Annotated in this window: 630 protein-coding genes, 3 tRNA genes, 1 rRNA gene and 13 pseudogenes; 381 read left to right on the forward strand and 266 right to left on the reverse strand. The window is 71.6% G+C overall.

What is annotated here, in order from left to right:
• Positions 1-133: 133 nt before the first annotated feature.
• A 5S ribosomal RNA gene (gene rrf, locus ACFYNP_RS03565) occupies positions 134-250 on the forward strand.
• Positions 251-369: 119 nt separating this feature from the next.
• Here the strand turns inward: rrf and ACFYNP_RS03570 are convergent.
• Positions 370-762: a VOC family protein gene (locus ACFYNP_RS03570; RefSeq protein ID WP_388782253.1), complete on the reverse strand. Its 393-nt coding sequence runs from the start codon at positions 760-762 to the stop codon at positions 370-372.
• A 58-nt stretch (positions 763-820) separates the two neighbouring features.
• Between ACFYNP_RS03570 and ACFYNP_RS03575 the strand changes: the two genes are divergently transcribed.
• From ACFYNP_RS03575 to ACFYNP_RS03585, 3 genes are all read left to right on the forward strand, one after another.
• On the forward strand, positions 821-1,453 hold the full coding sequence (locus tag ACFYNP_RS03575) for a nucleoside/nucleotide kinase family protein (protein ID WP_388403296.1): 633 nt from the start codon (positions 821-823) through the stop codon (positions 1,451-1,453).
• A gap of 41 nt (positions 1,454-1,494) precedes the next feature.
• A complete protein-coding gene (locus ACFYNP_RS03580; protein ID WP_388403299.1) occupies positions 1,495-2,448 on the forward strand; it encodes a hypothetical protein in 954 nt (317 codons plus the stop codon).
• Positions 2,449-2,615: 167 nt separating this feature from the next.
• Positions 2,616-3,746: an aminopeptidase P family protein gene (locus ACFYNP_RS03585; RefSeq protein ID WP_388782256.1), complete on the forward strand. Its 1,131-nt coding sequence runs from the start codon at positions 2,616-2,618 to the stop codon at positions 3,744-3,746.
• Positions 3,747-3,870: 124 nt separating this feature from the next.
• On the opposite strand, the gene treZ is transcribed toward ACFYNP_RS03585, so the two are convergent.
• Complete coding sequence (gene treZ, locus ACFYNP_RS03590; protein ID WP_388782259.1) at positions 3,871-5,610, reverse strand: malto-oligosyltrehalose trehalohydrolase; 1,740 nt, start codon at positions 5,608-5,610, stop codon at positions 3,871-3,873.
• Between the two features lie 73 nt (positions 5,611-5,683).
• Positions 5,684-6,637 carry a GNAT family N-acetyltransferase gene (locus ACFYNP_RS03595; protein WP_388782262.1) on the reverse strand — a complete coding sequence of 318 codons (954 nt, stop codon included), beginning with the start codon at positions 6,635-6,637 and terminating at the stop codon, positions 5,684-5,686.
• 195 nt (positions 6,638-6,832) lie between these two features.
• On the opposite strand from ACFYNP_RS03595, the gene ACFYNP_RS03600 reads away from it, so the two are divergent.
• Positions 6,833-7,390: a DUF1707 and FHA domain-containing protein gene (locus ACFYNP_RS03600; RefSeq protein WP_388782265.1), complete on the forward strand. Its 558-nt coding sequence runs from the start codon at positions 6,833-6,835 to the stop codon at positions 7,388-7,390.
• A 53-nt stretch (positions 7,391-7,443) separates the two neighbouring features.
• Here the strand turns inward: ACFYNP_RS03600 and lpdA are convergent, their stop codons facing one another.
• A complete protein-coding gene (gene lpdA, locus ACFYNP_RS03605) occupies positions 7,444-8,940 on the reverse strand; it encodes a dihydrolipoyl dehydrogenase (RefSeq protein ID WP_388782268.1) in 1,497 nt (498 codons plus the stop codon).
• Between the two features lie 135 nt (positions 8,941-9,075).
• Between lpdA and ACFYNP_RS03610 the strand changes: the two genes are divergently transcribed.
• Complete coding sequence (locus tag ACFYNP_RS03610) at positions 9,076-10,023, forward strand: LysR family transcriptional regulator (protein WP_388782271.1); 948 nt, start codon at positions 9,076-9,078, stop codon at positions 10,021-10,023.
• Positions 10,024-10,102: 79 nt separating this feature from the next.
• A complete protein-coding gene (locus ACFYNP_RS03615) occupies positions 10,103-11,143 on the forward strand; it encodes a cytochrome P450 (protein ID WP_388782273.1) in 1,041 nt (346 codons plus the stop codon).
• Here ACFYNP_RS03615 and treY read toward each other — a convergent pair.
• The gene (gene treY, locus ACFYNP_RS03620; RefSeq protein WP_388782276.1) at positions 11,103-13,472 is read right to left on the reverse strand and encodes a malto-oligosyltrehalose synthase; all 2,370 of its coding nucleotides are present in this window, start codon (positions 13,470-13,472) and stop codon (positions 11,103-11,105) included. The two genes, ACFYNP_RS03615 and treY, sit on opposite strands and share 41 nt — an antisense overlap.
• Positions 13,473-13,553: 81 nt before the next feature.
• Here treY and ACFYNP_RS03625 point away from each other — a divergent pair, with 81 nt between their 5' ends.
• Entirely contained in the window at positions 13,554-14,819 is a 1,266-nt protein-coding gene (locus ACFYNP_RS03625) for an MFS transporter (protein WP_388782278.1), read from the forward strand.
• Positions 14,820-14,916: 97 nt separating this feature from the next.
• Here ACFYNP_RS03625 and glgX (ACFYNP_RS03630) read toward each other — a convergent pair whose 3' ends face one another.
• Complete coding sequence (glgX, locus tag ACFYNP_RS03630; protein ID WP_388782281.1) at positions 14,917-17,037, reverse strand: glycogen debranching protein GlgX; 2,121 nt, start codon at positions 17,035-17,037, stop codon at positions 14,917-14,919.
• Positions 17,038-17,362: 325 nt separating this feature from the next.
• Here glgX (ACFYNP_RS03630) and ACFYNP_RS03635 point away from each other — a divergent pair, with 325 nt between their 5' ends.
• Together ACFYNP_RS03635 and ACFYNP_RS03640 are read left to right on the forward strand one after the other, a co-directional pair.
• Positions 17,363-18,598, forward strand: a complete 1,236-nt coding sequence (locus ACFYNP_RS03635) for an SAV2148 family HEPN domain-containing protein (protein WP_167152686.1) — start codon at positions 17,363-17,365, stop codon at positions 18,596-18,598.
• Positions 18,599-18,707: 109 nt separating this feature from the next.
• Positions 18,708-19,430 (forward strand): 3'-5' exonuclease, encoded by a 723-nt coding sequence (locus ACFYNP_RS03640; RefSeq protein ID WP_388782283.1) that lies wholly within the window; start codon positions 18,708-18,710, stop codon positions 19,428-19,430.
• 123 nt (positions 19,431-19,553) lie between these two features.
• On the opposite strand, the gene ACFYNP_RS03645 is transcribed toward ACFYNP_RS03640, so the two are convergent.
• Complete coding sequence (locus tag ACFYNP_RS03645; protein ID WP_388782286.1) at positions 19,554-20,531, reverse strand: phosphotransferase enzyme family protein; 978 nt, start codon at positions 20,529-20,531, stop codon at positions 19,554-19,556.
• Positions 20,532-20,658: 127 nt separating this feature from the next.
• On the opposite strand from ACFYNP_RS03645, the gene ACFYNP_RS03650 reads away from it, so the two are divergent.
• The 5 genes and pseudogenes from ACFYNP_RS03650 to ACFYNP_RS03670 all read left to right on the forward strand — a co-directional run bounded on the left by ACFYNP_RS03650 (position 20,659) and on the right by ACFYNP_RS03670 (position 25,953).
• Positions 20,659-21,606 (forward strand): carbohydrate ABC transporter permease, encoded by a 948-nt coding sequence (locus tag ACFYNP_RS03650; protein ID WP_388782289.1) that lies wholly within the window; start codon positions 20,659-20,661, stop codon positions 21,604-21,606.
• Positions 21,603-22,442 (forward strand): carbohydrate ABC transporter permease, encoded by an 840-nt coding sequence (locus ACFYNP_RS03655; RefSeq protein WP_388782291.1) that lies wholly within the window; start codon positions 21,603-21,605, stop codon positions 22,440-22,442. Before ACFYNP_RS03650 ends, ACFYNP_RS03655 begins: the two co-directional genes overlap by 4 nt.
• Before the next feature lie 41 nt (positions 22,443-22,483).
• Positions 22,484-23,758: pseudogene (locus tag ACFYNP_RS03660) on the forward strand (ABC transporter substrate-binding protein).
• 330 nt (positions 23,759-24,088) lie between these two features.
• The gene (locus ACFYNP_RS03665) at positions 24,089-25,294 is read left to right on the forward strand and encodes a S8 family serine peptidase (RefSeq protein WP_388782293.1); all 1,206 of its coding nucleotides are present in this window, start codon (positions 24,089-24,091) and stop codon (positions 25,292-25,294) included.
• A gap of 86 nt (positions 25,295-25,380) precedes the next feature.
• Positions 25,381-25,953: a DUF1697 domain-containing protein gene (locus ACFYNP_RS03670; protein WP_388782296.1), complete on the forward strand. Its 573-nt coding sequence runs from the start codon at positions 25,381-25,383 to the stop codon at positions 25,951-25,953.
• On the opposite strand, the gene ACFYNP_RS03675 is transcribed toward ACFYNP_RS03670, so the two are convergent.
• Complete coding sequence (locus tag ACFYNP_RS03675) at positions 25,941-26,108, reverse strand: hypothetical protein (protein ID WP_388782298.1); 168 nt, start codon at positions 26,106-26,108, stop codon at positions 25,941-25,943. The genes ACFYNP_RS03670 and ACFYNP_RS03675 overlap by 13 nt on opposite strands.
• A 124-nt stretch (positions 26,109-26,232) precedes the next feature.
• On the opposite strand from ACFYNP_RS03675, the gene ACFYNP_RS03680 reads away from it, so the two are divergent.
• Entirely contained in the window at positions 26,233-26,865 is a 633-nt protein-coding gene (locus ACFYNP_RS03680; protein WP_388403344.1) for a DsbA family protein, read from the forward strand.
• Between the two features lie 480 nt (positions 26,866-27,345).
• Positions 27,346-27,516 (forward strand): hypothetical protein, encoded by a 171-nt coding sequence (locus tag ACFYNP_RS03685; protein WP_388403347.1) that lies wholly within the window; start codon positions 27,346-27,348, stop codon positions 27,514-27,516.
• A 175-nt stretch (positions 27,517-27,691) separates the two neighbouring features.
• Here ACFYNP_RS03685 and ACFYNP_RS03690 read toward each other — a convergent pair whose 3' ends face one another.
• From ACFYNP_RS03690 to ACFYNP_RS03755, 14 genes are all read right to left on the reverse strand, one after another.
• Entirely contained in the window at positions 27,692-28,441 is a 750-nt protein-coding gene (locus ACFYNP_RS03690) for a sirohydrochlorin chelatase (protein WP_388782300.1), read from the reverse strand.
• A gap of 7 nt (positions 28,442-28,448) precedes the next feature.
• Positions 28,449-29,354 (reverse strand): ABC transporter permease, encoded by a 906-nt coding sequence (locus tag ACFYNP_RS03695; protein ID WP_388782303.1) that lies wholly within the window; start codon positions 29,352-29,354, stop codon positions 28,449-28,451.
• Positions 29,341-30,159, reverse strand: coding sequence for an ABC transporter ATP-binding protein (locus ACFYNP_RS03700; RefSeq protein ID WP_388403356.1), 819 nt, complete (start codon positions 30,157-30,159; stop codon positions 29,341-29,343). The genes ACFYNP_RS03695 and ACFYNP_RS03700 overlap by 14 nt, the downstream gene beginning before the upstream one ends.
• 45 nt (positions 30,160-30,204) lie before the next feature.
• Positions 30,205-31,317: an ABC transporter substrate-binding protein gene (locus ACFYNP_RS03705; protein WP_388403359.1), complete on the reverse strand. Its 1,113-nt coding sequence runs from the start codon at positions 31,315-31,317 to the stop codon at positions 30,205-30,207.
• 242 nt (positions 31,318-31,559) lie between these two features.
• Entirely contained in the window at positions 31,560-32,909 is a 1,350-nt protein-coding gene (locus tag ACFYNP_RS03710; RefSeq protein ID WP_388782306.1) for a sulfate adenylyltransferase subunit 1, read from the reverse strand.
• 1 nt (position 32,910) lies between these two features.
• Positions 32,911-33,846, reverse strand: coding sequence for a sulfate adenylyltransferase subunit CysD (gene cysD, locus ACFYNP_RS03715; RefSeq protein WP_189766265.1), 936 nt, complete (start codon positions 33,844-33,846; stop codon positions 32,911-32,913).
• A gap of 118 nt (positions 33,847-33,964) precedes the next feature.
• A complete protein-coding gene (cysC, locus tag ACFYNP_RS03720; RefSeq protein ID WP_388782309.1) occupies positions 33,965-34,510 on the reverse strand; it encodes an adenylyl-sulfate kinase in 546 nt (181 codons plus the stop codon).
• A 32-nt stretch (positions 34,511-34,542) separates the two neighbouring features.
• Positions 34,543-35,313 carry a phosphoadenylyl-sulfate reductase gene (locus ACFYNP_RS03725; RefSeq protein WP_388782311.1) on the reverse strand — a complete coding sequence of 257 codons (771 nt, stop codon included), beginning with the start codon at positions 35,311-35,313 and terminating at the stop codon, positions 34,543-34,545.
• Positions 35,310-35,489: a hypothetical protein gene (locus ACFYNP_RS03730; RefSeq protein WP_161256214.1), complete on the reverse strand. Its 180-nt coding sequence runs from the start codon at positions 35,487-35,489 to the stop codon at positions 35,310-35,312. The genes ACFYNP_RS03725 and ACFYNP_RS03730 overlap by 4 nt, the downstream gene beginning before the upstream one ends.
• Complete coding sequence (locus ACFYNP_RS03735) at positions 35,486-37,183, reverse strand: nitrite/sulfite reductase (protein ID WP_388782314.1); 1,698 nt, start codon at positions 37,181-37,183, stop codon at positions 35,486-35,488. The genes ACFYNP_RS03730 and ACFYNP_RS03735 overlap by 4 nt, the downstream gene beginning before the upstream one ends.
• 114 nt (positions 37,184-37,297) lie before the next feature.
• On the reverse strand, positions 37,298-37,381 hold the full coding sequence (locus ACFYNP_RS03740) for a putative leader peptide (RefSeq protein ID WP_310591794.1): 84 nt from the start codon (positions 37,379-37,381) through the stop codon (positions 37,298-37,300).
• 92 nt (positions 37,382-37,473) lie between these two features.
• Positions 37,474-38,040, reverse strand: a complete 567-nt coding sequence (locus ACFYNP_RS03745) for a GNAT family N-acetyltransferase (RefSeq protein WP_388782317.1) — start codon at positions 38,038-38,040, stop codon at positions 37,474-37,476.
• 43 nt (positions 38,041-38,083) lie between these two features.
• A complete protein-coding gene (locus ACFYNP_RS03750; RefSeq protein WP_388405144.1) occupies positions 38,084-39,337 on the reverse strand; it encodes a GAF domain-containing protein in 1,254 nt (417 codons plus the stop codon).
• 402 nt (positions 39,338-39,739) lie between these two features.
• Complete coding sequence (locus tag ACFYNP_RS03755) at positions 39,740-41,374, reverse strand: acyl-CoA dehydrogenase family protein (protein WP_388782320.1); 1,635 nt, start codon at positions 41,372-41,374, stop codon at positions 39,740-39,742.
• 17 nt (positions 41,375-41,391) lie between these two features.
• Here ACFYNP_RS03755 and ACFYNP_RS03760 point away from each other — a divergent pair, with 17 nt between their 5' ends.
• Positions 41,392-42,618 (forward strand): YihY/virulence factor BrkB family protein, encoded by a 1,227-nt coding sequence (locus ACFYNP_RS03760; RefSeq protein ID WP_388782323.1) that lies wholly within the window; start codon positions 41,392-41,394, stop codon positions 42,616-42,618.
• 176 nt (positions 42,619-42,794) lie between these two features.
• Here the strand turns inward: ACFYNP_RS03760 and ACFYNP_RS03765 are convergent, their stop codons facing one another.
• The 3 genes from ACFYNP_RS03765 to ACFYNP_RS03775 all read right to left on the reverse strand — a co-directional run bounded on the left by ACFYNP_RS03765 (position 42,795) and on the right by ACFYNP_RS03775 (position 46,627).
• Positions 42,795-43,199: an ArsR/SmtB family transcription factor gene (locus ACFYNP_RS03765; protein WP_388403382.1), complete on the reverse strand. Its 405-nt coding sequence runs from the start codon at positions 43,197-43,199 to the stop codon at positions 42,795-42,797.
• A 214-nt stretch (positions 43,200-43,413) separates the two neighbouring features.
• Positions 43,414-44,832: a nitrate/sulfonate/bicarbonate ABC transporter ATP-binding protein gene (locus tag ACFYNP_RS03770; RefSeq protein ID WP_388782326.1), complete on the reverse strand. Its 1,419-nt coding sequence runs from the start codon at positions 44,830-44,832 to the stop codon at positions 43,414-43,416.
• A 46-nt stretch (positions 44,833-44,878) separates the two neighbouring features.
• Complete coding sequence (locus tag ACFYNP_RS03775) at positions 44,879-46,627, reverse strand: ABC transporter permease (RefSeq protein WP_388403387.1); 1,749 nt, start codon at positions 46,625-46,627, stop codon at positions 44,879-44,881.
• 633 nt (positions 46,628-47,260) lie between these two features.
• Here ACFYNP_RS03775 and rsgA point away from each other — a divergent pair.
• From rsgA to asnB, 4 genes are all read left to right on the forward strand, one after another.
• On the forward strand, positions 47,261-48,406 hold the full coding sequence (gene rsgA, locus ACFYNP_RS03780) for a ribosome small subunit-dependent GTPase A (RefSeq protein WP_388782329.1): 1,146 nt from the start codon (positions 47,261-47,263) through the stop codon (positions 48,404-48,406).
• A gap of 338 nt (positions 48,407-48,744) precedes the next feature.
• Entirely contained in the window at positions 48,745-50,115 is a 1,371-nt protein-coding gene (locus tag ACFYNP_RS03785) for a bifunctional transcriptional activator/DNA repair enzyme AdaA (RefSeq protein WP_388783282.1), read from the forward strand.
• A gap of 42 nt (positions 50,116-50,157) precedes the next feature.
• Positions 50,158-51,258, forward strand: coding sequence for a calcium:proton antiporter (locus tag ACFYNP_RS03790; protein ID WP_161246771.1), 1,101 nt, complete (start codon positions 50,158-50,160; stop codon positions 51,256-51,258).
• A gap of 259 nt (positions 51,259-51,517) precedes the next feature.
• The gene (asnB, locus tag ACFYNP_RS03795) at positions 51,518-53,365 is read left to right on the forward strand and encodes an asparagine synthase (glutamine-hydrolyzing) (protein ID WP_388782332.1); all 1,848 of its coding nucleotides are present in this window, start codon (positions 51,518-51,520) and stop codon (positions 53,363-53,365) included.
• A 42-nt stretch (positions 53,366-53,407) separates the two neighbouring features.
• Here the strand turns inward: asnB and ACFYNP_RS03800 are convergent, their stop codons facing one another.
• From ACFYNP_RS03800 to ACFYNP_RS03810, 3 genes are all read right to left on the reverse strand, one after another.
• Positions 53,408-53,788 (reverse strand): PPOX class F420-dependent oxidoreductase, encoded by a 381-nt coding sequence (locus tag ACFYNP_RS03800; RefSeq protein ID WP_388403397.1) that lies wholly within the window; start codon positions 53,786-53,788, stop codon positions 53,408-53,410.
• 90 nt (positions 53,789-53,878) lie between these two features.
• On the reverse strand, positions 53,879-54,361 hold the full coding sequence (locus ACFYNP_RS03805) for a DUF456 domain-containing protein (protein ID WP_388403400.1): 483 nt from the start codon (positions 54,359-54,361) through the stop codon (positions 53,879-53,881).
• Positions 54,362-54,430: 69 nt separating this feature from the next.
• Positions 54,431-55,411: a helix-turn-helix domain-containing protein gene (locus tag ACFYNP_RS03810; protein ID WP_388405149.1), complete on the reverse strand. Its 981-nt coding sequence runs from the start codon at positions 55,409-55,411 to the stop codon at positions 54,431-54,433.
• A gap of 213 nt (positions 55,412-55,624) precedes the next feature.
• On the opposite strand from ACFYNP_RS03810, the gene ACFYNP_RS03815 reads away from it, so the two are divergent.
• The 4 genes from ACFYNP_RS03815 (at position 55,625) to ACFYNP_RS03830 (ending at position 65,437) form a co-directional block, all read left to right on the forward strand.
• Positions 55,625-59,404 carry a S8 family serine peptidase gene (locus tag ACFYNP_RS03815; protein WP_388782335.1) on the forward strand — a complete coding sequence of 1,260 codons (3,780 nt, stop codon included), beginning with the start codon at positions 55,625-55,627 and terminating at the stop codon, positions 59,402-59,404.
• Positions 59,405-59,557: 153 nt separating this feature from the next.
• Entirely contained in the window at positions 59,558-61,603 is a 2,046-nt protein-coding gene (locus ACFYNP_RS03820; RefSeq protein ID WP_388782338.1) for a protein phosphatase 2C domain-containing protein, read from the forward strand.
• Positions 61,604-61,630: 27 nt separating this feature from the next.
• Positions 61,631-63,373, forward strand: coding sequence for a pyruvate dehydrogenase (locus ACFYNP_RS03825; RefSeq protein ID WP_388403408.1), 1,743 nt, complete (start codon positions 61,631-61,633; stop codon positions 63,371-63,373).
• A gap of 177 nt (positions 63,374-63,550) precedes the next feature.
• On the forward strand, positions 63,551-65,437 hold the full coding sequence (locus ACFYNP_RS03830; RefSeq protein ID WP_388782341.1) for a serine/threonine protein kinase: 1,887 nt from the start codon (positions 63,551-63,553) through the stop codon (positions 65,435-65,437).
• A 646-nt stretch (positions 65,438-66,083) separates the two neighbouring features.
• Here the strand turns inward: ACFYNP_RS03830 and ACFYNP_RS03835 are convergent.
• Positions 66,084-66,221 (reverse strand): hypothetical protein, encoded by a 138-nt coding sequence (locus ACFYNP_RS03835; RefSeq protein ID WP_388403414.1) that lies wholly within the window; start codon positions 66,219-66,221, stop codon positions 66,084-66,086.
• A gap of 240 nt (positions 66,222-66,461) precedes the next feature.
• Here ACFYNP_RS03835 and ACFYNP_RS03840 point away from each other — a divergent pair, with 240 nt between their 5' ends.
• Positions 66,462-66,830, forward strand: coding sequence for an ATP-binding protein (locus ACFYNP_RS03840; protein ID WP_388403417.1), 369 nt, complete (start codon positions 66,462-66,464; stop codon positions 66,828-66,830).
• 51 nt (positions 66,831-66,881) lie between these two features.
• Here the strand turns inward: ACFYNP_RS03840 and ACFYNP_RS03845 are convergent, their stop codons facing one another.
• Both ACFYNP_RS03845 and ACFYNP_RS03850 read right to left on the reverse strand, forming a co-directional pair.
• Positions 66,882-67,943 (reverse strand): DUF2637 domain-containing protein, encoded by a 1,062-nt coding sequence (locus ACFYNP_RS03845; RefSeq protein WP_100579852.1) that lies wholly within the window; start codon positions 67,941-67,943, stop codon positions 66,882-66,884.
• A 193-nt stretch (positions 67,944-68,136) separates the two neighbouring features.
• Positions 68,137-68,985 carry a (2Fe-2S)-binding protein gene (locus ACFYNP_RS03850; RefSeq protein ID WP_388782343.1) on the reverse strand — a complete coding sequence of 283 codons (849 nt, stop codon included), beginning with the start codon at positions 68,983-68,985 and terminating at the stop codon, positions 68,137-68,139.
• 122 nt (positions 68,986-69,107) lie between these two features.
• Between ACFYNP_RS03850 and ACFYNP_RS03855 the strand changes: the two genes are divergently transcribed.
• Positions 69,108-69,980: an FCD domain-containing protein gene (locus tag ACFYNP_RS03855; protein WP_388782346.1), complete on the forward strand. Its 873-nt coding sequence runs from the start codon at positions 69,108-69,110 to the stop codon at positions 69,978-69,980.
• A 142-nt stretch (positions 69,981-70,122) separates the two neighbouring features.
• On the opposite strand, the gene ACFYNP_RS03860 is transcribed toward ACFYNP_RS03855, so the two are convergent.
• On the reverse strand, positions 70,123-70,896 hold the full coding sequence (locus ACFYNP_RS03860; protein WP_388783284.1) for a hypothetical protein: 774 nt from the start codon (positions 70,894-70,896) through the stop codon (positions 70,123-70,125).
• Between the two features lie 141 nt (positions 70,897-71,037).
• On the reverse strand, positions 71,038-72,708 hold the full coding sequence (locus tag ACFYNP_RS03865; protein ID WP_388403426.1) for a PucR family transcriptional regulator: 1,671 nt from the start codon (positions 72,706-72,708) through the stop codon (positions 71,038-71,040).
• Positions 72,709-72,971: 263 nt separating this feature from the next.
• On the opposite strand from ACFYNP_RS03865, the gene ACFYNP_RS03870 reads away from it, so the two are divergent.
• The 7 genes from ACFYNP_RS03870 to ACFYNP_RS03900 all read left to right on the forward strand — a co-directional run bounded on the left by ACFYNP_RS03870 (position 72,972) and on the right by ACFYNP_RS03900 (position 82,580).
• Positions 72,972-73,868, forward strand: coding sequence for an FAD binding domain-containing protein (locus ACFYNP_RS03870; RefSeq protein ID WP_388782348.1), 897 nt, complete (start codon positions 72,972-72,974; stop codon positions 73,866-73,868).
• Positions 73,869-73,870: 2 nt separating this feature from the next.
• Positions 73,871-74,464, forward strand: coding sequence for a (2Fe-2S)-binding protein (locus ACFYNP_RS03875; protein WP_382590542.1), 594 nt, complete (start codon positions 73,871-73,873; stop codon positions 74,462-74,464).
• Between the two features lie 2 nt (positions 74,465-74,466).
• Entirely contained in the window at positions 74,467-76,872 is a 2,406-nt protein-coding gene (pucD, locus tag ACFYNP_RS03880) for a xanthine dehydrogenase subunit D (protein ID WP_388403432.1), read from the forward strand.
• A gap of 411 nt (positions 76,873-77,283) precedes the next feature.
• Positions 77,284-78,747 (forward strand): NCS2 family permease, encoded by a 1,464-nt coding sequence (locus tag ACFYNP_RS03885; protein WP_388403434.1) that lies wholly within the window; start codon positions 77,284-77,286, stop codon positions 78,745-78,747.
• Positions 78,748-78,791: 44 nt separating this feature from the next.
• A complete protein-coding gene (locus ACFYNP_RS03890) occupies positions 78,792-79,940 on the forward strand; it encodes an XdhC family protein (RefSeq protein WP_388782351.1) in 1,149 nt (382 codons plus the stop codon).
• Positions 79,941-80,068: 128 nt separating this feature from the next.
• Positions 80,069-81,301, forward strand: a complete 1,233-nt coding sequence (locus tag ACFYNP_RS03895) for a GNAT family N-acetyltransferase (protein ID WP_388403439.1) — start codon at positions 80,069-80,071, stop codon at positions 81,299-81,301.
• 373 nt (positions 81,302-81,674) lie between these two features.
• Positions 81,675-82,580 carry a polysaccharide deacetylase family protein gene (locus ACFYNP_RS03900; protein ID WP_388782354.1) on the forward strand — a complete coding sequence of 302 codons (906 nt, stop codon included), beginning with the start codon at positions 81,675-81,677 and terminating at the stop codon, positions 82,578-82,580.
• Positions 82,581-82,603: 23 nt separating this feature from the next.
• Here ACFYNP_RS03900 and ACFYNP_RS03905 read toward each other — a convergent pair whose 3' ends face one another.
• The 4 genes from ACFYNP_RS03905 to ACFYNP_RS03920 form a co-directional block, all read right to left on the reverse strand.
• Positions 82,604-84,202 carry a carboxylesterase/lipase family protein gene (locus tag ACFYNP_RS03905; RefSeq protein ID WP_388782357.1) on the reverse strand — a complete coding sequence of 533 codons (1,599 nt, stop codon included), beginning with the start codon at positions 84,200-84,202 and terminating at the stop codon, positions 82,604-82,606.
• Positions 84,195-84,833, reverse strand: a complete 639-nt coding sequence (locus tag ACFYNP_RS03910; protein ID WP_388403447.1) for a GPP34 family phosphoprotein — start codon at positions 84,831-84,833, stop codon at positions 84,195-84,197. Before ACFYNP_RS03910 ends, ACFYNP_RS03905 begins: the two co-directional genes overlap by 8 nt.
• A 138-nt stretch (positions 84,834-84,971) precedes the next feature.
• The gene (locus tag ACFYNP_RS03915; RefSeq protein WP_388403450.1) at positions 84,972-85,628 is read right to left on the reverse strand and encodes a response regulator; all 657 of its coding nucleotides are present in this window, start codon (positions 85,626-85,628) and stop codon (positions 84,972-84,974) included.
• Entirely contained in the window at positions 85,625-86,800 is a 1,176-nt protein-coding gene (locus ACFYNP_RS03920) for a sensor histidine kinase (protein WP_388782360.1), read from the reverse strand. Before ACFYNP_RS03920 ends, ACFYNP_RS03915 begins: the two co-directional genes overlap by 4 nt.
• A 310-nt stretch (positions 86,801-87,110) precedes the next feature.
• Here ACFYNP_RS03920 and ACFYNP_RS03925 point away from each other — a divergent pair, with 310 nt between their 5' ends.
• The 7 genes from ACFYNP_RS03925 (at position 87,111) to ACFYNP_RS03955 (ending at position 95,273) form a co-directional block, all read left to right on the forward strand.
• Positions 87,111-87,314 carry a cold-shock protein gene (locus ACFYNP_RS03925; RefSeq protein ID WP_100580096.1) on the forward strand — a complete coding sequence of 68 codons (204 nt, stop codon included), beginning with the start codon at positions 87,111-87,113 and terminating at the stop codon, positions 87,312-87,314.
• Between the two features lie 381 nt (positions 87,315-87,695).
• The gene (locus ACFYNP_RS03930) at positions 87,696-89,213 is read left to right on the forward strand and encodes a DEAD/DEAH box helicase (protein ID WP_388782363.1); all 1,518 of its coding nucleotides are present in this window, start codon (positions 87,696-87,698) and stop codon (positions 89,211-89,213) included.
• A gap of 678 nt (positions 89,214-89,891) precedes the next feature.
• Positions 89,892-89,981, forward strand: coding sequence for a K(+)-transporting ATPase subunit F (kdpF, locus tag ACFYNP_RS03935; RefSeq protein WP_063801986.1), 90 nt, complete (start codon positions 89,892-89,894; stop codon positions 89,979-89,981).
• 8 nt (positions 89,982-89,989) lie between these two features.
• Positions 89,990-91,654 (forward strand): potassium-transporting ATPase subunit KdpA, encoded by a 1,665-nt coding sequence (gene kdpA, locus ACFYNP_RS03940; protein WP_388782366.1) that lies wholly within the window; start codon positions 89,990-89,992, stop codon positions 91,652-91,654.
• A 104-nt stretch (positions 91,655-91,758) separates the two neighbouring features.
• Complete coding sequence (gene kdpB / locus ACFYNP_RS03945) at positions 91,759-93,855, forward strand: potassium-transporting ATPase subunit KdpB (protein WP_388405155.1); 2,097 nt, start codon at positions 91,759-91,761, stop codon at positions 93,853-93,855.
• A gap of 25 nt (positions 93,856-93,880) precedes the next feature.
• On the forward strand, positions 93,881-94,555 hold the full coding sequence (locus ACFYNP_RS03950; protein WP_388403464.1) for a potassium-transporting ATPase subunit C: 675 nt from the start codon (positions 93,881-93,883) through the stop codon (positions 94,553-94,555).
• Between the two features lie 34 nt (positions 94,556-94,589).
• Entirely contained in the window at positions 94,590-95,273 is a 684-nt protein-coding gene (locus ACFYNP_RS03955; RefSeq protein WP_388403467.1) for a response regulator, read from the forward strand.
• A gap of 261 nt (positions 95,274-95,534) precedes the next feature.
• Here ACFYNP_RS03955 and ACFYNP_RS03960 read toward each other — a convergent pair whose 3' ends face one another.
• A complete protein-coding gene (locus ACFYNP_RS03960) occupies positions 95,535-95,720 on the reverse strand; it encodes a hypothetical protein (protein WP_388782368.1) in 186 nt (61 codons plus the stop codon).
• Between the two features lie 565 nt (positions 95,721-96,285).
• Between ACFYNP_RS03960 and ACFYNP_RS03965 the strand changes: the two genes are divergently transcribed.
• Positions 96,286-98,181 (forward strand): helix-turn-helix domain-containing protein, encoded by a 1,896-nt coding sequence (locus tag ACFYNP_RS03965; protein WP_388782371.1) that lies wholly within the window; start codon positions 96,286-96,288, stop codon positions 98,179-98,181.
• A gap of 1,015 nt (positions 98,182-99,196) precedes the next feature.
• Here ACFYNP_RS03965 and ACFYNP_RS03970 read toward each other — a convergent pair.
• Both ACFYNP_RS03970 and ACFYNP_RS03975 read right to left on the reverse strand, forming a co-directional pair.
• The gene (locus ACFYNP_RS03970; protein WP_388782374.1) at positions 99,197-100,729 is read right to left on the reverse strand and encodes an amino acid permease; all 1,533 of its coding nucleotides are present in this window, start codon (positions 100,727-100,729) and stop codon (positions 99,197-99,199) included.
• Between the two features lie 23 nt (positions 100,730-100,752).
• The gene (locus ACFYNP_RS03975; RefSeq protein ID WP_388403478.1) at positions 100,753-101,862 is read right to left on the reverse strand and encodes a hypothetical protein; all 1,110 of its coding nucleotides are present in this window, start codon (positions 101,860-101,862) and stop codon (positions 100,753-100,755) included.
• A gap of 516 nt (positions 101,863-102,378) precedes the next feature.
• Here ACFYNP_RS03975 and ACFYNP_RS03980 point away from each other — a divergent pair.
• Entirely contained in the window at positions 102,379-103,065 is a 687-nt protein-coding gene (locus tag ACFYNP_RS03980) for a DUF4232 domain-containing protein (RefSeq protein WP_388782377.1), read from the forward strand.
• A 170-nt stretch (positions 103,066-103,235) separates the two neighbouring features.
• On the opposite strand, the gene ACFYNP_RS03985 is transcribed toward ACFYNP_RS03980, so the two are convergent.
• Positions 103,236-104,426 (reverse strand): cytochrome P450, encoded by a 1,191-nt coding sequence (locus ACFYNP_RS03985; RefSeq protein WP_388782380.1) that lies wholly within the window; start codon positions 104,424-104,426, stop codon positions 103,236-103,238.
• Between the two features lie 314 nt (positions 104,427-104,740).
• Complete coding sequence (locus tag ACFYNP_RS03990) at positions 104,741-105,604, reverse strand: uracil-DNA glycosylase (protein WP_388782382.1); 864 nt, start codon at positions 105,602-105,604, stop codon at positions 104,741-104,743.
• A 235-nt stretch (positions 105,605-105,839) separates the two neighbouring features.
• On the opposite strand from ACFYNP_RS03990, the gene ACFYNP_RS03995 reads away from it, so the two are divergent.
• A complete protein-coding gene (locus ACFYNP_RS03995; protein WP_388782385.1) occupies positions 105,840-106,256 on the forward strand; it encodes a hypothetical protein in 417 nt (138 codons plus the stop codon).
• Positions 106,257-106,451: 195 nt separating this feature from the next.
• Here ACFYNP_RS03995 and ACFYNP_RS04000 read toward each other — a convergent pair whose 3' ends face one another.
• The gene (locus ACFYNP_RS04000; RefSeq protein WP_388782388.1) at positions 106,452-106,601 is read right to left on the reverse strand and encodes a hypothetical protein; all 150 of its coding nucleotides are present in this window, start codon (positions 106,599-106,601) and stop codon (positions 106,452-106,454) included.
• A gap of 287 nt (positions 106,602-106,888) precedes the next feature.
• The gene (locus ACFYNP_RS04005) at positions 106,889-107,365 is read right to left on the reverse strand and encodes an ATP-binding protein (protein ID WP_388403494.1); all 477 of its coding nucleotides are present in this window, start codon (positions 107,363-107,365) and stop codon (positions 106,889-106,891) included.
• Between the two features lie 175 nt (positions 107,366-107,540).
• On the opposite strand from ACFYNP_RS04005, the gene ACFYNP_RS04010 reads away from it, so the two are divergent.
• Positions 107,541-107,861: an STAS domain-containing protein gene (locus ACFYNP_RS04010; protein ID WP_388782392.1), complete on the forward strand. Its 321-nt coding sequence runs from the start codon at positions 107,541-107,543 to the stop codon at positions 107,859-107,861.
• A 271-nt stretch (positions 107,862-108,132) separates the two neighbouring features.
• Here the strand turns inward: ACFYNP_RS04010 and ACFYNP_RS04015 are convergent, their stop codons facing one another.
• Positions 108,133-108,354 (reverse strand): DUF6207 family protein, encoded by a 222-nt coding sequence (locus ACFYNP_RS04015; protein WP_388403499.1) that lies wholly within the window; start codon positions 108,352-108,354, stop codon positions 108,133-108,135.
• A 114-nt stretch (positions 108,355-108,468) separates the two neighbouring features.
• A complete protein-coding gene (locus ACFYNP_RS04020; protein WP_388782395.1) occupies positions 108,469-108,882 on the reverse strand; it encodes a VOC family protein in 414 nt (137 codons plus the stop codon).
• A gap of 54 nt (positions 108,883-108,936) precedes the next feature.
• Here ACFYNP_RS04020 and ACFYNP_RS04025 point away from each other — a divergent pair, with 54 nt between their 5' ends.
• Entirely contained in the window at positions 108,937-109,551 is a 615-nt protein-coding gene (locus ACFYNP_RS04025; protein WP_388782398.1) for a TetR/AcrR family transcriptional regulator, read from the forward strand.
• Positions 109,552-110,453: 902 nt separating this feature from the next.
• Here the strand turns inward: ACFYNP_RS04025 and ACFYNP_RS04030 are convergent.
• Positions 110,454-111,242 (reverse strand): inositol monophosphatase family protein, encoded by a 789-nt coding sequence (locus ACFYNP_RS04030; RefSeq protein WP_388403508.1) that lies wholly within the window; start codon positions 111,240-111,242, stop codon positions 110,454-110,456.
• 108 nt (positions 111,243-111,350) lie between these two features.
• Between ACFYNP_RS04030 and ACFYNP_RS04035 the strand changes: the two genes are divergently transcribed.
• A complete protein-coding gene (locus tag ACFYNP_RS04035; RefSeq protein ID WP_388782401.1) occupies positions 111,351-112,304 on the forward strand; it encodes an Lrp/AsnC family transcriptional regulator in 954 nt (317 codons plus the stop codon).
• A gap of 57 nt (positions 112,305-112,361) precedes the next feature.
• Here the strand turns inward: ACFYNP_RS04035 and ACFYNP_RS04040 are convergent, their stop codons facing one another.
• Positions 112,362-112,721, reverse strand: coding sequence for a nuclear transport factor 2 family protein (locus ACFYNP_RS04040; protein ID WP_388782404.1), 360 nt, complete (start codon positions 112,719-112,721; stop codon positions 112,362-112,364).
• Between the two features lie 138 nt (positions 112,722-112,859).
• On the opposite strand from ACFYNP_RS04040, the gene ACFYNP_RS04045 reads away from it, so the two are divergent.
• The 3 genes from ACFYNP_RS04045 to ACFYNP_RS04055 all read left to right on the forward strand — a co-directional run bounded on the left by ACFYNP_RS04045 (position 112,860) and on the right by ACFYNP_RS04055 (position 114,707).
• Positions 112,860-113,678: a MerR family transcriptional regulator gene (locus ACFYNP_RS04045; protein ID WP_388782407.1), complete on the forward strand. Its 819-nt coding sequence runs from the start codon at positions 112,860-112,862 to the stop codon at positions 113,676-113,678.
• A 475-nt stretch (positions 113,679-114,153) separates the two neighbouring features.
• Positions 114,154-114,456 carry a hypothetical protein gene (locus tag ACFYNP_RS04050; protein ID WP_388403519.1) on the forward strand — a complete coding sequence of 101 codons (303 nt, stop codon included), beginning with the start codon at positions 114,154-114,156 and terminating at the stop codon, positions 114,454-114,456.
• A gap of 8 nt (positions 114,457-114,464) precedes the next feature.
• Complete coding sequence (locus ACFYNP_RS04055) at positions 114,465-114,707, forward strand: hypothetical protein (protein ID WP_388782410.1); 243 nt, start codon at positions 114,465-114,467, stop codon at positions 114,705-114,707.
• Between the two features lie 178 nt (positions 114,708-114,885).
• Here ACFYNP_RS04055 and ACFYNP_RS04060 read toward each other — a convergent pair whose 3' ends face one another.
• The gene (locus ACFYNP_RS04060) at positions 114,886-115,242 is read right to left on the reverse strand and encodes a nuclear transport factor 2 family protein (RefSeq protein ID WP_388782413.1); all 357 of its coding nucleotides are present in this window, start codon (positions 115,240-115,242) and stop codon (positions 114,886-114,888) included.
• A gap of 34 nt (positions 115,243-115,276) precedes the next feature.
• Positions 115,277-116,020: an SDR family oxidoreductase gene (locus ACFYNP_RS04065; protein ID WP_388782416.1), complete on the reverse strand. Its 744-nt coding sequence runs from the start codon at positions 116,018-116,020 to the stop codon at positions 115,277-115,279.
• A 138-nt stretch (positions 116,021-116,158) separates the two neighbouring features.
• On the opposite strand from ACFYNP_RS04065, the gene ACFYNP_RS04070 reads away from it, so the two are divergent.
• Both ACFYNP_RS04070 and ACFYNP_RS04075 read left to right on the forward strand, forming a co-directional pair.
• Positions 116,159-117,001: a helix-turn-helix domain-containing protein gene (locus ACFYNP_RS04070; protein WP_388403530.1), complete on the forward strand. Its 843-nt coding sequence runs from the start codon at positions 116,159-116,161 to the stop codon at positions 116,999-117,001.
• 32 nt (positions 117,002-117,033) lie between these two features.
• Positions 117,034-117,651 carry a TetR/AcrR family transcriptional regulator gene (locus ACFYNP_RS04075; RefSeq protein WP_388782419.1) on the forward strand — a complete coding sequence of 206 codons (618 nt, stop codon included), beginning with the start codon at positions 117,034-117,036 and terminating at the stop codon, positions 117,649-117,651.
• Positions 117,652-117,700: 49 nt separating this feature from the next.
• Here ACFYNP_RS04075 and ACFYNP_RS04080 read toward each other — a convergent pair whose 3' ends face one another.
• From ACFYNP_RS04080 to ACFYNP_RS04135, 12 genes are all read right to left on the reverse strand, one after another.
• Entirely contained in the window at positions 117,701-118,195 is a 495-nt protein-coding gene (locus tag ACFYNP_RS04080) for a VOC family protein (protein ID WP_388782422.1), read from the reverse strand.
• A gap of 2 nt (positions 118,196-118,197) precedes the next feature.
• Positions 118,198-119,475, reverse strand: a complete 1,278-nt coding sequence (locus tag ACFYNP_RS04085; protein ID WP_388782424.1) for an amidohydrolase family protein — start codon at positions 119,473-119,475, stop codon at positions 118,198-118,200.
• 39 nt (positions 119,476-119,514) lie between these two features.
• The gene (locus ACFYNP_RS04090) at positions 119,515-120,981 is read right to left on the reverse strand and encodes an FAD-dependent monooxygenase (protein ID WP_388782427.1); all 1,467 of its coding nucleotides are present in this window, start codon (positions 120,979-120,981) and stop codon (positions 119,515-119,517) included.
• Positions 120,982-121,526: 545 nt separating this feature from the next.
• Positions 121,527-122,267 carry a thioesterase II family protein gene (locus ACFYNP_RS04095; RefSeq protein ID WP_388403544.1) on the reverse strand — a complete coding sequence of 247 codons (741 nt, stop codon included), beginning with the start codon at positions 122,265-122,267 and terminating at the stop codon, positions 121,527-121,529.
• Complete coding sequence (locus ACFYNP_RS04100) at positions 122,264-123,556, reverse strand: acetyl-CoA carboxylase biotin carboxylase subunit family protein (RefSeq protein ID WP_388403547.1); 1,293 nt, start codon at positions 123,554-123,556, stop codon at positions 122,264-122,266. Before ACFYNP_RS04100 ends, ACFYNP_RS04095 begins: the two co-directional genes overlap by 4 nt.
• Positions 123,553-125,130, reverse strand: a complete 1,578-nt coding sequence (locus ACFYNP_RS04105; RefSeq protein ID WP_388782431.1) for a condensation domain-containing protein — start codon at positions 125,128-125,130, stop codon at positions 123,553-123,555. The genes ACFYNP_RS04100 and ACFYNP_RS04105 overlap by 4 nt, the downstream gene beginning before the upstream one ends.
• 20 nt (positions 125,131-125,150) lie before the next feature.
• Entirely contained in the window at positions 125,151-126,410 is a 1,260-nt protein-coding gene (locus ACFYNP_RS04110) for a cytochrome P450 (RefSeq protein ID WP_388782434.1), read from the reverse strand.
• Positions 126,407-128,176, reverse strand: a complete 1,770-nt coding sequence (locus ACFYNP_RS04115) for an amino acid adenylation domain-containing protein (RefSeq protein WP_388782437.1) — start codon at positions 128,174-128,176, stop codon at positions 126,407-126,409. The genes ACFYNP_RS04110 and ACFYNP_RS04115 overlap by 4 nt, the downstream gene beginning before the upstream one ends.
• Positions 128,176-128,988 (reverse strand): thioesterase II family protein, encoded by an 813-nt coding sequence (locus ACFYNP_RS04120; protein WP_388403558.1) that lies wholly within the window; start codon positions 128,986-128,988, stop codon positions 128,176-128,178. The genes ACFYNP_RS04115 and ACFYNP_RS04120 overlap by 1 nt, the downstream gene beginning before the upstream one ends.
• Positions 128,985-130,253, reverse strand: a complete 1,269-nt coding sequence (locus tag ACFYNP_RS04125) for an MFS transporter (protein ID WP_388403560.1) — start codon at positions 130,251-130,253, stop codon at positions 128,985-128,987. The genes ACFYNP_RS04120 and ACFYNP_RS04125 overlap by 4 nt, the downstream gene beginning before the upstream one ends.
• Positions 130,250-130,459 (reverse strand): MbtH family protein, encoded by a 210-nt coding sequence (locus tag ACFYNP_RS04130; RefSeq protein ID WP_388403563.1) that lies wholly within the window; start codon positions 130,457-130,459, stop codon positions 130,250-130,252. The genes ACFYNP_RS04125 and ACFYNP_RS04130 overlap by 4 nt, the downstream gene beginning before the upstream one ends.
• Positions 130,456-136,251 carry an amino acid adenylation domain-containing protein gene (locus tag ACFYNP_RS04135; RefSeq protein ID WP_388782440.1) on the reverse strand — a complete coding sequence of 1,932 codons (5,796 nt, stop codon included), beginning with the start codon at positions 136,249-136,251 and terminating at the stop codon, positions 130,456-130,458. Before ACFYNP_RS04135 ends, ACFYNP_RS04130 begins: the two co-directional genes overlap by 4 nt.
• Before the next feature lie 490 nt (positions 136,252-136,741).
• On the opposite strand from ACFYNP_RS04135, the gene ACFYNP_RS04140 reads away from it, so the two are divergent.
• On the forward strand, positions 136,742-137,956 hold the full coding sequence (locus ACFYNP_RS04140) for a helix-turn-helix domain-containing protein (RefSeq protein WP_388403569.1): 1,215 nt from the start codon (positions 136,742-136,744) through the stop codon (positions 137,954-137,956).
• 498 nt (positions 137,957-138,454) lie between these two features.
• Here ACFYNP_RS04140 and ACFYNP_RS04145 read toward each other — a convergent pair whose 3' ends face one another.
• On the reverse strand, positions 138,455-139,636 hold the full coding sequence (locus ACFYNP_RS04145; RefSeq protein ID WP_388782442.1) for a magnesium and cobalt transport protein CorA: 1,182 nt from the start codon (positions 139,634-139,636) through the stop codon (positions 138,455-138,457).
• Positions 139,637-139,889: 253 nt separating this feature from the next.
• Between ACFYNP_RS04145 and ACFYNP_RS04150 the strand changes: the two genes are divergently transcribed.
• Positions 139,890-141,041: a winged helix DNA-binding domain-containing protein gene (locus tag ACFYNP_RS04150; protein WP_388782445.1), complete on the forward strand. Its 1,152-nt coding sequence runs from the start codon at positions 139,890-139,892 to the stop codon at positions 141,039-141,041.
• Positions 141,042-141,170: 129 nt separating this feature from the next.
• Here the strand turns inward: ACFYNP_RS04150 and ACFYNP_RS04155 are convergent, their stop codons facing one another.
• Together ACFYNP_RS04155 and ACFYNP_RS04160 are read right to left on the reverse strand one after the other, a co-directional pair.
• On the reverse strand, positions 141,171-141,614 hold the full coding sequence (locus ACFYNP_RS04155; protein WP_388782448.1) for an SAV_915 family protein: 444 nt from the start codon (positions 141,612-141,614) through the stop codon (positions 141,171-141,173).
• Between the two features lie 387 nt (positions 141,615-142,001).
• A complete protein-coding gene (locus tag ACFYNP_RS04160) occupies positions 142,002-142,661 on the reverse strand; it encodes a LysE family translocator (RefSeq protein ID WP_388403580.1) in 660 nt (219 codons plus the stop codon).
• Positions 142,662-142,749: 88 nt separating this feature from the next.
• Between ACFYNP_RS04160 and ACFYNP_RS04165 the strand changes: the two genes are divergently transcribed.
• From ACFYNP_RS04165 to ACFYNP_RS04185, 5 genes are all read left to right on the forward strand, one after another.
• Positions 142,750-143,649 (forward strand): LysR substrate-binding domain-containing protein, encoded by a 900-nt coding sequence (locus ACFYNP_RS04165; protein ID WP_388782451.1) that lies wholly within the window; start codon positions 142,750-142,752, stop codon positions 143,647-143,649.
• 137 nt (positions 143,650-143,786) lie between these two features.
• Positions 143,787-143,969 carry a 4-oxalocrotonate tautomerase DmpI gene (gene dmpI, locus ACFYNP_RS04170; RefSeq protein WP_388403584.1) on the forward strand — a complete coding sequence of 61 codons (183 nt, stop codon included), beginning with the start codon at positions 143,787-143,789 and terminating at the stop codon, positions 143,967-143,969.
• 298 nt (positions 143,970-144,267) lie between these two features.
• The gene (locus ACFYNP_RS04175; protein WP_388782454.1) at positions 144,268-145,809 is read left to right on the forward strand and encodes an AMP-binding protein; all 1,542 of its coding nucleotides are present in this window, start codon (positions 144,268-144,270) and stop codon (positions 145,807-145,809) included.
• A 96-nt stretch (positions 145,810-145,905) separates the two neighbouring features.
• Positions 145,906-147,219, forward strand: coding sequence for an MFS transporter (locus ACFYNP_RS04180; RefSeq protein WP_388782457.1), 1,314 nt, complete (start codon positions 145,906-145,908; stop codon positions 147,217-147,219).
• Positions 147,220-147,280: 61 nt separating this feature from the next.
• Complete coding sequence (locus tag ACFYNP_RS04185) at positions 147,281-148,888, forward strand: AMP-binding protein (RefSeq protein ID WP_388782460.1); 1,608 nt, start codon at positions 147,281-147,283, stop codon at positions 148,886-148,888.
• Positions 148,889-148,900: 12 nt separating this feature from the next.
• On the opposite strand, the gene ACFYNP_RS04190 is transcribed toward ACFYNP_RS04185, so the two are convergent.
• Positions 148,901-149,617 (reverse strand): hypothetical protein, encoded by a 717-nt coding sequence (locus ACFYNP_RS04190; RefSeq protein ID WP_388782463.1) that lies wholly within the window; start codon positions 149,615-149,617, stop codon positions 148,901-148,903.
• 318 nt (positions 149,618-149,935) lie between these two features.
• Between ACFYNP_RS04190 and gcl the strand changes: the two genes are divergently transcribed.
• Entirely contained in the window at positions 149,936-151,717 is a 1,782-nt protein-coding gene (gene gcl, locus ACFYNP_RS04195; protein ID WP_388405157.1) for a glyoxylate carboligase, read from the forward strand.
• 147 nt (positions 151,718-151,864) lie between these two features.
• Here the strand turns inward: gcl and ACFYNP_RS04200 are convergent, their stop codons facing one another.
• Entirely contained in the window at positions 151,865-152,656 is a 792-nt protein-coding gene (locus ACFYNP_RS04200) for an ArsR/SmtB family transcription factor (RefSeq protein WP_388403598.1), read from the reverse strand.
• A 283-nt stretch (positions 152,657-152,939) separates the two neighbouring features.
• Here ACFYNP_RS04200 and ACFYNP_RS04205 point away from each other — a divergent pair, with 283 nt between their 5' ends.
• Positions 152,940-153,161: a hypothetical protein gene (locus ACFYNP_RS04205; RefSeq protein WP_100579962.1), complete on the forward strand. Its 222-nt coding sequence runs from the start codon at positions 152,940-152,942 to the stop codon at positions 153,159-153,161.
• Positions 153,162-153,402: 241 nt separating this feature from the next.
• Here the strand turns inward: ACFYNP_RS04205 and ACFYNP_RS04210 are convergent, their stop codons facing one another.
• Positions 153,403-154,071, reverse strand: coding sequence for an HAD family hydrolase (locus ACFYNP_RS04210; RefSeq protein WP_388783287.1), 669 nt, complete (start codon positions 154,069-154,071; stop codon positions 153,403-153,405).
• 49 nt (positions 154,072-154,120) lie between these two features.
• The gene (locus tag ACFYNP_RS04215; RefSeq protein ID WP_388782466.1) at positions 154,121-154,327 is read right to left on the reverse strand and encodes a hypothetical protein; all 207 of its coding nucleotides are present in this window, start codon (positions 154,325-154,327) and stop codon (positions 154,121-154,123) included.
• Positions 154,328-154,920: 593 nt separating this feature from the next.
• Between ACFYNP_RS04215 and ACFYNP_RS04220 the strand changes: the two genes are divergently transcribed.
• Entirely contained in the window at positions 154,921-155,154 is a 234-nt protein-coding gene (locus ACFYNP_RS04220; RefSeq protein WP_388782469.1) for a helix-turn-helix domain-containing protein, read from the forward strand.
• 242 nt (positions 155,155-155,396) lie between these two features.
• Here the strand turns inward: ACFYNP_RS04220 and ACFYNP_RS04225 are convergent, their stop codons facing one another.
• The 4 genes from ACFYNP_RS04225 to ACFYNP_RS04240 all read right to left on the reverse strand — a co-directional run bounded on the left by ACFYNP_RS04225 (position 155,397) and on the right by ACFYNP_RS04240 (position 157,016).
• Positions 155,397-155,861, reverse strand: a complete 465-nt coding sequence (locus tag ACFYNP_RS04225) for a hypothetical protein (RefSeq protein WP_388782471.1) — start codon at positions 155,859-155,861, stop codon at positions 155,397-155,399.
• Positions 155,862-155,944: 83 nt separating this feature from the next.
• Complete coding sequence (locus tag ACFYNP_RS04230; RefSeq protein ID WP_388782474.1) at positions 155,945-156,127, reverse strand: hypothetical protein; 183 nt, start codon at positions 156,125-156,127, stop codon at positions 155,945-155,947.
• A complete protein-coding gene (locus ACFYNP_RS04235) occupies positions 156,124-156,618 on the reverse strand; it encodes a hypothetical protein (RefSeq protein WP_388782476.1) in 495 nt (164 codons plus the stop codon). The genes ACFYNP_RS04230 and ACFYNP_RS04235 overlap by 4 nt, the downstream gene beginning before the upstream one ends.
• Entirely contained in the window at positions 156,615-157,016 is a 402-nt protein-coding gene (locus tag ACFYNP_RS04240) for a hypothetical protein (protein ID WP_388782479.1), read from the reverse strand. The genes ACFYNP_RS04235 and ACFYNP_RS04240 overlap by 4 nt, the downstream gene beginning before the upstream one ends.
• 191 nt (positions 157,017-157,207) lie before the next feature.
• Here ACFYNP_RS04240 and ACFYNP_RS04245 point away from each other — a divergent pair, with 191 nt between their 5' ends.
• Positions 157,208-158,461 (forward strand): transcriptional regulator, encoded by a 1,254-nt coding sequence (locus tag ACFYNP_RS04245; protein ID WP_388782480.1) that lies wholly within the window; start codon positions 157,208-157,210, stop codon positions 158,459-158,461.
• Here ACFYNP_RS04245 and ACFYNP_RS04250 read toward each other — a convergent pair.
• Positions 158,442-159,107: an HAD family hydrolase gene (locus ACFYNP_RS04250; protein WP_388782483.1), complete on the reverse strand. Its 666-nt coding sequence runs from the start codon at positions 159,105-159,107 to the stop codon at positions 158,442-158,444. The two genes, ACFYNP_RS04245 and ACFYNP_RS04250, sit on opposite strands and share 20 nt — an antisense overlap.
• 223 nt (positions 159,108-159,330) lie before the next feature.
• Positions 159,331-159,513 (reverse strand): hypothetical protein, encoded by a 183-nt coding sequence (locus ACFYNP_RS04255; protein WP_388782486.1) that lies wholly within the window; start codon positions 159,511-159,513, stop codon positions 159,331-159,333.
• 72 nt (positions 159,514-159,585) lie between these two features.
• Between ACFYNP_RS04255 and ACFYNP_RS04260 the strand changes: the two genes are divergently transcribed.
• The 3 genes from ACFYNP_RS04260 (at position 159,586) to ACFYNP_RS04270 (ending at position 161,024) form a co-directional block, all read left to right on the forward strand.
• On the forward strand, positions 159,586-160,050 hold the full coding sequence (locus ACFYNP_RS04260) for a hypothetical protein (RefSeq protein ID WP_388782487.1): 465 nt from the start codon (positions 159,586-159,588) through the stop codon (positions 160,048-160,050).
• 90 nt (positions 160,051-160,140) lie between these two features.
• Positions 160,141-160,470, forward strand: a complete 330-nt coding sequence (locus ACFYNP_RS04265; protein ID WP_388782490.1) for a DUF6233 domain-containing protein — start codon at positions 160,141-160,143, stop codon at positions 160,468-160,470.
• A 23-nt stretch (positions 160,471-160,493) separates the two neighbouring features.
• Positions 160,494-161,024, forward strand: coding sequence for a hypothetical protein (locus ACFYNP_RS04270; protein ID WP_388782493.1), 531 nt, complete (start codon positions 160,494-160,496; stop codon positions 161,022-161,024).
• Between the two features lie 356 nt (positions 161,025-161,380).
• On the opposite strand, the gene ACFYNP_RS04275 is transcribed toward ACFYNP_RS04270, so the two are convergent.
• The 3 genes from ACFYNP_RS04275 to ACFYNP_RS04285 form a co-directional block, all read right to left on the reverse strand.
• Entirely contained in the window at positions 161,381-162,838 is a 1,458-nt protein-coding gene (locus ACFYNP_RS04275) for a catalase (RefSeq protein ID WP_388403612.1), read from the reverse strand.
• Between the two features lie 188 nt (positions 162,839-163,026).
• Positions 163,027-163,917 (reverse strand): 2-hydroxy-3-oxopropionate reductase, encoded by an 891-nt coding sequence (locus ACFYNP_RS04280; RefSeq protein ID WP_100579969.1) that lies wholly within the window; start codon positions 163,915-163,917, stop codon positions 163,027-163,029.
• 60 nt (positions 163,918-163,977) lie between these two features.
• The gene (locus ACFYNP_RS04285; protein WP_388403615.1) at positions 163,978-164,811 is read right to left on the reverse strand and encodes a TIM barrel protein; all 834 of its coding nucleotides are present in this window, start codon (positions 164,809-164,811) and stop codon (positions 163,978-163,980) included.
• A gap of 124 nt (positions 164,812-164,935) precedes the next feature.
• On the opposite strand from ACFYNP_RS04285, the gene ACFYNP_RS04290 reads away from it, so the two are divergent.
• The 11 genes from ACFYNP_RS04290 (at position 164,936) to ACFYNP_RS04340 (ending at position 175,237) form a co-directional block, all read left to right on the forward strand.
• Positions 164,936-165,187, forward strand: a complete 252-nt coding sequence (locus ACFYNP_RS04290) for a hypothetical protein (protein ID WP_388403618.1) — start codon at positions 164,936-164,938, stop codon at positions 165,185-165,187.
• A gap of 170 nt (positions 165,188-165,357) precedes the next feature.
• Entirely contained in the window at positions 165,358-165,690 is a 333-nt protein-coding gene (locus ACFYNP_RS04295) for a helix-turn-helix domain-containing protein (protein WP_388405163.1), read from the forward strand.
• Positions 165,691-165,859: 169 nt separating this feature from the next.
• Positions 165,860-166,372, forward strand: a complete 513-nt coding sequence (uraD, locus tag ACFYNP_RS04300; RefSeq protein WP_388403621.1) for a 2-oxo-4-hydroxy-4-carboxy-5-ureidoimidazoline decarboxylase — start codon at positions 165,860-165,862, stop codon at positions 166,370-166,372.
• Positions 166,372-166,761, forward strand: coding sequence for a hydroxyisourate hydrolase (gene uraH, locus ACFYNP_RS04305; RefSeq protein ID WP_388403624.1), 390 nt, complete (start codon positions 166,372-166,374; stop codon positions 166,759-166,761). Before uraD ends, uraH begins: the two co-directional genes overlap by 1 nt.
• A gap of 5 nt (positions 166,762-166,766) precedes the next feature.
• Positions 166,767-167,690, forward strand: coding sequence for a factor-independent urate hydroxylase (pucL, locus tag ACFYNP_RS04310; protein WP_100579974.1), 924 nt, complete (start codon positions 166,767-166,769; stop codon positions 167,688-167,690).
• Between the two features lie 67 nt (positions 167,691-167,757).
• Positions 167,758-169,158, forward strand: a complete 1,401-nt coding sequence (locus tag ACFYNP_RS04315) for a nucleobase:cation symporter-2 family protein (protein WP_388403627.1) — start codon at positions 167,758-167,760, stop codon at positions 169,156-169,158.
• Positions 169,159-169,241: 83 nt separating this feature from the next.
• Positions 169,242-170,633, forward strand: a complete 1,392-nt coding sequence (locus tag ACFYNP_RS04320; protein WP_388782495.1) for an 8-oxoguanine deaminase — start codon at positions 169,242-169,244, stop codon at positions 170,631-170,633.
• Between the two features lie 464 nt (positions 170,634-171,097).
• Complete coding sequence (locus tag ACFYNP_RS04325) at positions 171,098-172,507, forward strand: nucleobase:cation symporter-2 family protein (protein ID WP_388782497.1); 1,410 nt, start codon at positions 171,098-171,100, stop codon at positions 172,505-172,507.
• A 263-nt stretch (positions 172,508-172,770) separates the two neighbouring features.
• Positions 172,771-174,039, forward strand: coding sequence for a PTS transporter subunit EIIC (locus ACFYNP_RS04330; RefSeq protein ID WP_388782500.1), 1,269 nt, complete (start codon positions 172,771-172,773; stop codon positions 174,037-174,039).
• 26 nt (positions 174,040-174,065) lie between these two features.
• Entirely contained in the window at positions 174,066-174,995 is a 930-nt protein-coding gene (locus ACFYNP_RS04335; protein WP_388782503.1) for a hypothetical protein, read from the forward strand.
• The gene (locus tag ACFYNP_RS04340; protein WP_388403642.1) at positions 174,989-175,237 is read left to right on the forward strand and encodes a DeoR family transcriptional regulator; all 249 of its coding nucleotides are present in this window, start codon (positions 174,989-174,991) and stop codon (positions 175,235-175,237) included. The genes ACFYNP_RS04335 and ACFYNP_RS04340 overlap by 7 nt, the downstream gene beginning before the upstream one ends.
• 3 nt (positions 175,238-175,240) lie before the next feature.
• Here ACFYNP_RS04340 and ACFYNP_RS04345 read toward each other — a convergent pair whose 3' ends face one another.
• Together ACFYNP_RS04345 and ACFYNP_RS04350 are read right to left on the reverse strand one after the other, a co-directional pair.
• Complete coding sequence (locus tag ACFYNP_RS04345; RefSeq protein ID WP_388782506.1) at positions 175,241-175,696, reverse strand: excalibur calcium-binding domain-containing protein; 456 nt, start codon at positions 175,694-175,696, stop codon at positions 175,241-175,243.
• 204 nt (positions 175,697-175,900) lie between these two features.
• Positions 175,901-176,791: a chitosanase gene (locus ACFYNP_RS04350; protein WP_388782509.1), complete on the reverse strand. Its 891-nt coding sequence runs from the start codon at positions 176,789-176,791 to the stop codon at positions 175,901-175,903.
• Positions 176,792-176,991: 200 nt separating this feature from the next.
• Between ACFYNP_RS04350 and ACFYNP_RS04355 the strand changes: the two genes are divergently transcribed.
• Positions 176,992-177,837 (forward strand): pentapeptide repeat-containing protein, encoded by an 846-nt coding sequence (locus ACFYNP_RS04355; protein WP_388782511.1) that lies wholly within the window; start codon positions 176,992-176,994, stop codon positions 177,835-177,837.
• 113 nt (positions 177,838-177,950) lie between these two features.
• Here ACFYNP_RS04355 and ACFYNP_RS04360 read toward each other — a convergent pair whose 3' ends face one another.
• Entirely contained in the window at positions 177,951-178,571 is a 621-nt protein-coding gene (locus tag ACFYNP_RS04360; protein WP_388403655.1) for a TIGR03086 family metal-binding protein, read from the reverse strand.
• A gap of 335 nt (positions 178,572-178,906) precedes the next feature.
• Between ACFYNP_RS04360 and ACFYNP_RS04365 the strand changes: the two genes are divergently transcribed.
• Entirely contained in the window at positions 178,907-179,905 is a 999-nt protein-coding gene (locus tag ACFYNP_RS04365; RefSeq protein ID WP_388782513.1) for a fibronectin type III domain-containing protein, read from the forward strand.
• 29 nt (positions 179,906-179,934) lie between these two features.
• Here the strand turns inward: ACFYNP_RS04365 and ACFYNP_RS04370 are convergent, their stop codons facing one another.
• A complete protein-coding gene (locus ACFYNP_RS04370) occupies positions 179,935-181,137 on the reverse strand; it encodes an FAD-dependent monooxygenase (RefSeq protein WP_388782515.1) in 1,203 nt (400 codons plus the stop codon).
• A 167-nt stretch (positions 181,138-181,304) separates the two neighbouring features.
• Between ACFYNP_RS04370 and ACFYNP_RS04375 the strand changes: the two genes are divergently transcribed.
• Entirely contained in the window at positions 181,305-182,663 is a 1,359-nt protein-coding gene (locus tag ACFYNP_RS04375) for a M20/M25/M40 family metallo-hydrolase (protein ID WP_388782517.1), read from the forward strand.
• 194 nt (positions 182,664-182,857) lie between these two features.
• On the forward strand, positions 182,858-184,426 hold the full coding sequence (locus ACFYNP_RS04380; protein WP_388783290.1) for a YfcC family protein: 1,569 nt from the start codon (positions 182,858-182,860) through the stop codon (positions 184,424-184,426).
• 62 nt (positions 184,427-184,488) lie between these two features.
• Here ACFYNP_RS04380 and aceB read toward each other — a convergent pair whose 3' ends face one another.
• Both aceB and ACFYNP_RS04390 read right to left on the reverse strand, forming a co-directional pair.
• A complete protein-coding gene (gene aceB / locus ACFYNP_RS04385) occupies positions 184,489-186,108 on the reverse strand; it encodes a malate synthase A (protein ID WP_388403661.1) in 1,620 nt (539 codons plus the stop codon).
• 265 nt (positions 186,109-186,373) lie between these two features.
• Positions 186,374-186,994 carry an NTP transferase domain-containing protein gene (locus tag ACFYNP_RS04390; protein ID WP_388403664.1) on the reverse strand — a complete coding sequence of 207 codons (621 nt, stop codon included), beginning with the start codon at positions 186,992-186,994 and terminating at the stop codon, positions 186,374-186,376.
• Positions 186,995-187,159: 165 nt separating this feature from the next.
• Between ACFYNP_RS04390 and ACFYNP_RS04395 the strand changes: the two genes are divergently transcribed.
• A complete protein-coding gene (locus tag ACFYNP_RS04395) occupies positions 187,160-187,477 on the forward strand; it encodes a DUF5955 family protein (protein WP_388783293.1) in 318 nt (105 codons plus the stop codon).
• 37 nt (positions 187,478-187,514) lie between these two features.
• On the opposite strand, the gene ACFYNP_RS04400 is transcribed toward ACFYNP_RS04395, so the two are convergent.
• From ACFYNP_RS04400 to ACFYNP_RS04425, 6 genes are all read right to left on the reverse strand, one after another.
• A complete protein-coding gene (locus ACFYNP_RS04400; RefSeq protein WP_388782520.1) occupies positions 187,515-188,999 on the reverse strand; it encodes a PLP-dependent aminotransferase family protein in 1,485 nt (494 codons plus the stop codon).
• Between the two features lie 373 nt (positions 189,000-189,372).
• Positions 189,373-189,945 (reverse strand): hypothetical protein, encoded by a 573-nt coding sequence (locus ACFYNP_RS04405; protein WP_388403670.1) that lies wholly within the window; start codon positions 189,943-189,945, stop codon positions 189,373-189,375.
• A 9-nt stretch (positions 189,946-189,954) separates the two neighbouring features.
• Entirely contained in the window at positions 189,955-190,764 is an 810-nt protein-coding gene (locus ACFYNP_RS04410) for a papain-like cysteine protease family protein (RefSeq protein WP_388403673.1), read from the reverse strand.
• 9 nt (positions 190,765-190,773) lie between these two features.
• Positions 190,774-191,100 (reverse strand): hypothetical protein, encoded by a 327-nt coding sequence (locus tag ACFYNP_RS04415; protein WP_388403675.1) that lies wholly within the window; start codon positions 191,098-191,100, stop codon positions 190,774-190,776.
• Positions 191,101-191,208: 108 nt separating this feature from the next.
• Positions 191,209-191,850, reverse strand: a complete 642-nt coding sequence (locus ACFYNP_RS04420) for a response regulator (RefSeq protein ID WP_388403678.1) — start codon at positions 191,848-191,850, stop codon at positions 191,209-191,211.
• Positions 191,847-193,034 carry a sensor histidine kinase gene (locus tag ACFYNP_RS04425; RefSeq protein ID WP_388782523.1) on the reverse strand — a complete coding sequence of 396 codons (1,188 nt, stop codon included), beginning with the start codon at positions 193,032-193,034 and terminating at the stop codon, positions 191,847-191,849. The genes ACFYNP_RS04420 and ACFYNP_RS04425 overlap by 4 nt, the downstream gene beginning before the upstream one ends.
• 133 nt (positions 193,035-193,167) lie before the next feature.
• Between ACFYNP_RS04425 and ACFYNP_RS04430 the strand changes: the two genes are divergently transcribed.
• Both ACFYNP_RS04430 and ACFYNP_RS04435 read left to right on the forward strand, forming a co-directional pair.
• Entirely contained in the window at positions 193,168-194,211 is a 1,044-nt protein-coding gene (locus ACFYNP_RS04430; protein WP_388782526.1) for an ABC transporter permease, read from the forward strand.
• Positions 194,208-194,999, forward strand: a complete 792-nt coding sequence (locus ACFYNP_RS04435; RefSeq protein WP_388782528.1) for an ABC transporter ATP-binding protein — start codon at positions 194,208-194,210, stop codon at positions 194,997-194,999. The genes ACFYNP_RS04430 and ACFYNP_RS04435 overlap by 4 nt, the downstream gene beginning before the upstream one ends.
• A gap of 155 nt (positions 195,000-195,154) precedes the next feature.
• Here ACFYNP_RS04435 and ACFYNP_RS04440 read toward each other — a convergent pair whose 3' ends face one another.
• Complete coding sequence (locus ACFYNP_RS04440) at positions 195,155-195,958, reverse strand: IclR family transcriptional regulator (protein ID WP_100579996.1); 804 nt, start codon at positions 195,956-195,958, stop codon at positions 195,155-195,157.
• A 330-nt stretch (positions 195,959-196,288) separates the two neighbouring features.
• Between ACFYNP_RS04440 and allB the strand changes: the two genes are divergently transcribed.
• Both allB and alc read left to right on the forward strand, forming a co-directional pair.
• Entirely contained in the window at positions 196,289-197,626 is a 1,338-nt protein-coding gene (gene allB / locus ACFYNP_RS04445; protein WP_388403690.1) for an allantoinase AllB, read from the forward strand.
• Positions 197,627-197,630: 4 nt separating this feature from the next.
• A complete protein-coding gene (alc, locus tag ACFYNP_RS04450; protein WP_388782531.1) occupies positions 197,631-198,746 on the forward strand; it encodes an allantoicase in 1,116 nt (371 codons plus the stop codon).
• Between the two features lie 207 nt (positions 198,747-198,953).
• Here alc and ACFYNP_RS04455 read toward each other — a convergent pair whose 3' ends face one another.
• Positions 198,954-199,160, reverse strand: coding sequence for a hypothetical protein (locus tag ACFYNP_RS04455; protein ID WP_388782534.1), 207 nt, complete (start codon positions 199,158-199,160; stop codon positions 198,954-198,956).
• Positions 199,161-199,306: 146 nt separating this feature from the next.
• On the opposite strand from ACFYNP_RS04455, the gene ACFYNP_RS04460 reads away from it, so the two are divergent.
• From ACFYNP_RS04460 to ACFYNP_RS04470, 3 genes are read left to right on the forward strand one after another with little or no spacing between them, the layout of a single operon-like run.
• Positions 199,307-200,530: a sensor histidine kinase gene (locus tag ACFYNP_RS04460; protein WP_388403699.1), complete on the forward strand. Its 1,224-nt coding sequence runs from the start codon at positions 199,307-199,309 to the stop codon at positions 200,528-200,530.
• Positions 200,527-201,210, forward strand: coding sequence for a response regulator (locus ACFYNP_RS04465; RefSeq protein ID WP_388782537.1), 684 nt, complete (start codon positions 200,527-200,529; stop codon positions 201,208-201,210). The genes ACFYNP_RS04460 and ACFYNP_RS04465 overlap by 4 nt, the downstream gene beginning before the upstream one ends.
• A 26-nt stretch (positions 201,211-201,236) precedes the next feature.
• Positions 201,237-202,427 (forward strand): cytochrome P450, encoded by a 1,191-nt coding sequence (locus tag ACFYNP_RS04470; RefSeq protein WP_388782539.1) that lies wholly within the window; start codon positions 201,237-201,239, stop codon positions 202,425-202,427.
• A 22-nt stretch (positions 202,428-202,449) separates the two neighbouring features.
• Here ACFYNP_RS04470 and ACFYNP_RS04475 read toward each other — a convergent pair whose 3' ends face one another.
• Positions 202,450-203,220, reverse strand: a complete 771-nt coding sequence (locus tag ACFYNP_RS04475; protein WP_388403706.1) for a hypothetical protein — start codon at positions 203,218-203,220, stop codon at positions 202,450-202,452.
• 95 nt (positions 203,221-203,315) lie between these two features.
• Between ACFYNP_RS04475 and ACFYNP_RS04480 the strand changes: the two genes are divergently transcribed.
• Positions 203,316-204,518 (forward strand): cytochrome P450, encoded by a 1,203-nt coding sequence (locus tag ACFYNP_RS04480; RefSeq protein WP_388782541.1) that lies wholly within the window; start codon positions 203,316-203,318, stop codon positions 204,516-204,518.
• 1 nt (position 204,519) lies between these two features.
• On the opposite strand, the gene ACFYNP_RS04485 is transcribed toward ACFYNP_RS04480, so the two are convergent.
• Positions 204,520-205,536 carry a Gfo/Idh/MocA family oxidoreductase gene (locus tag ACFYNP_RS04485; protein ID WP_388782543.1) on the reverse strand — a complete coding sequence of 339 codons (1,017 nt, stop codon included), beginning with the start codon at positions 205,534-205,536 and terminating at the stop codon, positions 204,520-204,522.
• Positions 205,537-205,660: 124 nt separating this feature from the next.
• On the opposite strand from ACFYNP_RS04485, the gene ACFYNP_RS04490 reads away from it, so the two are divergent.
• The 9 genes from ACFYNP_RS04490 (at position 205,661) to ACFYNP_RS04530 (ending at position 214,116) form a co-directional block, all read left to right on the forward strand.
• Positions 205,661-206,410, forward strand: a complete 750-nt coding sequence (locus ACFYNP_RS04490) for a GntR family transcriptional regulator (protein ID WP_388405171.1) — start codon at positions 205,661-205,663, stop codon at positions 206,408-206,410.
• Positions 206,411-206,546: 136 nt separating this feature from the next.
• Positions 206,547-207,551: a substrate-binding domain-containing protein gene (locus ACFYNP_RS04495; RefSeq protein ID WP_388782545.1), complete on the forward strand. Its 1,005-nt coding sequence runs from the start codon at positions 206,547-206,549 to the stop codon at positions 207,549-207,551.
• Between the two features lie 98 nt (positions 207,552-207,649).
• Positions 207,650-208,663 carry a sugar ABC transporter substrate-binding protein gene (locus tag ACFYNP_RS04500; protein ID WP_388403714.1) on the forward strand — a complete coding sequence of 338 codons (1,014 nt, stop codon included), beginning with the start codon at positions 207,650-207,652 and terminating at the stop codon, positions 208,661-208,663.
• The gene (locus ACFYNP_RS04505; RefSeq protein ID WP_161250265.1) at positions 208,660-209,697 is read left to right on the forward strand and encodes an ABC transporter permease; all 1,038 of its coding nucleotides are present in this window, start codon (positions 208,660-208,662) and stop codon (positions 209,695-209,697) included. The genes ACFYNP_RS04500 and ACFYNP_RS04505 overlap by 4 nt, the downstream gene beginning before the upstream one ends.
• The gene (locus ACFYNP_RS04510; protein ID WP_388782548.1) at positions 209,694-210,548 is read left to right on the forward strand and encodes an ATP-binding cassette domain-containing protein; all 855 of its coding nucleotides are present in this window, start codon (positions 209,694-209,696) and stop codon (positions 210,546-210,548) included. Before ACFYNP_RS04505 ends, ACFYNP_RS04510 begins: the two co-directional genes overlap by 4 nt.
• Before the next feature lie 75 nt (positions 210,549-210,623).
• The gene (locus ACFYNP_RS04515; protein WP_190027555.1) at positions 210,624-211,793 is read left to right on the forward strand and encodes an ROK family glucokinase; all 1,170 of its coding nucleotides are present in this window, start codon (positions 210,624-210,626) and stop codon (positions 211,791-211,793) included.
• Positions 211,793-212,380 carry a hypothetical protein gene (locus tag ACFYNP_RS04520; RefSeq protein WP_100575107.1) on the forward strand — a complete coding sequence of 196 codons (588 nt, stop codon included), beginning with the start codon at positions 211,793-211,795 and terminating at the stop codon, positions 212,378-212,380. The genes ACFYNP_RS04515 and ACFYNP_RS04520 overlap by 1 nt, the downstream gene beginning before the upstream one ends.
• Positions 212,381-212,643: 263 nt before the next feature.
• On the forward strand, positions 212,644-213,174 hold the full coding sequence (locus ACFYNP_RS04525) for an ABC transporter permease (RefSeq protein ID WP_388782551.1): 531 nt from the start codon (positions 212,644-212,646) through the stop codon (positions 213,172-213,174).
• A 192-nt stretch (positions 213,175-213,366) separates the two neighbouring features.
• Complete coding sequence (locus tag ACFYNP_RS04530; RefSeq protein ID WP_388403726.1) at positions 213,367-214,116, forward strand: TetR/AcrR family transcriptional regulator; 750 nt, start codon at positions 213,367-213,369, stop codon at positions 214,114-214,116.
• Positions 214,117-214,488: 372 nt separating this feature from the next.
• Here the strand turns inward: ACFYNP_RS04530 and ACFYNP_RS04535 are convergent, their stop codons facing one another.
• Positions 214,489-214,806: a cupin domain-containing protein gene (locus ACFYNP_RS04535; RefSeq protein WP_388782554.1), complete on the reverse strand. Its 318-nt coding sequence runs from the start codon at positions 214,804-214,806 to the stop codon at positions 214,489-214,491.
• A 462-nt stretch (positions 214,807-215,268) separates the two neighbouring features.
• Between ACFYNP_RS04535 and ACFYNP_RS04540 the strand changes: the two genes are divergently transcribed.
• The gene (locus ACFYNP_RS04540; RefSeq protein WP_388782556.1) at positions 215,269-215,685 is read left to right on the forward strand and encodes a hypothetical protein; all 417 of its coding nucleotides are present in this window, start codon (positions 215,269-215,271) and stop codon (positions 215,683-215,685) included.
• Between the two features lie 237 nt (positions 215,686-215,922).
• On the opposite strand, the gene ACFYNP_RS04545 is transcribed toward ACFYNP_RS04540, so the two are convergent.
• From ACFYNP_RS04545 to ACFYNP_RS04560, 4 genes are all read right to left on the reverse strand, one after another.
• Positions 215,923-216,258: an STAS domain-containing protein gene (locus ACFYNP_RS04545; protein ID WP_388782559.1), complete on the reverse strand. Its 336-nt coding sequence runs from the start codon at positions 216,256-216,258 to the stop codon at positions 215,923-215,925.
• Complete coding sequence (locus tag ACFYNP_RS04550) at positions 216,258-217,580, reverse strand: PP2C family protein-serine/threonine phosphatase (protein ID WP_388782562.1); 1,323 nt, start codon at positions 217,578-217,580, stop codon at positions 216,258-216,260. Before ACFYNP_RS04550 ends, ACFYNP_RS04545 begins: the two co-directional genes overlap by 1 nt.
• Positions 217,580-218,383 carry an alpha/beta fold hydrolase gene (locus tag ACFYNP_RS04555; protein WP_388403738.1) on the reverse strand — a complete coding sequence of 268 codons (804 nt, stop codon included), beginning with the start codon at positions 218,381-218,383 and terminating at the stop codon, positions 217,580-217,582. Before ACFYNP_RS04555 ends, ACFYNP_RS04550 begins: the two co-directional genes overlap by 1 nt.
• Positions 218,384-218,518: 135 nt before the next feature.
• The gene (locus ACFYNP_RS04560; RefSeq protein ID WP_388782565.1) at positions 218,519-219,292 is read right to left on the reverse strand and encodes an NADPH-dependent F420 reductase; all 774 of its coding nucleotides are present in this window, start codon (positions 219,290-219,292) and stop codon (positions 218,519-218,521) included.
• Positions 219,293-219,365: 73 nt separating this feature from the next.
• On the opposite strand from ACFYNP_RS04560, the gene ACFYNP_RS04565 reads away from it, so the two are divergent.
• The 3 genes from ACFYNP_RS04565 (at position 219,366) to ACFYNP_RS04575 (ending at position 224,822) form a co-directional block, all read left to right on the forward strand.
• Positions 219,366-219,785: a winged helix-turn-helix transcriptional regulator gene (locus ACFYNP_RS04565; RefSeq protein ID WP_388782568.1), complete on the forward strand. Its 420-nt coding sequence runs from the start codon at positions 219,366-219,368 to the stop codon at positions 219,783-219,785.
• 358 nt (positions 219,786-220,143) lie between these two features.
• Positions 220,144-220,527 carry a CU044_2847 family protein gene (locus ACFYNP_RS04570; protein ID WP_388403740.1) on the forward strand — a complete coding sequence of 128 codons (384 nt, stop codon included), beginning with the start codon at positions 220,144-220,146 and terminating at the stop codon, positions 220,525-220,527.
• Positions 220,527-224,822 (forward strand): trypsin-like peptidase domain-containing protein, encoded by a 4,296-nt coding sequence (locus ACFYNP_RS04575; RefSeq protein WP_388782571.1) that lies wholly within the window; start codon positions 220,527-220,529, stop codon positions 224,820-224,822. The genes ACFYNP_RS04570 and ACFYNP_RS04575 overlap by 1 nt, the downstream gene beginning before the upstream one ends.
• 219 nt (positions 224,823-225,041) lie before the next feature.
• Here ACFYNP_RS04575 and ACFYNP_RS04580 read toward each other — a convergent pair whose 3' ends face one another.
• Positions 225,042-225,806: an SAM-dependent methyltransferase gene (locus tag ACFYNP_RS04580; RefSeq protein WP_388782574.1), complete on the reverse strand. Its 765-nt coding sequence runs from the start codon at positions 225,804-225,806 to the stop codon at positions 225,042-225,044.
• Between the two features lie 399 nt (positions 225,807-226,205).
• On the opposite strand from ACFYNP_RS04580, the gene ACFYNP_RS04585 reads away from it, so the two are divergent.
• Positions 226,206-226,721, forward strand: a complete 516-nt coding sequence (locus tag ACFYNP_RS04585) for a GNAT family N-acetyltransferase (RefSeq protein ID WP_388782576.1) — start codon at positions 226,206-226,208, stop codon at positions 226,719-226,721.
• Positions 226,722-227,168: 447 nt separating this feature from the next.
• Here ACFYNP_RS04585 and ACFYNP_RS04590 read toward each other — a convergent pair whose 3' ends face one another.
• Positions 227,169-228,362, reverse strand: a complete 1,194-nt coding sequence (locus ACFYNP_RS04590) for a PP2C family protein-serine/threonine phosphatase (RefSeq protein WP_388783296.1) — start codon at positions 228,360-228,362, stop codon at positions 227,169-227,171.
• Positions 228,363-228,822: 460 nt separating this feature from the next.
• Here ACFYNP_RS04590 and ACFYNP_RS04595 point away from each other — a divergent pair, with 460 nt between their 5' ends.
• The 3 genes and pseudogenes from ACFYNP_RS04595 to ACFYNP_RS04605 all read left to right on the forward strand — a co-directional run.
• On the forward strand, positions 228,823-229,455 hold the full coding sequence (locus ACFYNP_RS04595) for a DUF4232 domain-containing protein (protein WP_388782578.1): 633 nt from the start codon (positions 228,823-228,825) through the stop codon (positions 229,453-229,455).
• A gap of 238 nt (positions 229,456-229,693) precedes the next feature.
• Positions 229,694-230,521, forward strand: a pseudogene (locus ACFYNP_RS04600) (IS5 family transposase).
• Positions 230,522-230,625: 104 nt separating this feature from the next.
• Positions 230,626-230,973, forward strand: a pseudogene (locus ACFYNP_RS04605) (transposase); the annotation flags it as partial.
• 97 nt (positions 230,974-231,070) lie between these two features.
• Here ACFYNP_RS04605 and ACFYNP_RS04610 read toward each other — a convergent pair.
• From ACFYNP_RS04610 to ACFYNP_RS04630, 5 genes are all read right to left on the reverse strand, one after another.
• Positions 231,071-231,514 (reverse strand): hypothetical protein, encoded by a 444-nt coding sequence (locus ACFYNP_RS04610; protein ID WP_388782581.1) that lies wholly within the window; start codon positions 231,512-231,514, stop codon positions 231,071-231,073.
• 471 nt (positions 231,515-231,985) lie between these two features.
• Positions 231,986-233,188 carry a cytochrome P450 gene (locus ACFYNP_RS04615; RefSeq protein ID WP_388782584.1) on the reverse strand — a complete coding sequence of 401 codons (1,203 nt, stop codon included), beginning with the start codon at positions 233,186-233,188 and terminating at the stop codon, positions 231,986-231,988.
• Positions 233,185-234,408: an MAB_1171c family putative transporter gene (locus tag ACFYNP_RS04620; RefSeq protein WP_388782587.1), complete on the reverse strand. Its 1,224-nt coding sequence runs from the start codon at positions 234,406-234,408 to the stop codon at positions 233,185-233,187. Before ACFYNP_RS04620 ends, ACFYNP_RS04615 begins: the two co-directional genes overlap by 4 nt.
• A gap of 4 nt (positions 234,409-234,412) precedes the next feature.
• Positions 234,413-234,946 (reverse strand): hypothetical protein, encoded by a 534-nt coding sequence (locus ACFYNP_RS04625; protein ID WP_388403764.1) that lies wholly within the window; start codon positions 234,944-234,946, stop codon positions 234,413-234,415.
• A 168-nt stretch (positions 234,947-235,114) separates the two neighbouring features.
• Complete coding sequence (locus ACFYNP_RS04630) at positions 235,115-236,035, reverse strand: hypothetical protein (protein WP_388782589.1); 921 nt, start codon at positions 236,033-236,035, stop codon at positions 235,115-235,117.
• Positions 236,036-236,722: 687 nt separating this feature from the next.
• Between ACFYNP_RS04630 and ACFYNP_RS04635 the strand changes: the two genes are divergently transcribed.
• The 10 genes from ACFYNP_RS04635 to ACFYNP_RS04680 all read left to right on the forward strand — a co-directional run bounded on the left by ACFYNP_RS04635 (position 236,723) and on the right by ACFYNP_RS04680 (position 248,017).
• Positions 236,723-236,959, forward strand: a complete 237-nt coding sequence (locus tag ACFYNP_RS04635) for a hypothetical protein (protein ID WP_388782591.1) — start codon at positions 236,723-236,725, stop codon at positions 236,957-236,959.
• A gap of 371 nt (positions 236,960-237,330) precedes the next feature.
• Complete coding sequence (locus ACFYNP_RS04640; protein ID WP_388782594.1) at positions 237,331-237,840, forward strand: GntR family transcriptional regulator; 510 nt, start codon at positions 237,331-237,333, stop codon at positions 237,838-237,840.
• Positions 237,841-238,565: 725 nt separating this feature from the next.
• A complete protein-coding gene (locus ACFYNP_RS04645) occupies positions 238,566-239,408 on the forward strand; it encodes an ArsR/SmtB family transcription factor (RefSeq protein WP_388782596.1) in 843 nt (280 codons plus the stop codon).
• Positions 239,409-240,190: 782 nt separating this feature from the next.
• Positions 240,191-241,378 (forward strand): LeuA family protein, encoded by a 1,188-nt coding sequence (locus tag ACFYNP_RS04650; protein ID WP_388403777.1) that lies wholly within the window; start codon positions 240,191-240,193, stop codon positions 241,376-241,378.
• On the forward strand, positions 241,375-242,778 hold the full coding sequence (leuC, locus tag ACFYNP_RS04655) for a 3-isopropylmalate dehydratase large subunit (protein WP_388782599.1): 1,404 nt from the start codon (positions 241,375-241,377) through the stop codon (positions 242,776-242,778). The genes ACFYNP_RS04650 and leuC overlap by 4 nt, the downstream gene beginning before the upstream one ends.
• Before the next feature lie 9 nt (positions 242,779-242,787).
• Positions 242,788-243,414 (forward strand): 3-isopropylmalate dehydratase small subunit, encoded by a 627-nt coding sequence (leuD, locus tag ACFYNP_RS04660; RefSeq protein WP_388782601.1) that lies wholly within the window; start codon positions 242,788-242,790, stop codon positions 243,412-243,414.
• A 56-nt stretch (positions 243,415-243,470) separates the two neighbouring features.
• A complete protein-coding gene (locus ACFYNP_RS04665) occupies positions 243,471-244,589 on the forward strand; it encodes a pyridoxal phosphate-dependent aminotransferase (RefSeq protein WP_388782604.1) in 1,119 nt (372 codons plus the stop codon).
• A gap of 9 nt (positions 244,590-244,598) precedes the next feature.
• Complete coding sequence (locus tag ACFYNP_RS04670; RefSeq protein ID WP_388782607.1) at positions 244,599-245,627, forward strand: isocitrate/isopropylmalate dehydrogenase family protein; 1,029 nt, start codon at positions 244,599-244,601, stop codon at positions 245,625-245,627.
• An 81-nt stretch (positions 245,628-245,708) separates the two neighbouring features.
• Complete coding sequence (locus ACFYNP_RS04675) at positions 245,709-246,734, forward strand: TauD/TfdA family dioxygenase (RefSeq protein WP_388782610.1); 1,026 nt, start codon at positions 245,709-245,711, stop codon at positions 246,732-246,734.
• Entirely contained in the window at positions 246,731-248,017 is a 1,287-nt protein-coding gene (locus tag ACFYNP_RS04680) for an MFS transporter (RefSeq protein ID WP_388782612.1), read from the forward strand. Before ACFYNP_RS04675 ends, ACFYNP_RS04680 begins: the two co-directional genes overlap by 4 nt.
• A gap of 62 nt (positions 248,018-248,079) precedes the next feature.
• On the opposite strand, the gene ACFYNP_RS04685 is transcribed toward ACFYNP_RS04680, so the two are convergent.
• Both ACFYNP_RS04685 and ACFYNP_RS04690 read right to left on the reverse strand, forming a co-directional pair.
• Entirely contained in the window at positions 248,080-248,742 is a 663-nt protein-coding gene (locus ACFYNP_RS04685; RefSeq protein WP_388403798.1) for a LuxR C-terminal-related transcriptional regulator, read from the reverse strand.
• Entirely contained in the window at positions 248,730-249,941 is a 1,212-nt protein-coding gene (locus ACFYNP_RS04690; RefSeq protein ID WP_388782615.1) for a sensor histidine kinase, read from the reverse strand. The genes ACFYNP_RS04685 and ACFYNP_RS04690 overlap by 13 nt, the downstream gene beginning before the upstream one ends.
• Positions 249,942-250,226: 285 nt before the next feature.
• On the opposite strand from ACFYNP_RS04690, the gene ACFYNP_RS04695 reads away from it, so the two are divergent.
• The 20 genes from ACFYNP_RS04695 to ACFYNP_RS04790 all read left to right on the forward strand — a co-directional run bounded on the left by ACFYNP_RS04695 (position 250,227) and on the right by ACFYNP_RS04790 (position 290,780).
• Positions 250,227-251,045 carry an ABC transporter ATP-binding protein gene (locus tag ACFYNP_RS04695; protein ID WP_388782617.1) on the forward strand — a complete coding sequence of 273 codons (819 nt, stop codon included), beginning with the start codon at positions 250,227-250,229 and terminating at the stop codon, positions 251,043-251,045.
• A 4-nt stretch (positions 251,046-251,049) separates the two neighbouring features.
• Positions 251,050-253,620: an FtsX-like permease family protein gene (locus ACFYNP_RS04700; protein ID WP_388782619.1), complete on the forward strand. Its 2,571-nt coding sequence runs from the start codon at positions 251,050-251,052 to the stop codon at positions 253,618-253,620.
• 320 nt (positions 253,621-253,940) lie between these two features.
• On the forward strand, positions 253,941-255,281 hold the full coding sequence (locus tag ACFYNP_RS04705) for a serine hydrolase domain-containing protein (RefSeq protein ID WP_388782622.1): 1,341 nt from the start codon (positions 253,941-253,943) through the stop codon (positions 255,279-255,281).
• 94 nt (positions 255,282-255,375) lie between these two features.
• Entirely contained in the window at positions 255,376-261,783 is a 6,408-nt protein-coding gene (locus ACFYNP_RS04710) for an amino acid adenylation domain-containing protein (RefSeq protein ID WP_388782624.1), read from the forward strand.
• A gap of 1 nt (position 261,784) precedes the next feature.
• Positions 261,785-274,276, forward strand: coding sequence for an amino acid adenylation domain-containing protein (locus tag ACFYNP_RS04715; protein ID WP_388782626.1), 12,492 nt, complete (start codon positions 261,785-261,787; stop codon positions 274,274-274,276).
• Positions 274,277-274,279: 3 nt separating this feature from the next.
• Positions 274,280-278,872: an amino acid adenylation domain-containing protein gene (locus ACFYNP_RS04720; protein WP_388782629.1), complete on the forward strand. Its 4,593-nt coding sequence runs from the start codon at positions 274,280-274,282 to the stop codon at positions 278,870-278,872.
• A gap of 82 nt (positions 278,873-278,954) precedes the next feature.
• Complete coding sequence (gene ddaH, locus ACFYNP_RS04725) at positions 278,955-279,800, forward strand: dimethylargininase (protein WP_388403820.1); 846 nt, start codon at positions 278,955-278,957, stop codon at positions 279,798-279,800.
• 99 nt (positions 279,801-279,899) lie between these two features.
• Positions 279,900-280,913, forward strand: a complete 1,014-nt coding sequence (locus ACFYNP_RS04730) for a TauD/TfdA family dioxygenase (RefSeq protein ID WP_388403822.1) — start codon at positions 279,900-279,902, stop codon at positions 280,911-280,913.
• A 219-nt stretch (positions 280,914-281,132) separates the two neighbouring features.
• Positions 281,133-281,456, forward strand: coding sequence for a hypothetical protein (locus tag ACFYNP_RS04735; RefSeq protein WP_388403825.1), 324 nt, complete (start codon positions 281,133-281,135; stop codon positions 281,454-281,456).
• A gap of 285 nt (positions 281,457-281,741) precedes the next feature.
• A complete protein-coding gene (ddaH, locus tag ACFYNP_RS04740; RefSeq protein WP_388783299.1) occupies positions 281,742-282,569 on the forward strand; it encodes a dimethylargininase in 828 nt (275 codons plus the stop codon).
• 185 nt (positions 282,570-282,754) lie between these two features.
• A complete protein-coding gene (locus ACFYNP_RS04745; protein WP_388782632.1) occupies positions 282,755-283,033 on the forward strand; it encodes an AMP-binding protein in 279 nt (92 codons plus the stop codon).
• 50 nt (positions 283,034-283,083) lie between these two features.
• A complete protein-coding gene (locus tag ACFYNP_RS04750) occupies positions 283,084-283,455 on the forward strand; it encodes a hypothetical protein (protein ID WP_388782635.1) in 372 nt (123 codons plus the stop codon).
• A 545-nt stretch (positions 283,456-284,000) separates the two neighbouring features.
• A complete protein-coding gene (locus tag ACFYNP_RS04755) occupies positions 284,001-285,413 on the forward strand; it encodes an alpha/beta fold hydrolase (protein ID WP_388782638.1) in 1,413 nt (470 codons plus the stop codon).
• Positions 285,414-285,457: 44 nt separating this feature from the next.
• The gene (locus tag ACFYNP_RS04760) at positions 285,458-286,096 is read left to right on the forward strand and encodes an MBL fold metallo-hydrolase (RefSeq protein ID WP_388403836.1); all 639 of its coding nucleotides are present in this window, start codon (positions 285,458-285,460) and stop codon (positions 286,094-286,096) included.
• Between the two features lie 30 nt (positions 286,097-286,126).
• Positions 286,127-286,906 (forward strand): exodeoxyribonuclease III, encoded by a 780-nt coding sequence (locus tag ACFYNP_RS04765; RefSeq protein WP_388782642.1) that lies wholly within the window; start codon positions 286,127-286,129, stop codon positions 286,904-286,906.
• An 84-nt stretch (positions 286,907-286,990) separates the two neighbouring features.
• Positions 286,991-287,425: a DUF6278 family protein gene (locus ACFYNP_RS04770; RefSeq protein WP_388403841.1), complete on the forward strand. Its 435-nt coding sequence runs from the start codon at positions 286,991-286,993 to the stop codon at positions 287,423-287,425.
• A gap of 165 nt (positions 287,426-287,590) precedes the next feature.
• A complete protein-coding gene (locus tag ACFYNP_RS04775) occupies positions 287,591-288,334 on the forward strand; it encodes an amino acid ABC transporter ATP-binding protein (protein WP_190027550.1) in 744 nt (247 codons plus the stop codon).
• A gap of 19 nt (positions 288,335-288,353) precedes the next feature.
• Positions 288,354-289,259 (forward strand): glutamate ABC transporter substrate-binding protein, encoded by a 906-nt coding sequence (locus tag ACFYNP_RS04780; RefSeq protein ID WP_388782645.1) that lies wholly within the window; start codon positions 288,354-288,356, stop codon positions 289,257-289,259.
• Positions 289,260-289,266: 7 nt separating this feature from the next.
• Positions 289,267-289,911 (forward strand): amino acid ABC transporter permease, encoded by a 645-nt coding sequence (locus ACFYNP_RS04785; RefSeq protein WP_100575132.1) that lies wholly within the window; start codon positions 289,267-289,269, stop codon positions 289,909-289,911.
• A complete protein-coding gene (locus tag ACFYNP_RS04790; protein ID WP_388782648.1) occupies positions 289,908-290,780 on the forward strand; it encodes an amino acid ABC transporter permease in 873 nt (290 codons plus the stop codon). Before ACFYNP_RS04785 ends, ACFYNP_RS04790 begins: the two co-directional genes overlap by 4 nt.
• A gap of 36 nt (positions 290,781-290,816) precedes the next feature.
• On the opposite strand, the gene ACFYNP_RS04795 is transcribed toward ACFYNP_RS04790, so the two are convergent.
• Together ACFYNP_RS04795 and ACFYNP_RS04800 are read right to left on the reverse strand one after the other, a co-directional pair.
• Positions 290,817-292,424, reverse strand: a complete 1,608-nt coding sequence (locus ACFYNP_RS04795) for a CocE/NonD family hydrolase (protein ID WP_388782651.1) — start codon at positions 292,422-292,424, stop codon at positions 290,817-290,819.
• Positions 292,425-292,535: 111 nt separating this feature from the next.
• A complete protein-coding gene (locus ACFYNP_RS04800; protein WP_388782653.1) occupies positions 292,536-293,840 on the reverse strand; it encodes an Ig-like domain-containing protein in 1,305 nt (434 codons plus the stop codon).
• Between the two features lie 179 nt (positions 293,841-294,019).
• Between ACFYNP_RS04800 and ACFYNP_RS04805 the strand changes: the two genes are divergently transcribed.
• The 19 genes from ACFYNP_RS04805 (at position 294,020) to ACFYNP_RS04895 (ending at position 314,567) form a co-directional block, all read left to right on the forward strand.
• Positions 294,020-295,180, forward strand: coding sequence for a lipid II:glycine glycyltransferase FemX (locus ACFYNP_RS04805; RefSeq protein ID WP_388782656.1), 1,161 nt, complete (start codon positions 294,020-294,022; stop codon positions 295,178-295,180).
• Positions 295,177-296,817 (forward strand): murein biosynthesis integral membrane protein MurJ, encoded by a 1,641-nt coding sequence (gene murJ, locus ACFYNP_RS04810; RefSeq protein WP_388782659.1) that lies wholly within the window; start codon positions 295,177-295,179, stop codon positions 296,815-296,817. The genes ACFYNP_RS04805 and murJ overlap by 4 nt, the downstream gene beginning before the upstream one ends.
• Positions 296,818-296,851: 34 nt before the next feature.
• Positions 296,852-297,541, forward strand: coding sequence for a response regulator transcription factor (locus tag ACFYNP_RS04815; RefSeq protein ID WP_345260140.1), 690 nt, complete (start codon positions 296,852-296,854; stop codon positions 297,539-297,541).
• Entirely contained in the window at positions 297,538-299,004 is a 1,467-nt protein-coding gene (locus ACFYNP_RS04820; RefSeq protein WP_388782663.1) for an ATP-binding protein, read from the forward strand. Before ACFYNP_RS04815 ends, ACFYNP_RS04820 begins: the two co-directional genes overlap by 4 nt.
• Positions 299,001-299,495: a hypothetical protein gene (locus ACFYNP_RS04825; RefSeq protein WP_388403864.1), complete on the forward strand. Its 495-nt coding sequence runs from the start codon at positions 299,001-299,003 to the stop codon at positions 299,493-299,495. Before ACFYNP_RS04820 ends, ACFYNP_RS04825 begins: the two co-directional genes overlap by 4 nt.
• 120 nt (positions 299,496-299,615) lie before the next feature.
• The gene (locus ACFYNP_RS04830) at positions 299,616-300,218 is read left to right on the forward strand and encodes a hypothetical protein (RefSeq protein ID WP_388403866.1); all 603 of its coding nucleotides are present in this window, start codon (positions 299,616-299,618) and stop codon (positions 300,216-300,218) included.
• Positions 300,219-300,333: 115 nt separating this feature from the next.
• Entirely contained in the window at positions 300,334-301,107 is a 774-nt protein-coding gene (locus tag ACFYNP_RS04835; protein ID WP_388403869.1) for an alpha/beta fold hydrolase, read from the forward strand.
• A gap of 11 nt (positions 301,108-301,118) precedes the next feature.
• A complete protein-coding gene (locus tag ACFYNP_RS04840; RefSeq protein ID WP_388782666.1) occupies positions 301,119-302,351 on the forward strand; it encodes a cytochrome P450 in 1,233 nt (410 codons plus the stop codon).
• Between the two features lie 220 nt (positions 302,352-302,571).
• Positions 302,572-304,386: a gamma-glutamyltransferase gene (gene ggt / locus ACFYNP_RS04845; RefSeq protein WP_388782669.1), complete on the forward strand. Its 1,815-nt coding sequence runs from the start codon at positions 302,572-302,574 to the stop codon at positions 304,384-304,386.
• Between the two features lie 179 nt (positions 304,387-304,565).
• Entirely contained in the window at positions 304,566-305,285 is a 720-nt protein-coding gene (locus ACFYNP_RS04850) for a glycoside hydrolase family 75 protein (RefSeq protein ID WP_388782672.1), read from the forward strand.
• Between the two features lie 223 nt (positions 305,286-305,508).
• Positions 305,509-305,769 (forward strand): helix-turn-helix domain-containing protein, encoded by a 261-nt coding sequence (locus ACFYNP_RS04855; RefSeq protein WP_388403880.1) that lies wholly within the window; start codon positions 305,509-305,511, stop codon positions 305,767-305,769.
• Positions 305,766-306,281, forward strand: coding sequence for an NUDIX hydrolase (locus tag ACFYNP_RS04860; RefSeq protein ID WP_388403883.1), 516 nt, complete (start codon positions 305,766-305,768; stop codon positions 306,279-306,281). The genes ACFYNP_RS04855 and ACFYNP_RS04860 overlap by 4 nt, the downstream gene beginning before the upstream one ends.
• An 85-nt stretch (positions 306,282-306,366) precedes the next feature.
• Entirely contained in the window at positions 306,367-307,614 is a 1,248-nt protein-coding gene (locus ACFYNP_RS04865) for an alginate lyase family protein (protein WP_388782674.1), read from the forward strand.
• 73 nt (positions 307,615-307,687) lie between these two features.
• Positions 307,688-308,227 (forward strand): HAD family hydrolase, encoded by a 540-nt coding sequence (locus tag ACFYNP_RS04870; protein ID WP_388782677.1) that lies wholly within the window; start codon positions 307,688-307,690, stop codon positions 308,225-308,227.
• A 135-nt stretch (positions 308,228-308,362) separates the two neighbouring features.
• Entirely contained in the window at positions 308,363-309,205 is an 843-nt protein-coding gene (locus tag ACFYNP_RS04875; RefSeq protein WP_388403889.1) for a nitrilase-related carbon-nitrogen hydrolase, read from the forward strand.
• Positions 309,202-310,485: an aspartate aminotransferase family protein gene (locus ACFYNP_RS04880; RefSeq protein WP_388782680.1), complete on the forward strand. Its 1,284-nt coding sequence runs from the start codon at positions 309,202-309,204 to the stop codon at positions 310,483-310,485. The genes ACFYNP_RS04875 and ACFYNP_RS04880 overlap by 4 nt, the downstream gene beginning before the upstream one ends.
• A gap of 83 nt (positions 310,486-310,568) precedes the next feature.
• Positions 310,569-311,972: a dihydropyrimidinase gene (gene hydA / locus ACFYNP_RS04885; protein WP_388782682.1), complete on the forward strand. Its 1,404-nt coding sequence runs from the start codon at positions 310,569-310,571 to the stop codon at positions 311,970-311,972.
• Positions 311,973-311,984: 12 nt separating this feature from the next.
• Entirely contained in the window at positions 311,985-312,986 is a 1,002-nt protein-coding gene (locus tag ACFYNP_RS04890) for a TIGR03842 family LLM class F420-dependent oxidoreductase (protein WP_388403898.1), read from the forward strand.
• A 66-nt stretch (positions 312,987-313,052) separates the two neighbouring features.
• Complete coding sequence (locus ACFYNP_RS04895) at positions 313,053-314,567, forward strand: NCS1 family nucleobase:cation symporter-1 (protein ID WP_388782685.1); 1,515 nt, start codon at positions 313,053-313,055, stop codon at positions 314,565-314,567.
• Between the two features lie 45 nt (positions 314,568-314,612).
• Here ACFYNP_RS04895 and ACFYNP_RS04900 read toward each other — a convergent pair whose 3' ends face one another.
• A complete protein-coding gene (locus tag ACFYNP_RS04900; protein WP_388782688.1) occupies positions 314,613-315,668 on the reverse strand; it encodes a biotin/lipoate A/B protein ligase family protein in 1,056 nt (351 codons plus the stop codon).
• Between the two features lie 212 nt (positions 315,669-315,880).
• Here ACFYNP_RS04900 and ACFYNP_RS04905 point away from each other — a divergent pair, with 212 nt between their 5' ends.
• On the forward strand, positions 315,881-316,705 hold the full coding sequence (locus ACFYNP_RS04905; protein WP_388782690.1) for an inositol monophosphatase family protein: 825 nt from the start codon (positions 315,881-315,883) through the stop codon (positions 316,703-316,705).
• Positions 316,706-316,717: 12 nt separating this feature from the next.
• On the opposite strand, the gene ACFYNP_RS04910 is transcribed toward ACFYNP_RS04905, so the two are convergent.
• On the reverse strand, positions 316,718-317,536 hold the full coding sequence (locus ACFYNP_RS04910; protein ID WP_388782693.1) for a DUF4037 domain-containing protein: 819 nt from the start codon (positions 317,534-317,536) through the stop codon (positions 316,718-316,720).
• Between the two features lie 89 nt (positions 317,537-317,625).
• Between ACFYNP_RS04910 and ACFYNP_RS04915 the strand changes: the two genes are divergently transcribed.
• The 3 genes from ACFYNP_RS04915 to ACFYNP_RS04925 all read left to right on the forward strand — a co-directional run bounded on the left by ACFYNP_RS04915 (position 317,626) and on the right by ACFYNP_RS04925 (position 321,234).
• Entirely contained in the window at positions 317,626-319,041 is a 1,416-nt protein-coding gene (locus ACFYNP_RS04915) for a phytoene desaturase family protein (protein ID WP_388405177.1), read from the forward strand.
• A gap of 181 nt (positions 319,042-319,222) precedes the next feature.
• Positions 319,223-320,692: an AlkA N-terminal domain-containing protein gene (locus ACFYNP_RS04920; protein WP_388783302.1), complete on the forward strand. Its 1,470-nt coding sequence runs from the start codon at positions 319,223-319,225 to the stop codon at positions 320,690-320,692.
• Positions 320,689-321,234 carry a methylated-DNA--[protein]-cysteine S-methyltransferase gene (locus ACFYNP_RS04925; RefSeq protein WP_388782696.1) on the forward strand — a complete coding sequence of 182 codons (546 nt, stop codon included), beginning with the start codon at positions 320,689-320,691 and terminating at the stop codon, positions 321,232-321,234. Before ACFYNP_RS04920 ends, ACFYNP_RS04925 begins: the two co-directional genes overlap by 4 nt.
• 75 nt (positions 321,235-321,309) lie before the next feature.
• On the opposite strand, the gene ACFYNP_RS04930 is transcribed toward ACFYNP_RS04925, so the two are convergent.
• The 3 genes from ACFYNP_RS04930 to ACFYNP_RS04940 all read right to left on the reverse strand — a co-directional run bounded on the left by ACFYNP_RS04930 (position 321,310) and on the right by ACFYNP_RS04940 (position 324,370).
• Positions 321,310-322,038, reverse strand: a complete 729-nt coding sequence (locus ACFYNP_RS04930; RefSeq protein ID WP_388782699.1) for an NAD-dependent deacetylase — start codon at positions 322,036-322,038, stop codon at positions 321,310-321,312.
• 62 nt (positions 322,039-322,100) lie between these two features.
• On the reverse strand, positions 322,101-322,595 hold the full coding sequence (locus ACFYNP_RS04935; protein WP_388403913.1) for an NUDIX domain-containing protein: 495 nt from the start codon (positions 322,593-322,595) through the stop codon (positions 322,101-322,103).
• Between the two features lie 59 nt (positions 322,596-322,654).
• Entirely contained in the window at positions 322,655-324,370 is a 1,716-nt protein-coding gene (locus ACFYNP_RS04940; RefSeq protein WP_388403915.1) for a BCCT family transporter, read from the reverse strand.
• A gap of 142 nt (positions 324,371-324,512) precedes the next feature.
• On the opposite strand from ACFYNP_RS04940, the gene ACFYNP_RS04945 reads away from it, so the two are divergent.
• Together ACFYNP_RS04945 and ACFYNP_RS04950 are read left to right on the forward strand one after the other, a co-directional pair.
• A complete protein-coding gene (locus ACFYNP_RS04945) occupies positions 324,513-325,667 on the forward strand; it encodes a glycerate kinase (RefSeq protein ID WP_388782702.1) in 1,155 nt (384 codons plus the stop codon).
• A gap of 146 nt (positions 325,668-325,813) precedes the next feature.
• A complete protein-coding gene (locus ACFYNP_RS04950; RefSeq protein WP_388782706.1) occupies positions 325,814-327,349 on the forward strand; it encodes an MFS transporter in 1,536 nt (511 codons plus the stop codon).
• A gap of 423 nt (positions 327,350-327,772) precedes the next feature.
• Here the strand turns inward: ACFYNP_RS04950 and pssA are convergent, their stop codons facing one another.
• The 10 genes from pssA to ACFYNP_RS05000 form a co-directional block, all read right to left on the reverse strand.
• On the reverse strand, positions 327,773-328,627 hold the full coding sequence (pssA, locus tag ACFYNP_RS04955; RefSeq protein ID WP_388782709.1) for a CDP-diacylglycerol--serine O-phosphatidyltransferase: 855 nt from the start codon (positions 328,625-328,627) through the stop codon (positions 327,773-327,775).
• The gene (locus tag ACFYNP_RS04960; protein ID WP_100575165.1) at positions 328,614-329,270 is read right to left on the reverse strand and encodes a phosphatidylserine decarboxylase; all 657 of its coding nucleotides are present in this window, start codon (positions 329,268-329,270) and stop codon (positions 328,614-328,616) included. Before ACFYNP_RS04960 ends, pssA begins: the two co-directional genes overlap by 14 nt.
• 173 nt (positions 329,271-329,443) lie before the next feature.
• A complete protein-coding gene (locus tag ACFYNP_RS04965) occupies positions 329,444-330,649 on the reverse strand; it encodes an acyl-CoA dehydrogenase family protein (protein ID WP_388403927.1) in 1,206 nt (401 codons plus the stop codon).
• 2 nt (positions 330,650-330,651) lie between these two features.
• Positions 330,652-331,212 (reverse strand): MaoC family dehydratase, encoded by a 561-nt coding sequence (locus ACFYNP_RS04970; RefSeq protein ID WP_388405185.1) that lies wholly within the window; start codon positions 331,210-331,212, stop codon positions 330,652-330,654.
• A gap of 5 nt (positions 331,213-331,217) precedes the next feature.
• Positions 331,218-332,192: an HpcH/HpaI aldolase/citrate lyase family protein gene (locus tag ACFYNP_RS04975; RefSeq protein WP_388403930.1), complete on the reverse strand. Its 975-nt coding sequence runs from the start codon at positions 332,190-332,192 to the stop codon at positions 331,218-331,220.
• Positions 332,189-334,216, reverse strand: a complete 2,028-nt coding sequence (locus ACFYNP_RS04980; protein ID WP_388782711.1) for a protein meaA — start codon at positions 334,214-334,216, stop codon at positions 332,189-332,191. The genes ACFYNP_RS04975 and ACFYNP_RS04980 overlap by 4 nt, the downstream gene beginning before the upstream one ends.
• Positions 334,217-334,230: 14 nt before the next feature.
• Positions 334,231-335,568, reverse strand: a complete 1,338-nt coding sequence (gene ccrA / locus ACFYNP_RS04985) for a crotonyl-CoA carboxylase/reductase (protein WP_388403937.1) — start codon at positions 335,566-335,568, stop codon at positions 334,231-334,233.
• Positions 335,569-335,982: 414 nt separating this feature from the next.
• Entirely contained in the window at positions 335,983-336,789 is an 807-nt protein-coding gene (locus tag ACFYNP_RS04990; protein ID WP_388403939.1) for a TetR family transcriptional regulator, read from the reverse strand.
• A 91-nt stretch (positions 336,790-336,880) separates the two neighbouring features.
• A complete protein-coding gene (locus ACFYNP_RS04995) occupies positions 336,881-338,662 on the reverse strand; it encodes a 3-hydroxyacyl-CoA dehydrogenase family protein (protein ID WP_388403940.1) in 1,782 nt (593 codons plus the stop codon).
• A 365-nt stretch (positions 338,663-339,027) separates the two neighbouring features.
• Positions 339,028-340,473 (reverse strand): hypothetical protein, encoded by a 1,446-nt coding sequence (locus tag ACFYNP_RS05000; RefSeq protein WP_388782713.1) that lies wholly within the window; start codon positions 340,471-340,473, stop codon positions 339,028-339,030.
• A gap of 94 nt (positions 340,474-340,567) precedes the next feature.
• Between ACFYNP_RS05000 and ACFYNP_RS05005 the strand changes: the two genes are divergently transcribed.
• Positions 340,568-341,149: an adenylosuccinate lyase gene (locus ACFYNP_RS05005; RefSeq protein WP_388403944.1), complete on the forward strand. Its 582-nt coding sequence runs from the start codon at positions 340,568-340,570 to the stop codon at positions 341,147-341,149.
• 45 nt (positions 341,150-341,194) lie between these two features.
• On the opposite strand, the gene ACFYNP_RS05010 is transcribed toward ACFYNP_RS05005, so the two are convergent.
• On the reverse strand, positions 341,195-341,605 hold the full coding sequence (locus ACFYNP_RS05010) for a RidA family protein (RefSeq protein WP_388403946.1): 411 nt from the start codon (positions 341,603-341,605) through the stop codon (positions 341,195-341,197).
• An 82-nt stretch (positions 341,606-341,687) separates the two neighbouring features.
• Complete coding sequence (locus tag ACFYNP_RS05015) at positions 341,688-342,725, reverse strand: Rv2578c family radical SAM protein (protein ID WP_388782716.1); 1,038 nt, start codon at positions 342,723-342,725, stop codon at positions 341,688-341,690.
• Positions 342,726-342,886: 161 nt separating this feature from the next.
• On the opposite strand from ACFYNP_RS05015, the gene ACFYNP_RS05020 reads away from it, so the two are divergent.
• The 4 genes from ACFYNP_RS05020 (at position 342,887) to ACFYNP_RS05035 (ending at position 349,401) form a co-directional block, all read left to right on the forward strand.
• Positions 342,887-343,330, forward strand: a complete 444-nt coding sequence (locus tag ACFYNP_RS05020) for an SRPBCC family protein (RefSeq protein ID WP_100575176.1) — start codon at positions 342,887-342,889, stop codon at positions 343,328-343,330.
• Positions 343,331-343,518: 188 nt separating this feature from the next.
• The gene (locus ACFYNP_RS05025) at positions 343,519-345,933 is read left to right on the forward strand and encodes an MFS transporter (RefSeq protein ID WP_388782719.1); all 2,415 of its coding nucleotides are present in this window, start codon (positions 343,519-343,521) and stop codon (positions 345,931-345,933) included.
• A 134-nt stretch (positions 345,934-346,067) separates the two neighbouring features.
• Entirely contained in the window at positions 346,068-348,494 is a 2,427-nt protein-coding gene (locus ACFYNP_RS05030; RefSeq protein ID WP_388782722.1) for a SpoIIE family protein phosphatase, read from the forward strand.
• A 169-nt stretch (positions 348,495-348,663) separates the two neighbouring features.
• The gene (locus ACFYNP_RS05035; protein WP_388782725.1) at positions 348,664-349,401 is read left to right on the forward strand and encodes a class I SAM-dependent methyltransferase; all 738 of its coding nucleotides are present in this window, start codon (positions 348,664-348,666) and stop codon (positions 349,399-349,401) included.
• A 372-nt stretch (positions 349,402-349,773) separates the two neighbouring features.
• On the opposite strand, the gene ACFYNP_RS05040 is transcribed toward ACFYNP_RS05035, so the two are convergent.
• Together ACFYNP_RS05040 and ACFYNP_RS05045 are read right to left on the reverse strand one after the other, a co-directional pair.
• The gene (locus ACFYNP_RS05040) at positions 349,774-350,166 is read right to left on the reverse strand and encodes a hypothetical protein (protein ID WP_388782727.1); all 393 of its coding nucleotides are present in this window, start codon (positions 350,164-350,166) and stop codon (positions 349,774-349,776) included.
• Between the two features lie 249 nt (positions 350,167-350,415).
• The gene (locus ACFYNP_RS05045) at positions 350,416-351,135 is read right to left on the reverse strand and encodes an alpha/beta hydrolase (RefSeq protein WP_388782729.1); all 720 of its coding nucleotides are present in this window, start codon (positions 351,133-351,135) and stop codon (positions 350,416-350,418) included.
• A 277-nt stretch (positions 351,136-351,412) separates the two neighbouring features.
• Here ACFYNP_RS05045 and ACFYNP_RS05050 point away from each other — a divergent pair, with 277 nt between their 5' ends.
• Complete coding sequence (locus ACFYNP_RS05050) at positions 351,413-352,582, forward strand: hypothetical protein (protein ID WP_388403964.1); 1,170 nt, start codon at positions 351,413-351,415, stop codon at positions 352,580-352,582.
• Between the two features lie 595 nt (positions 352,583-353,177).
• Here the strand turns inward: ACFYNP_RS05050 and ACFYNP_RS05055 are convergent.
• On the reverse strand, positions 353,178-353,795 hold the full coding sequence (locus tag ACFYNP_RS05055; protein WP_388782730.1) for a flavin reductase family protein: 618 nt from the start codon (positions 353,793-353,795) through the stop codon (positions 353,178-353,180).
• Between the two features lie 140 nt (positions 353,796-353,935).
• Between ACFYNP_RS05055 and ACFYNP_RS05060 the strand changes: the two genes are divergently transcribed.
• The 5 genes from ACFYNP_RS05060 to ACFYNP_RS05080 all read left to right on the forward strand — a co-directional run bounded on the left by ACFYNP_RS05060 (position 353,936) and on the right by ACFYNP_RS05080 (position 360,943).
• Positions 353,936-354,769 carry a M55 family metallopeptidase gene (locus ACFYNP_RS05060; protein WP_388782732.1) on the forward strand — a complete coding sequence of 278 codons (834 nt, stop codon included), beginning with the start codon at positions 353,936-353,938 and terminating at the stop codon, positions 354,767-354,769.
• On the forward strand, positions 354,762-356,093 hold the full coding sequence (locus ACFYNP_RS05065; protein ID WP_388782734.1) for a M20/M25/M40 family metallo-hydrolase: 1,332 nt from the start codon (positions 354,762-354,764) through the stop codon (positions 356,091-356,093). The genes ACFYNP_RS05060 and ACFYNP_RS05065 overlap by 8 nt, the downstream gene beginning before the upstream one ends.
• 22 nt (positions 356,094-356,115) lie before the next feature.
• Positions 356,116-358,095: a prolyl oligopeptidase family serine peptidase gene (locus ACFYNP_RS05070; protein WP_388782737.1), complete on the forward strand. Its 1,980-nt coding sequence runs from the start codon at positions 356,116-356,118 to the stop codon at positions 358,093-358,095.
• Positions 358,092-359,027 carry an LD-carboxypeptidase gene (locus tag ACFYNP_RS05075; protein ID WP_388782740.1) on the forward strand — a complete coding sequence of 312 codons (936 nt, stop codon included), beginning with the start codon at positions 358,092-358,094 and terminating at the stop codon, positions 359,025-359,027. The genes ACFYNP_RS05070 and ACFYNP_RS05075 overlap by 4 nt, the downstream gene beginning before the upstream one ends.
• Before the next feature lie 116 nt (positions 359,028-359,143).
• Complete coding sequence (locus tag ACFYNP_RS05080) at positions 359,144-360,943, forward strand: CocE/NonD family hydrolase (RefSeq protein WP_388782743.1); 1,800 nt, start codon at positions 359,144-359,146, stop codon at positions 360,941-360,943.
• On the opposite strand, the gene ACFYNP_RS05085 is transcribed toward ACFYNP_RS05080, so the two are convergent.
• Positions 360,924-362,027 carry an adenosine deaminase gene (locus ACFYNP_RS05085; RefSeq protein WP_388782745.1) on the reverse strand — a complete coding sequence of 368 codons (1,104 nt, stop codon included), beginning with the start codon at positions 362,025-362,027 and terminating at the stop codon, positions 360,924-360,926. The two genes, ACFYNP_RS05080 and ACFYNP_RS05085, sit on opposite strands and share 20 nt — an antisense overlap.
• A gap of 44 nt (positions 362,028-362,071) precedes the next feature.
• Positions 362,072-362,803 carry a GntR family transcriptional regulator gene (locus tag ACFYNP_RS05090; RefSeq protein ID WP_388782747.1) on the reverse strand — a complete coding sequence of 244 codons (732 nt, stop codon included), beginning with the start codon at positions 362,801-362,803 and terminating at the stop codon, positions 362,072-362,074.
• Between the two features lie 227 nt (positions 362,804-363,030).
• Between ACFYNP_RS05090 and ACFYNP_RS05095 the strand changes: the two genes are divergently transcribed.
• A complete protein-coding gene (locus tag ACFYNP_RS05095; RefSeq protein WP_388403988.1) occupies positions 363,031-363,270 on the forward strand; it encodes a DUF1049 domain-containing protein in 240 nt (79 codons plus the stop codon).
• A gap of 31 nt (positions 363,271-363,301) precedes the next feature.
• Positions 363,302-363,940, forward strand: coding sequence for a GNAT family N-acetyltransferase (locus ACFYNP_RS05100; protein WP_388782748.1), 639 nt, complete (start codon positions 363,302-363,304; stop codon positions 363,938-363,940).
• Here the strand turns inward: ACFYNP_RS05100 and ACFYNP_RS05105 are convergent.
• Complete coding sequence (locus ACFYNP_RS05105) at positions 363,937-364,278, reverse strand: DUF6204 family protein (protein WP_388403994.1); 342 nt, start codon at positions 364,276-364,278, stop codon at positions 363,937-363,939. The two genes, ACFYNP_RS05100 and ACFYNP_RS05105, sit on opposite strands and share 4 nt — an antisense overlap.
• Before the next feature lie 149 nt (positions 364,279-364,427).
• Here ACFYNP_RS05105 and ACFYNP_RS05110 point away from each other — a divergent pair, with 149 nt between their 5' ends.
• The 3 genes from ACFYNP_RS05110 (at position 364,428) to ACFYNP_RS05120 (ending at position 370,959) form a co-directional block, all read left to right on the forward strand.
• Entirely contained in the window at positions 364,428-365,324 is an 897-nt protein-coding gene (locus ACFYNP_RS05110) for an arginase family protein (RefSeq protein WP_388782751.1), read from the forward strand.
• A 102-nt stretch (positions 365,325-365,426) separates the two neighbouring features.
• The gene (locus tag ACFYNP_RS05115; protein ID WP_388782754.1) at positions 365,427-367,394 is read left to right on the forward strand and encodes a DUF5107 domain-containing protein; all 1,968 of its coding nucleotides are present in this window, start codon (positions 365,427-365,429) and stop codon (positions 367,392-367,394) included.
• A gap of 148 nt (positions 367,395-367,542) precedes the next feature.
• Positions 367,543-370,959: a molybdopterin-dependent oxidoreductase gene (locus ACFYNP_RS05120; RefSeq protein WP_388782756.1), complete on the forward strand. Its 3,417-nt coding sequence runs from the start codon at positions 367,543-367,545 to the stop codon at positions 370,957-370,959.
• Between the two features lie 93 nt (positions 370,960-371,052).
• Here the strand turns inward: ACFYNP_RS05120 and ACFYNP_RS05125 are convergent, their stop codons facing one another.
• Complete coding sequence (locus ACFYNP_RS05125) at positions 371,053-371,406, reverse strand: VOC family protein (protein ID WP_388404006.1); 354 nt, start codon at positions 371,404-371,406, stop codon at positions 371,053-371,055.
• Between the two features lie 248 nt (positions 371,407-371,654).
• Here ACFYNP_RS05125 and ACFYNP_RS05130 point away from each other — a divergent pair, with 248 nt between their 5' ends.
• From ACFYNP_RS05130 to ACFYNP_RS05140, 3 genes are all read left to right on the forward strand, one after another.
• The gene (locus ACFYNP_RS05130; RefSeq protein WP_388782759.1) at positions 371,655-372,032 is read left to right on the forward strand and encodes a hypothetical protein; all 378 of its coding nucleotides are present in this window, start codon (positions 371,655-371,657) and stop codon (positions 372,030-372,032) included.
• Positions 372,033-372,107: 75 nt separating this feature from the next.
• Entirely contained in the window at positions 372,108-372,755 is a 648-nt protein-coding gene (locus ACFYNP_RS05135; RefSeq protein WP_388782762.1) for an RNA polymerase sigma factor, read from the forward strand.
• Positions 372,752-373,081 carry a hypothetical protein gene (locus tag ACFYNP_RS05140; protein WP_388782764.1) on the forward strand — a complete coding sequence of 110 codons (330 nt, stop codon included), beginning with the start codon at positions 372,752-372,754 and terminating at the stop codon, positions 373,079-373,081. The genes ACFYNP_RS05135 and ACFYNP_RS05140 overlap by 4 nt, the downstream gene beginning before the upstream one ends.
• A gap of 126 nt (positions 373,082-373,207) precedes the next feature.
• Here ACFYNP_RS05140 and ACFYNP_RS05145 read toward each other — a convergent pair whose 3' ends face one another.
• Positions 373,208-374,041, reverse strand: a complete 834-nt coding sequence (locus ACFYNP_RS05145) for a class I SAM-dependent methyltransferase (protein ID WP_388782766.1) — start codon at positions 374,039-374,041, stop codon at positions 373,208-373,210.
• Positions 374,042-374,398: 357 nt separating this feature from the next.
• Here ACFYNP_RS05145 and ACFYNP_RS05150 point away from each other — a divergent pair, with 357 nt between their 5' ends.
• The 9 genes and pseudogenes from ACFYNP_RS05150 to ACFYNP_RS05190 all read left to right on the forward strand — a co-directional run bounded on the left by ACFYNP_RS05150 (position 374,399) and on the right by ACFYNP_RS05190 (position 378,993).
• Positions 374,399-374,779, forward strand: a complete 381-nt coding sequence (locus ACFYNP_RS05150) for a phage holin family protein (protein ID WP_388404021.1) — start codon at positions 374,399-374,401, stop codon at positions 374,777-374,779.
• Between the two features lie 100 nt (positions 374,780-374,879).
• Positions 374,880-375,287, forward strand: coding sequence for a gas vesicle protein (locus tag ACFYNP_RS05155; RefSeq protein ID WP_388782769.1), 408 nt, complete (start codon positions 374,880-374,882; stop codon positions 375,285-375,287).
• Positions 375,288-375,616: 329 nt separating this feature from the next.
• Positions 375,617-376,039: a gas vesicle structural protein GvpA gene (locus tag ACFYNP_RS05160; RefSeq protein ID WP_100575201.1), complete on the forward strand. Its 423-nt coding sequence runs from the start codon at positions 375,617-375,619 to the stop codon at positions 376,037-376,039.
• The gene (locus ACFYNP_RS05165) at positions 376,036-376,752 is read left to right on the forward strand and encodes a GvpL/GvpF family gas vesicle protein (protein ID WP_388404027.1); all 717 of its coding nucleotides are present in this window, start codon (positions 376,036-376,038) and stop codon (positions 376,750-376,752) included. The genes ACFYNP_RS05160 and ACFYNP_RS05165 overlap by 4 nt, the downstream gene beginning before the upstream one ends.
• 4 nt (positions 376,753-376,756) lie before the next feature.
• On the forward strand, positions 376,757-377,011 hold the full coding sequence (locus ACFYNP_RS05170) for a gas vesicle protein GvpG (protein WP_161248926.1): 255 nt from the start codon (positions 376,757-376,759) through the stop codon (positions 377,009-377,011).
• Positions 377,011-377,439, forward strand: a complete 429-nt coding sequence (locus ACFYNP_RS05175) for a gas vesicle protein (RefSeq protein ID WP_388782771.1) — start codon at positions 377,011-377,013, stop codon at positions 377,437-377,439. Before ACFYNP_RS05170 ends, ACFYNP_RS05175 begins: the two co-directional genes overlap by 1 nt.
• Positions 377,436-378,326 (forward strand): GvpL/GvpF family gas vesicle protein, encoded by an 891-nt coding sequence (locus ACFYNP_RS05180; RefSeq protein WP_388782774.1) that lies wholly within the window; start codon positions 377,436-377,438, stop codon positions 378,324-378,326. Before ACFYNP_RS05175 ends, ACFYNP_RS05180 begins: the two co-directional genes overlap by 4 nt.
• Positions 378,323-378,514: pseudogene (locus ACFYNP_RS05185) on the forward strand (gas vesicle protein); the annotation flags it as partial. The gene ACFYNP_RS05180 and the pseudogene ACFYNP_RS05185, both read left to right, overlap by 4 nt.
• A 218-nt stretch (positions 378,515-378,732) precedes the next feature.
• The gene (locus ACFYNP_RS05190) at positions 378,733-378,993 is read left to right on the forward strand and encodes a gas vesicle protein K (RefSeq protein ID WP_100575206.1); all 261 of its coding nucleotides are present in this window, start codon (positions 378,733-378,735) and stop codon (positions 378,991-378,993) included.
• A gap of 80 nt (positions 378,994-379,073) precedes the next feature.
• Here ACFYNP_RS05190 and ACFYNP_RS05195 read toward each other — a convergent pair whose 3' ends face one another.
• On the reverse strand, positions 379,074-380,543 hold the full coding sequence (locus tag ACFYNP_RS05195) for a bifunctional phosphatase PAP2/diacylglycerol kinase family protein (RefSeq protein WP_388782776.1): 1,470 nt from the start codon (positions 380,541-380,543) through the stop codon (positions 379,074-379,076).
• 366 nt (positions 380,544-380,909) lie between these two features.
• Here ACFYNP_RS05195 and ACFYNP_RS05200 point away from each other — a divergent pair.
• A pseudogene (locus ACFYNP_RS05200) lies at positions 380,910-381,707 on the forward strand (SigB/SigF/SigG family RNA polymerase sigma factor); the annotation flags it as partial.
• Positions 381,708-381,897: 190 nt separating this feature from the next.
• Here ACFYNP_RS05200 and ACFYNP_RS05205 read toward each other — a convergent pair.
• Complete coding sequence (locus ACFYNP_RS05205; protein ID WP_388782779.1) at positions 381,898-383,136, reverse strand: PAS domain-containing protein; 1,239 nt, start codon at positions 383,134-383,136, stop codon at positions 381,898-381,900.
• Between the two features lie 90 nt (positions 383,137-383,226).
• On the opposite strand from ACFYNP_RS05205, the gene ACFYNP_RS05210 reads away from it, so the two are divergent.
• The 3 genes from ACFYNP_RS05210 (at position 383,227) to ACFYNP_RS05220 (ending at position 386,558) form a co-directional block, all read left to right on the forward strand.
• Entirely contained in the window at positions 383,227-383,937 is a 711-nt protein-coding gene (locus ACFYNP_RS05210; protein ID WP_388782782.1) for an ANTAR domain-containing response regulator, read from the forward strand.
• A gap of 140 nt (positions 383,938-384,077) precedes the next feature.
• Positions 384,078-385,295: an aminotransferase class I/II-fold pyridoxal phosphate-dependent enzyme gene (locus ACFYNP_RS05215; protein ID WP_388782784.1), complete on the forward strand. Its 1,218-nt coding sequence runs from the start codon at positions 384,078-384,080 to the stop codon at positions 385,293-385,295.
• Positions 385,296-385,421: 126 nt separating this feature from the next.
• On the forward strand, positions 385,422-386,558 hold the full coding sequence (locus ACFYNP_RS05220; RefSeq protein ID WP_388404045.1) for an MBL fold metallo-hydrolase: 1,137 nt from the start codon (positions 385,422-385,424) through the stop codon (positions 386,556-386,558).
• Between the two features lie 143 nt (positions 386,559-386,701).
• Here ACFYNP_RS05220 and ACFYNP_RS05225 read toward each other — a convergent pair whose 3' ends face one another.
• Both ACFYNP_RS05225 and ACFYNP_RS05230 read right to left on the reverse strand, forming a co-directional pair.
• Complete coding sequence (locus ACFYNP_RS05225) at positions 386,702-387,355, reverse strand: DedA family protein (protein WP_388782787.1); 654 nt, start codon at positions 387,353-387,355, stop codon at positions 386,702-386,704.
• Positions 387,352-388,122, reverse strand: coding sequence for an MBL fold metallo-hydrolase (locus tag ACFYNP_RS05230; RefSeq protein ID WP_388782790.1), 771 nt, complete (start codon positions 388,120-388,122; stop codon positions 387,352-387,354). Before ACFYNP_RS05230 ends, ACFYNP_RS05225 begins: the two co-directional genes overlap by 4 nt.
• A 477-nt stretch (positions 388,123-388,599) precedes the next feature.
• Here ACFYNP_RS05230 and ACFYNP_RS05235 point away from each other — a divergent pair, with 477 nt between their 5' ends.
• The 7 genes from ACFYNP_RS05235 to ACFYNP_RS05265 all read left to right on the forward strand — a co-directional run bounded on the left by ACFYNP_RS05235 (position 388,600) and on the right by ACFYNP_RS05265 (position 395,454).
• Positions 388,600-388,989, forward strand: a complete 390-nt coding sequence (locus tag ACFYNP_RS05235) for a hypothetical protein (protein ID WP_388405187.1) — start codon at positions 388,600-388,602, stop codon at positions 388,987-388,989.
• 42 nt (positions 388,990-389,031) lie between these two features.
• Positions 389,032-391,278, forward strand: a complete 2,247-nt coding sequence (locus ACFYNP_RS05240; RefSeq protein ID WP_388782793.1) for a phage holin family protein — start codon at positions 389,032-389,034, stop codon at positions 391,276-391,278.
• 69 nt (positions 391,279-391,347) lie between these two features.
• A complete protein-coding gene (locus ACFYNP_RS05245) occupies positions 391,348-392,757 on the forward strand; it encodes an amino acid permease (RefSeq protein WP_388782795.1) in 1,410 nt (469 codons plus the stop codon).
• 122 nt (positions 392,758-392,879) lie between these two features.
• Positions 392,880-394,364, forward strand: a complete 1,485-nt coding sequence (locus ACFYNP_RS05250) for an LmeA family phospholipid-binding protein (protein WP_388782798.1) — start codon at positions 392,880-392,882, stop codon at positions 394,362-394,364.
• A 152-nt stretch (positions 394,365-394,516) separates the two neighbouring features.
• A complete protein-coding gene (locus ACFYNP_RS05255) occupies positions 394,517-394,711 on the forward strand; it encodes an antitoxin (RefSeq protein ID WP_100575216.1) in 195 nt (64 codons plus the stop codon).
• Positions 394,712-394,896: 185 nt separating this feature from the next.
• Positions 394,897-395,232 (forward strand): hypothetical protein, encoded by a 336-nt coding sequence (locus ACFYNP_RS05260; protein ID WP_388404063.1) that lies wholly within the window; start codon positions 394,897-394,899, stop codon positions 395,230-395,232.
• A 60-nt stretch (positions 395,233-395,292) separates the two neighbouring features.
• Positions 395,293-395,454, forward strand: a complete 162-nt coding sequence (locus ACFYNP_RS05265; RefSeq protein WP_388404066.1) for a hypothetical protein — start codon at positions 395,293-395,295, stop codon at positions 395,452-395,454.
• Between the two features lie 200 nt (positions 395,455-395,654).
• Here ACFYNP_RS05265 and ACFYNP_RS05270 read toward each other — a convergent pair whose 3' ends face one another.
• From ACFYNP_RS05270 to ACFYNP_RS05280, 3 genes are all read right to left on the reverse strand, one after another.
• On the reverse strand, positions 395,655-396,674 hold the full coding sequence (locus ACFYNP_RS05270) for a glycoside hydrolase family 6 protein (RefSeq protein WP_388782800.1): 1,020 nt from the start codon (positions 396,672-396,674) through the stop codon (positions 395,655-395,657).
• 343 nt (positions 396,675-397,017) lie between these two features.
• On the reverse strand, positions 397,018-397,692 hold the full coding sequence (locus ACFYNP_RS05275) for a GNAT family N-acetyltransferase (protein ID WP_388782803.1): 675 nt from the start codon (positions 397,690-397,692) through the stop codon (positions 397,018-397,020).
• A 157-nt stretch (positions 397,693-397,849) separates the two neighbouring features.
• Complete coding sequence (locus ACFYNP_RS05280) at positions 397,850-398,440, reverse strand: histone deacetylase (protein WP_388783303.1); 591 nt, start codon at positions 398,438-398,440, stop codon at positions 397,850-397,852.
• Between the two features lie 530 nt (positions 398,441-398,970).
• Between ACFYNP_RS05280 and ACFYNP_RS05285 the strand changes: the two genes are divergently transcribed.
• On the forward strand, positions 398,971-399,348 hold the full coding sequence (locus ACFYNP_RS05285; RefSeq protein WP_388404074.1) for a nuclear transport factor 2 family protein: 378 nt from the start codon (positions 398,971-398,973) through the stop codon (positions 399,346-399,348).
• On the opposite strand, the gene ACFYNP_RS05290 is transcribed toward ACFYNP_RS05285, so the two are convergent.
• From ACFYNP_RS05290 to ACFYNP_RS05300, 3 genes are all read right to left on the reverse strand, one after another.
• Positions 399,338-400,237: a helix-turn-helix domain-containing protein gene (locus tag ACFYNP_RS05290; protein WP_388782805.1), complete on the reverse strand. Its 900-nt coding sequence runs from the start codon at positions 400,235-400,237 to the stop codon at positions 399,338-399,340. The genes ACFYNP_RS05285 and ACFYNP_RS05290 overlap by 11 nt on opposite strands.
• Before the next feature lie 3 nt (positions 400,238-400,240).
• Positions 400,241-401,785, reverse strand: a complete 1,545-nt coding sequence (locus ACFYNP_RS05295) for a glycosyltransferase family 87 protein (RefSeq protein ID WP_388782807.1) — start codon at positions 401,783-401,785, stop codon at positions 400,241-400,243.
• A gap of 114 nt (positions 401,786-401,899) precedes the next feature.
• Positions 401,900-402,289 carry a VOC family protein gene (locus ACFYNP_RS05300; protein WP_388404081.1) on the reverse strand — a complete coding sequence of 130 codons (390 nt, stop codon included), beginning with the start codon at positions 402,287-402,289 and terminating at the stop codon, positions 401,900-401,902.
• A 214-nt stretch (positions 402,290-402,503) separates the two neighbouring features.
• Here ACFYNP_RS05300 and ACFYNP_RS05305 point away from each other — a divergent pair, with 214 nt between their 5' ends.
• Together ACFYNP_RS05305 and ACFYNP_RS05310 are read left to right on the forward strand one after the other, a co-directional pair.
• A complete protein-coding gene (locus ACFYNP_RS05305; protein WP_388782809.1) occupies positions 402,504-403,646 on the forward strand; it encodes a molybdopterin-dependent oxidoreductase in 1,143 nt (380 codons plus the stop codon).
• Between the two features lie 32 nt (positions 403,647-403,678).
• Positions 403,679-404,104 carry a hypothetical protein gene (locus ACFYNP_RS05310; protein ID WP_388782812.1) on the forward strand — a complete coding sequence of 142 codons (426 nt, stop codon included), beginning with the start codon at positions 403,679-403,681 and terminating at the stop codon, positions 404,102-404,104.
• Positions 404,105-404,161: 57 nt separating this feature from the next.
• Here ACFYNP_RS05310 and ACFYNP_RS05315 read toward each other — a convergent pair whose 3' ends face one another.
• Entirely contained in the window at positions 404,162-404,986 is an 825-nt protein-coding gene (locus ACFYNP_RS05315; protein WP_388404089.1) for a TrmB family transcriptional regulator, read from the reverse strand.
• Positions 404,987-405,248: 262 nt separating this feature from the next.
• Entirely contained in the window at positions 405,249-405,557 is a 309-nt protein-coding gene (locus ACFYNP_RS05320) for a hypothetical protein (protein WP_388404092.1), read from the reverse strand.
• A 135-nt stretch (positions 405,558-405,692) separates the two neighbouring features.
• Between ACFYNP_RS05320 and ACFYNP_RS05325 the strand changes: the two genes are divergently transcribed.
• Positions 405,693-407,705, forward strand: a complete 2,013-nt coding sequence (locus ACFYNP_RS05325; RefSeq protein ID WP_388782815.1) for a putative Ig domain-containing protein — start codon at positions 405,693-405,695, stop codon at positions 407,703-407,705.
• 109 nt (positions 407,706-407,814) lie between these two features.
• Here the strand turns inward: ACFYNP_RS05325 and ACFYNP_RS05330 are convergent, their stop codons facing one another.
• The 3 genes and pseudogenes from ACFYNP_RS05330 to ACFYNP_RS05340 all read right to left on the reverse strand — a co-directional run bounded on the left by ACFYNP_RS05330 (position 407,815) and on the right by ACFYNP_RS05340 (position 410,170).
• The gene (locus ACFYNP_RS05330; RefSeq protein ID WP_388782818.1) at positions 407,815-408,483 is read right to left on the reverse strand and encodes a class I SAM-dependent methyltransferase; all 669 of its coding nucleotides are present in this window, start codon (positions 408,481-408,483) and stop codon (positions 407,815-407,817) included.
• Between the two features lie 299 nt (positions 408,484-408,782).
• Positions 408,783-409,409, reverse strand: a pseudogene (locus tag ACFYNP_RS05335) (DUF2064 domain-containing protein); the annotation flags it as partial.
• Positions 409,406-410,170 carry a glycosyltransferase family 2 protein gene (locus ACFYNP_RS05340; RefSeq protein ID WP_388782821.1) on the reverse strand — a complete coding sequence of 255 codons (765 nt, stop codon included), beginning with the start codon at positions 410,168-410,170 and terminating at the stop codon, positions 409,406-409,408. The gene ACFYNP_RS05340 and the pseudogene ACFYNP_RS05335, both read right to left, overlap by 4 nt.
• 112 nt (positions 410,171-410,282) lie before the next feature.
• Here ACFYNP_RS05340 and ACFYNP_RS05345 point away from each other — a divergent pair.
• Both ACFYNP_RS05345 and ACFYNP_RS05350 read left to right on the forward strand, forming a co-directional pair.
• A pseudogene (locus ACFYNP_RS05345) lies at positions 410,283-411,056 on the forward strand (response regulator transcription factor); the annotation flags it as partial.
• Positions 411,057-411,345: 289 nt separating this feature from the next.
• A complete protein-coding gene (locus tag ACFYNP_RS05350; RefSeq protein WP_388782824.1) occupies positions 411,346-412,464 on the forward strand; it encodes a sensor histidine kinase in 1,119 nt (372 codons plus the stop codon).
• Between the two features lie 404 nt (positions 412,465-412,868).
• On the opposite strand, the gene ACFYNP_RS05355 is transcribed toward ACFYNP_RS05350, so the two are convergent.
• Positions 412,869-413,867 carry an NAD-dependent epimerase/dehydratase family protein gene (locus ACFYNP_RS05355; protein ID WP_388782827.1) on the reverse strand — a complete coding sequence of 333 codons (999 nt, stop codon included), beginning with the start codon at positions 413,865-413,867 and terminating at the stop codon, positions 412,869-412,871.
• Between the two features lie 80 nt (positions 413,868-413,947).
• Between ACFYNP_RS05355 and ACFYNP_RS05360 the strand changes: the two genes are divergently transcribed.
• The gene (locus ACFYNP_RS05360; RefSeq protein ID WP_388404109.1) at positions 413,948-414,259 is read left to right on the forward strand and encodes a 4a-hydroxytetrahydrobiopterin dehydratase; all 312 of its coding nucleotides are present in this window, start codon (positions 413,948-413,950) and stop codon (positions 414,257-414,259) included.
• Between the two features lie 180 nt (positions 414,260-414,439).
• Here ACFYNP_RS05360 and ACFYNP_RS05365 read toward each other — a convergent pair.
• Positions 414,440-414,592, reverse strand: a pseudogene (locus ACFYNP_RS05365) (NmrA family transcriptional regulator); the annotation flags it as partial.
• Between the two features lie 9 nt (positions 414,593-414,601).
• Between ACFYNP_RS05365 and ACFYNP_RS05370 the strand changes: the two are divergent.
• Both ACFYNP_RS05370 and ACFYNP_RS05375 read left to right on the forward strand, forming a co-directional pair.
• Positions 414,602-414,805 (forward strand): annotated as a pseudogene (locus tag ACFYNP_RS05370) (helix-turn-helix domain-containing protein); the annotation flags it as partial.
• Positions 414,806-415,420: 615 nt separating this feature from the next.
• On the forward strand, positions 415,421-416,476 hold the full coding sequence (locus ACFYNP_RS05375) for a S1 family peptidase (protein WP_388782830.1): 1,056 nt from the start codon (positions 415,421-415,423) through the stop codon (positions 416,474-416,476).
• Between the two features lie 222 nt (positions 416,477-416,698).
• On the opposite strand, the gene ACFYNP_RS05380 is transcribed toward ACFYNP_RS05375, so the two are convergent.
• The 4 genes from ACFYNP_RS05380 to ACFYNP_RS05395 all read right to left on the reverse strand — a co-directional run bounded on the left by ACFYNP_RS05380 (position 416,699) and on the right by ACFYNP_RS05395 (position 421,524).
• Positions 416,699-417,682 carry a tetratricopeptide repeat protein gene (locus ACFYNP_RS05380; protein ID WP_388782832.1) on the reverse strand — a complete coding sequence of 328 codons (984 nt, stop codon included), beginning with the start codon at positions 417,680-417,682 and terminating at the stop codon, positions 416,699-416,701.
• 259 nt (positions 417,683-417,941) lie between these two features.
• Positions 417,942-418,823 carry a hypothetical protein gene (locus tag ACFYNP_RS05385; RefSeq protein WP_388782833.1) on the reverse strand — a complete coding sequence of 294 codons (882 nt, stop codon included), beginning with the start codon at positions 418,821-418,823 and terminating at the stop codon, positions 417,942-417,944.
• A gap of 192 nt (positions 418,824-419,015) precedes the next feature.
• A complete protein-coding gene (locus ACFYNP_RS05390; RefSeq protein ID WP_388782835.1) occupies positions 419,016-420,401 on the reverse strand; it encodes a S8 family serine peptidase in 1,386 nt (461 codons plus the stop codon).
• A 286-nt stretch (positions 420,402-420,687) separates the two neighbouring features.
• Positions 420,688-421,524: an aldo/keto reductase gene (locus ACFYNP_RS05395; protein WP_388404121.1), complete on the reverse strand. Its 837-nt coding sequence runs from the start codon at positions 421,522-421,524 to the stop codon at positions 420,688-420,690.
• Between the two features lie 396 nt (positions 421,525-421,920).
• Here ACFYNP_RS05395 and ACFYNP_RS05400 point away from each other — a divergent pair, with 396 nt between their 5' ends.
• Positions 421,921-422,955 (forward strand): chitinase, encoded by a 1,035-nt coding sequence (locus ACFYNP_RS05400; RefSeq protein WP_388782838.1) that lies wholly within the window; start codon positions 421,921-421,923, stop codon positions 422,953-422,955.
• 338 nt (positions 422,956-423,293) lie between these two features.
• The gene (locus ACFYNP_RS05405; protein WP_388782840.1) at positions 423,294-423,980 is read left to right on the forward strand and encodes a TetR/AcrR family transcriptional regulator; all 687 of its coding nucleotides are present in this window, start codon (positions 423,294-423,296) and stop codon (positions 423,978-423,980) included.
• A gap of 143 nt (positions 423,981-424,123) precedes the next feature.
• Here ACFYNP_RS05405 and ACFYNP_RS05410 read toward each other — a convergent pair whose 3' ends face one another.
• Both ACFYNP_RS05410 and ACFYNP_RS05415 read right to left on the reverse strand, forming a co-directional pair.
• Complete coding sequence (locus tag ACFYNP_RS05410) at positions 424,124-425,923, reverse strand: AMP-dependent synthetase/ligase (protein ID WP_388782843.1); 1,800 nt, start codon at positions 425,921-425,923, stop codon at positions 424,124-424,126.
• A gap of 311 nt (positions 425,924-426,234) precedes the next feature.
• A complete protein-coding gene (locus tag ACFYNP_RS05415; RefSeq protein WP_388404131.1) occupies positions 426,235-427,131 on the reverse strand; it encodes a LysR substrate-binding domain-containing protein in 897 nt (298 codons plus the stop codon).
• Positions 427,132-427,399: 268 nt separating this feature from the next.
• Between ACFYNP_RS05415 and ACFYNP_RS05420 the strand changes: the two genes are divergently transcribed.
• The gene (locus ACFYNP_RS05420) at positions 427,400-428,452 is read left to right on the forward strand and encodes a bile acid:sodium symporter family protein (RefSeq protein WP_388782846.1); all 1,053 of its coding nucleotides are present in this window, start codon (positions 427,400-427,402) and stop codon (positions 428,450-428,452) included.
• 82 nt (positions 428,453-428,534) lie between these two features.
• On the opposite strand, the gene ACFYNP_RS05425 is transcribed toward ACFYNP_RS05420, so the two are convergent.
• Positions 428,535-429,134, reverse strand: a complete 600-nt coding sequence (locus tag ACFYNP_RS05425) for a GNAT family N-acetyltransferase (protein ID WP_388782848.1) — start codon at positions 429,132-429,134, stop codon at positions 428,535-428,537.
• A gap of 291 nt (positions 429,135-429,425) precedes the next feature.
• Between ACFYNP_RS05425 and ACFYNP_RS05430 the strand changes: the two genes are divergently transcribed.
• A complete protein-coding gene (locus ACFYNP_RS05430) occupies positions 429,426-429,959 on the forward strand; it encodes an isochorismatase family protein (RefSeq protein ID WP_388782851.1) in 534 nt (177 codons plus the stop codon).
• 4 nt (positions 429,960-429,963) lie between these two features.
• Positions 429,964-430,368, forward strand: coding sequence for a (2Fe-2S) ferredoxin domain-containing protein (locus ACFYNP_RS05435; protein WP_388404141.1), 405 nt, complete (start codon positions 429,964-429,966; stop codon positions 430,366-430,368).
• 144 nt (positions 430,369-430,512) lie between these two features.
• Here ACFYNP_RS05435 and fdhD read toward each other — a convergent pair whose 3' ends face one another.
• The 3 genes and pseudogenes from fdhD to ACFYNP_RS05450 form a co-directional block, all read right to left on the reverse strand.
• Positions 430,513-431,352 (reverse strand): formate dehydrogenase accessory sulfurtransferase FdhD, encoded by an 840-nt coding sequence (fdhD, locus tag ACFYNP_RS05440; protein WP_388404144.1) that lies wholly within the window; start codon positions 431,350-431,352, stop codon positions 430,513-430,515.
• Between the two features lie 51 nt (positions 431,353-431,403).
• Positions 431,404-431,674: pseudogene (locus ACFYNP_RS05445) on the reverse strand (hypothetical protein); the annotation flags it as partial.
• Between the two features lie 2 nt (positions 431,675-431,676).
• Positions 431,677-432,873: a 2-dehydropantoate 2-reductase gene (locus ACFYNP_RS05450; RefSeq protein WP_388783306.1), complete on the reverse strand. Its 1,197-nt coding sequence runs from the start codon at positions 432,871-432,873 to the stop codon at positions 431,677-431,679.
• Positions 432,874-433,186: 313 nt separating this feature from the next.
• Between ACFYNP_RS05450 and ACFYNP_RS05455 the strand changes: the two genes are divergently transcribed.
• Positions 433,187-434,125, forward strand: coding sequence for a beta-ketoacyl-ACP synthase III (locus ACFYNP_RS05455; RefSeq protein WP_388405193.1), 939 nt, complete (start codon positions 433,187-433,189; stop codon positions 434,123-434,125).
• 102 nt (positions 434,126-434,227) lie between these two features.
• Here ACFYNP_RS05455 and ACFYNP_RS05460 read toward each other — a convergent pair whose 3' ends face one another.
• Entirely contained in the window at positions 434,228-435,247 is a 1,020-nt protein-coding gene (locus ACFYNP_RS05460; protein WP_388782853.1) for a DUF6891 domain-containing protein, read from the reverse strand.
• A 193-nt stretch (positions 435,248-435,440) separates the two neighbouring features.
• Complete coding sequence (locus ACFYNP_RS05465; protein WP_388404149.1) at positions 435,441-435,791, reverse strand: hypothetical protein; 351 nt, start codon at positions 435,789-435,791, stop codon at positions 435,441-435,443.
• 103 nt (positions 435,792-435,894) lie between these two features.
• On the opposite strand from ACFYNP_RS05465, the gene ACFYNP_RS05470 reads away from it, so the two are divergent.
• Complete coding sequence (locus tag ACFYNP_RS05470) at positions 435,895-436,227, forward strand: hypothetical protein (protein ID WP_388782855.1); 333 nt, start codon at positions 435,895-435,897, stop codon at positions 436,225-436,227.
• A gap of 55 nt (positions 436,228-436,282) precedes the next feature.
• Positions 436,283-436,963: a GntR family transcriptional regulator gene (locus tag ACFYNP_RS05475; protein WP_388782857.1), complete on the forward strand. Its 681-nt coding sequence runs from the start codon at positions 436,283-436,285 to the stop codon at positions 436,961-436,963.
• A gap of 155 nt (positions 436,964-437,118) precedes the next feature.
• On the opposite strand, the gene ACFYNP_RS05480 is transcribed toward ACFYNP_RS05475, so the two are convergent.
• The 4 genes from ACFYNP_RS05480 to ACFYNP_RS05495 form a co-directional block, all read right to left on the reverse strand.
• Positions 437,119-438,525, reverse strand: coding sequence for an OFA family MFS transporter (locus ACFYNP_RS05480; RefSeq protein WP_388782860.1), 1,407 nt, complete (start codon positions 438,523-438,525; stop codon positions 437,119-437,121).
• A 70-nt stretch (positions 438,526-438,595) separates the two neighbouring features.
• Positions 438,596-440,740 (reverse strand): acetate--CoA ligase family protein, encoded by a 2,145-nt coding sequence (locus tag ACFYNP_RS05485; RefSeq protein ID WP_388782862.1) that lies wholly within the window; start codon positions 440,738-440,740, stop codon positions 438,596-438,598.
• A 3-nt stretch (positions 440,741-440,743) separates the two neighbouring features.
• Entirely contained in the window at positions 440,744-441,988 is a 1,245-nt protein-coding gene (frc, locus tag ACFYNP_RS05490) for a formyl-CoA transferase (RefSeq protein ID WP_388782865.1), read from the reverse strand.
• Positions 441,989-442,000: 12 nt separating this feature from the next.
• Complete coding sequence (locus ACFYNP_RS05495; RefSeq protein ID WP_388782867.1) at positions 442,001-443,695, reverse strand: thiamine pyrophosphate-binding protein; 1,695 nt, start codon at positions 443,693-443,695, stop codon at positions 442,001-442,003.
• Positions 443,696-443,879: 184 nt separating this feature from the next.
• On the opposite strand from ACFYNP_RS05495, the gene sucC reads away from it, so the two are divergent.
• From sucC to ACFYNP_RS05510, 3 genes are all read left to right on the forward strand, one after another.
• Positions 443,880-445,019, forward strand: coding sequence for an ADP-forming succinate--CoA ligase subunit beta (gene sucC, locus ACFYNP_RS05500; RefSeq protein ID WP_388782869.1), 1,140 nt, complete (start codon positions 443,880-443,882; stop codon positions 445,017-445,019).
• A 1-nt stretch (position 445,020) separates the two neighbouring features.
• Positions 445,021-445,917, forward strand: coding sequence for a succinate--CoA ligase subunit alpha (gene sucD / locus ACFYNP_RS05505; protein ID WP_388782870.1), 897 nt, complete (start codon positions 445,021-445,023; stop codon positions 445,915-445,917).
• A 489-nt stretch (positions 445,918-446,406) separates the two neighbouring features.
• Positions 446,407-448,065: an aldehyde dehydrogenase family protein gene (locus ACFYNP_RS05510; RefSeq protein WP_388782872.1), complete on the forward strand. Its 1,659-nt coding sequence runs from the start codon at positions 446,407-446,409 to the stop codon at positions 448,063-448,065.
• Between the two features lie 195 nt (positions 448,066-448,260).
• Here ACFYNP_RS05510 and ACFYNP_RS05515 read toward each other — a convergent pair whose 3' ends face one another.
• Positions 448,261-449,634, reverse strand: coding sequence for a DUF2254 domain-containing protein (locus ACFYNP_RS05515; RefSeq protein ID WP_388782875.1), 1,374 nt, complete (start codon positions 449,632-449,634; stop codon positions 448,261-448,263).
• 192 nt (positions 449,635-449,826) lie between these two features.
• Between ACFYNP_RS05515 and ACFYNP_RS05520 the strand changes: the two genes are divergently transcribed.
• Both ACFYNP_RS05520 and ACFYNP_RS05525 read left to right on the forward strand, forming a co-directional pair.
• Complete coding sequence (locus tag ACFYNP_RS05520) at positions 449,827-450,300, forward strand: hypothetical protein (RefSeq protein WP_388404177.1); 474 nt, start codon at positions 449,827-449,829, stop codon at positions 450,298-450,300.
• A 100-nt stretch (positions 450,301-450,400) separates the two neighbouring features.
• Positions 450,401-450,485: transfer RNA gene (locus ACFYNP_RS05525), tRNA-Leu, on the forward strand.
• Positions 450,486-450,489: 4 nt separating this feature from the next.
• Here the strand turns inward: ACFYNP_RS05525 and ACFYNP_RS05530 are convergent.
• Complete coding sequence (locus ACFYNP_RS05530; protein ID WP_388782877.1) at positions 450,490-450,867, reverse strand: hypothetical protein; 378 nt, start codon at positions 450,865-450,867, stop codon at positions 450,490-450,492.
• A gap of 973 nt (positions 450,868-451,840) precedes the next feature.
• Positions 451,841-458,092, reverse strand: a complete 6,252-nt coding sequence (locus ACFYNP_RS05535; protein WP_388782879.1) for an RHS repeat-associated core domain-containing protein — start codon at positions 458,090-458,092, stop codon at positions 451,841-451,843.
• A gap of 567 nt (positions 458,093-458,659) precedes the next feature.
• On the opposite strand from ACFYNP_RS05535, the gene ACFYNP_RS05540 reads away from it, so the two are divergent.
• Both ACFYNP_RS05540 and ACFYNP_RS05545 read left to right on the forward strand, forming a co-directional pair.
• Complete coding sequence (locus ACFYNP_RS05540) at positions 458,660-461,551, forward strand: FG-GAP-like repeat-containing protein (protein ID WP_388782880.1); 2,892 nt, start codon at positions 458,660-458,662, stop codon at positions 461,549-461,551.
• Between the two features lie 83 nt (positions 461,552-461,634).
• A complete protein-coding gene (locus ACFYNP_RS05545; RefSeq protein ID WP_388782881.1) occupies positions 461,635-461,838 on the forward strand; it encodes a hypothetical protein in 204 nt (67 codons plus the stop codon).
• 525 nt (positions 461,839-462,363) lie between these two features.
• Here the strand turns inward: ACFYNP_RS05545 and ACFYNP_RS05550 are convergent.
• From ACFYNP_RS05550 to ACFYNP_RS05565, 4 genes are all read right to left on the reverse strand, one after another.
• On the reverse strand, positions 462,364-463,167 hold the full coding sequence (locus ACFYNP_RS05550) for a hypothetical protein (RefSeq protein WP_388782884.1): 804 nt from the start codon (positions 463,165-463,167) through the stop codon (positions 462,364-462,366).
• Between the two features lie 143 nt (positions 463,168-463,310).
• A complete protein-coding gene (locus tag ACFYNP_RS05555; protein ID WP_388782885.1) occupies positions 463,311-463,883 on the reverse strand; it encodes a hypothetical protein in 573 nt (190 codons plus the stop codon).
• A 196-nt stretch (positions 463,884-464,079) separates the two neighbouring features.
• A complete protein-coding gene (locus ACFYNP_RS05560; RefSeq protein ID WP_388782888.1) occupies positions 464,080-464,853 on the reverse strand; it encodes a DUF4328 domain-containing protein in 774 nt (257 codons plus the stop codon).
• A 204-nt stretch (positions 464,854-465,057) separates the two neighbouring features.
• Positions 465,058-467,601, reverse strand: coding sequence for a collagenase (locus tag ACFYNP_RS05565; RefSeq protein WP_388782891.1), 2,544 nt, complete (start codon positions 467,599-467,601; stop codon positions 465,058-465,060).
• Positions 467,602-468,116: 515 nt separating this feature from the next.
• Between ACFYNP_RS05565 and ACFYNP_RS05570 the strand changes: the two genes are divergently transcribed.
• Positions 468,117-468,410, forward strand: a complete 294-nt coding sequence (locus ACFYNP_RS05570) for a hypothetical protein (RefSeq protein ID WP_388782893.1) — start codon at positions 468,117-468,119, stop codon at positions 468,408-468,410.
• 51 nt (positions 468,411-468,461) lie between these two features.
• On the opposite strand, the gene ACFYNP_RS05575 is transcribed toward ACFYNP_RS05570, so the two are convergent.
• Complete coding sequence (locus ACFYNP_RS05575; RefSeq protein ID WP_388782896.1) at positions 468,462-469,199, reverse strand: SAM-dependent methyltransferase; 738 nt, start codon at positions 469,197-469,199, stop codon at positions 468,462-468,464.
• Between the two features lie 68 nt (positions 469,200-469,267).
• The gene (locus ACFYNP_RS05580) at positions 469,268-470,281 is read right to left on the reverse strand and encodes a helix-turn-helix transcriptional regulator (RefSeq protein WP_388782899.1); all 1,014 of its coding nucleotides are present in this window, start codon (positions 470,279-470,281) and stop codon (positions 469,268-469,270) included.
• A gap of 147 nt (positions 470,282-470,428) precedes the next feature.
• On the opposite strand from ACFYNP_RS05580, the gene ACFYNP_RS05585 reads away from it, so the two are divergent.
• The 3 genes from ACFYNP_RS05585 to ACFYNP_RS05595 all read left to right on the forward strand — a co-directional run bounded on the left by ACFYNP_RS05585 (position 470,429) and on the right by ACFYNP_RS05595 (position 472,431).
• Positions 470,429-470,833: a VOC family protein gene (locus tag ACFYNP_RS05585; protein ID WP_388783308.1), complete on the forward strand. Its 405-nt coding sequence runs from the start codon at positions 470,429-470,431 to the stop codon at positions 470,831-470,833.
• 163 nt (positions 470,834-470,996) lie between these two features.
• The gene (locus ACFYNP_RS05590) at positions 470,997-471,713 is read left to right on the forward strand and encodes a rhomboid family intramembrane serine protease (RefSeq protein WP_388782901.1); all 717 of its coding nucleotides are present in this window, start codon (positions 470,997-470,999) and stop codon (positions 471,711-471,713) included.
• A gap of 100 nt (positions 471,714-471,813) precedes the next feature.
• On the forward strand, positions 471,814-472,431 hold the full coding sequence (locus tag ACFYNP_RS05595) for a TOPRIM nucleotidyl transferase/hydrolase domain-containing protein (protein ID WP_388404203.1): 618 nt from the start codon (positions 471,814-471,816) through the stop codon (positions 472,429-472,431).
• Positions 472,432-472,795: 364 nt separating this feature from the next.
• Here ACFYNP_RS05595 and ACFYNP_RS05600 read toward each other — a convergent pair whose 3' ends face one another.
• Both ACFYNP_RS05600 and ACFYNP_RS05605 read right to left on the reverse strand, forming a co-directional pair.
• Positions 472,796-473,092: a hypothetical protein gene (locus ACFYNP_RS05600; RefSeq protein ID WP_388404206.1), complete on the reverse strand. Its 297-nt coding sequence runs from the start codon at positions 473,090-473,092 to the stop codon at positions 472,796-472,798.
• Positions 473,093-473,151: 59 nt separating this feature from the next.
• A complete protein-coding gene (locus ACFYNP_RS05605) occupies positions 473,152-473,601 on the reverse strand; it encodes a protein-tyrosine phosphatase family protein (protein WP_388782903.1) in 450 nt (149 codons plus the stop codon).
• A gap of 275 nt (positions 473,602-473,876) precedes the next feature.
• Here ACFYNP_RS05605 and ACFYNP_RS05610 point away from each other — a divergent pair, with 275 nt between their 5' ends.
• Positions 473,877-475,220 (forward strand): serine hydrolase domain-containing protein, encoded by a 1,344-nt coding sequence (locus ACFYNP_RS05610; RefSeq protein ID WP_388782905.1) that lies wholly within the window; start codon positions 473,877-473,879, stop codon positions 475,218-475,220.
• An 88-nt stretch (positions 475,221-475,308) separates the two neighbouring features.
• On the opposite strand, the gene argG is transcribed toward ACFYNP_RS05610, so the two are convergent.
• The gene (gene argG / locus ACFYNP_RS05615; RefSeq protein ID WP_388782908.1) at positions 475,309-476,757 is read right to left on the reverse strand and encodes an argininosuccinate synthase; all 1,449 of its coding nucleotides are present in this window, start codon (positions 476,755-476,757) and stop codon (positions 475,309-475,311) included.
• A 231-nt stretch (positions 476,758-476,988) separates the two neighbouring features.
• Here argG and ACFYNP_RS05620 point away from each other — a divergent pair, with 231 nt between their 5' ends.
• From ACFYNP_RS05620 to ACFYNP_RS05655, 8 genes are all read left to right on the forward strand, one after another.
• Positions 476,989-478,005: a LacI family DNA-binding transcriptional regulator gene (locus ACFYNP_RS05620; RefSeq protein ID WP_388782911.1), complete on the forward strand. Its 1,017-nt coding sequence runs from the start codon at positions 476,989-476,991 to the stop codon at positions 478,003-478,005.
• An 89-nt stretch (positions 478,006-478,094) separates the two neighbouring features.
• On the forward strand, positions 478,095-479,603 hold the full coding sequence (locus ACFYNP_RS05625) for a sugar ABC transporter ATP-binding protein (RefSeq protein WP_388782914.1): 1,509 nt from the start codon (positions 478,095-478,097) through the stop codon (positions 479,601-479,603).
• Positions 479,593-481,551: a substrate-binding domain-containing protein gene (locus tag ACFYNP_RS05630; protein WP_388782916.1), complete on the forward strand. Its 1,959-nt coding sequence runs from the start codon at positions 479,593-479,595 to the stop codon at positions 481,549-481,551. The genes ACFYNP_RS05625 and ACFYNP_RS05630 overlap by 11 nt, the downstream gene beginning before the upstream one ends.
• A gap of 66 nt (positions 481,552-481,617) precedes the next feature.
• Complete coding sequence (locus ACFYNP_RS05635) at positions 481,618-482,532, forward strand: ribokinase (RefSeq protein ID WP_388782917.1); 915 nt, start codon at positions 481,618-481,620, stop codon at positions 482,530-482,532.
• Positions 482,533-482,673: 141 nt separating this feature from the next.
• The gene (locus ACFYNP_RS05640) at positions 482,674-483,858 is read left to right on the forward strand and encodes a low temperature requirement protein A (protein ID WP_388782920.1); all 1,185 of its coding nucleotides are present in this window, start codon (positions 482,674-482,676) and stop codon (positions 483,856-483,858) included.
• A 130-nt stretch (positions 483,859-483,988) separates the two neighbouring features.
• Positions 483,989-485,176: an MFS transporter gene (locus ACFYNP_RS05645; RefSeq protein ID WP_100575280.1), complete on the forward strand. Its 1,188-nt coding sequence runs from the start codon at positions 483,989-483,991 to the stop codon at positions 485,174-485,176.
• Positions 485,177-485,257: 81 nt separating this feature from the next.
• Positions 485,258-485,632, forward strand: coding sequence for a nuclear transport factor 2 family protein (locus tag ACFYNP_RS05650; RefSeq protein ID WP_100575281.1), 375 nt, complete (start codon positions 485,258-485,260; stop codon positions 485,630-485,632).
• A gap of 131 nt (positions 485,633-485,763) precedes the next feature.
• Positions 485,764-487,374, forward strand: coding sequence for an FAD-binding protein (locus ACFYNP_RS05655; RefSeq protein ID WP_388782923.1), 1,611 nt, complete (start codon positions 485,764-485,766; stop codon positions 487,372-487,374).
• Between the two features lie 86 nt (positions 487,375-487,460).
• Here the strand turns inward: ACFYNP_RS05655 and ACFYNP_RS05660 are convergent, their stop codons facing one another.
• The 6 genes from ACFYNP_RS05660 to ACFYNP_RS05685 form a co-directional block, all read right to left on the reverse strand.
• Positions 487,461-488,291, reverse strand: coding sequence for an SDR family NAD(P)-dependent oxidoreductase (locus ACFYNP_RS05660; RefSeq protein ID WP_388404230.1), 831 nt, complete (start codon positions 488,289-488,291; stop codon positions 487,461-487,463).
• Between the two features lie 87 nt (positions 488,292-488,378).
• Complete coding sequence (locus ACFYNP_RS05665) at positions 488,379-488,828, reverse strand: VOC family protein (RefSeq protein WP_388404233.1); 450 nt, start codon at positions 488,826-488,828, stop codon at positions 488,379-488,381.
• A gap of 4 nt (positions 488,829-488,832) precedes the next feature.
• Positions 488,833-489,213: a nuclear transport factor 2 family protein gene (locus tag ACFYNP_RS05670; protein ID WP_388782926.1), complete on the reverse strand. Its 381-nt coding sequence runs from the start codon at positions 489,211-489,213 to the stop codon at positions 488,833-488,835.
• Between the two features lie 30 nt (positions 489,214-489,243).
• The gene (locus ACFYNP_RS05675) at positions 489,244-490,044 is read right to left on the reverse strand and encodes an ester cyclase (RefSeq protein ID WP_388404238.1); all 801 of its coding nucleotides are present in this window, start codon (positions 490,042-490,044) and stop codon (positions 489,244-489,246) included.
• The gene (locus ACFYNP_RS05680) at positions 490,031-491,659 is read right to left on the reverse strand and encodes a GMC family oxidoreductase (protein WP_388782929.1); all 1,629 of its coding nucleotides are present in this window, start codon (positions 491,657-491,659) and stop codon (positions 490,031-490,033) included. The genes ACFYNP_RS05675 and ACFYNP_RS05680 overlap by 14 nt, the downstream gene beginning before the upstream one ends.
• Before the next feature lie 28 nt (positions 491,660-491,687).
• Entirely contained in the window at positions 491,688-492,101 is a 414-nt protein-coding gene (locus ACFYNP_RS05685) for a nuclear transport factor 2 family protein (RefSeq protein ID WP_388404243.1), read from the reverse strand.
• Between the two features lie 355 nt (positions 492,102-492,456).
• Here ACFYNP_RS05685 and ACFYNP_RS05690 point away from each other — a divergent pair, with 355 nt between their 5' ends.
• The 7 genes from ACFYNP_RS05690 to manB are packed head-to-tail and all read left to right on the forward strand — an operon-like array spanning position 492,457 to position 502,707.
• Positions 492,457-493,293 carry a type 1 glutamine amidotransferase domain-containing protein gene (locus tag ACFYNP_RS05690; protein ID WP_388404246.1) on the forward strand — a complete coding sequence of 279 codons (837 nt, stop codon included), beginning with the start codon at positions 492,457-492,459 and terminating at the stop codon, positions 493,291-493,293.
• Positions 493,294-493,340: 47 nt separating this feature from the next.
• On the forward strand, positions 493,341-495,020 hold the full coding sequence (locus ACFYNP_RS05695; protein WP_388782932.1) for a thiamine pyrophosphate-binding protein: 1,680 nt from the start codon (positions 493,341-493,343) through the stop codon (positions 495,018-495,020).
• A 2-nt stretch (positions 495,021-495,022) separates the two neighbouring features.
• Positions 495,023-495,640 (forward strand): DJ-1/PfpI family protein, encoded by a 618-nt coding sequence (locus ACFYNP_RS05700; protein WP_388404251.1) that lies wholly within the window; start codon positions 495,023-495,025, stop codon positions 495,638-495,640.
• Positions 495,637-497,670 (forward strand): maltotransferase domain-containing protein, encoded by a 2,034-nt coding sequence (locus ACFYNP_RS05705; RefSeq protein WP_388782935.1) that lies wholly within the window; start codon positions 495,637-495,639, stop codon positions 497,668-497,670. The genes ACFYNP_RS05700 and ACFYNP_RS05705 overlap by 4 nt, the downstream gene beginning before the upstream one ends.
• A complete protein-coding gene (locus ACFYNP_RS05710; RefSeq protein ID WP_388782938.1) occupies positions 497,667-499,100 on the forward strand; it encodes a hypothetical protein in 1,434 nt (477 codons plus the stop codon). Before ACFYNP_RS05705 ends, ACFYNP_RS05710 begins: the two co-directional genes overlap by 4 nt.
• Before the next feature lie 21 nt (positions 499,101-499,121).
• Entirely contained in the window at positions 499,122-501,365 is a 2,244-nt protein-coding gene (glgB, locus tag ACFYNP_RS05715; RefSeq protein ID WP_388404258.1) for a 1,4-alpha-glucan branching protein GlgB, read from the forward strand.
• Complete coding sequence (manB, locus tag ACFYNP_RS05720; RefSeq protein WP_388782941.1) at positions 501,358-502,707, forward strand: phosphomannomutase/phosphoglucomutase; 1,350 nt, start codon at positions 501,358-501,360, stop codon at positions 502,705-502,707. The genes glgB and manB overlap by 8 nt, the downstream gene beginning before the upstream one ends.
• Here the strand turns inward: manB and ACFYNP_RS05725 are convergent.
• Positions 502,688-504,040, reverse strand: coding sequence for a helix-turn-helix domain-containing protein (locus ACFYNP_RS05725; protein ID WP_388782944.1), 1,353 nt, complete (start codon positions 504,038-504,040; stop codon positions 502,688-502,690). The genes manB and ACFYNP_RS05725 overlap by 20 nt on opposite strands.
• A 464-nt stretch (positions 504,041-504,504) precedes the next feature.
• Between ACFYNP_RS05725 and glgA the strand changes: the two genes are divergently transcribed.
• A complete protein-coding gene (gene glgA / locus ACFYNP_RS05730) occupies positions 504,505-505,701 on the forward strand; it encodes a glycogen synthase (protein ID WP_388782947.1) in 1,197 nt (398 codons plus the stop codon).
• A 4-nt stretch (positions 505,702-505,705) separates the two neighbouring features.
• Here glgA and ACFYNP_RS05735 read toward each other — a convergent pair whose 3' ends face one another.
• The 3 genes from ACFYNP_RS05735 to ACFYNP_RS05745 are packed head-to-tail and all read right to left on the reverse strand — an operon-like array spanning position 505,706 to position 509,663.
• The gene (locus ACFYNP_RS05735) at positions 505,706-507,805 is read right to left on the reverse strand and encodes a dipeptide ABC transporter ATP-binding protein (RefSeq protein WP_388782950.1); all 2,100 of its coding nucleotides are present in this window, start codon (positions 507,803-507,805) and stop codon (positions 505,706-505,708) included.
• Positions 507,802-508,683 (reverse strand): ABC transporter permease, encoded by an 882-nt coding sequence (locus ACFYNP_RS05740; RefSeq protein ID WP_388404270.1) that lies wholly within the window; start codon positions 508,681-508,683, stop codon positions 507,802-507,804. Before ACFYNP_RS05740 ends, ACFYNP_RS05735 begins: the two co-directional genes overlap by 4 nt.
• On the reverse strand, positions 508,680-509,663 hold the full coding sequence (locus ACFYNP_RS05745) for an ABC transporter permease (protein WP_388782953.1): 984 nt from the start codon (positions 509,661-509,663) through the stop codon (positions 508,680-508,682). The genes ACFYNP_RS05740 and ACFYNP_RS05745 overlap by 4 nt, the downstream gene beginning before the upstream one ends.
• 234 nt (positions 509,664-509,897) lie before the next feature.
• Between ACFYNP_RS05745 and ACFYNP_RS05750 the strand changes: the two genes are divergently transcribed.
• A complete protein-coding gene (locus tag ACFYNP_RS05750; protein WP_388782956.1) occupies positions 509,898-511,484 on the forward strand; it encodes an ABC transporter family substrate-binding protein in 1,587 nt (528 codons plus the stop codon).
• A 64-nt stretch (positions 511,485-511,548) separates the two neighbouring features.
• Here the strand turns inward: ACFYNP_RS05750 and ACFYNP_RS05755 are convergent, their stop codons facing one another.
• From ACFYNP_RS05755 to ACFYNP_RS05775, 5 genes are all read right to left on the reverse strand, one after another.
• On the reverse strand, positions 511,549-512,748 hold the full coding sequence (locus ACFYNP_RS05755; RefSeq protein ID WP_388782958.1) for an IS701 family transposase: 1,200 nt from the start codon (positions 512,746-512,748) through the stop codon (positions 511,549-511,551).
• 59 nt (positions 512,749-512,807) lie between these two features.
• Entirely contained in the window at positions 512,808-514,967 is a 2,160-nt protein-coding gene (locus ACFYNP_RS05760) for an AGE family epimerase/isomerase (protein ID WP_388782960.1), read from the reverse strand.
• Positions 514,964-517,069 carry a glycogen debranching protein GlgX gene (gene glgX / locus ACFYNP_RS05765; RefSeq protein WP_388404284.1) on the reverse strand — a complete coding sequence of 702 codons (2,106 nt, stop codon included), beginning with the start codon at positions 517,067-517,069 and terminating at the stop codon, positions 514,964-514,966. Before glgX (ACFYNP_RS05765) ends, ACFYNP_RS05760 begins: the two co-directional genes overlap by 4 nt.
• 50 nt (positions 517,070-517,119) lie before the next feature.
• Positions 517,120-517,854, reverse strand: a complete 735-nt coding sequence (locus ACFYNP_RS05770; protein WP_388404287.1) for an SDR family oxidoreductase — start codon at positions 517,852-517,854, stop codon at positions 517,120-517,122.
• A gap of 63 nt (positions 517,855-517,917) precedes the next feature.
• Positions 517,918-519,258, reverse strand: a complete 1,341-nt coding sequence (locus ACFYNP_RS05775; protein WP_388404289.1) for a sugar phosphate nucleotidyltransferase — start codon at positions 519,256-519,258, stop codon at positions 517,918-517,920.
• A gap of 359 nt (positions 519,259-519,617) precedes the next feature.
• Between ACFYNP_RS05775 and ACFYNP_RS05780 the strand changes: the two genes are divergently transcribed.
• The gene (locus ACFYNP_RS05780; RefSeq protein ID WP_388782962.1) at positions 519,618-521,261 is read left to right on the forward strand and encodes a cytochrome bc complex cytochrome b subunit; all 1,644 of its coding nucleotides are present in this window, start codon (positions 519,618-519,620) and stop codon (positions 521,259-521,261) included.
• Positions 521,262-521,350: 89 nt separating this feature from the next.
• On the opposite strand, the gene ACFYNP_RS05785 is transcribed toward ACFYNP_RS05780, so the two are convergent.
• Positions 521,351-522,595 carry an ROK family protein gene (locus ACFYNP_RS05785; RefSeq protein WP_388404295.1) on the reverse strand — a complete coding sequence of 415 codons (1,245 nt, stop codon included), beginning with the start codon at positions 522,593-522,595 and terminating at the stop codon, positions 521,351-521,353.
• Positions 522,596-523,032: 437 nt separating this feature from the next.
• Between ACFYNP_RS05785 and ACFYNP_RS05790 the strand changes: the two genes are divergently transcribed.
• Both ACFYNP_RS05790 and ACFYNP_RS05795 read left to right on the forward strand, forming a co-directional pair.
• The gene (locus ACFYNP_RS05790; protein ID WP_388404298.1) at positions 523,033-523,704 is read left to right on the forward strand and encodes a DUF6445 family protein; all 672 of its coding nucleotides are present in this window, start codon (positions 523,033-523,035) and stop codon (positions 523,702-523,704) included.
• Between the two features lie 278 nt (positions 523,705-523,982).
• On the forward strand, positions 523,983-526,046 hold the full coding sequence (locus ACFYNP_RS05795; protein ID WP_388782965.1) for a phosphocholine-specific phospholipase C: 2,064 nt from the start codon (positions 523,983-523,985) through the stop codon (positions 526,044-526,046).
• Between the two features lie 141 nt (positions 526,047-526,187).
• On the opposite strand, the gene metG is transcribed toward ACFYNP_RS05795, so the two are convergent.
• The 8 genes from metG to ACFYNP_RS05835 form a co-directional block, all read right to left on the reverse strand.
• Complete coding sequence (gene metG / locus ACFYNP_RS05800) at positions 526,188-527,912, reverse strand: methionine--tRNA ligase (RefSeq protein WP_388782967.1); 1,725 nt, start codon at positions 527,910-527,912, stop codon at positions 526,188-526,190.
• A 183-nt stretch (positions 527,913-528,095) separates the two neighbouring features.
• Entirely contained in the window at positions 528,096-529,031 is a 936-nt protein-coding gene (locus ACFYNP_RS05805) for an NAD(P)-dependent oxidoreductase (protein WP_388782971.1), read from the reverse strand.
• Positions 529,032-529,529: 498 nt separating this feature from the next.
• Positions 529,530-530,315 (reverse strand): hypothetical protein, encoded by a 786-nt coding sequence (locus ACFYNP_RS05810; RefSeq protein ID WP_388782974.1) that lies wholly within the window; start codon positions 530,313-530,315, stop codon positions 529,530-529,532.
• A gap of 35 nt (positions 530,316-530,350) precedes the next feature.
• Positions 530,351-531,634 carry a VWA domain-containing protein gene (locus ACFYNP_RS05815; RefSeq protein WP_388404312.1) on the reverse strand — a complete coding sequence of 428 codons (1,284 nt, stop codon included), beginning with the start codon at positions 531,632-531,634 and terminating at the stop codon, positions 530,351-530,353.
• Between the two features lie 72 nt (positions 531,635-531,706).
• Positions 531,707-533,131 (reverse strand): FAD-dependent oxidoreductase, encoded by a 1,425-nt coding sequence (locus tag ACFYNP_RS05820; protein ID WP_388404315.1) that lies wholly within the window; start codon positions 533,129-533,131, stop codon positions 531,707-531,709.
• A complete protein-coding gene (locus ACFYNP_RS05825; protein WP_388782977.1) occupies positions 533,128-534,315 on the reverse strand; it encodes an MAB_1171c family putative transporter in 1,188 nt (395 codons plus the stop codon). Before ACFYNP_RS05825 ends, ACFYNP_RS05820 begins: the two co-directional genes overlap by 4 nt.
• Before the next feature lie 3 nt (positions 534,316-534,318).
• On the reverse strand, positions 534,319-534,849 hold the full coding sequence (locus ACFYNP_RS05830; RefSeq protein ID WP_388405199.1) for a toxin-antitoxin system, toxin component: 531 nt from the start codon (positions 534,847-534,849) through the stop codon (positions 534,319-534,321).
• 225 nt (positions 534,850-535,074) lie between these two features.
• The gene (locus ACFYNP_RS05835) at positions 535,075-535,740 is read right to left on the reverse strand and encodes a helix-turn-helix transcriptional regulator (RefSeq protein ID WP_100575312.1); all 666 of its coding nucleotides are present in this window, start codon (positions 535,738-535,740) and stop codon (positions 535,075-535,077) included.
• A 263-nt stretch (positions 535,741-536,003) separates the two neighbouring features.
• Here ACFYNP_RS05835 and ACFYNP_RS05840 point away from each other — a divergent pair, with 263 nt between their 5' ends.
• The 4 genes from ACFYNP_RS05840 (at position 536,004) to ACFYNP_RS05855 (ending at position 541,138) form a co-directional block, all read left to right on the forward strand.
• Positions 536,004-536,771: a hypothetical protein gene (locus tag ACFYNP_RS05840; RefSeq protein WP_388404321.1), complete on the forward strand. Its 768-nt coding sequence runs from the start codon at positions 536,004-536,006 to the stop codon at positions 536,769-536,771.
• Between the two features lie 992 nt (positions 536,772-537,763).
• The gene (gene tdh / locus ACFYNP_RS05845; RefSeq protein WP_388782979.1) at positions 537,764-538,792 is read left to right on the forward strand and encodes an L-threonine 3-dehydrogenase; all 1,029 of its coding nucleotides are present in this window, start codon (positions 537,764-537,766) and stop codon (positions 538,790-538,792) included.
• Positions 538,793-538,995: 203 nt separating this feature from the next.
• Positions 538,996-540,177 (forward strand): glycine C-acetyltransferase, encoded by a 1,182-nt coding sequence (locus ACFYNP_RS05850; RefSeq protein ID WP_388782982.1) that lies wholly within the window; start codon positions 538,996-538,998, stop codon positions 540,175-540,177.
• A gap of 46 nt (positions 540,178-540,223) precedes the next feature.
• Entirely contained in the window at positions 540,224-541,138 is a 915-nt protein-coding gene (locus ACFYNP_RS05855) for a LysR family transcriptional regulator (RefSeq protein ID WP_388782984.1), read from the forward strand.
• Between the two features lie 58 nt (positions 541,139-541,196).
• Here ACFYNP_RS05855 and ACFYNP_RS05860 read toward each other — a convergent pair whose 3' ends face one another.
• Together ACFYNP_RS05860 and ACFYNP_RS05865 are read right to left on the reverse strand one after the other, a co-directional pair.
• Positions 541,197-541,523, reverse strand: a complete 327-nt coding sequence (locus ACFYNP_RS05860) for a hypothetical protein (protein ID WP_388405202.1) — start codon at positions 541,521-541,523, stop codon at positions 541,197-541,199.
• A 149-nt stretch (positions 541,524-541,672) separates the two neighbouring features.
• Positions 541,673-542,146, reverse strand: a complete 474-nt coding sequence (locus ACFYNP_RS05865; protein WP_100575316.1) for an ATP-binding protein — start codon at positions 542,144-542,146, stop codon at positions 541,673-541,675.
• Between the two features lie 206 nt (positions 542,147-542,352).
• Between ACFYNP_RS05865 and ACFYNP_RS05870 the strand changes: the two genes are divergently transcribed.
• The 3 genes from ACFYNP_RS05870 (at position 542,353) to ACFYNP_RS05880 (ending at position 544,404) form a co-directional block, all read left to right on the forward strand.
• Entirely contained in the window at positions 542,353-543,213 is an 861-nt protein-coding gene (locus ACFYNP_RS05870; protein ID WP_100575317.1) for a helix-turn-helix transcriptional regulator, read from the forward strand.
• Positions 543,214-543,480, forward strand: coding sequence for a DUF397 domain-containing protein (locus tag ACFYNP_RS05875; RefSeq protein WP_161244153.1), 267 nt, complete (start codon positions 543,214-543,216; stop codon positions 543,478-543,480). It abuts the gene before it with no gap.
• A gap of 117 nt (positions 543,481-543,597) precedes the next feature.
• Entirely contained in the window at positions 543,598-544,404 is an 807-nt protein-coding gene (locus ACFYNP_RS05880; protein ID WP_388404331.1) for an SAM-dependent methyltransferase, read from the forward strand.
• A 40-nt stretch (positions 544,405-544,444) separates the two neighbouring features.
• Here the strand turns inward: ACFYNP_RS05880 and ACFYNP_RS05885 are convergent.
• The 4 genes and pseudogenes from ACFYNP_RS05885 to ACFYNP_RS05900 form a co-directional block, all read right to left on the reverse strand.
• Positions 544,445-545,389 (reverse strand): annotated as a pseudogene (locus ACFYNP_RS05885) (FAD-dependent oxidoreductase); the annotation flags it as partial.
• 43 nt (positions 545,390-545,432) lie between these two features.
• A pseudogene (locus ACFYNP_RS05890) lies at positions 545,433-545,657 on the reverse strand (NAD(P)-binding protein); the annotation flags it as partial.
• A 100-nt stretch (positions 545,658-545,757) separates the two neighbouring features.
• Positions 545,758-546,417 carry a hypothetical protein gene (locus ACFYNP_RS05895; RefSeq protein ID WP_388782986.1) on the reverse strand — a complete coding sequence of 220 codons (660 nt, stop codon included), beginning with the start codon at positions 546,415-546,417 and terminating at the stop codon, positions 545,758-545,760.
• 148 nt (positions 546,418-546,565) lie between these two features.
• Positions 546,566-547,177 (reverse strand): GPP34 family phosphoprotein, encoded by a 612-nt coding sequence (locus ACFYNP_RS05900; protein WP_388782988.1) that lies wholly within the window; start codon positions 547,175-547,177, stop codon positions 546,566-546,568.
• 309 nt (positions 547,178-547,486) lie between these two features.
• On the opposite strand from ACFYNP_RS05900, the gene ACFYNP_RS05905 reads away from it, so the two are divergent.
• Complete coding sequence (locus ACFYNP_RS05905) at positions 547,487-547,906, forward strand: YchJ family protein (protein ID WP_388404344.1); 420 nt, start codon at positions 547,487-547,489, stop codon at positions 547,904-547,906.
• Here the strand turns inward: ACFYNP_RS05905 and ACFYNP_RS05910 are convergent.
• The 8 genes from ACFYNP_RS05910 to ACFYNP_RS05945 form a co-directional block, all read right to left on the reverse strand.
• Complete coding sequence (locus ACFYNP_RS05910) at positions 547,896-549,968, reverse strand: MDR family MFS transporter (protein WP_388782991.1); 2,073 nt, start codon at positions 549,966-549,968, stop codon at positions 547,896-547,898. The genes ACFYNP_RS05905 and ACFYNP_RS05910 overlap by 11 nt on opposite strands.
• A 94-nt stretch (positions 549,969-550,062) precedes the next feature.
• The gene (locus ACFYNP_RS05915; RefSeq protein ID WP_388782993.1) at positions 550,063-551,070 is read right to left on the reverse strand and encodes an urea transporter; all 1,008 of its coding nucleotides are present in this window, start codon (positions 551,068-551,070) and stop codon (positions 550,063-550,065) included.
• A 199-nt stretch (positions 551,071-551,269) separates the two neighbouring features.
• Positions 551,270-552,688: a M1 family metallopeptidase gene (locus ACFYNP_RS05920; protein WP_388782994.1), complete on the reverse strand. Its 1,419-nt coding sequence runs from the start codon at positions 552,686-552,688 to the stop codon at positions 551,270-551,272.
• A complete protein-coding gene (locus tag ACFYNP_RS05925; RefSeq protein ID WP_388782997.1) occupies positions 552,685-556,632 on the reverse strand; it encodes a Pls/PosA family non-ribosomal peptide synthetase in 3,948 nt (1,315 codons plus the stop codon). The genes ACFYNP_RS05920 and ACFYNP_RS05925 overlap by 4 nt, the downstream gene beginning before the upstream one ends.
• Positions 556,633-556,797: 165 nt before the next feature.
• On the reverse strand, positions 556,798-558,006 hold the full coding sequence (locus tag ACFYNP_RS05930) for a helix-turn-helix domain-containing protein (protein ID WP_388783000.1): 1,209 nt from the start codon (positions 558,004-558,006) through the stop codon (positions 556,798-556,800).
• Between the two features lie 224 nt (positions 558,007-558,230).
• Positions 558,231-559,178, reverse strand: coding sequence for a hypothetical protein (locus tag ACFYNP_RS05935; protein ID WP_388783002.1), 948 nt, complete (start codon positions 559,176-559,178; stop codon positions 558,231-558,233).
• Positions 559,179-559,331: 153 nt separating this feature from the next.
• Positions 559,332-560,870 (reverse strand): DUF6801 domain-containing protein, encoded by a 1,539-nt coding sequence (locus ACFYNP_RS05940; RefSeq protein WP_388783004.1) that lies wholly within the window; start codon positions 560,868-560,870, stop codon positions 559,332-559,334.
• Positions 560,871-561,000: 130 nt separating this feature from the next.
• Positions 561,001-561,603 carry a hypothetical protein gene (locus ACFYNP_RS05945; RefSeq protein ID WP_388404364.1) on the reverse strand — a complete coding sequence of 201 codons (603 nt, stop codon included), beginning with the start codon at positions 561,601-561,603 and terminating at the stop codon, positions 561,001-561,003.
• Between the two features lie 811 nt (positions 561,604-562,414).
• Between ACFYNP_RS05945 and ACFYNP_RS05950 the strand changes: the two genes are divergently transcribed.
• From ACFYNP_RS05950 to ACFYNP_RS06015, 14 genes are all read left to right on the forward strand, one after another.
• Complete coding sequence (locus ACFYNP_RS05950) at positions 562,415-563,401, forward strand: ABC transporter ATP-binding protein (RefSeq protein WP_388783007.1); 987 nt, start codon at positions 562,415-562,417, stop codon at positions 563,399-563,401.
• Positions 563,402-563,403: 2 nt separating this feature from the next.
• Entirely contained in the window at positions 563,404-564,234 is an 831-nt protein-coding gene (locus ACFYNP_RS05955; RefSeq protein WP_388404370.1) for an MlaE family ABC transporter permease, read from the forward strand.
• A 3-nt stretch (positions 564,235-564,237) separates the two neighbouring features.
• Positions 564,238-565,041, forward strand: coding sequence for an ABC transporter permease (locus ACFYNP_RS05960; RefSeq protein WP_100575331.1), 804 nt, complete (start codon positions 564,238-564,240; stop codon positions 565,039-565,041).
• A complete protein-coding gene (locus ACFYNP_RS05965; RefSeq protein WP_388783010.1) occupies positions 565,038-566,291 on the forward strand; it encodes an MCE family protein in 1,254 nt (417 codons plus the stop codon). Before ACFYNP_RS05960 ends, ACFYNP_RS05965 begins: the two co-directional genes overlap by 4 nt.
• Positions 566,288-567,319, forward strand: coding sequence for an MCE family protein (locus ACFYNP_RS05970; protein WP_388783013.1), 1,032 nt, complete (start codon positions 566,288-566,290; stop codon positions 567,317-567,319). Before ACFYNP_RS05965 ends, ACFYNP_RS05970 begins: the two co-directional genes overlap by 4 nt.
• A 146-nt stretch (positions 567,320-567,465) precedes the next feature.
• On the forward strand, positions 567,466-568,470 hold the full coding sequence (locus ACFYNP_RS05975) for an MCE family protein (protein WP_388783310.1): 1,005 nt from the start codon (positions 567,466-567,468) through the stop codon (positions 568,468-568,470).
• Entirely contained in the window at positions 568,467-569,624 is a 1,158-nt protein-coding gene (locus ACFYNP_RS05980; RefSeq protein ID WP_388783016.1) for an MCE family protein, read from the forward strand. Before ACFYNP_RS05975 ends, ACFYNP_RS05980 begins: the two co-directional genes overlap by 4 nt.
• Complete coding sequence (locus ACFYNP_RS05985; RefSeq protein ID WP_388783018.1) at positions 569,621-570,916, forward strand: MlaD family protein; 1,296 nt, start codon at positions 569,621-569,623, stop codon at positions 570,914-570,916. The genes ACFYNP_RS05980 and ACFYNP_RS05985 overlap by 4 nt, the downstream gene beginning before the upstream one ends.
• Positions 570,916-572,223, forward strand: coding sequence for an MCE family protein (locus ACFYNP_RS05990; RefSeq protein WP_388404382.1), 1,308 nt, complete (start codon positions 570,916-570,918; stop codon positions 572,221-572,223). The genes ACFYNP_RS05985 and ACFYNP_RS05990 overlap by 1 nt, the downstream gene beginning before the upstream one ends.
• Entirely contained in the window at positions 572,220-572,732 is a 513-nt protein-coding gene (locus ACFYNP_RS05995) for a hypothetical protein (protein WP_388404384.1), read from the forward strand. The genes ACFYNP_RS05990 and ACFYNP_RS05995 overlap by 4 nt, the downstream gene beginning before the upstream one ends.
• A gap of 94 nt (positions 572,733-572,826) precedes the next feature.
• Positions 572,827-573,807, forward strand: a complete 981-nt coding sequence (locus ACFYNP_RS06000; protein WP_388783021.1) for a hypothetical protein — start codon at positions 572,827-572,829, stop codon at positions 573,805-573,807.
• Positions 573,808-573,851: 44 nt separating this feature from the next.
• Positions 573,852-574,379, forward strand: a complete 528-nt coding sequence (locus ACFYNP_RS06005) for a nuclear transport factor 2 family protein (RefSeq protein WP_388404389.1) — start codon at positions 573,852-573,854, stop codon at positions 574,377-574,379.
• Positions 574,380-574,410: 31 nt separating this feature from the next.
• The gene (locus ACFYNP_RS06010) at positions 574,411-575,160 is read left to right on the forward strand and encodes a hypothetical protein (RefSeq protein ID WP_388783023.1); all 750 of its coding nucleotides are present in this window, start codon (positions 574,411-574,413) and stop codon (positions 575,158-575,160) included.
• Positions 575,160-576,380 carry a lytic transglycosylase domain-containing protein gene (locus ACFYNP_RS06015; RefSeq protein WP_388783025.1) on the forward strand — a complete coding sequence of 407 codons (1,221 nt, stop codon included), beginning with the start codon at positions 575,160-575,162 and terminating at the stop codon, positions 576,378-576,380. Before ACFYNP_RS06010 ends, ACFYNP_RS06015 begins: the two co-directional genes overlap by 1 nt.
• A 136-nt stretch (positions 576,381-576,516) precedes the next feature.
• On the opposite strand, the gene ACFYNP_RS06020 is transcribed toward ACFYNP_RS06015, so the two are convergent.
• Entirely contained in the window at positions 576,517-577,593 is a 1,077-nt protein-coding gene (locus ACFYNP_RS06020) for an ATP-dependent DNA ligase (RefSeq protein ID WP_388783027.1), read from the reverse strand.
• A 55-nt stretch (positions 577,594-577,648) separates the two neighbouring features.
• On the opposite strand from ACFYNP_RS06020, the gene ligD reads away from it, so the two are divergent.
• A complete protein-coding gene (gene ligD, locus ACFYNP_RS06025; RefSeq protein ID WP_388783030.1) occupies positions 577,649-578,662 on the forward strand; it encodes a non-homologous end-joining DNA ligase in 1,014 nt (337 codons plus the stop codon).
• 42 nt (positions 578,663-578,704) lie between these two features.
• On the opposite strand, the gene ACFYNP_RS06030 is transcribed toward ligD, so the two are convergent.
• Both ACFYNP_RS06030 and ACFYNP_RS06035 read right to left on the reverse strand, forming a co-directional pair.
• A complete protein-coding gene (locus ACFYNP_RS06030) occupies positions 578,705-579,757 on the reverse strand; it encodes an SIS domain-containing protein (RefSeq protein WP_388404399.1) in 1,053 nt (350 codons plus the stop codon).
• Between the two features lie 73 nt (positions 579,758-579,830).
• Entirely contained in the window at positions 579,831-581,174 is a 1,344-nt protein-coding gene (locus ACFYNP_RS06035) for a PTS transporter subunit EIIC (protein WP_388783033.1), read from the reverse strand.
• A 242-nt stretch (positions 581,175-581,416) separates the two neighbouring features.
• Between ACFYNP_RS06035 and ACFYNP_RS06040 the strand changes: the two genes are divergently transcribed.
• The 3 genes from ACFYNP_RS06040 to ACFYNP_RS06050 all read left to right on the forward strand — a co-directional run bounded on the left by ACFYNP_RS06040 (position 581,417) and on the right by ACFYNP_RS06050 (position 584,423).
• Complete coding sequence (locus tag ACFYNP_RS06040; protein ID WP_388404405.1) at positions 581,417-582,184, forward strand: GntR family transcriptional regulator; 768 nt, start codon at positions 581,417-581,419, stop codon at positions 582,182-582,184.
• Positions 582,185-582,381: 197 nt separating this feature from the next.
• Positions 582,382-582,633: a WhiB family transcriptional regulator gene (locus tag ACFYNP_RS06045; protein WP_388783036.1), complete on the forward strand. Its 252-nt coding sequence runs from the start codon at positions 582,382-582,384 to the stop codon at positions 582,631-582,633.
• 185 nt (positions 582,634-582,818) lie between these two features.
• Positions 582,819-584,423 carry a GMC family oxidoreductase gene (locus tag ACFYNP_RS06050; protein ID WP_388783039.1) on the forward strand — a complete coding sequence of 535 codons (1,605 nt, stop codon included), beginning with the start codon at positions 582,819-582,821 and terminating at the stop codon, positions 584,421-584,423.
• 56 nt (positions 584,424-584,479) lie between these two features.
• Here the strand turns inward: ACFYNP_RS06050 and ACFYNP_RS06055 are convergent, their stop codons facing one another.
• The 3 genes from ACFYNP_RS06055 to ACFYNP_RS06065 all read right to left on the reverse strand — a co-directional run bounded on the left by ACFYNP_RS06055 (position 584,480) and on the right by ACFYNP_RS06065 (position 588,212).
• Entirely contained in the window at positions 584,480-585,448 is a 969-nt protein-coding gene (locus tag ACFYNP_RS06055; protein ID WP_388404413.1) for an acyl-ACP desaturase, read from the reverse strand.
• A gap of 245 nt (positions 585,449-585,693) precedes the next feature.
• Entirely contained in the window at positions 585,694-587,334 is a 1,641-nt protein-coding gene (locus ACFYNP_RS06060) for an ABC-F family ATP-binding cassette domain-containing protein (RefSeq protein WP_388783042.1), read from the reverse strand.
• A 461-nt stretch (positions 587,335-587,795) separates the two neighbouring features.
• The gene (locus ACFYNP_RS06065) at positions 587,796-588,212 is read right to left on the reverse strand and encodes an SsgA family sporulation/cell division regulator (protein WP_388404419.1); all 417 of its coding nucleotides are present in this window, start codon (positions 588,210-588,212) and stop codon (positions 587,796-587,798) included.
• Between the two features lie 405 nt (positions 588,213-588,617).
• Between ACFYNP_RS06065 and ACFYNP_RS06070 the strand changes: the two genes are divergently transcribed.
• Positions 588,618-589,754 carry a WD40/YVTN/BNR-like repeat-containing protein gene (locus tag ACFYNP_RS06070; RefSeq protein ID WP_388783045.1) on the forward strand — a complete coding sequence of 379 codons (1,137 nt, stop codon included), beginning with the start codon at positions 588,618-588,620 and terminating at the stop codon, positions 589,752-589,754.
• Here ACFYNP_RS06070 and ACFYNP_RS06075 read toward each other — a convergent pair.
• Positions 589,751-590,050, reverse strand: a complete 300-nt coding sequence (locus ACFYNP_RS06075) for a YciI family protein (RefSeq protein WP_388783047.1) — start codon at positions 590,048-590,050, stop codon at positions 589,751-589,753. The genes ACFYNP_RS06070 and ACFYNP_RS06075 overlap by 4 nt on opposite strands.
• A gap of 82 nt (positions 590,051-590,132) precedes the next feature.
• Between ACFYNP_RS06075 and ACFYNP_RS06080 the strand changes: the two genes are divergently transcribed.
• Positions 590,133-590,837: an endonuclease V gene (locus tag ACFYNP_RS06080; RefSeq protein ID WP_388783050.1), complete on the forward strand. Its 705-nt coding sequence runs from the start codon at positions 590,133-590,135 to the stop codon at positions 590,835-590,837.
• A gap of 59 nt (positions 590,838-590,896) precedes the next feature.
• Here ACFYNP_RS06080 and ACFYNP_RS06085 read toward each other — a convergent pair whose 3' ends face one another.
• Entirely contained in the window at positions 590,897-592,078 is a 1,182-nt protein-coding gene (locus ACFYNP_RS06085; protein WP_388783053.1) for a saccharopine dehydrogenase family protein, read from the reverse strand.
• Between the two features lie 213 nt (positions 592,079-592,291).
• Here ACFYNP_RS06085 and ACFYNP_RS06090 point away from each other — a divergent pair, with 213 nt between their 5' ends.
• From ACFYNP_RS06090 to ACFYNP_RS06105, 4 genes are all read left to right on the forward strand, one after another.
• Positions 592,292-593,476, forward strand: coding sequence for a CaiB/BaiF CoA transferase family protein (locus tag ACFYNP_RS06090; RefSeq protein ID WP_388783054.1), 1,185 nt, complete (start codon positions 592,292-592,294; stop codon positions 593,474-593,476).
• Between the two features lies 1 nt (position 593,477).
• Complete coding sequence (locus tag ACFYNP_RS06095; RefSeq protein WP_388404436.1) at positions 593,478-594,620, forward strand: acyl-CoA dehydrogenase family protein; 1,143 nt, start codon at positions 593,478-593,480, stop codon at positions 594,618-594,620.
• 113 nt (positions 594,621-594,733) lie between these two features.
• The gene (locus ACFYNP_RS06100) at positions 594,734-595,948 is read left to right on the forward strand and encodes an acetyl-CoA C-acetyltransferase (protein ID WP_388404438.1); all 1,215 of its coding nucleotides are present in this window, start codon (positions 594,734-594,736) and stop codon (positions 595,946-595,948) included.
• 60 nt (positions 595,949-596,008) lie between these two features.
• On the forward strand, positions 596,009-598,183 hold the full coding sequence (locus tag ACFYNP_RS06105; RefSeq protein WP_388783057.1) for a 3-hydroxyacyl-CoA dehydrogenase NAD-binding domain-containing protein: 2,175 nt from the start codon (positions 596,009-596,011) through the stop codon (positions 598,181-598,183).
• A gap of 73 nt (positions 598,184-598,256) precedes the next feature.
• On the opposite strand, the gene ACFYNP_RS06110 is transcribed toward ACFYNP_RS06105, so the two are convergent.
• Positions 598,257-599,108 (reverse strand): MerR family transcriptional regulator, encoded by an 852-nt coding sequence (locus tag ACFYNP_RS06110; RefSeq protein ID WP_388783059.1) that lies wholly within the window; start codon positions 599,106-599,108, stop codon positions 598,257-598,259.
• Positions 599,109-599,335: 227 nt separating this feature from the next.
• Positions 599,336-600,319 (reverse strand): sphingomyelin phosphodiesterase, encoded by a 984-nt coding sequence (gene sph / locus ACFYNP_RS06115; protein ID WP_388783062.1) that lies wholly within the window; start codon positions 600,317-600,319, stop codon positions 599,336-599,338.
• A gap of 173 nt (positions 600,320-600,492) precedes the next feature.
• On the opposite strand from sph, the gene ACFYNP_RS06120 reads away from it, so the two are divergent.
• Together ACFYNP_RS06120 and ACFYNP_RS06125 are read left to right on the forward strand one after the other, a co-directional pair.
• Positions 600,493-600,966, forward strand: a complete 474-nt coding sequence (locus tag ACFYNP_RS06120; RefSeq protein WP_388783065.1) for a hypothetical protein — start codon at positions 600,493-600,495, stop codon at positions 600,964-600,966.
• Positions 600,967-601,161: 195 nt separating this feature from the next.
• Positions 601,162-602,040, forward strand: a complete 879-nt coding sequence (locus tag ACFYNP_RS06125; protein ID WP_388783067.1) for an oxygenase MpaB family protein — start codon at positions 601,162-601,164, stop codon at positions 602,038-602,040.
• Positions 602,041-602,148: 108 nt separating this feature from the next.
• Here the strand turns inward: ACFYNP_RS06125 and ACFYNP_RS06130 are convergent, their stop codons facing one another.
• Both ACFYNP_RS06130 and ACFYNP_RS06135 read right to left on the reverse strand, forming a co-directional pair.
• A complete protein-coding gene (locus ACFYNP_RS06130) occupies positions 602,149-603,174 on the reverse strand; it encodes a LacI family DNA-binding transcriptional regulator (protein ID WP_388783070.1) in 1,026 nt (341 codons plus the stop codon).
• A 172-nt stretch (positions 603,175-603,346) separates the two neighbouring features.
• Positions 603,347-604,879, reverse strand: a complete 1,533-nt coding sequence (locus tag ACFYNP_RS06135) for a M1 family metallopeptidase (RefSeq protein ID WP_388405210.1) — start codon at positions 604,877-604,879, stop codon at positions 603,347-603,349.
• Positions 604,880-605,091: 212 nt separating this feature from the next.
• Between ACFYNP_RS06135 and ACFYNP_RS06140 the strand changes: the two genes are divergently transcribed.
• A complete protein-coding gene (locus ACFYNP_RS06140) occupies positions 605,092-607,077 on the forward strand; it encodes a Xaa-Pro dipeptidyl-peptidase (RefSeq protein WP_388783072.1) in 1,986 nt (661 codons plus the stop codon).
• Positions 607,078-607,117: 40 nt separating this feature from the next.
• Here the strand turns inward: ACFYNP_RS06140 and ACFYNP_RS06145 are convergent, their stop codons facing one another.
• Complete coding sequence (locus tag ACFYNP_RS06145; RefSeq protein ID WP_388404459.1) at positions 607,118-607,894, reverse strand: thioesterase II family protein; 777 nt, start codon at positions 607,892-607,894, stop codon at positions 607,118-607,120.
• Between the two features lie 202 nt (positions 607,895-608,096).
• Here ACFYNP_RS06145 and ACFYNP_RS06150 point away from each other — a divergent pair, with 202 nt between their 5' ends.
• From ACFYNP_RS06150 to ACFYNP_RS06170, 5 genes are all read left to right on the forward strand, one after another.
• Positions 608,097-609,734 carry an ABC-F family ATP-binding cassette domain-containing protein gene (locus ACFYNP_RS06150; protein WP_388783074.1) on the forward strand — a complete coding sequence of 546 codons (1,638 nt, stop codon included), beginning with the start codon at positions 608,097-608,099 and terminating at the stop codon, positions 609,732-609,734.
• Positions 609,735-609,811: 77 nt separating this feature from the next.
• Positions 609,812-610,939: an ATP-binding protein gene (locus ACFYNP_RS06155; protein ID WP_388783077.1), complete on the forward strand. Its 1,128-nt coding sequence runs from the start codon at positions 609,812-609,814 to the stop codon at positions 610,937-610,939.
• Positions 610,936-611,628 carry a response regulator transcription factor gene (locus tag ACFYNP_RS06160; RefSeq protein ID WP_388404468.1) on the forward strand — a complete coding sequence of 231 codons (693 nt, stop codon included), beginning with the start codon at positions 610,936-610,938 and terminating at the stop codon, positions 611,626-611,628. The genes ACFYNP_RS06155 and ACFYNP_RS06160 overlap by 4 nt, the downstream gene beginning before the upstream one ends.
• A gap of 215 nt (positions 611,629-611,843) precedes the next feature.
• Complete coding sequence (gene wecB / locus ACFYNP_RS06165) at positions 611,844-612,986, forward strand: non-hydrolyzing UDP-N-acetylglucosamine 2-epimerase (protein WP_388783080.1); 1,143 nt, start codon at positions 611,844-611,846, stop codon at positions 612,984-612,986.
• 188 nt (positions 612,987-613,174) lie between these two features.
• A complete protein-coding gene (locus tag ACFYNP_RS06170) occupies positions 613,175-614,503 on the forward strand; it encodes a glycosyltransferase (RefSeq protein ID WP_388783083.1) in 1,329 nt (442 codons plus the stop codon).
• Positions 614,504-614,569: 66 nt separating this feature from the next.
• On the opposite strand, the gene ACFYNP_RS06175 is transcribed toward ACFYNP_RS06170, so the two are convergent.
• A complete protein-coding gene (locus tag ACFYNP_RS06175) occupies positions 614,570-616,999 on the reverse strand; it encodes a Tex family protein (protein ID WP_388783086.1) in 2,430 nt (809 codons plus the stop codon).
• A gap of 122 nt (positions 617,000-617,121) precedes the next feature.
• On the reverse strand, positions 617,122-617,985 hold the full coding sequence (locus ACFYNP_RS06180; protein WP_388783088.1) for a hypothetical protein: 864 nt from the start codon (positions 617,983-617,985) through the stop codon (positions 617,122-617,124).
• A 211-nt stretch (positions 617,986-618,196) separates the two neighbouring features.
• Between ACFYNP_RS06180 and ACFYNP_RS06185 the strand changes: the two genes are divergently transcribed.
• From ACFYNP_RS06185 to ACFYNP_RS06195, 3 genes are read left to right on the forward strand one after another with little or no spacing between them, the layout of a single operon-like run.
• A complete protein-coding gene (locus tag ACFYNP_RS06185; protein WP_388404480.1) occupies positions 618,197-619,165 on the forward strand; it encodes a GlxA family transcriptional regulator in 969 nt (322 codons plus the stop codon).
• Positions 619,166-619,206: 41 nt separating this feature from the next.
• Positions 619,207-619,854 (forward strand): DJ-1/PfpI family protein, encoded by a 648-nt coding sequence (locus ACFYNP_RS06190; protein WP_388404483.1) that lies wholly within the window; start codon positions 619,207-619,209, stop codon positions 619,852-619,854.
• A gap of 34 nt (positions 619,855-619,888) precedes the next feature.
• Positions 619,889-620,527: a DJ-1/PfpI family protein gene (locus ACFYNP_RS06195; RefSeq protein ID WP_388404486.1), complete on the forward strand. Its 639-nt coding sequence runs from the start codon at positions 619,889-619,891 to the stop codon at positions 620,525-620,527.
• Here the strand turns inward: ACFYNP_RS06195 and ACFYNP_RS06200 are convergent.
• The gene (locus ACFYNP_RS06200; RefSeq protein ID WP_388783091.1) at positions 620,518-621,267 is read right to left on the reverse strand and encodes an enoyl-CoA hydratase/isomerase family protein; all 750 of its coding nucleotides are present in this window, start codon (positions 621,265-621,267) and stop codon (positions 620,518-620,520) included. The genes ACFYNP_RS06195 and ACFYNP_RS06200 overlap by 10 nt on opposite strands.
• 74 nt (positions 621,268-621,341) lie before the next feature.
• On the opposite strand from ACFYNP_RS06200, the gene ACFYNP_RS06205 reads away from it, so the two are divergent.
• Positions 621,342-622,055 (forward strand): HdeD family acid-resistance protein, encoded by a 714-nt coding sequence (locus tag ACFYNP_RS06205; RefSeq protein ID WP_388404492.1) that lies wholly within the window; start codon positions 621,342-621,344, stop codon positions 622,053-622,055.
• 134 nt (positions 622,056-622,189) lie between these two features.
• On the forward strand, positions 622,190-622,690 hold the full coding sequence (locus tag ACFYNP_RS06210) for an ATP-binding protein (protein ID WP_388404495.1): 501 nt from the start codon (positions 622,190-622,192) through the stop codon (positions 622,688-622,690).
• Here the strand turns inward: ACFYNP_RS06210 and idi are convergent.
• Both idi and ACFYNP_RS06220 read right to left on the reverse strand, forming a co-directional pair.
• Positions 622,665-623,270, reverse strand: coding sequence for an isopentenyl-diphosphate Delta-isomerase (idi, locus tag ACFYNP_RS06215; protein ID WP_388783094.1), 606 nt, complete (start codon positions 623,268-623,270; stop codon positions 622,665-622,667). The genes ACFYNP_RS06210 and idi overlap by 26 nt on opposite strands.
• Positions 623,271-623,384: 114 nt before the next feature.
• Positions 623,385-624,326 (reverse strand): cation diffusion facilitator family transporter, encoded by a 942-nt coding sequence (locus ACFYNP_RS06220; RefSeq protein WP_388404501.1) that lies wholly within the window; start codon positions 624,324-624,326, stop codon positions 623,385-623,387.
• Positions 624,327-624,736: 410 nt separating this feature from the next.
• Between ACFYNP_RS06220 and ACFYNP_RS06225 the strand changes: the two genes are divergently transcribed.
• The 18 genes from ACFYNP_RS06225 (at position 624,737) to ACFYNP_RS06310 (ending at position 644,939) form a co-directional block, all read left to right on the forward strand.
• The gene (locus tag ACFYNP_RS06225; RefSeq protein ID WP_388783312.1) at positions 624,737-626,542 is read left to right on the forward strand and encodes a DUF5941 domain-containing protein; all 1,806 of its coding nucleotides are present in this window, start codon (positions 624,737-624,739) and stop codon (positions 626,540-626,542) included.
• Positions 626,539-627,276, forward strand: coding sequence for a sugar phosphate nucleotidyltransferase (locus ACFYNP_RS06230; protein ID WP_388404503.1), 738 nt, complete (start codon positions 626,539-626,541; stop codon positions 627,274-627,276). The genes ACFYNP_RS06225 and ACFYNP_RS06230 overlap by 4 nt, the downstream gene beginning before the upstream one ends.
• Positions 627,264-628,325, forward strand: a complete 1,062-nt coding sequence (locus tag ACFYNP_RS06235; protein ID WP_100575378.1) for an iron-containing alcohol dehydrogenase family protein — start codon at positions 627,264-627,266, stop codon at positions 628,323-628,325. Before ACFYNP_RS06230 ends, ACFYNP_RS06235 begins: the two co-directional genes overlap by 13 nt.
• Positions 628,303-629,082, forward strand: a complete 780-nt coding sequence (locus ACFYNP_RS06240) for a CDP-alcohol phosphatidyltransferase family protein (protein ID WP_100575453.1) — start codon at positions 628,303-628,305, stop codon at positions 629,080-629,082. Before ACFYNP_RS06235 ends, ACFYNP_RS06240 begins: the two co-directional genes overlap by 23 nt.
• A 35-nt stretch (positions 629,083-629,117) precedes the next feature.
• Positions 629,118-629,963, forward strand: coding sequence for a glycosyltransferase family 2 protein (locus tag ACFYNP_RS06245; RefSeq protein ID WP_388783315.1), 846 nt, complete (start codon positions 629,118-629,120; stop codon positions 629,961-629,963).
• 55 nt (positions 629,964-630,018) lie between these two features.
• Complete coding sequence (locus ACFYNP_RS06250; protein ID WP_388404508.1) at positions 630,019-630,900, forward strand: ABC transporter permease; 882 nt, start codon at positions 630,019-630,021, stop codon at positions 630,898-630,900.
• Entirely contained in the window at positions 630,887-631,702 is an 816-nt protein-coding gene (locus ACFYNP_RS06255; RefSeq protein ID WP_388404511.1) for an ABC transporter ATP-binding protein, read from the forward strand. Before ACFYNP_RS06250 ends, ACFYNP_RS06255 begins: the two co-directional genes overlap by 14 nt.
• 401 nt (positions 631,703-632,103) lie before the next feature.
• The gene (hpnC, locus tag ACFYNP_RS06260) at positions 632,104-633,015 is read left to right on the forward strand and encodes a squalene synthase HpnC (RefSeq protein ID WP_388783097.1); all 912 of its coding nucleotides are present in this window, start codon (positions 632,104-632,106) and stop codon (positions 633,013-633,015) included.
• Positions 633,012-633,962: a presqualene diphosphate synthase HpnD gene (gene hpnD / locus ACFYNP_RS06265; RefSeq protein WP_388783100.1), complete on the forward strand. Its 951-nt coding sequence runs from the start codon at positions 633,012-633,014 to the stop codon at positions 633,960-633,962. The genes hpnC and hpnD overlap by 4 nt, the downstream gene beginning before the upstream one ends.
• Positions 633,963-634,098: 136 nt before the next feature.
• Entirely contained in the window at positions 634,099-635,481 is a 1,383-nt protein-coding gene (gene hpnE / locus ACFYNP_RS06270; protein ID WP_388783103.1) for a hydroxysqualene dehydroxylase HpnE, read from the forward strand.
• Positions 635,478-636,587: a polyprenyl synthetase family protein gene (locus ACFYNP_RS06275; RefSeq protein ID WP_388783105.1), complete on the forward strand. Its 1,110-nt coding sequence runs from the start codon at positions 635,478-635,480 to the stop codon at positions 636,585-636,587. Before hpnE ends, ACFYNP_RS06275 begins: the two co-directional genes overlap by 4 nt.
• 107 nt (positions 636,588-636,694) lie before the next feature.
• Positions 636,695-638,689 (forward strand): squalene--hopene cyclase, encoded by a 1,995-nt coding sequence (gene shc / locus ACFYNP_RS06280; protein WP_388783107.1) that lies wholly within the window; start codon positions 636,695-636,697, stop codon positions 638,687-638,689.
• A complete protein-coding gene (locus tag ACFYNP_RS06285; protein ID WP_388404524.1) occupies positions 638,689-639,333 on the forward strand; it encodes a 1-hydroxy-2-methyl-2-butenyl 4-diphosphate reductase in 645 nt (214 codons plus the stop codon). The genes shc and ACFYNP_RS06285 overlap by 1 nt, the downstream gene beginning before the upstream one ends.
• A gap of 5 nt (positions 639,334-639,338) precedes the next feature.
• On the forward strand, positions 639,339-640,361 hold the full coding sequence (gene hpnH / locus ACFYNP_RS06290) for an adenosyl-hopene transferase HpnH (protein WP_100575387.1): 1,023 nt from the start codon (positions 639,339-639,341) through the stop codon (positions 640,359-640,361).
• A gap of 199 nt (positions 640,362-640,560) precedes the next feature.
• On the forward strand, positions 640,561-642,468 hold the full coding sequence (gene dxs / locus ACFYNP_RS06295; RefSeq protein ID WP_388783110.1) for a 1-deoxy-D-xylulose-5-phosphate synthase: 1,908 nt from the start codon (positions 640,561-640,563) through the stop codon (positions 642,466-642,468).
• Positions 642,465-644,063, forward strand: coding sequence for an aspartate aminotransferase family protein (locus ACFYNP_RS06300; RefSeq protein WP_388783111.1), 1,599 nt, complete (start codon positions 642,465-642,467; stop codon positions 644,061-644,063). Before dxs ends, ACFYNP_RS06300 begins: the two co-directional genes overlap by 4 nt.
• A 67-nt stretch (positions 644,064-644,130) precedes the next feature.
• The gene (locus ACFYNP_RS06305; RefSeq protein ID WP_388783114.1) at positions 644,131-644,727 is read left to right on the forward strand and encodes a helix-turn-helix domain-containing protein; all 597 of its coding nucleotides are present in this window, start codon (positions 644,131-644,133) and stop codon (positions 644,725-644,727) included.
• A gap of 32 nt (positions 644,728-644,759) precedes the next feature.
• A complete protein-coding gene (locus ACFYNP_RS06310; RefSeq protein WP_388783317.1) occupies positions 644,760-644,939 on the forward strand; it encodes a DUF6126 family protein in 180 nt (59 codons plus the stop codon).
• 6 nt (positions 644,940-644,945) lie between these two features.
• Here ACFYNP_RS06310 and ACFYNP_RS06315 read toward each other — a convergent pair whose 3' ends face one another.
• Complete coding sequence (locus ACFYNP_RS06315) at positions 644,946-645,761, reverse strand: tyrosine-protein phosphatase (protein ID WP_388783117.1); 816 nt, start codon at positions 645,759-645,761, stop codon at positions 644,946-644,948.
• A gap of 159 nt (positions 645,762-645,920) precedes the next feature.
• On the opposite strand from ACFYNP_RS06315, the pseudogene ACFYNP_RS06320 reads away from it, so the two are divergent.
• A pseudogene (locus tag ACFYNP_RS06320) lies at positions 645,921-647,063 on the forward strand (alpha-galactosidase); the annotation flags it as partial.
• A gap of 283 nt (positions 647,064-647,346) precedes the next feature.
• On the forward strand, positions 647,347-648,585 hold the full coding sequence (locus ACFYNP_RS06325) for a peptidase S8 (protein ID WP_388783120.1): 1,239 nt from the start codon (positions 647,347-647,349) through the stop codon (positions 648,583-648,585).
• A gap of 63 nt (positions 648,586-648,648) precedes the next feature.
• Here the strand turns inward: ACFYNP_RS06325 and ACFYNP_RS06330 are convergent, their stop codons facing one another.
• Positions 648,649-649,821 carry an erythromycin esterase family protein gene (locus tag ACFYNP_RS06330; RefSeq protein ID WP_388783122.1) on the reverse strand — a complete coding sequence of 391 codons (1,173 nt, stop codon included), beginning with the start codon at positions 649,819-649,821 and terminating at the stop codon, positions 648,649-648,651.
• A 213-nt stretch (positions 649,822-650,034) separates the two neighbouring features.
• Here ACFYNP_RS06330 and ACFYNP_RS06335 point away from each other — a divergent pair, with 213 nt between their 5' ends.
• A complete protein-coding gene (locus ACFYNP_RS06335; RefSeq protein ID WP_388404543.1) occupies positions 650,035-650,826 on the forward strand; it encodes an SGNH/GDSL hydrolase family protein in 792 nt (263 codons plus the stop codon).
• A 42-nt stretch (positions 650,827-650,868) separates the two neighbouring features.
• Here ACFYNP_RS06335 and ACFYNP_RS06340 read toward each other — a convergent pair whose 3' ends face one another.
• From ACFYNP_RS06340 to ACFYNP_RS06350, 3 genes are all read right to left on the reverse strand, one after another.
• Positions 650,869-651,858, reverse strand: coding sequence for an NAD-dependent epimerase/dehydratase family protein (locus ACFYNP_RS06340; protein WP_388783125.1), 990 nt, complete (start codon positions 651,856-651,858; stop codon positions 650,869-650,871).
• Positions 651,859-651,953: 95 nt separating this feature from the next.
• Positions 651,954-652,745 (reverse strand): polysaccharide deacetylase family protein, encoded by a 792-nt coding sequence (locus tag ACFYNP_RS06345; protein ID WP_388783128.1) that lies wholly within the window; start codon positions 652,743-652,745, stop codon positions 651,954-651,956.
• 394 nt (positions 652,746-653,139) lie between these two features.
• Positions 653,140-653,739: a GNAT family N-acetyltransferase gene (locus ACFYNP_RS06350; RefSeq protein WP_388783131.1), complete on the reverse strand. Its 600-nt coding sequence runs from the start codon at positions 653,737-653,739 to the stop codon at positions 653,140-653,142.
• 69 nt (positions 653,740-653,808) lie between these two features.
• Between ACFYNP_RS06350 and ACFYNP_RS06355 the strand changes: the two genes are divergently transcribed.
• On the forward strand, positions 653,809-654,258 hold the full coding sequence (locus tag ACFYNP_RS06355; RefSeq protein ID WP_388404553.1) for a TIGR03618 family F420-dependent PPOX class oxidoreductase: 450 nt from the start codon (positions 653,809-653,811) through the stop codon (positions 654,256-654,258).
• Between the two features lie 119 nt (positions 654,259-654,377).
• Positions 654,378-655,580 (forward strand): MBL fold metallo-hydrolase, encoded by a 1,203-nt coding sequence (locus ACFYNP_RS06360; protein ID WP_388783134.1) that lies wholly within the window; start codon positions 654,378-654,380, stop codon positions 655,578-655,580.
• A 9-nt stretch (positions 655,581-655,589) separates the two neighbouring features.
• On the opposite strand, the gene ACFYNP_RS06365 is transcribed toward ACFYNP_RS06360, so the two are convergent.
• Positions 655,590-656,534 (reverse strand): alpha/beta fold hydrolase, encoded by a 945-nt coding sequence (locus ACFYNP_RS06365; RefSeq protein ID WP_388783136.1) that lies wholly within the window; start codon positions 656,532-656,534, stop codon positions 655,590-655,592.
• Between the two features lie 89 nt (positions 656,535-656,623).
• Between ACFYNP_RS06365 and ACFYNP_RS06370 the strand changes: the two genes are divergently transcribed.
• The 3 genes from ACFYNP_RS06370 (at position 656,624) to ACFYNP_RS06380 (ending at position 658,321) form a co-directional block, all read left to right on the forward strand.
• Positions 656,624-657,208 (forward strand): TetR/AcrR family transcriptional regulator, encoded by a 585-nt coding sequence (locus ACFYNP_RS06370; protein ID WP_388783139.1) that lies wholly within the window; start codon positions 656,624-656,626, stop codon positions 657,206-657,208.
• A gap of 134 nt (positions 657,209-657,342) precedes the next feature.
• On the forward strand, positions 657,343-657,735 hold the full coding sequence (locus ACFYNP_RS06375) for a thiol-disulfide oxidoreductase DCC family protein (RefSeq protein ID WP_388783141.1): 393 nt from the start codon (positions 657,343-657,345) through the stop codon (positions 657,733-657,735).
• A gap of 100 nt (positions 657,736-657,835) precedes the next feature.
• On the forward strand, positions 657,836-658,321 hold the full coding sequence (locus ACFYNP_RS06380; protein ID WP_388783144.1) for a hypothetical protein: 486 nt from the start codon (positions 657,836-657,838) through the stop codon (positions 658,319-658,321).
• 33 nt (positions 658,322-658,354) lie between these two features.
• Here the strand turns inward: ACFYNP_RS06380 and ACFYNP_RS06385 are convergent, their stop codons facing one another.
• A complete protein-coding gene (locus tag ACFYNP_RS06385; protein ID WP_388783147.1) occupies positions 658,355-659,401 on the reverse strand; it encodes an alpha/beta hydrolase in 1,047 nt (348 codons plus the stop codon).
• A 197-nt stretch (positions 659,402-659,598) separates the two neighbouring features.
• Here ACFYNP_RS06385 and ACFYNP_RS06390 point away from each other — a divergent pair, with 197 nt between their 5' ends.
• The 6 genes from ACFYNP_RS06390 (at position 659,599) to ACFYNP_RS06415 (ending at position 665,974) form a co-directional block, all read left to right on the forward strand.
• Positions 659,599-661,665: a transglycosylase domain-containing protein gene (locus ACFYNP_RS06390; protein ID WP_388783150.1), complete on the forward strand. Its 2,067-nt coding sequence runs from the start codon at positions 659,599-659,601 to the stop codon at positions 661,663-661,665.
• Positions 661,666-661,891: 226 nt separating this feature from the next.
• Positions 661,892-663,991 (forward strand): ATP-binding protein, encoded by a 2,100-nt coding sequence (locus ACFYNP_RS06395; protein ID WP_388783153.1) that lies wholly within the window; start codon positions 661,892-661,894, stop codon positions 663,989-663,991.
• Positions 663,992-663,998: 7 nt separating this feature from the next.
• Positions 663,999-664,433, forward strand: coding sequence for a roadblock/LC7 domain-containing protein (locus ACFYNP_RS06400; protein ID WP_053730984.1), 435 nt, complete (start codon positions 663,999-664,001; stop codon positions 664,431-664,433).
• Between the two features lie 2 nt (positions 664,434-664,435).
• Positions 664,436-664,807: a DUF742 domain-containing protein gene (locus ACFYNP_RS06405; protein WP_388404578.1), complete on the forward strand. Its 372-nt coding sequence runs from the start codon at positions 664,436-664,438 to the stop codon at positions 664,805-664,807.
• Positions 664,785-665,402, forward strand: a complete 618-nt coding sequence (locus ACFYNP_RS06410) for an ATP/GTP-binding protein (protein WP_388404581.1) — start codon at positions 664,785-664,787, stop codon at positions 665,400-665,402. Before ACFYNP_RS06405 ends, ACFYNP_RS06410 begins: the two co-directional genes overlap by 23 nt.
• Positions 665,403-665,404: 2 nt before the next feature.
• The gene (locus ACFYNP_RS06415; RefSeq protein ID WP_100575406.1) at positions 665,405-665,974 is read left to right on the forward strand and encodes a GAF domain-containing protein; all 570 of its coding nucleotides are present in this window, start codon (positions 665,405-665,407) and stop codon (positions 665,972-665,974) included.
• A gap of 31 nt (positions 665,975-666,005) precedes the next feature.
• Here the strand turns inward: ACFYNP_RS06415 and ACFYNP_RS06420 are convergent, their stop codons facing one another.
• Positions 666,006-667,211, reverse strand: a complete 1,206-nt coding sequence (locus ACFYNP_RS06420) for an acyl-CoA dehydrogenase family protein (protein ID WP_388404584.1) — start codon at positions 667,209-667,211, stop codon at positions 666,006-666,008.
• 1,375 nt (positions 667,212-668,586) lie between these two features.
• Here ACFYNP_RS06420 and ACFYNP_RS06425 point away from each other — a divergent pair.
• The 6 genes from ACFYNP_RS06425 (at position 668,587) to ACFYNP_RS06450 (ending at position 675,502) form a co-directional block, all read left to right on the forward strand.
• A complete protein-coding gene (locus ACFYNP_RS06425) occupies positions 668,587-669,768 on the forward strand; it encodes a Gfo/Idh/MocA family protein (RefSeq protein ID WP_388404587.1) in 1,182 nt (393 codons plus the stop codon).
• An 80-nt stretch (positions 669,769-669,848) separates the two neighbouring features.
• A complete protein-coding gene (locus ACFYNP_RS06430; protein WP_388783156.1) occupies positions 669,849-670,196 on the forward strand; it encodes an MmcQ/YjbR family DNA-binding protein in 348 nt (115 codons plus the stop codon).
• Between the two features lie 105 nt (positions 670,197-670,301).
• Positions 670,302-670,375 (forward strand) — tRNA-Pro (locus ACFYNP_RS06435).
• Positions 670,376-671,289: 914 nt separating this feature from the next.
• On the forward strand, positions 671,290-672,807 hold the full coding sequence (locus ACFYNP_RS06440; RefSeq protein ID WP_388783159.1) for a flavin-containing monooxygenase: 1,518 nt from the start codon (positions 671,290-671,292) through the stop codon (positions 672,805-672,807).
• A 31-nt stretch (positions 672,808-672,838) separates the two neighbouring features.
• A complete protein-coding gene (locus ACFYNP_RS06445; protein WP_388783161.1) occupies positions 672,839-673,807 on the forward strand; it encodes a diiron oxygenase in 969 nt (322 codons plus the stop codon).
• Positions 673,808-673,891: 84 nt separating this feature from the next.
• Positions 673,892-675,502, forward strand: coding sequence for an FAD-dependent oxidoreductase (locus tag ACFYNP_RS06450; RefSeq protein WP_388783164.1), 1,611 nt, complete (start codon positions 673,892-673,894; stop codon positions 675,500-675,502).
• A gap of 142 nt (positions 675,503-675,644) precedes the next feature.
• Here the strand turns inward: ACFYNP_RS06450 and ACFYNP_RS06455 are convergent, their stop codons facing one another.
• Positions 675,645-676,334, reverse strand: a complete 690-nt coding sequence (locus ACFYNP_RS06455; protein ID WP_388404600.1) for a TetR/AcrR family transcriptional regulator — start codon at positions 676,332-676,334, stop codon at positions 675,645-675,647.
• A gap of 85 nt (positions 676,335-676,419) precedes the next feature.
• Here ACFYNP_RS06455 and ACFYNP_RS06460 point away from each other — a divergent pair, with 85 nt between their 5' ends.
• The 4 genes from ACFYNP_RS06460 to ACFYNP_RS06475 all read left to right on the forward strand — a co-directional run bounded on the left by ACFYNP_RS06460 (position 676,420) and on the right by ACFYNP_RS06475 (position 682,607).
• On the forward strand, positions 676,420-677,031 hold the full coding sequence (locus ACFYNP_RS06460) for a class I SAM-dependent methyltransferase (protein ID WP_388783168.1): 612 nt from the start codon (positions 676,420-676,422) through the stop codon (positions 677,029-677,031).
• A gap of 220 nt (positions 677,032-677,251) precedes the next feature.
• A complete protein-coding gene (locus ACFYNP_RS06465) occupies positions 677,252-678,154 on the forward strand; it encodes a hypothetical protein (RefSeq protein ID WP_388783170.1) in 903 nt (300 codons plus the stop codon).
• A gap of 1,104 nt (positions 678,155-679,258) precedes the next feature.
• Positions 679,259-681,451, forward strand: a complete 2,193-nt coding sequence (locus tag ACFYNP_RS06470) for a TIM-barrel domain-containing protein (protein WP_388783320.1) — start codon at positions 679,259-679,261, stop codon at positions 681,449-681,451.
• A gap of 169 nt (positions 681,452-681,620) precedes the next feature.
• On the forward strand, positions 681,621-682,607 hold the full coding sequence (locus ACFYNP_RS06475) for an MDR family oxidoreductase (RefSeq protein WP_388783172.1): 987 nt from the start codon (positions 681,621-681,623) through the stop codon (positions 682,605-682,607).
• 13 nt (positions 682,608-682,620) lie between these two features.
• Here ACFYNP_RS06475 and ACFYNP_RS06480 read toward each other — a convergent pair whose 3' ends face one another.
• Complete coding sequence (locus ACFYNP_RS06480) at positions 682,621-683,535, reverse strand: DMT family transporter (RefSeq protein WP_388783174.1); 915 nt, start codon at positions 683,533-683,535, stop codon at positions 682,621-682,623.
• A complete protein-coding gene (locus ACFYNP_RS06485) occupies positions 683,532-684,446 on the reverse strand; it encodes a phosphatase PAP2 family protein (RefSeq protein ID WP_388783177.1) in 915 nt (304 codons plus the stop codon). The genes ACFYNP_RS06480 and ACFYNP_RS06485 overlap by 4 nt, the downstream gene beginning before the upstream one ends.
• A gap of 187 nt (positions 684,447-684,633) precedes the next feature.
• On the opposite strand from ACFYNP_RS06485, the gene ACFYNP_RS06490 reads away from it, so the two are divergent.
• Positions 684,634-685,233 (forward strand): TetR/AcrR family transcriptional regulator, encoded by a 600-nt coding sequence (locus ACFYNP_RS06490; RefSeq protein WP_388404617.1) that lies wholly within the window; start codon positions 684,634-684,636, stop codon positions 685,231-685,233.
• Positions 685,234-685,276: 43 nt separating this feature from the next.
• On the opposite strand, the gene ACFYNP_RS06495 is transcribed toward ACFYNP_RS06490, so the two are convergent.
• The gene (locus ACFYNP_RS06495) at positions 685,277-686,056 is read right to left on the reverse strand and encodes a DeoR/GlpR family DNA-binding transcription regulator (protein ID WP_388783179.1); all 780 of its coding nucleotides are present in this window, start codon (positions 686,054-686,056) and stop codon (positions 685,277-685,279) included.
• A 141-nt stretch (positions 686,057-686,197) separates the two neighbouring features.
• On the opposite strand from ACFYNP_RS06495, the gene ACFYNP_RS06500 reads away from it, so the two are divergent.
• The 6 genes from ACFYNP_RS06500 to ACFYNP_RS06525 all read left to right on the forward strand — a co-directional run bounded on the left by ACFYNP_RS06500 (position 686,198) and on the right by ACFYNP_RS06525 (position 692,217).
• Positions 686,198-687,082 (forward strand): SIS domain-containing protein, encoded by an 885-nt coding sequence (locus tag ACFYNP_RS06500; RefSeq protein WP_388783181.1) that lies wholly within the window; start codon positions 686,198-686,200, stop codon positions 687,080-687,082.
• A 70-nt stretch (positions 687,083-687,152) separates the two neighbouring features.
• Complete coding sequence (locus ACFYNP_RS06505; protein WP_388783185.1) at positions 687,153-688,010, forward strand: ketose-bisphosphate aldolase; 858 nt, start codon at positions 687,153-687,155, stop codon at positions 688,008-688,010.
• A 144-nt stretch (positions 688,011-688,154) separates the two neighbouring features.
• Positions 688,155-689,384 carry a cytochrome P450 gene (locus tag ACFYNP_RS06510; RefSeq protein ID WP_388783187.1) on the forward strand — a complete coding sequence of 410 codons (1,230 nt, stop codon included), beginning with the start codon at positions 688,155-688,157 and terminating at the stop codon, positions 689,382-689,384.
• Between the two features lie 36 nt (positions 689,385-689,420).
• Entirely contained in the window at positions 689,421-690,176 is a 756-nt protein-coding gene (locus ACFYNP_RS06515) for a (Fe-S)-binding protein (protein WP_388783190.1), read from the forward strand.
• Positions 690,173-691,591, forward strand: coding sequence for a lactate utilization protein B (locus tag ACFYNP_RS06520; RefSeq protein ID WP_388783191.1), 1,419 nt, complete (start codon positions 690,173-690,175; stop codon positions 691,589-691,591). The genes ACFYNP_RS06515 and ACFYNP_RS06520 overlap by 4 nt, the downstream gene beginning before the upstream one ends.
• Entirely contained in the window at positions 691,588-692,217 is a 630-nt protein-coding gene (locus tag ACFYNP_RS06525) for a lactate utilization protein C (RefSeq protein ID WP_388783194.1), read from the forward strand. The genes ACFYNP_RS06520 and ACFYNP_RS06525 overlap by 4 nt, the downstream gene beginning before the upstream one ends.
• On the opposite strand, the gene ACFYNP_RS06530 is transcribed toward ACFYNP_RS06525, so the two are convergent.
• Positions 692,207-692,713 carry a DUF309 domain-containing protein gene (locus ACFYNP_RS06530; protein ID WP_388783197.1) on the reverse strand — a complete coding sequence of 169 codons (507 nt, stop codon included), beginning with the start codon at positions 692,711-692,713 and terminating at the stop codon, positions 692,207-692,209. The genes ACFYNP_RS06525 and ACFYNP_RS06530 overlap by 11 nt on opposite strands.
• Positions 692,714-692,806: 93 nt before the next feature.
• Between ACFYNP_RS06530 and ACFYNP_RS06535 the strand changes: the two genes are divergently transcribed.
• A tRNA-Pro gene (locus ACFYNP_RS06535) sits at positions 692,807-692,880 on the forward strand.
• A gap of 79 nt (positions 692,881-692,959) precedes the next feature.
• On the opposite strand, the gene ACFYNP_RS06540 is transcribed toward ACFYNP_RS06535, so the two are convergent.
• Positions 692,960-693,826 carry a helix-turn-helix transcriptional regulator gene (locus ACFYNP_RS06540; RefSeq protein ID WP_388783199.1) on the reverse strand — a complete coding sequence of 289 codons (867 nt, stop codon included), beginning with the start codon at positions 693,824-693,826 and terminating at the stop codon, positions 692,960-692,962.
• A gap of 148 nt (positions 693,827-693,974) precedes the next feature.
• Between ACFYNP_RS06540 and ACFYNP_RS06545 the strand changes: the two genes are divergently transcribed.
• The 4 genes from ACFYNP_RS06545 to ACFYNP_RS06560 all read left to right on the forward strand — a co-directional run bounded on the left by ACFYNP_RS06545 (position 693,975) and on the right by ACFYNP_RS06560 (position 699,361).
• The gene (locus tag ACFYNP_RS06545; RefSeq protein WP_388783202.1) at positions 693,975-695,495 is read left to right on the forward strand and encodes an MFS transporter; all 1,521 of its coding nucleotides are present in this window, start codon (positions 693,975-693,977) and stop codon (positions 695,493-695,495) included.
• Between the two features lie 410 nt (positions 695,496-695,905).
• Positions 695,906-696,562 (forward strand): ScbR family autoregulator-binding transcription factor, encoded by a 657-nt coding sequence (locus ACFYNP_RS06550; RefSeq protein WP_388783205.1) that lies wholly within the window; start codon positions 695,906-695,908, stop codon positions 696,560-696,562.
• Between the two features lie 449 nt (positions 696,563-697,011).
• Positions 697,012-698,535, forward strand: coding sequence for a helix-turn-helix domain-containing protein (locus ACFYNP_RS06555; RefSeq protein WP_388783207.1), 1,524 nt, complete (start codon positions 697,012-697,014; stop codon positions 698,533-698,535).
• A 106-nt stretch (positions 698,536-698,641) separates the two neighbouring features.
• Positions 698,642-699,361 carry an MgtC/SapB family protein gene (locus tag ACFYNP_RS06560; RefSeq protein ID WP_388783209.1) on the forward strand — a complete coding sequence of 240 codons (720 nt, stop codon included), beginning with the start codon at positions 698,642-698,644 and terminating at the stop codon, positions 699,359-699,361.
• Between the two features lie 15 nt (positions 699,362-699,376).
• On the opposite strand, the gene ACFYNP_RS06565 is transcribed toward ACFYNP_RS06560, so the two are convergent.
• Positions 699,377-700,036, reverse strand: coding sequence for a hypothetical protein (locus ACFYNP_RS06565; RefSeq protein ID WP_388783212.1), 660 nt, complete (start codon positions 700,034-700,036; stop codon positions 699,377-699,379).
• 438 nt (positions 700,037-700,474) lie between these two features.
• On the opposite strand from ACFYNP_RS06565, the gene ACFYNP_RS06570 reads away from it, so the two are divergent.
• Positions 700,475-701,152: a chaplin gene (locus tag ACFYNP_RS06570; protein ID WP_388783215.1), complete on the forward strand. Its 678-nt coding sequence runs from the start codon at positions 700,475-700,477 to the stop codon at positions 701,150-701,152.
• Between the two features lie 63 nt (positions 701,153-701,215).
• Here ACFYNP_RS06570 and ACFYNP_RS06575 read toward each other — a convergent pair whose 3' ends face one another.
• Entirely contained in the window at positions 701,216-701,728 is a 513-nt protein-coding gene (locus ACFYNP_RS06575; protein ID WP_388783218.1) for a hypothetical protein, read from the reverse strand.
• A 262-nt stretch (positions 701,729-701,990) separates the two neighbouring features.
• On the opposite strand from ACFYNP_RS06575, the gene ACFYNP_RS06580 reads away from it, so the two are divergent.
• The 3 genes from ACFYNP_RS06580 to ACFYNP_RS06590 all read left to right on the forward strand — a co-directional run bounded on the left by ACFYNP_RS06580 (position 701,991) and on the right by ACFYNP_RS06590 (position 705,198).
• Complete coding sequence (locus tag ACFYNP_RS06580; RefSeq protein WP_388783221.1) at positions 701,991-702,857, forward strand: ABC transporter substrate-binding protein; 867 nt, start codon at positions 701,991-701,993, stop codon at positions 702,855-702,857.
• 134 nt (positions 702,858-702,991) lie between these two features.
• The gene (locus ACFYNP_RS06585) at positions 702,992-704,278 is read left to right on the forward strand and encodes a cytochrome P450 (protein ID WP_388783224.1); all 1,287 of its coding nucleotides are present in this window, start codon (positions 702,992-702,994) and stop codon (positions 704,276-704,278) included.
• Between the two features lie 95 nt (positions 704,279-704,373).
• Positions 704,374-705,198, forward strand: a complete 825-nt coding sequence (locus ACFYNP_RS06590) for an SAM-dependent methyltransferase (protein ID WP_388404677.1) — start codon at positions 704,374-704,376, stop codon at positions 705,196-705,198.
• Positions 705,199-705,222: 24 nt separating this feature from the next.
• On the opposite strand, the gene ACFYNP_RS06595 is transcribed toward ACFYNP_RS06590, so the two are convergent.
• From ACFYNP_RS06595 to ACFYNP_RS06605, 3 genes are all read right to left on the reverse strand, one after another.
• Positions 705,223-705,480, reverse strand: coding sequence for a hypothetical protein (locus tag ACFYNP_RS06595; RefSeq protein ID WP_388404680.1), 258 nt, complete (start codon positions 705,478-705,480; stop codon positions 705,223-705,225).
• 208 nt (positions 705,481-705,688) lie between these two features.
• The gene (locus ACFYNP_RS06600) at positions 705,689-706,588 is read right to left on the reverse strand and encodes a hypothetical protein (RefSeq protein ID WP_388783226.1); all 900 of its coding nucleotides are present in this window, start codon (positions 706,586-706,588) and stop codon (positions 705,689-705,691) included.
• The gene (locus ACFYNP_RS06605; protein ID WP_388783229.1) at positions 706,585-707,589 is read right to left on the reverse strand and encodes an SPFH domain-containing protein; all 1,005 of its coding nucleotides are present in this window, start codon (positions 707,587-707,589) and stop codon (positions 706,585-706,587) included. The genes ACFYNP_RS06600 and ACFYNP_RS06605 overlap by 4 nt, the downstream gene beginning before the upstream one ends.
• 301 nt (positions 707,590-707,890) lie before the next feature.
• On the opposite strand from ACFYNP_RS06605, the gene ACFYNP_RS06610 reads away from it, so the two are divergent.
• The gene (locus ACFYNP_RS06610) at positions 707,891-709,126 is read left to right on the forward strand and encodes a hypothetical protein (RefSeq protein ID WP_388404688.1); all 1,236 of its coding nucleotides are present in this window, start codon (positions 707,891-707,893) and stop codon (positions 709,124-709,126) included.
• Positions 709,127-709,205: 79 nt separating this feature from the next.
• On the opposite strand, the gene ACFYNP_RS06615 is transcribed toward ACFYNP_RS06610, so the two are convergent.
• The 3 genes from ACFYNP_RS06615 to ACFYNP_RS06625 are packed head-to-tail and all read right to left on the reverse strand — an operon-like array spanning position 709,206 to position 711,159.
• A complete protein-coding gene (locus tag ACFYNP_RS06615; protein WP_388783233.1) occupies positions 709,206-709,904 on the reverse strand; it encodes a phosphatase PAP2 family protein in 699 nt (232 codons plus the stop codon).
• Positions 709,901-710,482: a phosphatase PAP2 family protein gene (locus tag ACFYNP_RS06620; protein WP_388783236.1), complete on the reverse strand. Its 582-nt coding sequence runs from the start codon at positions 710,480-710,482 to the stop codon at positions 709,901-709,903. Before ACFYNP_RS06620 ends, ACFYNP_RS06615 begins: the two co-directional genes overlap by 4 nt.
• On the reverse strand, positions 710,482-711,159 hold the full coding sequence (locus ACFYNP_RS06625) for a DedA family protein (RefSeq protein WP_388404697.1): 678 nt from the start codon (positions 711,157-711,159) through the stop codon (positions 710,482-710,484). The genes ACFYNP_RS06620 and ACFYNP_RS06625 overlap by 1 nt, the downstream gene beginning before the upstream one ends.
• 126 nt (positions 711,160-711,285) lie before the next feature.
• Between ACFYNP_RS06625 and ACFYNP_RS06630 the strand changes: the two genes are divergently transcribed.
• From ACFYNP_RS06630 to ACFYNP_RS06660, 7 genes are all read left to right on the forward strand, one after another.
• Positions 711,286-711,681, forward strand: coding sequence for a BlaI/MecI/CopY family transcriptional regulator (locus tag ACFYNP_RS06630; protein WP_388404700.1), 396 nt, complete (start codon positions 711,286-711,288; stop codon positions 711,679-711,681).
• Positions 711,678-712,619 carry a M56 family metallopeptidase gene (locus ACFYNP_RS06635; protein WP_388404703.1) on the forward strand — a complete coding sequence of 314 codons (942 nt, stop codon included), beginning with the start codon at positions 711,678-711,680 and terminating at the stop codon, positions 712,617-712,619. Before ACFYNP_RS06630 ends, ACFYNP_RS06635 begins: the two co-directional genes overlap by 4 nt.
• A 229-nt stretch (positions 712,620-712,848) precedes the next feature.
• Positions 712,849-713,382, forward strand: coding sequence for a DoxX family membrane protein (locus ACFYNP_RS06640; RefSeq protein WP_388783239.1), 534 nt, complete (start codon positions 712,849-712,851; stop codon positions 713,380-713,382).
• Positions 713,383-713,613: 231 nt separating this feature from the next.
• Positions 713,614-715,836, forward strand: coding sequence for an MMPL family transporter (locus ACFYNP_RS06645; protein WP_388783242.1), 2,223 nt, complete (start codon positions 713,614-713,616; stop codon positions 715,834-715,836).
• Between the two features lie 242 nt (positions 715,837-716,078).
• Positions 716,079-716,510 carry an aspartate 1-decarboxylase gene (gene panD / locus ACFYNP_RS06650; protein WP_388783244.1) on the forward strand — a complete coding sequence of 144 codons (432 nt, stop codon included), beginning with the start codon at positions 716,079-716,081 and terminating at the stop codon, positions 716,508-716,510.
• Positions 716,511-716,536: 26 nt separating this feature from the next.
• Positions 716,537-716,875, forward strand: a complete 339-nt coding sequence (locus ACFYNP_RS06655; RefSeq protein ID WP_388783246.1) for a GNAT family N-acetyltransferase — start codon at positions 716,537-716,539, stop codon at positions 716,873-716,875.
• 2 nt (positions 716,876-716,877) lie between these two features.
• Positions 716,878-717,513: an aspartate/glutamate racemase family protein gene (locus ACFYNP_RS06660; RefSeq protein ID WP_388783322.1), complete on the forward strand. Its 636-nt coding sequence runs from the start codon at positions 716,878-716,880 to the stop codon at positions 717,511-717,513.
• 375 nt (positions 717,514-717,888) lie between these two features.
• Here ACFYNP_RS06660 and gndA read toward each other — a convergent pair whose 3' ends face one another.
• Entirely contained in the window at positions 717,889-719,331 is a 1,443-nt protein-coding gene (gene gndA, locus ACFYNP_RS06665) for an NADP-dependent phosphogluconate dehydrogenase (RefSeq protein WP_388404728.1), read from the reverse strand.
• A gap of 233 nt (positions 719,332-719,564) precedes the next feature.
• Here gndA and ACFYNP_RS06670 point away from each other — a divergent pair, with 233 nt between their 5' ends.
• Positions 719,565-720,755 (forward strand): transglycosylase family protein, encoded by a 1,191-nt coding sequence (locus ACFYNP_RS06670; RefSeq protein ID WP_388783249.1) that lies wholly within the window; start codon positions 719,565-719,567, stop codon positions 720,753-720,755.
• Here ACFYNP_RS06670 and ACFYNP_RS06675 read toward each other — a convergent pair.
• On the reverse strand, positions 720,725-721,666 hold the full coding sequence (locus ACFYNP_RS06675) for a DMT family transporter (protein WP_388404734.1): 942 nt from the start codon (positions 721,664-721,666) through the stop codon (positions 720,725-720,727). The genes ACFYNP_RS06670 and ACFYNP_RS06675 overlap by 31 nt on opposite strands.
• Positions 721,667-721,952: 286 nt before the next feature.
• Here ACFYNP_RS06675 and ACFYNP_RS06680 point away from each other — a divergent pair, with 286 nt between their 5' ends.
• Complete coding sequence (locus ACFYNP_RS06680) at positions 721,953-722,690, forward strand: (2Fe-2S)-binding protein (protein WP_388783252.1); 738 nt, start codon at positions 721,953-721,955, stop codon at positions 722,688-722,690.
• 136 nt (positions 722,691-722,826) lie between these two features.
• Positions 722,827-724,353 (forward strand): SDR family NAD(P)-dependent oxidoreductase, encoded by a 1,527-nt coding sequence (locus tag ACFYNP_RS06685; RefSeq protein ID WP_388404739.1) that lies wholly within the window; start codon positions 722,827-722,829, stop codon positions 724,351-724,353.
• 55 nt (positions 724,354-724,408) lie between these two features.
• Here ACFYNP_RS06685 and ACFYNP_RS06690 read toward each other — a convergent pair whose 3' ends face one another.
• A complete protein-coding gene (locus ACFYNP_RS06690; protein ID WP_388404742.1) occupies positions 724,409-725,002 on the reverse strand; it encodes an HD domain-containing protein in 594 nt (197 codons plus the stop codon).
• 340 nt (positions 725,003-725,342) lie between these two features.
• Between ACFYNP_RS06690 and ACFYNP_RS06695 the strand changes: the two genes are divergently transcribed.
• The 7 genes from ACFYNP_RS06695 (at position 725,343) to ACFYNP_RS06725 (ending at position 735,118) form a co-directional block, all read left to right on the forward strand.
• On the forward strand, positions 725,343-725,516 hold the full coding sequence (locus ACFYNP_RS06695; protein ID WP_199846677.1) for a hypothetical protein: 174 nt from the start codon (positions 725,343-725,345) through the stop codon (positions 725,514-725,516).
• A gap of 292 nt (positions 725,517-725,808) precedes the next feature.
• Positions 725,809-727,836: a prolyl oligopeptidase family serine peptidase gene (locus tag ACFYNP_RS06700; protein ID WP_388783255.1), complete on the forward strand. Its 2,028-nt coding sequence runs from the start codon at positions 725,809-725,811 to the stop codon at positions 727,834-727,836.
• Positions 727,837-728,049: 213 nt separating this feature from the next.
• Positions 728,050-729,234, forward strand: coding sequence for a DUF6777 domain-containing protein (locus ACFYNP_RS06705; RefSeq protein ID WP_388783258.1), 1,185 nt, complete (start codon positions 728,050-728,052; stop codon positions 729,232-729,234).
• A gap of 268 nt (positions 729,235-729,502) precedes the next feature.
• The gene (locus ACFYNP_RS06710; protein ID WP_388783325.1) at positions 729,503-730,525 is read left to right on the forward strand and encodes a hypothetical protein; all 1,023 of its coding nucleotides are present in this window, start codon (positions 729,503-729,505) and stop codon (positions 730,523-730,525) included.
• 194 nt (positions 730,526-730,719) lie between these two features.
• On the forward strand, positions 730,720-732,711 hold the full coding sequence (locus ACFYNP_RS06715) for a SpoIIE family protein phosphatase (RefSeq protein ID WP_388405225.1): 1,992 nt from the start codon (positions 730,720-730,722) through the stop codon (positions 732,709-732,711).
• Positions 732,712-732,894: 183 nt separating this feature from the next.
• The gene (locus tag ACFYNP_RS06720) at positions 732,895-734,229 is read left to right on the forward strand and encodes a wax ester/triacylglycerol synthase family O-acyltransferase (protein WP_388783260.1); all 1,335 of its coding nucleotides are present in this window, start codon (positions 732,895-732,897) and stop codon (positions 734,227-734,229) included.
• 28 nt (positions 734,230-734,257) lie between these two features.
• Positions 734,258-735,118: an Fpg/Nei family DNA glycosylase gene (locus ACFYNP_RS06725; protein ID WP_388404753.1), complete on the forward strand. Its 861-nt coding sequence runs from the start codon at positions 734,258-734,260 to the stop codon at positions 735,116-735,118.
• A 51-nt stretch (positions 735,119-735,169) separates the two neighbouring features.
• Here ACFYNP_RS06725 and ACFYNP_RS06730 read toward each other — a convergent pair whose 3' ends face one another.
• Positions 735,170-735,790: an anti-sigma factor family protein gene (locus tag ACFYNP_RS06730; RefSeq protein WP_388783263.1), complete on the reverse strand. Its 621-nt coding sequence runs from the start codon at positions 735,788-735,790 to the stop codon at positions 735,170-735,172.
• 72 nt (positions 735,791-735,862) lie between these two features.
• On the opposite strand from ACFYNP_RS06730, the gene ACFYNP_RS06735 reads away from it, so the two are divergent.
• The 4 genes from ACFYNP_RS06735 to ACFYNP_RS06750 are packed head-to-tail and all read left to right on the forward strand — an operon-like array spanning position 735,863 to position 739,901.
• Positions 735,863-736,609, forward strand: a complete 747-nt coding sequence (locus tag ACFYNP_RS06735; protein WP_388404759.1) for a LytR/AlgR family response regulator transcription factor — start codon at positions 735,863-735,865, stop codon at positions 736,607-736,609.
• A 45-nt stretch (positions 736,610-736,654) separates the two neighbouring features.
• Entirely contained in the window at positions 736,655-737,047 is a 393-nt protein-coding gene (locus tag ACFYNP_RS06740) for a hypothetical protein (RefSeq protein WP_388404761.1), read from the forward strand.
• Positions 737,044-738,723: a cation acetate symporter gene (locus ACFYNP_RS06745; RefSeq protein WP_388783265.1), complete on the forward strand. Its 1,680-nt coding sequence runs from the start codon at positions 737,044-737,046 to the stop codon at positions 738,721-738,723. Before ACFYNP_RS06740 ends, ACFYNP_RS06745 begins: the two co-directional genes overlap by 4 nt.
• On the forward strand, positions 738,720-739,901 hold the full coding sequence (locus ACFYNP_RS06750) for a sensor histidine kinase (protein WP_388783268.1): 1,182 nt from the start codon (positions 738,720-738,722) through the stop codon (positions 739,899-739,901). The genes ACFYNP_RS06745 and ACFYNP_RS06750 overlap by 4 nt, the downstream gene beginning before the upstream one ends.
• Positions 739,902-739,908: 7 nt before the next feature.
• Here ACFYNP_RS06750 and ACFYNP_RS06755 read toward each other — a convergent pair whose 3' ends face one another.
• On the reverse strand, positions 739,909-740,403 hold the full coding sequence (locus tag ACFYNP_RS06755) for a hypothetical protein (protein ID WP_388404769.1): 495 nt from the start codon (positions 740,401-740,403) through the stop codon (positions 739,909-739,911).
• 122 nt (positions 740,404-740,525) lie between these two features.
• Here ACFYNP_RS06755 and ACFYNP_RS06760 point away from each other — a divergent pair, with 122 nt between their 5' ends.
• The gene (locus ACFYNP_RS06760; RefSeq protein ID WP_100579527.1) at positions 740,526-740,732 is read left to right on the forward strand and encodes a zf-HC2 domain-containing protein; all 207 of its coding nucleotides are present in this window, start codon (positions 740,526-740,528) and stop codon (positions 740,730-740,732) included.
• Here the strand turns inward: ACFYNP_RS06760 and ACFYNP_RS06765 are convergent.
• Positions 740,633-741,253: a sigma-70 family RNA polymerase sigma factor gene (locus tag ACFYNP_RS06765; RefSeq protein ID WP_388404771.1), complete on the reverse strand. Its 621-nt coding sequence runs from the start codon at positions 741,251-741,253 to the stop codon at positions 740,633-740,635. The genes ACFYNP_RS06760 and ACFYNP_RS06765 overlap by 100 nt on opposite strands.
• Before the next feature lie 273 nt (positions 741,254-741,526).
• On the opposite strand from ACFYNP_RS06765, the gene ACFYNP_RS06770 reads away from it, so the two are divergent.
• Positions 741,527-742,729: a CapA family protein gene (locus ACFYNP_RS06770; protein WP_388783271.1), complete on the forward strand. Its 1,203-nt coding sequence runs from the start codon at positions 741,527-741,529 to the stop codon at positions 742,727-742,729.
• An 11-nt stretch (positions 742,730-742,740) separates the two neighbouring features.
• Here ACFYNP_RS06770 and ACFYNP_RS06775 read toward each other — a convergent pair whose 3' ends face one another.
• The gene (locus tag ACFYNP_RS06775; RefSeq protein ID WP_388404775.1) at positions 742,741-743,220 is read right to left on the reverse strand and encodes a universal stress protein; all 480 of its coding nucleotides are present in this window, start codon (positions 743,218-743,220) and stop codon (positions 742,741-742,743) included.
• A 71-nt stretch (positions 743,221-743,291) separates the two neighbouring features.
• On the opposite strand from ACFYNP_RS06775, the gene lysX reads away from it, so the two are divergent.
• Entirely contained in the window at positions 743,292-746,561 is a 3,270-nt protein-coding gene (gene lysX / locus ACFYNP_RS06780; RefSeq protein ID WP_388783274.1) for a bifunctional lysylphosphatidylglycerol synthetase/lysine--tRNA ligase LysX, read from the forward strand.
• Positions 746,562-746,714: 153 nt separating this feature from the next.
• A complete protein-coding gene (locus ACFYNP_RS06785) occupies positions 746,715-747,563 on the forward strand; it encodes a polysaccharide deacetylase family protein (protein ID WP_388783277.1) in 849 nt (282 codons plus the stop codon).
• A gap of 46 nt (positions 747,564-747,609) precedes the next feature.
• On the opposite strand, the gene ACFYNP_RS06790 is transcribed toward ACFYNP_RS06785, so the two are convergent.
• Positions 747,610-748,269 (reverse strand): class F sortase, encoded by a 660-nt coding sequence (locus tag ACFYNP_RS06790; protein ID WP_388783280.1) that lies wholly within the window; start codon positions 748,267-748,269, stop codon positions 747,610-747,612.
• A gap of 324 nt (positions 748,270-748,593) precedes the next feature.
• Here ACFYNP_RS06790 and ACFYNP_RS06795 point away from each other — a divergent pair, with 324 nt between their 5' ends.
• Positions 748,594-749,085, forward strand: coding sequence for a hypothetical protein (locus ACFYNP_RS06795; protein WP_388404788.1), 492 nt, complete (start codon positions 748,594-748,596; stop codon positions 749,083-749,085).
• Positions 749,086-749,281 lie beyond the last annotated feature (196 nt).

Genomic DNA, 749,281 nt, shown 5'->3' on the forward strand with positions numbered 1-749,281 from the left:
ATGTGGAAGCCCGGTAACGGGTGGAGCTGACTGGTACTAATAGGCCGAGGGCTTGTCCTCAGTTGCTCGCGTCCACTGTGTTTGTTCTGAAGCAATGAACTCCCATGTCCGGTTGAGTTCAACTTCATAGTGTTTCGGTGGTCATAGCGTTAGGGAAACGCCCGGTTACATTCCGAACCCGGAAGCTAAGCCTTTCAGCGCCGATGGTACTGCAGGGGGGACCCTGTGGGAGAGTAGGACGCCGCCGAACAATTTTTGGGAAAAGCCCCGCATCATGGTCTGTAGAAATACGGATCTGATGCGGGGCTTTTTCGCGTTCCCTAGCATCTCAGGGTCTGAGGGAAGGGGTGGGCCCGGGAGTGCTGGGGTCTACGCCGGCTCCAGGAGATCCCAGCGGTTCCCGTACAGGTCCTCGAACACCGCCACCGAGCCGTACGGCTCGTGCCGCGGCTGCTCCAGGAAGCGGACGCCGGCCGCCAGCATGCGTGCGTGGTCGCCCGTGAAGTCCTCGGTGTGCAGGAAGAACCCGACCCGGCCGCCGGTCTGTGCTCCCACGCTGGCCAGTTGGGCCTCGTCCTTCGCGCGGGCCAGGAGCAGTGCGACCGCCCCGCTCGCGGTGCCGGGCGGGCGTACCACCACCCGGCGCGATCCGTCCCCCCGGTCCGTGTCCTCGGCCAGTTCGAAACCGAGCGCCCGGGTGTAGAAATCAATGGCCTCGTCGTAGTCGCGCACGACGAGCGTGATCAGTGCGATGTGCGGCATGAGGCAAAGGTTATACGTACCACGTATGGTCGAGTCCGCCGGTGGAAGAATGGCGGGTATGGATCTCGACCTTGACCGGCTCGTCGGGCGTGCCCGCAGCCTCGTCGTGCCCGGCCGCCGCCGTATCCTCGGCATCGCCGGGCCGCCCGGTGCGGGGAAGTCCACGCTGGCAGGGGAGTTGGTGGCACGGCTCGGCGGCGAGGCCGTCCTCGTGCCCATGGACGGGTTCCACCTCGCCAACAGTGAGCTGCGCCGACTGGGGCGTACCGAACGCAAGGGCGCACCCGACACCTTCGACGCCGCCGGGTATGCCGCGCTCCTCACGCGGCTGCGCTCGCCCGAGCCCGGCACGGTCGTCTACGCGCCCGACTTCGACCGGTCCCTGGAGGAGGCGCTGGCCGGAAGCATCCCCGTCGACGCGGAGGTGCCGCTCGTGGTGACCGAAGGGAACTACCTGCTCCACGACGAAGGTCCCTGGGCGCAGGTCAGGGATCTCGTCGACGAGATCTGGTACCTCCAGCTCGCCGACGGCGAGCGGGTGCGCAGGCTCGTCGAACGCCATGTGCGGCACGGGAAGCCCCGGCCGTACGCGGAGCGCTGGGTCGACGAGTCCGACGAGGTCAACGCGGCACTGGTGGCCGCCGGACGCGCGCGGGCGGACCTTGTCATCACCGGCGCGCTCACTGGGTAGGCTCGCAGCTCTGGCGACCGTGCGAGGGGAAGGCAGCAGACGTGGGGATATTCCGACGAGGGCCCAAGCGGGACGCGAGCGACGCCCCGAGGGACCCCGAGTTCGGCTTCTTCTCGAACGACGAGGGCGCCCGATTTCGTGCCGTGGTCAGGGAGGCCTTCGCCGAGCTGGGCCTGGAGGTCACCGTCTACGCGGATTCGGTGAAGGACAGCGGCGGCCGTCGGTTCGGGCTCGGCAACCTCGCGGCCGTCTGTCACAACGAGCCCCGGGGGCCGCGCGTCTGGCCGGAACTGATTCGCAGACACGTCGGGATGGTGCTGCGCACCATGGACGCGCCCTCCGCGCTCGACACGATGGCGCCCGAGCAGATCCGGGCCCAGCTCTACCCGCGGGTGATCAGCGGTGAGGGACTCGATCCGCAGAGCTTCGGCTACGCGCGCAGCGTCGCGCCCGGCCTGTACGAGATCCTCGCGCTCGACCTTCCGGAGAGCGTCATGATGCTCACCGACGAGGCGCTCGAACCCCTCGGCAAGGTGCCCGAGCTGCGCGAACAGGCCCTGCGCAATCTGCGGGAGCTGCCCGTGGAGGGACATGAGACGGTCAAGGGCGACGACGGGACGCGCTTCGACATCGTCGTCGGCGACTCGTTCTACACGGCGAGCCGGGTGCTCGCCCTGGAGGCCGTCGTCCGCCAGGTGACCGGGCGCGAGCTGCCGCCCGAAGGCGCCCTGGTGGCGATGCCGTTCCGGCATCAGCTCGCCTTCCACGTCATCCGGGACTCCGGGATGGTCCTCGCGCTCAATGCCATGGCCTCGTTCGCGGCCTCCGGCTACGAGGACACGCCCGGGTCGATCAGCCCGTACGTCTACTGGTGGCGCGGCGGCACCCTGACCCAGCTCAGCGACCGGGACGGGGACGGTCTGCGGATCGTCGTGGGCGACGACTTCGGCGAGTTGCTGGAGAAGCTCGTGGACGACGAGACGGACGGACTGTGACGGCGATCTTGATTCCGATGGTGACGTCGATGGTGCCGTCGATGGGGGTGCCGTACGTGATGCCGGGCGTGACGGTGCGGGCGCGCGTCTGATCGGGAGGCGGGCGGCTCGCGGATCGAGGCGCCCATCCACTCGCGCGCCCTCGGGCGTGCGGGCAGGATGAGCCCATGCCGACGACGCCTGCCCCCGCACCCTTCACCGCCGACGACTACCGGGCCCGGATGGCCCGCGCCGCCGAGTCCGCCGCCGACGCCGGGCTAGCCGGCGTGCTCGTCGCGCCGGGTCCCGACCTCGTGTACCTCACCGGCTACCGGCCGACCGCGATCACCGAGCGGCTCACCGTCCTGGTGCTCGCCGCCGGGCAGGAGCCGGTCCTGGTCGTGCCGACCCTGGAGGCACCCGACGCCGAGCACGCTCCCGGTTCCGCCGCGCTGACGTTGCGGGACTGGACCGACGGCAAGGACCCCTACACCGTGACGGCCCCGCTCCTCGACGTCGACGGCCGCTTCGGGGTCAGCGACAACGCCTGGGCGATGCATCTGCTCGGGTTGCAGAAGGAGTTGCCCGGTACCTCGTACGTGTCGCTCACCGAGGCGCTTCCCATGCTCCGGGCCGTCAAGGACGAGCCCGAGCTGGCCCGCCTGGCCGCGGCGGGCGCGGCGGCGGACGAGGCGTACGGCGAGATCGTGAAGGTGCGCTTCGCGGGGCGGAAGGAGACGGAGGTCGCGGCGGATCTGGCCGGTCTGCTCCTCAAGTACGGCCATTCACAAGTGGACTTCACCGTCGTGGGTTCGGGGCCCAACGGGGCCAACCCGCACCACGAGGCCGGGGACCGCACGATCGAGCGGGGCGACATGGTGGTGCTCGACTTCGGGGGACTCAAGCACGGCTACGGCTCCGACACCACCCGTACCGTCCACGTCGGCGAGCCCAGCGCCGAGGAGCAGCGCGTGCACGACGTGGTGCGCGAGGCCCAGCAGGCCGGCTTCGACGCGGTGCGGCCGGGCGTGGCCTGCCAGGACATCGACCGGGCCTCGCGGGCGGTGATCGCGGACGCCGGATACGGCGAGTACTTCATCCACCGCACCGGTCACGGCATCGGGGTGACCACCCACGAGCCGCCGTACATGATCGAGGGGGAGGAGCGCCCGCTGGTGCCCGGGATGTGCTTCTCGATCGAGCCGGGCATCTATCTGCCCGGCCGGTTCGGCGTCCGCATCGAGGACATCGTCACCGTGACGGAGGACGGCGGCCGGCGTCTGAACAACACCGACCGTGCCATGGCCATCGTCGAGTAGTTCGAGTAGTTCGAGTAAGTCGCGTAGATCGTGCGCAGCGAGCAACTGCCTCCTGGGGCGCGGCTGTTGAGGGGTGGCCGGCAGCGGCGTCCAGGGGCGCGCCATGTCCGGCGTCCCCGCGGTCCTAGCGTCCGAGGACCGCGCAGGACTCCGGCGGCATCAGGACGAGCCCGTCCGCGCCCGGTGCCTCGATCGGCTCCCAGGCGGCCAGGATCCGGCCGCCGCCCCCGAGCTTGATCCTGACCGGCTCCTTGCCGAGGTTGACCACCACCCGCAGGTCGCCGCGCCGGTAGGTGAGCCAGCGGGCCTCCTCGTCGTGGGCGACCTTGACGGCCGCGAGGTCGGGGTCCGTCAGGTCGGGCCGGTCGCTGCGCAGGGCGATCAGTTCGCGGTACCAGGCGAGCAGCCGCGCGTGCGGCTCGGCCGCGGGCTCCGACCAGTCCAGGCAGGAGCGCTGCCGGGTGGCCGGGTCCTGCGGGTCGGGAATGTCCTCGGCGGACCAGCCGTGGGAGGTGAACTCCCGCCGCCTGCCCTCCCGTACGGCTCGGGCGAGGTCGGGATCGGTGTGGTCGGTGAAGAACTGCCAGGGGGTGCGGGCGCCCCACTCCTCGCCCATGAACAGCATCGGCGGGAACGGACTCGTCAGCGTCAGCGCGGCGGCGCAGGCGAGCAGGCCGGGCGAGAGGGCGGCCGAGAGGCGGTCGCCCTGGGCGCGGTTGCCGATCTGGTCGTGTGTCTGGGCGTAGCCGAAGAAGCGGTGGGCGGGGGTGCGGGAGCGGTCGACGGGGCGGCCGTGGGTGCGGCCGCGGAAGCTCGAATACGTGCCGTCGTGGAAGAACACCCGGGTGAGGGTCTTGGCGAGCGCGGCGAGCGGGGCCCGGGCGAAGTCGGCGTAGTAGCCCTGGGATTCGCCGGTGAGGGCGGTGTGCAGGGCATGGTGGAAGTCGTCGTTCCACTGGGCGTGCAGGCCGAGGCCGCCCTCCGCGCGCGGCGCGGTGGTGCGCGGGTCGCAGCTGTCGGACTCGGCGACGAGGAAGAGCGGCCGGCCGAGTTCCGCGGCGAGCACGTCCACGGCCGTCGAGAGCTCTTCCAGGAAGGGGTACGCGCGGGTGTCGGCCAGTGCGTGCACCGCGTCCAGGCGCAGTCCGTCCAGGCGGTAGTCGCGCAGCCAGGCCAGCGCGCTCTCCAGGAGGAAGGCGCGGACCTCGTCGGAGCCGGGCGCGTCCAGATTGACGGCCGCGCCCCAGGGGGTGTGGTGGGTGTCCGTGAAGTACGGGCCGAAGGCGGGCAGGTAGTTGCCGGACGGGCCCAAGTGGTTGTGCACCACGTCCAGGACGACGCCGAGGCCCTGGGCGTGCGCCGCGTCGACGAACCGCTTCAGCGCGTCGGGCCCGCCGTAGGGCTCGTGCACGGCCCAGAGCGACACGCCCTCGTACCCCCAGCCGTGCTGCCCCGGGAACGGGCACACCGGCATCAGCTCGATGTGGGTGATCCCCAACTCGGCCAGATGGGGCAGCCGTTGGACGGCCGCGTCCAGGGTTCCCTCGGTGGTGAAGGTGCCGATGTGCAGCTCGTACAGGACGGCCCGTTGCAGCGCGCGGCCCTCCCACGGCCGCTGCCAGGCGTACTCCTCGTGGACGACGACGGCGCTCAGGCCGTCCGGCCCGTCGGGCTGGCGGCGCGAGCGGGGGTCCGGCAGGACGGGGCCGTCGTCCAGGACGTATCCGTACCGGTCGCCGGCGTGGCCCTCGGCCTCGGTCAGCCACCAGCCCGCGCGTACGGGATGGCGGCGCATGGGATAGGTCGCGCCCTCCAGGAGGAGGGAGATCCGGTCGGCATGCGGTGCCCACACTTCGAACAGCACTGGCGTGTCCCCCTGTCGTGGCCGGTTGTGACCATGGTGCGACAGACGAGGGGGACATGCGCGCCATTCGCGACTACTTCCAGACCATGTTGATCGCGCGCTCGAAGACGACGTAGCCCGCACGGGCGAACGCCGCGGCCATCGGCACATTGGGCAGGTCGGTGGCGGCGCGGATGCGCGGCACGTCCTGTTCGGCCAGGACGCGCGTCCCCTCGGCGAGGATGTCGTCGATGTAGCCGTGGCCGCGGTGGGCGGGCAGCACCCCGATGTAGGCGATGATCGGGTTGTAGCTGTTGCGGGCCGGGATCACGAAGCCCACGGGCTCGCCGCTCTCCTTCAGCTCGGCGATCCGCCACCACGCACGCGGCGTGCGGTACCGCTCGAACTCCTCCTCGTACATGAGCTCCGCCGACGCGCGCGGGGTCATGGTGAGCAGTTCCGCCCGGGTGTGCTCGTCGAGCGAGCCCTCCACGACGAGGGCCATCAGGGAGAGGAGTTCCTCGCGGTCGGTGGCCGGGCGGAACGTGAGCCGGGTGGAGGCGTCCGGGAGCGGCGTGCCCGGCCGCCACTCCAGGCGCAGCCGCTCGACGAGCGGGGTCGCGCCCGAGGCGGCCACGATGTTCAGCCGGGTCTCGACGACCTCCCGGGCGGCGGGGTCCTCGCGCCAGTCGCCGGGCAGGAAGCGGCCGTACTCGGGGCGCTCGGTGCCGGTGGGCACCACGGCGGCGGTCGCGGTCTCCAGGAGGCGCAGGCCGATCTCGTGGCGCTCGGCCGCGGGCAGCGCATCGTCCACGTCGAGGAAGTCGAGGGCCTCCGGCGCCTCGCCCTTCTGGCCCGTCCACCAGGAGACGCGGGCGAGGACGCGGTCGCCGCGCAGGGCCACCCACATCCACTGCGGAATGCGGCGGCCGGCCGTCAGATCGTCCTCGACCTCGTGGTCGAGCACATAGGAGAGCTGCTGGAAGAGCCCGAGTTCCTCGGGCCCGGCGAGCGGACGGCAGACGGTGTCCGACGCATCGTTCGTCAAGAGAGGGTCCCCCGGAAGGTGATACGAGTCGGGGGACCCTAACAGTGCAGGTGGGCGGCGGGGCAAGTGGATTCGGTGGTGACCGGTGCCGCTGCGTCGCAGGTCAGTGGTGGGGTGCCGGAGGGGGCGGTGGTCTCCGGGGGAGGGCGGCCCGCTGCTGGACACGTCCGGCCCCGGGGAAGGACAATCGTCCCTGTGACGCCCTCCTTCGAATCCCAGACGTCCTCGGCGCCCGCGCGGCTCTCCGACGCGGAGCGCGACCGGGCGCTGGACGTCCTGCGCGAGGGCGCCGCCGAGGGCAAGCTCTCCCACGACACGTTCCTGCGGCGCATGGAACTGGCTCTGGCCGCCCGTCGCCCGGACGAACTGATCGTGCTCACAGCCGACTTGGAGCAGGGCGGCAACCGGTGGACCAGGGCCGTCTTCGGCGCCGTCAGCAGGGCGTCGGAGTTCTCCGTGTCGCTGCGCCGGGCGTGGCAGAGCGAGCGGCTGCCCAAGCTCCTCTTCCCCGCGCCGGGGCCGTACCCGCTGCGGATCGGGCGCGACCCGGTCAACGGGCTGCGCCTGAGCCACGAGACGGTGTCACGGGTGCACGCCGAACTGCTCTTCCAGGCCGGGACCTGGCAGCTGCGCGACCTCGGTTCCACCAACGGGACGTGTGTCAACGGGCGCCGGGTGACGGGTGTCGTCGCCGTGGCCGACGGCGACCAGGTCAGCTTCGGCCGGATGGCCTTCCGGCTCGCCAACCACTGAGGACGGTCCTTCGGCGGGCCTACCGGCCATCGCCGGGCGGAGGTTGAGGGTGCTCACTGTTGGTGCAGGCCACGCCCCGCCAGCGTGAGGAAGGTTTCACCGACGGCCTCCGACAGGGTCGGGTGGGCGTGGACGTGGTGGGCCACGTCGGACGGTTCGGCGTCCCAGCCGACGATCAGCTGGCTCTCGGCGATCATCTCGGACACGTTCGGGCCGACGAGATGGACGCCGAGCACCTGCCCCTCCCGCTCGGCGACCACCTTCACCACGCCGCCCTGCCCGTGCACCATGCCCTTGGCGACGGCCGTCAGCGGCATGGTGTTGACCACCACGTCATGTCCGCCGTTCCGGGCCTCGGCCTCGGTCAGGCCCACCGACGCGGTCTGCGGCGAGGAGTACGTGACCCGGGGCACCGCGCGGTAGTCGACGGGCGGCGAGGCGACGCCGGCCAGCGTCTCCGCCACCAACAGGCCTTCCGCGAAGGAGGCGTGGGCCAGACCGGGGGAGGGGGGCGGCAGCAGATCGCCCACCACGTGGATGCCGGGGACCGCCGTCTCCAGGCGGGACCAGTCGGCCGGCGCGACGAAGCCCCGCTCGTCGGCCGCGAGCCCGGCCGCCGCCAGGCCGAGGCCGTCGGTGACCGGGGCGCGGCCCACCGCGACCAAGAGCCGCTCGGCCTCGACCGTGCGGACCTCGCCACGCGCGGTACGCACCGAGGCACGCACCCCGTCCGCCAGTACGTCCGCCGCCAGGAAGCGCGCCCCGGTCTGGACGTCGATGCCGCGCTTCTTGAGTCCCCGCGTCAAGTGGCGGCCGACATCGGCGTCTTCGAGGGGCACCAGCCGGTCTGCGGCCTCGACGAGGGTGACCTCGGCGCCCATCGACCGGTGGAACGAGGCGTACTCGACGCCGATCGCGCCGCCGCCGAGCACCAGCACGGATCGCGGGAACCCGGGGGCGAACAGCGCGTCGTCGCTGGTGACCACGCGCCGGCCGTCCGCTTCGAGACCCGGCAGCATCCGGGGCCGCGAACCGGTGGCGAGCACGATGCCACGGCGGGCCACGAAGTTCCCGTGGCCCGACACGAAGACGCCGCGCGCACCGGTCAACCGGGCGCTGCCGCGCACCACTTGGACCCGGGCGTGCGAGAGATGGCCCACCACGCCCTTGTGGTTGCGGGAGACGATGTCGTCGCGGGTCGCCACCAGGGCCTGCCAGTCGATCGAGTCCACCTGTGCCTTCACCCCCCACCGCTCCCGCGCCTCGGCGATCCCGTCGACCAGTTCGGCGGCGTGCAGCATCGCCTTGCTGGGGATGCAGCCCCGGTGCAGACAGGTGCCGCCGACCTTGTCGCGCTCGGCGAGCACCACGGTGAGGCCGAGCGCGGCGGCGCGCAGGGCGGTGGAATAGCCGCCGGTGCCACCGCCGATGACGATCACATCGGCTTCGGTGGGCCCGGCTGCCGGGTCTTCGGTCACGGGGGCGGCCGGGGCGCCGGCCTGCGCCGCGTTCGTGCCGGTCGCGTGGGGCGTGCTGTTCGCGTTGTCCATGGGGCAAGCCTCTGCCCGGGCCCTGCCATGAGTCCAAGGCAATGTTCTTGTGGGTTCGATGCACCATGCTTATGGCGCGCGGGAGGGTTGTGCTGCGCGCGAGACGCACGAGCCGGTGGAGAAAAGGGGCGGGGCATGAGCCTGCGACAGATGGAGTACTTCGTCACGGTCGTCGAGGAGTCGTCCTTCACCCGGGCCGCCGAGCTCCTGCACGTCACCCAGCCCGCGCTCTCGCACCAGATCAAGGCGTTGGAGAGGACGGTCGGGGGTGCGCTCCTGGAACGGCTGCCGCGCGGCGTGCGGCTCACCCCCATGGGCCGCGCCTATCTGCCGCACGCCCGGCTCGCGGTGCGCAGCGCCTTCCAGGCCGGGCGCGCGGCCCGGGCGGCCGCCGGTGCCGAGGGCGGCGAACTGCACATCGCGGCCGTGCACGCGGTCGCCGTCGGCGTGCTGCCCGAGGTGTTCGCCCGCTGGCAGCGCGCCCATCCGGGAGTGAGGCTGCTGCTGCACGAGCACGCCAGCCCCGAGGCGCTCCAGGAGGCGGTGGAGCGCGGGGCCGCGGACCTGGCTGTCGGGCCACCGCCGAAGGACTGGGCCGGGCCCGTCGTGCCGGTCGGCGAGGAGGAGATCGCGCTCGTCGTCGCCTTCGACGACCCGCTGGCCCACCGCACCTCGGTACGGCTCGAAGAGTTCGCGGACCACGCCTGGGTGCGGTGCGCCATGGAACCCGTAGTCGACGGACGGCCCTGGCTCGACCTGGTCTGCGAAGGGGCCGGCTTCACCCCGCGCACCGTGGTGCGCACCGAGCACACCTCGACGGCGGTGCGGATGGCCGCGGCCGGCGTCGGCGTGGTCGCGGTGCCCACGCACGCCGTGCGCGGAGGGATCGGCGAGGACTGTGTGCTGCTCCCCGTCGACTCCTCGTGGAGGCGGCCGCTCACCGTGTTCTCGCGGGTCGAGCTCGCCGGTGTCGCGGCCGCCTTCACCGAGCTGCTGCGCCGGTCGGCCCCGTACGGCAGCCGCGGGCTCTCACCCGTACGGCCGAACGCCGATCGCGACGGCCCGGTCGAAGTGGTCCGCTGAGACAGTCACCGGACCCGGCGGGCGTGCACCACCGCGGGGCCGCGACCGCGCCCCTCGGGCGCCGACCGGGAGGCGCGCCATGACGACCGTCCAGCCGCCCGGGGCGGCCACCGCCCCCGAGCCCACCACCCGGCCGGAAGCGCTCTCGCTGCTCGGCGCCGCGGCCCGCCACGATCCGTACGCCTTCTACCGGACCCTGCGCGGGGAACATCCCCTGCTGTGGGACGCCCGGCTTGAGGCGTGGCTGGTCAGCCGGTACGCGGATGTCGCCCCCGCGCTCGCCGGGAGCGCGCTCGCCGGGCCGCGCCGGGGGCCCTGCTGCGGACCCGGGACGGTGCGCTGCGCCGAGGAGTACACGGCGCCCGAGAGCGCTTTCGCGCTGCTGCGCGAAGTGTGTGCCCGCACCGCCCATGTGCTGGCCCGCAGGCTCGCCGGGCGCCAGGAGGCCGACCTGGTCGAGGAGTTCTGCCGGTGGCTGCCGACCGGCACCATCGCCGCCGCGACCGGCCTCTCCTACGCGGCCGTGATGGGCCGCTCGGGCCCGGCCCCCGCCCGCAGCCGCGCCGAGGCGCCCGCGGCCACCGACCTGGGCCGCGGCCGGGGCGGCACGGGAGTCGCCCTGCTCGCCGCGCGCTGCGCCGACCAGGCGGTGCTCACCGGCCGGGCCCTCGCCTCCCTCATGGCCAACCTCCTCGCCAACCCCGAGCAGTTGGAGCTCATACGGGCGGTGCCGGCGCTGATCGGGCAGGCCTGGGAGGAGTCGCTGCGGCGCAATCCGCCCGTCCACGTGGTGCTGCGCCGGGCCACCCGTGACCTCGCCATGTCCGGCGGCACCGTGCCGGCCGGGGCGGCCGTCGCCCTGCTCGTCGGCGCGGCGAACCGCGACCCCGACCGGTTCGCCGACCCCGACCGCTTCGACCTGCACCGCACCACCGCCGGCGCCCTCGCCCTCGGGCCCGTCGACTGCCCGGCCGCCCGTGTCGCCGAACTCCAGGCGGAGTGCGCGGTGCACGCACTGCTCACCGCCATGCCGGGGCTGCGCGCGGCCGACGCCTTCGATCCGGCCGAGAGCGGCCTGCTCACCCGGGCCCCGCACCGCCTTCTCGTACGACCCTCCTGAGCAGGGCCACCGGACGCTCGGCGAACAGCTCGTCGAGGGACACCGCCCCGCTGAACTCCCGTGCACCACCGATGACTTCGGCCCACCGGCCATCGGGCAGCACCAGCTCCGTCCCGGCCCAGCCGCCCGCCTCGGCGAGGCGGAGCGAGAGCCGGGTCACCGCCGTCACCACCTCGTCCGAGCGACTGAAGGCCACACAGTGCCCGTCCCGGGGGCCCCGTGCGGCCAGGGCCCGATGGGTCCCGGACTCGCCGAAGACGGCCGGGAGTTCGCGGCGCAGCCGCAGGGCCGCCAGGGTCACCCTCAGCTTGTCGCCGGGCTCGGCCAGGGCGGCCGTCTCGAACCGGACCGGGCGGCGGTTGTCCGGGTCGACCAGCGCCGCGTACTCGGCTTCCGTGCCCTGGTAGAGGTCCGGCACGCCCGGCATGGTCAGATGCAGCAGCGCGGCGCCGAGACTGTTGGCCCGCGCGGCGGTCTCGGTCTCCCGGGCGAACTCCCTCACGTGAGACGCGAGTTGGCCGCCTGGGCCGGCCGCGACGAAGTCGCTCACCGCTTTCTCGTAGCCGGGGTCCTGCTCCGTCCAGCAGGTGTGCAGGCCCGCCTCGCGGACGGCCTTGAGCAGGGCCCCCTCCAGGCGCTCCGTCTCCGGCAGGCCGCCGAGCCCGACCGAGGTCTGCCAGGCGACCCAGGCGAGATGCGGATCGGGCGCCGTGGCACCGAGCCCCTCACTCAGCCGGTCGAGCAGGGCCGCCCACCGCTCGGGGCACTCGGAGAGCACCGCGATCCGGGCCCGTACCTCCGCGCTGCGCTTGGTGTCGTGCGTGGACAGGACGGTCCCGGTGGCCGGCCAGTCCCGGGCGAGGTGGGCGCAGAACGCGTGGAACTCGGCCGGATCCACCGAGGGCCGCCCCGGGTCGCCGCCCACCTCGTTCACCGAGAGCAGCGGTGTGTAGCGGTAGAAGGCCGTGTCCTCGACGGACTTGGCGTGCAGCGCCGACGCCGTCTGCGCGAACCGGGTACGGAAGCGGGCCCGTTCGGCGTCCTCGCCGAGCCGGCCGAGCGCCAGATCCCGCACCACGTCCACCGCCGCCGATTCCTCCGCGACCGCGAAGGCGGCCTTCGCCTCCAGGGCCGCCGACGCCGGAAGCGCCTGTTCCGCCCCGAACCGGTAGGGCCGGTAGACCGGGACCCGGACCAGGAGTTCGCACAGGGCCAGACGCAGGGCCCAGGGGGCGTGGTCGCGCAGCTCGGGCCCGCCGCGCGCGCAGATCCGTGCGGCCAGGCGCACCAGATGCTCGGTCTCGGCCACCAGCTCGTGGCTCAGCACCCGGTAGGCGGCGCGCCGCACCGTCGGCTCCCAGCGCCCGCCGCGGTCACCGCTCATCGCGGTGAACTCCCGGTAATGGGACTGGAGTTGGGCCGTTCCCTCCGGGTCGGTGAACAGGCCGTCGATGTGGCGCAGCGCGTCGTACCCGGTCGTCCCGGCGACCGCCCAGCCGGCCTGGAGCCGCTCGTCGCCGGTGAGGATCTTCTCGACGACCGTCCAGCGGCCCTCCGTCGCCTCGTTCAGGCGGCGCAGATACGCCTCCGGGTCCGCGAGGCCGTCCGGATGGTCCACCCGCAGCCCGTCCGCCACGCCGTCGGCGACCAGCTCCAGGATCTTGGCGTGGGTCGCGGCGAAGACGGCCTCGTCCTCCACCCGGACGCCGATCAGTTCCGCGATGGTGAAGAAGCGCCGGTAGTTGAGCTCGGTCCTGGCCAGGCGCCACCAGCCGAGCCGGTAGAACTGCGCGTCGAGCAGCTCCGCCATGGGCAGGTCCGCCGTGCCCTCCCGCAGGGGGAAGCGCTGCTCGCCGTGGCACAGCACGTCGCCCTCCACCGTCAGGCGGTCGAGCTCCGCGCCCAGCGGTCCGCCGAGTACCGGCAGCAGGACCCGTCCGTCGCCCCCTTCCCAGTCGATGTCGAACCACGAGGCGTAGGGCGAGGCGGGGCCCGCGCGCAGCACGTCCCACAGCTGCCGGTTGTGGGACGCGGCGGCCGACATGTGGTTCGGCACGATGTCGAGGATCAGGCCGAGCCCGAACTCCCTGGCCCGCGCCGCCAGTTGGCGCAGACCGGACTCGCCGCCGAGCTCCTCGCGGACCTTGGCGTGGTCGGTGACGTCGTATCCGTGCGTCGAGCCGGGGACGGCCTCCAGGACCGGTGACAGATGGACGTGGGAGACTCCGAGACCGGCGATGTAGGGCAGTGCCCCCTCGGCGGCGGCGAACGGGAACCCGGGCTGGAGCTGGAGCCGGTAGGTCGCGATGGGCTGGGTCAGCGGGGTCATATGAACGTACGTACCCCGTCGGACGGCTTCTGTGCCTTCGGCCCATGCGTATGCCCCGGTCGGCCGCGATAGCTTCGCCTGATGGCCGGATCCCTGCAGACCTATCGCACCGTGCTCCACCTGACCGGTCCGCTGCTTCCCGTGATCTCCTTCCTCGGGCGGTTGCCGACGGCCATGTGCCAGCTCGGCAGCGTCCTCCTGGTCGCCGAGACCAGCGGCAGCCTGGCGACGGCCGGGCTCGTCGGCGGGGCGCTCGCCGCCGGGCAGACCGTGGCGGGACCGCTCCTGGGGCGCGCCGCCGACCGGTACGGCCAGCGGGCCGTGGTGCTCATGGCGGCGGGGGCGAACGCCGTCGCCGTGACCGGCCTGGTGCTCGCCGCGCTCTGCCACCTCTCGACCGGCCGGCTCGCCCTGCTCGGCGTCCTCGCGGGGGCGAGCGTGCCGCAGGTGGGGCCGCTCGCCCGGAGCCGGACCGTCGCCCTGGCGCACCGGGCGGGCGCCGACGGGCGGACCGTGGCGGGCGCGCTCTCCTTCGAGGGCACCCTGGACGAGATCTCCTTCGTCCTCGGCCCGGCCCTCGTGGGCCTCGCGGCCGCCCTCGCCCGGCCGGCCGCGGCCCTGCTCACGGCGGCGGCCCTGCTCGCCGTCTGCGGCACGGCCTTCGCACTCCACCCGACGGCCCGTCAGGTGACCGCGGCCAAGCGCACCCGGACACCCCGTACCCGGCTGCCCGGCGCGGTCTACGGGCTGCGCGTCACGATGGCGCTCCAGGGCGCCATGTTCGGCGCGTCCCAGGCCGGCATCACGGCCCTGACGGGCGAGCTCGGCCGGCCCTCGCAGACCGGGCTCGTATATGCGGCGATGGGCGTGATGAGCGCGGCCGCGGGGCTCGCCATGGTCGCCGTACCCGAGCGGCTCTCGTTGCCGGCGCGCTGGCGGATCGCCACCTCGGCGCTCGTCGTGCTCTGTGCGCCGCTCCTGTTCGTGCACACACTGCTCGGCCTGTACGTCACGGTGACCGTGCTCGGGGTGGCGTACGCGCCCCATCTGATCACCGTGTTCGGGCTGACGGAGAGGCTCGTTCCGGCGGGGCGGCTCGCCGAGTCCATGGCGTTCCTGACGAGCGGAGTCGTCGGCGGTCAGGCGCTCGCACTCGCCCTGTCGGGACGGCTCGCGCAGGACCACGGGGCGGTCGCCGCGTTCGCCGTCATGCTGGTGGCCGGGGCGCTGTGCGCGGTGTTCTCCTGGACCCTGCGCGGGCTCGGCGCGGGGCGGGCGGGCGCGGCCACCGGCAAGGCCGTCCCACCCGGCGTCGCGGTGGCCCCGAGGGCTCCGGCCGACGGCTGACCGGGCAGGGTCCACGTTCCTGGACCACTGTGCCGGAGCCCACTGACCATCGAACTCCGGCGCAGGTCAAGGCGGTTGAGGCCGTCCCCGCCCGGGCCTAGGCCGGTCGCCGCAGCACGGTCATGCTCCGGCCGATCAGGCCGATGCGCTCGCCCCCCGTCACCTTCGGCCCGCCGCCCTGCGGCATGCCATCGGAACATGCGGTGTCCACGACCACCTGCCACTGCCGGCCGTGGTTGACCGGAACCACGAAGTCGATGTCCTCCGCACTGGCGTTGAACATCAGCAGGAACGAGTCGTCGCCGATCCGCTCGCCGCGCGGCCCCGGCTCCGAGATCGCGTTGCCGTTGAGGAACACCGACAGTGCCTTCGCGCTCGCCGACTGCCAGTCCTCCTCGGCCATTTCCGCGCCCTCGGGCGTGAACCAGGCGATGTCCGAGAGCTCGTCGTGGGTCCCCTGCACCGGCCGGCCGTGGAAGAAGCGCCTGCGCCGGAAGACCGGATGGTCCCGGCGCAGCCACACCATGGCCCGGGTGAACGCGAGGAGCGATCCGTCCGTGTCCTCGCCCGGCTCCGGCCAGTGCACCCAGGACAGCTCGGTGTCCTGGCAGTAGGCGTTGTTGTTGCCGTTCTGGGTGCGGGCGAACTCGTCGCCGTGGCTGATCATCGGCACGCCCTGCGACAGCATCAGGGTGGCGATGAAGTTCCGCATCTGGCGGGCGCGCAGCTCCGCCACCCCGGCGTCGTCGGTGGGGCCCTCCGTGCCGCAGTTCCAGGACCGGTTGTGGCTCTCGCCGTCCCGGTTGCCCTCGCCGTTGGCGTCGTTGTGCTTGTCGTTGTAGGAGACGAGGTCGTTGAGGGTGAACCCGTCGTGGCAGGTGTGGAAGTTGATGGAGGCCAGCGGCCTTCGGCCGTCGTCCTGGTAGAGGTCGGACGAGCCGGTCAGCCGCCCCGCGAACTCGGCGAGCGTACGCGGCTCGCCACGCCACAAGTCCCGTACGGTGTCGCGGTACTTGCCGTTCCACTCCGTCCACAGCGGCGGGAAGTTGCCCACCTGGTAGCCGCCCTCTCCCACGTCCCACGGCTCGGCGATCAGCTTGACCTGGCTGACCACCGGGTCCTGCTGGACCAGGTCGAAGAAGGACGAGAGCCGGTCGACCTCGTGGAACTGGCGGGCCAGAGTCGCGGCGAGGTCGAAGCGGAAGCCGTCCACGTGCATCTCGGTCACCCAGTAGCGCAGCGAGTCCATGATCAGCTGGAGGACGTGCGGGGAGCGCATGAGGAGGCTGTTGCCGGTGCCGGTGGTGTCCTCGTAATAGCGCGGGTCGTCGGCCAGCCTGTAGTACTGCGCGTTGTCCAGGCCGCGGAAGGAGAGCGTGGGGCCGAGGTGGTTGCCCTCCGCCGTGTGGTTGTAGACGACGTCCAGGATGACCTCGATGCCGGCCTCGTGCAGCGCCCGCACCGCCTGCTTGAACTCCAGGACCTGCTGGCCGCGGTCGCCCCAGGACGCGTACGCGTTGTGCGGGGCGAAGAAGCCGATGGTGTTGTAGCCCCAGTAGTTGGACATTCCGGCGTCGGCCAGCCGGTGGTCGTTGACGAACTGGTGCACCGGCATCAACTCAAGCGCGGTGACGCCCAGTTGTGTGAGGTGGTCGATGATCGCCGGATGTGCGAGCGCGGCATAGGTGCCGCGCTGCTCCGGCGGGAGCTCCGGGTGGAGCATGGTGAGGCCCTTGACATGGGCCTCGTAGAAGACGGTGTGGTGGTAGTCGGTGCGGGGCGGCCGGTCGTCGCCCCAGTCGAAGAAGGGGTTCACCACCACCGAGGCCATCGTGTGCGGCGCCGAGTCCAGGTCGTTGCGGCTGTCGGGCCGCCCGAAGTGGTAGCCGTACACCGCCTCGTTCCACTCGACCTGGCCGCTTATGGCCCGCGCGTAGGGGTCGAGGAGCAGCTTCGCCGAGTTGCAGCGATGTCCGTGCTGCGGCTCGTACGGTCCGTGCACCCGAAAGCCGTACCGCTGGCCCGGCAGCACACCGGGCAGATAGGCATGGCGTACGAAGGCGTCGGACTCGCGCAGTTCGACGGCCGTCTCCGAGCCGTCGTCGTGGAGCAGACACAACTCGATCCGACGGGCGGCCTCGGAGAAGACCGCGAAATTGGTCCCGGCGCCGTCGTACGTGGCGCCGAGTGGGTAAGCCTGTCCCGGCCACACCTGCATGGGCAAGACTCTTCCACTTCCACTCGGGTTACTGAGGGGCTGTTCGGCCAGATCCTCCCTGAAAGAACGACCGTCACCCGGGACGTCCGCGTGCTCCAATGGGTGACCCGGGTCCGGCCGACGCGGTGCCGGCGCCATGAATCCGCTCACCCCGTCTGATAGTGCCCATCAGAACAGGCCGTATCCTCGGGCCAGTTGGCAAACTCGACGCGTGATCGGGATGCAGCGCCTCCTGCTCCCGGAGTACCCTTCCTTGATCGTTGAAGGGCGTGCGGGGGCGGGCCGGGCCCGCAGGGGTGTGCCGGGGGCGGAAGGCGGTGCGTGGGTGAGCTCGGGAGGCCTTGAGCTGCCCCCTGGTGACACGGGTCATGAGGGGGAGTCCGGCGACATCCCGCCCGGAGCGGTATCCCTGGCGCGTCCGATGGAGATCGGGGCGGAGCTGGACTGGGGCGCGGACGCCTGGAGCGAGGTGCGTACGCGCGCGCAGCGGGCCGGGCGCGCCTACATCTGGCTGAACCTGGTGGAGCAGCGGCTGCGCGCCGTGGTGGCCGCCGTGCTGCGGCCGATCTACGAACCGGTCCACGGCGACGACTGGGTGGTCGCCGCGGCGGGACCGGCCGGCCAGGAGTGGGTGCAGCGGGCCGTCGCGGTGCGCGAGGTCTCGCGCCGCAAGGGCTATCTGCTCGACCCCGCCGACGACAACGTGCTCAGCTTCCTCACGCTCCCGCAGCTGCGGGAGCTGATGGTGCAGCACTGGCCGTGCTTCGAGCCGTACGTGGACGACCGGCGCGATGTCGAACTCGCCCTGGACGAGCTGGAGGTGGCCCGCAATGTCGTCTCCCGCAACCGGGCCCTGAACGAGGCCGTGCTCGCCCAGGCCGAGCGCGCCTCGGCGCGGCTCCTGGACGTGCTCGGCGGCGCCGGCGGTGCCCCGGCCGCGCACCGCCTGCCCATCGACGCCGTCGAGGACCTCGTCGGCGACCGGTACGCCGACGTCGTCTCCGTGCACTCCGACCGGGTGCGCCTCCAGCGCCAGCTGCCCGCCGAGGACCTCTTCGGCGGTGCCCGGCGCCTGGACGCGATAGGCATCGGCCTCAATCTCCTTGTGCAGAACTACTCGGGCCGCCGTCTCGTGCGCCTGGCCGAGACCGGCTGCCGCGTCCGGCTGCTCTTCCTCAACCCGGCGAGCAGCGCGGTCAAGCGGAGGGAGCGTGAACTCGGTCTGAAGAAGGGTGAGTTGAGTCGTTCGGTGGAGATGAACATTCTCCATATGCGGCGGGTGCGGACCGCGCTGCGCGACCCGGGGGCCTTCGAGATCCAGGTCTTCGACGAGACCCCGCGCTTCACCGCCTACCTGGTGGACGGCGACGGGGCGGACGGGCTCGCGGTCGTCCAGTCCTATCTGCGCCGTGCGCGGGGGATGGAGGCGCCGGTGCTGGTGCTGCGCGGCGGCGGCCGGCGGGGCGTGGTGCGGCCGGGCCAGGACGTGGAGCACGGTCTCTTCGAGACCTACCGCGAGGAATTCGAATCGGTCTGGGTGGATTCACGCCCTGTGTCCTGATTCGTAGTGAGACTTCCCTGGTGCATTCCGGCCGCCCGGCCGATTGTCAGTGGCGCGTGCGAGGGTGGTCGTCAACTGGGGGAAAGCACCACGAAGGAGGGGCAGCAGCATGAGCTGGCACCTGGAACCGCTGGTCGGATTCGACCTGGAGACGACCGGCACCGAGCCGCGCGAGGCCCGCATCGTGACGGCGGCGATCGTCGAAGTGCGGGGCGCCGATGTGGTCGGGCGGCGCGGCTGGCTGGCGGATCCGGGGATACGGATCCCGGCGCAGGCCTCCGCGGTCCACGGGATCAGCAGTGAACACGCTGCGGCCCGGGGCCGGCCGGCGGCCGAGGTCGCCGACGAGGTCGCCGAGACCCTGGCCGCCCACTGGCGCCGGGGCGTGCCGGTGGTGGCCTACAACGCCGCCTTCGATCTGACGCTGCTCGCCGCCGAGCTGCGCCGCCACCAACTGCCTTCGCTCGGCGAACGGCTGGGCGGCGCGCCCATAGGCCCGGTCGTCGATCCGTACACGATCGACCGTTCGGTGGACCGCTACCGCAAGGGCAAGCGCACCCTGGAGGCGGTGTGCGTCGAGTACGGAGTGGTCCTGGAGTCGGCGCACGACGCGGGGGCCGACGCGCTGGCGGCGGCCCGGGTGGCGGTGGCGATAGCCAAGCGCCACCCGCAGGTGGCGCGGCTCGAACCGGCGGAGCTGCATGACCGTCAGATCCAGTGGTATGCCGACTGGGCGGCCGACTTCCAGCAGTTCCTGCGCCGCAAGGGCACCACGGACGCGGTGATCGACGGCTCCTGGCCACTGCGAGAACTGACCCCGGCCCGCGGCTGACCCCGGCCCGCGGCTGAGGCCCGGCCCACGGTGGAGCCCGGCCGGCTCACGGCTGGGGCCTGCCCCGCGGCTGAGTCCCGCCCGCGCGCGGGCCTTCGAGCCCCGGCCCGCGCGCGGCGCCGCTCAGAAGGGGTACCAGCGCACCTCGGCGTCCCCGTCACGCAGCGAGGCGACCCGGCGGCGGAATTCGTCGAGCGCCTTCGGGTTGGTCGGGGCGTGCTGGGCGACCCACGCGCAGCTGGCCGTCTCGCGCGCACCGCGCAGAACGGCACAGCCGTCCCACTCGCGGACGTCCCAGCCGTAGACCTCGACGAACGCGTCGTACTGCTCGGCGGGCAGCCCGTACCGGTCGCGGGAGAGCGCCATCACGACCAGGTCGTGCTCCCGAAAGTCGGTGGAAAAGGTCTCCAGATCGACCAGGACCGGCCCTTCGGGGCCGATGGACACATTGCGGGGGAGGGCGTCGCCATGGATGGGACCGACGGGAAGATACGGGGTGAGCGCGGCGGCCGCCTCGGCGAAGCCGTCCCTGCGGGCGCGCAGATACGCGGCGTCGGCCGGGTCGATCGCCTCGCCGGCCAGCTGTAGCCAGCGCTCGACTCCGCCCAGGAGTTCGCGGCGCGGCAGCGGGAAGGCGGGCGCCGGCAGGGCGTGGACGCGCCGGAGCAGCGCGGCCAGATCGGCGGGGCCGGCCGGACGCTCCCCCTCGGGCAGCCGGTGCCACACGGTCACCGGGTGGCCCTCGACCAGGCGGGGCTTCGGCTCGGCGGCCCGGACGGCGGGTACGCCGGCCTCGGCGAGCCAGGTCGCGACGGCCACCTCGCGCTCGGCCCGCTCCAGGAGTTCCGGGTGGCGGCCGGCATCCCGGCCGACCTTGACGACCAGGCCGTGCTCGGTGCCGGTGCCGGTGCCGGTGCCGGTACCAGTGCCGGTGCCGGTGCTCGTGACCGCCTCGGTGTGGGTGCCGGAATCCGTACCGGGCAGGGCGAAGACCGCGTTCTCGCCCAGGGCCAGCAGCTCGGCGGTCGCGGTTCCGGCAAGGGTGCCGGGGCCGTTCAGCGCCGCCGCGGCCAGCAGTTCGCGTGCCCGTGCCTCGTCCATAGGTCTCTCCCGGTGATCGTCAGGTCCCGGGCAAGTCTCGCATTCACGCAGGTCGTCTTGACGAACGGACGGACCGTCAGCACGATGACGGGGGCTGTTCGGCATTACTGGACAAAGGGGTGGATAGGTGACATCGACGACCGCCGGCACGCGGTCAGCCACCACAAAGCCGACGAACAGACCTCCCGGAAACAGAGGCGGGGACCGGCACGGCGGTGGCGCCTGGTTCCTGGTGCTCCCCGCGCTCCTGCCCATTCTGGTGCTCAGCGTGGGCCCGCTGCTCTACGGCATCGCGCTGTCCTTCACCGACTCCCAGTCGGGCCGCACCACCGCCACCCAGTGGGTGGGGCTGCTCAACTTCCGTGATCTGGCGCACGACGGGCTGTTCTGGGAGTCGTTCCGGATCGGCCTGCTGTGGGCGGTCGGGGTCACCGTGCCCCAGTTCCTGCTCGCGCTCGGCCTCGCCCTGCTCCTGAACCAGAAGCTCCGGCTCCGCTGGCTGGCCCGGGCACTCGCGATCATCCCCTGGGCGATGCCCGAGGTCGTGGTCGGCATCATGTGGCGTCTCGTCTACCAGCCGGACGCCGGCATCCTGAACGAGACGCTGCGCACCCTCGGGCTCGGCGACGGCCACGACTGGCTGACCGGTCTCACCACCGCCCTGCCTGCCGTGATCCTGGTCGGCGTCTGGGCCGGTATGCCCCAGACCACGGTCGCCCTCCTCGCCGGACTCCAGAACACCCCACGAGAGCTGCACGAGGCCGCCGCCATCGACGGCGCCGGCGCCTGGCGCCGATTCCACGCGGTCACCTGGCCCGCCCTGAAACCGGTGGCCCTCGCGATCACGGCGCTCAACTTCATCTGGAACTTCAATTCCTTCGCCTTGGTCTACGTCCTGACCAACGGCGGTCCGGGCGGCCGCACCCGGCTTCCGATGCTCTTCGCCTACGAAGAGGCCTTCCGTTACGGACAGTTCGGATACGCGGCGGCCATGGGCTGTGTGATGGTCGCCGTGATCGCCGTCTGCCTCGCCCTCTTCCTGGTGGGCCGCCTCAACGAAGGGAGGGACAAGTGAGCGCGCGTACAAGGGTGTTGGTGCGTGCCGGGCAGTACCTCGCGCTCCTCGGCTATCTCGTCTTCCTCGCCTTTCCCTTCCTCTGGCTGATCTCCACCGCCTTCAAGCCGCCGCGCGAACTGGGCTCACTCCATCCGACCTGGATCCCGCGGCACCCCACCCTCGACAACTTCCGTCAGGCCTTCGACGAACAGCCGCTGCTGCAAGCCGGGTTGAACAGCCTGGTCGCGGCCGTCTCCGCCGCCGTCGTCGCGGTGCTGATCGCCACGCCGATGGCGTACGTCATGGCTCGCCAGAGGGGCCGCCTCGCGGCCGCCGCCACGGGCTGGGTGGTGGTCAGCCAGGCGTTCCCGTTCGTTCTGCTGATCATTCCGCTCTTCCTCGTCCTGAAGAACCTGCACCTGATCAACTCGGTGGGCGGTCTCGTCATGGTGTACGTGGTGTGGTCGCTGCCGTTCGCGCTCTGGATGCTGAACGGGTACGTACGCGCCGTGCCCGCCGAACTGGAGGAGGCGGCCGCCGTCGACGGCGCGGGGCGCCTGCGCACCCTCGTCTCGGTCACCGCGCCCCTGCTCGCCCCCGGCATCGTGGCCACCGCGCTCTTCGCGTTCATCACGGCGTGGAACGAGTTCTTCTTCGCGCTCGTCCTCCTCAAGACCCCCGAGAAGCAGACCCTGCCCGTCGTCCTCACCCACTTCCTCGGTGCGGAGGGCGTCGCCGACCTCGGGCCGCTGGCCGCGGCGGCGTTCCTCGCCACCCTGCCCTCCCTGGTGATCTTCGCGATCATCCAGAGGCGGATCACCGGCGGCATGCTGGCCGGGGCGGTGAAGAGCTGATGCGCAAGGGTGAACAGGGCACGCACGTCGCCAGGTTGAGGATGGCGGCGGCCTTCGCGCTCCTGCTGTCGCTGCTCGCGGGGTGTTCCGGCAGCGGATCGGACTCGGACGCCCACGGGGTGATCACGCTCCGCTTCCAGTCCCTTGCCTGGCAGAAGGAGTCCGTGGACGCCACGAAGGCCCTGGTCAAGGAGTGGAACGCGACGCACCCCGCCGTCCAGGTGCAGTACGTGCAGGGCAGCTGGGACACCGTGCACGACCAGTTGCTCACCGCTTTCGAGGGCAGCGAGGCACCGGACGTCATCCACGATGCCTCGGACGACCTGGCCGACTTCGCCTACGGCGGCTACCTCGCGGACCTGAGCGGATCGCTGCCCGAGCGGCTCAAGGGAGCCATCCCGGCACAGAGCTGGCAGACGACCACCTTCGGGAAGGGGGTGTACGGGGTCCCGTTCCTCTAGGAGCCGAGGGTGCTGATCGCCAACACGAAGCTCCTCAAGGCCTCGGGGGTCCGTGTCCCCACGCCCGAACAGCCGTGGACCTGGCCGGAGTTCAGGCAGGTGGCGAAGGAGCTGAGCGGGGACGGCAGGTTCGGGGTGGCCTGGCCGCTCAAGGAGCCGGTCTCGGTCACGCTCAACCTGGGCCTCTCCGCGGGCGGCCGGCTCTTCACGCGCGACGGCGAGGGCAAGGCGAAGGTGGAGTTCACGGCGGGCGACGCGGTGGTCCCCGACACCGTCAACGCTCAGGTGAACACCGACAGGAGCGCCGCCCGTACCACCCTCGGCATGGGCGGCTCGGACACGCTGCCCGGGTTCTTCGCGGGCAAGTACGCCATGGTGCCGCTGGGGTTCTCCTACCGTCAGCAGATCGTGCAGCAGGCACCGCCCGGCTTCGCGTGGACGGTGCTGCCCGCGCCCGCGGGCAGTGCGGGCCTGGACCAGGGCGTCAGCCCGCAGACCCTGTCGGTCGCCCAGGACAGCCCGCACAAGAAGGAGGCCGCCGAGTTCATCGACTTCCTGCTGAGCCCCGCGCACATGGTGCGCCTGGCCGAGGGCGACTGGATGCTGCCGACGGGAACGGAAGCCCTCAGGGACCCGGCCCTGCACTCCACCGAGGACGGCTGGGCGACGGGCACCGCACTCGCCCCCCATCTGCGCTCGGCGCCCGCGCAGTCGGTACGGGGCTACCCGGAGTGGAAGGACAAGGTCGCCACGCCCGCTCTGCAGGAGTACTACAGCGGGGCGATCGACGCGGCCGAGCTGAAGAAGCGCCTGGTCGAGGACGGAAACCGGGTACTCGCGCGCTACCAGCGCTGAGGGCGGTGCGGCCCGCACCGGGTCCTTCGGCCCCGGGCGGCCTCCCGCTCCGCCGCCCGCCCCGCCTCCCGCTCAACGCCCTTGCACATCAGCTGACTTGAAAGGAGTGGGCGCGGGTCGGGTTCACGCAGAGTGTCCACCGGCCCTCCATAAAGCCCGAGTTGTTCTGGCCTGGATGGTTTTCGCATTACGAAACCTTGTTGGCTAAGTCACAGCCGTATGAAGTCCTTGATCTGCGCGCGTCAATCGGCAAGGGTTTCGAACCAGCCCCGGAAAGTTTCCTTCCGGTAGGCAAACCCCCCACAAATAGTGACGAGGAGACCCCTCTTCATGGCAACTCACAAGCGCGCGAGCAGGACCAGGCTCACCGCCGGCATAGCCGCCGTGGCGGCGACCGCCGGACTCATCACGCTGGGCTCCTCGTTCGCCGGAGCCGCCCCCGCCGAAGGCGCGGTCTACGGACTCGACGCCAAGGACGCGGTCGACGGAAGCTACATCGTCCTGCTGGACAAGTCGGCCACGGCCGACTCCAAGCGCAAGCTCGCCGAGGAGTACGGCGGCAAGCTCCAGCGCGACTATTCCTCCTCCCTCAACGGCTTCTCCGCCAGCGGTCTCACACAGACCGAGGCCAAGCGGCTCGCCGCGGACCCGTCCGTCGGCACGGTCGTGCAGAACAAGAAGTTCCACATCAACGCGGAGCAGGCGAGCCCGCCGTCCTGGGGCCTGGACCGGATCGACCAGAGCGCGACCGCGGGCGACGGCAAGTACACCTATCCCGACAGCGCGGGCGACGGTGTCACGGCGTACGTCATCGACACCGGAGTCCGCATCTCCCACAAGGACTTCGGTGGCCGGGCCTCCTACGGCTTCAACGCGGTCGACAACAACGACAGGGCCGACGACGGCAACGGCCACGGCACGCACGTCGCGGGCACCATCGCGGGCGCCGAGCACGGCGTGGCCAAGAAGGCGAAGATCGTCGCGGTGCGGGTCCTCGACAACCAGGGCTCCGGAAGTACCGATCAGGTCGTCGCGGGCGTCGACTGGGTCACCAAGAACCACAAGGGTCCGTCCGTCGCCAACCTGAGCCTCGGCGGCACCGCCGACCCGGCGCTCGACGCGGCCGTCCAGAAGGCGATCGCCTCCGGGGTCACCTTCGGTGTGGCGGCCGGCAACGAGTCCGCGGACGCGGGCAACGGTTCGCCCTCCCGTGTCAAGGAGGCCATCACGGTCGCCTCCTCCACCAAGGACGACCAGCAGTCCGACTTCTCCAACTTCGGTTCCGTGGTGGACCTCTACGCCCCCGGCTCGGACATCACCTCCGACTGGAACACCAGCGACACGGCCACCAACACCATCTCCGGCACGTCCATGGCGACCCCGCACGTCGTCGGCGCCGCGGCGGTCTATCTGGCCGGGCACAAGGACGCCACTCCCGCCCAGGTCTCCGACGCCCTCACCAAGGGCGCCACGGCCGACAAGATCTCCAACGCGAGCCCGGGCACCCCGAACAGGCTGCTGAAGGTCGTCGAGTAGACACCGCCCGGCAGCACTGGACGACGGCCTCCGCGCCCGTCCCCCACGGGGCGCGGGGGCCGTCCTGCGGGCCCTACTGTGGGGCCATGACGACGACGTACGCGGCTCTGCTGCGCGGCATCAATGTGGGCGGGAAGAAGAAGGTTCCCATGGCCGAGCTCCGGAGCATCCTGGAGGAGTTGGGCCACGGCCGGGTGAAGACGTATCTCAACAGCGGCAACGCCGTGTTCACCAGTGCCTCCCGGGATCCGGACGCCCTCGCCGCCGAGCTGGCGGCCGCCATCGAGAAGCGCTTCGGCTTCGAGGTCGCCTGCATGGTGCGCACCGGGCCCTATCTGCGGTCCGTTCTGGACGCGTGCCCCTTCCCGGCCGAGGAGCTGGCCGGCAAGCAGCTGCACGCCACCTTCTTCTCCGGCCCGACCGTGACCGCGGAGCGGTTCGCCGCACTCGACGCGTCGGCCTATCTCCCCGAGGAGTTCCGGCTCGGCGACCAGGTGCTCTATCTGTACGCGCCGGGCGGCCTCGGCACCTCCCAGCTGGGTGCCGCCCTGTCCCGGCCCGGGCTGCTGAAGGGCGTCGACGCGACCTCCCGCAACTGGAACACCGTCAAGGCTCTGGTGGAGATGACGCGGGAGGCCGGGGATGATCAGGCCGGCTGAAGGGCGTCCCGCTCGACGGCCCGGCGCGGCACGGCGAGCGCGTCCGCCCGTGCCCCGCGCGGGCCCCAGTAGCCGGGGCCGGTGAGCTGTGCGGTGCCGAAGCCGAGGCGCCGCAGGGGGCGGTCCCCGCCCAGGGGGAAGGTCTCAGCGATCATGCGGGGACGGTATCGGAGCGGGTGGAGATGGCGCGGGGCGGGTGGCGGAGGCGGTGAAGTGGCCCAGCTGAGTCGCGCCTCATTGGCCCAGAGGCAGGGGCCAGTGGCGGACTAGGGTCGGATCATGACCGCTACCGTGAACGCCTCCGCGCAGCCCACCTCCGTCGACTTCTACTTCGACCCCGCCTGCCCCTTCGCCTGGATCACCTCGCGCTGGATGCTGGAGGTCGAGCGGCACCGGGACATCGAGCTGAGGTTCCGGCCGATGAGTCTGTATCTGCACAACATCGGCAACGAACTGCCCGACTGGTACCGGGACTTGGTCGACCGGTCGATCGGGCCCGTCCGGGTCGCCGTCGCGGCGGCCGAGGCGCACGGGGAGGGGGTGCTGCGCGACCTGTACACGGCCTTCGGCACCCGTATCCACCAGGACGGGAACGAGGACTTCGACGAGGTGATCGCCACGGCCCTGGCCGACCTCGGGCTGCCGGCCGCGCTCGCCGGTGCCGCGCATGATCCGGCGTACGACGAGGCCGTGCGGCGCAGCCACGACGCGGGCAAGGACCCCGCCGAGGACGGCTATGTCGGCACCCCGACCCTGCACCTCGACGGCAAGGTCTACTTCGGGCCGGTGCTCAGCTCGATCCCGCGCGGCGAAGAGGCGGCGCGGCTCTTCGACAGCGTGCGGACGATCGCGGCGTACCCGGACTTCTTCGAGCTGAAGCGGGCTCGGACGGGGGCGCTGCGGTTCGACTGAGGTGCGCTCCGTCGCGCGCGGGGTACTGGCCCCGTCGCGCGCCCCCGCCCGGCCGGCCTCGACTCCGGTGTCCGTGACGGTGCGGCTACACGAGGCCGGAAGGAGTCAACAGCGTGGTCCGTGCTGCGGATGGACGGACCGGTGATCGGCTGCCCGTCCGGAGCTGCGCGCAGCGCGTGAGCGTCCTCGGAGGGTGCCGGCAGGGCCGGCGATCGCACCGCGCTGCCCCGACCGTTTCCCTTTCTCCCCTGGAAATTTTCGGATCGGACATGGTGCGGCCCTATCCGCTTGCCCCCTGCGTACACACCCGGCAGGCTGATCAGAGTCATCGGGCGACTTGTCGATGACATATTTTCTTGGTCCGCGTGCCGGCGAAACGCGGTCTCGACGGGGTAAAGCGAGTTCTCGCCAAATGGCGGAAACAAGCTGTTCGCCGTGTGTGACAAGCATCTGTCTCAAGGGAGTTCAGCTATGAGGACCATGACGATACGTGTGCGCCGCATCGCTCTGGGCGTGGCGGCAACGGCGATCCTCGGGCTCGTCGGCACCGCGGCCGCTCACGCCGGCACGCAGTGGGGCGGCGCGCCTCAACCGGTGGTGACGGAGGTTGCGCACCCGGAAGCCGCCCAGGCAGACACGCAGTGGGGCTAGTCCTCACCTGAAGGCCGAAGCGACAGGCGGGTCGCAGGGCTTGAGGGCCTGCCTGCCGTGAGGGCCACCGGGGATGGCGTGCCAACTGCACGGAAAGCGAACTGCGCAATCCGATGTGAGCTCTACGTGAGCCGACGCTCGCCCCACGAGGTTGTGCCTCCGCGCCCGCCCGGGGCTACGCCCCCTGGGCGGACAGCGCCGGTACCCCGTCCCGCGCCCGCGCCTCGTCGTAGCGGAGTAGCAGCAGGCCGGCCAACTCCTCTGCGGCGCCCAGTACTTCGGACAGGACGTCCGCGTTCTCGGCGCCCCGGGCGATGCGGTCGGGGAGGAAGCCGGGGGCTATGACGTAGGGGGCCACTGCCACGCGGCGCACACCTTCGGATCTGAGGGCGCGTACCGCGTCCTCCGTGCGGGGCAGTGCCGCGGAGGCGAACGCAGGCCGCACGGCGCACCAACCGGTGTGCCGCAGCTCCCGCGCGATTTCAGCGATCACTGCGATCGCCTCCGGGTCGGTGGAGCCCGCCGAGGCCAGGACGACCCCGGTCGAGCGTTTGTCGGCGGGCGTCAGGCCCGCCTCGTACAGCCGCCGCTCCAGTGCGGCGAGCAGCAGCGGGGAGGGGCCGAGGACGTCCGCCAGGCGGATGTTCAGGCGGGCCGGGGCGCGGTCGAGGGCCGCCGGGATGTCGGCCTTCGCGTGGAAGGCGCGGGTCAGCAGGAGGGGGAGGGCCACCACGTCCCGGATGCCTTCGAGGGCGAGACGGTCCAGGGCCTGGGGGACCGAGGGAGTGTTGAAGTCCAGGTAGGCGGTCTCCACGCGCAGACCGGGGCGCAGCGCCCCGGCCCGCCGGACCAGGGCACGCACGGTCGCGGCGTGCCGCGGATCGCGGCTGCCGTGGGCGATGACGAGGAGGACCGGGCGGTGCACGGGCGGCTCAGCCCTTCACGAGCAGACCGCGGCCGCGCAGCACCCTGCGCTCCAGCGGGCTGAAGATCAGCAGGTCGATGGCGATGCCCACGATCAGGATCAGGAAGATCGCCAGGAAGATGCCGGGCATGTCGGAGTTGTTGCGGCCGTTCTCCAGCAACTGGCCGAGACCCAGGCCGAGATCGGGCGAGGAGGCGATGATCTCGGCGGCCATCAGGGAGCGCCAGGAGAACGCCCAGCCCTGCTTCAGGCCCGCGAGGTAACCGGGCAGCGCGGCCGGCATCAGGATGTGCCAGGCGCCGCGCACCCCGGTCGCGCCGAGCGTACGGCCCGCCCGCAGATACAGCGGGGGCACCTGGTCGACGCCGGAGACGAGGCCGTTGGCGATGGAGGGGACCGCGCCGAGCAGGATCACGGCGTACATCATCGAGTCGTTCAGGCCGAGCCACAACACGGCCGGCGGCACCCAGGCCACCGACGGCAGCGACTGGAGCCCGGACAGGATCGGGCCGATGGCCGCCCGCACGAACTTGACCCGGGCCACCAGCAGCCCCAGCGGCGTTCCGATGGCCAGGGCGAGCAGGAAGCCGAGCAGTCCGCGCGAGACACTGGTCCACACCACGTCGAGCAGGGTGCCCTGGAGCCACATGTCGGACAGGCTCGACCACACCGCGGACGGCGCGGGCAGCTTGTACTCGTCGGTGACCTTCGCCGAGACCAGGACCTGCCACACCACCAGGACGAGGACGACCGCGCTCAGCGGGGGCAGGACCTTCTTGACCAGCACCTCGCGCACCGGGGTGCGGTGGGTCTGGACGGTTTCGAGCGCGTCGAGGCCCGCTTCGAGGCTGCCCAGACCGGGGGAGTCCTTGACGGCGGCGGTCTCGGCGTCAGTGGTCTCAGTGCTGGCCATGGCGGCGGATCTCCCCACGCAGTTGTTCAGTGATCTCGACGGAGAGCTCCGCCACTTCGGCGTCCTCGATGCGGCGCGGCTGCTCGATGTCCACCGTCCACTCGTGGGCCACCCGGCCGGGCCGCGAGGAGAGCAGCACCACGCGCTGGGCGAGCCGGACCGCCTCGCGCACGTTGTGGGTGACGAACAGCACCGACAGGTTGCCCGCGACGGAGTCGCCCGTGTTCGCAGTGCGCCAGATGCGGGTCAGCTCGTCGTGCAGGACGTCCCGGGTGATCGCGTCCAGGGCCGCGAACGGCTCGTCCATCAGGAGGAGTCGGGAGTCCTGGGCGAGCGCGCGGGCCATCGCGACACGCTGGCGCATACCGCCCGACAGCTCGTGCACGCGCTTGCCGTACGCGCCCTGGAGGCGGACCAGGGAGAGGAGTTCCTCGGCCCGGTCGCGCCGCTCGTTCTTGGCCACCCCGCGGAACCGCAGGGCGAGTTCGATGTTCTTGCCCGCGGTCAGCCACGGGAACAGGGCGTGCTCCTGGAACATCAGGGCAGGCCGTCCGCCGGGCGTCTCGATGCTGCCCGCGGTCGGGGCGTCGAGCCCGGCGACCAGGTTGAGCAGCGTCGACTTTCCGCAGCCGGAGGCGCCCAGGAGGGTGACGAACTCGCCCGGTGCGACATCGAGGGTGATGTCGTCGAGGACGAGCTGCGGTCCCGCGGGACCGTCGAAGGACTTCGAGACGTGCTCGATGCGGGCGGCGTACTCGTGCGCTGCCGCCGTGCGGTCCGTGGCCTTGGCGAGTGCGGTGGCCATGGTCGTCACCTCCTGGGAAACCTGTGAACCGGCCGGGTGGGGGGACTACTTGACGCCGAGGCCGGCGTCGCCGACCTCAGGCTTGCCCAGGGACTTGAGGACCTTGTTGAGCGGAGCCAGGTCGTAGATGCCGCTCAGGTCGGGCTTCTTGAGGAGCCCGGCCTTCACCGCGTGGTCGGCCTGCGCCTGGAGGGTCGCCGCCAGCGGGTCGTCCAGGGTCTTGATGGACTTCCACGCCGGGTCGATGATGTCCGCCGGAAGCGCCTTGCCGGACAGCTTCTTGAGCGCCTCGTTCGCGGAGGCCTTCGCCTGGTCGGGGTGGGCCGAGATCCACTCGTTGGTCTTCACCGAGCCGCGCAGCACCGCCTCGACGACGTCGGGGTGCTCCTTGAGGAACTTCTGCGACACGATGATGTTGGTGATCACGAACTGCTTGTCCGGCCACAGGTCGGACTCGTCGAGCAGCACCTTGCCGCCCTCGGACACCAGCTTGGACGCGGTCGGCTCGGGCACCCACGCGCCGTCGATCGAGCCGGACTTGAAGGCGTCTGGGGTGATCTTGTTGTCGGTGCGGACCACGTTGACGTCGCCCTTGCCGCTCTGCGCGTCGACCTTCCAGCCCTTTTCGGCGATCCAGTTCAGGAACGCCACGTCCTGGGTGTTGCCGAGCTGCGGCGTGGCTATGTTCTTGCCCTTGAGGTCGTCGAGCGACTTCACCTTGTCCGGCTTGACCACCAGCTTCACACCGCCGGACGCCGAGCCGCCGATGATGCGCAGGCTCTGGCCCTTGGACTTGGTGAAGCCGTTGATGGCCGGCGAGGGGCCGATCCAGCCGATGTCGATCGAGCCCGCGTTGAGGGCCTCGATCTCGGAGGGGCCGGCGTTGAAGGTGGCCGTCTTGACGGCCGTGCCGCCCAGCTCCTTCTGGAAGAGCCCTTCCTGGACGCCGATCAGCGGGGTGGCGTGGGTCAGGTTCGGGAAGTAGCCGATCTTCACGGAGTCGGCGGAGAGCTTCTTGCCGTCGGCGGCGGGAGAGGCCTTCCCGGCGTCGCTCTTGTCGGCGGACGAGCCGTAGCCGCAGGCGGCGAGCGCACCGAACAGCAGCGGCAGGGTGGCGGCGGCGACGAGGCTGCGCCTCAAGGTGGAGCTGGCAGGCACGGGAGGGTGTCCTCTCGGAGGCCCGGTGCTTACGTACGGAGTCTCAACTCCGTTACGCGGCCGGGAAGTCGGCAGGTCTTCGGTGGTGCGTGAGGTGCTGGTGGTGCATGTGGTGCAGCCGGGCGCGCGAGCGGTGCGCGTACGTCATCGCGCACATCGGGCCACCCCGCCCTGGCCGCTGCCGAGGGAGCCGCTGCCCACGCGGCCGCCCTCCTTCGCGAAGGTCGCATAGACGTTGGTCATCAGAAGTCCCAGCCCTCTTCGTCCTCGACCGTGGTGAGGACCTTGTGCGTGGCGAACGACTCGCCCGCCATGCCGGCGGCGAGCGTGGTGCCGTCCGCCGGGTCGATCAACAGGAAGGAACCGGTGCGCCGGGAGTCGGCGTAGGAGTCGAGCGCGAGGGGTTCGGCGGTGCGCACCTTGACCCGGCCGATGTCGTTGGCGACGAGCTGGCCCGGGTTGGGGTGCTGGGAGAGGTCGTCCAGGGTGAGCCGGGACTCGATCTCCTTGACGATCGCCTTGACCGTGCGGGTGGTGTGCTTGATCAGCACCCGCTGACCCACCGTCAGGGGCTGGTCGGCCACGTGGCAGACGGTCGCCTCGACGTCCTGGGTGGTGGCGGGCGCGTCCCCGCTCGGCACGATCAGATCGCCGCGCGAGATGTCGATGTCGTCCGCCAGAAGGAGCGTGACGGACTGCGGGGTCCAGGCGACGTCGACGGACTCGCCGAGCAGGTCGATCCCCGCCACCGTGCTGGTACGCCCCGACGGAAGCACGGTCACCGGCTCGCCGACCCGGAACGTGCCGGCCGCGATCTGGCCCGCGTAGCCCCGGTAGTCGGGGAGTTCGGCGGTCTGCGGCCGGATCACGTACTGCACGGGCAGCCGGGCGTGGCACGAGGTCAGGTCGTGGCTGACCGGCACCGTCTCCAGGTGTTCCAGAACGGTGGGCCCGCCGTACCAGTCCATGTTGGCGCTGGGCTCCACCACGTTGTCGCCCGCGAGCGCCGAGATCGGGATGGCCGTGATCTCCGGGACGCCCAACTCGCCGGCGTACGCGGTGAATTCCTCGGCGATCGAGGCGAAGACCTTCTCCTCGTACGCCACCAGGTCCATCTTGTTGACGGCCAGGACCACGTGCGGCACGCGCAGCAGGGCGGCGACCGCGGCGTGCCGGCGGGTCTGCTCGATGACGCCGTTGCGGGCGTCGACCAGGACCACGGCGAGGTCGGCGGTGGAGGCGCCGGTCACCATGTTCCGGGTGTACTGCACATGCCCCGGGGTGTCGGCCAGGATGAACCGGCGCCGGGGCGTGGCGAAGTAGCGGTAGGCCACGTCGATGGTGATGCCCTGCTCGCGCTCGGCCCGCAGGCCGTCGGTGAGCAGCGCCAGGTCGGGGGCTTCCTGGCCGCGCTTGAGGGAGGCCGCCTCGACGGCCTCCAACTGGTCGGTCAGGACCGACTTGGAGTCGTGCAGGAGCCGGCCCACCAGGGTGGACTTGCCGTCGTCGACGGACCCGGCGGTCGCGAAGCGCAGCAGGGTGGTGGCCGAAAGGTCGGCCAACTGCACCGCTGTGTCAACGGAGTTGGACATTCTAGAAGTACCCCTCGCGCTTGCGGTCTTCCATCGCGGCCTCGGACATCTTGTCGTCGGCGCGGGTGGCGCCCCGCTCGGTGAGCCTCGATGCGGCGATCTCGGTGATGACGGCGTCCAGCGTCGTGGCGTCGGAGTCGACGGCGCCGGTGCAGGACATGTCGCCGACCGTGCGGTAGCGCACCTGGCGCGTCTCGACGCTCTCGTCGGCCTTGGGGCCGCCCCACTCGCCCGCGGTCAGCCACATGCCGGACCGCTTGAACACCTCGCGCTCGTGCGCGAAGTAGATCTGCGGCAGGTCGATGTCCTCGCGGGCGATGTACTGCCACACGTCCAGCTCGGTCCAGTTGGACAGCGGGAACACGCGGACGTGCTCACCGGGGGCGTGCCGGCCGTTGTAGAGCTGCCACAGCTCGGGACGCTGACGGCGCGGGTCCCACTGCGAGAACTCGTCCCGCAGCGAGAACACCCGCTCCTTGGCGCGGGCCTTCTCCTCGTCGCGCCGGCCGCCGCCGAACACCGCGTCGAAGCGGTGCTCCTGGATGGCCTCGGTCAGCGGGAGGGTCTGGAGCGGGTTGCGGGTGCCGTCGGGGCGCTCGCGCAGCTTGCCCGCGTCGATGTAGTCCTGCACCGAGGCGACGTGCAGCCGCAGCCCGTGCTCGGCGACCACGCGGTCGCGGTAGGCGAGGACCTCGGGGAAGTTGTGCCCGGTGTCGACGTGCAGGAGCGTGAACGGAACCGCGGCCGGGGCGAACGCCTTCAGGGCCAGGTGCAGCATGACGATGGAGTCCTTGCCGCCGGAGAACAGGATCACCGGCCGCTCGAACTCACCCGCCACCTCACGGAAGATGTGGACCGCCTCGGACTCCAGGGCGTCCAGGTGGCTGAGCGCGTACGGGCTGTCGATGCCCTCGCCCGCGGTGATTGCGGAGGTCATGCTGTGCCCCATTCGTTCTCTCCCGAGGACGTCGTCCAGGGGGTGCCCCCACCGCCCGCGCGGCGCGCCGGTGCGGCTGTCGCGGTCGTCTGCGGCCCGGTGGCCGCGCGTGCCCCGCTCATGCCAGGCCCCTCTCGGTGAGCAGCGCAAGGAGCGCGGCCGCGGACTCCTGCACGGTCTGGGTGTGGGACTCGATCCGCAGATCCGGTGCCACGGGCGCCTCGTACGGGTCGTCGACGCCGGTCAGGCCGCTGATCTCGCCCGCCGCCTGCTTGGCGTACAGGCCCTTCACATCGCGGACGGAGCAGACCTCCACCGGGGTCGCGACATGCACCTCCAGATAGGCGGTGCCCTCGCTCTGGTGGCGCTTGCGCACCGCCTCGCGGCTGTCGGCGTACGGGGCGATCACCGGGACCAGGGCCTTCACGCCGTTGGCGGCGAGCAGTTCGGCGACGAAGCCGATCCGCTGCACATTGGTGTGCCGGTCCTCGCGGCTGAAGCCGAGGCCCGCCGAGAGGAACTCGCGGATCTCGTCGCCGTCGAGCACCTCCACCCGGTGCCCGGCCGCGCGCAGTTGGCCCGCGAGCTCGTAGGCGATGGTGGTCTTGCCGGCGCTCGGCAGACCGGTCAGCCAGATGGTGGCTCCCGTCTCCGTCACGCTCATCGAAGTCTCCTGATCATTCGTCTGACGGTCCGTCATCCGTGCAGCCCGCACTCGGTCTTGTTGCGCCCGGCCCAGCGTCCGGCCCGCGCGTCCTCGCCCTCGGCGACCCGGCGGGTGCAGGGGGCGCAGCCGATGGAGGGGTAGCCGTTCATGAGGAGGAGGTTGGTGATCACGCCGTGCTCGGCGACGTAGGCGTCCACGTCGTCCTGCGTCCAGCGGGCGATCGGCGACACCTTGACCTTCTGCCGCTTCTCGTCCCAGCCGACCACCGGGGTGTTCGCCCGGGTCGGGGACTCGTCGCGGCGCAGCCCGGTGGCCCAGGCGGCGTACGAACTCAGGCCCTGCTCAAGGGGCTTGACCTTGCGCAGCGCGCAGCACAGGTCGGGGTCGCGGTCGTGCAGCTTAGGGCCGTGCTCGGCGTCCTGCTCGGCCACGGTCTGACGCGGCGTCAGGGTGATGACGTTGACGTCCATCACCTCGGCGACCGCGTCCCGGGTGCCGATGGTCTCGGGGAAGTGGTAGCCGGTGTCGAGGAACACCACGTCCACGCCGGGCATCGCGCGGGAGGCGAGGTGGGCGACGACCGCGTCCTCCATGGAGGAGGTGACGCAGAAGCGCTTGCCGAAGGTGTCGGCGGCCCAGCGCAGGATCTCCAGGGGCGTGGACTCTTCGAGGTCCCGGCCGGCCTGCTCGGCGAGCGCCCTGAGCTCTGCGGCGGTGTGCCCGCCGAGGGCGCGGTCGGCCTGTCCGCCGTGGACCGGGCGCTCCCGGGCTGCTTCCGTGCCGGTCTGAGCGGCCGTCATATCGCTTCCCCTCCACCGTCGTTGCGCTGCACTCCGCGGGCGAGCAGCCCGAGGAACTTCAGCTGGAAGGCCCGGTTGCACGCCGCGCACTCCCAGGCGCCGTGACCGGTCTCGTTGGGCCGCAGGTCCTCGTCGCCGCAGTACGGGCAGTAGAAGGGGGCCGCGCGCTCGCTCATGACAGGGCCTCCTCGTCGGCGCGCGCCGCCCAGGTGGCGAACCGCTCGCCCTCGGCGCGCTCCGCCTGGAAGCGCGTGAGGACCCGCTCGACGTAGTCGGGCAGTTCGGCGGAGGTGACCTTCAGGCCGCGGACCTTGCGGCCGAAGCCGGCCTCCAGGCCGAGCGCGCCGCCCAGGTGCACCTGGAAGCCCTCGACCTGGTTGCCCTCGGCGTCCAGGACCAGCTGGCCCTTGAGGCCGATGTCGGCGACCTGGATGCGGGCGCAGGAGTTGGGGCAGCCGTTGATGTTGATGGTGATCGGCTCGTCGAACTCCGGCAGGCGGCGCTCCAGTTCGTCGATGAGCGAGGCGCCGCGCGCCTTGGTCTCGACGATGGCGAGCTTGCAGAACTCGATGCCGGTGCAGGCCATCGTGCCGCGCCGGAACGGCGAGGCGTCGACCTTGAGGCCGAGTGCCTCCAGACCGGCCACGAGCGAGTCGACGCGGCCCTCCTCGATGTCCAGCACGATCAGCTTCTGCTCGGCGGTGGTGCGCAGGCGCCCCGAGCCGTGCGTCTCGGCCAGCTCGGCGATCTTGCTCAGGGTGGCGCCGTCCACGCGGCCCACGCGGGGCGCGAAGCCGATGTAGAAGCGGCCGTCCTTCTGGCGGTGCACCCCGAGGTGGTCGCGCCAGACCTCCTTGGGCAGTTCGGGCGCGGGCCCGTCGACCAGCTTGCGCTTGAGGTACTCGTCCTCCAGGACCTGGCGGAACTTCTCCGCGCCCCAGTCGGCGACCAGGAACTTCAGGCGGGCGCGGGTGCGCAGCCGCCGGTAGCCGTAGTCACGGAAGATCGAGATGACGCCCTCGTACGCGTCGGGCACCTCGTCGAGCGGCACCCAGGCGCCGAGCCGCACCCCGAGCTTGGGGTTGGTGGAGAGCCCGCCGCCGACCCACAGGTCGAAGCCGGGGCCGTGCTCGGGGTGCTCGACCCCGACGAAGGCGATGTCGTTGATCTCGTGCGCGACGTCGAGCTGCGGCGATCCGGAGACGGCGCTCTTGAACTTGCGGGGCAGGTTGGAGAAGGCCGGATTGCCGATGTAGCGGCGCTGGATCTCGTCGATGGCCGGGCTGCCGTCGATGATCTCGTCCGCGGCGATGCCGGCGACCGGCGAGCCGAGGATGACGCGCGGGGTGTCGCCGCAGGCCTCGGTGGTGGACAGGCCGACCGCTTCGAGGCGGTTCCAGATCTCCGGGACGTCCTCGATGCGGATCCAGTGGTACTGGACGTTCTGCCGGTCGGTGAGGTCGGCGGTGCCGCGCGCGAACTCCTGCGAGATCTCGCCGATCACCCGCAGCTGCTCGGTGGTCAGACGGCCGCCGTCGATGCGGACGCGGAGCATGAAGTACTCGTCGTCCAGCTCCTCCGGCTCCAGGATCGCCGTCTTGCCGCCGTCGATGCCCTGGCGGCGCTGGGTGTACAGGCCCCACCAGCGCATCCGGCCGCGCAGGTCGTTGGGGTCGATCGAGTCGAAGCCGCGCTGGGAGTAGATCGTCTCAATGCGTGTCCGCACATTGAGACCGTCGTCGTCCTTCTTGAACTGCTCGTTCCCGTTGAGGGGCGTGAAGTGGCCGGCGGCCCACTGGCCTTCACCACGGTGGCGGCCCGGCTTGCGGCGGGGCGTCGTGGGGGCAGGGTCATCTGGGCTGGCGGCCATGGCGTATGTCCTTCGGGACTGCGGGTGGGCGGCTCTGACCTGCACACTCGCGCTTCGGCGCGGCGGTGCGCAGTCAAGACAGAGGGGAGAGGAATCGCGGCGTGACTGGCGGAATCAGCGTGCCGGACAGATGGCGCTGGACATGCGGCCGAGGTCGACGTGCCGCCGACTCACCAAGGCAATTCCAGTTCCAGACATGACGGAAGCGTGTCACGGGACTTTGGACCCAGTCCACCACTATCCACATGGTGGACAAAGCTGTCCCGCATCGTAAGACACTGTGGTCCGGGTCACTGGCCCGCGCCCGGCCAGGGGCCCGGTGCCGACACGTCCTCGGCCTGCTCCTCCTTGGTGTCGAAGAGCTTGAAGCCGCGTCGCAGGTAGTTGTCCATGGCGTGCTCCCCGTCCAGTGAGCAGGTGTGCACCCACACCCGCTCGGTGGCGGGCAGTTCCGGCCACCGCTCGGCCAGGTCCCAGGCCCGCCGCAGCCCCTGCGTCAGGAGGTGGCCGCCGATGCGCCGGCCGCGGAAGGCGGCGATCAGACCGAAGTAGACGATCTCCACCGAGCCGCCCGGCTGGGCCTCCAGTTCGACGTACCCGGCCGGCGTGCCCCGCTCGTACGCCACCCAGGTCTCGGTGCCGGGCTTGTCGAGCGCCCGCTGCCATTCGGCGTAGCTCCAGCCGAGGCGGTCGAGCCAGGTGATGTCGCCGCCGACCGCCGTATAGAGGAAGCGGCTGAACTCCGGCGAGGGCACCTCGGCGCGCACGATCGTGATGTCGTCCGCGGGCTCGGCGGCCGGCCGCAGATCGGCGGGGGAGGTCTGTTCCAGGGACCAGGTGGTCACGGTGATGGTCATGGACGTCAGGCAATCATGCGGCCCCCGAACCCTCCAACGCAGGTCAGGGGAGCCGGCCCCGGGCCGTCGCGACCGCCGGGGACAGGGAGTGGGGGAGCAGGTCCGCCGGCCGGCCGGGCCGGACGACCTCGACCCGTACGTCCTCGCTGAAGCGGTACGGGCGGTGGGCGAGCACCTCCGCGAGACGGCGGCGCAGCCGGGACATCTCGGCCCGTACGGTCACCGTGCGCGTCGGGTCCTCGAAGATGTCCTGGGCGAGCTGGGCGGCGCTGCGGCCCTCCCGGTTCAGGGCGAGCACGAAGAGCAGCTCGGCGTGGCGGGGGCTGAGCTCCTGCGTCCAGTCACCCGCGTCGCCGGAGACGGTCACCGTGCGGCGCCGGGGCCGGGAGAGGTCGAGCACGACCCGCCGGGCGGTGGCCGGGCCGGGCCCGGCCACCTCGTCGCCGACCCGGACGAGCCGGCCGCCGGGCAGCGGCTCGATGGTGCACATGCCGAGCGAGGGCAGCCAAACGCGCCCCGCCCGGGGCGACTTGGGCAGGGCAAGCCGGTCGGTGGGCGGCATGCCGGTGACCGCGGCGACCCAGCCGTTGTCGTCGACGGCAAGCGCCCGCCCGCCCACCCGGCACAGCACCGGCGCGGCCACCGTGCGCAGCCGTTCCAGGGCGGCGTAGTGCCGGCCGCGCAGCTCGGCCGCGGCGAGCCGGGCGACCGAGGTCACGAAGGAGAGCGTGGCGGGGTGCATGGTGCTCAGCGGACCGCTCACGTCCACCACGCCGAGCAGCCGCCCGTCGCGCGGGTCGACGATCGGTGCGCCCGCGCAGGTCCAGGTGTGGTGGGCGGCCACGAAGTGCTCGGCCGAGAACACCTGCACCGGCCGGCCGGTGACGAGCGGGGTGCCCACCCCGTTGGTGCCGGCCGACGTCTCGCTCCAGTCGGCGCCGACCTCGAACCCCAGGCTGTCGGCGAGCTTCAGGACGGAGGGGTGACCCTCGCGCCACAGCAGCCGGCCCTCGGCGTCCGAGACGACCATGATGTGCTGGGCCGCGTCCGCGACCGAGACCAGCGCGTCCCGCAGAACGGGCAGCACCTCCGCCAGCGGCGAGTGCCGTCGGCGCCGTTCGACCTCGGGCAGTGACAGCAGGCCCGCGTGGTTGTCCCCGTCCGGATCGAGTCCGCTGCGCAGCACCCGCCCCCAGGACTCCCCGATCTCCGTGCGCGGAGCGACCGTGGAGCTCCGGCCCGCGAGCGCGGCCGCCCGCACGCCCTTCAGGAGCCGGGTCGCCTTCTGGGCGTCCATGGCGGCCAGCCGGGCCACGTCCAGCGTGGTGGTGTGCACGGAATCCTCCTGCCGTCGACACCGGCGCCGGCGGGGCCGGGCTCGGCTGTCCTGAATTCATCGTGCCCGCCCGGTAGTTGGCGCGCGGCGATATGCCCCACATGGTTGCAACCCTTTGCAACTCTCGCGAACGGCCGTGCGTGTGTACGAAGGTGGCAGTGCACCGGAAGTCCGGTCGTCATGCTCCGTCCTCGGACGCATGAGAGTGCGGGGGTGGTGCCGTGTCGGCGCAGCACCACCCCCGACGGACCGCCCCGGGCGCCGCTTTTCGGCCGCGCCCCGGGCCCCGGCTCACCCGTCGACGGGGCCGCGCCCACACCTCGACTCGACGCGGCCCCCGCTCACACCTCGACGGGGCTCCGCTCACGCCTCGACGCGGGCCCGCTCCACCACGGACGCCAGGTCGAGCGAGTGCGGCAGCGTCCCGAACGCCGCCCCCCAGTCGCCGCCGAGCCGTGAGGCGCAGAACGCGTCCGCGACCTCCGGCGGCGCCCAGCGCACGAGCAGCGAGCCCTGGAGCACCAGCGCCATCCGCTCCACCAGACGCCGGGCGCGACCCTCGATGCCGTCCAGATCGGCGAGTTCGGTCAGCAGGTCCTTGATCGCCCCGTCGAGGCGGTGGTCCGCGCCGCGCGCCGTGCCGACCTCCTGGAGGAAGGCGTTGATGGCCGCCGGCTCGCGCTGGAGCGCCCGCAGCACGTCCAGGGCCTGGACGTTGCCCGAGCCCTCCCAGATCGAGTTCAGCGGCGCCTCCCGCAGCAGCCGCGGCATCCCGGACTCCTCGACGTACCCGTTGCCGCCGAGGCATTCGAGCGCCTCGCCCGCCACCGGCGTACACCGCTTGGTGACCCAGTACTTGGCGGCCGGCACCGCGAGCCGCAGGAACGCCCGCTCCTCGTCGGTGTCGGCGTCGTAGGCGGCGGCGAGCCGCAGCGCGAGGGTGGTGGCGGCCTCCGACTCCAGGGCCAGGTCGGCCAGCACGTTGCGCATCAGCGGCTTCTCGATGAGCACCCCGCCGAACGCGCTGCGGTAGGAGGCGTGGTGGACCGCCTGGGTCACGGCCTGCCGCATGATCGCGGCCGAGCCGATCACACAGTCGAGGCGGGTCGCGGCCACCATCTCGATGATGGTGCGCACCCCGCGGCCCTCCTCGCCGACCCGGCGCGCCCACGTCCCGTCGAACTCGACCTCGCTGGAGGCGTTCGACTTGTTGCCCAGCTTGTCCTTGAGGCGCTGGATCGCGAACGCGTTGCGGGAGCCGTCGGCCAGCACGCGCGGCACCAGGAAGCACGTGAGACCGCCCGGAGCCTGGGCGAGCACCAGGAACCCGTCGCTCATCGGCGCCGAGCAGAACCACTTGTGCCCGGTCAGGACGTACTCGCCGTCGGTGCCGAGCGGGGCCGCCGAGGTGGTGTTGGCCCGTACGTCGCTGCCGCCCTGCTTCTCCGTCATGCCCATGCCGAAGAGGACACCGCCCTTCTCGGCGGCGGGCCGCAGCCCCTGCTCGTACACGTGCGAGGTGAGCCGCGGCTCCCATTCGGCGGCCAGCGCCGGGTCGGTCCGCAGCGCGGGTACGGCCGCGTGCGTCATGGAGACCGGGCAGCCGTGCCCGCCCTCCGCCTGCGTCCACACCAGGAACCCGGCGGCCCGGCGCACATGCCCGGCGGGCCGTCCCCAGGCGTCGGTGAGGCCCGACGACACGGCCTTGCCGAGCAGCCGGTGCCAGCTCGGATGGAACTCGACCTCGTCGATCCGGTTGCCGTAGCGGTCGTGGGTGCGCAGCGTCGGCGGGTTCTCGTTCGCCAGCACACCCCACTCCTGGGCCTGGGCCGATCCCGCCGACCGTCCGAGGACCGCGAGCTCCTCCTGGACGCCGTCGAGGAGCTCCGGCGCTACATGCCGCTCGACCGCCTCGCCAAGGGCCCGGTCGGCGGTGAAGACGTCGTACCCGACCAGGGGCGGAGCCTGGTTGGTCACTGTGTGGGTGGTGGCTGCCATGCCGATACGGTAAGGACGTGCAGCCAGCAAATGAAACACCCGAGCGGACATCCGGCCGCCTTCATCGGGCCCGCGTCCTCTACCGCAACGTCTCCAAGCGGAAATTGGGCTGGCTGCTCCTCAAGGACACGGTCAACTCCTGTGTGGAGTACCGGATCCTGGGCCTGGCCGCCGAGGCCGCGTTCTTCACGCTGCTCTCGCTGCCTCCGCTGCTGCTCAGTGTCATCGCGCTGCTCGGCTACGTGGACGGCTGGACCAGCACCCACACCGTCGCCAGCATCGAGCAGAACATCCTGAACGCGGCCGGGACCGTGCTGTCCGACCGCGGGGTGCACGAGTTCGCGCAGCCGCTCCTGGACGACGTCACCAAGGGCAAACGCCCGGAAATCGTCTCCATCGGCTTCGCCATCGCCCTGTGGTCGGGCTCGCGCGCGGTCAACGTCTTCATCGACACCATCACCGTGATGTACGGGCTCGACGGGCATCGCGGCATCGTGAAGACCCGGGCGCTCTCGCTGGTCCTCTACATCGTGGCGCTGCTGATCGGCGCGGTCGTGCTGCCGCTCGCGGTGGTCGGCCCGGACCGCGTGGTGGAGTGGATCCCCTGGGGCACGGACGTGATCAGCTTCCTGTACTGGCCGACCATGATCCTGCTGTCCATCGCCTTCCTCACCACCCTCTTCCACGTCTCGGTGCCGGTCCGCTCACCGTGGATCGAGGACGTGCCGGGCGCGCTCGTGGCCCTGGCGATGTGGGTGCTCGGCTCGTTCCTGCTGCGGATCTATCTGACCAGCACGGTGGAGGGCCCCACCATCTACGGCTCCCTCGCCGCGCCCATCGCGGTGCTGCTGTGGATCGGCATCTCGGCGTTCGCGGTGCTGGTCGGCGCGGCCGTCAACGCCGCCATCGACCGGGTGTGGCCCTCGGTCGCCACGGCCGCGGCCCGCGAGGCGGGCGAGCGGGTCAGGGCCGCGCAGGCCGCCGAGATCGTGGCCCGCTCCCAGCCGGTGCAGGCCATGCTCTTCGACGGCACGGAGGACGGGGACGAGGCGGGCGACCCGGGCATGCCGTCCGAATTCCCCGAACGCTGGTCGAAGTTCCTGCCCCCCGAGGACGTCAAGTCCCGGCTGCACACCGTGCGCAAGCACGAGGAGAAGCCGTCGGGCAAGGCGCCGGAGAAGCCCCCGCACGGCCACGAGAAGTCCCCGCGCGGCCACGAGAAGTCCCCGCGCGACCAGGACTGACGGGCGGGCCGCATGGCTGACGGGCGGCCGCCTGGTCGCCGGCCCCGACACCCGTGCGTACGTCCCCGACGCGGCCTCCGGCCCACGGATGCCGCGATCCGGTTCGCCTGCCGGGCGCGGTGCCACCCCGGGCGCCCCGGGACACGCCGCCCCGGCCGCGCACGCCGGGCGGGCCGCTATTCGGTGACCGGGCGCGGGGCTCCGGCCCTGCGGGTGGCCCGGGCCGGGACGGTCTCGCCCGTGGGTGCGGGGCCGCTCGACGCGGTGGCCTCGGGCGACACCGTGACGGCCACCACGGACGCCTCCTCAAGGAGCCCCCGCACTCCCGGGTGGGCGGCGCGGTAGTAGATCCGCGTGCCCTCGCGCCGCGAGGCGACGAGCCCGGCGGCGCGCAGCTTGGCCAGGTGCTGCGAGGTGGCGGCGACATGCGCGCCCAGGATGTCCGCGAGCGCGCTCACCGGCAGTTCGGCCCCGCCGAGCGCCCACAGCAGGCGGTACCGCGACGGGTCGGCCACCGCCTTCAGTACGGCGACCGCCCGGTCGGCCCGCTCCGCGTCCCAGCTGTCCATTTGCGCTCCCATGCAAATAGCGTAACGGGGGTGCGGGGTACTGCGCGCTGCCGTGAGGGGCGCGGGTACGTGAGGGGCGCGGGGAGCTGCGCGAGGGGACGCGTCGACCCGCGGACGAAAGACGTCCTGCCCGCAAGCCCGCGGGGCGGGCCCAGCTTGGGGCCCGGGGCCCCAGGCTCCCGGGCGCTTGGCAGGCGTGGAACGGGAAGCGCCCGCCCGGCCGGGGCTACGCCGCGGCGGCCTCGTCGAGCCGGTACTCCTCGCGCTCCGCGTCGTACCCGAACAGCTCGGCGTAGCGGCCCCAGTCCGTCGCGGTCTCCAGCTGCTGGGCGACCTGTTCGCTCGTGTAGTGGTGGGCCAGGACGTCCCGGAAGAAGCCGGCCCGCAGGGCGGCCTCGGGGTTCTGGCGCAGGCTGGTGGTGATCAGGCGGACCAGCGGCGCGTCCACCGCCGCCTCCGCGAAGATCTCCTTGGACCGGCGTACGTCCGCGCCTGCGAACGTGCTGCCCCGGTCGGTCAGGACCAGGTCGTCACCGGTGACGACCGCGAAGCCGAGCAGGTCCAGGGCGTCGACCAGCGGCAGTACGTCGTCGATCTCCAGGCCCAGATCGTCCGCGAGGTCCGCGAGGTCGCAGCTGCCGCCACGGTGGGCGACCATCTCGGCCAGGCCCGACAGACCGTCCACGCTCGCGCCGGGCAGCGGGCTGTTCGCGGGGGTGCGCCGGTCGGGCTCGATGCCCTCGGCGCGGCCCGGGAGCGGGGTCTGACCGGCCCGGACCGGGCTGGGACCCGACCCGTGGGTCTCCTTCACGCGGCCCGTCATCGTGCGGTAGACCCGGTCGATGAGCTCCTCGAACGCCGGCGCGTCACGGTTGCGCGGCCGTTCCAGACCCACCTCGAACGTCTCGCGGATCGTGCCGTAGGGCCGGGAGCCGAGCACCACGATCCGGTCGGCCATCAGAACCGCCTCCTCGATGTTGTGGGTCACCAGGACGATCGCCCGGGTCGGGAACTGGCCCGACTCCCACAGCTCCATGAGCTCGCCGCGCAGGTTCTCCGCGGTCAGTACGTCGAGCGCGGAGAAGGGTTCGTCCATCATCAGGACGTCCGGCTCGACGACGAGGGCCCGCGCGAAGCCGACGCGCTGGCGCATGCCGCCCGACAGCTCCTTGGGATAGGCGGACTCGAAGCCGTCGAGGCCGATCAGGTCGATGGCCTGGCGGGCCGCCTGTGACCGCGCGTCCGCCGGCACGCCCCGTGCCTCCAGGCCCAGTTCGACGTTTTGCAGCACGGTCAGCCAGGGCAGCAGCGCGAAGGTCTGGAACACCATGGCGGTGCCCGGGTTGGCGCCGGTCAGCGGGGCGCCCCGGTAGGACACCGTGCCCGAGCTCGGCGGTACGAGCCCGGCCAGACAGCGCAGCAGCGTCGACTTGCCCGACCCCGACTTGCCGAGCAGCGCGACGACCTCGCCGGCCCGCACCTGGAGGTCGATGCCGCCGAGTACGGGCAGCTCGCCGTCGGCGCCCGCGTACGCCTTGGTCAGGCCGACGGTTTCGAGCAGGACCTCCCCGTCGGCCGGGCGGGGCGGCCGCGGGGCGACGGCGTGCCGTGCGCTGCGCAGGTTGCGCAGGGTGTTCAGAACCATGGGGGGCTCCAGGAAGGCTGAGGGGTGTCGGAGGGCGGGGCGGGCGTCAGAGGGCGAAGCGGGTGTCGGCGAGCCGGTACAGGCGGCGCCACAGCAGGCGGTTGAGGCCGACGACGTACAGGCTCATCACCGCCACGCCGGCCAGCAGGTGCGGGAAGTCGCCGGCGGCGGTGGCCTTCGCGATGTAGGCGCCGAGGCCGGTGGCCGTGAGGGTGGTGCCGCCGAAGGTGACGACCTCCGCGACGATGGAGGCGTTCCAGGCGCCGCCCGACGCGGTGATGCCGCCGGTCACGTACGCCGGGAAGATGCCGGGCAGGATCAGCCGCTTCCAGCGCTGCCGGCCGCGTACGCCCAGGTCGTCCATGGCCTCGCGCAGATCGCTGGGGATCGACATGGCGCCCGCGATGGTGTTGAAGAGGATGTACCACTGGGCGCCGAGCGCCATCAGGAGGATGCCGCCGATGTTGATGGACAGGCCGGTCTTCAGGAAGAACCAGACGGCCAGCGGGAAGAGGAAGTTGGCGGGGAAGCTGGCGAGTACCTGGACGACGGGCTGGGCGATGCGGGTCAGCCGGGGCGAGAAGCCGATCTTCACGCCGATCGGCACCCAGATGACGGTGGCCGCGGCCACCAGGACCACCACCCGGGCCAGCGTGGCGAGGCCGAGCAGCAGCGGCTCGCCGAAGACGCCGAGCCCCGTCTGTTCCTGGAGGTAGCGGCCCAGGTCGAACAGGCCCCACAGGATGAGTCCGCCCGCCACGACGGTGAAGGTGATGTCCCCGGTGCGCCGGCGGGTGGCGTCGACGCCGAGCGGCCGGTCGTCGGTGCCGAGGAGCCGGCCCGCGCGGCCCAGGGCCCGCCCGGCCGGCCGGAACACCTTCCCGAGCAGCTGGGGCCAGGTGGAGCGGCGCAGGAAGTCCAGCACGAGCGAGCGCTGGACCTCGCCCGCCTCGGACTGCTCGTTCTTGAACTTCTCGGCCCAGGCGGTCAGCGGCCGCCAGAAGACGAAGTTCACGCCGATGACCATCACGGCCATGGTGAGGATGGCCCAGCCGACCTTGCCGAGGTCGCCGTCGGTGATGGCGGCGCCGGCGTACGAGCCGACGCCGGGCAGCGCGTAGTCCTTGTTGTTGACGCTGATCGCCTCGGACGCGACGAGGAAGAACCAGCCGCCGCCGAAGCTCAGCATCCCGTTCCAGACCAGGCTGATCATCCCGGACGGCAGCTCGACCTTCCAGAACCGCATCCACCGCGTGAACCTGAACGACCGTGACAGCTCGTCGAGTTCCCGCGGGAGCGAGGTGAGGGACTGGTAGAAGCCGAACGTCATGTTCCATGCCTGCGAGGTGAAGATCGCGAAGATCGACGCGCATTCGAGGCCCAGCATCGAGCCGGGGAACAGGGCGATGAACCCGCTGACGGCGACGGTGAGGAAGCCGAGCACCGGCACCGACTGAAGGATGTCGAGCGCCGGGATCAGGACGCGCTCAAGGCGCCGGCTCTTCGCGGCGGCCAGTGCGTACACGAAGGTGAAGACCAGCGAGGCGGCGAGCGCGATGAACATGCGCAGGAGCGAGCGCGCGGCGTCGTAGGGCAGCTGGGCCGGATCGGTGTCGACCTTGATCGACTGATCGGTGGAGAACCGGACCGTGGTGCCGTGGCCGACCTGGAGCACGACGTAGAAGAGCACGAGCACGGCCGCGGCGACCACCGCGTCGACCCAGCTCAGCCGGGCCAGGCGCCCTGCGAAGCGGGAGGTGACCCGCGGTGCGGGGTTGCTCGTCCGGAACGACATCACAAGAGACCTCCGACCACACTGTGGGCACAGGAGTCCCGGAGGCGCGACCGCGCACCCCGGCGTGGCGGAGCCCGACGTGGTGAGAAAGGAAAGGGGTGGGGAAGGGTCAGCGACGCCCGGCGGGGCGGTGCGGACTGGGAGGATCCGCGTCCATGGCTGCCCCCTTCGGTGATGCGGTGTCCAGCGGCTTCAGCAGTCTGACGCTTCTTGCGCCCATACGCAAATAAGGGGATGCGGGTACGTCCCGGGGGAGCGGGACCGGTCTCTTCGGATGGCCCAACAGGGGCCTTGGGCAAGGTGGTTGGCCGTCGGCGGACATTCCGTGCGGCGCGGGCGGCGGACGCGGAACGCGAGCAGGCCGCCCTGTTCGGCCTCGCGTCCGGTACGCGATTTATTCGCTGGCGCCGTCGGGCCGGGTGCGCTTAGAGTCGGCACTGTTCGAGCGGGACGACACATCGTCGTCGCCGGTACTGAGACGTGGTTGGGGAGGTGTGAACGATGGCTGTCGTTGCGAAGGGCGCTGCCCGCATCCCGGAGTTCATCCACACCATGCCCGCGGTCTCCGGCTGACCGACTTCTTCCACCACGCCTGTGCGCGTGGCGCCGGGGCCGCCCTTCGAAGGGTTTCCCTTGTCTTCCTCGTTCTCCCTCTCGCAGCACACCTCTGAGCTCTCCGGCTCCGCGTTCAACAGCTCCGCTCCCGCGCTCCCGCTCGCCGCGTACGGCTGGGACGACGGCTGGGCCGCGGAGTTCGCCCCGTACGCCGCGCAGGGCCTGGTGCCCGGCCGGGTGGTACGGGTCGACCGCGGCCAGTGCGACATCGTGACCGCCGACGGCACGCTGCGCGCCGACACCGCGTTCGTCACCCCGCACGATCCGCTGCGGGTCATCTGCACGGGCGACTGGGCGGCCGTCGAGCCGGTCGGCGACCCGCACTTCGTCCGTACGTATCTGCCTCGGCGCACCGCGTTCGTGCGCAGCACCTCCTCCAACCGGTCCGAGGGGCAGATCCTCGCGGCCAACGTCGACCACGCGATCATCGCGGTGTCGCTCGCCGTCGAGCTCGACCTGGGCCGGATCGAGCGCTTCCTGGCGCTGGGCTGGGAGTCGGGCGCCCGGCCGCTCGTCGTGCTCACCAAGGCCGACCTGGTTCCCGACCCGGCCGGGCTCTCCTACCTCGTCCAGGACGTGACGACGGCCGCGCCCGGGGTTCAGGTGCTGCCGGTCAGCTCGACGAGCGGGGAGGGCGTCGAGGCCCTGGCCGCGGTCGTCGCGGGCGGCACCAGCGTGCTGCTCGGGCAGTCCGGTGCGGGCAAGTCCACGCTGGCCAACGCGCTGCTCGGGGACGAGGTGATGGCGGTGCAGTCCGCGCGTGAGGTGGACGGCAAGGGCCGCCACACCACGACCACCCGCAACCTGCTTGCGCTGCCCGGCGGGGGCGTGCTCATCGACACGCCCGGGCTGCGCGGGGTCGGGCTCTACGACGCGGAGTCGGGTGTCGGGCAGGTCTTCGCCGAGATCGAGGCGCTGGCCGCCGAGTGCCGCTTCCACGACTGCGCGCACCAGGCGGAGCCGGGGTGCGCGGTGCTGGCCGCGATCGAGGACGGCTCGCTGGCGGTGCGCCGCCTGGACAGCTACCGCAAGCTGCTCCGCGAGAACCAGCGGATCGTGGCCAAGACGGATGCGCGGTTGCGGGCGGAGATCCGCCGGGACTGGAAGGCGAAGGGGGCGGAGGGGCGGGCCAACGGGGCCCTCAAGCGGGGCCGCCTCCGCTGAGCCCCCCTTCCGCCCACCTGCCCGCCCGTGACCCGGGGTCGGTTGGTTCCGGCCCCTGGGGCTCCGCCCCAGGGGCCGTATCGCGCCTTGAGGGCGCTCGTCCTCGAACTCCCCCAAGGCCTTCAGGGCCAGGGGTCCCCATGACGGGCTGAGTTGCTCCGGTGCGGGCCAGCACCGAGGCATTGAGAGGCGCGGGGAACTGCGAGACAAGCCACGCACGACCCGCACCCGCACGACGGCAGAGGGGGCCGGGGCCCGCGGCCCCGGGGGATTGGACGTGCTCGGCGTCCGAAAACCGCCAGCAGCCCCGCTGGGGCAACCGCACACTGGAAGGCGTGATGCACCCAGACGCCCAGTACGAGGCGGTCAGCAGCAGGGACGCCCGGTTCGACGGGGAGTTCTTCTTCGCCGTGGCGACCACCGGCATCTACTGCCGGCCGAGCTGCCCCGCCGTCACCCCGCGCCGCGAGAACGTCCGGTTCTTCCCCAGCGCCGCAGCCGCCCAGGGCCACGGCTTCCGGGCGTGCCGCCGCTGCCGCCCGGACGCGGTGCCCGGGTCCGCCGAGTGGAACACGCGGGCCGATGTCGTCGGCCGGGCCATGCGCATGATCGGGGACGGTGTCGTCGACCGCGAGGGCGTGCCGGGGCTCGCCACCCGGCTCGGATACAGCACCCGGCAGGTGCAGCGGCAGCTCACCGCCGAGGTCGGCGCGGGACCCGTCGCCCTCGCCCGGGCGCAGCGCGCCCACACCGCACGCGTACTGCTCCAGACCACCTCGCTCCCGGTCACGGAGATCGCCTTCGCCGCCGGATTCGCCAGCGTGCGCCAGTTCAACGACACGATCCGGCAGATCTACGCCCGTACCCCCAGCGGCCTGCGCGAGGAGGCCGGGACCCGGGCCGCCGAGCCCGGCGTCGCGGCGGCCGCCGGCGTCCCGCTGCGGCTCGCCCACCGGGGCGCGTACGCGGTGCGGGAGACCTTCGACCTCCTCGCGGGCGAGGCCGTGGAGCACATCGAGGAGGTGGGTGGCGCGAGTGGCGCCCGCGTTTACCGGCGCACCCTGCGGCTGCCCCACGGCACCGCCGTCGTGGCCGTCGACGAGGCCGCTCCCGCGCACACCGCAGCCCGCCAGGGCTGGCTGGAGGCCCGGATCCACCTCACCGATCTGCGCGACCTCACCACCGCCGTGCAGCGCCTGCGCCGGCTGTTCGACCTGGACGCCGACCCGTACGCCGTCGACGAGCGCCTCGGCGCGGACCCGGAGCTCGCCCCGCTCGTCGCGCGCACCCCCGGCCTTCGCTCGCCCGGCGCCGCCGATCCCGAGGAGTGCGCGGTGCGGGCGCTGGTCGGCACACGGGCGGCGGCCGGCCTCGTCGAGACGTACGGCAAGCGGCTCGACGCGCCCAGCGGCAGGCTCACCCACGTCTTCCCCGAGCCCGCGCTGCTCGCCGCCCACCCCGACCCGCGCCTCGCCGCCCTGGCGACCGCCCTCGCCGACGGAACCCTGCGCCTGGACGCCGGCGCCGACCGCGACGAGGCCGTACGCGTGCTGCGGGCACTGCCCGGCATGGACGAGGGGACCGTCCAGGTGATCCGTACGCGGGCGCTCGGCGACCCGGACGTGGGCGGTGCGGGGCAGGACGCCTGGCGGCCCTGGCGCTCCTACGCGCGCCGCCACCTCGTGGCCGCGGCCGCCTGGCAGGGGTAGTCCGACGGGCGGGGCCGGGCCACTTCTGAGAACGTCAAAGGCATGATCCGTCTCGCGCGCCTGCCCCTGGACCGCTGGTCGGCGCTGTTGCCGCCGCTCGCCCTCGTGCTGCTCGCGCTGACGTGGGGGCGGTCGCTGCCCGCGTGGCTCGTCGCCGTGGTCGCCTGCTTCCTGGCCGGTGCGGTGCTCGCCGCGGTGCACCACGCGGAGGTGGTCGCGCACCGGGTGGGCGAACCGTTCGGATCACTCGTCCTCGCGGTCGCGGTCACCGTCATCGAGGTCGCGCTGATCGTCACCCTGATGTCGGACGGCGGCGACAAGAGCGCCTCGCTCGCCCGCGACACCGTCTTCGCCGCCGTGATGATCACCTGCAACGGCATCGTCGGCCTGTGCCTCCTGGTGGGCGCCCTGCGCCGCAGGCTCGCCGTGTTCAACGCCGAGGGCACCGTCACGGCCTTCGCCACGGTCACCACCCTCGCCGGTCTCAGCCTCGCGCTGCCGACCTTCACCACCAGCAAGCCGGGCCCCGAGTTCTCACCCGCCCAGCTGATCTTCGCCGCGATCGCCTCGGTGTTCCTGTACGGGCTCTTCGTCGCCACCCAGACCGTGCGCCACCGCGACTACTTCCTGCCGGTGACCCAGCAGGGCGAGGTCATGCGGGACGACGACCACGCCAACCCGCCCTCCGCGCGCACCGCGTGGACCAGCGTCGCCCTGCTCGGGGTCGCGCTCGTCGCGGTCGTGGGCCTGGCCAAGGGCGTCTCGCCGACCATCGAGCGGGGGGTGGCCGCGGCCGGTCTGCCCGCCTCCGTCGTGGGTGTCGTCATCGCGCTGCTCGTGCTGCTGCCCGAGACCATCGCCGCCGTGCGGGCCGCCCGCCGCGACCGCGTACAGACCAGCCTCAACCTCGCGCTGGGCTCGGCCATGGCCAGCATCGGTCTCACCATTCCGGCGGTCGCGCTCGCGACGATCTGGCTGTCGGGCCCGCTGGTGCTCGGGCTCGGTGCCAGCCACATGGTGCTGCTCGCGCTGACCGTCACCGTGGGCATCCTCACGGTCGTACCGGGCCGCGCCACCCTGATGCAGGGCGGGCTCCACCTCTCGCTGTTCGCCGCGTACATCGTGCTCGCCGTCAGCCCGTAGTCCCCGCCCGGGGCTCCCACGGCACCGGCGCCCGCCGCCCGGCCCCCGCATGCGGGCCCCTACGGTCCGTATACGTTCCCCGCCCTTCTCCCGTGCGTTCCCGGCCTCCTGGGCGTCGTATTCAAGCCACCTCTGTTACGGACGTGTTGACGGATGCCCCGCCGCGTCACACGATCGAAAGGTAGGTAGTTGCTCAATACATCTGATTCGGTCGGCGGAACGTCCCCCCTCCGGCCGAAGAGGCCAAGCAGGAGGCACCATGTGTGGCATCACCGGCTGGATCTCCTTCGAACGTGAATTGCGCGCCGAGCGGGACACCCTGGATGCGATGACCGAGACGATGGACTGCCGCGGCCCGGACGACCGCGGTGTCTGGGCCAACGGGCCGGCCGCCCTCGGCCACCGCAGGCTCGCGATCATCGACCTTCCGGGCGGGCGCCAGCCCATGAGCGTCGAGGCGGGCGGCCGGACCGTCGCCCTCGTCTACTCGGGCGAGACCTACAACTTCACCGAGCTCAAGGCCGAACTCACCGCCCGCGGACACCGGTTCACCACCGACTCCGACACCGAGGTCGTCCTGCACGGCTACCTCGAATGGGGCGAGGCCGTCGCGGAACGCCTCAACGGCATGTACGCGTTCGCGATCTGGGACGAGCGGGTCCAGCGGCTCGTCATGATCCGCGACCGGATGGGCATCAAGCCCTTCTACTACTACGAGACCGCCGACGGCGTGCTCTTCGGCTCCGAGCCCAAGGCGATCCTCGCCAACCCGCTGGCCCGCCGCTCGGTCTCGCTCGACGGGCTCCGCGAGCTGTTCACCATGGTCAAGACGCCCGGCCACGCGGTGTGGGACGGCATGAGGGAGGTCGAGCCCGGCACCGTCGTGACCGTCGACCGCGGCGGACTGCGCACCCACACCTACTGGACGCTCGAAACCCGGCCGCACGACGACGACCGCGCCACCAGCATCGCCCACGTCCGCGAGCTGCTCGACGACATCGTCCGCCGCCAGCTCATAGCCGACGTGCCGCGCTGCATGCTGCTCTCCGGCGGCCTCGACTCCTCCGCGCTGACCGCGCTCGCCGCCCGGCAGCTCGGCGCGGTGGGCCATCAAGTGCGCAGCTTCGCCGTGGACTTCGTCGGCCAGACCGAGAACTTCGTCGCCGACGAACTCCGCGCCACCCCCGACACCCCCTACGTCCACGACGTGGCCCGCACCTCCGGCACCGTCCACCAGGACATCGTCCTGGACGCCCAGGCGCTCGCCGACCCCGAGGTGCGGGCCAAGGTCATCCGGGCCCGCGACATCCCCGTGGGCTTCGGCGACATGGACGCCTCGCTCTACCTGCTGTTCAAGGCGATCCGCGAACACTCCACGGTCGCCCTGTCCGGCGAGTCCGCGGACGAGGTCTTCGGCGGCTACAAGCAGTTCTTCGACGAGGAGGCCCGGGCCGCCGACACCTTCCCCTGGCTCGTCAAATTCGCCGAACAGTTCGGCGACGACTCCGGCCTGCTGCGCCCGGACCTGACCGCCGCCCTGAACGTCCCCGCCTACGTCAAGGACTCCTACGACACCGCCGTCGCCGGCGTCCAACGCCTCGACGGAGAAAGCGACTTCGAGTACCGGATGCGCAAGATCTGCAACCTGCACCTGACCCGCTTCGTGCGCATCCTGCTCGACCGCAAGGACCGCGCGAGCATGGCCGTCGGCCTGGAGGTGCGGGTGCCGTTCTGCGACCACCGGCTCGTCGAGTACGTCTACAACGCGCCCTGGTCGGTGAAGTCCTTCGACGGCCGCGAGAAGAGCCTGCTGCGCGAGGCGGCCAAGGACGTCCTGCCGCGGTCCGTGTACGACCGGGTGAAGAGCCCCTACCCCTCCACCCAGGACCCGAAGTACGCCATCGCCCTCCAGGGGCACGCCAAGGACCTGCTCGCCCAGCCCTCGCACCCGGTCTTCGACCTCATCGACCGCGAGGGGCTGCGCCGGGCCGCCGAGGTGAGCGGCCCGCAGATCCACCAGGCCTCGCGGCGCGGTCTGGAGCGCACCCTGGACCTGGCGATCTGGCTCGACCTGTACAAGCCGGAGTTGAAGCTGGCCCGGCCGTAGCCGAGTCGGCGTGCGGATCATCCCTGTGCGGCCGGAGGGCCACTAGTTGGGGCCGGGCTCCTCCAGGCCCCAACTGTGGATCTTGTCGGGGTGGATGCGGATGAGCTCCTCGCTGAAGTGCGGGCCCAACTCGTGCGGCCCGGTGAGGAGTTCGGCCCTGCCGCGGATCTCGACGCCACGCACCTTCCACGGCCGAACGCTCACCACGTCGTCGACCACCAGGGCGGCCTTCGGGTTGCCCTGGAGGTTGCGCCACTTCTTCGTCGTGCCGAGCGCGTATCCGCCGATGAGGATCGTCCCGTCGTCCTGCGGGAAGAAGCCGACCGGGTTGGCCTGCGGCTGGCCCTTCCCGTCCACGGTGGCGAGCCGGCCAAGCCGCTGGCTCTTGAGGTACACACGCTCGGCCTCGCTGAATTCGCTCATGGGGCCACCCTCACACGGCCGTCGCCCCCTCGTCACCGGGACGGGACCCCGGGGCGGGCCCCCGGGACGGGGAGCACCCGGCGCCCTCGTTCAGCCCCAGACCACCGCGCCGAGCCAGGCGCCGACGACCAGCAGGCAGGCGAAGAGCTCGGCCATCACCGAGTAGCCGCCCGCGCGCAGTGCCGTACGGGCCGCGGCCCAGGCGTCCGCGCGGCTGCCCAGGCGCACCCGCTCCGCGCCGTACAGGCCGCCCAGGAATCCGGCGATCCCGCCGAGCACGGGCAGCACGAAGAACCCCACGACGGCCGACGCGCCCGCGGTCAGCACCGAGCGCCTGGACACCCCGGCCGCCTTGAAGCGGCGCGACGGCAGGAGGGGTCTGAGGGCCTGGTTCAGCAGGAGCGCACCCGTCGCCCCGGCCAGTACCGCCCAGGCCAGGCCGGTGGTGTCGTCGAGCGCCCACCACGCCACGGCGGCCCATACGATCGCCGGCCCGGGGACGCCGGGGACCAGCACCCCGCACAGGCCCATCAGCATCACCGCCCCCACCGCGAGGAGCTGCCACACACCCATCTGCCAAGGGTGCAGGAAACGGCGCGTTCCCGCAGTTCCGGGGGGTTCACCGGCCGGGTCCCCGGGGGCTCAGCGGGCCACCCAGCCCCGCTCGTAGGCGTGCCAGCCCAACTGGAGGCGGGTGGTGACCCCGGTCAGCTCCATCAGGCCCTTGACCCGGCGCTGCACGGTCCGCAGGCCGAGCTCCAACTGCTTGGCGGTGCTCGCGTCGGTCATCCCGGCGAGCAGCAGCGAGAGGATCTCCAGGTCGGTGGCGTCCGGGCCCCGGCCCTCCTCCGTCACGCCCCGGCCCCCGCCGCCCAGGCGCAGCGGCAGCGCGTCCTTCCACACCGCCTCGAAGAGACCCATCAGGGATTCGAGCAGCCCGCTGGCGTGCACCACGAGCGCGGCCGGCTCGGCGCCGCGCCCGGTCAGCGGCACCATCGCGAGGGCCCGGTCGGCGACGACGAGCTTGGTCGGCACCCGCTCCACCGTGCGCACCTGCTCGTCCCGGCCGAGCGCCGCGGACAGCTCGACGATCCCGGCGGGCAGCGAGAGCACCTCGCGCTCGACCACCACCCGGTAGCTCACCCCGCGGATCGAGGCCCGCTCCTCGGACTCGTTGTCCATCCCCGTCACCGCGACCGGCTTCCCCGTCACCAGGGCGCACACCTCTTCGGCCGCGCCCAGCTGCAACTGGTGGAAGCGGTGGGCCACCGCGCTCGCCCCGGTCACCACCTCGACCAGGTCGTGCACGGCCGGCTCGGCCGCCTCGGCCCGGTATTCGGTGGCCAGCAGCGCCGCCGCCAGCTCGGCCTGGTCCAGCTCGTGGCGCTGCTGGGTGAGCAGCGCGCCGAGCGCGACCCCGGGCGGCGCCGCGACCCACCGTCCGGTGCGGGCCGAGGACTGGGCGGCGAGGCCGTGGCGCTCCAGGCGGCGCAGGGCACGCTCGGTCTCGTTCTCCGGCAGCGCGAGCCGGTGCGCGAGGTCGCTCACCTCGGCCGCGCCCACCGCGACCAGGGCGCGGTACGCCGACTCCTGCGTCTCGTCGAGACCTATCGCTCCCAGCACTACGGACCGCCTCCCTCGAAGCCTGTCTCCAGGCCCTCACCTGCGCGCTGGCGGGAAACCGCCCCGGCACAAACCCGCCGCACAACATCATCCCCGGATCGGCCGCCGCTCTGCCAATGTCGAGCCACCGCAGCACCAACAGCCTCTGGATACAGGGCATTTGCGCTCTTTGGGCGGGGGTGCCCTTTGTTCCGGATTGATCTGGGGAGAGCGATGCGCCCGATATCGCGTACGGCTCTGGGGGTGGCGACCGCCGCCGCCCTCGCCGTCACCGCGGTGGCGCCGTCCGTGGCAGCGCCACGAACCGACGGCACAGCCGACACCGCCAAGAGACCGCTCGTCGGCAGCGCCGCGAGCAGCACGGGAACACCGGCCACCGTCACCCTCGTCACCGGCGACAAGGTCGTGGTGAGCAGGGACGGCTCCGGGACGCCCACCGGCGTCACCGCGCTGCCGCGCGCCGACGGCTCCGTACCGCTCGTCCAGACCAGGCGGTCGGGGAGCGAGCTGTACGTCTACCCCGACGACGCGGCGCCGGCACTCGCCGCCGGCCAGGTCGACGAGGAACTCTTCAACGTCTCCGGGCTCATCCGCCAGGGCTACGACGACGCGCACACCAAGTCGCTGCCGCTCATCGCGGTGTACGGCGACGGCGTGGCGCGCTCGGCGGCCCCGGCCGTGCCGCGCGGCGCCAAGGCGGGCCTGAAGCTGCCCGCCGTCAACGGCGTCGCCCTGAGCGCGGACAAGGCGAAGGCCGCGCAGGTGTGGGCGGACGTCACCAGTCCCCGGACCCGGTCGGCCTCCGGGATCAAGAAGCTGTGGCTCGACCGCAAGGTGACGGCCTCCCTCGACCGGTCGGCCAAGCAGATCCGTGCCGACCTCGCGTGGGCCGCCGGATACGACGGCAAGGGCACCAAGGTCGCCGTGCTCGACACCGGTGTGGACGCCGAACACCCCGATCTCAAGGGCCGCATCACCGCCTCGAAGAACTTCACCGACTCGCCCGACACCGAGGACCGTCAGGGCCACGGCACCCACACCACGTCCACGGTGGGCGGCTCGGGCGCGGCGAGCGACGGCAAGAAGAAGGGCATCGCGCCCGGCACCGACCTGCTGGTCGGCAAGGTCCTCAACGACTCGGGTTCCGGCGACAGTTCGTGGATCATCGCCGGCATGCAGTGGGCCGTCGACAACAAGGCCGACATCGTCTCCATGTCGCTCGGCAGTCCCGTCCCGACGGACTGCACCGACCCGATGAGCACCGCCGCACAGGAACTCGCGACCAACTCCGCGCACACCCTGTTCGTCATCGCCGCGGGCAACTCGGGCCCGGCCCTGAACACCGTGTCCTCGCCCGGCTGCGCGCCCGGCGTCCTGACCGTCGGCGCCGTCGACCGGGACGACAGCACCGCGAGCTTCTCCAGCCGCGGCCCGGCCCCCTTCACCCACACCCTGAAGCCGGAGATCACCGCCCCCGGCGTCGGCATCTCCGCCGCCAACGCGGGCGGCCGGGGCGTCTACGCGTACCAGACGATGTCCGGCACCTCGATGGCCACGCCGCACGTCGCGGGCGCCGCCGCCATCGTCAAGCAGCGCCACCCCGACTGGACCGCGCAGCAGATCAAGGCCGCGCTCGTCTCCTCCGCCAACAGCGGCATCCCCGGGGACGTGCGCGAGACCGGCGGCGGACGGCTCGACGTCAAGGCCGCCATCGACGAGACCGTCCTCGGCGCACCCGCCGTGCAGGCCGGCACTTTCGACTGGCCGCAGGACAAGAGCGACCGCACCACCGTCCAGGTGCCCTACACCAATGTCTCCGGCAAGGCCGTGAAGCTCGACCTCGCGGTCGCGGGCGTCACCGGGAACGACGGCTCGGCCGTCAACTCCGGTGTGGCGAAGCTCGGTTCGCGCTCGGTCACGGTCCCGGCCGGGGCCACCGTCAAGGTGCCGCTCGCCATCGATCCGACCGCCCGCCTCAAGGCCGCCCAGTACGGTGACGTCACCGGGCGCGTGCTCGCCACGGCGAACGGCGTCAAGGTGTCCACCCCGTTCTCGCTGTACGTCGAGCCGGAGACGGTCACCCTGCGCGTCAAGCTCGTCGACCGCCAGGGCAAGCCCGCCGCCGGCCCCTCGTCCCTCGACGTCATCGGCACCGACACCGCGACCGGTGAGCGCCGCTTCAACGAGGGCGCCGCCGACCAGGTCTACCGGCTGCGCCCCGGCGCCTACTTCGTGTCGTCCTTCGTCGCCTCGGCCGACCCGGCGGACGCCACGGGCGCGAACATCGGCTCGGTCAGCTACCTCGGCCGTCCGCAGCTCGACCTGAAGAAGGACACCACCCTCGTCCTGGACGCCCGCAAGGCCCACCGGCTTGCCGTGAAGACCGACAAGCCGAGTGAAGTCCGCACCACGACACTGGACTTCGCCCGCTCCTGGGGCGGCCAGTGGCTGCACTCCGGCTCCATCAGCGGATCCCGTCTGATCAAGGACTACTTCGCCGACGTCCAGGGCGACGCCCGTACCGGCGACTTCGAGTTCGGCAGCTACTGGCGCGCCTACGCCCCGCAGTTCGACGAGCTCGGCGCGGTCGGCGGCCCGGAGCTGCACCCGCTCACCGCGAGCATCGGCTCCGACAACCTCGACGGCACCGGCCGGGCGCCGCTCGTCGACGCGGGCAAGGGCACCCCGGACGAGCTCAGGGCCGCCGGGGTCGCCGGGAAGATCGCCTTCGTCGCGGTGCCGGACGACGACGCGTCGGTCCTGACCCTGGGCAAGGACGCCAAGGCCGCGGGCGCCACAGCGCTCCTCGTGCACCGCCCGTCGGCCGGCCGCTGGCTGCCCACGTACGGCTTCGCGGGCGGCCCGCTGCCCGCCCTCGCCGTCGAGGCCACCGAGGCCAAGGCGCTGGCCGACCGGCTGTCCGCGGGCCCGGTGACCCTGCGCTGGAAGGCCACCGCGAAGAGCGGCTACGTCTACAACCTGGGCTTCCAGGAGGACGGCGGCTTCGGCTCCGACCGCACCTACCGGGTGCGCGACGGACAGCTGGGCCGCAACGTCTCGACGTACCACTCGATGGGCGTGCCCGCCGACTTCGTCGACGGCGTCGCGGCCTACCGTCCCAACGGCGCGGGACCCGTCAGCGTCTCCGGCATCGACCTGGTGGCCGTCCCCTCCACCCGCACCGAGTACTACACGGCGGGGACCACCACCTGGGACCACTTCGTCTCGTCCAGCTTCCCCTTCGGCGAGTTCATGCTGTCTCCTGCCACGGCGTACCGGGCGGGCAAGCAGACCAGTGAGAGCTGGTACGACGGGGTCGTCGGCCCCGACGCCGGACGCGACGCGAGCGGCAAGCCGCTGCTCGCCGCCGAGCGCCAAGGCAACCTGATGGGCTTCGCCCCGGGCATGTGGAGCGACTCCCGGCACAGCGCCCAGCCCGGCTCGTTCGGGGACATCGGCTCGCTGCTGCTGCGCCGCAACGGCGAGGACTACGACAGCACCGGCTGGCCGTCGGGGGTCTTCACGGTCCCCGCGGACGACGCGGCGTACGAGCTCGTCAGCGACAACCAGAAGATCGGCCCCTCGGGTTCGGTCTGGAAGCGGTCCCAGGAGGTCGTCACGAGCTGGAAGTTCCGCTCGCACCTCGACGACAAGGTGTACTCGCAGGGCATCCCGCTGCTCTTCCCGCACTACGGAATCCCCGAGGACGGCCTCAAGACGGTCCCGGCGGCCGACGGACAGAGGATCGCCCTCACCGCAACGGGCCACGCGGGCTACACCCCCGCCGCCCTGACCGCGGCCAAGCTGTCGTACTCGTACGACGGTGGAGCCACCTGGACCGAGGCCAAGTCCACGCACCAGGGCGGCAGTTGGACCGCCACGGTGAACCACGCGGGCGCGGCCGCGAAGAGCGTCACGCTGAAGGCCGAACTGACCGACGCCAACGGCAATTCGGTCACCCAGACCGTGGTGAACGCCTACGCGGTGCGGTAGCCGCGTTCGCCACCCGGGCGGTCCGCCGGGCGTCCTCCCCGTGGGGGGTGGGGGCGTCCGGCGGACTTTTCCCTCCCGTTGCCACACTTGTCCGTTGAGCACATTTTCCCGATGCCCCGTTTTCGTATGCCTCCAGCGGTGGACAATAAGGGCATGAGTCAGCAGGGGGAGAGGCCGACCCGGGACGACGACTGGTGGAACCGGCTGTACGACGAGTCGGCCCCGGACGCCGGTCCCGACGGTTCGCGCGACAGCCTCGACGACCGCTTCAACTCGGCGTCGGACACGGTGGGTTCACCCCGGAGGGAGGACGGGCCGTCGGGCTCCGGAGCGGCCGGACCGGACGCAGCGGGTCCGAGTGCGGCGGCCCCGGAAGCGGCCGTGTCGGAGCCGGCCGTTTCGAGGCCGCCCGCTCCGGAGACCGCCGGATCGAAGCCGTCCGTTCCGGAGACTGCCGTACCGAAGGTGCCCGGTCCGGATCTCGCCGCGTCGACGACGCGCGTTCAGGAAGCGGCCGGACCGGAAGCGGCCGGACCGGAAGCGGCCGGACCGGGGGTGGCCGGTCCGGGGGTGGTCCCGGAGCCGCAGGCGCCGCCGGCCACGGCCGAACGCCCCGCCTCGCAACCGGCCCCGCCATCGGCGCCGCACGTGACATCGCCCGAGCACGTGACATCGCCCGCCGCCGGGGAAGCCGCCCCGCCCGCTCCCGCGGAACCGGCCCGAACTTCCGCCGCGCACCCCGCACACCCCGCGCACCCCGCTCCGCCCGCGACCGCCCCACCCGCCTTCGTGCGGTCGGACTCGCCCAGCGCCCGGCCCCCCGCCGCCGAATCCGCCCCGCAGCCCCGCCCCCGCGCCCCCTGGGAGCCGCCCGAGAGCCCGGCGGCGGGGCGCAAACCCGCCGCCTGGTGGGAATCCGTGCCCGCGGCCCCGCCCCCGCCGATGGAGCCCGTGCCCGAGTCGCCGACGGGCTCGGCCGAGGAGGGCGCGCCCGGTGCCGAGCCCGAGGCTCCGGCGCGACCCATCGCACCGCCGCCCACCGCACCGCCGCGCACCGCCCCGCCCGAGCCGCCCCGCGCGGCCGACGACGGGCGCATCACCAACGCCCCGCGCAGCCTGCGCACGCCCGCCACGGGGGCGTCCGGGCCGCCCGTCACCGCGCCCGACGAGCAGTTCGCGGCGCCCGAGACCGCGCCTCCCGAGCACTTCTCGCCGGTGCCCCGGCCGCGTACCGGCCATGTGGGTGACGGGCCGCCCACCTACGACGCCGAGCCCACCGCGCTGCCCGCCGCCCGGCCCGACGAGCTGGACGACCTCGTCGCCGACACCGTCCTGGACGGCGCCCGCTACGGCGCCTACGTCCTGCGCGCCGTCTCCTCGCGCGGCGACTCGGCCCGCTACCGGGGCGAGCCGCGACGCGACGCGCTGCTCACCGCCCGCTTCGGCACCGGCGAGAACGCCCTGGTCCTGGTCGCCGTGGCCAGCGGCGTACGGACCAGCGAGCGGGCGCAGCTCGCCGCCGCCGACGCCTGTCACTGGATCGGCGGTGCCATCGGCCGCAGCCACGTACGCCTCGCCGAGGACATCAGGGCGGGCCGGCGCGGCGACCTCAAGTCGGGCCTGCACCGGCTCACCGACCGCAGCTACGGCATGCTGCGGGCCCGCGCCGCCGAGCTCGGCGCCGAGCCCGAGGAGTACACCGCGAACCTGCGCTGTCTGCTGCTGTCCGCCGACCCGGCCTGCCGCACCCGGGTGTTCTTCGGGGTCGGCCACGGCGGTCTGTTCCGGTTGCGCGGCGGCGTGTGGCAGGACATCGAGCCCGCCGTGCCCGAGCCGGGGGAGGCCCGCGGCGAGCCGGTGGTCGGCTTCGGCTCGGCGCCCGCCGAGACCGAGCAGGGCGACCGCCTCACCATGGATCTGGGCACCGTCGAGCCCGTCCGCCCCTACATCGACCCGCCCGCCCCGCCGGGCGAACCGTTCCGCTTCCGGGCCTCGGTCGCCCGACCGGGCGACACCCTGCTCCTGTGCAGCGGGGGCCTCGCCGAGCCCCTGCGCGGCGAGGCCGCCCTGGCCAAGGAACTCGCCGAACGCTGGGCCGCCCCCGAGCCGCCCGGCCTCGCCGGGTTCCTCGCCGACGTACAGCTCAGGGTCAAGGGATACGCCGACGACCGTACGGCGGTCGCGGTCTGGGAGGCGTAACGGCGAAGGCCATGGGTTGATGGACCCATGGCCAAGCAGAACGTTGCAGAGCAGTTCGTCGACATCCTCACCCGCGCGGGCGTGAAGCGGCTGTACGGAGTCGTCGGCGACAGTCTGAACCCCGTCGTCGACGCCATCCGGCGCACCCCCGCCATCGACTGGATCCAGGTCCGGCACGAGGAGACCGCCGCCTTCGCGGCCGGCGCCGAGGCCCAGCTCACCGGGACACTGGCCGCCTGCGCCGGCTCGTGCGGGCCCGGCAACCTGCACCTCATCAACGGCCTGTACGACGCGCACCGCTCGATGGCCCCCGTGCTCGCCCTCGCCTCCCAGATCCCGTCCTCGGAGATCGGTCTCGGGTACTTCCAGGAGACGCACCCCGACCAGCTGTTCCGTGAGTGCTCCCACTACAGCGAGCTGATCTCGAACCCGCAGCAGATGCCCCGCGTGCTCCAGACCGCCATCCAGCACGCCATCGGCCGCGGCGGCGTCAGCGTCCTCGCGCTGCCCGGCGACATCGCCTCCGCGCCGGCCCCGGACAAGGCGATCGACCACGCCCTGGTGACGTCCCGGCCGTCGGTGCGGCCCGGCGACACCGAGATCGACGAGCTGGCCGCCCTCATCGACGCGGCCAAGCGCGTGACCCTGTTCTGCGGCAGCGGAACGGCCGGGGCGCACGCGGAGGTCATGGCGTTCGCCGAGCGGATCAAGTCGCCCATCGGGCACGCGCTGCGCGGCAAGGAGTGGATCCAGTACGACAACCCGTACGACGTCGGCATGAGCGGGCTCCTCGGGTACGGCGCCGCCTACGAGGCGACCCACGAGTGCGACCTGCTGATCCTGCTCGGCACCGACTTTCCGTACAACGCGTTCCTGCCGGACGACGTGAAGATCGTCCAGGTCGATGTGCGGCCCGAACACCTGGGACGCCGTTCGAAGTTGGACCTCGCGGTGTGGGGCGACGTCAAGGAGACGCTGCGCTCGCTGACGCCCCGGGTGAAGGTCAAGACGGACCGCAGGTTCCTCGACAAGATGCTGAAGAAGCACGCCGACGCGCTGGAGGGCGTGGTCAAGGCGTACACCCGCAAGGTCGACAAGCACGTCCCGATCCACCCCGAGTACGTGGCCTCCGTCCTGGACGAACTCGCGGACGACGACGCCGTGTTCACGGTCGACACCGGTATGTGCAACGTCTGGGCGGCCCGCTACATCTCGCCGAACGGCCGACGCCGCATCATCGGTTCGTTCAGCCACGGCTCGATGGCGAACGCGCTGCCGCAGGCCATCGGCGCCCAGTTCACCGACCGCGGCCGCCAGGTCGTCTCGATGTCCGGCGACGGCGGCTTCTCGATGCTGATGGGCGACTTCCTCACCCTGGTCCAGTACGACCTGCCGGTGAAGGTCGTGCTCTTCAACAACTCCTCACTCGGCATGGTCGAGTTGGAGATGCTGGTCGCCGGTCTGCCCTCGTACGGGACCACCAATCACAACCCGGACTTCGCCGCGATCGCGCGGGCGGCCGGGGCGTACGGGGTGCGGGTCGAGAAGCCCAAGCAGCTCGCGGGCGCGCTCAAGGACGCCTTCAAGCACAAGGGCCCGGCCCTGGTCGACATCGTCACCGACCCCAACGCCCTGTCCATTCCGCCGAAGATCAGCGCCGAGATGGTGTCGGGCTTCGCGCTCTCCGCCAGCAAGATCGTCCTGGACGGCGGGGTGGGCCGCATGCTCCAGATGGCCCGCTCCAACCTCCGGAACGTGCCGAGGCCCTGACGGCCCGCTCCAAGGTCCCCGGCGCCCGCGAATCGGACTCTCCCGCTCCACCGGACCGCACGGAACCGCCCCGCCCGCCCCCCGCGTCCTCGCCTTCACTCGAATCGTCAACAGCGACTACGCTCAGCGCAGTTGCGCCGATGACCAGGCGAGAAGGGCCGGGGGAGCCACACCATCATGAGCGGTACGAACGGGGACGGACGCGGCGAGCAGGACGATTACATCGAGGGGGGTATCAAGCCGCTCGCGGCCGGCGACCCCGCGCGCATCGGGCCGTACCTGCTCCTCGGGCGGCTGGGCGCGGGCGGGATGGGGCGGGTGTTCCTGGCCCGGTCGGACAGCGGCCGCACGGTCGCCGTGAAGGTCGTGCACGAGGAGCACGTGTCCGACGAGCAGTTCAGGGCGCGGTTCCGCCGGGAGATCGAGGCGGCGCGCAAGGTCGGCGAGCGCTACACGGCACCCGTGCTCGACGCGGGTCCGGGCGACGAGCCGCCGTGGGTGGCCACGGGATACGTTCCGGGGCTTTCGCTCGAACAGATCGTGCGGCGCTACGGACCGCTGCCGGTCCCGTCCCTGCACGCCCTCGCCGAGAGGCTCCTGAAGGCGCTCAAGGACATCCACGGCGCCGGGATCGTGCACCGTGACCTGAAGCCGTCCAATGTGATGCTCACCGTGGACGGCATGAAGGTCATCGACTTCGGGATCGCCCGGGCCCTGGAGACGTCCGTCGAGTCCCTGCTCACCAGCACGGGGATGGCGGTCGGCTCGCCCGGTTTCATGTCGCCGGAGCAGGTGCGCGGCCAGAGCGCCGGGGTCAAGAGCGATGTGTTCACGCTCGGCTGCGTGCTCACCTACGCGGCGACCGGGCAGCTGCCGTTCGGGCAGGGGGCCAGCAACCAGCATGCCGTGATGTTCCAGATCGTGGAGGGCGAGCCCGATCTGACGGGGGTCGAGGACGACGCGCTGCGCGCGCTCATCACTCGCTGCCTGACGAAGGACATCGGCCAACGCCCGTCCGTGGACGCGCTGTTGGCGGACCCGGAGCGGACCCGTCCGAGCAGCGCGCGGGGAGCCTGGCTGCCCGAGCGCGTCGTGGCGCGCATCGCCCAGCAGTCCGCCCGGCTGCTCGACGCGGAGGCGGCGCCCCTGCGGGAGCAGCCCGTGGACCGGGCTACCGTCGCTCTGCGGCCGCCGGCCGGTCCCACCGGGGGCGTGGTGACGGCGGGCCCCGTCACGGCCCGCGAGCCGGAACGGCCCCGCCGCAGGCGACGGCTCATCGTGCTGCCCGTCATCGCCGTGCTCACCGTGGGCGGCGGCACGATCGCGGTGATCCAGCCCTTCGGGAGCGATCCGGGGAACGAGGCCCATGCCCAGCCGCCGGGCAGCAGCGCGAGCGCGACCGCCAGTACGGGACCGGACGCCAGTGCCACGCCGTCCAAGAGCAACTCGCCCGTCGCGCAGAGCAGTTCGCCCTCTCCGAGCGCGAGCGACAAGGGCAAGGACGCCACCAAGGGGCCGGACGGCAAGGGCGCCGACGGGCAGAACGCGGTTGCCGGCGGAGGCAATTCGGCTTCGTCGGCCGGCGCCGGCGCCGCGGGTCCGACCGGGGGCGCCGGCTCGGGCTCCTCGGGCGGCTCCGGCGGGGGCGCCGTCGGCGGCTCGGGCTCCTCGGGTGCGTCCGGTTCGTCGGGGGGTTCCGGCTCGTCGGGGACGTCCGGCGGTTCGGGCTCGTCCGGGTCCTCCGGATCGCAGGCGGGCTCCCGGCCGGCCGACATGAAGGCCTACCAGCTCAAGTACACCAACAGCTGCGTCGGCGCGTGCTCCATGCCGATCGCGGTGAGCTGGTCGACGGTCTCCGGCGCGACCCGCTACGACATCCACTACACCAACAAGGGCAGCAACTTCACGAAGAAGAGCGTCGACACCATCTACTCCGCCCAGGGCACCAACTACACGATCAACGGCCCCTTTTCGGGGGACGAGATCTGTATCTCGATGCGCGCGGCCAACAAGTACGGCCCCTCGGCCTGGGCGGAGACCTGGTGCGGCACCGTGCCGTACTGAGCGGTCCACGTCCGGTGGTGCGCCGCGGCCCGGCCCGGCGCGATCCCGGTCGCACAGGGGGCGGGGCCGGCGCCCTCCGGCTCCTCGCGTAGCCGCGGGTACGCCGTGTGGTGTACCGGGGCGATGGACGAGCCGGGCGGATTGCCGTGGGGCGGATGCGGCAGTACCGGCTTCCACAACCGGCGCGCTCCCGCACCGGTCCCGGCGACACGCCGCCTCCAGTCGATTGCTCGCCAACTCGGCCCGGAATACGCCGGGTTCGGCAGGTGCGTGTCGCAGGATCGGCCGATGCCCGGCGGTCATGGCGTCTCCGCGCGGGGTCGGTCCGATGGCGTGCGGCACCGCCGGACGGGCGGCCACGGCTCCGGGGCGTGCGACCCCCTGCGCGGCTGTGGCCTGCGCTGCCTCCGGGATATGCCGGTTGCGAGCGGGGACGCCGTTCGGCGGGTCCCTCGCGCCGCCGTACGCCGGGCCGTCCGTGCGCGAGCCCGGACGGGCTCCGGGGAAACCGGGGTGGAGAACCGCCGCGACCTCACCTCCCGCCCACGCCCCGGCTGCCCTCCCTTGGATCCGGAACCGGCTCGCCGGGCGGGGCCGGACCCCGTCCCGTACCGCCCCGAACGTCCTCGTATGCCGCCGTCAACGCTCAGAGGAGCGGCTCCGGTTCCCCGCGGTGGGTGCCGGCCGGCCAGGAACCGGTGGCACCCGGCGGCGTGATGCGCGGGGCGCGCGAGATGGCGCACGGCCCGCTCGCGGTGTCCGTCGCGGGGCCTGCGGCTGTCATGCTCAGGCTCCTCGGCCGCGCCCTGCCGGAGACAACCCCTTTGGGTTGGTGTGGAATCACCATGCGTGACCGTGGCCCGGTTGGGCATGCATCCCGTGTGCGTGTTCGAGGGGGAAAGGTCGTCACAGCGTGCAGGTGGGGGTTATGACAAGGCATCAGGCAGGACTCGGCTCCGCGCGGAGCGGGCCCGTCCGGACACCTGATGCGCAGCAGGGGGACCAGCGTCTGCTGTGCAGGAGAGTGGGGCAGTCGGATCTGGGTGCCGTACGGGAAGTACGCCACGCGCTGCGGGAACTCCTCGCGGCCACGCCACAGGCGGAAGCGACGGACGTGGCCGAACTGCTCACCAGTGAGCTGCTCACCAACGCCCTCGTCCACACCGGCCACGGGGCCGTCGTGTCGGTGGCGGTCGGCGAGTCCGGACTCCGGGTGGAGGTGAGGGACTTCGCGCCGTCGCTGCCCACGCCGTACGCGCCGTCGTCCGACGACGGTACGCACGGCAGGGGGCTGCTGCTCGTCCAGGCACTCGCGGACGACTGGGGCGTCCACGAGCACGACCGGGGAAAGGCCGTCTGGTTCGAGCTCGGCGACGGGGCGGCCCGGTACTAGACGGCGACCGGCGGCGCCCGGAAGCCCGCGGGGGCCGGGCGCCGCTGTCGGCTAGCCGAACTGCTGCTCCAGATCCTTCAGTTTGCGCTCCAATGAGTCGAGCCGGGGCAATGCCTGGGTGTCGTCCTCGGCGGTGAGGTCGACGGTCCTGGCCGCCGGGGACTCAGCGGTCCCGACGGCCTGGAGGGAGGGCCGGTTGCGCAGGGGCAGTTGTCCTGGCTCTGCTATGGCCGGCTCCGCGACAGCTTTGGGCTGCGCGGAGCCGGGGCCGGGTCCGATGCCCTGGACGTCGACCTGACGGCCGCCGCCCCTGCCGCGTCCCCAGGAGCGGTTCTGCCGGCTGAGCGCCTTGAAGTGCGCCCGGTCCAGCTTCTCCTGGTCGCGCCTGCGGAGCTTGTTCTCCTCCTTGGTGCGCTTGTCCTCGCGGACCTCGTCGACCGCCTCGTCCAGGGTGCGTACGTTCTCCAGGAGCATCAGCGACCAGGCGCCGAAGGTCTCCCGAGGAGCGCGCAGCCAGCGGACGATCCGGATCTGCGGCAACGGCCGCGGAACCAGACCCTGCTCGCGCAGGGCCGCCCGGCGGGTCTGCTTCAGCGCGCGGTCGAAGAGCACCGCCGCCGAGAGCGACATCCCCGCGAAGAACTGCGGGGCCCCCGCGTGGTCCATGCCGCGCGGCGCGTGCACCCAGTTGAACCAGGCGGCCGCTCCCGCGAACGTCCACACGAGCAGGCGTGAGCCGAGCGCCGCGTCACCGTGGCTGGCCTCGCGCACCGCGAGCACGGAACAGAACATGGCCGCGCCGTCGAGGCCGAACGGTACGAGGTACTCCCAGCCGTCCGTCAGATTCAGGTTCTGCCGGCCGAAGCCGACCAGACCGTGGAAGGAGAGTGCGGCGGCCACCGCCGCACAGCAGAACAGGAGCACGTAGGAAGCGGTGCCGTACACCGCCTCCTTCCTTCTGCGGCGCTCCTCGCTGCGCTCCCAGGAGTCGTCCCCGGTCGCGTTGTCCGCGGTGCGCTTGCCACGCGCGAGCACTACCAGAGCCACAACGACCCCCACGATCATCACGCCGCCCGGAAGCAGCCAGTCCAGCGATATGTCGGTCAGTCGCATGCGGTGTCCCTTGCATCGCGTAGGGCGTATCGGCCGCCATACTGCTCCAGCCGCGCGGGGCGGCAGGGGGTTTCGGGGCAAGAGGACGCCAACGGAGTGCGAGGGCAGCCGGATAGGGGGCGATCGCTCGAACTGCCGTGCCCGGCGCGCGAGTTGAGTTCGACTGGCGCTCACCCGTAGGGGTGGCATGGAGTCAGGATGCGGCGCTGAGCCTCTGCACGCGGTCGGCGTCGCAGGTGCGCGGACAGGTCACGCAGGTGTCGTCGGGCCGCACCGTGTAGAAGAAGCAGCAGCTCGCCCGGTCCCGGGTCGGCAGGTTCCGCCCGTCGGGCGTGGTCAGCTCGCGGAAGCCCGGGGTGCCGACATACGGCTTCGCGGTGCCGGGGAGCAGCTTGTCGAGCTCGGCCATCGCGCGGGACTCCTGGCCGAGCAGGGCGCCGACGTACCAGAGGCCCTCGACGATCTCGTCCGTCGCCATGCCCCACAGCGCCCGCCGGCCGCGCCGCATGCGCGGCCCGAACCCTTCGAGCAGCGGCCCGATGTGCTCGGCCACCGCGTCCCGCACCGCACCGCGCAGGGCCTCCTCGTCCGCCACGACGCGGGCACCGGGGAGGGCCGCGGCCGGGTCGTCCGGGAGGCAGGCGAACTCCCTTACGCGGAGGGCGACATGGCCGCTGCTGCGCTGGTAGGCCACATCGGCGACGGGGATGCGCGGCACCCGGCGGTGCAGGAACCACGGCACCGTCACCAGGAGGCAGGCCGGCCAGGCATAGCGGTGGAAGCCGAAGGAGGCGATGACGTCGGGGCGTGCCTGGTGTCCGTAGTCCCGTACGACCTGGGCGTTGTCCCAGGCCAGGAAGGTGTCCAGGGCCGTTCCGCCGGCCGCGAGCTCCGCCGCGCCGACCCAGCCCGCACCGCTCGGCAGCCGCTCCGCCGAGGTCAGCTCGCTGATCCCGAGGCCGGAGTACACCTCGGCGAGCCGGGCGTAGGAGGGGGCGACGGGGCTCGGCGCGGGGCTGGGCAGCAAGGTGGAGACGGTCATGCGGGACCACCGAATCACGATCGTTGACAGGTAAGGCTTACCTTAGCCGATACCGGCGATGTTTGAACTCGCGCTTTGTCCGCCTATGGTCTGTGGGGGCAGTGGAGCCGTAGGAGGCCGGGGTGCAGCAGGGCAGAGGGCGCGAGGCGACCGTGCCTCCGTACGGGGCACCCAGGGTCCCCGGCCAGTCCCGGGCCGCCGGGCCCCTCTCCGGCGCACCCGGTGAGTGCGCACACGATGACGGCGCGCGCGGCGAGCACACCCACAGTGAGCCGCCCGCCCCCCGGGCCGTGGTCGAGCGGTCCGCTCGTCGAGGCGTCGAGCCGCCGGCCCCCCGCGCCCCCGGGTCCCCGGCCCCGGCCCCCCGCGCGGCCGTCCACCGGCACTCCGTGCGCGGACAGATACTGGCCGCCCTGCGCACCGCCCTGGTCGACGGCGAGCTCGTGCCGGGCGAGGTGTACTCCGCACCCGCCCTCGCCGAACGGTTCGGGGTGTCCGCGACCCCGGTGCGCGAGGCGATGCAGCAACTCAGCATCGAGGGTGCCGTCGAGGTCGTGCCCAACCGGGGCTTCAGGGTCACCGAGCGCAGCCCGCGCGAACTCGCCGAACTCGCCGAGGTGCGGGCCATGATCGAGGTGCCGGTGATGCTGCGCCTGGCCCGTACCGTCCCGGCGGCCCGCTGGGCCGAGCTGCGCCCGCTGGCCGAGGCCACCACCGAGGCCGCCGCGACCGGCGACCGGGCGGGCTACGCCGAGTGCGACCGCGCCTTCCACCGGGCGCTCCTCGCACTGGCCGGCAACCAGCAACTGGTGCAGGTGGCCGACGACTTGCACCGCCGCGCGCAGTGGCCGCTGACCGCGGCGCCGGTGGCCCGCCGCGGCGATCTGGTGGCCGACGCCGCCGAACACCTCGCCCTGCTGGACGCGCTGTGCGCCCAGAACCTGCCGGTCGTCCAGTCGCTGGTGCGGGAACACTTCACGGGTTCGGCGCTCTGACACTCCGCGTGCGGCACCTCCGCGTGCGGCAGCTGTGCGTGCGGCACCCCCGTGTGCGGCTGCTGCGCGTGCGGCACTTACCGCGTGCGGTAGCTGCGGTTCGGCGTCAAGTGCGTTACACCGCAAGCATCATGACGGGCCGTCACGTCGCGGCGGGACGCGGGGGAGCGGTCCCGAGGTGGGTCGCGAGCCAGGTCGGGACGCCGAGCAGGCGCACCAGGCGGGCCGCCTCCGTGCGCAGCCGGGTCGAGACCGGCTCCTCCTCGGTGTCGGCGAGCGCGGCGAGCGCGGGGGCCGTGCCGATGAGGTAGCCGAGCTCCTCGCGGATCCGCAGGGACTCGGTGAAGCCGTGCCGCGCCTCCGTCAACTCCCCTTCGCGCAGGGCGAGTCCGGCCAGATGGCGCCAGGTGAAGGAGAGCAGCAGGGTGTCGCCGTGGGCGGCGGCGCCCTCGTGGGCGCGGCGGTAGGCGGAGCGGGCGGCCTGGGGCGCGTCGGCCACGTTCTCGGCGAGCAGCCCGCGCCGGAAGTCGAGCAGGGCCCGGCCGCGGCCGGCGGGTTCGATCAGGGCGGCGGCCCGGCCGAACGCGGAGCGCGCCTCGTCCGCGCGGTCGCGCACCCCGAACAGGGTGGAGGCGTAGGCGAGATAGCCGCGTTCGCAGGCGGCGGCGCCGCGCTCCTCGTCGCTGCGGGCTATGGCCTCGGCGCCCCGCAGGGCCTCGTCGGCCTCCGCCCAGCCGGTCTCGGTGTACACACAGCGCTCGGTGAGCAGCGCGGTGCGCTGAAGGGCGCCGGCCGGTACTCCCGCGTGCGGTTCGAGCAGGGCCGCGGCGTCGGTCCAGCAGCCGCGCGAGCGCAACCGCCATATCGCGGTCTGGAGCGGATCCCCGTCATCTGCAGTCGTTCCGGAACCAGACATGGCGGTGTACGCCACGTTGCCCTCCCCGAGCGCGCCATCGAGCTGCTGAGTAGATCCGCATCTCAACACGGAATGGCACGCCGGGCCAAGGGGGGTGCGTGAATGAGTTCACAATCGTCCGACACTGGCCGGGATCGACTGTCAGCTCATCCGAAGCGCCAGGAAGAAGTCCAGCTTGTCCTCCAGACGGGACAGGTCACGGGCCGTCAACTGCTCGATCCTGCCCACCCGGTAGCGAAGCGTGTTGACGTGCAGGTGCAGTCGGGTGGCGCACCGCGTCCACGACCCGTCGCAGTCCAGGAAGGCCTCCAGGGTCGGGATGAGCTCGGCCCGGTGACGCCGGTCGTAGTCGCGCAGCGGGTCGAGCAGCCGGGCCGTGAAGGCGCGCCGCACATCGTCCGGCACGAACGGGAGCAGCAGCACGTGCGAGGCCAGCTCGTGGTGCCCGGCCGCGCACACCCGGCCGGGGCGGGCGGCGGCGACCCGGCGGGCGTGCCGGGCCTCCTCCAGAGCGCCGCGCAGGCCCTCGGCGGAGTGCACCGCGGCGCTGACACCCAGTGTCAGCCGGCCGTCGTCGGCGAGGCCCGCCGACAGCGGCGCGCGCACCGCGGTGAGCAGCGCGTCGGCGTGCAGGCCGCCCTCGGCTCCCTCGGCCGTGGCCGCGGGCAGCGGCACGAGCGCGATCGCCTCGTCGCCGGCGTGGGCCACCGCGATCCGGTCGGAGGATTCGGCGCCGACCACCGCCGGGTCGACCAGGATCTCCTCCAGGAGCGACTGGGCGACCGGGCCGCCCGCGATCTCGGCACCCGAGTCGCGCTCCCAGTCCACCCGGGCCACCACGACCTGCCAGTGCGGCGCCGAGCCGAGGCCGGGCAGCAGCACGGGGGCCGCGACCCGCAGCCGGGCCGCGATCTCGGCGGGCGCGGCGCCGGTCTGCACGAGTTCGAGTACTTCCTGGGCGAGCCGGCGGCGCACCGTGCGGGCCGCGTCGCGCCGGTCGCGCTCGACCGCGATCAGCTGGGTGACGCCCTGGAGCAGGTCGAGCCGGGCGGCCGGCCAGTCGCCCGCGTCGGCCTCGACGGCCAGCAGCCAGTCCGAAAGCACCGTCTCGCGCACATCGCGGGCGGCCGGCGCGGCGCCCCGGCCGTTGTTGCGGATCGGGAACAGCGAGTAGGTGACCCCGTCGATGGCGATCCGGTGCGGGCCGCGCCGCCCGGTGCGGGTGGCGCCCAGGTGCTCGGCGGCCAGCGCGGCGCCGACCGCCGGGGTCAGGGCGTCGCCCGCGCCCGCGATCTGGCGGCCGGTGGGCGAAAGCACCCAGGCCCGCAGGTCGAGGTCGCTGCCGAGCAGGTCGAGGACCACCTCGGGGCCGCCGCCCGCCGGGCCGGACGTCATCAGGCGGCGGTGACGGTCCACGACCGCGGCGAGGTCGCCCGCGCGCTCGCCCGAGACCTGCCGTACGACGTGCTCGGTGATGGTTGCGAACGCGACCGACTCGTTCACCGCGAACAGCGGGAGCCGATGGCGAGAACAAGCCAAAACAAGATCGTCGGGAATGGCGCCGAGTTCCGCCTCGCCGGCCGCGAGACCCGCCACGCCGGCGCTCGCGAGGATGCGCACGAATGGCTCGGAATCTTCGGCGTCCCGGCGCCACGCGAGGCCCGTCAGAACGAGCTCGCCGCCCGCCAGATAGCGACTCGGATCCCGTAGGTCCGTAGTCATCACACCCCGCACCGTGCGGTCCAGCTCGTCCTCGCCGCCGAGCAGCCGCAGCCCCAGCGCGTCGGTTTCCAGAAGTGCGCGCAGCCGCATCGCGTGTCGCCGCCGATCTGTCTTGATGTTGCCGTTGGAAAGCGGTGAGGTAACGGAGCACCGCCTTTCATACGAATCTACAAGACGTGAGCGGAGACCAGCCAACTCCTTCATGGTTTCGGTGACTGCACCCGAGGGATCGGGGCTTGTGTACTGAGTCCACACCGCGTTAACAGCACATGAACGACTGAGATGTCGAGGGCCTGCCGTCCCCGGGACCCGCGCGAACGACCCCGAATTTGAGAATCGGAAGAGAGCCACTCATGGACTTCCTTCGCCCCGCCAGCTGGGAGGAGGCGCTCGCCGCCAAGGCAGAGCACCCCACAGCTGTGCCCATTGCGGGTGGCACCGATGTGATGGTCGAGATCAACTTCGACCACCGGCGGCCCGAGTACCTCCTGGACCTGAACCGCATCAGCGAGCTGGCTCAGTGGGAGGTCGGGCAGGACAGTGTCCGGCTTGGCCCCTCCGTCCCGTACACCAAGATCATGGAGAACCTGCGGACCGAGCTGCCGGGCCTCGCGCTCGCCTCGCACACCGTCGCCTCCCCGCAGATCCGCAACCGCGGCGGTGTCGGCGGCAACCTCGGCTGCGCCTCGCCGGCCGGTGACGCCCACCCCTCGCTGCTGTCCTCCGGCGCCGATGTCGAGGTCGAGTCCCAGGCGCGCGGCGTCCGGCTCATCCCCATCGACGAGTTCTACAAGGGCGTCAAGCGCAACGCGCTGGAGGCGGACGAGCTGATCAAGGCCGTCCACATCCCCACGGCGGACGGCCCCCAGCAGTTCTCCAAGGTCGGCACCCGCAACGCCATGGTCATCGCGGTCTGCGCGTTCGGCCTGGCCCTGCACCCCGAGACCCGTACGGTCCGCACCGGCATCGGCTCGGCGGCCCCGACCCCCATTCGGGCGAAGGCGGCCGAGGAGTTCCTGAACGCGGCGCTCGAAGAGGGCGGCTTCTGGGACAACGGAAAGATCATCACCCCGTCGATCGCGAAGCAGTTCGCCACGCTCGCCTCGGGCGCGTGCAACCCGATCGACGACGTCCGCGGCACGGCGAACTACCGCCGTCACGCCGTCGGCGTCATGGCCCGGCGCACGCTGATGTGGACCTGGGAGTCGTACCGCGGTGACAACGGCCGCACCCTTGAAGGAGCTGCATAACCATGCGCGTGAATTTCACGGTCAATGGCCGTAAGCAGGAGGCCGACGACGTGTGGGAGGGCGAGAGCCTCCTCTACGTCCTGCGCGAGCGCATGGGCCTTCCGGGTTCGAAGAACGCCTGCGAGCAGGGCGAGTGCGGCTCCTGCACGGTCCGCCTCGACGGTGTTCCGGTGTGTTCCTGCCTGGTCGCGGCCGGTCAGGTCGAGGGCCGCGAGGTCGTCACCGTGGAGGGCCTGGCCGACTACGCCGCCCACCGCACCGACGCCCACCCCGGCGGCGGCTGCGCCTCCGGCGCCTGTGGCACCTCGGTCGACGCCGCCAAGCGGTGGCAGGCCAAGCCGCAGGACGGGCAGACTGGAGAGGCTGGCGGTCTCTCCCCGATCCAGCAGGCCTTCATCGACGCCGGCGCCGTGCAGTGCGGTTTCTGCACCCCGGGTCTCCTGGTCGCCGCCGACGAGCTCCTGGAGCGGAACTCCGAGCCGTCCGACGCGGACATCCGCGAGGCGCTCTCGGGCAACCTCTGCCGTTGCACCGGCTACGAGAAGATCCTCGACGCGGTCCGCCTCGCGGCCGCCCGTCAGGAAGAGGCGGTCTGATCATGGCGCAGAACACCCGCACCACTCCCGCCGGTACGCCCACCAACGTCACCCAGAACCACACCAAGGGCGGCATCGGCGAGTCGACGCTGCGGCCCGACGGCACCCTCAAGGTGACCGGTGAGTTCGCGTACTCCTCGGACATGTGGCACGAGGACATGCTGTGGGGCCAGACGCTGCGCTCCACCGTGGCCCACGCCCTGATCGAGAACATCGACATCTCCGAGGCCGTCGCGATGCCCGGCGTGTACGCCGTGCTCACCTACGACGACCTGCCGGCCAAGATGAAGAACTACGGCCTCGAAATCCAGGACACCCCCGTCCTGGCCAACGGCCGGGTCCGCCACCACGGCGAGCCGGTCGCCCTCGTGGCCGCCGACCACCCGGAGACCGCCCGCCGCGCGGCCGCCAAGATCAAGATCGACTACAAGGAGCTGCCGCTCGTCACGGACGAGGCCTCGGCCCTCGCCCCGGACGCGCCGCTGATCCACGAGGGCCGCGACGACCACCACTCCGGTCACGTCCCGCACCCCAACATCGTGCACCGCCAGCCGATCATCCGCGGCAACGTGGAGGAGGCGCGCAAGCGCGCCGACGTGATCGTCGAGGGCGAGTACACCTTCGGCATGCAGGACCAGGCCTTCCTCGGGCCGGAGTCCGGTCTCGCGGTGCCCGCCGAGGACGGCGGCGTCGATCTGTACGTCGCCACCCAGTGGCTGCACTCCGACCTCCAGCAGATCGCCCCGGTCCTCGGCCTGCCGCCGGAGAAGGTACGCATGACGCTCTCCGGCGTCGGCGGTGCCTTCGGCGGCCGCGAGGACATCTCGATGCAGATCCACGCCTGCCTCCTGGCGCTGCGCACGGGCAAGCCGGTCAAGATCGTCTACAACCGGTTCGAGTCCTTCTTCGGCCATGTGCACCGTCACCCGGCGAAGCTCTACTACGAGCACGGCGCCACCAAGGACGGCAAGATCACGCACATGAAGTGCAAGATCGTCCTGGACGGCGGCGCCTACGCCTCGGCCTCCCCGGCCGTCGTCGGCAACGCCTCCTCGCTCTCCGTCGGCCCGTACGTCATCGACGACGTCGACATCGAGGCGATCGCGCTCTACTCGAACAACCCGCCCTGTGGCGCGATGCGCGGCTTCGGCGCGGTCCAGGCCTGCTTCGCCTACGAGGCCCAGATGGACAAGCTCGCGGCGAAGCTGGGCATGGACCCGGTCGAGTTCCGCCAGCTCAACGCCATGGAGCAGGGCACGATCATGCCGACGGGCCAGGTCGTGGACTCCCCGGCCCCGGTCGCCGAGCTGCTCCGCCGGGTCAAGGCCCGCCCGCTGCCGCCCGAGCAGCAGTGGCTGGCGGCCGGCGAGGAGGCGGACGTCCGCGCCCTGCCCGGCGGTCTGTCCAACACCACGCACGGCGAGGGCGTCGTCCGCGGCATCGGCTACGCGGTCGGCATCAAGAACGTCGGCTTCTCCGAGGGCTTCGACGACTACTCCACCGCCCGGGTCCGTCTGGAGGTCATCAACGGCGAGCCCGTCGCGATGGTCCACACGGCCATGGCGGAGGTCGGTCAGGGCGGTGTCACCGTGCACGCCCAGATCGCCCGTACGGAGCTGGGTGTCACGCAGGTGACCATCCACCCGGCCGACACCCAGGTCGGCTCCGCCGGTTCCACGTCCGCCTCCCGGCAGACGTACATGACCGGCGGCGCGGTGAAGAACACCTGCGAGGCCGTCCGCGCCAAGGCCCTGGAGCTCGGCCGCCGCAAGTTCGGCTCCTACCACCCCGCCTGGGCCACCGCCGAGCTGCTGCTCGAAGGCGGCAAGGTCGTCACCGACGGCGGCGAGGTCCTCGCCGACCTGGCGGACGTCCTGGAGGGCGAGGCGATCGACGAGGAGCTGGAGTTCCGGCACCGTCCGACCCAGGCCTTCGACCTCGTCACCGGCCAGGGCAACGGCCACGTCCAGTACACGTTCGCCGCGCACCGCGCGGTGGTCGAGGTGGACACCGAGCTCGGCCTGGTCAAGGTCGTCGAGCTGGCCACCGCCCAGGACGTGGGCAAGGCCCTCAACATGCTCTCCGTCGTCGGCCAGATCCAGGGTGGTACCACCCAGGGCCTCGGCGTCGCGGTGATGGAAGAGATCGTCGTGGACCCGAAGACCGCGAAGGTGCGCAACCCGTCCTTCACGGACTACCTGATCCCGACGATCCTGGACACCCCGACCATCCCGGTCGACGTCCTGGAGCTCGCCGACCCGAACGCGCCGTACGGTCTGCGCGGTCTCGGCGAGGCCCCGACCCTCTCGTCCACCCCGGCCGTCCTCGCGGCGATCCGGGCGGCGACCGGTCTGGAGCTCAACAAGACCCCGGTCCGCCCCGAGCACCTCACGGGCACCGGCGTCTGACCCTCCGGGGGTCGGGGCGAGAGGAATCCCCTCCGGGGGACTCACGTCCCCCGGGCCCCCGCCCCACCAGCCCTCCGGGCGGTGCGTGCCTCCCAGGAACGTCACACTTCCGATGCCCGCACCGCCCGGAGCACACCAGTACCGCACCGCTCGCGGTCCTCGTAGTACCAGCAGCAGTACCAGCAGCACCCGTAGTACGAGCACCACTGGCACAACCCCGTCACACCAGCAACACCCGTAGCCATCTGCACTGCGGTACCGCCTCCGGTACCCCGGCAGGAGCAGACACCGTTCGTCTCGGGCCGTCCCCCGGGTCGTGCAGCCCACGCACCATCCCAAATCCCGCAGCTTGTCTGACCTGAGGACTCAAGTCTTATGCGGGTGCCCCTGTGAACCTTGGGAGTAGGCACCATGACCCAGCAGTCTGTGGAGCCGAAGACCACCGCCGAGGACGCGGGCTCCGGCTCCCGTCCCCCCGCCGGCAGGTCTTGGCTCGACCGGTACTTTCACATATCCGAGCGAGGATCGACGTTCGCGCAGGAAGTGCGCGGCGGCATCACCACCTTCATGGCGATGTGCTACATCCTCCTGCTCAACCCGCTGATCCTCTCGACGCCCGATGTCGACAAGCACGTACTGGGTCACGCCGGCCTGGTCACCGCCACCGCACTCGCGGCCGCGGTCAGCACCCTGCTGATGGGCTTCATCGGCAAGGTCCCGCTCGCGCTGGCCGCCGGCCTGAACGTCTCCGCGGCCCTGACCACGCAGGTGGTCCCCAACATGACCTGGCCGCAGGCCATGGGCATGTGCGTCATGTACGGCGTCGTGATCATGCTCCTGGTCGTCACCGGCCTCCGGGAAATGATCATGAACGCCATCCCGCTGGCGCTCAAGCACGCGATCACCATGGGCATCGGCATGTTCGTCGCCCTGCTCGGCCTGGTGAAGGCCGGTTTCGTGGGCAAGGGACCCGAGAACGGACCGCCCGTCACCCTCGGTCTGACCGGCCAGCTCGTCGGCTGGCCCGTCTTCTTCTTCGCGATCACCCTGCTGCTGATCTTCGCCCTCCAGGCCCGCAAGGTGCCCGGCGCGATCCTGATCGGCATCGTCTCGGGCAGCGTCCTGTCCTTCGTGGTCACCAAGGCGGCCGGCCTGACCGACGCGGACTGGGGCGGCGCCGCCCCCGGCCTCAAGGGCAGTGCGGTCTCCTCACCCGACTTCGGCCTCTTCGGCCACGTCGAGTTCGGCGGCTGGGGTTCCCTCGGCGCCATCAGCGTCGGCATGATCGTCTTCACCCTGGTGCTCGCCGGCTTCTTCGACGCGATGGCCACCATCATCGGCGTCGGCCAGGAGGCCAAGCTCGCCGACGACAAGGGCCGCATGCCGGGCCTGTCCAAGGCGCTGTTCATCGACGGTGCGGGCGGTGCGATCGGCGGCGTCTCCGGCGCCTCCGGCCAGACCGTGTTCATCGAGTCCGCCTCCGGCGCGGGTGAAGGCGCCCGTACCGGCCTCTCCTCGGTCGTCACCGGCCTCTTCTTCGCCGCGTGCCTCTTCTTCACCCCGGTCACCCAGCTGGTCCCGGCCCAGGTCGCCTCCGCCGCCCTGGTCGTCATCGGCTCGATGATGATGAGCGCCGCCAAGCACGTGGACTGGAGCGACCGGTCCGTCTCCATCCCGGTGTTCCTCACCGTGGCGCTGATGCCGTTCACGTACAACATCACCGCCGGTGTCGGCGCGGGCGTAGTCGCCTACACCGTGATCAAGGCAGCACAGGGCAAGTGGCGGGAGATCGGCGGGTTCATGTGGGCCCTCACCGCCGTCTTCACCATCTACTTCGCCCTCCATCCCATTGAGAACTGGCTAGGCGTCAAGTAGCGGCCGCGCCGCCGACGCCCTCCACACGTCGTAAGGAGACCGAAATGCTGGACATCGCCGAAGAGCTGAACCGGTGGGTCGAGCAGGGACGCGAGTTCGCCGTGGCCACGGTGGTGGCCGTCGGCGGCAGCGCGCCCCGGCAGCCGGGAGCCGCCCTCGCCGTCGACAGCGACGGCACGGCGATCGGTTCGGTCTCCGGCGGATGTGTGGAGGGCGCCGTCTACGAACTCTGTCAGCAGGCGCTCGAAGACGGCGAGACCGTCCTCGAACGCTTCGGATACAGCGACGAGGACGCCTTCGCGGTAGGCCTGACCTGCGGCGGCGTCATCGACATACTGGTGACCCCGGTCGGTGCGGACGCTCCCGCCCGCAAGGTGTTCGCCGCCGCCCTGGCCACCGCAGCCCGCGGCGAGGCCGCCGCGGTCGCCCGGGTCACCGACGGGCCGGCCGAGCTGATGGGCCGCGCCCTGCTCGTCCACCCCGACGGACGCTACGAGGGCGTTCTCGGCGGACACCCCGAGCTGGACCGGGCCGTGGCCGACGAGGCCACCGCCCTCCTCGACGCGGGCCGCACCGCCACGCTCTCCCTCGGCGCCGACGGCCGCCTGTGCGGCCAGCCGCTCACCGTGCTCGTCGAGTCGAGCGTGCCCGCCCCCCGAATGATCGTCTTCGGCGCCATCGACTTCGCCGCCGCCCTGGTCCGGGTCGGCAAGTTCCTGGGCTACCACGTCACGGTGTGCGACGCCCGGCCCGTCTTCGCGACGAGGACCCGCTTCCCCGAGGCGGACGAGATCGTCGTGGAGTGGCCGCACAAGTACCTCCAGCGCACCGACACCGACTCCCGTACGGTGCTGTGCGTCCTGACCCACGACGCCAAGTTCGACATCCCGCTCCTGGAGACCGCGCTGAAGCTCCCGGTCGCCTACATCGGTGCGATGGGCTCGCGCCGCACCCACCTGGACCGCAACAAGCGACTGCGCGACGTGGGCGTCACCGAGCTCGAACTGAACCGCCTGCGCTCCCCGATCGGCCTCGACCTCGGCGCGCGTACGCCCGAGGAGACGGCCCTGTCCATCGCCGCGGAGATCGTCGCCAACCGGCGCGGCGGCAGCGGGGTCGCCCTGACCGGCGCCCACACCCCGATCCACCACGACGGCTCGGGCAAGGTCGGCCGCATCGGCTCGGTCGCCTAGCCTCCAACGGCTCCAACGGCTCCAACGGCTCCAACGGCTCCAACGGCTCCAACGGCGCCCGGGGCCCCCGTCCCCGACCCGGGCGATATGCGGGTGACTGCCCGTTTCGGCCGGGTTAGGGTCGCCGCATGAGCGAGCTGGAGTTCCGCGACGTGCCCGAGTCCGACGTCGACCGCGCCCTGGAGCTCTGGTGGCTCGTCTTCCACGACCGGCCCGACGAGAAGGAGAAGCGCGAGTACCACCGCGCGATGGTGCTGCGCTGCGACCGGGTGGGCGCGTACGACGGCGACGCGCTCGTCGGCTTCCTCGTCGCCCACCGCTTCACGCTCTCCGTGCCCGGCGGTGAACTCCCTTGCCCCGGGCTCACGTTCGTCTCCGTCGCGCCCACGCACCGCCGCCGCGGCGTGCTCTCCGGCATGATCGCCGAGGTGTTCCGCCGCTGCGCCGCGCACGGCCGCCCCATCGCCGCCCTGTGGGCGTCGGAGGCCGCCATCTACGGCCGCTTCGGATTCGGCGCGGGCACCCACGGCACCACCGTCGAGATCAACTCGACCCGCCCGCTCGACCTGCGCATCGCTCCCGACCCGCGCCCCCTGCGCCTGATCGACCCCGCCGACGCGCCCGCCGAACTCGGCCCCTACTACGAGGCGACCCGCACCCGCCGGGCCGGGCGCGTCGCGCGCGACGCGGAGCGCTGGCGCGGCGAGTGGCTGCCCGAGACCGACGAGGACGACGAGGAACTCGGTCCGCCCCGCGTGGTGGGCCTCGGCGGCGCCGGTGAGCCGCTCGCCGGTTACGCGGTCTACCGCACCCGGCGCGAGGACGACCCGGCCAAGCCCGGTACCGTCCAGGTCGCCGAACTGGAGGCCGACACCCCCGCGGGCGAGGCCGCGCTGTGGAACTACCTGGCCGGCATCGACCTCACCGGCACCGTCCGCGCCTGGGGCCTGGCGCCGGACGACCCGCTGCTCCTGTTCGCGACGGACCGGGACCAGGTGCGGGCCGTCGCCGAGTTCCCCGCGCTGTGGATCCGCCTGGTGGACGTCGGCGCCGCGCTCACCGCCCGCTCCTGGGCGGCCGAGGCCTTTCTCGTCCTGGAGGTCACCGACGACCGCGTTCCGGCCAACGCCGGCCGCTTCCGCCTGGCCGCGTCCCCGCACGGCTGCACCTACGAGCCGACCTCGGCCGCGCCCGACCTCGCTCTCGACGTGCGCGATCTGGCGGCCTGCTACCTCGGCGGCACCGAGGTGCGCCGACTGGTGCTCGCGGGCCTGGTGACGGAACACACCCCGGGCGCGGCCGAGGCGCTGGACACGGCGCTGCGCACCACGGAACTGCCGCACACCGTCGACGAGTTCTGATCCGCCGGGGGGCGAGCGGGGGGATCCGCGGGGTGGGAGTGACGAGGCTCTCGTAGCCGTGCGGGCGGGGCCGGGACGAACGTCCCGCGGTGAACTCCCTGCTCGGAGCGGGAACCGGACGCCCCCTTGGCGGGGTCTTTGCCTGCGCGTTAGGGACCAAAGTCCCGCCGCGCGGCGCCCGCACCGAACCTCTCGTAGCACTGATGCCGCGTCAACCCCAGTGAATGTCAAGGAAGTTGTCGGGATTCGGGTATTTTCTGTCGATACCCGGCCGGAGAATTCACATTTCGGGATTCCAGCGCGATCGTGCGATCGTGGCCGACTGGTGAAGCTCCGCTGCCGTACCGGCACGTACCGAGGGGATGGGGAAACCATGGCGCGACCGACTGCCCACACACGCCGCATCGCGATGGCCACGGCTACGGCCGTGGTCCTGACGGGCGGCGTCGCCGCCGCGGTGTTCCTCGGCAGCGACACCTCCGCCGACGGTCCCGGCCCGGCCCTCGCGCACTCCTCCGCCAAGTCCCACGCTCCCGGCACGTCCGACGACAAGCCCGGCGGACGGCCCTCCGGCCCCGCCCAGCCCTCGGGCCCGGGCGGCGACGACAGCGCGCCGGACGGCTCGGACGGCTCCGCCGACGCCACGGGCGCGGCCGGGCCCCCCGGCTCCGGCGGGATATCGGAGACGATCGACCACGCCACCGAGAGCGGCGGGAAGTCCGTCTCGATCACCATCGACGACGGCCCGAGTCCGGTCTGGACGCCGAGGATCCTCGCCGTCCTCAAGCAGTACGGCGTGAAGGCGACCTTCTGCATGATCGGCCCCCAGGCCAAGGCCGACCCCGCCATGGTCAAAAAGGTCGTCGCGGACGGCCACCGGCTCTGCGACCACACGGTCAGCCACGACGAGGCCATGAACAAGAAGCCCGTCGCCTACCAGAGCACCGAGATCCTCGACGCCCAGAAGATGATCGAGGAGGCGGCCGGCGGTGCCAAGGTCCAGTACTTCCGCGCACCCGGCGGCGCCTTCACGCCCGACAACCGGCACATCGCGGCCGGCCACGGGATGCGCCCGCTCGGCTGGAACGTCGACACCAAGGACTGGAAGCAGCCCGGCACCGCGACGATCGTCAACACGGTGAAGCGGGAGCTCAAGAACGGCCCGATTGTGCTCTTCCACGACGGCGGCGGCTCCCGCGGCCAGACGGTCGAGGCGCTGAAGGAGCTGCTGCCGTGGCTCGCCAAGGAGGGCTACACCTTCAGCTTCCCGGCCCTCTGACGCCTTCCGCGGCATCGCGCCGCTCACGGCATCGTCGCCCACAGACCGCAGTGGTGGACCCCGCCCGGCCGTACCGGGCCCGTACGGTCCGGCGCCAGGCCCTGCACCTGTGCGCGCGTCCAGCGTGGCGCCCCGGGGCCGCCCGGGTCCCCGGTGCGGGCGAACCGCGTCCAGTACCCGATCATCGTGTCCGCCAGCCGATGCTGACCCTCCGTCATATCCCTGGTCCGGCCGCCCAGATCGAACAGGTACGGCAGCTCGGTGGTGTGGGTCGCGCCCAGCGGGAACGGCGGGGGAGCGGGCGTCGGGCGCGGCGGCTCCGGATCGGCGAACTCGTACCGCCACACCGGCTGACGCGCCGCGAGCAGTGACCCCGTGCGCAGCGCGGGGCAGGCGTAGTCCGCGTCCCCGATGACCGCGCCGAACACCGGCCCGCCATCCGTTCCGTGCACCGGATACGCCGCCACGACCTCCGCGGCCCGCGCCGGATCGGGCACGAACTCCCCTACCACAGCTGGCCAGTTGGCCGGAGTGACGGAGGTGCCCGCCGCCATGATGCCGGCCGCCCAGATGGTCCCCTCGTCGTGGTTGGCCCCCATGAGCACCGGCACCCGCGCCACCCGTCCCGAGGCGACCGCTTCGGCCGGATCGCGCGGCAGCAGCGCGGTGCCGTACTCGGGCTGCGCGTCCGCGCCCTGCGCCGCGAGCAAGCGGGCCGTCGGCACCCGGCGCAGACAGCCGAGCACATCCGCCCGCCGCGCGCAGCCGACCGCGCCGGCGAGCTTCGCCCCGGCCGTCTCCGCCGACGACGGATCCACGGCATAGGGGGCGAAGGGGCGCGCCGGACCGCCGGTGCAGGGGCCGCTCTCCATGATCGCCCGCTGGAAGAGCCCGGCCGCCGAGGGCGAGGCGAGCTGCGCGCAGACCGCATACGCTCCGGCCGACTCCCCGGCGAGCGTCACGTTCTGCCCGTCCCCGCCGAACGCCCCGATGTTCCGCTGTACGTAACGCAGCGCCGCCTGCTGGTCGGCGAGGCCGAAGGTGCCCGAGCCGGGCAGCCCCGCGCGGCCGAGGAACCCGAGCGCACCGAGGCGGTAGTTGACGGTGACCACGACGACATCGCCCCGCACCGCCATCCGGTGCGCGTCGTAGGAGCTTCCGGCACCGGAGGTGAAGCCGCCGCCGTGCAGCCACACGACCACCGGCCGCGGGCGGCTCGGCGTCGCGTCGGAAGGGGCGGTCACATTCAGGTACAGACAGTCCTCGCTGATGCTGCCGCCCGGCACCTCACCGGCCGGCTGCGCGCAGGCGGACGCGGGCCGCGTGGCAGCACGGACCCCACGCCACGGGGCGGCCGGTCGGGGCGGGGCCCAGCGCAGCGCGCCGACGGGCGGGGCGGCGTACGGGACGCCCTCGAAGACCCGGTACCCCTCACGCACCGAACCGCGTACCGCCCCGGCCAGGGTCCGCACCACCGAGGACGCCGACACGGGTACCGACGATGAAGCCGACGTCGACGCGACGGACGCCGGCACGCCGGACGCCGAGGACACCACGGCCGAGGGGACCAGCACGGCCACGGCGCTCGCGACGGCCGCGGCGAACCACCGCACCTCAGCCACCCCCCATTCCGCCCTGCGCCGCGACGAGCGTGGTGCCGAGGCCCCGCACCGCGCGGCCGAGGCCCGGCGCGAGCGTGTCGAGCCGCCCGGTCATCGCGTCGAGGCGGCCCCGGTGGGCGCGGGCGTCCGCCGACGGGACGAGGTGCCGCACCCGGCCCGCCGCGGCGAGCGCCAGGACCACGGCGTCGTACGCCTCGACGGGCCCCGCGCCCCGCAGTAGCGCGGTGAGCCGCGCCTGAAGGGCCCGTACGGCCGCCGCGTCCCGCACCGCCACCTCGCGCCGGGCCGGACGTGCGAAGGCGGCCCGCTCCTCGACGGTGATCAGGCCGAGTGCGGTGAGCCGGTCCTCGACCGCGTTCAGCGTCTCCGTGCGGTCGCCGCGCACCCACGCCTTCCAGGTGCGCCGGTGCGCTCCGACGCGGGACAGGACGAGGTCGAGCACGGGGTCGCCGGTGCTGTCGGGGTCCGTCACCGTCACCTCGCCCGAGGTGTCGGCGAGCCGGCCCAGGCAGGCCAGTTCCGCGAGCGGGGCGGCGCGCAGCAGGAACCCGGCGCGGGTGCGGTCGTACAGGGCCCCGGCGTCGGTGTCGTAGGCCGCGAGATACATCCGGCCGTACAGGGTGTCGGTCATGGCACCGACGCTAGGCGGCCCGCCCCTCGCGGGGGATCCACCCGGCGGACCGAACCGCACCCCGACCACGGGATGAGGGGGCGGCCTTCTCATCCCGCGGGATGAGAAGGGGGAGGGGGACGGGGTGCGGGCCGTGTCTCAGCCGCGGCGCGGCTCGACGAGCCCGTGGTCGTACGCGGCGACCACCGCCTGCACCCGGTCGCGCAGCCCCAACTTCCGCAGGACCGCCGAGACATGGGTCTTGACCGTCGCCTCCGACAGATGCAGTCGACGGGCGATCTCGGTGTTGGAAAGGGCCTGCCCGATCAGCGTGAGCACCTCGCGTTCGCGCGGCGTGAGACCGGCGAGGGCCGCGGGCGCCGGAGGCGTGGTGGTGTGCGCGAACCGGTCCAGCATGCGGCGGGTCACGGTCGGCGCGAGCAGCGCGTCCCCGCGCGCCACCACCCGCACGGCTTCGGCGAGCTCGGCGGGCCGGATGTCCTTGAGCAGGAAGCCACTGGCCCCGGCCCGCAGTGCCGTCAGTACGTGCTCGTCGAGGTCGAAGGTGGTGACCACCAGGACCCGGGTCGCACTGCCGGAGGCGACGATGGCCCGCGTCGCCTCGATGCCGTCCATGACCGGCATCCGCACATCCATCAGGACGACGTCCGGCCCCAACTCGCCGACCAGGCGCACCGCGTGCTGCCCGTCGGCCGCCTCGCCGACCACTTCCAGATCGTCCCGCGCGTCGATGATCAGACGGAAACCGCCGCGCACCAGCGCCTGGTCGTCGGCCACCACCACCCGGATCGTCACGACGCGTACCTTATCGGCAGCACCGCGCGCACCTCGAACCCCCCGTCGGCCCCCGGGCCCGCGGCCAGCGTCCCGCCGAGCAGCTCGGCCCGCTCCCGCATCCCCGCGAGCCCCCGCCCCGAGCCACCGGAGCGCCAACTCCGGGTTGCGGGGCGGCCGTTGTCGCTCACCTCGATACGGACCGAACGCTCGTCACGGCACACCGACACCCGCACCCGGCTCGCTCCCGCGTGCCGCAACGTGTTCGTCAGCGCCTCCTGCACGATCCGGTAGCCCGCGAGGTCCACGGCGGCGGGCGGTGTCGGGCCCCGGCCCTCCTCGCACAGTTCGACGGCCAGGCCGGCGGCCCGTGCGCCCGCGGCCAGCTCGGCCACATCCGCGAGCCCGCGCGGCGGCCGCCGCCCGTCATCGCCCGCGCCGCCCTCCTCGCCGGCTTCGGCCCGCAGCAGCAGCCGCAGCTCCCCGAGCGCGGAGCGGCCCGCGTCGTCGATGGCCCGCAGTGCCCGTCTCGCCTGCTCAGGATCGGCGTCGAACACGTCCTCGGCGGCGCCCGCCTGGATCACCATCACGGACACGGTGTGCGCCACCACGTCGTGCACCTCCCGGGCGATCCTGGCCCGCTCCTCGGCCACCGCCCGCCGTGTCTCGGCGGCGAGCCGCTGCTGCTGGGACCTGCGCCACTGACCCGCCGTCCAGGCCAGCGTCGCGGCAAGGACCTGCGTGACGAGGGACAGCGTCCCGCCGCCCGCGAAGGCGAGCGGGGCGAGCGCGAGCATCCCGAGCAGCCCCCACCGGGACGTGCGCACCGGGCGCAGCGCGGACAGGACGCACAGCGCGAGCTGGGCCCCGAGCAGCGCTCCGGTCAGGCTCAGCGCCGGGAAGAGCAGCCACATCGCGGACCCGAGCAGCGCGCTCACGGCGAGTACCACCCCGGGGCGCCGCACCGCCCACCACAGGACCGCCGCCTGCACCACGGCGAGCGCGAGGGCGGCGCCGGGCCGCCAGGCGGCACCGGCCTCGGACCCGGCGGCCAGATGGGCGGGCAGCGCCACTCCGAGCACCAGGGCCGCCGAACCCGCCCGCAGCACCCCTACCGCCCGGGCCGGGGGAGGGCTGCCACCGTCGGCCCGGAGCGGGGCGCCAGTGCTGTCGAAACCGCGCGTAGGACCCACGCGGCGACGCTAGCAACCCGTGGCGCGGAAGAGATATCCATGCGCGCGGCCTCGGAAATTTGCCGAAAGTACGGCGGCTCGTCCTGGCGACGCGCGCGAAATAGTAGTATTTGCCGTGCCGTCTTGTCAGATCCGTGCTACTGTTGACCCCAGTTGCAGTTGTGGTTCCCAAAGACTTCAAGTGCCTTGATGGTTTTATGCCGTCGGGCGCTTTTGTATTTCCGGTGTTTTCCGGACGGGGCAATCATCGCGGTAACGACGGGGTCAGCACAGTGCGGACCCCCGGGCATTGCCCCGAAGGAGATATGACATGGCTACTGGCACCGTGAAGTGGTTCAACGCGGAAAAGGGCTTCGGCTTCATTGAGCAGGAGGGTGGCGGTCCGGACGTGTTCGCCCACTACTCGAACATCGCCGCCCAGGGCTTCCGTGAGCTTCAGGAAGGCCAGAAGGTGAACTTCGACGTCACGCAGGGCCAGAAGGGCCCGCAGGCCGAGAACATCACGCCTGCCTGACGCTGAAGCGTTTTCTGCACGCGGCTGGGGCTCGCACCTTGGGGTGCGGGCCCCAGCCCGTTGCTGTTCCATCGGGCCACCGTCACCCCGTGACGGATTTTTCACGGCCCGCGGGACGCCGGGCGCCGTCCGGGTCCCGCCACGCAGCGGACGAACCGCCACGGCCCCGGCCGGGGAGGCATCAGCCCGCTGTCCTGATCCGGCCCGCCCGCCCCACCAGGCGGCGGCTGCCCGGCATTCCGACATCGGGCGGGGAATTTCCGCGCCCCCGTGCGGCCGGATCGGAATTCAACTTCTGTTTTCGGCTCGTTCTTGCGATGCCCCGGCTGATCGAATTCGCCGGGCGTTCCTCGGTACGTGCCATATCGAGGAAGGTTCTCCTTGAACCGTTCAGCTCGCACGAACGACCGCTACTCCGCCGCTCGCAAGGGCGGCGCCGACCGAGGCGCACGCTTCCGGCCCCAGGGTCCGAACCGCTCCGGCGGCGGCCGCAGGCCCGCCGCACCGCAGGGTGAGTTCGCCCTCCCCGTCACCGTGACCCCGGCGCTGCCGCCCGTCGCGAGCTTCGCCGACCTCCCGCTCCCCGCCGAGGTGCTCGAACTCCTCGCGAGCCTCGGCATGAACGAGCCCTTCCCGATCCAGTCGGCCACCCTGCCGAACTCGCTGGCGGGCCGTGACGTGCTCGGCCGTGGCCGTACCGGCTCCGGCAAGACCCTCGCCTTCGGGCTCGCCCTCCTGGCCCGCACCGCGGGCCGCCGCGCCGACTCCAAGAAGCCCCTCGCGCTGATCCTGGTGCCGACGCGTGAGCTGGCCCAGCAGGTCACCGATGCGCTGACCCCTTATGCCCGTGCCTTGCGGCTGCGGCTGGCGACGGTGGTGGGTGGCATGTCGATCGGGCGGCAGGCGGGTGCGCTGCGTTCGGGTGCGGAGGTCGTGGTGGCGACGCCGGGCCGGCTCAAGGACTTGATCGAGCGCCGGGACTGCCGTCTGGACCAGGTCGACATCACCGTTCTGGACGAGGCGGACCAGATGGCCGACATGGGCTTCATGCCGCAGGTCACCGAGCTCCTCGACCAGGTGCGCCCGGGCGGGCAGCGGATGCTGTTCTCGGCGACCCTGGACCGCAACGTGGACCTGCTGGTGCGCCGTTACCTGAGCGACCCGGTCGTGCACTCGGTGGACCCGTCGGCGGGCGCGGTGACCACGATGGAGCACCACGTGCTGCATGTGCAGAGCGCCGACAAGTACGCCACGACCACGGAGATCGCGGCCCGGGACGGCCGCGTGATCATGTTCCTGGACACCAAGCACGCGGTGGACCAGCTCACCAAGCACCTGCTCCAGAGCGGGGTGCGGGCGGCGGCGCTGCACGGCGGGAAGTCGCAGCCCCAGCGCACCCGCACCCTTGCCCAGTTCAAGACCGGTGATGTGTCCGTGCTGGTCGCCACGAACGTGGCGGCGCGCGGTATCCACGTCGACAACCTCGACCTGGTGGTCAACGTCGACCCGCCGACCGACCACAAGGACTACCTGCACCGCGGTGGCCGCACCGCCCGCGCCGGCGAGTCCGGCAGCGTCGTCACCCTCGTCACGCCCAACCAGCGCCGCGAGATGAGCCGCCTGATGATGGCCGCCGGGATCACCCCGACCATCACCCAGGTCCACTCCGGCGAGGCGGAACTGAGCCGGATCACCGGCGCCCAGGCCCCCTCCGGCATCCCCGTCGGCCCCGCGCCGGCCCCCGCCGACCGCCCCAAGCAGCGCGGCCAGGCACCCTTCCGGGGCCGCGGCACCGCCCGCGGCCAGTCGGCGGCCCGCACCGGGAACTCGCGCCGCGCCGGCGAATCCCGCGAGCTGTCCGAGGCCCGCAAGGCCGCCCGGGTCCGCCGCGCCGCCTGACCCACCCGGGGCGACCGGCACGACCGGTCGCCCCGGCGTCAACTCCCTTACCCACGACGGAAGTTGACGCCCGTAAGGGAGTTGACCCCGCGCGAGCCGTGTCCGCACCGGCCGTGCCACCCCGCCCGTACCCCACCGTCGAGCTGCGGGTTCCGATACCGGCCGTGCCACCCCGCCGAGCCGTGGATCCCGGTACCGGCAGCGCCGCCCCGCCCCTCCGCCGACCGTGGTTGCCCGTACCGGCCGTGCCACCCTCGATTGGGCCCACATCAGCCGTGTCGCCACGCGCACCGCCCGGGCACGTAGCGACATCGGGGCCCCGCGCCCCCGGCCCCGCCGCACCCCTACCGCGCCCCCGGCCGGAGCTTCCGCGGCCGGCCCCCAGTCTCAGGCCCAGGCCCCAGCCCCAGCCCGCCCGGGCACTCCCCACCCGCACCGCGCGCCCTCACCGGAGGCGGCCCCGCGTATGGGACCCGTCAAGGAGTCACCGCGGGCCGTAAGAGGGACGTCAACGGGGGCTGAATGTGCCTGATGAGGAGGTTTCCTCGGGGTGTCCGTTCGTTTCGAGCCTCTCTGAGGCCTCTCTGAGGAGTCCACGATGGCCGATCTGGCCTTCGTCGTCACCACGCTCGCGGTCTTCGCGCTGGTGGCGCTCATCGCCAAGGGGGTGGCAAAGCTGTGACTGCCGAGAACATCGTCGGCCTGATCGTGGCCGTCGCCCTGCTGGGTTATCTCGTCCTCGCCCTTGTGTACCCGGAGAGGTTCTGAGTCCCACCATGTCTCCTGTCGTAGCCGGCGTGCTCCAATTCGCCGCCCTGGCCGTGGCGTTGGGCCTGGCCTACCGTCCCCTCGGCGACTACATGGCCCGGGTGTACTCCTCCGACAAGCACCTGCGCGTCGAGAAGTGGATCTACAAGGCCATCGGCGCCAACCCCACCACCGAGATGCGCTGGCCCGCCTATCTGCGCGGGGTCCTCGCGTTCTCCCTGGTGAGCGTCCTCTTCCTGTATCTGATGCAGCGCCTTCAGGGCTCGCTGCCCGGCTCGCTCGGCTTCGTCTCCATCCCCGCCGACCAGGCTTTCAACACGGCCGCCTCCTTCGTGGCCAACACGAACTGGCAGTCGTACTCCGGCGAGCAGACCATGGGCCACGTCGTGCAGACCGGTGGCCTCGCCGTGCAGAACTTCGTGTCGGCGGCCGTCGGCATCGCCGTCGCCGTCGCGCTGGTACGCGGCTTCGCCCGGTCCCGTACCGGTGAACTGGGCAATTTCTGGGCCGACTTGGTGCGCGGCACCGTCCGCATCCTGCTGCCCGTCTCGGTGATCGGCGCGATCGTCCTGGTCGCCTGCGGTGCCATCCAGAACTTCTCGGGCATCCACGAGGTGGGCCAGTTCATGGGCGGCTCGCAGCAGTGGAACGGGGGAGCGGTCGCCTCGCAGGAGGCCATCAAGGAGCTGGGCACCAACGGCGGCGGCTACTTCAACGCCAACTCCGCCCACCCCTTCGAGAACCCCAACGGCTTCACCAACCTCTTCGAGGTCTTCCTCATCCTGGTGATCCCGTTCGCGCTGACCCGTACGTTCGGCAGGATGGTCGGCTCGGTCAAGCAGGGCTACGCGATCCTCGCCACCATGGTGACGATCTGGGTCGGTTTCACCGCGCTGATGATGTGGACCGAGTTCCACCACGGCGGCCCCGCGTTCGACCTGGCGGGCGGCGCCATGGAGGGCAAGGAGAACCGGTTCGGGATCGGCGGCTCCTCCATCTTCGCGGTGGCCACCACCCTCACCTCGACGGGCGCGGTGGACGCGTTCCACTCCTCCCTCACCGGCTTCGGCGGCGGCATCACCATGCTCGGCATGCAGCTCGGTGAGATCGCGCCCGGCGGCACCGGATCCGGCCTCTACGGCATGCTGATCATGGCGATCATCGCGGTGTTCATCGCGGGCCTGATGGTGGGGCGCACCCCCGAGTACCTGGGCAAGAAGATCGGCACCCGCGAGATCAAGTTCGCGGCCTGCTACATCCTCGTCACCCCCGCCCTGGTCCTCATCTTCACGGCGATCGCGATGGCCATGCCGTCCACGCTGACCTCGATGACCAACACCGGCGCGCACGGCTTCTCCGAGGTCCTGTACGCCTACACCTCGGGCGCCAACAACAACGGCTCGGCCTTCGCCGGACTCAACGCGAACACGCCGTGGTTCAACACCAGCATCGGACTCGCCATGCTGCTCGGCCGCTTCGTCCCCATGGTGTTCGTGCTCGCGCTCGCCGGCTCGCTCGCCGAGCAGACGCCGATCCCCGAGACGGCCGGCACCCTGCGCACCAACAAGCCTCTGTTCACCGGCCTGTTGGTCGGCACCGTGATGATCGTCGCGGGTCTGACCTACTTCCCGGCACTGGCCCTCGGCCCCCTCGCGGAAGGCCTGGCGTCATGACCACCGGTACGAAGAACACGAAGAACACGAAGAACACGAAGAACACGCAGACGTCGCAGGAGCCCGGCTCCTTCGGCACGAAGAAGCACGAGGAGCCCGGCTCCATGTCCACCGCGACACCCACCCGCGCACCCCACGACGACCTTCCCGGCGGGCACAGGCCCGAGGCCGGACGGGTCGGGGGCGGCATGTTCGACCCGAAGCAGCTGGTCAAGTCCTTCCCCGACGCGGTGAAGAAGCTCGACCCGCGTGTGATGGTCAAGTCCCCGGTCATGTTCGTGGTGGAGATCGGATCCGTGCTCACCACGGTCCTCGCCGTCAAGAATCCGGGCGACTGGTTCGGCTGGGCGATCGCCGCCTGGCTGTGGCTGACCACCATCTTCGCCAACCTGGCGGAGGCCGTCGCCGAGGGCCGCGGCAAGGCGCAGGCGGACACCCTGCGCAAGGCGAAGACGGACACCGTCGCCCGCCGTCTGAACGGTGGTTCGGAGGAACGGGTCCCCGGCACCGAGCTGAGGATCGGCGACCTGGTGGTGTGCGAGGCGGGCGACATCATCCCCGGCGACGGTGATGTGGTCGAGGGCGTCGCGAGCGTCGACGAGTCGGCGATCACGGGTGAGTCCGCGCCCGTCATCCGCGAGTCCGGGGGCGACCGGTCCGCGGTGACCGGCGGCACCAAGGTGCTCTCGGACCGGGTCGTCATCAAGATCACGACGAAGCCGGGCGAGACGTTCATCGACCGGATGATCAATCTGGTCGAGGGCGCGGCACGGCAGAAGACCCCCAATGAGATCGCTCTCAACATCCTGCTGGCCTCCCTCACGATCGTCTTCCTGCTCGCGGTCGTCACCCTCCAGCCGTTCGCGATGTACGCGAAGGCCGAGCAGTCCATGATCGTGCTGGCCGCGCTCCTGGTCTGCCTGATCCCCACCACCATCGGCGCGCTGCTGTCCGCGATCGGCATCGCGGGCATGGACCGCCTGGTGCAGCGCAACGTACTGGCCATGTCCGGCAGGGCGGTCGAAGCGGCCGGCGATGTGTCGACGCTGCTGCTCGACAAGACCGGCACCATCACCCTGGGCAACCGGCAGGCATCCGAGTTCGTGCCGGTCAGGGGCACCACCGAGGCCGAGGTCGCGGACGCCGCGCAGCTCTCCTCCCTCTCGGACGAGACTCCGGAGGGCCGCTCGATCGTGGTGCTCGCGAAGGAGAAGTACGGCCTGCGCGAACGCCACCAGGGCGAGCTGACCGGCGCGGAATGGGTGGCCTTCACCGCCCAGACCCGGATGTCGGGCGTGGACGTCGACGGGCGCAAGGTCCGCAAGGGAGCGGCCGGTTCGGTGGTCGCATGGGTCGAGGAGCAGGGCGGCAGTGTCGCAGAGGACGCCCGGGCGCTCACCGACCGGATTTCCGAGGCTGGTGGCACGCCGCTGCTCGTGGCTGTGGAAGACGCTGACGGCGCGCGGGTCCTGGGTGTCATCCACCTCAAGGACGTCGTCAAGGAGGGCATGAGGGAGCGGTTCGACGAACTGCGCCGCATGGGCATCAAGACGGTCATGATCACGGGCGACAACCCGCTGACCGCGAAGGCGATCGCCGAAGAGGCGGGCGTGGACGACTTCCTCGCGGAGGCCACTCCCGAGGACAAGATGGCGCTCATCAAGCGGGAGCAGGCCGGCGGCAAGCTGGTCGCGATGACCGGCGACGGCACCAACGACGCCCCGGCGCTCGCGCAGGCGGACGTCGGCGTGGCGATGAACACCGGCACGTCGGCCGCGAAGGAGGCCGGCAACATGGTCGACCTCGACTCCAATCCGACCAAGCTCATCGAGATCGTCGAGATCGGCAAGCAACTCCTCATCACCCGCGGGGCGTTGACGACCTTCTCGATCGCCAACGACGTGGCGAAGTACTTCGCGATCATCCCCGCGATGTTCGCGGTGGTCTACCCGGGCCTCGACAAGCTCAACATCATGAGCCTGCACAGCCCCGAGTCCGCGATCCTCGCCGCGGTGATCTTCAACGCGCTGATCATCATCGCCCTCGTGCCGCTGGCCCTGAAGGGCGTGCGCTACAAGCCGACCAGTGCCGACCGGATGCTCCGGCGCAACCTCGGGATCTACGGCCTCGGCGGCCTGATCGCCCCCTTCATCGGCATCAAGATCATCGACCTGCTCATCTCCCTCATCCCCGGGCTGTAACTTCTCGAAAGCGTGCTGACCCATCATGAACAACTCCCTTGGAAACACAGCACGGTTGCTCGGCGCCGGCTTGCGCGCCCTGCTGATCCTGACCGTCGTCTGCGGAGTGATCTATCCGCTCGTGGTGACCGGGATCGCGCAGGCGGCCTTCAGTAACAAGGCCAACGGGTCCGAGATCAAGTCCGGTGGCCAGGTGGTCGGTTCCGCGCTCATAGGGCAGCGGTACGACCTCCCGAAGAAGGATCCGGACAACGCCGACGAGGCCGCGCTGCCGGACCTGAAGTGGTTCCAGCCGCGCCCCTCCAACGGGCTCGGCAGCAACAGCATCAACACGCAGTACCAGCTGCTCGTCTCCGGCGCGACCAACCTGTCGGGCGACAACGAGAAGCTGATCCAGCAGGTCAAGGACGCCAAGGAAGCCGTCGTCAAGGACAACTCCGTGCCCGGCTACCGGGTGGACCCGGCCGACGTCCCCGCCGACGCGGTCACCTCATCCGGATCCGGCCTCGACCCGCAGATCTCCCCGGCGTACGCCGAGCTCCAGGTCCACCGGGTCGCCGAGAAGAACCACCTCGACGTCGGAAAGGTCGAGAAACTGGTCGCCGACCACACCGACGGCCGCGTCCTCGGCTTCATGGGTGAACCCGGCGTCAACGTCCTCAAGCTCAACATCGCGCTCAGGGAACTCATCCAGAAGTGAGCGTCTTACGTCACTCAGGAAAGGCGGCACGCCGATGACCCGGGTGCTGGTGGTGGAGGACGAACCACAGCTCGTACGGGCTCTGGAGATCAACCTCAAGGCACGCAAGTACGAGGTCGACGCGGCGCAGGACGGTGCCGCCGCCCTCCAACTCGCCGCTGTACGGCCCCCGGACGCGGTCCTGCTCGACCTCGGGCTGCCCGACATGGACGGCATCGAGGTGCTGAAGCGGCTGCGGATCTGGTGCCGCGCCCCGATCCTGGTGGTCTCGGCGCGCACCACGTCCGACGAGAAGGTCGAGGCCCTCGACTCGGGCGCCGACGACTACATCACCAAGCCGTTCAGCATGGACGAACTGCTGGCCCGCCTGCGGGTGGCGACCCGCAGGATGGCCCCCGCGGTCAAGAGCGCGGACGGCGGAGTCGTCACCACCCCGGCGTTCACGCTCGACCTCCTCGCGAAGAAGGCGCGGCGCGACGGCCACGACGTGCGGCTCACCCCGACGGAATGGCACCTCCTGGAGGTCCTGATCCGCAACCGCGGCACCCTGGTCACCCAGCGCCGCCTCCTCCAGGAGGTGTGGGGTCCCACCTACCGCACCCAGAGCAACTACCTCCGGGTGTACATGGCCCAACTCCGCCGCAAACTCGAATCCGACCCCGCGCATCCGCGCTACCTGATCACAGCGCCGGGGATGGGCTACCGGTTCGAGGCGTGAGCGGGGGTGCGCCGTGAGGTGTCAACCGCGCCCGGAACCTCTCCAAGTCACCTGTGTACAGGGCAGTTTGACGAGCCGTCGACGCGGTCGTGGGGCAGCCGCCGCCAACGCGGCCGGCTCGCACCGACACCGCGCACGATTGTGCCGGCGGGACGGCCTCGGTGACAGCGGGACGTGAGGAGTGGGCCGGGGACCGGCCGTTCTCCCGAGCATGCTCGACGAGCCGGGCACTGAGCCGCCGCATCGCCCTCGGCGCCGTGCTTACGGGCCGTCCTCGTCGTCGAGTCGTAACAGGGCCTGAAGCGTCGCGGTCAGCACGTTCCAGCGTTCCTGCGGCAGGCCGTGCGCCTGGTGCAGAGCGATGCCCCGGACGTCGCCGCAGCCGGACAGGGCCGCCTCCAGCGGGGTGACGGCGCGTACGGTCCCGTCCGGCCCGGACCGCAGCACGGAGGACGGGCAGCAGCGCCCGGCTCAGTTGAAAGTTCCGGGGGTACGCGGACGGCCGGGCTGGTGTCGAGCATGCTACGGGCGGTATCAGGCGAAACAACGATCGTTCATCGCCAAGTTGCCGGCCGCCACGGTATTCACCGCTGCTTATCGGCCGTGACCTCCAACTCCGGGTGGACGGGAAGGAGGGCGCAATGCGGGATGAACGTGCCGGTATTCAGGGCTCCGGCTTCCCGGGTGACCCGTCTCCGCCCCCTTTCAATGATCGTTCGTCTGCTGAAAACGATCGTTGACACCAGGGAGGGGCCATAGCACGATCGTGGCCAAGGTGGCCGTCGCCGGGACGAGTTCCTCCGCTTCGAAAGCAGAGCACGTCGCCGGCCGGGCAAGTCAGCTGATTTCCCACGGCATTGGAGTCTCGTACATGCCCGCGGCAGCCCTGCCCGATGTACCCGGACCGACCGAGAAGGGCCGAGCCCGGCGTACGGGGCACCCGTAACGGCCTTTGCGGCTTGTGCCGATGCGGGAGCGCGGCCGGGGGGTTGGGACGGACGGGGGAACGAAGATGTCAACGCTGCGCCATTTGGTGGAACTGCCCCACCTCGCAATGGACTTCGCCGATCCGGCGAATCGACTGGCCCACGGCGACCGCGGCGTCGTGGGGGTGCACTTCACCGCCCGGCTTCCCGCCGGCGACGGGACGGACCTCGCCGACTGTCTGGTGATCACGCCGGCGGAGCCGATGCGGGACCTGACCATGGCGCGTGCCGACCGGTTGCTGCGCGGGCTGAAGGAGCAGCGGGCCGCAGGTCTGGCCATGGCGGTCCAGGGCGATTCGGGGTCCGACGTACCGGTCGCCGTCCGGCAGGCGGCACGGCGCCTCGCGCTGCCCCTGCTGGTGACCGGTGCGGGCGCCGCCGAGTGGCCCGTCGTGGACCGGGACCTGGCCCGCAGCTGGCAGAGGCAGGCGAAGCGGCGGGTGGACCGCATTTCCGGCTTCCTCGGCCGGCTCCCGGGCCGCCTCGGGCAGCCGGGTGTCCAGTGCCGTCTGGTGGCCGGCCTGGCCGACGCCCTGGGCGCGTATGCCCTGTTCATGGAGGCGGAGGCCGGGGAGGGGGGCCGGGGCAGGTGGTCGGAGAGTCCGGGTGAGGTGCCGAGCGCCTACCGGTACACGGCCCGGGAGGCCGCCCGAAGCGGGGACACGGCCCGCGGGGCGCACCTGCGCAACGGCCTCCACGTGATGCGGGTCCCGGTCGGGCGAGAGGCCTCTGCCGGGGCGCTGGTGGTGGTGGCCGGTACCTCGTTCGACGAGGCGTCGAGGATGTTGGTGGAGCACACCGCCAAACTGCTGGCCCTGGTGCCCGACGCGCAGCAGGCGCAGCGGATCGGCGACAGCGCCCGCGAGGTGCGGCTGGGCGTGTTCCACATGCTGATGGGTGGTCAGGTCGCTCTGGCGCAACGCGTGTTGGAGGGCTTGGCCCCCGGCATGTTGCAGACCGAGAAGGCCCGCGTCTACGTCATCTCGGGCCCGCCGACGGAGCGCGACCGGACCGCGTCCCTGCTGGAGTCGGCCCTGGAGGACCGGGCCCTGCTGGTGCGGTGTCCGGCGCGCGACGACGACATCATCGTCGTCGATCCCCTGCACGACCCCGAGCAGGCGCCCGACGGCGTGGCGCAGATCCTGCGGGACCGGGTGGCGGCGCTGCCGGACCTCGCCATGGGCGGCAGCCGCCCGCATCCGCTCGCCGAGGTGGCGGAAGGCTACGGCGAGGCGTCGAACGCCTTGACCGCCGTACGGCACGGCTTCGAACGGGTCGGCATGTTCGACGGTTCACCGCAGCTCGCGCCCCTGCTGGGCGAGGGCGCGCACCGCTGGGCGGAGCGGGTGCTGGGGCCGCTGCTGGACATCCCGTACGCCACCAGGGACGAGCTGATCACCACGGTCCGTATGACCCTGGAGTTCTCCCACACCGAGGCCGCCCGCATCCTGGGCGCCCACCGCAATACCGTGGCGGCGCGCGCCGCACGCGTCGCCGAGATTCTCGGTCGCGGCCCGGAGCCCCTCGACCTCAAGGACGTACGGGTCAGGGCGGTTCTCCAGCTGGCCCTGTCCCTGCTCCACTCCTGGAACCCCGCGCCCGTGCCGCCGCTCCCCGGGGACTCGCTCGCCGCGATCCTGCGCTGCCCGGCGGCCCACGCCTGGGCCCGGAGCCTGCTCAAGCCCCTCCACGACGACCCTCGCGGTCTGGTGGACACGGTTCGCGTCTGGGTGGAGTGCAACCTCAACGTCGACGAGACGGCGGCCGTTCTCGGTGTCGCCCCGATGACCGTACGCAAACGCCTCCGCCGGGCCGAGACGTTGGTCCAGCGCGATCTCACCCGGGGCCTGGCGGGTGCGCACGCCGTCGTCCTCGCCCTGGCCATCGCCACCGGGACTCCGGAACTCCCGCCCCTGTGCTAGCGGAGGTATCGGTTGTCGGCGCGGCCGTCGGTGGGGGTCCGCGCCCGCTGTTTCACCAGCCGGAACAAAGATCGACCGGCTGTGCAGGATTCACCTCACCCCCCTGCCGGACTGTGCACCCATGTAGTGCCCCATGTGCCTCGGCGCGGCCTAGCGTCAAGGAAGATCGAGTGCGGGGCATCGGCAACTCCGTTCAGCCGCAAGGGGGTTCGACCCCGGCGCGGAGTTCTTCGCCCCTGTGCATTCGTCCACTTGCATTCGGCCACATCCGCAGGAGGGGAGCATTCATGGGAGATTTTCGGGGGAAAACGCCATGTGTATCAGCCGGGAGCCGTCGTGACGGCTCATCGGATCTCGTCAGGATCACCTTTCTGGGCACGAGTGCCGGCACGAATGCCGGCCCGGGACCGAGCGCAGGCACAGGCGCAGGTGCGGGTATGGGCGCGGGCGTGGGTACGGGCATGAGCCGCCGCCGTCCAGGAGTTCCACGCTCAGGGGAGCGGTACCAGGTGCCGGCGGCCCGGGAATTACCGGCAACCGCCGCGGCCCCGGCACGACGGAGTGCCGCGCACTGCGCTCCACCGGACCTGCCGAGCCATTTGCTGCCCATCGTCGACGCCCTGTTGTCCGGGCAGACGGATGAAACGGCCAGCCGAAGGCTCGGCATCTCGCCGCGCACCTACAGTCGCCGTGTCGCGGATCTGCTGGAGCACCTGGACGTCAGTACCAGGTTCCAGGGCGGTGCGGAGCTGATACGCCGAAGCCAATCGGCCGCTTCGTAAAGGAGTCTGACGGTCAGTCGACTACGGCGAGCACGGCATGCCGGTCCCTGCGGCAGGCCGCTCGCGGCGGGCGGCCGTCCCGGGCGGTGGTGCGCGGCGAACGCCCCTGTCAGGAGCGTGCGCCGGGCGCGGTTCCAGCCGGCTCCGGTCCGCCGGGGGCGGGCCCCCGGCTGGAGCCCCGGGGGATGGACGCCGAGCGGTCCGGCCGGGCGGTCCAAGGGGCGGGGCGGACATCAGACGACCCCGTCCTGGATCTTGGCCATCTCGGTGTCGGCGGCCACGGCCGGCACCTCGTAGTCACGCCCGGCGATCCGCCACCACACGGTGGCCAGCGCGAGCACGGCGACCAGGGCGATCGGGGCGTAGTTGAAGGTGTCCACGGAGACCCACGCGCCCGTGTCGGGCCGGGTCTGGGGCAGGCAGAACAGGATCGTCACGAAGGCGACCCAGGTCACCGCGACCACACCGATCGGGACACCCCAGCGGCCCAGGTTCCACGGGCCGGGGGAGAAGTGGCCGCGGTTGCGGATGCGCAGGTAGATGGGGATCGCGTAGGCGGGTGTGATCCCGATGACGTTGATCGCGACGACCGCGTTGTACGCGGTGGGACTGTAGAGCGACGGCAGCGCGAGCAGGGCGGCGACCGTGACCGACAGCCACACCGCGGCCCGGGGGGTGCCGGTGCCCGGGTCGACCTTGCGCCACAGGTGCGATCCGGGCAGCGCGCCGTCACGGGAGAACGCGAACACCATCCGCGAGCAGGCGGCGACCTCGGCGTTGCCGCAGAAGAGCTGGGCGACGATCACGACCAGGAGCAGCGACTTGGCGCCCGCCGGACCCAGGGCGTCGAGGAAGATCTGGGCCGGCGGGACCCCCGTCGAGGTGCCCTGCACGCCCGCGTAGTCGCGGATCGCGAAGGTCAGACCGATCAGCAGCACGAAGCCCGCGGCCCACGACCAGGTGATGGCGCGCATGATGCCGCGCGGTGCCGAGACGGAGGCGTTGGTGGTCTCCTCCGACAGGTGGGCGGAGGCGTCGTAGCCGCTGAACGTGTACTGCGCGAGCAGCAGCCCGATCAGTACCACGTACCAGTCGGCGGACCAGCCGGTGTCGTTGACGAACGTCGTGAACACGAAGTGGGCGGACTGGTGGTGGGACGGCACGACGCTCAGGGCGGTGACGATGACGGCCACACCCGCGAGGTGCCACCACACCGAGACCGAGTTCAGCACGGAGACCAGGCGGACGCCGAACAGGTTCAGGACGGCGTGCAGGGCCAGGATCACGAGGAAGATCACGATGGTCTTCTGCGGGGTGGGCGTGAACCCGAACTGAAGGTTCAAGAACGCCCCGGTGAAGGCGGCGGCACCGTAGTCGATGCCCGCGATGGCACCGAGCAGCCCCAGGAGGTTGAGCCAGCCGGTGTACCAGCCGGCCTTCTTGCCGCCGAGCTTGTCCGCCATGAAGTACAGCGCGCCGGAGGTCGGGTAGGAACTGGTGACCTCGGCGAGGCCGGCACCGACGAACAGCACCATGAACCCGACGATCACCCAGCCCCACAGCATCACCGAGGGGCCGCCGGTCGCCAGGCCGAATCCGTACATGGTCATGCAGCCGGACAGGACGGAGATGACGGAGAAGGAGATCGCGGCGTTCCCGAAGCCGCTCATCCGGCGGGTCAGGACCGGTTTGTACCCGAGGTCGCGCAGCCGGTCGTCGTCGCGCTGCGGTCCTCGTAGCGGTCGGTTGGCAAAGGACACGGACATTCCTCCTGAGGAGAGTCGGGGAGTCAGGCGGGACGTGGACGGGCCCGGTGGGCGGCGCCGCCCACCGGGCGGGAGCGGGCGGGGCTGAGGCATTCGGAGCGCGCCCGTACGAACTCGCGGACGGCGAGTCCCGCGTTGGTGGGGTCCTCGGTGACGAACGCCCAGGGCAACCGGGTCGCGTACTGGCCCAGGGCACGGAACACCTGTGCCGCCTCCGTGTACTGACGGCCCGCCCACAGCGCGTGCGCCAGGTAGTTGAGATCACCGACCGAGGTGACCGGTCCGGTGTGGGGCCAGCCCTGGAAGGCACGCTGAACGTCCCAGATCACGGGTTCCCTGGCCCACTGGCCGTGCGACAAGGGATCCGCGGTGCCGTCTTCGCGGTGCCGGCGGTAGTTCTCCACCCACGCGTACAGCGGAAGGAGGCGGAGCGGGGAGTCCTCCGGCGCCCAGGAGGTGACCCACTGGGCGAACCCGAGGGCGTCCGCGTTGGTGGTGTGGGGGCAGGCGTAGAGGAACTGGTGCATCCGGTGGTAGGCCTCACGGTTGCCCCAGTCCCGCTCGTGCACCGCGCGCAGCAGACCCCAGGGACCCGCCGGCAGCATCGGTTCCCACGGGGCGCGCCAGTTCCACGGGTATTCCAGATGGACGTCCACCTGGGCGAGGGCCAAGAGGGCGACCCAGGGAACCGGATCGGTGGGAGACGATCCCTTGATGGCCAAGTCGCATGCGTGCTGGGCCTGTTGGGCCAGTTCCGCCGCTCCCGCATGGTTGCCGCGGTGAGCCTGGAGGCTCCGCTCGACCGAGACCCGGGCCTGCATCACCAGGGCGTCCGCGCTGTGGGGCTCCTCGGCGAGCCACGCCTCCATGACATCGGAGCGGGCCGCCGCGGCGGCCAGGACCTGCGTGCGCGACGTCCGCACCGCCCAGTCGTCTCCGGTATGGGCGAGCAGTTCCCTCGTCGCCCGCCAGCGCCGCGCCTGTACGTCCTCAAGCGCGCTGCGCAACTCCGAGTCGAATCCGGCGGGATGGTAGATCGGCGTGAACTCGCGCAGATTCCCGGAGTCGCGCCGCATCAGGCGGTCCAGCCGCGCCGGGTCCGCGACACCCACGTCCCAACGGGCAACGTGCACAGGGTGGTTGACCCTCTGGTTGCGGCGGGGCGGGCAGTGGGTCGAGGAGTGCGGGGACCGTACGGCACCGGCGGCACGCCAGTCATGGGATTCCTTGGGTGAGGTGAGCGGGCAAATGGCCGGGTGGGGAATTTCGATCACCCGGCTGAATCGATGGGCTTCGCGAATCGGCGGAAGGCGGTGACGGTCATCGCCGTCGGACGGTGGAATGCGGTGTGCATGTCCGAGCCCGGGGATTCCCGTGCGATCCGTGATCGACGGAACTCGACACTAATGAGCGGACGGTCCGGGCGGGAGCCCAAGGCGAGAACTGGACAGCGTGTCCACACGCCCCGCGTCCCGGTCGAGAGGCGGTGCACGACACCGCTCAAGTAACCGACCTGTCAAGGGACTTGACCGCGCATGAGTGATGGCGCCTGTGACAGAACGAAGACGTGGTGGGGGACTGCCCGTAACTCGATGCGGGATACAAATGAAATCCGACCGCACACACCGCGCTACTCCTGGGGGAACCCCATGAAGCACACCCGCATCACCGCTCTCACCGCCATCGGTGTTGCCGCCACCCTCTCGCTCACCGCGTGCAACGGTGACGACGGCTCGGCACAGGACCCGGCCACCAAGGCCCCGTCGTCCGCGTCGGGTTCGTCCTCGGGTTCGTCCACGGGCGGTGGCTCGGCCTCGCAGGGCAGTTCCGGCTCCACCGGCTCGAACAGCGGCACCGCGACGTCGAGCGGCGGCGGAGGCTCCAAGGCATCGGCCGGGAGCGGCAACGGCGGGGCGTCGGGCAGCGGCAAGATCGCGTTCTGCAAGACGCAGGACCTGGCCATCGACGCCAGGAACGCCGCCCCCGACAAGTCCACCGGCACGATCGACATCGTCATGATGAACCGGGGATCGACCACCTGCTCGGCGACCGGCTTCGCGGGCGTGGACATCAAGGACGCCGACCACACCTCGAACCCCATCGAGCGCGGCCACGCCGAGCCGCGCATAACCACCCTGAAGCCCGGCGCTGCCGCGATCTTCAACCTCTCCTATGTCATCGACAACAGCGGCAAGAGCCTCGCGCACCCGACCAACATTCTGGTGACGCCCCCGAACGAGACCCACACCGTGACGCTGAACTGGCCGTCGGGCGCGGGCAGCATCAAGGGCGCCTACACCGACGTGCAGGTCTACCCCACCCACACCGCCGAGTAGTCGGTGGTGTCCGTGGCGGACCCCGGCGCGCGTGCCGCCGTCCCGCGGGGAGCGACGGCCGGAGCGCCAGGTGGGCGGCGACGGTCAGTGCGGGCGACGGCCGGGGCCCGGGGGGTCGCGACGGCCGGTGGGGGGAGGCCGGTGGGGGTAGGCCGGTGGGGGTCGGCCGGTCAGGCGAGGGCGAGGGGCAGCGCGGTCAGGCCGCGGGTGAGACGGGTCCGGCGCCATACCAGGGACTCCGCGGGAACGGCCAGCCGCGTGCCGGGGAAGCGGGTCACCAGGGCGCGCAGAGCGGTCTCCGCCTCCGCCCGGGCCAGCGGAGCACCCGGACAGCGGTGGATGCCGTGGCCGAAGGCGAGGTGGCCGCGCGCGTCGCGGTCGAGGTCGAGACGGCCCGGATCGGGGAACGCCGCCGGGTCGCGGTTCGCGGCCCCGGGCGCGATGAGCACCGGGAAGCCGGCCGGGATGTCGACCCCGCCGACGCGCAGGTCCTCCGTGCTGTGACGGAACGTGGCCACGCTCACCGGGGAGTCGAAGCGGAGCAGTTCGTCCAGGGCGCCGGGGATCAGATCCGGGTCCCGGCGGAGGCGGTCGAACGCCTCCGGGTGCCGGAGCAGGGCCAGGACGGCGTTGCCGATGAAGTGGGTGGTGGTCTCGTGCCCGGCGACCAGGAGCAGGACCGCGAGGGAGACGATCTCGTCCCGGTCGAGCCCGCCCGCGTCGCAGTCGCGCAGAAGTGAGTGGAGCGGGCCGTCGCCGGGGGTGGCGCGGGCCGTGTCGACGAGGTGGGTCAGATGGTCGCCGATCCGGTGCGACGCGGCGTCGACGCGTTCGGTGTCGGTCGCGTCGAAGAGGTCGTGCGACCAGCCGGCCAGCGTGCCGCGGTCGGATTCCGGGACGCCCAACAGCTCGCAGACGACGGTGACCGGCAGCGGCACCGCCAGCTCGGCCACCAGGTCGACTTCCGTACCCGGCCGCCAGGCGCTCATGAGACCGTCGACGACCCGGGTGATGTAGGGACGCAGTTCCCGGACGCGTCCGGCGGTGAACAGGGGCGTCGCCACCCGCCGGTGGCGGGTGTGCGCGGGAGGGTCGCTCGCCAGCATGTTGCGGGAGATCGCCGGATGCAGGTCCCGGTCGGAGGGCCGGTCGGCGAAGAAGCGGGCGGTGTCCTTGGACAGGCGGGGATCGGTGAACGCCTCACGTGCCTCGGGGTGACCGGTGATCAGATACGCCTCGTCGCCGCCGGACCTGGTGGGGATCCGCTGGACGGGACAGCCTTCGCGCAGCCGGTCGTAGGTGGGGTAGGGGTCGGTGAAGAAGCGAGGGTCGCGCAAGGGGTCCTGCCTCGGAGCGGTCACGGGACCACCTCCACGATCTCGGGGGTTGGGGGTTGGGGGTTGGGGGCTGGGGACGGGGGACGGGTATGGGTACGGGGTGCCGGGAGCTGGGTACTGGGTGGCGGGGATTGTGGTGGCGCCCCTCCCCGATGGCCCGGTGTGTCCGTGTGTGTGCGCCCCCATGCTGACATGATCGCGACTCCGTCTCCGGGCCGGGCTTGCCGGGGGAGAGCTCGGCCAACGCCCCGACGCCCTGACGCCCCGACGCGCGATGCCGATCACGTTCTGGACGGGGTGGATGCGGTGGATGCGGTGCGGAGCAGCGCCGTGAGCGGTCAGGCCTGTGCCGAACTCCCGCCGGTGTCAGGCACGTTGCCGTCATGAGTCCTCAACCCGGCGTAATCGGCAGCCTGTTGCAGGAGTTTTCTCAGCATGGGGGCAGTGAGGCGTCCGGTGAACGTATTGCGCTGGCTGGGGTGGTAGCAGCCGAGCAGACGGAGTTCGCCGTCCGTGGCCCGGGCGTCGTCGGCCTCGCTCCGGACTGCTTTCGCCGACTCCGCACGTCGTAGCGTCACCACGGCGCCGTGCGTGAACCGCGGTCGCGGGCGCGGTAGTTGCCAGCCCGCGTCGGCGAGGACCGGTAGGAGCGCCTGCCAGCCGAAGGCCCCCAGAACGACGATGGCGCGAGGGTTGAGCAGCGTGATCTCGGTGGTCAACCACGCTCGGCACGTGTCCCGCTCGGCGGGTGTCGGCTTGTTCGCGGGAGGCGCGCAGTGGACGGGGGAGGTCACCCGCACCCCGTACAGCTCAAGGCCGTCGTCGGCCGCGGTGGCGGTGGGCCGGGAGGCGAGGCCGACCGCGTGCAGGGCCGAGAAGAGGAAGTCCCCCGATGCGTCGCCGGTGAACATACGGCCCGTCCGGTTGCCGCCGTGAGCGGCCGGCGCAAGCCCGACCACCGCCAGTGGGGCATCGTGCGGCCCGAACCCCGGCACCGGCCTGCCCCAGTACTCCCAGTCCCGGAAGGCCGCCCGCTTCGTCGCGGCGACTTCCTCACGCCAGGCGACCAGTCGAGGACAGGCCCTGCACTCGATCAACTGCCCGTCCAGCTCACCGAGCCCCCCGCAGCGCGCCGCGTGGAACGCGGGGAAGTCGCGGTCGCGGGCGGAGGGGTGCGAACCGTTGACACCGACCTCATCCATGGGGCCACGCTACCGGCGCCCCTGCCGAGGGACCCGGCAACGGCCCGGCCGGGCACCTGACCCGCGAAGTCGGCCAACGCCCGGTCGGCCCGGTCACGGCCTTCGGGGCGTTGGCCGGCCGGGCCGCGGACTGCTGCCAACACCCAAACGGGGAAAGGGGGTTGAGATACGGTGAGATACCTGTTGGGCCGGGAGAGCGCACGCCTCCCCATGGATCGGAACCTCGGGGGCTTCGATGGATCCCTATCTGCTCACACTGGCCGGAACCGCCAGCACGTCCTTGGTGACGCTGCTCGTGGGCGAGGGATGGCAGCAGACACGGGACGGAGTGGTGACCGTCTGGCGCCGCTTCCGTCCGCAGGCCGCCGAAGAGGTCGAGCGGGAGCTCGACGCGTCACGGGCCACCGCGCTCGGCGCCGCCGACGGCTCCGACCCGGCCGGACGGCTGGAGGGCCAGTGGATCGGGCGGTTCGCCGCGCTGCTGGCCGAGCACCCGGAGGCCGCCGACGACCTCCGGGACCTGGTGGAGCTGTGGCAGCGGCGGACGCCCGACGGGCAGCGGATCGACGGAGGGGTGCGCCTGGAGGCGCGAGCTCAAGACAAGGCCCGCGTCTACCAGGCGGCCAGGGATCAGCACATCAACGAACGATGAGTGACTGGGGCAACCGGTAACACGACGGACGCGTACGCCCCGAAGCCACGGCCGCATCTCGGACAACGCGTAGCTGTGCCAGTCCGGTGCCATCTTCGCCCCGCTGGCCACAGGACCTGTTGCTCCGTTGGGCCCCTAATCGTTGATGTCGGCTCGGGCGGTCATCCGGGGCGTCACGCAGTCCTGCGCAGCGCCTCAGCCGACTGCCGCCTCGAAGGCCATCTCGCCGTTGCCCAGCGTGATGTCGTTGCCGGTCCGCGAAGGGGTCATGGTGGCGGGGACGCCCCACCGCAGGAAGGCGCTCTTCTCCCACCGGGTCGTGTTCGTGTTGGTGCACGTGACCACTTGAATACGCTCCCCGCTGTCGGCCGTCTCGGCACGACAGCCCAGCCCGGTCGTCCAGGACAGCTACCTGCGCCTCGTAGCGGGCGCCGCCCCCGGCAAGTTCAGCCTCCAGGACTCCACCTGGCACTGACCGGCCCGAACGGGAGCGCAGCACCCCCGACAGGCAGTCCCGGCGTCGGTCGGCATGCGCCGCACTGTCTGACCAGGCCGGGGCGTAGCCGGGCGAACGGGAGCTGAGACGCCTCGGTGCCCGCGGTAACCTCGAATCCGCATGCTGCGCGTGGCGGTTACAGGGCCTGGCGGCCGGCGGGGTCTCCGCCGGGGTCGTCGGCGAGCATGACGGATACGGTGATGCGCTTGCCGACCGGCTCTCGCTGAATGGTGAAGGTGTGGCTGAGAGCCATCACGATCTCCAGTCCGTGCTGCCCGATGCGGGCCGGGTCGGCGGGCAGTACCAGCGGCAGCGTGGTGCTGCTGTCCCACACCGCTATCTGGACGGCTCCGTCCTGGACTTGCAGTGTCAGCAGGCAGGGTCCGGGTGCGTATTTGCGGGCGTTGGTCACCAGCTCGCTCACCGCGAGCTGGACCATGCCCATCGCCCGCGCCGACACCGGCAGGCCGTGCTCGGCCTGCACCGTAGTGAGGAAATCGCGGGCCAGATCACGGGCCTCGGCGATCTCCTCACTGCCCTCGAACGCGGCGGAGACAGCGAGCACACGGTCCGCGAGCGACTCGTGTCCCTCGTCCTGCCCAGGCAGGTCCATATATCCGCCTTCTGCCCGACGCGCTGATGCGCCCCACCCCTCTTACCCCAAAACATAAGCACACCCCTCCCGACGCGTCTCCTCCTGGTCGTGGAGCTGTGGCGAGCCCGTCGCGGAGTCCGGACATCCAGGGGGCGGGTGGACGCAGTACTCAGCGGCCCGCGATAGTTGTCGGATGGCAAGCGACGAGCTAGACCCCCGAGCCGAACCTGCGACGTGCGACGAACGAGTGCTGCGGTGGTCGGGTGAGCTCGACATGGCGACGTCTGAAGCCCTGTACATGCAGGCGGTCGCAGCGCCGCCCGGCGAACGCCTGGTCCTGGACCTCACCCAGGTCACCTTCATGGACTCGATGGGACTCAACGCCCTGCTGCGCATCGGTCAGGAGCGGCAGCTGGCCATCGTCGGCCCGCTCCAGGACCAGGTGCGGCACGTCCTTGAGATCACCCAGGCCGACACCGTACTCATGTTCTTTCACCCCTCCGCGGAGGGGTGAAAGAACATGAGTACGGTCGAGCAGCGGCACCTGAAACGGTTCTGATCCCGTGAAACGGTTCTGATCCCGCTGCTTGTGGATCCCCCGTCGCAGGTGAGCGGCGCTCGCCGCGTGCCTGACCGCCGCCTTCGCCTTTCCGGATCGACGTCGACAGCCAGGGCTGGTTCGACCACACCCGAAGCCGGCGGATCGCTTACGCAACGGGCTGGGCACCTACTTGTGCAGTCACATTCGGCGCATCCAGCGGGTTGTCTACGGAGCAGTGGGTTGTCTACGGATCCTCGCGTCCTGGGCGCAGGATGTCAGCGTAGATCCGGGCTTTGACTCCGGGTTCGCCGGGATCCTGGGGAACAGGGACGATGCCGGAGGTCGCCCAGCGCTCTGACAGGGCGACGAGGACGGCTCGAACTGTGTCCTCGTCTTTGCCGGTGATGTCAAGGACCACCAGGCCAGGCTCTTTGATGTGCTGTTCGTCGATCGGGTTCACGCTCATGTCGACGCCGGTGCGCGGGGCATAGTTCGCCGGCGGAGAAGGCTTCACCCGCAGGTGCGACGCTCACCCCACTGCTTGAGCACCACCACGCCGCGCCGGCCCGACCCGCACCACTCAGGTCGTCTCGATCAGCTCCAGCAGATTGCCCTCCGGGTCGGCGACATACGCGTAGCGCATGCCTTCACTGGCGCCGGGCGCGGGTCGGGAGACCGCAGCAGCCCCGCAGTCCCGCGTCAGCCGGGCGAACGCGTCGTCGAGATACGGGACTTGAAGCGCAAGGTGAGTGAAGGTCTGCACGGCGGTGGCAGCAAAAGCATCAGTGTGCGAGACGGGGCGCGAACCGGACCGTTCGACGAACTCCACCCGCAGGCCCGCCGCGTCACTCACCACGACGGTACGGACTCCCGCTTCCGGTAGCTCCAGGCGCTCTTCCACCTGCGTGAGACCGAACGCATCGGCGTACCAGGCTTCCTGCGCGGCAAGGTCCGCAACCGAGAGGCTGATGTGGTGAATGCGAGCGACGGACATGACCACTCCTTGGTTAATGGTATTTACCTGGTAATCGATGTTAACCTATGGGACGTGACCCCTCCAACCAAACGACGCCCCGTCGGTCACCATCACGGCGACCTGCGCAACTCCCTCCTGAGGGCGTCCCTGGAGCTGGTCGGCGAGCGCGGTCCGCACGGCTTCACCCTGGCCGAGGCGAGCCGTCGGGCCGGGGTGAGCGTCGCGGCGCCGTACAAGCACTTCGCCGACCGGGACGCACTACTGGCGGAACTGGCCACACAGGGGTACCGCGAACAGCACCATCGCTTCGCCACGGCCATCAATGCCAGTGACGACCCCGCCGAACAACTGGCGTCCTTCGCGGCGGCATACGTCAGATTCGCCGCAGAGGAACCCGCTCTGTTCGACGTCACCTTCAACGCGGGACTCGACAAATCCAGGCACGCCGAACTGGCCTCAGCAGGCGACCGAGTAGCCGGCCTCCTGCTGCCGGTAGCCCGACAACTCGCCCCAGCCCCGGACGCCGCATTCGACCTGCTGCTCCGGATCGCGGCCGCCGCACACGGCCTGGCCGTGTTCCTGCGGCAAGGATTGTTCGGCATGGCCGGCGCGGCTCTCTCGGACACCGAGGAAAGGGCCGCCCGCACAGTTCGGGCGATCGCGACAGGGGACGGCGCAAGATCGTGATCGCCAAAGCCCGTGCCCGGACTCACAGTTGTAGGCCAGGAAGGGCCACGTTCGGGAGATCGATCCACTAGGACGCGGAGTGGGGCAAAGGCTGAAGCCGCACGTCACCCCATCTCCGCACAAGCCGACCAGCGGGATCCCGCAGTCCCGCCCAGGGGCGCCGCCACCGCTCGGCGTGCGCTGCCCGGCCGCGCCGACGGCCCGCACGGCGGGCAGGGCGAGTAGGGAGGCCCGGGTGCCGGCTGCCCGCGAGTCCGCGCCGGTACCGGCCGGGCGCCCCAGCCCGAGAGACCGGTGCGCCGCAAGGTCCTACACGTCACCGATGTGGCTGGGCCCGGTCGGCCCTGGCGCCGGGGCGTCGTCATCCTGCACGGTTCCCCGGCCCTTCAGCCCCAGGAGTGCTCTTCTGATCCACCACTGGCCGCACCCCCGTCTAGCCGATTGTCCGTCATCGGATTCCAGTCACTGCGATCAACCGGTGCGGGCTGGGAAAGTACTGACGGGCCTGTGCCCTCCATCCGCTCACGCCGCCCCTTGATGCCACCTCTTCGATCGGGGTGACACCGCGGCAAATGGGATGAACGCGGACGGCGCTGAACTCGCCGTTCCGGAGCCTCCACCGGCTCCCCGGCGAACTGGCCTTGGTGTGCTTCGAGTTCGGTGAGTCGGTACTCGATTCCTGGTGACACGCCGGGGTGCCTCTGCCGGTCGACCAGCCCGTTGAACCGCCGCCGCCGCAGAGTCTCGGTGAGGACCGGTCGGCCCGCACCCCGACAGCATCTCCGGCTACGACATTCTTGCCGAAGCCCGTCCACATGCCCATCCGGGCGCTCCGGGGGGGCGTTCAGGGCGCTTCGGACCTGCGACGGAGGGAGGGCGCCTGCCGCGTGGGCCGATGGGTCTCATGAGAGCTCGGCGAGCAGGGCGAGTAGGTGTTGGTGCAGGGTGGCGGGGGCGGCCAGGAAACTGTCCGCCCCCGCCTGCCAGGCCCTGCCTGCGGCATCAGTGACATGGGCGCCGGCTTCTCGGGCGATCAGGGCGGCGCCGAGGAGGTTCTCGTCGTCGTGGCCGGCCTGCCAGAACGCATCGATGCGCCCCGCGGCCGTGTCGGCGATCTGCCACGAGGTGGGTCCCAGGTTGCGGACTGCGCCGACCCGCGGCAGGAGCACGCTCAAGGAGCGCCCGGCGGCCTGCACCGCCTGGGGCTGGGTGGCGGCGAACGGGGGCTGGCTGGTAGCGAGCAGGGTCAGGGCCAGATCCTGCTTGCCCGAGGGGCGGACCGGCACCCCGTCGCGGTAGGCGCCGTGGCCGCGCGCCGCCGCGTAGGTTTCCTCCAGTGCGGGGCTGTGCAGCACCGCGGCCACTGGTTCCCGGTCCTCCACCAAAGTGAGGCTGACGCACCACTGCGGCAGTCCCTGGAGGTACTGCACTGCGCCGTCCATCACGTCCACCACCCATACTTCCCCGGCGGGCAGCGGCTGGGAATACAGGTTCCCCGACCAGGGGACGCCGGGCCGAAGCGGGTCGAGGTGCTCGTGGAGCAGGGCCGCGGCCGGGGTGTCGACGGCGTCGAAGGCGGTTTTGAACTCGGCCAGGGTGCGGGCCGGCTGCGGGCGTTCCTGGCTGTCCAGCCAGGCGCCGACCGTGCGGGCGGCCTGGATCATCGGGGGCAGAAGTGCGGAAGGTGTCACGGGGATCTCCGAACGCGAGTGCTGATGTCCCCACCATGACGAATGTCCGCGCATGATCGACCGGTCAGGGTGACCCGGTAAGCGAAACGTGCTGATATGAAGCCCGTGATGGAGAAAACTGCCCTGGACCCCCTCGATCGGCGGCTGATCGCCGCTCTGCAGTGCGACGGTCGGCTGAGCACGGAGCGTGCGGCACGCGTCCTGGGGTTGAACGTGCGTCTCGTCCATCGGCGCCTGGCGGCACTGCTGGGCAGCGGCACGGTCCGGGTGGTCGCTGTGCGCCCGCGCGGTGGCGACTCCACCGCGATGCTGCTGCGCATCAAGGTGCTGCGCGGCAAGCTCGACACCATCACCGCTGCCCTGGCGGCTCGCCCCGACATCCCGTTCATCGACATGTCCGCAGGCGGGGACGAGATCACCGCCGTGCTGCTGGCCGAGGGGCACCGCAGCCGCCTGGTGTTCCGGCAGCTGCCCGCCACCAAGGCCATCACCTCCGTCATCGCCCAGACGGTCCTGCACGTCTACGCGGACGCCACCGACTGGCGGCTGGATGCCCTGACCGAGGACGAGCGCAGGGCGCTCACCCCGCCATCGCAGCCCAGCCGACCGCCGGCCGAACTGGACCCGCTGGACCAGGAACTGGCGGACGCGCTCCTGGCCGACGCACGAGTCACCGCCGCCTCCTTGGCCGCGCGCACCGGGCACCCGCAGTCCACCGTCCGTCGGCGCCTGAGTGCCCTGCTGCGCGACCGCGCCCTGGTCACCCACGTGGCCCTGGACCCCCGCGGACTGGGGCTGGACGTCGACGCCAACCTCTACCTCCAGATCCCTCCCGGACACCTGGACACCGCCGGGCGCGCTCTGGCGGCCCACCCGGCGGTGCACGGCGTCCTTGCCCTCACCGGGCCGTCCAACCTCAGCGTCGCCGTATGGCTGCACGATCTGGAGGACCTCCACCGCTTCATCACCCGCGACCTCGCATCCCTGCCCATCACCAGCATCGACACTGTTCTGGTGGGTCATGCGGTGAAACGACCGGGCCACCTTCCGGTCGGCGGTTGATCCCCGGGTGGCACGTCCTTGCGTTCGCGGAGCGCCACCCGGGCGCCCGGTCCGGGTTCAGTAGGCAGGTTCGTTACGGACGACGATCAGTGAGGTGATCTTGTCGTCGCAGACCGTGAAGTAGTTGGTCAGGAGCAGCTCGCCGTGCAGGTTGGTCTTGTCGTACTCGCCGTCGTAGCGGGCGCGCACGATCTGGTCGCCGTAGTGGTCCACGACCTCGGTCACCTCCAGGGTGATCTTGTCGCCGACGATCTCCTTGGCGACCCAGCGGCGGATGGCCGCGGCCCCGCGAAACTCACGGCGCACATCGTTGACGAAGGCGTCCTCGGCAAACGTGGCAACGATCGCGTCCTCATCGAAGGCGTTGACGGCGCGGACGTGCTCGGCGAGGACCGGAAGCAGCGCGGTACCGGACATGAGGGGACCTCCCTGGTGCGGGGTTCACGGCCACCGCCTCGGCGGCCTGGTCACCACACTCGGCGCTCCGGCTGCGGGAGGTTCAACACCGGATCTGACGGTCGACCCTCCCGCAGGGGGAGGGTCGATACTGGCGCGATGAAGCAGACACTGACAGTCGGTGACTTCTCGCGGGTGACGCACCTGAGCGTCAAGACGCTGCGTCACTACCACCAGGTCGGCCTGCTGAACCCCGACCAGGTCGACCCCGAGACCGGCTACCGCTACTACGCGCTCGACCAGGTCCCCACCGCGCAGGTCATCCGCCGCCTTCGGGACCTGGACATGCCCATCGCCGATGTCAAGGCCGTCCTGGCCACTTCGGACGCGACGGCCCGCGGCGAGGTGATCGTCAGGCACCTGGACCGCCTGGAAACGGAGCTGGCCCGGACCCGCACTGCGGTCGAATCCGTGCGCAACCTGGTGCAACGCCCGGCGGCCGCCTCCATCGAGTACCGCACAGTGCCGCCCTGCCCGGCCGTGGGCATTACCGCGGCCGTGGACCGCGGGGACCTGCTGCCGTGGTGGCAGGGCGCATTGGGGGAACTGCACGCCGCGGTCCAGGCCCTGGGCCTGGACCCGACTGGTCCCCCGGGTGGCTTGTACGCGAGCGAGATCTTCCAGGACGACCATGGCCAGGCCACGGTCTTCGTCCCGGCAGAGGGGCCCGTGCGCCCCATTGGCCGGGTCGAGCCGTTGCTCGTCCCGGCGGCCGAACTCGCGGTCATCACCCACCACGGCCCACTGGCCGACGTCGACCTCACCTACGGTGAACTCGGCGCCCACACCGTCCGACACGAGATCAGCGTCGCCGGCCCACTGCGCGAGTACTACGTGCGCGCCGCCCACAACAGCTCCGACCCCTCTCAATGGACCACCGAGATCGGATGGCCCATCTTCCGGGCCGAACACGACTAGGACCACTGTCGTCGCTTCGGGTCTGGTGGTTGGGGGCCGCTCGACGTCCACGGGAATGAGATCCAGTCCGGCGCGAGTTGGCGGGTGGCTGCCGTTCTCGGCATCGGTTCCCGCAACGCGTGATGGACCAGGAGATGGGCCCGGATCTGCTGGACGACGCCGTCCGCCGTATCGCTGCTGAGGACCAGAACCGACCTGGGAGAAGCCGCGCGCCAGGGCGCTGCCGCATGGGACGGACCGAGGCCTGTAGGTCGGTGGGGTCTCGGTCTGGCCGGCCGAATCGCACGGTCGTGGGCCCCGGGGCAGCCGGCTGATGGCTCCACCAGGCGTTCGCCCGCCGGAGAAGACGGGACATAGCCAGTCCGGATGATGCCTGATCGTTTCCTCGCGACGTGGGTGAGTAGGCGCCGGCCCGCCGTGGAAGGGCTGGGGTGCATGGCCCGCAGTCGGCGGGTTCGCGAGAGAGGTGCAGCGTATGCAGTTCCGGAGGGCGGCACTCGCCGCCATCGTGAGCGCGGTGGCACTCAGCACCATGGTCGGTCCCGTCGCCGTCGCGGCGGACCCCTCCTTCGCCGGTCTGAGGGCCGGCAGTTGCGGCGAGGCCGTCCGCAACACACGGGCCGATCTCCAGAGTGCGGGCGCCCCGACCGGCGCGACGGACTGGCAGGGCGTGCGCAACGCCGCGCAGGATTTCCTCAACCGACACCCCTGGAATGGTCCGGGCACCCAGGCACTCCGGGGGGACGTCAACGATCTGAACCGGCTGTGCGCACCGTAGGGCCCGTCATGGCGACGACAGCCCATGTGCGCACGGCCGTCGGACTCCTCCGCACACCGGGAGGCCAGTCAGCTCCCGGGCAGGCCACCAAGCAACCACCTACCGACGGGATCTCCATGCTGCGCCTTCTCGCCGCCGTCGCTCTCATCACCGCGGCGCTGACCGCCGCGCCGTCCCCCGACCCGTGTGACCGCTACCCGCACGGTTCCTATGCGTATGCCGACTGCGAGGCGCGGCAGCACTGGTCCTGAGCAAGCGGACAGGGGTGCCACTGCGCTCTTGACCGCGGTCGCACGGTGTGCTGGACGTCCCCACGGGGGAAACACCCCTTCGCTCCCGAACGCCGAGCCTGGCCCGAGGCACGAGGAGGGCCCGGCACTTCGGCGCCGGACCGGAGGGGGAATCCGCGGAGGTGGGGCGTCTCGCGGGTCAGATCTCGTTGTTCCACATGCGGAACATGGTGCAACGGGCGTTCTTGTCGAACGTGACGGTCCACAGGTTGGCGAAGGTGCCGAGTTCCTTGTAGCGGCCGGTGCATGCGATGGCCGCGGTGTCGCCGTTGAGGGTCAGGAGGGACCAGTCGAATGTCCAGCCGCCTTCCTGCCAGGGGGTGCGGCTCTGCCAGCCTTCGACGATGGCGTCGCGGCCGATCCAGTCCGTTTCGTAGGGCCACTCGTGGTACTCGGCCTGCGGGGTGAACAGCGCGGCGATGTCCTTCTCGCTGCTGCTGGTCCAGGCTCTCAGATACCCCTCGACCCAGGTGCGCACCTGGTCTTCGGTCACCATGACGGCTGCCTTTCTTCGCCGGAAGGCGTGCGGTTCAGCCTTGGGCGGTCGGGCGGACAACGAGTTCGTTGACGTCGACCTCGGCGGGCTGGGTGATCGCGTAGTGGACCGCCTCGCCGATCGCCGCTGCGGGGATCGCGATGGCCATCTGGCCCGCGACCGCGTCCTTGGTGTCCCGGTCGGCGATGGTCTCGGCCAGTTCGCTGTGGGTCAGACCGGGGCTGATCACGGTCACCCGCAGGTGTCGGCTCTCTTGACGCAGCCCCTCGGACAGGGCGCGGACCGCGTGCTTGGTGGCGCTGTACACGGCGGCGGTCGGGTCCACGCGCAGCCCGGACACGGAGGCGATGTTCACGATGTGCCCGGCGCCCTGGGCGGTCATGGTGGGCAGCACCGCGGCGATGCCGTGCAGGACTCCGCGCAGGTTGACGTCGATCATGCGATCCCACTCGTCGGTCCGCAGTGCGTCGAGGCGGGACAGGGGCATGACCCCGGCGTTGTTGACCAGGACGTCGATCCGGCCGTAATGGTCGAGAGCGGCCTGGACGAACGAGCGCATGCCCAGTGGATCCGTCACGTCCAGGGTGTGCGGCAGGGCGCTGCCGCCATCGGCTTCGATCTCCTTGGCGAGGGCCGCCAGGCGCTCCACTCGGCGCGCGCCCAGGACCACCTGATGGCCTGCTGCCGCCAGCCGTCGGGCGGTGGCTTCGCCGATGCCGCTGCTGGCCCCGGTGATCAGGACGGTCTTCGGGGCAGTCGTGGCGGCCGGGTACGTCATGCTCGTTCCTTCGTCAGGCCGACGGCCTCATGGGTGGACCGTCCGGTTCCGTCAGCATGGCCCCGATCCCGCGCAGGTGGCAGGAGGGCTCTTCCTGGGTGCCGCACTCCCAGGAACCGGCGGCGTAGGCTTTCGGGTATGAGCGGCAATGAACTGGGCGCCTTCCTGCTGGCACGCCGTTCGCGAGTCAGCCCGCAGGACGCGGGGCTGCCCCGCTCCACGAGCCGCCGGGTCAGCGGACTGCGGCGCGAGGAGGTCGCCGTCCTCGCCGGCGTCAGCGCCGACTATTACGCCCGCCTGGAGCAGGGCCGCGAGCGGCACCCCTCCGGCCAGGTCATCGATGCCCTCGCCCGGGCCCTGAACCTGGACTCCGACGCGTGCTGGCACGCCTACCGCCTGGCCGGCCTGGTGCCGCGCGACGACGCCCCCGGCGCGGAGCGCGTGGCACCCCAGCTGCGGCAGCTGATGGACGCGTTCCCGACCGCGGTCGCCTACGTCGTCAACCGCCGCCTGGACGTTCTCGCCTCGAACGCGCCGGCCGCCGCGCTGCTGTCACCGCTGGCGGACCCGCGCCACATGGTCCGCTCCCTCTTCCGCGACCCCGCCGCACGCACGCTGTTCGCGGAGTGGGAGAGCGTGGCGCGCGACACCGTCGCCGCGCTGCGGCTCGCCTACGGCCACGAGCGCCACGACCCCCACCTCGCGGCCCTGATCGCCGAACTCCGCGCGGAGAGCGAGACGTTCACGATCCTGTGGGAACGTCAGGACGTCGGACGGCTGGGCAGCCGGCACAAGACCTTCCAGCACCCCCTTGCAGGCCGGATGACACTCACGTACCAGACCTTCGAGGTGCAGGACGCTCCCGGGCAGAGCCTCCTCGTCGGCACCGCCGAGCCCGGCAGCACGGATGCCGACCGCCTGGCGCTGCTCTGCTCGGTGCGGCCCCGGGAGGACCGGCAGCCACTCGGCGCCCCCCGGTAACGGAAACCACCGTTCTTGTTTAGAGTGGGCGCATGCCCCGCTTGAGCGAAGAGCGCCGCGAAGAGCGGCGGCGCCACATCCTCACCAGTGCCTGGAGTTGCTTCTCCCGCAACGGCTTTCACGCCACGTCGATGGATGACGTGATCGCCGCGACCGGCATGTCCTCCAGTGCCGTCTACCGCTACTTCCGCAGCAAGGACGACCTCATCGACGCCGCAGCGGACGAGGCCCTGACACTGGTCGGTGAACTCCTCGAACGCCTCCTCGAACGCCGCCCCACCCCTTCGCCCGCCGAGGTCCTGCGGACCATGGCCGCCGAAGCCCGCGACCGGGGCGAGGGGCGGCCGTACGATCTGACCCGGATCGCGATCCAGGCCTGGGGCGAGGCACTGCGCAACCCGGCACTCGAAAGACGCACCCGGACCTTCTATCTGGGCATGCGCGACAAGCTCGCCGAACTGGCCCGTCGCTGGCGTGAAGAAGGCACTCTGTCCTCCACTGCGGACCCGGAGCAGGTCGCGACCGTCCTCATGACACTCATGCCCGGGCTCCTGGTCGGCCGCCACCTGGTGACGCCGGTCGACGCGGACCAGCTGGTCGGTGGCCTCTCCTGCCTCGCCCCGGCGCTCGACGGCGCTTCGCGCCCGTGATCATGGGGGCGGCCGGAACCGTGCCGGCCGTGGAGAGCGGCAGTCGGGGTCAGTGATGCCTGCCGACGGGGGCGGGGCCGGTACTGAGCCAGGGTGAGTCGTACTCGATATGTGCGCCGTCCAGGCCGTGAGGCGCGACGGTGTAGAGACGCAGGCGCAGCCCGTCGGGGTCGGGGATGACCAGGAGCCAGCCCACCAGGGCGACGACCGGCGGGGAGTGTGGAACGTCGAGAGTGTCCAAGTGGGTGATCCAATGGTCCAGGGCGGCCCGGTCGTTGACGGCCAGGGTGAGGAAGTCGTAGCCCGCAAGGGCGGTGGCGGTGGCCGGGTCCAGGCGCAGCTCCAGGCGAGTGCCCAGGCCGGGGACGTCGAGGACGATGCCGAAGAGCGTGCCGTCGGGGCGGCGGTGGTCCAGCTCGGTCAGGCGGTGGGCGCCCAGCACCCTGCCGTACCAACGAGCGCTGCGCTCCAGGTCGGTGACCGGCAGCTTGAGGTGATGGATGCCCAGAGGCACGGGGTTCGTCGAGGCGCTGCCGGTGTTCATGGCTACTCCTGGGTCCGGTCCTTGGTCTGTTCTGCGAGAGGGGCAGTGCGCTCGACGAGGGTGCCGGTGCGCCACAGGGCGGTGATGGCGCGCAGAGCGGTGATGTCGCGGGTGGGGTCGCCGGCGACGAGCAGCAGGTCCGCCCGGAGTCCCGGTCCGATGCGCCCGCGGTCGGAGAGGCCGAACGCGTCGGCGGGCGCGGAGGTGGCGGCCGTCAGGGCTTGGGCGGGGGTGAGTCCGGCCGCGACGAGCAGGGCGAGTTCGCCGTGGTAGCTGATGCCGTGGGTGGTGGGATGACCGTGGCCGCCCGTGCCGTCGGTGCCCGCGAGCAGGGGCACGCCGAGGCGGAACATCCGCAGGGCGGCGTCGGCGGCGTACTGGGGTTCCACTCCGATGGGGCCGATTCGCCGGGCGGGGTCGGTGGTGCGGATCTCGTCCAGGTCTGCCAGCCACTGCGGGTCTGCGTAGGGGCGAAGCCTGGGATCGTCGCAGAGTTCGTACTCGGCAGGGACGGCGGTCATGCCGGTGAGCGCGGTGAGAGTGGGCACGATGAACACGCCGGCCGCCACCGCTGCTTCGATCAGGGCCTGGTCGCTCGGACCGTCGGCGGGGGCGTGGGCCAGGCCGTCGATGCCGCAGTCGATGGCCTGACGCGCCGCGCTGCGGGTGAGGGTGTGGGCGACGGTCCGCAGTCCCCGCTCGTGCGCCGCCCGGATCAGGGCGGTGACCGTCTGCGGGGACATGAGGGGCAGCGGCTTGCCGATGGCGGTGCCGTCCTCGATGAAGATCTTCAGATGATCCGCGCCCTCGGCGACCCGGGCCGCGACGAACGCGTCGGCCTCGTCGGGCCCGCCGACCGTGGGGAACGGTTCGATCATGCCGAGCTCGACCAGCTGGCAGGGGTGGCCGCCGGGGGCGGTCGCGCCGGTGGTCGCGACGCGTACATCGGCCAGATCGTCCCGCTCGTCGGCGGCGGCACGCATCCGGCGGGCGGTCTCGGCGGAGCCGCCCATATCGAGCTCGGTCGTGATCCCGAACAGCAGCGCCTGGCGCAGCTGCGCGGTGTCGGTGGTGTGGGTGTGCGCGTCGATCAGACCTGGCAGCAGGGTGCGCCCGGCGCCGTCCAGGACCGTCGCCCCGTCAGGGGCCTCCAGGCGGGTTCCGACAGCGGCGATCACCGGGCCGTCGATGAGGACGTCCTGTGCGGACAGCAGCCGGCTTCCGTCGAAGACGGCTGCCTGGCGGATGAGGGTGGGGGAAGTGGCGTGAGCAGTAGTCATGTCCGTGTCTCCTTGAACGGGGCCGCTGTTCGGGAGGACCTACCGGGGCAGGTACTGGCCCAGGCGTTCGGCGACGGTGGCCGGATCGCCGGGGACGCCGGAAGCGGCCAGGTGTCCGTCGGGGCGCACGAGGAGCGTGGTCGGCAGGTTCCGGATGTACCGGACGGCCAGCTCTCCGCGCCTGCTCGCCGTGATACCGCGCCGCGGTTCGCCCGGCAGAGCCAGGGTCCAGCGGAGGCCGTCGGGCGGGACGGCGAGCGGTGAGACGCGCGTGCCCGGGCGAGGATGGCCGAGGTCGGGCTCGTCGGTGTATGCGATGTCCAGCTGGGCCAGGGTGGCGGCCAGCCAGTCGGTGATGCCGGGGGTGGCCGCCGCTGCCGCGAGGAGCGCGTTGCGGCGTCGGCTCGCCGCCGGGTCGGCAAGGGTCGCGATCCGGGCGAACTGGCTTGTCAAGGCGACGAGTTGGGCCGCCACGGGCTGCCGCTCACGGTGATAGCTGTCGAGGAGCGTCTCGGGAGCAGCGCCGGACAGGACTGCGTGCAGCTTCCAGGCCAGGTTCCCGGCGTCCTGCATCCCTGTGTTCATGCCCTGGGCGCCGGCCGGACTGTGCGTATGGGCGGCATCCCCGGCCAGGAACACCGGTCCGGCGCGGAACTGCTCGGCCACCCGCTCCTGGGCCCGGTAGGTGGAGGCCGCCACGATCTCCAGCACCCGCTGCCGCTTTCCGGCAGGGCCGCGCGTGGCCAACAGCCGCTCGACGTCGTCCGCACCGGGTGCGGACGTGCCGGCCGCCACGGGTGCGACCAGACGGTGCAGTCCGTCGGAGAGCGGGGACATGAGCAGCAGCCCCGCCTCCGACAGGTAGAACGCGGCATCGTCGGACGTTGTTGTCTGCCGCCCGGGAGCGAGGCGGACGTCGGCGAGCGCGAACAGCTGCTCCGGCGAATCCCCCGGGAACGCGACCCCGGCCGCCGTTCGCACCGTGCTGTAAATGCCGTCGCAGCCGACGAGATACCGGGCGGTCAGCGCATGCACCGCGCCGTCCGGTCCAGCGACCGTCGCAGTCACGCCCGGGAAATCTGCGATGAAGCCCAGCAGTCGGTGCTCGCGGTGTACGGCGCCGCCCAGCTCCACGAGCCGCCGCGCCAGGACTTCCTCGGTGGTCTGCTGGGAGGCCAGCAGCATGTAGGGGTGCGGTGTGTCGAGACGGTCGTAACAGGCCCGCAGCAGTGTCCGGTCCCGGTCGCGCAGGCAGAATCCGCGCCCCTTCTTCCCGCGCTCGACAAGGGCCGCACCGACTCCGATCCGGTCCAGATACTCCAGCGTCCGCGGCTGTACCGCGGCTGCCTTGGATCCGGGCTGGATCCCGGCATCGCGGTCGATCAGCACGTGGTCCACGCCCAGTCGGCGCAGGCTCGCCGCCAGAACCAGACCTGTGGGCCCCGCTCCGGAGATCAGAACGTCCGTCCGACACGGAAGGGAGTGGGCTGCTGGCGATTTCGGCATGATGCGCTCCTCGCCGTCCGGCGGGGCGGCGGCCGGGTGAGAACGAGCGGCACCGACCCCACGTCAAACGAAAACGCACGTTTGCGTTTCATGGTGACGGTAGCAGGAGGTCACCCATAGCGCAAACGATCGTTCCCTTTTGCTTCTCGGGGGGCGAGGCGTCCCGTCCGGCCGCTTCGGCGGACGACGACACGACCCGGCGCGACTGTGCGCCGGCTCGCCGGGTGATCGCGCGGCGAGCCGAGCACAGGCTTGAGGCTGGGGCAGCGGGTGAAGACCTGGGTGGCGTGGCCGGCGCCGTCACCGAAAGCGGGCGGGCTCGCGCGGACGAGGAGCATGCACCGGGGTGGTTGGGGGAGCCCGGAGCGCTCCGTGTGCGGGGCCGGTTCACCGTTGCCGACCCCGGCAAAGCCGGGCTGCTCCGTGTGGCGCCGGGTGTCGTAGATCCTGGTCGGGCCGTCGGGGTCGCTGTCCCGGTGGGTGGTGACCGTCATCGTGGTCCGTCCCGGTGACACGATCACAGGGGACGGATCACCTCTCAGGGTTCAGGCGAGGTCGGCGGCGATCAGTTCCGCCACCTGTCGGGTGTGCTCGGTGAGGTAGAAGTGACCGCCCGCATAGGCGTGGAAGCGGATGTCCTTCGTGCCGTGCCGCTTCCATTCCATGACCGCGTCCGCCGGGGTGCGGGAGTCACGGTCGCCTGTGAGCACGGTCAGCGGACAGGACGGTTCGGGGCCCGGCCGCCAGCTGTAGGTGCGTACGGCCCGGTAGTCCGCCCGCAGCGCGGGCAGGATCAGCTCCAGGAGCGCGGGGTCGGAAAGCAGCTCGGCGTCCGTGCCGTCGAGCGCCCGCAGGTCGTCGAGGATGCCCTGGTCGTCGGTGATCTCCTGCTCGCTCTCGACGCCACGCGAGGGGGCGGGGCATCCGGAGACGTACAGCCGCGCGGGGTTCAGGAGGCGGGCTGCCTCGTACGCCACCAGGGCGCCCATGCTGTGTCCGAACAGCACCACCGGGCGGTCGTCCAGGGCCGGTTCGAGCGCGGCGACGACCTGCCGGGCCAGCTCGTGGAGGTCGTCCACGGCGGGTTCGTGCCAGCGGTCCTGGCGGCCGGGGTACTGGACGGCCAGTACGTCGGCCACCTCGCACAGTTCCGCGGAGAGGGGGACGAAGTAGCCCGCCGCGCCGCCCGCGTGCGGCAGGCACACCAGCTGGACCGGGCGGGTCGCCGGGTCGGGCGTGGTGTGGAACCTGCGCAGCCAGGTCCTGGGGCCCACCGCGGCCGTCATGCGCCGGCCTCGCTCACGTCGGTGAGCGCCGCGGCGGTCGCCTCGCGCACGGTGCTGTCAGCTCGGCTGAAGACGTACGTCAGCTTCGGCAGCGCCTCCTCCAGGGCGTCGAGCATCGCCGTGTGGTCGGCGCAGGAGCCCCAGATGACGTCCAGCGGCGTGGTCATCACCCCGCCGGCCAGGTCGGTGCCCGGGCGGACGTAGGGGCGGATGCCGTCGATGCCCTCGACCTTGCGCACGTCCTCGGCCCCGTGGATCGCCTCCAGCCGGCACGGCTCGACCGGGGCCATGGTGTTGAACAGGAAGTGGACGCGGCCGCCGTAGTCGAACTCCGGGATCTGCGAGGTGTCCCCGAGGGCGAGGAGGCCGCCGAGGCGCACCATGTCGACGCCGCAGACCCGGCGGCTCATCAGGTTGAGATGGCCCGAGAGCCGGCCGTTGACCTCGATGATGCGCGGGCCGTCGGCCGTGAGCTTCAGCTCGGTGTGGGTGATGCCGTAGCGCACTCCGAGGGCGTCCAGGGCGCGGGTGGTGAGGTCGGTGACCTCCGCCAGGACATCGGCCGGCAGGTGCGAGGGCCAGTAGCTGCCCAGCTCGCGGAACGGCTTGAGCAGCGGGAACTTGCCGGTCACCGCCAAGTGCCGCACGCCCTGCGGCGTGCAGACGCTCTCCACGGACACGTAGTCCCCATAGGGCGCGCTCGGCACGCCCTGCAAGAGCTCCTCGACCGTGTACGCGGCCTCCGTGCCCTCGGGGAAAAGCCGCGGCAGCAGCTCTTCCATCTCGGCGGCGGTCGTGACGGCGTAGGTGTCGCGACTGCCGCCGCCGCGCACCGGCTTGACGATGGCGGGCAGACCCACGGCGTCGTACACCCGCGGCCACTCGTCGGGTGAGCTCAGCGGGTGGGAGCGGACCTTGTCGACGCCGGCGTCGCGCATCACCCGGCGCTGGCGGATCTTGTCGGTGACCGTCGCGGCCACCTCCGGGGTGTGGGACGGCAGGCCCAGCGCCTCGGCGATCTCCGCCGTCCTGCGGACCATGCGCTCGCTGTAGGTCACCACCGCGTCCGGCGCCAGGTCCCGCGCCAGGGCGATGTCCCCCTCCGTGGTACCCGTGAGCGGCACGACGGTCCCGAAGTTCTCCAGGACGGGCCGCAGCCGTTCGGCGTGGCCGGTGGGCGGGAGCAGGAACACGATGTCCCCGAGGTCGGCCAGGCCGACCCCGATCTCGCCCGCGGAGGCCGCGCCGTCGTCGTAGAGCACCGCAAGGGTGCGGCGCCGCTCGCTCATGCGGTGCCTCCGGCGGCCGTGAGGGCGGCCTCGAAGTGGCGGGCGTACTCGCGCACGCGGGCCTCGTCGAGCAGCGCGGGGTCGTAGGCGACCGTGACGCGGCTGCCGGCCTCGGCGCCGTCGACCTCGAAGTCGACACGGAAGGGGAAGCTCGGCTTGCCCTTCACCCACCAGTCGCGGGTCCGCAGGCCCTGGGTGCCGTCCAGGTCCCCGTAGACGTGGAAGTTCATGAAGTTGAAGGTCACGTCGAAGGGCGGCCGGCCCAGGCGGCTCTCGATCTGCGCGAGCGGGAAGGCACGGTAGGGCGCTCCGTCGCGCTCCGACGCGTGGGCCCTGCGGGCCAGCTCGGGCAGGGGCGCGCCGAGGTCCGTCAGTCGCAGCGGCACCGTGTTGAGGTAGAGGCCGACCATCAGGTCGGCGCCCGGCCGCTCCGGGCGGGTGTTGACGACGACACCGCTGACCACGTCGTCGCGGCCGGTCCAGGTGGACAGGGCACGCGCGTGGGCCGCGAGCGCCAGCGACTTCAGCGAGACGCCGGCGTCGCGGGCGGTGGCGCGCATGCCGTCGAGCACCACACCGGGCACGGTGAACTCGACTCCGGCGACCGCGTTGGCCGCGCCGTGGAACTGCCCGCGGGAGAACAGCAGCGGCTCGCTGTCGGCCTGCCCGTGCCAGAAGTCGGCGGCCTCGGCGGAGGCGAGCAGCTCGCGCTCGGCGACGATGAAGTCGTGCTCGCCGGTGACGGGCGGCCGCGGCAGTTCGGCGTCCTCGCCGCGCAGCTTGGCGGCGTACAGCTCCAGCAGGTCGACGATGAGCCGACCGTAGCTCCAGCCGTCGACGATCGCGTGGTGGCTGGCGATCGCGACGTGGAAGGAGTCGGGCTGGGCCACGACGTGGCAGCGGAACAGGGGCGCCCGGCTCCAGTCGATGGGCAGGGTCAGGCCCTCGCGGCTCCAGGTGCGGATGCTGACGTGGCCCTTGGCCGGGTTGTCGTCGCCGATCCGCTCGACGGTCAGCGGGGGTTCGACCTTCTCCCACTGCAGCTGCACCGACTCGGAGTACGTGCCGAGGTCGAAGGAGGTGCGCAGTGCGGCGTGGCGGTCGCACAGCTCGGCCAGGGCCTCGCGGAACAGCTGCTCGTCGAAGGCGGCGACGGTCTCCCAGCCGATGATGGAGTGGTAGAGCTCCGGGTCACCGCTGGTCTCGCACAGGTAGATGATGCCGACCTGGAGGGCGGAGGCGGGCAGGGCCGCCGCGACGCCGGCCGGCACGAGGATGCGGTCGCTGGGGTCGAGAAGCGCGTCCCGCTCCACGGCCGGCGCCGGGGCGGCGGCGGGCGCGGGGGCCTGTGTCGCGAGATGGTCGGCCAGCTCGCGGACGGTCGGGTGGAAGAGGAGGTCCTTGAGGGTCATCGCGATGCCCCGCTCCTGCACGGCCGAGACGACGCGCAAGGCGATGAGCGAGTCGCCGCCCAGGGCGTAGAAGTCGTCGTCGGGGTCGACCTCCTGGCCACCGAGCTGCTCGCCGACGATGCCGGTCAGTAGGGCGGTCAGGTCCGTCGCGGACTGCGCCATGGTGTGGGGGTTCCTCTCGTTCATCGGCCCGCCACCGCTTCGACGCGGCGCGGTACGGCGCGGACCGGAAGGCTGGTGAAGCCCGCGACGAAGTTGGACACAAGGTGCTGCGGTTCGCCGGCCGGCACGAACTCCTCGAACCGGTCGAGGACTTCCTCGAAGAACAGGCGCAGGGTGAGGCGTGCCACGGTCGCCCCCAGGCAGTAGTGGGCGCCGTAGCCGAAGGCGATGTGACGGTTGTCGGAGCGGCGGACGTCGAAGCGGTACGGGTCCGGGAAGACGTCGGCGTCACGGTTGGCCGAGCCGACCCACACGGCGACGGCCTCGCCCCGGGGCACCACACCCCCGGCGATCTCCACATCGTCCACGGCATAGCGCAGGAAGCTGCTGGCCGGGGAGGTCCAGCGCAGCCCCTCCTCGACGAGCGAGGGGATCAGCCCGGGGTTCTCGCGCACGGCGCGGAGCTGGTCGGGGCGCTCCATCAGGGCGAGGGCGGTGCCGGCCACGGTGTGCGGGGTGGTCGCGTTGGCGCCCAGGAGCAGGCTGTAGCAGTTGACGACCACCTCCTCGCGGGTCAGTTCGCCGTCCCGCATGGTCATCAGCAGCCGGAAGGCATCGTCGCCGTCGGTGCCCCTGCGGGCCTCGTACTGCGTGGCGAAGTACTCGAAGAGCTGGTGGTGCGCGATGGCGAGGGTGGCGTGCGGGTTGCGGATGGTGAACACCGGGTCCTGCGGCGCGGCGGCCATGCCCGTCCACTGGACCAGGTCCTTCCAGTCCGGCTCGGGCAGGTCCATCAAGGCGCCGGCGATCGCCATCGGCAGCATGGTGGCCTGCTGGGCCAGGTCCCAGACCGGCCCGTCGAGGGCGCCGGCGACCAGGGAGCGCACGGCCTCGCGGATGCGGTCCTCGCTGCGGGCCAGGCCGCGGCCGGTGAACAATTTGTTCAGGGGGCGGCGCAGTTCGCTGTGGCGGGGCGGGTCGGTGGCGACGAGCATCCGGCCGGATGCGGCGTCGTCGTGTCCGAGCTGGCTGAGCAGGCTGCCGCGCTCGGAGGTGAACTCGCGGTGGCTGCCCAGGACCCGGCAGGCGTCGTGGTAGCGGGTGACGTTGAAGAAGGCGCGTCCGTCGGGCAGTTCGCTGCGGTGCAGCGGGGCCCGCTCGCGCATCACGGCCCAGGCGGCGTGGGGATCCCCCTTGGCGTGGTAGGCCGCGTCGAACAGGTCGACGCGGGACAGGTCGACCGCGGCCCGGTCGGCGGCCGTGACGTCGGTCAGCTTCACCTGGTCACTCCCGCCTGCGTCAGGGACCGGGCCAGTCCGGCCGGGGTCGGGTCGAGGTAGAAGGAGATCGGGGAGATCTCCACGCCGAACTCGCGGTGCAGTTCGGCGATGAGCGCCACCGCGAGCAGCGAGTGCCCGCCGAGCTCGAAGAAGTCGTCGTCGGCGCCGATCCCCTCCAGTCCCAGGTGGTCGCACCACATGCCGGTGACGGCCTGCTCCAGGACGCCTTCGGGCGCGCGGTGGGAGGCGTTGACCTCGGGGCGCTCCTGGACGGAGCGCTGTTCCAGCGCGGTGCGGTCGACCTTGCCGTTCGGGGTGAGCGGGAGCTCGTCGACCACGCGCACCAGGGAGGGGACGGCGTAGGCGGGCAGGGTCTCGGCGAGCCGGGTGCGTATTTGGAGCGCGGAGGGCCGGGCCGTGGTGTCGGCGGGGACGACGTAGGCGATCAGCCGGCGGGCGCCGGAGCCGTCGCGCGGGGCGACGACCTCGGCGCGGGCGACCGCAGGCAGGGCGGTCAGCGCGGCCCCGACCTCGCCGGTCTCGATGCGGAAGCCGCGTACCTTGACCTGGCCGTCGGCGCGGCCGAGGAACTCCAGGGTGCCGTCGGCGGTGCGGCGTGCCAGGTCGCCGGTGCGGTACATGCGCTCGCCGGGGGCACCGGTGGGGGCGGCGACGAAGCGGGCGGCGGTCAGGCCCGGGTTGCCGAGGTAGCCGTGGGCGAGGCCGGTGCCGGTCGCGTAGATCTCGCCGGTCTCGCCGTCGGCGACGGGGCTCAGCCGCTCGTCGAGGAGCAGGACGCCCGTGCCGGAGACGGGCCGGCCGACGGGGACGGCCGGCGCCCCGGTCGGCTCGGTCATGGGGTGCACGGTGGTGAACGTGGTGTTCTCGGTGGGCCCGTAGCCGTTGGCGACGACCGTGTGCGGGAGCGCGGCGAGCGCCCGGTCGACGTGTGCGGCCGAGAGGGTGTCGCCACCGGCCAGCAGCTGGCGCAGTGCGGGCAGGTCGCGCAGCCCGAGGTCCACGGCCTGGTGGAAGAGGCCCGCGGTCAGCCACATGACGCTGACCCGCTCCTCCCGTGCGAAGGAGAGCAGTCCTTCCAGGGAGAGGTCGCCGTCGGGCGCGACGGCGAGGCGGGCGCCGTTCAGCAGGGCGCCCCAGATCTCCAGCGTGGAGGCGTCGAAGGCGAGCGGCGCGAAGTGCAGGAACACGTCGTCGGGCGTGGCGGTCAGGAAGTCCGCGCCGCGCACCAGGCGCAGCACCGCGCGGTGCGGGACACACACGCCCTTCGGGGTGCCGGTGGAGCCGGAGGTGTAGGCGACGTAGGCGACGCGGTCACCGTCGGCGACGGGCGCCGGCGGGGCCGTCCCGGGCTCCGTCTCCTCCGAGGGCTCGTCCAGGGGGACGAGCACGGTGTACGCGTCCCCGAGGTCGTCGGCGGCGCCCTTGTCGGCGAGCACCACGCGGACCGCGGCGTCGCGCAGGATCAGGTCGCGGCGTGCGGCCGGCTGGCGGCGGTCGAGGCCGAGGTAGGCCGCGCCCGCCTTGAGGACGGCGAGCAGGTGGACGGCGGTCGCGGCGCCGCGGCCGGCGGCGAGGGCGACGACCTCGCCGGGGCGTACGCCCTCGGCGCGCAGACGGTGGGCCAGCCGGTTCGCGCGGGCGTCGAGTTCGGCGTACGTCAGCGTGGCGTCGTCGCCGGTGACCGCGGTGCGGTGCGGGTGTTCGGCCGCGAGGCGGGCGAACAGGGAGTCGATGGTGTCGGTCATCAGTGGTGTCCTTCGACGGGCGAGGAGACGGCCACGGCGGGCAGCGGGGCGCCGGGCAGGGCCAGCGAGTGCAGCAGCCGGGTCAGTTCGGCCGGGGCGTTCAGGAACGCGTAGTGCGCGCCCGGCAGTTCGGTGAAGGTGACCTGCTCGGACCACTCCTGCCAGCCGGTCAGCTCGGCGGGTTCGATCTCCGGGTCCTCGCTCCAGGTGAGGGCGGTGACGGCGGAGGGCAGCCGGGCCGGCTCCGGCCGGTGGTAGAGGCGGTTGGCGTCGAGGTCCTGGTGCAGCACGTGCAGGGTCAGTTCGATCAGCATGGGGTGCGCCTCGCCGCCGCGGGCGACGACGAGTTCCGACAGCTCGGCGCCGAGCGCCTCGTCGGTCATGTCCAGGAACCGGTCCTTGGGGCAGTCCTGCGGGGCCACTTGTGCGGAGACGACGACCTCGCGCGGCACCGGTCCGCCCAGCTCCGCGAGGCGCAGCGCGGTCTCGAAGGCGGGCAGGGAGCCCGCGCAGTGCCCGAAGAACACGGCCGGCCGGTCGAGGTAGGGCAGCAGCTCGTCGGCGAGGTTCTTCGCGAGGTCCTGGTAGGTGCCGTAGTGGGCCTCGCGGAAGCGGTTCTCGCGTGCGGGCAGCTGCACGGGGCAGATCTCGACGTCCCCGATCATCCGCGGCCACTGGTTGAACATCGAGGCGCCGACGCCCGAGTACGGGAAGCAGAAGACGCGGGCGGCCGCGTCGTCCGACGGCTTGCGCAGCAGGGAGCGCGGGAACTTCGCGGGGGCGGTCGGGGCGGCGTGGGCGGATGCGGTCATGCCTTGCTCTTCTCTGCGGCCTCGGCCCCGGCCTCGTGCCCGGCCTCCGATTCGGGTACGTCGGTCACGGTGCGCACCGAGCGCAGGAGCAGGACGGCCGGTCCCGCGAGCATGATCAGCGCGGCGGCTCCGTACAGCGCGGTCTGTACGCCCACGGCGTCGGCCACCGGACCGGCGCCCGCCATGCCCAGCGGCACCAGGGCGAAAGAGCCCAGGGACTCGTACGACATGACGCGCGACAGGGCGTGCGGCGGCACGTTCTTCTGGAGCGCCGTGTCGAGCAGGACCTCGTAGATGTCGATGACGATGCCGGCCAGGAAGGTGGCGGCGGCGATCGCGGCGAGCGGTGCCTCGGCGGCCATGAGCAGCACCGACAGCGGGAAGCCCATGGTGAGGAGTGCGGCCGCGCGCACCGGGCGGCGCGGCCGGAACTTGATGGCCACCACGCTGCCCACGATGAAGCCGAGGGCCTGCGCGATGAGCACCACGCTCCAGGCGCCGGCCCCGCCCAGCGACCGGTCGGCCATGACCGGCCCGAGGACGTAGAAGCTGCCGGCGAGCAGGACGTTGACGTAGGCGAGTTGGGAGACCATCACCCAGACCCACTGCTTGGCCGTGAACTCCTGCCAGCCCTCGCGGATCTGCCGGATCAGCGTGGGCGCGTCGGACGGCGGCGGCTGGTGGGCGACCTTGACGCCGAGCAGCAGCAGCGCGGACAGAGTGAAGGTCGCAGCGGGCACGACCATGGTGTTCCCGGCCCCGATGGTGGAGACCAGCACACCGCCCAGGGCGGCGCCGAGGATGCCGCCGCCCCGCATCGAGAGCTTGAGCAGGGAGTTGGCGGACTGCAGGTCGTCGCCCGAGACGAGCAGCGGCATCGCGGAGCGCGAGGCGGGCTCGAAGAGCGCGGTCGCCGCTCCGGCGAGGGCCGCGAAGCCGGCCAGCATCCACGGGGTGGCGTGCCCGGTGATGACCAGGACGGCGGCGAGCCCCTGGGTGAGGCCGGCGGCCAGGTCGGCGCCGACCATGACGCGCAGTTTCGGCAGCCGGTCGGCGATCGCCCCGCCGAGCAGGACGAACGTGACCTGGCTGAGCAGCCGCGCGGCCAGGACGACGCCGAGCATCGTCGGGGAACCGCCGGGCAGGTGCAGCACGGTGAACGCGAGCGCGATCGGGGCGATCGCGTTGCCGAGCAGGGAGGTGGACCTGGCGGCGAACAGCGCGAGCACGGAGCGGTCCTTCAGGATCGCGAAGTCGCTGGTCATACTGGTGCGCCCTCCTCGACGGGGGCGGGACGCAGGTCGGTCCAGTTCGCCTCCACATAGGCGAGGCACGCCTCCCGGCTGTCGGTCGGCAGGACCACCGTCCAGCCGGTCGGCACCTCGGCGAACTCGGGCCACAGCGAGTGCTGTCCCCGGGCGTTGACGATCACCTGGAAGCGGCCGGTCTCGTCGTCGAACGGATTGGTCATCGGTCATTCCCCTGCTTCTCGCTGCGCCGGGCAGCGGTGGTCTCGGCCAGCGCCTCTGCGAGAACCGGCCCCATCTGGGCCAGCGACTCCGGCTGGTTCATGGCGGTGTGGGTGGTCTTGACGGAGTGCCAGGTGACCTGGCCGGCGACGTACTGCTCCCAGACGTCGGGCATGGGCGCGCCGTCGTTACGGCCCTCGGTGGCCAGGAAGAAGAGCACGTCCCCGAGGAATTTCTCCGGCTCGTGGTCCTTGACGATGTGGCGGTTGTGGGACATCGCCGTCAGCAGTGCGACGAGCTGGTCCTCGGTGAGGCTCGCCAGCGCACCGGTGTCCTGCTTGAGCACCTCCAGGACGTCGGTGATCTCCTTGGAGCCGGCCTGCGGCACCACGCCGGGCCGCTCGGGGTCGAGGAGGGCGGCGACCATGTTCTGCTCGTTGACGCGGTAGTGGTCGGGCACGCCCGGGTAGCAGTCGAGCATCGCGAGCAGAGCCGTCCCGTCGCCCTCGGCCTGCAGCTGGGTGGCCATCTCGAAGGCGACGACGCCGCCGAAGGACCAGCCCAGGAAGTGGTAGGGCCCCTGGGGCTGGATGCGCCGGACCTCCTGGACGTACGTGGCCGCCATCTCCCGTACGGTCGCGGGCATGTCGTCGGGGTGCAGCAGGCCTCGGGCCTGGATGCCGTAGACGGGCATGTTCTCCGGTACGTACTTGAGGAAGCTGGAGTAGCTCCAGGCGAGGCCGCCGCCGGGATGGATGCAGAACAGCGGCTTCAGGTCGCCGCCGGTGCGCAGCGGCAGGACCGTCTCCAGGGCGGCGGCGCCGTTGTCGACGCCGGCCCGCTCGGCGAGGCCGGCGACGGTGGGCGCCTCGAAGAAGGAGACCATGGACAGTTCCAGCCCGAGGGCGGTGCGGACCCGGGCGATGAGCCGGGCGGCCAGCAGCGAGTGCCCGCCGAGCTGGAAGAAGTCGTCGTCGATGCTGACGTGCGGCAGGCCGAGGACCTCGGCGAACAGCTGGCACATGACCTCTTCGCGCGGGCTGCGCGGGGCCCGGCCGGAGGTGGTGGCGCCGATCTCGGGGCGCGGCAGCAGGTCGCGGTTGAGCTTGCCGTTGCCGCGCAGCGGCAGCGCATCGAGCAGGACGTACGCGGCCGGGACCATGTAGTCGGGCAGCCGGGCGGCGACCTGGCCGCGCAGCTCGTCCGGGGTCGGCGCCTCGGTGCCTTCGACGGGCACGACGTAGGCGGCCAGGCGCCGGTCGCCCGGCTGGTCCTCGCGCACCACGACCGCGGCCCGGGCGACGGCCGGGTGTTCGGCCAGCACCTCCTCGATCTCGCCGAGCTCGATGCGGAAGCCGCGCAGCTTGACCTGGCCGTCGACGCGGCTGACGAAGTCCAGCGTGCCGTCCTTGCGCCGGCGGGCGAGGTCGCCGCTGCGGTACATGCGCTCGCCGGGCCCCCCGAAGGGGTCGGCGACGAAGCGGGTGGCGGTGAGACCCGCACGGCCCAGATAGCCGCGGCCGACCCCGATGCCGGCCAGGTACACCTCGCCGACGACGCCGACGGGCACCGGGTTCAGGTGCGCGTCGAGGACGTGGACGCGGGTGTGGGAAAGGGGGCCGCCGACGGGGATGCGCCCGTCGAGGTCCGCCGCGGTGACCGGGTGGACGCACGACATCATCGTGTTCTCGGTGGGGCCGTACTGGTTGACGACCTCGCAGCCCCACTCGTTCAGGAGCGTGCCCGCCTCCGGGGCACGCAGCGCCTCGCCGCCGGTGCCGACCAGGCGCAGCGCGGCTACGTCGGCGGGCCGGAGGTCGTAGGAGAGCACGGCCTCCAACAGGGACGGGACGATGAACAGGATCACCGTGGGGCGGACGGCGCGCAGTTCGTCGACGACGACGCGCGGGTCGCGGGCGCCGTCGGCGGGCAGCAGCGCCACCGTGGCGCCGACCGCGAGCGGCGCGAACAGCTCACGGACGGAGGGGTCGAAGCCCAGGGCGGTGATCTGAAGGCTTGTGTCGGCGGGGGTGAGCCGGAAGCGCTCGATCACGTCGGTGAGGCGGGTGGCGACACCGCGGTGCTCGATCAGGACGCTCTTGGGCCGGCCGGTGGAGCCCGAGGTGTAGATGATGTACGCCAGGTCGCCGGCGCCCGCGACGGGGGCGGGGCGGTGCACGGCGGCGGCGGCGAGCTCCTCGTCGCGGTCGGCCCGCAGCAGCCGTACCCGCTCGGGCAGGCTGAGGTCTTCGCCGAGGTCGGCCTCGGTGAGCAGGACGGTGGCGCCGCAGTCGGCGAGCATGAACTCACGCCGCTCCGCCGGGTGTTCGGCGTCCAGGGGGACGTAGGCTCCGCCGGCCTTCCACACGCCGAGGATCGCCGCGACGGCTTCGGGGCCGCGCCGCAGGCACAGCGCGACCCGGCTGTCCGGGCCGACGCCGAGGGCGCGCAGCCGATGGGCGTACTGGTTGGCGCGCTCGTCGAGTGCGCGGTAGGTCCAGGTGGCGCCGGACTGGGTGAGGGCGACGGCGTCCGGCGTCGCGTCCGCCTGGCGTTCGACCAGTTCGGCGGTCAGCTCGGTGGTGGCGGGCCGCGTCGAGGTGTCGTTCCAGCGCACCAGCGACGCCCGCTCCGCCTCGGTCAGCAGCTCGACCTCGCTGATCCGGGTGACGGGGGCGGTGGCGACGGCGCGCAGCAGCCGGGCGAGGCGGCCGGCGATCGACTCGGCGGTGTCGCGGTCGAACAGCGCGGTGCTGTACTCCAAGGCGGACCGGATGCCGAGGGCCTCGCCGTCGGCGCCGCGCCGCTCCTCGAACTTGAAGGACAGGTCGAACTTGGCTGTGCCGCTGAGGACGGGGTAGGCGGTGCCGGTGACGCCGGGCAGGCCGAAGTCGTCCGGCATGCTGTTCTGGGCGGCCACCATCACCTGGAACAGCGGGTGGCGGGCGGCCGAGCGCACGGGGTTGAGCGCCTCCACGAGCCGCTCGAACGGCAGGTCCTCGTGGTCGAACGCGGAGAGGTTCACCGCGCGCAGGCGCCCGAGCAGCTCGACGAAGCTGGGGTCGCCGGAGGTGTCGGCGCGCAGGACCAGGCTGTTGACGAAGAAGCCCACGAGCGGGGTCAGCGCGTCGTCGGTGCGGCCGGCCACGGCGTTGCCGAGCGGGATGTCGGTGCCCGCGCCGAGCCGGGTGAGCAGGGCGGCGACGGCGGCCTGAAGCACCATGTTGACGGTGGTGCCGGTGGTCCGGGCCAGGGCCGCCACCGCGGTGTGCAGCTCCTGGTCGAGGTCGCCGACGACCATGCCGCCGGCGAAGTCGCCGCCGGCGGGCCGCGGCCGGTCGGTGGGCAGGTCGAGCTCGTCGGGCAGCTCCGCGAGCGTCTTCGTCCAGAAGTCCAGCTGGCGCGAGACGAGGCTGTCCGGGTCGTCCTCGCCCGCGAGCAGCTCGTGCTGCCAGGCCGCGTAGTCGGCGTACTGGACGGGCAGCGGTTCCCAGTCGGGGGCTGCCCCGGCCAGACGCGCCGTGTAGGCCTGGGCCAGGTCGCGGATCAGTGGTTCGAGCGACCAGCCGTCGCCCGCGATGTGGTGCAGGACGAGGAGCAGGACCCATTGTTCTTCGCCGGTGCGCAGCAGCCGGGCGCGGAGCGGCAGGTCGCGGGTCAGGTCGAAGGGGGCGCGGGCGGCGGCCGTCACCTGCTCGTCGACCAGCTCGGGCGTGGTCTCGACGACCTTCAGTTCCGGCCGCGCGTCGCCGGCGGCGAGGACGCGCTGGTGGGCGACGCCGTCGCGCTGCGGATAGACGGTGCGCAGCACCTCGTGACGGGCCACCACGTCGCGCACGGCCGCCTCCAGCGCGGCCACGTCGATTCCGCCGGTGAGGTGCAGGGCGTGCGGGATGTGGTAGGCGGCCGTGCCCTCGTGGACCTGCTGCAGGAACCAGAGCCGCTGCTGGGCGTACGAGAGCGGGGCGTCGCCCTCGCGGGTGCGGGCCCGTACGGGCGGGCGGGTGCGTCCTGCGTGCGCCCGGGCCGCGAGCGAGCCCGGGGTACGGGCGTCGAAGAGGTCCTTGACGGCGACCTCCAGGCCCAGGACCGCGCGGATGCGGTTGACGAGGCGGATCGCCATGAGGGAGTGGCCGCCGAGGGCGAAGAAGTCGTCGTCGGGGGTGACCGAGGTGCGGCCGAGGACCTGCGCGAACAGCTCGCACAGCAGTTCCTCGCGCAGCGAGCGGGCGGACGCCGCCCCGGCGCCGGCGGCGGTGGCGGCCGGCGCGGGCAGCTTGTCGCGGTCCAGCTTGCCGTTGACCGTCATCGGGAACTCGCTCATCGCCCGGAAGGCCACGGGCACCATGTACGAGGGCAGCAGCGCGAGCAGGTGGTCGCGCAGCCGCGCCACGTCCAGGGCGGCGCCGTCGGCGAGCACGACATATCCGGCCAGCTCGCGCTCCCCGTCGAACTCCTTGACGGCGACGGCCGCCTGGCGCACGTCCGGGTGGGCGGCCAGCGCGGTCTCGATGTCGCCGAGCTCGATGCGGAAGCCGCGGATCTTGACCTGGGCGTCGCGGCGACCGCGGTATTCGAGGTCGCCGTCGGGCAGCCGGCGAGCGAGGTCGCCGGAGCGGTAGCCGCGCAGCGGCGAGCCGTCCGCTGCGGTGAGGGTGACGAACCGTTCGGCGGTCAGGTCGGGGCGGCCGAGGTAGCCGAGGGCGACGCCGGGTCCGGTGACGACGATCTCGCCGGTCTCCCCGTCGGCGACGGGGGTGAGGTCCTCGTTCAGGAGCTCGATGCCGAGGTCCGGCAGCGGGCGGCCGATGAGACTGCGGTCCTGCTCCAGGTCGGCGGCCTTCACACGGCGGTGGGTAGCGTGCACGGTGATCTCGGTGATGCCGTACATGTTGACGAGTTCGGGCGTGGCGTCGCCGTACTTGTCGATCCAGGGCGCGAGGTCGGAGAACCTGAGGGCCTCGCCGCCGAAGACCACGGAGCGTACGGACAGCCGGTCCGCGTGGCCGCGCTCCTCGGCGATCAGCTGGCCGAAGGCGGTGGGGGTCTGGCTGAGCATGGTGACCCGCTCGTCGCGCAGCAGGGCGCGGAAGCGGGCGGGATCCTTGGCGATGTCCCCGGGGACGATCACGACGGTGCCGCCGTACAGGACGGCGCCCCAGATTTCCCAGACGGAGAAGTCGAAGGCGAAGGAGTGGAACATCGACCAGACGTCGTCGGGCCCGAAGCCGAAGAGCGACTCGGTCTCGGAGAACAGCCGCACGACGTTGCCGTGGGTGACCTCGACTCCCTTGGGGCGGCCGGTGGTTCCCGAGGTGAAGATGATGTACGCCCGGGTGTCCGGGGTGATCGTCATGGGCCGCAGGGGCGCGGCCGGCGTCTCCTGCGGGGGGCCGTCGAGGACGAGGACGTCCTGCCCGGCGGGGAGCACGGATGCCAGCCGGGCAGTGGTGAGGACGAGCGCGGGCGCCGCGTCCTCCAGGATGGTGGCCAGGCGGGCTGCCGGGGCTCCCGGGTCGAGCGGCACGTAGGACGAGCCGGTCATCAGGGCCGCGAGGGCGGCCACCACCATGTCGCAGGAGCGCTCCAGGAGGATCGCGAGCGGCCGGGAGGGCTGGTCGGTCCGCGCCTGGATCCGTGCCGCGAGGTCCGTCGACGCGGCTTCGAGTTCCTCGTAAGTCAGCCTGTCCGTACCGCACTTGACCGCGACGCGTTCCGGATGGCGCTCGGCGGTCGCCAGGAAGGCACTCACCAGAGTCGCTTCGGCCGAATGGTTGGCAGCACTGTTCGGCATGCCCAGATCCCCCGCTTCCGAGAAGGGTGCGACGTACGTCCGCACTCGATCGAAAGTGATCGGCGGAACCGTACTGATGGCGAGAACATAAGAGCGCTTGCCAGATCTTGTCAATGTATTGCCTAAGCCGAGGCAGCTCGCTACCTTCAGGTTGTAACCCCTGATCAGACGCTTCGGGCCACCGCCTGGACCGATCGACGCGCCGCCCGGCCCAACCGTGGGCCAAGGCGGCGAAGAGGAAGAGAAACCCCATGCAACGCATCAGTCGTATACTTCTGGCCGCCCTCGCCGTACTCACCCTGGGCGCCTCCGCGGCCGTCGTCGCTCAGGGCGGCCAACCCATGCGGGACACGGCGCAGCAGGAGTCCATCGAATGGCCGTGACACCACTCGCCCAGCGCGAATTCACTCCCTGTTTGACTTGCCAGGCACCTGATTGACAACATTGCCAGTCAGGGAGGGGGACACGGACACGAGCCTGGGGACGAGACATGCTGACGCAACCCTCATTCGGCCGCCGACTGAAGCAACTCCGGCAGCAGCGCGGGAAGACCCAGTCGGACCTCACCGGCCCCGGCATGTCCTCCGCTTACCTATCGCGCCTCGAATCGGGCGCACGCCCCCCCACTGAGCGCGCCGTCGCCATCCTCGCGGAACGCCTCGGCGTGCCGGCCGGCGCCTTCGAGACGACGGATCCCTCGGGCCTGGTGGACGTCCTGGCCGCGGTGCTCGTGGTCGGCGACGAGTCGGGCCATGCCCGGCGGATGCTGGAGTCGGCGCTCTCCGGCGCCGAGCACGTGGACGTGGGCTTGCAGTGGCAGGCCCATGCCCACCTGGCCAGACTCCTCACGGCCGACGGCGAGCGGTCCGAGGCGCGCACCACGCTGACCAAGTTGGCGGCGCTCTCGGACGAGCTCGGCCACGCCGTGCTGCGTGTCTACTCGCGCCTGCACCTCGCCCGCGTCCAGCGCGACCTGGGCGAGGCCGACTCGGCCCGGATCACCGCGCTCGAAGCGCTTCGCATCGGCAGCGAGGACTCCCTCGACAACGACGACATGCTCCGATGCCGCCTGTTGCTCGCCTCAGTGACAGCCGAACTCGGGGACCTCGCCGAGGCCTCCCGCATCAGCGAGGAGGCCTGCGCCCGAGTCGGCGGCCAGACCGGCGCGCTGGCGGCCCAGGCCCTATGGACCGCCGCGACGGTCTCGACCCGAAGGGGCAACTACGAGCTGTCCGCCTCCTTCCTGGAGCGGGCGATGAGCGCACTGTCCAGCCGCGATGACCTGCTCCTGTGGATGCGCCTGCGCCACGCCGCCGCGGCGCTGGCCCTGCAGGCACTGCCGCCCGCCCCCGACAAGGCGCAGCGCTACCTGGACGAGACCCGCCCCGCCCTGGAACTCATCGGCACGGCGCAGCACCAGCAGGAGTGCGCCTTCCTGCACGCCCAACTCGCCTACGTGCGAGGTGAGTACGAGGAGGCCGACCGCCACTGCGAACAGGCCGCCACCGAGAAGGTTCGGCTCAACTTCCGGGACCGGATCCGCTTGGAGATGCTCAAGGCGCAGATCCGCGTCAAACAGTCCGACCCGACGGCCCGCGCGCGCCTCTACGCCCTGGCAGCCGAGGCGCAGGACCGAGGCATGCTCGACCTCACCGCCGAGATATGGCGCGCAGCCTGCCTTGGGGACCGACAAGACAGCCAGTGACGCCCAGCACTTGATCTTGCCTCGCTCTCCTACGGCCGACGTCGATCCGCCGCCGCGGCAGAGCCCGGCACACGGCCTGCCCGGTCAACCGAGGCGTCCGCGGCCCAGACGCCGTCACGGCCGCAGCACTTCAGGCGGCGCAGGTTCGGCGAACGGCCCAGGGTTCGCCGGCCGCTGCGCACGCCGAGTGCGGGAGTGTCCAGCGACTGGCCCTGCCTCGCATTCGGTGGTGCCGGAGAGTGCTGCTGTTCGAGGAGGACGCGGTGCCGGAGCAGGGTGAAGCCTGCTCGTCCGCGCAGGTGGCGCGCGATCCGTCCGGTCTTGATGGTGAAGCCCTCACCACCCGCCGAGCCCGCGGACACCTCGTTGCGGCGGAAGAGCCGCAGTCAGACCCCGGTCCTCGACCTCGGCGTGATCACGGTGGCTGCACCGGGATCCAGCACGACGGCCATGGTGTCGTCATTGCTCTTGGCTACGACCCTCGCGTCGCGGTCCGGTCTACAGCCACCGCCGCCGCTTGAAGATGAAGTACAGGCTGACGCACACCACCGCCATGAGCAGGATCGCGAACGGATACCCGAAGCCCCAGCCCAGCTCGGGCATGTTCTCGAAGTTCATGCCGTAGATCGTTCCCACCAACGTGGGTGCGAAGAGGATGGCCGCCCACGAGGAGATCTTCTTGATCTCCTCGTTCTGTTCGAAGCCCGCTTCCGCCAACGCTCGCATTTCCGCGTTCTGTTGCTGGGTCACGAGGGTCGCGTTGACCGTGAGGATCTCCGTCAGGGCCTGGCGGAAGCCGTCCACCCGTTCGCTGATGTGGGTGACGTGGTCCGCGACATCGCGGAGATAGCGCTGGAGTTCCTCCTCCGTGCCGTACTTGGCGAAGCCCGCCATCAGGGCGTGCAGCATGCCGACCAGGGGGCGCGTCGCACGTTGGAACTCGACCATCTCCCGGGAGAGTTCGTAGATGCGGCGCGAGACCTCGGGGTCGCCGCGGAAGACTTCCGTCTCGATCTCGTCGATGTCGTTCTGCACGCCCGCCACGACCGGGGCGTAACCGTCCACCACAGCGTCCAGGATCGCGTACAGGACCGCTTCCGGGCCCAGGGCCAGCAGGTCGGGGTCCTCCTCCATGCGGCGTCGGACCGCCGAGAGGTCGGGGGCGGCGCCATGGCGGACGGTGATGACGAAGTCCCGGCCCACGAAGACGTGGAGTTCACCGAAGTCCACCTCCTCCGGGGCGTCGAGATAGCGGGCCGCGCGCAGCACGACGAAGAGGGTGTCGCCGTAGCGCTCCAGTTTTGGGCGCTGATGTGCTTCGAGCGCGTCCTCCACCGCCAGCTCGTGGAGGTCGAACTCGGCTGCCAGGGAAAGGAGTTCGGACTCGGAGGGGCGTTGCAGGCCGATCCACGCCATGCCCTCGGGCGTCTCGCGCAGACGGCGGAACGTCTCGGCGAGGGTGTCGTGGGAGGCGATGTGGCGCCCGTCGCGGTACAGGGCCGACTGCACGACGCTGCCGCTCCTGCCGTGCCCGGCGGGTACGCCACCGTCGGCCGGCCTCGCGCTGCCCTCGGTGCGTGGCGCGGGCTCAGTGCTCGCCTGGGCGTCGGCGACACCGGGTTGCCTGCGCCACGCGTGCTTCTTCGGCGGCCGCGCGGGGCGGTCCCTTCGGTCGGGCACGTTCTCGCCTCCCGCTCTGCGGCCAGCCGCAAGGGCTGTCGAACCTCGGTCCGTACCCCTCGGAATCCCCGGGCAAGAGCCGCGGGATACCTTCGGAATGCTCTCGGAGCAGGATATACGGCTCAAATCGCACCAGCCCGAGGTACCGCTCCCGCTTGCTGCTCCCGGCCTGCTGCTCCGGCCCCTGCTTCCGCGCGCTTCCGGTCGCCCCAAGCGGACAGGAACTGGCCGCAATGCTCGGTACCGTGCCCGTATGGCCTCGAAGACCGGCACCAGCTCCGCGCCCCCGCTCTCGCGCCGCGCGCTCAACCGCGCCACCCTCGACCGCCAGCTCCTGCTGCGGCGCAGCGACGCGCTCTCGGTCAAGGATGCCGTCGGCCACCTCCTCGGTCTCCAGGCGCAGAACGTGAAGCCGCCCTACTTCGCCCTGTGGTCGCGGCTCGCCGGGTTCCGCCCGGAAGCGCTCTCAGAGCTGATGGCGGCACGCGACGTGGTGCGGATCGTCACGCTGCGGTCCACCCTGCACACCCACACCGCCGACGACGCGCTCACCCTGCGCCCGCTGGTCCAGGCTGCCCGGGACCGGGAGCTGAACGCCTTCCGCAAGGGCCTGGTGGGGGTGGAAACGGACCGGCTCGGCGCGATCGTACGAGCGCTCGTGGAGGAGCGGCCGCACACCATGAGGGAGCTGCGCGATGCGCTCCTGAAGGAGTGGCCGGACGCCGACCCGTTCGCGCTCTCGGTCGCCGCCCGCTGCGTCCTGCCGCTGGTCCAGGTGCCCCCGCGCGGGATGTGGGGACGCAGTGGGCAGGTCTCGCTCACCACGGTCGAGCACTGGCTCGGCCGCGCGCCCGGGCCGGTACCGGAGCCCGACGAGACGGTGCTGCGCTACCTCGGCGCCTTCGGCCCCGCCTCGGTCAAGGACATGCAGACCTGGGCGGGGGTCACCCGGCTCGGGGCCGTCTTCGAGCGGCTGCGACCCCGGCTCGCGGTGTTCCGGGACGAGAGCGGGGTCGAGCTCTTCGACCTGCCGGACGCCGCCCGGCCCGACGAGGACACGCCGGCTCCGCCCCGCTTCCTGCCCGAGTTCGACAATCTGCTGCTCGCGCACGCCGACCGCACCCGCGTGATTCCCGCCGAGTACAAGGGGCGAAGCTGGACCGGCAACCAGGCCCACTGCGCCCTTCTCGTCGACGGCTTCCTCGCCGGGATCTGGCGGATCGACGAGCGCGAGGGCGGGGGCGACGGCGGGGGTGCGGGTGCGCTGCTCACCGTGCAGGCGTTCGGCACGCTGGGGAAAGGCGTGCGTGCCGCAGTGGCCGAGGAAGGCGCGCGGCTGCTCGCCGACATGACCTCGGCCACCTCGTACGACGTACGGTTCGCGGAGTTCGCGGCCGGGCGATAGACAGCCCGACAGCCCGACAGCCCGACAGCCCGACAGCCCGACAGCCCGACAGCCCGACAGCCCGGCAGCCCGGCAGCCCGGCGCCGACGGCTCGGTCGGCCGGACTGGCCGACGGGGCCGTGCGTGGAGCTAGTGGCTCAGTGCGTGGTCCCGGCGGGCGCACAGTGGCGGGGTCTGGCCGTGGCGCCTGCGGGGGACGGGTGGGGCGAGCAGCGGGTCGACGGTCACCCGGTCGACGCCCAGCGGGGCCGAGAGCGCTCTCAGGGCGGGTTCGGCGAGCCGGATCCACCGCTGGTCGCGGCCGAGGACGGCGTGCAGACGGTCCGGGCTGGTGAAACCGACGGCGGTGCGCGTGCCGAACTCGTCGCGCAGGAAACGCAGTTGGTGTCCTCCGGCAGAGCCGAGCCGAACCGGCACGTAGAGCGGCCCTGCCGGGCGGAGTTCTTCGGGGTCGGCGTCCTCGATGGTGAGGCTGTCCATGGTGTCCTCCGGTGCGGAAGTGCGGATGCCGTAAGCGTCATACGCCCGTACGCCCGAAGTTATGCCCCCGCCGTCGTGCCGGTCTTCCGTCATGACGGGGCATTGACCCCACTGCCGCCGATTTTGACGCGCTCCTGTCGCAGGTCGGCCCGGACGGGTCGGCCGAGCGGCCGGCGGTGGCCCCGTCCGGCGATTTCATCCCACCGGGTGGCGGCCCAGAGGCAGTCGCCGTACGCCTGTCGCCGTGGGATCACTCGGTACGTCCCTGTTGCCGTACGCCTGTCGCCGTGGGCGACCCGGGCCGCCCCGTGCCGTCGCCGTACGCCCGCCGCCGTGGGCGACTCGGGCAGCCCGTCGTTGCCGCACGGCTCCACGGGCGCACGCCTCACCGCCGCACGTCCGCTCAGCCGCACGTCCGCTCAGCCGCACGTCCGCATGGCCGCACGTCCGCGCGGCCGCCCGCCGTGGTCGCACGGCCGCTCAGGCTGCCCGACCCGTCGCCGCGACCGTCACGCCGAGCCCGATCATCGCGAAGCCGCCCGCGGCGCCGATCAGTGAAAGGCGCCGTTCGGAGCCGGCGAACCAGCCGCGCGCGGCCGCCGCGCCCAGGCCCCACAGGGTGTCCGTGACCAGGCCGATGGTGATGGGGATCAGGCCGAGCAGCAGCATCTGGGACGGCAGATGGCCGGCCGCGTGGTCCACGAACTGCGGCAGCACGGCCGCGAAGAACACGATGCCCTTGGGGTTGGTGACGCCCACCAGGACGCCGTCCGCGACGGTCCGCAGATCGCCGCGGGCCGGCCGGACCGCGGCGGCGACCTCCCCGATGGCCGCCACCCCGAGCCGCATCTCCTTGCGGTGCCGGTACGCCTGCACCCCGAGCAGTACGAGATAGGCGGCGCCCGCCAGCTTCACGGCCAGGAACACCGAAGCGGAACGCGCCACCAACGCGCCGATGCCCAGCGCCACCGCGCACACCAGGACATACGAGCCGAGTGCGTTGCCGAAGACCGTCGCTAGGGCGGTGCGGCGCCCGTGCGCGAGGGCGCGGCCGATCACGAACAGGACGCTGGGGCCCGGGATCGCGATCACTACGAGGGACATTGCCGCGAAGGCGAGACAGCGATCGATCGACACCATGGCCGCCATTGGACAGCACCCATGTGTGCTGCGCCCACACCCGCCCGGGCCGGCCGGACCCCCGAAGGCCCCTGGATACAGTCCGCGTATGGAACTGCGGCAGCTCAGCTACTTCGTCACGGTCGCCGAGGAACTGCACTTCGGCCGGGCCGCGGCGCGGCTGCACATCGTCCAGTCCGCGGTGAGTCAGCAAGTGCGGCGCCTGGAAAGGGAGTTGGGGGCCGATCTGTTCGACCGGTCGCCGCGGTACGTGCGGCTCACGTCGGCGGGGGAGCGGCTGCTCCCCGAGGCCCGCGCGGTTCTCGCCGCCGCCGAGCGGGCCCGTGCCGCGGTCCGGGAGGGGGGAACGCTGCGGATCGGGACCAGTTCCGGGCTCGGCGACCAGCTGGGCCGGGTGCTCGACGCGTTCGCCGGGCTCGCCCCGGGGACCTCCGTCGAGCTCGTCTCCGCGCCGGCGCGCGACCGTCTCGCACAGGTCGCCGACGGGCGGCTCGACGCCGCGTTCGTGCGCTCGCCCGAGCCCGTGCCGGGCCTGCGGATCGTGCCGCTGTGGGAGGACCCGCTGCTCGTGGCCGTCCCCGCGAGCCATCCGCTCGCCGCTCGGGACGAGATCGCGCTCTCGGAACTGGCCGAGCTCCCGCTGTCCCTCACCGCCCGCCGCGACAATCCGGCGCTCGTGGACCTGGTCCTGGGCGCCTGTCACGCGGCGGGCTTCGAGCCGGTGCCGGGGCCGGTCGGCGGCTCGCTCCAGAACACCCTGGCTGCCATCGGGCTCGGCTCGCTGTGGTCCGTGGTCTACGCGGCCCACGCCCGTCAACTGCTCAGCCCCCGCGTCGCCTTCCGCCCTCTGCGCGCCCCCGGCCTCGCCCTGTCCACAGGTCTGGCGGTGGGTGCGGGCCACGCGTCCGCCACCGTGGAACTGCTCCTGAAGGCGTGCGCCACGTCCATGGCGAGCGGCCCCTCACTCCCGGTGGCGCCCTCGCCCTGACCAGCGACGATCACCAACCCTGATCGCTGCGGTCGCGGTCTGCCCCTTGGTCGGACGGCACGGATCCGATGGACTGAGGTCACGCCGGTGAGCGACCCGGAAAGGCCGGGAAGCCGCCGCCGACAGAGGAGTTGGCCATGCCCATCGTCACCATTCAGCAGGGTCCCCGCGACGTCGAGCTCAAGCGCGAGCTGGTCAAGCGGGTCACGGATGCCTTCGTCGACGCGTACCGGATCCCGGCCGAGACCGTCCAGGTGTGGATCCACGAGGTCCCCAAGGACAGCTGGGGCGCGGCCGGCACGCTCACCGCCGACAAGTAGCGCTGCGCGCAGGCGTGTTCGCCAGCGCCGGGCCGGGCCCGGGCTGTCCGTACGGGGGTCGGACGGCCCGGTGTGACCCGCTCGGCACGGCATCCGCCGCGCGGCCGGGCCGAGCGTCACCACCGTCGGTGCACGCCGTCGCGCCCCCTGCGCTGCGGCGGCTGGGCCGAGTGAGAGGGGGGGCGGGGGAGCGGTCACCGCAGGTCGATTCGGGGTTTCGGGCGCTGCGAGCGCCGGGAGGTACCAGAATCCCCCTCTGACAGGTGATGCCGATCTTGCGACCCAGGAGTGAAGAGCGATGCGGATTCCGATGACGGTCTCGGACTTCCTCGACCGGGCGGAGCTGGGGTTCTCCGCCGCCACCGGTGTGGTCGACGAGCCGGATCAGCCGGGCCCGCCGGTGCCCGGCCTGACGTATGGGCGACTCGCCGAGCGGGTGCGTGCCTGGCAGGCGGGGTTCGACGCGCTGGGCGTCGGCGAGGGCGAACGCGTGGCGGTGGTCAGCCACAACTCGGCGCGCATGCTGGAGCTGCTGTTCGCGGTGCCGATGAGCGGCCGGATCTGTGTGCCGGTCAACTTCCGCCTCAAGCCGGAGGAGATCGAGTACGTGGTGCGCCAGAGCGGGGCCTCGGTCCTGCTCGTCGACCCGGAGCTCGACGTGGCGCTGTCCGCCGTGAAGGCGCGCCACCGGTTCGTTCTGGGGGAGGAGACCGACTCCGCCCTGATGCGGTTCGGCGTGGAGCCGCGCGCCTGGTCGAACCCGGACGAGGACGCCACGGCCACGATCAACTACACCTCCGGAACCACCGCCCGCCCCAAGGGAGTTCAGCTGACGCACCGCAACATCTGGGTCAACGGCCTGACGTTCGGGCTGCACACCCGGGTCTGGGAGGGTGACGTCTATCTGCACACCCTGCCGATGTTCCACTGCAACGGATGGGGCATGCCGTATGTGATGGCCGGTCTCGGCGTGAAGCAGGTGGTGCTGCGCAAGGTCGACGGCACCGAGATCCTGCGGCGGGTCGAGGAGCACGGGGTCACCCTGATGTGCGGAGCGCCCGCGGTGTGGAACATGGTCCTGGACGCGGCGGCGTCGTGGCGCGGCGAGATCCCGGGCCGCGACCGGGTCCGCGTCGTCTGCGCCGGGGCACCCCCGCCGAGCCGGACGATCCAGCGCCTCGACGAGGAACTGGGCTGGGAGTTCACCCAGATCTACGGCCTGACCGAGACCTCCCCGCTGCTCACCGTGAACCGCACCCGGGCCGCCGACGCCGGGCTCCCCACCGAGGAGCGGGCGCGCAGACTGTCCAGGGCCGGTGTGCCGGCGCTCGGGGTGCGGCTGAAGGTGTCGGACTCCGGGGAGGTGCTCGCCCGCTCCAACGTGGTGCTCGACGGGTACTGGGAGAAGCCGGAGGAGACCGAGGCGGCCCTTGCGGACGGCTGGTTCCACACCGGTGACGGCGGCACGATCGACGAGGGCGACGGCACCCTGACGATCTCCGACCGCAAGAAGGACGTCATCATCACGGGCGGCGAGAACGTCTCCTCGATCGAGGTGGAGGACACGATCTTCAGCCACCCGGCGGTGGCCGAGGTCGCCGTCATCGGTGTGCCGCACGACAAGTGGGGCGAGACGATCAAGGCGCTCGTCGTCCTGACGGAGGGCGCGGACGTCACCGAGGCCGAGCTCATCGCGTACTGCAAGGAGCACTTGGCCCGGTACAAGGCGCCGACCTCCGTCGAGTTCCGCGAGGCCATCCCGCGTACGGCCACCGGAAAGATCCAGAAGTTCAAGCTCCGCGAGCCGTACTGGGCCGGGCTCGACCGCGGGGTCAACTGACGTAGGAGGGAGCCGTGCCGGGGCGCGGGTGAGTGACCGAGGTCACGCCCGCTCCTTTTGACCTTGACATTGGTGTGAGGGTTCGAGCATGCGTCCATGTCTTTCACCAAGAAGTCAGTCGTCGAGGCGTCAACTCGCTCTGCTGCCAGCCCGGTTGGAGATCCCAGGGTGTCCGCGGGCGGTGGCGGCGCCGACGGCCGGAAGCTTCCCCTGCTCGCCCTCCTGGCGCTGGCCACGGCCGTCTTCGTCACCAGCCTGACCGAGACCCTGCCCGCAGGACTGCTGCCCGCGATGGGCGCGGACCTGCGGGTCGGCGAGTCCGCCGCCGGACAGACGGTCACGGTCTACGCCGTCGGAACGGCGCTGACCGCGATCCCGCTCACCGCCGCGACCGCGGCCTGGCGGCGCAAGCGGCTGCTCCTGGTGTCGATGGCGGGGTTCGCCGTGGCGAACACCGTGACCGCGCTCTCGGGGAACTATCCCCTCACGATGGCCGCCCGGTTCCTCGCCGGTGTCGCCGCGGGTCTCGCCTGGGCCGTCCTGGCCGGATACGCGCGCCGGCTGGCCCCCGGGCACCTCCAGGGCAGGGCGATCGCCATCGCCATGGCCGGCGTTCCCGTCGCCCTGTCGCTCGGCGTCCCGGCCGGAACCCTCCTGGGCAGGGCCGCCAACTGGCAGGTGGCCTTCCTCGTGATGACCGGCCTGACCATGGCCCTGCTCGGCTGGATCGCCGCGGCCGTGCCGGACCGGCCCGGCCAGGAACGCGGCGGCCGGGCGCCGATGACCGCGGCCCTGAAGGTGCCCGGGGTTGCGCCCGTCCTGTTCGTCACGCTGGTCTTCGTGCTGGCCCACACCATCCTCTACACGTTCATCGCGACCTTCCTCGACGATCTCGGCATGGCCGGTTCCACCGACCTCGTACTCCTGGTGTTCGGCGCGGCCTCGCTGCTGAGCATCTGGGTGGTGGGTGCGCAGATCGGCCGACGGCTGCGGACCCTGACCCTCGCGAGCACCGTACTCGTCGCCGTCGCGGCCGCCGCCCTCGCCGTGCTCTCCGGCAGTCCCCTCACGGTGTACGTCGCCGTCGGCCTGTGGGGGCTCGGCTGGGGCGGTGTTCCGACGCTGTTGCAGACCGCGGTGGGCGACGCGGGCGGCGAGCGGGCGGACGCCGCGCAAGCCATGCTGGTCACGCTCTGGAACGTGGCGATGGCCGGCGGCGGCGTTGTCGGCGGCCTCCTCCTGAGCCTCCTCGGCCCGGCCTCGTTCCCCTGGAGCGTCCTGGCCCTGCTGGCACCCGTCCTGCTCGTGGTCCTGGCCGCCCGGACCCATGGATTTCCCGCCAGGGTTCCCGCCCCGCGCGGGGACGCCGTCCGGGCGAACCGATTCGATCTTCCCCGTGCGGAACGCTAGGCAGGTCAGGGGCGGTCGGGGCATCCTGGGAGCCACGGCTGAGGAAGTGAGGCGCGCTGCGATGGTGACGGACTCGTACGCCCACGGGGTGAGCGGTACCGCCCTGCTCGGCGACACGATCGGCGGCAATCTGGACCGCGCGGTCCAGGCGTACGGGGAGCGCGAGGCACTGGTCGACGCCGGGTCGGGGCGGCGCTGGACGTACGCCCGATTCGGCTCGGACGTCGACCAGTTGGCGTGTGCGCTGCTCGCCGCCGGGGTCGCCAAGGGGGACCGCGTCGGCATCTGGGCGGTGAACTGCCCGGAGTGGGTCCTGGTCCAGTACGCGACCGCGCGGATCGGCGCGGTGATGGTCAACATCAACCCGGCCTACCGCGTCCACGAGTTGGAATACGTGCTGCGGCAGGCCGGTGTGTCGGTGCTGTTCGCCTCGCTGGCCCACAAGACGAGTGACTACCGGGCCATGGTCGGGCAAGTGCGTTCCCAGTGTCCCGAGTTGAGGCGCGTGGTCTTCTTCGGGGACCCGGGGTGGGACCGGCTGATGGAGGAGGGATCAGGGTATTCGCGCGCCGAACTCACTACTCGTCAGGCGCAGTTGTCCTGCGACGACGCGGTCAACATCCAGTACACCTCGGGCACCACGGGCTTCCCGAAGGGAGCCACTCTCTCCCATCACAACATCCTCAACAACGGTTATTTCGTGGGGGAGTTGCTCGCCTACACCGAGGCGGACCGGATCTGCGTGCCGGTCCCGTTCTACCACTGCTTCGGCATGGTGATGGGCAACCTCGCGGCCACTTCGCACGGCGCCTGCATCGTGATCCCGGCACCGTCCTTCGACCCGGCGGCGACCCTGCGGGCCGTGCAGGAGGAGCGCTGCACCTCGCTGTACGGGGTGCCGACCATGTTCATCGCCGAGCTGAACCTGCCCGGCTTCGCCTCGTACGACCTCACCTCGCTGCGCACCGGGATCATGGCGGGCTCGCCGTGCCCGGCCGAGGTGATGAAGCGGGTGGTCGCCGAGATGCACATGGCCGAGGTGTCCATCTGCTACGGCATGACCGAGACGTCCCCCGTCTCCACCCAGACGCGCGCCGACGACGACCTGGAGCGGCGCACCGGCACGGTCGGCCGGGTCATGCCGCACGTCGAGGTGAAGATCGTCGATCCCGCGGGCGGCGTCACCGTACCGCGCGGCGAGGCGGGCGAGCTGTGCACCCGCGGCTACAGCGTGATGCTGGGCTACTGGGACGAGCCGGAGCGGACCGCCGAGACGATCGACGCGGGACGCTGGATGCACACCGGCGACCTCGCGGTGATGCGCGAGGACGGCTATGTCGAGATCGTCGGCCGCATCAAGGACATGATCATCCGTGGGGGCGAGAACGTGTACCCGAGGGAGATCGAGGAGTTCCTGTACCGACACCCCAAGATCGCCGACGTGCAGGTGGTGGGCGTCCCGGACGAGCGGTACGGCGAGGAGATCCTGGCCTGTGTCATCCCCCGGGACCCGGCCGATCCGCCCACCCTGGACGAGCTGAGCGCGTACTGCCGCGAGCGGCTCGCGCACTACAAGATCCCCCGTCGTCTGCGGATCCTCGACGCCTTCCCCATGACGGTCAGCGGGAAGGTCCGCAAGGTGGAGCTGCGGGAGGGCTACGGGGCCTGAGGGCGCCGCGGGCTAGGAGGCGCCCGTCGAGACCAGTTCCCGGGCCGCGCCGTTCACCGGCTGCGGCGTGCCCGTGAGGTCGAGGACGAACAGGGGGACGTGCAGTTCGTCCGCGCGGCGGCGGGCGTCCGGCGCGTATCCCGCGAGCGAGAAGTGGATGCCGCGGGCCGGGACGGTCATGGCGTGCAGCCACAGGCATTCGACGGCCTTCAGTGACGCCGGCCGGGTCGTCGGGTCCACCTGGGCCACCAGCCCCCGTCCGCGCAGGTCGATGCCGGAGGCCGGGGGCGGCTCGGCGTGCAGGACATCGCCGAAGCCGAGCCAGCTCAGATAGAGCCCGGCCGCGGTCACCGCGTCGCGTGCGGTGCGGATCGTGAGCGGCCGGAACGCCGCACGCGCCGGCACCCCCGTAGGGCGGCCGGTCCGCGCCTGCCGCTCCGCCGCCGGCGGCCCGGGCGGCGCCGTGACCGGGCGGACCGGCACTCTCAGGACTGTCCCGCAGGAGCAGCCGAGCTCGGGCTGCGGCCACTGGCTCTGGCGCCCGCACGTCCGGCACCGCACGGTGACCCAGGTGTCCGTCCAGGTGCGGTGGGTGATCGGTGAGGGTGCGGCGCCGCGCTGGATGGGCGGGGCGAGCGGGGCTCCGCAGGCGCAGGGGTAGGCCGGCGGCACATAGACGTGATCGCGCCGACAGGCGGGGCACCGCAGCGGCACGCCGTCCCCGTTCACCGGCCCCCACCTCTCTGACGACACGGCCCGCGCGAGGGCCGCCGTACGGGGTCACCGCACGGCTCGCGCTCCACGCCGGGCGGAGTCCCCGGTGGCTCCTCCAGGGGCTCCGCCGTCCATGGTCCATCAACCGCGTCCGTGGCGTGGCCGATTCGCGCATCCCGGCCCTCCCTTGACGCGCTGGCGATGCCGTCCTACATTGCTTCCACATAGCAGAATGAAACTTCCGCATTACGGAATTCGGTTTGAAGGTGGCGCGGCCAGGCGGCGCGCCCGAGCCGATTTCGCCGGCCGAAGCAGGAGCACCCCATGCCTCGTATGACCGCTGCCCGAGCGGCAGTTGAGATCCTCAAGCTCGAAGGCGTCAGCCACGCCTTCGGCGTGCCGGGCGCGGCGATCAACCCCTTCTACCGGGCGCTCAAGGAGGGCGGTGGCATCGACCACACGCTCGCCCGCCACGTCGAAGGCGCCTCCCACATGGCGGAGGGATACACGCGCGCCAACCCGGGCAACATCGGTGTCTGCATCGGCACGTCGGGCCCCGCGGGCACCGACATGATCACCGGCCTGTACTCCGCGACCGGCGACTCGATCCCGATCCTCTGCATCACCGGCCAGGCCCCGGTCGCGGTGATCCACAAGGAGGACTTCCAGGCGGTCGACATCGCCTCGATCGCGGCTCCGGTCACCAAGGCCGCGACGACCGTCCTGGAGGCCGCGCAGGTCCCCGGCGTCTTCCAGCAGGCCTTCCACCTGATGCGCTCCGGCCGCCCCGGCCCGGTCCTCATCGACCTGCCGATCGACGTCCAGCTCACCGAGATCGACTTCGACCCGGAGACCTACCAGCCGCTCCCGGTCTACAAGCCGGCCGCGAGCCGGGCCCAGATCGAGAAGGCCATCAGCTTCCTCCTGGAGTCCGAGCGCCCGCTGATCGTCGCCGGCGGCGGCATCATCAACGCGGACGCCTCCGACCTCCTGGTCGAGTTCGCCGAGATCACCAACACCCCGGTGATCCCCACCCTCATGGGCTGGGGCGCCATCGCGGACGACCACGAGCTGAACGCCGGCATGGTGGGCCTCCAGACCTCGCACCGCTACGGCAACGCGACGTTCCTGGAGTCGGACTTCGTCCTGGGCATCGGCAACCGCTGGGCCAACCGCCACACCGGTTACAAGCTCGACGTCTACACCCAGGGCCGCAAGTTCGTCCACGTCGACATCGAGCCCACCCAGATCGGCAAGATCTTCGCGCCGGACTACGGGATCGCCTCCGACGCCAAGGCCGCCCTGGAGCTCTTCGTCGAGGTCGCCAAGGAGCTGAAGGCCGCCGGCAAGCTGCCCGACCGCTCGGCCTGGGTCGCCTCCCACCTGGAGCGCAAGTCGACCCTCCAGCGCCGCACGCACTTCGACAACGTGCCGATGAAGCCGCAGCGGGTCTACGAGGAGATGAACAAGGCCTTCGGCCCGGAGACGCGCTACGTCACCACCATCGGCCTCTCGCAGATCGCCGGCGCGCAGATGCTGCACGTCTACAAGCCGCGCAACTGGATCAACTGCGGCCAGGCCGGCCCGCTCGGCTGGACCATCCCGGCCGCGCTCGGTGCCGCGACCGCCGACCCCGAGGTCCCGGTCGTCGCCCTGTCCGGCGACTACGACTTCCAGTTCATGCTGGAGGAGCTGGCGGTCGGCGCGCAGCACAGGATCCCGTACGTCCACGTTCTCGTGAACAACGCCTACCTGGGCCTGATCCGTCAGGCGCAGATCGGCCTGGACATCAACTTCCAGGTCAACCTGGAGTTCGAGAACATCAACTCCCCGGAGCTGGGCGTCTACGGCGTCGACCACGTCAAGGTCGTCGAGGGCCTGGGCTGCAAGGCCATCCGGGTCACCGAGCCGGACCAGCTGCTGCCCGCGTTCGAGGAGGCCAAGAAGCTGGCCGCCGAGTTCCGTGTCCCGGTCGTCGTCGAGGCGATCCTGGAGCGGATCACGAACATCTCGATGAGCCGCACCAACGACATCAGCGACATCAGCGAGTTCGAGGAGCTGGCCACCGAGCCGGGCCACGCCCCGACGGCGATCCGCCCCCTGACGGCTTCCTGAGCCGCGGCTCCCGGGGTCAAGGCCTTCGGGCCGACGCCCCTGAGCCACCCATGAAACGGTCCGGCCTCCGTTCCCCCGCACTGGGGAGCGGGGGCCGGACGTATGACGGGACGCTTCGCCGGCTGAGCGTAACGCTCGCCCGGACGGCTACCGCGCCTCGCGCTCGATCAGCGTCTTGAGCGTGGACAGGATCATCACCCAGCCGCCGCTCACCCCCTTGAGCATCTCGCTCTGCGCACTCTCGAAACCGTCGTGCGTGATGGTCAGCTTCACGCCGAGGGAGGCCGGATCGGCGGGCAGGATGTCGAAGGCGACCTGCGACTGCTCGGTGCGCGCGCTCTCGAACTCCTCGTCGCTGTCGAAGAGCTGACGGTGCATCGGGAGCAGCCGGTGCCAGGTGTAGGCCAGCTTGCGGCCCGGCACCGCCTCTATCACCGCCTGGCCGAGATCCTCGTACGCCCCTTCCGGACCCATCTTCCACAGCACCGGCGAGCCCACCCGCCAGTCGGACAGGGGCCCCCAGCCGCCGAAGTACCGCTGGGCGAACTCGGCGTCGGTCAGGGCCTCGTAGAGGCGCTCGGGGGTGGTCTGGACATAGATCTCGTAGACGAACTCGGGCTTGTCCATGGGGGGTTTCTCCTCCAGGCTCCGCTTCCATCGGGCGGGCCGTTCGGGCCCGCCGCACTCGTACTGGCCGATCCAGCGCTCCGACAGCTCCTGGATCGGGGCCGGGTCGAGGTAGTGGAACTTCTCCCGGCCGCCGCGCACCGAGGTGACCAGCCGGGCCGCCTCAAGCACCGCGAGGTGCTTGCTGACCGCCTGGCGCGACATGGCGAGCCCCTCGCAGAGCTCCCGGAGCGTCTGGCCGTTCCGCGTCCGGAGCCGGTCGAGCAGGCGCCGCCGGCTGGTGTCGGCCAGCGCCCTGAAGACATCGTCCACGCGCACCTCCGGAGCGCTTCCCGGGGCGCCCGGCAGGTCTCGGGCGCCGGTGAGGCGGGCCCGCCGCTCGGGCCGGGCAGGCCGACGGGTGGGGTGTCGGGCGAGGTGGAGCGAGCGGCCGGGTACCTCGGAAACCACACGGGCAACCCCGTGGTTGCCCGTCAATTCGTGACGATTTTCGCACCGGGAGGCGTTCTGGTGCACGGAGATACCGGATCGATTCCCCATCGTCACCCGGCGGGCCTGCCCTTCGGGCCGTTTCGCGGCGCATACTGGGGTGACGATGACGAAGCCATCCGCGCCCCGGCGCCACCTGCCCACCAGCCCCTTCAAAGCCCCGGACGCCCCGGCGGCCAAGCACTTCGTCCTAGGAGACCGGGTCACACACGACCAGTTCGGCCTGGGCACCATCATTGGGGTCGAGGACGGCGTCGCGATGCTCGTCGACTTCGGCTCCCGCCAGGCCCGAATCGTGAGTCCGTATACCCGCATGGACAAGCTCTAGACCTCGCCCCCAGGGGAGAGCCCCGGGCCGGACCGCACACGTGGTCCGGCCCGGGGGCGCGTCCGAACCCCCTTGGGCACGCGCGAAAACCGCCGAGTACCCGCGTGAACCGCCCTGCGGGCCGCCCGTCCGGGTGAACCCCGCGCGAGGCCCCCAGGGGGGCGTACGGGAAACCGCCGCGCGCCGCTCGGTCGCGCGCGGGCCCCGCCAGGACCTCGCCGGTTCGCCACCCGGGCGGGTCCTAGGTGCCGGAAGAGCCGGAGGCCGATGCCTCGTCGGCGACGATGGACGCCAGCTGGGTGAGGGAATCGATCCGCCAGTCCGCCGCCGCGACGACCTTCGGGTCGTCCGCCCACCAGTGTCCCCACGGCCCGCGCCGCAGATGGGCGACGCGCAGCCCCGCCGCCTTGGCGGGGAACAGGTCGTTCACGGGATGGTCGCCGACGTACACGGTCCGGTGCGGGTCCGAGCCCGCCGCCTCCAGCACCCGTTCGTAGAAGCCGGGCCGGGGCTTGTCGACGCCCCATTCGTCGGAGGTCGCCACCAGGTCGGCGGGCAGGTCGAGGCCCCGCAGGAGCTCGCCGGCCCGGACCGTCTGGTTCCCGGCGACGACGACGCGGACACCGAGCTTGCGCAGCCCGCCCAGGGCGGGCCGCACGTCGTCGTACAGGTCGGTCTCGTCGAGGTGTTCGCCCCGCCCCGAGGCCTCCCGAGCCAGGTAGGCCTCCCGCACGTCCATGCCGGGCTTGAGCATGCGCAGGGCGTCCGCCGCGTCGCCGCCCTGGGTGACGACCGCGCCGACGAGCGCGGCGAGCGTGTGCCGCGGGACGCCGATCCAGTCGGCCCAGGACGCCCAGTAGCGGTCGTCGCGCACCAGTGTTTCGCCTATGTCGAGGACGATGGTCTCAATCATCGAGGCCGATCCTAGGCGCTCGACCGGACATATCGGCCCGACGCCACTACAGAGCGGACTGGAATGCGGAAGCGGACGGCACCGTGTCGACGGTCAGGGTGACGCGGCGCAGGGCGTCCGGGGTGCGGCCGGCGTGCTGGGCGGCGGCCCGGGCGGCGAGTCCCCTGCGGCGGTGGCCGGCCGGGAGCGCCGCGACAACGGGCTGGGCGTCGACAAGGGGCAGGGCGGCGGCGGACACAAGTTTCGTGGTCATGCCTCATTGTGCATGGCGCGACGGTGTGCTGCGGGCCGTTTGTGCATGGCTCAACCGGGATGCGGGGGAGGGGGTTTGGCCGCTGGAGTCGGCCGTGGACAGGCCGAGGGCGAGGGCCCGCGACGCCGCTGTCGGCCTGGAGCGTGTGCACGGCGTGGCGCGCAAAAAAATCAAGGCCCCACCTGAACGAACAGATGGGGCCTTGATCATCGGGCGCTCGATTCGGGACCGTAACTAGATTTGTGACCCCGCTGTGACCTGCGGCGATGCTGAAAATGCGGACATCTCGGTGTAGTTCGATGTCGCTCAGTGACGCTCCAAGTCGCCCAATGCGCGCCCCTGTTCCCGTGGGAACGAGGCTGGCGGGCGCCGGGCGGGCGCCCCTTGGGGTGAGTGCAAATCGGCCTGTTCGCGCAACGGGAACATGGCAGTGCCCCCACCGGCTGGCGGGGGCACTGCCGGCCTCTCCCGTTCGCCTGGGGGGCAGGACTAGGAGGGCCGCTCTGTGGGGCGGGGAATCTGTGGCTGATACCCGCCTCTTGACTTGATCACGCAATGTAGGTTTTACCCTACATACTTTCGATCATGGACCCGTGCGCTCCGCTCCGCCCGACTGGGTCCTCACCCGCCGCCGGGCCGTGGGCGCCCGCATCCGCGCTGCTCGCCTGCACGCGAACCTGACTCAACAGGAGGTCGGCGAGCGAGCCGGCATCGACCGGGCCGCGTACAACCGCATCGAGCAGGGCCACGTAAGCCCCGTGCTCGACAGCCTTGTCCTCATCGCCGACGCGATCGGCGTGCCCCTCGCGGACCTCGTCAGGCAGTAGAAAGCCCCGGCCACCACCGCGGGGGAGCACTGATGGCCGGGGCCGATGTGCGTCAGGCTTCAGACCGTGGCACGAGGAAGCCCCGTACCGGACTCGGCTCTTCGTCCTGCGTTCGCCGCCAGCTTCTGGCCGGACGGCGATACGGCTGGGCGCGTCGCCAGTCCTCGACGAGCTCGGCGTACCGAGGATCCGTCCACTCCTGGTTTTCCATGCCTACCTCCTGGCCCACAGAGTAGGGGGCGTCAGCCCTTGGGCTTGGGGATGATGACGATCGGACCGCCGTCGTCAGAGTGCTGACACTTGGCAGCCACCGAGATGAGCTCGGCATCGGGCGACCCCCACAGATCGACGTCCACGCTGTACCCGGCGCTCTCGATCGCGGCGATAGTCCGCGCCAGTACGGCCGAGTCGAAACGGCCCGGGTCGGGGCGCTCAGGGGCGTGGTGGACGAATCCACCCAGTCGGGCACACAGGTTCTGGTAGAGGCCGGTGTGCAGGATCAGGGCATGCCAGCCCTCGTCGACGACGCGACTCGGGACCAGGCCGCGGCCGCCGCGTGCGGCTGCCACCGCGACGAACGCTAGCGCGTCGGTGAGGATGCGGGACGCAAGGTCGGGCTCCATGCCCGGGTTGTTGTCGAGGATCGTCGCTCGGACGTCGTTGAACTGGGCGTCGGACAGAAGGGTTCGTGCTGTCAACTGGTGCACGTGGTGCCTCCGTTGGTTGAGGGGAGGTGCTTGGCCCCGTCCCGGCTGCGGTCCTGCCAGGGAGTCTCGGCCGGGGCGGGGAGTCAGTGGTTGGCGTCGTGGCAGGAACAGGCGCAGCGCAGCACCTCTGTGGCCACGGCATTCGGCGGTTGCCGTACCTCGACTGGGCCGGGGCAGAGCAGATGTCCGCCGCGCCAGTAGAGATTGCGGGCCTCGCGGCACTCCGGGGTGACGTAGGAGGCGTTGGGGGCTTGTGTCTGGCTCACGACTCGCCCACCCTGCTAAGCACGGCGGTGCCCGTCTCGACCAGATCGAGCACGCGGTTCGGATCACATAGAGCACCCGGCTTGGTCACCGGGACGAACCAGTAGCTCGCGAGCTCATCGGGCTGGTCGTCGCCCACCCGGGGCACGCCGAGGAAGCAACCGAGGCCCAGGTATTCGGCGTGCGGGCCGAGGACGTGCCCGGGCGGAGAGGCGGGAACCAAGGCGTAGAAGCGGCGGCTGTGCGGGGCATGGATCACCGGGCCGCTCAGGGCGCCCAATACGGCGGATGCCGTCGTCATCGCGGGCCCGCTGCTCGCCACCGCGTACACCAGGGCGTCCGACAGCCGCACGGCGCCGAACCGGCGGCCGAGAGCGAGGCCGGCGACCGTCGTCTGTGCCCACTGGCGGTGCGCGTTAGTAGGGGTGTTGAGGCTCGCGGCCAGCCATGCGGCGACGGCCTCTCTCTGCGCTTCGTCGAGAGTGGTGCTCACGATGGCTCCTGTCCCGCGCTCGTAGTCGGAACACCGGCGTCAAGGGCGTCCTCGATAGCCGCGCACAGTGCCGCAGGCTCGGTGTGCCAGTTCGTGTCACCTGGGCAGATCCGCCAGTAGGGGCCGGGCCCCTGGGTCCGGCGGGCGGGCGGAATAGTGAGCGAACTGCCGCGCGCCAAGAGCCTGGTGCTCTGGCCGTCCCAGTCGTCGCCCGCGCCGGGCGGGAGGAACCAGTACAGGCCGTGCCCGTCGTCGATGACGGCGCCGGATCGGGGTCCGAGGATGTCGAGAGCGGTGAGGCCGAGGACGCGGGGCACGCGGATCGCGTCCCAGTCGACTCCTGCGTCATGGAGCGCACACCCTCCTACGGCGGGCGGCCCTGGTGGGATGGTGTCCATCGGTTTGGCTCCTCGCTTCGTCCCCTGTCTGGGTGGGAGACCAGAGTGGGCCTGGTTGCGAGTCAACACGAGGACTTTTAGGGGGCTTTCATTGTCATCAAAGCGGGCTTCCTTGAACTCATCCGGGTGAGACCTAGCCATCAAGCGGACCTGTGACGACACTGAGAGCACCAACGCACCGGAGGTGTACCGTGCCGCGCTCCGCCGGCACCACACGCTTGCGAGCCGCCCGCGTGGCGGCTGGCTACCACTCACAGCAGGCCCTCGCCGATGCCCTCACTAAGCTCGGCCTGTCGGTGGGCACCCGCCAGTTGCGACGCTGGGAGTCGACCAACCCGCCCTGGCCGCAACCCGATTGTCAACGCGCCCTCACGCGCCTCCTCGGCCAGGACATGCAGGCACTCGGCTTCACTCCGCCAGACGGACGCGATGAAGCGCGCCCCGATCCCTCACGACGCATCGTCGTCGGCGGGGCGATCGCCGCACTCGGCCTCGCCACCGTGCCCGCCCAAGCACAGGCGACCATGCAACCCGCCACCGTCGCAGCCGACTTCGCCGCCGTCACTCGGTCGCACCGCCGTATGTACTGGTCCGTCGCCCCTGCTGAACTGCACCCATCCGTACTCGCTCACGCCCGCCTCGGCTGCGCCCTGCTCGCCGAGACGGCAGGAGAAACCCGCAAGGCAGTCGCCGTAGCGCTCGCCGAGAGCTACCTCCTCGCTGGCCGCGTCGAATTCTTCGACCTGCGTGAACCCGATGCCGCCGACTCCACCCTCCTGCGCGCCCTCCAGGCGGCGGGCGAGGCCGATGACCCGCTCCTCGGTGCGGCCGTGCTCGCCCACACCGCATTCATCCCCGGATGGGCAGGCGAGCGCGAGAAAGCCGTCGAGCGGATGATCGCGGCGAGGACGTACGCGCGGCGCGGCCCGGCCAGCGCGGAACTCCTCGCCTGGCTGGACGCCGTCGAGGCGGAGTGCGAGACCCGGCGCGGCAACACTCGCACCGCACTGCACCTCATCGGCCACGGCGAGGACGTACTCGCAGCCGGATCGGAGCACACGTCGCCGGAATGGCTGGACTGGTTCAGCGCGGCGCGTCTTGCCGCGTTCAAGGGCAACACCCAGTTGAAGGCTGGGCACCTGCCGCAGGCGCGGGAGACATTGACCCGTGTCCTGGACGACCTGCCGCCTGAGTCTGACAAGCAGCGCACGGTGATCCTCGGCGACCTTGCGGCAGTGGAGGCAGCGGCCGGCCGACCCGAGGAGGCGTGCCGGTACGCAGGCCTGGCGCTCGATCAGTTGGCAGTCACCTGGTACGCGACCGGCATGGACCGGATCCGTGAGGTGCGGCGCACGCTGGCGCCGCACCAGCACGAACAGTGTGTCCGCGACCTCGACGACAAGCTGTACGGATGGACGACGACAGTCAGCGCTCTGTCGCGTTGAACTTCGCGATCAGCTCGGGGAGTTCGGTGAGCCTGTCGACGCGCATCGTCGGCAGGCTCTTCGCGTCCTCGGTGTTCCATTGGATCGTGGCCCACGGGCCGCGATGAATGAGTGCGGTGTGCATGCCGGCCTGTGCGCCGGGGCGTAGGTCGTTGTCGACGCGGTCGCCGACGTACAGGATCTCGTCGGTGGCGAACGGTACGACTTCGGCGACCCGCTCGAAGAACAGCGGGTCGGGTTTGCTGGCTCCCCAGTCGTCTGAGGTGCCGATCAGGTCGACGTCGTCGGTGAACAGCTCGCGCAGGATGCCGCCCGCGCGCACCGTCTGGTTTCCGGCGATGCCGAGCCACAGTCCGTCAGCCCGGAGTTGCGCAAGCGCGGGCCGGACGTCGGGGTATAGGTCGCTCTCGTCGAAGTGCTCGGGTTGGCCTGCATCGGCGCGCGCCTGGCGCTGCTCGTGCAGGTCGAAGCCGGGCTGGAACTCCTGGAACACGTCGCGGTAGTCGCGTCCTTGGGCGATGACGGCGCCGAACATGGCGGCGAAGGTGTGGCGGGGTACGCCGAGCCAGTCGGCCCAGGTGCCGTACTCGCGGGTCTCGTCTACGAGGCACTCACCGACGTCGAATACCACTGCGCGAATCGTCATGGCCGGATCCTAGGCGGTGGTGGGCGGGGGCTGCTCGGTAGCCTTGGCCTATGCCCCCGAGTGCTGCCGACCGTGGCTCCGCGCGCCCCGCATCGGTGATCAACGATGAGATGCGGAAGCTTGCCGCGCGTGGTGCGTGGACGGATGCCGAGCGCGCGGAGTACGAGCGGCTGCTTGTCGAGTGGGCGGCGGCGGTACGGGCGCAGGGCGCTGCCGGGGCGGCCTAGAGCGAGGACTGGAACGCGGACGCGGACGGCACATTGTCGGCGGTCGCGGTGACGCGGTCGAGGGCGGCGGAGATGCGTCCGGCGTGCTGGGCTGCGGCCCGGGCGGCGAGCGGGATCCGGCGGGCGGTCTGCGGGGCGGCGGTCGAGCGTGCGGCGGCCGAGACGAGCGTGGTGGTCATGGCTCATTGTGCATGGTGGCACCGCCGTTAGGGCTCTACCGCTGCATAGAGGCCCGGGTTGTAATGACGTTCATGTGGAACTCGCCGTATGCCTGGTTAGGCCTGATAGCGCTCGTCCTAGTGTCGATCCTGGTGCTGCTCGCTCGGCAGAGGACGCGACAGCGCGACGCGCGAGCCGCAGTGCGGTCCCGTCCTGCGCCGACCGCGATGTCGTACGAAACCCTGCTCGTCGTGGCTGCGGCCAGCCCGTTCGTGACGGCATTCGCGACCAGCCTTGGGCAACGCCTCGGAACGAACGTGCGGGTCAGGCGGCGCCCACGGCGAAGGAACATCGAGGGCGACAATTTGGTCCTCACGCATCGCACCCGCACGACAACGATTGAGGTGAGTGCGGATCTCGGCGATGAGGCGCGGCTGGCATTGATCGATTTGGACGTGACCCGACCGGAGCTGTGGGGTCACCACCTGCGCTGGAACGACGAGGCGGCAGCGTGGTTGCCTGTGCCTGTCACGCCAAGATCCGACGACGTTACCTGAAGACGGATCGTCGGCCACGCAAACCAGCCCAGGCCGCAGGACACTCGGCAGGCATCGAGGAGCAGCCCGAAGCCCCATAGACTCGAACAGGTGTCCGAACAAACATCTCGTCTCGACCAGCTTCACTTTCTGCGCCGCTTCCTGCTCCAGGAGCTGGCCAGGGTCGACACCTGGATCAAGCAGGAAGAGGAGCGGAAAGCCGCCGAGACCCGCCGGACACCCCCGCCCGTCCCGGACTGGGCCGTAGAGATGTCCCTCACCGGGACGCCCGTCACCGTGCACGTCGGCGGCTGCCGCATGGGCGGCACCGCTGGCCGCACCAAACCCCTCACCCGCGACCAGGCACTACGGGCCCTAGGTGAGGGCGTCGAGGCGTGCCAGTTCTGTCGGCTCGCCGCCGCGCTCGGCTGGCTGGAGTGAGAACGCTGCCGCACCCTGGAGGCATGGCCGACCGCCGGATCATCGTCGTCTACCCGCCCGACGAGGAAGGGGCCAGGCGCGTGCGCGTCGACGGCAGCATCCTCAGCCGGGCCACAGACCTGCAAGACCTCGCTATCTGGCTACGTAGGGCCGGACTCGACGGCATCCACGTCGTCACCGACGGCCGGGGTCACGGTCCGCCCGTCGTCGGCGTTCGTCAGCACCACGCGCTTGGCGGCGGCGTGGCCCGGCGCGAGGTGCGGCTGGGCGGCGGCGGGCCCGGCGGCGGAGCCGCCAGGGCCGCCCCCAGGCTCCAGGCCAGCGGCACGGCGAGGCGCCTGGCTGTCTCGATCCTCAAGGTCCCTCCGAGTGCGGTCGGTACGGGCGGCACGGTGGGTGCGCCCGGGACCAGCCTGTCCGGCGGACACGGCGGGGGAGGCCCGGCACACGGCGGAATACCTCGAAGTGGTGACGGGGGTGCCGGGCGCGCGGAGCGGCGGACCGCACCCGGAAAACGATCAAGGCCCTACCTGAACATGCAGGTAGGGCCTTGATCATCGGGCGCTCGATTCGGGACCGTAAACCGAACCCAGCGTCCTGGCTGTGGAGTTGTTACCGCCCGGCGGAACGAGGCTGGCGCGACAGGACGTTCGCACCGCCGGGCGGAGTCTTGGGGGGAGGTTCTGGGATCGCGGCGGCGGGCGATTGGCGTGGGCGACGGGTCCCCTCCTTCAGGTCAGGAAGGGGGACGCACACACCTTGACCACCGCACTGGCATCGCCGTACCGCCGCGATCCTCAGGGTGTCCATATCCGCCGACCACCCCTCATCCGGGTCGGCGGACCGGACTGTGCAAAGAATCTGACCTCCCGTCAAATTCCTTGCACGGTCTGGAGGTTGAACCGGCCGGCTAGTCCTCGCGCAGGGCGCGGACGGCCTCCTCGACGCGCTTGCCGTACTCGGCGTCCGCGGCGTGGAAGTGGGCCAGGTTCTTCTCGATGACGTCGTCGCGGGAGACCTGCGACAGGCCGCCGGCGATGTTCGCGATCAGGCGCGCCTTCTCGTCGTCCGACATCAGACGGTAGAGCTCGCCGGCCTGGAAGAAGTCGTCGTCCTTCACGTGGGCCGGGGCGGCGTGCGTGCCCGTGTAGCCGTGGATGGCCAGCGGGGCCGACAGGGCGGCGTCCGTCTGGGCCGGACCCGAGTACGAGTTGGGCTCGTAGTTCTTGTCCGTGCGGCGGCCGTTGCGGGTCGCCATCAGGCCGTCACGGCCGTAGTTGTCGACCTCGGCCGCCTTCGCGGAGTTGACCGGCAGCTGGGTGTGGTTGACGCCCAGGCGGTAGCGGTGCGCGTCCGCGTAGGCGAACAGGCGGCCCTGGAGCATCTTGTCGGGCGACGGGCCGATGCCGGGGACGAAGTTGTTCGGGGAGAAGGCTGCCTGCTCGACCTCCTGGAACACGTTGTCCGGGTTGCGGTCGAGGACCAGACGGCCCACGCGCTGGAGCGGGTAGTCGCTGTGCGGCCACACCTTGGTGAGGTCGAACGGGTTGAAGCGGTAGTCCGCGGCCTCGGCGGCGGGCATGATCTGGACGTACAGCGTCCAGGACGGGTTCACACCGCGCTCGATGGCCTGCAGCAGGTCCGTCTGGTGGCTGTTCGCGTCCTTGCCGACCTGCTCGGCGGCCTGCTCGGAGGACAGGCTGCGGACGCCCTGGTTCGTCTTGAAGTGGTACTTGACGAAGAAGGCCTCGCCCTGCGCGTTCGTCCACTGGTAGGTGTGCGAGCCGTAGCCGTTCATGTGACGGTACGAGGCCGGGATGCCGCGGTCGCCCATGAGCCAGGTGACCTGGTGGGTGGCCTCGGGGGCGTGCGCCCAGAAGTCCCAGACGTTGTCCGGCTCCTGCTTGCCCGTGAAGGGGTCGCGCTTCTGGGAGTGGATGAAGTCGGGGAACTTGATCGGGTCCTTGATGAAGAACACCGGGGTGTTGTTGCCGACGAGGTCGTAGTTGCCCTCTTCGGTGTAGAACTTCAGCGCGAAGCCGCGCGGGTCGCGGACCGCGTCCGCGCCGCCGAGCGAGTCGGCCACGGTGGAGAAGCGGATGAACGTCTCCGTGCGCTTGCCCACCTCGCCGAGGAAGTTGGCCTTCGTGAAGCCGGTGACGTCGTCGGTCACCTCGAAGTAGCCGTACGCGCCGGAGCCGCGGGCGTGCACGACACGCTCCGGAATGCGCTCACGGTTGAAGCGCGCGAGCTTCTCCAGGAGGTGCTGGTCCTGAAGCAGGATGGGGCCACCGACGCCGGCGGTGGCGGAGTTCTGGTTGTCGGCGACGGGGGCGCCGGACTCGGTCGTAAGCACGCGCTTCGACATCGTGACCTTCCGTACTGGAGCTGCACCGCTGACTGTTCCGCGGTTCCGTGAGCGTAAATTCGCCCGGAACAGAACGTCAACAGTTTGTTGAAAATGAAGTGTGAGCTTCCGGGCGGCAGCGGCGCCTGGGCGCGACAGGACAGGTGTCAGCGCCGCCGCCGCCCGGAAATCTGGGGGACCCGTCGGGGTCAGACCTGCGAGCCCGAGAGGCGCTCGACGGCACGGAGGAGGGCGGAGTGGTCCAGACCGCCGTCGCCCTGGGCGCGCAGCGAGGCGACCAGCTGGGCGACGACCGCGCCGACCGGAAGGGCGGCACCCACGTTGCGGGCGGCGTCGGTGACGATGCCCATGTCCTTGTGGTGCAGGTCGATCCGGAAGCCGGGCTTGAAGTCCCGGTTCAGGAAGTTGTCCTTCTTGCGGGTCAGCACGGTCGAGCCGGCCAGACCACCGTTGAGGACGTCCAGCGCGGCGGCGAGGTTCACGCCGGACTTCTCCAGGAAGACGACGGCCTCGGCGCAGGCCTGGATGTTGACCGCGACGATGAGCTGGTTGGCGGCCTTCACCGTCTGGCCGGAGCCGTGCGGACCGCACAGGACGATGGTCTTGCCGAGGGCTTCCAGGATCGGCAGCGCGGCGTCGAAGTCGGCCTGCTCGCCACCCACCATGATCGACAGGACGGCCTCGATGGCACCGGCCTCGCCACCGGAGACGGGGGCGTCCAGGACGCGCAGGCCCTTCTCCGCGGCGTTCTTCGCGAGGTCGACCGAGGTCTGCGGGGTGATCGACGACATGTCGACGATCAGCGCGCCCTTCTTCGCGTTGGCCAGGATGCCGGCCTCACCGTACGCGATGGCCTCCACCTGCGGGGACGCCGGAACCATCGTGATGATCACGTCGGCGTCCTCGACCGCCTCGGCGATCGAGCCGGCCGCGGTGCCGCCGGCCGCCGAGAGGCGGTCCAGCTTGTCCTGCTCCAGGGTGAAGCCGGTGACCGAGTAGCCGGCCTTGATCAGGTTCTCGGACATGGGGGAGCCCATGATCCCGAGGCCGACCCATGCGATCTTGGGGAGGTTGCTCATGAGGGTGCTGCCTTCCTAAAAGCTGTGGTGCGTCGAGAAGTTGAAGCCCGGCGGGCGGCCTCAGCGGGCCGCGCGGGCCTCGGCGGGGAGCCACTCGAAGGACGCGGCGGCGTCGGCGGCCTTGTACTCCAGGCCCACCCAGCCGTCGTAGCCGGCCTTCTTGAGCTGGTCGAGCAGCTCTTCGAGGGGCAGCGAGCCGGTGCCCGGCGCGCCACGCCCCGGGTTGTCGGCGATCTGCACGTGGCCGGTCTTGTCGGCGTACGCCTCGATGACCTCGGCGACGTTCTCACCGTTCATCGACAGGTGGTAGATGTCGAGGAGGAACTTGGCGTTGCCCAGACCCGTCGCGGCGTTGACCTTGTCCACGACCTCGATCGCGGACGGGGCGCTCACCAGCGGGTAGAGCGGCGACTCCGGCTTGTTCAGGGTCTCGACCAGGAGGATCGCGCCGACCCGGTCGGCCGCGCGGGCCGCCAGGACGAGGTTCTCCAGGGCGAGGGCGTCCTGCGCCTGCGGGTCCGTGCCTTCGACGCGGTTGCCGTAGAGCGCGTTGAGCGCCTTGCAGCCGACGGAGGCGGCGAAGTCGGCCGCCACCTCGATGTTGGCGCGGAAGCGGTCCGACTCCGCACCGGGAATCGACAGCGCGCCGCGGTCGGGCCCCGGCAGGGCGCCGGCGTAGAAGTTGAGTCCCACCAGCTGGGTGCCGGCCTCGTCGAGCGCCTTCTTGAGGGCGTCGAGCTCGGCCTGGGCGGGGGTGGGGGTCTCGATCCAGGGCCACCACAGCTCGACCGCCGTGAAGCCCGCCGCGGCCGCGGCCGCGGGACGCTCCAGGAGCGGGAGTTCCGTGAAGAGGATCGAGAGGTTCACATCGAAGCGCTGGTCCGTGTATCCCATGAGGGGTGTGCGCTCCTTCCGTATTGCGGAAGTTGTTTTCTGCTTGATGGAAGGTTGCAGGGGGACGGGCTGGCTTGTCAAGGGGGCCTCCCGGATTTCGTCCTGCTCGCAGTAGGTTGAGCGCGTGCGATTGAGAGTGGAGTTCACGACCGAGCCCTTCGATCTCGACGAGGCGCCGCCGCATGCCGTGGTCGCCCGCGATGTGATCCAGGCGGCCCGGCTCGACGCGGTCGACGTCGGCCCCTTCGGCAACACCGCGGAAGGCGGTGCCGACGAGGTGCTGAGCGCCGTGGACGAGCTGCTGCGCAGCGCGCTGGCCGCCGGTGCCACCCGGGTCTCGCTCCAGGTCAATGTGATCGGGGAGGACGAGAAGTGACCGATCCCACCGCTCCCGCCGCTCCGGCCGAAGCCGCTGCTCCCGTCGCTCCGGCCGAACCCGCCGAGCCTCCCCGGAGCGCCGACCCCGCCGACGCCGCCGAGCCCCCTCGGGGTGCCGCTCCCGCCGAGCACCCGCTGATCCAGGCGGTCAAGCCGCTCGTCGACGCCATGGGCGCCGAGATCCTGGCGCCGGGGCACGCCGCCCCCGACGACGTGGTGCTCGCCTGGGAGGGCGAGGACGTGGTGGCGGTGCGCCTGCCGCAGCTCTCCGACTCCCTGGACCACATCCTGGCCGCCATGGAGCGCCGGCACGGGATGCCGCTCGCCTCCCTCGACCGCAAGGCCAAGCAGTCGGCCGTACGGACCCTGGAAGCGCGGGGTGCCTTCTCCGTGCGACACGGAGTGGAGACGGTCGCCTCGGCCCTCGGGGTCAGCCGGTTCACCGTGTACAACTACCTGAACAGGGACCTGAACAGGGAAAACACCGTCAAGGGCGACTGAACGAGCACGCTCGGTACCCGCTCGGGCACCCCTCGAACGCAACGAACCGCCGTCCGGACACCGGGCGGCGGTTTTTGTAACCCCAAGTTTTCAACAAAGTGTTGACGGGATGTTTCGGAGGGCGTTAGCTATCCGCAGCCCGTTCAGCACCAAGGCCACGGAGGCCGCCGTGACTTCGACTTCGACACCGGGCCTCGCCCGGTTCAACACCTCACAGGACAGTGCGGCCCTCGCCGCGCTCCACGAGGTGTGCGCCAGTTCGGCGTGGGGGAGCAAGCTGCTCGCCCAGCGCCCGTACGCCACCGCGGAGGACCTCTTCAACGCCAGTGACGCCGCTTTGGCCGAGCTGACCGCGGAGGACCTGGAAGAGGCGATGGCCGGGCACCCGCCGATCGGCCGGCCGAAGCCCGGTGACCCCACCTCCGCACGGGAACAGCGCGGAATGGCCGGGGCCTCCGAGGCTCTCAAGGCCGAGCTGCTCGAACTGAACCTGGACTACCAGGAGAAGTTCGGTCATGTCTTCCTGATCTGCGCGACCGGTGCCACCGGCGAGCAGATGCGCGATGCGGTCAGGACCCGGATCGGCAACACCGCCGAGGAGGAGCGCGAGATCGTGCGCACCGAACTCGGGAAGATCAACCGAATCCGGCTGACCCGTCTTGTAGAAGAGGACAAGGACTGATGAGCACCGCGACCACCGCCTCGGTGTCCACGCACATCCTGGACACCAGCATCGGACGCCCCGCCGAGGGCGTCGCCATCAAGCTCGCGGCCCGCTCGGGCTCCGACGCCGAGTGGACCGCACTCGGCGGCTCCGCGACCGACGCGGACGGGCGCTGCAAGGACCTGCCGGCCCTGCCGGAAGGCACCACCCACGTGCGACTCGACTTCGAGGTCGAGCAGTACTTCAACAAGAAGCAAGCCGAGGCGCAGCAGGACGCCCCCCGCGTAAGGGACAGCGGTGCGTTCTTCCCGGAGGTGGCGATCACTTTCGCCGTCACCCCGGGCGAGCACTATCACGTACCGCTGCTGCTCAACCCGTTCGGCTACTCCGTTTACCGAGGGAGCTAGCAGACATGCCCACGATTCTCGGCCAGAACCAGTACGGCAAAGCAGAGAACCGCGTCGTCAAGATCACGCGGGACGGCGACACGCACCACATCAAGGACCTGAACGTCTCGGTCGCCCTGTCCGGCGACATGGAGGACGTGCACTACTCCGGCTCGAACGCCAACGTGCTTCCGACGGACACCACCAAGAACACGGTGTACGCGTTCGCCAAGGAGTACGGCATAGAGTCCGCCGAGCAGTTCGGCATCCACCTCGCGCGGCACTTCGTGACCTCGCAGGAGCCGATCAAGGTCGCGCGCATCCGCATCGAGGAGTACTCCTGGGAGCGCATCGCGACCTCCGAGGCCAACTCGAAGTTCATCGGCTCCGACGACGTCAAGCACTCCTTCGTCCGCAAGGGCCAGGAGACCCGGGTCACCCAGATCACCTACGACGGTGAGAAGTGGGAGGTCATCTCGGGCCTCAAGGACCTGGTCGTGATGAACTCGACGAACTCCGAGTTCTGGGGTTACGTCAAGGACAAGTACACGACGCTCCAGGAGGCGTACGACCGCATCCTGGCGACCCAGGTGTCCGCCCGCTGGCGCTTCAACTGGAGCGACGACGAGCAGAAGGCGCCCAACTGGGAGAAGTCCTACGAGCAGGTGCGCAAGCACATGCTCCAGGCCTTCGCCGAGACGTACTCGCTCTCGCTCCAGCAGACCCTGTACCAGATGGGTTCGCGCATCATCAACAACCGGTCCGAGATCGACGAGGTTCGCTTCTCGCTGCCGAACAAGCACCACTTCCTGGTGGACCTCGAACCGTTCGGGCTCAAGAACGACAACGAGGTCTACTTCGCGGCCGACCGTCCGTACGGTCTGATCGAGGCGACCGTCCTGCGCGACGGCGTCGAGCCGCAGATCCCGGTCGACATGACCAACCTCTGACGCGGCACTGAGCCGGCCCCCGCCCGCCCGCAGTCGGGCGGGGGCCGGCCAGACCGGAGGGAATCTCATGGCACAGCCTGCAATGGGGCCGGCACCAGCCGACGGCCCATGTCCCACCCCACCTGAAGGTGCCGTGCACCCGGTGGACGAAAAGCTTCCTGCCGCGCGGCTCGTCCCCGCCGCGCTCCAGCACATCGCCGCCATGTATGCGGGCGTCGTCACCCCTCCGCTCATCATCGGCCAGGCCGTCGGCCTGGACACCGCGGGACAGACCCGTCTGATCGCGGCCAGCCTGCTCATCGCCGGGCTCGCCACCGTCCTGCAGACCATCGGCCTCGCGAACTTCGCCGGAAACCGGCTGCCGTTCGTCAACGCCGCCTCGTCGGCCGGCATCGCGCCCATGCTCGCGATAGCCGAGACCAGCGCCAAGGGCCATCAACTCCCCGCCATCTACGGCGCGGTGATGGTCGCCGGAGTCTTCTGCCTCCTGGTCGGCCCCTTCTTCGGCCGGCTGCTGCGCTTCTTCCCGCCGCTGGTGACCGGTGTCGTGATCACGCTCATCGGCGTCACGCTGATGCCCGTACCCGTCTCCTGGGCCCAGGGCGGCGACAAGACCGCCACCGACTTCGGATCCATGAAGAACCTGGCGCTCGCCGCCTTCACGCTCGTCGTCATCCTGCTCTTCCAGCGCTTCGGTCGCGGTTTCCTGCGCCAAGTCGCCTTGTTGCTAGGTCTGTTGATCGGTACCCTCGCCGCGATCCCGTTCGGCATGGCCGACTTCGCGGCGATGAAGTCCGCGCCCGTCGCGGCCCTGCCGACGCCCTTCTCCTTCGGCGCCCCCGAGTTCCACCCGGCCGCCGTCCTGTCGCTCTGCATCGTGATGCTGGTCCTGATGACCGAGTCCAGCGCCGGCATGCTCGCCATCGGCGAGATCTGCGAGCGCCGCACCGACGGGCGCACCATCGCCCGCGGCCTGCGCACCGACGGCATCGCCACCCTTCTCGGCCCCGTCTTCGGCGGCTTCCCCACCAGCGCGTTCGCCCAGAACGTGGGCGTGGTCTCGCTGACTCGCGTACGCAGCAGGTACGTTGTCGCCGTCGCGGGCTGCGCCCTGCTCGTGCTCGGCGCCTTCCCGGTGCTCGGCGCGGTCGTCTCCCTGGTCCCGATGCCCGTCCTCGGCGGCGCCGGAATCGTCCTGTTCGGCTCGATCGCGGTGAGTGGTATCCGTACCCTCTCCGAGGCCGGGCTCGACGACAGCTCCAACATCATCCTGGTGGCGGTGGCACTCGGGGCGGGCATCATCCCGCTCGCCGCGCCCACCTTCTACGCCGGTTTCCCCGCCTGGGCACAGACCGTGCTCGGGTCCGGCATCAGCGCGGGAGCGCTCACCGCGGTCCTGCTCAACCTTTTCTTCCACCATCTCGGCACCCGGAGCCGCGTCGCGGTCCCGGCACTCAAATCCTCGTAGGGTCCTGCCGTGCCCGCCCCCAAGCTCTCAAGGAGCAGGGGGTGCCCCCATCACAGCCGCCACTGAACCAAGAAGGAAGCACCATGGCACCTTCGGCAGCCCCCCAGCGCATCGTCATCGAGAACTGTGCGATCGCCACCGTGGACGCGAATGACACCGAGTACGCCTCCGGCTACCTCGTCGTCGCCGACAACAAGATCGAGTCGATCGGAGCCGGCCAGGCCCCGAAGGGCCTGGAGAACGTGGTCCGCCGCATCGACGGCACCGGGCACCTGGTCACCCCCGGCCTGGTCAACACGCACCACCACTTCTACCAGTGGATCACGCGTGGTCTGGCCACCGACCACAACCTCTTCAACTGGCTGGTCGCCCTCTACCCGACGTGGGCGCGCATCGACGAGCAGATGGGCCGCGTCGCCGCCCAGGGCTCGCTCGCGATGATGGCCCGCGGTGGTGTCACCACCGCGATGGACCACCACTACGTCTACCCGCGGAACTCCGGCGACCTGTCCGGCGCGATCATCGGCGCGGCCTCCGAGATGGGCGTGCGCTTCACCCTGGCCCGCGGCTCCATGGACCGCAGTGTGAAGGACGGCGGCCTGCCGCCGGACTTCGCCGTCGAGACCCTCGACGGAGCGCTCGCCGCGACCGCCGAGACCGTCGACCGCTTCCACGACGCCTCCTTCGGCTCGATGACCCAGGTCGCCGTCGCGCCCTGCTCGCCCTTCTCGGTCTCCACCGAACTCATGAAGCAGGGCGCCGAGTTGGCCCGCGCCAAGGGCGTACGGCTGCACACCCACGGCTCGGAGACCGTGGAGGAGGAGCAGTTCTGCAAGGAGCTGTTCGGCATGGGCCCGACCGACTACTTCGAGTCGACCGGCTGGCTCGGCAGCGACGTGTGGATGGCGCACTGCGTCCACATGAACGACTCCGACATCGCCGCCTTCGCCCGCACCGGCACCGGCGTCGCCCACTGCCCGTCCTCCAACGCGCGCCTCGCCGCCGGCATCGCCCGCGTCCCGGACATGCTGAAGGCCGGCGTCCCGGTCGGCCTCGGTGTGGACGGCACCGCCTCCAACGAGTCGGGCGAGCTGCACACCGAGCTACGCAACGCGCTCCTCATCAACCGCCTCAACGCCCAGCACCGCGAGTCCGCGCTCAACGCCCGCCAGGCCCTGCGCCTCGGCACCTACGGCGGCGCCCAGGTGCTCGGCCGCGCCGACCAGATCGGCTCCCTCGAAGCGGGCAAGCTCGCCGACTTCGTGCTGTGGAAGCTGGACACCCTCGCCCACGCCTCCATCGCCGACCCGGTCACCGCGCTCGTCTTCGGCGCGGCGGCCCCGGTCACCGCCTCGTTCGTGAACGGCAAGCAGATCGTCGAGAACAGCCGTCTCACCACGGTCGACGAGGACGCCATCGCGGTGGCGACCCGCGAAGAGGCCCAGCGCCTCGCCCGGATCGCCGCGCAGGCCTGACCCCAAGGAGTCCGGCCGAGGGGGACGGCCCTCGGCCGGTCGCCGTGAACCCGAGCGGGGTTCGCGGCAGCTGGACCGGGGGGTGCGTACTACAAGGACGTACGCACCCCCCGGAACGGTGAAACGTGCCAACCATCGCGCACACACCGCGAGTTGACGCACATCGCGCCGACCGCGCCAGTCGTACCGGACGCGCGACCCGCGCCCTGTCCGTACCGTCCGGCACCATCGAGGGCGCTCGCCGTCGGCACCGGGAATCGCCCGGCCATCGGCAACGCCCGTACCACCCGCACCCGTTCGGTCCCATCCCCAACCGTCCGGCGCCACCCCGCACCACCCGACAGCCGAGCCGTGCTGTCCGTACTGCCTCGCACCACCTGTTCCAGCTGCTCAACGCACCACAACGCACCACCTCCAAGACACCCGCGTCCACCGCCGACGTGTAACCGACCGGAGGAACCGCCGTGGCCGCACAGCCCAGGTTTCGCAACTTCGCAGTCAACTCCGCCCAGACCGGCGAGAAGCACCCGGTCGACGAGACGCTCCCCCCGTTGAAGATGTTCACCAGCGGCCTCCAGCACGTGGCCGCGATGTACGCGGGTGTGGTGGCCCCGCCCATGATCGTCGGTCCCGCCGTGGGGCTCGACACCAAGGAGACCGCCTTCCTGGTCGCCGCGAGCCTGTTCACCGCGGGTCTCGCCACGCTCCTCCAGACCCTCGGGATCTGGAAGATCGGCGCCAGGCTGCCCTTCGTGAACGGGGTTTCGTTCGCCGGGGTCAGCCCGATGATCGCCATCGGCAAGGAACACGGCACCGACGCCATCCCCGTCATCCTCGGCGGGGTCATAGTCGCCGGACTGCTCGGCTTCATAGCCGCCCCCTACTTCGGCAAGCTCGTCCGCTTCTTCCCGCCCGTCGTCACCGGCACCGTGATCACCCTGATAGGTGTCTCGCTGCTTCCCGTCGCCTTCAACTGGGCTTCCGGGGGCAACGACAAGGCATCCGACTACGGTTCGCTCTCCAACCTGGCGCTCGCCGGGATCACCCTGGTCATCGTGCTCGCGCTGCGCAAGCTGCTGCACGGGTTCATGCAGCAGATCGCGATCCTGCTCGGTCTGGTGGCCGGCTCGATCATCGCCATCCCGATGGGCAAGACCAGCCTGGACGCCATCAAGAACGCGGACGTCATCGGCTTCCCGACGCCGTTCCACTTCGGCGCCCCGCAGTTCGACGTCGCCGCCATCGTCTCGATGTGCATCGTGATGCTGGTCTGTATGACGGAGTCCACCGCCGACATGCTGGCCCTCGGAAAGATCGTCGAGCGCCCGGCCGACCAGAAGACCATCGCCGCCGGGCTGCGCGCCGACACCCTCGGATCCGTCCTCAGCACCCTCTTCAACGGGTTCATGGCCAGCGCCTTCGCCCAGAACATCGGGCTCGTCGCGATGACCAAGGTGCGCAGCCGGTTCGTCGTCGCGACCGGCGGTCTCATCCTCGTCGTGATCGGCCTGTCCCCGGTCGCGGCCTCGGTCATCTCCCTCGTGCCGCTGCCGGTGCTCGGCGGCGCGGGCATCGTCCTGTTCGGCTCGGTCGCCGCGAGCGGCATCCAGACCCTGTCGACCGCGGCCCTGGAGAAGGGCGAGAACGCGCTGATCGTGGCCGCCGCCGTCGGCATCGGCCTGATACCGATCGCCAAGCCGGACTTCTACCACGCCTTCCCCGACCAGGTCCTCGTCGTCCTCGACTCCGGGATATCGACCGGCTGCGTGGTGGCCATCGTCCTCAACCTGGCCTTCAACCACTTCGGCAAGCAGCGGCAGGAGACGGAGGTCGAGGCGCTCCAGGCGGCCGAACCGGAGGTCGCCCTGCACTGACCGGCCCGACCGGTGCTTCGCGCGGCGACGCGTCCGTGACCGGCGCCTCGCGCGGCAGCTCATCCCTTCGGCCCGGCAGGCCACGGGACCCTCCGGGACCTGTGGCACCACCTGCCGGGCCGTTGGTCGTCGCTCGGCCGCCCAGCGCCTGTTCTCGCTGGTCACGGTGTTAGAACGGAAGGGCCGCAGCTCCCTCATGGGGCCGCGGCCCGTTCGGATGTTGCGCCCCTGCCATGGCAACACCCTGTCCATGGAGGAAGCAGATGAGTACGGCCGCACCGACGGACGCGACCGAGAAGAAGAAAAAGGGCGCCGGGGTGATGGCCGTCCTCCAGCGCATCGGCCGCAGCCTGATGCTGCCGGTGGCCGTGATGCCGGCCGCGGCCCTTCTGGTCCGCCTCGGCAACACCGACATGCTCGGCAGGGAGTCCTTCCCGACCCTCGTCACCAAGATCGCCGGATATATGTCCGCGGGCGGCGGCGCGATCATCAGCAACATCGCGCTCCTGTTCTGCGTCGGTATCGCGATCGGCTTCGCCAAGAAGGCCGACGGCTCCACGGGCCTGGCCGCCGTCGCCGGATACCTGGTCTTCCAGAAGGTCCTCGCCACCTTCACCGACAGCACGCTGCCCAAGGTCGCCGCCGTCGTCGACGGCAAGATCGTCATGAATGACGCACCGGTCGACGCCGGGGTCCTCGGCGGTGTGGTGATGGGCATCGTGGTCGCCCTGCTCTACCAGAAGTTCTACCGGACCAAACTCCCGGACTGGGCCGGCTTCTTCGGCGGCCGCCGGCTCGTGCCGATCCTGTCCTCCTTCGCGGGCCTGGTCATCGGCATCGCCTTCGGGTTGATCTGGCCGGTGCTCGGCGCCGGACTGCACCACTTCGGCGAGTGGCTGGTCGGCTCGGGCGCGGTCGGGGCCGGTATCTTCGGCGTCGCCAACCGCGGGCTCATCCCGGTCGGCATGCACCACCTCCTGAACTCCTTCCCGTGGTGGCAGGCCGGCGACTACCAGGGCGCCCACGGTGACATCCCGCGCTTCCTCGCGGGCGATCCGACCGCGGGACAGTTCATGACGGGCTTCTTCCCGATCATGATGTTCGCCCTCCCGGCGGCCTGCCTCGCGATCACCCACTGCGCCCGCCCCGAGCGCCGCAAGGTCGTCGGCGGCATGATGTTCTCCCTCGCGCTCACCGCCTTCATCACCGGCATCACCGAGCCGATCGAGTTCAGCTTCATGTTCATCGCCCCGGTCCTGTACGGGATCCACGCGCTGCTGACGGGCGTCTCCCTGGCACTGACCTGGGCGCTCGGGATGAAGGACGGCTTCGGCTTCTCGGCCGGCGCGATCGACTTCTTCCTCAACCTCGGCATCGCGCAGAAGCCCTGGCTGCTCGCCCTGGTCGGCCTCTGTTTCGCGGCCCTCTACTACGTGGTCTTCCGCTTCGCGATCACCAGGTTCAACCTGCCGACACCGGGCCGAGAATCCGACGAGGAGCTCGCCGAGCTCCTGAAGGCCGAGGCCAAGTAGCCATGAAGGACACCACACAAGCAGCCATGAACGACACGGCAGTTGGGCCTGCCACCCGCATCCTCGACCTCGACCGCGAGGGCCTCGCCGCGCTGCGCGGACGCGAGCTCACGGCCGCCGTCGCGGCCGCGGAGGGCCGCACCGTGGTCGCCGAGGTCTTCGCCGAGCGGGCCGCGCTGATCCCGGGCGAGGACGGCCGGGGCGTCCACAACATGGAGCTCGTCGCGGCCTTCGGTGCCGACCTCGTCGTCCTCAACCTCATCGAACGGGCTTGGGACGGCAGCCGGTTGACGCTGCCCGGCCTCGGCACCTTCACCTCGATCGCCGACCTCGCCGCGCACATCGGGCGCCCGGTCGCCGTCAACCTCGAACCCGGTGACGTACCGGAGATCCGGCGGGCCAAGCCCGAGTACGCCAAGCGGCTCGTCGACATGGGTGCGGCCATGCTGTGCCTGACCGCCAACCCCGGCACCGGCGGTTCCTACGACGGCCTGGCACGCGTAACAGCGGAGCTCCGCAAGGGACTTGGGGACGACGTGGCCCTGTGGAGCGGCAAGATGCACCACGCCGGGCACCCCGAACGCGTCACCGCGGCCCGGCTCACCTCGCTCGTCGAGGCGGGGGCCGACGGGGTCGTCCTGCCGCTGCCCGGGACCATGCCCGGCGTCACCAGGGAACTGGCCGCCGAGGCGGTCGCGGCCGTGCAGGACGCGGGCGCGGTGGTGATGGGCGCCATCGGCACCAGCCAGGAGGGCTCGCACGCCAACGTCGTGCCGCAACTCGCCCTCACCGCAAAGGAGATAGGGGTCGACGCCCATCACTTCGGGGACTCCTTCATCCCCGGCATGTGCGACCCGGAGCTGCTCTACTCCTACTCCGTCGCGATCCGCGGCCGGCGCCACACCTGGAACCGGATGGCGCTCGGCGGCCGCGGCCGCGGGTGCCCGTCGTGCTGACCGCCGACGTCCGCCGGGCCCGTATCGCGCGCTGGGTCGAGTACAAGGGCCATGTCCCGGTCGCCGAGCTGATCCGGGAGCTGCGGGTGAGCCGGATGACGGTCTACCGCGATCTGGCGCTGCTCGAAGGGGAGGGGCGGCTGCACCGGGTGCGCGGCGGTGCGGCCGCCTTCCCCAGCGCCCAGTTCGCCGACGGCGCCGACTGGATGACCTGGCGGCTCAGCCAGGAGCGCGCGGCCTGAGGCTCAGCGTTCGCAGGCGATGCCGTCCCCGTCCCGGTCCAGACGCGGGGCATAGCCGGGGTCCCCGCGGTGCAGCGGCGTGACCCCGGCGGCCCGGGCGGCGGTGCAGTTCTTGTAGTACACATCGCTGCCGCCCTTGTTCCCGCCGCCGTCCATCGGCGGCGGCGGGACCGGAGCCGTCATCCTGGGCTTCGGCGGGGCCTTGGGCACCGGAGGCTTCGCGGCGGCGGCGGGCGGCGCGCTGTGGGTCGGGGTCGGGGTCGGACTGGCGCTGGGGCTCGGAGAGGCCGACGGCGACGGGGAGGACGCGGGCGACTGCGTGGGGGTCGCGGCCGGGCTGCTCGCCGCGGGCTTCGCGGGCTTGGCCGAGTCGTCCTGGCAGCCGGCCGTGGTGAGGGCGACCGCACCGAGCAGGCCGGAGATGAGCAGAGTACGAACGGCTGGTCTTGATATGCGCATGCGGCGGCTCTCTCGGACGATCGTGGTTCTTGTAATGATCTGGTGAAGAAGAGAATACGGGCCGCAAAGGTTCCGTAAAGCGAGTTGGCTGAACTCGGTCGATTTCAGCCACTGGATGGGCCGGGCGTGCACACGAAAGGCGGTTACGGCAGCCGTGCGCCGCCGTAACCGCCTTCCTTGTGGGGGGTGTTGACGTGGGGGGAGTTAACCGATGTGGTACGGGTCGCCGTACACCTTCCAGTCGAGGGGGGTGTTCAGATCGAGGTTGCCCTTCTTCAGGAACACCCGCTGCTCGGTGTCGACGCGGCTGGTGTCGCTGTGTGCCTCCTCCTGCTTCATCGCCCAGACCCGGGCGTCGAGGAAGGCGTTGAGGTACGTCGTCTCGTTGCCGCCCTGGGCCGGGGTCTTGGCCTTGGCGAGGGCGCGCTTGCGGATGGAGCTGAAACTGGTCGGGTCGCTGCCGTCGCCGTGCATCACGATGGCGTCGTAGTAGATGAACTGGCCGAGCGTGCCGACCCCGTCCGACTTGCCCCGGCCGACCGCCGGGTCGAAGTACACCCGGTCCCGCTCGTCGTTCTGGGCCTGCTTGAACTCGGTCTCCGAGGCCGCGGTCTTCCAGTCCTTGGTGAAGTTCGGGTCGAGTCCCTTGTGCGAGTCGGTCCCGTTGACCTTCTCCAGGGCCGGCAGGTACTTCGCGAGGACGTTGCCGGGGTTGCGGGCCGTGTACAGCTTGACCAGGTCGAGCATGTCACCGGTGCCGGAGCAGAAGCCGATGATGCCGGCGGTGTAGCCCCGGCCGTCCTTGATGTCCTCGATGTACTTGTACTGCGCCTTCCAGTCCAGCGAGGAGTTCTCCGCGCTGGAGACGAGCTGCATGGCTATGTCCTTCTTCGCCGGGTCGTCGAGCCCGGTCGCGGCGGCGTTGATCACCGACGCATTGTCCGCCGCCGGGGCGGCCGGGTTCTCCGCGGCGTACGCCGTGACCGGTACCGCGAGGAGTGCGGTGCCGAGCAGGGCGCGTACGGCGATCTTGGTACGACGTGCGGTGACCTTGCGGTGGGGGGTGTGCACCTGGACCTCCATGAGGAAGTTCATCGCTCCGGTGTTCTGTTAGGAAACTTTCCTACCATTACCGGGAAGCGGCCGTACACCCCTGCGGCACAAGGAAGTTGAGGGGGTTGAGGGGGTCCGGAGGCGCGCCCGTCCGGCCGGCCCGCGCGCAGGCGGCTGCGCGACTAGACTGACGGGTCGCCGTCACCGCAGGTCGGCACGCCAGCCAGAAGGAGCAGCGCACGTTGTCCGAGAACCACGAGGCAGCCGTCCCGTCCCCGGGCGCGACCCGCCTCACCCTCGTCTCCGACTGCGGCAGCTGCTTCGGCCTGTGCTGTGTCTCCCTCGCCTACTCGGCATCCGCCGACTTCGCGATCGACAAGCCGGCCGGCAAGCCCTGCCCCAACCTCCAGCAGGACTTCCGCTGCGGAATCCACCGGGAGCTGCGGGGTCGCGGCTTCCAGGGCTGCACGGTGTACGACTGCTTCGGGGCCGGCCAGAAGGTGTCGCAGAAGACCTTCCAGGGCCGCGACTGGCGGTCGGCGCCGGAGACGGCCGCCGCGATGTTCGAGGTCTTCCCGGTGATGCGCCAGCTCCACGAGCTGCTCTGGTACGTCACCGAGGCGCTCGCCCTGCCGAAGGCGCGGCCCGTCCACGCGGAGCTGCGCGCCGTCCTGGCGGAGACCGAGGCGTTCACGGCGCTCGCCCCCGAGGCCCTGGCGGGTCTCGATGTGCCGAGCCACCGCGAGAAGGTCAACCAACTCCTGCTGAGGGCAAGCGAGTTGGTCAGGGCCGAGTACCCGGGCAGGAAGAAGGACCGCCGGGGCGCCGACCTCATGGGTGCCCGGCTCAAGGGCGCCGACCTGCGCGGCGCGAACCTGCGGGGCGCCTTCCTGATCGCAGCCGATCTGCGCGGCGCGGATCTGCGCCTGGCCGATCTGATCGGCGCGGACTTCCGCGACGCGCGGCTGTCGGGCGCCGATCTGACCGAGGCGCTCTTCTTGACCCAGGCCCAGCTGAACGCGGCGAAGGGCGACGCGACGACCAGGATCCCGCCGTCGCTGGTGCGCCCCGCGCACTGGGTGGGCTAGCCGGTCACGGGGCTGCCGGCCCACCCCGCTCACGGGGTGGGAGAGCCGGTCATGGGGGCTGCGGTCGCACGCCCTGCTCACCGGGTGGGCCGGCCGGCCGGGGGCCGGTTCGCTCAGCGGGCGGTCCGTGCGGTCCAGCCCGGGTCGCGGCCGCTCATGCCGATGAGGCGGTCCAGCATCGGGGCCTCGTCGGGGACGTCGACCGCGGGACCGAAGGCCGTGCCCCGGGCGGCCGGGTCGTCCTTCGACGGGGCGAGGAAGGCGTAGGAGATCTCCAGGTCGCCCGGGGCCGCGCGGAAGTCCTGTCCCGTGGACCTCGCCAAGTCCCAGCCGTGGACGACCAGTTCGTCGAGGCCGACGCGGCCCGTGACGGCGGCCGGGAGGGTGAGGCCGCCCACCTGGGTCACGCCCTCCCAGGCCGCCGGCTCCCGCCAGGCCGCGGCCATCGCGGCCAGGCTCTCGGGCAGCGCGGCGCGCCAGTCCTCGGGCAGCTCGGGCGGCGCCACGGTGCCGGGGGGAGTGTCGGTCGTGGGACCGGACCTCTTGTGCGCCGCGTCCTGGAAGGCGACGCTCAGCCCGAGCACGTGCGAGAGGAGATCCCGCAGCGCGTACTCCGGGCAGGGCGTCGGCCCGGCGAGGTGCTCATCACGCACACCTCCGAGCAGACGGCACAGTTCGTCGGCGGCCGGGCCGAGGTCGGGCAGGGGCGCGTGGGTATCGGATGGGCTGCTCATGCAGGGGAGACCGCGCGGGCGCCCGGAACTCATCGGTGGGCCGGGTGCCGGCGGGGCGACCTCGGTCGCGGGTGCGGTGGGGTTCGGGCGGTTCTGTCGCCGTCCTGGTTGGGCCGGGTGGGCTCCGGGGCGGGTGCCTGCGGTCGCCCGGGTGGTCCGGGAGGGGGCCCCGGTGTTCGTATCGCGGCGGCCCGACGGGATCGGCGCGGGCCACGATCTCCGCTCGCACTCTTGCCGTGCACGCGTCACCGTGTCATACAGGTCTGGACCTTTTCCGTGGGACGGAGGGCCCCGCCGTGCGCCGAGGAGCAAGCCGCCGAGCCGGCGGCCGAACCATGGGGCGAGCCGGCCGCCGGGCCGCGGGGGGCTTCGGGCTTCCCGCCGTCCTGCTTCCCGCCGTCCTGGCGCTGCTGCTCGTCGCGTGCGGCGCCGGGGACGACAAGGACCGTACGAGCCCGACCGTGCCCGGCGCGGTCACCGCGCAGGCGAGCAGCGCCACCTCGGTACACGTCATGTGGCGGCTGTCCACGGACAACAGGGCCGTCACCGGGTACGAGATCCTGCGGGACGGGACGACGGCCAAGGCGGTGCCCGCCGATCGCGACATGACCGACATCGACGGGCTCACCGCCTCGACCGCCTACCACTTCACCGTGCGAGCCCTGGACGCCGCTGGAAACCGCTCGGCCCCCAGCACCCCCGCATCCGTCACCACCCCCGCCGCGACCCCGGACGACAAACGGCCGCCGACGGCTCCGGTCCGGCTGACCGGGCACGCGGACGGTACCGGCGCGGCCGTCCTGAGCTGGGGCCGGGCCACGGACGACGTGGGGGTGACGGCGTACGACGTGTACCAGGAGGGCGCCCGGATCCACAGCGTCGGCGGCAGCCTGACGACGGCGCACGTCACCGGTCTGCGGCCCGGCACCGTCTACACCTTCACCGTGCGCGCCCGGGACGCGGCGGACAACTCCTCGCCGGACAGCGGCGCGGTCGACGTCACCACCGCCTCCGCGCCCGGCGCGCCCCCGAGCACCGCGCCCACCGGACTGCGGGCGTCCGCCGCACGGGGCGCGTCCGGCAGCGGTACGGACATCACCCTGCACTGGGTGCCCCCGCGCACCGGCGGGGACATCGGCGCCTACCAGCTCTTCCTCAACGGCACCCCGACGACCACGATCGTGCCCGGCACCGCGTCGCCCGAAGGCCTCAGCTCGTACGCCTTCACCGTGACGGACCCGCCCGGCACCCGCTACAGCGTGAAGATCCGGGCCAGGCTGCCGGACGGCAAGTGGGGTGACTTCTCGGCCCAGCCGACCGTGATCGTTCCCTGAATGGCGAGCAGGGCGGTGGTGAGGGGCAGTCAGGCGAGCCTCCGGCCGCCGAACCCCCGTGTCCCGTCCGCCCGTTGCCACCACTCCTCCAGGCCGCTCTGGTCCATCGCGCTCCAGTCCGGGGTCCGCCGCACCATGGCGAGGCCCAGGCCGCGGCCCACCTCGACCATGCCGCGTCCGACCTCGGTGCGTCCCGCGTCGTAGGCGGCCAGGGCGTCGGAGCGGTCCGTGGCCGAGGCCAGGGCGGACTCCAGGGCGGTGGCGTCCTGGAGCGCCTTCACCGCGCTTGCGCCGGTGTGCGGCCGGGCCACCGTGGCCGCGTCCCCGACCAGCGCGAGGCGGTCCGTGGCGTAACGGGGCGCGGTGAAGTCGTAGATGGGCTGGATCAAGAGGTCGCCCGGTGGCGTCAGACGCACCAACCGGCCCCAGTAGGGCGGTAGTCGGGTGTCCGCGAGTTCCAGCGCGTGAGCGCGCAGCGCGTCGGTCGCGGTGCCGGGCGGAAGGCTGGTGGGGGAGTCGAGTGCCAGCCCGTGGCCGGCGGGCGGCGCGGCGTACAGCACCCAGTTGACCCGGTGCCCGCCCCGGCCGTCCGGGATGCGGTAGATGACCGCGTGGCCGCCCGGAAAGACCGGGAAGGCGCAGTCCTCGACCGGCCAGCGGTCGGCGTCGGGGAGCCGTTCGACGGGGAAGGCGCCGCGCCAGGCGAGGTACCCCGCGTAGGCCGGCCGCACCTCGGGGCAGACCGCGGCGCGCACCGAGGAGCGGTAGCCGTCCGCGCCCACGACGAGGTCGAACCGGTCCGAGCCGCCGTCGGACGTGCTCAACTCGACGCCCGAGGCGGCCGGTTCGAGACGGTCGATCACCGAGCCCGGACGGAACTCCACCGAGTCCGGTACCTGGGCGCGCAGTTCACGCCAGAGCGGACCCCAGTTGTACGTCCGGAAGGGGAACGGAAGCTCACCGATCCGACGCCCCATCGGCGTCGAGCCGTCGCGAACGTACCAGCTGCGTCTGGCCAGTTGGAGCCACGGCATGGCGGCACCGACGAATCCGCGGGCCTCCAGTTCGGCATAGCGGTCGTTGTGCATCGCGAGGCCCACCCCGCGGTCGGCCAGCCGGCCCGCGGCCCGCTCGTACACCGTGACCGTCCCGGCGCCGGCCCGGTGCGCGGCCAGTGCCGCGGCACACCCGGCGATGCTTCCGCCGACCACGGCGACCCGCCCTCCACGCATCCCCAACGCCCTCGCCGTCCTCGTCGGAGGGGTGCGGGTCCGGAGCCCGGCGGACGCCCCCGTGGGATTCTCGCAGCAACCGGCGGACCGCGCGCGGGTGCCGCGGGATGCGGCACCCGGCCGAGCACCGGATGCGAGGGCGCTCCCCGCGTGGTGCATTGAGTCCCATGGACGCGGACCAGGACCTGCGAGCGACGGTCGACGCTCTGATGGACGGGCTGCGGGCAGACCTGGAACGGCTGGCCCGCATCCCCTCCATCGCCTTCCCCGGCTTCCCTCCCGAACCGGTGCGCCAGGCGCACGACCTGGTGGTGGAACTGCTGAAGGACGCCGGAGTCGAGCACGTCGAGCGGCTGGACCTGCCCGACACCGCGCCCGTCGTCTACGCCGAGATTCCCCCGCCGCACCCGGACGCCCCCACGGTGCTGCTCTACGGCCACTACGACGTCCAGCCGCCCGGCGACGAGTCGCTGTGGCGGTCGCCGCCGTTCGAGCCGACGCCGGTCGAGGGCGGCCTGCGGGCCCGCGGCATCGCCGACGACAAGTCCAACATCGTCGTCCATCTCGGCATGCTCCGGGCATACGGCGGACGTCCGCCGACCGGCGTCAAGATCGTGATCGAGGGCCAGGAGGAGTACGGCAGCGCCTTCGACGACTACCCGCCCACCGACCCCGGGCGGTTCGCCTGCGATGCGATGGTCATCGCCGACATGGGCAACATCCGCCCCGGCTCACCCACCCTCACCACCGGTCTGCGCGGCGCGAGCGAAGTGGTCGTCGAGGTCCGCACGCTGGCCGAGGCGCGGCACAGCGGGGAGTTCGGCGGCGCCGCCCCCGACGCGCTCCTGGCCCTGCTGCACGCACTGGCCACCCTGCACGACCGCGACGGCGATGTGGCCGTGCCCGGCCTTCGCCGTGAGGCGTGGTCCGGCACCTCGTACACCGAGGACGAGTTCCGTGACCTCGCGGCGGTGCGTGACGGGGTCCCGCTGATCGGCACCGGCAGCCTCGGCGAACGGCTGTGGAGCGGCCCCGCGATCACCGTGATCGGCATCGACGCGCCGAGCGTCGACCACGCGGCCTCGGCGGTGGTGCCGTACGCCCGCGCCAAGCTGAACCTCCGCTTCCATCCCGAGCAGGATCCGAAGGAGGCACAAGGAAGGCTGATCGCCCATCTGGAGGCACAGCGGCCGTTCGGAATCGAGCTCACCGTCACCGCGGGCGACACCGGCCCCGGGTTCGAGCCCGCGACCGACGGCCCGGCCTATCGCGCGGCGCTCATCGCGCTGCGCGAGGGCTGGGGCGCGGAGCCCGCCTTCGCGGCCAGCGGCGGCTCGATCCCGCTGGTCAACGGACTCGCGAAGGCGGTGCCGGGCGCGGAGGTGCTGCTGTTCGGCGCGCAGGACAGCCTGTGCGCCCTGCACGCTCCGAACGAACGCGTCCTGTTCTCCGAACTGCGCGGCGCGGTCATCGCGGAGGCGGCCTTCCTGCGGGAGTACGCGGCCGCGTTCGGGAGCGGGTCGTGACGCCGCCGCCCGGGCCGGGTTCGGACGCGGGCGGGCCCGCACCGGGGCCGGGGCCGGATGCGGGCGGCCCGACGCGGGGGCCGGACAGGGGATCGCCCACCGGGGCCGCCGGGGCCGCCGGTTCGGGGGCGCCGCCCCAAGTCCCGCCCCCGGAGCAGCCGTTCGAGGAACCGGCCCCGCACAAGAAGGCGGGGCTGCGCTTCCCCAGCGCCCTGACGATCCTCGCGATCGTCACCGTGGCCGTGTGGATCCTGGCGTTCGTCATCCCGTCCGGTGCGTACGACCGCAACGCCGACGGGGCACCCGTCGAGGGCACGTACCACCGGGTCGACAGCGGCCAGGGCTTCGTGGACCGGCTCAACGACCTCTTCCTCTCCCCGGTGAACGGTCTGTACGGCATCCAGGACGCCAAGACCGGCCGGGTCGGCCCCACGCTGGCCGGTGAACTGTACGGCAGCGCGGGAGTGTTCCTCTTCGTGCTCGCCATCGGCGCGTTCATCACCGTGGTCTTCGCGACCGGCGCGCTCGACCGGGGCATCGGCCTGCTCGCCCACCGGCTGCGCGAGCGCGGCGCGCTGCTGATCGCCGGTGTGATGACGGTGTTCTCGGTGCTCGGCACGGTCGAGGGCTTCGCGGAGGAGACCCTCGGCTTCTACGGGCTGATCGTGCCGCTGATGCTGGCACTCGGCTACGACCGGCTCGTCGCGACCGGCACGATCATCGTGGGCGCGGGCATCGGCGTGCTGTGCTCGACGGTCAACCCCTTCGCGACGGGCGTCGCCTCGTCCGCCGCCGACATCTCCCTGGGCGACGGCATCGTGCTGCGCTTCGTGATGTGGCTGGTCCTGACGGCGGTGTCGATCCTGTACGTGGTCCGCTACGGCCGGCGTGTGCAACGGGACCCGTCGAAGTCCCTGACGGGCTTCCTGCCGGGCGACCGCGACCACGCCCGCACCGATCCGGCGGACGGGACGGGCGGCCCCCGCGAGGGGGATCCGGCACCGGGACCGCCTCTGCCACCCAGTTCGCCGCCAGTACCGGGGTCGCCTCCAGCGACGGACGGTCCGCCGGAGCTGACCGGCACCCACAAACTGGTCCTGACCCTCCTCACCCTCGTCTTCGCCTTCATGATCTTCTCGGTGGTGCCGTGGTCCAGCGCCCTGACGGGCAAGGCGGACGCCACCCCGTACGGCTGGGAACTGGGCTGGTCCTTCCCGCAGTTGGCGGCGCTCTTCCTGGTCGCCGCGGTCCTGGTGGGTGTCGCGGCCCGGCTCGGCGAGGCCGAGCTGAGCTCGACGATCATCCAGGGAGCGGCGGACTTCATCTCCCCGGCGCTCGTCATCGTGCTCGCCCGGGGCGTGACCGTCATCATGAACAACTCGCAGATCACCGACACGGTGCTGCACTCCATCGAGGGCGTGGTGCGCGGCGCCCCGTCCGCCCTGTTCGCCGTGCTCGTCTTCGTGGTGAACCTGCCGCTGGCGTTCCTGATCCCCTCGACCTCGGGCCACGCCACGCTCGCGATGCCGATCCTGGCACCGCTGGCGGACTTCGCGGGTGTCTCGCGCGCGGTGATGGTCACCGCCTGGCAGGCGGCCAGCGGATGGATGAACCTGTGGGTGCCGACCACCGCCGTCACCATCGGCGGGGTGGCCCTGGCGAAGGTCGGCTACAACAAGTACCTCCGCTTCGTGGCCCCGCTGCTCGCGATCCTGTTCGTGCTGATCTGCGCCTTCGTGGCCGCGGGCGCGGCCCTCACGTGAAACGGCTCCGCCCCCGGTGCTGTGCGGTACCGGGGGCGGAGCCGAAGGTTCAACTCGTGGGGTCAGCCCACCAGTTGGTCATACGCGGGGAGGGTCAGGAAGTCGGCGTAGTCGGCGTCCAGGGAGACCTTCAGGAGGAGGTCGTGGGCCTGCTGCCACTTGCCGGCCGCGAAGGCCTCCTCGCCGATCTCCGCGCGGATCGCGGCGAGTTCCTCGGCCGCGACCTTGCGGGCGAGGTCGGCCGTGGCCCTCTCGCCGTTCTCGAAGACGACACCGGCGTTGATCCACTGCCAGATCTGCGAACGCGAGATCTCGGCGGTGGCCGCGTCCTCCATGAGGTTGAAGATGGCGACCGCGCCGAGGCCGCGCAGCCACGCCTCGATGTAGCGGGTGCCGACCTGCACGGCGGAGACCAGGCCGTCGTAGGTGGGCTTGGCGTCGAGCGAGTCGATGGCGATCAGGTCGCCGGGCGCCACCGAGACGTCCTCGCGCAGCCGGTCCTTCTGGTTCGGCTTGTCGCCGAGCACCGCGTCGAAGGAGGCCATGGCGATCGGGACCAGGTCGGGGTGGGCCACCCACGAGCCGTCGAAGCCGTCGCCCGCCTCGCGGTCCTTGTCCGCCTTGACCTTCTCGAAGGCGACCTTGTTGACCTCGGCGTCACGGCGCGAGGGGATGAACGCGGCCATGCCGCCGATCGCGTGGGCGCCGCGCTTGTGGCAGGTGCGCACCAGGAGTTCGGTGTAGGCGCGCATGAACGGGGCCGTCATCGTCACCGCGTTGCGGTCCGGCAGGACGAACTTGGCGCCGCCGTCGCGGAAGTTCTTCACGATGGAGAAGAGGTAGTCCCAGCGGCCCGCGTTGAGGCCGGCCGCGTGGTCCTTGAGCTCGAAGAGGATCTCTTCCATCTCGTACGCGGCCGTGATCGTCTCGATCAGGACGGTGGCGCGGACGGTTCCCTGCGGGATGCCGACGTAGTCCTGCGCGAAGACGAAGATGTCGTTCCACAGGCGCGCCTCAAGGTACGACTCCGTCTTCGGGAGGTAGAAGTACGGGCCCTTGCCGAGGTCGATCAGACGCTGCGCGTTGTGGAAGAAGTACAGGCCGAAGTCGACGAGCGCACCCGGGACCGGGCGGCCGTCGAACTGGAGGTGGCGCTCCTCCAGGTGCCAGCCGCGCGGCCGCATCACGACGGTCGCGAGCTGGTCGGCGTCCTTCAGCGCGTACGACTTGCCCGACCTGGGGTCGGTGAAGTCGATCCGACGCTCATAGGCGTCGATCAGGTTGAGCTGGCCGAGGACGACGTTCTCCCAGGTGGGAGCGGAGGCGTCCTCGAAGTCGGCGAGCCAGACCTTCGCGCCCGAGTTCAGGGCGTTGATGGTCATCTTGCGGTCGGTCGGACCGGTGATCTCCACCCGGCGGTCGTTCAGCGCGGCCGGGGCCGGCGCGACCTTCCAGTCGCCCGCGCGGATCTCCGCGGTCTCGGGGCGGAAGTCCAGCGTGGAGGTGCGGGCGATCTCGGCGCGGCGGTCCTGGCGACGGGTGAGGAGCTCGTCACGGCGCGCCGTGAAGTTCCGGTGCAGCTCCGCCACGAAGGCGAGGGCCGCGTCGGTGAGTACCTCGTCCTGCCGGGGCAGGGGCTCGGCATCGACGATGGCCAGCGGAGACGGCGCTGGTGCGGACATGAGCTGTCACTCCTTCGCGGGCGGTGCCCTGACGGCCGCCGGGTCGCCAAGCATGGCACTCAGTGCCAGGGCTCCGAGGTACGACTGCGGGCGCCGGTTGATCTGACGGGCGCTTCTGAACAGTGGATACTAGTTTCCTCATGGTGGAAGTTCAATGGTTTGTTGATGTCGAGATTCTCCGGGTCGAGGGACCATGGCGCTGGGTGCCACCCCGTTCACTCCGTGTTTTCGGCGGCTGCCCGGTGTCCTCGCGTCTATTCCAGGTCTACTGGAGACGGCTCAGATCCGCCTCCGTGTCGATGTCGTACGGCTCCGCCACGTCCCCGCATTCGACGAGTTCGATCTCCGCCTCGTGGGCCTTCAGATAGGCCCGGGCACCCCGGTCACCGGTCGCGCTCGCCGCGATGTCCGCCCAGCGCTCACGGCCGAAGAGCACCGGATGGCCACGCTTTCCGTCGTACGAGGCCGCCGCCAGGGAATCGCCCGAACGGTGGGCGGCCAGCACCCGGGCCACCGCCTCGGCGCCGATTCCGGGCTGGTCGACGAGCGAGACCAGCGCGGCCCGCGCCCCACCGTCCTGACCGCCCTCGGCCTCCGCCTTGCCCAGCGCCTCAAGCCCGGCCCGCAGCGAGGAGCCCATGCCCTCGGACCAGTCGGGGTTGTCGATCAGGACGCAGCCCGCCAGATCCGCGCGGACCCGTACCTCCTCGGCGGCGGCGCCCAGCACCACGTACACCGTGCGGCAGCCGCCCTCGCGCAGGACCCGCACCGCGTTCTCCACGAGGGGGCGGCCCCGGTGCGGCAGCAGGGCCTTGGGGCGGCCGCCGAGCCGGCGGCCGCCCCCCGCCGCGAGGAGCAGCCCGGTGGCCTGTGCCGCATTTGTCATCGCTTGTGTCATGGCCCCAGATATACCCCGGGCTTCCTGCGAATTCCGTCCCCGCAGTGGCGCACGACACACCGCATGGCGTTAACTGGCCCGCGAATCCCGGCAGTTGACCTTCGCTGTACGGGTTCTGAACACCTGCACAAGGACGTGCGTGGGGGAGGACTTCTGTTGCGAGGCGTGGAGCAGAGAGCCGTGACCGGCAGTGGTGAGGACCCCAGGGTGAGCGAGCTGCGGGCAGCCGTGTCCCGGCTGCGACGGGAGCTGGCCGGTCATCCGGCGGAGTTTCCCGACCGGGCCGTCGCCGAGGACGAGCTGGCGGCGCTGGCCGCGATGGCCGTCAGCGGCGTGCCCGAGGTGCCACGGCTGCGCCGCTCGCTGCTGCTGATCGCGGGCTCGATCGGCTCGGTCAGCGCACTGGCCGTCGCGGTCGGCGACGTGCGGAAGGCGGTCGAGCTGTTCGGTGAGCCGCCGGGGCGGCCCTGACCGATGATGGGTGAACTCCCTTCAGAGGAAGGGCAGTTCACGCCACCCAGTGCGGGCGGTTCTGGCCGCCCGTGACGGCGGGCAGGCCCGCGTCCAGGGTCGCGGCCAGTCGGCGGACCGCCTCCTCCGTCCGCTCCGGCTCATGGACGAACGGAAGCCTCAGACGGTGTTCGTGGGTGCCCGCGTCCGCGGCGAAGCGGGAGCCCGGCTGGAGGTTCACGCCGTGGGCGAGCGCGGCCTGGGCCAGTGCTCCCGCGATCGGGCGGCCGAGGTCGACCCAGAGGCTGAGCCCGCCCACCGGTGTCCCCCAGCGCCACTCCGGCAGATGGCGGCTCAGCGAGTCGGCGAGCGCGTCCCGCCGCTCGCGCAGCAGCGGCAGCCGGGTGCGCAGGACGTCGTCCATGCCGGGAAGCAGCGTCTTGGCCAGCACCTGGTCGACGAGCGAGGGAGCCAGATCCACGTGGATGCGCAGGGCGGCCAGCTCGTTGACGAGCCGGGAGCCCGCCCGGACCCAGCCGATCCGCAGACCGCCCCAGTGTGTCTTGCTGAGCGAGCCGACCGTGACGATCTGCTCGGCCTCGCCCGCGTGGGCCAGCGACACGAACGGCGCCGGGGGCGGCCCCTCCAGTGACATCTCGGCCATGGTCTCGTCGATGAGCAGCCAGGTCCCGGTGGCCCGGGCCGCGCGGAGCAGCCGGGTGCGCTGCTCGGTGCTCATCAACGCGCCGGTCGGGTTCTGGAAGTCGGGGATGAGGTAGGCGAGCCGGGGTGCGGTCTGGCGCAGGGTGCACTCCAGGAGGTCGATGTCCCAGCCGTCCTCGGTCACCGGTACGGGGGTGATCCGCAGCCCCGCGTGCCGCACGGCGTCCAGGGCGTTCGGATAGGACGGGCTCTCGACGACGGCCCGGTCGCCGGGACGCCCCAGGAGGTTCACCACCAGCGACACCGCGGACTGCGCGCCGGTGGTGATCAGGATCTGCTCGGGCAGCGTCGGCAGACCGCGCCGGGTGTACCGCTCGGCGACGGCGGCCCGCAGCTGCGGCAGGCCGAGCGGGTGGTAGCCGTTGGTGGTGGCGTGGCAGGCCAGTTCGGGGCCGGCCAGCTCGAACGCGGCCGCCAGTTCCGCCGGGGCGGCGGGTGCGGCCATCGCCAGGTCGATGACCCCGTCCGGCGCCTGGTAGCGGGCCACGCTGGCCGGGGCCGCGCCCTCGGGAAGGCCGGTCCAGGTGCCCGCGCCGCGCCGGCTCAGTGCGTAGCCGCCCTCCCGCAGCAGGTCGTACGCGGCCGTGATGGTGGCCCGGCTGACCTCCAGGGCGGTGGCCAGTTCGCGCTCGGCGGGCAGCCGGGTGTGCAGCGGGATCCGGCCGTCGAGCAGCAGGGCGCGCACCCCCTGGGCGAGGGCCCGGTAGCCGGGGTGCGACCCCGTGAGGGCGGTGATCTGCCCGGCGAGCTGACGGCTGCCGAGGGTGCGTGCGGTGCCGCTCGCGGTGTCCAGGGAGCGGACCACTCGCATCTCTGCCATACCAACCTCCATGAATTGGCCCTGCCGTCCAGGCCAATCAGCCTACAGAGTTGGTCAGGTCAGCGCATTGGCCTGGTGTGGTGGCCGAGGAAGCCGAGGAAGGTGGGTGTCGTGGAACGCGATGGGGTGGTCGACGGGGTGGTCACGGACCGGGCGATGGTCACGGACCGGTTCGAGCGGCAGATGCAGCGGCGGTACGAGGAGCTGCCGCTGGGGGTTTCGCTCTCCTGGGTACGGGGGCTCGCGGCCTGGCTGGCCCGCCGGGCCCCGGGGCCGCGCCCCGGGCCCCGGTTCGACCCGGCCCCGCGCCCCCAAGGGCCTCGGTGCTTGCCCGCCCCTGCGTCTCCCGCCCCTCAAGGGGCCCGGGCGAAGCTCAGCCACCCCCCCGGTCGTCGTCGGGGGACAAGGCCGGCGGGGTGAACCCGGCTACCAGGGAGAGGAGTTGGGGCGCCGGGTAGGGGCGGCCCGCCTCGACGCCCGAGGGTGCCGGCGCCGCCGGAACGAGGGTGTCGGCGGCACCCGCGTGCAGCCACACCGCGATCAGGTGAACGGCCGGCACGTGCAGCAGCCGCACCTCCGCATCTGCGGCCCGCTCGCCCGCGGCGGCGCGCGCGGAATCGAGCGCCGCCGCCGTACCGGCCACGAACGGCCCGTAGTTGAGCTGGCTGAAGACGTGCTCGCCCGCCGCGTCCCGTACCGTCTCGGCGAGCGCCACGGGCTCACCGCCGTGCCGGACCAGATAGCGCCAGGAGACCGGCTGGGCGTCGGTCAGCGCACCCGTGGGGGCGAGCGTGTACATCTGCACCGGGTCCGCGAGGCGGAGGTCCTCGGGGGCGGCCGGGAGCAGGGTCGCGGTGCGGACCCGGCCGAGGCCCGCGAGGAGCTGGAGGCCCGCCTCGGCCGCCTCGCGCGACTGTGCGGGGGGCTGGGGTGACTGGAGTGTCATGGTCGGTCCTCACGCCCTCGTGTAGTAGCTGTGGGTCCAGGTACCGCTGCCCTGGTAGCTGGTGGCGAGGGTGTTGTACACCTGGTCGGACTTGCCGTAGATCGGGTCGTCCACGGCCACGATCGCCTGGTCGGCCGGGGCGTCCACGCCGATGGCGGTGCAGAAGTGCCCGCCGCCGGCCGCCCAGGCGATCCGGATGCAGAGCGGACGCCCCGCCTTGACCTCGTTCTCGACCTCCGCGAAGTCGACCCGGTTGCCCACCATCCGGTCCAGGTGGCCGACGATGCGCAGCGGGTTGTCCAGCGGCTGCTGGCTGTTGCAGGCGGTGCCGGCCGCGCCGGCCGGTGTGCAGCAATTGGTCTGCCCCGTCTGGGAGTTGGCGACCGTGCACTGCGTCCAGGTGCTGGCCGCGTTGTAGTAGAGCGCGATGCTGGTGGCGACCGCCGCCCAGCACCAGTTGCTCTGCGTCTGGGCCTGCATGTTGAAGGCGAGCCGCTGGTAGTCCCAGAGGCGGTAGTCCGGCTTGGCGTCCAGGACCGTGATGTCGGTGACGACGTTCAGGGGCGCGCCCCAGTCGACGTTCACGACGAAGGTGACGCCGTGGTTGGGGTCGTAGGGCGGCGAGTGCGGACTGATGTTGCCGACGCGGACGTTGGCGTCGCCCACGAAACGCGGGCTGTGCTTGACGTCGGCCGCGTTCACCGAGTACTCGGACACGGTCACCCAGACCGTCGAGTCGTGGTCGATCTCGTTCCAGTTGAAGTTCAGTACGGTACGGCCGCTGAGGCCGTGCCAGTACTGGCGCACGGTGCGTGGCATCGGGCCCCCTCAGCCGTTCTGGTACTCGATGTCGACCGGTGGCCCGTCCAGGACGGTGATGTCCGTGACGATGTGCAGGGGCGCGCCCCAGTCGACGTTCACGACGAAGGTGACGCCGTGGTTGGGGTCGTAGGGCGGCGAGTGCGGACTGATGTTCTCGACGGTGACGGTCGCGGCGCCGATGAAACGCGGGCTGTGGCGCGGGTCGTTGCCGTCCACGCTGTATTCGGACGCGGTCACCACGACGGTCGAATCGTGGTTGATCGCGGCCCAGTTGAAGTTGAGCCTGCACCGCCCTTGCAGGTTCCACCAGTACTGGCGGCAGGTCTGGGGCATGAGGGCCTCCACAGTGTCCGGTTCATGCCTGGGACATGCCAGCAGCATGACGGACCGGGACCCTGCGGGCGCTCCTTCGTGAGCACCGGTCTGGAACGGCGGAAGCATTCAGCCCGGCTGGCGAATCAGACGGCGCGCGCTGGCGGCGGCGACCGCCGATGTGCGCGAGTCCACCCCCAACTTGGCGTAGATGTGCACCAGATGGGACTTGACAGTTGCCTGGCTCAGGAACAACTGCTTGCTGATCTGCTGGTTGGAGAGTCCGTCGCCGACGAGTTGGAGCACCTCCAGCTCGCGTCGGGTCAGCGCCTCCGCGGGCGTCCGCATCCGGTCCATGAGCCGGTGCGCCACGGCCGGGGCGAGCGCCGACTGCCCGGAGGCCGCGGTGCGGACCGCCGCCGCGAGCTCCTCGGGCGGGGCGTCCTTGAGCAGATAGCCCGCCGCGCCCGCCTCCACCGCCGCCAGGATGTCCGCGTCCGTGTCGTACGTGGTGAGGACCAGGACGCGCGGGGCGCCGGGCCGCGCGGTGATCGCGGCGGTCGCCTCGGCGCCGTGCATTCCCGCGCCGAACTGGAGATCCATGAGGACCACGTCGAAGGCCCCGCAGGAGGCCAGCTCCACGGCCCGTTCGGCGGTGGCGGCCTCCCCGGTCACCGCGAAGCCCGGCTCGGTGTCGAGGACCGCGCGCAGCCCCGCCCGCACGATGGGGTGGTCGTCGGCGAGCAGCAGCCGGATGGGGGCCGCGCTCATCGGGCACCCGCCACGGGCAGCGGCAGCGTGATCGCGACGGCCGTGCCCTGGCCGGGCGCCGACTCCACGCTCAGGGTGCCGCCGAGCGACTGGGCGCGCGAGCGCATCGCGGGCAGGCCGAAGCCGCTGGTCTCCCGGGGCCGGGGCTCGGCCGGATCGAAGCCGCGCCCGTCGTCGACGACGTCCAGGGCGACCGAGGTGTCCATGAAGCTGAGGGTGATCTCGGCCCGGCCGGCCGCCGCGTGCTGCACGGTGTTGGCGAGGGCCGACTGCGCGATGCGCAGCAGCGCCACCTCGTACGGCGTCGGCAGCTCGACCGGGGTTCCGCTCACGCCGAACTGCACGGCGGGGCCGGGGCCCGGCGCCGCCGCGCACAACCGCTCCAGGGCGCCGGAGAGGGAGCCCTGTTCCAGGTCCGGCGGGGTCAGCGCCTTCACGAAACGGCGGGCCTCGGCCAGGTTTTCCTGGGCCGCGCGACGGGCCTGCTCGACGTGCTCGCGGGCCGGATCAGCGGCCGGCAGCGCGCGCTCGGCGGCGCGCAGAAGCAGCTGGATCGACGACAGGCCCTGCGCGAGGGTGTCGTGGATCTCGCGGGCCAGGCGTTCGCGCTCGGCCAGGGTGCCCGCCGTGCGCTCGGCCTCCGCGAGCTCGGCCCGGGTCGCCACCAGCTCGTCGATCAGCTCGCGGCGCCGCTCGCTCTCCCGGTACAGCGCGTCGTAGCCGAGCACGGTGGCGACGGCGACCGCGGCCCCGAGCAGCGGACCTATGAACGCACCCGGGGTGACCTGCTGCCCGTGCAGCAGGAAGCTCGTGATGGCCGCGCCCGCCGTGGCCAGGACCGCGGGCAGCGCCCAGCGCGGCGGCAGCAGGTGGAGCAGCAGGAAGTAGAGCGGGAAGGCCGCCCACAGCGCGTCGGGGGAGACCACGAGCAGCGCGAGCCACGCCGCGCCCAGCGCCCCGAGCCACACGGCCCCCGCCGTGGTGCGCGGCCGCACCGAGGGCAGCGCGACCCCCACGGCGTACACCGCGGCCATGGCGACGGCCGCCACGAGCACCGCCCCCGCGTGCGGCGCGTGATCGCCGAGCGACCGGGCCACGGCCAGCGCGAGCAGCCCGCCGAGCAGCGCGTGCAGGCACAGGCGCAGCAGGGCGGCGACGGGGGTGTGGGGGCGTACGGGATCCATAGGGCTTCCAGCGTACGGGGGAGGCGGGCGGCCCCGGTCAACCGAAAGGTTGATGTGCGGATGCATCCTTCGATACCGGGGAGCATGCTCCGGCGCGATGTGGCGACGGGCCCCCGTGACCAGGCTTGAGCCCATGTTCGTCGCATGGAGAGACCTCCGGTTCGCCAAGGGCCGGTTCGCGCTGATGGGTACGGTCGTGGTGCTGATCACCCTGCTGGTGGGGCTGCTGTCCGGGCTGACCGCCGGTCTTGCCCGGGACAACACCTCGGCCGTCAGCGCCCTGCCCGCCGACCGGCTCGCCTTCGCCGCACCACCCTCGGGGCAGTCGGCTTCTTTTACCAACTCCGTTGTTTCGAGCGGTACTTGGCGCAAGTGGCAACAGGCGCCCGGGGTGCGCGAGGCCCAGCCGATCGGCATCGCCACGCTGAACGCGAAGGCGGGCGAGCGCACCGCCGCGGTGTCCTCCTTCGCGGTCCCGCCCGGCTCGGACCTCGCCCCGGCCGCGGTGCGCGCCGGATCCGTCGTGCTCTCACGGGGCGCGGCCGACGACCTCGGCGCGAAGGCGGGTGACCCCCTGACGCTCGGGGGCCGTCCGCTGACGGTGTCGGCGGTCGCGGGCTCCGACTCCTACAGCCACACCCCGGTCGTGTGGACCGCGCTCGCGAAGGACGCGCCCGCCACCGTCGTCGCGCTCGGCCTCACCGGCGGGGCGGACCCGGCGGCCCTCGACAAGGAGTTCGGCACCCGCAGCCTGACGCTCTCCGACGCCCTCGCGGCGCTGCCCTCCTACCAGGCCGAGAACGGCTCGCTCCAGCTGATGCGCGGCTTTCTGTTCGTGATCTCGGCGCTGGTCGTCGGCGCGTTCTTCACGGTGTGGACGATCCAGCGCAGCGGCGACATCGCCGTACTGAAGGCCCTCGGCGCCTCGACGCCCTATCTGCTCAAGGACGCGCTCGGGCAGGCGGTCGTCATGCTGACGGCCGGCACCCTGCTCGGCACCGGGCTCGCCTCGCTCGCCGGAGCACTGGTCGGCGGTGCGGTGCCCTTCGTGCTCGACCCGGCCACCACGCTCGGGCCCGGCGCGGTCCTGATCGTCCTCGGCGTGATCGGCGCCGCCCTGTCCATCCGGCGCATCACCGCCGTCGACCCGCTGACCGCGCTCGGGAGTGCCCGATGACCCCCCGTACCCCTCCTGCCAACCCGATCCCCGCCCCGGATCCGGCGCCGAACCCGGCCCGGACCCCGCACCTGATCCCGGACCCGGCCCGCGCCGCGGACCCGGTCCTGCTCCTCGACGGCGTGACCCTGACCTACCCCGACGGCGAGGGCCGGCTCACCGCCCTGGACGCGGTGTCCCTCGCGGTCGCCGCCGGGACGGTGACGGCCTGCGTCGGGCCGTCCGGCTCCGGCAAGTCCAGTCTGCTCGCCGTCGCCGCGACCCTGGTGACCCCGGACAGCGGCCGCGTCGTGGTGGCCGGGACCGACACCGCCGGACTCGGCCCGGCCCGGAAGGCGGCGCTGCGCCGCGACTCCATCGGCATCGTCTTCCAGCAGCCCAACCTGCTGCCCGCCCTCACGGCCGCCGAGCAGCTCCAGGTGATGGCCCACCTCGCGGGCCGGAAGCCGCGCGAGGTACGGGAGCGCGCCCGGGAACTCCTGGCCGCCGTCGGCCTCGCCGACCAGGCCCACCGCCGCCCGCACCAGCTCTCCGGCGGTCAGCGCCAGCGGATCAACATCGCCCGCGCCCTGATGAACGAGCCCGCCGTGCTCCTGGTCGACGAGCCCACCAGCGCCCTCGACCACGAGCGGGGCGCCGCCGTGCTCGATCTGCTGCTCACCCTCACCCGCGAGCGGGCCACGGCCACGGTGCTGGTCACCCACGACCGCACGCACCTGGAGCGGATGGACGCGGTGGTGACGATGGCCGACGGGCGGCTGAGCGCGGCCCGCGTGCCGGCGGGCTGACGCCGGCGCCTGGCCCGGCCGGGGCCGGACCCGGTCCCGGAGGACGCGCGAGAACTCGGCTCAGCCCCCGGACCCCGGTCCCGGACGCGCGGGACCCCGGCGGTGTGCCGCACCGCCGGGGTCCTCGCGCCTTCGGTGCCGGTACCGGGTCCGGCTCAGGTCTGGGCGCCCGTATTGGCCAGCGCCGTCGAGAGTTCCTGGGCGATGCCCTGGAGGATCGGGACGATTCGGTCGGTGGCCGCCTCGGTGACCCGGCCGGCCGGCCCCGAGATCGAAATGGCCGCGGCGGTGGGGGAGTTGGGCACCGACACCGCGAGGCAGCGCACTCCTATTTCCTGCTCGTTGTCATCGACCGCGTACCCGGCGCGCCGCACCTGCTCCAGCGCGTCGAGGAAACCGTCCGCCGTGGTGATCGTCTTCTCCGTCGCGGCCGGCATGCCGGTACGGGCGAGCAGCGCGCGCACCTCCTCCGGCGGGGTGTGCGCGAGCAGCGCCTTGCCCACGCCCGTGGAGTGCGGCAGGACCCGCCGGCCGACCTCGGTGAACATCCGCATGGAGTGCTTGGACGGCACCTGCGCCACGTACACGATCTCGTCGCCGTCGAGCAGCGCCATGTTCGCGGTCTCGCCGGTCTCCTCGACGAGCCGGGTCAGATACGGCCGCGCCCAGGTGCCGAGCAGCCGGGACGCCGATTCGCCGAGCCGGATCAGGCGCGGGCCGAGCGCATAGCGCCGGTTCGCCTGCTGACGTACGTAACCGCAGGCCACGAGGGTGCGCATCAGCCGGTGGATGGTCGGAAGGGGCAGGCCGCTGCTCGCGGAGAGCTCGCTGAGGCCGACCTCGCCCCCGGCGTCGGCCATCCGCTCAAGGAGATCGAAGGCGCGCTCAAGAGACTGGACTCCTCCGCTGGCGGCGGAGGGCTTGGAGGCGTCGGTGGTGCTGGCGCTTGACGTCGGCACGGCGCGTTCCTTTCGGTACTGGCAGGCGAAGGAGCAGCCTATCGGGCGGTTGTCCGTCCTACCCTGGACAGGTCAGGTGTCCCGGCCGGTCAGAGGCGGTTTGTCCGTTCGTCGGCAGCGCCCCGTGGTGATAGCTACATTCTGCTTGGCGAAATTCTAATTCCATTCTGTGGAAACCTCCAAGACTCGCGCCCGTGTCGGCCGTCACGCCCCGGCCACCCTTGACGGCTTCCTCGGCCAGCGCGCAAACTCCTTCAACAGATCGTTGAATTCCGGTGTACGGAAAAGTTCCGGTGCACGGAAAGACTCCGCTGGGAAGTGAGGGCTCGGGTGTCCGACGTCAACCTGGTACTGCGCTCGACGCGCGTCATCACCCCCGAGGGGACGCGCCCGGCGACGGTCGCCGTCGCCGACGGGAAGATCGCGGACGTACTGCCGTACGAGGCCGAGGTCCCGGCCGGCGCGCGCCTGGAGGACTTCGGTGACGACGTGCTGCTGCCCGGCATCGTCGACACCCACGTCCATGTGAACGACCCCGGCCGCACCGAGTGGGAGGGCTTCTGGACGGCCACCCGCGCGGCGGCCGCCGGCGGCATCACGACCATCGTCGACATGCCGCTCAACTCGCTGCCGCCGACCACCACGGTCGAGAACCTGCGGGTCAAGCAGGAGGTCGCGGCGAGCAAGGCGCACATCGACACCGGGTTCTGGGGCGGCGCGCTGCCCGACAACGTCAAGGACCTCAAGCCCCTGCACGAGGCCGGCGTCTTCGGCTTCAAGGCGTTCCTCTCGCCGTCCGGCGTCGAGGAGTTCCCGGAGCTGGACCAGGAGCAGCTCGCGCAGTCGCTCGCCGAGATCGCCGGGTTCGACGGCCTGATGATCATCCACGCCGAGGACCCGCACGAGCTCGACGCCGCCCCGCACCTGACCGGCCCCAAGTACGCCGACTACCTGGCGACCCGGCCGCGCGTCTCGGAGAACACCGCGATCGAGGGCCTGATCGACGCGGCCCGGCGGATCGGCGCCCGGGTGCACGTGCTGCACCTGTCGTCCTCGGACGCGCTGCCGCTGATCGCCGCCGCCAAGCGCGAGGGCGTCAAGCTCACCGTCGAGACCTGCCCGCACTACCTCACCCTGACCGCCGAGGAAGTCCCGGACGGGGCGAGCGAGTTCAAGTGCTGCCCGCCGATCCGCGAGGACGCCAACCGCGACCTGCTGTGGGACGCGCTGGCCGACGGCACCATCGACTGCATCGTCACCGACCACTCGCCGTCCACCGCCGACCTCAAGACCGACGACTTCGCCACCGCGTGGGGCGGCATCTCGGGCCTTCAGCTCAGCCTCCCCGCGATCTGGACCGAGGCCCGCAAGCGCGGGTACACCCTGGAGGACGTGGTCCGCTGGATGTCGACGGCGACCGCGGACCTCGTCGGGCTGACCCAGAAGGGCGCCATCGAGGCCGGCCGCGACGCCGACTTCGCGGTGCTCGCCCCGGACGAGACCTTCACCGTGGACCCGGCCGAACTCCAGCACCGCAACCGCGTCACCGCCTATGCGGGCAAGACGCTGCACGGCGTCGTCAAGTCCACGTGGCTGCGCGGTGAGCGCATCCAGCACCACGGCGTCATCGCCGAGCCCACCGGCCGCCTGCTCGAAAGGAACAACTGACACCGTGAGCACCCTTCCCTCCTTCACCGGTGACGCCAGCCCCTACGGCGGCGGCGACCCGTACGCGGACTACCGCAGCGCGGACTTCTCCTTCACCCAGTACGTCGACCTCGCCGACCGGCGCCTCGGCGCGGGTGTGATCGCCGCGAACGACGAGTTCTTCGCCGAGCGCGAGAACCTGCTCAAGCCCGAGGCCGCCGAGTTCGACCCCGAGCACTTCGGGCACAAGGGCAAGATCATGGACGGCTGGGAGACCCGGCGCCGCCGCGGCGTCTCGGCCGACCAGCCGCACCCCACCGACGAGGACCACGACTGGGCGCTCATCCGCCTGGGCGCCCCCGGCGTGGTGCGCGGCATCGTCGTCGACACCGCACACTTCCGCGGCAACTACCCGCAGGCCGTCTCCGTCGAGGCCGCCTCGGTGCCCGGCTCCCCGGCGCCGGAGGAACTGCTCGCCCCGGACGCGAAGTGGACAACTCTCGTACCCCGTACGGCGGTTGGCGGCCACGCGGCCAACGGCTTCGCGGTGGACGTGGAGCAGCGCTTCACCCACCTGCGGCTCAACCAGCACCCCGACGGCGGCGTGGCCCGGCTGCGCGTCTACGGCGAGGTCGCGCCCGACCCGCGCTGGGTGGCCGCGCTCGGCACGCTCGACCTCGCGGCGCTGGAGAACGGCGGCCAGGTCGAGGACGCGTCCGACCGCTTCTACTCGCCCGCCACCAACACCATCCAGCCGGGCCGCTCCCGCAAGATGGACGACGGCTGGGAGACCCGCCGCCGCCGCGACAAGGGCAACGACTGGATCCGCTACCGGCTCGCGGCGCAGTCCGAGGTGCGCGCGGTCGAGATCGACACGGCGTACCTGAAGGGCAACTCGGCCGGCTGGGCCGCGCTTTCGATCCGTGACGGGGAGTCGGGGGAGTGGGCGGAGGTGCTGCCCCGCACGCGGTTGCAGCCCGACACGAACCACCGCTTCCTGCTGGACGCGCCGGCCGTCGGCACGCACGTCCGGATCGACATCTTCCCCGACGGCGGCATCTCCCGCCTGCGCCTCTTCGGCTCCCTGACGCCCGAGGGCGCGTCCCGCCTGATCGCCCGCCACCAGGAACTCGGCGGCTGAGTCCGGATCGCGGGGCGGCCCCTCGCGATCCCCCGAACCGGGCTCCGGCCCGGTTCCCCCGAACAGGGCGGCACGACACCCGCCCGCCGACGCGGGACACCCCGACCCGACAGCACCGGGGTGTCCCGCGTCGTTCTTTTCCCGGCCCGTTTTCCACCCCCTGTCGTGCCGTACAGCGTGCCGCCGGGACCGGGGATCCGCTGGGCACTACTTCTTCACCACGCGGTCCGACGCGATGAGCACCGCCCCACCCGCCACCGCGAGCACGATGCTCGCGAACACCTCGTGCCCCTCCAGCACGCCGAGCCGGTGCACCACCGTCCACAGGCCGAACCACCCGGTCCACTCGTGCACCAGACCGCCGATGCCCTGGACGAGGAGCAGGAATCCGGCGACCTCCAGGAATTTCCTCATGTCCCGAGCCTGCGCGAACCGGCCGCGCCGGCGCGTCGGCCTTCGGCACACCGCGTCCGCGTCCAAAGTCTCCGGCCCCGCGACTTTGGTAGCGACCCGCCCCCGCGGAGCGCCACCGGGCCGCCCGGCTGCGTAACTTTGTCGACATGACACGAGCCGGACCCGAGTTCCGCTGGCTGCTGCCCTCGGCGGTGGCCGACCCCGAGCTGCCCGGCGACCGGGCCCGGCCCCGGCGCACCGTACGGGACTGGGCCGTCGACATCTGTGCCTTCCTCGCGGCCGCCCTGATCGGCATGATCACGGCCGACCAGCTCGGCAGGACCCCCGGTTACTCCGACACCGTCATGGTCCTCGACCAACTGGTGGGCGCCGCGGCCTGCTGCGCGGTGTGGCTGCGCCGGCGCCGGCCCGCCGGGCTCGCCCTCGCGCTCGCCGCCGTGTCGCTGGTGGCGCCGGTCGCCTCGGGGGCGTTCCTGGTCGCCCTGTTCAGCCTCGCCGTGCACCGGCCGTTCAAGCCGGTCGTGCTCGCGGTGGGCGCCGCCGCCGTGGTCAGCTCGGTCTTCCAGCCCGTCCTGCGCCCCGACCCGACCACCAGCCTGCTCACCAACGCCGTCGTGGGCACCGTGCTGATCCTGCTCGCCACCGGCTGGGGCATGCTCGTACGCTCCCGGCGCCAGCTCGTCGTCGCGCTGCGCGAACGGGCCGCCCGCGCCGAGGCCGAGGCGGCGCTGCGGGCCGAGAACGCGCAGCGGCTCGCCCGTGAGGCCATCGCCCGCGAGATGCACGACGTGCTCGCCCACCGGCTCACGCTGCTCTCGGTGCACGCCGGCGCCCTCGAATTCCGGCCCGACGCGCCGCCCGCCCAGGTCGCCCGCGCGGCCGGCGTCATCCGGGACAGCGCGCACGAGGCGCTCCAGGACCTGCGGCAGATCATCGGCGTGCTGCGCAGCCCCGGCGAGGGCGCCGACGACCGGCCCCAGCCCACCCTCGCCACCCTCGACGCACTCGTCGCCGAATCCCGCGAGGCCGGGATGAAGGTCGCCCTGGACAGCCGGATCCCGGACGCGACCGGAGTGCCCACCGCCACCGGCCGCAACGCCTACCGCATCGCGCAGGAGGCCCTCACCAACGCGCGCAAACACGCGCCCGGCGCCGAGGTCACCGTCACCGTCGCCGGCCGTCCCGGCGAGGGACTCACCGTCGAGGTCCGCAACCCCCCGCCCCCGGGCCCGGTCCCGGAGGTCCCCGGCTCCGGCCAGGGGCTCATCGGGCTCACCGAACGCGCCACCCTGGCCGGCGGCCGGCTCCACCACGGGCGCGGCTCCGACGGCTCTTTCGCGGTGGTGGCCTGGCTACCGTGGCCCTCATGACCATCCGCCTGCTCGTCGTCGACGACGACCCCCTGGTCCGCGCGGGACTCACCTTCATGCTCGGCGGCGCCGAGGACATCGAGATCGTCGGCGAGGCGGCCGACGGCCACGGCGTCGACCGACTCGCCCTGGAACTGCGCCCGGACGTCGTGCTCATGGACATCCGCATGCCGCGCGTCGACGGCCTCACCGCCACCGAGACGCTGCGCGCCCGGCCCGACGCACCCGAGGTGATCGTCCTGACCACCTTCCACGCCGACGAACAGGTGCTGCGCGCGCTGCGCGCCGGAGCCGCCGGATTCGTCCTCAAGGACACCCCGCCCGCCGACATCGTCGCCGCCGTACGCCGCGTCGCGCACGGCGACCCGGTCCTCTCCCCGGCCGTCCTGCGGCAGTTGATGACCCAGGTGTCCGGCGGCACGGCCGCGCCCGGCGACCGGGCGGCCCGCGCCCGCGAGCGGATCGCGCTGCTCGCCGACCGCGAACGCGCGGTCGCCGTCGCCGTCGGGCGCGGCCACTCCAACGCCGAGATCTCCGCACGCCTCTATCTGAGCGTGCCCACCGTGAAGACCCACGTCTCGCGCGTCCTGGCCAAGCTCGGCCTCAACAACCGAGTACAGATCGCCCTGTTGGTGCACGACGCCGGGCTGCTCGACGAACCGGACGGCGACGTAGGCTGAACGGCAACCGAGCGGAGGGCGGGACCATGACGGTGGTCGATCTGAGCGAGCACGCCGAGGAATTCAACGCCGATCCCTATGCGGAGTACGCCAAGCTGCGCGCCGCCGGCCCCGCTCATCAGGTCCGTACGCCGACGGGTGACGAGGTCTGGCTGATCGTCGGCCACGAGGCGGCGCGCGCCGCGCTCGCCGACCCCCGCCTCGCCAAGGACTGGCGGCCGCCGCTGGCCGAGACGGGCTACGAAGAGCTGCCCGCCAGCTCCAACATGCTGGAGACCGATCCGCCGCAGCACACCCGGCTGCGCAAGCTGGTCGCGCGGGAGTTCACCCCGCGCCGCATCGAGGCGCTCCGCCCGCGCGTCCAGGAGATCACCGACGGCCTCCTCGACACCATGCTGGCGGCCCCCGGACGCGCCGCCGACCTGGTCGACTCGCTCGCCTTCCCGCTTCCCATGACCGTCATCAGCGAGCTCATCGGCGTGCCCGACCTCGACCGCGAGGCCTTCCGCGTGCTGTCCAACCAGGCCGTGGCGCCGCGCGACGGCGACGAGGGCCCCGAGGCGGTCGGCAGGATCGGCGTGTACCTGGCCGAGCTGATCGAGGACAAGCGCCGCTCCGGCCCCGCCGACGACCTCTTGGGCGCCCTGATCCGCACCCGGCACGAGGACGGTGATCAGCTGTCCCAGGACGAACTCATCGGCATGGCCTTCCTGTTGCTCGTCGCGGGCCACGAGACGACCGTCAACCTCATCTCCAACGGGGTCCGCGCGCTGCTGAGCCATCCGGACCAACTGGCCGCACTGCGCGGCGACTTCGGCGGCTTGATCGACGGCGCGGTGGAGGAGATGCTGCGCTACGACGGCCCGGTCGAGACCTCCACGTACCGCTTCGCCCGCGAGGACGTCCGGATCGGCGACGCGCTCATTCCGGCCGGCGCGGTCGTCCTGGTCGCCCTGGCCTCGGCCGGCCGCGACCCGGAGCGCCACCAGGAGCCGGACCGCTTCGACATCCGCCGCGCCCCGCAGGGCCACCTCGCCTTCGGCCACGGCATCCACTTCTGCCTGGGCGCCCCGCTCGCCCGGATGGAGGGCCGCATCGCCGTCCGCACCCTCCTGGAGCGTGCCCCGGACCTCCAACTCGACGTCAGGACGGACGAGTTGCAGTGGCTCCCGGGCATGCTCATCAGAGGCGTACGCCATCTGCCGGTGCGCTGGTGAGGGGAGCGGGGCCGGGCAGGCCCTAGGCCCGGCGCGCGGCCGCCGCCCGCTTGCGGTGCTCACCGCGCAGTACGAGCGAGGGCCACTCGTCCCCGTACGCCCCGCAGGCGCAGACCGACCACAGCGACCACTGCTGGGGCACCGAGTAGTACGGCACCAGCACGCGCGCCGTGCGCAGCCGCGACAGCCTCACCGGGACCAGCGCGGGCAGCACGTCCGGCGCCTGCCCGGCCAGGATCGCCTTGCGGCAGGAGGGGCAGGCGGGGCGCCGGTCGGCCGCCGCCTCGCGCGGCCCGGTACGCCGCCTGGCGCGTCGGCGGTGCTGCTGGCGGACGGGGTCGCGGGTCCGGCCGGCCGCCATGTGCAGCGGGTTGTAGAAGCAGCGCTCGGCGGCCTTCGGGACGGGTTGCCCGGCGGCCCGGGCATGGACCGCCGCGAACCGTTCGAGCGCGCGGTCGGCGAGCACCGCGGCGGCCGCGAGGTCGGGCAGATCGGCCGCCTCGTCGAGCAGCTTGCCCGCCGCCTGGAAGGCGTCGAAGGCCCAGGCGCAGTCGTCCTGCGCGCGCGGATCGGCGGTCGTGGGCGCCAACAGTCCTGCGCTGGACGGGAGTTCGGTGGCGCGCAGCGCGTCGCCGACGGCCGTCACGCGCGCGGACACCAGTCGGTCGAGCCGCTCACGTGCCGCCGCCCACTCGTCGAGGACCAGCTGCTGCTGTTCCTTCGACAGGTCCCCGGCCCGCCGCTCGGGCACGACAGGACGCAGCCGCTCCATGAACCACCAACGCCTCAGCACCTTGCCTCCCTCGCCCCGACAGGCCCTAAGCTACTGGAGAGTCGGGGCGCCGCAGGGTCCGCCGGATTCGCCCGACCCTCGTGAAGGGACACGCGTTGACCAGCGATGTCATAGTCGATCTCGCCGCGCTCGGCGAGGAATTCACCCGTGACCCCTATCGGGTGTACGCGGACCTGCGGGCGCGGGGGCCGGTGCACCGGATCCGGATGCCCGAGGGGGCGGAGGTCTGGCTCGTGGTCGGGTACGAGGCCGGCCGGGCCGCGCTCGCCGACGACCGGCTCTCCAAGCAATGGCGCAATGCCGCGCCCGGCCTCGGCGTGAAACCGGTCTCGGCCGGCGTCACCATGCTGAGCTCCGACGCCCCCGACCACACCCGGCTGCGCAAACTGGTGAGCCGTGCGTTCACCCCCCGCCGGGTCGAGGAACTCGCCCCGCGCGTCCAGGAGATGACCGACGGGTTCGTGGACGCGATGCTGGCCGCCCCGGACCGCCGGGCCGACCTCGTCGAGGCGCTCTCCTTCCCGCTGCCGATCACCGTGATCTGCGAACTCATCGGTGTGCCCGCGCTCGATCAGGACGCCTTCCGGCACTGGTCCAACGTCTCCATCTCGGCGCCCCTGCTCGAAGACCGGCTCGCCGCCTCCAAGTCGACCAACGACTATCTGAAGCGGCTCCTGGACGACAAGCGTGCCCACCCCGGCGACGACCTGATCAGTGCGCTGATCCACGCGGCCGAACAGGACGGCGGCGACCATCTGTCGCAGGACGAACTCCTCGGCATGGCATGGCTGTTGCTCGTCGCGGGTCATGAGACGACCGTCAACCTCATCTCCAACGGCATGCTCGCGCTGCTGAGCCATCCGGACCAACTGGCCGCGCTGCGGGCCGACTTCGACGGCCTCATCGACAACGCGGTCGAGGAGATGCTGCGCTACGACGGCCCGGTCGAGACCTCGACGTACCGGTTCACCCGGGAGCCCGTCGAGATCGCCGGCACCCTCGTCCCCGGCGGCGGTGAGCTGGTGCTCGTGGCGCTCGCCGACGCCGACCGCGACCCGGCCCGCTACCCGGAGCCGGACCGTTTCGACATCCGGCGCGAGGCCCGGAGCCACGTGGCCTTCGGGCACGGCATCCACTACTGCCTGGGCGCCCCGCTGGCCCGTCTTGAGGCCCGGATCGCGGTCCGTACCCTCCTCGACCGCTGCCCGGACCTCGCTCTCGACATCCATCCGGCGGCGCTCCAGTGGCGCACCGGCATGTTGATACGCGGCCCCGAACGGCTGCCGGTGCGCTGGTAGTTCACCCGGCGGAGGCCTCCGCGCCCGGGATCTCGGCCACCGGCACCACCCGCCGCTCGCGGCGTGACACCTCGCACGCCTCCGCGATGCGCAGCGCGTGCAGGGCGTCCCGCCCGTCGCAGGGGTTCGCCGCCTCGCCCCGTACGAGCCGGACGAAGGTGTCCAGTTCGGCCTCGTACGCGGGGGTGAACCGCTCCAGGAAGCCGGTCCACGGCTTGTCGGGCCGGGCCGGGCCGTGCGGTTCGGCCGAGGTCAGCGGGGTGCGGTCGTCTAGGCCGACCGCGAACTGGTCCCGCTCTCCGGCCAGTTCGAGCCGTACGTCGTAGCCCGCGCCGTTGCAGCGGGTCGCCGTCGCGGTCGCGAGCGTACCGTCGTCCAGGGTGAGGACGACGGCCGCCGTGTCGATGTCGCCCGCCGCGCGGAACATCTCCGGCCCGGCGTCCGAGCCCATCGCGTACACCTCGACGACCTCGCGGCCGGTCACCCAGCGCACGATGTCGAAGTCGTGGACCAGGCAGTCGCGGTAGAGGCCGCCGGACAGCGGGAGATAGGCGGCGGGCGGCGGCGCGGGGTCGGAGGTGATGGCCCGTACGGTGTGCAGCCGGCCGAGCCGCCCCGAGCGCACGAGGTCCCGGGCGCGCCGGTAGCCGGCGTCGAAGCGGCGCATGAAGCCGAGCTGGAGCTCGGTGCCGGCCGCCTCGACCGCACGGAGCGCCGCCAGGGTGCCCGGCACGTCCAGGGCGACGGGCTTCTCGCAGAAGGCGGGGAGCCCGGCGCCGGCGGCGTCCGCGATGAGCCCGGCGTGCGCGGCGGTCGCCGAGGCGATCACCACCGCGTCGGCTGCGGCGAGTGCCTCCGGCACGGTGGCGGCGGCCGTCGCGCCGGTGAGCGCCGCGACCTCGGCGGCCCGCGCCGCGTCGGCGTCCACCACCACGAGCTGTCCGACCCCGGGGTGGCGGGCCAGTACTCCGGCGTGGAAGGCGCCGATCCGTCCCGTCCCGATCAGTGCGATGCGCATGGCCACACCGTGGCCGTGACAGCTGATCCTGTCAAGAGTTTGTCCTGACAACCGAACTTCACGACTTCCCGTCAACATCCCCGGGCATTACGCTCGCCCCGTGCCCAAGCAGCCCAGACCACCGATGGACTTCCCGAAGCCGCTCCAGCTCAGCGTGGACCGCACCAGCCCGGTCCCGCTGTACTTCCAGCTCTCGCAGCAGCTGGAGGCGGCCATCGAGAGGGGCACCCTCACGCCCGGCAGCCTCCTCGGCAACGAGATCGACCTCGCCCATCGGCTCGGGCTCTCCCGGCCCACCGTCCGCCAGGCCATCCAGGCCCTGGTCGACAAGGGCCTGCTGGTGCGCCGCCGGGGCGTCGGGACACAGGTCGTGCACAGCCAGGTCAAGCGCCCGCTGGAGCTGAGCAGCCTCTTCGACGACCTGGAGGCGGCCGGACAGCAGCCCGCCACCACCGTCCTGCGCAACACCTTCGAGCCGGCCACCGCCGAGGTCGCGGCGGCGCTCGGGGTGCCCGAGGGCAGCGACGTCCATCTGGTGGAGCGGCTGCGGTACGCGCACGGCGAGCCCATGGCCCGGCTGCGCAACCACCTGCCGGCCGGGCTGCTGCCGCTGGACACCGAGTATCTGGAGGGCACCGGGCTCTACCGGCTGATGCGGGGCGCGGGCATCACCCTGCACAGCGCGCGCCAGACGGTGGGGGCGCGGGCGGCCACCGCGCAGGAGGCCGACCTGCTCACCGAGGCGGCGGGCGCCCCGCTGCTCACCATGCAGCGCACCACCTTCGACGACACCGGCCGGGCCGTGGAGTTCGGCTCGCACCTCTACCGGGCCTCGCGCTACTCCTTCGAGTTCCAGCTGCTCGTACGCCCCTGAAGGCCCGCCGCTCGGGGCCTGCCGCCGCGGAAACGCGTACCGGGTCAGAATGTTCGGACAAAGTATTGACGGTGTCCCGGGCCCGCCGCTAGAACTCACGTGCCGCAACCGGGCGGCCGGGACAGAAGGCGGAACCATGCGCACACCCCGCACGGCAACCACGGCGGCCGTGGTCGTCGCCGCACTGGCGCTCACGGTCGGCGGCTGTAGCAGCTCGGGGGGCAAGAGCTCCGAGGACAAGGGCTCCGCGCCGGCGAGCGGCGGAAAGGCGGTGGCCACCCCCCGCCTCAAGATCGCGATGGTGACCCACTCCGGCGAGGGCGACACGTTCTGGGACATCGTGCAGAGCGGCGCGCAACAGGCCGCCGCCAAGGACAACGTCGACTTCCTGTACTCGGCGAACAAGGAAGGCCAGCAGCAGGCGCAGCTGGTGCAGGCCGCCATCGACCAGAAGGTGGACGGGATCGTCGTCACGCTCGCCAAGCCCGAGGCGGTCAAGGACGTCGTCAAGAAGGCCGTCGCCGCTGGGATACCCGTCGTCACCATCAACTCCGGGGCCGACTATTCCCGGGCCGTCGGCGCGCTCGGCCACATCGGCCAGGACGAGGAGGTGGCCGGTGAGGCGGTCGGCGACGAGCTCACCAGGCGCGGGAAGAAGAAGGCCCTCTGCGTGCTCCACGAGCAGGGCAACGTCTCCCTGGAACAACGCTGTGCGGGTGTGAAGAAGACGTTCCGGGGCAGCGTCGAGAACCTGAACGTGGACGGCACCAACACGCCCGCGTCCACCTCCTCCATCGAGGCGAAGCTCCAGTCGGCCAAGGACATCGACGCGGTCGTCACGCTCGGCGCGCCGATGGCGGCGGCCGCGGTCCAGGCCAAGGGCGACGCGGGCAGCTCGGCCGAGATCGACACCTTCGACCTGAACGCGGCCGTGGTCAAGCAGTTCAAGGCGCAGCAGATCGGCTTCGCCGTCGACCAGCAGCCCTACCTCCAGGGCTACCTCGCCGTCGACGAGTTGTGGCTGAACAAGACCAACGGCGACGTCATCGGCGGCGGCAGGCCGGTCCTCACCGGACCCGCGATCGTCACCGGCAAGGACGTGCCGACGCTGGAGAAGTACACCGCCCGCGGTACCCGATGATCGCCCGCCGACCCGGCGTGACCCATACTTGGGCGGCCGGGGCAGGCCTGAACCAGCCCCGGCGGCACCCGGTGGTACAGCAAGAAGGGCACGGCGTCGTGGCAAGGGTTCGGACAGGGGTACGCGTCATGGGCGCGGTGCTGGCAGCGGTGCTCGGAGCCTCCTTGGCGGGGTGCAGCAGCACCGGCGGCAAGCGCGCCGAGGACGCGCGCAAGTCCGCGCAGGCCCAGGGCAGGGCCGCGGTGAACACGCCCCACTGGAAGTTCGCGATGGTCACCCACTCGGGCGACGGCGACACGTTCTGGGACATCGTGCAGAACGGCGCCAAGCAGGCGGCCGTCAAGGACAACATCGACTTCCTCTACTCGCACAGCGACCAGGGCCAGCAGCAGGCCCAGTTCGTGCAGGCGGCCATCGACCAGAAGGTGGACGGCCTGATCGTCACGCTCGCAAAGCCGGACGCCCTCAAGGACGTCGTGGCCAAGGCCGAGAAGGCCGGCATCCCGGTGATCACGGTGAACTCGGGCTCGGAGAAGTCCAAGGAGTTCGGGGCGCTCACCCACATCGGCCAGGACGAGACCATCGCGGGCGAGGCCGTCGGCGAGGAGCTCACCAAGCGCGGGAAGAAGAAGGCCCTCTGCGTCCTGCACGAGCAGGGCAACGTGGGCCACGAACAGCGCTGCGCCGGCACCAAGCAGACGTTCAAGGGCGAGGTGCAGAACCTCTACGTCACCGGCACCAGCATGCCCGACGTGCAGTCCTCCATCGAGGCCAAGCTCCAGGCGGACCCGTCCATCGACGCGGTCGTGACCCTGGGCGCGCCCTTCGCGGACACCGCCGTCAAGGCCAAGCAGTCGGCCGGCAGCTCCGCCGAGATCGACACCTTCGACCTCAACGAGAAGGTCGCCACGTCCCTCAAGGCCGGCACCCTCGGCTTCGCCGTCGACCAGCAGCCCTACCTCCAGGGGTACGAGGCGGTGGACCTGCTCTGGCTCTACAAGTACAACGCCGATGTGCTCGGCGGCGGACGCCCGGTGCTGACCGGACCGCAGATCATCACCAAGGACCAGGCCGCCGCGCTGGAGGCGTACACGAAGCGGGGGACCCGATGACCGCGACCGACACCGCCGGGGACGAGCGCCTGCTGCGCCGCTCGGTCTGGCGCAAGATCCTCGGCCGCCCCGAACTCGGCTCGGTGGTCGGCGCCGGGGCCGTCTTCCTCTTCTTCTCGGTCGTCGCCGGAAGCTTCCTCCAGCCCTCCAGCCTCTCGACCGTCCTGTACGCGGCCTCGACGATCGGCATCATGGCGGTGCCGGTCGCGCTGCTGATGATCGGCGGCGAGTTCGACCTGTCGGCCGGTGTCCTGGTGACGACGTCGGCGCTCGTCTCGTCGATGTTCAGCTACCAGATGACGGCGAACGTCTGGGTGGGCGTGCTGGTCTCGCTGCTCGTCACCGTCGCCATCGGCGCGTTCAACGGCTTCATGCTGACCCGCACCAAACTGCCCAGCTTCATCATCACGCTCGGCACGTTCCTGATGCTGACCGGCCTCAACCTCGGCTTCACCAAGCTGATCAGCGGCACGGTCTCGACGAAGTCCATCGCCGACATGGAGGGCTTCGAGTCGGCGAAGAAGCTCTTCGCCTCCCAGCTCACCATCGGCTCGGTCAATCTGAAGGTCACCATCCTGTGGTGGTTCGCCCTGGTCGCGATCGCCACCTGGATCCTGCTGCGGACCCGCTTCGGCAACTGGATCTTCGCGGTGGGCGGCGAGGCGGACGCGGCCCGTGCGGTCGGCGTACCGGTCTTCAAGACGAAGATCGGCCTCTACATGGGGGTCGCCTTCGCCGCCTGGGTCTCGGGCCAGCACCTGCTGTTCTCGTTCGACGTGGTGCAGTCCGGCGAGGGCGTCGGCAACGAGCTGATCTACATCATCGCGGCCGTCATCGGCGGCTGTCTGATCACCGGCGGCTACGGCTCGGCGATCGGCTCCGCGGTCGGCGCGTTCATCTTCGGCATGACCAGCAAGGGCATCGTGTACGCGGAGTGGAACCCGGACTGGTTCAAGTTCTTCCTCGGAGCGATGCTCCTGCTCGCCACCCTGCTCAACGCATGGGTGCGCAAGCGGGCGGAGGCGACAGCATGACGACGAACCCGCAGACGACGCCGGACACGACCGACGGGCGCACCGCGCTCGTCGAGCTCGACGACGTCAGCAAGTACTACGGCAACATCCGCGCCCTCGAAGGCGTCTCCCTGGAGGTCCACGCGGGGGAGATCACCTGCGTACTGGGGGACAACGGCGCGGGCAAGTCCACCCTCATCAAGATCATCGCGGGTCTGCACCGGCACGACGCCGGAGCCTTCCGCATCGAGGGCGAGGACGTCTCCCTGAGCAACCCGCGCGAGGCCCTGGACCGTGGCATCGCCACCGTCTACCAGGACCTGGCCGTGGTCCCGCTGATGCCGGTCTGGCGCAACTTCTTCCTCGGCTCCGAGCCCACGAAGGGCAAGGGCCCCTTCAAGCGGCTCGACGTCGAGCGGATGCGCGCCACCACCCGCGCCGAGCTGCTGCGCATGGGCATCGACCTGCGGGACGTGGACCAGCCGATCGGCACCCTGTCCGGCGGCGAGCGGCAGTGCGTCGCGATCGCCCGCGCGGTCTACTTCGGCGCCAAGGTCCTGGTCCTCGACGAGCCCACCGCAGCCCTCGGCGTGAAGCAGTCGGGCGTGGTCCTGAAGTACGTGGCGGCCGCCCGGGACGCCGGACTCGGCGTGGTTCTCATCACGCACAACCCGCACCACGCGTACCTCGTCGGCGACCGTTTCGTGCTCCTCAAGCGCGGCACGATGACCGGCAGCCACCTGCGCTCGGAGATCACCCTGGACGAGCTCACCCGCCAGATGGCGGGCGGCAGCGAGCTCGAAGAGCTCAGCCACGAGCTCCAGCGCGCACCCGCCCCGGGCCACCTGGGCGGCCCGGCCGAGAAGGAGTGAGCCGGCCGCCCCGGGCCACCGGGGCGGCCCCTCGCGCAGGGTCCGGGTCCCCCAGGGGTGGCAGAATCGGCCCCGATGACCACGTACCGCGACTTCGCCCTAGCCCACCGGGGATCCGCCCGGGCCACCGTGCTGCGCACCGTAGGCACCCGGGAACGCCGCTCGCACCTGACGGCCCCCCGGGTCCCGACCGTCGGCATCGACATCGGCGGTACGAAGGTGATGGCCGGGGTCGTCGACGCGGACGGGAACATCCTGGAGAAGCTCCGCACGGAGACCCCGGACAAGTCCAAGAGCCCCAAGGTCGTCGAGGACACCATCACCGAGCTGGTGCTCGACCTCTCCGACCGGCACGACGTGCACGCCGTGGGCATCGGCGCGGCCGGCTGGGTCGACGCCGACCGCTCCACCATCCTGTTCGCCCCGCACCTCGCCTGGCGCAACGAGCCGCTGCGCGACGCACTCCAGGCCCGCCTCGCGGTCCCGGTGATGGTCGACAACGACGCCAACACCGCCGCCTGGGCCGAGTGGCGCTTCGGCGCCGGCCGCGGCGAGGATCACCTGGTCATGATCACGCTCGGCACCGGCATCGGCGGCGCGATCCTGGAGGACGGGCAGGTCAAGCGGGGCAAGTACGGGGTCGCCGGCGAGTTCGGCCATATGCAGGTCGTGCCCGGCGGACACCGCTGTGCCTGCGGAAACCGGGGCTGCTGGGAGCAGTACAGCTCGGGGAACGCCCTGGTGCGCGAGGCCCGGGAACTCGCGACCGCCGACTCCCCGGTGGCGTACAACATCATCGAGCGGGTCGGCGGGAACATCCCCGAGATCACCGGGCCGCTCATCACCGAGCTGGCCCGCGAGGGCGACGCCATGTGCGTCGAGCTGCTCCAGGACATCGGCCAGTGGCTCGGCGTCGGCATCGCCAACCTGGCCGCCGCTCTCGACCCCTCCTGCTTCGTCATCGGCGGGGGCGTCAGCGCCGCGGACGACCTGTTGATCGGGCCCGCGCGGGACGCCTTCCGGCGCCACCTCACCGGCCGCGGCTACCGGCCCGAGGCGAGGATCGCCAAGGCCCAGCTCGGCCCCGAGGCGGGTATGGTCGGCGCCGCCGACCTCGCCCGTCTGGTGGCCCGCCGCTTCCGCCGGGCCAACCGCCGCCGGGTCGAGCGCTACGAGCGCTACGCCAAGGCGGCAGAAGCCGTCCGAGGGACGGGCACCACCCGCACCACCCAGGGATCCGACTGATGACACCGTCCGACCGCCCCGCGGTGCCGCGCCAGTCCCCGCCGCCGGACGAGCGGCCGCCCGAGAGCCATCAGCACATGGTCCGGCGGCGCTGGATCACCGCGGTGATCATCGTGCTGCTCATCGGCGTACCCGCCGGCTATCTGGCGATCTCCGCCGAGCAGAGCCGCACCAGCGGCCGCGACAAGGAGGCCACGGCCTCGCCGACCGGCCTCCGGCACGACTGGCCCTCCAAGACGCAGCGCCGCATCTACAACGTGCCGATCCCGGCGGACGCCGTCGGTGTCGACTACTTCGAGTCGAACACCTGGAACGTCAGCAAGCTGTTCGTCAACTTCCGCACCAGCGCGGCGGGCCTGGCCGAGTTCATGAAGGAGAGCGGCACCAGCACCGCCGCGCTCAAGCCCGGCGATGTGACGGTCTCCGCGGCGGACGCCAAGCGGGTCGGCTGGCCCTTCGCCCCGGGCCACGACTGGGCGGGCACCACCCACACCCAGAAGGACCCGCTGCCAACCCGGAACATCACGGTCGACGAGACCGATCCGGACCGGCCGGTCGTCTACGTGGTGTCCACGGCGACTCCCTGACGGGCTGACGAACTGACGGGCTGTGCCGGAGTACGCGGCCCGGCCCGGGGCCCGTCGAGCCACCCGCCTCGGACGCCGGCGATGCCGTCGACTCCTTGAGGCCGCGGGCGAGACCCGCAAGTGCCCCTCTGGGCAAGGGAATTGACGTGCCGTCACGTCCCGGCCGCGCCGGTGGGGCGTCGAGCGGCCCTTTCGGGGCCGACGGTCACGCGGCCCCTTCGAGATCCCCGGATTCGGCACCGGCCGCCTGCCCGGCCACGGCCGTGAACGTCAACATGGACATGAACGGCGGCATCGTCGACCGGCTGCGGTCGATGGACGTCGGCGGCACGGCCGTGATCGCCGGCCATGTGGTGTCCAGCGTGGCGCGCAACGTGGTCTCGACCCTGATCGTCTTCGGTGTCGCCCTGCTCATCGGGTTCCGTTCCGGCGCCGGCCTCATGGGATGGCTGGGCGCGGTGGGCGTCCTGCTGATGTTCATGCTGGCCGTCTCCTGGCTCGCCTCCGTCTTCGGACTCCTGGTCCAGTCGGCCGAGGCCGCCGGCGGGTTCTCCTTCATCATGATGTTCGTCCCGTACGTCAGCAGCGCCTTCGTGCCCGTGTCCACCCTTCCGTCCTGGCTGCGCGGGGTGGCCGAACACCAGCCGGTCACCCCGGTCATCGAGTCCCTGCGGGCCCTGCTGAACAACGAGCCGCTCGGCAACAGCGGCTGGCTGGCCCTGGCTTGGTGCGCCGGCATCCTCGTGGTGTCCACCGTGCTCGCCGACGTGCTCTTCCGGAAGCGGGTCGCGTAACACGTGACCTGCCCGGCGCGCTGGAGGCAAGTGCGCCCCCATCGTCCGCCGGTCGTCCGCGCCCCCGCCGCGGACGACCGGTGCTGTCGTCGTTGACCACTGCGACAGCCGTGTCCCTCCGGCCGCTCGCTCGGGATAAGTTGAGGACGGCATGACTGGCGCAGAGGAAAACCTGAAGAAGAGAAAGCAGGGATGATGGACAAGGAGACCGGAGTGGGCCTGCCGGCGAGTATTGAAGTGGCCTGGGGGCTGCGAGAGCCGGTCACCAAAGGGCCCAAACGAGTCCTGAGTCTTGAGCGGATCGTCGGAACGGCCATGAAGATCGCCGAGGAAGCGGGTCTCGGCGCTGTTTCGATGAGCCGTATCGCCGGTGAACTGAAATCCTCGACCATGTCGCTCTACCGGTATGTGTCGGCGAAGGACGAATTGCTTCCCCTCATGGTCGACCAGGCATTCGGCCCTCCGGTCGCACCGGAGAAGGAGTGCGACGGCTGGCGGGCCGGCCTCGAACACTGGAGCTGGTCGTACCTCGCCGTGCTGCGGCGCCATGCCTGGGTCGTCCATGTCCCCATCGGTGGCCCGCCGTCCACGCCCAACCAGGTCGCCTGGGTCGAGCAGGGGCTTTCGTTTCTCGTCGACGCCAAGCTGCGCGAAGCGGAGAAGATGTCGACGATTCTGCTGCTGGCGGGGATCGTGCGCAACGACGCGATGCTGGCCAGTACGTACGAGGCCTTCGCGAAGGCCGGCGCCTCGGGCGACGAGATCATGATGGACTACCGTCGGCTGATCGAGCGGCTGGCCGACAAGGAGCACTTCCCCGCCATCAACCGGGTCATCCAGGCCGGCGTGTTCGACGCCGCCGATGACCAGGACACCGAATTCGCGTTTTCCCTCGGCCGGGTTCTCGATGGTGTCGAGGCACTTGTTCGAGACCGCCCCTAGTCGAATATGGGGGACCTATTGGAAAAGGTCTGATAAGGGTTCGCGGGTCGGTAATAGGGGTGATGGCATGGGCCAAGGGAACCCCTTCGTGTTAAAAATTCGGTGTGGCAGAGGAGAAGACGGCCTGACCTCGCGCGAGGGGCCGATACGGACTCCTTCCGGCGGCGTCATTCACCGCCCCAAGCCAGCGGATTCCATTCCTTGAGCCCGCACCTCCTGTTCATGAGCGTGCCCGTCCCGGCACCTCTTTCCCAACCCGGCCGTCGTCGGAACGACCTCGTCGTCCAAGTGCACGGCCCACTGCCTCGCGTTCGTCCGCCAGGGCGCTGTCGACGCGCTCCAGGCGGAGTGGGTCGAGGGCGTACGTCCAGGTCAGGTCCTTGTGACGGATGAAATGTGTTCGACGATGACGAGCGTGCCTCGACTGCCGGGGCGCACGGCGTGCTCGACTCCCGCCTCGACGAGGTACAGCTCACCCGCGCAGACGTCGACCTCGATGCCAGCGGCCAGCAGGTGCAGTACACCGTCCGTCACCAGCAGTACTTCCGCGGCGTCATGGGATTCTGCTTCCAAGGGGCGCCCGTCCATCCGCAGCACCTTCACTTCGGTGCTCCCGACCTGTCCGAGCACGAGCGAGCTCCACCCGTCCGGCAGTTCCGCGGCCGTGCTTCGTGTGTCCACAACGTTCATGGCATGCCTCCTGGCGGGGCGTCTCGTCGGGAGGAGCCGCCGGAGACACCCGCGATCGTGTTCAAGGGGATGCAGTGACGTTACGACGCGACAGCGCGCTGCTGGTCGACCGTTGGGTAAAGCATGCGAGGAGGTGCCGATCCCGGTCTCCGACGGGGTGCGTGATTTCCTTCAGCAGGCCGCGCCGTTCGGGGTGTTCGAGGTCCGCGTGGGTGAGGTGGACGACGATTTCGTATCCGGTGGGCCCGACGCCGTTGACCGATAAGGACGAGGTCGCGAACGGCACGCACGCGTCCCCAGGGCGCAATTGCCCGCGGTGAAAGGGAGATGCGGTGCAGGGCCCGCCTTGCGTGGGCAACGCGTCGCTCGCCACCTTGCGGTACCGGGCCCCGTACCCTCGGCCTCACCCTGCGCGGCTCCCCGCCCCGGAGCCGCAGGAGTGGGCCTGCCACAATGCCGGGCATGAACGCATCAGGAGCCGAGCCCCACGCGTCAGTTCGCCCGGCGCACGACACTGCGCCGCGGCCGTCGCTGCCCGAGTGGACGCCGCCGGTGTGCGCGATTCTCTTCGGTGTCGCCGTGGCCCTGCAAGCTCCCGGCGACGATCTCGGACCGGGTCTGACCGACCCCTTCACCGGGCTCGCTCTGGCCCTCGGCGCCTGGTGGATCGTGACGGCGGCCCGCGCGCGCAGCGGTATGCGCAGACGCCGCGAGCCCGCATGGTGGGTCACTGCCACAGCCGTGGTCTGCGTCTCGGGCCCTTCGACGTTCTTCCACAGCACGGCCGTTCTGCGCTGGCTCTACTTCGCCATGGGCATCGGGGTCGTCGGGCTCGTCTGGTACCGGCTGCACAAGCCCGGCAAAAGCGTCCACGACTGAACTGTGCTCGCGAGCGCCGTGACTCGGTCGGCCTGGACCTGCACTGGAAGCGTGGCGGCGGGCGGACGGGCGGACGGGCGGACGGGAGCAGGGGCGTGCTGGTCCTGGGGTGCGTGCCCCCCTGCCCCCCGGCGGTGCAGCAGATCTGCCAAGTGACCGGCGCTGACCGGCTCCTGCGGACCTGCGACAGTGCCACCGCCGCGGAAGCCACCTTCAGCGGCTGATCCGACGGCCGGGTCACCCGGTTTTGCGGGTGCTGCCGGGCCGCAGCGTGAAAACGTGGTCCAGGCCCACGATCCGCAGGATGCGGAGTGTGTCGGGAGGGACCGCGGCGAGGGCGATCTCGGCCTGTGCCGCTCGTGCGAGGTTGTGGCCGGCGATCATTGCGGCTATCCCGCTGGAGTCGCAGAACTTGAGTCCGCCCAGGTCCAGGACCAGACACTGGCCCGGCTCCAGAGCGAGGGCGGACAGCGCGTTGCGCAGCTGGGGGGCGGTTTCGTAGTCGAGGTCCCCGTTGATCTCAACGACGGGTCCGGTCACGGCTTCTCGGGTGGTGATCTTCAAGGGATGCATCACATGGTCTTCGTTGCCGGGGTGGGGGCTGGATGGGCGGGAACGGGGCGGGTGGAGGCGGGGGCGCCGAGGGCCAGGAGTGCCGTGTCGTCGTCGAGTCCGTCGCCGAAGCCGTCGAGCAGGCTGGTCAGAGCCTGGATGAGGGCAGGGGCGGGCTGGCCGGCGTGGTCGGTGGCGAAGGCGTGCAGGGCTTCGTCGCCGAAGAGGGCGGTGCGGTCCTGGCCGGTGCGGGCCTCGGTGAGGCCGTCGGTGTAGAGCAGAAGCGTGTCGCCGGGCTCAAGGACGGTGGCCGCCGTGGCGAAAGGGGCCTTGGGCAGTATTCCGACGAGGAGGCCGCCGGGGGTGGGCAGGTAATCGGCCGTGCCGTCGGCGCGCAGGACGAGGGCCGGCGGGTGACCGCCGGACGCCAGGCGTACAGCGATCCGGCCGGTGGCGGGATCCGGTTCCAGAGTGCCGTAGATGGCGGTGCAGTAGCGGGGGTCGCCGCTGGTGTAGCGCTCGTGCAGCACGGTGTTGAGCGTGGTGAGCGCGGCGACGGGATCGGGGTCGTGGAGCGCGGCGGCGCGCAGGGTGTACCGGGTCAGTGAGGTAACCGCGGCCGCTTGGGGGCCCTTGCCGCACACGTCGCCGAGGAAGAACGCGAAGCGCTTCTCGTCGACGGGGAACACGTCGTAGAAGTCGCCGCCGAGTTGGTCGGGCGAGGCGGTGTGGTAGTAAGCGGCTGTCTCCACGCCCGGCACCGTCGGCAGGGCGGCGGGCAGCAGCGACTGCTGGAGTACGGCGAGGGCGTCCTGGAGCCGGGCGCGGTCGGCTTCCGCCTGCTTGCGGGCTTCCTCGGCTGCCTTGCGGCCGCGCAGCAGTTCTTCCTCGTAGGCGCGGCGGTCGCTGGCGTCGAAGACGGTGGTGCGGATGAGGAGGGGTTCACCGGTGCTGCCGTGCTTGACCGTGCTGGAGACCAGGACGGGGATCCGGCTGCCGTCGGCCCGCTTGATCTCCAGGGCGATGCCGCTGATCTCGCCCTGCATCCGCAAGAGGGGGGCGAAGTGCGTCTCGTGGTACAGCTTGCCGCCCACGGTCAGCAGGTCGGTGAACCGCTTCTGGCCCACCACCGCCTCGCGCTCCAGGCCGAGCCAGTCCAGCAGGGTGCTGTTGACCTTCGCGATGGTGCCGTCCATCAGTGTGGACAGGTAGCCGCACGGGGCGTTCTCGTACAGCTCTTCCGTGCTGTCCTCCAACAGCGCGGCGAACGCCGCGTTCGCCGTCGGCCCCTCGCTCTGTCCCTGACTGTCGGGCGGCTCGTCCTGCTGGTCTGTGCGGCACATCACCGCAGACCTGCCAGAAACGCGGTGATGGCTTCGTTGGTCGCCTCGGGGGCGGACAGGTGCGGGCAGTGCCCGGTCGCATCGAGCGTGATCAGGGTCGAGCCGGGAATCGCCTGGTGGACGAAGGCGCCGACCTCACGCGGGGCGATCACGTCCTGCGTGCAGTCCAGGACCAGCGTCGGCACCGTGACCGACTTCAGATCGTCCCGGGAGTCCGAGAGGAACGTGGTGCGGGCGAAGACACGTGCCATGTCCGGATCGGTGGCGCAGAAACTGTTCGTGAGTTCCGCGCCGAGTTCGGGTCGTTCGGGGTTGCCCATGATGACCGGAGCCATCGCCGTGGACCACCCGAGATAGTTCGACTCCAGGGACGCCAGCAGTTCCTCGATGTCCTCGCCGCTGAAGCCGCCCCGGTAGCCCTCGTCGTCGACGTAACGGGGCGAGGGAGCCACCATCACCAGAGACCCGATGCGCTCCGGGGCCATACCCGCGGCCAGGACGCCGATCATCGCGCTGACCGAGTGCCCCACGAACGCCGCATCTCGCAGATCGAGGGCCTCACACACCTCGACCACGTCCTGCGCGTAACCGTCGAGGGAGGCGTAGCGGCGCTCGGAGAACGCGGACAGATCCGAGTGCCCCGAGCCCACGTAGTCGAACAACACCACCCGGTAGTCCTCAACGAGAGCAGGCAGTGTCAGCCGCCACATGTTCTGGTCACAGCCGAAGCCGTGGGCCAGTACCACCACCGGCCCGTGGGGGTTCCCGGTGACCGTGACGTTGTTCCTGCGAGCAATATCCATCCCTTCAGCCTGACAGATTCCCCGCACCCCTCCGCCCCGCCTCTACATCATCCCCACCTCTCGCCGCCCTCTCCACATCACCCACACCTCCCGCGGAAGAGAAGGCCGAAGACCTTCCTGCCCTGCGTGAGGTGCTCAGGTGTTCCGCACCGGGGAGGAGACGCACGCGCCGCTCCCCGGTGTCGGCGAGCAAGGAGCCCGGGTCAGCGCTTCCGCTCGGAGCCCCTGACGGACCGCCCTCGTGCCGCCCGCTGTTTCCTGGTGGCTCGGTCCGGCCGCGTAGGCCAGCGGAGGCGCGATGGCTTGCGCATCAGCCCCTTCGCCCACCCACAGGGCGATGAACAGCGCGGCGGTTGCCTCCAGGAGTCCTGCCCGTTCGAGACCGCCTCCAGCCACGGGTTGGCAGCCCACGTCCTGCACCAACTCGCGCACACGCGCGACGGCCCTCTCGTCGTCCCCGCAGGTGGGCACGGCCAGGGGCCGACCGTCGAAGACGGGCGGCCGCATGCGCCACACGCTCTCGTGGCAGAGGTTGAAAGCCTTGACCACGTGGGCTCCCGGTGCCGCCGCGGCAAGTCGCCGCGCGGCCGAGGGGCCTCCTTGCGTCAGGAGCCGGAAGCCCGGCCCGACCGGATTGGAGCAGTCGAGCAGCACCTTGCCCTCCAAGGCCGTGTGCAGGTCCCGTGCCACGTCCGCTCCCGCGCCGAAGGGCAACGCGGCCAGGACCACCTGACCGAACTCGGCCGCCGCATACGGGCCGGCAGGCTTCACGCCCTCTCCGATGCGCGTCGCGAGCCGCTCCGCCTTGTGCGCGTCCCGTCCCCCGATGATCACCTCGTGGCCGGCCCGCACCCAGTGGGTGGCGAGCGCCTCGGCCATGTTGCCCGTTCCCAGCACGCCGATTCTCATCACGCGTTCCTCTCCGTGCCTGTTTTGACGGTTCGTACCGACGCTAGAAGGCCGTTCGGGCACCATTTGGTAAGTGACGACCGACGCCTTCCTCGCCGACTGCCGTGCCCGCCTCGCCTTCGACCTGCTCTCCAACACCTGGAATGCCGTGGTGCTCTGGGCGCTGCGCGACGGCCCCGGGCGCCCAGTCGAACTGCGGGAGCGGATCGGAGGCATCAGCTCCAAGGTCCTCACCGAGACCCTGCGGCGGCTGCAGTTCAACGGTCTGGTCGACCGGCGGGCACACCCCGGCGCGTCATCAGGGATCGAGTACCACCTCACGGCTCTGGGACGAACCTTGCTGGCGCCCATCGACGCCATCGGCGCGTGGGCCTTCGAGCACGGCGATGAGGTGATGGCCGCCCGGGAAGCAGCATGCGCACCCGACCCGCAGTCCGCTCGTCAGCCCGCTCGTCCCACCGCGAACGCGGCGACCAGCTGCGACGCACCATAGTCAGGCCCGTCCGGATCGGGATCACCCTCCGCGCACGAAGACATGGACCGGCCGCCTACCGCCGCACCCACGGAATCACCTACTTCCACGGCCACCGCTCCATCGGAGACGACCAGCTCTCGCAGACACCCGGGCCCCGCACGCTTCCTGCGCCGGCGCAACCGACATGGCCACCCGCCCGGACGTCCTCGCAGTCCAATGACGCGACCGCCCTCTGTCCCAACGGCGACGACTTGGCCAGTAAGGCGGGTTCTCATCCGGCAATGACTGGGAAAGGATGCTGGCTGCGTTACCGACGGGGTGGTAGTGCGATGGGGCTTGTGTGGCGGGACGGAAGTTCCCGTCCGAAGGGGGAGCCATGACGTATCTGGTGGAGTTGCCGGTAGGCGTGGTGGGCGGGACAGCGGACGTGGTGAAGGTCGAGATCGAGGAGGTGGGGGACGGTCTGGTCCAGGTCGCCGGGCCGGGCCGGGTGGTGGCACGGGCCACGCGGTCTCTGGGCGACATGCTGGCTGGAGTCCGTCCGGTCGCGCAGCATCTCGTGGAGGGCTTCCGTGGGATGGTTGACGCGCCCGACGAGATCGGTGTCGAGTTCGGGGTGTCGCTCTCCGCCGAGGCCGATGTGGTGATCTCCAGCACGGCGGCTCAGGCCAATTTCAAGGTGTCGCTCACCTGGCACCGGACACGGCCCGACGATTCGGATTCCCTCACGCCCGCTCTGCCTCCGGAACCGGCACGGTGATGCCGCTGGCTTCCGGTGCGGCCGGAGGCACGGGTCCGGGGGCTCTCGACGCGGCCGTTCTGCGGATCTTTGACGGGCGGGGCGCCTCGGTGGGCCTGGGCTTCCTGATCACCCCGGAGCGGGCTCTGACGTGCGCGCACGTGATCTCGGCCGCGCTTGGCCTGCCGGATGGCGTCGAGCCGGCCGCCGACGTGCTGATCAATGTCGACCTGCCCCTGCTGCCCCCGCCCGGAGGGGACGGGTCACAGGTCACGGCTCGTGTGGAGCACTGGGTACCACCGCGATCGTCCCCCATCGGGGACGTAGCCGTGCTGCGGCTGAGCGCTCCGCTGCCCGGGGGCCGGCCCATCCGGCTGGTCGAGGCTCAGGACGTGTGGGGACACCCCGTGCGGACCTTCGGGTTCCCCGCCGGGCGTCCGGGAGGCGTCTGGCACTCCGGCGTGCTGCGGGCGCGGCAGGCCAACGGATGGGTTCAGGCCGATCTGGCCACCAACGGCTACCGGATATCCAGGGGGTTCAGCGGCGGCCCGGTGTGGGACGAGCAACTCGTCGGTGTGATCGGCATGGTGGCGGTGGCCGAGGCCGGAGAGCCTCCGGCGGGCTACCTGATCCCCACCGACGGACTGCTGTCCGCCTGGGTGCCGTTGCGCGAACTCGCCCTGCCGCCCTCGCCGTTCCGTGGGCTGTCGCACTTCCAGGAGGCCGATGCACCGGTCTTCCACGGCAGACGGTCCGAGAGCAGCGCCCTCGCCGACTTGGTCGCCCGCGAGCGGTGGACCGCTCTCGTCGGCCCGTCGGGCTCCGGAAAGTCATCGCTGGCGATGGCCGGAGCCGTGCCGCTCCTGCGGGCCTCGGGGGCCTCGGTGCTGGACCTGCGCCCCGATTCCGGCAGCAGCCCCCTGGCCGCGCTCGCCGCCGCTCTGCTGTCGCTCCTGGAGTCCGACCTGTCCGAGACGGACCGGATCTTGCGGATACCCGCCATGACCGGCTGGCTGAAAGAGCCGCAGGGACTGGCTGATGTCGTTCCCTTCCTCCTCAGACGGCACGGAAGTCGCCAACTGGTGCTCATCGTCGACCAGTTCGAGGAACTGCTCCAGCTCGGCCCGGTGGCCGTCGACGAGCTGGCCGGTGTCCTGTTCGACGACAGCCTGCCGGGCACGGTCCGGGTGCTGGTCACGGTGCGAGCCGACTTCCTGGAGACGGCCCTGGCGCATCCGCGCCTCGGCCCCTTTGTCCGCCGGCAGATCTATGCTCTCGGGCCGCTGAGCCAAGAGCAGCTCCGCGAGATCATCACCGCGCCCATCACGTCCGTCCCGGGCGTACGGTACGAACCGCACCTGGCCGACCGCATCCTGGCCGACACCGGCACTGAGCCGGGAGCCCTGCCGCTGCTCGGCCTCACTCTCGATCTGCTGTGGCAGAACCAGGCCGGCGGGCTGCTCACCCACCAGGTATATGAGGAACTCGGCGGTGTCGCCGGTGCGTTGAGCAGACACGCCGATGAGGTCTGGGCGAGAAACGTTCCGGCAAAGGACGAGGCAGCCGCCCGGCGACTGTTCACCCAGCTGATCCGCATACCTGCCGGAACGTCGGCGGCCACGCGCCGCATGGCATCGCGCGCGGATCTGGGCGAGGACGAGTGGCGCATCGCCCAGCAACTGGCCACCACCCGCTTGCTGGTCACCGCACTCAGTGCCGAAAGCACCCAGACCGTGGAACTCGCGCACGAGGCACTGATCACCGGCTGGGACAAGCTGGCGGACTGGGTCGCCCAGGACCGTGCGTTCCTGGTGTGGCGGGAGTCCTTGCGGCACGACAGGGACCGCTGGGAGCGTGGGGCACGCACTGCCGAACTGCTGCCGACCACAACCCTGCTGGCGGGCGGCCGGCAGTGGCTGCCCGACCACGACCGCGACCTGAACACCGCGGAGCACGCCTACCTGGAAGCCGGGCGTACCTACCGCCGCTCCCGGACCCGCAAGCGTCGGGCACTCGTCTGCGGGACCGCCGTCATCGCAGTGCTGGCGCTGGTGTTCGGGACGCTGTTCGTATCCGCGCGGCAGCAGAGCAGGGAACGCGAGAGCCTTGCCACCTCCCGCGCCTTGACGCAGGCGTCGCAGGATGCGGCATCCGTCGACCCCGTGCGCTCGGTCATGCTGGCCCTGGCGGCCTATCAGACCTCGCCCACCCAGGAGGCCCGCAACCAGCTGCTGCGCACGTACGTGGCGAATTCCAACAAGGATCGTGTCCTGTCCGGTCTGCTGGGAACCGTCCAGCGGTTCCAGACGAGCCGTGACGGCAATGTGGTGCTGGCCACCTCGAAGCTGGGCAAGGCGATGCTGTTCGTCCACGCTGTCACCGGGACGGTGCGCAGCGAGCAGGTCCCCGCCACCGGCCAGGTGCTGTACCCGATGGTTTCGGCGGACGGAAAGCGGGCCGGCTACGCCCAGGAGGACGGCAAGGCCGCATGGTTCTCCGTGGATGCCGACGCCGTCCAGCCGGTCGGCCAAGTGCACACACTGCCGGACGCGCCGGGGGCGGCCACCGGCTCGGACAAGAGCGCCATCACCGCGATGTCGCTGGACGGAACGATGATCGTCTCAAGGGTGCAGGACCGCCTGGTGTGGTGGAACCTGGACAGCAACACCGTGGGCGGGTCCGTGCCCGCGCCCACGTACACCGCGTTCGACCTGTCGTTCGGTGCGGACAACCGGGCCCTCCTGGTCCAGGTCGCCGGGCCGGAGCGGCAGCACATCTTCGGCCTGATCGCCATCGACCTCGCCACGGGCGCGACACGGACCGTGGTCTCCCGGGCAGACTCGTTCGGGCTCTCCGGGGACCGTACCTCGGTGGTGGTCTGCCGCAAGGAGTCCGGCCAGACCGCCCTGAGCCGCCTGCGCGTCTCCGACGGCGTCCAGCAGGGCCAGCAGTACCGCGAGCAGGACCGGCGCTACAAGACGGACCTGTGTTCGCTCGGCACCGGCAACGTGGACACCACCGGGCACCGGGTCGCCCTCTGGTACCCCGATGCTCGGCGCGTGGTGGACTTGGACCGGGGAAAGGTGGTCTCCCTTATCCCGGACGACGGGCACGGGGACGGCTCCCGCCTGGTGTCCGGGGCCGGCGGAAGGCTCTTCAACGCGGAGTCGAGTGGCTCACTGATCAGCTACACCGAACTCCCCGCGGGCGACCAGGTACTCGACGTCAGCCAACAGGCCCTCACCGACGACGCCAGCAGGACGGTCAGCGTGCTCGCCGACGGATCCAGCCTCCAACTGAGGCCCTCAGGGGCAGACGGTTACCGGATCCTCGCCGAGGCTCCACGCCCGAAGCCCTACTGGAAGCCCGAACACAACGACCTACTGCGGTTCACCCGCGACGGACGCCTTTTCGCCGACCGCGAAGGCGTGAACGTGGTCTCCGTGCGCGACGCCGCCACTCTGCGGCAGACAGCAGCGATCACCGCCGCCTCCCCGCCACCCACCCGGGGCCAGGCTCCACCGCCGATCCTGGGAGGCGGCAACACCTCCCCGAAATGGGACTTCAGCTACTTCTTCGACCCCAGGGGGAACCTGCTGACCGTTTCGGGAACCCAGGTGGAGCAGTGGGACCCGCACACCGGCAGTCGGCTCGCGCACTTCGACATCAAGACGCTGCTACCGCACAGCGGCCCCCAAGGCCCTCCGGAGATACTTGTCGGCCCCTGCCCGGCCCCGAACGCGGTGTTCGTCATCACCCTGGGCGATCCCGTGATCCGCATCGTTGACATCATCACCGGCCGCACAACGGACACAGTCAAGACCACCGACGACGTCCTCGCCGTGCAATTCGACCCCAGCGGCCGCTACTTCGCACTGATGCGCCGAGGATCGGTGGTGGAGCTGTGGCGGCGCCACCCGCTGCGCAGGGAACTCGGCCCCTTCCGCAGCCTCAGCGAGGACAGTGCGGACCGGTGGACAGCGCGCTTCCTCGACGGCGACGGCCGCTACCTCATCGCCGCCAACAACACCGTACGCACCTACCGCGTGGGGGACCGCTCCTACCAGGACTCCTACGAGTTCGGCCCGCTGCCCACCAGCGATCTGGAACACCCGTACTGGTTCCTGGACAGTTCGAAAGACGGCAAGACATTGATCTACGCCGACCCGAACGGCCTGGGAGGCACCCTCGCCCTGGACCCCGCCGCGTGGCAGCGCGAGCTGTGCCGCACCATCGGTTCCCGCGAGTTCACCGCCGACGAAAGAGCCAGCCTCCCCGTACACGTGCCGGCGAGTCAGGTCTGCCCCAGCCGCTAGGGCGCATCTCCCCGGCTTCGACGCTGACAGCCCCTACTCGGTCGAAGGTGACCTGATCAGTTGGGTGAGGGGCCGTCTTCCACACCTGCCGGCCGGCGCCGCCGCGGAACCGGTCCGGTAGATCCCAGGGGCTGATGGCGGAACCGGTCCGGTAGATCCCAGGGGCTGATGGCGGAACCGGTCCGGTAGATCCCAGGGGCTGATGACGGACGGCCCGGGTCAGTGCTTGCGGGCGGTCACGAGAGCGAAGGAGAGGAATTCGCCGCCGTCCGTGGTGAGCATGTCGATGACAGGCCGGTTCGCCTTCCGGCCGTCCTTCTGGTGCTCGGCGCATGCCCGCGCCCACAACAGCCAGTCCTGCCAGGCGTCTTGTTGCAGCCGCGCGGACGTGACCTCCACCAAGTCGGTGATCGCCCACTGGAAGCGCCACCATTCCGCGGTGTGCCAGGCGATCGCCTCCCAGCCGACCAGTTCCTTGATGTGGGGCGGGATGGCCCCGAGCTCACGAACCTCCCGCGTCATGGCCGGAGTCGCCATGCCCAGTTGTCCGCCGGGGCGGAGGAACCGGGCCAGGTAGGGAAGGTAGTTGTCCGCCGTTCCGAAGTACTCGAACGCGTCGATGCTCACGATCGCGTCGAAGCTCGCTTCCTCGAACGGCAGGGCGTGCGCCTCCGCTCGCACGGCCTCCACCCGGTCACCGACACCCGCTTCGGTGAAGACGGCTGCCGCGTCCTCGGGGGCGATCCACAAGTCGGCCGCGACGACCTGGACGCCGTACTCGCGGGCGAGGAACACCGATGTGGCGCCCTTGCCGGAGCCGAGGTCGAGGATCCGCATGCCCGGGCGCAGATCAAGATCCCGGGCGAGATCCTCCAGCAGCCACAACGGGTTCGGACCCATGTCAAGGCCGATCAACCAGGCGGGGTCATAGCGGGAGGAGCGCGGATAGCGGTCCGGACGTACGAGATCATTCAAGGCAGCCACGAGGTCGAACCCAAGCCGATCGTCGCCCTCGTGGCAACCGCATTTCGTCCACCACCTCCGCGGCCCGTCCCCGTGCACGATGCCAGTACTCGATTCCGCTCCTGGGGCCACGAGTGGGGTCACGAGTGGGGTCACGAGCGGAGCCGGACGAACAGGGCGGCGGCGATGACGGTGCCGAGGCAGACGTGTCCGCGCCGGTCGTGGCGGGTGGCGGCGGCCCGGAAATGAGTTGCCTCCGTTGAGGGGCGGTCACTAATCTCACGCCTGCGCGACAGACGCGTGATCTCGGGACGAGGAGGTTGATGAATATGGTTGCCGTTCGCCGTCATCAGCATGTCCTCGTCCGGCCCGTGCGCTGACAGAACGCGGCCGGTCGTTCCCAACGACCAGGAGAGACACATGTCTTCCTCTGCTTCACCCCTCCCCGCCGACGTGATCACCGAGCGCCTCCTCCTGCGCCCCTGGACCAGGAGCGAGGCAGACGCGGTCCTCGACGGCATCCGGTCCCCGTACTGGGCGGACGACTTTCCCGCCGAAGGCGACCGGGTGATCGCGGGCCTCTTCGAGCAGCACCCCGACTGGCTCGGCCCCTACGGCCACCGTCTGGTCATCGAACGCGACAGCGGCCTCGTGGTGGGCTCCATCGGCCTGTTCTGGCCGCCGAGCGAAGGCGTCCTTGAGATCGGATACGGCATGGTGACCTCCCGACGCGGCCGCGGCTACGCCTCCGAGGCCACCCGGGCACTCGCCGACTTCGCCCTCACCGCGCCAGAAGTCCACGCCGTGAACGCCGACGTGGAACTGTCGAACCCGGCCTCCGTCCGAGTACTGGAGAAGGCCGGCTTCCACCGCTGGGCAACCGGGGAGAGCCTGGCCACGTTCAGGATCGCGATCCCGGAACGCGACCGGCACTGACGGCACGGGGTCCTGGAAGCGATGCGTTCCAGGACCCTCGGAATTCCAGGACCCTCGGAATTCCAGGACCGTCGAAATGCCGGAGCAGGCTCGGCATCGCGGCACGAGCCGGCCGACAGGAGGAGCTGTCGGCCGGTCGGCCGGCGAGGATCCGGATCCGCCCCCCTCCCTCGCGGTAGCTCGTGACCTGGAATCCGGAAAGGCGGGCCGCGAACTTCGAGCCGTCGAAGACGTTGTCGTCGCGGTAGCGGACGAGCAGTCCGTACATCTCGTCGAGCGGCTTGACGAAGCGGCGCCCGAGGCCGAGGGCGAGCACCGGCAGCACCGTGTCGCCGATCCTGCGACCGGTGACCTTGCCGGCGGGCTCGACGACCGAGTCCAGCTTCTGGCCGTCGCCTGCGGAAAATCCGCCACCGCTGAACCAGGGGCTGTGGAGTGTTGTGCGGGTCAGCGCTCGTCGGTTGTGTGGCGTGCCGACGAGGGGGCGGAGGCGCCGGTGAGGTTGGCTCCGGTGCCGGCGTCGCGCTGGGAGCGGGCGGTGCCGTGCCAGTCCAGGCAGATGACGGTCGCGTCGTCGTCCAGGTGGCCCTGGCCCGCGTCGACGGCTGCGGCGACCAGGGTGCGGGCGGCCTCTCGGGGGTGCAGCGAGGAGGTGCGGGTGATCAGGTCGGTGAGGTCCAGGGCTCGGGCCTTGCGTTCCAGCACGCCGTCGCTGAACATCACCAGCCGGTCACCGTCGCGCAGGTCGAGCTTCTGCACCCGGTAGGTGTGCGGGACCTGAACGCCGAAGGGCATGTCGACCTGGGGCGTGATCTGCTGTACGTGGCCGTCACGCAGCCGCAGGGGCCAGGGGTGGCCGGCGTTGATGAACTCCGTGGAACCGTCGTACAGGCTGATCCGCAGGAGCTGGCCGGTCACGTACGCCTGTGGCGTGTGTTCGCGCATGGCCAAGTCGGCCTGGCGCGCCTGCTCCTCCAGGTCGGCGCCCGCCCTCCGCGCCCGGCGCAAGGCGCCCACCACCAGCGTGGCCAGCAGGGCTGCTTGCACGTCGTGGCCCATGGCGTCGGTAATGGACAACTGCACGGTGTCACGGTCCAGGACGTAGTCGAAGGTGTCCCCTCCTACGTGGGCGGCGGGCTCCAGCGCCCCGGCGACCGCGAACTGTGCGGCCTCACAGGTCAGCGACGCCGGGAGCAACCGGTGCTGGATCTCGGCGGCCAGGCTCAGCGGCAGCGTGCGCCGGCCCCACTGGTAGAGGTCGGTGAAGGGACGGTTGGCGATGACGATGTAGGCAAGACCGTGCGCCAGTTCGCCGATCTCTCGCATCACCTCGGGGCCCGGTGCCGCGGGCAGGAACAGCTCCAGCAGTCCGATGGCGTCACCGCGGTTGGTCACCGGAGCTACGACTCGCACCAGTTCCCCCGCCCTCCCGCTCTCCACGGCTGGGCGCTGGGTGCGGATCACATCGTCGTAGACGGTGTCTGCCAGCGAGATGCGCCGGGCCGGCTCGCCGGTCTCGACACTGCCCGCGACACCCAGTCTCACGACCGAACTGCCCGTGAAATCGGTGATCAGGAACGACACCGCCAAGGCCCCGAGCCGGGCCTGGAGGATCCGCGCGACCACGTCGAGGGACTCCACTGGAGGCGCGCTCTCCGCCGCCTCCAGAATCTCCGCCAGCGTCGTCGCCCCGCCGCCGCCGTCGGCGGACAGGCGGGGGTGGGCAGCACGTCCACCGCCCAGGCTGTTCTGGTGTGTGGGCATTGCGGCTCCTCACTGCTCGGCGGCACCCTGGGGCAGGGGCCGCTGCGTAACGGTTCCGTGCCCTGGCGCATATCGACACGTCGTGGTGCCACACCTACCCCGCCGCCACCTCGATCACCGAACCGACCGGCCGATCCCACGCCGCCCAACGCGTCAGCGGCCCCCGCGCCTTGGCTACGGCCCCTCGTCCGTTTGTCCGTCGACCCGGGTTTCCCGGCCCTGTCCTGGGCGCCGACGGATTGCCGGACGCCGCCCGGGAAAGGAGAAGATCGGCGCCGCACACCCCGTGCGCGCCGGACGCCGCACCGCGCCGCCCGATCCACCGAGGAGCCTCCATATGCGCCGCAAATCCGCCCGCTGGGCAGCTGCCAACTCCGTCGTCCTGGCAGCTGCCGCCCTGCTGACCGCATGTGGAGGGAGCGGTTCCGGGGACTCGGACAACGCGGGCGGTTCCCCCTCGAAGGCAGCTGCGTCCACGGCGCCGCCCAGCCGGCCGGCATCCAAGGCCCCCGACGGCTCATCGTCCGGCAAAGCGGCGGGCGGCTCGGACTCCAGTCCGGCGTCGTCGGCGTGCCGCACCTCGAATCTGCGCATCGCGGCGAAGAACCAGGGCGAAGCCCGCCAGGGCGTGGGCTCGATCCTGATCACGTTCACGAATCGGGGCGGAGACTGCCGTATGGCTGGGTTCCCCGGCGTCGACCTCACGACCAACTACGGCAAGCAGTCAGTGGACCGCAACAAGCAGGAAGTCGGCATTCCGTTCACGCTCCGAGCGGGCAGGACGGCTACGGCCGATGTGGTGTATCCGTTCAACAACACCGGCGGCTCCGGCGTCCACGTCACCGCGCTCGTGGTCATCCCTCCCAACGAGACGCACTCCGTCACTGCTCCTGTCGACCTCAGCCTCCCGGTGAGCGACAAGCCCACCGGACGCCTTGAGGTCACGCCCGTCTTCAAACCGGTGCCTTAGAGAAACGTCTTCACAGAGGGCGTTTGGGCCAGGTTTGCGTGATTATCCACGGGTTTAGGCTTCACTTTTTCTGGGGCCGCTGAGGTCGATGTGAGTGGTGGTGCAGGAGTCGTGATTCCGGCGCCGTGTTGGCCTGGCTGCTCCTGCTTCATCCCAAGAAACCGAGCTGTGCGCCGTGTGCTTCGGGCGCCGGGGTCTGCGCCCGGACCGCCGCGTCGCGGGCGGGTAGCTCGGAACCATGCCTGAACGTCGCCGCTATCCCAGTGACTTGTCCGATGCCCGTGGGAGTTGGTCGAGCCAATCCAGACCACCTGGCGGTCCGAACGCCGCAGCCGTGGGCTGGATATCGGCCGGCCTCCCGACCACGACCTGCGGAGCCTGCTGGACGCGGTCCTCTACGTGAACCGCACCGGGATCCCATGGCGCTACCTGCCGCACGACCACCCGCACTGGAGCACCGTCCACGCCTGGCAGGAAGAAGGTGTCCTCGACCAGCTCAACAGCCTCCTGCGCCGACAAGTCCGCAGGCAGGAAGGCCGGGAGGGGGAACCGACCGCGTGTGTCATCGACTCCCAGAGCATCAAGACCTCCACCAATGTTCCCGCCTGCGAGCAGGGCATCGACGCAGGCAAGAAGATTGTGGGCCGCAAGCGGAGCATTGTCATCGACACCGTCGGACTTCTCCTCCAAGTCCTCGTCACCGCGGCCAGCGTGCAGGACTCCACCGCGGGACAGATCCTCATCGAACGGGTCGCCACCGAGCATCCCACCGTCCGCAAGACCTGGGTCGACGGCGGCTACCGCCAGCACCTCGTCGAACACGCCGCCACCCTCGGCATCGACATGTACATCGTCCGCCGCGACCCCGCCACCAGGGGATTTGCCGTCCTGCCCCCGCCGTTGGACCGTCGGGAGAACCCTGGGCCGGTTCATGAACCATCGACGCCTCGCCCGCGACTACGAAGCCCACCCACACCGCTCCGAAGCCATAATCCACCTCGCAATGACCAACCTCATGACCCGCAGGCTCACCGCCGAATCCACCCCGAGCTGGCGCGGCACCTGAACCGCTCTCCACCGGGCAATCGGGGATGAAACAACAGGAGAAAACGCCCTCTGACGCAGCGCGCCGACGGCATCAACGAGTCGTGCATCACGATGCAGGACATCGAGGCCTTCGACGCCGACATGATGTGCCGCTTCCCGGACCGCCTCGCCGGACACTTCACGCATAAGGTCCACCTTGTCCTGGACGGCCACTCTGCCCACCGCTCCCGCAAGGTCCGCGCCCGGCTCGCCGATCAACCCGACCGGATCGAGCTGCACTTCCTGCCGTCGTACTCACCGGAGCTGAACCCGGACGAGCTGGTCGATGCCAACCTCAAGCGCGGCCTGCCCATGCACCACCAGGCCCGAGACCAGGCCCGACTCTCCGCCGAAACCCGCAGATTCTTCCACCGCCGTCAACGCCAACCACACCTAATCCGCGGCTACTGCGGCGGCTCCCACGTCCGCTAAATCTCGAATAGAACCCTTTGCGTTTCGAATCGATATGCGGAGCCCTGCCTGGATGACAGTGCCAGTAGGCGTCGAGATACCCGTTGACACGAGGCCATCATGAGCGGACCGCCGTCGTCAGGAAATTGTTCAGTGCAGCAAGATAGTCGACCTTGACCGCATCCTGCGAGGGAAGCGACGCGAGACCCCAACCCGCCAGTTCCGACGCGGCTTCGGCCACGGACTCCGCGAGATCGCTGCGGCTGACCCTGGCAATCGCCCCGTTCTTCCACGCCACGGAGATTTCCTTCTTACCCTGCTGGAACACCAACTCGAAGGACGTGTCGACTCCCGTGAAGGTCAGCGTTTTTCCTGCGCCGACTAGGAAAGCCGCGAGGTCATCGAGCAGCTGCGTCACGGATAGGTAGATCATCATGCCCTGATCCGGGACATGACCGATGCTGGAGACTTCCCCAAGATCGCCCTTGCAGACCAGGTCGCCCAGGTCAAACCCGCTGGGGGCGCCTTGTCCCGGCCGTACGGAGAACCTGAAATCGATCACGGGGTAAAGCTCCTTCCAACCGGGAAGAATGTGATCTCGGGGACCTTGCCGCCACCGCTGCCCTCGCCCACGCAAACCCTCCCCGTTGCATGCACATGCGACAGCGACCCTAGAGGCTCGATCTCAATGGAGGGTCAAGTCGATGCCATGCGTTGGCAATCTGCGCAGCCGCAAGGCGTTGTATCGGTGCGATCGCATCTGCTGGAACTGCATGCAAAGCCAAGAGCGTCGATGATCACTGGGCCACCGCACCCCTGTCGAGTACGAAGTACTCTCCGCACGAGACACCATCCACGCTGCCAGTCAGCCACCGCAGCTGGAACCCACACCGTGGGGCAGGTCAAGATGTCACCCGATCGCGCATCAGACCCGTGGCGCGGCGGCGGGCCATCGGTAGTTGATGGCTCGGCTGCGAAGGAATGGCTTGGTGTGTACTGATGCGATGAAGGGGGCGGGAGACCCCTCATCGGATCAGTAAGTCACCACAGGGAGGCTGCGCAATCCCCGCTTGTGAAATGTCGGCCACCACTCCAACTCATCGGCGTCCAGCGCCAGTTCAAGCGCAGGGAGCCGTTCCAGAAGGGACCTTACGGCGATTTCCGCTTCCATCCGGGCGAGCGGGGCGCCAAGGCAGTAGTGCACTCCGTAGCCGAACGCCAGGTGAGTTGGTGCACGGGCCGGGTCGAACACGTCGGGAGACGCGAACTCTCGCCCGTCCCGGTTCGCCGAAGCGATGGAGACCCACACTCGACTGCCGGCGGGGATGAGAGTGTTCCCGATGCTGACGTCTTCGAGGGCAAAGCGGCGCACTGCCAGTGCGAAAGGAGGGTTCCAGCGCAGCGTCTCCTCGACCACCGACCGTATCGGGATGGCGCCACCTCGCACTGCCGTCAGAAGTCGGGGGTGCAGCAGCAGACTCAGTGCTGTGTTGCCGATGAGATGCACGGCGTTGTCGTAGCCGGCGAACAGAGTAAGGAACGCCAGGGAGACGAGTTCGGACTCGGTGAGTGCGTCCTGGTCGTCGCGTGCTTGGACGAGGGCAGACAGGAGGTCATCGGTTGGACTGTTCCGTTTGTCCTCGATGGCACCTCTGAGGAATTGGTGCATCTGCCTCATCGCAGCGCGTGACTCCGCTGCCGCGCCCGGTGTTGGTGAGAAAAGAGTGTCGGTCCAAGCCCGAAAGTCGCGCTTCGCTGTCTCGGGGATGCCTAGCAGTTCGCAGATGACGCCCATCGGCAGGGGGACGGCCAGGGCGTGGACGAGGTCCACACGAGGGCCGGTCATGGCGGTGAGGAGTTCGTCGGTCAGCTTCTGGATGCGTATGCGCAGGCCCTCGACGCGACGGGGAGTGAATGCCTTGGCGACGAGTCGGCGCAGGCGAGTGTGGTCGGGTGGATCCATGTTGAGCAGGTGAGCGTCGAGCTCAGGGGGCATGGAGGATCTGTACTCGCCGCTGGTTTCGGCGTTTGCCTTGTTCAGGGAGAGCCGGGGGTCTGCCAGAGCTGCGCGGGCCTCGGCGTAGCGGGTGATCAGCCACACGGGTTCGCCGTCGGGAGTGGTGGTGCGGTGGACCGGGGCGGCTTCGCGGAGCCGGGCGTAGGCACCATGTGGGTCGGCGATGAGTGCTTCACCGAGTAGTGACGAGACGCTGCCGATCCGTTCGGTGCTGCTCATGCGTCTGTCTTCGCCGACTGGAGCCGCTTGAGAACGGCGGGGATGACGGTGGAGGTGCTGAAGGCGTCGGCGACCCGGGTCAGACGAGCACCTTCCTTGCTGAGGTCGCCGTTGGCGGCGTCGTTGAAGTCTGTGCCGTGTCCCCCTGACGCCTCGTGGCCGCTAGATCGAGCCTGAAGGGCTGCTGCGATGTGCGCGGCTTCTACGACGGCGTCCGTCTCGTCACCGGTGATCCTTTGGTAGGCCGCTACTTCTCGCGTCATGCGGCTGATTTCCGGGTCGTGGTGGGGACGAAGCCTCATTTCGCCATCGAGTATCTCGATCACCTGGCGACCGAGGAAGAACCGGAGGTCGCGAACCAGTTCCCTGCGGGAGGCCGGCGGGGCCACGAGGACGACTTCGGGGAAGGCACGGGTGATCGCCTGCCAAAGTGGGTAGCGGCGGTGGAAGGTGCGGTAGTCGGACATCCATGCCATGGCCCTGCCGAGGCCAACACCCCAGGCGGGCATGGTGAATCCTATGGCGAAGAGTGCCGCCGAGACGCTGGCGAACATGGGGGCGACAACGGAGTTGACGAAGTCGAGTGGTGAGATGCCGAGCCTGTCCCAGATGAGGGAGATGACCTTGGGCAGGCAGTAGCCCAAGCCGGCGACTGCTCCCATGGTGACGATGCGCAGGCCGCGGCGCAGCCAAGGCTGGTCGACGATCTTGGAGTAGCGCCAGCAGAGCCGGATCAGGCCGATCATGCTGACCGTGTACAGGGTCTGGTGGACGAGGAGGAACTCCCAGATGTATGCGGTCTTGGCGTAGTGAACGTCGAAGTCAAGGGCATGCGACGTATCGGTGGAGTCCCCCAGGAAGAACAGCACCCAGTTCGTGGTGACCGTGGCGATGGCGTATCCGAGGATCAGTCGGTGACGGAGCCGGACCTTCGACTGCGCAGACGACCAGCTGACGAGGAGGGCCAGGAACGAGGTGAGGCAGATCTCCACGGTCGTGTAGACGATCAGCGAACTGATGTTGGGCGTGCCCATCAGAGCATCGACACGTACGTACACCGGGGGAGTGGCGAAGCCGAACGGTGCGGCGAACATTGCGATCGCCAGACACAGCCGCTGCAGTTCCTTGTTGCGCCAGTCGCGGGCGAGGTCTCTCAGCTTGAAAGCGAACGCGCTCCAAGTGATCAAGGAGAGCGTTCCGTAGACGACGTTGAATAACACTCGGCTATGTCCTTGGTGTGGAACTGCGCCCCAGGGAACGTTCGAGGTGGCTGACGAGGTTGACCACGTCTTCCGAAAGGCTTGGCGTCGGCCGGGGAGCGGCGTTGGTGGCTTGCAGGGGGATCAGCGAGGCAACAAGCTCGGCAGCCTTCTCCTCGCTCCGGTCGTAGCAGGTGCGCCCGAGGACGGTGCGCACGAGCGCGGGGTCGATGTTCGGCAGAAGGAGTCGGGAGACCTCTTCCTCCTCTGCCGGGGTGGACTCGTGCTCGCAGAGCATGTGGCCGATCTCGTGGAGGACGATGTGGCCTTGGTGCGCTTTTCTGGCCTCTGCCTGGTAGATGACGTAGTCCACGTCGGGTGTGGCGACCCACATGCCGCACAGGCCTCGGTCGGCGGGTAGCGCCATCGGTACGAGCGAGATGGGTCGTCTGCGGCGTTCCTCCATCTGGTCGACAAGGGCGTTGATGTTGAACGGCTCAGGGATGTCGAGGTGCCGGACCAGATCGGCGCAGTAGCGACGCAGTTCCCTGTCGTTCATCCCCGCTCCCCCCGGGTCGGCCCACTGCCACTGGACAAAGACCACTTTCGTGCTCCCTCTCCACCCCGGCGCCTGTCTCGCTCGGCAGCGGCGGAAGCCCGCATGGACCGCCGGGCCCAACCCAGTTGGCTGTAGTGGAGCGTCTTCGTCTACTGCCTTACCAGCAGCTCACATCCGTTGCCTCTTGTTTGCCCGCTGCAGGTGCTGGATCACCGGGACAAGGGCAGCAAGTGCCTCCTCGTCCAGGTCGGCGACTGCCCGTAGAGCGACCTGGCGGGGGCCGATGCCCTGGGACTTCAATGTCTCCACCAGGTTGAGATCCGCGGAGACCTGAGAAGCTACTTCGTCGTTGACGAAGTAGCCAACGGGTACGCCGAAGAAGTGGGCGAGGGCATCGAGTTGCTCAGGACTCGGCGAAGTCCAGGTGCCGTGTCGTAGCTGCTCGACTTGTGCTGCTGCGATCTTCACCCCGTGCGCGGTGATTGACTCGGCAACCTCGTGTGAGGTGTATGTCTCACGCCCCCTGGGGTGCATGACAGCGAAAAGACGGTTCAGTCTCGCTGGGAGCTCCGGAATGGCGGACGGCGCCTGTGCAGGTCTCGGTGAGTTCTCGGCGTCCGCCTCCCGGGGTGAGGGCATCGCCACTTCGCGCTCTGCCGGCGAAGTGGCGATGCCCTCACCCTCCGGCCTCTGTGACGTCTGCCGCAGTGCGGCCAGCACGGGCAGCAGTACGCGGTTGAGGGCCTCAGCAGCTGGCGCGGTGAAGAACGCCTCTCCCCCCTCGACGCCGAAGAATCCCACCAGGCCGTGCAGCAGTTCGACACTGGGCACTTTGTCTCCCGAGCACACCTGGCGTGCCCAGAAAGAGGAAACACCCAGCTGTCGGGAAATGCTGCCAGCCAGGTCCGACATAGGCTTTCCGGTGTGCGCCAGGTATGCATCAGCGAGAATCTTGATACGTGCGCTGACCCGGGCGGCGACAGTGTCGGCCGGAATTTGGCCGCCTCCGAGGAGGACGGCGACGGTGTCTTCGGGTAGCGCCGCCTTGGCTGCCAGCTCTCCGATGTTGAGCACGTGTGATCGATTCATGCCCCGTTCTTTGAGCAGTGCCTCAAGACACGTAAGCGTCATCGGCAAGGGTGAGGCAGAGCCCACTGACACACTCCCAGGCTATGGGTGGATTAGGTTGGTCTGCGCATGGCACCTTACAGTGCCCCGGTCGCAGGCTCAACGATCATTTATCGCCGAAAATGAGATCGCTGTGCATCGATCCGCTCGTGCTGACAGGGTGTCATGAGGCGGCGCGTGGCTACTCGATGTCCGTCATGGCAGGCGCTGTTGGTGCGGCTCCGCGGATGTGGCACGCCGTCACCCCGTGTTGCGGGCGCCGTTGGTGCGGCCAGTGACCTGCCCTTGCGAAGTGCCGGACGGCCTCGGATGGGGCGTGGATGCGGTCGCCATGTCAGGCAGCACCTGCAGTGCCGCGCTGTGGTGGTCTCAACGCTCGGGCGTGCAAGATCGGCGGGCGTCGCGCACCATGCTTTCAACGATCCTTTAGCCGAAAACGATCGTTGACATTGCTTACTGCATCTAGCACGCTCCTGGCGAGTCGAGCCGTGCCCCATGGGCAACTTCCCGCGACGGACAACCGTGAACCGCTTGCTTTTCAATCATGGGATTGGAGATGCGTATATGCGTGCGCCAACTGTGCGGACGTCGCTTCAACTGACTGACGACGACTTCTCCACAGCGGATGTGGCCGAATTTAATCGCTTGATGGCGGAGATCGTCGTGATGTGCAAGGCGATCGGGGAGCTGTACACGCTCGGGGATGAATGGGCCCCGACCGCCTCCGGTCTCCCTGAGCAGTTCGAGGAGTCCATCCAGGTCACCGCGAATATTTCCCGGCAGCTCAACAGGACGCGCAGGGGTATCCGGAGAATCACCGACCGGGCCCGTACACACGGGGACGACGGTCATGGCAGCTGCTGCGGCCATTCGTGGTGGTCCTAGGAGGGAAGATCCTCGCCACGGTCGGCCCGGCTCCCGTCACCTGGGTGTTGCCGGCTCGTGGATGACCCGTGCACCGTATGGCGGCGGCTGCCCCAGTCGCTGTCCCGCCTCGGAGGTCGCAGGGCAGGCGATCCATCCGGCATGAGCCAGGTAGCGGACTGCAAGCCCCAGGCCTGGACCTGCCTGGCGGTACTCCATCCCTGGCCGGCACCTGCCCCGCGCCGCTGCCGGAACCAGAACTGTCAAGCCGATGCCCGAACGTCACGCCGGCTGATCTCCGGCGGACGCGTGGTTCGGCAACCCTTCGACGACTCTTCGAGTCTGCGCCGGACCGGTGCACTGAAGGAAAAGCACAAGGGGGAGACGCTCTGATGACATCCGTACCATATCCGCCCGCATCCAGTGCCGTTCCAACTGGCAAGGAAAGGGGAGCCAGTGCCGCACCAGGTGCCGGGTCGGCGCTCTACACCCGGATAGAGCGCAAGCTCAAGCAGGAGATCGTGTCCGGTGTGTATGCACAGGGTGCGTATCTGCCTTCGTCGGGTGAACTGGGAAAGTTATATGGCGCGAACAAGAACACTGTCCTCCGGGCGCTTCGGATGCTGCGTGCCGAAGGACTGATCGACTTCGGTCGCGGTCGTGGCGCGGTCGTGGTGCACTCGGCGCCCAGAGTGAGCCTTGCGGAGATATCGGAGCAGCTCCGCCACGTCGTGAACCTTGCCGATGTCTCCGGGATTTCGCGGGCGGCCGTCGTGGCTGCGATACAGCGGATTCCGCCATCGCAAGGCCCGCGCACTTCGGGGGTCTTGCCCGCCGCGGCGTCCCGACGTGGGGGAGCGGGCCGCACCGCGTTCACGGTGCACGGGCGTGGTGACGCCTGACGAGCGGCGCCCCGGGACAGTGGCAAGGAAGCTAATACACAGGGTCACGATAATGTCAGGGAAGCCATCTCTCCTGGCCGAGAATCCTTCGTCCGCGAAGACTTGGAATACGGGCAAAAGACCAGGCAGCACCGTAGTCCGAGGCGCAGTCGACGTACTCTTCGTGGCGACCACGCAGAGTACATGAATCGTTTCTGGATTGATCGCCGCATTCACCTGCGCCTAGATTCACTGGCGACCGGAAGACCTCACGGGGTACCGCGCCCACTCCATACGGAAGTGAGGTGAACACCATGGGGCGGAAGATCAACGAGGCGCCGGCGACTTCCGACTGGACGCCGCTTTCCTGCGGCGCGGTCCGCATGAGCCCAAGGTACTTCTGCCGCTGGGTTGGTAGCGAGTCTCTGGAGGGTGATATCGAGCCGCGGCGAAAGCCGGTTTGTGGTACTGCCTGATGGTGAGGCCGGCCTCGCCGTGGTCTCGCATCTCGAAGAACAACAAAACAGCAAGGGACAGCAGCGGGTGTGCGAGTGGCGCATGGTTCGGATGTGCAATCCAAGTCGCATGCCGCTTGTTGGGTGCGTGGTGGCGTCTACTGGGCAGCAGAAAGGTTAATTCGCAGAAGATTCAGAGGAAGTTGCAGAGTTGGTCGCTTGTCGTACACGGGGGACGGAAGTGTGACACGCCTTATATTGTCGTCTGCGGGTCTCGCGAAGACACGAATCTTGGATGAACCGGCAGAACTTGTAGAGACGCTTCTCGCGCTGGAATTTCTGAGTGCAGGCAGAGGCGGCCCGGAATTCGCGCCGTGGCGGGCGCAGGTCATCGCCGCACCCAGTACCCGGGCCCTGTTCAAGCTGGCGCCTGCGCTACGCCCGCGCTTGGGTGTCTATGACATCGTCCGGCGCGCGAACGGTCTCGAAGGTGCTGTCGAGGGGCAGTTGTCCGATGCCGATTCGCGTATCGCCAAGGAAGTCAGGGAGTTCCACCGACACGCGATCGCCCCGTACTGGCAACGTATCGCAGGCAGGCTCGCTGTCGACCGGGCAGCCCGTGGCCAGATCATGCTCAGCGGTGGTATGGAGAAGGTGCTCAGCACCCTGCACTCCGCAGTTCGCTGGGAATCGCCCGTCCTTGACGTTCCCGGTATGGACGTCGAAGTGAAGCTCGGCGACGATGGGCTGCTGCTGGCGCCCTCGCTCTTTCTCCACTCGCGACCTCCCATCCTCCTGAAGGAACTGCCCGGATTCGGTATGCCTGTGCTCATCTATCCGATTCCGGTAAAGCAGAAGCGGATGGCAGGAATGTGGAGCGACGGCCCGGCCCGGGAGAAGGCGCTCGGCGCGCTGCTGGGCCGTACGCGGGCAGCGGTACTGCGAGCCCTCGCTGACAGTTGCAGCACCACAGAGCTGGGGGCCCGAGTGGGCATTTCCATGGCGGCGGCCAGTCAACATGCGGGCATCCTGCGGAGCGCCGGGTTGGTGACCACTGTCAGGTCGTTCAACACCGTGACGCACACTCTCACCCCGCTGGGCAATGCCCTCCTCTACGAGGAACTCATCGCCTGAGTGATCTGCGGACAGACGTACGTGACGCAGTGAGTCCCGTCCCGTCGCCGTGCACGCTTACAGGAGTCTTGCCGGCGGTCGCGCGCAGTCAAGGGGTAGCGGCTGGGGGAGTTGCTGCTACCCCTTGACTGCGGCATGCCGCCGGAGGCGGTGTTCGGGTTCGGCTGGGGAGTCGGCCGGCCCCGCCTTCCATGTGGAGCTACGCCAAGCTGAGTGTCACGTTGATGCAGACGCCCACAGCCAGGATGGCCAGCAACACCCAAGGCCACAGCGGACGTTCTTTTCGGGGCTGCCATCCAGACATCGCATGTCCTGTTCGCCGTAAGGAGTGAAGAGCCGGAGGGATCAACGGGTGGTTGCCCGCTGCACAGCGAGGCTAACCCGTGGCGAGCGACCCTGGCAGTCAAGTTTCCTGCAGTCTGCGGGTGCAGTTCTCTGCACCCTGTGGCCTTCTTGCCCGCGTGCACTGGGCTGTGCCGCTTCCAGCGACGGGGGGTTACGTCGGCGCCAGGCCCGGCCGACAGTCAACCGGCTGTCTCGTCCAACTCCTCGAACACGATTCGACCAGCGCTATTTGGCCACTGCGAAAAGACGTAGCGAGCCCCGGCGTGGTGATCTTAAATCAAAGAGTGCTCAGGGTGACGGGGAGTTCTCCTGAGTATTACCGGACTAGTTGGTGTGCCGGATTCCGCAGTGCGGATCCGGCATTTCCTCAGATCACTGTTGTCGCCGAGGCGAAAACTGAAGAGCCGTGCTGGCGATGACGGGGGAAGGTCTATCAGGTGGTCACCAAAACTGCAGAACCCCGTCGGATATCCGTATTCGACACCACCCTCCGCGACGGCGAGCAGGCGCCCGGAAACGCCATGACGGCGGATCAGAAGCTTGAGGTCGCACTTGCGATCCAGAGCCTGGGCGTCGACGTCATCGAGACGGGATTCCCGGCGTCCTCGCCGACGGATTTCAAGGCGACCCAGATGATGTCCGAGCAGTTGAGAGACGTCCGCATCGCCTCGTTCTGCCGGTCGGTACCCAAGGACGTGGAGGCAGCGGTGGAGGCGGGCGGCACCGAGCGGCATCAGATCCAGCTCCTGGTCACCGGCAGCGACCTGCACTTGGAGCACAAGCGCGGCATCACCCGCGAGCAGGCGTACTCCGAGGTCCGCGCCGCCATCAAGACCGCCAGGGAACTCGGTGTCACCGACATCTCCATCGGGGTCGAGGACGCCAGCCGGGCCGAACACGACCTGCTGCGCGGCTACTGCGAAATCGTCACCGAGACCGGTGCCACGACGGTCGCCCTCGGCGAGACCTCCGGCTGCCTGGTCCCCGCCGAATTCGCCGACCTCACCTATGCCGTACGCCAGTGGCTTCCCGCCGGCACCGTGCTGTCCGTGCACTGCCACGACGACTTCGGCCTCGCCGTGGCCAACACCCTCGCGGGCCTTGCCGCCGGTGCCGACGAGATGCAGGTGACGCTCGGCGGGATCGGCGAGCGCGCCGGCAACGCCGCCCTGGAGGAGCTCGCCGCCGTCCTGCTGTACAAGGCGGAGCACTACGGCTTCACCACCACGATCAGGACCGAGCGGCTGCAGGCGGCCTACCAGGTGCTGACCCGGGCCATCTCGATGGAGACGCCGCGCAACAAGGCCATCTTCGGCCAGTACTCCTTCGCCACCCAGGCCGGCATCCACCAGGCCGGGATGCTGGCGCGCCCGGAGACCTACGAATACCTGGAGCCCTCCCGGGTGGGTCGTGAGCGTTCCCTGCTCGTCGGCCGCCACTCCGGCCGCGGCATCCTGGCACACCTGCTCAAGCAGCTCGACGTGCCCGCCACCCCCGAGCTGCTGGACGAGCTGTACCACGACTACATCGCCAGCCGCACCGGCGGCGAGTGCGACGAGCTGCACGTCGTCCGCGCAAGCCTGGCCGAGCGGTTCGCCCAGTCGACCGGGGCTGCCACGCGATGACCGCCACCCCTGCCACGCTCGCCGAGAAGCTGTGGGACAGCCACGTCGTGCACCGGGCCGACGGCGAGCCCGACCTGCTCTACATCGACCTGCACCTGACCCACGAGGCCACCTCCCCGCAGGCGTTCGACGGCCTTCGGCTGGCGGAGCGCACCGTGCGGCGCCCGGAGCTGACCGTCGCGCTGGAGGACCACAACGTCCCCACGGACTCGACGGTCATCGAGGACCCGGTCAGCCGCATCCAGATCGACACCCTGCGGCGCAACTGCGAGACCTACGGTGTGGAGCTGTACCAGCTCGGCCACCGCCGACAGGGCATCGTGCACGTGGTCGGCCCGCAGCTCGGGCTCGTGCAGCCCGGCATGGCGATCGTCTGCGGCGACAGCCACACCTCCACGCACGGCGCCTTCGGCGCGCTCGCCTTCGGTATCGGCACGAGCGACGTCGAGCACGTACTGGCCACCCAGTGTCTGGCCATCGGCCGGCCCAGGACCATGTCGGTGGAGTTCACCGGTGACCTGCCCCCGGGCGTGGGCGCCAAGGACCTGAGCCTCGCCCTGATCGCGCAGATCGGTGCCAACGGTGCGCAGGGGCACATCATCGAGTACCGCGGTGCCGCGGTCCGGGCACTGTCCATGGAAGCCCGCATGACGCTGTGCAATATGAGCATCGAGGCGGGCGCCCGCGCCGGTCTGATCGCCCCCGACGAGACCACCTTCGCCTACCTCCGAGGGCGCCCGCACGCGCCGCGCGGCGCCGACTGGGACGCGGCCGTGGCCCACTGGCGGACGGTGCGCACCGACGAGGGCGCCGACTTCGACCGGACCGTCGAACTGGACGTGTCGGGTCTGAGCCCGCTGGTTACCTGGGGCACCAACCCCAGTCAGGCGGTGCCGCTGAGCGAGCGGGTGCCGGCGCCCGAGACCTTCACCGACCAGCTTGAGCGGGAGGCGGCCGAGCGGGCCCTCTTCTACATGGCCCTCAAGCCGGGCACCCCGCTGCGTGACGTCCCCATCGACGTGGTCTTCCTCGGGTCGTGCACGAACGGCCGTATCGAGGACCTGCGGGCCGCCGCCGAAGTGCTGCGCGGCCGTAAGGTGGCCGGCTCCACCCGGCTGCTCGTGGTCCCCGGCTCCATGCAGGTGCGTGAACAGGCCGAACAGGAAGGCCTGGACACGGTGTTTCTGGACGCGGGCGCCGAATGGCGGCTGCCCGGCTGCTCGATGTGCCTGGGCATGAACACCGACCGTCTCACCGGGCCGCAGCGCTCGGCTTCCACCTCCAACCGCAACTACGAGGGCCGGCAGGGCGCCACCGCCCGCACCCACCTGGTGTCGCCGGTGGTCGCCGCCGCGACCGCGGTGGCCGGCCACCTGTCGGCCCCCGCCGACCTGGGATGAGAGAGGCTCATGGAACCCCTGATCACGCACACCGGGCGGGCGGTGGCCCTTCGCCGCGACGACGTCGACACCGACCAGATCGTCCCGAGCGAGTACTGCAAGCGCGTCGTCAAGAGCGGCTACGAGGACGCCCTCTTCGCCCGCTGGCGAGAGGAACCCGACTTCGTCCTCAACCGCCCGGCGCACGCCGGCGCGACCGTCCTGCTCGCCGGCCGCAACTTCGGCATCGGCAGCTCCCGGGAGCACGCGGTGTGGGCCCTGAAGGACGGCGGCTTCGTCGCGGTCGTGGCGTCCGGCTTCGGTGACATCTTCCGCCGCAACGCCATGAACAACGGCCTCGTCCCGGTGGACCAGCCCCTGGAGGTGGTCCAGGAGCTGATGGCCGAGGCCGAGCGGGACCCCTCCTTCACGGTCACCGTCGATCTCCGGGAACTCCGGCTGCGCGCCGGCGGACGCAGTTGGGACTTCGAGGTCGAGCAGCGGGCCCGCGAGTTGCTGCTGCAGGGCCTGGACACCATCGAGCTGACTCTGCGGCGCGGCACACTGATCGACGCGTACGAACGGCGCCGCCCGTCATGGCTTCCGACAGTCCCCCGGGGATCGGGGGCCGAGTTCGCCGCGGGGGGAGCGCGGTGACCCAGGCTCCGCCCCCATTCGCGACGCCGACGAGCCACCCGCTCGGAGCGGAGCGCGTGCGCCAATTGCCCGACGGCGGCCTGGTCGCCCTGCTCATGGCGGCCGGCGGCGATGTGGTGAACCTCGCCGCCGGCACCCCCGAGTGGCCCATCACCCCGCCCGAGTTCGTCCAGCACGCGGTGCAGGCCCTCCAGGAGGGCATCCACCAGTACGAGGATCCGGCCGGGAACATGCGGCTGCGTGAGTGGATCGCGCGCTCCCTGCCGGGCCGCCCCGACCCCGTCACGGAGCTGACGGTCACCGCAGGTGCCAGCGAGGCGCTCGGGGTGGCCCTGCTGACCTGCGTCGACCCCGGCGACGAGGTCGTCCTCCTGGAGCCCTTCTACGAGAACTTCCTCAGCGCCGTCGCGCTGGCCGGCGGTGTACCGCGCTTCGTGCCGACCGCCGGCCCGGACTGGGCCGTGGACCCGGACGCGCTGGCCGCCGCCTTCGGTCCGCGCACCAAGGCGATCGTCGTCAACAGCCCGGCCAACCCGACGGGACGGCTGCTGAACGACGACGAGCTGGGCCTGATCGCCGAGTTGTGCGCGAGGTGGGACGTGGTCGCCGTCTCCGACGAGGTCTACGCCGCGTACGTATACGACGGCCGACGGCACCGTTCGGTCGCCGAGATTCCCGGCCTGGCCGACCGGAGCATCGTGCTGGGCAGCTTCTCCAAGAGCCACGCCGTCAGCGGGTGGCGCCTCGGGTATCTCCGCGCCCCCGCGCCCTGGACGCGACTACTGCGCCCCGTGCACATCGCCACCACCGGCGGGGCCGCCGCGCCCCTGCAGCACGCCGTCGCACGCGGGGCGCAGGCCCTGCCGGACAGCTGGGACCCGGCCAGGTCGATGGGCGCACTGCGCGACCGCGCCGTCCGGATGCTCACCGCTGCGGGTTTCGACTGTGCAGCACCCCAGGGCGGGGTCTATGTAATGGCCGGGACCCACGGCCTCACCCAGGAGCCGAGCCCCCGGTTCGTGCGCGCCCTGGCCGAGCGGACCGGAGTGCTGCTGGCCCCGGCCACCCCGTTCTTCGCCGACCTGCGGCGCGGCGCCGGGTATGTGCGCGTGGCCTTCAACCGCACCGAGTCCACCCTCCTCGAAGCCCACCGGCGCCTGACCAGCAGACCTTAGGACGATCCTGTGCAGAAGATCATCGTGGTACCGGGCGACGGCATCGGACCCGAAGTGACCGAGGAGGCCGTCACCACGCTCCAGGCACTCGGCGCCGATCTGGAGTTCACCTTTCTCGACCAGATCAACGCTGACCGCTATCTCCGTGATGGTGTGGCCCTCACCGACAGCGAGCTGGAGCTGATGCGCACCGGTGGCACCGTGCTGTTCGGCGCCGTCGGCGACCCGCGCGTGACCACCCCCGACTACGCCCGCGGTGTGCTGCTCAGGCTGCGTACGGAACTGGACCTGTTCGTCAACTACCGTCCGGCGGTACTGCTGGACGAGCGGCTCAGCCCGCTGCGTGACGAGTCCCGCCGCGGCATCGACTGCGTGGTGGTGCGCGAGAACACCGAGGGCCTCTACAGCGGGGTCGGCGGCAGCCTGCGCGCCGGCACGCCCGACGAGATCGCCGTCGACCAGGAGATGAGCACGTACCTCGGGGTGTCGCGGGTCGTCGAGTACGGATACGGCATCGCCCGCCGTTCGGTGTGCATGGTCGACAAGTCCAACGCGGTGCGGTTCGGGGGCCAGTTGTGGCAGCGGGTGTGGCGTGCGGCCAGGGAACGCCACACCGAAGTGGCCTCGTCCCATCTGTACGTGGACGCCGCAGCCATGAAGCTGATCACCGACGCTCCGTCCTTCGACGTGATCGTCACCAACAACTCCTACGGCGACATCCTCAGCGACCTGACTGCCGAACTCGCCGGCGGGCTGGGCACCGCCGCCTCGGCGAACATCAACCCGCAGACCGGAGCGGGCCTGTACGAACCGGTACACGGCAGCGCTCCCGACATCGTCGGCAAAGGGCTGGCCAACCCTGCGGGCGCCGTGCTGAGCGCTGCACTGCTCCTGCGCGACCGGGGACTGAAGAGCGAGGCAGAGGCCCTGGAGCAGGCGGTGCGCCACACCCTCGCCCAACGCCGCTGCACCCCGGACCTCGGCGGCACCCTGAGCACCCGCCAGGCCGGCGAAGCCATCCGGGCAGCCCTGAGCTGACGCCCACCACCGCGCAGACGTCTCGCCCCAACGGACCGAAGGCATCCGGCGCGATCCGGAGAACAAGAGGAGCACGTTCCTATGACCGCAGCGATCACCTTGGACACCGCGTCCCGGCTCGGCGGGCTGGTATGCGGGGTGACCAGCCCGGGCCGTCCCGCGCTGACCGAACTGGGCGGCCAGCACGGGCCGTTCGTCCGCGAACGGGTCGTCGAGCACGGGGCCGCGCTGCTGAGCGGGTACCAGTGGGCCGACTGGGACGATCTGGACGCATTCGTCAAGCACATCGTGGGCGCACCGCTGGACTACACCGAGCGCTCCTCGCCGCGGACCGAGCTGCACCCCGGAGTGTTCACGGCGACGGACCACCCGCCGACCGAGGAGATCTTCCTTCACACCGAACAGTCCTACAACCTCACGGTGCCGCGCTACCTGTTCTTCTTCTGCGAGCGGGATGCCCCCGAGGGCGGGGCGAGCCTTCTCGCCGACTGCCGGGCCATCCACGACGCGCTGCCGCGCGAGATCGTCCAGCGGTTCGACGAGGAAGGCTACCTCCTGGTACGCAACTTCCTGCCGGGTCTGGGCCTGACCTGGCAGCAGGCCTTTGGCACCGAGGACCCGGACCAGGTGCGCCGCTACTGCGCCGACAACGGCATCGAGGTCGAGTGGCTGGCCGAGGACCACGTCCAGACCCGGCAGATGCGCTGGGCGGTGGCCACCCACCCGGAGACCGGCGTGAAGACCTGGTTCAACCACATGACGTTCTTCCACTCCAGCTCGTTGAAGAAGGACCTGGCCGAGCTGCTGCTGGAGGAATACGGGCCCTGGGGCATCCCCACCAACACGTTCCACGCCGACGGTTCGGAGATCTCCCAGGACATCGTCGAGGCACTGCACGCGGGCTACCGCGGGCACCAGCTCGACGTGCACTGCCGCACCGGCGACGTGCTCATCGTGGACAACCTGAGCGTGGCGCACGGCCGGGCTCCGTTCGTGCCGCCCCGCAAGCTGTTCGTGAGCATGGCCGACGCGCTGTCCTGGGCGCGGCTGCGCCCGGTGGAGCGGACCGCGCTGCCCGGTGGCGGCCCGGCGGGACACACGGGGTGAGGGAGCGGACCGAGTCGGCCACGGCGCCGGACGGCAGGCGGACGGAGGCGGCTGCACCGCGCCCGCTGAGCCGCAACCGTGAGTACAACCTGCTGTGGAGCAGCAACGTTCTCTCCCAACTGGGCTCTCAGGCGACCCTGTTCGCCTATCCGCTGCTGGTGCTGGCCATGACGGGGTCGGTGTTCCAGGCGTCGCTGGTGGAGTTCGCCGTGGCCGCCTCCCGCATGGTGGCGGGGCTGCCTGCCGGCACGGTGGCGGACCGGGTGCCACGCAAGCACGTGCTGCTGGCGTCCGAGGCGGTGCGGGCCCTGGCACTGGGGGCGCTGGCCGCCGCCATCGCCGCCGGGTGGGCGCCGCTCGCCCTGATCCTGGGCGTGGCCGTGGTCGAGGGGGTGAGTACCGCACTGTTCAGCGCTGCCGACCAGGCGTTGTTGCCGCAGGTCGTGCCCCAGTCCCAGTGGTCGTCCGCGGTGGCGCGCAACACCGCGCGCTACTACGTCGCCACGATCACGGGGCCGGGTGTCGGCGGGGTGCTCTACAACGCGATGCACGTGCTTCCGTTCGCCGGCCAGGCAGGGGCCTCCCTGGCCGCCTTCTGCACCCTGCTCTTCCTGCGGGCCCCCCAGGAGAGGAAGCGGATCGCATCCGCCGAGTCCGGGGGCTTGCTGCACCACACGATGACGGGTCTGCGCTGGCTGTGCCGTCACCGCCTGCTGCGGGTCACCGTGGGCCTCACCATGGGCTTCAACGCGGTCTTCAGCGGGCTGCTGCTGGTGGTCATCGGGATGGCACAGCAGGCGGGGGCCGAGGCCCAAGTCGGGGCGATCGGGATGCTGATGGGCGCCGGGGGCGTGCTGGGCGCCCTCGCTGCGCCCTCGCTGCGGCCGCGGCTGACGCCGCACGCCGCGGTGATGCTGCTGACGTGGGGGGCGAGCGCACTGGTGCCGCTGCTGGCGGTGCTGCCCGCCGGGTACGGCTACGGGGCGGTGCTCGGCTGTGTCGCCTTCCTCGCGCCGACCGCGACCGCGATCATCGCCACGCACCAGATGCAGATCACGCCGGACTCGATGCGCGGCAGGCTGGCCGGTGCGATCGGGGTGAGCCTGGGAGCGGCCTCCGCCCTGGGCTCGCTCGGCGGAGGTGCGCTGCTGGAGTTCTCCGGGACGGTGGTCACGGTGCTCGGCGCCACGGCGGCACTGGTGCTGCTGGCCCTCCTGTCCACGGTCAGCAGCCCCATCCGTGATCTTGCCGTGCGCGGCACGCCGGAACCGGAAACGGAATGAGCGGCCGGGCCCGTGCGCACGGGCCCGGCCGTCGCCCGTCCTTGCGGCCCGAGCGGCTTGGCTCAGTCGTCCCGGGAGTCGATGGAGTTGAGGTAGGCGAGCACGGCGCGTACGCGCCGGTGGCCACCATCCGTGGCCGGCAGTCCGAGCTTGCTGAAGATGTTCCCGATGTGCTTGTTCACCGAGGTCTCCGCGATGAACAGCAGCTTGGCGATGGTGGTGTTGCCGTGGCCCTCCGCCATGAGGGAGAGCACCTCGCGCTCGCGTGAACTGAGTCCGTCCAGCGGGTCGTTGCGCACCCTGCGCACCATCAGCTGGGAGATCACCTCGGGGTCCATGGCGACCCCACCGCCCGCGACCCGCTCCAGCGCCTGCAGAAACTCCTCCACTCGCCCCACGCGGTCCTTGAGGAGATACCCCACACCGGAGGCGCCGTGGGCCAGCAACTGCACGGCGTACGCGTGCTCGACGTATTGGGACAGCACCAGGACCGGCAGATCCGGCAGCTTCGCCCGGGCGGTGACCGCCGCGCGCAGTCCCTCGTCCCGGTAGGTCGGGGGCAGCCGTACGTCCAGGACGGCGATGTCCGGCCGGTGCTGCAGGAGCGTGGGCAGCAGGCTGTCGCCGTCCTCCACCGCCGCGCAGATCTCATGACCCACACCCGTCAGCAACAGGGACAAGCCCTCCCGCAGCAAGGCGTTGTCCTCGGCGATCACGATCCGCACGGCAGCTCCACTCGAAGTACTGTCGGTCCCCCGGGCGGGCTGTGCAGCTCGGTGACGCCGTCGAAGGCCGCGACACGGCGCTTGATGCCACGGATCCCGCTGCCGGCGCCGGTCGTGGCTCCGCCCCGCCCGTTGTCCCAAACGGAGATATGAATCCTGCTCTCGGTGGTGCGCAGCCGCACCTGACTGCTCTCGGCGCCGCTGTGCTTGGCCACGTTCGTCAGCGCCTCGGAGATGACGAAGTACGCTGCGGCCTCCACCGCGGCGGGCGCCCGTGCCCCCCTGGTCTCGTACCCGAGGTCCAGCTCGGTAGGGATCTGGCAGGCCGCCACCAGCGCGCGGGCTGCCTCGGCCAGGCCGTGGTCGACGAGCACCGGCGGATAGATGGAGCGGACCGCGACGCGCAGCGACTGCACGGCCTGGTCGGTCAGGTCGCGTGCCTGGTCGATCATCTCGGGCAGCCGTTCCGGGCTGTCCTTGAGCGCCTGCTGCATCAGTGCCAGCCGCAGCGAGACCGACACCAGCCCGGCCTGTGCCCCGTCGTGCAAGTCCCGTTCGATACGGCGCAGTTCCGCCGCATGTGCTTCCAGCGCCTCGGCGCGGGAGATGGTCAGCTCCTCGACGCGCTTGGCGAGAGACGCCCTGCGCTTGCGCGGTTTGAGCAGTGCACGGGTCATCAGGGCGTGCAGCTGGGCGCACCAGGGCAGCAGATAACCGGCGACCAGGCCGTAGGCAAGGCCGGCCAAGGAGGCCCCCAGCGCGGCCCCCCACGAGTCGATGTTCCAGATCATCAGCTGCGCGGGGTGCGGAACCACCTGCCACCAAAGGGGGATGGTCAGCCAGCTGAGGGACCCCAGGCACAGCCCGATGGCCAGGGTGCCACTGAGCGTGCCCAGCAGGGCGTGCGACAGCAGCCACAGCAAGTCGGTGTAGGTGGCCTTGTCGGTGAGCATCACCTGGGCACGGACCAGTACCTTGCCCTCGGCCTCACGGTAGGACGACGGGATGTCGCAGCCCAGCCAGTGCCCCGCGCGTCGACGGTGGGCGTCGGCCCCCCGTCGCAGCCAGGCCAGTGAGAACGGCAGCAGGCGCAGCCCGGGGCCTACCAGGCTCAGGGCGAACACCGCGATCAGGGCGTATAAGCTCACGAAGGCCACTACCGCGGTGCCGTCGATGGTGACGAGGTACCTCAGGGCCATGACCAAGCGCTGGATGAAGTCCTGTCGTGTGGTCGCTCGGGTCAACCCGCGGTGAATCGGCCGCTGGGGAACGCTGTCCATCTCCGCACGGCCTCCCACACTTCCCGTGTTCCGCCACGCTATCACTGCGGATCCCGGTGATCACCATGCGTCGTCACCCCCGACGCCCCGGACAGGGGCAGCCAGCTGCACCTTTCGAGGTGCAGCAAACATCATGGTCCCGCCGTATCCAGACGCCTAGCGTGGTTTCCGCATGTCATGTGAGGTGGAGAAGGGAGACGCGCTGTGGCGCACGGCGAGGCCACCAGGCGGCAGTTCGACGGCGGGACATCGGGGACCGCGGCCGCGGACGGGGCCGCGGGGCCGGCTCCCCGGAGCCCCTGGGCGGTGGAGTTACGATCGGTCAGCAAAACGTACGGTCGGGGAGCGGCGGAAGTCGCCGCGCTGCGCGAACTCAGCATCACCTTCGAACGCGGGTCGTTCACCGCGGTCATGGGCCCGTCGGGCGCCGGCAAGAGCACCTTTCTGCACTGTGCGGCGGGACTGGACCGGCCGACGTCCGGCTCGGTGCGGCTGGGCGGCAACGACCTGGCGGCACTGGACGAGGCACAGCTGACCATGCTGCGCCGCGAGCGGGTCGGCTTCATCTTCCAGGCGTACAACCTGCTGGGGTCCCTGACCGTGGCGGAGAACATCACGCTGCCGCTGCTGCTCGCCGGGCAATCGGTCGAACCGGCCTGGCTGGAGCACGTCGCAGGGCGGGTCGGTCTGTCCGACCGGATGCGGCACAGGCCGGCCCAGCTCTCCGGCGGTCAGCAGCAGCGGGTGGCCATCGCCCGGGCGCTGGTCACCCGGCCCGAGGTGATCTTCGCCGACGAGCCGACCGGTGCGCTCGACAGCCGTACGGGGCGGCAGGTGCTCGCCCTGCTGCGGGAGATCGCGGACCGGGACGGCAACACCGTCGTCATGGTGACCCACGACCCGGTCGCCGCCTCCTTCGCGCAGCGCGTGGTGTTCCTGGCGGACGGGGCCTTCGCCGAGGTGATGGAGTCCCCGACCCCCGAGCGGGTGGCCGCGCGGATGACTCGCCTTGAGGAGTGGTGAGCCGATGGTGTTCAAGCTCGTCCGCATGACGTTGCGGGAGCGCAAGGCGGGACTCGTCGGGGCGTTCGTGGCTCTGGTCGGGGCGTCGATGCTGATCACCGCATTCGGCATCCTGCTGCAGTCGGGCCTCGGCTCGGGGGTCCCCACCCAGCGCTATGCCGGGGCCCAGGTGGTGGTCGGCGGCAAGCAGTCGTTCAAGGTCACCGAGGGCAAGACCAAGAAGAAGCCGCTGTCCCAGCCCGCGCCGCTGGACAGCAAGGTGACCGACGAGGTGGCCGCGGTCAAGGGTGTCGGTCGGGCGGTGCCGGACGTCAGCTTCCCCGCTCAGGTGGTGGCCGGGGACGGCGGGCTGGACTCCGGCGGCGGCGAGCAGCCGTCGACCGGCCACAGCTGGTCCAGCGCCGTACTGGGCCCCTTCACGCTGCAGCGGGGGCGGGCACCGCGACAGGCCGGCGAAGTGGTGCTGGACGCGGGACTGGCCGAGCACGTGGGGGTGTCCCCCGGGCAGCGGGTGAAGCTGGCGACCACCCAGGAGGCGCGGGAGTTCCTGGTTACCGGCGTGGCCTCGCTGCGAGGCGTGGACGGGCCGTTGCGCTCGGCGCCGGTGTTCTTCAGCGACGATGAGGCCACGGCACTGTACGGCCACCCCGGCCGGATCGACGCCGTCGGGGTACTGGCCGCACCGGGTACCGACCCGGATGAGCTGGCGGACCGGATCGACGACCGGCTGGACGGATCCGGCGCTCAGACGTACCTGGGCGACGACCGTAGTCAGGTGGAGTTCCACGACGTGGCTTCGGCCCGCTCCGGCCTGACGGAGCTGGCGGCCTCGCTCGGCGCGACGGTCGTGCTGATCGCGATGATCGTGGTGGCCAGCACCCTGGCCCTCAACGTGCACCAGCGACGCCGTGAGCTGGCCCTGCTGCGGGCCGTCGCGGCCACCCCGCGTCAGGTGTACAAGATGATGGCGGCCGAGGTCCTGCTGGTGTCCTTCGTGGCGTCGGTGATCGGATGTCTTCCTGGCGTCGTGGTGGCCAAGATCATGCGGGCCGCGCTCAGTCTGATCGGCATGGTACCCAAGGACTTCGCGTTCTCCTACGGCCCGCTTCCGATGCTGGTCGCCGTCTTCGCGTCCGTGCTCGCCGCCGAGGTGGCCGCGCTCGGGGTCGCCCGCAAGGCCGTGGCGATCCGGCCGGTGGAGGCCATGGGCGAGGCCCGGATCGAACAGGCGAAGCTGGGGCGCGGCCGCGCCTTCTTCGGGGTGCTGCTGTTCCTGCTCGGCGTCGCGGCGTCGCTGCTGCCCCTGTTCTTCGGCAGCGTCTTCGCGGTGGCCGGCGCGGGCACCGGCGGGCTCGTCATGATCATCGCTTTGCTGCTGCTGGCCCCGCCGGTGGTGAGTCTGGCGAGCCGGCTGATGGCCGGTCCGGTCCGCAGGCACACCGGACCGCACGGCTATCTGGCGGTGGCCAACACCCGTGCCAACGCCCGGCGGTTGGCGGCCGGTATCGGGCCGCTGACCCTGGCGATCGGCTTCGCGCTGGTGCAGCTGTGCATTCCGACGACGACCGCGGCGGCGGCCCAGGACCAGGCCGAGGCGGGCATCGTCGCCGACTTCACACTGCAGGGAGGGCCCGGCGGGCCGCCCCTGGGCGTGGTCCAGGACGCCGCCTCGGTGCCGGGAGTCGCCGCGACCACAGGTGTCGTACGGGTCGAACTGCACGCGTCCCGCAAGGTGCTGGGCTCACCGGAGATCTTCAAGTACCAGGCCCAGGGTGTCACTCCCGGCCAAGTGGACAAGACCATGGATCTGGACGTCACCGAGGGCAGCCTGACGAAGCTGCGCGGTGACGCGGCGGCCATCAGCGGCGGCGCGGCCAGCACCCTCGGTGCGCACGTGGGCGACCGCGTCCGGTTGAACCTCCCGGACGGTTCCGAGGCCCGGCCCGTGGTCGTCGCGGTCTACGAACGGGGCCTGGGCTTCGGCGACGTGACCCTGCCCCAGGACACGGTGCTGGCGCACAGCGTCCGGCAGGTGGAGGACGCGGTGTTCGTCAGGACCGTCGCGGGCGCCGACAAGGGGAAGGTGGCCAAGGCGCTGCATGACCTAGCCGGCCGGTACCCGGGCCTGGAGGTGCTGGACAGGGGCGGCCTCTCGGCGGCGCAGCAGGAACAGGCCACGTCGTCGGTGCTGACCAGTGCTCTTCCGCTGGCGCTGGTCTTCGGTTACCTCGCCATCTCGGTGGCCAACACACTGGTGTTGGCGACTCTGGGCCGTGTGCGGGAATTCTCGCTGCTGCGGCTGGTGGGGGCACCCACGGGGCAGGTGGTGCGGATGATGCGGGTAGAAGCCGGGATGGTGGTGGCCATCGCGGTGGTGGTGGGAACGGTGGTGCCGCTGCTGCCGCTGGTCACGGTGAGCCTGGGGCTCACGGGGTCGCCGGTGCCACGCATCCCGGTGCTGATGTATCTGGGAATCGTCGCCGTGACCGCCCTCATCGGGCTGACCGCGATCCTCCTTCCCACCCGGCTCGCGTTGCGTACCCGCCCGGTGGAGGGCATCGGTCTGCGCGAATAGCCCGCCTTCACGGCGTCGGCCCGTGGTGCGTCCCGGACGCACCACGGGCTTTTCGCGTGCGCCGGCCGAGCCGCCCACGGCGAATCCCCTCTTTCCGGCGCACGCGGATGTCAACCAGCGTTTTTCGCAGGTGACTTAAGGACGCTGACCGGCGGAAAACGCCGGTGCTAGCCTTCGGGAAACAAATCGATCTTCCCGAGCTGCGATCCACAGTACGTAAGGAATTCGCGGCCGTTCCAGGCTGTCTGCTGCCCGTCACAGAAAGCAGAGTAGAGGGGGGTTCACTGGTGTCACAAGAACTTGTGGCCCAATTCCACCGAATGACCGCGGAGTTCGGGATTCCACGTGCCCAGCTGGCATTGCTCGACGGCACCGCGGTGGAGGTGGCCCACACCGGCGGACCCGAGGCGGCGGCGCTGCGCTTTCCCTTCGCCTCCGTCACCAAGCTGTTCACCGCCACCGTGGCGTTGCAACTCGTGGGCGACGGTGATCTCGCACTGGACGTGGCTCTCGGGCGGTACGGCGACGAGTTCGCGGCCGCCCCCAACGGCCTGGGCGCGGAGGTGACCCTGCGGCACCTGCTGAGCCACACCAGCGGCCTGGTCTGCGACCTGGACGACGAGGACCGGAGCGTGCACGGATTCGTGGCCGCCGCCGGCGAGAGGGACCTGCTGTTCCCGCCGGGCGGCGCCTTCTCCTACTCCAACGCGGGCTTCGCGCTCGTCGGCCGGCTGATCGAGTCCGCGACCGGCATGGCCTGGCGCGAGGCCGTGGAGACCTTCCTGCTGCATCCGCTCGGCATCACCCCCGCCCACCTGCCGGGTCCGGGGCCGTCGGTCCCCGGCCCCGCCGTCGCCCAGGGCCACGCCGTCACTGCGGCGGGCGCCGTACCCGTGCAGGTCCGGGTCCCCGCGGCCCTGGCACCGGCGGCGGCACTGGCCGGTACCGCCGAGGACCTGGTGGCCTTCGCGCGGCTGCACCTCGACGCGCGTGACGTGGCGCACGGCGCGCTGCTCGACGACGACGGCGTCACGGCGATGCGGCGGCCGGCGCCGGGAGCCGAGCCCTACGGGCTCGCCGACGGCTGGGGCCTGGGCTGGGCCCGGTACGGATCCGCGGAGCGGCCCTGGATCGGTCTGGACGCCACGGGCGGCGGCACCACCTGCAACCTGCGGGTGCACCCGCAGGACGGCGCCGCCCTGGCCCTGCTCACCGACTCCACGGCGGGGCTGGCCCTGTGGCGCGGCCTCACCGACTGGCTGCGCGCGCGGGGCACGGACGTCGGCGCGGCCCCGGCCGGACGGTCCCGGCCGCATCCGGCCCCGGGCTCCGCACCCGCCGCCGACCGGGCGGGCACCTGGGCCAACGGCACCATGAAGTACCGCATCACCGGCGGCACGGGCGCACCCCTGCATCTTGAGGACGACACCGGAGCGCGCTACCGACTCGACGTCGATGACCACGGCGCTTTTTCCGCCCACCGCGTCGATGACCACGGCGCTTTTTCCGCCCACCGCGTCGATGACCACGGCGCCTTTTCCGCCCACCGCGTCGATGTCCCCGAAGCCCCGTACGCGGGCCGCTTCCTGCCGCACCCCGAAATCGAGCACGGCTGCCTCATGCAGTTCGCCGGACGCGTGCTGCGCAAGGAAGTGCCGTAGCGGGAACGAGCCGGTGGCTTCAACGCGACCGGCCGCTGAATTACCCGAAGCAAGGCTCTGCCTTCTTGGACGACTTTTCGCTGGAGTATGAGAAGTGACAGCAACGAACGGTACTCGGTGCGCTTCCCCGGAAACGGCCGCATTAGACGGCGGATTGTCACCCGTCCAGCGGCGGCTGTGGTTCTTGAACCGGCTCCAGGAATCCGGTGCCGGAGAGATGCTGGCCCGCGCCACACGACTGACCGGCGCCCTCGATCCGGCGGCGCTCGGGGACGCGTTGGGCGACCTGCTGGCCCGGCACGACCTGCTGCGCACCGTCCACGCCGAGCACGACGGCCACTGCCGGCCCGAACTCCGGCCCGCCCGGGAGCCCTTCGCCGCCCTGGCCGTGCGCCGCGCCGACGCGGGCGGGCTCGACCGGCGGCTGGCCGAGGCGGCGGCCCTCCCCTTCGACCTGACCCGTGACATTCCGCTTCGCGCTGACGTGTTCCGGCTCGCCCCCGACGACCATGTCCTCCTGCTGGTGCTGCACCGCATCGCCGGGGACGAGGCGTCCTGGCAGCCCCTGCTGGACGACCTGGCCGGCGCCTACGCCGCCCGTGCCCGCGGCGAGCACCCCGCGAACGACGGCCGGCCCGCGCAGTACGCACAGCTGGCGGCGCGGCAGGCCGACGTCCTCGGCACCCTGGACCGGCCGTCTCCGGCGACCGTGACCGAACTGGAGTTCTGGCGCAGCGCACTGGCGGGAGCGCCCGAACAGCTCCAGCTCCCCGCGGACCGCACCCGTGCGGCCGTCGCCACGTACGTCAGCGCCGAGCTCACCCTGCGTCTGGACGCCCGTCGCCACCGAGCCGTCGAGGCACTGGCCGCACACACCGGCACCGATGTCTTCGCCGTGCTGCACGCCGCGATCGCCGCCACTCTCCGCCGCTTCGGCGCGGACCGCGACCTGTCGCTGGGCACCACCGTCAGCAGCCGCGGACGCACCGAGTCGGCCGTGGTGGGCCCGCTGGTGAACACCGTGGTGCTGCGCACCGCCATACCCGACGGTGTGAGCTTCACGGAGCTGGTGCGCGCCTGTGCGGCCACGGCCGCCGCCGCCCGCGCCCACGGCGGACTCCCTTTCCCGTGGCTGGTCGAGGCGGTGCGGCCGGACCGGGCGCTGAACCGGCACCCGCTGTGCCAGGTCGTCCTCGACCTCGCCCGGCCGGTGTCCGCCCCGGACGCCTTCGGCGACCTGGCGGCGCGAACCTGGCGGGTGCCCGCCACCAGCTCGCCCTACGACCTGCACGTGCGGGCGGTGCCGGAGCACGAGGACGGCGCCCCCCGCGGCATGGACATCCTGGTCGGCTACAGCCGTGAGCTGTTCGACGAGCCGACCGTACGCCGCCTCGCCGAGGCCGCTCTGCGGCTGCTGGCCGACGCCACCGACGCCCCCGAGCGGGCGCTCGACACGTTCGACGTCCTGGACGGTGCTGAGCGCGACCGCCTGCTGCGGCAGTGGAACGCCACGGCGCGGCCGGTGCCGGACGGCACGGTCGCCGACCTCTTCGAGGCCCGGGTACGCGCCTGCCCCGAGGCCCCGGCCCTGGTGCACGCGGGCCTGACCACCAGCTACGCGGAGCTGGACGCCGACGCCAACCGGATCGCACGGGCCCTGGTCGATCGAGGCGCGTGCCCCGGTACCTTCGTCGCCCTCGCGCTCCCCCGCGGCACCGGCCTGGTGGCGTCCCTGCTCGCGGTCGGCAAGACTGGCGCGGCGTATCTGCCCCTCGACCCGGAGTACCCGGCCGAGCGCATCGCCTACGCACTGTCCGACACCGGGCCCGTCACCGTCGTCACCGACCGCCGCACCGCCGGGCGGCTGTCCGCCACCGGTGCCCGCCTCCTCGTACTGGACGAGGCGGACACCGTGCGCGAGCTGGCGGCGTTGCCGGACACCCCGCCGGTCGAGGCGGCGCGGCGCACCGTGCCTGGCGCCGACCAGGCCGCGTACGTCATCTACACCTCCGGCTCGACCGGCAGGCCCAAGGGCGTGGTCGTCGGACGACGGGCGCTGGCCAACTTCCTGTCCTCGATGGCCGCGCTGCTGCCCCTCACCCCCGCCGACGTGTGGACGGCGGTCACCACCGTCGCCTTCGACATCGCGGCCCTGGAGCTGTATCTGCCGCTGACCAGCGGGGCCACCCTGGTGCTGGCCGACCGCGAAGCCGTCCTCGACCCGCAGGCCCTGGCGTCCCTGATCACCGCCACCGGCACCACGGTCATGCAGGCCACCCCCAGTCTGTGGCAGGCGCTGTGCGACCAGCAGCCCCAGGCCGTGCGGGGACTGCGGATGGCCGTCGGCGGCGAGGCGCTGCCCGTCGCCCTCGCGCGGTGCATGCGGCAGCTGGGTGCCGAGGCCGTCAACCTCTACGGTCCGACGGAGACCACGATCTGGTCCACCGCCGCCCGGCTCGACGACCGCCCCGGCGCCCCGGCCATCGGCCGGCCCATCGCCAACACCCGCGTCTACGTGCTGGACGCCACGCTGCGGCCGGTACCCACCGGAGTGCCCGGCGACCTGTACATCGGCGGGGCCGGCGTCGCCCACGGCTACCAGGGGCGACCCGGCCTCACCGCGGAACGTTTCGTGGCCGACCCCTTCTCCGGTGAGCCGGGCGCGCGGCTGTACCGCACGGGCGACGTGGCCCGCTGGGCGGCGGACGGCAACCTGGAGTTCCTCGGCCGCAGCGACCACCAGGTCAAGGTCCGCGGCTTCCGTATCGAACCCGGCGAGATCGAGGCGGTCCTGGAGCGGCACGCCGACGTGTCCAAGGCGGTCGTCGTGGCCAGGGAACTCCGTCCGGGCGACGTGCGGCTGCTGGCCTACACCGTTCCGGCCGCGGGCCGGCACCCGGATCCCGCCCGGCTGCGGGAGCACGTGGCGTCCGCGCTGCCCGACTACATGACACCGGCCGCGGTCGTCCCCCTGGCGGAGCTGCCGTTGACCCCCAACGGCAAGGCCGACCGCGCCGCACTGCCGGCACCCGTCCTGGAACCGGCCGCCACCCGGCGCGCGCCCCGCGTCGCCCGCGAGGAACAGCTGCACACCCTGTTCTGCGAGGTGTTGGGCGTCGACGGGATCGGCATCGACGACAGCTTCTTCGACCTGGGCGGCCACTCCCTGCTCGCCACCCGGCTGGTGAGCCGCATCCGGGCCGAGCTGGACAGCGAAGTGTCCGTCCGCACCCTGTTCGAGGCCCCGACGGTGGCCGCGCTCGCCCAGCGCCTCGGCGGCTCCCACGCCGGACCCGGCCTCGGGCGGGCCGGACGCGGCGGGCCGCTGCCGCTGTCGTACGGACAGCAACGGCTGTGGTTCCTGCACGAGTACGAGCCCGGGGGCGTCGAGTACAACTCGCCGCTCGCGCTGCGGCTGACCGGGGCACTGGATGCCGGGGCCGCCGAGGACGCGCTGCGGGCGCTGGTCGCCCGCCATGAGGCGCTGCGCACCACCTTCGACGTCGTCGACGGCCACGGCAGGCAATGGGTGCACGACGCCGCGCCGGTGCCGGTGCGGTACCTGGACTTCTCCACGCGCCCGGTGTCCGAGCGCGCCCGGGAGCTGGACCGGCTGCTGCGCGCGTACGCGGCCCGTCCCTTCGACCTGCGGCGCGGACCGCTGCTGCGGGTGGTGCTGGTGCGCCTGTCCGAGCGGGAGCACGTCCTGCTGCTGGACATGCACCACATCATCATCGACGGCTGGTCCAAGGACGTGCTGGCGCGGGAGTTCTGCGCCCTGTACGAGCAGGCCACGACGGGCACCGCGGCGAACCTGGCGCCGCTGCCCGTGCAGTACGCGGACTACGCCGTGTGGCAGCGCGCGGCGGAGGAGCGGCGCAGCGGCGCCGGGCCACGCGAGGACCTCGACTACTGGCGGGGCAAGCTGGCCGGCGTCGGTCCGCTGGAGCTGCCGACCGACCGGCCCCGCCCGCCGGTCCGCACCTCGCCGGGCGACCAGCACGTCTTCTTCGTTCCCGCCGAACTGGGCCGGGAGGTGGCCCGGTTGTGCCGGGACCAGCGGATCACGCTGTTCGGCGCCCTGGTGGCGGCGGTGCAGCTGCTGCTGTCCCGCTACAGCCGTCAGCAGGACGTGGCCGTGGGCACGATCGTCTCCGGGCGCGACCGGGTCGAGCTGGAGAACGTGCTGGGCTGTTTCGTCAACACCCTCGTCCTGCGCGGCGACGTCCGTCCGGAGGCGACGGTCGGGGAGTTCCTGGCGGGGACCCGCCGCACCGTCCTGGAGGCGCTCACTCACCAGGAACTGCCCTTCGACCGCCTCGTCGAGGAGTTGCAGCCGGAGCGGGACGCGAGCCGCACCCCGCTGTTCCAGGCGGCGGTGACCCTCAAGCGGGTGCAGACCGTGGAGTCCCCGGGCCTGCGGGCCGAGGAGGTCCCGGTTCCCAGGACCAGGGCGATGTTCGACCTGGGCTTCGAGTTCGAGGACCGGGACGGCGCGTTGTCCTGCCGGGTGGAGTACAACACCGACCTGTTCGACCACCTCACCATCGAGCGGATGTCCGGGCATGTGCTGGTGGTACTGGCGGCACTCTCCTCGGGCGCGCACCGCACCCTGGGCGATATGCCGCTGATGACGGACGCGGAACGGCGGCTGGTCACCGAGCAGTGGAGCTGTCCCGCCCCGCACACCGGCCGCGTCGGCCACCGGAACGTGCCCGCGGCCCTCGCGGAGCAGGCCCGCCTGCGGCCGCGGGAGCTCGCCGTGGTGTCCGCCTGCCGACAGCTCACCTTCGGCGAACTGCACGCGTGGGCCGACTCGCTCGCGCACCGCCTCGTGGCGTACGGGGTGCGCCCTGGCAGCGTCGTCGCCGTACGCACCGGCCGCGGCCCGCAGATGACCGTCGGGCAGCTGGCCGTCCTCAAGGCGGGCGGAGCAGCGCTGCCCCTGGACCCGGCGCTGCCGGCGGAACGGGCCGCCTACATCCTCCGGGACGCCGAGGTGTCCGTCGTGGTCACCCAGCGGCACCTGGCCGACGGCCCGGAACCCGGGGAGGGCCGGGTGCTGTACGTGGAGGACGCCGAGGGGCACGCGGTGGACGGCCCGCCCGGCGTCGAGACCGGTCCGGGGGACCTGGCGTACGTGTTCTACACCTCGGGCTCCACCGGCCGGCCCAAGGGCGTGCAGATCGAGCACGGCAACGTGCTGCACCTCCTGCAGTGGTACCGCGACTACTACCACGTGGGCCCCAAGGACCGCGCCTCGCAGCTGGTGGCGCCGGGCTTCGACCCGACCCTGCTGGAGCAGTGGGGCAACCTCGCCGCCGGGGCGAGCCTGTGGTTCGTCCCCGACGAGCAGCTCGACGACCCCTACCTGCTCACCGAATGGATCGCGGCCAACCGCATCACCCTCGCCGTGGTCCCGGCGCCGCGGCTGGAGTCCGTGCTGGATCAGCCCGGCGTCTACAAGGGCCAACTGCGCTGCATGCTCACCGGCGCGGACGTGGTCCGCCGCAGGCTGCCCGCGGACGCCCCCTTCACGCTCGTCAACCACTACGGTCCGACCGAGACCACGGTGCTGACCACGGCGGCCGTGCTGCGCGAGCGCGGGGACGCCTCCGACGAACGGCTCCCGTCCATCGGCTCGGCCATCGCCGGGACCCGTACCTACGTGCTCGACGAGGACCGCCGTCCGGTCCCCGTCGGTGTACCCGGAGAGCTGTACGTCGGGGGCCCGGGGGTGGGCCGCGGCTATCTCAACCGCCCGGAGCTGACCGCCGAGCGCTTCGTCCCCGACCCCTTCGCCCCGCAAGAGCGGCTGTACCGTACGGGCGACCTCGTACGGTGGCTGCCCGACGGCGAACTCGACTTCCTGGGGCGGCTGGACGCCCAGGTCAAGGTCCGCGGCTACCGCATCGAACCGGGCGAGGTGGAAAACGCCCTGGTGCGTCTGCCCGGCGTGGCCAAGGCCGCGGTGGTCGCCGACGCGGGCGGCTCCGGGTCCGCCGTGCTGACGGGATACGTGGTGCCGGAGCCCGGCGGGGCACCCGACCCGGAAGAACTGCGGGACAGGCTCGGCGCCGACCTGCCCGAGTACATGGTCCCGTCGCACATCCTGGTGCTGGCCGCCTTCCCGGAAACCACCAGCGGCAAGATCGACCGCAACGCCCTGCCGAGGCCCTCGGCCCGGCCAGAGGGCCGGCACGCGTACACCGCGCCCCGCAACGCGGTGGAACGGGCCCTGGCCCGCATCTGGGAGCAGGTGCTGGACACCGAGCGGATCGGCGTCCTCGACGACCTGGCGGCTCTGGGGGCCAGCTCCGTCCTCACCCTGCAGACCGTCTCCCGAATCCGCCAGGACTTCGGTGTCACCGTCTCGGTGCGCGAGGTCTTCACCGCGCGGACCGTCTCCGAACTGGCCGGCGTGGTCCGTGCCAAGGCCCGCGTACAGCTGCGCCGCCCTGAACCGGACGCCACTACTCGCACCAGCGCACGAGGGGAATGACATGCACGACCGGAACGCCGGCGCACCCGACCCGGACGACTTCGACCACTGGGACGACGACGCCCTCGACGCGCTGCTGGAGCAGCGGCTCAACGACCGGACCGGGACGGTGACGGAAGCCGCCGCCATCCGGCCCGTCGACGACAGCCTGCCCGCCCCCCTGTCGTTCGGCCAGGAGCGGCTGTGGTTCCTCGACCGGTACGAGTCCGGAGGCATCGAGTACACCTCGTCCGTCGGGCTGTGCCTGCGCGGTGAGTTGGACACCGCGGCACTCGCCACCGCACTCGGCGGGCTCGTCGCCCGCCACGAGCCGCTGCGTACCACCTTCGCCGCCGTCGAGGGCCGCCCTCACCAGGTCGTACGCCCCGCGGCCCCGGTGGAACCGGAGACACAGGACCTCAGCGGCCTGCCGGCACAGACCCGGCAGGCGCGGGTGGACGAGCTGTTGCGGGCCGAACTGAGCCGCCCCTTCGACCTCGTCGAGGGGCCGCTGCTGCGAGCCGTGCTGCTGCGGCTGGGTGCCGCCGAGCACACCCTGCTGCTCACCATGCACCACATAGCCGCCGACGGCTGGTCCAAGGGCGTGATCGCCCGCGAACTGGGTGAGCTCTACACGGTCGCGCTGGAGGGAGGCGAGCACCGGCTGCCCGAGCTGCCGGTGCGCTACCGCGACTACGCCGGCTGGCAGCGCGAGCAGCTGACCGACGCCCGGCGGGATTCCCAACTCGCCTTCTGGAAAGGCGCGCTGGCCGGTGTGGAGCCGCTGGAACTGCCCACCGACCGGCCCCGGCCCGCCGTACGCACCACCCACGGGGCACTGGCCCTCTTCAGCGTCCCGGCCGAGGTGGCCCGGGGCCTGGCCGAGCTGGGGCAGTCGCACGGTGGCACGCTGTTCTCGGTGCTGGTGGCCGCCTCGCAAGTGCTGCTGGCGCGCTACTCCCGGCAGCGGGACATCGCGGTGGGCACCGTGACCATGGGCCGGGACCGCAGCGAATTGGAGCCGCTGGTCGGCTTCTTCGTCAACACCCTCGTCCTGCGCTCGGACGTGGACACCGACGTGCCCTTCACCGACTTCCTCGGACGGGTCACCGACACCGTCTGGGACGCCCTGGCCCACCAGGACATCCCCTTCGACCGACTGGTGGACGCGCTGCGCATCGAGCGGGACCCCGGCCGCACCCCGCTGGTGCAGGCCGCGGTCGTCCTGCAGAACACCCCCGCCGGGGAGATCGTGCTGCCGGGACTGGAGGTGACGGAGTTCCGCCCGCCCTCCGTGTCCTCGATCTTCGACCTGACACTGGAGTTCGCCGAGACGACCTCCGGGGAACTGACCGGCACCGTCGAGTACAACACCGACCTGTTCGACGCCGGGACCATGGACCGCTTCACCCGGCACCTGGGCGTGCTCCTCGCCGGCATCGTCGCCGACCCGCACCGCCCGGTCGGCGACCTCCCCCTGCTGACCGCCGGTGAACTGCGCACCCTCACCCGCGAGTGGGGCGACCACCGCGTCCCGTACCCGGCCGACGCCACCGTGCACGGCCTGGTCGCCGCCCGGGCCCGGCGCAGCCCGGACGCGATCGCGGTCGGCGGGACGGCCGAACTCACCTACCGCGAACTGGAGGAGCGCGCCAACCAACTCGCCCACCACCTCATCGCCCAGGGAGCCCGGCCCGGCGCCCATGTCGCGGTCTGTCTGCCGCGCGGCGCGGACTTCTACCTGGCCCTGCTGGCCGTGCTCAAGGCGGGATGCGCCTATGTGCCGCTGGATCCGGACCATCCGGCCGAGCGGCTGGCGTACATGCTGGAGGACACCCGGGCGCCGGTATGCCTGACCGACCGGACCCTGGCCGGCCGGCTGCCCGCCGGCCGGACCCGTACCGTCCTGCTGGACGCGGAGGCCGACGCGATCGCCGCCCGCCCGCAGGACACCCCCGAGGTGGCGGTCGGCCCGGGCGACATGGCGTACGTGCTGTACACCTCCGGGTCCACCGGCACACCCAAGGGCGTCGTCGTCGAGCACCGCTCGATCGTCCGTCTGGTCAGCGGCGCCGACTACGCGCCGCTGCACCCGGACGATGTCGTGGCCCAGGCCGCGGACGTCACCTTCGACGCCGCCACCTTCGAGATCTGGGGCGCCCTGACCGCCGGCGCGCGGGTGGTGCCGCTGGACCGGGAGACCCTGCTGGACGCACGGGCACTGACCGAGGCCGTCGACCGGCTGGGCATCACCACCATGTGGCTGACCGCCGGGGTGTTCGACCAGGTGGCGGCCGTCGACCCGGCCGCGTTCGGCAAGCTGCGGAACCTGCTGTTCGGCGGGGACGCCGTCAACCCGCGCCGGGCGGCCCAGGTCCTCGCGACCGCACCGCCCGGCCGCCTGGTCAACGGCTACGGCCCCACCGAGACCACGACCTTCGCGACCTGGCACCACGTCCGCGAGGCCGACGGGACCACCCCGATCCCCATCGGCCGGCCCATCGTCAACACCTCGGTGTACGTCCTGGACGAGCGCCGGTCGCCCGTTCCCGTGGGAGTCCCCGGCGAGCTGTACGTCGGCGGGCCCGGCGTCGCCCGCGGCTATCTCAACCTTCCCGAGCTGACGCAGGAACGCTTCACCGCCGACCCCTTCTCCGACACCCCCGGAGCCCGCCTGTACCGCACCGGCGACCTGGTGCGCTGGCGGGCCGACGGCACCCTGGAGTTCCTGGGCCGCACCGACCACCAGGTCAAGGTGCGCGGCTACCGCATCGAGCCGGGCGAGATCGAGTCCGTGCTCGAACAGCACCCGAAGATCGCCGCGGCCGTGGCGCTGGTGCGCCAGGACGGCGACCGCAAGCAACTGGTCGGCTACGTACGGCGGTCCGGTGAGGAGGGCCCCGAGCCGGCCGAGCTGCGCGCCTTCGCCGAGGCTCGCCTGCCCGGCTACCTGGTGCCCTCCGCCTTCGTGGTGCTCGCGGAGTTCCCCCTCACCGCCAGCGGCAAACTGGACCGGCGCGCCCTGCCCGAACCCGTCGCGCAGCACACTCCCGGCACCGGCCGCACCGCCCCCGCCGACGAGGCCGAACGGGCCCTGGCCCGGGTGTGGTCCGAGGTGCTCGGCATCGAGGACGTGGGCACCCGCGACAACTTCTTCGACCTCGGGGGCGACTCCATCCTCAGCATCCAGGTCGTCGCCAAGGCCCGCCAGGCCGGCTGGGAGCTCACCTCCAAGGACGTCTTCGCCCGGCAGACCGTGGCGGAGCTGGCGCGGGCGGCCGTGCCGGTCACCTCCGCCGCCGACGCCGCCCCGGTCACCGGGGACGCCCCGCTCACCCCCGTACAGCACTGGTTCTTCGCCCACCACACCCGAGCCCCCCACCACTTCAACCAGTCCGTGCTGCTCACCCTCGCCCCGGACGCCGACGAACGGGCACTGGCGGCGGCGCTGCGCGCCGTGGTCGCTCACCACGACGCGCTGCGGATGCGCTTCCCCGGCCAGGGGGCCGGCCTCCGGCAGGTCAACCTGCCCGTCGGCGAGGACATCGCCCTGGAACGGGTCGACATGAGCCACCTCGACGCCGAAGAAAGGCCCCGCGCCAGGGCCACGCTGGCCGAACGGGCCCAGGCCGGGCTCAGCATCGAGGACGGCCCGCTGCTGCGTGCCCTGCTGTTCGCCGGGGCACCGGACGAGCCGTGCCACCTGTTCCTGACCGTCCACCACCTGGTCGTCGACGGGGTGTCCTGGCGGATTCTGCTGGAGGACCTGGAACGGGCCTTCGCCCGGACGGCGGCCGGCCGGCCGGTGGATCTGGGCGCCAAGACCGTCTCCTTCCGCGACTGGGCCCGCCGCCTGGCAGCCCACACCGCGGCGGGCGGCTTCGACGCCGAGTTGGAACACTGGCGGGAGGTGGCCGCCCACCCGGCCGCGCCGCTGCCGGTCGACCGCGAGAGCGACAACACCATGGCCTCGGTGCGCCAGGTGCGCGCCGGGCTGGACGCCGAGGCGACCGACGCCCTGTTGCACAAGGTCCCGTCGGTCTACCGCACCCAGGTCAACGACATCCTGCTCACCGCGCTCGGCCAGACCCTGCGCCGGTGGACCGGCGACGAGCACGTGGTCGTCGACCTGGAGGGGCACGGCCGCGAGGAGATCCTCGACGGCGTGGACGTCTCGCGAACCGTGGGATGGTTCACGTCGATCTTCCCCGTCCTGCTGACCGGCCCCGACGGAACCGGGGCGGGCGAGCTGATCAAATCGACGAAGGAGAGCCTGCGGGCGGTTCCGCAGCGCGGCGTCGGCTACGGGGCGCTGCGTTACCTGACCGACGGCCGGGCCGCCCTGCCCGGGGGTTCCCCCGCCGTCAGCTTCAACTACCTGGGGCAGTGGCAGGACACCGGCGGCGACGGACTGTACGCGGCCCTCGCCTTCGACTTCGGCCGCGACCACAGCCCGCTGGAGGAGCGCCCGCACCTGCTGGACGTCGTCGGCGAAGTACGTGGTGGCGAACTGGAGTTCACCCTCTACTACTCGCGTGACGTGCACGACGAGGCGACCGTGCGCACCCTTGCCGACGGCCTGGTCGGCGCGGTGCGCACCCTGATCGAGCACTGTCTGCGCCCGGACACCGGCGGCGCCACCCCGTCCGATTTCCCGCTGGCCGGCCTCGACCGGACCACGGTGGATCGGCTGGCAGGCGCCGGCACCCAGACCGAGGACATCTACCCGCTCACGCCCATGCAGAGCGGCATGCTCTTCCACGCGCTCACCGAACCGGACGGCGCCTACCTCGACCATGTCTCCTTCCTCCTCGAAGGGGCCGGCGACGCCGACGCGCTGAAGACGGCCTGGCAGCGGGTGGCCCACGAGACCGAGGCCCTGCGCACCCACCTGGTGTGGGAAGGTGTCGAACGCCCCCTGCAGGTCGTACGGCGCGACACCCGGCTGGACGTCCGCACCCTGGACTGGCGCGGCCACGGACAGGACGAACGGATCCGGTTGCTCGGCGCGTTGACGGCCGAGGAGCGGCGCGCCGGCATGGACCTGTCCCGCGGTCCGCTGACCCGGGTGGTACTGGCCCGGGAGAGCGACAGCGCCGTACGCGTCGTGTGGACCTTCCACCACATCGTCCTCGACGGCTGGAGCACGTCCCGGATCCTCGGCGACGTCTTCGCCCACTACCGCGCCCTCGTCGACGGAACGGCACCGCTGGAGGCCGTCCGGACCCCGCCCCCGTTCCGCGACTACGTGCGGTGGCTCGGTGGCCAGGACACCGCCCGCGCCGAGGAGTACTGGCACCGCGCGCTGGCCGGGCTGCACTCGCCCACCCCGCTGCCCTACGACCGCCGCCCCGCTGCGGGCCACCAGTCCGAGGCCGCCGAGCGGGTCCGTGTGGAGCTCGCACCCGAGCACTCCGCCGCACTCACCGAGTGCGCCCGCCGTCACCGGCTCACCCTCAACACCGTGGTCCAGGGAGCCTGGGCGCTGCTGCTGTCCCGCTACAGCGGCGAGGAGGACGTCTGCTTCGGCGCCACCGTCTCCGGGCGCCCGGCCGACCTGCCGGGCGTGGCGGAGATGGTCGGCAACTTCCTCAACACCCTGCCCGTACGCACCCGGGTGGCCAAGGACGACAACCTGCTGGCCTGGCTGCGGCGGCTGCAGGAGGAGCAGGTCGAGTCCCGGCGCTACGAGTACGCCTCGCTCCCTCAGATACAGGCCGCCTCGGAACTGCCGCGCGGCACCCGGCTCTTCGACAGCATCGTCGTCTTCGAGAACTACCCGGGCAACGAGGGCGCGGCGGCCGCGCACGGCCTGGCGGTCACCGGCGTCACCGCGGTGGACACCACCAGCTACCCGCTGGACCTGACCGCCTACCTCGACGGGGACCGGCTTGCCCTGCAACTCGCCTATGACCCGGCCCTGTTCGACCAGGACCGGGTGACACGGATGGCCGAGCACCTGGCAGGGCTGCTGCGCGGTATGGCCCACGGCCCGGACCGGCCCGTGGCGGAGCTGCCCATGCTCTCCGAGCGGGAGCGGAGCCGGCTGCTCGGCGACCTGAGCGGCTCCCCCCTCGCCTTCGACGAGGACAGCTGCCTGCACGAGCTGATCGCCCGGCAGGCCCGGCGCACCCCGCAGACCGAGGCGGTGGTCTACGGCGCGGCCTCGCTCACCTACGCCGAACTGGACGAGATGGCCGACCGGCTGGCGCAGGAGCTGGCGGCGCGCGGCGTGGGCCCGGACTCGGTGGTCGCCATCTGCGTGGAGCGCGGGCTGCACATGGTCGTGGCCCTGCTGGGGGTGCTCAAGGCCGGCGGCGCGTACCTGCCCCTGGACCCGGCACACCCCGCCGAGCGGCTGGAGTACGTGCTGGCCGACAGCGCCGCCGAGCTGGTCCTCACCCAGGCCGCGGTGGCCGGCCGGCTGCCGAGTGACGTGCCGGTGCTCCGGCTGGACGAGGAGTGGCCGCGGATCGCCCGGCTCCCTGCACGCACCCCGCAGTCCGCGGTCACGCCCGACCACCTCGCGTACGTCATCTACACCTCCGGTTCCACCGGGCGGCCCAAGGGCGTCATGGTCGAGCACCGCGGCGTCGTGTGCGCCGCCGAGTCCTGGAAGCGGGTGTACCGGCTGGCGGACGCGCCGCCCGCCCGCCAGCTCAACGTCGCCAGCATGTCCTTCGACGTGTTCGTCTCCGACCTGGCGCACGCCCTGTGCCACGGCGGCACGCTGGTCATCGCGCCCGCCGAGGCCACCACCGACCCCGGGCAGCTGCTGGACCTGATGCGCGGGGCCCGCGTGACCCACATGGAGACCGTGCCGTCGCTGGCCAACGCGCTGGTCGAGGAGGCTGAGCGCCGGGGCACCGGGCTGCCGCCGCTGCGCGTACTCGCCGTCGGCTCCGACAACTGGCGGACACAGGACTGCCGACGGCTCTTGGCGCAGGTCGCCGAGGGCACCGAGGTCCTCAACTCCTACGGCGTTACCGAGGCCACCGTCGAGTCCTGTGCGTACCGCGTGCGTGCGGACCGGCTGCCGGACGGCTCCGGCGTGCCGGTCGGGCAGGCGATTCCCGGGGCGCGCACCTATGTGCTCGACGAGGCCCGGCAGCCCGTCCCGGTAGGTGTCGTGGGCGAGCTGTACCTCGGCGGCCCCGGCGTGGCCCGGGGCTATCTGAACCGGCCCGAGCTGACGGAGGAACGGTTCGTGCCCGACCCGTTCTCCCCGGACCCGGGAGCCCGGCTGTACCGCACGGGCGACCTGGTCCGCCGACGGGCCGACGGCGACATCGAGTTCGCCGGCCGGGCCGACGACCAGGTCAAGATCAGGGGCTTCCGGATCGAACTGGCCGAGGTCGAAGCCGCCATGCGGCGGCATCCCGCGGTGGCCGACGTGGTGGTCGCCGCACGGACCGACGGCGGAACCCCGGCCCGCCTGGCCGGCTATGCCGTGCCCGCGCCCGGGCAGCCGTTCGCCCCGGCGGAGCTGCGCGCCCACCTTGAGGACACGCTGCCGAAGTACATGGTGCCCGCGGTGTTCGTCGAAATGGCCGCGCTGCCCCTGAACGCGAACGGGAAGGTCGACCGCCGCGCCCTGCCCGCCCCCGACGCGGAGGCGGCACGCGGCACCGGGCACGTGGCGCCACGCAACCCGGTGGAGGAGGCCCTCGCCGAGGTGTGGGCCGAGGTCCTGCGCGTCGACCGGGTGGGGGTCGAGGACAACTTCTTCGACCTCGGAGGCGACTCCATCTTGAGCATCCAAGTCGTGACCCGAGCACGGCAGAAGGGGATTACGTTGTCGTCCAAGGACTTGTTCGCCCACCAGACGGTCGCCGAGCTGGCGTTCGCGACGACCGCCGTCCAGGCGGCGGAGGAAGCCGCCGGCACCACGCGCGCCGAGCCCGTGGTGGGCCGGGTGCCGCTGACCCCCATCCAGCGCACCTTCTTCGACCGCCACTCGGCCGCACCCCACCACAGCGCCCTGTCGGTGCTCGTCACGCTGTCCGGGACACCGGACAGCGCCGCGCTGCGCCGCGCCCTCGACGCCGTGCTGGACCACCACGACCAACTGCGGGCCCGCTACAGCTCCTCGTACGGACGCTGGCAGCAGGAGGTGACACCGGCAGGCACCGGCTGGCCGCTGGAGGAGCTGGACCTGTCCGGGCAGGACGCGCCCGAGGAGGCCATGCATCAAGCCGCGGCACGCCTCCAGGCCGGCTTCGACCTCGCCGCCGGCCGCCCGGTCGGCGCGGCCCTCTTCCACCTGGGCCAAGACCGCGCTCCCCAGCTTTTCCTGACGGCCCACCACCTCGTCGTCGACGCGGTGTCCTGGCAACTGCTGCTCACCGACCTGGAGACCGCCTACGAGCAGGCGGCAGCGGGCGGGGCAGTGGACCTGGGGGAGAAGACCACGTCCTTCCGCGACTGGGCGCTGCGGCTGTCCGAACACACCGCGGCGGGAGGCTTCGACGACGAGCTCGACCACTGGGTGGCCACCGGCCGCCGGGCCGAACCGGACCTGCCGGTCGACCGCCGCGGCCGGGCGACGGTCGCCTCCGCGGCACAGGTGCGGATGTCCGTCGGTGAGGAGGACACCCGGGCGCTGCTGCACGACGTCCCGGCCACCTACCGCACCCAGGTCAACGACGTCCTGCTCACCGCGCTCGGCACCGCGCTGGCCGACTGGACCGGCAGGCGGAGCGTGCTGTTCGACCTGGAGGGCCACGGCCGCGAGGACCTCTTCGACGACGTCGACACCAGCCGTACGGCCGGCTGGTTCACCAGCGGCTTCCCCGTGGCTCTGACCCCGTCCGGCGAGGACTGGGGTGAGCGGCTGAAGTCGGTCAAGGAACAGCTGCGCGCGGTGCCGCGGCGCGGCATCGGCTACGGCGCGCTGCGCCACCTGAGCCCGGCCGGCTCGCCCGCCGAGATCCTTGCCGAGGCCCGCCGCGCGCAGATCTGCTTCAACTACCTCGGCCAGGCCGACGAGCCGGCGGCCGGCGGAGCACTGGTCCACGACGTCCGGCTGGGCTTCGGCACGGAGCAGGCACCCGAGGAGACCCTGGAGTACCTCCTTGACATCGTCGCCCAGGTCCGGGCCGGCCGGCTGGAGATCACCCTGTTCCACTCCGCGGACGTGCACGACACCGCGACCGTCGAGCGGTTCGGCGAGCGGTTCGCGGACGCCCTGCGCGGCATCGTCGCGCACTGTGCCCAGGCCGGGACGGGCGGCGCCACGCCCTCGGACTTCCCGCTGGCGCGGGTGGACCAGCGGACACTGGACCAGCTCGCCGAGCACGGCGGCCGCATCGACGACCTGTACCCGCTGACGCCCATGCAGAGCGGGCTGCTCTTCCACAGCCTCACCGAGGGCGAGGGCGAGGGCATCTACCTGGGCCACCTGTCCTTCGTCCTGGACGGCGTCGACGACCTGCCCGCCCTGGCCGAGGCCTGGCAGCGGCTGACCGACCGCAACTCGATCCTGCGCACCGCCGTCGTCTGGGAGAGCGTGGACGACCCGCTGCAGGTGGTGCACCACGGCGTACGGATGCCGGTGGAGGTCAGGGACTGGACCGGCCTCACCGGGACCGAACGCGCCGAGCGCTTCGAGAAGCTGCTGGACGAGGAGCGGGCCCGCAGCATGGACCTGACGGTCGCGCCGCTGTCCCGGGTCACCCTGATCGCCGAGACGGAACGCAGCGTCCGTACCGTGTGGACCTCGCACCATGTGCTGCTGGACGGCTGGAGCAGCGCGGATCTCCTGGCCGAGCTGCTGGAGCACTACCTGCGGCTGCGCGGCCTCAAGCAGGGCCCGCTGCCGGCCCGGCGGCCCTTCCGCGATTATGTGGCCTGGCTGGACCGCCAGGACCCGCGGGCGGCCGAGCGGCACTGGCGCCGGGTGCTGGAGGGCCACACCGAGCCGACCCCTCTGCCCGTCGACCACGACCTGCCGGGCACCGAGTGGACCGGCTCGCGGGCCCGGGTCTCCTTCCAGCTTCCCCAGGAGACCTCCGACCAGCTCGGCGAGCTGGTCAAGCGCCACCGGCTCACGGTCAACACGCTCGCGCAGGGCGCCTGGGCGCTGCTGCTGTCCCGCTATGCGGGGCGTACCGACGTGTGCTTCGGCTCGGCGGTGTCCGGGCGGCCCGCGAATCTGCCCGGCGTCGAGTCGATCACAGGCATCTTCATCAACAACATCCCCGTACGCACCCGCGTGGAGGGCGGAAGGCGGCTGCTGGACTGGCTGGCCGGCCTGCAGCAGGAGCAGACCGAGGCACGCAGCTACGAGTTCGTGTCGCTGTCGCAGATCCGCGGCTGGGCGCAGGTACCGGCCGGCACCAGCCTGTACGACAGCTACATCGTGGTCGAGAACTATCCGTACGAGGGCGAGATGGGCGCCGAGTACGGGGTGAGCCTGCGCGACCCGCAGGCGCTGGAGTTCACCAACTTCCCGATGGTGCTCGCGGTGTTCCCGGCCGGACGACTGGCCTTCCGGCTCGCCTACGATCCGGTGCTGTTCGAACCGGGGACCGCCGAGCGCGTCATGTCCGACCTGCGCGCCCTGCTGCAAGAGATCGCCGAAGCCCCGGAGCGCACGGTCGCCCAGCTCGGTGAGCTCAGCGCCGAACACCGACGGGAGGTGCTCACCGCCCACCAGGGCCCGCGGGTCGAGTTCGACGACCGCCCGGTGCACCAGCTGTTCGCCGAGCAGGCGGCGCGCACCCCGGACGCCGTGGCCCTGGTGGACGGGAACAGCCGGCTCACCTTCGCCGAACTCGACGCCGCCGCCAACCGGCTGGCGCATCACCTGACCGAGCGGGGCGTCGGCTCCCAGACTCCGGTGGCGGTGCTCCTGGAGCGCGGCACGGACCTGATCACGACGCTCCTGGCCGTGCTCAAGGCGGGCGGCACCTACACCCCCGTCGACCCGTCGGCGCCCGCCGAGCGGTTGTCCCTGCTGCTGGAGGACATCGCGGCCCCCGTCGTGGTGACCCACGGTCGGCTGCGCGAGCGGCTGCCCCAGGGCCGGGCCACCGTGGTGAGCCTGGACGGGGAGCGGGAGCGGATCGCGGCGCAGCCCGGCACCGCACCCGAGACCGCCGTCGCCCCGGACGCGGCGGCGTACATCATCCACACGTCCGGCTCGACCGGGCGCCCCAAGGGCGTGGTGGTCGAGCACCGGGGCCTGGCCAACCTGTTCGACAGCCACCGGCGTACGGTGTTCGCTCCCGTCCGGGCGACCGCGGCCGGCGGCGCACTGCGCGTGGCACATCTGGCTCCGGCGTCCTTCGACGCCTCGTGGAACCCCGTGCTGTGGATGGCCGACGGCAACGAGCTGTACATCGTCGACGACACCACCCGCCGGGACGTCCAGGCACTGGCCGACTACGTCGTCGACCACGGCATCGAGTTCCTGCAGACCACGCCGTCCTACGTCCAGCAACTGGCCGACACCGGTCTGCTGGAGCGGCCCGGGCTGCGGCTGCGCGGGCTGGCCCTGGGCGGTGAGCCGGTCGGCCAAGAGCTGTGGGACCGGCTGCGCGCCCACCCGGAGCTCGTGAGCTTCAACTTCTACGGCCCGACCGAGTGCACGGTGGACGCCGTGACCGCGCGGCTGGCCGACAGCGAGCGCCCGGTGATGGGCCGCCCGGTGCAGAACACCCGGGCCTACGTCCTGGACGAGGACCTCAACGTACTGCCGGCGGGCGCCCCCGGAGAACTCTGCCTGGCCGGTGCCGGGCTGGCCCGGGAGTACCTAGGCCGGCCCGAGCTGACCGCCGGTTCCTTCGTACGGGCTCCCTTCGGATCCGGTGAGCGCCTCTACCGCACCGGCGACCGGGTGCGCCGGCTGCCCGACGGGACGCTGGAGTTCCTGGGCCGCCTCGACCACCAGATCAAGCTGCGCGGCTACCGCATCGAGCCCGGCGAGATCGAGCACGCGCTGACCGGCCACCCGGCCGTCACGGAGGCGGTGGTCGCGTTACGCGGCGAAGCGGAGGCGGTGCGCCTGGCCGGATACGTCCGCGTGGCCGACCCGGCGTCTTTCGACGCCGAGGCGGTGACCGGCCACCTCGCCGAGCGGCTGCCGGACTACATGGTGCCGCCCGTGCTGGTGCCGCTGACGGAGTTCCCGCTCACGTCCAACGGCAAGGTGGACCGCGAGGCACTGCTCCGGGCACAGGCACCGCAGGCCGCCGACCGCGGGTTCGTGGAGCCGCGGACCGACACGGAGAAGGCCCTGGCGAAGATCTGGGCCGATGTCCTGGAGGTGGACCGGGTCGGCGCCCACGACAACTTCTTCGCCCTCGGCGGGCACTCCATCCTCAGCCTGAAGACCCTCTCCCAGATCAAGCGTGCCTTCGGCGTCCGGCCCACGTTCCGGGAACTGCTCGACACCCCCACGCTCGCCGGATTCGCCGAGCTGATCGAGGAGGCGCTGCTGCGGGAGCTGGAGCGGGCCGCCGCCGAGGAAACCGCAGCGGACGACGCTGCCGACGCGGAACGGAAGGTGTAAGACGTGTCCACATCGCGTGAAGACAGGATCGCGGCACTGCCCGCGCACCTGCGCGAGCAACTGCGGAGCCGCTTGGCCGGAGCGCCCGAGCAGGGCGATGACTGCGGGGTCACCGCGGACGGCACGGTCGGCGAACGGGCCATCGCGCCGGTGCCGCGAACCGGACCGCTGCCGATGTCCTTCTCCCAGCAACGCCTGTGGTTCCTGAGCGAGTTGGAGCCCGACGCGGTCGGCTACAACTCCTGCTTCGGACTACGGCTGACCGGTGAGCTCGACGCCGGGGCGCTGCGGAGCGCCCTCACCGGTGTGGTGCGACGGCACGAGGCCCTGCGCACCACCTTCGACTCGGTCGACGGAAGGCCGGTGCAGATCCCGCACGACGCGTCCGAAGTCCCCTGCGGGCAGCTCGACCTGAGCCATCTCGTGGATCCCGGCCGGCAGGCCGAGCTGGACCGCGCGGTGTCGCGGGACCTGGCCCGGCCCTTCGACCTGCGCACCGGCCCTCTGCTGCGGGCCCTGCTGGTCCGCCTGGCGGAGCGGGAGCACATCCTCGTACTGACCCTGCACCACATCAACCACGACGGCTGGTCGCTGAGTATCTTCACCCGCGAGCTCGGCGAGCTGTACCGGGCCGAACGAGAGGGCCGGGCCGCCGCCCTGGCTCCGGTGCCGCTGCAGTATGCCGACTTCGCGGTGTGGCAGCGCGCCCAGCTGTCGCAGGCCGCGCTGGCGCGGTCGCTGGACTACTGGAAGGGCCGGCTGACCGGTCTGGCACCGCTGGAGCTGCCCGCCGACCGGCCCCGGCCCGCCGTGCGCACCTCGGCGGGGGACGTGGAGTCCGTCGACGTACCGGCCGAGGTGGCCGACGGGCTGCGCGCGCTGTCCCGGCGGTGCCGGGCCACGCTGTTCATGACGCTGACCGCCGCCACCCAGGTGCTGCTGGCCCGCTGGACGGGGCAGTCCGACATCGCCGTCGGCACGCCTGTGGCCGGGCGCAAGCACCCCGGCCTGGAGGAGGTCATCGGCTTCTTCCTGAACACCCTGGTGCTCCGTGCCCAGGTCGAGCCCGGCATGCCGTTCGCCGCCCTGCTGGCGTCCACCCGCGAGTCCGTGCTGGACGCCTTCCAGCACGAGGACGTGCCCTTCGAGCAGGTGGTGGACGCGGTGCAGCCCGAGCGGGACGCGGGGCGGATGCCGTTGGCGCAGGTCTTGGTCGTCCTGCAGAACGCCCCGGAAGCGCGCTTGGAGCTCAGCGGACTGGATGCCGAGCAGTACCGGCTTCCCCAAGCCAGCACGGGCTTCGACCTGGTTCTGGGCTTCGAGGAGCGGTCCGACGGCTCGCTGGGCGTGGACGTGGAGTACAGCGGCGACCTGTTCGACGCCGCCACGGTGCGGCGGCTGTGCGGGCACCTCGTGACGCTGCTCGGGTCCATCGCGGCCGCCCCCGACCGGCCGCTGGCGGAGCTGACGCTGCTCACCGATGACGAGCACCGGCGGCTGACCGCCGACTGGGCCCGTACCCCCGCATCGGACACCGACGACGTGTGCGTGCACGAACTGATCGCCCGGCGCGCGGCCGAGCATCCTGGGGCGGTCGCCGTGGAGTGCGGTGACCACCGGCTGACCTACGGCGAACTGGAGGAGAGGGCAGCAGAGCTGGCCCGGCGGCTGACCGCGTCGGGAGTGGCGGCGGGCTCTGTGGTGGGCATCTGCCTAGAGCGCGGCCCGGACCTGGTGGTGGCCACCCTCGCCGTCCTGAAGACGGGTTCCGCCTTCCTCCCGCTGAACGCCGCCTTCCCGCCCGCCAGACGGGCACTGATGATCTCGGAGACCGAGGCGCCGGTCGTGCTGACCCAGCGCTCCCTGATGGACGACTTCGCGGGCTCGGCCACCCGCGCGGTCGCCGTGGACGAGCCCTGGCCCGGCACCGGCACGGCCGCGCTCGCCATCGACGAGCCGTGGGTGGAGCCGGAGGCGCTGGCGTACGTCATCTACACCTCCGGATCCACCGGTACCCCCAAGGGTGTGCTGCTCCGCCATCGCGGACTGGTCAACATGGTCACGGCCACCTCCCGCCGGTTCGGGCTCGGTGCGGGCAGCAGGGTGCTCCAGCTGTCCTCGCACAGCTTCGACGGCGCCGTGTGGGAGACCTTCGTCGCGCTCACCTCCGGCGCCACACTGTGCCTGCCCGAACAGGGAGCCGACGCCATCGGCCCCGAACTGGTCACCCGTCTGGCCAAGGGCGGCCCGGTGCTGCTGAGTCTGCCGCCCGCGGCACTCGCGGCACTGGACCCAGCCGACCTCGCCGCCGGCTCCACCGTGCTGGCGGTCGGTGACCGCTGTCCGATCGAACTGGCCCGCGCGTGGTCGGGCCGGCACCGCTTCGTCAACGGTTACGGGCCCACCGAGACCACCGTCGGCGCGACCCTGTTCGAGGGCGAGATCCCCGCAGCGGCGGCCCGGCTGCCCATCGGGAAACCCCTCCCGGGAGTGGAGGTCTACGTCCTGGACGAGGAGCTACGGCCGGTGCCCATCGGCGTGACCGGCGAGCTCTACATCGGCGGACGGGGGGTGGCCAAGGGCTACCTCGACCGCCCCGGCCTGACTGAGGAGCGCTTCGTACGCCACCCCTTCAGCGACAACCGCCGCGCCAGGCTGTACCGCACCGGCGACCTGGGTGCCTGGCTCCCCGGCGGGGACATCGACTTCCGAGGACGCACCGACGACCAGGTCAAGATCCGCGGGTTCAGGATCGAGCTGGGCGAGATCGAGACCGCGTTGGCGCGGCTGCCCGGCGTGGACCAGGCGTGTGTCCTGGCGCTGGCGCACGGCGGGCGCAAGCAACTGGTCGGCTATGTGGTGCCGGCCGCGGGCACCGAACTCGACCCCGGACGGCTGCACGACGAACTGACCGCCCTGCTCCCGGAGTTCATGGTCCCGTCGGCCTTCGCTGTGCTGGACCGCCTGCCGCTGACCGCGCACGGCAAGGTGGACAGGCGTGCGCTGGCCGGCGTGCCGGTGACCGCGCGGCAGGAGCACGTGGCACCGCGCACCGGACGGGAGGAGTCCCTGGCGGAGATCTTCCGCACCGTCCTGGGCGTGGAGCGGGTCGGCCTGCATGACGGCTTCTTCGACCTCGGCGGAGACTCCATCCTGTCCACACAGGTGGTCTCCCGTGCCCGGCAGGCCGGGTGGGAGCTCACGGTCAAGGAACTCTTCCACCTCAGGACAGTGGCCCGGCTCGCCGAAGTGATGCGCACCGCCGACACTGCCGGGGAGCGGCAGGACGAGCGGCCGGACACCGGGCCGGTGCCGCTGACCCCCGTGCAGCACTGGTTCTTCGACACCCATACCGTCAATCCGCACCACTTCAACCAGTCCGTCATGCTCGAACTCGCGCCGGGCACCGACGCCGCCGCCCTGCGTGCCGCGCTTGAGGCCCTCGTCGGCCGCCACGACGCGCTGCGGCTGCGCTTCACCCGCGCCGACGGCCGGTGGCGGCAGGAGGTGACCGAGCACACCGAGGGCCGCTGGCACTTCGCACGGCTCGACCTGTCCGGCATCCCGGACGAGGAGGTGTCCGCCTGCGTGGACGAGGCGGTGCTGGCCGCCCAGACGGGCCTGGACATCACAGAGGGACCGCTGCTGCGCGCGGTGCTGTTCGACTCGGGCAGCGGCCGGGCACCCCGGCTCTTCCTCACGGTGCACCACCTGGCCGTGGACGGTGTCTCCTGGCGAGTCCTGCTGGACGACCTGCGGATCTCGTACGGGCAGCTGTCGGCCGGCAAGGACGCCGACCTCGGCCCGCGCAGCACATCCTTCGGGCGGTGGGCGCGACGCCTGGGCGAGTTCACGGCGGCGGGCGGCTTCGATGCCGAGGCCGAGCACTGGCGGGCCACCACGGCGAACGCCCCCGGGACCCCCGATCCGGGACGGGTCGCCGACGCCGGGGCGGTGCGGGAGCGGCTCGGCGCCGAGGAGACCGACGCGCTGTTGCGCCGGGTTCCCGGGAGGTACCGCGCGCGCATCAACGAGGTGCTGCTGGCCGCGTTCGGGCGGGCACTGACCGCCTGGACCGGTCAGGAGCGCACACTGATCGAGCTGGAAGGCCACGGCCGGGAGGACATCCTGGAGGGCGTCGACCTGTCCCGGACGGTCGGCTGGTTCACCGCCGCCCATCCGGTGCACCTGGCCGTGCCGGCCGACGCGCCGATGCCCGTGGCGGTCCGCACGGTCAAGCGGCAGCTGCGCGCGCTGCCACAGCACGGGATCGGTTACGGCGCACTGCGCCATCTCGCCCCCGGCCGCACACCGCTGGAGCCGGTGCGGCCGCTCGTCGGCTTCAACTATCTGGGGCAGTTCGGCTCCGCGTTCACGGGCGACGAGCTGGTGGTGCGCCCCGTCCCGCACGGCGGTGCGGAGCACGAGCCCGCGGAGCGACGGGTGTACCCGCTGGACGTGGTGGGGTCGGTGGAGGACGGGCGGTTGGAGCTCAGCTGCGCGTATCCCGTCGGCCAGTACACCGGGGAATCCGTCGCCGCGCTGCTGAGGGGCATGGTGGACGGTCTGCGTGAACTGGTGCGCGAGACCGCCTGAACACCGTCGCGCGCGGCACACACCGCGTGCTCCTGCCTGCCCCATCATCGCCGGCCCCCACCCACGCCTGTTCAGGAGAGACATGACGCACCGAGCGCAGTCCACCGCGCCCGCCCGTGAGGCCCGGCGGCGCCGCTACCTCATGTGCCGTCCCACGTACTTCGACGTCACCTACCGCATCAATCCGTGGATGGACCCGGCCAAGCCGGTGGACACCGACCTGGCCGTCGCCCAGTGGGAGAAGCTGCGGGCGCTCTATCTGGAGCTGGGACACGAGGTGGAGCTGATCGACCCGCTCCCGGGGTACCCCGACATGGTCTACGCCGCCAACGGCGCCACGGTGGTCGACGGCAAGGTCCTCGGTGCCCGCTTCCGCAACGCCGAGCGGTCCGCCGAGGGGCCGGCCCACCTCGCCTGGTTCGGCGACCACGGCTTCGCCGAACTGCACGACCCCGCCCACATCAACGAGGGCGAGGGCGACTTCCTGGTGGCCGGGAACCGGATACTGGCCGGCACCGGCTTTCGCAGCGCACCCGAGTCGCACGCCGAGGCCCAGGAGTTCTTGGGCCGCCCCGTCATCGGCCTGGAACTGACCGACGAGCGCTACTACCACCTGGACACCGCGCTCGCGGTGCTGTCCGACGACGAGGTGATGTACAACCCGCGGGCGTTCTCCCCGGGCAGCCGCGCCGTGCTGGAGCGGCTGTTCCCCGCCGCGGTGCGGGCCTCTCCTCAGGACGCGGCGGTCTTCGGGCTGAACGCCGTCAGCGACGGACGGCACGTGGTGCTGCCCGAGGCGGCCACCGGCCTGGCGCGGCAGCTGCGTGAGCGCGGCTTCGAGCCGATCGGCATCGACCTGAGCGAGCTCCTCAAGGGCGGCGGCAGCGTGAAGTGCTGCACCTTGGAGGTGCGCGAGCCCGCTGCCTGACGCCATGGCGCCGAGGGCGGGAACCGCCAGACCCGCCGCGCCCTTCCCGCCCTCGCCCCAGCCTCCGTGCCTTCACCTTCCACCGACTGGAGACCCTTCGTGACCCAGCAGAACACCACGTCCGACCCGGGAACGTCCTTCGCCGGCGGCCGGGTGGTGACCGCCCCCGTGGACCCCGAGCCCTTCCTCCTGCGCATCGAGGCCACCGAGCCGGGGGTGCGCCTGGACCAGTGGATCAGCACCAACCGCGCCCGTCTGGGCGAGCAACTCCGGCGCCACGGAGCCCTGTTGTTCCGCGGCTTCGCGGTCGAGGACCCCGAGGACTTCGGGGGCGCCGCCCGTGCGTACTCGCCCGACCTGCTCGACTATCTGGAACGGGCAGCGCCGCGCACCGAGATCGCCGACAAGGTCTTCACCTCCACCGAGCTGGCCGCCGACCTGTGGATCGCCTTCCACCACGAGATGTCGTACTCCCACAACTGGCCGAGCGTCCTGTACTTCTACGGAGACCGCCCGTCCCCGCACGGCGGCGCCACTCCCGTGGCCAGCGAACGCGCAGTCTTCCCGAAGATCCCCGCGGAGATACGCGAGCGCTTCCAGCGCCACGGCGTCAGCTACGTGCGCAACTACAGCCCCGGGCTGGACATTCCCTGGCAGGACGTCTTCCAGACCACCGACCGGGCGGAGGTGGAGGCGTACTGCCGTGCCTCGCACACCGAGTTCACCTGGGTCGGCGACGACGGGCTGCGCACCAGCTCGGTCCGCCAGGCCGTGGCCCGGCATCCGCACACGGGTGAGACGGTGTGGTTCAACCACGCGCACATGTGGCACATCTCCACCCTCCCCGACGAGGTGGCGGACTACCTCCTGGACGAGTACGGACCGCAGGGAGTGCCCCGCAACGCGTTCTACGGCGACGGCACCCCCATCGAGGACGAGGTCGTGGAACTGATCGGCAGCCTGTACAAGGAAGCCGCGGTGTCGCTGCCCTGGCAGCGCGGGGATGTCCTCGTGGTCGACAACTTCCTGGCCACCCACGCCCGGGAGCCGTTCACCGGCGATCGTCGCATCCTCGTGGCGATGTCCGACCTCCATGTGAGCCAGGACCTCTGAGCCGTGGTGGTGCAGCGCACTGCACCTGCTTTCCGGGTATCCGCACCCGTGTGCGACGCGGCCCCCGCGAGGGACGATGAAGTCCGTCCGAAGAAGCAGAGCAGAGGAGCCGCCGCGGTGGAAACGCTGGCAGCACGAGGGAGTACGGCCCGAGCGCGTCGACGTCCGGGTCCATGGGCGGCACTGTCCCTGGCCGCCGTCTGTTCGCTGTCCCTTGGAGTGACCGCGTGCAAGCCCGAGGCCAAGACGGCGGACCGGGTCGAGGTGTGCGCCAGGGTGCTGGGACTGTCCTTCTTCAACCCGTTCCCCGACGACGCCGCCAAGGCCCGCAAGGACGTGCGTGAGCGTGCGGACAAGCTCGACGAGCTTGCCGGGCAGGCCCCGGACGGCGACCTGCGCAATGCCATCGAGTCCACCGCGCGATCACTGCGCCAAGCCGAGCCGATGGACAGCGGGGCCCGTACCGTGCTGGGTTACCTCACCGAACAGAACGACCGGCTCAGGGAATTACGGAAGACCTGCACGGACACCAAGAAATACTGACCCCTGGAATCACGGGTCACAAAGACCGGGTGTCGCGGGGTGAGTGAAACGCTCACTGCACACCCGGCCGGGCGCCGGGAACAGCGCATCACCCCGTCGCATCCCAGCGCCCGGCTGTGCAGGGCGCCTCCGGATGATCCCCCGGTCTTGAGGCGCCCTTTTCCGTACCTGGCCGTTCGTTTCTGATCAGGCTCATTTCACGTCGACTTAAAGACATGGTGAGCGTTCTGCCGCAACGGCAATCTGTAGGACATGACCGCACCGATCCCCTCTTCCGCAGGCCGGATGTCCCATTGCAACCGGAAGCTGCGTCCGCGCCGTTACCTCATGTGCCGTCCCTCCTTCTTCGAGGTCACGTACTCGATCAACCCGTGGATGGACCCGGACAAGCCCGTGGACACCGAGTTGGCCGTCGCCCAGTGGGAGAGACTGCGGCAGCTGTATCTGAACCTCGGGCACCGCGTGGACCTCATCGACCCTTTGCCAGATCTGCCGGACATGGTCTATGCGGCCAACGGCGCCACGGTGGTCGACGGCAAAGTGCTCGGCGCACACTTCCGTAACGCCGAGCGGGTTCCGGAAGGACCGGCATACCTGGACTGGTTCCGTTCGAACGGATTCACAGAGCTGCACTATCCCGAGCACGTCAACGAGGGCGAGGGCGACTTCCTCATCACTGGCAGCTGGGTTCTGGCGGGCACCGGTTTCCGGAGTACCCGGGCCGGCCACGCGGAGGCCCAGGAATTCTTCGGACGTCCCGTCATCAGCCTCCAGCTGACAGATCCCTCCTACTATCACCTGGACACGGCCCTCATGGTCCTGGACACGGACGAGATCGCCTACAACCCGGCTGCTTTCACCCCGGGCAGCCGCGCAGTCCTGGAGGAACTCTTTCCCAACGCGGTGCTGGCCGGCCCCCAGGACGCCGCCGTCTTCGGCCTCAACGCGGTGAGCGACGGCCTGAACGTCGTACTGCCCGAGTCCGCCACGGGCCTCGCGGCCCAACTGAGGGAGCGCGGCTTCCGGCCGGTCGGAGTCGACCTGTCCGAACTGCTCAAAGGCGGTGGCAGCGTGAAGTGCTGCACGCTCGAACTGCGTGAGTCCACCGCCTAGAGCCGGAACCCACCGGCAGCCCAGCGGTGGGGCTCCGGCCCCGACCGTCCGACCACGCCCCGTCCCAGGAGATTCAGGTACCGGATGAACGTGCTCGACGAAACCACCGCCCGGCTCCGTCGCGGCCAGTCGCCCGATCCGGCCTTCCTTGTCGCCGGGAAGACGCGGCGGGGGCGGGGGCGGGCATGACCGTTCTCGATCTCTTCGCCGCACAGGTCGCACGCACCCCGGAGGCGACTGCTGTTGTCTGCGGCGCCCAGCGGCTCACCTTCGCCGAGTCGGATCGCTGTTCGGCTCGGCTCGCGCAGCGCCTGACCAGGCGAGACGTCGGGCCGGAGACGCTGGTGGGGCTGTGCGCGGACCGCGGGGTACACATGGCCGTCGGTGTCCTCGCCGTGAGGTTCAGCGGGTTCATCCACGGAATCATGGGGGAACGTCTCTACGCTGCGCTTCTTCTTCTCTGATGGGGCTCCGGCCAGCTGAAGTTTGCGGCCTTCGGTGGGAAGACGTTGGCTTGGAGAACGCCACGATCGACAGTGCCAACACGCGCGCGATGATGGGCAACCGTTACGTGGTGGAGAAGGACACCAAGTCGCTTGCGGGTGAGCGGGCTCTGCCGCTGCCGGGACCGGTGCTGGATGCTCTCAAGGCGTTCCGGGCTCTCCAGGAAGAGGAGAGGATCGCCCTGGGGGAGGCGTATGTGGTTTCCGGCTACGTGCTGGTGCACGAGACGGGAGTCGCATTCACGATCAAGCAGCCTCGTCGGCGCGCGTACCGGCTCATGCAGCTCCTCGGGCTCCGTCGCGTCAGGCTCTACCTGGCGCGTGCGGCGTGCTTCACCTACCTGGCCAACCGCGGTGTACCTTGCGCGATGAACCGGGCATAAGAATGTCAAGACGACCAAGCCGTGGTAGGTCAAGCCGGATGTGGAGGATCTTCGCAGAGCCGCCACCACCGGGGAGGGCTTGCACGGGGGTGCGGCGGAGGGGCAAGCATGAGCCATGTGCTCCACCGTCGAGCTTGCCGAGCCGTCTGGCCAGCAGGGCTAACGCGTATTCGGAGTTCGGTCGCTGGTAGTGGGCCGGTAGGGGTGGGGGTGCAGCCAGCTGCGGCCACGTCCCCTGCCTGGGGAGCGCAGATCTCGTTCGCCGTGCCCTGTTCAAGCTGCTGGTGAGAGATCGTGGAAGGCTCCCGGATCGGTCGCGCCATCAGACTCGGTATGCCACCCGAGTGGCCTGGGAGCCGTGCCCTACGGCAAGGCCTTGCCCGTGGGACCCACTGCCGACGCGGTCACAAGTACACGCAGCAGGACGCATGGTCGAATGCCCAAGGGTTCTGGCTGTGCCCGGACCTGTCGTCGCGACAGAGCCAAGACCCGCTAGGTTCACCCCGGCGATGTGACTTTTCGTGACTGATGAGAGGGTCGGGCAGGTGAGCGAGACACCGAACAACACCCTGCAATACCGCTCTGACGGGCCCAAAGACGCTCCGGTCCTGGTCATGGGCCCCTCCCTGGGTACCACCTGGCACATGTGGGATCGCCAGATACCGCAGCTGGCCAAGACCTGGCGGGTGGTCCGGTTCGACCTGCCGGGGCACGGCGGCGCGCCAGCGAGCCCCGCGCACTCCGTCGCCGAGCTCGCCGACCGTCTGATCGCCACGCTCGACGGGCTCGGCGTGCAGCGCTTCGGCTACGCCGGCTGTTCCATCGGCGGCGCGATCGGCGCCGATCTGGCTCTGCGCCACCCGCACCGCCTCGCCTCGCTCGCGCTGGTCGCCGCCGCGCCCCGGTTCGGCACCGCCGACGAGTACCGCCAGCGCGGCGTGATCGTCCGTACCAACGGCATGGACCCGATGGCGCGCTCCGCGCCCGAGCGCTGGTTCACGCCCGCCTACGCCGCGGCCCAGCCCGCCATCGTGGAGTGGGCCGTGCAGATGGTCCGCACCACCGACCCGGCCTGCTACATCGCGGCCTGCGAGGCGCTCGCCGCCTTCGACGTCCGGGCCGAGCTCGGCCGCATCACCGTGCCCACGCTCGCCCTGGTCGGCGCCGAGGACCGGGTGACCGGGCCCGGCGACGCGCGCACCCTGGTCGCGGGCATTCCGGGCGCCGGCCTCGCCGTGGTGCCGGGCGCGGCGCACCTCGCGCCGGTCGAGCAGCCGGGTGCCGTCACCGACCTCCTGCTGCGCCACTTCTCCACCGCGTGGCAGGCCGCGCCGGATTCGACGACCGGGCTCACCGCGATGCCGGCACCGGCCCACGCCACCCCCATGGCACCGCCGGCCCCCACCACCCCCATGGCACCGCCCGCCCCCGCCCCCGCCGCCCCGCTTGCCCCAGCCCCGCTCGTGCCGCCGGCCCCCAGCGCCCCCTTCGCGCCCGAGGCCCTGCCCGAGACGGCGCCCGAGGTTCTCGACCGGCGGGCTTCCGACCAGCCCGCCGAGGTCGAGCCGCCCGCGCTGCCGGACGCGTACGAGCGCGGCATGAGGGTCCGGCGCGAGGTGCTCGGCGACGCCCACGTGGACGCCGAGACCGCCGGAACCGACGCCTTCGGCCGCGACTTCGACGAGCTCACCACCCGGCACGCCTGGGGCGAGGTGTGGGCGAGGGACGGCCTCGACCGGCGCACCCGGGCCGCGGTGGCCCTGGCCGCGCTCGCTTCGGGCGGTCACCTGGAGGAGCTGGCGGCCCACACCCGGGCCGCGCTGCGCGCCGGGCTCACCCCGGACGAGATCAGGGAAGTGCTGATCCAGACCGGCGTGTACTGCGGTGTGCCCGCCGTGAGCGCCGCGTTCAAGGTCGCGGGCGCGGTCGTCCGGGAGGAGACGACGCCCCGCGGATGACCTGATTCCGTGCTGCTGCGCGGCCCCGGGAGCAGGATGGAGGCATGACTCCGAAACTGACCAAGAAGACCCATGCCTGCGTGCAGCTGGAAAAGGACGGCCGCACGCTCGTCATCGACCCGGGCACGTTCAGTGAGAGCGACGCGGCGCTCGGCGCCGACGCCATCCTGGTCACCCACGAGCATCTCGACCACTTCAACGAGGAGCGGCTGCGGACCGGCCTCGAAGCCAATCCGGCCGCCGAGATCTGGACCCTGCGCAGTGTCGCGGAGAAGATCTCGGCGGCGTTCCCGGGGCGCGTCCACACGGTCGGCCACGGGGACGCCTTCAGCGCGGCCGGCTTCGACATCCAGGTGCACGGCGAGCTGCACGCGGTGATCCATCCCGACATCCCGCGCATCACCAACATCGGCTTCCTGGTGGACGGTTCGGTCTTCCACCCCGGCGACGCGCTCACCGTCCCGGACCATGCCGTGGACACCCTGATGCTTCCGGTGATGGCCCCCTGGAACAAGATCTCCGAGGTCATCGACTACGTGCGCGAGGTGAAGCCGCGCCGCGCCATCGACATCCACGACGCCCTGCTCACCGACCTCGCCCGGCCCATCTACGACTCGCAGATCGGCGACCTCGGCGGGGCCCGGCACCAGCGTCTGACGCCGGGGGACTCGACGGAACTGTGAGTGTCAGAGCCGGGCGGTAGGTTGGGATCCATGCGCATCGCCACCTGGAACGTCAACTCGATCACCGCCCGGCTGCCCCGCCTGCTGGCCTGGCTGGAGAGCACCTGCACGGACGTGCTGTGCATCCAGGAGACCAAGACCACGGCCGAGGGCTTCCCCGCCGCCGAGCTCCGCGAGCTCGGCTACGAGTCCGCCGTCAACGCCACCGGCCGGTGGAACGGAGTGGCCCTGGTCTCCCGCGTCGGCCTCGACGACGTCGTGCCCGGGCTGCCCGGCGGGCCCGACTACGAAGGCGTCGAGGAGCCCCGCGCGATCTCGGCGACCTGCGGCGGAGTCCGCCTCTGGTCGGTCTACGTGCCCAACGGCCGCGAGGTCGAGCACGACCACTACGCGTACAAGCTGGCGTGGTTCGAGGCCCTGAAGGCGGCCGTCGCCGAGGACGCCGCGGGGCAGCGCCCCTTCGCGGTGCTCGGCGACTTCAACGTGGCCCCCACCGACGAGGACGTCTACGACCCCACCGTCTTCGAGGGCCTCACCCATGTCACTCCTGCCGAGCGGGCAGCCCTGGCCGCCCTGCGCGAGGCGGGCCTCACCGACGTGGTGCCCCGCCCGCTGAAGTACGACCGTCCGTACACCTACTGGGACTACCGCCAGCTGGCCTTCCCCAAGAACCGGGGCATGCGCATCGACCTGGTCTACGGCAACGAGCCGTTCGCCAAGGCCGTCAAGGACAGCTACGTCGACCGCGAGGAGCGCAAGGGCAAGGGCGCCTCCGACCACGCCCCGGTCGTGGTGGACCTGGAGGTCTGAGCCCCGCGCCGTCAGCCCGGGGTTGACGGGACCCGCCGCGTGCCCTGTAGTGCGATCAAGCCACCGAGTGCGACTCTGGATCGTATGAACTTCCTCCAGAACTGGCGCAAGCGGCACTCGGCGGCAAGCGGGGTGGCGGTCTCGGAGGCCGTCAGGGAAGACCCGGAGGGCGTTGCCGAGCTGCTCTCCGAGTGTGAGCTGCTGCGGACCCGGGCCTGGCAGAGCAAGCTCGAACTCGACGACTCCCCGGTCTCGTTGCAGGCCCTCGACCAGCTGCCGCCGCGCTGGCGCGACGACCCGGAGGAGCTGCCCTGGCTCGGCAATGACGCGGGCCTGTATCTGGGGACGGTCATCGTCCGGACCGTCCCCGGCGCGCTGTGGGACGTGTGGCCCAGCGGCCGGCCCGTGGTGCGGCTCGCCTCGGGCCGGGAGATCGACGTGGTGGACGCGGGCCTGACCTGGGCCACCACCGGCGCCCCCGAGCTGTTCCAGGTGTACGCCGAGGCCTCGGAGGCCTGACGGGCGGCCGTTCCCCGGTGTCCTCCCGGCCGACAGAAGGCCGGTGCGGGCCGGTTCGGTCAAAATACGGTTTATGCCCTATTCGTGCGTGTCGGGATGAAGTCCCTTACCCGGCTGGATAGTTTGCGCTGACCTCGACACAGCGATGAGTGGGCAGGACAGCGTATGGCCGTCGATCCGTTGATCGAGCTGCGTGGCGTCAACAAGTACTACGGGAAGCTGCACGTCCTCCAGGACATCGACCTCACCGTCGGCCGTGGGGAGGTGGTGGTGGTCATCGGGCCGTCCGGCTCCGGCAAGTCGACGCTCTGCCGGACGATGAACCGCCTGGAGACGATCGAGTCCGGCTCGATCGCCATCGACGGCCGGCCGCTCCCGGAGGAGGGCAAGGGCCTCGCACAGCTCCGGGCCGAAGTGGGCATGGTCTTCCAGTCGTTCAACCTCTTCGCGCACAAGTCCGTCCTCGCCAACGTCTCGCTGGCCCAGACGAAGGTCCGGGGCCGCAAGAAGGAGGAGGCCGACAAGCGCTCGCACGAGCTCCTGGACCGGGTCGGCCTCGCCTCCCAGGCCGAGAAGCTCCCCGCCCAGCTCTCCGGCGGCCAGCAGCAGCGCGTGGCCATCGCCCGCGCCCTGGCCATGGACCCCAAGGTCATGCTCTTCGACGAGCCCACCTCCGCGCTCGACCCGGAGATGATCAACGAGGTGCTCGAAGTCATGCAGCAGCTCGCCCGCGACGGCATGACCATGGTCGTCGTCACCCACGAGATGGGCTTCGCCCGCTCCGCCGCCAACCGCGTCGTGTTCATGGCGGACGGCCGGATCATCGAGGACCGCACCCCCGACGACTTCTTCACCAACCCGCGGAGCGACCGGGCCAAGGACTTCCTCTCCAAGATCCTCAAGCACTGAACGGGGGGTGTACGCAACGATGATGGCCACACGACGCGCGCTCGCCGCGCTGTTGCTCGCCCTGGCCCTGGCCGGCTGCGGCAAGTCGGGCAGCCCGCCGGTGAAGGGCCCGAAGGCCGAACTGCTGCCGCACTACACGGTCGCCAAGGACTTCGGTCTCCCGGGCTCCTCGGTCTGGCAGCGGGCCAAGAACCGCGGTCACCTGATCGTCGGCGCCAAGGAGGACCAGCCCTACCTCGGCGAGAAGGACCCGGCCACCGGCGTCTACACCGGCTTCGACATCGAGATCGCCAAGATGATGTCGGCCTCGCTCGGCTTCGATCCCGCGACCATCGAGTTCAAGACGATCGCCTCGGCCAACCGTGAGACCGCCCTCCAGAACGGCCAGATCGACTACTACGTCGGCACCTACACCATCAACGACAACCGCAAGAAGCTGGTGGGCTTCGCGGGCCCGTACTACATGGCGGGCCAGGGACTGCTCGTGCGCACCGACGAGAACGGGCTCACCACACCCCAGGACTTCGACGGCAGGCGCGTCTGCTCAGCGGCGGGTTCCACCCCGTACCAGCGGATGGAGAAGGACTACCCGAAGGTCGACATGGTCGCCTACGACACCTACTCGGTGTGCGTGGACAACCTGCTCACCTTCCAGGTCGACGCCGTCACCACCGACGACACCATCCTGAGCGGCTACGCGGCCAAGGTGCCCGACCAGCTCAAGGTCGTCGGGAAGCCCTTCTCCAAGGAGCCCTACGGCATCGGCGTCCCCAAGAGCGACAACACCCTGCGGTTCGCGCTCGACGACGCCATCGAGGCCCACGAGAAGAACGGCGACTGGAAGAAGGCGTACGACGCGACGCTCGGCCTCTCCGGCCGGCCGCCCGCCCCCGCCCCGCCCATCGACCGCTACCCGGCGAGCTGAGGCCGCAATGGACGTACTCACCAAGAACTTCTCGTTGTACGGCAAGGGCTTCCTCGGCACCGTCGAACTGACCGTCTACGCCTCGGTCCTGGCCCTGGTGCTCGGCTTCGTCATGGCGTCCTGCCGGGTCTCCCCGGTCGGCTCGTTCCGGGTGCTCGGCACGGTGTGGGTGACCGTGCTGCGCAACACCCCGCTGACGCTGCTGTTCTTCGCCGTCCTGCTCGGCCTGCCGCGCTTCGGGCTGGTGCTGCCCTTCCAGCTCTTCGCGGTGATCGCGCTCGGCTGCTACACCTCGTCGTTCATCTGTGAGGCGCTGCGCTCCGGCATCAACACCGTGCCCAAGGGCCAGGGCGAGGCGGCCAGAAGCCTCGGGATGACCTTCGGGCAGACCCTGTCCACGGTGGTGCTTCCGCAGGCCTTCCGGTCCGTGATCCCGCCGATCGGCTCCACGCTGATCGCCCTCGCCAAGAACTCCGCGATCGCCGGGGCGTTCAGCGTCACCGAACTCCTCGGCACGTACAAGACGTTGAGCGAGCTCGGCTACAACATCATCTGGACCTTCGTCTGGATCGCGATCGGCTACCTGATCATCACCCTCTTCATCAGCGCCGTCTTCAACGTCCTCGAAAAGCGCTGGGGAGTCGCCCGATGACCGCGCCACTGGCCACGGAATCCACCGCCCTCTACGACATCCCCGGGCCCAGGACCCAGCAGCGGCACCTGGTGTACGGGATCATCTCGACGATCCTGATCCTCGCCCTGTTCGGCTGGCTCGTCCATCTCCTGTTCGACACCGACCAGTTCACCGCGGCCAAGTGGCGGCCCTTCGAGTACAAGGGCATCCAGGAACTGCTCCTGCGCGGGCTCGGCAACACGCTGCGGGCCTTCGCGTTCGCCTCGGTGCTCTCGATCGCGCTGGGTGCGGTGCTCGCGGTCGGACGGCTCTCCGACCACCGCCCGTTGCGCTGGATCGCCACCCTGCTCGTGGAGTTCTTCCGCGCGATGCCCGTCCTGGTGATGATCTTCTTCATCTTCGTGGCGCTGAAGGTGCAGCCGCTGCCCGCCCTGGTGGCGGGGCTCACGCTCTACAACGGGTCGGTGCTCGCCGAGGTCTTCAGGACCGGCGTCAACTCCGTGGAACGCGGCCAGAAGGAGGCGGCATTCTCACTCGGCATGCGCAAGACGCAGGTCATGACGTACGTGCTGGTCCCGCAGGGGATCCGGGCCATGCTGCCGACCATCATCAGCCAGTTGGTGGTCGCGCTGAAGGACACTTCGCTGGGCTATCTGATCACCTATGAGGAGTTTCTGCACGCGGGAAAGCTCATCGCGTCGAATCTCGACTACGATTTGCCGTTCATCCCCGTGGTGATGGTGATCTCGCCGATCTACATCGGGATGTGCATGCTGCTCTCCTGGTTCGCCACCTGGATGGCCAGGAGACAGAAGCGCAATCCCAAGACGGAGGCCGTGGACGTCGCACCGGCCGAACCAGGGACGCTGCTGCCGGGTGTGCAGTAGCTGAGGGGCAAGAACCCACCCGGCAGCAGCCGGTGATCACTTCTCGCGGAGAGGGACCGTCAGACGCGACGGGTCTGACGCGGGCGAGGAGAAGGTCAGCTGCGCGCCGAGCGGGTTGTGCTCGATGTAGAGCGGGTCGACGGTGTCCACCACCAGTGCCAGATGATGGCCGGCCGGTACGTCGTACGACGTGGAGGAGAGCTCCAGGTCGACGGGGAACGGCCGGCCGGGCGTCTGGCCGTGGAAGGTGTAGGGGGCGTTGCTGACCAGCTTGCCGAGGCCGAGCGGGCCCACGTCGTAGAGGTATGCGACGAGGGTGCCGCTCTCCTTGGTCGAGGTGAGCGTCGTGTGCAGCTTCGCGGTCCCGCGGATCCTGCGGTCCTCGCCGTACGTGCCCGACTGCCACACCGCCGCGAACGACCGCGGAAGCAGCGGGATCGATGCCATCGGCGGCAGCTTCGCGAACTGGTCCAGGAGGCTGGACAGGAAGATGAGCCCGCCGTCGGCACCCGAGTCGACGTTCGCCGTGATCTTCTTCGTGCCGGAGAGCGCCAGGTCCTCCTTGGCCGGGCCGACCGCCTGCCAGCTGGGATAGCCCTCGTAGGAGCCGTCGGTACGGGACTTGAGCTGGACCGGCTGCTCCTTGTCGATGCCGTTGTCGGCGCCCTTGAGATAGTGGTCGAACCAGCGGTGGGCGTCCGTCCACACGTCGTTGGGAAGCCCGAGCAGACCGGTCGCCTCGGCGGTGGCGTGGTCGCCGGGGCGGAACTCCAGGCGCTTGGGTCCGGTCAGCCTGCCGAAGAAGTCGGCGTACTGGTTGGGCGGGAAGAGGCTGTCGCCCCAGGCGTTGCCCAGCATGAGGGCGGCGCCGTTCTGGTTGATCTGGTCGACGTAGGCGGCGGGAGAGCGCTTCCAGCCCCAGTCGATCATGTCCTGTTCCTTGGCCAGGTCCGAGCCCAGGAACTCCTTCAGGATCTGGTTGAGTTCGGCGCTCGGGCGGCCGGTGATCTGCCCCGCGACGCCCAGCAGGGCCGCGGCCTGGAGGTGCTGGGTGCGGCCGCTGTAGATGGACTGGATGAGGTCGGCCCAGCCGCTCATCGCCACAACTGCCTTGATCCGCTTGTCGTGTCCGGCCGCGAGCAGGCTGATGCCCGCGCCGTACGAGACGCCGCCCATGCCGATCCGCGCCGGGTCGGCGGGGGTGTTGGCGAGTGCCCAGTCGATGACCGAGGACACATCGGCGATGTCGGGCGGGCCCGCGACCTCGATGCTGCCGCCCGAGAGCCAGAAGCCGCGCGAGGTGTAACTGACCACCGTGTAGCCCGCGTCGGCGAGCTTCTGGGCCTGCGCGATGTACTCGATCTGCGGCAGGCCCCAGCTCGTCGGGAAGACGATCAGGGGGTATCTGTCACCGGCCTTCGCCCCGGCGGGCGTGAACACATTGCCCTTGAGGGTGATCCCGCCGGAGCCGGGGATGTCGTAGAACGTGACGCTGCTGCTGCTCGCCGAAGCGGCGGCGGCTCTCGCCGGGGCCGCCGTGGCCGCCGGGGCGAGGCCGAAGGCGGCGCCCGCGAACAGGGCCGCGGCGGTGATCGCCACCGCCGTGGTCCTGGTGGGGCGGCCGGACAGATGGTGGGGGGCCATGAATCGCTCCTCGCTCGCGCCGGTGCAAAGTGACCCGACGGTAACCGCGGAGGCTTACCTGGGGTAACTGGTCGGTAAGTTACGCGAGGGTAACGATTATTGGACGCCGTGTCAGTTGCCGGTGGTGCCGGTGTTCCCCGTGGTGCCGGAGTTCCCCGCGCCCGTGCCCGTACCGGAGAGCGCGCTCTTCGCCTTCCAGGCGTCGTACGTCAAATTCCACTCGCCATAGCCGTTGTTGAGGGCCTGGGTGCCCTTGGCGTCGTCGCCCGTGATCTCGAACGGATCGCCCACCTGCACCGAGTCGTATACGAACTTGGCGTTGGCGTCGCTCATGCCGATGCAGCCGGAGCTCTTGTTGGCGGAGCCGAAGTAGGCGTTGTTCCACGGTGCCGCGTGGGCGTACATGCCCGACCAGGTGAGCCGCATCGAGTAGTCGACCATCTTGTTGTAGGAGCTGCCGAGGCCGACGGTCTCCGAGTTCATGTTGATCGTCCCCTCCTTCGCCATCAGGACGGTCTTGCCGCGCCAGGACGCCTTGTCGCCACCGGGGGTGCCCGCGGACATCGGGATGTCCTTGACCAACTCGCCGTCGCGGTACAGCTTCAGGTGGTGGCTGTCGAGGTCGACCTTGACGAGCTGGTTCCTGCCGACCGTGAAGCCGGTCTTGTAGTCCTTGGTGAACCAGCCGCCCGAGGGGCCCGAGTCGACGCCGTTGAGGTCCGCCTCCAGGGTCACCTTGGTGCCGGGCTTCCAGTAGTCCTTGGGCCGCCAGTCCACCCGGGACTTGCCGGAGTAGTCCTCCATCCAGCCCCAGGAACCCTCGGTGTTGTTCGACGTGGTCACCTTCAGCTGCTTCTCGACCTCGGCCTTGTTCTTCACCGGGTGGTCGAACACAATCGAGAGCGGCTGGCCGACGCCGACGGTGGAGTCCTTGCCGGGCGCGAGCGTCAGCTTGTTGACCTTGTCGGGGGCCGCCGTCGCGAACTCGGCCTTGGCGCTGCCGCCCTTGTCGTCCTTCGCCTCCACGCTGTACGAGGTGCCGGGCGCCGCCGTACGGACCGAGGTCCAGGACTTGCCGTCGGCCGACAGCTTTCCGTCGAGCTTGCCGCCCTTGGCGTCGGTGACCGTCACCGTCTGGAGCCTGCCGTCGGCGAGCGTCACCTTCACCGGCTCGCCGGCCTTCGCCTGGCTGCCGGTCAAATTCACCGAAATCTCGGTCTTCTTCTGGGCCTTGAGATCGGACTTCGCGTCACTGGACGAGGAGTCGCCGCCCCCGCAGGCGGTCAGCGCCGCGGCCAGGACCGCCGTTCCGGCGATGGCGGCGATACGGGCCGGGCGGCGGGGCAGGGTGTGACGGCGTATGCGGCTCAACTGGAAAACCTCCGTTGCAAATGCTTTTCCGTAGGTGAGAGTCATCGCTCGGACTTTAGGTTGCGGGACTCGCCGGGAAACTCGTAATTCGTTGTGTGACGAGGACCGCAGAGGAACGGTCATCGTCCCGTCACATACGCCGCGCGAACTCGTCACGGACCGCTGTGAGCATCCTGTGCACCCCCGGAGGACCGACGACGGGGCGCACTTGGGAGGCCACGGACGTGTCCGCACTGCTGGTGACCGAGAACCGAGACCAGGATGCCGGGGTCCGCGGCCTCGGCGCCGCCGAGTACCGCTCCTTTCTCGCGAGCCGCGCCGACGTCAGCTTTCTGCAATGTCCCTCGTGGTCCGACGTGAAGGACCAATGGGTTGCCGAAAGGGTCGGATGGTCCCTTGACAACGGCGCATTGACCGGCGTGGCCCAGATCCTCTACCGGCAATTCCCCGGCACCCGTAAATACTTCGCCTATCTGCCGGAGGGCCCGGTCGCCGACTGGGCCGACCCCGAAATCGACCGCTGGCTCAAGCCGTTGCTGCGCCATCTGCGCAAGGCCGGGGCCTTCGCGGTACGGATCGGGCCGACGCCCGCCTACCGGCGCTGGGACGCCGCCCGACTCAAGGCCGCTACCGGAGCCGGCCGCCGGATCGGCGACATCCTGGCCACCGAGGTGGACCCGCTCGGCTCCGCCGTCGCCGAGCGGCTGCGCACCCGCGGCTGGAGCCGCTGCGGCGGGGACGACGACGGCGACGCCGACGCACAGCCGCGCCATGTCTTCCGGCTGCCGCTGGCCGGACGCGGCACCGAGCAGCTGTGGGCCGGGCTCAACCAGGAGTGGCGCCGCAATGTGCGCACCGCCCACAAGGCCGGGGTGCGGACCGTGACCGGGACCGCAGCCGACCTCCCCGAGTTCTACCGGCTCCTGCGGGTCACCGAGGAGCGCGACGGCTTCCGGCTCGGCCGCTCGCTCGCGTACTTCCAGCGCCAGTACGAGGCCCTCAACGCCGAACAGCCCGGGCGGATGCGGCTGTACCTGGCCGTCCACCGGGGCGAGGTGCTCGCCGCGCACACCATGATCACGGTAGGGCGGCGGGTCTGGTACCAGACCGGCGCCTCCGCCGACCACCGCCGCGAGGTCCGCCCCAGCAACGCGCTCCAGTGGCAGATGATCCAGGACGCCCACGCGCTCGGCGCCGAGGTGTACGACATGCGCGGGGTACCCTCCACTCTTGATCCGCAGGACCGGCCCTTCGGCCTCCTGCGCTGGAAACTCGGCACTGGCGGGCAGGTCGTCGAGACGCTGGGCGAGTGGGAGACATCCATGGGCGGGACCACCAACAACGCGCTGTACCGCGCCTTCCAGGCGTACCTGGCACGCCGGTGACCGCGACCGCGACGGCCACCGCCACCAAGGGGTCCGCCCTGCTGCGCAGCAGCGCGCTGATGGCGGCGGGCTCCGTCGTCTCGCGCGCGACCGGCTTCGTGCGCTCCGCGGTCGTCGCGGCGGCGCTCGGGGTCGGGCTGCTCGGCGACGGGTACGCGGTCGCCAACAACGTCCCCAACATCCTGTACATGCTCCTCATCGGCGGCACCCTCAACGCGGTCTTCGTACCCGAGCTGGTGCGCGCCGCCAAGGAGCACGCCGACGGCGGCGCCGCCTACACCGACCGCCTCATGACGGCCTGCACCACCGCGCTGGTCGCCGTCACCGCGCTCGCGGTGGTCGGGGCCCCCTGGATCGTCGGCGCGTACACCGACTACAGCGGCGGCCAGGCCGACCTCACGGTCGCGCTCGCCCGGTACTGCCTGCCGCAGATCCTCTTCTACGGCCTGTTCACGCTGTTCGGCCAGGTCCTCAACGCGCGCGGCCGGTTCGGCGCCATGATGTGGACGCCGGTGCTCAACAACCTCGTCGTCATCGGGGTGTTCGGGCTCTACCTCGCCCTCGCCGCGGGCGGCTCGGGCACGCTGAGCGCGGGCGATGCCCGGCTGCTCGGCTGGGGCACCACCGCCGGCATCGTGGTCCAGGCCCTCGCCCTCGTGCCCTCGCTGCGCTCGGCCGGCTTCCGCTGGCGTCCCCGCTTCGACTGGCGCGGCAGCGGACTCGGGCGGCCGCTGCGCTCGGCGGGCTGGGCGGTGCTGCTCGTCGTCTCCAACCAGCTCGCGTACTGGGTGGTGACCCGGCTCGCCACCACGGCCGGGTACCGCGCCGAGCACGAGGGAGTCGCCGGGGGAGCGGGCTACACCGCGTACACCAACGCCTATGTGCTCTGGATGGTGCCGCACGGCATCGTCACCGTCTCCCTGGTCACCGCGCTGATGCCGCGGATGAGCCGGGCCTCGGCGGAGGGCGACCTCGCGGGCGTGCGGGCGGACGTCTCCTACGGCCTGCGGACCTGCGGCGCGATGATCGTCCCCGCCGCGTGCGCGCTGTTCGCGCTCGCGCCCTGGATCCTCGGTTCGGTCTTCGAGTACGGCAGGACCGGCGCCGCCGACATCACGGTCATGGCGGGCATGCTCATGGCGTTCGCCCCCGGACTGATCGCGCTCTCGGGACAGTACGTCCTGTCCCGCGGCTTCTACGCGCTCGGCGACACCCGCACCCCGTTCCTGCTCAACCTCGTCATCGCCGGAGTCAACGCGGCCCTCACCGTCGTCGCCTACCTCGCGCTGCCCTCGCGCTGGGCCGTGACGGGCATCGCCGGGGCCTACACCGTGGCGCTCCTCGCGGGGCTCGCGGCCACCGCGTACACCCTCAACCGCAGGCTCGGCGGGGGCCCGCTGCTGCGCTCACCGGCGCTGCTCGCGCATCTGCGGCTGCTGCTCGGCGCCGTGCCCGCCGCGGCGCTCGGCTACGCGGCGGCCCGCTCCACGGACCCGCTCGGCAGTGTCGCCGCGGCCGGCGCCGGAACCATGACGCTCGTCGTCGCGCTCGCGCTGCTCGCCCGGCCACTGGGGCTCACCGACATCAACGCCGTGCTCGACAAGGTGCGCGGCGGCGGCAGACACCGAGCCCGGTGACGGGACAAATGAGACGGTTGGGATACTGACGCCTATGCCTCGCGTGCTCCTCATAGAAGACGACCCCTCCGTTCGCGAAGGGGTCGAACTCGGGCTGCGCAGGCGCGGCCACGAGGTGCTGGCCGCCGGGACGGGCGAGGCCGGACTCGCCTCGCTCAAGTCCTTCCATCCGGATCTGGTGCTGCTCGACCTGATGCTGCCCGGCATGAACGGCGTCCAGGTCTGCCGCCGGATACGCGAGACCAGCCAGCTGCCGATCATCATGCTCACCGCGCGCGGCGACGACTTCGACGTGGTGATCGGACTGGAGGCCGGCGCCGACGACTACATCGTCAAGCCCGCCCGAACCGAGGTCATCGAGGCCCGCATCCGGGCCGTACTGCGCCGCCTCGCCGACCCCGTCACCCGCTCGGGACCGGAGTTCCACGGCGAGCTCGCCCTGGACCGGGCGGGTCTGACCGCCGCCAGGAACGGTGAGCGCCTCGCGCTCGCGCCCTCCGAACTGAAGCTCCTGCTCCACCTGGCCGCCTCGCCCGAGCAGGTCTTCAGCCGCCAGCAACTCCTCGAATCGGTGTGGGAGCACAGCTACCACGGCGACGCCCGGCTGGTCGACGCCTGTGTGCGGCGGCTGCGCCAGAAGCTCGGCGACACCGCGGGACCCGACGGTGCGCCCCGCTACATCCAGACCGTGCGCGGCTTCGGCTACCGCTTCGGGCCGCTGTGAGGTTCCCCCTCCGCCGCCGCGGCCTGCGCCCCGGCCTGCGTACGCGCCTGATCGCGGCCTTCCTCCTGGTGGCCGCCATCAGCGCGGTCACCACCGCGGCCCTCACCTACCAGTCGGCCCGCTCGGCCATCCTCAAGCAGGCCCAGGACCAAGCAGTCGAGCAGTTCCGCGAGCAGATAGCCAACGAGTACTTCTCGCTGCCCACCTCCACCGCCGCGCTGCAGAACGCCTGCCGCACCCTGGCCCGGGCCGGGAAGCCGCACCCCTGGTTCGTGTTCGCGGAGTACGGCACCCTGCGCGCCTCCTCCACCAACCGCCCCACCTCTACCGTGATCACCGACGACCTGCGCCGCAAGACGCACGCGAACGCGCACGGCTCGTTCCAGCGGGTGATCCGGGACGGCACCCCGTATCTGACCATCGGCATGCCGGTGATGTTCGACAGCTTCACCGAACAGCGCAGCGGCGTCTACCTGTACGCGGTGATGGACCTCAAGGCCGAGGGCGTCACCATCCAGGCCATGGTCACGGCGGCCAAGAACGGCGCACTGCCCGCCCTCGCGATCGCCGTGGTCCCCGCCCTGCTCGCCGCCCGCAGCGTGCTGCGCCCGGTACGCGATCTGCGGCGGGCCGCCAGCAGCATGGGCAAGGGCCGGCTGGACACCCGCATCGAGGTCAAGGGATCGGACGAACTCGCCGATCTGGCGTGGACGTTCAACGAGTCGGCCGAGGAACTGGAGCGCTCCGTCGAGGAGTTGCAGAAGGCGGAGGCCCGGGCCAGGCGCTTCGCCTCCGACGTCTCGCACGAACTGCGCACCCCGCTGGCCGGCATGCTCGCGGTGACGGAGGTCCTCGACGAGGACGCCGACGGGCTCGACCCCGACACCGCCCGCGCGGTACGCCTCATCTCGGCCGAGACCGGCAAGCTCGCCAACCTCGTCGAGGACCTGATGGAGATCTCCCGCTTCGACGCCAAGGCGGCCGAGCTCAACGCCGACGAGGTCGATGTCGCCGAGACCATCCGCAAGACCCTCCAGCGACGGCACTGGCAGGACCGTGTGGTCACCCAACTCCCGGACGGCGTACGGGCGATGATCGACCCGCGGCGCTTCGACATCGTGGTGGCCAACCTGGTCGGCAACGCCCTGCGGCACGGCTCGGAGCCGGTGACCGTACGACTGCGCCCGGGGTCCGGCGACGGCCCCCTGGTGGTGGAGGTGGCCGACCGGGGGCCCGGCATCGACGCGGCGGTGCTGCCGCACATCTTCGACCGCTTCTTCAAGGCGGACGCGGCCCGTACCCGCTCGGCGGGCAGCGGCCTCGGGCTCGCGATCACGCTGGAGAACGTACGGCTGCACGGCGGCACGGTCCGGGCCTCGAACGGGCCGGAGGGCGGCGCGGTGTTCACGGTCGAACTGCCCGCAGGGGTGCTCGGCGACGCCCCCGTGGAGGCCGCCCGATGAGGTCGAGGTTCGCCGGCCTCCGGGCGCTCGCCGCACTCGCCCTGCTGCCCGCCGGGCTGCTCGCGGCGGGCTGCGGCATCCAGTCCACCGATGTCGTCGCGGTGGGCGACCCCGCGACCGCGCAGGCGATGCCGCCCCCCGACGGCTCGACCGTGCTGTACTTCGTGGGCCCCGACGGATTGATGCCCGTCGTGCGCTCCGGCGTCTCCTCGCCGCTTCTTCCCCTGCTCTTCGCGGGCCCGGACCAGGACGAGCGGTCGGTCGGTCTGCGCAGTGAACTGCCGCCGCTGAGCGGCCCGTTGAGACTGGCCATCGGCGAGGGGGGCGTGACGGTGATGCTCGGTCAGGACGTGTCGGGGCTCACCCCGACCGCCCAGCGCCAGATCGCCTGCACCGCCCTCCAGAAGGCGGCGCGCGGCCCCCGCTTCAAGGCGACGATCCTGGGCAACGGCGCCCCGAGCCCGCTCAGCCCGCTCGCCTGCTCACCCTGAGCCGGCCGCCGGCCCGGCCGCGGTGGGCCGGTGAACGAGGCGCGGATCTGTTGACTTCAATTCAGTAAACCCATGGGTAACACTCTGGCGTCCGGGCCGCCGACCCACCAAGCTCTGCGTGTGGAGAATTCAGCCAACGCCGCGCGGCCCACGGCCGCCCCGATCGTCCTCGGCCTGCGCCCCGCCCTGAGGTGGATCCCGCTCGCCTCGGTCGTGGTGCTCGGGATCTGGTACCTCGCCGTCGCCGCCGTCTTCGACGGCCCCAACGGAGGCGTCGCCGGCCCGGTCATGGCCGTGGCGGGTGTGGCCCTCCTGCTCGTCGCGGTCACCTTCGTGGGCTATCTGCTGCGCCCGTTGCGCATCGACGTGGACATCGACGCGCTCACCGTGCGGCTGCCTACCTGGCTCGCGGGACGCGTCGACTGGGACGAGGTGAGCGCCGTGACCGCCGTCGCCGTACGGACCGGCCGGCACGTCCGCCGCTTCCTCCTGGTGGACCTGCGCTCGCCCGCGCTGCCCCATGCCAGCCGCCCCCGGTCCATGTACCGGCGCCTGGCGCCCGTGCTCGGCCGCGCGAAGGGTGCGCACGGACTCTGCTTCGAGGAGCAGCTCTTCGACTTCGACGCGGCCCAAGTCCTCGCCGCGGTAAGCCGGTTCGCGCCGGCCGAGGTGGTCGTCGAGGACCGCACGGCGGAACCGGCCGACACCCACTGGCAGTTCTGACCGGCTTCTTGCCTCGCGGCAGGGCGACCGCCACCGTGTACGCGTACGTCTCGCACGCCGACAGCACCACCGCGAGCACGTACGCCGACGACCGCTGCCCGGAATCGGAGTGCCCATGGCCGGATTCACGCTGCCCCACACCCTCCACGGCGACGGCCCGCACCGGGTCGTCGCCGTGCACGGCTGGCTCGCCGACCGCGGCGACTACGCCGCCGTGCTGCCCGACCTCGACGCCGCCGTGTTCACCTACGCCTTCGTCGACCTGCGCGGCTACGGAGAGGCCAGGAACGCCTCGGGCGCGTTCACCACGAGCGAGGGGGCCCAGGACGTCCTGGGCCTCGCCGACCGGCTCGGCTGGCACCGCTTCTCGCTGATCGGGCACTCGATGGGCGGCGCCGTCGTGCAGCGGGTGCTCGCCGCCGCCCCCGACCGGGTGCGGCGCATGGTCGGCATATCGCCGGTCCCGGCCGGCGGCATGCCGATGGACGAGCAGACCCGCGCCCTGTTCACCGGGGCCGCCGAGCATCCGGCCAAGCGCCGGGCGATCATCGACCTCACCACCGGCGGCGACCGCCCCGACGCGTGGCTCGACCGGATGACCCGGCGCTCGATGGAGCGCAGCGACCCCAAGGCGTTCCGCGCCTGGCTCGACTCCTGGTCGGGCGAGGACTTCCACGAGGAGACCGAGGGCTCCCCGGTGCCCGCCCTCGCGGTGACCGGCGCGCTCGACCCGGCCATCAACGCCGAGTTCCTGCGCGGTACTTGGCTGCGCTGGTACCCGGCCGGCCAGCTCGTCGAACTGCCCTTCGCCGGACACCACGCCATGGACGAGGCGCCGCTCGATCTGATCCGTACCGTCGAGGACTTCCTGCGGGCCGACCATGTCTGACCCGGTCCGCCATGGCTGACATCCCCGACGTCTTCGACCCCCGCCCCTACGCGGCAGGACCGCCGCACGCCGCCTACCGCGAGCTGCGCGACCGTCACCCGGTCGCGTGGCAGGCCGAGCCCGAGGTGCTCGGCTGGCCTGCCGGGCCCGGCTTCTGGGCGGTCACCCGGCACGCGGACGTCGTGCGCGTCCTCAGGGACGCCGGTACCTTCTCCTCGACGCTGGGCGCCACCCAGATCCGCGACCCCGACCCTGCGGACCTGCCGTTCATCCGCCGCATGATGCTCAACCAGGACCCGCCCGAACACGGCGTCCTGCGCCGCCTGGTGAGCCGCGCCTTCACTCCGGGCCGCGTCGAGCGCTTCGAGGCGCTGGCGCGCGAGCGGGCCCGCGCCCTGCTCACCGGCGCCCGCGCCGGAGCCGAGGACGGCGTCGTCGACCTGGTGGCCGACGTCACCGACGACTACGCGCTGCTCAACCTCACCGACCTGCTCGGCGTTCCGCCCGGCGACCGGGGCCTGCTCCTGGAGTGGACCGAGCGCGTCATCGCCTACCAGGACCCGGACGAGACCCCCGTGCGCGGCCCCGACGGACGGCCGGTCAACCCGCGCTCGCCCGCGATGCTGGCGGAGATGTTCGCGTACGCCCAGGAGCTTGCCGCCTACAAGCGCGAGCGGCCCGCCGACGACATCATGACCTCGCTCGCGCACTCCCGACTGGCCGACGCGGAGCTGGAGATGTTCTTCTTCCTGCTGACCGTGGCGGGCAACGACACTGTACGCGCCGCGGCCCCGGGAGGTTTCCTCGCCCTGGCCCGACATCCGCATGCGCGCACGTTGTTGACGGCACGTCAGGTGCCGGTGGACACAGCGGTCGAGGAGCTCCTGCGGTGGCACCCGCCGGTGCTGAGCTTCCGGCGCACCGCCACCCGCGACGCCGTCCTGGCCGGGCAGCGCATCGTGGCGGGCGACAAGGTCGTCGTCTTCCACGCCTCCGCCAACCACGACGAGCGCGTCTTCGCCGACCCGCACCGCCTCGACCTCGCCCGCAGCCCGAACCCGCACGTCTCCTTCGGCGACGGCCCGCACGTATGTCTCGGCGCGCACTTCGCCAGGCTGCAACTGAGGGTGCTGCACGAGGAGGCGCTGCGGGCCCTGCCCCGTACGGAACTCGCCGCGCCGCCGCGCCGGCTCGTCTCCCACTTCATCAACGGCGTCAAGTCGCTTCTCGTGCGGGTGGACTAGCCGGTGGCACGGTGCGGGGTGCGGACGGCCGGGGCGGGCTCCTGGGCGGCCCGGGGCACACCGGCGACGAGCTCGACCACATCGGGGCCGTACGCCGGGGAGTTGACGACCTTGATGGGCGCGCATGCCAGCGGGAGTTCGCCCTCACGTTCGCCGTGCTCATGACGTCGGCCGAGGGACGGCGCTACGCTGCGCGGACGTTCGCCAACGGGAGGTATGCATGCGTCGTCCTGCTGTCCGCACCCTGTCCCTCCTCGCCGCGGCGGCCGCGGTGGCGGCCTCGGTCGCGGCCGCCCCGCCCACGACGGCCGCGCCGCCCGGCCGTACCCCCGCCAAGGTGCCGGAGGCGGTCGGCTACGGGGGAGCGGTGTCGAGTGTGGACGCCGACGCGTCCGCCGCCGGCCTGGAGGTCCTCAAGAACGGCGGCAACGCGGTGGACGCCGCCGTCGCCACCGCCGCGGCCCTCGGCGTCACCGAGCCGTACTCCTCGGGCATCGGCGGAGGCGGCTACTTCGTCTACTACGACGCGGCCTCACGCTCCGTGCACACCCTCGACGGCCGCGAGACCGCGCCCGCCTCCGCCACCTCCTCGCTGTTCCTGGAGAACGGCAAGCCGCTGCCCTTCGCGGACGCGGTGACCAGCGGGCTCAGCATCGGGACCCCGGGCACCGCCGCCACCTGGGACCGGGCCCTGGACGCCTGGGGCAGCAAGTCGCTCGGCACGCTCCTCAAGCCCGCCGAACGGCTCGCACGGGGCGGGTTCACCGTCGACGACACCTTCCGGTCGCAGACCAGGGACAACCAGGCCCGGTTCGCCGACTTCCCCGACACCGCCAAGCTGTTCCTGCCGGGCGGGCAGCTCCCCGTGGTCGGCTCCACCTTCAAGAACCCCGATCTGGCGCGCACCTACGAGGAGTTGGGGCGCGAGGGCGTCGACGCCGTCTACCGGGGCGACCTCGGCGCGGACATCGTCCGCACGGTGCGCAAGCCCCCCGTCGACCCCAAGTCGACCCGCAAGGTGCGCAGCGGTGATCTGACCCGGCAGGACCTGCGCGCCTACCAGGCGAAGTTCCGGGCGCCCACCAAGGTCGGCTACCGCGGGCTCGACGTCTACGGCATGCCCCCCTCCAGCTCCGGCGGCACCACGGTGGGCGAGGCGCTCAACATCCTGGAGCGGACCGACCTGTCGAAGGCCTCGGACGTCCAGTTCCTGCACCACTACATCGAGGCCAGCCGGATCGCGTTCGCCGACCGGGGCCGCTGGGTCGGCGACCCGGCCTTCGAGAAGGTGCCGACCCGAGGGCTGCTCTCGCAGCGCTTCGCCGACTCGCGGGCCTGCCTGATCAAGGACGACGCGGTCCTGACCAGCCCGCTCGCGCCCGGTGACCCCCGCGACCCGCAGGCGTGCGAGACGTCCGGCGCCGCGTCTCCGACCACGTACGAGGGCGACAACACCACACACCTGACCGTCGCCGACAAGTGGGGCAACGTCGTCGCGTACACCCTCACCATCGAGCAGACCGGCGGCAGCGCGATCACCGTGCCCGGCCGGGGATTCCTGCTCAACAACGAACTGACCGACTTCTCCTTCGCCCCGGCCAACCCGGCCGTCCACGACCCGAACCTGCCGGGCCCGGGCAAGCGGCCGCGCTCGTCCATCTCGCCGACGATCGTCCTCGACCGGCACGGCAAGCCGGTCCTCGCGCTCGGCTCGCCGGGCGGCGCGACCATCATCACCACCGTGCTCCAGACCCTGGTCAACCACCTGGACCGGGGCATGCCGCTGGTCGCCGCGATCGCGGCGCCGCGCGCGAGCCAGCGCAACGCGGCACAGACCGAACTCGAACCGGCGCTCTACAACAGTCCGTTGAGGGCCCAGTTGGAGGCGCTCGGCCACTCGTTCACGCTGAACCCGGAGATCGGGGCGGCGACCGGAGTGCAGCGGCTGCCCGACGGCCGCTGGCTCGCGGCGGCCGAGACCGTGCGGCGCGGCGGCGGCTCGGCGCTCGTGGTCCATCCGAGTGGAAAGCAGTAGCCGCGGCTGAAGCCGCCCAAGAGGCCCATCGCCCCGACCTGAACGGCCGGGAGCCATGGGCCTCTTGTCGTGGGCGGGGCGTGAGTGGTGCGGGCCGAAGATCGGATCGGTCGCACAACGGGTAAGGACGCATTCCTGACAAACGGCCAAGAACGCATTCCTGACAGAAGGGTTCTTCCGTGCGCTCCAGAACGCTCGCCCTCGCCGCGGCATCCGGCGTCGCTCTGCTCTGCGCGGTCGCTCTCCCGGCGACCGCGCAGCCCGCCACGGCCGCCGCCGGCCGAGCCGCCGGCCCGTCCGGCCGGACGGCCGTCGGCCGGGTCGGTGCGGCCGAGCTCCTCGCCAAGGTGCAGACCTGTGCCCAGATCTCCCACGGCAAGTACCGGACGGATCCCAAGGCCGAGGCAACCGTTCCCGTCTGCGGCAAGAACGGGGCGGTGTTCTGGCAGGCCGACCTGGACGTCGACTGCGACGGCCAGGCGACGACCGCCTGCAACAAGGCGACGGACCCGTGGTTCCAGCCCGACACCCGCTTCCACCAGTCGAACGACAAGCCGCTCGACGCGGAGAAGGTGCCGTACGTGGTGGTGCCGAACGTGAGCCCGCTCTGGAACTACAGCGCCGCCGGCATCAAGGGCGGCGGTGTGGCCGCCGTCGTCTACGGCGACCGGGTCGAGTACGCCGTCGTCGGTGACACGGGCCCCGGCTCCGTCATCGGCGAGGCGTCCTACGCCACCGCCAAGGCGCTGGGGATGGACCCCAGCCCGAAGACGGGCGGCGCCGAATCCGGCGTCACCTACATCCTGTTCCAGAACTCCCGGGCCGAGCCGATCGAGAGCCACGACGAGGCGGTGGCCCTGGGGCAGGACCTGGCCCAGCGGTTCGTGGCCGCCAACTGACACCGCTCCGCGCCCCGCTACGGCAGCGTGCGGACGCGGGGCCCCGCGCCGGTGAGGGCCACCACGTGCCCGGTGTGCCCGGCCCGGGCCCCCGCCCGCCGAGCGGGGCGCCCGCCGTCGAGCGGGGCGCCCGGCCGTCCGGCACCGCCCCGGAGTCCACGCCGTCCGGGTCCGCGCCGAGGCCCCGGCCGCCCCGCCCGGCTCCGGCGCTAGACTCGGCCGCATGGTCCGCACCCCACTCACCCCCGCGGAGCGCGAACGAGGCGAGCGGCTCGGCCGGTTGTTGCGTTCGGCGCGCGGGAACCGCAGCATGACCGAGATCGCGGCGGCGGCGGGCCTCTCCGCCGAGACCCTCCGCAAGATCGAGACGGGCCGCGCACCCACCCCCGCGTTCTTCACCGTGGCCGCCCTCGCCTCGGTCCTCGGTCTGTCCATGGACGAGATCGTGAGCATCTGCGTGATGCCCCCGGCGGTCGCCGCATGAGCCCCGCGAAGGCGCGGACGCCCCGGGACGCCGCGCGGATCGTCGTCCGCGACGCGCTCGGCGCGGTGTTCCTGCTCCGGTACGACAACGAAGAGGTCGGCCCGCACTGGGCGACGCCCGGCGGCGGCCTGGACGCGGGGGAGTCCCCGCGCGAGGGCGCCCGCCGAGAGCTGCGCGAGGAGACCGGCTGGGCCGACCTCGCACCGGGCCCGGTGCTGTGCACCTGGACCCATGACTTCACCCGGGCCGGAGTGCCGGTGCGCCAGTTCGAGCACATCTACCTCGCCGACGCCCCGGACGTCCGTCGCGAGATCGGCCCCGGCCTGGCCGGGGAGCACCGCGCGGACGGCATCCTCGGCTGGCGCTGGTGGACGCCGGAGGAGCTGAGGAACACCGACGAGCAGATCTGGCCGCCCCAGCTGCACGCCCTGCTCGACGGCTGGACGCCCGGCGATCCGCCGGTGGAGCTCGGCTACGTTCCCGTCCACGGCCTGTCGGACACCGTCGGCTGACACCCCGTCCACCCCACGGCGAGCGGGCTGCCTGTTCGGCGCAACAGATCCTGCGCCGACGCGTGCCCCGGGCGACCGTGGGAGCGTGGTCAATCCGTCTCAGTCCCCCCGCCGGCGTCGCCGTCCGCTGCGGGCGACCGCCGCCCTGGCCCTCGGCGTGCTCGCGCTGCTCGCGGCCTGCGCCCCCGACCCGCACGCCTCGGCCTTGGCCGCCGGGCACGCGGACCCCGCGACGCTGGTGTTCCACCACCCCGGCGTCGTCGTCGGCCGAGGCCAGCTCGACACCGTGCGGCAGAAGGTGCGGGCCCGCCAGGAGCCGTGGAGCTCGGCGTACGAGAAGATGCGGGCCAGCCGCTACGGCTCGCTGCGCTATGTCCCGCACCCCGCCGAGGTGGTGCCCTGCCCGCCGAACGCGGGGCCGCCCGCCTGTCTCGCCGAGCGCGAGGACGCCATCGCCGCGTACACCCAGGCCCTGCTCTGGTCGGTCAACGGCGACGAGGCCCACGCCCGGAAGGCCGTGGAGATCATGGACGGCTGGGCGCAGGTGATGAAGCGGCACACCGAGGGCAACGCCGATCTCCAGACCGCCTGGGCCGGCTCCACCTGGGCCCGGGCCGCCGACATCGTGCACGCGGGCTATCCGCGGTGGCAGGCCCCGGCCGTGCAGCGCTTCAAATGGATGCTGCGCAAGGCGTACCTGCCCGCCGTCACCGCCAAGGTCCCCGATTACAACGGGAATTGGGAACTGGCGATGACGGACGCGGCCATCGGCATCGCCGTGTTCGTCGAGGACCACCGGATCTTCGAGGACGCCCTGGACCGCTACCGGGCCCGGGTGCCCGCCTACTTCTACCTCAGCTCCGACGGCAAGCTGCCCAAGCCGCCGCCCGGCGGCTCGATGACCACCCCGGACAAGCTGGCGACGTACTGGTTCGGCCAGCGCACCTACGCCGACGGGCTCGGCCAGGAGACCTGCCGCAACTTCATGCACGTCGGGTACTCCCTCGCCGCCTCCGCCCATATCGCCGAGACGGCGTGGCAGCAGGGCATCGACCTGTACGGGCCGACGGCCGAGCGCCTCAAGGCGGCGGCCGAGTTCCACGCCCGCTTCCAGCTGGGCGAGCCGGTCCCGAGCTGGCTGTGCGCCGGAAAGGTCGAGCGGACCATGGGCCCGGACGTCGAGGTGCTGCTCAACCACCTCCAGAACCGGCTGCACATGACGCTGCCCGAGACGCGGAGGCTGGCCGAGCAGCAGCGCCCGGGCGGCACCGACGACCTGTTCGTCGCCTGGGAGACGCTGACCCACGCACAGAATCCGGGCACACCCGTCTGATTCCAGCCGGATTCAACAGAACGTTGAAGTTTGGGGATTGAGCTGCGGGGCGGCCTGGGAATGGTCCCGAGCAATGGACACGACCCGCCGCACCCGGCCAGACGACCGCCCGCGCCGGCCCAGCGCCGTCGCCTTCTTCGACGTGGAGGGCACCCTGCTCGCCGCGCCGGGCCTGGCCGGCCTCGCCGGGCCGCTCGGCCGGCTCTGGCATCCGCCGGTGCTCGCCGCCCTGCACGCCCATGCGGCGCTCGGGCACCTCGTGGTGCTCGTCGCCCTCGCCGGCGCCGCCGAGCTCGGCCCCGTAGTGCGTCAGCTCGGCCCCGACGCCGTGCTCTGCTCCCGCCCCGGGGCCCCCATGATGGGCCAGGGCAAGGGCTACGCGGCCCGCGCCCTGCTGCGCGAGCACGGCATCCTGGCCAGGCGCTGCCATGCCTACGCGGACGAGGCGGCGGACCTGCCGCTGCTCGCGGAGGTGGGCCACCCCGTGGTGGTCGGCGACGACCCGGTACTGCTCCGCCATGCCCGGCGCGGCAACTGGGGGCGCCTGCCGGGCCCGAGCGCCGCGCGAAGTGACGCCGTGTCAGCTCTGGGGGATCCGCCCACCCCTGGCTGACCTGTGCCGCCACGATTGGCCTCGCCGAAGCCGCGATGGTCTTGCCACGGTGCGTAACGCGCCTTACGGTCTCATCCACACGCGGATCTACGCGTGTGGATTTGGCTGGCTGACGACCCGTCGAAGGAGCAGCTCATGGCCAATGTCGTGCGCGCCGCACTGGTTCAGGCGACCTGGACCGGCGACACCGAATCCATGATCGCCAAGCATGAGGAGCACGCCCGCGAGGCGGCCCGGCAGGGCGCGAAGATCATCGGCTTCCAGGAGGTGTTCAACGCCCCCTACTTCTGCCAGGTGCAGGAGGCCGAGCACTACCGCTGGGCCGAACCCGTCCCGGACGGCCCGACCGTCACCCGGATGAAGGAACTCGCCCGGGAGACCGGGATGGTCGTCGTCGTCCCGGTCTTCGAGATCGAGGGCGAGGGCTTCTACTACAACACCGCCGCCGTCATCGACGCCGACGGCAGCTACCTCGGCAAGTACCGCAAGCACCACATCCCCCAGGTCAAGGGCTTCTGGGAGAAGTACTACTTCAAACCGGGCAACCTCGGCTGGCCGGTCTTCGACACGGCCGTCGGCAAGGTCGGCGTGTACATCTGCTACGACCGCCACTTCCCGGAGGGCTGGCGCCAACTCGGCCTCAACGGAGCCCAGTTGGTCTACAACCCCTCCGCCACCTCGCGTGGCCTCTCCGGCTACCTGTGGCAGCTGGAGCAGCCCGCCTCGGCCGTCGCCAACGAGTACTTCGTCGCCGCGATCAACCGCGTCGGCATCGAGGAGTACGGCGACAACGACTTCTACGGCACCAGCTACTTCGTCGACCCGCGCGGCCAGTTCGTCGGCGAGGTCGCCAGCGACAAGGAGGAGGAACTCCTCGTCCGGGACCTGGACTTCGGCCTCATCGAGCAGGTCCGCCAGCAGTGGGCCTTCTACCGCGACCGCCGTCCCGACGCCTACGAAGGCCTGGTGAAGCCGTGACCCGCCCCCTCCACGACCGCCACCGGGCCGTGCTGCCCGACTGGCTCGCGCTCTACTACCGGCAGCCCATCGAGATCACCCACGGCGAGGGCCGGCACGTCTGGGACGCCGACGGCAACAAGTACCTCGACTTCTTCGGCGGCATCCTCACCACGATGACCGCCCACGCGCTGCCCGAGGTCACCAAGGCCGTAGCCGAACAGGCCGGCCGGATCATCCACTCCTCGACCCTCTACCTCAACCGGCAGATGGTCGAACTCGCTGAGCGCATCGCCCAGTTGTCGGGCATCCCCGACGCGCGGGTCTTCTTCACCACCTCCGGGACCGAGGCCAACGACACCGCGCTGCTGCTCGCGACCGCCCACCGGGGCTCCAACCAGATCCTCGCGATGCGCAACAGCTACCACGGCCGCTCCTTCAGCGCGGTGGGCATCACCGGCAACCACGCCTGGTCGCCCACCAGCCTCTCACCGCTCCAGACCCTGTACGTGCACGGCGGCGTCCGCGCCCGGGGACCGTACGCCCACCTCAGCGACGCCCAGTTCATCGAGGCCTGTGTCGCCGACCTCGAAGACCTCCTCGGCCACACCCGCAACGTGGCCGCCCTGATCGCCGAGCCCATCCAGGGCGTCGGCGGCTTCACCTCGCCGCCCGACGGCCTGTACGCCGCGTTCCGCGAGGTCCTCGACCGGCACGGCATCCTGTGGATCACCGACGAGGTGCAGACCGGCTGGGGCCGTACCGGCGACCACTTCTGGGGCTGGCAGGCCCACGGCCGCAGCGGGCCGCCCGATCTGCTCACCTTCGCCAAGGGCATCGGCAACGGCATGTCCATCGGCGGCGTCGTCGCCCGCGCCGAGGTCATGAACTGCCTCGACAGCAACTCCATTTCGACCTTCGGCGGCTCCCCGGTCACCATGGCCGCGGGCCTCGCCAACCTCTCCTACGTCCTCGAACACGACCTCCAGGGCAACGCCCGCCGCGTCGGCGGACTGCTCATCGAGCGGCTGCGCGCCATCTGCGCCCAGCTCCCCGTGGTCCGCGAGGTGCGCGGCCGGGGCCTGATGGCCGGCATCGAGCTGGTACGGCCCGGCACGGACCGGGCCAACCCCGAGGCCGCCGCCGCGGTCCTGGAAGCCGCCCGCGAAGGCGGCCTGCTCATCGGCAAGGGCGGCGGCCACGACACCAGCGTGCTGCGCATCGCGCCGCCCCTCACCCTCACCGTCGCGGAGGCCGAAGAAGGCGCGGCCATCCTCGAACGCGCCCTGCGCACCGTGTAGTTGGCCGTCCTGAGCATCGCGCCCCGGGACCGGAACAGCTACGAGTACGAGCACTTGCACGTGTACGAAAGGGAGCTCCACCCATGAGTACCCGCACCCTCATCCAAGGCGGCCTGGTCATCACCGCCGCCGACGAGACGCACGCCGACGTACTGATCGAGGACGGCCGGATCGCGGCCATAGCGGCACACGGCTCGACCGTGGCGCAGGGCTGGACCGCGGACCGGGTCATCGACGCCACCGACCGGTACGTCATCCCGGGCGGTGTCGACGCCCACACCCACATGGAACTGCCCTTCGGCGGGACGTTCGCCTCCGACACCTTCGAGACCGGCACCCGCGCCGCCGCCTGGGGCGGCACCACCACCATCGTGGACTTCGCCGTGCAGTCGCAGGGCCAGTCCCTGCGGGCCGGTCTTGACGCCTGGTACGCCAAGGCCGACGGCCAGTGCGCCATCGACTACGGCTTCCACATGATCCTCTCCGACGTCAACGAGGGCTCCCTCAAGGAGATGGACCGCCTGGTCGAGGAGGGCATCACCTCCTTCAAGCTGTTCATGGCCTACCCCGGGGTCTTCTACAGCGACGACGGCCAGATCCTGCGCGCCATGCAGCGAGCGGAGTCCAACGGCGGCCTGATCATGATGCACGCCGAGAACGGCATCGCCATCGACGTCCTCGTCGAGCAGGCGCTGGCCCGCGGTGAGAGCGATCCCCGCTACCACGGCGAGGTCCGCAAGGCGCTCCTGGAGGCCGAGGCCACCCACCGGGCGATCCAGCTCGCCCGGGTCGCGGGCGCCCCGCTCTACGTCGTCCACGTCTCGGCCGAGGAGGCCCTGGCCGAGCTCGCCCTTGCCCGCGACAAGGGGCTGCCGGTCTTCGGCGAGACCTGCCCGCAGTATCTGTTCCTGTCCACCGACAACCTCGCCGAGCCGGACTTCGAGGGCGCCAAGTACGTCTGCTCAACTCCCCTGCGGCCCCGGGAACATCAGGCCGCACTGTGGCGGGGTCTGCGCACCAACGACCTCCAGGTGGTCTCCACGGACCACTGCCCGTTCTGCTTCACGGGACAAAAAGAGCTGGGCCGGGGCGACTTCTCCAAGATCCCCAACGGCCTTCCCGGCGTCGAGAACCGCATGGACCTGCTGCATCAGGCGGTCGTCGACGGCCACATCACCCGCCGCCGCTGGATCGAGATCGCCTGCGCCACGCCGGCCCGGATGTTCGGCCTCTACCCGAAGAAGGGCACCCTGGCCCCCGGCGCCGACGCGGACATCGTCATCTACGACCCGCACGCCGAGCAGATCGTCTCCGCCGAGACGCACCACATGAACGTCGACTATTCGGCGTACGAGGGGAAGCGGCTGACCGGGCAGGTCGAGACGGTCCTCTCGCGCGGTGAACTCGTCATCGAACAAAGGAAGTTCACGGGTCGCGCCGGACACGGCGGCTACGTCCCGCGCGCCACCTGTCAGTACCTCGGCTAGGAGCACCGCACCATGGACTTCGGACTCGTCCTTCAGACCGACCCGCCGGCCGCCCAGGTCATCAGCCTGATGAAACGCGCCGAGCGCAACGGCTTCCGCTACGGCTGGACCTTCGACTCGGCCGTGCTCTGGCAGGAACCCTTCGTCATCTACAGCCAGATCCTGGCGAACACCCGGCGGCTCACGGTCGGCCCGATGGTGACCAACCCCGGCACCCGTACCTGGGAGGTCACCGCCTCCACGTTCGCCACGCTCAACGACATGTACGGCAACCGCACCGTCTGCGGCATCGGGCGCGGCGACTCCGCGATGCGGGTGGCCGGCCGCAAGCCCAACACCCTGGCCCGGCTCGGCGAGGCGATCGGCGTCATCCGCGACCTCGCCGAGGGCCGCGAGGCCGACGTCGACGGACAGAGCCTGCGACTGCCCTGGGTGAAGGACGGCAGACTGCCCGTCTGGATGGCCGCCTACGGCCCCAAGGCCCTCGCTCTCGCCGGCGAGAAGGCGGACGGCTTCATCCTCCAGCTCGCCGACCCGTTCCTCACCGAGTGGATGGTGAAGGCGGTCCGCAAGGCCGCCGCCGACGCCGGCCGCGATCCCGCCTCGATCACCATGTGCGTCGCCGCCCCCGCCTACGTCGGCGACGACCTCGCGCACGCCCGCGAGCAGTGCCGCTGGTTCGGCGGCATGGTCGGCAACCACGTCGCCGACCTGGTCTCCCGCTACGGCGAGCACTCGGGCCTCGTGCCCGAGGCGCTCACCGAGTACATCAAGCAGCGCCAGGGCTACGACTACAGCCACCACGGCCGCACCGGCAACCCCGACACCGCCTTCGTACCCGACGAGATCGTCGACCGCTTCTGCCTCTTGGGCACCCCGGACCAACACATCGCCAAACTGCGGGAGTTGAAGGCATTGGGCGTCGACCAGTTCGCGGTGTACGCCATGCACGACGCCCGCGAGGCCGTCATCGACGCCTACGGGCAGCAGATCATCCCCGCCCTGACCCGGTAGGCGCCGACCACCCCGCCCGCACGGCCCGTTCGCCCTCCTCGCCCTCCCCGAACGAAGGGCCTGCCCATGACCGGAACCGCCGCCATACCCGCCACGGCCGCCCCCGAGGACGGCCGGTTCGCCAACGCCGACCTGCGGCCGGTACCGCCCGAGGAGCGGACCTGGACGACGTACAACTTCGCCGCGCTGTGGGTCGGCATGGCCCACAACATCCCCTCCTGGACGCTTGCTTCCGGTCTGGTCGCGCTCGGCATGGACTGGAAGCAGGCCGTCTTCACCATCGCGCTCGCCAACCTGATCGTGCTCGTCCCGATGCTCCTGACCGGACACGCCGGCCCCAAGTACGGCATCCCCTTCCCGGTGCTCGCCCGCGCCTCCTTCGGGCTGCGCGGTGCCAACCTCCCCGCACTGATCCGTGCCGCCGTGGCCTGCTGCTGGTTCGGCATCCAGACCTGGATCGGCGGCCAGGGCATCTTCGTACTGCTCGGCAAGATCTTCGGCGGCTGGACCGACGCCTCGCGGATCGGCGGCCAGCCCTGGACGCTCTGGCTCTGCTTCGTCGTGTTCTGGATCCTCGAACTCGCCCTGATTCACCGGGGTATGGAGACGCTGCGCCGCTTCGAGAACTGGGCGGCGCCCTTCGTCCTCGTCGGGGCGCTCGTGCTGCTGATCTGGATCGCCCACAAGGCGGGCGGCTTCGGGCCGCTCCTCGACCAGCCCTCGAAACACGGCTGGGGCCCCGGCTTCTGGCCGGTGTTCTTCCCCTCCCTCATGGGCATGATCGGCTTCTGGGCCACCCTGTCCCTGAACATCCCCGACTTCACCCGCTTCGGCCGGGGCCAGCGCGCCCAGGTCCGGGGCCAGACGCTCGGGCTTCCCACCACCATGACCGCGTTCGCGCTCCTGTCCGTCCTGGTCACCTCCGGCTCCCAGGCGGTGTACGGGGTGCCGATCTGGAACCCGGTCGACCTGGTGGCGAAGACCGACAACGTCTTCGGTCTGCTCTTCGCGCTGCTCACCGTCCTGATCGCGACGATCTCCGTGAACGTGGCGGCGAACGTCGTGTCACCCGCGTACGACCTGGCGAACCTCGCGCCGAAGGTCGTCGATTTCCGCCGGGGCGCGCTGATCACGGGCGTCGTCGGGGTCCTGATGTTCCCGTGGAAGCTGACCTCCACCCCCGAGCTGTACATCTTCACCTGGCTCGGCGTGGTGGGCGGCCTGCTCGGCACCGTCGCCGGGATCCTCATCGCCGACTACTGGGTGGTGCGCCGCACGGTCCTGGACGTCGCCGACCTGTACCGGCCCGGGGGCCGCTACTGGTACACCGCCGGCTGGAACTGGCGGGCGGTGGCCGCGTTCCTGGCGGGCGGGGTGCTCGCGATCGGCGGTTCCTACTCGACGCTGGACGACAAGGGGGCCAAGGCCGGCCCGTTCCCCACGGACGGCCTCATTCCCTTCCTCAAACCGCTGGCCGACTACGGCTGGGCGGTGGGACTCGGCTCGGCACTGCTCCTGTACGTGGTGCTTTCGGCCTCAACTCGCCTACACAGCAGGGAGGTTGAGGCGCCACGAGCCTAGGCCGCCATCTGGGGAGCGCGGGCACCCGCGCCGAGCCGTACCGCCTTACGGCACCCGCGCCGTCCACTCCTCGGTGGTGAACTTCGTCGCCGCGAGTTCGCGTGCCCGGGCCATCTCCTCGTCCGTGACACGGCCCTCGGCGAGCCCGTAACGGGAGCGGAACGACGCGATCATCCGCTCGATCACGGCCTCCCGGGGGAGCCCGGTCTGGCGGCGCAGCGGGTCGACGCGCTTCTTCGCGCTGCGGGTGCCCTTGTCGGAGAGCTTCTCCTTGCCGATGCGCAGGACGTCCAGCATCTTGTCCGCGTCGATGTCGTACGCCATCGTCACGTGGTGCAGCACCGCCCCGTCGTCCGCGACCATCCGCTTCTGCGCGGCGCCCGCGATCTTGCCGGCCTCGGTCGCGATGTCGTTGAGCGGCTGGTACCAGGCCTTGATGCCCATGTCGCCGAGTGCGCTCAGCACCCAGTCGTCGAGATAGGCGTAACTGTCCGCGAAGGACAGGCCCTGCACGAGGGCGTCGGGCACGGACAGGGAGTACGTGATCGTGTTGCCGGGCTCGATGAACATCGCGCCGCCGCCGCTGATCCGGCGCACGACGGTGATCCCGTGCCGCTCGGCGCCCTCCGGGTCGACCTCGTTGCGCAGCGACTGGAAGCTGCCGATGACGACGGCGGGCGCGGCCCACTCCCACACCCGCAGCGTCGGCGGGCGCCGGCCGGCCGCGACCTCGGCGGTGATCACCTCGTCGAGCGCCATGTGCAGGGCCGGGGACTGCGGGGCCTCGTGGATCAGCTGCCAGTCGTAGTCGGTCCAGTCCGTGGCGTGCGCCAGCGCCCGGCGCACGGCGACCGCCACGCCCTCCGAGGTCAGCCCGTACATGGTGGTGCCCGGCGGCAGCGCCGCGTCGATACGGGCCGCGAGCTGGGCCGCGCCCGTGTCGGCCGGGGCGCCTTCGAGAGCCGCGTTGATGGCCAGGATCGCCTCGTCGGGTTCGAGGAAGAAGTCGCCCGCGACCGTCACGTCCCGCAGGACTCCGTCGCGACTGTCCAGATCGACGACCACCAGCTTGCCGCCGGGGACCTTGTATTCGCCGTGCACCGTTGTGCCTCCATTTGTTCCGCGCGGTCCAACGGTAAAGGGCCGGGCCGCATTCCCGCGCCCGGCCACCGCCGGAGGTGCCGGTGGACGAGGCGGTACGGGACCGGCTCGCCCGGGAGCGGCCGTTCGCGAGAGCGGTCTGCGCGGAGCGCCGAGCCACCCGCTCCGAAAGCCGCTCGCCGATTGTCAGTGGCGCGTGTTTTGCTGGACGCATGATCGACGACTTTCTCGCAGGTGACCTGGCAGTAGTGGAAGAGGCGGTCCGCAAGGCGGCCGCGGCCGAGATCATGCCGAGGTTCCGGCAGCTCGCCGCGCACGAGATCGTCGAGAAGAACGGCCCGCACGACCTGGTGACGGTCGCCGACCGGCTCGCCGAGGAGCATCTGACGGCCGCCCTCACCGCGATACTTCCCGGGTCGGTCGTCGTCGGCGAGGAGGCCGTGCACGCCGACCCGGCGGTGTACGAGGCGCTGGGCGGTGAGGCGCCGGTGTGGATCGTCGACCCGGTGGACGGCACCCGCCAGTTCGTCCGCGGCGAAGCCGGATTCTGCACCCTGGTCGCTCTGGCCCACCGGGGCGAACTGCTGGCTTCCTGGACGTTCGCCCCGGCGCTCGACGAGCTGGCCGTGGCGGTCCGGGGCCGGGGCGCCACCCTCAACGGGGAGCCCCTGCACGCCGGTTCACCCGCGCCCGGCGCCACTCTCGACGTCGCCACCTCCCATCCCGACTACACGACGCCCGATCAGAAGCGTGCTCTGCTGGCCCTCGACACCGAGGGCGTCCGGACGAGGCCCTGCGGCTCGGCCGGTCTCGAATACCTCGCGATCGCCCGCGGCGAGCTGGACGGCCTGGCCTTCTCGTGGGAGTACGCCTGGGACCACGCGGCGGGGCTGCTCCTGGTGGCCGAGGCGGGCGGCGCCCACACCACCGTGGCCGGCCAGCCGTTCCGCATCGCCGGCGGCAACGTGCTGCCCTTCACCGCGGCCCGTGACGCGGCGACGGCGGAGCGGCTGCGGCGCCTGCTCGCGGGGGAGTGAGCGGCGGGCCGCTCACCCAAGCGCCGCCCGTACGTCGCCGACCAGGCCGGCGGCGAGGTCGACCGCCCCGGCGTCCAGCCCGGACAGGGCGGCCGACACGCGCGCGGCGAATTCCGGCGGGGCCGCCGGGAGCGCGGACGCCGAGGCCAGCGAGCCCTTCTCGTTGAGCAGCCACCGCCGGTGGTGGGCGTGCAACGACTGGGCGAGGATCCCGAACGCCCGGGACAGACAGAGCGAGACGTACAGGGCATCGCCCGACCCCACCGCCTTGCGGGCGCCCACCACCGAGAATTCCGCCTCCCACGACGCGGCGACGAGCGCCGCCCGCAACGGCTCGGGGTAGTGCCGTACCGCTCTCCGCAGTTCCGTCAACTCGCCCCGGGGATCCGCCAGTACGCGTCCCAGGGCCACCTCGCCGGGGTAGGCAGGGGACCAGAAGCCGAGCGGATGGCCGGGCTGGGTGGCGACCTCGTAACGGCCGCGCCGGCAGTCCGACCAGACCCGTTCGACCCGGTCCAGGTCGCGCAGGATCCAGTCCACCGCGTGGCCGTCGATCACCAGCCACGCGCCGCCGTTCACCCACGGGCCCCAGCCGCCGGGTCCCGTGACCTCGACCGGGACGCCGGTGAGTTCCTCCGCGAGCCGGGCCAGGGCCGTGACATCCGGATCGCCCCGGTAGTAGAGGCCGAGATCCCAGTCGGAGTCCACCCGGTGCGTGCCGCGGGCGCGGCTGCCGCCGAGGGCGACGGCCACCACCCCGGGGACTTCGACGAGCCGCTCGGCGACGGCGGCGATACGGGCGCTGAAGGCGAAGTCCGCGGGCGAGTCCACCGGCCGGACGCTACCGGGCGCGGGATTGTCGGTGCACCGGAATATCCTGGGGTCCCTGACCGTGGCGTGAGGAGTCCGAAGTGCCGTCGATGCTCGATGCCGTCGTCGTGGGGGCCGGCCCCAACGGGCTGACCGCCGCCGTCGAACTGGCCAGGAGAGGACTGCGTGTTGAGGTCTTCGAGGCCAAGGACACCGTGGGCGGCGGTGCGAGGACCGAGGAGCTGACGCTGCCGGGCTTCCGCCACGACCCGTGCTCCGCCGTCCACCCCCTGGGCATCGGTTCGCCCGCCTTCCGTGACCTGCCGCTCGACCGGTACGGGCTCGAATGGCTGCACCCGGAACTGCCGATGGCGCACCCCTTCGACGACGGCACGGCCGCGGTCCTCTCCCGTTCGGTCTCCGAGACCGCCGCGTCCTTCGGGCCGCACGACGCCGGGGCGTACCGACGTCTGATCGCCCCCTTCCTCGGCAAGTGGGACGTCCTGGCACGGGACTTCATGTCCCTGCCCCTGACCGCGCTGCCGCGCGACCCGGTCGGCCTCGCCCGGTTCGGGGCGGTGGGCCTGCCGCCGTACACCTGGCTGATGCGCCGCTTCCGGGACGACCGGGCGCGCGCCCTGATGGCCGGGCTCGTCGCCCACGTCATCGCCCCGCTGGGCGGAGTGGCCACCGGCGGCGTCGGCATGCTGTTCGCGCTGGCCGCGCACGAGAACGGCTGGCCGCTGCCGCGCGGCGGCTCCCAGTCCATCTCCGACGCGCTCACCGGGTATCTGCGCGATCTGGGCGGGGAGGTGCACACCGGGTTCGAGGTCAAGCGCCTGGACGATCTGCCGCCTGCCCGCACCTACCTCTTCGACACCTCGCCCACCGCGCTCGCCCGGATCGCGGGCCTGGGCCGCGCCTACGACGGCTACAAGTACGGCGCCGCCGTCTTCAAGATCGACTACGCGCTGGACGGACCGGTCCCCTGGACGGCGAAGGAGCCCCGGCGCGCCGGTACCGTCCAGATCGGCCCCACCAGCCGAGAGATCGGCACCGCCCTCGACCAGGCCTCCGGCGGCACGGCCCCCGACACGCCCTTCCTGATCACCGCCCAGCCCAGCCTCGTCGACCCGTCCCGCGCACCCGAGGGCAAGCACGTGTTCTGGGCGTACGGGCACGTCCCCAACGGCTGGGAGGGCGACTTCACGGACGCGATCGAGCGGCAGATCGAGCGGTTCGCGCCCGGCTTCCGCGACCGGGTCCTGGCCCGGGCGACCGCCGGCCCGCCGCAACTCGCCGCGCGCAACGCCAATTACGTGGGCGGCGACATCGCGTGCGGCGCGGCCCGCGGCCTCCAGCTGCTGCTCCGCCCCAAGGTCTCCCTGTTCCCGTACGCGACCCGGCACCCCTCGGTGTTCCTGTGCTCCTCGGCCGCGTGGCCGGGCCCGGGCGTGCACGGCATGTCCGGCCACAACGCGGCGAAGGCGGCGTGGCGCGCCCTGCGCAGGGCGGACCGGCCGTGACCCCGGCCCGCTCGCACCCCTCGCGCCGGGCAGGGCGCGAACGGGGGGTGTGACGGGGGGGCGGAGCCCCCGCCCGAAACAGGGGGCGGCCCGGTCGGGCGAGGGCGATGTCGGATTCCCGCCAGCGCGGAGCGGACCCGTGCCGGATCCTTGACGCATGGCCCCCGTCGCCCCCACCCCGATGCACCACGACACCGAGCGCTGCGTACGCGCCGTCCAGTCCAAGGACGCCCGCTTCGACGGCTGGTTCTTCACGGCCGTCCTGACCACCCGCATCTACTGCCGGCCGAGCTGCCCCGTCGTGCCGCCGAAGGTCGAGAACATGACCTTCTACCCGAGCGCGGCCGCCTGCCAGCAGGCCGGATTCCGGGCCTGCAAGCGGTGCCGTCCCGACACCACACCCGGATCCCCGGAGTGGAACGCCCGTGCCGACTCCGTAGCCCGGGCCATGCGCCTCATCAGGGACGGAGTCGTCGACCGCGAGGGCGTCCCCGGGCTCGCGGCCCGCCTCGGCTACAGCGCCCGCCAGATCGAACGCCAGCTGCTCGCCGAGCTGGGGGCGGGCCCCCTCGCCCTGGCCAGGGCGCAGCGCGCGCAGACCGCGCGGCTGCTCATCGAGACGACCCCCCTGCCCATGGCCGAGGTCGCCTTCGCCGCCGGGTTCTCCTCGATCCGCACCTTCAACGACACCGTCCGCGAGGTGTTCGCGCTCGCCCCGACCGAGCTGCGCACCCGTGCCGCCGGTGGCATCGCCCGTCAGACCCCGGGCGCGATCACCCTGCGGCTGCCGTTCCGTGCCCCGCTGACCCCGGACAATCTGTTCGGCCACCTCGCCGCGACCGGAGTCCCCGGGGTGGAGGAGTGGCGCGACGGCGCGTTCCGCCGCACCCTGTCCCTGCCGTACGGGCACGGCATCGCCGAGCTCACCCCGGGACCCGAGCACATCGGCTGTGTGCTGCACCTCACCGATCTCCGGGACCTCACCATCGCCATCAGCCGCTGTCGCTGGATGCTCGACCTGGACGCCGACCCCGTCGCCGTGGACGACCGGCTGCGCGCCGACCCGCTGCTCGCGCCGCTGGTCGACAAGGCGCCCGGGCGGCGGGTGCCGCGCACGGTGGACGCGGCGGAGTTCGCGGTGCGGGCGGTCCTCGGGCAGCAGGTCTCGACGGCCGCCGCCCGCACCCACGCGGCCCGGCTCGTCCTCGCGCACGGCGAGGCCGTCGACGACCCGACCGGGGGCCTCACCCATCTCTTCCCGACGCCGGAACAGCTCGCCGCCCTCGATCCCGAGACGCTGGCGCTGCCGCGCAGCCGTCGCGTCACCCTCACCACGCTCGTCGCCGCCCTCGCCGACGGCATCCTCCAACTCGGCCTGGACAGCGACTGGGACCGGGCCCGGGCCCAGCTCATGGAGCTGCCCGGCTTCGGGCCCTGGACGGTCGAGGCGATCGCCATGCGGGCGCTCGGCGACCCCGACGCCTTCCTGCCCACCGACCTCGGCATGCGCCGGGCCGCCCAGAACCTCGGCCTGCCGGCCACTCCCGCCGCGCTCACCGCGCGTGCCGCCGCCTGGCGGCCCTGGCGCGCCTACGCCGTCCAGTACCTCTGGGCGACCGAGGACCACGCCGTCAACCACCTTCCCGCATGAGACCCCGAGCCATCAACAACCTTCCCGTGCAAGGGAGTTCAGCCGTGCGCATCACGCACACCGTCATCGAGAGCCCGTACGGCCCGCTCACCCTCGTCGCCACCGACGGGGTCCTGAGCCGCCTCTACATGGAGGGCCAGCGCCACCGGCCGCCGCAGGAGACCTTCGGCGAGCGTGCCGACGACGGCCCCTTCCCCGAGGTCATCCGTCAGCTTGCGGCCTACTTCGCGGGCGAACTGACCGAGTTCAAGCTGGACTTGGCCATGGTGGGCACCCCGTTCCAGCAGCGCGTCTGGCAGCAGCTCCAGCGGATCCCCTACGGCGAGACCCGGTCCTACGGGGAACTCGCCGAGGCGCTCGGCAGCCCGAACGCCTCGCGCGCCGTGGGCCTGGCCAACGGCAAGAACCCGGTCGGCATCATCGTGCCGTGCCATCGCGTCATCGGAGCCAACGGCAGCCTGACCGGCTACGGCGGCGGCCTCGACCGCAAGCAGCGCCTCCTTGCGTTCGAGCGGGGTGAGTCGGCGGGCGCGCTGTTCTAGGACCGGACGGCACCGGACCGGCCATGAAGCCTCCCCGCCCTGCGGCAGCCGGCGGGCGTGGTGCCCGCCCCGGGCTCAATCCCGGGGGAGTCCGCGCAGGAGCCGGGGGAGTGCGGTACCGATCGGCTCGCGTACCACCTCGTCGGCCAGCGGGTCGTAAGGGGTCGGGTCGGCGTTCACGATGATCAGGCGGGCCCCGCCCTCCGAGGCGAGGCCGGCCAGCGAGGCGGCGGGCTGGACCTGGAGGGTGGTGCCGACCGCGACGAGGATCTGGCACGCCTTGGCGATCGCCATCGCCCGGGCCAGTACCTCCGGGTCGAGACGTTCGCCGAACATGACCGTCGCCGCCTTGAGAATGCCTCCGCACCCCCTGCACGCCGGGTCCGCCTCGCCCGCCGTCACCCGGGCCAATGCCTCGTCCATGGAGGACCGGGCGTGGCACCGGGTGCAGGTCACCGCCCTTGCGGTGCCGTGGAGTTCGAGGATCTTGCGCTCGGGGAAGCCGGCCCGCTGCTGTAGCCCGTCGACGTTCTGGGTGATGACCCGGACCGGCACCCCGGACCGTTCCAGGGCGACGATCGCGTGGTGCGCGGCGTTCGGCTCGGCCTTGACGGCCGGGCTGTCGCGTCGCATCAGCCAGGACCGGCGCCGGATGTCCGGGTCGGCCAGGTAGGAGGAGTACGTCACGAGCCGCTCGGCCTCGGGGTCGCGGCGCCAAACGCCGTTCGGCCCGCGGTAGTCGGGGATGCCCGAGTCGGTGGAGAGCCCGGCACCGGAGAGGATCGCGACGAGTGGCTTGCCCATGTCGGGAGCGTAGGCGGACCCGGCGCGGGCGGCGAACGCATTTCCGCAGCCGGACCCCCGGCTCACCCCACCCGGTGCCCGTTCTCCAGCTCGGCCGTGCCGTGGCCCTCCGCCAGGACGTCGAGCGCGGTCATGACCCGGTGGCTCAGCGCGCCCAGGAGATGGCCGGGGAGGTCCTCGCGCGGGACCAGGCGCCAGGACAGGAGTTCCTCCTCCTGGATGCGGATCGAGTCCAGGGCCTTCTCGTCGAGCACACCGCCGTCGTAGAGGTAGGCGACGATCGGCGGGCGGGCCGCGCCGTGCACCCAGTCCACCGCGAGCAGGCGGCCCGGTTCGACATCGAGGCCGATCTCTTCCAGGGTCTCCCGGCGGGCCGCCCGGCGCGGGGTCTCCGCCGTGTCGGACTCCACGGTCCCGCCGGGCAGCGCCCAGCCCTCGCGGTAGTTGGGCTCGACGAGCAGTACCCGGCCCTCGCCGTCCCGGAACAGCATGGCCGCGCCGGCGAGCACCCGGGGGAGGCCGGCGATGTAGGCGGCGTAATCGTTGTCGGTCGTCATGGAGTGAAGCGTAGGGGGCCAGGTCGGCAAGTGCCGGGGGGCTCCGATGCCCGGCCTTGTCAGGGCTGCGCGGGGCCCGAACCGTCGTCACTCGTACGGGACTTGGCGGCCCGGCGCAGCCGGTGGTGCCGGGCGCCGCTCTGCTCGCTGATCGCGTCGCCGACCATCGTCCGTACCGCGTCGCGCATCCCGTGCAGCGCGCCGTGCCGGGACGGCCCCGCGCCCGGGTCCTCGCGCAGCTCCTTCACCAGCGACCAGCACAGGCCGAGCATCACGACGACGAAGGGCAGTGCGACCAGGATCGTCGCCGTCTGGAGCGATTTGAGGCCGCCCGCCACGAGCAGGACGGCGGCGACCGCCGCCATGAGCACGCCCCACATCACCACCAGCCAGGTCGGCGGGTGCAGCGAGCCCCGGCTGGTGAGCGAGCCCATCACCAGGGATGCCGAGTCCGCGCTGGTGATGAAGTACGTCATCACCAGGACCATCGCGATGTACGAGGTGACCGAGCCGATCGGCAGCGCGTCCAGCATCGCGAAGAGCGAGGCCTCGGCGCCGTCCTTCACCGCTCCGGCGAGGTCGGCCGCACCGGTGGACGCGATCCGGATCGCCGTGCCGCCCATGACGCAGAACCAGATCACTGTCGCGCCGCTGGGCACGAGCAGCACCCCGACGAGGAACTCGCGGATCGTGCGGCCGTGCGAGATGCGGGCGATGAAGGTGCCGACGAACGGCGCCCACGAGAGCCACCACGCCCAGTAGAAGATCGTCCAGGCGCCGAGCCAGTCGCGGTCGGTGAAAGCTCCGGTGCGGCTGGCCATGGGCAGCAGATCGTGCAGATAGCCGCCGATGGAGGCGGGGATGGTGTCGAGGACGTAGACGGTCGGGCCGAGGACGAACACGAAGACCATCAGGACCGCCGCGAGCACGATATTGATCGTGGACAGCCACTTCACGCCCTTGTGCAGGCCCGAGAAGGCGGACAGTACGAAGGCCGCCGAGAGCGAGGCGATGATGACGAGCTGGGTGGTCTGCGAATTGGCGACGTTCGAGGTGATGTGCAGGCCCTCGGCGACCTGGAGGGCCCCGAGGCCCAGGCTCGTCGCGGTGCCGAAGACCGTCGCGAAGACCGCCAGCAGATCGATGCACTTGCCGGGCAGGCCGTCCGCCCGGCGCGCGCCGAGCAGCGGCACGAAGGCCGAGGAGAGCCGGTTGCCGCGGCCCTTGCGGAAACCCGCGTAGGCCAGCGCGAGGCCGGCGATGCCGTAGATCGCCCAGGGGGTGAGCGTCCAGTGGAAGAAGGAGTACTCCAGGGCGGTGCGCGCGGCATCGCCCGTGCCGGGCTGGGCGCCGCTCGCCGGGGGCGGGCTGAGGAAGTGGGTGAGCGGTTCGCCGACGCCGTAGAACATCAGCCCGATGCCCATGCCCGCACTGAACATCATCGCGATCCAGGCGAGGTTGGTGAACTCCGGCTCGGAGTCGTCCGCGCCCAGCCTGATCCGCCCGTACCGGCTGATCGCCAGGACCACGCACAGCACCAGGAACGTGTCGGCGGCGACCACGAAGAGCCAGGCGAAGTTGTTCAGGACCCAGGCGAGCGCGGTCGAGGAGGCGCTGTCGAAGGAGCTCTTGCCGAGGGCCGCCCAGGCGACCGCGGCCACCACCGCGAGCACACCGATGACGATCACGGTGTGGTCGGGGGAGGGGTCGGGGGGCGGGGGCGTATCGCCCGGCGGGAGCCCCGGGGCGGAATGATCGATCGAATCCATACTCATGCCGCCCCACTATGGTGGGGGATGTACGCATTTTCTGGGGTGGCGCGCCGTCCGTGGACCCCAGTGGCTATGGGCAGGCGCGCGCCGGGCGGATAGGGTCTGAAGCGGCGCGACTGCCTGTTCGAAAGCAAGGGATAGCAAGGTGACGGACGGCGCAGTTTTGGAGACCGCCCGCGTACTCGTGGCGGCGGACAAGTTCAAGGGCTCGCTCACGGCCGTACAGGTCGCGGAGCGGGTGACGGCCGGGCTGCGGCGGGTCGTACCGGATCTGCGGGTGGACACCCTGCCGGTCGCCGACGGCGGCGACGGCACGGTGGCGGCCGCGGTGGCGGCTGGATTCGAGCGCCGCGAGGTGCCGGTGACCGGACCGCTCGGCACCCCGGTGACCGCGGCGTACGCGGTGCGCGACGGCGTGGCCGTGGTCGAGATGGCGGAGGCCTCCGGGCTCCAGCACCTCCCCGAGGGCGTCTTCGCGGCGCTCGCCGCCACCACGTACGGCTCCGGTGAGCTGCTGCTCGCCGCACTCGACGCGGGTGCGCGGACCATCGTGTTCGGCGTCGGCGGCAGCGCGACGACCGACGGCGGCGCCGGCATGCTGGCCGCGCTCGGCGTCCGCTTCCTGGACGCCACGGGCGAGCCCGTGGGCCCCGGCGGTGGCGCGCTCGCCGACCTCATGACGGCCGACTTCTCGGGTCTCGACGCCCGCTTCAAGGACGTGGAACTCGTCCTCGCCAGCGATGTCGACAACCCGCTGACCGGCCCGAAGGGCGCCCCGGCGGTCTACGGTCCGCAGAAGGGCGCCTCGCCCGAGGACGTGGCGACCCTGGACGCGGCCCTGGCCCACTACGCCAAGGTCCTGGAGGGCCCGCTCGGCGCGAAGGCAGCAGAGGCAGCGCTGGCCCCGGGCGCCGGGGCCGCCGGCGGCATCGGCTACGGCGCGCTCGTGGCGCTGGACGCCACCTTCCGGCCCGGCATCGAGGTCATGCTGGACGTCCTCGGCTTCGCGCCCGCACTTGCCGGAGCCACCCTGGTCATCACGGGCGAGGGCTCGCTGGACGAGCAGACCCTGCACGGCAAGGCTCCGGCGGGCGTCGCGGCGGCGGCCCGCGCGGCCGGTATCGAGGTCGTCGCGGTGTGCGGGCGTCTGCTGCTCCAGCCCGGCCAGCTCGGCGAGGCGGGCATCCGCCGCGCCTACGCGCTGACGGAACTGGAGTCCGACCCGGCCCGCTCCATGGCGAACGCGGGCCCGCTCCTGGAACAGGTCGCCGAGAACATCGCGAACGACTTCCTGCGCTAGACCGCCTGATCCAGCGGCCCCCCTCGCACTCGCGAGGGGGGCCGCTGTGCTGTTCCCTGAAGCAACCGGCGGTGCGTGTGCGACCGCGGGTGCGAGCCCCTTCCAGCCGTGAGACACTGATGTCTCATTCGATACTGGAGTGTTTCATGACGTCGCCCCTCGGCGCGCCGGCCCTCGATCCCCGGCGCTGGCTCGTTCTCGCGATCCTGTCCGGCAGCCTGTTGCTCATCGCGATGGACACCACGATCCTCAACGTCGCCTTCCCCTCCCTGGTGAGCGACCTTCAGCCCAGCTCCGTACAGCAGCTGTGGATCATCGACGTGTACGCGCTCGCGCTTTCCGGGCTCCTGGTGACGGCCGGCGCGCTCGGCGACTGCTGGGGGCGCAAGCGACTGCTGCTCACCGGCTTCGCGATCTTCGCGCTCGCCTCCCTGATGGCGGTCTTCGCGACCGCGGCCTGGCAGGTCATCGCCGCCCGCGCGCTGCTCGGCGTCGGTGGCGCGGCGATCATGCCGTCCACCCTGTCGATCCTGCGCGACGTCTTCACCGACGCCCGTGAGCGCGCCCTCGCCTACGCGGTGTGGGCGGCGGTCTTCGGCGGTGGCATGGCGCTGGGCCCGGTGATCGGCGGTCTGCTCGTGGAGCAGAACGGCTGGCAGTCCGCTTTCCTGATCAACATCCCGGTCGCCCTGGTGATCATCGCGCTGGGCGCCTGGATCCTGCCCGAGTCGCGTCAGCCCCGCGAGGGCCGCTGGGACTGGTGGGGCGTCGGGCAGTCCGTCGTCGGCATGCTCGCCCTGGCCGGCGGCATCAAGCAGCTCGGCAAGGGCGGCCCCGCCGACCCCGTCGCCTGGGTGCTGCTCGGGGTGGCGGCCGTCGCGCTGACCGTGTTCGTCCGCCGCCAGCTGCGGCTGGCCCAGCCGCTCTTCCACGTACGGCTCTTCACCAGCCGTTCCTTCAGCATCGCCGCCGCCTCGATCTTCCTCGGGATGATCGCGCTCGGCTCGGCGCTGTTCCTGGTCACGCAGTGGTTCCAGTACGGCCAGGGCTACAGCCCCCTGGAGGCCGGTGTGCGGCTGCTTCCGGCGCCGCTCGGCCTGGTCGTCACCTCGCTGGTGACCCCGGCCCTGATGCACCGGCTGCCGATCCGGCACGTCATCGGCGGCGGGCTGCTCCTGATGACCGCGGGACTCGCCCTGCCGTGGCTGTTCCAGCAGTCCGGCCCGCTGGCCTACCCCGGCGTGGCCGTGGCGCTCGGCGTGCTCGGCTGCGGCGTCGGCATCGCGACCACGGCGGCCTCGGTGACGCTCATGGCCTCCGCGCCCAAGGAGCACGTCAGCGGTGCGGCCGCCGTCGAGGAGACCTGCTACGAGCTGGGCGCCGCCATGGGCGTCGCCATCCTCGGCAGCATCGCGGCGGCCCTGTACCGGGCCAAGCTGCCCGAGCTCGGCCTGGACGGGGCCGCGACGGCCTCCGTACGCGACTCGGTCGGCGAGGCGGCCCATGTCGCCTCCTCGCTCGGCGGCCCGGCCGGGGCGCTGCTCCTGGAGAAGGCCTCGGCGGCCTTCACCGCGGGCATGACCCCGACCTTCCTGCTGGCCGCGGCGCTGCCACTGGCCGCGGCGGTGCTGGCCTGGGCGAAGATCCCCGGCGACCTCCGCCCCACGGACAACGCCCACTGACCCCGGGGCTCCGCCCCAGACCCCAGGGGGCTTGCCCACCAGCCCGCCTGTGCGGCGGGTGGGGTGAGCTGAGCCCTGGGGCTGCGCCCCCAGACCCGCTGAGGGGCTCCGCCCCTCGAACCCCGGGCGGGGGCTCCGCCCCCTGCACCCGAAGGCGGGTTCAGGGGCGCGGGGAACCGCGCGAGCAACCACGCACGGTGCGACGCCGACCGACAACGGGTTCAGGGGCGCGAGGAACTGCGCGACAAGCCACCCCGACCCGCAGCCGAGTGAGCCGGCAGGCGGCAGCATGCCCCGCCGGCAAGCAAGCAGCCCGCCCCGCACGCACGCGAGACTGGGCGGAACGGGAGCACGGCGGTGCGGGAGCACGGAAAGGGGCCCCGGGTTCTAGAACCCGGGGCCCCTTTCCAGCACTGTGAGGAACTACGGCAGCTGCGCCGCCCGCGCCTCGCGGCGGTTGTCGCGGAAGGTGTTCACCCGGCGGGCCGTCGCGAAGAGGGGGATCGTGGCGGCCAGGACGATCTGGAGCGCACAGCCGGTCTGGAGCAGCGCCTGGCCGCCGGGCGCGTCGAACGCCCAGGCCGCGAGCAGCCCCATCGCCCCGATGATCCAGCTGAGCATCGCCACCGCGAGGATGCCCCGCGGCTTCGGGTACTCGACCCGGCTCACCATCAGCCAGGCGACCCCGATGACGGCGAGCAGCGTCGGGACGAACGGCAGCTCAAGCAGGACGATCGAGACGACCGTGAGCGCGCCGAACGGGCTCGGCATGCCCTGGAACATGCCGTCCTTCATCGTCACGCACGAGAACCGCGCGAGTCTCAGCACCACGGCGAGCAGCACCGTGATCGCCGCGACCGCGGCGACCCGCTGGTGGGCGTCGTCCGCGACCATGCCGTACACGAGCACGAAGTAGGCCGGGGCGAGCCCGAAGCTGATGAGGTCCGAGAGGTTGTCCAGCTCGGCGCCCATCGGGGAGCTGCGCAGCTTGCGCGCGACCAGACCGTCGCAGAGGTCGAAGATCGCGGCGAGCAGCATCAGGATCACGGCGGTCGCGGCGGAGTGCCGCGCCATGCCGGTCTCCTGGCTGCCGGAGAGGTGCGGGATGAGGATGCCGGTGGTGGTGAAGTACACCGCCATGAAGCCGCACGTGGCGTTGCCCAGCGTGAGGGTGTCCGCTATCGACAGCCGCAGTGACAGCGGCATGTCCTCGACGTCGTCCTCGGACTCCGCCTCGGGGACCCAGCCGGCCTGCGTCTCGGGATCAATCACGGTCAATTCGAGTCACCCCCGCCGTGGTCGCCTGACCGACCTCGACCGCGACCTCGACACCCTCGGGAAGGTAGATGTCGACCCGCGAGCCGAAGCGGATGAGGCCGATGCGCTCGCCCTGCTCCACCTTGGTGCCCTGGGGGATGTACGGCACGATGCGCCGCGCGACCGCGCCGGCGATCTGGATCATCTCGATGTCACCGAGCTCGGTGTCGAAGTGCCAGACGACGCGCTCGTTGTTCTCGCTCTCCTTGTTGAACGCCGGAACGAAGCCACCGGGGATGTGCTCCACCGAAGTCACCGTGCCCGCGAGGGGCGCGCGGTTGACGTGGACGTTCAACGGGCTCATGAAGATCGCGACGCGGGTACGCCCGTCCTTCCACGGCATGATGCTCTGCACCACACCGTCGGCGGGGGAGATGACCCGCCCCTGCGTGATCTCACGCTCGGGGTCGCGGAAGAACCACAGCATGCCCGCCGCGAGAGCGGTGGTGGGTACGGCCACGATCGCGGCGCCCTTGGAGCGGCGCGAGCGGGCCAGGCTGAGGGCTGCGGTGGCGACGGTCGGCAGAAGCCACGGCGATGCTCCGCGAGCAAGGCGTCCCTTGAGGAAGCCGTCGCGTGGTGCAGAGGTTTGGCTGTGGGGCATGGATGACCTTCGTAGCGGATGATGCCGCGCTGGCAACGGGGGACGGCGGCAGGTTTACCGGCGATGGTATCGGTTGCGAGCCGCAACTGGGCAAGCCAGAAGCCGAGTCGGCGGCCGGAAGACGATGACAGGGTGTGATGTTCTTCGCGGCCAGACCGACTCAAAAGCGACAATCAACCCTGGAACCGGTACTCCTCAAGAAGTCGGCGCCCAATGATCATTTTCTGGATCTCGGCGGTACCTTCACCGATGAGCAGCATCGGCGCCTCGCGGTACAGGCGCTCGATCTCGTACTCCTTGGAGAAGCCGTAACCGCCGTGAATGCGGAACGCGTCTTCCACCACCTCCTTGCAGTACTCGGAGGCGAGATACTTCGCCATCCCTGCTTCGAGGTCGTTTCGTTCCCCGGAGTCCTTTTTGCGTGCTGCGTTCACCATCATCGCATGCGCCGCTTCGACCTTGGTAGCCATTTCGGCGAGCTTGAACTGGATCGCCTGGTGCTGGGCGATCGGCTTTCCGAAAGTGTGCCTTTGCTGGGCATAGGAGACACCCAGCTCAAATGCACGCTGAGCGACTCCGCAGCCACGTGCCGCGACGTTGACGCGGCCCACCTCGACGCCGTCCATCATTTGGTAAAACCCTCGACCGGTGGTCCCGCCGAGTACGCGATTGGCCGGAATTCGCAGGTCGTCCATGACTAGTTCGGTGGTATCGACACCCTTGTATCCCATTTTGTCGATCTTGCCGGGAATGGTGAGGCCGGGCCGGACCTCGCCGAAGCCCGGCTCCTTCTCCACCAGGAAGGTCGTCATCGACTTGTGGGGGGCGGTGCCCTCGGGGTGTCCTTCGTCACTCCGGCACAGAACGGCTACGAGTGATGACGTTCCGCCATTGGTCAGCCACATCTTCTGGCCGTTCAGGACGTACTCGTCGCCGTCCTTGACCCCCTTCGACGTGATCGCCGACACATCCGAGCCGAGCGCCGGCTCCGACATGGAGAACGCGCCGCGCACCTCGCCGAGCGCCATCCGCGGCAGGAAGGTGTCCTTCTGCTCCTGGGTGCCGTGCTGCTTCAGCATGTACGCCACGATGAAATGCGTGTTGATGATGCCGGACACCGACATCCAGCCACGCGCTATCTCCTCCACGCACAGTGCGTAGGTGAGCAGCGACTCCCCGAGACCCCCGTACTCCTCGGGAATCATCAGGCCGAACAGGCCCAACTCCTTGAGCCCTTCGACGATCCGCGTCGGGTACTCGTCCTTGTGCTCCAGCTGGGTCGCGACCGGAATGATCTCCTTGTCGACGAAGTCCCGCACGGTGGACAGGATTTCCTGCTGGACGTCGGTCAGACCGGCGGTCTGCGCGAGACGGGCCATGGCTACTTCTCCGTCTTCTCGGCGGGCTGCTCGGCGGGCTTGCCGGCCGCCTTCTGCGCGGGCTCGACGAGCACGGGCCGACCGGGCTGCTCCCCGCCGCGCTCCTTGATGTACGTCTCGGTCGGCACCATCACCTTGCGCCGGAAGACGCAGACCAGGGTGCCGTCCTGCTTGTAGCCCTTGGTCTCGACGTGGACGATCCCGCGGTCGTTCTTCGACTTCGAGGGGGTCTTGTCGAGGACCGTCGTCTCGCCGTAGACCGTGTCGCCGTGGAAGGTCGGCGCCACGTGCCGCAGCGACTCGATCTCCAGGTTGGCGATCGCCTTGCCGGAGACGTCCGGCACGCTCATGCCGAGCAGCAGCGAGTAGATGTAGTTGCCCACCACGACGTTCTTGCCGAAGTCGGTCGTGTTCTCCGCGTAGTTGGAGTCCAGGTGCAGAGGGTGGTGGTTCATGGTGAGCAGACAGAACAGGTGGTCGTCGTACTCGGTGACCGTCTTTCCGGGCCAGTGCTTGTAGACGGCGCCGACTTCGAACTCTTCATAGGTGCGGCCGAACTGCATGGTGCTCACGCCTCCGGGATCTCGAACTTGGACGTGCGCTGCATACCGGCCGCCCGGCCCTTGCCGGAGATGACCAGGGCCATCTTGCGGCTGGCTTCGTCGATCATCTCGTCGCCGAGCATCGCCGAGCCCTTCTTGCCGCCCGCCTCGGACGTGCAGTACTCGTACGCGTCCAGGATCAGCTCGGCGTGGTCGAAGTCCTCCTGCGACGGCGAGAAGATCTCGTTCGACGCCTCGACCTGGCCCGGGTGCAGCACCCACTTGCCGTCGAAGCCGAGGGCGGCCGCACGCTGGGCGACCGCGCGGTAGCCGTCGACGTTGCGGATCTGGAGGTAGGGGCCGTCGATCGCCTGGAGGTCGTTGGCGCGCGCGGCCATCAGGATCTTCATGAGGATGTAGTGGTAGGCGTCCGCGCCGTACCCGGGCGGCTGCTCGCCCACGACCAGGGTCTTCATGTTGATGGACGCCATGAAGTCGGCCGGGCCGAAGATGATGGTCTCGGTCCGCGGCGAGGCCTCCGCGATCGCGTTGACGTTGTTCAGGCCGCGCGCGTTCTCGATCTGCGCCTCGATGCCGATCTTGCCGACCTCGAAGCCCATCGTCTTCTCGATCTGGGTGAGCAGCAGGTCGAGGGCGACGATCTGCTGGGCGTCCTGCACCTTCGGCAGCATGATGCAGTCGAGGTTCTGGCCCGCGCCCTCGACGACGGTGACGACATCGCGGTACGTCCACTCGGTCGTCCAGTCGTTGACGCGCACCACCCGCGTCTTGCCCGTCCAGTCGCCCTCGTTGAGGAACTTGACGATGGTGTGCCGCGCCTCGGGCTTGGCCAGCGGGGCGCAGGCGTCCTCCAGGTCGAGGAAGACCTGGTCGGCCGGCAGGCCCTGGGCCTTCTCCAGGAAGCGCGGGTTCGACCCGGGGACCGCGAGGCAGGAGCGGCGGGGGCGGAGCCGGTTGACAGGGCTGACGGGGGTGCTCATGCGGGGACCTCCAACGGGTCGAGCTTGTTCGCTTTCCGGATCTCGTCGACGATACGGCCGATGATCTCCGTGATACCGAAGTCCTTGGGAGTGAAAACGGCGGCTACGCCCGCCTCGCGCAACTCCTCGGCGTCCGCGGGCGGGATGATCCCGCCGGCGATGAGGGGGATGTCACCGGCGCCGGCCTCGCGCAGCCGCACGAGTACGTCGGGCACCAGCGCGGCGTGCGAGCCGGACAGGATGGACAGGCCCACGCAGTGCACGTCCTCGGCGAGGGCGGCGCTCACGATCTGCTCCGGGGTGAGCCGGATGCCCTGGTAGACCACCTCGAAGCCGGCGTCCCGCGCACGCACCGCGATCTGCTCGGCCCCGTTGGAGTGCCCGTCCAGGCCCGGCTTGCCGACCAGGAGGCGCAGCCGGCCCGAGCCGAGGTCGGCGGCCGTCCGCGCCACCTTCTCGCGGACCGCGGCCAGCGGGGTGCCCTCCTCGGCGGTGACCGCGACCGGGGCCGAGGAGACGCCGGTGGGCGCCCGGAACTCGCCGAACACCTCCCGCAGCGCCTCGGACCACTCGCCGGTGGTGACGCCGGAGCGCACGCACTCCAGGGTGGCCTCCATGAGGTTGCCGGTGCCCTGGGCCGCCTCCTTCAGCTTCTCCAGCGCCTTGCAGGGCCGCGGGTGGTTGAAGGGCGGCTGGTAGCGGGTGTCGCGCCAGTTCTTCAGCGCGGCGACGACCCGGGCCTCGACGGCCGGGTCGACCGTCATGATCGCCCCGTCCAGGTCCGCGGTGAGCGGGCTCGGCTCGGTCGACTCGTAGCAGTTGACGCCGACGATCTTCTCCTCGCCGGCCTCGATCCGGGCCCGGCGCTCGGCGTGCGAGGAGACGAGCTGCGACTTGAGGTAGCCCGACTCGACGGCCGCGAGCGCGCCGCCCATCTCCTGGATCCGGTCGATCTCGGCCAGGCACTCCTCGACGAGGGAGTCCACCTTCGCCTCGATGACATGCGATCCGGCGAAGATGTCCTCGTACTCCAGCAGGTCGCTCTCGTGCGCGAGCACCTGCTGGATGCGCAGCGACCACTGCTGGTCCCAGGGCCGCGGAAGCCCCAACGCCTCGTTCCAGGCCGGGAGTTGGACAGCACGGGCCCGGGCGTCCTTGGACAGCGTCACGGCCAGCATCTCCAGGACGATCCGCTGGACGTTGTTCTCCGGCTGCGCCTCGGTCAGGCCGAGCGAGTTGACCTGGACGCCGTAGCGGAACCGGCGCTGCTTGGCGTCCTCGATCCCGTACCGCTCCCGTGTGATCTTGTCCCAGATGCGGCCGAAGGCGCGCATCTTGCACATCTCCTCGATGAAGCGGACACCCGCGTTCACGAAGAAGGAGATGCGGGCGACCACATCGCCCTTGCGGTCCTCGGGGATCTGGCCCGACGCGAACACCGAGTCGAGTACGGCGATCGCGGTGGACATCGCGTACGCGATCTCCTGGACCGGGGTGGCTCCCGCCTCCTGGAGGTGGTAGCTGCAGATGTTGATCGGGTTCCACTTGGGGATGTTGTTGACGGTGTAGCAGATCATGTCCGTCGTCAGGCGCAGCGAAGGCTCCGGCGGGAAGACGTGCGTCCCGCGCGAGAGGTACTCCTTCACGATGTCGTTCTGCGTGGTGCCCTGGAGCTTGGTGATGTCCGCGCCCTGCTCCTCGGCCACCACCTGGTACATGGCGAGCAGCCACATCGCGGTGGCGTTGATCGTCATCGAGGTGTTCATCTGCTCCAGGGGGATGTCCTGGAACAGCCGCCGCATGTCACCGAGATGGGACACCGGGACCCCGACCCGGCCCACCTCGCCGCGGGCGAGGATGTGGTCGGGGTCGTATCCGGTCTGCGTCGGAAGGTCGAACGCGACCGACAGACCCGTCTGACCCTTGGCGAGGTTGCGGCGGTAGAGCTCGTTGGACGCCTCGGCGGTCGAATGACCCGCGTACGTCCGCATGAGCCACGGCCGATCCTTCTGACGCTCTGTCATGAATCGTCCTGGGCCTAGATGTTGCGGAAGCGGTTGATGGCGTCGAGGTGTTTCTCGCGCAGTTCGGGGTCGCTGACGCCGAGGCCCTCGCGCGGGGCGAGCGCGAGCACGCCGACCTTGCCCTGGTGCAGGTTGCGGTGCACGTCGTAGGCGGCCTGTCCGGTGTCCTCCAGGGCGTACACCTTGGAGAGCGTCGGGTGGATCTTGCCCTTGGCCACCAGGCGGTTGGCCTCCCACGCCTCGCGGTAGTTGGCGAAGTGCGAGCCGATGATGCGCTTCAGGGACATCCACAGGTAGCGGTTGTCGTACTCGTGCATGTAGCCCGAGGTGGAGGCGCAGGTGGTGATGGTGCCGCCCTTGCGGGTGACGTAGACGCTCGCGCCGAAGGTCTCGCGGCCGGGGTGCTCGAAGACGATGTCGATGTCCTCGCCGCCGGTGAACTCGCGGATGCGCTTGCCGAAGCGCTTCCACTCCCTGGGGTCCTGGGTCCGCTCGTCCTTCCAGAACTGGTAGCCCTCGGCGTTGCGGTCGATGATCGCCTCGGCGCCCATCGAGCGGCAGATGTCCGCCTTCTGCGGCGAGGACACCACACAGATCGGGTTGGCGCCGCCCGCGAGCGCGAACTGCGTGGCGTAGGAGCCGAGTCCGCCGCTGGCGCCCCAGATCAGGACGTTGTCGCCCTGCTTCATGCCGGCGCCGTTGCGCGAGACCAGCTGGCGGTACGCGGTCGAGTTGACCAGACCGGGGGCGGCGGCCTCCTCCCAGCTCAAGTGCTTGGGCTTGGGCATGAGTTGGTTGGACTTGACCAGCGCGATCTCCGCGAGTCCGCCGAAGTTGGTCTCGAAGCCCCAGATGCGCTGCTCGGGGTCGAGCATCGTGTCGTTGTGTCCGTCCGAACTCTCCAGCTCCACCGACAGGCAGTGCGCGACGACCTGGTCGCCGGGGTGCCAGGCGTTGACTCCGGGCCCGGTGCGCAGCACGACTCCGGCGAGGTCGGAGCCGATGATGTGGTGCGGCAGGTCGTGCCGCTTGGTGAGCTCGCTGAGCTTTCCGTAGCGCTCAAGGAAGCTGAACGTGGAGACGGGCTCGAAGATCGAGGTCCAGACCGAGTTGTAGTTGACCGAGGAGGCCATGACGGCCACCAGGGCCTCGCCCGGGCCGAGTTCGGGGATCGCGACCTCGTCCAGGTGCAGGGACTTGCGGGGGTCCTTGTCGCGGGTGCTGAGCCCGGCGAACATCTCCGCCTCGTCCTTGTGCACGGTGATCGCGCGGTAGGACTCGGGGAGCGGCAGAGCGGCGAAGTCGGCGGAGGTGGACTCCGGCGACTGGATCGCGTCCAGGATTTCCTTCACGGTGTTGCCTCCGTCGAAGCGCCCCTGAGGGGCGTTGAGGGTCTTCGGGGGTGGTGCTGTGGAGGTGTGCCGTCGGTTCGGCGGTGTGGTTCGAGTGCGGCAGCGCCGGGTGGGCGCGGGAGGGTTGCCTGTGACGCAGGCGTCCGGGCGCACGGGCCAGTGGCGGCTCGTGGGGACAGTCGGCGTACGGCGGTTCCGCCGGCCGCCGACCGCCCGGACAACATCAACGTATGGCACCCGGTGCCAAGTGACAAGACACTGCGTGCCAAGAGTTTCTCTCAATTGCAGAATGGCCCGCGCAGATGAGCGATGATCGATCGTTGCAGGTCAGCGCCTCGTAGCGCCTCGCCCGGGAACGCGAACGGCCGCACCCCCCGGAAGGGGGATGCGGCCGACGTCATGCCGTATCGAGTGCTACCTGGTCCTGAGGGCCTGCTGGATGCTCTGCATGATCTCGTCGAGCGGCGCGTCCGTACGGGCCACCGCGACCAGTACCTCGTCGCTGGTCGACACCGAGGCCGCGGCCGCCTTCGGCTTGGCCGTACGGCCGGCGCCGATGCCCGAGCCGAAGGTCTCCCGCACGATCGCGAAGGCGTGGTCGAGCTGGCTCTCCACATCGCCCTGGCCGCCGGCCCGCAGCCAGCGGCGCAGCACGTGGTTGTGCGCGGTGACGACCGCCGAGGCGGCCACCTCCGCGAGCAGCGGGTCGTCGTTCCCCGGCTGGTGGTCGTGCTCGTCGAAGTGGCCGAGCAGATAGCGCGTGAAGAGGCGCTCGTAGCGGGCGACCGAGGCGATCTCGGCCTCCCGCAGGGTCGGCACCTCACGGGTCAGCTTGTAGCGGGCCACGGACACCGCGGGGGAGCCCGCGTACATCTTCATGACCTCTTTGATGCCCCGGCACACGGTGTCGAGCGGATGCTCATGAGGGGGCGCCGCGTTCAGGACCGCCTCGGCACGCACCAGGGTGTCGTCGTGGTCGGGGAAGATCGCCTCTTCCTTGGAGCGGAAGTGACGGAAGAAGGTCCGCCGGGCGACCCCGGCGCGGGCCGCGATCTCGTCGACGGTGGTCGCCTCGTACCCCTTCGCGGAGAACAGGTCCATCGCCGCGGCCGCCAGCTCACGGCGCATCTTGAGGCGCTGTGCGGCCGCCCTGCTGCCCGCGGCACTTTCCGGGGCGTCGGGCACAGCGTTCGTACGGGAGGACCTGGCTGGCTGGGGCATGGACCGAACGTACTGCATATTCGCAGGAAGTCGTGCCCACGGGGGCGGGCTGCCCGGAGGATCCAGCAGCCCGCCCCACCCCGCCTCCGGATCAGCGCCGGGCATACTCGCGGAATCCGCGGCCCGTCTTACGGCCCAGGCAGCCGGCCGCGACGAGGTGTTCGAGCAGCGGCGCGGGGGCCAGGCCCGGGTCACGGAACTCGGCGTGCAGCACCTTCTCGATGGCCAGGGAGACGTCCAGGCCCACCACGTCGAGCAGTTCGAACGGGCCCATCGGGTAGCCGCCGCCCAGCTTCATCGCGGCGTCGATGTCGTCCAGGGTCGCGTAGTGCTCCTGCACCATCTTGATCGCGTTGTTGAGGTACGGGAAGAGCAGCGCGTTGACGATGAACCCGGCGCGGTCGCCGCAGTCCACCGGGTGCTTGCGGATCTTCGCGGTGACCTCGCGGACGGTGGCGTGCGCCTCGTCGGAGGTGAGCACCGTGCGGACCACCTCGACGAGCTTCATCGCGGGCGCCGGGTTGAAGAAGTGCATCCCGATGACGTCCTGCGGGCGCGAGGTGGCGCGGGCGCAGGCGACGACGGGCAGCGAGGAGGTGGTGGTGGCGAGCACCGCGCCCGGCTTGCAGATCTTGTCCAGGGCCGCGAAGAGCTGCTGCTTCACCTCCAGGTCCTCGGCGACCGCCTCGACCGCGAGGTCGACCTCGGCGAAGGCTTCCAGCGCGCCCGCCGCCGTGATGCGGGCCAGGGTCTCCTCGCGCGCCTCGGCGGTGAGCCGGCCCTTGTCGACGGAGCGCGAAAGCGACGTGCCGATACGGGACTTGGCGGTCTCGGCCTTCTCCAGGCTGCGGGCCGCGAGCACCACGTGGTACCCGGCCTTGGCGAAGACCTCGGCGATGCCGGAGGCCATGGTGCCCGAGCCGGCCACGCCGACCGAGCGGATCTCCCGGCCGCCGCCCAAGCCCGCGATGGCGTCCGGCGTCTGGGCGTCGGGCACCACGACCGAGCTGCCCTCACCCTCGTACGTGTAGAAGCCGCGGCCGCGCTTGCGGCCGGTGAGCCCCGCCTCGGTGAGCTGGCCGAGGATGGGGGCGGGTGCGTGCAACCGGTCCTGGGAGGAGGCGTACATCGCCTCCAGGACGGTCCGCGCGGTGTCGATGCCGATCAGATCGAGCAGTTCGAGCGGGCCCATCGGCAGTCCGCAGCCGAGCTTCATCGCGGCGTCGATGTCCTCGCGCGAGGCGTACTTCGACTCGTACATCGCGGCCGCCTGGTTGAGGTAGCCGAAGAGCAGCCCGTCGGCGACGAAACCGGGGCGGTCGCCGACCGCGACGGGCTCCTTGCCGAGGTCGAGGGCGAGGGCGGTGACCGCGTCGACGGCCGGGGGAGCGGTGAGCACGGACGAGACGATCTCGACGAGCTTCATCGCGGGCGCGGGGTTGAAGAAGTGCAGGCCGATGACGCGCTCGGGGTGCGCGGAGTCGGCGGCGAGCCGGGTCACCGAGAGGGCGTTGGTGCCGGTCGCCAGAATCGTGGTGGGCGCGACGATGGAGTCGAGTGCGTGGAAGACCTGCTGCTTGAGCTCGTACGACTCGGGCACGACCTCGATGACGAGCTCGGCCTCGGCCGCGGCCTGGAGGTCGGTGAAGGTACGGAACCGGGCGAGGATGTCGCCGCGCTCCTGCGGGGTGATCCGCTCACGGGCCACCGCGCGGGCCGTGGAGGCCTCCAGGGCGGCCACCGCCTGGCGGCCGGCGCGCTCGCTGATGTCGATGCCGATGACCTCGCGGCCGGCGCGGGCCAGGACCTCGGCGATGCCGGTGCCCATCGTGCCGAGTCCGACCACGGCGACAGTGTTCAGGGGGACGTCCATCACGGGACTCCAGGGATGAGTGACGACTGAGAGAGGGCGCACGCGACCGGCATCAGGGGGCGCTCGAATACGCCAACGGGCGCACGGCGTGCGGGAGGTGAGTCGTGGTGCAAGGGCCGACGGCCCTGTCCCGGGGCACGTCGTACAGAACTGCCGAACCGACGATCACTCGCGGTGGCTGCGTCACCAGGCCACCGGAGTCGCGGGGGTTACCCGCTCACCTGAGATTAACTGGCGAGTAACGAGCGCGCCAGACCTGAGGCGGCATCGGTCCATGTGATCTGGCTCGCCCGCTCCTGAGGAGCGGCGTGATCCGGCCCGCCCCGCCGCGGAGGAGCGGCCGGTGCGCGGCCGCCGGGCTCCGGTCAGCCGGGCCCGCGCGGCGGTCCACCCGCGTTCCGCAGCTCCTCGGCGGCCCGCTCCGCCCACGGCCGGGCGCCGATGCGCTCGAAGGCGAGACGCGCCGAGCGCAGCAGCGGGCACGCCTCGGCGGTCCTGCGCTGTGCGCGCAGCCAGCGGCCGTAAGCGAATTCGGCACGTGCCCGCGGCCACGGCCAGCGGGCCAGGTTGTCGGCGAGGGCCCGCCGGAACAGGGTCTCCGCCTCCACGTCGTCGGCAAGCATCGCGGCCGCGTACCGCAGCTGGACGCGCAGCAGGGAAGCCGGGGACCCCGCGGTCCGCCGCGCGAGGGCGGCGACCACGGCCGCGGCCTCGCTGCGGCGGTGCGGTGACACGGCCGCCTCGGCCAGGAACCCGATCGCCCCGAAGCTCTCCCGGCACCACGAACCACCGTCCGGTACGCCCGAGTTGAGGCCCAGAACAAACCGAGGGGGCGAGTGGGGGTCTGGGCCGCTCGGGCCGGGTGAGTGGGGGTCTGGCCGGTCCCGGTCGGGTGAGTGGGGGTCTGGCCGGTCCCGGCCGGGCGGGTCGGGATCGACGCCGCTCTCTTCGGGGAACAGCGCCCGCAGCAGCGCGTACGCGTCGCCGTAACGCCCGTCCGCGCAGGCCGCGATGCCGCGCACGAGGCGCACCCGCGTGGCCGCGGCGGCGCTCGGCCCGCCGGCGTCGAGGGACTCGGCCCGGTCCGCGAGGCGCAGCGCGGCCCCGGTGTCACCGCCGAGGGCCGCCGCCTGCGCCCCGACCGTCAGCGCGTCCACCTGGCACTCCGGGTGCCCCGGGCCTTCCGCGGCGAGACGGCGGATCTCCTCGGCGGCCCGGGCCGCCCGGTGCCAGTCGCCGAGTTCGAGCAGAGCCTGGGCGTGGACGACGAGGGCATGGGGGAGCGGGCCGGGCCGGCCCTGATCGCGCAGCAGTGTCTCCGCGCGGTTGAGGCAGTCCGCCGCGAGCACCGGCTCGCCCACCGCGTACGCGGCCGTCCCGAGCATCCGCAGATCTTCTGCATCGGACATGCTCTCCGTGCGGAACCTGCCCAACTGGCCCACCACCAGCTCGGCTTGGCGCACGGGCTGGGCCAGGGCGAGGGTCGCGATCCGGCGGGGTTCGCACTCCGAGCCGGCCGGTGGCGCGGCGAGGGCGACGATGCGCTCGCGCGCCGCCGCCCCCGCCTGCGCCCGCCAGCCGAGCCGCGCGGCGGCGAGCAGGAGGTCGGGCGCGAGCGGCGGGGCGCCGCCGGGCAGGGCCCGCTCGGCGGCGGCGCACAGGTTGAGCACCTCGGCGTCGGCGTCCCGCCTGCCGGTTCCGTGGCTCGCGTCCGGGCGCGCCGTCCGGTCCGGGCCGTGCTCGGCCCGTCGGCCGGGTAATCGGGGGCGCGCGGGCCGTTCACCCCGCGCGGGCACACCGTTGGGCTCCATGGAACCGCTCCTTGCCCGTGGCATTTTCCCGGCGGACACCGGGATCCGATCATCCTTGGGGTGCCAACGCCCTTGCGCTACTAGGCTTTTGGACATGGATGAGGAGTTCCGGTCCTTGCTGGACCGGGTGCGGGCCGAGAGCGGCGGACCACCGGCGTACGAGCGGCTGATCGCCACCGTCGACCAGGGTGAGCTGGCGGCGGTGCTCATCGAGCCCGAACGCCCGCTCTGGGCACGGGAGATCGCCGCTTTCCGGCTCGGGGTCGCGGGGGACCGGCGGGCCTTCGAGTCGCTGATCCTGCTGCTCAACCACCGGGACCCGGAGCGCTGTGCGACCGCCGCCTACGCCCTGGCCCGGCTCGGCGACCCGCGCACCGCACGGGCCGCCGCGGCCCTCGCCACCAACGAGCTGCGCACCGCCTATGCGCTGCACCCCGTACGCCTGCTCACCGCCCTGCGCGCCCCCGAGTCCGTACCGGCCCTGATCAAGACCCTGCGGCCACTGCTCTCGCCGCACAATCCGTACGGGCGTGTGGCCACGGCCTGCATCGAGGGCCTGGGCGAGCTCGGTGACAAGCAGGCCGTCGAGGTGCTCGGCGAAGCCTTGGCCCACCCCCGGCTCGCCCGCTCGGCGGCCTGGGCGCTGCGCCGGATCCAAGCGGGCCGGGGGCGCTAGCCCCTCGGCTCCACTCGGGCGGCCCGGGGCGCGTGGCCGCTTCGCTCAGGCGTGCTCGGCCGGGTCGGTCACCGCGAACGCCTCGATCTCCACCAGGAGTTCGGGCCGGAACAGGGCGCTGACCTGGACCGCGGAGCTGGCCGGCAACTGCTCGGAGGTGATGACGGCGTCGCGGGCGGCGCGCACGGCGGGCAGGTGGGCGATGTCCGTGACGAAGTAGGTCAGCTTCACCACGTCCTCGAACGTGGCGCCCGCCGCGGCCAGGCAGCGGCGCAGGTTCTCGAAGACCTGGTCGGCCTGGGCCCGCACGTCACCCTCGCCGACCACGTCGCCCTTCTCGTCCAGCGCGCACTGCCCGGATATCGCCACGAACCGGCCGGTGCCCCAGACGACATGGCTGTAGCCGTTGCCGGGAGAGATGCCTTCGGGGGCGAGGATGCGAGTCGGTGAAGTCATGGTCACCATCCTCGCGCACACCACTGACAATCGGTCCGGGACCCCCGAGTAGGGAACGGTCGGCTGAGGGCCGCCGGCCCGCTCAGAGCAGTGTGAGCTGGGTCGGTTCGGGCTCGGCGGGCGCCGGGGCTGCCGGAATGCGCCGGGCGGCGCCCCGATGCGCGGGGCCGATACCGAACTCGGTGGCGAGTTCGTGCACCTGGCCGGTGATCCGGCGCTGGTACCACTTCGGCGCGTACGCCCCCTCCGCGTACAGCCGCTCGTAGCGCCGCACCAGATGGGGATGGTGCTGCCCGAGCCAGGCCATGAACCACTCGCGCGCGCCCGGCCGCAGATGGAGCACGAGCGGGGTCACCGAGGTGGCGCCCGAGGCGGCGATCGCGCGGACGGTGGCGCGCAGCTGGTCGGGGTGGTCGCCGAGAAAGGGGATCACGGGCGCCATCAGGACCCCGCAGCCGATGCCGTGTCCGGTCAGTGTGCGGACGACGTCCAGGCGGCGCTCGGGGGCGGGGGTGCCCGGCTCGACCGTGCGCCACAGCTCGCGGTCGACGAAGCCCACCGAGACCGAGATGCCCACCTCGGTCACCCGGGCCGCCTCCTTGAGCAGCTCCAGGTCGCGCAGGATGAGCGTGCCCTTGGTCAGGATGGAGAACGGGTTCGCGTGGTCGCGCAGTGCGGCGATGATGCCCGGCATCAGCTGGTAGCGGCCCTCCGCACGCTGGTAGCAGTCGACGTTGGTGCCCATCGCGATGTGCGCGCCCTGCCAGCGGCGCGAGGCCAGATGTCCGCGCAGCAGCTCGGGCGCGTTCACCTTCACCACGATCTGGGAGTCGAAGCCGAGGCCGGTGTCCAGGTCCAGATAGCTGTGCGTCTTGCGGGCGAAGCAGTACACGCAGGCGTGCGAGCAGCCGCGATAGGGGTTGACGGTCCATTCGAACGGCATCCGCGAGGCGCCCGGCACCCGGTTGACGATCGAGCGGGCCCGGATCTCGTGGAAGGTGATCCCGCGGAACTCGGGGGTGTCGAACGTCCGGGTGGTCACCGCGTCCGCGGCGAACAGCGCGGCGGTGCGGCCCGTACCCTCCGGGGCGTCGTCATCGGCGAGATTCTCCCAGCGCATGAACGCCTCCTTGCTTCCCGTGGGCCCTGTTCGGTCCCGCCCACCCCTGAATAGAACACATGTTCCCTTCTTGATCGCAACCCGGATTAGGACCGGAGACCCCGAGGTGGTTGGCTTGGCCCACCCCGAACCCCGGAAACACAAGTGCTGGAGGAAATGCCATGGCGCAGGTCGAGGCCACGACGGAGCGGATCGTCGCGGCGGATCCGGAGACCGTGTTCGACATGCTGGCCGACTACAAGGACGGCCGCCCCAAGCTCCTGCCGGAGCACTTCAGCGAGTACGAGGTCCGCGAGGGCGGCGACGGCGAGGGCACCCTCGTCCACTGGAAGCTCCAGGCCACCAGCAAGCGCGTCCGCGACTGCCTCCTTGAGGTCACCGAGCCGACCGACGGACAGCTCGTCGAGAAGGACCGCAACTCCTCCATGGTCACCACCTGGACGGTCACGCCCGCGGGCGAGGGCCGCTCCAAGGTCGTCGTCAGCACCGTGTGGAACGGCGCGGGCGGCATCGGCGGTTTCTTCGAAAGGACCTTCGCGCCCAAGGGACTTGGCCGCATCTACGACGCGATCCTCGCCAAGCTCGCCGCCGAGGTCGAGAAGTAGCCCGCTCGAACCCTGTCGTACGGTCACCGGTTCGGGTGGATTTCCGTTCCGGTCCGTTGTGCGCCGTAGGTGCTCCCGCCAGCGCTTAAGCCCCCGGCGCACGCCCGTCGCCCCCCTCGTCTCGCTTGCCCCGGATGTCGGCCAATGCGAGAAATGCCTCGGCGCAAGCGCGACGAGGGGAGAGTTACGTGGGCGGGATCACTCTGGTGAAGGACGACGAGCGGGCTGTCGAGCCCGTTCCGGTCCCGGCACCACCACCGGAGGACCAACTCCCGCAGCCCGAGGCCGCGTTGGACCCGCGCCGGGTGCGCATGGTCTTCCTCGGCCTGATGCTCACCCTGCTGCTCGCGGCGCTCGACCAGATGATCGTCGCGACCGCGCTGCCCAAGATCGTGGGCGATCTGCACGGCCTGGACAAGGTTTCCTGGGCCGTCACCGCCTACCTCCTCGCGTCCACCATCGGACTGCCGATCTACGGCAAGCTCGGCGACCTCTTCGGGCGCAAGCCCGTCTTCCAGTTCGCGATCGTCGTGTTCGTGATCGGCTCGGCGCTGGCCGGCTGGTCACGCACGATGAACGAGCTGATCGCCTTCCGCGCGATGCAGGGCATCGGCGGCGGCGGACTCATGATCGGCGTCCAGGCGATCATCGCGGACATCGTGCCGCCCCGGCAGCGCGGCCGGTTCATGGGCCTGATCGGCGCCGTCTTCGGACTCGCCTCGGTGGCCGGACCGCTGCTCGGCGGCTTCTTCACCGACCACGCCTCCTGGCGCTGGTGCTTCTACATCAACGTGCCCTTCGGCCTGGTCACCCTCGCCGTCATCACCGTCGTACTGAAACTGCCCCGGCCCCGCGTGCGGCCCCGGCTCGACATCCTCGGCATGCTGCTGCTCGCCACCGCCTCGACCTGCCTGGTCCTGCTGACCAGTTGGGGCGGCACCGAGTACGCCTGGGGCTCACGCACCATCCTGGGCCTCGCGGCGGGCGCCGCCGGAACGACCCTGCTGTTCCTGGTCGTCGAGAACTTCGCGGCCGAACCGGTCATCCCGCTCAGGCTGTTCCGCGACTCCATCTTCAACATCTCGGGCCTCGTCGGCGCCGTCATCGGTGTCGCCCTCTTCGGGGCCGCCAGCTATCTGCCGACCTTCCTCCAGATGGTCGACGGCGCCAGCGCCACCGAGTCCGGACTGCTCGTGCTGCCCATGATGGGCGGCATCGTCGGCGCCTCGATCATCTCCGGACAGCTCATCAGCCGCACCGGGCACTACCGGATCTACCCGATCCTCGGCGGCGCGATCTCCGCCGTCGGCATGTGGCTGCTCTCCAAGCTCGGCACCGACACCCCGCGGCTCGACTACAGCCTCTGGATGGCCGTGCTCGGCGCGGGCATCGGCCTGGTCATGCCGGTCCTGGTCCTCGCCGTGCAGAATGCCGTGGACCCGGCCGACCTCGGCACCGCCACCAGCGCCAACAACTACTTCCGGCAGATCGGCGGCAGCGTCGGCGCGGCGATCTTCGGCACGCTCTTCACCAACCGCCTCGCCCACGCGCTCACCGAACGCCTTCCGGCCGGAGCCCATCTGCCCGACCCCGAGTCGATCACTCCGCAGCTGGTGCACGCGCTGCCGCCCGCGCTGCGCGACGGCTACATCCGGGCGTACGCCGACGCCATGCCGCGGATCTTCCTCTACCTCGTGCCGGTGCTCGTGCTCGGCTTCGTCCTCGCCTTCTTCCTCAAGGAGAAACCGCTGGTGTCCCACAACGCCCCCGCCACCGAGACCGCGCCCGTGACCGACACCGCGCCCCTGCCCCATGCCCGCACCGCGCCCAACTCCGGCTACGTCAGCGGCGTTCCGGTCACCGGCACCGTCCAGCACCACGACGGCAGCACCGTGCCGCGCGCCGCCCTCACCCTCGTCGACGTACGCGGCCAGCAGGTCGGACGCGGCGCCAGCGGCGCAGACGGGCGGTACGCGCTGAGCGTGCCCGGCGCCGGCTCCTACGTCCTGATCGCCGCGGCCGGCGGCCACCAGCCGCAGGCGGTCGCCGTGACCGTGGGCGAGCGCCCGGTCGACCTCGATGTCGTCCTCGGCGGCGCGGGCCGCCTCGCCGGCACGGTGGTCACCGCCGACGGCACCCCCGTACGGGACGCCGCCGTCACCCTCACCGACGTACGCGGCGAGGTGGTTTCCGCGACCCGCAGCGGACGCGAAGGAACGTACGTCATCGGGGAGTTGGTGGCGGGCGAGTACACCCTGGCCGCCAGCGCCCCCGCCTTCCGCCCCGCCGCCCTTCCCGTCAGTGTGCAGGCCTCCCGCGAGACCCGCCAGGACATCGAGCTGGCCGGGGGAGCGGTCCTGCGCGGCACGGTCCGCGCGGGCGGCGGCCGCCCGGTCGAGGATGCGAGGGTCACCCTGCTCGACGCCGCGGGCAACGTGGTCGACACCCTCACCACGGGCCCCGACGGCACCTTCCGCTTCGTGGACCTGTCCTCGGGCGAGTACACGGTGATCGCGGCGGGGTACCCGCCGGTGGCCACCGTGCTCCAGGTGGCGGGCGGCGGGCGGACCGAGCGGGATCTTCAACTGGGGCACGAGGACTGACCTTTGGTCAATGCGGGCGGCATGTGCGCGCGGGCGCACGCCCATTCACAGGTTGGCTCCCGCGCGGCACCGCGAACCCCGTACGGTGGTGGGACAGCCGCCGTTTCTCGCGGCGGGGAAGGAGCCTTCCACCCATGGACAGTGGTACTCCGCCGAAGCTGCCGCACCAGGTCGCCGCGGCCGGCCGGATCCCGCTCGCCGTGATCGTCGTGGACGGTGACGGCCTCGTGTCGCACTGGTCCTCGGGTGCCCGCAGGCTGTTCGGTGCCGGCAAGGAGGAGGCGGTCGGCAGGCCGGCCGCCGATCTGCTGCCCGTCTCCGGTGCCCTGGAGCAGAGTTACGACGACTACGACGTGTTCGACGAGTTCGGCCCCGGCCTCGACGCGCCCCTCGCCGGCCGCACCGCCTACCCCAGCGCGGGGCGGGCCGCCCTGTCCGAACCGGGCCGCGAGCGCACGGATGTGCTGTGGTGGGCCTATCCGCTGGTCGGCCCCGGGCCCGAGCGCCTCCTGGTCCTCGCGGCGGACGCCCGCCAGCTCCAGGAGGAGGGCGACGGCGACGACGGCTCGGTCGAGCGGATAGCTCCCGGCTTCGCCCTGCACACCGACTTCCCCGGCGCCGACGAGCTGGCCCGGCGGCTGCCCGAGATCCTGCCCAGCATGAGCGTCGGCGAGAGCTCCCGGATAGTGGCCCAGGTCCTGGAACTGGGCTATCCGGTACTGGAGTTCAGCCAGCACGACCGGGTGCCCGTCACCCCCGACTGGGGCGTGCCCCGGCGCGCCGAGCACCGGGCCGCACGGCGCCGCCACCCCCTGGAGCCGGTCACCCAACCCCAGCCGCCCGCGCCCGAGTTCGCCGCCGACCTCGAATACGCGGCGGTGCGCGAGCGGCTCGAATTCCTCAACGAGGTCAGCGGCCGCATCGGGTCCTCGCTCGATCTGTCCCGCACCATCCAGGAAGTCAGCGCCGCCGTGGTGCCGCGCTTCACCGACGTCGCGGGCACCTATCTGCGCGAACAGGTCATCGCGGGCGAGGGCTTCCCCGACGGGCCACCCGACGAGCGGACCCTGTGGCACCGGGTGGCCGTCGAGCACGTCGACGCCCCGGGCCGCTGGGACGACGTGGTGCCGGTCGGCGAGTCCATGCCCTTCCCGGCGCACACCCCGTTCTTCCAGTGCATGACGTCCGGCGACCCGGTGCTCGTGCCGCGGATCAGCGAGCAGATGGGCACCGCCATCGCCTCGCAGTTCGAGAAGCGCGACATCCGCCCGCTCATCAACGGCCGTTCGATGCTGGTGGTGCCGCTCAAGGCGCGCAACGTGGTGCTCGGCTTCATGATCCTGCTGCGGCACGCCGAGCGGGCCGAGTTCAACGACATGGACCGCGTCACCGGCGCCGAACTGGCCGCCCGGGCCGGGCTCGTCCTCGACAACGCCCGCATGTACACCTACCAGGAGAGCGTCGCCGACACCCTCCAGGACTCGATGCTGCCGCAGGTCGCCCCGCGGATGGCCGGCTGCGACACGGCGACGCGCTATCTGCCCGGCACCCTGCTCGGCCGGGTCGGCGGCGACTGGTTCGACTCGATCAAACTGCCCGGCTCACGCACCGCCCTGGTGGTCGGCGACGTGATGGGCCACGGCCTCAACTCGGCAGCGATGATGGGGCAGTTGCGCACCGCCGTGCAGACCATGGCGGCGCTCGACCTGCCGCCCGACCAACTCCTGCGCAACCTGGACGACTTGGCGCAGCGCCTCGGTGAGCACTACCTGGCCACCTGCCTGTACGCGGTCTACGACCCGATCAGGGGTGAACTCCTGATGGCCAACGCGGGCCATGTGCCGCCGGTGATCGTACGGTCGGCGGACGGCCGCAGCGAACTTCTGGAACTGCCCACCGGAGCCCCGATCGGCGTCGGCGGAGTGCCGTTCGAGACGGCCCGCATCAAGGTCGATCCCGGCGACCGGCTCGTCATGTGCACCGACGGGCTCGTCGAGGTGCGTGGCGAGGACATAGGGGTCGGCCTCGCCACGCTCGCCGAGTCGGCCGCCCACCCCGCGGCCTCCATGGACGACGCCTGCGACACGATCATCCGCGCCCTCAACACCCGCGGCGGCCGCAAGGACGACGTCGCCCTGCTCCTGGCCCGGCTCAATGGCATCGCCCGCGAGGACGTCGCCGAGTGGCGCCTGGACGCCGACCCGCGCGAGGTCGGCCGGGCCCGCCGCCTGGTCCGTGAACAGCTCGCGCTGTGGGGCCTGTCGGAGGTCGGTGAGACCGTGGAGCTGCTGGTCAGCGAGGTCGTCACCAATGGAGTCCGGCACGCCCACGGCCACCAGGTCGAGCTGCGCCTGGTGCGCAGCGAAGCGCTGCTGTGCGAGGTGGTCGACGACGACCACGCCCTGCCGGCGCTGCTGAGCGCGGGCCCGGGCGACGAGGCGGGCCGGGGCCTGCGCGTCGTCAACGCGCTCGCCCGCGAGTGGGGCACCAGCCGCACCGGCGGCGGCAAGACCGTCTGGTTCGACGTGGCGCTCCCGAACGGGGGACGCTGCCCGCGCTGACACCCCGCGGCGCACGAGTGGCGAACGCTGCCCGTGGGTCCGCCCCGGCGCGCCCCAACTCCCCCTGGTCGAACGGCAGGTGAAGGTATCCGCACGGTTCTTGTCCGGCGTACGCCCCGCGGGGTACACCGATCTTGACACTGTGCATGCGCTGCCTGGGGAGTCGGTCATGAGCGTGACGAGCAAGTATCTGGACGCCTGGGAACGGTTCTGGCGCGAGGCGCCCGACGAGCAGGGCGCGGTCTTCTGGGACGCGGAACCCGCCCTCACCGCGGCCCGTCACCTCGCCCACTTCGCCCCCCGCATCGACCGGCCCGAGCTGCCCCTAGTGGACCTCGGCTGCGGGAACGGAACCCAGACGCGCTACCTCGCCGCCCGCTATCCGAAGGTGACGGGCGTCGACCTCTCGCCCGCCGCGGTCGAGCAGGCGCGGAGTCAGGACCCGGCCGGCGAGGCCGAGTTCGAGCAACTGGACGCCACCGACCCCAAGGCCGTGCACGAGCTGCACAGCCGCCTCGGCGACGCCAATGTGTACGTACGCGGCGTGCTGCACCAGTGCGAGCCCGCCGACCGGCGGCCCGTGGCCGAGGCCATCGCCACCCTGCTCGGCGCGCACGGGCGGGCCTTCGTGGTGGAGCTCGCCGAGGCCGCGAAGGCGGTCCTGGCCGGCCTGGCGCAGAGCCCGCAGGGGCCGCCGCCCAAGCTCCGCCCGGTCTTCGCGCACGGTCTCACACCGGCCGAGGTCTCCGACGCCGCACTCGACCGGCTGCTCGCCGAGGCGGGCCTGAGCGTGCTGGCCGAGGGCCAACTCCCGCTCATCACAACGGAGTACACCCCCGACGGACGTCGTATCGAGCTGCCGGCGAGATGGCTGGTGGTGGGCGGCGCGGGCGCGCAGGCCGCCTGAATCCCGGAGCGGCTCGGCTGCCGGCGCCGAGGATGAGGGCGGCGCCGTCCGGGTCGCCGGGCCGGGGCGGGCCCTGCCGGTTCCGGGGCGGGCCCTGCCGGACACCGAACACCGCCCAGTCCCGGTCACCGGCCGGCACACCGTGCCCGGTGTGCAGCGCGCGCCGACCGCCACCGCGGCCCGCGCTCACGGATACGGGACGCGGTGACAGCGGCGACGGCGTCCTCGGCCGCGACGTACGGGGTCCGGCGGACAGCTCCGCATTCCGGCACACAGCCCCGACCACTGTCTCGCGCCCCGTCGCCACCCGCATGCTGAAGACCGCACGGGCAAGGGGCGCGGGGTGCCCCGGTGACCAGGGGAAACGGGAGCTCACTGGTCGGGATCGCAGCTCTCCCGGCGCCGCCCGATCGTGATCAGGGCGCCCATGAGCGCGTCCTGGTCGTCGCGCGGCGCCAGATGCACGGCACCCTCCTCCAGGACGGCGTGCAGTTCGGGCAGCACCGCGGTGGCCGGGGTGGTCCGCAGGATGACTCCGCTGGGCGGGGTCAGCGAGCGCAGCCCCAGGAACAGGGCGGCCGGGTCGCTGTCGCCGTGCATGCTCGGATCCAGGACCGTGACATCGGGCAGCAGGACATGGGCCTGCGCGAGGGCGAGCCGCGGGCTCGGGGTGTGCGAGATGACGCGGAAGTGGCGGTTGCCGTGAATGCGCTCACGCAACAGCGCGGCTTCCTCGTCGGTGGCTACGAGCAGGACGGTCATCACTCATCCAGCATGGGCGAACCGGCTGCCCCCGGCCAGGCGAGACGACATCCCGGCCCCGCCCGGACGCGGCAGCCGCATGACATACGGGAGGCCGCATGACATACGGGAGGCCGCATGCCGTACGGGAGCAGCAGGGGCCGGATGGATGCCGGGCGGGAGCAGCAGGGGTCGGATGGATGCCGGGCGGGAGGCGGGGCGCGGGAGGCGGGCGCAGGGCGACCCGGGGCGGCGCCGCGTGGGTCCGGCCGCTCAGACGAGGGCCGCCGCCGCGATGAGCCGGGCGGTCTCGCGCCCGGCCCGCAGCGCGTCGGCATCGGTCGCCGGCACACAGTGGCCGAGCGCGGGGTCGTAACCGGTCATGATGATGCCCGCGTGGTCGGTGTCCACCTCGTGCAGGCTCACCCGCCACCGCCGCCTCTCCAGCTCGGCATGGAAGTCGCGCGAGTGGTGGCATTCGACGACCGTGTCCGCCGTGCCGTGGATCAGGGTGACGGGCACGCCCGGCCCCGCCGTCGCCGCCAGGTCCTCCAGCGGTAGGGAACCGGTGCTGAACGCGGGCCGCTCGTAGCGGCCGGCGATCCCCACGACCGCCTTCGGTACGAAGCCGTCCATCAGGTCGGGGCGCAGCGCCGTACCGATCGCGGCGCCCGCCCCCGCCGACCAGCCCGCCACCACGAGCCGGCCCGCGTCGGCGCCGCTGTCGCCCGCGTGCTCCCGTACGTACCGCAGGGAGGCGGCGAGTTGTGCGCGGCCGCCGTCGGGTGCGTCCGAACGCCAGTCGGGCACGAAGACGGTCAGTCCGTGCGAGGCGGTCTCCGCGGCGAGCGTGGAAACCTCGAACCGCGTGGCCGGGCTTATGCCGTGCCACAACAGCACCGCCGGGGCGCCCTCGGGCCCGTACACATCGAGGAGTTGGGGGGTCTCGCCGGCCTCCTGGTGAGTGACGGTCCGGACAGTGCTGATGGGCATGCGGCATCCTCGGGTCGTGCGGCTCGGCGCCGCTGAAGTGATCTCCACCGTAAAGGGGCCCGTGCGGTTGCCCGTACGAGAGGCGGGGCGGGGAGCAGAGGGGGAGGGGAAGGGGGAGGGGGCGTATGGGGCCAACCGGCACGGGTCGGCGCCGTGCGGGGGCGGAATTATCCGTTCCCGCACCCAATTGTCACCTTTTCCGGTAATTGCCGTTCCCCGGCCGGGAGTTGGGGCATGCGTGGGGCAGTGCGGGCCGTCGACCGGATACGGTGCTGGTGTGCTGATCAAGGGGGATGACCCGGGGACGGCGTTGCTGCTGGCGGCCGCCCCCGCGAACAAGAGCCGTCTCGTCGACGCGGCCTCGGTGCTGCCGGGCCTGGCCGCGGTCGCCCCGGCCGTGCTCACCGGTACCGACGCGGCCACCGTCGTGGAGCTCGCCGACCCGGTGGACCCGCAGACCGTGCTGACCCGGATCCGTGCCGTGGCCGCCGCGCCGGGCCCGCTGTTCCTGTACGTGGCGGGCCAGTTGCACCTCGACGGCAAGCAGCACCAGGTCCATCTCGCACTCGCCCGCACCACACCGGCAAGCTTGCGCTACACCGCGCTGCCGTGGGCCTGGCTGGCGCATGAGCTCCAGGTGCGCGCACCTGGCACGACCACCGTGCTCGTCGACCTGGTCTGCGATCCGACGGCGTGGGAGCGCGGGGCGCAGGACGGCCTCGCACTCGGACCCGGCGTCCTCCTGTACGGCAGGGTGGCGGCCCCCGCGCCGCGCCGGCAGGTCGCCGCCCCGGACTATCTGAAGACGTACGCCGAGGTGTGGCGCGGCGGCGCGCGCCCCTCGCTCGCGGAGCTCCACGCGTACGCCGCGGACCGGGCGGGTCATGAGAACGCCCGCTGTCTGGCGCTCGACGGCACGCCCGCCGGTGCCGGGCCCGCCCCGGTCCAGGCACCGCCCGTGCCGGGGGCCGGCCCCGCGCCGGTCCAGGCACCGTCCGTGCCCGCTGCCCGGGCCGACCCCCATCCGGCGATCCTGGCCGCCGCCCACGCCGGGCGGCACGGCGAGGCGGCGTCGATGGCCGCGGTGTGGGAGAGCGAGGCGATGCGGATGTACGGACCCGGGTCCCTGGAGGCCGTCCACTGGCTGGAGGTCCGCGCCGACCTCGCCCGGCTCGCCCTGGAGCCGGCCCGCTCCTGCGAGTTGTGGATGGCCGCGGCCCAGGCCCGGCTGGCCCGGCACCAGAGCACCGACGACATGGACGTGCAGGCGGCCGTCGACCGGGCCCACCACCAGTGGGAGCAGCTTCGCGACGCGGACCGCGCCCGCTCCCTCGGCCCGGCCCTGGTCACCCTGCGCCGCCAGGTCGCGGGCCGCCGGCGCGGGGCGCTGGAAGCCGTACAGCGACGGATCGAGCAGTTGCAGGCGGTCCCGGCCGTGGGTCGCTAGGCGCTTCCGAGGGCCCCTTGCCACGAAGGGGCCGCGCGGGGCGGGGCTGTGCGGCGAAGGGGCCGCGCGCGGCGAAGGGGCCGCGCGCGGCGAAGGGGCTGGACCGCCCCGAAGGGGCTGTGCGCTTGGCGGCGCCGGGGGAGGAAGCGCCGCGCCCCGCCGAGGGCGCTAACGCCGGAGACGGCGCAGGCGCTCCTGCCAGCGGCCCGTGAGGCGCCCGGCCGCGTAGACACGGCGTGCGGAGCGGCGCGCACAGCGGGCCGCCCACCCCGCCCGGCGGGCCCGGGCGCGCAGCCGGCCGGGCCGTACGCGAGGCAGCGAGCCCCATGTCCTCGGAGTACCCATGCCCCCAGGGTGGTCCGTCCCCACCGCCCGCGCACGCCGGGCAGGATCCGGGCCGCCGGCCGGGCACCCCGGATCCTGCCCGACGGACGCGGCAACTCCTGGCTCTACACCTACACCTACACCTACACCTACACCTACATTTCGCGCGGCCGGCGGGAGACCGTCCGCCACGCGTGCGCGGATGCTGCCCGGCGGCCCCGGATGCTGCCGGGCTGTTCCCGCGGGATCCCTCGGCGCCCGGCGTGTTCCCTCAGCCGCGCTCGTGCCCGCGCCCGTGCTCCGCGTACGGCACCCGTGCCAGCTCGCGCACCTGGCCCAGGGTGCTCCACTCGTCCTTGCCGAGCCGGGCCAGGGGGAGGAGGCGGGTGATCTCGGGGTGGCCGTCGACCATGACCTCCTCCGACACCACCGCGTGCACCACCCGGCCGAACACGACCGTCGAGTTCCCGATGCCGAGCGTCGTGTGCACCTCGCATTCGAGGGCCACCGGCGACTGCGCCACCCGCGGCGGCTTCACCCGCAGGCTCGGCTCGGTGGCCAGACCCGCCTGCTCGAACTCGCTCACCCCGGGCGGAAAGTCGGTCGCGGTGCCGTTGACCGCGTCGAAGAGCGGCTCGGGGGCGAAGTTGACCACGAACTGCCCGGTCGCCTCCACGTTGCGCAGCGAGTCCTTGCGCCCCACCGAGGTGAACTGGACGACGGGCGGTGCGACGGAGGAGATGGTGAAGAAGGAGTGCGGAGCCAGATTGGGCGTCCCGTCCGGCGTCACCGTGGACACCCAGGCGATGGGCCGCGGTACCACGGTCGCGGTGAGCAGCCGGTAGAAGTCCTGGGGGGCGACGGTGGCGGGATCGAAGTCGATGCGCATACGGCCCAGTATCCAGTGGGCCGACCGCGCGCCGTCCGGCCCGGCTCACAGGTGCCGTCCGGCCCGGCTCACAGGTATGGACCTCTGGCGTCCGTGCGGTCCCTGGCCCGGGTATTCCCCGGCGGGTACGGTGGGGCGCCATGAAGATCCTCATCAGTGCGGACATGGAAGGCGCCACCGGAGTCACCTGGCCGGCCGATGTGCTGCCCGGTACGCCGCAGTGGGAGCGCTGCCGAGGCATGTTCACGTCCGACGTGAACGCGGCGGTGCTCGGGTTCTTCGACGGGGGCGCCGACGACGTGCTCATCAACGAGGCGCACTGGACCATGCGCAACCTGCTGCTCGAACGGCTCGACGAACGGGCCCAGATGCTCACCGGCAGGCACAAGTCGCTGTCCATGGTGGAGGGCGTCCAGCACGGTGACGTCGACGGGATCGCCTTCGTCGGCTACCACACGGGCGCCGGCACGGCCGGAGTGCTGGCCCACACCTACCTCGCCAACTCCATCACCGGGGTGTGGCTCAACGGCGCCCGCGCGAGCGAGGGGCTGCTCAACGCCCATGTCGTCGCCGAGTACGGGGTGCCCGTGGTCCTGGTCACCGGTGACGACCTCACCTGCGCCGACGCCGAGGGCTATGCGCCGGCGGCCCGCAAGGTCGCCGTGAAGGACCACGTCTCGCGGTACGCGGCGGTGTGCCGCACCCCGGCCCGTACCGCCGGGGACATCAGGGCCGCGGCGAGGGAGGCCTGCGCGCTGACCCGCAGGGCCGCGCCGGTGGACGGCGGGCCGTTCACCGTGGAGATCGAGTTCGACGCCGAGCACCTGGCCGACGCGGCCACCGTGGTGCCTGGTGTGCAGCGTACGGGTGAACGGCGCGTCTCCTACACCGAAGTGACGATGTATCAGGGAATCCGCACCTTCAAGGCGGTCACCACGATCGTCTCGTCCGCGGTGGAGGAACAGTATGGCTGAGACGGAGACGGCCGATCAGGTGGCGCTCGACGAGGCGGTGACCTTCACCTCCGAGCTGATCCGGATCGACACCAGCAACCGGGGCGGCGGCGACTGCCGGGAGCGCCCTGCCGCCGAGTACGTCGCCGAACGCCTCGCCGCGGCCGGCCTCGAACCCCGCATGCTGGAGCGCACCGAGGGGCGCACCAACGTGGTGGCCCGGATCGAGGGCACCGACCCGTCGGCCGACGCGCTGCTCGTGCACGGGCACCTGGACGTGGTGCCCGCCGAGGCCGCCGACTGGAGTGTGCACCCCTTCTCGGGCGAGGTCGCCGACGGCGTGGTCTGGGGCCGGGGCGCCGTCGACATGAAGAACATGGACGCGATGATCCTCGCGGTCGTACGCGCCTGGGCCCGGCACGGAGTGCGGCCGAGGCGGGACATCGTCCTCGCGTACACCGCCGACGAGGAGGCCAGCGCCGTCGACGGCTCGGGATTCCTCGCCGACCACCACCCCGGACTCTTCGAAGGCTGCACCGAGGGCATCAGCGAGTCGGGCGGCGTCACCTTCCATGCCGGCCGCGGCCTGGAGATCTACCCGGTGGGTGCGGGGGAGCGCGGCACCGCCTGGCTGCGCCTGACCGCGCACGGCCGCGCGGGCCACGGCTCCAAGGTGAACCGGTCCAACGCGGTCAGCCGGCTCGCCGCCGCCATCGCCCGCATCGGCGAGCACGAGTGGCCGGTCAGGCTCACCCCCACGGTCCGCGCGAGCCTCGTCGAACTCGCCGCCCTGCACGGCATCGAAGCCGACCCGGACGCCCCGGACTTCGACGCCGACGAACTGCTCGGCAAGCTCGGCCCCGCCGCCGCCCTGGTCGAGCCGGTGATCCGCAACAGCGCCAACCCGACGATGCTGGAAGCCGGTTACAAGGTCAACGTCATTCCGGGGCACGCCACCGCGCACGTCGACGGGCGGACCGTGCCCGGCGGCGAGGCCGAATTCCGCACCACCATGGACGAGTTGACCGGACCCGACGTCGACTGGGACTTCGACCACGGCGAGGTCGCGCTCCTGGCCCCCGTCGACTCGCCGACGTACCTCAAGCTGAAGGCCGCCATCGAGCGGTTCGCGCCGGAGGGCCATGTGGTGCCGTACTGCATGTCGGGCGGCACCGACGCCAAGCAGTTCTCCCGGCTCGGCATCACGGGATACGGTTTCGCACCGCTGCGCATGCCGCCCGGACTCGACTACCAGGCGCTGTTCCACGGCGTCGACGAACGGGTCCCCGTGGACGCGCTGCACTTCGGCGTCCGCGTCCTCGACCACTACCTGCGCTCCGCCTAGCCTCCCGAGGAGAGTCCCCACCATGGTGCCCACCGCGCCCTACGGAAGCTGGCCGTCACCGATCGACGCGGCGCTCGCCGCCGCCCACGAGGGCCGCGCCGACGACGTCGCCTTCGTCGGTGACGACCTGTGGTGGACGGAGCCACGCTCCGCCGAGGGCGGCAGGCGGACCCTCGTGCGCCGGGGCCCGGACGGTGAGGCGCGGCAGGTCCTGCCCGAGCCGTGGAACGTGCGCAGCCGGGTCATGGAGTACGGAGGGCGGCCCTGGGACGGCGCGGAGCGCGGCGCCGACGGCCCACTCGTGGTCTTCGCGCACTTCACCGACCAGCGCCTCTACGCCTACGAGCCGGACGGCGCCGCCGCGCCGAGGCCGCTCACCCCGCTCTCCCCGGTCGGCGAGGGGCTGCGCTGGGTGGACCCCCGGATCGACCTCGACCGGGACGAAGTGTGGTGCGTCCTGGAGGAGTTCACCGGCGAGGCACCCACGGACGTACGCCGTGTCGTCGTGGCCGTGCCGCTGGACGGATCGGCCGCCGAACAGCGGTCAGCCGTGAGGGAGTTGAGCGACGGGCGACACCGCTTCGTCACCGGCCCCCGGCTTTCACCCGACGGCAGCCGGGCCGCCTGGATCGGCTGGGACCACCCCCGGATGCCCTGGGACGGCAGCGAGCTGATCGTCGCCGAGGTGGGCGCGGACGGCGATCTGCGCCGTACCCGCACCGTGGCGGGCGGCCCCGAGGAGTCCGTCGCGCAGGCCGACTGGGCCGCCGACGGCAGGCTCCTGTTCGCCTCCGACCGCAGCGGCTGGTGGAACCTGTACCGCGCCGACCCCGCCGAGGGTCCGGCGCTCGCGCTGTGCCCCCGCCAGGAGGAGTTCGCAGGTCCCCTGTGGCAGCCGGGGCGGCGCTGGTTCCAGCCGCTGGACAACGGCCTGATCGCCGTCGTGCACGGGGCCGGCACCACCACGCTCGGCATACTCGACCCCGAGAGCGGCGAGCTCGTCGACGCCGCCGGGCCCTGGACGCACTGGGCGTCCACGCTCACCGCCCACGGCAGCCGCGTCGTGGGCGTGGCCGTGAGCCCGCGCACCTCCGCCGAACTCGTCGAACTCGACACCGCCACCGGTCGCGCCCGCGTGATCGGGTGCGCCCACACCGACGCGGTCGACCCGGCGTACTACCCGGAACCGCTGGTGCGTACCTACCCCGGTCCGGACGGCCGCGAGATCCACGCCCACGTCTACCCGCCGTACAGCCCCGACCGCACCGCCCCCGCCGACGAACTCCCGCCCTATGTGGTCTGGGCACACGGCGGCCCCACGGGATGTGTGTCCCTCGCACTCGACCTGGAGACCGCGTACTTCACCTCGCGCGGCATCGGCGTCGTCAAGGTCGACTACGGCGGCTCCACCGGCTACGGGCGCGCCTACCGCAACCGGCTGCGCGGACAGTGGGGCATCGTCGACGTCGAGGACTGCGCGGCCGTCGCCCGCGCCCTGGCCGAGGACGGTACCGCCGACCCCCGCCGTCTCGCGATCCGGGGCGGCAGCGCGGGCGGCTGGACCACGGCCGCCTCCCTCGCCGGCACCGACGTCTACGCCTGCGGCACGATCCTCTACCCCGTCCTCGACCTCACCAGCTGGCTCGACGTCACCCACGATTTCGAATCGCGCTACCTGGACAGCCTCATCGGCCCCTACGCCGAGGTGCCCGACCGCTACCGCGACCGCTCGCCGGCCCAGCACACCGACCGCATCACCGCGCCCTTCCTGCTGCTCCAGGGCCTGGACGACGCGATCTGCCCGCCGGTGCAGTGCGAGCAGTTCCTGGAGAAGCTCACCGGGCGCGGCATTCCGCACGCCTACCTCACCTTCGCGGGCGAGGGCCACGGCTTCCGCCGCGCGGACACCGTGATCCGCGCACTGGAGGCCGAACTCTCCCTGTACGCCCAGGTGTTCGCCATCGATCGCAACGACATCCCGCTCCTGGAGCTCACCAAGTGAGCGCGGCCGGACTCACCCGCCCGGGCCGCCTCGCCCCCGGCGCCAGGATCGCCGTGGTCGCGCCCAGCGGCCCCGTCGTCGAGGAACGCCTCCAGGAGGGGCTCGACATCCTGCGCGGCTGGGGTCTCGACCCCGTCGCCACCCCCCAAGTGACCGACCGGCACCCGCAGTTCGGATATCTGGCGGGCGAGGACGAGAAGCGGGCCCGTGACTTCCAGGACGCGTGGTGCGACCCGGGCGTCGATGCCGTGATGTGCGGCCGCGGTGGCTACGGCGTCCAGCGCATGGTCGACCTGCTCGACTGGGAGGCGCTGCGGGCCGCCGGACCCAAGGTGCTCATCGGCTACAGCGATGTGACCGCCCTGCACGAGGCGTTCGCCGTCCGGCTCAGCCTTTCCACCCTGCACGGACCGATGGCCTCCACGGTCGCCTTCATCCAGAACGCCACCACCCAGGAGTCCCTGCGCACCACCCTGTTCGAGCCCGAGGCCGCCCTGACCCTCGGCCTGCCCGGCGCCCGGCCGCTGGTGCCCGGCCGGGCCCGCGGTGTCACCCTCGGCGGATGTCTGTCCCTGCTCGCCGCGGATCTCGCCACCCCGTACGGCCGCCGGTCCGCGGCCGGTGGCCTGCTGCTGCTCGAAGACGTCGGCGAGGAGGACTACCGCCTGGACCGCACGCTGACCCAACTCCTGCGCGCGGGCTGGCTGGAGGGCGTCACCGCCGTCGCGCTCGGCTCCTGGAAGGACTGCGGACCGTACGAGGAACGGGTGCGCCCCGTGCTGCGCGAGCGGCTCGGCCGGCTCGGCGTGCCCGTCGTGGAGAACCTGGGCTTCGGCCACTGCGAGGCCGCCCTGACGGTGCCGCTCGGGGTGCCCGCGGTCCTGGACGCGGACGGCGGCACGCTGACCCTTGAGGTGCCCGCTCTGGCGTGAGTGAACTCCCGCGGCCGGCAAGAAGGTTGTGTCGCAGCCGTTGACGCGGAGTTTCACGTGTCACAGCATGAGGCGGGCCTACCGGCCGGTAGGCCCGCCGTGCTGTGGAGGACGCCGTGACCCGTCGCCGTACCGTGCCCAGAACCCGCAAGCCGCTGGCGGCCGCACTCGGCGCGGCGCTCGCCGTACCACTGCTCGCGGCCGCGCCCGCCGTCGCGTCGCCCGGGGCCGTGCGGGGTGCCGCGGACAAGCAAGTCACGGTCACCGCGCTGAAGTTCACCATACGGGCCCAGGGCCGCAGCTGTGCCGTGGACGCCGACCTCTACCGCCCGGCCGGCGTCGACAAGGCACACCCCGCGCCCGCCGTGCTCACCACCAACGGTTTCGGCGGCAACAAGGCGGACGGCTCGACCGCCGGCACGGCCAAGGCGTTCGCGGCCCGCGGCTATGTGACCCTCGCCTACTCGGGGCTCGGCTTCGGAAAGTCGGGCTGCCCAATCTCCCTCGACGCCCCGGGGACGGACGGCCGCGCGGCCTCGCGCCTCATCGACTTCCTCGCCGGGACCCGCGCGGCCGACGACGGCACCCGCGTCGACTACGTCACCGAGGACCGCCCGGGCGACCCCCGCGTCGGCATGATCGGCGGCTCCTACGGGGGCGCCATCCAGATGGCCACGGCCGCCGTCGACCACCGGGTCGACGCCCTCGTCCCGATGATCACCTGGAACGACCTGTCGTACGCGCTCGACCCCAACAACGTGGCGGACCGCAAGGTGCCCGGCGCCTTCAAATGGCAGTGGACCAACGGGTTTTACCTCATAGGGGAGAGCCGGCCCATCACGCTGCCGAACCTCGATCCGTCCCGCTGGGGCACGCTCGGCTGCGTGCACTTCGTGTCCGACGCCTGCAAGACGATCGGCCTGCTCAACTCGGGCAGCTACCCCGCCGCGCCCACCGCCGCGATGCTGCGGTACGCCCGGAGCGTCTCCCCGGTCAGCTACCTCGACCGGGTCGAGGCACCCACCCTGCTCATCCAGGGCCAGACGGACAGCCTCTTCAACCTCAACGAGGCCACAGCCACCTACCAGGCGCTCCGGGACAACGGCACCACGACCAAGATGATCTGGCAGTCCTGGGGCCACAGCGGCGGCCAGGCGCCGGGTGAACTCGACCTGTCCCAGGGCAACTTGGAGACCAGCTACACCGGACAGCGCATCCTGGCCTGGTTCGACCGCTATCTGCGCAAGCAGAGGCACACCGACACCGGGCCCGCGTTCGCCTACTACCGCGACTGGCAGAGCGGTTACGGCGAGGCGTCCAAGGTGCCGCCGCTCTCGCGGAAGGTGTACCTCTCCGGCGACGGCAAGCTCGTCGACAACCGGGCGAAGGTGGCCCGCGGCAGCCGGACGTACACCAACTCCCTGGTCCCGACGAGCCATTCGGAGAGCTCGTTGGCCGGCATGATCGGGCTGCCCGACCCGGCGCCCTACGACACCCCCGGCACCTACCTCGGCTGGGACACCGACCCGCTGAAGTCCCCCGTCGACATCGTCGGCTCGGCGAAGGCCACCCTCAAGGTCTCCTCGCCCGCCGCGCGAGCCACCCAGAACTCCGGTGACGCGGCCGACAAACTGGTCCTGTTCGCCAAGCTGTACGACGTGGCGCCCGACGGCACCAAGACCCTGGTGCGCCGCCTGGTCGCGCCGGTGCGGGTCCCCGACGTCACCAAGCCGTTCACCGTCGCGCTGCCCGGCATCGCGCACCGCTACGAGGCCGGGCACCGCATCGAGTTCGCGATCGCCGCGAGCGACGACGCCTACCTCGGCAACAAGGGCGTCAAGCCGGTGACGGTCGTGAGCGCCCCCGGTGACACGGGGACGCTCCAACTGCCGCTCGTCAGCCGAAGGTTGGACTGAGGGCCGCGTAACCGGGGCGCACCAGTTCGTCGATGATGCGACGGCGTTCCGGCAACGGCAGGAACGCCGCCTCGACCGCGGCGACGGTGAACTCCTCGAAGACCTCCGGGCCGTAGCCGAAGGCATCCGCCATGTGCTGGAACTCCTCGCTCATGGTGGTGCCCGACACCAGCCGGTTGTCGGTGTTCAGCGTCACCGTGAAGCCGAGCCGGCGCAGCTCGTCGATCGGGTGCTTCTCGTACGAGAGGGCCGCGCCCGTCTGGAGGTTGGAGGTCGGGCAGACCTCCAGCGCGATCCGGTTGTCCCGGACGTACGCGGCGAGGTGACCGAGGGTGCCGTCCGCGGCGATGTCGTCGGTGATGCGCACCCCGTGCCCGACGCGCTCGGCGCCGCACACCTGGACCGCCTCGTGCACCGACTCCGCGCCGACGGCCTCGCCGGCGTGGATGGTGATGTGGCAGTTGGCCCGCTTGAGGTGCTGGAAGGCGGGCAGGTGCTCGGCCGGCGGGTTGCCGATCTCGCCGCCCGCGATGTCGAAGCCCGCCACGCCCCGGTCGCGGTGGGCGACGGTCAGCTCGGCTACCTCCAGGGAGCGCCGGGTGTGCCGCATGCCGGTGAGCAGCGCGCGGACGGTGATCCGCCCGCCGGTGCGGCGCTCACCCTCGCGCAGGCCCTCGTTGACGGCGTCCACGACCTCGTCGAGGCTCAGGCCGCCCTCCAGGTGCTGCTCGGGCGCGTACCGCACCTCCGCGTAGACGACGCCGTCGGCCGCCAGGTCCTCGGCACACTCGGCCGCGATACGGTGCAGCGCCTCGCGGGTCTGCATCACCGCGCAGGTGTGGGCGAAGGTCTCCAGGTAGCGCTCAAGGGAGCCGGAGTCCGCGGCGTCGCGGAACCAGAGGGCGAGCTCGGCCGGGTCCTCGGTCGGCAGCGCGGTGTACCCGCAGGCGCGCGCCAGCTCGACGATGGTGGCGGGGCGGAGGCCGCCGTCGAGGTGGTCGTGCAGGACGGCCTTCGGGGCGCGGCGGATCCACTCGGCGGGGGTGACCGGAGCGGCGGCGGCAGGGTTGTCTGACAAGTGCATGAGGCGGGAGTGTACAGCGTGCCCGGGTGCGGCCCCGCGCGGCGTTAACAGGACTGGTGCACGGGGAGCGCCGGGGCCCCCGTCGGCAGCATGTGCTTGGCGGCCATCACCGGGGTGCCGTCGACGCGCACGACCTGCGTGATGAGCACGGCGGGAGTGTCGGCCGGGCGGCCCAGCTGCTCACCCCTGCGGCGGCCGAGCAGCGTCGCGCTGATCCCGCTGTGCGCGGTGAGCTGGACGCCCCGGGAAGCCTCGGCCAGGACGGTGAGCATGGCGACGGCGGGCTCGGCGCGCAGCGCCTCGGCGAACGCGGGGTGCAGACGCGCGACGACATCCTCGGGAGCGGCCCACTCATGGCTGAGCGCGACCGCGAGCGACTCCCCGACCAGCACGGACTCCCAGAACCGCAGCTCGGAGCCGGCGGGCGCGAGCAGATGCTGGGCGGTGAAGTCGGTCGGCTCCTCCCGGCTGCGCAGCAGCGCCCGGACGCGGACCGGCCCGAGCAGGTCGTCGAGCGCCTGCAGCTGCTCGAAGCCGCGCCGGGGCGGCCGGTCGTTCACGGTCCGGCCCACCCCGCGCCGCACCGAGAGCAGTCCGTCCTCCTGGAGCAGGAGCAGCGCCTCGCGCAGGGCCGGGCGGCTCACCCCCAGCTCGCCCGCGAGCTTCGGCTCCGACGGCAGCGTGGAGCCTGGGGGATAGGTGCCGTCGTGGATCGCGTCCGCGATCCGCTCGTACAGCGCCACGACCGGCCTGCGCTGCGGTCCGCCCACTGCCATGATCCCGCCCTCGACGTACCTCGACGTATCGGAGGGCCAGCATGCCCGGCCTCCACTTGTCTGACAAGCGCGGGTGGTCGTGTCCGTGCGGAAGGGTACGCCCGCCGTCCGGGACCCCGCTTGCCCTCACCCGGACGGCCCACACGACCGCACGCCGGGGTGTGGCGTCCCGCAACCTGGGACGAGGGGAGCCGCGACGGGCGCGGCACGAACGGAAGGGCCGGACCATGAGCCCCAAGGGCGAGACGAGCAGCACGCAACGCACGGCGGGCGGTGTCATCACCCCGGGCCGGATCGCGGTCCTCATCCTCGCGATCCTGGCCCTGGTCTTCATCTTCGAGAACACCCGGCACGTCAAGATCCGCCTGCTGATCCCCGAGGTCACCATGCCCCTGTACCTCGCGCTGCTCGCGGTGTTCGTGGTGGGGCTGTGCTGCGGCTACTTCCTGCGAAGGCGGAACCGGTAGCACCTCCGCAGTGGATCAGTAATCTGGGCCGATGCGCACTGAAGCCGAGTTCCTGGCCGAGGGCCCCCGCGTGGGCATACGCCACTTCACCCTGGCGGACGCGGCGGAATTCACCGCCCTCGCGGCGACGAGCCGCCCGCTGCACGGCCCCTGGCTCGCCCCGCCCGCCGACCCCGAGTCCTATGCGACGTACGCGCAGCGGCTCATCACCGATCCGACCCGGCACGGCTTCCTGGTCTGTGAGCGGGCCGACGGCCGCATCGCGGGATTCATCAACATCAACAACGTGGTGGCGGGCGCCTTCCTGTCCGGCACCCTCGGCTACGGTGCCTTCGCCCACGCGGCCGGCCGCGGCCTGATGAGCGAAGGCCTCGACCTAGTGCTGCGGTACGCCTTCACGGCCGTCGGTCTGCACCGCCTGGAGGCGAACATCCAGCCCGCCAACACGGGCTCGGTCAACCTGGTCCGCCGGGCCGGCTTCCGCCTGGAGGGCTACTCCCCGGACTTCCTCTTCATCGAGGGCGCGTGGCGCGACCACGAGCGGTGGGCGATCACCACGGAGATGCGGCGGGCGAAGGGAACCGGGCGCGCCGGGCGAGCCGGAGACGCCGGGCACGCGAGGGATGCCGGCGCGGCCGGAGCCGCCGGGCGGGCGGCGGAAGCGGACTAGCGCCGCCGGCCCTTGTGGTTGATCTTCATCGTGTCCAGGTCCGTGACCGTCGAGCGCAGGTCGCGGAATCCGTGACCCTGCGCGGCCAGCGCGGACTGCGCCCGGTCCTCGGCGATCGCGGCGGCCATCTCCTCGCCGTCGGCGGCGTCCGAGACGACGGTGAAGCGCCACGAGAAGTGCTTCAGGACCCGGTCGTAGGCGAGCGAGCCCTCCTCGGTGAAGGTCATCGCGGTCAGGCCGTGGTCGTCGGCCTCCGCGAGCAGCCTCGCGCGCGAGCCCTCGCTCAGGCCGTCCCACACTCCGCGCACGATCACCCGGTAGGTGTGCTGCTCGCTCATGTCCCGCTGTCCTTCCGTACCGCGCGTCCGTTGCGGGCCGATCGTCCCCCACGGGGCGGAACGTGTCGATCGATATACCGCGCACGGACCGGCGGGCGGTCTCCCCGGGGGTCTTGATCGGCCGCGGAGCGTCCAGCACGATGGGCCGGATGCGACGCCTCGTGATCATCGACGCCCCCTCCAACCTCGGCCTGCGGCCGCCCGCCCCCGGCACCGTGCCCGGCTGCTACAAGCTCGCCGGAGCCATGCGGGAGCAGGGCATCCTGCGAAGGCTCGGCGCCCACGACGGCGGGGTCGTGGTGCCGCCCCGCTACGATCGGGGGGACTGGCGGGAGGGCGACGGGGTGTTCAACGCCGGGGCCATCGCCGCGTACACCCGCAAGCTCGCCGACCGCATCGAACACCACGTCCGCGCCGGGGACTTCCCCGTGGTGCTCGGCGGAGACTGCTCGATCCAGCTCGGCGCCGCCCTCGCGCTGCGCCGCGTCGGCCGCTACGGCACAGCCGTCGTCGACGGCTCGGCGGACTTCCGCCACCCCGGCAATTCCGACCGCATCGGAGCGGCCGGCGGCGAGGAGCTGGCACTCGCCACGGGTCGCGGCCAGGCCGATCACACCGACCTGGAAGGGCTGCGCCCCTACGTACGGGACGAGGACGTCCGGATCTTCGGCATGCGTGACGACGACGAGGACCGCGCCGAGTTCGCCGAGCTGAAGATCCCGACCGCGACGGTCGGCGACCTCAGACAGCGGGGCCCGGCCGAGCTCGCGGCCGACTTCCGGCAGAGCCTCGAAGTGCCCGCACTCGATGGGTTTTGGGTGCATCTGGATGCCGATGTGCTCGACCCGTCCGTCATGCCCGCCGTGGACAGCCCGGACCCGGGCGGCCTGATGCCCGAGGAACTCGGCCTGCTGTTGCGGGAGTTGGTGCGGTCCGAGCGCTGCGTCGGGTTCAACCTCACCATCTACGACCCCGACCTGGACCCGGACGGAACGGCCGGCGCGCTGCTCGCCGACCTCGTCGTGGCGGCTTTTGCGCAACCGTGACCGGGGTAGCCCCTGGCCGTTGTCAGTGGCGCGGTGTTCCATGGTCATCGGGGGATCGGCCGAAAGAGCCGCCGAAGCCCCGAACGAGGGAGTGAGGTTGCCTTGGCCACGACCGTGCGACGTGCCGTACTGACCCTGCCCGGCGCCCCGTTGGGCGAGGCGAACCCACTGCCCGCGCTGCGCCCGCGCGACGAACTGCACCAGCTCGACGAGCGCGCACGCGAGGGCCTGCCGAGGGACATGGCCCGCCAGATCGGGTACGCGCCGCTGGAGACACTGCTTCCGGTGCGGGTCCTCGACGGCTACGGGCGCGAGCGCGAGACCGTCGAGCTCGACACGATCGTGATCGAGAACGACCGGCTGCGCGTCACCGTCCTGCCGGGTCTCGGCGGTCGCGTCCACTCCCTGTTCCACAAGCCCACCGGACGTGAACTGCTCTACACCAACCCGGTGTTCCAGCCCGCCGACTTCGCGCTCAACGGCGCCTGGTTCTCCGGCGGCATCGAGTGGAACATCGGCGCGACCGGCCACACCACCCTGTCCTGCGCCCCGCTGCACGCCGCCCTCGTGCCGGCGCCGGACGGCGGACGGATGGTCCGCCTGTGGGAGTGGGAGCGGCTGCGCGACCTCCCCTTCCAGGTCGACCTCTGGCTCCCCGACGACTCCGACTTCCTGTACGTCGGCGTCCGCGTCCGCAACCCGCACGAGCGGACCGCGCCCGTCTACTGGTGGTCCAACATCGCAGTCGTGGAGGGCGAGCGCACCCGGGTCCTGGCCCCCGCCGAAGAGGCCTGGCACTTCGGGTACGAGCGCACCCTGCGAAGGGTGCCCGTGCCCGAGTTCGACGGCGCCGACCGCACCTACCCGCTGCGCAGCGAACACCCCGCCGACTACTTCTACGAGGTCCCCGACGGCGCCCGCCGCTGGATCGCCTCGCTCGACGAAAGCGGCCGGGGTCTGGTGCAGACCTCCACGGACACCCTGCGCGGCCGCAAGCTCTTCCTGTGGGGATCGGGCCGTGGTGGCCGCCGCTGGCAGGAATGGCTGACCGAGCCCGGGACCGTCGGTTACGCCGAGATCCAGGCGGGCCTGGCCCGCACCCAGCTGGAGCACGTCCCGCTGGACCCGGGCGCCGAGTTCGCCTGGCTGGAGGCGTACGGCCCGCTGAGCGCCGACGGAGCCCTGGTGCACGGCGACGACTGGGCCGCCGCCCGCGCCGAGGCCGAGGGCCGCCTTGAGCGGGCCCTGCCCCGCGCCACGGTGGAGGAGGCGTACGCCGCCTGGCGCCCCTTCGCGGACACCGAGCCCGGTGAGCGCCTGGCCACCGGATCGGGCTGGGGCGCCCTCGAAGTCCTGCGCACCGGGGCGAAGCTGCCCGGCACCCCCTTCACCGAGCTGACGATCACTCAGGAGCAGCGCCCCTGGCTGGAGTTGCTGCACAACGGGGTACTTCCGGAGCCGCGCAGGGTGACCCCGCCAGGACCCACCCTGGTCGCCGCCCACTGGCGGGACATGCTGGAGACGGCCCCCGCCGACCCCTTCACCGAATACCACCTCGGCGTCGCCCAGTGGCACGCGGGCGACCGGGCCCAGGCCATCCGCAGCTGGGAGCGCGGCCTGCCGCTCGCCCCGTCCCGCTGGCCGCTGCTCCGCTGCCTCGCCGTGGCCGACCAGCTGTCCGGCCATGCGAGCCGTGCCGCCGACCGCTACGCGGAGGCATACGACGACTTCTGCCAGGAGCGGCGGGAGGGCGAACCCTGGACGGCGGCCGACGCCGCACTCGGCCGCGAGGCCATCGAGGCACTCCTGGCGGCGGACCGGACGGCGGACGCCCGCGCGATATGGGACCGGCTGCGCCCCGCCGTGCGAGAGCGCGGCCGCTTCCGCCTGGTCGAGGCCCAGCTCCTGCTCGCGGAGGGCGAGCCGGACGCGGCGCGCGCCCTCTTCGACGCGGGCTTCGAGGTCGCCGACCTGCGCGAGGGCGCCGAGATACTGAACGAGGTGTGGACCCGCCTCACCGACGACCCCCTCCCGGACCGCTACCAGTACCGGATGCGCCCCGAGGACTAGATCCCCGTCCGTCGAACGGCCGGGGCAGAGTCTCCCGGCCCGGCGGGCCCTTGGGCCCTCGCACACGGGCCCAAGGCCCGCCGAAATGATCGATCACGTGGGATTTCAATGGGGGAAGGCAACGACGCCGGCGTACGGAGGCCCTGTCATGGCGGTCGAGGAGAAGCGGGGGTTCTGCACGCTCTGCAAATCCCGCTGCGGTGCGATCTTCACCGTGGAGGACGGCCGCCTCACCGGCGTCCGCCCGGACCCGGACCACCCCACGGGCGCCGCGATGTGCCCCAAGGGCCGGGCCGCGCCCGAGATCGCCCACAGCACCCGCCGCCTGACCACACCCCTGCGCCGCACCAACCCCAAGACCGCTCCCGACCCCGGCTGGGTGGAGATCTCCTGGGACGAGGCGATGACCGAGATCGCCGCCAGGCTCGCCGCCATCGCGGGCGAGAGCGGTCCGGAAGCGGTCGCCTTCGCGGTCGCCACCCCCAGCGGCACCGCCGTCTCCGACGCGACCGAGTGGATCGAGCGCTTCGTACGCCACTTCGGAAGCCCCAACACCGTCTACAGCGCCGAGATCTGCAACTGGCACAAGGACTTCGCCCACGCCTTCACCTTCGGCACCCCGCTCCCGCCGCCGGACTACGACCACGCCGACCTGGCGCTCCTGTGGGGCTTCAACCCGGCCAAGACCTGGCTGGCGCAGTCTGCCGCCGTCTCGGCCGCACAGGCCCGGGGCATGAAGCTGGCCGTCGTCGACCCGCGCCGCTCCACCAGCGCGCTGCGCGCCGACCACTGGCTGCGGATACGCCCCGGCACGGACGCGGCCCTCGCCCTGGGACTCGCCCACCTTCTCATCCAACAGGGCGCCTACGACGAGGAGTTCGTACGCTCCTGGACCAACGGGCCCCTCCTCGTGCGCCGCGACACGGGCCGCTTCCTGCGCGCGGGAGAACTGTCCGGAGCGGCCGACGCCGAAGGCTTCGCCGTGCTCGACCTGGACACGGGCCGCGTCGAGGCGTACGACACCCGGGAGGCGGCCGTCCGGCCGGAGCGGTTCGCGCTGTACGGCACCGTCGAGGTGCGCGCCGCCGACGGCCGCCGAGTGGAGTGCGTCCCGGCGTTCCAGGAGTTCGCGGCCGCCTGTGCGCGCTGGCCGGTGGAAGAGGTGGCGCGGACCACCTGGATCCCGGAGGCCGAGATCCGCGCGCTCGCCGCCGAGATCGCGGCCGCGCGCTCGGTGACGTACTACGGCTGGACCGGCGTCGGCCAGAGCGCCAACGCCTCTCAGACCGAGCGCGCCCTTGCCACCCTGTACGCCCTCACCGGCTCCTTCGACGCACCGGGAGGCAACCACGTCGTACCGCCGCCGCCCTACAACTCCGCCACCCATGTGGGCCAGTTCGCCCCCGAGCAGCGGGCCAAGGCGCTCGGCCTGGACCGCCATCCGCTCGGGCCGCCGGCCACCGGGTACATCAACGCGGGCGATCTGTGCCGAGCCATCGAAAAACAACACCCCTACGCAGTAAGGGCATTGGTGGGATTTGGCTCCAACCTGGTGGTCGCCCAGCCCGACTCGGACCGGGTGGCCCGCGCTCTGCGGCAGCTCGAATTCCAGGTGCACCTGGACCTGTTCGCCAACCCGACCAGCACCACCGCGGACATCGTGCTGCCCGTCAACAGCGCCTACGAGCGCGAGGCACTCCGCTTCGGCTTCGAGATCGGCCACCGCGCGCAGGAGCAGGTGCAGCTGCGGCCCCAGCTGGTCGAGCCGCAGGGTGCCTCCCGGTCCGACACCGAGGTCGTCTTCGACCTGGCCTGCCGGCTCGGCATGGGCGAGCTGTTCTTCGACGGGGACATCGAGGCCGCCTGGAACTGGCAGCTGGAGCCGCTCGGACTGACCGTGGCGCAACTGCGCGAGACCCCCGGCGGCGCACGAATCCCCCGTCCGCTCGCCCACCGCACATACGCCGCCGCCGACGGCAACCGGGTGGCGGGGTTCAACACCCCCACGCGACGCGTCGAGCTGTACTCCCAGCGCCTGCGCGACCACGGCTATCCAGCGGTGCCGGAACACCGCGACCCCGCCCCCGTCGACGCGGCCTTCCCCCTCGTCCTGACCTGCGCCAAACACGGCTACTTCGTCCACAGCCAGCACCGCTCCGTCACCTCGCTGCGCCGCCGCGCCACCGACCCGTCGGTGGACCTGCACCCGGAGACCGCCGCCGCGTACGGCATCACCGAGGGCCAGTGGGTGGACCTGGCCACCCGGCTCGGCTCGATCCGGCTGCGCGCCCGCTTCGACGACTCGCTGCACCCGGCGGTGGTCGTCGGCGAGTACGGCTGGTGGCAGGACGCGCCCGACCTCGGCCTGCCCGGAGCGGACCCGCTGCACGCGAGCGGCCACAACCTCAACCGTCTCATCGACCACGCCGTCGCCGATCCGCTGAGCGGTTCCGTACCGCTGCGCGCCGCGGCCTGCCGCCTCACCCCGGCACCCGCCGACGGGCACTGGAACGGTACCCGCCCCTTCGTGGTCGCCGCACTCGGCTCCGCGGGGCCCGGAGTGCGGACCGTGCGCCTGGAGGCGGCGGACGGCGGCCCGTTGCCCGACTTCCGCCCGGGCCAGCACCTGACCGTACGCGCCGAGAACGCGGACGGCACGGTCAAGGCCCCCGCGCTGGCCCGCAGTTACTCGCTCATCGGCGCGGCCCTCGACCCCTGTCGTCGCGCCTACGAGCTCGCGGTGCGCCGCGTTCCCGACGGCGCCTTCTCCGGATACGTCCACGAGACCTTGAACGTCGGCGACCGGCTCCATCTCGCCCACCCCGGCGGCACGTTCGTGATCCCCACCCACACGGATTCGCCCGTCGTGCTCGTCGCGGGCGGCATCGGGATCACCCCCTTCCTCAGCTATCTGGAGACACTCGCGTATCTGGAGACACTCGCGGCGCGGGGTGGCACGGTGCCCGAGGTGGTCCTGCACTACGGCAACGCGAACTCGACGGACCACCCCTTCCGCGATCGCATCCGCGAACTGTCCTCGCGGATACCGCAGTTGACCGTGGTGAACCACTACGCGACCCCCACTCCCGACGATGTCCTGGCCACCACCCACGACCACGAGGGTTTCATCACGCCCGAATCCTTCGCGGACGACCTGATCGTCCGAAGGGCCCGGTTCTACCTGTGCGGCCCCGCCTCCATGCTCGACTCCCTGACGGCCGGGCTGCGGGCCCGCGGCGTCCCCGCGTTCGAGATCTTCAGCGAACGCTTCCGGGCGGCGGTGCGGGAGGTCAACCTGCCGGACGACGCGTCCTTCACCGTCACCTTCGCGCGCTCCGACCGGACGGTCCGCTGGACCAAGGAGTCCGGCACGCTGCTGACGGCGGCCGAGTCCGACGGCCTCACGCTGCCGAGCGGCTGCCGCGTCGGCCAGTGCGAAAGCTGCGCGTGCCGGGTGCTGTCCGGGAACGCCGCGCACTTGGTGCCCCCTGACGAGGGACTGCCCGACGAGTCGGTCCTGACATGCCAGTCGATCCCGACGTCCGACTTGGTACTGGACGCGTAGGGCTCGCCCCGCACGGTCCGCGGTCGAACCCGCACCCCGGCCCAGGGCCGGGGCCGACGCGGGACCCCGGCCTGCGCCAGGGCCGCGGCCCGCTCAGTACGCCGGCTTGCGGTCGACGTACTCGAAGACGGATCCGTCGGGGTGCAGGGCGATCAGATTGCGGCCCGCCGGAGTCGCGACCGGCCCGGCGACGACATGCGCTCCCGCCGCGGTCAACGTGGCATTCGCCTCGTCCACGTCCTTGACGGCCACCGTCGCCGCCACCTTGCGCAGCACCTCGATCTCCTCCTCGGGGCCGCTCATCAGCAGGAAGGCGCCAACGGCGGCGACGGACACCCCGCCCCGGTCGTAGCGGAGCGCCTGACTACCGGTGACGCGCTCGTAGAAGACGATCGCGCTCTCCAGGTCGTCGACGCAGATGCGCAGCGTAGTGCCCAGAATCTCCATGGTCCGAAGCCTAGTTGGGGGCGAGAGTCCCCGGCAGGGGATCCGGGGCTCCCGAACAGCGGCGGCCCCAAGGCGCCGCCCCGCACCCCGTGCTCGGCCTCACGCCGCGAAAAGTTTCCCGGACTCGGTCGCAACCTCGGCAGTTGCCGCACGTCTGGTGGGGTGAAGGCGCCCTTCAGCAGTTCGTCCAGAGCGTTCGTTCAGAGCGCTCGTCCAGAGCGTGATTCCCCACTTCCCCGGAGAGTTCCATGTCCCAGCACGTCAAGCGCGACCGCAGCACCCGCCCCCGGTTCCTGGGCGCCGCCGTCACCGGCGTCGCACTGCTCCTGGGCGGCGCCTTCGCCGCGCAGGCCGCCGCAGACACCGGTGCGCAGGCCGCCACCCCGAAGGTAGCCACGAGCGGTGACACGGCTCCGGCCGTCTCCGCGGCCGGAGGCTCCACGTCGGGTAGTTCCACGTCAGGTAGTTCCACGTCGGGCGGCACCACGTCGGGCGGCACCACCGCCTCCGGCGCCGCGAAGGTCGTCGGCGCGGGCAAGGGGGCCGCCACGGCCGGCCCCGCCGTCGGCGGCTCATCGGGCATCGCGCCCAAGGTGATCGAGCCGGGCAGCGGCGTCGCCAAGTAGCGGCAGCACACAGCGTCACGGGGCGGGCCGGCGGTCCTTCGCCGCCCGCCCCCTCCCGGACACGGATCGAGGCCCATGCAGTACGCCCTACCCGCAGCGTCGCGCTCTCCCTGGTGGACATGGCTGCTCGCGCGGATGTCCCGTACCCAGGAGGCGCCCGCACGGGCGCGCCGACTGCGCGCCGTCCCGCCGCCGTACGACACGGTGCACGACGCGGCGCACGGCGACGAACAGCCACCCACCCTGACCGAGCTGTACCTGGCGCGGCGCCTCGACATGGTGCGTCTGGCCCTGTTCCTGGTGGACGACCTGCCCACCGCCGAGGACGTCGTCCAAGACGCCTTCGCCGCGCTGTGCCGTACCCACGGCACGTCGCTGCACGGGCTCCAGGACCCGGGGGCGTATCTGCGGACCGCCGTGGTCAACGCGGCGCGCTCCGTGCTGCGAAGGCGCCGCACCTCCCGCGCCTACACCCCGCCCCACCAGGGGGCCGGCGCACCGGTGGACGAACGTCTGATGCTCGCCGAGGAGCATCGCGAAGTCCTGGACGCCATAACGATGCTGACGCAGCGTCAGCGCGAGGTTCTGGTGCTGCGCTACTGGTCGGAGCTGACCGAGGCGCAGATCGCGCACACCCTCGGCCTGTCCCGAGGCACGGTCAAGTCCACCGCGAGCCGCGCGCTGGACGTCCTGGAGAAGAAACTGGGGGAGGCTGCCCGATGACGCCGAAGACCGACGACCGGCGGTTCGCGACCGACGGACGGGTGCGCGCCGCGCTGCTGGCCCGCAGTGCCCTCGTCACCCACGCCGACCTGCGCCGCGACCCGCCACCGCAGGGCAGCATCCGGGGAGCCCGCCGGATGCGCAGGCTCGCCTTCGCCGCGCTCGGTGTCGCGGCCGCCGTGGTGGCCGTATGCCTGCTGGCGCTGCTGCCCGCCGACCCGCTCCACCCGGCCCCCGTCCCGCCCGCCCACACCCCCGGCCCGGACCGAGCGCCGTCCGGGCCGAGTTCCCCGTCCGGCCCGCCCCGTGTGATGCACACGCCATAGCTCATAGCCCATATCCCATGGCGGGGCGGCCGGGTCGGACACGGAAACGGACACGGCACCGTTCAAGCACGGCACCGTTCAAGCACGGCACCGTTCAAGCACGGCATCGGCCGGCCGTGTCCCCGGTCAGACGCGGCAGAGGATCTCGCCGTGCGGAACCATGAACCACGCGTCGTCCTGGCCGCTCCACTCCCGCCACGCCCCCGAGATCGCGGCCAGTTCCTCGGCCGTGGCGTAGCCGCCGTCGACCGCCAGCTCCGCGTACGAGGAGGCGACCGTACGGTCCGCCCACAGGCCGCCCCACCATGCCCGCTCCTCCTCGGTGGCGAAGCACCAGGTGCTCGCGGATGCCGTGACGTCCGTACAACCGGCTTGCAGTGCCCAGGACTTGAGACGGCGTCCGGCATCCGGCTCGCCGCCGTTGCCCCGGGCCACCCGGTGATACAGCTCCAGCCATCCGTCCAGTACCGGGGACGCGGGAAACCACGTGAAGGCGCCGTAGTCGCTGTCCCGCACCGCCACGATGCCACCCGGCTTGGTGACCCGGCGCATCTCGCGCAGCGCCCGCACCGGATCACCGACGTGCTGGAGCACCTGATGGGCGTGGACCACGCAGAACGTGTCGTCGGGAAAGTCGAGCGCGTGCACGTCCGCCACCGCGAACGACATGTTCTCCAGGCCGCGTTGAGCGGCGTGCGCGCGGGCCTGCTCGACGATGCCGGGCGCGTGGTCGACCGCCGTCACATGGCCGTCCGGCACCAGCGCGGCCAGATCCGCCGAGATGGTGCCCGGCCCGCAGCCGATGTCCAGGATCCGCATGTGCGGCTTCAGCTCACCGACGAGGTACGCCGCCGAGTTGGCCGCCGTGCGCCAGGTGTGCGAGCGCAGCACCGACTCGTGGTGGCCGTGGGTGTATACGGCGGTCTCGCCCGGCGTGGCCGGGGACGTCTCCTGGGACATGAGCGGACTCCCTCTCCGAGAACTCGACGGCGAGCGGCCCACCACCCCGGCGCACTGCGGCCGAGCGGTGAACTGCCCCGTTGGTGAGTCCACTTTAGATCCGCTCTCCAGATAATGAGATCCCTGTCTTGGAATATGGACATCGGGGTGGGTGGGCGCGGGGGCGGGGGCGAGGCTCCGGCACGGGCGCAGCGGGTCCGTGGCTGGAAGGAGGGGAGGCGGGTGGGGGATGTGCGGATGTGCGGAGAGGCGACGGGGGGTCGAAGGCGGGAGGCCCGCGGAAGCTCCAGCGGAAGACCCGCAGAAGGCCCAGGGACTGTCGGGACTGTCGAACGCCCGCCCGGGTACTCGGGCGGCATGGACACGAACCTGCCGAACCTGCCGGAGCAGCTCTCCCAGGTCGTCCGGGACGCCATCCGGGACGAGCTGCGCGAACAGACAAAGAAGCAGCGCCGGGCCGCCCGGATGTACGCGGGAGCCGGGGCCGCCGGGCTCTACGGTGGTGCCGCCCTCGTCGCGTTCCTGCTCCTCGTCCTCGCGATGGCGCTGCCCTACTGGGCAGCCGCACTGATCGTCGCCGTGCTGCTGCTCGGTGCCGCGGCGCTCCTGAGCCGGGGCGCCCGCACCAGCCGGAGCGCACTCCCCGACCAGCCTGCGGCACCGCTGGAGCCCGGGGTGCCGCCGGGCGCCCCGGTCATGCCCTCGGTGACTCCGCCGAGCGCCCCCGAGCGGCCGTGAGGCCCGCTGGGTACTCCGCACGACACCGGCCACTGACCGCGCTCAGGGGGTTTGACCCGGCGCTCAGGGGCTACCCGAACTTTCCAACCGGGAGGTGAACGTGGTCGACAAAGACGAGGAAGACGGCAAAGACGAGAAGGACGACGACGAACCGAAGGCGCGACCCAGAACCGCGGCGAAGACCTCATCGCGAACCCGCACGAAGACCACCACGACGACCGCCGCGAAGAGCCGTGAGGACGACGCCCTCCCGAGCGCGATGGAGGTTCTGCGAGGTGCCCGGGCCCAACTCTCCGAGCTCATCGGCATGCCTGCCGAGTCCGTCTCGTCCTTCGAACGCAGCGAGGAAGGCTGGCAGTTGAGGATCGAGGTGCTCGAACTGTCGCGCGTCCCGGACACCATGAGCCTGCTCGCCTCCTACGAGGTGGAGCTGGACCCCCGGGGCGAACTCACCGGCTATCGCCGACTGCGCCGCTACGAACGCGGCCGCGCCGACAAGGGCAACTGACGGGCCGTCGCCAGGAGCGTCGGGTACGGCGACCCGCGATCAACCAACAGGCGGCATACACCCCGGACATCGGCATACTCCCCGGACATACACCCCGGAATCGAATGGGCGGACCACCCGCGTTACGACGGGAACCGCCATCCGGCAGCGAAGTCGGCGGACGCGTCCGCCGACCAAGCCCCTCGTCGGAGCCGGACGCACAGCGAGACGACACGGCGGGACGACACGGCCGGACGCACAGCAAGACGACACAGCGAGACGGCTCAGCCAGACGACACGGAACACATGACGCCAACAGACAAGCCAACAGACAAGGAGGGCCGGAGACCATGACGGTTGTCCCGGCACAACAAAGCGGCAGTGGCGGCGGCTCCAGTGGCCTCTACGACGTCCTGGAACTCGTCCTCGACCGAGGGCTCGTGATCGACGCGTTCGTGCGCGTCTCCCTCGTAGGCATCGAAATCCTGAAGATCGACATACGAGTCGTGGTCGCCAGCGTCGACACCTATCTGCGGTTCGCCGAGGCGTGCAACCGCCTCGACCTGGAAGCCGGCCCGAAGCGCAGCCCCGGACTGCCCGACCTGGTCGGTGAGATCACCGAGTCCGGCGCTCGCGGCAAGTCCAAGGGAGCGCTCTCGGGGGCCGCGCAGACCATCTCCGAGGCCTTCAAGGAGGCGCGCGACGGTGGCGAGGAGTCACCCAGGCCCCGGTCTCGTCGTACCACCACGCGTCGTAAGGAGGAGCAGGAATGACCACCTATGTGTACGGCATCGCCCGCCGGGGTCATGGCCGCCTTCCGGAGCGGATGGGCGGCATCGGCGACCCGCCGCGCCCGGTCCGTACGGTCGAGCAGGGTGATCTGGTGGCGCTGGTCAGTGACGCGCCGGAGGGGCTCAGGCCCAAGCGCCGCGACCTGCTGGCCCACCAGAACGTGCTCGCCGAGGCGGGAGCGGGCGGGGCCGTGCTCCCGATGCGGTTCGGCGGTGTCTCGGCCGACGACGAAGCCGTGCGCGCCGTGCTCGCCGAGCACGAGGAGCGCTACCTGGAGCGGCTGGAAGCCCTCGACGGCAAGGTCGAGTACAACGTGAAGGCCACCCACGACGAAGAGGCCGTGCTGCACCAGGTGCTCGCCGACAATGCCGAGCTGCGGGCGATGAGCGAGGCCAACCGCAAGGCCGGCGGCGGAAGTTACGAGGACAAGCTGCGACTCGGCGAGCGCATCGCCGCAGCCGTGCAGCAGCGCGAGGTGTCCGATGCCGCCCTGGTCGAGAGCGCTCTCGACGGTGCCGCCCAGGAGCGCAGCCCCGGTCCGCAGTCCACCGGCTGGCTCGCCAACATCTCCTACCTCGTGCCGCGCGACGCCACGGCCGAGTTCGTGGCCGCCGTGGACGCCCTGCGCGAGCGTGCCCCGCACCTCGTCGTCCAGGTGCACGGCCCACTGCCTCCCTACAGCTTCACGGGGTGAACCCGTGGGACTCCTGAAAGAACTGCTGCTGCTTCCCGCGGCGCCCGTCCGCGGCACCTTCTGGGTGCTGGGGCAGGTCGCCGCGGAGGCGGAGCGGCAGTACTACGACCCCGCGACCGTCCGGCGTGAACTCGCAGCGCTGGAGCAACAGTTGACGAACGGTGAGATCGACGAGGCAGAGTTCGACCGGCGGGAGGACGAGCTCCTCGACCGGCTCGAACACCTCGCCCAAGGTGTGGCCGATCCGCGGAGGACGTGATGGCGACCCCGGCACGTTTTCCCGACGCGTACCAGCCCGATGGCGGCGGTGCGAACCTGGCCGACATTCTCGAACGCGTCCTCGACAAGGGAATCGTCATCGCCGGGGACATCCGCATCAACCTCCTCGACATCGAACTCCTCACGATCAAACTTCGCCTCATCGTCGCCTCGATCGACAAGGCGAAGGAGATGGGCATCGACTGGTGGGAGGACGATCCCGCCCTCTCCACTGGTGCCCGTCGCCGTGAACTGGCGCGCGAAAACGATGAGTTGAAGGCGCGCATAGCCGCCTTGGAGTCCGCCTCCCGGACCGTTGAGAGCGCTCCCGAGATCGCCCCCACCGAGGCGAGGCCGCGGAAGGGCGCAGGCTCCACACGAGCCAAGGGCGGCGAGCGCTCCACGCCTGCCGAGGGCGGTGACCGATGACCGATGGGCAACTGCTCTACGTGTACGCCGTGACGCGGCCCTTCACCGCCGCGCTCCCCGCGGAGGTACGCGCTCTCGACGGAGAGCCGCCCGCGCTGATCGAGCACCGCGGGCTGTGCGCCGCGGTGAGCCGTGTCCCCGCTGCGCAGTTCGACGCGGCACCGCTCCGTGCCCATCTGGAGGACCTGGACTGGCTCGCCGGGATCGCCCGCAATCACCAGGCCGTGATCGCCGCGCTCGCCACCGTCGGCTGCCCCGTGCCGCTCAGGCTCGCCACAGTGTGCCGCGACGAGGACGGGGTGCGCCGGCTCCTCGACTCCGGGAGGGCTCGCTTCGAGTCCGCCATCGAGCGTCTGGACGGGCGCGTCGAATGGGGTGTCAAGGTGTACGCAGACTCCTCCGCGTCCGAACGGGCCGAGCCCGCACCGGAGTTGACGGCCGCCACCGGGCGGGAGTACCTCCGTCGGCGGCTCGGTCAGCGCCAGACCCGCGACCGGAGCTGGCAGCGGGCGGGCACGCTCTCCCGAGCCCTGCACGCCGATCTGTGCGAGCGGGCCGAGGCGGGGCGCCTGCACCCGCCGCAGAGTGGACGGCTCTCCGGCGCGTCCGGCGAGAACGTTCTCAACGCCGCCTATCTGGTGCCGCGCGACCACAGCGACGAGTTCGTCGCGGCTGTGCGCGACCGCACCCCGCAGGAGGCGGGCGTACGCGTGGAACTGACCGGCCCCTGGGCGCCGTACTCCTTTGTCGGCGGCGCGGACGGCAGTGCGGACGGTGGCCCGGACAGCGCACCGGACAGCGCCCCGGACGGCGCTCCCGACGTGGGGCGGGATGTGGGGCGGGACGGGGGGCCGAGGCGGGGCCCGTCGGAGCAGGAGGAGTCGTGAACGAAGGCGATGCGCTCGCGCAGCGCGAGATAGCCCTGGTCGACCTGCTCGACCGGCTGCTGGCCGGCGGTGTCGTCATCACCGGCGACCTCACGCTGAGGATCGCGGACGTGGACCTCGTACGCATCGACCTCAACGCTCTCGTGAGCTCGGTCAGCGCCCAAGTCCCTTCGCCCTTCGCCGAGATCGGGTTCGAGCACGGGCACGACCGCGCATACGAGGGGCGCGAAGAGCACGAGGAGTCCTTGTGATCGACGACCTGCTGAACGACGTGACCGGGCGCGCGCTGGGCGGCGGTCCGGGACTCCCGGCGGGTGCGGAGGCCGCGCGGGAGCGGACCGATGAGGGACGACCCGATGAGGGGACTGGTCAAGGGAGCGGTGAGGGGAGCGGGAGGCGGCGCCGGGTGGAACTCGACCCCGACACCGTGGAGCGCGACCTGGCCCGGCTCGTCCTGACCGTGGTGGAACTGCTGCGCCAGCTCATGGAGCGCCAGGCGCTGCGCCGGGTGGAAACCGGTGAGCTCACCGAGGACCAGGAGGAGCGGATCGGGCTTACGCTCATGCTCCTGGAGAACCGGATGGGCGAACTGAGGTCGAAGTTCGGGCTGCGCCCCGAAGACCTCAACATCGACCTCGGCCCGCTCGGCCCCCTCCTCCCCAGGTAGCCCCCTCCCCGAACCCTCTAGCGACCCCGAGCCCCCGGGACCCCCGGACCCCGAGCCCCCGGTGCCTCGCGCCCCCTGGGTCAGGGACGCACCCGCGGGCGGTAGACCGTGAGTGCCTCCGGGAGCTTGTCCAACCTCAACTCGGCTGGTGCGGGGGCGACTTCACCGTCGTACGCCAGCGATGTCCCCTCGGGGAGACCCGCCACGTCGAGGCGCCCCGTGCGGCGCGTGGCGTGCACGGGGGAGCGGCGCAGCGGGCCCGCGAGGGCGGCGGCCAGCAGGCGGAGCCCAGGCAGTCGGCCGCCGCGCACCGCGCGTACGTCGAGGAGTCCGTCCGCCAGGTCGAAGCGGCGCACGGGCGCCGGGCCGAGCCGCTGATAGACACAGTTGCCCGCGAACAGGAGCCACAGCGCGGGACGGCTGCCGTGCGGATCGGCCGGCAACGGCTGTCGGCCGCGCAGCACTTCGAGCGCGCCGAGGACGCCCGCGGCCCAGCCGCCGATCCGGGGCGACCAGCGCTCGCGCACCCGTACCAGCTCGGGGTAGACACCCAGGCTGAACGTGTTGACGAAGTACCCGGCGTCCGCGCCGCCGGGGCCCGGCCGGAACCGGCCGAGGTCCACCCGCACCGCGTCGCCCGCCACCAGCGCCCGGCAGGTGTCCTGGACCTCCTCTATGCCGAGGTCGAGTGCGAAGTGGTTCAGGGTGCCGCCCGGGAACACGGCGAGCGGCACACCGGCGCGGGCCGCGACCGCCGCGGCCAGGTTCACGGTGCCGTCGCCGCCGCACACCCCGAGCGCCCGGCCGCGCCCGGCCGCCTTCTCCAGGGCGGCCGGCAGCTCGTCGGGATCGCACTCGACGACCTCCGCGAGCGGAAGCGCCTCGCGTACGAGCGCGGCCTTCGCGAGAGCGCTCCCGGACCCGCGGTTCGCGACGACCACCAGGTCCCGGCCCGCGGGCAGCGCCGGTGCCTCCGCGTGCGGCCGCCCCGGTGGCGGGAGCTGGGAGCGCGTCGGTACGAGGCCGCGCACGGCGAAGGCGGCGCCCACACCGAGCGCGGCCCCCGCCAGGACATCGCCCGGGTAGTGCACCCCGGTGTACACACGGGAGGCTGCCACCGAGAAGCCCAGGGGGGCCAGAGCCGCGCCCCACGCCCGCGACTCCAGGGCGACACCAGCGACGAACGCCGCGGCGGAGGCGGAGTGGCCCGAGGGGAAGGACGTGGTGATCGGCCGACGTTTCAACTGCCGTACCAGCGGCACCGCGTCGGCCAGCGGACGGGCCCGGCGCACCGAGTGCTTGGCCACGGTGTTCACCGTCAACGAGGCCAGCGCGAGCGAGGCGACGCCGCGCAGCGCCGCTCGGCGGGCCCGGGGCGAGCGGGTCGCACCCATCGCGGCCGCCGTCGCGAACCAGAGCACACCGTGGTTGGCGGAACGGCTCAGCCGGGGCAGAACCGCTTCCGCGGCCGGCCAGTGCCGCCTCGCCGCGAAGTCGAAGAGCGCCCTGTCCCGGGCGCCGATTCGCTTGTGCCAAGGAGAGTCAGTCATGGCACGCGACTACCCGGCCGCATCCCGCCCAACCGACCCGGACGCGACCCCGACCTGGGGCGGGGCCCCGCAGGACCGGTCCGCGCGTCGGCATCCGCCGCTCCGCGCGCGTGGCTGTCCCCGCCCGGGCCGGGTACCGGCGCTCGCGCACGGGAAACCCCGCTGGGGAACACGCTTTCCCTGCCCTTGGGGTTTACGCCACGTTTGACCCGAAGGGGCCCGGGCAGGCGAATCCCGTGCTTCGGACCGGAGGCACGTCCGTGGGAGCGGCTGTCCGCTCTGGGCGTGTCACGCTGCCCGGCCGAAGGCTCCCCGGTGACAACTCGACGCCGCACCGTCCAGGGATTCCAGGGAGCTGGATCGCATATGCGTACTGACACCGGCACGGCGAACCACAGGCACCCGCACGACGACGCACCCAGGACCGCGGCCGCCTTCGAACGGCTCGCGGCACTGCCCGAGGGACCCGAACGGGACGCCCTGCGCCAAGACCTCGTCCGCGCCTGGCTGCCCATGTCCGAGCGCCTCGCCGGCCGCTTCCGCAACCGGGGCGAAGCCCTTGAGGATCTCCGTCAGGTCGCGGCACTCGGCCTCGTCAAGGCAGTCGACCGCTACGACCCCGAGCGGGGCGCCGCCTTCGAAAGCTACGCCGTGCCCACCATCACCGGCGAGATCAAACGCCACTTCCGCGACCACATGTGGACCCTCCATGTGCCGCGCCGAGTACAGAACTTGAGGGGACGGGTGCGGGTGGCCACCCAGGAGCTCGCCGCCAACGGCGGCGCGCGGCAGCCCAGTACGGAGGATCTCGCCGAGCACACCGGCTTGACCGAGGACGAGGTCAGAGCGGGGCTCGAAGCCATCAACAGCTTCAGCGCACTGTCCCTGGACGCGGAACTGCCCGGCGGCGTCGACGGATACAGCCTCAGCGACTCCCTGGGGAGCGCCGACCCGGCCCTGGACGTCGTCGTCGACCGCGAGGCCGTCAAACCGGGCCTGCGGTGTCTGCCCGAGCGGGAGCGGAAGATCCTCTACATGCGATTCTTCCGGGACATGACTCAGAGCCGGATCGCCGAGGACCTCGGCATCTCGCAGATGCACGTGTCCCGGCTGATCACGCGCTGCTGTAGTCGGCTGCGGGAAGAGGTCATGGAGCAGGAAGCCGTGGGGCAAGAGGCCATGGGGCAAGCGGCCTTGCCGCAGCGGGAACCGGAACGTGAACGTGAACGTGAACCGGAACGTGAACTGGAGCGCGCACGGAAACGCGAACAGGAGCGGGCGTCGAGGGGTGCGGAAGCCGTCGGGGCCAAGCCCGATGGCACGACGGCCGAGAGGAGCAGGGCGAAGGCGAGGCTCAGGGCCGCGGCGGCACCGCGCGTGAAGGGTGCGCAGGACGCGACGCGTCCGGGGAGGTCGTACCGGGTCCGTCAACCGAAGCGCAGGAAGCCGCTTCTGTCGGTACGTCAGGAACGGGGCGCCGCATAGCGAGGGCGATATGGCGGGCCATCACATCCATGGCTCGCCCCTCTGCCATCGAGAAGGGCCGAGCCGGCCCCGTACGGAACAGAGTGAGTACCCCCGTCACCGGCCCGGGCACCCCCAGCGGTGCGCACATCAGGGACGACACCTCGGCGCGGGCCAGGATCGGAGTGCCCGCCGCATCGTGACCGAAGCCCTCGATGTCCTCGGGCCGCAGCTGGAGGGCCCCGTTCCCGGCCCGCGCCGCCTCGACGACCAGGGGGCAGCCCGCCGGATCCTGGCCGGCCACCGTGTGGAGCAGCTCGGCCGCCGCCGGACCCGTGGGACCCAGAACGGTGATGCGCCGCAGCCCGCCGTCGGCCAGATCGGCGACGATCCAGTCGGCGAACCGTCCGCACAGCACCGCGGCGGCCACGCCGAGCGCCGACTCGGCGTCCTTGGGCTCCAGTTGGAGCAGCGCGGAGGCCATGGCGTCGATGACGTCGATGAGTTCGGCGTGCCGCATCGACTCGGTGAGGTCGGGCGGCTCCGGCTGCGGGGGAGCGGTCACCGAGCCGTGCGCGCTCCCGGCCTGGATCAGCACGAGCACCGCGGACTGCGGTTCGTCCGGCGGCCGTAGCGCGGTGAGCGTGGCCAACAGCGGTTCGTGCGGGCGCTGTTGAAGGTGAACGATGAGACCGCGATCGCCGTCGCCCCGCGCCACCGCAGCGGCCTGTGAACGGAATGCCGCCCGGTCGTCCGGCGTGAGCAGCGAGGCGAGCGGCCGCCCGGTCGCGTAACCCGCCCGCACCCCCGTCAGGCCGGTCGCCGCGAGGTTCAGCCGTCGTACGACGGTCTCCCGGTCGACCAGGGCCACCGGCAGCGGCAACTGCTCGAAGAGCGCTTTCAGGAGCCTGCGTTCCTGCCGCTCGACCGGTGAGGTGGCGCCTGCCCCGGCCGCGATCCGCTCATAGCGTGGCCACAACTGCTCGGCCACATGCTGGAGTTCGAACAGGGCCGCGTCCAGCACCACGGACTGTTCCCCGGTCGGGCGAGCGCGCGCGGTGCGCAGCTCGCCCACCCGTCTGACGAAGTCAGCCAGTTCCTCGCCGAAGCCGTCCCGCGTCTGCGTCATGGAAGAAAGCTAACGCTTCACCCCCGTGTCGGAGCCCTGCCGTTTCGGGTCTCAGGGGCCGGGAAACCGCAGCAGGAGGAGGTTTCTGTGATGCTGCCCGAGCCGGAACGCCAGGAACCCGAGACGACCAGCACCGCCCGGCGGCTCTCCGTGCTCGCCGAGCAGTCCGTGCGCTGCGCGCCCGCCTGCTGCGGCGCGGTCGCCACCATCACCGGCAGCGGGACCGAACGCCGGATCACCGCCACCCACCCCGACCTCGCGCCCCTCGCCTCCGTCCAGCTCGCCTGCGGCGACGGTCCGATCCCGAGCGCGCTGGAGGCGGGTGAACCCGTGGACACGGAGGACCTGTTGACGGAGGACCGCTGGCCCGGCTATCGCGCCCTCGCCCTCGAATCGGGCGTACGCTCCTGCGTCACCCTGCCCTACCGGCGGTCCGGGATCGAGGTCACCGTCAGCCTCTACGGATACCGGCCCGGCTCCCTCGAACAGAGCGTGCGCGGGCCCGTCGGCATCCTGGTCGAGGAGATCACCACCGGCCTGCTCCGGGACCGCCGCTATCGCGCCGCGCTCGCCGAGGTCGGACAGCTGGAGACCGCGCTGCGTTCCAGGGCGGTCATCGACCAGGCGAGCGGCATCGTCATGCACGTCCTCGGCTGCGAGGCAGAGCAGGCATTCGGTCTCCTTCGCACCATCTCGCAGCGCACCAACCGCAAGCTCGCCGAAGTCGCCGAAGCGGTCGTACGGGCCAAGGGCCGAGGCCTGGAATCCGAACTCTCCGCCCTCGCCGGCCCGGCCCGCTGACCCCCGTCGAGGTCCCCGTCGCCCCGGGTGCCCGCATCGCCCGCACAAGCGGCGGGGTGGGCCAAACCTCCGTATAAAGGCAGGGAAGGGCAGGGCGGAAGGTGCGGCCCGTGCCGGACGGAGCCCGAGGAGGAAACGGGATGCAGGGGACGGCGGCCACGGGGCGCGGGCCGGTGCGCTACGGCCCGCCCGCGCCCGGACCCGGAATGCCCGTGCTCCCGCAACTCGCCGAAGCCCTTGCCTCCGCAGCCGGACGCACCGAACCGGAGCCGCCCGGCGGCGGCCCCGAACTGCGCGAGGCGGCCCGCGGCTACTGGCTGCGGCGCGGCCTGCCCACCTCGGCGGAGCGGGTCGTCGCCGCCCCCGGCGCCCAAGCCCTCCTGATCGCCCTGCTGGGCGCGTACGGCGGTGACATCCTGCTGCCCCGGCCGTGCCCGGCCTGGTGGAGCCCGCAGGCCCGGCTGCTCGGCCGGCCCTCCTACCATGTGCCGACCCCGGCCGAATGCGGTGGCGTACCGGACCCCTACGCCCTGCTCGAAACCGTCCGCCGGGTGCGCGCCGAGGGCGGCAGGCCCCGGCTGCTCCTGCTGTGCGTGGCCGACGACCCGACCGCCACGGTCGCGCCGCCCGAGACCGTCCGGGAGGCCTGCGAGGCGGCCGTCGGCGAGGGGCTGCACATCATCAGCGACGAGACCTGGCGCGACACCGTCCACCACCCGCGCGAAACGGTGCCGATCAGCCCCGCCGAGATGTGCCCCGAGGACGTGACGGTCCTGGCCGACCTCGGCGGCGCGTTCACCCCGCCCGGCTGGCCCGCCGCCGTCGCCCGTTTCCCCGATACCGTGGCCAACGCCCCGCGCCGGGCCCGCACCCTCGACGTCCTCGCCGCGCTCGGCGCGGTCGTGGCAGCCCCGCTGGCCGCGGCGGCCGCCCTCGCCCTCACCGAACCGGGCCCCGTCGTCGAACGGACCCGCAGGGCCGCGGCCCTGCACGGCCGTGTCGCGGTCGCCGCCCACCAGGCCGTGCTCGGCGCCGGCGCCCTGGCCAGGCCCCCGCAGGCCGGCCGCCACCTCTACGCCGACCTCGGCCCGTTCCGCGCCCGCCTGGCCGCCCACGGCGTCACCGACTCCATGGAACTGGAGGACTACCTGACGGCCCGCCTCGCCGCCCCCGCCCCCGGCGGGCACCGCTTCGGCGACGAACTCGGTGCCCTGCGCGTCCGTCTCTCCACCGGCCCGCTCCTCGGCTCCACCGAGGAGCAGCGCCTGGACGCCCTGGAAGCGGCCGATCCGCTCCAACTGCCGCACGTACGTGAGGCGTTGGGCCGGTTCGCCGCCGTACTCACCGAACTGCGCTGACCCGTGACCGACCGCCGTCACGCCCGGGCCGGGCCGCCCCCACCGGCCACCCCTCTCCCGCCACAGGGGTACGCACCGCCCGCCCTGCCACCGACCCGTGCGACGCCACCGAACGGAGTTGCCTCGATGACGGAACAGACGGAACAGACGGAGATGACGGAACGGACGGCTGAGAAGGGCCGGACGGAACAGACGCCTCAGTTCCTTGAGCTGCCCGGACTGCCCGAGCTCCCCGGACTGCCCGAGCTCCCGGGACTGCCCGAACCTCTGGAACGGGACACCGTGCCGGACGCGGGGCCGACACCGCGTCCCCTCGGTGAGCTACGGCGCTGGCCCCGGTCGTTCGCCGACCGGCTCACCGCCCCGCTCCCGGGCGTGCGTGCCATGGCCAGGCTCGCTCGCGAGGGGGCCATCCGGCCCCGCCCCGAAGGGCTGCGCGCCATCCCCGACCTGCCGTTCGCGCCGGGTCCGCTGCCGGTGGCCGACACCGACACACTGGCCGTGACGTGGGCGGGGCACGCCAGTTGGGTCGTCCGCATCGGCGGGCTCACCGTCCTGACCGACCCCGTGTGGTCGCGGCGCATTCTCGGCATCCCGCCCCGGATCACTCCTGTCGGGGTGCGCTGGGAGGACCTGCCGCCCGTCGACGCCGTCGTCATCAGCCACAACCATTACGACCACCTCGACGCCCCGACCCTCAAACGGCTCCCGCGCGACACCCCGCTCTTCGTCCCGGCGGGTCTCGGTGGTTGGTTCAGGCGACGCCGTTTCCACCAGGTCACCGAGCTGGACTGGTGGGAGGCCGCCGAATACAAAGGCGTCCGCTTCGACTTCGTACCGGCCCACCACTGGTCCAAGCGCGGGCTCACCGACACCTGCCGCTCGCTGTGGGGCGGCTGGATCCTGGGCGACCGACGGCAGCGCAGGCTCTACTTCGCGGGGGACACCGGGTACGGGCACTGGTTCAAGGAGATCGGCCGCCGGTACGCCGGAATCGATCTGGCGCTGCTCCCCATCGGAGCGTACGCCCCGCGCTGGTGGCTCCAGGACGTCCACACCGACCCGGAAGAAGCCGTGCAGGCCTTCGCGGACCTGGGTGCCCGGCGGATGGCGCCGATGCACTGGGCCGCCTTCGTCCTGTCCGCCGAACCGGTCCTGGAACCGCTCACCCGCGTGAGAGCCGCCTGGGCGCGCGCCGGCCACCCCCGTGAGGACTTGTGGGACCTGCCGGTCGGGGGCTCGCGGGTACTGGCAGAGTCCTGAGGCGTGGCTCGACCCGAGGCGCTCGCATGGGCCCGTGATGGGTGGGCGACGGGCGGCGAGCAGGCCTGAGAGCGCTCTCGGGCCTTCGCGGTGCCGAAGCGCGGAGGACCGGGCTCAATGCCGATGAACACCCGGGAGCGCTCTCACCCGCCCTCCGTCGCGACCTGCCCCCGCCTGCGACGCCGCAGCCGTCGCCAGCCCGCAGGAGCACCACTGATCAGGAGCGTCAGGACCACGGCCACCACCACGCCCTTCCACGGCTCGTCGAAGAGCGAGCCGCCGAGGATGCCGATGAGACCGTACGCACCCGCCCAGGCGAGGCACGCCGGGATGTCGCCGTGTATGAACGCCCGCAGCCGCATGCCGCCCAGCAGGCAGGCCAGCATCACCGGGATCCGTCCGGCCGGCACCAGGCGGGACAGGACCAGGACGACCACTCCGTGGTCGTCGAGCTTGCGCTGAGCCTGTTCCAAGTGGTCCGGCGCGACCCGGCCGCGCAGCGCGCCGAGCCAGCGCGAGCCGTTCTTCGAACGCACCCCGCGCTGTCCGAGCCAGTACAGCGCGACATCGCCGATGAACGCGGCCAGCGCTCCCACCCCGAACACCAGAAGCAGCGAGAACCAGGCGGTCTGATGGAAGGCCACCACCGCCGCAGTCGAAACCAGCGCGCCCGTCGGCACCACCGGGAGCAGGGACCCGAGGGCGACCAGGACGAAGAGCGTCGGGTACCCGGCAGCCTGCTGGGTCGACTCGGGCGTCACCACGGTGGCGACGGCGAGCAGTCGGCCGGGGCTCATCGGGTGGCCTCGATCCGCACGCTCTCACCGTGTTCGAGCCGGTGCGCCGCCGCCTTCGGAGCGAGCCGCGCCGCCTGGCGTACGAACTCCTCGCCCGGCGCGTGGAACTCGTGCGGCCGCACCCCGTCCATGCCGATCGGCCAGTACGTGCCGTAGTGCACCGGCACCGCCGAGAGCGCTCCCAGCGAGGCGAGTGCCTCGGCCGCGCGACCCGCATCGAGGTGCCCCTGCCCCAGGTACGGGCCCCAGCCGCCGACCGGCAGCAGCGCCACGTCCACCGGTCCGACGGTCTCGGCCATGTCGTCGAAGAGACCGGTGTCCCCGGCGAAGTACGTCCTGGCCTCGCCCTCGACGACGTAACCGAGTGCGGGGGAGCGCAGCGGCCCCACGGGCAGCCGGCGCCCGTCGTGCCGGGCGGGCACGGCCCGTACCCGAAGGCCCCCGATCCGGACGGTGTCGCCGGCCCGCACCTCGGTGATGCGCGGCCCGAGCCGTCGCAGCCCGGGCACCGAGCGGGCCGCACCGGCCGGAACGATCAGCCGGGTGCCGGGCGCGACCCGGGCCAGCGAGGGCAGATGCAGATGATCGGCGTGCAGATGAGAGACGAGCACCGCGTCGGCCACCGCGGCCTCGGGCGGTGGGACCGCGCCCCGGCGCCGGCGCAGATGCGCGAGGCGGCGCGCGAAGAGCGGATCCGTGAGCAGCCGCACTCCGGAATCCTCGATCGTGCAGGTGGCGTGACCCCACCAGGTGACCTCCACCGGCACGAAAACCTCTTCTCCGCTCGACTACGACGCATGACGACCGATGACGAGCCTAAGTCTCCCCGCGCGCAAACACGGCCCGGCCGCCGTGGCCTGCCGGACGGGGGCGGCCCCTGTCGGGAAACCTCGGCCGCGGCCGAGGAAGAGGTAAAGCCGAAGAGGAAGAAGAGGTAAAGCCGAAGAGGAAGGGGAAAGGCCGGGGAAGAGGCAGCCGAGGTAGTAGCAAGGAGAGGGAAAGGGAGGGGGAGTAGGGTCGGCCACCGGCAGCTCGTACAGGGGGATGGCATGGACGTCGCGGGCGACAGGGGAGACCAGGCCGGATCGGCCGACTCGGGCGGCCCCGGCGGTCCGGCCGGATCGGCCGACTCGGGCGGCCCCGGCGGTCCGGACGGGTCGGCCGACTCGGGCGGCCCTGGCGGTCCGGCCAACCCGGGCGGCACGCCCGCTGGGGACGGCAGGCCCGGTACGGACGACGTACGAGTGACGGCGATCGCCAGTCTTACCCCGCTCGAAGAGCTCGATCGCGACCCCTTCCTGGTGGACACCCGCAGCCAGCACGACATGTGCGCGAAGTGGGCCGCAGGCCGGGGCTACACCGTCACCCGGCAGCTCCTCTTCTACGGTCTGCGACCGGACCACGCCGGCCTGTGGACAGACGTGGACGCGGGCCTCGTCCATGTCTTCGTCGCCCCCAACGAGCGTGTGCTGGCAAGGGCGTTCACGTCCGTGCCGGAGTTCTCCGCCGAGTGCGAGAGGCGCGGGGTGCGCCTGGAGACGGCCGCCCTCGACGAGCCCGGCTACGACGGGACCGGCAAGGCGCACATCCACCGCCGCCTGTCGATGCCCACCGCCGGATACGACGGCTGCTGAGCCGGGCCGCTCACCACGACGCCACGGCTCCCACCTCCCCTTATGGCAGGGTTGGGGAGGAACGGGCGAGGCGAGAGGCGGGCGGCAGTGGGGCGATGGCGGACGACGGGCAGCGCCCTGCTCCGGGTGATCGTGGTGTGGGTCGTCTCGACGCTCACCATGATGCTGCTCGCCGGGATCCTGCCCGACTTCAAACTCACCTCCGACAACGGCGAGAGCATCACCCGGGTCGCGCTCACCGCGGCATGGGGCGCGGGCGCGTTCGGGCTGCTCAGCGCGCTGGTGTGGCCGCTGGTGGTGCGCGCGTTCCTACTGGTTCCGGCGCTGGTGCTCGGCGTTCTGGTGTTCTTCCTCAACGGCTCCCTGCTCCTGGTCGCGCTCCGCCTGATCCCGACCGGTCATGGCGCGGCCGAGCCGGAGACCGCGGTGATCGTCGCCGCCGTCATGTCGGCCGTGGCGTCGGCGACCTCCACCTCGCTGGCCGTCCGTGACGACGACGCGTATCGGCGCCGGCTCTCGCGGCTCGCCGACCGGCGCCGCCGCAGGCGCGGCCTCGATTCGGCGCCGCAGCCGCCGGGACTCGTCCTCATCCAGCTCGACGGTGTCGGTGAACGCACGCTGCGGCACGCCGTCGACAGCGGCCTGATGCCGACCGTGGCCGCCTGGCTGGAGAGCACCCACCGGCTCACCCCCTGGCGGACCGACTGGTCGAGCCAGACCGGCGCCAGCCAGCTCGGCATCCTGCACGGCAGCAACTTCGACGTGCCGGCCTTCCGCTGGTACGAGAAGGAGAGCGGCGAGGTGATGGTCTCCAACCGGCCCGCATCCGCCGTCGAGCTCCAGCGCCGGGCCGTCGAGCGCACCGGCGACGGCGGGCTGCTCACCGTCGACGGGGCCAGCCGCGGCAATCTGTTCTCGGGCGGCGCCGAACAGGTGGCCCTCGTGCTGACCGCCGCCGCTCGGCGCGGGCGTCGCAACCGCTCTCGCGCCGGATACTTCGCCTACTTCTCCGACCCCGCCAACGCGGTCCGCACCGCGGGCTCCTTCGTCGCCGAGGTCGGCCGGGAGCTCGCCCAGTCCACCCGGGCCCGGCTCCGTGGGGAGAGCCCCCGCATCAAGCGCGGCGGCCTCTACCCCTTCATCCGCGCCTTCGCGACCGTCGTCGAGCGGGATGTGGTCGTCGCCGCCGTCATGGGCGATCTGCTGGCCGGACGCACCGCCGTCTACGCCGACCTCGTCGCCTACGACGAGGTCGCCCACCACTCCGGGCCCCGCGGCCGCGACACCGACCAGGTGCTCAGGCGCCTCGACCGTTCCCTCGCGCTCATCGCCGGCGCGGCCGGACAGGCCCCCCGGCCCTACCGGATCGTGCTCCTGTCCGACCACGGTCAGAGCCCCGGCGAGACCTTTGAGAGCGCTTTCGGCCTGACCCTGAAGGACCTGGTGCGGGCCGGATGCGGGCTGCCCGTGCCGCGCCGGGCCCGGCGTACCCGCAGCGGCGCGGAGGCCAGGTACGCGGTGCGGGTCGCGCTGCACCGGCCGGTCGAGGAGGGCGAGGCGCATCCTGCGCGGCCCGGGTCCGACCCGATCGTGCTCGCCTCCGGCAACCTGGGCCTGGTCTCCTTCCCCGACGCCGAGGGCCGCCTGACCCGCGAGCAGATCGACCGCCGCCACCCGGCACTGCTCACCACTTTGGCCAACCACCCCGGCATCGGCTTCCTCCTGGTCCGCAGCGAGGAACACGGAGCGGTACTGCTCGGCGGAGGCGGAGGCGGAGGCGGAGGCGGAGACGGAGGCGGGGACGCGGACGGGTACGGAAACGGCGACGGGGGCGAGGGTACGAGCGGGACCGAGGTGCCGTTGTCCCAACTCGTCGACGAGGAAGGCCCGTTGAAGGGCTTTGGCCGCGGCGCCGCCGACGCGGTGCGGCGCACCGACACCTTCCCGCACACCGCCGACATCATGGTCAACTCGATGTACGACCCGGCCACCGGCCGGGTGCACGCCTTCGAGGAACAGATCGGCTCGCACGGCGGCCTGGGCGGCGAGCAGTCGCACCCCTTCCTGCTCTCGCCCGTGGACCTCTCCGCACCGGTACCGGACGGCGGGGAACTGATCGGCGCGGAACAGGTCCACCGGGTCCTGCGGCGCTGGCTGGGCGAGGGCCAGGGCCCGCAGATCCCGGTGGGCGCCGCAGCGTTGACGGAGGCGGAGGATTCGCCGCCGACAGCCCAAACGGAAGGATCATTTCCGGTTGTTGGCCGGGTGGTACAGGACAAAACCTGCTGATTTGGTGCGCTGCCTCACGTACCCGACCATGGTCAGGTTTGTCCCGTACGAGAGGCCTGCCACCCCGTCATGACCACGCAAGAAGCCCAGAGCAAGCACGCCCGGCAATTCGGCCTGCCGGTCGCCATCTCGCTGGTCATGGGCAACATCATCGGTGGCGGGATCTTCCTGCTGCCGGCCTCCGTCGCCCCGTTCGGCACCATCAGCCTGGTCGCGTTCGCCGTGCTCACGGCGGGCGCGATCACGCTCGCCCTGGTCTTCGGCCGGCTCGCCGAACGCCACCCCCAGACCGGCGGCCCCTACGTCTACGCCCGCGCGGCCTTCGGCGACTTCGCCGGGTTCCTCGCCGCCTGGTCCTACTGGATCACCACCTGGGTCTCCAACGCGGCCCTCGCGGTCGCCGCCGTCGGCTACCTCGACGTCCTCATACCCGTACACGAGTCCAAGGCGGCGACGATCACCGCCGCCCTGGTCCTCCAATGGCTCCCGGCCCTCGCCAACCTCGCGGGCACCCGCTATGTAGGAGCGGTCCAACTCGTCGCCACGGTACTGAAGTTCGCCCCGCTGCTCCTCGTCGCGGTCGGCGGACTGTTCTTCTTCGACCCCGCCAACCTCGGCCCCTTCCAGACGGGCGGTCAGTCCGGGCTCGGCGCGATCTCCGCCTCCGCCGCGATCCTCCTCTTCAGCTACCTCGGCGTCGAATCGGCCGCCGTGAGTGCGGGCGAGGTCCGCGATCCGCGCCGCAACGTCGGACGCGCCACCATCCTCGGCACGCTCGGCGCCGCCGTGATCTACCTCCTGGGAACGCTCTCCGTCTTCGGTACGGTCCCGCACGACCGGCTCGTCGCCTCCACCGCACCCTTCACGGACGCCGTGAACTCCATGTTCGGCGGCTCCTGGGGTGGCGTCGCGGTCGCACTCGCCGCCCTCGTCTCGATGGTCGGCGCCCTCAACGGCTGGACCCTGCTCAGCGCCCAGACCCCGTACGCCGCCGCCAAGGACGGCCTCTTCCCGCAGGTGTTCGGGAAGAAGAGGCGCGGCGTCCCGACCGTCGGCGTCCTGGTCACCGCCGTGCTCGCCTCGCTCCTCACCGTCTACAACTACACCGCCGGATCGAAGGGCGTCTTCGAGATCCTGGTCCTGGTGACCACCTTCACGGCCACCGTCCCCTACCTCCTGTCGACGGCGGCCCAGATCTACTTCCTCGCCTCAGGCCAGTCGGAGCGCGTAAGCCGTTCCCGCCTGGTGCGCGACGCGGTTCTCGCCGTCCTCGCCTCCGGCTTCTCCATGTGGCTGGTGGCGGGCTCCGGATACGAGGCCGTCTACCAGGGCGTCCTGTTCCTCTTCGCGGGTGTCCTCGTGTACGCGTGGATGGCCGCACGCAAGCAGCACGGCCAGGCCCCGCCCTCCGCCTCCACTGCCTCCACCGAGCCCTCCGCCTCCACCGAGTCCCGCGAAGCCCGCGAGGCCCGCGTCTGACGTGTTGTTCGCCACGGTCACCGGCCCCGAGAGGGGCGCGCGGGCCTCGCGGGCCGGGGCATAACGGACGTACCGGCAGTAGCGGTTGTCTGCGAGTGGATCATGTGTGGTGGGATGAGTTGATGCGAACCCCCACCCGCATGTACCCCCGTTACCGCAACCCCTATGACGAACTGGCCGCACTGGCCGACCCCGAGCCGGACCCCCACCCGGCCGACGCCTCCTGGACCGACGCCGCTCACACGACCCAGGAACCGGCCAACGCAACGCATGACTCCCCTCGCCCCGCCACGCACGACTCCTCTCGTGCCACTCAGGAACCAGCTCAAGCCACCCGGGAAATACCTGAAGCGATACCCGGCCGGACCACGCCCCCGGCCGGCCCCGGTCTGCGACCCGGCCAGGGGTCCGGCCCGAGCCCAGAAGAGCTCCCCTTCTTCGGCGCCGACGTCGGCGTCGGCGATCGCGAGGGCGACGGCGGCAGCACGGCGACCGGCCCCGGCGAGGATTTCTTTGCCCCGCCGCGCGGCCGCCGACGCGCCGAGCCGGGGCGCCGCACCAGGCGCGGACGCCGGCGCCGCAGCAGCCTGCTCGCCGCCGTGCCCCGCACCGCGAAGCTGCTCGTCGCCCTGTCCGTGGGTGCCGGATTCCTGATCCTCGGGGACCGGTGCGCGGTGATGTACGCCGAGAAGAAGGCACAGCAGGAGCTCCAGTCCGAGCTCCACCTGGAGGCCGCGCCCCAGGTCGACATCCACGGCTTCCCCTTCTTCACTCAGGTCCTGGACAAGCGGCTACAGCGCGTGGACGTGACCGTGCCCCATGTTCCGGCCGACCGGATCTCGCTGGCGAAGGTGCAGGCCGACGCCCAGGACATCCGGCTGACGGGCAACCTGCCGAGCGACATCAGCGGCGCGGTCATCGGCCGACTCAACGGAGAGATCACGCTCTCTTTCGACGATATGAACCGCGAACTGGCCGCATCCCAGGTCAAGTTCACCCGACGCGGCGACAACTCGGTCGGCGCCGACGGACAGTTGACCATCGCGGGACAGGAACTGCGGGTCAGCGCCGAGGCCCGGCTGCGTCTCGTCGGCGATCACGGCCTGTCCACGGACATCGACGGCATGAGCCTCGACATGCCCGGCATCGCCACCTATCGGCCCGGTCGCGACCGGGGCCTGACCCTGCACCGCGAGACCGCCGAACTCATCAGTCGCGACACCGCCCGCGCGAAGGCACTGCTCGCGGTGCCGGCCGTGGTGAAGCGGCTCGGAGTGCCGGACGAGGACGTCCAGTTGGCCCTGCACAACGAGCAGAAGCTGCACGAGCTGGTCGGCACGCCCCGGTTCGCCGAACAGCTGACCCACGTCAACCTCGTCGACGTGGTGGTGGACCACCCCTGGCTGCTCTCGAAGATCGGCATCGACCCGAAGCTGATCGCGGGGGTGCTCGCCATGCGGCCCCCGGAGCTGTCCGACCGTCTGTCCTTCTCGTTCACGCTCCCCCAGCAGGCGCGGGACCTGCACCTGCGCGCGGTACGCGTCGAGAAGAACGGCATCGTCGCGACCGCCACCGGCACGGGTCTCGCCGTCGGCAAAAGCGGTTAGCGGCCGTCGGCGCGGGCGACTGGCGCGTGTCCCGCGCAGGGCAGTGTGCCGTCAATGCCTCCGCCCGCCCCCGGGGCGGGCGGCCTCTGGGGGTGCGAACCCCGACGAATGCGCGGATGCTGGGTTGAGCCAGCATCCGCGAGGAGGCAGATATGTCGATGCTCGACAAGCTCAAGGACCTGATCAAGGGCCACCCGGACCAGGCGCGACAGGGCGTTGAGAAGGCGGGTGACGCCTTCGACGCGAAGACCGGCAACAAGTACCAGAGCCAGGTCGACACGGCTCAGCAGAAGCTCAACGAGCAGCTGGGCTCCGACCGGCCGCAGAACCCCCCGCCGGGGACCTAGCGCGGCGGTACGCGGAGTCTGTTTCACAGAATCCGTTGCGCCGAATCCGTTGCGCCGAGTCGGTCGCACGGGATCGGCGCGCCGAGCGACGCGGCGGCGTCAATACGTCAAGAGGAGTCACCCGGTAGAGCGGATCTGCCCCGGATCCGCGCACGTCACGGGTGTCCCTGGGCAGAGCTGTCCTCATGCCGTCCGCCTCCCTCGCCACCCTGCGCCGCGCCCTTGTCGTGCTGATGGTGCTCGGCGCGCTGTTCGGGGCGGCGCCCGGCGTGCAGACGTGCGAGGGGCGGACGGCGAGTTCGGCCGAGGTGTCGATGGCACCCGAACCGTCGAACGAGGGCGTGCCCGACGCGGCCGATGCCGTACTTCCCGTCCAGCCGAGCCGGATCGCACGGCCGGGCCGGCCCACGGCGGTCGACGCCGAGCGGCCGGAGCCGGCGCCGACGCCCGCCACCCCGAACGACGACGCCCGTACGCCCGCCATGGCGACGGGCGTCCGCTGTGTGGTGCTGCGCTGCTGACCGTTCCGTACGGAACCAGGTCGGACAGCCAACTCACTTACACAGCAAGGTGGTTCAGTCATGCCCATCGACCCCTTCGCGGCGCTCAACGCCATGATCCGCGCCGAAGCCGCGCGGGTACGGCCCGCCGGTGCCCGCCTCCCCGAGGACGGGGCGAGCCCGGCCGAGGGCGAGGAGGAGCCCACGAGGCAGCAGCACCAGGACGACCGACAGACCGGCTAGCGAGGCGAGCCGGCCGCCACGGGAGGCCGGCACGACAGACGGCCGTGACGGGCCGGCCAGGGGGAGGAGGCAGGGCTGCTGAGAGCGCTCTCAGCAGCCCTGCTCACCCCAGCGGATCGGACCCCCAGCGGGTCGGACGCTCGGGTCGGACGCCCAGCGGGTCGGACGCCCGCCGGGACGGCCTGACGCCCGGTCGATGGCTACGTGCGCGTCGCGCGGGCCAGCCCCAGGGCGTACTCGGGCCACCAGCGCCCCGCCTTCGGGCCGCCCCGGCAAGAGCCGTCCGACTCACCGGGGCGCTTGATCCACAGGTAGGCGTCGATCAGCGGGTCCCCGGTGGCCGCCGTGGGCGGGGTGCCGAGGGCCCGGCCGGGCGGGTTGCACCAGTTGTCGGTACCGGAGTAGGGGCCGTTGCCGTTGCGGCTGGTGTCGACCACGAAGTGCTTGCCGCCGAGCGCGGCCGACAGCCGGTGCCCGTACTCGGCGCTGGCCGCGTTCGTCTGGAACGACGAGACGTTGAGCGAGAAGCCGTCCGCCTGCTCCACTCCCGCCTGCCGCAACGGCTCAAGCAGGGTCGTTTGGTCGGTGATCCAGGCGGAGTGGCCGGCGTCCAGGTACACCTTGGTCGCGGGCCCGCGCTTCAACTCCCGTACCGCATAGGCGAGTAGGGACAGTCGCTCGGCGGAAGGCGCTCCCGGGCACCCGCTCACCAGGTGGGCGATGGCGTCCGGCTCGACAATGACGACGGCCGCACGGTCGCCGATGCCGCGCGCGAACGCGTCCACCCACGTCCGATAGGCGGTCGCGTTCGCGGCGCCGCCGCGCGACTCGCCGTCGCAGTCGCGATGCGGGATGTCGTACGCGACGAGGACCGGGACCCGTCCGGCCCGGGCGGCCGAGCCCGTGAGGTCGCGCACCTGCTGCTCGACCCCCTCCGGCCGTGGCCAGTCAGCCTGGGGCCGGAGCGAGATCCGCTCGATCAGCGCCGCGTCCGATTCCCGGCCGGCCCGCCGCCACTCGGAGACCTGCTCGGCGGCCGGCCCATCGGGGTTCACCCAGTACGGGCCCGGATACGGATCGGCGGGCGACGGTGATGGGGAAGGCGAGGGGACGGGTACGGGGACGGCCCCCGGGGCGCCGGGAGCGGTGAACCCCAGCGAGAGCGCGGCGGTGAGCACCGCGAGGCCGTAGCGGATAGGGGAGCGTGACCAGCCGGACATAGGACTCCAAGAATGACGAACCCACTGATTCGGGAGATCTTGGCACTCCGGGCCCACCGAGCGCCCGGACCCGGGGCCGTACGTGGGGCTGTTCGGGGGAACGGGCGTATATGGCCTGGCCGTCCTCCCTCGCCCGCGGGGATCAGCCAGGGATCAGACAGGGATCAGACGGGGATCAACCAGTAATCAGCCAGGGATCAGGCGGGGATGAGCCAGGGATCAGGCTTGGTTCCGGCGGGTTGTGGGGAGGCCTGCGCGCTGTGGCCCTGGCATGGCAGGCCGCGTTTCGGGTCAGCCGGGCCAGCCCGGGCAGACCGTGTGCCGGCAGGCCCGTACACCTCGGTCAGCCCGCCTCGCGCACGTGGAGATGACCGTCCCGGGGGTAGGGCGGCTCGGCCGGGAGGATCCGCTCGAAGTGGTAGCCGGTCTTCGCCGCGACCCGGCACGAGGCGAGGTTGTCGACCTGGTGGATCAGCTTGATGCGGCGCAGTCCATCGCCCGCGAAGTTCTCCAACGCCCACGTTGAGAGCGCTTCCACGGCGCGTGGTGCCACGCCCTGCCCGCGCGCGTGAGCCATCACCCAGTAGCCGACCTCGGCGGCCTCGGGGCCGGACGCCTCGCTCCATCTGAGGGAGATGTTCCCCAGGATGGTGCCTCCCTGCGGCTGGACTTGATCGGCTCGGGCGGCTGAGTCCCTTGCGTCCGCTGGGTCCGCTGAGTACGCCCGTTCTGCCTGCTGCAAGCGCTCCAGGCGCTCCGCGTGCTGCGGATTCCGCTCATGGGCGGCGCAGACGGCGAAGGAGAGGCGGGTCCCGCTCTCGGTTCCCCGGCGTTGGATGTCGAGCCACCGCAGCGCGTCCGCGCGGCCGGCGATCGGCTTGGTGGTCCAGCGGGATATCTCGGGATCGCCGTATGCCTCGATCACCGTTTGGGCGTCGCTCGTGCGCCAGGGCCGCAACACGAGCGCGCCCGAGGCCCCGGTCGCCGCCACCCGCAAGGTTCCCGTCGTTCCCGTCATCCCTGTGACCCCCCTTGGCGACACTGTTCCGTGAAGCGCGTGCTCGGCGCCTGCGCCGGGCCGTCCGCTCCGGAGCCAAGGGTACGGAGGGTGACGTGGCGGCCCCTCATGGGGAACCGTCAACTTCCCTGATGGGTGGCGGAGTTACGGGCCTGGGTCACTTCGCGGGTCGTTCCGTCAGGAGGTTGGCAACCGCCTGCTCGGTCCACAGGCCCGCCGTGCCCGGGCGCCCCGCCAGATACGTGGTCACCGCGCGCTCGTCCCAGGCACCCGCCTCAAGGAGCCCCTCCGCCAGGTGTCCGAGGTAGGCGGCCGAGGGCGCGGTCCAGTCCACCTCGTCCATGCGCCAGGGCGCGGTGAACGTGAGCACGGGTCGCCCGTCGAGCTGTCCGCCGTGGACGAGGGTTTCGTAGCGCCCTTCGCCGAGGGTGGACCGGCCCGTGCCCAGTACCTCGGTGAGGTCGAGGTCCGCCCCGGGCTCCCGGTACATCTCCTGCGCCGCGATGTCCGCGAACTGACCTACCGTCACCAGGTGGGCGCGGGCGTACACAAGGCCGTCCGCACCAGGGTCGTAGAAGGCCCGGCCGCCCCGCCAGACGGGGGACCGGGTCGCGAAGTACAGCGCCCCCGGGAGTTCCACCGGCACCGACCGGACGGGCGGCCGCCGATCCCGGCACCCCGGATAGGACCGGGCCGCTCCCTCCGGACGCCCGCCCCGGATGTAGTACGCGAGCCGGTCGAGATGCATGTTGGAGCCGTACGAGGCGTACCAGATCAGCCCGTCCGAGCCGGGGCACTCCGGGCCGGAGCCGTCCGAGCTGGAGTGCTCCGGGCGGGCGCAGTGCGGGCGGGATCCGCCCCGGCCCGGCGAGCCCGTGCCCAAGCCCGTGCCCGTGCCCGTACCCAAGCCGTCCAAGTCCGAGCCCAAGTCCAAGCCCCGCGCGTCCGGCCCTGCGCCCCGCGCGTCCGACCCCGGGGTTTCCGCATCCGACCCCGGGGCGTCCGAAGTGACTGGACGCCGGTCACCCGTATCGCTGTCGTCCACGGCAGCACCTCCGCCCTTCGCCGCACGGTTCACCCCACGCGTTACCGCATGCCTTGCCGCATGCCCTGCCGCGCGCGTCGCATCCAAGGCGATGGCCAACTCCATGACCCCGCTGGTAATCGACCCCTCGCCCGCCTCCCGGCAGAGTTGCCGACATCGGGACCCGGGCGGCGCACTCCGGTCGGGTCCCGGGTTCCCGACCGGTAGAACGTACTTCACGGAGGCTGATTTCCATGTCCGAGACCCGCTACGAGACCGCCGTCACCCGCTACTTCGAGGCGTGGAACGCCGACTCGGCCGAGTCCATCGCCAAGGCCGTGGCGGCCGGGTGGACCGAGGACGGCACCTACACCGACCCGCTCGTCGAGGTCGCCGGGCACGACGGGATCGCCGCCGTGATCACGGGGGCGCGGGCGCGGTTTCCGGGGTTCGCGTTCCGGCCGCTCGGCGCGGTCGACGGGAACCACGACATCGCCCGCTTCGGATGGGAGCTGGTGTCGGTGGCAGACGGCTCCGCACCCGTCGCCGGGTTCGATGTGATCACCCTTGCCGAGGACGGCCGGATCCGTTCCGTCGCCGGCTTCCTGGACCGCGTACCGGCTACGGCATGAGCGACTGAAGGTACTTCGCCGTCTCCGGATCGGCCGGCAGGAACGTCTCGATGGCCAGTTCGGAGACGGTGACGTCCATGGGCGTATTGAACGTGGCGATGGTCGAGATGAAGGAAAGCACCGTGCCCGCGTGCTCGATGCGCAGGGGCAGTGCGAAGGGAATCGCGGGGTGAACGCTCGCATCGCCCGATCCCTCCGCGTCCGCCGATGCCGATGCCGACGCCGAGGGCACGGGTTGTACGGGTTGCACGGGATGCACGGGATGCACGGGATGCACGGGTGGCTCGGGCCGCACGAAGCACACGGGATGTGCGGCGACCTCTTCGTACAGCTCGCGCAGGGCGTCATTGCGCAGGAGCGCGATCTGCCGCTCCATCTGTTCCAGGAGATGGCCGCGCCACTCGGGGAGGTTGCGGATGCGCGGGGCGAGGCCCTCGGGGTGGAGGGTGAGCCGCATCGCGTTCACCGGCGGGGTGAGCAGATGCGGTGCCACGCCGTCGAGCAGCATTCCCATGCCCCGGTTGGCGGCGAGCACCGTGTACGTCGCGTCCACCATCACGGCCGGGTAGGGGTCGTAGGCCCGCAGCAGCCGCTCCATCCCCTCGCGCAGGGCGCTCATGGACGGGTCGTCGAGCGGGGTCTGTGCGTAGTGCGGGGCGTAACCGGCGGCCAGCAGAAGGGAGTTGCGCTCGCGGACCGGCACGTCGAGGTGTTCGGCGAGGCGCAGGATCATCTCCTCGCTGGGGCGGGACCTGCCGGTCTCGATGAAGCTGATGTGCCGGGCCGAGGAATCGGCGCGCAGCGCGAGCTCCAGCTGGCTGATCCGGCGCTGCTCGCGCCAGCCGCGCAGCATGGGCCCGACTCCCGTACCGAGTGCGGCAGTTGTCATACCTCAGACACTAACCCGCCCCTCGGACCGCGCCTCGGCGGGATCCGCGTCGTACTCCGGGCGTCGCCGCAGGCGCAGTACGCAACCGGTGAGGACCGCGCCCGCGGCGATCGCGTAGGCCGTCGTCGCCACCGGAAAACCCGGCGCTGCCCGAGCCGTCACGTAACTGGCCGCCCCCGCTCCCGCGACCGTGAGCCACTCCCAGCGCCCGTCGAGCGCCACGAGGGCGACCAGGAGCAGGGCGTACCAGGAGTATCCGGGGGTGAGGAGGAGGAAGGCCGAGCCGAGCAGCGACAGGGCTCCCGCCCAGGGCCGTTCGGGCCTCCCGCGGCGCAGGACGTACGCCGTCAGCGCCAGCAGCACGACGAGTGTCACCGGCAGGGACCAGCTCGGGGGCAGGGCGAGACGCAGCAGCGCGAAGCGGCCGCGCGCGGCGGGATCGTCGTACCCCTCCTCCTCGGTGTAACCGCCGAGGTAGCCGAACACCGAGGAGTGCGAGGCGAGCACATAGGGGAGGTAGGAGAGCGCGATCAGGCCCACCGTCGACAGCAGCACGGTGACCGGCCGCCGCCGCAGCACCGCGGGCAGCACCACGGCCGGCAGCATCTTGACCGCGACGCCTGCGCCGATCAGGGCTCCCCCCAGTACGGCCCGCAGCCCACTGATCGCGCTCTCGGAGCCGTGTCCGCCCGTCGGGTGACCCAGCTTCTCCGTGCCGTGCGCGCCTGCCGGGGCGACGAGCCGCTGAGTGCCGCGCCCGCCCGTCAGTACGCCGATCCCCGCGACCGTCAACAGGACGGCCAGCACGTCGACATGGGCGTTGTTGACCGCCTCCACGGGCAGGGCGGGGCACCACGCCCAGTACGCGGCGCCCGCCACCGAAACCGGCACCGCCGCCGGCACCGGCGCCGAGCCGGGCTCCCCGCCCGTGCCGCGCCGCCGCCGCAGGATGCGCACCAGGACGAGCGTGGTGCCCACCGCACACAGCGCGCCACCGATCTGGAGCGGCTTGATGCGGGCGGATCCGGGTGAGATCTCGTCCACCAGAAGGAAGTACGCCTCGGCCACCGGTGGGTAAATGGTGTGCACCGAAGGCCTGTTGAGGCGGGTACAGCCACCGTCGACCCGGGCATGGTCGGGCAGCGCGCACTGGGCCGGGTCCGTGGGGAACAGCCAGGGGTCGCGCAGCCCGGTCAGCTCGCGGTCGCGCGGCGCGTGGTCATAGGGGGAGATTCCGGCCGCCTGCACCCGGCCGTCCCACGCGTAGCGGTAGGAGTCGGTGCTGGTGCGCGGGGGAGCGAGCAGGCCCGTCGCGGCGATGGCGATGCCGCCCGCGACGATCAGCGCGGCCTGTCCGCGCGCCGGGACCTTGCGCAGCGACCAGGCGGCGAGGGCGAACAGCAGCCAGGAAGCCGCGTACCACCAGGAGAGCCCGCCCGGGTCGCTGTTGTAGCCGTCGTGCAGGACGGTGAGGGCGAGCACCGCGGTGAGCGCGGCGAGCAGGACGCCGGTGCGAAAGACGGGGCGAAGGGTGGATCCATGAGTCACGCCCCGAGCCTGCCAGCTCCGGGCCGCACCGCACGGCAGGCCGCCCCCGCCGTCCGCGAACCGTAAGGTTCGCCCGAACATACGGAGGCGGCCCGGCTACCCGACGCCGGTGAATTACTTCCAGCCGCCGTACGGAACGGTCAGAAGCTCCATTCCGTGTCCGGCCGGATCGGGGAAATACACCCCGCGCCCGCCGTCGTTGTGGTTGATCTCATTCGGGTGCTGCTGATGGGGATCGGCGAAGTACGCCAGCTTCATCGACTTGATCCGCTCGAATGCCGCGTCGAATTCTTCCTCCGACACGAGGAAGGCGTAATGCTGCGGCGTGATGTCCGTTCCCTCGGGTGCCGTGGCGAAATCGAGAGTGACACCGTTGCTGGTCGAGACGGGGATGAACGGCCCCCACTGCTTCCCGACCTCAAGACCCAGGATCTCGCCGAGGAATTCGGCGGAAACTTGTTTGTCGTGGGCGAAAACGATCGTGTGATTCAACTGTACGGACACGGTGGAATGCCTCCAACAGGCATCTCACAGACACCTCCATGTCTCACCCGGCCGGTGACCGACACGCGATGCTGCCCAAAGATCCTAACCACACATCCACGACCCTGTCACGGTAGTGATCGCGCCATCGCATTTCCGTGCCGGGCATCGGCGTTCGAGAACCGTAAGGTGTCGAGCCGCCCGGAGCGGCGGCTCCTCGCGGTGGGATGGGGCCATGAAGCCACGCCTCCCCGCAGTGCGGCCGCCCGCCTTCCGCGGCCGGCTGCACGACGCCCGCACGGCGACCTCGATCGGCCGCTGGCTCGGCGCCGCGATCGCGGTCTGTTTCGGCACCGGACTGGTCAGCCACTACCTCCAGCACCCACCCGGCTGGCTGGCCGACGACCTCCCCAGCCGGCCCTTGTGGGGGTACCGCCTCACCCAGGGCCTGCACGTGGCCACCGGGATCGCCGCGATCCCGCTGCTCCTGGCCAAGCTGTGGACGGTGTATCCGAGGCTGTTCGCCTGGCCCCCCGTGCGTTCCGTGCGCCACGCCCTGGAGCGGCTCTCGATCGCGGTCCTCGTCGCCGGAGCCGTCTTCGAACTGTTCACCGGGCTCCTGAACACCGTGCAGTGGTATCCCTGGCCCTTCTCCTTCGTGCCCGTGCACTTCGCCGTCGCCTGGCTGCTCGCCGGCGGGCTGCTGCTGCACATCGCCGTCAAGTACCCCGAGATCAGGGCTCATTGGCGCCGCGAGTCGCCGGGAACGCTCACCCTGCCCACGGCCGACGGCCCCGACCGGCGCTCCCTCCTGACCGGGGTCGCGGCCGCCGTGGGCGCGGTCACCCTCACCACCGTCGGCCAGTCCCTCACCCCGCTCAAGGCCTTCGACCTGCTCGCCCCGCGCCATCCCGACCACGGACCCCAGGCCCTCCCGGTCAACCGGACCGCCGCGGCGGCCGGAGTGGCTCGGGTCGACCTCTCCGCCTACCGGTTGACGGTGGCCGGGCCGAACCCGTACACCCTCACCCTGGATGAACTGGCCGCCCTCAGCCAGTACGAATCCGTCCTGCCCATCGCCTGCGTCGAGGGCTGGAGCAAGTCCGCCCACTGGAGCGGCGTCCGCATGACGGACCTGCTGCGCCGGGCCGGGGCACCGCCGGACGCGCGGGTGCGGGTGGTGTCCCTGGAGCGGTACGGCGCGTACCGCGTGATGGAGATGGGCCGCGAGTACGCCCACGACCCGCTGACCCTGCTCGCCCTCAAGCTCAACGGGCGGGTCCTGACGCCGGATCACGGCTACCCGGCCCGCATCATCGCGCCGAACCGCCCCGGCGTCCTACAGACCAAGTGGGTCAGCCGGCTGGAGGTGCTGTGATGCGAACGGCGGCCATGACGAAGGTGCGAACGGTGCTGACGCGTACGGTGCTGACGCGCAGCGCGCTCGGCGCCGTGGGGCTCGCGATGACGGGGCTCGGAGGAGTGCTGCTGTGGGGCCAGGCCACACATTGGGACGTACTGATCTGGCTGGCCGGGGCCGTCGTTCTGCACGACGGGCTGATCGCGCCACTGGTGCTCGGCGCGGGCCTGCTGCTCGGCGGCCTGAAGAACCGAGGCCTGCTGCGTGGCGCGCTGCTCACCGCCGGCTGCCTCGCCCTGATCGCGCTCCCGCTCCTCCTGCGTCCGCTTCCGACAGCCAACTCCTCCGTCCTGCCGCTGGATTACGTGCGGGGGCTCCTGCTCTCCCTGGCGGTGGTGGCTGCCCTGGCGGGGCTGATCGGCGCTGTGCGTTGGGCGAGGGGGAAGGCGAACAGGCGCCGAATCGGCCAAGGTTGAGGTGCGCGGGCGATCCGTTGAGAGACCTCTCCCGCGTCCGGACAGCCGGGCAGCCCATCAGGCCCTGTTCCGCGCCGCATCCCCCATCGGTTCCGCCGCCTCCCACACGCTCTGGAACGCCAGTCGCAGACAGGCCGCGAGCGCGGGGTGCTCGATGTACAGGGCCGTCGTGGCGCCCGTCCCCGCGACCGGGTCCGGCATGTCGCACAGCACCAACGAGGCGTCCGCGATGACCAGTTTGAGGGGAAGGTGCTGTGCGAAGCGGGCCTCCTCGCCGGCCTCGGCGAAACGACGCACGTTCTCCAGGACTTCGTCGTCGGCCAGCGCGTCGTGCGTGTAGACCGCCCGTACCGTCCCCTTGGCGCGGCGCAGTCGCCGCGTCGCCTTGATCCCGCTCGTGTTCGCGGCCGGGGCGACGAACGGAGGCATGCAGAACGTGAGGAGCTCGGAGTCGGCCTGCTCCTGGATGTCGGCGAAGCGCTCGGCGATCTGCCGCTGGTCGCGCAGTACCTCGATGTAGTCGAGCGGGTCGGTGTGGGCCCGGCCGTCCGCCCACAGGGGGAGCAGCATCGAGGTGAGACCGGCCGACACCTTCTCCAGCCGTTCCAGGGACTCCCTTTGACGGTTCATCAGGCGCGTGAGCGCGAGCTCCGGAGCGACCGCCGTGAAGGTGGCGACCCGTCCTCGGTGGGCCACCGCCAGCTGTGCGCGCACCAGGCCGTCGAGGACGTCGTAGATGCGCTGGCGCGGCACCTCCGCCTCCCGCGCCACCTGCGCCGCGGTGTAGGAGTCGCGCCTGACGAGGGCGAGGTAGACCCGTGACTCGTAGCGGGACAGACCCAGCTCGACGAGGTCGTTGACCGACCCCTCATCCGGCTCCATGCGCATCCCCGTCCAGCTCCGTGTACGTGCTCCCTCGGCAAGTTGCCCGCCACCGTATACACGTACACCCTGCTCTGAGCAGCCCTGTGATCCTTGGGAATGCGGCGGGCCGCCCCCACGGTGATCCATCCCGTTTCGAGGGAAAGGCTTTGCCTCGGGCTTGCCTAACGCTGTTGTCGCACCCGTCGGCCGTCGCTACCTTCGTCCCTGCCACCACTTGAGCGGGTGGCAGTCTTCGCGAGGTGCCACCGTCACGCACTGATCACGCAAAGCCGCACGCGCCGATCACGTGCACATGCACACACGTACCGCCGAACGTGCCGCACTCGTCACGCCGATCGCGCTTCCGCGCCCGATCGACGCTCCGCACACGCACCATGTGCTCCCGCACCACGGGCACGCGCACCATGTGCTCCCGCACCACGGGCACGCGCACCAGGTGTTCCCGCACCGCGTGCGCAGGCACCATGTGCTCCCGCACCACGTAGTACGGCGCCATGTACAGCCGTACCAGGCAGTGCCGCACCACACACAGCCGCACCACGTGCCGCCGCACCACGTAGCGCCGCACTACGGAGTGCCGTACCCCGCACTCCCGTACCCCGCACCCCCGTACCACGTACTGCCGAACGCGCCGGATCAGTTCCGCCGAACACCCAGCTCCCGGCACCTCACCGCTCGCCCCGATCCGGCGAACCAACCCCCCATGGAGGGCAGTTCCTTGTACTCGAAGAGACCCTTCGGCCTCCCCGGATTCACTCGCCGGGCCGCCACCGCCGCGCTCTCCGCGGCGGCCCTGGTCACCGGCGGCCTGATCGCCGTCGCGCCGTCCGTCGCGGCGGCCACCGACAGCGGTAGCGCCCAGCCGGCCAACGTGCAACGCCTGTGCGCCCAGCCCGACAAGGCCGGCGTGATGTCCTGCCTGGCTCTGGCGCGTACCGATGTGCAGCACCACCTCGGCATATCCCCGAACGCGGCCCCCTCCGGCTACGGCCCCACCGACCTCCAGAGCGCGTACGCCCTGCCGTCGAGTGCCGGCGCCGGTGCGACCGTCGCGATCGTGGACGCGCAGGACGACCCGAACGCCGAGTCCGACCTGGCCACATACCGTTCGCAGTACGGACTGCCCGCCTGCACCACAGCCAACGGGTGCTTCAAGAAGGTGGACCAGAACGGCGGCACCAACTACCCGACGGCGGACTCGGGTTGGGCCGGTGAGATCTCCCTCGACGTCGACATGGTCAGCGCCGTCTGCCCGCAGTGCCACATCCTGCTCGTCGAGGCGACCTCCGCGAACATGGACGACCTGGGTGCCGCGGTGAACCGCGCGGTCACCATGGGAGCCAAGTACGTCTCCAACAGCTACGGCGGCAGCGAGGACTCGACCGACCCGAGCTCCGACGCCTCCTACTTCAACCACCCGGGCGTCGCCATCACCGTCTCCTCCGGTGACAGCGGATACGGCGTCGAATACCCGGCCGCCTCCCAGTACGTGACCTCCGTCGGCGGCACCTCACTGAGCCGTGCCAGCAACACCCGCGGCTGGTCCGAGTCGGTCTGGGGCACCAGCTCCGGCGGCGAGGGCGCGGGCTCCGGCTGCTCGGCCTACGACCCGAAGCCGTCCTGGCAGAAGGACACCGGCTGCGCCAAGCGCACCGTCGCCGACGTCTCCGCGGTCGCCGACCCCAACACCGGCCTCGCGGTCTACGACAGCTACCAGGCCACCGGCTGGAACGTGTACGGCGGCACCAGCGCCTCCTCGCCGATCATCGCCAGTGTGTACGCGCTGGCCGGCACACCCGCCGCGAACACGGTCCCGGCGTCCTACCCCTACGCCCACACCTCCTCCCTCAACGACGTCACCACCGGCGCCAACGGCAGTTGCAGCCCGGCCTACCTGTGCAAGGCGGCCGCCGGCTACGACGGCCCGACCGGTCTCGGCACCCCCAACGGCACGGCGGCCTTCACCGGCGGCACGAGCACCGGCAACACCGTGTCGGTGACCAACCCCGGCAACCAGTCGACGCAGGTCAACACCGCGGTCTCGCTCCAGATCCACGCGACGGACTCCGACAGCGGCCAGTCGCTGACCTACAGCGCCACCGGCCTCCCGGCCGGCCTGTCCATCAACGCCTCCACCGGACTGATCTCCGGCACCCCGACCGCCGCCGGATCCTCCAACGTCACCGTGACCGCCAAGGACTCCACCAACGCCAGCGGCGCGACATCCTTCACCTGGAACGTCAGCACCTCGGGCGGCGGCTGCACCGCGTCGCAGCTGCTCGGCAACCCCGGCTTCGAGACCGGTAGCGCCGCACCCTGGTCAGCGACCGCGGGCGTCGTCGACAACTCCAGCGGCGAGGCCGCGCACTCCGGCTCGTGGAAGGCCTGGCTCAACGGCTACGGCACCACGCACACCGACTCGCTGTCCCAGTCGGTGACCATCCCGGCCGGGTGCCACGCGACCCTCAGCTACTACCTGCACATCGACACCAAGGAGACGACCACCACCACCGCCTTCGACAAGCTGACGGTGACGGCCGGTTCGACCACCCTGGCGAGCTACTCCAACCTCAACAAGAACACCGGCTTCACACAGAAGTCCTTCGACCTCTCCTCCTACGCGGGGCAGACGGTGACCCTCAAGTTCAACGGTGTGGAGGACAGCAGCCTGGCCACGTCGTTCGTCATCGACGACACCGCGGTCGACGTGAGCTGACCTGAACGCGCCCGAGACGGGGCGGGGTTGAACTCCCATGGGCCGAACTCCCATGGGGGTGAAGCCCCGCCCCGCCCCTTTCGCGTGTCGCGCGGTCGTCGGCCTTCCGCTAGCCGCGCCGAAGGGCCACGAACGGGCGGCCCGCCGCGGTCCAGCGGCCGGCCGGGCGCCAGCCCAGGGGACGGGCGCAGGACAGCAACGCGTTCGTGCCGAGCCGCGCCCAGGCGAAGTCGCCACCCGCCGCGCCGCGCGCGTCGCAGACCCTGACCCGCAGCCGCTCATCGATCTCGTACGGGGCCGTCTCCACCATCAACAGGCCGTCTGGCGAAACGAGTTGAGCCACGCGATCGAGGAGCTTCGCCGGGTCGCCCCCGATGCCCACATTGCCGTCCATGAGCAGCGCGGTGTCCCAGCGCCCCTCGCCGGGCAGCCGGTCGAAGACCGAGCGGCACAGCGCGCTGCCGCCCCAGTCACGGGTGCGGCGGACCGCTTCGGGGCTCACATCGACACCCAGGGCCGCGACCCCGTCGGCGGCGAGCGCGGCCACCAGGCGGCCCGGCCCGCAGCCGATGTCCAGGACCGCGCCCCGGCAGCGCCGCAGCACCGTACGGTCCGCCAAGTCGGGCTCCGCACACCAGCGTTCGACATCGAGAGGCAAGAGCCAGCCGTCGGGCCTGTGCAGGAACAGCGGGCCGCGCCCGGAGCGCAGGGCGTCGGTGTAGGGGTCGGCGTGCCAGGCGGCCGGAGCCGCGGTGGTGACCGAGAGCGCTCTCACCATGCGTGCGACCCGGGCGTCAGGGGCCCGCCCTCGGCGGACCCGGGTGTCAGGGGCTCGCCCTCGGCGGACACGGCCGTCAGGGCCTGGTGGCCCGCGGTGGGTGCGGGCGACAGCGGCTGTCCGTCCGGGGCGGGCTCGCCTGCCACGGGCTGCCGGTCCGAGGCGGCCCGGACTGCCGCGGGCCGTTCGTCCGGGGCGGGCGGGAAGGGCGAGGGCTGTGCCGTCCGGGCGGCCGAGGACCCGATCGCCGCAGGCAGAGAGGCCGTGGGGAGGACGGGGCAGTCGGGGCGGCCCGCATCGAGAGCGCGGGCGAACCGACCGTGCGGCGCGAGCCGCGCGACGAGACGCGCATCCCCCGCGGTGTCCACATCCCGCAGCCACGCCAGCTCGCGCACCACGAGCCCGGCGTCGGACAGCCGCTGCCGCTGGACGCGCCCGGTCTCGGCCACCGACATCGGCACCCCGAGCAGCAGGGCGGGGTCGGGGTCGGTCAGGCCGAGCGCCCAGAACCCACCGTCCTCCGCCGGCCCGAACCACGCCTCACCTGGACGGGGATCGGCGAGCGCGGGCGCGAGCAGGGCCGGGGTCACCTGCGGGGTGTCCATGCCGATCAGCAGCGCGGGGCCGGAGCACGCCGCGAACGCCGCCGCGATCCGCTCGTCCAGACCGCCCGCGCACTGCGGCAGCACTTCGATGCCGGGCGGAAGCCATGGCCCGGGCTCGCCGTCGAGGAAGAGCACCCTTCTGCGGACGGGGGTGGCGAGCGCCGCGTCAAGGGTGTCGGCAAGCGAGGCCTCGGCGATGCGGGCCGCCTCCTGCGGGGTGTACGGCGGGGTGAGCCGCGTCTTGACCCGGCCGGGCACCGGCGCCTTCGCCAGGATGATCAGCGTCGTACCCGGGGCCCGCCCGTCCGCCGCCGCGCTCATCGTGCGCCCGCCCGGACGCGCTCCGCCACCGGCGGCTCGGCCAGCACCTTGCGCATGTCCCGCACCGCATGCCAGGTGCCCCGCCAGGTCCCGGTCACCTTGGACTTACCGGTGCGTGGCAGATAGGGCACGTCGTACTCGGCCACGCGCCAGCCCGCGTCCGCGGCGCGCACCACCATCTGGAGCGGATAGCCGCTGCGCCGGTCGGTGAGGTCGAGCCCGAGCAGTGCCTCACGGCGCGCGGCCCGGAGCGGGCCGAGGTCGTGCAGCCGCAGCCCGGTGCGCCGCCGCAGCATGTGTGCGAGCGCCAGGTTCCCGGCCCGCGCGTGCGGCGGCCAGGCGCCGGGACCCTGCGGCCGCCGCCGGCCGAGCACCAGGTCGGCGGCGCCGGATGCCACGTCCCGTACATACCGGACGAGTTCGGCCGGATCGAGCGAGGCGTCACAGTCGCAGAAGCAGACGTACTCGGCCTCGGCGGCGAGCAGCCCGGCATGACAGGCTGCGCCGAAGCCCCGGCGCGGCTCGTGCACCACGGTCGCGCCGAGAGCGCGGGCCACATCGGGTGAACCGTCCGACGAACCGTTGTCGACGACGACGGCCCGCCAGCCGTCCGGGATCCGGGCCAGCACCCAGGGCAGCGCCTCGACCTCGTCCAGGCAGGGCAGCACGACGTCCGCGACCAGTCCGCGCGGGGCGGAGGGGGAAGGGGGAGCGGGAGTGAGCGGCGGCGACCCGGGGGTTGCGGAGGGGGATTCAGTCACGCCCTCACCGTACGAAGCCAAACCGGGCAAAACGGATTTCGGGTTCTTACGAAACGCGGACATCGCCCGGTCGAGCCCCACCCGGCCCAGCCGGACGCCTCCACTCGGTGCGATGGTGGATGCCATGCACAGCACCGAGAGCCGCATCCTGGTCGTCGACGACGATCCGACCGTAGCCGAGGTCGTCACCGGATACCTGGAACGCGCGGGCCACGCCGTCGACCTCGCCGCCGACGGCCCCGCCGCCCTGCGCGCGGCGGCCGCCCGCCGCCCCGACCTGGTGGTACTCGATCTGATGCTGCCCGGCATGGACGGCCTGGAGGTCTGCCGCCGACTGCGCGCCACGGGCCCGGTCCCCGTGATCATGCTGACCGCGCGCGGTGACGAGGACGACCGCATCCTCGGTCTGGAGATAGGTGCCGACGACTACGTGACGAAGCCCTTCAGCCCACGCGAACTCGTCCTGCGCGTCGAGTCCGTGCTGCGCCGCTCCCGCGCGGCCACGGCACACCCGGGACCACCGGTGTCCCGCGCCGGCATCACCCTCGACCCCGCCGCGCGCACCGCCGCGAAAGAAGGACGTGAACTGGCCCTGACACTAAGGGAGTTCGATCTCTTGGCCTACCTCTTGGCCCGCCCCGGCGAGGCCATCACCCGGGAGCGGCTGATGCATGAGGTGTGGGGCTGGGAGTTCGGCGATCTGTCCACGGTGACCGTCCACGTCCGCCGGCTGCGCGGCAAGATCGAATCCGATCCGGCCAAGCCGACCCTGATCCGTACGGTGTGGGGAGTCGGCTACCGCTTCGAGGGGGATGCGGGGGCGGAAGCCGGTGCGGGAGAAGCGGGAGCGGGATCCGATACGGGGGCGGACACGAAGCCGGCGGCAGGTGCGGGTGTGGGGACGGGTGTGGGGACGGGTGCGGGGACGCGCCCAGGGGTGGCTGCGGCCGGGCATGGGAGGGTGGTCGCGGGCGTCCTGAACGATGCCGGGAGCGACCTCGACCCCGGCATCGACCGCCACCTCAACACCGACCCCGGCCTCCACCGCGTCGAGCTGGGCACCGGCACCGGCCTCCACCCTGTCGAGCTCGGCACCGACACGGGCCTCCACCTCGTCGACACCGACACCGACACCGCCGCCGACCTCGACACCGGCGCACATCACGGAGTCGGCCGTGGGTGACATCCTCCTCATCGCGCTGTACGCCTTCCTCGGTGCGGCGGCCGCCGGACTGGTCGGCGCGTTCGCCCTGCGGCTGCTTCGCCACCGCTCGCTCACCGCGTCCGTGGCCGTCGTCGCGGCCGTGGCGGTCCTCGCGATGCTGGCCGGTACGCTCGCCGTGGCCTGGGCGATGCTCCTGAACTCCCACGACCTGACCGTGGTGACGGTAGTCGTCGCCATGGCAGCCGTCGCTTCCCTCGCGACCGCGCTCCTGCTCGGCCGACGCGTCGTGGCCAGCAGCCACCGCCTCGCCCTGGCTGCTCGATCGTTCGGTGACGGCGGCAGCTTCGATGCTCCGGCAGGACCCGCGACCGCCGAACTGGCCGCACTCAGCCGGGAGTTGGCGGCCACCAGTGCCAAGCTGACGGAGTCGCGCGAACGGGAGCGCGCGCTGGAAACCTCGCGCCGCGAACTCGTGGCCTGGATCTCGCACGACCTGCGCACCCCGCTCGCCGGACTCCGCGCGATGGCCGAGGCTCTGGAAGACGGCATGGCCAAGGACCCGGACCGCTACTTCCGTCAGATCAGGACCGAGGTCGAACGCCTCAACTCCATGGTGGGCGACCTTTTCGAACTCTCCCGCATCCACGCCGGAGCGCTCTCCCTCAACCCGGCCCGGATGTCCGTCCACGATCTGATCGGTGATGCTCTGGCCGGCGCGGACCCACTGGCCCGTGAACACGGCGTACGCCTCGTGGGCGAGCGCGTCGACGCGGTGCCCGTCGAGGTGGACGGCAAGGAAATGACCAGAGTCCTCGCCAACCTGCTGGTCAACGCCATCCGGCACACCCCCGCCGACGGCACGGTCGCGGTCGCCGCCGAGGGTTGCGACGGCGCGGTCACGCTCTCCGTCACGGACGGCTGTGGTGGCATCCCCGACGCCGACCTGCCCCGCGTCTTCGACACCGGCTGGCGCGGCACCGAGGCACGTACCCCGCCCGGCGGAGCCGGCCTGGGCCTCGCGATCGTCCGCGGCATAGTCGAGGCCCACTCCGGACGCGCCGAAGTACGCAACGTCGCAGGCGGCTGCCGGTTCGAACTCACCCTCCCCGCAGCCCACGCCGGAAACTGACCCTCCCCGCCCTCGCCCCGCCCTCGCCCCGCCCACTCCGGCGCGAGCAACCACACCGGCGTGCCACCACCGGGGAACGGAGCCGTGCCAGGGCGCCCCGCACGGAACAACCCTGACGCGGGGCATCCAAGCCCCGGAGCAGTCCTGGACGGGGGTAACCCTGACGCGGGTCATCCACCGGAGCAATCCTGCACGGGGGTGACCCAGACGCTGAGCGGCCCGGCGGCGGCCACTCCTACCTGGGGTCGGTCCCACCCTCAGGACGCCGGGGTGGTCCGGTGCGCACACGCCACCCGGTCGTCGGGGCTGCCGCACTGCCGGCACTCGTCTCCACCACGCTTCCCGGCCACCTCGCGCTCAAGCCCCACCCGATGGCGGTGGCCGCCGCCAGGCAGTTGCGCGGGCTAGGCTTCCGCGGTGGCGAACTCGGTCATCCCCTCGGCGAAGCCCACCGCCGGCTTCCAGCCCAGCTCACGCCGCAGCCGCGCCGAGTCCGCAGTGATGTGCCGTACGTCGCCGAGCCGGTATTCGCCCGTCACCACCGGTTCGGGGCCACCGTGCGCCGACGTCAGCGCCCGCGCCATCTCGCCCACCGTGTGCGGGGTTCCACTGCCCGTGTTGTACGCGGTGAGCGCGCCCGGCGGGCGGCCCGAGAGCGCTTCCAGGGCCACCACATTGGCCCCCGCGACATCGCGTACATGAACGAAGTCCCGACGCTGGCGGCCGTCCTCGAAGACGCGCGGCGCCTCGCCCCGTGCCAGCGACGAGCGGAAGAACGAGGCCACCCCCGCGTAGGGCGTATCGCGGGGCATCCCCGGTCCGTACACATTGTGGTAGCGCAGCGAAACCGCCCGGCCGCCGGTAGCCCGCGCCCACGCGGCAGCCAGGTGCTCCTGTGCCAGCTTGGTGGTGGCATACACGTTACGAGGGTCGGCCGGCGCCTCCTCCGCCACCAGGCCGGGGCTCAACTCGGCCTCACAGTACGGGCATTGAGGCTCGAAGCGACCTGCTTCCAGCCATTCGACCGGCCGCGGCCCGGGGCGTACGACGCCGTGCTCGGCGCACTCGTAGCGGCCCTCCCCGTAGACCACCATTGACCCTGCGAGCACCAGATCGCGTACCCCCGCGTCGGCCATCGCCGTCAGGAGCACCGCCGTGCCGAGATCGTTGCAGCTCACGTACTCGGCCGCGTCGCCGAATCCCGTTCCCAGGCCGACCATCGCGGCCTGATGGCACACCGCGTCGACTCCACGCAGCGCCCGTGCCACAACTCCCGGATCACGTACGTCGTCCCCAGGACGGACCGCCCGATCCAGGACAAAGGGCTCATGGCCGTGGGTGGCCAGGGCTGTGACAATGTGCGAGCCGATGAAGCCCGCGCCTCCCGTGACAAGTACGCGCATAGGGGAGACGCTACGGATGTGGAGCCTCTCCGTCACCACTCCACCCCGTCATGTCACCGCCCCGTAAGGAGTATTCGGACATGCCTGTTGAGCCGCTGTCGCAGAAGGACATCGAGGACCGGTTGGGCGAACTGCCCGGCTGGTCGCTGTCGGACGACCACGACCGGATCTCCCGCAGCTACCGGCTGGCGGGGCATTTCGCGGCGACGGCCATGGTCGTCCACGTCGCTCAGATCCAGGAGGAACTCGGCCATCACTCCGACCTGACCCTCGGCTACAACACGGTCGCCCTGTCTGTGAACACCCACGACGCGGGTGGCGCGCTCACCGAGCGTGACTTCCAACTGGCGCACCGCATCGAGGAGATCGCCGCCGTTCACGGCGCGGGATGACACCACCCGAAGCGGGGGAGCGCTCTCAGGGTGCCGGTGCCGGTGCCGGTGCCGGTGCCGGTGCCGGGGTCGGTGTGGGGGTCGGGGGCGGTGTCGGGAAGGGGAGGGGAGGTCGGGCCGACCCCCGTCCGACCCGACCCGACCCGTCCCGTCCCGCCCCGCCGCTGCGGGCTCAGAGCCCTGCCAGGCGCCCACCGCGGCCGCGTGCCGGGCGAACGCGGCGAAGTCACGCGGCTCCCGTCCCAGAACCCGTTTCACACCGTCCGTCGTCGACGCGTTGTGGCCGTCGAGCAGCGTGGTGAGCAGGCCGGCCAGCCACTCGGCCTCCGGTACCGGGGATTCTCGCGCCGCTTCGCCGAGTTGGTGGGGGAGCCGCCCATGGCTCACCTGACCGTCTGGCGCCTCGCCCTCGCCGCCGACCGCCTGCGTGGGACGGACGCCACCGTCGAAACCATCGCCCACCAGGTGGGCTACAGCGGCCCCTTCGCGCTGAGCGCCGCGTTCAAGCGGGTGCGTGGCATCAGGCCGCAGGAGCATCCGACACGCGGGCCGGAACCGATCGGTAGGGGTCGGGCCCGCCGACGGCGAGGGCTGTTGAGCGGCGGGTGTCGGGGGTCGAGGGGGAGTGACTTGGTGTGGGGATGGCGCGGCGAGGCGAGAGCGCTCTCACGCGCCGCGCTCGGCTTGGCGTGCTGGGAGCGCTCTCGCGCCTCGCGCAAGCTGGGAGCGCTTCCATCCGTCCGGTGAGTCGGGAGCGCTCCCACAGCCGTGCGAGGCAGGAGCGCTCTCACGATTAGGTGAACGTCGCAGACGCCCCAGCCACTTCACAGAGGGGCTCGGCGCCGCAGGGGCGGAGCCTGGTAGATGGCCGTTTCAAAGTCCTTACGAGCACGCCCAGTTCCTTCACGAACGGCGCGCAGACCTTCGCGCAGCACCTCTGCTCACACTCAAGTGTCGCCAACCCCCGCACGTATCACGCGAGTTCATTACTTGCGCAAGGGAGCAATGGATGGCGATACTCGACCCGGCGAGTTGACATGGACGCGCTGTGTGCCGGGGATCCTGGCCGCCGCGCCCGGGTCGGCGCGCCCGTGGGCCCGGTGTATGACCCGAGGCCGGGCTCAACCCCCCACAGGAGGTTGTGAGTTGAAGCAGCGATGGATGTCAGGCCGACGTGCGGCCACCGCCGCGGCGGGAGCCCTGGCGCTCGGCGCGACTCTGACCATGCAGAGTGCCGACGCGGCCCCCGCGCCGAACCCCGCCCCGTTGACCGCCGTATCGGCTGGCCGACTGGCGCACCGGATCGACACCACCCTCGCCGGTCGCACGGCCGGCTCGTACTATGACGCCAAGACCAAGAAGCTCGTGGTGAATGTGGTCGACGGCGTGACCGCCGACACCGTTCGTGCGGCGGGTGCCGAGCCTCGCACCGTCAAGCATTCGATGGCGCAACTGGATTCCACACGACAGCAGTTGAAGGCACAGGCGTCCATACCGGGCACGGCCTGGTCGATGGATCCGGTCAGTAACACGATGGTCGTCAAGGCCGACCGCACCGTCACGGGTGATCGGCTCGCACGGCTCGACAAGGTGGTCCGCGGTCTCGGTGACACGGTCACCCTGAAGAGAACAGCAGGCCGCTTCCAGCCCCTCATCGCGGGTGGCGACGCGATCTGGGGGAGCAGCGCCCGTTGCTCACTCGGCTTCAACGTCACAGTGGGCGGGCAGCCGTACTTCCTGACCGCGGGGCACTGCGGTAATGCCGTCTCCAACTGGTCCGACCAGCAAGGCGGTTCGGAGATCGGTGTCACCCAGGACTCCACGTTCCCGGGCCACGACTATGCCCTGGTGCGCTACACCAGCGGTATCGATCACCCGAGCGCGGTGGACCTGTACAACGGTTCGTCGCAGCAGATCAGCGGGGCCGGTGACGCCACCGTCGGCGAACAGGTTCAGCGCAGTGGTTCCACCACGGGCGTCAACGGCGGTCAGGTGACCGGCCTCAACGCCACCGTGACGTACCAGGAGGGCCAGGTCGACGGCCTGATCGACACCACCGTCTGCGCCGAGCCCGGCGACAGTGGCGGCTCGCTCTTCGACGGCGGTACGGCCCTCGGCCTGACCTCCGGCGGCAGCGGCGACTGCTCCTCGGGTGGGGAGACCTTCTTCCAGCCCGTCCCGGAAGCGCTCTCGGCGTACGGGGCGCAGATCGGCTGACCCCGGTCGCCCCCGGACGGGCATCCCGTGCCGCTCGACCTCCCCCCACGGCACGGGGTGCCCGTCCCACGGCTCTGTCGGGGCACCTCCTGCTTCGCTGGCGGCGCGGTCCATTCGATGTCAATGCCCTTACTGGCAAGGGGAGTTGGGCACCGCCTGGCGGATCACGTGACCAGGAACCGGAAAGGCATCCCACCTGGCACCGGTTGGTACGACAGCCCTTCAGTTCGTACAGATGCGGCGAGCCTGTGCAACGAGTCTGCGAGGCAGCTTTGGACCCGCACACGCATAGTCGATCAATAGGTCCCGGTAGGTGGTGTTCGCGAGTTCCGGCGCCAGGGCGATCAGGCTGCTCAGGTCGTCGGACGAGCCGGAAAGGCGCGTGCGGTAGGCGGCTCTCGCCGCGCGCAGGGAGATTTCGTGAGGCTCGTATTCCAGGCCCTGACCGGCGAGGCTCGCGGCTGCGGCGAAGTCGCCCTGCTCGGCGCGCACGTCGGCTAGGTCCAGGTAGAGGGACCAGTTGGCGGAGTCCAGGAACAGCGCGCTTTCGAGGGCAGCGGCAGTCTGATCCAGGTCGCCCATCACACGCCAGGTTGCCGCTCGTGCGACTGCCGTCCACATGACCCGACCGACGGCATCGGCGCGGTCGCACAGCGCGAAGGACAGGTCGTACCGACCGCAGGCCCGGGGCAGCCGGGCCATGGCGGCCAACGACTCCGGCACGGGATCCCGTTCGGACACCACGTCGAGGGCATGGAACCAGGGCGCGAACCGCTCCCGCATCTCGTCGGTGTCCAGGTCGTGACCGTAGTCCAACGTTCGCAGACACGCCTCGGCCAGCGCCGCAGCGCTCACCGCGCCGAGGAAGCGCGCATCGCCGAACCAGGGGGCAGCGCCCCATGCCACGTCGGGCCGCACCCCCGTGACCGAGCCAAGGGCCATCACCGCATTGTCCATGTCTCCTTCAAGGAAGCAGAAGTGCGCCTGCGCCAGCACAGCGCTCAAGGAGCCGTGCTTCTCCAGACCCCCCTCCAGCTCCGAGCGCCGGGCCTGCCACAACTCGGCGAGGGCGGCATACGGCTCCGGAGCTGTCGGTGCCGAGGCTATTGCTCCCACTAGAAGCTCCGCGGCGACCACTGGGCTTCCGCCGCAGTGCGCCATCACACCAGCGAGACTGACTCCCGCCGCCACCGTCTGATTCGACATCGCCAGAGAATACCCGTGGGCAGGCACGCAAAAGCGACGATCGGATCAGGAGGGAGAGCCCGCGCTCAATGCCATCCCAGGTCCCGGCAGTTGCTGGCTTGGCAGTCGAGCATAGACGCCGCAACGAGGTCGAGGGGACGGGCGGCCGGCTCAGAACTCCCGAGCCGTCGCCACCCGCTATGACAAGAGGGCCTGCGTCTTCCACGACACCGTCACAGTTGCGGTCGCTTATGGCCCCGAGTGATCCGCCGGACCGTGCCTAGGCGTCGCCCGGCAGGAGGTGCTGGGGCACGGAACGGAACGTCCAGCGGCCGGATCGTCGGGTGAACACCCACACCAGGTCGAACCGGTCGGGCCATTCCTCCGGAACTCCGGCGACCTGTGCGGCTCCCAGCGCGTCGACGATCGGCGGGATCCTGGAGTGTTCCCAGCAGATGAGTACCGGTGACGCGGCCGAGAGGGCGGCGGCGGCCAGCTCCTTCTCGCTGCCCTCGGCGAACTCCGTGTTCACCCGCACATGGAGGGCCTCACCGAGCGGTGTGACGGTCTGCCGCATCCTGTGCGCACCGGCGTGCGGGCCCAGGTCCGCCGCGGCGTAGAGCGTCGCGGGGCGGGGGAGGCCCGCCGAAGCGGCGGCGGGACGATTCGACGTGCCGGATGGCCCGGACGCACCGGCCGCAGCGCCGGCGCCTGCTGTGCCTGTTCTTTCCGCCGACGCCCTGTCCGCCGCCTCCGCACTGGCTGCCGTGCCCGCCGCACCTGCCGTGCCGGCCGCATCCACGCCCGCCGTACCCGCCGTACCCGCCGTGCCCGCCACGCCCGCCGCACCCTCCACGCCCGCCGTGTTGACCGTATGGGCGAAGAGACGGGGCAGTGCGCGAGAGCGCTCCCAGCCCTGTCGGGTCAGGGACTTCTTGTCCTGCTTGCCGGCTTCGTCGAATCCGGGGTCGCCGGAACTCGGCTTCTCGCCGTGCCGGATGATCATGATGGTGGTGTCCCGACCCGAGTCCGCCGGTGGGGCGGCTGCCGATGCGGAGTGTTCGCCGGCACTGCCGCCGCAGCCCGCCGCGACGACCGGCGCGGCCAGGGCGAGGCTCAACAGGACGGTCCGTCGGCTGGGGCCGCCGTGTGCCCGAGTCACCCTCGTACCTCTTCCCGCGATGTTCACATCTGTTCCCAGGGGAGTTTGTCAGGCCGTGGTGCTCGCGGCAAAGTACTCCAACACTGGCCACACACAAGGGAGTTATGGCCAGACCGTGCGGGACGGCAGGACGCCGCCGCCCAGGAATCCGGGCGGCGGCGTCGCGCTCGGGCCGCGTGGGTGAGGGGCCCGTCAGTGGTGGTGGCGGCTCTCGCGGGCCAGCGCGGGCACGAAGCGGGCCGCGTCGATGGTGCCGACGCCGGTCGCCATGTCGTACCCCTTCACGGCGGTGTAGCCGGTGACGCCGGCGTAGCTGTTGTTCGTGCCGTCCTTGACGTCGACGAGGCCGGAGCCCGGCTTGTAGCCCTCGTTCTTGTAGAGCGAGTACAGCGCGTCGTTGATGTTGCCCAGGCGGTGCCCGGCGGCCTGGTCGGCCAGGGCCACGATGCCGGAGAACAGCGGGCTGGCCTCGCTCGTTCCGCCGGACACGTCCCAGCCAACGGCGGTCGGGTCGTAGCTGGAGTACACCCAGGCGCCGCCGTTGACCGCGGCGGACATCGAGATGTCCGGGGTGCCGCGCCGGTTGCCGACGGACGCCCGCACGCCGTTCTGGTAGGAGGGCCGCTCGAAGACGTGCGACTGACCGCCGCCGCCCGAACCGTTGTCGTTGTACACGCTCTCAGGGCTGAGGCGGTTGCCCTTGTCGTCGAGGTGCAGCTGGGTGCCGCCGATGGAGGTGACCAGCGGGTCGGAGGAGGGCCAGGAGTTGACGCGCTCCTTGTAGTAGCCGCTGCCGTCCGCGGTGTTGTCGGTGGCGCCGCCGTCACCGGAGGAGGCGAGCACGGTCACACCGTGGTCGGCCGCGTCCTTGAAGGCGTACCGCAGTTTCTTGATGCTGGAGAAGTCGCCCTTGTCGAAGCCGGGGAACGTGTTCTCCGTGGCGCCGAAGCTCTGCGTGATGACATCGCCGACGCCGCGGTCGATGAGGTGCTTCTCCGCGTCCATCATCTCGGGCAGACCGGTGACGCCCTCGGTCTCCGCGACCGCCGTCTCCACCAGGACGATCTTCGCGTCCGGGGCCACCGCGTGCGCCATCTCGACGTCGAGGGTGGACTCACCCGCCCAGCCGGTCATGTCCTTGTTCTTCGGGTCCCACTGGGGAACGTTGCCCCACTTGACCACATCGACCTTGCTGCTGGGAATGCCGTACTGCTTGCTGTACACGTCCAGGTCGTGCTGGATCGTCGGCGAGCCGAAGGAGTCCACGATCACGATCGTGCGGCCCTTGCCGGTGATGCCCGCCTTGTAGAGCGGGTTCAGGTTGTACGCCTGGCGGTACTGCAGGGGGCCGTAGCAGGCGATCTTCCACTTGGCCTGGCACTGCTCGGTGCTGAGCGGGCCGCTGGTCGAGTGGGCGAGCAGGTGCCCGGCGACGGCCGGAACGGGCTTCACCTGCGGGGCGGCAGGTGCGGCGGTGGCGGACCCGGACAGCGGGGTGGCTATCACCGCGGCGGCGGCAAGGGCGGTGGCCCCAACTGTCGCAGCTGCGGTACGAGTCCGGGGGCGGGCTATGCGCATGAAGGCTCCCTGAGTGGGGGTGAGGCCGCACGGGGCGGTCTTCGCGATCCCATCGGGAAGGTCATGGGCAGGACAAGAGCATTTAGCGCTTGATGCCGAACGCTTTGCCTGGATGGCGCACTTGAATGAACATTCTTGGTTGGGAGCTGACCAACCAACGTCGGAAACCGACAAAAAGGCCGAGGTGGCGGCCGGTGAACCACGCAAGCCCGGACGTGGCAAAAGGGGCGCCGCTCGACCGGAGTCGGACGACGCCCCCTCGTGACGCGCTGGTCAGCGCGGGTGCTCAGGCGCCGAGGTTGAACTCCGACGGGTTCGGACCCAGGCGCTTGCCCTCGTCGAGCGCGGCGAGCGCGGCCAGGTCGTCCGCGTCGAGCTCGAAGCCGAAGACGTCGATGTTCTCCTTGATGCGTGACGGCGTCACGGACTTCGGGATCACCACGTTGCCGATCTGGAGGTGCCAGCGCAGCACCACCTGAGCAGGGGTGCGGTCGTGCTTCCGTGCGATCGCGACCACGGTCGGAACCTCAAGGAGGCCTCGGCCCTGACCGAGCGGCGACCAGGCCTCGGTCGCGATGGAGTGCTTGGCGTGCAGGGCGCGCGACTCCGTCTGCGCGAGCTGCGGGTGGAGCTCGATCTGGTTGACGGCGGGGACCACCGAGGTCTCGCCGAGCAGCCGTTCCAGGTGCTCCGGCTGGAAGTTGGAGACGCCGATGGACCGGGCGCGACCGTCCTTGAGGATCTTCTCGAACGCCTTGTACGTGTCGACGTACGCGTCCTTGGCCGGGACCGGCCAGTGGATCAGGTACAGGTCGACGTAGTCGAGGCCGAGCTTGTCGAGCGAGGCGTCGAAGGCGCGCAACGTCGAGTCGTAACCCTGCTCCGAGTTCCAGAGCTTCGTCGTGATGAAGAGCTCTTCACGGGCTACCCCGGAGGAGGCGACGGCCTTGCCGGTGCCCCTCTCGTTCTCGTAGATCGCGGCGGTGTCGATGCTCCGGTACCCGGACTCGATGGCCGTGGCGACCGCCTTCGCGGCTTCGTCGTCCGGCACCTGCCAGACGCCGAAACCGAGCTGCGGCATCTCGACGCCGTTGTTGAGGGTGATGGAGGGGACCTTGCTCACGAGCGGTCGATCCTTACGTCGTCGGTTGGTACTCCCCTCGTCAACGAACGAGCGGAGCGTCGCATTCCCAACGAGCCGCCCGATTCGCGGTCGCCGTGTGCCCGCCCCGCCCTGCCCCGAGCCGCCGCGAGCCGCCCGCCCCGTCCCCGGGCGGACCTCCTGTCCCGCCCGGGAGCAGCCCCGCACTCGCCCCGTCCCGCCGGGAGTCGCGCGATGCCGCCCCAGACGGTTGTCAGGTCGTCCGACGCGGCTCCGGTCTTCTTGGTCCAGCTTGGTCCCAACCATTGACCGTGACCCGACAAGACGCAACTCTAAGGCAGCTGCCTGAACATCGAGCACCCATGTGAACGGCATCTCTGGACCCGCACGCTCAACTCGCGTGGAAGGAACCCCCCCATGAACGCTGCCTTGCCCCCGCGCCGACTCGTCCCGGCCCTGAGCGCTCTCGGCTGTCTGCTTCTGCCCCTGCTCGCCACGGCTCCCCAGACCGCCGCGGCCGTCGCGCCCACCGCCCCCAGCGCGGAGGCTGCCCCGGCGGTGGCCGGCGCGATGGCGGCCGCCCCGTACGAATACCTCGGCTGGGGCAACCCGCAGAAGCCGACCGATGTGATGGCGGCGACCGGCGTCAAGTGGTTCACGCTGGCGTTCGTCCTGTCCGACGGGGGCTGCAACCCTAAGTGGGACGGCTCGCGAGCCCTGACCGGCGGCTCCGATGAGAGCGCGATCAAATCCATTCGCGGGGCGGGCGGTGACGTGGTCGTCTCCGTCGGCGGCTGGAGCGGCAACAAGCTGGGCGAGAAGTGCTCCAGCGCCTCGGCGCTCGCCGGTGCCTACCAGAAGGTCATCGACGCGTACCACCTCAAGGCGCTGGACATCGATATCGAGGACACCGAGTTCTCCAACGCCACCGTGCGGCAGCGGGTGGTGAGCGCGCTCAAGATCGTCAAGACGAGCAACCCCGGGATCGTCACATACGTGACCATGGGCACCACGACGAACGGGCCCGACGGCAACGGCAAGGACCTCATCAACAAGGGAGCCGCCGCAGGTCTCGCCAACGACGGCTGGACGATCATGCCCTTCGACTTCCAGGGCCACAGCGGCACCATGGGCGCCGTCACGGTGAGCGCTCTTGAGGGACTCAAAGCGGCCGTGAAGAGCGCCTATGGCTACAGCGACGACGCCGCCTACCGCCACATCGGCGTCTCCTCCATGAACGGCAAGACAGACGAGTCCGACGAAACCGTCTCCACGAACGACTTCCAGACCATCCTCGGCTATGCCAAGCAGCACCACATGGCGCGCTTCACCTTCTGGGCGGTCAACCGGGACCGCCAGTGCGGTTCGGGCGGGGACGCCGGAAGTTCGTGCAGCGGGATCGGCCAGTCCCCGTACGCCTTCACCAAAATCGTTGCGCAGTACGCGGGTTGAGGGAATGCCGTGGGCGGCCAGGTGCACCCGGCTCGCCGCCCACGGCACGCGATCCGGTAGCCGAGCCCGGTGTCGGGTGGTGCGTGGCGCGGCGCGGTGTGGTGTGGCATCGGCAGCCGCAGTCGCAGCCGCAGTCGCAGCCGCAGTCGCAGACGCACTCGGCCGAGCAGCTTGAGCACGGGCCATCGACTGGAGCCGGAGCCGGAGCCGTCGCGCTCTGCGCGAACGGAGAGTCGCCCCCGGCGGCACCCGTTCGACGTGGGCGTCCATAACCTTGGTGATAACCTCTAACCAGACCTGGTTGCTGTGGTCGCGAGGATGTGGAGAGGTGGCTGGTCGTGGCGGAATCGGGTGGCGCGGGAACCCCGCGGGAGCGGTATCGGGCGCAGGTGCGCGCGGAGATCATGCAGCACGCGTGGGAGCAGATCGGCACGGCGGGCGCCTCCGCGCTGTCGCTGAACGCGATCGCGAAGCAGATGGGGCTGAGTGGTCCGGCGCTCTACCGGTACTTCGCGGGGCGGGACGAGCTGATCACCGAGCTGGTCCGGGACGCCTACCGCAGCTTGGCCGACGCCCTGCGTGCGGTGGTCGACGGAAAGGTATCCGGCAAGGGCGTCCCCGGCGCGCCGCCCGCCACCGACCTCGCCAAGCTCGCTCACGCGCTGCGCGGCTGGGCCCTGGAGGATCCCAATCGTTACTTCCTCGTCTACGGCACCCCCGTGCCGGGCTATCACGCTCCCGATGACACCACCGTCATCGCCGACGAGATCATGCGCATGCTCCTCGACGCCTGCATGGCGCTCCCGGCGGATCGCGAACCGGCGCCCTTCGCGGCCCACCTCGCCGAGCACCGGCAGTGGGCCGAGGGCCATACCGCCCCGCCGGCCGTCCTCCACAAGGCGATGACGTTCTGGACCCGGTTGCACGGAGTGCTGTCCCTGGAAGCCGCGGGTCACTTCAACGGAATGGGCTTCGACCCGGCCCGGCTCTTCGACGCCGAACTCGACGATCTCCTGCACGGCTAGCCCAAATGGCTTGACGGCAGGGCGAGTTGAGGGACGGTCGGTCATCGTTGGCCTCCCCGCCGCTCGGCCCCGCCGCCCCGCCACCGCTCGGCCCCGCCGCCTCACCACCGCTCCGCACCGGGCCGGCTCCGGCAGGCGCCGCCTCACCGATACAGCGCGTCCACCTCGGCCTCGTACGCCTCCTCGATCGCCCGGCGCTTCAGCTTCAGGGACGGGGTGAGCAGGCCGTGTTCCTCGGTGAACTGGTGGGCCAGTATGCGGAACGTACGGATCGACTCCGCCTGCGAGACCAGGGTGTTGGCGGCGACCACCGCGCGGCGAACCTCGGTCTCCAGATCGGGATCGCGGACCAGCTCGGACGGGGTCAGCGGCGGTTTGCCGCGCATGGCGAGCCAGTGGTCGATGCCCTCCTGGTCCAGGGTGACCAGCGCCGCGATGTACGGGCGGTCGTTGCCGACCACGATGCACTGGGCGACCAGGGGATGCGCCCGCACGCGTTCCTCCAGGGCGACCGGCGACACGCTCTTGCCGCCCGAGGTCACCAGGATCTCCTTCTTGCGCCCGGTGATGGTGAGATAGCCGTCCTCGTCCAGCGCGCCGATGTCCCCGGTCGACAGCCAGCCGTCCCTGAGTACGGACTCGGTGGCCTTCGGCTCGTTGAGGTAGCCGGAGAAGACCTGCCCGCCGTGGACCCACACCTCGCCGTCGTCGGCGATGTGGACCGTGGTGCCCGGGATGGGCTGCCCGACCGTGCCGTACCGGGTGCGCTCGGGAGGGTTGGCGGTCGCGGCGGCCGTCGACTCGGTCAGGCCGTAGCCCTCGTAGACGGTGACACCGGCACCCTCGAAGAAGAGGCCGAGTCGGCGCCCCATACTGGAGCCGCCCGACATGGCGTGCCGCACCCGCCCGCCCATCGCCTCGCGGACCTTCCCGTACACCGTTTTCTCGAAGAACTGGTGCTGCATGCGCAGCGCCGCCGAGGGGCCGGGTCCGGCGCCGAAGGCCTTCTGCTCCACGGCCTCCGCGTACTTGACCGCGATGTCCACGGCCTTGTCGAACGGCCCGGTCTTGCCCTCGGCCTCGGCTCTGCGCCGGGCCGCGTTGAAGACCTTCTCGAAGATGTACGGGACCGCGAGGATGAAGGTCGGACGGAACGACCGGAGGTCGGGCAGCAGCGCGGAGGCGGAGAGGGCGGGCTGGTGCCCCAGTTTCACCCGGCCCCGGATCGCCGCGACCTCCACCATGCGCCCGAACACATGGGCCAGGGGCAGGAAGAGGAGCGTGGACGCCTCGTCGCCGGGCCGTGAGTGGAACACCGGCTCCCAGCGGGAGATCAGCATGTCGGTCTCGAACATGAAGTTGGCGTGGGTGATCACACACCCTTTGGGGCGGCCTGTGGTGCCCGAGGTGTAGATGACGGTCGCCACCGACTCCGGCGTCACGGCCCGCCGGTGGCGGTGGACCACCTCGTCGTCGATGGACCCACCCAGCCCGAGCAGCCCGTCCAGTGCGCCGGTGTCCAACTGCCACAGCCGTTTCAGGTGGGGGAGGCGGTCGACGACCGAGCCGATCGTCATCGAGTGGTCCTCGTGCTCCACCACGCAGGCCGTGGCCTCGGAGTCGTGCAGCATCCAGAAGACCTGCTCGGCGGAGGACGTCGGATAGATCGGGACCGGCTGGGCGCCGATCGTCCACAGGGCGAAGTCGAAGAGCGTCCACTCGTACCGGGTGCGGGCCATGATCGCGACGCGGTCCCCGAATCGCACTCCATCCGCGATCAGCCCCTTGGCGAGGGCGAACACCTGGTCCCGGAACTGGGCCGAGGTCACCTCCTGCCACTGCCCCCTGTCGTCCTTGCGGCAGAGGGCGATGCGCCGCGGGTCGTCCAGGGCATGGTCGAAGACGGCGTCCGCCAGTCCGCCGACCTGAGGCGCCGCGTCCATGGGTGGGACCGTGAACTCGCGCAATGACCTGCCTCCCTCCGGGGTGGCCACTCCCGGTGGCGCTCCGCACAGCGCGGTGACCGTACCCCACGGGCAAGTCCGGTGGCAGGGGTCTTCTGCAAGTCGAGACGTACGACGTCTTCACAGGTCAGCGGCCGAAACAGGCCCACATGGGGACTGCTCGGGCACTCAGCTGACTCAAAGACAGGCTCTGCGCAAGGCAATCTCCACGGAATCTGTACGCTCCGGTCACCCTCGGCCCACGGCTGCACCGCGTTTGCTCCGGACCACGCTCCGTGGTGAGAGCGCGTTCATGAGGGGCTTGACCCGCGGTCGACCCGACCTGCTCCCCGGTGCAGCCGGTCGCCGCCCGTCAGGATCGCCGAGGCCAGCGCGCCCGCGGCCTCCTGTGCGGCCGAGCCTCTGCGGTTGTGCAGCAGGACGAAGTCGACGCCGCCGAGGTCCGGAAGGCCCGCCCGCGGCGGCAGGGGGTCGAGGCCGGGCGGGATCAGGCCACGGGTGTGGGCCATCACGCCGAGGCCGGCCCGGGCCGCCGCGATCAGACCGCTCAGGCTGCCGCTCGTACAGGCGATGCGCCAGGCACGCCCGTGTTCTTCCAGGACTTCCAGCGCCCGCGCCCTGGTGATGCCGGGCGGCGGAAACAGGATCAGCGGGACCGGGCGCTCCGCGTCGAGCCGCAGGCCCGGCGCCCCGATCCAGCACAGCTCGTCCGTCCACACCAGTTCGCCGTGACTGTCGCCGTCCCGCCGTTTGGCGAGCACGAGGTCGAGGCGGCCCGCTTCGAGACGCCGGTGCAGGGTGCCGGACAGCTCGACCGTCAGCTCCAGATCGACCTCGGGGTGGTCGCGGCGGAAGGACTGGAGGATCTCCGGCAGCCGGGTCAGGACGAAGTCCTCGGAGGCGCCGAACCGCAGCCGGCCGCGCAGCCGCGTCCCGGTGAAGTAGTTGGCGGCCCGCTCGTGCGCGGCCAGGATCGTCCGGGCGAAGCCCAGCATCGCCTCGCCGTCCTCCGTCAGCCGCACACTGTGCGTGTCACGGCTGAAGAGGAGCCGCCCGGCAGCGTCCTCCAGACGCCGCACATGCTGGCTCACCGTCGACTGCCGCAGTCCGAGCCGCCGTGCGGCCTGCGTGAAGTTCAAGGTCTGCGCGACGGCGAGGAACGTCCGCAGCTGGGTGGCGTCGTACATTCCTCCACGCTAGCGCCGGTCATCGCGGAATGTGATGACAGTGAGAGTGGTGTACGGGATTCCCGATAGAGGGAACGGGGAGGACCATGGGGAGGGCACGCGCACGTACGCAACCGAACTGCCCGCCGACCGAATACCACGCCGACCGAATACAGAGACATGCCGAGCACGTAGACGTCCCGAGCACATATAGGTCCCGAACACGTGTAGGTCCCGAGCACGTAGACGTCCCGAACACGTAGACATCCCGAGCATGTAAGTGGAGCACATGAGCCGCCGTACCCCGAGGCTGCCGTCCTGGCTGCCGGTCGATCCGTACATCCTGGCGCTGCTCGGCACGGTGGGGCTCGCGGCCCTGCTGCCCGCGTCCGGGGCGGCGGCCCCGGTGGCCAGTGGCGCCTCGACCGGAGCCGTCGCCCTGCTCTTCTTCCTCTACGGTGCCCGGCTCTCCACCCGCGAGGCGATGGACGGCGTACGCCACTGGCGGCTCCACCTCACGGTACTGGCCTGCACGTTCGTGGCGTTCCCCCTGCTCGGCCTGGCGGCCAGGGGGCTCGTCCCGTTCGTCCTGACGCCGGACCTCTACAACGGTCTGCTCTTCCTGTGTCTGGTGCCGTCCACGATCCAGTCGTCGATCGCGTTCACCTCGATCGCCCGTGGCAACGTGCCCGCCGCGATCTGTGCGGGCTCCTTCTCCAGCATCGCCGGAATCGTGGTCACACCGCTGCTCGCGGCCGGCCTGCTCGGCAACAGCGGGGGCGGTCTCTCGGCGGACTCGCTCCTGAAGATCGTGCTGCAACTGCTGGTGCCGTTCGTGGCCGGCCAGTTCCTGCGCCGCTGGGTCGGCGGCTTTCTCGTCCGGCACAAGAAGGTGCTCGGGTACGTGGACCGGGGCTCGATCCTGCTGGTCGTGTACAGCGCGTTCAGCGAGGGCATGGTGCGCGGCATCTGGCACCAGGTGAGCGTGGTCAGGCTCGGCGCGCTGCTCCTCGTGGAAGCCGTCCTGCTGGCCGCGATGCTCGCGCTGACCTGGTACGGGGCGAAGCGGCTCGGCTTCGACCGGGGCGACCGGATCGCGATCCAGTTCGCCGGATCGAAGAAGAGCCTGGCCGCCGGACTCCCCATGGCCAGCGTCCTGTTCGGCGCCCAGGCCTCACTCGCGGTACTGCCGCTGATGCTGTTCCATCAGATGCAGCTGATGGTCTGCGCGGTGATCGCCAAGCGCCGTGCCCGTGACCCGCTGCCCGAGCTGCGGCCCGCGGCGGCGGACCCGGCTCCGGCCGGGCAGGGCAGCGGCTCGGGCGTTCGGGCGGGGAGCTAGGGAACGTTCGTGAAGGCGGCCCGGCCTGCCGCCTTCACGGCTGGTTCCGGCTCAGCCTCTGCACCTGGTTCAGGGGCAGTCTCTACACCTGGTTCCGGCTCAGCCTCTGCACCTGGTTCAGGGGCAGCCTCTCCACCTGGTCCCGGGTCAGTCGCCACACCTGGTCCACGCCGGTCTCGGCCGGGGCGAGGGACTCGTTGGGGCGGCGCTCGTGCACGGTGAAGCCGAGCCGGGCGGGCACGGCCGCGCTCGGCAGGTTGGCGGCGTCGTGCACGATCTCGATGACGTCGACCCCCGGCAGCCGGAAGGCCAGCTCCGTCAAAGCCCGGACGGTCCGGGTGGCCAGGCCGCGGCCGGTTGCCGCCGGGTGCAGCCAGTACCCGATCTCGCGCAGATCGTCCTGGCTCTCATCACGCCGGAACAGTCCGCACATCCCGACGATGGCACCGTCGAGGGTGATCGCGTAGGCGTAGGCCGCACCGGACGCCCACAGCTCGGTGCGCTTGGACAGGAAGTGGGCGGTGCTGTCCCGACTGTGTTCGGACACCCAGGGCATCCAGGGGCGCAGGTGTTCCAGGGACTCGTCGATGACGCGAAACAGCTCCGCGAGGTCCGCCTCACCGGCGAACGCGCGCAGCGTGAGCGTGTCGTCCAGCCTGATGACCAGAGGTGGTGGCTCCATGCGGTGATGATCTTACGAAGGGGTGGTCGAAGGCAACGGAATTCGACGCCCTCCGGCTTCCGGCTCCGCCCCCGTGCCTCGCACTCCGCGGCCCCGCCCCAGGCCTGCGCCTGCTCCGCCCCCGGGCCTGCTCCGCCCCCGGGCCTGCCCCCCCGGGCCTGCTCCGCCCCCCCCCGGGCCTCCTCCGGCCCCCCGTTCCCCGAGCCGTCCGCCCCCAGGTCACCGTGCGGGCATGGCCAGAACAGGTCCCCGGTCTCCGGTCTGGATCATCGGGGCCGGTACGGTGCCGCCATGACCGCACTCGAAGGCGAGCCCGCCCTTCTCGACCCCGCGCACACCGCGCTCGTCCTCGTCGATCTGATGGACCGGATCACCGCGCTGCCCCTCGCCCCCCGCTCCGGGGATCAAGTGGTGCACGTATCAAGGGAGTTGGCGGAGGGCTTCCGGGCGGCGGGGGCGACCGTCGTGCTGGTGCGGGTGGAACGGCCCGGTGTTGCCGTGCAACCGCCGGGCAGTGATCTCGTGGCCGGACTCGCGCGGGACGGCGATCTGGTCGTGGTGAAGCGCACCGTAGGCGGCTTCCACCGGACCGGTCTGCACGAGTCGCTCGCCGAACGCGGCGTCACCACCCTCGTGTTCGGCGGCATCGCCACCAACCTCGGCGTCGAGTCGACGGCCCGCGCCGCCGCCGACCACGGCTATGAGCTGCTGTTCGTCGAGGACGCGATGGCGGCCCTGACCGAGGACGAGCACCGGGCCGCGGTCGCCCTGAACTTCCCGCGCCTGGGCCGCGTCGTCGCCGCGGCCGCAGTCGGGTTCGGCTGAGCACATGCCCAAGTTCTCGATAGCCGCGGCCGGTTCACGCCCCTGCACCCTGGTCGTCTGCCGCGGCTGCTGCTGCGGCGACGCCCGCAAGACCCCCGGCACCGACCATGCGCGCCAGTTGGAGCGGCTGCGCGGTGCGGCCGCCGAGTCCGGTGGCCGGATCGCCGTACGTACCACCGACTGCCTCGGCCCCTGCGGCCAGGCCAATGTGATCGTGGTGCAGCCCTCCGGCCGGGCCCGCCAGAGCGGGGCCCGCGCGGCCTGGATCGGCTGGGTCCTCGACGACGACGCCACCGACGACATCCTGGCCTGGGCCGAGCAGGGTGGCCCCGGGGTCGCCGAGCCCCCGGCCACCCTCGCCCTCCAGATGATCCCGGCCCCCGCCGAGGCCCGCAGGCGGGTGCGCTAGAGCTCCGCTCCGGCGGCGGGCCCCGCCGGTGGGATGCGCCGGTGGGCCTCGACGGTGGGATGCGCCGATGGGCTTCGACGGTGGGAAGGCCCGGCCGGCGCAGGGGGCGCTCCCCGCCGGCCGGGCCGCTCGGTCGGAGCGGGGTCAGACGCCCGAGCGCAGGGTGATGCGCTCGTCCCCCGCGTACACGTTCATGGAGCTGCCGCGCAGGAAACCGACCAGTGTCAGGCCCGACTCGACGGCCAGGTCCACGGCCAGCGAGGACGGCGCGGAGACGGCGGCGAGGACCGGGATGCCCGCCATGACCGCCTTCTGGGCGAGCTCGAACGAGGCCCGGCCCGACACGAGCAGGATGCAGCGCGCCAGCGGAAGCCGGTCGTCCTGGAGAGCGCGACCGACCAGCTTGTCGACCGCGTTGTGGCGGCCCACGTCCTCGCGTATGTCGAGCAGTTCGCCCTCCGGCGAGAACAGCGCCGCCGCGTGCAGACCCCCGGTCCGGTCGAAGACCCGCTGCGCCGCACGCAGCCGGTCGGGGAGGCTCGCGAGCAGTTCGGGCTCCACCCGGACCGGGGGAGTGTCGGCGATCGGGAAGCGGGCCTGCGTGCGGACGGCGTCCAGGCTGGCCTTGCCGCACAGGCCGCACGAGGACGTCGTGTACACATTGCGTTCGAGGGTGATGTCGGGGACCTCGACGTCCGGAGCGAGCCGCACATCGACCACGTTGTAGGTGTTCTGTCCGTCCTCCGTGGCTCCCGCGCAGTACACGATGGACCGGAGTTCGCCCGCGGTGCCGAGCACCCCTTCGCTCACCAGGAACCCGGCGGCGAGCGCGAAGTCGTCGCCGGGGGTGCGCATCGTGATCGCGAGCGGCTTCCCGTTCAGCCGGATCTCCAGCGGCTCCTCGGCCACCAGGGTGTCCGGGCGGGCCGACACCACCCCGTCCCGGATGCGGATGACGCGGCGGCGCTCGGTGACCCGTCCCATGTCCTCAGTCCCTCGGTCGCTCTCGTCGAACTCGTCGGGTTCGCACTGTCGTCAGTTTCGCGTCTGCACGTGCTGAAAGCCGAATCGCCCCATGATGCAGAGGTTGCCGTGGGTCACCGGGTTGTCGTGCGGCGAGGTGACCCTTGACGATCTCATTGTCCTGCACCTGAGAGGTGCGGTCGCCGCCGACGCCGGAGTACGCGCACACGGTGGGTGTCCCCGTCTGCGCCCCTCGTGCCGGGTGCCGGGTGCCGGGTGCCGGGTGTCTGATGCCCAGTGCCCGCACGGCGGACTCGAACGTGAAGGAGAGTGGGCGCCCCGGGTTCATGCGGCGCCGCGGGTGTCGGACGTCCGGGCGAGGAGGTCGGCGAGCGCGTGCACCGCGCGCAGGGTCGGGACGGGGGTGTCGGTGAGCGCGGCGAGTTCGACGACGGCCGCGAGCAGCACGTCGAGTTCGAGCGGCTTTCCCTTCTCCAGGTCCTGGAGGGTGGACGTCTTGTGCTCGCCGACGCGTTCGGCGCCCGCGATACGACGCTCCACTGAGATCGTCGGATGACAGCCGACGGCCGCCGCGACGGCGAGGGTCTCGCGCATCATCGACTCGACGAGCGAGCGGGTGTCAGGGTGCCGGCAGATCTGTGCCATCGTCGCGCGGGCCAGCGCGCTGATCGGGTTGAAGGAGATGTTGCCGAGGAGCTTGATCCAGATGTCGTTGCGCAGGTCCGGCTCGACGGGACACTTGAGACCCCCGGCCTGCATGGCCTCGCTGAAGTCGAGACAGCGCCGCGAGACGGTGAGGTCGGGCTCGCCGATGGAGAACCGGGTGCCCTCCAAGTGCCGTACGACGCCCGGCGATTCGATCTCAGTGGCCGCGTAAACCACGCAGCCGATCGCGCGGGCCGGCGGCAGGGTCGCGCTCACGGCGCCGGCCGGGTCGACGCTCTCGATCCGGCGGCCGGTGTGCGGGCCGGGCAGCCCGTGGAAGTACCACCAGGGGATGCCGTTCTGGGCGGCGATGACGGCCGTGCCGTCGTGCAGCAGCGGGCGCACCAACGGACCAGCCGTGGCATACAAGTTGGCCTTCAGGCCGAGCAGTACGTAGTCGACCGGGCCGATCTCGTGGGGGTCGTCGGTGGCGGTGGGCCGGGCGGTGAAGTCGCCGCGCGGACTGATGACCCGCACCCCGTCGCGGCGCAGCGCCGCCAAGTGCGGCCCGCGGGCGATGAGATGGACGTCGGCACCCGCGCGGTGGAGCGCGGCCCCGACATATGCGCCGATGGCACCGGCGCCGACAACTGCGACTTTCACGGGGCTCTCCGTTCGGTGGAGGGACCGGGGACTGGGGACCGGGGGCCGGGGGCCGGGGGCCGGGGTGCTGATGTGTCGACGAACGGGCAGCGGCCACGGGCGGATCAGTGGCCGGTGAGGACGGTCGTCCCCGGGAGGTGCGGCATGGAGGACGGTCGTCCCCGGGAGGCGCGGCCGAGGGGGCGTTCGTCCCCGGGAGGTGCGGCAGCGGATCGGCTTCTACGGGAGAGGAGGCAGAACGGGGAGGGGGAACGCGGAACGCGAAGGCGGGCGCGGAAGACCGGCCCGCCATTGGTTGTCGACAGAATATTGTCTACAGTATGCGGATGGGCTTTCCCTGGGGTCAAGACGCGTGACGCGCCCCGTCCGCGGCTGGCGGGGGTGAAACGCTGACACAAGGCTCCAAAGGTGCGGCAGTGAATCCTGTTGGATCTCGCGCCCCTGTACCCATCAGTAGCCACGAAGACTGGATGGCTCCGGATGTCAGCAGTAAATGCTCGTACCGAGGGGATCCGCCATGACCGGCATGCGAGGCTCACGTCTTGTCGCAGTCGGGCACTACCAGCCCGCCAAGGTGCTCACCAATGACGACCTCGCCGAGCTGGTCGACACCAGCGACGAATGGATCACCAGCCGGGTCGGCATCCGCACCCGGCATGTCGCGGGGCCCGATGAGCCCGTGGACGAACTGGCCGCGCATGCGGGAGCGAAGGCGCTGGCCGGCGCGGGCCTGACACCCGCCGACATCGATCTGGTCCTGGTCGCCACCTCCACGGCCATCGACCGTTCCCCGAACACGGCGGCCCGGGTCGCCACCCGCCTCGGCATGGGCTCGCCCGCGGTCCTCGACCTCAATGTGGTCTGCGCCGGGTTCACCCACGCCCTGGCCACCGCCGACAGCCTGGTGCGCACCGGCACCGCCCAGCGCGCCCTCGTCATCGGCGCCGACAAGATGACGGCGGTGACCGACTGGAGCGACCGCAGCACCTGCGTCCTGGTCGGCGACGGCGCGGGCGCGGCGGTCGTCGAGGCGAGCGAGGAAGCGTTGATCGGCCCGGTGCTCTGGGGTTCGGTGCCGGAGATGGGCCACGCGGTACGGATCGAGGGCACCCCGCCGGTGTTCGCGCAGGAGGGCCAGTCCGTCTACCGCTGGGCCACCACCCAGCTGCCGCCCATCGCCCGCCAGGTGTGCGAGCGCGCGGGGCTCACCCCCGAGGACCTCGCCGCGGTGGTGCTGCACCAGGCCAACCTGCGGATCATCGAGCCCGTCGCGCGGAAGATCGGCGCCGTGAACGCGGTCATCGCCCGCGATGTCGTCGAATCCGGCAACACCTCGGCGGCCAGCATCCCGATGGCCCTGTCCAAGCTGGTGGAGCGCGGCGAGATCACCACCGGCGACCCGGTCCTCCTCTTCGGCTTCGGCGGCAACCTGTCCTACGCGGGGCAGGTCGTACGCTGCCCGTGACACACCCCGTGACACACTCTGTGACCCACTCCGTGGGACGCCTGCCCGGCCAGGCCCGGCCAAGGGCACCGCGCGTACGTGCTTCCCGTGACCCGGCTGCGCTCAACCGGCCAGGCGCTTGCGCCAGTCCAGCCGGCTGACGTCGAGGGCGCGGCCGGGATCGCCGTTCCACTCGACCGACAGGCCGCACCGCTCCAGCGCGGCCACCACTTCGTGGCCCACGGAGGCGGTGGTCTCCGGCAGACCGTCGAACCCGCCGTAGTGCAGGGTCAGTCCGTGTCCGGAGGCCGCCGCGTCGGTGCTTTGGGAGTGGAAGTACACGAAGCCGCGAGCCCGTGGCGAGCCCGCCGCACCGATCTCCGACTGGCCGCAGGAACGGCAGCAGGTGAAGTTCTCCCGCGCGGTGATGCCCGTCGCCTCCAGCGCGGCGAAGGCCCGGGTGAGCCGCTCGGGGTCGGTCTCGCCCTGCCAGGTGGCCTGTTCGGCCACGCGCTCCAGCCACATGCGATCCACCAACTGCTGTGCCTGCGCGAGCGATATGGGGTGGACTCCATCCGACACCAGATAGTCCTCGGCCAGCTCAGCGAGCTCCGCCCGCGTCGCATAGCCACCCGTCATGACCTCACGGATGCGGGCTTCGAGCAGTACCCGGTCCTCATCGGTGAGGTCCAACTCGGCTATGGCCGACGGGGGTTCGAACGCCACCCGCTCCCACTCAAGCCCCGCGTGCCAGTCCTCGCGGGCGCGGGCCCACTCGGTCATGGCGGCGATCACCGGGCCCGACGAGCCGAGCGTCGTCCGGAAGTGCCGGTCGTACGCCCCGTCGCGGTACTCCAGCGAGTAGGACCCCGGCCCCGAGGCCGAGCCCGGCCCCGACGCCGCCGATCCCGAGGCCGAGCCCGGCCCCGACGCCGCCGATCCCGAACCCGATCCCGAGCCCCTGCCCGTGCTTTCGCTCTCGTGCCACACCTGCACGAACACGTCCGGACGATCCGGTATCCGCTGGAGCACCAGGAACCGGTCGCCACCGGCACCGATCCGACGCACCAGATCTGCCAGTTGACCTGCCGTGACCCTGCTGTGCCGTCGGCCGTTCTCCGTGTCCACCGTGATCGCGAGCATGTGGCCAACTGTCGCACCCGCCACTGACAACGCCCTCGCGACGGCCCCCGCCACTGACAACCCCCCTCGCGGAAGCCTCCGTACCGGCCCCGGCACGGCCCGGCCCCCGCATGGCCCCCGCATGGCCCATGTCAGGACCCCGTACGGGAGGAACCACTTGGCCCTGCCATCGGCATCAGAGGCATCAGAGGCATCAGAGCCAGCGCCGGGCCGCCTCCACGCTGTCGCCCCCGCTGGTGTTGAACGCGATCGCGGCATCCGGAGCGTGCCGGCGGACCAGGTTCACCACCAGCTCGAAGAACGTGAGCAGCGGTTCGGGCTTGCGGATGCCGCCGCCGATGACCACGACGTCCCACGCGCGCTCGGTCAGCGCGGCCACCACCGTGGACTCGGCCGTGTCGTCCAGCGTGATCAGCGCCATGGACGCCTCGATGCCGTGCGCGGCGAACCGGGCCAGTTCCTCGTCGAGGAGGGGGCGTAGGACGTCCCCGTCCAGTTCGGGGACGGTGTGCGGGTCGATGCCGAGAATCAGAGTGGAAGCCATGCTCCGATGGACGTCCGGACGGGCCGCCGGGTTGCGCCCCGCGGGCAGACGGCCGTCGGTGTCGGGGGGACCGTGCGAGGGTGAGGGGCGCACAAAGAGTGACATGTGGCATTACTGCGGATGCCGGGACATCCCCCTCATCATCAAGGAGTTCATCGCCGAACACGAGCGCGTCGCCGATGCGGCGGACGACGCCCAACGGGCGCTCGCCGCGGGCGATACGGAGCGGGCCCGGGAGCTCGTCGCCTTCATGGCGGCCGAGCTGGAGACCCCATTGGCGGGGCGAGGAGTGGAACCTCTCGACGGCCGCCTGGCGCGAGGCCCGTCCGGGTGCGTGACCGAGGTTGCGCAGAACGTGGATCAGGCCGAACCGCGCTCCCGTGCGACCGGATTCGGCCGGAGGATGTGCTGGGGGATTGCGCTCGGTAGACTGTAGACGATAACCAATCTGCATGGCCGGCCGAACGCCCGTGGTGCAAGAGGGGGAAGCGATGTTGTCCGCAGGACTGCCGCAGGGAACCGTGCCCAAGCTGGAGCGGCCCGGGCCGCTGCGCGAGCGCGTCTACGAAGCCCTCCTCGAACTGATCACGACCCGCGCCCTGCGCCCCGGCCAGCATCTGGTCGAGAGCGAACTCGCGGGCCACCTCGGGGTCTCCCGGCAGCCGGTGCGCGAGGCGCTCCAGCGGCTGAACACCGAGGGGTGGGTCGACCTGCGGCCCGCGCAGGGCGCGTTCGTGCACGAGCCCACCGAGGAGGAGGCCGACCAGCTGCTCTCGGTGCGTACGCTCCTGGAGGCCGAGGCGGCCCGGCTCGCCGCGGCCAACTCCGGCTCGGCCGGGATCACGGCCCTGGAGCAGCTGTGCGCCAAGGGCGAGCAGGCCGTCGCGGACGACGACGTGGACCTGGCGGTGGCGACCAACGCCGAGTTCCACGCCAAGGTCATGGAGCTCGCCGGGAACGTGGTGCTCGCCGAGCTCGCGGGCCAGGTCGACCGGCGGGTGCGCTGGTACTACACGCCGGTCGCCCGCCGGCGCGGCAAGCAGTCCTGGATCGAGCACCGGGATCTGATCGCCGCGATCTCGGCGCGCGACGAGCGCCGCGCCACGGAGGTCATGCGTGCCCACACCGAGCACACGCGCACGACTTACCACGAACGGTCCGACCGGACCTGACCGCGCCGAGCCGACGCCGATGCCGTTGCCGTTGCCGACGATGATGCCGTTGCCGTTGCCGTTGCCGTTGCCGATGCCGGCACGGGTGGGGCAGGGGTCGTGACGCGGCCGCCCCGGACTGTCCCAGCTCCGGGGCGGCCGTACACGCAAGGCGCCTACACCACCTCACGGCTGATGGGCTGGGGGTTCGCCGCGATGTCGCGCACCCGGGTGCGGCCGGGCTGGCGCAGCAGCAGGGCGATGGCGGCCGCCGCCATGGAGATGCCGCCGGCCAGGGCGTACGCCCCGTCGTAGCCCCACGCGTCGACGACCATGGAGCCGAGGCCGCCGCCGAACAGGCCGCTCACCAACTTGCCGCTGTAGACCAGGCCGTAGTTGGAGGCGTTGTAGTTCTCGCCGAAGTAGTCCGGGGTCAGTGCCGCGAACATCGGGTAGAAGGCGCCGCCGCCGAACCCCGAGACGAAGGCGAAGAGCAGGAACAGCCACTCGCTGTGCAGATGGCCCGCCCAGATCACGCCGAACTGCGCGAGGCCGAGGACCACGATCACGAAGACCAGGGTCACCTTGCGGCCCCACAGGTCGGACAGCCAGCCCACCACCGCCCGGCCGACTCCGTTGATGACCGCCATGAGGCCCATGGACGTGGCGGCGACCAGCGGGCCGAAGCCGACCTCCTTGGCGTAGTCCACCTGGAAGGAGATGCCGAAGATGGACACGCCCGCCGTCATCACGACGGTGATCCACATCAGGGGCAGCATGCCGGTCCTGATCGCCTCCTTCGGGGTGTACTGCTTGGTGGCGGGCGGGTTCTTCGCGAGGCTCGCCGCGCTCTTGGCGTTGCCGGAGAAGTCCAGCGGGTCGAGCTCGGCCGGCCACCAGTTCTTCGGCGGATCCTTGAAGAACCAGGCGCAGACGCCCACCACGATCAGGACATAGACACCGATGAGGTCGAGGACCTGGTGGTAATTCCCGGTGTCGAAGGCGTAGTTGAAGATGAAGATGAAGGGCAGCGAGCCGTAGGCGAAGCCGCCGTTGACGAAGCCGGTCCTTGCGCCGCGTCGCTCCGGGAACCACTTGCCCACCATGTTGATGCAGGTCGCGTAGATGAGCCCGGAGCCGATGCCGCCCACCACGCCGAAGCCGAAGATCGCGGCCAGGACGTCGTGCAGATGGGAGAGGGCGAGGAACCCGGCGAGGCACAGTGCCGCGCCGACGTACATGGCCCGTCGTGCGGTGAGGATTCCCTTCTCCCGCATCCAGCCCGCGGGGAAGGCGATGCCCGCCTGGAAGAACACCCAGACGCTGAGGATCCAGAAGGTGTTGCTCTGCGTCCAGCCGTGCGCCGCGGAGAGCGTGTCCTCGGCGGATCCGTAGGCGTACTCGGACACGCTGATCGCCATCATCGCGACCCACGGCAGATACACCATCAACGCGCGGCTGTGGCCCAGCAGATCGCGGTCGCTCTCGCCGACGCGATACACCCGGCCCTTGCTGTCCGTCACTTCGCGGTACGCGACACCCGCCGCGTGCCGCGGTTCACCGGATGTGGAACTGTCGCTCATGATCGTCCCCTTGGCGTCGAAAGAACCTGGCCAGCGCCCCCTGTCCAAACCCTTCGTGCTGGGCACGTGCCTAGGTGAGCAGCCCCGCGGCCCGTGCCCAGCGGTACTTCGCACCGAGCACCGCGACCGGCTTCTCGGTGGTGTAGGGGTAGGCGACGACACCACGCTCGAAGAGGTGGGCGCAGGCTTCCTCGACCTCGGTGTCACCGGCGAGCGAGGCCACCACGGGCTTCTCGACGCCGCGCGCCCGGAACTCCTCGACGACCCGCGCCGTCAGCTCCGCGAACACCATCGGCGGGGTGACGATGGTGTGCCAGTAGCCGAGGACGAGCGCGTGGATGCGCGGGTCCTCCATGCCGAGCCGGATCGTCGCCTCGTACGTGGCCGGCGGCTCGCCCCCGGTGATGTCGATCGGATTGCCCGCGGCCCCGAACGGCGGAATGAACGCCCTGAAGGCGGCGTCCAAGTCGGCCGGGATCTCCATGAGTTGGAGCCCGTTGTCGACGATCGCGTCCGACAGGAGCACCCCGGAGCCACCCGCGCCGGTGATGACGACGACGTTGTCGCCCTTCGGGGCGGGCAGCACCGGCAGGGCCCGTGCGTACTCCAGCATCTCGTTGAGGCCGGGCGCCCTGATCACCCCCGCCTGGCGCAGGATGTCGTCGTACACCGCGTCGTCGCCGGCCAGTGCCCCGGTGTGTGAGCCGGCTGCCCTGGCGCCGGCGCCGGTGCGGCCGGCCTTGAGCACCACGACGGGCTTCTTCGGCACGGTCGCCCGGGCCGCTTCGACGAAGGCCCGGCCGTCCTTGAGATCCTCCAAGTGCATGGCGATGCAACGGGTGTTGGGATCCTCGCCGAACCAGGTCAGCAGGTCGTCCTCGTCGAGATCCGCCTTGTTGCCGAGGCCCACGATCGCCGAGACCCCCGTCCTGGTGGAGCGGGCGAAGCCGAGGATCGCCATGCCGATACCGCCGGACTGACTCGTCAGGGCGACCGGGCCCTTCACGTCGTACGGAGTGCAGAACGTGGCGCACAGGTCGTGCCAAGTCGAGTAGTAGCCATAGATGTTGGGCCCGAGCACCCGGACTCCGTGGCGCTCGGCGATGGCCACGATCTCGTCCTGGAGGGCCTGCTCGCCGGTCTCGGCGAAACCGGAAGGGATGAGCACCGCGTTCGGAACCCCCTTTCGGCCCACCTCCTCAAGGGCCGCCGCGACGAATCGGGCGGGGATCGCGAAGACCGCCACATCCACCTCACCGGGAACGTCCGTGACACTCTTGTACGCCTTGCGGCCCTGGATGTCATCGGCCCGGGGATTCACCGGATGGATCTCTCCGGAGAAACCTCCGTCGACGAGGTTGCGCATGACCGCATGGCCTATTTTCCCCGGCTCGTTGGAGGCGCCGATCACCGCGACCGAGCGCGGCCGCATCAGTCGGCGCATCGAGCACAGGATCTCCGCACGGCTGTATGTGCGCCGGGGCCTCGCCACCTCCGTGCTCAGCAGGATCCGGATGTCGACGGCCACCGCGCTCTCGGGCGTGGCGATCACCGGGTTGAGGTCGACCTCCGCGATCTCGGGGAAATCCGTGACCAGTTGGGACACCCGGCGGATCTGTTCCGCCAGCGCCCACCGGTCCACGGCCGGCGCGCCGCGCACCCCGCGCAGGATCTCCGCCGCACGTATCGAGTCGAGCATCGACAGCGCCTCGTCGGCGGTGACCGGGGCCAGCCGGAACGTGATGTCCTTCAGGACCTCGACCAGGACCCCGCCGAGCCCGAACGCCACCACCTTGCCGAAGGTGGGGTCGGTAACCGCGCCGACGATCACCTCCTGTCCCGGCGGCAGGAGTTGCTGCACCTGTACGCCGTCGATCCGGGCTTCGGGCGCGTAGGCCCGGGCGTTCTCGACGATCCGATGGAAGGCGTCCCGCACCTCGGCCGCGCCCTCCACACCGACCACCACCCCGCCCGCATCCGTCTTGTGCGGGATGTCCGGCGAGACGATCTTCAGTACCGATCTGCCGCCGAGCCGTGCCGCGTGCGCCACGGCCTCGTCGACGTCCCGCGCGAGCGCCTCGCCCGGCACCGCGATCCCGTAGGCGTCCGCGATCGTCCGGCCCTCGGGCGCGGTGAGTGCGGTGCGCCCCTCCGCCCGGACGGCGGCGAGCAGTTCCCGCACCGCCGCACGCTCCTGTGCCTCGACTTCGACCATCGCTCAGATCACTCCGTCCGTCTTCAGCAGCCGCAAGTCCGCTTCGCTCAGGCCGAGTTCGCGCACATACACCTCTTCGTTGTGCTCGCCCAGCAGCGGCGAGGTGACCACGTGCACGGGGGAGTCCGACAGCTTGAGCGGGGAGCCGACCGTGGTGAAGCGGCCGCGCTCGGGGTGCTCGACCTCGACGACCATCTCGTTGGCCGCGAGCGAGGCGTCCTCGATGATCTCCTTCGTGGAGAGGATCGGGCCGCACGGGATGTTGTGGGCGTTGAGTCGCTCAAGTACCTCCCACTTGGGCAGAGTTGATGACCATTCCTCGATGAGCTGGAACATCTTGCCGAGCTTCGGCAGCCGTGCCTCGGGGGTCGCCCACTCGGGGTCGGTGGCGAGCTCGGGGCGGCCGATGAGTTCAGTCACCGGCCCCCAGCCGACCGGCTGCACGATCACATAGACGTAGTCGTTGGGCCCGCCGGGCGCGCACTTGACCGCCCACCCCGGCTGCCCGCCGCCCGACGCGTTGCCGGAGCGGGGCACTTCATCGCCGAAGTCGTCATTGGGATACTCCTTCAACGGGCCGTGCTCCAGGCGCTGTTGGTCGCGCAGCTTGACGCGGCAGAGGTTGAGAACCGCGTGCTGCATGGCGACCTGGACGCGCTGGCCGCGCCCGGTGGACTCGCGCTGGTAGAGGGCGGCCAGGATGCCGGCCACCGCGTGGACGCCGGTTCCGGAGTCGCCGATCTGCGCGCCGGTGGCGAGCGGCGGTCCGTCCTCGAAGCCGGTGGTGGCCATCGAACCGCCCATGGCCTGCGCGACGACCTCGTACGCCTTGAAGCCGGTGTACGGGCCCTCGCCGAAGCCCTTGATGGAGGCGTACACGATGCGCGGGTTGATCTCCTGGATGCGCTCCCAGGTGAACCCCATCCGGTCGACGGCGCCCGGGCCGAAGTTCTCCACCAGCACGTCCGAGCGGCGGATGAGCTCGGTCAGGATCTCCTTGCCGCGCGGCGTCTTGGTGTTGAGGGTGATGCTCCGCTTGTTGCAGTTGAGCATCGTGAAGTAGAGCGAGTCGACGCCGGGCAGATCGCGCAGCTGGGTGCGGGTGATGTCACCGGTGGGCGCCTCCAGTTTGACGACGTCCGCGCCGAGCCAGCCGAGCAGCTGGGTGGCGGACGGGCCGGACTGCACATGCGTCATGTCGAGAACGCGTACGCCCTCAAGTGCCTTGGTCGCGGGGGCCGTTGTCATGACGGGGCTCCTCTACTTGTACATGGTCTGGTTCATGGTTCCGGGGGCGTACGCGTCCGGGTCGATCCACACGTTGATCAGCGAGGGCTTGCCCGACTCCCGGGCCCGGCGCAGCGCGGGCGCGATGTCGGCGGGGTCCCGGACCTCTTCGCCGTAACCGCCGAGCATCCGGGCGAACTCGTCGTAGGGGACGTCGCCCAGGGTGTTGCCGATCCGCTCCCGCTCCGGGCCGTACTTCTGTGCCTGGCCGTAACGGATCTGGTTCATCGAGGAGTTGTTGCCGACGATCCCGACGAACGGCAGGTCGTAGCGCACCAGCGTCTCGAAGTCCCAGCCGGTCAGCGAGAACGCCCCGTCCCCGAACAGCGCGACGACCTCCTTGTCCGGTCGGGCCTGCTTGGCGGCGAGCACGAACGGAATGCCGACCCCGAGCGTGCCGAGCGGCCCCGGATCCATCCAGTGGCCCGGCGACTTCGGCTGGACGACCTGGCCCGAGAAGGTGACGATGTCGCCGCCGTCCCCGATGTAGATCGAGTCCTCGGTGAGGAAGTCGTTGATCTCGCCGACCAGTCGGTACGGGTGGATGGGCGAGGCGTCGGACCGCAGGCTCGGCAGCCGCTTGTCGAGGGCGGTCCGCTCGGCGGTGCGCAGCTCCTCCAGCCAGGCCTTGCGCCTGACGGCCCCGCCGTTGAGCCGCCCGGACGCGGCCTCGGTGACGGACCTGAGGATCAGCCCCGGGTCGCCCACGATCCCCAGGTCGATGTCCCGGTTCTTGCCGACGGTGCGGTAGTCGAGGTCGATCTGCACCACGGTCGCGCCCGGAGAGAGCCGCTTGCCGTATCCCATGCGGAAGTCGAAGGGGGTGCCGACGACGACGATGAGGTCGGCGTTGGAGAACGCGTACCGCCGGGACAGCTGGAAGTGGTGCGGGTCGCCGGGCGGCAGGGTGCCGCGCCCAGCCCCGTTCATGTACGCGGGCACGTTCAGGGCGCGGACGAGCTCGACGGCGTCGCCGGTGGCCCGGCTCGTCCACACCTGGCTGCCCAGCAGAACGGCAGGCTTCTCCGCGTGCACCAGCAGATCGGCGAGCTTCTCGACGGCATCGGGGTCGCCGGCGCTGCGGGTGGAGGCCCGGTAGTGTCCGGCCGCCGGGATCCGGGCCCGGTCGACCGGCACCTTCGCGTCGAGCACATCGCGCGGGATCTCCAGGAACGACGGCCCGGGTGCGCCGTTGAAGCATTCCCGGAACGCCATCGACACCATGTCGGCGGCCCGGGCGGTGTCCGGGACGGTCGCCGCGAACTTGGTGATCGGGGTCAGCATGTCGACATGGGGCAGGTCCTGGAGCGAGCCCATCTTGTGCTGACTGTGCGCTCCCTGACCACCTATCAGAAGCATGGGCGACTCGGCACGGAAGGCGTTGGCGACCCCGGTGACGGCGTCGGTGGTGCCCGGTCCCGCCGTCACCACGGCACATCCGGGCTTCCCGGTGATCCGGGCGTACCCGTCGGCCGCGTGCGCGGCGACCTGTTCGTGCCGCACGTCGACGACCTCGATGCCCTCGTCCACGCAGCCGTCGTAGATGTCGATGATGTGGCCGCCGCAGAGGGTGTAGATGACATCGACGCCCTCCGCCTTGAGCGCCTTGGCGACGAGGTGTCCGCCCGAGATGAGGTCCTGACCGCTGTCGTCGGAGCCTTGGGGCATGGCGAAGTCCGTCCCTTCGTAGGGGAGTTGAGGGGCGCCTGCGGTGCTGCCGGGTCAGGGCAGGGGCGCCCCCCGAGTAGATTGCATACAGTCGACGAATACTGTATGAACCTTGTTATCCCTCATGCGATGGCGTGATGTCCAGGGGGCGTGCGGCACTTTCCCGCTCAGTCAGGAGTCGGCAGTGGATCTGTACGAGTACGAGGCAAGGGAACTGTTCAAGAACCACGGCATCGCCGTCCCCGACGCGGCCGTGGTCACCTCCCCGCGCGAAGCCCGGGCGGCGGCCGGTTCACTCGGTGGCCGCGTCGTGGTGAAGGCCCAGGTGAAGACCGGGGGCAGGGGCAGGGCGGGCGGAGTGAAGCTCGCCGCGACCCCGGCGGCTGCCGAGCTGACGGCCCGCCAGATCCTCGGCATGGACATCAAGGGCCATGTCGTGCGCAAGGTCATGCTGGCCCAACCCGTGCGTATCGAGGCGGAGTTCTACGTCTCATACGTCCTTGACCGCGCGGCCGGCGCCTTCCTGGCAATCGCCTCGGCGGAGGGCGGAATGGAGGTCGAGGAGATCGCGGCGAGCCGGCCGGAGTCGGTGGCTCGCGTCCCCGTCGATCCCCGGTGCGGAGTGGACGAGGCGAAGGCCGCCGAGATCGCGCGAGCCGCCCGTCTCCCGCCCGAGACCGTGCCGGCGCTGGTCCGGTTGTGGCATGTGCTGGTCGAGGAGGATGCCGTCCTCGTGGAGGTGAACCCGCTGGTGCGGACGTCGACCGGGGAGATCCTGGCCTTGGACGGCAAGGTGACTCTGGACGCCAACGCCCGTTTCCGGCATGCCCGTTGGGAAGGACCCGATGTCACGGAGCCCGGCGTCGACCCGCTGGAGGCCGCCGCGAACGCGAAGGGCCTCACCTATGTGAAGCTCGACGGCGAGGTCGGTGTGATCGGCAACGGCGCGGGCCTCGTCATGTCGACCCTGGACGTGATCGCCGCCTGCGGGGCCCGGCCCGCGAACTTCCTCGACATCGGGGGAGGGGCGTCCGCCCGGGTCATGGCGGACGGCCTGGGCGTCATCCTCTCCGACCCGGCCGTGAAGTCCGTGCTCGTGAACGTCTTCGGCGGGATCACCTCATGCGGCGCGGTCGCCGACGGCATCGTCCAGGCCCTGGAATCCGTCCAGTTGACCAAGCCGCTCGTCGTGCGCCTGGACGGGAACGACGCGGCCCGGGGCCGCGCCATCCTCGCCGGTCGGGCGCACCCGCTCGTCCAGCAGGCCACCAGCATGGACGGCGCCGCCCGCCGCGCCGCCCGACTCGCCCGGCAGGGAGTCTGACATGGCGATCTTCCTCACCAGGGAGAGCAAGGTACTCGTCCAGGGCATGACCGGTGGCGAGGGCATGAGGCACACCCGGCGCATGCTCGCCGCCGGCACCGGGATCGTGGGCGGAGTCAACCCGCGCAAGGCGGGCAGGGGCATCGACTTCGACGACCGCCGGGTGCCGGTGTTCGCGACGGTGGCGGAGGGTATGGCTGCCACGGGCGCGGACGTGTCGGTCGTCTTCGTGCCACCGCCCTTCGCGGGAGCGGCGGTTGAGGAGGCGACGGAGGCGGGCATCGGCCTCGTGGTGGTCATCACGGAAGGCATCCCGGTGCACGACGCGGTGGCCTTCCACGCCCATGCGCGGGCCCTCGGCGGCGCCACCCGCGTCATCGGCCCGAACTGTCCCGGCCTCATCAGCCCCGGGCAGTCCAACGCGGGCATCATCCCCGCCGACATCGCCCCGAAGCCCGGACGCATCGGCCTGGTCTCCAAGTCCGGCACGCTCACCTACCAGTTGATGTACGAGTTGCGCGACATCGGCTTCTCCTCGGCGGTGGGCATCGGAGGCGACCCGGTCGTCGGCACCAGCCACATCGACTGCCTGGCGGCCTTCGAGGCGGACCCCGACACGGAACTGATCCTCCTGATAGGGGAGATAGGTGGCGACGCGGAGGAGCGCGCGGCGGCGTACGCGGCAGCCCGGGTGACCAAACCGGTGGTCGGTTACATCGCGGGCTTCACCGCCCCCGAGGGCCGGACGATGGGCCACGCCGGAGCGATCGTCTCCGGCTCGACCGGAACGGCGCCGGCGAAGCGGGCCGCCCTGGAGGCGGCCGGAATCCCGGTGGGGGCGACTCCGTCGGAGGCGGCGGGGCTGGTGCGGGATGTCCTGGGAGCGAGACGGGGCTGAACTGCGCCTGCTCGCAGCCGGCTTGGGTGGCGCGGCCGGGTTCATGGGCCCGGCCGGCTCTACCGGCACGCGCCGCGGCGTACTGGTCCGGGGCCGCGTACCGGTCCTGGGCTGCGCCCCGGACCTTGGCTACACCCCGGTTCTCGGCTGCACCCCGGCCCGGGACCGCGCCCCGTCCCGGGCTGCCCATCGGCCCGAGGCGGCGCAGCACCGCCGGACATCGCAGGGCGGAGCCGCAAGTGGCACGGTGGGAAGGGGAAAGGGGCGGTGCGGAGCCGTGCGGGGCGGGGGAACGAGCCCCGCCGTACGCGCGCCCGCACCGGCGCCCGAACTCGCGCTCGCACCCACCCCCAACCGGTCCCGATCACGTGACGTCACTCACCTTCACGCCCCGTACGTACCCAACGGTCCTCGACCTCACTACCGTCCGGTAACACAAGCCATCGCACCCCCGCCCCGACAGCCTGCGCACCGAGAGCGGAGACCCTCATGGCACCCAGTCCCACGCCCGCACCTGGTTCCACGCCCGCATCCGGTTCCACGCCCGCACCTGGTTCCACGCCCGCATCCGGTCCCATCGCCGTACCCACCAGTGGCCCCGCCGAGAAGGCCGCCCCCCTCGTCCTCAAGCCCGGCACCGCCTGGTCCGACGCCTGGGGGCGCAGCCGAGCCGTCGCCCCCGAGGCCTTCCGGGACGACCGTGTCCTGAACCTCTGGGCCGGTCAGTGGCAAGCCGACGGCCGCGCACTCCCCGCCACCTCCCCGGTCGACGGCACCCCCATCGCGGGCCCGCCCCGCCTCGACGGGCCCGCCGCCGGGCAGGCCGTACGCGCCGCGCTCGACCAGCACCGGGCCTGGCGCCACGTCGCGCTCCCCGAGCGCCGGGCCCGCGTGGGCGCGACCCTCGACGCGCTGACCGAACACCGTGAGCTGCTCGCCCTCCTTCTCGTCTGGGAGATAGGCAAGCCCTGGCGCCTCGCCCAGGCGGACGTGGACCGGGCCATCGACGGCGTCCGCTGGTACGTCGACAGCATCGACACCATGCTGGACGGCCGCACCCCGCTCCCCGGCCCGGTGTCGAACATCGCGAGCTGGAACTACCCGATGTCGGTCCTGGTCCACGCGATGCTGGTGCAGGCGCTCGCCGGCAATGCCGTCATCGCGAAGGCCCCGACCGACGGTGGCGTCGCCTGCCTCACCCTGGCGGCCGCCCTGGCCGTGCGCGAGGGAATCCCGATCACGCTGGTCAGCGGCAGCGGGGGAGAGCTGTCCGAAGCCCTGGTCCGTTCCCCGGAGATCGGCTGCGTCTCCTTCGTCGGCGGTCGTGACACGGGTGCCCGGATCGCCACGGCCGTCGCCGACCTCGGCAAGCGGCACATCCTGGAACAGGAGGGCCTGAACACCTGGGGCATCTGGAACTTCGGCGACTGGGACGCCCTCGCCGCCGTCGTCCCCAAGCTCTTCGACTACGGCAAGCAGCGCTGCACCGCTTACCCCCGGTTCGTGGTCCAGCGCTCGCTGTTCGACCAGTTCCTCGCCGCCTACCTGCCGGCCGTACGCTCCGTACGCCTCGGCCATCCCCTGGCCGTCGAGCACCCCGAACAGGCTCTGCCCGCACTGGACTTCGGGCCGCTCATCAACGCGGCGAAGGCCAAGGAGCTCGGCGATCAGGTGGCCGAGGCCATCGACCGGGGAGCCGTCCCGCTGCACCGCGCGACCCTGGCCGACGGCCGCTTCCTGCCCGGCCAGGACACCGGCGCCTACCTGCCGCCGGTCACCCTCCTGAACCCGCCGCCGTCCTCGCCGCTCTTCCACGCGGAGCCGTTCGGCCCGGTCGACACCATCGTGCTGGTCGACACGGAGGCGGAGCTGCTCGCCGCGATGAACGCCTCCAACGGCGCGTTGGTCGCCACGCTGTCGACCGACGACCCGGCGACGTACGACCGCCTGGCCCCGCACATCCGGGCGTTCAAGGTCGGACGGGGCAAGCCTCGCTCGCGGGGCGACCGCGAGGAACTGTTCGGCGGCTTCGGCGCGTCGTGGCGCGGCGCGTTCGTCGGCGGCGAGCTCCTCGTGCGAGCCGTGACCGAGGGCCCGGCCGGTGAGCGCGCCCCCGGCAACTTCCCGGCGTACCAGCTGATCCCGTAACACCGGGCCTTCGCAGCGCAGGGCCTTCACAGCGACGCCGGGCTTCCGCAGCGCAGGGCCTTCACAGCGACGCGGGACCTCCGCAGCACCGGGCCCATGACCCAGGGTCTACGACTCCGGATCCATGTCCTAGCGTCTACGACTCCGGGTCCGTGGCTCAGGGCCTACGACACCGGACCGGCATGGCCACTCATGTCACCCGATGCCTTGCCGGTCCGGTTCCAGGGCGAAGGCCCGCTCGGCCTCCGGGACCGCGAGCGTGACGGCCTGTGCGAGCAACTCCCGCTGCCGCAGCAGTGGTTGGCGCCTCCCTTCGGGAGCGATCCGGAGCAGATCGTCGAGGCCCGCCATGAGGCGACGGGTGACCTGCGGGCTGCCGACCGCGCAGAGCCGGATCTCGGCGAAGGCGAGATCGACGAGGTCGGCCCAGCCCGGCACATCCTGCACCAGCCTGATCTCGCCCTTGCCGTCCGGATGGCCGACGGCGCCGAGCGGCCGGTTCGCCAGCGCCGTGAGCAGCTGGACGATCCGATCGAGGCAGAGCACGGCGGTGGTCGGGTCGTTGATGGCGTGGGACAGCGCCCGCAGGGCGATGTCGCAGAGCTGCCGCAGCCCGAACGCCAGGTCCTGGTGGAACGTACGCTCCACGCCGACCATCACCGTGTAGCGCAGCGCGCCCCGAGCCGGGCCGCTGCCCTGCTCGCTCCCGTGCACCGAGAGCAGCGGCGTACCCGGCACCACGAAGTCCCCGATGCGGGGGAGCAGCCGGAGCACCACGCCCTGGGCCTTGGCGGCGCGCACAAGCCGGGCGATGTTGACGTCCCGCAGCACCCCGGCCCGTCCGGCGTAACCGATGCGCCCGCTCTCCGGGCCCACCATCGCCTCGTCGAAGTCGCCCCGCGGCATCCTGTCCAGGACCCGCAGGCACTCACCCGCGATCCGGTCGACGACGTGCCCGACGCGCATGAGCCGCAGTGTCGAGTTCACGTACGCGATGAACAGGAACAGGCTCAGCCCGACCATCAGCAGCGTGAGGACGCTCTGCACGAAGGGCACGGTGGTCACGTGCCGCGCCTCGGCCTCGCTCTCGAACGAGGTGAGGACGAGCAGCGACAGCGTGAACGTGGACAGGAAGACCGCGAAGGTCAGCTTGGTGATGCGGGACCGTACGAAGATCCGCACCACGCGCGGGGTGAACTGGCCGCTCGCCATCTGCACGGCCACCAGCGAGATGCTGAACACCACACCGATGAAGGTCATCATGGCCGAGCTGACCGTGCTGACCACGGGCTTGATGTCGTTGACGATCCGGATGAGCTCGTCGATCTCGGCGAGGTTCTGATGCTCCTGGAGCAGCCGGACGACGGCCGCGTCGAGTGCGGACGCGCCGGTCCACAGCACGAAGACCAGCACCATGGCGGCGGTGGGCGCGAACCAGAAGGTGTCCCGCAGGTGCTCGCGCAGCGGCGAGAGCGCGCGTGGCCGCCGGTACCCCTTGCCGCCGCGCTCGCGGGTGCCCTCACCGCTGCCGTCGCCCCGGCTCTTGCCGTCGCCCTTGCTGTTGCTCACCCGGCGAGGCTAGGCGTGCGTCGCAAGGCGGAGGGCGCCACGCCACCCAGTGGTCCCACAGACGTACACACATTGGTCCTCACGGAGTACGAATCGGTACATCCGCGCCAGAAGAATGGAAGACAACGAAGCACGACGCACCCCACCGATCACCCGATCCCCCTCGCCCGAGCCGAACCAGGAGCGATCGCCATGCCTCCGAAGAGCACCCCCCGCCGGCCCCGGACCATCGTCATCACGGTCGTGTCGGTCCTGGTGGCCCTGGGATTCGCGGCGGTCGTGGCCGTACCGGCCGCGAAGGACTGGTACCAGAACCGCCACGACGAGGCCGCCTCCTACCGCTCGGGCAAGGAGGCGAAGGGCGACCGGGCCTCCGTGCCCCGCTGGCTGCCCGACGGGGCCAAGCGCATCGAGTACGCGATGAAGACCACCGGCGGCGACCGTCTCATCAAGGCCACGCTGCCCTCGCCCGCGCTCCCCGCCACCTGCACGCCGCACAAGCCGGACACGACGCCGCGCCCTCCGGCCATCAGGTCGACCTGGTTCCCCAAGAACGCCGAGCGGCACGCGGCGGCCCGCTGCGGCCTGTACTACGCGTACATGGAGGGAAACACCCTGTACGCCTGGCAGGCGAACGACGACTGGCTCGCGGCGAGGGGGGCCTGACGCTCGCCTGACCACGCAATATGCGGGTGAACAGCACCTCGAACCCCTGGTAGAGTTCTCTATGTCGCCGCGGGGAACACACCGCGAAGACAGGCACCTTGTCCGGGTGGCGGAATGGCAGACGCGCTAGCTTGAGGTGCTAGTGCCCTTTATCGGGCGTGGGGGTTCAAGTCCCCCCTCGGACACTGGCTACTGGCTATACGCACATAGAAGAGCGGGTTGTGACTCTACGGTCACAACCCGCTCTTTTGCGTAGTAGGTGAGTTTCAGCCCGAGAGCCTCGTACAGGGCCTGCACGTCGTCCGGGGCGGCGGCTGCCAGGGCGCTGGGGATGTTCCCGAGCTGGGTGACGAGCTCGTGGATCTGGGCCTGGGTGAGCACAGCGTGCTGGGCCTTGTCGGTCTCGTTGCGCTGCCGCTGTGCGGCTGCTTTTTCTGCCTGGGTCTGGTTGATCCATCCGGTGACGAGTTCTGGGTCGGTGCCGCGGTCGAGGGCAGCGCGGTAGTGGGCGCTGCGGCGGTCGCAGTCGGCGATGGTACTGCCGGCGGTCGTCCTCCTGGGCGCCAAGCTGGTGCACCTCCTCGCCACCCGCCGCGTCTGGCTGTCCGCACGGGGCGCGCGCCCCGGGGTGGAACTGACGGTGCTCTCGGTGTGCTTCGCGGTCGCGGCCCTGGCCGGAATGGTCGTCGGCTGTGTCCTGGCCGTCGCCGGTCTGGTGCGAGGTTGGACGGATGTCCCCACCAGCACCGCTCGGGGGTCTCGTAGTTGGAGGGAGCAAGTTCAAGACCCGATAGCTGGATGGCGAGGTCGCGCAGTTTGTTGGTGAAGCCGGCACCGCTGTAGCCCTGCTGGCGGGTGGCGTCGGTGGTGGCCCCGCGCGCAGTGGCGAGCACGCGGATGGTCCGGACTGGCAATCCAGCGCCAGTATGTGGGCGGACCTGGGATTCGGGTCGTTCCTAGCCATCGAGATCTGTGCGATCTCCGCAGCCGTCTGGTCGGCCGTGTTGGGACGAGTCGTCCTGCGCGGCGTCAGTATGACGTGGCGCAGGACGACCGCAGTTCCTACCTGCCGACAGGTCCCGGCGGAAGGCCGGCGGCACAACGAATTTCGTTCACCACGCGATCCGCACGAGTCTGCAGGCGAAGCCAGCGTGCATAGTTCGGTTTCTCCACCGCGAGTCCACGCATGGACCTTCCGTCATGCGTGACAATGACCGTTCCACTGTACCCGGCATCCACAGACGTAATGTCCGAGAGGGGAATCCAGTCGGTCAGTCCGAGATTTCGCACGATCACTCGATCATCGGTCAAGGTAATCGAAGTGCGGAAGGCGTACAGGGCGCCGGCTGTTGCCAGGACCCCGAAGATTACGGTCGCTCCGATACCTGTCCCAATTCTGACCTCGCCCGTCCATGAAGCCCATACACCCCCTCCCGCAAACATGAGAAATACGAGCGTCAACCCGGCTGCTGTCGCTCTTAGCGTCCGCGGCGCGCACCAGGTTTGAATGGCACTATCGATCTTCGATCGTTTCACTGTGTCAGCACCATCCCGGGGCGTTCATAGTTGTGCCGCAGCCTGCTTGGCCGAGCCCTGTGTTGACGCCGTACGTGAGCCCTTGGAACCAGCGGTCCACACGTAGACCGGAGGCGTGCCGGGGCACGCCTGCAGCGTGTCGTCCTTGGGGCAGAGAGCGGCCGACTCCGTTCATTTTAGCCGCGTGCGCCCAAGCCTTTCCTCCTGCTGCCCCCAGGCCCAACCCGATGAGATAACCCTGAGTGTTGCCCTTTCCGCGATCAGCGGCGTATCCGAAGTCATGGGTGTACCAATCAGCACCGAACTTCCCGGCGACGACGACGGCGCCTGCGACAGCACAGGCTCCCACGCTGGCCACAACGCATACGCCGAAGGCTGCGCCTTCCGCGATTCCGCGCCAATGGTCGCCGAGTGTGTTCTTCCAGGCCTTTCCTGCGCCGTCCTTGATCTTCTGCCAGGCGGACCGCTTGTCACGGGTGCTTTCCTTCATCGCGGCATCGTGCTTGCGCTTTTTGTCCTCGGCGGCTTTTTTCGCGCGTGCGGCGGCGTCGGCGTCTGCCTTGCGCTGCTTGTAGACCTTGGGACTCCAGGGGCCGTGGTTCTGGTAGGAGGTGCGCTTGACTCCCTGGGAGGTTTTGTAGGGGCTGTAGTTGGGGTTGGAGCGTTGACGGTTCTGGTTGTTGCGGCGTTCGTATTCGGCGGGGCTCCAGGGACCGCTGTTGGCGTAGGGGTCCTTCGCGCCGGGGCGCAGCCACAGGCTGGAGTTGTTGCCGCCGAAGAGTTTGCCGTCAGGGTCCGAGTGGATGAGGGGGTTGTTGTTGCCGTAGGTGTAGCCGTGCATCTGCTGGGGGTCGGCGGTGTCGATGACCGGGTCGACGGAGATGAACCGGCCGAGGTGGGGGTCGTACTCGCGGGCGCCGAGATGGGTCAGGCCGGTCGGGTCCTGGGTGCCGCCGACGAACCCCTTCGTGCCGGGCCAGGTGGCCGGCTGGGCGGTGCGGTCACCGCCGAAGACGGTCTTCTTGCGGCGGGTCAGTGCTTGGCCGGTGGCCAGGAGAACGGCGGTGGTGGCCGTGCCGTGATGGTCGGAGAGCAGGATGCTCATTTCCCCACGGGTCTTGATCGCGATGCTCTGGGTGTCCTGGGTGTAGTAGCGGGTGCCGGTCTTGGCGCCGGTGGTCGTGGCGTGCAGTTCGTTGCCGCCAGGCAGGTAGAGCGTGCTGCCGCCCGTGTTCTTGGCGAGGATGCGGTTGCCGTCGGCGTCGTAGCGATATTCGGTGTCCTGGCCGTCCTTCGTCACCTTGGCGAGGTGGCCCTCGGCGTCCCAGGACATGTCCTGCCGGGCGCCGTTGGCCTGCCGTTTGGTGGTGTTCCCGGCCTCGTCGTACGCGTAGCTGTCGGTGGTGGTCTTCCCAGCGGTGGCTTGAGTGACCCCGGTCAACTGGCGTTTGCCGGCGCCGTTCTGTCCATACAGATAGGTGCGCTTGACGTCGTCGGTCGCGAGCGGGTTCCCGTCGACCTTGTGCTGGGTCTCGGTCTGCCGGTTGCCGACCGCGTCGTAGGTGAAGGCGTGCCAGTAGGCATCCGGGCCGCCCACCTTCGGCGCCGTGCCCCCTTCGGAGCCGTCCGCGTCGGGCTTGGCCGTGCAGCCGTCGGTGGCGGTCCAGGCGTTGGTGATGCGGCGCAGGGCGTCGGTGGTGAAGCACTGCGTGTCGACTGAGCGCTGCGCGTCCTGGCCGGAGGCGGTTTCCAGCTTGGTGATGTTGTTGGCCTGGTCGAAGGTGTAGCGGATGTCGTCGATGCGGGCGGGGCCGGTTTCCCGGTCGGTGGTCTGGCGGGTGAGGTTGCCGGTGTGCTCGTCGTACTCGCGGGTGTCCCACACCTTCTTCCCGAACGGCCCGTATTCGGTCCTCAGCGGGCGCTGGAACGGGTCGTACGTGACGTTGTTGACCAGGACTGCCCCGGTGGCGTTGGTGCCGACGACCTGGTCGTAGGGCGAGTCGGTGGCGTAGCGGTGGGTGACGCGTTCCTTGAGCTGTCCGGCGATCGCGGGGTGGAACGTCCAGTCCAGGGCGCCGGTGCGGGCGTTGTAGCCGTAGGTCCACTCGTAGGTGCCGGCCAGGCCGCCCTCGCGGGCGGGGATCGTGACCTTGGTGGCGGTGGGCTGGTAGCGGTCGTTGAGACCAGTGGTCTCAGCCGTGTAGTCCTGACCGCCGTCGTGCCGGACGGACTTGGCGAGCTGGCCCTTGGCGACCGTGTCGTACGTCCATGACGACAGGACCGTGCTGCCGTTCTTCAGCGCTGTCTTGCGGCCGAGCGCGTCGTACACCGTGGTCAGGGTGGTGCCGTTGGCGTCGGTGGAGGTGATGGGCCGGTCGGCGCTGTCGTAGGCGGCTTTGAGCAGGCCCTTGTCGGGGTCATAGGTTTCGATGGCGCGGTCGCGGTGGTCGTAGGTATAGGTCCACGTCGCGCCGGTCGGGTCGGTGACCGCCTTCTGCTGTCCCGAGGGGGTGTAGGTGTACTTCGTCGACTGGGACGCGGTGCGCTGATCGTTGGTGTATTGGATCAGCTCGGAGGTGCGGTCCCTCACGTCGGTGACGGTGGTGGTGGCGGTGTCGCCCTTCGGCGGGATTACTGTGACCCGGTCACCGCCGTACCGCGTGGTGATGCGGGAGGCCTCGGCGCCGTACTTTTCGGAGATCTGCGCCGTGGGACGCGCCGCTCCGTCGAACGTCGTGCGCACGGTGTGGGGGGACTTGGTGTCGTCGCCCGTGACGAGCGTGCCCGACGGGTCGCTGGTGGCGTAGTAGGGCTGGTAGGTCTTCCACTCCAGGCCGCGCGAGTCGTATTTCTTCTCCGCGATGACCCGGCCGGTGCCGTTCCCGGACGGGATCTGGGTCTCGCGGTCGCGCAGCAGGCCGTCGAAGAACGCGTACTCGGTGCGGTACTCCCCGGTGTAGCGCAGCGTCTGGGTGGCCACCACGGTCGGGGTGTTCCTGGCCACGGTGTACATGAACTGCTGGCTGGGTGTGTCCGGGTTGGCCGTCTTGGGCCAACCGGGCTGCCACACCTTGCTGACCCGGCCCAGGCCGTCGAAGGTGGCGTCGGTGCGCTTGCCGTTCGCGTCCACCTTTGCGGTGGTCTGGCCGCGGCCGGACTCCTGTTCGGTGGTCTCGTGGTGGCCGAGCGCGTTCGTCACCACGGTCTTGACCGGGGCGTCGTTGGCGGCCGGGGTGTAGGCGGTGGTGGTCTTCGCACCTGCCGCATCCATGGTCTCGACGGTGCGGCCGTGCTGGTCGACCTTGTTGGTCTCTACCGTGACGAAGCCGATGCCGGCCGCGTCCTGCTCGTCCACCCGCGTCACGTCGCCCTTGGCGGGAGGCGCGCCCAGGGTGGTGGAGCCGTCGAAGTAGGTGCGCTTCTCCGAGATCAGGTCGGTGGGCAGGTTGGGGGCGGTGCCGCATGCCGCGGCCACGGTCTTCACTGCCGAGGCGGCCTGGATGTTCGTGGCGGTGTTGCGGGCGTAACTCGTCGAAGTGCAGGTCTCGTCGCCGGACTTGGCGGTGTCACCGAGGTCGGACTCGGTGCTGACCATGCCGTGGGTGTCGAAGGTCCGCTCCATCTTGGTACGGCGCCAGCCGCTCTCGATCGCGGTGCGGGTCGTCTCGGACTGCGCCGGGGCGACGCGGAAGGCCTGGAGGTCCGGGAGTCCGGTGCGTTTGTGGGTCGCGGTCGGCGCCGACTTCCACGGTATCGATGCCGATGCCCCGGTCAGCGTGGTGCCGTTGAAGGTGGCCTCGTCCCGGCCGGTCCCGGCGAACGCCGGATGGTCGGCTGTTTCGTTGCCTTCGGAGTCGGGCACCTTGGCGCCGTTGATGCCGCGGAAGTACCGCTTTTCGGTATGGAGTTTCGGCCCGTCGTTGCCGTTGCCGACCTCGGACTTGACCAGCTGGTAGCCGCGGAAGTCGGAGTAGGTGCGGTACTTGTCCTGGGTGAACTCGTCCTCGCTCTTCGCCCAGGCGGCGCCGCCGCTGTAGGTGTAGGAGGTTTGCTTCGGGGGCGCGCCGCCGACGTTGTCCTCCTCGCGGACCTGGGTGACGACATAGGTGTTGAACCAGTCCCGCTTCGGCTCGAATTCCGAGCCCGGGTTGTCGGGGGAGGCCCAGAACACCGAGTAGCAGCGCTTCGTGTTCGCCGCAGAGTCCGGCGGCAGCGTGGTCGCGGTGCACTCCGGGGCGGAGTAGGTGACGCCGATCCGCCCGCCGGACTCGTTGTCCACGGCGTAGACGCGGTAGCGGATCAGCGGCGGGATCCCGTCGCCGGTCTTGTCGACCCGGTTCTCCAGCTGTGTGCCCATGAACGTGACCGCGGGCAGCGACGCGGGGGTGCCGCCGGTATGGCCGGTGCGTTGAATGCTCGCGAGCCACAGTGCGGGGCTGGAGCCGTCGCCGGTGGAGGGGAACTGGTGAGTCAGCTTCCAGGAATCGACCTTCTTGTATGCGCTGCCCTCACGGACCTCTGTGGTGATGTCCGTGATCCGCTTCCGTGACCAGAACGACGGCGAGTAGCGGTTCTTGCAGTCGGTACCCGCCGCGCAGTACTGGTCGAACGGCACGTCCGGCCACTGGGCGGCGTTGGCAGCGGTGAACTTGTTCTCGGCACAGTCGAACGAGCCGGTGGCCAGGCAGCGTTCAGCGGTGGTGAAGGTGACCTTCGCTCCGGGGATGCCGGTGTACAGGTTGTTGGAGCGCAGGCCGTACTCGATGCGCTTGAGGTAGCCGCCGCGCGTGTAGGGGGTGGCAGTCGACTTGCCGTCGGTCAGGCTGACGTTGCGGCCGTAGTGATTGGTCTCCTTGGCCCAGTAGTAGGCCATGGCGTCGCCGTGTGGGTCGACGACGTAGTCCAGGTTCCAGCGCCATGCCTGCTGGCACCAGGAGTCCGCGAAGCTGGTCTTGTGGCACGGCTCGCCCGCATGGTTGCCGTAGACCGGCACCGTCCAGGTCGAGTCCGTCGTCTGCTTGCCGTCGCTGTAGCCGGGCAGGCGGTGGTAGCCGAAGAAGTACTGCACTCCGTCGGTGTCAGTGACCTTCCAGTACTCGCCGTCGTGGTCGCCGTTGCCCCGGCCGGTGTCGGTGAGTTTCTCGACCTTGCTGCCGTCGTCGTTCCGCAGCTTCCACACGCCCGAGGTGTCATCACGGACCAGTTCGTTGGTCTTGCCGCCGAGGGAGAGGACGGCGTTCTCACCGCCCCAGCACAAGTCCCCGTTCTTGGCCTTGTTGTTGCCGCCGGTCATGTCGGCGTTACATGCCTTGTAGCGGCGTTCGATGAAGCCGGGCTCCATACCCCAGCCGTCCCCGACGTTGTTAGCCTGGTTGTTGGAAGCCGAGGTGCGCCCGTCCACCGAGCTGGAGGAATAGCCCAGCGACAGATCCGGCCCCACATCCCCGGCAACGTCCGGTGTCTGCAGGTCGTAGGACCAGGTGAAGCCGCCGGATGAGCCGCCGGCTGCCCACGTACCTGACGGGGAGAGCGAGGTGGCCCGGAAGTCACCGCCGCCACCCGCAGGAGCGGCCGTCACCGCGAACAGCGTCCGGGCGGTGGGGGCGTTGCCCGGGGCGGCAGCCGAGGGCGTGGATCCGCGGGCGGCCGAGGGCGCCTGCGAGGGGGAAGCAGACGGCTTAGGCGTCGCGTTGCCAGCGCCAGCGCCTGCGGCCAGCGCCACCGGGGCGCTCAGGGCGCCCTTGACAGGGTCGTTGTCCACATCGGTGAGCGGAACCGGTCGGCAGGATGGGGCTCCCGGGGTGCTCAACGCGCAGTCCGGGAGCTGAGCGAGAGTGAGGCGGGTGGACCAGTCTCCGCCCAGCGCATTACGGAACTTCGTGTAGTCGACGGTGAGGTCGGCGCCGCCGCCGGATGTGTCGACGGCGAACACCACACCGTCGACACCGGCCTTCGCGGCCGTTGCGCGGTCCAGTACTTCCACTGCCACATCGCCCGACGCCGGGGCCGCGGTGCCGGGTGCCTTGCCGGCGGCAGGGGCGATCGTGACGGGCAGGGCACCGGCGGTCAGAGTCTTGGCTCCTGTGCGGCCATCGAGGCGAGCCTTGGCGGTGCCGGCCCTGGGCCAGGTGGCATCCGGGACCTGTTTCCAGGCCTTCTTCGCAGCCTCGTTCTCTGTGGTGGCAGGCCTGGCATCCACGGGGGTGACGGGCACGGGCTTGGTCTTCTGCAGCTCGGGCAGTGACAGCTTCGTCATGGCCAGAGCCTCACCGGACAACAGCGTCACCAACAGCGTCGCCGCCGTCGCCCCCACTACCGCACGACGCCCCCGCAATCGCCGACGGGGCCTTGAGGGATATTCCCCCAAAGGTATTCGAGAAGACTTACTCATTCCTCAACTGCTCCCGCATCGCGGCCCGTCAGGGCATCTCATAGAACGCCGAACGGTCGCAGAAGCTAGCACATCTCTTTACATCACCTTGACTTGGACTTGAATCACCAAAACTTCATGACCTTCGCTCACGGGTCATCAACTTAGGGCCGTAGACGTGCTACTGGCTGGTCTGATACGGCGGATGTCCGCACGTCCCTGCAATCGCACGGCCGATGAGCGAGCAGAAGATTGATGTGCGCTTTACTTGCTCTCGCTTGTATGGCGCAATGAAAGGGGAGATGGATGGTGGCGCGAGTGCGTTCCAGATGGCGAATGGGAGTCGCGGCGGGGGTGGTTGGCGCTCTCGCTGCAGGATTCGGCGCCGCCGCCATTCCGGTCGCCTCGGCCAAACCAGCCGCGGCCGGACAGGGTCCACCGGCGGAGGAGACGGTGGCCTCCGCAAAGGCTGCCCACAGTGGCCAGCAGGTGGAGGTCGTCTCCCAGCGCACCGCCTACGCCACGGTGTACGCGAACCCCGACGGCACCTTCACCCAGGACACCTCCGTCACCCCCGTGCGAACCAAGGTCGGCAAACAGCTCGTTGACATCGACGCCACGCTCGCCGTCCGGCCGGACGGTACGGTGATGCCGAAGGCCGCCGCAGTCGGGCTGGTGTTCTCCGGCGGCGGCAGCACACCTCTGGTGACCATCACCCGGGACGGGCGCTCGATGAGCGTGGACTGGCCCGGAAGCCTGCCCAAGCCCCGCCTGGACGGTGATACCGCCACCTACCCCGAGGTTCTGCCCGGCGTGGACGTGCAGATGAAGGCCGCCGACACTGGCTTCCAGCAGCTCCTGGTCGTCAAGACCCTGCAGGCAGCGAAGGACCCGGCGCTCAAACGCCTCACGTTCGCCCTGAAGTCTGACGGCGTAGACATCCACACGGACCAGGCCGGCAACCTCAAGGCTGTCAATCCCGCTGGGCAAGAGGTGTTCACCGCGCCGACGCCCACCATGTGGGATTCAACCGGCATCCCCAGCGGCGAGGGCACCACCGTTCCGCAGGGTGCCAAGGACACATCAGCGCTGATGAAGTCCCGCAGCGGACAGGCTCCGACGGCCGGGGAGGACGTCTTCGAGCCGCGTGACGGCGCGCAGCAGTCGGCGATGCCCATCGCGGTCGGCAACGGGCAGCTGGTGCTGGAGCCGGACCAGAAGATCCTGGGGGGCAAGGGCACCGTCTTCCCCGTCTACATCGACCCGACGGTCGCGGGCAGTCGGGACAACTGGACGTCGGTGTCCAAGCAGCACCCGTCCACGTCGTTCTTCAACCACTCCTCGAAGATCGCTCGGGCCGGGTACGAAGCGGAGACCGGCGGCACCTGGCGGTCCATGTTCACGATGAACACCAAGAATTTGCAAGGCAAGCAGGTCACCCGGTCGGTGTTCCGCATCAAGAACACGCACTCCTGGTCGTGCACCAGGAAGCCGGTCGAGTTGTGGCGCACCAACACCATCAACTCGGGCACCACTTGGAACAATCAACCTGCCTGGGCTGCCAAGGTCGGCGCGATCACCGACGCCAAGGGCTGGAGCTCGGGCTGCCCGGCAGGGAACCTGGAGTTCGACACCACCGAAGTCGCGAGGCTCGCCGCCGCCAACAAGTGGCCGACCTCGACACTGGGACTGCGCGCCTCGGAGTCGGACACCGGAGCGTGGAAGAAGTTCGACGCCTCCACCGCGGTGCTGTCCACCACTTACAACACCGTCCCCAACACTCCGAACGGGCACGGCACCAGCCCCGCTACCGCCTGCACGGCCGAGCCCTCCACCACGGTCGGCAACACCGACGTCGACCTGTATGCCAGAGTCTCGGATGCGGACGGCGGGACGGTGACGGCCCGGTTCAAGGTGTGGCAGACCGGCACCTCCACCGTTCTCTTCGAGAAGACGGTGGGCGTCACCTCCGGCAGCATTGCCCGTATCTCTGTGCCCAAGGGGAAGTTCGTCGACGGCCGCCAGCACTCCTGGCAGGTCCGCGCCGAAGACGGCGTCTCCTCATCGAGCTGGACGGGGGTGTGCCGGTTCCACGTCGACCAGTCCAGGCCCTCTCAGCCGCCCGGCATCAGTTCGCCCCAGTTCCCCAACGCCGACATGGGATGGGAACCCGGGAAGACGGGCACCGCGCGTACGGAGGGCACCTTTACCCTCGACTCCGGCGGTGTGGGTGACGTGGTGAAGTACGAGTACTGGACCGACTGGGACCCCACTGTCCACACCGTCACCCCTGATGCGGCGGGCGGCTCCAAGGGTATGAAGCTCACCCCGCCTTCGGCCGGCCCCAAGCGCGTCTACGCCCGCTCCCTCGACCGCGCGAACAACCGCTCGGACATCCGCAACTACCTCTTTTACGCCAACAGCCCCGCAGAGAAGGACAAGCCCGGCGACCTGAACGGCGACGGCCACTCCGACCTGTACGGCCTCCGCTCCGACGGGGAACTGTGGGCCTACACCGGCAACGGCGACGGCCACCTGGGCCTCTCCCAGATGGCCTCCACCCAGTCCTTCAACGGCTCCCTGATCACACACCGCGGGGACTGGACCGAGGACGGTTACGAAGACCTCATCGCCACCACCGGCACCAAGGGCAGCCGTCAGCTGCACGTCTTCCCCAACAACGGCCTCGGCCACGCCTGCACCACAGCCGGTGAACAAGCCCCGGGTGCCGTCTGTGAGGACCGCCGCCGCGACCTCGCCGTCTACGACAGCGCCAACAACCACTTCAAGAACGCCGACCAGATCCTGGCCATCGGCGACGTCGACGGGCCCACCGACCTCGACGGCGACGGCGCGATCGGAGACTGGGACCTGCCCGCCTTCCCCGACCTCCTGGTCAAGGAAGGCGACCACCTCTGGCTGTACTACGGCGACCCGAACGGCTACCTCGACGCCGAGAAGGAACCCGTCCTCATCGGCAACGGCAGCTGGTCGAGCTACGACCTGCTCGCCCCTGGCGACGTCACCAAGAACGGCCACATGGACCTGCTCGCGCGTCACAAGACCAGCGGCGCCCTCAAGCTGTACAGGGGAGCCGGCCCCGCCGGCGAAGGTCTCGGCGACGGCGACACCGCCGTGCAGATCGGCACCAACTGGACTGCCGCGAATATCCCCCTGCTCGCCTCGGGCGGCGACGCCGACAACGACGGCCTGCCCGACCTGTGGGCCACTACCACCGACAACACCGCCGGTCTGCGCTTCTACCCCCGCATCACTCCCACCGCCCACGGCACCCCCACCATCGTCGGCACCGGCGGCTGGAACCAATTCCAGGCCATCAGCTGACAGCCTGCCAAGCCCCCTGCGGTGCGGGGTCCTACAGTGGCCGCGCACCGCAGGGAGCAATCCTCGCGGGCTGCGAAGGCACCGTGCGCTGGAGAGGGGACGAGAAGCTTCCCGAGGAGTGGCACTTCCAGATCGACGAGAAGCCGGGTGACAAGAAGCTCACCAGAGTCGCCGCGAAGATCCGGCCCCGGGACACCACCCCCGGCACCGGCGCGGGTGCGACCGACCCGTTCACCCCTCAACGCCGCCGGAACGCCGACGCCCTCGCCCGCGCCCAGGCGGCCTAATCCCGCCTGCTCAACCGGCCGAAACCCCGCGCGCGCAACCCCCGAGCGGGCCATGCCGACGGGGCCGGCCCGCGACCCGGGCCGGCCCCGTCGGCGTGCATGCCCCGTACCGCGAGCGATCGGCGGCGGGCGCGACCACTGCGGTCGAGCCCCTACCCCAAGCGAGCACTAACGGGAGAGACGCCGAAATCCGCCGTACAGACGTGGGGTTCCCGTGGGGGTGTGCACTGGGCAGAAGACCTGGAACGGCCTTGAGGGACATACGGGTGCGAGTTCCCGGCAGGGTCCGGGCGACGAGGGCTGGTCGTGCTGTACCGCATGTGACCTCCGGAGAGTCACCCGATGGGGCCATGCCGGGGCATCTGCCGAAGAGGTGGGTGGGGGGTGATCTCCGTGATGGTGTTCCATGCCGTGTGGCCCATGGGCGTCGCCCGGTGAGCCCGCGAACTGCGCAGGGCAGGGGTAGGCGAACTCTCGCTCACTTGATGGCGAGTGCCCCGCTGACTAGCGAATTCCTCTGCTGGCTCAGGTGGATGTCGACCCCCTGTTGAGTGCTCCGCGCAAAGTGACGCCGAAGTGCATGCGCAGTCGGCGCAGTTCCCAGATCGACAGGGTGGTAACGGACAGCGGAGCGCCGATCAGGAACAGTGCCCGCACCCACGCTGGTGCGGCGATCGGAGAGCTGTCGAAGAGCTGGAAGACGAACATCGACCAGACCAGGACGGGCGATAGCAGAGGAGGCAAAACTTCATGCACGTCAGCCACACGGAACATGTGGTGCACGGACAGGACCACGGCCGTGATGAAGAAGGGGAGCGCGAAGAGTGAAGTGGCCAGGAGCAGGGGGAGTGCGACGAGCTGCAGGCCCCAACCGAGCTGGCTGGTCAGTCCGGTCCCCGCCCCCTTCATGATCACTAGCCAGTTGAAGGCCGCACCACCGAGCAGCACACCGAAGGCCAGCAGCGGACTGATGAGCCGACGTCGGTAGACCGACCGCCAGGGCGGGCGGGCGGCCAGCACGAATGCGGTCAGCGCGATCGACCCCGCCACCAGCAGTATTCCGGCGCTGAGGAGCGACTCAAGGAGTTTGCCCTCTGCGAACTCCTTCGCCGACCCCCTCAGCGGGTAGGCGTAGAGCAGCCAGATGGTCGCTGAGATGGCAATGGCGGTACGTGCCAGCTGGGCCGCCTCGATTCCGCGATCGGTAAGCCGGTCCTCGCGGGTGGGCCGGAGCGCCCTGGATGCCAGGGTGAACGGAAGCGTCAGGATCCCGACGCAGCCTGTACTCGTAGAACGTCTTCCCGGCCGGTTCCGTATACCGGTACTCATGACCTCGCCCCCGTGATAGCGGCCTCTGTTGCGCCTGTGTGTGGTTTTCGGTGGATGACCAGCGTGTTTGCTGGCCCGCAAGGTAGCAGAGTCGATGAAGGTGAGGCCTCCGGGAGCCCTCACCAGGGGCGGGCCCGCGTTCGTCAGCCGAGCTCGGCCAGCCCCTGTAGGAGAAGACCGGACCAGTCGGGGCGTCGGATCAGATCGTCTGGGAATTCCACGGAACTACCCGCAATACGATCGGTGATCGTTCCCTCGAAACATGCCACTGCGCGGCTCTCGCGTTCCTCAACGGCCAGCCGCCACCGCGAGTTTGCGCTGCTTCCTTCGCAAGGGCACATGGACAGGACGCAGCGAACGTCGCCGCGATCGAGAGAGAGGGAATGATGTGCCTGGTCCACGGTGAAGCGGTGCCATGGCTCGCCCGAGTCGAACAGCGCCGCCTGGTGGTGCGGGTGTAGGGACCAGTTGTCCGCGAGGCCCTCGGCGCGCCAACTCTCGTATCGGGCAGCAAGGTTGATCATCGCAGTCCTGTCGGACGGCTCCGGGTAGCCGCCCGTCGGACCATACTCTCCCCAGTGATCCGCCATCGACTCTCGCACCCAGTTGTGCAGGGCGTCCCCCACACCGCCCAGGGGGTGCAGCATGTGTGTTGCGTCCAGTGCATCGAGGACTGCGGTACGGAATCGGCTGTGCCTGCGGAGGTCATCGTCCATCTCGGCCTCCGACAGGAGCTTTTCGACACTCTAGTTGGCCTTCTCTTGGCGGAAGAAGGCGATGGCGGTTCGGGGGAGTCCAGCGACGCCTGGCCCCGGGCGCCCACGGGGACTGGGACGCCGGGCCAGTGCCCCCGCCCCCTCGGCTCAGGCGAGCGTGACGCGGGGCCTGGCCCCGCCGGCCGGCACCCTCGGATCAGCCGGTCGCCCCCGCGCTCGCGCGCTCCTGACGGTAGGTCAGCTGCCGTACGTAGAGGATCGCCAGGACCGCGGCCGCCAAGTTCAGCACGTCGATGGCGATCATCACGCCGGCCGCCCGGTGCGCGGTCGCCACGTCGGCGCCCGCCGCGGGCAGGCGTGAGCCGACCAGGGCCAGTACCTTCGACGCGACCCACGCGAGCCACCACGCGTTCAACAACGCGAACGGCGCTCCGCGTCCCGTGTGCGCGGGGGCCGGCCTGACGCTCGCTCGCGTCACGTCACGGGCGATCAGCCAGGGCATGACGAGGTTCACGAGTGGCACGAACCAGACCCCGATGGCCCACCCCGGGCCCGTCGAGCACGATCCCGGGGCGAGGACTTCGGCGTTCGTCCTCGTCCGGTGGAACCAGGCGATGAAGAAGCCGGCCGTGGCGGCCATGGCCCACAACTGAAGACTGGACGCCGGGCCTTCGCGGTCCACGGCGGCGTCGAGCCCGTTCGGCGCCGCGGTGTGGCCCCCGGGCGTAGAGAGCCCCGAGAGGCGGAACGCGTCCACGTCGACGAAGAGGCCGTGGACGGCGGCGGCCGCCGCCAGCAGAAGCAGCACTCCGACGGTCAGCGCCAGCCCGCGCAGCGGACGGAACCGATGCGCTCCGCCCGCGCCCGCCGCGCGGGGCAGCCCGAGGGTGTCCAGACCGGCGTATGTCTCGAACCCCTTGGCCCAGTCGTCCCCTTCGTCTTCACCGGATCTCCTTGATGAACCCGACATGCTCCGTCATCCCCCCTGGTAACCGCATTGATCCTCCGCCTTCGGGCGGACCCTGGCGGACTGTACGACACGGGGATCACCGATCGCGAGCCCTGAGCAACTTCGCTCAGCCGAAGCGCAGTTGAAAACACCCGCGTCCGCACCCGGGCGGCCGGAGTCACCTGGGTGCGGACGTGGGCGGTTGGGCGGTCCTGAGCCGCCGGGTCAGTACGCCGTCGTCAGCGTCACCCCGCTGAAGGCGCTCTGGCCGTACAGGCTGATGTAGCGGTAGCCGGCCGCGGTGTTGGTGACGGTGACGCTCTCGGTGTTGCCGGACGTCACCGAGCGGGCGGTGTAGGCCGTGCTGCTCGCCCAGGTGCTGGGGTTGTAGTAGAGGTCGGCGTTTCCGGTGCCGCCCGTGGTGGTGATCCTCAGGGTCACCTTTCCGGCCGGCAGGTAGAGGTAGAAGTAGTCGAGGCCGCCCGCGGCCGCCGAGAGTGCGGAGCGCGAGCAGTTCTTGCCCAGCACGCGGGTGTCGGGGTCCGTGCAGTCCGGCAGGCCGCCGGTCACCGTGACGGACTTGGTGGTGGTGGCGGTCAGGCCCTTCGAGTCCGTGACGGTCAGCGAGACCGGGTACGTACCGGCCGCCTGGTAGGTCTTCGACGGGTTGGCCGCCGTGGACGTGGTGCCGTCGCCGAAGTTCCAGGAGCGCGCGGTGATGGTGCCGCCGGTGTCGGTGGAACGGTCGGTCAGGCTCACGGTCAGGCCCGCGACGGCCGTGTCGAACGCCGCCGTCGGGCCGCTGCCCGTGCCGCCGCCGCAGGCGCCGGCGGCACACGCGTCGAGCCAGGTGTTGAAGTCCGCGTCGTACCGCGTTCCGATGCCGGTGCTGTAGACGGCGTACGCGCCCTGGTAGTCACCGGAACGGAACTTGGCCAGCATGTTCTGGACGTCCGCGGGATGCTTCTCGACCATGTACCGGGTGGCCAGGTAGCCCCAGGGGTAGGTGCGGGTCAGGTCGGAGTTGGCGTACGAGCTCTGCCACAGGGTGCTCAGCGCGTAGGTGTGCTGGGCGGCGTCCGCGATGGCCTCGGTGTCGGGCAGACCGCGGTAGCTGTACGAGACGTACTCCGCGAAGCCCTCGATCCACCAGATGTCCGGGACGTCCTGCCCGGCGTTGAAGTCGCCGGCCATGTCGTAGCGGCCGTCCAGGTAGTGCGTGTACTCGTGGTTGAGGTTCCAGATGTCGCCGGGGAAACCGTCGCCCACGCTCTTCACGTACGACAGGAAGCGGGCCTGGTTGGCCGGGTCGGAGGGGTCGCCCTCCAGGTACTCACCGCCGTTGTCGGTGCTGTTGCCGAAGATCCAGCCGGAGTACGTCTGGTAGTCCTTCGGGCTCGCGAACGTCACGATCTGGATGTTGGTGTTGTGGTCGTTCGCCACCGGACCGCTGTCCTTGACGATGCCGTGGAAGTACGCGTCCTGGCCCTTGACGCTGGTGCAGGCGGCGGCGAGGGCGGCGTCGCTCAGCGACTGGGCGCGGAAGGTGTGGTCGGCGTCGCACTGGTAGGTGATCGGCAGCGCGGCGGCGGTGAGCTGGCCGACGAAGTCGCAGGTGCCGTAGTACGAGCACTGCGCCTGGTCGTAGGCGTCCGTCATCGCGGCCACCGCGACCCACAGCGGCGCGGTCGTGCCGGTGATGGCGGAGACGCCGAGCAGGCTTTTGACCAGCGGCCGCACCTTCGCCTGGAGCGCGGGGGTGTCCAGGAAGCGGGCCATCTCGCTGCCGGCGTTGGCATCCAGGTAGAACCACGCGTCGTCGAGCTTGGCGAGGTGGTTGTGGGCGAAGGCGCTCAGCGTGTCGATGATGCTCGGGTCGGCGGTCACCGCCGTGATGTAGGCCGGGTTCCAGTGACCGCGGAAGAGCGGGGTGAACACGTCGTTGACGGCGGTGTCCATGCTCCAGTACGCGTCGTAGGAGCTGTTGTAGGCGTTGAGCACCTTCTTGTACGTGCTCAGGTAGCGGGCCTGCTCGTTGGCGCTGTCGGTCAGGATCAGGACCTCGCCCATGATGTCGCCGTTGGCCGAGCTGACGTCCATGAAGTGCGGGGACGTGGTGAACGTGTCCAGCGCCGACTCGCTGGCCGTGGCCAGCGCCGGGCCGTAGGGGCCGACGGCGGAGGCGTTGTAGGACTGCACGTAGTAACCCGCGCGCAGGAACAGCACGAGCTGCCACACGTTGGTGGAGTTGTCACCCGGGTAGGAACGGGCGCTGTCCGTAAGGGCGTTGGCGACCGTGACCATCTGCGCCTCGCGGAACGCGTTGTAGGCGTCGGTGCCGGTCAGGCCGAACAGCGTGTTGACACAGGTCGTGGTCGACGCCTGGACGAAGGCGACCAGGGCTGATCCCGTGCGGCTGCCGAAATCGCCCGGCGTGCAGGACGCGGCGGCTCCCTTCGCGGCCCTGTTCCGCGCCTCCTGCGGTGCCGGGGAGGTCGGCGGACGGTGCGGGGGGAGGTGCGTCCTGTCGATCGGGGCGCGCCGGGCGTCGGAGCGGTCGGACGCGTCGGCCGTCGAACTCAGCGGCCTGGGAGCCGAGTTGGATTTCGCGGTGCTCGCTCCGGGGCCCGGGCGGGCCGCGCCCGGCGAGCCGTCCGCGGCGGCCGCGCGGCTCGGCTGCGCCAGCATGGCGATGCCCAGGCAGAGTGCGAGGGCGAGTACGAGGAAACCGGTGAGACTTCGTCTCAGTCCCTCTGGTCGGGTGTTCACGTGCCGCCTCCCAGCGGTGTGAAGGCCGCGCCCGCAGCGCGGCGGTGGGGGATACCGCGGGCCTGAGCCGCCCCGCCGCCCCTGGCTCCGGGGCGTGACGTGCGTCCCCGGCTCGGGGACACGGTGCCCCGGCCTCGGGGCGTGGCGGAGCGGACCCGTCGACCCGCGGGCCTGGCTGATCATGTGGCATGAACGCGACTTGATGGTGCGCTCTGTAAAATTGCATATGTCACATGGCTTGGGAAGGGAGTGCGGGTAAACCCGAGGCAATTACTGGGAGTTGACCTGTCGTGCGGGCATGGTGGAGAGGCGTTGCGGCCCCATGGCCGTCGACAGGCGACAGTGGCGACGAGGTGCCGGTGCCGCTGTCGGCGCCGGTGAGGTGGGGGTGGTCGGCGCGGCGCTCCTCATCCGGCGGGGCGGGGCCTTCGCCCGGCGGCGCGGTCCCGACCGTCGGCTCTGTCCCGGCTGTCGGGGCATCGGGGGGCGGCCACGTCGAACCGGGGGAGACCCTCATGGAGGCCCGCGCCCGGGAGGTAGAGGAGGAGACGGGCCGGCGACCGCCCCGGGTGCGCGCACTGCTGGCGGTCGGTGGCTGGACGGGGGACGACGGCGGCGGACCACGGCGTGAGGCGGACTACCTCGTGGGCGTCGGCGGCGGCCTGGACCACGCCGCCCTGGAGTGGCCCAAGCACGCCGATCATGGCTGGTTCGGGGTCGAAAACCTGCCTCGGCTCAAGGCGGGCCGGGCCCCCGCGGAACATTCCAGCCCTGACCCGATCGCCCTGGCGTTACGGGATTACGGGTGAACTGGCCGCACTTCGCCGGCAGTTGTTCATGCTTGTCGGTCTCCCGCCGGTCTACTTCGACGTCCGGCGCAGGACCAGGGACACGAAGCCGAACGCGTCGCGGTAGGCGCGCAGCCATTCGTCGCGGTGGACCGTCGCCGCCTCCAGGGCCTGGGCGCTGTCCGGGTCGTCGGGGTGGTCCAGGGCCCACGAGGAGAGCGATCCCGTCCAGGCCCATTCGTAGGCGTCGAGTTCCGCGCGGGTGCTGAGGTGCCCGTGGACGGGGGTCCATCCGTCGGCCACGACCCGGTCCAGGAAGGTCGGCAGGGCGTCCAGTTCGCCGAGCAACTCCGTTGCCTCGGGCGTGGGTTCGCGCTCCCAGTAGCCGTCACCGATCAGCACGCGTCCGCCCGGCGCCAGATGTGCGCGGGCCGCCGCGAGGGTGGGGAGCAGGCCGCCGAAGGCGTGCGCGGAGCCCACGCTGATGACCAGGTCGAAGACAGGTTCGGCGGCGAAGCGTGCGGCGTCCTCGCGGTGCAGGGTGAGGCGTTCGTGGACGTCCTGCTCCCGGGCCGCCTCGCGGGCCCGGCTGAGAGCGCTCTCGGCGATGTCCACCCCCTCCGCCCGCAGCTGGGGGTGGACGGCCAGTGCCCGCAGCAGCCACTCGCCGCCGCCGCAGCCGAGGTCCAGTACGCGGGCGTCGTCGCGCGGGATGCCGTGGTCCAGGAGCCGGCGTACGGCGTCGTCGTCCAGCGGGGCCGCGATGGGGTGGTCGGCGTGGGCGAGTCCGGAGATCTGTTCACGGTTCATCGGGGGAGCGTGGCACGGGGTGGCTCCGTGCGCACCTGGTTTCCGTCGTGTGCCCAACTGGTCCTGTGTCATGGCGCTTCGGGATCGGACGATCCGGCCGCCAGGGCGAGCCGGTCGGCGAGGGCGGCGACGAGATCGCGGAGCTCCGCGGGACGCTCGATGGTGAACGGGAGGTCGAGCCCGGCCAGTACGCCGGGCAGCCAGCCGAGCCGCTCCACCCTCAACTCGGCGCGGAAACAGGGAGGTTCACCATCCCCTCCCGCACCGGGCGGCAGCTGCGTGAGGGCCGCCAGGTCGGCGGGTAGATGGCGGCGGATCTGCTCGGCCGTCCCCTGGATGCGCAGGCTCACCTCGTGCCGGTAGGGGGCCGCGGCGAGCCCGGACAGGACGCGCTCGGCGGGATCGAGCCCGGTGGGCGGTACGAACGAGCCGGGCAGCACTCGTGCTTCGGAGATGCGGTCGAGGCGGAACGTCCGGTCCGCGCCGATCGCGGGATCGGTGCCGGTCACGTACCACTTGCCCGCGTGGGCGACGAGGCCGTGCGGATGCAGGGTTCGTGCGCTGCGCCGCCCGTCGGCGGAGGCGTACCGGATCGCGACCGGCCGGTGATGCCGTACGGCGTCGGCGAGCGGCAGCAGGACGGCGCCGGGAGGCGCGCCGGGCGGGGCCGGGGGCGTATCGGGCGGAGCCGTGAAGGTGAGGGAGTCGAGGACCGCGTCCATCGCTCGGCCGAGCCGCTCGGGGAGGACGCGGCGGATCTTGGCCGCGGCCGTCTCGCTCGCCACCCCCGTACTCGTCATCAGGCCGGCCCGCTGACCGGCGACGAGGCCGAGCAGTACGGCGAGCGCCTCGTCGTCGCTCAGCATCAGCGGGGGCATGCGGTAACCGGGGGCCAGCCGATAGCCGCCGTAGCGGCCGCGTACCGATTCCACGGGCACGTCGAGGTCCAGGAGGTGCTGGGCATAGCGCCGCACCGTCCGCTCGTCCACGTCGAGCCGGGCGGCCAGTTCGGGCACCGTGCGGGTGCCGCCGGACTGGAGGAGTTCGAGGAGGGTGAGGACGCGGGCGATGGGTCGGGCCATGCCGCCGAGTATCTCCCGGATACCGGGCGGATTCTGTCCGGTATTGGTCATAGCGTGTGGTCAGAGGCTCGGAACGCCGGCCTCCGCACCATCTTTCCGCTCACACCTCTCATGCCCCTCACACCGCTCATCCTCTGGGAGATCACCATGGACTTCGTCTCGATCCGCGTCATCACGGGCGACATCGCCCGCCTCGTCGGCTTCTACGAGCGTGCCACCGGGCTGACGGCGAGCTGGTCCACCGAGGACTTCGCCGAGCTCAGGACCGCCTCGGCCACCCTCGCGATCGGCAGCACCCGTACGGTGCCGATGTTCGCGCCCGGCGCCGCGCGAGCGGAGGCCAATCGCAGCGTCATCCTCGAATTCCGCGTCGAGGACGTGGACGGGGTGCATCAGAACCTGATCGGCTCCGGTCTCGTCGACGAGTGCGTCCAGCCGCCCACCACCATGCCCTGGGGGAACCGCTCGCTGCTCGTGCGCGACCCCGACGGAAGCCTCGTGAACTTCTTCACGCCGGTCACCGAGGCCGCCGCCGCGAGGCTCGCGCGCTGAGGGCGTCCGCGACGGCACCCGTGGGTGACCCGCGACGGGCCCCCGAGGGCGTCCCGCAACGGCCCCCACCTGGGACGTCCGTTTCCGACGGGGTTTCGTACGGCCCTACTATGCACCCGGGAACGTCGCCCACAGGGCGAGGGGAAAAAGGGGGGTGCATCGCATGGACAGGGCCACGCGAGGGTGGGACGCGGCCGGTCGTGGGACGGCCGAGGCGATGGTCGCGGAGGCGCGCAGGGCGCTCTTCGTCATGTTCGGGTTCATGGCGGTCGTATGGGCCCTGCACCTCGTGAACTGGCTGGGCGACTATCAGCTGGACCGGGAGTTCGGGCTCGTCCCGCACGACATGAGCCGGCTGCCGGACATCCTGGTGGCGCCGTTCCTGCACTTCGGCTGGAGCCATATCGAGGCCAATTCCGGGCCGCTCTTCGTCTTCGGCTTCCTGGCCGCGTACCGGGGCGTGGTCCGCTTCCTGTGGCTGACCCTGCTCGTCGCGATGACGAGCGGCCTCGCCGTCTGGCTCTTCCAGGACACCAACACCCTCGGGGTGGGCGCCAGCGGCGTGATCTTCGGATACTTCGGATACGTGGTGCTGCGCGGCCTGTTCGACCGGCGCCTGATCGACACGCTGATCGGCGTGGTCATGGCGGCCTCCTTCGCCTATCTGGTGACCGTCGCCGTCCCCGGCACTCCCGGAGTGAGCTGGCTGGCGCACCTCGGCGGGCTCGTGGGCGGTATGGCGGGGGCCTACCTGCTGCGCGACCGGCGCGGGCCGGTGCCCGTCGCCGCCGGGGCGACCGCCGCCACCGGGACGCCGGCCGTACTGGACCCGGGCCGTGCCGAACTCCACCGCGAATTGCGGGACTTGGGCCTGCTCTGAGCCCTGTGGCGCAAGGGTGCTGCGGCGGCACCCGTGGGGAAGTGGTGGGCCCGGGGGAAAATCGGTGCCGTAGCGGCCGCCGTGCGCGCAGACTCGCCCCATGGCGGATGTGGGGACGTTCGGGGAAGCGGTCGGACGCTGGGCGACCGGCGGCTCCTGTGCGCGGGCGACCGAGCTGGCGGCCGAACTCGCCCTGCGGACGGCGGTGTTGCTGGAGGGCCTGAGTGATCTCGCGGCCGTCGAGGCGCTCGCGGTGCTGCGCGGCCGGGATCTCGGCGCGGAGGGGGTGTGCGTCGTGTCCATGGGCGGGGCGATGAACGTGGGACGTTATGCCGGTCTGCTCGGGCCGCCCGGTCTCGGCCTGCGCCTCACCGGGCTCTGCGACGAGCGGGAGCAGCGCTACTACGAACGCGCCCTGCGGCGCGCCCGCGCCCCGCGCCCCGGCTTCTTCGTGTGCGCGGCGGACCTGGAGGACGAGCTCATCCGCGCCCTCGGCACGGACCGCGTCGAGGAGATCATCGCGGGGGAGGGCGATCTGCGCGCCTGGGAGACCTTCCTGCACCAGCCGGCGCAGCACGACCGCCCCCGCCACCTCCAACTCCGCCGGTTCCTGGGCACCAAGAAGGGCCGCAAGATCCGGTACGGGCGGCTGCTCGCGGAGTCCCTCGACCCCGCGCACGTACCGGCACCGCTCGACGCCCTCCTCGCGAGCCTGTGAGGCGGTGGGGGACCGGCCGACGACGGGCCGTGCCCGCGGCCTGCGTACGGGGTCGGGTGGCGTCGGGTCGCCTGCGTACGGGGTCGGGTGGCGTCGGGTCGTCTGCGTGCGGGACGGGGCTTCGGGCCGTCGGCGCCCGCGTGCGCGATCAGTGGACGGCCGGGCCCGTGCGACCGGTCGGCGCGCCGGATGGTCCCGCACCTGAGGGGTGAGGGCACTGGGCAAGTCAGGTCCTGGTTGCCCCACCCAGGGCCTGGACCTGCGGCGGCACCGTTTGCGACGGAGGGTCGGCTCTGCTCCCGGCCCGGCGGACGACGACCGGGGCCGCGAGCCCGGCGAGGGTGAACAGGCCACCGACGACGTATCAGCCGGGCCGGCCCCAGGTGATGCACAGGGAGATCGGCAGGGCCGGTCCGACGGCTTCGGCGAGCCCCGCCCCCAGCCCGAACACGCCGAGGTACTGGCCGGTGGCATGGCTGGGGGCGAGGGCGAAGGAGACCTCGAAGCCGGCCGCGGCGTGCCACGGTTCGCCGACCGTGTGTACAACCTGGGTGAAGTACAGGACTCCGGCGGTGAGGTAGAGGCCGCTCCCCACCGCGTAGACGAAGTTGGAGGCGGCAAGGGTGCGGAGGGGGCCGGCATCCGGCAGGAGGCGAGCCACGGCATCGGTCCGTTTCCTGAGCGGACAGTCCAGTAAGGACTGGCCCAGCTTGTTGCTTATTACGCCCGAGGGCAAGGCCCCGGTGCGAAGTTCGCCACGAACCTTCGCTGCCACGGCGTTTCGACCGCCCGGCGCGCATAGTGCCGCCGTACGTACGCGACGGCCTCCGCGGCGGGGACGCCGTCCAGGACGGCGAGGCAGGCCAGGGCCGTCCCGGTGCGGCCGAACCCGCCACCGCAGGCCACCTCCACGCGCTCCCGCTCCGCTCGGGCCAGCAGGGTGCGCAGAGCCGCCGGGAACCCCGCCCGGTCGGACGGCAGCCAGAAGTCCGGCCAGCGCACCCACCGGTGGTCCCAGCCGACCGGCTCGGGGCGGCGGCCGAGCAGGTGGAGGGCGAACTCCGGCTCGGGGCCCGCGGGAAGCGGATTCCTCAGGCCGCGGCCGCGTACGAGGCGTCCCGACGGGAGGCGCAGGACGCCGGCGGCCGTGAGGTCCCAGGTGGTGTTCATGGGCCGAGCCTAGTAGGCCGGCTGAGGGATCAACGGCCCTTGCCGGCGCGGGTGTTGAAGGTGGCTGGAGCGTGCCTCGGTGGGCGGGGAGCCAGTGGGCGCGCGGACGGCACAGCACGGAGCGGGCCGCTCCGCAAGCCGGGCGCCACCATGCGGGGCGGACCGGGCGGGCCTAGCGTGGTAGCGGAGTGACGTCCCCGTCGGGACGTCCCGCCAGGACGTTCCCGTCCGGACGTCGTCGTCCGGGCGCTCCTCGACCGGCAGGAGGCCTGCCCGTGAGGTACTCACCCAACCAGTGGCGCCGGGCGTGCGCGAGTGTCGCCGCCGCCGCGCTGCTGACCGTACCGGCGGCAGTCGGCAGCGCGAACGCCGCCACCGCGCCCCCTGCGCCGTCCCCCTCGGCCTCGGCGTCGAGCGGCTCGGGCTTCACCCGGCTGACCCCGGCCGTCACCGCGCGCCTGGACGCCGCGATCCAGAAGGTCATGCGCGAGGCGAACGTCCCGGGTGTGTCCGTCAGCGTGTCGGCGCCCGGCAAGGGGACCTACCTCAAATCCTTCGGCGTCGCCGACAAGGCGACGGGCAAGCCGATGACGCCGGACCTCTTCGTGCGGATCGGCAGCGAGACCAAGACGTTCACCGTGACAGCCCTGCTCGAACTGGTCGACCAGGGCAAGGCGGCCCTCGACGACCCGATCTCGAAGTACGTCGAGGGCGTACCGGGCGGGGGCAGGGTCACGCTGCGGCAGCTCGCGGAGATGCGGAGCGGTCTGCCCAGCTACACGGAGGACCCGGCCTTCGTCCAGGCGCTGCTCTCCGACCCGAAGCGGCCGTTCACTCCCCAGCAGCTGCTCGCCTACGCCTACAAGCAGCCGATCCAGTTCCAGCCCGGCGCCAAGTACTTCTACTCCAACACCAATCTGATCCTGCTCGGCCTCGTCGTGGAGAAGCAGGGCGGCATGCCGCTGCGCGACTTCATCCAGCAGAAGGTCCTTACGCCGGCCGGGCTCAAGAACACCAGTTTCCCCGTCGGTGCCGAATTCCCGAGCCCGCATCCGCAGGGGTACACCAACCAGACCCTGGACGGGAAGGTCGCCGTCACCACGGACTGGAACCCCTCCTGGGGCTGGGCGGCCGGCGCGATGATCTCCACGCTCCCGGACCTGAAGAGCTGGGCCCGCACGGTCGCCACCGGCACCCTGCTGTCCCCGAAGACCCAGGCCGAGCGGCTCAAGGTCGTGCCGACCGGGATTCCGGGCGCCGGGTACGGCCTGGGCATCATCAACGTCCAGGGCTGGATCGGCCACAACGGATCGCTGCCCGGTTACGAGACCCTGACCGTGTACCTGCCCGAGTCGCAGGCCACGATGGTCGTGGTCCTCAACACGGACATCCTGGACGGCAAGACGGAACCCAGCACGCTCTTCGGCCAGGCGGTCAGCAGCATCGTGACGCCGGGGCATGTGTTCAACCTGCCGGTGCCCGAGCCCCGTCCGTCCTCGTCGACCTCGTCCTCGTCGTCGCCCTCGGCCAGCCCGTCGGCCTCGTCCTCCCCCTCGACCGGCACGTCGGCCTCGCCGTCCTCGTCCTCCTCGACTTCGGCCACCCCGTCGTCCGGGTGAGCGGACGGCGGCGGTAGGGCCCCTGCGACGGCGGCGGCCCGCTCACCCCCGGGGGTGAGCGGACCGCCGCCGTCACAGGCATCGGACGTCAGTCGGTGCCGAACTCCATCGCCGCACGGTCGAGCAGCTCGTCGTCGCCGGAGACCTGGCCGCGCGAGGCGATGACCTCCGCGCCGCCCTCCGGCATCGAGCCGATGAGGCCGGTCGCCGCCGCCTGGGCGGCGCCGATCAGCTCCGGGTGCGCGGTGCCGACGATGCCGAGGCCCGCGTACTGCTCAAGGCGGGCACGCGAGTCGGCGATGTCGAGGTTGCGCATCGTGAGCTGGCCGATCCGGTCCACCGGGCCGAAGGCCGAGTCCTCGGTACGCTCCATCGACAGCTTGTCGGGGTGGTAACTGAACGCCGGGCCCGTGGTGTTGAGGATCGAGTAGTCCTCACCGCGCCGCAGCCGCAGCGTCACCTCGCCGGTGACGGCCGAGCCGACCCAGCGCTGGAGCGACTCGCGGACCATCAGCGCCTGCGGGTCCAGCCAGCGGCCCTCGTACATCAGCCGGCCGAGACGGCGGCCCTCGTTGTAGTACTGGGCAAGGGTGTCCTCGTTGTGGATCGCGTTGACGAGACGCTCGTACGCGGCGTGCAGCAGCGCCATGCCGGGCGCCTCGTAGATGCCACGGCTCTTCGCCTCGATGATCCGGTTCTCGATCTGGTCGGACATGCCCATCCCGTGGCGGCCGCCGATGGCGTTGGCCTCCATGACCAGGTCGACCGGCGAGGAGAACTCCTTGCCGTTGATCGTGACCGGGCGGCCCTGGGCGAAGCCGATCGTCACGTCCTCGGTGGGGATCTCGACGGACGGGTCCCAGAAGCGCACGCCCATGATCGGCTCGACCGTCTCGACACCCGTGTCCAGGTGCTCCAGGGTCTTGGCCTCGTGGGTGGCGCCCCAGATGTTGGCGTCCGTGGAGTACGCCTTCTCCGTGCTGTCGCGGTAGGGCAGCTCATGGGCGAGCAGCCACTCCGACATCTCCTTGCGGCCGCCGAGCTCGGTCACGAAGTCCGCGTCCAGCCACGGCTTGTAGATGCGCAGGTGCGGGTTGGCGAGCAGACCGTAGCGGTAGAACCGCTCGATGTCGTTGCCCTTGAACGTCGACCCGTCCCCCCAGATCTGGACGTTGTCCTCCAGCATCGCCCGCACCAGGAGGGTGCCGGTGACGGCACGGCCCAGCGGGGTGGTGTTGAAGTAGGCACGGCCGCCGGAACGGATGTGGAACGCGCCGCACGCGAGCGCGGCCAGGCCCTCCTCGACCAGCGCGGCCCGGCAGTCGACCAGGCGCGCGATCTCGGCACCGTAGGCCTGGGCGCGGCCGGGCACCGACGCGATGTCGGGCTCGTCGTACTGGCCGATGTCGGCGGTGTAGGTGCACGGGACGGCACCCTTGTCGCGCATCCACGCGACCGCGACGGAGGTGTCGAGGCCGCCGGAGAAGGCGATGCCGACGCGCTCGCCGGCGGGCAGGGAGGTGAGAACCTTGGACATAGGAAGAGTATGCATCTTCCTGAATGTTTATGCAACCCACGGGGTGGCGCCGGAGGGATTTCCTGTCACGATCCGGTCTCGCTACCCCCGAAGGGGCTTGCCCTGTACCGGTGTAATCGATTCCATGGGGGCGTGTAATCGATTCCACGCGAGGGCCGCGCGCTCATCCGGCCGGCTCCTGGCGCGGGATCGGGTCGAGGTTCCACGGTTCCACGAGGAGGTGGTCCGGAGATGGCGGGCATCAAGGATGTCGCGTCCGAGGCGGGGGTGTCCGTCGCCACGGTGTCGCGGGTGCTCAACAGTCATCCATCGGTCAGTGAGGCGGCCCGGGTCCGGGTCCTCGCGGCCGTCGAGACGCTCGGCTACCGGCCCAACGCCGTGGCCCGCTCGCTGCGCACCGACCGGACGCGCACGCTGGGCCTGGTCATCAGCGACGTGCTGAACCCGTACTTCACCGAGCTCGCGCGCTCGGTCGAGGAGGCGGCCCGGGCGCTGGGCTACAGCGTGATCATCGGGAACGCGGACGAACGGCCCGACCTCCAGGACCACCACGTCCGCACCCTGCTGGACCGCAGGATCGACGGGCTGCTCGTCTCGCCCACCGACGGCGGCTCGCCGCTGATGCTGGAGGCCGTGCGCGGCGGCACCCCCATCGTCTTCGTGGACCGCTGGATCCCCGGCATCGACGTCCCCGTGGTGCGCGCCGACGGCCGGGCCGCCATCGGCGACCTGGTCGCCCATCTGCACCGGCTCGGCCGCCGCAGGCTCGCCATCATCGCGGGCCCGGCCGCCACCACGACCGGCAGCGAGCGCGTCGAGGCCTTCCGGGCCGCGCTCGCCGCGCACGGCCTCGCGCTGCCCGACGCGTACGTCGGCCAGGGCGACTTCCAGGCGGCCAGCGGGCGCCGGGCCACCGAGCGGTTCCTGGCCCTGCCCGAGCCGCCGGACGCGGTGTTCGCCGCCGACAACCTGATGACGCTCGGCGCGCTGGACGCGCTGCGCGCCCACGGGCTGCGCATCGGCGCCGACATCGCGCTCGCCGCCTTCGACGACATCCCGTGGTTCGTGCACACCGATCCGCCCGTCACCGCCATCGCGCAGCCGACCGGCGAGCTCGGCCGGGCCGCCGTGCACGCGCTCGCCGGCCTCATCGGCGGCGGCGCGCCGCCCTCCGTCACCCTCCCCGCCCGCCTCGTCGTACGCCGTTCCTGCGGCGAGGACGCCCCGAACCCGAGGAGCGAGCAGTGAGTCAGGACGAGCGAGCCGTGCCTCAGGGCAAGCTTCAGTCGCCCCCTGGGCAGCCGGATCTTGGACAACCACCCCGGGAAGAAAGGGAGTTGCTTCGCATCGAAGGGGTGCGCAAGGCCTTCCCCGGGGTGCAGGCCCTGGACGGGGTGGACTTCGATCTGCGCCGTGGCGAGGTGCACGTCCTGCTCGGCGAGAACGGGGCGGGCAAGAGCACGCTCATCAAGATGCTCTCCGGTGCCCACCGCCCCGACAGCGGACGCATCCTCGCCGGCGGCCGCGAGGTGCGCATCCACGGCGCACAGGACGCCGAACGCCTCGGCATCGCCACCATCCACCAGGAGTTCACCCTGGTGCCCGAGCTGAGCGTCGCCGAGAACATCTTCCTCGGCCGTCAGCCCCGGCGCTTCAAGATGATCGACCGCAGGGCGATGGAGGAGGCGGCCGGCAAGCTCCTCAAGCGGGTCGGCGTCGAGGTGTCGCCCCGTACGAAGGTGCGCGAACTCGGCATCGCACGGCTCCAGATGGTGGAGATAGCCAAGGCGCTCAGCCTGGACGCGCGCGTACTGATCATGGACGAGCCGACCGCCGTGCTCACCTCCGGTGAGGTGGACAAGCTCTTCCGCATCGTGCGCACCCTGCGCGACGACGGCGTCGGCATCGTCTTCATCACCCACCACCTCGAAGAGATCGCGGCCCTCGGTGACCGGGTCACCGTGCTGCGCGACGGCCGCAGCGTCGGTCGGGTCCCCGCCGCCACCCCCGAGGACGAGCTGGTACGCCTGATGGTGGGCCGGAGCATCGAGCAGCAGTACCCGCGCGAACGCCCCGATCCCGGAAGCCCGTTGCTCCGGGTGAGCGGGCTGACCCGGCACGGTGTCTTCCACGACGTGAGCTTCGAGGTCCGGGCGGGCGAGGTCGTCGGCCTCGCCGGGCTGGTCGGCGCGGGCCGCACCGAGGTGGCCCGCGCGGTGTTCGGCGCCGACCCCTACGACGCGGGCAGCGTCGAGGTGCGGGGCGAACGCCTGGCCCGGGGTGATGTGAGCGCGGCCATGGGGGCCGGGGTCGGGCTCGTGCCCGAGGACCGCAAGGGGCAGGGCCTGGTGCTCGACGCCTCCGTGCAGGAGAACCTCGGCCTGGTCACGCTGCGCTCGGCCGGCCGGCGCGGGCTCGTCGACCTCAAGGGCCGGCGGGCGGCCGCCGCCCGCGTCGCCGGACAGCTCGGGGTACGGATGGCCGGGCTCGACCAGCGGGTGCGCACCCTGTCCGGCGGCAACCAGCAGAAGGTCGTCATCGGCAAGTGGCTGCTCGCCGACAGCAAGGTGTTGATCCTCGACGAGCCGACCCGCGGGATCGACGTCGGCGCCAAGGTCGAGATCTACCAGCTCATCAACGAACTGACGGCCGCCGGCCGCGCGGTCCTGATGATCTCCAGCGATCTGCCCGAGGTGCTCGGCATGAGCGACCGGGTGCTCGTCATGGCCCAGGGCCGGATCGCCGGCGAACTCCCCGCGCACGAGGCGACCCAGGACGCCGTGATGGCGCTCGCCGTCGCCGCACCGAACGCACAGGAAGATGTGGAGGGCTCCCGTGGCCACTGACACGCTCGACAACCGGACCGGCACCGGCGGGGCCCAGGGTCTGCGCCGTCTGCTGCTCGACAACGGCGCGCTGAGCGCCCTGGTGGTCCTCGTGGCGGCCCTCGCGCTGCTCTCCGGCGACTTCCTCACCACCCAGAACCTGCTGAACGTCGGCGTGCAGGCCGCGGTCACCGCGATCCTCGCGTTCGGAGTCACCTTCGTCATCGTCTCGGCGGGCATCGACCTGTCGGTCGGCTCGGTGGCCGCGCTCTCGGCGACCGTGCTCGCCTGGTCGGCGACGTCCGAGGGCGTGCCGGTGTGGCTCGCCGCCCTGCTGGCCGTCGCCACCGGCCTCGCCTGCGGCCTCGTCAACGGCGTACTGGTCTCGTACGGCAAACTGCCGCCGTTCATCGCGACGTTGGCGATGCTGTCCGTCGGCCGCGGCCTGTCCCTGGTGATATCCCAGGGCAGCCCCATCGCCTTCCCGGCCTCCGTGTCCCACCTCGGTGACACGCTCGGTGGCCGGCTGCCGGTCCCCGTCCTGGTGATGATCGGGGCCGGACTCCTCACGGCGCTCATCCTGTCCCGCACCTACCTCGGGCGCTCGATGTACGCGATCGGCGGCAACGAGGAGGCGGCCCGGCTCTCGGGGCTGCGGGTGAAGCGGCAGAAGCTGGCCATCTACGCGCTGTCCGGTCTGTTCGCCGCCGTCGCGGGCATCGTGCTCGCCTCACGGCTTTCCTCGGCGCAGCCGCAGGCGGCCCAGGGCTACGAGCTCGACGCGATCGCCGCGGTCGTCATCGGCGGAGCCAGCCTGTCGGGCGGTGTCGGCAAGGCGTCGGGCACCCTGATCGGCGCGCTGATCCTCGCGGTGCTGCGCAACGGGCTCAACCTCCTTTCCGTGTCGGCGTTCTGGCAGCAGGTCGTCATCGGCGTCGTCATCGCGCTCGCGGTCCTGCTCGACACCCTGCGCCGCAAGTCCGACGTGACGCCCGGCGCCACCGGCGGCGCGGCTGCGGCCGGGGCCGGCCGCAGGGGGCCGGGGGCGAGGAAACTCGCCGTCGCCGCGGTGTGCCTGGCGGCCGTCATCGGCGCCGGGTACCTCCTGAACCCCGGGTCCTCCGGGAGCGCGAAGCCCAAGCTGGGAATGTCCCTGTCCACCCTCAACAACCCCTTCTTCGTGCAGATGAAGGCGGGCGCCCAGGCCGAGGCGAAGGCCGAGGGCATCGACCTGACCGTCACCGACGCCCAGAACGACGCCTCCCAACAGGCCAACCAGATACAGAACTTCACCGGTTCCGGCATGAAGTCGATCATCGTGAACCCGGTGGACTCGGATGCGGTGGGACCCGCCGTACGGGGCGCCAACAAGGCGGACATTCCAGTGATCGCCGCCGACCGCGGCGTCAACAAGGCCGAGACCGCCACCCTGGTCGCCTCCGACAACGCGGCCGGTGGCCGGCTCGCGGCGCGGACCCTCGCCGAGAAGCTCGGGGGCAAGGGCCGGATCGTCGTCCTCCAGGGCACCGCGGGCACCTCGGTGAGCCGGGAGCGCGGCGCCGGCTTCACCGAAGGCCTCAGGGCGTACCCGGGCATCGAGGTGGTCGCGAGCCAGCCCGCCGACTTCGACCGCACCAAGGGCCTGGACGTCATGACCAACCTGCTCCAGTCCCACCCCGACGTCACCGGTGTCTTCGCCGAGAACGACGAGATGGCCCTGGGCGCGGTCAAGGCCCTGGGCGGCCGGGCGGGCAGCGCCGTGGCCGTCGTCGGATTCGACGGAACCCCCGACGGCGTCAAGGCGGTCGCGGCGGGCACGCTGTACGCCTCGGTGGCCCAGCAGCCCAAGGAGCTCGGCCGGATCGCCGTACGCAACGCGGTCCTCGCCACGCAGGGCAAGAAGCCGGACAGCGCGGTGAAGGTGCCGGTCAAGGTGGTGACCCGGGAGAACGCGGCGGCGTTCTCCTGAAGTCGCCGCACACGGTGCACATCTGACGAACCACCAGCAAGGCCCGCACAACCGAGGAACGAACTCATGCCCAAGCAACTCGCGCACAACCACGACCTGTTGATCGTCGGATCGGCCAACGCGGACCTCGTCGTCGGAGTGGCGCGCAGGCCCGGTCCCGGGGAGACGGTGCTCGGCTCCGACCTGGCCGTCCACCCCGGCGGCAAGGGCGCCAACCAGGCGGTCGCCGCGGCCCGCCTCGGCGCCCGGACGGCGCTGCTCGCCAAGGTCGGCGACGACGACCACGGGCGACTGCTCCTGACATCGCTGCGGGAGGCCGGGGTGGACACCGGCGGCGTGCTGGTGGACCGGGCCCCCACGGGTGTCGCCCTCATCGTCGTCGACCCCTCCGGCGACAACAGCATCGTCGTGTCCCCGGGTGCCAACGCCCGCCTCACCCCCGAGGACGTCCGCGCCGCCGGGGACCTGCTCGCCTCGGCGCCCGTCGTCTCCGTACAGCTGGAGATCCCCCTGGCGACGGTCACCGAGGTGGCCCGCAGTCTGGCGCCGGGTGCCCGCCTGGTCCTGAACCCCTCGCCGCCGGCCCCGCTGCCCGCCGAAGTCCTCGCGGTGTGCGACCCGTTGATCGTCAACGAGCACGAGGCGCGCTTCCTGCTCGGCGAGTCGGCGGGGGAGAGCCCCGAGGGCTGGGCGTCCGCGCTCCTCGCGCTCGGCCCGCGTTCCGTCGTCGTCACGCTGGGGGCGGCGGGCGCCCTGGTCGCGGGGCCGGACGGCACCGAGCGGGTGCCGAGCCCGCGCGTCGAGCCGGTCGACACCACGGGCGCGGGCGACGCCTTCACCGCGGCCCTGGCCTGGCGCCTAGGGCTCGGCGAGGACCTGCCGCGGGCAGCCGCCCACGCCTCCCGGGTCGGGGCCGCGGCCGTCACCAGGAAGGGCGCCCAGGAGTCCTACCCGACCGCCGAGGAGCTGCCGGGCGCCTGACGGCCGAGTTGGGATAGCCCCCGCCCCGACTTACGGCAATGCGCCCCCGCGCCGCCGGCCGGCCCGGGACGCTTCCGGGCGTACGGACAGATTGGACACCGCAACCGCAATTCCCGTCGTCCGAGGGGAGCAGGTGCAGCGGTGGTCTACCTCGCTGGTCAAGTACGGTCCGCGGAAGCCGGGTTCGTCGACGTCAGGGACCGGGCTACCTGGACGGAACTCTTCTACGACCTCGTGCTCGCCTTCGGGGTGAGCCAGATCGCCCATGTGCTGGCCCAGCACCCCGACTGGGCGACGCTCGCCAGCTGTCTGCTGGTCCTGGTGCCGCTCTGGTGGGCCTGGGTCGATGTCGTCATGGCGATGAACGCCGTGCACGAGACCGTCATGCAGCGGGTGTTCCTGCTGCTCGCCGGTCTCGCCACGTACGGCATGAGCGTCGCCGCCCCGCACGCCCTGGAGACCCGCTCCGAGGCGCTGCTCTACGCCGGGTGCTATCTCGCGCTCCGGCTGCTCATCGGGGAGGCCATCCGGCGCGAGTGCGCCGTCTACACCATCCACCCCTACCGTGCCGGTCTCGCCTTCGCCCTCGTCCTGTTCGCCACGGCCGTGCTGCCACCGGGCCCGCGGACCGCGGGCTGGGCCCTCGCCGTGGTCGCGGAGATCCTCGCGCCGCTCGTACTGAGCGGCCATCTGCGGCAGTTGGCGTTCGGCGTCAACCATCTGCCCGAACGCTTCGGGCTCTTCATCATCATCGCGCTCGGCGAGAACGTGGTGTCCGTCGGCGCCTGGGTCGCCGGGCGACGGCTGGGGCCGCTCGAACTCCTCGCCGTCTCCCTCGCGTTCCTCACCGGCTGCGCCCTGTGGTGGCTCTACTTCCATCTGGTCGCCTCCGCCATCGCCCACGCCCTGCGCACCCATCCCACCCCGTCCGTCGTGGTGCGTGACGTCCTCAGCTACGGCCATCTCGTCCTGGTGCTCGGCCTGTTGCTGGTCTCCGTCGGCGCCGACCGGATCGTGATCGAACCCACCCATGTGCCGCATCGGTTCGCGGCCGCCCTGCTGCCCGCCGGTGCCGCCCTGTTCACCCTCACCTTCTGCTACACCCGGCGCCGGATGTTCGGCGCCGCCTCCCTGACCCGGTTCGCCGGAGCGCTCGCCCTGTTCGCGCTCGGCGGCGCCGCACCCTGGCTCCCGGGGCTCGCCACGCTCGGCTCGGCGGCCGCGGTGCTCGTCGGTGTGAACGGCCTCGAACACTGGCTCATCAGCCGTGGACGAGAGGTCCCCATGATCTTCAGGAAGGCTCAACAGCCCTCTTCAGAGGCCTAGTTGACGTAGTACGACGGGGGACATCGCCAAGTGCCGCGAGAGGCGCCCGCCGAACGCGTGACTCAGGGTCCTCGGACCCTACCGTTCCTGCGTACTCAAGTTTCTCCGGCATGGAAAAGGAGGTGGCGTGATGCCGTCCCGCAGTTCGACACCGGCCCTGCTCGCGTTGTCGCTGGGCTATTTCAGTCTGGGGACGATCTCACTTGCAGTGGTCGGCCTCAACGGTCCCATCGGGGACGACCTGCACGTCGCGCCGGCTCGCGTGGGCTTCCTGGTCACCGTCTTCGCGCTCACGTTCGCCCTGTTCGCTCCGGCCGCCCCGATCCTGCTGCGCCGCTGGAACCGCAAGCGGGTGCTCCTGCTCGGCATCGGCCTGCTGACCGTGGGCGCGGCGCTGGGTGCGCTGGCCCCCAACTACGGCTTCCTGGTCGTGACCCGGGTCGTCGGCGCGATGGGCGCGGCCGTGTTCGGACCCGGCGCCTCGGCGGCGGGCTCGCTGATCGTCCCGCCCGAGCGCAGGCAGCGCGCGCTCGCCACCGTGTTCGCCGGGATGACGGCGGCCGCCGTGCTCGGCGTCCCGCTGGCCTCGTTCCTCGGCGGCAGCCTCGGCTGGCGCCCGGCGATGCTCGGAGTGGCCGCGCTGTCGGCACTCGGGTGTCTGCTGGTCGCGGTGTACGTGCCGGAGATCCCCTCCGGTGAGCCGCCCACCGTCAAGGCGTACCGCTCCGCCCTGCGCACCCCCGCCGCGCTCTCCACCGTCTCGACGACGCTGCTGTTCATGGCGGCCCAGTTCACGGTCTACGGCATCGCGGGCGCCTATCTCAAGGAGCGCTTCGGTGCCTCGTCCGGCCTGATCTCGGTCACGCTGCTCGCGTTCGGCGTCATCGGTGTCCTGGGCAACGCCTCGTCGCCCCGGATCGCCGAGAAGCTCGGCGGCTCGCGGACCATCACCATCGCGGTCGCCGGCCTCGCCGCCGGATTCGTGCTGCTCCTGGTGGCACCGCACTCGGAGCCGGGGCTCGTGCTCTTCGCGATCTGGGCGTTCTTCAGCCAGATGTACCAGGCGCCCCAGCAGGCCCGCCTCGTGGACCTGCTGCCCACCCAGCCCGGTCTCATCCTGGCGATGAACGCCGCCGCCCTCTACCTCGGCATGAGCCTGGGCAGCTTCATCGGCAGCGCCCTGCTGCCCGACACGGGCGCGGGCCCCATCCCGGCCGTCGCCCTCGTCATCCTCGCCGTCGCCGCCCTCGCGCACGCCTCGTCGGCCCGCAAGGTCACGGTGGCCGAACAGCCCGCCACACCGGTCCCCAGCGCGTAACGGGACCGCCACCGGTCCCCGGCGCCATCGGGACCGCCCCCGACCACACCTCGCAACAGGCAGAAACAACAAGGAGACACCGTGTCCAACCACCACGTGCAGCTCGTGCGCGACTACATCGAGAACATCTGGAACGAGGGGCAGACCGAGCGGGCCGACGAGTACCTGGCCGACCGCCTCATCCAGCACAACCCGAACCTGCCCGACGGCCGCAAGCCGCTGGTCGAGTTCATCGAGGGCTTCCGCAAGCAGCTGCCCGAGGCCCGGTTCGAGATCCGCCGGATCGTCGGCGACGACGGCCTGGTCTTCACGCACTCCCACTTCCGGCCGCAGCCGGGCCACCGCGGCACCGTCGTCGTCGACGTCTTCCGCATCGACGACGGCCGCATCGTGGAGCACTGGGACGTCCGCGAGGACGTGCCGGAGACCACCGTCAGTGGTCACGACGTCTACTGAGCCACCCCCGGCTCTTCCCCCGCTGCCGCTCCCCGAGGCCCCCTGCTTCGAGGAGCGGCAGCTCCCTTTTCCGACACACCTGTTGACGGCACGTCCACGGATCACGTCCACGGACACTGAAGGAGACAACCATGGCTGGAGTGACCCGCCGGGGATTCCTCGGCACCGCCTCCGGAGTCGGCGGCGCCGCCGTGCTCGGCATCACCGCGGCAGGGCCCGCCCGGGCCGGGTCGAGCACGCCGGCGACGACGAGCACCACGGCCGCCGCCGTGACCGTCACGCCCGACGACCCCCGCTATCTGGACCTCACGGCCCGCGGCTACAACGCCAGATTCGTCGCCAAGCCCGACTCCATACGGCTTGTGCACTCCACCGACCAAGTGGTGGCGGCGGTGCAGGAGGCGGTGTCCGGCGGCAGGAGAATCGTCGTCCGCGGCGGCGGACACTGCCTCGACGGCCTCGTCGACGACCCCGACGTGCGGATACTCGTCGACATGTCCGAGATGGACGCCATCACCTACGACGCCGCGCGCCGCGCCTTCGCCGTGGAGGCCGGAGCCGTGCTCGGCCATGTCTACCGCACCCTCTACCTGGAGTGGGGCGTCACCATACCCGGCGGCACCTGCCCCACCGTCGGCGTCGGCGGCCATGTCAGCGGCGGCGGGTACGGGGCGATGTGCCGCCAGTACGGCGCGGTCGTGGACCATCTGTACGCGGTCGAGGTGGTGTACGTCGACGCCGCCGGCACGGCCCGCTGCGTGGTCGCCACCCGCGACGCCGCCGATCCCAACCGCGAACTGTGGTGGGCGCACACCGGCGGAGGCGGCGGGAACTTCGGCATCGTGACCCGGTACTGGTTCCGCTCCCCGAACGCCACCGGAACCACCCCCTCGACGCTGCTCCCCAAGCCGCCGGCCACGCTCCTGAAAGCGAGCGCCAGCTGGAAGTGGAGCGACCTCACCGAGGCGGACTTCGACCGCCTGGTGCGCAACCACAACAACTGGCACCACGCGAACAACACCGTCGGCACCGCGTACGACAGCCTCAACAGCGTGTTCATCCTGAACAACTACGTGCAGGGCGCCCTGGTGCTCAGCGCCCAGATCGACGGCTCGCTCGCCAACTCGGCCGACCTGATGAACGGTTACATCGCGGCCGTGGCCGACGGGGTGGCCGCCCCGCACACCACCGCCACCTCCAGCTGGCCCTGGCTCAAGGCCACCCTGAAGGACCCCTACGACACCGGTGTGTTCAACCGCGGCAAGTTCAAGGGCGCCTACCTGCGCCAGAGTTGGTCCGACGCGCAGCTGGCCGTGCTGTGGCGCAATCTCTCCGACAAGACCTACGACGGGCACGCCGGCATCCTGCTCTACACCTACGGCGGCCAGGTCAACAACGTCGCGCCGAGCTCCACGGCGCTGGCCCAGCGCGACTCGATGCTGAAGGCCAACTTCACCACGTACTGGACCGACCCCACCCAGGACGCCCGGCACATCGCCTGGATGCGCAACCTGTACCGCGACATGTACGCCGACACCGGCGGGGTGCCGCTGCCCGACGGGGCCGCCGACGGCAGCTACATCAACTACCCCGACACCGACCTCACCGACCCGGCCTGGAACACCTCGGGCGTGCCGTGGCAGAACCTGTACTGGAAGGGCAACTACCCGCGGCTCCAGAAGGTCAAGAAGACCTGGGACCCGCGCAACGTCTTCCACCACGCCCTGTCGATCACGGCCTGAGCCCCGCCACGCGAAGTGCCCCGCCCCGGACGAACCGGGGCGGGGCACTTCGCGCAGGGGGAGCGGGAATCAGGCCGGGGCGGACATCAGGTGAGGGCGGGCAGCGCGACCCCGGTCAGGGACTCGCTCAGCTCGCGCAGGCGGGCGCGGGCCGCCGGGTCGTAGGCCTGGGCGCCGGCCCGCGAGCGGCGGTCGCGGTCGAAGTACTCGCCGGTGACCTCCGCGAGCGCGGGGTCGGTGACCAGGCGGGCCACGTTGCGCATGCCCTCGGCGACCGTGCTCTGCGGTGTGAACAGGTGCACCACCATCTTGGTCGGCATGTACGAGGCCGGGTGCAGGGCGTTGACCGTGACGCCCGTGCCGGCCAGCTGCTCGGCGAGGTCCACGGTCAGGCTGATCTGCGCCAGCTTCGCCTGGCAGTACGCCTGCACCCCGTCCCAGCGGCGCTCCAGCATCACATCGCCGAAGTCGATGGGGGCCTGCCCGGCCGAGCTGACGTTGATGACGCGGGCCGGCGCGGAGCGCACGAGCAGCGGGGCGAGCCGGCAGCTGAGCATGTAGGCCGCCAAGTAGTCGACCTGGAAGGTCAGTTCATAGCCGTCCTGGCTCTCCTGACGGGCCAGCTCCACGCCGATGCCGGCGTTGTTGACCAGGACGTCGAGCCGGTCGTGCCGCTCCAGGATCCGGTCGGCGAGCGCGCCGATGTCCTTGAGCGAGGCGAAGTCGGCCAGCTCGTAGCTGATGTTCTGGTTGCCGGTCCTCTCGCGCAGTTCGTCGAGGAGCTCCTGACCCTTGGCGGCGCTGCGGCCGTGCAGGATCAGCGAGTAGCCCTGGGCGGCCAGTTCATGGGCGAGGGCCCGGCCGAGGCCGTCGGTCGCACCGGTGATGAGGACGGTCTGCTCGGTGACAGCGGTCATGCGGTTTCACTCCGTGGGATGTCGGATGGTGCCCATGGGGGCACGGCCGGTCGAGTGACCGGCCGTGCCCCGAGCGATCGTGCGGATTCACGCGTACGTCCGCAGTTCTTCCGCGGACTGGTCGGTGTAGCCCTGGCTCACCTCGATGACGACACCGTCGGGGTCACGGACCCAGACGGTCCGCCAGCCGGGGATGAACTCGTCGAACGAGAGCGGACCGAGCGTGATCTCCAGTTCGCCGTCCGCCGCCGCGAGGAACGCGTCGACGTCGTCGACCTGGAAGGCGAGGTGCCGGGCCGTGCCCGGGTTGTCGGGCCCGTCCTTGACGGTGTCGAAGGCGGGCGCCGATGCGGTGGGGAAGAGCTCCAGATAGACCGGGCCGCTGCGCAGGAACACCACGCGGCTGCCGTCGGCCTCGACGACCCGGGCCCGGCCGAAGCCGAACCAGCGGGTGTAGAACTCCTCGGTGGCTTTCTGGTCGCGGCAGTTGAGGCCCACGTGCGACCAGCGGACGGCTCCGTCGACGGGTGCGGACATGGCCTCACGCCCCGGTGACGGCCGCGAACGGCACGCTGTCGTGGTGGTTGGACATGTAGTGGATCAGACCGCCGGAGACCTGGAAGTAGTTGCAGACCTCCGCCTCCACGCTGTCGCCGCCGGTGGTGACGGCCGAGATGTGCGAGACGACCGCGGCCTGCTCGCCGTCCACCACGACGTGCACCGGGGTGTTGGAGAACGAGGCGTACATCTCGGGGAAGCCCTTCATCATGTCGCGGAGCGTCTCGCGCCCCTCGACGTGCCCGGCGAGCTGCTCGTCCATCGTCTGGTCGACGGCGAACAGGTCGCACCACTCGTCCCACTCGCCCGCGTTGGCGAGCCGGTAGTAGGTGTCGACGATCTCTCGCGTGCTCTTCGTGCTCATGGGGAGTCCCTTCCTCGGTGGACGCGTGAACTACGGCAGCGGAACGTCGAGTTGGCGCATGAGGCCCGCGGTGTCGGCCTGGACCCAGCGCTCCACGACCTTGAAGTCCTCCAGGCGGTAGACCTCCAGACTGGTCCAGGAGACCTCCTTGCCGCTGGCCTCCATGCCGAAGAACGGCGCGATGTGCCTGCCGTGGAAGGTGATGTGCATGATCACCTTGTCCGGCGCGGCGGCGTACAGGGCGTCCAGGGTGACCCGGAAGTCCAGCGCGTCGTGGGCGGCCTTGATGATGCCCTTGAGCTCGTCCAGGCTCCGCACGTCCCACGCCGGGTTGTTGTCCTTGAAGGTGGGGCCGAACAGGGCGTCCAGGTCGTCGTAGCGGCGCTCGTTGACGGCGTCGGAGACCTTCTGCACGACCGCGACGTTCTCGTCGTCGGGCGAGAGCTGGCCGCGCAGGCCGAACAGGTCGTCCTCCGCCCAGCGCTCCACGAGCCGGCCGTCCTCGGCCCGCCAGATCTCGGTGGTGGTCCACTCCACCTTGCGGCCGGTGGGCGGGATGTCGAGGACGGGTTCCTGGTGGGTGCCGGTCAGCCGGACCCGGGTGATCACCTTGTCGCCCGCCTCGATGGTCTCCAGGAGCTCGCCCCGGATGCCGAGCGTGCGGTGCGCGCCGCGCAGGGCGTCCAGGTAGGAGTCCAGGCCCTTGATGTCGAAGCCCGGGTGGTGGTCCTCGAAGTCGGCGCCGATCACACGGGCGATCTCGGCGTAGTCCTCGGTGTTGAGCGCGGTGAGGAACCGCTCGTACAGCCGGATGGTGTCAGACGTGGGCATGGGGATTCCCCTCGGTCCGAAGTGAGGTGTGCGACTGGGACTGCTGGATGAGAGCGGCCGCCTTCTCGCCGATCATCACGCTCGGTGCGTTGGTGTTGCCGGCGACGATCGTCGGCATGACGGAGGCGTCGGCGACCCGCAGCCCGTCGACGCCGTGCACCCGCAGCTCGGCGTCGGTGACCGCGTCGGGCCCGGTGCCCATGCGGCAGGTGCCGACCGGGTGCCACAGGGTGGTCGCGTGGGCCGCGACGTAGCCGCGCAGCTCGCGCGGGTCGGTCAGCCGCTCGCCGGGGCCCAGCTCCGCGCCGCGGAACGGGCCGAAGGCGGAGGTGTGCGCGAGCTCCCTGGCGAGCAGGATGCCGTGCACCAGGACGTCCGTATCGGCGGACGAGGCGAGGTAGTTGGCGCGTACGACCGCGTTGGCCGTCGGGTCGGCGCTGCGCAGCCGCAGCCGGCCCCGGCTCTGCGGGAGCAGCGAGATCGGCGCGAAGGTGAAGCCGGGGCCCTCGTGGTGGGCGGCCGGCGCGTCGGGCGCCAGGAACTTGATGGGCCCGAACGTGAACTGGAGGTCGGGCGGTGCGTCGGGCCCGGCATCCCTGGTGTGGGTGAACAGACCGGCCTCGGAGATCAGCGCGCCCTCGGGGTGGTCCTGGAGCGACTGGTAGCAGACCGGCACGAACAGGTGGTCCTGGAGGTTGCCGCCGACCCCCGGCAGGTTCTGTACGCAGTCGATGCCGTGCGAGCGCAGATGCGCGGCCGGGCCGATCCCCGAGAGCATGAGCAGCTTCGGCGACTCGAACGCGCCCGCCGAGACCACGACCTCCCGCTCGGCCCGGACCCGGTGCAGGCGGCCGTCCCGCTCGTACTCGACGCCCGTCACCCGGGTCCCGTCCAGGATCAGGCGGGTCGCCCGGGCCCCCACCTCGACCGTCAGGTTGGGCCGCTTCAGGGCCGGGCGCAGATAGCCGTCCGCCGTGGAGGAGCGGCTGCCGGCGGCGTCCCGGGTGGTCTGGTAGAGGAAGCCGTAGCCGTCCTGGCGCTCGCCGTTGTAGTCCGACTCCGGCGCGGTGTAGCCGAGTTCGGCGGCCCCGGCGACGAAGGCCTCGGCGAGCGGGGTGGGGGCGTCGAGCTCACGCACCCGGACCGGGCCGCCGGTGCCGCGCAGCGCGGACGGGCCGCCCGCGTAGTCCTCGGAGCGCCGGAAGTGGGGCAGTACGTCCGCGTAGGACCAGCCCGGGTTGCCGAGCGCCGCCCAGCGGTCGTAGTCGTGGCGGCTGCCGCGGACCCACATCAGCGCGTTCACGGAGCTGCAGCCGCCGGCCACCTTGCCCCGGGCCACCGGGATCCGGCGCCCGCCCAGGGCCGGTTCGGGCTCGGTGGCGTAGCCCCAGTCGATGTCGGGGCTCCACTCGGAGGCGAGCAGCGCGAACACCGCGGCCGCGTCCGTGCGGTGGATCTCCGGGCGCTCGTCCCAGCCGCCCGCCTCCAGGACGAGCACGGCCGCGCTCGCGTCCTCGCTCAGCCGGGCCGCCACGGCGCAGCCGGCCGAGCCGGCGCCGACCACGACGTAGTCGAAGGCGCGGCCGGGGGAAGTGCCCGCCAAATCGGGTGACATGGAACCTCCAGGGTCAACTGATGTGCACTCAGGCCGGGTTGAGGTCGCCGACGCGGTAGCCGGAGATGAGCGGCCGCCCGGTGCCGGCCTCGCGCACCAGACGCCAGGTCTGGTCGATGCGGAACGAGCTGACGGTGCCGTCGGAGGTCTGCTTGGCCGTCCACACGACGGTCAGCGAGATGTCGACGCCGGTGCCGTCCTCGCTCACGTCGAGGCGCTCGACCACATGGGTCTGGTCGCTGAAGGCCTCGCCGACCACGTCGTACCAGTCGCGGAAGTCGGCGTGGCTGCGCAGCGTGCGCTCGGGGAAGGCCATCTCCAGTCCGTCGTCGACGATGTGGGCCAGGAGTTCCTCGACCGGCTGGTGGTCGCTGAGAATGTCGAACCAGTGCTGGACGAACGCGGCGATGCCCGTGCCGGGCGCGGTCTTTTCGGCCGTCATGGCTGACTCCCTTCCAGTGCGCGGGCCCGGGGCCCGCGGCACGACTCGGCGCGGCGCCCGTGCCGGGGTGCCGCCCCACGATTTCGGCACGGCCCGCCACCGCCGCGCACGGCCGGGCCGGTGGCCGGTACGCACTGCGTGAAGTCGCCCCACGGGCTGCGGCAACTCGGCACCCCGGACCACCCGTTGAGCCGCCCGCACCCCCCGTGGCCTGGGCCGGAGCATGACATGCCGTAGTGCGTCCGCCCACTTGTGGATGTCCGTGTTCCGGACCGCGGGGGGCTGGTCCCGGCCGCTGGAGCGGACCTAGACATGACCCCGGCACCACGTGGAACCCCCAAGGAGAGGAACTCCCGTGAGCAAGCGCATCCTCGTCGTCCTGTCCGAATACGGCTACTGGGGCGAGGAGTTGATCGGCCCCCTGGAGACGTTCGACAAGGCCGGCTATCACGTCAGCTTCGCGACCCCGACCGGCAAGCGGGCCCCGGCCCTGCCGCCGAGCATGGACCCCGACTACATCGACCCGCCGCTCGGCCGCTCGGTCACCACCCCCGAGATGGCCGCCAAGGTCCGCGCCATCGACACCTCGGACCGCCTCGACGACCCGCTGGACCTGTCGTCCTGGCTGCCCGACCGCCCCTACCGCAGCAAGCCGTACTTCCTGCGCGACTGGGAGGCGTACAACACCCGCCTTGAGCAGGTCCGCGAGCAGATCGCGGGCCGCTACGACGCGCTCCTGATCGTCGGCGGCAGCGGCCCCATCGTCGACCTCGCCAACAACTGGCGGGTGCACGACCTGATCCTCGCCTTCCACGCGCTCGACCTGCCGATCGCGGCCGAGTGCTACGGCGTCGCGGCGCTCGCCTTCGCCCGTGACCAGGAGGACCGCACCAGCATCATCCGGGGCAAGCACGTCACCGGTCACTGCATCGAGTACGACTACAAGGACGGCACCGGCTTCATGGGCACCGACTTCGTCATCGGGCCGCCGCCGTACCCGCTGGAGTACATCCTGCGCGACGCGACCGCTCCCGGGGGCGCCTACCACGGCAACTTCGGCAAGGAGACCTCGGTCATCGTCGACTACCCGTTCATCACCGGGCGCTCCACCCCCGACTCCTACCTCACCGGCGAGAAGGTCGTCGAGGTTCTGGAGCAGGGTCTGCGGCAGTGGGGCTTCCTCGCCAACTGACGCGCCGGACAGGGCAGTTACCGTTCCGCACGAGAGGTGAGCACACCATGGTCAGCAGGCCCGCGCGGGTCGCGATGCTCGAACAGCTACAGGCCGACGGGGTCCGGTACATGTTCGGCAACCCCGGCACGGTCGAGCAGGGTTTCCTCGACGAACTGCGCCACTTCCCCTCACTTGAGTACGTTCTGGCGCTACAGGAGGCCGTTGCCGTCGGGATGGCGGACGGCTACGCGCGGGCCACCCGCCGCCCCACCGTGGTCCAGCTCCACACCGGAGTGGGCCTCGGCAACGGCATCGGAATGCTCTACCAGGCCAAACGGGGCCACGCCCCGCTCGTGGTGATCGCCGGCGAGGCCGGTCTGCGCTACGAGAACATGGAAGCGCAGATGGCCGCCGACCTGGTGGCCATGGCCGAGCCGGTCACCAAGTGGGCCACCCGCGTGGTGGACCCCGAGTCCACGCTGCGCACCCTGCGCCGCGCCTTCAAGGTGGCCGCCACACCCCCCTACGGTCCGGTGCTCGTCGTGCTGCCCGCCGATGTGATGGACCGGCCCACCACCGAGGCGGCCGTCCCGGTGACCTATCTCGACACCGCGAGCGCCCCCGACCCCGCGGCGCTCGGCCGGGCGGCCGAGCTGCTCGCCGGCGCCGAGCGGCCGATCGTCGTCGCCGGTGACGGGGTGCACTTCTCCGGTGCCCAGGAGGAGCTGGCCCGCCTCGCCCAGACCTGGGGCGCCGAGGTGTGGGGGGCGGACTGGTCCGAGGTGAACCTGTCCGTCGAACACCCGGCGTACGGGGGCCAGTTGGGGCACATGTTCGGCGAGAGCAGCCGCCGGGTGACCGCAGCCGCCGACGCCGTCCTCCTCGTCGGCACCTATGCGCTGCCCGAGGTGTATCCCGCCCTGGACGGTGTGTTCGCGCCGGGCGCCCCCGTCGTGCACATCGACCTGGACACCGACGCCATCGCCAAGAACTTCCCCGTCGACGTCGGACTCGTCGCCGACCCCAAACGCACCCTGGCCGGGCTCGCCGACGCGCTGGAGGCGCGGATGAGCCAGGAGAGCCGGCGGCGCGCCGCGGACTGGCTGAGGCGCCGGGCCGCCGAGCGCTCCTACGAACTCGCCGCCAACCAGCAGAAGAACGAGGCCGCGCTCGACCCGTCGGCCCAGCCCACCACCGCCTTCGCGCAGGAGCTGGCCCGCCGGCTCCCCGAGGACGCCATCCTGTTCGACGAGGCGCTCACCGCGTCGCCCGAACTCTTCCGCCATCTGCCGCCCACCCGGCCCGGGCACTGGTTCCAGACCCGCGGCGGCTCCCTCGGCGTCGGCATCCCGGGCGCCATCGGCGCCCAACTGGCCCATCCGGACAAGACAGTTGTGGGCTTCACCGGCGACGGCGGCTCGATGTACACCGTCCAGGCGCTGTGGACCGCGGCCCGCTACGACATCGGCGCCAAGTTCGTCATCTGCAACAACGGCAGCTACAAGCTCCTTGAGGACAACATCGAGCAGTACTGGCGCTCGGTCGACGTGGCGGCCCACGACCACCCCGAGATCTTCGACCTGAGCCGGCCCGCCATCGACTTCACGGCTCTGGCCAGGTCCCTGGGCGTACCGGCCGTACGCGTCGACAAGCCCGACCAGGCCGGGGCGGCCGTCGACGAGGCGCTGGGGACCCCGGGGCCGTTTCTCATCGACCTGGTCACCGGCCGGGGGAAGGAGGACTAGCCATGCGGCTCACCGGCCACAAGATCGCCGTCCTGATGGAGAGCGACTTCTACGAACCGGAGATCCTCTACTACCAGCACCGCTTCCCCGAGGAAGGCGCCGAAGTGCACTTCCTCACCCGCCTCTGGGGCCAGGACCGGATGACCTTCACCGGGCACGAGCACCGGATGCCGTTCGAGGTGGACCGCTCCTTCGAGGACATCGACGAGTTCGCGCTCAAGGAGTTCTCCGCGGTGATCGTGCCCTCCGGCATGGTCTCCGACCGGCTGCGCTACACCGAGGACCCCGGCCGGCTGCCGCCCGCCTCCACCTTCCTGCGCCGGGCCTTCAACGACCCGGCCATCGTCAAGGGCATCATCTGCCACGGCATGTGGCTCGCCGCCCCGGTCCCGTCCCTGGTGCGCGGCCGCAAGGCGGTCGTCCACAACAACCTGCTCGGCGACCTGCGCAACATGGGCGGCGAGTACGTCGACCAGGACGTGGTCGTCCACGACGACCTCGTCACCGCGCGGACCGGTGCCCACTGCCATCTGTTCGCCCGCACCATCATCGACCTCCTCGCGGACCGGGAGCGCCCGTCCCGCGCCGGGGCCCGCACCGTGGTGAGGAGTACCCGATGACCTCCATGACCTCCGCCCGTTTCACGATGCCGGCCGCCCCTCGGGGCGCCCGCATCCCCGTCCTGGACGTCACCCCGCAGGTGCGCGGCGGCGAGACGCCGGCCAAGGCGGTGACCGGTGAGAGCGTGACCATCGGCGCCACCGTCTTCCGCGAGGGTAGCGGCCTCGTCGCCGCCAACGTGGTCCTGCGCGACCCGGCCGGCCGGCCGGGACCCTGGACGCCGATGGCCCTGGTCGACGCGGACGCCGACCGCTGGGAGGCGACCGTCGTCCTCGAAGCCCCCGGGCGCTGGACCTACACCGTGGAGGCCTGGGCCGACCCCGTCGGCACCTGGCGCCGCGACGCACAGCTGAAAATACCCGCCGGGGTCGATGTGGAGCTCACGCTCGCCGAGGGGGCCCTGCTGCACGAGCGGGCCGCCCTCGCGATCCCGGACACAGGCCGCCGGGAGGCGGTGACAGCGGCGGCGGCCGCGCTGCGCGACGAAGCGAGCCCCACCCCCCGTCGGCTCGCCGCGACCACCGACCCGAAGGTGATCGCCGCGCTGGACGCCCGTCCGCTGCGTGAACTGCTCACCGCCTCCCGGCCGTTGACCCTCCTCGTGGAGCGCAGGCGCGCCCTCGTCGGCTCCTGGTACGAGCTGTTCCCGCGCTCCGAGGGGGCACGGCTCACCCCGGGCCTGCCGCCTGTCAGCGGCACCTTCAGGACCGCCGCCGAACGGCTGCCGGCCGTCGCCGCCATGGGCTTCGACGTGGTGTACCTGCCGCCCGTCCACCCCATCGGGCGCAGCCACCGCAAGGGCCCGGACAACGCGCTCACCGCGGGCCCCGACGACGTGGGCTCACCGTGGGCGATCGGCTCGGCCGACGGCGGCCACGACGCCGTCCACCCGGCCCTCGGCACCCTGGAGGACTTCCGTCAATTCGTCATCAGGGCAGGTGAGTTGGGAATGGAGGTGGCACTGGACCTCGCCCTCCAGTGCTCGCCCGACCACCCCTGGCTCACCGAGCACCCCGAGTGGTTCACCCATCGTGCGGACGGCAGCGTGGCCTCCGCCGAGAACCCGCCGAAGAAGTACGAGGACATCCACCCCCTCGACTTCGACACCGACTTCGAGGGACTGGTCGCCGAGACGGTGCGCATCCTGCGCCACTGGATCGCCCAGGGCGTGCGCGTCTTCCGCGTCGACAACCCGCACACCAAGCCGGTCTCCTTCTGGGAGCGGGTCATCGCCGCGGTCGGCGTCACCGACCCCGATGTGGTCTTCCTCGCCGAGGCGTTCACCCGCCGGGCCATGGTGCACGCACTCGCGCAGGCCGGCTTCCAGCAGTCGTACACGTACTTTACCTGGAAGAACACCAAGGAGGAGCTCACCGAGTACGGCACCGAACTCGCCCACGGGAGCTCCGACTTCCTGCGCCCCAACCTGTTCGTGAACACCCCCGACATCCTGCACGCCTACCTCCAGGACGGCGGCAGGCCCGCCTTCGAGACGCGTGCGGTGCTCGCCGCGACCCTCGCCCCGACCTGGGGCGTGTACGCGGGCTACGAGCTGTACGAGGGGGAGGCGCTGGAGCCGGGCACCGAGGACTACGCCCGCTCCGAGAAGTACGAACTGCGCCCGCGCGACTGGGCCGCCGCCGAGGCCGAGGGCCGGACCATCGCCCCGCTGATCACCCGCCTCAACGCGGTGCGCCGTGAGCACCCGGCCCTCCAGGAACTGCGCAACCTGCGCTTCCACCCCACCGATCACGATCAAGTCATCGCGTACTCGAAGCAGTTGACGCGCCCGGACGGAACGAGCGACACCGTACTCGCGGTGGTCAACCTCGACCCGCACCACGCGAGCGAGGCCACCGTCTCCTTCGACCTCGCCTCGCTCGGCCTGCCCGACGACGGCTCCCTGAAGCTGCGCGACGAGCTGACGGGCGCCCTGCACGCCTGGCACCCGCACACCTACGTACGCCTGGAACCGTCGCGGGGCCCCGCCCATCTGCTGACCCCGGTCGTCGAGGGGCAGGCGCCATGAGCGTCACCGCCACCGAGGCCGGGGTCCTCGCCCCGCTGCTGCCCGCGCTCGAACCGTGGCTGGTCACCCGCCGCTGGTTCGCGGGCGGCGGCGGCCCGCTCGCCGAGCTGACCCCGCTCGCCGTCACCGTCGTACGCGACCAGGCCCCGGCCCTGGTCCACGCCGTGCTCCGGGCCCGCCACACCGGCGGACCCGAGCGGCTCTACCAGGTGCTGCTCGGACTGCGCCCGCGGCTGCCGGCCCGCCTCGCCCCGTCCGCCATCGCCGAGGTGGCGGACGGGCCCTGGCGGGGCTGGACCCTGTACGAGGCCGTCGAGGACCCGGCGCTGCTCGGGGTGCTCCTGCGCACCCTGGCCGTGCGCGGCGGTTCCGGCGGGCCGCGCCTCGCGCGCACCTCCGCCCTGCCGCTGCCGGTCGGCCTGGTGCCCCGCGCGCTGACCGCCGAGCAGAGCAACAGCACGGTGGCGTACGGCGACCGGCTGCTGCTCAAGCTCTACCGGCGGCCCGAGCCCGGGCCGCACACCGAGATCGACATCCTGCGCGCTCTCACCGAACAGCGCTGCGCCCGCACTCCGCGCCTGCACGGCGCGCTGCACACCGACGCGCCGGGCGGCGAGGGTCTGGTGCTCGGGCTCGTCGAGGACTTCCTGCCCGCCGAGGCCGACGGGTGGCAGAGCGCGGTACGGCACGCCGCCGACTGCGTCGAGGGCGGCTGCCGAACCGTCCCGGCCACCGGCGGCTTCACGGCGCACGCCCGCACCCTGGGCCAAGCCGTCGCCGAGGTGCACACCGCGCTCGCCGAGGCCTTCCCCAAGAGCCTGGTCGGACCGGGCGAGGTGGCCGAGGACGCCGCCCGGATGCACCGGCGCCTGAAGGAGGCCATCGAGGAGGTCCCCGCGCTCGCCCGCTACCGCACCGCGCTCGCCACCCTGTACGAGGACTACGCGGCGATGGCCGCCCGCGGCTGCCCGCTTCTGGTCCAACGCACCCACGGCGACCTGCACTTGGGCCAGGCGCTGCGCACCGCCGACGGCTGGCGGATCATCGACTTCGAGGGCCAGCCCGCCACACCCGCCGCCGAACGGGCCCGCCCGCAGTCGGCGCTGCGCGACGTCGCCTCCATGCTGCGCTCCTTCGACTACGCCGCGCGCACCGCCCTCGCCGACGTCCAGGAACGCTCCGCCGACGCGGGCCCCGGGCCCCGGACGCGGCGCACCCGCAGGGCGTACGCCTGGTCGGTGCGCAACCGGCGCGCCTTCTGCGACGGCTATCGCGACGCGGGCGGCGCCGACCCCTTCTGCCGGCCCGTGCCGCTGCGCGCCTTCGAGGCCGACAAGGCGGTGTACGAGGCCGTCTACGAGGCGCGGCACCGCCCGGCCCTGCTGCCCGTGCCGCTGGCCGCCGTCCACCGGCTCGCGCACTCCCGCTGACTCCGAGAGGAACCCCGACCCGTGCTCCAGACGCGGCAGTTGACGACCCGTATGGCCGAAGCCGAGCTCGACCGGCTGCTGGCGGGGGCCCATCACGACCCGCACTCCGTGCTCGGCGCCCACCCGGTGGCCGACGGCGTCGCGGTCCGGGTCCTGCGCCCGCTCGCCCGCCGTGTCACGGTGGTCACCGGCGACGGTGACCGGGTCGAACTCGCCCACCAGCGCGACGGGTTGTTCACCGGGCTGCTGCCGGGCACGGTCGCGCCGGTCTACCGGCTCCAGGTCGCCTACGGCGAGCGGGCGCACGACCGGGAGGAGGGCCACGAGGACGGCTACCGGTTCCTGCCGACCCTCGGCGACCTCGACCTGCACCTGATCGCGGAGGGCCGGCACGGGGAGCTGTGGCGGGTGCTCGGGGCCCGGATCCGCACCCTGGAGGGCGTCACCGGCTGCGCCTTCGCGGTCTGGGCCCCCAACGCCCAAGGGGTGCGCGTGATCGGCGACTTCAACGGCTGGAACGGCACCGCGCACCCCATGCGTTCGCTCGGTTCCAGCGGTGTCTGGGAGCTGTTCGTGCCGGACGCGGGACCCGGCACCCGCTACAAGTACGAGATCCACACCCGTGACGGCCGCATGCTCCAGAAGGCCGATCCGCTGGCCCGCGCCACCGAGTGCCCGCCCGCGACCGCCTCCGTCGTCGACGCCTGCGCCTACGAATGGGGTGACGCCGAGTGGATGGCCGAGCGCGGCGGGGCCGACTGCCGCAGCCGTCCCCTGTCCGTCTACGAGGTCCATCTGCCTTCCTGGCGGCCAGGGCTGACGTATCGTCAGCTCGCCGCGGAGCTGCCGGAGTACGTCGCGGGGCTCGGGTTCACCCATGTGGAGCTGATGCCGGTGATGGAACATCCCTTCGGCGGCTCCTGGGGCTATCAGGTGACCGGCTACTTCGCCCCCACCGCCCGCCTGGGCACCCCCGACGACTTCCGGTACCTCGTGGACGCGCTGCACGGCGCCGGGATCGGCGTCATCGCGGACTGGGTGCCGGCCCACTTCCCGAAGGACGAGTTCGCCCTTTCCCGATTCGACGGGGAACCCCTCTACGAACCCGCCGACATCCGTCGTGCCCACCATCCGGACTGGGGCACCCTGGAATTCGACTACGGCCGCCGGGAAGTGCGCAACTTCCTCGTCGCGAACGCCGTCTACTGGTGCACCGAATTCCATATCGACGCGATCCGCGTGGACGCCGTCGCGTCGATGCTCTACCTCGACTATTCCCGTGCGGACGGCGGGTGGAGCCCCAATGAGCACGGCGGGCGGGAAAACCTGGCGGCGGTGGCCTTCTTGCAGGAGTTGACCGATACCGTGCGCCGCCGCGCCCCCGGGGCCCTCACCATCGCCGAGGAATCCACGTCCTGGCCGGGAGTGACGCGTCCCACCTACGAGGTGGGCCCGGACGGCTTCGGCGGTCTCGGCTTCGACCTGAAGTGGAACATGGGCTGGATGCACGATTCGCTGGGCTATGTCGCCCGGGACCCGGTGCACCGCGCCTACCACCACGACGAGTTGACCTTCTCCATGGTCTACGCCTACAGCGAGGCCTATCTGCTGCCGCTCTCGCACGACGAGGTGGTGCACGGGAAGCGGTCCCTGGTCGCGAAGATGCCGGGTGACTGGTGGCAGCGGCGCGCGAATCTCCGCGCCTACCTCGGTCACATGTGGGCCCATCCGGGAAAGCAACTCCTGTTTATGGGCCAGGAGTTCGGGCAGGGTGAGGAATTCGACCACGACCGCGGACCGCAGTGGTGGGTGCTCGACCGGGACTGGCCCGGCCACGCCGGCCACCGCGGCATCCGCTCACTGGTCAGCGATCTGAACCAGGTCTATACCGATACCCCCGCGCTGTGGGAGCTCGACCACGATCCCGCCGGCTTCTCCTGGATCGACGGATCCCGGGCCGAGCACAACGTGCTCTCGTTCGTGCGCTACGACGCCGACGGCCGGCCCCTGGTCGTCGTCTGCAACTTCTCCCCGGTGGTCCGCACCGGCTACCGCATCGGCCTGCCGGACGCCGCCGCCTGGAGAGAGGTCCTCAACAGCGACGCCGAACGCTACGGCGGCAGCGGCGTGCTCAACTCCGGTGTCATCACGCCCGAGCCGGTGCCGTGGCACGGCCAGGCGCGGAGCGCCGCCCTCACCCTGCCGCCGCTCGCCACCTTCTGGCTGCGGCCGGCCCGAGACCGGGAGGAGAGCGTCGATGAGTGAGTCGCGCGGCACGGCCGAGCGCATCGTCGGGGCCCACGGCATCAGGGGACGGGTCCCGGAGGAACTGGATCCGGGCGGCGCCTACCGCACCGGAGCCGCCTTCGCACTGCTCACCGGCGCGCCCGTGATCGCGGTGGCGCACGACCTGCGGGGCTGCTCGCCGGCCCTCGCCGACGCCTTCGCCCAGGGCGTCCTCGACCAGGGCGCCGACGTCGTCGACGCGGGCGCCGGTCCCGCCGACTGCCTCGCCTACCTCTCGGGCCGGCTGGACGTGCCCGGCGCGCTGGTCACGGCGGGCCGGGGCCCCGGTGCCCCGTACGGGATCCGGCTGTGCCACGCCGGCGCGGCAACGGTCGCCCAAGGCACCGGGCTCGAAGCGATCCGCGAACGGCTCGCGGGCCCGCGGCCTGCGCTGACCGACCACCCGGGTTCCGTGGTCCGGGCGCCGGTGCTCGACGACTACGTCCGGCAGTTGCGCTCCCTGGTCGATCTCGGCGGCATCCGTCCGCTGAAGGTGGTGGTCGACGCGGCCCACGGCATCGCCGCGCTGACCGCGCCCCGGGCGCTGCACCACCCGGCCGTGGAACTCGTCCCCGTGCGCTTCGCCTTCGACGACGACCTCGCCGGCCGGCCGAGCTGGGACCTGGGGGAGCGGGTGCGCCGGTCCGGCGCCGACCTGGGGCTCGCCTTCGACGAGGACGCGGACCGCTGCCGGGTGGTGGACGAGCGGGGCGCCACCGTCTCGCCCGCCGCGGTCGTCGCCCTGGTCGCGGCACGCGAACTCGCCCGCCGCCCGGGAGCCGCGGTGGTCCACGACCTCATCGTCTCGCGGGCCGCCATCGAGGCGGTCGAGGAGGCCGGCGGCATCCCCCTGCGTTCCCCGGTCGGCCGAGCCGCCATCCGCTCCCTGATGGCCGAGCAGGGAGCGGCGTTCGGCGCGGCCCACTCGGGGCGCTACTACTTCCGGGACTTCTGGTGCGCCGACTCGGCGATGCTCGCCGCACTGCACCTGGTGGCCGAGGTGGGCGAGACCGGCCGCGGGCTCTCGCGACTGACCGCGGGCCTGGACCGCTACCCGCGCTCCGGCGAGATCGGCATCGAGGTCGAGGACCCGATGGCGGCGCTGCGCCGCGTCGCCGCGTACTTCGCGGACACCGACGCGGAACTGGACCGACTCGACGGCGTGACGGGGGAGTTCGGCGACGGCTCCTGGTTCAACGTACGGGCCGCACACGGCGCCCCGCTGGTCTGCGTCCACGTGGAGGCGGAGGACCCGGCCGCCATGGCGGCGCTGCGCGACCGGGTCCTGGCGGTGCTGAGGGCTAGCGTGCGCGCTCGCTGAGGGCGTGCCGCGGGCTGGGCGTGGGCTGGAGCCCGGACGCGGACAGGGCGGCGTCGTAGGCGGCGAGGGCCTGCTTGGGATAGCCCTCGTCGCGCCACATGTCGCCGATACGGCGCCAGTACGAGGCCGTCTCGTACGAGACGGGGAAGTGCCGCAGCTGCCGGGTGGCGGCTTCGAGGGTCTGCTTGCCGAGGTCGGTCTCCTGGCGCAGGAAGTGCAGTTGGGCGAGGATGGACCGGGCGGCCACCGCGACCACCCGGGGTTCGCTGCCGAGCAGACCGAGTGCGCGTTCCGCATGGGCGGCCGCCTCGGGCCAGTTGCCGAGAGCGGTGTCGGCCTCGGCCAGGCTGAGTTCGCAGCGGGCGAGCTCGTCGGCGTTGCCCGTCTCCGCCAAGGACTGCTGGGCCTCCTCCAGGAGGTCCTTGGCCCGGTCGAGTTCGCCGGACTCGGTCTGGAGCAGCAGCCATCCGTAGTTCATCTTCAGCATGGCCACATGGCGCACATTGTCGTCCTCGGCCATCATCGCGAGCGCGCGCTCGGTCAGGGCCAGCGCCTCGTTCAGCTGCCCGCGCGACTGGGCGACCAGACCCGCGTTCCAGTACACCGCGCCCCGGGCCGCCCGCGCGCCCTGCTTCTCGGCGATGGGGATGAGCCGCTGCGCCAGCAGATGGGCCCGGGTGTGGTCGCCCCGCATGCGGTAGGAGCCCATGAGGGTGGAGCCGAGCTGGACGTGATCGATGGTCACGTCCAGACCCAGCGCGTCCAGCCTGCTCATGGCCCGCTCGCCGATCTCGATGCTCACGGTGATGTCGCCCAAGTTGCGGTAGCAGCGGCAGAGCGCCACGGCGGTACGGCACCACTCGTCCGAGCCGGCCGCGAGGCCGGGGTCGTCGTAGATCTCCTCCAGGAGCGGGATCGCCGCCTCCAGACGCCCGAGCTTCTCCAGTGCGGTGGCCTGACCCACGCGGGCGCGCCGCCGCATGACGGCGTCCAGGGGGAGGGGACTCCCCAGCAGCCCGCTGAAGGTCTGCAGCGCTTCGCCGTCCGCCCCGTTGCGCAGGGCCATGTCCCCGAAGGCCAGCTTGAGCCGGGCCTCCTCCATCTCGTGCTGGTCGCGGCCGGTGCGGAGATACTCGGCCGAGCAGCCGAGCTTCTCGGTGAGGGCGGCGAGCACGGCATCGGACGGTGCCCGCTTGCCGGATTCGATGAGCGACACGTAGCTGGTCGAGATCTCTTCGGACGCGAGGTCCTGCTGCTTGAGTCCGCGCCGGACCCGGAGCTCCCGGATGCGCTGCCCGAGGCCAACGGGAGAGGAAGGCTCAGAGTGATCCATGGCGACTCCTTGAGCAACTGGTACTTGACTCAGATCATTACAACTGATGCTACCCGCAAGTCAGACGCCTACAAGCCCTCGAACCTGATTTTTTGGGCAGGTCAGGCGCACTTTGGCTGCTTCCGCACGTCCTCCGAGGAGGCTGCATTCGGAATTCCCTCCTCCGTAAGAGCAAGATCACTCATTGCTGAACCTATACTTGACTGACTTGGTCACCCCTGATTGACTCTCCTTGTCAAATTCAGTCGTCCATGTGGGGGGATAAATCAATGGGCTCGAAGGGGATATGGCTGATCATCGGTGCGATGTTCTCCATTGGAGTAATTCTCAGCGGGTGCCTGATATTCACGTCGGGGCCGTCTTCGGAATCGCCCGCCGTCCGACGCGCCGAGATCGCGATGCCCGCCTCGTCGGGGACTTGCTGCTGATCGTCGGGGCCGGGCCGCGCAAGGGAAGGAGGGAACGTGCGAATCGATCTGCTCACCCGTGAATACCCGCCCGAGGTCTACGGCGGAGCCGGCGTTCACGTGGCGGAGCTGACGCGAGGTCTTCGCCGGCTCGCGGATGTGCGCGTGCGGTGCCTGGGAACGGCCAGAACGGAACCGGGGGTCACGGCTTACCAGCCGCCGGCGCATCTCGCCGCCGCCGACGCCGCGCTGGGATTTCTCGGGGCGGACGCGGTGATGGCCGGTGACTGCGCCGGGGCGGACGTCGTGCACAGCCACACCTGGTACGCGAACATGGCCGGGAACCTCGCAAGCCTGCTGCACGGCGTCCCGCACATCATGACGCTGCACAGCCTGGAGCCACTGCGCCCCTGGAAAGCCGAACAACTCGGCGGGGGCTACGCCCTGTCGTGCTGGATGGAGCGCACCGCCGTGTGCTCCGCCTCGGCCCTCGTCGCGGTGTCCGCCGCGATGCGCGAGGACATCCTGCGGGTGTATCCGGAGGTCGAGCCCGAGCGGGTGCACGTCATCCACAACGGCATCGACCCCGAGGCCTACCGGCCGGACCCGCGCCCGGACGCGCTGGAGCGGTACGGCATCGACCCGGATCGGCCCATCGTGCTGTTCGTCGGCCGCGTCACCCGGCAGAAGGGCCTGCCGCATCTGCTGCGGGCCGCGTTCGGTCTGCGCTCCGACGTCCAGCTGGTGCTGTGCTGCGGGCAGCCGGACACACCCGAGATCGCCGCCGAGGTCGCGGCACTCGTCGAGGAACTGCGCGCCGTACGCACCGGGGTCTTCCGCATCGACGGGATGCTGGACCAGGACTCGGTGCGTCAACTGCTCACCCGTGCCACGGTGTTCGTGTGCCCGTCGGTCTACGAGCCGATGGGCATCGTGAACCTGGAGGCGATGGCCTGCGGCACTCCGGTCGTGGCCTCCGCGGTCGGCGGCATCCCCGAGGTCGTCGACGACGGGGTGACGGGACGGCTCGTCGCCTTCGAGGCCCGTCCCGACGCCACGGGCGAGCCGGTCGATCCCGACAAGTTCGCGGCCGGGCTCGCCGACGCCGTGGGCGACCTGATCGAGGACCGGGGCCGCGCCGCCGCCTTCGGCGCCGCGGGCAGGGCGCGGGCGGTGGAGCACTTCTCCTGGGACAAGGTGGCCGAGCGGACCCTGGAGGTCTACCGCGGCGCGGCCCGGACCCATCAGGGGTGAACTCTCAGCGCACCGGGGGGTGTTCCTCCGGCTCGGAGTCGAGCCGGAGGGACGCACCCTCGGTGCCGTGGGGGAAGTGGCAGGCGGCGGTGTGCCCGGCGAGCGGGTCCGCGCCGACCGGCACGGGCGTCTCCCGCTCGCAGCGCGTCCGCTCCACGCCGAGCGCCGCGTACACCGGGCAGCGCCCGCGGAAGCGGCAGCCCGCCGAGCGTTCGGCCGCGCCCGGTGGCTCGCCCGGCAGCACGATCCGCGCGCGGGCCCGTTCGGCCGGCGGATCGGGCAGCGGCACCGCCGAGAGCAGGGCCCGGGTGTAGGGGTGGCGCGGCCGGTCGAAGACGTCGGCGACCGATCCGCTCTCCACGGTCCGGCCCCCGTACATCACCACCACCCGGTCGGCGATCTGGCGCACCACCGCGAGATCGTGGGTGACGAACAGACAGGCCGGGCCGTGTTCCTCGCGCAGGCGGCGCAGCAGATCGAGGATGCCCGCCTGCACCGACACGTCGAGCGCGGACACCGGCTCGTCCAGGAGCAGCAGTTCGGGTCCGACGGCGAGCGCCCGGGCGAGCGCTATGCGCTGGCGCTGGCCACCCGAGAACCGGTGCGGGCGGCGCTCCGCGTCGGCGGCCTCCAGGCCCACCCGGCGCAGGAGTTCGGGCACTCGCGCGGCGATGGCGTCCTGGGGGAACCGCTGGGCGCGCAACGGCTCCGCGACGAGGTCGGCGACGCGCATGCGCGGATCGAGGCTGGCCATCGGGTCCTGCACCAGGATCTGCACGGAGCCGCGCAGCCTGCGGACATCGGAACGGCTCAGCGCGGACGTGTCGTACCCGGCGATCTCGATCGACCCGGACTCGGGAGGACCGAGCGCGATGATCTCCATCAGCGTGCTGGTCTTGCCCGACCCCGACTCACCCACCAGGGCCACCGTCTCGCCCCGCCGCACCTCCAGGTCCACCCGCTCCACGGCGAGCCGGGTCCCCGCGGGGCGTCTTCGCAGCCGGGCGGCGGGCCGGCCGGGGAGCGGATGGGACTTGGCGAGGCCCGTGACGCGGAGGAGCGGGGCGCCGCCCGGGGGGACGCGGCGCGGCGGGGCCGAGGTGGGGAAGAGGTCGGCGGCGGACCGCCCCGCGAGGGCGCCGGGGCGGACACAGGCCGCCAAGTGGCCCTGGGGGCCGTCGAGTTCGGGCTCCGCTTCGAGGCAGTCCGCCGTGGCGAGCGGGCAGCGCGGGGCGAACGCGCAGCCGGGCCCGGCACTGCCCGGGGCGGGCGGGGCGCCGGGTACGGGAGTGAGCGGCACGGCCACGTCCAGGCGGGGCACCGAGCCGAGCAGACCGAGGGTGTAGGGCATGCGCGGGGCGGCGAACAGGGCGTCCACCGGCGCGGTTTCGACGATGCGTCCCGCATACAGGACGGCCACCCGGTCGGCCGTGCCCGCGATCACCCCCAGGTCGTGGCTGACCAGGAGCAGGGCGGCGCCGGTGGCCCGGCGGGCGCTGTCCAGGGCGTCCAGGACCTGCGCCTGCACCGTGGCGTCGAGGGCGCTGGTCGGTTCGTCGGCCACGATCACATCGGGGTCGTTGGCGATCGCCATGGCGATCATGGCGCGCTGGCGCAGCCCCCCGGACAGTTCGTGCGGATACGAACGCGCGACGCGGACCGGGTCGGGGACCCGTACGCCCTCCAGGAGTTCCAGAACGCGACGGCGCGCGGACTCCCGGTCGGGGCGCGGCCGTTGGTGGATCCGCAGGGCCTCGCCGATCTGGTCGCCGACGCGCTGGGCCGGGTTGAGCGCGGCGAGCGGATCCTGGAACACCATCGCGATGCGGCGGCCGCGCAGCCCGGCGAGTTCACGCACCGGCAGCCCGATCAGCTCGGTGCCGAGCAGCCGGGCCGAGCCGCTGGTCCGGGCGCCCGGCGGCAGCAGCCCGAGCAGGGCCAGCGCGGTCGCGGTCTTGCCCGCCCCGGACTCGCCCACCAGACCCAGGACTTCACCGCGCCGCAGCGAGAAGTCGACCCCGCGCACGACGGGCAGCGCGGCGCCGGACGCGTCCGCGTACGACACGCGCAGATCGCGGACGTCGAGCACCGTGGGGGCCGTCATCGCAGGGCCGCCGCCCGGTCGGAACCCAGGTCGAGGACGTCCCGCAGCGCGTCGCCCACCAGGTGCACCGCCAGGACGAAGACCAGCAGCAGGCCGGCGGGGAAGAAGAACATCCAGGGGCAGGTCAGGGCCACATCGGTGCCCGAGGCGATGAGCGTGCCGAGCGACACGTCCGGCGGCTGCACGCCGAACCCGAAGTAGGACAGGCCCGTCTCGCCGATCACGGCGGCGGCCACGGCGACGGTCGCGTCCGTGATCAGGAACGAGGCGAGGTGCGGCAGGACGTGCCGCACGATGATCCGGAACGGGCTCACGCCCATGTGCCGCGCGGCGGCGACGAAGGGCCGCTCCCGCAGGGACAGGGTCATGATCCGCACCGCCCGTGCCGTGATCATCCAGCCGAGCGCGGCGAGCAGTCCCGCGAACGCGGGCCAGCCGAGGCCGCGCAGCCGGGGCGCGAGCAGCACCAGGAGCAGGAAGCCGGGAATGACCAGCATCAGGTCGACCACGAACATCAGCACCCGGTCGACCCAGCCGCCGAAGTACCCCGCGCAGCTGCCGAACGCCGCCCCGAGCGCCGTGCTGACCAGGGCCACCAGGGCGCCGATGAGCAGCGACTTCTGGAGCCCGCGCACGGTCTGGGCGAACACGTCCTGCCCGATCCGGCTGGTGCCCATCCAGTGGTCGGTGCTCGGAGCGCCGCGCAGTGCCGTGTAGTCGATGTCGGTGTAGCTCCAGCCGGTCAGATGCGGGCCCGCGTACGCCAGCAGGAACAGGCCCGCGATCAGCGCCAGGCCCGTCAGGGCCCGGGGGGAGCGCAGCAGTGACCGGCCGACGGTGGCACCCCGGCCGCGCAGCACGGTCGCCCCGGCGCTCACCGGGCCCGCACCCTCGGGTCGAGCACCGCGTGCAGGACGTCCGCGACGAAGCCGGCGAGCAGCACGGTCACCGCCGCGAACAGGTTGACCGCGACCACCGCGTTGATGTCGCCCTTCTGCGCGGAGTCCATGAACCAGCTGCCCATGCCGGGCCAGCCGAAGATCTGCTCCGTGAACACGGCCCCCGTGAACAGGGTCAGGAAACCGAACGAGAAGAAGGTGGTCAGCGGGATCAGTGAGGTGCGCAGCCCGTGCCGCAGCAGTGCCCGGCCCGGCGTGAGCCCCTTGGCCTGCGCGGTGCGCAGATGGTCGGAGCCGAGGACGTCGAGCGTGGCGGCCCGCTGGTAGCGGCTGTAGGAGGCGATCGCGCACAGGGCGACCGTGGCCGCCGGGAGCGCGAGGTGCACCGCCCGGTCCTTGAGGTGGGTGGCGAGCGAGCCGGTCAGGCCCGGGGTGCGCTCGCCGGTGTAGCGGATGACGGTGTGGCCGGCGCTCTGGTTGAACCAGAGGGCGCCCTCCTTGAAGAGCAGCGCGAGTACGAACGTGGGCACCGAGAGGACGAGGAAGGAGAACACGGTCAGCGCCCGGTCGGGCAGCCGGTGGCGGCGCACCGCGGCCCACAGACCGGCGAGCACGCCGAGCCCGGTGCCCACCAGGGTGCCGACGAGGAGCAGCCGGGTGGACACCCCGATCCGGCGGCCGAACTCGGCGTTCACCGTGTCCCCGTCGACGGTGCGCCCGAGGTCGCCGTGGACCGCCCGCCACGACCAGTGCCCGAAGCGCTCCAGGACCGGTGTCCGGTCGTCGGTGCCGAGCAGCGCCAGTTCGTGGTTCACCGTCGCGGCCGAGGGGCGCGGCTGGCGGTCCTCGAAATAGGCGCGCGGGCTCAGGGCCGCGGAGGCGATGACGTACGAGAGGAAGACCGCGCAGAGCAGCAGCAGCACGGTGTGGGCGAGGCGCTTGGACAAGCGGCCGACCAAGGTTTCTCCTCAAGCGGGGCGCGGGCGTGGACAGTTCACCGGGCTGACAGGCTGCAATGTTAAGGTCCGTGCCATAAATCGCAGATCAGTTCGGCTAATTGACGCTATGTCAGAACGGGGGCTGGAGTGTCTCGGTTACGTCGGGTGCGGATGTTGGCGGCGCTGATCACGGCAACGGCGCTGACGCTGGCCGGGTGCACGGCCGCGCCCCATCGCACACAGTCCCCGCGGGCGATGAGCGTTCCGGCCTCCGGAACCGAGGACATGGGCCGCGAACCGCCGCAGAACCTCCGCCAGGGCGGCACCCTGACCCTCGCCACCTCCCAGTGGATCACGCAGTACAACGTGAACCAGGCCGCCGGAACGATCGGCGAGGCCCTGGAGATCGACAGCCTGGTCGAGCCCCAGCTGTTCCGCCGCGACGCCAAGGGCGTCCCGCACGCCGACCCCGACTATCTGCTCTCCGCCACCGTCACCACGTCATCGCCGCAGACGGTCACCTACCGGCTGAACCCGCGCGCCCGCTGGTCCGACGGAAAACCGCTGGGCGTCGCCGACTTCGAGGCCCAGTGGAAGGCCCTCGGCCGCGGCGACGACCGCTATCTGGTGGCCGACCCCTCCGGGTACGACCAGATATCGGACGTGCGCCAGGGCGCCGACCCCAGCGAGGTGCGGGTCGTCTTCCGCTCCCCGTACGCCGACTGGCAGCGCCTGTTCGACCCGCTCTTCCCGGCGTCCGCCACCAGCACGCCCGAGCAGTTCAACGACGGCTGGCGGGCCCGGATCCCGGTCACCGCCGGCCCGTTCAGGATCGCCTCGATGGACCGGACGACCCAATCCGTCACGGCCGTGCCCGACCCGGCCTGGTGGGGCACCAGGCCCCGGCTCGACAAAGTGGTCTTCCGCACCCTGCTCCCCGCCGCCGCACTCCAGGCGTACCTCAACGGCGAGATCGACGCCGTGAACGCGGCCACCGCCGAGGCGTACCAGCAGCTCAAGTCGGCCCCGAACAGCACCGTGCGGATCGGCTCGGCCTGGGACGAGGTGCACGTCAGCCTCAACGGGGCGGGCGGTCCGCTCCAGGACATCGACGTCCGCCACGCCGTTCAACAGGCAGTCAACAGAAAGGCGTTGGCGGACGTCGCGGCCGAGGGGCTGCCCGTCGGGGTGCCGCTGCTCGGCAATCACATCTTCATGACCAACCAGCCCGGATACGCCGACAACTCCGGCCAGTGGGGCAGGTTCGACCCCAAGGCGGCCGGACAGCTCCTGGACAAGGCGGGCTGGACGTCGCCCGGCGCGGGCCGGACGCGGGTCAAGGGCGGCCAGAGCCTCAAGCTGCGGTTCGTGATCGCGGAGTCCACCAACCGGCTCGGCCTGGACCTCGCCCAACTCCTCCAGCAGATGCTCCAACAGGTGGGCATCGCGGTGGAGATCCAGAAGGTGCCGGCCGACGACTACGGCCCCAAGTACCTCGACCTCGGCAACTTCGACCTGGCGATCTTCCGCTTCACCGACCTCACCTACCCGAGCCAGGCCCAGGCGATCTACCGGCTGCCGCGCGGTGCCCAGAGCTTCCAGAACTACGGCCGGATCTCGGACCCCACCCTCGACAGCCTCCTCAAGCAGGCGTCCGGCACGCTCGACCGTGCCGCCGCGGCCCGCCTCTACAACCAGGCGGACGTGGAGATATGGAAGCTCGGACACGACGTCGAGCTCTACCAGCGCCCCCAGATGACGGCGGTCCGCAAGGGCCTCGCCAACTTCGGGGTGGCCGGTCTCGGCGATGTCGACTTCGCCGCCATCGGCTGGACCAAGTAGCCCCGGCCGTCCGCCGGACCCCGACTGGGCCCGGCGGACGGCCGGTTGGAACGTGCCGGGGGCGTCAGGCGCCCTGACCGCTCAGCCACTCCTCCTCGCTGTGCCGGCTCAGCGCGTCGAAGGCGAGCGCCGCCGAGGCGAGGGTGACGTGGTGGTGCCAGCCGCGGAACGAGCGGCCCTCGAAGTCACCGAGCCCGAAGTCCTCCTGGAGCCTGCGCAGCCCGTCCGCGGACAGACTGCGCAACTGCGCCAGCGGGATCGCCTCGGCGAGGCGGCGGGCCGGCAGATTGGTCAGCCAGTAGGCACGCGGCGTGGGCCGGCCGTACGGCCAGTCCGTCACCAGGTGCCGGGGCCGCTGCCGGTGCGCCGAGTGCTGCGCCCCCTCCGAGCAGAGCAGCGCCGGAGCGGACAGGAACTGCGAGCGCCGCATCCGCTCCGTCGTCCGGTCGTGCCAGGCGATCGGGGTGCGCTCGTCCCGGCGCGCCACGTGCTCGGCGAGCTCGGTCACCGTCCCCCGGGTCGCGGGGGAGGCGGCGTGCGGTCGCGGCAGGGTGACCCCGGTGCTCGGGGACACCTCGATCAGATAGCCGTGACCGCGCGCCTCCAGCCCCCGCAGCAGGGGCTCCACATCGCTCTCGCAGCGCCAGTCGGCGAGCACCGGCTGCGGCTCCAGGAGCCACTCCTCGGTCATCTCGTCGAGCGCCTCCAGGACATAGCTCCAGCGCGGCCGGCAGTGCTCCTCCGCCGGCAGGTGGGCCTGACCGCGCAGCCGCTCGTCCCGGTCCCAGCGCTGGGGGAGCAGCAGCCGCCAGTTCACCGGCAGGCCGCCCCCGGTGCCCACCAGTGAAGTGGCGTACGCCAGCTGGCAGTTGACGGTGCGCTCCTGGGACGGCGCGTACTGGCGGGCCACCCCCACCGAGCGGTCACCGTTCTTGGCGAACACCACCTCGTCGACGGCCCACGCCTCGGTCCGGAACACCGCGCCCGTCCGCTCGGCGATCCTGCGGCGGACCGGCCCCGAGTCCCACGGGCTCTGGTGCACGAACTGCTGGAGCTGCTGCACGGCCCGGTGCCCCAGGACGTGCTCGGAGATCCGGGTGGGTGTCTTGCGGCCCGGTACGTCGAGCAGGCCGCGCAGATACACCTCGCCCCAGCGTCTTTGGTCCGAGCGCGTCAGCGCGACGAACAGGTCCTGGCAGTAGGCGGCGAAGTCCGCCGTCGCAGGAGCCCTGCGGGCCTCGGAGAGTTGGAGGATGGATGACACGGTGCCCCCGGATGTGTCCGAATCGATCGGTGACGCTGGAAGCCAGCGGACGGATGAGGTCATTCATGGGCGCACTCGTCGCCGCCTTCGAGCAGGAAGGCATCGGTGGCGAGCAGGGCGTCGGCGACGTCCGGCAGGGTGCAGCCCACGATCACGAAGTCGGCGTCGAGCCCCGCCTTCGTGCGCTGGAAGAGCAGCTCGTTGATGGCGGGCCGGCACATCTCGGTGACCTGGCACAGGTGGAACTCCACCCGCTGCGGCTGCGCGGCCATGACCTCGCCCAGGATGCGGCGGAACTTCTCCAGCTCGGCCGCGTCGATGACGCCGTCGCAGCGGATGTGCGCGGTGTCCCCGTCGAACTCGGTGCGCATCCGCAGCCGCATCTGCGCCGGCTCCAGCTCGACGCGCACCCGCACCGGCACGTCCCCCTCGGGCAGCTGGACGGTGAGTTCCTTATTGTCGAAGCGGTGGTACGGCACCCCGTCCACCCACACCCGGGTCAGCTCCACCGAACCGGCCGGCAGCAGATCGGGCGCCACCCGCAGCACGCGCTCCGGCAGATCGCACGGGCGCGGCCGGAAGTGCAGGGTGAGCGGGTCGTTGCTGATCAGCAGGCCCGTGTAGACGGCCGCCAGATAGCAGAGTTCGAGCGAGTGGTAACCGGCCATGGCGTGGCTGCCCTTGAGCCGCTCGGTGCCGAGCAGATACGGGATGCCGTTGGCCAGGACGTTGAAGTAGACCCCGCCGTCCTGGTAGTCGAGGAAGAAGGCGTTGTAGAACGCGGCGGCCTCACGGGCCAGGCGCAGCTGCTCGGGGTCGCCCGAGGTGCCGGCCAGGATCAGATAGGCGAGGATCGCCTGCTCCTGCTGCCACCACGCCTTGCGGTCGTGCCACACCATGCGGTGGATGCCGCTGTCCGGGTCGGGGCGCCGCTCCACCACGTCGTACCAGCCGCCGCGCAGCTGATCGCTGCCCACGGCCGGCATGATCTCGGCGATCCGGTCGGCGGTGACGCCGTACTCGGTCTTGTCGTGCAGCGCCTTGATGCGGGTCAGGTTCCAGGCGATCTTCAGGTTGTGCCCGACCACGGCCCGGTCCTGCTGCCAGCCCCAGGTGCGGTCCGGGCTCCAGTCGGCATGGAAGCGCTCCTGCACGAACGGGCTGGTCTCCTCGTCCGGGAAGCGCTCCACGATGGTGTCCGCGGTCTCTTCGAGGAGCGCCGCGAAGTCCTCGCGCCCGGTGGCGAGATAGGCGTTGATCAGGTACGCGGGGGCGTGGTCGCCCACCGAGTTCCAGTTCTTGCGGGACCGGTTGCGGCCCAGCGAGTCCGCGTTCGGGTCGAGAGTGATCGGGTCCAGGTGCGAGAAGAACCCGCCGAGGGCGCGGTCGCGGAAGTAGCGCTCGAACAGGGCCACCGTGCCGTCGATGTCGTTCAGGATCCGCGGGTCGCCGGTGATGCGGTACGTCTGGGTCGGCCCGGCCAGCGCGTAGATCTGCTCGTACATCGGGATCGCGTCGAAGTCGTCGCCGAACTCCGAGGCGAACACCTTGCGCTGGCCACTGCGGGTCACGTCGATGCCGTGGTACCAGTAGATGATCCCGTCCTGCGCGTCGGTGACCCGCATGTGCTCGCGCAGATACTCGGTACCGCTCTCGGCGGCCTCCAGGAACCGGTCCTCACCGGTCAGCAGGTACGCGGTCGACAGGCCGTACACGAGCCGCGAGATGGTGTCGGTCTCCTGGCGCACATCGGCGCCGTCGAAGTCGGGCAGATGCGTGCCGCTCAGCGTCAGATGGGTGCGGAAGTTGCGCCAGTCGTACGTGCCGTCGGGGAAGTGCCCGCGCAGATAGAAGTCGGCGACGGCGGCGGCCTGTTGGACCCACCACGCCGGGTGCTCGAAGACGTAGGAACCGCGGCTCTCCTCGGGGAAGGTGATCTCCTTCGCCTCGAACCGCTCACCGCCCTCCCACTGGTAGGTGATTCCGTAGGCGAACAGGTAGCGGCCCTCGGCGAGCATGTCCTGGGTGTTCGCGGTGGTGTCGCGGTAGTCGTCACCGAGGTTGCGCACGATGCGCGAGGAGACATTGCGGGGCAGGTGGACGGTGAATTCCCGGTCGTCCGAGGTGCGCAGACCGAAACGGTGCTGGGTGGGGCTGTAGTACGTGACGTAGCCCGCCAGGGTGTCGGAGAACGTGCGGCGTTCGGCAGATCCACTCATCGAGAGGTGCCCTTCTCGTCAGGCAGGGCCGCCAGCAACACGACGCTGCGGCCGTGGGCATGGAAGGTGTAGTCGTCGATCAGCTCCTCTTGTCCGGCGGGGAGGATGTCGTACGGACCGGGGCGCGCGGTGTCGAGCACGCGGTGCCAGCGTCGGCCGCGGATCCGGGGCAGCTCGAAGTCCAGGCCCAGGTGGTACATGTTCAGCATCAGATGCAGGTCGGGGTCCTGGTTGAAGCCGCCGAGCGTGCAGGCCAGGACCCGGGCGTGGGTGTCCTCCCAGCCGGGCTGCTCCAGTCGGGTGCCGTGCCAGGTGACATCGGGCAGCAGACGGGAGTTGAGGTGTCCGTTGTAGAAGCGCGGTTCACGGAAGGTGCGGTAGCGCCTGCGCAGTTCGATCAGTCGTCGGGTGAAGTTCCAGGTCTCCTGCTCCTTGTCGGCCTGGTCCCAGTCGAGCCATGACGTCGGGTTGTCCTGGCAATAGGCGTTGTTGTTGCCTCCCTGGCTGTTGCGGAACTCGTCACCGGCGAGCAGCATCGGCACGCCGCGGCTGAGCATCAGCACGGCGAGCAGGTTCTTCATCTGCCGCACCCGCAGCCGCTCGACCTCGGGGTCGTCGGTGGGACCCTCGACGCCGCAGTTCCAGCTGAAGTTCTCGCCGGCCCCGTCGGCCCCGGCCTCACCGTTGGCGTGGTTGTGCTTCTCGTCGTAGCTGACCAGGTCGTTGAGGGTGAAGCCGTCGTGGCAGGTGATGAAGTTGATGCTGTTGGTGGGGAGTTCCTGCTGGGGTCCGAACAGGTCCTCGGAGCCGCCGATCCGGGCGGCTATGTCCCCCACGAGCCCGGCGTCGCCGCGCACGAAGCGCCGCACATCGTCCCGGAAGGGGCCGTTCCACTGCGCCCACCGCTTCCCCGGGAAACGGCCGACCTGATACAGGCCGCCACCGTCCCACGGCTCCGCGATGATCTTGGTCTCGGCCAGCACCTGGGACAGCTCGATCGCCCACAGGACCGGCGGCACCGCCATCTCGTACCCGAGCGCGCCACGCGACAGCTCGGAGGCGAGGTCGAAGCGGAACCCGTCCACATGGTGCTCGCGGACCCAGTACTCCAAGGATTCCAGGATGAACTTGGTGACCATGGGGTGGTTGGCGTTGACCGCGTTCCCGCAGCCGGTGAAGTCCATGTAGTGGCTGCGGTCCTGCGGCCACAGGTGGTAGTACGCCTCGTTGGCCTGGCCGCGGAAGCTGATGGTGGGCCCGTACTCGTTGCCCTCACTGGTGTGGTTGAAGACGACGTCGAGGATGACCTCGATGCCCGCCTTGTGGAACGCCTTGACCATGTCGCGGAACTCCGCGATGTGGCCGGCGAGATGGGGCTCGGAGCAGTAGCCGGTGTGCGGGGCGAAGAACCCGTACGGGTCATAGCCCCAGTAGTTGTGCAGCTCGCTGCCGTCCGGGCCGGTGCGCAGCACCTGGGTCTCGTCGAAGTCGAAGACGGGCAGCAGCTCCACCGCCGTGATCCCGAGCCTCTGGAGGTGCGGGATCTTCTCCGTGAGGGCGGAGAAGGTGCCCGGGTTCTCGGCGCGCGAGGTCGGCGAGGCGGTCGCGCCCCGCACGTGGAGCTCGTAGATGACCGTCTCCGACATGGGGGTGCGCAGCGGCTGGTCGCCCTCCCAGTCGTAGTCGTCGAGGTCGACGACCAGACTGCGCATGGAGTGCGCGACGTTGTCGTCCAGACCGATGGCCTGGGTGCGTTGCCAGCGGCTGTTGATGTTGGCGCGGGCATAGGGGTCGAGCAGCACCTTGCGGTGGTCGAAGCGGGCACCCGACCGGCTGGTGTCGTGCGGCCCGTCCATCCGGTACGCGTACACCTGCCCGGCGCCGAGCCCGCGGACGTGACAGTGCCAGAAGTGGAAGCTGCGGTGGCGGTCGGGGTGCAGCTGGATGGTCCGGGAGGGCTCGGGATCGTCGCACTTGTCGAACAACAGCAGGTCCACGCGCGTGGCGTGCTCGGAGAAGACGGAGAAGTTCACCCCGTCGGCGTCGACCGTGGTCCCCAGTGGCTGCGGCCGTCCTGCGGTGATCTGCGGCGCCTCGGTCACGGATGCCTCCCTGGTCTGTTGACTCGACTGACTCGACGTCAAGCGGATGGTCAAGCAATGGCCCGGTCGGGGACCGGATCCAGTAACCGGCGGCCGCCGGACTCGCGGGCCGGCTCGTCGGAGCGGAGCCGGGCGAAGAGGGGCTCCCAGTCGGCGGGGCCGCTGCCGGGCTCGCTGCGCATCTCGAAGGTGACTCCGCGCGCGGACGGGCAGTACAGCGCCTGCACGCACGCCTCGGCGACGTCCCGGCGGGAGACGTAGCCGTCCCTGCGGTCACCCTGTTCGAGGGTGATGCGCGCGTCCCCGTCCAGATCGGTCAGCCAGCTCGGCCGCACGACCGTGTACGGCAGGCCCGACAGGCGCACCGCGTCCTCGCCGGCCAGGCGCCAGTCCAGCATCCGGCCGTAGGCGTTCATCGGGTGGTCCCTGCGGGTCACATAGCGCTGGCTCACCAGGACGAACTGCGGGAGCACGGGCCCGCCGTAGGCCGCGCCCAGCGCGTTGCGGACCCCGGTGTGCAGGGTGGACTCGGGGCTGTCGGGGCCGGCCGGATCGGTGCCGGGCTCCACGGTGTAGACGATCGCGGAGCAGCCGCGCAGCGGAATGCGCAGCGTCTCCGGTTCGCGGACGTCCCCGAGGAAGAACTGGGCCGGCTCCGGCACGTCCCGGCCGCGCTCGACGCTGCGGCCGACGACGCGCACCGCCTCGCCGCGGTCGAGCAGCCGTTGCGTTATGAGCCGGCCGACCCGGCCGGTACCGCCTATCACTGCGATCGGACTGTTCACGGAAGTCTCCTGAAAGAGCATCAGATCGGTCGATCGGTCAGGGAGTTGGGGCAGGCCTTCGGGTCAGACCCACTGGAGGATGTCGTCGGAGCTGGTGAGCTGCGTCCCGGCGGGCAGCCCCGACACGGCCGGCACGCGCAGCCGCGGATAGACGCTCACCCCGGACAGGCGGGTGCCCGGCCACAGATGGGCGCCGTCGCCGACGGCCGAGTGGTCGTCGAGCCGGACCGGGCTTCGCTGCTCGGAGTGCACATGGGCCATCGGCCCGATGTAGGAGTCGCTGATCTGCGCGTACGCTCCGACCACCGCGGCATCGCCGAGTGCGGCGCGATGCAGGTGGACGCCCTCGTGCACATCGACGCCGTCCCCGATGTCGGTGTACTGGAGGCGGACGCCGGCGCCGATCTCGGCATGGCGGCCGATGCGCACCCCGGGGCCGATGACGACGCTGCCGTCGGCGATCTTCTGGGCGAGCGTGGTGCCGGTGACGTTGTCCTTGGTGCGCAGGCTGGTTTCGTGGATCCAGTACCGGGGCTCCACGCTGAGCGGGCTCTCCATCGCCCGGTTCATCTGCGGGTACTCGCCGGTGAGCACCTCGCCGAGGGTGGTGAGGTAGTCCCCGATGCTGCCGAGGTCGCCGAGCCGCCCGATCCGTCCGACGGCCACCGGCAGGTCGTGGCCGACCAGCCAGGGCAGCAAGTCGGCGCCCCAGTCCAGGCGTTGCTGGGCCAGTCGGATCAACTCCGGGTTGCGGGCGGCCAGTCGGAGCCTGCCGCAGTCGATGAGATACATGCCGGCGCTGGTGGCGATGGTGCGCGCCTCGGGCGTGGCGAGCGCCTCGGGGAAGAGGTGCTCGATCAGCTGGAGCCGCGGCTTCTCTACGAAGCCGGAGATCAGCCCCTGGTCGGTGGTGCGCATGACGCCGTACTTGCCCGCGGTCTCCAGCGGGGTGCGGGTGACGGCCGCGACGGTGACCAGGGCGTCGGTCGCGGTGTGGGTGGCGAGCAGCCGGTCGAGCGAGAAGTCGAACAGCGAGTCGACCGGCATGACGAGCGCGGGCCCGGTGAGGTCCCACTGCTCCAGGTTGTGCAAAGTGGCGGCGCCCGAACCGACGTTGTACTGGTCGAACCGGGACCGCGAGTAGTTGATCTCGACCCCGTACCGCTCCCCGTGTCCGAGTACGAGTTTGATCTGGCTCCGGTTCTCCATGCCCTGGGCCACCACGTAGAAGCGGCGGATGCCCTGTTCGCGGCAGGCCTCGACGATCCACTCGATGAGCGGCTTGCCGGCGAACGGGATGAGTGCCTTGCTGCGGATGTAGTCGGCGGACTGCAGGGTTATGGGCTTCGCCCGTTCCCCCCGGCCGCCCGCCAGGATGATTCCGGCGGTGCTGTCGTCCCCCATCGTGTCCTGCCTCCTCGGCTCACTTTGCGACTCCACAAATTCAACAGTGGCAGTCATCTTGAGTCAAGTAACAAGTAAACTTTGCTGGTTGGGGGCGGTATGGCGATGCCCGGACCTGCTGGGAGGGTGATACCGGTGGGGCGGGAGTGAGGGGCGTGACGGATGGTCGGAGCCCTCGATCGAATCCGGCCCCGATGGCTCACCCCGACCGGTCCCCGCCGACGCCTCGCGCCGCGCCCGCCTTCACTTCCGGTCGTCTCCCGTCACATCTGACGGGCGATCATGTTCCTTTACCAGTAAGCCCGTTGGTCATTTCGACGGGTGTGCCTACCCTGGAGTACGCCTGAGGGGGGAGACGCATGAGCGGACGAATCGAGCGTGCCCGGTCCAGTGGGCGGCCACCCGAGACGGGCAAGGGCGAGCGGCTCGCCGACTGGGCCGACGGCCGCCTGGGCATCCACGCCCTCGCGAAGGCCAATATGCGCAAGATCTTTCCGGACCACTGGTCGTTCATGTTCGGCGAGATCTGCCTCTACAGCTTCCTCATCCTCATCCTGACCGGCGTCTATCTGACCCTGTTCTTCGAGCCGAGCGGCGTCGAGGTCGTCTACCACGGCTCGTACGTGCCGCTGAACGGCGTCCGGATGACCCGGGCCTACGAGTCCGCCGTGAACATCAGCCTGGACGTACGCGGCGGCCTGCTCATCCGGCAGATCCACCACTGGGCGGCGATCGTCTTCGTCGCCGGGCTGCTCGCGCACATGATGCGGGTGTTCTTCACCGGCGCCTTCCGCAAGCCGCGCGAGGTCAACTGGCTGTTCGGCTGGACGATCCTGATGCTGGCCCTGATCACCGGGCTCACCGGCTACTCGCTCCCCGACGACATGCTCTCCGGCACCGGCATCCGCTTCGCGCAGGGCGCGATCCTGTCCATTCCGGTGATCGGCACCTATCTTTCGTTCTTCCTGTTCGGCGGCGAGTTCCCGGGGCACGACATCATCTCGCGGCTCTACCCGGTGCATGTGCTGCTGCTTCCGGGCATCATGCTCGGCCTGGTCGTCGCCCATCTGATCCTCGTCTTCCACCACAAACACACCCAGTTCGCCGGACCCGGAAGGACCGAGAAGAACGTGGTGGGTGCGCCGTTCCTGCCCGTCTACCTGGCCAAGGCCGGCGGTTTCTTCTTCCTGGTGTTCGGGGTGCTCTCCCTCATGGGCGCGGTCGCCACCATCAACCCACTCTGGGCGATCGGCCCCTACCGGCCCGACCTGGTGTCGACGGGAGCGCAGCCGGACTTCTACCTCGGCTTCTCCGAGGGCCTGATCCGGGTGATGCCCGGCTGGGAGATCAACGCGTGGGGGCACACCCTCCAACTCGGGGTGTTCATCCCGTTCGCGCTCTTCCCGCTGATCATGCTGGCGATCGCGGTCTACCCCTTCGTCGAGGCGTGGATCACCGGCGACAGACGCGAACACCACATCGCGGACCGGCCCCGGAACGCCCCCGTCCGCACCGCCCTCGGGGTCGCCTGGCTGGCGCTGTACGCGGTGCTGCTCGTCGGCGGCGGCAACGACCTGTGGGCCACCCACTTCCAGGTGTCGATCAACGCCATCACCTGGTTCGTGCGGATCGGGTTCTTCGTGGTGCCCGCCCTGGCCTTCGTGGTCACCAAACGTCTCTGTCTGGGGCTTCAGCGCCGCGACCGCGACAAGGCGCTGCACGGGCGGGAGTCCGGAATCGTCAAGCGCCTGCCCCACGGCGAGTACGTGGAGGTCCACAACCCGCTCACGCAGGCCGAGTTGTACACGCTCACCGCTTACGAACAGCCCCGGCCCTACGTACTGGGGCCCACCGTCGACGCCAACGGTGTGACGCGCAGACCGCGTCCCTCCGACCGGCTGCGGGCGCGCCTCGCGCAGGCCATGTACGGTCCCGGCAGCCAGATTCCCAAGCCGACGGCCGAGGAGTACCTGGAACTCGGCCGGGGCGACGGCCACCACTGACCCGCCCAGGTCGCCCAGGTGTCCAGGTCGCCCAGATGTCCAGGTCCCCAGGCGGCCCGGAGGCTCGCGTCACGGCCGGGGCGCCGTGGCTACCCGTACGCCAGCGGGTCGGCGAGGACCCTGCGCACCACGCGGGCCGCGGCACCCCGGGCCGCGTCCCCGGCGAGCGAGGAGGCGCGCAGCCGGCCGCTGCCGGGGGCCCAGAGGCCGGACACGGCCCGACGGGTCAGCTCGCGGTCGGCGGCGGGCGCGAGCCAGGGCATCAGGCTGCGGTAGATGCCGCCGAGCACCACCGCCTCCGGGTCGAAGAGGTTGACGGCGCCGGACAGGACGACTCCCAGGGTCCGGCCGGCCTCGGCCAGCGCGCCGAGAGCGCTTTCATCGCCCGCCCGGGCCCGGCGTTCGAGCTCGGCGACGCCCGGAACCCCGGCATCCTCGTCCAGGCCCGCGGCCCGTAGCAGCGCCAGCTGGCCCGCGTACTGCTCCAGACACCCCTGGGAGCCGCAGCGGCAGGCGGGGCCCCGCGGGTCGACCACCGTGTGCCCGATCTCCCCGGCGAAGCCGTGGGCGCCGCGCAGCAGTTCCCCGCCGACGACCAGCGCCCCGCCCACGCCGATCTCCCCGGTCAGATACAGGAAGTGTGCCACCCGCTCCTCCGGAGCCCCGAACCACAGCTCGGCGAGCGCCGCCAGATTGGCCTCGTTGTCCGAACTGACCGGAAGGGGCGGGGAGTCGGGACGAAACCGGCCGAGCGCGCCGCTGAACAGCTGCTCGGCCTCGACCTGGTTCCACCCCAGGTTGGGGGCCTGGCGCACGGACCCCTGCGAGACGAGGCCCGGCAGCGCGAGCTCCGTGCCGACCGGGTGCAGCTCCTGCTCGGCGGCGGATTCCAGGGCGCGGGCGGCGATCCGGGCCGCCCGTTCCAGTACGTCGGCCGGTGGTTCGCGCCGGTTGTCCAAGTGCTCGGTCAGGCGCACCCGGTCCGTACCCGCGAGGTCCACCACGCAGACCGAGACGTAGTCGACATTGACCTCGACCCCCGCACCGGCGGGCCCGGTGCGGGCCGGAGTCAGCATGGTGCCCGGCCGCCCGGCCTGCCCGCTGAACGACTTGCCGGACTCGGTGAGGAACCCGCCCCGGATCAGCTGATCGGCGAGCGAGGACACGGCGGCCCTGGTCAGACCGGTACGGGCGGCGGCACCGGCCCGACTGAGAGCGCTCTCGTCGTGGACGGCCCGCAGCACCAGGCTGAGGTTGTGCCGACGCACGGTGTCCTTGTCGGCCTTGGGTGCGAGCGGGGCGGGCCGGCCGCGCGAAGTCGATTGGTCGTCCATATCAACGACGAGCCTAATCCCAGCCCGCGGCGCAGAGGAGACCGAAGTGCGCCGGGTGCGGGTGCGGGTGCCGGTGCGGGGGAGGGGGCGTAGCCGGGAGCGCTCTCGGGCGGCCGGTGCGGGTTTGCGGAAGCGCTCTCGGGTGGGCGAGGCGGGTTTCCGGAAGCGCTCTCGGGCGGCTGACGTCGGGCCGGGGGTGCTCGGGGGTGCTCCGGGGAGATCTGGGGACGGCAGGTATCCATCACCTGGTGAAATGCGGAGCGGCCCGTTACCAGCCCATGGACCGTTCTTGCCCTCCCTTTTCATTCCGCGCATTCACGCTCCGGACATTTGCGAGCCCGTACCCGATATCCCTCTGCCCTCAATTCCCTTGTATTGGCGAAAGGTTGACCCCTTCGGTGGAGAGTGGCGCGTGGCCCGTCAGTAGGGTCGGCCGTATGCCCCCCAATCGTCCGGCGCTCCCGGTCCTTCCCTATCGCAAGCCCAAACTCGGCCGGGATTACTGGGTGTTGGACGATGTGCTGCCCAACGTCGACGAGGTGCGTGCGCGTTGTGTGGCCAAGGACGACTGGGTCGAGGGATATCCGCACAAGCCCGAATCCTGGCCCGGCCTCCGCACCATGCCCGGCCTCGCGCCGGCCGAGCTCGCCCGGGTGGAACGCCTGGTCAAGCAGCACACCGGCGCCAAGGAACTCTGGCAGGCCACCGCCCCCGGCGGCGCCACCCTCAACCACAACTGCATTCAGGTCGTCGGCGCCGGTGAGAGCGAGCCGCGTCCGCATACCGACTCCCGGGCGCTGTGCCGATTCGCGGCGGTGCTCTATCTCAACCCGAAAGCGCCCAAGGACTGCGGAACCAGCTTCTACCGGCAGAGCCTGCCCGGCGGCGTACTGGGCGGCAACATGGTCACCGCGCCGCACAACAACCTGGTCGAGGCGCTCGGCACGCGCTTTGTTCCCCCGGACTCCTTCACGGAGGACGTACGCGTCGCCCACCGCTACAACCGGCTGCTCCTCTACACCGCCAACACCATGCACAGCGCCACCGGATACTGCGGCAGCACCATCGATGACAAACGCATGACCGCGGTCTTCTTCTGGATGGCATGAACCGCACGGCATGAACCGGATGGTATGAACCGGATGGCGTGAGCCGCATGGCATGAGCGGAAAGTCCGGATACGTCGCCGCGCGGGGCAGAAGGGTCGGCTCGGGGTTCCTGCGGGGGTTTCCGTCGAGGTTCTTGTCGGGGCTTCCGTCGGGGTTCCTGTTCGTTCGACGTACCGCCGAACGTCACAGTGACGACATGGGGTCTTTCGCGGCCCAGGGTGTTCTTGATACACCCCTCTCGCCCCCTTGTTCCCTCACGCTTGCAGAGGCCCCCACTCATGGCTGAACTCAACCGGCGCCGGTTCATGCAGCTCGCGGGCGGCACCGCCGCTTTCGCCGCGCTCTCGCAGAGCATCGCGCGGGCCGCCGCCATCCCCGCCGCGGGCAGCACCGGCACCATCCAGGACGTCGAGCACATCGTCGTCCTGATGCAGGAGAACCGTTCGTTCGACCACTATTTCGGTTCCCTCAAGGGTGTTCGCGGCTATGGCGACCCGCGGCCCGTCACGCTGCCCAGTGGCAAGTCGGTCTTCCACCAGGTCGGCGCGGGCAAGGAAGTGCTGCCCTTCCGGCCGGCGGCGGACAAGCTCGGCCTCCAGTTCATCCAGGACCTGAACCACGACTGGACCGGCAGCCACAAGGCGTTCAACAACGGCAAGTACGACCAGTGGATCCCCGCGAAGACGTCCACCACGATGGCGTACCTCACGCGCGAGGACATCCCCTTCCACTACGCGCTCGCCGACTCCTTCACCATCTGCGACGCCTACCACTGTTCGTTCATCGGCTCCACCGACCCGAACCGCTACTACATGTGGACCGGCTACACGGGCAACGACAACACCGGTGGCGGCCCGGTCCTGGGCAACGACGAGAAGGGGTATGGCTGGACCACATACCCCGAGCGCCTGGAGAAGGCCGGCGTCTCCTGGAAGATCTACCAGGACACCGGCGACGGCCTGGACGCGGCCGGCGGCTGGGGCTGGATCAGCGACGCCTACCGGGGCAACTACGGCGACAACTCGCTTCTCTACTTCAACAGTTACCGCAACGCCAAGGCGGGCGACCCGCTGTTCGACAAGGCGCGCACCGGCACCAGCGCCAAGAACGGCGACGGCTTCTTCGACATCCTCAAGGCCGACGTCAAGGCGGGCACCCTGCCCAAGGTCTCCTGGATCGCCGCCCCCGAGGCCTTCACCGAGCACCCCAACTGGCCCGCGAATTACGGCGCCTGGTACATCTCGCAGGTCCTGGACGCGCTGACCTCCAACCCGGCGGTATGGGCCAAGACGGCGCTGTTCATCACGTACGACGAGAACGACGGCTTCTTCGACCATGTGGTCCCGCCCTATGTGCCCGCCAACGCCAACCAGGGCCTTTCGACGGTCGCGACCGGGCCGGACTACTTCCCGGGCAACGCGAGCTACGCGGCCGGCCCCTACGGGCTCGGCCAGCGCGTGCCCATGCTCGTCGTCTCGCCGTGGAGCACCGGCGGCTACACCTGCTCCGAGACCTTCGACCACACTTCGATCATCCGGTTCATGGAGCGCCGCTTCGGTGTGCAGGAGCCCAACATCTCGCCCTGGCGGCGCGCGATCTGCGGCGACCTGACCTCGGCGTTCGACTTCAGCCGCACCAACTCCGCGGCCCCGGGCCTGCCCTCGACGACGGCGTACATCCCGCCGGACCACAACCGGCACCCCGACTTCGTGCCGGTGCCGCCCGCGACCGGCACCCTGCCCAAGCAGGAACGCGGCACCCGGCCGACCAGGCCGCTGCGCTACGCGCCGTTCGTGGACGGCTCGGCGAACGTGAGCACCGGCAAGTTCACGCTCACCTTCGGTGGCGGAGCATCGGCCGGGGCGCAGTTCCTCGTCACCTCGGCCAACCGTACGGACGGCCCGTGGACGTACACCACCGAGGCGGGGAAGACGATCTCCGACGCCTGGAACACGACGTATTCGAGCGGGACCACCAACCTGAGCGTCTTCGGTCCCAACGGGTTCCTGCGCACCTTCCAGGGTCCCGGCAAGACGGCGGGCCCCGAGGTCACCGCCCGGCACAACGCGGGAACGGGCAACCTCGACCTCACCATGACGAACGCGGGCAAGGCCACCGTCCACCTGAAGGTCACGAGTGCGGCGGCCTACGGGGGAGCGACCCAGACCTTCACGGTGGCGGCCGGTGCCACCGTCAAGTTCACCGTCGACCTGCGCGCGGGGAAGAGCTGGTACGACGTGTCGGTGACCTCCGACGCCGACGCCACCTTCCTGCGCCGCTTCGCCGGACACGTCGAGACCGGCGCGTCCGGCGTGAGCGATCCGGCGCTGATCACCGTCTGACCTGTACCTGTACCTGTACCTGTACCTGTACCTGTACTTGTACCTGTACCTGTACCTGTACCTGTAGCCGTGTGACCCGACGTGCCGGCACACGACCGAGGGGCCCCCATCCGCACCGGACGGGGGCCCCTCGGGGGTGCGTCACGCCTCGTCGGCGCCGCCGAAGCGCTCTCGGTAGGCTTCGAGGTCCTCGTCCGTGATCTTCGCGAAGAGAACGGGCGGCACCGTGAAGGCCGTACCGGCCGGAACCGTGTCCAGGGCCCTGGCCTGCTCCGGGGTGACCCAGGTCGCCGTGTCGCCGGAGAGCGCGAACGCCGAGCGCATCGCCTTCGCCGAGGAGGGGATGAACGGCTCGGAGACCACCGAGTACAGGTGGATCAGGTTCATCGCCGTACGCAGCGTCAGTGCGGCGGCCTCCGGGTCGGTCTTGATCTCCAGCCAGGGCGCCTTCTCCTCCAGGTAGGAGTTTCCGGCCGACCACAGCGCCCGCAGCGAGGCGGCCGCCTTGCGGAACTGGAGCGCTTCCATGTGGCCCTCGTACTCGGCGAGCAGCCCGGCGATCTCCTCGCCCAGCTTCGCCTCCGCGGGCCCGGCCGCGGCGCCCGCCGGCACGTCGTCGCCGAAGCGCTTGCGCGAGAACGACAGGACGCGGTTCACGAAGTTGCCGAGCGTGTCCGCGAGGTCCTTGTTGACCGTCGCCGTGAAGTGTTCCCAGGTGAACGACGTGTCGTCGGACTCCGGGGCGTTCGCCATCATGAAGTAGCGCCAGTAGTCGGCGGGCAGGATCTCCAGGGCGTCGTGCGTGAAGACACCGCGGCGCTGCGAAGTGGAGAACTTGCCGCCGTAGTAGTTCAGCCAGTTGAAGGCCTTGACGTAGTCGACCTTCTTCCACGGCTCGCGCACGCCCAGCTCCGTCGCCGGGAACATCACCGTGTGGAACGGGACGTTGTCCTTGCCCATGAACTCGGTGTACCGGACGTCGGCCGCGCCCTCGGGCTCGTACCACCACGACTTCCAGTCGCGGTTCGCCGGGTCGAGGTCGGACCACTCCTTCGTCGCGCCGATGTACTCGATCGGGGCGTCGAACCACACGTAGAAGACCTTGCCCTCGGCGGCCAGCTCCGGCCAGGTGTCGGCCGGGACGGGCACGCCCCACTCCAGGTCACGAGTGATCGCGCGGTCGTGCAGCCCCTCGGTCAGCCACTTGCGGGCGATCGACGACGCGAGCTGCGGCCACTCGTCCCCGACCCGGTCGATCCACTCCTCGACCTCGCCCTGGAGCTTGGACTGGAGCAGGAACAGGTGCCGGGTCTCGCGGACCTCAAGCTCGCTGCTGCCGCTGATCGCTGAACGCGCTTCCAGCAGGTCCGTCGGGTCCAGGACGCGGGTGCAGTTCTCGCACTGGTCGCCGCGCGCCTTGTCGTAGCCGCAGTGCGGACAGGTGCCCACGATGTAGCGGTCCGGCAGGAAACGGTCGTCGGCGACCGAGAAGACCTGGCGGATCGCCCGCTCCTCGATGAACCCGTTCTCCTTCAGCTTCCGCGCGAAGTGCTGCGTGATCTCCACGTTCTGCTGCGAGGAGCTGCGGCCGAAGTAGTCGAAGGCCAGCTGGAAGCCGTCGTAGATCGCCTTCTGGGTGTCGTGCGCCTGCGCGCAGAACTCGGCGACGGAGAGACCCGCCTCCTTGGCGGCCAGCTCGGCGGGGGTGCCGTGCTCGTCGGTGGCGCAGATGTACAGGACGTCGTGGCCGCGCTGGCGCAGATAGCGCGAGTACACGTCCGCGGGAAGCATCGACCCGACCATGTTGCCCAGGTGCTTGATCCCGTTGATGTACGGCAGCGCGCTGGTGATCAGGTGTCGAGACATCCTCGGATGCTCCTTATGTTCGTACGTGCGGCACCGCGGCGAGGCCGCGGCGAACCCAGGTAGGGAGGCCCACCCGCGGGGTCACACCAGGTGACGCCCCCGCCCGATGGGCAGGGCCATGCTATCGAACCGCCCGCACCCTTCTCGCCGGAGTTCCGGGCCCCCGCTGCCGGGCGCGGTCGCTCATTCCTCGGCGCGGCCCGCGTAGTACGTGGCGATCATGTCCTCGGCGCCGTGCCCGGCCGCCTCGGCCCGGGCGAACCGCTCGGCCGACGCCTCGGTCAAATCCAGCCGTACGCCCGCCTGTTCGGCCGCTTCCAGGATCAGCCGGGTGTCCTTGAGAGCGGTGGACAGGGCGAAACTCGGAGTGAGGTCGCCGGTGAGGAGGGCGGCGGCCTTCGCGTGCAGATAGCCGGTGTCCAGCGGGCCGCCCGCGACGGCGTCCAGGAAGAGTCGAGGATCCACCTGGAGTGCCTCCGCGAGGCCGAGGCACTCGGCGACCGCGCCGACCAGGTTGATCACCCAGGTGTTCGCGACCAGCTTCAGCCGGGAGGCCCCGCCCGGCTCGTGGCTGACCCAGACGGTCCGCTGCCCGATCGCGTCGAGCACCGGCGTGAGGCGTTCGCGGCCCTCGGGGGCCCCGGAGACGAAGACGGTCAGCTTGCCCTGCTCGGCGGGTGCCTTGGTGCCGAGGACGGGGGAGTCGTAATAGACCACGCCCAACTCATCCGCCCGGTGGGCGAGTTGGAGCGCGGCGTCCGGACCTACGGTCGAGGTCTGGAGCCACAGCTGACCGGCGTGCAGGCCGTCGGCCGCGGCTTCGAGGGCGGCGGACACGGACGGCCCGTCGTTCAGCGCGGTCAGCACGACGTCCGCGCCGCGCACCGCCTCGGCGGCGTCCGCGAACGCCGTGGCCCCGTCGTCGGCCAGCACCCGGGCTTTGGCCTCGGTCCGGTTCCAGACCCGCACGCCGAGCCCGGCCCGAAGCAGGCTGCGGGCCATCCCGGACCCCATGATCCCGGTGCCGAGGACGGCGACGGCGGGCCCGCTGGACCCACCGGATGTGCTGGACGCGCCCGATGCGCTCGACGTGCTGGAGGCTCTGGAGGCTGAGGACACGGGGATCTCCTTCGCGTGGGTGGGGGCACTCGGCCATGGCGCCCGGGTCTCGTACGGCCGGACGCCTACGGCCGAGTGTCGCGTACCCCGAGTGTCGTACGGATGCGCCGCTGCGGAGGTGACCGGCACCCCCAGGAATGAGCACCAGGAATGAGCACCAGGAATGAGCACCAGGAATGAGCTATGGGAATGACCGCCAGAAAGGAGCCCTGCCCGCCGTCCCCGGGAGAGGGGAGGGCGGGCAGGGGAGTGGTGGGGGTCGGACCGCGCGGGGTCGGACGGGGTGAGGTCGGAGGGGGCTGGGTGAGAGCGCTCTCGCGGTTGGCGGGCGGCCCGTGCATGGGCCACGGCGCGGATCCGGGAGCGCTCTCGCAGCCGCAGCCGCAGCCGCAGCCGCAGCCGCAGCCGCAGCCGCAGCCGCAGCCGCAGCCGCGGTCGCGGCTCAGCCGCATCCGTTGCCGCCGTCGCGGTCTCGGCCGCAGCCGTGACCTCCGCCGCTCACGCTCCCCGTGGCACCCGCGCGGGCCGGCCTCGGCCGCGCGTCAGGTTGTATCCGGCGACGCCCGCGAGCGCGGCGAGCACGCCACCCGCGGCGGTCCACACCCAGCGGTCGGTCCACCAGCCGGAGGACCAGCCGCCGTCCGGCTCGACCGCGGACTTGGCGCCGAGCGGGGTGGCGAGCTTGCCGTCCACGGCGTGCGCGCCGCCGGTGTCCAGGACGGTCGGCTCGACCTCGGCCTTGAACGGCAGGCCCCGGTCCGCGTCGGGCAGCGAGACCGCGGTGAGGCGGACGTAGTACGTGCCCGGCAGCGGGTCGGTCGACCAGGTGTCGGCCCAGGCGACGGTCGGCCGCAGGGTGCAGGAGAGCTCCACGGCGGCCGCGTCCTGCGCCGCGGACCGGGACTGCATCCCGTACATGCAGGGCTGGCGGCGGCGCAGCCCGTCGTACACGTCGAGGCGCCAGGTGGAGGCGCCGTGCCGCGAGGCGGCCTCGGGGAGCGTGACCTTCGCGGTGACGGTGGGGCGCTGTCCGGCGTCGGCGGGGAACATCCAGTACAGGTAGTCGCCGCTCGACGCGGACGCCGTCGCCCGCTGGCCCTGGTGCACGGCGACCGCGGTACGGAAGGCGGTGCCGGCCTCGGTGGGTGCCTGGTCGCTCTGGGACGCGGAGGGGCTCGGCGACGGCGAGTCGGCGAGCGCGGGGGCGGCCGCGCCGAACAGTACGGTGCCGGCCAGCGTGGCTCCGGCCAGGACGGTGGCCGCCAACTTCCCTGCTGTACGCATCACTTGGCCCCCGGTGTGAGATGTGGTCTTCGGCATCAGTTGGTCCGCCAGACCGCGATGCGCCAGCGCGAGATCCAGCCCCACACCAGGCCCGCGACGAGCCCGGCCAGGGTGAGCGCGCCGAGCAGCCACCAGCCCCGGCCGAGGCCGAAGGAGGCCACGTCGGATGCCTGGTCGGGGCCGTTCACCACGTCGATGGCGAGCTCGACCGGCAGGCCCGGATCGGTCTTGACACCGGGGCCCGCGGAGAAGGAGTTGGAGACCTGGAGGCAGACGGTCTCCGGGGTCTTGTCGTCCGAGTCGTCGGCGGGTGCCTTGGGGTAGCGCAGACCTGTCGAGATCAGGTCCGTACGCCCGTCGCCGGCCTCCGAGCCGCGGACGATCTCCCGGCCGTGCGCGGTCACGGCGCGCAGAAGCACGCCGTAGTCCGGGTTGGCCGGGCGGTCCATGCCGATACTGGCGGAGGCGCGCAGTTCCTGGCCGGGCAGCACGTCGACCTTGTACGAGCGGTGCTCGGCGAACTTCTCACGGTCCGTGTACAGGCCGGGCTTCAGCTGCGGGGCGTTCTCGCAGCTCGCGGTGCCGTTGGTGGCGACGGGCACGGCGACGGGATCGGCGGCCCGGTCCACCAACTGCTTGACCTTGCCGGAGAGTTGGTCGGTGTGCTGGACCGAGGTGTAGGTGCCGCCGGTGGCCTCGGCGATGCAGGTGAGCTGCTCGCGGGTCTTGGCGTCCGGGATCAGACCGAGCGTGTCGATGGTGAGGTGGATGCCCTGGGCCGCGATGTCGCGGGCCACCTCGCACGGGTCGAGCGGCTGGCAGGTGTCCTCGCCGTCGGTGATGAGCACGATCCGGCGGGTGGCGTCACCGCCCTTGAGGTCCTCGGCCGCGCCCTGGAGCGCCGGGCCGATCGGGGTCCAGCCGGTGGGCGCGAGGGTGGCGACGGCGGTCTTCGCCTCGGTGCGGTTCAGCGGCCCGACCGGGTAGAGCGCGCGGGTGTCCTTGCAGCCCACCTTCCGGTCCTCGCCCGGGTAGTTGGCCCCCAGGGTCCGTATCCCGAGCTGGACCTCCTGCGGAACCGCGTCGAGGACCTCGTTGAACGCCTGCTTGGCGGCGGCCATCCGCGACTTGCCGTCGATGTCGGCGGTCCGCATCGAACCGGAGACGTCGAGGACGAGGTCGACCTTGGGTGCGGCCGGCGCGGACTGCCCGTCGGGCTGCGCGGCCGCGGTGGCCGGGCCCGCGGCCGGGAGGATGCCGGTGGCGAAAGCGGCGGCCAGTACGCACACTCCGGCCGCCAGCCGTTTTCTGGTGATCATCGCCGGATCCTATGGAAGCATGGATACCCGGCCCAAATCGGCCGGCCCCGGCCGCGCGTGCGCGATGCGCGGCTAAGGCGTCTTCTGCGGGCTTTGTGCGAGGGCGAGTTCACGGTCCGTCAGCGGAGGGGCCGTCAGCTGGGGCAGCGTCGGACCCCGCAGTACGGCCAGCACGATCCCCGGCCGGACGAGGGCGGTGGGCGGCCCGGACAGCGTCATGACGTCGAAGAGCGCCTTGGTGACGGCGGGGTGTCCGGTCGCCGTCAGGAGCAGCCGGTCGACGTACCTGCGCAGCAGTCTGGCGGCGCCGCCGGGCTGCTTGCCGACCGCCCCGGGGTACTGGATGTCCTGCCCGACGGCGAGCTCCCAGGCGAGTGAGACCGGGCGGGCCACCGCGCGCTGCACCTTGGCTGCGAGCCGGGGGGCGGTGAGCCCGTGGCTGACAAGGTTGTCGCGCAGTGCCACGGCACCCTGCGCCGCCACCGAAAGGCCGTGCCCGTACACGGGGTTGTAGGTGGCGACCGCGTCGCCGAGGACGACGAACCCCTCGGGCCAGCTCTTCACCTTCTCGAAGTAGTTTCTCCGATTGACGGTGCTGCGCGTCACCACCACGTCGGAGAGCGCTTCCAGGCCGTTGATGAGTTCGCCGACGACGGGGTGGCGGACCGAGCGGGCGAAGGTCTCGAACTCGTCGGCGGCGCCACCGGGCTGACCGCCCCGGGTGCCGGACAGGGTGACCAGCCAGCGCCCGTCCTCGATGGGCACGATGGTGGTGGTGCGGCCCGGTACCGATTGGCGGGCATCCGACTGCACATTGACGAGCGGGAAGTCCTCGGTCCCGTCGGGTGCGCGGAAGACGCGGCTGGCGTAGGCGAGGCCCGAGTCGACCTCCTCGTGCCGGGGCGCCGGGACACCGAGCGCGCCGAGCCACAGCGGAGCCCGGGAGCCGCGCCCCGAGGCGTCCACGACCAGGTCGGCGGTCAGGACGCGCTCCTCGCCGTCGTGCGTCCGGACGCGAACGCCGGTCACCCGCGCCGAACTGCCTTCGAGGCAGAGGAGTTCGGTGCGGCTCAGGACCTTGATGCGCGGGTCGGCGGTGGCCCGTTCGCGGATCACCCAGTCCAGCAGGTCGCGGCTGCACGCGATCACGAACTGGGTCTCGGGCCAGCGGCGCAGCCAGCCCTGCGACTGCATGGACACGAGCCCGGTGGGCAGGGCGATGCGCCGCGCGCCCGCGGCGAGCCAGCGGCCGGTGACGCCGGGCAGGAGCTCCTCCATGGCGCGGGCGCCGCCCGACCACAGCAGGTGCGCGTGGCGGGCCTGGGGAAGTCCCTTGCGCGGGGCCGGCTCCTGGGGGAGGCTGTCGCGTTCCACGACGGTGATGTCGTCGGCGTGCTCGCGCAGGGCCGCGGCGGCCAGCATGCCCGACGTTCCGCCGCCGATGACGATGGCGCGACGACGGGTGGGGCCGCTGAAGGAATGGTCGGGCTCGCTCAATGGACTTCGCTCTCTGGCATGGCCGCGTGCCCGGAGGCCGCTGCGGCGACGGGGGCCTCACGCAGGACGGCCGAGATCCGCACCAGGTCACGAGTGCCCTCGGCGGTGGCGGATTCGGCGGTATCCGAGGATTTTAGGAGCTTGCCTTCGGGGTCGGCCACGCGGGCCCGGACCGCCGACACCACCATCGCGGCGTCGGCCATGGCCTGTGCCTGTTCCGGGTCCGTGCCCGCGGCCACGGCGGCGGCCAGGGCACGGGCGTGCACGGCGTGGTCGAAGTACGGGTGCAGGGAGAGCAGCCCGTCGTGGATGTCGGACTCGCGCCGGGTCAGGGACAGTTCGGCGGAGGACCACCACAGATTTCCGACCGCGCGCACATGCGCCGGGGCGATTTTGTCCAACTCGCGCCACAGCGGGCCCAGTTGCCGATAGCTGGCCCAGATGTGCCAGGTGTCCGCGAGTCGTTGGCAGACCAGGGGCAGACAGAAGCCCACGGCACTGATCTGGGCTCCCAGGGAGGCGAGGATCGGCGCGAGATCGGTGCTCAGAGCGTCCCAGTCCTTGCCGGCCCAGCGGGCGAAGACGGCCGCGAACTTGGCCGCGCCATAAGCGGTGTTGAAGGTGTAGCCCAGCATGATGATCAGGAGCCCGGTGCGCAGCCAGCCGTGCACCTGGAGCGCCCACCGCCAGCACAGGAAGTTCATCGTCATACCCGCGACGGTGACCCCCGTCAGGTAGAGCACGATCATCTCGCGGATGTACGGGGTGTTGGCGTAGTAGGTGTCCAGGTCCCGCAGCCGCTCGACCGGGGTGTCGCCGAGGGCGAACAGCACGACCAGCAGGACGATGTGCACTCCGTACCCGGCGATCCAGCGGCGCGAAATGCGCCGGGTCCGTTCGGCCGGGCCGCCGCGCCAGTTGACGAGCAGTACGAGGCAGGAGGCACTGAACCCGCTGAGCAGCGCGTACACCAGCGGGGCCGAGAAGTTGGTGACTCCGGTGAGCCTGTTGACCTTGGCGATGGTGGGGGGCGCGGCGAAGAAGAACACCAGGCCCGCCATGGCGAGCAGGGCGCACACCGCGCGCAGCAGGGGGTCGCGCCAGGCCCGTACCAGCGAGGGCACCTTGAAGGCGAGCGCCGCCGCCATGGCGGCGGCCGGTATGTAGTACGAGGTCCCCTGCACGCCTCAGCCCTGTGGCCCGCGGTATCCCAGTGACGCCTCGATGCGACCGGCGAGCATGTCGCGGCGCACGGGGCCGCGCATGGCCGAACCGGTCAGCCAGGGGCGGCACTTGCTGCCGAGCAGCACGCCGAAGCTCTCGGCCTCGGTCTCCTCGGCGACATGGGAACGGGTGCGGGCGGCCACCTTGCGAACGGTGTCGCTCACATCGGCGTCGGGCGACAGGAGCCGGGCCGCGACGGCGGCGCCCTCCACGTGGTGGCTCCCGTGACCGGCCTCCATGTGCCACAACTCGTGGCCCAGGATGACGAGTTGGTGGTCCGGGGCGGTACGCTCCTCCACCACGACCAGATCCCGGTCGGCCATGTCGAGCCACAGTCCGCTCGCGGTGCCGGACGGGAAGGCCGCCATGCGGAAGTCGACGGGGCGGCCCCGGCGCTTGCTCATGCCCTCGCACAGGGCGGCGTACAGATCGGTCGGTTCCGCCGGTGCCGGGATCGTGATGCCCGCGACCAGCTCGCCGCACAGCCGGCGCATCTCCTTGCCTATGCCCACCGTTCTCCCCGCCAGCCGTTCATGGAGCAGCACTTCGTCGAGCAGCCCGTCAATGTGCAGCCTGCCGAGCAGTACGTGAATGATCCAGTCGACATTGAGCCGGAGTTCGTTGAACTCGGCATCACATGAAGGCCGGAAATGAACGGACGGCGACATCCGGGCAGGCTGATGGATGCGGCGTGTCGCCGTCGGGTGGTGCGGGCCATGTCAGGACTCCGACCGCTTCACGCTCTCCAGGAGCATGTCGAGCCATTCGGTGACCTTGTCGCGGTGCTTGTCGGTGGGCAGCTGGGCCGCCCGCCACGCGATCCCGCGGACCCCGTGGTCCTGGAGCAGCCGCTCCAGCGCGTCGCCGCCCGGCTGCCCGGCGCGCGCCACCTCCCGCTCGCGGCCCGCGAGTTGCTGGAGGAGTTCCTGCTCGGTGCGCAGCAGGGCGCCGCCGAGCGCATCGGTGTCGTCGGCGGTCAGAAAACCCGCGTGGACGCCGAAGAAGCGCTGGATCGCGTCGCAGTGCTCCATCGTCGGCCGCCGGTCGCCGTTGATCAGCGCCCCCGCCTGCTGGCGCGACATGCCCGCGCCGTCGGCGATCTCCTGCTGGGTGTGCGGACGCCCGTTGGGCTTGCGCCGGGTGCTGCGCAGCAGGCTGAACCTCTGGAGGAAGCGCGCCTGGAGATCGGGTTCACCGGCCGGCCGGCCGTCGAGCAGGGCGCCCACGACATCGGCCGGAACCCCCGACGCCTCGGAGAGCCGGTGGACGTCGAACACGTCCGCCTGACTCGTTCCGAGTTTTCCGGCGAGCTCGGCCACACGGGCGACGACGGCCGCGAGGGGGCCCGTGGCCGTCGGTCCCGGAACCAAGAAGCCGTCCGTCACCAGTAGTTCTCCTAGATCATGCGAGGTTGGTGGGCACAACAGTGGATGCTCCGGAGATTAGCGGGTCCCGGCAACAACAACCAGAACTTGCCACAGTTGTGGCGCAATCGAAGCTTCGGGGGGCCGGAATGCCACGATGCTTGACATCATTGTGTCGGCGGTATCAGGATCGCCACGCGGTATGAAGATCGCCCTCCGTGCCCCGGGCGGGCCCGAAGGCCGGCCGCCGCACTCGCGGGCCAGCAAGAGGAGTCGCGTACTCGATGGCGGAAGAATTGGTGGCGAAGGATTCGGTGCCCAAGGTTCCGGCAGCGCATGCCCCGGTGGCGGGGCGGCCGTTCGCCCTGGTCCAGGAGCCGCCCGGACGGCAGACGGCCGCGGGGGAGCGCGCCGCCGACGACACGACGACCGCGGGAACACGGCCTCCCGGGCTCCCGGACGACCCCGAGATCCGGGCCTATGTCCACGACTACTTCGCGATGACGGACGCCCTTCCGTTCCCGTCCGTGGTCCTCGACCCCGGGTGGGGCGTGGCCCACTCGAACCCGGCGTACGACGCGCTCTTCGGTGGTGTCGGGCCGCACCCCACCGCCATGCCCGACGACAACTTCCTGCGCTTCGTGCTGTTCCACCCGGACGCGGCGAGCGTGCTCGCCGAGCACGAAACCACCTGGTGCCTGCCCCTGCTCGCCCAGTTCGCCGAGGCGTACGCCGATGATGAGAGCGCTCCCGGGCTCCAGGACATCCGTCGGGAGATCGCCGATGACCCGATCATGGACGCCGCCTTCCGCCTGGGACTTCCGCACTGGGTCGAGGCCGTCGGTGACGCCGCGGTCCACCACGACGGCGCGGTACGGCATCTGCGCCACCCCGATCCGGAGCGCGGTCGCACCAGCTGTCGGCTGATCAGCGAATCCCCGCGGACGCTGCGGCAGTTCGGCCTGCGCCGACTGACTTTGGTGCTGCGCGAGACCGAACCCCCCGCGGCCCGCCGGGGCCGCGCCCACCTCAGCGTCGTGCCGGCCCGGTAGCGTCGGCGGGGCGCCCGCCCCGCAGCGCTTCCAGCCGGGCGGCCGTCCGAACGCCCTGCGGGCTGTGTCGGTCTGGGAGCGCTTCCCGGGGCCGTCCTTCGGCGCGGTGACGGCCCGGACCGCTAGCGGCTCCACGGCTCGGCCCTTCCGGCGCCCGGCCGCCTCGGTGAGCCGCGTCGCTCTGGGAGCGCTGTGTGGTTTCCGAGAGCGCTCCCAACCGCCCCTCCGCCCGCCCCTCCCTCTCACCCATTCCCCGCGGCGTGGTTCGGCGCCCGGTATCTCCTGTCCCGTGCCCGACCCGCTCCGCTGTCTGTGGAGGCCTGGGAGCGTAGGCCCGGGAGCGCTTCGAGCGGTCGTCCGCAGGGTGACGGGAACCCGCGCATCGCGCGATCGGCCTCGGTTCAGCGCCCGACAGAGAGGCGCGCACCGCACGATTTCGGCCAAACTCGAACGAACTCGGCTCGCCATAGAGGATGTTGCCCGGGCCGGTACGGCGGTGCTCCCGGCCCGCCGCCCCTCACTCCACGTCCGCGCCATCTCCTCGTCGTGGTGTGGTCACGATGGCCAAGGGGGCTCTCGCCAAGGTGCTGTGCCGCCGATTGCGGGCGTAGCCGGCACCGTCCCCGCCCGCCCCGGGCCCCACGGCCCCAGGCCCCGCCCCTCATTGCTCCATCCGGCCGCTCCTGACCGCCGCCGGGGTGCGCGCCCCGGCCCGTACGACTTCTGTGTGCGTCGTGGGCGCGCGAGGCATCGTGCCCCCTGGGGGCAACGCCGTCCGAGGGGGCGGGCGCGTGGGGCGTGAGGGGCGCGCGTGAAGCTTGGCTGTTGGCCCGCTTAAGAAATCCTCGATGGACTCGGCGCCCGGCGCTCGGCAGATTGGTGATCAGCAGATTGGTGATCAGCAACAGCGTCACCTTGAACACCCTCCACCTCGCACGCCCGGCCCCGATCCGAGGCCGGCCGCCCCTCTCCGTACGCCGGGAGCACCGCCCATGAAGGCACTTGTCAAGCAGCACGCCCGACCCGGACTGTGGCTCATGGACGTACCGGAGCCGGAGACCGGGCCCGGGGACGTGCTGATCAAGGTCCTTCGCACCGGCATCTGCGGTACCGATCTGCACATCCGCTCCTGGGACGGCTGGGCGCAGGGCGCCGTCAAGACGCCGCTGGTCCTCGGCCACGAGTTCGTCGGCGAGGTCGCCGCGATCGGCGCGGACGTCCAGGACATCGCGGTCGGCGACCTGGTCAGCGGCGAGGGGCACCTGGTCTGCGGGAAGTGCCGCAACTGCCTGGCCGGGCGCCGGCACCTGTGCCGCTCCACCGTCGGCCTCGGCGTCGGACGCGACGGCGCGTTCGCCGAGTACGTGGCGCTGCCCGCGTCCAACGTGTGGGTGCACCGCACCAAGGTCGACCTGGACATCGCCGCCATCTTCGACCCGTTCGGCAACGCGGTGCACACCGCTCTGTCGTTCCCGCTGGTCGGTGAGGACGTGCTGATCACCGGCGCGGGCCCGATCGGCATCATGGCCGCGGCCGTCGCCAAGCACGCCGGCGCCCGCAGCGTCGTGATCACCGACGTCAGCGAGTCCCGGCTGGACATCGCCCGCAAGGCCGGGGCCACTCTCGCGCTCAACGTCGCCGAGCACGACATCGCCGACGCGCAGAAGCAGCTGGGCCTCAAGGAGGGCTTCGACATCGGCCTGGAGATGTCGGGCCGCCCCGAGGCCATGCGCGACATGGTCGCGAACATGACGCACGGCGGTCGCATCGCGATGCTGGGCCTGCCGGCGCAGGAGTTCGCCGTCGACTGGGCGAAGATCGTCACCTCGATGATCACCATCAAGGGCATCTACGGGCGCGAGATGTTCGAGACCTGGTACGCCATGACCGTGCTGCTCGAAGGCGGGCTCGACCTCAGCCCGGTGATCACCGGCAAGTACGGGTACCAGGACTTCGACGCGGCCTTCGACGAGGCCGCCACCGCCCGCAGCGGCAAGATCATCCTCGACTGGACCGTCTAGCCGGCCCTTTCCCGCAGGCCCCGCCGCCCCGCCCGCCCCTGCGGGGTCCGCAGGCCCCACGGGCCCGCAGGCCTCGCGGGTCCGTCCGGCCGCAGGGCCGAACCCGTCCACGGGGCCGCCCGGCCCGCAAGGCCGAAGCCGTCCCACGGGCCGCCCGTCCCGCAGGCCCGTCCCGCCTCCCGCCCGTCCTAGGAGCACCCCGCATGTACGCGAACGTCCGTGACGACATCCAGAAGACCCTCGACGAGATCAAGGAAGCCGGTCTCTTCAAGCCCGAGCGCGTGATCTCCACCCCGCAGAGCGCCTCCGTCTCGGTGCCCTCGGGCGACGTCCTCAACTTCTGCGCCAACAACTACCTCGGCCTCGCCGACCACCCCGAGGTGGTCGCCGCCGCCAAGGACGCGCTGGACCGCTGGGGCTACGGCATGGCGTCGGTCCGCTTCATCTGCGGCACCCAGGACGTGCACAAGGAGCTGGAGGGCCGCCTCTCGGCGTTCCTCGGCCAGGAGGACACGATCCTGTACTCCTCCTGCTTCGACGCCAACGGCGGTGTCTTCGAGACCCTGCTCGACGCCGAGGACGCGGTGATCTCCGACGCCCTGAACCACGCCTCGATCATCGACGGCATCCGGCTCTCCAAGGCGGCCCGCTTCCGCTACGCCAACCGCGACATGGCGGACCTGGAGGCCAAGCTCAAGGAGGCGTCGGGCGCGCGTCGCCGTCTGATCGTCACCGACGGCGTGTTCTCCATGGACGGCTACATCGCCCCGCTCCAGGAGATCTGCGACCTCGCCGACCGTTACGACGCCATGGTCATGGTCGACGACTCGCACGCCGTCGGCTTCACCGGCCCCGGCGGCGCCGGCACCCCCGCCCTGCACGGTGTGAGCGACCGCGTCGACATCATCACCGGCACCCTCGGCAAGGCCCTCGGCGGCGCCTCCGGCGGCTACGTCGCGGCCCGCGCCGAGATCGTCGCCCTGCTGCGCCAGCGCTCCCGCCCGTACCTGTTCTCGAACTCGCTCGCCCCCGTCATCGCCGCCGCCTCGCTCAAGGTCCTCGACCTCCTGGAGTCGGCCGGTGACCTGCGCGAGAAGCTCGCCGCGAACACCACGCTCTTCCGTACCCGGATGGGCGAGGAGGGCTTCGAGATCCTGCCGGGCGAGCACCCCATCGCGCCCGTCATGATCGGCGACGCGGCCGAGGCCGCCCGCATGGCCGAGCTGCTCCTGGAGCGCGGTGTGTACGTGATCGGCTTCTCCTACCCGGTGGTGCCGATGGGCGCGGCCCGGATCCGCGTCCAGCTCTCGGCCGCCCACTCGACCGAGGACATCGAGAAGACCGTCGCCGCCTTCGTCGACGCCCGGTCGGCCATGAAGGCCTGACGCCCGGGCGTCCGCGCAGGGCCGGCGCCCGGGCGACAATGGCTGGGTGATCGACCCCCGCCGGCTCCGCATCCTGCGTGCCGCGGCGGACCACCGTACGGTGACCGCCGCGGCAGCAGCGCTGTATCTGACCCCCTCCGCCGTCTCCCAGCAGCTCGCCGCGCTGGAGCAGGAGACCGGGCACACCCTGCTCACCCGCAGCGGCAAGGGCGTACGGCTGACGGCTGCCGGCGCCATCCTCCTGGAGCACGCCAACGCGGTCCTGGCCCAGCTGGAGCGGGCCGAGGCGGAGCTGGCGGCCTACGCGGGCGGCGCGGCCGGCGAGGTCACCGTGGCCGCCTTCGCCACCGGCATCGCCGAGGTGCTCGCGCCCGCGATCACGCGCCTGCGCGGCACCCACCCCTCGATCCGGGTCCGGGTGCGCGACGCGGAGGGGGACGAGGCGCTGCCCCTCGTCCTGGACGGGGAGGCCGATCTGGCACTGGCCGTCGAGTACCGGGGTGCGCCCCGCGAGGACGACAGCAGGCTCTCGCGCGTCCCGCTGTACGCCGAGCCCTTCGACGCCGTGCTGCCGGCCGGGCACCCCCTCGCACAGGGCCCGAACGTGCCGCTTTCGGCACTCGCCGACGACGACTGGATCGGGCCCTACCCGGGCAACCCCTGCCACGACGTGATGCTGCTCGCGTGTGAACTCGCCGGATTCCAGCCCAAGTTGGTGCACTCCTCGGACGACTTCCGGGCCGTCGTCGCCCTTGCGGGCGCCGGGGCGGGCGTGGCGCTCGTGCCGCGCTCCGCGCTGCGCGGCATGGCGCAGAAGGACACCGTGGTCCGCCCGGTGGACGGTCCTGCGGCGACCCGGCGGGTGTTCGCGGCGGTACGCAGGGGAGCGGAGCGGCACCCCCTGTTCCACCCGGTCCTTGAGGCGCTGGCCGAGGCGGCGCGCGGCCTGCCCACCGACTAGCGGGCCACGGCGCCGCGAGGCCTGCGAGGCCCGCCGCGCGGGCCCGGTGGAAGCGCTCTCAGGCCCAGGCCGGGGCGGTGCCGGTCAGCTGGCAGACCACCAGGTACAGCGGGATCGGCGGGGTGTAGGGCGTCGCGCCCTCGGGAAAGTTGATCAGGCGGGGGCGGTCGGCGTCCGGGACCACGGCCCCGGGCGCGTAGCGCACCGGCCGGGGCCAGGGCAGCTCGTGGTCGGAGCCGGCCGGGACGATCCACCACCACCAGTCGGCCGAGGCGAACACGCAGCCCGACCGAGGAAGGCGGGACAGCAGCCGGAAGCCGTGCACGGCGGGTACTCCCACCGCGTCTCGACCGAGGGCCGCGGGCCTGACCTGCGGCAGCAGCACTCCGCCGCCGGGTCGAGCGGCGGAGCCGCCGGGCCCGGGCACACCGTGCGCACCCCCACTGCGCACGGGGCCTCGGGGCCCGGCGGTTCCGGACCCATCGGTTCGCGGGCCCTGTCGCCCGGACCGGGGTCCCCAAGGAAGCTTCTCTCTCAGCACGGGCGGGCCGCCTGACCCGGCCCGCCGTGCGCGAGCTCGGCCCAGACGATCCGGCCGGGCCCGTACGGGGCGTCGTGCGAACCCCAGGCGCTGCTCACCGCGTCCACGAGCAGCAGCCCGCGTCCGCGCTCCTCCTCGTCGTCCGAGTAGCACAGGCGAGGCCCGGCCGAGCCGCAGCCCAGGTCCCGTACCGCTATCCGCAACGCCCGCTGGAGATCGGTGAGTTCGCACAGTATGTGGTCGCCGGCGGTGTGCACGACGGCGTTGGTGACGAGTTCCGAGATGACCAGGGAGACGGTCTCGTGGAGCTCCTCGTGGTGCCCCCAGCCGGTCAGCATGTCCCTGCTGCGCCGGCGTGCGAGGGAGACCGATTCGGTACGGGCCGGCACATCGAAGGCGTACCGCCGCACAGCGGTCCCGGAGCAGGCGCCTGTGAGCTGGGGGACGAGCGCGTTACCAGGGGCCACGACCGGAATCCTCACAGTGGGGAGGCGGCTCGGGACGCCGCCTCCCCCGAGGCCGCGCACCTTCGCCGCGTGTGAACTGGTTCACCGACCTACCTTGTACCCGCGGCGGACACTTGGCAAGAGGCACTCTGAAAAATGCAGAGTGCCGTTCTCCTATCTGCGACGACGTGGCACACTGCTCGCAACAGCGCGTGGGGAGGTCTGTCGTGAGTGAACCCCGGTCCGCCCCGACCGTGGGCCAGGTCGTGCTGGGCAGACGCCTCCAGGACCTGCGCGAGCGGGCCGGCCTCCGGCGCGAGGAAGCGGCCAAGGTGCTGCGGGTGGCCCCGGCCACGATCCGGCGCATGGAGATGGCCGAGGTCTCCCTCAAGATTCCCTACGTGGTGCTGCTGCTCCAGGCCTACGGGATCGCCGACAGTGAGGCGGAAGGTTTCGTCGCCCTGGCCGAGGAGGCCAACAAGCCCGGCTGGTGGCAGCGCTTCCACGACATCCTGCCCGACTGGTTCAGCATGTACGTGAGCCTGGAGGGCGCGGCCTCCCTGATCAGGTCGTACGAGCCGCACTTCGTGCCGGGTCTGTTGCAGACCGAGGAGTACGCCCGCCAGGTGATGCGCAGCGGCGCGCTCGGCGCGACCAGCCACGCGGACATAGACCGGCACGTGGCGCTGCGCATGGAGCGCCAGTCGCTGCTGACCCGTGAGGACGCCCCGCGACTGTGGGTGATCATGGACGAGACGGTGCTGCGCCGCCCGGTCGGCTCGGCGCAGGTGATGCGGGAGCAGATCGACCGCCTCCTGGAGGCCTCGACGCTGCCGAACGTCACCGTGCAGCTCGCCGAATTCGCCTCCGGGCACCATCCGGGGACGTACGGGCCCTTCGTGCTCTTCCGCTTCGCCGTGCCCGAACTGCCGGACATGGTCTACAGCGAGTACCTGACCGGCGCCGTCTATCTGGACGCGCGCCCCGAGGTGGCCACCCACCTGGAGGTCATGGACCGCATGGCGGCTCAGGCCGCGACTGCACAACGCACGAAGGAGATCCTCAGGGATCTCCGCAAGGAGCTGTGAATGGATCACATATACGACGGCGGGCCGGCCGGCGGGCACATCTACAACGGCATGCCCGCGGCCCTGCTCGGCGCCGAGGGCTGGCACAAGCCGTGGAGCGGCGGCAACGGCGGCAACTGCTTCGAGGCGATGAAGCTGGCCGACGGCCGGGTCGCGGTGCGCCAGTCGGCCGATCCCGAGGGCCCCGCGCTGATCTACACCCCCGGCGAGATCGCCGCCTTCATCCAGGGCGCCAAGTCCGGCCAGGCCGACTTCCTCCTGACGTGATCAGCGGTGCTCCGGCCCGCCACCAGATCCTCCCCCCTGCTCCGCCCTCCAATGCCCGACCCTCAACTCCCTTGATTCCCCCACCTGTTCACTGAACTTCATCCCCATGGAGCGCACATGACCGGGCAAGACCGCAGCGCCGTCACGATCGACACCAGCAAGCCCCACCCGGCCCGGGTGTACGACTGGTTCCTCGGCGGCAAGGACAACTACCCGGTGGACGAGGCGCTCGCCGAGCAGCTGCTCGCGCTCGACTCGCGCGGCCGGGACATCGCGCGGGTCAACCGGGCCTTCATGCACCGCGCCACCCGCTGGCTGGCCGAGCAGGGCGTGCGCCAGTTCCTGGACATCGGCACCGGCATCCCCACCGAGCCGAACCTCCACCAGGTCGCCCAGCGCACCGCCTCCGACGCCCGCATCGTGTACGCGGACAACGATCCGATCGTGCTGCGCCACGCGGAGGCCCTGCTGCGCTCCACCCCCGACGGCGTCACCGAGTACATCCAGGCCGATGTGCGCGAACCCGAGCGCATCCTCGAACTCGCCCACGGCACCCTCGACTTCGACCGCCCGATCGCGCTCTCGCTGATCGCCCTGACCCACTTCATCGGGGACGACGACGATGTGTACGGGATCGTCGACCGCCTCCTGGACGTCCTCGCGCCCGGCAGCTATCTGGTCCTGTCGCAGATCACCGGCGACTTCGACCCGGAGAGCGCGGCCCGCGCGGTCGAGCTCTACAAGGAGGGCGGCGTCACCCTGCGCCCGCGCACCAAGGCCGAGGTCACCCGGTTCTTCCACGGCCGCGAACTGGCCCAGCCGGGCGTCGGCCTGGCCGCCGAGTGGCACCCGGAGCTCGGTGAGGCCGCGGCCGAGGGCGACCACACCATCCCCGTGTACGCGGGGGTGGCCCGCAAGGCGTGAGGTACCGGGCGCGGCCCCGGCCGGGCCGCGCCGGCCCCGCTCACCCCAGGTCGAAGGCGTTCGGCAGGGCGAGCCGGTAGCGCCACCGGTCGGTGCTCTTGAGGAGGTCCAGCTCCGGCGCACTGTAGAGCGGGGTCACCGTGCAGCGCGCCGCGCTCGAACCCACTGCGTCCAGAAGGGCGTTGGCGGCCAGGCGCCCCGAGGTGTTTGCGCCCTCCATCGTCGCCAGGTCGATGGGGACGGCCACGTAGTCGCCCGCGAGATAGAAGTTGGGGATCCTCGTGGCGGCCGTGGGGCGGTTGTGGAACGTTTCCGTGGGGTGGATCAGCAGCTCGTCCTCGTTGCGCGGATCGGGCGTCCCGATGCCGGAGACCCCCGGGTCCAGGAACCACGAGTGCAGCTTGGAGTCGCTCAGCACCGTCTTGCCCGTGTCGTTGAGCGCGGCCTTCAGCTGCGCCCACACCTCGCGCGCGACCTCCTCCCGGGTGCACTGCTTGGCCGTCTTCCCGTACAGGATCCCGGGCTTGTCCCATTCGGATATGTCCACCGAGAGGCAGTCGGACACCGAGCCGTCACCGTATTCGGCGGCGAAGGGGTGCAGCGGCCAGTGCGCGGCCTGCGCGATGGCGGTCAGCGACCACGGCGAGTCGATGCAGTCGACGTGCCCGTGCACGATGTCCGGCCGCTCGCTCAGGTAGAACTGAATGCCCGTCATCCAGTCGGTGCGCAGCAGGCCGCAGCGCGCGAGCTGGGGGTCGGCGGCACGCATCGCCGCACTCCAGGTGGGCCGCGCGTGCTCGACGGGGAGCGCCGAGACGTAGTGGTCGGCGGTCATGGTCCGCACCGCGCCGCTCTCGTCCTCGACCTGAACACCCGTCACTCGGCCACCCGCGTACGTGACTTCGCGTACGGTCCAGCCCACGTTGAACTCGAATCCCAGGGAGCGGAGTTGGGTGACCCAGGGATCGATCCACGCTTGGTTGGTCCATGGAGCGGGCCTTGCCGCCGAGCGCCCGGCGCTCGAAGACGGTCACCCGGAACCCGCGCTCGGCGAGCTCGTGAGCCGCCGTCAGCCCGGCGACCCCGCCGCCGAGTACGGCCACGCTCGGTGCGCCCGCCGCGCCCGGCGCCGCGCCTGCCGCCCTGCGGGAGGCGGCGGAGGCGATGGGGGCCTCCGCTCCCAGGGGGGCGGCCGCGCCCGCCGCCGCCGTACCCGCCACAAAAGTCCGTCTCGTGCTGCCCGTGCGCGTCACAGTGCTCCCTATTACCGGTGGTAACGGTCACGTCCGGCGCAGGAGCATACGGTCGTCCCGTCCATCCCGGAAGACGGACCGGGTGTGCGACGCGGGGCGATTACGAGACGAATTCCTCGTCCCCGTAACGGACTTGGGCCGTGTTCCAGTCCACGCCCAGGGAGGCGGTGAACTTCCTCGCCAGCGGCAGGTCGGCGAGCGGGGCCACGAGGACGAGCCGCCCGTCGAGGGTGACCGAACCGCCGCCGAGCTCGTCCCGCGCCTCGGGGTCGCCGGCCAGCGCGTCGTGCAGCCGGGTCGCCGAGACGCCCGGCGCCTGGATCTCCACCGCGTCGGTCTCCGGCGCGGTGCGCGGCAGGCAGCGGAAGGTCAGCACCGACTCCTGGTGGTACTGCTTGGCGATGACCGAGGCGATGTGGTGCAGCCCGTCCCGGTCGACCCGGGTGACGTCGAACTCGCGCGAGCGCTCGTAGGTGGTCCGCCGCAACTCGCCCGACCAGAAGACCCCGTTGAGCAGCTCGGAGGCGCCGGGCCGTGCCCCGTTGGCGTGGATGATCCCGCGCACCTCACGGTCGAAGCGGTCGAGCCGGGTCCACAGGCGCGGGTCGGCCGGATCGGTGATGACCGCGGTGTTGTTCGTCGCGAAGATCTCCGCGGTCGGACAGCCGTGCGCCGCCTCGGCGGCCCGTGCGGTGCCGGCGCCCGCCGCCCCCAGGGTGAGGGCCCCGACCGCGATCAGGACGCGCAACCTCTGTTTCATGCCTCGACTCCCCGCTCGGTGGCTCGATTCGCTGCGCCGGGGCGCATCGGGATCACCGTAGGGGCCGTGGCACGGAGTTAACCTCGGTAACTCCACGTATGGCCGACATCGGATGCCGGGCACGGGGCGTCCTCGGGCATCGCGCGGGTCACTGGCCGCGCCAGATGTTGTCGAAGGCCGCGTCCTCGATGCTGCGCCGCTGGCGTACGGCGGCCAGTTCGGTCACCGCGTCGTCGACGGCGGTCACCACGGTCACCACCGTGTCGCCCGCGCGCTCCGCGAGGTCCTCGGGTGCCTCCTCGCGCAGCCGGGCGGCGACCGCCAGACCGGCCAGCACGGGCTCGCCCGAGGTCCAGCGCTCCATCGCCGCGCGCCGGTCCGGTGAATCGGCCACCGCCGCACGCCCGGTGCGCAGCGGAAGCCAGCGGTGGTGCTCGCGGGTCACCCCGCCGTCCGTCTCCAGGGCGGCGAGATAGGCCGCGTACAGGCCACGGCCCCGGCGCCACAGCCAGTCCTCCACCGACTCGTACGGGCTCTGCCGGACGAGGGCCGCCGCCGCGTCGGTCAACTGCCGGTCCCCGAGACCGCTCGGCGGCGAGCCCGGGACGATGCGGTCGCCGTCCAGGGTGAGGGCGAACTGGTCGGCGAGATCGAGGAGTTCGGCTCCGGCGAGGGCGAGCGAGAGGTCGCCCTGCTCGACGGGGTGGCCGGCGGGGCTGACGTCCAAGCTGACGATCAGCAGGTCCCGTGCGGTGGTCATGTGGGATTCCCTGTCACAGCGTCGACGGCACGCACGGGGCGCATGGCATGCGCGCATCCTAAGGAGATCAGGGGGCGCGCGGCAGGGGGCGCTCCGAGAACGGCCGGGGACGGGCCGGGCGACGCCCCCCCCGTCGACGCGCGGGCCGGGGCAGCCCGCACCCGCCGTCGATGCCCCTCTGCCGGCGTCTCCCGTCGACGCGTATGCGCAGGCGGCCCGCGCCCCTGTCGGTAGCCCCGTCGACGCGTGCGCCGAGGCGGCCCGCCCCGGCCCGCGCACGCGAGTGAGCGCCTGTGATCAGATGAGGGCATGTCCCGTCGTACCCGGCGCCCCGCACGCCCCTCCCTCCCCACCGCCTGCCCCTGTGGCCTGCCCGCCCCCTATGCCGAGTGCTGCGGCCGCTACCACTCGGGGGCCGCCGCGGCCCCGACCGCCGAGGCGCTGATGCGCTCGCGGTTCAGCGCCTTCGCGGTCCAGGACGGGCCGTATCTGCTGCGCACCTGGCACCCCGACACGCGGCCCCGGGACCTCGATCTCGACCCCGGCATGCGGTGGACCCGTCTGGAGATCCTGGACACCACGGACGGGAGCGCTTTCCACAGCACCGGCACGGTCACGTTCCGCGCGCACTACACCCACGGCGGCGAGGCCGGATCGCTGCACGAGCGGAGCCGGTTCTCGCGCGTCGAGGGTGCCTGGGTCTACCTCGACGCCGTGTTCACCGACTGACGGACGCGCCCGCTTCGGCGCGCACCGCAGGCAGGCCGTTCGACAGGTCCTCGGCCATCAGACGCTTGGCGATGGTGTCCGCGGCGGCCCGAAGCTCCGCGCTGCGCGGGCGCCCGCGGTCCTTCTCCAACTGCTCGTTGAGCCAGACCGACCAGGAGTGCGTGATCGCCTCGACTTCGCGGCCCCCGGCCGGGGTCTGCGAGAAGTAGCTGCCCTCGCGGCTGAGGAAGCCCTCCTCGACCATCCGCTGGAACACCGGCACGAGCACCTCCGGCGGCACCTGGCGGCGGGACGCGATCAGGCCGAGGCTCGCGTAGCCGACCATGCGCGTGTGCTGCTCGACCTGCATGACGGCCCAGGCGCCGGCCACGTCGAGCCGGGTGTCGGAAGCCGCCACGATCCGCCGTGCGGTGGTCACGTCCGCGCCGCGCACGATCTTGCCGATGGCGAGTTCGAGCACCTTCTGGGAGTCGCCGCTGCTCGGCTGCGCGAAGCCCTCGCCCATGTCCGTGGAGGCGGACCGGGCGCTGTCGCGCAGCTTGACCTGCTTGAGGAACAGCGCGACGACGAAACCCACGGCGGCCACCGGAACCGTCCACAGGAAGACGGTGTGGAGGCTGTCGGAGTACGCCTGCACGATGGGTGCCGCCGTCGCCGGAGGCAGCCGGTGCAGGCCGTCCGGGGACTGCGCGGCCTGCGCGAGCTGCGCCGGGTTCGCGCCCCCGGTCCGCGCGGCCGCGGCCACCCCGTCCCGGAGGTTGGGCTTGAGGGTGTTGGCGTAGATGGTGCCGAAGACCGCGGTGCCGAACGAGCTGCCGAGCGTACGGAAGAAGGTGACGCCGGAGGTGGCGGTGCCCAGGTCCGCGTAGTCGACGGTGTTCTGCACGGCGATGGTGAGCACCTGCATGCACAGGCCGATGCCGAGGCCGAGCACGAACATGTAGAGCGATTCCAGCCAGGCGCTGACGTCCGGCCCCATCAACGACAGCAGATAGAGGCCCACCCCCATGACGAGGGCGCCCACGATGGGGAAGATCCGGTACTGGCCCGTCTTGCTCACCACGTTGCCGCTGAAGACGGACGCGATGAGCAGCCCGATGACCATCGGCAGGGTGCGCACGCCGGAGATCGTCGCCGAGTCGCCGTCGACGTACTGGAGGTAGGTGGGCAGGAACGTCATCGCGCCGAGCATCGCGAAGCCCACGATGAAGCTGAGGACCGAGCACACCGTGAAGACGGGGTTGCGGAACAGCCGCATCGGCAGCATCGGTTCGGCGGCCCGGGTCTCCACCCAGCAGAACAGGGCGAGCGCGATCAGACCGCCCGCGAACAGGCCGATGATCGTCCCCGAGCCCCAGGCGTACTCGTTGCCGCCCCAACTCGTCGCCAGGATCAGGGCGCTGGCCCCGACCGCCACCAGACCGATGCCGAGGTAGTCGATGACGGGCTTGGCGACCGAGCGGACCGAGGGGATGTTACGGGCGGCCGCGATCACCACGAGGATGGCGATGGGCACGTTCACGTAGAAGGCCCAGCGCCAGCTCAGATGGTCGGTGAACAGGCCGCCGAGCAGCGGCCCGATGACCGTCGACACGCCGAACACGGCGCCGATCGCACCCTGGTACTTGCCCCGTTCGCGCAGCGGGATCACGTCGGCGATCAGCGCCATCGCCGTGACCATCAGGCCGCCCGCGCCGATGCCCTGGAGCGCCCGCCAGGCGATGAGCAGCGTCATGTTGGTGGCGAGGCCGCACAGGAACGACCCGGTGATGAAGATGATCGCCGACACCTGGAAGACGACCTTGCGGCCGAACAGGTCGCCGAACTTGCCGACCAGCGCGGTCGCGACGGTCTCCGCGAGCAGATAGGAGGTCACCACCCAGGACATGTGGGCGGCGCCGCCGAGGTCCGAGACGATCGTGGGGAGCGCGGTGCCCACGATCGTCTGGTCGAGGGCCGCCAGCAGCATGCCGAGCATGATCGTGCCGAACACGATGTTCCGCTGCCGGACGTCGAGCACGGGCGGTGCGGACACGGGTGCTGTATCGCTGGCGGTGGTCACACTGGCACCCTCACACCGCCCCAGGTGGCGCGCATGCCGTGTCGGCCGGGCGAGTGATGTACCGGAGGCCTGCTCAGGGCCCCGGCAAGAAGGCTCAGGCGCCGAGCGCGGTGCCCGAGCCGACCGGTTCGGCGCGCGGCGCCGGGGCGGGCGGCGGCGACGTGCGCCGGAGCCGGGGGAGCGCCGGTACGGAGGCCAGGAAGACCAGGGTGGTGAGAACGAACGGCCAGGTGAAGGAGTGCCCGCCGGCCGGTCTGGAGAGCGCGTTCAGGGCGGGCCCGAGCACGGTGGCCGTGGCCGCACCCACCACCGCGAAGCCGAGGCTCCACCGGTCGGCCGCGAGCAGCACCCCGCACAGCGCCATCGCGACGAGCACGGCGTTGTAGCCCATGGTGCCGTCCACGATCCGGGCGGCCGGGGCGCCGAGTGCCCAGGCGGTCACCACCCCGACGGCACTGCCGACGCACGCCATGGCGCCCGCCGTCCGGCTCGCGGCGAAGATGCCGACGAGGAGGATCAGGCCGACGTACCACTGCGGCATCAGGAAGACCTGCGCGAGGTTCGCGAAGAAGGCCCGCCCGATGTCGTCGGCGCCGAGGTCCGCGGAACCCTCGGCCGCCCGGCTCAGTTCGGCCGGCGCCGGCCCGCCGTGCCACACCCGCTCGAAGCCCGGCGCGGCGATCGTCATGGCGCTCGCCGTGAGACAGAACGGCAGCGTGAGGGTGGGCAGCCCCCAGCCGCGAAGCAGCGTCGCGGTCGCGGCCGTTACCACGGTGACCACCACGCAGCCGCCCGCCGCGAGGACCATCGTGGAGGGATGGCCGGGGCCGAGGAACACGGCGAAGGCGACCGCGACGAGACAGGCGTTGAACCCTTCGAGCCCGGCCGACACCCTGCTCCGGTCCACGCCGAGCAGCTGCGCGGTGGCGGTTCCCAGCGCGGTGCCGAACAAGCCGTAGAGGCCGTACCGCCAGCCGGCGGCGAACAGCGCGACCGCGAAGATCGCCCCGGTGACCGCGCTCGGCATGAACTGCACCTGCGCCTGGCCGCGCAGCACATGCACCGTGAACCGGCCGCCTCCTCCAGCGCGCGCTATCCGCACGTGGCCCCCCTTAGACGCGTGCAATCAGCACGACGCAGACGCGTGCAATCAGCACGACGCGTGAAATCGGCCCGTAACGGCCAAGCGCACAGTAAGGGGTTGCACAGGGTGGTTAGCAAGGGTCGGGCAGGGGTGCAAAGGTTGACGTAAGCCGCGCATGGGGTCGTACCGGCGCAGGTTTTGTATACGGCGGCCGACGTCAGTCCGCGATCTTCGTCGGTAAGTCCGGGAGCTTCTTGTCGTAGAGCCAGGCCTGGAGGAGCGGACGCAGTGACTCTCCCGAGGCGGCCTCGGCATGCGCGATGAAGGCGATGGTGTCGCCGATCCGGCCCCGCCGCGCCGCGTGCCAGCCGCGCAGCACCGCGAAGAACCGCTCGTCGCCCAGGGTCAGCCGCAGCGCGTGCAGGGTGCACGCGCCCCGGGTGTAGAGCCGGTCGTCGAAGATGCGGCGCGGTCCGGGTTCGGCGAGCCGCAGGTTCTGGCTGCGCCGGGCGAGGCTCCGCCACTCGCGGCGGGCGATCTCGTCGGCACCGTCCTCACCGATGTGTTCCGACCACAGCCATTCGGCATACGTGGCGAAGCCCTCGTTGAGCCAGATGTGCCGCCACTCGCGGATGCCCACACTGTTGCCGAACCACTGGTGCGCCAGCTCGTGGGCCACCAGCGTCTCCCAGCCCCGGCGCCCGTCGATGTGGTTTCGCCCGAACACCGAGCGCGTCTGGTTCTCGACGGGCGCGCCGAGGTCGGCGTCCACCACCACCGCCCCGTACGCCTCGAAGGGGTAGGGCCCGAACAGCTCCGAGAAGTGCCGCAGCATGTCGGGCTGGCGGCCCAGGTCGTGCCGGGCCGCCTCGGCGATGCGGGAGGGGTAGGCGTTGTGCACCGGGATCGCCTTGCCGCCCGGCGGCCCCGGCGCGAGCACGCTGTCGTGCTGGAAGCGGCCGGTGTAGAGCGCGGCGAGGTACGTGGCCATGGGGCCGGGGTGGTGGTACGTCCACACGTCGGTGGCGCCTTCGCTGCGGCACTCGGTGAGCGTCCCGTTGGCGAGCGCCTGCCGGTCCCGCGGCACCGTGACCCGGAACGTGTACGCCGCCTTGTCGTCGGGCCGGTCGTTGCACGGGAACCAGGACGGCGCCCCCAGCGGCTGCGAGGCGACCAGGGTGCCGTCGTGGCTGTCGCCCGTACGGTCCCAGCCGATGCTTCCGAACGGCGAGCGGACCGGCCCCGGGCGCCCCCCGTACCGCACCTTGGTGGTGAACACGGCTCCCGGCACCAGGGGTTGACGGGGCGTCACATATAGCTTGCCCTGGCGCTGGCGGACCCGGGCGGCCTGGCCGTCGACGTGTGCCGTGTGCGCGCTGAGCCTGGACAGGTCCAGCTCGACCCGGTCGAGGGGGCGCAGCGCGACGGCCTGGATGAGCGCCGTTCCGGCGAGCCGGCCGCTGGCCGAGTCGTAGGCGATCCGCAGGTCGTAGGCGAGGGTGTCGTGTCCGTACGAGCCGTGCTGCGGGAAGTAGCGGTCCCCGCGGCCGTTGGCCTCCTCGTCCGCCACGGTCATCGTGCCGAGGGCGGACAGCGCGGCCACCCGCACGAGGGAGCGCCGGGTGCAGCGCGTCATGCCGCGCTGCCTTCCCGCGAGGATCCCTGACGAATCGTCAACAGGGGTTGTTCCGCGACTGGTTGCGCGTGCGCGAGGGGTGACTTCTCGCCCGCGATGGGGTTGCCCGCCCAGCGGGTGTCCGGCGGCACGCTCTCCCCGCGCATCACGAGGGACGCGGCTCCCACCGATGCCCGGGCTCCGACATCGGTGCCGGGCAGCGCGATGCTGTGCGGGCCCAAGGACGCGCCCTCCGCGAGCCGTACCGTGTCCAGGCGCATGATCCGGTCGTGGAAGAGGTGGGTCTGCAGTACGCACCCGCGGTTCACGCTCGCGCCGTCCCCGAGCGTGATCAGATCGGTCTCCGGCAGCCAGTACGTCTCCAGCCACACCCCGCGTCCGATGTGCGCGCCGAGGCTGCGCAGCCACCAGTTGAGGACGGGCGTGCCGGTGAAGGAGCTCGCCATCCACGGCACGGCGAGGGACTCCACGAACGTGTCGTACAGCTCGTTGCGCCACACGAAGGACGACCACAGCGGGTGCTCGGCCGCCTCGAACCGGCCGACCAGGACCCATTTCGCGGCGGTCGCGGTCAGTCCCGCGACCGCCGCCGCCACGATGAGCAGCACGACCCCGGCCAGCGCCGCGAGCGGGAGCCCGCCCTGGTTGAGAGCGCTCTGTTCGCCGATCAGCACGGCCTCGGCGAGCAGCACCGAGCACATCAGCGGCACTACCCGGCACAGCTCGACCGCGCTCCGGGCGAGTACGAGGCGGCGCGGCGGGTCGAAGGTGCGGCCCGGGTCGGCCGCGGTCGCCACCCGAGGCAGTGGCAGGGCCGGCCGGCCGAGCCATGAACTGCCGGGCTCGCTGTGCGCGGGCGCGTCGCACAGCACCCCGACCAGGGCGCCGTCGGGCACGCGGCGGCCGGGTCCGACGATGCCCGAGTTGCCGACGAAGGCCTTGCGGCCGACGCTCGCCGTCCCCAACCGCAGCCAGCCGCCGCGAACTTCGAACGGAGCCACCAGTGTGTCGTCGGCGAGGAACGCCCCGTCCTCGACCGTCAGGAGCGAGGGCAGTGGCAGCACCGTGGAGATCTCGGCACGCCGCCCCACCTTGGCGCCGAGCAACCGCAGCCACACAGGGGTCGCCAGGCTCGCGTACACCGGGAAGAAGCTGCCGCGTGCGCCGGCGAGCAGCCGGGTCACCAGCCAGGCGCGCCAGGCCACGCCGCCGCACACCGGATGGAAGCCGGGCCTGATGCCGCGGCCGAGGATCCGGACCAGGGCGGCGAGCGTCAGGAGCGAGAACAGGGTGGTGACCACGGTGACGGCCGGCGCGGCGAGCAGCAGCCGGACGGCGACCGCCGAGAGCGTGTCGCAGGACCGCACCAGGTAGTAGACGCCGATGAGCGCGGGTGCGGTGGACAGCAGGGTCAGCAGCGGCAGACCGATCAGGGAGAGCGCGTACGCGGCGGCCCAGCGGCGTGAGCGCTCCGGGCGCGGCGCGGGCCAGCCGGTGCCGGCGACGCGCTCGTCCGCGTCGGCCGGGCGGGCCGGCGAGCCCAGCCAGCGCCTGCCCGCCGGGATCTCCCCGTCCAGGCAGGCGCCCGGGTCCAGTTCGGCGCCCGCGCCGAGGACCGCGCCGGGCATCAGGGTGCTGCGGTGGCCGACGCGGGCCCCCTCGCCGACGCCGACCGCGCCGATGTGCAGGGTCGCCCCGTCCAGCCACCAGCCGCTGATGTCGGCCTCCGGCTCCACGGCGGCGCCCCGGCCGATCGTGGCGAGCCCGGTCACCGGCGGCATGGCGTGCAGGGTGACGCCCCGCCCGACCCGGCACCCCAGTGAGAGCGCGTACAACCGGGCCCAGGGCGTGCCGAGCAGCGACGGCACGCCGAACGCGGCCACCACGCGTTCGGCCGTCCACAGCCGCAGATGGACCCGGCCGCCGCGCGGATAGGCGCCCGGCCGCACACCCCGGGTCAGCAGTCGCGCGGCTCCGGCGCCGATCGCGAACCGGGCCGGTGCGCTCATCAGGACCACCGTGCCGACCAGCACGAACCACCAGGAGGTGTGCGGAGCCCAGGCCTGCGGCGCGAGCCACCCCAGAATGTTGTCGAGCGTCGCGAGACCGATCAGGCCGCGCAGCCCCGCCACCCCGAACAGGGCGGTGGTGACGAGGAGTTGGACCGCACCGGCACCGCGGGGCACCGGCTGTACGGTGCGTGCCTCGGCGGCCGGCCCCGCCAGGGATTCGAGGTGCTGGGCCATGTCCCGCAGGACCGGGCGCCGGTAGAGGTCGGCGACGGACACGCCGGGGTAGTGGGCGCGCAACTCGGAGGCGAGCCGGGCCGCGCTCAGGCTGGAGCCGCCGAGCGCGAAGAAGTCGCTGTCCGGTTCGGGGTGCACGCCGAGCATCCGCTCCCAGGCCCCGGCAAGGCGTGCGGAGGTGGAGCCGTCGTCGGCCGGGTCGTCGTCGGCGGCCGGGCCCCGCTGGGAGGGCAGCGGCCAGGGCAGGGCGTCCCGGTCGACCTTGCCCGAGGTGCGCGTGGGCAGCTCGGTGACCTCGACGATCATCGGCACCAGGGCCGCCGGCAGGCGTTCCGCGAGGAAGCCGCGGGCCTGCCCGGCCTCGAAGCTCCCCTGCTCGGGCACCACATAGCCGACCAGGATCTGGCCGCCGGCCGGGGTGCCGCGTACCGCGCCGGCCGCCGCGCGTACACCGGGGAGCGCTCTCAACATGGCGTCGATCTCGCCGAGTTCGATGCGCCGACCGCCCACCTTGACCTGGTCGTCGGCGCGCCCGAGGTGGACGAGGCCGGCCGCGTCCGCGCGGACGAGGTCGCCGGTGCGGTAGGCGCGGGGGGTGTCGAGCAGGGCGAGCGGCGCGAACCGCTCGGCGTCCTTGGCGGCGTCGAGATACCGCGCGGTGCCGGCTCCCGCGATGACGAGCTCGCCCTCACCGCCGTACGGCACGGGCTCGCCGGAAGCGTCCAGGACCGCCAACTCCCAGCCCGCGAGCGGAAGTCCGATGCGTACGGGTTCACCGGGCAGCATGCGTGCGGCGGTCGCCACGACCGTCGTCTCGGTGGGGCCGTAGGTGTTCCACATCTCGCGGCCCTTGACCGCGAACCGGTCGGCGAGCGCTCCGGGGCAGGCCTCGCCGCCGACGATGAGCAGCCGGACCTCTTCGAGGGCCTCGTCCGGCCAGAGCGCCGCGAGCGTGGGCACCGTGGAGACCACCGTGATGCCGCGCTCGACCAGCCAGGGGCCCAGCTCATGGCCCGCCCGCACCAGGGAGCGGGGTGCCGGAACCAGGCAGCCGCCGTGCCGCCAGGCCAGCCACATCTCCTCGCACGAGGCGTCGAAGGCGACGGAGAGCCCGGCGAGCACCCGGTCACCCGGGCCCAACGGCTGCTCGGCGAGGAAGAGTTGGGCCTCCGCGTCCACGAAGGCGGCCGCCGACCGGTGGGTCACGGCGACGCCCTTGGGCAGTCCGGTCGAGCCGGACGTGAAGATGATCCAGGCGTCGTCCTCGGGCAGCGCGGGTCGCCAGCGGGCCCTCAGGGGCGCCGCGGGCCCCGGCAGTATCCGCTCGTCCGCCTCGATCACGGCGCACACCCCCGCCTCGCGGAAGACCGTCGCCGCGCGCTCTTCGGGGTCGTCCGCGTCCACCGGCACATAGGCGGCGCCGCTCAGCAGTACCGACAGGATGGCGAGGTACAGGTCACAGGTGCCGGACGGGATCCGGACGCCGACCCGGTCGCCCGGACCGATGCCGTGGCGGGTGAGCCGTACGGCGCGTTCGGTGATCCGGTCGCACAGGTCCTGATAGGTGAGCCGCTCGCCGCCCGCGTCGAGTGCGGGTGCGCCCGGATGGGCGGCCGCCGTCGCGTCCAGTACGTCGAGCAGGGTGCGGGGGTGCGGAGCGGCGGCGCCGCGGAAGACGGCCGGCAGATGCGAAGACATACGGCATGCCTCTGGCGTAGTGCGGGTGGTACGGACATCCTTCGGACATCCGCCCACTCAGACGGGCATATCCAGCGGCGGGTTCGCTCCGGCCTTGGGACTTGACGATATTTATCCGTTGTTTTCGAAGTGATTCGGATGATTATGGCGCCGATCGGGGCAAGTTCAGGGCCGTTCCCGGTGCCCGAGGTCCCTTGCGCGTAGCACTAGTTCGGTGGCGAACCGGTGTTCGGGATCGGTGAGCCGGTCGCCGAAGATGGACTCCAGGGTCCGCATCCGGTAGCGCACGGTCTGCGGGTGCACATCGAGGATCTCGCCCATGTGGGCGGCGGTGCCCCGGGTCGCCAGCCAGGTCCGCAGGGTTTCGATGAGCCGGTCGCGCCGGCCGGGCGTCAGCGCGTCGAGCGGGGCGAGCTCACGGCGGCCGAGGTGTTCGAGGAGGGCCGGGTCGGAGCGCAGCCAGAGGGTGACCAGATGGTCCTCGCAGTACAGCGTCCCCGAGTCGTTGTCGATGACCCCGGCCGCGGCGAGTTCGAGGACCTGGCGGGCCCAGCGCAGGGAATCGGACGCATCGCCGATGGGGACTTCGAGCCCGACCGCGGCCCAGGAGCCGTGCAGGGCCGCGTCCAGCATCCGTCTTCGTACCTCGTCGACGGGGCCCGGTATCAGGAGGTGCGGCAGCGGCTCGCCGGGGTCGACCAGGACATCGTTGTCCAGGGCCGCACGGGTCAGCCCCGCACCGGAGCGCAGCGCGACCAGGGTGACCCGCTCGGGCAGCGGCCAGTGGGCCCGGTCCGCGAGCTCCGCGACCGCCGCGCGCGGCACCGGCGATCCGGCCAGGATCAGATGCAGTAACCGTCTTCGCAGCGCGTCCGAGCGCTCTCCGGAGAACGAGGTGACTTCCAGATAGCCCTCGCGTGAGAGCGCTTCCAGCTCCTCGACATAGGTGAACAGGGCGTCGGCGAAGCTGAGCATCAGCGCGGGGGAGAGGTTGTAGCGGCGGCCGATCTTCTTGGCCCGGCGCAGCGCCACCCGGGCACCGAGCCGGTAGGCACCTTGCAGGGTGTCCAGGCTCCGGCCCTCGTACGCCTCGAACCGGCCGAAGCGCCGGCACATCTCGTCGCGGAGCGCGGAGGGGGCGCTGGGGGACGCCACCTGGTCGACGAAGACGGTGAGGTTCTGCTCCACGCCGACGCGGATCGCCTCGCCGTAGGGGCCTTCGAGCAGCCGGGCGTATTCGGGATAGGCGCGGGTGATCTCCGCCCCTATCTCCTTGAGCAGACCCGGGAGTTCGGGCCGCATGATCGCGGCGAACTCCTGTGGGAGCGGTCCCAACGGCTCCTGGGTGTCCGGTGATTGCGCGGCTGTGGGCATCTCACTCCCCTTGCACTACGGCGCCCGGTGGGGAGAGCCGATGGAGAAAGCGCTCCCACCGGCCGACAGGTGCGTACCTTTCGCGGACTGCTGAACCTAGAACAACTCTCAGGTACTGGACAACACTTGAGGCGGCGTTCGATTCAGGGGGCATCGGTTGTCGGCCGAATCCGGTACGGCCCGCCCCGGGCGAGGACGGGCCGTCGGACGGCGGGGCGTGCTGGCTACTGCACCGCCGAGTGCCAGTACTGGGAGAGCAGTTTGCCGTTGTCCGGGACCACCGTGCCGGGGGCGTGCAGACCGGCCAGATAGGTCGAGGCACTGTTGAGCACGACGCTGTTCCTGCCTGCCGCCGAGGGCAGCCCGGTCTTCAGGTTCACCGCCCAGTCGAGCAGCCCGGCGAGGCCGCAACCGCTTGCACCGGGCACCGCGAAAGTGGTGTCCGTCTGGCTCGCGTTGACGAGGCTGAGCCGGTTCATGTCACCCGCGGGGTCGGGCGTTCCGTTGCCGTCGAAGCGCTGGATGCCGAGTGTGGGCGCCGTGACGTTCTGCGGGCGCAGCACGATCGGGTGGGAGGTGGAGCCGATGTAGCAGGAGCTGCCGAGGAACGGGTTCTGGAGGTGGATGCGGATCGGGATCGCGATGATCGGCTGCCCCGAGGTGGCGCCCGCGGTGAGGTTGAAGTCGGTGGGCGTCCCGGCCGATTCGACGGTCGCGGTGACGCGGTTGAGGGTGCCGTTGGTGATCTGCCGGCAGATGTTGCCGATCACCGGTATGTCGCTCGGGCACATCAGACCGAGCAGCCCGCCGGGGATGTCGGCGGAGTCGGCGATCAGCGCGCCGCCGGCCGGTGCGACCAGGCTGTTCGTGCCGCCGGTGTGCTGCACCACGCCGACCTGGAGGTCGCTGGCGCCGGTGACGACGTTGGTGTTGCCGAGCTTGATGGTTCCGCTCGCCGAGTGGGAGGCGATGCACTGCACGATGTCGGTGCGTCCGTCGGCCGCGAGCATGGCCGGGTCGTCCACCGGGCAGCGGCTGAACGGGGCCCAGTCTCCCGCCAGTTGGGTGGTGGACGAGGCGTCGGCGGAGGCCGGGCCGATCGTCGCGAGTGCGGTCAGGGCCGTGCAGGTGGCAAGCAGTCCGGCGCGCAGGCGGGTGGATGCGGGTCTCATCGGGTCGTCCCCTCTCGGACGTCTTGACTCATGACGTCCGGTACGTAGGTGGGCGGTGCGGTAACGGCCGTGCACGGTGCGCGAGTTGGCTGGATCTGAACGCGGTTCGGCACCCCGGGGAGCGGGGAGCGGGTAGCGCGGGGCAGGCGATGCTCAGCGCAGCGGTGTCGGGATGGTCGTCGGCTGCTTGTCGGCGGTGCACAGCTGCGTCGGGTCGTCCTCGATGCCGGAGGCGCACGGCGCCCCCTGGTTCTGCTTGACCGTGTTGGCGGGCCCGGACACGGACGCCGTGAACAGCGGGCTGAGGTCCTCGCCGACTCCGCAGCCGGTGAACGGCGGAATGGTCACCGAGCCGTCGAGCTGCCCGCCCTGGGAGAGCGAGTAGCCGCGCCAGACGGTGTCCGCGCCCTTCTTGACCGTCCCCAGCAGGACCATGTGGTCCTTGGTGTTCCGAGCCGGGTCGGGGTCGGTGGAGTAGACCGGGCCGCTGGTACGGCAGTTGGGGCCCACGTCGAGCGGGGTCCCGTTCACCTTGACGTCGGAGATGTGCAGCACGAGGGAGGCCCTGATGTACGTCTCGCCGTGCCCCGCGTTGTTGTTGAGGTCCGACTCGATGGACAGGGGGCCGGTCGCGACGAGGGTCATCGTGGCGGTGGTCGGCATGAAGCCGAAGGTGAGGAACGTGGCCGGGCCGGGCGGGGTCTGGGCGCGGCCCTGGTAGTCGAGCCGGCCCACCGAGTTCTGGAGCAGGTGCACTTCGAAGACGCCCGGCCGGACTTCGACGCGCTTGATCTGGCTGCGCCCCTGGACGACCTTGGCGCAGAAGACGGGGATCAGCGAGGCGCCGCCCAGCTTGGTGACGTTGGAGTATCCAGTGGTGTAGGCCGCGAGGGCCAGCTGGTCGGTGGTGTCGCCCTGGCACTTGGGCGCGGCAGCGGGCGGGGCGGCGGCCTGTCCCTTGGGCGGGGCGATCCTGGGAGCGCTCTCAGGAGTGCTGCGCGACGCACCACCGGACGCGGGGCCGGTGGCGGAGGTGCTGGGGGTCGGGGACGGGGTCGGCGAGGACGATGCCGCGCCGATCGGCACGGTGGCGAGCAGTGTCTTCGCGCCGGGCGCGGGTGTGCAGGGCACGGAGAGGGTGGCCGGGTCGGTGGCGCCGCCCTCGGTGGTGACCGGGCGGAATTCCAGGGTGAGCCCGGCCGCCGTGAGGGTGAGGTCGCCGGGGCTGTTGGCGGTGATGGTGGGCACGTCGCCGGTCGACCGGAACACGGCGCCGCCCGGCGAGGTGAGCGGTACGGAGGGTGCGGTGCCCAGCCAGAGGGCCCGGGCCGCGGCGCCGTTCTGGGCCACCTCGGTGGTGAGCCGGGTGGTGGCGCCGGTCGTGGCGGCACGGAGCTTGGTGAGTTCGGCGACGGCGGCGTCGGGCAGTGTCACCGACGTCGTCACCTCGGCGGGCAGGATCGCGGCGCCCGTCGCGGCCCGGGCCGGGAACCTGGCCGCCACCTGTACCTTCACCGGATGCGGCCCGGCCGGGAACGCACAGGTGTAGCCGAGTTCGGCGCTGGTGCGCTGGTCGCCGAGGGCCACGTCGGCGCCGGGCACGATCGCCGCCAGGACCACGGTGGCCGCCGCCACCGCACCCCGGCTGCGCACGCTCCGCCACCGGCCGGCCGGTACCGGGGTTCTGGTCACGTCGCGTTCAGCTCCACTGGCTCAACTCCTGGGGAGGGCCGGCGGCAGGTGCGCCGCCGTTGGGGGACCGTCCGGCCTGATGTGCGTCGGGCCGGACGGTCCGGGGGCGTAGCGAGGTGTCATGCCGCTGCTACGAGCCGACGATGGTGGGCTTGGTGGTGGTGCCGGTGACCACCGCGTAGTAGTCGCCGTTGAACGACGGGTGGTCGCCGGTGGCCACCACGCCCGCACAGCCGGCCGTCGGCGCGGAGACCGTCAGTTCGGTCGGGGTGGCGGCGACCTTCAGGTCACCGGTGGAGTTGGTGTAGGTGCCGTGCGCGGTACCGGTCACCGTGAAGGCGCAAGTCGCCACACTGACACGGGCGTTGACGCCGGAGATGTAGCCCTGCGAGACGCCGGTGGCCGCGGTGTAGTTGGTCACGTTCAGCGTCCACGGGGTGTTCGCGACCGTGTTCACGGTGCCGAGGAAGCTGGTGCACGGCTCGCCGGTCTTGCCGAAGTGCACCGGGTTGATGGTGCCGACGGCGGCCGGGTTGCCGGTCGCGCTGTGCAGGGAGCCGGCGGCGTCGGAGTACGTGCACGTCATGTCGATGCCGTTGATGGAAAGGACCACATTGGTGGACTTGGCGGTGAAGTTCTCCGGCGAGCTGGGGCCGACGACCCAGTTGGTGGGAGCGAGGGCCATCGCGGGGGCGGTGGCCATGGCGAACGCCGCTGCCGCGGCGCCGGACACCAGCGCAAGCTTTCCGAGGGGGTTTCGCACAGTAATGCCTCCGATTTCACCAGCTACGGGGACGGATTCGGCCACGTACGATCCGTGACGAGGCGGACGTTACTTGCGAGAAACATGGGCGCACAATCCTGCCGTGCAAGATTGTGTCGGGCAAGGGCCTACCTTGTGCCCGGGATGAGCAACCGGCCGGTTTTTCTTGTCGATTGGTGCGCAATGGCCAGGCCATTGCCAGGTCATTCGTGCCGAAGTTCCCGGTTCTCTCCCCATAAGCGGTGCCCTGTCGGCCGGTGACAGGTGAAACCCATCAACTGATGACAAGTTCTGGGAACGAAGTACTGCCTCGGTGACAAGTTGGCGACGGCCGGGCGCGGGCTCGCGGAAACTTCTGGAACTGGTATTGCAGAGCAAGGTTACCCGGCCGTAGCGTCCGGTGTGCGGTCGGTCCGGGCAGCTCAGATGCCGTCCGGAGCGTCCGCGTCCACGCTTCCGGCCGCGCCCCCGAAGGCCGGGAGCCGCACGGGCGAAGTGCTCGGCCCGCTCCTGTCGCCGGGCCCGGGCGCTCCCCGGGGCGGGGGTGCCGCGGCTTCGCTCCCCCCGGCCGTGGCACCCCTGTTCCGCATGCACCACCGCGTAACCGCTCCATTTCTGCGCAGTCGTCCGTCCGGCCGGCTTCGGAACTTGTCAACGAGTGACAACGAAAAGGGAATTCACCGATGTGGCCGTCCGAGATCTTGTTTCGGCGCCGCCGGGCAACTTACCGTGCGCCCCTCGGTGCCCTTGTGTCACGTCGTACGTGCCTGCTGGAGGTGGGATGGGAATTGAAGTCGTGGTCGAAGGTCTGACCAAGTCCTTCGGCAAGCAGAACATCTGGCAGGACGTCACCCTCACCTTGCCCGCGGGTGAAGTCAGCGTCATGCTCGGCCCCTCCGGAACCGGAAAGACAGTCTTCCTCAAATCGCTCATCGGGCTGCTCAAACCGGAGCAGGGCCGGGTCCTCATCAATGGCGTCGACATGGTGAACAGCCCCGAACGGGACGTCTACGAGACCCGGAAACTCTTCGGCCTCATGTTCCAGGACGGCGCGCTCTTCGGCTCGATGTCCCTTTTCGACAACATCGCGTTCCCGCTGCGCGAGCACACCCGCAAGAAGGAGTCGGAGATCCGCCGCATCGTCATGGAGCGGGTCGACATGGTCGGGCTGCTCGGCGCCGAGGAGAAGCTGCCCGGGGAGATCTCCGGTGGCATGCGCAAGCGCGCCGGGCTCGCCCGGGCACTCGTCCTGGACCCGCAGATCATCCTCTGCGACGAGCCGGACTCGGGCCTCGACCCCGTGCGCACCGCCTTCATCTCCCAGCTCCTGATCGACCTGAACGCACAGATCGACGCGACGATGCTCATCGTCACTCACAACCTCGACATCGCCGCGACCGTCCCCGACAACATGGGCATGCTCTTCCGCCGCAACCTCGTCACGTTCGGCCCCCGCGAAGTGCTCCTGACCAGCGAGGAGCCGGTCGTCGCCCAGTTCCTCAGCGGGCGCCGCGAGGGCCCCATCGGCATGTCCGAGGAGAAGGATGCCGCGACCCTCGCCAAGGAGCAGCTCAACTCCCCTGCGGGGGGCGGGATTTCACCGCCCCGACGCATCGTGCCGCAGCTGGAGCCCTCGCCGGGTCTGCCCGCCCGCCAGGCGGTGCTGCGCCGCAAGCTGCGGGTGATGGGCATGCTCGACGAGTTGCCGCCGGCCGCCCGGCGTGCCGTCGAGAGCGGCATGGCCCCGGCCCAGGAGGCGACGCCGTGACCATGGAGGCCGAGAGAAACCCGGCGCCCGCGCCGCCCCGCCGGGACAGGCCACCGCGCCGCCCCGTCCCCGGTCTCGGTGCCTTCCGCCAGACCGGCCGGCTCTTCGCGCTGGCCGCGGCCGTCGTCCGGGCCGTCTTCAAGCGGCCCTTCCAACTGCGGGAGTTCATCGAGCAGTTCTGGTTCATCGCCAGCGTCACCATCCTGCCCGCGGCCCTCGTCTCCATCCCCTTCGGTGCCGTCATCGCCCTCCAGGTCGGCTCGCTCACCCAGCAGCTCGGCGCCCAGTCCTTCACCGGCGGCGCCAGCGTCCTCGCCGTCATCCAGCAGGCCAGCCCGCTCATCGTGGCGCTGCTCATCGCGGGCGCCGGCGGCTCCGCGATCTGTGCCGACCTGGGGTCGCGCACCATCCGCGAGGAGCTGGACGCCATGGAGGTCATGGGTGTCTCGCCCGTCCAACGCCTCGTGGTTCCCCGGGTGTTGGCGACCATGTTCGTCGCGCTGCTGCTCAACGGAATGGTGTCCGTCGTCGGCACCCTCGGCGGCTACTTCTTCAACGTCATCCTCCAGGGCGGCACCCCCGGCGCCTACCTCTCCAGCTTCTCCGCCCTCGCCCAGCTGCCCGACCTGTACGTCAGCGAGATCAAGGCGCTGATCTTCGGGTTCATCGCCGGGATCGTCGCCGCCTACCGCGGACTCAACCCGCGCGGCGGCCCCAAGGGCGTGGGCGACGCGGTCAACCAGTCCGTCGTCATCACGTTCCTGCTGCTGTTCTTCGTCAACATGGTGCTCACCGGGATCTACCTCCAGATCGTCCCCCCGAAGGGCGGCTGACCAATGGCCCTCTTCAGCATTCTGGACCGTTCTGGCGATCAACTCACGTTTTACGTACGTGCGTTGCTGTGGATCCCGCGCACCCTGCGGCGCTACCTCAGAGAGGTGCAGCGGCTCCTCGCCGAGGTCGCCTTCGGCAGCGGCGGGCTCGGCGTCATCGGCGGCACCATCGGCGTGATGATCGCCATGACCCTGTTCACCGGCACGGTGGTCGGCCTCCAGGGGTACGCCGCCCTGAACCAGATCGGCACCGCGGCCTTCACCGGCTTCGTCTCCGCCTACTTCAACACCCGTGAGATCGCTCCCCTCGTCGCAGGGCTCGCGCTGTCCGCCACGGTGGGCGCCGGCTTCACCGCCCAGCTCGGCGCGATGCGCATCAACGAGGAGATCGACGCCCTCGAAGGCATGGGCATCCGCAGCCTGCCCTACCTCGTCACCACCCGGATCATCGCCGGCGTCGTCGCGATCATCCCGCTGTACGCGATCGGGCTGCTCAGCTCCTACTTCGCGTCCCGGCTGACCACGGTCGTCTTCAAGGGCCAGTCACGCGGCACCTTCGACCACTACTTCAACCTGTTCCTCTCGCCCACCGACGTGCTGCTCTCCGTGCTCAAAGTGCTCATCTTCAGCGTGATGGTGATCCTGGCCCACTGCTACTACGGCTTCCGCGCCACCGGTGGCCCGGCCGGCGTGGGGGTCGCGGTGGGCCGCTCGGTCCGCAATGCCATCGTGCTGATCGCCGTCACCGACTTCTTCCTCTCACTCGCCCTGTGGGGCGCCACCACCACCGTGAAGGTGGCCGGATGAACGCGCTCACCGTCCGGCGCCGCACCGCCGGAGTCGTCTTCCTCCTGGTCCCGGCCCTGCTCGTGTGGCTTTCGATCGCCGTCTACGACAAGCAGTTCACCCACGCCGACACGGTGACCGTCGAGACGAGCAGCGTCGGCAACGAGATGCATCCGGGCGCCGAGGTGAAGCTGCGCGGTGTCGTGGTCGGCGAAGTCCGCACCATCAGCGCGAACGGCACGGGGGCGAAGCTCACCCTCGCCCTCCAGCCGGACAAGCGCGGCCACATCCCGTCCGACGTACGCGCCCAGATGCTGCCGACCACGCTCTTCGGTGAGCGGTTCGTGGCGCTCGTCCCCCCGCCGAACCCGTCCACGAGAGCGCTCCCGGCCGATGCGACCATCCCGCAGGACCGGTCGAGCAACGCCATCGAGCTGGAGCAGGTGCTCGACAACGTGCTGCCGATGCTGACCGCGGTGAAGCCCGACAAGCTGTCGTCCACGCTCTCCGCCGTCGCTCAGGCGCTGCGCGGCCGGGGCTCGCAACTCGGTGACACCGTCGTCACGCTGGACGCCCATCTGAAGAAGTTCAACCCGAACCTGCCCGCCCTCAACGCGGATCTGGTGCAGCTCGTCAAGGTCTCGCAGACGTACAGCGACGCAGCCCCGGACATCCTGAGAGCGCTCACCGACGCCACCACCACGACCGGCACGCTCGTCGACCAGCAGACCCAACTCCTGGGTGTCTACGGCCAGACCACGAAGACGGCCCAGGACCTCACCGGCTTCCTCCAGCAGAACAAGGACAACATCATCCGGCTCAGCGACGTCAGCCGGCCCACCCTGGACGTCCTCGCGAAGTACTCGTCGGCCTTCCCCTGCACCCTGCGCACCCTGGCCGGATTCGTGCCCGCGATGGACAAGGCTCTGGGCAAGGGCACCGACAGGCCCGGCCTGCACGTCACCGTCCGGGTCGTGCCCTCGCTCGGCAAGTACGTGCCCGGCCAGGACACCCCCGTCTACCGGGGCGGCGACGGACCGCACTGCTATCCGGTGCCGTACCTCGGCTCCCTGCTCCCCGCCGAGAGCGCTCTCACCAAGACGGCCGCCCCCTCCAGTGCCGGGCTCGGTCTGCCGAACTCGCCCCAGGAGAACCAGCTGGTGAACGAACTGCTCGCGCCCGCCCTCTGGCAGGCCCCGCAGTCCCTGCCGGACTGGAGCAGCCTGCTCCTCGGCCCCGCCCTGAGGGGGACGGAGGTGACCATCAAGTGAAGCGCCGCAGCATCGCGGGCCCGCTCGTCAAGTCCCTCGTGTTCGTCCTGGTGACCGTGCTCGCGACCACCGTTCTCGCCCTGTCCATCGCCAACACCGGGGTGGGCGACACCACCACCTACCGGGCCCGCTTCACCGACACCACCGGCCTGATCGAGGGCGACAGCGTCCGCATCGCCGGGGTGAAGGTCGGCCAGGTCGACAAGGTGGAGGTGGTCGACCGGCGGCTCGCGCAGGTCACGTTCTCCGTACAGCGCGGCCGGAGCCTGCCGGGCACGGCCACGGCCGCGATCAAGTACCTCAACATGGTCGGCCAGCGTTACGTCGAACTGGGCCGCGGCACCGGTGCGGTCGGCTCGGCGCTCGCGCCGGGCTCGACCATCCCGGTGCAGCGCACCACCCCCGCCCTCGACCTCACCCAGCTGTTCAACGGCTTCCAGCCCCTGTTCGAAGGGCTCTCGCCGAAGGACATGAACGACCTGGCGGGCTCGATCGTCCAGGTCCTCCAGGGGGAGGGCGGCACCGTGGACAGCCTCTTGAAGCACATCGGCTCGCTGACCACGACCGTCGCCGCGAAGGACAAGGTCATCGGTGAGGTCATCGCCAACCTCAACACCGTTCTGACCACCGTCAACGACCGCGAGGCGGGCTTCAACGACCTCGTGGTCACCCTTCAGCGGCTGGTCTCCGGGTTCGCCGGCGACCGCAAGCCGCTCGGTGAGGCGCTGTCCGCCATGGGAGACCTCACCACCGTCACCGCCGGGCTCTTCCAGGACGGCCGGGCCCCGCTGAAGGAGGACATCAAGCAGCTCGGCCGACTGTCCTCCAACCTCGCCGAGAGCGCTCCCCAGATCGAGAACTTCCTCCAGAAGACCCCGGAGAAGATGCGGGCCGTCACCCGGATCGCGTCGTACGGGTCCTGGCTCAACCTCTACCTCTGCGAGGCGAAGGTGTCCGGCGTCAAGAACGCGGACGGCAGCCCGCCGCCCACCGGGATCCCGGTCAGCGAATCGAGGTGCCAGGGATGAGACTCCCCGCACCGCGGTGGCCCGGAGCCCTGCGCCGGTCCCGCCCCGCCTCCGAAGACGCCGCCTCCGAACAGGTCGTCTCCGAGCACGCCGGTTCCGAACCCCCGGCGGGCCGCCGGGCGCCGCGGCGCCCCCGCCTCAAGCCCATGAAGGAGCGCAACCCCGTCGCGGTCAGTCTGGTCGGCCTGCTCGTCCTGGCCCTGATCGGCCTCGCCGCCTACAACGCGGACTCGCTGCCGCTCATCGGCGGCGGCACCACCTACACCGCCGACTTCTCCGAGTCCGCCGGGCTGCGCGACGGCGACGAGGTGCGGATCGCCGGAGTGAAGGTCGGCCAGGTCAGCGGGGTGTCCCTGGACGGGGCCAAGGTGAAGGTCGCCTTCAAGGTGAAGGACGCCTGGATCGGGGACGCCTCGACCGCCGCCATCGCCATCAAAACCCTGCTGGGCGAGAAGTACCTGGCGATCGATCCGCTCGGCAGCGCCGAGCAGAACCCCGGCGACCGCATCCCGCTGAGCCGCACGACCTCCCCGTACGACGTCACCCAGGCCTTCGAGGGGCTCAGCAACACGATCGGTGAGATCGACACCGCGCAGCTCGCCAAGAGCTTCGAGACGATCTCCGACACCTTCAAGGACTCACCGCCCGATGTGCGCACCGCCGTCTCCGGACTCTCGGCGCTGTCCAAGACCGTCTCGCAGCGCGACACCCAGCTGGCCCAACTCCTCAAGAGCAGCGAGCAGTTGACGAAGACGCTCGCCGACAGGAAGAGCAGCTTCGAGACCCTCATCGACGACGGGGGGCTGCTGCTCGGCGAGCTCAAGCAGCGCCGCGACGCCATCCAGGCACTCCTCAGCGGAACCCGGGGCCTGGGCACTCAGCTCACCGGCCTCGTCAAGGACAATCAGGCCCAACTGGCGCCCACACTGAAGGCGTTGGGGCGCGTCACGGACGTCCTCGTCAAGAACCAGCAGGGCCTGGACCGCACGCTTGCCCTGGCCGGGCCCTACTACCGGCTCGTCGGCAACACCGTGGGCAGCGGCCGCTGGTTCGACACCTACATCTGCGGGCTCGTCCCCAGGAACTACCTCCCGGCGAAGTCGCTCCCCACCACCGGCTGCATGCCGCCGAAGAACGGAGGCTACCCATGAGCCGGCGACGCGCTCTCACGATCGTCGTGGCCCTCGCGGTGATCGCCGTCACCGTGATCGGCGGGCTGCGCGTGTTCGCCGGCTCCGGCGGCAAGCGGATCACCGCCTACTTCGACCACGCGGTCGGCGTCTACCCCGGGTCCGACCTGCGGATCCTCGGCGTCAAGGTCGGCGAGGTCGACTCGGTGACCCCGCAGGGCCAGCAGGTCAAAGTGGTGGTCACCCTGGACCGAGGCGTACGGGTGCCCAAGGACGCCCGGGCCGCCATCGTCTCGCCCAGCGTCGTCGCCGACCGGTACGTCCAGCTGGCCCCCGCCTACACCGGGGGGCCCGAGATCGCGGACCGGGCGGAACTGCCGGCGAGCCGCAACGCCACCCCGGTGGAGGTCGACCAGCTGTACGCCTCGATCACCGGGCTCAGCAAGGCGCTCGGCCCCGACGGAGCAAACTCCTCGGGAGCGCTCTCGGGACTGCTCGACACCGGGGCCAAGAACCTGAACGGCAACGGCGCCGCGATCGGGGACTCCATCGAGCAGTTCGGAAAGGCCGCCAAGACCCTCGACGGCAGCAGTGAGCACCTCTTCGCCACGCTGTCCTACCTCCAGACGTTCACCACCATGCTGAAGAACAAGGACGGCGCGGTGCGCGACGCGCAGAACCAACTCGCCGACGTGACCTCGTTCTTCGCGGACAACAAGGACAACCTGGCGGGGGCGCTCAAGGAACTCGGCACCGCGCTCGGCAACGTCAAGACGTTCATCCAGGACAACCGGGGCAGCCTCAAGGCCGAGGTCGACAAGCTCGCCCCGCTCACCCAGATCCTCGTCCAGCAGCGGGCCTCGCTCGCCGAAGCCCTGGACACCGCGCCGCTGGCCGCCGGAAACGCTCTCAACGCCTACGACCCGGTCCACCGCACCCTCGACGGCCGGGGCAATATCAACGAGGTCAGCATGGGTGGCGACATCGTGTTTCCCGCCAACCCCTCGGTGGCGGGCAGTGCGGGGCTCCTGCCGGTGCCGCAGAACCGGCTGAAAGCGCTCCCGGCGCTGCCGCTGCCCGCGGTCGGCACCGTGTACGGGTCCTCCGACGACACGGCGGACGGTTCCACCGGCGGCCCGGCCGCCGGCCCGACGGGCAAGAAGGGGGGCCGATGATGGCGGCGCGCCTCACTCGCCGGACCGGTGCCGCGCTCGGCGCCGGGGTCGCGGTCGTCGTGGCCCTGGCCCTCACCCTGGGCAGCTGCTCGGCACCCTCGTTCTCCGGCATCGACCAGCTCCCGCTGCCCGGCGGGGCCGACCTCGGCAGCCATCCGTACGACATCACCGCCGACTTCGCCGATGTCCTGAGCCTGGTCCCACAGGCCGCGGTGAAGGTCAACGACGTGCCGGTGGGCCGGGTCACCAAGGTGTCCCTGGCCGCCGACGGCTGGTCCGCCAAGGTCAGCATGCGGATCAGGGGGGACGTCCAACTGCCCGCCAACGCCTATGCCCAACTGGAACAGTCCAGCCTCCTGGGCGAGAAGTTCGTCCAGCTCTCCGCGCCGGCCGAGGCGGCCAAGAGGACGACTCAGGCGACGAGCGGGGGGACGGCTCGGGGGACGGCCGACACGGCCCGGGCGACAGCCCAGGAGACGCCCCACGGACGGCTCGGGCCCGGCGCCACGATCCCGCTCTCGCGGACCAACCGCAACCCCGAGGTCGAGGAAGTCCTGGGAGCGCTCTCGATGCTGCTCAACGGGGGCGGTGTCAGCCAGCTGAAGACCATCACGACCGAACTCAACAAGGCGATCGGCGGCCGTGAACCCGAGGTCCGCTCCATGCTTCAGCGCGTCAACACCCTGGTCACCGATCTGGACGGGCACCGCGGTGACATCACCGACGCGCTGGACGGCGTCAACCGGCTCTCCGCGACGCTCGCCACCCGCAAGGAACAGGTCGGCACGGTGCTGACCGGTCTGTCGCCGGGCCTCAAGGTCCTTGAGGACCAACGGGGTTCACTCATGACGATGCTGAAGTCCCTCGACACCCTCTCCACGGTGGCCGTCTCCACGATCAACAAGAGCAAGGACGACACGGTGGCCGACCTGAAGGCGATCGCGCCGACGCTCCGGGCCCTCGCGGACTCCGGCAAGGACCTGCCGGACTCGCTCCAGGTACTCCTCACCTATCCGTTCAGCGACGAGGTGCTGCGCGGCGTCAAGGGCGATTACCTCAACGTCTACCTCTCGGTGACGGCCGCGCCCGGTACCCAGCTCATCCCACCGCTCACGACGCCGTCGTCCTCGTCGACAGGGGGCACGGGTACGGGCACGCAGAAGGCGCCGCTCGGCCTGCCGCCCGTCGCCGGCTCATCCGGGTCGGGCTCGGGCTCCGGCTCGGGGGTCGGATCGGGATCCGGGTCGGGCTCCGGCTCCGGCTCTGATTCCGGCTCCGGGGGGAGGGGCTGATGCTGACCCTCGCGACCAGGCTCAAGAACGTGGCGTTCCTCGTCATCGGGGTGCTCGTGCTCGGTTACACCGGGTTCCGGTACGCCGACGTCGGGCACTACGTCGGCATCCGCGACTACTACACCGTCAAGGTCCATCTCGCCGAGACCGGCGGCCTGTTCACCCACTCCAACGTGACCTACCGGGGCGTGTCGGTGGGTCGCGTCGGGCCCATCGGGCTCACCGACGACGGGGTCGTGGCCGAGCTGCGCATCAACAACTCGGCGCCGCCCATCCCCACCGCCCTCAACGCCGTGGTGGCCAACCTGTCGGCCGTGGGCGAGGAGTACATCGACCTGCGGCCCACCACCGACGACGGGCCCTACCTCGGCGACGGAGGGGTGATCGAACAGTACGAGACCAGTACGCCGGCCCCCGTCACCACCGTGCTGTCCAGCGTCAACGGCCTTGCCGCGTCGGTGCCGTTGGACTCGCTGCGTACCGTCGTCGACGAGTTCGGGAAGGCTTTCGAGGGGCGTGGCGACGACCTCCAGGTCCTCCTCGACAACGGCAGCGACTTCGTGCGGGCCGCCGACAAGGCGCTGCCGAGCACCACCACGCTGCTGGCGGACGGCCAGACCGTCCTGACCACCCAGGCCGAGGAGGGCCAGGCCATCAAGACCTTCGCCTCGGGGGCGCAGCAGCTGGCCGCGACCCTCAAGGGATCGGACACCGATCTGCGGCGGCTGATCGCCGCCGCACCCGACGCGGCCGGCCAGGTCAGCGGTCTGCTCAGGGACCTCAATCCGGCGATCAGTGTGGTGCTCGCGAACCTTCTCACGACCGCGGACGTGGCGGTGACCCGGCAGCGCGGAATCGAGGAACTCCTGGTGAAGGTACCGCCGTTGGTGGCGGCGGGAGCCACCGCCATCGACACCAAGGGGGCCAATCTGGGCATGGCGGTCACCTTCTTCGCGCCGCTTCCGTGCACCGAGGGCTACGGCGGCACGGTCTACCGCAACGGCCTCGAAACGGTCGACACGCCGAACCTCAACACCAAGGCGCGGTGCGCCGCGCCGGCGAGCAGCGGCAAGGACGTCCGGGGCTCGGCGCATGCCCCGACCGGCGCCCCGCTCGGCCCCCCTGCCCAGCCGGGCGCGCTGCCTCCGAGCCCGGCCGCGTCCACGCCGGTCGTGCCCCCCGCCGCACAGGTGGCCGCGCTTCCCGGCGCCCTGGCGCTGCCCGCGCTGCCCGGCGGTGGCCCCTCGGACCTGGCCGGGCTGCTCGGACTCACGTCCGGCACCGGCGGAAAGGACGGACGCCCGTGATCACGCTCCCCGCTGGTCCCCGGCCCCGGCTGCGCCGCGTCCTCGTCGTGGCCGCCCTCACCGTCTCGGTGGCCTTCGCCGCGTTCGCGGGCTGGACCTACCTCCAGGCGCGGAACGACGACTCGGTCGCGTACGCCACCTCGCGGGACGCCGCGCTCAAGGCCGGCCGTACGCAGATCGCCGCGCTCTCCACGCTGGACGCGGCCCACCCCGACGCCGCCCTGCGTGCCTGGCTCGACGCTTCGACGGGGCCGCTCCAGGACGAGTTGCGCCGCACCGGCGCGGGGAAGCCGACGGCCTCGGCGCGCGGCGAGGTGACCGACGCGGCCGTCACCGAACTCGACGACCGCTCGGGCACGGCGAAGGTCATCGCGACGGTGCAGGTCCGGGTGACCCCGGCGGGCGGCGCGGTCACCACCGACCGCAAGCGTCTCGAAGCGGCGCTCGAACGCACCGATGGGGGCTGGAAGTTGAAGGCGCTCAGTGCGGTTCCGGTCGCCGCCTCCTGAGCCCGGGCCGAGGGGACCTGCGCGGGTGGGCCGAGGCGGCGCGGGGCGGCCGGTTCGGGCGGGAGACCAGAGGGAGAGACGAGGGAGAGACGGCGTGAGCACAGCAGAGGTGAAGTCGGCCACCGGCCCGGATCCGGACGAGGTGAGCCGTGACGCGGGCCGGGCCCAACCGGCCCAACCGGCCCAACCGGACGAAGCGGGCCCCGAAGCGGTCCGGGCTCCTGGAGGAGCCCCTCGCGACGAGCCCGCCGCGGCGCCCGGCCAACCCGCCGCACCCCGCAGCGAGTCCTCCGTGCCGCCCGGCCACCCCGCCGCACCCCGCAGCGAAGAGGCTGCTCGGCCCAGCGAAGCCGCCGCTCCCCGCAGCGAAGAGGCTGCTCGGCCCAGCGAAGCCGCCGCTCCCCGCAGCGAAGAGGCTGCTCCGCCCGGCGAAGCCGCCGCTCCCCGCAGCGAAGAGGCTGCTCCGCCCGGCGAACCCATAGCCTCCCTTGACGAGGGCCCTGCCCCTCTCGACGAGGCCCCCGCACCTCCCGACGAGGCCCCCGCACCCCTGAGTGACCCCACCGCACCCCCGGCCCATCGACTGCGCCGCGTGCTCACCCTCGGATGTGTTCTCGTTCTCCTCCTGGCGGGGGCCGGACTGCTGTTCCAGGCACGGCAGTTGACCAGCACCCCGGCCACCGCGAACCGGGCGCTCACCGATGCCTCCGAGACCACCCGAGTCATCGGGGACGTCAGCAACACGCTCGGCAAGGTCTTCTCGTACTCCGGCCAGGACACCAGCGCCACCGAGCAGGCGGCGAAGGAGTTGCTCAGCGGCCGGGCCGCCAGTCAGTTCGCGGAGCTCTACGGCCAGTTGAGGCAGCGGGCCGCGGAGCAGAAGCTCAGTCTGACCACCCACGTCGTGCGGGCCGGCGTCACCCGGCTCACGCACGACCGGGCGGAGCTGCTCGTCTTTCTCGACCAGCGGGCCCAGCGGGACTCAAGCGCTCCCACCACGGCCGCCGCCCAGCTGTCCGTCACCGCCCAACTCGACTCCGGGCACTGGCAGATCACCGACATCCGAGCCCGTTAGGACCTGGCCGCCGCCGGGCCCCAGCGAGAGGGAGCACGAAGAACATGGCACGCAAGACGACCCAGCCCCTGCTCATCGCCGCGATGGTCCTCACCCTGCTCGCGGGCGGCTTCGCGGTGTGGGCCGGCTGGTCCTGGTACGGCGCGGCGCACGACGACTCGGCCGCCTACGCCTCCTCCCGGGACAAGGCCCTCGCGGCCGGCGAGCAGGCCGTGCAGAACCTCTCCACCCTCGACCACAACGACCTCGCGCATGGTCTCGACATGTGGCAGGACTCCACCACCGGCGATCTCCACCAGCAACTGGCCGACGGGCGCAGTGAGTTCGAGAAGCAGGTGAAGCAGGCGCAGACGGTCACCACGGCCAAGGTCCTCGACGGCGCGGTCACCGAGCTCGACGACCGGGCGGGCAAGGCCCGGGTGATGGTGGCGCTGCGCATCACCGTGCAGGCGCCCAAGGAGAAGCCCGCGGCCAAGGACAGCAGGATGCTCGGCGAACTCACCCGTACCGCGGGCGGCTGGAAGCTGAGCGCACTCGGCCAGGCGCCGGTCGGCAACAGCTCGGCCAACTGACCACTCACCCCAACCCGGACAGGAGCCGCACATGTCGACGACCCGTCATCTGGTCAACCGTCAGCGCCGACTGGCCAGCGCCGGCGCCGCCCGCGTTGCCACCGAGACCGCGCCCGAGCAGCGGTCACGTCCCCTCAACCCGCCGCGGAGGGAGCCGAGTTCGCGGGAGAAGGAGCCGCCGGAGGAGGCCGTCGGGCCGCCGCCCCGACGCCGTCTTCCCGGGACCGGAACGGCCGCTCGGGCGGGGTTGCGCCGTGCGCTGTCCGTGCGCGCGCCCGTCGTCCTGTGCGTCCTGGTCGTCCTGCTCGGCGGGTTCGCCGCGTTCGCCGCCACCCGGGCCGACTCGCTGCGGTCCGATCCGGCCGTCCGGAACGCGGCCCTCACCGATCCGGCCCGTACCAGCGAGGTCAAGGGGCAGACCGAGAAGGCCGTCGCCGCGCTGTTCTCGTACAACTACGCCGACTCCGGGCCGGCGGACAAGGCGGCCTCAACCCTGCTGACGGGCAAGGCGGTTCAGCAGCACCACGACATGCTGGCGGCGGTGCGGGCGCAGGGCAAGGACCAGAAGCTGGTGCTGACGACCACGGTGACCGAGAGCGGTGTGGAGATGATCGACGGCTCCCGCGCCCGGGTCCTGGTCTACGCCGACCAGAGCAGTACGCGCACCGCGGGCAAGAAGCCCGAAACGACGTACGCCGCCGCGATGTTCGCGGTCGACGTGGCGCGCGGGAGCGGCGGCACCTGGCAGATCTCCGGCATCGACACCTTCGGGCAGGGATGATGAAACCCTCGACGCACCTCATCCACCTGCGACGCCTTTCGCTGCTCGCGGGCCGCAAGCGGTTGCGGCGCGGGGTCACGGGCACCGCGGCCGTCGCCGTCGCGGTGGCCGCGCTCAGCGCGTCCCAGGCCCCGGGACTGCTGCGTCCCGCGCCGCCGCACCCGGACGAGCCCGCCGCCGCGGGGCCGGCCGCCGCCGTCCAGGTGGAGCCGCCGGCCGACGGTTCGTACCACACCGAACTCCCGCCGCTGGTGGCCGCGCCGCGGCCGCCGAACGCCCCGCCCGTCGTGGGGGCCGTCGACCCGGTGTGGACGCAGGAGGGCATTCCGGCCACCGTGCTCGCCGCGTACCAGCGGGCCGAGACCCGGCTGCGCGGGACCGCACCGCGCTGCCATCTGCCCTGGCAACTGCTCGCGGCGCTCGGCAAGGTCGAGTCGGGGCACGCGGGCGGCGGCCGGGTCGACGCGCAGGGCACCACGCTGAGCCCGATCCTCGGTCCGGTGCTCGACGGCGCGGGCTTCGCGAACATCGCCGACACCGACCACGGCGCCCTGGACGGCGACCCCCGGCACGACCGCGCCGTGGGCCCGATGCAGTTCATCCCGTCCACCTGGGCGACATGGGGTCAGGACGGCAACGGGGACGGCCGCAAGGATCCCAACAACGTCTTCGACGCGGCGCTCGCCGCAGGGATGTACCTGTGTGCGGACGGGCGCGACCTGGCCGTCCCGGCGGATCTGGACCGTGCGGTGCTCGGCTACAACCACTCGGCCGACTATCTGCGCACGGTCCTGTCGTGGCTGGAGTTCTACCGCAGGGGCACCCATGCCGTGCCCGACGGCAAGGGGGTGCTGCCGAGCACGCCCGGCGCGGGCAGTGCCCAGCAGATCGGCGAGGACCGGGGCCGCAAGCAGGGCGGCGGGATCGTGATCGGGCCGCAGCCGAGCGGCCGGCCCACCTCGTCCGTTCCCCCGCGTCCCGGCGGCAGCCCGTCGGCCTCGCCGCCCCCGAAGTCGCCGCCGCCCACGGCCTCGCCCTCCCCGTCCGCGCCCCCGTCCGGCAGCCCCAGCCCGTCTCCTTCGGGGAGTACGGGCCCGGGCCCCTCGCCGTCGGGCAGCCCTGGCCTGCCGGGCTGCGCCACCGGTTCGCCCTCCGCCTCGCCGACCCCGGAGCCCACCGGGACACCGACCGGCCCGAGCTGCCCCTCACCCACCCCTTGACGGAATCCCCAGCCCTTACGATCCCCGCGATCCCGCACGGATCACCCACCCACTGACGGAGCCCCCAGCCCTTGCGGATCCCCGCGACCCGGCCCGGACGACCCGCCCCGTGACGGATCGCCCGCCCCAGGACGGATCACCCGCCCCCTGACGAAAGGACCTCCGCGAGGTCGTACCGGACCGGTTCCTCCAGCTGGGCGTAGGTGCAGCTGCCGGGGGAGCGGTCCGGGCGCCAGCGGCGGAACTGCGCGGTGTGCCGGAACCGGTCGCCCTCCATGTGGTCGTACGCCACCTCCACCACGCTCTCCGGGCGCACGGCCACCCACGACAGGTCCTTCTTGCCACTCCAGCGGCTGGGCGCGCCCGGAAGGCGGGCGCCCTCGTGTGCGGCCTCCTCGGCCCAGGCGGCCCAGGGGTGCTTCTCGGCGACCGGGTCGGCCATGAGCAGCGGGGCCAGCTCCTCGATGAGTTCCGCCCGCCGTTTCATCGGGAAGGCCGCGCACACCCCGACGTGCTGGAGCGCGCCCTCGGCGTCGTACAGGCCGAGCAGGAGCGAGCCGACCACGGGGCCGCTCTTGTGGTGGCGGTAGCCGGCCACCACCACGTCCGCCGTGCGCTCGTGCTTGATCTTGTACATGAGGCGGGCGTCCGGCCGGTACGGGAGATCGAGGGGCTTGGCGACGACACCGTCGAGCCCGGCGCCCTCGTACTGATCGAACCACCGCCGGGCGACCTCGATGTCGGTGGTGGCGGGCGCGAGGTGGACGGGAGCGGAGACGCCCTTCAGCGCCTCGGTGAGCAGCGCGCGCCGCTCGGCCAGCGGGGTGTCGAGCAGCGAGACGTCGCCGAGGGCGAGCAGGTCGAAGGCGATGAAGCTCGCCGGGGTCTGTTCGGCGAGCAGCTTCACCCGGGAGGCGGCGGGGTGGATGCGTTCGCTGAGCCGGTCGAAGTCGAGACGGCCGCCGTGCGCGATGACGATCTCGCCGTCCATCACGCAGCGTTCGGGCAGCCGCTCCTCCAGGGCGGCCGCCAGCTCCGGAAAGTACCGGGTCAGGGGCTTGCCGTTGCGGCTGCCGATGACGATCTCGGGCCCGTCGCGGTGCACGATCGCCCGGAATCCGTCCCACTTCGCCTCGTAGCTCATCCCGGGCGGGATCTTCGCCACGGACTTGGCGAGCATCGGCTTCACAGGTGGCATCACCGGGAGATCCATACAACCGATTCTCACCGATATGCGGCATTGGTGCCCGCCGCCTACCGTGGCCTGCATGGGCAAGGGCGAGGCGATCGAGCTGGAGGCCGGCGGGCGGACCGTGCGGCTGTCCAATCCGGACAAGGTCTACTTCCCGGAGCCCGGCTACACCAAGCTGGACGTGGCGCGCTACTACCTGGCCGTCGCCGACGGCATCACGCGCGCCCTGCGCGACCGGCCCACCACCCTGGAGCGCTACCCCGACGGCGTGGACGGCGAGTCGTTCTTCCAGAAGCGGGCGCCCAAGAACCTCCCCGACTGGATCCCGACCGCCCGCATCTCCTTCCCCAGCGGCCGGCACGCCGACGAGATCTGCCCCACCGAGCCCGCCGCCGTCCTCTGGGCCGCCCAGCTCGGCTGTCTCACCTTCCATCCCTGGCCGGTACGCCGCGAGGCCACCGACCACCCCGACGAACTCCGGATCGACCTCGACCCGCAGCCCGGCACCGACTTCGACGACGCGGTGCCGGTCGCGCATGAACTGCGCGCCCTGTTGGGCGAGTTGGGGATCACTGGCTATCCCAAGACGTCCGGCGGCCGGGGCATCCACGTCTTCGTGCCGATCGAACCGCGCTGGACGTTCACCGAGGTGCGGCGCTGTGCCATCGCGATCGGCCGTGAGCTGGAGCGCCGGATGGCGGGCCGGGTCACCACCGCCTGGTGGAAGGAGGAGCGCGGCGAGCGCATCTTCGTCGACTACAACCAGACCGCCCGCGACCGCACGATCGCCTCCGCCTACTCGGTACGCCCCAAGCCGCAGGCCCCGGTGTCCGCGCCGCTGCGCTGGGACGAGCTCGACGACGTCCATCCCCAGGACTTCACCCTGCGCACCATGCCCGCGCGCTACGCCGAACTCGGCGATCTGCACGCGGACATGGACGACCACGCCTTCGGCCTTGAGCCGCTCCTCGAACTCGCCGCGCGCGACGAGCACGACCACGCCCTCGGCGACCTGCCGTACCCGCCGGACTACCCCAAGATGCCGGGGGAGCCCAAGCGGGTACAGCCGAGCCGCGCCAAGGACAAGTAGCCGGGGCCCGGATCACCCGAGGACAAGCGGCCCGGGCCCGGTTCAGGCCGCGGCGACCGGCGAGGCCAGCTCGAAGTCGGCGGCGTCGACGCCGCCCTCCTTGGTGTCGTCGTTGGCGAACACGAACGACTCGATGGGCACGCCCCGTTCGTCGCTGAGCGCGGCGACCAGCTCCTGCACCACGACCGTCTCCAGGACGACCCGGGCGCTGGGCGCGGTCCGCGGCAGACGTACGACGCCGAGACTGTCGGCCGGGTCGACGTCCTGGGTGGTGACCAGGAGGGTGAGATGACCGGCCGAGGAGAGCGAGCGGGCCAGCTCCACCTCACGGCCGTCGCCGAAGACGAGGTGCAGGGTGTTGCCCGCCGACTCCATCTCGCCGTGCAGGTAGTTGCGCGTGACCGAGGCCGCGGCCGGCATCCGGGGCACCTCGCGCAGCAGCAGGGCCGCCTCCTCGGCGCTGACCCGGGAGGCGCCGGAGGCCACGCAGTCGGCCGCCACACAGCGGGCCGCGCGGTCGCGCAGCGCGGCCACCACGTCGGCCGCGCGGGCTCGGACGCCCGTCACCTGGGGGGCGATGCCGTCCCACGGGTCGTCCGCCCGGCCCGCTATCGCCCCGGCGATCAGATCGAGGGCCACGACCGTGGCGGTGAAGCCGATGGTCGAGGCGTACGAGTCCGGCTCATTGCCCATGTCGACGGTCAGGCCGGCGAGTTCGCCGAGGGGCGACGGCGTGACATTGAGGACGGCGAGCGTCGGCACGCCCTCGGCCGCCTTGAACGCCGCGATCGTCTCCGAGCTGCGGCCGCCCTGCGAGACCCCGATCAGAAGATCGGTGTCGAAGCCGCGCAGCCCGTCCTCGATCTCGCTGGCGAGCACCCGCTGGGCCGGTACGCCGTGGCCGCGGAGCACCTCGACCGGCACGGCGAGCGCCGCGTAGGAGGCGCCGATCCCGGCCAGGAGCGGGCGCCGGGCCGCGCGCAGCGTTTCCAGGGCCGGCCCGTCGAGCTGCCGGCGCACATGGTCGATCACGCGCTCCAGAGCCTGCGGCTGACCACTTTGGCCGTCGAGGAAGGTGATACGCGATCCGGACATGAAGGAATCCTTTCGTGGGCCCCGCCGGGTGCGGACGGCGGGGGCGCGGAACGAGTGCGAGCGGGTGGTGCGATCAGGCCTTGGAGGCCGGATCGTCCTCCACGGCGGCGCGTGAGGGAATGGCGTCGGGGGAGCGCACGGGAGTGTCCGCAGGTGCGTCGGTGGATATGCCGGTGGATGTGCCGCCGGCCTCGGTGGCTTCGTCCTCGACGGGTTCGCGGCCCGGCGTCGGCAGATTGAACCGCACGATCGCGAACCGGAAGATCACGTAGTAGAGCGCGGCGAACGCGAGTCCGATGGGGATCAGGAGCCAGGGCTTGGTGGCGATGCCGTAGTTGACGACGTAGTCGATCGCGCCGGAGGAGAAGCCGAAGCCGTCCCGGATGCCCAGGGCGTAGCAGACCGCCATGGAGACGCCGAACAGCACGGCGTGGATGGCGTACAGGAGCGGGGCCACGAACATGAAGCTGAACTCGATGGGCTCGGTGACGCCGGTGACGAAGGAGGTCAGCGCGACCGAGATCATCATGCCCTTGACCATGGTGCGGTTCTCGGGCCGTGCGGTGTGCGCGATCGCGAGGGCGGCGGCCGGCAGCGCGAACATGTAGATCGGGAAGCCGCCGGTCATGAACTGGCCCGCGGTCGGGTCGCCCGCCAGGAAGCGCGCGATGTCGCCGTGGACCTCGGCGCCGGTCTGCGGGTTGACGTAGGTGCCGGCGTCGAACCAGGGGAAGACGCTGAAGAAGTGGTGCATCCCGATCGGGATCAGCGCCCGGACCACCAGGCCGAAGATGCCCGCGCCCCAGGCGCCGGTGCCCACCAGCCACTCGCCGAAGTGGTAGAACCAGCCGCCCACGGTCGGCCAGATGACGCCGAACACGATGCCCGTGCCGACGCCGGCGAAGGCGCAGAGGATCGGCACCAGCCTGCGGCCGCCGAAGAAGCCCAGCCATTCGGGGAGTTTGGTGCGGCTGAAGCGCTGGTAGAGCAGGGCCGCGATGAGACCCATGACGATGCCGCCGAAGACCTTGGCGTCCAGCGGCTTGCCGTCGACGCCCTTGGGGAACGCCTCGCTGGCGAGGACCGCCTTGAAGACGAGGTAGCCGACCGCGGCGGCGAGCGCCGTGGAGCCGTCGGCCTTCTTGGCGAAGCCGATGGCCACGCCGATGGCGAAGAGCAGCGGCAGGTAGTCGAAGACCGTCTGACCGCCGGCGGCCAGGACGATGCCGAGCTTGCGGATCAGTTCGGGGAAGTTCTCGCGGCCGAGCAGGTCCGGGCCGCCCAGGCGGACCAGGAGCGCCGCCGCGGGGAGGGTGGCCACCGGAAGCATCAGGCTGCGCCCGATGCGTTGCAGGACCGCCATGACGCCGGCGCCGCCGCGCTTCTTGCCGGCGGCCTTCCCTTGAGCCGTACTCATCCGTGTTCCTCCATCGTGCAAGCGGTCCCGTGGCCATCCAGGGGCGTGGCCATCGAGCCGGTCGGCCGCCGGATCTCGCCGGGTGCCGCAGCCCAAAGGTATGCAGTGGTATTCGAGTGGTCAATAGTGGTCTGCTCGGATTTTTTCGCGATGACCTAAGACCCGGGACGGTGGGCCCGTACGCTGGGTCGAAGCCAGTGGTATGCAGTGGTATGCTCCGGGGATCCCGCTGGAGGTTCCCGATGAGCGCCGACGCCACCCCCGCCCGCCCCGCCCCCTTCCCCGAGCGGGGCAGCGGCCCGGCCCCCCTGTGGGCCCAGACCGCCCGGCTGATCCAGGACGAGATCGAGCGGCGCGGGCTTGCCGCCGGCGCCCGGCTGCCGGCCGAGCGCGAGCTGGGCGAGCGGCTCGACATCTCCCGGGTCACCCTGCGCAAGGCCCTCGCCCACCTCGTGGACCAGGGCCTGGTGACGGCCTCGCACGGGCGCGGCTGGTTCGTGGCGGCGCCGGTGGCGCCACGGGAGTGGCCCAACGACCTGGAGTCGTTCACCACGACCGCCCGGCGCAAGCACATGCGCCCCAGCTCCCTCGTGCTGCACCAGGAGATGCGACCCGCCACGCTGGACGACGCCGACCGGCTCGACGTGCCGGCCGGCGCCCCGCTGCTGCGCCTGGAGCGCGTGCGGCTGCTCGACGACGTACGCATCGCGGTCGACCGCACCCTGCTGGTGGCCTCGTTCGCGCCAGGTCTGGCGGAGGTCGACTTCACCGGGGCCTCGCTCTTCGCCGAACTGCACGCCCGGGGCGTCGAGTTGGACCGCTCCGAGACCACCATCGAGGCGCGCGGAGCCGACCGGGAACTGGCCGAGCACCTCGCCATCGAGCCGGGTTCGCCCGTGCTCGCCCTGGACCAGACGATCTACGCGCGGGACCAGCGCCCCGTGCTGCTCTCGACCGTCGAGTACAGCGGGGACCGCTACCGGCTGCGCACCACACTCCAGCCACGCTGACACGCCCGCGCGGCCCGGAGCGCCGCCGTTGGGCGCGAAGCGGAGGGCCCTACGTCCCCTGTGTGCCCGCGCGGGACGTACGGCCCGGACGGAGGACCCGCCCGGGGGTGCCCCGCGACGGCCGGCCGGACGTGATCGGCTCCCGCGTTCACCATTCGTTGACCGGACGTTGATCAGTGCCCGGCAGCGTGAACGCCATGCTGAACGACACCGTGACCACAGGCCAGGAACTCGCTTGGCAGGAGACCGCGTTGTGCGCCCAGGCGGGGCCCGAGTTCTTCTTCCCCGCCCCCGGCAGCTCGACCCGGGAGGCCAAACAGCTCTGCGGCGCCTGCGAACAGCGCAAGGCCTGCCTCGAATACGCCCTGGCCAACGACGAGCGATTCGGGGTGTGGGGCGGCCTCTCCGAGCGGGAGCGGATGACGCTGCAACGCGCCCGGCAGAGCTGAGGATTCGCCCCGGCCGCCCCCGTTCCGCCGCCGCTTGCGAGCCGGAGCGTGCGAGCCGGAGCGCGCGAGGTCCCCTGGCGCCGCGCCGCCCCCGCGGTCCATGCTGGCCCCGCGATCACCCGCCGCGGGGGCCTCGGCCGGCCAGGCCTCCCCGCGGTCATCAACCACGCGGAAATGGGGCCGAGTTGAGCACACGGGAAGTATCGGACGGCGCGCGGTACGACTACATCGTGGTGGGTGCCGGATCGGCGGGGTGCGTCGTCGCGGCGCGCCTCTCGCAGGACCCCACCGTCCGGGTCGCCCTCGTCGAGTCCGGGCCGCGCGACCGCAAGAGCGAGATCCGGGTTCCGGCGGCCTTCCCCAAGCTCTTCAAGACGTCCTACGACTGGCACTTCACCACCGCGCGGCAGAAGGCGCTCGGCGGCCGTGAGCTGTACTGGCCGCGCGGGCACACCCTGGGCGGCTGCTCCTCGATCAACGCCATGATGTGGGTGCGCGGCCACCGGGACGACTACGACACCTGGGGCGCGGCGGCCGGTCCCGAGTGGTCCTACGACCGGCTCGTACGCCACTTCCGGCGCGCCGAACACTGGACGGGACCCACATCCGGCGACGGCACGGTCTACGGCCAGGACGGGCCGCTGTTCGTCTCACCCCAGCGCGATCCCAACCCGACGACCGCCGCGTTCCTGGGCGCCTGCCGCGCGGCGGGCCTGCCCGAACTCCCCGAGCTGAACGCCCCGGACCACTCGGGCTGTGCGAGCACCCCGGTCAACCAGTACCGCGGCCGCCGCTGGAGCGCCGCGGACGGCTATCTCGCGCCCGCCGCCCGTCGGCCCAACCTGGACGTCCTCACCGGAGTCCGGGTGAGCGGGTTGCGGTTCGAGGGCTCCCGGGTCACCGGCGTGACCACCGGGGGAGTGCCGGGAACGCTCACCGCCCGGCGCGAGGTGATCCTCAGCGCGGGCGCCATCGGCTCGCCCCATCTGCTCATGCTGTCCGGTATCGGCGACCCCGAGCGGCTGCGCGCCGCGGGCATCACCGTGCGGGCCGCCTCGCCCGAGGTGGGGCGGCACCTCCAGGACCATCTGTCGTACGGGGTCACCGTGCGCTGCCCCCGCCCCGTCACCCTCACCGGCGCCGACTCGCCCGCCAACCTCGCCCGCTATCTGCTGCGCCGCCGGGGCCCGCTCACCACCAATGTCGGCGAGGCCGTCGCGTTCCTGCGCACCGACCCCCGACTCGCCGCCCCCGACATCGAGTTGGTCTACGCCCCGGGACCCTTCATCAACCACGGCCTGACCCCCGTCAGCGAGCACGGGCTCACCATCGGCGTGGTCCTGCTCCAGCCCGCGAGCGAGGGCCGGGTCGATCTTGCGGGCACCGGGGTGTCGACGCCGCCCCGCATCGACCCCGGGTACCTCACCGCTCCCGAGGACCTGCCGCGTCTGCTGGCCGGGATCCGCAGGGCCGAGGAACTGTTCGCGGGCGCCGCCCTCGCCCCGTACGTCTCGGGGCCGATGGAGCCCTACCCGGGACCGGTCGACGACGAGCGGCTCGCGCGGAGCGTGCGGGAGAGCGTCGAGACGCTCTACCACCCGGTCGGCACCTGCCGCATGGGCGGCGACGAGGGCTCGGTCACCGACCCCCGGCTCCGGGTCAGGGGAGTGGCGGGGCTGCGCGTCGTGGACGCGTCGGTCATGCCGCGCATCACCCGCGGTCACACCCACGCGCCCACCGTGGCGATCGCCGAGCAGGCCGCCGAGATGATCCGCCAGGACGCCCGCTGAACGCGCCCGGGCCGGTACGGGATCTCCCGTACCGGCCCGGTGCCGCCGCCCGCGGGTCAGGCGCGGGCGGCCATCCGCGCCTTGCGCGCGGCGAGCTTCTCGTCGAACTTGGACGCCTCGCTGTCGAGCCCGCCCATGTACAGACCGAGCTCCTCCTGGGCCTTGAGGCCCTCGGGGCCGAGCCCGTCGATCTCCAGGACCTTGAGGTAGCGCAGCACCGGCTGGAGCACGTCGTCGTGGTGGATCCGCATGTTGTAGATCTCGCCGATCGCCATCTGCGCCGCCGCCCGCTCGAAGCCCGGCATGCCATGCCCGGGCATCCGGAAGTTCACCACGACGTCGCGCACCGACTGCATCGTGAGGTCCGGGGCGATCTCGAAGGCCGCGCCCAGCAGGTTGCGGTAGAAGACCATGTGCAGGTTCTCGTCGGTCGCGATCCGCGCCAGCATCCGGTCGCAGACCGGGTCGCCGGACTGGTGGCCGGTGTTGCGGTGCGAGACCCGGGTCGCCAGCTCCTGGAAGGCGACGTAGGCGACCGAGTGCAGCATCGAGTGCCGGTTGTCCGACTCGAAGCCCTCGCTCATGTGGACCATGCGGAACTGCTCCAGCTTGTCCGGGTCCACCGCGCGCGAGGCCAGCAGGTAGTCCCGCATCACGATGCCGTGGCGGCCCTCCTCGGCGGTCCAGCGGTGCACCCAGGTGCCCCAGGCGCCGTCGCGGCCGAACAGCGAGGCGATCTCGTGGTGGTAGCTGGGCAGGTTGTCCTCGGTGAGCAGATTGACCACCAGGGCGATCTTCCCGATGTCGGTGACCTTGGACTGCTGGGGGTCCCAGGCCTCCCCGTCCTCGAAGAGGCCGGGGAAGTTGCGAGCGTCCGACCATGGCACGTAGTCGTGCGGCATCCAGTCCTTGGCGACCTTGAGGTGCCGGTTGAGCTCCTTTTCGACTACCTCTTCCAGCGCGAACAGCAGCCGGGCGTCGGTCCACGCGTCCGAACTGCCGAGGTGGGGAGAAGTGATCGTCACGGGGGTGCTCCAGGGGGACGGAAACAGGGGACGGCAGGCTTACCTACGCATACGTAGGTTACGAAACCGTAGGTTAAGGCGGCCGTAAGCCCCAGCCAAGCCCGCCTTCCCCTTCGTCCGGCTACGTTCCGCTATATCCGCAGGTCGCTGGCGCGGAACGAGAGGCAAGTCACCTCCTGGAGGCGCGAAAAAGACGCGGGGCGGTGACCGGGACCCCGGCCCGGCCACCGCCCCGCGCGCTCCGACTAGCGCCCGCTCGGGCCGCCCCGCACCTCCTCCGCCGAGGTGTCGGTGAGCTCGCCGTCGAGCAGCAGCCAGCGGGTGACGCCGATCGACTCCAGGAACGGCACGTCGTGGCTCGCCACGATCAGCGCGCCCTCGTAGGCGTCGAGCGCGGCCTGGAGAGCGCGCACGCTCGCCATGTCCAGATTGTTCGTGGGCTCGTCCAGCATCAGGAGCTGCGGGGCGGGCTCCGCGAGGAGCAGCGCCGCGAGGGCTGCCCGGAAGCGCTCTCCGCCGGAGAGGGTCCCGGCCGGCTGGGCGGCCCGGGCCCCCTTGAACAGGAAGCGGGCAAGACGCGCCCGGATGGCGTTGTCGGTCGCGCCGGGGGCGTAGCGGGCCACGTTCTCCACCACGCTCAGCCCGTCGTCGAGCACGTCGAGGCGCTGCGGCAGGAACCGCAGCGGCACATGGGCCACCGCCTCGCCCGCCACCGGCTCCAGCTGCCCGGCGAGCGTACGCAGCAGGGTCGTCTTGCCCGCGCCGTTGCGGCCGACCAGCGCGATCCGTTCCGGACCGCGCAGCTCCAGCTCGCCCTCCACCCGCGCACCGTAAGGGAGTTGGAGCTCCCGCAGGGTCAGTACGGAGCGGCCCGGATGAACCTTGGTGTACGGCAGCTCGATGCGGATCTCGTCGTCGTCGCGCACCGCCTCCGCGGCATGGTCGAGCCGCTCGCGCGCCTGGTCGAGCCGTTCGCTCTGCAGGATGCGGTGCTTGCCGGCCGAGACCTGTGCCTCGCGCCTGCGGTTGTTGGCGACGATCCTCGGCACCACCTTGTTGTCGTAGCTCTTCTGCCCGTACCGCTGACGCCTCGCCAACTTGACGTTGGCGTCCGACAGTTCGCGCTTCTGGCGCTGCACATCGGCCTCGGCCACCCGGACCATCCGCTCGGCCGCTTCCTGCTCGGCCCGCAGGGCCTCCTCATAGGCGGTGAAGTTTCCGCCGTACCAGGTGAGTTGACCCTCGCGCAGATCGGCGATGCGGTCCACCCGGTCGAGCAGCTCGCGGTCGTGGCTGACCACCACGAGCACCCCGCCCCACGCGTCGACCGCAGCGTACAGACGCTGACGGGCGGGCAGGTCCAGGTTGTTGGTGGGCTCGTCCAGGAGCAGGACGTCCGGCCGGCGCAGCAGCAGCGCGGCGAGCCGCAGCATGACCGACTCGCCGCCCGAGACCTCGCCGATCGTGCGGTCCAGGCCGATGGAGCCCAGGCCGAGCTGGTCGAGCGTGGCCCGGGCCCGCTCCTCGACGTCCCAGTCGTCGCCCACCGTCTCGAAGTGCCGTTCGTCCACATCGCCGCTCTCGACGGCGTGCAGCGCGGCGCGGACCCCGTCGATGCCCAGGGCCTGATCCACCCGCAGGGTGGTGTCCAGGACCAGGTTCTGCGGCAGGTAGCCGACTTCGCCGGTGGTCCTGATGCTGCCCTCGCTCGGGGTGAGGACGCCGGCGATGAGCTTCAACAGGGTTGACTTTCCGGATCCGTTGAGGCCGACGAGCCCGGTGCGGCCGGGGCCGACGGCGAGCTGGAAGTCAGCGAACACGTCGGTGCCGTCCGGCCACGCGAAGGACAGCGCGGCCGAGCTGATCTGAGGGGGGAAGGATGACATACGGGTCTCCCGGTTGCGGGGAAGGAAAGGGGCAACGGGGGTTCTGAGACACCGCTCAGGGCAGGAAAAAGGCCCTGGTCGTGAAGGGGGACATCGCTCGGAGGCAGAGGTCACACCGGGACGCGCGACACGGAAGGGAGCGCGCGAGACGGTGTCTCAGGGGCCTCAGACGAGCAACGTCCTACTCCGATCGACGACAACAGGGCCAGTCACGAAGCTACGCCGCCGCCGTGCGGTCCCGCAAACCATTTAACGGCGACCGGGAAATGCGGACCCGGTGGTGCGGATCCGGATGTTCACTGGCCGCCCGGGGAACGGCGCGGAACCGGGCGCGCCAGGGGGCGTGACGTGGGGCACCGCCGCGACCGGGCAGGAGCGGAGGCGGTGCGGGAGCGGGCGGCGGAGTCGGTTCTTGCGGAAGGGGCCGACGCCGGGTGATGGGCTGACCGGTTGTGGCTGGTTCAGCAGGCGTCGCGCAGCAGCGCGGCGAGGTCTCCGTCCATGTCGAGGTGCTGGTGTTCGCGGCCGGTGGGGACCAGATGCTGGGCGCGCTTGAGGAAGCGGCGCACTTCGGAGGTGCGTATGTGGACCATGGCGACGCCCTCGCGGGCGTGGAATTCGAGCACCGTGCGGTCGTATCCGTACGGCCGTACCCGGACGTCACCCACCCCGGCGGCCGCCTCGACGCCCACTTCGAGCAGCTCGCGCGCGAACTCCCAGGAGACCTCGGTGCCTTCGAGGGTGGCCGGCGCGGGGAACGCCATGTGCACGGCGAAGGGATCCTCGGGGTCGTAGCGGAGCGTCGCGGGCACGGTTTCCATGCGGGGCGCGGACGCGATGAGGCGCACCTGGACGGGCTGCTCGATGACGGTGGACAAAGCCCAGCTCCCTCAACCTCGGGGGTTCTCTCCTGCCGCCCGGAAAGACGTCGAAATTCAGCGTTCCGTGCACCGGAGGTTCACGTGACCTGTGTCACGGCCCGAGCGGCGGGTTCGGCGCACCATCCGGATTGCTCGTATCAGGTCTCGTTCCCTCTCTCACGGCAGCCACACGACCTCACGGCCGTCTCTTCCGGCTCGATTCTTTCGGTCGCCGGGGGACGGTTCGGCTCGGTCCGGGCTGGTTCGTGGCCTTGGATCCGGTTCGGCCGTAATCGGCGGCGGTGCTGTACGCGACGGCGGATGCGCGGTGCGATCCGCCTACGCCTCGGAGCCGGGCCCGCGGGAACCCGGGGCGTAGGCACCCTGGACGGGTGGGGCGGGCTGGGGCTAGCTTCCGACGCCATGAGGTCCATGGGGAAGACGAGACGCGTGCTGTCGATGGGGCTGGGCGGGTTGGCGCTCGCGGCGGCGATGACTGTGCCGGCCCAGGCGCAAGGGCAAGAGCTGGGGCAGGGGCAGGGGCAGGGGCAGGGGCGTGGCGCGGTGGCGTGGCAGGTGAAGGACACCAGGACCGACGCCCGATTCCGGGGGCTCGCGGCGGTGAGCCGGTCGACCGCCTGGGTGGCCGGAACCAAGGGGACGGTCCTGAAGACCTCCGACGGCGGCCGCACCTGGAAGAACGTGTCGCCGGCCGGCGCGGGGGGCCTGGAGTTCCGGGACGTCGAGGCCTTCGACGGGCGGCGCGCGGTGGTCCTCGCGATCGGTGAGGGCGAGGCGTCCCGGGTCTACCGGACCGAGGACGGCGGAGCTACTTGGAGCGAGTCGTTCCGCAATACCGACCCGAGGGCGTTCTACGACTGTCTGGCCTTCCTCGACCCGCGGCACGGTCTGGCGGTGAGCGACCCCGTCGACGGCAAGTACCGCATCCTGTCCACCGCGGACGGCGGCCGCTCCTGGAAGGTCCTGCCGAACCGGGGGATGCCGGCCGCCCTGCCGGGTGAGGCGGGGTTCGCCGCGAGCGGCCAGTGTCTGGTCGGTTCCGGGCCGCGGGACGTCTGGCTGGCGACCGGCGGCGGCGCGACCGGCCGCGTCCTGCACTCCTCGGACCGGGGGCTCACCTGGACGGCCGCCGAGTCCACCCTTCCCGCCGGTGACCCGGCTCGCGGGGTGTTCGGCCTCGCCTTCCGTGACCGTACGCACGGGCTCGCGGTCGGCGGCGACTACCGGGCGGACCAGCCGTCGCCCCGGGCCGCCGCGGTCTCGGGCGACGGCGGCCGCACCTGGCGCCCGTCGGCCGCCCCCGTCGCCGCCTACCGTTCGGGCGTCGCCTGGCTGCCGCACACGCGCTCGGCCGCGCTCGCCGTCGGGCCGACCGGTACGGACCTGACCCGCGACGGCGGCCGCACCTGGCGGACCGTGGACACCGGTTCCTTCGACACCGTCGACTGCACGGGCGACGGCGCGTGCTGGGCGGCGGGGGAGCGGGGCCGGGTGGCCCGCCTCGGGCCGTCCCACTCGCCGGCTTCTCTGGCTGACTAGCTGGTCAACTGCTGCTGGAACGCGGCGAGTTGGGGCGCCACCTTGGTCGCGCGGAACTCGGTGATCCGGTAGGTGCAGAGCTCGTTGAGGAGGAAGGGGTCGGTCGCGACGAGGCGTCCCATCGCCGCGCGATCGTCCCCGACCGCCAGGATGATCCCGCCGTCGCGGGGCTCCTTGCGGCCGGAGGCGATGAAGGTGCCCGCGTCGTACTGGGCGTCGAGCCAGGCGACGTGGTCGGCGAGGGAGGCGTCGACGCGGTGGAGAGGGGCGGTGTAGGTCAGCTCCAGTACGAACATGATCGCCAGGCTATCCCTCCCCTGCGGGTGGCCCCCTGCGGGGTGCGGGTTGCTGGGCGGGGGTGACCTACGCTGAGGCGTCATGGAGATCATCGCGGGGGTTCCGGACGGGTGGCCCGGCGACGAGGAGGCCGCGCTCGCCGTGCAGGACGAACTGCGCGGCAGGGTCGTGCTCGACGAGCCGGGGCCCGCGCCCGGCACGGGGCTCGTCACCGGTGTGGACGTCGCCTACGACGACGAGCGGGACCTGGTCGTCGCGGCCGCCGTCGTGCTCGACGCGGCGACCCTGGAGGTCGTCGAGGAGGCAACCGCCGTGGGCAGGGTGGCCTTCCCCTATGTGCCGGGGCTGCTCGCGTTCCGCGAGATCCCCACCGTGCTCGCCGCCCTGGAGCGGCTCGACTCCGGTCCCGGAACAGTGGTGTGCGACGGGTACGGGCTCGCCCACCCCCGCCGCTTCGGCCTCGCGAGCCACCTCGGCGTACTCACCGGGCTCCCCGTCATCGGCGTCGCGAAGAACCCGTTCACCTTCACCTACGACCAGCCGGGCCCCCGCCGCGGCGACAGCTCCCCGCTGCTGGCCGACGACGGCACCGAGGTCGGCCGTGCGCTGCGCACCCAGGAAGCGACGAAGCCCGTCTTCGTGTCCGTCGGCCACCGGGTGGGTCTCGAAGGGGCCTGCGCCCATACGCTCAACCTCGCCCGGCGCTACCGCCTCCCCGAGTCCACCCGGCACGCCGATTCGCTGTGCCGCCGGGCACTCAAGGAGGCCCAGGAGGCCGCCGCCTGAGTCCCGTTGGGCCCCGCCCGGGACCGCGGCACGGGGTTCGATCGGGCCCGCGGCGGCACTCAGCGGGCGTCGGCCACCCGGAAACGCATCCCCGCCGCCCGCAGCCGCTCGGTCAGGGCCGGGCCCATCGCGGTCGCGGGCGTCAACTGGCCCGCCAGCGCGGGAAGTTCGTCGAAGGCGAGACTGAGCGCGCCCTCGGCGAGGATCTTGGCCGTCTCGTCGTAGCCGGGGTCGCCGCCCGACACCTCGGTGAAGACCCGGCGGCCACCGCCCTCGCCGACGAAGCGGACGGTGAACCAGCTGCGCCGGCGCCGTGCCTCGTCCGGCCCGTTGCCCGCCTCGTAACGGCCCATCAACCACGCGCGCGCGGGGGGCAGTTGGGTGGCCGCGGCGACGGCGCCCACCGCCGCCACCCCGCCGATCGCCACCGGAAGGTGCTTGACCGCGGCGAAGTGCCGGTAGCGGAAGTCCGGCCCGTAGCGGTCGTCGGCGGTCGCCGACCGGGCGATGATCTGCGGGTCGATCGTGGGCATGGGCAGCGCCCAGGTGCCCGTCTCCTTGCTGAAGTGCGGGGCGCCGAGCGGCGCGCGGGCGCGTCGGCCCACCAGCCGAGGCTCGTGCAGCCGGCGCTCGCGGGCGGCCCGCGCGGTCTGCGAGCCCCGGCCGAGGGCGGTCAGCGCGGAGGCCAACGTGCCGCCGGAGAACATCGCGTTGGTGCGTACGAAGCCGTCGACCCGCAGCGGCACCCCGGCCGGGAGGTGCCCCACGGTGAACTGCACCCCGAGGTCGTGCGGCACCGAGTCGAACCCGCAGGCATGCACCAGACGCGCCCCGCGCTCGCGGGCCCGCGCGTCATGGCGTACGTACATCGTGTCGACGAACTCCGGCTCGCCGGTCAGGTCGAGGTAGTCCGTGCCCGCGTCGGCGCACGCCTCGACCAGGCCCTCGCCGTACCAGACATAGGGGCCGACGGTGGTGGCCACCACGCGCGCCGACCCGGCGAGTGCGCGCAGCGACGCGGGGTCGGCCGAGTCGGCGGTGAGCAGGGACAGCGTGGCGCAGGCCGGGTTGAGTTCCGCGAGGCGCTGGCGCAGCCGCTCCAGCTTGGCGGGGTTGCGGCCCGCGATCGCCCACCGGCAGTTCTCGGGGGCGTGGGTCGCGAGATATTGGGCGGTCAGCGCCCCGACGAAGCCCGTCGCGCCGAACAGCACGATGTCGTAAGTGCGCTTCGAGGGTTCCACCGTATGCCTCCGCGGGTCCGCTGCCGAGTGGTGCCGTCGGCCGATGCCGGGTTGTGAGGCTAGCGTGCGGCCCCCGTCGACGGCACCTGGGCCGTCGACCGTCAGGGGCAAGCCCGGCGTATCGGGGCAACCGGCGGCGCGCTGTCACGCGCACCTGCTGAGCGGTTGCTCATGGGGGCTTGTGCGGAGTGGAACGTGTTCTTAGCATCATTGATGTTACATCAGTTGTGTCACAGTGCTGGGGGCTTGATGACAGCGACAGGAACCGGCCCGCTCGCCGGGGTGCGCGTGGTCGAGCTGGCGGGCATCGGGCCGGGCCCGTTCGCCGCCATGCTCCTCGCCGACCTCGGCGCCGACGTGGTGCGCGTGGACCGCCCTGGCGGTGCCGGCCTCGGCATCGACCCGGCGTACGACCTGACCAACCGCAACAAGCGCTCCGTGATCGTCGACCTGAAGGCGCCCGGGGGGCCCGGCCTCGTCCTCGACCTGGTCGAGCGTGCCGACATCCTCATCGAGGGCTACCGGCCCGGCGTCGCCGAGCGCCTCGGCGTCGGGCCCGAGCCGTGCCTGGGCCGCAACCCCCGGCTCGTCTACGGGCGGATGACCGGCTGGGGCCAGGGCGGCCCGCTGGCGCAGCGGGCCGGGCATGACATCGCGTACATCGCCATCACCGGCACCCTCGGCATGATCGGCGGCGCCGACGGCGGCCCGGTCGTCCCGGCCAACCTCGTCGGCGACTACGCGGGCGGCTCGCTGTACCTCGTCATCGGGGTGCTCGCCGCGCTCCAGCACGCGCGCGGCGGGGGAGCGGGCCAGGTCGTGGACGCGGCGATCGTCGACGGGACCGCCCACCTCGCCACGATGATCCACGGCATGCTGGCGGCCGGCGGCTGGCAGGACCGGCGCGGTGCCAACCTCCTCGACGGCGGCTGCCCCTTCTACGGCACCTACGAGACCTCCGACGGCCAGTACATGGCGGTCGGCTCCCTTGAGCAGCAGTTCTACGACGAGTTCGTCCGCCTGCTCGGCATCGCGGACGTGGCTCCCGCCCGTAAGGACCTGGCCCGCTGGCCGCAGCTGCGCACCGCCATCGCCGAGCGGTTCCGCACCAGGACCCGCGAGGAGTGGACGGCCGTCTTCGAGGACTCGGACGCCTGTGTCGCGCCCGTCCTGTCCCTGAAGGAGGCGCCGCACCACCCGCATCTCGCGGCCCGCGCCACCTTCACCGCGCACGGCGGTATGACCCAGCCCGCGCCGGCGCCCCGCTTCTCCGCCACCCCCGGATCCATCCACCGGTCCCCGGCCCTGCCCGGAGCCGACACGGCGGACGTGGCCCGCGACTGGGACCTGCCGGAGCTCGCCCCGGGCCCGGCGTCAACTCCCGTACAGGAGGCTTGAGTTGAAACGGCAGATCTTCAGCGCCGACCACGAGGCGTTCCGCGAGACCGTCCGTACCTTCCTCGCCAAGGAGGTCCTGCCGCACTACGAGCAGTGGGAGAAGGACGGCATCGTCTCGCGGCAGGCGTGGCTGGCCGCCGGGAAGCAGGGGCTGCTCGGGCTCGCCGTGCCCGAGGAGTACGGGGGCGGCGGCCAGGACGACTTCCGCTACAGCGCCGTGCTCGCCGAGGAGTTCACCCGCGCCGGGGCCGCAGGCCTCGCGCTCGGCCTGCACAACGACATCATCGGGCCCTATCTGACCGGGCTCGGCACCGAGGAGCAGAAGCGGCGCTGGCTGCCCGGCTTCTGCGACGGCTCGCTCATCACCGCCATCGCGATGACCGAACCGGGCGCCGGATCCGACCTCCAGGGCATCCGCACCACGGCCGAGGACAAGGGCGACCACTGGCTCCTGAACGGCTCCAAGACGTTCATCTCCAACGGCATCCTCGCCGACCTGGTCGTCGTGGTGGCCAAGACCACCCCCGAGGGGGGCGCCAAGGGGCTGTCGCTCATCGTCGTGGAGCGTGGCGCCGAGGGCTTCGAGCGCGGCCGCAACCTCGACAAGATCGGGCAGAAGTCGCAGGACACGGCCGAGCTGTTCTTCCACGACGTGCGCGTTCCGAAGGACAATCTCCTCGGCGAGCTCAACGGCGCCTTCATCCATCTGATGACCAATCTCGCACAGGAGCGGATGGGCATCGCGGTCGCCGGGATCGCCGCCGCCGAACACCTCCTGGAGATCACCACGAGTTACGTCAAGGAGCGCGAGGCCTTCGGCCGGCCGCTGTCCAAGCTCCAGCACATCCGGTTCGAAATCGCCGAGATGGCCACCGAGTGCGCCGTCACGCGCACCTTCCTCGACCGCTGCATCGTCGATCACGCGGCCGGGGAACTGGACGCCGTGCACGCCTCGATGGCCAAGTGGTGGGCCACCGAACTGCAAAAGCGCGTCGCCGACCGCTGCCTCCAACTCCACGGCGGCTACGGCTACATGACCGAGTACCGGGTCGCCAAGGCCTTCACGGACGGCCGCATCCAGACGATCTACGGCGGCACCACCGAGATCATGAAGGAGATCATCGGCCGTTCCCTGCTCGGCTGATCCCGGCCGTCCCGCCAGGCCGACCCGGCCGTTCCCGCTCGGCCGACTCCACGCGGCCCTCACCCGGCCCGCCTCCGTTCCCCGGAACCACCCTCATCCGAAAGGCCCCGACGTTGAGCACCGAAGCGTATGTGTACGACGCGATCCGCACCCCGCGCGGACGCGGCAAGGCCAATGGCGCCCTGCACGGAACCAAGCCGATCGACCTCGTCGTCGGCCTGATCCACGAGATCCAGGCGCGTTTCCCGGGCCTGGACCCGGCCGCCATCGACGACATCGTGCTCGGCGTCGTCGGCCCGGTCGGCGACCAGGGCTCCGACATCGCCCGCATCGCGGCGATCGCCGCCGGACTGCCCGACACGGTCGCCGGCGTCCAGGAGAACCGCTTCTGTGCCTCGGGCCTGGAAGCGGTCAACATGGCGGCCATGAAGGTCCGTTCGGGCTGGGAGGACCTCGTCCTCGCCGGCGGCGTCGAGTCCATGTCGCGCGTTCCGATGGCCTCCGACGGCGGCGCCTGGTTCGCCGACCCGATGACCAACTTCGACACCAACTTCGCCCCGCAGGGCATCGGCGCCGACCTCATCGCCACCGTGGAGGGCTACTCGCGCCGCGACGTCGACGAGTACGCGGAGCTGTCCCAGGAGCGGGCCGCCGAGGCGTGGAAGGACGGCCGGTTCGCGCGGTCCGTCGTGCCCGTCAAGGACCGCAACGGGCTCGTCGTCCTCGACCACGACGAGCACATGCGCCCGGGCACCACCGCGGACTCCCTCGCCGGCCTCAAGCCGTCGTTCGCCGGCATCGGCGAGATGGGCGGCTTCGACGCCGTCGCGCTCCAGAAGTACCACTGGGTCGAGGAGATCGACCACGTCCACCACGCGGGCAACTCCTCGGGCATCGTGGACGGTTCGGCGCTCGTCGCCATCGGCTCCCGGGCCGTCGGCGAGCGGTACGGGATGACCCCGCGGGCCCGCATCGTCTCCGCGGCCGTCTCCGGCTCCGAGCCCACCATCATGCTGACCGGCCCCGCGCCCGCCACCCGCAAGGCGCTCGCCAAGGCCGGTCTGACCATCGACGACATCGACCTCGTCGAGATCAACGAGGCCTTCGCCGCGGTCGTGCTGCGCTTCGTCAAGGACATGGGCCTCAGCCTCGACAAGGTCAACGTCAACGGCGGCGCCATCGCCATGGGCCACCCGCTCGGCGCGACCGGCGCGATGATCCTGGGCACCCTCGTGGACGAGCTGGAGCGCCGCGACCTGCGCTACGGCCTCGCCACGCTGTGCGTCGGCGGCGGCATGGGCATCGCCACCGTCGTCGAGCGTCTCTGACCGTCCTGTTCCGGCATCCCCTCATACGGACCCACACGGACCCACACGGAGAATTCAGCAATGACGAAGAGCACGACCATCCGCTGGGAACAGGACGAGACCGGCGTCGTCACCCTCGTACTCGACGACCCCAACCAGTCCGCGAACACCATGAACCAGGCGTTCAAGGACTCCATCGCGGCCGTCGCGGAGCGCGCGGAGGCCGAGAAGGATTCCATCCGGGGCATCATCTACACCTCCGCCAAGAAGACCTTCTTCGCGGGCGGCGACCTCAAGGACATGATCCGGGTCGGCCCCGAGCTCGCCCAGCAGGCCTTCGACACCGGCACCGCCATCAAGGCCTCGCTGCGCCGCATCGAGACGCTGGGCAAGCCGGTCGTCGCGGCCATCAACGGCGCTGCCCTCGGCGGCGGTTACGAGATCGCTCTCGCCTCCCACCACCGCGTCGCCCTGGACGCGCCCGGCTCCAAGATCGGCCTGCCCGAGGTCACGCTCGGCCTGCTCCCGGCGGGCGGCGGCGTGACCCGCACCGTACGGCTCATGGGCATCACCGACGCGCTGCTCAAGGTGCTGCTCCAGGGCACCCAGTACTCTCCGCGGCGGGCCCTCGAAAACGGTCTCGTCCACGAAGTGGCCGCCAGCCCCGAGGAGATGCTCGCCAAGGCGCGCGCGTTCATCGACGCCCACCCCGAGTCCCAGCAGCCCTGGGACGTCAAGGGCTACAAGATCCCCGGCGGCACCCCGTCCAACCCGCGCTTCGCCGCCAACCTGCCCGCCTTCCCGGCCAACTTGAAGAAGCAGCTCCAGGGCGCGCCCTATCCGGCGCCGCGCAACATCCTGGCGGCCGCCGTCGAGGGCTCCCAGGTCGATTTCGAGACCGCTCTCACCATCGAGGCCCGGTACTTCACCGAGCTGGTCACCGGGCAGACCTCGAAGAACATGATCCAGGCGTTCTTCTTCGACCTCCAGGCCGTCAACTCCGGGGTCAGCCGCCCCCAGGGCATCGAGCCGCGACCTGTGCGCAAGGTCGCCGTCCTCGGCGCCGGAATGATGGGCGCGGGCATCGCGTACTCGTGTGCGCGGGCCGGCATCGAGGTCGTCCTCAAGGACGTGTCGATCGAGGCCGCCCGGAAGGGCAAGGCGTACTCCGAGAAGCTCCTCGCGAAAGCGCTCTCACGCGGGCGCACCACTGAGGCCAAGCGGGACGAACTGCTCGCCCTGATCACGCCGACCGCCGACCCGGGGGCGCTCGCGGGCTGCGACGCCGTCATCGAGGCGGTCTTCGAGGACACCGCTCTCAAGCACAAGGTGTTCCAGGAGATCCAGGACGTCGTCGCCCCCGACGCGCTGCTCTGCTCCAACACCTCGACGCTGCCCATCACGGGCCTCGCCGAAGGGGTCTCGCGCCAGGCCGACTTCATCGGCCTGCACTTCTTCTCGCCCGTCGACAAGATGCCGCTCGTCGAGATCATCAAGGGCGAGCGCACCGGCGACGAGGCCCTGGCCCGCGCCTTCGACCTCGTACGCCAGATCAAGAAGACGCCGATCGTCGTGAACGACTCGCGCGGCTTCTTCACCTCCCGCGTGATCGGGCACTTCATCAACGAGGGCGTCGCGATGGTCGGCGAGGGCATCGAGCCGGCCTCCATCGAGCAGGCGGCGGGCCAGGCCGGCTACCCGGCGAAGGTGCTCTCGCTGATGGACGAGCTGACCCTGACCCTGCCGCGCAAGATCCGCAACGAGACGAAGCGGGCCGTCGAGGAGGCCGGTGGCGTCTGGCCCGGCCACCCCTCGGACGCGGTCATCGACCGCATGGTCGACGAGTTCGGCCGCCCGGGGCGCAGCGGGGGCGCCGGGTTCTACGAGTACGGCGAGGACGGCAAGCGGGGCAAGCTGTGGCCGGGCCTGCGTGAGCACTTCGCCAAGCCCGGCCACGAGATCCCGTTCGAGGACATGAAGGAGCGAATGCTCTTCTCGGAGTCCCTGGACACCGTCCGCCTCTTCGAGGAGGGCGTCCTCACCTCGGTCGCCGACGCCAACATCGGTTCCATCATGGGCATCGGCTTCCCGGCCTGGACCGGCGGCGTCATCCAGTACATCAACGGGTACGAGGGCGGCCTGCCCGGCTTCGTGGCCCGCGCCCGTGAACTCGCCGAGCGCTACGGAGAGCGCTTCCAGCCGCCGGCGCTGCTCGTAGAGAAGGCGGAGAAGGGCGAGACGTTCAAGGACGCGTAGGCGCTCCGCCGGGTTCGGGGGCGTGGGTCCGGGGGCGCGGCGAGCTGGGCCGCGCGCCCGGTTCCCCGCGCCCCTAGCGGGGCGGCGCTTCGGCGTCTGGGCTGGTGCGGGGTGTTTCGGCGGGGGCTGCGTCCGGTGCGCGGGGCGGTGGGGGCTGGTCGCGCGGTTCCCCACGCCCCTGGGGGGATCCAGGGTCCGGCGTGCCGAAGGCGGCCCGCAGCTCCTCCTTGAGGGAGCGCTGGAAGGCGGTGACGAGCGCCTGGAGCACCATCGGCTGCATGTAAGCGGAGAGCGATTTCATCGCCTCGACGTGATCGGGGTCCGACTCCCGTTCCCGGTACGGGTTCCAGACCTCGTCGCGGAACAGCCGGGTCAGCTCGTGGGCGGCCGAGCGGGTGTGCTCCATGAGCACCGTGCGGGCCGCCAGGATCGTCTCGTGTGCGATGGGCACGTCCAGGAGCTGCACCCCCAGCGCGAGCAGACCGGGATCGACCCGGAAGGTGTCGGGCGAACCAGCGATCCGTTCCAGGACGTTCATCGCGGCCAGCCGGTCGATGTCGGTCGCGGACAGCGCGCGTCCGGCCCGCCGCTCCAGCTCGGCGCGGCTCGCGTCGTCCGCCGAGTCCGGCGCCCAGGAGGCCACCACGGCCCGGTGGATGGCCAGGTCGTGCGCGCTGAGATCGGCGGGCAGCTGCTGGAGGTAGCGCTCGATCGCGGCCAGCGTCATCCCGTGGTGCTGCAACTCCTCGATCAGCGCGAGCCGGGACAGATGGGCGGGCCCGTAGTGGCCCACCCGGCGGGGCCCGATCACCGGCGGCGGCAGCAGGCCCCGGGTGCTGTAGAAGCGGATGGTGCGCACGGTGACGCCGGCCCGCGCGGCCAGTTCGTCAACCGTGAGTGTCGGCTCCTCGGTCTCCGTCGCCATGGCAGTCCCTCGCCTCCCCGGTGGTTCCCGGCCGCCCGCGTGCGCGGCCGATCCGGTGCAACAGTATTGCTGTCTCACCAGGACTGCTCAATACGCCCGGGATCCTGAAGACCGGCACGGCCGTGCCGCACGGCACGGGAAGGCCCCGGCCGGCCGGTGGGTACGGGCCGGCCGGGGCCGGGGTGCCGCCGGCGCGGGGCCGGCTGCCGAGGTGGGGGCCGGGCCGGTTACTCGGTCCTTCCGGCCTGGAGCGGGTAGTGGTCGCTGAGGTCGGTGTAGGTGTAGTCGGTGCCCCAACTGCTCACCGTCCAGGGCGCGGTGGGCTCCTGCACCACCTTGTTGTTCCAGCCCGAGGGACGGGCGTGACCCGCGAGGTGCAGGACGTAGTCGATGTCCTCGCTCGGGTCGGTGGGGTAGCGGTAGCGGGCGATGGAGTTCTCCGAGGTGTCGAAGGAGTACGCGTGGCCGGTGCGTGAATCGGCGCCCACCAGACCGCTGTTGGCGAGCATCGAGGCGTACTCGGGACCGTGCGAGTCCACGTTGAAGTCGCCCGCGACCATGACCTCCTCGCTCGCCGGGATGTTCTTCGCGTCCAGGAAGGACTTGATCGCCTTGAACTGCGCGGCCCGGTCCTTGACCGCCTCGCCCGCGCCGCACCCGGAGTCCGTCGACTGGGTGTGGGTCCCGACGACGTGCACCCTGGTGCCGTTGACGTTCAACACGGCATAGAGGAAGCCCTTGTTGGACCACCAGTCGGAGCCGCACGCGTCCTTGTAGACGTACTGCTCCTTGTGCAGGATCGGCCACTTGCTGAGCAGCGTGACGCCCCCGTCCTCGGGCGTGGTCGAGGAGTACGCGCCGCCGGTGGCGTCCCAGCCGTCCTTGCTCCGGCCCACGACGGGCGTCTGGTAGGGGTACTGGGCGGAGGCGTTCCGCTTCAGCGCGTCCGAGGCGGAGTTGTCGAACGCCTCCTGGAGCACGACGACGTCGTTGCCCTGGAAGAAGGGTGCGGCGGGGATCGCCTGCGCCCGGTGGTCCTGCCCCCAGTTCGGGTACAGGCTCTGGCTCATCAGGAACGTGTTGTACGTCAGCACCTTCAGCCGGGGCGGCTCGGCGGCGGCCTGGGCGGGGGCGGCTGCCGTCAGGGCGGCGGCCGCGAGCGAGGCGGCGAGGACCGCCCCGTGGACCCGGCGGAGCGAGGAGTGCGGCACGTGAACTCCTGTGTCTGGAGTGGGGATTTGGACCGGCGCGCACATCAAAGCAGCTGCGGTTACCTAGAGGTAACCGCCGTGCGCCCACTGCCTTACCCCTGTCGTACGATCACGAGTACGAATGCGCGGGCGACATTCGGTCACGAGCGCGTACGAGAGAGAAGGTGCCGGGCGTGAAGCTTCTCCCGATGGATGTGGGCCCCCTCAACCCCACGGTGCCCGACCTCTTGATCGGCCTGGTGCTGTTCCTGCTCTGCTTCGGCATCCTGGCGGGCGTGCTGCTGCCCCGCGTCAAGCGGATGCTGGAGGAGCGCGAGGCGCTGACGACGGGGCGCACGCACGAGGCCGAAGCCATCCTCGCCGAGGCGGCAGAGGTGCGTTCCCGGTACGAGGCCGAGCTGGCCGACGCCCGCCACGAAGCGGCCCGCATCCGTCAGCAGGCCAAGGAGGAGGGTGTCGCGGCGATGGCCGCGGCCCGCGCGGACGGCACCCGCGAGCGGGACGCGCTGCTCGCCGCCGGCGCCGAGCGGATCGCTTCGGCCCGTGCGGCGGCCGAGTCCGAGCTGCGCCCGTACGTCGACGTCCTGGCCGCCGACCTCGCCGGCCGCATCCTCGGTGAGCCACTGACCGCCCCGGCCGAGCGCTGATCCGATCCTCCTGCGCCCCGGCGGCCCGAGCGCTCCCGCTGCCGGGGGTTCGCCAGGGGTGGCCGAGGGCTGCGTCCTGCCGTGCGGGGCCTTGCGCGCGCGGGCCCAGGTGCGGCTGTGACCTGCGGGAATGCATACTGGAATCCCTCAAGTCACAGGAGCACCATCAGCCCCGCCAGTCCCAGGGAGCCCGTCATGAGCCGCCGCGACGTCCCGCCCGCGCCACCGCCGCCCGGCGGCGTGCTGTGGAGCCTGGCCGGAGACGCCCGGATGCTCCTCGCCCTGCCCGCCGCCCTCACCATGCAGGTCGCGCACCCCGCCGTCGGGGCAGGGGTGGACGAGCACTCGGTGTTCCGCACCGACCCGTGGGGGCGCGGGGAGCGCTCTCTGCGCTCGCTCCAGCTCTGGGTGTACGGGGGCGAGCGGGCGGCGCAGGAGGGGCGCCGGCTCCGGGAACTCCACAAGACCATCCAGGGCACCGACGCCACCGGCCGCCGCTACCACGCGCTCGACCCCGCCTACTACGCGTGGGTGCACGCCACCGGATACCCCGTCTACGCCCACGCACAGCAGTACCTCGGCCGCCCCTTCACCGACGCCCAGCACCGTGCGCTGTACGCGGAGTGGCTCCAGGTCGGCCGGATCCTCGGGATCAACGACCGGGACATGCCCGGGACCATCGAGGAGTTCTGGCCCTACTACCGCAAGATCCTCGCCGACGAGATCGGCACCAACGCGGTCGTCGAGGAACTCGTCGCCACCGACCGGCCCGTCCCGGCACCCGACCGGGGTCCGCTGCCGCTGAGGCTGCTCCTGAGAGCGCTCTGGCCGGTGCTCCTGCCGCCGCTCGCCCGCTTCCGCCGCTTCGTGACCATCGGGTTCATGCCGCCGGAGGCGCGCGAGGCGATCGGCCTCGACTGGAGCGACGAGCAGGAACGCACCCTGCGCCGCTTGGGACGGGCGGTGCGCGTGGTCACGCCGCTGCTTCCCGAGCGGGTGCGCTATCTGCCGCTCGCGCGCCGGGCCCGGGCGGAGTACCGCCGCTCGGCGCGACGGAGCCCGGCCCCGCGCTGACCGGTCGGTCCGGCGAGCGGTCAGCGCACCGGCCGATCGCGGGTCACCGCCCCGACCCCACGTCCCGGGCAGGCCCTACCGGTTTCCCCGGGCGCAGAGGCTGACGCCCTACGCCGAGGCGCGCCGGACCAGCGTGGTCGGCGTGATCACCGAGGAGGGGGCGCCCGGTCCGGCCACGCCCTGGTCGAGCCCGCGCAGCAACAGGCGCGCCATGAGGCGGCCCATCTCCTCGATCTCCTGGCGGACGGTCGTCAGTGGAGGGTCGGCCGCCTCGGCGATCGAGACCATGTCGTCGAAGCCGACCAGTGCGACGTCCTCGGGCACCCTTCGGCCGTGCTCGCGCAGTACGCGCAGCGCACCCGAGGCCATCAGGTCGTTGGCCGCGAACACCGCGTCCAACTCGGGCCGTCGCGCGAGGAGTTCGGACATCGCCCGCGCTCCGCTGGCCGTGGTGAACGCGCCCTCCGCCACCAGTGCGGGGTCGGCTTCCGGGAGCATGTCGCGGTAGCCGGCGAGCCGGTCGGTGGAGGCCGTCTGGTCCAGCGGGCCCGCGATGTGCGCGATCCCCCGGCGGCCGAGCGAGAGCAGATGGCGCACGGCCTCCCGCGCGCCGCCCCGGTTGTCGGCGTCGACGTAGGGGACGGCGGCGGGGAAGCCGGGTCGCCCGCCGAAGACCGTCAGCATGCCCGCGCCACGGGTGATCGCGGGCAGCGGGTCGTCGTCGTGGAGCGAGAAGGCGAGGGCCCCATCGACGTGACCCCCCGTCAGATAGCGTGAGATCCGTCCGTAGTCGTCCGGACCCTCGACGAGCAGCAGCGCCAACTGGACGTCGTGGGCGGAGAGTTCCTTGCTGATCCCGCGGATCTGCTGCGAGAAGAAGGGGTCCGAGAAGAACCGGGTCTCCGGCTCGGCGACGATCACGGCGACGGCTCCCGTGCGCCGGGTGACCAGGGAGCGGGCCGCGGGATTGGGTACGTAGCCCAGCTCCTCGACCGCTTGACGCACCTTGTCGACCAGCGGCGGGCGCACCCCGGTGCCGCCGTTGACGACCCGGGAAGCGGTGGCCCGGGAGACGCCGGCGCGCGCGGCGACGGCTTCGAGGGTGGGTCGCGTCCCGAAGTACTGCTCGGTCAAGGCGGTTTCTCCTCATCGGCGGACCGCGAGCGGCCCCTGGGCGGACTGCGTCGCCCGGCAGCGTATCGGCTGCCCGGACGCCCGTGGAGAGAGCGCTCTCACGCGGTAGGGGCGGGTCCCGGCGGTGGTACACCCGCCGGGGCCCGCCCCTACCGCTGTCCGCCGCGGCCCGTCAGTGCTGGGCGTGGGCCGCGTGCGAGGCGACGATCTGCTTCCAGGACTTGGGCTCCGCCGGCTTCACCGGGTTGACGCCCTGGGCCGAGGGGGTGGCCGTCACACCCGCCCGCGCGCCGAACCTGGCCTTCGCGGCCGCCGAGTCGGAGGGCTTCGACGGCTGGAAGAGCCAGGTGTCGAAGAGCTCCGCGAGCGGCTTGCCCGAGACCTTCTCGGCGTACTTCACGAAGTCGCCGACGGCCGCGTTGCCGTAGGCGTGCTCGGTCGGCCAGCCCTTGAGGATCTTGAAGAAGGACGCGTCGCCGACCGTGTTGCGCAGCGCCTGGATGGCCAGGGCGCCCCGGTCGTAGACGGCGTCGTCGAACTGGTTGTCCGGGCCCGGGTCGCCCGGCTTGACCTTCCAGAACGGGTCGTCGGCGGGGTGCTGCGCGTACACCCAGTCCGCCAGCTCCTGGGCGGTGCCGTTGCCCTCCTTCTCCGACCAGAGCCACTGGGCGTACGAGGCGAAGCCCTCGTTGTCCCAGATGTCCTTCCAGCCCTTGACCGAGACGCTGTCGCCGTACCACTGGTGCGCCAACTCGTGGACGACCACGGACACGTTGGCGCCATTGGCGAACTGGGCGGGGCTGTAGAACGGGCGCGTCTGCGTCTCCAGCGCGAAGTGGCTCGGGACGTTCGGGACGTAGCCGCCGACCGCGTTGAAGGGGTACTTGCCGAACACGCTCTCAAGCCACTCGGTGACGTCCTTGGTGCGCTCGATGCTCGCGCGCGCCGCCCCGTCGTTGTCGCCCAGGTCCTTGCTGTACGCGTTGAGGACCGGCAGTCCGCTCGCCGTCTTGTCGGTGGTGATGTCGAACCTGCCCACCGCGAGCGTGGTCAGATAGGAGGCCTGCGGCTTGTTGGATCGCCAGTTGTAGGTGGTCCAGCCGAGCTTCGAACTCTGGCTCTGCAGAACGCCGTTGCTGATGGCCTGGCTGCCGTCGGGCACCTTCACGGAAATGTCGTAGGTGGCCTTGTCCAGCGGGTGGTCGTTGGAGGGGAACCACCACACGGCCGAGTCCGGTTCCTGGGCCGCCACCCCGCCGTCCGGGGTGCGCGCCCAGGCCGTCCAGCCGTCGACCTTGAGCTCGGAGGGCTTGCCCGCGTACTTCACGACCACCGTGATGGAGCGCCCCTTGGGCAGGGGCGTGGCCGGGGTGATCTCCAGCTCGTGGCTGCCGGACCTCGCGAAGGTGGCCTTGGTGCCGTTCACCCGCACCTCGCTGACGGCCAGGCCGAAGTCGAGGTTGAAGCGGGACAGGTCCTGCTGGGTGGTGGCGAGCAGTGTCGCGGTGCCCTCCAACAGGTCTGTCCTGGGCTGGTACTTGAGCTTCAGGTCGTAGTGCGAGACGTCGTAGCCGCCGTTGCCGCTGGCCGGGTAGTAGGGGTCGCCGATGCCCGGGGCGCCCGGAGTGAAGTCCGCGGCCGATGCCGGGATCACCAGCAGCAGGGAGGCGGCGAGCACGCTCGGGGCGATGATTTTGCGGTGCACGAAAAGCTCCAAGTCGTCAGTGTCGTCGTGGGGTGAACGATGGTGAACGATCTCTTCGGAGCCTATTCAGCCCTTTCGGTCCCGGTCATGTCCATGGCTCCTTCTGTCACACGATCGCCATTCGGCCGACATGTTGACTTGTGCCCCTTCGTTCGCTTCGGTCCGTCGACTGCCCCCTTTTGCGCGGGAGTTGACCGGAGTACCTTCCGGCCATGCCGATACGCGCGCGGGGCACCCGCCACAGATCACGATCCCTTCGCACACTCGTCCTCGCGGCCGTGGCCGCCCTGGCGGCGGTGCTTCTGGCGCCGGGGGGTGCTCAGGCGGCCCACGCCAAGGAGAGCCTGCCGGTCTATTCGTACGAGAACGCCGTCCGTGAGGCCGTCTGGGTCGACACCGGGCTCGACGGCGACGGGGACGGCCGGAACGACCGGGTCGCCGTCGACATCGTCCGGCCGCGCGAACCCGCACAGCAGGGCCGCAAGGTCCCGGTCATCATGGACGCGAGCCCGTACTACTCCTGCTGCGGACGCGGCAACGAGAGCCAGCTCAAGACCTACGACGCCCACGGGAACGTCGTGCAGATGCCGCTGTATTACGACAACTACTTCGTGCCGCTCGGCTACGCCGTGGTCGGCGTGGACCTGGCCGGAACCAATCGATCGGACGGCTGCGTGGACGTCGGCGGCCCGTCCGACGTGCTCTCCGCCAAGGCGGTCGTCGACTGGCTGAACGGCCGGGGCCGTGCCTACACGAGCCGCACCGGGAGCCAGCGCGCCACCGCCGGGTGGACCAACGGCCGTACCGGCATGATCGGCAAGAGCTGGGACGGCACCATCGCCAACGGTGTGGCCGCCACCGGTGTCGCGGGCCTGAAGACCATCGTGCCGATCAGCTCGATCTCGTCCTGGTACGACTACTACTTCGCCAAGGGCGCGGCCCTCTACGACGGCGGCCCCGCCGACCTGGCCGGCTACGTCGACAGCCCGGACGCGCAGGCCCGCTGCGCGGCGGCGCAGCAGAAGCTGGTCGACGGAGCGCCGCGCAACGGCGACTGGACCACGTTCTGGACCGCCCGGGACTATGTGCTCGACGCCCGCAAGGTGAAGGCCAGTGTGTTCGTCGTGCACGGCATGCAGGACCTCAACGTCCGTACGAAGAACTTCGGCCAGTGGTGGGACGCGCTCGCCAAGAACGGCGTCGAGCGCAAGATCTGGCTGTCCCAGACCGGCCATGTCGACCCGTTCGACTACCGGCGCGGCGCCTGGGTGGACACCCTGCACCAGTGGTTCGACCACTACCTCCTCGGCTACGACAACGGCATCGAGCGGCAGCCGATGGCCGACGTCGAGCGTCACCCCGACCAGTGGGGCACCGACCGCGTGTGGCCGCCGGCCGGCACCGCCGCGACCGAACTGCACCCGGTGAGCGGTCCCGTGGCGGGTGTCGGCGGGCTTTCGCTGAAGTCCGCCCCCGCCAAGTCGACCGCCACGTTCACCGACAACCCGGCGCTCGACGAGACGAGTTGGGCCGCCGCGATCGACAAGTCCACCCCGGAGAAGGCCGGGTTCGTCACCCAGCCGCTGACCCGGGACCTGCGGGTGTCCGGCTCGTCCAGGGTGACCGTCACCGCGACGCCCACCACCAGCAGCGCCCACCTCTCGGCCGTCCTCGTGGACCTCGGGCCCGACACGATCCGCAACTACTCCGGGAACGGCGAGGGCATCCTCACCGGAAGCGACCGCACCTGCTGGGGCGCGAGCACGGCCGGCGACAGCTCCTGCTACCTCACCACCTCCGCCGACAAGGCGGACGTGGGCGCCACGGTGTTCAGCCGGGGCTGGGCCGATCTCGGCCACTACGCCTCGGCCACCCGGGGCGTGGCACTGACCCCGGGCAAGCCGTACACGATCACGCTCGACCTGGCCGCCACCGACCACGTCGTACCGGCCGGACACCGGCTCGCACTGATCGTCGCGGGTACCGACAACGGGCTCATCGAGCCGGCGGCGAGCAAGCCGACCCTCACGGTGGACCTGGCACGCACCGCCGCCAAGGTGCCGTTCGTCGGCGGCGCCCGGGCCTTCGCGCGGGCGACCACGGGGACGCCCGCGCGGCTCGGCGGTCAGCCGTCCTCGCCCCAGGGCGTTCCGGTGCCGCGCATGACGCAGCGGGTGCCGGGGGGCACCGGCAGCTGACTCGGCCGCGGCCGCCGGTCCGGGGTTCGCCCGGGCCCGCTCAGCGAGCCGGGCGGGGCGTGGCGGAGGGCGTGGTGTGTGCCACGGCCTTCGCCAGCTCCCGCAGTACCGGAGCGGGATCCTCGCGCAAATAAAAGTGACCGCCCGGGAATTGACGTACCGTCAAGTCCGCCGTGGTGTGCTGCTGCCAGGCGTCGAGCTCGGCACGCGCGTGGTCCGCGCTGCCGCCGAACACGGTGATCGGCACGGGCAGCGGCTCCGCCTCACGCCAGGCGTACGTCTCCAGGACGCGGTAGTCGTCCCGCAGCGCGCCGACGACCAGCTCCCGCAGCTCCTTCGAGTCGAGGACCTCCTGAGGGATGCCGCCGTGCAGTCCCGAGACCCGGTCGATGAGCTCGTCGTCGGGCAGCCGGTGCAGGGGGTCCGCGACGCGCACGTGGCGGTGGTGCGGCGCCGGGTAGCCCGAGAGGACCAGCCGGTACGGCAGCGGCCGGCCCGCGTCGCGCAGGGCGCGGGTGATCTCGTACGCGATGAGTGAGCCGAGGCTGTGCCCGAAGAACGCGAACGGCGCCGGGCCCGGCGACACCTCGTCGAGGAACGCCGCCACCAGCGCGTCCATCGATGCGAACATCGTCTCGTTGTACCGCGAGCCCCGGCCCGGCAGCTGCACGGCGTACAGCTCCGCGTCCGGCAGGTCGCGGGCCCAGCGCAGGTACTCCGTGGCCGAACCGCCCCCGTGCGCGAAGCAGTACAGCTTGGGCGCGCCGGGACGCGGCGCCCCGGCGACGAGCCAGCGGAGCGGCGCGGCAGTGCTCATGGTGCGGAAACCTCCGTGATCGGGTGGGGCCGGCCACCGGCTGATCGGTGGGGCCGGCTACCGGGGAGTCTCGCACCGCGCGCGGCAGATGGTGTGGGGTTCCGGCCATGGCCCGGGCGTGACGTCCGGCACGCGGGGCCCGTGTCCGGCGCGCGGGACGGGGTGAGGGCGGGGCGGGTGACGGCTTAGGATCGGACACCTCATGACTGCCACTCTCGTCGCCAAGGACCTCGCCGCCGGCCACGGCGACCGCACCCTGTTCGCCGGGCTCGACCTCGTGGTCGCCCCCGGCGACGTCATCGGCCTCGTCGGACCCAACGGGGCGGGCAAGTCCTCGCTGCTGCGTCTGCTCGCCGGGCTCGACACCCCCGAAGAGGGCGAGCTGCGGCTCTCCCCGCCGGGCGCGAGTGTCGGCCACCTGCCGCAGGAGCCCGACCGGCGCCCCGGCGAGACGATCCGCGACTTCCTCGCGCGCCGCACCGGGGTCGCCGCCGCCCAGGAGACGATGGACGCCGCGACCCAGGCCCTGGTCGACGGTGCCCCGGGCGCCGACGACGCGTACGCCGACAGCCTGGAGCGCTGGCTCGCGCTGGGCGGCGCCGACCTCGACGAGCGGGCCGAGGAAGTCGCGGCCTCCCTCGGCCTGACCACCGGGCTCGACCAGCCGATGACCGCGCTCTCCGGCGGCCAGGCCGCCCGCGCCGGCCTTGCCTCGCTGCTCCTGTCCCGCTACGACGTCTTCCTGCTCGACGAGCCGACCAACGACCTCGACCTGGACGGCCTGGAGCGGCTCGAAGCGTTCGTGAAGGGGCTGCGGGCCGGCACCGTCGTCGTCAGCCACGACCGCGAGTTCCTCGCCCGCACCGTCACCAAGGTCCTCGAACTCGACCTGGCCCAGCAGCAGATCAACCTGTACGGAGGTGGCTACGAGGCCTACCTCGAAGAGCGCGACACCGCCCGCCGGCACGCCCGGGAGGACTTCGAGGAGTACGCCGACAAGCGCTCCGCCCTCGAAGGCCGCGCGCAGATGCAGCGCTCCTGGATGGACAAGGGCGTCAAGAACGCCCGCCGCAAGGCCACCGACAGCGACAAGCTGGGCCGGAAGTTCCGCAGCGAGTCCAGCGAGAAGCAGGCCGCCAAGGCCCGTCAGACCCAGCGCATGATCGAACGCCTCGACGTGGTGGACGAGCCCCGCAAGGAGTGGGAGCTGCGGATGGAGATCGCCGCCGCGCCCCGCTCGGGCGCGGTGGTCGCGACGCTGAACGGCGCCGAGGTGCACCGCGAGGGCTTCACCTTCGGGCCCGTGTCGTTGCAGATCGACTGGGCCGACCGGGTCGCCATCACCGGCGCCAACGGCTCGGGCAAGTCCACTCTGCTCGCCGCCCTCCTGGGGCGGCTGCCGCTGGACGCGGGGCAGGGCGCGCTCGGCTCGGGTGTCGTCGTCGGCGAGGTCGACCAGGCGCGCGGCCTGTTCCTGGGCGAGGAGTCGCTGCTCGAAGCGTTCTGCGCGGCGGTCCCCGACACGGAGCCCGCCGAGGTGCGGACCCTGCTCGCCAAATTCGGACTCAAGGCACACCACGTGCTGCGCCCGGCCGGTTCGCTCTCGCCCGGCGAGCGCACCCGGGCCGCCCTCGCACTGCTCCAGGGCCGGGGCGTCAACCTCCTCGTGCTCGACGAGCCGACCAACCACCTCGACCTGCCCGCCATCGAACAGCTGGAGTCCGCGCTCGACTCCTACACCGGCACCCTGCTCCTGGTCACCCACGACCGCCGGATGCTGGACGCGGTCCACACGTCGCGCCGCCTGGAAGTCGCGGACGGCAAGGTCACCGAGCTCTGACTCCGCCCGGGTCACCGGAGCCCGGACGCGCGCGTTCGCGACCGGGATGCCCGGTGGCCCGAGCGTACGGTGGGCGGGTGCACCGCGACCGACTCCAAGCCGTCCTGGAAGCGCTGCCCAGGGCGGCCATCGTTCAAGGCGGCGACGACATCGTGATCGCCGTCAACCGGCGCTTCACCGAGATGTTCGCCCTCGCGGGCCGCGTCGCGACCACCCCGGGCGCCCCGCTCGCCCCGGTCGTCGACGCGGTGTGCGACACCTTCGCCGACCGGCCCACCTGGGTCGTCGACACCACCCACGCGATCGCCGCCCGCCACATCCACCGGGCCGCCGAGATCGCTCTCACCGACGGCCGGGTGATCCGGCGGGACGTGGAGCCGCTGTACGACGCCGAGGGGGTGCCCTTCGGATCGCTGTGGACGGCGGAGGACATCACCGAGGACAAGCGCCGCGAGCACGCGCTCGAACGGGACAACGCCGCCCTGGCCGAGCTCGCCGGACAGCGCAACGAGTTCCTCGCCCTCGCCTCGCACAGCCTGCGCACCCCGCTGACCTCGATCCTCAGCTTCTGCGAGCTCCTCGCCGACCCGGCGTCGGGCCCGCTCGACACCGATCAGAGCGCTCTCCTGGCCGCGATCCGGCGCAATGCCGCCCGGATGGAGGGCGTCATGACCACGCTCATGGACACGGCCCGGCTGCGGTCGCCGCAGCTGAGGATGGAGTTCGGCCGGGTGGACGTGGCGCGGATGCTCCAGCACGCCGTGCTCGACCGGATGGCCACCACCTCGGGGGCCGGGGTGTTCGTGGCGCTGCGCTGCGCCGAGGGGCCGCCGCTGCACGGCGACGAGCACCGCCTGGCGCACGTGCTCGCCAACCTCCTTGAGAACGCTGCCAAGTTCACCCCGCCCGGTGGCCGCATCGAGATCGACGCGGCCCCGCACGGCGACCGGTGGCACATCGATGTGGCCGACACCGGGATCGGCGTGCCCGAGCAGTACCGCGAGGAGATCTTCTCCGGCTTCGTACGCGCTCCCAACGCCGAGACCGGCGGCTTCCCCGGCACCGGGCTCGGCCTCACCATCAGCCGTGAGATCGTGCGCCGGCACGGCGGCGAGCTCACCGTCTCGGACGCCGGGGGCGGGGGAGCGGTGTTCCGCATCCGGCTGCCCGTCGCGGGGCCACCCGCCGAGGGGGCCGGGCGATGACGCGGATCCTGGTCGTCGAGGACGACCCCGACGTGGCGATGGCCCTGCGCATCCTGTTCACCCGGGCCGGATACGAGGTCGTGCCCGCCGCGGACGGCCGTGAGGGGCTGCGACGGCTCTTCGCCGACAGCCCCGACCTGATGGTCCTGGACGTGGGCCTGCCGGGACTCGACGGCTGGCAGGTCCTGGAACGCACCCGCGACATGACCGACCTGCCGGTCCTGCTGCTCACCGCGCGGGGCGCCGAGAGCGACCGGGTGCGCGGGCTGCGGGCGGGCGCCGACGACTATCTGCCCAAGCCGTTCGGCAACGAGGAGCTGCTTGCCCGGGTCGAGGCCCTGCTGCGCCGCGCCTCACCCGCCCGCTGGGCCGGAGCCTCGCACGACGAGGCGCTGCGCCTCGTGCCCGAGCGGCGCTCAGCGGTCTGGCGCGGCGAAGAGGTGCGGCTCAGCGACATCGAGTACCGGCTGCTCCAGGTCCTGGTCCGCAACCGGGGCCGGGTCGTCACCACCGACCAGCTGCTCGACCAGGTGTGGGACGACCCCCAGGGCGTCGGCCGTGAGCGGGTCAAATTCGCGGTGCTGCGGGTGCGGCGCAAGCTCCAGCAGGCGGCGGGGAGCCTTGAGTCCGACCCCCTTGAGGCGGTACGGGGGCTGGGCTACCGGTACCGGGGGGACCGGGAGGCCTGAGGCTCCCTTGCCGGTGCGGTGCGGTGCGGTGCGGTGCGGTGCGGTGCGGCGGGGTCCGGGCTGCGGGGCGAAGGTCCCGGCTGCGGCAGGGCCGAAAGGCCCGGGTTGTCCGGTTGGCGGCTTCGCAACCGTCGAGCAACCGAACGCCATCCGGGTGCGCAACGGACACCGGCCACTCTCGTGGACGTCCCCGCCGGTCCGTACCTGGAGTTTCCGTGCCCGCCCTGCCGCCCCGCAGCATCGCCGTCGTCCTCGGCACCCGCCCCGAGCTGGTCAAGCTGACCGAGCTGATCCGCCTGCTGGGGCCTGCCGCGCATGTCGTCCACACGGGGCAGCACTACGACGAGGAGCTCTCCGGCCGCTTCCTCGCCGACCTCGCGATACCCGAGCCGACCTACCTCACCGGCATCGGCGGGCGGCCCCGCGCGGTCCAGATCTCGGCGGCCCTGGCCCAGCTCGACGCGGTGTTCGCGGCCGAGCCGCCGCGCGCGGTGGTCGTCCAGGGCGACACCAACGCGGCGCTCTCCGGCGCGCTCGCCGCCAACGCGCGCGGGATCGCGCTCGTCCATGTCGAGGCGGGGCTGCGCAGCCACGACCGGAACATGCCCGAGGAGCACAACCGGGTGCTCATCGACCGGCTCGCGGACGTGCTGTGCGCCGCGACGTCCGCGAACCGGGACAACCTCCTGGCGGAGGGCGTTCCGGCCGGGCGCATCGAGGTCACCGGGAACACGGTCGTGGAAGCGGTACGCGGTCAGATGCCCACCAGTGCGCAGCAGTTCGCGGAGCTGGAGCGGCTCGGGCTCGTCGGTGACGGGTACGTCCTGGCGACCGTCCACCGGCCGGAGAACACGGACGATCCGGCGGCGCTGCGGGCCGTCCTCACCGAACTGGGCTCGCTGGCGCCCGAGTTGCCGGTGGTGCTGCCGCTGCACCCGCGCACCCGTGCGCGCATCGAGGCGGCGGGTCTGGGGGCGCTCCTCGAACCGCTCCAGGTCACCGAGCCGTTGGGGTATCGCACGTTCCTCGCCCTTGCCCGCCACGCGGCGCTGCTGGTGTCCGACTCGGGGGGCGTGCAGGAGGAGGTGACGGTCCTCGGCCGGCCGCTGGTGGTCGTACGGAACTCCACGGAGCGGCCGGAGGCCATGCCCGACTTTGCCGAACTGGTGCGGAAGGGGGCGGAGTTGGGGGATGCCGCGCGTCGTCGACTGGCCGAGGGCCCGGCCGGCCGCGCCCGCCTCGCCGCCCTCCCCAGCCCCTTCGGCGACGGGCTCGCCTCGCAGCGGATCGTCGCGCTGCTGGCGGGGCTTGCGGTGCGGGGCGGCAGTGAGGAGCGCGTGGGGGCAGGGGTGGCCTAGCCCGGACGTTCCGCTCCCGGGTGCTCCTCGGCTGCGGGCCGCAGGGCCGGCCGTTCCGCTCCCGGGTGCTTCCTCGGCTGCGGGCCGCAGGTGGCCGGTCGCTCGGTTCCCCGCGCCCCCACACATCCCCGAGCACCCTCCCCTCCCGCAAACGGGCCGCCACCGGCTCACGACCGTCAAGGACCCCCATGCCCAACAGCCTGCTCCTCTTCCTCTTTCCCTTCTTCCTCCTCGGGTGCTTCCTGCTCTACTGGGCCGGTGCCCGGCACGCCTATCTGCGGCGGGACGAGACCGAAGCCGGGGACGCCGAGGGGTTCGAGTGGCATTTCTTCGTGCCGTGCCGGGACGAGGAGGCCGTGGTCGGCGACACCGTGGGACAGCTCCGCGAGGACTTTCCCGCGGCGCACGTCTGGGTCATCGACGACGACAGCGACGACCGGACCGGGCTCATCGTGGCCGGGCTCGCCGACGGCGATCGGCGTGTGCACCTGGTCCGCCGGGTGCGGCCCGAGGCGCGTACCGGCAAGGGCCACGCACTGAACGCCGCCTATGAGCAGCTCGGGGACTTCCTGCCCGGCGGGGCGGACCGGGAGCGGGTCGTCGTCTGCGTCGTCGACGCGGACGGCCGCCTCGACCCCCGCGCACTCGAACTCGTCTCGGGGCCGGCCGCGTTCGCCGATCCGGAGGTCGGCGGGGTACAGGTCGGCGTGCGGATGCGCAATGTCGACGACGCGTGCCCGCTGCCCGACCGGGGCCGCATCGTCAACACCTTCGCCCGGCTCCTCGTACGCGTCCAGGACATGGAGTTCGCCGTGTCCAACGCGGGCATGCAGCTGCTGCGGGCCCGGACCGGCTCGGTCGGGCTCGGCGGCAACGGCCAGTTCACCCGGCTCTCGGCACTCGACCGGATCGCCGCCGCCGAGCGGCGCCCCTGGCAGCGCGGCGCGCTCCTGGAGGACTACGAGCTCGGGTTGCAGATGATCCTGGCCGGCTACCGGGTCACGCACGTCGCCGACACCTGGGTCTCCCAGGAAGGCCTGCCGCACGCCCGCCGATTGCTCACCCAGCGCACCCGCTGGGCCCAGGGCAACCTCCAGTGCGTGCGCTACGCCGCCCGCATCCTGTCCTCGCGCCAGTACACCGGCGCGGGTGTCCTGGAGACGCTGTACACGTTCTTCCAGCCCGTCGCACACCTGCTCACCCTCGTGATGTGCGCCTGGATGCTGGTGCTCGGCGGCCTCGGTTCGCTCGCGACGTGGCCGCTGACGCTGGTGCTCGCCGCGCTCTCCATCGGCCCGTTCGTGCTGTGGGGCCCGGTCTACCGGCGCGACCATGCCCCGGAGGCCTCACGTGTGACGGGCGTGCTGTGGGGCTTCGCCCTGTGGCTGTACGCGTACCACCTGTTCGTGGTCTCGACGCGCGGCTTCGTCCGCAGCCTGCGCGGCCGCACGGGCTGGGCCAAGACCCGCCGCAACGCCGAGCCGGTCACGGCCGGCCCGACCGCCCTCGAAGGCTGAGCGGCCGTCAACCAGGCCCGGGCGTACGTCAGTCGACGTACGCCCGCGCCCGTGTCACCGTCCGGCTCAGCGGCCGCCGCGGCCCTTCGGGTCGACCAGGCCCGCCTTGCGCAGGGCGTCCGCCATCGCACTGTTGGCGGGCGCCGGCGCCGAGGTGCGGCCCTGGCCGCCGCCCTGCCGGTTCCCGCCGCGGGCGTCGCCGCCGGAGCCGCCCCGGCGCTGCTGTCCCTGTCGCTGCTGCGGCGGCCGGCTGCCCTGGCCCTGGCCCTGGCCGCCACGCTCGCCGCGCTCCCGCTTCGGCGTGCCGCCGCCCGGCGCGGACGCGTCGTCGTCGAGCCGCAGCGTCAGCGAGATCCGCTTGCGCGGCACGTCGACGTCGAGGACCTTCACCTTCACGATGTCGCCCGGCTTCACCACGTCCCGGGGGTCCTTCACGAACGTCTTCGACAGCGCCGAGACATGGGCGAGGCCGTCCTGGTGCACGCCGATGTCGATGAACGCGCCGAACGCCGCCACATTGGTGACCACGCCTTCGAGGACCATCCCGGAGGCCAGGTCGCCGATCTTCTCGACGCCCTCCTTGAAGGTCGCCGTCTTGAACGCCGGTCGCGGGTCGCGGCCCGGCTTCTCCAGCTCGCGCAGGATGTCGGTGACCGTGGGCAGACCGAAGGTCTCGTCCACGAAGTCGTCCGGCCGCAGCGAGCGCAGCACCCCGGTGTTGCCGATGAGGGACGCGACCTCGCTGCCCGCCGTCTTCACCATCCGCCGCACCACCGGATACGCCTCGGGGTGCACGCTGGAGGCGTCCAGCGGGTCATCGCCGCCGCGGATGCGCAGGAAGCCGGCGCACTGCTCGTACGCCTTCGGACCGAGCCGTGCCACATCCTTCAGGGCCCGGCGCGAGCGGAACGGGCCGTTGGTGTCGCGGTGCGCCACGATGTTCTCGGCGAGGCCCGAGCCGATGCCGGACACACGGGAAAGCAGCGGTGCCGAGGCGGTGTTGACGTCCACGCCCACGCCGTTCACACAGTCCTCGACCACCGCGTCGAGGGAGCGTGAGAGCTTCACCTCGGACAGGTCGTGCTGGTACTGGCCGACCCCGATGGACTTCGGGTCGATCTTCACCAGCTCGGCCAGCGGGTCCTGCAGCCGACGGGCGATGGAGACCGCGCCGCGCAGCGACACGTCCATGTCCGGGAACTCTTGCGAGGCGAACGCGGAGGCCGAGTACACCGAGGCGCCGGCCTCCGACACCATCACCTTCGCGAGGTTCAACTCCGGGTGCCGGGCGATGAGTTCACCGGCGAGCTTGTCCGTCTCGCGGGACGCGGTGCCGTTGCCGATGGCGATCAGCTCGACCGCGTGTTCCCGGCAGAGACCGGCCAGCTTCGTCAGCGCCTGGTCCCACTTGTTCGCCGGGACGTGCGGGTGGATCACATCGGTGGCGACGACCTTGCCCGTCGCGTCGACGACGGCCACCTTCACGCCGGTACGGAAACCGGGGTCGAGGCCGAGCGTGGCGCGGGTGCCGGCCGGGGCGGCGAGCAGCAGGTCGCGCAGGTTGGAGGCGAAGACGCGGACCGCCTCGTCCTCGGCGGCCGTGCGCAGCCGCAGCCGCAGATCGATGCCGAGGTGCACCAGGATGCGCGTGCGCCAGGCCCAACGCACCGTGTCCGCGAGCCACTTGTCGCCGGGCCGCCCCCGGTCGGACACGCCGAAGCGGCGCGCCACCATGTTCTCGTACGTCGAGGGGCCGGGCTCGGCCGAGGGCTCCTCGGGCTCCAGGACGAGGTCGAGGACCTCCTCCTTCTCGCCGCGCAGCATCGCGAGCACCCGGTGGGAGGGGAGCGCGGTGAACGGCTCGGTGAAGTCGAAGTAGTCGGCGAACTTGGCGCCCGCCTCCTCCTTGCCCTCACGGACCTTCGCCGCGAGGCGCCCCTTCGCCCACATGCGCTCGCGCAGCTCGCCGGTCAGGTCGGCGTCCTCGGAGAAGCGCTCGGCGAGGATGGAGCGGGCGCCCTCCAGGGCGGCCGCCGCGTCGGCGACGCCCCTGTCCGCGTCCACGAACGCGGCCGCCGCGGCGAGCGGGTCCACGGACGGGTCGGTGAGCAGGCCGTCGGCGAGCGGTTCCAGGCCGGCCTCGCGGGCGATCTGCGCCTTGGTGCGCCGCTTGGGCTTGAACGGCAGGTAGATGTCCTCCAGGCGGGCCTTGGTGTCGGCGCCCCGGATCTGCGCCTCCAGGGCGTCGGTGAGCTTGCCCTGCTCCCGTACGGACTCCAGGATCGCGGTGCGCCGGTCCTCCAGCTCGCGCAGATAGCGCAGCCGCTCTTCGAGGGTGCGCAGCTGGGCGTCGTCCAGCATCTCGGTCGCTTCCTTGCGGTAGCGCGCGATGAACGGGACGGTGGACCCGCCGTCGAGCAGCTCGACGGCGGCCTTCACCTGCCGCTCCCGTACGCCGAGTTCCTCGGCGATCCTGCCTTCGATGGACGTCGTCACGTGCCGTACCGCCTTCTCGCTGAGCCTGGGGCGCCATTGTGGCAGGCGGCACCGACAATCGACGATCAGCCCTTGCCGACGGGACCGGCTCTCGATGACGGAATCGGCTCGTGCCGAAGCGGTCAGCCCTTACCGACGAGGTCGGCCGGGAAGCCGCCCGCCAGGGCCGCCGTCACGGCGAAGCCCTTGGCCAGTTCGGTGAGCCGTGCCACGCCCCGCTCGCCGAGGAGTTCGTAGGGGGCGAGGTCGAGGCGGTCGGTGCGGTCCTCCAGCTCGGCGCGCAGCGACACGCCCGCCTCGGTCAACTCGCCCTCCGCGTCGAGGAGTCCGCGCCCGCGCAGTCGTCCGGCGGCGGCTTCCCAGTCCGCGCGCTCCCAGCCGCGGGTGGCGATGACCCAGCTCGGGGACATGCCCTTGCCGGTCGCGGTGTGGCTCACGAGTGCTTCGAGGGGGTCGAGTTCCAGGTCGAGCAGAGCGGTGAGGTGGCCGTCGCCCCGGTGCTCGCGCAGCAGCGTCGCGGCGTGCCAGTAGGCGAGGTGCGGCTGCTCGGGCACGGGCAGGTCGGCGTGTGCGGCGTACAGGGGGCGGGCGTGCCGGGTGCAGCCCTCGGTGGCGCGCAGCGCGAGCCGGGCGGCCTCCGCCATCTCGTCCGACGCGACGGCCTCCGCGCCGAGCAGCCGGCGCAGCGTGCGGTCGACGGCCCGCAGGCGTGCGGCCAGCACGGCCTCGGGGGCGGCGGTGTTCCACACGGCGGGCAGGTGCCGGGCGATGAGGTCGTGCTTGAAGTTGTAGAAGGCGGCCGTCACCACGCCGGGGCCCACGGCGCCCATCGCGGCCGCGCGCCCGGCGAAGTAGGCGGCGCCGCGGTCCTCGATGCCGAGCCGGGCCAGCTCCTCGGGGAAGTCGGGCGAGAAGTAGACGGTCGCGTGCAGCGAGTTGACGGGGCTGTGGCAGTGGCGTCCGGCGCGCGGGGCGAGAGGGCTCATGCCCCCGCACGTTACCGACTGGTCGGTACGGGGTGAAGGGGTGGGGCGGTCCGGTCGCTTCGTGCGGGACGGTCCCGTCGCTTCGTGCGGGGCGGTCCGGTCGCCCCGCGCGGAGTGTGTCCGGTCGTCGACGCCGTCCGACGGTCCTGATGGCAGGAAAGGTGGGGTTCTCGTCATTGCGGCCATCGGCCTCCGGCCCAAGGATGGAGGGATGACGCAGCGCTCCGTCCTGGTCGTCCTCTTCGACGAGGTCCAAAGTCTCGATGTGACCGGACCGGCCGAGGTGTTCGCCGCGGCGTGCCGCGCCCTCGGGGACCCGGCCGCCTACCGGCTGCGCTTCGCCTCGCTCGACGGGGCGCCGGTCACCTCGCACAGCGGGCTGCGGCTCATGGCCGACTGCGCGCTCGCGGACGCCGGCCCGGCCGACATCCTGCTCGTCCCCGGCGGCGACGGGGCGAGTGCGCCCGACCCGCGTCTCGTCAACTGGCTGCGCGCGCACGGCCCGCGCGCCCGGCGGCTCGTCTCGGTGTGCACGGGCTCGCTGCTGCTCGCCGAGGCCGGGCTGCTCGACGGGCGCCGGGCCACCACCCACTGGGCGCTGTGCCGGCGACTGGCCCAGCGCTATCCGGCCGTCCAGGTCGAGCCGGACCCCATCTTCGTGCGGGATGGCAACGTTGCCACGTCGGCCGGGGTCACCGCCGGAATCGACCTCTCGCTCGCCCTGGTGGAGGAGGACCACGGCAGGGACGTGGCCCTGACCATCGCCCGCACCATGGTGGTGTTCCTGCGCCGGCCGGGGAACCAGGCGCAGTTCAGCGCCCAGCTCGCCGCGCAGACGGCCCGCCGCGAGCCGCTGCGCGAGCTCCAGCGGTGGATCGCCGAGCACCCCGACGGCGACCTGTCCGTGGAGGCCCTGGCCCAGCGCGCCAGCCTCTCGCCCCGCCACTTCGCCCGCGCCTTCCACGCCGAGACCGGCACCACCCCCGGCCGCTATGTCGAGCGCGTCCGCCTGGAGTACGCCCGCCGCCTCCTGGAGGAGACCCCGGACGGCATCCAGGAGGTCTCCCGCGCGGCCGGCTACGGCACCTCCGAGGCGATGCGCCGCGCCTTCGTCAAGACACTGGGGACGGCCCCCGCCGAGTACCGCCGCCGCTTCCGCCCCGCCCCGGCCCAGTCCTGACGGGCCCCCGTGCCCGCCCCCGACCAGCCTGAGAGGTCCCCGTGCAGATCGCGATCCTGCTCTACGACCGGTTCACCGCCCTGGACGCGGTCGGCCCGTACGAGATCCTGGCCCGCGCGCCCGGCGCCGAGACGGTGTTCGTGGCCGAGCGGACCGGGACCGTCCGCAACGACAACCGGGGCAGCCTCGGCCTCGTCGCCGACCGGACGCTCGGGGAGGTGCGGCGGCCGGACCTCCTGGTGGTGCCGGGCGGGCCCGGGCAGACCGGGCAGATGGACAACCCGGTGATCCTGGACTGGCTGCGCGAGGTCGACACCACGACGACGTGGACGACGTCGGTGTGCACGGGCTCGCTGCTGCTCGGTGCGGCCGGGCTCCTCCACGGCCGGCGTGCCACCTCGCACTGGCTGGCGCTCGACCTGCTCGCGACGTTCGGGGCACGGCCCACGGGTGAGCGGGTCGTCATCGACGGCAAGTACGCGACGGCCGCCGGGGTGTCCTCCGGCATCGACATGGGACTCACCCTGCTCGGCGAGATCGCGGGGGACCGGTACGCGGAGTCCGTGCAGCTCCTGACCGAGTACGACCCGCAGCCGCCCTACGACACGGGCTCGCCGCACAAGGCCCCGGCCCAGCTGGTCGAGGAACTCCGCGCCGCCGGCCGCTTCTCCCGGGCCGCCCCCCACTGACCGACCCGCCCCACATCCGAAGGACACCCAGCACATGCAGATCGCGATCCTGCTCTACGACCGGTTCACCGCCCTGGACGCGGTCGGCGCGTACGAGACGCTCAGCCGGCTGCCGGGCGCCGAGACCGTGTTCGTCGCCGAGCGGGCCGGGCCCGTCCGCAACGACGGCGGCAGTCTGACGCTGGTCGCCGACAGGCCGCTCGCGGAGGTGGTCACGCCGGACATCGTGGTCGTGCCGGGCGGTCCGCCCGAGGCCCTCGCGCCGCACCTGGAGGGCGGGCCGGTCCTGGACTGGCTGCGCAGGGTGGACGTCATGACCACGTGGACGACGTCGGTGTGCACGGGCTCGCTGCTGCTCGGCGCGGCCGGGCTCCTGAGCGGCCGGCGCGCCACCTCGCACTGGCTCGCCCTGGACGAGCTGCGCGGCTTCGGGGCCACTCCGGCGCCGGAGCGGGTGGTCCTCGACCACAAGTACGTCACCGCGGCCGGGGTGTCCTCCGGCATCGACATGGGACTCACCCTGCTCGGCGAGATCGCCGGGGACCGGCACGCCGAGTCCGTACAGCTCCTCATCGAGTACGACCCGCAGCCGCCCTACGACGCGGGCTCGCCGGACCGGGCGCCCGCCGACCTGGTCGAGCACTTCAGGGCCAAGGGCGTCCCTCAGGGCTGAGGCTGCCAGCCGAAGCGCGGGGCCCGGCGCTCCAGGAACGCGGCGATGCCCTCCGCGGTGTCGTCGCAGCCGCGCTCCTGGGCGGCCCAGTGCGCGTCCCGGTCGGTCCTGCCGTCCGCGAACTCCTTCGCCGCCGCCTGGGTGAGCCGCGAGCGCGACACCAGGATCCGGGTGAACTCGGCCACCCGCTTGTCCAGCTCGCCGGCGGCCGGCACCTCGTCCACCAGACCGGTGCGCAGCGCCCGGGCGCTGTCGATCAACTCCCCTGAGAACAAGAGGTACTTGGCGGTCGCCGGCCCGACGAGCGCGGTGAGCCGCCGGGTCGCCGACGCCGGGTAGACGATGCCGAGCTTCGCGGGGGTGACGCCGAACAGCGCCCCCTCCTCGGCGAACCGCAGATCGCAGGCGGCCGCGAGCTGGCTGCCGCCGCCCACGCAGTGCCCGCGCACGGCGGCGAGCGTCGGCTTGGGAAAGGCCGCCAGCGCCTCCTCCGCCCGTACCGCGAGTGCCTTCGGGTCCTCGCCGGGCTCCCGCAGCGTGGAGATGTCCGCGCCCGCGCAAAACGTGTCCCCGGCACCGGTGAGCACCAGCGCCCCCACCCGCGGATCCGCGGCCAGGGCTTCGAGCAGCGGCGGTAGCGCCCGCCACATCGCGGAGGTCATCGCGTTGCGCTTCGCGGGATTACTGATCACGACGGTGGCGACGCCCTCGGAGAGGCTCTGCTCCAGCTGCGGCTGCATGCGCCGGATGCTATCCGGGCCGCCGAAACCTATGATCGCAAGGGGGTCGCACGCGGATCGACTAGGAGACGCTGATGGCCGGACCCAGGCAGAACGTCGGACCCGACCCCCATGGGGCACCCCGCCGGAACGTCGGGCGCGAGGGCCGCAAGCTCAGCCGCAGCTTCGGACTGCTCGCCCTGCTCGGGGCGATTCTGGTGGTGGCCGGCCTGGTCGGCCTCGGGTACACCGAGTTCGCCACCCTGACCACGATGCTGCTCTTCGGCTGGCTGCTGCTGATCGGCGGCGTGATCGGCCTGGCGCACGCGATCCAGTCGCGCGGCTCGGGCTTCTTCTGGCTGGCCGTGGTGGTCGCCGCCCTGAACCTCGCCGCAGGCGTGGTGATCATCCGCCGTCCCGAGGGCAGCGCCGAGGCCCTCACGATGTTCGCCGCCCTGCTGTTCCTGACCGGCGGCGTCTTCCGCCTGGCGGGCAGTGTGGTGGTGCGCGGGCCGCAGTTCGGCTGGACGCTGGTGCAGGGCGCGTTCGGCGTGCTCCTGGGCATCCTGGTGCTGGCGAACTGGCCGAGCAACAGCCGGTACGTCATCGGCTGTTTCTTCTCGCTCGCCCTGTTGTTCGACGGGCTGGGGCTGATCGCGATCGGAGTGGGCGGACGCAGAATCGTCACTCTCGTGAGTGACGCGGTGGCCACGGAAGAGGGCGGCAAGGGCACCCCTCCGATGTCTCCGACACCCCCGCAAGCCATGGCAAAGCCGTCAGACGAGGGTCAGAACCAGCCGGAGAGATGACCCTCCACGCCAACGGGGATCAAAAAGCGTCGATAGACGCTGACTTCTGTTCAGTCCCTCGGTCCGGACCAACGCACTCCCGACACTCTTCAGCAACGAGTGCGCAGTCGAGCCGCGAGGGTGGTGCCGGAAACATGGAGATCCGCGGGAGCCTGCCGCCCGAACCCGCGGCCTTGGCGCGGCAGCAGGCGTACGAGGGCGTGTGGCGGTTCACCGCCCCCGCCGTCGACGCCTCCGTGCCGCAGGCCCGGCACGCGGTGCGCGACCTGCTGCGCCGCCAGGGCGTACCGGCTCACGAGGACCTCATCCAGGGCCTGCTCCTGATCGTCTCGGAGCTGGTCACCAACGCGGTCAGACACGCGGCCCTGCTTTCGCCGCAGGTCGCCGTAGAGGTGGCCATCGGCGCCGAGTGGATCCGGGTGTCCGTCGAGGACAACCACCCCTACCGGCCCAAGGCCCTGGAGGCCGACTACGCGCAGACCGGCGGCCGGGGCCTGCTCCTGGTCCGCGAGATCACCGAGGAGGCCGGCGGGGTGTGCGACGTCGAGCAGACCGCGAGCGGCGGAAAGATCGTCTGGGCCGCTCTCCCGCTGGCCCCCCTGCCGGGGATCACCAGCCCGCGTCGGGCCCCGTGAGCTCCTTGACCGCGGGCCGTGCCGCGTCGAGCACGGTCATGAACCACGCCGAGAACGGGTCGCGCGCGTGCCGCTCGGCGAGCTCCTCGGGCGTCACGAACGCGGTCTCGCCGACCTCCTCCGGGTCCGGCCGCAGCGGCGACTGCACCAGGCCCACGAAGAGGTGGTTGAACTCCTGCTCCACCAGGCCCGACTCCGGGTCCGGGTGGTTGTAGCGCACCGTGCCCGCCTCGGCGAGCAGCGACGGGGCGATGCCCAGCTCCTCGTAGGTGCGCCGGGCGGCCGCCGCGAACGGGGACTCACCGGGGTAGGGGTGGCCGCAGCAGGTGTTGGACCAGACGCCGGGGGAGTGGTACTTGCCGAGCGCCCGCCGCTGGAGGAGCAGCCGGCCCGCCGGGTCGAAGAGGAATACGGAGAACGCCCGGTGCAGCTGCCCGGGCGCCTGGTGGGCGGAGAGCTTCTCCGCGGTACCGATGGTGTTGCCGCTCTCGTCGACGAGTTCGAGCATGATCTCTGGTGCGGTGGCGCCCGTGGTCCCGTTCGACGAGTTGTTCGCCGTGGTGGCTGATGTGCTCGGCATAACCATCCTTCGCTTCGGTCCTCGGCTGCTCAGTCTGCCGTACAAAAGCGGCGTGTCCGCCATTGACCGGCATCCGCATGTCCTGCCCCACGCGAGGCCGCCGGAACCGCGCGCTCAGTGGCAGAGCTTCGCCTCGTGCTCGGCATGGCCGCCGGGCTCCAGCTGAAAGGTGCAGTGCTCCACGTCGAAGTGGTCGCCCAGGCAGCCCTGCAACTCGTGCAGCAGCTTCTCGTGCCCCACGGAGTCGAGCACCTCCTGGCTGACCACCACGTGCGCCGACAGCACCGGCATCCCCGAGGTGATGGTCCAGGCGTGCAGATCGTGGACGTCCTCCACACCCGGCAGCTCCACGATGTGCGCCCGCACCTCCGCCATGTCGACCCCCTTGGGCGCCGACTCAAGGAGCACGTTGAGGGTCTCGCGCAGCAGCTTGACGGTCCGCGGCACGATCATCAGGCCGATCACCAGCGAGGCGATCGGGTCGGCCGCCTGCCAGCCCGTGGTCATGATGACCAGGCCGGCCACCACCACGGCCGCCGAGCCGAGCGCGTCCGAGAGCACCTCCAGGAAGGCGCCGCGCACATTGAGGCTGTCCTGCTGCCCCTTCATGAGGAGCGAGAGGGAGACCGAGTTCGCGACCAGGCCGATCAGGCCGAAGACCACGGCCGTGCCGCCCGCGGTGTCGGCCGGCTCCACGAACCGCGTGACCGCCTCGAACAGGACATAGCCGCCCACCCCGAGCAGCAGCAGGCAGTTGGCCAGCGCGGCGAGGATCTCGGCGCGGGCGTACCCGTAGGTGCGGTTGCCCCCGGCCGGGCGGTTGGCGAAGTGGATGGCGAGCAGCGCCATGGCGAGCCCGAGACCGTCCGTCGCCATGTGGGCCGCGTCCGCGACGAGCGCGAGGGAGTCCGCGAGCAGACCGCCGACGATCTCCACGACCATCACGGTCAGTGTGATGCCGAGCGCGATCCGTAGCCTTCCCCGATAGGCGGCGGCCGCCGTGCCCGTCGGCGGCGGCCCGCCGTGTGTGTGTCCGTGGTCGTGCCCAGCCCCCATGAACGCCCTCCCGGATCCGTCGCCGTTCCATCCCGATGTCTCTGTACGAGGGGCCAGTGAACTACGGGTAGGGGGTATGTGCAACACGGGACTGAACACCGTTGTCATGTGCTCTGACCTGCGGAAATGCTTGCAGGTCAGAGCGTTGGAGTGATCAATTCGCGGGCGCGGCCGCAGGGTTCGCACCACGGGCGCCCCGGCGGTGTTCGAACGCGGTTTGTGGGCTGCGCCCTTGATCGACCATGATGATCGCGGTGCCCGCGCAACGGGCGGTCCCGGGCCTCATCGGCCGTAAACGGCCAGTGAATTCCCGGTTCCGAGCATCCGATAGCCTCTGCCGACGTGCCGCCCGCCCCCGTGCCGGGCCGGGCCGTGACTTCCGCCATGTCAGTCGCAAGGAGTGAATTCGTCTGTCGACCGCCATCCTTACCGGTCCGCCGGTGCCCGGATCGCAGCTCGGACCCGATCTGCGCACGCTGGGTTTCGACGTGCAGAACGCCTTCCTCCCCGACGACCTGCCCCGCCTGCTCGCCGAGGTGCCGGCCGGTGAACGCGTCGCCCTTGTCGACCCGCGCTTCCTCGGCCACGTCCACGCGCTGCGCCTCGCACTGACCGACCCGCGCTTCCCGGCCGCCTCGGTGCCCGGCGCCCTCGCCGTTCAGGCCGAGGCCCGCCCGGCGCTCGCCCGCGTCCTGTCCGGCGGCCCTTCGGCACCCGCCGCCCAGGTGCGGACGAGCACGGTGCTCACCGACGACATCGCGGCCGCCATCGAGGCCGACGGCGTAGCGGTGCACCACCCCGAACTCGGCTCGCTCGTCGCGACGGTTCCCGCCGACGAGGTGGCCGCGGTCGAGGCGAGCCGGGCCGTCGCCGCCGTCGACGACGAGGCCGTGCGCCTGCGCAACGCCGTGAAGTCCCGCGACGGGTTCTTCACCACCCACTGCGTCAGCCCGTACTCCCGCTACCTCGCCCGCTGGTGCGCCCGCCGGGGTCTCACCCCCAACCAGGTCACCACCGCCTCGCTGCTCACCGCCCTGATCGCGGCCGGCTGCGCGGCGACCGGGACGCGCGGCGGGTACGTCGCGGCCGGGGTGCTGCTGATCCTCTCCTTCGTCCTGGACTGCACCGACGGGCAGCTCGCCCGCTACTCGCTCCAGTACTCGACGATGGGCGCCTGGCTCGACGCCACGTTCGACCGGGCCAAGGAGTACGCCTACTACGCGGGCCTCGCCCTCGGCGCGGCCCGCGGCGGCGACGACGTATGGGCGCTCGCGCTCGGCGCCATGGTGCTCCAGACCTGCCGCCACGTCGTGGACTTCTCCTTCAACGAGGCGCACGTCGTGGGCACCGACGCCACCGCCAACACCAGCCCCACCGCGGCCCTCTCCGACAAACTCGACTCGGTCGGCTGGACGGTGTGGGTGCGGCGCATGATCGTGCTGCCGATCGGCGAGCGCTGGGCGATGATCGCCGTGCTGACCGCCGTCACCACGCCCCGCGTCGTCTTCTACGCGCTGCTCATCGGCTGCGCCTTCGCCGCCTGCTACACCACCGCGGGCCGCGTCCTGCGCTCCCTGAGCCGCCGCGCCACCCGCTCCGACCGCGCGGCCCGGGCCCTCGCCGAGCTCGCCGACAGCGGCCCGCTCGCCCAGCTGATCGCGGCGAAGGCGCCGCGGATGCCCGGCGCCCCGGTCCTCGCGGCCGTCGGCGCCCTGCTGGTCGCCGCCGCCGCCCTCACGCTGCCCGTCGGCAGCGGCCTGGTGATCGGCGCGGCCGCGCTGTACGCGGTCCTGTCGGGCCTGGCCGTCGCCCGGCCGCTCAAGGGTCCCCTCGACTGGCTGGTGCCGCCGCTCTTCCGGGTGGCCGAGTACTGCACGGTCCTGATCCTGGCGGCCCGCTCGGACGTGGCCGGGGCCCTGCCCGCGGCCTTCGGGCTCGTGGCGGCGGTCGCCTACCATCACTACGACACGGTGTACCGCATCAAGGGCGGGTCCGGCGCGCCGCCGCAGTGGCTGGTGCGGGTGATCGGCGGCCACGAGGGCCGCACGCTCGTGGTGACGGTGCTCGCCGCCGTCCTCGCCACGCGAGACACAGACTTCACCCTGGCGCTCACCGCCCTCGCGGCGGTCATCGCGCTCGTGGTGCTCGTGGAGTCCATCCGCTTCTGGGTGTCCTCCGGAGCACCTGCCGTACATGACGAAGGAGAAACAGCATGATTGGCCTCGTACTGGCAGCCGGTGCCGGACGCCGTCTGCGCCCCTACACCGACACGCTCCCGAAGGCCCTCGTGCCTGTTGACGGTGACACCACCGTCCTGGACATCGCGCTGAAGAACTTCGCCGAGGTCGGCCTGACCGAGGTCGCGATCGTCGTCGGCTACCGCAAGGAGGCCGTCTACGCCCGCAAGGAGGCCCTGGAGGCCAAGTACGGCGTCACGATCACGCTGATCGACAACGACAAGGCCGAGGAGTGGAACAACGCCTACTCCCTGTGGTGCGCCCGTGAGGTCCTCAAGCGCGGCGTGATCCTCGCCAACGGCGACACGGTCCACCCCGTGTCGGTCGAGAAGACCCTGCTGGCCGCGCGCGGCCAGGGCCAGAAGATCATCCTCGCCCTCGACACGGTGAAGAACCTCGCCGACGAGGAGATGAAGGTCATCACCGCCGAGGGCAAGGGCGTCCAGCGCATCACCAAGCTGATGGACCCGGCGACCGCCACCGGCGAGTACATCGGCGTCACGCTCATCGAGCCCGAGGCCGCCGAGCAGCTCGCCGACGCCCTGAAGACCACCTTCGAGCGCGACCCCGACCTCTACTACGAGGACGGCTACCAGGAGCTCGTCAACCGCGGCTTCACCGTCGACGTGGCCCCCATCGGCGAGGTGTCGTGGGTCGAGATCGACAACCACGACGACCTGGCGAAGGGCCGTGAGATCGCGTGCCAGTACTGACTCGGCTCATCCCCTCGCCGGTTGTCGTCGACATCCGGCGCGGGGCGCTGGACGACCTCGCGGTCGTCCTCGCCGACCAGCGCATCTCCGCCAACGGCAAGCTGGCGATCGCGATCAGCGGCGGCTCGGGGCTCAAGCTGCGCGAGCAGTTCGGCCCCCTGCTGCCGGGTGCCGAGTGGTACCCGGTCGACGGCGGCACCATCGACGCGGCGGTCAAGCTCGCCGACGCGATGCGCGGCAAGCGCTACGACGCGGTCGTGGCGCTCGGCGGCGGCAAGATCATCGATGTGACGAAGTACGCGGCGGCCCGCGTCGGCCTGCCGATGGTCGCCGTCGCCACGAACCTCTCGCACGACGGCATCTGCTCGCCGGTCTCCACGCTGGACAACGACAACGGGCGCGGCTCCTACGGCGTGCCCACTCCGATCGCCATCCTGATCGACCTCGCCGTGATCCGGGACGCGCCCCCGCGCTTCGTGCGCTCGGGCATCGGGGACGCGATCTCCAACCTGTCCGCCATCGCGGACTGGGAGCTGTCGCACCGCGAGACCGGGGAGCCCGTCGACGGCCTGGCCGCCGCCATGGCGCGCAGCGCCGGCGAGGCGGTCCTGCGCCACCCGGGGACCGTCGGCGACGACGACTTCCTGGTCACCCTCTCCGAGGGCCTGGTCATGTCCGGCATCGCCATGTCGATCAGCGGCGACACCCGGCCGTCGTCCGGCGCCTGCCACGAGATCAGCCACGCCTTCGACCTGCTCTTCCCGCAGCGCGCGGCCAGCCACGGCGAACAGTGCGGCCTGGGCGCCGCGTTCGCCATGCACCTGCGGGGCGCGAAGGCCGAGTCCGGCCTCATGACCGAGGTGCTGCGCCGGCACGCCCTGCCGGTGACGGCGGAGGAAATCGGCTTCACCGCCGACGAGTTCGTCCAGGCCGTGGAGTTCGCCCCGCAGACCCGCCCCGGCCGCTACACCATCATCGAGCACCTCGACCTGTCCACCGACCAGATCAGGGACGCGTACGCCGACTATGCCAAGACCATCCGTAGCTGAGCTCCGCCCGGTCGTGCACCCGGCGGGTGTGAAGGACCGGGTCAGTGGCGAACACTGGGGCGGCCGTCTGTACATGCGCGAGATCTCGCTGCGCATCACCCGCGTCCTGGTCACCACCAAGGTCACGCCGAACCAGCTGACCTACCTGATGACCCTGAGCGGGGTCCTCGCCGCCCCGGCCCTCCTGGTGCCGGGCGTCTGGGGCGCCGTCCTCGGTGTCGTCGCCGTCCAGGGCTATCTGCTGCTCGACTGCGTCGACGGCGAAGTCGCCCGCTGGAAGAAGCAGTTCTCGCTGTCCGGCGTCTACCTGGACCGCGTCGGTGCCTATCTGTGCGACGCGGCGGTCCTGGTCGGCTTCGGCCTGCGCGCCGCCGACCTGTGGGGTCCCGGCCGCATCGACTGGCTGTGGGCCTTCCTCGGTACGCTCGCGGCCCTCGGCGCGATCCTGATCAAGGCGGAGACCGACCTCGTGGGCGTCGCCCGTCACCAGGGCGGTCTGCCGCTGGTCAAGGACGCGGCGGCCACCCCGCGCTCCTCCGGCGTGGCGCTCGCCCGCCGGGCCGCGGCCGCGCTGAAGTTCCACCGGCTCGTCCTCGGCATCGAGGCGTCCCTGCTGATCCTGGTCCTCGCGATCGTGGACCAGGTCCGCGGCGACCTGTACTTCTCCCGCCTCGGCGTCGCGGTGCTGGCCGGCATCGCGCTGCTCCAGACGGTGCTCCACCTCGTGTCCATCCTCGCGTCGAGCAGGCTCAAGTGAACGCTCCCCTGAAGGTCGGCGCCGTCGTCATCACGATGGGCAACCGCCCCGCCGAGCTGCGCGCCCTGCTCGACTCGGTCGCCAAGCAGGACGGCGACCGGGTCGAGGTCGTCGTCGTCGGCAACGGCGCCCCGGTCCCGGACGTCCCCGAGGGCGTACGGACCGTGGAGCTGCCGGAGAACCTGGGCATCCCGGGCGGCCGCAACGTCGGCATCGAGGCGTTCGGCCCCGCGGGCGCCGAGATGGACGTGCTGCTCTTCCTCGACGACGACGGCCTGCTGCCCAACCCGGACACCGCCGAGCTGTGCCGCCAGGCCTTCGCGGCCGACCGGGAGCTCGGCATCATCAGCTTCCGGATCGCCGACCCGGAGACCGGGGCCACCCAGCGCCGCCACGTGCCGAGGCTGCGCGCGGCGGACCCGATGCGCTCCTCGCGCGTGACGACCTTCCTCGGCGGCGCCAACGCCGTGCGCACCCGGGTGTTCGCCGAGGTCGGCGGGCTGCCGGAGGAGTTCTTCTACGCGCACGAGGAGACCGACCTCGCCTGGCGGGCGCTGGACGCCGGCTGGATGATCGACTACCGCGCGGACATGGTCCTGCACCACCCGACGACCGCCCCGTCCCGGCACGCGGTCTACCACCGGATGGTGGCCCGCAACCGGGTCTGGCTGGCCCGGCGCAACCTGCCCGCCCCGCTGGTCCCGGTCTACCTGGGGGTCTGGCTGCTCCTGACCCTGGCGCGCAAGCCCTCGGGCCCGGCGCTCAAGGCCTGGTTCGGCGGGTTCAAGGAGGGGTGGACGACGCCCTGCGGACCGCGCCGTCCCATGAAGTGGCGTACGGTCTTCAAGCTCACCCGGCTGGGCCGTCCCCCCGTCATCTGAGAGTCTCGGCTCTGAGACCATCGGGCGTACTTCTTGAACACGAAAGTTTCCACTTGTGAGTGACACAACCCTGTCCCCGGCGGACCTCGCCGCCAAGCACGGGCTGTCGGTGAGCGGTGCCCGACCCGGGCTGACCGCTTACATCAAGCAGCTGTGGGGCCGGCGCCACTTCATCCTGTCGTTCTCGTCGGCCAAGCTGACCGCCCAGTACAGCGAGGCGAAGCTCGGCCAGATCTGGCAGGTGGCGACGCCCCTGCTGAACGCGCTGGTCTACTACTTCATCTTCGGCGTGCTCATGGGTACGAGGAAGGGCATCCCCAACGAGGTCTTCATCCCGTTCCTGGTGACCGGCGTGTTCCTGTTCACCTTCACGCAGAACTCGCTGATGGCCGGCGTACGGGCGATCTCGGGCAACCTGGGTCTGGTGCGGGCGCTGCACTTCCCGCGCGCCTCGCTGCCGATCTCTTTCGCGCTCCAGCAGCTCCAGCAGCTGCTCTTCTCGATGATCGTCCTGATGATCGTGGTCGTCGCCTCCGGCTTCATGCCGGGCATGACGTGGATCCTGATCGTCCCGGTCCTCGCGCTGCAGTTCGTCTTCAACACCGGCCTCGCGCTGATCTTCGCCCGGCTCGGCGCCAAGACGCCGGACCTCGCGCAGCTGATGCCGTTCATCATGCGGACCTGGATGTACTCGTCCGGCGTGATGTTCAGCATCACCGCCGTGCTCAAGGACAAGCCGGGCTGGCTCAAGGACGTCCTCCAGGTCAACCCGGCCGCCATCTATATGGACCTGGCGCGCTACGCGCTGCTGGACGGCTACGGCGGCGGGTCCCTGCCCCCGCACGTCTGGGCACTCGCGGCCGGCTGGGCCGTCGTCGTGGGCGCTCTCGGATTCGTGTACTTCTGGAAGGCTGAGGAGCGATATGGCCGTGGCTGAGGACATCAAGGACCGCGTCGTGGTCGAGGACGCGCGGATTCCCACCGTCATCTGCGACGACGTGCACATCGTGTACACCGTCAACGGGGGCGGCGGCGGAAAGGGCAGCGCCACTGCCGCCCTGAGCCGCATGGTGAAGAGGGACCGGACCGGCGGCGCCTCCCGGGGCATGCGCCGGGTGCACGCGGTCAAGGGCGTGTCGTTCACCGCGTACCGTGGCGAGGCCATCGGCCTGATCGGCTCCAACGGCTCCGGCAAGTCGACGCTGCTGCGGGCCATCGCCGGTCTGCTGCCGCCCGAGAGCGGCCGGGTCTACACCGACGGGCAACCCTCGCTGCTCGGTGTGAACGCGGCCCTGATGAACGACCTGACCGGCGAGCGCAACGTCATCCTCGGCGGCCTGGCCATGGGCATGTCCCGCGAGGAGGTCAGGGAGCGCTACGAGGAGATCGTCGACTTCTCCGGCATCAACGACAAGGGTGACTTCATCTCCCTGCCGATGCGCACCTACTCCTCCGGCATGGCGGCCCGCCTGCGGTTCTCCATCGCCGCGGCCAAGGACCACGACGTCCTCATGATCGACGAGGCCCTCGCCACCGGCGACCGCCAGTTCCAGATCCGCTCCGAGGAGCGCATCCGGGAACTGCGCAAGCACGCCGGAACCGTCTTCCTGGTGAGCCACAGCATCGGATCCATCCGGGACACCTGCGATCGCGTGCTCTGGCTGGAGCGCGGCGAGCTCCTCATGGACGGGCCGACCGACGAGGTCGTCAAGGCCTACCAGAAGGAGTCCGGCCGCTGATACACCGTCATCCGGCGGACTCGTAGACCGAAGCCCCTGTCGATCAACCCCGGCAGGGGCTTTCGCGTCCTATGGTGTGGTCGGACAGTCAAGATCCCGTCAAGTTGCCAGTATGCGGGGAAGGTTGAGCCGGATTGGAGTGTTCTTGTAATGCTCTCAACACCCCGACGTGTTCTCGGCCGTTGTACAACGTAAGCTGTACCGGTGCTGATTCGCGGCAAGTGGGGTAATACGCCCCCGGCTCCTCGCACCACGGGTCATCCCGTCCGGGGAGGTCAGGCGGCGTGTCCGAAATAGGATGTTTTGGGTCGGCGGTGTAGAACGGGAGATGTGACGGCCATGGCTACGGAAGATCTCCAGCTCCAAGGGACGGCCGCCGTTCCCGCCCCGGGCGGCACCCGGTGACCCGAGTCCGGGACGTGCGCACCGGCACCCCCTCGCGCGCCACGCTCGACAAGGCCGCGGACGAGAACTTCCCGGTGGCCCCCTTCTTCCTGCCGCGGGCCTGGCGCGACGACCTGATGGCCGTGTACGGCTTCGCCCGGCTCGTCGACGACATCGGTGACGGCGACCTCGCCCCCGGCGGCGCCGACGCCCGCCACCTCGGCGTGGCCCCGGCCGACGCCGACGACCGGCTCGTCATGCTCGACGCCTTCGAGACGGATCTGCGCCGCGTCTTCGACGGCACGCCCCAGCACCCGCTCCTGGTGGCCCTGCGGCCCACCGTGCGGCGCTGCGGGCTCACCCCCGAGCCGTTCCTCGGGCTGATCGCGGCCAACCGCCAGGACCAGCGGGTCCGGCGCTACGAGACGTACGAGGAGCTGCTCGCCTACTGCGAGCTCTCCGCCAACCCCGTGGGACGGCTCGTCCTCGCCATCACCGGCACCACGAGCCCGGAGCGCGTCCGTCGCTCCGACGCGATCTGTACGGCGTTGCAGATCGTCGAACACCTCCAGGACGTCAAGGAGGACCTCGGGCGGGACCGGATCTATCTGCCGGCCGAGGACATGTCCCGTTTCCATGTCACACAGGCCGATCTGGCCGCCCCCACGGGGAGCGCTTCGGTGCGCGCCCTGGTCGCGTTCGAAGCGGAACGCGCCGGGTCGTTGCTGAATGAAGGCACCCCCCTGGTGGGTAGCGTCCACGGCAGACTCAAGCTGCTGCTGGCCGGATTCGTGGCCGGAGGACGCGCCGCGCTCGACGCGGTCGCTGCCGCCGGCCACGACGTACTCCCGGGGCCGCCCAAGCCCACCAGGGCAAGGCTGCTGCGCGAGGTGGGAGCCGTCTTGCGAAGAGCGCGTAGAGAGGGGTGAGCCGGACCGTGGAGGCACAGGCACCCGTGTCAGCACCGGTACAGGCCGCATACAGCTACTGCGAGGCGGTGACCGGGCAGCAGGCGCGCAATTTCGCGTACGGCATCAGGCTGCTGCCGGCCGACAAGCGGCAGGCGATGTCCGCGCTGTACGCGTTCTCGCGCCGGGTCGACGACATCGGTGACGGAACGCTGGCCGACGACGCCAAGGGGGCGCGCCTTGAGGAGACCCGGGCGCTCCTCGGGCGCGTCCGCGACGGCGCCGTCGACGAGGACGACACCGACCCGGTGGCGGTGGCGCTCGCGGACGCGGCACGCCGGTTCCCCATCCCGCTCGACGGTCTCGACGAGCTCATCGACGGCGTCCTGATGGACGTGCACGGCGAGAGCTACGAGACCTGGGACGACCTCAAGACGTACTGCCGGTGTGTCGCCGGCGCGATCGGCCGGCTCTCGCTCGGCGTGTTCGGCACCCAGCCCGGCGCGCCGGGCATCGAACGCGCCCCGGAGTACGCCGACACGCTGGGGCTCGCTCTCCAACTCACCAACATCCTCAGGGACGTTCGTGAGGACGCCGGCAACGGACGGACCTATCTGCCCTCCGACGACCTCGCCAAGTTCGGCTGCTCGGCGGGCTTCGACGGGCCCGTCCCGCCGCCCGGCTCCGACTTCGCCGGGCTCGTCCACTTCGAGGTCCGGCGCGCCCGGGCCCTGTTCGCCGAGGGCTACCGGCTGCTCCCCATGCTGGACCGGCGCAGCGGCGCCTGTGTCGCCGCGATGGCCGGGATCTACCGCCGGCTGCTCGACCGCATCGAGCGCGACCCGCAGGCGGTACTGCGCGGGCGCGTTTCGCTGCCCGGCCGGGAGAAGGCGTACGTCGCGGTGCGCGGCCTCTCCGGCCTCGACACCCGGTATGTCTCCCGGCAGACCGCCAGGAGGCGCGTCTGATGCTCCACGCCCACCCGGACGACGGGCCGAGGACCATGACGCGGGCCCGACGTGCAACTTCCCCGTGCGGCGATGCGTCCCTGACTGCGTCGGCCCGCCCCGTCCGGGGCACCGGCCCGGCCCCGGGGGAGACGGCATGAACGACACGCGGCCCCAGCGCGCGGTAGTGATCGGCGGCGGACTCGCCGGCATCACCGCGGCGCTCGAACTCGCCGACGCGGGCCTCGGCGTGACCCTGGTCGAGGGCCGCCCGCGGCTCGGCGGCCTCGCGTTCTCCTTCCGGCGCGGCGACCTCACCGTGGACAACGGCCAGCACGTCTATCTGCGCTGCTGCACCGCCTACCGCTGGTTCCTCGACCGGGTCGGCGGGGCCGGACTCGCCCCCGTACAGGCCCGGTTGGACGTCCCCGTCCTCGATGTCGGGCACCCCAGGGGCCCTCGGCTGGGCCGGCTGCGCCGCGACCCGCTGCCGGTGCCGCTGCACCTCGGCCGCAGCCTCGCCACCTACCCGCACCTCTCGCTCGCCGAGCGCGCCTCGGTCGGGCGTGCCGCGCTCGCGCTCAAGAAGCTCGACACGGCCGACCCGGCCCTGGACGACGTGGACTTCGCGACCTGGCTCGGCCGGCACGGCCAGTCCGACCGGACCATCGAAGCCCTGTGGGACCTGGTCGGCGTGGCGACCCTCAACGCCACCGCGCCGCACGCCTCCCTGGGCCTCGCCGCCATGGTCTTCAAGACCGGGCTGCTGTCCGAGGCGGGCGCCGCCGACATCGGCTGGGCCCGGGTGCCGCTCGGCGAGCTGCACGACACGCTGGCCCGCAAGGCCCTGGAGTCGGCGGGCGTACGCGTCGAAACGCGCACCAAGGCCGAGGCCATCTCCCGTACGGAGAGCGGCAGTTGGCGCGTCGAGCTGGCCGGCGAGACGCTGGACGCGGAGGTCGTCGTGCTCGCCGTGCCGCAGAGGGAGACCCACGGCCTGCTGCCCGAGGGCGCCCTCGACGAGCCGGACAGGCTCCTCGGCATCGGCACCGCGCCCATCCTCAACGTGCACGTCGTCTACGACCGCAAGGTGCTCAAGCAGCCCTTCTTCGCCGCGCTCGGCTCCCCCGTGCAGTGGGTCTTCGACCGGACGGACTCCTCGGGCCTCACCGGCGGGGGGCAGTATCTGGCCGTCTCCCAGTCGGACGCCGGGGACGAGATCGAGCTTCCCGTGGCCGAACTGCGCGCCCGCTATCTGCCGGAACTGGAAAAGCTGTTGCCCGCGGCGCGCGGTGCGGAGATCCTCGACTTCTTCGTCACCCGGGAGCGCACGGCGACGTTCGCCCCCACCCCCGGCGTCGGACGGCTGCGGCCGTCGGCGCGGACCCGGGCGGACGGCCTCTACCTGGCCGGCGCGTGGACCGCGACCGGCTGGCCCGCGACCATGGAGGGCGCCGTGCGCAGCGGATTCAGTGCCGCCGGCGCCGCTCTCTCCGGCCTCGGCCGCCCCCATGTTCATCCGCTTCAGGAGGCGGCATGACTGTTAGCAGTACTGGAACAAGAGGAGAGACTGTGCCGACTGTGCCTTCGGCTTCGGCGAATCCGGCTGTGGACACCGTGGACGTCACCGCCCTGCTGGAGCGGGGGCGCGCGCTGTCGACTCCGGAGCTGCGCGCGGCCGTCGACCGGCTCGCGGCTCCCATGGACACCGTCGCCGCCTACCACTTCGGGTGGATCGACGCCGAGGGGCGTCCGGCGGACGGCGACGGGGGCAAGGCCGTACGGCCCGCCCTCGCCCTGCTCTCCGCGGAGGCGGCCGGCGCCGCCGCCGAGATCGGCGTGCCGGGAGCGGTCGCGGTGGAGCTCGTGCACAACTTCTCGCTGCTGCACGACGACCTCATGGACGGCGACGAGCAGCGCCGCCACCGCGACACGGTGTGGAAGGTGCACGGCCCCGCGCAGGCGATCCTCGTCGGCGACGCCCTGTTCGCCCTCGCCAACGAGGTCCTCCTTGAGCTCGGCACGGTGGAGGCGGGTCGCGCGACCCGTCGACTCACCACCGCCACAAGGAAGTTGATCGACGGTCAGGCCCAGGACATCTCCTACGAGCACCGCGAGCGGGTCACCGTCGAGGAGTGCCTGGAGATGGAGGGCAACAAGACGGGCGCGCTGCTCGCCTGCGCCGTCTCCATCGGTGCCGTCCTCGGCGGCGCCGACGACCACATGGCCGACACGCTGGAGGCGTACGGCTACCACCTCGGCCTCGCCTTCCAGGCCGTCGACGACCTGCTCGGCATCTGGGGCGACCCGGACGCCACGGGCAAGCAGACCTGGAGCGACCTGCGCCAGCGCAAGAAGTCGCTGCCCGTCGTCGCCGCGCTCGCCGCGGGCGGCCCGGCGTCCACCCGGCTGGGCGAACTGCTCGCGGCCGACGCCAAGAGCAATGACTTCGACAGCTTCTCGGAGGCGGAGTTCGCCACCCGCGCGGCCCTGATCGAGGAGGCCGGCGGCCGCGAGTGGACCTCGCAGGAGGCCCGCAGGCAGCACACCATCGCGATCCAGGCGCTCGACGCCGTCGACATGCCGGAAAAGGTCCGCGCACAGCTCACCGCGCTCGCGGACTTCGTCGTCGTCCGAAAGAGATGATCACTATTCGCATATGACTCGCAGTCGCCGGAACGGCCCGGGAGACCGGGCCGCCTCCGACGGAGACCCCAGCACAGCAGAAGTAGCTACTGCACGAAGGGGAAGCCATGACAGCGACGACCGACGGAAGCACCGGGGCCCCGCGGCCCCGGGCCGCCGCGGCCAGTGCAACAACCGGGACCGCTCCCGGCGCGGACGCGGTACTCGAAGCCGCCCGGCGGGCCGCCGGGCTGGGCGTCGAGCATCTGCTGGCGCGGCAGGACGCCCAGGGCTGGTGGAAGGGCGACCTGGAGACCAACGTCACCATGGACGCCGAGGACCTGCTGCTGCGTCAGTTCCTCGGAATCCAGGACGAGAAGACCCTGCACGCCGCCGCCCTCTTCATCCGGGGCGAGCAGCGCGACGATGGGACCTGGGCCACCTTCTACGGCGGACCCGGTGAACTCTCCACCACCGTCGAGGCGTACGTCGCGCTCAGGCTGGCCGGTGACCGGCCCGAGGACGCCCACATGGCCCGCGCCGCGGCCTGGATCAGAGCCAAGGGCGGCATCGCCGCGAGCCGGGTCTTCACCCGCATCTGGCTGGCCCTGTTCGGCTGGTGGAAGTGGGACGACCTGCCCGAGCTGCCGCCCGAGCTGATCTTCCTGCCCACGTGGGTCCCGCTCAACATCTACGACTTCGGCTGCTGGGCCCGGCAGACCATCGTGCCGCTCACGGTGGTCTCGGCGAAGCGGCCGGTCCGCCCCGCGCCCTTCGCGCTCGACGAGCTGCACACCGACGCCCGTCATCCCAATCCGGTCAAACCCCTTGCCCCGGTGGCGAGTTGGGACGGCGCGTTCCAGCGGCTCGACAAGGTTCTGCACGTCTACCACAAGGTGGCCCCGCGCAAGCTGCGGCGGGCCGCGATGCGCAGCGCCGCCCGCTGGATCGTCGAGCGCCAGGAGAACGACGGCTGCTGGGGCGGCATCCAGCCGCCGGCCGTGTACTCGGTGATCGCCCTGCATCTGCTCGGCTACGACCTCCAACACCCCGTGATGCGGGCCGGGTTGGAGTCCTTGGACCGGTTCGCGGTGTGGCGCGAGGACGGCGCCCGGATGATCGAGGCCTGTCAGTCCCCGGTCTGGGACACCTGCCTCGCGGCCATCGCGCTCGCCGACGCGGGCGTGCCCGGGGACCACCCCGCGCTCGTCAGAGCGGCCGACTGGATGCTGGAGGAGGAGATCACCCGGCCCGGCGACTGGGCCGTGCGCCGACCCCAACTCCAGCCGGGCGGCTGGGCGTTCGAGTTCCACAACGACAACTACCCCGACATCGACGACACCGCCGAGGTGATCCTGGCGCTGCGCCGGGTCAAGCACCCCCAGCAGGAGAAGGTCGAGGCGGCCATCGCCCGCGGGGTGCGCTGGAACCTCGGGATGCAGTCGAAGAACGGCGCCTGGGGGGCGTTCGACGCCGACAACACCAGTGCCTTTCCCAACCGGCTGCCGTTCTGCGACTTCGGCGAGGTCATCGATCCTCCCTCGGCCGATGTCACCGCGCACGTCGTGGAGATGCTGGCCTACGAGGGCAAGTCGCACGACCCGCGGACCCGGCGCGGCATCGAGTGGCTGCTGGCCGAACAGGAGGCCAACGGGGCCTGGTTCGGCCGCTGGGGCGTCAACTACGTATACGGGACGGGGTCGGTGGTGCCCGCCCTGGTCGCCGCCGGGATCCCCGCCGCGCACCCCGCGATCCGCCGGGCGGTCGGCTGGCTGGAGTCCGTGCAGAACGACGACGGCGGCTGGGGCGAGGACCTGCGCTCCTACGGCGAGACCGAATGGATGGGCCGCGGCCCCTCCACCGCCTCACAGACCGCCTGGGCGCTGCTCGCGCTGCTGGCCGCGGGGGAGCGGGACAAGAAGGCCACCGAGCGCGGCATCTCCTGGCTCGTGGAGAACCAGCGCGCGGACGGCTCCTGGGACGAGCCGTACTTCACGGGCACCGGGTTCCCCTGGGACTTCTCGATCAATTACCACCTCTACCGGCAGGTCTTCCCGCTGACCGCGCTCGGCCGGTACGTCCATGGAGAACCGTTCTCCCCCAACGCGGCCAAGGGGAGCTGATGGACTCCCCCCGCGGTGCGCGGCCCGTGCCGCTGGTGATCGCCTGTGCGCTCACCATCGAGCGGCTCGCGCTGCGCGGCGCCCACGGCGGCGCGGCGGGCCCGGTCACCGTGCTGCGCAGCGGCATGGGCCCCGCGGCCGCCCAACGCGCGATGGTCCGCACGCTCGGCACACCCGGGATGCGTGACGCGGCGGTCATCGCCTCAGGCTTCTGTGCCGGCCTCGTCCCCGGGATGCATCCCGGGGACCTGGTCGTCGCCGAGGAAACCCGCGGCCCGGACGGCACCACGGTGTGCACCGACACCGGGGTGCTCGCCAAGGCGCTCGCCGAAGCGCTGCCGGGCCGCACCGTCCACACCGGCCCGCTCACGGGGTCGGACCACGTCGTACGCGGCCCCGAACGGGCCGGTCTGAGGGCGACCGGGGCGATCGCGGTGGACATGGAGTCCGCCGCCACGCTGCGGGCCGCCCGGCAGGCCGGATCGCGCCCGGTTGCGGCCGTACGGGTGGTCGTGGACGCTCCAGAACATGAACTCGTCCGGATTGGCACGGTGCGCGGTGGAATATCAGCCTTCCGCGTTCTTCGTGCCGTCCTTCCCGCTTTCTTTGAATGGCACCGTTCTTTGCTGCTCCCCAGGAGGTGAGCCAGATGGCCATGCCGCTTCGCCAGTCCATCAGGGTCGGGACCTATCTCTTTGAACAGAAGTTGCGCAAGCGCGAGAAGTTCCCGCTGATCGTCGAGCTGGAACCGCTCTTCGCGTGCAACCTGAAATGCGAGGGCTGCGGAAAGATCCAGCATCCGGCCGGGATCCTGAAGCAGCGCATGCCGGTGGCCCAGGCCGTCGGAGCGGTTCTGGAATCCGGCGCGCCGATGGTCTCCATCGCGGGCGGCGAGCCCCTGATGCACCCTCAGATCGATGAGATCGTGCGGCAGTTGGTGGCCAAGCGGAAGTACGTATTCCTGTGCACCAACGCGCTCCTGATGCGCAAGAAGCTGGAGAAGTTCACACCGTCGCCCTACTTCGCCTTCGCCGTGCACATCGACGGGCTGCGCGAGCGGCACGACGAGTCGGTGGCGAAGGAGGGCGTGTTCGACGAGGCGGTGGAGGCGATCAAGGAGGCCAAGCGGCAGGGCTTCCGGGTCACCACCAACTCGACCTTCTTCAACACCGACACCCCGCAGACCATCATCGAGGTGCTCAACTTCCTCAACGACGACCTCAAGGTCGACGAGATGATGATCTCGCCCGCGTACGCCTACGAGAAGGCGCCCGACCAGGAGCACTTCCTGGGCGTCGAGCAGACCCGGGAGCTCTTCAAGAAGGCGTTCTCCGGCGGCAACCGGGCGCGCTGGCGGCTCAACCACTCACCGCTCTTCCTGGACTTCCTGGAGGGCAAGGCCGACTTCCCGTGCACCGCGTGGGCGATCCCCAACTACTCGCTCTTCGGCTGGCAGCGCCCCTGCTACCTGATGAGCGACGGGTACGTGCCGACGTACCGGGAGCTGGTCGAGGAGACCGACTGGAGCAAGTACGGACGCGGCCGCGACGAGCGGTGCGCGAACTGCATGGCGCACTGCGGCTACGAGCCGACCGCCGTGCTCGCGACCATGGGGTCGCTGAAGGAGTCGCTGCGGGCGGTCCGCGAGACCGTCCAGGGCAACCGGGGGTGAGGCGATGAGCCCCGGGGAGCGGGCCTTCCCGGGGCTCACGCCGCTGCCGGCCCGACCGTCGCCGGTGTGCCGCCTCGCGCGGGGCGCCCGGGTCGGGCCGGCGGCGCTCGGCGGGGACGCGCCCGTCTCCGCGCAGCCGGCTGAGCCGAACCTGAGGTCGACCGTGAGCTGAACAGCAGCAGAAAGTGGGGGCCCGAACGTGACGATCTTGGAGAACATCCGGGGGCCGCAGGACCTGCAAGCACTTGACCAGGCGGAACTCGGTGAACTCGCCCAGGAGATAAGGGAGTTCCTGATCCCGGCGGTGGCGCGCACCGGCGGCCACCTCGGGCCCAACCTGGGGGTGGTCGAACTCTCCATCGCCCTGCACCGGGCCTTCGAGTCGCCCGTCGACCGCATCCTGTGGGACACCGGGCACCAGAGCTATGTGCACAAGCTGCTCACCGGGCGGCAGGACTTCTCGAAGCTGCGCACCAAGGGAGGCCTGTCGGGCTATCCCTCGCGCGCCGAGTCCGAGCACGACGTCATCGAGAACAGCCACGCCTCCACCGTCCTCGGCTGGGCCGACGGCCTCGCCAAGGCCAACGAGGTGCTCGGCCGGGACGGCCATGTCGTCGCCGTCATCGGCGACGGCGCGCTCACCGGCGGCATGGCCTGGGAGGCCCTGAACAACATCGCCGCCGCCCGGGACCGCCCGCTGATCATCGTCGTCAACGACAACGAGCGCTCCTACGGGCCCACCATCGGCGGCCTCGCGGGCCACCTCGCCACGTTGCGCACCACCGACGGCTACGAGCGGGTCCTGGCCTGGGGCAAGGACGTGTTGCAGAACACCCCCGTCGTCGGGCAGCCGCTGTACGAGTCGCTGCACGGCGCCAAGAAGGGCTTCAAGGACGCGTTCGCCCCGCAGGGCATGTTCGAGGACCTCGGCCTGAAGTACGTCGGCCCGATCGACGGGCACGACACGGAGGCCGTCGAGTCGGCGCTGCGGCGCGCCCGGCGCTTCCACGGGCCGGTGCTCGTGCACTGCCTCACCGAGAAGGGCCGCGGCTATCAGCCCGCCCTCGACGACGAGGCCGACCGCTTCCACACCGTCGGCGCCATGGACCCCCTCACGTGCGAACCCCTCACGCCGCCCAACGGGCCTTCCTGGACAGCCGTGTTCGGGGAGGAGCTGGCCCGGCTCGGCGCCGAGCGGCCGGACATCGTGGCCCTGACCGCCGCCATGCTGCACCCCACCGGCCTGACCAGGTTCGCCGAGTGCTTCCCCGAGCGGGTGTGGGACGTGGGCATCGCGGAGCAGCACGCGGCCGTCTCGGCGGCCGGGCTCGCCACCGGCGGACTGCACCCCGTCGTCGCCGTGTACGCGACCTTCCTCAACCGCGCCTTCGACCAGGTGCTCATGGATGTGGCCCTGCACCGGTGCGGGGTGACCTTCGTACTCGACCGGGCCGGGGTGACCGGGGCCGACGGCGCGTCCCACAACGGCATGTGGGACCTGTCGATGCTCCAGGTCGTGCCCGGCCTCAGGATCGCCGCACCGCGCGACGCGGCCCAGCTGCGGGCCCAGCTGCGCGAGGCCGTGGACGTCGCCGACGCGCCGACGGTGGTGCGCTTCCCGAAGGAGTCCGTCGGGCCCGACGTCCCCGCGCTCGCCCGGCTCGGCGGCATGGACGTACTGCGCCGCGACGAGGACGCCGATGTGCTCCTCGTGGCGGTCGGTGTGCTCGCCCCGGTCTGCCTCCAGGCTGCCGAACTCCTCGCCGGGCGCGGCATCACCTGCACGGTGGTCGACCCGCGCTGGGTCAAACCCGTCGACGAACAGCTCCCCCCGCTCGCCGCGCGGCACCGCCTGGTAGCGGTGGCGGAGGACAACGTCCGTACGGGGGGCGTCGGTTGGGCCGTGGGACAGGCCCTGCGGGATGCCGGGGTGGATGTGCCGCTGCGCGGCTTCGGCATTCCCGAACAGTTCCTCGCGCACGCCAAGCGCGGGGAGGTACTGGCCGACATCGGGCTCACGCCGGTGGAGATCGCGGGACGGATCGGCGCCGCGCTCGCGGCCACGGAGGAAGCCGCCACGGCGGCCGAGAAGGAGAGCGACGCATGACCGACGGCGACCCGAAGACCTTTCCGGCATCCGGCGCCGAGGCATCCGGCGCCGAGGCTCTCGACCCCGAGGCCCACGGCGCCGAGGCCCCCGGGGTCGAGAGCTTCGCGACACCCGGCGCCCGGGCTTCCGGGGGCGAAGAGCTCGCAGGAGCTGCCTCGGGTGCTCCCAGGGGCAGCGCCTTCGAGCCACCGGACGCCCACCCCTCGCGGGGCAAGGGCTTCGACCTGGCGCGGCTGCTCGCCGAGCGCGGGGCCGAGCGCTACGAGCTGCACACCAAGTACCTCAACCACCAGCTCCCGCGCATGCTGCACACCATCGGCTTCGACCGGGTCTACGAGCGGGCCGAGGGCGCGTACTTCTGGGACTCCGAGGGCAACGACTACCTCGACATGCTCGCGGGCTTCGGGGTGATGGGCCTCGGCCGGCACCACCCCGTCGTCCGCAAGGCCCTGCACGACGTCCTCGACGCCTCGCTCGCGGACCTGACCCGCTTCGACTGCCAGCCGCTGCCCGGCCTGCTCGCCGAGAAGCTCCTCGCGCACAGCCCGCATCTGGACCGGGTGTTCTTCGGCAACAGCGGCACGGAGGCCGTGGAGACCGCTCTCAAATTCGCCCGGTACGCCACCGGGAAGCCCCGCGTCCTGTACTGCTCGCACGCCTTCCACGGCCTGACGACCGGCTCGCTCTCGGTCAACGGCGAGTCCGGCTTCCGCGACGGCTTCGCCCCGCTGCTCCCCGACACCGCCCTGCCGCTCGGTGATACGGCCGCGCTGGAAAGGGAGTTGAAGCGCGGCGACGTGGCGGCGCTCATCGTCGAGCCGATCCAGGGCAAGGGCGTCCACGCGTCACCGCCCGGCTATCTGCGCGCCGCGCAGGAGCTCCTGCACCGGCACAAGGCACTGCTCATCGCCGACGAGGTGCAGACCGGCCTCGGCCGTACCGGCGACTTCTACGCCTACCAGCACGACGAGGGCGTCGAGCCGGACCTGGTGTGCGTCGCGAAAGCGCTCTCAGGGGGCTATGTGCCGGTCGGCGCGACCCTCGGCAAGGAGTGGATCTTCAAGAAGGTCTACTCGTCGATGGACCGCGTCCTGGTCCACTCGGCGAGCTTCGGCTCCAACGCCCAGGCCATGGCGGCCGGACTCGCGGTGCTCTCGGTCATGGAGGACGAGGGCGTCGTCGCGAACGCCCGCGCCACCGGCGATCTGCTGCGCACCCGGCTCGCCGCCCTGATCGACCGCTACGAGCTCCTCGCGGACGTACGGGGCCGCGGCCTCATGATCGGCATCGAGTTCGGCCGGCCGTCCTCGCTCAAGCTGCGCAGCCGCTGGACCATGCTCCAGGCGGCCCGCAAGGGTCTCTTCGCGCAGATGGTCGTCGTGCCGCTGCTCCAGAAGCACCGGATCCTCACCCAGGTCTCCGGCGACCACCTCGAAGTGATCAAGCTGATTCCGCCGCTGACCATCACCGAACGCGAGGTGGACCGCTTCGTGGCGGCCTTCACCGCCGTCATGGACGACGCGCACGGCGGCGGCGGGCTGATGTGGGACTTCGGCCGGACTCTGGTGAAGCAGGCGGTCGCCAACCGCTGAGCCGAGCACTTTTGCCTCAGAGGCAAAAAGTTTGCCTCTGAGGCAATGGCCTGCCTGAATGGAGTGCATGAGCACTCCTGCCGACGACGACGTCGCGGCTCTTCCGGGCGTCGCGCCCCGGCTGCGCGAACTGCGCCGCCGCCGCGGCCTCACCCTGGAGGCCGCCGCCCAGCGGGCCGGCCTCTCGCCCGCCCATCTCTCCCGCCTGGAGACGGGCGCCCGCCAGCCCTCGCTGCCGATGCTGCTCGGCCTCGCCCGCATCTACGGTACGACGGTCTCCGAGCTGCTCGGCGAGATGCCGCCCGAGCGCGAACCCGTCATCCGGGCCGGCCGCGCCGCACCGCGCGAGGCCGACGGCTGGACCTACCACCAGACCGGCGCCTCCGGCCGCGCCATGCAGGCGCTGCGCGTCGAGGTCCCGTACGGCACCCAGCGCGAACTCGTGCGGGTCCACCCCGGCGAGGAGTGGCTCTACGTCCTGACCGGCCGGCTCCGGCTCAGCCTGGGGGACGCCACCCATGAACTCGACCCCGGCGACAGCGCGCACTTCGACTCGCTGACCCCGCACCGGATCTCCGCCGCCTCGCACGGGGGAGCGGAGTTCCTCTTCGTGCACACCCTGTTGCAGAGCCCCGATCCGCATCCGCACCACCCGCACAGCTGAGAGGACGGCACGCCATGGAGAACGGGACCGGGATGTCCGAGCACGAGGCCGCGCCCGCCGCGGCACCGGCGCCGGCGCCGCGCAAGAGCATCGAGGAGACCGCGGAGACCAAGTTCCCCCGGGGCCTGGTCGTGCGGCTCTTCGCCTATCTCGTCGCCGGGCACATCTTCGCCGGCTTCCTCTACCTGCTCTTCGAGATCGGCGGCAAGTAGCCGATCTCAGACCGCGCCGTCCACGAGGCGTTCGCGCAGGCGCTCACGGGTCTCCGGGGAGAGCCCGAGGCCCTCGGCGAAGTAGCGGTCGGTGGTGCCCCAGGTCGCCTCGATGGTGTCGAACGCGGCGTGCAGATAACTGGCGCGGGCGTCGAAGAGGGGGCTGAGGAGGTCCATGACCTCGGGGGACATGGCGTCCGCCGACGTACTGGTGCGGCGCACCTTGTAGCGGCGGTGCGGGTCGTTGGACTTGAGGTAGTCCGCCTCGATGGCGTCCCGCTCCACGCCGACCGCGAGCAGCGCCACCGCGATCGACAGGCCTGCCCGGTCCTTGCCGGCGGCGCAGTGCATGAGCGCGGGCACACTGTCCTCGGCCAGGGCGTGCAGCACCCGGCTGTGCTCAGCGGTGCGCTGCGTGATGATCTCGCGGTACGAGTGGATCATCCGGTCCGCACCCTTGGTGCCCCCGAGCAGCGAGCGCAGCTCGTCGAGGTCGCCGTCGCGGACCATCTTCCAGAACTCGGCCCCGTCGGCCGGGTCCGTCAGCGGGATGTTCACATTGCGCACGCCCGGCAGCGCGATGTCGGGCCCCTCCAGCTTCTGGTCCCCGGCGTTGCGGAAGTCGAAGACGGTGTGCAGGCCCAGCGTGGCGAGGAAGGCCGCGTCCGCCTCGGTGGCGTGCGCCAGGTGCCCGCTGCGGAAGAGCCGCCCGGCGCGCACCCGCAGCCCGTCCACGGTCGGCAGCCCGCCCACGTCGCGGAAGTTGCGCACCCCCGAGAGCTCGGGCTCTGCCGCGGGAACCTGCGGAATCTGCTGGGTCACGGGGACTCCTGACGTCGATCCTGGGTGGCGCGTCCTGCGCGTCTGTCGACGATACGACACGCGTTCCTGGGGCAACCATCTACGGTCGGCGCCGGCCGGACCGTTGCCGAGGGGACACCGCGACCCCGATCCTGCACCGGCGCGGGGATCGCGGGGGACGAACTGCGACTGGGCTTCACGGACCCCGTGAACGGGCTCGCGATCACCCTGCACCACCGGCCCGAGCGCGACGGCTGGCGGCTCTCCCAGTTGCACGGCCGATGGGCAGCCGAGTCCCGTCTGGTACGGGGCGGCCTCACCCCGGGGGAGAAGGTGCTCGGCAGCCGGCGCGGGCACACCGGACACCAGCACCTGCCGTGGGTGGTGCTGGACGCGGAGGGCGCCGCGACCGAGGAGAGCGGCGAGGTGTACGGGTGCGCGCTCGCCTGGTCGGGGTCCTGGCGCATCGTCGTACAGCACCTGCCCGACGGCGGGGTCCAGATCAACGGCGGTGCCGGGTACGACGATGCGGGCCTGGCGCTGCTCGGTCGTCGTCGACGACGGCTGGTTCGGTGCCCGCACCCACGATGCCGCGGGCCTCGGCGACTGGACCCCCAACCCGGTGCGTTTTCCTAGTGGGTTGAGGCCGCTGGCCGATGAAGTGCACGGACTGGGCATGCGGTTCGGGATCTGGGTCGAGCCGGAGATGGTCAACCCCGACAGTGAGCTGTACCGCGCCCATCCGGAATGGGTGCAGTTCCAACCCGGCCGCGAGCGTACCGAGTTCCGCAACCAGCTCGTCCTGAATCTGGCACGCCGGGACGTGCGGGACCATCTCTGGGAACAGCTCGACGCCCTGCTCTCCAGTGCGCCCTCAGCCCCAACACCCAGCTCAACGGCCGCGTCAGCAGTCTGCGGTTCCGGTTCGTGAGCGCGATGGCCGGGGTGCTCGGGATCGGCGGTGATCTGACGCGCTGGAGCCCGGCCGAACACGCCGAGGCGCGCGCGTGGGTGGCGCTCTACAAGGAGATCCGGCCCGTCGTACAGCTCGGGGCCCAGGACCGGTTGCGGGCACCCGCCGGAGGCCTGAGCGCGGTGCAGTACACCCGGGGAGACGACAGTGTCGTCCTGGCCTGGCTCCAGGCCCAGCACCACGGGGAGCCGCCGCCCGCCGTCCGGTTGCGCGGACTCGACCCGGACGCCTCCTACACCTGCCGCGAGACCGGGGCGGTGCACCGCGGGGCCGTGCTGCTCCACCGGGGGCTCCGCACCGGTCTGCGCGGCGATCTGGACGCGGCGGTGTTCCGCCTGCGCAGGGAGTAGCGCGCGCGTCTCCCTTTGCCCCCAATCGAGGCTGCCCGCAAGAGGGTTACCCGTTCCGCCCTGACCTCTTCACGGCTCCCCCATGCCCGACACACGCCTCCTCATAGTCGAGAGAAAGCCTTTGCCATGGGGCGCCTGTCAACCAGTGGGGCCGATAGGTACGTTCATGACTGCCCCCACTTCACGTGGTGGCAGTCTCCGAACGTCAATTTGTCATGCACCCGACGTTTCTTCGCGTCCGGGCCGCCCCAGGCCCGGACGATCCCCCCATGGAGGAAGAACCGTGCAACACATACGGACCACCAGGTTCGGACAACGGTCGGGCGGCGCCTCCGCGCTGCTCTCCCTGCTCGCGCTCGTCACGGGCGGACTGCTGGCCGCGGCACCGTCCGCCGCCGCCCAGCAGGCCGGCGACCCGGCGTCCAACGTCAAGCAGCTGTGCGCCTCGCGGGCGGCGGGCACCATGCACTGCCTCGCGCTGGAGCGCACGGACGTCAAGCAGCACAGAGGCATCACCGCCGACGCCGCCCCCTCCGGCTTCGGCCCCGCCGACCTCCAGAAGGCCTACAGCCTTCCGGCCGACGGCGGTTCGGGCCAGACCGTGGCGATCGTGGACGCGCAGGACGACCCGAACGCCGAGTCCGACCTGGCCACGTACCGCTCGCAGTACGGACTGCCCGCCTGCACCACAGTCAACGGGTGCTTCAGCAAGGTGGATCAGAACGGCGGCACCAACTACCCGACGGCGGATGCGGGTTGGGCCGGTGAGATCTCCCTCGACGTCGACATGGTCAGCGCCGTCTGCCCGCAGTGCCACATCCTGCTCGTCGAGGCGAACTCCGCGAACATGGACGACCTGGGAGCCGCGGTGAACCGCGCGGTGACGATGGGAGCCAAGTTCGTCTCCAACAGCTACGGCGGCAGCGAGGACGCCTCCGACACCACGGCCGACAGCCAGTACTTCAACCACCCGGGCGTCGCCATCACCGTCTCCTCCGGTGACAGCGGGTACGGCGTCGAGTACCCGGCTGCCTCCCAGTACGTCACGGCCGTCGGCGGCACCTCCCTGAAGCGGGACAGCAGTACGCGCGGCTGGTCCGAATCGGTCTGGGGCACCAGCGCCGGCGGCGAGGGCGCGGGCTCCGGCTGCTCGGCCTACGACCCGAAGCCGTCCTGGCAGAAGGACACCGGCTGCGCCAAGCGGGCCGTGGCGGACGTGTCAGCGGTCGCGGACCCGGCCACCGGCCTGGCGGTGTACGACAGTTACCAGGCGAACGGCTGGAACGTGTACGGCGGCACCAGCGCCTCCTCGCCGATCATCGCCGGCGTCTATGCCCTGGCCGGCGCCCCGGCCGGGGGCTCCACCCCGTCCTCCTTCCCCTACGCCCACACCAGCTCCCTGAACGACGTCACCTCCGGCGCCAACGGCAGCTGTAGCGACTACCTGTGCAAGGCGGGCGCGGGCTACGACGGTCCGACCGGCCTCGGCACCCCGAACGGCACCGCGGCCTTCACCGGCTGATTTCCCCCCACCGAGGGGGCCGTCGCACCGCGACGGCCCCCTTTCGCCGTGTCCGGGGCCGGATCAGGGCAGCCGGCGCACCGGCGACACCCGGCGGATGTGCACGAGGACGTCGAAGGCCCCGGCGAGCGAGGCGACGCCGATGTACCCGGTCGCGTCCTGGTCCGGGTCGTAGACCCCACTGATGACCCGGGCCTTCGCCGGGCCGTCCCAGCGGCGGCGTACGTCCTCGGCCCGCAGGTCTATCCAGTGGGCGGGCGCCTCCCGCGCGCCGAGCCGCGCGTCGATCAGATCGGCGCCCGGCTCCGGGACCACGACGGACCCGAGCTCGCCGTGGTGGAAGCCGACAGCGACGGACACGTACCGCGCCCCGAAGCGCTCGCGCAGCGCGCTGCCGACCGTGGCCCGGGCGCCGCGCTCCGGGGCCATGCCGAGGACCGTCTCGGCGGCCGAGGTGTGGGCGATGCCGTCCCAATAGACCACGCGCGCGCCGGTGCGCTGCTGGAAGTCGCCGATGACGCCCGACCACACCGCGGCCTCGCCCCCGTAGTCGCCCCGGCCGGCCACGCTGTGCTCGTGGAAGTCCACGATCAGCCGCATCCGCGCCAGGGCGCGGTCGTGCCCGTCGGTCCGTGGCAGCGAGCGGACGAGCGCGAGCGCGTCCCGGGCGTGGTCGGCGAAGGGGCGTCCGGGATGGGTGCCCCGGGCCCGCCGCACATGTTCGTCGATGTCGTGGGCGGTGCGGATGGCGCCCAAGTGGGCTTCGAGAGCTGCCAGTTGCTCCGGCAACGCGGAGGCGTGCGCGTGCGCGTACGCGAGGACGGCGTCGTAGTCGTCCCGCCCGGCCTGGGCGGGCTTGACCCCGAAGACGCGTACGGGGTCGTTCGGGTGGTCCCGGTTGAAGGCCCGGATCCACTCCAGGGCGGCGGCCGTCTCCTCGGTGCGCTGAGGCCGCCACGCATGGGCCAGCGCGTCGGCGGCCGAGCCCGCGCCGCCGCTCACGTACCGGTCGAGCTCGGCGCCGGCCTCCGCGCCGTCCTGCACGGCGAGGGCCCGGAAGCCGTGGTGCAGGACGAGGCGGCGCAGCAGCCCGTCCTGTAGGCCGGAGATCTCACGAGAGAACCGGGTGGACCCTCCGATGCCGACGATCGTGGCCGGTCCGGCCACGCTCTCGGCGAGCTCGTCGAGAGCGGCGTCGGACAGGGGGAACGGGGTGAATGCGCTGTCATTGTTCATGCCCGAAGCCTCCGACCTGAAGTCCGGTTGAGGTCAAGAGGCGGCCTCCGGGCCGCCTCGGTGGCGTCAACAGGCCTATGGACAGGCTTGGTTGTGGGGTTTCCGGGGCCCTATTCCCGAACCCGGGAAACTGACCGGGTGGTCTATATCACCCACCGTCAACCCCTCCCTACGGTGGCGTAGGTCACTTGCCGGGGTGGAGGATAGGTGCTCGTGGCAGACGATTCGAGATCATTCAGCAGCGGCACGTTCGGGTCGTACGCGGCGATCGGTGACAGCTTCACCGAGGGCGTGGGCGATCCCGGACCTGATGGAACGTTCGTCGGCTGGGCCGACCGGTTCGCGGTGCTCCTCGCGGACCAGCGGCCGGAGGGAACGTTCCGCTACGCCAACCTCGCCGTCCGCGGCAAGCTCCTCGACCAGATCGTCGAGGACCAGGTGCCCAGGGCCAAGGAGCTCGCGCCCGACCTGGTGAGCTTCTGTGCGGGCGGCAACGACATCATCCGCCCGGGTACCGACCCGGACGAGGTGGCCGAGCGCTTCGAGCGTGCCCTTGCCGACCTGAAGCCGGCCGTCGGCACCGTCATGGTGACCACGGGCTTCGACACGCGGGGAGTCACCCTGCTCCGCCACCTGCGGGGCAAGATCGCCACGTACAACGGGCATGTGCGGGCCATCGCGGACCGCTACGACTGCCCGGTGCTCGACCTCTGGTCGCTCAAGTCCGTTCAGGACCGGCGGGCCTGGGACGGCGACCGGCTGCACCTCTCCGCCGAGGGGCACACCCGGGTCGCGCTGCGCGCCGCCCAGGTGCTCGGCCTTGAGGTCCCGGCCGACCCGGACCAGCCGTGGCCGCCGCTGCCGCCGCGCAACACCCTGGAGGTGCGGCGCGACGACATCCACTGGGCGCGCGAGTACCTCGTGCCGTGGATCGGGCGACGGCTGCGCGGTGAGTCGTCGGGGGACGCGGTATCGGCCAAGCGCCCCGACCTGCTGCCTCTCTGACGGTTCGTCAGGACTGCTGCTCCGCAACGGCGGGCCCGGCTGTCAGGCGGCCAGCACCTTCGCCTCAAGAGCCGGATCGAGGCCGACCGGGGGGCGGTCCGGGCGCTGGGGCGCGATGCCGCCGATCGAACGGAGCCAGTCCCAGGTGTCGGCGACCGTCTCCTCGACGGGACGGCACCGCAGCCCGGTGGCCAGCGCCTTCGTCACGTCGGAGCGGTGCATCGTGTCGTACAGCTCGCCCGGCGGGATCCATACCGGCAGGTGCTGCCAGGGCTCGATCCCGGCGGCGAGGATCTGCCCGGGGTCCGTCCAGCGCGGCACCGCCCGTCCGCCGGTGACCCGTACGCAGGCGTCGATGAGCGCGCCCATCGTGGTGTGGCCCGCCGGACTGACGAGACCGTACGGGCCGCTGAGCCGGGCCTCGGCTGCGTCCACGATCCACTGCGCCAGGTCGCGGCAGTCGATGTACTGGATCCCCAGATCGCGCGGGCCCGGCGCGAGCATCTCGCCGCCGCGCGCGGCGCGGCCCAGCCACCACGGCAGCCGCCCGATGTTCTCCCACGGGCCGAGGATGAGGCCCGCCCGCACCAACAGCGTTCGCTCCGCGCCGAATTCACGGACCGCGGCCAGTTCGCCGCCGCGCTTGGCGTGCGCGTACTCCACCTCGCCCGACTCGTCGGGGGAGCCCGTCACCACCGGCGCGGACTCGTCGGCGCCGGCCGGCATCGGATGCGGGTGGACCGAGCGGCTCGACACGTACACGTAGTGCCCCGCCCGCCCGGCGAGCAGCGCGGCCGTGTCCCGGACCGCGGCCGGCGCGTGGGACCAGGTGTCCACGACGACGTCCCACTCCCCGTCCGCGAGCGCCGCGAGGCCGTCCCCGGCGGTGCGGTCGCCGTGCAGCGAGACCGCCCCGGCCGGTGGCGCGTGCCGCCCGCGGTGGAAGACCGTCACCTCGTGGCCGCGGGTGAGCGCGGCCACGGTGACGGCTCGCCCGACGAATTCGGTTCCCCCCAGCATCAGCACTCTCATGGTCACAACTCTGCCCCGCGCGGGGGCCGTCGGGAACGGATGCTTGCTGTGGGCGTAAAGGAGGCGGCCGGTGCGAGTGTGGGGGCGGTCCGCGGCTAGGGCCGGTAGAGCGTGCCGGGCCGGGGCGTGCCGGGCGCTAGCAGCTGAGGGACGGTCACGAAGGTGTACCCGCGCTTTCGCAACTCGTCGATGATGCCGGGAACGGCGGGCACGGTGCCGTCGTAGATGTCGTGCAGCAGGATGATGCCGTCGCGTCCGGCCTGGTCCAGGATGCGCTTCTGGATCAGTGCGCTGTCGGTCGTGTCGTAGTCCTTGGCGGTCGCGCTCCACAGCACCTGGGAGAGGCCGAGTTCCTCGGTGACGGCCTTCACGTCGTTGTTGGTGCGGCCCTGCGGCGGCCGCATCAGTGTGGGCTCACGGCCGGTGAGGGCCTTGACCGCCTGCTGGGTGTGGTCGAGTTCGGAGCGGATCTCGTCCGGCTTCAGCTGGTCGAGGCGCTGGTGCGTCCAGGTGTGGTTCGCGATCTCGTGGCCCTCGGCGGCGGCTCTGCGCACGATTTCCGGATAGGTGTCCACGTGCCGCTTGCCGAGCAGGAAGAAGGTGGCGTGCACCTTCTTCTCCTTGAGGATGTCCAGGAGTTGAGGTGTGTGCGGGCCCGGTCCCGCGTCGAAGGTCAAGGCGATGCACTTCACGGTGGCGCAGTCCACCGGGCTGTGCGAGCCCCCTCCGGAGCCCTTCGCCGTGATCTTGCCGACGGCTTGGCCGCGGGCCTCCTCGGGGGAGGTGGAGTCCTGGCCGCAGCCGGCCAGGGCAAGGGCCAGCGCGGCGGCGGTGACCAACCCGGCGGTGGCCCGCGTACGTATGGAGCGTGCGGTGTTCTTGAGCATGGCGGTGCTCTCCCCGGCGGTGGGTGCGTCGAGAGATCCCCTGGTGAGAATCTCGGGCCGACTATACGCGAGGTGTATACATCGAGTGCATAGTGGGTGAGTGGGTGAGTGGGTGAGTGGCCGCCGGGCCGTGGCCGCATGGCCAAATCGCCAGGTAGCCCGGCCGGGGCGGCTGGGCCAGGTGGCCGGCCCGGGCGGTCGGGCCGGGCGGTCGGGGTCGGGGTCGGGCGGCAGGCTGTCCCGGGGGAGCACGGGCTCGGGGCGCGAGCCCCTTTTCGCGGGGGCCCGCGCCACACAGGGCCGGTCGGTCCGCGGGCCGGGTGACCGGCCGGTCGGTCCGTACGGGCAGGGGCGTGCCCCGGGCGGCTACCGTCCGGTCACGCGTCGGCCGGGGTCAGTCACCGGCCGGCCACGGGTCGCCCGCGACTCGGGCGTGCAGGTGCTCGTCGTGCCAGCCGTCCGCGTGCAGCAGGGCGCTGCGCATCGTGCCCTCCAGGGCGAACCCGGCTCGCCGTGCCACCCGGCAGGAGGCCGGATTGCCCACGGAGTGCGTGAGGCGCAGCCGGTGCAGCCCGAGTTCCTCAAGGGCCCACCGGCTGACCCGTACGGTGGCGTCGAGCGCGGCGCCTTCGCCGCGGCCGGCCGGAAGCAGCCAGTAGAGGATCTCCGCGCTGCCGCCCCGCAGATCGAAGTCGCCGATCCCCATCAGACCGACGGCCCGGTCGTCGTCGCGCCGGGAGATCGCCCAGATCGCGGCAGCCTCCTCGGTCCAGCGCCGGCCCCAGTCGGCGATCTTCCGGCGGGCCGCGGCCGGCGACAGTCGCTCGACGCGGTTCCACTGGACGATGTCCGGGTCGAGGCCCGAAGCCACCAGAACGTCCGCGTCGGTCTCCCGCCAGGGGCGCAACTCGCGCCCGCCGGGCAGAACGAAGGTCGGCTGCGGGTGCCGGGCCATACGGCCCGCGGGGACGACGGGAGGTATCGGAGTGATCATCCCCGCATCATCGCAGGCGCCGTCGGCGGCACCCGGGAATCCGGCCGGGCGGTGGGACGTTCACCAGCCATGACGGCTAACGAGGTGTCTCAGGAAGATCTGCTGAACCTGGTCGGAGAGCGGGACGGCGGAGTGCTCGTCACCCTGAAGCGGGACGGGCGGCCCCAGCTCTCCAATGTGAACCACCACTACTACCCGGCCGAGGGCGTCATCAGGGTCTCGCTCACCGACGACCGGGCCAAGACCAGGAACCTGCGGCGCGATGCCCGCGCGAGCTACCACGTGACCAGTGACGACCGCTGGGCCTGGACGGTCGTGGAGGGCACGGCCGACCTCACCCCGGTCGCCGCCGACCCGCACGACGCGACGGTCGAGGAGCTGATCACCCTGTTCCGGGACGTCCAGGGCGAGCACTCCGACTGGGACGACTTCCGCGCCGCCATGGTCCGCGACCGGCGCCTCGTATTGCGTCTGAGGGTGGAGCGGGCGTACGGACAGCCGCGCCGGGGCGGGGCCTGAGGCCGGCGCCGTCCGTCGCGTACGGCCGGGATGGCCTCGGCGCCGGTGCCACCGTCCCCGTACGAGTGTGAACGGGACGGTTGCCCATAATGGAAACACCCCGAACTCCAGGAGGTGCCGTGAGCGGCGCTGGATCTCTGCTTCCCCTTCGCGCCAGACTCCGCGAGCTGCGCGCCGACGCGTTCGGTGCCGACCCGGCGGGGGAGCGGATGGCACGCATCCGCCGGTCGCCGAACTTCGCGGACGGCGTGTTCCAGAACCCGGAGGGCGCGCGGACCCGGCCCTCGGGCTCGACCGTGGAGTTCGCGAAGCAGTTCCTCGCCAAGGAGCAGCGGGCGCGCCGCGCTCCCACCGGCACCATCCCGGTCCACCCCACCACCCTCGCGGACATCGCGAAGCCGCCCGCCACCGGCCTTCGGCTCACCTGGATGGGGCATTCCAGTGTGCTCGCCGAGATCGACGGGCGCCGGGTCCTCTTCGACCCGGTGTGGGGCGAGCGCTGCTCACCCTTCCCCTTCGCGGGACCCAAGCGGCTGCATCCCGTCCCGCTGCCGCTGGCCGCGCTCGGGCCGGTGGACGTCGTCGTCATCTCGCACGACCACTACGACCACCTCGACATGCCCACGATCCGTACGCTCGTCGGCACCGGGACGGTGTTCGCGGTGCCGCTCGGCGTCGGCGCCCATCTGGAGCACTGGGGCGTGCCCGTCGAGCGGATCCACGAGCTGGACTGGAACGAGTCCGCGAAGGTCGACGGCCTCACGCTCACCGCGACCCCGGCCCGCCACTTCTGCGGCCGCGGCCTGCGCAACCAGCAGCACACGCTGTGGGCGTCCTGGGTGGTGGCCGGGGCGGAGCACCGGATCTACCACAGTGGCGACACGGGGTACTTCGGCGGCTTCCACGACATCGGCGCGGAGCACGGCCCGTTCGACGCGACGATGATCCAGATCGGGGCCTACTCCGAGTTCTGGCCCGACATCCACATGACCCCTGCCGAGGGGCTGCGCGCCCACCTTGACCTCCAGGGCGGCGCCGCGCGCGGCGTGATCATGCCGATCCACTGGGGCACGTTCAACCTCGCCCCGCACGCCTGGGCCGAGCCCGGTGAGTGGACGCTGGACGCGGCGCAGGAGGTCGGGCAGGCTGTGGCGGTGCCGCGGCCCGGCGAGCCGTTCGAGCCTGCCGGGACGGTTCCGGCAGACGCCTGGTGGCGGCCGATCTCGGCACCGATCGCGCGCCCTTGGCGCCGCTCCGCTCCCGTGCCCGCCCCCGTGGTCGCCGCTCCCGAGGCGGATCTCGACCTTGCTGGGGACCGGTGACGTCCGGCCCTACTCGACATCCTCGCGTCCGATGAACGCGGTCAACGCGGCCACCGTCGCGTCGGGCTGCTCGTCGGGAATGAAGTGTCCGGCCCGGGGGACGATGACGCCGGTCGTGTTCCGCGCCCACGGGCTGATGGAGGCGGCCATGTCGGGGATCGAGCCGTGGGAGCTGGAGATTCCCAGGACCGGGACGGTCAGGTGCCCCCGTTCCAGAGCCTCATGATTCCTGCGCGCTGATTCGGCGGCGTCGCGGTAGTAGGCGAGGGACGCCGCAAGGCCTCCCTCGGCCGCGATGGCGGCGGCGTAATGGTCGATCTCGGCGCCGTCGAAGGTGTCCGGGGACAGCGCTTTGGCCTTCAAGAACCAGCTGACGTAGTCGCGTTCGCGGCCGGTGAGCAGGGTCTCGGGCAGCTCGGGCACCAGGTGGAAGGCGAAGTGCCAGGTCTTCCAGGCCCGGTCGGGATCCGTCGGGACGGAGTCCGGGAGGGTGATTCCGGGAATGCCGGCGTCGAGCAGAGCGACACCGTGCAGGCGCTCTTCGTACCGCAGGGCCAGCGAGAAGGCGACCCAGGCCCCGATGTCGTGGGCGACGAGCCAGTACTTCGACACGTCGAGCGCGGTCAGCGCGGCCTGGACACGTGAAGCGACGGTGTGCGTGTCGTAGCTCCCTTGCGGGCGCTCGGAGTGGCCCTGCCCCGGCAGGTCGACCGCGATCACGTGGAAACGCTCGGCAAGGCCGGGCATCACCTCGCGCCAAGCCCACCAGGTCTGCGGGAATCCGGCGAGCAGGACGACGGCGGGCCCGGCCGGACGCCCGCCCTCCACGGCGTGAAGCCGGACTCCCTCCGCGTCGACCCAGCGGTGGGTGAATCCCGCGAGGTCGTACAGGGGCAACCCGGGGACCGGGTTCTGGTCGCGGGAGCCGTTCGGGGCCATGGCGTCGTCGGTCATGGCTCGACCCTACGGCATCTTGGACTGATTGGTTCAAGATAGGATGGGCGGGGCCGCAAGGGCTGGTCCAAGAGCGAGGTGCATGCCTGATGGCCGGGAAGAAGCAGTTCGACGTGGACATCGCGCTCGACGCGGCGATGGTCCAGTTCTGGCGGGCCGGATACGCCGACACGTCTCTCGACGACCTCAGCGGGGCGACCGGGTTGAACCGCAGTTCCATCTACTCCTCGTTCGGCGACAAGGACGCGCTCTACCTGCGCTGCCTGGACCGCTACGCCGCGCGGTACGGGGACAGGTACGACCAGGCGCTCTCCCGTGCGTCCGAGGAACCGCTCCGGGCGGTACGGGCGTTCTTCGAGGTCACCCTGCGGCGCATCGCCGATCCCGACGTACCCGACGGATGCCTGATCGCCCAGACCGCGATGGCGGCGCCCGTGCTCAGCCCCGCCATCGCCGCACGCGCGAGCGAGGCTCTGGGCACTCAGCGCGCGCGGTTGCGGAACGCCCTGAGCGCCGCACGGTTGGCCGATGCCGACGACTTCGCGGTCCACCTGGCGGCGGTCAACCAGTCGCTGGCCGTGCTGAGCAGGACCGGGACGAGCCAGAAGCAGCTCCGCACGGTCGTCGACATCAGCATGGGCGCGCTCTCCCACGCCTTGTCCACCCGCGGGTGACCTCGCCAACTCGGCTGCGCGGGGCGGACGTTGAGAACCGGAAGAGGACGAACCAGAAGAGGTTGACCCGGAAGAGGATGAACCAGCAGAGGTTGACCCGGAACAGGATGAACCGGAAGAGGATGATGGGGGCCATGAGAACCCGACCCGTACTCGTCTACGACGGCGACTGTGCGTTCTGCACCTCCTGCGTCCGCTTCGTCGAACGGAGCATCCGGCCGCGCTGCGAGATCACGCCGTGGCAGTTCGCGGATCTCGACGCGCTGGGCACGTCCCAACTGCGGGCGGAACACGAGCTGTTGTGGATCACCCCCGACGGCGTGGTCCATGGTGGAGCGCAGGCCGTCGCCAAGCTCCTGCTGAGCGCGCGCGGCGCCTGGGCCGTACCCGGGGCCCTGCTCACCCTGCCTCCCTTCCGCTGGATCGCCCACGGCCTGTACCGGCTCGTCGCCGACAACCGCGAGCGCATGCCGGGCGGTACCCCGGCCTGCGCGATGCCGCCCGGCCGGCGGTCGGAGACGTCCTGAGGCCGGCCGGGACACCGCAGGATCGGGCCGGCGGCCTCAACGGGGCCCTGACTACGGGGGTGCTCGGCGGGACGGGCGCGGGCCGTGGGAGGGTGGCGGAGTGAGGGAACGACAAGGCGCGCGGCTGGTGGCCGACCTCGGCCGGGAGCTCGCGGCGGCGTCCCCGCGCACGGGCGGCGCCCTGTGGCGGCTCGCCGAGAGCGGGCGTGACCTGGACGCCAACCTGCTGCGACTGCCGCCCGGGCGCACCATCGGCGAACACACCGATCTCCGGCTCGACGTCCTGCTCGTCGTCCTCGAAGGCGGCGGTGAACTCCGTACGGAGTCGGGCACCCAGCCGCTGCGTCCGGTGACCGCGCTCTGGCTGCCCAAGGGGTCGCGCCGGGCGCTCGCCGCCGGAGCCGACGGCCTCGGCTACCTCTCCGTGCACCCGCGCAGGCCAGGGCTCGCCATCGGGGCGCCGCCGAGCGTCGAGGGCGGCGAGAGCGCCTGCCTTCTCGACCGGGTCTGCCCCGAATGCGGCCGCCTGGCCACCGAGCGCGCGGCGCGGTTCTGCTGGAGCTGCGGGTCGGCGCTGGAGGGCTGAGGCCGGTGGTGGGCGCCGGCCCGCCGGGACGGCTCAGGCGGCCCCGGTGTCCGAGCCGGGCCGGGTGAGGACGCGGCGGAGCCAGCGGGTGCGGGCGTCCAGCGCGTCCCGGCTGAGCGCCGCCCGGGGTGCGACGGTGTCGAAGCCGTGGAACGCGCCGGGCCACACGTGCAGTTCGGCCTCGCCACCGGCCCTCCAGATCGCCCGGGCGTAGGCGACGGCCTCGTCCCGGAAGGTCTCGGCCGACCCCACGTCGAGGTACGCCGCGGGCAGCCCCGACAGGTCGGCGGCGCGTGCCGGCGCCGCGTACGGCGAGAGGTCGACGGCTCCGGCCCGGTCTCCCAACAGGGCCTGCCACGCTGTGCAGTTGGAGGTCCTGTCCCAGGGGTCGACCCCGGCCAACTGGTGGCTGGAGAAGGTGTCGCCGCGGTCGTCCAGCATGGGGGACAGGAGCAGCTGCCCGACCGGTGCGGGGCCGCCCCGGTCGCGGGCGAGCAGTGCGAGCGCCGCGGCCAGGCCGCCGCCGGCGCTCTTGCCCGCGACGACGATCCGGCCCGCGTCGATGCCCAGTGCACCCGCGTGCTCGGCCGCCCACCCGAGCCCGGCGTAACAGGCCTCGACCGGGGCGGGGTACCGCGAGCGCGGCGCCAGCGGGTACGCGACGGAGACGACGGCCAAGCCCAGGGGGAGGGCCCACTCGCGCAGCACCCGGGGAAGCACGGACCACGCGTTCCCCATGATCATGCCGCCGCCGTGCAGGTAGTAGAGCAACGGAAGGGGCCCCGCGAGCCCGGTGGGCCGCGCGCCGACCAGCGTCACGTCCGGCCCGCCCGAGCGCCCCGGCACGCGCAGCTCACGCACCTCGAAGCGTCCGTCGGCGCCGAGGTCGCCGGCTGTCGGCCGGGGCCGGACGGTGGCGTCCAGCCGCTGCCGTTCCGCGAGGTTCTCGGGGGTGATGGGCGCCCTTGCCGCCGCCCCCAACGCGGCCAGCGCCAGGCCCAGTTCGGGGTCCAAGGGGGGTGCGGTGCGGGCGGCCATCGGCACGTCCGAGCGGGGCGTGGGGGTGCGTGCTCGGTCCATACCGCGTAGTCAATCACCGGTGTCCGGGGCACCCGCGCCCCGGCGGCCGACCGGACCGCGGCCGGCCCCGCCGCGACCGGCCCCTCGCCGGTTGCGGCCCGCCCGGCCGCCACCGGCCCCGCCCCGAGCGGCCGGAATCACGCTTCAAAGACGATTATTTGACGCGATTCATAGGTCTGGTCAGTATGTTTCGCCGTATGCCCTTCACGCGCCCGCGCCCGCCCGCATCCCCGTTCACCCGTGTCCTCAAGTTTCTCGGGGTCAGCGTTCTGGCGGGCGGCATGGCCGCCGGAATCGCGCTGCCGGTCGCGGGGGCGCTCGGCGTGGGGGCCAAATCGGCGGCCGAGAGCTTCAACAACCTGCCCGATGAGTTCAAGACACCCCCGCTGTCCCAGGCGTCCCAGATATACGACGCCGACGGCGGGCTCATCGCGACGGTCTACGACCGTGACCGCACCGTCATACCCGCGGAACAGATCGCCCCGGTGATGCGCAAGGCGCTCGTCGACATCGAGGACAACCGCTTCTACCAGCACGGAGCCGTCGACCTCCAGGGCGTGCTGCGCGCCCTGAACAAGAACGCGGCCAGTGGCGCCGTCTCCCAGGGCGCGTCCACCCTCACCCAGCAGTATGTGAAGAACGTCTTCGTCGAGCAGGCCGGCAGTGACCAGAAGGCGGTGCTCGAAGCCCAGCGCCAGACCATCGGGCGCAAGATCCAGGAGCTGCGCTACGCGATCGAGCTGGAGCAGACCCTGCCCAAGGACCAGATCCTCACCAACTACCTCAACATCACGTTCTTCGGCGAGCAGGCGTACGGCATCGAGGCCGCCGCCGAGCGCTACTTCAGCGTCCACGCCAAGGACCTGTCGCTGCCCCAGGCCGCCCTCCTCGCCGGGCTCGTCCAGTCGCCTTCCATGTACGACCCGGTCACCAACGCCCGGCTGGCCAAGCAGCGCCGCGACACCGTCCTGAACAAGATGGCCCAGTACGGTTCGATCACCGCCGCGCAGGCCCAGCAGGCCATCGCCGTACCGATCAGGCTCAAGGTCAGCAAGCCCCGCCAGGGCTGCATCACCGCCCACCAGGGCGAGGGCTTCTTCTGCGACTACGTACACAGGATCGTCCTGACCGACCCGGCCTTCGGCAAGACGGCGACCGACCGGCGGGCGCTGTGGAGCAGGGGCGGCCTCCAGATCCACACCACCCTGTCGCCCAAGGCGCAGAAGGCCCTACAGGATTCGGTCACCTCGCACGCGTACACCACGGACGACGCCGCCGCCGTGATGAGCCTCGTCCAGCCCGGCACCGGCAAGATCGTCGCGATGGGGCAGAGCCGCGACTACGGCCTGGGTGACCACCAGACGGAGATCAACCTCAACGTCGGCACGAACATGGGGGGCGGCCTGGGCTTCCCGACCGGCTCCACGTTCAAGCCGATCGTCGCCGCCGCGGCCCTGGAGAAGGGCACCAGCCCCGGCCAGCAGTACCCGGCGCCGTACTCGATGCCCTGGCCCGCCATGTCCGACTGCGCCGGCAACACCTACCCGGAGAACGGCGAGGTCCACAACGACAGCAAGTCCCTGACCGGGCCCTTCGCCATGCCGGACGCCATGGCCCAGTCGGTCAACACCTACTTCGCCCAACTGGAGGCCGACACCGGTCTGTGCGACGTGTCGAAGATGGCCAACGCGCTCGGCATCACCGCACAGGCGGGCGGCACCAAGCTCCAGGTGGTCCCCTCGCTCACGCTGGGCAGCAATGACCTGACCCCGCTGGAGATGGCCAATGTGTACGCGACCTTCGCCAACCACGGTACGTACTGCACCCCGGTCGCCATCAGCGCGGTGACCAAGCCGGACGGCGGGAACGTCGCCGTGCCGCAGGCCGACTGCCACCAGGTGATGTCCGCGCAGACCGCCGACACCGTGACCACCATGCTGCTCGGCGTCGTCCAGGACGGCACCGGCAAGCCCGCCGGGCTCACCGACCGCGACAGCGCCGGCAAGACCGGAACCACCGACGAGAGCAAGCAGGTCTGGTTCGCCGGATACACCCCCGAACTGGCCGGTGCGGCCGTCGTCAGCGACACCCGGAGCCCGCACGACCTCGACGGCCAGAGCATCGGCGGCGAGACCATCGGCCAGGCCTTCGGCGGCACCCTCGCCGGACCCGTCTGGCGCGACTCCATCGAGGGCGCGCTCGCCGGACAGCCCGCCGGAACGCTCACCACGACCGCCCTGCCGGGCCCCGGCTCCAACGGCTGATCCGGTCCGAAGGTCGGCAAACGGGCGCCGCGCCGCCCGGAACTATCGGTCTGTCGTACGAGGCGTCATACCAGAGCGGGACGCTGTGCGTGGAAGTTTGCCAACTGCGCACCGAGGGTGATGGATTGAACACTACGGTGAGTGGCCGACGATCAAAGTGGGCCCTCCAAAAGCCGAGTTGGGCCCGCCCCATGGATCCCTGAGACCCCACGCACCGAGGACGCCGATGTCTCACCTCCGCGCACCCGCAGGGCGGCCGGACCGTCGCGAGGGCGGGCGGCACGGCCGCACCACCACCCGGCCGCAGCAGCCCACCGCCGACGCCGGACACCCCGCCCCGGGCCGGGCGGCGACGCCCCCCGGGCCGCGCCCGGCACCCGAGTCCCGCATACGTCCGCAGCTGGTGCGCGCCGCCGTGCTGCCCGCCACCGTGGCGGTGCTGTGTGGCGCGGCCGCCGTCGCCTTCACCCTGCACTCCACGGGTCGGCACCCCTCGCCGGAGCTCTGGGCCATGCTCGCGGGCTTCGCCGTGCTCGCCCTCGCGGCCCTGGTCGCGGCCGGGATCGGCGCGGACCGCGCGGCCAAGTCCGTGCTCGGCCGTGCCAACGGCCTGCGCCGGGGCAGCGCCCGCTCCGCCGCGGACCTCCGCACGGTCGTGGAGGCGCTGCGGCGTGGCGAGGGCCCGCCCGCGCGCCGGGCTCCGACCCAACTGCCGCCGGGGGCGGACGAGTTCGCGCTGCTCGCACACGAGCTGACCCGCTCGCACGACGCGGCCGTGGTAGCCGTGGTGCAGGCGTCCCAGCTCTCCAGCAGCGTCGGCAACGAACAGAAGGTCGAGGTCTTCGTCAACCTCGCCCGCAGGCTGCAATCCCTCGTCCACCGCGAGATCCAGCTCCTGGACGAGCTGGAGAACGAGGTCGAGGACCCCGAGCTGCTCAAGGGCCTCTTCCACGTCGACCACCTCGCCACCCGCATCCGCCGGCACGCCGAGAACCTCGCCGTGCTCGGCGGCGCCATCTCGCGCCGTCAGTGGTCGCACCCCGTCACCATGACCGAGGTGCTGCGGTCCTCGATCGCGGAGGTCGAGCAGTACCCCCGCGTCAAGCTCGTCCCGCCGATCGACGGCACGCTGCGCGGCCACGCCGTCGCCGACGTCATCCACCTGCTCGCCGAACTCGTGGAGAACGCCACGGTGTTCAGCGCCCCGCACACGCAAGTCCTGCTGCGCGCACAGTTCGTGACGGCGGGGCTGGCCGTCGAGGTGGAGGACCGCGGCCTCGGCATGCCGGTCACCGAGCAGAACAAGATGAACGCGCTGCTCTCCGACCCCGACCAGGTCAACGTCGCCCACCTCTTGCAGGACGGCCGCATCGGCCTGTTCGTGGTCTCCGCGCTCGCCCGCAGACATGGCATCGCGGTACGCCTCCAGACCAACATCTACGGCGGCGTCCAGGCCGTACTGGTGCTGCCGCAGGGCCTGTTGGGCGCGGAGCCCGAGGGCCTGCACCAGCAGGACCACTCCCAGCAGGAGGCGGCGCACAGCACCGAGCGCGAGAGCACCGGCCCGATTCCGGTGGCCCAGGCCCCCACCGAGGCCGCCCGCCCCGTCGAAGCGACCGCCCCCCTCCCGGCCCCGGCGTCCGCACCAGCGCTCGCCCCGGCCCACCGGGAATCCGTGCACCGGGAACCCGTGCACCGGGAACCGGTCCACCACCACGAACCCGTGCACCACGAGCCCCCGCGCCCCCAGCCCCTGCCTGAGGAGCCCTTGCCTCAGGAGCCTCTGCACCAGGAGCCTCTGCACCTGGCGCCGATGGGGCAGGAACCTTCGCGCCCGGAGGCGTCACGGGCGGAGCCCGGGCATCAAGGCCTGCCCGGGGCCGACCTGTTGCCCCCGCCCCGGCCGTACCTGGCCGAGCCGACCACGGCCGGGCGGGGCAGCGGCCCGCTGCCCGTGCGCGGGGCGCACGACGAGCGGCCCAACCCGGCCGCGGCGGCCCCCGGGATCCAGCACGGCACGGGCCCCGAGCCCGCCGAACCCCGCCTGATCGGCGCACCCCGGGACCGGAACGGAGCCGTGCGCGGCACCATGGGCCGCCCCGACCTGCCCCGGCGGCGCAGCCAGGAACACCTCGTACCCCAGCTGCGGGACGCGCCGGCACCCCGCAGGAGCGAGGAACAGGCCCTGCACGACCCGGGGTTGATGGCCGCGTTCCAGCGGGGCATCGGACTCGCCGAGGCACAGCAGAGCCCCACAGCACAGTCGACCCACCCCTCCCCCCAGGCGCTCCAGTCGGAAACTGACGCCGAACACTCCAAGGAGTAGATGCACCATGGCGAGCGATGCGCCGACCGGACACGTCTCGGACCTCGACTGGCTGCTGAGCGGACTGGTCCAGCGGGTGCCCTACACCCGTAACGCGGTTCTGCTCTCCTCCGACGGCCTGGTGAAATCCGTCCACGGTCTGGACACCGACAGCGCCGACCACATGGCGGCCCTCGCCTCCGGCCTGTACTCGCTCGGCCGCAGCGCCGGAGCGCGCTTCGGCGACGGGGGCGAGGTGCGGCAGGTGGTGGTGGAGCTCGACTCCACGCTGCTCTTCGTGTCCACGGCGGGCTCGGGCACGTGTCTGGCGGTCCTCGCCGGCCGGGAGGCCGACGCGGCGGTCCTCGGCTACGAGATGGCCATGCTCGTCAAGAGCGTACGACCGTACCTGGTGACCCCGGCCAGGCAGGGCGCGGGAACCCCCAGCGGCCTGAGGAGCTGACCGTGGTGGCCCCGCAGGACGGGCCCTGGCTCGACGACGCGGCCGGACGGCTGATCCGGCCCTACACGGTGAGCAACGGCCGCACCCGGCCGAGCGCGACGCTGGACCTCCTCTCCCAGGTCATGGCCACCGGCACCATTCCCCAGACGCACCTGGGTCCCGAGCACTCGCAGGCACTCGGCCTGTGCAAGGGGCCCACTTCGGTGGCGGAGATCTCGGCACACCTACGCCTGCCGGCCGTCGTCACCAAGGTGCTCCTGTCCGACCTGGTGGACTGCGGGGCGGTGACCGCACGGGCCCCTCGCCTCTCCCACACACCCACTGACCGATCTCTGCTGGAGGCAGTGCTCGATGGCCTACGACGACGGCTTTGACACCTTGCCCGCCAGGGACGCCGGGGACCTGTTCCCGACCGCGCTGAAGATCCTCGTCGCGGGCGGGTTCGGCGTCGGCAAGACGACCTTCGTCGGAGCGGTCAGCGAGATCGAACCGCTCTCCACCGAAGAGCTCCTCACCACGGTCAGCGCGGCCCACGACAGCCTCGAAGGGATCGAGTCCAAGACCACCACCACGGTCGCCATGGACTTCGGCCGCATCACGCTCGACGACCACCACGTGCTCTACCTGTTCGGCACGCCAGGACAGGAACGCTTCTGGTTCATGTGGGACGAGCTGTCCGAAGGAGCGCTCGGCGCGGTGATCCTCGCGGACACCCGGCGGCTCGACGAATGCTTCTCCGCCGTCGACTTCTTCGAGCGGCGGGGCATCGGATTCCTCGTCGCCGTCAACGAGTTCGACGGCTCCTACCGCTACGACCCGGAGGAAGTGCGGGCGGCCATAGACCTCAAGCCCGAGGTCCCCGTCGTGCTCTGCGACGCCCGCATCGGCAGCTCCGGCATCCGCACGCTGGTCACCCTGGTCCAGCACCTGCTCGCCACCATCCCGGCAGCCACCAGCCCTGGAGCCTGACAATGACGTACGACCCGACCGGACATCTGCTCCTCACCCCCGTCGACCGCGAGGCACCGGTCCGCGTCCAGCGGCTGCGCCAGCTGGGCATGGGGGAGCGGCCCGACCCGGCCTTCGACGAGTTCGCGCACAAGCTCGCCGAGGTGACCGGAGCACCCTTCTCGATGGTCAACTTCATCGACGAGAACCAGCAGTTCTTCGCCGGCCTGCACACCCCCGACGGCTCCCACAACGGCTCGGACCTGAACGCGGCGGCCGTCTCCGGCGGGGTCAGCCGGATCATGGCGCGCGACCACGGCTACTGCCCGCACGTCGTGGTCCGCCGCAAGGCGCTCGTCCTGGAGGACGTGTGCGACTACCCGCGGTTCGCGGGCAACCCGGTGGTGGACGAGATCGGCATCCGCTCCTACCTCGGGGCGCCGCTCATCGACCGTACCGGCATCGCACTCGGCACGATCTGCGTGGTGGACACCGAACCCCGGCCCTGGGGCAGGGCCGGTCTTGAGACGATCAAGTCGATGGCGGCGGAGCTGATCGAGCAGATCCACCGGCGCGAGGACGGCCGGTTCTGAGCCGTCCTCGCGAGCCGTCCGCCGTCCGCCGTCAGTGGGCCGTGGCCAGTTCCTGCATGCGCAGCAGATCGGAGAGCTGCTGCGACCACTGGCCCTTCGCGGTGCCGAGTGCCACCTCGGCCAGCCGCAGGAGCTGTACGTCGGAGGTGCCGGCCGGGGCGAAGATGTGGTGGGCGTCGCGCAGATACCGCTCGATGGGGCGGTCGGTGAACAGACCGGCCGCCGCATGGATCTCCATGGCATTTCGCGCGGAGTCGAGCGCCGACTCCACGTTGACGACCTTGGCGTTCATGAGCTCGGCGTCGCACGGCAGCCCCTGATCGAGCAGCTGGACCGCATGGTAGGCGACGAGCCGGGCCGTCATCACCCGGGACTGCAACTGTCCCAACTTGATTTTGATGTTGGGGAGTTCGTGCAACGGCTTGCCGTAGCGGATCCGTTCCGCGCAGAACCTGGTGGTCTCTTCAAGGATCGCCTGATGGATGCCGAGCGACACGGCGGTGAGGTTGGCCCGCCCGTACAGGACGCTGGAGGAGTACGCGACGGCCAGACCGTCCCCCTCCTCGCCCAGCCGATTGGCCGCCGGGACACGGCAGTTGTCGAAGCGGACCTCGCCGAAGCTGAAGCCGTGCAGCCCCATCGCCTCGCGGTGCTCGCCCAGCGAGAAGCCGGGGCGGTCGGACTCGACGAGGAAGGCCGAGAGGCCCCTGGAGCCCGGTCCGGTGCGCAGGACCACACCATGGAGATCGCCCACATGGCTATTGCCCACATACACTTTTCGGCCATTGAGTACGTAATCGTCACCATCGCGGACCGCGCTCGCGGCCATACCCAGGACATGACCGCCCGACTCGGGTTCGGTGACCGCGATCGTCGGCAGACACGCGCCCGCGGCGACGGCGGGCAGCCAGTGCCTCTTCTGCTGCTCGTTCCCGAAGTGCACGATCTTGGCGACGCCGAGCTGGGAGGCCTGCACCATGGCCCCCATCGCGCCGCTCACCCGGGACAGCTCCTCGATGATGATGGTCTTGCCGAGGTGTCCCACGCCCATCCCGCCGTACGCGGGGCTGACGGTGGCCCCTATCCAGCCCTGCCGCGCGATGAGCCGCGACAGCTCGTGCTGGACGGTGCGGGCCGCCTCCATCTCGGCTATCCGCGGCCGTACCTCACGTTCCGCGAAGTGCCGGACGTCTTCCCTGAGTTGCTGGTGCAGTCGGCTGTTGAAGTATCCGTCCATCCCGCGAGCCCTCCTCCGCGAAACGCCTGCCCCGGGTGGCCCCGGCAGGTGGTGCATCGGCAGTGGTCCCGTCCCGAAGAGGCCGGCCTCCTCGTACTGTGAAGCGCCTTCGCTCCGTGTGCCTTCGTCTCGTGCGCCTCCTCTGCCAACTATGGCCAGAAAAAGGCGAGTTGACGTTTGGGTGGCGATGTGTTGTGTGTGCCCCGGCCTGTTCGGTCCCAGTCGATTGCATCCCCTTCACACAACTTTCTGCCACATGACAACGGCAAAGGTTTCGTGAGCAAGTGGCACTGAGGGCCAGGAAGCGGAATCAGATGGGCACGGTCATGACATCTGAGGACAGGTGCAGAACCGATTCGGCTTCGACTTCGACGAAATGTGTCGTGGTTTCACGCGTGTGGGTGATGGCGCGCACCCCGCGCCACCCCGCCGACCAGCACTTTCCGCCGCCTGGGGTGGCGTCGGGTGGCGGGCCCGACGGGCCTGGCGGTGGGCGGGGCCGGGGGAGGGGGCGTCGGCCGGTCGCGACCGGAATCCGTGCGGTGCCCACTCGCGCGTCGCTGACCTGGAGCTTCTCGATGAAGATCACTGTGTTCGGAACGCATTGGCCCGGTGGCGGAGCGTCCCACTCGGGGCGGCCGGGCGCGAGGCGTCACCCGGTGCGGCCGGCCGGTGCGGCGGATGAGGAGCGCCGTCGGCTCCCCTCGTGATCAGCAACTACCGACCGGTGCGCGGGAGTCGACGCCCTTGGCAAGGGGTGCCGGGGCCATTTCCTCGCGGTGTCGGTTGCGCCGGGCGAGGGCGCGTTGGAGTGCGAGGTGGCGTGAACAGTGCGTCGAAGGGGTGCGGGGCGCTCATGGGAGCGCGCGATGCGGAATTTCCCGCCTGGCGTTCGGCCCCGATGGGATGCCGTCCCCGCCCGGACCGGCGTCGACGGAAACCGGCCAGGCCCGCAGGGGCGATACGGGCGGTGGGCGTGGGGCTTGCGCCGGGTCGCGGGGTGAGGCGGTGGGATGGGGTGTGGGGAAGTGGTGAGGAATCCGGCCAGGGCGCGGGAGGGGAGCGGGGCGGGGCCGAGCCCTGGGCGTGGGGGTGCCGGTGCGTGGGGGCGCGGCTCAGGTGGGGCCGCTCGGTGGGGTCCGTTCGTCGGCTGCGACGATGCAACGGCCGTCCTCGCCCGCTTCGCGCAGCAGTCGTGCGGCGGGCTCGGGGACGGCCGGGACCGCTCGTCGGCCGGTGCGTCGCGCGCCCGGCCGCCGCCCGAGCATCCTGGTGATCCGTGATCCGTGATCCGTGATCCGTGATCCGTGATCCGTGATCCGTGATCCGGCGCCCGCCGTTCGCGGCAACACAGCCTGACGGGAAGGAAGTTGACATGACCGACCTCCGTATCGGCGTCATGGGATACGGGATGCGCGGCAGCATCGCGCGCACCGCACACCGCCCCGGCCGCGGTTCCGTCGTCGCCGCCGTCGCCGACCCCGACCCCCTGGCCCGCGCGGCCGCGGCCGCCGCCTTCCCCGGCGCGCTCGTCCTGGCCGACCACCGCGAGGTCATCGACGCGGCCGGCCTCGACGCCGTACTCGTCCTCACCCCCGACCACACCCACGCCGACCTCACCCGCGCCGCGCTGCTCGCCGGGAAGCCGGTCTTCGTCGAGAAGCCCCTGGACATCACGGTCGAGCGCTGCGACGAGATCCTGCGTACGGCGCGCGAGTCAGGGACGCGCCTCTACGTGGGCCACAACATGCGCCACATGCCCGTGGTGCGGATGATGCGCGACCTGATCGCCCGCGGAACCATCGGCACGGTCAAGACGGTGTGGGTGCGCCACTTCGTGGGATACGGCGGTGACTGGTACTTCAAGGACTGGCACGCCGAGCGCCGCTACACCACCGGCCTTCTGCTCCAGAAGGCCGCGCACGACATCGACGTGGTGCACTGGCTGTCCGGCGGCTACGCGCGCGACGTCCAGGCCATGGGCGATCTGATGGTGTACGGCGACAACCCCCACCGCCGGGCACCCGGCGAACCCAAGACCGACGACTGGTACACCGAGGACGGCCACTGGCCGCCGCACACCCAGCGCGCGCTCAACCCGGTGATCGACATCGAGGACGTCTCGCTGCTCAACATGCGCCTCGACAACGGTGTCCTCGCCTCCTACCAGCAGTGTCACTTCACCCCGGACTACTGGCGCAACTACACGGTCATCGGTGACGCGGGCCGTCTGGAGAACTTCGGCGACGGCCCCGGCGGCCAGGTGAAGGTCTGGAACACCCGGCGCTCCGAGTACCGCGCCGAACCCGACGAGACGTACGCCATCCCCGATGCCCAGGACGACGACGGGCACGCCGGGGCGGACCCGCTGATCATCGACGAGTTCCTGCGCTTCGTGCGCGACGGGGGCCTCACCGACACCTCGCCGGTCGCCGCCCGCATGGCGGTCGCGGCGGGCTGCGAAGCGACGGCCTCGCTACGGAACGGGGGCGTCCCGCGCCAGGTGCCCGGGCTCGACCCCGACCTCGCGGCGTACTTCGAGCGGGGCCAGCGGTAGTCCGCCGGGGCAGGGGCGGGGCAGGGACCTGGGGGCCGGGTTCCCCGGCACGCCGCCGGGGTGCGGCGTACGGTTTCCCCATGGCCACCGCCGAAGACGTACGCCGCATCGCGCTCGGGCTTCCCGGGGCGACGGAGAAGCTCGCCTGGGGCAAGCCCACCTTTCGGGTCGCGGGCAAGATCTTCGCCTCGCTGGGTGACGACGCCTGGATGGGCGTGAAATGCCCGAAGGAGGACCGGGACGAGCTGATCGCGGCCGAGCCCGACAAGTTCTTCCTGCGGGAGGGGCACGACGACCACTACGCGTGGCTGCGGGTGCGGCTCGCCGCCCTCACCGGTGACGACGAGCTGTCCGCGATCCTGATCGACTCGTGGCGCCAGGCCGCTCCCCGCAGGCTTGTGGACGCCCACCCGACGCCGGGGGCGTAGGCAGCCGCCGGGGCGTGGCGGGAAAGGGGTTCGTGACCACCCGGGGAAGTGCGGTATTGTTCTCATGCACGAACGGCCGGGGGAAACCCCAGGTCAGACGGGCATCGGGACGTGGCGCAGCTTGGTAGCGCACTTGACTGGGGGTCAAGGGGTCGCAGGTTCAAATCCTGTCGTCCCGACTCGAAAGAGTCGCAGATCAGGGCCGGTATCGGAGACATCCGACACCGGCCCTGACCGTTTCGGGGCTCGATCGGGGGCCATCCGGGGACCAGAGCGTGTGGCGGGGATCCGCCTCTTCGGGCCCGGCCCCCGGCGCCGCTCGACGCGGACGTGAGCGTGGTCCTCGCGCGTGTCCGCGACCGGAGCGGCCTGCCGCGGCCGTCCCGGGAAGCCGCGCGTGGTTCAGCGGCCGAACCGTGACCGCACCTGTTCGGGGGCACGTTCGCCCTGGATCTGGATGCCGGCGGCGGCCTCTTCGATCCGACGCAGGTCACCGGCTGTCAGCTCGACGTCAGGTGCGCCCAGGTTCTCCTTCAGGCGGTGCGGCTTCGTGGTGCCGGGACGCCGGCGAGACCCTGGTGGCGCAGGCGTGCCACGGACGCTATGGATTTCGAGTGCGCTCGGGGCAAGCGTGACCGGAACCGGTGGAGCCGTCGTCCGCCGCGAACGCCGTTGCGCCCGCGGCGTCCTGGACCGGGTCGGCGGGGGCCGCCCCGCTTCCGTGCCTGAGGGGCGGGGCTGCCTCGCTTCCGTGCCTGAGGGGCGGGGCCGGCACCCCGCGCCCCAGAACAGGTCGGACTGTCAACTCCCTTCATCGGCGCATGAGATGGGCTCCGCCGGGCCGGGCGCCGGACGGCCGCAGGGGAAGGGCCCCGCCGACGCGGGCGACAGGGACTTCGTCGCGCCCTGAGGCCGCTCCGACGTGGCCCACATCACGTTACCGGCGGTATCTGAAACGCCGTGTCGCAGGTAAATTGCGAGTATGCGCATGGGCGTCGCCACGAGCCTGAGCAAGCGTCAGCGCCTTGAGCGGCAGCGGTACTCCGCCGCTGTCCCGCCCGGGCGTCCACGAGCGAGAGCGAGGGTCTCCGCGATGGAGCAGCAGCACGTCGACGTCCTGGTCATCGGAGCCGGGATATCCGGCATCAGCGCCGCGCGCCACGTCCTGCGGGCCAATCCCGGCGCCTCGGTCGTCGTACTGGAGCGGCGCGCCCGGGTCGGGGGCACCTGGGACCTGTTCCGGTATCCCGGCATCCGCTCCGACTCCGACATGGCCACCTTCGGGTTCGGCTTCCGCCCGTGGCGTCAGGCGCGCATCCTCGCCGGCGGCGCGGACATCCGGCAGTACGTGGAGGACGCCGCGGCCGACGCGGGGGTGCTGGAGCGCATTCGCTTCGGCCGTCGAGCGGTCGGCGCCGACTTCTCGCACGCCGACGGCCGGTGGGCGGTCGAGGTCGTGGACGAGCCCACCGGCGAGCGCGAGTCGTACAGTGCGGGCTACCTCGTCGGCGCGACCGGCTACTACGACTACGACGAGCCCTACCGCCCGGAGTTCCCCGGCGAGGCGGACTACCGGGGCGCGCTCGTCCACCCCCAGCACTGGCCCGAGGACCTCGACCACACGGGCAAGCACGTGGTCGTCATCGGCTCCGGCGCCACCGCCATCACGCTGCTGCCCGCGATGGCCGACGACGCCGCGAGCGTCACCATGCTCCAGCGCTCGCCCACGTACATCCTCGCCCTGCCCGAGGTCGACCCGGTCACCTCCGTGCTCCAGAAGCTGCACGCACCGGCCCGGCTGACCCACAAGATCGCCCGGACCCGCAACATCGCGCTCCAGCGCGGGAGTTACGCCTTCTGCCGAAAGTACCCGCGGCTCGCCCGCAAGGTCCTGCTCGGCCTCGTGCGGGCCCGGGCCGGCAAGGGCGTCGACATGCGCCACTTCAGCCCGCGCTACAAGCCCTGGGACCAGCGGCTGTGCGTCGTCCCCGGCGGCGACCTGTTCAAGGTGCTCAAGAGCGGCAGGGCGGCCATCGCCACCGACCACATCGACACGTTCACCGCCGACGGCATCCGGTTGAAGTCCGGCCGGGAGCTGAAGGCGGACATCGTCGTCACCGCCACCGGACTGAGCGTCCGGCTCCTGGGCGGCATGGCGCTCACCGTCGACGGCCGCCCGGTCGACGTGACGAACCGGGTGCTCTACAAGGCCGTTCTGCTCGAAGGCGTGCCCAACATGTCCCTCGTCATCGGCTACACCAACGCCTCCTGGACCCTGAAGGCCGACCTGGCGGCCGACTACACCGCCCGCCTCCTCGCGCACATGCGGCGCCACGGGCACGACATCGCCACCCCGGTGGCCGGCGCAGCCGACCGCTCGGAGTTCTCCGTCATGGGCGAGGCGCTGACCTCCGGCTACATCGAGCGGGCCGACAAGGCGATGCCGCGCCAGGGCACCCGCGACCCGTGGCGGCTGTGGAACAACTACTACCGCGACCGCGCCATGCTGAGCGGCGCCCCCATCGAGGACGCGGCGCTGCGCTTCGAGCAGGCCGGCCCGCCCGTCGCGGACAGCGCGGCCGGCGCCCAGGAACCGACCCGCGCCGCCTGACCGGCGGCCCACCAGACAAGCGAGGACGAAGATGACCGCGCACCTGACCAGGAAGGCCTACGACGAGCGCCTGCGGACCCTGTCCGAGGGCTCCGTCAACGTCCACTTCAACGCCTTCACCGACATCAAGTGGGACGACCCCGAGTTCGCCGTGGACCCGGGCGATCCGCGCTGGGTCCTCACCTCGGCGGACGCGCTCGGCGCCCACCCCTGGTACCAGGAGCAGCCGCTGGAGACGCGGATCCGGATCGGGATCTGGCGCTGGGCGGTCATCGCCAAGGTGGGCATGCAGTTCGAGAACCTGCTCATGCGCGGGGCGCTGGACTACGTCTACCAACTGGGGAACCAGGACCAGGAGTTCAGGTATCTCACCCACGAGATCACCGAAGAGACCCACCACACCCAGATGTTCCAGGAACTGGTCAACCGCACCGGCGTGGACACCGCCGGCGGAGCGCGCTGGTTCCGCCAGCTCAGCCGGGTCCTGCCGCTGTTCGGTTCCCTCTACCCGGAGGCGTTCTTCACCGGCATCCTGGCCGGCGAGGAGCCCATCGACCACTTGCAGAAGGCCGCCCTGCGCAGCGGGGAGCCGGTGCATCCGCTGCCCCAGCGGATCATGCAGATCCACATAGCGGAGGAGGCTCGCCACATCTCCTTCGCGCACGAGTTCCTGCGGCTGCGCGTCCCGCGCTTCGGCAGGGCCCGCCGTGGCGCCCTGTCCCTGCTCTTCCCGCTGATCATGCGCGGCCTGTGCGACGTCATCATGATCCCCGACCGGAAGTCCGCCGAACGGGTCGGCATCCCGGCCTGGGTGGTCAAGGACGTCTTCTGGAAGTCCGAGGCCGGCCGCAAGCTGCTGCACGAGCTCTTCTCCGACGTACGGATGCTCGCCGAGGACGTCGGCCTGATGAACAAGGCGTCCCGCCCGCTGTGGCGGGCCCTGCGCATCGACGGCCGCCCCGCCCGCTTCCGCGGCGAGCCCGCCCCGCTCATCGACTGAAGCCCCGCGCACCGCCTTTCGCGCCTTTCGCGTCTTTCGCCGCGAGCCGCCTGCCTCGCATGCCCGAACGGAGACCAGCCCGCCGTGCCGTACGTCGTCACCCGATCCTGCTGCGCCGACGCCTCCTGCGTGCTGGCCTGCCCGGTCAACTGCATCCACCCCGCGCCGGGCGAGCCCGGCTTCGGGACCACGGAGATGCTGTACGTCGATCCGCGTACGTGTGTGGACTGCGGTGCCTGCACGACGGCCTGCCCGGTGGACGCGCTCAAGCCCCATACGGCGCTCGGCGAGGCGGAGTTGCCGTTCCTGGAGCTGAACGCCTCCTACTACAAGGAGAACGCGCACGCCGATCGCGCCCCCATGTATGTGGTGCCGCGCCAACAGCGGCTTCCCGAAGGGGAGTTGACCGTCGCGGTCGTCGGCGCCGGCCCGGCCGGACTGTTCGCCGCCGATGAACTGCTGCGGCACCCGGGCGTGCGCGTCACCGTCTACGACCGGCTGCCCACCCCGTACGGTCTCGCGCGAGCCGGCGTCGCGCCGGACCACCAGGACACCAAGCGGGTCACCGAGCTGTTCGGGGCCATCGAGTCGCAGGCGGCCTTCAGCTACCGTCTCGGGGTCGAGGTCGGCGCCGACGTCACCCACGCCGATCTGCTGCGCGAGCACCACGCGGTCATCTACGCGGTCGGCGCCGCGACCGACAAGCGCCTCGGCATCGAGGGCGAGGACCTGCCCGGCAGCGTCTCCGCGACGGACTTCGTCGCCTGGTACAACGGTCACCCCGACCGCGCGCACGACGACCACGGCCTCGGCTGCGAACGCGCGGTCGTCATCGGCAACGGCAACGTCGCCCTGGACATCGCCCGCATCCTCACCGCCGACCCCGACGCCCTGGCGCGTACCGACATCTCCGACCGCGCGCTCGCCGCGCTGCGCGGCAGCAAGGTCCGTGAGGTCGTCCTCCTCGGCCGACGCGGACCCGCGCAGGCCGCGTTCACCGTGCCCGAACTCCTCGCGCTCGGAGCCCTCAAGGACGTGGACGTGCGTGTCGAGGGCTGGCCCGAGGGTCTGGCCTCCGACGCCACCGAGAAGACACGGCTCCTGTCGGAACTGGCCGGCCGGGCGCCGGTCGAGGGCCGCCGCCGCATCGTGCTGCGCTTCCTCACCGCACCGGTGCGGATCGTCGGGGACGACTCGGTACGCGGCCTGGAGGTCACCGACACCACGCTCGGCACCGACGACGACGGAACCGTCCGGGCCCGGCCCGTCGGCGACACCCGGACGCTGGAGACCGGCCTCGTGCTGCGCTCCGTCGGCTACCGGGCCCGTCCCGTCCCCGGCCTGCCCTTCGACGAGGACACCGCGACGGTCCCGCACGAGTCCGGGCGGGTCGAGCCCGGCGTCTACGTCGCGGGCTGGATCAAGCGGGGTCCGACCGGTTTCATCGGCACGAACAAGACCTGTGCCCACGAGACGGTCCAGTCCCTCCTGGACGACTTCGCCGCCGGCCACCTCGCCCGGCCGGTGTCCACGGTGGGTACGGCGGGCAACGCCCTCGGCCTCGCGGCCTGGCGGGCGATCGACCGCGTCGAGCGCGCGACGGGCGAGGCGCAGGGGCGCCCCCGCGTCAAGCTCACGGACACCGAGTCCCTGCACCGCGCGGCAGCGCGAGCGGTTCCGGCGGTACGCGGCTGACGGCGGCCCGGGCGGCCACACGCTCACCGGCGGTGCGGGGGCTCCGGTGGCGCGCGGCTCCGCCGGCGCGAAGCCGTCGCGGTGCGGGGTCACGGCGGTGCGGGGTCACGGGTGTGGGCTCACCGGCGGCGCCGGAACACGGTCAGCGCCGCTCCAGATCCGCCACGCGCTGCTGCGGCGACAGTTCCACGCCCAGGTCGCGCAGCGTCGCGTCGAGGACCGCCCAGACCGAGCGGCACAGCATCGCACGCAACTCCTCCTCGGACTGCTCACGCCGGTCGTCGTGCACCCACTGGTTGACCGCCGTGTCCACGAAACCCACGATGCCGATCGCGACGGAGCGGATCGGCGCCTGTGGCACCCCGAGCGCTTTGAGCACGTCCCCGAACCGTTCGCTCAGCATCAGGGCGATGGCCGTCTTGGTGTCCGCCACCAGCGAGCCGTCACCCATCGCATGCTCCGCGACGCCCATGTAGGCGTACAGGCGCGGGTGTTGGGAGACCCAGTCCAGGTGCGCGCCGACCACCCGGTGCACGGCGTCCTCGACGGTCCCCTCGAAGGTGAGGGTGGGCTCCATCCGTCGCAGGAACGAATCCACCACCCGTCGGCGGATCAACTCGTCCAGATGGGCGCGGTCCTTGAAATGCCGGTACAGCACCGATCGCGGCAGCCCCACCCGCTCGGCGAGCCGCTGCACCCGAAAGCGCGCGCCCTCCTCCTCGATGAGCGCGACGGCCGCGTCCACCAAGTCGACCTGGCGCTGCGCCTTGTGCTCGTCCCACCGGGTGGAGCGTCCGTCGATCTGCGGCTCTCCGCCGGTTCTGTCCGCCACCCGGTCAGGATATCGGACCGGGTCAGGACGCCCGCGGGTCCAGGGGCGGCGGCCGGAGCGCTCGCGACGATCTACAGTCGGCCTCATGAGTCGATGGCAGGAACTGACCGGTGGAACGTCCGGAGCCGAGTACGCCGCGCGTTTCGAGGCGCTGGCCCGCGGTGGCGGGGACGTACACGGCGAGGCGGCGTTCTGCGCGGCCCTGGTACCGCCGGGCGCCCGGGTCCTCGACGCCGGGTGCGGCACCGGGCGGGTCATGATCCGGCTCGCCGAGCTCGGGTACGACTGCGTCGGCGTCGACCTGGACGCCTCGATGCTGGACGTGGCGAGGGAACGGGCGCCTCGACTGCCTTGGTTCCAGGCCGATTTGGCGGAGTTCGATCCGGCTGCGCTCGGTGTCGTGGCGGACTTCGACCTCGTCGTCGCCGCCGGGAACGTCCTGCCGCTGGTCACGCCGGGCACCGAGGCCGCGGTGGTCGAGCAGCTGACGGCGGCCCTGCGCCCGGGCGGCCTGCTGGTCGCGGGATTCGGCCTCGATGCCGCCCACCTGCCCGTGCCGCCGAGCCTGACGGCGGCCGAGTACGACGCCCATTGTGCCGCCGCCGGTCTCACCCCCGTTGCCCGTTTCGCCACCTGGGACGCGGCTCCCTACGACGGCGGTGGCTACGCCGTCAGCGTGCATCGCCACGACCGCTGACCCGCCATGCCCGCGATGCCCGCCGTGCCCGCGGGCGGTAGCGGGGTGGGGGAGCCGGCACCGAGCACGCTCACCCGCGCTGTTCACCGCCCGTGCGCTGCCCCGGAGTTCGGGGTGTGCCTGTCCGGTGACGGCCTGTGAGGGGGCTCGGGGGGAGGTCGGACTGCGGCACCGGCACGGGTGACATGCCGCAACGCCGGAGCGATTACGATCCGGGCTCATGAGCACCTCGGATCAGGAACAAGCGGTGGGCGCGGCGCCGGAAGAGCGCGGAGCGCCGCACACGGCGGAGGCGACGGTACCGGGCCAGGCCTCGAAGGCCTCGAAGCGGCCCTCGGGGGAGCGGGGTGCCACTGCGGACGGGGATCCGAGAGGTGCGGATGCGGGTGCCGGGGCTGTGGAGAGCGCCGGACGCGCCGAGGGGCCGTCGGCCGCCGAAGCCACCGAGCGCGCCGAGGCCGGGGGCCCGGAAGGCGGGCCGGCGGAACCGGCCGGTGCGGCCGAGCTCCCCGAGGCCGGCGGCGACGGCGCGAACGCCGGGTCCGTCGTGGCGGTCACCCCCGAAGAATCCGAGCCCGCGTCCGTCGACGGCGACGCTGCTGCCGAGCCCGCCTCTGCCGAGCCCGCCACGCGTGCGGAGCCCGCGTCCGTCGAGCACACCGGCCCTCCCGAGGCCGATGCGGCTTCACGCCCGCGCCCCGAACTCGCCGAGACCCCTGGCATCTCCCCATCGGCTGACCCGTCAGGCTCCCGTCGCCCGGAGCAGGTCGGGTCCGCTCAACTTCCGCAGGGGACAGGAGACTTCGCGGACGCGGACGCGGACGCGGCTGACGGGGGCGGGGATGGGGCCGAGGTCGAGGCGCGGCGGGGCATGGCGCCCTGGATGGCCCGGCGGGTCCGCATGGTGGCCGCCGGTGTGCTCATGGCGGCCATGGGCGTGATCCTCGTGGTGCGGCTTGCCACCCGTTCCTCCGTGCTGGTGGTCGGCGTGTACGGGCTTGCTCTCATCCTCTGCGGCGTAGTGATCGAGCTGAGCCGCAACGGGCGTACGCGGCTTGGTTCTTGGCTGCTCGTGGTGGGTCTGGCGGCGGCGTTCGGCATGGACTGGTTCGTCCTGCCGTAGCGGCCCGCGCGGCCATGGGGTCCACCGGCCACCTTCCGGAGGAGGGTGCCGTGCACGGCGGGGGGCTCTCCGGTACGTCCCTGATGGGGTGGCGAGGCAGGGGAGCGGAGTCGAGCCGTTCGTCGGACACTCCTCACCTGGCGTACGGGGACCCGGTTCCGCCCCCCGCAGTGGGAGTGGGACCCGCGAGCCTCGCCCTGCCGCCCTGCCGCCCTGCCGCCCTGCCGCCCTGCCGCCCTGCCGCCCTGCCGCCCTGCCGCCCCGTCACGCCCTCGCCGAGGGGCGCGCGGGTGGCCTTCCCTCCGTGCGGCCCCGGGAGGCGCGCCCGCCCCCGGGGCCGCTGCCTCTCGGGCGGGCGGGCGCAGCCGTCCCGTCGCGCTCGGGGCGGCCGGCCCCAGCGTGCCCGTACCGACCCCGCCGCACATAACCACCGTTCACACCCCAACCCCCCCCACCCCGCACCAGCGCTGCCCACCCCTCGCGCCTCAACCGTTGACATGTACCCGCCTCACGGTGAATCTTGATGCTCGAAACTCCACTGTTCCAAGCATGAACGCGCACGCCGCGCCCGGCTGTTGCTCGGTACGAACGGAGAACGAAACCTTGCGGACCCCTTCGCGGAACCCCTCGCGGCCCTTCTGGCGCGGCTCTCGCCCGCCCCGGCGACCCGCCGTCGCCGTCTTCTCGGTGCTGGCGCTCGCCCTCACCGCCCTCACGGTTCCGGCGGCCCACGCCGAGGACGCGACGCCGCCCGGTGGCACCCTGGACAGCGGAACCAAGGCCCTGACCTGGCAGAGCCCGGTCTACGAGAAGGGCACCGCCGACTCGCCCGACAAGTGCCCGCCACCCGCGCAGGATCCGGAGGGGGCGGTCTGTGCCCGCTTCGACCTGACCGTGAAGCCGCCGGCCGGGCAGTGGGACGACAACCCGGAGGGCGGTGTGCCCGTCTCCGTCCAGTGGGCGACCCCCACCGACGACTTCGACCTGTACGTCTACGACGACGCAGGCAAGCAGGTCGCCTCCAGCGCGGGCACCGCCGACCCCGAGGCCACCGTCATCCCGAAGGCGTCGGGGACGTACCACGTGGTGGTCGTCCCCTACGACGTGCACCACAACTCGTTCACCGGCACCGCGTATCTGCCCGAGCCGGCCGACGCCGGGAACCTCACCTCCTTCGGCGGCGAGGACGGTACGTACGACATCGCCGCCGGGCCGCTCAGGGCCCGGGTGGACTTCCTCGCCGACGACACGATGCGGCTGCGCGCCGCGCCGGACGGGACGTTCACCGAACCGCCGGGCAGCCATATGATCCAGACCCAGCCGAAGCCGCAGAGGAACACCAACTCCTTCGACGCCGGCGCCTATTACGGCATCCACAGCAAGGACGTCGTCCTGCGCGTCTACAAGAAGCCGCTCCGTTTCGCGCTCTACAAGGGCGACAACAGGACCGTGATCTGGTCCGAGGCCGACCCGCTGCGCTGGACCTCCGGCGGCATGCGGCAGAGCCTGACGCGCGGCGCAGACGAGCAGTTCTTCGGCGGCGGCGAACAGAACGGCAGCTTCTCGCACCGCGATCAGGTCATGAACGTCGGCAACAACACCAACTGGAACGAGGGCGGCTGGAACAACTCCCAGCCCTTCTACATCTCCTCGGCGGGGTACGGGGTGTTCCGCAACACCTTCACGCCGGGCGTGTACGACTTCGGTCCGCGCGTGCGCACCGGGCAGCAGGAACGGCGCCTGGACGCCTACTACTTCACCGGTGACGTGAAGTCGGTCATCGGCAAGTACACCTCGTTGGTGGGCAAGCCGTTCATGCCACCGGTCTACGGGCTCGAACCGGGCGACTCCGACTGCTACTTGCACAACGCCAACCGGGGCGAGCGCCACACCCTGGACGCGCTCAAGGTCGCCGACGGGTACACCCGGAACCAGATGCCGCTCGGCTGGATGCTCGTCAACGACGGCTACGGCTGCGGCTACGAGAACCTCGCCGAGACCGGCAAGGGCCTCCAGGCGCACAACGCGCAGCTCGGCCTGTGGACCCAGGACGGTCTCGACAAGCTCGCGGAGCAGGTCAAGGCGGGGCAGCGGGTGGCGAAACTGGACGTCGCCTGGGTCGGCAACGGTTACGGCTTCGCCCTGAACGCCTGCGACCAGGCGAAGGCCGGCATCGAGGACAACAGCGACGCACGCGGCTTCGTGTGGCTGCCCGTCTCGTGGTCCGGCGCCCAGCGCTGCGGCGTCCTGTGGAGCGGCGACCAGAAGCTCAGCTGGGACTATCTGCGCTGGCAGATCCCCACGTACGCGGGCGCCACCCTCTCCGGCATCGCGTACAACACGGGCGACGTGGGCAGCATCTTCGGCCACGACCCGAAGATGTACACCCGGGACCTGCAATGGAAGGCGTTCCTGCCCGCCATCATGACGATGGACGGCTGGGCCAAGGACCTCGGCACCGGCAAGGCCGCCGATCAGCAGCCCTGGCTCGACGGCGAACCGTATGCCTCCATCAACCGGAAGTACCTCCAACTGAAGGAGCGGCTCATCCCGTACATGTACGGGCTCTCCAAGGACGCCACGAAGACCGGCGTCGGTGCGGTCCGCCCGCTCTCCCTGGAGTACCCGGACGACCCCAACACCCTTGGCGCGAAAGCCAAGTACGAGTTCCTGGCCGGACCGGACTTCCTCGTCGCGCCCGTCTACAGCGACACCACTGTCCGCGACGGCATCTACCTGCCCAAGGGCACCTGGACCGACTACTGGACCGGCAGGACCTACCAGGGCCCCACGACGATCGACCACTACGCGGCGCCGCTCGACACCCTGCCCCTGTTCGTGAAGGGCGGCTCCATCGTGCCGATGTGGCCCAAGGGCACCACGTCCTGGGAGACCAGGGACAAGGGCGAGCTGGACTACGACGTCTATCCGCAGCGGGGCAGTTCCTCCTACACGCTGTACGAGGACGACGGCGTCACCCGCCAGTTCGCCAAGGGCGCCTCGGCCACCCAGCGGGTCCAGGTAACCTCCGCAGGGCGGGCCTCGGTCATCAACGTCGGTGCCAGCGTGGGCAGTTACCAAGGAAAGCCCGCCTCTCGGTCGTACCGGTTCACCGTCCACACCCAGGCGGCCCCCGGCATCGTCGCGCTCGGCGGGAAGCGGTTGCAGCGGTGTGGTTCGGCGGCGCAGCTGGCCATGGCGGGCAGCGGCTGGTACTTCGATCCCGCGACCGGAGTGACCGAGGTGAAGACACCGCCGCGGTCCACCGGGCACGGCTTCGCCGTCGAGATCGCGTGACCTGACACCCGCCACCGGGTCGGGGGCCGTGCCGTGAGCCGTCCGGTGCGGCCCCTCCGCATGCACGCGGGGGGCTCGGGCAAGATCGACGTACGACTGGGCCGTACGCCTGAGGCGTACGGCCGGGACGTACGGTTGATCAGCACCCGACCGTCAGGAGAGGGATTCGATGTCATTCCGCGCCATCCGTGTGACGAAGGACGAGCAGGGCCACCGGGCGGACACCGTCACCCTGGAGGAGCACGACCTCCATGAGGGCGATGTGACCGTCGCCGTGGACTACTCGACGGTCAACTACAAGGACGGGCTGGCACTCGCCCACGGCAAGGGCATCGTGCGGACGTATCCGCTCGTGCCGGGCATCGACTTCGCGGGCACCGTCGAATCGTCCACGCACGCCTCGTTCGCGCCCGGCGACAAGGTGGTGCTCAACGGGTACGGCGTGGGGGAGGGGCACGACGGCGGCTTCGCGCAGAAGGCCCGGGTCAGCGGTGACTGGCTGGTCCCGCTGCCCGCCGCGCTCACCACGCGGCAGGCAGCCGCGATCGGCACCGCCGGGTACACGGCCATGCTCAGCGTGCTCGCCCTTGAGGACGCGGGCCTCACCCCCGACCATGGCGACGTACTGGTCACCGGGGCCGCGGGCGGTGTCGGCTCGGTCGCCGTGACGCTGCTCGCCAAGCTGGGATACCGGGTGCTCGCCTCCACGGGACGGCCCGCCGAGGCCGACTACCTGCGCGACCTCGGCGCGGCCGAGATCATCGACCGCGCCGAACTCTCCGCGCCCGGCCGCCCGCTCGGCAAGGAGCGCTGGGCCGGAGCGGTCGACTCGGTGGGCAGCCACACCCTGGTCAACGTCCTCGCGGGCACCCGCTACGGCGGCACGGTCACCAGCTGCGGACTCGCCCAGGGGCCCGATCTGCCCGGCACGGTCCTGCCGTTCATCCTGCGCGGGGTGACGCTGGCCGGCATCGACTCCGTACAGGCCCCGATGGACCGCCGAGTCCGCGCCTACGAGCGCCTCGCCCGCGACCTCGACCTGACGCGCCTGGAGAAGATGACCACGCTCATCGGTCTGGACGAGGTGCCGGGTGTCGCCGAGCGCATCCTCGCGGGGCAGGTACGCGGCCGGACCGTGGTCGACGTCAACGCCTGACGGGGGCCGCCCCTCAGGCCGTGATGCGGACCGCGGGCTCCGGGGTCGGCAGTTCGGTGGGCAGGACCGTGGGCAGCGGGGCCGGGAGGTCCGCGGGGGTGGCGCCGGTCAGCATGATGACGCCGCGGGCCGCGACGGCCGCCGACGCGGCCGCGGTCAGCCAGCCCAGCGGACCGCCGTGGAAGCTCTCGCCGAGCAGTGCCACTCCGATGACCGCGGCCGCCGCCGGGTTGGCGATGTTCACCACGGCGAGGGGCGCGGCGAGACCGCCGCGGTAGGCCGCCTGTGAGAGCAGGAGGCCGCCGACGGCGAAGGTCGCCACCAGCACGGCGACCAAGGAGGTGCCCCACCAGGGGAGCGGGCCACCGGGCAGCGCGCGGGACAGCGAAGCGGTGACCGTCTGGGTCAGCGCGGACGCCACACCGGAGGCGATGCCGGACGCGGTGGCGTGGCCGAGGCCGGTGCCGCGGGACGAGTGCGCCCCGGCCCGAACCAGGAAGGCGAGCAGCAGCGCGGTGGCCGCGGCGATGGCGAGGGCCTCGCTCAGGCTCAGCGCGTCGCCGGGGCTCGCCGGTCCCGTGACGGCGATGAGGCCGGTGAGCCCGGCCAGCGTCCAGGCCGCGCCGCGCCACTCGCGCCGGGTGACCCGGCGCCGCGCGTAGTACGCGGAGAGCGGCAGCGCGGCGACCAGGGTGAGGGCGCCGAGCGGCTGGACCAGGGTGAGCGGGCCGTAGTGCAGCGCGGCCACGTGCAGGAGGGCGCCGGCCGCGTTGAGGCCGACCGCCCACCACCACAGTGGCCGGGTGAGCAACTGCCCCATGCCGTCGCCGCTCCGGGCGGCGAGCCGGGACTGGCCGACGGCGGCCAGTGCGTAGCCGGCGGCCGAGGCGAGCGAGAGCAGGATGGCGAGCAGCGCGGACTGGTTCATCGCACGGCCTCGGAGAGCTGGGGCGCGGGGGTGCGCGCGGAAACCGCGGACGGTAGGGGTGCCTGCTGCTCGGGCGCGGGCCGCGGGAGCGGAGGCGTCGCGGACGCGCGCTGCGGCACGGACGGCCGACGGACGGCCCCCTTGGGTGCCGCAGGCAACTGTGTGAGCCGCTGCGGCGCGGGCACGAAGTACAGGACCGCACCCAGGAGTGCCGTGGCCACGATCGCGTCCAGCCAGTAGTGGTTCGCGGTGCCGACGACCACGAGCAGGGTGAGCAGCGGGTGCAGCAGCCACAGCCACCGCCAGCGGCTCCGCGTCGCCATGATCAGGCCGATCGCGACCATCAGCGCCCAGCCGAAGTGCAGCGAGGGCATCGCCGCGAACTGGTTCGCCATCGTGTCCGTGTCGGGCGTCGCCGCGTACACGGAGGGCCCGTAGACCTGTGCGGTGTCGACGAGTCCGGCCGTGGTGAGCATGCGCGGCGGGGCCAGCGGAACCGTGATGTGCAGCACCAGGGCCGCCGCGGTGAGCCCGGCGAGTACCCGGCGCGACCACAGGTAGTGACCCGGGCGGCGCAGGTACAGATAGACCAGGAAGGCCACGGTGGCCGGGAAGTGCACGGTCGCGTAGAAGGTGTTGGCGACCTTCACGAGGTCGTCGCCGTGCAGCAGCAGATGCTGGACCGAGCCCTCGCCGGGCAGGTGCAGCGCGCGCTCCCAGCTCCATACGCGATCGGCGTTGTCGAACGCCCTCGCCTCGTGCCCGTTCGCCAGCTGACGGCCGAACTTGTACACGAGGAAGAGCGCGGTCACGAGCAGCAGCTCGCGCACCAGGGGCGGCCGGGAAGCGGTCGTCTCCGGTCCGGCGGGACGAGTCTCGCGACGCGCCCCCGTGGTTATACCGGCAAACATGCTCCGGCCCCTTTGAACTTGGATTGATACGACGAAAAAACACAAGCAAACGTAGGAAGGCTAGATCGAAACTCATCGAGACGCAAACGTCTCGATACGTTTGCGTCTCGATTGAGCGGAGCCTACTCTCGTACGTGCAGGAGTGCCCCTTGTTTTCCGTGCCCCTTGTTCGTCTCCGGAGGGAACGATGTCGACGCAGGCCGCCACGGCCGCTGCCCGCCGCAGCAAGATCAGCCCCGAGCGTGAGCTGGAGCTGTACGACGCGGTGCTCGACCTGCTCAGAGAGGGCGGCTACGACTCCGTGACCATGGAGGGCGTGGCCGCGCGCACCAAGTGCGGCAAGGCCACCCTCTACCGGCAGTGGAAGAACAAGCCGCTCCTCGTCACGGCGGCGCTCGGCCGGAACCGCTGCTCGTTCTTCTCCGGCATCGACACCGGCTCGCTCGCCGGGGACCTGCGGGAGGCGGCCCGTGCGGTGGGCCGGCGCGAAGGGCACGACAAGGCGCTCATGGAAGCCGTCGGGCAGGCCTACATCAAGCACCCGGATCTGCGCGAGGCCCTCCGGGAGACCGTGCTGAACCCCGAGATCGCGGCCCTCGACGCGATGCTCCGGCGCGGCGTCGAACGCGGTGAGGTCGCGGCGGACAACCCCGCGCTCGGCTACGTCGCCCCGCTGGTCATGGGCATGCTGCGGGTGGAGCGGCTCTTCGAGGACCGCTTCCACGGCGAGGACACGGTGCTCGGTCTGATCGAGTCCGTCGTTCTGCCGGCTCTGCGGATCGGCTGAGGCCCCGCCGGACCGGCCGGGCCGGCCCGGCGGCCGGGCGTGCTCAGACCGCGATGACCGTCACGCCCGCCTCGGTGAACGCGGCGGCCGTCCCGTCGGAGACGGCCGTGTCCGTGACCAGCGTGCCCACCTGGGACGTCGCGCAGATCCGGGCGAACGTCCGCTTGCCCAGCTTCGTGGAGTCCGCGGCCACCACGACCCGCTCGGCCCGCTCGCACAGGAGCCGGTTGATGCCGGCCTCGTCCTCGTCGTGCGCCGAGGCCCCGTGCACCACGTCGAACGCGCCCACGCCTAGCACCGCCACGTCCATCGTGATCTGGTTCAGGACCCCACCCGCGAGCGGACCCGTGAGCTCGTAGGACTGGGGGCGGGCCACCCCGCCGGTCACCACGATCTTGAACTGCGGCCGCACCGCGAGCTCGTTCGCGATGTTGAGCGCGTTCGTCACGATCGTCAACGCCGGTGATCCGGCGGCCAGTTCGGGCCGCACGGCCAGCGCGCGGGCCACCTCCGTCGTCGTGGTGCCGCCGGTCAGACCGACCGCCTCGCCCGGCGCCACCAGGTCCGCCACCGCCTTCGCGATCCGCTGCTTCTCCGAGGCCTGGCGGGCCGTCTTGTAGCGCAGCGGCAGCTCGTAGGAGACGCCGTGCACGAGCGCGCCGCCCCGGGTGCGCACCAGCATCTGCTGTTCGGCGAGCTGGTCGAAGTCGCGCCGGATCGTCGCGGCCGACACCCCGAGGGCCGTCGCCGCCTCGTCGACATCGAGGCGGCCCTGCTCCACGAGGAGCTCAAGCAGCGCCTGCCAGCGGGCGTCGCGCGACATCCGCGCCCTCCGTTCTTCGTACTGGTAACCGTCCGTAGTGACCTTAGCGCACCCCTATATGCTTGATCGTGCTCGATATCGAGCTATATTTTGCAGAAACAAGCACGACAGCGCGTCACATCCAGAGGGTGGGAGCCCGGCATGAGCCATGTCGAGAACGAACTGAGCAGTCAGCCCGAATGCTGGAAGCGGGCGGCCGAACTGGCCCTCCAGCACAAGGACGCCCTGCCGGCCGCGGGTGAACGCGTCGCCGTCGTCGGCTGCGGCACCTCCTTCTTCATGGCGCAGGCCGTCGCCGCCCTGCGCGAGAGCGCCGGCCTCGGCGAGACCGACGCCTTCGCCGCCTCCGAGTTCCCCGCCGCCCGCCGCTACGACCGGGTCGTCGCGCTCACCCGCTCCGGCACCACCACCGAGGTGCTCGACCTCCTCGCCCAGGTGCGCGGCCGGATCCGTACCACCGCCATCACGGCCGACCCCACCACCCCGGTGATGGAGGCCGCCGACGACATCGTGGTGCTCGACTTCGCGGACGAGGAGTCGGTCGTCCAGACCCGCTTCGCCACCACCGCCTTCACGCTGCTGCGCGCCCACCTCGGGCTGCACACCGAGCAGGCCGTCGCCGACGCGCGCACCGCGCTCGCCGAGCCGCTGCCCGAAGGCCTGGTGGAATCCACCCAGTTCAGCTTCCTCGGCCGCGGCTGGACCAACGGCCTCGCCCAGGAGGCCGCCCTCAAGATGCGCGAGGCATCGCTGTCCTGGACCGAGGCCTACCCGGCGATGGAGTACCGGCACGGTCCCATCAGCATCTCCACCACCTCGACCGCGACCTGGATGTTCGGCGAGGCCCCCGAAGGGCTCGCCGAGCAGGTGGCCGCCACCGGCGCGCTGTGGATCGAAGGCCGCCTGGACCCGCTCGCCGAACTCGTCCGCGCCCAGCGCCTGGCCGTCGCCGTCGCGGCCGCCCGCGGGCTCGACCCGGACCGGCCGCGCCACCTCACCCGCTCGGTGATCCTCGACGGGGCCTGAGCGGGCCGGCACCACGGAACGAACGACGTCACACAGGTGAGAACGTGACACAGGTGAAGGGGAAGCACTGATGCCACTCGCCCGGACCGGCACACTGGTCGCCGAGGCCGCCGACAAACGCCGCGCGGTCGCGGCCTTCAACATCATCACGCTGGAACACGCCGAAGCGGTCATCGCCGGAGCCGAGGCGGCCAAGTCCCCGGTCGTCCTCCAAGTCAGCGAGAACGCGGTCAAGTTCCGCTACGGCCGCGTCCTGCCGCTGGCCCGGGCGGCGGTGGCCGCCGCCGAGGCGGCCTCCGTACCGGTCGCACTCCACCTCGACCACGTCAAGCAGGACGAACTGCTGCGCCAGGCCGCCGACGCCGGATTCAGCTCCGCCATGTACGACGCGGCCCACCTGCCGTACGCGGAGAATCTGGCGGCGACGCGCGCCGCCGCTGATTGGGCGCACACCCAAGGGCTGTGGATCGAGGCCGAGTTGGGGGAGGTCGGCGGCAAGGACGGCAGGGCCCCGCTCGACGCCCACGCGCCCGGTGCGCGCACCGACCCCGACGAGGCGCGGCAGTTCGTCGCCGAGTCGGGCGTCGACGCGCTCGCCGTCGCCATCGGCAGCACCCACGCCATGACCTCGCGCACCGCCGAACTGGACCACGCCCTGCTGGCCCGGCTCGACGACGCGCTGCGCGTCCCGCTGGTCCTGCACGGGTCGTCCGGCGTCCCGGACGACGCCCTCGCGGCGGCCGTGGCCGGCGGCATCGCCAAGGTCAACATCGGCACCGCCCTCAACATCGCGATGACCGACGCCATTCGCGCCTACCTCGCCGCCCACCCCGAGGCGGTCGACGCCCGCACCTATCTGACGGTCGGCCGGCAGGCGATGGCCGCGACGGTCACCCGGCTCATCGGGGTCCTCGACCGGGCCGTCTGAGGTGCCCGCGCCCGCCGCCGGAGCCCCGTGGGGCACCCGGCGGCGAAGGCGTCGGGCCCCCGTCGGCCGCCCGGTGGCGAAAGCGCCACGTTCTGCCCGTCCGGCGCTCTTCCGATGTGGCCGGACGTCGTAGACGATGGGCCTGTGGACAGGCATGAGCACGCTCGGCTCGACGCGCTGCAGCGCGACCCCTATCCGCACTATGCGCGGGCCCGGCAGGCCGAAGGGCTGACCTTCGTGCCGGAGCTCGACGCCTGGCTGGTGGCCCGGGACGCGGATGTGCGCGAGGTCCTGCGCCGCCCCGAGGCCTTCTCCTCCGCCAACGCGCTGCGTCCCGACGTGCTGCCCGGGCCCACGGTGCTCGCGGAGATGGGCCGGGGCTTCGGCGGGCGCCCCGTGGTGGTCAGCTCCGACGGAGCCCTGCACCAGCGGCTGCGCGCCCCCATCGTGCACGGCCTCTCGCCCGCCCGCGTCGCCGCGATCGTGCCGTACGCCGTGGAGCGGGCCACCGCGCTGATCGACGCCTTCCCGGAGGGCGGCTCCGCCGATCTGATGGCCCGGTTCGCGCTCAAGCTGCCCGGCCAGGTGATCGGACGCCTCGTGGGGCTCGACCCGGCCGACGTGCCGCTCGCCGTGCACGGCGGCCACCAGGCCGAGCAACTCCTGTTCCGGCCGATGGACGAGCCCGCCCAACTGGCGGCCGCGCGCGACGTCGTCGCGATGCAGCACCTCCTCGACACCTACGTACGGGAGCGGCACGCCCGCCCCCAGGACGATCTGTGCACCACACTGATCGCCGCGCTCGCGCCCGGGGGCGAGCCGCCGGGAGCCGAACTCACCCTGGACGAGCGGCACGAGATGGTCGCCCATCTGCAGAACTTCCTGCTCGCCGGGCACCTCACCACGAGCGCGCTGATCGGCTCCACGATGCTCCACCTGCTGCATCACCCGGCGCAGTGGGAACTGCTCTGCGAGAAGCCGGAGTTGATACCGGCCGCCGTCGAGGAGGCGGCCCGCTACGACAGCCCGATCCAGGGCTTCCGCCGCATCACCACCCGCCCGGTCATGCTGTCCGGCACCGAACTCCCCATCGGGGCCGTGGTGTTCGTGGCGTACGGCTCCGCCAACCGCGACCCGAGCCGGCATGAACGCCCCGACGTCTTCGACATCACCCGCCCGCCCGCCCGCCACCTCGCCTTCGGGTACGGCGTGCACGGCTGCCCGGGCTCGTCCCTGGCCCGCGAGCAGCTACGGATCACTCTGGAACTCCTGACGGCGCGCCTCCCGGGACTGCGCCTCGCGCAGGACAGACCCGTCGTCATGCGCCCCACGATGATCCATCGCTCGCCCGAGGAACTGCCCGTGCTCTGGTAGGCAACGCGGCCGGCCACCACGGCATATCCTCCGACCATGCGCGTCGCACTCTTCGTCACCTGCGTCAATGACGCGGTGTACCCGGCCACCGGCATCGCGACGGTGAAGCTCCTGGAACGGCTCGGGGTCGAGGTCGACTTCCCGGCCGGGCAGACGTGCTGCGGGCAACCCCAGTTCAACACCGGCTACCGGCACGAGACCGAGCCCCTGGTGCGCCGGATGGGCCGGGTCTTCGAAGGCTACGACCACGTCGTCACCCCGTCCGGCTCCTGTGTGGCGATGATCCGCGACACCTATCCGCGCATCGGCCACCGGGCGGCCGCCGAGGGACGGGGCGACGAGCTGGGCCGGGTCGCGGAGTCACTCGTGCCGCGGGTGTACGAGCTGACGGAGTTCCTGGTCGACGTGCTGGGCGTCACCGACGTCGGCGCGTACTTCCCGCACACCGTCACCTACCATCCCTCCTGCCACGGGCTGCGCCTGCTGGGCCTGGGCGACCGGCCGCGCAGGCTCCTCGAAGCCGTCCGGGGCCTGGAGCTGCGGGAGCTGCCCGGCGCCGAGGAGTGCTGCGGCTTCGGCGGCACCTTCGCGGTCAAGAACCCGGACGTCTCCGCGGCGATGGGCACCGACAAGGTGCGCAACGCCGCCGCCACCGGCGCCGAGGTGCTGTGCGGCGCCGACAACTCCTGCCTCATGCACATCGGCGGCATCCTCCACCGGCAGGACGCCCCGCTGCGCGCCCTGCACATCGCCGAGATCCTCCTCAGCACGGAAGCGGAGCCCCACCTGTGAGCGGCACCTTCGTCGGCATGCCCGCGTTCCCGAAGGCCGCGCGCGACGCCGTGCGGGACACCACCCTGCGCGGCAATCTGCGGCACGCCACCCACACCATCCGCGACAAGCGCGCCAAGGCGGTCGCCGAACTCGCCGACTGGCAGCGGCTGCGCGAGGCGGGCAAGCGCATCAAGGACATGACGCTCCGTCACCTCGACGATCATCTGGTGCAGTTGGAGGCTTCGGTCACGGCCGCCGGGGGCACCGTGCACTGGGCCGCGGACGCGGAGGAGGCCAACCGGATCGTCACCAATCTGGTCAGGGCCACCGGTGAGACCGAGGTCGTCAAGGTCAAGTCGATGGCCACCCAGGAGATCGGCCTCAACGAGGCGCTCGCCGCCGAGGGCATCCACGCCTATGAGACCGACCTGGCCGAGCTGATCGTCCAGCTCGGTGACGACCGGCCTTCGCACATCCTGGTCCCGGCGATCCACCGCAACCGGGGCGAGATCCGCGACATCTTCCGGGAGAAGATGGCCAGTTGGGGCAGACCCGCCCCGGATGGGCTCACCGATACCCCGGCCGATCTCGCGGAAGCGGCCCGGCTCCATCTGCGCGAGAAGTTCCTGCGGGCGAAGGTCGGCATCTCCGGCGCCAACTTCATGGTCGCCGAGACCGGCACCCTGGTCGTCTTCGAGTCCGAGGGCAACGGCCGGATGTGCCTGACCCTGCCCGACACCCTGATCTCCGTCGTCGGCATCGAGAAGACCGTCCCCACCTGGCAGGACCTGGAAGTCTTCCTCCAGACCCTGCCGCGTTCCTCGACCGCCGAGCGCATGAACCCGTACACCAGCATGTGGACCGGCACGGCCGACGGCGACGGCCCCCGTACCTTCCACCTCGTCCTGCTCGACAACGGCCGCACCGACGCCCTCGCCGACGACGTCGGCCGTCAGGCGCTGCGCTGCATCCGCTGCTCGGCCTGCCTCAATGTGTGCCCGGTCTACGAGCGGGCCGGCGGCCACGCCTACGGCTCGGTCTATCCGGGCCCCATCGGCGCCATCCTCACCCCTCAACTCCGGGGCACCACAAGCGAGATCGACGCCTCGCTGCCGTACGCCTCCTCGCTGTGCGGGGCCTGCTACGAGGTGTGCCCGGTCGCCATCGACATCCCGGAGGTCCTGGTGCACCTCCGCGAGCGGGTCGCCGGCCAGGGCGGCCCGGGGCACCGCCTGGAGAGGGCCGCGATGAAGGCCGCCACCTGGGCCATGGACCACCCGGGCGTCATGGCGGCGGGGGAGCGGCTGGCCTCGCGGACCCGGGCACTGCACCCGAAGCGTCCCCCCGGGGCCACCGCCTGGACCGAGAGCCGTGACCTGCCCGAACTCCCCGAGGAACCCTTCCGCGACTGGTGGAGGAAGAACCGCGCATGAACGCCCGTGACCGCATCCTGGCCCGCGTACGGGCCGCCGTGGAGGGCGCCCCCGAACCTCCGGCGGTCGTCCGCGACTACCTGGTGAGCCACACCCCCGACGACCCGGCGGCCGTCCTCGACCTGCTGTACGAGAACCTCGCCGACTACCGCGCCCGCGTGCACCGCACGGACACGGCAGGCGTCGGCGCCCTCGTCGCCGCACTGCTCGGCGCTCGCGGGGCCACGAACGTCCTCGTGCCCGAGGGATTGCCGCCCCAGTGGCTGGCGGAGACCGATCGCGTGCGTATCGCGGACCGCCCGGAGTCCACCGCTGCGGAACTCGACGCCGTCGACAGCGTGATCACCGGCTGCGCACTCGCGATCGCCGAGACCGGCACCCTGGTCCTGGACGCCGGACCGGCCCAGGGGCGACGGCGCATCACGCTCGTGCCGGACCACCACATCTGCGTGGTGCGCGTGCCGGACCAGGTCGTCGCGTCCGTACCGCAGGCCATGGCGCGTCTGGATCCCGGCCGGCCGCTGACCTGGATCTCGGGGCCGTCGGCCACCAGCGACATCGAACTCGACCGGGTCGAGGGCGTGCACGGCCCCCGGACCCTGGACGTGATCCTGCTCAGCCCCTGAGCCGGGGCTCCTCCCGGCTCCTGAGTCCGGGCGCCTCGGCCGCCGCGTCGAGCGGCCCCGGCAGCCGCACGGTCAGCGCCCGCGCCCAGGCCGCGAGCCCGTCCAGATCGAGCCCGTACGTCGGCACGCCGGCCCCGGCCGCGTACCGGGCGAGGGAGTCCGTGCCCCGCTCCAGGAGGGCGGCGCCGCCCTTCGCGTTGCCGCGCGCGGCGTGCGTGAGGCCCACCGCGAGCTGGGCCAGGCCCCGCCACAGCGGTTCCTCCCGCGGCGGGCCCGACTTCCACGCGTCCTCGAAGACCTCGTGGGCGTGGAACGGCATTCCGGCGTCGAGGAGCCGCTGGGCCTCGGTCAGGGTCTGCTCGGGCGTGCGCGCCACGCCCTCCGGCTGCCGGGCCACCCCGTCGGCGCCGTAGGGCAGCGGCCGCCCGAGCCCGTCCCGGGGCCGGGCGTTGCGCGCGCGCCCCTCGTCATCACGATCACGTGCGGAACCGTCCATGCGCCGATTGTCCCCCGTTCCTGCCGCACCGCCGGAGTGCGGTATGGTTCTCATGCACGAGCGGCCGGGGGAAACCCCAGGTCAGACGGGCATCGGGACGTGGCGCAGCTTGGTAGCGCACTTGACTGGGGGTCAAGGGGTCGCAGGTTCAAATCCTGTCGTCCCGACTCGAAAGAGTCGCAGATCAGGGCCGGTATCGGAAGTCTCCGACACCGGCCCTCGTCGTTCCGCCGGCGAGCCCTCCGGTCACCCTTCGCACGAGGAGCCGACGCCACCTCGGCTCCGGTGGCTCAGGAGCTGCAAGGCGTCCGCGGAGCCGGGGTCATGGGGGGTGTAGACCTCAAGGCGGTGGTCGGGGCTGTCGGGCTGCAACCAGACCTGGTAGTCGACACTCGCGGCGCCCACGACGGTGTGCTGGATGTGCATGGTCCCCGTGGTGCAGTCGGCGACGTCCCGAGTGGCCCACATCGACGAGAAGTCGTCGCTGCGCATGGTGAGTTCGCCGATCAGTTCCGCCAGGCGCGCATCGGTGGGATAGCGCCCGGCGGTCAGCCGGAGGTAGGCGACGTGGGCGCGGGCCAGCGCGTGCCAGTTGCGGTACAGGTCACGCATGACCGGGTCGAGGAAGAACAGGCGCGGAATGGAAGGCCGGTGGTCCGGGTCGGCCGGTGTCTCGTAGGCGATGTGCTCGGCATGGAGTGCGTGCCCGCTGCGGTTCCACGCGAGCACGTCTCCGCGTCGGCCGAGGACGATCGCCGGTGTGGCCTCACCGAGCGAATCCAGCAGCGCGAGGACGCGCCGGTGGGGTTCTTCCGCGGGGGGTTCGCACAGCCGGGGCGTCGCCGAGTGCCGGGCCAGGTCGTGCAGGTGCGCGGTCTCGGCCGGGTCGAGCCGGAGCACCCGCGCGAGCGCGTCGAGCACCTGCCCGGACGCCGTCTCGGCCTGCCCCTGCTCCAGGCGGGTGTAGTAGCCGGCACTCATTCCGGCGAGTTGGGCGAGCTCTTCCCGTCGCAGCCCGGGAACACGGCGCCCCGTCCCATGCGTGCGCAGCCCGATCTCGGCCGGGGTGACCCGGTCGCGGCGGCTCTTCAAGAATGTTCCCAGGCTGTCCACAGCAAGAGCGTAAAGGGAACCGGTACGCGGCCGGCTATACCTGTCGGGTCTACCCACAGCGGGTCTGCCCACAGCCGGTGTACCCAGAGCGTGTCTACCCGGAGCAGGGGGATGGCTGCCGGGGCGGCCGTCACCCACGGTCGGGGGCATGTCGGAACAACGCACCCCCCATTCACCCGGTCCCCGCGCCTGGCTGGGCCTGCTGGTCGTGCTCGGGCCCGTCCTGCTGGTCTCCATGGACGGGTCGATCCTGTACTTGGCGATGCCCCGGGTAACGCGGGACCTCGCGCCAACGGCCGATCAGGCGCTGTGGATCCTGGACGTCTACGGCTTCGCGGTCGGCTCCCTGCTCATCGCGTTCGGCACCATCGGGGACCGGTACGGTCGGCTGAAGCTGCTGATGTCCGGGGCGACGGTCTTCGGCCTCGCCTCCGCCGGATCGGCGTTCGCGCCGAACGCGGAGCTCCTCATCGCCTCCCGTGCCCTGATGGGCGTGGCCGGCGCGACGCTCCTGCCGTCCGCACTGGCCGTGCTGAGCGAGCTGTTCGGCGATCCACGACGACGTGGGCAGGCCATCGGGATCTTCGCGGCCGCTTTCGCGGCAGGGTTCGCCATCGGCCCGGTGGCCGGCGGCATCCTCCTGGAACGGTACTGGTGGGGCTCGGTCTTCCTGATCAACCTGCCCGTCATAGCCCTGTTCCTGATCTTCGCGCCGGCCCTGCTGCGTGAGGTGAGGACGACCCGACCGGGCCGCATCGACCCGTTCAGCGTCGTGGCCTCCGCGGCCGGTCTCCTGGGCGTCGTCTACGGCCTCAAGTCCGCCGCGGCGCAAGGGATTTCGCTCCTCCCCGCTCTCGTGGGTCTGGGCGGGGCCGTGCTCCTGGCCCTGTTCGTACGTCGCCAGCGGCACATCGATCACCCGTTGATGGACTTCACCCTCTTCCGCGACCGGGTCTTCACCGTCGCGATCATCACCGGCCTGCTGCCCCTGGCGGCCTGGTCGGCAGCCGCGTACCTGTCAGGCGTCTACCTCCAGTCCGTTCTCGGTCTCGCCGTCCTGGAGGCGGCCCTCCTGGCCCTTCCGGGGGCGGCGGTGCTCACCGCCACCTGTGTCATCACGCCTCTCGTGGTCGATCGCATCGGCAAGCGCCCGACTCTCCTCGTCTGCCACTTCTCCATCGCGGCCGGGCTGCTGCTCCTGCTTCCCGCCACCACCACCGGCGGGATCGGCTGGTACATCGCCTCCACGTCGATCGCGGGTATCGGCTACGGGATCTCCTTCAGCGTCGTCGCCGACACAGCCGTTGGCGCCGTGCCCGCCGAACGAGCCGGGTCGGCCGGCGCGATCGCCGAGACCAGCAACGAGATCGGCAACGCCCTCGGGATCGCGCTCATCGGCTCCCTCGCGGCCCTGCTCTTCCGACTCCAAGGGCCCGGCCTCGCACCCACGCTCGACGAGACCCTCGACCTGCCCGGCCTCACGGCCCCGATGGCCGGCGACGCGAAGTCGGCCTTCGTGTCCGGCATGCACGTGGCGGTGGCCGCGGCCGGCCTCCTGCACGCCGCACTCGGGCTCCTGACACTGCGTCGGCTGCCCAGGGCCGCGTCCGAGCGGAAGGCCGCGGCCCCGGAGTCCGAGGGGGCCGTCGATCTCACCTTTCCCTCGTAGCCGGTAGGGCCGCGGATTGCTTCGCGCCGAGGATGACAGGACCGCGCGTGCGGTTCTCGGGGAGGAGGTCCGACGACCGGCGCGACGGACGCCGCGGTGCGAGGGTGCCTCGCCCCTCTGTCATGCAGGTGCGGACGCGGTCTCGTGCGCCGGCGTTTACCCGGGCCGCAACTGCCACTCCCGCTAAGGGAGTTGTCCGGCGATTTCTTTCCCTCCCGAGCGGACCTCACGCGCCGGCCGGCGAGCGTGGAACGCGCTCTCCGCCCGGCCGTTCCTCCCCGCCGGACCAGGCTCGGCGGTGTCGGGGGAGCGCTCACGGCCCGTTGATATCCTGACCAGACGGTACAATACGGACCGGCCGGTTCCGGGGAATCCGGTCCGATGCCCGGCGACCCACAGGAGACCTTGTCATGGCGCGACAGGAGCGTGCGATCCGGACGCGCAACGCGGTGCTCGAAGCCGCGGCCACGGTCTTCGCGGAGTACGGCTACGAGTCGGCCACCATCACGCAGATCCTCGACCGGGCCCAGGTGACCAAGGGCGCCCTGTACTTCCACTTCGCCTCCAAGGAGGACCTGGCGCGCGGTGTCCTGGAGCACGCGGTGACCGAGCCGCCGCCGGACCAGCCGGTCCGGGTCCAGTCGTTCGTCGACATGGGGCTCCTGCTCGCTCAGCGGCTCCCGCGCGAGCCCCTGCTGCGCGGTGCCGCCCGTATCGCGGCCGACCAGAGCGCCCAGCGGTTCTTCGGCCACCCCTGGCGGGACTGGGTGAAGTTGACGGAACATCAGCTGACGGTGGCGAAGGAGCAGGGCGAGGTGCTGCCGTACGTCGACCCGGAGCGGACCGCCGAGGCCATGGTCGCCGCGTTCACCGGGACCCAGCTCATGTCCCAGGCCGGCACCCGGATGTCCGATCTGGAGGAGCGGGTCTCCCTCCTCTACGACCTGGTGCTGCCCAGCATCGCGGTGCCGGGGGTGCTGGGCCGCATCGACACCTCGGCGCGGCGCGGCGCCCGCCTCTACGCCGAGTACCGGGCCGCCGCCGAGGCCGCGAGCGCGGGCGGCTGACACCCGCACCCCGGCTTGCGTCCCCGACTGCGCGCGTTCGGGGGCCGGGCCCCCACCCGGTCGGGATGTCGGGGGATCGGCGTGGGTGGCGGCGGGGGCTCCTTGGCCGGCGTGCGTCGACCGCGGTCCGGGGATTCCGGGGGCGTCCGTGTGGACGGCGTTGGCCGGATCTCGCCGACGCCGACGGGACTACGCCACAACTCCCGGGACGTGTGCGGGAGATGGGGCCGGCGGTGGCGTGGGGCGGCCTCCTGAGTGAACCAAGCCGGCGGAGCCGGCGCGACTGGTGCGTCACACGGAAAACCACCAGAGGACCGAGCCTGCTCTGGAGGATCAACCAAGAGGTGTATCGGCCATCTCTCCTTGCATCTACGATGCAGAAACTCGCATTCACCTGGTGAATGCGGATCCGGTGCCGCAGAACCGGCACCCGCACCAAGGAGCCACTCATGCACGTCGAAGACCTCCTGCGTCTCGAATCCCTGGATCTGGAACTGCTCTGGGGCGAGGAGCAGCAGCTCCTCCGGGAGATCACCGGGGTGACCGCCACCGACCTGGAGGACCCGACTCGTTTTCTGCGGCCGGGCGAGGTCGTGCTGAGCGGTCTCGTGTGGTGGGGTCCGGAGAAGGGGACCGAGAAGATCAGCCGTTTCGTCTCCGCGCTCGTGACCGCCGGAGCGGCCGCCCTCCTGGCCGGTGAGGAGACGCACGGCAGTGTGCCCGAGGAGCTGACCCGGTCCTGCCGGGAGAACGGCATCGCCCTGCTCGCCGTGCCCTCGCGCACCAATTTCCGGGCCATCACCGAGGCCGTCTACCTGCGCCAGTGGGGCGACCTCAGCCGGCGGCCCACCTCGCACCGCCACGCCCTGCCCGACAACGTCCGCAGCGAGCTCAGCGACCTCGTACGGGCCGGAGCCGAACCGGACGTCCTGCTGGACCGGGCCCTGGCCCATGTCGGTACGCCGGACTGCTACGTCCTGACCCCTACCGGGCGCACCGTGGCGCGCACCCCCGCGGCCCCGGCGATCCCCGCCCGGCGCGGCCGCGAGCTGCTGCGCCGGGCGCCCGCCGGCCTCACCCTGCTGATCGACACGGACAGTTCGCCGTACGACAGCTGGTATCTGCACCTCGCGGACGCGGCCGCCGTGCCTCCGCGTCTGCTGCACGAGACGGCGGACGTGCTCGCCGACCACCGCTACGGCCGGGACCGGGCGCGCAACGAGAGCCGGCGGCGGGCCGGCGAGCTGATCCGGCTCGTCGACGCACCCGCCGCCGACCTGCCCGCACTGAGCGGTGCCCTGACCGCCTGCGGCCTTTCCCCCGACGGCCCGTTCCACGTGGTCGCCGCCGCCACCCGTACCGACGGCGACCAGGGCGCCGCGGGCGACGCCCTGGCCGAAGCCCTCCGCCACACCCCCGGCCGGCCCTTCGCCCTCGGCCGCCTGCCGCACGGAGAAGTACTGGCCGTGGTCCAGGGCGGGACCGAAGTGGCCGTGGAATTGCGGGAGTTGTGGCGCCTGGTGCAGGCCTGCGAGCCGCTCGTCCCGCTCCATGTCGGCGTCGGTTCCCAGGTCGACGCGCCGGACCGGCTCAACTCCGGCCTGACCGGCGCCCGTTACGCGCTCGCCGCGGCCCGCTCGCAGGAGCCCGAGGGGGCCGGTGTGGCCGCCGTGGACGACCTGACCACGCTGGAGGGGCTGCTCGCGGGCATCCCCACCGACGTACGGGCCGTCTACCACGACAGGGTCCTCGGCCCGCTGGCCGACGACGCCCACACCTCCTCGCAGATGCTCAGGGAGACCCTGGAGTCCTTCCTCGCGCACAACGGGTCCTGGGCGCGCACGGCGGCCTCCCTGCATCTGCACGTCAACACGGTCCACTACCGCATCCAGCGGATCGAGGTCCTCACCGGCCGCGACCTCTCGCGCCTGGAGCACAAGCTGGACATGTACGCCGCACTGCGCTGCCGCTGAGCCGCTTCGGGGCCCCGGCGCGGGGCGGGGCGTCATGGAATGTGGCTGTATGGGTAGGGAGTGCCTGTTCGTGTGATGGCGCGGCCCGAGTGGGAAGGGGCACGGGATGGTGCAGGTGGCGGCCGGGGTGCTTGAGCCGAGTGGGCAGGGCTGGGCGCAGGCGGGCGAGTTCGGCCTGGCGTTCCTGCTGTCCGCGGCCATCGGCCTGGAGCGGGAGATCCGCCAGAAGGCCGCGGGGCTGCGGACGTACACCACGGTCGGCGTCGGCGCGGCCCTTTTCACCCTGGTCAGCAAGTACGGCTTCGGCGACGTCCTGCACGTCGGGACCATCGAGCTCGACCCGTCCCGGGTCACCGCGCAGATCGTGTCGGGGGTCGGCTTCATCGGCGCCGGGGTCATCTTCGTGCACCGGGGTTCGGTGCAGGGGCTCACCACGGCGGCGACGATCTGGCTGACGGCGGCCGTGGGCGCCGCGGCCGCGGCCGGGCTCCCGCTGCTCTCGATACTGGCGACGGCCGCGTACTTCGTCGCCGCCTACCTGGTGCGGCCGCTCGTCCATCGGCTGCCGCGGATGCGCTCGGTGGCCTCGACGTTCCGGATCGCGTACGAGCAGCGGCCGGGCCTGCTGCGCGAGCTGATGGAGCAGTGCGAGCGGGCCGGGTTCGGTGTCGCCGGGCTCCAGATGACGAGGGCGGGCGGCATCGGGGACCCGGCGGAGGTGCTGATCTCGGCGGTGGGCCGCGCCGACCCGGCTGTCCTCACCGCCCGGTTCGCCGATGTGGCCGGTGTGGTGGCGGTCACGCGGGGCGGCAACGAGGACGAGTGAGGCGCGCGGGCCCGCTCAGGCCGGGCTCGGCCCGTCGCGCAGTGCGGGGTCGCGACGGGTGGCGAGCAGGCCGAGCAGGACGGCGACCGTGATGGCCACCAGGTGCTCGCGGCCCGCGAGGTTGGGCTTGTGGACGGACCTGAGCACCGTCGGGGTGACCGCGCACAGGAACAGGACCGGGGCCCGCTTCACGGTGGCGATGTGGGCGAACAGCCCCACCACCGCGGCGGACGCCCCGGTGTCGATCACCTGGGCCGCGTCCGGCGGAAGCCCCCACCACCCGGGCCCCACCGCGATCATGACGCGCGCGCTGAGCGTGCCCGCCAGCGAGACCGCGTAGGCCACCGCGATGGTCCGGGCGCGGCCGAGCACCAGCTGGGCCAGCGCGATCCCGAGGAAGAGCACCGGGATGCCGGGCAGCGCGGGCATGTCACGGGCCGGGACGAACAGCGAGAGCGGCGTGCGCAGCAGCACGAGCGGGAGCGGGATGTCACCCCGGACGTGCGAGGTGAGCCGTATCAGCGTCGCCCCGGTCGAGCTCTGGTCCACGGCGTGCAGCGTCAGCACCGCGACGGCCGTGAACACCGCGAGGAGGACGCCGGAAAGGCCGCGCCGCACGAGGGTGCGTACGGGTTCGGCGACGATGACGCGGAACTCGCGGAGCAGTTGCTGCACGAGGAGACGTACGAACCGGTTGAGCCTGTGTTCGGCTCGCGGAGCCGGGCCGGCTGCGGGGACGACGACGGTGGGCCGAACCGGGGCCGGGGCCGGTTCTCGTCCGTCCGCCCGCTCCCGCGCTTCCGTGTCCCCGCGCACCTTCGACTCCCGGACCCGTCCCGGCCAGGGACTCCCCACCGGCCTTCGAAGGATCTTGCCATGGGGCGCGCGCGGCTCGGGGGCCGCCCCCTGACCCGTTCGACCGGGCTGCGGCACCTTGTCGTGAGCCCCCCCGTTCCGTCCGATACCGGAGCAGAGCGTCGGGCATGGCCCAAATCGATAATCAGGCCACTCGATGGGGTGAAAGGCGTATGAGGCATAACCCATCCGGCCCCATCGCCGTTGATGGCGGTGCGGGCGAGTAGTCCGTGACGAACTCCGGAAGGCAGGAAACCAATGAGACGGGTCGCCATGAAGGGCCTGGTCACGGCGGTGGCCACGGGCGGCGTACTGGCCGCGACCGGCTACGCCTACGCGGACTCGAACGCCGGCGGCAGCGCCGACTCCTCCCCGGGGGCACTGGCGGGCAACGCCGTACAGCTTCCCGTCGATCTTCCCGTCAACGTGTGCGGGAACACCGTGGACGTGCTCGGACTGCTCAACCCCAGCGCCGGCAACACCTGCGCCAACGCCTCGCACGCCCCCCACGGCGCCAAGGCCGGCTCCTCGCGCGCGGGCAACGGCGGCGGTGCCCGCGCATCCGGAAGCGGAAAGGATTCGCCCGGCGTTCTCGCGGGGAACGGCTTCCAGCTCCCCGTTGATCTCCCCGTCAACATCTCCGGGAACTCGGTCGGTGTCGTCGGCGTTCTGAACCCGTCCGTCGGCAACACCTCGACGAACGGCTCCACACCGCCGGTGCGCCACCACCCCGCCCCGCCGCCGGCCCCCGCCCCGCCGCCCGCGAAGCCCACCCCGCTGCCGGCGCCCCCCGCCGCCCCCGCGGTCCCCGCGCCGCAGGGGAAGGCCCTCGCCCACACCGGCGCCGACGGCATCGGATACGCGGTCCCCGCGTCCGCCGCGCTGCTGCTCGGCGGCGGTGTGCTCTACCGCCGGTTCCGCGGCGCCACGCGGTAACGCCCCGCGATCACTCGTGGCCCCGGTGCCGATGCCGGGGCCACAGCCGTGCCCGGCCGGGGCTCAGTGCGCGGCCGGGCAGTCGACCCGTACCTCCGGGCTCAAGTAGGTGTCGCTCGTGGAGAACAGCCCGCTGCCGTACTCGTAGTAGAGGTACGAGGAGAAGCCGAGGACCCGTCCGCACGCAGAGCCCGGGGCGACCCGGTACGTCAGGGTCACCGTGCGGCTCGCGCCGGGGGCCAGCGGGACGGCGTAGGAGAGGCCCGGCCGACCGGTGTCCTGGCAGGGGGACCCCGCCGCCTCGCAGGAGACCAGCGCGTACTTCAGGTCCGCCTGCCGTTCGGTGTCCCAGGTCGGGCGGACCGACTGGTAGACGAACCGGATCTCGGTCGACTGGGTGTTGGTGAGCGTCATGCTCAGCTCGACCGTGGAGCCGGGGGTGACCGCGGTCCTGTCCGTGCTGAAGGTCAGATCGGCGGTGTCGGCTTCGGCGGGGGTGCCCACGTAGAACAGCAGGGCTGCGGTACATGACAGGACCGCGGCGAGGCCGAGACCTGCGAGACGCGTCGTGTTCATGGCTTCGCAGACTAGAAGCTGCCCGGCCCGTCGGCGCCCCCCTCCACGGCATACGGCTCGAAACGCTCGGTGCCGTGATACCGGGCCGGAGGCCGTCACGGCTTCTCGGCGCTTCCGCTCGCCGCGTCAAAGAGCAGGTGGAACAAGCGGGTTGGAGCCGGAGAGCGGGAACTGGCGTGACGGTCACGAGCGTTGGGCAGGCAAGCGGGGAAATGGCTTCGCACGAGCCGGCAACGCGACCGCATTGGGGGCGGATGACGTCATGGAGCAGAGTGCCTGGCGATTCTCGGACGACCGTGGGCAGCTGTCGAAGGCATCGGCGACGCCGTCCCGCATAGTGGCCTACATCCAGGCCGGAGCCACCCTGGAGGACCTGGGCATCCGCCCGGCGGCGGTGTTCGGCTCGTTCCACGACGACGAGGAGGCACCCGACCCGGCCAAGACCGGCGCGCTGCCGCGGGACGAGGTCGGCTATCTGGGGGCCGGAGGTGGCCTCACCGTGGACGCCCTGCTGGCGGCCGGGCCGGACGTCGTCGTCGCCGTCAGCTACGGCGGCGGTCAGGTGTACGGGCTCGACCCCGAGGTGGCCAAGCATCTGGAGGAGCGGGTTCCGGTGGCGGTGGTGGAGGTGGGCCAGGCCCGCTCCCTGGCGCACATCCGGAGCCGATTCGCCGATCTCGCGCGGTCGCTGGGGGCGCCGGGGGAGGACACCGGCGCGCTCACCGACGCGGAGGAGCGGCTGCGTGCCATCGCCGCGCTCACCCCGCGCCCGCGTGTCCTCGCGCTCTCGCCGGCCGACCCCGACCAGGTCCACATCGCCCGGCCGCAGGCCTGGCCGGAGCTGCGCGGTCTCACGGGGTACGGGGTGGACCTGATGGAGCCGGAGGCGGGGCCGGGCGCGAACTGGCTGACCGGCCCCTGGGAGCGGGCGGCCGTGTTGCGGCCCGACATCGTCCTCGCCGACGTCAGGTCCAACGCGGCCCCGCTCGACACCCTGGGCTCCAATGCGTCCTGGCGCGCCCTGGAAGGCAGCGCCCGTGTCGTCCCCTGGAACCCCGAGTCCCCGTGCAGCGCCCGTGCCCACGCCGCCTTCCTCGGCGCTGTCGCGGACGCCCTCGAAGGAGTGTGAGGGCGCGCCCGGGCGGGGCGAGAGGGGGACACGCCCAACCCGCGCGACACGCCCGCAGACGGATCGGCGGCACGGTCAACCAGGGTGTGCACCGGCCGTGTTGATGACGCAGGACCCCAGTCAGGAGACCGCGAATGACCGTGACACATCGTGTGCCCATCGACCCGTTCGGGGCCGACACGGCCGCCGAGAGCGCCCGGCTGCGCGCCCTGGGCCCGCTCGTCGCGGTCACACTGCCGGGCGGGATACCCGCCTGGGCGCCCACCCGGTACGACACGCTCAAGGCGCTGATCCTCGATCCACGCGTCAGCAAGGACCCGCGCCGGCACTGGTCGCTCTGGCCGGAGCTGGACCAGAACCCGGACTGGGTCTGGATATTGGGCTGGGTCGGTGTGGTCAACATGCTGACCACGTACGGGCCCGATCACGCGCGGCTGCGCAAGCTCGTCGCCCCCAGCTTCACGGCCCGGCGCACCGAGGCGATGCGCGGCCGGGTCGAGGCGATCACCGCCGACCTGCTGGAGGGCCTGGCCGAGGCCGCGCCCTCGGGCGCGACCGTCGATCTCAAGGCGGGCTACGCCCACCCGCTCCCGATGCGCTTCATCTGCGAACTGCTCGGCGTGCCGGACCACTTGACCGAACCGGCCGCCCGGATGATCGCCACGGTCTTCGACACCTCCGACCCGAGCCCCGAGCACGGCGCGCTCGTGCAGGAGCAGATGGCCACCGTGCTCCCGGCCCTGGTCGCGTACAAGACCGAGCGGCCCGGTGACGACATGGCGACCGAGCTCATCAGGGTGCGCCACGAGGACGGCGACCGGCTCGGTGCCGAGGAGCTCCTCCATACGCTGCTCCTGATCATCGGCGCCGGGTTCGAGACCACCGTCAACCTCATCGGCAACGCCGTCGTCGCGCTCCTGGACCGGCCCGGCCAGCTGGCCGCCGTCCGTTCGGGCACGATCGGCTGGGACGCCGTCGTCGACGAGACCCTGCGCGTCCACCCCTCGATCGCCAGCCTCCCGCTGCGCTTCGCCGTCAGCGACCTCACGGTCGACGGGGTCACCGTCCCGGCGGGCGACGCGATCATCACCACCTACGCGGCCTCGGGTCTGGACCCGGCGCACTACGGCGACGACGCCGACGTCTTCGACGCGGCCCGGGGCGCCGACGACCACCTCGCCTTCGGCATCGGTGTGCATCGCTGTATCGGCGCCCCGCTCGCCCGCATGGAGGCGCTCACCGCGCTCCCGGCGCTCTTCGACCGCTTCCCGGACCTCGAACTCGCGGTCAAGGCAGCCGAGTTGCGGCAGGTTCCCTCCTTCATCGCCAGTGGCTGGCAGGAGATCCCGGTACGCCTCGGTCGCCGGTCCGGCGCGCAGGTGCCACTTCCTGGCCGGGGCCCGGTCCACGGCCCGGCGTGAGACAGCCACGCGCAACGGCACGTTCTCTGTGACAGTTCGCAACACGAGTATCTAGATTGGCCGTTGACGCAGCGCCGCATCTCCAGGAGACATCCGTGACCGAGAACCCCGCACCCTCGTCGACGCCCGACCACGTGCGCGACCGCATCAACACCGCGCAGCCGCACACCGCCCGCATCTGGAACTACTGGCTCGGCGGCAAGGACAACTACCCCGTCGACCGCGAGGTCGGTGACCAGATCCGCGCCCTGCATCCCGGCATCGGCGACTACGCCTTGGCCGACCGGCTGTTCCTCGGCAGAGCCGTACGGCATCTGGTGGCCGACCGCGGGGTGCGCCAGTTCCTCGACGTGGGCACCGGACTGCCCACCGCCGACAACACCCACGAGGTCGCCCAGCGTCTCGCGCCGGACGCCCGGATCGTCTACGTCGACAACGACCCGCTGGTCCTCGCGCACGCCCGCGCCCTGCTGACCAGCACCCCCGAGGGCCGCACCGACTACCTGGACGCCGACCTGCGGGACACGGCCACCATCCTGGAGCACGCGTCCAAGACCCTGGACCTGAGCGAGCCGGTGGCCCTGATGCTGCTCGGCGTCGTCATCTTCATCCCCGACGAGTCCGAGGCCCGCGCCCTCGTACGCGAGCTGATGAAGGAACTCGCGCCGGGCAGCTACCTCGTGCTCTCGCACACCATCACCAGCCCGGCCATGCCCGATGTGGACGCGGCGGTGGCGTTCTGGAACGAGCACGGCACGCCGAAGCTCACCCAGCGCACCCCGGAGCGGGTGGCCGGATTCTTCGAGGGGCTCGAACTCCTTGAGCCTGGGCTCGTGTCCTGCTCGCGCTGGCGCCCGGAGGCGGGCGGCACACTGCCCGACGAGGTCGCGATGTACGGCGGTGTCGGCCACAAGCGCTGACCCGGCGCACGGCGAGCGCCGCGTTCATCGGCGGGGCTGTCCCGGTGCGGGCGCCCCGCCGGTGTGCAGACTGCCGACCAGCGCGAACAGCTCGGCCTCGTTGCCCGCGAGCCCGGCCCGCGCGAGCGCCTCGTCGGCCTCGGCGATGACGCCCTCCAGGGACACGGGAGCGCCCGGCCGGTCCGCCGGGGAGTCGAGGGCGGCGCGCACGGTGCTCAGAAGCCGCAGGTAGGCCTGGGCGGCGGAGCGTTCATGGGACGTCATCACGGCGGTGGCGGTCATCGGCAGCCTTCCCTCGGAGTACGGGCTCACTGTTCACGATGCCGTACGCCACTGACAATCGAGGCTCACCGCCCGCTGACGCGCGGCCGATCGCCCCCGATCCACCGGCCGATGCCCCCCGATGCACCGGCAGCCACCCCTCGGACCGCCTCGTCGTCGCCCCGCGGCGCACCTCGCCGCGATGGACGGGCCCGCCGGCCTCGGCTCCTCAACCCACCAGACGCAGCGCGGTGTCCGAGACACCCAGGCTCACCGACTGCCCCCAGGTCAGATCGAGCGCGTCGCCCTCCATGCCGTCCCCGAACGCGACGAGCCGGTCCGACTCGACGGTGATCCGCAGCCGACCGGAGCCGGTCAACTCCCCTGCGGCCAACGAGGTCCCGGTCACGGGCGAGGGCCATGCCTCGCGCACGAACCACACCAGACGGGCATCCCCCCGGTCCGGTAGCGCGGGGGCGCCCGCGCGCTGCTCCCACAGCGAGCGCAGCCAGCCGGTGGCCCCCGTTCCGGTGCCGACCAGTACGCCCGAGGACGCCTGCGCCTCGGCGGCGACGGCCGGGTCGTCGGGGCCGATGCGGTAACGCGCCGTCTGGTGGCCCGGGGCTCCCAGATAGATCTCGTTGAGCGCCAGCAGCCGCTGGCGGTCGTCGGTGAGCGCCTCCACCATGGTGAGTTCCTCGACCGCGCAGCCGTGCCCGGCCGCCGCGGGCAGCAGTCCCGCCGCTGCCGACGCCCGGTGCCGCACCAGGACACCGGCGTTGCGCCCCGGCTCCGGATCGATGCCGATCACCGGCTGGCCCGACAGGTACTTGGCGGCGTTGGCGACCAGACCGTCCTGGCCGACCACCACCACGACGTCCTCCGGAGCGAACAGGAAGCGGTCGAGGTCGCCGCGTTCGACCCGGGCCTGGCGCCACTGCGAGGGAATCGCGGCCGCCACGTCGGCGAGCGCGCGCAGCGTCCGGCGATGGCGCTCGGCCACCTCGCGGATGCTGCGGCCGCGCGAGGTGAGGAAGAAGTCGGCCTGCCCGTGCGTGCCGTGCCGGGCCAGCAACTCCTCGTACTCCGAGGTGCGGTGGACCAGGACCGCGCGCGGGGCCAGACTCACGCCCGCTCACCCCGGCCGAGCCGGTCGAGCAGCGTGGTGAGCACATCGGGCGACAGGGTCAGGCTGTCGATCCGGGGCAGGTTCTCGGCCAGCCGGGTCGCGGCCATCGCGTGCAGGGTGGCGGCGTCCGCCTCGCCGTGCACCTGGAGCCAGGCCGCCTGCGCTCCGGCCCGGGCCTCGCCCGAGGCGCGGGCGGCCGCCGCCTCGGCCTGGGCGAGCCGTACCGTACGGGCGGCCTCCGCCTCGGTGCGTACCGCGTCCGCGGCGGCCGCCTCCTCCGCCTCGCGGCGGGTGTTGGTGCCGCGCTGCTCCACCAACTGCTCCTCGCGGCGCGCCAGTTCGATGCGGCTGGCCAGTTCGTTCTCGGCGATGGTGCGTTCCCGCTCGACGGCCACGGCCCGCCGTTCGTACGTCGCCCGGTCCGCCTCCTGCTGGATGCGCTCGCGTGCCGGGGTCCGCAGCGCCCGCTCGACCTCGGGCTCGGGGCGGATCGCGACGACCCGAACCGCCACCACCTCGATGCCGGTGGAGGGCAGCCGGGGCTCCGCCGCCAGCCCGGCCGCGATCCGCTCGCGTACCGCGGCGACGCCGTCGGCGAGCGCGGCGGACAGGTCGGTGCGGGCCAGGACGTCCAGGGCGTGCTGCTGTGCCGTCTCGGTGAGCAGCGTCGACAGCTGCTCCAAGGGGTCGCCCCGCCAGATCCCGGTGTCCGGGTCGATCGAGAAGTCGAGCCGGTCGGCGGCGGTGCCCGGCTCGCTGATCCGGTACGTCACGGTCGCCTGCACGGTGACGTCCTGGAAGTCGGCGGTGCGGGCGTGGAAGGCCATGGCCAGTTCGCGGTCGTTGACCGGCACTTCGGACAGCGCGGCGCTGAGCGGCCTGAACCAGAAGCTGAGCCCGACGCCGTCGTGGGCCGGCCGGCCGTTCCTGTGGTGCCGGATGTACGAGGTGGGTGCGGAGCGCAGATGGCGCCGGCCCAGGCGTCGGGAGATGTCGGCCATGGTGGAACCCCTTCCTTTTCGTCAACTGGACGATAGGGGAGGGATTTCTTATCGTCAAGGTGACGGGAAAGGGGAAGGGGCTCCGGTCCGGCGTGAGTTGAAGCGGGCGGGCGCCGGGGTGGGGGCGGCTCCGCGCGGGCCGCTCCCGCTTGTGTGAACGCTCGGTAGGTGTCCGATTACGCGCGGTGACGTTGGGACTCCGGTGGTATGGCGGGCGGCTCAATATAGCCAGATATCGGGTTAATACATGACTATCCGGTCTACACATCTGGGGTCCGTGGGATGAGTGACGGGAGCTGGCATGCGGGACATCAGTCGAAGGGGATTGCTGGGCGCGGGACTTGGGGCCGCCGCCGCGGCGGGTCTGGCCGGCTGCGGTTCACCGGTGGGTGAGGGCTCCGCCGGATCGAGTCGGCCCGGACCGGGGCAGGGGCCGGCGAAACCGGCGAAGTCGCAGGCCAGGCTGATCGGTGACGGTTCGACCGCGGACACGGGCAAGCAGCCCAACCAGCCCGACAGACCCATTCCGCTCGAACCCGGCGAGACTCCGCCGCAGTTCGTGATCTTCTCCTGGGACGGCGCCGGCGAGGTCGGCAACGGGCTCTTCCCGCGCTTCCTCGAACTGGCCAGGAATCACGGTGCGGGGATGACGTTCTTCCTCTCCGGCCTGTATCTGCTCCCCGAGTCGAAGAAGCGCCTCTACCAGCCGCCGAACAACCCCGTGGGCGCCTCCGACATCGGCTACCTCAGCGACGCGCACGTCAAGGAGACGCTGAAGTACACCCGGCAGGCCTGGTCCGAGGGACATGAGATCGGCACGCACTTCAACGGCCACTTCTGCGGCGGCTCGGGTTCGGTCGCCAACTGGACCCCGGCCCAGTGGAACAACGAGATCGACCAGGCCGTCTCGTTCGTCACCGAATGGCGCACCAACACCGGCTGGACGGATGAGGAGCCGCTGCCGTTCGACTACCACCGGGAACTCGTCGGCGGCCGAACGCCCTGTCTGCTCGGCCAGGACAACCTGCTGCCCACCGCGAAGGAGCGCGGCTGGCGCTACGACGCCTCCTCGCCCGGCGGCCGGCAGATGTGGCCCGAGAAGCGCCACGGCGTCTGGGACCTTCCGCTCCAGGGCATCCCGTTCCCCGGGCACTCCTTCGACGTCCTGTCGATGGACTACAACATCCTCGCCAACCAGTCGAAGAACACCACCAAGGGCATGACGTCCCGCTACCCCGCCTGGCGGGCGCAGGCCACCGCCTCGTACCTGGCGGGTTTCAAGCGCGCCTACGAGACCAACCGCGCGCCCTTTTACATCGGCAACCACTTCGAGGAGTGGAACGGCGGCATCTACATGGACGCCGTGGAGGAGGCGCTGAAGGGGATGGCCGGAAGGCGGGACGTACGCCTGGTGTCGTTCCGCCAGTTCGTGGACTGGCTCGACGTGCAGGACCCCAAGGTGCTCGAACGGCTGCGCTCGCTCGAAGTGGGGCAGGCGCCTCCCGGCGGCTGGAACGCCTTCTTCAAGGCGGCCTGAGCCGGCCGGTGCGAGGGTGTGCCGGCTCAGGGCCGGCCGCGGTCCGCCGTTGACTGTGAGTGGTCAACCGGCATACGGATCAGGGGAGTTGGCCGCGCGGAAGGGAGCCCGGTTCCTCCGGAGCGCCGGGGGGAGCGGTGGTTCGGAGGGTGCGTACGAGAGGGGCCGTGGCGAGCGAGGCGAGGCTGAGCCAGAGGGCGGCGAACAGCCAGCCGCCCAGTACGTCGCTCGCCCAGTGCACTCCGAGGTAGACGCGGGAGAGGCCGACGGCGACCGCCCACAGCGCGAGCAGGGCGATCGCGAACCGGGCGGCGGACAGGCGTGAGCGGGTCAGGACCGCCCAGATCAGGAGTCCCGCCGTGAGCGCGCTCGTGGCGGTGTGCCCGGACGGGAAGGAGTGGCCGGACGCGGTGGTCGCCCAGTCGACGGCGTCCGGGCGCGGACGGGCGACGGCCGCCATCAGGCCGTACCGCACCCCCTGGCCGAGGAGCAGCACCGCCAGGGCTCCGGCCGCCGCGTACCGGCGCTGTCTGCCGTCGCGGCCCGCGATCAGGCCCGCCACGACGGCCAGGACGTAGGGGAGGACCCCGGTGCCGGTCGCGGTGACGGCGCGGGCGACGGCCACGGCGACCGGCGGCCGGTGGTCGAGCGGCCAGCGGTGCAGGGCGAGGTCGCCCGGCAGCGGGGCCCCGTGCCGCACGGCGACGAACACCGTGAGGAGCACGAGGAGGAGCAGCAGCCCGCAGGCCGTGATTCCGGTGCGCCGGGCCGACGTCATCGGGCGCTCACCAGCGGCCGGAGGCGGGTGCCGCCGAGCCGCTCCACGAAGGGCGCCGCCCGGCGCGCGGCGAGCGTCAGGGCGAGGCCGGCCAGCGCGCCGACCACCAGGCCGACCACCACGTCGTGCGGGTAGTGCGCCCCGATCCAGACCCGCGAGGCCGCCATGAGGAGCGCGGCCGGAACCGCGATCGCGCCCAGCCTCCGGTCCGTGAGCAGGATCGCGACCGCGGCCGCGGCGGCGATCGCCGCGTGGTTGCTGGGGAAGGACCAGTCGCCGAGCGGGGGGCAGGTCTCGACGGTCAGGGTGTGCAGCGTCCGGCAGGGCCGCTGCTCGTGGACGGCCGCCTTGAAGAGGTCGTTGGCCGCGTACGCCGCGACGACGACGAGTGGAGCGGCGAGCGCCCTCGCGGTGCGGACGGTGCCGAGCGGCCGGGCCCGCCACCAGGCGAGCACCATCAGGACGGCGAACAGCGCGAGCCCGTAGTCCGACCAGAGGGCGATCAGCGTGTCCAGGGGCCCGGGCGTGCGGTGTGCCAGGTCGGTGACCCAGGTGTAGAGGCCGTCGTCGAAGTGCATCAGCCGACGTCCTCGGGGGTGGCCGTACGGGAGCGGCGGGCGCGCAGGATCTCCAGGGCGACCGGAAGGAGCGAGACGGCGACGACCAGGGCCACGAGCGGCAGCAGATAGCGGTCGATGTTCGGCACGGACGAGCCGAGCGCGTAGCCGCCGAGGACCAGCGCACAGGTCCACACGAGGCCGCCGGCGACCTGCCAGAGGGCGAAGACCCTCGCCGGAACGCCGAGCGCCCCCGCCAGCGGGTTGAGCACCGTGCGGACGATCGGCACGAAGCGCGCCAGCACGATGGCCTTCGCGTGCCCGTACTTGGCCAGCAGCTCCTCCGCGCGGGCCGCGCCCTCATGGAGCTTGCGGGACCGGCTGCGGGCCAGCAGCGCGCGGCCGCCGCGGCGGCCGATCCAGTAGCCCACCTGCGCGCCGACCAGCGCGCCGGCCACCGAGCAGACCAGGACCTGCGGCAGGGAGAGCGTCACCGGGCCGTTGCCGCCCGGCACGCACAGCAGGCCCGCGGTGAAGAGCAGGGAGTCGCCCGGGAGCAGGAAGCCGACGAGGAGGCCGGTCTCGGCGAAGAGCACCACGGCGATGCCCAGGGCTCCGAAGGAGGCGAGCAGCGAACCGGCGTCGAGAACGTTCACGGCCTGTGGGGCCGCGGCTGCGAACAGGGGTGCGACAGCCATGTCAGTGGGCCCTCCCATAATGGTGTTCGGGCCGCTCGTCCGAGGGGGGACGCGCAGGACCCGGCTGACTACAGTGGTGTAGACGGTCTACAGCACTGTAGACGAATGAAGCGGGAGGAGTGTTCCATGACTGTCACGGGAGACGCCGGGCACGGGGACGCGCGACGCCCGGCGGGCGAACTGGAGGCCGGGGTGCTCGCCGCGCTCTGGGCCGCCGGGACGCCCCTCACCCCGGGCGAGGTGCAGGCGGGGCTCGGCGGGCGGCTCGCCCGCACCACCGTGACCACGATCCTCTCGCGCCTCCACGACAAGGGCGCCGTCACCCGCACGCGCGTCGGCCGCGGCTACGCGTACACCCCCACGGAGGACGCGCCGGGGCTCACAGCCCGCCGCATGCACACCGAACTGGCCAAGGAGGAGGACCGCTCCACCGTCCTCGCCCGGTTCGTCTCCCAGCTCAGCGACGAGGACGAGCAGTTGCTGCGCGCCCTCCTGGAGGAGTCCGGAGGCGACGGCCAATGATCTTCTCGGTGTGGATCCCGCTCCTCGTGCCGTTCCTCGCGGTGCCCGCTGCCCGCAGGCTCGCCGAGGCCCTGCCGCCCCGGCCCGCGGCCTGGCTGCTCGCCACCGCGGCCACCGGTCTCGCCGCCTGCTCGACGGCCGCCCTCGGCCTGATCGCGCTGGCGGGCGCGCTCCGGCTGCCCTTCTTCGCCTCGCTCGAAGATCTCACCTCCCCGCTGGACGCGCTCCCGGCCTGGCTCGCCTTCCCGGCCGCGGCCACCGCGGCCGGGCTCGTCGCCGCCTCGTGCCTGGCGCTGGTCCGCACCGCCCGCCACCACCTGGCCGAACTGCGCGCCGCCCACGGCCGGTTGACGCCCGGCACGGGCGAACTCGCCGTGCTGCGCGACCCCACTCCCGACGCCTACGCGCTGCCCGGTCGCCCCGGCCGGATCGTCGTCACCACCGGCATGCTCCAGGCCCTCGGACCCGCCGAGCGCGAGGCCCTGTTCGCCCACGAGCGGGCTCACCTCAAGAGCCGCCACCACCTGTTCCTGGCCGCCGCCGAACTCGCGGCGCACTGCCACCCGTCGCTCCGCTCGCTGCGCGCCCCGCTCGCCTACGCCCTGGAGCGGGCAGCCGACGAATACGCGGCCGGGGCCGTGGGCGATCGCAAGCTCGCCGCCCGCGCGATCGGCCGCGCCGCCCTCGCCACCCGCGCCGCCCGACCGGACGCGGCCCGCCCCCGCGCGGTGCTGGCCGCGGCGGCCGGCCCGGTGCCGCGCAGGGTCGCGGCCCTGCTCGACCGCCGTCCCGCGCCCCGGCTCCCCAGCTCGCGCGGCGCCCGCTTCATAGCGGCCGTCCTGCTCGGCTGCCTGTGCGCCTCGGCGACTTCGGCCATCGAGGCCGCGGCGGATCTGCACGGGGGCATCGAGATAGCCCAGGGAGAGGCGCCTCGCTGAGGACGGCGCGGCGGGGGAGCCGGCCGCGCTTCGCCGCGAGCCGCCCCGTACTGCTGCGGGGCCGGGCGGCGGGGGGAGGGCGCTGCTGTGCGGAGGCCGTGCGCGCCGGCCTGCGTACCCCGGTGCCGCCACGGCCCGTGACCCGTACGGCCCAGTAACGCTGCGGGTCGGCGCCGGGTGCACCGGAGAGTGGATCCCGAGTCCATCGCCGTTTGCCCTGGGAGACGCCATGACCTGCCTCAACCGACGCGACCTCGGACTGTTCGTGCTGCGGGCCGGGACCGGCGCGGTCCTGATGGCGCACGGCGCCCAGAAGCTCTTCGGCTGCTTCGGCGGCGGCGGGCTCGAAGGCACCGCCGCCGCCATGGAGCACATGGGCTTCACGCCCGGCAAACAGAGCGCCCTCGCCGCCGGACTCGGCGAGATGGGCGGAGGCGCCCTGCTGACCCTGGGTCTCGCCACCCCGGCCGCCGGAGCGGCAGCGGCCGGCGCCATGGCGGGTGCCGTCTCCGTCCACGCGCCGGCGGGCTTCTTCGCCCAGGGCGGCGGCTTCGAATACCCGGCGTTCCTCGGCTTCACCGCCGCCGCGATCGGCCTCGCGGGCGCGGGACGCTATTCGCTCGACCACGCCACGGACCACGTACTGGACCAGCCCTGGACCGTCGCCCTCGCCTTCCTCGGCAGCGCCGTGGCGGCCGCGGCCGTGGTCGGACGACGGGCCAGGAACCAGGAGCGGGCCCAGGACGAGGAGCAGGACGGGTAGATACCTCCGACTGCCCCCTCGCGCAGCGGACAGCGGCACGGGACAGCAGCGGTCGGTCCACGACCGCCTGGGCCGGCAGGCCGCCGCCTTCTACGGCGGTACGGCGGACAGCTCACGGCAGTACGGCCGACAAGTCACGGCAGTACGGCGGACAGGGTCACCGCGGACACGGTGATCACGTACAGGGCAGACACGGCAGACAGGTCAGTCACCACAGACAAGGCCACGACCATGACCAACGGCTCGGCCGTCGAGAGCGGCACCGGACTGCTGCACCGCCTGGGAAGCTGGTGTGCCCGGCACGCCTGGCGGGTCGTGATCGGTTGGCTCGTCCTGCTCGTCGCGATCGGCGTGGCCCACGGGCGGTGGGGCGGCAGCTTCGCCGACAGTTTCTCGCTGCCCGGCACCAGCACCCAGACCGGCGCGGACCTGCTCAAGGCGCACGGCGGTACGTCCGGCACCACGGCCCCGGTGGTGATCAAGTCCGACCAGGGCCCGGTCGCCGACCATCAGGCAGCCGTCGAGGCGGCGGTGAACAACCTGAAGGGACTGCCGGACGTGGTCTCGGTGAAAGACCCGCTCACCACCCCCGGGGCCGTCTCTCCGCAGGGGAACATCGCCCAGATCGGCGTCACGTTCACCAGCAACCCCGCCGGCTTCGACCACTCGTACGTCGGCAAGGTCGACACCGCCGTGCAGCCGCTGCGCGCCGACCACGTGACGGTCGACTACGGCGATCCGCTCGGGCAGCTGGCCGCGCCCAAGGCCGCCGACCTGACCTCCGAGGTCATCGGTCTCGGCGTCGCCCTGCTGGTGCTCCTGATCGGCTTCGGCAGTGTCGCGGCCGCCGTGCTGCCCCTGGTGACCGCGGTGCTCGGCCTCGCCGTCGGCCTGGCCGGACTCGGCCTGCTCGCCGCGCAGTTCAGCTTCGGGCAGGCCGCCCCGACGCTGGCCGCGATGATGGGCCTCGGTGTCGGCATCGACTACGCCCTGTTCCTGTCCACCCGTTACCGAGCCCTGCTCGGCACCGACGAGGGCGGGGGCATCGCGAACGGCCTCGACCCCGCCGAGGCGGTCGGCCGCACCGTGGCCACCAGCGGGCGGTCCGTCCTGGTCGCCGCCGCGACCGTGGCCATGGCACTGGCCGGCCTGTACGTCTCGGGCATGGGCTTCATCGGCACCCTGGGCGCGGCGGCCGGCCTGACCGTGATCGTCGCGGCCGCCGCGTCCGTCACGCTCACCCCCGCACTGCTCGGCCTGCTCGGGCGCCGCATCGACCGCCTGCACGTCCGTAGGCCGGTCGCCGAACCCGCCGGCACCGACGACGTCTGGCACCGCTGGGCAGCCCGGGTCGGCCGCAGCCCCTGGCTCTTCCTCGCGGCGGGCCTGATCGTGCTCGGCGTTCTCGCCGTCCCGGTCGGCTCGCTGCACCTGGGCCACATCGACGCCGGCGCCCAGCCCACCTCCAACACCGACCGGCGCGCCTACGACCTGATCAGCCAGGGGTTCGGGCCCGGCGCCAACGGACCGATCACGGTCGTCACCGAGCTCGACGGCCAGCAGGCGGCCGATCCGTCCCAGAGCCAGGCCCTCGCCACCACCCTGCAACACGACCTCGCGGCCGTGCCGGGCGTCGCTTCGGTGACTCCGCCCCAACCCACGCCCGACCATGCCCTGTTGGTCAGCACGGTCACCCCGGACACCGGGCCGCAGGACCGGGCGACCACCGACCTGATCCACACCCTCCAGGACCACACCGTGCCCGGCGCCCTCTCCGGCACCGGCGCGACCGGCTATGTCACCGGACCCACGGTGTCGGGCCAGACGTTCACCGACACCCTCGTGGCGAAACTCCCGCTGATCATCGGTGTGGTCGTGGCCGCCGCCTTCGTGCTGCTGCTCTGCGTCTTCCGCAGCCCCCTGGTCGCGCTCAAGGCCGCCGTCCTGAACCTGTTCTCCATCGCCGCGGCCTACGGCGTGGTGGTCGCGGTCTTCCAATGGGGCTGGGGCGGCTCGCTGTTGGGCGTCGGTGAGAAGGTGCCGATCGAGTCCTATGTGCCGATGATGATGTTCGCGATCATCTTCGGGCTCTCCATGGACTACGAGGTCTTCCTGCTGGCCCGCATCCGCGAGACCTGGCTGCACCGCGGCGACAACCACCTCTCCGTCGCCACCGGCCTCGCCGCCACGGCCCGCGTCATCACCTGCGCGGCGCTCATCATGACCAGCGTCTTCCTGGCGTTCATGCTCTCCCCGAACGTCGTGGTGAAGATGCTGGCGCTCGGCCTCGGCGTGAGCGTGATCGTCGACGCGACGGTCGTCCGGCTGCTCCTGGTGCCCGCGACGATGTACCTCTTCGGCCGCGCCAACTGGTGGATCCCGGCCTGGCTGGACCGCCGGCTCCCGCGGCTCGACCCCGAAGGCCCGGCACAGCACCCCGACCCGGGCGCGTGAGCCGGGCGCGGCGTCCGCCGTACGAGCGGCCGATGCCCTGCGGGCGCTCCTCTGCTGCCGGCCGTCTTCGCCGGCCCGGGCGCGGCCGGAGTGACGGTGATCACGGATGCGCTCCGGGGCGGGCTGCGTAGGCTGGTGCCGTCGGCGCGGGCGCGGCCGGGCGCGCGTCGGACTGTAGAGTAGGGAAACCGCACTTGACCTGCACAAACGCAGGCAGGGAGCCTAAGTTCAGGAGTACCCCGATGCTGCGCACCATGTTCAAGTCCAAGATCCATAGAGCCACCGTCACCCAGGCCGACCTGCACTACGTGGGATCGGTCACCGTGGACGCCGAGCTCATGGAGGCCGCCGATCTGCTCCCCGGCGAGCTGGTCCACATCGTCGACATCGACAACGGCAACCGCCTGGAGACGTATGTCATCGAGGGCGAGCGCGGCTCCGGAGTCATCGGTATCAACGGGGCCGCCGCCCATCTCGTGCACCCCGGTGACCTGGTGATCCTCATCAGTTACGCCCAGGTCGACGACACCGCGGCACGCGCGTTCAAGCCCAGCGTCGTGCACGTGGACGGGGCCAACCGGATCGTCGGGCTCGGCACCGACGCCTCGGCCCCGGTGCCCGGCAGCGACCAGCGGCGCAGCCCGCAGGCGACCATCCCGGCCCCGCAGCGCTGACCCGTTCCAGGAGAGGACCCCGCGCCATGGCAGAGATCCGGGACGACCGCGCCCAAGGGCTGCTGGCCGCGTACGAGGACGGTGAAGTGGTCGGCCGCATCGCCTACTTCGTACTCGACGAGCCGTCCGCCGCGCTGGTGGCGGTGCACACCGTCGTGGAGCCCGGGCACGAGGGCAAGGGCATGGCCGGCGCCTTGGTGCGGGAGTTCTACGCCATCGCGGCGCGCGAGGGCGTGCCCGTCGTGCCGCTCTGCCCGTACGCCGCGCAGTGGGCCGAGCGGCATCCCGACGCGGCGCCCGCCGCACCGGCGGCGCTGACCGCGGCCGCCCGGGCCCGGCTCGCGGCGAACCCGGAGCTGTGGTGAGCGTGCTCGCACTGCTGCACACCTCGCCGGTCCATGTCCCGGTCTTCGACGCCCTGCGGGACGAGGACGCACCGGGCCTCGGTCTTTGCCACCTCGTGCACGAGCAACTTCTCGGCAGGGCAAGGGAGTTGGGCCCCGACGCCGTGGCCGGGGAGGTCGCGGCCGTGCTGACCGACGCGGTGGCCCGGGGCGCCGACGCGGTCCTGTGCACCTGCTCCACCATCGGCGCGGTCGCGGAGGCGATGTCCGGGTCTCTGGGCGTTCCGGTGCTGCGGGTCGACCGGCCGATGGCCGCGGCGGCCGTGGCGCGCGGACAGCGGATCGTCGTGGTCGCCACCGTCGCCTCCACGCTTGAGCCGACGGCCGCGCTGATCCGCGAGGAGGCCGGCGACCGGCCGCTCGCGTTGCGCGCGGTGCTGGCCGAGGACGCCTGGCCGCACTTCGAATCGGGTGACACGCGGGCGTACTTCGCGGAGATCGTCCGGACGGTGGACGCCCTCACGGACGTCGATGTCGTGGTCCTCGCGCAGGCCTCGATGGCGCCCGCCGCCGAGCGGACCGCGATCGGCGTCCCGGTCCTGTCCAGCCCCGGGCCAGGACTGCGGGCGGCGGCCCTCGCCGCGGGCCCGGCCCGCTGACCCGTACGGGTTGAACCGGCGGGCGCCGGGCAGGCGCGCAGGTGAAGCTGATCTCAGACCATGAGGAGGCCGAACATGACCGTGCCGCACCCGGAGCCCACCCCGCCGTGGCCCACGCCGCTGCCCGATCCCGAACCTGGACCGATCCCCGGACCGGGTCCCGGCCCCGGCCCCGATCCGGTTCCGCCGAGGCCCGGCCCCGGTCCCGACCCCCAGCCGCCGGGCCCGGGTCCCGACCCGAGGCCCCCGCAGCCGGACCCGGATCCGGGTCTGCCGGACCCCGTGCCGCAGCCCCCGGGCCCCGATCCCGTGCCGGGCCCGCCGCAGCCCGAACCGGCGGGCTGAGAGGCCCGGTCGCGGCGCCGGTCAGGCGGTTCAGCCGGTGCTGACCTCGGACCGGTCGCCGCCCCACAGCGTGTGGAACGAGCCCTCCCGGTCGGTGCGCCGATAGGTGTGCGCGCCGAAGAAGTCGCGCTGGCCCTGCGTCAGCGCCGCCGGGAGGCGCTCGGCGCGCAGCGCGTCGTAGTACGCGAGCGCCGCCGAGAAGCCGGGGACCGGCACGCCCTGGCGCGCGGCCGCCACGATCACCGCACGCCAGTCGTCCTGCGCCGCGCCGATCTCGTCGCCGAACCGCTTGTCCGAGAGCAGGCTGGGCAGTTCGGGCTGTCCGTCGTACGCCGCCCGGATCCGGTCCAGGAACGCGGCCCGGATGATGCAGCCCGCGCGCCAGATCGCCGCGACCGCGCCGGGGTCGACGTCCCAGTCGTAGTTCTGGCTGCCGGCCTGGACCTGGTGGAAGCCCTGCGTGTACGAGACGATCTTGGACGCGTACAGCGCCTGCTCCACCTGCGCGGCGAAGGCAGCCGCCTCCTTCTCGCCCAGCGGGTTCACCGCGGGCCCGGTCAGCGAGCGGGCCGCCTCGCGCAGCTCGGCGTGGCCCGACAGGGACCGGGCGAACACGGCCTCGGCGATGCCCGACACCGGAACGCCGAGGTCGAGCGCGATCTGCACGGTCCAGCGGCCGGTGCCCTTCTGCTCGGCCTCGTCCTCGACCACGTCCACGAAGGGCTTGCCGGTGGCAGCGTCGACATGGGCGAGCACCTCGGCCGTGATCTCGATCAGATAGGAGTCGAGGCGCCCGGTGTTCCAGTCCCGGAACGTCTCGGCGATCTTCGCGGGGGAGTAGCCCGCGACCGTGCGCAGCAGGTGGTAGGCCTCCGCGATGAGCTGCATGTCGGCGTACTCGATGCCGTTGTGCACCATCTTCACGAAGTGGCCCGCGCCGTCCGGGCCCACATGGGTGACGCACGGAGTGCCGTCCGGTGCCTTCGCCGCGATGCGCTCCAGGAGCGGGCCGAGGGACTCGTAGGACTCGGCGGAGCCGCCCGGCATGATGCTCGGCCCGTTCAGCGCGCCCTCCTCACCGCCCGAGATGCCGACGCCCACGAAGTGGATGCCCCGCTCGCGCAGTTCGCGCTCGCGCCTGCGGGTGTCCTCGAAGTGGGCGTTGCCGCCGTCGATGATGACGTCGCCCTTTTCGAGAAGGGGCGCGAACTCCTTGATCACCGCGTCCGTCGCCTCGCCCGCCTTGACCATGATGACGAGCCGGCGCGGGCGCTCCAGGGCGGCCACGAAGTCCTTGGGCGACTCGGCCGCCACGAAGCTGCCCTCGCCGCCGAACTCCTCCACCAAGGCGCGGGTCTTGGCGGCCGTCCGGTTGTGCACGGCGACCGTGAACCCGTTGCGCGCGAAGTTGCGGGCGAGGTTGCGGCCCATGACCGCGAGTCCGGTGACGCCGATCTGGGCTGTTCCACTCATGCGTGTTTGCTCCTGGATCCTCGGGGTGCGCGGCGCCACGAGCGTCCGTCATGGCGCACGTTTGGCGCCCACCCTACGGAACGCGGCACGTCATACGGCATGGACGGGATCCCCGACACGGCGTGCCGAAAGTCCTCACTCCCCTGAAGGCTTCCCTCCGCTTGTCCGACCCCTTGTCATGACCTGTTCGCAGCCCCTACTTTGGCGGCTCTTGGAGCCTTCGAGGGGGACTCATGGCCTTACGCGGCCGGCACCGCCGGTACCAGCCGAGCCGGATCAACCAGGCGTCCCTGACGGTCACGGCGGGCGGCGTGGGCATCGCCCTCCCGCTGATCGCGGCGGGGACCGCGGACGCCGCGTCCGTCGACGTGTGGAACAAGGTCGCGGCCTGCGAGTCGACCAACAACTGGCACATCAACACCGGCAACGGCTTCTACGGCGGGCTCCAGTTCACCCAGTCCACCTGGGAGGCGTACGGCGGCCGCCAGTACGCGGCGCGCGCCGACCTCGCGAGCCGGGACCAGCAGATCGCGATCGCCGAGAAGGTGCTCAAGGGGCAGGGCCCCGGCGCCTGGCCGGTGTGCTCGGGCGAGGCCGGACTCTCCCGGGGCGGCGCGAGCCCGCAGCTGACCACGACCACCGAGATCAAGCCGCAGTCGACGCACAAGGCGGCGAAGTCCCCGGCCAGACCCCCGGCCGTCAAGCCCGCCGCCCCGAAGAAGGCCGAGCAGGCGAGCCCGACCAAGGTGCCGGGCCAACGGGAGTCGTACACCGTGCTGCACGGCGACTCGCTGTCCCTGATCGCCGAGCGCCAGCGCGTCCAGGGCGGCTGGCCACACCTGTACGCCGAGAACCGTACGGTCGTCGGCGCCGACCCGGACCTCATCCGACCCGGCCAGCACCTGACGCTCCCCGGCGGTGCCCCCGCCCGGCTGGCGACCCCGCCGAAGAGCAGCGCGGCGAAGCCCGCCGCCAAGCCCCCCGCCGCCAAGCCCGTGGCGAAGGCGCCGGCCAGGACGGCCGCCTTCACCGCGCCCGTCGACGCGGAGCCCAGCACCCCGTACCACAAGGCCGGTTCCTCCTGGGCGAGCGGCTATCACACCGGCGTCGACTTCCCCGTCTCCACCGGCACTTCGGTGAAGGCGGTCACCTCCGGCACGGTGGTCGCGGCCGGCTGGGGCGGCTCGTACGGATACCAGGTCGTCATCCACCACCCCGACGGGCGGTACAGCCAGTACGCCCACCTGTCCGCGGTCAATGTGAAGACCGGCCAGAAGGTCAACACCGGCCAGCGGATCGGGCGTTCGGGCGCGACCGGCAACGCGACCGGGCCGCATCTGCACTTCGAGATCAGGACCGGGCCCGCCTACGGATCCGATGTGGACCCCCTGGCCTACCTGAGGGCGGGCGGCGTGGCCGTCTGATCCGGGGCCTCTCCCCGGCGCCCGGCGGAACCGGGCGCCGGGGGCATGCCCGGGGCCGGAGTCGGGACCGGTTCGTCGTGGTGGGCCGTGTGCAGCCGCTCGGTGGTGAGCAGGATCAGGCCGCCCGCCGCCACCACGCCGAAGCCCAGCGCGATCGCGGTGCCCGCGGTCCCGTACCGGAACGATTCGCCGAACAGGGTCAGGCCGATGGCCGCGGCGACCACCGGATTGACGACAGTGACCGTGGCCAGCGGCGCCGCGAGGCCCGCGCCGCGATAGGAGGCCTGCGAGAGCATCAGGCCCGCGGTCGCGAACGCGGCTATGGCGCACAGGACGGGCAGTTCCGTCAGCGGAAGTCCCGACTCCCAGTCCTCGGCGACGGACTTGGTGAACACCGAGGCCAGACCGAACGCGCCACCCGCCGCCGCGGCGAGCAGCACGCTTCGTGTGACCGCCCGGTGCAGGGCCCTCGACGCCACGAACAGCGCCGCGACCGCCCCGAGCCCGGCCGCGGCGAGCACCAGGCGCGGGCCCATGGCGACGGCGCCCGCGTCCGCCCCCTTCGTCAGTGTCAGGAGTCCGGCGAGGCCCGCCGTGGCCATGACGGCACCGCGCCAGGCGGTGGCCCCGGCCCTGCGCCGGATGAACACGGCCGACATCGGCAGCGCGAAGACGATGGTGAGCGCGCCCATCGGCTGCACCAACGTGAGCGGGCCGTAGGCCAGGGCCGCGACGTGCAGCGCGGCGCCCAGCCCGTTGAGGGTGACCGAACCCCACCACGCCGGGCGGCGCACGGGGGCGTACGCGCTGCTGGGGGTGGAGGCGGCCACGCGCTCCTGCACGATCGCCGCCGCCGCGTACGCGACGGCGGAGACCAACGACAGCAGCACGGCCAGGACAAGGGCGCTCATGGCTCCACACTGTCTCGTTGCGAACCCCGTGTCGTCGTCCCTGAGCACCGATTGACGCGTACTCCAGGAGGAGTAGGGGCATACGACCAAAGTCGTCCCAGATATCGGACTTTCAGTAAAACCGCAGCTCAAACAGGGCGTCAAGGGAATCGGACGATCACCTTCCGTCACCCTGCGCGGCCCGGGCGGCCGACCGGCGAACGGGCGCCCGCAGAGTGGAACCGGACGTCCATGACTTCGTGCCACAGTGGCACGAACTGACATCCAGGGACGGGCGGGCAGGGCAGTGCATCCGGAACAATGGGCCGAGGTCGCGTCGGTCGGCGGCTTCTTCGCCCTTCGAACCGCCGCGAGCGGCGACGCCACCGGCCCCGGCCGCCCCCTCGCCGCCCTGTACGCGGGGGAGGGCGCGCCCCTGAGCGCACGCGTCGACGCCGTGGCCGCTCGGCTGGGCGCTCCCGAGCGCCGGGTCGCCGCGTCCATCGCCCACCTGGGCCTGGCGGCCCGGCTCTGGTCGATCGCACTCGGCCCGGCCGCGTTGCACGGCGCACTGCCGGACCTCGGCGCGGAGCGGCTGCTCTGGGACGGCCGGCGCACCTTGCCGGACGATCTGCTCCTGGGGCCCGGCGGGCCCGACCGCGAGGCGAGCGCCGAAGCCCTGGTGGAGTGCGTCGTCGAGGGCCATCTCGCCCCGCTCGCCGAGGCGTTCCGCCGCGACACCCCCGTCTCGTCCGGACTGCTGCGCGGCAACACGGGATCGGCCCTGGCCGGCGCGGTGCGCGAACTCCACGGCTGGGCGCGGAAGTCGGGGCGCCCGGAGGTGGGGGAGCGGGCCCTGGCCCTCGGTACCGAGCTCTTCGAGCACCCTCAACTCGCTTGCACGGGAGCCCTGTTGAGCGGACCGGCCTTCCGCAGGCGCAGCTGCTGCCTCTACTACCGCTGCCCCGGTGGCGGCCTCTGCGGCGACTGCGTCTTCGAACGGCCACCCGGGCGGAGCGCGGCGCGCCGGGGCACGCGGCGCTGACACTGTTCACCGAGGTGTGAACGGCGGTCGCACCGTGCAGGCGCCGGGCGCCTCGGTTTGGTAGGTGGGCCCCTCGCTCCGTACCATGGCGCTTTTGGGAACTTGATATTCGGACTGATCGAGGAACGCAGCGGCGATGACGGTGACAGAGGACTTCCAGGGCCAGGAGCAGGGCCCCGGTGTCGACGAGCGGCCCGCGCAGGGCGTTGACCAGGACTTCGGCCCCGGCATCGACCCCGAGCGGCTCGCGCTCTGCCTGAGCGTGCTGGCCGAACTCGACCAGATCGACGTCGACCACCCCGACGCGATCACCGTGCGCCGCGCCACGGCCGGCGTCTACCGCACCGTGAAGCAGCGCCGCCGCCAGGAGCGCCGCGCCGCCAAGACCGCCCATGACCGGGCCGTCACGGAGGCGACCGCGACCGGCTCCGCCGTGCGCATCGACGACGAGACGGAGGGCCTGCTGCCCAGCTCCTCCGCCACCGGCGAGATCGCGGGCATACTCCAGCGCCCCCGGTCCTGCTACATCTGCAAGACCCGGTACGTCGAGGTCGACGCGTTCTACCACCAGCTGTGCCAGAAGTGCGCGGCCGAGAACCGGGCCCGACGGGACGCCCGCACCGACCTCAGCGGCAAGCGCGCCCTGCTCACCGGCGGCCGCGCCAAGATCGGTATGTACATCGCGCTGCGGCTGCTGCGCGACGGCGCGCACACCACCGTCACCACGCGCTTCCCCAAGGACGCCATCCGCCGCTTCAAGGCGATGGAGGACTCCGGCGACTGGATGCACCGGCTCGAAGTCGTCGGCATCGACCTGCGCGACCCCGCGCAGGTGGTCGCCCTGGCCGAGCGGACCGCGGCCCAGGGCCCGCTGGACATCCTGATCAACAACGCCACCCAGACCGTGCGCCGGCTGCCCTCCGCGTACGCGGCCCTGGTCGACGGCGAGAGCGCGCCGCTGCCCGCCGGCGAACTGCCCGCCCACGAGGTCATCGGAGCCTTCAACTCCGGCGCGGTCGACGGCCTGGCCGCGCTGCCCGTCGGCACCTCCGGGCTCGACGCCCAGCGCGTCGCCGACCTCGCCCTCGTCGCCGGCAACGCCAGCATCGCCAAGCACCACGACGGCACCGCCCTGGACGCGGGCGGGCTGCTCCCGGACGTCGTCGACAGCAACACCTGGGTGCAGTCCATCGACCAGATCTCGCCGGTCGAGCTGCTCGAAACCCAGCTGTGCAACTACACCGCGCCGTTCATCCTGATCAGCAGCCTGCGCCCGGTCATGGCGGACGCCGCCCGCAAGGCGCCGAACGGCCGCGCGTACGTGGTGAACGTGTCGGCGATGGAGGGCGTCTTCAGCCGCGGCTACAAGGGCGCCGGGCACCCCAACACCAACGCCGCCAAGGCGGCCATGAACATGGTCACGCGCACCAGCGGCCAGGAGATGTTCGAGACCGACAAGATCCTGATGACGTCGGTCGACACCGGCTGGATCACCGACGAGCGCCCCCACCACGACAAGCTGCGGCTCGCCGAGGAGGGCTTCCACGCCCCGCTCGACCTGGTCGACGGCGCCGCCCGCGTCTACGACCCGATCGTCCGCGGCGAGCTGGGCGAGGACCTGCACAGCGTCTTCCTCAAGGACTACGCGCCCGCCAACTGGTAGGCCCGGGGATCCCGGTCGGAGGGCGGCACGCGCACCGGCGTGCCGCCCTCCGGCGTCAGCGGGGGCCGTTCCCCGGCCGGTCGGGCCGCGCCGCGACGAGTTCGAGGACCGGACGCCAGTCCTCCATCACGCCCACGTCGAGCCCCACGACCTTCCCCGCGTCATCGGCCTGCCGCAGCACCACGGCGTCCTCGGCCAGCGGATCGCGGGCGAAGGCCGCCGCCTCCTCGGGCCCCATCACCCCGCCCTGGGCCCGCAGGGTCAGCGCGCTCTGCGGCGAGAGCGTCCGGTCCGGCTCGACCGCCGCCAGGTACCGCTTGGCCGGCACGTGCAGCCGGACGAGCCCGGCCACCCGGTCGCCGAGCAGGGGCCGCACCGCCCGCGCGGCCGTGTCGGCGTGCCCGGCGTCATCACCTGGATGGAGTAGATGGCCGAGGTCGTGCACCAGGCCCGCGACCTGGAGTTCCTTGTCGGCCGGGCGCGAGCGCCGCAGCAGGTGCGAGGTCTGGAGCGCGTGGTCGTACAGATCGACCGGATCGCCGCTGCGGTCGGGGGTGTCCCAGGCGCCGCGGCACGCGTGCAGAAGCTCCATCAGCTCCTCGACCGAGCCCACCGTCCGGTCCGGAACGGGTCCGCTCGACAGCTCCATGTGGTCTCCTCCCCGCGCGCGGCAGCCGACCCCATCAGCAGATCATGGCGGGGTGAACATCGGGCTTAACGCCCGGCGAAGGAAAGTTGACGCAAAGGAAGTGGCCCTATCGAGCGCTACCGCGCTCATTTGGTTACTCTGGTGCGAACGGTAGCCACAGCGGGTCCACCAACCCTCAAGGCCCGTACCGGATCCGTCCCACAACCTGTGGGCACGATGCGGACAGAGTGCCGGCGCCACCGCGTCAGAACTGCCCTTGCCCCTGCCTTCGGGCGGACACCGGGTCGGAGACCGACGCAGACCGGGACGCCCAGGGTTACGCGACACAGAGGAGTGCGCGGTGACACCAGAGACCACAGAGCGCGAACGCCGAACGCCGGAACGCGGTGGCGAACGGCCCGGACGGCCCGAGAAGCTCCGCAACATCGAGGTCTGGGCCCGCTCGGCCCCGATCCGCCTCGCGGGCTACGAGGAAGACCTCACCGAGCCGCACATCCTGCCCGGCATCGACTGACCCGCGACGACACCGGTCCGTGCCCCCTCCCCACGGGGGCACGGACTTTCGTGCTGCCTGCCGACGCCCGCCCCGATGTCGGCCGAGGCCCTCGCGTCGGCCGCCGGAGCCCTCGCGCCGGAGCCCTCGCGCCGGCTGCCGGAACCCTTCGCCGTGGGCGCCGGCCTCCGCACGCCTTGTGGCCAGCGACCTCTGCATGCCCTCCCGCGCACGTGAGTTGACGGCACGGCAGGGACGCGATCCGGCCCTTTGTCCTCTGTCGCCCCCGCCCGTCCCGGGACAGGATGACCGGATGTCCGAGACACCCGGTGACTCCACCGCCTTCCACGACCTGTCCGCCTTCCTCGCGATCCCGCGCGTCAACCGCCTCGTGCTCTCACCCGACGGAAAGCGGCTGGTGGCCGCCGTGGGGACCCTCAACGCCGAGGGCGACACCTGCGTATCCGGCCTGTGGGAGCTCGACCCCTGCGGCGTCCGGGAGCCCCGACGGCTGACCCGTTCCCGCAAGGGCGAGTCGGCGCCCGCGTTCGCCCCGGACGGCACCTTGTACTTCCTCTCCGCCCGGGCCGACAGCGACCCCGCCACCGCTCAGGAGGACGAGGAGGGCGCGGCCGTGTGGACGCTGCCGGAGAGCGGCGAAGCCGTCCTGACGGCCCGTCACCCCGGTGGCATCGCGGGCTTCTGCCTCGCCCGGGACACCGGCACCCTCGCCTACACCGCGGGACTCCTTCCCGGCGCGGCCGACGCCGCGGCGCACGCGAAGCTGCGCGCGGCCCGGGCCGACGCGAAGGTCACGGCGATCCTCTACGAGTCCGGGCCCACCCGGCACTGGGGGAGCGACCTCGGCCCGGACGAGGCGCACACGTTCGTCCGCCGCGTCCCGGACGCACCCGGCTCGCCGGTCGACGCCGGCGGCCAGGGCAGCCTCAGCGAGGCCGAGACCGCCCTCTCGCCCGACGGCACCCGCGTCGCCCACACCCGCTTCGTCCACGGGTCGGTGCCGGACCGCAACCGCACCGTCGTCGTGATCGCCGACGCGGCCACCGGCGAACAGCTCCGCGTGATCGACCGGGACGGATTCGTCTACCACGCCCCGCTGTTCACCGCCGGCGGCACCGGCCTGATCTGCACCCGGCGGGTGCTCGAAACGTACGACACGCCGTACTCCTACACCCTGGTACGCGTCGACCCGGCGACCGGCGCCGAGAGCGAGCTGGTGCCGGAGTTCGAGAACTGGCCCACCGGCGCGGTGGTCTCGCCGCGCGCCGACGACGCCACCGTCTGGTTCGCCGCCGACGAGCTCGGGCACGCGCCCGTCTTCCGACGCGACCCCGACGGCACCGTCACCCGGCTCACCGCCTCGGGCACGTACACCTCGCTGTGCGTGGCACCGGACGGGCGCACCCTGTACGCGCTGCGCAGTGCCGTCGACTCGCCGCCCACCCCGGTCCGCCTCGACGCCGCCGCACCCGACCAGGAGCCCGTCGCGCTCGCCGCGCCGGGCGCTCCGGGCCGGCTGCCGGGGACGCTGACCGAGGTGCGCACGGTGGCCGACGACGGGTTCCGGCTGCGCTCCTGGCTGGTGCTGCCCGAGGGGGCGTCCGCCGAGCGGCCCGCGCCGCTGCTCGTCTTCCCGCACGGCGGGCCCGAGACGTCCTGGAACGCATGGACCTGGCGCTGGAACCCGTGGCCGTTCGCGGCCCGCGGCTACGCGGTCCTGCTGCCCGACCCCGCGCTCTCGTCGGGGTACGGGCCCCGGATGCACCAGCGGGGCTGGGGGCAGTGGGGCGGCCGGCCCTACCGGGACCTGATGGCGCTGGCCGACGCCACCGAGGCGCGCCCCGACATCGACGCGACCCGGACCGGCCTCGCGGGCGGCTCCTACGGCGGCTACCTGGCCAACCGCATCGCCACGCTGACCGACCGGTTCAAGGCCATCGTCTCGCACGCCTCGATCTGGGACATGCGGGCGTTCCAGTCGGACACGGACGCCTCGGACTACTTCCGGCGGATCTTCGGCGACCCGCTGACCCGGCCGGAGCGCTACGAGCTGAACTCTCCCGCCGACGGGGCCGACCGCATCCGCACGCCGATGCTGGTGGTCCACGGCGCCAAGGACTACCGGGTGCCGGTCGGGCAGGGCATGGCCCTCTTCCAGGCCCTCCAGCGCTGTGAGGTCCCGACGAAGTTCCTCTACTTCCCCGACGAGGGCCACTGGATCCTCGCCCCGAACCACGCCCGCCTCTGGTACACCACTCTGCTCAACTTCTTCGACCACCACGTACTGGGAGGGGAGTGGCAGCGGCCCGAACTGGTGTGAGGGCGGCCGCTCGGACGGTGGCCCGGCGGCCAAGGCCTGGTCAACGCCGTGCCGGCCGCCGCGCGTGTGGCCGCCGGCTCCGCCCGGGTGTCCGGGACGGATCGGTACGGGCGAGCGGTCGTGTCCCCCGTTCCGCCCCCGTCCGTTTGCGCGGGGCGTGAGCCTGCTGCACACAATGAGGGGCAACTCGGGGCGTACAGCTGGGAGATCCACGTGCCCTCGACCCTGCGCAGAATCGCCGCTGCCGCCGCCGTCCTGTCCGTCGGTGCCTTCGCCGCCGGATGCGGTGGCGGCGCCAGTGGCGCCGACAGCCGGCAGGACCTCAACCTCCAGCCGATCGCCGCCGCCGGACCCGACCCGTTCACCCAGTCCACGGCCGACTCGACGGCGACCCCCACCCCGGCGGCGCCCTCCGCCCCCCGGAGCCCGGCGCCGGGGGGCCGGCCGGCCCGTATCGTCTCGGGTGCCGCGCCCGGCCTGTACGGCGGCACCCAGTCCGTGGCCAGCTGCGACGTGGAGAAGCAGATCCGCTTCCTCGGCGGCGACCGGGCGAAGAACCGGGCCTTCGCGGACGCCGCCGGGATCGACCCGGGTTCGGTCGCGAGCTTCCTGCGCGGGCTGACACCCGTCGTGCTGCGCAATGACACCCGGGTCACCAACCACGGCTTCCGCGCCGGCTCGGCCACCAGCTTCCAGTCCGTGCTCCAGGCCGGCACCGCCGTCCTGGTCGACGACCACGGCGCACCCCGCGTGCGGTGCGCCTGCGGCAACCCGCTGAAGCCGCCCAACACCCATCAGGGCGAGTGGAACGACAAGGGCAAGCCGTGGCCCGGCTACCACGCGGACCGCGTCGTCGTGGTGCGGCCCACCACCGTGGTCATCAACAACCTCATCATCGTCAACATCACCAACAACACCTGGATCGAACGGAAGACCGGCGACGACGGCCGGCACGACCGGGAGCGCCCGGACATCCAGATCGACCCGGACAAGCCGCCGGTCACCCTGCCGCCGTCGCCGCCGGCGAGTCCCAGCACCTCGCCGCCGATCAGCTCCCCGCCGCCGAGCCCGGACTGCCCGACGCCCACGCCGACCGTGACGGTCACCGAGACGCCCTCGCCCGCTACCCCGGGCTCCGCCCCGCCGTCGAACCAGCCGGGCGCCGCGACGCCGAGCGGCTGTCCGACCGCCACCACGACGGTCACCGCGACGCCCACCCCGTCGCCCAGCCCCTCGGCCCCGTCGCCGGGTCCGTCGACCCCGTCGCCCGTGGAGCCCTCGACTCCCGAGTCGAGCCCGTCCGGTGACATGCCGTCGCTGCCCACGGACATGCCGACGGACCTGCCGAGCGGGGACTCCGGCCTCGTCCCGCCGTCCCCGGAATCGGAGAACGTCTGAGACGTCTCTCTCCCCTCGCTCGCGGCCACCGGCAGCTCCTGCCGGTGGCCGCGAGCACGACCCGGGCCGCGACGCGCGGGCCGTGACGCGGGGTGTGACGAAAAGAGGGACCAAGAGGTGCATATAGGCTGCGTCCTTTGTGCCGTTGTCCCTCCTCCAGCAGCCAGGAGCGTCCACAGTGACCGTCGCCATCGACCTGCCCGAGCCGTCCGCGCCCCCCGCCGCAGAAGTCCACGACAGCGTGGCGGCCGACCTCGTCCACGACGACGTGGCGACGGACCTCGTCCACGACGGGGTGGCGGCAGATCCGGTCCACGACAGCGTGGCGCGTGACGCCCGTGAGTTCGGGGCCTATGCCCGCACCGGCGGATGGGCGTTCGCCCTCAAGGTGGCGCGCAGCGTACGACCCGGCGGGCAGGCGGCCGGTGAGACGCCGAAGGTCTCCGCGAAGGAGTTCAGCGAGCTGGCCGGCTGCTCGGCCGAGCGCGTCATGCGCTACTACAAGGCGTGGGACAAGGCATCCGACGACGGACTGGTCCCGCTCTTCGAGGCGCTCGTCCCCGGCGAGGACATCGAGCTGCCCGACGCGGACGTGTGGCTCACCTACTACACCTCCCGCTCCAGCGCGACCTCCGAGCGCGGCACCGCCATCACCGCGGCCGCCGAGGCCGAGGGCATCCGGCCGACCAAGGCCCTGGAGGTCGCCGAGAACCCGACCGCGCTGCGCGCCGCGATCCTGGCCGACCCCGGGACCGCGCAGGCCGCCCGCTCCGCCCTCCTGGACCGGATCAAGGAGGACCCGGCGCTCCAGACCGAGCTGGCCCGCGACATCGCCCGCACGGACGAGCTGAAGAAGGCGGTGGCCTCCGAGACCAGGGCCGCCGACCGCATCGGCTACGTCCGCCAGATCGTCGAGAACGGCCAGATCAGGACGCCGGCCGGGCAGACCGTCGAGGCGCCCGCCGAGCTGCGCGCCGAGGCCGAGCGCCACCTGTCCCTGCTCGACGAGCTCGACGACTCGGAAGAGGCCGGCGAGTGGGCGACCGAGGCGTACGACACCGTCAAGGGCCTCGTCGTGCAGGCCGTGGAGGCCGACCCCGAACTGCGCGTCCAGGAGCGCCGCACGAAGTTCTACAGCAGCCTGCAGAAGGCGACCAAGGTGTTCGAGGAGCTCACGCTCGACGACGCCGACGACATCTACGAGGACGACATGGTCCAGCGCCTCGAAGCCCTCCAGAGCGCCATCGCCGGCTGCATCACCGCCCTGCGCAAGGCATCTCCGGCCAACTGACGCGCCGCCCCGGCCGCCCCGCCCGCTCCCGCGCCCACCGGCGGCTCCCTGATGCGCGCGGTCCCGGCTGCGCCTAGCGTGGCCCCATGGACGCGGGTGCAGGGGGCGGAGGGGCGGCCGGGCTGTGCCACTGCGGCGAGGCGGCCGGCGGCGAGGAGTGCCGCTTCCTCCACTCCTACGGCCGGGACCTGCGGATGGGCAGCTTCGACTGGGACCTCGGCGCCGGCCTGATGTACATGGACGAGCCCGCGCTGGACGTGTTCGACCTCAGGCCCGACGAGTACGACAACCGGCCCGAGTCGCTGGCCGCCCGGGTGCCGCCCGCCGAGGCCCTCAGGCTGGACGCGCTGGTGTCCCAGGCGCTGAAGAACGGCAGCGTCAACTACGGGGTGTACTTCCGCATCCGTGCCCGGGACGGCGGCCTGCGCTGGACCCACACCCAGGGCTTCGTGCGGCGCGACGAGAGCGGACGCCCGCTGCGCATCATCGGCATCGTCCGCGACGCCACCCAGGAGCTCGCCGAGTCCACCGCCCGGGTCGGCCTGGACGACGAACGCCGGCGCACGACCAGCGTCGTGGAGGCGGCGACCGCCGCCCTCGCGCACGCCAGGACCGTCAAGGACGTCATCGACGTCATGAAGGACTCGCAGGGCCCCGAGTACCTGGGCGCCACCAGCCTGGTCATGGGCCTCCTGGAGGCGGGCCGCATCCACCTGATCGCGGAGGGCCCCGAGGGCAGCTTCGTGCCGGGCACCCGGTGGACCCGGGTCGACGAGCAGTACCCGATGAGCGAGGTCGTCCGCACCCTCGCCCCGCGCTTCATCGAGTCCCCCGAGGACTTCGCCGAGTCCTATCCGGGCCTGTGGCCGAACATCAGCGGGCTCGGCATCACCTCCGCCGCCTATCTGCCGCTGATCGCCCAGGGCCGCCCCATCGGCGCGATCGGTCTGCTCTACAGCGACAAGCGCGGCTTCACCAGCGACGAGCGCAACCTCCTGGTGGCGCTGGGCAGTTCGATCGCCCAGTCCCTCCAGCGGGCCATGCTGTACGAGCAGGAGCACGACCTCGCCGAGGGGCTCCAGCAGGCCATGCTGCCGCGCCGCATCCCCGAGGTGCCCGGCGCCCAGCTCGCCGTGCGCTACCGCTCGGCCCGGTTCGGCCGGGACATCGGCGGCGACTGGTACGACGTGATCCCGCTGCCCGGCGGCCGGGTCGGCGTCGCCATCGGCGACGTACAGGGCCATGACACGCACGCCGCCGCCGTGATGGGCCAGCTGCGCATCGTGCTGCGCGCCTACGCCGCAGAGGGGCACGCGCCGGCCACCGTCACGGCCCGGGCCTCGGTCTTCCTGCACGAGCTCGACACCGACCGCTTCGCCACCTGCACCTACGCGGAGGCCGACCTGAGCACGGGTGTGGTGCAGATCGTGCGGGCCGGGCACGTCGATCCGCTGCTCCGCCTCGCGGACGGCAGCTGCCGCAGGCTGCCGGTCGAGGGCGGCCTCCCGCTGGGGCTCTCGGCCGAGTTCGGGCGGCTCGAATATCCGGTGTCGACCATCGAACTCGACCCGGGGCAGACCCTGTTGCTCTACACCGACGGGCTCGTCGAGCAGCCCGGCGCGGACCTCGACGACGGCATGCGGCTCCTCGCGTCCCTGGTGCGCTCGGGCCCCGGGGAACTCGAAGCGCTCGCCGACCGGCTGTGCGACGTGGTCGACGAGCGGGGCGGCGAGGACGACGTGGCGCTGCTGCTCCTGCGCCGCAGCGCCATGGAGGTGCCGCAGGGCGGCGGCCGGCTCCGCCAGCACGTGGCACAGAACGACCCGGAGGCGCTCACCTCGTCCCGGCACATGATCCGGGCGGCGGTCCGGGCCTGGGGCGCCCGGGAGCGGTCCGACGAGATCGAGCTCGCCGCCGACGAGCTGATCACCAACGCCCTCATGCACACCGACGGCGGCGCGATCGTCACCATCCGCGCGCTGTCCGGCCCCGAGCGGAGGCTGCGCGTCGAGGTGGAGGACCGCTCCAGCGCGCTGCCGCGCCGCCGCGAGGCCGGTTCCTCCGGGGTGTCGGGGCGCGGTCTGATGCTGGTGGACCGGCTCGCCGATGTGTGGGGCGTGGAGTCGCGCGGCAGCGGCAAGTGCGTGTGGTGCGAGTTCACCGTCCCGGAGCGCGGCGAGGACTGAGCCCGGACGGGCCGGGGCACCAGCGGCGGCCCGGGGGAGCGGAACGGAGGTGATCAATACTTGGCGGTAACTATCCGTAACGAGTCATTACTTGACCGTAACCGTTCGCAAGGGTTTCACTGCTCACTCTGTACGGGCGGCACCGTGGCCGCCCGACCGGCCTCCGACTGACACGAGGACCCCTTGAGCAGTGAGCTGCTGGCACCTCTTGATCTGGCGTTCTGGCACCTCGAATCGGCGGAGCACCCCATGCATCTGGGGGCGCTCGCACACTTCGACCCGAGCCCCGGCACGGCCGGCGGGCAGGTCCTCGACCTCCTCGCGGGCCGTGCCGCGGCCATCCCGCGGCTGCGGATGCGCGTACGCGACGTCTGGCTGCCCGTCGGCGGCGCGGCCTGGGTGGCCGACCAGGACTTCGACGTGGACCGGCATGTCCGCCGGGTGCGGCTGCCCGCGGGGGACTTCGACACCGAAGCCGCCCGGGTCGCGGGCGAGTTGATGGAACGCCCGCTCTCCCGCGGTCTGCCGCCCTGGCGGATGTACGTCCTGACCGGCGCGGACGACGGGCCCTTCGCCGTCCTGGTGAAGCTGCACCACGCACTCGCCGACGGCATGCGCGCGGTGGCCATCGGCGCCGGCATCCTCGACCAGCTCGCCACCCCGAGTGCCCGGCGCCGGCGCCCCGTGCCGCCCCGCTCCTGGCTGCCGGGCCCGCGCGAGGTCGCCGGCTTCGCCCGCGACCGGGTCGGCGAACTCACCCGGGCCGTGGGCATCGGCGCCTCCGTGATGCGGGCCGGCCGCCTCGACCTCGGCACGGGCTCCGCGCTGGCCGCCGACTCCAGCGGGACCCGGCGCCTGGCCACCGCCGTGCTCGGCCACGAGGACGTCCAGCGGGTGCGCAGGGCCGAGGGCGGCACCGCCAACGACGTGCTGCTCGCCGTCGTCGCGGGCGGGCTGCGCCGCTGGCTCCTGGCGCGCGGCTCGGGCATCCCCGGCGCCGAGCCGCGCGCCCTGGTACCCGTCTCGCGCCGGCGCCCCGGCGCCCCGCCCGGCTCCGGCAACAAGCTCTCCGCCTACCTGCTGGGCCTGCCCGTCGCCGAGCCCGACCCGCTGGCCCGGCTCGCCGCGGTACGTACCGCCATGGACCGCAACAAGGCGGCGGGGCCCGGCCGCGGGGCCGGGGCGGTCGCCCTGCTCGCCGATCAACTGCCGCCACTGGCCCACCGGTTCGGGGCGCCGCTCGCCGGGAGCGCGGCCCGGATCCTCTTCGACGTGCTCGTCACCAGCGTGCCGCTGCCCCGCGCGGAGCTCTCCCTCGGGGGCTGCCCGCTGCGCGCGGTCTACCCGATGGCTCCGCTCGCCCGCGGCCAGTCCCTGGCGATCGCCCTGTCCGCGTACGGCGGCCGCGTCCACATCGGCCTGGTCGCCGACGGCAAGGCCGTCCCCGATCTGGACCGGCTCGCCGCGTGCCTGCGCCATGAGCTGGGGGACCTCCTCGCGGCGTCCGCGGCTCGCTGAGCGCGCGCGGCCGGGGCACCCTGGACGTATGCCGGAACTGCCCGAAGTCGAGGCCCTGCGGGAATTCCTCTCCGACCACCTGGTCGGGCAGGAGATCGCGGGCGCCGTGCCCGTCGCGATCAGCGTCCTGAAGACCTACGACCCGCCGTACACCGCCCTCGCCGGGCGCACCGTCACCGGTGTCGCCCGGCACGGCAAGTTCCTCGACCTCGACGCCGACGGTCTGCACCTGTGCGCCCATCTGGCGAGGGCCGGCTGGCTGCGCTGGTACGACACCCTGCCCACCGCCCCGCCGAAGCCCGGCAAGGGCCCGCTCGCGCTGCGGGTCTCGCTGGCCGGCGGCGCGGGCTTCGACCTCACCGAGGCGGGCACCCGCAAGAGCCTCGCCGTCTACCTCGTCCACGACCCGTCCGAGGTCCCCGGCATCGCCCGGCTGGGCCCCGACCCGCTGGCCCCCGGCTTCGGCCGGGACGACTTCGCGGCGCTGCTCAAGGGCGAGCGGCGCCAGCTCAAGGGCGCGCTGCGCGACCAGTCCCTCATCGCGGGCATCGGCAACGCCTACAGCGACGAGATCCTGCACGTCGCCCGCATGTCGCCGTTCAAGGCCGTCGCCCACCTCACCGAGGAGGAGACGACCACGCTGTACGAGGCGATGCGCACCACCTTGACGGAGGCGGTCGAGCGCTCGCACGGGCTCGCCGCGGGCCGTCTCAAGGCCGAGAAGAAGAGCGGCCTTCGGGTGCACGGCCGCACCGGGCAGCCGTGCCCGGTGTGCGGCGACACCGTCCGGGAGGTGTCCTTCGCCGACTCCTCCCTCCAGTACTGCGCCACCTGTCAGACCGGCGGCAGGATCCTCGCCGACCGGCGGCTGTCGAAGCTGCTCAAGTAGCGCCGCCCGAGCGGGCGTCGGGGCCGCCTCACGGCCGCCTCGGGGACGGTCTCACCGGGGGGTCAGCGTCGCGAGCCGGGTCCCGTCCGCGACCCGCACCTCGAACCGCGCGATCGCGTCCTGCGCGAGCGCCGCCGCTCCGCGCATCCGAACCGGCAGGCCGCCCCGTTCCGCCCAGGTCGCCACCGTCTCCTGGGAGCCGTCCCGGCCCACCGCGACCAGCGTGCACGACGCCGGCTCCGCTCCCGTGAGCGTCAACTCGACATCGGTGCCCCACTCCTGATGATCCGTCACCAGTGCTGCCGACACCCCGGGCGCGTGCGAGGCCACCGTCCAGCCCGACGGCGCGGGTTCCACGGCGATACCGATCCCGCCCGCCACCAGCACCCCCGCGGCGGCCACCAGGGCGAGCCGCACCACCCGTCCGCGCCGGCGCCGCCGGGCCACCGCACCCAGCATCCGGTGCAGCACCTCGGGCGACACCGCGGGGGCCGGCACCGAACCGCCCGCGAGGCAGGCGGCGAGCAGCGCCGTCACGCCGCCGAACTCGGCGAGCAGCGCACCGCAGCGGGCGCACCCCGCGAGGTGCTCCTCGAAGCGGAAGGCGTCGGCGGCACCGAGCACACCGAGGGCGTAGGCCCCGACGTCCTGGTGGATCTGCGGCGAACTCATGCCCTCAGGTACGCGGGAACCGCCCCGAACACTCAAGACACCCCGGCACGAGCCCGCCTAGACTCCGGCCCCATGCTGCGCGTACTGGCGGTCGACGACGAAGCCCCCGCCCTCGAAGAACTCCTCTACCTGCTGCGCTCCGACCCCCGGATCCGGTCCGCCGAGGGCGCGACCGGTGCCACCGAGGCGCTCCGGCTCATCGGCGCCGCCCTCGAAGCGGGCGAGGACGGCGAACCGGGCGTCGACGTGGTCTTCCTCGACATCCACATGGCCGGGCTCACCGGACTCGACATCGCCCGGCTGCTCGCCGGCTTCGCCCGACCGCCCTTGATCGTCTTCGTCACCGCCCACGAGGGCTTCGCCGTGCAGGCCTTCGACCTGAAGGCCGTCGACTACGTCCTCAAACCGGTGCGCGGCGAGCGCCTCGCCGAGGCGGTCCGCCGGGTCGCCGAACTCGTCGGCGACCGCTCCGCCACCGTCCAGGAGCCCGACCAGATTCCGGTCGAACTCGGCGGTGTCACCCGCTTCCTGGCCATCGACGACATCGCGTACGCCGAGGCCCAGGGCGACTACGCCCGGCTGCACACCGCACGCGGCAGCCACCTCGTGCGGATCCCGCTGTCCACCCTGGAGGAGCGCTGGCGCGGCCGGGGCTTCGTGCGGATCCACCGCAGCCACCTCGTCGCACTCGACCGGATCGACGAACTCCGCCTGGACGCGGGCAGCATGAGCGTGCGGGTCGGCAACGCCGAACTCCCCGTCAGCCGGCGCCACGCACGCACCGTGCGCGACCGCCTGCTGCGGCGCACCACCCGCTGACCTGCCCCTTCCCCGATCGGCGAGCGGCTGCGTACACTCCGCGCCATGTCCGCAGAGCAGGCGGCGCGACGCGAGCGGGTCACCGGGGAGCCGAGGAGGGTCCGTCCACTGCCGCGCCACCGCGCCCAGTCCGAGATCGACGAGCAGACCGCGCTCGGCGGCGCCTACGTGCGCTCCCTGATGCGCGGTCAACTCCGGGCCGCCCTGACCGGGTTCGTGGTGCTCGCCGTCACGGTCGGGACGCTGCCGCTCGCCTTTCGCGCCCTGGACGACGACGCCGTCACCTGGTGCGTGCTCGGCTTCGCGGTCTACGGGCCGCTCGGCCTGATCGCCTGGTGGTACGTGCGCACCGCCGAGCGCAACGAGCGCGACTTCGCCCGCCTGGTCGCCGACCGCCCGACGGACGGCCGCCCGACGCAGGGCCGCCGCGCCGAGTGAGCCAGACGTACGCCGTGGTGGCGGTGACCGCCGTCGTCCTCGCCACCGTCCTGGTCGGCGGATTCGGCCTGCGCATCTCGCGCACCACATCGGACTTCTACGTCGCCTCGCGCACCGTGGGCCCGGGGCTCAACGCGGCCGCCATCAGTGGTGAGTACCTCTCCGCGGCCTCCTTCCTCGGCATCGCGGGGCTCGTCCTGGTGCAGGGCCCGGACATGCTCTGGTACCCGGTCGGCTACACCGCCGGCTATCTGGTGCTGCTCCTGTTCGTCGCGGCTCCGCTGCGCCGCTCGGGCGCGTACACGCTGCCCGACTTCGCCGAGGCCCGGCTCGAATCGGCGCGCGTGCGCCGTCTGGTGAGCGTGTTCGTGGTCGGTGCCGGCTGGCTGTACCTGGTGCCCCAACTCCAGGGTGCGGGGCTCACGTTGAAGATCCTGACCGGGGCGCCGGACTGGCTCGGGCCGGTGCTCGTCGCGGCCGTCGTGGTGGTCGCGGTCGCGGCCGGCGGCATGCGCTCGATCACCTTCGTCCAGGCCTTCCAGTACTGGCTGAAACTGACCGCGCTGCTCATCCCCGTCTTCTTCCTGGTCCTCGCCTGGCGGGGCGACGGCGCGCCGCGTCCGGTCTACGACGAACCCGCCGCCCTGCGCCACCAGCAGACGGTCCATGTCGCCGACACGCTGACCCTGCGGCTGACGGACCCGCTGCCCGTCCGTGCCACCGGAACCGTCGACGGCCGTCCGCGCCACGGCGAGGCGCTGACCCTCGCGCCGGGCGAGCACCGCGTCGGGGCCGGCACCCGGCTCGCCCTTGCCGCCGCGACCCGCGTCCCCGGCACCGCCGCCCGCGCCGAACACCCGCTGTACGCCACCTACGGGCTGATCGTGGCGACCTTCCTCGGCACCATGGGGCTGCCCCACGTCGTGGTCCGCTTCTACACCAGCCCGGGCGGCCGCGAGGCCCGCCGTGCCACCGTCGTCGTCCTCGCCCTGATCGGTGCCTTCTACCTGCTGCCACCCGTCTACGGGGCGCTCGGCCGCCTGTACGCCCCCGAACTCGCCCTCACCGGCGACGCGGACGCGGCCGTGCTCCTGCTGCCCGAGCGCCTCGTCGGCGGCGCCGGGGGCGATCTGCTCGGCGCGCTGGTCGCGGGCGGCGCCTTCGCCGCGTTCCTGTCGACGGCCTCCGGACTCACCATGGCGGTCGCGGGAGTCCTCACCCAGGACGTGCTGCCTTCGCGCGGCATACGCCACTTCCGCCTCGCCACACCGATCGCCATCTCGGTGCCGCTGCTCGGCGCGCTGCTGGTGAGCGGGGTGCCGGTGGCCGACGCGGTCGGGATGGCGTTCGCGGTGTCCGCCTCCTCGTTCTGCCCGCTGCTCGTGCTCGGCATCTGGTGGCGCGGGCTGACCCCGCCGGGGGCCGCGGCCGGACTCGTCCTGGGGGGCGGTTCGGCGCTGCTCGCGGTCGCCGCCACCGTCCTCGGCCTCGCCCCGCCGGGGCTCGCGCACGCGCTGCTCGCCTGGCCGGCCGTCTGGTCGGTGCCGGTCGGCTTCCTCGCCATGACCGGGGTCTCGCTCGCCACCCCGGGGCGCGTCCCGGCCGGCACCAACGCCGCCATGACCCGCTTCCATCTGCCCGAAGCCCTGGCCCGCGGGGGAGGCGCACCGCGATGACCCTGGCCGCCCTGCTCTTCCTCGGCCCGCTCCTGGCCGCCGCCGGGTACCTGCTCGGCCGGCGCGCCGCACGGCGGGCCCGTACCAGTGATGTCGGAACGCCCGTGGAGCACGCCACCTTCGAGACCCTGCACACCGCCTCGCTCGCGGCACCGCCCCTGCGCGCCGGGCTCACCGCCGAGGCCGCCCGCAAGTCGGCCCGGGGCCTGCGCTCGCTGCTCGGCACCGACGCGCTCTGCCTCACCGACCGCGACACCATCCTGACCTGGGACGGGGCGGGCGAGCAGCACCACAGCGCCCAAGTGATGGACCAGGTAAGGGTGTTGCTCGACACGGGGCGCGACAAGGCGTTCGCGCTGTCCTGCGGGGACCTGGACTGCCCGCTGCGCTGGGCGGTGGCCGTGCCGCTCACCGTGGACCACCGGGTGCTCGGCACCCTGATCGCCTACGCACCCCGCGAGTCGGCGGTCCTCGCGCGCGCGGCGGGCGAGGTGGGACGCTGGGTCTCCGTACAGCTCGAACTCGCCGAACTCGACCGCTCCCGGACCCGGTTGATCGAGGCCGAGATCAAGGCCCTGCGCGCCCAGATCTCCCCGCACTTCATCTTCAACTCACTCGCCGCGATCGCCTCGTTCGTCCGCACCGACCCGGAACGCGCCCGTGAACTCCTCCTGGAGTTCGCCGACTTCACCCGTTACTCCTTCCGGCGGCACGGCGACTTCACCACGCTCGCCGAGGAGCTCCACTCCATCGACCAGTACCTGGCGCTGGTGCGGGCCCGCTTCGGCGACCGGCTCTCCGTCACCCTCCAGGTCGCGCCGGAGGTCCTGCCGGTCGCGTTGCCGTTCCTGTGTCTTCAGCCGCTCGTCGAGAACGCCGTCAAGCACGGTATCGAGGGCGCCGTCGGCGCGGGGCGCATCACGATCAGCGCCCTGGACGCGGGCAACGAGGCCGAGGTCGTGATCGAAGACGACGGTGCGGGCATGGACCCGGAGCGGCTGCGCCGCGTCCTGCGCGGCGAGGGGGGAGCCTCCGGCGGCATCGGCCTGCTCAACGTGGACGAACGACTGCGGCAGGTCTACGGCGACGCCTACGGCCTCGTCATCGAGACGGGCGTCGGAGCGGGCATGAGGATCACGGCGCGCATACCCAAATACCGTGCGGGTGTGCACAGTTGAGGCTGCCTCAGAAGAGGTGGATCGCCAAGTGGCCCAGTGGCAGGCCGAGTTCCCACGCGGGCGTCCACACCCGGGGCTCGTCCTCGTGGTCGGCTCGGGGATCGACCCCGCCCGGTACCACCGCGTCCAGGTCGGCCGCGAGCAGCTCGGTCTCCTCCAGCCACCGCCAGGCCGCCCGCGCCATCTCCACGTCGGGGCCCCGCTCCTGATCGCGCAGCAACCGGTGCAGCCGCTTGCAGACCCAGTGCCGCCAGGGCCGCCCGGCCGCGGTGAGCGAGCTCCACTCGTCGAGCCGGGCCACCACCCGGGCCCCGCCGACCGCACCGTCGGCCAGGAAGATCGTCAGGGCGAGGGCGTTGCGCCCGGCCCTGAACTCCAGCGTCGTCGGCGGCATCAGATCGCCGGTACGCAGCAATTCGTCGGCGATGTACTCCGCGTACATCCATGCCATCGGCACCAGCAGTTCGCCACCACTGGTCCCGTTACTTCCCTCCGGACGCATCCTGTCTCGCCTCTTTCATCGACCGTCCCGGCGCTCCCGGGGAGCTCCAGGGAGCATTGAACCGGGGGCGCGTGCCCGCCGTGGCCAGAAGGGCAGGATCCGTCACAAGACACGAGGTGCTCATGCATGTGCGGCAGCTCCTGGGCGCGTACGTGCTGGGCGCGCTGGAGCCGGAGGAGGACCGCGACGTCGCCGCGCATCTGCGCCGGTGCGCGCCGTGCCGGGCCGCCTACCTGGAGGCCGCCGAGGCGTCCTCGCTGCTCGCCCTGCTCACCGAGGCGGACCTGGAACCCACCGAGGAGAGCCCTTCGGGACCCGAAGGAGAATAGCCGGGCAGCACCCGGGCCAGTGCGCGCAGGGCGTAGTACGAACGGGACTTGACGGTCCCTGGCGGCACACCGAGCACATGTGCCGCTTCCTTCACGCTGAGGCCGCGGAAGTACAACTGGACCAGGACCGCGCGGTGTTCGGGTGTGAGCGACCTCACGGCCGAGCGGACGTCGAGGGCGGCGGCACAGCGCTCGGTGTGGTCGGCGCACTCCGCGGTCGCGAGCAGCACCTCGTCGGCGACCTCGGCGGGACGGGCGAGCCGGCTGCGCCGCGCGTCGATGGCGAGCCGCCGGGCGACGGTGAACAGCCAGGGGCGCATGGAGGAGTAGGGAGTCTCGAACGCCTCCGGGTGCTGCCAGGCCCGTACCAGGGTCTCCTGGAGCAGATCCTCGGCGCGCTGGCGGTCGCCGAAGGTGAGCCCGAGCAGGAAGTGCAGCAGGGCGGCCCCGTGCGCACGCTGCAACTCGGCCAGATCCCGCTCGTGGGTGTAGCGCCGTATGTCCGCGACCGCCGTCGTCACCGTGCCCGCCCTCTCCCCGATACCTCTGACCAGCGGTATCCGAGCGCATCGCGGAGTAGGGGGACAGCCGTCGCACCGTGCCCTGCGACGAGCGGTCGAACCGGGCCGACGAGTGGTACGGCGAACGGTCGCGGCGGGGCGGCGGGCTCTGGCGAGGGTGCGTCCGATTCAGCGATCTTGAATCGTATGAACGGCCTTTCGGCTTGACTGGCCGGTTCTCGCGGGGTGGATTTCGGACACACGAACGCCTTCGAGCAACGGAGTCCGACGCCGATGCATCAGCCGACCCAGCGCGCCCGACTCGGGGCGGCGGCCGCTCTGGCCCTCCTGCTCGCGGCCACCGCCGGATGCGGCGGCGGGCAGCGGTCACCCGCCCAGCAGCCGCACCCGCAGGGCGCCCACCGCACCCCGGCCGCGGGGCCGGCGCCCGCCCCGCACCCCTTCACCCTGGTCGCCACCGGCGACGTACTCCCGCACGACTCGACCATCCAGCGGGCCAAGTCCGATGCGGAGGACGGGAGTTACGACTTCCGGCCGATGCTCGCCGGAGTGAAGCCGATCATCTCCCGGGCCGATCTGGCGATCTGTCACATGGAAACGGTGTACGGAGAGGACGAGGGCCCCTTCACCGGCTACCCCGCCTTCACGTCCCCGCCGCAGGTGGCCGCGGCCCTGAAGGACGCCGGGTACGACTCCTGCTCGACCGCCTCCAACCACACGCTGGACGACGGCGCCGACGGCGTCGCCCGCACCCTGAAGGCCTTCGACAAGGCCGGTCTGAAGCACACCGGGTCGGGCCGCACGGCCGAGGAGTCGGCGCGGCCCGCGCTGCTCTCGGCGGGCGGCGCCAAGGTCGCCCAGCTCGCCTACACCTACGACACCAACGGCTATCCGATGCCGGACGGACAGCCGTGGGCGGTCCACCTCATCGACCAGAAGAAGATCATCGCCGATGCGCGGGCGGCCCGGGCCGCGGGCGCCGACGTCGTGGTCGTCAGCGTCCACTGGGGTACCGAGTGGCAGACCGACCCCGACGAGCAGCAGCTCGCCCTGGGCAAGGCGCTCACCGCCTCGAAGACGAACGGCCGCCCCGACATCGATCTCATCCTCGGCACCCACGCGCACATTCCGCAGGCGTACGAGAAGGTGGACGGGACCTGGATCGTCTACGGCGAGGGCGACCAGATCGCGGGCGAGATGTTCAACGACACGGGCGCGCGCGACGACCGCGGCAACATGAGCTCCATCGCCCGCTTCACCTTCGCGCCCCCCGTCAAGCCCGGGGCGCGCTGGGAGGTCAGCAAGGCGGAGTTCGTCCCGCAGTGGATCGACGTGGACCGCGGCCGCGTGATGAGCCTGCCGGAGGCGCTGACGAAGTCACCGGGCCGCGAGGACTACACCGCGGCCCAGGACCACATCCGCGAGGCGGTTCTGAGCCGCGGCGCGGCGAAGGACGGTCTGACGATGTCGAAGTAGCGTCGGCGCGGCTACGGCACCACGGTGACCGGCCAGCGGCCCGCCTTCACCAGGCGGACGGCGACCGATCCGATGATGCGGTGCCCGGCCGACTCCGACGCGCCCACCACGACCGCGTCCGCCGTGAGCTCGTCGGCCGCGGTCACCAGGCCGGAGTACGGGTCGCCGCGGAAGGTGTGGAACTCCCACCGCACGTCCCAGATCCCGCGCACCCGCTCGGCCGCGGCCCGGATCTCGGCGACCAGGCCCTCGGCGATCTCGCCCGTGGTGTCGGCGACCGGGGCGCCGAGCGCGGCGCCCGCCGGAAGGACCGGCTGCACGTACACGAGGGCGAGCAGCGCGTTCTGGCGCCGGGCGAGGCCACTGGCGTACGCCGCGGCCCGCAGGGAGGAGTCCGAGCCGTCGACACCGGCGACGATCACCTTCGGACCGTCGGTGCCACGCTCGAAGCGCTGGGACTCGGGGAGGGGGTGGGGCTGCGGCTCTGTCACGCCCCGAGGCTAACGGGCCGGGCGGAGCCTTCGACAGGCGGCCCGGCCCCGGCCTCCCTAGAGTGCTGAACATGACTGTCAGCCAGGCGGCGCCGACACCGTCCCGGACCGGCTTTCTGGGGCGGGTGCCCGAGGCGTTCGCGATGTTCTTCGCCGCGCTCGGCCTGTTCTGTGCGGTCATCGCGCTGATCCCGCCGCTGCGCCGGCTGCTCCACCCGGTCTCCTGGTTCCTGGACCGGGTCGCCGTGCCCGTCAGCGCCAACCTCGCGTACGCCGTCTTCCTGCTGCTCCTCGCGGCCGCGATCGGCGCCCGCAAGAAGGTCGCCTGGTGGCTGGTCGTCATCTACCTGGGGCTGCTGTTCCTGCTCGACGTGCTGCTCCTCGCCGTCATGGAATGGGCGTGGATCGCCAACGGGCTGCTCTGCGGAGCCGCCCTCGTGGTGCTGATCCTGGCCCGCAGGCAGTTCTACGCGCAGACCCGCAGGGGCGCCTTCCGCCGGGCGGTGGGGGTGCTCTGCCTGGGGCTGGCGGCCGGTGTCCTCGTCGGCTGGGGCCTGATCGAGCTGTTCCCCAACACCCTGCCGCGCGGCCAGCGCCTCCTGTGGGCCGCCAACCGCGTCCTCGGCGGCCTCGTCTCCAGCGGCCGCTTCGACGGGAGCCCGCCGAGGCCCCTCTACTTCTTCCTCGGCCTGTTCGGCGCCATCGCCCTGCTGGCCGCCGCCTCCACCCTCTTCCGCTCGCAGCGGATGGAGGCCGCCCTGCACGGCGACGAGGAGCCCCGCATCCGGGCGCTGCTCGGCGCCTACGGCCGCCAGGACTCGCTCGGCTACTTCGCCACCCGGCGTGACAAGGCCGTGGTCTTCTCGCCCAACGGCAAGGCCGCCGTCACCTACCGGGTCGAGGCCGGCGTGGCCCTGGCCAGCGGCGACCCCGTGGGCGACGAAGGCGCGTGGGGCCCGGCCATCGACGCCTGGCTCGATGTCGCCCGCAAGTACGCCTGGGCACCCGCCGTGATGGGCGCGTCCGAGGAGGGCGCGACCGCCTACGCCCGGCACGGGCTCGGCGCGATCCAGCTCGGCGACGAGGCGATCCTGAACGTCGCCAGGTTCGACCTCGACGGCCGCGACATGCGCGTCACCCGCCAGGCGGTCCGCCGCGTCGAGCGGACCGGGGCCACCACCCGGATCCGCCGCCACTCGGCGCTCAGCGACGAGGAGATGGGGCAGATCGTCGACCGCGCCGACGCCTGGCGCGACACCGAGACCGAGCGCGGCTTCTCGATGGCGCTCGACCGGCTCGGCGACCCCGCCGACGGCGACTGTCTGCTCGTCGAGGCCTTCGACGCCGAAGGCGAGCTGATCGCGCTGCTCTCCTTCGTGCCCTGGGGCCCCGACGGCATCTCGCTCGACCTGATGCGCCGCGACCGCAGCGCGCCCAACGGCGTGATGGAGTTCATGGTCGCCGAACTGTGCGCCGCCGTACCGAAGTTGGGCGTTCGCAGGATCTCGCTCAACTTCGCGGTGTTCCGCTCGGCCTTCGAGGAGGGCGCCCGCATCGGCGCCGGACCCGTGCTGCGGCTGTGGCGCAAGCTGCTCCTGTTCTTCTCCAAGTGGTGGCAGCTGGAGGCCCTGTACCGCTCCAACGTCAAGTACCAGCCGCAGTGGTTCCCCCGCTTCCTCTGCTACGGCGACGCGGGCTCCCTCGCCCGGGTCGGTCTCGCCTCCGGCATCGCCGAGGGCTTCGTGTCCGTACCGAGCCTGCGCAAGCTCTGGGGCAAGGGCCACCACAAGGGCGTCACCACACCGGTCACCACCGCGGGCCTGCCCTCCATCGAGGCGCTCGGGCTGACCGCGGTCGGTGCCACCGAAGTGACGGAGCGTCAACTGCCGGACCAGGTACGGGTACGCCACCGCAAGCTCGACCGGCTGCGCGCGGACGGCACCGAGCCCTACCCCGTCGTCATCCCGGCGCGCACCCACACCCTGGCCCGGCTCCGGGCCGAGGGCGAGGGCATCGCCGCCACCGTCGCCGGACGCGTGATGGCCGTACGCGACTTCGGCGGTGTCGTCTTCGCCGTCCTGCGCGACTGGTCCGGCGACCTCCAGCTGGTTCTCACCCGGGAGGGCGCGGGTGAGGAGGCCCTCGGCCGGTTCACCCGCGACGTCGACCTCGGCGACCACATCACGGCCACCGGCACGACCGGCCCCAGCGAGAAGGGCGAGTTCTCGCTGTTCGCGACCGGCTGGCAGATGACCGCCAAGTGCCTGCGCCCGCTGCCCGACAAGCGGCGCGGCCTCGCCGACCCCGAGGCCCGGGTGCGCCGCCGCTATCTCGACCTGGTGGCGAGCCCCGAGGCCCGCGAGGTGGTCCGGGCCCGCTCCACGGCCGTCCAGGCACTGCGCCAGGGCCTGTTGGAGCGGGGCTATCTGGAGGTCGAGACGCCGATGCTCCAGCAGATCCACGGCGGCGCCAACGCCCGCCCCTTCACCACCCACATCAACGCCTACGACCTCGACCTGTATCTGCGCATCGCGCCCGAGCTCTACCTCAAGCGGCTCTGCGTCGGCGGTGTCGAGAAGGTCTTCGAAATGGGCCGCACCTTCCGCAACGAGGGCGTCTCCTACAAGCACAACCCCGAGTTCACGATGCTGGAGGCCTACCAGGCGTACGCCGACTACGACGTGATGCTCGACCTCACCCGCGAGCTGATCCAGGGCGCGGCCACCGCCGCCTTCGGCTCCCCGATCGCCCGCAAGGCGGACCCGGACGGCAAGGTCGTCGAGTACGACATCTCCGGGCCCTGGCCGGTCAAGACGCTGTACGGGGCGGTGTCCGAGGCGCTCGGCGAGGAGGTCGACGCCGACACCGACGAGCAGCGGCTGCGCCGGCTCTGCGACCGGGTCCACGTTCCGCACACCCCGGACAACACGCGCGGCGACATCGTGCTCGAAATGTACGAGCGGCTCGTCGAGGAGAAGACGAAGCTGCCCACCTTCTACAAGGACTTCCCCACCGACGTCTCCCCGCTGACCCGCCAGCACCGCGCCGATCCACGGCTCGCGGAGCGCTGGGACCTGGTCGCCTTCGGCACCGAACTGGGCACCGCCTACTCGGAGTTGACCGATCCGATCGAGCAGCGCCGCCGGCTCACCGCCCAGTCGCTGCTCGCGGCGGGCGGAGACCCGGAGGCGATGGAGATCGACGAGGACTTCCTGGACGCCCTCGAATACGCGATGCCGCCCACCGGCGGCCTCGGCATCGGCGTGGACCGGCTCGTCATGTTCCTCACCGGTCTCACCATCCGCGAGACCCTGCCCTTCCCGCTGGTCCGCCGCGGCTGAGCCCCTTCCGCCCGCCGCACCTGCACGCGCCCGCCGGGAGGCGGCACCCGGTGACTCCATTCGTGCTGGTGTCCTCGTGCTGTTGACGTTTCGTCGGCCCGGTTGGCCCGGTACGTCCTAATCTTCCGCCATGACGAACAAAAGCCGTATGTCATGAAAAGAGATCAGATGATCCCCAGTCGGCGGACGCTGCTGCGCATCACCGGCTGCCTCGCGGCCGCGGCCGCGGTACGCGTGCTCACCGCGGAGGACACCGTCGCCCCGGCCACCGCGCCCCGTGCGGCACCGCCCGCGGCCGGACCCCAGGCCGCCGCGCCGCCCGTGCGCGCCAGTGCGTACCGCCTCGAACCCATGACCGCCTACACCCCGCCGCGCTACCACACCGCGCTGCCACCGGTGCGCACCAGACCGTTCCTGAGCATGCCCCAGCTGGGGGAGCGCTCCATGGTGCTCACCTTCGACGACGGGCCCGACCCGCGCTACACCCCCGGCATCCTCAAGACCCTGCGCGAGCACGACGTCCGCGCGGTGTTCTTCCTGTGCGGCGAGATGGCCACCGACAACCGGGACCTGCTGCGCGAGATGCGCGACGACGGGCACGTGGTCGGCAACCACACCTGGACCCACCCGCAGCTCAACAAGACGCCCTCCGCCCAGATCCGCTCCGAGATCGGCCGCACCAGCGAGGTCATCGAGCAGACCCTGGGCGAGGCGCCCCAGTGGTTCCGGGCGCCGTACGGGGCGTGGAACCGCAACGTGTTCGAGATCCAGGCCGAGATGGGCATGGAGCCGCTCGCCTGGACCGTGGACACCCTCGACTGGACCACGCCCGGCACCCCCACCATCATCGGCCGGGTTCTCGAAGGGGCCGCGCCCGGCGTCGTGGTGCTCTCGCACGACGCGGGCGGCGACCGCTCGCAGAGCGTCGCGGCCCTGCGCAGCTATCTGCCCGAACTCCTCAAGCAGGGCTATGAGTTGAAGGTTCCGCCGCGCCGCAGATGAACCCGCGGCGGGCGTCCGCGCGACTCCCGCACCCGCCGCTTCCGGGCTACTTGACGGACACGAGGCGGGCGAAGGCCACCACGTTCCCGTCGTACCCGCGGCCCCTGGAGAAGCCGCCGCCGCACGTGATCACCCGGAGCTCCGGGTGCCCGGTGTCGCCGTACACCCGGGTGCCCGGGAAGGTGGCCTTGTCGAAGACCTCGACGCCGTACACCTCGAACACCGCCGTGCGGCCGTCGAAGCGGTCCACCTCGATGTGGTTGCCCTTCTGGAGGGAACCGAGCCCGTAGAAGACCGCGGGCCCCTTCATGTTGTCGACGTGGCCGACCATGACCGACGTCCCGCGCATCCCCGGGGCCACCCCGTTCTGGTACCAGCCCGCGAGGTTCGGGTCCTCGGGCGGGGGAGCCTGCACCCAGCCCTGGGGATCGGTGCCGACGTCCATGACGGGAGCGTTCACGTTGATCGCCTCGATCCGCACCCGGGAGGCCGGGGCGAAGGGCAGCGGCTGGACCGCCCCGGCCGACGCGGGCGGCGACGCGGCCCCCGCGCTGCTGGTCAGCGCTGCCGCGGCGGCCGGTTGCGGCGGGCCCATCGTCACGTCCGCCCCGTTGCGCAACAGCGCGAGGCCGGTGAGCATCACCAGGGCCAGGGCTCCCCACGGGGAGTATCTGCGACGCTCCATGCCGTACTCGTCCTGCGCCATGTCTCTCCGTCTCCTTCGCCGTCCACCCTCAGCGCCTTCGAGCAACGTAAGGGCGGAGCGATCGCCCGGCGATCGGGGAGCGGCGAACGGGTGCTGTCCAGCGGGCCTGAGCCATCCGGGTGGGGCGGCGGCGAAAATGATCTGACGGCCTGTGACCTGCGGGTCCGTCAGATTCCGGGGCAGGCGGGGACCCCGCGGTTCACCAGGGTGGATGAGCGCCGAAATGCGGCTTGTATGAGCGGCGGTGAGGGTTCGTCATGGGAGGCGTACTCGTCGATCATCCCGGAGCACGGCTCCGGGGCGTCCTCCCATGGAGGTTCAACGATGCGTGCTTCACGCGCTCTAACGGTGGCCCTTGCGGTCGGCGCCGCGGTCGCGTTCGCCGCCCCGGTGGCCGTCGCCGGAGGCCCGCCGAACGGCGGCGGCCCCAACAGCGTCGAAGTCGACCCCTACGCGGTCCACCAGGGCGCCACCTTGAGGATCACCGCCAGGGGCTGCCAGAACGGCGGCAGAGTCAGTTCGAACGCCTTCGACGAGGTCCACCTGTCGTCGGGCGACGTCAACTACGCCACCGCGCGGATCCACGACCACACGACGCCGGGGACGTACAGCCTGGCGGTCAAGTGCAACGACAACGACCGGGTGGCGACCCGCAGCTTCCGTGTCCTGGAGGGCCGCGGAGCCGACGGCGGCCTCGGCGGCGCGGCCGGCCCCACCGACACCGAGATGGCGGTCGGCGGCACCCTCGTCGGTACGGCCGCGCTCGGCGGCGCGCTGTTCATCGCCCGCCGCCGGCGCCAAGGCGTACGGGTCTGACCGGGACGAACCTCCCCGGAAGGACCTCAACGGCCGGTCGCCCCCGAGTCCTGGCCAGGACTCGGGGGCGACGGGTGTGCGTGCGGCGGGGCGAGCGGCGCTAGGGCTTGTCTGACAAATGATCACCGAGCGTGTGCGTGCTCCGTCCAATTGCCTTGCCGTCCTGACGTCAGCCAGTGATTCTGGGCAGGTGCCA

It is taken from the genome of Streptomyces sp. NPDC006691 (genome assembly GCF_042869955.1).
GTDB lineage: Bacteria > Actinomycetota > Actinomycetes > Streptomycetales > Streptomycetaceae > Streptomyces.

Excerpts from the sequence above, each read along its gene's own strand:
- shc (WP_388783107.1), top strand. The coding sequence starts at position 636,695 with ATGACAGCGACGACCGACGGAAGCACCGGGGCCCCGCGGCCCCGGGCC.
- ACFYNP_RS05035 (WP_388782725.1), top strand. The coding sequence starts at position 348,664 with ATGAGCGTGACGAGCAAGTATCTGGACGCCTGGGAACGGTTCTGGCGC.
- ACFYNP_RS03765 (WP_388403382.1), bottom strand. The coding sequence starts at position 43,199 with ATGGGAGCGCAAATGGACAGCTGGGACGCGGAGCGGGCCGACCGGGCG.
- ACFYNP_RS04505 (WP_161250265.1), top strand. The coding sequence starts at position 208,660 with ATGACCGCGACCGACACCGCCGGGGACGAGCGCCTGCTGCGCCGCTCG.
- ACFYNP_RS03860 (WP_388783284.1), bottom strand. The coding sequence starts at position 70,896 with ATGTCTGGTTCCGGAACGACTGCAGATGACGGGGATCCGCTCCAGACC.
- ACFYNP_RS04350 (WP_388782509.1), bottom strand. The coding sequence starts at position 176,791 with ATGAACTTCCTCATGGAGGTCCAGGTGCACACCCCCCACCGCAAGGTC.
- ACFYNP_RS05675 (WP_388404238.1), bottom strand. The coding sequence starts at position 490,044 with ATGCCCACGTCTGACACCATCCGGCTGTACGAGCGGTTCCTCACCGCG.
- ACFYNP_RS05225 (WP_388782787.1), bottom strand. The coding sequence starts at position 387,355 with ATGAGCCCCGGCCGACTGCTCGCCGTCGCCACCGTGGTGACGCCCGAG.
- ACFYNP_RS03670 (WP_388782296.1), top strand. The coding sequence starts at position 25,381 with ATGACGACGACGTACGCGGCTCTGCTGCGCGGCATCAATGTGGGCGGG.
- ACFYNP_RS05670 (WP_388782926.1), bottom strand. The coding sequence starts at position 489,213 with ATGAGCACGAAGAGCACGCGAGAGATCGTCGACACCTACTACCGGCTC.
- ACFYNP_RS06340 (WP_388783125.1), bottom strand. The coding sequence starts at position 651,858 with ATGAGAGTGCTGATGCTGGGGGGAACCGAATTCGTCGGGCGAGCCGTC.
- ACFYNP_RS05905 (WP_388404344.1), top strand. The coding sequence starts at position 547,487 with ATGTCCCGTCGTACCCGGCGCCCCGCACGCCCCTCCCTCCCCACCGCC.
- ACFYNP_RS06185 (WP_388404480.1), top strand. The coding sequence starts at position 618,197 with ATGACGCAGCGCTCCGTCCTGGTCGTCCTCTTCGACGAGGTCCAAAGT.
- ACFYNP_RS05535 (WP_388782879.1), bottom strand. The coding sequence starts at position 458,092 with ATGACGAAGCTGTCACTGCCCGAGCTGCAGAAGACCAAGCCCGTGCCC.
- ACFYNP_RS06070 (WP_388783045.1), top strand. The coding sequence starts at position 588,618 with ATGAGGTCCATGGGGAAGACGAGACGCGTGCTGTCGATGGGGCTGGGC.
- ACFYNP_RS04550 (WP_388782562.1), bottom strand. The coding sequence starts at position 217,580 with ATGTGCCGCACAGACCAGCAGGACGAGCCGCCCGACAGTCAGGGACAG.
- ACFYNP_RS04070 (WP_388403530.1), top strand. The coding sequence starts at position 116,159 with ATGAGCGGCAATGAACTGGGCGCCTTCCTGCTGGCACGCCGTTCGCGA.
- ACFYNP_RS05955 (WP_388404370.1), top strand. The coding sequence starts at position 563,404 with ATGGAGGCCGAGAGAAACCCGGCGCCCGCGCCGCCCCGCCGGGACAGG.
- ACFYNP_RS05095 (WP_388403988.1), top strand. The coding sequence starts at position 363,031 with ATGAGCCCCAAGGGCGAGACGAGCAGCACGCAACGCACGGCGGGCGGT.
- ACFYNP_RS06785 (WP_388783277.1), top strand. The coding sequence starts at position 746,715 with ATGAAAAGAGATCAGATGATCCCCAGTCGGCGGACGCTGCTGCGCATC.
- ACFYNP_RS04040 (WP_388782404.1), bottom strand. The coding sequence starts at position 112,721 with ATGTCCGGTACCGCGCTGCTTCCGGTCCTCGCCGAGCACGTCCGCGCC.
- ACFYNP_RS03700 (WP_388403356.1), bottom strand. The coding sequence starts at position 30,159 with ATGGCCACCGCACTCGCCAAGGCCACGGACCGCACGGCGGCAGCGCAC.
- ACFYNP_RS04745 (WP_388782632.1), top strand. The coding sequence starts at position 282,755 with ATGACCGTTCTCGATCTCTTCGCCGCACAGGTCGCACGCACCCCGGAG.
- ACFYNP_RS05015 (WP_388782716.1), bottom strand. The coding sequence starts at position 342,725 with ATGCGCTGGGAGAATCTCGCCGATGACGACGCCCCGGAGGGTACGGGC.
- ACFYNP_RS06570 (WP_388783215.1), top strand. The coding sequence starts at position 700,475 with ATGAGACGGGTCGCCATGAAGGGCCTGGTCACGGCGGTGGCCACGGGC.
- ACFYNP_RS04855 (WP_388403880.1), top strand. The coding sequence starts at position 305,509 with ATGGTCCGCACCCCACTCACCCCCGCGGAGCGCGAACGAGGCGAGCGG.
- ACFYNP_RS06200 (WP_388783091.1), bottom strand. The coding sequence starts at position 621,267 with ATGCAGCCGCAGCTGGAGCAGAGCCTCTCCGAGGGCGTCGCCACCGTC.
- ACFYNP_RS06480 (WP_388783174.1), bottom strand. The coding sequence starts at position 683,535 with ATGAACCAGTCCGCGCTGCTCGCCATCCTGCTCTCGCTCGCCTCGGCC.
- ACFYNP_RS06220 (WP_388404501.1), bottom strand. The coding sequence starts at position 624,326 with ATGGGGGCTGGGCACGACCACGGACACACACACGGCGGGCCGCCGCCG.
- ACFYNP_RS06490 (WP_388404617.1), top strand. The coding sequence starts at position 684,634 with ATGTCGACGCAGGCCGCCACGGCCGCTGCCCGCCGCAGCAAGATCAGC.
- ACFYNP_RS05260 (WP_388404063.1), top strand. The coding sequence starts at position 394,897 with ATGCCGTCCGCCTCCCTCGCCACCCTGCGCCGCGCCCTTGTCGTGCTG.
- ACFYNP_RS04760 (WP_388403836.1), top strand. The coding sequence starts at position 285,458 with ATGACTCCGAAACTGACCAAGAAGACCCATGCCTGCGTGCAGCTGGAA.
- ACFYNP_RS05775 (WP_388404289.1), bottom strand. The coding sequence starts at position 519,258 with ATGGGGGACGACAGCACCGCCGGAATCATCCTGGCGGGCGGCCGGGGG.
- ACFYNP_RS03640 (WP_388782283.1), top strand. The coding sequence starts at position 18,708 with ATGAGCTGGCACCTGGAACCGCTGGTCGGATTCGACCTGGAGACGACC.
- ACFYNP_RS03875 (WP_382590542.1), top strand. The coding sequence starts at position 73,871 with ATGCGCGTGAATTTCACGGTCAATGGCCGTAAGCAGGAGGCCGACGAC.
- ACFYNP_RS05550 (WP_388782884.1), bottom strand. The coding sequence starts at position 463,167 with ATGAGTACCGGTATACGGAACCGGCCGGGAAGACGTTCTACGAGTACA.
- ACFYNP_RS03645 (WP_388782286.1), bottom strand. The coding sequence starts at position 20,531 with ATGGACGAGGCACGGGCACGCGAACTGCTGGCCGCGGCGGCGCTGAAC.
- ACFYNP_RS04015 (WP_388403499.1), bottom strand. The coding sequence starts at position 108,354 with ATGAGCGTGAACCCGATCGACGAACAGCACATCAAAGAGCCTGGCCTG.
- ACFYNP_RS05920 (WP_388782994.1), bottom strand. The coding sequence starts at position 552,688 with ATGACGCGCTGCACCCGGCGCTCCCTCGTGCGGGTGGCCGCGCTGTCC.
- ACFYNP_RS05045 (WP_388782729.1), bottom strand. The coding sequence starts at position 351,135 with ATGCCCATCAGCACTGTCCGGACCGTCACTCACCAGGAGGCCGGCGAG.
- ACFYNP_RS06255 (WP_388404511.1), top strand. The coding sequence starts at position 630,887 with ATGGCCGTGGCTGAGGACATCAAGGACCGCGTCGTGGTCGAGGACGCG.
- ACFYNP_RS06310 (WP_388783317.1), top strand. The coding sequence starts at position 644,760 with ATGTCCGAGCACGAGGCCGCGCCCGCCGCGGCACCGGCGCCGGCGCCG.
- ACFYNP_RS04035 (WP_388782401.1), top strand. The coding sequence starts at position 111,351 with ATGGAGAAAACTGCCCTGGACCCCCTCGATCGGCGGCTGATCGCCGCT.
- ACFYNP_RS06105 (WP_388783057.1), top strand. The coding sequence starts at position 596,009 with ATGACGAAGAGCACGACCATCCGCTGGGAACAGGACGAGACCGGCGTC.
- ACFYNP_RS05580 (WP_388782899.1), bottom strand. The coding sequence starts at position 470,281 with ATGGCCCGACCCATCGCCCGCGTCCTCACCCTCCTCGAACTCCTCCAG.
- ACFYNP_RS05645 (WP_100575280.1), top strand. The coding sequence starts at position 483,989 with ATGCCGTCCCGCAGTTCGACACCGGCCCTGCTCGCGTTGTCGCTGGGC.
- ACFYNP_RS03925 (WP_100580096.1), top strand. The coding sequence starts at position 87,111 with ATGGCTACTGGCACCGTGAAGTGGTTCAACGCGGAAAAGGGCTTCGGC.
- tdh (WP_388782979.1), top strand. The coding sequence starts at position 537,764 with ATGAAGGCACTTGTCAAGCAGCACGCCCGACCCGGACTGTGGCTCATG.
- ACFYNP_RS04585 (WP_388782576.1), top strand. The coding sequence starts at position 226,206 with ATGTCTTCCTCTGCTTCACCCCTCCCCGCCGACGTGATCACCGAGCGC.
- ACFYNP_RS05430 (WP_388782851.1), top strand. The coding sequence starts at position 429,426 with ATGACCGCACTCGAAGGCGAGCCCGCCCTTCTCGACCCCGCGCACACC.
- ACFYNP_RS03965 (WP_388782371.1), top strand. The coding sequence starts at position 96,286 with ATGTCAACGCTGCGCCATTTGGTGGAACTGCCCCACCTCGCAATGGAC.
- ACFYNP_RS04970 (WP_388405185.1), bottom strand. The coding sequence starts at position 331,212 with ATGCAGTTCGGCCGCACCTATGAAGAGTTCGAAGTCGGCGCCGTCTAC.
- ACFYNP_RS03890 (WP_388782351.1), top strand. The coding sequence starts at position 78,792 with ATGCTGGACATCGCCGAAGAGCTGAACCGGTGGGTCGAGCAGGGACGC.
- ACFYNP_RS05695 (WP_388782932.1), top strand. The coding sequence starts at position 493,341 with ATGGTCAGCAGGCCCGCGCGGGTCGCGATGCTCGAACAGCTACAGGCC.
- ACFYNP_RS04150 (WP_388782445.1), top strand. The coding sequence starts at position 139,890 with ATGGCCTCGAAGACCGGCACCAGCTCCGCGCCCCCGCTCTCGCGCCGC.
- ACFYNP_RS04825 (WP_388403864.1), top strand. The coding sequence starts at position 299,001 with ATGAGGTCGAGGTTCGCCGGCCTCCGGGCGCTCGCCGCACTCGCCCTG.
- ACFYNP_RS05305 (WP_388782809.1), top strand. The coding sequence starts at position 402,504 with ATGAAGCCACGCCTCCCCGCAGTGCGGCCGCCCGCCTTCCGCGGCCGG.
- ACFYNP_RS03835 (WP_388403414.1), bottom strand. The coding sequence starts at position 66,221 with ATGACAGCCGCAGGCCCCGCGACGGACACCGCGAGCGGGCCGTGCGCC.
- ACFYNP_RS06010 (WP_388783023.1), top strand. The coding sequence starts at position 574,411 with ATGTCGACGACCCGTCATCTGGTCAACCGTCAGCGCCGACTGGCCAGC.
- ACFYNP_RS06385 (WP_388783147.1), bottom strand. The coding sequence starts at position 659,401 with ATGGACCGAGCACGCACCCCCACGCCCCGCTCGGACGTGCCGATGGCC.
- ACFYNP_RS06440 (WP_388783159.1), top strand. The coding sequence starts at position 671,290 with ATGGAGCAGCAGCACGTCGACGTCCTGGTCATCGGAGCCGGGATATCC.
- ACFYNP_RS06195 (WP_388404486.1), top strand. The coding sequence starts at position 619,889 with ATGCAGATCGCGATCCTGCTCTACGACCGGTTCACCGCCCTGGACGCG.
- ACFYNP_RS04785 (WP_100575132.1), top strand. The coding sequence starts at position 289,267 with ATGGACGTACTCACCAAGAACTTCTCGTTGTACGGCAAGGGCTTCCTC.
- ACFYNP_RS04390 (WP_388403664.1), bottom strand. The coding sequence starts at position 186,994 with ATGACAAATGCGGCACAGGCCACCGGGCTGCTCCTCGCGGCGGGGGGC.
- ACFYNP_RS05175 (WP_388782771.1), top strand. The coding sequence starts at position 377,011 with ATGGCGACCCCGGCACGTTTTCCCGACGCGTACCAGCCCGATGGCGGC.
- ACFYNP_RS03675 (WP_388782298.1), bottom strand. The coding sequence starts at position 26,108 with ATGATCGCTGAGACCTTCCCCCTGGGCGGGGACCGCCCCCTGCGGCGC.
- ACFYNP_RS05595 (WP_388404203.1), top strand. The coding sequence starts at position 471,814 with ATGGCGGATGTGGGGACGTTCGGGGAAGCGGTCGGACGCTGGGCGACC.
- ACFYNP_RS04455 (WP_388782534.1), bottom strand. The coding sequence starts at position 199,160 with ATGAGGAAATTCCTGGAGGTCGCCGGATTCCTGCTCCTCGTCCAGGGC.
- ACFYNP_RS06625 (WP_388404697.1), bottom strand. The coding sequence starts at position 711,159 with ATGGCTGTCGCACCCCTGTTCGCAGCCGCGGCCCCACAGGCCGTGAAC.
- ACFYNP_RS05105 (WP_388403994.1), bottom strand. The coding sequence starts at position 364,278 with ATGAGCGAGCAGCACACCTACCGGGTGATCGTGCGCGGAGTGTGGGAC.
- ACFYNP_RS05070 (WP_388782737.1), top strand. The coding sequence starts at position 356,116 with ATGGTGCCCACCGCGCCCTACGGAAGCTGGCCGTCACCGATCGACGCG.
- ACFYNP_RS06795 (WP_388404788.1), top strand. The coding sequence starts at position 748,594 with ATGCGTGCTTCACGCGCTCTAACGGTGGCCCTTGCGGTCGGCGCCGCG.
- ACFYNP_RS03830 (WP_388782341.1), top strand. The coding sequence starts at position 63,551 with ATGAGCGGTACGAACGGGGACGGACGCGGCGAGCAGGACGATTACATC.
- ACFYNP_RS05270 (WP_388782800.1), bottom strand. The coding sequence starts at position 396,674 with ATGTCCGGCTGGTCACGCTCCCCTATCCGCTACGGCCTCGCGGTGCTC.
- ACFYNP_RS05875 (WP_161244153.1), top strand. The coding sequence starts at position 543,214 with ATGGATCACATATACGACGGCGGGCCGGCCGGCGGGCACATCTACAAC.
- ACFYNP_RS05355 (WP_388782827.1), bottom strand. The coding sequence starts at position 413,867 with ATGCGCGTACTTGTCACGGGAGGCGCGGGCTTCATCGGCTCGCACATT.
- ACFYNP_RS06620 (WP_388783236.1), bottom strand. The coding sequence starts at position 710,482 with ATGCACTTCGACGACGGCCTCTACACCTGGGTCACCGACCTGGCACAC.
- ACFYNP_RS04895 (WP_388782685.1), top strand. The coding sequence starts at position 313,053 with ATGACCGGAACCGCCGCCATACCCGCCACGGCCGCCCCCGAGGACGGC.
- ACFYNP_RS04370 (WP_388782515.1), bottom strand. The coding sequence starts at position 181,137 with ATGCGTGGAGGGCGGGTCGCCGTGGTCGGCGGAAGCATCGCCGGGTGT.
- ACFYNP_RS05965 (WP_388783010.1), top strand. The coding sequence starts at position 565,038 with ATGAACGCGCTCACCGTCCGGCGCCGCACCGCCGGAGTCGTCTTCCTC.
- ACFYNP_RS04490 (WP_388405171.1), top strand. The coding sequence starts at position 205,661 with ATGGACTTCCCGAAGCCGCTCCAGCTCAGCGTGGACCGCACCAGCCCG.
- ACFYNP_RS04315 (WP_388403627.1), top strand. The coding sequence starts at position 167,758 with ATGGCACAGCCTGCAATGGGGCCGGCACCAGCCGACGGCCCATGTCCC.
- ACFYNP_RS03820 (WP_388782338.1), top strand. The coding sequence starts at position 59,558 with ATGAGTCAGCAGGGGGAGAGGCCGACCCGGGACGACGACTGGTGGAAC.
- ACFYNP_RS04995 (WP_388403940.1), bottom strand. The coding sequence starts at position 338,662 with ATGGACGTCCCCCTGAACACTGTCGCCGTGGTCGGACTCGGCACGATG.
- metG (WP_388782967.1), bottom strand. The coding sequence starts at position 527,912 with ATGTCTCGACACCTGATCACCAGCGCGCTGCCGTACATCAACGGGATC.
- ACFYNP_RS04870 (WP_388782677.1), top strand. The coding sequence starts at position 307,688 with ATGGACACGACCCGCCGCACCCGGCCAGACGACCGCCCGCGCCGGCCC.
- ACFYNP_RS04770 (WP_388403841.1), top strand. The coding sequence starts at position 286,991 with ATGAACTTCCTCCAGAACTGGCGCAAGCGGCACTCGGCGGCAAGCGGG.
- ACFYNP_RS03845 (WP_100579852.1), bottom strand. The coding sequence starts at position 67,943 with ATGCGACTGACCGACATATCGCTGGACTGGCTGCTTCCGGGCGGCGTG.
- ACFYNP_RS03980 (WP_388782377.1), top strand. The coding sequence starts at position 102,379 with ATGAAGCACACCCGCATCACCGCTCTCACCGCCATCGGTGTTGCCGCC.
- ACFYNP_RS04965 (WP_388403927.1), bottom strand. The coding sequence starts at position 330,649 with ATGGCCCGTCTCGCGCAGACCGCCGGTCTGACCGACGTCCAGCAGGAA.
- ACFYNP_RS06425 (WP_388404587.1), top strand. The coding sequence starts at position 668,587 with ATGACCGACCTCCGTATCGGCGTCATGGGATACGGGATGCGCGGCAGC.
- ACFYNP_RS06415 (WP_100575406.1), top strand. The coding sequence starts at position 665,405 with ATGACGTACGACCCGACCGGACATCTGCTCCTCACCCCCGTCGACCGC.
- ACFYNP_RS04535 (WP_388782554.1), bottom strand. The coding sequence starts at position 214,806 with ATGAACGTTGTGGACACACGAAGCACGGCCGCGGAACTGCCGGACGGG.
- ACFYNP_RS04085 (WP_388782424.1), bottom strand. The coding sequence starts at position 119,475 with ATGACTACTGCTCACGCCACTTCCCCCACCCTCATCCGCCAGGCAGCC.
- ACFYNP_RS05100 (WP_388782748.1), top strand. The coding sequence starts at position 363,302 with ATGCGCACTGAAGCCGAGTTCCTGGCCGAGGGCCCCCGCGTGGGCATA.
- leuC (WP_388782599.1), top strand. The coding sequence starts at position 241,375 with ATGACCGCCACCCCTGCCACGCTCGCCGAGAAGCTGTGGGACAGCCAC.
- ACFYNP_RS06615 (WP_388783233.1), bottom strand. The coding sequence starts at position 709,904 with ATGACGTCGGCCCGGCGCACCGGAATCACGGCCTGCGGGCTGCTGCTC.
- ACFYNP_RS05850 (WP_388782982.1), top strand. The coding sequence starts at position 538,996 with ATGTACGCGAACGTCCGTGACGACATCCAGAAGACCCTCGACGAGATC.
- ACFYNP_RS06770 (WP_388783271.1), top strand. The coding sequence starts at position 741,527 with ATGCATCAGCCGACCCAGCGCGCCCGACTCGGGGCGGCGGCCGCTCTG.
- ACFYNP_RS05700 (WP_388404251.1), top strand. The coding sequence starts at position 495,023 with ATGCGGCTCACCGGCCACAAGATCGCCGTCCTGATGGAGAGCGACTTC.
- ACFYNP_RS06445 (WP_388783161.1), top strand. The coding sequence starts at position 672,839 with ATGACCGCGCACCTGACCAGGAAGGCCTACGACGAGCGCCTGCGGACC.
- ACFYNP_RS04400 (WP_388782520.1), bottom strand. The coding sequence starts at position 188,999 with ATGGCAGAGATGCGAGTGGTCCGCTCCCTGGACACCGCGAGCGGCACC.
- ACFYNP_RS04520 (WP_100575107.1), top strand. The coding sequence starts at position 211,793 with ATGACACCGTCCGACCGCCCCGCGGTGCCGCGCCAGTCCCCGCCGCCG.
- ACFYNP_RS04465 (WP_388782537.1), top strand. The coding sequence starts at position 200,527 with ATGACCATCCGCCTGCTCGTCGTCGACGACGACCCCCTGGTCCGCGCG.
- ACFYNP_RS06610 (WP_388404688.1), top strand. The coding sequence starts at position 707,891 with ATGCGGGACATCAGTCGAAGGGGATTGCTGGGCGCGGGACTTGGGGCC.
- ACFYNP_RS03775 (WP_388403387.1), bottom strand. The coding sequence starts at position 46,627 with ATGTCGTTCCGGACGAGCAACCCCGCACCGCGGGTCACCTCCCGCTTC.
- ACFYNP_RS06505 (WP_388783185.1), top strand. The coding sequence starts at position 687,153 with ATGCCACTCGCCCGGACCGGCACACTGGTCGCCGAGGCCGCCGACAAA.
- ACFYNP_RS03910 (WP_388403447.1), bottom strand. The coding sequence starts at position 84,833 with ATGACCGACACCCTGTACGGCCGGATGTATCTCGCGGCCTACGACACC.
- ACFYNP_RS04835 (WP_388403869.1), top strand. The coding sequence starts at position 300,334 with ATGGCCGGATTCACGCTGCCCCACACCCTCCACGGCGACGGCCCGCAC.
- ACFYNP_RS04330 (WP_388782500.1), top strand. The coding sequence starts at position 172,771 with ATGAGTACGGCCGCACCGACGGACGCGACCGAGAAGAAGAAAAAGGGC.
- ACFYNP_RS06045 (WP_388783036.1), top strand. The coding sequence starts at position 582,382 with ATGCTGAACGACACCGTGACCACAGGCCAGGAACTCGCTTGGCAGGAG.
- ACFYNP_RS06655 (WP_388783246.1), top strand. The coding sequence starts at position 716,537 with ATGGCAGAGATCCGGGACGACCGCGCCCAAGGGCTGCTGGCCGCGTAC.
- ACFYNP_RS05790 (WP_388404298.1), top strand. The coding sequence starts at position 523,033 with ATGCCCCCCAATCGTCCGGCGCTCCCGGTCCTTCCCTATCGCAAGCCC.
- ACFYNP_RS06465 (WP_388783170.1), top strand. The coding sequence starts at position 677,252 with ATGAGCACCTCGGATCAGGAACAAGCGGTGGGCGCGGCGCCGGAAGAG.
- ACFYNP_RS05520 (WP_388404177.1), top strand. The coding sequence starts at position 449,827 with ATGCCTCCGAAGAGCACCCCCCGCCGGCCCCGGACCATCGTCATCACG.
- ACFYNP_RS04915 (WP_388405177.1), top strand. The coding sequence starts at position 317,626 with ATGCTCGATGCCGTCGTCGTGGGGGCCGGCCCCAACGGGCTGACCGCC.
- dmpI (WP_388403584.1), top strand. The coding sequence starts at position 143,787 with ATGCCCATCGTCACCATTCAGCAGGGTCCCCGCGACGTCGAGCTCAAG.
- ACFYNP_RS05210 (WP_388782782.1), top strand. The coding sequence starts at position 383,227 with ATGCTGCCCGAGCCGGAACGCCAGGAACCCGAGACGACCAGCACCGCC.
- ACFYNP_RS04470 (WP_388782539.1), top strand. The coding sequence starts at position 201,237 with ATGACGGTGGTCGATCTGAGCGAGCACGCCGAGGAATTCAACGCCGAT.
- ACFYNP_RS05215 (WP_388782784.1), top strand. The coding sequence starts at position 384,078 with ATGCAGGGGACGGCGGCCACGGGGCGCGGGCCGGTGCGCTACGGCCCG.
- ACFYNP_RS04765 (WP_388782642.1), top strand. The coding sequence starts at position 286,127 with ATGCGCATCGCCACCTGGAACGTCAACTCGATCACCGCCCGGCTGCCC.
- ACFYNP_RS04050 (WP_388403519.1), top strand. The coding sequence starts at position 114,154 with ATGCAGTTCCGGAGGGCGGCACTCGCCGCCATCGTGAGCGCGGTGGCA.
- ACFYNP_RS03680 (WP_388403344.1), top strand. The coding sequence starts at position 26,233 with ATGACCGCTACCGTGAACGCCTCCGCGCAGCCCACCTCCGTCGACTTC.
- cysC (WP_388782309.1), bottom strand. The coding sequence starts at position 34,510 with ATGAGCGTGACGGAGACGGGAGCCACCATCTGGCTGACCGGTCTGCCG.
- ACFYNP_RS04275 (WP_388403612.1), bottom strand. The coding sequence starts at position 162,838 with ATGTCGAAGCGCGTGCTTACGACCGAGTCCGGCGCCCCCGTCGCCGAC.
- ACFYNP_RS05160 (WP_100575201.1), top strand. The coding sequence starts at position 375,617 with ATGACGGTTGTCCCGGCACAACAAAGCGGCAGTGGCGGCGGCTCCAGT.
- ACFYNP_RS05705 (WP_388782935.1), top strand. The coding sequence starts at position 495,637 with ATGACCTCCATGACCTCCGCCCGTTTCACGATGCCGGCCGCCCCTCGG.
- ACFYNP_RS05585 (WP_388783308.1), top strand. The coding sequence starts at position 470,429 with ATGGACTTCGTCTCGATCCGCGTCATCACGGGCGACATCGCCCGCCTC.
- ACFYNP_RS04435 (WP_388782528.1), top strand. The coding sequence starts at position 194,208 with ATGACCCCCCGTACCCCTCCTGCCAACCCGATCCCCGCCCCGGATCCG.
- ACFYNP_RS06300 (WP_388783111.1), top strand. The coding sequence starts at position 642,465 with ATGACCGACGGCGACCCGAAGACCTTTCCGGCATCCGGCGCCGAGGCA.
- ACFYNP_RS05495 (WP_388782867.1), bottom strand. The coding sequence starts at position 443,695 with ATGCCCCAAGGCTCCGACGACAGCGGTCAGGACCTCATCTCGGGCGGA.
- ACFYNP_RS03710 (WP_388782306.1), bottom strand. The coding sequence starts at position 32,909 with ATGTCCAACTCCGTTGACACAGCGGTGCAGTTGGCCGACCTTTCGGCC.
- ACFYNP_RS06275 (WP_388783105.1), top strand. The coding sequence starts at position 635,478 with ATGACTGTTAGCAGTACTGGAACAAGAGGAGAGACTGTGCCGACTGTG.
- ACFYNP_RS03575 (WP_388403296.1), top strand. The coding sequence starts at position 821 with ATGGATCTCGACCTTGACCGGCTCGTCGGGCGTGCCCGCAGCCTCGTC.
- gndA (WP_388404728.1), bottom strand. The coding sequence starts at position 719,331 with ATGAGTGGAACAGCCCAGATCGGCGTCACCGGACTCGCGGTCATGGGC.
- glgX (WP_388782281.1), bottom strand. The coding sequence starts at position 17,037 with ATGCAGGTGTGGCCGGGACAGGCTTACCCACTCGGCGCCACGTACGAC.
- ACFYNP_RS05620 (WP_388782911.1), top strand. The coding sequence starts at position 476,989 with ATGGCGGGCATCAAGGATGTCGCGTCCGAGGCGGGGGTGTCCGTCGCC.
- ACFYNP_RS06630 (WP_388404700.1), top strand. The coding sequence starts at position 711,286 with ATGACTGTCACGGGAGACGCCGGGCACGGGGACGCGCGACGCCCGGCG.
- ACFYNP_RS04960 (WP_100575165.1), bottom strand. The coding sequence starts at position 329,270 with ATGCCCCACAGCCAAACCTCTGCACCACGCGACGGCTTCCTCAAGGGA.
- ACFYNP_RS05560 (WP_388782888.1), bottom strand. The coding sequence starts at position 464,853 with ATGTCGGGTTCATCAAGGAGATCCGGTGAAGACGAAGGGGACGACTGG.
- ACFYNP_RS04990 (WP_388403939.1), bottom strand. The coding sequence starts at position 336,789 with ATGCCCCAGCCAGCCAGGTCCTCCCGTACGAACGCTGTGCCCGACGCC.
- ACFYNP_RS04095 (WP_388403544.1), bottom strand. The coding sequence starts at position 122,267 with ATGACGGCCGCGGTGGGCCCCAGGACCTGGCTGCGCAGGTTCCACACC.
- ACFYNP_RS04510 (WP_388782548.1), top strand. The coding sequence starts at position 209,694 with ATGACGACGAACCCGCAGACGACGCCGGACACGACCGACGGGCGCACC.
- ACFYNP_RS05120 (WP_388782756.1), top strand. The coding sequence starts at position 367,543 with ATGGCGGTCGAGGAGAAGCGGGGGTTCTGCACGCTCTGCAAATCCCGC.
- ACFYNP_RS04280 (WP_100579969.1), bottom strand. The coding sequence starts at position 163,917 with ATGAGCAACCTCCCCAAGATCGCATGGGTCGGCCTCGGGATCATGGGC.
- ACFYNP_RS05410 (WP_388782843.1), bottom strand. The coding sequence starts at position 425,923 with ATGGACGCGGCGCCTCAGGTCGGCGGACTGGCGGACGCCGTCTTCGAC.
- ACFYNP_RS05780 (WP_388782962.1), top strand. The coding sequence starts at position 519,618 with ATGAGCGGACGAATCGAGCGTGCCCGGTCCAGTGGGCGGCCACCCGAG.
- ACFYNP_RS05660 (WP_388404230.1), bottom strand. The coding sequence starts at position 488,291 with ATGACCGCTGTCACCGAGCAGACCGTCCTCATCACCGGTGCGACCGAC.
- ACFYNP_RS03895 (WP_388403439.1), top strand. The coding sequence starts at position 80,069 with ATGAGCGAGCTGGAGTTCCGCGACGTGCCCGAGTCCGACGTCGACCGC.
- ACFYNP_RS05420 (WP_388782846.1), top strand. The coding sequence starts at position 427,400 with ATGAGCCGCCGTACCCCGAGGCTGCCGTCCTGGCTGCCGGTCGATCCG.
- frc (WP_388782865.1), bottom strand. The coding sequence starts at position 441,988 with ATGACAACGGCCCCCGCGACCAAGGCACTTGAGGGCGTACGCGTTCTC.
- ACFYNP_RS04135 (WP_388782440.1), bottom strand. The coding sequence starts at position 136,251 with ATGCCGAACAGTGCTGCCAACCATTCGGCCGAAGCGACTCTGGTGAGT.
- ACFYNP_RS06075 (WP_388783047.1), bottom strand. The coding sequence starts at position 590,050 with ATGTTCGTACTGGAGCTGACCTACACCGCCCCTCTCCACCGCGTCGAC.
- ACFYNP_RS06475 (WP_388783172.1), top strand. The coding sequence starts at position 681,621 with ATGTCATTCCGCGCCATCCGTGTGACGAAGGACGAGCAGGGCCACCGG.
- ACFYNP_RS06545 (WP_388783202.1), top strand. The coding sequence starts at position 693,975 with ATGTCGGAACAACGCACCCCCCATTCACCCGGTCCCCGCGCCTGGCTG.
- ACFYNP_RS04140 (WP_388403569.1), top strand. The coding sequence starts at position 136,742 with ATGCTGACGCAACCCTCATTCGGCCGCCGACTGAAGCAACTCCGGCAG.
- ACFYNP_RS06110 (WP_388783059.1), bottom strand. The coding sequence starts at position 599,108 with ATGGCGACGGAGACCGAGGAGCCGACACTCACGGTTGACGAACTGGCC.
- ACFYNP_RS06575 (WP_388783218.1), bottom strand. The coding sequence starts at position 701,728 with ATGAACACGACGCGTCTCGCAGGTCTCGGCCTCGCCGCGGTCCTGTCA.
- ACFYNP_RS04205 (WP_100579962.1), top strand. The coding sequence starts at position 152,940 with ATGACGAAGCCATCCGCGCCCCGGCGCCACCTGCCCACCAGCCCCTTC.
- ACFYNP_RS03730 (WP_161256214.1), bottom strand. The coding sequence starts at position 35,489 with ATGAGCGAGCGCGCGGCCCCCTTCTACTGCCCGTACTGCGGCGACGAG.
- ACFYNP_RS04375 (WP_388782517.1), top strand. The coding sequence starts at position 181,305 with ATGGACGCGGACCAGGACCTGCGAGCGACGGTCGACGCTCTGATGGAC.
- ACFYNP_RS06020 (WP_388783027.1), bottom strand. The coding sequence starts at position 577,593 with ATGGATCTCCCGGTGATGCCACCTGTGAAGCCGATGCTCGCCAAGTCC.
- ACFYNP_RS04555 (WP_388403738.1), bottom strand. The coding sequence starts at position 218,383 with ATGGATATTGCTCGCAGGAACAACGTCACGGTCACCGGGAACCCCCAC.
- asnB (WP_388782332.1), top strand. The coding sequence starts at position 51,518 with ATGTGTGGCATCACCGGCTGGATCTCCTTCGAACGTGAATTGCGCGCC.
- ACFYNP_RS05245 (WP_388782795.1), top strand. The coding sequence starts at position 391,348 with ATGACCACGCAAGAAGCCCAGAGCAAGCACGCCCGGCAATTCGGCCTG.
- ACFYNP_RS04790 (WP_388782648.1), top strand. The coding sequence starts at position 289,908 with ATGACCGCGCCACTGGCCACGGAATCCACCGCCCTCTACGACATCCCC.
- ACFYNP_RS04940 (WP_388403915.1), bottom strand. The coding sequence starts at position 324,370 with ATGAGTATGGATTCGATCGATCATTCCGCCCCGGGGCTCCCGCCGGGC.
- ACFYNP_RS05125 (WP_388404006.1), bottom strand. The coding sequence starts at position 371,406 with ATGGAGATTCTGGGCACTACGCTGCGCATCTGCGTCGACGACCTGGAG.
- kdpB (WP_388405155.1), top strand. The coding sequence starts at position 91,759 with ATGTCCACCGCGACACCCACCCGCGCACCCCACGACGACCTTCCCGGC.
- ACFYNP_RS05415 (WP_388404131.1), bottom strand. The coding sequence starts at position 427,131 with ATGTACGACGCCACCCAGCTGCGGACGTTCCTCGCCGTCGCGCAGACC.
- idi (WP_388783094.1), bottom strand. The coding sequence starts at position 623,270 with ATGCCGAGCACATCAGCCACCACGGCGAACAACTCGTCGAACGGGACC.
- ACFYNP_RS03785 (WP_388783282.1), top strand. The coding sequence starts at position 48,745 with ATGCACCCAGACGCCCAGTACGAGGCGGTCAGCAGCAGGGACGCCCGG.
- ACFYNP_RS05930 (WP_388783000.1), bottom strand. The coding sequence starts at position 558,006 with ATGCCCACAGCCGCGCAATCACCGGACACCCAGGAGCCGTTGGGACCG.
- ACFYNP_RS05710 (WP_388782938.1), top strand. The coding sequence starts at position 497,667 with ATGAGCGTCACCGCCACCGAGGCCGGGGTCCTCGCCCCGCTGCTGCCC.
- ACFYNP_RS05205 (WP_388782779.1), bottom strand. The coding sequence starts at position 383,136 with ATGACGCAGACGCGGGACGGCTTCGGCGAGGAACTGGCTGACTTCGTC.
- ACFYNP_RS03805 (WP_388403400.1), bottom strand. The coding sequence starts at position 54,361 with ATGGGTGTGTGGCAGCTCCTCGCGGTGGGGGCGGTGATGCTGATGGGC.
- ACFYNP_RS05475 (WP_388782857.1), top strand. The coding sequence starts at position 436,283 with ATGTTGTCCGCAGGACTGCCGCAGGGAACCGTGCCCAAGCTGGAGCGG.
- ACFYNP_RS04485 (WP_388782543.1), bottom strand. The coding sequence starts at position 205,536 with ATGCGCATCGCACTGATCGGGACGGGACGGATCGGCGCCTTCCACGCC.
- ACFYNP_RS05935 (WP_388783002.1), bottom strand. The coding sequence starts at position 559,178 with ATGAGACCCGCATCCACCCGCCTGCGCGCCGGACTGCTTGCCACCTGC.
- pucD (WP_388403432.1), top strand. The coding sequence starts at position 74,467 with ATGGCGCAGAACACCCGCACCACTCCCGCCGGTACGCCCACCAACGTC.
- ACFYNP_RS03950 (WP_388403464.1), top strand. The coding sequence starts at position 93,881 with ATGAACAACTCCCTTGGAAACACAGCACGGTTGCTCGGCGCCGGCTTG.
- ACFYNP_RS03990 (WP_388782382.1), bottom strand. The coding sequence starts at position 105,604 with ATGGATGAGGTCGGTGTCAACGGTTCGCACCCCTCCGCCCGCGACCGC.
- sucD (WP_388782870.1), top strand. The coding sequence starts at position 445,021 with ATGGCGATCTTCCTCACCAGGGAGAGCAAGGTACTCGTCCAGGGCATG.
- ACFYNP_RS06460 (WP_388783168.1), top strand. The coding sequence starts at position 676,420 with ATGAGTCGATGGCAGGAACTGACCGGTGGAACGTCCGGAGCCGAGTAC.
- ddaH (WP_388783299.1), top strand. The coding sequence starts at position 281,742 with ATGTCCCATTGCAACCGGAAGCTGCGTCCGCGCCGTTACCTCATGTGC.
- ACFYNP_RS06675 (WP_388404734.1), bottom strand. The coding sequence starts at position 721,666 with ATGAGCGCCCTTGTCCTGGCCGTGCTGCTGTCGTTGGTCTCCGCCGTC.
- ACFYNP_RS05065 (WP_388782734.1), top strand. The coding sequence starts at position 354,762 with ATGGCTGAGACGGAGACGGCCGATCAGGTGGCGCTCGACGAGGCGGTG.
- ACFYNP_RS06035 (WP_388783033.1), bottom strand. The coding sequence starts at position 581,174 with ATGAGTACGGCTCAAGGGAAGGCCGCCGGCAAGAAGCGCGGCGGCGCC.
- ACFYNP_RS03955 (WP_388403467.1), top strand. The coding sequence starts at position 94,590 with ATGACCCGGGTGCTGGTGGTGGAGGACGAACCACAGCTCGTACGGGCT.
- ACFYNP_RS04545 (WP_388782559.1), bottom strand. The coding sequence starts at position 216,258 with ATGCATCCCTTGAAGATCACCACCCGAGAAGCCGTGACCGGACCCGTC.
- ACFYNP_RS05900 (WP_388782988.1), bottom strand. The coding sequence starts at position 547,177 with ATGACCACCGCACGGGACCTGCTGATCGTCAGCTTGGACGTCAGCCCC.
- ACFYNP_RS05590 (WP_388782901.1), top strand. The coding sequence starts at position 470,997 with ATGGACAGGGCCACGCGAGGGTGGGACGCGGCCGGTCGTGGGACGGCC.
- ACFYNP_RS06555 (WP_388783207.1), top strand. The coding sequence starts at position 697,012 with ATGCACGTCGAAGACCTCCTGCGTCTCGAATCCCTGGATCTGGAACTG.
- ACFYNP_RS04715 (WP_388782626.1), top strand. The coding sequence starts at position 261,785 with ATGCACGACCGGAACGCCGGCGCACCCGACCCGGACGACTTCGACCAC.
- ACFYNP_RS06725 (WP_388404753.1), top strand. The coding sequence starts at position 734,258 with ATGCCGGAACTGCCCGAAGTCGAGGCCCTGCGGGAATTCCTCTCCGAC.
- ACFYNP_RS06390 (WP_388783150.1), top strand. The coding sequence starts at position 659,599 with ATGCCCTTCACGCGCCCGCGCCCGCCCGCATCCCCGTTCACCCGTGTC.
- ACFYNP_RS04690 (WP_388782615.1), bottom strand. The coding sequence starts at position 249,941 with ATGGCCCTGAGGTACCTCGTCACCATCGACGGCACCGCGGTAGTGGCC.
- ACFYNP_RS06790 (WP_388783280.1), bottom strand. The coding sequence starts at position 748,269 with ATGGCGCAGGACGAGTACGGCATGGAGCGTCGCAGATACTCCCCGTGG.
- ACFYNP_RS05240 (WP_388782793.1), top strand. The coding sequence starts at position 389,032 with ATGGCAGGGTTGGGGAGGAACGGGCGAGGCGAGAGGCGGGCGGCAGTG.
- ACFYNP_RS04530 (WP_388403726.1), top strand. The coding sequence starts at position 213,367 with ATGATGGACAAGGAGACCGGAGTGGGCCTGCCGGCGAGTATTGAAGTG.
- hpnH (WP_100575387.1), top strand. The coding sequence starts at position 639,339 with ATGGCCATGCCGCTTCGCCAGTCCATCAGGGTCGGGACCTATCTCTTT.
- ACFYNP_RS04125 (WP_388403560.1), bottom strand. The coding sequence starts at position 130,253 with ATGACCAGCGACTTCGCGATCCTGAAGGACCGCTCCGTGCTCGCGCTG.
- ACFYNP_RS06760 (WP_100579527.1), top strand. The coding sequence starts at position 740,526 with ATGCATGTGCGGCAGCTCCTGGGCGCGTACGTGCTGGGCGCGCTGGAG.
- ACFYNP_RS03800 (WP_388403397.1), bottom strand. The coding sequence starts at position 53,788 with ATGAGCGAATTCAGCGAGGCCGAGCGTGTGTACCTCAAGAGCCAGCGG.
- ACFYNP_RS03970 (WP_388782374.1), bottom strand. The coding sequence starts at position 100,729 with ATGTCCGTGTCCTTTGCCAACCGACCGCTACGAGGACCGCAGCGCGAC.
- ACFYNP_RS06525 (WP_388783194.1), top strand. The coding sequence starts at position 691,588 with ATGAACGCCCGTGACCGCATCCTGGCCCGCGTACGGGCCGCCGTGGAG.
- ACFYNP_RS04155 (WP_388782448.1), bottom strand. The coding sequence starts at position 141,614 with ATGACGGAAGACCGGCACGACGGCGGGGGCATAACTTCGGGCGTACGG.
- ACFYNP_RS03900 (WP_388782354.1), top strand. The coding sequence starts at position 81,675 with ATGGCGCGACCGACTGCCCACACACGCCGCATCGCGATGGCCACGGCT.
- ACFYNP_RS05840 (WP_388404321.1), top strand. The coding sequence starts at position 536,004 with ATGGCGGAAGAATTGGTGGCGAAGGATTCGGTGCCCAAGGTTCCGGCA.
- ACFYNP_RS06420 (WP_388404584.1), bottom strand. The coding sequence starts at position 667,211 with ATGGACGGATACTTCAACAGCCGACTGCACCAGCAACTCAGGGAAGAC.
- ACFYNP_RS04360 (WP_388403655.1), bottom strand. The coding sequence starts at position 178,571 with ATGAGCAGCCCATCCGATACCCACGCGCCCCTGCCCGACCTCGGCCCG.
- ACFYNP_RS05925 (WP_388782997.1), bottom strand. The coding sequence starts at position 556,632 with ATGTCTTCGCATCTGCCGGCCGTCTTCCGCGGCGCCGCCGCTCCGCAC.
- ACFYNP_RS06560 (WP_388783209.1), top strand. The coding sequence starts at position 698,642 with ATGGTGCAGGTGGCGGCCGGGGTGCTTGAGCCGAGTGGGCAGGGCTGG.
- ACFYNP_RS05980 (WP_388783016.1), top strand. The coding sequence starts at position 568,467 with ATGAGCCGGCGACGCGCTCTCACGATCGTCGTGGCCCTCGCGGTGATC.
- ACFYNP_RS05380 (WP_388782832.1), bottom strand. The coding sequence starts at position 417,682 with ATGTCGAATCAGACGGTGGCGGCGGGAGTCAGTCTCGCTGGTGTGATG.
- ACFYNP_RS06685 (WP_388404739.1), top strand. The coding sequence starts at position 722,827 with ATGACGGTGACAGAGGACTTCCAGGGCCAGGAGCAGGGCCCCGGTGTC.
- ACFYNP_RS04935 (WP_388403913.1), bottom strand. The coding sequence starts at position 322,595 with ATGACGACCGACAACGATTACGCCGCCTACATCGCCGGCCTCCCCCGG.
- ACFYNP_RS04630 (WP_388782589.1), bottom strand. The coding sequence starts at position 236,035 with ATGAATCGATCACACGTGCTCAACATCGGAGAGCTGGCAGCCAAGGCG.
- ACFYNP_RS03865 (WP_388403426.1), bottom strand. The coding sequence starts at position 72,708 with ATGCGGCTGCGCGCACTTCTGGAAACCGACGCGCTGGGGCTGCGGCTG.
- ACFYNP_RS05435 (WP_388404141.1), top strand. The coding sequence starts at position 429,964 with ATGCCCAAGTTCTCGATAGCCGCGGCCGGTTCACGCCCCTGCACCCTG.
- ACFYNP_RS03685 (WP_388403347.1), top strand. The coding sequence starts at position 27,346 with ATGACGATACGTGTGCGCCGCATCGCTCTGGGCGTGGCGGCAACGGCG.
- ACFYNP_RS05750 (WP_388782956.1), top strand. The coding sequence starts at position 509,898 with ATGAGCGTTCCGGCCTCCGGAACCGAGGACATGGGCCGCGAACCGCCG.
- ACFYNP_RS04495 (WP_388782545.1), top strand. The coding sequence starts at position 206,547 with ATGCGCACACCCCGCACGGCAACCACGGCGGCCGTGGTCGTCGCCGCA.
- ACFYNP_RS06700 (WP_388783255.1), top strand. The coding sequence starts at position 725,809 with ATGTCCGAGACACCCGGTGACTCCACCGCCTTCCACGACCTGTCCGCC.
- ACFYNP_RS06170 (WP_388783083.1), top strand. The coding sequence starts at position 613,175 with ATGCCCAACAGCCTGCTCCTCTTCCTCTTTCCCTTCTTCCTCCTCGGG.
- ACFYNP_RS04075 (WP_388782419.1), top strand. The coding sequence starts at position 117,034 with ATGCCCCGCTTGAGCGAAGAGCGCCGCGAAGAGCGGCGGCGCCACATC.
- ggt (WP_388782669.1), top strand. The coding sequence starts at position 302,572 with ATGCGTCGTCCTGCTGTCCGCACCCTGTCCCTCCTCGCCGCGGCGGCC.
- ACFYNP_RS06140 (WP_388783072.1), top strand. The coding sequence starts at position 605,092 with ATGCCGATACGCGCGCGGGGCACCCGCCACAGATCACGATCCCTTCGC.
- ACFYNP_RS03615 (WP_388782273.1), top strand. The coding sequence starts at position 10,103 with ATGACGACCGTCCAGCCGCCCGGGGCGGCCACCGCCCCCGAGCCCACC.
- ACFYNP_RS05725 (WP_388782944.1), bottom strand. The coding sequence starts at position 504,040 with ATGGATCACTCTGAGCCTTCCTCTCCCGTTGGCCTCGGGCAGCGCATC.
- ACFYNP_RS06080 (WP_388783050.1), top strand. The coding sequence starts at position 590,133 with ATGGAGATCATCGCGGGGGTTCCGGACGGGTGGCCCGGCGACGAGGAG.
- ACFYNP_RS06015 (WP_388783025.1), top strand. The coding sequence starts at position 575,160 with ATGAAACCCTCGACGCACCTCATCCACCTGCGACGCCTTTCGCTGCTC.
- ACFYNP_RS06365 (WP_388783136.1), bottom strand. The coding sequence starts at position 656,534 with ATGACCGACGACGCCATGGCCCCGAACGGCTCCCGCGACCAGAACCCG.
- ACFYNP_RS05975 (WP_388783310.1), top strand. The coding sequence starts at position 567,466 with ATGAAGGAGCGCAACCCCGTCGCGGTCAGTCTGGTCGGCCTGCTCGTC.
- ACFYNP_RS05455 (WP_388405193.1), top strand. The coding sequence starts at position 433,187 with ATGCGAGGCTCACGTCTTGTCGCAGTCGGGCACTACCAGCCCGCCAAG.
- ACFYNP_RS05360 (WP_388404109.1), top strand. The coding sequence starts at position 413,948 with ATGCCTGTTGAGCCGCTGTCGCAGAAGGACATCGAGGACCGGTTGGGC.
- ACFYNP_RS04675 (WP_388782610.1), top strand. The coding sequence starts at position 245,709 with ATGACCGCAGCGATCACCTTGGACACCGCGTCCCGGCTCGGCGGGCTG.
- ACFYNP_RS03740 (WP_310591794.1), bottom strand. The coding sequence starts at position 37,381 with ATGTCTGGAACTGGAATTGCCTTGGTGAGTCGGCGGCACGTCGACCTC.
- ACFYNP_RS05460 (WP_388782853.1), bottom strand. The coding sequence starts at position 435,247 with ATGCTCGCGATCACGGTGGACACGGAGAACGGCCGACGGCACAGCAGG.
- ACFYNP_RS05680 (WP_388782929.1), bottom strand. The coding sequence starts at position 491,659 with ATGTCACCCGATTTGGCGGGCACTTCCCCCGGCCGCGCCTTCGACTAC.
- ACFYNP_RS04430 (WP_388782526.1), top strand. The coding sequence starts at position 193,168 with ATGTTCGTCGCATGGAGAGACCTCCGGTTCGCCAAGGGCCGGTTCGCG.
- ACFYNP_RS05090 (WP_388782747.1), bottom strand. The coding sequence starts at position 362,803 with ATGGCAGTGGGCGGACCGCAGCGCAGGCCGGTCGTGGCGCTGTACGAG.
- ACFYNP_RS04635 (WP_388782591.1), top strand. The coding sequence starts at position 236,723 with ATGGCGGAGATCGTCGTGATGTGCAAGGCGATCGGGGAGCTGTACACG.
- ACFYNP_RS05290 (WP_388782805.1), bottom strand. The coding sequence starts at position 400,237 with ATGACAACTGCCGCACTCGGTACGGGAGTCGGGCCCATGCTGCGCGGC.
- ACFYNP_RS03770 (WP_388782326.1), bottom strand. The coding sequence starts at position 44,832 with ATGGTTCTGAACACCCTGCGCAACCTGCGCAGCGCACGGCACGCCGTC.
- ACFYNP_RS03885 (WP_388403434.1), top strand. The coding sequence starts at position 77,284 with ATGACCCAGCAGTCTGTGGAGCCGAAGACCACCGCCGAGGACGCGGGC.
- ACFYNP_RS05135 (WP_388782762.1), top strand. The coding sequence starts at position 372,108 with ATGCAGTACGCCCTACCCGCAGCGTCGCGCTCTCCCTGGTGGACATGG.
- ACFYNP_RS04175 (WP_388782454.1), top strand. The coding sequence starts at position 144,268 with ATGCGGATTCCGATGACGGTCTCGGACTTCCTCGACCGGGCGGAGCTG.
- ACFYNP_RS05000 (WP_388782713.1), bottom strand. The coding sequence starts at position 340,473 with ATGGAGCCCAACGGTGTGCCCGCGCGGGGTGAACGGCCCGCGCGCCCC.
- ACFYNP_RS05465 (WP_388404149.1), bottom strand. The coding sequence starts at position 435,791 with ATGGCTTCCACTCTGATTCTCGGCATCGACCCGCACACCGTCCCCGAA.
- ACFYNP_RS05275 (WP_388782803.1), bottom strand. The coding sequence starts at position 397,692 with ATGACGGGAACGACGGGAACCTTGCGGGTGGCGGCGACCGGGGCCTCG.
- ACFYNP_RS06530 (WP_388783197.1), bottom strand. The coding sequence starts at position 692,713 with ATGGACGGTTCCGCACGTGATCGTGATGACGAGGGGCGCGCGCGCAAC.
- ACFYNP_RS06635 (WP_388404703.1), top strand. The coding sequence starts at position 711,678 with ATGATCTTCTCGGTGTGGATCCCGCTCCTCGTGCCGTTCCTCGCGGTG.
- ACFYNP_RS06145 (WP_388404459.1), bottom strand. The coding sequence starts at position 607,894 with ATGAGCACTGCCGCGCCGCTCCGCTGGCTCGTCGCCGGGGCGCCGCGT.
- ACFYNP_RS05325 (WP_388782815.1), top strand. The coding sequence starts at position 405,693 with ATGGAGGGCAGTTCCTTGTACTCGAAGAGACCCTTCGGCCTCCCCGGA.
- ACFYNP_RS05250 (WP_388782798.1), top strand. The coding sequence starts at position 392,880 with ATGCGAACCCCCACCCGCATGTACCCCCGTTACCGCAACCCCTATGAC.
- ACFYNP_RS03790 (WP_161246771.1), top strand. The coding sequence starts at position 50,158 with ATGATCCGTCTCGCGCGCCTGCCCCTGGACCGCTGGTCGGCGCTGTTG.
- ACFYNP_RS03725 (WP_388782311.1), bottom strand. The coding sequence starts at position 35,313 with ATGACGGCCGCTCAGACCGGCACGGAAGCAGCCCGGGAGCGCCCGGTC.
- ACFYNP_RS03870 (WP_388782348.1), top strand. The coding sequence starts at position 72,972 with ATGGACTTCCTTCGCCCCGCCAGCTGGGAGGAGGCGCTCGCCGCCAAG.
- ddaH (WP_388403820.1), top strand. The coding sequence starts at position 278,955 with ATGACGCACCGAGCGCAGTCCACCGCGCCCGCCCGTGAGGCCCGGCGG.
- ACFYNP_RS05555 (WP_388782885.1), bottom strand. The coding sequence starts at position 463,883 with ATGGACGATGACCTCCGCAGGCACAGCCGATTCCGTACCGCAGTCCTC.
- ACFYNP_RS06160 (WP_388404468.1), top strand. The coding sequence starts at position 610,936 with ATGACGCGGATCCTGGTCGTCGAGGACGACCCCGACGTGGCGATGGCC.
- ACFYNP_RS05390 (WP_388782835.1), bottom strand. The coding sequence starts at position 420,401 with ATGCGCATAGCCCGCCCCCGGACTCGTACCGCAGCTGCGACAGTTGGG.
- ACFYNP_RS04980 (WP_388782711.1), bottom strand. The coding sequence starts at position 334,216 with ATGACAGAGCGTCAGAAGGATCGGCCGTGGCTCATGCGGACGTACGCG.
- ACFYNP_RS05220 (WP_388404045.1), top strand. The coding sequence starts at position 385,422 with ATGACGGAACAGACGGAACAGACGGAGATGACGGAACGGACGGCTGAG.
- ACFYNP_RS06495 (WP_388783179.1), bottom strand. The coding sequence starts at position 686,056 with ATGTCGCGCGACGCCCGCTGGCAGGCGCTGCTTGAGCTCCTCGTGGAG.
- ACFYNP_RS06125 (WP_388783067.1), top strand. The coding sequence starts at position 601,162 with ATGAGCCGCCGCGACGTCCCGCCCGCGCCACCGCCGCCCGGCGGCGTG.
- ACFYNP_RS04020 (WP_388782395.1), bottom strand. The coding sequence starts at position 108,882 with ATGTCCGTCGCTCGCATTCACCACATCAGCCTCTCGGTTGCGGACCTT.
- ACFYNP_RS04090 (WP_388782427.1), bottom strand. The coding sequence starts at position 120,981 with ATGCCGAAATCGCCAGCAGCCCACTCCCTTCCGTGTCGGACGGACGTT.
- ACFYNP_RS06740 (WP_388404761.1), top strand. The coding sequence starts at position 736,655 with ATGTCCGCAGAGCAGGCGGCGCGACGCGAGCGGGTCACCGGGGAGCCG.
- ACFYNP_RS05030 (WP_388782722.1), top strand. The coding sequence starts at position 346,068 with ATGGACAGTGGTACTCCGCCGAAGCTGCCGCACCAGGTCGCCGCGGCC.
- ACFYNP_RS05180 (WP_388782774.1), top strand. The coding sequence starts at position 377,436 with ATGACCGATGGGCAACTGCTCTACGTGTACGCCGTGACGCGGCCCTTC.
- ACFYNP_RS06595 (WP_388404680.1), bottom strand. The coding sequence starts at position 705,480 with ATGACCGCCACCGCCGTGATGACGTCCCATGAACGCTCCGCCGCCCAG.
- ACFYNP_RS04905 (WP_388782690.1), top strand. The coding sequence starts at position 315,881 with ATGATCGACGACTTTCTCGCAGGTGACCTGGCAGTAGTGGAAGAGGCG.
- ACFYNP_RS05605 (WP_388782903.1), bottom strand. The coding sequence starts at position 473,601 with ATGAACACCACCTGGGACCTCACGGCCGCCGGCGTCCTGCGCCTCCCG.
- ACFYNP_RS04120 (WP_388403558.1), bottom strand. The coding sequence starts at position 128,988 with ATGACCGCATCCGCCCACGCCGCCCCGACCGCCCCCGCGAAGTTCCCG.
- ACFYNP_RS06205 (WP_388404492.1), top strand. The coding sequence starts at position 621,342 with ATGGCCGGACCCAGGCAGAACGTCGGACCCGACCCCCATGGGGCACCC.
- ACFYNP_RS04840 (WP_388782666.1), top strand. The coding sequence starts at position 301,119 with ATGGCTGACATCCCCGACGTCTTCGACCCCCGCCCCTACGCGGCAGGA.
- ACFYNP_RS06330 (WP_388783122.1), bottom strand. The coding sequence starts at position 649,821 with ATGAACAATGACAGCGCATTCACCCCGTTCCCCCTGTCCGACGCCGCT.
- ACFYNP_RS04875 (WP_388403889.1), top strand. The coding sequence starts at position 308,363 with ATGGCCAATGTCGTGCGCGCCGCACTGGTTCAGGCGACCTGGACCGGC.
- ACFYNP_RS06750 (WP_388783268.1), top strand. The coding sequence starts at position 738,720 with ATGACCCTGGCCGCCCTGCTCTTCCTCGGCCCGCTCCTGGCCGCCGCC.
- ACFYNP_RS05830 (WP_388405199.1), bottom strand. The coding sequence starts at position 534,849 with ATGCGCCGGCTGTGCGGCGAGCTGGTCGCGGGCATCACGATCCCGGCA.
- ACFYNP_RS05195 (WP_388782776.1), bottom strand. The coding sequence starts at position 380,543 with ATGACTGACTCTCCTTGGCACAAGCGAATCGGCGCCCGGGACAGGGCG.
- ACFYNP_RS04570 (WP_388403740.1), top strand. The coding sequence starts at position 220,144 with ATGACGTATCTGGTGGAGTTGCCGGTAGGCGTGGTGGGCGGGACAGCG.
- ACFYNP_RS06375 (WP_388783141.1), top strand. The coding sequence starts at position 657,343 with ATGAGAACCCGACCCGTACTCGTCTACGACGGCGACTGTGCGTTCTGC.
- ACFYNP_RS04130 (WP_388403563.1), bottom strand. The coding sequence starts at position 130,459 with ATGACCAATCCGTTCGACGACGAGACCGGCCGCTTCCAGGTGATCGTC.
- panD (WP_388783244.1), top strand. The coding sequence starts at position 716,079 with ATGCTGCGCACCATGTTCAAGTCCAAGATCCATAGAGCCACCGTCACC.
- ACFYNP_RS04920 (WP_388783302.1), top strand. The coding sequence starts at position 319,223 with ATGCACCACGACACCGAGCGCTGCGTACGCGCCGTCCAGTCCAAGGAC.
- ACFYNP_RS05665 (WP_388404233.1), bottom strand. The coding sequence starts at position 488,828 with ATGTCCGCACCCGTCGACGGAGCCGTCCGCTGGTCGCACGTGGGCCTC.
- ACFYNP_RS06180 (WP_388783088.1), bottom strand. The coding sequence starts at position 617,985 with ATGAGCCCTCTCGCCCCGCGCGCCGGACGCCACTGCCACAGCCCCGTC.
- ACFYNP_RS05055 (WP_388782730.1), bottom strand. The coding sequence starts at position 353,795 with ATGCGCATCGACTTCGATCCCGCCACCGTCGCCCCCCAGGACTTCTAC.
- ACFYNP_RS06580 (WP_388783221.1), top strand. The coding sequence starts at position 701,991 with ATGGAGCAGAGTGCCTGGCGATTCTCGGACGACCGTGGGCAGCTGTCG.
- ACFYNP_RS04780 (WP_388782645.1), top strand. The coding sequence starts at position 288,354 with ATGATGGCCACACGACGCGCGCTCGCCGCGCTGTTGCTCGCCCTGGCC.
- ACFYNP_RS06370 (WP_388783139.1), top strand. The coding sequence starts at position 656,624 with ATGGCCGGGAAGAAGCAGTTCGACGTGGACATCGCGCTCGACGCGGCG.
- ACFYNP_RS04010 (WP_388782392.1), top strand. The coding sequence starts at position 107,541 with ATGGCAAGCGACGAGCTAGACCCCCGAGCCGAACCTGCGACGTGCGAC.
- ACFYNP_RS06305 (WP_388783114.1), top strand. The coding sequence starts at position 644,131 with ATGAGCACTCCTGCCGACGACGACGTCGCGGCTCTTCCGGGCGTCGCG.
- ACFYNP_RS04365 (WP_388782513.1), top strand. The coding sequence starts at position 178,907 with ATGGGGCGAGCCGGCCGCCGGGCCGCGGGGGGCTTCGGGCTTCCCGCC.
- ACFYNP_RS04255 (WP_388782486.1), bottom strand. The coding sequence starts at position 159,513 with ATGACCACCACGCTCGTCTCGGCCGCCGCACGCTCGACCGCCGCCCCG.
- ACFYNP_RS04250 (WP_388782483.1), bottom strand. The coding sequence starts at position 159,107 with ATGACGATTCGCGCAGTGGTATTCGACGTCGGTGAGTGCCTCGTAGAC.
- ACFYNP_RS06400 (WP_053730984.1), top strand. The coding sequence starts at position 663,999 with ATGGCGAGCGATGCGCCGACCGGACACGTCTCGGACCTCGACTGGCTG.
- ACFYNP_RS03755 (WP_388782320.1), bottom strand. The coding sequence starts at position 41,374 with ATGGCAGCCACCACCCACACAGTGACCAACCAGGCTCCGCCCCTGGTC.
- ACFYNP_RS05880 (WP_388404331.1), top strand. The coding sequence starts at position 543,598 with ATGACCGGGCAAGACCGCAGCGCCGTCACGATCGACACCAGCAAGCCC.
- ACFYNP_RS06755 (WP_388404769.1), bottom strand. The coding sequence starts at position 740,403 with ATGCGTCCGGAGGGAAGTAACGGGACCAGTGGTGGCGAACTGCTGGTG.
- ACFYNP_RS04295 (WP_388405163.1), top strand. The coding sequence starts at position 165,358 with ATGGGCGCCGAGATCCTGGCGCCGGGGCACGCCGCCCCCGACGACGTG.
- ACFYNP_RS06285 (WP_388404524.1), top strand. The coding sequence starts at position 638,689 with ATGGACTCCCCCCGCGGTGCGCGGCCCGTGCCGCTGGTGATCGCCTGT.
- ACFYNP_RS04160 (WP_388403580.1), bottom strand. The coding sequence starts at position 142,661 with ATGGTGTCGATCGATCGCTGTCTCGCCTTCGCGGCAATGTCCCTCGTA.
- ACFYNP_RS05150 (WP_388404021.1), top strand. The coding sequence starts at position 374,399 with ATGGACACGAACCTGCCGAACCTGCCGGAGCAGCTCTCCCAGGTCGTC.
- ACFYNP_RS04950 (WP_388782706.1), top strand. The coding sequence starts at position 325,814 with ATGACGTCGCCCCTCGGCGCGCCGGCCCTCGATCCCCGGCGCTGGCTC.
- argG (WP_388782908.1), bottom strand. The coding sequence starts at position 476,757 with ATGTCCAAGGTTCTCACCTCCCTGCCCGCCGGCGAGCGCGTCGGCATC.
- ACFYNP_RS04930 (WP_388782699.1), bottom strand. The coding sequence starts at position 322,038 with ATGGGCAAGCCACTCGTCGCGATCCTCTCCGGTGCCGGGCTCTCCACC.
- ACFYNP_RS05810 (WP_388782974.1), bottom strand. The coding sequence starts at position 530,315 with ATGCGTACAGCAGGGAAGTTGGCGGCCACCGTCCTGGCCGGAGCCACG.
- ACFYNP_RS05085 (WP_388782745.1), bottom strand. The coding sequence starts at position 362,027 with ATGCACTTGTCAGACAACCCTGCCGCCGCCGCTCCGGTCACCCCCGCC.
- ACFYNP_RS04240 (WP_388782479.1), bottom strand. The coding sequence starts at position 157,016 with ATGGACACCATCCCACCAGGGCCGCCCGCCGTAGGAGGGTGTGCGCTC.
- ACFYNP_RS03735 (WP_388782314.1), bottom strand. The coding sequence starts at position 37,183 with ATGGCCGCCAGCCCAGATGACCCTGCCCCCACGACGCCCCGCCGCAAG.
- ACFYNP_RS04560 (WP_388782565.1), bottom strand. The coding sequence starts at position 219,292 with ATGAGAATCGGCGTGCTGGGAACGGGCAACATGGCCGAGGCGCTCGCC.
- ACFYNP_RS06715 (WP_388405225.1), top strand. The coding sequence starts at position 730,720 with ATGGGCAGCTTCGACTGGGACCTCGGCGCCGGCCTGATGTACATGGAC.
- ACFYNP_RS06240 (WP_100575453.1), top strand. The coding sequence starts at position 628,303 with ATGCCAAGACCATCCGTAGCTGAGCTCCGCCCGGTCGTGCACCCGGCG.
- lpdA (WP_388782268.1), bottom strand. The coding sequence starts at position 8,940 with ATGGACAACGCGAACAGCACGCCCCACGCGACCGGCACGAACGCGGCG.
- ACFYNP_RS05470 (WP_388782855.1), top strand. The coding sequence starts at position 435,895 with ATGTGGCATTACTGCGGATGCCGGGACATCCCCCTCATCATCAAGGAG.
- ACFYNP_RS04890 (WP_388403898.1), top strand. The coding sequence starts at position 311,985 with ATGGACTTCGGACTCGTCCTTCAGACCGACCCGCCGGCCGCCCAGGTC.
- ACFYNP_RS04215 (WP_388782466.1), bottom strand. The coding sequence starts at position 154,327 with ATGACCACGAAACTTGTGTCCGCCGCCGCCCTGCCCCTTGTCGACGCC.
- ACFYNP_RS04180 (WP_388782457.1), top strand. The coding sequence starts at position 145,906 with ATGTCTTTCACCAAGAAGTCAGTCGTCGAGGCGTCAACTCGCTCTGCT.
- ACFYNP_RS06150 (WP_388783074.1), top strand. The coding sequence starts at position 608,097 with ATGACTGCCACTCTCGTCGCCAAGGACCTCGCCGCCGGCCACGGCGAC.
- ACFYNP_RS06605 (WP_388783229.1), bottom strand. The coding sequence starts at position 707,589 with ATGGCCGACATCTCCCGACGCCTGGGCCGGCGCCATCTGCGCTCCGCA.
- ACFYNP_RS04595 (WP_388782578.1), top strand. The coding sequence starts at position 228,823 with ATGCGCCGCAAATCCGCCCGCTGGGCAGCTGCCAACTCCGTCGTCCTG.
- ACFYNP_RS04105 (WP_388782431.1), bottom strand. The coding sequence starts at position 125,130 with ATGGCGCAGTCCGCGACGGACCTGACCGCCCTACTGACCGGCATCGTC.
- ACFYNP_RS06030 (WP_388404399.1), bottom strand. The coding sequence starts at position 579,757 with ATGTCCGGATCGCGTATCACCTTCCTCGACGGCCAAAGTGGTCAGCCG.
- ACFYNP_RS05265 (WP_388404066.1), top strand. The coding sequence starts at position 395,293 with ATGCCCATCGACCCCTTCGCGGCGCTCAACGCCATGATCCGCGCCGAA.
- ACFYNP_RS05815 (WP_388404312.1), bottom strand. The coding sequence starts at position 531,634 with ATGATCACCAGAAAACGGCTGGCGGCCGGAGTGTGCGTACTGGCCGCC.
- ACFYNP_RS05165 (WP_388404027.1), top strand. The coding sequence starts at position 376,036 with ATGACCACCTATGTGTACGGCATCGCCCGCCGGGGTCATGGCCGCCTT.
- ACFYNP_RS06355 (WP_388404553.1), top strand. The coding sequence starts at position 653,809 with ATGACGGCTAACGAGGTGTCTCAGGAAGATCTGCTGAACCTGGTCGGA.
- ACFYNP_RS06645 (WP_388783242.1), top strand. The coding sequence starts at position 713,614 with ATGACCAACGGCTCGGCCGTCGAGAGCGGCACCGGACTGCTGCACCGC.
- ACFYNP_RS05655 (WP_388782923.1), top strand. The coding sequence starts at position 485,764 with ATGGCTGGAGTGACCCGCCGGGGATTCCTCGGCACCGCCTCCGGAGTC.
- ACFYNP_RS05110 (WP_388782751.1), top strand. The coding sequence starts at position 364,428 with ATGCGACGCCTCGTGATCATCGACGCCCCCTCCAACCTCGGCCTGCGG.
- ACFYNP_RS04515 (WP_190027555.1), top strand. The coding sequence starts at position 210,624 with ATGACCACGTACCGCGACTTCGCCCTAGCCCACCGGGGATCCGCCCGG.
- uraH (WP_388403624.1), top strand. The coding sequence starts at position 166,372 with ATGAGCACCGCGACCACCGCCTCGGTGTCCACGCACATCCTGGACACC.
- ACFYNP_RS04815 (WP_345260140.1), top strand. The coding sequence starts at position 296,852 with ATGCCTCGCGTGCTCCTCATAGAAGACGACCCCTCCGTTCGCGAAGGG.
- ligD (WP_388783030.1), top strand. The coding sequence starts at position 577,649 with ATGGGCAAGGGCGAGGCGATCGAGCTGGAGGCCGGCGGGCGGACCGTG.
- ACFYNP_RS06230 (WP_388404503.1), top strand. The coding sequence starts at position 626,539 with ATGATTGGCCTCGTACTGGCAGCCGGTGCCGGACGCCGTCTGCGCCCC.
- fdhD (WP_388404144.1), bottom strand. The coding sequence starts at position 431,352 with ATGGGACGGGTCACCGAGCGCCGCCGCGTCATCCGCATCCGGGACGGG.
- ACFYNP_RS04625 (WP_388403764.1), bottom strand. The coding sequence starts at position 234,946 with ATGAACGACAGGGAACTGCGTCGCTACTGCGCCGATCTGGTCCGGCAC.
- ACFYNP_RS05330 (WP_388782818.1), bottom strand. The coding sequence starts at position 408,483 with ATGGTGAGAGCGCTCTCGGTCACCACCGCGGCTCCGGCCGCCTGGCAC.
- ACFYNP_RS04460 (WP_388403699.1), top strand. The coding sequence starts at position 199,307 with ATGACACGAGCCGGACCCGAGTTCCGCTGGCTGCTGCCCTCGGCGGTG.
- ACFYNP_RS06005 (WP_388404389.1), top strand. The coding sequence starts at position 573,852 with ATGGCACGCAAGACGACCCAGCCCCTGCTCATCGCCGCGATGGTCCTC.
- ACFYNP_RS03585 (WP_388782256.1), top strand. The coding sequence starts at position 2,616 with ATGCCGACGACGCCTGCCCCCGCACCCTTCACCGCCGACGACTACCGG.
- ACFYNP_RS03745 (WP_388782317.1), bottom strand. The coding sequence starts at position 38,040 with ATGACCATCACCGTGACCACCTGGTCCCTGGAACAGACCTCCCCCGCC.
- ACFYNP_RS05480 (WP_388782860.1), bottom strand. The coding sequence starts at position 438,525 with ATGAGCGACAGTTCCACATCCGGTGAACCGCGGCACGCGGCGGGTGTC.
- ACFYNP_RS05060 (WP_388782732.1), top strand. The coding sequence starts at position 353,936 with ATGAAGATCCTCATCAGTGCGGACATGGAAGGCGCCACCGGAGTCACC.
- ACFYNP_RS05020 (WP_100575176.1), top strand. The coding sequence starts at position 342,887 with ATGGCGCAGGTCGAGGCCACGACGGAGCGGATCGTCGCGGCGGATCCG.
- ACFYNP_RS04775 (WP_190027550.1), top strand. The coding sequence starts at position 287,591 with ATGGCCGTCGATCCGTTGATCGAGCTGCGTGGCGTCAACAAGTACTAC.
- ACFYNP_RS03825 (WP_388403408.1), top strand. The coding sequence starts at position 61,631 with ATGGCCAAGCAGAACGTTGCAGAGCAGTTCGTCGACATCCTCACCCGC.
- ACFYNP_RS06090 (WP_388783054.1), top strand. The coding sequence starts at position 592,292 with ATGTTACATCAGTTGTGTCACAGTGCTGGGGGCTTGATGACAGCGACA.
- ACFYNP_RS06730 (WP_388783263.1), bottom strand. The coding sequence starts at position 735,790 with ATGAGTTCGCCGCAGATCCACCAGGACGTCGGGGCCTACGCCCTCGGT.
- ACFYNP_RS05510 (WP_388782872.1), top strand. The coding sequence starts at position 446,407 with ATGGCACCCAGTCCCACGCCCGCACCTGGTTCCACGCCCGCATCCGGT.
- ACFYNP_RS06410 (WP_388404581.1), top strand. The coding sequence starts at position 664,785 with ATGGCCTACGACGACGGCTTTGACACCTTGCCCGCCAGGGACGCCGGG.
- ACFYNP_RS05895 (WP_388782986.1), bottom strand. The coding sequence starts at position 546,417 with ATGAAACAGAGGTTGCGCGTCCTGATCGCGGTCGGGGCCCTCACCCTG.
- ACFYNP_RS05950 (WP_388783007.1), top strand. The coding sequence starts at position 562,415 with ATGGGAATTGAAGTCGTGGTCGAAGGTCTGACCAAGTCCTTCGGCAAG.
- ACFYNP_RS05985 (WP_388783018.1), top strand. The coding sequence starts at position 569,621 with ATGATGGCGGCGCGCCTCACTCGCCGGACCGGTGCCGCGCTCGGCGCC.
- ACFYNP_RS06500 (WP_388783181.1), top strand. The coding sequence starts at position 686,198 with ATGAGCCATGTCGAGAACGAACTGAGCAGTCAGCCCGAATGCTGGAAG.
- ACFYNP_RS04285 (WP_388403615.1), bottom strand. The coding sequence starts at position 164,811 with ATGGGATACACGGACCAGCGCTTCGATGTGAACCTCTCGATCCTCTTC.
- ACFYNP_RS06060 (WP_388783042.1), bottom strand. The coding sequence starts at position 587,334 with ATGTCATCCTTCCCCCCTCAGATCAGCTCGGCCGCGCTGTCCTTCGCG.
- ACFYNP_RS04115 (WP_388782437.1), bottom strand. The coding sequence starts at position 128,176 with ATGACCGACACCATCGACTCCCTGTTCGCCCGCCTCGCGGCCGAACAC.
- ACFYNP_RS05425 (WP_388782848.1), bottom strand. The coding sequence starts at position 429,134 with ATGGAGCCACCACCTCTGGTCATCAGGCTGGACGACACGCTCACGCTG.
- ACFYNP_RS04410 (WP_388403673.1), bottom strand. The coding sequence starts at position 190,764 with ATGCCACGCACCGTGCGCCAGTACTGGCACGGCCTCAGCGGCCGTACC.
- ACFYNP_RS05005 (WP_388403944.1), top strand. The coding sequence starts at position 340,568 with ATGGATGAGGAGTTCCGGTCCTTGCTGGACCGGGTGCGGGCCGAGAGC.
- ACFYNP_RS04700 (WP_388782619.1), top strand. The coding sequence starts at position 251,050 with ATGGTGTTCAAGCTCGTCCGCATGACGTTGCGGGAGCGCAAGGCGGGA.
- ACFYNP_RS05575 (WP_388782896.1), bottom strand. The coding sequence starts at position 469,199 with ATGAACCGTGAACAGATCTCCGGACTCGCCCACGCCGACCACCCCATC.
- ACFYNP_RS04055 (WP_388782410.1), top strand. The coding sequence starts at position 114,465 with ATGGCGACGACAGCCCATGTGCGCACGGCCGTCGGACTCCTCCGCACA.
- pucL (WP_100579974.1), top strand. The coding sequence starts at position 166,767 with ATGCCCACGATTCTCGGCCAGAACCAGTACGGCAAAGCAGAGAACCGC.
- ACFYNP_RS05145 (WP_388782766.1), bottom strand. The coding sequence starts at position 374,041 with ATGTCCCAGGAGACGTCCCCGGCCACGCCGGGCGAGACCGCCGTATAC.
- ACFYNP_RS05735 (WP_388782950.1), bottom strand. The coding sequence starts at position 507,805 with ATGACGGCCCCCACGGTGCTCGACGTCCGCGATCTGCGCGTGTCGTAC.
- ACFYNP_RS04425 (WP_388782523.1), bottom strand. The coding sequence starts at position 193,034 with ATGGATCCCGTACGCCCCCACACCCCCGTCGCCGCCCTGCTGCGCCTG.
- ACFYNP_RS04270 (WP_388782493.1), top strand. The coding sequence starts at position 160,494 with ATGGCCGACCGCCGGATCATCGTCGTCTACCCGCCCGACGAGGAAGGG.
- ACFYNP_RS04415 (WP_388403675.1), bottom strand. The coding sequence starts at position 191,100 with ATGCCCCAGACCTGCCGCCAGTACTGGTGGAACCTGCAAGGGCGGTGC.
- ACFYNP_RS04705 (WP_388782622.1), top strand. The coding sequence starts at position 253,941 with ATGACCGCGGAGTTCGGGATTCCACGTGCCCAGCTGGCATTGCTCGAC.
- ACFYNP_RS04060 (WP_388782413.1), bottom strand. The coding sequence starts at position 115,242 with ATGGTGACCGAAGACCAGGTGCGCACCTGGGTCGAGGGGTATCTGAGA.
- ACFYNP_RS05570 (WP_388782893.1), top strand. The coding sequence starts at position 468,117 with ATGGAGGCCCGCGCCCGGGAGGTAGAGGAGGAGACGGGCCGGCGACCG.
- ACFYNP_RS04100 (WP_388403547.1), bottom strand. The coding sequence starts at position 123,556 with ATGAGCGAGCGGCGCCGCACCCTTGCGGTGCTCTACGACGACGGCGCG.
- ACFYNP_RS05285 (WP_388404074.1), top strand. The coding sequence starts at position 398,971 with ATGTCCGAGACCCGCTACGAGACCGCCGTCACCCGCTACTTCGAGGCG.
- ACFYNP_RS03570 (WP_388782253.1), bottom strand. The coding sequence starts at position 762 with ATGCCGCACATCGCACTGATCACGCTCGTCGTGCGCGACTACGACGAG.
- hydA (WP_388782682.1), top strand. The coding sequence starts at position 310,569 with ATGAGTACCCGCACCCTCATCCAAGGCGGCCTGGTCATCACCGCCGCC.
- ACFYNP_RS05130 (WP_388782759.1), top strand. The coding sequence starts at position 371,655 with ATGTCCCAGCACGTCAAGCGCGACCGCAGCACCCGCCCCCGGTTCCTG.
- ACFYNP_RS04165 (WP_388782451.1), top strand. The coding sequence starts at position 142,750 with ATGGAACTGCGGCAGCTCAGCTACTTCGTCACGGTCGCCGAGGAACTG.
- ACFYNP_RS03750 (WP_388405144.1), bottom strand. The coding sequence starts at position 39,337 with ATGGACGCCCAGAAGGCGACCCGGCTCCTGAAGGGCGTGCGGGCGGCC.
- ACFYNP_RS06670 (WP_388783249.1), top strand. The coding sequence starts at position 719,565 with ATGGCCTTACGCGGCCGGCACCGCCGGTACCAGCCGAGCCGGATCAAC.
- ACFYNP_RS06350 (WP_388783131.1), bottom strand. The coding sequence starts at position 653,739 with ATGATCACTCCGATACCTCCCGTCGTCCCCGCGGGCCGTATGGCCCGG.
- ACFYNP_RS04405 (WP_388403670.1), bottom strand. The coding sequence starts at position 189,945 with ATGACACTCCAGTCACCCCAGCCCCCCGCACAGTCGCGCGAGGCGGCC.
- ACFYNP_RS06210 (WP_388404495.1), top strand. The coding sequence starts at position 622,190 with ATGGAGATCCGCGGGAGCCTGCCGCCCGAACCCGCGGCCTTGGCGCGG.
- ACFYNP_RS05485 (WP_388782862.1), bottom strand. The coding sequence starts at position 440,740 with ATGGTCGAAGTCGAGGCACAGGAGCGTGCGGCGGTGCGGGAACTGCTC.
- ACFYNP_RS06690 (WP_388404742.1), bottom strand. The coding sequence starts at position 725,002 with ATGGAGCTGTCGAGCGGACCCGTTCCGGACCGGACGGTGGGCTCGGTC.
- ACFYNP_RS06245 (WP_388783315.1), top strand. The coding sequence starts at position 629,118 with ATGGGCAACCGCCCCGCCGAGCTGCGCGCCCTGCTCGACTCGGTCGCC.
- ACFYNP_RS06430 (WP_388783156.1), top strand. The coding sequence starts at position 669,849 with ATGGCCACCGCCGAAGACGTACGCCGCATCGCGCTCGGGCTTCCCGGG.
- ACFYNP_RS06345 (WP_388783128.1), bottom strand. The coding sequence starts at position 652,745 with ATGCTCAAGAACACCGCACGCTCCATACGTACGCGGGCCACCGCCGGG.
- ACFYNP_RS04320 (WP_388782495.1), top strand. The coding sequence starts at position 169,242 with ATGGCACCTTCGGCAGCCCCCCAGCGCATCGTCATCGAGAACTGTGCG.
- ACFYNP_RS04335 (WP_388782503.1), top strand. The coding sequence starts at position 174,066 with ATGAACGACACGGCAGTTGGGCCTGCCACCCGCATCCTCGACCTCGAC.
- hpnE (WP_388783103.1), top strand. The coding sequence starts at position 634,099 with ATGAACGACACGCGGCCCCAGCGCGCGGTAGTGATCGGCGGCGGACTC.
- ACFYNP_RS04975 (WP_388403930.1), bottom strand. The coding sequence starts at position 332,192 with ATGAGCACCCCCGTCAGCCCTGTCAACCGGCTCCGCCCCCGCCGCTCC.
- ACFYNP_RS04420 (WP_388403678.1), bottom strand. The coding sequence starts at position 191,850 with ATGAGCGCGGCCCCCATCCGGCTGCTGCTCGCCGACGACCACCCCATC.
- ACFYNP_RS04260 (WP_388782487.1), top strand. The coding sequence starts at position 159,586 with ATGTGGAACTCGCCGTATGCCTGGTTAGGCCTGATAGCGCTCGTCCTA.
- ACFYNP_RS04800 (WP_388782653.1), bottom strand. The coding sequence starts at position 293,840 with ATGACTCTCACCTACGGAAAAGCATTTGCAACGGAGGTTTTCCAGTTG.
- ACFYNP_RS04795 (WP_388782651.1), bottom strand. The coding sequence starts at position 292,424 with ATGGCCCCCCACCATCTGTCCGGCCGCCCCACCAGGACCACGGCGGTG.
- ACFYNP_RS03625 (WP_388782278.1), top strand. The coding sequence starts at position 13,554 with ATGGCCGGATCCCTGCAGACCTATCGCACCGTGCTCCACCTGACCGGT.
- ACFYNP_RS04640 (WP_388782594.1), top strand. The coding sequence starts at position 237,331 with ATGACATCCGTACCATATCCGCCCGCATCCAGTGCCGTTCCAACTGGC.
- ACFYNP_RS05685 (WP_388404243.1), bottom strand. The coding sequence starts at position 492,101 with ATGACGGCCGAAAAGACCGCGCCCGGCACGGGCATCGCCGCGTTCGTC.
- ACFYNP_RS05785 (WP_388404295.1), bottom strand. The coding sequence starts at position 522,595 with ATGGACGACCAATCGACTTCGCGCGGCCGGCCCGCCCCGCTCGCACCC.
- ACFYNP_RS04080 (WP_388782422.1), bottom strand. The coding sequence starts at position 118,195 with ATGAACACCGGCAGCGCCTCGACGAACCCCGTGCCTCTGGGCATCCAT.
- ACFYNP_RS06395 (WP_388783153.1), top strand. The coding sequence starts at position 661,892 with ATGTCTCACCTCCGCGCACCCGCAGGGCGGCCGGACCGTCGCGAGGGC.
- ACFYNP_RS04005 (WP_388403494.1), bottom strand. The coding sequence starts at position 107,365 with ATGGACCTGCCTGGGCAGGACGAGGGACACGAGTCGCTCGCGGACCGT.
- ACFYNP_RS03610 (WP_388782271.1), top strand. The coding sequence starts at position 9,076 with ATGAGCCTGCGACAGATGGAGTACTTCGTCACGGTCGTCGAGGAGTCG.
- aceB (WP_388403661.1), bottom strand. The coding sequence starts at position 186,108 with ATGTCCGCACCAGCGCCGTCTCCGCTGGCCATCGTCGATGCCGAGCCC.
- ACFYNP_RS06040 (WP_388404405.1), top strand. The coding sequence starts at position 581,417 with ATGAGCGCCGACGCCACCCCCGCCCGCCCCGCCCCCTTCCCCGAGCGG.
- ACFYNP_RS06735 (WP_388404759.1), top strand. The coding sequence starts at position 735,863 with ATGCTGCGCGTACTGGCGGTCGACGACGAAGCCCCCGCCCTCGAAGAA.
- ACFYNP_RS05635 (WP_388782917.1), top strand. The coding sequence starts at position 481,618 with ATGCCCAAGCAACTCGCGCACAACCACGACCTGTTGATCGTCGGATCG.
- ACFYNP_RS04860 (WP_388403883.1), top strand. The coding sequence starts at position 305,766 with ATGAGCCCCGCGAAGGCGCGGACGCCCCGGGACGCCGCGCGGATCGTC.
- ACFYNP_RS05280 (WP_388783303.1), bottom strand. The coding sequence starts at position 398,440 with ATGCATCTCGACCGGCTCGCGTACTACATCCGGGGCGGGCGTCCGGAG.
- ACFYNP_RS06515 (WP_388783190.1), top strand. The coding sequence starts at position 689,421 with ATGCGCGTCGCACTCTTCGTCACCTGCGTCAATGACGCGGTGTACCCG.
- ACFYNP_RS06485 (WP_388783177.1), bottom strand. The coding sequence starts at position 684,446 with ATGTTTGCCGGTATAACCACGGGGGCGCGTCGCGAGACTCGTCCCGCC.
- ACFYNP_RS03850 (WP_388782343.1), bottom strand. The coding sequence starts at position 68,985 with ATGACCGTCTCCACCTTGCTGCCCAGCCCCGCGCCGAGCCCCGTCGCC.
- treY (WP_388782276.1), bottom strand. The coding sequence starts at position 13,472 with ATGACCCCGCTGACCCAGCCCATCGCGACCTACCGGCTCCAGCTCCAG.
- ACFYNP_RS04575 (WP_388782571.1), top strand. The coding sequence starts at position 220,527 with ATGCCGCTGGCTTCCGGTGCGGCCGGAGGCACGGGTCCGGGGGCTCTC.
- cysD (WP_189766265.1), bottom strand. The coding sequence starts at position 33,846 with ATGACCTCCGCAATCACCGCGGGCGAGGGCATCGACAGCCCGTACGCG.
- ACFYNP_RS05990 (WP_388404382.1), top strand. The coding sequence starts at position 570,916 with ATGCTGACCCTCGCGACCAGGCTCAAGAACGTGGCGTTCCTCGTCATC.
- ACFYNP_RS04615 (WP_388782584.1), bottom strand. The coding sequence starts at position 233,188 with ATGAGCAGCACCGAACGGATCGGCAGCGTCTCGTCACTACTCGGTGAA.
- ACFYNP_RS05255 (WP_100575216.1), top strand. The coding sequence starts at position 394,517 with ATGTCGATGCTCGACAAGCTCAAGGACCTGATCAAGGGCCACCCGGAC.
- ACFYNP_RS05315 (WP_388404089.1), bottom strand. The coding sequence starts at position 404,986 with ATGGAGCCGGATGAGGGGTCGGTCAACGACCTCGTCGAGCTGGGTCTG.
- ACFYNP_RS04185 (WP_388782460.1), top strand. The coding sequence starts at position 147,281 with ATGGTGACGGACTCGTACGCCCACGGGGTGAGCGGTACCGCCCTGCTC.
- kdpA (WP_388782366.1), top strand. The coding sequence starts at position 89,990 with ATGTCTCCTGTCGTAGCCGGCGTGCTCCAATTCGCCGCCCTGGCCGTG.
- ACFYNP_RS03695 (WP_388782303.1), bottom strand. The coding sequence starts at position 29,354 with ATGGCCAGCACTGAGACCACTGACGCCGAGACCGCCGCCGTCAAGGAC.
- ACFYNP_RS04540 (WP_388782556.1), top strand. The coding sequence starts at position 215,269 with ATGAACGCATCAGGAGCCGAGCCCCACGCGTCAGTTCGCCCGGCGCAC.
- ACFYNP_RS06640 (WP_388783239.1), top strand. The coding sequence starts at position 712,849 with ATGACCTGCCTCAACCGACGCGACCTCGGACTGTTCGTGCTGCGGGCC.
- ACFYNP_RS05140 (WP_388782764.1), top strand. The coding sequence starts at position 372,752 with ATGACGCCGAAGACCGACGACCGGCGGTTCGCGACCGACGGACGGGTG.
- ACFYNP_RS05400 (WP_388782838.1), top strand. The coding sequence starts at position 421,921 with ATGAACGCTGCCTTGCCCCCGCGCCGACTCGTCCCGGCCCTGAGCGCT.
- ACFYNP_RS04045 (WP_388782407.1), top strand. The coding sequence starts at position 112,860 with ATGAAGCAGACACTGACAGTCGGTGACTTCTCGCGGGTGACGCACCTG.
- ACFYNP_RS03665 (WP_388782293.1), top strand. The coding sequence starts at position 24,089 with ATGGCAACTCACAAGCGCGCGAGCAGGACCAGGCTCACCGCCGGCATA.
- ACFYNP_RS04065 (WP_388782416.1), bottom strand. The coding sequence starts at position 116,020 with ATGACGTACCCGGCCGCCACGACTGCCCCGAAGACCGTCCTGATCACC.
- ACFYNP_RS05960 (WP_100575331.1), top strand. The coding sequence starts at position 564,238 with ATGGCCCTCTTCAGCATTCTGGACCGTTCTGGCGATCAACTCACGTTT.
- ACFYNP_RS06550 (WP_388783205.1), top strand. The coding sequence starts at position 695,906 with ATGGCGCGACAGGAGCGTGCGATCCGGACGCGCAACGCGGTGCTCGAA.
- ACFYNP_RS05760 (WP_388782960.1), bottom strand. The coding sequence starts at position 514,967 with ATGAGTGGATCTGCCGAACGCCGCACGTTCTCCGACACCCTGGCGGGC.
- ACFYNP_RS05010 (WP_388403946.1), bottom strand. The coding sequence starts at position 341,605 with ATGACTTCACCGACTCGCATCCTCGCCCCCGAAGGCATCTCTCCCGGC.
- ACFYNP_RS04925 (WP_388782696.1), top strand. The coding sequence starts at position 320,689 with ATGAGACCCCGAGCCATCAACAACCTTCCCGTGCAAGGGAGTTCAGCC.
- manB (WP_388782941.1), top strand. The coding sequence starts at position 501,358 with ATGAGTGAGTCGCGCGGCACGGCCGAGCGCATCGTCGGGGCCCACGGC.
- lysX (WP_388783274.1), top strand. The coding sequence starts at position 743,292 with ATGACTGTCAGCCAGGCGGCGCCGACACCGTCCCGGACCGGCTTTCTG.
- ACFYNP_RS03815 (WP_388782335.1), top strand. The coding sequence starts at position 55,625 with ATGCGCCCGATATCGCGTACGGCTCTGGGGGTGGCGACCGCCGCCGCC.
- ACFYNP_RS04345 (WP_388782506.1), bottom strand. The coding sequence starts at position 175,696 with ATGCGCATATCAAGACCAGCCGTTCGTACTCTGCTCATCTCCGGCCTG.
- ACFYNP_RS03995 (WP_388782385.1), top strand. The coding sequence starts at position 105,840 with ATGGATCCCTATCTGCTCACACTGGCCGGAACCGCCAGCACGTCCTTG.
- gcl (WP_388405157.1), top strand. The coding sequence starts at position 149,936 with ATGACCGCTGCCCGAGCGGCAGTTGAGATCCTCAAGCTCGAAGGCGTC.
- ACFYNP_RS06585 (WP_388783224.1), top strand. The coding sequence starts at position 702,992 with ATGACCGTGACACATCGTGTGCCCATCGACCCGTTCGGGGCCGACACG.
- leuD (WP_388782601.1), top strand. The coding sequence starts at position 242,788 with ATGGAACCCCTGATCACGCACACCGGGCGGGCGGTGGCCCTTCGCCGC.
- ACFYNP_RS05375 (WP_388782830.1), top strand. The coding sequence starts at position 415,421 with ATGTCAGGCCGACGTGCGGCCACCGCCGCGGCGGGAGCCCTGGCGCTC.
- ACFYNP_RS05795 (WP_388782965.1), top strand. The coding sequence starts at position 523,983 with ATGGCTGAACTCAACCGGCGCCGGTTCATGCAGCTCGCGGGCGGCACC.